At 31.8% G+C, this 898,092-nt stretch carries 818 protein-coding genes, 13 tRNA genes, 1 pseudogene and 1 CRISPR repeat array (1 of these 833 running past the window's edge); of the genes and pseudogenes, 396 read left to right on the top strand and 436 right to left on the bottom strand.

Annotated elements, in window-relative coordinates; all coding sequences use genetic code 11:
• The 3 genes from NH341_RS04595 to NH341_RS04585 form a co-directional block, all read left to right on the top strand.
• Nucleotides 1–1,780, top strand: a 1,780-nt coding sequence (locus NH341_RS04595; RefSeq protein ID WP_253055786.1) for an Ig-like domain-containing protein, incomplete at its 5' end; no start/stop codon positions are given.
• 10 nt (nt 1,781–1,790) lie between these two features.
• A complete protein-coding gene (locus NH341_RS04590) occupies nt 1,791–2,711 on the top strand; it encodes a type IX secretion system membrane protein PorP/SprF (RefSeq protein WP_159617101.1) in 921 nt (306 codons plus the stop codon).
• A 12-nt stretch (nt 2,712–2,723) separates the two neighbouring features.
• Nucleotides 2,724–4,637, top strand: a complete 1,914-nt coding sequence (locus NH341_RS04585) for an OmpA family protein (RefSeq protein ID WP_253055784.1) — start codon at nt 2,724–2,726, stop codon at nt 4,635–4,637.
• Nucleotides 4,638–4,693: 56 nt separating this feature from the next.
• Here NH341_RS04585 and NH341_RS04580 read toward each other — a convergent pair.
• From NH341_RS04580 to NH341_RS04565, 4 genes are all read right to left on the bottom strand, one after another.
• Nucleotides 4,694–4,766 (bottom strand) — tRNA-Met (locus tag NH341_RS04580).
• 297 nt (nt 4,767–5,063) lie between these two features.
• Nucleotides 5,064–5,948 carry a type IX secretion system membrane protein PorP/SprF gene (locus tag NH341_RS04575; RefSeq protein ID WP_159617069.1) on the bottom strand — a complete coding sequence of 295 codons (885 nt, stop codon included), beginning with the start codon at nt 5,946–5,948 and terminating at the stop codon, nt 5,064–5,066.
• Nucleotides 5,949–5,986: 38 nt separating this feature from the next.
• A complete protein-coding gene (locus NH341_RS04570) occupies nt 5,987–11,131 on the bottom strand; it encodes a gliding motility-associated C-terminal domain-containing protein (RefSeq protein ID WP_253055782.1) in 5,145 nt (1,714 codons plus the stop codon).
• 438 nt (nt 11,132–11,569) lie between these two features.
• Nucleotides 11,570–11,642: transfer RNA gene (locus NH341_RS04565), tRNA-Met, on the bottom strand.
• A gap of 141 nt (nt 11,643–11,783) precedes the next feature.
• Here NH341_RS04565 and era point away from each other — a divergent pair.
• On the top strand, nt 11,784–12,665 hold the full coding sequence (gene era / locus NH341_RS04560; RefSeq protein ID WP_167713068.1) for a GTPase Era: 882 nt from the start codon (nt 11,784–11,786) through the stop codon (nt 12,663–12,665).
• Here era and NH341_RS04555 read toward each other — a convergent pair.
• The gene (locus NH341_RS04555) at nt 12,662–13,174 is read right to left on the bottom strand and encodes an ABC transporter ATP-binding protein (RefSeq protein WP_159616506.1); all 513 of its coding nucleotides are present in this window, start codon (nt 13,172–13,174) and stop codon (nt 12,662–12,664) included. The genes era and NH341_RS04555 overlap by 4 nt on opposite strands.
• 104 nt (nt 13,175–13,278) lie before the next feature.
• Here NH341_RS04555 and der point away from each other — a divergent pair, with 104 nt between their 5' ends.
• From der to NH341_RS04540, 3 genes are all read left to right on the top strand, one after another.
• Nucleotides 13,279–14,586, top strand: coding sequence for a ribosome biogenesis GTPase Der (gene der / locus NH341_RS04550; RefSeq protein ID WP_159616508.1), 1,308 nt, complete (start codon nt 13,279–13,281; stop codon nt 14,584–14,586).
• A gap of 78 nt (nt 14,587–14,664) precedes the next feature.
• On the top strand, nt 14,665–17,439 hold the full coding sequence (locus NH341_RS04545) for an outer membrane beta-barrel protein (RefSeq protein ID WP_253055780.1): 2,775 nt from the start codon (nt 14,665–14,667) through the stop codon (nt 17,437–17,439).
• A gap of 184 nt (nt 17,440–17,623) precedes the next feature.
• Nucleotides 17,624–19,021, top strand: coding sequence for a hypothetical protein (locus NH341_RS04540; protein ID WP_253055778.1), 1,398 nt, complete (start codon nt 17,624–17,626; stop codon nt 19,019–19,021).
• Nucleotides 19,022–19,097: 76 nt separating this feature from the next.
• Here the strand turns inward: NH341_RS04540 and NH341_RS04535 are convergent, their stop codons facing one another.
• The 4 genes from NH341_RS04535 to NH341_RS04520 form a co-directional block, all read right to left on the bottom strand.
• On the bottom strand, nt 19,098–20,396 hold the full coding sequence (locus NH341_RS04535) for a PepSY domain-containing protein (RefSeq protein ID WP_253055776.1): 1,299 nt from the start codon (nt 20,394–20,396) through the stop codon (nt 19,098–19,100).
• Nucleotides 20,387–23,122 (bottom strand): TonB-dependent receptor, encoded by a 2,736-nt coding sequence (locus NH341_RS04530; protein WP_253055774.1) that lies wholly within the window; start codon nt 23,120–23,122, stop codon nt 20,387–20,389. Before NH341_RS04530 ends, NH341_RS04535 begins: the two co-directional genes overlap by 10 nt.
• Nucleotides 23,123–23,244: 122 nt before the next feature.
• Entirely contained in the window at nt 23,245–24,153 is a 909-nt protein-coding gene (locus tag NH341_RS04525; protein ID WP_253055772.1) for a FecR family protein, read from the bottom strand.
• Nucleotides 24,154–24,220: 67 nt separating this feature from the next.
• Nucleotides 24,221–24,748, bottom strand: a complete 528-nt coding sequence (locus tag NH341_RS04520) for an RNA polymerase sigma-70 factor (RefSeq protein WP_253055802.1) — start codon at nt 24,746–24,748, stop codon at nt 24,221–24,223.
• A 255-nt stretch (nt 24,749–25,003) separates the two neighbouring features.
• Here NH341_RS04520 and NH341_RS04515 point away from each other — a divergent pair, with 255 nt between their 5' ends.
• Entirely contained in the window at nt 25,004–27,388 is a 2,385-nt protein-coding gene (locus NH341_RS04515) for a GAF domain-containing protein (protein ID WP_253055770.1), read from the top strand.
• Here NH341_RS04515 and NH341_RS04510 read toward each other — a convergent pair.
• On the bottom strand, nt 27,381–28,616 hold the full coding sequence (locus tag NH341_RS04510; protein ID WP_047790725.1) for a Pycsar system effector family protein: 1,236 nt from the start codon (nt 28,614–28,616) through the stop codon (nt 27,381–27,383). The genes NH341_RS04515 and NH341_RS04510 overlap by 8 nt on opposite strands.
• Before the next feature lie 97 nt (nt 28,617–28,713).
• Between NH341_RS04510 and NH341_RS04505 the strand changes: the two genes are divergently transcribed.
• The 4 genes from NH341_RS04505 to NH341_RS04490 are packed head-to-tail and all read left to right on the top strand — an operon-like array spanning nt 28,714 to nt 34,423.
• On the top strand, nt 28,714–29,733 hold the full coding sequence (locus NH341_RS04505; RefSeq protein ID WP_253055768.1) for an XdhC family protein: 1,020 nt from the start codon (nt 28,714–28,716) through the stop codon (nt 29,731–29,733).
• A 4-nt stretch (nt 29,734–29,737) separates the two neighbouring features.
• Nucleotides 29,738–30,322: an NTP transferase domain-containing protein gene (locus NH341_RS04500; RefSeq protein ID WP_159493273.1), complete on the top strand. Its 585-nt coding sequence runs from the start codon at nt 29,738–29,740 to the stop codon at nt 30,320–30,322.
• A gap of 45 nt (nt 30,323–30,367) precedes the next feature.
• A complete protein-coding gene (locus tag NH341_RS04495) occupies nt 30,368–34,027 on the top strand; it encodes a ShlB/FhaC/HecB family hemolysin secretion/activation protein (protein ID WP_253055766.1) in 3,660 nt (1,219 codons plus the stop codon).
• A gap of 12 nt (nt 34,028–34,039) precedes the next feature.
• Nucleotides 34,040–34,423 carry a DUF423 domain-containing protein gene (locus tag NH341_RS04490; protein ID WP_253055764.1) on the top strand — a complete coding sequence of 128 codons (384 nt, stop codon included), beginning with the start codon at nt 34,040–34,042 and terminating at the stop codon, nt 34,421–34,423.
• Between the two features lie 42 nt (nt 34,424–34,465).
• Here NH341_RS04490 and NH341_RS04485 read toward each other — a convergent pair whose 3' ends face one another.
• The 6 genes from NH341_RS04485 to NH341_RS04460 all read right to left on the bottom strand — a co-directional run bounded on the left by NH341_RS04485 (nt 34,466) and on the right by NH341_RS04460 (nt 40,915).
• A complete protein-coding gene (locus tag NH341_RS04485) occupies nt 34,466–35,956 on the bottom strand; it encodes a M48 family metallopeptidase (RefSeq protein WP_125343325.1) in 1,491 nt (496 codons plus the stop codon).
• Between the two features lie 13 nt (nt 35,957–35,969).
• Nucleotides 35,970–37,130, bottom strand: coding sequence for a DUF6882 domain-containing protein (locus NH341_RS04480; protein ID WP_196781605.1), 1,161 nt, complete (start codon nt 37,128–37,130; stop codon nt 35,970–35,972).
• A gap of 20 nt (nt 37,131–37,150) precedes the next feature.
• Entirely contained in the window at nt 37,151–37,792 is a 642-nt protein-coding gene (locus NH341_RS04475; RefSeq protein WP_159493270.1) for a hypothetical protein, read from the bottom strand.
• Between the two features lie 33 nt (nt 37,793–37,825).
• Nucleotides 37,826–38,236, bottom strand: a complete 411-nt coding sequence (locus tag NH341_RS04470) for a hypothetical protein (protein ID WP_073181980.1) — start codon at nt 38,234–38,236, stop codon at nt 37,826–37,828.
• A 92-nt stretch (nt 38,237–38,328) separates the two neighbouring features.
• Entirely contained in the window at nt 38,329–39,078 is a 750-nt protein-coding gene (locus NH341_RS04465) for a LytTR family DNA-binding domain-containing protein (RefSeq protein WP_047790718.1), read from the bottom strand.
• A gap of 1 nt (nt 39,079) precedes the next feature.
• On the bottom strand, nt 39,080–40,915 hold the full coding sequence (locus tag NH341_RS04460; RefSeq protein WP_253055762.1) for a tetratricopeptide repeat protein: 1,836 nt from the start codon (nt 40,913–40,915) through the stop codon (nt 39,080–39,082).
• A gap of 163 nt (nt 40,916–41,078) precedes the next feature.
• On the opposite strand from NH341_RS04460, the gene NH341_RS04455 reads away from it, so the two are divergent.
• Nucleotides 41,079–41,531, top strand: coding sequence for a hypothetical protein (locus NH341_RS04455; protein ID WP_167713041.1), 453 nt, complete (start codon nt 41,079–41,081; stop codon nt 41,529–41,531).
• 70 nt (nt 41,532–41,601) lie between these two features.
• On the opposite strand, the gene NH341_RS04450 is transcribed toward NH341_RS04455, so the two are convergent.
• Complete coding sequence (locus NH341_RS04450) at nt 41,602–42,456, bottom strand: SdiA-regulated domain-containing protein (protein WP_159493267.1); 855 nt, start codon at nt 42,454–42,456, stop codon at nt 41,602–41,604.
• 326 nt (nt 42,457–42,782) lie between these two features.
• On the opposite strand from NH341_RS04450, the gene NH341_RS04445 reads away from it, so the two are divergent.
• The 5 genes from NH341_RS04445 to NH341_RS04425 all read left to right on the top strand — a co-directional run bounded on the left by NH341_RS04445 (nt 42,783) and on the right by NH341_RS04425 (nt 48,272).
• The gene (locus NH341_RS04445; RefSeq protein ID WP_253055760.1) at nt 42,783–44,273 is read left to right on the top strand and encodes a toxin VasX; all 1,491 of its coding nucleotides are present in this window, start codon (nt 42,783–42,785) and stop codon (nt 44,271–44,273) included.
• 138 nt (nt 44,274–44,411) lie between these two features.
• Nucleotides 44,412–46,121, top strand: coding sequence for a hypothetical protein (locus tag NH341_RS04440; RefSeq protein ID WP_253055759.1), 1,710 nt, complete (start codon nt 44,412–44,414; stop codon nt 46,119–46,121).
• On the top strand, nt 46,114–46,824 hold the full coding sequence (locus NH341_RS04435; protein WP_253055758.1) for a hypothetical protein: 711 nt from the start codon (nt 46,114–46,116) through the stop codon (nt 46,822–46,824). Before NH341_RS04440 ends, NH341_RS04435 begins: the two co-directional genes overlap by 8 nt.
• Before the next feature lie 13 nt (nt 46,825–46,837).
• Nucleotides 46,838–47,548 (top strand): hypothetical protein, encoded by a 711-nt coding sequence (locus tag NH341_RS04430; RefSeq protein WP_253055757.1) that lies wholly within the window; start codon nt 46,838–46,840, stop codon nt 47,546–47,548.
• Between the two features lie 58 nt (nt 47,549–47,606).
• The gene (locus NH341_RS04425) at nt 47,607–48,272 is read left to right on the top strand and encodes a hypothetical protein (RefSeq protein ID WP_253055756.1); all 666 of its coding nucleotides are present in this window, start codon (nt 47,607–47,609) and stop codon (nt 48,270–48,272) included.
• A 454-nt stretch (nt 48,273–48,726) separates the two neighbouring features.
• On the opposite strand, the gene NH341_RS04420 is transcribed toward NH341_RS04425, so the two are convergent.
• From NH341_RS04420 to NH341_RS04395, 6 genes are all read right to left on the bottom strand, one after another.
• Nucleotides 48,727–50,430 (bottom strand): alkaline phosphatase, encoded by a 1,704-nt coding sequence (locus NH341_RS04420; protein WP_253055755.1) that lies wholly within the window; start codon nt 50,428–50,430, stop codon nt 48,727–48,729.
• Between the two features lie 86 nt (nt 50,431–50,516).
• Complete coding sequence (locus NH341_RS04415; protein WP_253055754.1) at nt 50,517–51,368, bottom strand: YgcG family protein; 852 nt, start codon at nt 51,366–51,368, stop codon at nt 50,517–50,519.
• Nucleotides 51,369–51,390: 22 nt separating this feature from the next.
• On the bottom strand, nt 51,391–51,828 hold the full coding sequence (locus NH341_RS04410; protein WP_159614232.1) for a TPM domain-containing protein: 438 nt from the start codon (nt 51,826–51,828) through the stop codon (nt 51,391–51,393).
• Nucleotides 51,829–51,832: 4 nt separating this feature from the next.
• On the bottom strand, nt 51,833–52,429 hold the full coding sequence (locus NH341_RS04405; protein ID WP_159614234.1) for a LemA family protein: 597 nt from the start codon (nt 52,427–52,429) through the stop codon (nt 51,833–51,835).
• A gap of 19 nt (nt 52,430–52,448) precedes the next feature.
• Entirely contained in the window at nt 52,449–52,778 is a 330-nt protein-coding gene (locus NH341_RS04400) for a MerR family transcriptional regulator (protein ID WP_047790038.1), read from the bottom strand.
• Between the two features lie 21 nt (nt 52,779–52,799).
• Entirely contained in the window at nt 52,800–53,768 is a 969-nt protein-coding gene (locus tag NH341_RS04395) for a M23 family metallopeptidase (RefSeq protein WP_047790037.1), read from the bottom strand.
• Nucleotides 53,769–53,921: 153 nt separating this feature from the next.
• Between NH341_RS04395 and alaS the strand changes: the two genes are divergently transcribed.
• Nucleotides 53,922–56,537 carry an alanine--tRNA ligase gene (alaS, locus tag NH341_RS04390; protein ID WP_253055753.1) on the top strand — a complete coding sequence of 872 codons (2,616 nt, stop codon included), beginning with the start codon at nt 53,922–53,924 and terminating at the stop codon, nt 56,535–56,537.
• Nucleotides 56,538–56,575: 38 nt separating this feature from the next.
• On the opposite strand, the gene NH341_RS04385 is transcribed toward alaS, so the two are convergent.
• The 27 genes from NH341_RS04385 to NH341_RS04255 form a co-directional block, all read right to left on the bottom strand.
• Complete coding sequence (locus tag NH341_RS04385) at nt 56,576–57,862, bottom strand: deoxyribodipyrimidine photo-lyase (protein ID WP_253055752.1); 1,287 nt, start codon at nt 57,860–57,862, stop codon at nt 56,576–56,578.
• Complete coding sequence (locus tag NH341_RS04380; RefSeq protein WP_253055751.1) at nt 57,852–58,337, bottom strand: SRPBCC family protein; 486 nt, start codon at nt 58,335–58,337, stop codon at nt 57,852–57,854. The genes NH341_RS04385 and NH341_RS04380 overlap by 11 nt, the downstream gene beginning before the upstream one ends.
• Before the next feature lie 3 nt (nt 58,338–58,340).
• A complete protein-coding gene (locus NH341_RS04375) occupies nt 58,341–58,739 on the bottom strand; it encodes a DUF2452 domain-containing protein (protein ID WP_047790033.1) in 399 nt (132 codons plus the stop codon).
• Nucleotides 58,740–58,742: 3 nt separating this feature from the next.
• Entirely contained in the window at nt 58,743–59,285 is a 543-nt protein-coding gene (locus tag NH341_RS04370; protein ID WP_047790032.1) for a glutathione peroxidase, read from the bottom strand.
• Nucleotide 59,286: 1 nt separating this feature from the next.
• Nucleotides 59,287–59,811, bottom strand: a complete 525-nt coding sequence (locus NH341_RS04365) for a CIA30 family protein (RefSeq protein WP_253055750.1) — start codon at nt 59,809–59,811, stop codon at nt 59,287–59,289.
• 10 nt (nt 59,812–59,821) lie between these two features.
• Entirely contained in the window at nt 59,822–60,499 is a 678-nt protein-coding gene (locus NH341_RS04360) for an SDR family NAD(P)-dependent oxidoreductase (RefSeq protein ID WP_253055749.1), read from the bottom strand.
• Nucleotides 60,496–60,711 (bottom strand): hypothetical protein, encoded by a 216-nt coding sequence (locus NH341_RS04355; protein WP_047790054.1) that lies wholly within the window; start codon nt 60,709–60,711, stop codon nt 60,496–60,498. Before NH341_RS04355 ends, NH341_RS04360 begins: the two co-directional genes overlap by 4 nt.
• A gap of 5 nt (nt 60,712–60,716) precedes the next feature.
• Nucleotides 60,717–61,412, bottom strand: a complete 696-nt coding sequence (gene folE / locus NH341_RS04350) for a GTP cyclohydrolase I FolE (RefSeq protein WP_159508937.1) — start codon at nt 61,410–61,412, stop codon at nt 60,717–60,719.
• Nucleotides 61,375–61,791, bottom strand: a complete 417-nt coding sequence (locus NH341_RS04345; protein WP_047790029.1) for a 6-carboxytetrahydropterin synthase — start codon at nt 61,789–61,791, stop codon at nt 61,375–61,377. Before NH341_RS04345 ends, folE (NH341_RS04350) begins: the two co-directional genes overlap by 38 nt.
• Nucleotides 61,792–62,058 (bottom strand): TIGR03643 family protein, encoded by a 267-nt coding sequence (locus NH341_RS04340; RefSeq protein ID WP_159508939.1) that lies wholly within the window; start codon nt 62,056–62,058, stop codon nt 61,792–61,794. It lies immediately after the preceding gene.
• Nucleotides 62,055–62,474, bottom strand: a complete 420-nt coding sequence (locus tag NH341_RS04335; protein ID WP_073182028.1) for a hypothetical protein — start codon at nt 62,472–62,474, stop codon at nt 62,055–62,057. The genes NH341_RS04340 and NH341_RS04335 overlap by 4 nt, the downstream gene beginning before the upstream one ends.
• A 4-nt stretch (nt 62,475–62,478) precedes the next feature.
• Nucleotides 62,479–63,942 (bottom strand): cryptochrome/deoxyribodipyrimidine photo-lyase family protein, encoded by a 1,464-nt coding sequence (locus NH341_RS04330; protein ID WP_159508941.1) that lies wholly within the window; start codon nt 63,940–63,942, stop codon nt 62,479–62,481.
• Nucleotides 63,943–64,011: 69 nt separating this feature from the next.
• A complete protein-coding gene (locus NH341_RS04325) occupies nt 64,012–65,544 on the bottom strand; it encodes a cryptochrome/photolyase family protein (RefSeq protein WP_159508943.1) in 1,533 nt (510 codons plus the stop codon).
• On the bottom strand, nt 65,544–66,833 hold the full coding sequence (locus tag NH341_RS04320) for a DASH family cryptochrome (RefSeq protein ID WP_159508945.1): 1,290 nt from the start codon (nt 66,831–66,833) through the stop codon (nt 65,544–65,546). The genes NH341_RS04325 and NH341_RS04320 overlap by 1 nt, the downstream gene beginning before the upstream one ends.
• Nucleotides 66,800–66,943: a DUF2256 domain-containing protein gene (locus tag NH341_RS04315; RefSeq protein WP_073182036.1), complete on the bottom strand. Its 144-nt coding sequence runs from the start codon at nt 66,941–66,943 to the stop codon at nt 66,800–66,802. Before NH341_RS04315 ends, NH341_RS04320 begins: the two co-directional genes overlap by 34 nt.
• 11 nt (nt 66,944–66,954) lie before the next feature.
• Entirely contained in the window at nt 66,955–68,367 is a 1,413-nt protein-coding gene (locus tag NH341_RS04310; protein WP_159508947.1) for an SDR family oxidoreductase, read from the bottom strand.
• A gap of 2 nt (nt 68,368–68,369) precedes the next feature.
• On the bottom strand, nt 68,370–68,924 hold the full coding sequence (locus NH341_RS04305; RefSeq protein WP_253055748.1) for a flavin reductase family protein: 555 nt from the start codon (nt 68,922–68,924) through the stop codon (nt 68,370–68,372).
• 56 nt (nt 68,925–68,980) lie between these two features.
• The gene (locus NH341_RS04300) at nt 68,981–70,291 is read right to left on the bottom strand and encodes an AarF/ABC1/UbiB kinase family protein (protein WP_159508975.1); all 1,311 of its coding nucleotides are present in this window, start codon (nt 70,289–70,291) and stop codon (nt 68,981–68,983) included.
• Nucleotides 70,288–70,941: a TetR family transcriptional regulator C-terminal domain-containing protein gene (locus tag NH341_RS04295; protein WP_253055747.1), complete on the bottom strand. Its 654-nt coding sequence runs from the start codon at nt 70,939–70,941 to the stop codon at nt 70,288–70,290. The genes NH341_RS04300 and NH341_RS04295 overlap by 4 nt, the downstream gene beginning before the upstream one ends.
• Before the next feature lie 3 nt (nt 70,942–70,944).
• Complete coding sequence (locus tag NH341_RS04290) at nt 70,945–71,418, bottom strand: TspO/MBR family protein (RefSeq protein ID WP_159508951.1); 474 nt, start codon at nt 71,416–71,418, stop codon at nt 70,945–70,947.
• Nucleotides 71,405–72,106: a lycopene cyclase domain-containing protein gene (locus NH341_RS15390; protein WP_239178097.1), complete on the bottom strand. Its 702-nt coding sequence runs from the start codon at nt 72,104–72,106 to the stop codon at nt 71,405–71,407. The genes NH341_RS04290 and NH341_RS15390 overlap by 14 nt, the downstream gene beginning before the upstream one ends.
• Nucleotides 72,103–72,558, bottom strand: a complete 456-nt coding sequence (locus NH341_RS04280; protein ID WP_172644857.1) for a sterol desaturase family protein — start codon at nt 72,556–72,558, stop codon at nt 72,103–72,105. The genes NH341_RS15390 and NH341_RS04280 overlap by 4 nt, the downstream gene beginning before the upstream one ends.
• A complete protein-coding gene (locus NH341_RS04275) occupies nt 72,555–73,001 on the bottom strand; it encodes a hypothetical protein (protein ID WP_159508953.1) in 447 nt (148 codons plus the stop codon). Before NH341_RS04275 ends, NH341_RS04280 begins: the two co-directional genes overlap by 4 nt.
• Nucleotides 72,998–73,840 (bottom strand): phytoene/squalene synthase family protein, encoded by an 843-nt coding sequence (locus tag NH341_RS04270; protein WP_047790016.1) that lies wholly within the window; start codon nt 73,838–73,840, stop codon nt 72,998–73,000. Before NH341_RS04270 ends, NH341_RS04275 begins: the two co-directional genes overlap by 4 nt.
• Entirely contained in the window at nt 73,824–75,305 is a 1,482-nt protein-coding gene (locus NH341_RS04265) for an NAD(P)/FAD-dependent oxidoreductase (protein ID WP_253055746.1), read from the bottom strand. The genes NH341_RS04270 and NH341_RS04265 overlap by 17 nt, the downstream gene beginning before the upstream one ends.
• Nucleotides 75,306–75,379: 74 nt before the next feature.
• Nucleotides 75,380–76,336, bottom strand: coding sequence for a fasciclin domain-containing protein (locus tag NH341_RS04260; protein ID WP_253055745.1), 957 nt, complete (start codon nt 76,334–76,336; stop codon nt 75,380–75,382).
• A 197-nt stretch (nt 76,337–76,533) separates the two neighbouring features.
• Entirely contained in the window at nt 76,534–77,451 is a 918-nt protein-coding gene (locus tag NH341_RS04255; RefSeq protein ID WP_073182055.1) for a MerR family transcriptional regulator, read from the bottom strand.
• Nucleotides 77,452–77,538: 87 nt separating this feature from the next.
• Between NH341_RS04255 and NH341_RS04250 the strand changes: the two genes are divergently transcribed.
• Nucleotides 77,539–78,489 (top strand): GSCFA domain-containing protein, encoded by a 951-nt coding sequence (locus NH341_RS04250; protein ID WP_073182057.1) that lies wholly within the window; start codon nt 77,539–77,541, stop codon nt 78,487–78,489.
• Nucleotides 78,490–78,499: 10 nt separating this feature from the next.
• Here NH341_RS04250 and NH341_RS04245 read toward each other — a convergent pair whose 3' ends face one another.
• Both NH341_RS04245 and NH341_RS04240 read right to left on the bottom strand, forming a co-directional pair.
• Nucleotides 78,500–78,781, bottom strand: coding sequence for a rhodanese-like domain-containing protein (locus NH341_RS04245; protein WP_073182694.1), 282 nt, complete (start codon nt 78,779–78,781; stop codon nt 78,500–78,502).
• A gap of 34 nt (nt 78,782–78,815) precedes the next feature.
• Nucleotides 78,816–80,573 (bottom strand): aromatic amino acid hydroxylase, encoded by a 1,758-nt coding sequence (locus NH341_RS04240; RefSeq protein WP_253055744.1) that lies wholly within the window; start codon nt 80,571–80,573, stop codon nt 78,816–78,818.
• A 115-nt stretch (nt 80,574–80,688) separates the two neighbouring features.
• Between NH341_RS04240 and NH341_RS04235 the strand changes: the two genes are divergently transcribed.
• Nucleotides 80,689–81,456, top strand: coding sequence for a M48 family metalloprotease (locus NH341_RS04235; protein ID WP_047790010.1), 768 nt, complete (start codon nt 80,689–80,691; stop codon nt 81,454–81,456).
• 63 nt (nt 81,457–81,519) lie between these two features.
• Nucleotides 81,520–81,780 (top strand): hypothetical protein, encoded by a 261-nt coding sequence (locus tag NH341_RS04230; RefSeq protein ID WP_143157133.1) that lies wholly within the window; start codon nt 81,520–81,522, stop codon nt 81,778–81,780.
• 69 nt (nt 81,781–81,849) lie between these two features.
• On the opposite strand, the gene NH341_RS04225 is transcribed toward NH341_RS04230, so the two are convergent.
• On the bottom strand, nt 81,850–82,356 hold the full coding sequence (locus NH341_RS04225) for a hypothetical protein (RefSeq protein ID WP_047790008.1): 507 nt from the start codon (nt 82,354–82,356) through the stop codon (nt 81,850–81,852).
• A gap of 121 nt (nt 82,357–82,477) precedes the next feature.
• On the opposite strand from NH341_RS04225, the gene gpmI reads away from it, so the two are divergent.
• Genes gpmI through NH341_RS04205 form a run of 4 tightly spaced genes read left to right on the top strand, consistent with a single transcriptional unit; the run spans nt 82,478 to nt 86,159 of the window.
• On the top strand, nt 82,478–83,995 hold the full coding sequence (gene gpmI / locus NH341_RS04220) for a 2,3-bisphosphoglycerate-independent phosphoglycerate mutase (RefSeq protein ID WP_253055743.1): 1,518 nt from the start codon (nt 82,478–82,480) through the stop codon (nt 83,993–83,995).
• A gap of 11 nt (nt 83,996–84,006) precedes the next feature.
• Nucleotides 84,007–84,537 (top strand): thioredoxin family protein, encoded by a 531-nt coding sequence (locus NH341_RS04215; RefSeq protein WP_159614265.1) that lies wholly within the window; start codon nt 84,007–84,009, stop codon nt 84,535–84,537.
• A 29-nt stretch (nt 84,538–84,566) separates the two neighbouring features.
• Entirely contained in the window at nt 84,567–85,385 is an 819-nt protein-coding gene (gene map, locus NH341_RS04210; protein WP_047790005.1) for a type I methionyl aminopeptidase, read from the top strand.
• Between the two features lie 3 nt (nt 85,386–85,388).
• Nucleotides 85,389–86,159, top strand: coding sequence for a methyltransferase domain-containing protein (locus NH341_RS04205; RefSeq protein WP_253055742.1), 771 nt, complete (start codon nt 85,389–85,391; stop codon nt 86,157–86,159).
• On the opposite strand, the gene NH341_RS04200 is transcribed toward NH341_RS04205, so the two are convergent.
• Complete coding sequence (locus NH341_RS04200) at nt 86,156–87,127, bottom strand: FAD:protein FMN transferase (protein ID WP_159508969.1); 972 nt, start codon at nt 87,125–87,127, stop codon at nt 86,156–86,158. The genes NH341_RS04205 and NH341_RS04200 overlap by 4 nt on opposite strands.
• A gap of 124 nt (nt 87,128–87,251) precedes the next feature.
• Here NH341_RS04200 and NH341_RS04195 point away from each other — a divergent pair, with 124 nt between their 5' ends.
• The 11 genes from NH341_RS04195 to NH341_RS04145 all read left to right on the top strand — a co-directional run bounded on the left by NH341_RS04195 (nt 87,252) and on the right by NH341_RS04145 (nt 98,696).
• Nucleotides 87,252–88,100, top strand: a complete 849-nt coding sequence (locus NH341_RS04195; RefSeq protein WP_159614269.1) for an OmpA family protein — start codon at nt 87,252–87,254, stop codon at nt 88,098–88,100.
• Between the two features lie 191 nt (nt 88,101–88,291).
• Nucleotides 88,292–88,747 carry a 50S ribosomal protein L13 gene (rplM, locus tag NH341_RS04190; RefSeq protein ID WP_047790001.1) on the top strand — a complete coding sequence of 152 codons (456 nt, stop codon included), beginning with the start codon at nt 88,292–88,294 and terminating at the stop codon, nt 88,745–88,747.
• Between the two features lie 2 nt (nt 88,748–88,749).
• Nucleotides 88,750–89,136 carry a 30S ribosomal protein S9 gene (gene rpsI / locus NH341_RS04185; RefSeq protein ID WP_047790000.1) on the top strand — a complete coding sequence of 129 codons (387 nt, stop codon included), beginning with the start codon at nt 88,750–88,752 and terminating at the stop codon, nt 89,134–89,136.
• Nucleotides 89,137–89,278: 142 nt separating this feature from the next.
• Nucleotides 89,279–90,025 carry a 30S ribosomal protein S2 gene (gene rpsB, locus NH341_RS04180; protein WP_125065928.1) on the top strand — a complete coding sequence of 249 codons (747 nt, stop codon included), beginning with the start codon at nt 89,279–89,281 and terminating at the stop codon, nt 90,023–90,025.
• A 92-nt stretch (nt 90,026–90,117) separates the two neighbouring features.
• Nucleotides 90,118–91,086 carry a translation elongation factor Ts gene (gene tsf, locus NH341_RS04175; RefSeq protein WP_125065929.1) on the top strand — a complete coding sequence of 323 codons (969 nt, stop codon included), beginning with the start codon at nt 90,118–90,120 and terminating at the stop codon, nt 91,084–91,086.
• 110 nt (nt 91,087–91,196) lie between these two features.
• Nucleotides 91,197–91,907, top strand: a complete 711-nt coding sequence (gene pyrH, locus NH341_RS04170; protein WP_047789997.1) for a UMP kinase — start codon at nt 91,197–91,199, stop codon at nt 91,905–91,907.
• 47 nt (nt 91,908–91,954) lie between these two features.
• Nucleotides 91,955–92,509 carry a ribosome recycling factor gene (gene frr, locus NH341_RS04165; protein WP_047789996.1) on the top strand — a complete coding sequence of 185 codons (555 nt, stop codon included), beginning with the start codon at nt 91,955–91,957 and terminating at the stop codon, nt 92,507–92,509.
• A 96-nt stretch (nt 92,510–92,605) separates the two neighbouring features.
• Nucleotides 92,606–94,969, top strand: coding sequence for an RND family transporter (locus tag NH341_RS04160; RefSeq protein ID WP_253055741.1), 2,364 nt, complete (start codon nt 92,606–92,608; stop codon nt 94,967–94,969).
• Nucleotides 94,970–95,116: 147 nt separating this feature from the next.
• Nucleotides 95,117–96,550, top strand: coding sequence for an asparagine--tRNA ligase (gene asnS / locus NH341_RS04155; protein ID WP_159509355.1), 1,434 nt, complete (start codon nt 95,117–95,119; stop codon nt 96,548–96,550).
• 83 nt (nt 96,551–96,633) lie between these two features.
• On the top strand, nt 96,634–98,097 hold the full coding sequence (rpoN, locus tag NH341_RS04150; protein WP_253055740.1) for an RNA polymerase factor sigma-54: 1,464 nt from the start codon (nt 96,634–96,636) through the stop codon (nt 98,095–98,097).
• The gene (locus NH341_RS04145) at nt 98,097–98,696 is read left to right on the top strand and encodes a hypothetical protein (RefSeq protein ID WP_047789992.1); all 600 of its coding nucleotides are present in this window, start codon (nt 98,097–98,099) and stop codon (nt 98,694–98,696) included. The genes rpoN and NH341_RS04145 overlap by 1 nt, the downstream gene beginning before the upstream one ends.
• On the opposite strand, the gene NH341_RS04140 is transcribed toward NH341_RS04145, so the two are convergent.
• The 6 genes from NH341_RS04140 to NH341_RS04115 form a co-directional block, all read right to left on the bottom strand.
• Nucleotides 98,691–99,359, bottom strand: coding sequence for a porin family protein (locus NH341_RS04140; protein ID WP_253055739.1), 669 nt, complete (start codon nt 99,357–99,359; stop codon nt 98,691–98,693). The genes NH341_RS04145 and NH341_RS04140 overlap by 6 nt on opposite strands.
• Before the next feature lie 87 nt (nt 99,360–99,446).
• Complete coding sequence (locus NH341_RS04135) at nt 99,447–99,917, bottom strand: biopolymer transporter ExbD (RefSeq protein WP_047789990.1); 471 nt, start codon at nt 99,915–99,917, stop codon at nt 99,447–99,449.
• Nucleotides 99,918–99,934: 17 nt separating this feature from the next.
• Nucleotides 99,935–100,561, bottom strand: coding sequence for a biopolymer transporter ExbD (locus NH341_RS04130; RefSeq protein ID WP_047789989.1), 627 nt, complete (start codon nt 100,559–100,561; stop codon nt 99,935–99,937).
• A 6-nt stretch (nt 100,562–100,567) separates the two neighbouring features.
• On the bottom strand, nt 100,568–101,005 hold the full coding sequence (locus NH341_RS04125; protein ID WP_047789988.1) for a hypothetical protein: 438 nt from the start codon (nt 101,003–101,005) through the stop codon (nt 100,568–100,570).
• 9 nt (nt 101,006–101,014) lie between these two features.
• Nucleotides 101,015–101,728: a MotA/TolQ/ExbB proton channel family protein gene (locus NH341_RS04120; RefSeq protein WP_047789987.1), complete on the bottom strand. Its 714-nt coding sequence runs from the start codon at nt 101,726–101,728 to the stop codon at nt 101,015–101,017.
• A 253-nt stretch (nt 101,729–101,981) separates the two neighbouring features.
• A complete protein-coding gene (locus tag NH341_RS04115; RefSeq protein ID WP_047789986.1) occupies nt 101,982–103,013 on the bottom strand; it encodes an asparaginase in 1,032 nt (343 codons plus the stop codon).
• Between the two features lie 94 nt (nt 103,014–103,107).
• Here NH341_RS04115 and NH341_RS04110 point away from each other — a divergent pair, with 94 nt between their 5' ends.
• A complete protein-coding gene (locus NH341_RS04110) occupies nt 103,108–103,806 on the top strand; it encodes a zinc metallopeptidase (RefSeq protein ID WP_047789985.1) in 699 nt (232 codons plus the stop codon).
• A 112-nt stretch (nt 103,807–103,918) separates the two neighbouring features.
• Here the strand turns inward: NH341_RS04110 and lepA are convergent, their stop codons facing one another.
• The 4 genes from lepA to NH341_RS04090 form a co-directional block, all read right to left on the bottom strand.
• Nucleotides 103,919–105,715 carry a translation elongation factor 4 gene (gene lepA / locus NH341_RS04105; protein WP_159614280.1) on the bottom strand — a complete coding sequence of 599 codons (1,797 nt, stop codon included), beginning with the start codon at nt 105,713–105,715 and terminating at the stop codon, nt 103,919–103,921.
• A gap of 167 nt (nt 105,716–105,882) precedes the next feature.
• The gene (locus NH341_RS04100; RefSeq protein WP_073182094.1) at nt 105,883–106,080 is read right to left on the bottom strand and encodes a hypothetical protein; all 198 of its coding nucleotides are present in this window, start codon (nt 106,078–106,080) and stop codon (nt 105,883–105,885) included.
• Between the two features lie 10 nt (nt 106,081–106,090).
• Nucleotides 106,091–107,482: a radical SAM protein gene (locus NH341_RS04095; protein ID WP_239178110.1), complete on the bottom strand. Its 1,392-nt coding sequence runs from the start codon at nt 107,480–107,482 to the stop codon at nt 106,091–106,093.
• Entirely contained in the window at nt 107,463–108,215 is a 753-nt protein-coding gene (locus NH341_RS04090; protein ID WP_253055738.1) for a prolipoprotein diacylglyceryl transferase, read from the bottom strand. The genes NH341_RS04095 and NH341_RS04090 overlap by 20 nt, the downstream gene beginning before the upstream one ends.
• 65 nt (nt 108,216–108,280) lie before the next feature.
• Here NH341_RS04090 and dusB point away from each other — a divergent pair, with 65 nt between their 5' ends.
• Nucleotides 108,281–109,282: a tRNA dihydrouridine synthase DusB gene (gene dusB, locus NH341_RS04085; RefSeq protein WP_047789981.1), complete on the top strand. Its 1,002-nt coding sequence runs from the start codon at nt 108,281–108,283 to the stop codon at nt 109,280–109,282.
• 8 nt (nt 109,283–109,290) lie between these two features.
• On the opposite strand, the gene NH341_RS04080 is transcribed toward dusB, so the two are convergent.
• From NH341_RS04080 to NH341_RS04060, 5 genes are all read right to left on the bottom strand, one after another.
• On the bottom strand, nt 109,291–110,493 hold the full coding sequence (locus NH341_RS04080) for an ABC transporter permease (RefSeq protein ID WP_253055737.1): 1,203 nt from the start codon (nt 110,491–110,493) through the stop codon (nt 109,291–109,293).
• Between the two features lie 38 nt (nt 110,494–110,531).
• The gene (rbfA, locus tag NH341_RS04075; RefSeq protein WP_047789979.1) at nt 110,532–110,927 is read right to left on the bottom strand and encodes a 30S ribosome-binding factor RbfA; all 396 of its coding nucleotides are present in this window, start codon (nt 110,925–110,927) and stop codon (nt 110,532–110,534) included.
• Nucleotides 110,928–110,948: 21 nt separating this feature from the next.
• The gene (locus NH341_RS04070) at nt 110,949–111,596 is read right to left on the bottom strand and encodes a response regulator transcription factor (RefSeq protein ID WP_082118668.1); all 648 of its coding nucleotides are present in this window, start codon (nt 111,594–111,596) and stop codon (nt 110,949–110,951) included.
• A gap of 52 nt (nt 111,597–111,648) precedes the next feature.
• Nucleotides 111,649–112,398, bottom strand: coding sequence for a sensor histidine kinase (locus NH341_RS04065; protein ID WP_159614284.1), 750 nt, complete (start codon nt 112,396–112,398; stop codon nt 111,649–111,651).
• 595 nt (nt 112,399–112,993) lie between these two features.
• Nucleotides 112,994–113,572 (bottom strand): hypothetical protein, encoded by a 579-nt coding sequence (locus NH341_RS04060; RefSeq protein ID WP_253055736.1) that lies wholly within the window; start codon nt 113,570–113,572, stop codon nt 112,994–112,996.
• 397 nt (nt 113,573–113,969) lie between these two features.
• On the opposite strand from NH341_RS04060, the gene NH341_RS04055 reads away from it, so the two are divergent.
• Genes NH341_RS04055 through truB form a run of 8 tightly spaced genes read left to right on the top strand, consistent with a single transcriptional unit; the run spans nt 113,970 to nt 118,942 of the window.
• The gene (locus NH341_RS04055; protein ID WP_047789974.1) at nt 113,970–114,563 is read left to right on the top strand and encodes a DUF2589 domain-containing protein; all 594 of its coding nucleotides are present in this window, start codon (nt 113,970–113,972) and stop codon (nt 114,561–114,563) included.
• A 59-nt stretch (nt 114,564–114,622) separates the two neighbouring features.
• Nucleotides 114,623–115,294, top strand: coding sequence for a hypothetical protein (locus NH341_RS04050; protein ID WP_047789973.1), 672 nt, complete (start codon nt 114,623–114,625; stop codon nt 115,292–115,294).
• A 2-nt stretch (nt 115,295–115,296) separates the two neighbouring features.
• Complete coding sequence (locus tag NH341_RS04045; protein WP_047789972.1) at nt 115,297–115,839, top strand: hypothetical protein; 543 nt, start codon at nt 115,297–115,299, stop codon at nt 115,837–115,839.
• A gap of 30 nt (nt 115,840–115,869) precedes the next feature.
• Complete coding sequence (gene mce, locus NH341_RS04040; RefSeq protein WP_073182103.1) at nt 115,870–116,274, top strand: methylmalonyl-CoA epimerase; 405 nt, start codon at nt 115,870–115,872, stop codon at nt 116,272–116,274.
• A gap of 58 nt (nt 116,275–116,332) precedes the next feature.
• The gene (locus NH341_RS04035) at nt 116,333–117,211 is read left to right on the top strand and encodes an ABC transporter permease (protein ID WP_073182105.1); all 879 of its coding nucleotides are present in this window, start codon (nt 116,333–116,335) and stop codon (nt 117,209–117,211) included.
• Nucleotides 117,212–117,218: 7 nt separating this feature from the next.
• Nucleotides 117,219–117,461: a DUF3098 domain-containing protein gene (locus NH341_RS04030; RefSeq protein WP_047789969.1), complete on the top strand. Its 243-nt coding sequence runs from the start codon at nt 117,219–117,221 to the stop codon at nt 117,459–117,461.
• A 2-nt stretch (nt 117,462–117,463) separates the two neighbouring features.
• Nucleotides 117,464–118,258 (top strand): undecaprenyl-diphosphate phosphatase, encoded by a 795-nt coding sequence (locus NH341_RS04025; protein WP_073182106.1) that lies wholly within the window; start codon nt 117,464–117,466, stop codon nt 118,256–118,258.
• Complete coding sequence (gene truB / locus NH341_RS04020) at nt 118,259–118,942, top strand: tRNA pseudouridine(55) synthase TruB (protein WP_167712973.1); 684 nt, start codon at nt 118,259–118,261, stop codon at nt 118,940–118,942.
• On the opposite strand, the gene NH341_RS04015 is transcribed toward truB, so the two are convergent.
• The 3 genes from NH341_RS04015 to NH341_RS04005 all read right to left on the bottom strand — a co-directional run bounded on the left by NH341_RS04015 (nt 118,937) and on the right by NH341_RS04005 (nt 121,176).
• On the bottom strand, nt 118,937–119,416 hold the full coding sequence (locus tag NH341_RS04015; RefSeq protein WP_253055735.1) for an ABC transporter ATPase: 480 nt from the start codon (nt 119,414–119,416) through the stop codon (nt 118,937–118,939). The two genes, truB and NH341_RS04015, sit on opposite strands and share 6 nt — an antisense overlap.
• Before the next feature lie 92 nt (nt 119,417–119,508).
• A complete protein-coding gene (locus NH341_RS04010; RefSeq protein ID WP_253055734.1) occupies nt 119,509–120,099 on the bottom strand; it encodes a thioredoxin family protein in 591 nt (196 codons plus the stop codon).
• 111 nt (nt 120,100–120,210) lie between these two features.
• Nucleotides 120,211–121,176, bottom strand: a complete 966-nt coding sequence (locus NH341_RS04005; RefSeq protein WP_047789964.1) for an NAD-dependent epimerase/dehydratase family protein — start codon at nt 121,174–121,176, stop codon at nt 120,211–120,213.
• A 183-nt stretch (nt 121,177–121,359) separates the two neighbouring features.
• Between NH341_RS04005 and NH341_RS04000 the strand changes: the two genes are divergently transcribed.
• Nucleotides 121,360–121,884 carry a hypothetical protein gene (locus NH341_RS04000; protein WP_053056728.1) on the top strand — a complete coding sequence of 175 codons (525 nt, stop codon included), beginning with the start codon at nt 121,360–121,362 and terminating at the stop codon, nt 121,882–121,884.
• Here the strand turns inward: NH341_RS04000 and NH341_RS03995 are convergent.
• The 5 genes from NH341_RS03995 to NH341_RS03975 all read right to left on the bottom strand — a co-directional run bounded on the left by NH341_RS03995 (nt 121,871) and on the right by NH341_RS03975 (nt 129,124).
• Nucleotides 121,871–122,341, bottom strand: coding sequence for a regulatory protein RecX (locus NH341_RS03995; RefSeq protein WP_047789963.1), 471 nt, complete (start codon nt 122,339–122,341; stop codon nt 121,871–121,873). The two genes, NH341_RS04000 and NH341_RS03995, sit on opposite strands and share 14 nt — an antisense overlap.
• Before the next feature lie 70 nt (nt 122,342–122,411).
• On the bottom strand, nt 122,412–125,879 hold the full coding sequence (locus NH341_RS03990) for an efflux RND transporter permease subunit (protein ID WP_253055733.1): 3,468 nt from the start codon (nt 125,877–125,879) through the stop codon (nt 122,412–122,414).
• Between the two features lie 22 nt (nt 125,880–125,901).
• Entirely contained in the window at nt 125,902–127,086 is a 1,185-nt protein-coding gene (locus NH341_RS03985; RefSeq protein ID WP_173358877.1) for an efflux RND transporter periplasmic adaptor subunit, read from the bottom strand.
• An 11-nt stretch (nt 127,087–127,097) separates the two neighbouring features.
• Nucleotides 127,098–128,510 carry a TolC family protein gene (locus NH341_RS03980; protein ID WP_167712965.1) on the bottom strand — a complete coding sequence of 471 codons (1,413 nt, stop codon included), beginning with the start codon at nt 128,508–128,510 and terminating at the stop codon, nt 127,098–127,100.
• Nucleotides 128,511–128,515: 5 nt separating this feature from the next.
• Nucleotides 128,516–129,124, bottom strand: coding sequence for a TetR/AcrR family transcriptional regulator (locus NH341_RS03975; RefSeq protein ID WP_047789959.1), 609 nt, complete (start codon nt 129,122–129,124; stop codon nt 128,516–128,518).
• Nucleotides 129,125–129,250: 126 nt separating this feature from the next.
• Here NH341_RS03975 and NH341_RS03970 point away from each other — a divergent pair, with 126 nt between their 5' ends.
• The 7 genes from NH341_RS03970 to NH341_RS03940 all read left to right on the top strand — a co-directional run bounded on the left by NH341_RS03970 (nt 129,251) and on the right by NH341_RS03940 (nt 135,300).
• Nucleotides 129,251–130,222: a polyprenyl synthetase family protein gene (locus NH341_RS03970; protein WP_253055732.1), complete on the top strand. Its 972-nt coding sequence runs from the start codon at nt 129,251–129,253 to the stop codon at nt 130,220–130,222.
• A 53-nt stretch (nt 130,223–130,275) separates the two neighbouring features.
• Nucleotides 130,276–130,349, top strand: a tRNA-Ile gene (locus NH341_RS03965).
• 336 nt (nt 130,350–130,685) lie between these two features.
• Complete coding sequence (locus tag NH341_RS03960; protein ID WP_253055731.1) at nt 130,686–131,843, top strand: hypothetical protein; 1,158 nt, start codon at nt 130,686–130,688, stop codon at nt 131,841–131,843.
• Nucleotides 131,844–131,862: 19 nt separating this feature from the next.
• Nucleotides 131,863–133,479 (top strand): BCCT family transporter, encoded by a 1,617-nt coding sequence (locus tag NH341_RS03955; RefSeq protein ID WP_239178130.1) that lies wholly within the window; start codon nt 131,863–131,865, stop codon nt 133,477–133,479.
• Nucleotides 133,480–133,482: 3 nt separating this feature from the next.
• Nucleotides 133,483–134,352: a universal stress protein gene (locus NH341_RS03950; protein WP_053056727.1), complete on the top strand. Its 870-nt coding sequence runs from the start codon at nt 133,483–133,485 to the stop codon at nt 134,350–134,352.
• A 156-nt stretch (nt 134,353–134,508) separates the two neighbouring features.
• The gene (locus NH341_RS03945) at nt 134,509–134,970 is read left to right on the top strand and encodes a hypothetical protein (protein ID WP_159493494.1); all 462 of its coding nucleotides are present in this window, start codon (nt 134,509–134,511) and stop codon (nt 134,968–134,970) included.
• Nucleotides 134,971–134,976: 6 nt separating this feature from the next.
• Complete coding sequence (locus NH341_RS03940) at nt 134,977–135,300, top strand: hypothetical protein (RefSeq protein WP_253055730.1); 324 nt, start codon at nt 134,977–134,979, stop codon at nt 135,298–135,300.
• A gap of 20 nt (nt 135,301–135,320) precedes the next feature.
• Here NH341_RS03940 and NH341_RS03935 read toward each other — a convergent pair whose 3' ends face one another.
• Both NH341_RS03935 and NH341_RS03930 read right to left on the bottom strand, forming a co-directional pair.
• Nucleotides 135,321–136,865, bottom strand: coding sequence for a patatin-like phospholipase family protein (locus NH341_RS03935; RefSeq protein ID WP_253055729.1), 1,545 nt, complete (start codon nt 136,863–136,865; stop codon nt 135,321–135,323).
• 29 nt (nt 136,866–136,894) lie between these two features.
• Nucleotides 136,895–137,485, bottom strand: coding sequence for a riboflavin synthase (locus NH341_RS03930; RefSeq protein ID WP_253055728.1), 591 nt, complete (start codon nt 137,483–137,485; stop codon nt 136,895–136,897).
• A 63-nt stretch (nt 137,486–137,548) separates the two neighbouring features.
• Here NH341_RS03930 and pdxA point away from each other — a divergent pair, with 63 nt between their 5' ends.
• The 9 genes from pdxA (at nt 137,549) to NH341_RS03885 (ending at nt 144,761) form a co-directional block, all read left to right on the top strand.
• Entirely contained in the window at nt 137,549–138,583 is a 1,035-nt protein-coding gene (gene pdxA, locus NH341_RS03925) for a 4-hydroxythreonine-4-phosphate dehydrogenase PdxA (protein WP_253055727.1), read from the top strand.
• A gap of 74 nt (nt 138,584–138,657) precedes the next feature.
• A complete protein-coding gene (locus NH341_RS03920; RefSeq protein ID WP_159493489.1) occupies nt 138,658–139,194 on the top strand; it encodes a DUF177 domain-containing protein in 537 nt (178 codons plus the stop codon).
• An 8-nt stretch (nt 139,195–139,202) separates the two neighbouring features.
• Nucleotides 139,203–139,397, top strand: a complete 195-nt coding sequence (rpmF, locus tag NH341_RS03915; RefSeq protein ID WP_047789948.1) for a 50S ribosomal protein L32 — start codon at nt 139,203–139,205, stop codon at nt 139,395–139,397.
• A 150-nt stretch (nt 139,398–139,547) separates the two neighbouring features.
• The gene (locus NH341_RS03910; protein WP_047789947.1) at nt 139,548–140,543 is read left to right on the top strand and encodes a beta-ketoacyl-ACP synthase III; all 996 of its coding nucleotides are present in this window, start codon (nt 139,548–139,550) and stop codon (nt 140,541–140,543) included.
• A 24-nt stretch (nt 140,544–140,567) separates the two neighbouring features.
• The gene (gene accB, locus NH341_RS03905) at nt 140,568–141,050 is read left to right on the top strand and encodes an acetyl-CoA carboxylase biotin carboxyl carrier protein (protein ID WP_047789946.1); all 483 of its coding nucleotides are present in this window, start codon (nt 140,568–140,570) and stop codon (nt 141,048–141,050) included.
• Between the two features lie 87 nt (nt 141,051–141,137).
• Nucleotides 141,138–142,478, top strand: a complete 1,341-nt coding sequence (accC, locus tag NH341_RS03900; RefSeq protein ID WP_073182137.1) for an acetyl-CoA carboxylase biotin carboxylase subunit — start codon at nt 141,138–141,140, stop codon at nt 142,476–142,478.
• Nucleotides 142,479–142,547: 69 nt separating this feature from the next.
• Nucleotides 142,548–143,786, top strand: coding sequence for a 3-deoxy-D-manno-octulosonic acid transferase (locus tag NH341_RS03895; RefSeq protein ID WP_253055726.1), 1,239 nt, complete (start codon nt 142,548–142,550; stop codon nt 143,784–143,786).
• Nucleotides 143,786–144,346 (top strand): YeeE/YedE family protein, encoded by a 561-nt coding sequence (locus NH341_RS03890; RefSeq protein ID WP_253055725.1) that lies wholly within the window; start codon nt 143,786–143,788, stop codon nt 144,344–144,346. The genes NH341_RS03895 and NH341_RS03890 overlap by 1 nt, the downstream gene beginning before the upstream one ends.
• 1 nt (nt 144,347) lies before the next feature.
• Entirely contained in the window at nt 144,348–144,761 is a 414-nt protein-coding gene (locus tag NH341_RS03885) for a DUF6691 family protein (RefSeq protein WP_253055724.1), read from the top strand.
• A 38-nt stretch (nt 144,762–144,799) separates the two neighbouring features.
• Here the strand turns inward: NH341_RS03885 and NH341_RS03880 are convergent, their stop codons facing one another.
• From NH341_RS03880 to NH341_RS03840, 9 genes are all read right to left on the bottom strand, one after another.
• The gene (locus NH341_RS03880; RefSeq protein ID WP_253055723.1) at nt 144,800–146,104 is read right to left on the bottom strand and encodes a hypothetical protein; all 1,305 of its coding nucleotides are present in this window, start codon (nt 146,102–146,104) and stop codon (nt 144,800–144,802) included.
• Between the two features lie 40 nt (nt 146,105–146,144).
• On the bottom strand, nt 146,145–146,747 hold the full coding sequence (locus tag NH341_RS03875) for a DUF4230 domain-containing protein (RefSeq protein ID WP_073182145.1): 603 nt from the start codon (nt 146,745–146,747) through the stop codon (nt 146,145–146,147).
• Between the two features lie 44 nt (nt 146,748–146,791).
• Nucleotides 146,792–147,382 carry a lipoprotein signal peptidase gene (locus NH341_RS03870; RefSeq protein WP_047789939.1) on the bottom strand — a complete coding sequence of 197 codons (591 nt, stop codon included), beginning with the start codon at nt 147,380–147,382 and terminating at the stop codon, nt 146,792–146,794.
• A gap of 124 nt (nt 147,383–147,506) precedes the next feature.
• Nucleotides 147,507–149,402 (bottom strand): peptidase M61, encoded by a 1,896-nt coding sequence (locus NH341_RS03865; RefSeq protein WP_253055722.1) that lies wholly within the window; start codon nt 149,400–149,402, stop codon nt 147,507–147,509.
• Between the two features lie 75 nt (nt 149,403–149,477).
• Nucleotides 149,478–150,044, bottom strand: a complete 567-nt coding sequence (locus tag NH341_RS03860) for a hypothetical protein (RefSeq protein ID WP_253055721.1) — start codon at nt 150,042–150,044, stop codon at nt 149,478–149,480.
• A 128-nt stretch (nt 150,045–150,172) separates the two neighbouring features.
• Complete coding sequence (locus NH341_RS03855; RefSeq protein WP_047790047.1) at nt 150,173–150,550, bottom strand: TraR/DksA C4-type zinc finger protein; 378 nt, start codon at nt 150,548–150,550, stop codon at nt 150,173–150,175.
• A 4-nt stretch (nt 150,551–150,554) separates the two neighbouring features.
• Nucleotides 150,555–153,962 carry an isoleucine--tRNA ligase gene (gene ileS / locus NH341_RS03850; protein WP_253055720.1) on the bottom strand — a complete coding sequence of 1,136 codons (3,408 nt, stop codon included), beginning with the start codon at nt 153,960–153,962 and terminating at the stop codon, nt 150,555–150,557.
• 118 nt (nt 153,963–154,080) lie between these two features.
• The gene (locus tag NH341_RS03845) at nt 154,081–155,994 is read right to left on the bottom strand and encodes an OmpA family protein (protein ID WP_253055719.1); all 1,914 of its coding nucleotides are present in this window, start codon (nt 155,992–155,994) and stop codon (nt 154,081–154,083) included.
• Between the two features lie 52 nt (nt 155,995–156,046).
• Entirely contained in the window at nt 156,047–156,808 is a 762-nt protein-coding gene (locus tag NH341_RS03840) for a TerB family tellurite resistance protein (protein WP_073182153.1), read from the bottom strand.
• 117 nt (nt 156,809–156,925) lie between these two features.
• Here NH341_RS03840 and NH341_RS03835 point away from each other — a divergent pair, with 117 nt between their 5' ends.
• Nucleotides 156,926–157,336, top strand: a complete 411-nt coding sequence (locus NH341_RS03835) for a BrxA/BrxB family bacilliredoxin (RefSeq protein WP_073182156.1) — start codon at nt 156,926–156,928, stop codon at nt 157,334–157,336.
• Between the two features lie 66 nt (nt 157,337–157,402).
• On the opposite strand, the gene NH341_RS03830 is transcribed toward NH341_RS03835, so the two are convergent.
• The 5 genes from NH341_RS03830 to NH341_RS03810 are packed head-to-tail and all read right to left on the bottom strand — an operon-like array spanning nt 157,403 to nt 160,454.
• On the bottom strand, nt 157,403–157,861 hold the full coding sequence (locus NH341_RS03830; RefSeq protein WP_159493480.1) for a LexA family transcriptional regulator: 459 nt from the start codon (nt 157,859–157,861) through the stop codon (nt 157,403–157,405).
• Nucleotides 157,862–157,886: 25 nt separating this feature from the next.
• Nucleotides 157,887–159,143, bottom strand: coding sequence for a Y-family DNA polymerase (locus NH341_RS03825; RefSeq protein ID WP_159493479.1), 1,257 nt, complete (start codon nt 159,141–159,143; stop codon nt 157,887–157,889).
• Between the two features lie 28 nt (nt 159,144–159,171).
• Nucleotides 159,172–159,378: a helix-turn-helix transcriptional regulator gene (locus tag NH341_RS03820; protein WP_047789930.1), complete on the bottom strand. Its 207-nt coding sequence runs from the start codon at nt 159,376–159,378 to the stop codon at nt 159,172–159,174.
• A 2-nt stretch (nt 159,379–159,380) separates the two neighbouring features.
• Nucleotides 159,381–159,884, bottom strand: a complete 504-nt coding sequence (locus tag NH341_RS03815; protein ID WP_253055718.1) for a DUF2975 domain-containing protein — start codon at nt 159,882–159,884, stop codon at nt 159,381–159,383.
• Nucleotides 159,885–159,893: 9 nt separating this feature from the next.
• The gene (locus NH341_RS03810; protein ID WP_253055717.1) at nt 159,894–160,454 is read right to left on the bottom strand and encodes a DUF2975 domain-containing protein; all 561 of its coding nucleotides are present in this window, start codon (nt 160,452–160,454) and stop codon (nt 159,894–159,896) included.
• Between the two features lie 104 nt (nt 160,455–160,558).
• Here NH341_RS03810 and NH341_RS03805 point away from each other — a divergent pair, with 104 nt between their 5' ends.
• The 6 genes from NH341_RS03805 (at nt 160,559) to NH341_RS03780 (ending at nt 165,289) form a co-directional block, all read left to right on the top strand.
• Nucleotides 160,559–161,020, top strand: coding sequence for an Lrp/AsnC ligand binding domain-containing protein (locus NH341_RS03805; protein ID WP_047789927.1), 462 nt, complete (start codon nt 160,559–160,561; stop codon nt 161,018–161,020).
• Between the two features lie 8 nt (nt 161,021–161,028).
• A complete protein-coding gene (locus NH341_RS03800; protein ID WP_047789926.1) occupies nt 161,029–161,610 on the top strand; it encodes a HupE/UreJ family protein in 582 nt (193 codons plus the stop codon).
• A 65-nt stretch (nt 161,611–161,675) separates the two neighbouring features.
• Entirely contained in the window at nt 161,676–162,107 is a 432-nt protein-coding gene (locus NH341_RS03795) for a dCMP deaminase family protein (RefSeq protein ID WP_047789925.1), read from the top strand.
• Nucleotides 162,094–163,665 carry a S41 family peptidase gene (locus NH341_RS03790; RefSeq protein ID WP_159614330.1) on the top strand — a complete coding sequence of 524 codons (1,572 nt, stop codon included), beginning with the start codon at nt 162,094–162,096 and terminating at the stop codon, nt 163,663–163,665. The genes NH341_RS03795 and NH341_RS03790 overlap by 14 nt, the downstream gene beginning before the upstream one ends.
• A gap of 207 nt (nt 163,666–163,872) precedes the next feature.
• Nucleotides 163,873–164,463 carry a TetR/AcrR family transcriptional regulator gene (locus NH341_RS03785; protein WP_073182163.1) on the top strand — a complete coding sequence of 197 codons (591 nt, stop codon included), beginning with the start codon at nt 163,873–163,875 and terminating at the stop codon, nt 164,461–164,463.
• Between the two features lie 70 nt (nt 164,464–164,533).
• Complete coding sequence (locus NH341_RS03780) at nt 164,534–165,289, top strand: nitrile hydratase (RefSeq protein WP_159614332.1); 756 nt, start codon at nt 164,534–164,536, stop codon at nt 165,287–165,289.
• On the opposite strand, the gene NH341_RS03775 is transcribed toward NH341_RS03780, so the two are convergent.
• The 9 genes from NH341_RS03775 to thiL all read right to left on the bottom strand — a co-directional run bounded on the left by NH341_RS03775 (nt 165,279) and on the right by thiL (nt 173,118).
• Nucleotides 165,279–165,845: an MOSC domain-containing protein gene (locus tag NH341_RS03775; protein WP_159614334.1), complete on the bottom strand. Its 567-nt coding sequence runs from the start codon at nt 165,843–165,845 to the stop codon at nt 165,279–165,281. The genes NH341_RS03780 and NH341_RS03775 overlap by 11 nt on opposite strands.
• 9 nt (nt 165,846–165,854) lie before the next feature.
• The gene (locus NH341_RS03770) at nt 165,855–167,351 is read right to left on the bottom strand and encodes a GH3 auxin-responsive promoter family protein (RefSeq protein ID WP_159614336.1); all 1,497 of its coding nucleotides are present in this window, start codon (nt 167,349–167,351) and stop codon (nt 165,855–165,857) included.
• A gap of 13 nt (nt 167,352–167,364) precedes the next feature.
• Nucleotides 167,365–168,228, bottom strand: a complete 864-nt coding sequence (locus tag NH341_RS03765; RefSeq protein WP_253055716.1) for a M23 family metallopeptidase — start codon at nt 168,226–168,228, stop codon at nt 167,365–167,367.
• Between the two features lie 48 nt (nt 168,229–168,276).
• On the bottom strand, nt 168,277–168,861 hold the full coding sequence (gene nadD / locus NH341_RS03760; protein WP_159614340.1) for a nicotinate (nicotinamide) nucleotide adenylyltransferase: 585 nt from the start codon (nt 168,859–168,861) through the stop codon (nt 168,277–168,279).
• 24 nt (nt 168,862–168,885) lie between these two features.
• Nucleotides 168,886–169,488 carry a guanylate kinase gene (gene gmk / locus NH341_RS03755; protein WP_159614342.1) on the bottom strand — a complete coding sequence of 201 codons (603 nt, stop codon included), beginning with the start codon at nt 169,486–169,488 and terminating at the stop codon, nt 168,886–168,888.
• Between the two features lie 2 nt (nt 169,489–169,490).
• Complete coding sequence (locus NH341_RS03750) at nt 169,491–170,357, bottom strand: YicC/YloC family endoribonuclease (RefSeq protein WP_253055715.1); 867 nt, start codon at nt 170,355–170,357, stop codon at nt 169,491–169,493.
• A 31-nt stretch (nt 170,358–170,388) separates the two neighbouring features.
• On the bottom strand, nt 170,389–171,288 hold the full coding sequence (locus NH341_RS03745) for a DMT family transporter (protein ID WP_073182167.1): 900 nt from the start codon (nt 171,286–171,288) through the stop codon (nt 170,389–170,391).
• Between the two features lie 152 nt (nt 171,289–171,440).
• A complete protein-coding gene (gene lysM / locus NH341_RS03740; protein WP_159493471.1) occupies nt 171,441–171,911 on the bottom strand; it encodes a peptidoglycan-binding protein LysM in 471 nt (156 codons plus the stop codon).
• A 157-nt stretch (nt 171,912–172,068) separates the two neighbouring features.
• Nucleotides 172,069–173,118 (bottom strand): thiamine-phosphate kinase, encoded by a 1,050-nt coding sequence (thiL, locus tag NH341_RS03735; RefSeq protein WP_159493470.1) that lies wholly within the window; start codon nt 173,116–173,118, stop codon nt 172,069–172,071.
• Between the two features lie 139 nt (nt 173,119–173,257).
• Between thiL and NH341_RS03730 the strand changes: the two genes are divergently transcribed.
• From NH341_RS03730 to NH341_RS03690, 9 genes are all read left to right on the top strand, one after another.
• Nucleotides 173,258–174,466 (top strand): choice-of-anchor B family protein, encoded by a 1,209-nt coding sequence (locus NH341_RS03730; protein ID WP_082118666.1) that lies wholly within the window; start codon nt 173,258–173,260, stop codon nt 174,464–174,466.
• A complete protein-coding gene (locus tag NH341_RS03725; protein ID WP_159614346.1) occupies nt 174,467–175,792 on the top strand; it encodes a hypothetical protein in 1,326 nt (441 codons plus the stop codon).
• 3 nt (nt 175,793–175,795) lie between these two features.
• Nucleotides 175,796–176,554, top strand: coding sequence for an MbnP family protein (locus NH341_RS03720; protein WP_073182169.1), 759 nt, complete (start codon nt 175,796–175,798; stop codon nt 176,552–176,554).
• A 2-nt stretch (nt 176,555–176,556) separates the two neighbouring features.
• On the top strand, nt 176,557–177,624 hold the full coding sequence (locus NH341_RS03715; RefSeq protein WP_167712887.1) for a cytochrome-c peroxidase: 1,068 nt from the start codon (nt 176,557–176,559) through the stop codon (nt 177,622–177,624).
• A gap of 136 nt (nt 177,625–177,760) precedes the next feature.
• Nucleotides 177,761–178,090 carry an iron-sulfur cluster assembly accessory protein gene (locus NH341_RS03710; RefSeq protein WP_047789909.1) on the top strand — a complete coding sequence of 110 codons (330 nt, stop codon included), beginning with the start codon at nt 177,761–177,763 and terminating at the stop codon, nt 178,088–178,090.
• 33 nt (nt 178,091–178,123) lie between these two features.
• Nucleotides 178,124–179,572, top strand: coding sequence for a Fe-S cluster assembly protein SufB (gene sufB, locus NH341_RS03705; RefSeq protein WP_073182171.1), 1,449 nt, complete (start codon nt 178,124–178,126; stop codon nt 179,570–179,572).
• Between the two features lie 91 nt (nt 179,573–179,663).
• Nucleotides 179,664–180,416 (top strand): Fe-S cluster assembly ATPase SufC, encoded by a 753-nt coding sequence (gene sufC / locus NH341_RS03700; RefSeq protein WP_047789907.1) that lies wholly within the window; start codon nt 179,664–179,666, stop codon nt 180,414–180,416.
• A gap of 96 nt (nt 180,417–180,512) precedes the next feature.
• Complete coding sequence (gene sufD / locus NH341_RS03695) at nt 180,513–181,826, top strand: Fe-S cluster assembly protein SufD (protein WP_253055714.1); 1,314 nt, start codon at nt 180,513–180,515, stop codon at nt 181,824–181,826.
• 232 nt (nt 181,827–182,058) lie between these two features.
• The gene (locus NH341_RS03690) at nt 182,059–182,751 is read left to right on the top strand and encodes a LytTR family DNA-binding domain-containing protein (protein WP_170266054.1); all 693 of its coding nucleotides are present in this window, start codon (nt 182,059–182,061) and stop codon (nt 182,749–182,751) included.
• A 3-nt stretch (nt 182,752–182,754) separates the two neighbouring features.
• Here NH341_RS03690 and NH341_RS03685 read toward each other — a convergent pair whose 3' ends face one another.
• Nucleotides 182,755–183,357: a hypothetical protein gene (locus tag NH341_RS03685; protein WP_253055713.1), complete on the bottom strand. Its 603-nt coding sequence runs from the start codon at nt 183,355–183,357 to the stop codon at nt 182,755–182,757.
• Between the two features lie 7 nt (nt 183,358–183,364).
• Complete coding sequence (locus NH341_RS03680; protein WP_253055712.1) at nt 183,365–184,111, bottom strand: alpha/beta hydrolase; 747 nt, start codon at nt 184,109–184,111, stop codon at nt 183,365–183,367.
• 568 nt (nt 184,112–184,679) lie between these two features.
• Between NH341_RS03680 and NH341_RS03675 the strand changes: the two genes are divergently transcribed.
• Nucleotides 184,680–185,399 carry a DUF547 domain-containing protein gene (locus NH341_RS03675; protein ID WP_239178157.1) on the top strand — a complete coding sequence of 240 codons (720 nt, stop codon included), beginning with the start codon at nt 184,680–184,682 and terminating at the stop codon, nt 185,397–185,399.
• 42 nt (nt 185,400–185,441) lie between these two features.
• On the opposite strand, the gene NH341_RS03670 is transcribed toward NH341_RS03675, so the two are convergent.
• From NH341_RS03670 to NH341_RS03660, 3 genes are all read right to left on the bottom strand, one after another.
• Nucleotides 185,442–185,813 carry a VOC family protein gene (locus NH341_RS03670; RefSeq protein WP_047789902.1) on the bottom strand — a complete coding sequence of 124 codons (372 nt, stop codon included), beginning with the start codon at nt 185,811–185,813 and terminating at the stop codon, nt 185,442–185,444.
• A gap of 203 nt (nt 185,814–186,016) precedes the next feature.
• Nucleotides 186,017–187,225, bottom strand: coding sequence for a 2-oxoglutarate dehydrogenase complex dihydrolipoyllysine-residue succinyltransferase (odhB, locus tag NH341_RS03665; RefSeq protein ID WP_253055711.1), 1,209 nt, complete (start codon nt 187,223–187,225; stop codon nt 186,017–186,019).
• Between the two features lie 117 nt (nt 187,226–187,342).
• Nucleotides 187,343–190,069, bottom strand: coding sequence for a 2-oxoglutarate dehydrogenase E1 component (locus NH341_RS03660; RefSeq protein ID WP_253055710.1), 2,727 nt, complete (start codon nt 190,067–190,069; stop codon nt 187,343–187,345).
• Nucleotides 190,070–190,341: 272 nt separating this feature from the next.
• On the opposite strand from NH341_RS03660, the gene NH341_RS03655 reads away from it, so the two are divergent.
• Together NH341_RS03655 and NH341_RS03650 are read left to right on the top strand one after the other, a co-directional pair.
• A tRNA-Asn gene (locus tag NH341_RS03655) sits at nt 190,342–190,415 on the top strand.
• A 60-nt stretch (nt 190,416–190,475) separates the two neighbouring features.
• Nucleotides 190,476–190,549, top strand: a tRNA-Asn gene (locus NH341_RS03650).
• Nucleotides 190,550–190,813: 264 nt separating this feature from the next.
• On the opposite strand, the gene NH341_RS03645 is transcribed toward NH341_RS03650, so the two are convergent.
• The 18 genes and pseudogenes from NH341_RS03645 to tssD all read right to left on the bottom strand — a co-directional run bounded on the left by NH341_RS03645 (nt 190,814) and on the right by tssD (nt 206,678).
• Nucleotides 190,814–191,782 carry a hypothetical protein gene (locus NH341_RS03645; RefSeq protein ID WP_253055709.1) on the bottom strand — a complete coding sequence of 323 codons (969 nt, stop codon included), beginning with the start codon at nt 191,780–191,782 and terminating at the stop codon, nt 190,814–190,816.
• Nucleotides 191,779–192,444: an RHS repeat-associated core domain-containing protein gene (locus tag NH341_RS15340; RefSeq protein ID WP_256471465.1), complete on the bottom strand. Its 666-nt coding sequence runs from the start codon at nt 192,442–192,444 to the stop codon at nt 191,779–191,781. The genes NH341_RS03645 and NH341_RS15340 overlap by 4 nt, the downstream gene beginning before the upstream one ends.
• Before the next feature lie 80 nt (nt 192,445–192,524).
• Entirely contained in the window at nt 192,525–192,983 is a 459-nt protein-coding gene (locus NH341_RS03635; RefSeq protein WP_253055708.1) for a DUF4274 domain-containing protein, read from the bottom strand.
• A 13-nt stretch (nt 192,984–192,996) separates the two neighbouring features.
• Nucleotides 192,997–193,425: an AHH domain-containing protein gene (locus NH341_RS03630; RefSeq protein WP_371875255.1), complete on the bottom strand. Its 429-nt coding sequence runs from the start codon at nt 193,423–193,425 to the stop codon at nt 192,997–192,999.
• Nucleotides 193,417–193,518, bottom strand: a pseudogene (locus tag NH341_RS15335) (RHS repeat-associated core domain-containing protein); the annotation flags it as partial. The gene NH341_RS03630 and the pseudogene NH341_RS15335, both read right to left, overlap by 9 nt.
• Nucleotides 193,519–193,802: 284 nt before the next feature.
• A complete protein-coding gene (locus NH341_RS03625; RefSeq protein WP_172644866.1) occupies nt 193,803–194,294 on the bottom strand; it encodes an Imm26 family immunity protein in 492 nt (163 codons plus the stop codon).
• 10 nt (nt 194,295–194,304) lie between these two features.
• Nucleotides 194,305–194,895, bottom strand: a complete 591-nt coding sequence (locus NH341_RS15380) for an RHS repeat-associated core domain-containing protein (RefSeq protein WP_371875254.1) — start codon at nt 194,893–194,895, stop codon at nt 194,305–194,307.
• A gap of 235 nt (nt 194,896–195,130) precedes the next feature.
• On the bottom strand, nt 195,131–196,075 hold the full coding sequence (locus NH341_RS03615; RefSeq protein WP_253055706.1) for a hypothetical protein: 945 nt from the start codon (nt 196,073–196,075) through the stop codon (nt 195,131–195,133).
• 251 nt (nt 196,076–196,326) lie between these two features.
• A complete protein-coding gene (locus tag NH341_RS03610; protein ID WP_253055705.1) occupies nt 196,327–196,722 on the bottom strand; it encodes an immunity 22 family protein in 396 nt (131 codons plus the stop codon).
• 53 nt (nt 196,723–196,775) lie between these two features.
• Complete coding sequence (locus NH341_RS03605; protein ID WP_253055704.1) at nt 196,776–197,039, bottom strand: hypothetical protein; 264 nt, start codon at nt 197,037–197,039, stop codon at nt 196,776–196,778.
• 62 nt (nt 197,040–197,101) lie between these two features.
• A complete protein-coding gene (locus NH341_RS03600; RefSeq protein WP_253055703.1) occupies nt 197,102–198,016 on the bottom strand; it encodes a hypothetical protein in 915 nt (304 codons plus the stop codon).
• 1 nt (nt 198,017) lies between these two features.
• The gene (locus NH341_RS03595) at nt 198,018–201,389 is read right to left on the bottom strand and encodes an RHS repeat-associated core domain-containing protein (RefSeq protein WP_253055702.1); all 3,372 of its coding nucleotides are present in this window, start codon (nt 201,387–201,389) and stop codon (nt 198,018–198,020) included.
• Nucleotides 201,390–201,410: 21 nt separating this feature from the next.
• Nucleotides 201,411–201,998 carry a hypothetical protein gene (locus NH341_RS03590; protein ID WP_047790812.1) on the bottom strand — a complete coding sequence of 196 codons (588 nt, stop codon included), beginning with the start codon at nt 201,996–201,998 and terminating at the stop codon, nt 201,411–201,413.
• Nucleotides 201,999–202,004: 6 nt separating this feature from the next.
• Nucleotides 202,005–203,333, bottom strand: coding sequence for a hypothetical protein (locus NH341_RS03585; RefSeq protein WP_253055701.1), 1,329 nt, complete (start codon nt 203,331–203,333; stop codon nt 202,005–202,007).
• A gap of 11 nt (nt 203,334–203,344) precedes the next feature.
• On the bottom strand, nt 203,345–205,105 hold the full coding sequence (locus NH341_RS03580) for a type VI secretion system Vgr family protein (RefSeq protein WP_053056793.1): 1,761 nt from the start codon (nt 205,103–205,105) through the stop codon (nt 203,345–203,347).
• Between the two features lie 12 nt (nt 205,106–205,117).
• Nucleotides 205,118–205,720, bottom strand: a complete 603-nt coding sequence (locus NH341_RS03575) for a hypothetical protein (protein ID WP_167712867.1) — start codon at nt 205,718–205,720, stop codon at nt 205,118–205,120.
• A gap of 3 nt (nt 205,721–205,723) precedes the next feature.
• The gene (locus NH341_RS03570) at nt 205,724–206,221 is read right to left on the bottom strand and encodes a hypothetical protein (RefSeq protein WP_047790808.1); all 498 of its coding nucleotides are present in this window, start codon (nt 206,219–206,221) and stop codon (nt 205,724–205,726) included.
• A 58-nt stretch (nt 206,222–206,279) separates the two neighbouring features.
• Entirely contained in the window at nt 206,280–206,678 is a 399-nt protein-coding gene (tssD, locus tag NH341_RS03565; RefSeq protein WP_073182189.1) for a type VI secretion system tube protein TssD, read from the bottom strand.
• Nucleotides 206,679–206,958: 280 nt separating this feature from the next.
• On the opposite strand from tssD, the gene NH341_RS03560 reads away from it, so the two are divergent.
• The 5 genes from NH341_RS03560 to bioA are packed head-to-tail and all read left to right on the top strand — an operon-like array spanning nt 206,959 to nt 211,472.
• On the top strand, nt 206,959–208,086 hold the full coding sequence (locus tag NH341_RS03560; protein WP_253055700.1) for a pyridoxal phosphate-dependent aminotransferase family protein: 1,128 nt from the start codon (nt 206,959–206,961) through the stop codon (nt 208,084–208,086).
• Nucleotides 208,087–208,094: 8 nt separating this feature from the next.
• Complete coding sequence (locus tag NH341_RS03555; RefSeq protein WP_253055699.1) at nt 208,095–208,475, top strand: putative signal transducing protein; 381 nt, start codon at nt 208,095–208,097, stop codon at nt 208,473–208,475.
• Complete coding sequence (gene bioD / locus NH341_RS03550; protein WP_047790665.1) at nt 208,472–209,080, top strand: dethiobiotin synthase; 609 nt, start codon at nt 208,472–208,474, stop codon at nt 209,078–209,080. The genes NH341_RS03555 and bioD overlap by 4 nt, the downstream gene beginning before the upstream one ends.
• Entirely contained in the window at nt 209,081–210,229 is a 1,149-nt protein-coding gene (locus NH341_RS03545; RefSeq protein WP_253055698.1) for a hypothetical protein, read from the top strand. It abuts the gene before it with no gap.
• Complete coding sequence (gene bioA, locus NH341_RS03540) at nt 210,207–211,472, top strand: adenosylmethionine--8-amino-7-oxononanoate transaminase (protein ID WP_253055697.1); 1,266 nt, start codon at nt 210,207–210,209, stop codon at nt 211,470–211,472. Before NH341_RS03545 ends, bioA begins: the two co-directional genes overlap by 23 nt.
• On the opposite strand, the gene NH341_RS03535 is transcribed toward bioA, so the two are convergent.
• A complete protein-coding gene (locus NH341_RS03535; protein ID WP_047790668.1) occupies nt 211,458–211,895 on the bottom strand; it encodes a cytochrome c oxidase assembly factor Coa1 family protein in 438 nt (145 codons plus the stop codon). The genes bioA and NH341_RS03535 overlap by 15 nt on opposite strands.
• A gap of 88 nt (nt 211,896–211,983) precedes the next feature.
• On the opposite strand from NH341_RS03535, the gene NH341_RS03530 reads away from it, so the two are divergent.
• Together NH341_RS03530 and bioB are read left to right on the top strand one after the other, a co-directional pair.
• Nucleotides 211,984–213,147 carry a beta-ketoacyl synthase N-terminal-like domain-containing protein gene (locus NH341_RS03530; RefSeq protein ID WP_253055696.1) on the top strand — a complete coding sequence of 388 codons (1,164 nt, stop codon included), beginning with the start codon at nt 211,984–211,986 and terminating at the stop codon, nt 213,145–213,147.
• Nucleotides 213,148–213,253: 106 nt separating this feature from the next.
• Nucleotides 213,254–214,351, top strand: a complete 1,098-nt coding sequence (gene bioB / locus NH341_RS03525; protein ID WP_073182195.1) for a biotin synthase BioB — start codon at nt 213,254–213,256, stop codon at nt 214,349–214,351.
• Between the two features lie 38 nt (nt 214,352–214,389).
• Here the strand turns inward: bioB and NH341_RS03520 are convergent, their stop codons facing one another.
• The 4 genes from NH341_RS03520 to NH341_RS03505 form a co-directional block, all read right to left on the bottom strand.
• A complete protein-coding gene (locus NH341_RS03520) occupies nt 214,390–214,971 on the bottom strand; it encodes a TPMT family class I SAM-dependent methyltransferase (protein WP_253055695.1) in 582 nt (193 codons plus the stop codon).
• Between the two features lie 112 nt (nt 214,972–215,083).
• Entirely contained in the window at nt 215,084–215,671 is a 588-nt protein-coding gene (locus NH341_RS03515; protein WP_253055694.1) for a porin family protein, read from the bottom strand.
• Between the two features lie 24 nt (nt 215,672–215,695).
• Complete coding sequence (locus NH341_RS03510; RefSeq protein WP_253055693.1) at nt 215,696–216,469, bottom strand: membrane metalloprotease; 774 nt, start codon at nt 216,467–216,469, stop codon at nt 215,696–215,698.
• Nucleotides 216,470–216,584: 115 nt separating this feature from the next.
• On the bottom strand, nt 216,585–217,637 hold the full coding sequence (locus tag NH341_RS03505; protein WP_159488534.1) for a hypothetical protein: 1,053 nt from the start codon (nt 217,635–217,637) through the stop codon (nt 216,585–216,587).
• 128 nt (nt 217,638–217,765) lie between these two features.
• Between NH341_RS03505 and NH341_RS03500 the strand changes: the two genes are divergently transcribed.
• From NH341_RS03500 to NH341_RS03485, 4 genes are all read left to right on the top strand, one after another.
• Nucleotides 217,766–218,275, top strand: coding sequence for an RNA polymerase sigma factor (locus NH341_RS03500; protein WP_047790673.1), 510 nt, complete (start codon nt 217,766–217,768; stop codon nt 218,273–218,275).
• Between the two features lie 49 nt (nt 218,276–218,324).
• Nucleotides 218,325–219,236 carry a FecR family protein gene (locus NH341_RS03495; RefSeq protein WP_253055692.1) on the top strand — a complete coding sequence of 304 codons (912 nt, stop codon included), beginning with the start codon at nt 218,325–218,327 and terminating at the stop codon, nt 219,234–219,236.
• Complete coding sequence (locus NH341_RS03490; protein ID WP_253055691.1) at nt 219,226–221,754, top strand: carboxypeptidase-like regulatory domain-containing protein; 2,529 nt, start codon at nt 219,226–219,228, stop codon at nt 221,752–221,754. Before NH341_RS03495 ends, NH341_RS03490 begins: the two co-directional genes overlap by 11 nt.
• 96 nt (nt 221,755–221,850) lie before the next feature.
• Nucleotides 221,851–222,720, top strand: a complete 870-nt coding sequence (locus NH341_RS03485) for a cupin-like domain-containing protein (RefSeq protein WP_073182200.1) — start codon at nt 221,851–221,853, stop codon at nt 222,718–222,720.
• 501 nt (nt 222,721–223,221) lie between these two features.
• Here the strand turns inward: NH341_RS03485 and NH341_RS03480 are convergent.
• From NH341_RS03480 to NH341_RS03445, 8 genes are all read right to left on the bottom strand, one after another.
• Nucleotides 223,222–223,503, bottom strand: coding sequence for a twin-arginine translocase TatA/TatE family subunit (locus NH341_RS03480; protein ID WP_047790677.1), 282 nt, complete (start codon nt 223,501–223,503; stop codon nt 223,222–223,224).
• A 102-nt stretch (nt 223,504–223,605) separates the two neighbouring features.
• Nucleotides 223,606–223,899 (bottom strand): F0F1 ATP synthase subunit epsilon, encoded by a 294-nt coding sequence (locus tag NH341_RS03475; protein WP_047790678.1) that lies wholly within the window; start codon nt 223,897–223,899, stop codon nt 223,606–223,608.
• Between the two features lie 43 nt (nt 223,900–223,942).
• Nucleotides 223,943–225,454 carry a F0F1 ATP synthase subunit beta gene (gene atpD, locus NH341_RS03470; protein WP_047790679.1) on the bottom strand — a complete coding sequence of 504 codons (1,512 nt, stop codon included), beginning with the start codon at nt 225,452–225,454 and terminating at the stop codon, nt 223,943–223,945.
• Between the two features lie 170 nt (nt 225,455–225,624).
• A complete protein-coding gene (locus NH341_RS03465; protein ID WP_047790680.1) occupies nt 225,625–226,980 on the bottom strand; it encodes an OmpA family protein in 1,356 nt (451 codons plus the stop codon).
• Between the two features lie 119 nt (nt 226,981–227,099).
• Nucleotides 227,100–228,293, bottom strand: a complete 1,194-nt coding sequence (gene kbl / locus NH341_RS03460) for a glycine C-acetyltransferase (protein ID WP_047790681.1) — start codon at nt 228,291–228,293, stop codon at nt 227,100–227,102.
• A gap of 46 nt (nt 228,294–228,339) precedes the next feature.
• Entirely contained in the window at nt 228,340–231,468 is a 3,129-nt protein-coding gene (locus NH341_RS03455) for an exodeoxyribonuclease V subunit beta (RefSeq protein WP_253055690.1), read from the bottom strand.
• Nucleotides 231,469–231,557: 89 nt separating this feature from the next.
• Nucleotides 231,558–232,394 carry a ZIP family metal transporter gene (locus NH341_RS03450; RefSeq protein WP_073182202.1) on the bottom strand — a complete coding sequence of 279 codons (837 nt, stop codon included), beginning with the start codon at nt 232,392–232,394 and terminating at the stop codon, nt 231,558–231,560.
• Between the two features lie 26 nt (nt 232,395–232,420).
• Entirely contained in the window at nt 232,421–233,080 is a 660-nt protein-coding gene (locus NH341_RS03445; RefSeq protein ID WP_159610952.1) for a metal-dependent transcriptional regulator, read from the bottom strand.
• 131 nt (nt 233,081–233,211) lie between these two features.
• Between NH341_RS03445 and NH341_RS15330 the strand changes: the two genes are divergently transcribed.
• The 4 genes from NH341_RS15330 to NH341_RS03415 all read left to right on the top strand — a co-directional run bounded on the left by NH341_RS15330 (nt 233,212) and on the right by NH341_RS03415 (nt 241,263).
• Nucleotides 233,212–235,542 (top strand): TonB-dependent receptor, encoded by a 2,331-nt coding sequence (locus tag NH341_RS15330; protein WP_256471463.1) that lies wholly within the window; start codon nt 233,212–233,214, stop codon nt 235,540–235,542.
• Between the two features lie 134 nt (nt 235,543–235,676).
• Nucleotides 235,677–238,493: a TonB-dependent receptor gene (locus NH341_RS03425; protein ID WP_253055689.1), complete on the top strand. Its 2,817-nt coding sequence runs from the start codon at nt 235,677–235,679 to the stop codon at nt 238,491–238,493.
• 43 nt (nt 238,494–238,536) lie between these two features.
• Nucleotides 238,537–239,736, top strand: coding sequence for a multidrug transporter (locus NH341_RS03420; RefSeq protein ID WP_159610930.1), 1,200 nt, complete (start codon nt 238,537–238,539; stop codon nt 239,734–239,736).
• A gap of 150 nt (nt 239,737–239,886) precedes the next feature.
• Nucleotides 239,887–241,263 (top strand): thrombospondin type 3 repeat-containing protein, encoded by a 1,377-nt coding sequence (locus tag NH341_RS03415; protein ID WP_253055688.1) that lies wholly within the window; start codon nt 239,887–239,889, stop codon nt 241,261–241,263.
• 111 nt (nt 241,264–241,374) lie between these two features.
• On the opposite strand, the gene NH341_RS03410 is transcribed toward NH341_RS03415, so the two are convergent.
• The 5 genes from NH341_RS03410 to NH341_RS03390 form a co-directional block, all read right to left on the bottom strand.
• Nucleotides 241,375–242,016: an O-methyltransferase gene (locus NH341_RS03410; protein ID WP_159610934.1), complete on the bottom strand. Its 642-nt coding sequence runs from the start codon at nt 242,014–242,016 to the stop codon at nt 241,375–241,377.
• 111 nt (nt 242,017–242,127) lie between these two features.
• Nucleotides 242,128–242,388 (bottom strand): hypothetical protein, encoded by a 261-nt coding sequence (locus tag NH341_RS03405; RefSeq protein ID WP_047790690.1) that lies wholly within the window; start codon nt 242,386–242,388, stop codon nt 242,128–242,130.
• Between the two features lie 4 nt (nt 242,389–242,392).
• Nucleotides 242,393–242,965, bottom strand: a complete 573-nt coding sequence (locus tag NH341_RS03400; protein ID WP_047790691.1) for a sigma-70 family RNA polymerase sigma factor — start codon at nt 242,963–242,965, stop codon at nt 242,393–242,395.
• 15 nt (nt 242,966–242,980) lie between these two features.
• Complete coding sequence (locus NH341_RS03395; protein ID WP_047790692.1) at nt 242,981–243,901, bottom strand: PD40 domain-containing protein; 921 nt, start codon at nt 243,899–243,901, stop codon at nt 242,981–242,983.
• 4 nt (nt 243,902–243,905) lie between these two features.
• Nucleotides 243,906–244,379, bottom strand: a complete 474-nt coding sequence (locus NH341_RS03390) for a nuclear transport factor 2 family protein (RefSeq protein ID WP_167712830.1) — start codon at nt 244,377–244,379, stop codon at nt 243,906–243,908.
• 169 nt (nt 244,380–244,548) lie between these two features.
• On the opposite strand from NH341_RS03390, the gene panB reads away from it, so the two are divergent.
• Genes panB through NH341_RS03365 form a run of 5 tightly spaced genes read left to right on the top strand, consistent with a single transcriptional unit; the run spans nt 244,549 to nt 247,539 of the window.
• Complete coding sequence (gene panB / locus NH341_RS03385) at nt 244,549–245,367, top strand: 3-methyl-2-oxobutanoate hydroxymethyltransferase (RefSeq protein ID WP_159488605.1); 819 nt, start codon at nt 244,549–244,551, stop codon at nt 245,365–245,367.
• Between the two features lie 52 nt (nt 245,368–245,419).
• Nucleotides 245,420–246,358 (top strand): 2-hydroxyacid dehydrogenase, encoded by a 939-nt coding sequence (locus NH341_RS03380; protein WP_253055687.1) that lies wholly within the window; start codon nt 245,420–245,422, stop codon nt 246,356–246,358.
• Between the two features lie 24 nt (nt 246,359–246,382).
• Nucleotides 246,383–246,841 (top strand): DUF1801 domain-containing protein, encoded by a 459-nt coding sequence (locus NH341_RS03375; RefSeq protein WP_073182208.1) that lies wholly within the window; start codon nt 246,383–246,385, stop codon nt 246,839–246,841.
• Between the two features lies 1 nt (nt 246,842).
• Nucleotides 246,843–247,235, top strand: coding sequence for a VOC family protein (locus tag NH341_RS03370; RefSeq protein WP_253055686.1), 393 nt, complete (start codon nt 246,843–246,845; stop codon nt 247,233–247,235).
• Nucleotides 247,236–247,269: 34 nt separating this feature from the next.
• Complete coding sequence (locus NH341_RS03365) at nt 247,270–247,539, top strand: TM2 domain-containing protein (RefSeq protein WP_253055685.1); 270 nt, start codon at nt 247,270–247,272, stop codon at nt 247,537–247,539.
• 34 nt (nt 247,540–247,573) lie between these two features.
• Here the strand turns inward: NH341_RS03365 and NH341_RS03360 are convergent, their stop codons facing one another.
• From NH341_RS03360 to rimP, 4 genes are all read right to left on the bottom strand, one after another.
• Complete coding sequence (locus tag NH341_RS03360; RefSeq protein WP_253055684.1) at nt 247,574–247,996, bottom strand: hypothetical protein; 423 nt, start codon at nt 247,994–247,996, stop codon at nt 247,574–247,576.
• Nucleotides 247,997–248,361: 365 nt separating this feature from the next.
• A complete protein-coding gene (infB, locus tag NH341_RS03355; protein ID WP_047790700.1) occupies nt 248,362–251,217 on the bottom strand; it encodes a translation initiation factor IF-2 in 2,856 nt (951 codons plus the stop codon).
• 137 nt (nt 251,218–251,354) lie between these two features.
• Nucleotides 251,355–252,611, bottom strand: coding sequence for a transcription termination factor NusA (gene nusA / locus NH341_RS03350; protein ID WP_047790701.1), 1,257 nt, complete (start codon nt 252,609–252,611; stop codon nt 251,355–251,357).
• A 12-nt stretch (nt 252,612–252,623) separates the two neighbouring features.
• On the bottom strand, nt 252,624–253,085 hold the full coding sequence (gene rimP / locus NH341_RS03345) for a ribosome assembly cofactor RimP (protein WP_047790702.1): 462 nt from the start codon (nt 253,083–253,085) through the stop codon (nt 252,624–252,626).
• A gap of 164 nt (nt 253,086–253,249) precedes the next feature.
• On the opposite strand from rimP, the gene NH341_RS03340 reads away from it, so the two are divergent.
• The gene (locus tag NH341_RS03340) at nt 253,250–254,077 is read left to right on the top strand and encodes a universal stress protein (protein WP_159610954.1); all 828 of its coding nucleotides are present in this window, start codon (nt 253,250–253,252) and stop codon (nt 254,075–254,077) included.
• Between the two features lie 38 nt (nt 254,078–254,115).
• On the opposite strand, the gene NH341_RS03335 is transcribed toward NH341_RS03340, so the two are convergent.
• The gene (locus tag NH341_RS03335) at nt 254,116–255,108 is read right to left on the bottom strand and encodes a glycosyltransferase family 4 protein (protein ID WP_159610956.1); all 993 of its coding nucleotides are present in this window, start codon (nt 255,106–255,108) and stop codon (nt 254,116–254,118) included.
• Nucleotides 255,109–256,047 carry a hypothetical protein gene (locus NH341_RS03330; protein ID WP_167712822.1) on the bottom strand — a complete coding sequence of 313 codons (939 nt, stop codon included), beginning with the start codon at nt 256,045–256,047 and terminating at the stop codon, nt 255,109–255,111. It lies immediately after the preceding gene.
• Between the two features lie 101 nt (nt 256,048–256,148).
• Between NH341_RS03330 and NH341_RS03325 the strand changes: the two genes are divergently transcribed.
• The 3 genes from NH341_RS03325 to mscL are packed head-to-tail and all read left to right on the top strand — an operon-like array spanning nt 256,149 to nt 258,312.
• Nucleotides 256,149–256,763, top strand: coding sequence for a thymidine kinase (locus tag NH341_RS03325; protein WP_073182215.1), 615 nt, complete (start codon nt 256,149–256,151; stop codon nt 256,761–256,763).
• Nucleotides 256,756–257,859 carry an alanine racemase gene (gene alr, locus NH341_RS03320; RefSeq protein WP_253055683.1) on the top strand — a complete coding sequence of 368 codons (1,104 nt, stop codon included), beginning with the start codon at nt 256,756–256,758 and terminating at the stop codon, nt 257,857–257,859. Before NH341_RS03325 ends, alr begins: the two co-directional genes overlap by 8 nt.
• 51 nt (nt 257,860–257,910) lie before the next feature.
• Nucleotides 257,911–258,312, top strand: coding sequence for a large-conductance mechanosensitive channel protein MscL (mscL, locus tag NH341_RS03315; RefSeq protein WP_201284720.1), 402 nt, complete (start codon nt 257,911–257,913; stop codon nt 258,310–258,312).
• Between the two features lie 68 nt (nt 258,313–258,380).
• Here the strand turns inward: mscL and NH341_RS03310 are convergent, their stop codons facing one another.
• Complete coding sequence (locus NH341_RS03310; protein WP_159610960.1) at nt 258,381–258,971, bottom strand: carboxymuconolactone decarboxylase family protein; 591 nt, start codon at nt 258,969–258,971, stop codon at nt 258,381–258,383.
• A 120-nt stretch (nt 258,972–259,091) separates the two neighbouring features.
• Between NH341_RS03310 and NH341_RS03305 the strand changes: the two genes are divergently transcribed.
• From NH341_RS03305 to NH341_RS03295, 3 genes are all read left to right on the top strand, one after another.
• On the top strand, nt 259,092–259,517 hold the full coding sequence (locus NH341_RS03305; RefSeq protein ID WP_028891787.1) for an OsmC family protein: 426 nt from the start codon (nt 259,092–259,094) through the stop codon (nt 259,515–259,517).
• A gap of 21 nt (nt 259,518–259,538) precedes the next feature.
• Entirely contained in the window at nt 259,539–261,224 is a 1,686-nt protein-coding gene (gene recJ, locus NH341_RS03300) for a single-stranded-DNA-specific exonuclease RecJ (protein ID WP_253055682.1), read from the top strand.
• A gap of 66 nt (nt 261,225–261,290) precedes the next feature.
• Complete coding sequence (locus NH341_RS03295) at nt 261,291–261,635, top strand: hypothetical protein (protein WP_047790766.1); 345 nt, start codon at nt 261,291–261,293, stop codon at nt 261,633–261,635.
• A gap of 32 nt (nt 261,636–261,667) precedes the next feature.
• Here NH341_RS03295 and NH341_RS03290 read toward each other — a convergent pair whose 3' ends face one another.
• Complete coding sequence (locus tag NH341_RS03290) at nt 261,668–262,720, bottom strand: endonuclease (protein ID WP_073182220.1); 1,053 nt, start codon at nt 262,718–262,720, stop codon at nt 261,668–261,670.
• 188 nt (nt 262,721–262,908) lie between these two features.
• Between NH341_RS03290 and NH341_RS03285 the strand changes: the two genes are divergently transcribed.
• Both NH341_RS03285 and NH341_RS03280 read left to right on the top strand, forming a co-directional pair.
• Nucleotides 262,909–265,659 (top strand): TonB-dependent receptor, encoded by a 2,751-nt coding sequence (locus NH341_RS03285; protein WP_253055681.1) that lies wholly within the window; start codon nt 262,909–262,911, stop codon nt 265,657–265,659.
• Between the two features lie 13 nt (nt 265,660–265,672).
• Nucleotides 265,673–267,640: a DUF5689 domain-containing protein gene (locus tag NH341_RS03280; protein WP_159610968.1), complete on the top strand. Its 1,968-nt coding sequence runs from the start codon at nt 265,673–265,675 to the stop codon at nt 267,638–267,640.
• Nucleotides 267,641–267,702: 62 nt separating this feature from the next.
• On the opposite strand, the gene NH341_RS03275 is transcribed toward NH341_RS03280, so the two are convergent.
• Nucleotides 267,703–269,784, bottom strand: coding sequence for a M20/M25/M40 family metallo-hydrolase (locus NH341_RS03275; protein ID WP_159610970.1), 2,082 nt, complete (start codon nt 269,782–269,784; stop codon nt 267,703–267,705).
• A 194-nt stretch (nt 269,785–269,978) separates the two neighbouring features.
• Here NH341_RS03275 and NH341_RS03270 point away from each other — a divergent pair, with 194 nt between their 5' ends.
• The 3 genes from NH341_RS03270 (at nt 269,979) to NH341_RS03260 (ending at nt 274,670) form a co-directional block, all read left to right on the top strand.
• On the top strand, nt 269,979–270,863 hold the full coding sequence (locus NH341_RS03270; RefSeq protein WP_159610972.1) for a metallophosphoesterase: 885 nt from the start codon (nt 269,979–269,981) through the stop codon (nt 270,861–270,863).
• 270 nt (nt 270,864–271,133) lie between these two features.
• Nucleotides 271,134–272,336 carry a porin gene (locus NH341_RS03265; protein WP_159488587.1) on the top strand — a complete coding sequence of 401 codons (1,203 nt, stop codon included), beginning with the start codon at nt 271,134–271,136 and terminating at the stop codon, nt 272,334–272,336.
• 72 nt (nt 272,337–272,408) lie between these two features.
• Nucleotides 272,409–274,670: an inorganic phosphate transporter gene (locus NH341_RS03260; RefSeq protein WP_047787860.1), complete on the top strand. Its 2,262-nt coding sequence runs from the start codon at nt 272,409–272,411 to the stop codon at nt 274,668–274,670.
• A 59-nt stretch (nt 274,671–274,729) separates the two neighbouring features.
• Here the strand turns inward: NH341_RS03260 and NH341_RS03255 are convergent, their stop codons facing one another.
• The 7 genes from NH341_RS03255 to NH341_RS03225 form a co-directional block, all read right to left on the bottom strand.
• Complete coding sequence (locus NH341_RS03255) at nt 274,730–275,602, bottom strand: acyl-CoA thioesterase II (RefSeq protein ID WP_047787861.1); 873 nt, start codon at nt 275,600–275,602, stop codon at nt 274,730–274,732.
• Between the two features lie 29 nt (nt 275,603–275,631).
• Complete coding sequence (locus NH341_RS03250) at nt 275,632–276,600, bottom strand: peptidogalycan biosysnthesis protein (protein ID WP_253055680.1); 969 nt, start codon at nt 276,598–276,600, stop codon at nt 275,632–275,634.
• Between the two features lie 284 nt (nt 276,601–276,884).
• A complete protein-coding gene (locus NH341_RS03245) occupies nt 276,885–277,841 on the bottom strand; it encodes a hypothetical protein (RefSeq protein ID WP_253055679.1) in 957 nt (318 codons plus the stop codon).
• Between the two features lie 106 nt (nt 277,842–277,947).
• A complete protein-coding gene (locus tag NH341_RS03240) occupies nt 277,948–278,415 on the bottom strand; it encodes a hypothetical protein (protein WP_047787864.1) in 468 nt (155 codons plus the stop codon).
• An 82-nt stretch (nt 278,416–278,497) separates the two neighbouring features.
• Nucleotides 278,498–278,950: a hypothetical protein gene (locus NH341_RS03235; protein ID WP_125064420.1), complete on the bottom strand. Its 453-nt coding sequence runs from the start codon at nt 278,948–278,950 to the stop codon at nt 278,498–278,500.
• Between the two features lie 107 nt (nt 278,951–279,057).
• The gene (gene leuS / locus NH341_RS03230) at nt 279,058–281,877 is read right to left on the bottom strand and encodes a leucine--tRNA ligase (protein WP_253055678.1); all 2,820 of its coding nucleotides are present in this window, start codon (nt 281,875–281,877) and stop codon (nt 279,058–279,060) included.
• A 163-nt stretch (nt 281,878–282,040) separates the two neighbouring features.
• On the bottom strand, nt 282,041–282,691 hold the full coding sequence (locus NH341_RS03225) for a hypothetical protein (protein ID WP_159488597.1): 651 nt from the start codon (nt 282,689–282,691) through the stop codon (nt 282,041–282,043).
• A 205-nt stretch (nt 282,692–282,896) separates the two neighbouring features.
• Here NH341_RS03225 and NH341_RS03220 point away from each other — a divergent pair, with 205 nt between their 5' ends.
• Nucleotides 282,897–283,895, top strand: coding sequence for a phytanoyl-CoA dioxygenase (locus NH341_RS03220; RefSeq protein WP_239178201.1), 999 nt, complete (start codon nt 282,897–282,899; stop codon nt 283,893–283,895).
• A gap of 77 nt (nt 283,896–283,972) precedes the next feature.
• Here NH341_RS03220 and NH341_RS03215 read toward each other — a convergent pair whose 3' ends face one another.
• From NH341_RS03215 to tyrS, 6 genes are all read right to left on the bottom strand, one after another.
• Nucleotides 283,973–284,515 (bottom strand): DUF2911 domain-containing protein, encoded by a 543-nt coding sequence (locus NH341_RS03215; RefSeq protein ID WP_159488601.1) that lies wholly within the window; start codon nt 284,513–284,515, stop codon nt 283,973–283,975.
• Between the two features lie 122 nt (nt 284,516–284,637).
• The gene (locus tag NH341_RS03210) at nt 284,638–285,624 is read right to left on the bottom strand and encodes a transporter (RefSeq protein ID WP_253055677.1); all 987 of its coding nucleotides are present in this window, start codon (nt 285,622–285,624) and stop codon (nt 284,638–284,640) included.
• The gene (locus tag NH341_RS03205) at nt 285,587–286,618 is read right to left on the bottom strand and encodes a cytochrome-c peroxidase (RefSeq protein WP_047787870.1); all 1,032 of its coding nucleotides are present in this window, start codon (nt 286,616–286,618) and stop codon (nt 285,587–285,589) included. The genes NH341_RS03210 and NH341_RS03205 overlap by 38 nt, the downstream gene beginning before the upstream one ends.
• A 98-nt stretch (nt 286,619–286,716) precedes the next feature.
• Nucleotides 286,717–287,511 carry an MbnP family protein gene (locus tag NH341_RS03200; protein ID WP_073182234.1) on the bottom strand — a complete coding sequence of 265 codons (795 nt, stop codon included), beginning with the start codon at nt 287,509–287,511 and terminating at the stop codon, nt 286,717–286,719.
• Nucleotides 287,512–287,674: 163 nt separating this feature from the next.
• Nucleotides 287,675–288,043, bottom strand: coding sequence for a hypothetical protein (locus NH341_RS03195; RefSeq protein WP_239178205.1), 369 nt, complete (start codon nt 288,041–288,043; stop codon nt 287,675–287,677).
• A 431-nt stretch (nt 288,044–288,474) separates the two neighbouring features.
• Nucleotides 288,475–289,779, bottom strand: a complete 1,305-nt coding sequence (gene tyrS, locus NH341_RS03190; protein ID WP_047787874.1) for a tyrosine--tRNA ligase — start codon at nt 289,777–289,779, stop codon at nt 288,475–288,477.
• Between the two features lie 62 nt (nt 289,780–289,841).
• Between tyrS and NH341_RS03185 the strand changes: the two genes are divergently transcribed.
• A complete protein-coding gene (locus tag NH341_RS03185) occupies nt 289,842–290,843 on the top strand; it encodes an SDR family oxidoreductase (RefSeq protein WP_253055676.1) in 1,002 nt (333 codons plus the stop codon).
• A 1-nt stretch (nt 290,844) separates the two neighbouring features.
• Here the strand turns inward: NH341_RS03185 and NH341_RS03180 are convergent, their stop codons facing one another.
• Genes NH341_RS03180 through NH341_RS03165 form a run of 4 tightly spaced genes read right to left on the bottom strand, consistent with a single transcriptional unit; the run spans nt 290,845 to nt 293,872 of the window.
• Nucleotides 290,845–291,336 carry a DUF4296 domain-containing protein gene (locus NH341_RS03180; RefSeq protein WP_167712795.1) on the bottom strand — a complete coding sequence of 164 codons (492 nt, stop codon included), beginning with the start codon at nt 291,334–291,336 and terminating at the stop codon, nt 290,845–290,847.
• Nucleotides 291,337–292,677: a dihydroorotase gene (locus tag NH341_RS03175; RefSeq protein ID WP_253055675.1), complete on the bottom strand. Its 1,341-nt coding sequence runs from the start codon at nt 292,675–292,677 to the stop codon at nt 291,337–291,339.
• A 6-nt stretch (nt 292,678–292,683) separates the two neighbouring features.
• Entirely contained in the window at nt 292,684–293,145 is a 462-nt protein-coding gene (locus NH341_RS03170) for a GNAT family N-acetyltransferase (RefSeq protein ID WP_159610994.1), read from the bottom strand.
• 4 nt (nt 293,146–293,149) lie between these two features.
• Entirely contained in the window at nt 293,150–293,872 is a 723-nt protein-coding gene (locus NH341_RS03165; protein ID WP_073182240.1) for a polyprenol monophosphomannose synthase, read from the bottom strand.
• A gap of 78 nt (nt 293,873–293,950) precedes the next feature.
• Here NH341_RS03165 and NH341_RS03160 point away from each other — a divergent pair, with 78 nt between their 5' ends.
• From NH341_RS03160 to NH341_RS03120, 9 genes are all read left to right on the top strand, one after another.
• On the top strand, nt 293,951–294,589 hold the full coding sequence (locus NH341_RS03160; protein WP_073182241.1) for a DUF4271 domain-containing protein: 639 nt from the start codon (nt 293,951–293,953) through the stop codon (nt 294,587–294,589).
• Between the two features lie 14 nt (nt 294,590–294,603).
• On the top strand, nt 294,604–295,350 hold the full coding sequence (locus NH341_RS03155; RefSeq protein ID WP_047787881.1) for a uroporphyrinogen-III synthase: 747 nt from the start codon (nt 294,604–294,606) through the stop codon (nt 295,348–295,350).
• Between the two features lie 111 nt (nt 295,351–295,461).
• The gene (locus NH341_RS03150) at nt 295,462–296,163 is read left to right on the top strand and encodes a DUF2064 domain-containing protein (RefSeq protein ID WP_239178209.1); all 702 of its coding nucleotides are present in this window, start codon (nt 295,462–295,464) and stop codon (nt 296,161–296,163) included.
• Nucleotides 296,164–296,263: 100 nt separating this feature from the next.
• Nucleotides 296,264–299,479 carry a SusC/RagA family TonB-linked outer membrane protein gene (locus NH341_RS03145; RefSeq protein WP_253055674.1) on the top strand — a complete coding sequence of 1,072 codons (3,216 nt, stop codon included), beginning with the start codon at nt 296,264–296,266 and terminating at the stop codon, nt 299,477–299,479.
• 11 nt (nt 299,480–299,490) lie between these two features.
• Entirely contained in the window at nt 299,491–300,915 is a 1,425-nt protein-coding gene (locus NH341_RS03140; RefSeq protein ID WP_253055673.1) for a SusD/RagB family nutrient-binding outer membrane lipoprotein, read from the top strand.
• 38 nt (nt 300,916–300,953) lie between these two features.
• The gene (locus tag NH341_RS03135) at nt 300,954–302,303 is read left to right on the top strand and encodes a sodium:solute symporter (protein ID WP_253055672.1); all 1,350 of its coding nucleotides are present in this window, start codon (nt 300,954–300,956) and stop codon (nt 302,301–302,303) included.
• Nucleotides 302,279–303,115 (top strand): metallophosphoesterase, encoded by an 837-nt coding sequence (locus NH341_RS03130; RefSeq protein ID WP_253055671.1) that lies wholly within the window; start codon nt 302,279–302,281, stop codon nt 303,113–303,115. The genes NH341_RS03135 and NH341_RS03130 overlap by 25 nt, the downstream gene beginning before the upstream one ends.
• A 34-nt stretch (nt 303,116–303,149) precedes the next feature.
• Nucleotides 303,150–304,034 carry a sterol desaturase family protein gene (locus NH341_RS03125; RefSeq protein ID WP_253055670.1) on the top strand — a complete coding sequence of 295 codons (885 nt, stop codon included), beginning with the start codon at nt 303,150–303,152 and terminating at the stop codon, nt 304,032–304,034.
• Between the two features lie 90 nt (nt 304,035–304,124).
• On the top strand, nt 304,125–306,218 hold the full coding sequence (locus NH341_RS03120) for a S46 family peptidase (protein WP_253055669.1): 2,094 nt from the start codon (nt 304,125–304,127) through the stop codon (nt 306,216–306,218).
• Nucleotides 306,219–306,330: 112 nt separating this feature from the next.
• Here the strand turns inward: NH341_RS03120 and NH341_RS03115 are convergent, their stop codons facing one another.
• The 3 genes from NH341_RS03115 to NH341_RS03105 are packed head-to-tail and all read right to left on the bottom strand — an operon-like array spanning nt 306,331 to nt 309,511.
• Nucleotides 306,331–307,629 (bottom strand): POTRA domain-containing protein, encoded by a 1,299-nt coding sequence (locus tag NH341_RS03115; protein WP_253055668.1) that lies wholly within the window; start codon nt 307,627–307,629, stop codon nt 306,331–306,333.
• Nucleotides 307,613–308,620 carry a glycoside hydrolase gene (locus NH341_RS03110; protein ID WP_253055667.1) on the bottom strand — a complete coding sequence of 336 codons (1,008 nt, stop codon included), beginning with the start codon at nt 308,618–308,620 and terminating at the stop codon, nt 307,613–307,615. Before NH341_RS03110 ends, NH341_RS03115 begins: the two co-directional genes overlap by 17 nt.
• 21 nt (nt 308,621–308,641) lie before the next feature.
• Nucleotides 308,642–309,511, bottom strand: coding sequence for a transporter (locus tag NH341_RS03105; protein WP_253055666.1), 870 nt, complete (start codon nt 309,509–309,511; stop codon nt 308,642–308,644).
• Nucleotides 309,512–309,651: 140 nt separating this feature from the next.
• On the opposite strand from NH341_RS03105, the gene NH341_RS03100 reads away from it, so the two are divergent.
• Genes NH341_RS03100 through NH341_RS03075 form a run of 6 tightly spaced genes read left to right on the top strand, consistent with a single transcriptional unit; the run spans nt 309,652 to nt 316,624 of the window.
• A complete protein-coding gene (locus NH341_RS03100) occupies nt 309,652–310,995 on the top strand; it encodes an NAD(P)/FAD-dependent oxidoreductase (RefSeq protein ID WP_173358948.1) in 1,344 nt (447 codons plus the stop codon).
• A gap of 1 nt (nt 310,996) precedes the next feature.
• Nucleotides 310,997–312,619 carry a 4Fe-4S dicluster domain-containing protein gene (locus NH341_RS03095; protein ID WP_159611011.1) on the top strand — a complete coding sequence of 541 codons (1,623 nt, stop codon included), beginning with the start codon at nt 310,997–310,999 and terminating at the stop codon, nt 312,617–312,619.
• Nucleotides 312,609–313,085 (top strand): toxin-antitoxin system YwqK family antitoxin, encoded by a 477-nt coding sequence (locus NH341_RS03090; protein ID WP_047787893.1) that lies wholly within the window; start codon nt 312,609–312,611, stop codon nt 313,083–313,085. Before NH341_RS03095 ends, NH341_RS03090 begins: the two co-directional genes overlap by 11 nt.
• A gap of 3 nt (nt 313,086–313,088) precedes the next feature.
• Nucleotides 313,089–313,781, top strand: a complete 693-nt coding sequence (locus tag NH341_RS03085; protein ID WP_047787894.1) for a glycosyltransferase family 2 protein — start codon at nt 313,089–313,091, stop codon at nt 313,779–313,781.
• Nucleotides 313,781–315,271, top strand: coding sequence for a cellulose synthase family protein (locus NH341_RS03080; protein ID WP_253055665.1), 1,491 nt, complete (start codon nt 313,781–313,783; stop codon nt 315,269–315,271). Before NH341_RS03085 ends, NH341_RS03080 begins: the two co-directional genes overlap by 1 nt.
• The gene (locus tag NH341_RS03075; protein ID WP_253055664.1) at nt 315,272–316,624 is read left to right on the top strand and encodes a mannosyltransferase; all 1,353 of its coding nucleotides are present in this window, start codon (nt 315,272–315,274) and stop codon (nt 316,622–316,624) included.
• 122 nt (nt 316,625–316,746) lie between these two features.
• Here NH341_RS03075 and NH341_RS03070 read toward each other — a convergent pair whose 3' ends face one another.
• The 8 genes from NH341_RS03070 to NH341_RS03035 form a co-directional block, all read right to left on the bottom strand.
• A complete protein-coding gene (locus tag NH341_RS03070) occupies nt 316,747–317,328 on the bottom strand; it encodes an acyltransferase (protein ID WP_073182254.1) in 582 nt (193 codons plus the stop codon).
• Nucleotides 317,329–317,376: 48 nt separating this feature from the next.
• Nucleotides 317,377–318,120, bottom strand: coding sequence for an energy transducer TonB (locus tag NH341_RS03065; RefSeq protein WP_253055663.1), 744 nt, complete (start codon nt 318,118–318,120; stop codon nt 317,377–317,379).
• A 105-nt stretch (nt 318,121–318,225) separates the two neighbouring features.
• Nucleotides 318,226–318,948: an energy transducer TonB gene (locus NH341_RS03060; RefSeq protein WP_047787899.1), complete on the bottom strand. Its 723-nt coding sequence runs from the start codon at nt 318,946–318,948 to the stop codon at nt 318,226–318,228.
• Nucleotides 318,949–319,004: 56 nt separating this feature from the next.
• Nucleotides 319,005–319,388, bottom strand: coding sequence for a VanZ family protein (locus NH341_RS15325; RefSeq protein ID WP_371875252.1), 384 nt, complete (start codon nt 319,386–319,388; stop codon nt 319,005–319,007).
• Entirely contained in the window at nt 319,354–319,734 is a 381-nt protein-coding gene (gene gcvH, locus NH341_RS03050; protein WP_047787900.1) for a glycine cleavage system protein GcvH, read from the bottom strand. The genes NH341_RS15325 and gcvH overlap by 35 nt, the downstream gene beginning before the upstream one ends.
• Before the next feature lie 26 nt (nt 319,735–319,760).
• Nucleotides 319,761–326,861 carry a cell surface protein SprA gene (gene sprA / locus NH341_RS03045; RefSeq protein WP_253055662.1) on the bottom strand — a complete coding sequence of 2,367 codons (7,101 nt, stop codon included), beginning with the start codon at nt 326,859–326,861 and terminating at the stop codon, nt 319,761–319,763.
• A 6-nt stretch (nt 326,862–326,867) separates the two neighbouring features.
• The gene (ruvA, locus tag NH341_RS03040; RefSeq protein WP_047787902.1) at nt 326,868–327,449 is read right to left on the bottom strand and encodes a Holliday junction branch migration protein RuvA; all 582 of its coding nucleotides are present in this window, start codon (nt 327,447–327,449) and stop codon (nt 326,868–326,870) included.
• A gap of 64 nt (nt 327,450–327,513) precedes the next feature.
• The gene (locus tag NH341_RS03035) at nt 327,514–329,808 is read right to left on the bottom strand and encodes an NADP-dependent malic enzyme (protein ID WP_047787903.1); all 2,295 of its coding nucleotides are present in this window, start codon (nt 329,806–329,808) and stop codon (nt 327,514–327,516) included.
• Between the two features lie 237 nt (nt 329,809–330,045).
• Between NH341_RS03035 and NH341_RS03030 the strand changes: the two genes are divergently transcribed.
• Together NH341_RS03030 and NH341_RS03025 are read left to right on the top strand one after the other, a co-directional pair.
• Nucleotides 330,046–330,663, top strand: a complete 618-nt coding sequence (locus NH341_RS03030; protein ID WP_047787904.1) for a PAS domain-containing protein — start codon at nt 330,046–330,048, stop codon at nt 330,661–330,663.
• Nucleotides 330,664–330,962: 299 nt separating this feature from the next.
• Nucleotides 330,963–331,601 carry a PAS domain-containing protein gene (locus NH341_RS03025; RefSeq protein WP_047788346.1) on the top strand — a complete coding sequence of 213 codons (639 nt, stop codon included), beginning with the start codon at nt 330,963–330,965 and terminating at the stop codon, nt 331,599–331,601.
• A 41-nt stretch (nt 331,602–331,642) separates the two neighbouring features.
• Here NH341_RS03025 and queG read toward each other — a convergent pair whose 3' ends face one another.
• Entirely contained in the window at nt 331,643–332,566 is a 924-nt protein-coding gene (gene queG, locus NH341_RS03020) for a tRNA epoxyqueuosine(34) reductase QueG (RefSeq protein ID WP_047787905.1), read from the bottom strand.
• A 119-nt stretch (nt 332,567–332,685) separates the two neighbouring features.
• On the opposite strand from queG, the gene NH341_RS03015 reads away from it, so the two are divergent.
• From NH341_RS03015 to moaD, 3 genes are all read left to right on the top strand, one after another.
• A complete protein-coding gene (locus NH341_RS03015) occupies nt 332,686–335,283 on the top strand; it encodes an AsmA-like C-terminal region-containing protein (RefSeq protein ID WP_253055661.1) in 2,598 nt (865 codons plus the stop codon).
• A gap of 131 nt (nt 335,284–335,414) precedes the next feature.
• Complete coding sequence (locus NH341_RS03010; RefSeq protein WP_253055660.1) at nt 335,415–337,880, top strand: DUF5686 and carboxypeptidase regulatory-like domain-containing protein; 2,466 nt, start codon at nt 335,415–335,417, stop codon at nt 337,878–337,880.
• A gap of 9 nt (nt 337,881–337,889) precedes the next feature.
• Nucleotides 337,890–338,132, top strand: coding sequence for a molybdopterin converting factor subunit 1 (gene moaD / locus NH341_RS03005; RefSeq protein ID WP_047787908.1), 243 nt, complete (start codon nt 337,890–337,892; stop codon nt 338,130–338,132).
• 27 nt (nt 338,133–338,159) lie between these two features.
• Here the strand turns inward: moaD and NH341_RS03000 are convergent, their stop codons facing one another.
• Genes NH341_RS03000 through recO form a run of 3 tightly spaced genes read right to left on the bottom strand, consistent with a single transcriptional unit; the run spans nt 338,160 to nt 341,643 of the window.
• Nucleotides 338,160–338,441, bottom strand: a complete 282-nt coding sequence (locus NH341_RS03000) for a DUF3817 domain-containing protein (RefSeq protein WP_073182262.1) — start codon at nt 338,439–338,441, stop codon at nt 338,160–338,162.
• Nucleotides 338,442–338,453: 12 nt separating this feature from the next.
• A complete protein-coding gene (locus NH341_RS02995) occupies nt 338,454–340,919 on the bottom strand; it encodes a TonB-dependent receptor domain-containing protein (RefSeq protein ID WP_159509167.1) in 2,466 nt (821 codons plus the stop codon).
• Nucleotide 340,920: 1 nt separating this feature from the next.
• Nucleotides 340,921–341,643 carry a DNA repair protein RecO gene (gene recO, locus NH341_RS02990; RefSeq protein ID WP_239178219.1) on the bottom strand — a complete coding sequence of 241 codons (723 nt, stop codon included), beginning with the start codon at nt 341,641–341,643 and terminating at the stop codon, nt 340,921–340,923.
• A gap of 92 nt (nt 341,644–341,735) precedes the next feature.
• On the opposite strand from recO, the gene NH341_RS02985 reads away from it, so the two are divergent.
• Complete coding sequence (locus NH341_RS02985) at nt 341,736–342,206, top strand: CYTH domain-containing protein (protein WP_047787912.1); 471 nt, start codon at nt 341,736–341,738, stop codon at nt 342,204–342,206.
• A 49-nt stretch (nt 342,207–342,255) separates the two neighbouring features.
• On the opposite strand, the gene NH341_RS02980 is transcribed toward NH341_RS02985, so the two are convergent.
• The 3 genes from NH341_RS02980 to NH341_RS02970 all read right to left on the bottom strand — a co-directional run bounded on the left by NH341_RS02980 (nt 342,256) and on the right by NH341_RS02970 (nt 346,953).
• A complete protein-coding gene (locus NH341_RS02980; RefSeq protein WP_239178220.1) occupies nt 342,256–345,402 on the bottom strand; it encodes a M43 family zinc metalloprotease in 3,147 nt (1,048 codons plus the stop codon).
• A gap of 146 nt (nt 345,403–345,548) precedes the next feature.
• Entirely contained in the window at nt 345,549–346,190 is a 642-nt protein-coding gene (locus NH341_RS02975) for a hemolysin III family protein (RefSeq protein WP_159509159.1), read from the bottom strand.
• The gene (locus NH341_RS02970) at nt 346,171–346,953 is read right to left on the bottom strand and encodes a lysophospholipid acyltransferase family protein (RefSeq protein WP_370641868.1); all 783 of its coding nucleotides are present in this window, start codon (nt 346,951–346,953) and stop codon (nt 346,171–346,173) included. The genes NH341_RS02975 and NH341_RS02970 overlap by 20 nt, the downstream gene beginning before the upstream one ends.
• 177 nt (nt 346,954–347,130) lie before the next feature.
• On the opposite strand from NH341_RS02970, the gene trpS reads away from it, so the two are divergent.
• The gene (gene trpS / locus NH341_RS02965) at nt 347,131–348,099 is read left to right on the top strand and encodes a tryptophan--tRNA ligase (RefSeq protein WP_159611041.1); all 969 of its coding nucleotides are present in this window, start codon (nt 347,131–347,133) and stop codon (nt 348,097–348,099) included.
• Nucleotides 348,100–348,238: 139 nt separating this feature from the next.
• Nucleotides 348,239–348,493 carry a hypothetical protein gene (locus NH341_RS02960; protein WP_047787916.1) on the top strand — a complete coding sequence of 85 codons (255 nt, stop codon included), beginning with the start codon at nt 348,239–348,241 and terminating at the stop codon, nt 348,491–348,493.
• A 182-nt stretch (nt 348,494–348,675) separates the two neighbouring features.
• Here NH341_RS02960 and NH341_RS02955 read toward each other — a convergent pair whose 3' ends face one another.
• Together NH341_RS02955 and metG are read right to left on the bottom strand one after the other, a co-directional pair.
• Nucleotides 348,676–350,127 carry a hypothetical protein gene (locus NH341_RS02955; protein WP_239178221.1) on the bottom strand — a complete coding sequence of 484 codons (1,452 nt, stop codon included), beginning with the start codon at nt 350,125–350,127 and terminating at the stop codon, nt 348,676–348,678.
• A 74-nt stretch (nt 350,128–350,201) separates the two neighbouring features.
• Nucleotides 350,202–352,256: a methionine--tRNA ligase gene (metG, locus tag NH341_RS02950; protein ID WP_239178222.1), complete on the bottom strand. Its 2,055-nt coding sequence runs from the start codon at nt 352,254–352,256 to the stop codon at nt 350,202–350,204.
• Nucleotides 352,257–352,371: 115 nt separating this feature from the next.
• Here metG and NH341_RS02945 point away from each other — a divergent pair, with 115 nt between their 5' ends.
• Nucleotides 352,372–353,358: an LD-carboxypeptidase gene (locus tag NH341_RS02945; RefSeq protein WP_253055658.1), complete on the top strand. Its 987-nt coding sequence runs from the start codon at nt 352,372–352,374 to the stop codon at nt 353,356–353,358.
• On the opposite strand, the gene NH341_RS02940 is transcribed toward NH341_RS02945, so the two are convergent.
• Complete coding sequence (locus tag NH341_RS02940; RefSeq protein WP_253055657.1) at nt 353,355–353,564, bottom strand: DUF2892 domain-containing protein; 210 nt, start codon at nt 353,562–353,564, stop codon at nt 353,355–353,357. The genes NH341_RS02945 and NH341_RS02940 overlap by 4 nt on opposite strands.
• Before the next feature lie 39 nt (nt 353,565–353,603).
• On the opposite strand from NH341_RS02940, the gene NH341_RS02935 reads away from it, so the two are divergent.
• Nucleotides 353,604–353,963: a YraN family protein gene (locus NH341_RS02935; RefSeq protein ID WP_047788259.1), complete on the top strand. Its 360-nt coding sequence runs from the start codon at nt 353,604–353,606 to the stop codon at nt 353,961–353,963.
• 54 nt (nt 353,964–354,017) lie between these two features.
• On the opposite strand, the gene NH341_RS02930 is transcribed toward NH341_RS02935, so the two are convergent.
• Complete coding sequence (locus tag NH341_RS02930) at nt 354,018–355,400, bottom strand: TlpA disulfide reductase family protein (RefSeq protein ID WP_082118598.1); 1,383 nt, start codon at nt 355,398–355,400, stop codon at nt 354,018–354,020.
• Nucleotides 355,401–355,524: 124 nt separating this feature from the next.
• Between NH341_RS02930 and NH341_RS02925 the strand changes: the two genes are divergently transcribed.
• Entirely contained in the window at nt 355,525–356,319 is a 795-nt protein-coding gene (locus NH341_RS02925; RefSeq protein WP_159509225.1) for an SDR family oxidoreductase, read from the top strand.
• On the opposite strand, the gene NH341_RS02920 is transcribed toward NH341_RS02925, so the two are convergent.
• The gene (locus NH341_RS02920; RefSeq protein WP_159611055.1) at nt 356,316–356,672 is read right to left on the bottom strand and encodes a hypothetical protein; all 357 of its coding nucleotides are present in this window, start codon (nt 356,670–356,672) and stop codon (nt 356,316–356,318) included. The two genes, NH341_RS02925 and NH341_RS02920, sit on opposite strands and share 4 nt — an antisense overlap.
• Before the next feature lie 81 nt (nt 356,673–356,753).
• Between NH341_RS02920 and NH341_RS02915 the strand changes: the two genes are divergently transcribed.
• The gene (locus NH341_RS02915) at nt 356,754–357,284 is read left to right on the top strand and encodes a CvpA family protein (protein WP_159611057.1); all 531 of its coding nucleotides are present in this window, start codon (nt 356,754–356,756) and stop codon (nt 357,282–357,284) included.
• Between the two features lie 195 nt (nt 357,285–357,479).
• Here NH341_RS02915 and NH341_RS02910 read toward each other — a convergent pair whose 3' ends face one another.
• Complete coding sequence (locus NH341_RS02910; protein ID WP_159611059.1) at nt 357,480–358,520, bottom strand: NADP(H)-dependent aldo-keto reductase; 1,041 nt, start codon at nt 358,518–358,520, stop codon at nt 357,480–357,482.
• A gap of 126 nt (nt 358,521–358,646) precedes the next feature.
• Entirely contained in the window at nt 358,647–359,834 is a 1,188-nt protein-coding gene (pgk, locus tag NH341_RS02905) for a phosphoglycerate kinase (protein WP_047787919.1), read from the bottom strand.
• Between the two features lie 112 nt (nt 359,835–359,946).
• Here pgk and NH341_RS02900 point away from each other — a divergent pair, with 112 nt between their 5' ends.
• The 3 genes from NH341_RS02900 (at nt 359,947) to NH341_RS02890 (ending at nt 361,050) form a co-directional block, all read left to right on the top strand.
• Nucleotides 359,947–360,369, top strand: a complete 423-nt coding sequence (locus NH341_RS02900) for a molybdenum cofactor biosynthesis protein MoaE (protein WP_047787920.1) — start codon at nt 359,947–359,949, stop codon at nt 360,367–360,369.
• Between the two features lie 59 nt (nt 360,370–360,428).
• A tRNA-Ala gene (locus NH341_RS02895) sits at nt 360,429–360,502 on the top strand.
• A 14-nt stretch (nt 360,503–360,516) separates the two neighbouring features.
• Nucleotides 360,517–361,050 carry a GNAT family N-acetyltransferase gene (locus tag NH341_RS02890; protein ID WP_047787921.1) on the top strand — a complete coding sequence of 178 codons (534 nt, stop codon included), beginning with the start codon at nt 360,517–360,519 and terminating at the stop codon, nt 361,048–361,050.
• On the opposite strand, the gene NH341_RS02885 is transcribed toward NH341_RS02890, so the two are convergent.
• The gene (locus NH341_RS02885) at nt 361,047–363,803 is read right to left on the bottom strand and encodes a PD-(D/E)XK nuclease family protein (RefSeq protein ID WP_253055656.1); all 2,757 of its coding nucleotides are present in this window, start codon (nt 363,801–363,803) and stop codon (nt 361,047–361,049) included. The genes NH341_RS02890 and NH341_RS02885 overlap by 4 nt on opposite strands.
• Nucleotides 363,804–363,871: 68 nt before the next feature.
• Between NH341_RS02885 and NH341_RS02880 the strand changes: the two genes are divergently transcribed.
• Nucleotides 363,872–364,660 (top strand): amidohydrolase, encoded by a 789-nt coding sequence (locus NH341_RS02880; protein ID WP_159509153.1) that lies wholly within the window; start codon nt 363,872–363,874, stop codon nt 364,658–364,660.
• Nucleotides 364,661–364,760: 100 nt separating this feature from the next.
• Here NH341_RS02880 and NH341_RS02875 read toward each other — a convergent pair whose 3' ends face one another.
• The 10 genes from NH341_RS02875 to NH341_RS02830 form a co-directional block, all read right to left on the bottom strand.
• Nucleotides 364,761–365,741, bottom strand: coding sequence for an acyl-ACP desaturase (locus NH341_RS02875; RefSeq protein ID WP_047787924.1), 981 nt, complete (start codon nt 365,739–365,741; stop codon nt 364,761–364,763).
• A 37-nt stretch (nt 365,742–365,778) separates the two neighbouring features.
• Nucleotides 365,779–366,507, bottom strand: a complete 729-nt coding sequence (locus NH341_RS02870) for a 1-acyl-sn-glycerol-3-phosphate acyltransferase (protein ID WP_253055655.1) — start codon at nt 366,505–366,507, stop codon at nt 365,779–365,781.
• A 141-nt stretch (nt 366,508–366,648) separates the two neighbouring features.
• Entirely contained in the window at nt 366,649–367,071 is a 423-nt protein-coding gene (locus tag NH341_RS02865) for a hypothetical protein (protein WP_047787926.1), read from the bottom strand.
• Between the two features lie 102 nt (nt 367,072–367,173).
• Nucleotides 367,174–369,939 carry a carboxypeptidase-like regulatory domain-containing protein gene (locus NH341_RS02860; protein ID WP_159611069.1) on the bottom strand — a complete coding sequence of 922 codons (2,766 nt, stop codon included), beginning with the start codon at nt 369,937–369,939 and terminating at the stop codon, nt 367,174–367,176.
• Nucleotides 369,940–370,145: 206 nt separating this feature from the next.
• A complete protein-coding gene (gene pgi, locus NH341_RS02855) occupies nt 370,146–371,729 on the bottom strand; it encodes a glucose-6-phosphate isomerase (RefSeq protein WP_159611071.1) in 1,584 nt (527 codons plus the stop codon).
• A gap of 2 nt (nt 371,730–371,731) precedes the next feature.
• Entirely contained in the window at nt 371,732–373,012 is a 1,281-nt protein-coding gene (locus NH341_RS02850; RefSeq protein WP_159508859.1) for a peptidoglycan DD-metalloendopeptidase family protein, read from the bottom strand.
• Between the two features lie 94 nt (nt 373,013–373,106).
• Nucleotides 373,107–373,883, bottom strand: coding sequence for a DUF3108 domain-containing protein (locus tag NH341_RS02845; protein ID WP_047787930.1), 777 nt, complete (start codon nt 373,881–373,883; stop codon nt 373,107–373,109).
• Between the two features lie 102 nt (nt 373,884–373,985).
• Nucleotides 373,986–374,903, bottom strand: coding sequence for a tryptophan 2,3-dioxygenase family protein (locus NH341_RS02840; protein ID WP_047787931.1), 918 nt, complete (start codon nt 374,901–374,903; stop codon nt 373,986–373,988).
• A gap of 96 nt (nt 374,904–374,999) precedes the next feature.
• The gene (gene hppD, locus NH341_RS02835; RefSeq protein WP_047787932.1) at nt 375,000–376,160 is read right to left on the bottom strand and encodes a 4-hydroxyphenylpyruvate dioxygenase; all 1,161 of its coding nucleotides are present in this window, start codon (nt 376,158–376,160) and stop codon (nt 375,000–375,002) included.
• Nucleotides 376,161–376,244: 84 nt separating this feature from the next.
• Complete coding sequence (locus NH341_RS02830) at nt 376,245–377,402, bottom strand: homogentisate 1,2-dioxygenase (protein ID WP_159611073.1); 1,158 nt, start codon at nt 377,400–377,402, stop codon at nt 376,245–376,247.
• A gap of 359 nt (nt 377,403–377,761) precedes the next feature.
• Between NH341_RS02830 and NH341_RS02825 the strand changes: the two genes are divergently transcribed.
• The 7 genes from NH341_RS02825 to NH341_RS02795 all read left to right on the top strand — a co-directional run bounded on the left by NH341_RS02825 (nt 377,762) and on the right by NH341_RS02795 (nt 387,187).
• The gene (locus NH341_RS02825) at nt 377,762–380,110 is read left to right on the top strand and encodes a TonB-dependent receptor domain-containing protein (RefSeq protein WP_253055654.1); all 2,349 of its coding nucleotides are present in this window, start codon (nt 377,762–377,764) and stop codon (nt 380,108–380,110) included.
• A gap of 50 nt (nt 380,111–380,160) precedes the next feature.
• On the top strand, nt 380,161–380,889 hold the full coding sequence (locus tag NH341_RS02820; protein ID WP_047787935.1) for a DUF4198 domain-containing protein: 729 nt from the start codon (nt 380,161–380,163) through the stop codon (nt 380,887–380,889).
• 101 nt (nt 380,890–380,990) lie between these two features.
• Complete coding sequence (locus NH341_RS02815; protein ID WP_305879856.1) at nt 380,991–383,390, top strand: TonB-dependent receptor; 2,400 nt, start codon at nt 380,991–380,993, stop codon at nt 383,388–383,390.
• An 88-nt stretch (nt 383,391–383,478) separates the two neighbouring features.
• On the top strand, nt 383,479–383,808 hold the full coding sequence (locus NH341_RS02810; RefSeq protein WP_047787937.1) for a hypothetical protein: 330 nt from the start codon (nt 383,479–383,481) through the stop codon (nt 383,806–383,808).
• A gap of 1 nt (nt 383,809) precedes the next feature.
• Nucleotides 383,810–384,112 (top strand): hypothetical protein, encoded by a 303-nt coding sequence (locus NH341_RS02805; protein WP_047787938.1) that lies wholly within the window; start codon nt 383,810–383,812, stop codon nt 384,110–384,112.
• Nucleotides 384,112–386,175 carry a PepSY domain-containing protein gene (locus tag NH341_RS02800; protein WP_253055653.1) on the top strand — a complete coding sequence of 688 codons (2,064 nt, stop codon included), beginning with the start codon at nt 384,112–384,114 and terminating at the stop codon, nt 386,173–386,175. The genes NH341_RS02805 and NH341_RS02800 overlap by 1 nt, the downstream gene beginning before the upstream one ends.
• Before the next feature lie 49 nt (nt 386,176–386,224).
• Nucleotides 386,225–387,187, top strand: a complete 963-nt coding sequence (locus tag NH341_RS02795; protein ID WP_253055652.1) for an AraC family transcriptional regulator — start codon at nt 386,225–386,227, stop codon at nt 387,185–387,187.
• 1 nt (nt 387,188) lies between these two features.
• On the opposite strand, the gene NH341_RS02790 is transcribed toward NH341_RS02795, so the two are convergent.
• From NH341_RS02790 to NH341_RS02695, 20 genes are all read right to left on the bottom strand, one after another.
• Nucleotides 387,189–388,019: a crotonase/enoyl-CoA hydratase family protein gene (locus NH341_RS02790; RefSeq protein WP_253055651.1), complete on the bottom strand. Its 831-nt coding sequence runs from the start codon at nt 388,017–388,019 to the stop codon at nt 387,189–387,191.
• Nucleotides 388,020–388,031: 12 nt separating this feature from the next.
• A complete protein-coding gene (locus tag NH341_RS02785; protein ID WP_253055650.1) occupies nt 388,032–388,961 on the bottom strand; it encodes a sterol desaturase family protein in 930 nt (309 codons plus the stop codon).
• Between the two features lie 7 nt (nt 388,962–388,968).
• Entirely contained in the window at nt 388,969–389,994 is a 1,026-nt protein-coding gene (locus NH341_RS02780; RefSeq protein ID WP_253055649.1) for an alpha/beta hydrolase, read from the bottom strand.
• 2 nt (nt 389,995–389,996) lie between these two features.
• Nucleotides 389,997–391,106 (bottom strand): heparan-alpha-glucosaminide N-acetyltransferase domain-containing protein, encoded by a 1,110-nt coding sequence (locus NH341_RS02775; protein WP_047787941.1) that lies wholly within the window; start codon nt 391,104–391,106, stop codon nt 389,997–389,999.
• A gap of 3 nt (nt 391,107–391,109) precedes the next feature.
• Nucleotides 391,110–391,694, bottom strand: a complete 585-nt coding sequence (locus tag NH341_RS02770) for a nitroreductase (protein ID WP_159508839.1) — start codon at nt 391,692–391,694, stop codon at nt 391,110–391,112.
• A 1-nt stretch (nt 391,695) separates the two neighbouring features.
• Entirely contained in the window at nt 391,696–393,516 is a 1,821-nt protein-coding gene (locus NH341_RS02765; protein ID WP_253055648.1) for an IucA/IucC family siderophore biosynthesis protein, read from the bottom strand.
• Nucleotides 393,506–394,096: a GNAT family N-acetyltransferase gene (locus NH341_RS02760; protein WP_159611090.1), complete on the bottom strand. Its 591-nt coding sequence runs from the start codon at nt 394,094–394,096 to the stop codon at nt 393,506–393,508. Before NH341_RS02760 ends, NH341_RS02765 begins: the two co-directional genes overlap by 11 nt.
• Before the next feature lie 2 nt (nt 394,097–394,098).
• Entirely contained in the window at nt 394,099–396,516 is a 2,418-nt protein-coding gene (locus tag NH341_RS02755; RefSeq protein WP_253055647.1) for a GNAT family N-acetyltransferase, read from the bottom strand.
• A 3-nt stretch (nt 396,517–396,519) separates the two neighbouring features.
• The gene (locus NH341_RS02750; RefSeq protein WP_253055646.1) at nt 396,520–397,713 is read right to left on the bottom strand and encodes an MFS transporter; all 1,194 of its coding nucleotides are present in this window, start codon (nt 397,711–397,713) and stop codon (nt 396,520–396,522) included.
• Nucleotides 397,700–399,022 (bottom strand): lysine N(6)-hydroxylase/L-ornithine N(5)-oxygenase family protein, encoded by a 1,323-nt coding sequence (locus NH341_RS02745; protein ID WP_253055645.1) that lies wholly within the window; start codon nt 399,020–399,022, stop codon nt 397,700–397,702. Before NH341_RS02745 ends, NH341_RS02750 begins: the two co-directional genes overlap by 14 nt.
• 5 nt (nt 399,023–399,027) lie before the next feature.
• The gene (locus NH341_RS02740) at nt 399,028–400,536 is read right to left on the bottom strand and encodes an aspartate aminotransferase family protein (RefSeq protein ID WP_253055644.1); all 1,509 of its coding nucleotides are present in this window, start codon (nt 400,534–400,536) and stop codon (nt 399,028–399,030) included.
• 168 nt (nt 400,537–400,704) lie between these two features.
• Nucleotides 400,705–401,037 (bottom strand): 2Fe-2S iron-sulfur cluster-binding protein, encoded by a 333-nt coding sequence (locus tag NH341_RS02735; RefSeq protein ID WP_073182284.1) that lies wholly within the window; start codon nt 401,035–401,037, stop codon nt 400,705–400,707.
• Between the two features lie 6 nt (nt 401,038–401,043).
• The gene (locus NH341_RS02730) at nt 401,044–401,940 is read right to left on the bottom strand and encodes a sterol desaturase family protein (RefSeq protein ID WP_073182285.1); all 897 of its coding nucleotides are present in this window, start codon (nt 401,938–401,940) and stop codon (nt 401,044–401,046) included.
• A gap of 2 nt (nt 401,941–401,942) precedes the next feature.
• Complete coding sequence (locus NH341_RS02725) at nt 401,943–402,998, bottom strand: NAD(P)/FAD-dependent oxidoreductase (RefSeq protein ID WP_047787950.1); 1,056 nt, start codon at nt 402,996–402,998, stop codon at nt 401,943–401,945.
• Nucleotides 402,999–403,180: 182 nt separating this feature from the next.
• Nucleotides 403,181–403,417 carry a NifU family protein gene (locus NH341_RS02720; protein ID WP_047787951.1) on the bottom strand — a complete coding sequence of 79 codons (237 nt, stop codon included), beginning with the start codon at nt 403,415–403,417 and terminating at the stop codon, nt 403,181–403,183.
• A gap of 6 nt (nt 403,418–403,423) precedes the next feature.
• Nucleotides 403,424–404,554, bottom strand: a complete 1,131-nt coding sequence (locus NH341_RS02715; RefSeq protein WP_253055643.1) for an Mrp/NBP35 family ATP-binding protein — start codon at nt 404,552–404,554, stop codon at nt 403,424–403,426.
• A 176-nt stretch (nt 404,555–404,730) separates the two neighbouring features.
• The gene (locus tag NH341_RS02710; RefSeq protein WP_253055642.1) at nt 404,731–405,276 is read right to left on the bottom strand and encodes a DUF4269 domain-containing protein; all 546 of its coding nucleotides are present in this window, start codon (nt 405,274–405,276) and stop codon (nt 404,731–404,733) included.
• Nucleotides 405,273–405,596 (bottom strand): MGMT family protein, encoded by a 324-nt coding sequence (locus NH341_RS02705; RefSeq protein ID WP_253055641.1) that lies wholly within the window; start codon nt 405,594–405,596, stop codon nt 405,273–405,275. The genes NH341_RS02710 and NH341_RS02705 overlap by 4 nt, the downstream gene beginning before the upstream one ends.
• 201 nt (nt 405,597–405,797) lie before the next feature.
• On the bottom strand, nt 405,798–406,469 hold the full coding sequence (gene trmB, locus NH341_RS02700) for a tRNA (guanosine(46)-N7)-methyltransferase TrmB (protein WP_125343839.1): 672 nt from the start codon (nt 406,467–406,469) through the stop codon (nt 405,798–405,800).
• Nucleotides 406,470–406,481: 12 nt separating this feature from the next.
• Nucleotides 406,482–406,703 carry a hypothetical protein gene (locus NH341_RS02695; protein ID WP_047787956.1) on the bottom strand — a complete coding sequence of 74 codons (222 nt, stop codon included), beginning with the start codon at nt 406,701–406,703 and terminating at the stop codon, nt 406,482–406,484.
• Nucleotides 406,704–406,745: 42 nt separating this feature from the next.
• On the opposite strand from NH341_RS02695, the gene NH341_RS02690 reads away from it, so the two are divergent.
• On the top strand, nt 406,746–407,651 hold the full coding sequence (locus tag NH341_RS02690) for a DUF6427 family protein (protein ID WP_167712710.1): 906 nt from the start codon (nt 406,746–406,748) through the stop codon (nt 407,649–407,651).
• A 1-nt stretch (nt 407,652) separates the two neighbouring features.
• Here the strand turns inward: NH341_RS02690 and upp are convergent, their stop codons facing one another.
• Nucleotides 407,653–408,306: a uracil phosphoribosyltransferase gene (gene upp / locus NH341_RS02685; RefSeq protein WP_073182290.1), complete on the bottom strand. Its 654-nt coding sequence runs from the start codon at nt 408,304–408,306 to the stop codon at nt 407,653–407,655.
• Nucleotides 408,307–408,348: 42 nt separating this feature from the next.
• Complete coding sequence (locus NH341_RS02680; protein WP_167712706.1) at nt 408,349–409,122, bottom strand: alpha/beta fold hydrolase; 774 nt, start codon at nt 409,120–409,122, stop codon at nt 408,349–408,351.
• Between the two features lie 39 nt (nt 409,123–409,161).
• On the opposite strand from NH341_RS02680, the gene brnQ reads away from it, so the two are divergent.
• The gene (brnQ, locus tag NH341_RS02675) at nt 409,162–410,448 is read left to right on the top strand and encodes a branched-chain amino acid transport system II carrier protein (protein WP_167712704.1); all 1,287 of its coding nucleotides are present in this window, start codon (nt 409,162–409,164) and stop codon (nt 410,446–410,448) included.
• A gap of 80 nt (nt 410,449–410,528) precedes the next feature.
• Here brnQ and NH341_RS02670 read toward each other — a convergent pair whose 3' ends face one another.
• The 3 genes from NH341_RS02670 to NH341_RS02655 form a co-directional block, all read right to left on the bottom strand.
• Complete coding sequence (locus NH341_RS02670; protein WP_047787961.1) at nt 410,529–411,032, bottom strand: DUF3575 domain-containing protein; 504 nt, start codon at nt 411,030–411,032, stop codon at nt 410,529–410,531.
• Nucleotides 411,033–411,250: 218 nt separating this feature from the next.
• The gene (gene feoB, locus NH341_RS02660) at nt 411,251–413,356 is read right to left on the bottom strand and encodes a ferrous iron transport protein B (protein ID WP_253055640.1); all 2,106 of its coding nucleotides are present in this window, start codon (nt 413,354–413,356) and stop codon (nt 411,251–411,253) included.
• Nucleotides 413,357–413,359: 3 nt separating this feature from the next.
• Complete coding sequence (locus NH341_RS02655; protein WP_047787963.1) at nt 413,360–413,584, bottom strand: FeoA family protein; 225 nt, start codon at nt 413,582–413,584, stop codon at nt 413,360–413,362.
• 119 nt (nt 413,585–413,703) lie between these two features.
• On the opposite strand from NH341_RS02655, the gene NH341_RS02650 reads away from it, so the two are divergent.
• Genes NH341_RS02650 through NH341_RS02635 form a run of 4 tightly spaced genes read left to right on the top strand, consistent with a single transcriptional unit; the run spans nt 413,704 to nt 417,581 of the window.
• Nucleotides 413,704–414,855, top strand: coding sequence for a DNA polymerase III subunit delta' (locus tag NH341_RS02650; RefSeq protein WP_253055796.1), 1,152 nt, complete (start codon nt 413,704–413,706; stop codon nt 414,853–414,855).
• 2 nt (nt 414,856–414,857) lie between these two features.
• The gene (locus NH341_RS02645; RefSeq protein ID WP_159508819.1) at nt 414,858–415,328 is read left to right on the top strand and encodes a hypothetical protein; all 471 of its coding nucleotides are present in this window, start codon (nt 414,858–414,860) and stop codon (nt 415,326–415,328) included.
• A gap of 50 nt (nt 415,329–415,378) precedes the next feature.
• The gene (locus tag NH341_RS02640; protein ID WP_159611110.1) at nt 415,379–416,791 is read left to right on the top strand and encodes an ATP-binding protein; all 1,413 of its coding nucleotides are present in this window, start codon (nt 415,379–415,381) and stop codon (nt 416,789–416,791) included.
• Between the two features lie 7 nt (nt 416,792–416,798).
• Complete coding sequence (locus NH341_RS02635) at nt 416,799–417,581, top strand: enoyl-CoA hydratase/isomerase family protein (protein ID WP_167712698.1); 783 nt, start codon at nt 416,799–416,801, stop codon at nt 417,579–417,581.
• A 200-nt stretch (nt 417,582–417,781) separates the two neighbouring features.
• Here the strand turns inward: NH341_RS02635 and NH341_RS02630 are convergent, their stop codons facing one another.
• Entirely contained in the window at nt 417,782–418,435 is a 654-nt protein-coding gene (locus tag NH341_RS02630; RefSeq protein WP_253055639.1) for an HD domain-containing protein, read from the bottom strand.
• Between the two features lie 65 nt (nt 418,436–418,500).
• A complete protein-coding gene (locus NH341_RS02625; protein WP_159611112.1) occupies nt 418,501–419,508 on the bottom strand; it encodes an aspartate-semialdehyde dehydrogenase in 1,008 nt (335 codons plus the stop codon).
• A 226-nt stretch (nt 419,509–419,734) separates the two neighbouring features.
• Between NH341_RS02625 and NH341_RS02620 the strand changes: the two genes are divergently transcribed.
• The 4 genes from NH341_RS02620 (at nt 419,735) to dinB (ending at nt 423,399) form a co-directional block, all read left to right on the top strand.
• Entirely contained in the window at nt 419,735–420,766 is a 1,032-nt protein-coding gene (locus NH341_RS02620) for a rhodanese-related sulfurtransferase (RefSeq protein WP_159611113.1), read from the top strand.
• Entirely contained in the window at nt 420,766–422,013 is a 1,248-nt protein-coding gene (locus NH341_RS02615) for a peptidase U32 family protein (protein WP_173358990.1), read from the top strand. Before NH341_RS02620 ends, NH341_RS02615 begins: the two co-directional genes overlap by 1 nt.
• On the top strand, nt 422,013–422,243 hold the full coding sequence (locus NH341_RS02610) for a ferredoxin (protein WP_047787972.1): 231 nt from the start codon (nt 422,013–422,015) through the stop codon (nt 422,241–422,243). The genes NH341_RS02615 and NH341_RS02610 overlap by 1 nt, the downstream gene beginning before the upstream one ends.
• 73 nt (nt 422,244–422,316) lie before the next feature.
• A complete protein-coding gene (gene dinB, locus NH341_RS02605; RefSeq protein WP_159611115.1) occupies nt 422,317–423,399 on the top strand; it encodes a DNA polymerase IV in 1,083 nt (360 codons plus the stop codon).
• Here dinB and NH341_RS02600 read toward each other — a convergent pair.
• From NH341_RS02600 to rplU, 4 genes are all read right to left on the bottom strand, one after another.
• Entirely contained in the window at nt 423,396–425,318 is a 1,923-nt protein-coding gene (locus NH341_RS02600) for a tetratricopeptide repeat protein (RefSeq protein ID WP_253055638.1), read from the bottom strand. The genes dinB and NH341_RS02600 overlap by 4 nt on opposite strands.
• Nucleotides 425,319–426,056, bottom strand: a complete 738-nt coding sequence (locus NH341_RS02595) for a LytTR family DNA-binding domain-containing protein (protein WP_253055637.1) — start codon at nt 426,054–426,056, stop codon at nt 425,319–425,321.
• 377 nt (nt 426,057–426,433) lie between these two features.
• Nucleotides 426,434–426,694, bottom strand: coding sequence for a 50S ribosomal protein L27 (rpmA, locus tag NH341_RS02590; RefSeq protein ID WP_028891690.1), 261 nt, complete (start codon nt 426,692–426,694; stop codon nt 426,434–426,436).
• Between the two features lie 22 nt (nt 426,695–426,716).
• Nucleotides 426,717–427,202, bottom strand: coding sequence for a 50S ribosomal protein L21 (gene rplU / locus NH341_RS02585; protein WP_173358992.1), 486 nt, complete (start codon nt 427,200–427,202; stop codon nt 426,717–426,719).
• Between the two features lie 206 nt (nt 427,203–427,408).
• On the opposite strand from rplU, the gene NH341_RS02580 reads away from it, so the two are divergent.
• Nucleotides 427,409–428,725, top strand: a complete 1,317-nt coding sequence (locus tag NH341_RS02580) for a pitrilysin family protein (RefSeq protein WP_073182303.1) — start codon at nt 427,409–427,411, stop codon at nt 428,723–428,725.
• Nucleotides 428,726–428,746: 21 nt separating this feature from the next.
• A complete protein-coding gene (locus NH341_RS02575) occupies nt 428,747–430,801 on the top strand; it encodes an insulinase family protein (RefSeq protein ID WP_159611117.1) in 2,055 nt (684 codons plus the stop codon).
• Nucleotides 430,802–430,881: 80 nt separating this feature from the next.
• Here NH341_RS02575 and NH341_RS02570 read toward each other — a convergent pair whose 3' ends face one another.
• Nucleotides 430,882–431,754, bottom strand: coding sequence for a DMT family transporter (locus tag NH341_RS02570; RefSeq protein ID WP_047787979.1), 873 nt, complete (start codon nt 431,752–431,754; stop codon nt 430,882–430,884).
• An 89-nt stretch (nt 431,755–431,843) separates the two neighbouring features.
• Between NH341_RS02570 and NH341_RS02565 the strand changes: the two genes are divergently transcribed.
• Both NH341_RS02565 and NH341_RS02560 read left to right on the top strand, forming a co-directional pair.
• Nucleotides 431,844–432,212, top strand: a complete 369-nt coding sequence (locus NH341_RS02565; RefSeq protein WP_231128367.1) for a cation transporter — start codon at nt 431,844–431,846, stop codon at nt 432,210–432,212.
• A 115-nt stretch (nt 432,213–432,327) separates the two neighbouring features.
• Nucleotides 432,328–433,353 (top strand): heme A synthase, encoded by a 1,026-nt coding sequence (locus tag NH341_RS02560; protein WP_159611118.1) that lies wholly within the window; start codon nt 432,328–432,330, stop codon nt 433,351–433,353.
• A gap of 1 nt (nt 433,354) precedes the next feature.
• Here the strand turns inward: NH341_RS02560 and gldD are convergent, their stop codons facing one another.
• The 4 genes from gldD to mutY are packed head-to-tail and all read right to left on the bottom strand — an operon-like array spanning nt 433,355 to nt 436,738.
• Nucleotides 433,355–433,909 (bottom strand): gliding motility lipoprotein GldD, encoded by a 555-nt coding sequence (gene gldD / locus NH341_RS02555; RefSeq protein ID WP_073182305.1) that lies wholly within the window; start codon nt 433,907–433,909, stop codon nt 433,355–433,357.
• Complete coding sequence (gldE, locus tag NH341_RS02550) at nt 433,902–435,203, bottom strand: gliding motility-associated protein GldE (RefSeq protein ID WP_173358996.1); 1,302 nt, start codon at nt 435,201–435,203, stop codon at nt 433,902–433,904. The genes gldD and gldE overlap by 8 nt, the downstream gene beginning before the upstream one ends.
• 19 nt (nt 435,204–435,222) lie before the next feature.
• The gene (locus NH341_RS02545; RefSeq protein WP_047787984.1) at nt 435,223–435,660 is read right to left on the bottom strand and encodes a single-stranded DNA-binding protein; all 438 of its coding nucleotides are present in this window, start codon (nt 435,658–435,660) and stop codon (nt 435,223–435,225) included.
• 37 nt (nt 435,661–435,697) lie between these two features.
• Entirely contained in the window at nt 435,698–436,738 is a 1,041-nt protein-coding gene (gene mutY / locus NH341_RS02540; protein ID WP_159611119.1) for an A/G-specific adenine glycosylase, read from the bottom strand.
• Nucleotides 436,739–436,951: 213 nt separating this feature from the next.
• Here mutY and NH341_RS02535 point away from each other — a divergent pair, with 213 nt between their 5' ends.
• From NH341_RS02535 to NH341_RS02510, 6 genes are all read left to right on the top strand, one after another.
• The gene (locus NH341_RS02535) at nt 436,952–440,287 is read left to right on the top strand and encodes a SusC/RagA family TonB-linked outer membrane protein (protein WP_159611120.1); all 3,336 of its coding nucleotides are present in this window, start codon (nt 436,952–436,954) and stop codon (nt 440,285–440,287) included.
• 12 nt (nt 440,288–440,299) lie between these two features.
• Nucleotides 440,300–441,787 (top strand): RagB/SusD family nutrient uptake outer membrane protein, encoded by a 1,488-nt coding sequence (locus tag NH341_RS02530; RefSeq protein ID WP_159611121.1) that lies wholly within the window; start codon nt 440,300–440,302, stop codon nt 441,785–441,787.
• 10 nt (nt 441,788–441,797) lie between these two features.
• Nucleotides 441,798–442,658: a substrate import-associated zinc metallohydrolase lipoprotein gene (locus NH341_RS02525; RefSeq protein ID WP_073182310.1), complete on the top strand. Its 861-nt coding sequence runs from the start codon at nt 441,798–441,800 to the stop codon at nt 442,656–442,658.
• A 5-nt stretch (nt 442,659–442,663) separates the two neighbouring features.
• Nucleotides 442,664–443,902: a DUF4302 domain-containing protein gene (locus NH341_RS02520; protein WP_239178273.1), complete on the top strand. Its 1,239-nt coding sequence runs from the start codon at nt 442,664–442,666 to the stop codon at nt 443,900–443,902.
• Nucleotides 443,903–444,038: 136 nt separating this feature from the next.
• Entirely contained in the window at nt 444,039–444,329 is a 291-nt protein-coding gene (locus NH341_RS02515; RefSeq protein WP_047787990.1) for an HU family DNA-binding protein, read from the top strand.
• A 292-nt stretch (nt 444,330–444,621) separates the two neighbouring features.
• Nucleotides 444,622–446,166, top strand: a complete 1,545-nt coding sequence (locus NH341_RS02510) for a ribonuclease E/G (protein ID WP_047787991.1) — start codon at nt 444,622–444,624, stop codon at nt 446,164–446,166.
• A gap of 58 nt (nt 446,167–446,224) precedes the next feature.
• On the opposite strand, the gene NH341_RS02505 is transcribed toward NH341_RS02510, so the two are convergent.
• Together NH341_RS02505 and uvrC are read right to left on the bottom strand one after the other, a co-directional pair.
• Entirely contained in the window at nt 446,225–448,414 is a 2,190-nt protein-coding gene (locus NH341_RS02505) for a patatin-like phospholipase family protein (RefSeq protein ID WP_047787992.1), read from the bottom strand.
• Complete coding sequence (gene uvrC, locus NH341_RS02500) at nt 448,411–450,207, bottom strand: excinuclease ABC subunit UvrC (RefSeq protein ID WP_159611123.1); 1,797 nt, start codon at nt 450,205–450,207, stop codon at nt 448,411–448,413. Before uvrC ends, NH341_RS02505 begins: the two co-directional genes overlap by 4 nt.
• A 66-nt stretch (nt 450,208–450,273) precedes the next feature.
• On the opposite strand from uvrC, the gene moaA reads away from it, so the two are divergent.
• The 5 genes from moaA (at nt 450,274) to NH341_RS02475 (ending at nt 454,533) form a co-directional block, all read left to right on the top strand.
• Nucleotides 450,274–451,263: a GTP 3',8-cyclase MoaA gene (gene moaA, locus NH341_RS02495; RefSeq protein WP_159611124.1), complete on the top strand. Its 990-nt coding sequence runs from the start codon at nt 450,274–450,276 to the stop codon at nt 451,261–451,263.
• 68 nt (nt 451,264–451,331) lie between these two features.
• Nucleotides 451,332–452,528 carry a molybdopterin molybdotransferase MoeA gene (locus NH341_RS02490; RefSeq protein ID WP_253055636.1) on the top strand — a complete coding sequence of 399 codons (1,197 nt, stop codon included), beginning with the start codon at nt 451,332–451,334 and terminating at the stop codon, nt 452,526–452,528.
• 34 nt (nt 452,529–452,562) lie between these two features.
• Nucleotides 452,563–452,802 (top strand): four helix bundle protein, encoded by a 240-nt coding sequence (locus NH341_RS02485; RefSeq protein ID WP_370641873.1) that lies wholly within the window; start codon nt 452,563–452,565, stop codon nt 452,800–452,802.
• Between the two features lie 143 nt (nt 452,803–452,945).
• Nucleotides 452,946–453,422 (top strand): cyclic pyranopterin monophosphate synthase MoaC, encoded by a 477-nt coding sequence (gene moaC, locus NH341_RS02480; protein WP_159611128.1) that lies wholly within the window; start codon nt 452,946–452,948, stop codon nt 453,420–453,422.
• Complete coding sequence (locus NH341_RS02475; RefSeq protein ID WP_253055635.1) at nt 453,415–454,533, top strand: NTP transferase domain-containing protein; 1,119 nt, start codon at nt 453,415–453,417, stop codon at nt 454,531–454,533. Before moaC ends, NH341_RS02475 begins: the two co-directional genes overlap by 8 nt.
• A 99-nt stretch (nt 454,534–454,632) precedes the next feature.
• Here the strand turns inward: NH341_RS02475 and katG are convergent, their stop codons facing one another.
• Complete coding sequence (gene katG / locus NH341_RS02470) at nt 454,633–456,915, bottom strand: catalase/peroxidase HPI (protein WP_253055634.1); 2,283 nt, start codon at nt 456,913–456,915, stop codon at nt 454,633–454,635.
• A gap of 327 nt (nt 456,916–457,242) precedes the next feature.
• Between katG and NH341_RS02465 the strand changes: the two genes are divergently transcribed.
• A complete protein-coding gene (locus NH341_RS02465; RefSeq protein WP_253055633.1) occupies nt 457,243–458,511 on the top strand; it encodes a tyrosine-type recombinase/integrase in 1,269 nt (422 codons plus the stop codon).
• 572 nt (nt 458,512–459,083) lie between these two features.
• Here NH341_RS02465 and NH341_RS02460 read toward each other — a convergent pair.
• Nucleotides 459,084–459,332 (bottom strand): hypothetical protein, encoded by a 249-nt coding sequence (locus NH341_RS02460; protein ID WP_253055632.1) that lies wholly within the window; start codon nt 459,330–459,332, stop codon nt 459,084–459,086.
• A gap of 154 nt (nt 459,333–459,486) precedes the next feature.
• Between NH341_RS02460 and NH341_RS02455 the strand changes: the two genes are divergently transcribed.
• Both NH341_RS02455 and NH341_RS02450 read left to right on the top strand, forming a co-directional pair.
• Complete coding sequence (locus NH341_RS02455; protein ID WP_253055631.1) at nt 459,487–460,647, top strand: erythromycin esterase family protein; 1,161 nt, start codon at nt 459,487–459,489, stop codon at nt 460,645–460,647.
• Nucleotides 460,648–460,657: 10 nt separating this feature from the next.
• Complete coding sequence (locus NH341_RS02450) at nt 460,658–462,202, top strand: vitamin K epoxide reductase family protein (protein ID WP_253055630.1); 1,545 nt, start codon at nt 460,658–460,660, stop codon at nt 462,200–462,202.
• 12 nt (nt 462,203–462,214) lie between these two features.
• Here the strand turns inward: NH341_RS02450 and NH341_RS02445 are convergent, their stop codons facing one another.
• The 4 genes from NH341_RS02445 to NH341_RS02430 form a co-directional block, all read right to left on the bottom strand.
• Nucleotides 462,215–463,441, bottom strand: coding sequence for a lanthionine synthetase LanC family protein (locus NH341_RS02445; RefSeq protein ID WP_253055629.1), 1,227 nt, complete (start codon nt 463,439–463,441; stop codon nt 462,215–462,217).
• A gap of 120 nt (nt 463,442–463,561) precedes the next feature.
• Nucleotides 463,562–463,783 carry a class I lanthipeptide gene (locus tag NH341_RS02440; protein ID WP_253055628.1) on the bottom strand — a complete coding sequence of 74 codons (222 nt, stop codon included), beginning with the start codon at nt 463,781–463,783 and terminating at the stop codon, nt 463,562–463,564.
• Nucleotides 463,784–463,860: 77 nt separating this feature from the next.
• Entirely contained in the window at nt 463,861–464,733 is an 873-nt protein-coding gene (locus tag NH341_RS02435; RefSeq protein ID WP_253055627.1) for a thiopeptide-type bacteriocin biosynthesis protein, read from the bottom strand.
• The gene (locus NH341_RS02430) at nt 464,734–466,938 is read right to left on the bottom strand and encodes a lantibiotic dehydratase family protein (protein ID WP_253055626.1); all 2,205 of its coding nucleotides are present in this window, start codon (nt 466,936–466,938) and stop codon (nt 464,734–464,736) included. It abuts the gene before it with no gap.
• A gap of 70 nt (nt 466,939–467,008) precedes the next feature.
• Here NH341_RS02430 and NH341_RS02425 point away from each other — a divergent pair, with 70 nt between their 5' ends.
• Nucleotides 467,009–469,198, top strand: a complete 2,190-nt coding sequence (locus NH341_RS02425; protein WP_253055625.1) for a peptidase domain-containing ABC transporter — start codon at nt 467,009–467,011, stop codon at nt 469,196–469,198.
• A 1-nt stretch (nt 469,199) separates the two neighbouring features.
• Nucleotides 469,200–470,501 (top strand): HlyD family secretion protein, encoded by a 1,302-nt coding sequence (locus tag NH341_RS02420; RefSeq protein WP_253055624.1) that lies wholly within the window; start codon nt 469,200–469,202, stop codon nt 470,499–470,501.
• 11 nt (nt 470,502–470,512) lie between these two features.
• Here the strand turns inward: NH341_RS02420 and NH341_RS02415 are convergent, their stop codons facing one another.
• Entirely contained in the window at nt 470,513–471,136 is a 624-nt protein-coding gene (locus NH341_RS02415) for a JAB domain-containing protein (RefSeq protein WP_253055623.1), read from the bottom strand.
• A gap of 331 nt (nt 471,137–471,467) precedes the next feature.
• On the opposite strand from NH341_RS02415, the gene cas9 reads away from it, so the two are divergent.
• The 4 genes from cas9 (at nt 471,468) to NH341_RS02395 (ending at nt 480,292) form a co-directional block, all read left to right on the top strand.
• Nucleotides 471,468–475,652 (top strand): type II CRISPR RNA-guided endonuclease Cas9, encoded by a 4,185-nt coding sequence (cas9, locus tag NH341_RS02410; protein ID WP_253055622.1) that lies wholly within the window; start codon nt 471,468–471,470, stop codon nt 475,650–475,652.
• Between the two features lie 58 nt (nt 475,653–475,710).
• On the top strand, nt 475,711–476,601 hold the full coding sequence (cas1, locus tag NH341_RS02405; RefSeq protein WP_253055621.1) for a type II CRISPR-associated endonuclease Cas1: 891 nt from the start codon (nt 475,711–475,713) through the stop codon (nt 476,599–476,601).
• Nucleotides 476,598–476,936 (top strand): CRISPR-associated endonuclease Cas2, encoded by a 339-nt coding sequence (gene cas2, locus NH341_RS02400; protein WP_253055620.1) that lies wholly within the window; start codon nt 476,598–476,600, stop codon nt 476,934–476,936. The genes cas1 and cas2 overlap by 4 nt, the downstream gene beginning before the upstream one ends.
• A gap of 58 nt (nt 476,937–476,994) precedes the next feature.
• Nucleotides 476,995–478,635: direct repeats of the CRISPR family, unit length 46 nt; unit sequence CTTGTGATTGCTCACGTAAAAATACAATTTGAAATCAATTCACAAC.
• A gap of 1,501 nt (nt 478,636–480,136) precedes the next feature.
• Nucleotides 480,137–480,292: a hypothetical protein gene (locus tag NH341_RS02395; RefSeq protein WP_253055619.1), complete on the top strand. Its 156-nt coding sequence runs from the start codon at nt 480,137–480,139 to the stop codon at nt 480,290–480,292.
• Nucleotides 480,293–481,360: 1,068 nt separating this feature from the next.
• Here the strand turns inward: NH341_RS02395 and NH341_RS02390 are convergent.
• The 3 genes from NH341_RS02390 to NH341_RS02380 all read right to left on the bottom strand — a co-directional run bounded on the left by NH341_RS02390 (nt 481,361) and on the right by NH341_RS02380 (nt 484,211).
• The gene (locus tag NH341_RS02390) at nt 481,361–481,549 is read right to left on the bottom strand and encodes a hypothetical protein (RefSeq protein ID WP_253055618.1); all 189 of its coding nucleotides are present in this window, start codon (nt 481,547–481,549) and stop codon (nt 481,361–481,363) included.
• A gap of 426 nt (nt 481,550–481,975) precedes the next feature.
• Nucleotides 481,976–483,814 carry a hypothetical protein gene (locus NH341_RS02385; RefSeq protein WP_253055617.1) on the bottom strand — a complete coding sequence of 613 codons (1,839 nt, stop codon included), beginning with the start codon at nt 483,812–483,814 and terminating at the stop codon, nt 481,976–481,978.
• A gap of 136 nt (nt 483,815–483,950) precedes the next feature.
• On the bottom strand, nt 483,951–484,211 hold the full coding sequence (locus tag NH341_RS02380; RefSeq protein ID WP_253055616.1) for a hypothetical protein: 261 nt from the start codon (nt 484,209–484,211) through the stop codon (nt 483,951–483,953).
• Between the two features lie 111 nt (nt 484,212–484,322).
• Here NH341_RS02380 and NH341_RS02375 point away from each other — a divergent pair, with 111 nt between their 5' ends.
• Complete coding sequence (locus tag NH341_RS02375; protein WP_253055615.1) at nt 484,323–485,021, top strand: S24/S26 family peptidase; 699 nt, start codon at nt 484,323–484,325, stop codon at nt 485,019–485,021.
• 136 nt (nt 485,022–485,157) lie between these two features.
• Here the strand turns inward: NH341_RS02375 and NH341_RS02370 are convergent.
• Nucleotides 485,158–485,241 (bottom strand) — tRNA-Leu (locus tag NH341_RS02370).
• A gap of 111 nt (nt 485,242–485,352) precedes the next feature.
• Between NH341_RS02370 and NH341_RS02365 the strand changes: the two genes are divergently transcribed.
• The 3 genes from NH341_RS02365 (at nt 485,353) to pth (ending at nt 487,595) form a co-directional block, all read left to right on the top strand.
• Nucleotides 485,353–486,294 carry a ribose-phosphate pyrophosphokinase gene (locus NH341_RS02365; RefSeq protein ID WP_047787999.1) on the top strand — a complete coding sequence of 314 codons (942 nt, stop codon included), beginning with the start codon at nt 485,353–485,355 and terminating at the stop codon, nt 486,292–486,294.
• A gap of 21 nt (nt 486,295–486,315) precedes the next feature.
• Nucleotides 486,316–486,891, top strand: coding sequence for a 50S ribosomal protein L25/general stress protein Ctc (locus NH341_RS02360; protein WP_047788000.1), 576 nt, complete (start codon nt 486,316–486,318; stop codon nt 486,889–486,891).
• A gap of 137 nt (nt 486,892–487,028) precedes the next feature.
• Nucleotides 487,029–487,595: an aminoacyl-tRNA hydrolase gene (gene pth / locus NH341_RS02355; RefSeq protein ID WP_082118604.1), complete on the top strand. Its 567-nt coding sequence runs from the start codon at nt 487,029–487,031 to the stop codon at nt 487,593–487,595.
• Nucleotides 487,596–487,626: 31 nt separating this feature from the next.
• Here pth and NH341_RS02350 read toward each other — a convergent pair whose 3' ends face one another.
• From NH341_RS02350 to NH341_RS02340, 3 genes are all read right to left on the bottom strand, one after another.
• Complete coding sequence (locus NH341_RS02350; protein ID WP_047788002.1) at nt 487,627–488,076, bottom strand: 6-carboxytetrahydropterin synthase; 450 nt, start codon at nt 488,074–488,076, stop codon at nt 487,627–487,629.
• A gap of 267 nt (nt 488,077–488,343) precedes the next feature.
• A complete protein-coding gene (locus NH341_RS02345; RefSeq protein WP_253055614.1) occupies nt 488,344–488,889 on the bottom strand; it encodes a hypothetical protein in 546 nt (181 codons plus the stop codon).
• A gap of 3 nt (nt 488,890–488,892) precedes the next feature.
• The gene (locus NH341_RS02340) at nt 488,893–489,267 is read right to left on the bottom strand and encodes a lipocalin family protein (protein ID WP_253055613.1); all 375 of its coding nucleotides are present in this window, start codon (nt 489,265–489,267) and stop codon (nt 488,893–488,895) included.
• Between the two features lie 137 nt (nt 489,268–489,404).
• Here NH341_RS02340 and NH341_RS02335 point away from each other — a divergent pair, with 137 nt between their 5' ends.
• Both NH341_RS02335 and NH341_RS02330 read left to right on the top strand, forming a co-directional pair.
• Entirely contained in the window at nt 489,405–490,292 is an 888-nt protein-coding gene (locus NH341_RS02335) for a GyrI-like domain-containing protein (protein ID WP_253055612.1), read from the top strand.
• Nucleotides 490,293–490,557: 265 nt separating this feature from the next.
• Nucleotides 490,558–491,427, top strand: coding sequence for a sterol desaturase family protein (locus NH341_RS02330; protein WP_253055611.1), 870 nt, complete (start codon nt 490,558–490,560; stop codon nt 491,425–491,427).
• Nucleotides 491,428–491,504: 77 nt separating this feature from the next.
• Here the strand turns inward: NH341_RS02330 and NH341_RS02325 are convergent, their stop codons facing one another.
• The 3 genes from NH341_RS02325 to NH341_RS02315 all read right to left on the bottom strand — a co-directional run bounded on the left by NH341_RS02325 (nt 491,505) and on the right by NH341_RS02315 (nt 494,080).
• Nucleotides 491,505–492,272, bottom strand: coding sequence for an enoyl-CoA hydratase/isomerase family protein (locus tag NH341_RS02325; protein ID WP_167712630.1), 768 nt, complete (start codon nt 492,270–492,272; stop codon nt 491,505–491,507).
• A 24-nt stretch (nt 492,273–492,296) separates the two neighbouring features.
• Entirely contained in the window at nt 492,297–493,631 is a 1,335-nt protein-coding gene (locus tag NH341_RS02320; RefSeq protein WP_073182322.1) for an MATE family efflux transporter, read from the bottom strand.
• Between the two features lie 71 nt (nt 493,632–493,702).
• On the bottom strand, nt 493,703–494,080 hold the full coding sequence (locus NH341_RS02315) for a Fur family transcriptional regulator (RefSeq protein WP_159488636.1): 378 nt from the start codon (nt 494,078–494,080) through the stop codon (nt 493,703–493,705).
• 79 nt (nt 494,081–494,159) lie between these two features.
• Here NH341_RS02315 and NH341_RS02310 point away from each other — a divergent pair, with 79 nt between their 5' ends.
• Nucleotides 494,160–494,561 (top strand): MerC domain-containing protein, encoded by a 402-nt coding sequence (locus NH341_RS02310; RefSeq protein WP_253055610.1) that lies wholly within the window; start codon nt 494,160–494,162, stop codon nt 494,559–494,561.
• Between the two features lie 12 nt (nt 494,562–494,573).
• On the top strand, nt 494,574–495,233 hold the full coding sequence (folE, locus tag NH341_RS02305; RefSeq protein ID WP_253055609.1) for a GTP cyclohydrolase I FolE: 660 nt from the start codon (nt 494,574–494,576) through the stop codon (nt 495,231–495,233).
• 8 nt (nt 495,234–495,241) lie between these two features.
• Here the strand turns inward: folE (NH341_RS02305) and mutS are convergent, their stop codons facing one another.
• The gene (mutS, locus tag NH341_RS02300; RefSeq protein ID WP_173359013.1) at nt 495,242–497,851 is read right to left on the bottom strand and encodes a DNA mismatch repair protein MutS; all 2,610 of its coding nucleotides are present in this window, start codon (nt 497,849–497,851) and stop codon (nt 495,242–495,244) included.
• Nucleotides 497,852–497,955: 104 nt separating this feature from the next.
• Between mutS and NH341_RS02295 the strand changes: the two genes are divergently transcribed.
• The 7 genes from NH341_RS02295 (at nt 497,956) to NH341_RS15315 (ending at nt 504,473) form a co-directional block, all read left to right on the top strand.
• Nucleotides 497,956–498,486, top strand: a complete 531-nt coding sequence (locus tag NH341_RS02295) for an RNA methyltransferase (protein ID WP_253055608.1) — start codon at nt 497,956–497,958, stop codon at nt 498,484–498,486.
• Between the two features lie 232 nt (nt 498,487–498,718).
• Nucleotides 498,719–498,847 (top strand): hypothetical protein, encoded by a 129-nt coding sequence (locus NH341_RS15320; RefSeq protein ID WP_256471455.1) that lies wholly within the window; start codon nt 498,719–498,721, stop codon nt 498,845–498,847.
• A gap of 120 nt (nt 498,848–498,967) precedes the next feature.
• Entirely contained in the window at nt 498,968–500,830 is a 1,863-nt protein-coding gene (locus tag NH341_RS02290; RefSeq protein WP_253055607.1) for a tetratricopeptide repeat protein, read from the top strand.
• Nucleotides 500,799–501,476, top strand: a complete 678-nt coding sequence (locus NH341_RS02285; protein WP_073182329.1) for a response regulator — start codon at nt 500,799–500,801, stop codon at nt 501,474–501,476. Before NH341_RS02290 ends, NH341_RS02285 begins: the two co-directional genes overlap by 32 nt.
• A gap of 710 nt (nt 501,477–502,186) precedes the next feature.
• On the top strand, nt 502,187–503,671 hold the full coding sequence (glpK, locus tag NH341_RS02280; RefSeq protein ID WP_253055606.1) for a glycerol kinase GlpK: 1,485 nt from the start codon (nt 502,187–502,189) through the stop codon (nt 503,669–503,671).
• Nucleotides 503,672–503,683: 12 nt separating this feature from the next.
• Nucleotides 503,684–504,238, top strand: coding sequence for a pyridoxamine 5'-phosphate oxidase family protein (locus tag NH341_RS02275; protein ID WP_253055604.1), 555 nt, complete (start codon nt 503,684–503,686; stop codon nt 504,236–504,238).
• A 100-nt stretch (nt 504,239–504,338) separates the two neighbouring features.
• Nucleotides 504,339–504,473, top strand: coding sequence for a hypothetical protein (locus NH341_RS15315; protein WP_255724753.1), 135 nt, complete (start codon nt 504,339–504,341; stop codon nt 504,471–504,473).
• Nucleotides 504,474–504,557: 84 nt separating this feature from the next.
• Here the strand turns inward: NH341_RS15315 and NH341_RS02270 are convergent, their stop codons facing one another.
• The gene (locus NH341_RS02270; RefSeq protein ID WP_159488652.1) at nt 504,558–505,736 is read right to left on the bottom strand and encodes an acyl-CoA dehydrogenase family protein; all 1,179 of its coding nucleotides are present in this window, start codon (nt 505,734–505,736) and stop codon (nt 504,558–504,560) included.
• Nucleotides 505,737–505,847: 111 nt separating this feature from the next.
• On the opposite strand from NH341_RS02270, the gene rnpA reads away from it, so the two are divergent.
• From rnpA to purD, 4 genes are all read left to right on the top strand, one after another.
• The gene (gene rnpA / locus NH341_RS02265) at nt 505,848–506,267 is read left to right on the top strand and encodes a ribonuclease P protein component (RefSeq protein ID WP_239178283.1); all 420 of its coding nucleotides are present in this window, start codon (nt 505,848–505,850) and stop codon (nt 506,265–506,267) included.
• A complete protein-coding gene (locus tag NH341_RS02260; protein ID WP_253055602.1) occupies nt 506,257–507,885 on the top strand; it encodes a S41 family peptidase in 1,629 nt (542 codons plus the stop codon). The genes rnpA and NH341_RS02260 overlap by 11 nt, the downstream gene beginning before the upstream one ends.
• 40 nt (nt 507,886–507,925) lie before the next feature.
• Nucleotides 507,926–509,605 carry a hypothetical protein gene (locus NH341_RS02255; RefSeq protein ID WP_253055600.1) on the top strand — a complete coding sequence of 560 codons (1,680 nt, stop codon included), beginning with the start codon at nt 507,926–507,928 and terminating at the stop codon, nt 509,603–509,605.
• A gap of 159 nt (nt 509,606–509,764) precedes the next feature.
• Nucleotides 509,765–511,039: a phosphoribosylamine--glycine ligase gene (gene purD / locus NH341_RS02250; RefSeq protein ID WP_253055599.1), complete on the top strand. Its 1,275-nt coding sequence runs from the start codon at nt 509,765–509,767 to the stop codon at nt 511,037–511,039.
• A 39-nt stretch (nt 511,040–511,078) separates the two neighbouring features.
• On the opposite strand, the gene NH341_RS02245 is transcribed toward purD, so the two are convergent.
• Together NH341_RS02245 and NH341_RS02240 are read right to left on the bottom strand one after the other, a co-directional pair.
• Complete coding sequence (locus tag NH341_RS02245) at nt 511,079–512,125, bottom strand: cell wall metabolism sensor histidine kinase WalK (RefSeq protein ID WP_073182334.1); 1,047 nt, start codon at nt 512,123–512,125, stop codon at nt 511,079–511,081.
• Nucleotides 512,126–512,270: 145 nt separating this feature from the next.
• Entirely contained in the window at nt 512,271–512,969 is a 699-nt protein-coding gene (locus NH341_RS02240) for a response regulator transcription factor (RefSeq protein ID WP_047788022.1), read from the bottom strand.
• Nucleotides 512,970–513,141: 172 nt separating this feature from the next.
• Here NH341_RS02240 and NH341_RS02235 point away from each other — a divergent pair, with 172 nt between their 5' ends.
• Both NH341_RS02235 and NH341_RS02230 read left to right on the top strand, forming a co-directional pair.
• Complete coding sequence (locus NH341_RS02235; RefSeq protein WP_253055598.1) at nt 513,142–514,899, top strand: DUF4153 domain-containing protein; 1,758 nt, start codon at nt 513,142–513,144, stop codon at nt 514,897–514,899.
• On the top strand, nt 514,889–515,605 hold the full coding sequence (locus tag NH341_RS02230; protein ID WP_159488662.1) for a 3'-5' exonuclease: 717 nt from the start codon (nt 514,889–514,891) through the stop codon (nt 515,603–515,605). The genes NH341_RS02235 and NH341_RS02230 overlap by 11 nt, the downstream gene beginning before the upstream one ends.
• A gap of 7 nt (nt 515,606–515,612) precedes the next feature.
• On the opposite strand, the gene NH341_RS02225 is transcribed toward NH341_RS02230, so the two are convergent.
• The 4 genes from NH341_RS02225 to NH341_RS02205 form a co-directional block, all read right to left on the bottom strand.
• A complete protein-coding gene (locus tag NH341_RS02225) occupies nt 515,613–517,475 on the bottom strand; it encodes an ABC-F family ATP-binding cassette domain-containing protein (RefSeq protein WP_253055596.1) in 1,863 nt (620 codons plus the stop codon).
• A gap of 75 nt (nt 517,476–517,550) precedes the next feature.
• Nucleotides 517,551–521,798 carry a GEVED domain-containing protein gene (locus tag NH341_RS02220; RefSeq protein ID WP_253055594.1) on the bottom strand — a complete coding sequence of 1,416 codons (4,248 nt, stop codon included), beginning with the start codon at nt 521,796–521,798 and terminating at the stop codon, nt 517,551–517,553.
• 240 nt (nt 521,799–522,038) lie between these two features.
• Nucleotides 522,039–525,527 (bottom strand): M4 family metallopeptidase, encoded by a 3,489-nt coding sequence (locus tag NH341_RS02215; protein ID WP_253055592.1) that lies wholly within the window; start codon nt 525,525–525,527, stop codon nt 522,039–522,041.
• A 67-nt stretch (nt 525,528–525,594) separates the two neighbouring features.
• A complete protein-coding gene (locus NH341_RS02205; RefSeq protein WP_173359026.1) occupies nt 525,595–528,291 on the bottom strand; it encodes a GEVED domain-containing protein in 2,697 nt (898 codons plus the stop codon).
• A gap of 305 nt (nt 528,292–528,596) precedes the next feature.
• On the opposite strand from NH341_RS02205, the gene NH341_RS02200 reads away from it, so the two are divergent.
• The 6 genes from NH341_RS02200 to NH341_RS02175 are packed head-to-tail and all read left to right on the top strand — an operon-like array spanning nt 528,597 to nt 535,405.
• Nucleotides 528,597–530,258 carry an ABC transporter ATP-binding protein gene (locus tag NH341_RS02200; protein ID WP_253055591.1) on the top strand — a complete coding sequence of 554 codons (1,662 nt, stop codon included), beginning with the start codon at nt 528,597–528,599 and terminating at the stop codon, nt 530,256–530,258.
• Between the two features lie 57 nt (nt 530,259–530,315).
• Nucleotides 530,316–531,332, top strand: a complete 1,017-nt coding sequence (locus tag NH341_RS02195) for a sugar phosphate nucleotidyltransferase (protein WP_047788030.1) — start codon at nt 530,316–530,318, stop codon at nt 531,330–531,332.
• A complete protein-coding gene (locus NH341_RS02190; RefSeq protein ID WP_253055590.1) occupies nt 531,310–532,308 on the top strand; it encodes a tetratricopeptide repeat protein in 999 nt (332 codons plus the stop codon). Before NH341_RS02195 ends, NH341_RS02190 begins: the two co-directional genes overlap by 23 nt.
• 20 nt (nt 532,309–532,328) lie before the next feature.
• The gene (locus tag NH341_RS02185) at nt 532,329–533,096 is read left to right on the top strand and encodes a DUF4292 domain-containing protein (RefSeq protein ID WP_047788031.1); all 768 of its coding nucleotides are present in this window, start codon (nt 532,329–532,331) and stop codon (nt 533,094–533,096) included.
• Between the two features lie 2 nt (nt 533,097–533,098).
• On the top strand, nt 533,099–534,316 hold the full coding sequence (locus NH341_RS02180) for a murein hydrolase activator EnvC (protein ID WP_253055589.1): 1,218 nt from the start codon (nt 533,099–533,101) through the stop codon (nt 534,314–534,316).
• A 54-nt stretch (nt 534,317–534,370) separates the two neighbouring features.
• Nucleotides 534,371–535,405: an AI-2E family transporter gene (locus NH341_RS02175; protein WP_073182341.1), complete on the top strand. Its 1,035-nt coding sequence runs from the start codon at nt 534,371–534,373 to the stop codon at nt 535,403–535,405.
• A 6-nt stretch (nt 535,406–535,411) separates the two neighbouring features.
• Here NH341_RS02175 and NH341_RS02170 read toward each other — a convergent pair whose 3' ends face one another.
• A complete protein-coding gene (locus NH341_RS02170; RefSeq protein ID WP_047788033.1) occupies nt 535,412–535,924 on the bottom strand; it encodes an acyl-CoA thioesterase in 513 nt (170 codons plus the stop codon).
• Between the two features lie 59 nt (nt 535,925–535,983).
• Nucleotides 535,984–536,874 carry an SPOR domain-containing protein gene (locus tag NH341_RS02165; protein ID WP_173359030.1) on the bottom strand — a complete coding sequence of 297 codons (891 nt, stop codon included), beginning with the start codon at nt 536,872–536,874 and terminating at the stop codon, nt 535,984–535,986.
• A 95-nt stretch (nt 536,875–536,969) separates the two neighbouring features.
• Between NH341_RS02165 and dprA the strand changes: the two genes are divergently transcribed.
• Entirely contained in the window at nt 536,970–538,067 is a 1,098-nt protein-coding gene (dprA, locus tag NH341_RS02160; protein ID WP_253055588.1) for a DNA-processing protein DprA, read from the top strand.
• Here the strand turns inward: dprA and NH341_RS02155 are convergent.
• Complete coding sequence (locus NH341_RS02155) at nt 538,064–538,978, bottom strand: hypothetical protein (protein WP_253055586.1); 915 nt, start codon at nt 538,976–538,978, stop codon at nt 538,064–538,066. The two genes, dprA and NH341_RS02155, sit on opposite strands and share 4 nt — an antisense overlap.
• A gap of 81 nt (nt 538,979–539,059) precedes the next feature.
• On the opposite strand from NH341_RS02155, the gene NH341_RS02150 reads away from it, so the two are divergent.
• Nucleotides 539,060–540,145: a hypothetical protein gene (locus tag NH341_RS02150; protein WP_047788036.1), complete on the top strand. Its 1,086-nt coding sequence runs from the start codon at nt 539,060–539,062 to the stop codon at nt 540,143–540,145.
• Here NH341_RS02150 and NH341_RS02145 read toward each other — a convergent pair.
• The 9 genes from NH341_RS02145 to NH341_RS02105 form a co-directional block, all read right to left on the bottom strand.
• Nucleotides 540,142–541,002, bottom strand: a complete 861-nt coding sequence (locus tag NH341_RS02145) for a DMT family transporter (RefSeq protein ID WP_253055584.1) — start codon at nt 541,000–541,002, stop codon at nt 540,142–540,144. The genes NH341_RS02150 and NH341_RS02145 overlap by 4 nt on opposite strands.
• Nucleotides 541,003–541,300: 298 nt before the next feature.
• A complete protein-coding gene (locus NH341_RS02140) occupies nt 541,301–541,594 on the bottom strand; it encodes a GIY-YIG nuclease family protein (RefSeq protein WP_047788038.1) in 294 nt (97 codons plus the stop codon).
• A gap of 346 nt (nt 541,595–541,940) precedes the next feature.
• Entirely contained in the window at nt 541,941–545,315 is a 3,375-nt protein-coding gene (mfd, locus tag NH341_RS02135; RefSeq protein ID WP_253055582.1) for a transcription-repair coupling factor, read from the bottom strand.
• Nucleotides 545,316–545,507: 192 nt separating this feature from the next.
• Complete coding sequence (locus tag NH341_RS02130) at nt 545,508–546,323, bottom strand: hypothetical protein (protein ID WP_253055581.1); 816 nt, start codon at nt 546,321–546,323, stop codon at nt 545,508–545,510.
• 4 nt (nt 546,324–546,327) lie between these two features.
• Nucleotides 546,328–546,900 carry a hypothetical protein gene (locus NH341_RS02125; protein WP_253055580.1) on the bottom strand — a complete coding sequence of 191 codons (573 nt, stop codon included), beginning with the start codon at nt 546,898–546,900 and terminating at the stop codon, nt 546,328–546,330.
• A gap of 229 nt (nt 546,901–547,129) precedes the next feature.
• Nucleotides 547,130–547,663, bottom strand: coding sequence for a GIY-YIG nuclease family protein (locus tag NH341_RS15385; protein ID WP_371875251.1), 534 nt, complete (start codon nt 547,661–547,663; stop codon nt 547,130–547,132).
• A gap of 149 nt (nt 547,664–547,812) precedes the next feature.
• Nucleotides 547,813–549,042 carry an RNA methylase gene (locus NH341_RS02115; protein ID WP_253055579.1) on the bottom strand — a complete coding sequence of 410 codons (1,230 nt, stop codon included), beginning with the start codon at nt 549,040–549,042 and terminating at the stop codon, nt 547,813–547,815.
• 244 nt (nt 549,043–549,286) lie between these two features.
• On the bottom strand, nt 549,287–552,856 hold the full coding sequence (locus NH341_RS02110) for a hypothetical protein (RefSeq protein WP_253055578.1): 3,570 nt from the start codon (nt 552,854–552,856) through the stop codon (nt 549,287–549,289).
• 367 nt (nt 552,857–553,223) lie between these two features.
• Nucleotides 553,224–553,721: a nuclear transport factor 2 family protein gene (locus NH341_RS02105; RefSeq protein ID WP_173359039.1), complete on the bottom strand. Its 498-nt coding sequence runs from the start codon at nt 553,719–553,721 to the stop codon at nt 553,224–553,226.
• Nucleotides 553,722–554,126: 405 nt separating this feature from the next.
• Between NH341_RS02105 and NH341_RS02100 the strand changes: the two genes are divergently transcribed.
• Together NH341_RS02100 and NH341_RS02095 are read left to right on the top strand one after the other, a co-directional pair.
• Complete coding sequence (locus tag NH341_RS02100) at nt 554,127–554,561, top strand: TerB family tellurite resistance protein (RefSeq protein WP_253055577.1); 435 nt, start codon at nt 554,127–554,129, stop codon at nt 554,559–554,561.
• 56 nt (nt 554,562–554,617) lie between these two features.
• Nucleotides 554,618–555,211, top strand: coding sequence for an outer membrane beta-barrel protein (locus NH341_RS02095; protein ID WP_047788046.1), 594 nt, complete (start codon nt 554,618–554,620; stop codon nt 555,209–555,211).
• A gap of 52 nt (nt 555,212–555,263) precedes the next feature.
• On the opposite strand, the gene gltX is transcribed toward NH341_RS02095, so the two are convergent.
• The 3 genes from gltX to NH341_RS02080 all read right to left on the bottom strand — a co-directional run bounded on the left by gltX (nt 555,264) and on the right by NH341_RS02080 (nt 558,344).
• Nucleotides 555,264–556,781, bottom strand: coding sequence for a glutamate--tRNA ligase (gene gltX / locus NH341_RS02090; protein ID WP_073182349.1), 1,518 nt, complete (start codon nt 556,779–556,781; stop codon nt 555,264–555,266).
• Between the two features lie 354 nt (nt 556,782–557,135).
• Nucleotides 557,136–557,981 carry a hypothetical protein gene (locus tag NH341_RS02085; protein ID WP_173359041.1) on the bottom strand — a complete coding sequence of 282 codons (846 nt, stop codon included), beginning with the start codon at nt 557,979–557,981 and terminating at the stop codon, nt 557,136–557,138.
• A 129-nt stretch (nt 557,982–558,110) separates the two neighbouring features.
• A complete protein-coding gene (locus tag NH341_RS02080) occupies nt 558,111–558,344 on the bottom strand; it encodes a hypothetical protein (protein WP_047788049.1) in 234 nt (77 codons plus the stop codon).
• Between the two features lie 200 nt (nt 558,345–558,544).
• Between NH341_RS02080 and NH341_RS02075 the strand changes: the two genes are divergently transcribed.
• The 4 genes from NH341_RS02075 (at nt 558,545) to NH341_RS02060 (ending at nt 565,205) form a co-directional block, all read left to right on the top strand.
• Nucleotides 558,545–561,838, top strand: coding sequence for a DUF4175 family protein (locus NH341_RS02075; RefSeq protein ID WP_253055576.1), 3,294 nt, complete (start codon nt 558,545–558,547; stop codon nt 561,836–561,838).
• Nucleotides 561,839–561,925: 87 nt separating this feature from the next.
• The gene (ybeY, locus tag NH341_RS02070; protein ID WP_253055574.1) at nt 561,926–562,342 is read left to right on the top strand and encodes an rRNA maturation RNase YbeY; all 417 of its coding nucleotides are present in this window, start codon (nt 561,926–561,928) and stop codon (nt 562,340–562,342) included.
• Between the two features lie 30 nt (nt 562,343–562,372).
• Nucleotides 562,373–564,250: a tRNA uridine-5-carboxymethylaminomethyl(34) synthesis enzyme MnmG gene (mnmG, locus tag NH341_RS02065; RefSeq protein WP_253055572.1), complete on the top strand. Its 1,878-nt coding sequence runs from the start codon at nt 562,373–562,375 to the stop codon at nt 564,248–564,250.
• A gap of 61 nt (nt 564,251–564,311) precedes the next feature.
• Nucleotides 564,312–565,205 (top strand): bifunctional 2-polyprenyl-6-hydroxyphenol methylase/3-demethylubiquinol 3-O-methyltransferase UbiG, encoded by an 894-nt coding sequence (locus NH341_RS02060; protein ID WP_239178305.1) that lies wholly within the window; start codon nt 564,312–564,314, stop codon nt 565,203–565,205.
• A gap of 143 nt (nt 565,206–565,348) precedes the next feature.
• On the opposite strand, the gene NH341_RS02055 is transcribed toward NH341_RS02060, so the two are convergent.
• Nucleotides 565,349–565,747, bottom strand: coding sequence for a hypothetical protein (locus NH341_RS02055; protein ID WP_047788053.1), 399 nt, complete (start codon nt 565,745–565,747; stop codon nt 565,349–565,351).
• A gap of 131 nt (nt 565,748–565,878) precedes the next feature.
• Between NH341_RS02055 and NH341_RS02050 the strand changes: the two genes are divergently transcribed.
• Together NH341_RS02050 and NH341_RS02045 are read left to right on the top strand one after the other, a co-directional pair.
• Nucleotides 565,879–566,805, top strand: a complete 927-nt coding sequence (locus NH341_RS02050; RefSeq protein WP_047788054.1) for an SPFH domain-containing protein — start codon at nt 565,879–565,881, stop codon at nt 566,803–566,805.
• Between the two features lie 2 nt (nt 566,806–566,807).
• On the top strand, nt 566,808–567,125 hold the full coding sequence (locus tag NH341_RS02045) for a heavy metal-binding domain-containing protein (protein WP_047788055.1): 318 nt from the start codon (nt 566,808–566,810) through the stop codon (nt 567,123–567,125).
• A 64-nt stretch (nt 567,126–567,189) separates the two neighbouring features.
• Here NH341_RS02045 and NH341_RS02040 read toward each other — a convergent pair whose 3' ends face one another.
• From NH341_RS02040 to rnr, 4 genes are all read right to left on the bottom strand, one after another.
• Complete coding sequence (locus NH341_RS02040; RefSeq protein ID WP_047788056.1) at nt 567,190–567,381, bottom strand: twin-arginine translocase TatA/TatE family subunit; 192 nt, start codon at nt 567,379–567,381, stop codon at nt 567,190–567,192.
• Between the two features lie 33 nt (nt 567,382–567,414).
• Complete coding sequence (locus tag NH341_RS02035) at nt 567,415–568,092, bottom strand: head GIN domain-containing protein (RefSeq protein ID WP_047788360.1); 678 nt, start codon at nt 568,090–568,092, stop codon at nt 567,415–567,417.
• Nucleotides 568,093–568,170: 78 nt separating this feature from the next.
• Nucleotides 568,171–568,791, bottom strand: coding sequence for a hypothetical protein (locus NH341_RS02030; protein WP_047788057.1), 621 nt, complete (start codon nt 568,789–568,791; stop codon nt 568,171–568,173).
• A gap of 19 nt (nt 568,792–568,810) precedes the next feature.
• Nucleotides 568,811–571,006, bottom strand: a complete 2,196-nt coding sequence (gene rnr, locus NH341_RS02025) for a ribonuclease R (protein ID WP_173361220.1) — start codon at nt 571,004–571,006, stop codon at nt 568,811–568,813.
• Between the two features lie 116 nt (nt 571,007–571,122).
• Here rnr and NH341_RS02020 point away from each other — a divergent pair, with 116 nt between their 5' ends.
• The 4 genes from NH341_RS02020 (at nt 571,123) to NH341_RS02005 (ending at nt 573,830) form a co-directional block, all read left to right on the top strand.
• Nucleotides 571,123–572,034 carry a diacylglycerol kinase family protein gene (locus NH341_RS02020; RefSeq protein WP_253055570.1) on the top strand — a complete coding sequence of 304 codons (912 nt, stop codon included), beginning with the start codon at nt 571,123–571,125 and terminating at the stop codon, nt 572,032–572,034.
• Between the two features lie 75 nt (nt 572,035–572,109).
• Entirely contained in the window at nt 572,110–572,274 is a 165-nt protein-coding gene (locus tag NH341_RS02015) for a hypothetical protein (protein ID WP_201284714.1), read from the top strand.
• A 684-nt stretch (nt 572,275–572,958) separates the two neighbouring features.
• On the top strand, nt 572,959–573,390 hold the full coding sequence (gene rpiB / locus NH341_RS02010) for a ribose 5-phosphate isomerase B (protein WP_047788060.1): 432 nt from the start codon (nt 572,959–572,961) through the stop codon (nt 573,388–573,390).
• Complete coding sequence (locus tag NH341_RS02005; protein WP_073182359.1) at nt 573,390–573,830, top strand: GNAT family N-acetyltransferase; 441 nt, start codon at nt 573,390–573,392, stop codon at nt 573,828–573,830. The genes rpiB and NH341_RS02005 overlap by 1 nt, the downstream gene beginning before the upstream one ends.
• On the opposite strand, the gene NH341_RS02000 is transcribed toward NH341_RS02005, so the two are convergent.
• Both NH341_RS02000 and NH341_RS01995 read right to left on the bottom strand, forming a co-directional pair.
• Entirely contained in the window at nt 573,827–576,052 is a 2,226-nt protein-coding gene (locus NH341_RS02000) for a T9SS type B sorting domain-containing protein (RefSeq protein WP_253055569.1), read from the bottom strand. The genes NH341_RS02005 and NH341_RS02000 overlap by 4 nt on opposite strands.
• 30 nt (nt 576,053–576,082) lie before the next feature.
• A complete protein-coding gene (locus NH341_RS01995; protein ID WP_159610599.1) occupies nt 576,083–576,658 on the bottom strand; it encodes a pseudouridine synthase in 576 nt (191 codons plus the stop codon).
• A gap of 114 nt (nt 576,659–576,772) precedes the next feature.
• Here NH341_RS01995 and recA point away from each other — a divergent pair, with 114 nt between their 5' ends.
• The gene (gene recA / locus NH341_RS01990) at nt 576,773–577,780 is read left to right on the top strand and encodes a recombinase RecA (RefSeq protein WP_047788064.1); all 1,008 of its coding nucleotides are present in this window, start codon (nt 576,773–576,775) and stop codon (nt 577,778–577,780) included.
• Between the two features lie 86 nt (nt 577,781–577,866).
• On the opposite strand, the gene dut is transcribed toward recA, so the two are convergent.
• The gene (dut, locus tag NH341_RS01985) at nt 577,867–578,298 is read right to left on the bottom strand and encodes a dUTP diphosphatase (protein WP_253055567.1); all 432 of its coding nucleotides are present in this window, start codon (nt 578,296–578,298) and stop codon (nt 577,867–577,869) included.
• A gap of 98 nt (nt 578,299–578,396) precedes the next feature.
• Here dut and NH341_RS01980 point away from each other — a divergent pair, with 98 nt between their 5' ends.
• The 3 genes from NH341_RS01980 (at nt 578,397) to NH341_RS01970 (ending at nt 581,552) form a co-directional block, all read left to right on the top strand.
• Nucleotides 578,397–579,392, top strand: a complete 996-nt coding sequence (locus tag NH341_RS01980) for an NAD(P)H-dependent glycerol-3-phosphate dehydrogenase (protein ID WP_253055566.1) — start codon at nt 578,397–578,399, stop codon at nt 579,390–579,392.
• 228 nt (nt 579,393–579,620) lie between these two features.
• The gene (locus NH341_RS01975; protein WP_159610605.1) at nt 579,621–580,280 is read left to right on the top strand and encodes a hypothetical protein; all 660 of its coding nucleotides are present in this window, start codon (nt 579,621–579,623) and stop codon (nt 580,278–580,280) included.
• A gap of 3 nt (nt 580,281–580,283) precedes the next feature.
• On the top strand, nt 580,284–581,552 hold the full coding sequence (locus tag NH341_RS01970; RefSeq protein WP_253055564.1) for an MFS transporter: 1,269 nt from the start codon (nt 580,284–580,286) through the stop codon (nt 581,550–581,552).
• Between the two features lie 88 nt (nt 581,553–581,640).
• Here NH341_RS01970 and NH341_RS01965 read toward each other — a convergent pair whose 3' ends face one another.
• The 7 genes from NH341_RS01965 to NH341_RS01935 all read right to left on the bottom strand — a co-directional run bounded on the left by NH341_RS01965 (nt 581,641) and on the right by NH341_RS01935 (nt 588,436).
• Nucleotides 581,641–582,132 carry a hypothetical protein gene (locus NH341_RS01965; protein WP_159488729.1) on the bottom strand — a complete coding sequence of 164 codons (492 nt, stop codon included), beginning with the start codon at nt 582,130–582,132 and terminating at the stop codon, nt 581,641–581,643.
• 94 nt (nt 582,133–582,226) lie between these two features.
• Nucleotides 582,227–583,873 (bottom strand): glycerol-3-phosphate dehydrogenase/oxidase, encoded by a 1,647-nt coding sequence (locus NH341_RS01960; RefSeq protein ID WP_173361121.1) that lies wholly within the window; start codon nt 583,871–583,873, stop codon nt 582,227–582,229.
• Between the two features lie 112 nt (nt 583,874–583,985).
• Nucleotides 583,986–584,420, bottom strand: a complete 435-nt coding sequence (locus NH341_RS01955; protein WP_253055562.1) for a YHS domain-containing (seleno)protein — start codon at nt 584,418–584,420, stop codon at nt 583,986–583,988.
• A gap of 1 nt (nt 584,421) precedes the next feature.
• Nucleotides 584,422–584,877 (bottom strand): YHS domain-containing (seleno)protein, encoded by a 456-nt coding sequence (locus tag NH341_RS01950; RefSeq protein WP_073182368.1) that lies wholly within the window; start codon nt 584,875–584,877, stop codon nt 584,422–584,424.
• 56 nt (nt 584,878–584,933) lie between these two features.
• Nucleotides 584,934–586,112 carry an alanine racemase gene (locus NH341_RS01945; protein WP_253055561.1) on the bottom strand — a complete coding sequence of 393 codons (1,179 nt, stop codon included), beginning with the start codon at nt 586,110–586,112 and terminating at the stop codon, nt 584,934–584,936.
• 4 nt (nt 586,113–586,116) lie between these two features.
• Nucleotides 586,117–587,403: a D-arabinono-1,4-lactone oxidase gene (locus tag NH341_RS01940; protein WP_253055560.1), complete on the bottom strand. Its 1,287-nt coding sequence runs from the start codon at nt 587,401–587,403 to the stop codon at nt 586,117–586,119.
• 58 nt (nt 587,404–587,461) lie between these two features.
• Nucleotides 587,462–588,436 (bottom strand): acyl transferase, encoded by a 975-nt coding sequence (locus NH341_RS01935; RefSeq protein WP_073182365.1) that lies wholly within the window; start codon nt 588,434–588,436, stop codon nt 587,462–587,464.
• A 104-nt stretch (nt 588,437–588,540) separates the two neighbouring features.
• On the opposite strand from NH341_RS01935, the gene NH341_RS01930 reads away from it, so the two are divergent.
• The 3 genes from NH341_RS01930 to NH341_RS01920 are packed head-to-tail and all read left to right on the top strand — an operon-like array spanning nt 588,541 to nt 590,875.
• Complete coding sequence (locus NH341_RS01930) at nt 588,541–588,945, top strand: hypothetical protein (RefSeq protein WP_047788073.1); 405 nt, start codon at nt 588,541–588,543, stop codon at nt 588,943–588,945.
• On the top strand, nt 588,938–589,489 hold the full coding sequence (locus NH341_RS01925; protein ID WP_371875253.1) for an RNA polymerase sigma factor: 552 nt from the start codon (nt 588,938–588,940) through the stop codon (nt 589,487–589,489). Before NH341_RS01930 ends, NH341_RS01925 begins: the two co-directional genes overlap by 8 nt.
• Nucleotides 589,490–589,492: 3 nt before the next feature.
• Nucleotides 589,493–590,875 (top strand): outer membrane beta-barrel protein, encoded by a 1,383-nt coding sequence (locus NH341_RS01920; RefSeq protein ID WP_253055559.1) that lies wholly within the window; start codon nt 589,493–589,495, stop codon nt 590,873–590,875.
• Here the strand turns inward: NH341_RS01920 and NH341_RS01915 are convergent.
• Nucleotides 590,872–591,924 carry an isoaspartyl peptidase/L-asparaginase family protein gene (locus tag NH341_RS01915; RefSeq protein WP_167712590.1) on the bottom strand — a complete coding sequence of 351 codons (1,053 nt, stop codon included), beginning with the start codon at nt 591,922–591,924 and terminating at the stop codon, nt 590,872–590,874. The genes NH341_RS01920 and NH341_RS01915 overlap by 4 nt on opposite strands.
• Nucleotides 591,925–592,034: 110 nt before the next feature.
• Between NH341_RS01915 and NH341_RS01910 the strand changes: the two genes are divergently transcribed.
• Complete coding sequence (locus NH341_RS01910) at nt 592,035–593,576, top strand: aldehyde dehydrogenase family protein (RefSeq protein WP_167712591.1); 1,542 nt, start codon at nt 592,035–592,037, stop codon at nt 593,574–593,576.
• Nucleotides 593,577–593,651: 75 nt separating this feature from the next.
• Here the strand turns inward: NH341_RS01910 and NH341_RS01905 are convergent, their stop codons facing one another.
• The 5 genes from NH341_RS01905 to NH341_RS01885 all read right to left on the bottom strand — a co-directional run bounded on the left by NH341_RS01905 (nt 593,652) and on the right by NH341_RS01885 (nt 597,661).
• A complete protein-coding gene (locus NH341_RS01905) occupies nt 593,652–594,035 on the bottom strand; it encodes an ankyrin repeat domain-containing protein (protein WP_253055558.1) in 384 nt (127 codons plus the stop codon).
• Between the two features lie 110 nt (nt 594,036–594,145).
• On the bottom strand, nt 594,146–595,285 hold the full coding sequence (locus tag NH341_RS01900; protein WP_159610619.1) for an ATP-binding protein: 1,140 nt from the start codon (nt 595,283–595,285) through the stop codon (nt 594,146–594,148).
• A 3-nt stretch (nt 595,286–595,288) separates the two neighbouring features.
• Entirely contained in the window at nt 595,289–596,044 is a 756-nt protein-coding gene (locus NH341_RS01895; protein ID WP_073182385.1) for an SDR family NAD(P)-dependent oxidoreductase, read from the bottom strand.
• Between the two features lie 134 nt (nt 596,045–596,178).
• On the bottom strand, nt 596,179–597,096 hold the full coding sequence (locus NH341_RS01890) for a hypothetical protein (RefSeq protein ID WP_159488742.1): 918 nt from the start codon (nt 597,094–597,096) through the stop codon (nt 596,179–596,181).
• Between the two features lie 103 nt (nt 597,097–597,199).
• A complete protein-coding gene (locus NH341_RS01885) occupies nt 597,200–597,661 on the bottom strand; it encodes a hypothetical protein (RefSeq protein WP_239178323.1) in 462 nt (153 codons plus the stop codon).
• Between the two features lie 77 nt (nt 597,662–597,738).
• Here NH341_RS01885 and NH341_RS01880 point away from each other — a divergent pair, with 77 nt between their 5' ends.
• Together NH341_RS01880 and NH341_RS01875 are read left to right on the top strand one after the other, a co-directional pair.
• Nucleotides 597,739–598,848, top strand: a complete 1,110-nt coding sequence (locus NH341_RS01880) for an FAD-binding oxidoreductase (protein WP_239178796.1) — start codon at nt 597,739–597,741, stop codon at nt 598,846–598,848.
• Nucleotides 598,849–598,869: 21 nt separating this feature from the next.
• Nucleotides 598,870–599,322 carry a 3-oxoacyl-ACP synthase gene (locus tag NH341_RS01875; RefSeq protein ID WP_239178324.1) on the top strand — a complete coding sequence of 151 codons (453 nt, stop codon included), beginning with the start codon at nt 598,870–598,872 and terminating at the stop codon, nt 599,320–599,322.
• A gap of 187 nt (nt 599,323–599,509) precedes the next feature.
• On the opposite strand, the gene NH341_RS01870 is transcribed toward NH341_RS01875, so the two are convergent.
• Nucleotides 599,510–600,445 (bottom strand): ABC transporter ATP-binding protein, encoded by a 936-nt coding sequence (locus NH341_RS01870; RefSeq protein ID WP_239178325.1) that lies wholly within the window; start codon nt 600,443–600,445, stop codon nt 599,510–599,512.
• Between the two features lie 201 nt (nt 600,446–600,646).
• Between NH341_RS01870 and NH341_RS01865 the strand changes: the two genes are divergently transcribed.
• Genes NH341_RS01865 through NH341_RS01855 form a run of 3 tightly spaced genes read left to right on the top strand, consistent with a single transcriptional unit; the run spans nt 600,647 to nt 601,838 of the window.
• A complete protein-coding gene (locus tag NH341_RS01865; RefSeq protein ID WP_047788096.1) occupies nt 600,647–601,177 on the top strand; it encodes an RNA polymerase sigma factor in 531 nt (176 codons plus the stop codon).
• A 9-nt stretch (nt 601,178–601,186) separates the two neighbouring features.
• A complete protein-coding gene (locus tag NH341_RS01860) occupies nt 601,187–601,606 on the top strand; it encodes a hypothetical protein (protein ID WP_073182380.1) in 420 nt (139 codons plus the stop codon).
• A gap of 13 nt (nt 601,607–601,619) precedes the next feature.
• Nucleotides 601,620–601,838 (top strand): hypothetical protein, encoded by a 219-nt coding sequence (locus NH341_RS01855; RefSeq protein ID WP_047788095.1) that lies wholly within the window; start codon nt 601,620–601,622, stop codon nt 601,836–601,838.
• A 42-nt stretch (nt 601,839–601,880) separates the two neighbouring features.
• On the opposite strand, the gene rimK is transcribed toward NH341_RS01855, so the two are convergent.
• From rimK to NH341_RS01835, 4 genes are all read right to left on the bottom strand, one after another.
• Nucleotides 601,881–602,753, bottom strand: a complete 873-nt coding sequence (rimK, locus tag NH341_RS01850; protein ID WP_047788094.1) for a 30S ribosomal protein S6--L-glutamate ligase — start codon at nt 602,751–602,753, stop codon at nt 601,881–601,883.
• Nucleotides 602,754–602,756: 3 nt separating this feature from the next.
• Nucleotides 602,757–603,170, bottom strand: coding sequence for a RimK/LysX family protein (locus NH341_RS01845; RefSeq protein ID WP_047788093.1), 414 nt, complete (start codon nt 603,168–603,170; stop codon nt 602,757–602,759).
• Nucleotides 603,171–603,299: 129 nt separating this feature from the next.
• The gene (locus tag NH341_RS01840; RefSeq protein WP_253055557.1) at nt 603,300–605,402 is read right to left on the bottom strand and encodes a M13 family metallopeptidase; all 2,103 of its coding nucleotides are present in this window, start codon (nt 605,400–605,402) and stop codon (nt 603,300–603,302) included.
• A 110-nt stretch (nt 605,403–605,512) separates the two neighbouring features.
• Complete coding sequence (locus tag NH341_RS01835; RefSeq protein ID WP_253055556.1) at nt 605,513–607,672, bottom strand: prolyl oligopeptidase family protein; 2,160 nt, start codon at nt 607,670–607,672, stop codon at nt 605,513–605,515.
• 141 nt (nt 607,673–607,813) lie between these two features.
• Between NH341_RS01835 and trxA the strand changes: the two genes are divergently transcribed.
• The 5 genes from trxA to NH341_RS01810 all read left to right on the top strand — a co-directional run bounded on the left by trxA (nt 607,814) and on the right by NH341_RS01810 (nt 614,513).
• Nucleotides 607,814–608,173, top strand: coding sequence for a thioredoxin (trxA, locus tag NH341_RS01830; protein ID WP_047788090.1), 360 nt, complete (start codon nt 607,814–607,816; stop codon nt 608,171–608,173).
• Nucleotides 608,174–608,477: 304 nt separating this feature from the next.
• Nucleotides 608,478–609,449 (top strand): ribonucleotide-diphosphate reductase subunit beta, encoded by a 972-nt coding sequence (locus tag NH341_RS01825; protein ID WP_047788089.1) that lies wholly within the window; start codon nt 608,478–608,480, stop codon nt 609,447–609,449.
• A gap of 174 nt (nt 609,450–609,623) precedes the next feature.
• Complete coding sequence (locus NH341_RS01820) at nt 609,624–612,011, top strand: ribonucleoside-diphosphate reductase subunit alpha (RefSeq protein ID WP_047788088.1); 2,388 nt, start codon at nt 609,624–609,626, stop codon at nt 612,009–612,011.
• Nucleotides 612,012–612,414: 403 nt separating this feature from the next.
• The gene (locus NH341_RS01815) at nt 612,415–613,086 is read left to right on the top strand and encodes a hypothetical protein (protein WP_253055555.1); all 672 of its coding nucleotides are present in this window, start codon (nt 612,415–612,417) and stop codon (nt 613,084–613,086) included.
• An 89-nt stretch (nt 613,087–613,175) separates the two neighbouring features.
• Complete coding sequence (locus NH341_RS01810) at nt 613,176–614,513, top strand: deoxyguanosinetriphosphate triphosphohydrolase (protein WP_073182733.1); 1,338 nt, start codon at nt 613,176–613,178, stop codon at nt 614,511–614,513.
• 52 nt (nt 614,514–614,565) lie between these two features.
• Here NH341_RS01810 and NH341_RS01805 read toward each other — a convergent pair whose 3' ends face one another.
• Nucleotides 614,566–615,138 (bottom strand): DUF3109 family protein, encoded by a 573-nt coding sequence (locus NH341_RS01805; protein ID WP_047788085.1) that lies wholly within the window; start codon nt 615,136–615,138, stop codon nt 614,566–614,568.
• A gap of 110 nt (nt 615,139–615,248) precedes the next feature.
• Between NH341_RS01805 and NH341_RS01800 the strand changes: the two genes are divergently transcribed.
• The 3 genes from NH341_RS01800 to NH341_RS01790 are packed head-to-tail and all read left to right on the top strand — an operon-like array spanning nt 615,249 to nt 617,595.
• Nucleotides 615,249–615,830 carry a MarC family protein gene (locus tag NH341_RS01800; protein WP_047788084.1) on the top strand — a complete coding sequence of 194 codons (582 nt, stop codon included), beginning with the start codon at nt 615,249–615,251 and terminating at the stop codon, nt 615,828–615,830.
• A 2-nt stretch (nt 615,831–615,832) separates the two neighbouring features.
• On the top strand, nt 615,833–616,447 hold the full coding sequence (locus tag NH341_RS01795) for an FAD-dependent oxidoreductase (protein WP_253055553.1): 615 nt from the start codon (nt 615,833–615,835) through the stop codon (nt 616,445–616,447).
• A gap of 17 nt (nt 616,448–616,464) precedes the next feature.
• Nucleotides 616,465–617,595 (top strand): endonuclease, encoded by a 1,131-nt coding sequence (locus NH341_RS01790; protein ID WP_253055551.1) that lies wholly within the window; start codon nt 616,465–616,467, stop codon nt 617,593–617,595.
• 10 nt (nt 617,596–617,605) lie between these two features.
• Here the strand turns inward: NH341_RS01790 and NH341_RS01785 are convergent, their stop codons facing one another.
• Nucleotides 617,606–618,295, bottom strand: a complete 690-nt coding sequence (locus NH341_RS01785; protein WP_173360506.1) for a LytTR family DNA-binding domain-containing protein — start codon at nt 618,293–618,295, stop codon at nt 617,606–617,608.
• Entirely contained in the window at nt 618,292–619,263 is a 972-nt protein-coding gene (locus NH341_RS01780; protein ID WP_253055549.1) for a sensor histidine kinase, read from the bottom strand. The genes NH341_RS01785 and NH341_RS01780 overlap by 4 nt, the downstream gene beginning before the upstream one ends.
• A 198-nt stretch (nt 619,264–619,461) precedes the next feature.
• Between NH341_RS01780 and NH341_RS01775 the strand changes: the two genes are divergently transcribed.
• Nucleotides 619,462–619,845, top strand: a complete 384-nt coding sequence (locus NH341_RS01775) for a DUF1573 domain-containing protein (protein WP_167712585.1) — start codon at nt 619,462–619,464, stop codon at nt 619,843–619,845.
• 236 nt (nt 619,846–620,081) lie between these two features.
• On the opposite strand, the gene NH341_RS01770 is transcribed toward NH341_RS01775, so the two are convergent.
• From NH341_RS01770 to NH341_RS01740, 7 genes are all read right to left on the bottom strand, one after another.
• Nucleotides 620,082–620,837 carry a succinate dehydrogenase/fumarate reductase iron-sulfur subunit gene (locus tag NH341_RS01770; RefSeq protein ID WP_047788102.1) on the bottom strand — a complete coding sequence of 252 codons (756 nt, stop codon included), beginning with the start codon at nt 620,835–620,837 and terminating at the stop codon, nt 620,082–620,084.
• A gap of 10 nt (nt 620,838–620,847) precedes the next feature.
• Complete coding sequence (locus tag NH341_RS01765) at nt 620,848–622,863, bottom strand: fumarate reductase/succinate dehydrogenase flavoprotein subunit (protein WP_159610641.1); 2,016 nt, start codon at nt 622,861–622,863, stop codon at nt 620,848–620,850.
• A 12-nt stretch (nt 622,864–622,875) separates the two neighbouring features.
• Entirely contained in the window at nt 622,876–623,568 is a 693-nt protein-coding gene (locus tag NH341_RS01760) for a succinate dehydrogenase cytochrome b subunit (RefSeq protein ID WP_253055548.1), read from the bottom strand.
• 184 nt (nt 623,569–623,752) lie between these two features.
• On the bottom strand, nt 623,753–624,337 hold the full coding sequence (locus NH341_RS01755; RefSeq protein ID WP_253055546.1) for an alpha-ketoglutarate-dependent dioxygenase AlkB: 585 nt from the start codon (nt 624,335–624,337) through the stop codon (nt 623,753–623,755).
• 9 nt (nt 624,338–624,346) lie between these two features.
• Nucleotides 624,347–625,033: an alpha/beta fold hydrolase gene (locus tag NH341_RS01750; protein ID WP_253055544.1), complete on the bottom strand. Its 687-nt coding sequence runs from the start codon at nt 625,031–625,033 to the stop codon at nt 624,347–624,349.
• Entirely contained in the window at nt 625,034–625,654 is a 621-nt protein-coding gene (locus NH341_RS01745) for a hypothetical protein (protein WP_253055543.1), read from the bottom strand. It abuts the gene before it with no gap.
• A 5-nt stretch (nt 625,655–625,659) separates the two neighbouring features.
• Complete coding sequence (locus tag NH341_RS01740) at nt 625,660–626,460, bottom strand: LexA family transcriptional regulator (protein WP_073182393.1); 801 nt, start codon at nt 626,458–626,460, stop codon at nt 625,660–625,662.
• Nucleotides 626,461–626,772: 312 nt separating this feature from the next.
• Here NH341_RS01740 and NH341_RS01735 point away from each other — a divergent pair, with 312 nt between their 5' ends.
• From NH341_RS01735 to NH341_RS01685, 11 genes are all read left to right on the top strand, one after another.
• The gene (locus tag NH341_RS01735) at nt 626,773–630,333 is read left to right on the top strand and encodes a hypothetical protein (protein WP_253055541.1); all 3,561 of its coding nucleotides are present in this window, start codon (nt 626,773–626,775) and stop codon (nt 630,331–630,333) included.
• Nucleotides 630,334–630,562: 229 nt separating this feature from the next.
• Entirely contained in the window at nt 630,563–633,226 is a 2,664-nt protein-coding gene (locus NH341_RS01730; RefSeq protein ID WP_253055539.1) for an HNH endonuclease, read from the top strand.
• 5 nt (nt 633,227–633,231) lie between these two features.
• Nucleotides 633,232–633,657: an SMI1/KNR4 family protein gene (locus tag NH341_RS01725; protein WP_253055538.1), complete on the top strand. Its 426-nt coding sequence runs from the start codon at nt 633,232–633,234 to the stop codon at nt 633,655–633,657.
• 310 nt (nt 633,658–633,967) lie between these two features.
• Nucleotides 633,968–634,399 carry a TIGR02594 family protein gene (locus NH341_RS01720; RefSeq protein ID WP_073182396.1) on the top strand — a complete coding sequence of 144 codons (432 nt, stop codon included), beginning with the start codon at nt 633,968–633,970 and terminating at the stop codon, nt 634,397–634,399.
• Nucleotides 634,392–634,820 (top strand): phage holin family protein, encoded by a 429-nt coding sequence (locus tag NH341_RS01715; protein ID WP_047788116.1) that lies wholly within the window; start codon nt 634,392–634,394, stop codon nt 634,818–634,820. The genes NH341_RS01720 and NH341_RS01715 overlap by 8 nt, the downstream gene beginning before the upstream one ends.
• A gap of 68 nt (nt 634,821–634,888) precedes the next feature.
• The gene (locus tag NH341_RS01710; protein ID WP_073182397.1) at nt 634,889–635,506 is read left to right on the top strand and encodes a hypothetical protein; all 618 of its coding nucleotides are present in this window, start codon (nt 634,889–634,891) and stop codon (nt 635,504–635,506) included.
• A gap of 112 nt (nt 635,507–635,618) precedes the next feature.
• Nucleotides 635,619–637,598: a hypothetical protein gene (locus NH341_RS01705; protein ID WP_253055536.1), complete on the top strand. Its 1,980-nt coding sequence runs from the start codon at nt 635,619–635,621 to the stop codon at nt 637,596–637,598.
• Nucleotides 637,599–637,826: 228 nt separating this feature from the next.
• Nucleotides 637,827–638,426 (top strand): hypothetical protein, encoded by a 600-nt coding sequence (locus NH341_RS01700; protein ID WP_253055535.1) that lies wholly within the window; start codon nt 637,827–637,829, stop codon nt 638,424–638,426.
• 143 nt (nt 638,427–638,569) lie between these two features.
• On the top strand, nt 638,570–639,415 hold the full coding sequence (locus tag NH341_RS01695; RefSeq protein ID WP_073182401.1) for a helix-turn-helix domain-containing protein: 846 nt from the start codon (nt 638,570–638,572) through the stop codon (nt 639,413–639,415).
• Nucleotides 639,416–639,810: 395 nt separating this feature from the next.
• Nucleotides 639,811–640,368: a carboxymuconolactone decarboxylase family protein gene (locus tag NH341_RS01690; RefSeq protein WP_047788122.1), complete on the top strand. Its 558-nt coding sequence runs from the start codon at nt 639,811–639,813 to the stop codon at nt 640,366–640,368.
• A 103-nt stretch (nt 640,369–640,471) separates the two neighbouring features.
• Nucleotides 640,472–640,834, top strand: coding sequence for a cupredoxin domain-containing protein (locus NH341_RS01685; RefSeq protein WP_073182403.1), 363 nt, complete (start codon nt 640,472–640,474; stop codon nt 640,832–640,834).
• Nucleotides 640,835–640,881: 47 nt separating this feature from the next.
• Here the strand turns inward: NH341_RS01685 and NH341_RS01680 are convergent, their stop codons facing one another.
• From NH341_RS01680 to NH341_RS01650, 7 genes are all read right to left on the bottom strand, one after another.
• Nucleotides 640,882–641,304: a hypothetical protein gene (locus NH341_RS01680; protein WP_073182404.1), complete on the bottom strand. Its 423-nt coding sequence runs from the start codon at nt 641,302–641,304 to the stop codon at nt 640,882–640,884.
• A 16-nt stretch (nt 641,305–641,320) separates the two neighbouring features.
• Nucleotides 641,321–641,542: a PLD nuclease N-terminal domain-containing protein gene (locus NH341_RS01675; protein WP_253055534.1), complete on the bottom strand. Its 222-nt coding sequence runs from the start codon at nt 641,540–641,542 to the stop codon at nt 641,321–641,323.
• A 97-nt stretch (nt 641,543–641,639) separates the two neighbouring features.
• The gene (locus NH341_RS01670) at nt 641,640–642,932 is read right to left on the bottom strand and encodes an aminopeptidase P family protein (RefSeq protein ID WP_159488752.1); all 1,293 of its coding nucleotides are present in this window, start codon (nt 642,930–642,932) and stop codon (nt 641,640–641,642) included.
• Nucleotides 642,933–643,005: 73 nt separating this feature from the next.
• Nucleotides 643,006–643,590, bottom strand: a complete 585-nt coding sequence (locus NH341_RS01665) for a Crp/Fnr family transcriptional regulator (RefSeq protein ID WP_073182406.1) — start codon at nt 643,588–643,590, stop codon at nt 643,006–643,008.
• A 217-nt stretch (nt 643,591–643,807) separates the two neighbouring features.
• A complete protein-coding gene (locus tag NH341_RS01660; protein WP_073182407.1) occupies nt 643,808–645,121 on the bottom strand; it encodes a DEAD/DEAH box helicase in 1,314 nt (437 codons plus the stop codon).
• Between the two features lie 166 nt (nt 645,122–645,287).
• Nucleotides 645,288–646,253 carry a succinylglutamate desuccinylase/aspartoacylase family protein gene (locus NH341_RS01655; RefSeq protein ID WP_073182408.1) on the bottom strand — a complete coding sequence of 322 codons (966 nt, stop codon included), beginning with the start codon at nt 646,251–646,253 and terminating at the stop codon, nt 645,288–645,290.
• Nucleotides 646,234–647,121 carry a RimK family alpha-L-glutamate ligase gene (locus tag NH341_RS01650; RefSeq protein ID WP_073182409.1) on the bottom strand — a complete coding sequence of 296 codons (888 nt, stop codon included), beginning with the start codon at nt 647,119–647,121 and terminating at the stop codon, nt 646,234–646,236. The genes NH341_RS01655 and NH341_RS01650 overlap by 20 nt, the downstream gene beginning before the upstream one ends.
• 142 nt (nt 647,122–647,263) lie before the next feature.
• Here NH341_RS01650 and NH341_RS01645 point away from each other — a divergent pair, with 142 nt between their 5' ends.
• From NH341_RS01645 to atpG, 29 genes are all read left to right on the top strand, one after another.
• On the top strand, nt 647,264–650,089 hold the full coding sequence (locus NH341_RS01645) for a glycosyl hydrolase (RefSeq protein WP_239178342.1): 2,826 nt from the start codon (nt 647,264–647,266) through the stop codon (nt 650,087–650,089).
• Nucleotides 650,090–650,185: 96 nt separating this feature from the next.
• Nucleotides 650,186–650,548: a dihydroneopterin aldolase gene (gene folB / locus NH341_RS01640; protein ID WP_047788131.1), complete on the top strand. Its 363-nt coding sequence runs from the start codon at nt 650,186–650,188 to the stop codon at nt 650,546–650,548.
• Between the two features lie 55 nt (nt 650,549–650,603).
• Nucleotides 650,604–650,674 (top strand) — tRNA-Cys (locus NH341_RS01635).
• An 80-nt stretch (nt 650,675–650,754) separates the two neighbouring features.
• Nucleotides 650,755–651,600: an MBL fold metallo-hydrolase gene (locus NH341_RS01630; RefSeq protein ID WP_047788132.1), complete on the top strand. Its 846-nt coding sequence runs from the start codon at nt 650,755–650,757 to the stop codon at nt 651,598–651,600.
• A gap of 10 nt (nt 651,601–651,610) precedes the next feature.
• Nucleotides 651,611–653,251: a S8 family serine peptidase gene (locus NH341_RS01625; protein WP_253055533.1), complete on the top strand. Its 1,641-nt coding sequence runs from the start codon at nt 651,611–651,613 to the stop codon at nt 653,249–653,251.
• A 67-nt stretch (nt 653,252–653,318) separates the two neighbouring features.
• Nucleotides 653,319–653,723 carry a hypothetical protein gene (locus NH341_RS01620; protein ID WP_253055532.1) on the top strand — a complete coding sequence of 135 codons (405 nt, stop codon included), beginning with the start codon at nt 653,319–653,321 and terminating at the stop codon, nt 653,721–653,723.
• A 1-nt stretch (nt 653,724) separates the two neighbouring features.
• Nucleotides 653,725–655,575 carry a M1 family metallopeptidase gene (locus NH341_RS01615; protein WP_253055531.1) on the top strand — a complete coding sequence of 617 codons (1,851 nt, stop codon included), beginning with the start codon at nt 653,725–653,727 and terminating at the stop codon, nt 655,573–655,575.
• Between the two features lie 213 nt (nt 655,576–655,788).
• Nucleotides 655,789–657,480, top strand: a complete 1,692-nt coding sequence (locus NH341_RS01610) for a glutamine--tRNA ligase/YqeY domain fusion protein (RefSeq protein WP_159488805.1) — start codon at nt 655,789–655,791, stop codon at nt 657,478–657,480.
• A 228-nt stretch (nt 657,481–657,708) separates the two neighbouring features.
• Nucleotides 657,709–659,145, top strand: coding sequence for a regulatory iron-sulfur-containing complex subunit RicT (ricT, locus tag NH341_RS01605; RefSeq protein ID WP_159488807.1), 1,437 nt, complete (start codon nt 657,709–657,711; stop codon nt 659,143–659,145).
• Nucleotides 659,135–659,620 (top strand): gliding motility lipoprotein GldH, encoded by a 486-nt coding sequence (locus tag NH341_RS01600; protein ID WP_253055530.1) that lies wholly within the window; start codon nt 659,135–659,137, stop codon nt 659,618–659,620. Before ricT ends, NH341_RS01600 begins: the two co-directional genes overlap by 11 nt.
• Nucleotides 659,620–661,899 (top strand): penicillin-binding protein 1A, encoded by a 2,280-nt coding sequence (locus NH341_RS01595; protein WP_253055529.1) that lies wholly within the window; start codon nt 659,620–659,622, stop codon nt 661,897–661,899. The genes NH341_RS01600 and NH341_RS01595 overlap by 1 nt, the downstream gene beginning before the upstream one ends.
• A 59-nt stretch (nt 661,900–661,958) precedes the next feature.
• The gene (locus NH341_RS01590) at nt 661,959–662,660 is read left to right on the top strand and encodes a CoA transferase subunit A (RefSeq protein ID WP_253055528.1); all 702 of its coding nucleotides are present in this window, start codon (nt 661,959–661,961) and stop codon (nt 662,658–662,660) included.
• A 38-nt stretch (nt 662,661–662,698) separates the two neighbouring features.
• Nucleotides 662,699–663,013, top strand: coding sequence for a four helix bundle protein (locus NH341_RS01585; RefSeq protein WP_371875250.1), 315 nt, complete (start codon nt 662,699–662,701; stop codon nt 663,011–663,013).
• Nucleotides 663,014–663,091: 78 nt separating this feature from the next.
• Nucleotides 663,092–663,745 carry a 3-oxoacid CoA-transferase subunit B gene (locus NH341_RS01580; RefSeq protein WP_253055527.1) on the top strand — a complete coding sequence of 218 codons (654 nt, stop codon included), beginning with the start codon at nt 663,092–663,094 and terminating at the stop codon, nt 663,743–663,745.
• A 65-nt stretch (nt 663,746–663,810) separates the two neighbouring features.
• Nucleotides 663,811–664,572, top strand: a complete 762-nt coding sequence (locus NH341_RS01575; RefSeq protein WP_047788142.1) for an exodeoxyribonuclease III — start codon at nt 663,811–663,813, stop codon at nt 664,570–664,572.
• Between the two features lie 7 nt (nt 664,573–664,579).
• Nucleotides 664,580–666,088: a lytic transglycosylase domain-containing protein gene (locus tag NH341_RS01570; RefSeq protein WP_073182419.1), complete on the top strand. Its 1,509-nt coding sequence runs from the start codon at nt 664,580–664,582 to the stop codon at nt 666,086–666,088.
• A gap of 26 nt (nt 666,089–666,114) precedes the next feature.
• Nucleotides 666,115–667,107, top strand: a complete 993-nt coding sequence (locus NH341_RS01565; protein WP_073182420.1) for a DUF4837 family protein — start codon at nt 666,115–666,117, stop codon at nt 667,105–667,107.
• 114 nt (nt 667,108–667,221) lie between these two features.
• Nucleotides 667,222–668,694 carry a DUF5687 family protein gene (locus NH341_RS01560; protein ID WP_253055526.1) on the top strand — a complete coding sequence of 491 codons (1,473 nt, stop codon included), beginning with the start codon at nt 667,222–667,224 and terminating at the stop codon, nt 668,692–668,694.
• A gap of 20 nt (nt 668,695–668,714) precedes the next feature.
• Nucleotides 668,715–669,410 carry an ABC transporter ATP-binding protein gene (locus NH341_RS01555; protein WP_253055525.1) on the top strand — a complete coding sequence of 232 codons (696 nt, stop codon included), beginning with the start codon at nt 668,715–668,717 and terminating at the stop codon, nt 669,408–669,410.
• A gap of 94 nt (nt 669,411–669,504) precedes the next feature.
• Entirely contained in the window at nt 669,505–671,736 is a 2,232-nt protein-coding gene (locus NH341_RS01550) for a tetratricopeptide repeat protein (protein ID WP_239178358.1), read from the top strand.
• Nucleotides 671,737–671,755: 19 nt separating this feature from the next.
• Nucleotides 671,756–672,163, top strand: coding sequence for a polymer-forming cytoskeletal protein (locus tag NH341_RS01545; protein ID WP_047788147.1), 408 nt, complete (start codon nt 671,756–671,758; stop codon nt 672,161–672,163).
• Nucleotides 672,132–672,362 carry an AtpZ/AtpI family protein gene (locus NH341_RS01540; protein ID WP_159488822.1) on the top strand — a complete coding sequence of 77 codons (231 nt, stop codon included), beginning with the start codon at nt 672,132–672,134 and terminating at the stop codon, nt 672,360–672,362. Before NH341_RS01545 ends, NH341_RS01540 begins: the two co-directional genes overlap by 32 nt.
• On the top strand, nt 672,355–672,735 hold the full coding sequence (locus NH341_RS01535) for a DUF6168 family protein (protein WP_073182425.1): 381 nt from the start codon (nt 672,355–672,357) through the stop codon (nt 672,733–672,735). The genes NH341_RS01540 and NH341_RS01535 overlap by 8 nt, the downstream gene beginning before the upstream one ends.
• Before the next feature lie 124 nt (nt 672,736–672,859).
• Complete coding sequence (gene atpB / locus NH341_RS01530) at nt 672,860–673,981, top strand: F0F1 ATP synthase subunit A (RefSeq protein ID WP_047788369.1); 1,122 nt, start codon at nt 672,860–672,862, stop codon at nt 673,979–673,981.
• Nucleotides 673,982–674,026: 45 nt separating this feature from the next.
• A complete protein-coding gene (gene atpE / locus NH341_RS01525; RefSeq protein ID WP_028891526.1) occupies nt 674,027–674,215 on the top strand; it encodes an ATP synthase F0 subunit C in 189 nt (62 codons plus the stop codon).
• Nucleotides 674,216–674,303: 88 nt separating this feature from the next.
• Nucleotides 674,304–674,801 carry a F0F1 ATP synthase subunit B gene (locus tag NH341_RS01520; RefSeq protein ID WP_047788149.1) on the top strand — a complete coding sequence of 166 codons (498 nt, stop codon included), beginning with the start codon at nt 674,304–674,306 and terminating at the stop codon, nt 674,799–674,801.
• 7 nt (nt 674,802–674,808) lie between these two features.
• Nucleotides 674,809–675,366 (top strand): ATP synthase F1 subunit delta, encoded by a 558-nt coding sequence (gene atpH / locus NH341_RS01515; protein ID WP_253055524.1) that lies wholly within the window; start codon nt 674,809–674,811, stop codon nt 675,364–675,366.
• A gap of 21 nt (nt 675,367–675,387) precedes the next feature.
• Nucleotides 675,388–676,968 (top strand): F0F1 ATP synthase subunit alpha, encoded by a 1,581-nt coding sequence (atpA, locus tag NH341_RS01510; protein ID WP_047788151.1) that lies wholly within the window; start codon nt 675,388–675,390, stop codon nt 676,966–676,968.
• 62 nt (nt 676,969–677,030) lie between these two features.
• Entirely contained in the window at nt 677,031–677,891 is an 861-nt protein-coding gene (atpG, locus tag NH341_RS01505; protein WP_047788152.1) for an ATP synthase F1 subunit gamma, read from the top strand.
• A 26-nt stretch (nt 677,892–677,917) separates the two neighbouring features.
• Here atpG and NH341_RS01500 read toward each other — a convergent pair whose 3' ends face one another.
• Nucleotides 677,918–678,793 (bottom strand): hypothetical protein, encoded by an 876-nt coding sequence (locus tag NH341_RS01500; protein WP_167712542.1) that lies wholly within the window; start codon nt 678,791–678,793, stop codon nt 677,918–677,920.
• A 196-nt stretch (nt 678,794–678,989) separates the two neighbouring features.
• Between NH341_RS01500 and NH341_RS01495 the strand changes: the two genes are divergently transcribed.
• Nucleotides 678,990–681,683, top strand: coding sequence for an Ig-like domain-containing protein (locus NH341_RS01495; protein ID WP_253055523.1), 2,694 nt, complete (start codon nt 678,990–678,992; stop codon nt 681,681–681,683).
• Between the two features lie 49 nt (nt 681,684–681,732).
• Here NH341_RS01495 and dxs read toward each other — a convergent pair whose 3' ends face one another.
• Entirely contained in the window at nt 681,733–683,502 is a 1,770-nt protein-coding gene (dxs, locus tag NH341_RS01490) for a 1-deoxy-D-xylulose-5-phosphate synthase (protein WP_253055517.1), read from the bottom strand.
• Nucleotides 683,503–683,540: 38 nt separating this feature from the next.
• Here dxs and rsmI point away from each other — a divergent pair, with 38 nt between their 5' ends.
• Entirely contained in the window at nt 683,541–684,212 is a 672-nt protein-coding gene (gene rsmI, locus NH341_RS01485; protein WP_159610718.1) for a 16S rRNA (cytidine(1402)-2'-O)-methyltransferase, read from the top strand.
• A 34-nt stretch (nt 684,213–684,246) separates the two neighbouring features.
• Here rsmI and NH341_RS01480 read toward each other — a convergent pair whose 3' ends face one another.
• From NH341_RS01480 to NH341_RS01470, 3 genes are read right to left on the bottom strand one after another with little or no spacing between them, the layout of a single operon-like run.
• A complete protein-coding gene (locus NH341_RS01480) occupies nt 684,247–684,945 on the bottom strand; it encodes a hypothetical protein (RefSeq protein WP_253055512.1) in 699 nt (232 codons plus the stop codon).
• Between the two features lie 2 nt (nt 684,946–684,947).
• Nucleotides 684,948–685,613 (bottom strand): hypothetical protein, encoded by a 666-nt coding sequence (locus NH341_RS01475; protein ID WP_253055511.1) that lies wholly within the window; start codon nt 685,611–685,613, stop codon nt 684,948–684,950.
• 11 nt (nt 685,614–685,624) lie between these two features.
• Nucleotides 685,625–685,963, bottom strand: a complete 339-nt coding sequence (locus NH341_RS01470; RefSeq protein ID WP_047788159.1) for a PadR family transcriptional regulator — start codon at nt 685,961–685,963, stop codon at nt 685,625–685,627.
• Nucleotides 685,964–686,109: 146 nt separating this feature from the next.
• On the opposite strand from NH341_RS01470, the gene NH341_RS01465 reads away from it, so the two are divergent.
• Nucleotides 686,110–687,153, top strand: coding sequence for a ferredoxin--NADP reductase (locus tag NH341_RS01465; protein ID WP_253055510.1), 1,044 nt, complete (start codon nt 686,110–686,112; stop codon nt 687,151–687,153).
• A gap of 21 nt (nt 687,154–687,174) precedes the next feature.
• A complete protein-coding gene (locus NH341_RS01460) occupies nt 687,175–687,852 on the top strand; it encodes a LysE family translocator (protein WP_047788161.1) in 678 nt (225 codons plus the stop codon).
• Here the strand turns inward: NH341_RS01460 and mgtE are convergent.
• The 5 genes from mgtE to NH341_RS01435 all read right to left on the bottom strand — a co-directional run bounded on the left by mgtE (nt 687,849) and on the right by NH341_RS01435 (nt 692,455).
• Complete coding sequence (gene mgtE / locus NH341_RS01455) at nt 687,849–689,198, bottom strand: magnesium transporter (RefSeq protein WP_047788162.1); 1,350 nt, start codon at nt 689,196–689,198, stop codon at nt 687,849–687,851. The genes NH341_RS01460 and mgtE overlap by 4 nt on opposite strands.
• 87 nt (nt 689,199–689,285) lie before the next feature.
• Complete coding sequence (gene rsmA, locus NH341_RS01450; protein ID WP_047788163.1) at nt 689,286–690,089, bottom strand: 16S rRNA (adenine(1518)-N(6)/adenine(1519)-N(6))-dimethyltransferase RsmA; 804 nt, start codon at nt 690,087–690,089, stop codon at nt 689,286–689,288.
• Nucleotides 690,090–690,100: 11 nt separating this feature from the next.
• A complete protein-coding gene (locus tag NH341_RS01445; protein WP_173360459.1) occupies nt 690,101–690,289 on the bottom strand; it encodes a hypothetical protein in 189 nt (62 codons plus the stop codon).
• A 2-nt stretch (nt 690,290–690,291) separates the two neighbouring features.
• Nucleotides 690,292–690,621, bottom strand: a complete 330-nt coding sequence (locus tag NH341_RS01440; RefSeq protein WP_047788165.1) for a DUF4286 family protein — start codon at nt 690,619–690,621, stop codon at nt 690,292–690,294.
• A gap of 58 nt (nt 690,622–690,679) precedes the next feature.
• Nucleotides 690,680–692,455, bottom strand: a complete 1,776-nt coding sequence (locus tag NH341_RS01435) for a tetratricopeptide repeat protein (protein ID WP_253055509.1) — start codon at nt 692,453–692,455, stop codon at nt 690,680–690,682.
• A gap of 177 nt (nt 692,456–692,632) precedes the next feature.
• On the opposite strand from NH341_RS01435, the gene NH341_RS01430 reads away from it, so the two are divergent.
• On the top strand, nt 692,633–692,776 hold the full coding sequence (locus NH341_RS01430; protein ID WP_164505161.1) for a hypothetical protein: 144 nt from the start codon (nt 692,633–692,635) through the stop codon (nt 692,774–692,776).
• 91 nt (nt 692,777–692,867) lie between these two features.
• Here NH341_RS01430 and serS read toward each other — a convergent pair whose 3' ends face one another.
• The 3 genes from serS to NH341_RS01415 all read right to left on the bottom strand — a co-directional run bounded on the left by serS (nt 692,868) and on the right by NH341_RS01415 (nt 695,532).
• Nucleotides 692,868–694,142: a serine--tRNA ligase gene (serS, locus tag NH341_RS01425; RefSeq protein WP_073182435.1), complete on the bottom strand. Its 1,275-nt coding sequence runs from the start codon at nt 694,140–694,142 to the stop codon at nt 692,868–692,870.
• Between the two features lie 66 nt (nt 694,143–694,208).
• Nucleotides 694,209–694,436 carry a helix-turn-helix domain-containing protein gene (locus tag NH341_RS01420; protein ID WP_047788168.1) on the bottom strand — a complete coding sequence of 76 codons (228 nt, stop codon included), beginning with the start codon at nt 694,434–694,436 and terminating at the stop codon, nt 694,209–694,211.
• 157 nt (nt 694,437–694,593) lie between these two features.
• Entirely contained in the window at nt 694,594–695,532 is a 939-nt protein-coding gene (locus NH341_RS01415; protein ID WP_047788169.1) for a bifunctional riboflavin kinase/FAD synthetase, read from the bottom strand.
• Between the two features lie 193 nt (nt 695,533–695,725).
• Here NH341_RS01415 and NH341_RS01410 point away from each other — a divergent pair, with 193 nt between their 5' ends.
• Complete coding sequence (locus NH341_RS01410) at nt 695,726–698,464, top strand: TonB-dependent receptor domain-containing protein (RefSeq protein ID WP_125064412.1); 2,739 nt, start codon at nt 695,726–695,728, stop codon at nt 698,462–698,464.
• A gap of 10 nt (nt 698,465–698,474) precedes the next feature.
• Nucleotides 698,475–700,124 (top strand): G-D-S-L family lipolytic protein, encoded by a 1,650-nt coding sequence (locus tag NH341_RS01405; protein WP_253055508.1) that lies wholly within the window; start codon nt 698,475–698,477, stop codon nt 700,122–700,124.
• 29 nt (nt 700,125–700,153) lie between these two features.
• Here NH341_RS01405 and NH341_RS01400 read toward each other — a convergent pair whose 3' ends face one another.
• The 5 genes from NH341_RS01400 to NH341_RS01380 form a co-directional block, all read right to left on the bottom strand.
• A complete protein-coding gene (locus NH341_RS01400) occupies nt 700,154–700,381 on the bottom strand; it encodes a hypothetical protein (RefSeq protein ID WP_047788172.1) in 228 nt (75 codons plus the stop codon).
• 97 nt (nt 700,382–700,478) lie between these two features.
• Nucleotides 700,479–702,026, bottom strand: coding sequence for a glycine--tRNA ligase (locus NH341_RS01395; protein WP_253055506.1), 1,548 nt, complete (start codon nt 702,024–702,026; stop codon nt 700,479–700,481).
• 105 nt (nt 702,027–702,131) lie between these two features.
• Nucleotides 702,132–703,010, bottom strand: coding sequence for a hypothetical protein (locus NH341_RS01390; protein ID WP_073182437.1), 879 nt, complete (start codon nt 703,008–703,010; stop codon nt 702,132–702,134).
• Nucleotides 703,011–703,057: 47 nt separating this feature from the next.
• The gene (locus NH341_RS01385; protein WP_159488851.1) at nt 703,058–703,960 is read right to left on the bottom strand and encodes a hypothetical protein; all 903 of its coding nucleotides are present in this window, start codon (nt 703,958–703,960) and stop codon (nt 703,058–703,060) included.
• 44 nt (nt 703,961–704,004) lie between these two features.
• A complete protein-coding gene (locus tag NH341_RS01380) occupies nt 704,005–704,565 on the bottom strand; it encodes a class I SAM-dependent methyltransferase (RefSeq protein WP_047788176.1) in 561 nt (186 codons plus the stop codon).
• 208 nt (nt 704,566–704,773) lie between these two features.
• Here NH341_RS01380 and NH341_RS01375 point away from each other — a divergent pair, with 208 nt between their 5' ends.
• Nucleotides 704,774–705,313, top strand: coding sequence for a ComF family protein (locus NH341_RS01375; protein ID WP_253055505.1), 540 nt, complete (start codon nt 704,774–704,776; stop codon nt 705,311–705,313).
• A 54-nt stretch (nt 705,314–705,367) separates the two neighbouring features.
• Nucleotides 705,368–706,963 (top strand): Ig-like domain-containing protein, encoded by a 1,596-nt coding sequence (locus NH341_RS01370; protein ID WP_253055504.1) that lies wholly within the window; start codon nt 705,368–705,370, stop codon nt 706,961–706,963.
• A 109-nt stretch (nt 706,964–707,072) separates the two neighbouring features.
• On the opposite strand, the gene NH341_RS01365 is transcribed toward NH341_RS01370, so the two are convergent.
• Nucleotides 707,073–707,312: a hypothetical protein gene (locus tag NH341_RS01365; protein WP_253055503.1), complete on the bottom strand. Its 240-nt coding sequence runs from the start codon at nt 707,310–707,312 to the stop codon at nt 707,073–707,075.
• Nucleotides 707,302–707,793 carry a DinB family protein gene (locus tag NH341_RS01360; protein ID WP_253055502.1) on the bottom strand — a complete coding sequence of 164 codons (492 nt, stop codon included), beginning with the start codon at nt 707,791–707,793 and terminating at the stop codon, nt 707,302–707,304. The genes NH341_RS01365 and NH341_RS01360 overlap by 11 nt, the downstream gene beginning before the upstream one ends.
• A gap of 210 nt (nt 707,794–708,003) precedes the next feature.
• On the opposite strand from NH341_RS01360, the gene NH341_RS01355 reads away from it, so the two are divergent.
• A complete protein-coding gene (locus tag NH341_RS01355) occupies nt 708,004–708,960 on the top strand; it encodes a YafY family protein (RefSeq protein ID WP_253055501.1) in 957 nt (318 codons plus the stop codon).
• Here the strand turns inward: NH341_RS01355 and polA are convergent.
• Entirely contained in the window at nt 708,957–711,779 is a 2,823-nt protein-coding gene (gene polA / locus NH341_RS01350; protein ID WP_253055500.1) for a DNA polymerase I, read from the bottom strand. The genes NH341_RS01355 and polA overlap by 4 nt on opposite strands.
• Before the next feature lie 172 nt (nt 711,780–711,951).
• On the opposite strand from polA, the gene NH341_RS01345 reads away from it, so the two are divergent.
• Complete coding sequence (locus tag NH341_RS01345) at nt 711,952–713,175, top strand: metallophosphoesterase (protein WP_253055499.1); 1,224 nt, start codon at nt 711,952–711,954, stop codon at nt 713,173–713,175.
• Nucleotides 713,176–713,263: 88 nt separating this feature from the next.
• Nucleotides 713,264–713,557 carry a co-chaperone YbbN gene (locus NH341_RS01340; protein WP_047788184.1) on the top strand — a complete coding sequence of 98 codons (294 nt, stop codon included), beginning with the start codon at nt 713,264–713,266 and terminating at the stop codon, nt 713,555–713,557.
• Here the strand turns inward: NH341_RS01340 and NH341_RS01335 are convergent.
• Both NH341_RS01335 and NH341_RS01330 read right to left on the bottom strand, forming a co-directional pair.
• Nucleotides 713,554–714,183: a polysaccharide deacetylase family protein gene (locus NH341_RS01335; protein WP_239178388.1), complete on the bottom strand. Its 630-nt coding sequence runs from the start codon at nt 714,181–714,183 to the stop codon at nt 713,554–713,556. The two genes, NH341_RS01340 and NH341_RS01335, sit on opposite strands and share 4 nt — an antisense overlap.
• A gap of 4 nt (nt 714,184–714,187) precedes the next feature.
• Nucleotides 714,188–717,301, bottom strand: a complete 3,114-nt coding sequence (locus NH341_RS01330; protein WP_239178390.1) for a DUF2723 domain-containing protein — start codon at nt 717,299–717,301, stop codon at nt 714,188–714,190.
• Nucleotides 717,302–717,517: 216 nt separating this feature from the next.
• Here NH341_RS01330 and NH341_RS01325 point away from each other — a divergent pair.
• The 3 genes from NH341_RS01325 (at nt 717,518) to NH341_RS01315 (ending at nt 718,323) form a co-directional block, all read left to right on the top strand.
• A tRNA-Gln gene (locus tag NH341_RS01325) sits at nt 717,518–717,588 on the top strand.
• 95 nt (nt 717,589–717,683) lie between these two features.
• A tRNA-Gln gene (locus tag NH341_RS01320) sits at nt 717,684–717,754 on the top strand.
• 86 nt (nt 717,755–717,840) lie between these two features.
• Nucleotides 717,841–718,323: a DUF4252 domain-containing protein gene (locus tag NH341_RS01315; protein WP_253055498.1), complete on the top strand. Its 483-nt coding sequence runs from the start codon at nt 717,841–717,843 to the stop codon at nt 718,321–718,323.
• A 90-nt stretch (nt 718,324–718,413) separates the two neighbouring features.
• Here the strand turns inward: NH341_RS01315 and NH341_RS01310 are convergent, their stop codons facing one another.
• Complete coding sequence (locus NH341_RS01310; RefSeq protein WP_159488909.1) at nt 718,414–718,761, bottom strand: arsenate reductase family protein; 348 nt, start codon at nt 718,759–718,761, stop codon at nt 718,414–718,416.
• Between the two features lie 118 nt (nt 718,762–718,879).
• On the opposite strand from NH341_RS01310, the gene NH341_RS01305 reads away from it, so the two are divergent.
• The 4 genes from NH341_RS01305 to NH341_RS01290 all read left to right on the top strand — a co-directional run bounded on the left by NH341_RS01305 (nt 718,880) and on the right by NH341_RS01290 (nt 721,796).
• On the top strand, nt 718,880–719,335 hold the full coding sequence (locus NH341_RS01305; protein WP_253055497.1) for a DinB family protein: 456 nt from the start codon (nt 718,880–718,882) through the stop codon (nt 719,333–719,335).
• Nucleotides 719,336–719,388: 53 nt separating this feature from the next.
• Complete coding sequence (locus tag NH341_RS01300) at nt 719,389–720,537, top strand: cystathionine gamma-synthase (RefSeq protein WP_253055496.1); 1,149 nt, start codon at nt 719,389–719,391, stop codon at nt 720,535–720,537.
• A gap of 128 nt (nt 720,538–720,665) precedes the next feature.
• Complete coding sequence (locus NH341_RS01295; protein ID WP_253055495.1) at nt 720,666–721,259, top strand: TetR/AcrR family transcriptional regulator; 594 nt, start codon at nt 720,666–720,668, stop codon at nt 721,257–721,259.
• A gap of 51 nt (nt 721,260–721,310) precedes the next feature.
• Nucleotides 721,311–721,796 (top strand): thioesterase family protein, encoded by a 486-nt coding sequence (locus NH341_RS01290; RefSeq protein WP_253055494.1) that lies wholly within the window; start codon nt 721,311–721,313, stop codon nt 721,794–721,796.
• Nucleotides 721,797–721,848: 52 nt separating this feature from the next.
• Here the strand turns inward: NH341_RS01290 and NH341_RS01285 are convergent, their stop codons facing one another.
• Complete coding sequence (locus NH341_RS01285; RefSeq protein ID WP_125066473.1) at nt 721,849–722,457, bottom strand: superoxide dismutase; 609 nt, start codon at nt 722,455–722,457, stop codon at nt 721,849–721,851.
• A gap of 311 nt (nt 722,458–722,768) precedes the next feature.
• A complete protein-coding gene (gene fbp, locus NH341_RS01280; protein ID WP_253055493.1) occupies nt 722,769–723,803 on the bottom strand; it encodes a class 1 fructose-bisphosphatase in 1,035 nt (344 codons plus the stop codon).
• Between the two features lie 146 nt (nt 723,804–723,949).
• On the opposite strand from fbp, the gene NH341_RS01275 reads away from it, so the two are divergent.
• From NH341_RS01275 to NH341_RS01265, 3 genes are read left to right on the top strand one after another with little or no spacing between them, the layout of a single operon-like run.
• The gene (locus NH341_RS01275; protein WP_125344038.1) at nt 723,950–724,432 is read left to right on the top strand and encodes a GNAT family N-acetyltransferase; all 483 of its coding nucleotides are present in this window, start codon (nt 723,950–723,952) and stop codon (nt 724,430–724,432) included.
• A complete protein-coding gene (locus tag NH341_RS01270; RefSeq protein WP_253055492.1) occupies nt 724,419–725,672 on the top strand; it encodes an aspartate kinase in 1,254 nt (417 codons plus the stop codon). The genes NH341_RS01275 and NH341_RS01270 overlap by 14 nt, the downstream gene beginning before the upstream one ends.
• 51 nt (nt 725,673–725,723) lie before the next feature.
• Nucleotides 725,724–727,532: a lysophospholipid acyltransferase family protein gene (locus NH341_RS01265; protein ID WP_047788198.1), complete on the top strand. Its 1,809-nt coding sequence runs from the start codon at nt 725,724–725,726 to the stop codon at nt 727,530–727,532.
• Nucleotides 727,533–727,621: 89 nt separating this feature from the next.
• Here NH341_RS01265 and rseP read toward each other — a convergent pair whose 3' ends face one another.
• Complete coding sequence (gene rseP, locus NH341_RS01260) at nt 727,622–728,980, bottom strand: RIP metalloprotease RseP (protein WP_159488923.1); 1,359 nt, start codon at nt 728,978–728,980, stop codon at nt 727,622–727,624.
• Between the two features lie 159 nt (nt 728,981–729,139).
• Between rseP and NH341_RS01255 the strand changes: the two genes are divergently transcribed.
• Nucleotides 729,140–729,817: an SCO family protein gene (locus NH341_RS01255; protein ID WP_239178408.1), complete on the top strand. Its 678-nt coding sequence runs from the start codon at nt 729,140–729,142 to the stop codon at nt 729,815–729,817.
• Between the two features lie 104 nt (nt 729,818–729,921).
• Here NH341_RS01255 and NH341_RS01250 read toward each other — a convergent pair whose 3' ends face one another.
• The gene (locus NH341_RS01250) at nt 729,922–730,263 is read right to left on the bottom strand and encodes an SdpI family protein (protein WP_239178410.1); all 342 of its coding nucleotides are present in this window, start codon (nt 730,261–730,263) and stop codon (nt 729,922–729,924) included.
• Between the two features lie 3 nt (nt 730,264–730,266).
• Nucleotides 730,267–731,592, bottom strand: a complete 1,326-nt coding sequence (locus NH341_RS01245) for a serine hydrolase (protein ID WP_253055491.1) — start codon at nt 731,590–731,592, stop codon at nt 730,267–730,269.
• Nucleotides 731,593–731,684: 92 nt separating this feature from the next.
• Here NH341_RS01245 and NH341_RS01240 point away from each other — a divergent pair, with 92 nt between their 5' ends.
• Entirely contained in the window at nt 731,685–732,896 is a 1,212-nt protein-coding gene (locus NH341_RS01240; protein ID WP_253055490.1) for an aminotransferase class V-fold PLP-dependent enzyme, read from the top strand.
• A 69-nt stretch (nt 732,897–732,965) separates the two neighbouring features.
• Here NH341_RS01240 and NH341_RS01235 read toward each other — a convergent pair whose 3' ends face one another.
• The gene (locus NH341_RS01235; RefSeq protein ID WP_082118594.1) at nt 732,966–733,667 is read right to left on the bottom strand and encodes a Bax inhibitor-1 family protein; all 702 of its coding nucleotides are present in this window, start codon (nt 733,665–733,667) and stop codon (nt 732,966–732,968) included.
• 408 nt (nt 733,668–734,075) lie between these two features.
• Here NH341_RS01235 and NH341_RS01230 point away from each other — a divergent pair, with 408 nt between their 5' ends.
• The 3 genes from NH341_RS01230 (at nt 734,076) to glpQ (ending at nt 737,684) form a co-directional block, all read left to right on the top strand.
• Nucleotides 734,076–735,101 (top strand): zinc metalloprotease, encoded by a 1,026-nt coding sequence (locus tag NH341_RS01230; RefSeq protein WP_047788205.1) that lies wholly within the window; start codon nt 734,076–734,078, stop codon nt 735,099–735,101.
• Nucleotides 735,102–735,209: 108 nt separating this feature from the next.
• Nucleotides 735,210–736,703, top strand: coding sequence for a YfcC family protein (locus NH341_RS01225; protein ID WP_253055489.1), 1,494 nt, complete (start codon nt 735,210–735,212; stop codon nt 736,701–736,703).
• A 75-nt stretch (nt 736,704–736,778) separates the two neighbouring features.
• Nucleotides 736,779–737,684: a glycerophosphodiester phosphodiesterase gene (glpQ, locus tag NH341_RS01220; RefSeq protein ID WP_253055488.1), complete on the top strand. Its 906-nt coding sequence runs from the start codon at nt 736,779–736,781 to the stop codon at nt 737,682–737,684.
• On the opposite strand, the gene NH341_RS01215 is transcribed toward glpQ, so the two are convergent.
• Both NH341_RS01215 and aspS read right to left on the bottom strand, forming a co-directional pair.
• Complete coding sequence (locus NH341_RS01215; protein WP_073182464.1) at nt 737,674–739,446, bottom strand: chloride channel protein; 1,773 nt, start codon at nt 739,444–739,446, stop codon at nt 737,674–737,676. The genes glpQ and NH341_RS01215 overlap by 11 nt on opposite strands.
• A 192-nt stretch (nt 739,447–739,638) precedes the next feature.
• Nucleotides 739,639–741,393, bottom strand: coding sequence for an aspartate--tRNA ligase (gene aspS / locus NH341_RS01210; RefSeq protein WP_253055487.1), 1,755 nt, complete (start codon nt 741,391–741,393; stop codon nt 739,639–739,641).
• 182 nt (nt 741,394–741,575) lie between these two features.
• On the opposite strand from aspS, the gene NH341_RS01205 reads away from it, so the two are divergent.
• Nucleotides 741,576–741,920 (top strand): HopJ type III effector protein, encoded by a 345-nt coding sequence (locus NH341_RS01205; RefSeq protein ID WP_253055486.1) that lies wholly within the window; start codon nt 741,576–741,578, stop codon nt 741,918–741,920.
• On the opposite strand, the gene NH341_RS01200 is transcribed toward NH341_RS01205, so the two are convergent.
• The 3 genes from NH341_RS01200 to pheS all read right to left on the bottom strand — a co-directional run bounded on the left by NH341_RS01200 (nt 741,910) and on the right by pheS (nt 744,857).
• Complete coding sequence (locus NH341_RS01200) at nt 741,910–743,280, bottom strand: sodium:alanine symporter family protein (protein WP_253055485.1); 1,371 nt, start codon at nt 743,278–743,280, stop codon at nt 741,910–741,912. The genes NH341_RS01205 and NH341_RS01200 overlap by 11 nt on opposite strands.
• Nucleotides 743,281–743,369: 89 nt before the next feature.
• The gene (locus NH341_RS01195; protein WP_253055484.1) at nt 743,370–743,765 is read right to left on the bottom strand and encodes a hypothetical protein; all 396 of its coding nucleotides are present in this window, start codon (nt 743,763–743,765) and stop codon (nt 743,370–743,372) included.
• 72 nt (nt 743,766–743,837) lie between these two features.
• Nucleotides 743,838–744,857: a phenylalanine--tRNA ligase subunit alpha gene (pheS, locus tag NH341_RS01190; protein WP_073182468.1), complete on the bottom strand. Its 1,020-nt coding sequence runs from the start codon at nt 744,855–744,857 to the stop codon at nt 743,838–743,840.
• 191 nt (nt 744,858–745,048) lie between these two features.
• Between pheS and gdhA the strand changes: the two genes are divergently transcribed.
• Nucleotides 745,049–746,392 carry an NADP-specific glutamate dehydrogenase gene (gdhA, locus tag NH341_RS01185; protein WP_047788213.1) on the top strand — a complete coding sequence of 448 codons (1,344 nt, stop codon included), beginning with the start codon at nt 745,049–745,051 and terminating at the stop codon, nt 746,390–746,392.
• A 77-nt stretch (nt 746,393–746,469) separates the two neighbouring features.
• Here gdhA and NH341_RS01180 read toward each other — a convergent pair whose 3' ends face one another.
• Nucleotides 746,470–746,802 (bottom strand): hypothetical protein, encoded by a 333-nt coding sequence (locus NH341_RS01180; protein WP_125064411.1) that lies wholly within the window; start codon nt 746,800–746,802, stop codon nt 746,470–746,472.
• A 335-nt stretch (nt 746,803–747,137) separates the two neighbouring features.
• Here NH341_RS01180 and NH341_RS01175 point away from each other — a divergent pair, with 335 nt between their 5' ends.
• Nucleotides 747,138–748,097 carry an endonuclease/exonuclease/phosphatase family protein gene (locus NH341_RS01175; RefSeq protein WP_047788215.1) on the top strand — a complete coding sequence of 320 codons (960 nt, stop codon included), beginning with the start codon at nt 747,138–747,140 and terminating at the stop codon, nt 748,095–748,097.
• 50 nt (nt 748,098–748,147) lie between these two features.
• Here the strand turns inward: NH341_RS01175 and glmS are convergent, their stop codons facing one another.
• From glmS to NH341_RS01160, 3 genes are read right to left on the bottom strand one after another with little or no spacing between them, the layout of a single operon-like run.
• Nucleotides 748,148–750,004, bottom strand: coding sequence for a glutamine--fructose-6-phosphate transaminase (isomerizing) (gene glmS, locus NH341_RS01170; protein ID WP_159488953.1), 1,857 nt, complete (start codon nt 750,002–750,004; stop codon nt 748,148–748,150).
• A gap of 5 nt (nt 750,005–750,009) precedes the next feature.
• Nucleotides 750,010–751,566, bottom strand: coding sequence for a DUF4270 family protein (locus NH341_RS01165; protein WP_253055483.1), 1,557 nt, complete (start codon nt 751,564–751,566; stop codon nt 750,010–750,012).
• Nucleotides 751,566–752,381, bottom strand: coding sequence for a glycogen/starch synthase (locus tag NH341_RS01160; protein WP_159488958.1), 816 nt, complete (start codon nt 752,379–752,381; stop codon nt 751,566–751,568). The genes NH341_RS01165 and NH341_RS01160 overlap by 1 nt, the downstream gene beginning before the upstream one ends.
• A gap of 96 nt (nt 752,382–752,477) precedes the next feature.
• On the opposite strand from NH341_RS01160, the gene panC reads away from it, so the two are divergent.
• The 5 genes from panC (at nt 752,478) to NH341_RS01135 (ending at nt 756,470) form a co-directional block, all read left to right on the top strand.
• Complete coding sequence (panC, locus tag NH341_RS01155) at nt 752,478–753,326, top strand: pantoate--beta-alanine ligase (protein WP_253055482.1); 849 nt, start codon at nt 752,478–752,480, stop codon at nt 753,324–753,326.
• Between the two features lie 88 nt (nt 753,327–753,414).
• Nucleotides 753,415–753,765: an aspartate 1-decarboxylase gene (gene panD / locus NH341_RS01150; protein WP_028891458.1), complete on the top strand. Its 351-nt coding sequence runs from the start codon at nt 753,415–753,417 to the stop codon at nt 753,763–753,765.
• A gap of 1 nt (nt 753,766) precedes the next feature.
• Nucleotides 753,767–754,717 (top strand): lysylphosphatidylglycerol synthase transmembrane domain-containing protein, encoded by a 951-nt coding sequence (locus tag NH341_RS01145; protein ID WP_253055481.1) that lies wholly within the window; start codon nt 753,767–753,769, stop codon nt 754,715–754,717.
• Nucleotides 754,718–754,752: 35 nt separating this feature from the next.
• Nucleotides 754,753–756,114, top strand: coding sequence for a DNA repair protein RadA (gene radA / locus NH341_RS01140; RefSeq protein WP_159488962.1), 1,362 nt, complete (start codon nt 754,753–754,755; stop codon nt 756,112–756,114).
• A gap of 32 nt (nt 756,115–756,146) precedes the next feature.
• Nucleotides 756,147–756,470, top strand: a complete 324-nt coding sequence (locus NH341_RS01135) for a hypothetical protein (protein ID WP_253055478.1) — start codon at nt 756,147–756,149, stop codon at nt 756,468–756,470.
• Between the two features lie 277 nt (nt 756,471–756,747).
• Here NH341_RS01135 and NH341_RS01130 read toward each other — a convergent pair whose 3' ends face one another.
• The 13 genes from NH341_RS01130 to NH341_RS01070 form a co-directional block, all read right to left on the bottom strand.
• Nucleotides 756,748–758,931 carry a transglycosylase domain-containing protein gene (locus NH341_RS01130; protein WP_253055477.1) on the bottom strand — a complete coding sequence of 728 codons (2,184 nt, stop codon included), beginning with the start codon at nt 758,929–758,931 and terminating at the stop codon, nt 756,748–756,750.
• 87 nt (nt 758,932–759,018) lie between these two features.
• On the bottom strand, nt 759,019–760,053 hold the full coding sequence (locus NH341_RS01125; RefSeq protein WP_253055475.1) for a S66 peptidase family protein: 1,035 nt from the start codon (nt 760,051–760,053) through the stop codon (nt 759,019–759,021).
• Between the two features lie 127 nt (nt 760,054–760,180).
• A complete protein-coding gene (gene arsM / locus NH341_RS01120) occupies nt 760,181–761,149 on the bottom strand; it encodes an arsenosugar biosynthesis arsenite methyltransferase ArsM (RefSeq protein ID WP_159610788.1) in 969 nt (322 codons plus the stop codon).
• A gap of 211 nt (nt 761,150–761,360) precedes the next feature.
• Entirely contained in the window at nt 761,361–762,179 is an 819-nt protein-coding gene (locus tag NH341_RS01115; RefSeq protein ID WP_253055473.1) for a purine-nucleoside phosphorylase, read from the bottom strand.
• Between the two features lie 102 nt (nt 762,180–762,281).
• A complete protein-coding gene (locus NH341_RS01110) occupies nt 762,282–762,917 on the bottom strand; it encodes a TIGR04282 family arsenosugar biosynthesis glycosyltransferase (protein WP_253055472.1) in 636 nt (211 codons plus the stop codon).
• A complete protein-coding gene (locus NH341_RS01105; protein ID WP_253055471.1) occupies nt 762,910–763,425 on the bottom strand; it encodes a rhodanese-like domain-containing protein in 516 nt (171 codons plus the stop codon). Before NH341_RS01105 ends, NH341_RS01110 begins: the two co-directional genes overlap by 8 nt.
• A gap of 144 nt (nt 763,426–763,569) precedes the next feature.
• Nucleotides 763,570–764,625 (bottom strand): arsenosugar biosynthesis radical SAM (seleno)protein ArsS, encoded by a 1,056-nt coding sequence (gene arsS / locus NH341_RS01100; RefSeq protein ID WP_253055792.1) that lies wholly within the window; start codon nt 764,623–764,625, stop codon nt 763,570–763,572.
• 162 nt (nt 764,626–764,787) lie between these two features.
• Entirely contained in the window at nt 764,788–765,123 is a 336-nt protein-coding gene (locus NH341_RS01095; protein ID WP_047788229.1) for an arsenosugar biosynthesis-associated peroxidase-like protein, read from the bottom strand.
• A gap of 73 nt (nt 765,124–765,196) precedes the next feature.
• Nucleotides 765,197–765,904: a DUF547 domain-containing protein gene (locus tag NH341_RS01090; protein ID WP_253055470.1), complete on the bottom strand. Its 708-nt coding sequence runs from the start codon at nt 765,902–765,904 to the stop codon at nt 765,197–765,199.
• A 109-nt stretch (nt 765,905–766,013) separates the two neighbouring features.
• Nucleotides 766,014–767,204 (bottom strand): DUF5018 domain-containing protein, encoded by a 1,191-nt coding sequence (locus NH341_RS01085; protein WP_082118596.1) that lies wholly within the window; start codon nt 767,202–767,204, stop codon nt 766,014–766,016.
• 80 nt (nt 767,205–767,284) lie between these two features.
• Nucleotides 767,285–767,370: transfer RNA gene (locus tag NH341_RS01080), tRNA-Leu, on the bottom strand.
• A gap of 61 nt (nt 767,371–767,431) precedes the next feature.
• Nucleotides 767,432–767,520: transfer RNA gene (locus tag NH341_RS01075), tRNA-Leu, on the bottom strand.
• Between the two features lie 23 nt (nt 767,521–767,543).
• Nucleotides 767,544–767,615, bottom strand: a tRNA-Gly gene (locus NH341_RS01070).
• Nucleotides 767,616–767,752: 137 nt separating this feature from the next.
• Here NH341_RS01070 and cyoE point away from each other — a divergent pair.
• From cyoE to tsaB, 10 genes are all read left to right on the top strand, one after another.
• The gene (cyoE, locus tag NH341_RS01065) at nt 767,753–768,691 is read left to right on the top strand and encodes a heme o synthase (RefSeq protein WP_253055469.1); all 939 of its coding nucleotides are present in this window, start codon (nt 767,753–767,755) and stop codon (nt 768,689–768,691) included.
• Nucleotides 768,691–769,275 (top strand): cytochrome c oxidase subunit 3, encoded by a 585-nt coding sequence (locus NH341_RS01060; RefSeq protein ID WP_047788232.1) that lies wholly within the window; start codon nt 768,691–768,693, stop codon nt 769,273–769,275. The genes cyoE and NH341_RS01060 overlap by 1 nt, the downstream gene beginning before the upstream one ends.
• A gap of 56 nt (nt 769,276–769,331) precedes the next feature.
• On the top strand, nt 769,332–770,315 hold the full coding sequence (locus NH341_RS01055) for a cytochrome c oxidase subunit 3 (protein WP_047788233.1): 984 nt from the start codon (nt 769,332–769,334) through the stop codon (nt 770,313–770,315).
• Nucleotides 770,316–770,335: 20 nt separating this feature from the next.
• A complete protein-coding gene (locus tag NH341_RS01050; protein WP_047788234.1) occupies nt 770,336–770,674 on the top strand; it encodes a cytochrome C oxidase subunit IV family protein in 339 nt (112 codons plus the stop codon).
• Between the two features lie 60 nt (nt 770,675–770,734).
• Entirely contained in the window at nt 770,735–771,382 is a 648-nt protein-coding gene (locus NH341_RS01045; RefSeq protein WP_047788235.1) for a hypothetical protein, read from the top strand.
• 11 nt (nt 771,383–771,393) lie between these two features.
• Entirely contained in the window at nt 771,394–772,041 is a 648-nt protein-coding gene (locus NH341_RS01040; RefSeq protein WP_173359284.1) for an SCO family protein, read from the top strand.
• A gap of 1 nt (nt 772,042) precedes the next feature.
• A complete protein-coding gene (locus tag NH341_RS01035) occupies nt 772,043–772,567 on the top strand; it encodes a DUF420 domain-containing protein (protein ID WP_173359285.1) in 525 nt (174 codons plus the stop codon).
• Nucleotides 772,560–772,772 (top strand): hypothetical protein, encoded by a 213-nt coding sequence (locus NH341_RS01030; RefSeq protein WP_047788238.1) that lies wholly within the window; start codon nt 772,560–772,562, stop codon nt 772,770–772,772. The genes NH341_RS01035 and NH341_RS01030 overlap by 8 nt, the downstream gene beginning before the upstream one ends.
• 197 nt (nt 772,773–772,969) lie before the next feature.
• Nucleotides 772,970–774,298: a TolC family protein gene (locus tag NH341_RS01025; RefSeq protein WP_047788239.1), complete on the top strand. Its 1,329-nt coding sequence runs from the start codon at nt 772,970–772,972 to the stop codon at nt 774,296–774,298.
• Between the two features lie 98 nt (nt 774,299–774,396).
• The gene (gene tsaB, locus NH341_RS01020; RefSeq protein ID WP_167712504.1) at nt 774,397–775,071 is read left to right on the top strand and encodes a tRNA (adenosine(37)-N6)-threonylcarbamoyltransferase complex dimerization subunit type 1 TsaB; all 675 of its coding nucleotides are present in this window, start codon (nt 774,397–774,399) and stop codon (nt 775,069–775,071) included.
• Here tsaB and NH341_RS01015 read toward each other — a convergent pair.
• From NH341_RS01015 to NH341_RS01005, 3 genes are all read right to left on the bottom strand, one after another.
• A complete protein-coding gene (locus NH341_RS01015) occupies nt 775,068–775,874 on the bottom strand; it encodes a mechanosensitive ion channel family protein (protein WP_047788241.1) in 807 nt (268 codons plus the stop codon). The genes tsaB and NH341_RS01015 overlap by 4 nt on opposite strands.
• A 57-nt stretch (nt 775,875–775,931) precedes the next feature.
• A complete protein-coding gene (locus NH341_RS01010) occupies nt 775,932–776,285 on the bottom strand; it encodes a DUF1304 domain-containing protein (RefSeq protein ID WP_047788242.1) in 354 nt (117 codons plus the stop codon).
• Between the two features lie 78 nt (nt 776,286–776,363).
• Nucleotides 776,364–776,564 (bottom strand): dodecin family protein, encoded by a 201-nt coding sequence (locus NH341_RS01005; protein WP_047788376.1) that lies wholly within the window; start codon nt 776,562–776,564, stop codon nt 776,364–776,366.
• A 161-nt stretch (nt 776,565–776,725) separates the two neighbouring features.
• Here NH341_RS01005 and NH341_RS01000 point away from each other — a divergent pair, with 161 nt between their 5' ends.
• Nucleotides 776,726–777,073 carry a toxin-antitoxin system YwqK family antitoxin gene (locus NH341_RS01000; protein WP_047788243.1) on the top strand — a complete coding sequence of 116 codons (348 nt, stop codon included), beginning with the start codon at nt 776,726–776,728 and terminating at the stop codon, nt 777,071–777,073.
• Between the two features lie 56 nt (nt 777,074–777,129).
• On the opposite strand, the gene NH341_RS00995 is transcribed toward NH341_RS01000, so the two are convergent.
• Nucleotides 777,130–777,768, bottom strand: coding sequence for a viroplasmin family protein (locus NH341_RS00995; RefSeq protein WP_047788244.1), 639 nt, complete (start codon nt 777,766–777,768; stop codon nt 777,130–777,132).
• Entirely contained in the window at nt 777,761–778,330 is a 570-nt protein-coding gene (locus NH341_RS00990) for a phosphoribosylglycinamide formyltransferase (protein ID WP_159610807.1), read from the bottom strand. Before NH341_RS00990 ends, NH341_RS00995 begins: the two co-directional genes overlap by 8 nt.
• Nucleotides 778,331–778,510: 180 nt before the next feature.
• Here NH341_RS00990 and NH341_RS00985 point away from each other — a divergent pair, with 180 nt between their 5' ends.
• From NH341_RS00985 to NH341_RS00960, 6 genes are all read left to right on the top strand, one after another.
• Nucleotides 778,511–778,747 (top strand): acyl carrier protein, encoded by a 237-nt coding sequence (locus tag NH341_RS00985; RefSeq protein ID WP_028891431.1) that lies wholly within the window; start codon nt 778,511–778,513, stop codon nt 778,745–778,747.
• Between the two features lie 6 nt (nt 778,748–778,753).
• Nucleotides 778,754–780,004: a beta-ketoacyl-ACP synthase II gene (gene fabF / locus NH341_RS00980; RefSeq protein ID WP_159509347.1), complete on the top strand. Its 1,251-nt coding sequence runs from the start codon at nt 778,754–778,756 to the stop codon at nt 780,002–780,004.
• A gap of 6 nt (nt 780,005–780,010) precedes the next feature.
• Nucleotides 780,011–780,748, top strand: a complete 738-nt coding sequence (gene rnc / locus NH341_RS00975) for a ribonuclease III (protein WP_047788247.1) — start codon at nt 780,011–780,013, stop codon at nt 780,746–780,748.
• Between the two features lie 84 nt (nt 780,749–780,832).
• Complete coding sequence (locus NH341_RS00970) at nt 780,833–781,303, top strand: IPExxxVDY family protein (protein ID WP_047788248.1); 471 nt, start codon at nt 780,833–780,835, stop codon at nt 781,301–781,303.
• Nucleotides 781,304–781,306: 3 nt separating this feature from the next.
• Nucleotides 781,307–782,734 carry a pyruvate kinase gene (gene pyk, locus NH341_RS00965; protein ID WP_239178438.1) on the top strand — a complete coding sequence of 476 codons (1,428 nt, stop codon included), beginning with the start codon at nt 781,307–781,309 and terminating at the stop codon, nt 782,732–782,734.
• A gap of 263 nt (nt 782,735–782,997) precedes the next feature.
• Nucleotides 782,998–785,121 (top strand): Tex family protein, encoded by a 2,124-nt coding sequence (locus NH341_RS00960; protein ID WP_239178440.1) that lies wholly within the window; start codon nt 782,998–783,000, stop codon nt 785,119–785,121.
• A gap of 57 nt (nt 785,122–785,178) precedes the next feature.
• On the opposite strand, the gene NH341_RS00955 is transcribed toward NH341_RS00960, so the two are convergent.
• The 3 genes from NH341_RS00955 to NH341_RS00945 all read right to left on the bottom strand — a co-directional run bounded on the left by NH341_RS00955 (nt 785,179) and on the right by NH341_RS00945 (nt 789,381).
• The gene (locus tag NH341_RS00955) at nt 785,179–788,115 is read right to left on the bottom strand and encodes a TonB-dependent receptor plug domain-containing protein (RefSeq protein ID WP_239178442.1); all 2,937 of its coding nucleotides are present in this window, start codon (nt 788,113–788,115) and stop codon (nt 785,179–785,181) included.
• 18 nt (nt 788,116–788,133) lie between these two features.
• Entirely contained in the window at nt 788,134–788,865 is a 732-nt protein-coding gene (locus tag NH341_RS00950) for an energy transducer TonB (protein ID WP_073182492.1), read from the bottom strand.
• Between the two features lie 180 nt (nt 788,866–789,045).
• Complete coding sequence (locus NH341_RS00945; protein WP_073182491.1) at nt 789,046–789,381, bottom strand: single-stranded DNA-binding protein; 336 nt, start codon at nt 789,379–789,381, stop codon at nt 789,046–789,048.
• Nucleotides 789,382–789,548: 167 nt separating this feature from the next.
• Between NH341_RS00945 and NH341_RS00940 the strand changes: the two genes are divergently transcribed.
• Together NH341_RS00940 and NH341_RS00935 are read left to right on the top strand one after the other, a co-directional pair.
• On the top strand, nt 789,549–790,091 hold the full coding sequence (locus NH341_RS00940) for a GNAT family N-acetyltransferase (RefSeq protein WP_239178444.1): 543 nt from the start codon (nt 789,549–789,551) through the stop codon (nt 790,089–790,091).
• Nucleotides 790,081–790,431 carry a hypothetical protein gene (locus tag NH341_RS00935; RefSeq protein ID WP_047788252.1) on the top strand — a complete coding sequence of 117 codons (351 nt, stop codon included), beginning with the start codon at nt 790,081–790,083 and terminating at the stop codon, nt 790,429–790,431. The genes NH341_RS00940 and NH341_RS00935 overlap by 11 nt, the downstream gene beginning before the upstream one ends.
• Here the strand turns inward: NH341_RS00935 and NH341_RS00930 are convergent, their stop codons facing one another.
• Nucleotides 790,432–790,899: a CBS domain-containing protein gene (locus NH341_RS00930; RefSeq protein WP_159610817.1), complete on the bottom strand. Its 468-nt coding sequence runs from the start codon at nt 790,897–790,899 to the stop codon at nt 790,432–790,434.
• 100 nt (nt 790,900–790,999) lie between these two features.
• Here NH341_RS00930 and NH341_RS00925 point away from each other — a divergent pair, with 100 nt between their 5' ends.
• Entirely contained in the window at nt 791,000–793,300 is a 2,301-nt protein-coding gene (locus tag NH341_RS00925) for a M20/M25/M40 family metallo-hydrolase (RefSeq protein ID WP_253055468.1), read from the top strand.
• 280 nt (nt 793,301–793,580) lie between these two features.
• Here the strand turns inward: NH341_RS00925 and NH341_RS00920 are convergent, their stop codons facing one another.
• The 11 genes from NH341_RS00920 to NH341_RS00870 all read right to left on the bottom strand — a co-directional run bounded on the left by NH341_RS00920 (nt 793,581) and on the right by NH341_RS00870 (nt 804,679).
• Entirely contained in the window at nt 793,581–794,210 is a 630-nt protein-coding gene (locus tag NH341_RS00920) for a carbonic anhydrase family protein (RefSeq protein ID WP_159610825.1), read from the bottom strand.
• Between the two features lie 55 nt (nt 794,211–794,265).
• A complete protein-coding gene (locus tag NH341_RS00915) occupies nt 794,266–795,846 on the bottom strand; it encodes a SulP family inorganic anion transporter (RefSeq protein ID WP_047788266.1) in 1,581 nt (526 codons plus the stop codon).
• A gap of 183 nt (nt 795,847–796,029) precedes the next feature.
• Nucleotides 796,030–796,329: a hypothetical protein gene (locus NH341_RS00910; RefSeq protein ID WP_253055467.1), complete on the bottom strand. Its 300-nt coding sequence runs from the start codon at nt 796,327–796,329 to the stop codon at nt 796,030–796,032.
• Nucleotides 796,330–796,383: 54 nt separating this feature from the next.
• A complete protein-coding gene (locus NH341_RS00905) occupies nt 796,384–797,136 on the bottom strand; it encodes a CDC27 family protein (protein ID WP_253055466.1) in 753 nt (250 codons plus the stop codon).
• Nucleotides 797,136–798,899, bottom strand: a complete 1,764-nt coding sequence (locus NH341_RS00900; protein WP_073182500.1) for a BatD family protein — start codon at nt 798,897–798,899, stop codon at nt 797,136–797,138. The genes NH341_RS00905 and NH341_RS00900 overlap by 1 nt, the downstream gene beginning before the upstream one ends.
• 51 nt (nt 798,900–798,950) lie before the next feature.
• The gene (locus NH341_RS00895; protein ID WP_159610831.1) at nt 798,951–799,775 is read right to left on the bottom strand and encodes a tetratricopeptide repeat protein; all 825 of its coding nucleotides are present in this window, start codon (nt 799,773–799,775) and stop codon (nt 798,951–798,953) included.
• A gap of 8 nt (nt 799,776–799,783) precedes the next feature.
• Nucleotides 799,784–800,821, bottom strand: coding sequence for a VWA domain-containing protein (locus NH341_RS00890; RefSeq protein ID WP_201284717.1), 1,038 nt, complete (start codon nt 800,819–800,821; stop codon nt 799,784–799,786).
• A 5-nt stretch (nt 800,822–800,826) separates the two neighbouring features.
• The gene (locus NH341_RS00885; RefSeq protein WP_253055790.1) at nt 800,827–801,834 is read right to left on the bottom strand and encodes a VWA domain-containing protein; all 1,008 of its coding nucleotides are present in this window, start codon (nt 801,832–801,834) and stop codon (nt 800,827–800,829) included.
• Nucleotides 801,821–802,738 carry a hypothetical protein gene (locus tag NH341_RS00880; RefSeq protein ID WP_253055464.1) on the bottom strand — a complete coding sequence of 306 codons (918 nt, stop codon included), beginning with the start codon at nt 802,736–802,738 and terminating at the stop codon, nt 801,821–801,823. Before NH341_RS00880 ends, NH341_RS00885 begins: the two co-directional genes overlap by 14 nt.
• Before the next feature lie 9 nt (nt 802,739–802,747).
• Nucleotides 802,748–803,614, bottom strand: coding sequence for a DUF58 domain-containing protein (locus tag NH341_RS00875; RefSeq protein ID WP_159509327.1), 867 nt, complete (start codon nt 803,612–803,614; stop codon nt 802,748–802,750).
• A 75-nt stretch (nt 803,615–803,689) separates the two neighbouring features.
• Entirely contained in the window at nt 803,690–804,679 is a 990-nt protein-coding gene (locus NH341_RS00870) for a MoxR family ATPase (protein WP_047788275.1), read from the bottom strand.
• Nucleotides 804,680–804,906: 227 nt separating this feature from the next.
• Between NH341_RS00870 and NH341_RS00865 the strand changes: the two genes are divergently transcribed.
• Together NH341_RS00865 and NH341_RS00860 are read left to right on the top strand one after the other, a co-directional pair.
• The gene (locus tag NH341_RS00865; RefSeq protein WP_253055463.1) at nt 804,907–807,870 is read left to right on the top strand and encodes a SusC/RagA family TonB-linked outer membrane protein; all 2,964 of its coding nucleotides are present in this window, start codon (nt 804,907–804,909) and stop codon (nt 807,868–807,870) included.
• A gap of 19 nt (nt 807,871–807,889) precedes the next feature.
• Nucleotides 807,890–809,239, top strand: coding sequence for a RagB/SusD family nutrient uptake outer membrane protein (locus NH341_RS00860; protein WP_173359298.1), 1,350 nt, complete (start codon nt 807,890–807,892; stop codon nt 809,237–809,239).
• Nucleotides 809,240–809,302: 63 nt separating this feature from the next.
• On the opposite strand, the gene NH341_RS00855 is transcribed toward NH341_RS00860, so the two are convergent.
• Nucleotides 809,303–810,070, bottom strand: a complete 768-nt coding sequence (locus NH341_RS00855; RefSeq protein ID WP_173359299.1) for a UDP-2,3-diacylglucosamine diphosphatase — start codon at nt 810,068–810,070, stop codon at nt 809,303–809,305.
• A gap of 94 nt (nt 810,071–810,164) precedes the next feature.
• On the opposite strand from NH341_RS00855, the gene NH341_RS00850 reads away from it, so the two are divergent.
• A complete protein-coding gene (locus NH341_RS00850; RefSeq protein WP_047788279.1) occupies nt 810,165–810,611 on the top strand; it encodes a nucleoside deaminase in 447 nt (148 codons plus the stop codon).
• 68 nt (nt 810,612–810,679) lie between these two features.
• Here NH341_RS00850 and NH341_RS00845 read toward each other — a convergent pair whose 3' ends face one another.
• Together NH341_RS00845 and NH341_RS00840 are read right to left on the bottom strand one after the other, a co-directional pair.
• Nucleotides 810,680–811,174, bottom strand: coding sequence for a methylated-DNA--[protein]-cysteine S-methyltransferase (locus NH341_RS00845; RefSeq protein ID WP_253055461.1), 495 nt, complete (start codon nt 811,172–811,174; stop codon nt 810,680–810,682).
• Complete coding sequence (locus NH341_RS00840; protein ID WP_073182507.1) at nt 811,167–811,931, bottom strand: TatD family hydrolase; 765 nt, start codon at nt 811,929–811,931, stop codon at nt 811,167–811,169. The genes NH341_RS00845 and NH341_RS00840 overlap by 8 nt, the downstream gene beginning before the upstream one ends.
• 36 nt (nt 811,932–811,967) lie before the next feature.
• Here NH341_RS00840 and NH341_RS00835 point away from each other — a divergent pair, with 36 nt between their 5' ends.
• A complete protein-coding gene (locus NH341_RS00835) occupies nt 811,968–812,447 on the top strand; it encodes a retropepsin-like aspartic protease (protein WP_073182508.1) in 480 nt (159 codons plus the stop codon).
• A gap of 393 nt (nt 812,448–812,840) precedes the next feature.
• On the opposite strand, the gene NH341_RS00830 is transcribed toward NH341_RS00835, so the two are convergent.
• Together NH341_RS00830 and NH341_RS00825 are read right to left on the bottom strand one after the other, a co-directional pair.
• Complete coding sequence (locus tag NH341_RS00830) at nt 812,841–814,028, bottom strand: pyridoxal phosphate-dependent aminotransferase (RefSeq protein WP_253055459.1); 1,188 nt, start codon at nt 814,026–814,028, stop codon at nt 812,841–812,843.
• A gap of 24 nt (nt 814,029–814,052) precedes the next feature.
• The gene (locus NH341_RS00825) at nt 814,053–815,144 is read right to left on the bottom strand and encodes an acyl-CoA desaturase (protein ID WP_125066569.1); all 1,092 of its coding nucleotides are present in this window, start codon (nt 815,142–815,144) and stop codon (nt 814,053–814,055) included.
• Between the two features lie 298 nt (nt 815,145–815,442).
• Here NH341_RS00825 and rsmG point away from each other — a divergent pair, with 298 nt between their 5' ends.
• Nucleotides 815,443–816,072: a 16S rRNA (guanine(527)-N(7))-methyltransferase RsmG gene (gene rsmG / locus NH341_RS00820; protein WP_047788308.1), complete on the top strand. Its 630-nt coding sequence runs from the start codon at nt 815,443–815,445 to the stop codon at nt 816,070–816,072.
• On the opposite strand, the gene NH341_RS00815 is transcribed toward rsmG, so the two are convergent.
• The 7 genes from NH341_RS00815 to pruA all read right to left on the bottom strand — a co-directional run bounded on the left by NH341_RS00815 (nt 816,069) and on the right by pruA (nt 822,774).
• The gene (locus tag NH341_RS00815) at nt 816,069–816,695 is read right to left on the bottom strand and encodes a low molecular weight phosphatase family protein (protein ID WP_253055788.1); all 627 of its coding nucleotides are present in this window, start codon (nt 816,693–816,695) and stop codon (nt 816,069–816,071) included. The genes rsmG and NH341_RS00815 overlap by 4 nt on opposite strands.
• A 1-nt stretch (nt 816,696) precedes the next feature.
• Entirely contained in the window at nt 816,697–817,167 is a 471-nt protein-coding gene (locus tag NH341_RS00810) for a DUF6428 family protein (RefSeq protein WP_073182529.1), read from the bottom strand.
• A gap of 50 nt (nt 817,168–817,217) precedes the next feature.
• Nucleotides 817,218–817,547 (bottom strand): helix-turn-helix transcriptional regulator, encoded by a 330-nt coding sequence (locus NH341_RS00805; RefSeq protein WP_047788311.1) that lies wholly within the window; start codon nt 817,545–817,547, stop codon nt 817,218–817,220.
• Nucleotides 817,548–817,627: 80 nt separating this feature from the next.
• A complete protein-coding gene (locus tag NH341_RS00800; RefSeq protein WP_253055457.1) occupies nt 817,628–818,860 on the bottom strand; it encodes a DEAD/DEAH box helicase in 1,233 nt (410 codons plus the stop codon).
• A 240-nt stretch (nt 818,861–819,100) separates the two neighbouring features.
• Entirely contained in the window at nt 819,101–820,054 is a 954-nt protein-coding gene (locus tag NH341_RS00795) for a hypothetical protein (RefSeq protein WP_159509048.1), read from the bottom strand.
• A 62-nt stretch (nt 820,055–820,116) separates the two neighbouring features.
• Complete coding sequence (locus NH341_RS00790) at nt 820,117–821,028, bottom strand: glutaminase (protein WP_159509046.1); 912 nt, start codon at nt 821,026–821,028, stop codon at nt 820,117–820,119.
• Between the two features lie 120 nt (nt 821,029–821,148).
• The gene (gene pruA / locus NH341_RS00785; protein ID WP_159509044.1) at nt 821,149–822,774 is read right to left on the bottom strand and encodes an L-glutamate gamma-semialdehyde dehydrogenase; all 1,626 of its coding nucleotides are present in this window, start codon (nt 822,772–822,774) and stop codon (nt 821,149–821,151) included.
• Between the two features lie 139 nt (nt 822,775–822,913).
• Here pruA and NH341_RS00780 point away from each other — a divergent pair, with 139 nt between their 5' ends.
• Genes NH341_RS00780 through NH341_RS00765 form a run of 4 tightly spaced genes read left to right on the top strand, consistent with a single transcriptional unit; the run spans nt 822,914 to nt 827,461 of the window.
• Nucleotides 822,914–823,630, top strand: coding sequence for an NRDE family protein (locus NH341_RS00780; RefSeq protein ID WP_047788316.1), 717 nt, complete (start codon nt 822,914–822,916; stop codon nt 823,628–823,630).
• Between the two features lie 36 nt (nt 823,631–823,666).
• Entirely contained in the window at nt 823,667–824,338 is a 672-nt protein-coding gene (locus tag NH341_RS00775; protein WP_253055455.1) for a hypothetical protein, read from the top strand.
• A gap of 7 nt (nt 824,339–824,345) precedes the next feature.
• The gene (locus NH341_RS00770; protein WP_239178467.1) at nt 824,346–826,127 is read left to right on the top strand and encodes a hypothetical protein; all 1,782 of its coding nucleotides are present in this window, start codon (nt 824,346–824,348) and stop codon (nt 826,125–826,127) included.
• A gap of 5 nt (nt 826,128–826,132) precedes the next feature.
• Nucleotides 826,133–827,461, top strand: coding sequence for a hypothetical protein (locus tag NH341_RS00765; RefSeq protein WP_253055453.1), 1,329 nt, complete (start codon nt 826,133–826,135; stop codon nt 827,459–827,461).
• On the opposite strand, the gene NH341_RS00760 is transcribed toward NH341_RS00765, so the two are convergent.
• Genes NH341_RS00760 through NH341_RS00750 form a run of 3 tightly spaced genes read right to left on the bottom strand, consistent with a single transcriptional unit; the run spans nt 827,458 to nt 830,225 of the window.
• Nucleotides 827,458–828,552: a DUF3667 domain-containing protein gene (locus NH341_RS00760; RefSeq protein WP_073182539.1), complete on the bottom strand. Its 1,095-nt coding sequence runs from the start codon at nt 828,550–828,552 to the stop codon at nt 827,458–827,460. The two genes, NH341_RS00765 and NH341_RS00760, sit on opposite strands and share 4 nt — an antisense overlap.
• Nucleotides 828,552–828,938, bottom strand: a complete 387-nt coding sequence (apaG, locus tag NH341_RS00755) for a Co2+/Mg2+ efflux protein ApaG (RefSeq protein ID WP_253055451.1) — start codon at nt 828,936–828,938, stop codon at nt 828,552–828,554. Before apaG ends, NH341_RS00760 begins: the two co-directional genes overlap by 1 nt.
• Nucleotides 828,939–828,989: 51 nt before the next feature.
• A complete protein-coding gene (locus NH341_RS00750) occupies nt 828,990–830,225 on the bottom strand; it encodes a DUF5103 domain-containing protein (protein WP_167712474.1) in 1,236 nt (411 codons plus the stop codon).
• 216 nt (nt 830,226–830,441) lie between these two features.
• Here NH341_RS00750 and NH341_RS00745 point away from each other — a divergent pair, with 216 nt between their 5' ends.
• The 9 genes from NH341_RS00745 (at nt 830,442) to nqrF (ending at nt 839,470) form a co-directional block, all read left to right on the top strand.
• A complete protein-coding gene (locus NH341_RS00745; protein ID WP_152376941.1) occupies nt 830,442–830,801 on the top strand; it encodes a hypothetical protein in 360 nt (119 codons plus the stop codon).
• A gap of 70 nt (nt 830,802–830,871) precedes the next feature.
• Nucleotides 830,872–832,092: a DUF6850 family outer membrane beta-barrel protein gene (locus NH341_RS00740; RefSeq protein WP_253055449.1), complete on the top strand. Its 1,221-nt coding sequence runs from the start codon at nt 830,872–830,874 to the stop codon at nt 832,090–832,092.
• 31 nt (nt 832,093–832,123) lie between these two features.
• The gene (locus NH341_RS00735) at nt 832,124–833,254 is read left to right on the top strand and encodes a cytochrome-c peroxidase (protein WP_253055447.1); all 1,131 of its coding nucleotides are present in this window, start codon (nt 832,124–832,126) and stop codon (nt 833,252–833,254) included.
• A gap of 158 nt (nt 833,255–833,412) precedes the next feature.
• Entirely contained in the window at nt 833,413–834,765 is a 1,353-nt protein-coding gene (locus tag NH341_RS00730) for a Na(+)-translocating NADH-quinone reductase subunit A (RefSeq protein ID WP_073182544.1), read from the top strand.
• A 3-nt stretch (nt 834,766–834,768) separates the two neighbouring features.
• Entirely contained in the window at nt 834,769–835,974 is a 1,206-nt protein-coding gene (locus tag NH341_RS00725) for an NADH:ubiquinone reductase (Na(+)-transporting) subunit B (RefSeq protein ID WP_047788327.1), read from the top strand.
• A 2-nt stretch (nt 835,975–835,976) separates the two neighbouring features.
• The gene (locus tag NH341_RS00720; RefSeq protein WP_047788328.1) at nt 835,977–836,717 is read left to right on the top strand and encodes a Na(+)-translocating NADH-quinone reductase subunit C; all 741 of its coding nucleotides are present in this window, start codon (nt 835,977–835,979) and stop codon (nt 836,715–836,717) included.
• Nucleotides 836,718–836,719: 2 nt separating this feature from the next.
• Nucleotides 836,720–837,364 (top strand): NADH:ubiquinone reductase (Na(+)-transporting) subunit D, encoded by a 645-nt coding sequence (locus NH341_RS00715; protein ID WP_047788329.1) that lies wholly within the window; start codon nt 836,720–836,722, stop codon nt 837,362–837,364.
• 31 nt (nt 837,365–837,395) lie between these two features.
• Nucleotides 837,396–838,154 (top strand): NADH:ubiquinone reductase (Na(+)-transporting) subunit E, encoded by a 759-nt coding sequence (nqrE, locus tag NH341_RS00710; protein ID WP_253055445.1) that lies wholly within the window; start codon nt 837,396–837,398, stop codon nt 838,152–838,154.
• Nucleotides 838,154–839,470, top strand: coding sequence for an NADH:ubiquinone reductase (Na(+)-transporting) subunit F (nqrF, locus tag NH341_RS00705; RefSeq protein ID WP_047788331.1), 1,317 nt, complete (start codon nt 838,154–838,156; stop codon nt 839,468–839,470). The genes nqrE and nqrF overlap by 1 nt, the downstream gene beginning before the upstream one ends.
• A 139-nt stretch (nt 839,471–839,609) precedes the next feature.
• On the opposite strand, the gene NH341_RS00700 is transcribed toward nqrF, so the two are convergent.
• A complete protein-coding gene (locus NH341_RS00700; protein ID WP_173359317.1) occupies nt 839,610–840,071 on the bottom strand; it encodes a Na(+)-translocating NADH-quinone reductase subunit F in 462 nt (153 codons plus the stop codon).
• A 68-nt stretch (nt 840,072–840,139) separates the two neighbouring features.
• On the opposite strand from NH341_RS00700, the gene NH341_RS00695 reads away from it, so the two are divergent.
• From NH341_RS00695 to NH341_RS00665, 7 genes are all read left to right on the top strand, one after another.
• Nucleotides 840,140–841,498, top strand: coding sequence for a DEAD/DEAH box helicase (locus NH341_RS00695; protein ID WP_173359318.1), 1,359 nt, complete (start codon nt 840,140–840,142; stop codon nt 841,496–841,498).
• A complete protein-coding gene (locus NH341_RS00690; protein ID WP_159509082.1) occupies nt 841,498–841,860 on the top strand; it encodes a Na(+)-translocating NADH-quinone reductase subunit F in 363 nt (120 codons plus the stop codon). Before NH341_RS00695 ends, NH341_RS00690 begins: the two co-directional genes overlap by 1 nt.
• Before the next feature lie 337 nt (nt 841,861–842,197).
• On the top strand, nt 842,198–842,761 hold the full coding sequence (locus NH341_RS00685) for a uracil-DNA glycosylase family protein (protein WP_159509085.1): 564 nt from the start codon (nt 842,198–842,200) through the stop codon (nt 842,759–842,761).
• A gap of 61 nt (nt 842,762–842,822) precedes the next feature.
• A complete protein-coding gene (gene hflX / locus NH341_RS00680; protein ID WP_047788288.1) occupies nt 842,823–844,022 on the top strand; it encodes a GTPase HflX in 1,200 nt (399 codons plus the stop codon).
• A gap of 357 nt (nt 844,023–844,379) precedes the next feature.
• Nucleotides 844,380–845,087 carry an energy transducer TonB gene (locus NH341_RS00675; protein WP_253055443.1) on the top strand — a complete coding sequence of 236 codons (708 nt, stop codon included), beginning with the start codon at nt 844,380–844,382 and terminating at the stop codon, nt 845,085–845,087.
• A 109-nt stretch (nt 845,088–845,196) separates the two neighbouring features.
• On the top strand, nt 845,197–845,931 hold the full coding sequence (locus NH341_RS00670; RefSeq protein WP_053056633.1) for an energy transducer TonB: 735 nt from the start codon (nt 845,197–845,199) through the stop codon (nt 845,929–845,931).
• Between the two features lie 39 nt (nt 845,932–845,970).
• Nucleotides 845,971–848,715 carry a TonB-dependent receptor domain-containing protein gene (locus tag NH341_RS00665; protein WP_253055441.1) on the top strand — a complete coding sequence of 915 codons (2,745 nt, stop codon included), beginning with the start codon at nt 845,971–845,973 and terminating at the stop codon, nt 848,713–848,715.
• Between the two features lie 76 nt (nt 848,716–848,791).
• Here the strand turns inward: NH341_RS00665 and NH341_RS00660 are convergent, their stop codons facing one another.
• The 6 genes from NH341_RS00660 to NH341_RS00635 all read right to left on the bottom strand — a co-directional run bounded on the left by NH341_RS00660 (nt 848,792) and on the right by NH341_RS00635 (nt 853,150).
• Entirely contained in the window at nt 848,792–849,865 is a 1,074-nt protein-coding gene (locus NH341_RS00660) for a CNNM domain-containing protein (protein ID WP_159610875.1), read from the bottom strand.
• 83 nt (nt 849,866–849,948) lie between these two features.
• Complete coding sequence (locus NH341_RS00655) at nt 849,949–850,788, bottom strand: DUF3078 domain-containing protein (protein ID WP_159610877.1); 840 nt, start codon at nt 850,786–850,788, stop codon at nt 849,949–849,951.
• A 69-nt stretch (nt 850,789–850,857) separates the two neighbouring features.
• The gene (locus NH341_RS00650; RefSeq protein WP_082118601.1) at nt 850,858–851,808 is read right to left on the bottom strand and encodes a DUF3078 domain-containing protein; all 951 of its coding nucleotides are present in this window, start codon (nt 851,806–851,808) and stop codon (nt 850,858–850,860) included.
• 29 nt (nt 851,809–851,837) lie between these two features.
• Complete coding sequence (locus tag NH341_RS00645) at nt 851,838–852,350, bottom strand: DUF2480 family protein (RefSeq protein WP_253055439.1); 513 nt, start codon at nt 852,348–852,350, stop codon at nt 851,838–851,840.
• Nucleotides 852,351–852,388: 38 nt separating this feature from the next.
• The gene (locus tag NH341_RS00640; RefSeq protein ID WP_047788293.1) at nt 852,389–852,709 is read right to left on the bottom strand and encodes a DUF59 domain-containing protein; all 321 of its coding nucleotides are present in this window, start codon (nt 852,707–852,709) and stop codon (nt 852,389–852,391) included.
• A 15-nt stretch (nt 852,710–852,724) separates the two neighbouring features.
• The gene (locus NH341_RS00635; protein ID WP_047788294.1) at nt 852,725–853,150 is read right to left on the bottom strand and encodes a SufE family protein; all 426 of its coding nucleotides are present in this window, start codon (nt 853,148–853,150) and stop codon (nt 852,725–852,727) included.
• A 192-nt stretch (nt 853,151–853,342) separates the two neighbouring features.
• Between NH341_RS00635 and NH341_RS00630 the strand changes: the two genes are divergently transcribed.
• Nucleotides 853,343–854,269: a PfkB family carbohydrate kinase gene (locus tag NH341_RS00630; protein WP_253055437.1), complete on the top strand. Its 927-nt coding sequence runs from the start codon at nt 853,343–853,345 to the stop codon at nt 854,267–854,269.
• Nucleotides 854,270–854,348: 79 nt separating this feature from the next.
• Nucleotides 854,349–856,247, top strand: a complete 1,899-nt coding sequence (locus NH341_RS00625) for an amidophosphoribosyltransferase (protein ID WP_159610883.1) — start codon at nt 854,349–854,351, stop codon at nt 856,245–856,247.
• 77 nt (nt 856,248–856,324) lie between these two features.
• Here the strand turns inward: NH341_RS00625 and NH341_RS00620 are convergent, their stop codons facing one another.
• The gene (locus tag NH341_RS00620; protein ID WP_159610885.1) at nt 856,325–856,687 is read right to left on the bottom strand and encodes an SPOR domain-containing protein; all 363 of its coding nucleotides are present in this window, start codon (nt 856,685–856,687) and stop codon (nt 856,325–856,327) included.
• Nucleotides 856,688–856,904: 217 nt separating this feature from the next.
• On the opposite strand from NH341_RS00620, the gene NH341_RS00615 reads away from it, so the two are divergent.
• From NH341_RS00615 to NH341_RS00560, 12 genes are all read left to right on the top strand, one after another.
• The gene (locus NH341_RS00615) at nt 856,905–858,200 is read left to right on the top strand and encodes a c-type cytochrome (protein WP_047788298.1); all 1,296 of its coding nucleotides are present in this window, start codon (nt 856,905–856,907) and stop codon (nt 858,198–858,200) included.
• Nucleotides 858,201–858,232: 32 nt separating this feature from the next.
• Nucleotides 858,233–861,379 (top strand): TAT-variant-translocated molybdopterin oxidoreductase, encoded by a 3,147-nt coding sequence (locus tag NH341_RS00610; protein ID WP_159610887.1) that lies wholly within the window; start codon nt 858,233–858,235, stop codon nt 861,377–861,379.
• 27 nt (nt 861,380–861,406) lie between these two features.
• Nucleotides 861,407–862,807, top strand: coding sequence for an NrfD/PsrC family molybdoenzyme membrane anchor subunit (gene nrfD, locus NH341_RS00605; protein WP_028891351.1), 1,401 nt, complete (start codon nt 861,407–861,409; stop codon nt 862,805–862,807).
• Nucleotides 862,797–863,324 (top strand): DUF3341 domain-containing protein, encoded by a 528-nt coding sequence (locus tag NH341_RS00600; protein WP_253055434.1) that lies wholly within the window; start codon nt 862,797–862,799, stop codon nt 863,322–863,324. The genes nrfD and NH341_RS00600 overlap by 11 nt, the downstream gene beginning before the upstream one ends.
• A gap of 9 nt (nt 863,325–863,333) precedes the next feature.
• On the top strand, nt 863,334–863,882 hold the full coding sequence (locus tag NH341_RS00595; RefSeq protein ID WP_172644827.1) for a cytochrome c: 549 nt from the start codon (nt 863,334–863,336) through the stop codon (nt 863,880–863,882).
• Between the two features lie 22 nt (nt 863,883–863,904).
• Nucleotides 863,905–865,509 carry a quinol:cytochrome C oxidoreductase gene (locus NH341_RS00590; protein ID WP_253055432.1) on the top strand — a complete coding sequence of 535 codons (1,605 nt, stop codon included), beginning with the start codon at nt 863,905–863,907 and terminating at the stop codon, nt 865,507–865,509.
• Nucleotides 865,510–865,543: 34 nt separating this feature from the next.
• Complete coding sequence (locus NH341_RS00585; RefSeq protein ID WP_073182523.1) at nt 865,544–866,551, top strand: cytochrome c oxidase subunit II; 1,008 nt, start codon at nt 865,544–865,546, stop codon at nt 866,549–866,551.
• Nucleotides 866,552–866,578: 27 nt separating this feature from the next.
• The gene (locus NH341_RS00580; protein WP_073182524.1) at nt 866,579–868,348 is read left to right on the top strand and encodes a cbb3-type cytochrome c oxidase subunit I; all 1,770 of its coding nucleotides are present in this window, start codon (nt 866,579–866,581) and stop codon (nt 868,346–868,348) included.
• A 150-nt stretch (nt 868,349–868,498) separates the two neighbouring features.
• Nucleotides 868,499–869,521 (top strand): Holliday junction branch migration DNA helicase RuvB, encoded by a 1,023-nt coding sequence (ruvB, locus tag NH341_RS00575; protein ID WP_073182525.1) that lies wholly within the window; start codon nt 868,499–868,501, stop codon nt 869,519–869,521.
• A 4-nt stretch (nt 869,522–869,525) separates the two neighbouring features.
• Nucleotides 869,526–871,256 carry a SulP family inorganic anion transporter gene (locus NH341_RS00570; protein ID WP_253055430.1) on the top strand — a complete coding sequence of 577 codons (1,731 nt, stop codon included), beginning with the start codon at nt 869,526–869,528 and terminating at the stop codon, nt 871,254–871,256.
• 11 nt (nt 871,257–871,267) lie between these two features.
• Nucleotides 871,268–872,677 (top strand): rhodanese-like domain-containing protein, encoded by a 1,410-nt coding sequence (locus NH341_RS00565; protein ID WP_239178504.1) that lies wholly within the window; start codon nt 871,268–871,270, stop codon nt 872,675–872,677.
• 5 nt (nt 872,678–872,682) lie between these two features.
• Nucleotides 872,683–873,063, top strand: a complete 381-nt coding sequence (locus NH341_RS00560; protein WP_253055428.1) for a rhodanese-like domain-containing protein — start codon at nt 872,683–872,685, stop codon at nt 873,061–873,063.
• Nucleotides 873,064–873,124: 61 nt separating this feature from the next.
• Here the strand turns inward: NH341_RS00560 and NH341_RS00555 are convergent, their stop codons facing one another.
• Together NH341_RS00555 and NH341_RS00550 are read right to left on the bottom strand one after the other, a co-directional pair.
• Nucleotides 873,125–873,631: a hypothetical protein gene (locus tag NH341_RS00555; RefSeq protein ID WP_159610897.1), complete on the bottom strand. Its 507-nt coding sequence runs from the start codon at nt 873,629–873,631 to the stop codon at nt 873,125–873,127.
• A gap of 104 nt (nt 873,632–873,735) precedes the next feature.
• A complete protein-coding gene (locus tag NH341_RS00550) occupies nt 873,736–876,078 on the bottom strand; it encodes a TonB-dependent receptor (RefSeq protein WP_253055426.1) in 2,343 nt (780 codons plus the stop codon).
• A gap of 460 nt (nt 876,079–876,538) precedes the next feature.
• Here NH341_RS00550 and NH341_RS00545 point away from each other — a divergent pair, with 460 nt between their 5' ends.
• The 6 genes from NH341_RS00545 (at nt 876,539) to NH341_RS00520 (ending at nt 882,486) form a co-directional block, all read left to right on the top strand.
• Nucleotides 876,539–877,024 (top strand): acetyl-CoA carboxylase biotin carboxyl carrier protein subunit, encoded by a 486-nt coding sequence (locus NH341_RS00545; RefSeq protein ID WP_173359330.1) that lies wholly within the window; start codon nt 876,539–876,541, stop codon nt 877,022–877,024.
• A gap of 1 nt (nt 877,025) precedes the next feature.
• On the top strand, nt 877,026–878,462 hold the full coding sequence (gene accC, locus NH341_RS00540) for an acetyl-CoA carboxylase biotin carboxylase subunit (protein WP_253055424.1): 1,437 nt from the start codon (nt 877,026–877,028) through the stop codon (nt 878,460–878,462).
• Nucleotides 878,463–878,595: 133 nt separating this feature from the next.
• A complete protein-coding gene (locus NH341_RS00535) occupies nt 878,596–880,137 on the top strand; it encodes an acyl-CoA carboxylase subunit beta (RefSeq protein ID WP_047788334.1) in 1,542 nt (513 codons plus the stop codon).
• A 161-nt stretch (nt 880,138–880,298) separates the two neighbouring features.
• On the top strand, nt 880,299–880,706 hold the full coding sequence (locus NH341_RS00530; protein ID WP_125066621.1) for a hypothetical protein: 408 nt from the start codon (nt 880,299–880,301) through the stop codon (nt 880,704–880,706).
• Between the two features lie 77 nt (nt 880,707–880,783).
• On the top strand, nt 880,784–881,203 hold the full coding sequence (locus NH341_RS00525) for a hypothetical protein (protein WP_253055422.1): 420 nt from the start codon (nt 880,784–880,786) through the stop codon (nt 881,201–881,203).
• Between the two features lie 620 nt (nt 881,204–881,823).
• On the top strand, nt 881,824–882,486 hold the full coding sequence (locus NH341_RS00520; protein ID WP_253055420.1) for a hypothetical protein: 663 nt from the start codon (nt 881,824–881,826) through the stop codon (nt 882,484–882,486).
• A gap of 220 nt (nt 882,487–882,706) precedes the next feature.
• Here the strand turns inward: NH341_RS00520 and NH341_RS00515 are convergent, their stop codons facing one another.
• A complete protein-coding gene (locus NH341_RS00515; protein ID WP_253055418.1) occupies nt 882,707–883,678 on the bottom strand; it encodes a hypothetical protein in 972 nt (323 codons plus the stop codon).
• Nucleotides 883,679–884,912: 1,234 nt separating this feature from the next.
• Between NH341_RS00515 and NH341_RS00510 the strand changes: the two genes are divergently transcribed.
• Genes NH341_RS00510 through NH341_RS00500 form a run of 3 tightly spaced genes read left to right on the top strand, consistent with a single transcriptional unit; the run spans nt 884,913 to nt 886,803 of the window.
• Nucleotides 884,913–885,332, top strand: coding sequence for a hypothetical protein (locus NH341_RS00510; protein ID WP_253055416.1), 420 nt, complete (start codon nt 884,913–884,915; stop codon nt 885,330–885,332).
• Entirely contained in the window at nt 885,332–886,225 is an 894-nt protein-coding gene (locus NH341_RS00505) for a hypothetical protein (protein WP_253055414.1), read from the top strand. Before NH341_RS00510 ends, NH341_RS00505 begins: the two co-directional genes overlap by 1 nt.
• 47 nt (nt 886,226–886,272) lie before the next feature.
• Nucleotides 886,273–886,803 carry a hypothetical protein gene (locus tag NH341_RS00500; RefSeq protein WP_253055412.1) on the top strand — a complete coding sequence of 177 codons (531 nt, stop codon included), beginning with the start codon at nt 886,273–886,275 and terminating at the stop codon, nt 886,801–886,803.
• Nucleotides 886,804–887,024: 221 nt separating this feature from the next.
• On the opposite strand, the gene arfB is transcribed toward NH341_RS00500, so the two are convergent.
• From arfB to NH341_RS00475, 5 genes are all read right to left on the bottom strand, one after another.
• On the bottom strand, nt 887,025–887,426 hold the full coding sequence (gene arfB, locus NH341_RS00495) for an alternative ribosome rescue aminoacyl-tRNA hydrolase ArfB (protein ID WP_125066626.1): 402 nt from the start codon (nt 887,424–887,426) through the stop codon (nt 887,025–887,027).
• 952 nt (nt 887,427–888,378) lie between these two features.
• Complete coding sequence (locus NH341_RS00490; protein ID WP_253055410.1) at nt 888,379–889,032, bottom strand: AAA family ATPase; 654 nt, start codon at nt 889,030–889,032, stop codon at nt 888,379–888,381.
• A complete protein-coding gene (pnuC, locus tag NH341_RS00485) occupies nt 888,993–889,625 on the bottom strand; it encodes a nicotinamide riboside transporter PnuC (RefSeq protein WP_173359341.1) in 633 nt (210 codons plus the stop codon). The genes NH341_RS00490 and pnuC overlap by 40 nt, the downstream gene beginning before the upstream one ends.
• Entirely contained in the window at nt 889,609–889,869 is a 261-nt protein-coding gene (locus NH341_RS00480) for a hypothetical protein (protein ID WP_073182558.1), read from the bottom strand. Before NH341_RS00480 ends, pnuC begins: the two co-directional genes overlap by 17 nt.
• Before the next feature lie 251 nt (nt 889,870–890,120).
• Complete coding sequence (locus NH341_RS00475) at nt 890,121–890,747, bottom strand: 4'-phosphopantetheinyl transferase superfamily protein (protein ID WP_167712452.1); 627 nt, start codon at nt 890,745–890,747, stop codon at nt 890,121–890,123.
• Between the two features lie 62 nt (nt 890,748–890,809).
• Between NH341_RS00475 and ahcY the strand changes: the two genes are divergently transcribed.
• Nucleotides 890,810–892,126 carry an adenosylhomocysteinase gene (ahcY, locus tag NH341_RS00470; protein ID WP_159616960.1) on the top strand — a complete coding sequence of 439 codons (1,317 nt, stop codon included), beginning with the start codon at nt 890,810–890,812 and terminating at the stop codon, nt 892,124–892,126.
• Between the two features lie 112 nt (nt 892,127–892,238).
• Here ahcY and NH341_RS00465 read toward each other — a convergent pair whose 3' ends face one another.
• The 7 genes from NH341_RS00465 to NH341_RS00435 form a co-directional block, all read right to left on the bottom strand.
• Nucleotides 892,239–892,745, bottom strand: a complete 507-nt coding sequence (locus NH341_RS00465) for a ferritin (protein WP_073182560.1) — start codon at nt 892,743–892,745, stop codon at nt 892,239–892,241.
• Between the two features lie 82 nt (nt 892,746–892,827).
• On the bottom strand, nt 892,828–893,121 hold the full coding sequence (locus tag NH341_RS00460) for a hypothetical protein (RefSeq protein WP_073182561.1): 294 nt from the start codon (nt 893,119–893,121) through the stop codon (nt 892,828–892,830).
• A 102-nt stretch (nt 893,122–893,223) separates the two neighbouring features.
• Nucleotides 893,224–894,231: a TlpA disulfide reductase family protein gene (locus NH341_RS00455; RefSeq protein ID WP_047790334.1), complete on the bottom strand. Its 1,008-nt coding sequence runs from the start codon at nt 894,229–894,231 to the stop codon at nt 893,224–893,226.
• A 136-nt stretch (nt 894,232–894,367) separates the two neighbouring features.
• Nucleotides 894,368–895,903, bottom strand: a complete 1,536-nt coding sequence (locus NH341_RS00450; protein WP_047790333.1) for a YifB family Mg chelatase-like AAA ATPase — start codon at nt 895,901–895,903, stop codon at nt 894,368–894,370.
• Between the two features lie 39 nt (nt 895,904–895,942).
• Nucleotides 895,943–896,305 carry a hypothetical protein gene (locus NH341_RS00445; RefSeq protein WP_253055408.1) on the bottom strand — a complete coding sequence of 121 codons (363 nt, stop codon included), beginning with the start codon at nt 896,303–896,305 and terminating at the stop codon, nt 895,943–895,945.
• Between the two features lie 32 nt (nt 896,306–896,337).
• On the bottom strand, nt 896,338–896,910 hold the full coding sequence (locus tag NH341_RS00440; RefSeq protein WP_073182562.1) for a DUF4126 domain-containing protein: 573 nt from the start codon (nt 896,908–896,910) through the stop codon (nt 896,338–896,340).
• Nucleotides 896,911–896,988: 78 nt separating this feature from the next.
• Nucleotides 896,989–898,092 carry the 3' portion of a cytochrome c biogenesis protein CcdA gene (locus NH341_RS00435; protein WP_047790330.1) on the bottom strand. Its footprint extends 861 nt past the window's final position, so the window shows 1,104 of its 1,965 coding nt (coding positions 862–1,965); the start codon falls outside the window, past its right edge; the stop codon is at nt 896,989–896,991.

The raw sequence follows: 898,092 nt of genomic DNA, 5'->3' as shown, positions 1-898,092 counted from the left end.
CACGACAGTAGAAGCAAGTGTAGCGACAACAGACGGATCGGGGAATGCAGGAAGTGCAAACACGAATCATGTTTATAATGTAGACACGACCGCTCCAGTTCCTACCATAAGTGTAGACAACATCACGGCAGACAACATTGTCAATGCAACAGAAGCAGGGACAACCATTGCAGTCACTGGAACGGTAGGCGGAGATTTCAATACCGGCGACACGGTAACCTTAGTAATCAATGGAAACAACTACACCGGTACCGTAGATGCCAGTGGAAACTACAGCATCAATGTACCAGGGTCAGACTTAGCTGCTGACACAGACACGACAGTAGAAGCAAGTGTTACTACTACTGATACTGCTGGAAATACTACTTCAGCCACTGATACTCACCTGTATAATGTAGATACCACAGCTCCTACCCTTTCTATTGTTATTGATGACATCACTCCAGACAATATCATTGACGCAGTAGAAGCTGGAACTGACATCCCTGTGACTGGAACTGTAACTGGTGACTTTAATACGGGTGATACTGTAACCTTAATAATCAATGGGAATACCTATACAGGAACGGTAGACGCCAGTGGAAACTACAGTATAAATGTACCAGGATCAGACTTAGCAGCTGATACAGATACGACTGTAGAAGCAAGTGTTACTACTACTGATACTGCTGGAAATACTGCTTCTGCTACTGATACTCACCTGTATAATGTAGATACCACAGCTCCTACCCTTTCTATTGTTATTGATGACATCACTCCAGACAATATCATTGACGCAGTAGAAGCTGGAACTAACATCCCTGTGACTGGAACTGTAACTGGTGACTTTAATACGGGTGACACTGTAACCTTGATAATCAATGGAAATACCTATACAGGAACGGTAGACGCTAGTGGAAACTACAGCATAAATGTTTCAGGCTCAGACTTAGCAGCTGACTCAGACATGACTGTAGAAGCAAGCGTTACTACTACTGATACTGCTGGAAATACTGCTTCTGCTACTGATACTCATTCATACAGTTTACTAGACTCTGATAATGATGGAATTCCTGATATTACCGACATTGATGATGACAATGATGGAATTTTAGATACCGATGAAGGAGATGGCAACATAGATACTGATGAAGACGGTATACCTGATAGTCTTGATACTGATAGTGATAATGATGGAGTTCCAGATGTTATTGAAGGAAATGACGATAATAGTGATGGGATACCTGATAGCCTTCCTTCTGGAAATGACTCAGATGGAGATGGTTTGGATGATACTTATGACACAGATAACGGAGGTACCCCTGTAGACATTCCTGATAATGATGGAGATGGTATTCCAGATTTTCAAGATATTGATGATGACAACGATGGTATTAATACTTCAGATGAAAATCCTGGTGACTCTGACCCAACAACCAACGATGCTCTTGATACCGATGACAATGGTATTCCTGACTATCTGGACCCTAACACAAAACCATGTGGTACTCCCTATAACATCATGACTCCTGGTAGTGATGGTGATAATGATATTTTCTTCATCTCTTGTATAGACAGACCTGAATATAGTAATAATACTGTTGAGATTTTCAACAGATGGGGTAACACTGTATACAAAGCCTCTGGCTATAACAATAAAGACGTTGTTTTTAACGGAACTTCTAATGGAAGAACAACAATTAATGTTGATGAAAAATTACCTTCAGGCACCTATTTCTATGTTATCGATTTAGGTGATGGATCAAAACCAAAAGTAGGCTGGTTATACATTAATAGATAAAAAAAATAATATGAAATTAAAACACCTATACACATTAATATTCTTAATACAAATATTAATAAATGTAAATGCTCAACAAGACCCGCAATATACTCAATATATGTATAACACTATGAGTGTGAACCCTGCATATGCTGGATCAAGCGGACACACTATAGTAAATGCTCTTGCAAGAACTCAATGGGTTGGTATTGAAGGTGCTCCTGACACTCAAACGCTAAGTTTCGATACTCCTCTAGGCTTTAGCGGCGTTGGGTTAGGTATTAACCTTACTAATGATAGAATAGGCCCCGCCAATGAGATTTTTCTGGATATCAATGCTTCTTATACAGTTCGTACCAGTGATGAGGGAAATTTAGCTTTTGGGTTGAAACTTGGAGCAAGACATTTAAATGTTGATTGGAACAAAGGTATTGTTAAGGATCGAGACGATAAAAGTCTAACTGGAAACATTAATAGATTTTTACCAACTATTGGAGCTGGTATTTATTACTATACTTCTAACTGGTATTTGGGAGCAGCTATTCCTAATTTTATTAACACAGATCATTATGATGACTCTAATAATGGAGGTGATGTCGCAAAAGAACGAATACACTTGTTTTTAATTGGTGGATATGTATTTGATTTAAACGAAAGTATTAAGTTTAAGCCCGCATTTTTAACAAAAGTTGTAAATGGTGCACCTTTATCCCTAGATGTATCAGCTAATTTCCTTTTCAATGAAAAATTTACAGCAGGTATAGCTTGGAGGTGGGATGATTCTATTAGTGCTTTGATAGGACTTCAAGCTTCTAGAAATTTACACATAGGGTTAGCCTACGACCTCACTACCTCTAATTACAGCAACTACAATTCTGGAACCTATGAATTAATGATTAAATGGGAAATATTCAAAGAGCTAGCAATGAAGTCTCCTAGATTCTTTTAAATTATAAATAAAATGAAAAAAGCAATACATTTTTTACTTATAATAGTATTTATACCAATAACCATTAATAGCCAACGAAAGTATGCTGCTAATAGATATTTTGAAGAGTTTTCTTATAAAAAATCTGCTGAATTATATCAATTCATATACAACAAAGGAGATAATTCTTATACTGTATTAAGTAGATTAGGAGATTCTTACTACTTTAATTTTAAATATGTTATGGCAGAAAAAAACTATCAAGAGTTAATGAAACTATACGAAAATTCTGCTAAACCTAAACATATATTTAGATATGCCCAAGTTTTAAAAACTAATGGTAAAATAAAAGAATCTGACAAGTGGCTATTAAAATTAAACAAAAACGATAGTCGTGTGAAGGCTTTAGAAGAAAACACTAATTATTTTGTTGAATACTCTAATCGAGAAAAGACATATATAAACATCCACAACCTATCTAGCAACACTTCTTATTCAGACTTTGGTGGATACATTTATGATAATCATTTATATTTTTCTTCTACCCAACCCAAAACAGAAAAAGGTAAAAAACTCTATCGATGGAATAAGCAACCATATTTAAACATTTATAAAGCAAAACAAAATAACGATTCTATTAAAGTTTTGGATGTGGGTAAACCTATCATTCTTGAAGAATTAAGCTCTAAATATCACGAATCAAATATTGTTGTTTCTAAAGATGGAAAAACAGCTTACTTCACCAGAGATAACTTTGATGGCAAGCGATTAATAGGAGATAAAAATAATATTTCTCACCTTAAAATTTATAAAGCTACTAAAAAAGGAAACTTTTGGGGAGATATAAAAGAACTACCTTTTAATAGTAATAGTTTTTCTTGCGGACATCCTGCCCTTAGTCCTGACGAAAAAACACTTTATTTTGTTTCTGATATGCCAAATGGCTACGGAGATACCGACATTTATAAAATAGCAATTTTAGAAAACGATATCTATGGAAAACCTGAAAATCTGGGCAAAACTATTAATACAGAAAGCAAAGAAATGTTTCCTTTTATAGGTAATGATAATGTTTTATATTTTTCTTCTGATGGACATATTGGCTTAGGAGGTTTAGATGTTTTTGAGGCAAAAATCACTAGTAACTCTTATACAAAACCAGTAAATTTAGGAAGCCCTGTTAATGGTCCTTTTGATGATTTTGCTTTCATTATTAACGACAAGCATACTCAAGGCTACTTTTCTTCCAACAGAAAAGAAGGTAAAGGAGATGATGATATTTATAGTTTTAAAATATACGATTGTAAAGAAAACATTAAAGGAGTTATTTCAGACTCAAAAACAGGAAACCCTATTCCCAATGCTACCGTTCAGCTTATAAACAAACAAGGAGAACCCATTTTTACTAAAACAACTAATAAAGATGGTGGTTATTTATTTGAAAAAATAGATTGTGAAAAGAATTTTGTGGTCGTTGCTTCAAAAAAAGATTATAGAAACTCTCAAAAAAAAACAAAAACACTTAACATTAACAAAAGATTAATTACTGAGAACATCCAACTTGAATCTTTAATAAAAGATGATCAAATCATTATAAACCCTATTTACTTTGATTTTGATTTATATAATATTCGTGAAGACGCCGAATACGAGTTAGAACATATCGTTTCTGTCTTAAAAGACAACCCTGATATAAGTTTAAGAATTGAGTCTCATACCGATAGTAGAGGATCCCAAACATATAATAAATTATTATCAGACAAAAGAGCCAAATCTACAAGAGGCTATATATTATCAAGAGGCATTTCTCCAAAAAGGATTAAAAGTGCTGTTGGTTACGGAGAAGAACAGTTATTAAACAACTGCAATGATCTAAATCAAAAAAAGTGTACCGAACAAGAACATCAACAAAATAGAAGATCTTATTTTTATATAGAAAAAAAATAATCTATTATTCTAATAAAAAGCAAAGGCTTTCAATTAAATTGAAAGCCTTTGCTTAGTAGCGGGAACAGGACTCGAACCTGTGACCTTCGGGTTATGAGCCCGACGAGCTACCTACTGCTCTATCCCGCGATTTGGGATTGCAAATATACATTTTATTCTCTGTTTTATCCAAATAAAAGTTAATAATTCTTGATTTTAATCTTTTTAACGCCGTAAAGAGTCATTTATGACTAGATTACTTATAAACCAAAGATGAAAATATTAATATAATAATTACAAAAACGTTTTATAAACGAGTTTATAAAACGTTTTTTGTATGTATTCAAATAATCTAAAAAGTTAACTCTATCCTTATTAAATCAACCTTCATTTTTTTTAGCTTTATATCCTTAATTCATAATACTAACTATTGAATTTAGAATCTTATTAAAACTTGAACTTAAATACAAATTCATGTGAACCATTACTGTAGGTTGATATATCGTTAATAGCATGTTCATAAGCATATCCTAGTTTAAATTCTTTAATAAACTTAAATAATAATAGTCCGCTAAACGATTCTTTTAATCTATGTGACACACCAAACTCTACTTTATCAAAAAGGCCAATCATTGCAGTAGCATCAAACGACAAAGGTACACCTGATACGTAACGCATCATAAATGATGGAGTAATAGTTAGTTTAGAGTCATTTTCTAAACTGAATGTATAACCTCCTGCTAAGTATATGTGTGGCTTATCTGAAGCACTAGTTACAACATTCCCCTCTTTCTCATAACGCTTACTTTGTAATAATACAGGCACCGATAAACTTGCGTAATAGTTCTTACCCTTTAAATAAGCTCCTGCACCAAAATTCGGATTAAATCTACTTATATTTTCATTAAAAAGAGGATCATTAATATTCAACGATTGTAAATCTACATTAATAAATGTTCCACCTCCTTTTAAGCCCAAGAATAAATCCATCGATTCTGATATTTGTAACTTGTACGAAAAATCGATGTACACATCTGTCTCTTTGGCTACTGAAAACTTATCATTTACCAAAGACAATCCTGAACCTAAATTCTTACCTAAAGGTGAGGAAATAGATAAAGTTTGGGTTGAGGGTGCATCTTTAATACCAACCCATTGACCACGTATTAACATAGTTGCGTCTAACACATTTTGTGAACCCGCGAAAGCAGGGTTTATAATATTCATATTTAATTGATACATCGTAAAAGATGGATCTTGCTGTGCCTTAGCATTTAGTGATAGAACAAAAATAAGGCTAGTAATTATATATTTTATATGAGTGAATTTCATTTCTTTAATTTTCAAATTAATATTTTCTTTTTCAATTATTAATAATTAATATATAGCCATCCTTGTACTGGTGGGTAGTCCGAATCATTCAAATTAATGATATAATAGTAAGCACCTACAGGTAGTTTTGTACTACTCCCTCCTCTTTGATTTGAAGTAGCACTCCAGTTGTTTTGATAGCCCTTTGATTCATATACACGTTCTCCCCAACGGTTAAAAACTTGTATATTACTATTAGGAAACTTCTCAATGTTTTCAATTACCCAAGTATCGTTTTGTCCATCTCCGTTTGGTGAGAAGCCTTTTGGTGAGACCACCTGCCTTGTATCACAAGCGTCTGATATACCGTCATTATCTTCGTCTGGCGCTGTAAAAGTTACTCTAGCTGTTCCCGTAGCTGTGTTTCCGCTGTTGTCAATTACAGTTAAGGTAACTGTTGTTGGAGTTGATAAATCTGGGCATTGAAATGTTGTGGTGTCTAACGACATATTTGCAACTCCACTACATGCATCACTACTACCATTATCTACTTGTTGAGCTGTAATAGTCGCCTCCCCGTTGGCGTCTAATGCTACTGTAATATCTCGTGTTACTACTGTTGGCGCATCCGTTTCTACAACCGTTACCGTAGCCGTACCTGTTGATGTATTACCCTGGTCATCAGTTACTGTTAAGGTTACTGTGTTCGTTCCTAAATTTGAACAATCAAAAGTTGTCTTGTCTAAACCTATAGAGGCTATTGAACAGTTATCGGTACTGTTATCATTAACATCTGATATTGTAATTGAACCTTGACCGTTACTTAAAGTTACCGTTACATCTTTAGTATTTACTGTTGGCACCATGATATCTTCTACAGTTACTATTGCCATTGCTGTTTCACTAGCACCACCATCGGTTGCTGTTAAGGTCACCGTGTTGGTTCCGATGTTTGAACAATCAAAAGTTGTCTTATCTAAACTTAAGGTCGGATTAGAATTACACCCACTTCCTGAACCGTTATCTACATCACTTGGTTGAATCGTTACACTTCCACTAGCGTCTAATTGTACAGTAATGTTTTGTGTTACTACCGCTAATGGGGCACTTGGATTTGCTGTAACCGTTACTTGAGCTGTTGCAGTTGCACTATTACCTGATGCATCTGTTACCGTTAATGTAACAGTATTATTACCTACTTCTGAACAACTAAATGTTGTTACGTCTAAACTGTAAGTCAAATCAGTAGCACTAGTACAGTTATCTGAAGAACCATTGTTAATCTGTGTTGGGGCAATACTTACTTGATTATTTGCACCCAACTGAACTGATATGTCTTGTGTTACTACTGTGGGTACAATAGTATCCTCTACTGTTACTGTTGCAGCTGCTGTACTTGTATTGTTGTTTACATCTACCACTGTTAATAGAACTTGGTTTACTCCTATGTTTGAACAATCGAATGTTGTTTTGTCTAAACTCATTGATGCGATTGAACAATTATCAGTACTGCCGTTGTCAATTTGCTGTGGGGTAATCGTTCCATTACCTCTAGCGTCTAATTGTACTGTTAAATTTTGAGTTGTTACTGTTGGTAAAATATTATCTTCTACAGTTACTACAGCACTTACTGTTGCGGTGTTTATTCCATCTGTTGCTGTTAATACTACATTGTTTGTTCCTACGTTTGAACAATTAAAACTTGTAATATCTAAACTTAATGTGGGGTTTGAATTACATCCACTTCCTGAACCATTATCTACATCTTGTGGCGTAATTGTTGCACTTCCGTCTGTTGCTAAATATACAGTAATATTTTTTGCAACTGCTTGTAATGTAGCATTTGGATTTGCGTTTACTGTTACAACGGCTGATTCATTAGTTGTATTTCCAATAGCATCTCTTACTTGCACATTAATTGTATTTGTTCCTAAATTACTACAATCAAACGTTGTTTTACTTAAAACTGTTGTTAAGTTTGTTGATGATGTACAGTTATCAATTGCTGTATCTAAAACATCTGATGCTGTTATTGTTGCTTGATTATTCGCATCTAAATTAATGGTAACATTTTTAGTTGCTACTACTGGTGCGATGTTATCTTGAACTATTACAGTTGCTGTTGCAGTATTGGTATTCCCTGCAGTATCCTCTACTGTTAAGGTCACCGTATTTGGTGTTGCCGTATCATTACAATCAAACGTTGTTTTATCTAAACTCATTGATGCTATTGAACAGTTATCGGTACTTCCGTTATCAATTTGCTGTGGAGTAATACTTGCATTTCCGTTAGCATCTAACTGAACCGTTAAGTTTTGTGTTTTTACCGTTGGCTTTACGTTTTCTTTTACAGTAATTGTTTTTAATGCTGATGCCGTATTTCCTACACTAGAATTATTAACATCAAAAGCTACATTTTCAGGAACTTTTAATGTAATTGGTGTTCCTACGCATGTATTTGTTGGTGTTACTTTAAATGTGTATTCATTTGCATTTACTGTCGTAAAATTACTTAATGTTGCTCCTGTTGCCTGAATATCATTTAAAGTAAAGCCTGTAACTCCACTTTGTGAGTTAAATTCTACTGTTGCAGAAAAATCTCCAGCAGTTGTGTTTCCTTGTGGAAGTCCTGTAATATAAGGTGTTGGACGTGGAATTACACTAAAATTAGCCGTTACATTAGTGTCTGCATTTAACACCACTGTAGCCGTTGTTCCGTTTGGAGCTGTAGCAGGACTTGGTGATATTACCCAATTATCAAACTGATAACCCGAATTTGGTGTAGCTGTTAAAGTTACACTTGTTCCGTCTAAATACATGCCGTTTGCTGAAGGTTGAGGATTTGCTGTTACTGTACCATTAGTAGAAGTAATTGTTAAATCTCTATACACTGGTGCCGTTGCCCCGTATTCATAACATCCCATATCCACAATTGTATTATGAATTCTTGAATTTCCAAGTAAATCAATTGTAACTCCTGTTGGAATTTTAGAGTTATCTCCTGTGTTAAGAGCTGGTGAAAATTGAGATGATATTGTAAAATCATTTATCATACTTGTAAAATAAGGGTCACTATTTTGAACATTTGTTGTTGCTGTAATACTACTATCAGAAAAATCTCCAATAGAATTAAAAACATTAAGTGAGGTTACAGGGTTTTGGTAAAAGTCTGTAACCGCTCTTGTAGTATTTCCTCCTGATGTTTCGTTAGCCCAAAAAATACAATTTGACACCTTGGCTCTCATAATTCCTGTTGCTCCAGTGTTTTGTGAAATTCCTACAACACCGTGTGTAGTCGCATTAAGGTTTTGACCTGTTCCTAAATCTTCATTATTCGCAAAAGTATTGTTTACAATATCTAAATTACAATCTGTAGTATTTCCAACCATTCTAAACCAAGCAGCACTACCGCTTAATCCTTGAAGAGAAGAGGCTAAATCTCCTGTTATATTGTTGACAAATAAATTATTAACAAATACAATATCTACATTAGTATTATCTCTTATCATACTATATGCTCCTGCTCCCCAACGAGCCATATTGTTTTTAAATTGGCAATTTTCAACAGTTAATCTTCCTCGAGACGAAGCGTTTCTGTTGTTTAAATTCATCTCTGCAAAAAGACCCGCCGCTTCTTTTCTTGAAACATTATCTTCTATAATACAATTTTTTAAGGTAAATTTTGCTACGGTTTTTTCTTTTATAATTGCTCCACCGGGTTCTGTAGCATTTCTATTAGTATGTGCATCACTAATGGTTAATCCGTCTAAAACTACATCGTTAGCCGTTGCTTCAATTTTTACGATATGATAACTGTTGTCATTTTTTCTTGTTGAGTTATTGTAATTATCAATATAAGTTGCTTGGTTAGTATCATTCCCTTGTAAATCTCCTGATAAAACAGTTGTGTTTTGCCCTAAAACACGTTGCCCTATAAGGTTTTCTGTTCCTGCAAAACCTCCGTAAATTTTAGTTCCTGTTTTTGTAATTCTAAAAGTAGCATCTCTGTTAGAAGCGTGGGGTTTATATATTCCACCTGCTACCCAAATCTGCTCGTTGTCGTTGGTATATCTTATAGCATCTTGCAAATCGGTATAGGCATTTACCCAAGATGAACCGCTGTTATCTCCTGTTGCATTGGCTTTTACATAAATTCTCCCTCGTGTTCTAAATCGTTTTCTAAGTGACCAACCTGAAATACTTGAAGCACTACAATTTTTTCTGATATAAACATCATAATTTTGCGAAGGGTCTAAACCTGAAAGTGTATGTACTGTGGTAACTCCTTGTACAATTGTTGCTGATGAAAAAGAGTCAGACGATTTGTGATACGCAATATCGCAAAGACCATTACCGATTGTATTAGTAATTTCTGCGGAAGTATTGCTTATTGAACTTGTATTTATGGTAAAATCATTAAGGGTAGGTGAAAAACAAAAACCTTGTAATAAACCTTGTATTTCAGCTACGGTTAACCATCTGTTATAAATATAGATATCATCAATAATATCATTATATTTATAGATGTTTGCTACCGAATTATTTCTATTATTCCCAATAGCAAATTGTCCGCCTGTATTTAATCCTGTAACTGAACCTGTTGTAGAAAGATTTCTATCATCGTTATCAACCATAACACCATCAATCCATAATCTTGCTTCTGAAAATTTATTCGATTGCCCTTGCTTTCTTCCTGTTCTAAACATAGCCACAACGTGATGCCAATTACCATCTGCAATAAAGCCACTTACAGCTGTTCTATACTCGGTTGTTCCTCCTATAACTCTTGATTGTGCTACTATTTTACCTCTTTGCAACATAATGGTAACTCCTGTTTCATAAGCGTTAGCGTAGTTATGAGGTGTTGCTGTTGTGTTTTTACTATCATCTATAATAACTTTAAAATTAGTATCATTGGTAGTTGTTTTTACCCAAAACGCAAAAGTAGGATATCCAGTATTGATATCTGCCCCTACTAAATGACTTGTGTTTAATTGAATGGCATCATTTGCCCCTGAACTATTAAACCTATCGGCAATTACTACTGAAGTTGTTCCTACTGGGGTTAGGTTGTTTGTTCCACCTATATCGGTTGTATTACCGTCGGTAAAATTGTAGCCTACCAATAAACCATTAGTCGGTACCGTTTGTGAAAAAGCTACTGTTACTACTAGCAATAAGAGCCAAAGTAATTTTTGTTTCATAATTCATATATTTTAATTTATAAAACAAAAAAAATGTTTAATCTTCAGATGCTACAAATGATTTTATGAATATCAAATCGGTTTTGTAGATGGAGTTATCAGTTAAATTTTAACTAGTGATGTAACCTAATTAAATCTCGGTTAAACTAGTAAAATCTAAAATATCTGATACCATTTATATTTTATCTTGTAATTTTTATCGAAAATAGAAGGAGTATCTGTAATAGTTCTGAATTATCTTCGTAAGATTTAAATTTGTAATAGCCTACGTGGGGACTTCTTTTTCGTTATTTTAAAGAACCACTCGCAGTCTTTTATTTTAATAGATATATTTATTCTTGCTTTGATTAATAATTACTTTTTACTTAAATTTTTTGCATTATGGAATAAATAATATACAAAAAAAGGTTTTCAATTAAATTGAAAACCTTTGCTTAGTAGCGGGAACAGGACTCGAACCTGTGACCTTCGGGTTATGAGCCCGACGAGCTACCTACTGCTCTATCCCGCGATTTGCGGTTGCAAATATACATCCTTTTTCTTGTTATCACCAAATAAAAAAGCATTTATTTTCCATATAAATATATTTCTCTAAATAACAAGCATCTAAAAAAATAAATACTTCTTACACAAAACAACCTATCTTTGCATCATGACACATAAAGCAGGATTTGTAAATATTATTGGAAACCCAAATGTTGGGAAATCTACCTTGATGAACGCACTAGTTGGTGAAAAACTATCTATCATCACTTCAAAAGCGCAAACTACTAGACATCGTATTTTGGGGATTGTTAATGGAGACGATTATCAAATTGTTTTTTCGGATACTCCAGGAATCATAAAACCAGCTTATGAGTTGCAAGAATCTATGATGGATTTTGTAAAATCTGCCTTTGAAGATGCCGATGTTCTTATTTACATGGTAGAAGTCGGTGAAACAGCTCTTAAAAACGAAGCTTTTTTCAACAAAATAATTAATAGCAAAATTCCAGTAATTTTACTGTTAAACAAAGTTGATAAATCGACTCAAGAAGAGGTTGAAGCTAAGATTGAATACTGGAAAAAGAAGGTTCCAAATTCTTTTGTGTATGTAATTTCTGCTCTTGAAAACTTTAATGTAGATACCGTTTTTTATAAAATTATTGAGCTTTTACCAGACTCTCCTCCTTTTTACCCAAAAGATCAGTTAACCGATAAACCTGAACGCTTTTTTGTGAATGAAAAAATTCGTGAAAAAATTCTTCAACATTATAAAAAGGAAATCCCTTATTCTGTAGAAGTTGAAACTGAAAGCTTTATTGAAGAAGATAATATTATAAAAATCCGTTCTGTTATTATGGTAGAACGCGAAACACAAAAAGGAATTATCATCGGACACAAAGGAAGTGCAATCAAACGTGTTGGAACAGAAGCCCGCAAAGACCTTCAGCAATTTTTTGATAAAAAGGTTTTTTTAGATTTACATGTAAAAATCAATAAAAACTGGCGCTCTAACGAACGTCAATTAAAACGATTTGGATACAAAGACTAGCCTCTTTTTATTGTTCGTAATAACTGTTTCGTATACTCTTTCAATTCATCCATTTGTTTTTTTCCTGTTGATTTCCCTAGGCTTCCTAACAAGTATAAAGCAACCCATACAATAGGCAAAACAACCAGCATTACTATAGGCAGCATCGTTATTTTTTTTAATGACCAATTGCTGTAAGCTATAATGGCAAAAATCACAAAAGCTGTTCCCACCAAAAAGTGTAAAAACATGAAAAAAGTCCACACTTGAGGTTTGGGACCAAACAAACCTTTTATATTTGATGAAGTTTCTGAAACCTCTTCTATTTCAATATGCAATTGCGGTGACCATAAATGCGATTCCTTCTCAGGTACATCAATAACCACATGATTATCTACAACCTTCATTTTGTACTTAGAAACATCGTTTAAATGCTTCTTTATTTCTTCTAACAAAACCTGAGAATTTATTTCATACTCTAATTGAAAACGAGGTTTTAAAAAAATCTGGTTGTATAATTTATCATCCATTAAATAAAATATTAGGTGCCAACAATATAGCAAAAACTATATACTATCTAAAAAACATTACAAATCATATACTAAATTGTATCTTTGCATAAATTTTTTGCAAAATGAGTATTATTGCGATTGTAGGAAGACCAAATGTAGGTAAATCCACTTTATTTAACCGATTAGTAAAACGTCGTGAAGCTATTGTTGATTCTGTTAGTGGAGTTACAAGGGATCGTCACTACGGAAAATCTGAATGGAACGGAAAAGAATTTTCTGTAATCGATACTGGTGGTTATATTGTTGGATCTGATGATATTTTTGAAGGAGAAATACGTAAACAAGTTCAGTTAGCTATTGATGAAGCTGATATTATTGTTTTTGTAGTTGATGTTGAACAAGGTATTACCCCTATGGATGCTGAGGTTGCCAAAATTTTACGTCAGGTTGAAAAACCATTATTTATGGCTGTAAACAAAGTTGACAATGCAATGCGTGATGCTGATGCTGTTGAGTTTTACAACCTTGGATTAGGAGACTATTACACTATTTCTTCCATTAACGGAAGCGGAACAGGAGAGTTATTGGACGCTATTGCAGAAGAAATTCCTGAACCTGAAGAAGATGAAGAAAAACAAGACGAATTACCTCGTTTTGCTGTAGTTGGACGTCCAAACGCAGGAAAATCATCGTTTATTAATGCTTTAATTGGAGAAGACAGAAATATTGTAACCAATATTGCAGGAACCACACGAGATTCTATTGATACAAAATACAATCGTTTTGGATTTGAATTCAACTTAGTCGATACCGCTGGAATTAGAAAAAAATCGAAAGTAAAAGAAGACTTAGAGTTCTATTCAGTAATGCGTGCTGTACGTGCTGTTGAGCATTGTGATGTTGCGGTATTGGTTATTGATGCAACTCGTGGATTTGAAGGACAAGATGAAAAGATTTTTTGGTTAGCTGAGAAAAACAGAAAAGGTATTGTCATTTTAGTAAATAAATGGGATTTAGTTGAAAAAGAAACCAATACTATGCGTGATTTTGAAGCTAAAGTTCGTCAGGCAATTGCTCCTTTTACAGATGTTCCTATTATCTTTATTTCTGCATTAACCAAACAACGTATTTTTAAAGCTATTGAAACTGCTGTTGAAGTTTTTGAAAATAGAAAACGTCGCATTCAAACAAGTAAGTTAAACGAAACGATGTTAGAGATTATGGAGCATAATCCTCCTCCAGCAACTAAAGGTAAATTCATAAAAATAAAGTACTGTATGCAGTTGCCAACACACACTCCTCAGTTTGCTTTCTTTGCTAATCTACCTCAATATATTAGAGATCCTTACAAGCGTTATATTGAAAATCAGTTACGCGAACATTATAACTTTAATGGAGTACCTATTAGTATTTATTTCAGACAGAAATAAGTTTAACAATATTTAACTCTTAGAAAGTAGTTTTTTCTTTTTATTTGTAGCTCTTTGAAAATCATTTTGCTATAAACAATGAAAAAACTACTTTTTATTTTTACCTTATTACTTACCAGTTCAATTTTTGCTCAATCTTATCCGTTTAAAATTACTGGTACTATTAACTCTGAAAAAGATAAAACTGCTATTGAGGCAGCAACAATTCATCTTGAGAGAGCTAAAGACAGCTCAATTATTACTTACACCATTTCTAATGAAAAAGGAAAATTCTCTTTAGAAGGAAAATCTTTTAGTAAGGGTGTAAAACTCTTTATTTCTTACGTTGGTATGGATAGTTACTCTAAATTTATAGAGCTAGACAAAACCTCTAATCTCAATTTAGATACAATTTTTTTAAAAGAAGAAAGTAATGTTCTTAGTGAAGTAGTTATACAATCACGAGCTCCAATTACTGTGAAAAAAGACACTTTAGAATTTAATGTTAAATCTTTTAAAACTAAAAAAGATGCCAATGTTGAAGATCTTTTAAAGAAACTTCCTGGTGTTGAAGTAGATGAAAATGGAAAAATTACTGTAAACGGGAAAGAAGTCAATAAAATTTTGGTTAATGGTAAACCTTTCTTTGGAAATGATCCTAGTATTACCACTAAAAATTTAACAAAAGATATTATTGAAAAAGTTCAAATAACAGATACCAAATCTAAATCAGAAGCTTTTACTGGTGAAAAAGGAGATGCAAATAACAAAACTATAAACCTTACCATAAAAAAAGAAAATAATAAAGGTTGGTTTGGTAGAGTATCTGGTGGCGCTGGAACCGACAAACGCTTTGAAGGAGCTGCCATGGTAAACCGTTTTGATAACAATCAACGATTTAGCATATTAGCCAGCACAAACAATATCAATTCTCTAGGTTTTAGCTTTGGAGAAATTCAAAAAATGTTTGGAGGAGGTGGTAATATTTGGATAGGTGGAAATGGTAGTTTTAATGTTAATGGAAGAAGTTTTGGAGGCGGTAGCGGTATTATAAAATCAAAAACTGCTGGTGCAACCTATGCTGATGAATTTGGTAAAGGTTTAGATGTAAACGCAAACTATTTTTACTCAGGAAGTAATTCAAACAACGAATCGAAAAGTAATAGAGAGTACACACTTCCTGATAGGAAGTATTTTTCCAACTCTACTACTACTTCTGATGATGAAAATCACAATCATAGTTTTGATACAGAGTTTGACATTGAAATAGATTCTACTCTTTTAATTAATGTTAGACCTACGTTCATTTTTAACAAACGTGAAAGTAATAGCCGTAGACAAGAAGAATCTTTAAATGAAAATAATACACTTACGAATAGCTACGTGAGTTCAGCCTATTCTAAAGCAACAGCAAACAATTTTCAAAACAGATTAGATATTACCAAAAAAATTGGAGCTAAAGGTTCCTTTATTAAAGCCTCTATAACTAACAGTATTGATAAAACAGATACCGAAGAATTTAACAAGTCTATAATTGAAACTTTTGGAAATAATGCTAGCACAGAAAATAGAGACCAAAAAAGCATTATTGAAAATAACTTAACAGGACTTTCCTCACGTCTAACCTATCGTTTTCCTCTAATTGCTAAGAAATTATTTTTAGATACTAAGTATAGTTATCAACGTGATGAACGAAAAAACCAAGAAAACACTTTTGATTTTAACTCAACAACGCAACAGTACAGTGACTTTAATACTGAATTGAGTTCTGACTTTACATATAATGATATTACTAAAACCCCTTCAGTAGATTTAGTGTATAGATCTAAAAAGTGGCGTTTAAATTTTGGTACTGGTTTTGTTAACAGAACCTTAGAAAACAATGATAAATTACGCCCTGAATTAAGCTTAAAAAAAGAATACAATAATTTAGATTTAGATGCTAGTTTCAGGTATAGATTTGACTCCAAAGCCTCTATTTACTTTGATTATCGTTTAAACAATAATGCTCCCAGCATTAATCAAGTTCAACCTTTTTCTGATGTGACCAACCCTTCCAATATTGTTACCGGTAATCCAAATTTAAAACCAGCTCAAAATCACAGAGCATATATTAATTTTAACAAGTTTAACTGGCAAGCTCGTACTGGTTTTTGGTTTTATATAAGTGGTACTCTTTATGAAAATCAAGTAATAACAAACACCTCTATTGACGATAATTTAGTCAGAAAAACCTCTTATGAAAACAATGATGGGGGTTATGATTTATGGGGTGGTGGTAGCTATACAAAAAAAATAAAACTAGACTCCATTTCTAGTATTAAATTTAGAGCTGGTGGAAACATTGGCTCCAATAAAAACTTTAATATCTTAAATAACATAAAAGAAGGAGCTAAAACAACTTCGTTAACCCCTAATTTTGGAATCACATTAGAGTGGGACAAACTGGCTTCTATAGAAACACAGTATCGTATTTCTTTTTCAAATACTAAATACGACGTTAACACTGATCAAAATCAAGACTTCACTAGACATTCTGTTAATATAAGAACAAAAACAAACATCCCAAAAAAGTTAGAATGGTTAAATGACATTCGTTACACATACAACCCTAACGTAATTGGATTTAATAAAGCTGCTTGGTTTTGGAATGCTACATTAGCTTATTCTATTTTAAAAGATCAAGGTACTATTAGCTTAAAAGCATATGATTTATTAAATCAAAACACCAACGCTCAACGTAGAGCAACCTCAAACTACATAGAAGATTCCGAAAGCACCGTATTGCAACAATATTTTATGCTTGGGTTTAGTTGGAAATTTAATAGTTTAGGTAAAAAAGGTAAAATACAAAACTACGATTTCCGTTTTTAAATCTCCATTCAAAAGAACTATAAATCCCTTATCAAAAACTGGTCAGGGATTTTTTATTTTTTACTCCCATACCTAAGCATTATATTTAACATATAATTTAACTTTTCACGCCATTTATATCGTTTCCTTTTTTTGTTAATTTATCCCAATATTTACTTAAATAAAATTAAAAATTAGCTATACAATGCCCAAATACAATTTATATATATTAATAGTTATAATCCTACTCTTTACATCTTGCTCTAAATCAGAAGAAAACCAACTACCTGCTTCTACTCTACTAACTGTAAAAATTAGTTCAACTAATCCGTTAAACAGCAAAATAGAATGGACTAATACTGATAATTCACAAAACAAAACCACCTATTACGACCTTTACTTAGGCGATGAACTAATAGCTGAATATATTGACGGTAACACTTTCGAATTTGAAGAGCTTAAAGGCTTAACTGAATACCAAGGTAAAGTAATCGCCAAGGACATAAATAACAAAACTATTACTTCTACTGAATACAAATTTTTTACTGATAAAAAACAATTTGAAGGTAATATAGAGTTAAAAAGTCAAGAAGATATTGATAACTTTACCTCTAAAGGGTACAATGCTATCAAAGGAAATCTAATTATAAACGGTAAAACTTCCTCTGTAAAAAATCTTTCTAATTTTAATGACCTTAGTCAAATACATGGAGACTTGTTTATTATAAATACCTCTCTTAAAAACTTAAGTGGTTTTGAAGGTGTAACATTAACTTCTAATGAAGCTAGACTCGTTATTATTAACAACAATGAGCTTACCAATGTTGAAGCTTTATCAAAAATTACAGCTTTAGGTTCTCTTCGCATTTTAAACAATAAGTCGTTACAAAACTTAAGCGGATTTCATAAACTAAAAACTATTCGACAAGAGTTATCAATCAGTTTGAATCCTTCTATAAATAATCTAACTGCTTTACAGAATCTTAGTAAGCTTCATAAAGTTAATATTATTGGAAATGATTCTTTAGAAAACTTAAACGGTTTAGAACAAATAACAGAAGTCAACGCTGTTGTAATTAAAAATAATACTTCTTTAAAAACTATGGAAGGTTTACAGAACTTAACATCTTGTGAACTTTACTTTACTATTGAAAACAATACTAAACTTACTAAGTTAAATGGTCTTTCTAGTTTAAAGAGTGTTGGCGCTATTAAAATTATTAACAATGCTTCTTTAGCAAGTATTTCTAACTTATCATCTTTAACGTCTGTTAGTTATTTAATAGAAGTAAAAGATAATTCTAATTTAACTTCTCTTAATGGAGTACAAAATATAGTTTACGATAACAGCCCCACAAATAAGGAACTTTTTATTCAAAACAATCCTAAAATTACAACCTTAGATGCTCTTTCAAACTATACTTTTGAAAGAGGTGTTATAGACATTTCAAATAATAAAAAACTTGTTAATTTTTGTGGATTAAAAAAGCTACTAACCGAAATTAAGCATAAAGATTTTGATGAAAACAACTTTATTTATAACAATGCGTATAACCCCAGTATAAATGATATTTTAGGTAAAAAATGTAATTTATCATTATAATTTTACAAAATGCACCTCATAAAAAAACACGCTGTATAAGAAAATACAGCGTGTTTTTTATTGCTTTGTTTAAAAATTATTTTACTTTTTTCATCCAAAAAATAAGTATACCTATTGTTGTTACTCCCCATAAAACAATAAAACAAACTATGGGAGCGGGTGTTTTAGGTAAACTACCGTTAACTCCATAGCGAGTTATTTCTTCAACTCCTCCCCAAAAAGACAACCCTAAAATTATCACAGTAATACTGTATGCTATAATTATTGATATTCTATATTTTTTCACCCCTGACTTCAGCTTTTGCCGCTTTGCTTGTAAATACGCTCCTGTTAAACACAGCACAGACAATGAAAGTCCGAAAATAAAATACAACCATTTAGACCACAATCCTGCAAAATTGCCAAAATGTAAAACATCTACAGTTTCCCACCATCTATGATACATGGTTAACTCCTCAGGTTTTTGAATCTTAATTACATCTCCTGTTAAAGTATTCAGAGTAATATGTGCTGTTCTTTTTCTTACAAGTAATGCTCCATTATCACCTTCAAATGATAAAAGTCCTTTATTGTAATTGTAAAAAAACAAACGCTGAATTTCCAATTCAGGAAACTCTTTTTCTGCTTTTTCTACCAGTTCATTAATACTTAAATACTTTTCCTTATTTTTTTGTGTAATTTGTGAAGTATCAATATGTGGCGGCTCTGGAAGCCACCATTCCAACAAATACCAAGTTCCAGTAAGTCCTATTAATAAACCAAACCATAATGACCATAATCCGATTAACTTATGAGTATCTGACCAAAGCCTTCTAGCTCCTTTTTTAATATTTAACTTAAAAAAACCTGATCTCCATTTTTTATAAAATAAAAAACCTGTGAGAGTTGAAAGAACTAAAACAAACCCTAAACATCCCACTATGAAGTACCCAAAATTTACTCCAAAAATACGTGATACATCTGGATCAAAAAGAGACATATGGAAACTTCTAAAAAAGCGTTGTACATTAAAATATGTTGTTTCTTCTTGTATATTATAAGATGAAGGGTTCATATAAAAACGAAAAAGTTCACCACTTTGCTTCCTTCCCCACCCATGCAATGTATAACCACTTCTTTCAGCTTCAGCTAATTCTCCTAATTCAGATTTTGGATATTTTATATGAAAAGAATTATATGCTTTTTGCCAATTAACTTCTTTTTTATCGTTTTTTATGTAATCACTTTGAAGTTTAGAATTTAGTAACCAATCTATTTCATGAGAAAAAACGGCAATACTGCCAGACCAACATATAACAAATAGTAAAAGTCCGGAAGTAATACCTATCCAAGAATGAATAGTAAAAAAAGTTTTTTGCTTAATTTTTAAAGCCATTTTTTAGTTAATGTAATTTGAAAAAGACGCCTATCTCCTACTCCAATTTGATCGGATCCTCTTAAAATATTGTCTTGTGCCGAGGTATAATAAGTTGTATCAAAAACATTAAACACATTATAACGTATTTGTAAATTGTTTTTAAATGTGTAACCTAAAGCAAAATCCATACGAGTATACCCTGGTAGTTGATATTGATTTCCACTGTTAGCTTCACGTTTTCCTTGATGTACTACACCCAAACCAATATCTAACCCTGATAAACCTATACTTTTTCCATTATAATTAGAAAACCCACTAAATTGAAACTCTGGAATGTTTGCAAACTTGTTTCCTATAATATCTTGATCACTTTCTGTTATTTCAGAGTTTTGGAAACTCATACCTCCCATAAAAGATAAATCTCTAGTTAACTTTCCTGTTAATTCAAACTCTATTCCTTTTATTTCTGCGCTTCCTAACGGTAACATAAAACGTTCTTCAGGCGTATTGCTTGGGTCTGAAATAGCTATGTTTTTTCTTTCTAAAAAGTAAGCAGATGCTGTTGCTAAAGCTTTTCCGTTAAACAGTTGCCATTTTAAACCTCCTTCAAAAGAGTTTGCTCTAATAGGTTTAATTCCATTTCCTTTACGAGTTACTCCATTTTGTGGTTGTGCTGATGATGAATAACCTACAAAACCTGTTAATGTTGATGTTACGTCATATGATGATCCTAACCTAAATGAAAATAAATCATCATTATAATTACGGTTAATTAAGTTAATTGGATTAGGTGCAGATTGTGCTTCTAATTTTGCTAATACTTCTGGGCTAATACCATTTAAGTTTTGTTCTGTTATCTTTTTTACATCATCATATCTCATACCTACAACTGTTCTAAACTTAGGTGTCCATTTACCCAGCCATTGCCCAAAAACTGCATTAATTTTATCTCCAACTCTAAAATTTGGGCGTATACTTTCTCCTACAACATTAGGCTCTTGATTATTATCTGGATTAAAAACATCTAAAGTATTTTCAAAACTTCTATACACAAAGTCTCTATCAGCATCAGTATAAGTAGCATCACTAATTGCAGTGCTTCCTCCAAAATTAAAAGCATGTCCAACACCTTCTTCATTTGTAAAGTCTCCGTTAAAATTTACCTGTACCGTTTCTGTACCAATGTCAGCTCCAACTTCAGCAAAAAATATTGGTACTACTGAATTTCCTGAAAAAGTGACTCCATCTTCTTTAAAAAGAGGCCCCCAACCACCTTCTGCATCAGCATTTCTAAATGAATGTTCTTCTGATTTTTGAGAAAAATTATGATATTGTACCGTTGCTGAAATTTTATCGTTGAATTTATGATTTAACGTTATATCAAACCTATTAGAGCCTATTTTATAATCGTCCTTTTCTCCATGAAAAGTAAAATTTCTAGGTAAAAAATTATTTTTCAACCCAGCTCCTTCAATATAAATAGTTCCTCTATCTAAAGGATCATTAGCCCAATTATATTCATATTCTACAATAAGGTTTGTTTTATCTGTTATTTTCCAATCAAACGATGGGGCAATAGTTACATACGGCCTATCATCCTGTCCATTTCTCCAAAATTGCCTTTTTTGATAACCTGCAATTAAACGACCATTTAATTTTCCTTCAACTAAAGGACCTGTAACATCTCCAACTACACGCATAAAATTATGATCTCCTCCTCCTAAAATTACTTCAGCAGCAAAAGTGTCTTTTGGTTTTTTTGTGATAATATTCATAAAACCTCCTGAAGAAGTTAATGACGCCTCAACACCAGAGGGTCCTTTTAATATTTGAACTCTTTCTATCGTTTCTATAGCTCTAACTCCTTCTGGAGCTCTTTGTTGTCGAATACCATTTATATAAGATTCTGATTGTGGAAAACCTCTAATTATCACATTTTCTACTTGTCCTCCACCATTATCGGCATTACTAACACCTGGCACAAATGTTATAATTGTGCTTAAATTTCTAGCTCCAATATCCTCTAAAAAATTGTCACTTAAAACAGCTATTGAAGCTGGAGCTTTTAGTGTTTTTATTGGTGTTTTTAATGCATTAGTTAACGGAACAATATACCCTTGATTTCTTGTTCCTGTTATCACAATTTCATTTAAACTTTCAGCAGTTTCAGTTAAAGAAAAATCTAATATATTCTTTTGATTTGCTAAAATTGTTACTGTTTTTTGTTCATTACCAAATCCTACTGAAGACGCTATAGCAATGTAATTTCCTTCTGGTGCATAAAAACTATACCTCCCATCTTTATCAGAAGATGCCCCAAAACTAGTTCCTTTTAATACTATTGATGCATAAGGTAAAGGAAGTCCTTTATCATCTAAAACAGTTCCTGTTATTACACCTTTTTCTGCTTGATTTTGTATTAAAATAGTGTTTCCTCTTACCTTATAATAAATATGATATTTAACTAATACTTCATTAAGTATTTCTCGTAATGTTACTTTTTTATACTCTTTGGTAATAATGTTTTTCTTCTTTTCATCGATGGACTCAAAAGCGAATTTACAACTTGCTTTTTCTTCTATTTTTCTTAAAGCAGTTGGTATCGTATTATTTATGAAGTTTATTGAAATTTTTTTATCTAATATAGATTCTTGTGCAAATGAACTTTGAACTGTAATGCAAAAAACTATTATTAGTATACTTTTTACAGTTCTATGAATAGCTGTATAATTTATTTTATTCATATATTTATAGTTTGTGATTTAATCGTGTTTTTGGTTGAATTACTTTTAACCAGTATGAAGTTTTGCCGACAGAATACTGGTTTTTTTATTTTGTTTTCTATGTCATTTGTATTTATTTTTTTTTAAAAAATTATTATTCTATCCCCTGTCTTTTTGAAATTAAAATTCAACACAAAACCAATATCTTTCATTACTGTCTCTATTGATTCTTTTGTATGAATTCCGTTATATTTTCTCCTTTTTAACTCTTCTTTTTTTATTTCTATGCTACAATTATAAAATCGTTCTAACACTTTTATTACACTACTTAAGGTTTCATCTTTAAAAATTAATTTTTGTTGCATCCATGCCGTATGGTTATTTTCTTTAAAAACCTTCTTTACCAACCTTTCTTTAACAAGTATTGCTTTCTCTTTTGGGTTTAGCGTCACTCCTTTTTCTTTTCCTTCTTTTTTTGAGAAAAAAAACACTTTTCCTTCATCTAAAAATATAACGTTATTCTCTCCTGTATAAGCAGATAAATTAAATTTAGTTCCTAAAACTTTTGTTACTGTTTTTTCTGTTTTAATTACAAATGGAAGTTGAGCGTTCTTTTCTACTTTGAAGTAACCTTCTCCTTTCAATATTACATTTCTATGTGTTTTTCCATACTCTCTTGATACTTCAAGAGACGATAATGCATTTAAGGTAATTCTCGTACTGTCTTTAAGTACTATTGTTCTTACTTCACCTGCCTGTGTTGTATATATTATTGGTTTGTTAACAACAAAAAAGGCTGACACTAATAAAAAAACAGTAAATGTTGCTGCTACACTCCATCTAAAAAAGAAGTTTCTTTTTGTTGACTTTATTGTATCTTTTGCAATGGCATTCCAAAGTTTCTCTTCAATATGTGATGATGTCTCAATATTGGTTTCAGGAAATTTGATCTCGTTTTCGGTGGTATTCACCCATTCCTCTATTCTTTTTCTTTCAGTTTCTGTACACTTTCCTTCTGCATATCGTGTTAAAAGTTCAGGTGTTATTTCCATATAAACTACTTTGGTTTATATATAGGAACGGATATAGTTTGACAGAGTCCTAAACGATAATCAAATTTTAAATAATTTTTAAGTTTTCATGAATAAAAGCCAAAGCTTTAGTAAGGTGATTCTTTACCGTTTTTGGTGATATCTCCAACTGAATAGCTATTTCTGCTGTAGAAAGTTGTTGCTCTCTACTTAATCGATATACTTCTTGGCATCTATTTGGTAATCGATTAACAACTAATTGTAAATCATTCTCTAAAAAATTGGTAACTGCCAGATTATGCTCTATTGACTTTGTTTCTTTTAAAACACAATCTGATGTTATTTCCTCCAATTTTTTTTTATTCTTATAAGAATTTTTAGAGCGATAGTAGTCTACAATTTTATTGCGAGCAGATTTTAATAAGTAATTTTGAGTTTGACTAGTAAATTCTATTTTATCAACCCTTTTCCATAAAGAAATAAATACATCTTGAACAATCTCTTCTGCGGCCTCTTTACTATTGGTTTTAGAATAACATAGGAGATATAAGCTCTTCCAATGAGTTCTATAAAGTTTTTCAAAACTTTTCTCTTTTGTAAGCCTATATGTTTTTATTCTTTTAATGGGAAAAACTTCTGTTAAATTAACTCAGCAAATATAACAATCATTACTTATTTAGATTTATTAAAAATAAATTTTATTTGAATTTATAATCCTATTTGTAAAAACATTACTTCTACTCTAAAACATAATTGTATGAAAAATTATTTTAAAGCTTTTAAAGTTATTGTTTTTGAAAGGGAGTAGTAATAAAAACGACTGATTACTTACAATTTTGTAAATTTGTATTGATTATTTTTTTATTACTCTATGAACATAAGACGAACAAAAGACATTCAAAATCTAGAACTTCCTTTTAAACTAAAAATAAGTTTTGAAAAGGTAGTCGCTTTATTTCAAAAATATGCTTCTAAAGAGTATGAAAAACATCCTTATCATCAATCATCAATAAACATAGTTCGAGAGGCAAAAAAAGCTCCTGAATTGATTAATGGGTTTTCTGATGAATCAATATTAGAAAAACATAAAGAAGCTATTGATTTATTGCTTGAACCTTTGTTTCCTGAATTATTATTAGAAAATGAAATTAAAGCAGTAAGCATTCCATTTACATTTACTTCTTTCAAGTTTACAACTCGATTTGAAAAAATTTTACAAAATGCTGGAAATGATTATGAATTAAAAGTTCGAAACTTTGAAAGTGATTTAATGTACATTTATGCATGTAGTTTAATTTTAGCTAGTGTTTACGATTATCCTATCGATTTAAAACGACCTTTTTTCTTTGATATCCCTGATAAAACAATTAATACTATAAAAAAATATCGCGCAGCTTTTAATGCTGATTTTATGGAAATTTTTCCCGCAGAAGGCACTCCTAAAATCACTGAAGAGGATATAAAAATATTACTTGATAATTTTGAAGATATAAATATTTGGAAAGAAAAATTCCCTCCTAAATCTTATATTTTTAAAGGTTTTGGGATTATGAACTTGTTTGACGTTACAACAGATGAAATTATTTCAGAAATAAGAACTAGCCTTATAAAAAAAGACGATAATTTAGTTCATACCTTAGAAGGCATCTTTCAAAGGTTTTTTGGAATTCCAGACCTCTCTTTAGGGTTTTCTATTTTTGAAACAGATTCTAATAACTTTTCCTCTTCACACATAAATAAAGAAGAAAGTTTAGTATTAAATTACGATAAAGATGTTTCTTGTGATTGCATTTTTTGTAATTACACTTTAGAAAAACTTTTCATAAACAATGAAACTCTTGCTATTTCTGATGTAGAAAAGTATGGAAATCAAGCTGAAAATAAAAACCTTTATCAACGTTTAAAAGACAAAAATATTGGCAGTATAATTTTGGTTCCTATACAAGCATCAACAAAAAACAGTATAGCTATTATTGAGTTTGCTTCTCCTAGACCTTTTGAACTAAACTCTATTAATCAAAATAAATTACAAGACTTAATTCCACTGTTTAAAATTGCGGTTGATCGTTTCTCTGAAGAACATAAAAATATCTTAGAGGCTACAATTCAAGAAAATTATACATCTATTCATCCTACTGTAAAATGGCGTTTTTATGAAGCCGCTGAAAGGTTTCATAGAGAATCATATGAAGCAAAGGAAAAAGTTAAAATTGAGGATATTATTTTTCCTGACGTACACCCTTTATATGGACAGTCTGATATTAAAGGTTCATCGGTAGCTAGAAACGCTGCTATTAAAGAAGACTTAATAACCCAACTTTCTCTAGCTATTTCAGTATTATTAGAAGCCTGTAAAGTTGAGAGCCTCCCTATTTACAAAGAGTTACAATTTAGAGTTCAAGAATATTTATCAGATGTAAAAGAAGGTTTAAAAGCTGGTGATGAAATTGCTATTTTAGATTTTTTAAAACGTGAAATTTATCCTGTTTTTAACCACATAAAGGAAGTAAACAATGATTTAAGCATATTAGTAAAATCTTATATCAATCGTTTAGATCCTGATTTGCAGGTTGTATATGAGAAAAGAAAATCTTATGAAGATAGTGTTACTTTATTAAACGATAAACTAGCTTCTTTTATAGATATTAGGCAAGAAGAAGCGCAAAAGATGTTTCCTCATTATTTTGAACGCTATAAAACAGATGGTGTTGAGTATAATATGTACATAGGACAATCTTTAACAAAAGAAAAAAAATATGACGACTTATATTTATACAACCTTAGGTTATGGCAACTACAAGTGATGTGTGAAATGGAAAATATAGCTTTAAAAGCTGCTGAAAAAATGGAACATAAACTTAGAGTAGCTTCTTTAATTTTAATTCACAGCAATCCTTTAGCTATAAAATTTAGAATGGATGAAAAACAGTTTGACGTTGATGGTGCTTATAATATTCGTTACGAAATTATTAAGAAACGTATTGATAAGGCTCACATTAAAGGAACTGAAGAACGATTAACAGTCCCTGGTAAGATAGCAATTGTGTACTCTCAAGACAAAGATGCAGATGAGTATTACAAATATATCAAGTACTTACAATCTAAGAAACTATTAGGTAATATAGAAAAATTAGATATTGAAGATTTGCAAGGTGTTTCTGGATTAAAAGCCTTACGTGTAGAGGTTATTTACAACAAAGACTTTGATACTCAAAAAACAATGACTATTGACGAACTTATTCAGGAGTTTAAATAGCACACATTACAGAAACAGTTTCTCCTAACTTTGTTGCTTGTTCTTGTTGATAAAAAGCAAATACAAAAGCAACAACACTTACCAAAATACCAATCATAAAAACTGTGTATGTAATACGCAACAACTTATACTTTCTATTTAACACTAATCCTAAGAAGTATAAGTCTTTAGTAAGTGATCCATATAAATAATCACGATCCTTCATCATTTCGCTCATTGCCCAATCAAAATCAGGCAATTGCATTTGATGAAAATTCCCAAAAAACAAAAGATTTACTTTTTTATTAGCTACATCTTCTTTTGTGAATTTCCCTTCAGTAACATTGGGTCTTGTTGCTAAAACCGATAACACAATAGATATTACCGTAAAAATTGAAAAAATTAACGTAGGTATTATTAGGTAGTAATTAGATGGATTATCTAATTTAGGGATTAACGTTGACAATGTCATCGAAATAATGATTGCATTTACGGATAGTAAAATATTTGCCTTTGTATCTGCAATATCACTTAACGTAATATGATTACGGAGTGCTACACGAAACATAGTTTCAATACCCCTCTCTGGTAATTCAATCTTATTTTTTTTATATGCTAACTCTTCTTTTTTCTGTTTAAGTTTAGCGGCTTCTTGCAACTCTTTTTGTTTTCTCTTTAAAAGTTGAGCTATATTTTTACTTTTTTGTTTTTCCCAAAGCTTAGAAGCTTTGCTTGTATAAAAACGATGTTTTGTTAAAAACTCAAGATTAGCGTCATCCCATTCAACAGTTTTAATTTTTCTCTTACATACTAGTTCTCTTTCCTTTCGTAATAATTCATTAAAGTCTGTATAATTTTTACTTCCAACATGAGAACAATCCGCATCTCTTAAAACCTTCTCTAATTGTCTTTTAGGTTTTGCTCCCATTTTAGTTGAAGCTATTAATTTAGATACTTCATCTATAACACTTCCTAATACTTTTTTACTCTTTAAAAACTCTGTTGCTATTTTTATACCTTCCTCTTCATGATTTTCAGGATTAACTGTATATCCAACATCATGAAACCATGCTGCTAATGTTAAAATTTGTTGCTGCTCTTCTGAGAAATTTTCTCCTTCAATTAATTCGAGTGACTTCTCAACCACTCGTTGAGTATGGGCAATATTGTGATATACAAAGTTTTTATCTAAATTTTCATTTAATAAATCAATTACAAATTGCTCTGTTTCTTGTATCAAACTGTTCATGAAAAAGGTTTTTGCTAAAATAATAAATTATTAACCAGTATTAATTTTTAATAAAGTGATAAAAAAGCGTACTTTTAAAAGAGTATTTTTACACGAAATGACACACGAATTTAAAGAAATAATACAACAAGCCTCTATAAATCAACAACAAGGCATACAAAATATTTTAGCAACGGTTGTAGATTTAGATGGCTCTTCTTACAGAAAACCAGGAGTTAGAATGTTACTATCTTCTAATGGAAAAATAATCGGTGCTATTAGCGGTGGTTGTGTTGAAAAAGAAATACAACGTAGAGCACAATCTGTTTTTGAAAACAACAAACCAAAAATAGTGACCTATGATGGTCGTTACCGTTTAGGTTGTGAGGGAATATTGTATGTTCTTTTAGAACCCTTTTATCTTTCAACTGAATTTATTGATGCTTTTTCTAAAAATAGTAAAGAAAGAATACCATATGATATTATATCTTTTTTTCAAAAAGAAGATGAAGCACACGGAGATTTCGGTTCCATAATTCAGTTTAACAATCAACAAATATTTACTTTCAGCAAAGAGTTTAATACTGAAAAAACAGGTCAGTTAGCTAATTTTAAACAAACTTTACAACCACTATTTCGTTTGCTTATTATTGGCGGAGAGCACGATGCTGTAAAACTATGTACACTAACCACTCAGTTAGGCTGGGAAGTCGATGTAATTACCTCTATAAAAGATCCAAAAGAATTAATCGATTTTCCCGGAGCTAAATCGGTAGTTGCACAAACTCCAGAATTAATTCAACTTTCTCAAGTAAATAACAATACTGCTATTGTTATTATGAATCATAATTTCACTTACGATTTACGTTGGCTTATTAAATTACAAGAACAAAATCCTATTTATATAGGTATTTTAGGTGCTGCTAAACGACGAGAAAAACTATTTAACGAACTGTTTGAATTTTCACCCGATATTACTGATGAATTTTTAGATAAAATTCATACTCCCGCTGGATTAAATATTGGAGCAGAAACCCCAGAAGAAATTGCTTTATCAATCTTAGCAGAAATACTATCCGTAATTCGTAACAAAGAAGTTTTTTCTCTAAAAAAGATTACTGGACGAATCCATGAATAAATAGATGCAAAAAACAGCAATTCTCATATTAGCTGCTGGAAGTGCTTCTCGAATGGGAAAAATAAAGCAACTGCTTCCTTATAAAAACACTACGTTACTGGAATGGACTATTGAACAAGCTCAAAAATCAGTAATAAAAAATGTGTTTTGCGTATTGGGGGCTAATAAAGACGCCATTGAAAAGAAACTTACAACAAATGCTATTATAACAATATATAATCCAAAACACCAAGATGGTTTAAGTACTAGCATTATAAAGGGTATTGAGTTTTTACAAGAACATAACTTTGATAATGCTCTAATAATGCTAGCCGATCAGCCTCATGTTACTTCAGAGTATTTAAACTCCTTAATTAAAGTTTCAAAAAGAAATCCTTCTAAAATAATTACTTCCAATTATCAAGGAAGTGTTGGAGTTCCTGCCGTATTTCCAAAAGAATATTTTAATAAGTTACTAAACTTAAAAGGTGATAAAGGAGCTAAAAATTTTCTATTACAACATGACGATAATATTTTCAAAGTAAACTCCTCTTTAAACTTACTAGATATTGATACTCCTGAAGATTATCAGTATTTATTAAAACAGTAATTTTACTCTAAAAAGCCTTATTTTTACATAACTAAAAAATAAGACATGAACTTTACCAAGTTTTGCATGTATCTAACTATAATTGTTGTAGTTAGTGCTTGTGCATCCTATAAAGCTAAGTACGCAGATAAGACTTCACCAAAAACAATTCAAATAAATAAAGAATTGTTACACTCCTTTTATTTAATTGGAGACGCTGGTAATGCCGAAATGGGACAAACAACTCCTACCTTAACTTATTTTCAAAAAGAATTAACCAAAGCTCCTAAAAAATCAACTACGTTATTTTTAGGAGATAACATTTACCCTTACGGAATACCAAGTAAAGAACACAAAGATAGAGCCTTGGCAGAGCATCGTTTACAAACACAAATTGACGCTCTGAAAGACTTTAAAGGAAATACAATTTTTATTCCTGGAAATCACGACTGGTATAATGGTGTTGATGGCTTAAAAGAGCAGGAGCGATTGGTTGAAAAAGCTTTAGGTAAAAACTCTTTTTTACCTGAAGGTGGTTGTGGACTAGACAAAGTAAAAATTAACGATGACCTTACTTTAATTCTTATTGATAGTCGTTGGTTTATTATGAACTGGGACAAAGAGCCAAAAATGAACGATAACTGCGACATTAAAACTCGTGAACACTTTATTCAAGAGCTTTCTAGTTTATTTAAAAAGAATAGATATAAAAATGTTGTAGTAGCTGTACACCATCCTTTATATAGTAATGGTCCACATGGAGGAAGTTTTTCTGTAAAAGATCACATGAGTCCACTACCTGTTCTAGGTACTTTAAAAAATGCGTTACGTTCACACGTAGGTATACAAACCGATATTTTTAATAAAAGTTATAGTGACTTTGTTACTCAAATACAAACAGTATCTAATGATTTCACAGACAATGTTGTATTTGTTTCTGGTCACGATCACAACTTACAATACATAGAACAAAACGGGTTTAAACAAGTAATTAGTGGCTCGGGTTCAAAGCAATCAGCTGCTTTGGTTGGTTATGGAGCTCAATTTACCTATGGTAATCATGGATATGCTAAATTAAATTACTACAAAGATGGTTCAGCTGTTATTGAATACTATGCTGCCAATACCACAGATGGTCACAAACTTTTATTCAGTAAAGAAATTGTAAAACCAAAACAAACAAAAAAATATACTAGCTTTCCTGAATACGAAGAGCATAAGAAATTTGTAGAAACCTCAATTTATCCTCCAGAATCCACAGAGGTTAGTGGTTTTCATAAATTTATGTGGGGAGATTTAAACAGAGATAAGTACGGAAAAACAGTAAGAGTTCCTGTTTTGGAGTTAGAGAATGTCTATGGAGGCTTAACTCCTATCAGAAGAGGTGGTGGTAACCAAACCAATTCGTTACGATTAGAAAACCCTGATGGTAAACAATACGTGTTACGCTCAATGGTTAAAGATGGAAGTCGTATTATGGGTGGTATTCTAAAAGGAACATTTTTAGTTGATGTAGTTCAAGATATTTTTACCATGTCGCACCCATATGCTGCTTTTGTTCTTCCTGATATGGCAGAATCCGTAAATATTTACCATACCAACCCCAAATTATACTACATGCCTAAGCAACCCGCTTTAGGTAAGCATAACGACATCTTTGGCGGACAGTTATACTTGTTAGAAGAACGACCTGCTGATGACCGTAGTGAATTAGACAACTTTGGAAATTCAGACGATATTATTAGCACATTTGATGTGTTAGAAAAAATTAGAAAAAACGGTAAGCACTCTATCGACCAAGAATGGGTAATTCGCTCTCGCTTATTTGATATGGTTATTGGTGACTGGGATAGACATGAAGATCAATGGCGATGGGCTTCTTTTAAAACCAAAGATGGTAAAAAGTATTATCGCCCAATTCCAAGAGATAGAGACCAACCTTTTTCTAAGTTTGATGGAGTTATGATTCCGCTTTTTCAACAGTTTGCACCCTTAGTAAGAAATATGCAAACTTTTGACAACGATATCAAAAACATGAAATGGTACAACAATTATGCTCGCTTTTTTGATACTGCTTTTTTAAATGAATTAACACTCGATGAATGGAATAAACAAGCTGAGTACATTCAACAACATTTAACTGATGAAGTAATTGAAAAATCAATCCAACAATTACCAAAGGTTATTTATGATATTGATGGAAAAGAAACCATTGCTAAAATTAAAGCTCGAAGAGATAAATTAAAAAAAATTGCTAAACGTTATTATACCAAACTAAACAAAGTTGTACATGTAGTTGGTACAGATAAAGACGATAAATTCATTATTAAACGTTTAAATGATGAAGAAACTAGCGTTGTTGTTTTAAGAAAAGATAATGAAATTTATAACCGTGTTTTCAAAACAAAAGAAACCAAAGAAATACAACTTTATGGTTTAAATGGAGATGATGAGTTTTTAATTTCTGGTGATGTACATGATGGTATTTTACTACGAATTATAGGGGGACAGAATCACGATGTATACACTGATAAATCATCTGTTGCAGGTTGGGGAAAGAAGACTAAAATCTACGATTTTAAATCAAAGAAAAATACAATAAACCCTAGTTCTGAAACTGCGGATTTACGTTCAAATAGTTACTTCAAAAACACCTATGATGCGCATGACATTAACAACAACACTACTGTTTTTTATCCGAGCTTAGGTAGCAATCCAGATGACGGTTTCTTTTTTGGTGCTTCGGTTACACATACACAACAAGGCTTTAAAAAACAACCTTTCGCTAGCCAACACACATTAGCTGCAAACTACTATTCTTCAACTAGTGGATACGATTTAGAATACAATGGTGAATTTACGGAGTTAATTGGCAATTGGAGCTTACACTTACGTGCCAAAGCCACTAGCGATAACTATTCCTTTAATTTCTTTGGATGGGGAAATGAAAGTATTTACGACCAAAGTTTCAATTTGGATCATTATCGTGTTAAAAAAGAAGAAATTAGTTTTTCTCCTTCTTTATTAAAGCGCTTACGAGGTGGAAGTATCTTTAAAATTTCAGGTCTTTTTAAGGCTATTGAGATTGAAGATACACCTGGTAGATTTATTAATAATTTTGACAATCAACCTACAGCTATTTTTGATACTAATTATTTTTGGGGAGGTGAATTAAACTTTAATCACAACCGAGTAGACAATAGTAGTTTTCCTACCAAAGGTATGAACTTCGATTTAGCTGTTGGAGCTAAAGCCAACTTAGAAGATTTCGACAGACGCTTTGGTTACATTAAAAGTTCTTTGGCTATGTATCAAAACCTAGTATTCAACCGCTCATTAGTTTTTGCTTCTAAAGTTGGAACTCAAATTAATGTAGGGAATCGTTTTGAAATTTACCAAGCGGCTACTTTAGGCGGTGATCGTAATTTACGTGGTTTTAACAGAGAACGTTTTTCTGGAACCGAAAGTTTTTATCATAGTAACGATTTACGTTTACGTTTTGGACGTATTCATACAGGAGTTATTCCTATAAAAGTTGGTATTACTGGTGGTTTTGATTACGGTCGAGTATGGTCTCCGTATTCACCTAATTCAAAGAAATGGCATACTAGTTATGGTGGTTCTTTTTGGCTAAGCGGAATTGACTTATTCACAGCTAATATTTCATACTTTAGAGGAACTTCTCAAGAAGACAGGGTAGCTTTTAGTATTGGTTTTTCTTTTTAATTGTTAAAAAACATGACACAACAAATTGTATTAATTACAGGAGCTTTATTTGGTATGCTTGCTGTAATATTTGGAGCTTTTGGAGCACATGCTTTAAAGAAAATTTTAAATGAAGAGCAATTAAAATCATTTGAAACAGGTGTAAAATATCAAATGTATCATGCACTCGTTTTATTATTCGTTGGAAGTTATTTTGACGCACCTAGCTCAGCAGTATATTACGCTTTTCTAATTGGAATTATACTGTTTTCCTTTAGCATTTATGGTTTAGTATTATCTGGCGCTAAAGGTAAAAAAATGACCTTTTTAGGTCCTATTACTCCTTTAGGAGGTCTACTACTTATTGTTGGATGGGTTCTTTTAATATATAACATAAGCCAAACCATACACAGTTAAATATGTATAGTTTGGCTAGCATGGTAAACAAAAATTATGTTATTAATCAACGCCTTGTGCGTCACTGATAATTCTATCAATAAATTCAGTTTTTATATATAGTTGCTTTGCTAAGTTATATAGCACCTCAACTTCTGAAGCATCTATGCTTCCATCAGCATAAGAAATAATAGATAAATCTCTTAGAATATTTAATTTTTGCATCACAGAAATTACGATATCTAATTCTTTAGCCAAAGCTATAATTTCATCAATAATATCTTGCTCTGTTAATCCTTTAATAGTTAACATACACTGAGCAAAAACCGATGGAGACACCACACTACTCAACGCCTGTATTTCAGAATCATCCACAACGCCATCTGCCTTTGAAATCATATAACCACCTAAGAACATAAAACGTTGAATTTTTTCTGAATGTTCAGTTTCATTTCCTAAGTCTTCTGGCTCCATTAACGACATAATTCGTTGTATTTCTAGCTCCATCGCTTCCTCTGTTATTTCTCCATTAATTTCAGGATTAAATAACTCGTACGTTTTACTCTTATTAAACAGCTCTAAAGCTTTAATACGAAGTGGGCTAAACGGGTGACTGCTATACCAATCTGACGGATCGTGTGTGTCATCATTTAAAACTTCTTCTAAATCTGAAAACTGATTGATATACTCGTTTAGTTTAAAATCTAAAGAATCAGAAGTTACTCCAGACGATAGCTTAAAGAATGTTCTCGCTGCTGCCTCAAAACTCTTACAGCATAATAAGCCAGCTCTATCTGCACTAATTTCAGCGTTACGATTCCATGCATATAACTTCATCGCATGAATTGGCGCTAAATCGTTTGCACCTTCGTCTAAAATATGTTTTACTGGATAATTAAAGTGTTCAAACAATACATGCCCTATTTCATGACCAATGACAAAAGCTAACTCGTCTTTTGTAAAACGTTCTAAAATTCCTGAAGTTAAAATAATATACAGTTTATCTTCATCTGGCGGATAACATGACGCATTGAATTTATCGTTTTGATACACAAAAAACTCAATATCAGCTTTCAATTTTAAAACCTCTTTACAATGCTCTCCAATTTCGTGAAGCACTGGAGCTAACATTTTTGTTAATCGTAAACTTGATTTCAACAAATGTCTTCTCGATTTAAAGACTGGATTGTTTTCTTTTATTCTTTCTAAGGTTTTTTGAATTAACTCATCTTCTTGAAACTCTAAAACGTAATCACGATCACCGTCATATACCAATGCGTTTAAGTCAATATCTGCTCTAGAATTATCATACACCTCTTGAATGTTTTCTGTTACATTTTTAAGGTTTAACTCGTTAATTTCTTCAATACGTTTAGTGTATTGTTCTGCTAATTCTTTAGCTACGTTTTGAAAATGAACACTTGCTTGGTGAATTAAATCGTTATCACCGTTCTGTTGTGCAAGATTCAAATCTTCCATCATCTTATTTTGCGCCTGAGTTAATGCGTCTTGATGCTCTTTTTCTAATTCTGATAGTGTGGTAGATTGATACATACTTTTTCTTTTTTTAAGCTCCTACAGGAACTGTTGAGTTAGACAGTTTTAGTAATCTTCCTTTTAGGTCAAAAATTCCTAAAATTTGATCTTCTCCTTTTTTAGCAACGATATTATTTCCTGATACCTCAACTTCATATCCTTTTTGAACTAAATAGCAAAACAATGCATGCTTGTGTTCAAAATCCATACGAGTAGTTGTTTTTGAGAAGTGTGAACAAATTAAAGCAGGAATGTTTATCTCTTTTTCATCAACTATATCCGTATATAATAATACATACACAGTAAGCCCTTTAAAAGGTAATGGTGCATAACAACTTGCCTGATTTACTCCTGTTGCTACGAATGAGAAATAATGTCCTGGATCGTGTTCTGTTTCTATTTTTGATGATAGTAAATCTTCTATTCCATGGCGTTCTCCTAAAGCTTTCATTTGTAATGAAGCTTCTAAAAATTGTTCTGGAATACCGCTTTGTTTATTTGCCCAAGCCCATAACCATGATTTTTCATTGTGAGAGTAGGTTCCTAATACCTGCATTTTAAAAGTTAAATCACCGTAGGTTACCGTTCCCTGAAGCATATCACAAGTCCAAGGTAAATCCTCAACAATATCTGCTAAGTTATCTTGCTTTTCAAAAGCTAAAGCTACATATTGGTTGTGCAACTGAGGTAAGCTCAACTTTATAGTGTTATCTACCTTCCCTCCTACAATATTATTTGGATTTTCTGTACTTTCAACACTAGCTTCACTTCCTGCAAATTCTTCTAAATGAGTTTCTAAAAGGTGTACAATTCTTTCTGTTTTTTCTTCCACCTTATCTGCATTCATAATTGGGCTGTGATTAATAGTTAACACCCCATCTACAAAAGTGATTGCTCTTTCTAAATTGTGCTCGTTATTTTCATTAACAATTTTTACTTCTTTTAATCCATTTTTTAGCAATTCTCCCCCAATTTCATCAATGTTTACAGCTTTGATTGCTTCAATTAACGGTTGAAAATATATTTTTGGAAACGTATCATTGTAAAGGTGAGAAAACTTATCTTCTACTAACGTATCCCATGCTATGTTTAATGATACATTAAATCCTGCTTTATTGTTTATTTCCGCTTCTAATGCTGGAAATGATTCGTTTTTAAATGTTTGAACTGCTCTTTTTTCTTTAAGACCCATTTTTTAATAATTTTAGTATTCTACAATATTTCTTCTATCTTTTCAACAAAAAGATGCTCTAACTCTTTTGGTAGAGCTTTGGTAATTTCAATACCAATTTTTAATACATTTCCTTCTTTACTTACCTGCAATTTTTCTGTATTAGTAATAGCTACAGTTTTTATTTCTTTCCATGCAGCTAATCCCATTTCATCCTCTATTATTAATTGTTTTGCTTTTAACAAACTAGTAATAACATCTTTACTATTTAATCGAGCGTTTGCTTCTTGCAATACTGATTTTTCTAACGATAAGTTGATTGTTGCATCTAGCAACGATTCTTGCTCTACAATCCATCTTTTTAATTGTAAAGTACTTATGGGCTCCTCTCCTAACGGGCGACTGATACTTCCTTTAGATAAAGAAACAGCTATTTTTTTAGGGTGTTTAATTCGTAAAACGGATACTTCTTGGAGGTCGAAAAACAATACTTCTTGTTCTTCGGTTTTCATACACACAAATGTTTGGTATTCTTCCTTAGCAACATCAACCACAAAACCTTCTATATAAACTCCATTTTTTAATGACAAAGCAACTTTTAGTTGTTTCTTTTCATTAAACATATCTTGAATTATAGCCGCTGGCGATTGCGCTTTAAATTGATTGATATAATCTGTTTCCATAGCAATTTTTATTTTTTGTTATATCTTATTAGACTATAAGTTGTTTTCTAATAAATCAACAAGTGCATCTGTTCTGTCTTGAACTTTATCTGCGTTTAAAATTGGGCTATGGTTTACTTGTAAAACTCCTTCTTCAAAAGTATAAGCATGCGTTGGGTTGTGGTGATCGTCTTTGTTGGTAATAACCACTTTCTTTAACGATTCTGCTAATGCTTCTTTTCCCATATCATCAGTTGCTATGGCTGAAAAAGCATCAATAAGTGGTTGGAAGTAAATTTTAGGGTAACTATCATCATATAAGTGTAAAAACTTATCTTCAAACATAGTGTCCCACTCTACATCTATTGTTACATCAAAACCTGCTGCATTGTTTATTTGTTCTTTTAATGCAGGATATTTTTCTTCTTGAAAAGCTTTTGTAAATCTTTTTTCTTTAAGTCCCATATGATTGTTTTTTTAAGGTTACTTTCTATTATTTACCTCAAAATTACAGGGAACTTTAGTACTCTTTTAATGAGTTTTATATGTGTTACTTTCTATTTTGTATTCGTATTAAAGTTCTCTAAAAACTGCTTTAAATACGTCTTCTTTCTTGATGATAAAGGAACGTTTTCACCACTTGATAATTTAACTGTATTGGCACTTACTGAAGCTAAATATTTTATATTAATTAAGTGAGATTGGTGTACCCTAGCAAAGGCATGTGTGCTTAAAATATTTTCGTAATACTTTAAATTTCTAGCACTCATTATTTTTTTATCTGTAGTATAAAAAACGGTATAACTTCCATCAGATTGGCAACGTACAATATCATCTACATGCAAAAAATGTTGCTCTTCAGTAGTTTTAATAAGCAATGTTTTTTGAGCTTCTTTTTTATCTAATTCACTTATTTTATGTAGCGCTTGTGTATATTTTTTATCTTTTTCAAATTCAGTTCTAAAACGACCTATACAAGCATTTAACTCATCAGAATCTATGGGTTTTAATAAATAATCTACCGTATCAAACTTAATTGCTTTTATAGCAAACTCATCGTAAGCTGTGGTAAAAATCATTTTAAAGTTTATGGTTTCTAAAGCTTCTAATATTTGAAAAGCATTTCCACCAATCAACTCAATGTCTATAAATACCAAGTCTAAATTGTTGTTACTTAAAAAATCTATAGCTTCATCTACATTATCAATTTTAGCTACAATTTCTATATCTTTTTGCGTGTATTGCAACAGCTTTGTTAAAGTGTTTAGCGCATTAAACTCATCTTCTATTATAGCCGCTTTTATCATTTTATAACTTTAATTTAAATACAACTTTTGTTCCTGATGGGTTTCCATCATTATCGTGTAAATCTTCTATTGTAAAAGATTTTTCTTCCCCTTTATTTCTTATCTGTAGTCTTTCAATAAAAATATCGGTAGCGTGTAAATCTTTTGCTATTTTTTCTTGACTCTTTTTTTGTTCTCTTCCTACTCCGTTATCTTCTATTTCAAAAAACAGCTCTTGTGCTGTTTTTCGAATATTGAGACTCAATATTCCTCCTGATTTCTTTTCTTTCAAACCATATTCAATAGCATTTTCTACAAAAGGTTGTAATAGCATTGGAGGTACTTTTACTTGTTTTGTATCACAGTTTTCAGAAATATGTATGTGATAACTAAAACTATTGTTAAAGCGTAATTGCTGTGTATCTATATAGTTATAAATCATAGCTAGTTCTTCTTCTAAACTAATTTCTTCTTTTCGAACATAATCAAAATTTTGTCGAATGAGTTTTGAAAACTTAGCTATATAGTTTGAAGATTTTACTGGGTTTCCTTCTAACGTTATGTTTTGTATCGCCGCTAAGGTGTTGAATATAAAGTGTGGATTCATTTGGGCTCTAAGCAATCGCTGTTCTAATTTAGATGCTTTATTGGCTGCTCTTAATTTATTATTGTATCCAATAAACAATGCTATAATTAAAATAAGTACCAACGAAACAATTACACTAATTCCTAACCACCAATTTTGTTTATTTATTTCTTTTTGATGTGTTAACGCTATTTCTTTTTCTTTTATTTTATAGTTTACATTGGCAAAATGAAGTAGTTTTTTATTTTGTTTTTTATTTTTTACCACCTCTATACTATCTCGTATGATTTGATGGTTAAGTGCTACTTCATACTGTTTTTTAAGTATGGCTATTGATATTAATTTATCTCGTATTTCTACTTCTTCTGAAAGGTTGTTTTTACTTTTGTAGATTGACATTGCCTTATTATAATTTACTGCTGCCGAATCTAACCTATTCGTTACCAAAAAAAGGGTTCCTAATCCTTTATACGGAGCTCCGTTAATTGTTTTAATTTTTTGGTTAAGTTTTACTGCTCCTCGTAAGAACTTCTCTGATTCTTCAAAACGTTTTGCTTCCAAATACGTATATCCAATATTATTAAGAACACTTACAATTGTCTTAGGGTCTTTTGCAGACTCACCCAAAGCCAATGCCTCTGAAAATTGTTCTAGGGCTTTGTTATATTGCTTTAACATTAAATAGACACCTGCAATATTACTTTTAATTGCTATAATTGAATTAGGATCATTTGGATCGGTAAATAATTCTTCAGACCTTTTTATGTAAAACAATGCCTGTTCGTAGTCTTTTAATATAAAATGAAGATTGAATAGCTGATTATTTGCCTTGGCTTGTAACCTTGTATTTTTTATTTTTTTCCCTATTTCTAAAGCTTCTAATGCGTACTTCTGAGCCTCCTCTAGCTCATTTAATTTCATACAAGTAGCACTTAATGTTATTAAGCTCCTACCTTTATTATAATCGTCTTTTAGTTTTGTAAATAACCTATACGTTTCTAAATGAATATTTTTAGCCTCTACTAATTTATCGTTTAAGTAAAATAATTCTCCTTTACTAAATAATAATAGCGCTTCGTTTTTAGAATTTTGTTTCTTTTCTAATAAACTATCAATTTTTCTTAACCCTTCATTGGGTTTTTGCTGAGAAATGCTATCAATAGTATATAAATATTCTTGTAGTTTTTTATCTACTTTATTTTTCGTACAAGCTGCAAAAAAAATACAAATACTAATAGCGTATAAAAAGTTGGTTCTGGTTACCAAAAACATTTTCTGTAAAAAATTAAGCAACTAAAGTAGTTATATATTTTTATTCTGCCTTCATCTCATTCACTTTAACAAAGCACTTATAAAATTAACATCTACGCATACAAAACATTTATAAAACAAAAATCTATTTTCTAAGATATTTGACTAAAATAAAATGATAAAAATGAGTACAGTTGAAACTATAGAAGAAGTTATTAAAACAGGATCTTGTGATTTAACAAGTTTTGAAAAGATTGAAGAGATTTCTAAACCTAAAGTTAGTATTGATGGAGCCTACCTATTAATTTATAATTGGCCAGATGATCCTAGTGGTGCTAATACTACTATTCACGTTGACCTTACTTATTTGTTTATACATAACAACCAAGAATACAAAGCTATTACAAGAACTAAATTTTATGATTTTGATGTTGCTAAGTTTGAAAACTTACCTAAAAAATACTTTATAACCGAATATCATAAATTGGTAGAGCAGGCTTTAATGTTATCTAAACAAACAATAGAAGAGAAGCTTGAAGAACCTTTAAGCTCTGTTATTCCGTTTAGTTTTAGTCGAGAAGACTCCATTTTATTGGCTATAAATGCGGGTTATTCTAGGCAAATAGATTACGTGTAAGTATTTAACAATATACAATTCCCCTCCCCTTTCCAGTTATCATTGCACATAGCTTTGGTAACTGTTTTTTTTAATCTTTTATTACAAATTCATATAGCTTGCTGTTTCCTCCTTTAGCGGCTTCATCAGTTATGTAAAGCGTTGTATTATTTTTAAAAGTAACTCCTTCTTTTTGAGAAACATGGTTAAAAGAATACTCTTTTACATCTCCGCTAAAAAAATCATCTTCTTTAAAATTGGCATATACTAATACGGATTGATGTGTTAACAAAACTACTTTTTGTTTATCAGGAGATATTGCTGCTGCTGTAATTGCACAATGTAAAGCATCGCAGTTTGTGTACTCGGAAATATATTTAGCAGTATACTCTCCTTTTGTTGCCGGAACTTTATACAACATTGTTTTACCTTGCTTATTTTTAACCCTACTTTTGGTAAAAATATACAGAAACCCATCTTTATAAATTAACGATTCTGCATCAAAAAAACGGTCTTTCTTTTTGGGCGGAAACTTGGTTTGATTGGGGTATGAAAATTGTATTTTTTCTACCTCAACATTGTCTCCTTTTAGCAATTCTTCTTCCTTAATTTTTAGAATTACTAAGTTCTTTCTTTTGTTATTATTGTTACCAAAATCGGCGATGTATATGTTTCCATTGGTATCAGAAGTTATGTCTTCCCAATCATGATTTTTTAATGCTAATGCCCTTTTTTGTAAAATTTTTCCTTGCGTACTAACTTTAAATAATTCCGCTGCATTACCACTATCGTTATGCATCCATAGTACATTTAAGTCGTTACTTTTCTCTACTCCAGAAACTTCTTTTAAATCTTCCGATAAGTACGACACTAGCTTCAGTTGTCCATAATTGGTACAACTGGTAATTAATAAAATGGTTAACAATGGTAATAATAGCTTTTTCATATCATAAGTTTTGTAGCTGTAAAAATAAAAAGATTTATGTTAAAATTCTTTCTTCCGTCCTAAACACCTCATCTCTTTATAACACATGAATTCCTTTAACAAAAACAACATTATTTATAAAAAAACAAACTTTTTTTGATTAATAAACTTTCTATCTATACATTTGAAACATCAAAAGAGTACTTATTTAAAAAATTGCTAGCGTGCTTTTTTGAAAAATTGTAATCCAAAAAAAATATTCTCCCCCTGTGCTATGCTGTAGCTATTATTGCTATGGTCATGTTTTTGCTATGCAAAAAACATGAAAAAAAAGAAAATAATAAATTATGAAAGAAAACATTGCATTAGAAAAAACGCAACAAAAAGACTCCTGTCAAAAAATTACTACCTACAGTTTTACTGCTCATTACAATGAAATTAGCAGTAAAGAACAACCCTCAATTATAACGGAACCACAAGGTGTTAGATTACACTTTTTACGTTTTGGCTTGTTTGACTATAATGTAGACCATAAAACATCCACCTATCATTCACCTGACACACAAGAGTTTTATAATAGTATCTTTTTAGATCAAAATAAAAAACCGGCAATTGGTAAAGTAGTTAAAGAAAAAGAAACTAACAATACTACAAAAAACCACAATACTCAAAAAGTTACAATTCCTTTAGGTGAGGTAGTTCTTGAAAACACAATTAAACTCCCCAAACTTGAGAATTTTTATATAGCTAGAACCCCATTACGTGCAGGGTATGTATATATGATTAATGAGAAGAACCCAAAAGATGATTTTAAAGAATTTAAAGTTGATGAGTTTGGGATGTTTGAAGAAATTGAATGGGAAAGAAATAAAGAAGATGGAAAATATCTAGATATTCGTAAAGCTACAGGAAAAAAGTTAATGTATAAAATACTCCAATCTAACGAGCAAACATATTGTTTAGCTTATTCACCTGTACAATGGAGTGTTAAATACGTTAATGAAATTTTAACCAGTGCCGAAAAAAGAGCCGAACAATGTACCACTAAATTTGTGTGCAAAGGACTGCCCAAAAACAAAGAATCGAAAGATGCAGCTGTAACACATTATAAAGAAACCAGTATTGTTGTTCCTAATAATCATCCTATGGCTCACAAATACAAAGATATTTTATACAGTATTGCAGCAGATGAAAAGCAACAAGAAAAAAGTGGAGATAACGAGTTACTTGAAGACCTCTTTATTACCTTAACTGACCCCATTGGTTGTGTCAATGATATTTGTTTTGGGGTACAAAGAGAAGTAACTAGACTCAAATCTATTGTTGCTGCATTAGAAACAGGAAACACAACAGAAAACGTTTTTAATCACTTATATTATAAGAAGAGTTTAACCAAACATTCAGAAAAACACATAAAGCAACATGTGTATTTACATCGTTTAGCACAAGCAACATATGATTTTGTATATAATGATAAAAAAAATATAGAAACATACGATTCTACTGATATTCCACTTTATGGTATTCCTTCATTGGGTAGAATTTTGCAAAAAATATCAACCGATAAAGAAGGTGTTAAGCGAGAGAAAGTAGAAAAAATATTAGCCGTTAAAGAACGTAAAGAACAACGAGAGATAATAAATAATTATCGAAACGATTTAGGTAATGTAATGCTTGCTGATTCTTATCAAAAAGCTAAAAAAAACTATTCTAATAGTATTGTTGATGTAATTGAAGATGGTAAAGAATTAACATTAGACCATTTTATTGTTTTAGGTGAATACCCTAATATTTATGACAATCATTTAGATTTGAATACAGTATTTAAACCTAACTAAGACAAATGGTTAAACTATATTAATAAAACGCTAGAAGATAAACCCGAAGTTTTTAAAAGCTCTGTAGAGTTACTCGAAAAAACAATTGATATTCATAACATGGCAAGGTTAAGCCTCGTAGGTAAAACATCAAGTGTTATGCGTAAAATGTTTAAAGCTTATGCTAAACACGGAGATTTTGAGCCTGGTTATGTTTCAAAAAAAATAAGTGGTAGAATTTCTTATTTTAGAAACAAAGGTGTACCAACATTTGTATTTAAACCTATTGCACAGTTTGACGAATTTCTTGTAAAAGAAGGTAAAGAACTTGCAAACAAACTCAATGGAGTAGATGTTAATCTTAAAAGGCACAAAAATAGTTGGCATTTAGAGTATGAACAGCGAATGAACCTTAAAACTACCGAACAATTTATAAAAGACGGTAAAGTAACCATAAACCTTAAAAACTTACCTAAACGCTTTGAAGCAGAAGCAATACGATTTAATGAATCAGGGGCATTAGCAGGTATTATTTTAGTGGTAGAAAGTTTCTTTTTAATGGAAGCCATTAATAAATGGAGAAAGGACGATAGTAGAGCTAGTTTAACCAATATGGTACTTGCCAGTATTAAACTAACTGCCGCATTAGGTCGCCTTGCTAAAGACACTAAAACATATGACAAACTTTTTAGGAAAGAATATGCTTCAAATTTAAAAATTTTAACAAGTGGTTTAACCATAGTAAGTTCATTTATCAGTGTTTTTAAAGGTTCAGCAAAAACTTATAATTCGTTTGTAAATCGTGATTATGATGCAATGCTTGTTAACTCGGGTATTGTAGGGCTTTCAGGAGTGTTTTTAGCGGCAGATGTTTCTGTGGCTGTTGTAGAACTTGGCTTTTCAGGTTTTTTCGCTTTAGGTTTTGTGCCAGCACTTTTAATTGGTGGAGGAATTTTATTATTAGTGTATCTAAATCAAAAATATTTTACCGATACACAATTAGAAGCCTATTTTAAGAACTTTCCGTTAAGCGATTACACGCTGTTGCCAAAATACAATGAACTTTCTTATGATTACAAACAACGCCTATTGGGTAATATTGAAAATGCTATTACGGGTGACCCCAATAAATACCAACAATTTAAAGACCTTGAAGTTGCTTTTGTAGAGTTAAGCGATTTATTTTTTGGTATGGTTATTCAGCGAGAAGCATTAGTATCACATGAAGAAGTAGAACGTATTATAAACAGACATTATAACTCAAAAGCTGATATCTTTAGTATTTTTTGCAATACTTTTAAAGCCAATATTTTTACAACAAGCGTTGTACAAAGCCCTGATGATTTAGATGTTAAGGCTTGGTATTACCCTTATGGTATTAAGACTAATGGTAAGCGTGTTGAAATTGATACATTTCTCTTCGATTTTCCTAAACCTGACCCTTACAACTTTAGAAAAACCCAACCCATACCCAAATGTACTATCGAATTTCAAGTACCACAAGCCTATCGTTATTACCCAAATAATAATAGTTATTTTTATTTTGGTGGGCATGAATATGCCAATGCAGAAATTTTATTAGCAGTTCGTGTAATAAACGATGTAGCAACGAATGATTATAGTCCTGCACCGCTTAAAAACAAAGCACGTTATAAATTTATACATTTTACTATTGCGCAACAAGATATGGCTATTATGGTCAATACCTATAAATGGCTAAGTTATAAAACACACTTTGCACCCCATAAAAATAATAATACAAGCGTTAAACCGAATATACTAACTCACGAACAAGTTGCACATAAAAATACTATTTTTGAATTAGAATATTTACATCATATACATACTTACACCCCTAAAAATGAGTAAACACCACCAACCTTTTAAAATTTTAACTCAACCTACTTTGGTAAATGTAGAAGATGTTTACCCAAACAAAGGAGTGTTAGTTAAAGAAGCTACTGATAAGTTTTATAAAATAAATCAAATGGGACTACCAAAAGTATATGGTTTTTTTGGATTACTTATACTAGGTTTTGGGTTAGTACTTTTAAGATATGAACATACTGGATTTTGGGAATATTTTCAAACATATTCCTTAATTTTAATAGGTTCCTTTTTATTTATTTATCGTCTTACAGTTAAAAGCAAACATAAAGAGCTGGTATTAGACAGGTTAAATGGTACGGTTAGTTATCCTGATTTTTTTTATAGCAAACCTTTACAAGGTAAGTTTTCAGAACTAAAAGCGGTAATCTCTATTAGTGGAGATATTGATGGTGCTCCAGGTGATGAAAAACTAAAGTTTGTAAATACCTTTAGACCTCGAAAAATAGATATTTTACGTACTATTAGTTACGATGACCCTTACCAAGAATGGAGCTTGTATGTCTGGTATATGGATAAAAACCGCCCCTTGCCACCAGGTACTGCTTTTGACCCATATAGACAGCAAGACTTTGAACGCAGAAAAGCATTAGGCTTTCCAAGACCATTGTATAAAAGTACCATACCAACACCTGAATTTACGAAAGAACAACAAGCGGAGCGTAGGCGCATTGCAGGATGGTAAATAGTTGTAAAAAATGAGCAAACACCACCAACCTTTTAAAATTTTAACCTCACCTACTTTGGTAAATGTAGAAAGAGTATATCCTAGTAGAAAATATGTTATTAAAGAAGCTAACGATAAGTTTTATAGAACAGATGAAATGACGTTACCAAAAGTATATGGTTTTTTTGGATTACTTGGTATATTTTGTGGGGTTTGGTTATTTAATAGTAATGATATAGATATTTATTACGGTTCTTTGTCTGTTTTGATGATATTAGTCGGTTCCTTTTTATTTATTTATCGTCTTACGGTTAAAAGCAAACATAAAGAGTTGGTATTAGACAGGTTAAATGGTATCGTTAGTTACCCCGATTCATTTTATGGAAAACCTTTACAAGGTAAGTTTTCAGAACTAAAAGCGGTAATCTCTATTAGTGGAGATATTGATGGTGCTCCAGGTGATGAAAAACTAAAGTTTGTAAATACCTTTAGACCTCGAAAAATAGATATTTTACGTACTATTAGTTACGATGACCCTTACCAAGAATGGAGTTTATTTGTCTGGTATATGGATAAAAACCGCCCCTTGCCACCGGGTACTGCTTTTGACCCATACAGACAACAAGACTTTGAGCGCAGAAAAGCATTAGGCTTTCCAAGACCTTTGTATAAAAGCACCATACCAACACCTGAATTTACGAAAGAGCAACAAGCGGAGCGCAGGCGCATTGCAGGATGGTAAATAGTTGTAAAAAATTAGCAAACACCACCAACCTTTTAAAATTTTAACTCAACCTACTTTGGTAAATAAAGAAGATGTTTACCCAAACAAAGGAGTGTTAGTTAAAGAAGCAAACGATAAGTTTTATAGAATAGATGAAATGGCGTTACCAAAAGTATATGGTTTTTTTGGATTACTTGGTGTATTTATAGGTTCTTTTGGTTTAACTCTTAAAACTATTAGCTTTGGAAGCTATATTGCATATTATTCTCTAATTTTAATAGGTTCCTTTTTATTTATTTATCGTCTTACAGTTAAAAGCAAACATAAAGAATTGGTATTAGACAGATTAAATGGTACTGTTAGTTACCCCGATTCGTTTTATGGAAAACCTTTACAAGGTAAGTTTTCAGAACTAAAAGCAGTAATCTCTATTAGTGGAGATATTGATGGTGCTCCAGGTGATGAAAAACTAAAGTTTGTAAATACCTTTAGACCCCGAAAAATAGATATTTTACGTACTATTAGTTACGATGACCCTTACCAAGAATGGAGTTTATTTGTCTGGTATATGGATAAAAATCGCCCCTTGCCACCAGGTACTGCTTTTGACCCATACAGACAGCAAGATTTTGAACGTAGAAAAGCATTAGGCTTTCCAAAACCATTGTATAAAAGTACCATACCAACACCCGAATTTACGAAAGAGCAACAAGCGGAGCGCAGGCGCATGTCGGGATGGTAGTTTTTTTACAAGAATATACTCTCGAAAACTTGTATTACATATTGAAGCGCATGCAACACTTTCAGAAAATGAAGCCTACCCAACCTTACTTAATGAGATTGATGTGTTGGCTAAGCAATATAATTTGGTAGTAGATAACAGGTCTAAATCTAGTACTCCAACTATCGAAGAAGTATAACATTAGTTGATTTCGTATTTCTTTTATAGCATACAAAAAGGCTCCTGAATAACTCAGGAGCCTTTTAATATATTGGTAATGCTATGTAAACGTTGTACATTTTGAGTAAAATTTGTCAATTCGAGTGAATTTTGCGGGTAAAAACCCGTAAAATTAGTATCGAGAATAAAATTTTACAACTTAGATTGTTGTTCTCGATACGATTTTCTATCGAAAATCACTCGAACAGACATTCTTTTGGCTAAAAACTTCAAAAATGCACAACAGGTTATGTAATTATAAGGTTACTGTTTTTCCTATACTATTCGAATAGGTTTTGTTGGTAACAGTATCAACAAAGTTCCAGTCTGTTTGTATACCTGCTGCTGTTACTGTAAGTTTCATATAGCCTCTTTGAGAGAAATTACTGTATTGTAAATCATCTATTAACAAGCCTAAAGCGCCTTCTAATTCTGTTGCAGATGCTCCTAAGTAAGTTTCTAATCCTGGTGATGATACTGAACTTGTAGCTACCTCTACGGCTACTTTTTCTCCAGAATTATCTTTTAAATCGCTATACCACGCATTGTGAGTGTCTCCTGCCAGCACTACTACATTTTTACTTTTAAAGCTCGCTAAAATGCGTTCTCTCTCCATAAAATAACCATCCCAAGCATCTAAGTTATATGGTAATACGGTTTGTACTCTTGCTTTTTCTTCTGCTGTTAACGTAGGGTCGTTTTGTAAAACTCTTGTTTTAATCGTTACTAATTCTGTTATCGTTTTTTTAAATTGATTAAAAGTTGCTTCACTTGCCCCACCTGTTGCCGATGCTTCTGCCACCACTGTTGCTAACAGTGTTAATAATTCAGCAGGAACTAACATTTTTCCCATTAAAACTTGCTGTCCTATTAGTTGCCATGTACTATTGCTTGCTGCTAATTCACTTTCTAACCATCCTAATTGGGTAGTTCCTAAAAGGGTACGTTGTGGGTTTAACCATGCTTGCTGAAAAGCTGTTGCATCAAACGCTCCTTTTTCATCATAATACGCTGAATATTCTAGCTGCTTATCTCTACCAACAATACGCGTATCTAACATAATTAAATCTATCAAACTTCCAATTTTCAAGTTTCTGTAAATAATTGAATTATCTACCAAATTCGTCATGTTAGGTAAGTATTCGCTATACGCTTTTAAGGCACTTTGTTTTCTTGAAGTAAAGCTTCCTTCATTTTCTTGATGGTTTTCCGCTCCGTCTTTATACGCATCGTTAGTTACCTCATGGTCATCCCAAACACAAATAAAAGGTTTGGTTCTGTGCAATTCTTTTAATTGCTCGTCTGAACGGTATTGGCGGTAACGGGTGCGATAATCGTCTAACGAAATAATTTCTCCTTTTGGCTCTGGTGTTCTAAACGAACCGTAAGTGTTCTCTCCGTATTCGTATATATAATCTCCTAGGTGGATGACAACATCTGCATCAGATTTTTTTATTTCTTCATATACGTTAAAGTAACCGTAGGCAAAGTTTGCACAAGATGCTACTGCTAGTTTTACTTCACTAATTGATTCGCTAAATGTTAGGGTTTCTCCTATTGGTGATGTTGCTTTATCGTCAACACTTACAAAACGGTAGTATAGTTTTTGTCCTGCATCTAAGTCTTTAATTTCAACAGCTACGGTAAAATCTCTTGAAGCGTCGGTAGTTACTTCTGCTTGACGAACAATATTTTTAAAATTTTTGTCTTTTGCGAGTTGCCAAACTAAGGCTGCTGAAGCGTTTTGCGTGGTGTAACGAGTCCAGATAATAACTTGCGAGTTTGTGGGGTCAAAACTAGCAACTCCTTGCTCAAAGTTTTTTTCTGCTAAGTTACCTGGAATAGGTAGCTCATCAATATCATCATCTTTACAACTAATAAAGTTAGGGACTAAAAGTAGTCCTCCAGTTGCTAATAATGAGTTTCTTAAAAAGCTTCTTCTTTTAATGTTAGTCTTCATACATAGGGGTCTTTTAATTTCCCTGCATAAGTACTATTTCAACGTTGCTTTAACGTTAACTAACCTTTACCAAATAAATGAAGTTACTACCAGCCTCCTGTGGCTCCACCACCACCAAAGCCTCCGCCGCCGAAACCTCCGCCGAAGCCGCCTCCGCCTCCAAAGCCTCCTGACGATCCTCCACCGAAGCTTCCACCGCCAAAACCGCCTCTACCTGCATTGCTTAAAATAATGGTTTCTAAAAGACCTCTTGCTACATGCGATTTTCTGTAGCCTCTTCCTCCACCTCCACGGTTTCCTTTACTTCCGCTTGAGATAATGATAAAGAATACTACTAGAATGATGATAAAGATAATAAAGCTAAAATCTGTTTTTTTAGATTGCTTTCTAGCACCTTTGTATTCACCACTCATTACTTTAAAAACAGCATCTACTCCACTGTTTAACCCAGCATAATAGTCTCCTTGTTTAAAGTAAGGAATAATGTCGTACTCTATAATTTGTCTAGAAACATAATCGGTTAATAGGTGCTCGGTTCCATAACCTGTTCGTATCGTTACTTTACGATCATCTTTTGCTAATAATACAAACACTCCGTTATCTTGCTCTTTGCTTCCTCCTATTCCCCATTCATGTGCCCAATTGGTAGCTAAATACCCTATTTCTTCTCCTTCAGTAGATTTTATAATTGCTACTACTACTTGTGTTGAAGTAGTGTCGGCATATTTAATTAGCTTATTTTCTAAGCTTGCTTTTTGACTGGGTGATAAAAGATTGATATAATCGTAAACACTCGTTTGCTCTTTAGGTGTCTCAGGAATTTGAAACCCTTGTGAGAAAAGAGTGTGTCCGCATAAAAATGCAATAAAAAAAAGAACAACTTTTACGTTTTGTAACTTACTTGTTCTTTTATATAATGACGTTATATTTTTTATCATATTTCTTCCTTCTATGAAGGTTTTAGCCTTTTGATATTTCGTTGCTTAGCTCATCTTTATCATCGGTAGTCCACGGAAAGTGAGCTTGTAATTCTTTTCCTGCTTTTAGCACACCATCTATAATTCCTTGTTTAAAGTTTCCTTGTTTAAATTGGTTTTGGATGGCTTCTTTGGTTGTTTCCCAAAAGTTATCAGGAACTACGTTGTTAATACCTTCATCGCCAAAAATTACAAATTTATGATCGTCAACAGCAATGTACAATAACACACCATTTCGTTGTTGGGTATTAAACATTTTTAGCATTTGAAATACTTCTAGTGCTCGGTCGTAGTGAGAACCTTCCGTAGTTCTCTCTATATGTACACGAATTTCACCAGAAGTATTTCGCTCTGCTTGTCGAATAGCCTGAACGATTTCCTCTTCTTCTTTGGCAGTAAGAAAATCTTCTACGTTAGACATATTGTTAGAATTTAAAATCTACATCTACAGCTTTTTCTGAACCTGCATCAGCCTTGTAACGTGCCATTTCAGTTAAGTTAAACATCCCCGCTAGCAAGTTACCAGGAAACATTTTAATATGCTTGTTATATTTATTAACGCTTTCGTTATAACGATCACGTGCTACGTTAATTCTGTTTTCTGTTCCTTCTAACTGACTTTGTAATTCTAAAAAGTTTTTATTTGCTTTGATATCTGGATAACGCTCTACAGATACTAATAACTTAGATAAAGCTCCGCTTAACCCTGTTTGTGCTTGTTGAAATTGTGCCATTTTCTCTGGCGTTAAATCTCCTGCATTTATATTTACTGAGGTTGCTTTTGCTCTTGCGTTAATTACGTCTGTTAACGTGCTTTTTTCAAAATCGGCAGCTCCTTGTACCGTTTTTACTAAGTTGCCAATTAAGTCGTTTCTTCGTTGGTAAGAGCTCTCTACATTAGACCATGTAGTTTTAGCGTCTTCTTGGTATGTTACTGCTGTATTATAAAATCCTTTTGCCCATGAATAAATTCCAAATACTAGAACTCCTATAATAATTAAAGGCACTAACCATTTTTTCATAATTTTTGATTTTTTGTAATTATAATTGATTTTTAATTTTAATTAATTCTGCTTTTACAGTTTCTAATCTACTAATAATTTCCTGATTATTTAAGACTCCCTCTGGGTTTTTCTTTAGTTTTTGTTTTGCGCCATCTAAGGTAAAACCTCTTTCTTTTACAAGGTTGTAAATAATTTTAAAGTTTTTTACGTCTTCTTGTGTAAACAATCGATCGCCTTTGGCATTTTTTTTAGGATTGATGATTTCAAACTCTTTATCCCAAAATCGTATAAGTGAACTATTCACCCCAAAAGCTTTAGCAACTTCTCCTATTTTATAATATCGTTTATCGGGTAAGTCTACATACATTTTTCACAGCTTGTTACGTGTTTAGTCATACGACTGACCTTTTTGTTGCGAAGCTTTTTGCATGGCTACAAATTCTTCTGGAGTTAAATCTCCGTAGTAATAGTAAATAGGATTTACAGGTCTACCATTTTTATGTACTTCGTAGTGTAAATGTGGTGCTGCAGAACGTCCTGTATTTCCTACATACCCTATTAAATCACCACGTTTTACTTTTTGTCCTTTCTTGGCAAGTATTTTACTCATGTGAGCATAGACAGTTTCGTAACCATATCCATGGTTTATGTAAACTACTTTACCAAAAGTAGAGCTTCTATGTGCTTTTTTTACAATACCGTTTCCTGATGCAAAAATTGGTGTACCCGTAGGTGCTGTAAAATCCATTCCATTATGCATACGCCACGACTTTAATATAGGGTGCAAACGCATACCATAACCTGATGCCATTCTTTTTAAATCTTGATTTTTTACTGGCTGAATAGCAGGTATTGAAGCCAACATTTTTTCTTTTTCTTTAGCTAGCTCAACAATTTCATCTAACGATTTAGATTGTACTACCATTTGCTTTGATAAAATATCTAACTCTTTTGTTACCTTTTTTACCATTGAGCTATTATCAAAACCATCTAAGTGTTTATACCTGTTTACACCACCAAAACCTGCTTTTCGTTGCTCTTCTGGTATTGGACTTGCCTCAAAGTATGTTCTATAAATATTGTTATCTCTTTCTTGTAAATCGGTTAAGATTTGAGCACTTTCTTCCATTTTTTTAGAAAGCAACTCGTAATGTAATTTTAAGTTTTCTAATTCTCTCTTTTGAGCACGCTCTTTTGGAGACATTAAAAACTGGCTAAAACCTATAAAACCGAAAAAAGCAATTAATAAAAAACTAAGTAGTCCCAAGATAGTTTTCTTATATTTTTCACTTCTTTTAACCTCTATCTTTCTATATGATAAAGTGTCTGGGTCATAATAATATTTTACTTTTGCCATAATGCTAAATGTACTATTTTTGTGCTTTTTAAATGAAGCATCCTAAGGGGATGTACAATTTGAAAACTCACAAATTTACAAAATCTTTTAAAACTTCTTTTTACAAGAGGTTTTTTAAATATATTTTAACAAAACACAGATACCCAGAGTTGTATGAAATCTCAAGATATTAGAGCTAAATTTTTAGATTTTTTTAAATCAAAACAACACGAAATAGTTCCTTCAGCACCTATGGTGTTAAAGAACGATCCTACTTTAATGTTTACCAACGCTGGTATGGTGCCATTTAAAGAGTTTTTCTTAGGAAACTCAACTCCTAAAAATGGTAGAATTTCTGATAGCCAAAAATGTTTACGTGTTTCTGGTAAACACAACGATTTGGAAGAGGTTGGTTACGATACTTACCACCACACCATGTTTGAGATGCTAGGTAACTGGAGTTTTGGTGATTATTTTAAGAAAGAAGCTATTGCTTGGGCTTGGGAATTATTAACTGAAGTTTACAAAGTAGATAAAGACATTTTGTATGTAACTGTTTTTGAAGGTGACGAGAGTGACGGTACAAAAATGGATCAAGAGGCTTACGATATTTGGAAACAGTACATTGCTGAAGATCGCATCTTAATGGGTAACAAAAAAGATAACTTCTGGGAAATGGGTGAACAAGGTCCTTGTGGTCCGTGTTCTGAGATTCATGTTGATATTCGTTCTGCTGAAGAAAAAGCTAAGGTTGATGGAAAATCGCTAGTAAACGAAGATCATCCTCAGGTTGTTGAAATCTGGAACTTGGTATTCATGCAATACAATCGTAAAGCTGATGGTTCTCTAGTAGAACTTCCAGCGAAACATATCGATACTGGTATGGGATTTGAGCGTTTATGTATGGTATTACAAGGTGTTCAATCTAACTACGATACTGATGTATTTACTCCTTTAATTAGAGAGATAGAAACAATTACTGGTGCTAAGTACGGAAAAGATGAAAAAATTGATATTGCTATTCGTGTAGTTGCTGATCACGTTCGTGCTGTTGCTTTTGCGATTGCAGATGGTCAGCTACCTAGTAATAACGGTGCAGGTTATGTAATACGTAGAATTTTACGTCGTGCTATTCGTTACGGATTTACTTTCTTAAACCAAAAAGAGCCTTTTATTTATAAGTTAGTAGAAACCTTAGCACATCAAATGGGAAGTGCATTCCCTGAAATTAGAAAACAAAATACTTTGGTACACAATGTAATTAAAGAAGAAGAAACTTCTTTCTTACGTACATTGGATCAAGGACTATTATTATTAGATCAAGTTATTGCAACTACTAATGGTAAAACTGTATCTGGTAAACGTGCTTTTGAATTATATGATACTTACGGATTCCCTCTTGATTTAACGCAGTTAATCGCTCGTGAAAAGGGGTATGAAATTAATGAAGAGGAATTTAATGCTGGTATGAAAGCTCAAAAAGAGCGTTCTCGTGCAGCTTCTGCTAGTGAAACGGGTGATTGGGTTACTTTATTAGATGATGATGTTGAAGAGTTTATCGGGTACGACATATTAACTACTAATGTAAAACTAACTCGCTACAGAAAAGTTAGTACCAAAAAAGGCGGTGACCAATATCAACTGGTATTCAACATGACTCCTTTTTATCCAGAAGGTGGTGGACAGGTTGGTGACAAAGGATATATTGAATCTCCTAATGGTGATATTATTTATGTGCTTGATACCAAAAAAGAGAACAATGTTATCATTCATTTCACAAAGAATTTACCTAAAAACTTACACGAAACTTTTAAGGCTGTTGTAAATAAAGAACATAGAAGTTTAGCTGCTAGTAATCACTCAGCTACTCACTTATTACACCAAGCGTTACGTACTATTTTAGGAGACCATGTAGAACAAAAAGGTTCATTGGTGAGTCCTGATTATTTACGTTTTGACTTTTCTCACTTTTCTAAAGTAGACAATGATCAACTAGAAGCTGTTGAAGAGTTTGTAAACGCTCGTATTCGTGAAAATCTTCCATTACAAGAGCAAAGAAATATACCAATGCAACAAGCTATTGACGAAGGTGCTGTAGCTTTATTTGGAGAAAAGTATGGAGATAGTGTTCGTACCATCCGTTTTGGACAATCTATGGAATTATGTGGAGGTACGCACGTACAACAAACTGGTGATATTTGGTATTTCAAAATAAAATCGGAAGGTGCTGTTGCTGCTGGTATTCGTCGTATTGAAGCAATTACTAATGTAGCTGTTGGCGATTACTTTGAAGATGTTGAGCGCAACTACGATGCAGTAAAACAATTATTGAAAAACCCTAAAGACGTTGCTAAATCAGTAAGTAGTTTACAAGATGAAAATGCTGCTTTAAAAAAGCAAGTTGAGCAACTATTAAAGGATAAAGCTAAAAACATGAAAGGCGAACTTAAAAACCAATTACAAGAGGTAAATGGAGTTCAGTTTTTAGCAACTAAAGTAGATTTAGATCCTAACAGCATTAAAAACTTATTATTTGAGTTAGGAGGAGAAGTTAACAATTTATTTGTGGTATTTGCTACCGCTCCTTCTGCTGAAAAAGCAATGTTAACGTGTTATATTTCTAAAGATTTGGCTAATGAAAAAGGCTATGATGCTGGAAAGGTAGTTAGAGAATTAGGAAAGCTAATCCACGGTGGTGGTGGTGGACAAAATTTCTTCGCAACCGCTGGTGGTAAAAACCCTGGAGGAATTCCAAAGGCATTAGAGAGAGCAAAAGACTATATTGCTTAATATATACTAAAAAGGTTCAGAAAATTCTGAACCTTTTTTTATTGTAGTGCTTTTTTATAGGTATTGATCGCTCGTTCTCTCGCAAACTTGTGTTCTACCATAGGTTGTGGGTAAGTTAATTCATCAAAGTCTTTTACCCATTTTCTAACATACTGTAAATCTTTATCAAACTTTTTTAATTGAGATTCTGGGTTAAACACTCTAAAATACGGGGCTGCATCGCAACCCGTACCTGCTGCCCATTGCCAATTTCCGTTATTTGCTGACAGGTCATAATCCAACAGCTTTTCTGCAAAGTACGCTTCTCCCCAACGCCAATCTATTAATAAATGTTTGCATAAAAACCCAGCAGTAATCATACGAACTCTGTTATGCATGTATCCAGTTTCATTTAACTCTCGCATGCCCGCATCAACCATAGGGTACCCAGTTTTACCTTCACACCATTTTTTAAATTCTTCTTCGTTATTTCTCCAAGGAACAGCATCGTACTTTTGCTTGAAATTCTGAGTAACTACTTTCGGAAAATGATATAAAATTTGCATAAAAAACTCACGCCAAATTAACTCACTTAAAAAAGTTTGGTTGGTTTTCAAAGCAAAACGGATCATTTTTCGAGTACTTACCAATCCAAAACGTAAATAAGGTGATAAATACGACGTTTTATCTTGCGAGGGAAAGTCTCTCACCTCATCATACGAATCCAAACTAGATAGGTTGTATGGTTTTACTTTAATCGTACTTTCTTCAAAACCTATGAAAGCTAATGATGGAAATTCAGATAAAAACTGATAAAAATTAGCAAAGTCTATCGTAAAGTCTTGCGTATCTTTCTTTTCTGAGAAGTTTTGTAACCATTTATTCTTATACGGAGTAAAAACTGTATACGGAGTTCCATCATTCTTTAAAACTTCGTTTTCTTCAAAAATTACTTGATCTTTAAAAGCATTAAATATTATTCCTTTTGATACTAAAAAGTCTTTTACTTCCTTATCTCTTTTAGTCGCGTAAGGTTCGTAATCTTTATTTGTGTAAACTGCTTCAATTATAAATTCTTCAGTTAGTTTTTTCCAAATTGCTAATGGTTTTCCTTTTTTAACTACCAGAGAAGATTGATGCTTTTTCAGCTCTTCATCTAAGTTTTGCAAGGTTTCGTAAATAAAAGTTACTCGAGCATCATTTTTAGGAAGGCTTTCTAAAATATCTTCATCAAAAATAAATAACGGAACTACTTTATTACCTGATTGTAGCGCTTCATACAAACCTTTATTATCTTCTAAACGTAAGTCTCGACGAAACCAAAAAATAGATACTTTATCTTCCATTAAATAATTTTTCTAACGTACTATAGCGATGTTTAAAAATTTTTTTTAACTGCCTTTTTATAAAGATTGATTGGGCGATATGTCCTAAAAAACCAAAAGGTATCTTGTATGAAATTTTGTCTTTCATTAACGTTTTTCCATTTGGCAACTCTTCAAACCAGTGTTCGTGATGCCACATGCTATAAGGACCAAATCGCTGTTCATCTATAAAAAATTGTTGTTCTTTTACTTGTGTAATTTCGGTAACCCAACTAGACTTAATACCTGGTAAAATTCCTACTTTGTAGGTAATTATTTGTCCTGCATAGGCTTTTTTATCAACCTCTGAAGTAATTTGAAACCCCATATGTGAAGGGGTTATTTTTTGCAAATTTCCTGGAGCACTGAAAAATTCCCATGCTTTTTCTAACCGAACGTTTAATATTTGTTCAGTAGATAAGGTATAAATACCCGAATGCTTTTTAAATAGTACCATTGTTTATTTTACTTTTTTCCAGACTTTGTCTGAGTTAAGCTGAAAACTGCCAACAAAATTGAAACCACATTCATTGGGGCTTAATATTGATAAGAATAACGTGTTTTTTTCTTTTCTATACAAATGATAGACCTTACCTACAATTGGCTCAAAGTTAAATTTAGCACTATAAATAAGCTCATTATATTGATACTCTTTTACAAGATTGTTGTATTGTTGTTTTATTTCTTCAAAAGATGCTAAAAATTGAGCGTTTGCCTGGTAAATGTTTTGTTTTTTCCAGCTTATTGAATTACTTTCTTTAATAACTGGTGCTGTAAAATTAGTTGCATATGGTTTTAAATACGCATCATATTCATTTGTTTCCTCATTAAAAACTACATTATCTGGTTTTTTCTTCATTTTTTATATTAATTTGGTAATTTTCTTACTCATTGGTTTGGTTATTGAGTAAAAAACATCAATTAACTTTCCTTCTTCATCTACCAAGTATTTTTGAAAATTCCATTTTACTGAAGAACTCATTTTTCCATTTTTATCTTTTTGTGTTAACCATTGATATAACGGGTGTTGATTTTCTCCTTTAACTTCAATTTTTTCTGTCATAGGAAAATCTACTCCATAGGTTACACTACAAAACGATTGAATTTCTTTTATTGTTCCCGGTTCTTGGCCTCCAAATTGATTACAAGGTAATCCTATGATTACTAATTTATCTTTGTGTTTTGAATACAGTTCTTGCAAACCTTCATACTGATTGGTAAAACCACATTTTGATGCTACATTTACAAATAATATTTTTTTCCCTTTAAACTTGTTAAGGTCTAAGTTTTCTCCATTAATACCTTCAATATTTATGTCGTATAACGATTCTTTAGGAGTTACTGTTTGCGCTTTACCTGATAAACTAAATAGTGCCATGATTAAGAATATTTTTACTGTGTTCATTTTATTGAATTGCTATTTTTATGATTTCTAACGAAAAATCTTCGTCTTTTTTATTTCCTATTAAAATTGCTACCTCTTCTATTTGATTATCAGAGAAATTACCAAAATTTAACTTTCTACCCCTAAAGGTAGGATAAAATCCTGTTAATGGTAATGTAATTTCTTGTTCTTGTGTATTTGTTTTAAATGCTTGTACGTATGAGTAACGTTGAGACTCATTTGATTTTAATCGTAGTTGATATTGTTTACCATCTCCTTTTACTTTTAATACAATTTTTGAATGTTGTTTGTTTAAACCTATGGCTATTGGCATTCTCGTCATCGAAAATCCACCATTATTTTCAGTAGATACTTTCCCCGAAAAGATTAAGTTTCCCTTATCATTAATTTTTACAGCTGATGTAGAAATTCCTCCCATCACAGTATCATTAACAACATACCAATTTTGGGTGTTATTATCTTTATCAAAAATTATAATTTCATCATTTAAACACATAAGAAAACTTAAAATTAAAAGCCATTTCATTATTTACTTTTTAAATTTTTACACTTACAATTCCTGCATCTACAGGAATTACTTGTCCAGTAATTGCTGATGCTTCGTCAGACAATAAATAGGTAGCTAAACTAGCTACTTCTTCTGCTTTTAGGTATTTTTTTAATGGGTGTCTGTTCTGCATACTCTCTTGTTGTTTTTCATTTCGTAATAAGCGAGCTGCTAAAGGTGTATCAGTAACCGTAGGAGCAATTGCATTGAATCTAACTTTCGTAGCGTATTCTGCTGCCAACGATTTGGTTAACCCTTCTACTGCTGATTTACTAGTTGCTATGCTTGCATGATAAGGCATTCCTAAAAATGACGCTACCGTACTAAATAACAATACACTTCCATTGTTTTGAGTTAGCAAACTTTCATAAGATTTTAGCGTTTTAATTGCTCCAAGAACGTTAATATCTAAATCAGATTGAAAGTCTTCTAATTTTAATCTTGAAAAGGATTTTAGATTAATGCTTCCGGGACAATAAACTAATCCATGAACTTTTTCTAATTCTGGAAGTTCGTCTTTGGTTACATCGCATGCATAATGTTTTATATTTTCAATATTAGACGGTGCTGTTCTACTAATGTTAATTATTTTATGTGTGTGTTTTAATTTGGTTATTATCGCCTTACCAATACCACTACTACCACCAACTACAACAATTGTTTTCATAATCGTCCTTTTAATCGTTTTTCTACTTTTTGTTTAACAGTTGTTATGCGTTTCATAACATCCATCAACTTTTTATCTTTACTCTTTTTATACACTTCATTAATTGATAAAATAATTTCTTTCGCTTTCCTTGATGCTAAAATTTTTTCATTTCTTGTTTTAAAAGATTTGTAATTTTTCTCAAATTCTAAAGCTTCTTGAAGTAAGTTTATTGTACTCATTTTAAATAATTTTGAAGTTCAACAATTTTTTCTGAGGTATTAAAAATGCCTCCATAAAAACAGGTAACTGTTGATGACGAATCATCTTTAACTCCTCTAGAAGAAACACATAAATGCTTTGCATCTATAATTACAGCTACGTCTTCTGTTTGTAATATCTCTTGTAAATCTCTGGCTATTTGATTAGTTAAGCGTTCTTGTACTTGGGGTCTTTTAGCATAAAACTGAACAATTCTGTTTAATTTTGATAAGCCTATAACTTTTCCTGATGAAACATAAGCCACATGTGCTTTTCCTATTATTGGTACAAAATGATGTTCGCAATTAGAATAAAACTGTATGTCTTTTTCTACCAACATTTGGTTATATTGGTACCTATTTTCAAACAATGCTATTTTAGGCTTATTGGCTGGATTTAAACCTGAAAAAATTTCATCTATATACATTTTAGCTACTCTTTGTGGAGTACCTTTAAGAGAGTCATTATTTAAATCAAGCCCAATAGTTTGCATTATTTCTGAAAATAATTGTGCTATTTTTTCTTTTTTTTCCTCATCAGAAATTAAAAAAGCATCTTCTACCATAGGCGTTTCAATTCCTGTATAAATATGATCATCTCCAATTTCTTCAATCGATAAGTTCTTTATATTATCGCTAACAGGGGTATTCAACAAAGTTTCTAGGTGTTTCATAAAGTTTTATTTTAATTTCTAAATGATTATTTATCACTAACCTTAGTTTGTTATAAATTACAATTGCTATATTTTCTACTGTTGGATTGAGTGTTTTAAATTCTTCTACTTCTTTATTTAAGTTTTTATGATCTAAACAATCTATTATTTCTTTTTGTATATGGTTAGATAAAACTTTTGTATCAATTACATATCCTGTGTTTTCATCTACTTCTCCTACAATAGTTACTTCTAACTCATAATTATGTCCATGAAAATTTGGATTATTACATTTGCCAAAAACTTCTTTGTTTTTTGCTTCAGACCATTTCGTATTATGCAACCTGTGGGCTGCATTAAAATGTTCTTTTCTCGTAATAGCCACTTTTGCTTGCTTCATTTATCGTTTTGCTATTTTATTATTACTTATACTTCTTTGTCTGGTACATTTAAACCTTCCTTTATTAAATATTCTTTTTGCATGATGTTTTGTTCTTCTACCCTGTACTCTTTTCCTCCATAATTTAAAACTTGATGGTTTTAATTCTCTTCGCATTAAATTAATTACTTCTTGTTCTTTTAAGTCAAATTGAAGTTTTATAGCGTCAAAAGTTGTTCGATCTTCCCAAGCCATTTCAATAACTCTATCTATCTCTCTTAATGTCATAAAAAATAACTTTGTGTTGATGTCATTTTCAAATCCATCATTTTTTTTATAAATTTTTTATTCTGATTATATTTATTATCTTTTCTAAACCTAATAAAGTGGTTATCGGAATGAATACTAAAGAATTCATGATTAAAAACCACTATTTTATAAAAAGGTATTACCCAACAAAAGCGTTGTAATTTATTAGTTATGTAAACTATAATTCCTTTAGGACGTATTTCTATACTTCCATAATTTAAATCGCTAATTGTTGTTAAAATACTTTTAAAGCTTTCACTTACTCCTTCAACAATCATTCTACTTGAACCAACTCCTTTAATTTTTAAAGATTGTAAAAAAGACATAGGCTCACCTACTAATTCATTGATTTTTAATACACTTTCTTTATTATTGTATGTTATATCAAACAACATTTTTTTATTTAACTACATGTTTGTTTAAAATTCTATAGCTTTCTTTTATCACCTCTGGATCTTTACGCATTTTCCAAATAGTATCTGAGGCATTTTTTCTAGTTACACCTATATCTACTATTGGTTTTGGGTAATCATTACCAAGAGTAAACCCATACATTTTTTGTTCTAAAGCTGTCATTTTGTATGGTTCGTGCTTAAACGCTAATGGTAATCCTTTAAGTTCTGGTATCCATTTTGAAATAAAAACTGCTTCAGGATCGTGCTCTAAACCATTTTTTACTGGGTTATAAATTCTAATCGTATTAATTCCAGTTTCTCCTGCCTGCATTTGCAACTGAGGAAAGTGAATTCCTGGTTCAAAATCTAAAAACAATTTTGATAAATATTTTGATGCTTCTTGCCATGGTTGCCAAAGATTATGTGTAAAAAAAGACACTAACATAGCTCGCATTCTAAAATTCAAATATCCTGTATGAATTAAACAACGCATACACGCATCAATAAATGGAATACCTGTTTTTCCGTTTCTCCATGCATATATGTATTTTTTAGTAATATTTTTCTTTAACTTATGAAACCCTTTATTGATACTTTCTTGCTCCATTATACATTCCATTTCGAATTTCTGGATGAAATGTGCCTGCCATTTAAGTCTTGAAATGAAAGCATCTATTGCTCTTTTATTTCTTGAACTAGAACGAATACTTATTGCTAACTGATACACCTCTCTTACTGAGATATTCCCCCAAGCAATATAAGGTGACAGCCTGCTACAGCTCTCTCTTGCTTCTGTTGGCTTTGAAATATTTTTTGCATACCCCTCATACCTTTTGTTAAAAAAACTATGTAAATACTTAAGAGCCGTAGCTCGTCCTCCTTTTTGAAATAGCTTTTCTTCTTCTGTATCTAAATTTACAATTATCAAGTTTTTTGCTATTTCTTTTATTTCTGTTATTGTTACAAAAGAAACATTTGTTGAATCAAATATTATCTGACTTGATTTCATGTAGTTTTCCCAATCCTCTTTCCAACCTTCTCTGTTTTCTCGCCCCCTAAATACTCCATTATGAATATTTTCTTTCCATTCTATTACATTATTCTTACAAAACCTTTTAAAGGTTTTATCTCTATTATAAGTTGCAAGAATACCTGTTTCTATATGAGAGTAGACATCAGTAACATTTGACACCGACATTAAATACCTAAAAAAAGAAAGTACCTCTGAGTTTACTGTTAAAACCTGTGTATTATACAGCAACAACTCTTGGTTTATATCTCGTATAGATTCTTTAACAAAATCCCAATGTCTTTTAGAATAATGTTCGTCTTGTATAATGCTTTCTTCAAAAATATAAACAAATAATATTTTCTTACCTGAAGTTATTGCATTAAAAACAGCCTCGTTATCCTGCAACCGAAGATCTCTTTTAAACCAAACTACTGCTATTTCTCCTGTTATTTTCAATCCAATGTGCGCTTTGAATCAAAAATACAATTTTTGTTTAATTAATGAAAGAAACAATTAAACAAAAAATTAATAGTTATTAACTTTTTGTTTAATTGTTTTTGCTTTTTCTAGAATTTCTGAGAAGTCTTTTGATATTTCCATTTTTTGCAATAAAGTATACATCATACGCATTCGGTGGTTATTTTTCAACTTCTCTTTATTTTTGTAAAGAAACTCCCAATACAAAGTATTATACGGGCACGAATCTTCTTCTGTTTTTGTTTTGTAATTATAAAAGCATTCTTTACAATAATTACTCATTTTATTAATATAACTTGCGCTAGATACATAAGGTTTTGTGGCCACTATCCCACCATCCGCGTACTGACTCATCCCTCTTGTATTTGGTAATTGCACCCACTCTACAGCATCTATATATACTCCTAAATACCAAGCATCTACCTCATCTGGATGAACCTCTAACAATAACGCTAGGTTACCTAAAATCATAAGACGCTGTATATGATGCGCGTATGCATTATTTAACGAGTTTTTTAACGATTGCTTCACACAATTCATTTTTGTTTTTCCTGTCCAAAAAAAATCTGGTAATGAAACTTTATTATTAAAAAAATTCTTTTTTTTAAAATCTTCTCCTAATTGCCAATAAACACCTCTCATATACTCTCTCCATCCTAATACTTGACGAATAAAGCCCTCTGCCTGAGAAACGGCTATTGAAGGTTTCTTATAAAACACATCAACAACCTTCTCTACAACTTCTCTCGGGGTTACTAATTTTAAATTAAGAGCAAATGATAATCGAGAATGAAACAGAAAATCTTGTGATGAATGCATTGCATCTTGATAATCTCCAAAAAACTCTAACAAATTGTCACAAAAAAAATCTAGTTGCTTTATTGCTTGTTCTCTATTTATTGGATAAGTAAAAGTTAATGTTTCTTCTCCAAATGTAACCACTTCTGCTTCATTAAGCTCTTTTAATAATGCTTTACAGTCAATATTAGTCTCATAAGGCAAAGGAACTAATTCATCTTGATTCCATTTTTTTCTGTTAGATGCATCATAATTCCATTTACCGCCAACTGGTTCATTATTTTCTACAAGTATCTTATGCTTTTTCCTCATATAGCGATAAAAATCTTCCATAACTGTTTTCTTTCTACCTTCAGAAAACTCTTTTAACTCATTCCTTGTAGTGTAAAAATGTTCTGTATCATACGATTTAACTGGTATCTGCAAGCTCTTGAGTTCATTTTTAAATTGCACATCTAAACGAAATTCGTCAGGCAACTGATATTCAATTTTTGTAATTGAGTATTTTTTTTGTAATACTTTAATATTTTTTATAAGATTGTGCGTGTTATGCGAATCTGATATTTTAAAATACTCTACTGCGTGACCTTTCTCTTCTAGTTTTTTAGCAAAACTCCTCATTGCTAAGAAAAACCCTACAACTTTTTGTATATGATGTTTTACATACTCCGTTTCTTGCTTCATTTCAAACATAGCATACACTACTTTTTTGTTTTTTTGCTTAAACCAGCTATGAGATTCGTTTAACTGATCACCTAAAAGCACTCTAAGTATTACGTCCATTACTTATCAATCCATTTAGCTCTAAATTCCCCATACTTATCATATGTATTAGCTTGCCATTCTATATCAAACTTTTTACTCTCAGAACTATTTCCTACTCCTGCTATATACATCCAGTTACCATAATTACTGTGCGGATCATAATCTACTAACAAAGATTCAAAGTAGGCTGCCCCAATCCTCCAATCTTGCTGTAAGTTATGTACAAAATAAGATGCTACGTTTTGCCTTCCTCTATTACTCATCCAACCTGTTTTTCTTAACTCTATCATATTAGCGTTTACAAAATCGGATGTAGTATTACCTAAAACCCAATTTTTTATCACCTTATTATCATGAATACTTAGTATCGTTTTTTTCTGAATCCCCCCTAATTTGAAGAAGTTATTTTTGTGATAACGAACTGCATGTTTAAAGAACTCTCTCCATAACAACTCAAAATACACCCAATATGTTGATGAATTTGCCTCATATTCGTCTTCAAATCTCTTTAGTTCTTTATAAATTGTTTTTACACTAATAGATCCATTAGATAACCAAGGTGAAAATTTTGTACTACAATTTATTCCTAATAAATTATTTCTTGTTTTCTTGTAGTCAATCACTTTTTTTGTTTCAAAAAAATAACTTTTCAACCTTACTAACGCTTGCTTTTCTCCTCCTTTAAAAGGAAAAGAATTTCCTAAAGCTTTTTCTGCACGAGAACAGTTTGGTATTTCAAAAAATGCCTGAGAATATATATCCTGATAGGGTAAATGATAATTTAATTCTGTGTCTATATCTAATTTTTTTTCAACTTTATTTCTAAAAGATGAAAAAGACAACGGGTATTTTTTGTTAAATAACGTATCTATTTGATGTGGCTCATACAAATATTGATTTGTTACCCTTATCTTTTTTACCTTACTACCAACTACTTTTCTTACTCTCTTTTCTATATCTTTTTCATCACTAGTTTCATCTTCTTGATAAACTAGCGTAGTAATTAAGAAATCGTTTTGAATCTCTCTAACAACGGTTTCTGTTTTTTTTACCCCTACATAAAAAGGTATATTATATTTAGCTAAATTCTCTTTTAATTCTTTTAATGTTTCAATTAAAAAACAAAGACGGAATTTTCCTGTTCTCTCAAAAGAATATTGACATTTAAAAAACACAGGATCAAACGCATAAAAAGCTACCAAATAACGTTTAGTTGCTATTGCTTCTTTTAACAGTTTGTTATCACGAACTCTTAAATCGTTTCTAAACCAAATTAAGGTGCATTCTTGTTTTTGTTTTTCCTGCATTTTTTACTACAGTATTTTACTTCACTCCAACTAGCTTCCCATTTCTTCCTCCATGAAAAAGAAAGCCCACAAACTTTACAAATTTTGGTTGGTAAGTGCTGTTTTTTCAATTTTGTACAAATTATTTTGACAAAAAATTAATGAGTTGCTTAAATATAAGTCCATGAAACGGTAAAACAGCAAACCAATAAACTCTACCCCATATTCCTTTAGGTCTGAATACTGCTTTTTGATAAAGTAAGCCGTCTTTAATAACATACTCTAACCATGCCTCTCCTGGTAGTTTCATTTCTGCAAAGAGCAATAAACGTTTATTATCTTTATCCGCTAATAATACACGCCAAAAGTCAAGCGCATCTCCTGGCTCTAACTCAGTCGGATCTCTTCTACCTCTACGCAACCCAACACCTCCAAAAACTTGATCTATAAAACCTCTTACTTTCCATAAAAAAGTAAATTTATACCAACCTCGCTTACCTCCTATTTCCCATATTTTCTTAAGTGTTATGTTTTCATCTGAAACTTTTCTGATTCTTTCATCAATAAAGCACCCATACTTAGGAAGGTTTATGTATTGAAAATATTCTTTTCTAAAAACACCACTTACCTTAGCATCTTTCCAACTTGATATAACGGAATTTTGCGCTATTTTAACAAAAGCTTTTTTTACCGCCTGTTTATAAGTAATAGGTGTTACTTCAATTATTTCATTAATATTGCTTTTACTCCCTATAACCTCAACGGTCATACTATCTACGAGTGATTTTGCCAAATTAAACGAAGTTGAGGTAACAAAGTACAACCAATAAGATGATAGCTTTGGTGATAAAAATGGCACTGTGAATATAATTCTATTTAACTTTCTTACCTCAGCAAACTGTAATAACATTTCTTTATATGTGAGAATTTCTGGACCATAGATATCAAATGATTTATCGTACACTCTCTCTTCTAATAAAGATTTTGTTAAGTATGTTAAAACATCTCTTATTGCAATAGGCTGTGTTTTTGTATACAACCATTTTGGAGTTACCATTACAGGAAGTTTTTCTACAAGGTCTCTTATAATTTCAAATGACGCACTACCACTTCCTACTATTATTCCTGCTCTAAAAGTTGTTACTGCATACGTTTTTGATTGTAGTATTTTTTCTACCTCATATCTCGATTTTAAATGCTTTGACAATGAATTATCGTTTACAATACCACTCAAATACACAACCTGCTTACACATAGTTTTTTCTAATAGACTCTTAAAATTATTTGCACAATCCGATTCTAACTTAGAGAAGTCACTACTACTTGTAGACATAGAGTGCATCAAGTAATAAGCTGCATCAATATTTTTAGGCAGCTCTTTTTTAGGCTTTAAGAAATCTATTTCTAGAAAAGATATTTGTGTATTATCTTTAAATTCTAATGGAATTCTACGTACATCTCTAACACAGCATACAAGTTCATGCTGTTCTGATAACAGCATAGGTATTAATCTTTTACCTATATAACCCGTTGTTCCTGTGATTAGAATCCTCATTATTATTTTGGTCTTTGATAAGACAGTCTTTTATAATTCTCTGCTACCATATAGGTATCCAACCCATTAATTGCAGCTACTTTTTCTTTTGATAAGTTTAAAAAACCATCTTCTGAAAGCATAGAGTCCTTAAAATACAAATCAGTAACTTCTCCTAACACTAAAATAGTTCCATTAACTTTTATATAATGCTCTTCTAAAAACTTCATTCCTATTTGTAAGGGTGATTCCGCAACAAAAGGAGCATAAAAACCATTCTTAAACTCTTCTGACAATGTTGTTTTATCAAATTCTGAAATCTCTGACGGGTATTTAGCAGAAGTATGATGTGCTTCCTCAATCATTACTTCATTAATAGCATTAATAGTATAATACCCTGTTTCTTTTATATTGTTATACGTATTCCTAACAACGGTTGCGGGACGTAATACAAACCCTAAAATTGCTGGACTTGAACCATAATGCACCACCGAACTAAAAACCGCAACATTGGTTATATTATCAGTTGATTTTGTTGCAATAAGGTTTGCTGGTTTATAACCAGAAATACTGTTCATCAAATTTATTTTATACAGATGAGGAAACTCGTCTATTTGCTGACGTGTAATATGCATTATATTGTATTAAAATTATTAATTTTTACCTTGTTTGCTTTTAAATCGTGCATTAGGTTATATAAACCAAAAAATGTTCGATTAATGTAAATGAAGTGTTTTGATCCTCTATTTCCGTTCATCTTTTTAAGCTCGGTACTCTTGGCATATTTCTGACCTAAATCTGCTATTTTTCCGAAGAACTCCTCATCTGAAAAATCAAATTCTTCTTGCTGAAAAGGTTGTGTAAAGAGCGATAACATTTCATAAAACAATGCTTTAAAAAAGGTTATTTCTTCTGGTGTATCATCTTTTCTCAAGATTTCTAACTCATAGAGTTTACTTTCAAAAAAAGCTGGATTATCTATATTTTCTCTTTTTGCTAGTTCGAAATAAGGCATATAAAAACTTTCAGGAACTTCTTTCATACATCCAAAATCGATAACGATCAATTCATTTGATTTGGACACTAAAAAATTCCCTGGATGCGGATCTGCATGTACCTTTTTTAACTTGTGCATTTGATACATGTAAAAGTCCCACAAAGCTTGCCCTAGTTTATTTGCAACATCTTCAGGTTGCTCATTTTTAGTAAACTCTGACAGGTGAACTCCATCCATCCAATCCATCGTTAAAATTCTATCTGATGACAAATCTGGATAGTATTTTGGAAATTTTAAGTTTGGAATATGTTTACAGGCATGAGCAATTTCATTACTCTGCGCAAGTTCTAATTCGTAATTAGTTTCTTCCAAAAGCTTTTCTTCAACTTCTTTAAAATATTCATCTGAACCTTCTCCTTTAATGTTAAACATTTTCATCGCAATAGGTTTCACCAATGCTAAATCGGTTGAAATACTATCAGCAACCCCTGGATATTGAATTTTTACAGCTAGTTCTTTTCCATCTTTAGTGGCTTTATGAACTTGTCCTATACTTGCTGCATTTACTGATTCTGCTGTAAACGTATCAAAAACTTCGTTTGGTGTTTTACTGAAGTATTTTTTAAACGTTTTGATTACTAAAGGTCCTGATAATGGTGGAACTGAAAATTGTGATAATGAAAATTTTTCTACGTAAGCATTGGGCAAAATATTTTTTTCCATGCTTAGCATTTGTGCTACTTTTAATGCTGACCCTTTTAGTTCTTTTAATCCATCGTAAATATCAGCAGCATTATCTTCATTAAGTTGCTTTTTAGCTTCCTCTTCTGATTTAGTGATTTTATTGCCGTAGTACTTGGCATAATTTACACCAACTTTCACTCCTGTTGAAACCAACTTGGTAGCTCGTTCTATTTTTGACGTAGGTATTCTGTTTAAGGTTTTCATGTCATTGGTGATTTTTCCTTCCACAAAAATTTCGCTAAATCAATCACACTTTTTACAGGTGCTATTTGTTGAATATCAAAACTTGCCTTTACTGATTTTTCTATAAATAAATCTGTTTTCTCAAAGTTTGATGACTCATCTTCTATCCAAAACTTTAAAATAAGCAATAGCTGCATCCAATACCCCTCTGCAATAGTTTTATCTTGAATTTTGTTGATTTTATCATTTTTAAAATCAATTTTTTCAAGGCTTATTTCATTTACAAAATGAATAAACTCTGTACGCAGTTCTTGCAATACTTTTAATTTCGAAAAATCTGTTTTTATCCTTTTTAACTGCGCCAATACATACGACCTATTTATTGTTAATAATTCAAAAAAGGTAAAATAGAAACTCAATAGTTTATCTTTTGGCAAATAGTCTTTATAAGCTTCTGTTTTGTGTAGTAAATGAAAGGTTTCTTTAGCGAAAATTCCGAAAACAGCTTTTTCTAAGCTTTCAAAGCTTGAAAAGTGTTTATAAAATTCCGCTTCTTCAAAGTTATTTTCTTTCGCAAAAGAAAATATTGAATTCGGTTGACCTGATAATAGTACCGTATTCATATACCATTCTATTATTTTTTCTTGTGTTATGTTCTTTTTTTTGGCCATAGTTTAATTATTTAATACAATATATGCGTTGAGACTAGTTGCAATCGTCATCCATATTAAATATGGAAGTATAAATAGAGTATACCACCTTACTCTTTTTACATACTCAAAAGTGAAATACCCAATAAGTAGCCATAATAAAGCGATTACAACCAAGCCTAATTTTGTTAAATGTTGATTAAAGAAAATATAGTTCCAGCTTACGTTTAAAATCCACTGATCTACATATAAAATGAGTACCTTTTTGTTTAAAAATTCATGCTGAAAACTCACTTTTGTCATGTATAAAGAAAACAATACCATAATGATTGTCCAAGCTACTCCAAAAACCCAGCCTGCTGGTGTCCATGGAGCTTTATTTAAAGACAAGTACCAATCTGTTCTTGGTCCTTCATTCATTAACCAAACACCAATACCTAAGGCTGAAAGGTTAGCTATTAAGAATATTAAAAAACGTATGTATTTATTTTCTTTCAAGTTTTCTGTTTTTTAAGAAATTAAAAATTAACTGTACTGAAAATAACATTGTAAATGCATAAAAAGCATCTTCTATAGGTATCGTAAAAATTCTAAAATCTAAATTCTCTGCGTTATTGTACCAAACCACCGGTTCTTCTATAAAGCTTCCTGTTAAAATTCCATTGACTAGTAGAAAAGGAATTAATATTACCAAGAAGCTAGGGTAGTATTCTTGCAATGTATTTAAATGATTCTTTAGCGCATAACCTAACAAAAGTAAAAACAGCACAAAATTTACTGTGGTGTACCACTTTCCGAAGTTAAAAATCAACAATAAACTCACTAAAACAATGAGGAAAAAGCTTATGATTACTGTCGCAGATTTTGACATTTTAAACTTTGGAAATAAAAACTTCAACGCTTCATGTGTAAACAAACATGCATAGGGTATACAGAAAAAAAACATCCATTCTTCTATTGGCATATTCAGCAGTTTTAGCGATAAATGATAATCTGGATTAAATCCCCATACTCCCATTTGCGTAAACCAACTGTCCCAGATTAAAAAAAACAAGGCGACTAACAAAATACTAAGCGCTGCTTGTTTGAAATATTGTATAAAGTGTAGTTTTTTTTCAAAAACACTATACAATAGCGGAATACTTAAACTGCCTAGATTTAATATTAGATATAAATACTGACTCACTGTCTTTTATTAAAATATTTAAAGGGCACAAACAACATACCGAAACATTCTCCGTCGTGTTTCCCCAAATGTTTATGATGAATTTTATGTGCTTTTCGCAATCCTTTTAAGTATTGATTGTTTGTTTTGTCGAACCACTTGAACCTTCTGTGAATTAACACATCATGCACCAAGAAATAAGCAATACCATAAAATAATATTCCCAGACCTATGAAAAACAAAAAGTTTAACTCTGGTCGAATTCCGAAGTAAAACAATAACATACTAGGTATTGCAAAGACAACAAAAAAAGCATCGTTTTTTTCAAAAACATGTGGATATCCTGGTTGATGATGATCTTCATGTAAGTACCAACCAAACCCATGCATCACATATTTATGCGTGCACCAAGTAACCCCCTCCATAACAATAAACGTTAGTGTAGTTACTGCTATGTAAATTACTATATTCATAATGATGTATTGTTAATTATATATGTATGTAAATAACTTACACTGTCTTTTTTTTGAAGCACTTCTTTTAAAAACTGCTTGTCTTTTTTAATAGAAGATGTATATCCTAAAACACTTGGTGTATTTTCTTGTATTATTAACCTTAGATACCTTAGGTGAACATTATTAGGATTCTTTAAAATCAACTCTTCTAATTTGTTTTTATTTGTGTTAAAAACTTTTAGTTTACTCCAAGGCATTATTTTATATTTTGCCTGTTTCATTTCAAGAGAAATTATATAGCCTTGAATACTCACTTCTTTACTATTTTTATAATTGGCTATATAGGCTAACTCAGCTTCTTTTGTAACTAATTCATGGTATTTTTTAACATGATTAGGTGCATTATTGAAGCTTATTATCGACATAAATAACAGTACTCCTAAGATACCACTTTTTATCATAAAAAGTTTAATTTATACCTTACATAACTTCTTGCTAGAAGATTAATTTTCATCGGGTTTGAAATTCGAATCCTTGTGTCCATGATTTTTGTTGAAGGTGTGTTTTTTAGCTTTTTTAATAGTTTTTTGTAATACCTATATGCCATATATACTCCAAATTTTGCTTCAACAGGCAGCTTTAAAATTCCGTTTTTATAAGCAACATCAAAATCATCTTCTATTTCTTTAATAATTGCATTTTTTCCTTCTGTACTTAAATCTCCAAAATTGATATTTGGAAAGTAAGACCTATTCAATTCGTTAAAATCTTCTTTTAAGTCTCTTAAAAAATTTACTTTTTGAAACGCTGACCCTAAACGCATTGCAGGCTCTTTTAGCTCCTCATATTTTTGCTGATTCCCATTTACAAAAACCTTTAAACACATTAACCCTACAACATCAGCAGAACCATATATATATTCATTATACTCTTCTGTAGTTGTATATGCTGTTTTATACAAATCTGCTTTCATACTTTTTAAAAAAGCCTGAACCTGCTCATCAGAAATTTTGTACTTATTTACAGTATGTATAAACGAGTTTAAAATAGGGTTTAAACTAATTCCTCTATTTTTAGATTCGTAATAATCTCTTTCGAACTTTAATAATAATTGTTTCTTATCGTACTGATGAAAAGAATCTACTATTTCATCCGCAAAGCGTACAAAACCATAAATATTATAAATATCTGTACGTATTTTTGGTGATAACATCTTCGTAGCTAACGAAAATGAGGTGCTGTATTTTTGAGTTACTAACTTACTACATGCATAAGAAACCTCATCAAATAATTGTTTCATCTTTATACGTTTTTAAAATTAAATCTGAAGCTATTTTTCCTGAAATTAAAGACGGAGGAACTCCTGGTCCTGGTACCGTTAATTGTCCTGTAAAAAATAAATTCTCTACTTTTTTACTTTTTATTTTTGGTCTTAAAAATGCTGTTTGTGTTAAAATATTTGCCAAACCGTAGGCATTTCCTTTATACGAATTATATTCCTTAATAAAATCATTTACACAAAAGCTTTCTTTAAACAACACATGTTTTTTTACTGATTGATTTGTTAGTCTTTCTAACCTCTCTATTATAATATTAAAATAACGTTCTCTTAGCTCCGGAGTATCTTCTATACCAGGCGCCAATGGAATTAAAAAAGTAGCAGCCTCTTTTCCTTTAGGCGCAAAAGAACCATCTGTAATTGAGGGAAAGCTAGCATAAAACAATGGTTCTTTTGGCCAACAAGGAACATCATATATTGTTTTCGCATGCGCATCAAAATCTGTATCAAAAAACAAGGTATGATGACATACATTTTTTAACTTCTTGTCAAACCCTACATAAAAAAGCAAAGATGAAGGCGCAAATGTTTTTTTATCCCAATAACTTTCTGAATATTGCCTTAAATATTTAGGCAGTAAAGTTTCAGTATGATGATAATCTGCTCCACTTAACACTACATCAGATTTCATTAATTTTCCATCTACCGCAACCCCAACTGCTTCACCTTTATCGTTTACTACAATTTCTTCAACATTTACATTGGTTTGAAATTTCACACCTAAGCTCGATGCTAGTGTAGTCATAGCCTCAATTACTTTATACATTCCTCCTTTTGGGTGCCATGTACCCAAGCCAAAATCGGCATAATTCATAAAATTATAAAAAGCAGGTGTATTACTAGGCTTTGCACCTAAAAACAATACTGGGAACTCTAAAATTTGAATTAGTTTTTTATTTTTAATTTTCTTTCTTACCTCATGTCTGATAGTAGAAAAAAACTGAAATATCTTTCCCATAGTAACTGGAGTTACCAACTCTAAGGGAGAAACTCCTGGCTTATAAACTAAATCATTTATAGAAACATCATAATTATATTTTGCTGATTTTAAAAAAGACTTCAGGTGTTTTGAACTTCCTTTTTCTTCTTTTTCAAAAACCTCATAAATCTCCTCTAATGTTCCTGGAATTACTATTGAATCTTTTTCTCCAAAGTATACTTCATAAGCAGGGTTTAATCTTTCTAACTCATAGTAATCTGAAGGTTTCTTTTCAAAGTCTGCAAAAAACTTTTCAAAAACATCTGGCATCCAATACCATGTAGGCCCTATATCAAAAGTAAAACCTTCTCTTAATAACTGCCTTGCTCTACCACCAATTGTGCCATTTTTTTCCAAGATTACCACTTTATATCCAGCTTTTGCTAAATAGCAAGAAGCTGATAAAGAAGAAAAACCTGAGCCTACTATATATACCTTTTTTTTCAAATTATTTCTTATAAAGATAATTAAAATTAATTGCGAACAAAAAAATCGCTCGCAATCAATACATTAAATTAAGTTTATGGTAAAAGAACACTATCTACTACATGAACTACACCATTTGTTCCTTGTACATCTGTCAATGAAATTACAACAGATTGTCCTGAACTTGTTTCTAATTTTGCTCCATTTGATAAATCAACAGTCACTATACTTCCATCAAACATTGTGATTTCTTGATTATCACTTAATTCATCTGATTGCACATTTCCTCCAGCAAATACATGATATTTTAACACTGCCTCTAATGTTGCGATTGGAATATCTGCTAACGAGTTCCAAGAATCGTTACTATCTAATAATGCTTGAAATGCATCATTTGTTGGAGCGAATATTGTATAAGGTCCTTCTTGACTTAACAAAGAAACAAAATCAGTAGTATGACGGCTATCTGTTAAAGCTGCAACCAAAGAGGTAAAACTACTATTATTCAACGCTAAGGTTACTACATTAGCTGGCAACATTACCTTATCAATTGTGTGTATAACTCCATTTGAAGCCATAATATCTGTAGCAATTGGCTTTGAATCTCCATTAAACTCTACTGCCCCATCAACTTCCACTTGCAATGACAACATTTCATCGTTTGGACCTGTTGACAATGTATTTACGTAGGTATTGGATAAATCAGCTGCCTTTACTTCTCCACTTATTACATGAAACAACAATACTGACTTTAGTGTTTCTACCGGAATATCATCTAAAGTACTCCACGAATCATTGCTATCCAATAAGTTTTGAAATGCTGTATTTGTAGGTGCTAGAACCGTAAAAGCTCCATCAACTTCCAAAGCCGATACTAAATCTGCTTTTTGTAAAGCAGACACAAGAATACTTAAATTTGCATCTGTAACTGCTGTATCAACTATATTTTTCTGCTTTTCTACCACAGGATCATCATCACTACATGACGTCAAAAGATTAAAACTTAAAAAAAGTCCTAAAAAAAATACCAATGTTAATTTTTTTGATTTCATAATTACACTCTTTAGATTAATTGCATACTCTTTTATTTTTTTAAGTCTGTTTTTCAGCTACCGCAGACTTTGTTTATCTTAAAACAAAAAACATTAAACAAAAATAGTTTTTGCCAAAAAAATGTGCTTTAATTTTAAAACACACTTCAAAGTTACTTATTTTGTTTAATAAAAACAAAAAAAAGTTAAACACGATATTAAAACCGCTCTAATAACGCCACCAAAGAAGGATACATCGTTATTTTCGCTTTAAAATCAATATGACTAACCGTCATCGCTTTATTTCCTATTGCTATTAGCTCATGATTAGTATTTTCTAACATTTTGTCTATTTCAAAAAAATATTCTTCTACTTTATCTTCATATGGCTGAACAGTCATGGAAGTAATAAAACAAATTTTTGTTTCATTTTTAAAAAAGTAGTTTAAGTTATCCAAGGGTAAACTTTGCCCTAGATAAATAGTATTATACCCCCTTAATATAAGCTCATAATTTAAATACATAAGCCCTAATTCATGAATTTCATTTTCTGGAAGAAACAACACATAACTTGTATCTGAGTTATTACTAACGTACTCTAACTTCTCTATGTTAATCTGAATTTTTTGTATAATTAAATTAGATATGAAGTGTTCATGTGCTGGCAATAAGGTATCTGTTTGCCATAATAACCCTACATGATTTAAAAAAGGAATAAAAACATCTTTAAAAACCTCTCTAAAAGTCTTTGTTTTCAACAATCTATTGTAAGCATTGTTAAATAATATTTTATCGAATTGAAACATTGCTAACTTAAAAGAATTAACAGCTTCATCGTTTACTGCCATTTTAAAAGCTAACTCTCTTGCTTTTAAAACAATAGTATCATCAGACATTTCTGCTATTTTAGAAATCTTTATACTATTTTTATTCAACAAGACAACATTTAGTAATTTCTGTAAATTTTCTGAAGAGTAATAACGAATATTGGTATCGGTTCTCTCTGGCGATAACAGATTGTAGCGTTTTTCCCAAATTCTAATTGTATGAGCTTTTATTCCTGAAATATTTTCAAGATCTTTAATTGTAAAAACTGATTTTATATTGTTCAATGTATTCTTAATTCTTTTGAACAAAGATACAAATTTTAACTAATTACAAACCTACACCACTTCTTATGAAGATTTTATACTTATTTTTGATTGTTATTTTTCTTTAAATTTATGAATCTTCAAACGCGAATACCACTTACGAAGCAAAAACATAATCAAATTAATTATCAGTCAAAACTACTTTTACTTGGTTCTTGTTTTTCTGAAAATATTGGCGACAAACTTAACTACTACAAGTTTCAATCAAAACAAAACCCTTTTGGTATTTTATTCCACCCTAAGGCTATTGAAAACTTAATTACAAAAGCATTAAACAAAGAAGAATATACCGACAAAGATGTTTTTTTTCACAATGAACGATGGCACTCTTTTGAAGCACATTCAAGTTTAAGCGCTATAAACAAAAATGGATTATTAAACAGCTTAAATTTATCCATACAACAAACTTTTGAGCAACTACAAAACACCACACATCTTATCATTACACTAGGTACAGCATGGGTATATAGAGAAATTGCCTCGGATAATTTTGTAGCCAATTGCCACAAAGTTCCTCAGAAAAAATTTTTAAAGGAATTATTAAGCGTTCATGAAATTTCTGAAAGCTTAGAAGCTATTAACTCTCTTGTTAAGTCAGTAAATAAAAACATTTCAGTTATTTATACGTTATCTCCTGTACGACATTTAAAAGATGGTTTTACAGAAAACCAACGTAGTAAAGCACACTTACTTTCAGCTATTCATGAAGTAGTGGAACCGAGAAATGCTATTTACTATTTTCCTTCATATGAAATTATGATGGATGAATTACGTGATTATCGTTTTTATAATGAGGATATGATTCACCCAAATAAAACTGCTGTGAATTACATATGGGAAAAATTTAAACAGGTTTGGATTACAGAAGATTCATGCAAAACGATGCAGCAAGTCGAAACCATTCAAAGAGGAGTAAACCACAAACCTTTTAACTCAGAATCTGAAGCTCATCAGTTATTTTTGAAAAAACTACAACAAAAAAAGGAAACACTTTTACAAGCATTTCCTTTTATGAATTTTTAATCTTCTTATTTTATTTCACTAAATATTGATCAACATTTTGCCAAGGCCCTCCGTTAATTACATCAATCCCATGGTTTTGTAAAAACTCTGCTGCTTGCCCGCTTCTACCACCACTTCTACATACTGCAATTACTGGCTTATCCCACGATTTAATTTCCTCTACATTTGTAGGAATCGTAGCTAAAACAATATGCTTAGCTCCTTCACTATGCCCTTCATTCCATTCCGCTAAAGTCCTTACATCTAAAACAACTGCTCCTTTAGCTAAATATTCCTGTATTTCGTTACTCATATTCTTCTTTCTAAATAAATTAAATAATCCCATTTTATACTTCTTGGTAATTTTCCAACAAAAGTAAACCGTTTTCTATTAACGTAGTGTAACTCTTGTTACTTTTCATTTCTTCAAGATATTCACGTAACGCTCCTTTTATTGAAAAATTGTTTAGTGTTGCCAATTCTAACAGCTCTAACGACAACAACCAATCATTTTTATAATTTGATTTTACTTCTGTAAAAATTTCCTCAATGTCTTCCTCAGAAACCGTGCCACCTTCTCTTAGTTCTCTTACTCTGTCATATAAACTATATAACTTTCTATCTGAATCAGAATATTGAATTTTGTGCGTTTTGGTTTCCGATACTTTTCCTACATCTCCAAATGAAGCCACGTCAGCAGGACCAGCAAAAGCAGACACCACTTCTACACCCACAGCCATATCGTATACTCCCCAATCTGGGTGAAATAACAACGTGTCTCCATGAGTTACCATACAGTTTTTAAAAGAAATTAGTAAAATCCTACCTCTTAAATCCCTTGTTCCTGTAATTACTTCTCCTACTACTTTTACTCCACCTTCAAACTCTAACGTAACCTGCTCTCCTTCATAAATCCCATAAGCTTTCAAATCTCGCGGACTCATGTTTTCTATCGGAATATTAATTCCTTTTAACTTTCCTATTGGACTACCAAAACCTTCAGCGTGATAAGTAATTCCGTGACCTATTAACTCTTTATCTCTATTCGCTAAGGCAGTGGGACCTGTTGTTTGTACATAAATGGCTTTATTATTCTCATCAGTTATTACATTGGTAAAAATTCCTGATATCTGAATACCTGTACTCAACTCGATAGTTCCTAAATTTTTAGAATCTATTAGTTTTTCTATTCCTTTTAACCCTCCAGTTCGTATTGCCATTTTATTAGCAAACTGCTCCAACACTAAACTTAAATGAGCAAAATCTGGAGTAACAAACAACTGAGGTTGAGGTTTTGTAATATCAAAACTTACATTCGCAGCATCTAATGTATATGAAACTTTTTCGACCTCATCTTTCATACACCATTTACTCTCTCCAATAGAAGACAATAACCCTGCTCCATAAATTTTTGGATTTTCTAGGGCCCCTATCAATCCATACTCCACTGTCCACCAGTGTAAATTTCTAATTTGAGCCATTTCTGAAAGCTCTCCCATGTTATTTTGCAACCACTCAACTTGTTCTTGTGCTTCATCAATATCTTTTTGAGTAGAATTAGGATCTTCTTTTAAAATAGACAACAAACGAATAGCTTCATACATTTCGTAATCTTTTGCTGAAGAAATCGCTTTTGCGCCAATTTCACCAAAACGGCGTAAATATTCAGCATACTCTGGATTTGCTATAATTGGTGCATGTCCTGCAGCTTCATGAATAATATCAGGAGCTGGCGTGTATTCAATATGATCTATCGTACGCATGTCAGATGCAATCACTAACACGTTGTATGCTTGAAATTCCATAAAAGCATTTGGTGGTATAAATCCATCAACAGATACTGCCGCCCAACCTATTTCTTTTAAAATACGATTCATTCCTTGCATGTGAGGAATTTTCTCAACGGAAATGCCTGTCTTTTTCAATCCATCTAAGTACGAAGCATGCGCTACTTTCCCTAAATAATCTACATTCATACGCATTACATAACGCCATACAGCTTGGTTTTGAGCCGTATATTCATCATACGGTTGTTTTACCACGAACTTATGTAAATGCTTGGGTAACTTCTTAGTAACTTCGTTTAACTCAAAGTGAGGCTCCATAATGTTGTTTGTTTTGCTGTGTAAATTTAAGTTTTTTATAGTTCACAAAAAATTGATATCCGTTAAATTATATATTTTGTACTTTTACTTTCGGGACTAATAAAATAACTTATTGATGAAAATTAAAGGAGGTTTAAAAACTCGTTTGCTTGTAGGTATAGCTATTGTTGCTTTTGCCTATCTACGTAAATGCAGTCAACAAGAGGTAAACCCTTATACAGGGAAAACACAAGCAGTTAGTTTATCTCCAGAACAAGAAATTGCTATTGGACTACAACAAGCTCCTATGATGACTCAGCAACACGGAGGCTTGTATCCTAATGAAAATGCTCAAGTACTTGTAGATAAAGTAGGTGCAAAGCTCGTAAACAACACGGTAGCTAAAAAATCAGGTTACCAATTCGATTTTCATTTATTAAGAGATGAAAAAACAATCAATGCTTTTGCCTTACCTGGAGGGCAAATTTTTATAACTCATGCTTTATTCACTCAATTAAAAAACGAAGATCAACTAGCAGGTGTACTAGGTCATGAAATAGGACATGTCTTAGGAAAACATTCTAACGAACGAATTACCGATGCTAATTTTTGGAAACTTTTAACCATGGGAGCTTCTGTCGGCGCTGATTTAGGAGAACTGGCGAATAGTATTGGACAACAAACTTTATTAAAAAACGGTCGTGGTGATGAATTAGAAAGTGATGAGTTAGGTGTTAAATTAATGATTGATGCAGGTTATAACCCTGAAAACTTGATTGGCGTAATGGAAATTTTAAAAGCTGCAGCTGGTCCAAATAGAGTTCCTGAATTTCAAAGCACCCACCCTGACCCTGAAAATAGAATTGAAAAAATTAAAGAAGCTATACGTAAATATAAAAAGTAATGTTGTTACTGTAACATTTAATTAATCGAGTATACTAATAATTATATATTTAAATTAGTTGCTATGAGTTTCAGTGGGTCAGTATCGTCAATGATTACGAGTTTAAAAAACAATAAAAGAAAAAGAACTAGCGCTTTTGAAAAGTTAGAACGTTTTCAAAAAGAAAAAAACGACAAATTATTTTTTAAAAAAACTGCTAATGAAAAGCAGCTTAAAAACATTCGTTTAAAGATAAAAAGACAACAACAAGTTAATTTTATAAAAAACATTCTGGCTTTGATAGCCACCTTTTTAACATTACTTTATATTATCTCATTAGTTTAATCAATATAAAAAGGTTGAATTTTATAAAAAATCCAACCTTGTGTTAATAACAGATCCCCTATCTTCTTGTTACTTACCTTGAATAATATTGTAATTTATTCCAACACCTACAGAAGAAGGAGAAATACCATCAGACGAAACCCCTTGGTAATACCCGAAAATATTCCACTCGTCGTTGTGATACCCTATTTCTGGCCTGTAATAAAATCCACCAGTTTCACTTCCTTCAGTAAAAAAAGCATACCCTAAATCCGTTCCTAAAAAGAAGTTTTTTGTTGGGTAAAACCTAAACAATCCTGCTACAGGGATTAGTCCTGAATCAGAGAATTCAATAATACCTTCTTCTTTCCCAAAATAATGAGTATACCCTGTCGAAGCTCCTATAGCAAAACTTTCTGCATTTAAAAACTGATATTTCAAATCAACCCCCAAAACAAAAGAAGAAACATCAGAAGCATCACCAACAGGAGCACCTCCATGGATTCCTAATTTCAACCAATTTGTACCTTCTCCCACTTGAGCATTCGCAACTGAAAAACTCGTTATCGCTATTACTAATAAAATTATTTTATTCATATTATTGTTTTTTTTAGTTACGTAGCAAAACTACCTCAATAACTTTTTCAATTTTACCTCTTTTGACATAATTATTAATCCAAAAGATTTTACTTTTAATACAAAGAAGTAAATTTGTAACATGAACAAGAAAGTAATTTTAATGATTTTGGATGGATGGGGGATTACCCAAGACCCAAAAGTATCGGCTATATACAACGCAAAAACTCCATTTATAAATTCGTTATACAATAAATTTCCACATGCACAATTAAGAACCGATGGTGAACATGTTGGCTTACCTGTAGGACAAATGGGAAACTCTGAAGTTGGACATATGAACTTAGGGGCTGGTAGAATTGTATATCAGAATTTAGCCAAAATTAACAAAGCTGTAAAAGAAGGAACTTTAGCACAAGAAAAGGAACTTCTAAACGCTTTTGAATACGCTAAAACAAACAATAAAAATATCCATTTTTTAGGATTGGTTTCTAATGGAGGAATTCATTCTCATATTGATCACCTAAAAGGTTTGCTATCTGCAGCTAACAATTTTGGTTTAGATAATGTATACCTACACGCTTTTACTGACGGTCGTGATTGTGATCCTAAATCAGGAAAGTATTTCATCAACGATATTCAAGAACACATGCAAGAAACTACGGGTGAATTGGCAACAATTACTGGTCGTTACTATTCAATGGATCGTGATAATCGTTGGGAACGTGTGCAACTTGCTTACGAAGCTTTAGTAAACGGAAAAGGAACTTTTTCTTCGGATGCTTTAGCTAGTATTCAACAAAGCTATGATGCAGATGTTACTGATGAGTTTATCAAACCAATAGTAATGGTTGATGAAAATCAACAGCCAAAAACAACAATTAAAGAAGACGACGTTGTTATCTTCTTCAATTTTAGAACCGACAGAGGTCGTCAGTTAACAGAAGCTTTGAGCCAAAAAGATTTTCCTGAATTCAACATAAAAAAACTACCGTTATATTTTGTTACCATGACAAGCTATGATGATACTTTTAAAAACATCCATGTTATTTACGATGGAAAGAACATTGAAAACACTTTGGGTGAAGTATTAGAATCAGCTGGAAAAACACAAATTAGAATTGCTGAGACAGAGAAATACCCACACGTTACTTTCTTTTTCTCTGGTGGAAGAGAAGATGAATTTACAGGAGAAAAACGTTTGCTTTGTCCATCTCCAAAAGTAGCTACCTATGATTTAAAACCTGAAATGAGTGCTTATGAAATTCGCGACGCTATTGTTCCTGAGCTACAAAGCGGTAATGTTGATTTTGTATGTTTAAACTTTGCTAATGGTGATATGGTAGGACACACAGGTGTTTTCGAAGCTGCTGTTAAAGCTTGTGAAGCAGTTGACAATTGTGTTGAAGACGTAGTAACAACTGCGTTAAATAATGGCTATACCACTATTTTAATTGCAGATCATGGAAACTGTGAAACAATGATTAACCCAGATGGAACACCACATACAGCGCACACCACCAATCCTGTCCCTATGATTTTAATTGACAAGGAGTTAAAATCAATAAAAAGTGGTATTTTAGGCGACATTGCTCCAACTATTTTAAAATTAATGGGTATTGAACAACCTAAAGAAATGACACAACATTCGCTTATTTAAAAATATATTTCATGAAAAAAATCGTATACCTTTTTATAGCCTTACTTATTATTTCTTGTGCATCGACACCAAAGAACCTAGCAACAAAAAATGAAAATGGAAATTTAGTTGGTATTGCTACTAAAAAAGACTTTCAACAAGAACCATACGGAAGTGAGTGGTTCAACGATTTTTATTCATATTACGAAACAGATAAAGCTACCGTAGAAAAACTAAAACCATATTTAAAAGACATAAAAATAAAAAGCTTTATGGGAACTTGGTGTGGAGATAGTAAAAGAGAGATTCCTAATTTTTATAAAATCTTAGACGAAGCCGAATTCGATTATAAAAACCTTGAATTAGTTACAGTGAACCGTCAGAAAAAAGCTAATGGTTTAGAAGAAGGTTTCAATGTAATTCGAGTTCCAACCTTCATTTTTTATAAAGGCGGAAAAGAAGTTGGTCGTTTTGTAGAACACGCTATTGAAGGTAGCTCAGTTGAAGAAGATTTCTTAAAAATACTATCTGGTCAAGAATACAAACATCCATATCAAAAATAACTGTAAATTTGCGCCTCAATATTTTTACCATGATTAAACCAAAAACTAGAGAAGAAATTGAATTAATGCGCGAAAGTGCTTTAGTAGTATCAAAAACCTTAGGTATGCTTGCCAAAGAAGTAAAACCTGGTGTTACTACATTACAACTTGATAAACTTGCTGAAGATTTTATTCGTGAGCAAGGAGCTATTCCTGGTTTTTTAGGTCTATATGATTTCCCTAATACACTTTGTATGAGCCCAAACTCACAAGTGGTTCATGGAATTCCAAATAACACACCTTTACAAGAAGGTGACATCATCTCTATTGATTGTGGTGCTATAAAAAATGATTTTTACGGAGATCACGCTTACACGTTTGCTGTAGGTGAAATTGCCCCTGAAACTCAAAAACTACTTGATATCACTAAAGAAAGTTTATATGTAGGCATTCGTGAACTTAAAGTAGGGAATCGTGTTGGTGATGTAGGTTTTGCTATTCAAAACTTTACTGAAAAACATGGCTACGGTGTTGTTCGTGAACTGGTAGGGCACGGTTTAGGTCGTAAGATGCACGAAGATCCAGAAATGCCTAACTATGGACGTAGAGGTCGTGGTAAAAAATTTATTGAAGGTATGGTAGTTGCTATTGAGCCTATGACCAATATGGGAACTCATAAAATCCGTCAACATAGTGATGGATGGACAATTACCACTTTAGATGGTAAACCATCAGCACACTTTGAACATGATGTAGCCATAGTTGATGGTAAACCAGAGTTACTATCTACCTTTAAGTATATTTACGATGCTTTAGGTATCGAAAGTAATGAAGAAGACGAATTTAGACAACAACCATTAGTTATATAATTTGTGTCTTTATTTAAAACGATACTTAATACTATTCCTAGACCTATATTAATCAAAGCCAGTTATTGGGCTCGTCCCATTATTACTTGGTGGTTAAAAGGAGATAACTTTACAGATCCGATTGACGGAAAATCATTCAAAAAGTTTTTACCTTACGGATATGGAGTTCAACGTAAAAATGCACTTTCTCCTTCTACTTTGTCATTGGAAAGACATCGTTTAATGTGGCTTTTTTTACAACAGGAAAGTAACTTCTTTACTTCCGATAAAGAGTTAAAAGTATTACATATCGCTCCTGAGCAATGTTTTTTAGATCTTTTTAGAAAACAAGCGAACCTAGAGTACACTACTTCTGATTTAGAATCGCCTATTGCGGATGTAAAAGCCGATATTTGCGATCTTCCTTTTAAAGATAACTCTTTTGATGTCGTATTTTGTAACCATGTATTAGAACACATTCCTAACGACACAAAGGCGATGCAAGAATTGTATCGAGTAATGAAAGTTGGTGGATTTGGTATTTTTCAAATTCCGCAGGATTTATCAAGAGAAGTTACTTTTGAAGATAATTCTATTACCGACCCTAAAGAACGCGCAAAAATATTTGGTCAGTACGACCATGTACGTGTGTACGGTCGTGATTATTTTAATAAACTACGTTCTGTAGGATTTAAAGTTGATGAAATAGACTACACAAAAAAAATCGCTCCAGAAAAACTAGAACGATTTGCTTTAATGAAAGGCGAAATTTTGCCTGTATGTTACAAAAACTAGTTTACGAATTCTGCTAGTTCTCCTACTTCATTATGATATAACAACACCACTTTAAGCTCTGGATGTTCTTTTAGAAACTCTTTTGTTTTTTCTAAACCCATTGCTAAAAAAGCCGTTGCATAGGCATCTACATCGGCGCAGTCACCTTTTAATCGAACTGACACACTTAACAAATTACTCTCTTCTGCTAGTCCTGTTTTGGCATTTACCGTGTGTACTATCTTTTTTCCTTCAGTATTTAACTTGTACTTTCTATAATTCCCTGAAGTTGCCATAGATTCATTATCCAGCTCAATTATTTTTTGAACAGAACGTGTTCCATCAGCATTTGGCTTTTCAATCGCTACTTTCCAAAGCTTTCCGTCTTTTGTTCCTCTAGCTCTAATCTCTCCTCCTATTTCTACTATGTAATCATCAATGTTTTTCGACTCTAAAAACCTCCCAACAACATCTACTCCATAACCTTTAGCAAAAGCATTAACATTAAACTCTATATTTTCACTATCTCTATGAACTTTTCTGTTTTTTAACACAACTTTATCAAATCCTACATTCTCCATCAAAGCCGCTATTTCTTCAGAGGTCAAATCTTTCTTTTCTTTTCCTGAGCCAAAGCCGTAAGCATCTATCAGTCTACCAATCGTCGGATCAAAATAACCATCAGTTTCCTTGTAAATTCTTTTAGCCTTTTCAAAAACTTCTACAAACATATCATCAACTATTACAGTGGTATCTCCTTGGTTAATTTTTGAAATATCAGAAGTAGGCATGTATGTAGACAATGATTTGTTTACCAAATTAAACAAACTATCAATAGGTTTTTGATAATCAACCTTATTCAAATAGGTTATATGATATGTAGTCCCAAAAACAGCTCCTTGTAATTTAGTTATCTTTTCTTTTTTTTCTTCCTTACAAGCTATTACTAACAATAATGAAACTACTAAAAGCGTTATCCTTTTAATCATCTTTAAAAAATTTAGTCACAAAAATAATATATTCACACTTCATAAAAGATTGTTAATTCTCTTTTTTGTGTCTTCATTTTTATAAATTTGCTCAACGTTTAATATATCTAAAAAATAGAATAAAATGAGAAAAATATTTTTATTCCTTACTGCTTCAATCTTATTAGCATCTTGTGCTTCAACGAAAGAATTAGAAGCTATAAAAGCTAAACACGAACAAACTAAAGAAGAATTACTAGCTGTAAAAGCTAACTTGACCAAATGTTTAGTTGAAAAAGAAAACTGTGAAGAAAAGGCATTTTCTTTAGAGTCTAGAGTTACAGAACTAAAGAGAGATAAAGAAAACACTTTACAACAAGTTGAAAACTTAACAGTTTTAACTAAAGGCGCTAATGATAACATTAAAGAGACATTATCTCAATTAAGCAAGAAAGATAAGTACATCAACAAAATTAGAGAAGCTGCTTCTAAAAAAGATTCTTTAAACTTAGTAGTTGCTTTTCACTTAAAAAGAGAATTACAAGACGGTATTGATGACGAAGATATTGAAGTAAATGTTGAAAAAACAGTTGTATTCATTTCAATTTCCGACAAGTTATTATTTAAAAGTGGAAGTTACACTATTAACGACAAAGCTTCTAAAGTGTTAGAAAAAGTTGCTACTGTAGTTAACGGACAGCCTCAAATGGATGTAATGGTTGAAGGACATACTGATAACACTCCTGTAAGTGCTGGTTCGGCATTAAAAGACAACTGGGGATTAAGTGTTTTACGTTCTACTGCTATCGTTCGTGAGTTACAAGGAAAGTATAATGTTGCTCCTGAAAGATTAATCGCAGCTGGTAGAAGTAGTTATGTTCCTTTAGTAGAAAACAACAGTCCTGCTAACAAAGCCAAAAATAGACGTACAAAAATTATCATTTTACCAAGATTAAATCAGTTCTTTGATTTATTAGATCAAAAAGTGGAGTAATTTTTAAACACATAATTCAAAAAAAGCATGCCTTTAGCATGCTTTTTTTTATACTCTTTACTCAGTTAAAATAAGCAATAGAAAAATTAAACTAACACGCTATTTGTCAATCAAATAATTAATCGTACATTTGCAGACCTTTTTAAAGGATAAAATTTAATTATTAATAAACAAAAACTAATCGTGTAATTATGAACACATTAAGTTACAAAACAGTATCAGCTAATAAAGCTACCGTAAACAAAGAGTGGGTTTTAGTTGATGCGGACGGGCAAACATTGGGTCGTCTAGCTTCTAAAGTTGCAAAACTTATTAGAGGTAAGTACAAACCAAATTATACTCCTCACGTAGATTGTGGAGACAACGTTGTTATTATCAACGCTGAAAAAATTAACCTAACTGGTAAAAAGTGGACAGACAAGTCTTACATTCGTCACACAGGTTATCCAGGAGGCCAAAGATCATTAACTGCTTCAGAAATGTTCGAAAAAGATCCTACAAGATTAATCGAAAAAGCAGTTAAAGGTATGTTACCTAAAAACCGTTTAGGTAGCGCGTTATACAAAAACTTATATGTTTACGCAGGTACAGAGCATGGTCAAGAAGCTCAAAAGCCTAAAACTATTAACCTTAACGATCTTAAATAATTATGGAAACTGTACACAAAATAGGTAGAAGAAAAACAGCTGTTGCTCGTGTTTATGTTTCTCAAGGAAGTGGAAACATCACTATCAACAAAAGAGAGTTTAAAAACTATTTCACTACACCAACTTTACAATACAAAGTTCAACAACCTTTAATGTTAACTGAAAACTTAGAGGCTTACGATGTAAAAGTAAACGTATACGGTGGTGGTGTTACTGGTCAAGCTGAAGCTATTCGTTTAGCAATTACTAGAGCATTAGTAGCTATTAACGAAGAAAACAAAGCTGTATTAAAGCCAGAAGGATTATTAACTCGTGATCCAAGAATGGTTGAACGTAAGAAATTCGGTCAGAAGAAAGCACGTAAGAAATTCCAGTTCTCTAAACGTTAATATTTTACTGAACTTGTTTCAGTATTTAAATGTTTCGAGACTGTTATTTATAAATCAATTTTTAACAGTTTAGTATCTAAATATTTCAGACTTAATAACTACTGAAATATTGCGAAAACAGAACGTAAACACATTTATTAAAATGGCAAACATTCAAGAATTATTAGAAAGTGGTGTTCACTTTGGACACTTAACTAGAAAGTGGAACCCTAACATGGCTCCATACATTTATACAGAGCGTAATGGTGTTCACATCATCGATTTGTACAAAACTTCAGCTAAAATTGACGAGGCTTCTGCTGCGTTACAAAAAATAGCTAACTCAGGACGTAAAATCTTATTCGTTGCTACTAAAAAGCAAGCTAAAGATATCGTTGCAGAAAAAGCTAAAGCTGTAAACATGCCTTACATTACTGAGCGTTGGCCAGGTGGTATGTTAACAAACTTCGTTACTATCCGTAAAGCCGTTAAGAAAATGACTTCTATTGATAGAATGAAGACTGATGGTTCTTTTGATGCATTATCTAAAAGAGAAAAATTACAAATTACTCGTCAACGTGAAAAATTAGAAAAGAACTTAGGTTCAATTTCTGATATGACTCGTTTACCAGGAGCTTTATTTGTAATTGATGTAAAGAAAGAACACATTGCTGTTGCTGAAGCACAAAAATTAAACATTCCAATCTTTGCAATGGTTGATACAAACTCGGACCCAAGACCAATCGATTTTGTAATTCCTGCAAATGATGATGCTTCTAAATCTATCGATAAAGTATTATCGTATGTAACTGATGCAATTGCTGAAGGCTTAACAGAAAGAAAAGCTGATAAGGAAAAAGCTAAAGCTGAAAAAACAGCTGACGCTCCAGCAAAAGAAGAAGCAAAATAATTTTTTAATTTAAAGGTTTCATTACATTGGAACCTTTAAATTTTTACAACTTTGTACAACAATATATTTACAACTAAAAAATAACGATAGAAATGTCAGTAAAAATTAGCGCTGCAGACGTAAAGAAATTAAGAGAAACTACCGGAGCTGGTATGATGGATTGTAAAAAAGCATTAGTAGAAGCTGAAGGTGATTTTGATAAAGCTATTGAAATTTTACGTAAAAAAGGACAAAAGATTGCTGCTAAAAGAGCAGATCGTGAGTCTACTGAAGGTGTGGCAATCACTAAAATTAGCGATGACAACACATATGGTGTTGCTATCGTATTAGCATGTGAAACAGATTTCGTAGCTAAAAACGATTCATTCAAAGCATTAGCGCAAGAATTTGTTGACATCGCTTTTAACCACAAAACAAAAGAAGAGTTCTTAGCTGCTGATTTTGGTGGTGTAACTGTTGCTGAAAAATTAATCGAGCAAACAGGAGTTATCGGTGAAAAAATCGATATCACTGCTTTCGAAAGAATTGAAGCACCATACGTAGGAGCTTATACTCACGTTGGTAAAATTGCTGCAATGGTAGGTTTAACTGCTGCTGTAGATAATGCTGCTGAGTTAACTAAAGACTTAGCTATGCAAGCTGCTTCAATGGGAGCAACTTCTTTATCTTACAAAGATTTTGATCCTGCTTATGTAGCTTCTGAAACTGAAGCTAGAATTGCTGCGATTAAAAAAGACAACGAAGAATTAGTACGTTTAGGTAAAACTTTAAAGAACGTTCCTCAATTTGTTTCTCGTTTACAATTAACTGATGAAGCTTTAGCGAAAGCTGAAGAAGAAGCTAAAGAGCAATTAAAAGCTGAAGGTAAACCAGAACAAATCTGGGACAAAATCTTACCAGGTAAAATGGAAAGATTTATCTCTGACAATACTACTTTAGATCAAGAACAATGTTTATTAGATCAAAAGTTTATTAAAGACGAAAAGAAAACTGTTGCAGAATACGTTTCTTCTTACGGTGATGTTGAAGTTAAAAACTTCGTAAGGGTTACTTTAGGATAATTCTCAACGACAATTTTATATGAAACCATCCATTTTTGGATGGTTTTTTTTTATGTGTTAAAATTAGAATAAAAAAAATATGTAGCTTTGCACAACTTTCAACAAAACAAATGCAATACAAAAGAATTCTTTTAAAATTAAGTGGTGAGGCACTAATGGGTGAGCGTCAATATGGAATTGACCCAAACAGACTTAAAGAGTATGCCCAAGAGATAAAACAAGTTATAGATAAGGGTGTAGAAGTAGCCATTGTAATTGGTGGTGGAAATATTTTTAGAGGAGTTGCTGGTGCTAGCCAAGGTATGGACCGTGTACAAGGTGACCATATGGGAATGTTAGCTACTTGTATTAATGGCTTAGCTTTACAAAGTGCCTTAGAAGACCAAGGAATTCACACTCGTTTACAAACTGCTATTGAAATTAAAGAAATTGCAGAACCATATATTAAGCGTCGAGCTAATCGTCACTTAGAGAAAGGACGCGTAGTAATTTTTGGTGGAGGAACAGGAAATCCGTATTTTACAACCGACACTGCAGCTGTTTTAAGGGCTATTGAAATAAATGCAGACGCCATTTTAAAAGGTACACGTGTTGATGGTATTTATACAGCAGATCCTGAAAAAGATAAAGATGCTGTTAAGTATGAAAACATTACATTTAAAGATGTTATTGAAAAAGGCTTAAAAGTAATGGATATGACAGCCTTTACCTTGAGCGAAGAAAACAAATTACCAATTATTGTTTTTGACATGAACACACAAGGAAACCTTCTAAAACTTGTTTCTGGAGAAAATATTGGAACAATAGTTGACAACGAATAAACCGAAAAATTACCCTCAACCTATTTGAGGTTTTAAATACGAACAAAATGAACGAAGAGATTGATTTTATTTTAGATTCGACTAAAGAGGCAATGGATAAAGCTATTAGCCACTTAGAAAAAGAACTAGCAGGTATTAGAGCAGGTAGAGCTACTCCTGCTATGTTAAGTACGATTATGGTAGATTACTACGGTTCTCAAACACCATTATCACAAGTGGCAAACGTAAACACTCCTGATGCTAGAACCATATCAGTTCAACCATGGGAAAAAAACATGTTACAAGAAATCGAAAAAGCAATAATGCTTGCTAACATCGGTTTTAACCCAATGAATAATGGAGAAAATATTATAATTAATGTTCCACCATTAACAGAAGAGCGTCGTAAAGGATTAGCTAAACAAGCAAAAGCAGAGGCTGAACACGCTAAAGTAGGTGTTCGTAATGCTCGTAAAGACGCAAACAATGAAATTAAAAAAGTTGATATTTCTGACGATATGAAGAAAAATGCTGAAGCTGATGTTCAGAAATTAACTGACGATTACGTAAAAATAATCGACGAAAAGTATACTGTTAAAGAAAAAGAAATTATGACTGTATAATTTCTTTTAAGAAATAGTTAAAAAAGAGCATCATATGATGCTCTTTTTTTCGTTTTATTAATTCATTTAGCATAACTTTGCTGAAATTTTTTTTGGATGACTTTTTGGACTAAAATCGCAGGCTTCTTATTGCGAAATCGTTACTTAGTTTTAATTACTATTGCTATAATTACAGGGCTTTTAGTCACTCAAATGAAACATATGCGCTTCTCCTATACAGAAGCCAATTTACTTCCTACAGACCATGAGGTTAATATAGAATACAATAAGTTTTTAGAAATTTTTGGAGAAGAAGGCAACCTCATTATATTAGGAGTAAAAGATTCTACAATATTTACTCCTCAAAAATTCAATGCTTGGAATAAACTTGTTAAAGATTTAGATAGTTTAACACAAGTGGATTTTACTGTTTCTATTGCTGATGTTCAGCAGTTAAAAGCAGATAGAAAACAAAGAAAATTTGTTGTTGAACCACTTTTTGAACAAGCTCCTTCGACTGATGAAGAAATAAAAAATATAAAAAAACAACTTTTTGAGAAGCTACCTTTTTATAACAACCTATTATACAACGATAAAGGCACTTTACAAACAGCAATTTATTTAAACAAAGATATTGTAAACACCCCTATTCGTAGAGATTTTGTGTTCGACATTCTAATTCCAACTATAAACTCTTTTGAAAAAGATCATAATATTGATGTTCGTGTTTCTGGTATGCCCTACATTAGAACCTTAAACTCTCAGAATATAACTGACGAAATGGGAATTTTTGTAATTGGTGCATTATTAATAACAGCCATTATCTTTTTCTTCTTTTTTCGTTCATTTAGAGCCACTTTTATTACACTACTTGTAGTTAGCATTGGAGTAACATGGGCTTTTGGGTTTATGGGATTATTCCGCTATGAGATTACAGTATTATCTGCTCTAATTCCACCATTAATTATTGTAATTGGTGTACCCAATGCAGTTTTTCTAATTAATAAATATCAACAAGAAGTAAAAAAACACGGAAATCAGGCTAAATCTTTACAACGTGTAATTTCAAAAGTTGGAAATGCTACATTAATGACCAATATTACTACCGCTTCTGGTTTTGCCACTTTTATATTTGTTAAAAGTAGACTAATGCGAGAGTTTGGTGTTTTAGCCTCTGTAAACATCATCAGTATTTTTATTCTAGCATTATTAATCATTCCAATTATATATAGTTTTATGCCTCTTCCAGAGCAGAAACATTTGAACCATTTAGAAAAAAAATGGATGGGAAATGTTGTTTCTTGGATGGAACGTATGGTAAAAAAACAACGAATTGCCATTTATATCACTACTGTTTCCATAATAATTTTAAGTATGATTGGCCTTTACATGATTCGTGTATCAGGTAGTTTGATTGAAGATATGCCTAAAGGAAAACAGTTTTATAAAGACATTAAGTTTTTTGAATATGAGTTTGGGGGAATTATGCCTCTAGAAATTTTAATTGACACCAAGAGAGAAAAAGGTGTTATGAAGCTTTCTACTTTAAAAAAGATGGAAAAACTCAATGAAACTATTGAAACTTTCCCTGAATTATCCAAGCCTATATCTATAACCAATCTTGTAAAATACTCTAAGCAAGCCTACTATAACGGAAATCCTAAATACTATCAACTTCCAACAAGTCAAGAAAAAAGCTACATTTTTTCGTACACTAAAAACTCAGATAGTAACTCTGGAATGCTAAAAAATTTTGTGGATAGTACTGGTCGTTATGCACGTATTACCACTTTTATGAAAGATATTGGTACTGATAAAATGGATATTATCCAAGAACGACTACAAGCTGTAATCAATAAGCAATTTCCTGATGAAAAATTTGATGTTTCATTAACAGGGAAAGCATTAGTGTTTTTAAAAGGAACCAACTATTTAATTAAAAACTTAGTTATTTCACTATCATTAGCTATTATATTAATATCTATTTTTATGGCGTGGATGTTCCGTTCACCTCAAATGATATTAATATCATTAATTCCTAACATGCTTCCTTTATTAATTACTGGTGGATTGATGGGATTCTTTGATATACCTATTAAACCTTCAACAATTTTAGTTTTTAGTATTGCTTTCGGTATTTCAGTAGATGATACTATTCACTTCTTAGCTAAATATAGACAAGAGCTGCTGGCCAATAACTGGAAAATAAAACCTGCTGTTTATTCAGCATTAAGAGAAACTGGAGTAAGTATGTTCTATACTTCAATAGTCCTTTTCTTCGGTTTTTTAGTATTTACTATTTCAAGTTTTGGAGGTACTATTGCATTAGGAGGTCTAGTTTCAATTACATTATTATTAGCTATGGTTTCAAACTTACTATTATTACCTTCTCTTCTACTTTCTTTTGAGAAAAGAATAGCTAATAAGAAAGTTTTAAAAGAAACTAAATTTAAAATACTACCTCCAAAAGAAGACAAGTAAATATTCAAAAACAACCATTTTAAATAAATATGGTTGTTTTTTTATTAAAGCTAACTTATAAAAGTTAACTCTTTATTCTTGGGTCTCTTTGTTGCTAATTAACAGCAAAAAAGTATCTTTGCTTGATTTTATTGAAGATATAAAGACATGAAAAGAAGTAGCGTTAAAGATTTATTACAATCTGACAAATTTTTACAAGAAGTACACGTAAAAGGGTGGGTAAGAACTTTTAGAAGCAATCGTTTTATTGCTTTAAATGATGGTTCTACTATTAATAATATTCAGTGTGTTGTAGATTTTGAAAATACCGACGAAACTTTATTAAAAAGAATAAATACTGGAGCAGCTGTAAGCATTCAAGGTACTTTGGTTGAAAGTCAAGGTAAAGGACAAACAGTAGAAATTCAGGTAAACAATTTGGAAATCTTAGGAGATTCAAATCCTGATGAATATCCAATTCAGCCCAAAAAACACAGTTTAGAGTTTTTACGTGAAAATGCTCATTTACGAGTAAGAACTAACACTTTTAGTGCTGTAATGCGTTTACGTTCTGCATTATCATTTGCAGTACATCAGTACTTCCAACAAAACGGGTTTTACTATGTAAATACTCCAATTATTACAGGTTCTGATGCTGAAGGCGCTGGAGAAATGTTTAAAGTAACTCAGTTTGAAGCAAACAAAGCTCCTGTAAACGAAGAAGGTGAAATTGATTATTCTAAAGATTTCTTTGGAAAAGAAACTAACCTAACAGTTTCTGGTCAATTAGAAGGTGAAACCTATGCGATGGCATTAGGTAAAATATATACTTTCGGGCCTACTTTTAGAGCTGAGAACTCTAATACTACACGTCATTTAGCAGAATTTTGGATGATTGAACCAGAGGTAGCTTTTAACGATTTAGATGCTAACATGGACCTTTCTGAAGACTTTATTAAATATGTATTACAATATGTATTAGACAACTGTAAAGATGATTTGGCTTTCTTAGATAATCGCTTAGCACAAGAGGAAAAAACGAAACCTCAAGCACAGCGTAGTGAAATGGGCTTAATTGAAAAATTAAAATTTGTTGTAGATAATAACTTTAAGCGTGTAAGCTATACAGAAGCAATAGATATTTTAAGAAATTCTAAGCCTAACAAGAAGAAGAAATTTCAATTTCCTGTTAACGAATGGGGTGTTGATTTACAATCAGAACATGAGCGTTATTTAGTTGAAAAGCACTTTAAATGTCCTGTGATTTTATTCGATTATCCAGCAAATATAAAAGCATTTTACATGCGTTTAAATGAAGATGGTAAAACGGTACGTGCTATGGATGTTTTATTCCCTGGAATTGGAGAAATGGTAGGGGGTTCTGAAAGAGAAGAACGCTTAGACGTTTTAAAAGAAAAAATGGCAGAACTTAATATTCCTGAAGAAGAATTATGGTGGTACTTAGACACTCGTAAATTTGGTACAGCTGTACACTCTGGATTTGGTTTAGGTTTTGAACGTTTAGTTTTATTTGCAACTGGAATGAGCAATATTCGTGACGTTATTCCTTTTCCAAGAACACCTCAAAACGCTGAGTTTTAAAAAAATCATAAAACTTATAAATATCAATCGTCATTCCTTTACGAATGGCGATTTTTTTTGTCCTATTTCATATCTTTGTATATATGCTAAAACAAAGTTTACATCAAAAATTACTTCAAAAATTATCTCCACAACAAATACAGTTGATGAAGTTAATTCAATTGCCTACGCAAGCTTTTGAAGAACGTTTGAAACAAGAAATTGAAGAAAATCCCGCATTAGATACTGGTAAAGACGAGCCTGAAAATTTTGAGGATAGCTTAGCCAATGATGTTGATTATGACGATTCGGGTAATGAAAAAATAGATGCTGAAGATATAAACATTGATGAGTATTTAAGTGATGATGAATACCCTAGTTATAAAACGCAAACTAACAACTATTCTTCAGATGATGAAGACAAGCAAATTCCTTATGCAGCAGGTACTAGCTTTCATCAATCTTTAAAAAATCAATTAAATACTTTTAGAATTAACGAAGAAGAACGTGCTATTGCTGAGTTTTTGGTAGGTAGTATTGATGATAGTGGTTATATCCGTAGAGATATTATAGATCTAGTTGACGACTTAGCTTTTACCCAAAATGTTTTTACTACTGAGGAAAAAGTACATAATGTTTTGGTAAATGTTGTTCAAAAATTAGACCCTACTGGTGTAGGTGCTTTAAATTTAAAAGAGTGTTTAATCATTCAATTAAAAGCTAAATCTGAAAATGAAAGCAGAGCATTAGCGATAAGAATTTTAGAAGAAGCTTTTGATCATTTTGTTAAAAAGCACTACAAGAAGCTTCTAGAAAAATTCAATATTTCTGAAGAACAATTAAAGGAGATTATTAGCGAAATAAGCAAACTAAACCCAAAACCTGGAAGTTCTTACGCTGGAAATAATAAAATAGCAGAGCAAATAGTTCCCGATTTTTCAATTAAAATTATTGATGGGAACTTAGATTTAACTTTGAACTCTCGTAACGCTCCAGAATTACATGTTTCTAGAGAATATAACAATATGTTAAAAGGGTATCAGGACGCTAAAGAGAAAACTAAATCTCAAAAAGATGCTGTACTCTTTATAAAGCAAAAATTAGATGCTGCAAAGTGGTTTATTGATGCTATAAAACAACGTCAACAGACCCTTTTAGTAACAATGAATGCAATTATGCATCGTCAGTCAGCATATTTTTTAACAGGTGATGAGCGTAAGTTAAAACCTATGATTTTAAAAGATATTGCTGACGAAATTGGTATGGATGTCTCAACTGTTTCTCGTGTTGCTAGTAGTAAGTATGTTTCTACACCTTACGGTACAAAATTGATTAAGGAATTCTTTTCTGAATCGATGAAAAACGACCAAGGAGAAGATGTTTCAACTAGAGAAATTAAGAAAATTTTAGAAACTGTAATTACAGAGGAAGACAAACGAAAACCTCTTACCGATGAAAAATTATCTAAAATTTTAAAAGAAAAAGGATACCCCATCGCTAGAAGAACAGTTGCTAAATATCGTGAACAATTAGACATTCCTGTCGCGAGGTTACGCAAAGAAATTTAATGCGATGGCATAAATTCATATCAACCATTCTTCACCCTATTGTAATGCCTACTATAGGAGTTATATTGTATTTCCTGCTTTCTCCAATAAGCTTAAATAAACAACAACAATATACTATATTGGCAATAGTATTTGTAGCTACATACATTATACCTATGCTTCTGCTAGTTTTCTTAAAGTCTATTGGTCACATAAAATCTTTTCGCGTATATAGTATAAACGAACGAAAATTTCCAATTTTCTTTATGATGACTTTATTTTTAATTCTAGGAAAAATGTTTGCTAGTATGAGTATTTTAAAAGACGTTAGCTACCTCTTTTACGGAACTGTATTTGGTTTAGGCTTTATTTACTTGCTATTTCCTTTTAAAATTAAAGGAAGCCTCCATTTGTTGTCTATGGGAGTTGCAGTTGGATATTTCTTATTGTTTCAACAAATACAAGCTGTTTATGTACTCCCTATAATTATATCATTTATTTTTTTAGCTGGCCTTCTTGCAAGCTCAAGATTACATTTAAAAGCTCATAAGGTAAGAGAAGTATACTTAGGTTTTTTTATTGGCTTATTAAGTCCTTTTATTGCCTATTGTGTATTATAGTAAATAAAAGCTTAGGCCTAATTTAACTATTTTACTATCTATTGATTTTCCATTCAGAGTTACATTTTTAAACATAGGTGACAATCCGTAATATACATGGAAATTAAATGTACCATAACCTGCAGACAAAGTTAATCCTGCTTGCCATTTATTATATTTTTCAACATTTGAAAAACTAACTCTTCCTGTTGGTGAATCGTATCGAAAACTATTACTTATGTTATAAGAGACTTTAAAACCCGCATAAAAACGCCAAAATGAATACGTATTTGCATCTGAAGATCGCCATCTAAACTGAATAGGCATTTCTAAATTGTGAAGTTTTATTTTGTTGGATGAAATGTCAGGGTCAGTTTCATACTCTTTTACATTTCCTTCTAGCACTTTTAACTCATGACTGAATGAGTCATAATTATACCCTAAACCTATAGCCATTGCTGTTCTACCATTTATATTAAAGGGTATATCCTTCATGTAACCGACACCTAGACCATAAGAGAAACCAGTCTTCCCGATTCCATCTGGTTGATCTTTTAATAAGTTATATGTTATATCAATGTATAACTGATCTTCCCAATACTTATCCCCTAACTGTAAAGAATCTTTCTGGCAAAAAGTAGTTAATGACAGAAAAAACACGAAAAAACTTACTATATACTTCATAGATAATTAACTAACGATAAAGATACTTTTTTTTGTATAAAAAAAGAGCAATCAATAGATTGCTCTTTTTGTTTTATTTAAAAGTAATTACTTCTTAATAACATCTCCCTTGTGAGTAGATAAACTTAATTTAAGAGCGTTAACATCTCTTAATTTCTCACGAATGTCAGCTAATGTACCTACACTCGATTCTCTATCTGCTTTTATAGAAGTTGTCATAAAAGGTACTTCTGCTTCAGAAACATTATCTCTTTCAAGATAGATAAAAGAAGGAACTTCATCTGGAGTCGCTATTTTATCATTTAACTGTATTCTATTGTACCCTGTTCCATACTTTGGGTCTTTAGCTTTACCAACATAAATTGTACTCACCAAACTTTTACGCTCAAGCTTCTTTACCTCACTGGCACTTGGTAAACGAGGTGAATCTATTTGTAAATCTGTTTCTCTCATGGTAGTAGTTACCATGAAGAAGAATAATAACATGAAAACAATATCTGGTAAAGACGCCGTGGATAATGCTGGCAATCCTTTTTTCTTCTTTTTAAATTTAGACATATTCTATTGTTTTACTATTATTGAACATTTGTTGGGTCTGTATCAGAAATAATTTGAGGATAACTCGCCTTAATATCTTCAACTTTCTTTCTTAATGACTCATCTTTTCTTGCACTGTCTTTAAAAGCTTGTTCTAACTCTGTAAAGCTCATACCATATTTTTCTTGGCATAACCTGTTACGTAACTCTGTATAAGCTCTTAACAACTCATTTTGCACAGCCACATACGTACCATACTCAGTACCTCTATCACTCTCAACAGAGATTACTGCTTTTGTTGGATGATCTGACGACTCAGGGTCTTTATCACCTTTACAGTAATTACAAGTAGTTCCTGCTTCCATTCCTGGCATTGGGTTACCAATACCCCCACCATTATCAATAAATTTAATAGCAGCATCTTTTAAGTCTTTCAACTCCATTGCCTGATCTTCAACTAAAAGTTGATTGTTTCGGTTAATGCTTACTTGAAAAATATTTTTTTCTTTAATAATTGGTGGCTTTACATCAGTCTTTTCAGCTAACTTTTTAGGGATACCTGAATCAACATCCATAGTAGTAGTTACAAGGAAAAAGATAAGTAGCAAGAAGGCAATATCTGCCATCGAACCTGCATTAATTTCTGGGTTTTCTCTTCTTGCCATATTAACTTATGATTTAACTATTCCTTTTAATAAATCCCAAACAAAGAATGCACCAGCTATTGCCCCTAAGATAATACTGTATGTAATCCCTGTTCCTACCCATTTAGATGTACTTCCTTGTGCTGCTAATTCTGCTCCATCTGCTCCAATCACTTGTGCATCTGAAGATAAGAAATAAGACACTGCAAAAAGAACTGCTAATGCTAAAACACCTAATAATACCTTTTTTAATGCTGCAGGATTTTTAAACATCCCCCACATTGAAGCTGCAACTGCTGTTACTACTACTGCAATCAATAACCAATAAGAATAAGTTACTAAAGGAGAAACAGCACTTGATACTGCCTCTAAATCTTCTTTATCTATTCTTGCCACATTTAAAAATAATGCAGCACCGATAAGTGAAATTGCAGCTACTAGTAATGTTAATATTTTACTATTCATATTGATTGATTATTTTTTATACTTAGCTAATAAATCGATTAAAGAGATAGATGCATCTTCCATGTTGTTAACGATACTATCAATTTTCGAAATAATGTAGTTATAGAAAATTTGTAAAATAATCGCTACGATAAGACCAAATACTGTTGTTAATAATGCAATCTTAATACCACCTGCTACTACCGCTGGAGAGATATCGTTTGCTACAGCAATTCTATCAAATGCATCAATCATACCAATTACAGTCCCCATAAACCCTAACATCGGTGCTAATGCGATAAATAAAGATAACCAAGAAACATTTTTCTCTAATAATCCCATTTGTACTCCACCGTATCCTACTACAGCTTTTTCAGCAGCTTCTAACCCTTCATCAGCTCTTTCTAAACCTTGGTAAAAGATAGAGGCAACAGGACCCTTTGTATTTCTACATACTTCTTTAGCAGCTTCTACACCTCCTGAACTTAATGCTTCGTCAACGCTTGCTACTAATTTTTTAGTATTTGTTGTAGCCATATTTAAATAAATAATTCTTTCAATTGCAATAGCTAAACCTAAAATTAAGGCTACCAATACAATTCCCATAAACTTAGGGTCTCCTTCAATAAAACGTTGCTTTAACTCTTGGTGAAAAGTTTTCTCAGCTTCTTGAGCATAAGTTGATTGAATAGCTCCTAAAAACATAAATCCTGTAACAGTTAGGATATTTACTACTTTTTTCATTTTGTTATAATTAATTTTAAATAGTTAACGGGTTAAAAATACAAATTTTACTATGAATATCTTATTTTTTTACAAAATAAGTAATTCTTCACTTGTACTTATTACGCTTTTAATTTTACAGAGTGGCAAGTAACAAAAAAATGTTGGTACATTAAAAAAAAACTATAGTATTTCTATTAATCTACCCCTTTTTAACTCTTTTCTATAGTATTTCAAGCAGTTACATACACAAAATTAACGATTTATTTACAAACTAAACCATTTCTCCTCTAAGAGGTATTTGAAAATAATGCGTAAATTCTTCTTTTGAAAGCTTTTCTCCCAACAAATACATCATTTTAGCAATGGCTGTTTCGGTTGTAATATCCTTACCGTCAACGATGCCAATACGTTTTAATTCTGAACTTGTTTCGTAGTGCCCTAAAATTACACTTCCTCCTTTGCATTGCGTTACATTAACAATGTAAATCCCTTTACTTACTGATTCTTCTAATAAATCAACAAACCATTTTTCAGTTGGTGCATTTCCTGATCCATAGGTCTCTAAAATAATTCCTTTTAAATCTGGAATATTCATAAAACTTCTCACTACAGACTCTGTTATACCAGGGAATAACTTTAAAATAGCTACATGATTATCTAAATTCTTTCTTACTATTAATTCTTTTTGATCTCCCCGAGGTTTGAGTAATAATGGGTAATTAAAATTTAAATGCACACCACTTTCTGCTAAGGGAGGATAGTTCATAGAAGCAAATGCTTCGAATTGTTCAGCATTTATTTTTGTAGTTCTGTTTGCTCTATATAATTTATATTCAAAATATAATCCTACTTCTTGAATTACTGGTTTGCCATTTTCATAGGCTGATGCTACTTGTATAGATGTAATTAAATTTTCTTTAGCATCTGTACGTAAATCTCCAATAGGCAATTGTGATCCCGTAAAAATCACAGGCTTTTGTAAATTTTCAAACATAAAGCTTATTGTAGACGATGTATACGACATGGTGTCTGAGCCCGTTAGCACTACAAATCCGTCAAACTTGTCATAATTATCGGAGATTATATCTGCTATTTGTATATAATAATGTACACTCATGTTTGATGAATCAATTGGTTCATCAAACGATATTGTATTAATTTCGCAATTAAGCTGCTGTAATTCTGGAATTTTACTTGAGATTTGACTAAAATCAAATGCTTTTAACGCTCCCGTATTATAGTCTTTAACCATACCAATAGTTCCGCCTGTGTAAACTATTAAAATTTTAGGTTGATTTGCCATTTTGACATTTTTTTATACCGTTAATAATTTGGAATAATTTATGTTGTAAATTTAACCAACAAAAATGATACAAAATTTTAAAACTATATAGATTATGATAGGATTTTATATTCTAATTGGTATTATATCTCTTTTCAGTTGGTTAGTGAGTAATACGTTAAAAAGAAAGTTTAAAAAATACTCTCAAGTTCATTTACGAAACGGGATGAGTGGTGCTGAAATTGCACAAAAAATGCTAGCTGATCATGGTATTTACGATGTTCAGGTAATTTCTACACCAGGTATGTTAACCGATCATTACAACCCTCAAAACAAAACTGTAAACTTGAGTGAAGCTGTGTACAACCAACGAAATGCTGCCGCAGCTGCTGTAGCTGCTCACGAGGTAGGGCATGCTGTACAGCATGCTAGAGCTTATCAATATTTACAAATGCGATCTAAACTAGTACCTATGGTAAGTATTACTTCTCGTTTTTCTCAATGGATGGTAATTGGTGGTATTGCTTTTGGTGCTGCTTCTGGTAGTACAGGTATTGGTTTTTATATTGCTTTAGCTGGTTTAGCATTTATGGCTTTAGGTACTGTTTTTAGCTTTGTTACCTTACCTGTTGAGTATGATGCGAGTAATAGAGCCTTAGCTTGGTTAGAAAATAAAAACATGGTTACTCGTGAAGAACTAGCTGGATCTAAAGACGCTTTAAAATGGGCTGCAAGAACGTATTTAGTAGCTGCTCTAGGTTCTTTAGCAATGCTATTGTATTGGGCTTTGCAAGTTTTAGGAAATAGGGATTAAAATTCAATGTAACAATTTGGAAATTTGATAATCTAATATAAAAACCCCGTTTTGATTTCATCAAAACGGGGTTTTTATATGTTCTTGTTTATCTATTCTAATTTCAAAAAAACTAGTCATTCAACTTCAATACTGCCATAAACGCTTGCTGTGGAATTTCTACGTTCCCTACTTGACGCATACGTTTTTTACCTTTTTTCTGCTTTTCTAAAAGCTTACGTTTACGAGAAATATCTCCTCCATAACATTTTGCAGTTACATCTTTACGTAAAGCTTTAACTGTTTCACGAGCAATAATTTTTGCTCCAATTGCTGCTTGAATAGGAATATCAAATTGTTGTCTTGGAATCAGTTCTTTTAGCTTCTCACAGATACGTTTTCCTATTGAATACGCATTACTATCATGTAATAAAGCTGAAAGCGCATCAACAATTTGTCCATTAAGCAACATATCTACACGAACTAACTTCGATTTTTGCATTCCTATTGGATGGTAATCGAACGATGCATAACCTTTAGATACTGTTTTTAATCTATCGTAAAAATCAAAAACGATTTCTGCCAACGGCATATCAAAAATTAACTCCACTCGCTCTGGAGTTAAATAAGTTTGATTTACAATTTGTCCGCGTTTTTCAATACAAAGCGACATTACTTGTCCTACAAAATCGGCCTTTGTAATAATTGAAGCTTTGATAAATGGTTCTTCTACCCTATCTAACTTTGATGGATCTGGTAAATCTGATGGGTTATTCACTATAATAACCTCATCAGGATTTTTCTTCGTGAATGCATGGTAACTTACGTTAGGAACCGTAGTAATTACCGTCATATTAAATTCACGTTCTAGACGCTCTTGAATAATTTCCATGTGTAGCATTCCTAAGAATCCACATCGGAAACCAAAACCAAGTGCAGCTGAACTTTCTGGTTGAAAGACTAAGGAAGCATCATTTAATTGCAGCTTTTCCATTGAAGCACGTAGTTCCTCGTAATCTTCAGTATCTACAGGGTAAATTCCTGCAAATACCATTGGTTTTACATCTTCAAATCCTTCAATTCTATCAGTAGTTGGATTGGCAAAATCGGTAATAGTATCTCCTACTTTTACTTCCTTCGCTGCTTTAATTCCTGTAATTAAATAACCTACATCTCCAGTTTTAATTTCGTTTTTTACAACTTGGCTTAGTTTTAAAGTTCCTACCTCATCTGCTCCATACTGTCTACCTGTAGCCATAAACTTTATTTGTTGATTCTTTTTAATAGAACCATCAATTACTCTAAAGTAGGTTTCAATTCCACGATACGAATTGTATACTGAATCGAAAATCAATGCTTTTAAAGGTGCATCGGGACTTCCACTCGGTGCAGGAATTTTTTCAATAATTGCCCTTAAGATATTATCTACTCCAAAACCTGTTTTTCCACTTGCGTGAATTACATCTTCAGGCTCACATCCCAACAAATCAACAATATCATCTGTTACTTCCTCTGGGTTTGCTGAAGGTAAATCTACTTTATTTAATACTGGAATAATTTCCAAATCATTTTCTAACGCTAGGTATAAGTTAGAAATAGTTTGTGCTTGTATACTTTGTGCCGCATCTACAATTAGTAATGCTCCTTCACATGCTGCAATAGAACGAGAAACTTCATAAGAAAAATCTACGTGACCTGGAGTGTCAATTAGGTTTAATATATAATCTTCACCTTCATAAACATAGTCCATCTGAATAGCGTGTGATTTAATGGTAATTCCACGTTCACGTTCTAAATCCATGTTATCAAGTAACTGATTTTGTTTTTCACGCTCAGTAACCGACCCTGTATAATCTAATAATCTATCTGCAAGGGTACTTTTACCATGATCAATATGTGCAATTATGCAAAAATTTCTAATGTTCTTCATTCAATGTAAAGTTTCTCAAGCCATTTCTAAACATGTAACATAAACTTTTATTAGCTCAATATCTAGAATGGATTCATTCGTCGTAATTCTAACTACTTGTAATTTGCAAAGATACTTTATTTGCAGGCTACTACAAACAAAATAAATAGCGAAAATTATACTCTTATTTAGGTAAGCATACTACCACATATACCTAATCCAATTATCAGATACAAAACAGCTAGTATATAAAATATTTTTGAAGCTGTTTTACTTTTTTTTCTAATAGCTGCTCCAATAACAGCTAGTAACACGGGTGGACCAAACATAATTAAACCTATAATTACGAATAAACCTGAAAGATCGCCTACTTCTAAAAATACCATATCCTTTTTCTTATATTTCTTGTCTTAACTTTTCTAAATATTCTTTTTTATCATCTCTATAAAAGAGATTCATTGTCTCAAAAGGAATAATTTTATTGTCTTTGTCTACTATATGCACGCATGATTTTTTTACCGCTCGTACATCAAAATTATAAGCATCAATAAACTGCATAATTATAACTCTAAATAAATTATCGTACCCTAGCTCTGGTGCATCAATATTTGGTAAACAACACATGATTGATTTTAAATTTTCTTCTGCCACTTCAACAGAATTCCCCGTACTAAATAACTCTATCATTTTTCCGTGTAGCGCTTCATCTTGCTCATAAATAATGGTGTTTTTACTATTATCTAACAAATCATTGGGATTAATATACCTAGTTAACGGAAACACTTCTCCTCCCAATTTTAGAGCATATCCCATTACCAAAGCATCAGGATTACAAGGTACTGGAATTAAATCGTCAGCGTTGAAAACATCTGTTTGTTCCATTATTTTTCTTCTAACTTCAGTAAGCGTCATTCTATCCGTTTCTGGATTAAAGCCTTCTAACCTTCCAGCTATTTGTGTTGGTTGAAACGTAACCCCTCTCACACACTTTTGCTGCAAGGCATAATCAATTACTTTACCTATTTCGTGATCATTTAATCCTTTTTGAAGCGTAACTACTAAAGTTGTTGATAGATTTAACTTATTCAAGTTTTCGATTGCTTGTCTGCGAATTTCATTCAAGTCTGCTCCTCTCAACTCTCTCAACACACTATCTTCAAACGAATCAAACTGTAAGTAAATTTCAAAATCGGGTGTATAGGTTTTCAATCGTTCAGCAAAAGCAACGTCTTTCGCTATTTTAATCCCGTTAGTATTCAACATTAAATGTCGGATAGGAAGTGATTTTGCATAGTCTAAAATTTCCCAAAATTGAGGGTGTATCGTTGGCTCTCCTCCACTGATTTGTACTACATCAGGTTCTTTTTCATTTTTCACCACAGCATCTAACATCGCTTTTACTTCTTCTAGTGTTCGATGGCGTCCATACGTAGGTGATGAACCTGCATAACAAGTAGGGCAAGTTAAATTACATCTATCGGTAACCTCAACAACGGTTAAACATGAATGCTGTTCATGATCTGGACATAATCCGCAATCATAAGGACATCCATAATCTGTTTTTGTATTAAACGTATAGGGCATTTCACTAGGTTTGTTATAGTTTCTGATATTTTTATAATATTCAACATCATCTGCTATTAACACTTTTGAACTTCCATGTTCTCTACAACGCTTAAGCATATAAACCTTGTCGTCTTCAAATACTATTTTGGCATCTACTCTTTTTAAACATTCAGGACATAAACTCAATGTAAAATCGTAGTAGTTATATTTTCTTTCTGGCATTTTTTATTTTTAGAATTATAAATTTTGTGTAATATACATAACAAACTATACATAGTATTTGAATAGTGCTTAAACCAAAAATTAAAAAAGTATTGGGTTTTAAAAACTCTATACAAAAGCGAAAACCAAAATAAGCTAACATAAAAAACTTAAAAAGTTCTCCTGATTGTAAAATGTATTCTTTCTTTAGGTATTTTAAACTGATGAATAACCCTACTAAAAACACCAGTTCATATAATGCAACTGGGTGCCTTAATACTCCATCCCCTAAATCCATACCTAAGAAAGAAGCAGTTTCTCTTCCATAAGTAAATTCATTAATTCCAGAAAGAAAACATCCTATCCTCCCTATAAAAATTCCTACAATTATTGGGAGCACAAACAAATCACCCGACGATTTTGTTTCTCCTATTATTTTTTTTGCAATTTCAACACCTAACAAGCCACCAAACAAGCCTCCCATAATTGTTTTTGTATTCAAAATTTGAATTATGTTTTCTGTAGAAAAAGTGACTAAAGGATTTTCTAACACTCCCACCAATCGAGAACCAATTAAAGCTCCAGCTGCAGCTCCTAAAATAATTGACAACCTATTCTGAGAAGAAATATCGTCTTCTTTTTTCTTACGCAAGAAAACATAATAACGAAAAGCTAAAAAAAATGCTAAATATTCTAAAACAAGATGAATATTAATCGTGTAACCGAACAAAATAGGCTCAAAAGGAAGTTTCAATAAAAAAGTTTGTGAGTTAAAAAGCGAAATATACATAATTACTTAAAAAAAAGTAACTTTGCAGCATGATAAAAATAGGTAACATAGAACTTCCTGATTTCCCGCTGTTATTAGCGCCAATGGAAGATGTGAGTGATCCACCGTTTAGAGCTTTATGTAAAGAAAACGGTGCTGATGTGGTGTATACTGAATTTATTTCTTCGGAAGGATTGATTCGCGATGCAGCAAAGAGTGTAATGAAGCTAGATATTTACGAAAAGGAGCGCCCTGTGGGGATTCAAATTTTTGGCGCAAATTTAGATTCTATGTTACGTTCAGTTGAGATTGTTGAAAAAACGAATCCAGATATTATTGATATCAATTTCGGTTGCCCAGTAAAAAAAGTAGTTTCTAAAGGAGCTGGGGCTGGAATTTTAAAGGATATTGACTTGATGGTAAAACTTACCGAAGCAATGGTTAAACACACCAACTTACCTATTACTGTAAAAACTCGTTTGGGTTGGGACCATGATTCTATTCGAATTGTTGAAGTTGCCGAACGTTTGCAAGATGTTGGCTGTAAAGCAATCTCTATTCATGGGCGTACGCGTGCTCAAATGTACAAGGGTAATGCTGACTGGGCTCCAATTGCTGAAGTAAAGAACAACCCAAGAATGCATATTCCTGTGTTTGGAAATGGGGATGTTGATTCTCCTGAAAAAGCCATGGAAATGCGTGACAAATACGGATTAGATGGCTGTATGATTGGTCGTGCTTCTATTGGATACCCTTGGTTTTTTAATGAGGTAAAACATTATTTTAAAACTGGCGAACATTTATCTAAACCAACAATTTCTGAACGTGTTGACATGGCTCGTCGTCATTTAGAAATGTCTATTGACTGGAAAGGTGAACATTTAGGTGTTGTAGAAACAAGAAGACACTATACAAACTATTTTAAGGGAATTCCACATTTTAAAGAACACAGAATGAAAATGGTTACTTCTGACGATCCTAAAGATGTTTTTGCAGCTTTTGACGAAGTACAAGCTAAGTTTGGAAATGCAACGATTCCTGAAATAGGGTAAATAAAAACTTATCGTTCAATAAAACTTTTTGAAATCCTTGAACTTGCAATTTTTGCTGCTAAATATCCTAAAGCTGAAATTGTAACAACCACTACCAATAAGTTTATCCACTTAAACTCTACTGGGTATGCTAGATTTTGTGTAATCATTAGCAACTCAAAACGTTGTTGTATTATTACAATGATAACACCTAAAGCAATTCCTATTGTCATTCCTACAAGTGTTAGTAAGAAACCTTGCAGTACGAATATCTTTTTTATATCGTTTATACTACTTCCTAAATTAAACAGCGTTTTTAGGTTTTGACGTTTATCGATAATCATCATGATAATTGACCCTATCACATTAAACAAAGCTATAGCAACAATTAACGTAAAGATTAAATACGAAATGAAGTTTTCGGTATTAATCACTTTATAATATAACGTATTTAACTGTGCGCGGGTTTGCACTTTTAATTCATCTCCTAAAACATTTTGTAAGTTATTTTGGAATGTATCAAGATTTACCCCTTCTTTTAAGCGAAGTTCAACACCCGTAATTTGATTATCGTCGTATCCTAACAATTCTTGAGCAAGTGAAGTTTCAGTAAACACATATTTGTTCTGAAATTCTTCCGCACCTGTATATACTCCTACTATTTGTGTAGAAACAGATCGAAAAGCATTATTAGCATTGATAAATCCTTTTCCTGGTTTAGGCACTAAAATTTGAAGTGCTTCCCCAAAATTAAAAATACCCAGTGATAGTTTATACGATATTCCATACCCAACTACCGCCGTATTTTTATACTCTTCGTCAATCCAAGCACCTACTGTCAGCAAAGAATCAGTCGGAATAATTCTTGGATAATTAGAATCTACTCCTTTAATTTGAGCTATGTGCTCTTTGTTTTTATACTTTAAAAAAACACGTTCTTCCACTACTTTTGATGCAGCTTCTATCTCTTTGTTTTGCTGTAAAATACTATCTATTTTTTGAGAGTACAGGAAAGTCTTTCCTTTAGATGCGGTAATTTTTATATCGGGATCAGAAGCATTAAGTAATGAATCACTAAACGTTTTTAATCCTGAGAAACCAGATAATACAACAAACAAAGCCAAGGTACCAACGACAACACCAAAAACAGCTATTGCTGTGATTATATTTATTGCATTAGTACTTGTTTTAGAAAATAAGTATCTCTTAGCTATGTATAAAGGAAAGTTCAAGCATTCATAAATTTAGCTAGCCAAAGTAACAAAAATTATTAACGTTTTTGACGACGAGGCAGAACATCTGGATTTTTTATTGGGTCTACATCTTCTCCTTTTAAAGACTTATCAATATCCTCAATATAATCCAAACTATCATCTCCAAAGAACAACAATTCTGGCATTCTTCGTAATTGATTTTTTGTTCGTTGTGCTAATTCATGACGAATTAAGGGTGTATTAGATTTTACTCCTTCAATAATTTCATCTCTTTTTTCTGAAGGGAAAACACTTAAGTATACTTTTGCTACTCCCAAATCGGCAGTAACTGAAACTTTAGAAACCGATATAATCACTCCCTTCATTCCATCTTGAGCTGCACGTTGTAAAACGTCTACCAAATCCTGTTGCAACACTCCTGCTATTTTTCGCTGTCTATTTGTTTCTTCCATGCTGCAAATTTAAGCATAAAATTACGGAGTGTAAATTTTATTTTTTATAGCATACATAACTAAGCCCACTCTGTTTCTTACATTTAGTTTGGTAAATAGACTATCTCGATAACCATCAATTGTTTTTGGGCTTAAAAACATTTTTTCAGCAATCTCTTTGTATGTTAATTCCGAGCATGCTAGCTTCATAAAAGTTATTTCATTATCCTTAAACGCTAGGTTATTTCGTGAGTTCTTTCCTGAAACGGAATCTAACAATAACGTGGTAACATTTCTGGTATGATAAAATCCGTTGTCCATCATTTCTAACAACGCTTTCTCTAAAATTTCTTTCTTAGTATCTTTTAGCAAGTACCCTACAGCACCAGCTTTTAACATTTTTAAAATAGTGCCGTCAGCGTCCTCTACAGACAATGCCATAACATGTACTTGTGGGTAGTTATTCACTATCCACTCTGTAGTTTCAATACCGTTCATCACAGGCATATTAACATCTACTAAAACTAAATCTGGTATATTTTTAGGTGATGCCAAAAACTTTTCTTCAACTTCTTTACCATTTTTGCAAGTGTAAAGCACCTTGAATTTATCAAAAGTATTTACCATACCTTCAATAGCTTGTGATAATAACGTATGATCATCTACAACAACAACTGAGTATTTCATAATTTTTGTGGGTTATATTTCGTTATTAGTTGTTGGGGAAATACACTAAAGTTCTTTAAATATAGTAATTTATTATTAAACCTGTACCTTTTTGGGGCTCTGACATAAACTTTGTTTCCGCATTAATTAGTTTTGCTCTTGCTTTTATATTCTGCAATCCTAAGCCTTTAAATCTAGCTCTTTCCATATCAAAGCCTACTCCATTATCTTGAGCTTTTACTTCTATTGAATCTTCTTTATAACTCAAAAACACATCTAATTTAGATGCTTTAGAGTGCTTTATAGTATTAGAAAAAAACTCTTGAAGGATTCTAAAAATTACTATTCCATGCTTTTGATTTATTTCTATTTCTTTTCCTATTACTCTTAAACTTGCTTCGATATAATTCAATCTATTGAATCGTTCAATCTCTAATTCTAAAGCTTTTCTTAATTTGATATTATTAATAAAATCAGGATTAATTATTTTTGATAAGGCTCTTACTTCTGTTAAACTTTTTGCTATAATTTCTGAGATTTCTCCCATATTGTCAGGAGAGGCATGTTGTAATTGTATTTTTGCTAAAGTTAGGAGTTGACCAATATTATCATGCAACTCCCAACTAATATTTCTTAAAGTCTCTTCTCTTATTTCTATCTGAGTTTCAGCAATTTCACGTTCATAACGTTTTTTGTTTTTATCTCTTTCTTGCAACAGTTTATTTTTACGGCGTTGAAAAATTGTAAACAGTACAATTAAAAAAACAATAACAATTATTATAATTAATGTCGAAATAATTAATATCTCTCCTTCTTGTTGCTGCATAATAATCCATAAATTATAAGTAATCCCATTAAAATTGTTAAAACATCTAATACAAAAAATAATTTTCTATTTTGCATATACTCAAGAATTATAAAAAAAGGGATTGATGGAAGATAGAAAACCATAAAACCTATTGAAATCCAAAAAGACAGGGATTTTTTATAACTAAGAATTTTATCAGATAGCAGTAAATTTCTTAAAAAAAGTAAAACATAAACACCAATTACTATTGATTCTACTAACAAACAATATCTGAAAAAATCACGATTTATCCATACAATAAGCCATGATATTAAAAAAAACAGAAAAAATAACTTATGAATCTTAATTGTCTTGTTATCTGTTGCTAAATTTATGTACATCAAAGTAATTAAGCTACATTCGACTAATGTAAATACGTAATAATATATAAAATTTGATGTTCCATTTTTAACGTGATAATCTCCAATCACCTCTACAACCACTGTACTAAAACATAAGATAGTCAAAAGCATTAAAAAAATCGTGTTATACTTCTTTAACATAACTAAAGAGACAATCAGAGTAATTACTTGGATAACCAATGAGAAATAAGAAATCATAAATATTCTAAAAATTAATCGTGTGGTGGTGCTATTTTTGTCTTATTCCCTACTCCACTTTCTGAATCTTCAAGAGTTATTTCAGTACGCATCATCATAGTTTTAGTTTCATGTTTCTGTGTCTCTTTTTTCTTTCTTGAGTCATAACGCCACTCATAACCGTTATGTTCTAAGACTTCTTTTAAAGTAACTATTTTCCCTTTTTTTGACTTTAAAACATCTATAGCAACTTCAACACCATCAACAATTGCTGTTGGAGTATATAGTAAGTTTTCGTAACCTTCATATTTATCAATATATGTGTTTTCTTTATTATAAACACCTTTAATAAAGCTAATACCCTTTAATTGAATTCCTTTTTTATTAGCTATCTTTTCTACATAGTCTAAGTAGTTCTTTAACTCTTGAAACCCAAATGTATTAACCCTAGTATCTTCAAAACCTAACTCATTAGTTAAAATTTTTAAACGTGTTTCATCATACTCTGAAAGCATCAATACGATTTCTTTATACGTGAGTAATGTTTTTGGTTTGGATGGCTCTTGTGGTTTTGGGCATATAAGCCCTAAAATACTTTGTAAAATTTTTCTCATAATTCTTAAATTTCGCTAATTTTATTATATTTCAAAAATACTTACATTTTTTTAACTAGATTAAAATATTTACTTCTACAAACAACAAATCAGACAGTTAACAACATAAATACAGGAAAAACCCCTTATACCTATAAATGTTTTAACTATTACTTTTTCATGACATAGACTCTTGTTTTTTTTCTTTCTTTTTAAAATATATCTTATTTTTTACTCCTCAAAGCCTACAAGGAGAAAAACCTTCTTAAAAACCTAGGTTTATTACAATGTTTTTACCGTGATACTCCTCAAAACTAAACTCTAAATTTCATTCAATTTTGCCATCAGTTATTTCGAAATACTGGGCGACAACCGAAAAGCCTAATTATAAACAGAGTAGGTACACAAAATAAAAAATATGCCAAATTTAGTTCCAGAATTAAACAGTTTGGATTTCAATGTATATGTTGGAGGTCCTTTACAAGCTGCGATACAAGCACAAACAGCAGCTTCGATGGCTACTGTAAACTTTATTAAAGAAGTAGGTTTTGAAAAAAGCAATGACCCTGCCAATCCAGACTCTTTACGTTACGTTGATTTTCAGTATGAAAAATCAGTACCTAATCCTGATTATGATCCTGACAAGGCTGTTGATGCTAACAATCCAAAGTTTATAAAAAGTGAAATTGAAATCAAAGTACCATTTCTAACAATGCTTACCATTCCATCAATCCGTATTGATGAAGTAAACATTGATTTTAATGCTCGTTTAAGCTCTACTGAAACGAGCAACGTATCATCTGAGTTTGCAGCTAGTGCAGAATTAGGAATCAATTACAAAATTGTAAACTTTAAAGCTTCAGCATCTTACAAAAGAAACACATCTCAAGGTGTTAAGGTAGATAAGACATATAACCTAGGTGTAAAAGTTCGTGCTGTAAACGACGAGTTACCAGAAGGGTTAAGTAGAATCTTAAATATGTTAGAGGATAGTATTGCTGCTGTAGCTTAACATTTATAACGGGGTTGTACCGTACCAAACCGTACAACCTCTTTTTTAAAATTTTTATTATGGTAAATTTAAATGAATATTTAGGTGGAATTGCCACCAGCATTGCAGAAGCACGTTTAATGTCTGATTTGAAATCTTTAGAGATTGCTGAGAAGTTTTCACGTCATGAGCTCTTAAAACACTTTTCTATTCCTCGTTTTAAAGCACAAAATATTGAACTCACCATTCCTGTAGCCATTGGAGAATTAGAAGAGACTTATGAAGCCGATTACGAACCTATTGATAATGTTGCTTTCAATTCACAAGCCTATACAATTTTAAAAGATGCTTCAAAAATTACTTCTTTTGATAGAAAGACATCTACTATGCTTCGCTCAATAATAGCACAAAGAACAGATGAACTTGAAAAAAACATAAAAGCAACTGGTGAAGTTGACCCTGTGTTATCAAGGTTTTCACAACAATTATCTAAAGAGTTTATTTCTATTTATAGTGAAAAGGTGAGTTACGACGTATTAGTTAAAAAGCTTAATTCAGAATTAAGACCATCTATTAAAAGTAGACAAATAACACAAAAAAACACGAAAGTTATTGTAGAAGCTCATAAACTAAACGAAATCAAACCTGAAAATATAGTTCAGATTAAAATGACTTTAAATGAAGAAGGCATGGAGTGGTATACTTCAGAAAATGAAGATGGTGTAAGAGAAACCAAACTATTACCAGAATAGTTATGAGAAAATCAATTACAAAAATAATCAATCAACTCAAAACTCAATTGAACGAAATACATGAGTTAGCGAATCAAATTGAGAAAAAAAATACACAAAGCGCTAAAAATATTCGCAATTGGTTGTTAGCTACAGAAGAAGTATTGAAAGCACTTAATTTACCAGATTCATCAAAATTTGCAGTTAAAAGAGCCATGTTAAGTTCATTCATCCCAAATAGTAGAAATAAGAAAAAAGAGACTCTACAATTAGGAGCTTCAACATTAACAGAAGCTCAACAAGACTTATGGGAAGTATACACTCCCTATGCTACCATTTTAGATAATTCAACAACCTTGATAGAGCAACTTTTAGCAGTAATTTACCAAACCAAGCAGTTTAAATACGACACAAATGAAGATTTTACGCAATTCCTAGAACAAGTTTGGAGGTTTTGTTGTAATCATGAACAACTTAAAGGAATTAGCTCACAAATACTTTCAATGATAAATCAATCAGATGTACTTATTATTATGGCTGAAAAAATAGCAATAGAAAGTTTATAGATAGTTCTCTATATTTTTTACTTTTACGTTATGAACAAAATTGAACATATTGGTATCGCCGTTAAAGATTTAGAAAAATCTAACTCATTATTTGCTTCTCTTTTTGGAGAAGCACATTATAAAATTGAAGAAGTTGCTAGCGAAGGTGTAAAAACTTCATTTTTTAAATCTGGTCCTAATAAAATTGAATTATTAGAAGCTACAAAGCCTGATAGCCCTATAGCCAAGTTTATAGAAAAAAAAGGAGAAGGAATTCACCATATTGCTTTTGCAGTTGACAACATAAAAGAAGAAATTAAGCGTTTACAAGGTGAAGGTTTTACAGTTTTGAATGAGGTTCCTAAAAAAGGAGCCGATAATAAACTAGTAGCTTTTTTACATCCTAAAACTACCAATGGTGTACTTATAGAGTTATGCCAAGAGATAGAAGAATAGGAAGTATTTAAAAATTAAATATTTGTATCTTGCAACGCCTTAAAATCAGTATTTACTAATGACAACTTCTTTTGATTCTTTTCAAAAACGCCGATTACAATCTTCATACATATCAGTAGTAGTAAGTATTGCACTTGTACTTTTTATGATTGGTGTTTTAGGCTTAGTTCTTTTAAAATCAACAAAAGTTGCAAATCATTTTAAGGAAAAAGTAGTTATGACACTTTTCTTAAAAGATGAAGTTGCTGATAAAAATATTAAAAGTCTTAAAGAATCTATTAAAAAAGAAGAATTTGTTAATAAGGTGGTTTATATTTCTAAAGAAGATGCCGCCAAAGAGTATAAAAAAGATTTAGGTGAAGATTTTTTACAATTTTTGGGAGATAATCCCTTAAAAAATGGAATAGACATTTATCTAAAAGCAGATTTTGTGACTCCTGAAAAAATGAGTGAGCTTGAAAAATCTTTTGATAAAAACAAGTTTGTAGACGAAGTAAGTTACGACAAACCGTTAGTACAATTACTTACCAAAAATATTCAACGTATTAGTTTTTGGCTCTTAGTATTAAGTGGTTTTTTCGGGTTGGTTGCTATTATTTTAATAAACAGTTCTATCCGATTATCGATTTATTCAAAACGATTCAATATAAAAACCATGCAAATGGTAGGTGCTACAAAAAGCTTTATTCGTAAACCTTTTATTTGGCAAAGTATAAAACTAGGATTACTAGGAGCTTTTATAGCAATAAGTGGATTAGGTATTCTAATTTATTATGTAGATAAATACATACCTACATTAGAGCTACTAACAGATTACGTTGCATTAGGTTATGTAGCTGGTGGAGTTATATTGGTTGCATTTTTTATTACATGGATTAGTACCTTCTTTGCTACACAACGATTCTTAAATTTACAAACTAACGATTTGTATTACTAAAATATTTATGAAAAAAGACAATTCACCAAAACAAGAATTTCTATTCGGTAAACGAAATTATATCATTATGCTTATTGGTATCGCTGTAATTGCCTTAGGATTTATTTTAATGGCAGGTGGCGGTAGTGATGATCCTAATGTGTTCAATCCAGAAATATATAGTTGGCGTAGAATTCGTTTAGCTCCTACCTTAGTTATTATTGGATTAGGTATAGAAATTTATGCTATTTTTGCCAATCCTAAAAAATAAGCATGGATTTATTAGAAGCAATTATCCTTGGAATTATCCAGGGTCTTACTGAATTTTTACCTGTATCCTCTAGTGGTCATTTAGAATTGGCAAAAGCTTTATTTGGAGACACTTCTGTACCTCAAGAGAGCTTAACTTTTACCGTCGTATTACATGCTGCAACAGCATTAAGTACTATCGTAGTGTTTAGAAAAGAAATTGCTGAAATTTTTAGAGGTTTATTTCAGTTTCAATGGAATGAGGAAATGCAGTTTTCTGTAAAAATTGTGCTATCTATGATTCCTGCTGTGGTAATTGGTTTAGCCTTTGAAAAAGAATTGGAAAGTTTTTTTGGAGGAAAAGTTTTATTAGTAGGTTTTATGCTTTTGGTAACTGCTGTATTACTTTTATTGGCTGATAAAGCTAAAAACACAAACAAAAGTGTTTCTTTTAAAAGCTCAGTAATTATAGGAATCTCTCAAGCTATTGCCATGTTACCTGGAATTTCACGTTCAGGAGCTACTATTTCAACATCTGTATTATTAGGTGTAGACCGAACTAAAGCTGCTCGTTTTTCTTTTTTAATGGTGGTACCTTTAATTTTAGGAAAAGTTGCTAAAGATATTTTAAGTGGAGATATTAACTTTCAAAGCTCAGAGATCGTTCCATTATCTGCTGGATTTGTTGCTGCTTTTATCTCTGGATTATTAGCGTGTACTTGGATGATAGCCTTAGTTAAAAAGAGTAAACTATCATATTTTTCATTATACTGTGCTATTGTAGGTTTAATTGCCATTGGCTATTCTTTATTTTTCTAGATGACTGCAGAAGATTACAAAAACGGACAGGTTTTACTAATTGATAAACCTTTAGAATGGACTTCCTTTCAGGTAGTGAATAAACTTCGCTGGCATATTCGTAAGCATTTTAATATCAAAAAAATTAAAGTGGGACATGCTGGAACTCTTGATCCTTTAGCTACTGGCTTGTTAATTATTTGTACTGGAAAACAAACCAAAAACATTAACGAATATCAAGGGCAAGTAAAAGAATACACAGGTACATTTATTGTGGGTGCTACCACACCTAGTTATGATTTAGAAACTGAAATTAACGAAACATTCCCTACAGAGCATATAACAGAAGAGTTACTACACAAAACTACTGAGCAGTTTATTGGTAAAATTCAGCAAAAACCACCAATTTTTTCAGCTATTAAAAAAGATGGAAAGCGTTTATATGAATTAGCTCGAAAGGGTGAAACTACTGAAATTAAGGCTCGCGAAGTGGAAATCAACGAGTTTGAAATCACCAAAATTGATTTACCTAACGTAGAATTTAGAATTGTGTGCAGTAAAGGAACTTATATTCGCTCTATTGCCAACGATTATGGGGAAGCTTTAAATTCTGGAGCACATTTATCTGTATTACGAAGAACCAAAATTGGAGATTTTTCTGTTGATAACGCACAAAGTGTTGATGAGTTTATCAATAGCCTATAAAAATCTACTATACCAGCTTTCTGTAATAGGTACTTCCCAATAATTTTCTAATTCTATTTTAGTTTGCACTAAATTATCAAAAACTATTGTTTTAGCTGATACAGACTTCTTTTTAAGCAGCTTTTTAAACTCTTTGACGTCTTTGTACTGAATAAATTCTCCTTGCTTAAAACACACATTCATTTTATCTAACAACTCCACTTTATGTTCCTTTTGTAGTTGTAAAATAAATGCCACTTGTTTATCAATATCTTCATTCGTTAATACTAAACCTTCTTCAACAGAAAAAATAATGAAACGATTGTATTTTAACTCAAAAGAAGCTTTGAAATCAGTATCTTCAGGCTTCCACTCTTCTACAAAATGGTGTAATTTTTCTTTTAGCCCGTCAATTTCTTGTGGGTAAAATTTTCGACTTGATGGGTATACCCAAACTTTTGCCTCTTCTGATAAACTACTGAATTCTACAAACATATTTATTCATTATGAGCGCAAAGATACAGAAAACAATTCCCCTTTTTGATGAAAAACAAAAAGGGGAATTTCTAGCTTGATTATACACTTTATTACTGAAGCATTGATATAAGATCTTCTTGTGTATTTTCTCCTTTATTTTTATTGTACCAAACTTGTAAATCTGTTTTAAAATCAGCATCTAAACTACCATGTTTTTCTTTATAATCAACAACCATTTTTGTTGCTTCGGTAGGTCTTGGTCCCCAAGTATTGATTACTTCGTTCTCTTTATTTAAAGCAATCAATTTAGGAATTGATCTTCCTCCATTCGTTAAAAATTCATCCATCAACTCTAAGTTTTCGTCTCGTAAAACTAGTTTTAAATTAATGTTTGGATTTTCTTCTGCTATTTTATTTATTACCGGTAGGTTTTGCGCTGCATCACCACACCATCCTTCTGTTAACACTAACCAAGTTTGCGACTCTTTTACATCTTTAATTTTAGCAAGTGTTTCTTCAGTTAATTTTACCGTTTTGTCTAAACGCTTCATACGTTTATCATTTAACTTACTATAGTTTAATAAATCATCTGATTGATTAGGTCCTGTAGATTTTCCTTGTGCTATTAAGTCACTTACTAAATCTCTATATTCACTATAAGAGAATGCCTTTTCTAAGCTATTTTGAATAATTTTTTTCATCGTAAATGTATTGTTATTACAAAAGTATTTTATCTATAATAAATCTTAGGTAACCTAAGTTACAATTCATTATAAAACTTGAATAACATAGACTAAAACATAAATACAACCTTACACTTTTGCTGATTCTTCAGTCTTAGCTTGTAAATTGGTAATAATATCTTTAGTCATAGAAGCTAAGTCAAACTGATGTCTCCATCCCCAATCTTTTCTTGCTGCTGAATCATCAATTACTTGAGGCCAACTATCAGCAATGGCTTGTCTAAAGTCTGGATTATAGGTGATGGTAAACTCTGGAATGTATTTTTTAATTTCTGCAGCTATTTCAGCTGGTGTAAAACTAATTGCTGCTAAGTTGTATGAAGTTCTTGTTTTAATATTTTCTTCATCTGCTTGCATTAACTGGATAGTTGCATTGATAGCATCGTCCATGTACATCATTGGTAAACGTGTATTTTCTGACAAAAAGCACTCAAAAGTTCCTTTTTTCAATGCATCAAAGTAAATATCAACAGCATAATCAGTCGTTCCTCCACCTGGTAACGTTTTCCAGCTTATAATTCCTGGATAACGAATGCTTCGTACATCTACCCCATATTTATCATGGTAATAATTACACCAATGCTCTCCTGCTACTTTACTTATTCCATAAACCGTAGAAGGTTCCATAATGGTTTGCTGTGGCGTATTCATTTTTGGTGATGTTGGTCCAAAAGCAGCCATTGAACTAGGCCAGTATATTTTTTGAATATATTTTTCTCTTGCTAACTCTAACACCGCTAATAACGAAGTCATGTTTAAATCCCAACCTTTTAATGGGTACTTTTCAGCAGTTGCTGATAACATTGCAGCCATTAAGTATACTTGAGTTACTTTATGTTTTTGAACAACACTTAAAATTTGCTCTTGATTAGTAGCATCGATGATTTCAAAAGGCCCTGAGCTCATCATTTCTGCATTTCCTTCTCTAATATCGGAAGCTATTACATTATCTGCTCCATAAATAGCACGTAATTTTTGGGTTAATTCTGTTCCTATTTGCCCGCAAGCTCCTAAAATTAATATCGTTTCACTCATTTTAAATTATTCAAAAATAGATGTTTGCAAAGTTATTAAATTTAAGATTTCGCAAAAAGCATTTGCTCTTTTTTAACTATCTACAAAAGGGATAGCTAATTTACTGATTTCAAACTTCTAATTTAATTCTGTAAAGAATACCAAGTAAAATATGTACTTTTATCGCTTAATTATTTTATTAAAATGAGTCGTTTTTTATTTGTTATTGCTTCATTATTAATTTCAGTTACTTCTTGTAAAAAAAAGAATGAGCAAAAAGAAGAGTTACCTACCAAAACTGAAATGAACATTTCGGTTGAGCATACTGATTACTCTAAAATAAATGAAAAGTACGTTGACGAAATTAAGCCTTGGAAAGAATATTTTATTGTTGAGGATTTTTTACAAGAGTTGAAAAACACAACTCCTACTGAAGCTTTAAACAATGCTTTAGAGTTAAAAACACTTACAAAACAACTAAAGGACAGTTTAAATATAGAAACTCTAAAAACACCTGCCTTTAAAGCTCGTATTAATGTTTTTGAAAATGAAACTTTACGTTTAGCAGATATGACCTTTATTCCATCAATTTCTGCCAATCAGGTTAACAATCAGGTTGAAAAAATTATGATGCTTTTTAGCAGTGTTAACGATAAGATTAATACAGTTTACACTAAGAAAAAGTTTGATAGTGAAATAAATCTTGATAGTCTATTTAAGAATCAATAGTTTTTAAGGCTTCGTATATTAAACTACTTTCAAACCCTCTATATAAAAGATAGTCAACAATTTTCTTTTTTCTTTTGAAGTGATTTGTTTCAGAAACTGATACATTCTTTTTTTCGACCAAATTATACAAGGTTTTGATATATTCCTCTTCGTCGATTTCTTTCAGAGCTGATTTAATATTATAAGTAGAAATATCTCTAAACTTCAATTCTCTAACTATTCGATCTTTCCCCCATTTTTTTATTCTAAATTTCCCTCTTGCAAAGCTTTTTGCAAAGCGTTCTTCATTTAAAAAATTATGCTCTAGCAAGTGTAATAAAATATGTTCTCTTGCTTCTGGAATTAACTTGTACTCTTTTAATTTCTGTTCTACTTCTTTATGACATCGGTCTTGATACACACAATACTGCTCAATCTTTCTTTTTATTTCTTCAACTGTAAAAACGGATTTATTCATAGCACGAAAATATAAAAAAGGGTTAAAAGCAACTTACTTTTAACCCTTTTTACAGTTAACAAAAAATCAATTATAAAACGCTACGTAACCACATTTTAAACTTAGTGATTAAGTAGAATAATATCGGTACTACAATTAATGTTAAGAAGGTTGCTATGAATAATCCATAAATAACTGTCCACGCTAATGGCCCCCAGAAAATCACATTATCTCCTCCAACATATATGTGCGGATTTAACTCACTAGCTAAGGTAAAGAAGTTAATATTCAACCCTGTTGCTAATGGAATTAATCCTAAAATAGTTGTTATTGCTGTTAATAATACTGGGCGTAAACGTGCTTTACCTCCTCTAATAACAGCTTCACCTAAAGTATCTACATCTACAAATTCATCAGAAGATAAACCATGCTCTACTTTCTTTCTATCTATCAGTAACTGGGTATAATCAAGTAATACCACCCCATTGTTTACTACAATACCAGCCAGCGAAATAATTCCCATCATGGTCATCATAATTACAAACGGCTTAGCTGTTATAATTAATCCTCCAAATACACCTATTAAACTTAAGAAGATTGCTAGCATGATGATTGCTGGCTTAGAAACTGAGTTAAACTGGAAAATTAAAATCAAGAAAATTAATCCTAACCCTCCAAAAAATGCTTTCATTAAGAACGCCATTTGCTTGTTTTGTTCTTCAATTTGCCCAGTATAATCTACTTTTACTGAATCTGGTTGTTCAGTAAACGTCTTCATTTCATTTTGAATTTTTGATACAATTGCAGCTGCATCTGTATATCCTGGAGCTAAAGCTGAATATACCGTTACTACTCTTTTTACATCTTTATGTTTAATAGCGCTAAACCCAGAAGTATTTGTTTGTTCTGCTACTGCAGATACAGGAATTTCTTTAATCATCCCTGAAGACATGTCTCTAAAAGTAATTTTTTGGTTAAAAATTGCACTTTTATTATACCTGTTTTCTTTATTAAAACGAACGTAGATATCAAAATCATCACCATCTTCTTTATAAATTCCCGCTTTAGAACCAAAAATAGCATTACGCAATTGGTTTCCTACTTGCGATGAACTTACCCCTAATTCTCCTGCCTTTTTACGATCAACGTTTACTAACATTGATGGTTTAGATTTGTTTACATCAATCTTTAACTCATCAATACCTGCAATACTTTTTGAGTTGATAAAGTCTCGCATTTTTTCAGCAGTGTTGATTAATTCTGCGTAATCTTCTCCTTCCAATTCGATATTAATTGGATATCCTGCTGGTGGACCTACTGCTTCTTTTTCTACAGAAATTTCTAATCCAGGGTAAATTCCTCTTAGTGCTTCGGTTACTTTTCTTTGTAATTCTTTACTATCTGCTCCTCTACGGAATTTATATTCACGCATAGAAGCCGTAATTTTTCCTCTATGAGGCATTTCTGCGGTTGAACCTCCATCAGTTTGTGGATTTCCCGATCCCGCTCCTACCTGAGAAACAGCACTTTCTACTAAGAAATTATAACCATTATCAACATATTCTGGTGAGTTTAATACTTTATATACACGCTCTTCCAAATCTTTCATAATCAGATTTGTCTTTTCAATGTCAGTTCCTTGAGGGTACTCGATATACACGATAATCTGATTTGGTGTATTATCAGGGAAAAACTCAACTTTAGTACGTTGACTTCCTATTGAGGCTCCAAAACCTCCAAAAGCAATAAATAATAAAACTAACGTACCTAACGAAATAATGTAAGGTCTCCAACCTCTTAGAGCTCCTCTTAACATTTTTTCATAAAAACGTTCCCAACGCGGTAACACCGTATTTTGAAAACGATTTGCCCAAGGACGTAGAGCTAATCGATACACCCACAACATAATAGCTGTAAATATCATTACCGTTCCTAACGCCCTATACGTTCCTCCTAAAAGTACTATCAATAACCCTATCACCGCCACTACTGACGACAAGATTATAATACGTCTTAATGGCATATTTTTATCTTCAACACTCATAAATTGTGATACTAACACTGAGTTAAAAAATATTGCCACAAATAATGACGAACCTAATACTACAGATAATGTTACAGGGAAATAAATCATAAACTGCCCCATGGTTCCTGGCCACATTCCTAATGGAACAAAGGCTGCCACTGTAGTTAAGGTTGAGATAATAATTGGAAATGCGATTTCTCCAATTCCCTTTTTGGCAGCTTCAATTCTAGGCATCCCTTCATCCATTAAACGGTATACGTTTTCAACAACAACAATTCCGTTATCTACTAACATTCCAAGTCCCATAATTAATCCGAAAAGAATCATGGTATTCATGGTATATCCTAGCCAACTCAAAATCATTAATGACATAAACATTGACATTGGTATTGCAAATCCAACAAATAGGGCATTTTTGAACCCTAAAAAGAACATTAATACTAAAACTACTAGGATAACCCCAAAGATGATGTTATTTACCAAATCATCTACCTGACCAATAGTTTTTGAAGATTGATCGTTAGCGATGGTTACTTTTAAATTACTCGGAAATACATTGGCTTTGGTATCTTCTACTATTCTTTGAATTTTCTCAGCAGCCTCCACCATGTTTTTTCCTGAACGTTTTTTAACATCCAGCATCACTACTGCTTCTCCAAACTCACGTGCATAGGTAGTTTTATCTTTATCTTTAAAAGAAACCTTTGCTATGTCTTTAAGGTAAATTGAGTTTCCTTTTTCTGATTTTACGACAAAGTCTTGTAATTCTTGTGGATCTTCAATCTCTCCTAAAATTCTAACAGTACGTCGCTGTCCACTAGCAATTAAATTACCGGCCGACATTGTTAAGTTACCTCCATTTATCGAATTGATAACATCTTGGAAACTTACTTGTGCTGCCATCATTTTGTAAATATCAACAGCTACCTCAACTTCTTTTTCTTCTGCACCACGGATATCTACTTTTTTTATCTCTTGTAAATCTTCAATTTCATCTTCTAAATACTCACCAAATTCTTTTAATTTATCTACTGGATAATCTCCCGAGATATTAATGTTTAAAATTGGCATTTCTTCAGAGATACTTAGCTCAAAAACATTTGGCTCTACTTTAGCTCCATTAAATGTAGGCCAATCTTCACCTGAAGTTTCTTGATCTATTTCATCTTTTACCTTTTGTTTAGCTTGATCTACTGATATGTTTTCATCAAACTCAACAATTACCATTGAGTAATCTTCTTGCGATGTAGATGTAATTTCTACTACATTACTTACCGTTTTAAGTCTATCTTCTAACGGATCAGTTATCAACTTCTCAATGTCTTCTGCTGTATTTCCTGGATAGAGAGAACTTATATAAATTTTGGTTTCTCTAATTTCTGGGAAATTTTCTCTTGGCATACTTAAAAAGGCAGAAATACCTGTTATAAGTATCATAACCATCATTACATAGATAGTTGTTTTATTATTTATTGCCCAAGAAGATAAACCAAACTCTTTATCTACTTGCTTTTTTTGTTTTTTATCAGTCATTAGACGAATAATTTTTGGTGTCTTATTTTGCTTCTTCTGAAAGAGTTAATACCTTAACCTCTTGTCCGTTTTTTACACTACGAGCTCCCTCTTCAATAATTTTCGTTCCGCTTTCAATTCCGCTTAAAACTTCAATAATATCTCCTTGCGTTTTCCCTGTAGTTATAATTGTTTGCTTAGCTGTTCCTACCTCATCTTTGATATCTTCTACCACATACACATACTGTTCTCCATTAGCATTTTCTGAAATAATACTTTGAGGAATTAAAATTGCTTTCTCATTAGAGTAATCGTTGATTTTTAACTTTGCTGTTAAGTTAGGCTTAATCTTACCCTCATGGTTAGGCACACCTACTTCTACCTTGAATGTTCTATTTGCTGGATTGATAAAGTTACCTGCTTGACGAATTTTAGATGTTAACTTTTCTCCTAATACTGGGAACTCTACTTCTACATTTTTTCCTTTTTTAATAGAAGTAATATAACTTTCAGGTACATCTGTTTCGATATACATGTTTTTTAAGTTTACAATTCTAAAGACTTCTGACCCCATTCCTGGAGCAACTACAGTTCCTTGCTCTTTAATTACATCATCAATTACTCCTGAAAAAGGTGCAGTAATTACCGATTTTGCTAATTGTCTTCTTAATTGACTAACCGCATTGGTTTGTGCTTCATAATTAGTTTTTGCCTGTAAAAACTGAATTTCAGATCCTATTTTTTGATCCCACAAACGTTTTTGGCGTTTATATGTTGTTTCTGCTAATGCTGCTTGTGCTTCAATTTGCGCTAATTGATTAGCCAAACCTCCATCGTCAATTTTTGCTAAAGCTTGTCCTTTTTTAACATACTGTCCTTCTTTCACATAAATGCGTACTAGAAGTCCAGGCATTTCTGGATAAATTAACACATTTTGTTTTGTTTGTACAGCTCCTTGCAATTCTAAATAATGATCAAAAACCTCTTCTTTTGCTGAAAGAACTGTAATTAATGGAACTTTTTTATTCGTGTCTAACTCTGAAATTTTATCATTTAAAACCTTAATTTCATCAGATAGTGTTTGCATTTGTGTATCTAACGACGCTTTTTTCTCTCTAATTTTAGCTAAATCGTTAGATGCTATTACGTCTTGTACAGATTGCTCTTTTTTACCTCCACATGAGGCTAAAAGCAATGTAATTGCGAATAGTGAATATATTTTTCTCATTATAGTTGATTTTATTTTAGTGGTATGTTTAATGCGTTTTCTAATTGTGCTTTCTTAGCAATTACGTTCAACATTGATTGTACATAATTGTTCTGTTGTGTGTATAACTGATTTTGTGCTTGTAGTAAATCGAAGCTTGAAGAAATCCCTTCAAAAAACTTTACTTGTTGCTTTTTTTCTATTCGTTCAGCTAATGCTAAGTTTTTCTTCGCTGTTTCGTAATTTTCAATTCCTAATTGATACTCGCTTTTAGCTCTTTGTACTTGTAAGTTTAACTTTTGCTTTGCTTCTTCTAATCGAATGTCTGCATTTTCCAATGCTATTTTTGCTTGCGCTGTTCTTGAACTTCTTCCCAAACTACTAAAAATAGGTACATTTAAGGTTACTCCAAATAACGAATAGTCAAACCACTTTTGATTGCTATCTAAGAAATTAAAATCGTCTGAATTGGCATTAGCTCCATAGTTTATAAACGCTGATAAGCTTGGTAAAGCTTTACTCTGCTCCAACTTCATTAGCAAACGCTTACTTTCTCTATCATTTTGAGCAATTTTAAAATCTATATGATTATCAATATTAAATTGAGTAGCTAATAAACTTAAATCGGTATTATCAATAACCAGATTATCTAACGCAGAAGTTAGTGTTAATTTTGTTTCAATCGAGTTTCCTAAAGAAACATTCAGCATTTGGTATGCTATTTCTTTTAATCGTTCAGCGTTTCTTAAGTTACTCTCAACATTACCTAAAGTAATTTGTAATTGCTCTACGTTTTCTAATTCTGTTAACCCATTGTCATAGGTTTTCTGGGTTTCATTCAAGTTTTTCTCTAATATCTTTTTGTTATTTTCTAAGATTTCAATTGACTTTTCTGTAACTAATACATTTCCATAAGCATTAATAACAGCTTCGCGTGTTGCTAACTCTGTTTTTAACTTTGCTTGTTCTGAAATTTTCAAGTATGTTTTTGCTGATTGCAGCCCTACTAAATATGACCCGTCAAATAACAGCTGTGTTAACGTTACTGAAGCATTCATTGTTTGTTTTGTTCCAAACCTTAAAGGAACGAATCCTGTTGGAGTTACAACTTGTTTTCCGTTTCTAATTACTCCATCAAAATATTCCTCTACCACATCTATTGTGCTTTGAGTATTATCAAAAGCTGCTACTGGTAATAAAGACACCTGTTGTTTTAGCCAATTTTGATATTCTACTTTCCCGTTTATTTGTGGTAAACCAATAGTAGTAGTTTCCCATTTTTTCTTCTTAGCTGCTTCAATATCGTTTAAAGATACTTTATTATCGTAACTGTTCTTTATAGCATAATCAATTGCCTCTTGCATTGATAAACTCATTTCTTTTTCTTGAGCAATTATATACCCTGTAAAAAAGAACACAAATACACTATATATGTATTTCCTCATTATTTTTAGTTTTTGTTTATGTTTTTTAATTGTTTCTCTAATTCTTTTACCCCTTTTGGAGTCGCTATCGCTCTAATATGATATTCTAAAATTTCATATTCAATTTCCATAACCTCTTGCATATCGTTGCTGTACAATTCACTTTCAAACACACCAAAAACTAATGTAAAGTAAAAATTTACTAAAAGGTCTCCTTTTATGTTTGTTCGGTACAAACCTTGTTCAACTCCCTTTTTTAAATTATCTACGTTACAATCTCTAAACATACAAACTTCTCGTTCTATTAGTTTTGTATAGGTTTCTGGATAGTATTTTTTTAGTTGATACATAGGGGAAGTTTTTGCATTTTTAAACATTTCTTTAAAAATTGCCTTCACAGCAAACTCTTCTTCTACAGCATTGTAATTTTGGCTTTTGACCATCTCAATCGTTTCACTTATTGTATTATGAACCGATTCTGTACTAGCATCTACCAAAGCTGTTTTATTTGAAAAGTACTTGTATAATGTTTTTTTAGACATGCCAAGTTCTTTCGCTATATCATCCATCGTTGTGCTTTTAAACCCTAAGGTTAAAAACATTTCTCCTGCTTTATTAATTATTTTATTTCTCATAATCGGATGCAAATGTACAACAGGAAACTTCAGAAACAAAAAAAGTTTCCAAGGTTTTAAACTTTTTTAACATGTAGGTTATAGTTAAAATTTATCTTTACCTTATTTTTACAAAAATTTTCAGATTTGGACATATTATCATATCAATCAGACTTTATAACTTTTTTAGAATCTCAGAAGTTTACAAAAGAGCCTAAAAATCTTTATCAACCAATAGATTACATCTTAAGATTAGGAGGAAAAAGAATTCGCCCAGTCTTAACTTTAATTGCTGCTGATATTTTTTCTAATAACTATCAAAAAGCTCTACCTGCTGCATTTGCTGTTGAAGTTTTTCATAACTTCACTTTAGTACATGATGACATAATGGATGATGCTCCTTTAAGAAGAGGAAAGGAAACTGTACACGAAAAATGGAATATAAATACAGGTATTTTATCTGGTGATGCTATGCTTATTTTGGCATACCAATATTTTGAAAATTATGAGCCTGAAGTTTTTCAAAAGCTTGCACAATTATTTAGCAAAACTGCTTTGGAGGTTTGTGACGGTCAGCAATTAGACGTTGACTTTGAAACTAGAAATGATGTAACCATTAATGAGTACATTGAAATGATTACATTAAAAACATCTGTTTTAGTTGCTGCTGCTTTAAAAATGGGCGCTATTGTTGCTAAAGCTGACGAAGAACAAGCTCAACATTTATACAATTACGGTTTAAATTTAGGAATCGCTTTTCAACTACAAGACGATTATTTAGACACCTTTGGTGATCCAGATTCTTTTGGAAAACAAGTAGGAGGAGATATTATCGAAAATAAGAAAACATATCTTTATTTAAAAGCTTTAGAAGTTGCAAATAGTTCTGACAAAGAAAATTTACTAGATCTTTACAATAGAAAGCAAAAAAATAACACTGAAAAAGTAGCTATTGTTTCATCTATTTTTAGGAAAAACAACATCCCAGAAGAAACACACAAACTTATTGAGTACTACACAGATAAGTCTTTCAAAAGCTTAAATCACCTTAACATTTCTGATCAACATAAAGAAGGGTTACGTACTTTTGGAAAAAATTTAATGAGCAGAAAAGTGTAAAAAAATAGGTGTTTATTTAAAAAAAGTTTTATTTTTGCAATCCAAATTTAACAGGTCCTATAGCTCAGTTGGTTAGAGCACCTGACTCATAATCAGGGGGTCCATGGTTCGAGCCCATGTGGGACCACCTTTAAAGCTTCACTTTTTGTGAAGCTTTTTTTGTTTACACAAAACACATAAACAAGCACTTACATATCATTTGCAAGTGCTTTTTATAAAATTTTTCTTTTACCTCCCCTTTTTAATCAGTACCTTTGCGGCCTTATGATAAAAAAACTCAAAGACAAAAAGAACAAACGAGTATTCAGTTTTAACTTTTTAGTTTTTAGGAATCAATCAGATAAATTCATTCCCCCTTCAAGACAACCATCATTCTTTTAAACTAAAAAGAGAACTCTCTTCTCCTTTCACTTGAGCATGTACTTTTACAAGTACACTTCCTTTACATTTATCAATATTAATAATGAATTTCACAAAAAAAAGCCTAATCTTGGTTGCTTTTTCTTTTGTTACAGTTATGTTTTCACAAGAAAAGCCTGAGGTTAAAATTGGCGGAGCACTACGATTTAACTATAACCTATCTTCTTGGAAAGATGGTCAAAAAAAACGCGGAGGCGATTTCGGTTTCGACGTCTTCAGAATTAACGCTAAAGCAAAATACAAAGGAATAAAACTTAATGCCGAGTATCGTTTCTACTCTCAAAGTTTTGGAGGAGGTATGCTTAAACAAGGTTGGCTAGGGTATGATTTTAATGAAAAAGACAACATTCAATTAGGATTAACGCAAGTACCTTTTGGTATTACTCAATACAATTCTCATAGCTGGTTTTTTGGTATTAACTATTACCTTGGTCTAGAAGATGATCATGATATGGGTTTAAAATTCACACACAAAGGCAAAAAATGGGAATATGCTTTAGCTTTTTTCAAAAATGCTGAAGAACTTAATTTTGGAAGTAACTCTGATGTTTCCGATAGTCGATACTCATACGATGTTGCCTCTATAGACATTAATGGGGATGGCTCCTTAGACTTAAGGTATAAAGAAACAAACCAATTAAATGGAAAAGTAAATTATCACTTCGGAAATAAAAACACACAACACAAAATAGGTTTTTCTGCACAATATGGTGATCTCTATAATCTAGACACCGAAGACACCTCTAGCCATCATGCCTTTGCCTTACACTATCAATTAAACGTGAAAAACTTTGATGCTAAAGCGCAAGTATCTAAATACAAATACAACACAAAGAATACTACTTATAAAGATCTTATAGCCTTAACTGCTTATGGAGCTCCTTACCTTACTGCAACAGAAGCAACAACATATACTTTAGGCGCTGCATATACCTTCCCTTTAAAATGGAAACCTATTTCTAGCATACAAGTTTATAATGACTTTGGTTATATGGATAAAACAGCTGAGAATTTTGAAGACAGTATTATGAATGTTTTTGGGTTCTTGGTAACAGCTGGTAATGTTTATACTTATATAGACTTTGCAGCAGGAAAAGATCATCCTTGGTTAGGACCTGTATGGACAAATGCTTTAGCCAACGGAACTCCTAATGCTAATTGGGACATGAGATTTAACATAAATATTGGATATTATTTTTAATAGAACAAAACATTAACACATGAAGAAAGCAAAAAAAATAATTAGAAGTGACGAACGGAAATCAATTTTTGGACTCAATGTTAACGGACCTGTATTCTTCACATCTTCAATTGTAATTATACTTAGTGTAGCTTTAACTTTGCTTTTTAAAGAAAGAGCTCAATCATATTTTGATATAACACAAAATTTTATAGCTAACAAAACTGGTTGGCTATTTATCTTGGCGGTAAATATTTTTGTTGCGTTTATGCTTTACTTAGCTTTTAGTAAATACGGAAGCTTACGTATTGGTGGAGCAAAAGCTAAACCAGAGTTCTCAACCACTTCTTGGTTCTCAATGCTCTTTAGTGCTGGTATGGGTATTGGGTTACTCTTTTGGAGTATTGCTGAACCTGTTTATCATTTTTCTTCTCCTCCTTTAGCTGACCCTAATACAGCTGCTGCTGCCAAAGAAGCCATGAATGTTACTTTTTTACATTGGGGATTACATGCTTGGGGTATTTACGCTTTGGTGGGGTTATCTTTAGCTTATTTTACGTATTCCAGAGGACTTCCTTTAACAATCCGCTCTGTTTTCTACCCATTTTTAGGAGATAGAATTCATGGTAGAATTGGTGATATTATAGACATTTTTGCTGTTTTAGCTACTGTTTTTGGTTTGGCAACCTCTCTTGGCCTAGGTGTTAAACAAGTTGCCGCTGGTTTAGAGCATGTTTTTGGTTTAGATTCAGGAATTTCGCTACAAATATGGTTAATAGTTGGAATTACATTAATTGCTACCATTTCTGTAATCTCAGGAGTTGACAAAGGTGTTAAATTTTTAAGTGAAATGAATATGCGCATTGCAGTACTTTTATTACTTGCTGTAGTAATTCTAGGGCCTACCATTTTCATTTTAAAGTCATTTGTACAAAATACAGGTAGTTATGCAAATGATTTAATTAGCCTTTCCACATGGGCTGAAGCTTATACTGGAACAGAATGGCAAAACTCATGGACTATTTTTTATTGGGGATGGTGGATTGCTTGGTCTCCTTTCGTAGGTATGTTTATTGCCCGTGTTTCTAAAGGAAGGACTATTAGAGAGTTTATTCTTGGAGTATTGATTGTTCCTACATTGATTACCTTATTTTGGATTACGGCTTTTGGAGCAACCTCGTTACATGAGATTTTAGGTGGAGATACAACTATTGCAGACGGTGTAAATGACAATGTTGCTACCGCTCTTTTTGTCTTCTTAGAAGATTTCCCTTTTTCCATGGCACTAAATATTATCGCTATTGTACTTATTGCTAGTTTCTTTGTTACCTCATCAGATTCTGGTTCTTTAGTGGTAGATAGTTTAACTTCTGGAGGAAAAATTGACGCCCCAGTAGGTCAACGAATATTTTGGGCACTTGCAGAAGGTGCTGTGGCTGCCGTTTTATTATTAGGAGGTGGCTTAAAAGCTCTTCAAACAGCATCTATTGCAACCGGACTTCCTTTTACCTTACTTTTGTTATTAATGTGCTATTCTCTTTTTAAAGGATTAAAAGAAGATTATAAAGAACATCTCAAACGTCTAAACCAAAAAGAAAAGGAAGAATACCAGGAAACTGTGAAAAGATTAATAGATTCGAAAAAACAAAAATCTTAAATTATGAAAATTAAAAATATACTAGTTGCCTTAGATCTTTCCGAACTAGATGTTACACTTATTAAGTATTGTAGCATGCTTGCAAAAAACCATGAAACAGAGAATGTATATTTTATTCATAATGTAAAAAAGTATGAAATAAGCAACTTATTTTCTGAACAGTTAGAAAACATTAGTATTGAAGATATTATTGAAGAGGAGTTAGACAACAGCATCAACAAACATTTTGATGCCGATTGTAATTATGAGTTATTAGTTTCTGACGATGCTTATACAGAGAGCTTAATTAGCTATGTTGCTAATAAATATCATGCTGATTTAATTATTTTAGGTAATAAAAACACTTACAAAGGATCTGGGTCGGTTTCAGGAAAACTATTACGAATGGCAAAATGCAATATTCTTTCTATTCCTAAAGAAGCCAATCTAAATCCAGAAAACCTAATGATTGCAACCGATTTTTCTTCGGCCTCTCTTAAAGCTTTCAACACCGCTTCTTCCATTAACAAAAAGAAAGAACAACCTACATTAAAAGTATTAAATGTTTTTAAAATCCCTCAGTTATTTTTTCCTTACATTAAAATAGATAAAGCTCGCGAAAAAGTGGAAAAACACGTTAGCTTGCAATTTGAGAAACTACTTAATAAAACAAAAGCTTCAAACGTAGAAACAATAAAAGCTTCTGCTGGTGATGACAGTATTCCTGAAAAAATAAGAGCTATTGCAGAAAAAGACAAAACTGATATTTTATTTGTAGCAGATAAAGGGCATAATAACTTCACTTCTCTTTTAGTAGGAAGTGTAACAGAAGAGTTATTTACACAAGATTTACATATTCCTTTATGGGTTGTAAAACACTATATTGCCTCATAAAAAAGGGAGTTGAAAATTCAACTCCCTTTTTTATAATACTATTCAAGTTTATTTTTAAAAACATCTACCATTAAAACCCTATGAAATTTTCAGGGTTTTATCTCTAATTCTTTTTTTAGAAATTATTAAATTTATTCGGTAAAAATTAACTTAACTATGAAAACTAACAAACTCTTCTTTATTTTAATCCTCATTACTGCTTTTCTTTCTTCTTGTAGTATTCTTAAAACAGCTCCATACGATCAATACTCATTTCAAAAAACTATTGAAATAAAAATAGATGCTACTCAACTTATAGACAAAGCTGAAAATCCTTACGAAGAAAACAGTAAAGAAATTGAAAAACTACAAAATGAAATTGCTAAAATTGTTGAATACGAGAAATACAAGCCCAACAACGAGATAACCTATAAAATGTGGTTGTTATTAGCTGACCAAGACAAAAACTTACTTGCTGGTTTTTTAAAACGATGGAAAGAAAAGGATAAGCTTTCTCCTTTTTTTATTACAGAAGCTAAAGGGCAAATAACTGAGGCATTTAATCTGTTACTTGAATACGAAAGCAAAAAAGAACCTGCTACAAAAAACAAATTATTACAACTTCTTTCAAACAATTAATACGCTATGGATTTCGAAAAAATATTACAAGAATTAAAAAAATCACTAATCTCTTTATTTAGTGATAAGTTTAGTGAATTTTCACAAGAATCTAAAAAAGACATTGAACTATTCTTGAATGATTCAAAAGACAAACTAGAAAGATGGACGTCTTTATTAGCACAAGGAAAACTTACCGTAGAAGATTTTGAATGGCTTGTAAAAAGCCAGAAAGACTTATTTCAAATGAAAGCTTTACAAGCCGTAGGTATTTCAAAAATAAGCTTAGGTCATTTTAAAAATAAAGTTCTTAATACTATCGTAAGCACAATAAAAACTTTAATTTTTTAAAACTAGAAAACGATGAATATTTACCCTTTCATCGTTTTTAATTTTTCTTGACGCTCCTCTACTAAAAAATGGGGGTTTTCTTGAAATTTCTTCCAAAGAGATAATAATTTTTTAAAAATTAGCATTTCAGTAGCTCTGTCACCATATTGAATAATTAGATATGATAACAAATTATAACAAGCAGTATACTCTCCACATGCAATAACACTGTTTAACATACCATTTGCCTTATCTTTTTTCGTGAACCATAGAGTTGTGCCAAACGATGCGCTTTTATTTGAATTTTTAATAATTGCTTCGCTTATACCCCCTGTATATTTCTTTATTCCCTCCCAACCTCTCTCGTTCTCTGGTCGGGTTGTTTGATTTCCTGAAGCATCTTTACATCGTAACTCATACACTGTAGATGTAATTATTTTATTTGGAAAAGTACTATAAATCGCATTTGCATGTTGCCTCCTATCATTTTTAAGAAAAACTACACTTGCCATTCGAACCAACGATTTTGCTCTGTTAAGTATATAAAAACCAACTCTTCTTGGTGGTAAATATAACCTTTGATCTACACCTGTTTCATTTTGCATTAATTTAGATAATGAAAAAAACAGAAAGTGAATAAACACCAAAAAAGCTAATACTACAACACTTATTGTGTACCAAACCATCATCTTTTGTACTCCAAAAAACACGGTAACTATCAACATAAATAATAAGGTAAAAGCGCTAGACACATAGGACACATACTTACTAAACCAAGAATCAGAAGCAAATTTAAAACCCTCTCCTGGATATGGTGATGAAACATCACACAAAAAATATAAATCATGAAGTTCAGGTTTTCCTTCACATTGATTTTGCGCTTCAGACACAAAAACAGAAGCACCTTGATTATCTACAATACCTCCATCCATCAATCCTATTTCCTCTAAATCATTATGCTTCGGAGTAAAATCGTACGGAAAACCTATAGGCTCAAATCCTCCCGGAAATGCTGTAGAAGCAGCTATTACATCTCCTAATTTTATATCATTAATAACTCCTTTATATTTGCTATGTGCTTTTCCATTTCCAAACCTTTTTTGATTTCCTTTTATATTTTGAAACCTAAACTGATGTGTACTATCAAAATCTGTAGCATTAAAAATCACCCTTTCTAAATGCGTTTTTCCTTCGCTAATTGCATCTTGAACCTCTCCCAAAGTTGCATTATTTGTTAGCTTATTATACTCTATAGCAAACGCATTAATCGGATTTTTTCGCTTGTGCTTATTTTCGGGCTGATTCCAAATTAAAGGCCATCTCAAGTGACTAAGTGCATTACTTGTTAACTCATCCTTTGCTAACCACGCATAATACTCATCAAAAAAAGTTTGAAACTCTTTTCCTTCAATTTGAGATTGTGCATACTTAACCCCGGTAATTGTTCCTCCAGAAACGGTAGAAATTGCTTTTACATTTTCTAGTAAACCTACTTTTTCTAATAAAGACAATGTTCCTAATGAAAAACAAGCAGCTCTATATCCTCCTCCAGAAAAACATAAGGCAATAGACTTAAATAGTTCCATGGTTTTCATGCAATTTTTATAATTTTATCTTATCCTCTTAAAGCATGTAATCTAGCCACATATTTCCCAATCACATCAAATTCTAAATTCACTTTGGCACCTATTTTAAAGTTTTTAAAGGTTGTATGCTCGTAAGTGTATGGAATAATAGCCACGCTAAATTCATCTTTTTTTGAGTTAACCACCGTTAAACTTACACCGTTTATAGTAATTGAACCTTTTTCAATAGTGATATTTGTTCCATCAAAATCATATGAAAGAGTAAAAACTGTACTCCCTTCAGCATCTTCTATATTTTTACAAACCCCTGTTCCATCTACATGTCCTTGTACTATGTGCCCATCTAATCGAGCCCCTAACTTCATTGCTCTTTCAAGGTTTATCTCATCTCCTACCTGTAAATCACCTATATTCGTTTTATCTAGTGTTTCTTTTATAGCTGTAACTGTATACTCATCCTTATCAATTGCAACAACTGTTAAGCAAACACCATTATGTGCTACACTCTGATCTATTTTTAATTCATTGGTTATTGTACTTTTTATTGTAAGGTGTAAATTTTCTTTTTCACGCTCAATGCCTTTTACAATTCCAAGAGTTTCTATTATTCCGGTAAACATTCTATAAAAATTTAGTTACTTTTGTTAGCATCAAAAATACAACTTTACCTACGAAAGTAAACTATGGATAAAGCAAACAAAATTATTGTCGGAATTTCGGTTGGGGACATTAATGGAATTGGTATCGAAATTATTTTAAAAACATTTGAAGACAAACGAATGCTTGATTTTTGCACTCCAGTTTTATTTGCTTCAAACAAATTGATTTCATATCATAAAAAGACTTTAAGACTTAACACCAGTATTCATGGAATTACTTCTTTAGATAAACTTGTTCATGGTAAAGTTAATTTATTAAACAGTTGGAAAGAAGAGGTTAAGGTAGACTTAGGTAAAACTACTGAAGAAGGTGGTAAATTTGCCTTAAAATCATTACAAGCAGCTGTTGGGGCTTTAAAAAAGAATCAAATAGATCTTATTGTTACAGCTCCTATTAACAAAGAAAATATTCAATCTGAAGAATTTAAGTTCCCAGGGCATACAGAATATCTAGAAGAAAACTTTGATGGAAGAAGTTTAATGATTTTAATGACAAATGAATTACGTATTGGTTTAATAACTGGTCATATTCCTGTTTCTAAAGTTTCTGAAGCCATTACTCCTGAGCTTATAAAATCTAAAGTTGAAATTATGTACAACTCTTTAAAACAAGATTTTAATATTAGCAAACCTAAAATTGCAGTATTAGGGCTAAATCCACATTGTGGTGACAATGGGATAATTGGTACTGAAGATGACGAAATTATTCGCCCTACTATTACTGAAATTAAAGAAACTGGTAAATTAGTTTTTGGCCCGTATGCAGCCGACGGTTTCTTTGGTTCAAAAACCTATGAACAATTTGACGGAGTTTTAGCCATGTATCACGACCAAGGTTTGGCTCCATTCAAAGCTTTATCGTTTGGAAATGGTGTAAATTTCACTGCTGGTTTGAGCAAGGTAAGAACCTCTCCAGACCATGGAACTGGATTTGATATTGCTGGTAAAAATAATGCTAATCCCACATCTTTTAAAGAAGCCTTATTTACCTCATTACAAATATTTAAGAACCGAAAAGAGTATCAAGAACTTACAAAAAGCGCATTAAAAGCAAAATAGTTCATTTTTTTTACTCAAAACATAAAAGTAAAAACATTTTTTATATCTTTGCACGCTCAAATTGATAGTTGTAGATGAAAGACTTAAAACAATTCAACATACCTTTTGTAGGTTTAAAAGAAGGAAGTCATTTGTTTGAATATCAAATTGACAAAACGTTCTTTGAAGCATTTCAGTTTGACGAGTTTAACAACGCTAACATAAAAGCTGATGTTACATTTGTTAAAAAAAGCACTTTATTAGAGCTTGCTTTTAACATAAGCGGAACAGTTAATGTTCCTTGTGACATTACTAATGAATTATTTGATTTACCAATCAATGGTAATTTAGATTTAGTTGTTAAGTTTGGACCTGAGTTTAATGATGAACACGATGAAATCTTGATACTTCCACATGAAGCTTATCAAGTAAATGTTTCTCAATATATATATGAGTTAATTGTGTTATCAGTACCGAGCAAAAGAGTACACCCAAATGTTGTTGATGGTACTATGCAATCGGATGCTTTAAGAAAATTAGAGGAATTAAAAATAAACGAAGAAAAAACTGTTGAAGAAACATCAACAGACCCTAGATGGGATAAATTAAAGGATTTACTAACAGATAAATAAGACATAAAATGGCACATCCAAAGAGAAAAATATCTAAAACTAGAAGAGATAAAAGAAGAACTCACTATAAAGCTTCTGTACCTCAAATAGCTGTTGATCCTACAACTGGAGAAGCTCATTTATACCACAGAGCTCACTGGCATGAAGGAAAACTTTATTACAGAGGTCAAGTAGTATTAGAAAGTGCTGCTGCTGAGGCTTAAAAACTAGTTTAAAAAATAAAAAAACCCTCTACTTTGAGGGTTTTTTTATGTTTTTACATCAAAAAATACTCTTTTTGATGTTTTTTTCTATAAAAAAGTGAAATAATTTTCATTACTTTGAAAACTCGTTTTACTACAAAACAAACAACTATGACTAAAATAACTGCAGCTATAACAGCGGTAGGAAAATATATTCCAGAACATGCTCTAACTAATAAGGAGCTAGAAACAATGGTAGACACCAATGATGAGTGGATTACTACGAGAACAGGAATCAAAGAAAGAAGAATTTTAAAAGGCGAAGGTCTTGGAACTTCTTTCATGGCAATAAAAGCAGCAGAAGATTTACTTCAAAAATCAAATACAAACCCTGAAGACATTGACATGGTTATTGTAGCAACTGCTACTCCAGATATGCCTGTAGCTTCAACAGCAGCTTATACAGCTTCTAAAATAGGAGCCGTAAATGCTTTTTCTTATGATTTACAAGCGGCTTGCTCTAGTTTTTTATACGGTATGTCAACTGCCTCTAGTTATATTGAAAGCGGTAGATATAAAAAAGTATTGTTAATTGGTGCCGATAAAATGTCATCAATTATTGATTATAGCGATAGAGCTACTTGTATCATCTTTGGAGATGGGGCAGGTGCTGTTTTATTTGAACCTAATAACGACGGTTTAGGGTTACAAGATGAGTATTTAAGAAGCGACGGAATTGGTCGAGAATTCTTAAAAATCGATGCAGGTGGCTCAATTTTACCAGCATCAGAAGACACTGTTAAAAACAAGCAACATTTTGTTCATCAAGAAGGAAGAACTGTATTTAAGTTTGCTGTTTCTAACATGGCAGATGTTTCTGAAAAAATGTTAACCAGAAACAACTTAACAAAAGATGACATTCAGTGGTTAGTACCACACCAAGCTAATAAAAGAATCATCGAAGCTACTGCTAATAGAGTAGGCTTAGAAGATGATAAAGTAATGATGAACATTCATAAGTATGGAAATACAACGTCTGCTACTTTACCGTTGTTACTTGCTGACTATGAAAAAGAGTTGAAAAAAGGAGATAATTTAATTTTTGCCGCATTTGGTGGAGGCTTCACATGGGGAGCTATCTATTTAAAATGGGCCTATAACTCATAAACTAAACAACTAAAATTTAGGAAAATGGACATTAAAGAAATTCAAAGTCTTATAAAGTTTGTAGCTAAGTCAGGTGCAAGTGAAGTAAAGCTAGAGATGGAAGATATTAAAATCACCATTAAAACTGGAAGTGACACTCCTGAAACTACTATTATTCAAGCCCCTGCTCCTGCAGCAGCTACACAAATGATGGCTCCTGCACCAGTAGCACAACCAGCTACACCAGCTGCAGCCCCAGTAGCAGCTGAATCTACTGACGACTCAAAATATGTAACTATAAAATCACCTATCATTGGTACTTTCTACAGAAAACCTTCTCCAGATAAACCTAATTTTGCTGAAGTAGGAACAGAAGTAAAAGTTGGTGATACTGTTTGTATCATTGAAGCAATGAAATTATTTAACGAAATTGAATCAGAAGTATCTGGTAAAATCGTTAAAGTATTAGTGGATGATTCTTCTCCAGTAGAATTTGATCAACCATTATTTTTAGTAGACCCATCATAATTTTTGGTTTAGAAGTTTTAAGTTTAGAAGTTTAGCTATGCTAAACTCTTAAACAACTAAACCCAATAAACTCATAAACTAAAAGACATGTTTAAAAAGATATTAATTGCCAATAGAGGCGAAATCGCGCTACGTGTAATTAGAACCTGTAAAGAGATGGGGATTAAAACAGTAGCTGTTTACTCAAAAGCAGATGCTGAAAGTTTACACGTACGATTTGCTGATGAAGCTGTTTGTATTGGACCTGCTCCAAGTAGCGAGTCTTATTTGAAAATGGATCGCATCATAGCAGCTGCAGAGATTACAAATGCTGACGGAATTCACCCAGGATATGGTTTCTTAGCTGAAAACGCTAAATTCTCAAAACTATGTGAAGAGCACGAAATTAAATTTATCGGAGCTTCTCCTGAGATGATTGATAAAATGGGAGACAAAGCGAATGCTAAAGCTACCATGAAAGCTGCTGGAGTACCGTGTGTACCAGGTAGTGACGGTGTAATTACCACATTTGAAGAATGTGAAAAAGTCGCTGTAGAAACGGGATACCCTGTAATGTTAAAAGCATCTGCTGGTGGTGGTGGTAAAGGTATGCGTGCTGTTTGGAAAGCTGAAGATTTAAAAGATGCTTGGGATTCTGCAAGACAAGAATCTAAAGCTGCTTTTGGAAATGACGATATGTATATGGAGAAGTTAATTGAAGAACCTCGCCATATTGAAATCCAAGTAGTAGGTGATGCTTATGGTAAAGCTTGTCACTTATCTGAAAGAGATTGTTCAGTTCAACGTCGTCACCAAAAATTAACTGAGGAAACTCCTTCTCCATTCATGACAGAAGAATTACGTGATGCTATGGGAGCTGCTGCTGTAAAGGCTGCTGAATATATTAAGTATGAAGGTGCTGGTACAGTTGAGTTCTTAGTAGACAAACACCGTAACTTCTACTTTATGGAAATGAATACTCGTATTCAGGTAGAGCATCCAATTACTGAAGAAGTTGTAGACTATGATTTAATTCGTGAACAAATCTTGGTTGCGGCTGGTGTGCCAATTTCAGGTAAAAACTACAAGCCACAATTACACTCAATTGAATGTAGAATTAATGCAGAAGATCCTTATAACGGATTTAGACCTGCTCCAGGAAAAATAACTTCATACCATGCTCCAGGTGGTCATGGTGTTCGTATCGATACTCACGTGTATGCTGGGTATATGATTCCACCAAACTATGACTCAATGATTTCTAAGTTAATTGTTACTGCACAAACTCGTGAAGAAGCGATTAACAAGATGAAACGCGCATTAGATGAGTATGTTATTGAAGGTGTAAAAACAACAATTCCTTTCCACAGACAATTAATGGATCATCCAGATTACGTAGCAGGTAATTATACCACTAAGTTCATGGAAGATTTTGAAATGGAATCATAACATATTTCAACATAGAATGAAAAATCAGTGAGTAACTTCACTGATTTTTTTATTTCATAAATTCGCATAATGAATTTTTTATATAATTTACTTCTTTCTGTAATATCTATATTACTCCCATTAACAGCTTTATTCAACAAAAAAATAAAGTTATTTTATGAAGGGAGAAAAGAAACATTTTCAAGACTAAACAGTATTTCCAAAACTGATAAAGTAATTTGGTTTCATGCTGCTTCTTTAGGAGAGTTTGAACAAGGAAGACCTATTATTGAAGAGTTAAAACAGCTTTATACAGGTTATAAAATAGTTGTTACTTTTTTCTCCCCTTCTGGATATGAGATAAGAAAAAACTATCCTTTTGCTGATGTTATTTGCTATTTACCATTAGACACAAAATCGAACGTTAAAAAATTCATCAAAAAAGTACATCCAGATATGGCTATTATGATAAAGTATGAGTTTTGGCCTAACCTTCTTTCAGAATTAAAAAAGCATAATGTTCCTACGATTTTAATTTCAGGAATTTTTAGAAAAAAACAATCCTTTTTTAAATGGTATGGAGGTTTTATGCGTGAAAAACTAACTGTTTTTAATCACTTTTTTGTACAAAACAAAACTTCTAAAGACTTATTAAATTCTATTAATTTTAATAACGTAACCATTGCTGGTGATACTCGATTTGATCGCGTATACGATATTTTACAACAAAACAACTCTTTAGATTTTATTTCTGAATTTAAAAATAATCATTACACTGTTGTTGCGGGAAGTACTTGGAAAGAAGACGAAGAACTTATTGTAGATTATTTAAATAATCACGCAACTGATGATGAAAAGTTTATTATTGCTCCACATAACATCAATAAAAAACAGATTAAAGAGTTACAAAACTCAATCAATAAAAAAACTGTTCTTTACTCTGAAAACCTAAACAAAGAGTTATCAGGATATCAAGTTTTTATAATTGACACTATTGGCTTACTTACCAAAATATATTCATACGCTGATGCTGCCTATGTAGGTGGTGGACTCGCTACTGGTTTACATAATATTTTAGAACCAGCAACATATGGTGTTCCTGTTATTTTTGGTGGTAATAAATACAGTAAGTTTCAAGAAGCAATTGATTTACTAGAAATAGGAGGTGCAAAGACCGTTACAAATACTAATGAATTTTCCAGTAATTTTGCTTTATTACAATCAGACAAAAAACTAAGAGAGCAAATGGGGAAAGTTAACCACAATTATATTTTAAAAAATGTGGGAGCAACAAAAAACATTATCACTTATTTAAAAAACATATTATAATGGATTTTATATTACAACCATGGTCGTGGTATGTATCTGGGCCACTTATCGCCTTTATACTATTTTTATTCTTTTATTTCGGTAAAAATTTTGGAGTATCAACTAATTTAGAAACCATGTGTACCATGGTTGGAGCAGGTAAAGTATCTGATTATTTTAAGAAAGATTGGAAAGAACGTGATTGGGCTATTGTTTTTTTAATTGGTTTAGTAATTGGAGGATATATAGCCATTAACTACCTCTCTGCTACACCAAAAATTGATTTAAACCGAACAACTGTAAATGAATTAGCTAATTTAGGTTTTCAAAATGCAGGAGAAACCTATGTACCTAATGAAATTTTCAGCATTGAAAACATGTTAACCTTAAAAGGTTTTACAATTTTATTAGTTGCTGGAATTTTAATTGGATTTGGAACTCGTTATGCAGGAGGATGTACCTCAGGACATGCCATTACAGGACTAAGTAGTTTTCAATTACCTTCTTTAATTGCAGTAATTGGTTTTTTTATTGGTGGTTTAATAATGACTTGGGCTCTATTCCCTTTAATATTTGGTTAAGATGAAGAATATAAAATTTTTAGTTATTGGTATAGTTTTCGGAATTATTTTATCTAAATCAGAAGCTGTTTCTTGGTATCGAATTTATGAAATGTTTAAATTCCAATCTTTTCACATGTATGGTATTATTGGTTCTGCCGTAGCTATTTCTGCAATACTTATGTATTTCTTTAAAATCGGAAAAATTAAAGATTACTTAGGGAACCAAATTAACATCAAAGACAAAAAGAAAGGCTTTATTAGAACTTTAGTTGGCGGCACTATCTTTGGATTAGGCTGGGCGTTGGCAGGTGCATGCCCTGCTCCTATTTTTGTTTTGATTGGACAAGGAATAATCCCTATGATTATTGTACTCTTAGGAGCTCTTATAGGAGCTTTTATTTATGGTTTATTGAGTAAGAAGTTACCTAATTAATATAAAAAACCTTGGATAATTTAGTCCAAGGTTTTTTGTTACTTCGTCGTTATATCTATAAGGTATGGTTGTAATGGATATCCTTTATTAGATTGAAATACATCACTAACTAACAACTGTTGCCTTAAGTTTGACTTTAATGAGACTTCATAAACTAATTTAGTTTTATCTTTTGACCACCCCTTGAAACCAGTAAACTGTATTACATTTTCCTTTCCCAAAGGCCCAAATTTAAAATTACTAAAATGATTCATGGGTTCAGAAAACTCAATAGTTAGTGTTTTTATAGCTGGGTCTACATCAGTATCATTATTCTTAAATTCTTTTATAGAAACCACATAAGGTCTATGCATTTCATTTTCTTTTCTTATTTCAGAAATTGGTTTATCAAAAAATTTAACTGAATCTACAAATTCAATGATGGTTTCGTTATTACCATAATCTAACTCTATAAGATTTTTTATTGCTAAATTTTTATCTTTATCAAAATCATCATAGTATTTTTCAGCAATTTTATATCCAATAAAATACCCTAAATCTCTCTGATTAAATTTATTTGACATCGAACTCCACAACCAATAAGAATAAGCTTTGTTGAACATTTCTATTTCAAATTGATCTTTAATAACTTGAGTATTTTTCTTACCGTATTCTATACCTTCCATACTAGACTTTTCTCCTAAAGCTTTTTCAGCAACAAACTCTGCTACTCCTTCATATAGGCTTGCTACTAATAAACTCTCTCTTGAAAAAGGTTTTTGTTGTGTATGAACAAACTCATGAACTCCTGTAAACTTTACATTATTGATTGGATTTGTTTTTTGAAAATTTTTTACATTATCTAGGCTTTTTTTTAACTCAGAAGTATTAATGTTTTCATCCAACATTTGCATATCTACACCAAAAATCACTAAACTATCTACTGCTGTTCCTCCAGTTCTAAATGCTCCAACAGTAAAGTACACTTTAGCCGGTTTTAAGTCTGGGTAAATTTGCTTTAATTTTTGTAGTCCATTGTCTATCTCTGAACTTAAACCTTTACTTTTTATAGTATTTTCCTTAATAGAGTTCCAAAATTTGGGATAATCATTAATGTTTTCTATGTACTCTTGAGGAGTGCAGTTTCTAACTTTAAACATTGTTTTTTGCCCAATAGAAGCTTTATCTAAAAATTCCTCTTTTAAATATTTTGATTGTAAAACTGAATCTTTGGTAGAAGTTATCTTATCGTACGCTTTCCAATAATTGTCTACATCTTGGGTATAAATTAGCTTTTCTTTTTCTTCTTTTTTACATGCCATTAATACCAAAAATAGCATAGCAATTCCATATATTTTTCTCATAACTTATTTTTAAACTACATCAAATATACTTTTAAAAAAATTAATCTTTTAACAACAACGATTCAAACATCTTTGAGTTAGTATTATCCACCACTTTCCAATTATAAATTTTAGAAAGTTGGTAAATCTTAGATAGTTCTTCAAACAAACGTGTTTTAGCATCTTTTTGTAGTTGAGAAACCGTTATTGTTGATTTAATCTTTTCAATAGCTTTAGTGTTGAGCTTGTTTAGTTCTTGCTTAGAAAAAGTATTAAACTGACTTTGCTGCAAATCAAAATACTTAATATCAGGGGAAATTAGAATTTCTTCCTCAGGAATTTTTTTAATAATAATTTGTTTATCAACACTATCTATTTGAATTTCTAATTTCGATAAGTCGTAACCAACCTCAACCTTTGCATTCACAGAAAGCATTGCTTTTTTTTCAAATGTAAGATATCCATAAAAGTATTTTTTAGCATCCGTAAAACTGTACATTTCAGAGAAATTTCCTTCTGAAACTACTAATTTACTTAGGTTTTGGATTCCGTTTAAAACCACCTGAATTTCTTCTTGCTCGTACTTTTCTTCCTTCTTCTCATACCAGAATTTTGCAATTAAAAATCCTAGTACAAAAACAGCAAGATATTTTAATAAACGCATCGTTTTCTTTTTCTATAAATATAGGAAAAGTATCTAAAGTACTTTTATGAAGCTTGTTTTGTTTCTTCTTCTTTTGGAAATGCTTGCTTATTAAATAAAAATAGTAAAGCTACTCCAATCGTTATCCAAGAATCTGCACCATTAAAAATAGCATTAAAAAAGGTAAAGTTTTCTCCTTCGTAAATAGGAAAGTATAACATATCTACTACTTTTCCATGAAATAATTCTCCGTAAGGATTATCTGAAAAAAGTGTAGCAACATTATGATAAGAAGAGTCGAAAATTACACCATAAAAAACAGAATCGATGATATTGCCTACTGCTCCTGCTAAAATTAATGCAATAGCGACAATAACAGCGGTATGTGCCTTTCGTTTTATTGTTTGCCATAACCAATACACAATACCTGTAACTGCAACAACTCTAAATAAAGTTAAAAATAACTTCCCTGTTTTCCCTCCAAATTCAAAGCCCCATGCCATACCATTATTCTCGGTAAAATGAATTCTAAACCAATCATTAAAAACAACTACTTCTTCTCCTAGCTGAAAATGTGTTTTGATGTAAATTTTACTAATTTGATCAATTAAAATTGCCAGAATTACGGTAAGTATTGCGATGTGTTTTTTAGACATTTTTTTTATTTAATGGAAACAAAAATAAGAAAACTATTTTTATGTTTTTCTTCTGATTTATAGAAAGAAAAAGACCAATAGACTTTTAGTCATACTGGTCTTAATTTATATTAATAAAAAGAAACTATCCTTTTAACCAAGCTTTTCTTAGTTCTTTTTGCTTTTGTGTTGCATTAGGATCATCTTTTAAACTAGTTCCTTTTGTATATGATTGAGTTAAAGTTGTTTTAATAACCACCTCTTTCCCATCTCTTTCTAATTTTACTTCAACTTCGTTTCCTGGTTGCCACATAAACATTTTCGTAAAAATTTGATTTGCACTTTCCTTTGTCACAGCCACTCCATCAACTTCTTTGATTGCATCATTAGGTTGTGCTCCATTTTCAGCCCAAAAGCTGTTGTCTTTTACAGCTTCTGTAAATCGGATAGTTTGTGTCGCTTTATCTGGTCTAACAATCATAGCTCCATCATTTTGGATATAATTTGTTTTCACTTTTGATTCATCTAACACTAATCCTGCTTTAGCAAAAAACTCATTATAATTAATTGGTGTACCTCCTACTACGTGTGTGTTTAAAAATGCTCCTATTGATGGATAGGTCATTTCAGTAATTTCTCCAATTAACTTATCATCTTCAAATGGTTTGTTTTTCCCATATTTTAATGACAACTCTTTCATTAATGATAACACACCTCTATTTCCATTACTTTCTTCACGCATTAAAATATCAATACACATACCTATTAAAGCTCCTTTTTGATACACATTGTAATACTGAGAAGCATAAGGCTCGTCTAATACATTTTCACTCATTTTAGTAAAACTCATAGCATCATTCATAGAAGATGCAGTTTTAATTTTACCCATAATTTTACTGTAAAATTCATCTTCTGTTACCAAACCTTGGTTTACTTGAAATAATGTAGCAAAGTATTCTGTAATTCCTTCATACATCCATAAATGTTTAGAGAATGTTGGTTGGTTGTAATCGAAGTAATGTACATCTTCTGAATGTACACTTAACGGAGTTACAATATGAAAAAACTCATGAGATACTACATCTATCATGCTTTTTGCTAATGCTTCATCTGGCATTGCTTCTGGTAATACTACTACTGTTGATGTATGATGTTCTAAAGCTCCAAATCCTTTAGGTGCTTTTTCAGTTCCGTCAGATAAGTATAAATAAATATCATAACGTGCCGTACTATTAATGCTTCCTAAATATGCTTTTTGCGCTTGCATCATTTTTTCCATTACAGCTTTAATTTTTTCAGCTGAGTGTTTTTTGTTTGGAGAATATACACTTAATACAATTTTAATATCACCAACTTTGAACTCTTCTACATCTAATTCTCCATAAAACATAGGGTTATCTGTAATATCAAAATAACGTGGAGCAAAATAGCTCGACGTTAAAGTTGAGCCGTCTTCACTTGTTTTTGTTCCAACTTCTTGTAAAGCGGAAGTTCTTTTAAAATTGGTAGGCGAAACAACATCTAACTTATATTGATTGTTTTTTAAAGAATCAAAATACCCCACAAATCCGTGAAGGTTAAGCACATAATTTGTAGACTCTATATTTGTTCCTGCGGGTGAAAATGGGGTTTCTCCTCCAATTCCCCCTGAAACTTCCATATCAAAAGTATCGTTTACTAAATACGTTACTTTATCTAATTTTTCAGCATTGGTAATTTCCCAAGTATTCGTATCAACTTTTGTTACCTCTAGTTCATTTCCTTCATAATCTAAAGCCTTAAAGCTGTCTACATATTTACCAAAATCACTCACAGAATAGGTTCCTTGGACAACTCTTGGCAATCTATATGTTACTTTTTCAATTGTAAACCTGCCTGGGTTAACAGTTACTGGTACTTTATCATTGTCAACTTTTGTTAAATCTAAAGTCGTTACAATGGGGGTTTGAACAGCTAAATCATTTGTTGCTTTTTTAGTAGAATTACAGCTTGTTAATAATAATGCTGCAATGGTTGCTGTGGTTAGTATGCTTTTATTCATTTCTTAGTTTTTAATTAACCATTAGACAAAATGAAACTTCTTTTGTTACGTCTAATTTTTATAATTTTTTGTTAATTACTTTAATTCAATATTAATATTCGCATGAATAGAATTTATAGTAAGTATTTTAGAAACAGGTGTCACTTCTTTAGAAAATGGAGATATTTTTCTTTTTCCATTTATAAGGATTGTTCCGTTGTTAGTTTTTAAACCCAAACCTGTTTGTTTATCAATATTAGCAAAAACATTGCCTTGGAAAAGATCTATATTTGAGTTTCCTTTAACTGTATTTAACTTTATATTTCCTCTTTCTATATAAATATTTACATCTCCTTTATAACTTTTTGAAGTTATTCCGATAGTTTTTCCATGAATGCTTATATGTTTGTTTTTGGGAACTTTTATAACTGCTCTGGCTCTTTCTAGCCTCCTCGTTATATATTTTCGAAAGACTTCGTTTTTTAATGTTGGAATATTTAATTCAAATGCTATTGTAAAGACTTCTCCTTCTTTTTTGAATAGGATATTGTGTGTATGTGGATTTTCATCTAATAAAACTACTTCGAGTTGTCCATCTTTTGAATTTTCAATTACAATATCATCCAAACCGTAAGTAACCACTTCGAGTTCGTTTACTAACATTTTTCTTTTCTGTATTATTTTTTCTTGACAGTAAAGAAACTGGATACTTAGTATAAGTAATAACAATAGATATTTTTTCATACAAAAAAAGCCTCTAAAAGAGGCTCTATTTATTTTAACTTTAAAAGTTATTGTTTTCGTTTTGCTTCGATACTTAAAGTAGCATGTGGTACTAACTTTAAACGTTCTTTTTGAATTAGCTTACCAGTAACTCTACAAATACCATAGGTTTTATTTTCAATACGAACTAAGGCATTTTTTAAATCGCGAATAAACTTTTCTTGACGAATAGCTAACTGCATGTTTGCCTCTTTAGCCATTGTATCAGATCCTTCTTCAAAAGATTTAAATGTTGGCGACGTATCATCGGTTCCGTTATCTGAACCGTTTTTATATGATGCTTGTAGCAACCTTAAATCTTCTTCTGCTTTTTCAATTTTCTTTTGAATGATTTCCTTAAACTCTTGTAAATCACTGTCTGAATATCTTATTTTAACATCATCCATAATGCTATATTTTTTCAATTAACATTCTACTTTTAATGGTATCAAACTCAATTTCTGTACCATTACTTAAAACATCAACAAAAACTAATTCGTTTGTTAATGTTTCTGCTTTAATGTAGTTTTCATTTGCCAATACCGATTCTTTTAAATCATCAGCCTGCAAAATGGTTAATTTTATTTTATCGGTTACTTCTAAACCTGTGTCTTTTCGTGCGTTTTGAATTCTATTAACTAATTCTCTTGCCACACCTTCTTTGCGTAATTCGTCGTTTATTGTAACATCTAAAGCTACAGTTAACCCTTCTGCGTTGGCTACCAACCACCCTTCGATATCTTTCGATGAAATCTCCACATCAGCGGTTCCTAAAGTAATCATTTTATCGTTAATTTCCACAGAAATTTCACCTTCTTTTTCTATTTTAATGATATCTTCTTGTGTAAATCCTTGTATCTTATTAGCTATCAACTTCATTTCCTTACCAAATTTAGGTCCTAATGCTTTAAAATTTGGTTTGATTTGTTTTACTAAAATTCCTGAAGCATCGTCTAATAATTCGATCTCTTTAACGTTTACTTCTGACTTGATTAAGTCTGCAACAGCTAAAATTTCTTCCTTCTGAACTGCATCTAATACAGGAATCATTATTTTTTGTAACGGCTGGCGCACTTTAATTTTCTCTTTAGCCCTTAGAGATAGAACTAATGACGAAATTGTTTGTGCATTTTCCATTTTACGCTCTAACGACTTATCAACTAGATCAGCATTGTATTTTGGAAACTCTGCTATATGTACACTTTCAAAACTTTCTTTTCCTGTAGCATTCACTAAATCTTTATATAAACGATCCATAAAGAAAGGAGCTACTGGAGATCCTAATTTAGCTACCGTTAACATACAGGTGTATAACGTTTGGTATGCAGAGATTTTATCTTGTGCATACTCTCCTTTCCAGAAACGTCTTCTACATAAACGTACATACCAGTTACTTAGGTGATCTTGTACAAAATCAGAAATAGCTCTGGTTGCCTTGGTAGGCTCATATTCAGCATAGAATTTATCTACTTTTTGAACTAAGGTATTTAATTCAGATAAAATCCAACGATCAATCTCTGGTCGTTCATTAATAGCTATTTCAGCTTCGCTATACGTAAAGTTGTCAATATTTGCATATAGTGAGAAGAATGAATAGGTGTTATATAAAGTTCCGAAGAATTTACGTTTTACCTCTTCTATTCCTGCAATATCAAATTTTAAGTTGTCCCATGGGTTCGCATTCGAAATCATATACCAACGCGTAGCATCTGGACCGAACTCTGACAATGTTGTAAACGGATCTACCGCATTTCCTAAACGCTTTGACATTTTTTGTCCATTTTTATCTAACACCAATCCGTTAGATACTACATTTTTATAGGCTACAGAGTCAAACACCATTGTTCCTATTGCATGTAAGGTATAGAACCATCCACGAGTTTGATCTACCCCTTCTGCAATAAAATTCGCTGGGTAACTTTCTTTATCTTCTATTAATTCTTTATTTTCAAACGGATAATGCCACTGTGCATAAGGCATAGAACCAGAATCGAACCAAACATCAATTAAATCACTTTCGCGCTTCATTGGTTTTCCTGATGCCGAAACTAACGTGATTTTATCGACTACATTTTTATGTAAATCGATTTTATCGTAGTTATCTTCAGACATATTTCCTACTTCAAAATCAGCAAAAATATCTTCAGACATTACTCCTGCATCCACTGACTTTTGGATTTCTTCTTTTAATTCAGCTACAGAACCAATACAGATTTGTTCTGTTCCGTCTTCTGTTCGCCAAATAGGTAATGGAATTCCCCAAAAACGAGAACGTGATAAGTTCCAGTCATTCGCATTTTTTAACCAGTTACCAAAACGTCCTTCTCCTGTTGATTTTGGTTTCCAGTTTATCGTTTCATTTAAATCGAACATCTTATCCTTTACATCGGTTACCTTGATAAACCAAGAATCTAATGGATAGTATAAAATTGGTTTATCGGTACGCCAACAATTCGGATAACTGTGCACATATTTTTCAACCTTAAAGGCTTTATTTTCTTCTTTTAATTGAATCGCTAACTCAACATCTACTGATCTTTCAGGAGCTTCTCCATCAGCATAGTACTCGTTCTTCACATATTTACCTGCAAATTCTCCCATTTCTGGACGGAATTTCCCTTGTAAGTCTACTAATGGAACTGGGTTCTCATTTTCGTCTAGTACCAACATTGGCGGAACTTCTGGAGTTGCTTGTTTTGCAACTAACGCATCATCAGCTCCAAAGGTAGGTGCTGTGTGTACGATACCTGTACCGTCTTCTGTAGTCACAAAATCTCCTGAAATTACCCTAAAAGCATTTTCTGGATTTTGATATGGTAAAGTAAATGGTAATAACTGTTCATATTTGATACCTACTAGGTCCTTTCCTACAAATTCTTTTACAACTGTGTAAGGAATTTGCTTGTCTCCTTCAGCGTAGTTTGCCAATTCCGCTACATCTTCAACTTCATTAAACTTCTTCCCTGCAAATTGTTTTGATACTAAGTTTTTAGCCAACACCACTTGAATTGGCTCAAAGGTGTATTGGTTGAATGTTTTTACTAAAACATACTCAATCTTTGGACCAACCGTTAATGCTGTGTTTGAAGGAAGTGTCCACGGAGTTGTTGTCCAAGCTAAAAAATGTATATCTCCTTCGACTTGTAAAAATTCTGGTAACGTTTCTTTGATTGTTTTAAACTGAGCTACTACTGTAGTATCTGTAACATCTTGATAGGTTCCTGGTTGATTTAACTCATGCGAGCTTAATCCTGTTCCTGCTTTTGGTGAATACGGTTGAATAGTATATCCTTTATACAATAGATCTTTATCATAGATTTGCTTTAACAACCACCAAACCGATTCCATATATTTTGGTTTATAAGTAATATATGGATCTTCCATATCTACCCAATACCCCATTTTCTGAGTTAAGTCATTCCAAATATCAGTGTAACGCATTACCGCTTTTTTACAAGCTTCATTGTATTCTTCAACCGTAATTTTTGTTCCAATATCTTCTTTGGTGATTCCTAATTCTTTTTCAACCCCTAATTCTACAGGTAAACCGTGTGTATCCCAACCTGCTTTACGCTTAACTTGGTATCCTTTTTGGGTTTTATAACGACAAAAAATATCTTTAATGGCACGTGCCATTACGTGGTGAATTCCTGGCAAACCGTTTGCTGAAGGTGGCCCTTCAAAAAACACAAATGGTTCGTTTCCTTCACGTGTAGTAATACTTTTTTCAAAGATGTTGTTTTCTTCCCAATAGTTTAATATTTCTTCAGCTACTTTTGGTAAATCCAATCCTTTGTATTCAGTAAACTTCTTACTCATTTTGTCGGTTTATTAATTGAATGTGCGAAATTACGTATTTTCTTGTAATTGTTGAATTTGAGATATAAAAAAACACCTCAAAATTGAGGTGTTTTTGATACTTTATAGGTTATAATTGTTATTTTTTAACTATATAAAAATAAGATCTTCTATTTTTTTGATGCTCTTTTGTAGAGCAGCTTGTTGTATCGTCACAATTATTTAATAGTTTTTCTTCCCCATAACCTACTGCTTTTTCTATTCTTTCTGAAGAAATCCCTCTAGAAACAATGTAAGCTTTTGTTGATTTTGCTCTTTTATCAGATAGCTTTTTATTGTATTCTTTCGATCCTCTACTATCTGTGTGTGATTCTATTCTAATTATCATTTCTGGGTGATTTTTCATTACCGAAACAATATGTTCTAACTCATATTCTGCATCTTTTCTTATTGTATGTTTATCAAAATCAAAATAAATAGGACTAATCACAATTTGATCTTCTATAATCAATGGTTTTAACGATAAATTTACTGTAACAAGCTGTTTATTTACATCAAGAGTTTGTAATTGTTTTGGGTAAGCTTTATAATCTTCTTTTTCTGCTATAACTGTAAATTTTTTCTCACAATCAACTTCAACAAACCTATAGTCTCCATTTTTTCCCGTTACTTGTTGTGCTTGAACCTTACCATTAGAATCAATTAATTTAACTGTTGCTCCTAATATTGGTTTATTGCTTTTTTCTTCTGATACTACACCTGCTATATCTTCTTTACAGTTATATAAAATAAAGCTATAAATGTCATCGTCTCCTTTTCCTCCTTTTCTATTAGAAGAGAAGAAACCTTTGTTCTTTTCATCGTCTATCACAAAAGCAAAATCGTCATACGATCCATTTATTGGAGCACCTAAATTATTTGGTTTTTGATAGGTACCTGAATTATTTTTTGATTCAAAAATATCAAGGGCACCTAAACCTAGATGTCCGTCTGAAGCAAAATACAAGGTATTATCTTTAGCGACGAAAGGAAACATTTCTCTTCCTTCAGTATTTATTTCTTTTCCCAAATTTACTGGTTCTCCGTAAGTGCTATTTTCTAAAAGTGCAACCTTGTATATATCTGTTTTCCCAAAACCATTTGGCATATCTGAAATAAAATACAATGTTTTCTCATCTACGCTTAAAGTTGGATGTCCCGCAGAATAATTATCATTATTAAATGGAAGTTCCTTTATATTTCTCCACTCTCCATTTTCAAACTCTGCTTTATATATTTTAAGATATGCTATTTGATTATCTCCTCCTTCTAATTTCTTTCCATTGAAATTTGTTCTGGTAAAGTACATTGTTTTACCATCTGAAGTAATTACAGCATTGGATTCGTGATATTGTGAACTTAATGATGAAATTATTTCTTCTTTTTCTAAATCTATTAATTGTTTTTCTTCATTATAAACTTCATTTGCTTTGTAGATATTTAAATGCGGTTGATTGTTCCATTTATATAGTTTGTCATTTTCTCCAACAGGTTTTGTAGAGGCAAAATAAAGTTTATTATCATAGGTAAACCCACCAAAATCAGAATACTGAGTATTGACTGAGAGATTGGTTATATTTATAAATGTTTTCTTTTTTCCATTACTATATTTATTAAAATAACCTTCATTTTTCTCTAAAGCTTGCCCTCTTGAGTCATTCTCTTTAATTTCACTAAACTTTAAAAGCCATTTATCAGATTCTTTAATTTTTCCATTACTTTTTAAAGATTGTGCATATCTAAAAAAATATTCTGGCTCTGTAATACTCTCATAGTTTTCCATTAAAATTTTATACCATTTCTCTGCTTCTAAAAACTCTGAGTTATAATAATGAGAGTCTCCTAAACGACTAACAATTTCGTACGAATTATTTCCTTTATCATAAATTTTCTCATATAGTTCTGCTGCCTTTTTATAAGCAAAAACTTCAAAATATTTGTCGGCTGTGTATTTTCTTTGCCCTAAGCAAATGCCACTAAGAAAAATAAATATTACTACTAACTGTTTCCCCATGTCTCTTATCTTTTGTAGTTAAATAACACTAAAATAATTATCTTTTTTTATTCTAGCTTATTCCTCGCTCTTTTTTTATCTGTTCATAAGCTGCTTGTATTTTTTGGAATTTTTCTTTAGCTCCTTTTTTATGTTCTTCTCCTAAATTTTGAAGTTTATCTGGATGGTATTTTTTTGCCATTCTTCGATATGCTTTCTTTACCTCATCGTTAGTGGATTCTTTTGTTATTTCAAGCATTTTATAAGCACTATCAGATTCGTCATAAAACATTGCCTTTATTGAAGAATAATCATATTCGTTAATATACAAGTAACTTGCTATCTTTCTAATCTCTTCTTCCTCTACACTAGTTACTTGTCCATCTGCTTTTGCTATTCCGAATAAAAAATGTAGTAACTGTAATCGTGTAGCATGTGACATATACTGACGTATTTGTAAACAAACTTGTCGTGTAGATACCTGTTTCTTAATAATCCCGTTGAATAATTTAAACGCATGATTTGCTCGTTCTTTACCATACATTTTCACAAAATACATACGAACATAGTCCAGTTCACGCCTATCTATTTTTCCGTCAGATTTAATAACTACCGAAGCTAATATTAACAAGCTTATTTCAAAATCTCCTGATGTAGCTCTTCCTCTTCTTGGTTGTCCCCCTGTCTTTTTTTGATATTCTTGCTGTTCTTGTACAAAATCTTCTACAGAAATTCCATCAATAAGACTTCCTACAGCAAACCCTATAATAGCTCCTATTGGACCTCCTAATGTAAAACCGGCTCCTGCTCCAAGCCATTTTGCAAATTTTCCCATTGTTTGTTTTTTAGAAGCCACAAAGATAAAACATTACCAATCTATCTACCATACTTATTTCGGGTTGATTGTTGGCACTAAAAGAAGTATCTTTGCCTTAAATTTTAATTCAAAAATATGTATCCAGAAGAATTAGTAAAACCAATGCGTGATCAATTAATTGATGCTGGTTTTGAAGCTTTATATACTGCTGAAGATGTTGACAATGCTTTAGCCAAAGAAGGAACTACATTAGTAATGGTAAACTCTGTTTGTGGATGTGCTGCAGGTACTGCAAGACCTGGTGCTATTGCTTCTTTAGGAGCAGATAAAACTCCTACGAACTTAACTACAGTTTTTGCAGGTGTAGAGAAAGAATCTACAGCGAAGGCAAGAGAATATATGATTCCTTTCCCTCCATCATCTCCTGCAATTGCTTTATTTAAAGATGGTAATTTAGTGCACATGTTAGAACGTCATCATATCGAGGGGCGCTCTGCACAAGCTATTGCTCAAAATTTAGCAGCTGCTTATGACGAATTTTGTTAATCTTTTTAAACAAAAGGTTTCAAAACAAAAAACAACTAAAAAATCCAGTAATTTTACTGGATTTTTTTATACTTTCTTAATTACATTAGTTACAACTCCCCAAATAATAAAATTATTTTCTTCTGTAATTTTTATGGTTGGGTAGTCTGGATTTTCAGGCTGTAACCAAACTTTACTTCCTTCAACTCTTAATCGTTTTACCGTAAACTCTCCATCTAAAAAGCAAACCGCTATCTTATTATTTGTTGGCGGAATACTTCTATCAATTACCAGTAAATCATTATCATCTAAACCTGCACCAATCATTGACTGACCACTTACTCTTGCAAAAAAGGTAGCTTCTTTATTTCTAATAAGTTCTTCATCTAATGAAATACGCGTTTCCCTGAAATCATCAGCAGGAGAAGGAAAGCCCGCAGAAATACCTGTATCCATAAAGATAGTTCCCTCGCTTTCATTTAACTCTTTTGGTAAGAAAAAAGTCAATGCTTCTGATGCTTTTACTGGTTTTAATTTTCGTAACATCTTATTATTTGTTATTTAACTAAGCTTATTTTACTTTAATAATATCGTTAATATTTGTAGTATATTTTGGTGATAATCGCTCTTGACGCATCTTCCAAGTACGTTGTAAATCTTGGTTTGCTAATTTAATCTTATCTGCTTTATAAGTCTGATTAATTTTATCTATTACACTCATTAAAGAAGCATGCTTCGGGTCTTCCTTTGCAAACATATCTAATTGATAATTGTCTGAAGGCACCAACCCTGTTACAATTACTCCTGCTCTTTTATACTTTATTCCCTCCTTAAAAATAGTAGTTACAGCTTGTACTGCACTTTTACTTATTGTTAATGTAGAGTTTGTCGGATATGGAAGTACAATAGTTTTACTTGCTCGATGTTGTTTAGTCTCTTTTTTATGATAATCACTACGCAATAATACTATTACCATATGGCAACTTGAGTTTTGCTTACGTAATTTTTCTGCACAACTTACAGCAAACGTTGAGATTCTTTCTTTAATATTATCTAGATCCGAAAATGTATATTCAAAACTTCGGGTTGTTGCTATTGCTTTTTTGTTAGTAGGCTCATCTAGTTGTATTTTAGGATCTCCTTCTAAATCTTTTTTCAACTTCCAACCTGTAATCGATAAATTTTTCAGCACCCAATCGTCATTTAACTGTGTAAAATCATACGCTTTTATACATCCTTTAGCTTGTAGTCTTTTTTGTATACCTCTTCCAATTCCCCAAACACTTTCTATAGAAGTCCATTTTAATGCTTTTATTCTTTTTTCTTCGGAATCAATCACACACACTCCACCTGTTTCTTTCAAGAATTTTCGAGCAATTTTATTAGCTACTTTACTCAATGCTTTTGTTGGTGCAATTCCTACACAAGTTGGAATACCCGTCCATTGTAAAATTCTACTTCTTATTTCAGTTCCGTAAGAATTAAAATTATATTCATTAAAACCTTTGAATTGTAAAAATGCTTCATCAATAGAGTATACTTCCACATCTGGAGAAAATTGTTCTAAAATTTTCATCACTCTAGCGCTCATATCACCATACAACGGATAATTTGACGATAGCACTGAGATATTATTGTTTTTACAAAACTGATCCCACTTAAAAATTGGAGCTCCAAATGGAAGTTGCAAGTCTTTTGCTTCGTCACTCATTGAAATAACACACCCATCGTTATTACTTAAAATAGCCACAGGTTTTCCTTGCAAATTCGGATTAAAAACCCGTTCGCAAGAAGCATAAAAGTTATTACAATCTACCAACGCATACATAACTGTAAAGGTACAGAATCTTCTGTTTTTACTCCTCTACAAATTCTAAAATATCTGCGGGTTGACAATCTAATGCTTTACAAATAGCTTCTAATGTTGAAAAACGAATCGCTTTAGCTTTTCCTGATTTTAAGATGGACAGGTTTGCAGTAGTAATTCCTACAATTTCTGCCAATTCTTTACTTTTCATCTTTCGTTTGGCAAGCATTACATCTAGGTTTACAATAATTGGCATACTTATATGGTTAAATCGTTTTCTTGTTTTAATTCTTTTGAAACTCTAAATACCTCTGAAAGCACCAAAAAGAAAAGTCCAAAACAGATACTTAAATAATGAGCTCCAATTCCAAAATCAAAATTTATAGTTGATGTTGTTGTTAGCTTTAAACCAATTCTAGCAACAATCATCAAAATACCTGAGATAAGTAATAAATTTCCTGTTCCCTTTAAGTTTGTAATTACTTTATCTGAAAACATCTTAGTTCTAACAAATTCTGTTAACACTACTCTAAATTTATAAATTGTATTATAAACTAGTACATACACCAATAAAAAAATCGCTACAAATACTTTTGAAATTATACTTGTGCCTACATTAAAGTCTAACCCCATAATTTTAAAATTGCCTTGTTCTGTTACAAAAAATATAAGAGGAATACCTATAGCAAGAAAAGGAACCATAAGACTATATACAATAAAAATCAAGTCTATTAAGCTTTTTAAAATTTTTAATTTTCTCATAATTATTTTTTAGATGGTTAAATCGTTTTCTTCTTTCAGTACATTTCCTTTTCCCACAATGAAAGAAATAAATTGCACAAATAATGCTATAACAAATATTGGTAGTACTTTATTTATTGAAGCCCCTACCGTATACCCAAATATATATCCACTACTATAAGCTGGGTCTGAACCTGAGCTTAAAGTTGAACCACCTTCAATTATTAAACCTAGTACTGTTGTAAAACACAAGACTATAATTCCGTAAATAATTAACCCTTTTCCCACTTTTCGTAGTCGGTCACTATTCTCCTTTGTAAAAACACTATTTTTTGAAAAATTAAAAATTACTTTTCTAAATTCAACAAGCAAAAACATCACATATCCCATTAATACTAAAGCTATCAGAGACAAAAAATAATAATATTCATCGCTCCAGTTTTCTGGAATTGTCAATTTAAATATCTTCGTTTTACTTTCTCCATAAATGGTATAATGAACTATCTTATAAAATATTTCAAAAAGTTTTACACCTACACTAATTACCAATAGTGTACAAAATACTTTTAAAATGTTTAATGTTGATTTCATATTCAATTTTGTTATTTTGATGATGGTTCAAATATAATAAAATTATCGAAAAACAATAATTTATTATTTTTTATTGGCAATTAAACTTTCCTTATTTTTGTTTCATGGTTAGAAAATTAAAAATTGACGGAATTGATAAAATAATTATTAAACGTCTTGTAAAAGATGCTCGTACACCTATTTTAAGTATTGCCCGAGAAGTAGGTATATCTGGTGCTGCCATTCATCAACGATTAAGAAAGTTAGACGAATCGGATTTAATTGATGGTTACAAAATGATATTAAATCCAAAAGCATTAGGCTATACCACTACCGCTTTTGTTGGTGTATTTTTAGATTCTTCTAGCTTATACTCTTCTGCAATTAAACGTTTAAAAGAAATTCCTGAGATCGTAGAAAGTCATTACACTACAGGTAACTATGCTATTTTCATTAAAATACTGTGTAAAAACAACGAAGACTTAATGCATTTGTTAAATAAGGATATTCAAACTATAAAAGGAGTTTCAAGAACCGAAACTTTTATATCTTTAGACCAACAAATAGATCGACAAATTAAAATTTAAAACCCCGAATGAACGATTTTATCTTCTACTTTAAAATGGGCTTGTTTCATGTACTAGATTTTAAAGCCTATGACCATATTTTATTCTTAATTGTATTAGCTGTTGTATATCAATTTAAACAGTGGACAAAAGTTTTGTGGTTAATCACCTTGTTTACTATTGGGCATTCAATAACCCTAGCACTTTCAGCGTACGGAATTTTAAATGTACGAGCAGATTTAATTGAGTTTTTAATTCCGTTAACTATTTTTATTACGGGATTAATGAATGTATTAACCGCAAAAAAAGCATCGGTAGGAAAAGAAAACCAAAATTTATTTTTTGCTTTGTTTTTCGGGTTAATTCACGGACTTGGTTTTTCTAACTATTTTAAAATTATGATTGGAAAAACTTCTGATAAATTTTTACCTTTATTAGAATTTGCCTTAGGTGTAGAAGTAGCACAAATTATTATTGTATTAGGTATTTTACTAATTGGAGCACTAGTGCAATCAATCTTTAGTGTAAATCGTCGTGATTGGATTTTAATCATGTCATCAATCGTAATTGGTTTTGCTTTACAAATGATGTTTGACCGTGTTTTTTGGTAAAAAATTAACGCCTAACTAACACAAATCTAACTACCTTAGCTTATCTAAGAAAAATCGTACTGAAAATTTTGAAGAAAAAACAATTAAAATATGACATTGCCTATTTAAAAATGGCAAATGAATGGGGGCAACTTTCACACTGTATTCGTAAAAAAGTAGGCGCCTTAATTGTTAAAGATCGAATGATTATTTCTGATGGTTATAATGGTACTCCTTCTGGTTTTGAAAATTATTGTGAAGATGAAGAAGGGTACACCAAATGGTATGTGTTGCATGCCGAAGCCAATGCTATTTTAAAAGTAGCTTCTTCTACACAATCATGCAAAGGAGCTACTTTATATATTACACTTTCTCCTTGCCAACAATGCAGTAAATTAATACATCAAGCAGGAATAAAACGTGTAGTATATGCACAAGCATACAAAGACCGATCAGGATTAGATTTTTTAGAGAAAGCGGGTGTTGAACTGACTTATTTACCTTATGAACAAGAATAATTTACCTATATATTTATCTATTGCAGTTATTTTCGGTATTCTTATTGGGACCTTTTTTAGCAACGGAAAATCAAGAAATCTTATTGGGAAAAGCTCATCAAGTGAACGAAAAATAAAGCGTTTAATTGACTACATTCAAAGTGATTATGTTGATGCTGTTAACACAGATGATTTATTAGATGGAGCCATTGCAGAGATGTTAGGTAAATTAGATCCTCATTCAGTATACATTCCTAAAGAAAACTTACAATTGGTTACCGAAAACATGCAAGGTAATTTTGTAGGAATAGGTGTTCAATTTCGTATGATTGGTGATACTATTACCGTTATAGAACCTATTAAAGGAGGACCAAGTATTGAAGCAGGAATTAAAGCAGGTGATAGAATTTTACTTGCAGACAAGGATACACTCTATGGGAAAAAACTGCAAACTTCCCAAATAATGAAAGCTTTAAAAGGAAAGCCAAACACTAAAGTTGATTTGCAAATTTATAGAAAGACCAATGATAGTATTTTTAACATTACTATTAATCGTGGTAAAGTAAATATTAAAAGTGTTGATATTGCTTACATGTTAAACGATAGTATTGGCTATATAAAACTAGATCGTTTTGCACGTAACACCTATATTGAGTTTAAATCTTCTTTAAACAAATTACTTACAAAAGGAATGACTGATTTGGTCTTAGATCTTCGCGGAAATGGTGGTGGTTTTATTGATATTGCTAATGATATTGTTGACGAATTCTTAGAAGATGAAAAACTGATTGTATTTACAAAAAATAACAAAGGTGATATTGTAAAATCTTTCGCTACTGATAAAGGTGATTTTGAGCACGGTGGGTTATATGTACTAATTGATGAAAACTCCGCTTCTGCTTCTGAAATTGTAGCTGGTGCCTTGCAAGATAATGACAAAGGTATTATTATTGGACGTCGTTCTTTTGGAAAAGGGCTAGTACAACAAGAAATGGACTTAGGAGATGGTTCTGCGGTTCGATTAACTACGGCTAGGTATTATACTCCAACAGGGCGTTCTATTCAAAAGCCTTATAAAAAAGACGCAGATTCTGAAGAATATAGTCATGATTTTGAACATCGACTAGAAAATGGGGAGTTGTTTACCAAAGACAGTATTAAAACTATTGATAGTTTGAAGTATACGACTCCTAAAGGTAAAGTAGTATATGGTGGCGGTGGAATTATTCCTGATTATTTTGTAGCGGTAGATACCTCAGCTTATATTCCTACAATTTTCTTTCGTCCTTTAAATAATTTCGCTTTTTCATATGTAGATGATAATCGTAAAAAACTCGCTTCATTAACCGTTGAGGATTTTATTAATGATTTTGATAAAGACAATAAGATTTCTAATAAATTCTTAGCAGAACTCAAAGATTTTAGACTTCCTGAAAGAACAAAAAATCAACTTCGCAATAACTTAAAAGTATTGATAGCTCGTGAACTTTTTAGTGACGAAGGTTTATACAAAGTAGATCAGCGAGATGATAAAATGCTGCAAAAAGTATTTGAGTTAGAACAAAAGCAAAATGAATAAGAAAATATTTAAAGTAATCATAGCGCTTTTTGTAATAGTGTTGACTTTTAAATTCTTCAGTTTTATTACTGAGAACTTCATACACGGATGGAATGCTCCTAACTAAAACTTCTTTTTAACCTAAATTGTAGTCTTTACACTACTTTGTTATATACATAATAGTAAATTTGTGCTGTATGTAAATTAATAAAGAGTAAGCTACAACAAATGAAGAAATCCGCGAACACCAGAGCAACTATTTTACAACAAGCTTTTGAACTTATTTATAAGAAAGGATATCAATCTACAAGTATTGATGAAATTATAGCGACTACTAAAGTAACAAAAGGTGCTTTTTATTATCATTTTAAAAATAAAAAGCAAATGGGAATTGCTGTTATTAAAGAGGTAATACAATCCAAAACCATTGATTTTTCTGTAAGTTTTCTTTCTTCTTCTACCAGTTTACATGATTCTTTATATACAATGATTGAAGAATTACTTTTACAAAATTCTTTTTTAACCATAGAATATGGTTGTCCTCTAGCTAACTTAATTCAAGAAATGTCGCCTTTAGACAATGATTTTAAAGAAGCTCTTGATGAAGCAAAGTCATTATGGACAAATGCTATTGCTACTTCTATTACCAAAGAACAGCAAAATAATACTTTTAACTCAAGTATTAATGCTGAAGAAGTTGCTGATTTTATTATAGCTAGCTATTGGGGAGCTAGAGCTTTAGGAAAATTAAGTAACAAGACAGATACTTACACCCATCATTTAAATCAATTAAAACTTTACTTAACTACTTTAAAATAATCTTAAGCCTAAAAAACATACCAGTTAGTATGTTTTTGTTTTATCTTTGCTTTGTTCTAAAAAACAAGCAATGCAAATACATAATAATTATAGTCCATCTGTACTCAACAGAAAAGAAATCCAACAGTTTAAAAAGCTTTTAATTACCTCAAAATTAAAAGAGAGTTTCACTAAAACATTATATAAAATCGGTATTAAACCTAAAATAAAGTTTGATCTTGATACTATAAAAATTCCTGACTCTAAGCTATCTAAACTAGCTTTAGAAGAAGCAAATGATTTATGTAACCCTATATTACTTTACCATTCTTATAGAACCTTTTTTTGGTCTGCTGGTATTGCTCTTTCAGAAAAACTACACTATGATGAAGAGTCACTATTTGTTTCCTCAATACTACATGATATTGGTTTAACAGATACCCACAACCATGTGTGCAGTAAACAATGTTTTGCCAATTACGGAGGCTCTTTCGCAAATGAATTTGTGAAGAAAAACGATAGTGAAGATAAAGCTTCCACTATTAAAACTGCTATTGATATGCACTTATACCCTACTGTCGACAAGAAGAAGTTTGGTAACGAAGCTTACCTACTTTCAAGAGGTGCAGCTATGGATGTAATTGGTTCACACTATTTTCAAGTTCCAACTTCTTTTATTAAAGAAGTTCATAAAACATATCATAGAAATGGTTTTAAGGAAGATATTATTGAAACTATGGAAACATTAAACCATAAAGAAAATACTAGAGCCGATATTTTATATAAAATGGGATTTGCCTCTATGGCTTCAAAAAATATTTTAGATTCTAAAAAATTTATTTTTTAGAGGTAAACTTAGCTTCCCTCTTAGTCTTATATACCTCTTCGATGGTTGGATTTTGAGGGCAGCTTTTTATTTGCTCAAACTTATCACCTGACTTTACATAACCTGTTTGCAATATTTTAAAGTAAACTCCTGGTATGTTTTGTTGCCAAAATTGTTTTACGATTTTCATATCATTAAAACGCACTCCTAGCTTCATGCATGGTTGACGTGGTTTAGTTACTTCAATAATAACCTCTCCTACTTTAAAAGTATCTCCCACGTGCAATTGACTTTCCTCTAAATCTGAAACAGTCAGATTTTCACCAAACATTCCATGTTTCCAATCTAAACTTGGGTATAACTCTTTCCAATATGCATAATGCTTCTCTGAATAGGCATAAACTGCTTGATCTATTCCTCCATGATGTTCTCTATCACAAATAGCATCATCTTTTACTTTTTCAACATCTAAAAAGATAGGTTTCTCAACAGGAAACTTAAAAATACCTGTAGTAACAGTTTTTCCTTTCCAATCGATTTCTTTTCTTTCTCCAATGTTAGTGGCTACAATTTTCATTTTACTTTTTTATTCAATTAAAAAATTCTGCAATACATCCGCAATTTTTCGGTTATCTGATAATTGTGGAATCTTATTCTGACCTCCAAACTTTCCTATGGATTTCATATATTCATGGAAACCTCCTTTTTTCACTTTTCTAATGATAAGAGGACGTAAAATTTTGCCTTCAATTAAATCGAAGTAATATACATTTTGCTCTTGCATAGAAGCATCAATTTTAGATGCTAACTCATCCAAATTCTCAGGTTCATTTTCAAACTCAATAAACCACTCATGATATGGTAATCCACTTTCAGGATTTACTTGCGGAGCTACTGTAAACTCGCTTACATTCACATCAGTTCCTTTTATAGCATCATTCAACGCTTTTTCTACCTCTTTCCCTATTACATGCTCACCAAAAGCAGAGATAAAGTGTTTTATACGTCCTGTTACTTTTATTCTGTAGGGTTTTAAAGAAGTAAATTCTACAGTATCGCCAATATTATACCCCCATAAACCCGCCGAGGTGTTTAAAATAATAACATAATTCACCCCTAATTGAACGTCTTTTAATGATATTCTTGTTGGATTCTCATCAAAAAATTCATTTGCTGGAATAAATTCATAAAACATTCCTGAGTTTAACTGCAATAACATTCCTTTTTCGGTTTGAGAGTCTTGATATGCAATAAACCCTTCAGATGCTGGATACAATTCTACATAGTCTATTTTTTTCCCAATTAACGCTTCAAACTTGTTCTTGTATGGCTCAAAATTTACACCTCCATACACAAAGAAATTGAAGTTTGGAAAAATTTCAGAAACTGTCTTTCCAGTTTTCTCAATCAGTCGTTCAAAATACATTTGTATCCATGATGGAATTCCGCTAATTACCGTCATGTTTTCTGGCAAGGTTTCTTCAACTACTTTATCTACTTTGGTATCCCAATCTTCAATACAGTTGGTTTCCCAACTTGGTAAACGATTTTTTAAGAGATAATTTGGAACATAATGCGCTGCTATTCCACTTAACCGCCCTAATTTCACGCCGTTTTTATCTTCTAAAACTGGACTTCCCTGTAAAAAAATCATCTTCCCATCAACAAAGCTAGCATCGTTTGTTTCTGTGATATAAAACAACAAAGCATTTCGAGCTGCTTTAATATGTGTGGGCATAGATTCTTTACTTATAGGAATATATTTGGCTCCTGAAGTAGTTCCTGAAGTTTTGGCAAAATACAAGGGCTTTCCTTTCCACAAAACATTCTCTTCTCCTGCTACAACTCTATCTACATAACTACGTAAACCTTCATAGTCGTTAATAGGCACTCTTTTTTTAAAGTCTTCGTAATTGTTGATTGATACAAAATCATGATCTTTTCCAAATGCTGTTTTACATCCTTCTGTAACCAAATATTGAAAAACTTTTTCTTGTGTTTTATGTGGGTTGTTTGCCCATTTATATACTTGTTTACGGACAATTTTTGCAAATGGAATTGCTAATATTGATTTTATACTCATGTTCTTTTTCTATTTACTGAAAATCTATATAGTTTGTTGGGTTAACAGGAAATCCATTATTCCACAACTCAAAATGTAAATGAGGTCCGGTAGTTAATTCTCCTGTGGAACCTACACTTGCTATTGCTTCTCCAGACTTTACGACGTCTCCTTGTTGTTTTAACAAAGTTCCGTTATGTTTATATACTGATATAAATTCGTTAGAATGTTGTATCGTTATTACATACCCTGTTTCTGCTGTCCATTCTGCTAAAATAACTGTACCGTCGGCTACGGCTTTTACAGGCGTGCCAGTTTTAGCTACAATATCGATCGCATAATGTTTGTCATTAACGTCGAATGGTTGTGATATGTTTCCTGTTAAAGGTGAAAAGAATACATTTTTAACTCTATTTTCCCCTCCGTTATGCAAAGGAAATAAGTCTTTGCTCTCTACTTTTTCTCTAAATAAAGAATCCTCCTTTGATGCTTGTAATTTACTTTCATCAAAAGCTATTGTTTTCATTTCTTTTGTTATAGAGTCTATCTTTTCGGGCTCAATTTGACCTGTTAAAACTGGCTTTAAAGCTTTAGTGTAACTTTCAATAACTGATAATCTAGTTTTTAAAGAATCTGCTTCATATGTTAATCTGGTAGCTTTTCTTTTTAAGGCTGTTGATGAATACCCTGGTATATATTCACGTATACCCGTAAAAGCAATTAACAAAGTGGTGAGCACTATAAGAAGTATAGAAAACACTCCTCCAAATACAAAAACATTTAATCGTGATAGCTTTAAAGAAAATCGTTCTTGAAACGTATCTTCATTAATTATTACTAGACGATACTTATCGGTAAGTTTCTGTTTAAGTTTTCGTTTTTTTTTATTTTTTGCCACGTTTTATACTTGTTTGGATTTCAAATATACAACGAAAAAACGGCGAAACTATTTTTTATAAAAATTCATCTCATCAATATACTTCCAAACCTTTTGAGACAACAAAGGTTTACAGTTTTTTTCTTCTTTTATGGCTTTGCGAATCATGGTTGAAGAAATTTCTATTATTGGAGCTTCAACTCTATGAATTTTTTTGTGATTTTTAAACTGGCTTTCAACAATTCCTTCAGAAACCCTAGGATAAACATAAATATTATAATCTTCTAAAATTGCCTCATAGTTTTTCCATTTATGCAAACTTTTTAGGTTGTCTTCTCCCATAATTAGGCTAAAGTTATAACTAGGGTGTTTTTCAGAAATATGTGCTAAGGTATTTATAGTATAATTTGGTTGAGGAAGCCTAAACTCTATATCTGATGGTTGAATCTTCTCATATTCTTCTGTAGCCAAATATACCATATCTAAACGATGATGGTTATCTAACAGTGAGCTTTTCTTTTTAAAAGGGTTATGAGGCGTAACCACCATCCAAATTTCATCTAAATCAGAATACTCAACCATATGATTGGCTATAATTAAATGCCCTATATGAATTGGATTAAAAGTTCCAAAGTATAATCCGATGTTTTTCATATTTATAGATACTAGACTTATTCTTTATCCGTTTTTCACTTTCTTTTTTATTCCTAAAAAATCATCTACTAAATCTTCCGCTTCTTGTAATGCTACAGGTAAGTCGTAGTTTTTAATGATTTTATCAAACTGTGGTGCTGTTGCTAATTCTACCGAAGCTTTAGCAATACGCATGTTAATCTTGTCTTCGCTTTCGGTACTTCTTTTCTTTAAACGAATTTTTAGCTCATCAACACTTGGTGGCTTTACAAACACAGCTAAGGTTTCTTCTGGAAATTTCTTCTTAATACGTAAACCTCCAACAACATCAATATCAAAAATTACATGTTTTCCTTGCGCCCAAATTCGTTCAACTTCTGTTTTTAACGTTCCATAAAAGTTATCACGATACACTTCTTCCCACTCTAAAAACTCGTCATTTTTTATTTTTTGCTTGAATTCTTTTGCAGAGATAAAATAATAATCTTTTCCATCAACTTCTTCTCCTCTTGGAGCTCTTGAAGTAGCTGAGATTGAAAACTCCAAATTAAAACGTTCTTGTGCCAATAGGTGGCGTACAATGGTGGTTTTACCTGAACCTGATGGTGCTGAAAACACAAATAATTTCCCTTTAAACTCTTTCGACATTTTTATAAAACGTTTAAAATTTGTTCTTTTATTTTTTCTAACTCGTCTTTCATTTGGATGACTAATTTTTGCATTGGTGCAAAATTAGCTTTTGATCCTGTTGTGTTGATTTCTCTTCCGATTTCTTGTACGATAAATCCTAATTTTTTTCCATTGGAATCTTCTGTTGCTAATTGCTGTAAAAAATACTCTAAGTGATTAGCTAAACGTACTTTTTCTTCGTTAATATCTAACTTTTCTAAATAATAAATCAGCTCTTGTTCAAAACGATTTTCATCAACCTCAACTTTTAAATCTGTTAATGCTTTTTTTAAGCGTTCTTTAACATGCTCTATTCTATCACCATCTAACTTTTTAACTTCTTCTAAAGCAGATTGAATATTTAGTATTCTTGTTTTAAAATCTTCTTCTAACGATTTTGCTTCGTCAGTTCTATATTGAATAATTTCTTTTAAAGCTTCGTCAATATGAGTATCTATTTGCTTCCACTCTTCTTCATCTAACTCTTCACGCTCTGTTTTTAAAGCATCTGGCATTCTAACAGCCATTTTCATTAACTCAACATCATCTGAAGTTCCTACTTGAGTTACATTTCTTAATTGCTGCATGTACTCTCGTACCACACCTGTATTCACCGTAGTTGAAGTTTCATCTGCAGTCATTTCCACATAAATAGAAAAATCCACTTTACCTCTTACCAAGTTACTTGCTAGTTTTTTTCGAACATTGAGTTCTTTTTCTCTGTAATATGAAGGAATTCTAGTATTTAAATCTAAGTTTTTACTGTTTAAAGATTTAATTTCGATTGTTACTTTTTTAGAGGGTAAATGTAGTACGGATTTACCGTAACCCGTCATTGACTGTATCATAACTTCGGTTTAATAATCCGCAAAGATACGTTTATTTATTGGGAGTTTCTGTTGGACGTTTGGTTACCAAAAATACTCCTAAAAAGATTAATAATGCAGCTCCTATTTTAACCAAATCTAAATGATCACTACCTACAATCAATGCGTAAATAGCTGCTACCACAGGTTGTAAATACATAAAAACACTTACTGTGGTTGGTTTTAATTTTGATAATGCAAATAAGTTAAACAAGTAAGTAATACAAGTAGTGAATAATACTACAAAACCTACTTTTAAGAAAATTGAAACAGGCATTGTTTGCCACTGTACCTCTAACAGTTCAGAAAAACCAAAAGGTAGTACCATTATCAATCCAAAAAGATATAACCACTTAACAAAAACAATAGGGTTGTATTTTGCTATTAGTTTTTTTACAACCACCAAATACATACCATACGATGCTGCATTAATGAATACTAAAAAGTTTCCTAGCACCATATTAGTTGCATCTCCTTTAAGTGGATTCCCGTAAGCTATTAAAATTATGGCTCCTACCATACCAACTATAACTCCTGCTATTTTTCTTAAAACTAATTTCTCTTTTAAAAGAATACTAGCAAAAATTAATACTAAAATAGGAGTAGTTACCATCATAACTGATGCATTGATTGGTGTGGTATAACTTAACCCTTTAAAAAACGTAAGCATATTGAAAGCAATGCCAAAAAAAGCTGCCATCGCTACTTTTTTATAATCTGCTTTCTCAATAGATGGTGCTTTTACAAAAAGTCCTAACAGCCAAAAAATCATAGTAGCCCCACCAACACGAAGCAATATAAAACCAAATGGTTGAATATATCCCTCCATCACTTCTTTAGCTACTGTAAATGTAACCCCGTAAATAAGTGTTGCGATTGAAGCTGCTGTAAGTGCTAACGCTCTTTGATTCATTTTTATGGTTTTAAAAACAGGTGCAAATATGATGATAATTTTATTCTTTTTTACTACTATTTTACCTCATACCAATCTTTAAATATCATTTTTACTTAAACTAAAAAAGCACTGCAAATGCAGTGCTTTTCCTTTGGCTGATTAACTTTTGATTAGTCCACTAAAGGTGGTATTCTTAATACTTGTCCTGGATAAATTTTATCAGGGTGTGTTAACATTGGTTTATTTGCTTCGAAAATTACTGGATACTTCATAGCATCTCCATAAAATTCTTTTGCAATTTTACTTAATGAGTCTCCACTTACTACAGTGTGAAATTGTGCCATAGCAGCTTCTTCGATAACTTCAACTTCTTTAACGGTCATATTGTCTTCTACAGAAGCAATCCCCTCCGTATTACCCACTACTAAAACTACTTTTTCTTTAGTAGCTAAATCTGCTGCTTCTCCTGTTACTGTGGCCTTATCATCTTCCACATTAACAACTAAGTTTTCAACAGAAAGCTCTAATTTATTTACTGCATCTACTAATTTTGCAGCTTTCTCTGTAGCTTCTTCTTCAGTTGTTTTCCCGATACCGAATACTTTTGCCCCGGCATTTTTAATAAATGAAAAAATTCCCATTCTCTTTTTTGATTTTTTGTTAATATTCTTTTTACTGTCTGACTAAGATACAATTTTTATACCAAAACTCGTATTCCAAAATAATTAAAAAAAAGCCTCTTTAAAACTAAAAAAGCACCCAAACATGGATGCTTAACCTATTATATCTTGTTCTCCTCTACTCTTTATTAAAAGAATTCCAACCTTGTGCTTTTAATTCAATTTCTTGGTTTGCACGTGTTACTAAGTTTATCCCTTCATTTTCTTCAGTAATATGACCTATAACTGTTAAATTAGGATTTCCTTTTATTTTATCATAATCAGCAATAGAAACCGTAAATAACAACTCATAATCTTCTCCTCCACTTAAAGCTATCATCGTACTATCCATATTAAATTCTTCAGAAGTAGAAATAACCTGTGGGTCTAATGGTAATTTATCTTCATATATTTTACATCCTGTTTTACTTTGCGTACAGATATGCATAATTTCAGAAGATAATCCATCAGAAATATCAATCATCGAAGTTGGCTTTACCTCTAATTCTTCTAATAACTTAGGAATGTCTTTACGTGCTTCTGGTTTTAATTGACGTTCGATTATATAAGTATACTTATCCAAATCTGGCTGATTTTGAGGATTCACTTGAAACACTTGTTTTTCACGTTCTAATACTTGTAAGCCTAAATATGCTCCTCCTAAATCTCCCGAAACTACAATTAAGTCAGTAGGTTTAGCCCCATTTCTATAAACAATTTTCTCTTTATTAGCAGCACCAATAGCTGTAACAGAAATTAATATTCCTCTTGTTGAAGATGTAGTATCTCCTCCCACTAAGTCTACCTTATATGTATCGCATGCTAGTTGTATTCCTGCATATAATTCCTCAATAGCTTCTAACGGAAAACGATTAGATACAGCGATAGATACGGTTATTTGTTCCGCATTAGCATTCATTGCGTAAACATCTGATAAATTAACCATTACCGCTTTGTACCCTAAATGCTTTAAAGGCATGTAACTCAAGTCAAAATGCACTCCTTCAACCAATAAATCAGTTGTAATTACAGTTTCTTTATCCGATGTATTAATCACAGCTGCATCATCTCCAACCCCTTTCACAGTTGAAGAATGATACATTTTAAAATGTTTTGTTAAATGGTTTATTAACCCAAACTCTCCTAGCTCAGCTAACGAAGTTCTTTCTTGATTTTTATCTTCTAACATGCTGCAAAGATAACGACTAACAAACAAAAAGAAGTATTCTGCTTAAGCTAATCTATACAAAATAAAAATAGGGTTTTGCTGTTTTTATATGTTATATAAATAGTTAATTACTTAATTTAGTGATTTTAAACCCCAATTTATGGAAAACTTTAAAACCTTATTCGTTTTAGTTGGAATGCTGTTTTTAGCTTCTTGCACATCCTCTTCTAGCGAAACTCCAATAAAAACCAATAAAACTGCGTGCTCTAATGGAAAAGCAGGAATTTATTCTTGTGATGGCTATGATTTACTATTAAACATACCTCTAAGCACATTTGATGCTGTTAGCGGAAGTGACTGTTGGGGATGGACAGATCCAACAACCAACAAAGAATACGCTATTATGTGTGTAGATAATGGAACTACTTTTGTTGATATTACCGATACAGAAAACCCTATTTATTTAGGCAAACTTCCAACTGCAACCACGAGTAAAAGTTGGTGGGATGTGAAGGTGTATAACAACCATGCTTTTATTGTTAGTGAGGCTACAAATCATGGTATGCAAGTATTTGACTTAACAAAACTTAGAAATATTACAAACCCTCCAAAAACGTTTGTAGCTGACAAGCATTTTACTGGTTTTGGTAGCGCACACAACATTGTTATTAATGAAAATTCAGGATACGCATACCCTGTGGGTACAAATAGATCTGGAACATATAGAGGAGGTCCTTTATTTATCAATATACAAAATCCTCTAAATCCAATAAATGAAGGTGGATGGGGAATGGACAATTATAGTCATGATGCACAAGTGGTAACCTACAATGGACCAGACACAAATTACATAGGTAAAGAAATACTAATAGGAAGTAATGAAAATGAGGTCGTAATTGTTGACATTACTGATAAAGCAAACCCTGTAAACATTTCTAAAGTTTCATATGCAAACGTTGGTTATACACATCAAGGTTGGTTTACTGAAAATCAAAAATATTTTATTTTAGGAGACGAGTTAGATGAACAAAATTTCGGTCACAATACAAGGACTATTGTTTTTGATTTTTCTGATTTAGAGAACCCTAAACAACACTTTATATACACAGGACCTACTTCGGCAATTGATCATAATGGATATATTAAAGGAAGTACTTTTTATTTAGCAAACTATAATGCTGGTGTACGTTTTATTGACATTTCAAATATAGAGAGTAAAACTATTACCGAAACAAATTTCTTTGATACACACCCTGAAAATGATAATGCTGATTTTAATGGTGTTTGGAGCGTATACCCCTACTTTAAAAGCGGAAAAATTGTGGTAAGCGACATTAATAGAGGTTTATTTATCCTTAAAAAACAATAAATGCTTAAAAAACTCCCATTATTAATTTTCTTATTAATTATTTACAGCTGTAATAAAGATGATGGTATACAACTTAATTCTACAACCAAAATCCCTAAAGTTAGTTTGGTTCAAACTTTGGGCGGTTCTATAAATGAAAGCGGTAGAAGTGTAATTAGCACTACTGATGGAGGCTATATTATAGCTGGTTATACTCAAAGTATTGATGGAGATATAGAAACCACTAAAAATATAATTCAATACGACTTTTGGATTTTAAAGTTTGACTCCAATGATAACCTTATATGGCAAAAAACCTATGGCGGTTCAAAAGATGACAAAGCATCTAAAATTATTAAAACAAAAGATAATGGTTTTGCTATTGTAGGTTACGGAAAAAGTGATGATGGAGATGTAAATACAAACGAAGGGTTTGATGACGTTTGGGTATTAAAACTAGACAACAACGGCACAATAGTATGGAAAAAAACTACTGGTTTTTCTGGAGCTGACCAAGGTTTTTCAATTATTCAGACTTCTGACGGAGGTTATTTTGTTGGAAGTATTCTAGATGTTACAGCATCTGGAGGCTTAGGTAATTCAAAACAAGCAGCCAAACATGCCGGTGGAGACTATTGGGGAGTTAAACTCAATATTAACGGAGATATTGAATGGAGAAAATACTTTGGAGGCACAAATACTGATACTTGTTACGACGTAGCAGAAGCAGCTGACGGCTATTTATTAATTGGTTCTTCAGACAGTAATGATGTAGATATAAAAAACAACAAGGGCTCTTATGACTTTTGGGTTGTTAAGATTAATAAAAGTGGAAATTTACTTTGGGAAAAATCTTTTGGTGGTACAGAAATTGATGAAGCTAGAGCAATAACAAAAACCAATGATGGAAACTTCATTATAGTAGGAGATACACGTAGCTTTAATCAAGACATTTCTCAAAACAATGGTGGTGCCGATTTATGGGTTGTAAAAATAACAAGTCAAGGAGCATTGCTTTGGCAAAAGAACTATGGCGGTTCGAGTTTTGATGTTGGCAGATCGATTAAAAAAACATTGAACGGAGATTTTTTAATATCTGGAAGTTCAAGAAGCGCTGACAACAATTTCATCAATAAAGGTCAAAATGACGCATTGATCATGAAAATTGATACAGATGGAAATCTATTATGGCAAAAAACCGTTGGAGGAACAGAAATAGATTTTTGCTACGATGCTGTAGAATTAACAAATGGTAGTATTATAGCTGTAGGCGATAGTAGCAGCAATAACCAAGATATAACAACAAACAAGGGGTTTTCAGACCTACTAATTATCAAACTAAAATAATAAATGAAATACTTTTTAACTTTTTCCCTTAGTCTATTACTATTTTCTTGTAGCTCAGATAATGATGAACCTATCAAAGAAGTTTCAGTAAAACTAAAATTTAGTCAAAATTGGGATGGTACTTTAATTGAAAAATCTGACTTAGAAAGCACTGAATTCACTAATAAAAAAGGAAGTAAACTCTCTATAAGCAGATTACGCTATTTAATCTCACGTATTAGCCTTGTTAATGGTGCAGGAGATACAACTAAATTTGACAGTTACAAACTAATTGACCTAAGTAAACCAGACAGTTTAACCTACGCTCTTTCTAAAAAAATATCAGAAGGAAGCTATAAACTACTTTTTACCTTCGGTTTTAATAATAGTAACAATTTAAGTGGAACATATCCAGATTTAAACTCTGCTGATTGGAATGTACCAGATATGATGGGAGGAGGATACCACTTTATGCAATTAGACGGTAAATACAAAGACACCTTAGGGGTAGAAAACCCATATAATTTTCATGCTGTAAGAGCTTATGACAAAGAAAAAGATTCTATTTTAGATACTTCTTTTGGAATTGAAACTGGCTCTATCCTCTTAAAAAACAATGCTACAATAGAAATTAAAATGAATGTAGCTGGATGGTTTAAAAGTCCTAATGACTGGGATTTAACCAAAAAAAGTGTTGACTTAATGATGGATTTTGAAGCTCAGAAAGAAATTTCTGAAAATGGGAAAAGTGGTGTATTTAGTTTAGGAAATATTTCTCAATAATAATGATGCTAAAAAGTATATATCTTTCTTTTCTACTGTTTCTTTTACTTAGTTGTTCTTCTAAAGGAGAAGAAGAAAGTATATATACTCCTGTTCCTACTAGTTTAGAAATCCCTAAATTATTTCAACAAAAATTAATAGCTCCTGTTATTCCAGCTAACAATCCTCTAACAAAAGAAGGAATAGCTTTGGGTAAAAAATTGTTTTTTGACCCTATTTTATCAAAAGACAACACACAATCTTGCGCTAGTTGTCACGACCCAAAAAACGCTTTTACCGATGACACTCGTTTTAGTGAAGGAGTCGATGGTAAATTCGGAACGCGAAACTCAATGCCGCTATTTAATTTAGCTTGGAATTTTGATGAACGTTTTATGTGGGACGGAAAAGAACTCAGTATTGAACGTCAAGTATTCTCTCCTGTTCGTAATCCAATTGAAATGCACAGTGATTGGAAAAATGTAACTAAAAAACTACAAGAACACGCTGAATACCCGACCCTTTTTCAACGAGCTTTTGGAGCATCAAAAATAGACTCAACATTAGTTACCAAGGCAATCGCTCAGTTTGAAAGAACTCTAATTTCTGGAAATTCAAAATTTGACCAACACCTTTTAGGTAAAGTAGAGTTAACTCCTGAAGAACAAAATGGCTTTAATGTGTTTATGGACGAAACTAGAGGAGACTGTTTTCATTGTCATGGAAGCGACAACAACCCTTTATGGACAGATAACAAATTCCACAACAACGGTTTAGATGAAAATTTTACCGATTTAGGATTAGGCACCGTTACAGGTGACCCTAATGATAACGGAAAGTTTAGAAGCCCCTCTCTACGAAATTTAAAATTTACCGCTCCTTACATGCACGATGGACGGTTTACTACTTTAGAAGAAGTTATAAACCATTATTCTGAAGGTTTAAAATTATCTTCTACAATAGATCCCTTAATGAAGAAAGCCAATCAAGGAGGAGTACAACTCTCAGATAAAGATAAAGCAGACTTAAAAGCTTTTTTGCTAACCCTTTCTGATGATGATTTTGTAAACAATACTGATTTCAAACAATAATCTTCTAACAATCAACCTGTAGATTTAAAGTATAAACAATTTTTATTGCTTAATAACTATATTCATTTCAAAAAATGATATAAATCATATTTTGTCATTATCTTTGCAGTCACTTAGATTTAATCTATTTAAAACGATGATAAAAGTTTCAGACACAGCAAAAAAGAAAGTCATTGAACTAATGACTGATGACGGATTTGACACTACAACTGACTTTGTTCGTGTTGGGGTAAAAAGTGGCGGTTGTTCAGGATTATCATACGACTTAACTTTTGACAAAACCCAACAGGAAAACGACAAGGTTTTTGAAGACAACGATGTAAAAATTATTGTTGATAAAAAGAGTTTTTTATACCTAGTTGGAACAACTTTAGAATATTCTGGAGGTTTAAACGGTAAAGGATTCGTATTTAACAATCCTAATGCTAACAGAACTTGTGGTTGCGGAGAGAGTTTCTCTTTATAAACCTATACATCACAAAAAGAATACAAAAAACTGATGAGTAAATACACCGAGGACGATTTAAGAGAAGAATTAAAAACCAAAGAGTACGAATATGGTTTTTATACTGATATTGAAAGTGAAAAGTTTCCTAATGGAATAAACGAAGATATCGTTCGTGCCATTTCTAAAAAGAAAAATGAGCCAGAATGGATGACTGAATGGCGTTTAGAAGCTTTTAGAATTTGGGAACAAATGGAAGAACCAGAGTGGGCTAATGTTACCTACAAAAAACCAAGTTTTCAAGATATTTCTTACTACTCAGCTCCTAAACAAAAACCTAAATTAAATAGTTTAGATGAGGTAGACCCTGATTTATTAGCAACTTTTGAAAAATTAGGAATTTCTTTAGAAGAACAAAAAAGGTTAGCAAATGTAGCTGTTGATATTGTAATGGATTCTGTTTCTGTTGCTACTACTTTTAAAGAAACCTTAGCTGAAAAAGGAATTATTTTCATGCCAATATCTGAAGCTATTCAAGAGCATCCAGAATTAGTACGAAAATATATTGGTTCTGTTGTACCACCAACTGACAACTTTTACGCTGCGTTAAACTCGGCTGTATTTTCAGATGGATCTTTTTGTTATATTCCAAAAGGAGTTCGTTGTCCAATGGAATTATCTACTTACTTCCGTATTAACGAAGGAGGAACAGGACAGTTTGAGCGTACGTTAGTAGTTGCTGATGAAAGTAGTTACGTTTCTTACTTAGAAGGATGTACTGCTCCACAACGTGATGAAAATCAATTACACGCAGCAGTTGTTGAGCTTATTGCTTTAGACGATGCTGAAATAAAATATTCAACAGTTCAAAACTGGTTTCCTGGAGACTCAGAAGGTAAAGGAGGAGTATATAACTTTGTTACCAAAAGAGGTTTGTGCGAAACCAATGCTAAAATTTCTTGGACGCAAGTTGAAACAGGGTCAGCAATTACATGGAAGTACCCAAGTTGTATTTTAAAAGGAAATAATTCTGTAGGTGAATTTTATTCAATTGCTGTAACAAACAATCATCAACAAGCCGATACGGGTACTAAGATGATTCACTTAGGAAAGAATACCAAATCAACTATTATATCAAAAGGAATTTCAGCAGGTAAGTCGCAAAACAGTTATCGTGGTTTAGTTCAAATAAATTCAAGAGCAGAAAATGCACGTAACTTCTCTCAATGTGATTCTTTATTAATGGGTAATGAGTGTGGTGCTCATACTTTTCCTTATATCGAAGCTAAAAATAAATCGGCTCAAATAGAACACGAAGCTACTACTAGTAAAATTGGTGAAGATCAATTATTTTACTGTAATCAACGTGGTATTGATACTGAAAAAGCTATTGCATTAATTGTTAATGGGTTTAGTAAAGAAGTATTAAATAAGCTTCCAATGGAATTTGCTGTAGAAGCTCAAAAATTATTAGAAATTTCGTTAGAAGGTTCTGTAGGATAATTAACCTAATGTGTTAATTATAAACACAACAATTATTAAAAATTAAACGTACGCTTATAGTCAACAGCTTAAAGCCAATAGTATAAGAACAATGTTAAAAATAGAAAACTTACACGCACAGGTAGAAGACAAAGATATTCTTAAAGGAATTAACTTAGAAGTAAAAGCAGGAGAGGTTCATGCAATTATGGGACCAAACGGTGCAGGTAAAAGTACCTTATCATCTGTAATTGCCGGTAATGAAACTTACGAAGTAACTTCTGGTTCTATTGAATTAGAAGGAGAAGATATTAGCGAATTAGCTCCTGAAGAAAGAGCCCATGCTGGTGTATTCTTATCATTCCAATACCCTGTAGAGATACCTGGTGTTACTGTTACAAACTTTATTAAAACAGCCATTAACGAATCTCGAAAAGCCCAAGGTTTAGAAGAAATGCCTGCTAAAGATATGCTTAAAAAGATTCGTGAGAAATCAGAATTATTAGAAATCGATCGTAAATTCTTATCTCGTTCTTTAAACGAAGGATTTTCAGGAGGTGAGAAAAAACGTAATGAGATTTTCCAAATGGCTATGTTAGAACCTAAATTAGCTATTTTAGATGAAACTGATTCTGGTTTAGATATTGATGCTTTACGTATTGTGGCTAATGGAGTTAATAAGTTAAAATCTAAAGATAACGCTGTAGTAGTTATTACCCACTATCAACGTTTATTAGAATATATCGTTCCTGATTATGTACACGTTTTACATGATGGAAAAATTGTTAAAACTGGAGATGCTTCTCTTGCTTTAGAGCTTGAAGAAAAAGGATACGATTGGATTAAAGCAGAGGTAAATAGTTAAAAAGTTGAAAAGTAAAAAGTGAAAATTTGCTCATAAGATAAGCCACTTTTCAGTTTTACAAACTTTTATACTTTATAAACTTTACAACTAAAAACAATGGAGTTGAGAGAAAAAATATTATCATCATACGTAGCTTTTGAAGACAATGTAAATATTAATTCAGATTTACATGAAATAAGAACAAAAGCACTACAAAATTTTGAAAAATTAGGCTTTCCTACAAAAAAATTAGAAGCTTGGAAATACACTTCTTTAAATTCAGTTTTAAAAGAAGATTATAGTATTTTTCCTGATAGAGATGCTTCTGTAGAGTTTGCTGATGTAAAAAAATACTTCATTCATGAAATAGATAGCTATAAAATAGTTTTTGTGGATGGTAAATACAGTTCTTTTTTATCAACCACTACTCATGATGGAAAAGATATTTGTTTATTATCTGCTGCTTTTTCTAAAGAAAAGTATAAACCTATTATTGAAAAATATTTTAACAAAATTGCTAAACAAGATAATTTAACGTCTTTAAATACAGCTTTTGCTACAGAAGGTGCATTCATTCACATCCCAAAGAATGTTGAAGTTGAAAAACCTATTCAGATAATTAATTTTACTACAGGTAAAGAACATGCAACCATGTTACAGCCTCGTAATTTAATTATTGTAGAGCAAAATGCACATGTTCAAATAATAGAGCGTCACCAAAACCTTAATAATAATGCTGTGTTAACAAATGTTGTAACTGAGATTTATACAGACACACATGCTACAGTAGATTATTACAAGATTCAGAATGACAATAATGATGCTTCTTTAGTTGATAATACATATATCGAGCAACAGAAAGAAAGTACATGCTCTGTACATACTTTTTCTTTTGGTGGCAATATTACTAGAAACAACTTAAACTTCTACCAAAAAGGAGAATATATTAACTCTATTTTAAAAGGAATTACCATTATTGAGGGGAAACAACACGTTGACCATCATACTTTGGTAAACCATATAGAGCCTAACTGTGAAAGTCACCAAGACTATAAAGGTATTTATACCGATCGTTCTACTGGTGTGTTTAATGGTAAAGTTATTGTTGAAAAAGAAGCTCAAAAAACAAATGCTTACCAACAAAACAACAATGTTTTAATAAGTGATAAAGCAACTATAAATGCTAAACCTCAATTAGAAATTTTTGCTGATGATGTAAAATGCTCTCATGGTTGTACCATAGGTCAATTAGACGGTCAAGCTTTATTTTATATGCAGCAAAGAGGTATTCCAAAGAAAGAAGCAAAAGCTTTACTTATGTACGCCTTTGCAAATACTGTTTTAGAGAGTGTTAAAATACCAGAGGTTAAAAAAAGAATTACCAAATTAATTGCCAACAAATTAGGGGTTAATATTGGTTTTGAACTATAAAACAAACAAAAGGCATTATATTTAATAATGCCTTTTTAATTCTTTAAATGTTATGAAATATAAGTTTTTAAAAAGCTTATCAACCCCTTACCCATATTTATTTCATACCAAAAGAAACCTTATTATTGCTTGTATACTAAGTATTTTAATATTCTTAGTTAACTATTACTTTTCTCAAAATACTGTTACAAACAATTTTTTTCCATGTTTAACGGCTAGTATAGTTACTTTTTTGAGCATCTTATTTTTTACTGAATTGGTGCCCACCATTTTTTTTACTTCTGAAATTAAAGAAAATTGGAATACTTTAAGAGAATTTTTCTTTACTCTTGGTATTCTTATTTCAATAGCTCTTTTTCAAAATAGTTTTCTGTACCCTATCAAAAATAGTGTTAATAGTAATTTTTTTTTAAGTTTTATTAATACTTTCTCTTATGTTATTTTAATCGGTACTACACCTATACTCATTATTATTTGGATAAACTATGTGGTTATTTTAAAAGAAAATTTAAGAAGTGTTAAAGCGTACAATAAAGAGCTCGAGAAAGAATTAAAACAAAAAAACAAAGAGATTGTTTTATCTATAAAAACGAATAATATAAATGAGACATTAATTCTTGATTTGGCTACTTTTTTATTCGCTAAATCCGAAGGGAATTATGTAGACATATACACTAAGACTCTTAACTCTGTAGACATTAAACCATACAGAATATCTATTCAAAAATTACTTAATAATTTATCTGATTACCCCTTTATTTTAAGTACACATCGTTCTTATATAATTAATATTAAAAATATTAGAAGAACCTCTGGAAATGCGAGGAACTATAAAATATCATTTCCTAATGTTTCCCATGAGGTTCCTGTATCTAGAAATAAATTTAAATTATTTAAAGAGAAGTTTGACAAGTTTTATAAATAGAATTTATAATGTATATCCTATTCCCATTCCAAAAAACAATCTTGAATCAAAATCACCTGGTCTAAACCTTCCGCTATCAACAATTCCTTTTAATGAACTCCAAACATCAAAGGTTATAGTTATTCTATTAAAAGTATAACCTAGAGAATTTATCATTCCGTAATTAAAGTAAGAATGTGAGTTTTTATACTTTTCATATACACCTAAGTGATCTATATATAAACTTCCTTTTGATTTTAAGTTAGTATAGCCAAGAAAAGGTTGAATTGACATGTAAAATCTTCTTTTATTAAAAGGATAAAAACTAAAATCTACCAAACCAACAACAGATAAGTCTCTTGTGTAGCCATCAACAAAACCTGTAAACATATTTTCGTCTTCATTAATAAAACTGTTTTGATAGGCTGCTCCTACCATTAAGGTAATCTTCTTACTTTCCAACAATTTCCTTTTCGCTTTAAAAACAAAACCATAATGCTTTCCAAAACTTGTATTAATTATATCAGTCGTATAGCCCAATTCTAATTTCCACTTTCTTGTAGTATCATGTTCTTGAGCATTCATAAAAAAACTACTTAACAATACTATGTATAAAATTTTCTTCATTTTTTTCTTATTCAATAATTTGTAATCCATTTTTAAATCCTATGATCGGACTATTTCTGTGAGAAATATTTTCTAATCTTTCATAACTGAAATTAAAATCATTATAGTTATTCAATTTTAGTCGCTTAACCATTGCTTCAAATGATGCGTTCATACCAACTCCTTCAAGGTCTCCCATAGCCATGTAAAAAGATTTGCCATCTAACAAACTCAACTTCTTAGCTTTTTCTTCTAAATCGAAAATAAATGAGTTATACCACATTAAATTAGGGCTTACCACAATTGCATTATCAAAAGGGTTTTCTTGTTCTTCTTGCAGCATAACATATAAAGCTAAATAACCTCCAAGTGAATGCCCATAAATTGTTTTTGTTAAACTCTTTATTTCATAATCCTTTTCAATCACAGGGATTAACTCAGAATTTAAAAAGCTAATAAACTTCTTTGCTCCTCCTGAATCTCCATCAAAATCTCTGTCATACGGGTAAGAATAATCTGTACCTCTTTCATTATCGCCCGCATAACCTATGCTCACTATAATGGTATTTTCTTTTTCTTCTAAACTTAACATTTGCATACATTCATTATAATAGTCGTCACCATCTAATAAATAAATCACGTGATAATCTTTAGTTACATCAACTTCTTCAATGCTCCCTATTTTAATAGCATACTTAAAATTTGTTGAGTTCGATTTTAGAGTGAATTTTTGCTGCTTAATGTTAGAGGGTAAATCTTCTTCAGTGCAACTCATAAAGAAAAAGAGTATAAAACTTAAAAATACAAAAGGTTTTTTTGTGTAAGAATGCGTAATCATTTTTTATGTTTTTTATTAATCCGCATCAAAAATATCTCTCTCACTTGCCTTTAAACATTGTAAAAAGATATATGGTATGAAATGTTCTTTATTTGTGACAAATGGACTCTTTATAGTATAGTTTATATAGTGATTTTTCTTTTAAACCATACTTTTTTAAACCTGATTAAAAATTTTTCTTTATTTTGATGAAGCCTATTAAATAAGTATTACTAATCGCTGATGTTGTATAGAAAACTTACACTCTTGTACAATCGAAAATACAAGTTTTTATGAGTGACATAAACTTAACCAAAGCGCAAAACAACACTACTTTTTATATGATTATTAGTATTATTGTTATTTATTTAAGCTCACTTTATTGTAAAAAATAATAATGACAATTTCTCTTTTTTAAAACCTCTCCAAAAGGTGTTTTTTGCTTCAATAAAATATTTGTGTAATGAATTAAATTTATCTACGTCAAAAGTATCGTAAACTAATTTATTTACTTAAAATTTAAAAAATGCGAAAAACAATTACTCTCACCTTTACCTATTTACTAATTTTTGTGAGTGTTCAAACACAGGCACAAACTGATGTATATGATGCTTTATTAAAAACCTATGTTGATTCTCAAGGTAATGTGGATTATAAAGGGCTAAGAAAAAATCGGGCGGTTTTAGATATATATATAAAGCATTTGAATAACACCATACCTAGTAATAAATGGTCGCAAAATAAAGCAAAAGCTTTTTGGATTAACGCTTACAATGCTTATACAATCAAATTAATTTTAGATAGTTATCCTTTAAAAAAAATTACCGACATTAAACGTAAAGGAAGAAATGCTTGGAAGATTCCTTTTGCTTCTGTTGGTAAAAAACTATACTCGCTAGATTATATTGAGCATAAAATACTTCGTAGATGGCATGATGACCCTAGAATTCATGTTGCCTTAAATGCAGCATCTAAATCTGGACCTCGATTTGTAAATTTTGCTTTTACTAAAGAGAATATAGAAGAAGCGTTGGAAAACTTAATGAAAGCTTTTATAAACGACTCCACAAAAAATAAGATTACGTTAACTAAAGTTGAAGTTTCAAAAATATTTCAATGGTACCAAGAAGACTTTACCTCTCGTAATACTTTAGTAGATTATATAAATAAGTACTCTCACATTAAAGCTAATGATAATGCCGAAGTGCTATATTTGGACTACGATTGGAGCTTAAACAACAAATAGATTACGTTTAAAAGATGAAAGACACATCTTGTTTTTCATCTTTTAAACATGCTGGTCTATTAAAATCATGTTTCCATCAGGATCAAAGAAAACGATGCTAGAAGGGCCCGAAGTCTCTTCATCTGCCTCACTTTTCAATTTGATGTGATTTTCTTTTAAATGTTGTTGAATGGTTCTTACATCGTCAAAGTCATCTAACTCATTGGCATTTTCATCCCAACCTGGATTAAAAGTAAGAATATTATTTTCAAACATACCTTGAAACAACCCAATTAACGAATTACCATTTTTCATAATCAAATAATTGCTTTCTATTTGACCTGCAAAAACAGTGAATCCCAACGTTTCATAAAATTCTTTCGACTTATTAATATTTTTCACTGATAAACTAATTGAAAAGGCTCCTAGTTTCATAATTTTATAGCTTTAATTTTTTTCTTCAAAAAATATAATACTCCCTTTTTACAAATAAATTTTTAGTCTGTTTAATAACAATTTATGACAGTAAGAAGAGTGTATAAGATAATCATTTTATTCAATTCATCCTTTTAAAAATAAATAAAAAAATCCCACACAAGTTGTGTGGGATTTTTTTATTTATCTGTATAAACTTTATACTACATTTCTAAAGCTTTGGTAGGGTTATTATCCATTAATAGCTCTACAGGATTTTCTAACGCTTCTTTTACAGCGACTAAGAATCCAACAGACTCACGACCATCAATAATTCTGTGATCGTATGATAATGCTACATACATAATTGGTTGAATCACTACTTCGCCATTAACTGCCATTGGGCGATTTACAATATTATGCATTCCTAAAATCCCACTTTGTGGAGGGTTGATAATTGGTGTAGATAACATAGAACCAAATACACCACCATTCGTGATAGTAAACGTACCTCCTGTCATTTCATCAACTGTAATTTGTCCGTCACGTGCACGTAATGCTAAACGCTTTACTTCGCTCTCAACTCCTCTAAACGTTAAATTTTCAGCGTTTCTTATTACTGGCACCATTAATCCTTTAGGACCTGATACTGCAATAGAAATATCTTGGAAATCGTGACTTACTTTGTAATCTCCATCAATCATAGAATTTACATCTGGATACATTTTTAAAGCTCTTACTACTGCTAAAGTAAAGAATGACATAAATCCTAAACCTACACCGTGTTTTGCTTTAAACGCTTCTTTATACTCGTTACGTAAGTCGAAAATTGGTTGCATATTAACCTCATTAAAAGTAGTTAACATCGCTGTTTCGTTCTTTACAGAAACCAAACGTTGCGCTACTTTACGTCGTAACATTGATAACTTTTTACGTTCTGTACCACGAGATCCCATTCCTGGAGTTCCCATTGAAGGCACTGCTTTTACAGCATCTTCTTTTGTTACACGACCGTCTTTACCAGTTCCTTTAACATCAGATGGATTCATCCCTTTTTCAGCTAATACTTTCTTAGCTGCTGGAGATGCTGTACCAGTTGCATATCTTTCTTTTGCTGGTTCAGCCTTAGGTGCTTCTTTTTTCTCCTCAGTTTTTGGTGCAGCTGCTTTTGGTGCTCCAGCTCCATCTGGCTTTGCAGCATCCATATCAATATGACAAACTACTGCTCCTACTGCTACTGCATCACCCTCTTCAGCTTTTAAAGTGATTATTCCGCTTTCTTCCGCAGGTAATTCTAACGTTGCTTTGTCAGAATCTACTTCGGCAATTGGTTGATCTTTCTCAACGTAATCACCATCTTCAACTAACCAAGTTGCGATTTCTACTTCTGTAATTGATTCCCCCGGAGAAGGAACTTTCATTTCTAAAACCATCAGTTCTAAATTTTATATATCTGAATTATTTTATTTCTTTTATTTGGGCGTTTCCCTATCGGGTCGGGCTTTTCGCACTACACGGTAGTTTGCTTCTATCCCTAACGCATTTATTTTTTAATCAAAAACCTTATCTATAATAGCTTGATGACGTCTTTTAAAACGTGCACTTGAACCTGCTGCTGGCGCCGAACGGTACTCTTCCGAGGCACATTCTAACCTAGCTAATTCAAAACGTTCTAACATATAACTCCAAGCTCCCATATTTTTAGGTTCTTCTTGCGCCCAAACATAACGTTCTACATTTGGATACTTGTCCATTACTTCTTTAATTTTATCATTATGTAATGGGAACAATTGCTCTATACGAACTAAAGCTACATCTTCTCTTTCTAACTTTTCACGTTCTGCTAATAAGTCATAATAAAATTTACCTGTACAGAACACCATTTTCTTAACTTTTGATGTATCGATAGTATCATCAATCACTTCTTGGAAAGTTCCGTTTGCTAAATCTTCAATAGGATTTACTGCTTTAGGTAAACGTAATAAACTTTTTGGTGTGAAAACAATTAATGGTTTTCTAAAATCACGCTTCATCTGACGACGCAAAATATGATACATATTTGCTGGTGTAGAACAGTTTGCTATTGTCCAGTTATCAGTTGATGACGATTGTAAGAAACGTTCAATTCTACCTGATGAATGCTCTGGTCCTTGACCTTCATACCCGTGAGGTAGTAACATTACCAATCCGTTTTGTAACTTCCATTTATCTTCTGCTGAAGAAATATACTGGTCGAACATAATTTGTGCTCCGTTGGCAAAATCACCAAACTGAGCTTCCCAAATGGTTAGGGTATTTGGAGCTGCCATTGCATATCCATAATCAAAACCTAACACTCCATATTCTGATAAGTGAGAGTTGTAAATAGTCATCTCTCCTTTATTCTTAGGGTTTGTGTTTAATAAATTTACACGCTCTAAAGTTTCTTCATCACGCATAATTGCATGACGGTGAGAGAACGTTCCTCTTTCTACATCTTCTCCTGAAATACGAACATCGTATCCTTCTTCTAACAACGTACCGTATGCTAAGTTTTCAGCTGTACCCCAATCTAACAAATTATCTTCAAAAACCATTTTTTCACGGCCTTTTAAGATACGTTCTGCTTTACGAACAAACTTGTGTCCTTCTGGTGTTTTTGAAATAACTCTTGCTATGCCTTTTAAACCATCTACTGAATAGGTTGTATCTACAGGCTGTAACATATCTTGTAATTGCTTACGTACAAACCCATCCCATACATCAGGCATGAACTCTTGAATTTTAGACGTTTCTTTCTTTTTAGATTCTGTAAATTCAGCCTCTAAATGCGCCTTAAATTCATCTGTTATTTTCTGTAAGTAGTCCGTTGTTATACTTCCTTCTTCTATTAATTTATTAGCATAAATTTCTCTTGCATTTTTATGCTTAGAAATTGCCTTATATAATTTTGGCTGAGTAAAACGTGGTTCATCTCCTTCGTTATGACCGTATTTACGGTATCCTAATAAGTCAATAAAAATGTCTTTGTTGAATTTCATACGATATTCAACAGCCATTTCCATAGCGTGACAAACAGCCTCAGCATCATCAGCGTTTACGTGTAATACTGGAGATAACGTTACTTTAGCTACATCAGTACAATACGTACTTGAACGAGCATCTAAATAATTGGTTGTAAAACCAACTTGATTATTTACTACCACATGAATAGTACCTCCTGTTTTGTATCCGTTTAATTGTGCCATTTGCACAACCTCATACACAATACCTTGAGCTGCAACGGCCGCATCACCATGTACTAGAATTGGGAGTATCTTATTTTCGTTTCCTTCGTAGTCTTTATCAATTTTAGCTCTAACAATTCCTTCAGCAACTGCATCAACAGTTTCTAAGTGAGATGGATTTGGAACTAAATTCATCTTCATCTTTTGTCCACCTTGATACGCTTTGCTTAAGGTTAAACCTAAATGATACTTAACATCTCCATCTATATCTTGATCTTCAAAATCTTTTCCTTCAAACTCACTAAATAAATCGCGAATAGGTTTTTTAAAGATGTTTACCAAAGTGTTTAAGCGTCCACGATGTGCCATTCCTAACACGCATTCTTCCACTCCATACAATTCAGCCGCGTCTCTAAGCGCTACACTTACCCCTGGAATTAATGTTTCTCCTCCTTCAACAGAGAATCGTTTTTGACCTACATACTTTGTTTGCAAAAAGCTTTCGAAAGTTGATGCTTGATTTAGCTTCGTAAGAATATACTTCTTAGACTCTACATCATAGCTTGGATGGTTAGCATTCTTATTCAAACGCTCATTCCACCACTTTAACTCCTCAGGGTTGCGTACATACATATACTCAACTCCAATGCTTTCGCAGAAAACAGACTTTAAATAGTTTATAATTTCTGCTAAACTTTTAGGTCCTATTCCTAAAATCTCTCCTGCATTGAAAACAGTGGATAAATCTGATTGATTTAATCCAAAGTTTTCAATATCTAATGTTGGAGTATATGTTCTTCTATTTCGTACTGGGTTTGTTTTGGTAAACAAATGGCCACGGGTACGATAACCGTTAATTAAATCGATTACTAAAAATTCTTTACGTACTTCTTCAGGGACTTCTACCGAAACTTCTTCATCTGTTAATGAGTATTTCTCGTTAGCCAAATCATATCCTTGAAAAAAACTTCTCCAACTTGGTTCTATCGCATCAGGATTTTTTTGATATTGTTCATACAAATCACCTATAAAACCTGCATGTACTGCGTTTAAGAACGAAAACTTGTCCATATATTTTGTTATACTTTTCTATCAATAAGAATAATGGAGACAAAAGTACAACTTTTACGAAAAATACCATTCCTTTTTAGTCTAATTTTAAACTCTTTAACGAGTATTAGCTTTTTGTTAAATTTCAGTTAAAAACATAATTTCCTTAAAAAATAAACAACTGAAATCCAGAGATAAGTAATTTTAATCTTACTTTTTTTTAAAAATAATTTGCAGATATAAAAAATCCCCTTAAATTTGCACTCGCATTTTAAGACAAGTATGTTTTAAATTCCTCCTTAGCTCAGTTGGTTAGAGCATCTGACTGTTAATCAGAGGGTCCTTGGTTCGAGCCCAAGAGGGGGAGCAAAGGCAACGTAGAAGCCGATAATTTCTACAACACATATATATTGTTCTACATGAACATTCCTCCTTAGCTCAGTTGGTTAGAGCATCTGACTGTTAATCAGAGGGTCCTTGGTTCGAGCCCAAGAGGGGGAGCAAAACAAAAAAAATCAATCTAAAAAAGATTGATTTTTTTGTTTTAATGATTTTCACCAACTGCTCTATTCATTACATCTTTTTTTATATTTATCTTCTCTATAAATGTCTTTTTCACCTCAGAATACACAACACTATAATCCAATCTAAGAATACTATAGTATCAGATAAATAACACCTTAATTGTAATACAATCCTGTTTCTACATCTTTGTATTGACCCTGATACCTAAAAGAAATGAGTAACTTTACTGAAATATCTTAGTTAAGAATATAGTAAATCAACATTAAGTAAAGGCTCATTTTTCTCTAATATACCTTCTTCTCTATATACAAGAAACGAAGTAATTACAGTTTCTGAATCATCGTTTTTTAAACAAAAAGGTTTTAAGTATGTTTTTTTTCCTTTTCCTTGTAATTTAATTTTTGGCCACTCTTTTTCTAAAAATTTAGGCCAAGTACTTAATTCATATCCTGGAACAATACTTAACTCATTTATCTTTTCGTCGATATTAAAAATACCTTCTTGTTTGAACTCTTCTCCCAACAAGGGTTTTATTAACTTTGAATATTCTGAACTATATATAGGGTATGTATAAGGGTTAATCCCCCATACGATCATAATTATTTCTTCTTCAAAAAGTTTATCTATGAGTTCAGAGGTAGAGAACTCAACCACTAAGTCCAATTCTTTTTTACCGTACTCTAACTCAATTACTTTTTTCATTCTAGGCAAATCAACAAGGAAAAACCCCAAATGATTATACCCATCAAAAACATATTGAATATCGTCAGTCTTCTCGTTTACTTTTTTTGTTTCCGAAAAATAAACATATACATTTATAATGTCTGTAGGCACTGGTATTACTTCTAAGGCTCCATGACTATTGATTGGATTACTTTCATAAATTTTCACTCCAACAAAACACTCTTTATCAAAAGCTAAATTAAAGTTCAATTTATTATTAAATGAAGAATCCTCATTAGATAATATTATTTCTGAATCTGGTTTGATTAAAAATTCTCCAAGCGAACTATCCACCAACTTATCCCCTAATATTTCGTCTGTATATGATAATTTTTCTTCAACTATTTCTATTATAAATCTAATATTATATTGCTTATTTAATACTCTATCACAACTAATACTATTCTTTTTACCATCTATGGTAAGATAAAGTTTATTTAGTATATTTTCTCCACCTCTTGTGGCAATTACTTTTGTAGTATTCATAAATTACTTACATTTAACTTCAATTCCTTGTTCTTTAGCCCATTTTTTGTTAACTTCCATGCTTCTTGAGGAGATACATTCGTTTTTATTAACTTACCCTTTGTTCCGTCGCTATTAATTAGATGAAGGTCTCCTTTGTATTTCTGAATTGCTGGATTATTGTAATGTTTCTGTAATGAAGTTAACCATTCATCGTTTGACATTCCTGCTTTTTTGATCTGATCTGCTTTAACCAAAGGCTTGGTATCTGACCCTAAACCGTTATACCCATGCATAGCACTGTGATTATTACCAGAAGAGAATTGTGAATCGCTCCAATACATACTTGGCACACCTGTTTGTTTATTAAATGGTTCTATACCCAAATCAGTAGCTGCCTTATGTGGAACTATGTGATGTCCTTGGTTTACGGGATTACTCAAAGGCATTAACCCAAAAACATCAACCCAGTTATTAGAATCTGCTACATAAGAATACATGTTAGGCATTCCCCCAACTAATCCTATTGGATCTTGAGAAATATACCACCCCGTTTCAATCGAATAATAACGAAGCCTATTGTAATACAAGCCCGTTTCTTCATCTTCATACTGCCCTTGGTAACGAAAAGGAATGAACGTTTTTTCTCCCGTAAAACTACTAGCTTTTCCGTATATATCCAACTCACATTCCCATACTTTTTTACCACTACTATGATATGCTTGTATAGGTGTACCTAAATGATCGGTGAATACTATATATTCTACTCAATTTCTTCATATAAATCTTCAATTTCATTAAAAATATCTTCAGGAATTCCTTCAATGTATTTTTCTGAACTTGATATTTTTTTACCCTCTATTTTATCAAACATAACTAATGGTATTTTGGTGTTCTCTAAATCAGGATATTCCTGTGTCCAGTCTAAACCATCATCATCTTTTGGGTTAAAACCTAAACTTTGATTAGTATAAAACTCAGAAATATAATTTTTCTCTATCTCATTTTGATATTCAAAACCATGTTTGGGGCTTGACATCCAATAAATCATTAGAATAGTCGCCTTTTCTGTTTGTTGATTTTTAACTAACCACTGCAAAAAAGTTTTACTACTGTCATAATTCCAATCCATAGCCATTTTGTGCCACTCTATTGGATTTGTTTTTTTTGCATAATTAATTATTTTATCATCTGCTATTTTTATAATTTCTTGTTCAGTCATAATAAATAGTTTACTAATGGCATCTTACTGGAGTTTTTCCTTTTCTTGAACTTAATCTTTTTCTTTCAGCTTTTTGTATGGCACTAATTTTCTTTCTAGCTTGTGTAGCACTAATCTCTCCTGCATCAAACTGTTGTTTTACTGCATTTACTCTAGCACCCATATCGGTATTTATACCTGGATGACTTCCTCTATGATAATAATCAAAACCTCCCTGTTGAGCTACATCTGCATTTTTAGGTAAGAACACACCTTTTGAGGCCTTATCTTTTGCACCACCTAGACCTATATCATCAAAAAACTGTTGATTATCAACCCAAACTTCGTGAGGTATTACGTGATGTGCTTGAAAGTTTCCTCTAGTAAAAGGATCCATTCCAGCTTTGGATAAGTTTCTACCTAAAGTTCCACTTCCTTTACTTAAACCAAAAACATCAACCAAAGCATTACTATCTCTTACATACGCATAAAAATTCGGCTCTCCAGAGTGAAATCCTATGGGGTCTTGAGACATATAAGTTCCTGACTCCGGAGAATAATACCTAAATCAATTATAGGCTAACTCTGTTTCTCTATCATAGTACTGCCCTTGATATCGAAAAGGAATGAACGTTTTTTCTCCTGTAAAACTAAGGGGTTTTCCGTATACACCCAACCCACATTCCATCTCTTTTCTTTTGCCTTCATTGGACTCTATTAGGCTTAAAACCAAATAAACTTTCTTACGACAAAAAACACAGTTTAATAACTGTGTTTTTTATCGTATTCTTTTATTACTTACCTCACTTGTAGTGAACCTTATATAAAAAAAAGAGAGGACTAAAAAATTATTGAAAAGTCATTTTCTTTTATTCCTTCTTCTATCCTAGTAGGGTGATGAATTATCCATTCTTTATATTTTGACCTCTCATCAACACTTATATTCATCTTCTGCCCTCCTTTCCATAATATAGGAGAACCTATATCTCCTAATAAAAATGTTATTCCACTGTAATTAGAATCTTTTTCTTTATCATAATTTTCAGTTTCAAATATAAACCTCCATCTCTTTTTCTCAAAAGCCATGGCTATATGAATGGGTTCAAACATTAGTCCTGAATTTATAATAATATCTTTATTCTCTGGTATACTTCCTCTATAATTAAATACTTCAATTAAATCTCCTGTAGTTTTATTTATATTGATTAATCTACCAAAAGCATAATCTTCATCTTTATCAAATTTATAATTTGAATAACTTTTTCTATTATCTTTTATACCCAATGGCAAAAACAATGGGATGAAAAATATATTTCCTTCTTTTTCTTCCATGTATTTCATATTATTTACATCCTTTTTTTAATTTATCATACTCAGCTTTAAATGCCTTTCCTCTTTTATCTGTTCTTGTTTTGTCAAATGAGTTTATTTTATTACCTCTATTGGTCGTTGAAATATCTTCTCCTATTATGCCAGTTTTTGTACTATGCTTTTCAATTAAAAACTGCTCATGTCCCCTAGCTTGCTCAATAGTTAAATCTTCATGCAAAACTTTATGTATTGTATTGTTCCCATACCTACCAGTATCCATATGTTGATCCATCCTAACTTGAACATTCTGTTTTGTAATTCCAATATAGTACGGGGTTGCACTTCCTTTATCATATAAAGCATATACAGAAAATCCTCCAGTACCTAAAGGATCCAACCCATAAGGGTCAACCCATGTATTACTATCGTGAACATAGGCATAAATATTCGGATTATTCCCTGCCAACCCAATCGGATCCTGAGAAATGTAAGTTCCTGTATCAGGTGAATAATATCTAAACCTATTGTAATACAGTCCTGTTTCCTCATCTTCATACTGCCCTTGGTAACGAAATGGTATAAAAGAACGTTTACCAGTAATATTACGAATTTTACCGTAAATATTATATTCTGCTTCCCATGCTTTATCTTCTTTATTTTTATATAAAATTGTGTTTTCTAGTTCTACTACATTCTCACAAGCAAGGTATTTATGCCAGCTAGTGCCTTACTTAGAGACTCTAAAACTCAAATAAGTATAACAATAAAAACAACTACATCTAAATATGCCTATTTCTATTTTGCATTGTTTTCTAATTTAGAATATTAACATAATAAAAGTCAGTGAAGTCAGTTTTTCACTTCCAAAACCCTGCATGAGAATTTTGAAATTGATATTTCAAAGCCAAAGACTCAAACTCATTAGTTTCAGAATTATCCTTACTTCTAAAGTAAAAAGTATCTAATAACATATTCTTTGCAATCTTTTTAATCTCTCCAAATTCTATATTAGCATCTGTTATTGCTAATTTTTCCAATTTTTTATATGAGACTATATTATGGATATTCTGCAAATTTTTACAATTTAAAAATTCTAGTCTTTTAATTATTTTAGACTTCAAAGAAGGAACTTCTGTAATCGTATTTACTCTATTGAATGAGATATTTTCTAAATCTAACAATTTGTTTAAAAATGAAAAATCAGCAATTTTCTTACAAAAACTAAGTTTTATAGTTTTTAAACTGGGATATTTTTGTGTCAGCAGATGTTCATTTTGTACATTATCAAGAATGACGAGTTCTTTTAAATTAGTATTCTTCGAAACATATTCTAAATTAATATCTTTTAGTTTAATCTTCACTAAAGAATCTTTGATTATGCTATAATCTTTTTTGTTTATTGAATGTTCAAAACTTAATTCTTTAAGATTATTATGTTTTTTCAGAACATTTAAGTTTATTTTTTTGTTATAAAACCCACCTAGAGAAAACGACTGTAAATCTTTTATGTAATCAATCTTATCTATACTTTCAAGAGGGGTTGAAGAACCAACAATAATACTAATATGTTTCAAATTATTTAAAAATTGTAATACATCCAAATTTCTAAATAAATTATCTCGATTTGTTTTGTTAGGATCACAAAACAGAATTAATTTAATACTTGAAATATCATTAAGAATTTCATTCAGTTTATTCAAAACATCTGCGCTAACTCCTTTTTCTATAGTTATGGTATTATTCTCTTTCAAAAAAGAAATATTATTTCTCAAATAAGATAGGTCTTTCTTGTCTAAATTCATATTTTAATTATTTACACATTCCTTTAGGTTTATAATGATCTTTAACTCTTTTATCTATTATTTCATCATAATCATCACCAAAAATATCAACCAACCATTTACACTCAAAATATTTGGTATTATACTTTATAAACTAAATAAGTTTTCAAACATTAAAAAACAGCTACAAATTAATGTAACTGCTTTTATTTTCATCTCTACACTGATTACAAATCCTCATCAACAAATTTAAAAAATTACTCATCTATCAATTAATCTCCTTCAAATAGACCTATATACTTTAAGCCATTGTAACTCTCCTTTGGTTCTTTTATTTCTAAACTGGAATCTTGATACCACAATATTGCATTAGCTTTTTTTATCCCTAAGCTCTTACAAACTTCTTTTACGTTATCCCATTCATATTCATCTATTGCTGCCTCTTCTAAAATTTCATCTAATTCAATTTCTTTCCCAAATAATGGTATAATCCCTATAAAGTCGTGATCAAACCATTTTTTCCCTATATCAGTACAGAAACCACATACTTTATAGTTTGGATCATCAAAATCTCCTTCAGTAGAATAATCTAACTTAAAATATTTCAAATATTCTTCTTGTGAAATATTTACACTACCAATCCATAAGTGCACTTTATTTTCTTCCATTTTATATTATTTACAAGGTGATAATTTCATGTGCTTTTTATGGTGTTTTGCAATTATTTTTTAGCTTCTAACTTAGTTTTTAATCCTTTTAAATCTTCTATTAATTTATTATGAAAATGTCTACCTGCTCTATGATGTTTTCCGTCAGGTAATATATTCCCTCTTTTATCTTTAACATTTGTAAATGTTACACAATCAGTCTCAACAGTCATTTTCTTTATTTCTACAGCTGTAAAACCAATTTCTTTAGCCTTAGCTTCCTGAGAAACTGGAAAGATTTCATACACACCATCAGCCCCTCTTAAAGCATTTGACACTGACTATTTATTATCAAGAACATCTTGAAGTGAAACACCAAACGAAGCGGTTAGTAAATAAATCATTCAAATATATTTACTTTATCATATTCAGATTTAATAAGTTCCTTTATATCATTAAAAGAATACTTTCTCTTTGTCTTTACAGTTAAGTCGACAAGTCTAAATTTTAAATCAAAGTTTTCATTATATCCTGTTGGTAAAACCGGTATTTTAGCCATGTTGGTTTCAAATAAAGCATTATTAATAACTGGCATATCTAATCCTAATTTTCTGCGAACTTTAATTAGGTTTATTAATTCCATCGGAATTAGTCCACTAGTTAAAAATTCTTCATTCTCCCATTTTTCTCCACCTTGCAATCCTATTCCGTTTAAATGATATTCGCAAAGCGCATCCCAATAATTAGACTCTATACTAGAAAAATCATCCCAGTTATCAATTAGCTTTTGATAAATACCATAACCATCCCCATACTTTAATACCAAGTCTTTTACAGGATTATATCCCAACCATTTCCCAACTAAAAAATGTGCTAATTGTGTGCTTGGATAAACTTTTTGCTTTTTAAATTCTTTGTTAGTTAGATTCTCTCTATCTGTTAAATATGCCAATGATTTCTCAAAAAGTAGTTTTATTAAGTCTTCTCTTTCTACGTACAAAGCATACTCATAAGCCCCTTTTAAATGGTCTATCCATTTATCGTTTATATGCCCATACGTCCAAAAAACTGCAGTACGTTCAAAATACTTCCAGCAATCTTCATTACCTTGGAATAGCAAGTTTTTTGCTTTAATATGAGTGCAATTGGGGTTAGAATTTAGCTTACCATAAAAATTTTTGAAATCATATTTATTTCTCTTATAATTTTTATATGAAAATTCATAACTACGATAAAACTCCCGTTTTTCTATTTCATTATCTAATACAATACCATATTTGTAATGCTTTTCTGCTTTATTAATCAATTTTTGCATTTTATGATTTACATTTTAGCCTGATAGAACGTTTATCAATATTAATTTGAAGTAATTTATTTTCCAACTTACCATTTTGTTTTGCATCATCAATTATATCTATTAAATTCTTTTGATAATCAGGCATATTCCCCCAAAACCCGTTTGTATTACCTTGAATTTTTCCAATATTATTATTTGTCCATTTTGGCATATTTCTTTTACTTCTCCACTTGCTTTGACTCGTTTTTACTTCAATAATATTAATCTCTCCTTTAGCAGTTTTAGTAACAAGATCAAAACCATGTCCAGAAGCATTTTGCACTGAACCTAAAATGCTATGACCGTTTTTGGCTAGATATTTTGACGCTACTTTTTCTCCCCAGTCTCCCATCTTCATACCGTCAACCATTTGGACTGCTAAACCCAAAGGGTCTATCCACATGTTACTATCATGCGTATACGCATAAAGAGCAGTTCCTCCCGCTAATCTAATCGGATCTTGGCTTATATACGTACCACTTTCAGATGAATAATAACGAAAGCGGTTGTAATACAATCCCGTTTCTTCATCTTCATACTGCCCTTGGTAACGAAAAGGAATGAACGTTTTTTCTCCCGTAAAACTACGAGCTTTTCCGTATATATCCAACTCACATTCCCATACTTTTTTACCACTACTATGATATGCTTGTATAGGTGTACCTAAATGATCGGTAATAATGGAATAAGTCTCATTGTTTTGTATTTTTGCTTGTGGCACAAAGCTGTCTTCTTCAAAAATCCAAGTAACTAAATCTTCCTTATTTGACAAACTCCATTCGTGTAAAGGCACATTTTTATCGTACACCCAATAGGTTATTTTTTGGTCGTTGTATTGTTTACTTATACGCCTGCCTAAAGCATCATACGTAAATGAAATAACATCTTTATTAGGTTGTATTACCTGAGAGAGCATTCCGTTTTCTTCCCATGTATAACGCCAAACCTCAACACTTTTTTTAGCTCTTTTTTCTACTAAATTACCATTAGCATCATAGTTATACTCAAAATCTGGGCACGATAGTAACTGACCTGCTTTACCATAGGTTCGTTCATTTTGAGCCTCGGTTTGGTATAAATTACCTACTGCATCGGGTAATTTATAGTCAAAACTACCATCTGAATACCCTGCTTTGGCTAAGTTATTAAAAGCGTCATAACTAAAAGCAACTCCTTTGTTTGCTATATTGTCAAAAATTCGGGTAAGCTTGTCGTTTATATCCCAACTATAGCGCCTATGTGTGGTTTGTTTTTCATTTACTGAAACCGCATGTACTTCAGGTTTTCCGTCGGGTCTTCTTTGCCAAGTATTGGTTACTCCTCCTGGTAAGTTACGTTCTATTTCTAAACCTAAAGCATCATAGACATATTGTGCTTGCCAACTCGCTTCTTCTGTTTTGGCTACCGTATTGGCTATTGAGTTGTCTTTATTACGAGTAATAGCTATATTGGCTCCTAAACTACTTTCTAAATCGGTACGATAACCCATAGCATTATAGGTGCTTTTTACCTCAATACCGTTTTGGGTTTCGGTTATTATATTTCCTGTTTCATCTCGTTTAAAAACAACAGTAGCGTTTTTATTTATAGCTTGAACTAAAAGTCCGTTTTTATCGTATTGATAAGTTTCTTTATCTCCGCTTGGGTAAACTACTTCGCTTACTTTTCCTAAACGATCGTATGTTATTTTGGTACTTACTCCTAAAGGGTCTATTTTTTCAACTACATTTCCTACTGGATTTGTTAAATAACGTTGAGTTTTTCCATCAAACCCTATTTCTTTAACAATGTGTCCTGCTGCATTGCGCTTAAAGCTATACACATTTTTTTCTTCGTTAACTATGGCTTTTAAGTTATCGGCTCTGTCGTATTTAAAAAGTATTTCTGTATTGTTTTGTTTACGACTTAAGAGTTTGCCTGCAGAATTGTATTTAAAATTTATATTATGTTGAGCGTCTTTTAGTTGTATTAAATTACCTAGGGCATCATATTTTAAGTTAATACGGTTGGCTTCCATAGTAACAATGCTTGTTACGCGCCCTAAACTATCGTATCGATAATTTTCTGCTATATTTTCGCTGTTTTTTATCGTTAGTACTCTACCTAACTCATCATATTTCCACTCGGTTACTACTTTATTATGATCGGTTATGGTATTTAATTGATAGTTTTTAGTATATGAGATATAGGTTCGTAAACCATTGGGGTTAATAACCGTGGTTAGTAAATTGTTTTCGTATTCGTAACGTGTTATATCGTTAGTATATCCTATTTGTGTTACAAGTTGCCCAATTTCGTTATATTCTAACAACATAACAGCTCCCATGGCATTGGTTACGCTTGTTAGTTTATTGTTTTCATAAGTATATAAGAGTTCTGCTCCGTTTGGCAACCGAATATGAGTTTGGTTTCCGTATACATCGTAACCGTAATAGGTGTTTTGCCCAAGAGCATCTGTATAACAAATTAGGTTATCGTTTAAATCATATTCCCAATATTCGCTGTGCCCTAAGGGGTTTTGTACTTGTACTATTTTTTCGTCATTAATATAATACGTAGTCGTGTTTCCTTTTCCATCTGTTATTTTAGTAATGCCCTTTTCGTATGTAAACTTCTCTACACTTGTACCATCGGTGAATCCTCGTTTGATACATTTTGGTTCGTCTGTTTTATTTTCATATTGCCAATAAAATACGCTTCCATTACCATCTATTTTTTTCGTTAAAAAGTTGTTATTGTATTCGTATTGCTCTGTAATACCTTCACTATTTGTTACCGAAGTTAATCTATTTTCTTCATCGTATTCATAGCTCACCAACGTATGCATTTTTCCTTCTGCCAGCACTTGCACCTGTACTATAAGATTATTTTCGTTACGTAAAAAGGTAATTTCACGATTGGCGGTATCGGTAATAAGCGTTAACATTCCGTTTGTATAATTCAAATCAATACTAAATTGATATTTTTGAACATTCGTTAGCTTATAATGGTTGTTTCCTAAAAAATTATCTTTGGTAAACACATACCATAAGTCTTCTTCGTAATTTTCTAGAATAATTTGATTTCCTTTACGTTGATAACTAATTTTTTCGTCTTTAAATACGTTTTCTTCTCCGTCTTCTACATAAGGTATGGATACAATGCTTCCATTGTTTTTTTTCCAGTTAATATATTGTTCGTGAACAACTAACTCTAAATATTGGTCAAAATTATGTGTCCAAATAGTACCTAAATCACTTTTATTATAGGTTACCCAAGATTGGTTATTTCGTTTCCATTCAAACGGAATAATTCCTGGCAATTCAAAATCGGTATTTTGGATGTTTAACTGTCCGGTTGGGATGTGTAACATAGCTTTTTTCTTTTTTAGGTTTTATGATGGGCAATTACAACCTTTCTTTAATTTTTTAGCAAGTTTTTTAAAGGTTTTACCTCCAAATTTCATTAAAAACTTTAGGCCTCCTAGCATAGCGAGTTTCATAACAACTCCCATTAAATCGGGTACTTGAGGTCCACCTACAATAACAGGAGGTCCTGCTGGAATAGGTATTGTGGTAGTGGTAGGTGTGTACATATTTGGCGATCCTAAAGGAATTCCTATACAACTACAAGTCATCATATTATAACTTGCAACACTAAAATAAGAGCTATCTACTTCTACTGTTTTACTACCAAAAAAGTGCAATCCTTCATGGTCTATTAACGGCATAGTAGCAGGATAAAATCCGGCTCCTAAAGGAAAGTGTTTTATGGTTCCTAAAGTAGCCATGGTACCTGCATTTGCTCGTTTTTGATTGTTTACATACACATTGGTTCCTATAACAGGAATATAATCCATTGGGTCGAAAATCATTCCTATAAAAGGGTGTGGTATAGGAATTGGTGCTGGTGATGGTGGTATAGTTACAAAATGAATATCTATACCCATTGCTATATTTGTATGTTTTGATGCTGGCTGCATATTTTTTTAGGTATTTGTTATCATACTAACTGGTTGTATCATTTCTTCTGGCTTAGGTTTTTTCCAATGTTCTCCCCAAATACTCTTTGCCAAATTTTCAACTGTTATTGCTGCATCTTTCTCATTGTTTGCATGGTATTTATCATACAGTTTTTCGCACACTAAAAAAAAAGTTGTGTAACGTAACATTGTTTTATCCAACTCTTTTACCGTTTCAAAACAGTTGTTAAGTAACTTGTAGGCTTCTTTACTGTTAAATTGTTTTACTGATAATTCGGAAGCTAACCTGATTGATTCTATATAAGTTGGATATACTTGATAGCTTTTAGCTGTTTCTGCTGTTTTTAAATAGTATTCAATAGCTTCACTTTTATTTCTTTTTACATGGTAAGTGGCTGCTGTAAAATTGTATCCCTGAATTAATAAACTCTCACAAACTGTATCGTCTTGAGCAATTCCATCATAGCAAGCTGTTAAAGCGTTTTTAAATTTAACCAATGCTTTATCGTACTTTTTAAGCTGAAAGTATGCACTACCATAAGTAATAAGCACCGTTGCCTCTAAACTTTTACTGGCTGCTTCTTTAGCTACTTCAATACCTTTATTCCCCCACAATTCAACTCCACGTATGTTTTCTTTTTGAAGCTCTTCAAATATGTTTAAAAGACAGGTATTTATAGCTATTCCTGGTTCATGAGCATCTCCAGAAGAAGCTACTATTTCTTTCATAGCCTGAAACATCTTTAAATTGGCTTCTATACTTACTTCTTTTACCTCGTTTGGTATATACCTAAAAGCTTTGCTATCTTTATAATCTACAACCATTATTTGTAAATTATCTGGAAGCTTTTCAGTTAAAGACAACACCCAATTTCCCCATTGTTTTCCTAATTGTTTTAAATTTTGAGGTAATAAAACTAGCACCAACCTAGCATTATTAGAAATAGCTTGTGCAAAAGAACTCATACACTCCAAGAACTCTTGTTCTCTATTCTTTACAGTTGTATTCTCATAAGGCTGACTTTGCCATTGTGGTAAAAGCTTTTTAGGAACTTCATCTCTATACTGTTTATTATTCCATGTGTCAATCCAAGCATTTTTTAGGTTTAAAGCAAAAGATTCCTCTTTATTATCGAAAAAAGGTATTGTAAACGGAAAAAAGAATTCTGACAAAACTCCATGTTCTCCCGATTCTAACAACACAAAAGCTTCTAACATTCTATACTCATTTTCTTCAATAAGCCATCTTACCAGTTTTGTGTCTTCTTTTACTTTTCTATACCATTTTGTTTGTAGTTGTGTAATTCTATGTGTTATAGCATTATTCTCCTGCATAGCTAATTAATTTAGTTTAAGCTTAGCTTAACATTTCCTTTTACACTAGTATTCATTCCTTGAATATCTACACTTTTCCCTTCTACACTATATTTACTCGACTTAGTTTCTTGTGTTTTAGATTCTATTTTAAGGTTCGATTTTGTTTTTATTTCTACTAAATCACTTCCCTCTTGTACTATTTTCTTAGAGTTTACAGAAACTTCGTCTTTACCATCTATAGTTACAGATTTACTAGCTTCTATTTTAATTTCTTCTGAACTTAGCGTTATACTTTTAGGTGCACTAATGCTAATGGTTTCATCTCCATTCAATGTAACCGTGCTTCCACTTGGATCACTAACTGTTATTTTTCCTTTTCCTTCATCATCATCAAACGTTATGGTACTTCCACTACGAGTTGTAATGCTTTTTATTTTATTGTTATCACTTCCTCCTGCTCCTGTTTTTCCATTAAAAAAACTTCCCATTACAAATGGACGATTAGGAGTATTATACCTAAACCCTATCATTACTTGATCTCCTTCTTCTGGTACAAAAACAAACCCTCTATTAACATTCACTTGATCACTTTTACCACCATCGGGAGTTAGTACTGGTATCCAACTAGATTTCATATTATCTACTTGCCACTGGAATTTTACTTGAACTCTTCCTTTATTTTCTGGATCTTTGTTGGATACGACTGTAGCTAGCTGTGGTTCAGCAATTGGGAAATTAACTTCAAAATTGGTAGGTAAAACTTCTACACTAGAAGCTATTGCGGTAAAGCTATTTTCATATCCATCTTTAAAAGCTTCATGCTCTATTTCAGTTATAATATACTCTCCATAAGGCTTCTGCTCTTTTGCTCCCTCTCCATCTTTAAACCCTGTTGCTAAAACTTTAATTATAGATCCTACAGTTAAACTTTGTTTGTTTGATTTACCTTTAATTACATGACTATTTGCCATTTTTGACGATCGTAAAGCTTCTATCGCTTTTTCTATTTTAGATTTGTCGTTAAAAACACCATTTAAATGTTGATTAGACGCTAATTTAAACACGTCTTTAGACGCTTTAAATGAATGAGCTCCTAATTCGTTAAGACCTTTTACATTTCCTTTTACTTTTTCTGAATGTTTTTCATCTAATAAACTGTTATAGGAAAATGCACTAAAATTATTTGGTTTTGTTTCAATACCTATATGTAAAGAAGGTAAATCTTTTCCATAAATAAGCTCTATAGCTGCTTTTTGAGAAGAAGGCTTGCCAAATAATAGTTTTTGACCATCGTAATATAACCATTCATTATATTGTTTTGCTAAACGTTTAATTAGTGTATAATGACTTTCGTTATACTGACATTCATATTCTATCTCTTCTTTAAAAACTGGGGTTACCTCAGCTTTAACACTAGCTTGCTCTGTTACATCTTTTATTATGGTAGATAACTCTTTTTTTAACCAAGACTGCAAGTGTTTACCTGCCTCTAACAAAATGGTTTTTGAATAGCCTGATACATGCAACCTACTCTCAAACCCGTTGTTATGTACTAACTCTATATTAGTTATTACTCCTGAAAAGCTATAATCTTCAAAAACAATCATCATATCTTTTCCTAGCCATTTTTTAGAAGCATCTATTGTATGTGTTCCTAACTTTTCAATAACTTGATAATCTAATTCAACACAGAAAAAGTGATGATTATATATTTGTTGCGCCAAGCTTATTGATTCATAATAATCAATAAACTGCCCGTCTATACTAATTTTAGTATCAAATTTTTTCATAATTTATTTTTTTTATTCGTAAAAGGCAAAATCTTTAACATTACCTTTCTTTTTTAATAAAGACGTTAAACTTTTTTTTACTCTAACCATCTCCTCATTAGTAACACTATGATTATCTGAACTAATCCTATAAATACGATTATCATAAGTTACCCATATCCAATTTATTGTATTGAATTTTATTTCTTTTTCTCTGTACTTTTTTAGATTATTAAAAACTGTGTGTGCATCGCTAATTTTATCAAAATCCCATTCTTCAATACTTATACACAAATCATTGTATTCTTGTTTTTCTTTTAACGATAAAACAGAAAGCGTTTTTAAACTTTTAACTTTTAAAAAAGACGTGTTTTCAAAACTTCGTGCTAATTCTTCTAAAAAAACTTTAGGATATTTTTTATAAATTTTTTTTTGAGATTCAGTAACCTCACAAAGATTAAAATTATCTTTTAGCTCCTTAAACAATTCATTAAGATAGCTATTGTCTTCTTTCAATTCAGAAAACACTGTATAATACTTGTTGTCTTTCTTTTGACCTAACGATGATGTACTTTTACATGCAAACAAGAAAAACAATAAGATATATATGTAACTATATGATTTTTGAAAAATCATTTATTAAGGTATTAGTTTTAGTATCGGTCTAGTAGCTTTTTTATAAATAACTTTTGCCAATTTATTCAAACTAACTTCTTCTTCACTACTACACTTTGTAATTTGCTTAATTAAAGTATTGAATCTTTCCCATTCTCCAACTCCACATATTTCAACACAACCTATTGAACCAAAACCCGCTAAAGGGTTAGCAGGACCTCTATGTATAAAAAAGCCTGAATAAACTCTCCAAGCCATTTCTCGCATTGTAGTTATATAACTCCACTGCAGTGTATATTCTTGATTATCTTGAAGACCTACAACATGCGCTGCTTTAAGTTTTGTACGTTTTACACCAAACCTAATAGCTTTAAATTCATGTGTTTTTTGAGTTTCAAGATTTTTTACATACACTTTATATAAAGGAACCTCATATCTTTTTTTATCAGGACGATAAGGATAACTAGTGATTCTAGCTAATCCTTCTTTTTCATTTGTAACAACTATCTCTACCTTTTTCATATAGCTTAGGTATTAAAAAAGGCAATGCCTAAGTTTAAAACTTAGGCATTGTTTTATATTAAGCTACTGGCCAACGATTGTCTAAGTTAGCGTTACCAATTAATAATTCTTCAGCTGAGAAAGTAACTGTTAATTTCATTGGAATTTCGTTGTTTACATCTAAATCTTCTTTGAAATAAACGATATAAGCGTTTTTAAACTCCACTTCTTTCATTTTTGAATCTTCTTCTGTTTTCTTGAAAACAATTTTTCCATCTACAGACTTAAATTGGCTATTCACCATTGCCTCGATAACAGAAGTATCTGATGTAGATTCAATAGTTAAAGTAACTCTTCCTCCGTTTACACTTGAAGATGGTTTACCTTTTGTGTCTGTGTTTCTGTTTAAGCTGTACTCAGCTTGTAATACGTCGAATTCTTTTCCTGCGAATTCGAAACTTGCTCTAAATGATCCCATAGTTTCTTTTTTTTGGGTTGAATAATTAATTTAAAACACTTTTAGAGCTTTCTCAATAAAAAAAGAGAAAGCTTTAAACAATATAAAACCTTCTCTTTTTTTATTTTTTGGCGCCATTCTATAAGAAGAAAGAAGATAACAAATATTGCCTTGTGTCGTAACAAATATAAAACTAAATAACTAACTTCCAAACGTTTCATTTAAAAAAATAATTGTTTTTTAGTAATTTTAATATAAAAACTAGTTTTAAAGACATATTATTTTCCTCTATTTTTGCACTATGCAGCTCCCTAATAAACTTAACAAAAAACTCAATCAACGAAAAATAAATAACGCTTTAAGAAACCTCGGTAAAAAGAATTCTTTTGTCGATTTTTCTTCCAATGACTATTTAGGTTTTGCAAAATCTGAAGTTTTATTTAATAAAACACATCAGTTTTTAGTTGATAACAATCATAAGGTTAACGGAGCTACAGGATCTCGCTTACTTTCTGGAAATCACAAACTATATACAATAGTTGAAAAACAGCTAGCTAAACTTCATAATTCTGAAACTGCTTTAGTTTTCAACTCTGGTTACGATGCTAACATCGGTTTTTTTGCTTCGGTACCTCAACGTGGTGATATTATTTTGTTTGATGAACTTATTCATGCTTCTATAAGAGATGGAATTCAATTATCTAATGCAAAATCTTTTAAGTTCAAACATAATGACACAAAAGATTTAGAAGAAAAAATACTTCGGTTTACTCAGAATAACGATTCAGAAATTTATGTGATTACCGAATCTATTTTTTCTATGGATGGTGACTCTCCTGACTTGACAGCAATGTCACAAATTATCAAAAAATATACAAATGTACATTTTGTTGTAGATGAAGCACATGCTTTGGGGGTATTTGATTTTGGGCTCATTCAAAAATTACATTTAGAAGATGTTGTTTTTGCCCGAATTATTACCTTCGGAAAAGGGTTAGGCTGTCATGGAGCAGCCATTTTAGGAAGCAAGCAACTACAACAGTATCTTATTAATTTTTCTCGTAGTTTTATTTACACTACTGGTTTACCGCCACATGCCCTAGCTACAATAAAAATTGCTTACGACGAATTAATTATTAGCGATTCTAAAGCACAACTTCAACAAAATATTCAACATTTTATTTCAGAATCCAATAGGTTGCGATTAAACTTCATTCAAAGTACTTCTGCCATTCATTGCTGTATTATCTCTGGCAATGAACATGTAAAAAATATGGCTTTGCAATTACAACAACATGGTTTTGAAGTAAAGCCTATTCTATCCCCTACCGTCCCTACAAACCAAGAACGATTACGTTTTTGTTTACACGCTTATAATTCTAAAGAAGAAATTACAAATGTTTTAGAGAACCTTGCTACTTTTGTTTAAAAAATACAATGCAAGATAATTATACCATTTTAGCTGTGTTTGAATACTCTACTGAAGCACAAGTTGTAAAGGCTAAATTAGATTCAGAAGATATTAGAACCATGTTAATGGATGAAAAAACAATTGATTCTGATCCTTTAATTAGTCAAGCCATTGGTGGAGTTAAGCTATTGGTACACAATAATGATTTAGAAAAAGCTGCTACTGTTTATAACGAAATAAGAACTTACGTAAAGGATGAAGAAGGAAACGACATTCATTGTCCAAAATGTAATTCTACAAAAATATTAGTTGCCGATTTACAACGTAAAAACATCTTTTTTATGCTCTTTCCTTTTTTTGAAAGTACGAAATTCATCTGCAACGATTGTAAAACAATTTTTAAATGAAAAAATATTTTATCACAGGAATCTCTACAGAAGTAGGAAAAACCGTTGCTGCTGCTATTGTCACAGAAGCTTTGCAAGCAGATTATTGGAAACCTATTCAGTCAGGTGACCTAGAACATTCTGATACTCATAAGGTAGAAAAACTAATTTCTAACTCAACCACTGTTTTTCATCCAAACGCATATGCGCTACAAACACCAATGAGTCCACACGCATCCGCAGAAATTGATGGAGTGACTATTGAAATTGACAACATAAAAGAACCTTCGACTAAAAATAATTTAGTTATTGAAGGGGCTGGTGGATTGTTAGTCCCTCTTAATGATAAAAACACCTTGTTAGACATTATCAAACCTGATTATAAAGTTGTTGTTGTGTCTCGTCATTATTTGGGAAGTATCAATCACACCCTATTAACAGTTAACTTATTAAAAGAAAAAGGATTTGAAGTATCATTGATTTTTTCAGGAAACGAACATAAAACAACGGAAGACATTATCAAAAAAATGACAGATGTTCCTGTAATTGGACGGATTGAAGAAGAACCTTATTTTGATAAGAATGTGATTAAAGAATACGCTGAATTATTTAAAAGTAATTTATAAATGAAACCTGTTACCGCAAAACATCTTTGGTCTTTTCCTTTAATTTTTGGTTTTTTAGGAGGAGTTATAGGGCTGGTTTTGCGTTATGCTTTTACAGGAAGCATTGCTAACTTTCCGTTTAAGTTTGTATTGCACTCCCATTCTCACATTATGTTATTGGGTTTTGTTTTCAATGCTTTAATTCTACTCCTTTTTACAAGGTTTACGAATGGAATTGATAACACTTCTTATCGATTATATCTTGCTTTACAGGTTTGTGTTGCCATTTTGTTAGTAGGGTTTATTATCCAAGGGTATGCATTGGTTACTATTACATTCTCTACCTTACACTTGTGGATTAGTTACTGGTTGGTAATTAGACTATGGAAACGATTAATTGGTGAAAAATCAACTTTAACATTAATAAAAGTAGGAATTATCTTTCATTTTATTTCTTCCATTGGTCCGTATACACTTGGACCTTTAATGGCAATGAAAATGCAAAGTTCCCCTTGGTATCAACAAGCTATTTTTTTCTACTTACACTTTCAGTATTTCGGTTCCTTTTTTCTTTGGATGCTTGCCATTCTTTTTCAAAGAACAACTGTTGAGCTATCAAAAAAACAAACCATCTTAATTATTAGTGCTCTTGTACTATTATATACACACTCATTAAAGTATAGTTTTAATCATCTGGCTATTCAAATTACAGGAGGTATTGGCTCAATAATTTTGACACTATTTTTCCTAAAACTAAAGAAATCATTTTCAAAGCAAAAGCTTACATACCAATTGTTTTTTGGGATACTACTATTTATCGGAATTATGAATTGCTTTGGCAGTATTCCTTACTTTTCTAACTTAGTTATAACGAATAGGTTTATGCTCATAGCTTGGTTACATTTACTATTTTTAGGAATGTACCTGCCTTTTATTTGGATGGAATTGGAAACAAAACCCCATACAAGCACCTGGATTGTTTACACCTTTTTCTTACTCACTTCAGAAGCTTTTTTAGTTTTTCCTGCATTTTTTTCTGAATTGTTTTCAACCTCAATTATGTGGCTACTGTTTATTGCCTATTTCGGAGTGGTTTTATGTATTTCTATTGTACATTTGACAGCTCTTTTTCAAAAGAACGAAACCTATGAACTTACAAGAACGCGATAAAAAACATTTGTGGCATCCGCTAAAACAACATCAAACACATCCAAACAGTTTGGGAATTGTAAAAGCCAAAGGATGCATGCTAACCGACGAACACGGTAACGAATATATTGATGCTATTTCATCTTGGTATACCTGTATGTTTGGGCATTGTAATGATTACATTACAAGTCGCGTATATGAACAAATGCAAACATTAGATCAAATAATGTTTAGTGATTTCACCCATGAACCCGCCGTAAAATTATCAGAAGAATTGATTAAAATTCTTCCTGAAAATCAAAATAGAATCTTTTTTAATGATAATGGATCTACTGCTGTAGAAGCGGGAATTAAAATGGCATTACAATACTATTTTAACAAAGGTGAAAAGCGTACTACCTTTATTGCTTTTGAAGATGGTTTTCATGGAGATACCTTCGGAGCGATGTCTGTTTCTGGATTATCAGTATACAATGGCCCATTTGAAGATTTTTTAATGGATATTCAACGTATTCCTGTGCCAAACGGTGAAAATAATGAAACTGTCGAACAAAAATTGCAACAGATTATTTCAGAACATAATGTTGCCGGATTCATATACGAGCCTTTAGTTCAAGGAGCAGCTGGAATGAAAATTCATAAAGCAGAAAATTTAAATAACATCTTAGCAATTTGCAAAGAAAATAACATTTTAACTATTGCTGATGAAGTAATGACTGGTTTTGGAAAAACTGGTAATCATTTTGCTTCTGATGAAGTCGCTACCAAACCAGACATCATATGCTTAAGTAAAGCATTGACCGCTGGATTGGTTCCTATGTCAATTACTTCATGTACCGAAGAAATTTATAGGGCTTTTTTAGATAATGATATTGCCAAAGGTTTTTTCCACTGCCATACCTATTCTGCAAATCCAATAGCTTGTAGTGCTGCATTGGCTAGTATTGAGTTATTACAAACCAAAGAGATTCAGGACAACATCCAATTTATTGAAAACTCTAATATCTCTTTTTCCGAAAAGATAGAAAATCACCCAAAAGTGAACACAACAAGATGTAAAGGTGTCATTTTGGCGATTGATTTAAACACCAATTCTGGTCGTTATGGAACGCTTCGAGACCAACTTTTAAAGTCTTTTATGGATGAAGGCGTTTTCTTACGTCCGTTAGGAAACACTATTTACATTCAACCACCTTACGTAATTACGAAAGAGCAACTTGAAAAAATATATACAACTATTGAAAAAGTTCTAGATAGTCTCTAGAACTTTTTCCTTTTCTAATAAATTAATCTCTTCTTGAGTTTCTTTAATATGAACGTATAAATCTTCGTAAACCCATTCTCCATCTATCTTAATTCCTCTAACAATAAGAGTTCCTTCTCCTTTATCTCCTCTTATCGGAATAGAAAAATCTACATTTCCATCGTCATTGGTAAGAGAAATATTTCCTGATGGAATTCCATATTTTTCAATAGGTTGACCTAAGTTTTCAATAACCAACTCGTTTTTAGATGCCTGCTCAATAGCATATTCAACAGGAGTAGAACTTGTCATTATTTTCGACACTCCAAAAAATGCTGCACCTACACCTAAAACAATTAATAAAATAAACCCTAAACATCCTGTTAATGGTATAAACCACAACCAATTTCTTCCAAACCAACTTTTTTGACGTTGCTCACTCATAACTTCAATAATTTTATCCCAAGATAAATATTTTTATTTTCTTTAGAATACTTGATTTTACTTTTATTTTTGCTGAAATTTTATCGTATTGAAAGAACTTATCTCCATAACATCATTTGCATCTGTTTCAGCCTTGGGAAGCACTACTGAAAAAATTTGGAAAAACTACCTAAATAAGCAACATTTTTTAAGCTCTAAAAAGTTTGAAGATTCTAAAGCATGGGTAGCACAATTGACTGATGAGGATATACACGCTATTGAGGAGGTTCAAAATTCAGATAATAAATATAAAAATTTAGACCCATCTGTTTTATACACGTTGTTTGTTGCTAGAAAAGCAATGGAACAAACAGACTGGAAATCTTCGGATAACTTTGGAATTAACATTGGTTCTTCTCGCGGTGCTACTTCTTTGTTTGAAAAATATCACAAAGAGTTTTTAGCTACAGGAAAATCATCTACCTTAAGTTCTCCAACTACCACTTTAGGGAATATTTCTTCTTGGATTGCGCATGATTTACAGAGTAACGGACCAGAAATCTCACATTCTATTACTTGTTCTACTGGCTTGCATTCGTTACTTAATGGTGTAGCTTGGTTACAATCGGGAATGTCAGAGAAATTTATGATTGGCGCTAGCGAAGCTTCACTAACTGATTTTACCATCGCTCAAATGCAGGCATTAAAAGTATATTCTAAAGAAAATGATGAATATCCATGTAAGGCTTTTGACCTCAACAAAACCAAAAACACCATGGTATTGGGAGAAGGTGCTTCTGTATTTTGTTTAGAGAGTGGAAGTAAAGAAAATGCTATCGCTTTTATTGAAGGGGTTGGATATGCTACTGAAGTTTTGAAACACAATACTTCTGTAACAACAGATGCAGAATGTTTTCAAAAATCAATGAAAATGGCTTTAGGAACAATTTCTCCAGATGAAATTGACGCTATTGTAATGCATGCTCCTGGAACTATTAAAGGAGATCAATCGGAAATTAATGCGATTCAAAAAGTATTTTCTAACAAAGTACCTTTTTTAACTACCAATAAATGGAAAATCGGTCATACGTTTGGTGCTTCTGGCTTGTTAAGTTTAGAATTAGCCGTACTAATGCTACAACACCAACAAGTTATTGAAGTTCCCTTTGCTGAACCTCAACACACTCCAAAAAAACTCAATAAAATACTGGTAAACGCTGTTGGTTTTGGAGGAAATGCGGTTTCTGTTTTAATCACAACGAAGAACACTTAAAAACAATCGATAAGAAAGATTCTCTTGACAAAGAAAAATAAGAGTCATAAAATTCCGCTTTCGAAGCGGAATTTTTTATTTTTACCACCACAAACAACTCGAATTTATGACTGAAATTAGACACGATTGGACGAAAGAGGAAATTCTAGAAGTATACAATAAGCCTTTAATGGAGCTTTTGTACGAGGCTTCAACTATGCATAGAAAATATCACGACCCAAATACAGTACAGGTAAGTACCTTAATTTCTATAAAAACTGGTGGGTGTTCTGAGGACTGTGGGTATTGTCCGCAGGCAGCACGTTATCATACCAATGTTGAAGGAAATGATTTGATGACTGTAAACCAAGTTAAGGCACAAGCTTTACGTGCCAAAGAAGGTGGATCATCAAGAGTTTGTATGGGTGCAGCTTGGAGAAACGTAAAAGACGGACCAGAATTTGACCAAGTGTTAGAAATGGTACGTACTATTAACAAACTAGACATGGAGGTTTGCTGTACCTTAGGTATGGTTACCGAAAATCAAGCAAAACGTTTAGCGGAAGCTGGTTTGTATGCTTATAACCACAATATTGATACTTCAGAAGATTATTACGATGATGTAATTTCTACACGTGCTTTTAAAGATAGAGTAGACACTATTGAAAATGTACGTAAAACAAATGTAACTGTTTGCTCAGGAGGTATTATTGGTATGGGAGAATCTTTAGAAGACAGAGCTGGAATGCTTGAAACTTTAACTCGCTTCTCTCCACACCCAGAATCTGTACCTATCAATGCATTAGTTGCTGTTGAGGGAACTCCGTTAGAAGAGCAACCTCCTGTAAACATTTTTGAAATGGTTCGTATGGTAGCTACTGCTCGTATTGTATTACCAGATTCACAAGTACGTTTATCAGCAGGTAGAACGCAAATGAGTAGAGAAGGTCAAGCAATGTGTTTCTTTGCTGGTGCAAACTCAATTTTTGCAGGAGACAAATTATTAACTACTCCAAATCCTGATATTAATGAAGACATGAAAATGTTTGAAGATTTAGGTTTAAATACACAAAAGCCTTTCTTTAAGCATGAACAAAGAGAATCTGTTGAAGCAGAAAACTCACAATACCAATCGTTAGGTGAAAAACCAAAATGGACAAGACCAGACCATAAAATTGAGCGTAACGAACAAAAGAAGCAAGAGGCTAAAGAAATAAGAGCCTAACATCAAATAAGAAATAACCGTTGAATTAAATTTAACGGTTATTTTTTTATCATTTTCACAAACAGCTCCATACCTTTTCTTCCTCCTGATGAATTGTAACAAGGTTCCATACTTCCTGTAAAATAGGGTGCGAAGTATTTTTCATATTCATTTTTATTCCCTCCAAAAGGTGGATGGTCTTCATTTAGTACTGCATCAAACAGCAAACCAACTAGTTTACCTTTATTAGTTAGTAATTCATGTGCTTTTTGTGCATACTTTAGTCTTAACCCTGGATTGATAGCGCAGAAAAAAGTCTGTTCTATAATCAAATCAAAAGTGCCTTTTAATTCAAAAAAATCAGCATGAATTAAATTTTCCTTTGGGAAGTTAGGAACTCTTTTTTGAATTCTTTTTAACGGTGTTGAAGCAATATCTACTACAAAAACATTCTTAAATCCTTTATTAAATAAACACTCCGCCTCGTATGAGTTTCCTCCTCCAGGTATTAAAGCCTGAATACTTTTATCTTCTAATTGATCAACATATTCTTTTAACGGGTTGGATATCTTTCCTAAATCCCATCCTGTTTTATTATGTAAGTACTTATTATTCCAAAATGTTTCTGACAACTCTATCATTTCTTCTTACTTTTATTTTTACAAATTTAAAAATAAAGCTTCTTTAATTTAACTACTGTTAAGATGATAACTTAATATCAAAAAAAGCGATGCTTAAACATCGCTTTTTTTACTAGAAGTCAAACCCTATATAAAATTGCCAGACTCTATTTTTGGGTTTGTCTTCATCATAAATATCATTCAATCCTAAATGGTACCTTACTCCTAAACTTACTCCACTATTTGTTTTAAAACCTCCACCAAAATTTAATCCCCAATCAAAATTTCTAGGATCAAACTCTTTTGAGGTATCATACAGAATAAAGCCACTATCAAAGGTTTCTTTATGTGCTATTGAAAGTCCTATTTGAGGTCCTGCCTCTAAAAAAAAGTTTTCAGAAGGATACAGTTTTACCATTAAAGGAAGATTTATATAATCTAGCTCTTGCTTATAAGTACCTCCTCCATCTATAATTTTATACCCTTGTTGTGAGTATAATAGTTCCAATTGAAGTGAAACATTATTTCCTATAAATGACTCTCCATAAAAACCTATATGAAATCCATGTAGCTGTTCTGTTTCCGAATCTCCATCAAAACTTACAGCTGATAAGTTATACCCACCTTTAATACCAGCTTTGGACTTTTTACTACTATCTTGCGCAACTATAGATGCACTAATCATTGTTATAAACAATATTACTAACTGAATTTTTTTCATTTTTTATCGATTTAATTTTATAATCTACCTTCCTCCATTAGCTTGTAAGTCTGCTAAACATTGGCTATCTAGTGTTGGAATTTGATTTGATGAGAATACGTTTCCAATACCATGACTAGTTTCTGCTGCCCAATACATTAAACAACTTTCTTCGTTACAATGTTTTGGATGATCTGCATCCTCATGGTCTGTTTGTAAAGGGGTTCCTAAATTTGTAAGTCCTAAAATATGTCCGAATTCATGATGGATTACACTAGACTCTAATAAGCTTCTTTCTGGCTCAAATGTTCCATTGCTTAGTTCTCTAATAGTTTCTTCAAAAATTACAAACGATGTATTATAATATGCAGTGCCTAAAACAAAAGAAGAATCGGAATCTTTTGAAGATTTACCATTTACAAACAATGCCCAAACCGCTATGGTATTTTGTGTGTTATAATAAGTTCTATACTGGTTTTCAATCGTTACAACATCATTGATTGTATACACCTCTTTTCCTGTAGCAGGTATTGATTTCGTATATAACTCTACGCCGTTTGGTTTAAAAGTTCTTTCTTCAATAAAGTTTTTAAAGTTATTCTTTGCCTCATCAGTTAGTTCAAACCCTTCAACATAAGCTAATTCTACAATCATTTTTTTATAGACATTGTCTGATAACAAATCATTTGCTGACGCTCCCGTGGGCTTCCTGTTTTCTTTTACGCCCTCAGCACCATCATTAATTATTGATTCATTTTCTGTAGAACATCCCCAAAGCAAAACACTGAATAGTAAAACTATAAAAAACTTTTTTCTCATTATTCTTTCTTTATCTTACTTACGTAATTTGAATATCATTGGTTTTTTAAAACTTTAGGCTACTACTAGCGTAGCCATAAAGTTCCAAAATCAACTAGCTTAAAAGATTTTTTCTTTATATCTTTTTAAATGTTAATGTTATTGAAGTATCTGTTGTACTTTGTAATGTAAGTAAAGTGCTTGTATAAGTAGTTACAACCCATTCATTACCTAAAGCGCTTACAACAGTTCCCGCTTCAAACTCAACTTCTAAAAGGACTCTTGTATCTGATTCTACATCATATTCTCCTTCGATATTTTCTAAAGTTGTGTTTACTATATTTCTTGCTATTAATTTCCCTTCATTTGTAAATTCTATAGTATATGCAGCATATTCGTCAGCTTTTTCTACTCCTGCCTGAATAAAGCTTTCTACCTTAAATTTAGCTTTACTGATAATGGTTTCTAACTCGTCGGCTGCTACTTCTGCTGCTTCCTCTTCTTCTTCATAAGAGGTACACTCTTCAATAGCGTCTTCAAATTCAGAATCACTATTAACTTTCACAGAACTGCCGTTATTTAAAGTTATAGTTATTGGATACTTAACAGAGAATAATTCGCTTGAATCTAAGCTATCTACAAAGTTGTACAATTGTTTTTCCGATTCGATTACAACAGTACCTGTTTGTTCTAAATTAACATCATAAGTGAGCATTGATATTGGATATTCTATTTTTGCACAAGAGATAGCATCCTCCATTTCATCTGATGCTTCATCACATTTTCTATTTAATTCTTCCAATTCTGTTTGCGAAGTTATAGTTACTTCTGTATAGTTATTTAACTTTACTGTTATTGGAAAATTAAAAACTACGGTATCATCATCATCATTAAACTCATCCATTATTTCAAGAACTAAACTATAGTCTAATTCATTTATAATAGTCACTTCTTTACCGTTTATAGTTGCTGTTATTGGAAACAATAACTCAGCACATGAATTTCCATCCAAAAAATCATCTTCAGAACCATCGTTCATACCTGTTCTTTTATATTTCTTTGCAGTTTCAGAAGTAGGTGCATTTGCATTTGGATTTGTTCCTACCTGTTCGTTTTCTTCAGATTGACATGAAGTAAAAATTGTTAAAGTAACTAGTGCTAGTATGCTTATTAATTTTATTGTTTTCATCTTAATAAATTTTAATTTTTTAAACATTTGTTTTTTGAGCTCTTTCTGTCCTTTAGAAAACTATAAATCGTTTTACCCTACCTTTGTTTTCGATTTTTTTTCTATTTTAACTCTATAAAAGCATTCATATGACTAAAAAATCACTGTGTAATGAGGAAGACTTTAATGCGTTTTACAAATCTAATATTCAATTCGTTACTAACTTCTCATCTTATAAATCTAACGATAAAGATACTGCCCTAGATTTAATACAAGAAGCTTTTTTAAAAATGTGGGAAAAATGTTCAGAAATATCATATGAAAAGGCAAAATCGTACTTATTTACTAGTGTAAACAACCTTTTTTTAAACAAATTAAAGCATGAAAAAGTTGTTTTAAACTATGCTAAAAGCGCTCCGTATTTGGATATAAATAATCAAAGTCCGGAATATTTATTAGAAGAAGAAGAGTTTAAAAACAAACTAAAAAATGCTATTGAAAATTTAACAGAGGCTGAACGAGAGGTTTTTTTAATGAATAGAATAGACGGTAAAAAATATCGAGAAATTGCTGAGTTACTAAATATCTCGCAAAAAGCTGTTGAAAAAAGGATGTCTTCAGCATTAAAAAAATTGAGATCAAAAATAGAATTATTGTAAGGGTAGGGAAATTTACTTCTTTATTGTCTAAAAGTTAGTTAAGCACAAAATGAAAGATGAACAATACATATTAAAATGGTTAAACGGAGAAATCTCCGATGAAGAACTGTTTCTATTAAAACAAGATAAAAACTTTAAAAATCTTGAAAAAATAGCGCATTATTCTTCTCACATAGAAACTCCTAAAGTGGATATTGAAAAGGCTTTTAAAGAATTTGAATTGAAAAAAGCTACTACTAAAAAAAGTAAGGTTGTTCCATTAAACTTCAAGAACTTTTATAAATATGCTGCCGCAGTTATTGTTTTACTAGTTTCTTCTTATTTCTTACTTTTCAATAATTCAGTAAACTTTAGTACGCAATATACAGAAACAAAAACCTTTAACTTACCAGATGAATCTGAAGTGATTTTAAATGCAAATTCCACGGTATCTTTCAACAAAAAGGATTGGAAAAATAGTAGAGAAATACAACTTAAGGGAGAAGCTTTTTTTAAAGTCAAAAAAGGAAAATCTTTTACCGTAAATACTTCTATTGGAAAAGTTACTGTTTTAGGAACCCAATTTAACGTTAAAGAAAGAAAGAATTATTTTGAAGTAAAAACTTACGAAGGTTTAGTTAGTGTAGACTATAACAACTCATTAATTAAATTAGCTAAGGGAAAAATATTTAAAGTTGTAAATGGTAAAATTGACACTTTAAATACTTTTAATATTAATAATAAATCTTGGTTACAAGATGAGTCTAATTTTAAAAGTACTCCTTTACAATTTGTATTAGACGACTTACAAAACCAATATGGTTATGTTATAAAAACTAAGGATGTTAATTTAGAACAGCTTTATACTGGTGGTTTTACCCATAAAGACATAAATGTAGCTTTGCAAGCAGTTACAATTCCTTTACAATTATCATATAAAATAGAAGAAAAAAGCATTACTATTTACAAGAATGGTCAATAAAAAAACTACTTTTTTATTTCTCTTCCTATTTTCCTTTGCTATCAAAGCACAGGACATTATTACCAAAAATTTACTGAAAGATGTCTTGGTTGAAATTGAAAAAAAGCATCAGGTAACTTTTACGTATTCCGATAAGGATTTAGAAAGTGTATACATTGACAAACCTGATGATAGTTTATCATTATCTGAAACTATAAACTACTTAGAATCTGTTACTATCTTTAATTTTAAAATTTTAGATAATCGGTTTATTACTGTATCGTACTTAAAAAAGAAAATTCCTATTTGTGGAACAATAGTAAACAGTAATACACTTGAACCATTGGTTTTAGCTACCATCTTAGTTAATAATATTAGTAATGGAACTACATCTAATACTAACGGTGAATTCAACATCAACTCAGTTCCTGCAAAAGCAAACATTACTATTTCTTACATTGGATACAAACCTATTATACTACCAGCCAAAGATTTATTCTCTCAAAACTTGTGTAAAGAAATATATCTAGAAAGTTTGTCAGAAGAGTTATCAGAAGTAATTATTCCTAACTTTTTAACTACTGGCCTCCAAAAGAACATCGATGGAGGTACCGTTTTAAAAACTAAAAATTTCGGAATTCTTCCAGGGTTAATAGAACCAGACATTTTAAAAACGATTAAAGTACTTCCTGGTGTAGAAAGTGTGAATGAAAGTGTATCGAACATTAATGTGCGAGGCGGAACAAACGATCAAAACTTAATGCTTTGGGATGGAATTAAGATGTACCACACGAGTCATTTTTTTGGTTTAATTTCTGCATATAATCCATATTTAACAGAAAAAGCTACAGTGACCAAAAATGGTACTAGTACAAAGTTTAGCGATGGTGTTTCCAGTACCGTCAACATGCAAACCAACAACAAAATTACTAACACATTCTCTGGAGGTGCTGGTTTTAATTTGCTAAGTGCAGACGCTTTTTTACAGGCTCCTATAACTAAAAAACTCGAAATTCATGCTTCAGCAAGGAGGTCTTATACCGATTTTTTTGATACCCCAACCTACGACAAATATTTTAGTAGAAGCTTTCAAGAAAACTCTATAGCTTCCAATAAAGAAAGTGAAGCCTCTACTGATTTCTACTTCTATGATTACTCTTTTAAAGTGTTATATGACATCAATAAAAATCATTCATTAAGAGCTAATTTAATAAGTATAAAAAACAACTTAGAATACACAGAAGAATATACAAACAATGGTTCAACAGTAGAAGAAAACAGTAATTTAAAACAAGAGAATCTTGGAGCTAATATTAGTTGGAATGCCAATTGGTCGCCCAAATTTTCTACAGAACTCTCTACTTTTATTTCTGATTATACAATAAATTCATCAGACTTTAACAGAGAAACTGATCAATTTCAAACTCAATTTAACAAGGTTTTAGAGTCTGAAATTAGGCTTATTACTAATCATCATTTTTCAGATGTTTTTCAACTTACAAACGGTGCTGTTTTTAATGAAATAGGTGTTTCTAACAAAACAACAGTTAATGCTCCTACATTTTCTAAATCTGTAAAAGAAGTTTTACTTAAATCTGCTCTTTTTTCTGAGGTAGTTTATCGTAAGAATAACACTTATGCTAGAGTAGGTTTTCGTGCTAATTATTTTCATGATTTTAATAAACTTATCATAGAACCAAGGATTAACTTAAGACAACAACTTTATAATAGTCTATTTTTAAAATTAGAAGGAGAGTTTAAAAATCAAACAACTGCACAGAAGATAGATTTTCAAGACAACTTTTTAGGTATAGAAAAAAGAAGATGGATTTTGGCTGACAATGATAAAACGCCTATTATTAAAAGTAAACAAGTATCTTTTGGAGCAGAGTATTCAAAAAATAACTTACAAATAGATCTTACTGGTTTTTATAAATTTGTTGATGGTATAACTGTTGCCAATCAAGGTTTTTATAACAATGTTCAAACACTAAACTCTATAGGAAACTATAAGGTAAAAGGTATTGAATTTTTAATTAATAAAAGAACTAAAAAACTTAGTAGTTGGTTAAGCTACTCCTTTACGGAAAATAATTATACATTTGAAACTTTTACTCCTGATACTTTTCCTAGTAGTTTAGATATCATACACTCTTTTAGTAGTGCCATTAACTATAACATTACCAATAATTTTAAGCTCTCTTTAGGTGCTATTCTACGTTCGGGAACCCCATACACAAAACCTGTAAAAGACAATGAAACCATTCAAGACGGTAATAGAGTTATTGTAAATTATGATACTCCAAATAAAGAAAGGCATTCTAATTTCTTCAGAATTAATGCTTCTGGAAGCTATAACTTTAATTTCACAAAAAATCTAAAATCAACTATAAGAGTTGGTTTCACTAATATTAGCAACAGAAAAAATATAATAAACACCTATTATATTGTTGATGAAAATAATACAGATAATGTAAAAGAAATAAATACGTATTCTTTACCATTCATCCCCAACCTTAGCTTTAGAATTAACTTCTAAGATTATTAATTATAAACTTCATTTAATTTTTAACATTATTCACTTCAAAAAACATCGTAACATTTTCTTAACTTTGCTCCTCTAAAAATTGAATGTATGGGATTACAGTTGCAACAAATAGACAGAGTAGAAACCATTACTAAAGAAGACTTTATTAAAAATTACTTCAAGCCTCAAAAACCTGTGGTTATTGAGCGTTTTATTGAAGATTGGCCAGCTTATAATAAATGGTCTTTAGATTATATGAAGCAGATAGCAGGAGATAAGACTGTTCCGTTATATGATGACAGGCCTGTAGATTATAAAGATGGTTTTAATGAACCTCACGCAACAATGAAAATGAGTGAATATGTAGATTTACTAAAACGCGAACCTACTAAGTTTAGAATTTTCTTATGGAATATTTTAAAGGAAGTACCTCAGTTACAAAAAGATTTTACCTTTCCTGATTTTGGTTTACGTTTAATGAAAGGCTTACCAATGCTGTTTTTTGGTGGGCGTGATTCGTATACATTCATGCATTATGATATTGATTTAGCCAATATCTTTCACTTTCATTTTGAAGGAAAAAAGAAATGTATTTTGTTTGATCAAAAGCAAAATAAATTCCTGTATAAGATTCCTCACTCATTAATAACCCGTGAAGATATTGATTTTAACGAACCAGATTTTGAAAAATGGCCTGCGCTTAAAAATGCCAAAGGACATGTTGCTGAACTTGAGCACGGGAACGTTTTGTATATGCCTGAAGGATATTGGCATTATATGCGTTATGTAACACCTGGTTTTTCAATGAGTTTACGTGCTATTGCTCGTAATCCTAAAAACTTAGGAAAAGCTATTTATAATGTTTTTGTTATGCGTACTATAGATAATATTATGCGCCGTATTAAAGGACAAAAATGGATTGATTGGAAAAATGAGCAAGCTATAATTAGAACAAATAAAGCTAATAAGATTGTATAAATCTCTTATAAACTATGTAAACTTTTACAAGCGTTTATCTATATATATCAATTTAGTTTTACAAAAATTTATTGAAGAGTTATTTCTACAGCTTAAATACTCTAAAAATGATATTTTTAGTAAAAATCATAAAACTTACTTAAAAAAATAGAAACATAGACATCAAGAGGCCTTAATAGCTTCACTACATCTTTTTATACTTACTCGTATTTAAATAGTTCCAAATTGAATGTTATTGTGTTTTTTATTGTATTGGATGTTATTTGGTTAAACACACCTTGATATTTTGTCATCCCAAAACTTAATTAAAAAAACTTAAAGAGAGCCTTAAAGGAATAAGCTCTCATTTTTCACAAATGATGTAGTAATAAGAAAATCTAAGCTGTTAATAAAACACTAAAAACAATGTTTAACGTATTATACGCTGTGGAACTAAACTAAGTAAGTTAACTAACCATTATGCCTATTTAAATAACCCTTTAAAAGGGCTATAAAGCAATTTTAACGACTTCTTTTTATTGGCCCTGTAAAATCGTCAATATTATCTTTTACTTCGTTTACTTCTCTATTTATATCTTTAACAAAGTCTGTATCTATACCTTGTTTTTTGGCACTGTCATTAATCTCTCTTTTTATATCATTCGTAGCGTCTTTAATTTGACGCATACCCTTTCCTAACCCTCTGGCTATTTCAGGAATTTTATCTGCACCAAATAACATAACCACTATTAATAAGATTACAAAAATCTCAGGTCCACCAATAAATAAAAATATTCCATTCATTACTGCAAAGATAATTAATTTAAGCTTCTTATATTTTTTTGAATTAAAAAAAAGCAACCAAAACTTGGTTGCTTTTAATTGTATAATGATAAAAGTATTTTTTTAGTCTGCTAAAATAATTACTTTATTATCTTTCATTTCAATAGTACCAGATTTTATTTTCATAATTAAAATCTTATCATCTTCTGGTAGTCTTTCTATACTTCCATGTAAATCATCAAAAACTAGGTGCTCTTGAGTATGGACGTGCACTTTAATTTTACCTTGACTTAAAATAGATACTACTGGTGCGTGGTTATCTAATATTTGGAACTCTCCATTTATACCCGGAACTGCTACAGAATCAACTTCTGATGAAAATAAGATAGCTTCTGGTGTTACAATTTCTAAATACATATTTTAATGCTTTAGGCTTTAAGCTTTTGCTTAAAGTAATTAATTATGCTTCTGCTAACATTTTTTCTCCAGCATCAATTGCTTCTTGAATTGATCCTTTTAAGTTGAATGCTGCTTCAGGATATTTATCTAATTCACCATCCATAATCATGTTGAATCCCTTAATAGTGTCTTTAATATCTACTAATACACCTGGAATTCCTGTGAATTGCTCAGCTACGTGGAATGGTTGAGATAAGAAACGTTGTACACGACGTGCTCTATGAACTACCAACTTATCTTCTTCAGATAATTCTTCCATACCTAAGATTGCAATAATATCTTGTAATTCTTTATAACGTTGTAGTATTTCTTTTACTCTTTGTGCACAGTTATAGTGCTCATCTCCTAAAACATCAGCAGTTAAAATTCTTGATGTAGAATCTAATGGGTCTACCGCTGGATAAATACCTAACTCAGCAATTTTACGAGATAATACTGTAGTAGCATCTAAGTGAGCAAACGTTGTTGCTGGTGCTGGATCCGTTAAATCATCCGCAGGTACATAAACCGCTTGTACAGATGTAATAGATCCTTTCTTAGTAGAAGTAATACGCTCTTGCATTGCTCCCATCTCTGTTGCTAATGTTGGTTGATATCCTACCGCTGATGGCATACGTCCTAATAAAGCCGACACCTCTGAACCTGCTTGTGTAAAACGGAAAATATTATCTACGAAAAATAATACATCTTTCCCTTGTGCTTCACCAGCTCCGTCACGGAAATACTCAGCAATTGTTAATCCAGATAAAGCTACACGAGCACGTGCTCCTGGTGGCTCATTCATCTGACCGAATACGAAAGTTGCTTTAGAATCTCTCATTCCTGGTTTATCAACTTTAGATAAATCCCATCCTCCATCTTCCATAGAGTGCATAAAATCATCACCATATTTGATAATTCCAGACTCTAACATTTCACGTAATAAATCATTACCTTCACGAGTTCTTTCACCTACACCTGCAAATACAGATAAACCTCCGTGTCCTTTTGCAATATTGTTAATTAACTCCTGAATTAAAACTGTTTTTCCTACTCCTGCTCCTCCAAACAATCCAATTTTACCTCCTTTTGCATAAGGTTCAATTAAATCAATTACTTTAATCCCTGTAAATAGTACTTCGGTAGAAGTTGATAATTCTTCAAATTTTGGTGCTTGACGGTGAATCGGTAAACCAGCTTCACCTTCTTTAGGTAAATCTCCTAATCCATCAATTGCATCTCCTGTTACATTAAATAAACGACCGTAGATATCATTACCTATTGGCATTTGAATTGGGTTACCTGTAGCAATTACTTCTTGCCCCCTTTGTAAACCATCAGTTGCATCCATAGAAATGGTACGAACTGTATCTTCACCAATGTGTTGTTGAACTTCTAAAACTAAAGTTGAACCGTCTGCTTTTTTAATTTCTAACGAGTCATAGATCTTTGGTAATTCAGCATTTTCTGTATTAAACTCAACATCGATTACTGGACCAATAATTTGAGAAACTTTACCTGTTATTGTAGACATTACTATATGTAATTAAAGTTATTTTATTTACTATATGAGTTTTAACTCATTTTTTCAAGGTGCAAAGGTAATTTTTTTAGTGGAATTTAAAAAACCTTTCGTAAGTATTTTTACATAAAAAAAAGCCTCACAAATGTGAGGCTTTTATTGATATTGTGATTGTAATTAAATTACTTTACTAATTTAATCTCAACACGTCTGTTTTCAGCTCTACCAGCTCTTGTTTTGTTATCAGCGATTGGATAATCTTCACCAAAACCTGCAGAAGTTAATCTTTTTGAATCAATTCCACCTTTAGTGATTAAGTAATCTAAAACAGCCTTAGCTCTTTTTTCTGATAATCTTTGGTTTAACTTGTTTGACCCTGAACTATCAGTGTGACCTTGAATGCTAAAGTTAGCTTTTGGGTACTCCTTCATAATTCCTGCGATTAAATCTAATTTACCAGTAGTACCAGTTCTAAAAGAAGTTTTTCCTGAATTAAAATAGATAGCTCTTGCAAACTCGTTTAATTTCTTAACAGCTTCTTCCTTAATTACTACTTCAGGACATCCGTTGTTAGATGCTACACCTGCTTCATTTGGACATTTATCGTCTTTGTCTAATACTCCGTCTCCATCAGTATCTGGCCAAGGACAACCATTGTTTGCAGCTGGACCAGCAGTGTTTGGACACTTATCTTTTCCGTCTACAACACCGTCTCCATCAGCATCTGGACATCCGTTGTTAGCTTTAGTTCCTTTTTCAGTTGGACAAGCATCATCTTTATCAGCGATACCATCTCCATCAGCATCAGGACAACCATTTAAAGCAGCTAAACCAGCAACTTCTGGACATGCATCGTCAGAATCTTTAATTCCGTCTCCGTCAGTATCAGGACACCCGTTGAATTCTTTTAATCCAGCAACTTCTGGACATGCATCATCCTTGTCATATACACCATCTCCGTCAGTATCTTTTCCTCCGAATTTAAATACTAAACCAATAGAGTGTTGGAAGTGATCTTGCACCTTATCAGCAAATTCTTTTTTCCCTCCAGATTGGAAGTTTAACCCTAAGTTATCGTTAAACCAAGTATTAAATCCTAAACCAGCATTTAACATTCCTTCTCCTTCGTCAGCTAAAGAAGTATAACCTCCACCAACATATACATAAGGATCGAACCATCCTGTTTCACCGAATAAGTTGTTTAAGTCATACTTTACGTTAGCATCGATAGCCCAGTAAAGCTCATCCATATCATCCTCCTCACGGAAAGTTTCAATTTTATTTAATGATCCTGCTAATTGTAATGTAAACCCATCGTTTAAGTATCTATCAACAGTTACTCTTGAAATTGATGGTAAGATATTCCAGTCACTAGTACCGATGTAATCTTTAGCATAATCTCCAAATTTCGTAGGAATCCTAACGTCTACTGCGTTAACTCCGAAACCAACCGCCCAAGGGTTGTCTGAATCCTGTGCGCTAACGTTTACAGCAGCAAACGCAAATAAAGCCATCACAGCTAATTTTAATTGTTTCATTATTAAAAATTTAAATTAAAAGTTCGTTTATATATTACGCAAATGTAAGTTGTTCAAACTTATTTACAAAAACAAATCTACAAAAACTTACAATAAATACAAGTTTTTAAAGGACTAATTTATATCACTTTCAGCTCTTTCCCAACCTTTACAAATGCTTTTATAGCCTTGTCTAAATGGTCTTTATCATGAGCTGCAGACAACTGTACTCTAATTCTTGCTTGTTCTTTTGGAACTACTGGATAAAAGAAGCCAATGACATAAATGCCTTCTTCTAACAACCTATTTGCCATTACTTGTGATAATTTAGCATCGTACAACATAACTGGAACAATTGCAGCATCAGCTCCTACTAAATCAAACCCTGCTTTTTCCATTTCAGTACGGAAATAGTTAGTATTCCATTCTAGTTTATCACGCAATGTAGTATCATTAGCTAATAAATCAAATACTTTTAAAGATGCTCCTACAATAGCAGGTGCTAATGAGTTTGAAAATAAATATGGACGTGAACGTTGGCGTAAAATTTCTATAATTTCTTTCTTTCCTGTGGTATATCCTCCCATAGCTCCACCAAGTGCTTTCCCTAAGGTTCCTGTAACAATATCAACACGATCCATTACATTTTTTAACTCTACAGTTCCTCTACCTGTTTTTCCAATAAACCCAGCTGCATGACATTCATCTACCATTACCATAGCATCGTACTTATCTGCTAAATCACAAATTTCATCTAACTTCGCTACGATTCCGTCCATAGAAAAAACTCCATCAGTTACAATAATTTTAAAACGATGTCCTTGCTTATTTGCCTCAATTAATTGCTCTTCTAATGATGCCATATCGTTATTATCATAACGATAACGTGCTGCCTTACACAAACGCACTCCATCAATAATAGATGCATGGTTTAAACTATCAGAAATAATAGCATCTTCTTTGGTTAATAATGGCTCGAAAACACCTCCATTGGCATCAAAAGCTGCTGCATATAAAATAGTGTCCTCAGTAGTATAAAAATCAGCAATCTTTTTTTCTAGTCGCTTGTGAATATCTTGCGTTCCACAAATAAAACGTACGGATGACATTCCAAAACCATGCGTATCCATTGTGTCTTTTGCTGCTTGAATTACTTCTGGATGATTTGATAACCCTAAGTAGTTATTAGCACAAAAGTTAATCACTTCTTCTCCTGTAGATATTTTTATCACTGCGTCTTGTGATGAAGTAATAATTCGTTCTGACTTATATAATCCAGCATCTTTTATATCCTGAATTTCTTGTTGTAATTGTTCTTTTATTTTTCCGTACATAATTTATGTTTGAAAGTTGTTTGCTATAATGGGTCAAAGTTAGTTGTTAAACTTCTTCAACCAAAATTTCTTCGTCAATATATACAAGTAGTTTTTTCAACACCTTAAAATTCAATGCTTGTAATACTCTTCCATATCGCAATAATTGCTGATGATATGCTTTAGAGGGCTTCCCTGTTTTGTAATCTATAATCACGACTTCGTCTTTCGAATAAAAAACTAACCTATCTGGAATTACTATTTGCCCATCAATATCTACAATTTCTCTCTCGTTAAACACTACAACTTCTTCAGAAAAATATTCTTTTAACTCAGAGTGATTTGCTATTTGTTGTATATTTTTTATTACTTCAGATGATTTTTCTCGTGGCAATACTCCTTGCTGTTCATAACGATAAACCACTTTCTCAACATCTTCTTTCGTCTTTATTTCTGCCATCATTTCATGAACCAAATTACCAAACTCAATAGCTTTTCCTTGTTCTGTATCCCAGAATTTTGATGCACTTGCCAGCATATGTATATTATGTTCTTTCCAAGGTGTAGATATAAAGCACTCTTGTATTTGAACTCCTGATGCTTTCTCTTTTAAAATACTTACCCTTTCTTTATTTCCAAAGGAATACTCCAAAACTTCATCATTCCATTCACCTACCTTTTTTAGGTAGTTAATAAATACTCCCGAGTAAAAATTCGTATTTTCTTCTCCTTTGGATGAAATTTTATTTTCTGTTACAATATATAATTGCTCAACAGCCCTAGTGAGTGCTACATATAATAAATTGAAATTATCTAATTCCAGCTCTTCTCTTTGTTGTTCATAAATCTCAAAACCTCTATCATTCACATAATTCAACTCTTTATTAAAAGGAACGAGTAATTCTTTAAACTTGTCGTAATTCTCTGGTAATTCATTTAACCAAACCTTAGGATTTACTTGTCGGTAAATGTCCAAATCGTATGGAAAAATAACTACTGGAAATTCTAAACCTTTTGATTTATGAATTGTCATAACCTGTACCGCATTTCCACTCTCAGGAGCTACAATGCTCAGCTTATCTTTTTTTTCCGACCAATAATCTAAAAATTCTTGAATACTTGTTCCTTTTCGTTGTTGTTCTAAAACCACATCTAAAAAGAATTGCACATAGGCATCTGATGAAGCTATTAGCTGAAAACTTCTAATAATTTCCTCTATTTTCTCGTAAAAAGGTAACTGATGAAATGTAGATAAATCAAAAGATGTTCCATATTCTTTTAACTCTAAAAAGAGTTTTTCATTTGGTTGATGTATTAAACTATCGATAAACAAGTGCTTATCTTTAGCTACTTTTAAATGTTCTTGCAAAAAATAAAGCATTTCCAGACAGGTTTCCTTATCATTTGGATGCTGAATTACTTGCAAAACATTTACTATAAAATTGACTTTAGAACTATTTTCTAACAGTAATGTTTCCGAGGAAACTATATCAATTCCGTTTTCAGATAAGTAATTTGCTACTGCAATTCCATCTTTCTTTTTACGAACTAAAATACAAATCTCATTCAGCGTAAAGTCAGCTTCTAAATTTTTAACAAGCTCTAAAACTTTCTTTGGATACTTAATTCCTTCCTCTTCTTTATTTTCTTCTTTCCTTAAAAAAGAAAGCGAGACATATCCCCCTTTTTTAGCAGTTGTTAATTGTTTATTTCCTTCAATAAATAATTGTTTATATGATTCGTTTTGAAGAAAATTTGCTGTATGTTGAAAGAACTGATTATTAAAATTAATCACCTCAGCATAACTTCTAAAATTAGTTTCTAAAGTTTTTACTTCTTTAGAAATTTGAAACGGATTATCTTTTTCTGAACCCAATCCTATAAATTGTTCTGATTTACCTCCACGCCAACGATAAATTGCTTGTTTTCCATCACCTACCAACAACAAATTACTATTTTCTTGTGCTAGCGCATTATCTATTAGCGGTATTAAATTTTGCCATTGTAAGGTTGATGTATCTTGCATTTCATCAATAAAATAATGCATAAATCGTTGCCCGATTCGCTCGTAAATAAACGGAGCAGGTTGGTCTTTGATGTTTTCAGAAATTAAATGATTGAACTCTGCATTCAATCTTAAATTATTTTCATCTTTTAAGTGTGTTAATTCTTGATTGATATTGTTTAAAACTGCTAATGGAATAATACTTTTCAACGCTAGCTTATTCATTGAAAACTGTTGATATAACTTTTCCGATTCAGTGTATAAACTCAATAACTTTGGCAAAACTCCTTCAATAGCAGATTTTATATCCTCTGATTTTGATTTTGAATAAAAGTTACCCTCCTCAATTCGTTCCCTTAATTTACTTTGATCAAAAAACTTTGCTTTTTCAGGATTTTTAGACAGTGCTACAAAATGATTTGGCAACATTGATCGGTAAAAATCTTTATGATCTAGCTGTACTGATTGAATAGCTTGCAAAGCTTCTTCTCCAATTTCTTTCCAACGTTTTTTTATTTGCGTTTGATGTTTTGACAACTTTGTTTTTAGATTAGTAAAATCGGCAAGTTCGTTATCAGCTAGGTTTTTAAAATGCTTGGTATCATCTTCATTCAACAAAATTTTAGCAAACTCATTTAATTCACGAGAGATATCCCATGATTTATCATCATCTGCTTTATCTAGAGAAAAATCAATAAGTAATTTAGTCAACGTTTCATCACTTCCTATTTTTGAAATCAGTACATCTACTGCTTCATTTAGCAAAGAAACAGCATCCATTTCCACTTCAAAATTAAGTGGTAGCCCTAAATCATAAGCAAAACTCTTAATAATTTTATGTGTAAAACTATCAATCGTAGTAATTGAAAAAGCAGAATAATTTCGAAGAATTTCATTTAATATTTTTTTACTTCGGTCTTTTACAACACTTCTATCAAGTAATGTTTCTTCTAAAATAATCTCAAGTAAATCATTTGCTTCTCCTTCTGCAAAAGCTTGTAAGTTATCTAATACACGCTCTTTCATTTCACCAGCCGCCTTGTTGGTAAACGTAATTGCCAATATTTTTTGAAAGCGAAAAATATCTTCAGATTGCAACAAAACCTTTAGATACTCTTTAACTAATGTAAAAGTTTTACCACTACCAGCAGAGGCATTGTATACTTGAAAAGTTGACGGGTTTTCTAACAAAGTAAAATATAATTAGGTAAGCAATTTAACCAAAAAAAGATTCCCGCTTTTGCGGGAATTGTACTTTTATGTTTCATACGAGGTTTTTTCTATCCTAAACCAACATCTAACGACATCATTACTATAAACCCACCAATAAAACCTAAGGTAGCAATATCAGTATATTTATCTCGTTGGGTTTCAGGAATTACTTCTTCAACTACTACAAAAATCATCGCTCCTGCAGCAAATGCTAATGCATAAGGTAAAATTGGCGTAAAAAAAGATACCGCTACTGCACCTAGAACTGCTGCCATAGGCTCAACGATAGCTGATAATTGTCCGTACCAAAAACTTTTAAAACGACTTACGCCTTGTCTTCTTAATGGCATTGCAACTGCAAATCCTTCTGGGAAATTTTGAATTCCAATACCAATAGCTAGCGAAATAGCAGCAATTATCATTTCGGTTTGCTCTACCCCAACCATTGTTGAAGCTGCTCCAAACAACACTCCTACTGCCAAACCTTCTGGAATATTGTGTAAGGTAATTGCCAAAACCAACAAAGTTGTTTTATGCCAATTTGTTTTAACTCCTTCAACTTCGTCTTCTTTAAAATTAATATGCAAATGTGGCAACCATTTATCCATTCCAAAAAGCGCCAAAGCCCCCAGAGCAAACCCTATTGCCGAAGGAAGTACTTTTACAAATCCTTCACCCGGACTGTTATCAATTGCAGGTGATAGCAAACTCCAAAAACTTGCTGCCACCATTACTCCTCCTGTAAAACCAAGCATTCCATCTAAAACAGCTCTATTCATTTTTTTAAAAAAGAATACTAAACTTGCTCCTAAAGCAGTTAAGCCCCAAGTAAATAACGAGGCATACAATGCTGCTTGAATTGGGTGTTCTTTACCAAAACTTACTAGTTGATTAAATAAATCCATTTATAAAATTATTTCTTATTATTTGCTTAACGTGGTTTTTGAATATATAGATTGCTTGCTATTTTATTAGATACTGTAAGAGTTTTCCCGTCCATTTCTATGACTAAAGAACCATCAAAAGGCTCTTTTTCTACCACTTTTATTTGTTTCCCTAATGCTATTTCTTGCTTATCTAAAAATCGTAAAAACTCTGAAGAACTATCATCAACACCAACGCAAACACCTATTTCATTTTTCTTTAAAGTAGACAACAAACTTTTTTCTATTATTTGCAAGTTTCCTTCTTTGTCTGGAATAGGGTCTCCATGCGGGTCTCTTTTTGGATAATCTAAAAAAGCATCTAATTCGTTAATTAATTTTGGAGATTTAATATGCTCTAACTGTTCTGCTACTTCATGCACTTCATCCCAAGAAAAATTAAGCTTATCTACCAAGAAAACTTCCCATAACCTATGTTTACGAACAATATTTGCTGCTATTTTCTTTCCAAAATCAGTTAACGTTACCCCTTGATACTTTTTATAAGCAACTACATCTTTTTCAGATAATTTTTTAATCATATCAGTTACTGAAGATGCTTTTGTATCTAATTTTTTTGCAATCGCATTCGTGCTAATTCCTTTCTTGTAATCAGCAGCTAAATGATACATTGTTTTTATATAGTTTTCTTCAGATTGACTAAACATTATATTTTTTTAGGTATGCAAATATATAGTTTTTGATTTAATTAAACATATTTTTAGTCTAGACTAAAAATTAATTTATATTTGCAAAAATATTTTGATTTAAAACCATTCAACAGCAAATCATTTTTAACATGAAAAATCATATTACCTTAGTAATTATATTATTATCAACTATTGTAAGCGGACAAACAATTAAAGGGAAAGTCACTTCATCTTCAGGAGAAACTATACCTTTCGCTAATGTATTTATAAAGGGAACAGAAAACGGAACAACTACAGATGAATCTGGAAACTACACATTAAAAACAGCTAAAAACAAATTTGTTTTAATTGCTTCATCTATTGGTTTTTTACCAGAAAGAAAGACTATTACAATAAACACTAACGAAGAGAAAACAGTAAATTTCATACTAACTGAAACCGCAGAAATTCTAGATCAAGTTACTGTTACTGGAACACGTACTGATAATCGCAGAACTAACAGCCCAGTTATAGTTAATGTTATCAATAGCCAAACCTTATCAGATGTACAAGCTTGTAACTTATCTGAAGGATTAAAATTCCAAACTGGTTTACGTGTAGAAACAGATTGCCAAACTTGTAACTATACCCAACTTCGTATGAATGGTTTAGCTGGCGGGTATTCACAAATTTTAATTAATGGTCGTCCTATTTTTAGTCCGTTAACTGGGTTATATGGTCTAGAGCAAGTACCTACTAATATGATTGAACGTATAGAAGTAGTCCGCGGTGGTGGCTCTGCCTTATATGGTTCAAGTGCCATAGGAGGAACTGTAAATGTAATTACAAAAATTCCGAAGAAAAATAATTACAGCATTGGTTATACTTATCAAAATATTAAAGGAGTTTCAGATCACATAATTGCTGGAAATGCTACAATAGTAAATGAAGACAGAAATGCTGGTGCTTCGTTTTTTATCAATAATAGAAAAAGAGACCTGTATGATGCTAATGGTGATAATTTTTCTGAATTACCTGAATTGAAAAATAATTCCTTTGGAACTAATTTATTCTTCCTTCCAACAGATAATCAAAAAATAGAGGTTAACTTTAGTAAAATGAATGAATATCGTTATGGTGGTGAAATGGTAGATAAAGCTCCTCATTTTGCGCTACAATCAGAAGAACGTGTGCATGATGTTTATGTAGGAAATATTGATTATCAAATTAATTTTAATGATGACAAAAGCTCTATAATTTCCTATTTAGCTACACAATATACCGATAGAGAACACTACACAGGAATTCGCCCTGACACAAACACTCCTGAAGACACAGAACATTTAGCTAAACCACCATATGGTAACTCTACGACAACGACTTTTCAAGGAGGTTTACAATTCAATCATAAATTAGAGAAATTTTTAGGTGGAAATAATGTACTGACTTTAGGTGGTGAATTTGTACAAGATGATGTTTTTGATGTTATAGAAGCATACGAGTACAAAGTAGATCAATTAACACAAAACTTCGGATTCTTTTTTCAAAGCGTTTGGGAAATCAACAAGCAATTAAATTTACTAACAGGTATTCGTTACGACAACCATAAATTAAACGCTTTAAAGCAAGACGGAACAGAAAAAACTATTGTAAACAACGTAGCTAGTCCACGAGTATCTTTACTATACAAGCCTTTTGAAAACACACAAATTAGAGGAACTTGGGGAACTGGTTTTAGAGCTCCACAAGCTTTTGACACCGATTTACACATAGCTTTTGCTGGTGGTGGAATTTCTCGAGTATTATTAGCAGATGATTTAAAAAGAGAACGCTCTAACAGCTACACACTTTCATTCAACTACGACAAGCCTACTGAACATTATATTTACGGATTTACTTTTGAGAGTTTTTACACTAACTTAAAAGATGCTTTTTATTTAGAGTCTATTGGAGAAGATGAGTTTGGTGAAGTTTTTGAAAAAAGAAATGGTGATGGCGCCGTAGTAAAAGGAATTACTTTAGAAACACGATTAAACTACGATGGAATTCTACAGCTAGATGCTGGGTTCACCTACCAATCTAGTAAATACAACTCAGCTGTAAACAACTCAGACGAACTACCCTTAAAAAAAGAATTTTTACGTACACCAAACACTTACGGATATGCTACTGCGACTTATACTCCAAACCAAAAATTTAAAACAGCTCTAAATTTAGTATATACTGGAAGTATGGAAGTACTACATTTAGCTTCTCCTAAAAATTTAACAGAAGACGAATACTTTAGTTCTCCTTCTTTTTTTAATTTAGGGGTTAACGCTAGCTATACATTTAATTTAGAAAAACTAAACACGAACCTAGAATTTACTACTGGAATCAAAAATATTTTTGATGAATACCAGTCAAAGTTTGATATAGGTAAAGAGCGTGACAGCAATTTCATTTACGGTCCAGCTACACCGAGAACCTTTGTTTTTGGTATAAAAATCTCTAGTAATTAATATTAAGATAACATATTGCCTTTGAGTTAACATTTAAGAAACATTCTAATAATAGAATAGTAATTTCTAACTAACATTAGGTTTACAATACCACATCACTTTTGCAGGGTATTTAAGAACACAAGTTAGTTAGAATGAAAAAAATAATAATTATTACTCTTTTAAGCCTTTGCAACTTTGCTTTTTCGCAAAATAAAGGTACTGTAACAGGAACTGTAACAGATAAAGAGATGAGTGGTGAAGCATTACCTTTTGCTAATGTCTTTATTAAGGGAACTTCAATCGGGGGGACAACCGATATGGACGGTAAGTACACCCTTAGTGTACCTGCAGGAAACCAAACTATTGTTTTTAGTTTTGTTGGTTATCAAACAATTGAAAAACCAATATTAGTAAAAGCAAATGAAACAACAACAGTTAATCAAGAATTAGGCGCAAATGAAGGGGTTGCGTTAGATGAAGTTGAAATTAAAGCTTCTACGAGTAAGGATAAAGCAAGTGCTTTATTATTAGAACAAAAAAAGGCAACAGTTATTAAAGAAAGTATCGGAGCAGAAGAGCTTTCTTCTAAGGGTATCTCTGATGCTGCAGGTGCTGTCTCAAAAATATCTGGTGTTTCTAAACAGGAAGGATCAAGTAATGTATATGTACGTGGTTTAGGTGATAGATATTTAAACACGACTATGAACGGTCTTTCATTACCTTCTAATGATATTGCCAAGAAAAATATAGACCTAAATTTATTCCCTTCTGATATAATTCAAAACGTATCAATTAGCAAAGCGTATTCATCAAACTTTTACGGAGACTTTGCTGCTGGTAATATTGACATCTCTTCTAAAGAATATAGAGGAAATGGTTTTGTAGAAGTAAGTATTGGTTCTGGTGTTAATTCTAGAGCTATGGGAGAAGACTTCAGAAAAAGTGAAGGGACAGGAAATTTTGGTTACTACAATCGCTTTAAACACAACCCATATGCTATAGTTCTTTCTCATGGAGTTGACCCTGTAAACGCAGGAAGTCCAATTAATAACTCTATTGGTTTAAACACTGGTAAATCATTCGATTTTGAAAATGGTAGTAGGTTAAGTCTTTTCGGTACAGCATCATTTAGCAGAGCTTTTGAATACAGAGAAGGACCTGTTGTAGACTTTACAAACGTATTTAAGAAAGAATACCCTAACGCAAAAGAATATGAGTACTCTACTTCAACAACCGCAATGTTAAGTGCTCTATATAGAATTGATGATAGCAACAAAGTTAAGTTTACATCTTTATTTTTAAATAACTCTGGTGACGAGGTAGGTTACTATGGTTTTAAAGGATTAGGTAAAAACAGAGATGCTTTAAATAATACTGATGAAGGTTTTTATCAAATGAACGTTCAATACAACCAGGATTTAGTATTTGTTAACCAATTAACTGGAGAGCATAATTTTGAGGATAATAAATTAAAAGTAAGCTGGGGAATTGGTTATAACAATGTATTTGCTCATGAACCAGATAGAAAGAGAATAAGCTTAGAAAATTTTCAAAATACTTTAGATAACGATCCTAATACAAATGCCATATTTTATACAAATAACTCATTTGACAACCAACGTTATTTCCAAAAAATTATTGATGAAGAATTAAACAGTCGAGTTAATTTAGCTTACCAAGCTACTGACAACCTAACTTTAAATTTTGGTTATAATGGTAGAATTAAAGAAAGAGACTTTAATAATATTAGGTATGGTTATGATATTTTAGATTCAAAATATGAAGTTTCTGATGTAAATAATTTTAACAGTATTTTCAATATTAATAATGCTCAAATTTTTAAAAACCAAACAGGAAAAATATTTAAACTAGATGTTTTCAGAAAGTTACCTGGTTTTGAAAACAGCAACATCGCTAGTTTACCTGGTTTATATGAAAACACTTACAATGGTACATTAAAAATACATGCAGGATATGTTTCAGGAGAAATTAAGTCTGGTGAAAAATGGGTGTTTGTTCCTGGTATTAGAATAGAGTCATTCAACCAAGAAGTTACCTACGACGTAATCAACATTAACCCTAATGACCCTGGTTTTAGAAATGCATCAGAAACATTTTTCTTACCTAGCTTAAACATAAAATATGCTGTAAACGAAGATCAAAACTTACGTTTCAATTTCAGTCAAACTGTATCTGTACCAGAATTTAAAGAAGTTGCTCCTTTTATTTACGAAGGAATTGGACAAAGAATTGGAGGTAATCCAGATTTATTAGATAACCCTTCATTTTCAAAAATCTTCAACTTAGATTTAAAATACGAATGGTTTATTTCAAGAGATGAATTATTATCTATCGGAGCTTTCGGTAAACAAATCAACGACCCAGTAAACTTAGTAATTGCAAATAGTGCCGCTGGTAACCAACGTTACTTCAGAACTGGAGATAAGGCTACTGTAGCGGGTATTGAAATTGAAATGCGTAAAAACTTAGTTAAAGACGAAGATGATGATACTGTAATGTCTGCAGGTGTTAACTTTACTTATATGCATACTGATCAGGACTTAAAAAAAGAAATTAAAGGAGTATCAGGATACGCTACAACATTTAACAGAGATAGTGATGAACTACAAGGAGCCTCTCCTTTCTTAGTTAATGCTAACTTAAACTACACTCCAACTCAGTTTAAAAACTACAAGCCTATCACATCATTAGTGTTTTCTTATTTCTCAGATAGAATTCATGCTTTAGGAGCTGGTGAATTAGGGAATATCATTGAAAAAGAAGTGCCTACAGTGGATTTTGTTTGGAAAAACAAATTCGGTGAAAACTGGGAAGTTGACTTAAAGGCTAAAAACTTACTAGACCCATCTATAAAAAGAGTTAGAGAAAATACTTCAATTGGAGACGTAACTCTATCTGAATACAAAAGAGGAACTAATATAAGCTTAGGACTTAAATACAAATTTTAACAAAAATAAACTCAATAAAAGAATACAATTAAACTTTAAAACAATGAAAAATAATTTTTTATTAGGATTAGCTTTAGCAGCTACGTTATTTGCTTCATGTGGGGATGATGATACAGCAGATATTATTATTAATGATAATAGTGTTACAAATAACACAAATAACAGTGGAGGTGACTCAGACAATGATAATTTTGTTGAATTAAAAGGAAACTATACTACTGATTTAACATTAGATGCTTCTAAATCATACACAATAACAGGACCAACTATATTTGAAGATGGTACTACTTTAACAATTCCTGCCGGAACAGTTATAAAAGCTGCAGCTACTGGTGCAGATGTTTATTTAGCTATTTCTCAAGGAGCAAAGATTATAGCTGATGGAACTTCTAGCCAACCAATTATCTTTACTTCTAGTGCTACTACTCCTAATGCAGGTGACTGGGGAGGGTTAATCTTATTAGGTAAAGCTCCTATTAACTCTGTAGCTGGTGGTACTGCTACTTCAACTTCTGAAATCGCAAGTTTACCTTACGGTGGTGATGCAGCTGATGACAATTCTGGAACTTTACGTTATGTAAGAGTTGAATATTCAGGAGGAAAAGCTGATGGACAATCAGAAAACAATGGATTCTCTTTCTACGGAGTTGGTAATGGTACAACTGTAGAGTACATCCAAATGTTTGAAGGAAAAGATGATGGTGTAGAGTTCTTTGGAGGAACTGTAAATGTGAACAATGTATCTGTTGTTAATGCTGAAGATGATTCTATCGACTGGACTGAAGGATACTCTGGTACTATTACAGACGCCTATGTAAAGCATGGTACTGACCACGATAAAGGAATTGAAGCTGACGGTTACAATACTGATATAGGAAACTTATCTAACCCTAAGTTTTTCTCTAAGCCAACAGTAACTAACTTAACTATTGAAGGATTAGGTTCTGGAACTGCAAATGAAGCTATCCGTTTAAGAGCAGGTACTCAAGGTATTTTTAACAATATTTTATTAATCGGTTTTGCTGAAGGATTTGATTTAGATGGTGATGCTGCTGACAACCCAACTGGTAATGGTGTTACTTCTGGTGACTTAAAAGCTACTGATGTAAAATTTGAAGATGTTACTGTTAAAGTAAAAAATGATACAGGTGTTACTTTTACTGATGCTGATTTTGTTACTGAAAACGCTACTGCAACTGGCACAGACTATGCTACCTGGGGGGCTGGATGGACTAGACAATAAAACTTACATCCCCTAACAATAAAAAAAACCGAGCAAATTGCTCGGTTTTTTTGTTTTATAGTTTATTTACTTTTTAGTAATCTGTTGTTAACTCATAAACAAGAAAAAATCTTGATTTTTATAAGTGATTAATTATAAAATATATAAACTATGAAAAAAAAATTATTCCTTTTAGCATGCCTATTGTCACTACAAGCTTTTTCTCAATCTTATAATTCTCACGTTTTCTATTCAAGCTCTAAAGCTTTAGGTACTTTCAATAAAGAAATGGTTGAAAACATTCCTTGTGAAGAGACATTTGATTTTCAAGATTTAATTGGTAGGTTTTATGTGAACATTCAAGACTCAACACCTTTAGAACCAAACAAGTTCTACTTTTTAGATTTTGGTCAGGGCTTCAATTACTATTATTTAACATCTTCAAGAGTTGGTGAACATTCAGATGAAGATTACAGATTAAGCCTTCCTCATTCAATAACTCAAATATCATGTAGAAGCACTCCTTTACCAAAACAAATAAAAAGTTTTAAAGTAAATCAAGCATACTATAAAAATTTTTCAAGAAATACTACTTTTGAATACGAATACGAAATTCAAGGTGATTATAGAGGTAAAAATAATAGTGGTAATAATGATATTACTATCTCTATATACTACAACAGTATCAATCAAAGTAACCTGATAACAAAAACTGTATGGGAAATGGATGAAGAGTTCTTCCCCATTTTAACCAAAAGAGAACCATGGGGAACTAGCTTTATTGACTATGACACCGACCCTAAAAGAAAATTTTATTTGAAATTTGAATATGCTGGTAATTCAGAGATACTTACTTATACGGTTCCTAAAGATACTAGAGATTTTGATGGTGATGGGGTACAAAACTGGCAAGACAACTGCCCCAACCAAGCAGGTCCTTCTTCTAACAATGGATGTCCTGTTGGCAATCCTGATTTTGTAATTGTAAGCATATCTATTGATGCAGGTGGTTTAACCACAAATACGAACGATGATAATTCATTAACTCTTAGAGAAAATCAAGACCATAAATTCTGTGTGAATATTAAAAACACAGGTGCTGTAACTGGCACAATCAACAATACAGCTTTAATCTTAACAAATAATTCCGACTTAAGTAAAGCTAGTATTGTATCAAACCTTCCATATCCTAAGTCATCTTTAACTATCTCTCCTAACCAAACAGGAAAAATGTGTTCAGAAACACATATAAGAGATACTTATTTAGGAAATAATCTCACCAATTTTTATTATTTACATGCTATAGCTGACTATGATAATAACACCTCTGAATCTAATGAGAATAACAATCAGGCTTACACTAGTGTTAACTCCTCTTCTTCAAAAACACCTACTCAGTTGACTATTCATGATGTAAACGGGAATAAGGTTAAAGATACTACTATCAACAATGAAACAGAAGAAACTGACGTTATTAAAAGCCTGCCCAAAGGTTTCTATTTTATTAATAAAGACGGTAAAAAAAGTAAAATTTATAAAAAGAATTAATATCCTTTCTTTAAACAAAAAACCGAGCAAATTGCTCGGTTTTTTTATTTATTCTTTTGGTGGGTTCCCTGCATCAAATGTACTTGAGCTATATTCCTTATCAACTATTTTTTAAACAATTCTACTAATAGTTAATCCATCTCTTATAGGCAGTAATACAGTTTCTAAACGACTATCTTCATTTAAAAGTCTATTATACTCTAAAAGAACTTTAGTGTCTATATCTTTAGGATTTAACTTCTCAACTACCTTTCCGCTCCAAAGTACATTATCAGATAAAATAACACCTCCTTTATTCATTTTTTCAATAATCAAGCGAAAATAGTTTACATAGTTAGATTTATCTGCATCGATAAATACTAAATCAAATTTGGAATTTATAGTTGGAATTATATCTAAAGCATTACCAACATATTGAGTTATTTGGTTTTTATGGTCAGATTGCTGAAAGTATTTATGTTGGAGCTCCTCTAACTCTTCATTTTTATCAATCGTATGAATCATTCCATCTTTTGAAAGTCCTTCAGCCAAGCATAAAGCAGAATACCCTGTGTATGTACCAATCTCTAAAATTGATTTAGGTTGAATTAATTTTGAAATCATAGATAAAACTCTTCCTTGAAAAGCCCCACTTAACATGCGAGGATTTAAAACCTTTTGCCAAGTTTCTCTACTTAGTTCTTGTAGTATTTTTGGTTCTGCTTGAGAATGTTTAACAACATAATTATCTAATTCTTCAGGTAAAAAGTTCATGTAGGTTGTTTTTAATGGGCAAAATTAAAAAAACGGAATTTATCACTATAATAAATTCCGTTTCAATCTAACAAAAAATCAAAAAATGGTTCTTTAAAAAACCAAAATTGTCTAATTAAATTTACTTAACTGTTCTTTTAATTTTTCTTTGTCTTTACTTGATAAACAAGCGGTATGTTTTTTACAATCTTCTGATTTTAACTTGAAGATATCAGACATTTTTCTATTTTGTTTTGTATACAAGGCACAAATCTTACAAGTTAATAAATGCCAAGTAAGTTGCATTCTTTCATATATAGAAGCTTCTCCATATTGACTTTTGTCACAAATGGTAGTAGCTTCATCACATGTAATTTTTAAAAATTTAAACATTTTTTTACTTATTAAACCAGTTCTTTTCCATACAGCTTCTTAACTGTGTTCTTGCTCTATGTATTATAACCCATAAATTGGACGGAGAAATATCTAACTCCTTACAAATATCTTCAGTTTCAAATTGTTGAATTGTTTTCATTTTAAAAACCATGGCATATTTTTCAGGAAGGCCATCAATACATTTATCTAATTGATTTTTTAACTCTTCATTTTCAATATTCCTATCAGCATCATTATCCCATGTTTGTGGTACTCGCTCCTCAATCCAGTTTCCTTCATTTTCTCCACTATCATAAAAACTCATTCTAACTTCAGCTTGTCCTTTTTTAGAATTTATTTTTCGATAATAATCGATTATTTTTCTCTTTAAGATTGAAACTAGCCATGTTCGTTCTGTAGACTTTCCTTCAAAGTTTTTAGCAGATTTTAATCCTGCAAAAAAAGTTTCTTGCACTAAATCTTTAGCTATGTTTGAATTATTTACACGAACAACAGCATAATTGAATAAATAATCTGCATAGTTGTCTACCCATTTATCAGGAGATAAAGTATTTGAAGGATTTGTTAGATTCATTAAATCAAAGATAAGTTATTTTTTGTGGAAATAAGTAACATAAATTCTACTTAGTCCATTAGGAGTATTTTTAATAAAATTAATTATTTCATCTAAACTTTTCTTTTTACTTAACTTATTTGAAATTTTACTTTTATTTGTTGTATAATAAATTTTATTACTTGAAAGGTCTACAAAAGGGCAGTAATCTAATTTGTTAGAGTTAATATTTGTTAAATGCCTAGAAGCTAACCATTCGTTATTTCTTCCTTTTTTACTTATGTATAGGTCACCTCTACCTAAATCATCTTTTCTTCCATACGAAGTGAAAATGATAAAACTTTCATCTGGAGCAACAAAGGCATTAAACTCGTATTTTTCAGAATTTACTCCAGGACCAAGAGAAACAGGTTTGGAGTAAACACCATTAATAAGTCTACTTACATAAATATCTTCTTTACCTTTAGAGTTTTCATATTCTGCAGTAAAAAATAAGTCTCCTTTTTTTGTCACTGACGGATAAAATTCATCCGCAGGAGTATTAACTGGCGACCCAATATTTATAGGCTTAGACCAATCATGAGAAAAAGACTCACGTGTTACATACCAAATATCCATGTCTTTCTTTACCTCACCAGAGGTATTATTCATTCTGTTAGAAGCAAAGAAAAGCTTCAATCCGTCAGGAGACAAAAAGGGCTCTAAGTCTTTATGCCTACCTGAAAAGTTAACAACTCCAGGTTTCTGCCATTTTCCATTTACTTTTTTTGAAAAAGCTATAAACGAATATTCTTTCAAGTAGCTTTCAACAGTGAAATAAAATTCATCTTGATTTTTGCTTATTGAAAAATCTCTGACGTTTGGTAAATCACTAAATAACTCTGGATGAAATAATTCAGGTTCTTGAGCAAAACTAAAGCAAGAAACAAATAAAAAAAGAAATCCAATTTTTTTCATAAAACTATTGTTTAAGGGCTTTACAATTGTTTCTACGTCTCATATCAACTAAGTATATAATCTCCCATTTTCCATTATTATTAAAAAGTTGGAAAGAATTTGCTCCACAATGACTAAACTTATCATTTAGGTAAAATTCGTATAGAGTCCATACAGAAGCTAAATTACCATCCACTTTAATATCCCATGATACTAATCTTTCTAAATAAGTATGTTCTGGTTTTTTATTAGCAATATTAGCAAGCAGTTTAGATTTACTTTCTGTAACTAAAACTTTTTTACCTTCCTTATTAGTAAAAGTAGTTTGAATGTTAATTGTAGAATTAAGAGTTGAGCTTACTAATGTACTATCACCTTTATGAAGTCCTTCAAAAAAAGTTTCAATAGTTTTTTTAATGACTTTTTTTTCTGAGCTTTCTTGTGCACTTATCACAGTTGTAAGAGCAAAAACAATTAATAAAGTAAAAACCTTTTGCACGTTAGTTTGATTTAGTTAGGTAAAGCTATTAAAAAAATAAAAGGCTAAAATTTAATTAACAGAAGATTAACGGCATTAAAAAAAGTAAATTAAAGAGATTATGAAAATATAATAAATAAAACAAGTGAATAATAATTATGTATTTTTACAATCCATAAAAAAAAAAGAAATGTCAGTAGCAAAAAAACAATATAAAAGAATTACCACTAAATCTCTTGTTGAGATGAAAGCAAATGGAGAAAAAATCTCAATGCTTACGGCTTACGATTATACTATGGCAAAAATTGTTGATGGTGCAGGAATAGACGTAATCTTAGTGGGAGATTCAGCATCAAATGTAATGGCTGGTCATGAAACTACATTGCCTATTACATTAGATCAAATGATATATCATGCAAGCTCTGTAGTAAGAGGAATAGATCGTTGTTTAGTAGTGGTTGACTTGCCTTTTGGAAGTTACCAATCAGATCCTAAAGAAGCATTACGTTCGGCTATTCGAATTATGAAAGAAAGTGGAGCACACTCAATAAAACTAGAAGGAGGAAAAGAAATAAAAGACTCTATTAAACGAATTTTAAATGCAGGTATTCCTGTAATGGGTCACTTAGGGTTAACTCCTCAATCTATTTATAAGTTCGGAACTTATACAGTAAGAGCAAAAGAAGAAGCTGAGGCAGAAAAGTTAATGACAGATGCTTTAATGTTGGAAAGATTAGGTTGTTTTGCTATTGTGTTAGAAAAAGTTCCTGCTAAGTTAGCACAAAAAGTTGCTGAAGCTTTAACAATTCCAGTTATAGGAATTGGAGCAGGTGCAGGTGTAGATGGACAAGTATTAGTAACTCACGATATGTTAGGAATGACACATGAGTTTAATCCTCGTTTCTTACGTAGGTACTTAGATTTATATACAGGAATGACAAATGCATTTGAACAGTACATTACAGATGTTAAAAGTCAAGACTTTCCAAACGAAGAAGAACAGTATTAATGTAAAAGTCTTCCTTTTGGGAGACTTTTTTGTTTAAGATTATATTTTTAAAATGAAAATACTTCATTTAGACACTAATCACTCTCTGTTAATAAATAAATTAAAGAATTTAGGTTTTGAAAACTATGAAGATTATATCTCTTCAAAATCAGAAATTGAAGCTAAAATTCATTTGTATGATGGAGTTATTATTCGTAGTCGATTTACCATTGATAAACAATTTTTAGATAAAGCAACAAGCCTTAAATTTATAGGACGAGTAGGAGCTGGATTAGAAAACATTGATTGTGATTATGCTGAAAAGAAAGGAGTACACTTAATATCAGCACCAGAAGGAAATCGAAATGCAGTAGGAGAGCATACGTTAGGAATGTTACTTTCTTTGTTTAACAAGCTTAATAAAGCAGATAAAGAGGTACGAGAAGGTAAATGGTTACGAGAAGAAAATAGAGGTGTAGAATTGGATGGAAAAACTGTTGGAATCATCGGTTATGGTAATATGGGGAAAGCCTTTGCTAAAAAACTCCGTGGTTTCGATGTAGAAGTAATATGTTACGATATTAAGCCGAATGTTGGTGATAATAATTGTAAACAAGTTTCTTTAGAAGAACTTCAAAAAAGAACTGATGTTTTAAGTTTACATACTCCACAAACAGAATTAACGATGAATATGATTAATTCAGACTTTATTAATGGTTTTTCAAAACCATTTTGGTTGTTAAATACTGCCAGAGGAAAATCAGTAGTAACAAAAGATTTAGTAGTCGCTTTACAATCAGGAAAAGTTTTAGGAGCAGGATTGGATGTATTAGAGTATGAAAAAAAATCGTTTGAAAACCTATTTACAAACCAAGAAATGCCCGAGGCATTTCAGTATTTAATAAAAGCAGAAAATGTGTTGCTTTCTCCTCATGTTGCTGGTTGGACCATAGAAAGTAAAGAAAAGTTAGCGCAGACTATTGTAGATAAAATTAAAGAAAAATTTTGTTAACTTGATGCTTCAAAATCATGTAACATGAAATATGAAGCAGCTACAGTAGAAGAATATATTTCTCAAGTCCCAGAAGAACGACAAGAAGTTTTACAAAAGCTTCGTAACCTTATTAAGGAAAACCTACCTAAAGGATTTGAAGAAGGAATCAATTATAATATGATTGGGTATTATGTTCCACATTCAAAATATCCCGATGGTTATCATTGTAATCCAAAATTACCACTTCCTTTTATGAATTTAGCTTCACAAAAAAACTCAATAAATCTATATCATAGCGGAATTTATGCTAAAAAAGAGTTATATGATTGGTTTGTGACAGAATATCCTAAGTATTCAAAAAGGAAATTAGATATGGGAAAAAGTTGTATTCGTTTTAAAAAGCTGGATGATATTCCGTATAAATTAATTACTAAATTATGTACAAAAATGACTGTAGATGAATGGATTTCTATCTACGAATCAGTTGTAAAAAAGAAATAAAATGAAGAAAAAAGGTAAAGTAATAGGAGTTGGAGGCATTTTTTTTAAAACTGAAAATACTAAAGCGACGAAAGATTGGTATAAAAACAACTTAGGTTTTAACACAGATGACTGGGGTTGTACGTTTTGGTGGAAAGATAATGAGGGTAAAAAAGCCTCAACACAATGGAGTCCGTTTGCAAAAGATACAAACTATTTTGAACCGTCTAAAAAAGACTTTATGTTTAACTATCGAGTTGAAAATTTAGTAGAGTTATTAGAAGAGTTAAAAGAAAAAGGAGTTACCGTGATGGATAAAATAGAGGAGTATGATTATGGTAAAATTGGATGGGTTGTAGATTTAGATGGAAATAAAATTGAGTTATGGGAGCCAAAAGACGAAGCTTTTTTATAAATTTAGCACCGTCTAATAAATAAAAAATAAAAAAATGGATGTAATTGATGAAAATGGGAATACTGTCCCTAATCAAGAAAGTAAACGTGTGTTAGCTGGTATTTTAGCGATTTTAATAGGTTCAATAGGAATACATAAGTTTGTATTAGGATATACCAAAGAGGGTATTATACAAATTATAGCTACGATTATAACTTGCGGTTTTGCAGGAATCATTCCTTTTATAGAAGGGATTATTTATTTAACAAAATCTGATGATGAATTTGTTGAAACATATCAGGTAAACCAAAAAGGATGGTTCTAATCATCATATAGAAAAAGCGCCTTAAGGCGCTTTTTTATTTCAATTCAGAAAGGCTATACAAAAAATCCTCCAGCTTTTTTAATTCTTTTGGTGGATTACCCGCATCAAATACACTTGACCTATATTCCTTATTAGCTATTTTAATAGTAAACTTCGCATGCAAAGCTGCGTCTGCTATTCTTTTTTCACTTGGTACTTGTAAATCGCTTATTTGTTCTAAATTCAACTCATTTACTATAGTGTTTAATTCTTCTAATTGTTCTTTAGTTACTTTTTTAATCCCTTCTTTTTGATTTATTTTGTACGATAAGTTATTTCCTTCAATAGTTAACTGCACTATACTTCCTCTTGTTTGAGCTTCATAAGCTATTTTATCAAACTCTTTTATTTTATTTTGTGCTGCACAGTTCATCATTAATAAAAATACTACAGGAGTTATTATTTTTAGGTATTTCATCTATTCTTACTTTCTAGTTAATCATAATAAAAAGACGCTCTTTTAAATAAAGAACGTCTTAATATATGAATTTCGTATTAAAATAAATTAGTCTGCTATAGTAGACTCTAAATTCTACTGGAACAAATACTACACACCTATTCTAGTTTTTTGATCTTCTGTAAACATGTATATACAAGTATCATTAAAATAATAATCCACAAAGGGTTTATAACCTTTGCAAACATTTTAAAAACATTAATTATGAATAATAATTAACACTTTAAAAACAACTAATGATAAACAAGTAAAATATCTGCTTAAATACCAAATATAAAAAAGACACCTAATTTAGGTGTCTTTTTATACTATGTTATATTAAATAGCTATTTAAGCTTTTTCTTAACTGCTACTTCAGTATATGCTTCTAATGTATCTCCTTCTTTAATATCGTTATACCCTTTAATTTGAAGACCACAATCGTATCCTTTAGTTACTTCCTTAACATCGTCTTTAAAACGTTTTAATGAAGCTAACACACCATCATGAACTACAATTCCATCTCTAATTACACGAACTTTAGAGTCTCTTGTAATTTTCCCTGTCATCACCATACATCCTGCGATGTTACCAATCTTAGAAATTTTATAAACTTCTCTAATTTCAACATTACCAAGAACTTCTTCTTTCATTTCAGGAGACAACATTCCTTCCATTGCATCTTTCAGGTCGTTGATAGCGTCATAGATGATTGAATAAGTTCTGATATCAACTTCTTCTCTATCTGCTACCGAACGCGCATTTCCTTGCGGACGTACGTTAAATCCAACGATAATTGCATCTGAAGCTGTTGCTAATAATACGTCAGATTCTGTAATTGCTCCGACTCCTTTGTGAATAATATTCACTTGGATTTCTTCTGTAGATAGCTTTTGGAACGAATCTGTTAACGCTTCAACCGAACCATCAACATCTCCTTTTAAGATGATATTTAACTCTTTGAAGTCTCCTAATGCAATACGACGACCAATTTCTGCAAGTGTTAATGTTTTTTGTGTTCTAACAGATTGTTCACGTTGTAATTGAGAACGTTTTGCTGCTATTTGCTTAGCTTCACGCTCATCTTCAAATACATTGAACTTATCACCTGCTTGTGGTGCACCATCTAAACCTAAAATTGATACTGGCGTAGAAGGTCCTGCCTCTTTTACTTTCCTTCCTTTATCATCAAACATAGCTCTTACTTTACCACTATGCTTTCCGGCTAAGATATAATCTCCAATTTTTAATGTACCTGCTTGTACCAATATTGTAGATACATATCCTCTACCTTTATCTAATAAAGCTTCTACTACAGCTCCGTTTGCGTTTTTATTAGGGTTTGCTTTTAACTCTAATACTTCCGCTTCTAATAATACTTTTTCTAATAACTCATCAACCCCTTGTCCTGTTTTAGCAGAAATTTCTTGCGACTGAATGTTACCTCCCCAATCTTCTACTAATAAATTCATAGAAGAAAGTTGTGTTTTAATATTATCTGGATTCGCGTTAGGCTTATCTATCTTGTTTATTGCGAAGATAATTGGCACTCCTGCTGCTTGTGCGTGAGAAATCGCCTCTTTTGTTTGTGGCATTACATCATCATCTGCAGCTACTACAATAATAACTAAATCCGTTACTTGAGCACCACGAGCACGCATTGCTGTAAAGGCTTCGTGACCTGGAGTATCTAAGAAAGCTATTTTATGTTCTCCTACCTTCACTGCGTAAGCACCAATGTGTTGTGTGATACCTCCTGATTCACCTTCAATAACATTCGCGTTACGGATGTAATCTAACAACGATGTTTTACCGTGATCTACGTGTCCCATCACTGTGATAATAGGTGCACGAGTTATTAAATCTTCTGGCTTGTCTTCAACTTCTTCTATAGATTCCTCAACTTCAGCTCCAACAAACTCTACAGTATAGTTAAATTCTTCTGCTACAATTTGTAATGTTTCAGCATCTAATCGTTGATTCATCGTTACCATCATTCCTAACATCATACATGTAGAAATAATTTGGGTAACGGGAACATCCATCATAGTTGCTACTTCACTAACCGTAACAAATTCTGTTACTTTCAACACCTTACTCTCTGCTTGTGCTGCCTGTAATTCAGCTTCACTTTGCTGGCGGTGGGCATCTCTTTTATCTCTACGGTATTTTGCTCCTTTTCCTTTTTTAGATTTACCCTGAAGTTTTTCTAAAGTTTCTCTAACTTGTTTTTGGATTTGTGCTTCTGTTAGTTCTTCTTTTGGAGCAGCTGCTGGTCTTCTACCTCTTTGACCTCCTCGGTTACCACCTCTCTGGCCTCCTCGGTTTTGACCTCCTCGGTTATTTCCTTGAGGTTTAGCGCCTGTTCCAGGACTTCCTGGTTTGCTAATTCTTTTACGCTTCTTTTTATCTCCATCAGCCTTATTAGCTTCAGGTTTCTTCTTTTTTGGTCTTTCAAATTGTTTTAAGTCAATTTTTTGACCTGTAAAATTAGGACCTTCTAATTTTTTGTACTGAGTTTTAATTTTCTCAGCATTTTCTGGAGTTATTTCTACCTCCTTTACTGGTTGCTTCACCTCTTTAACCTTATTTTCAACAGTCTTTTTAACTTCTTTAGGCTGTTCTTTCTTCACTTCCTTTTTAGGAGTATTAACTGTTTGTTCCTTTGGTTTTTCAGTTTTAGGAGGCTCTGGCTTTTTCTCTTCGACCTTAACTGGTTCTTCAACTTTTTTAGTTTCTTGAACTGGTTTAATAGGCTCTTCTTTCTTTGGTTCCTCTATTTTCTCCTCTTTTTTAGTAGGCTCCGGTTTTACCTCTTCAGCTACTTCTTCAATAGCCTTACCAGTTTCAACATCTATTTTACCTACTGTTTTAAGTTCTAACTTTTCAGCTTTGGCTTTTAAAACTTCTTGTTTTTTAGCTTCCTCTTCTAATCTCTTTCTTTCTTGCTCTTGTTCTAATTGCTGACGAATTGCCTCTTTCTCTTTTTTCTTTTCTTCGCTCACTTCCTTAGAGGCCACCTTTTTAGATTTATCAGTTTGGAAACCATCAAATAAAATTTGATATTCTGCATCTGATATTTTGGTAGTAGGGCGAGCTTCAATCTCATAGCCATTTTTAGCTAGGTGTTCAACAGCTCTATCTAAAGAAATGTTTAGTTCTCTTAAAACCTTATTTAGTCTTAATTTTTTGCCTTCAGCCATATATTATTTTATACTTTTTATTGAAAAAACACACTTTACACGTCTCTAGTACGTATAGTTATGCTCTTTTTCTTCTTTTTGCTAGATTTTATACAGTTTCCTATATTAGGACACTAGCTTCCTTTTTTGTGTTATATTTAGTCTTCGAATTCTTCTCTTAAAATTCGTTGAACATCTAAAATTGTTTCTTCCTCTAAATCTGTTCTTTGTACTAACATTGATACATCTTTTTCCAAGACACTCTTTGCTGTATCTAAACCTATTTTCTTGAATTCTTCAATTACCCAAGCTTCAATTTCATCAGAGAATTCTGTTAATTCAACATCTTCTTCTTCAATACCTTCTCTTTGAACGTCAATTTCGTAACCTGTCAACTCACTTGCTAAACGAATATTTACACCAGCTCTACCAATTGCTTTTGATACTTCTTCTGGTTTCAGCAAAACATTAACACGTCCTTTCTTACCATTCTTTTCTTCATCAAACATTTCAATGTCTACTGAAGTTACTTTTGCAGGACTTAAGGCTCTTGCTACAAATAACTGTTCGTTCTTTGTATAGTTAATTACATCAATATTTTCGTTTCCTAATTCACGAACAATACCATGAATACGAGATCCTTTTACACCAACACAAGCTCCAACAGGGTCTATTCTATCATCGTAAGAATCTACTGCTATTTTTGCTTTATCTCCAGGAATCCTTGCTACGCCTTCAATAGTAATTAAACCATCGAAAACTTCAGGAATTTCTTGTTCAAATAATTTCACTAAGAACGCTGGTGAAGTTCTTGATAAAATAATAGCGGGTTTATTACCTCGTAACTCTACAGATTTTATCACTCCTCTAACTGCATCTCCTTTTCTAAAGAAGTCTGAACGAATTTGTTCACTCTTTGGTAAAACAATCTCATTTCCTTCATCATCCAACAAAATTACAGCATTATGACGAATATGGTGTACTTCTGCACTATAAATTTCTCCTTCTAAATCTTTAAATTGTTTAAAAACGTTTGTACTATCGTGCTCGTGAATTTTAGAAATTAAGTTTTGGCGTAATGCTAAAATAGCACGTCTACCTAAATCTACTAGCTTTACTTCTTCAGAAACATCTTCTCCAATTTCAAAATCTGGTTCAATTTTCCTTGCTTCTGCAAGTTCTATTTCCTCATTATCATCTTCAGACATTCCATCTGCCACCACCACTCGATTTCTCCAAATCTCTAAATCTCCTTTATCAGGGTTTATAATGATATCAAAATTCTCATCTGACCCAAATCTACGCTTTAAGGCTGCACGAAATACTTCTTCTAAGATAGACATTAATGTTACTCTGTCTATACTTTTATTATCTTTAAACTCCGAAAATGATTCTATTAACGCAATATTTTCCATTTCATTCTCTAATTAAAATATGATCTTCACTTTTGCTTCTTTAATATCCTGATACGCTAGTATTTTTGTTTTTTCTACCGTATGCTTTCCTTTACCTATTGGCTTAGGCTCTCTTGCTTTCCAAAATAGGGTAATGGTATCTTCTGTTACCTCAGTTAACGTTCCTTCAAATTCTTCTGTTGCTGTTTTAACTTTTAGAATTCGGTTGATATTCTTTTTATACTGACGTTTTACAGCTATTGGATGTGCAATATCTGGTGTTGTCACTTCTAACGAAAAATCTTCTTCTTCTCTATCTAAATTATGCTCTATATTCCTACTAATACGAATACATTCACTTAGTGGCACACCTGAATCTCCATCTACTATTACCTTTATTTTGTTATCCGACAAGAATTGTAAATCTATTAAATATAAAGATTTGTTTTCTTCTAAGGCTTCTTGTAATAATTCTCTAACTCGTTCTTGATTCATCTTAGGTATAAAAAGAGGGGACTAACGTCCCCTTCATCTATCTGATTAATAAATTTGGTGCAAATATAGTAAGTTATTCATTAACACACAAATATCAACCCTCTTTCTTTATAACATTGTTTTTTGTATCTTTAAGAAACTATCTCTCTTAAAACTTTCTTATTATGAAAAAAATATTAGTACCTACTGATTTTTCGAAGTCTTCTGAATATGCTTCGAAACTAGCTTCTAAAATAGCTAGCAAAGCCAACAGTGAAGTACACTTACTTCATATGGTTGAACTTCCTACAGGAATCGTTGACATGGGGGCTGGAACTAACTTTAGTATTCCAGAAAGCATGTTATATATTAGAAAGGTTCGTGACAGACTCCTGGATTACAAAAAGGATTTTTTTCCTAAAATTAAAAATGTTAAACATGCTATCAGATTTCAAAGTCCATTTGAAGGTATTAGAGATTATTCTAAAAAAAACAGTACAGATTTAATCATTATGGGATCTAAAGGGCATACAAACCTTGAAGAAATCTTAATTGGGTCTAACACTGAAAAAGTTGTACGAAACTCTGAAATACCTGTCATTGTTACAAAAAAGAATAACGACAGTTTTACACCAAAAGATATCGTCTTTGCATCTAGCTTTAAACCTAAAAAAAATAAGGCTTTTGAACGATTTCTTGATTTTAGTAATAATTTTGATTGTACAATACATTTACTAAAAATAAACACTCCCCAGAAATTTGAAAACTCTCAAGACACTAACGAAAGAATTAAAAAAATTATAGACACATATGGTTTAGAAAATTACACTATTAATATTTACAATGACTCTTCTGTTGAGAAAGGAATTCTTCATTTTGCTAATAAAATTAACGCAGATATAATTGCTTTAGCTACGCATGGAAGAAGTGGCTTATCTCATATTTTTAATGGCAGCATTACTAAAAGTCTCTCTAAAAGTGCTATGCGACCAATGCTAACATTTAAAATTTAACAAAAAGGTCAAGGTTTTCCCTTGACCTTTTTCTTTCATTAATTATTTTCATATACCTTTAGCAAATTTATAGCTTCCTTTTTTGCACTCCAATTTTCTATAATTTCTTTCCGAGCACTACTTCCTAAATAAGCATTTTTTTTACTCATTAGATTTACCATTATTTTTTGAAGTTCTGGTACACTTCCTGATGTAAATAAATATCCTGACTTCAAATGTGTTACTAGTTCAGAGTGAACTCCAACATCTTTTGTTGCTACTACTGTATTTCCACACGCCATTGCTTCTGCACAAACTAAAGAAAAGCCTTCTGTAAAAGATGGTACTACTGAAATTTTAGCTGCTTGGTAATAAGAAACAATATCTGAGGTTTCATCAATAAAATAAATCTGGTTTTCTACTTTATTTTTTTCCACTATTGCTTTTAATTCTTCTAAAAACAATGGTTTATCTACTTTACCAACAACAACCAGCGCCCAATCTTTATTTTCTTTTAATTTAGGAGCTACAGCTTCTAACAATATTTTTTGTCCTTTTGCTTTTCTTACTCTACCTGCACAAAGAATAATATTCTTTTGAGCAATATTACTTAACTTTTTTTCTGGATTAGGAATAAAAAGGCTTGTATTTACACCATGAGGTACTTTAACGTTTGAAATACCTAGTTTTTTATGCATTGAACTTGTTAACGTAATAACTTCATCTGATTTTCTTAGTAAAAATCGTGTAAAATTAGAAGGATCTGTTTCTGCATGTCGCGTAGTTATTAATTTAAATTTTGCTCCTAAAAAACGATACCATAACATTTTTAAAACTTCATTATTTCGATGACAATGAACAACAATACTCTTTTTTGAGAACAACAACTTTTTTAACTCAGAAGTTGTCATTTTTTCACCTTTGATACCATAACCATAAAGATATGTTGTACACAGTTTTTTTAACTGAGGTAATACATTTTCAATACTTCTTGTAACACCTGTTCTTCGTTTATGAAAGTGAGTATGTATAACTATAAGATCAGAACTCATCTAAGCAAATCTTCTTTCTATGATTTGAAATAATCTATTTTCATATTCTTCTTTATCAGACCAATCATAATCTGGTTTAATCATTTTATTAATAAATTTTTTTGCTTCTTTTTCTGTTTTAAAAGTATTTAATTGAGAAATAACCCTATTAAAATCATTTTGATTTCCTTCAAAAAGGTGTTTTACAAAAGCAATTCTATCGTTTAAATCAATTTGAATTGTATTTAGAAAGTGATCATTAATTGTTTTCTTAGGTGCCGCCTTAGTAAATAAATCTGTAATTACATCAACTGATATAGTATCTTGCAACTCATCTTCTAAAGTAGGAGTTTTCCTATCCCCAACATCTTTTACATCATTTTTTACGTCCTCTCCATCACTATGTAACAGTTCTTCTAATTCATCAAAAGGCTGTTCAATGATTTCATTAGTAATTATTTCTTCATTAATTCCTTCTATTACTTTTTCAACTATTTCATCTGCTTCTTGCTCAAAACCTTCTTTTAAGTCTTCTTCTAAGTGATGTACTTCCCTACTTTCTATAGACTCTTGTTCCTCCTTTTGTATCTTTTCTTCTGTAGACTTCTCTACTTTTACCTCTTCTTGAATTGGTTCTTTCTTTTTTTCAACCTCAGCATCCAAATCATCTACAACTTCTTTCTTTGTCTCTAAACTTACCTCTTCTATCTTAGGTAAAATTTCTTCAACAGCTTCAGCTTGCTTTTTTTCTTCGGCAAGTAAAACATCTTTTAACAGTTCCTCTTTAGTTTTTGTAGGATTAGGAGTATTATTTATGTATTCTTCTACATACGCTAAAACCGAAAGTTTTTCGTAAACCTCATATGCCTTTTGCTTTAACTCAAACACATCTTCTCTATTTTTCATCTGTAAAATACTGTGTGCTAAACTGGTTAAATCTGATGCTAGTTTTTTGTGCATAAGTTGTCGTTTGATATTAATTTTTGCTGTTAAATTTTAATAAATTTGTTCCTCATTCGAAAGTAATACAAAAATCAATAATTAGAGCTTAAAATTACAAAATGTTTCTTGAAAATACAGTAAATCATACAGAACAATTTGGTTGGATTGAGGTAATTTGTGGCTCAATGTTTTCGGGGAAAACCGAAGAATTAATTCGTAGACTTAAACGTGCTCAGTTTGCTAAACAACGTGTTGAAATTTTCAAACCTGCAGTTGACACAAGATACGATGAGGAGGAAGTAGTTTCCCACAATAAAAACAGTATTCGTTCAACACCTGTTCCTGCATCTTCTAATATTAGATTATTAGCCAATGATGTTGATGTTATTGGAATAGACGAAGCCCAATTTTTTGACGATGAAATTGTAGCTGTTTGTAACGACTTAGCAAATAGAGGAGTTCGTGTTATCGTTGCAGGTTTGGACATGGATTTTAAAGGTAAACCTTTTGGACCAATGCCTGCGTTAATGGCTACTGCAGAATATGTTACTAAAGTACATGCCGTATGTACTCGCACAGGAAACTTAGCCCATTATAGTTATAGAAAAGCACAAAGTGAAGATCTAGTTTTTTTGGGCGAAACTCAAGAGTATGAACCACTAAGCAGAGCTGCTTATTACAAAGCCATGAAGGAACACGAAACACAAAATAAAAAAGAAAGCACTAATGAATAACAATCATGTTACCGTATTAGAAATTAATACTAAAGCTGTACTACACAATTTAGCTTATTTTAAACAGAAGCTACAACCTACTACAAAAATTTTAGTTGTTGTCAAGGCTTTTGGTTACGGAAGTGAGTCTACTGAAATTGCTAAAATTGTACAAGACCATGTTGATTATTTTGCTGTTGCTTATTCTAATGAGGGAATGGCTTTACGTGAGGCTGGAATTACAACGCCTATCTTGGTTTTAAACCCTCAAATTCAAAACTTAAAAGATATTGTTAAATATCGCTTAGAGCCTAATCTATATAATTTTAAAATCTTCGATGCTTTTTTAAAACTTGCAGATGAAGAGCCTTTAATGAATTACCCTATTCATTTAAAATTTAACACAGGATTAAATAGAGTAGGCTTTTGGTATACTGACGTTCCAACTATTGTAGCAGAGCTAAAAAAATCAAACAATGTAAAAGTTGAATCTATATTTTCTCATTTAGCAGCTAGTGAAGATTTAAACGAACAAGAATTCACCATAGGTCAAATAAATAACTTTGCTTACATAGTAAAACAAGTTTATGAGCACTTAGGATACCAACCTATGATACATATCTTAAATACATCTGGTATTATCAATTATCCACAAGCTCAATTTGACATGGTTCGCCTAGGCATAGGCTTATATGGTTTTGGAAATGATGAACAAGAAACAGCTCAACTTAAAAACACACATACGCTTAAATCTATAATTTCTCAAATCAATATAGTTCAACCAGGTGAAACAGTTGGATACAATAGAGCTTTTGTTGCTAGTCAACCTACGCGAAGCGCAACCATTCCTATAGGACATGCAGATGGTATATCAAGAAAGTTAGGAAATAAAAATGGATTTGTGTTCATTAACAATAAACCAGCTCCTATTATTGGAAATGTTTGTATGGATATGATAATGGTTGATGTTACTAAAATTGATTGTAATGAAGGTGACGAGGTCATTATTTTCAACCATCAACAACACGTAGAATATATGGCTCATAAGTGTGAAACTATTTCGTATGAAATACTTACTGCCTTATCTCAACGTATAAAAAGATTGGTTAAGAGCTAATTTTTTTATATTTTTCAGTTCAATTAACTATTAAAAATCAAAAATATGGGAATGCTCAAAGAGTTTAAAGACTTTGCAATGAAAGGAAATTTAGTGGACATTGCAGTAGGTTTTGTAATGGGTGCTGCTTTCAAGCAAGTAGTAACTTCTTTCACTGGAGGAATTGTTTCTCCTTTAATTGGACTTATTTTCAAAGCTGACTTTAAAGACGTAAAATATATAATTAAAGAAGGAGTAACTGATGAAGCTGGTAAAGTAACAGGCGAAGTTGCTATAATGTATGGTGAGTTTTTAACCAATGTTATTGATTTTATTATTGTAGCTTTTGTTATGTTTATGGTGGTAAAAGCAGTAAATGCTATGAAGAAAAAAGAAGAACCTGCTCCAGAAGCTCCAAAGGGACCTAGTCAAGAAGAACTATTAGCAGAAATTAGAGATTTACTAAAAAAGTAGTCCGATTAAATATTAAATAGAAAAGCTCGCAATTGCGAGCTTTTCTATTTTCTAATAGTTCCATCTATCTACACATGCTTCCCTTTCTCCCAACCATGTTTTCCTAAATATTGTTCACCACTTTCAACCGCACCATCTTCAATACTTGTTCCCATAGAATCATTCCAACGATTTAAATACCCGAAGAGGGAAATTACTCCTAACATTTCAACTATTTCTCCTTCATTCCAATATTTATATAATTCCTCTTTAATCTTTTCATCCACCATATTTGGAACCATTGAAGCTGCTAATGAAAAATCTAACGCAGCACGTTCAGCATCAGAAAAGGCAGAGTGTGTTTTATATTCCCATATATTATCCAGTTGTTCTTGTTCTGCACCATAACGCTCTGCTGCACGAATTGCATGAGCTTGACAATAACGACAACCTGTAGCATTACTACTTACCCAAGCAATCATCCGTTTTAAAGCAGAAGTTACGCGACCGTGATTAGCCATTACTGCTTTGTTTAAATTGATAAATGCTTTGGAAATTTCTGGTCGTCGCTGCATGGTTAACACTGAATTCGGACAAAAACCTAAGGTTTCATTATAAAAATCAGATAATTGTTTCGTTTCCGCATCATGATTCGGATCTAAAGGAGTTACTAAAGGCATAGATTTATTTTTTAAGTTTTTAATACTAACTTTTTACTGTAAGTTTGTGTTACTATTTAAATGTACTAAGTCGAAATACACACAGACTTACTTACGCAATAAACAAAAAATTATCAAGATATGGCAACAAACACAGTTACAACCGTTTGGAAAGAAAACATGCAATTTGAAAGTGACAACCCTAGTGGACACCCAATAGTAATTGATACTTCTGAAGAGCATGGAGGCAATAATACTGGTTTACGACCTAAAGCTATGATGCTTTCATCGTTAGCAGGCTGTTCTGGTTTAGACATTGTTCCTATGTTAGAAAAAATGCGTGTAAAAATTGATGATTTTAAAATTGTTGTTACTGGTGAATTAACTGAAGAACACCCAAAATATTATCATAAAGTTTTAGTGGATTATCATTTTTACGGAAGTGATTTAGACGAGAAAAAAATTAACAAAGCAGTAGATTTATCGATAGAGAAATACTGTGGTGTTATGGAAATGTTTAGAAAATTTGCTGATGTAACTACCGCTATTCATTTACATAATAACTAATCTATTTTCGATAAAATTGCTATGCGCTGGACATTAAAACCGCAACCAGACACTATTAAAGTAAAACAATTAGCCAAAGAACTATCTATCGACACAACCTTGGCTAAAATTTTAGTACAACGTGGTATTGAAACCTTTGATGAAGCAAAACATTTTTTTCGTCCTTCATTGAGTGATTTACATGATCCTTTTTTAATGAAAGATATGGAAGTTGCTGTACAGCGTATAGAAACTGCTATTACTAATAACGAAAATATTTTAGTTTTTGGCGATTACGATGTTGACGGAACTACCGCTGTTTCTTTGCTATCTTCTTACCTAAAAACAATTCATCCTAATATTGCAACCTATATTCCTGATCGATATGAAGAAGGATATGGTGTTTCTTTTCAAGGAATTGATTTCGCTGAAGATAATGGTTTTTCACTTATCATTGCTTTAGACTGCGGAATTAAAGCTATTGATAAAGTTGCCTATGCTACTGAAAAAAATATTGATTTTATTATTTGTGACCACCACAAACCTGGAAATGAAATTCCTAAAGCAGTTGCTGTTTTAAATCCTAAGCAAATGGATTGTAACTATCCGTATGATGAACTGTGTGGCTGTGGTGTTGGTTTTAAATTGATTCAAGCATTAGCTTCAAAAAGAAATCAAACAATTGAAGATTTAATTCCGTATTTAGATTTAGTAGCTACTGCAATTGCAGCTGATATTGTTCCGATGACTGGGGAAAATAGAGTTCTAGCTTATCATGGATTACAAGTTATTAACTCACAACCTCGAAATGGTATTAAAGCTATCATTCATCAGTTACAAAAAAAAGAACTCACTATTACCGATGTAGTTTTTATCATCGCTCCGCGGATAAATGCTGCTGGACGAATGAAACATGGAAACTATGCTGTCGAATTATTAACCGAAATGGATTTTGATTCAGCAGTTGAGTTTGCTGCTGCAATTGAAAAGTTCAATTCTGACAGAAAGGAGCTGGACAAAGCAATTACACAAGAAGCCTTACTTCAAATTGAAAATAACAACGAGCAAGAGAAATACACCACAGTAGTTTTTGATGAAAATTGGCACAAAGGAGTCATTGGTATTGTAGCTTCTCGTTTAACTGAAACTTACTACAGACCTACCTTGGTTTTTACTAAAAGTGGTGAAAAATTAGCTGCCTCAGCTCGCTCTGTAAAAGGATTTGATGTATATAATGCTTTAGAAGAATGCTCAGAATTTATTGAACAGTTTGGTGGACATAAATATGCAGCGGGTTTAACTTTATTACCCGAGCAATATCAAAATTTTAAAAATAAGTTTGAAGAAGTAGTGAAAGCCACTATTGATAAAGACTTATTAACTCCAGAAATAACTATTGATGCTGAGCTTGACCTATCAGAAATCACACCTAAGTTTTTCCGTATAGTCCAGCAAATGGCACCTTTTGGTCCGCTAAACATGAAACCAATTTTTACTACTTCAGCAGTAAGAGATAATGGGTATGGTAAACAAGTTGGCGCAGACAAAAGTCATTTAAAACTAAACCTTATTTATGGTTCAGACCAAAAAACATATAATACCATAGGTTTTGGTCTAGGAAATAAAATAGCCATCGCTCAAAACGATTTTGACATTGTATATACTTTAGATGAAAACACATGGAACGGACACACAACTATACAATTGATTTTAAAAGACTTAAAATAGCTTCTACTTTTATTTAGAATAATTCCAAATAATCTTATATATTTGTTACGGTAATAAAATATAGTTATGGACGGAATTACTAAAATATACGACAACAACATAGGTATTTCATTTCACTGGAAAGATAACAACTCTAAGCTAGTTCAATTAATATTTAGAGATACAGGGTTTCATTTAACTGAAGAAGAAATTGAATTATTTTTAGAAAAAGTTACTGATTCAAAACTTCAAAAAAACTGCGCTACTTGTAGTAAAGGTAAAGACTGTAGATCCATTCTACTACAAACACCTTCTAATAAAGTTAGCATGGCAGTTTCTTCAGTCGAACTGTGGCAGATAGACGACCTTTTAAAAGGCACACTATTTCAACTAAGAATGAATAATTATCTAAACGAGCTATGTAGAAATTAAGAAGGCTTGCAAAATTAGCAAGCCTTCTATAATTATTTATCTTCTTTAATTAAGTACATATATACCGGATAGTGATCACTATATCCTCCTGTATACTTTCCATAAGAGAAACTTCTGAAAGGATACCCTTTATAACGACCACTTTTTTGTGTTAAAAAACGTTTATTAAAGATTCCTGATTTAAACATTTTATAGGTTAAAAAATCTTTTTCTCCCTTATCTAATAGTGGAGAAGTAAACATAATTTGATCAAATAAATTAATATTATCTCTATACCCTAATGTATTAAATCCACGACGGAACATATCTTCATAAGGGTTATAAATATCTCCTTCTTTTACATTTTTCTTTTTACTCTTTGTTTGTAAAACAGTTTTAAAGCTAGAATTGATAGGATCATCGTTAAAATCACCCATAATTAACACTTTTGGATTTGGGTCGTTCAGCTTAATTTTTTCTATAATTTGCTTCACTTTATAAGCGGCTTTTTCACGCAATGGTCTACTCTTCGCTTCCCCTCCTCTTCGAGATGGCCAGTGATTTACAATAACATGTATTAATTCGTCATCTAAATAACCCGATACTAATAAAATATCGCGTGTATACACCTTTCTGTTTTGACTGTAAATATTAGGATTAAAAACCTCAAAATGAATTGGCTTAAAATAACGTGGTTGATACAACAACCCAACATCAATCCCTCTTTTATCAGGAGAGTCAAAATGAATAATACTATAACGCTTCTTTTTTAACCTTTCCGATGCTACTAAATCTTCTAAAACTTTCTTGTTTTCAACCTCAGCAACGCCTAAAATTACTGGACTCGTTTTTGTCTTTTCAGCTCCTAACTGTGAGATAACTTCTCCAAGTTTATCTATTTTATCTATATATACCTCTTCTTTATCTCCTTTCATTTCCATGATGGGACTTGCTTCATCATTCTTTTCAGGATCATTTTCGGTATCAAAAAGGTTTTCTAAATTATAAAAACCAACAGTTCTTATTTTATATTTTTTTGCTCCTTGTTGCGCATATGAAGAAAAAACAACAAGAGTTAAGACTAAAAATAAAGCTATATTTCTCATTTAATAAATTTTACGCAACAAAAGTAAAAACAATTTTCAAGCCAAAATCTATAATTTACATAAAACCATTTTTAGTAACTTTAACTTAATATTAACACAATTAGAATTTTCGTAGTTTTGCCTCCCTTTCGCTTTATTTTTTAGCTATGGGAAACAAATGTATTTAAATATTTTACAAACAATCATTTATGAAAAATTTTACGATAACAATGTTATTGCTTTTTTCAGGTTTATTTGGCTTGAATGCACAGAACATTGTAAAGGGGATTGTAATGAACGGCGATTCTGAAAATCCTATGCAAGGTGTTTCTGTAAGTATAAAAGAAGTAAGCGTCTCGAGTACTACAGACGCCAGCGGGGCTTTTACACTAAATGGTTTACCAAACGGAAGACAAATTGTAACGGTATCATTAAACGGGTATGAAACCCAAAATTTTCCAGTTGAACTATCTGGAAAAACAGTAAATTTAGGCACAATCTTTATGTATGAAGATTTATCTGAAGATCAAGATTTAAGCACCATCACTATTACAGATGATGAGTTAAATGATGATACTAGTGCTGCTGATAACATTTCTGGTTTACTACAAGCCTCTAGAGATGTATATTTACGTACTGCCGCTTTTGAATGGAGTGGCTCTTTTTACAGAGTACGTGGTTTAGATTCTGAAAATGGTAAAGTTTTGATTAATGGAATTGAAATGAACAAACTATACAACGGAAGACCTCAATGGAGTAACTGGGGAGGTTTAAACGATGTATTGCGTAACCAAGAGTTTAGTAATGGACTAACTCCTTCAAACTATGCTTTTGGTGGTGTTTTAGGTTCTACAAATATTAACACAAGAGCTTCTGAATATAGTGAAGGTGGACGTATTTCTTATGCTTCTTCTAATAGAAGTTACAACCACCGTCTAATGGCAACATATTCTTCAGGTTTATTAGCTAATGGATGGGCAATAACTGTTTCTGGTAGTAGAAGAGCTGGTAACGAAGGGTATGTTGATGGTACTTTTTACGATGCCAACTCCATCTTTTTGTCACTTGAAAAGCAAATTAACGATGCTCATAGCTTAAACTTAACTGTGATTGCTGCAGAGAACGAAAGAGGAAAATCTTCACCAAATACTCAAGAGGTTTTTGATATTAAAGGAATTCGTTATAACTCATATTGGGGAAAACAAGGAGACAAAAACAGAAACTCAAGAGTTAAGAGATTATACGAACCAATTGTTATGTTGAACCACTATTGGAACCTTTCTGAAAACACTACATTAAACACTAATATTGGTTTTCAGTTTGGAGAAATAGGTAACAGTCGTTTAGATTATAACGGTGCTAACAATCCTGATCCTACGTATTATAGAAAGTTACCAAGCTGGTATTTATCAGATCCTAATGGACCAGATTATGAAAATGCATACAAATCATTAACTGGTTTCCAAAATGATGGACAAATTGATTGGGATGAATTGTATATTGGAAACGAAGGTAGTCCTGAAAATGCTCGTGTAATTTTATATGAAGATAGAAACGATGATCAGCAATTAACAGCTAATATGATTTTATCTTCAGAGTTAAATGAAAATATTACACTAACTGCAAGTGGTGAGTATAGAAAGTTAAAGTCTGAAAACTTTGCTTCTCCAATAGACATGCTTGGAGCTGTAGGTTATTTAGATGTAAATACTTTTGGTGATAATTTTAACCAACAACAAAGCAATCTTTTAACTCCTAATAGAACAATTGGACTAGGAGACCGCTTTAAATACAACTATATCTTCAATTCTGAAGTATATGGCGGTTTTGCTCAGTTACAGTTCAAATACAACAAAGTTGATTTTTATATAGCAGGACAAGCGAACAATACTACACACCAAAGAGAAGGTTTATTCCAAAACGGATACTTTCCAACTAACTCTTACGGAAAATCAGATAAGTTAGATTTCTTTAACTATGGAGCTAAAGGAGGATTAACCTATAAAATTTCTGGTCGTCACTTAATTGATGTAAACGGAGGTTATATTACAAAAGCACCTTCTCTGCGTAACTCTTTTGCCAACTCAAGAGCTAACAATGTTACAGTTGCTGATGTTGCTGAATTAAATAGTGAAAAAATATTATCTGGAGATGTTAGCTATGTTTTTAGAAGCCCTTTAATTACTTCAAGAATCACAGGTTATTATACAGACATTAAAGATGCTACAGAAATTTCATTCTACTTTGCTGACGGTATTGGAGGAGATATTCAAGATAATTCTTATTTTATCCAAGAAATCTTAACCGGTATTGATAAAAGACACTTTGGGGTTGAGTTGGGTATCGAAGCACAAGTTACTCCTACAATTAAATTAAAAGGGGCCGCAAACATTGGTCAATACACATATAATAATAATCCTGATATCGTCTTAAAATCTGACGATCCTTCGTTCAGTTTTGAAAGTAGGAAATCTAATTTAAAAAATTATAAACTAGCTGCAGGACCTCAAAAAGCATACTCTTTTGGTTTTGAATATAGAGACCCAGATTATTGGTGGTTTGGTGCCACTTTAAATTATTTAGATGAGGCTTATATTGATGTAGCTCCACTTACAAGATCATCTAACTTTATTGAAGATGTAGACGGTGCTGCTTTTGCAGATTATGACCCAATATTAGCTAGACAACTATTACAACAAGAACAATTTGACGACTACGTTGTAGTAAATATTATTGGAGGAAAATCATGGAAAGTAGGTGATGGTAAATATATCGGCTTATTTGCAAGTGTAAATAACCTATTCAACCAAGAATATAAAACAGGAGGTTTCGAACAAGGAAGAAATGCAAATTACCGCGAACTACGTAATGATAAATCTCGTGAAAAACCTATTTTCGGGAGTAAATATTGGTACGGTAGAGGCACTACTTATTTCTTAAACTTAAATTATAGATTCTAAAAAAACACTTAAAATGAAAAAAATAAATTTATACAAGATTTTTGCAATACTTTTTATTGCAATTTCTGCTTCATGTGTTGACAATAATGATTTTGAATTACCAACTATTGGACCAGATAAACAATACGAGAACTTAAAGTCTTTAGACGAAGTCATAGCACAATATAACGGTAATATAGTTGAATTTAATGACGACACCACTATCTTTGGTTATGTTGTTTCTGACGACAGAGAAGGAAATTTCTATAAAGAATTAGTTATTCAAGACAAGCCTGAAAATCCCACAGTAGGAGTTGTAATTAAAATTGATGATGCTAACTTAGGTGCTAGATATAATATAGGAAGAAAAATATATGTAAAACTAAAAGGTTTAGCCTTAAGCAAACCATATTCAGCTTTTGAAATAGGTATCAAAGGTACTGGTAATCGTACTGATAGAATAAGCGCTAACGATTATATAAGTAAAATAGATAGGTCTTCTGAAATCGTTGATATTATACCAACTACTTTAACAATTGGTGAGTTAACTGAAAATCACATCAATACCTTAGTTAAAATTGAAAACCTCCAATCTGAAACAAAAGGATTACAATATGCTTACCCTGAAGACAATAGTTATATTACAAGAACCATGACTTCTTGTGAAACTTTTGAAAAAATTGATATTTCAACAAGTAAATTTGTTAGCTTCAAAGAATACTATATCCCTGATAACAAAGGTAGCATTACTGCTATTTTAGATGAATTTGCTGGTAACTATCAATTAATTCTTAGAAACACTAATGATATTAACTTTACTGATGAATATGGTTGTAACGCACCTCCTATTGACGCTACTTTAAATGAAATTAAAGCCTTTTATAAAGGTAGTGGAGAAGCAACAATTACAAAAAACTTAAAAATAAAAGTAGTTATTACTTCTGATTTAGCTGCTGGTAACTTACACCCCTTAAGTGCATTTGCTCAAGATGCTACTGCTGGTATTGCTTTACGTTTTAGTGGAGATCATAACTTAAACTTAGGAGACGAAGTAGAAATCGCTGTTGGAGGAACTAAACTAAGTGAATATAACGATTTATTACAATTAAACATTTCTCCTTCTAGTATTATTAAATCTACAGCAGGTACTTTACCAACTCCTGAAACTATCACTTTTGCTCAGGCTTTAACCGGTGATTACGAAAGTAAATTAGTACAAATTAATGGAGTACAATTTAAAGACAATACCAAAATTTATAACGGCAATAATGAGTTAATTACTGAATGTGATGGTACTCCTTTAACCACTTATGTTAGAAAAGAGGCAACTTTTGCTAACAATAATGTAAATGATAAAAAAGGGGCTATAACAGGTATTATGACTGTTTTTGAAGGTACTCCTCAAATCTATTTAAGAAACGAAACTGATCTTAATTTTACAGAAGACTATGTTACATGTGGAGGTACTACTACTAATGCTATTTTCTTTTCAGAATTAGCAGACCCTAACAATAATGCTAATGCTAGATTTATAGAGTTATATAATTCTGGAACAGATCCAATAGACTTAACAGGTTGGACAATTAGAAGATATACAAATGATGCAACCTCTTCAACCTCTTCAATTGATTTATCTGGTAAAACCATAGCTGGAACTAGTACTTTTGTAATTGCCAAAAATGCTGCAGAACTCTCAAGTATATATGGTGTTACTGCTGATATGGAGTCTACTTCTGCAGCAGCAGATTCTAATGGAGACGACCAATTAGAATTAGTAGATCCAAGCGGAACTGTGATCGATATCTTTGGAGTTATTGGGGAAGATGGATCTGGTACAAATCACGAATTTGAAGATGGTAGAGCTTACCGCAAAGCTTCAGTAACACAAGGAAACCCAACATATACATTTGCAGAATGGGATATTTGGAATGACACAGGAGATGCAGGTACTACAAATGCACCTCAAGATGCCCCTGGTGCTTTTACACCTGGAGTGAGATAATCTCTTTTTTGATATAAAAAACCCAAGGTTTAAACCTTGGGTTTTTTCATTCCTTATAACACCTACTTTTTAACCAATTGTCTAGTATACCTTTTCCTTGTATCGTCTAAAGACACAAAATAAATTCCTGCTGATAGTTTTGAAACATCTATATTACTATTTCTAGAACTCATTTTTACTTTTGTAAGCAACCTTCCGTTAGCATTATAAATAGCAACTTCTCTATTTTTCCACAACTCATTATTTACTTGTAAAACTATAGAATTTCCTTCGATAGGGTTAGGTGAAAAGACAATTACATCTTTATCATTTACTAAAACTTGCCTTACATTTAAATTATCGGTTTTAGCACTACCACAATTTCCTATATTATTCCATCCATTTGAAGTTCTCTCATACAAAACATTAAAATAAACAACCTTATCACCAACCTGATAGTTTTGGGAAGAATCATATTGAGGCACACCATCACAAATATTTGTACTTGTTCCTCCATCTCCTTTTACAATATTTATAGTATAATCTTCAACCTCACCATAATCAAACGAACCACAAGAAGCAGGAGTATTATTGTATCGCATTGACACTCTCATTCTTGTGACACCTAATTTTGCAGTAGTAGGTACAGTAAAGCTTCCATTAACTGAATTATCAGTAGAAGCACTTTTAACCCACACTTGCTCTCCACTATCTTCAAAATCAGAATCCTGATTATAATCAATCCAAACAGTATATCCTTCTTTATAAACTGTACCTGTCCATTTTGGAGTAACGGTAATTGTGTTGGAACTCCCTTGTTCTAAATCAGTAGAAATACTAGTAAAATCTTGATATCCATTTGTAGCTCCTGAATTATTATTAATTGCCCCAAGTGTTACATTCTGAATATATTCATCATTTACATTATTCCCTTTTGAACCACAATACGTTGGTGTACTAACGCTTCCTTTACTTTTCGCTACCTCAATTAAATACTCTAAACCAAGTTTGGCAAACTTTGCCGCATGCGTAGCATTGGCAGTTGGAAACCTATCAGATGTATCATTTACTGTATGAATATAAGGACTTGAACCATTAAAAGAAGCCTCAAAAGGAAAAGCTGCATCATACCCTTGTTGTGCCCAACTATAATGATCGGAACAACCGTAATTACATCGTGTATAATCGTAAGTAAATTGATGACTTCCTGAAGCATTATAATGATCCATAAGACTAGCTAAAAAAGCATTAAGAGCACTACTATTATAACTATCATCAGAAATATAAACATCCTTTGGTGACCCTTTATAATTCGTCATATCAAACTGCACATACGATAATACATTAACATTTCTGTTTTTATAATCTTCAGCAATCTCTTTAGAACCTCTTAAACCAACTTCTTCGGCAGCAAATGCCATAAACTCTATAGTTCTTTTTGGTTCAAAATTCATTTCAAAAAGTACTCTTGCCATTTCAGTAATTGTAGCAATACCAGAAGCATTATCATCAGCACCAGGCGCATTCGTCTCTCTTTCTGGACTAACAGAATCAATATGCCCACCTATAATTACATATTCATTAGGAAGATCACTGCCTTGAATAGTCATAACAACCGAAGGCATTGTGGTACTATTGTGATTAACTATTCTCACACTAACATCAGACCTACCACTAGCCATGGTTTCCCATTTCTGTTTTAAATCCAGAACAGCATCTTTTGCCTTTTGTGTAGTATGATATCTAGTACCATAGTTTTCAAGCTCTACTATTTGATTCGCAATATTTGTATTATTCACCAAACCCAAACTTTGATTTACAAGTTGGTCTTCACTAATAGTGTAAGAAGCTCTTTTATAATGCGATTTTTTACTTTGTAGCTTCTGAATTGTTTGTAAAGCATCTTTTTCAGAAGACTCATAAATAAACCCAGGACCATGAGTTAAAATCATATGGTGTAACTTTTCTGCCGCATAATCACTTAACTTAACAGCACTGAAGCCATTAGCAGAGGAAATAATTTTAATATCAGAAGGAGCAACTTCTTGCAGTTTTAAGGCGTCTTTAGTTTCAATGGTACCATAAAACATCTTTTTTTGGCTGTAAATAGTAGAAAAACTAAGGCACAGCAATAGTAGCGAAAGTAGAAAATACTTTTTTTTCATTTTTGAAGGGTATTAATATTAATTTAAAATTTTACGTAAGTTATTAAAAATTAACATCATAGAACAACAATTGTTTTTTTAATTATCTTTTAGTTATAAACTTAATTCTAAAATTTATTCATTCTATCGCTCAACCAGTTTTGCAGTATATTCCTTTTTTTGCATCTTTATATACACACAAATTTTTGCTACAAATGTTTTCAAAACATAGGATAACCAAAGCTTTTAAAAAAGCAAAAGAACTACCTTTAAACAAGGATTCTAAATACATTTTATTTTCTGATTGCCATAGAGGTGATAACAGTTTTGCTGATGATTTTGCTCACAATCGAAAAATATATCACTATGCATTATCTCAATATTTACAAAAAGAGTTTATCTATATAGAATTAGGAGATGGAGATGAACTTTGGGAAAATAAATTTGTAAATATTTTCAATGCAAATAAAAACATCTACTTATTACTTCAAAAGTTTCATCAACAAAACAAACTACATTTTATTTGGGGGAATCATGATATGAATTACAGAAAACCTAAAAACGTTGCTAAAAACTTTAACTCTTATTACGATACCATTGACGGAAAAAAGAAAGAATTAATGCCCAATGCTTCCTTTTCAGAAGCAATTAAATTGATACAAGAAAATGGGAAATCTATTTTTTTACTTCACGGTCATCAAGCAGATTGGTTTAACTATACTTTTTGGAAATTAAGTAGGTTTTTAGTTCGTTTACTATGGCGACCACTACAAATACATGGAATTAAAGATCCTACAAGTCCCGCTCAAAACTTTAAAGAGCTCATAAAGGTAGAGAAACGTTTGGAAAAATGGATTAAAAACAATAATAACCAAATGATTGTTACAGGACACACACACCGTCCTCGATTTCCATCAGAAAACGAGCTTCCACATTTTAACGATGGTAGTTGTGTACACCCAAGATGCATTACTGGTTTAGAAATTGAAAACAATGAAATAACTCTTATTAAATGGCATGTAATTACTAATAAAGATGGTACCATGCAAATAACAAGAACAGTTCTTGAAGGGCCTAAAAAAATAACTAACTACATTTAAAGCCTTAACTCTTTCTTAACTTCAGGTATTACATCTTATAACAATTTATTAAATTACACTTAATATTTACATTAAAAAAGAGAAATACTTTTGAATTACCTCTAACTTGAGGTGTATGGTCAATATAAATTTATTAGTTTTTGTCGACTATTTATTTGACTTACCATATACTGCCTTGAAAACAAGGCAGTTTTTTTTAATATTTGCTTAACTTTAAGTTAACATTAGGGTTAGTAATTTGTCTCGACAAAAACTAATAAATTATCCTTAATGTATTACAAAAAAATACTTACAGCTGTAAGTATATTTATGTTGACGCATATATATGCACAACAAGGAAAAGACTCAAAATTTGGTAATGGCTTATTTAATATCATAGGGAAAGATAGTACTTGGTCTATGAAAATGAGTGCCAGAATGCAATTCTTAGCAACTGCCGAATGGGATTCTAACAAAGATGGTTTATACAACCCAACATCTTCAATGTTAGTAAGAAGAGCTCGTTTAAAATTTAAAGGATTTGCTTTTTCCCCTAAATTAAAATATAAAATGGAGCTTGGGTTATCTAATAGAGATATTAGTGGCGCTTCTGAACATACAGGAAACGCACCAAGATATATTTTAGATGCTGTTATAAAGTGGAATTTCTTTCAAAATTTTGAATTATGGTTTGGGCAAACCAAACTACCTGGCAACCGTGAGCGTATTATTTCTTCAGGTGATATGCAATTAGTAGATCGCTCTCTATTAAACAGCCGTTTTAATATTGATAGAGATATGGGAGTACAATTAAAACACCATTTTAATTTATCTGACAAGTTTATTGTAAAAGAAGCACTAGCCTTTTCTCAAGGTGAAGGAAGAAATGTTACTGTAGGCAACCTAGGAGGACATCAATATACCGCTCATCTAGAACTTTTACCTTTTGGAAAGTTTGAAGGTAAAGGAGATTATGTAGGTGGTGACTTAAAAAGAGAACAAACACCTAAACTTGCTATTGGTATGAGTTACGACTTTAATAACAATGCCGTAAAAACTAGAAGTAACCAAGGTACTTATATGGTTAATGATGAAGGATACTATCAAACAAACATATCAACCTTTTTTATGGATGCTATGTTCAAGTATAAAGGATTCTCTTTTATGGGAGAATATTCATACCGAGACGCCGAAGATCCTTTCGCAAAAAACTCAGACGGCACACTTACTGGAGAAATTGTACAAGTAGGAAGTGGTTTAAACCTTCAATCAGGATATTTGTTTTCTAAAAACTGGGAAATATCTGGTCGTTTTACTAATATTTCTTTAGATAAAAAAATCACAGGAAAAGGAACTGAAAATCAATATACAATAGGATTGTCAAAGTATATTGTTGGTCATAAATTAAAAGTACAAACCGACATTAGTTACTTAGATATAGCGACAGCTACTAATCAATTAATGTATAGATTACAGGTGGACATACACCTTTAAATGATAACATAAACATAACATGAGAGCATTCTTGTGTAACTAAATTTGCAAAACTTAATTAAAAACTAAAAAATGGGAGATCCATATATTTTGATGCTAGTCGCTTTGGCTGTTTTAGCTATTGTAGACTTGGTTGTTGGAGTTAGTAACGATGCTGTAAACTTTTTAAATTCAGCAATCGGTTCTAAAGCAATTAAAGTAAGAAATATTATGATAATTGCGAGTGTTGGAGTATTTTTTGGAGCAGTTACTTCAAGCGGAATGATGGAAGTTGCGCGTAAGGGGATATTTAATCCTAACATGTTTATGTTTCAAGACATCATGTTTATTTTTATGGCAGTTATGATTACTGATATTTTACTATTAGATATCTTTAATTCATTAGGTATGCCTACATCAACTACTGTTTCTATTGTATTTGAATTATTAGGAGCCGCAGTTTGCATTTCGTTAATTAAAATATCTGCTAATGATTCACACTCAATTTCTGATATATGGAATTATATAAATCATAAAAAAGCAGTTCAAATTATAAATGGTATACTACTCTCTGTTGTAGTAGCATTTTCTGTTGGTGCTATAGTACAGTTTTTTTCTCGTTTAATTTATTCATTTAACTTTGAGAAAAGACCTACCTATATCAACTCTTTATTTGGTGGTTTTGCTATTACTGCAATTACTTATTTCATAATTATAAAAGGGATGAAAGGAACACCTTTTTATAGTGATGTTAAACATTTAATTGAAGGAAATACATTGCTCATTATTACTGGAAGCTTTATTTTTTGGAGTGTAGTATCTCATATATTAATACAGTTTTTAAAAGTTAATATTTTAAAATTAATTATTGGTATTGGTACTTTCTCTTTAGCTATGGCTTTCTCTGGTAACGATTTAGTAAACTTTATTGGTGTACCAATTGCTGCTTGGAACTCATACCAAGCTTGGGAAGTATCTGGTGTTGCTCCTGATGCTTTTTCTATGGGGATTTTAGCTAAAAAAGTACCTTCTAACGTATGGTTATTATTGTTAGCTGGAGCTATTATGGTGGTTACTTTGTGGACTTCTAGTAAAGCGAGAAATGTTATTAAAACTGGTATCGATTTATCTCGTCAAGGAGATGGGCATGAAAAGTTTCAACCAAATCCATTATCAAGAATTGTAGTACGAAGTGCTATGGGGATTAATGCAGTTGTTAGTTTTATTGTACCTAAAAAAACTTTAAACTTTATAGACTCAAAATTTCAAAAACCTGTAATTGAATTACCTAAAGACAAAACCTATGAAATGCCTGCTTTCGATTTAGTAAGAGCATCTGTAAACTTAATTGTTGCTGGTATTTTAATTTCTATTGCAACCTCTATGAAGTTACCTTTATCAACTACTTATGTAACGTTTATGGTAGCAATGGGTACTTCTTTAGCTGATAGAGCTTGGGGGCGTGAAAGTGCCGTTTATAGAGTTGCTGGTGTAATTAATGTTATTGGAGGATGGTTCTTAACAGCCATTACAGCTTTCTTAACTGCAGCTTTAGTAGCTTATTTAATTAGCTGGGATATGGTAATGATTCCTGTATTGTTATTGGTGGTTGCTCTTTTAATTGCAAGAAACACATTACAACACAGAAAGAAATCTAAAGAAGAAAAGAAACAAGTACATATGGAAAGAGCAGAATTAATCACTATTAACGGAGTGATTGAAGAAAGCTCAGATCATATTGCTGGTGTTGCTCATCGTATTAACAAATTATACTCAAGCGTTGTAAAAGATCTTGCTACTCACGATTTAATAAAATTACGTAAAACTGATAAGCACGTTACTAAGTTAAACGATGAAATCGATAACTTAAAAGACGGAGTTTTCTATTTTATTAAGTCGTTAGACGATACTTCAGTACAAGCAAGTAGGTTTTATATTTTAATTTTAGGGTATTTGCAAGACGTTGCTCAGTCTATTAGTTATATATCTAGAGCTACTTATAAGCACGTTAACAACAATCACAAACACCTTAAAAAAGGGCAAATTAAAGATCTTAAGAGTATTGACAATACACTTTCTAAGTTATTAACTGATATTGGAGATACTTTTGAAAATAGAAGCTTTGATAATTTAGAGCATATTATTAATGAAAAGAAAGAATTATTAAAGGATGTATCTAAATCTATTGAAAAACAAGTAGATCGTATTAGAACAGACGAAACAAGTCCAAAAAATACTACATTATACTTTAGTATTTTAATAGAGACACAAGATTTAGTTTCTGGATTAATGAGTTTACTAGAAACCTACGAAGAGTTTCATATTAGTACAAAATCAGCAGAAATAGAAGCTTAATCAAACAAAAGCCGAGGGATTACCTCGGCTTTTTATTTCTCTATTTTTATAAACTATAATTATTCCTTCTTCTTCATGGGGCGCATTAAACCTTCTTGTGCTACCGAAGCAATCAGTTTACCTTCCCTTGTATAAATATTTCCACAAGCAAAACCTCTTGCACCATTAGTGTTTGGGCTTTCTACCGAGAACAACATCCAATCGTTAAAATCAAAATCGCGGTAAAACCACATCGAATGATCTAAACTTGCCATTTGTGTGTTTCCGAAATTAGCTACACTTGCATTTGGGTTTAAACAAGCCGTTAAAATATTATAGTCTGATATATACGTTAATATTTGTTGTTTAATTCCTAACGATAATTCAGAAGCTTCTCCTTTTAATTTAAACCAAACATCTACTACTGGAGGTAAATCTTTTCGGTCTAACGGATTTACGATCTGCACTGGTTTAAAATCAATAGGTCGCTCAATACTTAAAAAATCTTTCATTTTCTTTGGTAAAAAAGCTCCAAATTGATCTAACATATCTGTCCAACTCAACAACTCTTCAGGTTGTTTTAAGTCTTTTTTTATAGGCATTTGATGCTCATATCCTTCTTCTTCTTTATGAAAAGAACAAGACAGTATAAAAATCGTTTTATCTTTTTGATGTGCTGTAACTCTACGTGTAGAGAAACTACCTCCATCACGAATAGTTTGCACGTTGTAAGTTATAGGCAACTCTAAATTTCCTGCCTCTAAAAAATACGAGTGTAGCGAATGTAATATACGTTCTTTAGGTGTCGTTCTATACGCTGCATTTAGTGCTTGTGCTAATACTTGGCCTCCAAAAACATTTGGACTTCCTATATCTCTACTTACTCCATTAAAATTCCCTTCACCTAAATCGTCAAGGGTAAGTATATTTAATAATTCTTGTGTGTTTTTCATTTGTTAATACAGTAAAAAGGGTTAATTCTTTATACTTGTTTTGTTTTAAAAGGCTTTATTAACCTAAATTCTGTTGGTTGAATTCTGTTCAAAAATAAGCTTAAAATACGATTTGGAATGCTTTTTCTATGTCGTAAATAAATTGTTAAGTCCTGTGGTGTTGCTCCTACTGAACTTTTTATTTCGCTAGCTGTTCTTCCAAAATTTATCGTTTTTATATTATAGTCTATACCCAATAATATATAATCATATAGCATTCGTTGGTAAATAGCATAGGTTTTATTTACGGTATAATCAATTCCTACAAAATGGGCATCTAATGAGTTTTTATTTTTTATTCCTGACAAAAACCCAACTAACTTGGTTCCTAACCAATATACTTTAATAACATAGTTATCTTTTAAATTTTCTTTTAAAGATATATACGTTTCTATATTAAAATACCCTAAATTAAAGCTTGCCTTGTTTGATACATTTTTATACAATGACGTCACACTTGGCAATAATTGTTTCAAAACATCAATACTTACTTCTTCCGTTCGTAAGTCTTTACTCTTCTGTAACGCTTTTTTTGCTTTTACTCTATACTTTGTTTTTAATGCTGCTAAATAATCATCAAAAGTATTCCAATTATCATCTAACGTTAACATCATATTTGGATCTACATTAAACGAATTATATCCTACACTATGTAAAGCATCAGTAATAAAAAGCGATTCGTTTACAAAATCTTTCAACATAAAAGCATCAATTGTTTCTTTTAAAATGTCTTTTTCAAAGGCTACAATAGCTTTAGCTAGCTGTTTTACAATTCGCTTTTTATCTTTATTTGGTTTAATAAATATTCCGTGCTCTCCACTTACAAAAGTATTACCGCATGTAAGTATTTTAAATGGTTTTTGAGGAGACAACAAATGTAGTTTCCTCCCAATACATCGTATCCATTCTACAACCGATTGTAAATTATTTTGAACACTTTCTAAATAAAAATCTACCAATTGAATAGTAGCAAAGGCTATTGCTTCTTTGTTTTCATCAAATAATAAAATATAAGAAAACTGTATTTGTTGATTGTTCTTTTCTAAAGCTTCTAAATACGCTGGTTGAAAATATAAATTATCTACACAGTCAAGCTCTTTCCAAACATTTTCAGGTATCTCCCTTACTGAAGAAAAGTAGCGTATATTGGATGATTTTTTTTTACAGGATAAAATAATAGTGTTTTTTACGATTTGTATTCGTGTAAATTAGTAAAAGTTTGTTAATTACACTATAAATTATTTTAAATGACACCATTATTCCAAACAGGCACTTTTAAAAATCTACTTATTTTTACCATATCGCTCAACAAGTATTCTTTATCTCCATGATTTAACAAGTTATAACGTTCTCCACTTTGAGTTACTAAATTCACCTCGTAACAATGGTAACCTCCAGACTTGTTTCCTTGAATAAATTTTGATAAAACTTGTAAAGCATATACTTGCTGAAAAGGTATAATTTCACCATCTACTAATACCTTTCTTTTTTGTGAGTTTAAAAAAGCTTTAGCTCCAAATGAAAACAATAAAAAAACTCCTATTAATACAAAGGGACCTCCTGAGATGAAAAACATTTTTCCTCCTTGCATAAAGGTTAATGGCTCTTTTGAAAACTCAAAAAACTCTATATAAGACCAAGCCACATAATTTAATCCCATCAAAAAGAAACTCCAAGCCATAAATTTCATATAAGTGCTCGAAGTAATTTTATATCCAGAACTCGTTTTTCGTAAACGTTCGCTTAAAAAATTACTCCCTGACCCTTTAACTGGATCCCAAGAAATGTATTGCCCTATAGCATCTGTTGTAAAATCTTCAAAAGAAAATTCTATTTGTTTATTATTTGACGAGTTTTTCTTTCTTTTTGCCCAGTAACTAGAACCAAACATACCAATAAACATAAAAGCTAATACTGCCAGCATTCCGCCTGTTTTATAATAGGTGTACCGTTGTTTATCTATACTCAACTGATGAATTGGAACTGTAATTTCTAGACGTTTTATATTGTTTAAATCTTCTCTTGTAGGTTTAGTAAGTTGTTGTAATGAGTCCAGTTTTCGTGCACTTTGTTGTACTTCAATTTCTCTCTTATGAAATGATTCATACATGTTTTGTAACTGAGGAAATACTACAAAAAATAAAATTCCGATTGGAATTATTACAAAAACCCAAGAGCTGGTGAGAGATACTTTTTTCATGTTTTATTTTTTGGAAAGCAAATTTGAGAAAAGTTTTTGGTTTTGTCGTATAAAAAAAGACCTTTACATAAATGTAAAAGTCTTTCTAAATTATATTTTAAAAACTCTATTTGCAGTATTCTACTTCAAATGAACCAGATACTTTATTTTGTTTATCGATTGATTTAGCTTCTATTTTTAAATTAATTTTAGAATCTGAAATACTTACAACTTCAACATTTGATCCCAAAACATTAACTAAGTTTCCTTCTCCGTCTTTGAAAACAACATTTACATCATTATACGTTCCAACTTTACCTTCTACTAATAAAGAAACTTCTAACTTATAATCAAAAATATCTGAATCACAACCTACCTCTTCGTTTGTAATATTAATTGAAACTTCTCCATCTTTTCCTGATGCAAATGACTTCCCTCCTTTAGCAGTAAAATCTTTTCCATATACCTTTCCTTTTAAAATAGTACTGGGTATTGGAGTACCTATGTTGTCCGTATTATCATCATCTGAACAACCAGTCATTACCAATGTTAAACATACTAAAGTTACATAACTAATTTTGAAAAAATTTTTCATTTATTGAATATTTATTATTTTTTAATAAGCGCTAATATAACCTAAAATAAAAAAGCACTAAATAAATAGTTTATTGTTATTGTTACTCACAAAAAGGAACCGTAAAAAAGCCTTCTATTGAATTATCTGAACTTGAATTTGCTTTTATTTTTAAGGTAACTTCATTACTTGTTAACCTTACAACCTCAACAGCTCCTTGAAGGTAATTTAAAGGATTCGCTCCTTTCTTGTTAAAAACTACATTCACGTTATTATAAGTTCCTAACTCTGCTTTCACATAAGTTGTAATTTTTAATTCGTAGTTGAGAACATCAGAAGTGCAATCTGCTTGAATATTGGTTACATTTACTGAAAGTTCATTATTTCCAGACATAAATGCTTTACCTCCTTTGGCCGTAAAACTTGTTCCTAGTACTTTTCCTGATAATTTTGTGTTTGCGATTCCTTCTGGATCATTATCGCTATCAGAACAACTACTCATTACTAAAGTAAGACACATCAAAACCGCATAGCTAATTTTAAAAATCTTTTTCATTTGTTTAAATTTTAATTTGTTTTTATAGATTGCGAATTTAGCTTAAAAATAAAAACCCACAAACAAATTAATTGCTTGTGGGCTTTCTATATTTATTTAAGGTTAACTTACCCTACAATGTTTATAATTTTTCCTGGAACAATAATTACTTTTTTAGGCTCTCTTCCTTGTAATTGTTGTTGTGTTTTTTCATGTGCCATGACTGTTTTCTCAATTTCATCTTTGCTCATGTCTAACGGTAATTCTAAAGTAAAACGCATTTTTCCATTGAAAGAAACTGGATAGTTCTTTGAGCTTTCAACTAAATGTTTTTCTTCAAATTTCGGAAAAGCTACAGTTGCAATAGACTCATTGTGCCCTAACTGACTCCATAATTCTTCTGCAATATGCGGAGCATACGGAGAAATTAGCACTAATAAAGGTTCTAAAATTTGTCTCTTATTACACTTTTGAGCAGTCAACTCGTTTACCGCAATCATAAAGGTAGAAACTGACGTATTGAACGAGAAGTTCTCAATATCTTCTTCTACTTTTTTAATGGTTTTATGTAAGGTTTTTAACTCGTCTTTAGTTGGTTCTGCATCAGAAACGTTGATACCGTTTTCATCAGTAAATAATTTCCATAATTTCTTTAGGAAAGAATACACTCCTGAAATACCAGATGTTTTCCAGGGTTTGGTTTGCTCTAACGGCCCTAAGAACATTTCAAATAAACGTAAACTATCCGCACCGTATTCTTCACAAATCAAATCTGGATTTACCACATTGTATTTCGATTTCGACATTTTTTCTACCTCACGACCTACAATATATTTACCTTCTTCTAAAATGAATTCAGCATCTTTAAAATCAACATTTAATGGATGTTTCTTAAATGCTTCAACATCTAACTCATCAGAAGAATTTACCAATGAAACATCAGCATGAATAGGTTGTACTTTTTTATCTCCTATTAACCCTTTAGAAACAAATGTATTTGTTCCTTCTACTCTATATACAAAAGCAGAAGTTCCTAAAATCATACCTTGATTAATCAGTTTTTTAGCAAATTCATCCACAGGTAACAATCCTCTATCAAATAAGAATTTTTGCCAAAAACGTGCATATAATAAATGCCCTGTAGCATGTTCAGAACCTCCAATATATAAATCTATTTGTTTCCAATAGTCAACCGCTTCTTTACTAACAAATTCTCCTTCGTTATTCGAGTCCATATAACGGTTAAAATACCAAGAACTTCCTGCCCACCCTGGCATTGTGTTTAACTCCAAAGGAAATACAGTTTCATTATCTATTAACTCATTACTCACTACTCTATTCTCAATACTATTCCACGCCCAAACTTCAGCATTTCCTAACGGTGGCTTTCCGTCTTCAGTAGGTAAATATTTCTCTACTTCCGGTAATACGATTGGTAAATGCTTTGCATCAATCATTTGCGGCATTCCGTCTTTATAGTATACTGGGAATGGTTCTCCCCAATAACGTTGACGACTGAATACTGCATCGCGTAAACGATAGTTTATTTTTCCGTAACCAAATCCACGTTTTTCTAATTCGTAGATTACAGTTTTCATTCCTTTCTTATAATTTAAACCATCTAAAAAATCAGAATTGGTTAATTTGATTCCATCTTTAGCATCGTTTGCTTTTTCAGAAATATCAACATCTGCAAAAATATTTGGAATCTCTAATCCGAAGTGTTTTGCGAAATCGTAATCACGTTGATCACCGCATGGTACCGCCATAACTGCTCCTGTTCCGTAACTTGCTAATACATAATCACCAATCCAAATCGGTACTTGTTTTCCTGTAAATGGGTGTAATGCATACGCCCCAGTAAACACTCCTGAAATAGTTTTTACGTCTGCCATACGATCACGCTCTGAACGTTTTGCTGTAGCTTCTACGTAAGCTTCTACAGCCTCTTTTTGTTCTGCAGTGGTAATTTTCGCTACTAAATCGTGCTCTGGAGCTAAGGTCATAAAAGACACTCCAAAAATAGTATCAGGACGTGTTGTAAATACATCTATTTTAGCATCGTGACCATCCACATCAAAAGCAACCATCGCTCCTTGCGAACGACCAATCCAGTTGGTTTGAGAATCTTTTAATGGTTGTGGCCAATCAATATTTTGTAATCCGTCTAACAAACGTTGTGCATACGCAGAAATTCGCATAGACCATTGGGTCATTTTTTTACGCACTACTGGATGCCCGCCACGTTCTGAAACTCCGTTTACAATTTCATCGTTTGCTAATACCGTTCCTAGTGCCGGACACCAGTTTACTTCGGTATCAGATAAGAATGTTAAACGGTATTGTAATAGTATTTCTTGTTGTTCTTTGTCAGAGAAGCTTTTCCACTCTTCCGCAGAAAAAATAGTAATATCTTCATCAGAAACGGCATTTACATTCGCGTTTCCTTCTGCTTCAAACTTAGCTACTAAGGTTGCAATATCTTCTGCTTTATCAGTGTCATTATTATACCAAGAGTTAAATAGTTGAATAAAAATCCACTGTGTCCATTTGTAGTACTTAGGATTTGAAGTACGAACTTCGCGAGACCAATCAAATGAAAACCCAATGTTATCTAACTGACGACGGTAAGTTTTAATATTCGTTTCGGTAGTAATTGCTGGATGTTGTCCTGTTTGAATCGCATATTGTTCAGCAGGCAACCCGAAAGAGTCATATCCTTGTGGATGCAATACATTAAACCCTTTATGACGCTTGTAACGTGCATAAATATCAGATGCGATATATCCTAATGGATGCCCAACGTGTAATCCTGCTCCTGATGGATAAGGAAACATATCTAACACATAATATTTTGGTTTATCAGAATTATTTTCAGCTTTAAATGTACCTTGATTTGCCCAGTACTTTTGCCACTTTTTTTCTATCTCTTGGTGATTGTATTGCATTTGTAATCGCTTGTTTTAAAGGATGCAAATTTACAGTTATTGTTGATAAGTAAAAAGTTTAGTTCTTTTAATACAGCATGAAAACTTAAATAAATACAAAAAACCTCACAAGCCTTATAAGGTTTGCAAGGTTTAAAATTGAAATAAGAGAGAGTTTATTATATTATCCTAATGATGTATCTGTTAAAATTACTTTTAATGTTCCGCCACGTTCCGATCGCTGAATGTTACATATCCTTTCTTTTTGAGGTGGTCCATAAGGTAATGTAGGGCATGGTTTATCGCCTTTTAATTGAATACAATCGGTGCAGTTTACAGGAAACACTCCTGGATTACCTGAGTTTTTCCGTAACTTTTTATTATAAATTCTACTAATAGGTGTTTTATTTGGTCCGTAATTCCACCCCCCATCCTTGTCTACCTCCATGGCAATAAAGCTATTTATTCCATTAACACAGCTTATATCAAAAGCTTCAGCACATGAGGTATTTGGGTTTAATGTAAACTCTGCAATACTCGTTCCTTGTGCTCCGTGGTTAAAGTCTGCTCCTTTTACAGGACACTGTGGTTCTATATAAAAACAAATATTTCCACTAAAACATTCTCCTTTCGGATCAAACTCTTTAGTATCCTTAGCTCCTAATTCAAATTTTCCCATGAGTTTATTCACTTTGGTTAAAAAACTAAAATCTGACACTCCAACAGGAGATGGACAGCATTTATTAGCAGCATTTGATGCTGCAAAAGTTACGTAAACCTCTACTGGTTTTGAGGTTTGATTTGTAACGGATAGCGTTGTGTAATTTGTAGACATTTTTTAAAGTTTAAAGTTAATTGTAAACGTATTGGTAAAATACTTTCTGGAAGATATTAATTGTATGTTTATAAACGTTTTAAAATGTCTTTACTGATTGTTTTTGAGTAATGAGCGATTTAATTTAAGTTTCAAAAAAGCTTGGTGTAGCTAGCCTTACTTGGCTATATTTTTATAATTTAGGAAACTTAACAACTAACCTACTATGAACGAAAATATAACGGCTTTAGATATTAAAGAAAAAGTATCTACTTTACTTAAAGACTCTATTGAACAATCTGAAATTGAAAATTTAATAAACGAAATACATACTTACTTTAAAGAATTAACTCAGCTCACTGGATTTGACAATCATATAGAGCACTTAGCAGCTATAACAACTTCAAAAGGAAAGGCTTTAGGATTAAACCATGCTGCACAGTGTTTGTTAGATTATAAACGAACTGTGAAGTTTTTAAAAGCTATGGTGATGGCGATTAAAGAAAAACAACAAGACCATCCTAATGAAACAATTCATATTTTTTATGCTGGTTGTGGACCTTATGCTCCGTTTGTTACTCTAATTGCTCCGCTTTTTAGTCCTGAAGAAATACAGTTTTCTTTACTAGAAATTAATGATAAGTCTTTAAAATATGCGAAAATCCTTATTCAAAAATTAGAACTTACCAATTATGTAACGAACTATTATACTGCAGACGCTGTTACTTTTAAAATACCTGAACCTGAAAAGTTTCATATACTCTTTAGTGAAACATTGGATGCTTTGTTGTACAGAGAGTGTTATGTTCCTATTTTATTTAATCTACTACCTCAACTATCAGAAGATATTGCTGTAATTCCAGAAAATGTTTTGATAAAAATGAGCTTATCGGTTAATTCAATTACAGATTCTAAACATATAACTGAAGAAATTGACACCATTATAAATGTTAGAGAGGTTATTTCATTAAACAAATCTGATATTATTTCTACTCAACTACCCGATAAAAAAGTAGCTGTAAAATCATTAAATATAGAACAGTACAATTACTTACTATTAGACACATTGGTGCATATTTATGATAATATCTGGCTAACAAGAAACGAGTCTTCTTTAACAATTCCTCTTGAAATGGGAATTGAACATCCTTTCCTATTTAATTCAATTGTTTACACTTACCAAATGCATCCAGATATTGAGCTAAAATACAAACTAGAGCAATAATATTTCTTAGATTATTTTAAACAAAAAAAGCATAACTAATTTGGTTATGCTTTTCTTATTTCTGAAATTTCTTTTGCTTATCCTTTTATAGGAACAGTAACAATAACGTTGTCCCAACCAATGTACATGTTAAATGTATCATCTTCTCCTTCAAAAACAATTGAAAAAGCTTCAATTGTTTCGTCCGACTTAGAAGTAGGAGCAGTAACTCTAGCTACATCTTCACTTTCGTTATAAAAGTAAGACCCCCAAACATTTTTAGCTGTATTTAAAATAAGAGTCCATTCTTTTTCCCCTGGAATTGTAAATAAGGTATAGGTTCCTGCTTTTACTTTTTTACCTCCAAAAGTTATATCTTTATAAAATGTAATTTCAGCTGCTTCATTCGCTCCTGTTCTCCATACTTTTCCCATAGGAGCTAGTTTTGCTAACGATCTTCCTTTTAATTGTGGACGGCTATAAACAACTTTTACTTTTTTATCTGAAATTCTATAACTACTAGGAAAAGCAGCTGCATCCATTGGACTTTTATCTAAATTCGCAAATTTTTGAGCTGTTACTTCGTTTGAAAAAACTAAAGCTACAGCGAGCACGATAATTGATAAAATTGATTTTTTCATGTTCTTATTTTTAATTATTAATTGAGGGTTTTGTCATCAAATTTAAGAATCCTTACGTAAAATTCACTCTTTTTTTAAAACAATCCTATTTTTTGACTCTAAACAAGCAAAGAATAATTTTCTTAAAAATTGTAATTCAAGTAAATAGATGTTCTATATTCTACTTCTATAGTTCCTTGTGCTAAATTTTGCTGTATTGGATACATTGCTAAGGCTCCTACTGTTAATTTTTTTGCATTATACTCGGCACCTAAGCTAGAAAACAATGCATGACCTTCAGTATTTTTAACTTTTAATCCAATCATTTTATTACTTTCATAGAATTCTCCTGAAACTCCTATTGAAGGCACAAAACTATTTTGCTTACTATCTTTAAAAGCATAAAAGAAAGTACTATTGAAATTAAATTGATTTCCAAATCGATATTCTTCTTTATTTGTAGTTTTTATGTAATAATTAAGATAATTTGTAACTCCAAAATTATTTCTCTTAAATACGTACTGAAGGTTCGTTATTACATCAATACTTCCTGTTCCTAATTGAAAACTAGGGTTTATTGAATTATTAATTGCTTCGTTGTAAGTTCCTGTTGGTAACTTTAACCCTCCACCAACTTTTAATAAATGATTAGAAGATATAACCTTATCTTTTTCTTCTTTATAACTTCCTGTATTTTTATTTAAAACGGTATAATTAATTAAAAAAGATATATCTCCTAAACCTTCAATAGCTGTTGTTTTATCAACATAGTCTCTTGAATGAAAATGAAAAGGAACAAAAATTTGGGCTTCTAAATACTCTTTAATAATTGGAATTCGAGACCAAACTTGTACTGTATTAAAATACTCATTTATAATTGGAGAGTTGTTAAAAATCCCATCTTTTGATTGGTATTTTTGGTGTAAATAACGTACACCAACAAAATTATTATCTATTATTCCTCCCATTCCTAAACTACCTCCGCTGTTACTACAACCACAAGCATCACAGTCTAAAAATAGCTCATATCGCTTAGGGAATGTGTCCGCTTGTATTTGTCCTGAAATTAATAATACTAATATGAGTAGTACTTTATTCGGCAAATCTTTTATCTGTGATAAATTCTTCATCTGTTAATGTTTTTAAAAAGGCTATAATGTTTTCTTTTTCTTGCTCGTTTAATGCTATTCCGATTGTTCCATTCTCATTTTTAAGAATTGGATCTAGGTTTTGGGTTTCTTGAACTCCTGTTGCATAAAAATTCAATACCGATTTTAAAGACCCAAATCGACCGTCATGCATATACGGAGCAGTAAGTTCAATATTTCTTAGACTAGGCACTTTAAACTTGTATTTATCTTCTTCTAATAAGGTAACCGTCATTCTTCCTAAATCGTTAATTTCTGGGTTTATTGGTAAACCATTATTTCTAAAAGCATCATCTGTAAACAAGTCAGATGTATGACAAGAAGCACATTTTGATTTAAAAAGCTCTAATCCTTTTTTTTCTTGCTCAGAAAACTCTCCTCCTTTTTCCACTCGAACATATTTATCGTACTTTGAATTGGCTGAAACCATCATTAACATAAATTGAGACATCGCCTTAAACGTGTTGTCAGCATTGATTTCTCCATCTTCAAAAGCTTGACTAAACAATTTTCGGTAAGCTGCATCTTGTTGTAGTTTTTCCAAAATATTGGTTACTGTTTCGTCCATTTCAACGGGATTGGTAATTGGTATTATTGGAAATATATCTAAGTGAAAAGCAGCTCCATCCCATGAAAACTGTTTTTGGAAAGCCATATTTTGAATTGGAGGCGTATTTCTAGTCCCTACTCTATCTTCTACACCGTGACTTAATTGATGTCCATGGTGTGTAAACGCAAACTTTTGCTGATGACAAAAAGCACAAGAAACTACTCCGTCTGACGATAGTTTTCCTTCATAAAAAAGCTTTTTCCCTAACTCAAATCCCTTTTCTGTAATTGGGTTTGAGCTTAAATTATAATGAGGTTCAGGAAAGTTGCTCGGTTGTTCAAAAGCTAATTCAACATTAGTATACACATCTTCCTGCTTACAACTAAAAAAAGAACATACTAGCAAGACAATCATTATTTTTTTCATTACATACGGTATTAATAGCTAATTTTTTTCAATTAGCCTATTACACTTAAAAGAATAGAGTGAACTTTCACCCTATTCTTTTTGATTAGATGTGTTAATTAATGATGGTTTGTATGATGTACATGGTGAACCATGAACATCTCAGTATAGTTTTCTGCTATGGTAGCTGCTTTATCTCCCCCCATAATAGTTGCACCTTCTGAAAGTTTAATTTTAGATTTACCATCTAACATTGTATTGGCATCTACTTTAATATGCAACTGTGGCGATTGTTCTTTACTCACAATAGCAGCATCCATAGGTAATTCTACTTCCTTATATAAATCTACTGTTGTTCCTCTACTTGCAATATGAAGCATATATTGTTTTTCATCACTAGTAGTGTTTTCTTTGTAATTTCCTTCTAAAACCACAAACTTATAACCCGCTTGCCAACTCCAAGTTAAATTGTATTTTTCTGCTAAAGTCCAAAAGTCTTGCTGAACAGCTTGTCCTTCTTTAAATCGTTCTTGATCTACACCAATTCCGAATTTAACTTTTGTATACTTTCCTGCTGGTACGTCTTTAAGTGATATTTGAATTTTCTTAGGTTTGTCTCCTCCTCCTTCACTAATTATAAAGTAACTTTCTTCTTTAGGGTATACAAATTCTTCTCCTTCTTCTGTTACAAGCACAAAGTTACTTACGATATAATCGAAAGAATTTACAGTTAATACTTCTCCATTTCCATTCGTGTATGTTGAAGTCCCTAATAAAAGCTTGTCTTCAGCAAAACCGTTATCGAATTCTATTACTACTTCGTTTTTTCCTTCTAATTTATCATTAATTATTTCATCGTCACTACATGAAGTGAACACCATAGCAAAAGCTATGATAGCTAATATTTTTTTCATCTTTTAATTTTTATATACTACAGTACTTCTTTAACAATGCTGAGCATCATTAAAGTTTTTGCCTGTAAATTGTGTTTTAATCTTGTTTTTATTTTACAATAGTCTACTCTTTTGATTACGTTATTTGTAACCAATTAGTAGTAATTTTAGCCAATTATGAAGATTAAATAATAGGAGGATGAAATACTTCTTTATTAAATAAGTAGTGATAGTTTTTTTTATAAGAAAATGTTCCTTTCTCTTTTACAAACTGTTTTTCTTCTAAATTTATATTAAGAATAGAAACAAACCCAATAGGATATTCTTCCATCGAGATTCGTAGCGATTTAAAGTCGTCGTCTTGTTGTTTTTCAAGCTCCATCATTAACTGACACTTACCGTTACAGTTTAATTCTGGCTTATCTTTATTAATACATAAAACTTTTGATATGTAATCATAATTTATTGCATACTCAACAAAAGGAGCTATTGGGCGCAACATGGCTATCATGTAGAGTGCAACAAAAAAATATATGCTTAGTTTTTTTATCAAAAAAAGGACTTTTTTCTCACGCAAAGATACGATTATCCCTACTTATAATCAATAATAAAAATACATGTTTTTTGTTTTATTTTAATTTGTTCTAAATAAAAAACTTATCTTTGCAAAGATTTTATTGAAGAATAATGATTGTTTTTTATACTGAAACCAAGAAAGTTACCTCTAAAGCTTCTATTAAGAGACTAGAAAAAGTTACTTTTTGCAGCTCCGCATGTACAAGTAATTGTATTAAGCCTAAAAGTAAATGCTGTAACAAATATCAAAAGAAAGGTGTTAATTGTAAAAGGTGCCCTTTAACATTTGATTTAAAAGCAGTTTCGTAATTAACAACTATTTTCTCACGTTTGTTTATATATTATAAACAAAAGCCCTTAAAAGAAATTTCTTTTAAGGGCTTTTTTAGTTTTTGCCTACGATTTTCTTTATGCTACCTTTAATAAAAAGTAATTTTTCTTACCTCTTTGTAATAACACGTATTTATCAGCAATAAGGTCTTTTGAAGTGATAACAAAGTCTTCACTTACTTTTTCTTTATTTACTGATATTGAATTCTCTTTTAAAGCTCTTCTTGCATCACCGTTTGATTTTAAGAATCCAGTTTTAGCGGCTAAGGCTGCAATCATATCTAAGCCTTCAGCTATGTCCTCCGACGTTACCTCAGCTTGCGGTACACCATCAAACACATCTAAAAAGGTTTGTTCATCTAAATTCTTTAAGTCGTCAGCTGTTGACTTTCCAAATAAAATATTTGAAGCAGCAATCGCTTTATCTAACTCTTCTTTAGAATGTACGAAAATTGTTACTTCTTCAGCTAACTTCTTTTGTAATGCTCTTTGGTGTGGTGCTTCTTTATGTTCAGCAATTAAAGCATCAATAGTTTCTTTATCTAAAAACGTAAATATTTTAATATACTTTTCAGCATCTTCATCCGAAGTATTTAGCCAAAATTGGTAAAACTTGTAAACTGACGTTTTATCTGCATCTAACCAAACATTTCCTCCTTCAGACTTTCCAAATTTAGAACCGTCAGCTTTTGTTATTAATGGGCAAGTAGCTGCAAATGCTTTTGCATCCTCTCCTGGTGTCATTCTACGGACTAGTTCAGTACCTGTGGTAATATTACCCCATTGGTCAGAACCTCCCATTTGTAATTTACAGTTTAAGGTTTTATATAAGTGATAGAAATCATACCCTTGAATTAATTGATACGTAAACTCTGTAAAACTCATCCCGTTACCCGCTTCTCCTGTAATACGTTTTTTTACAGAATCTTTTGCCATCATGTAGTTTACAGTGATTCTCTTACCAACATCACGTACAAATTCGATAAATGAAAAGTCCTTCATCCAATCGTAATTGTTTACTAATAAAGGAGAATTTTTAGCTCCGTTATCAAAGTCTAAAAAGCGACCTAATGTTCTTTTTAAACCTGCTACGTTTTTAGCTAAAGCCTCTTCATTTAATAAATTACGCTCATCTGATTTTCCTGTTGGATCACCGATCATACCTGTTGCACCTCCTACTAAAGCTACTGGCTGATGCCCTGCTTTTTCAATGTGAACTAGTAAAATAATTGGAACTAAACTACCAATGTGTAACGAATCTGCAGTTGGATCAAAGCCAATATAAACCGACGTCATTTCTTTTTGAAGTTGTTCTTCGGTTCCTGGCATAATGTCGTGAATCATTCCACGCCATTGTAATTCTTCTACTAAATTCTTGGTCATTTTATTCTATTTTTAAAGAAGCAAAGATAAGTTTATCAACCAAAATAAACTAAATTCGCTTTATGATTTTAGTTACAGGAGGAACAGGTTTAGTAGGCTCACATTTATTATATCATTTAAGCCAAAAAAACGACAAGATTCGAGCTATTTTTAGAACTGAAGAAAAGCGTGAATATGTTAAGAAAATCTTTTCTTTTTATACAGATAATGTGCAACAGTATTTTTCTAAAATTGAGTGGATACAAGCTGACATTACTGATATTCCTTCCCTAGAACCTGTATTTGATAACATCACACAGGTTTATCATTGTGCTGCATTGGTTTCTTTTAACCCAAAAGATTATAGAAAAATGCGTCAGGTAAACATTGAAGGAACTGCCAACTTAATCAACTTTGCTATTGATGCTAACGTAGATAAATTCTGTTTTGTAAGTTCCATCGCTGCGGTTGGTAATGCTATTAATGGTAAGCCAATTAACGAAGAAAACGAATGGCTTGATAGTGATGAAAATCATGGATATGCAATTACCAAGTATGGTGCTGAAATGGAGGTTTGGAGAGGTAGCCAAGAAGACTTAAATGTTGTAATTGTGAATCCTGGTGTAATTTTAGGAGGAGGTTTTTGGAATGAAGGCTCTGGTAAAATGTTTACTCAAATAAGTAATGGATTTAACTTTTACACTGAAGGTGTTACTGGCTTTGTTGGAGTAAATGATGTGGTGAAGGCTATGATAGATCTAATGAATTCTAACATAAAAAATGAACGTTTTATTCTTGTTTCAGAAAACAAATCGTTTAAAGATGTTTTATTTAGTATTGCTGATAACCTAAATAAAAAAAGACCTTCAAAAAAAGTAGGACAGTTTGTTACCTCAATATTTTGGAAAATCGACTGGCTTTTAACAAAGCTTACTGGTAAGGAACCTTTACTAACTAAAAACTCTGCAAAATCTGCTCACAACAAATCGTTCTATACTTCTAAAAAAATTATAGAACAACTTGATTTTGATTTTGAACCAGTGAATGATGTAATTGCTAGAGTTTCTAAAGAGTTTAAAAAGTAAGTTACTTAATTTTCTTTAAGTCCTTTTTTTCAAACTCTCTATCTTCTCTTTTTATTAATTCTTTAGGAAGGTCATTCAATAATAGTTCTTTATCTAAAACTGTATCTCTTTTTAATTTTCCTTCCTTTTTAATTCCTTTTATTGAATCTTGAACCTCTTGCTTTTTTCTATATAAAACGTCTAATGAATCAATGTTCTTTTTTACTTTATTTAAAATTTCAGTATACTCATCAACCATAGAAGTGTAATATGTATTACTAGCATCAAAGCGAGTACTATCAATTCTATACTTTTCGTATACCAAAAACATATAGTTTTTTTCTCTCTTTAAAAACTTATTTTTTTGATTTTTGGCAGAAGAAGCAATATACATATCGGTTAATAACGAAATCATAGAATCTTTCGGAATTAAGTTGTCAGGCTTTTTGTATATCGTATTACTGGTACAAGACACCAAAAACAAACCAATACATATGTAAAAAAAAGACTTCATTTATCTGTTAAATAATAATCGTTTCCCTTTAATTTCTTCGTTAAAAATTCCCTCGTTATACATTAAGTTTCCGTTTACAAAAGTATGTGTTATTTGATTTGAAAACTCAACTCCTTCAAACGGAGACCATCCGCATTTATACAATACGTTTTCTTTATCAACCGTCCATTTCTTATCTACATCAACTAAAACCAAGTCAGCATAAAAACCTTCTTTTATAAATCCTCTTTTTTCAACTTTGAAGATTTTCGCTGGATTGTGGCTCATCTTTTCTACTGCTTTTTCTATTGGCAACACTCCTTCTTTCACCTTTTCTAAAATAGCTGGAACTGCATGCTGTACTAATGGACCTCCACTAGGTGCCTTTGTATAAACATTATCCTTTTCTTCTAAGGTATGCGGTGCATGGTCGGTTGCAATAATATCAATCTTATCATCTAACAAAGCTTTCCATAAACCATCTTTGTCTTTTTGAGTTTTTACTGCAGGATTCCACTTAATATGTGTTCCTTTTTTATCATAATCAGCATCGGTAAACCATAAGTGATGTACACAAACCTCTGCCGTAATTTGTTTTTCCTCTAGCGGAATATCATTTCGGAATAAGTGCGTTTCTTTTTCTGTAGATAAGTGGAAAATATGTAAACGTGCTCCTGTTTTCTTTGCTAATTCAATTGCTTTTGAAGATGATAAATAACAAGCTTCTTCACTACGAATTAACGGATGGTATTTTACAGGAATATCATCACCGTATTTTGCTTTGTATTCTTCTGTATTTTTTCTAATGGTAGCTTCATCTTCACAATGCACAGAGATTAACATTTTAGTTGACGAAAATATTTTCTCTAATACTTCTTCATTATCAACTAACATATTTCCTGTTGAAGAACCTAAGAATAGTTTGATTCCCGCAACGTCTTTTGGATTCGTTTTTAACAACTCTTCTAAATTGTCATTAGTTCCTCCAAACATAAAAGAATAGTTAGCATACGATGTTTTACTTGCAATATCAAACTTGTCTGCTAATAATTCTTGAGTTGTTGCTTGAGGTACTGTATTTGGCATTTCAATAAAAGAAGTAATTCCTCCTGCAATTGCAGCCTTACTTTCTGTAGCTATATTTGCTTTGTGTGTTAAACCTGGCTCACGAAAATGCACTTGGTCATCAATCATACCAGGAATTAAAAACTTTCCTTCTGCATCAACCATTAATACATCACCTGTAGGAATTATGTTTTCTCCTATTTCCTTAATAAATTCTCCTTCTATTAAAACATCGCCTTTAAAAACCTTGTTTTCGTTAACGATTTGTGCGTTTTTAATTAAATATGATTGTTTCATTTTCTACTAAATTTCCATTTTCATGTTAATCAAACTTTTGTTAAAACCAAAGCGTTCGTACGCCTTTATTGCTGATAAATTGTCGTTGTAAACATCAAGTCTTAACTCTCGTATTTCTTTGCTTTTTGCCCAATTTTTTAACGAATTCAAAATTAAAGCACTTATTTTTTTACCTCTAAAATTAGGTTTTACATATATAAAACCAATATATCCATTATGTTCATTTTTACGATAACTTCTAGATTTTTCTATTCTGAGATAACCTGACCCCACAATTTCATCTCCAGATACTGCCACAATTAAATGTACATTGTCAGCAAAAATCATTTCTTTCAGATTATAGTAACTAATTTTTCCTTCCTTCAGTGATGAATCAAAAGGTCTTTCAGCTTCTATTACACCCTGTTCAAACCCTAACAAGATTTCTAAATCTTCTTTTTTTGCTTCTCTTGTCGTAATTGTGGTCATTCTCCTATTTCGGTAATCCGTTAATTCTCATTTTTATCACTCCAAAAACAGCTTCTTTTATTATGCCTTTACTTAATTTAGACTTTCCTAAAACTCTATCAGTAAAAATAACTGAGACTTCTTTGATATTGAATTTGTGCTTCCATGCCTTGTATTTCATTTCAATTTGAAAAGCATATCCTACAAATTTAACTTTATCTAACTTAATTGTCTCTAAAACTTTTCTTTTATAGCATACAAAACCAGCTGTCGTATCATGAATAGGCATTCTGGTTATTAACCGTACGTATTTTGATGCAAAATAAGACAATAACACTCTGCTCATTGGCCAATTAACAACATTTACCCCTACTGAATATCTTGAACCAATAGCTACATCTGCTCCATTATTAACACATTCATTGTATAATTTGATAAGATCTTTTGGATTATGTGAAAAATCAGCATCCATTTCTATAATATAATTGTATTTTTTAGAAATTGCCCATTTAAAACCATGAATATACGCAGTTCCCAATCCACTTTTCCCTTTTCTTTTTTCAATAAAAAGCTGATTAGGAAATTCTTTTTGTAACTTTTCTACAATTATTGCAGTTCCATCAGGGGAACTATCATCTACAACCAACACATGAAACACCTTTTCTTGACTAAAGGCTGCTCGAATAATAGCTTCAATGTTTTCTTTTTCATTATACGTAGGAATTATGATTAAAGCGTCTGACTTCATGTAATTTTCATATAAATCTGGGCAAAGATACATTTATTTATTACTAATTTTGTGTTAATTAAAAAAGTATAAAAACAATTGAAAGCAATAGAAAGAGTTATATATAATGATAATTGGGTTACTTTAGTTATCATACTAGCTATTGTATTATTGGCTATGATGAAGCTACTAAAACCTACTAAGTTATATGGATATACTATTGCTTTTGTAACTCCTGGTTTTTTTCATAAAAGAATGGAAGAAGGTGTTTCTTTTTTCACACCTTTTAAATTGTTACTGTTTTCTTTTTCTATAATTGTTATTTCTTTATTTTTATTTTTCACTTTAGTATCAGAAATATATTCTCATAGTTTTCTAGCTTTTTTAGGACTCTTCTTGTTTGTTTCTGTGTATTTTTCTGTTCGTTTTTTTTTAGATTATGCATTGGCAAATATTCTTGGTTTATCTAAAACCGTAAACTATTTTTTATATACAAAATCGGGTTATTTATATGTTCTTAGCATTTGGTTATTTCCCATTATCATACTGTATCAATACACTTTTACAAATAAACTTTTCTTAATTTATTCTTTCTGTATCTTGCTTGTTTTTAGGGTCTTTTTAATTTTAACAAATAATAAAAAACTTGTAATTAGTAAGTTGTTTTATTTTATTTTGTACTTTTGCACCCTTGAAATAGCACCGCTATTAATTCTTTATAAAACAACAACTACGTAATAAAGAGAAAGTTTATGAAAGTTAAAACTATTTTAGTCTCTCAACCAAAACCAAAAACAGAAACATCGCCATATTTTGACTTGGCAGAAAAGCAAAAGGTTAAGGTTGACTTTCGATCGTTTATTCATGTCGAGGGAATACCTGTAAAGGAAGTAAGAGCTCAAAAAGTTGATTTAAACAATTACACAGCCATTATACTTACCAGTAGAAATGCTGTTGATCATTTTTTTAGAATCGCTGAAGAAATGCGTTTTACTGTCCCTGATGATATGAAGTACTTCTGTCAATCTGAAGCTGTAGCCTATTATTTACAGAAATACGTTGTGTACCGTAAACGTAAAATTTATGTTGGTAATAGAACATTTCCTGAATTAACTAAATTAATCAAGAAACATAAAGACGAGAAGTTTTTACTTCCTTCTTCTGATAAATTAAAATCTTTAATTCCTGAAGAATTAGATAAATTGGGAGTTAACTGGAAACGTGCGGACTTATATAGAACTGTAGTCAGTGACTTATCTGATTTAGAAAATGTTTTTTATGATATTTTGGTATTCTTTAGTCCATCAGGGATTGATAGTTTATTTGAAAACTTTCCTGATTTCAAACAAAACAATACTCGAATAGCTGTTTTTGGAAACACTACTATTAAAGCTGTTGAAGATAGAGGTTTACGTGTAGATATTGCTGCTCCGACACCAGAAACACCTTCAATGACTATGGCTTTAGAAAAATATATTAAAGAAGCTAATAAAAAATAAATAGCCTACTTGCTTTAAAAAGCCGCTAATTTAATTAGCGGCTTTTTTTTGTAATGCAAATATATTTCTTTCGACTTTTCCATTTTATTCTAATTAATGGAAAGTCCATAAATGTCAAAACAACCCAATATAGCTATTCTTATTTTTGCAAACTCTTCTAAAAGAGAGGCTGAAAATAAGTTTTTAGAAAAAGGGGAACAGTTATTTGACTATTTAAATAAAAAGATTGTTTTTGAAGCTTCAAAAACAAACGCTCAAATATGTATTTGTAATGAAACTCACCAAATAGGAGCTACTTTTGGTCAGCGTTTTACAAACGCTATAGAAAACACTTTTGCCAAAGGGTTTCATAACATAATTGTTGTAGGAAATGACAGTCCAAATTTAAACGCTTCCCACTTACAAAAGGCTATTGACCATCTTCAAAACGACCTTCCTGTTTTAGGTCCTTCAATAGATGGAGGCATTTATTTACTCGCCATTAATCAAAAACATTTTAACAAGAAAAGTTTTGCAACACTTCCTTGGAAAACTCCTGATTTATTTAGTACGCTAAAAAAAATACTTGAAAAAAACGAACATTCTGTATCACAACTCGCATACTTAAAAGATATTGATTCAGAAAACGATTTAATCTATTTTTTAAATCGTTATTCAACGAACAGTTTCCTAAAATACCTAATTAATAAGATACTTCTCTTATTGAGAAAAAGTTTTTACAACACCTCATACACATACAGATATCAATACACCTCAGTACTTTACAACAAAGGTTCTCCTACAACTTCACAAAGAACTTCCATTTTTTCTTAAGTACAACAATATCATAACAATCATTCATTTAGTAGTAAAATGCTTCGCTTTTTATTTACTCTTTGATGATTCTCAATATGAAACAAAATTTATAAAATACATGAAACAAATCTTACTGGGGTTGTTATTATGCCTAACCACCTTTGCGAATGCTCAATATACAATTAGAGGAAAAGTAACCTCAAAAAACAATGGAACTCCCATTCCTTTTGTTAACGTAACTATCAAAAACACCACGAAAGGAACGGTTACAGATAATAGCGGCAATTACTCTTTAAAAATAAAGAGCAAAAACGATATACTAATTTTTTCTTCTATAGGCTATAAAACAGCAGAAATTAAAGTTGGGAATCAAAAGAGTATATCTATTTATTTGCAAGAAGAAAATACAGGGTTAGACGAAATAATTATTACTGCTTTAAATAAAAAAAGAGAGTCTAAAGAGCTAGGATATGCTATTCAAAGCATCCAACAGAAAGATATTTCAGAAGTTAAATCGGTAAATTTTTTAGATAATTTATCAGGAAAATTAGCGGGTGTTAACATTACCAGTGGTGGGGCTACTGGCGTTGGCTCATCTTCAAAAATCGTCATACGAGGCGAACAATCTTTCACCAATAACAATCCACTTTTTATTGTAGACGGTACCCCCATAAACAATAATACTATTTTTAATAATACTAATGAGGCAGCTGCAGGTTTTCAAGAAGCTGATTTTGGTAACGGTGCTATGGAAGTTAACACCGATGATATTGCCTCTGTTTCCGTATTAAAAGGAGCTAGTGCTGCTGCTTTATATGGTACTAGAGCTTCTAATGGAGTTATTATCATCAACACAAAAAAAGGAAGCAATGCTTTTCAAATGAGTGTTAATTCTTCTTTATTTATTGACACAGCTTTCCAACTTCCTCAGTTTCAAAACGAATACGGACAAGGAAATTCTGGACGTTTTGAATTTGTTAATGGGTTAGGTGGAGGAACTAACGACAATATTTCCTACAGTTGGGGACCAAGATTAAACCAAGGTACTTTAATTCCTCAATTTGACAGTCCAGTATCTCTACCCGATGGCACTACCGTTAGAGGAGGTGATACTGCTTTGTACAATGGATTTCCTATCACCCCCACTCCATTTATAGCACACCCTAACAACTTAATAAATTTTTATAAAACAGGTATTACAGCGATTAATAACATTGCCATAGCATCGGGATTTAACAAAGGGAATTATCGTTTGTCATTGACCGATGTTAACAGTGAATCAATTATACCAGGTGTTAATTTACATCGTAAAACAATTGCTACTAATTTGCAATTCATCCCTTCAAAAAACACTACCATTACTTCGCATGTTAATTATGTAAATAGCAATAGTGATAACAGACCTTCTAATGGATACGGATCTGAAAACGTGAATTATTCATTAGTAGCTTGGGGGCCTCGATCGTTAAACATTAACAGTTTAAAAAATTATTGGCAACCAGGATTGGAGGGTAAACAACAATATTCGTTCAACTATACTTTTTTTGACAACCCATATTTCATATTACACGAAAATAGAAATGAATTTAACAGAGACCGTGTTTTTGGTAATATTTCAGCAAAACAACAAATTACCAACAACCTAAACCTAACACTAAGAACAGGAATGGATTACTCTAGTGAAAACAGGCGTTTTTTAAGAAACTTTAGTTCCAATCGGTTTAGGAATGGTGCATATGCTGAACACAAAGTAACCTATAGAGAAATTAACACCGATTTTTTAATTAATTATACCCCTAAAGTTAATAATATTACTCTTGACATTTCCTTAGGAGGAAATCGTCTTGATCAAAAAGCTAGTACACAACAAACACAAACTACACAATTAGCACAACCCGGTATTTTTAGCTTTAACAACGCTGCTTCTCCCATTGAAACTTTTAATTTTTTATCAGAAAAAAGAATCAACAGTTTATATGGCTTAATAAAATTAGGATATAAAAATATTTTCTTTTTAGACATTACAGGTAGGAATGATTGGTCTAGCGCGCTTGCTACTCCAATTACCACCACTAATACTTCTTTCTTTTATCCTTCGGTTTCTACCAGCGTCATTTTAAGCAAATTATTTCCCCTTCCTACAACGGTTTCATTTGCTAAAATTCGTGCGAGCATTGCTCAGGTTGGTAACGACACCAATCCATATCAAACCTCAAGAACTTTTATACCCACAACAAATGTACATTCACAACCAGCATTTACAAGTCAAAATTTTATTGCCAATCCTAACTTACGCCCAGAAAAAACAACTTCTTTTGAAATAGGGGCTGATCTTCGTTTTTTTAATGATCGCTTAACTTTTGATATTACTTATTACAACGCACTTACCAAAGATCAAATTTTATCACTTCCAATTCCTATTTCATCAGGTTTTAAACAACAAGTAGTTAATGGCGGAAAAGTACGTTCTGAAGGGGTAGAGCTTGTTATAAATGCCACTCCTTTTAAAACCAATAACTTCAAATGGAATACTACTGTGAACTTTAGTAAAAATGTTGCCACCATTGAATCGTTACCTCAAAACAGTGGACGAATTACATTGGCGTATTCAAGAGTATACAACAATCCAGATCAAACAGTTTGGTTTCAAGTAGAAGAAGGCGGACGCATCGGTGATTTTTACGGAACTGGTTACTTAAAAAATGAAAAAGGTGATTTTGTCTTAACATCAGAAGGAAATTTTATTGCAGACCCTACACTTAAAAAACTAGGAAATTACAATCCTGACTTTACAATGGGACTCAACAATAGTTTTTCGTACAAAAACTGGAATTTAAACTTCCTTTTTGATTGGCGACAAGGGGGAGAATTAGTTTCAAGAACCTTAGCTTTAGCAGGAGTTGCTGGTCAGTTAAAAGAAACAACTTACCGACCAACATCGGGTATTATTCCACAAGGGGTTGTAAATACTGGTACTCCAGAAAACCCAATATACACCCCAAATACAACTGCAATAACTCCCGAAAGTTATTACAGACAATTTTACGACAGAAATCATGAAGAAAACAATGTCTATGACGCCTCTTATTTAAAGTTACGACAATTTGCCTTCAGTTATACCTTCAATTTAAAAAACAATGCCTTTGGTTTCGTTAAAAATGGAGCTGATGTAACTCTTTCTTTTATAGGTAAAAATGTATTTGCAATTAGTAACATTCCTCATTTTGATCCAGAGCAACTAGCAGTGCAGGGAAATAGAATTGTTAGTGGTGTAGAAGATATGTCGTATGCTACCACCAAAAGCTTCGGATTTAAACTAGGTGTAAACTTCTAAAAAACAATATCATGAAAAATTACATATCTCTCTTCCTATTAGCACTTATAACAAGTTGTACTAGTGATTTTGAAAAAATAAATACAAATCCCAACTTTCCTGTTGATGTAGAACCCAGTTTATTATTTCGTAAAGTTATTTACAATTATGGAGAGGCAATGTCGTATGAAGGTTTTGTTGCAGGTAATTTATTAAGTCAGCAACTTACTGCTTTAGATTTTAATTTATTTGATCGTCATGCTTTAAAATCACCACAATTAGGTGGGAATCCATGGCCTGTATTTTACACTAATCTAAGAGACAATGAAATTATCCTAAACAAAGCCAAAAATAATCCAACATTTAAAGTGTATGAAGGCCCTGCTTTAATTTTTAAGGCATATATGGCTATGACTTTGACAGATCTTTTTGGAGATGTTCCCTATAGTGATGCTTTTAATGGAGATAACAAAACTGTTACTCCCAAATACGACACACAAGAAGCTATTTACTTAGCAGATGGAGGTATTTTAGATAGTTTAAAAAAGGGAATAATAGCAATTAAAAATTACACGGGTAATTTACCGCTAACGGGCGATGTTTTATACAACGGAAATCTAGATAGCTGGATTTTATTTGCCAACTCATTACGAATAAAAGCACTCATCCGTATTTCATCAAAACAAGATACAAGAAAAGAACTTCAAGAAATTGTAACCGATGGCAACTACATTGCCAACAATGCTCAAAATGCTGTTTTTAATTTTACAGACGGAGAGCCTAATAACTTTAGAATGGCGCGTTTACGAGTAGGAGATTTTAACAACTTTGTAATGTCTAAAACTATTGAAGAAATTTTAAAAGAGCTAAATGACCCTAGAATTCAAACTTTTTTTAGACCTTCCAGTACTCCTCCCAACAATTACAACGGGTTAATTAACGGAATAGACGCTTCAAAAACCACTATTTCATTGGGAGATTATTCATTAGCTGGTTTTATTTTTAGAGAACATTCCGGAAATTTGCAAGCCAATTATATGACCGCTTGGGAAACTAATTTTTTATTAGCAGAAGCAGCTCATAAAGGTCTTATTACCCACGATGCCAAATCACTATACGAATTAGCTACCAAACAAGCCTTTAGTTATTGGAACACCAACATACCTAATGATTACCTTACAACAACTGCTAGTTTTGACGACGCAAAAGCCCTTGAGCAAATTATTACACAAAAATGGATTGCTAATATTATTAACGGCTATGAAGGGTGGATAGAATATCGTAGAACTGGGTTTCCTAATCTGAACCCTATTTCAGCAAGTTTAAATAACAATTTAATTCCTGTAAGAATGCCCTATCCTGCAGAAGAAGCCTCTTTAAATAAGATAAATTACGAATTAGCTGCTCAAGCTACTAATGGTAATAGTATTAATTTTGGTGTTTGGTGGAATAACTAAAGTAAGAAATTAAAATTTTCTCAGAACATGTACAACCAATGAAAGAAATAATATACATTTGGCAATGGGGTTTGCTACTTAGTACCAGCTTAGTATTTTTAATATTAGCACCTTTTGCCCAAACCAATCAAACTTTCTTTAAAGCTACACACAATAAAAAAGCACCTAATACATTATTACTCACAGGTAGCTTAGTCATCTCTTGGATTTTTGCTAAAAGTATTACCAATGCCGCTAATTTAGGCTTACAGTTTGGACTTGTAGGAGGGGTTGCGTATGCACTGTATTACCTTTCGTTTGCCGTTGCTGGAATAATTATATATCAACTACGTATCAAAGGAGGTTTTAAAAGCATTCATGACTTTTTAGGTATTCGATTTGGTAATACCGCTATTCTTGTATTTTCAATTTTAATTCTCATTAGACTATTTAACGAAGTTTGGTCAAACACCATGGTTATTGGTTCTTATTTTGGAGCTGTAGGTAGCTCTTCATACTACACTTCTATTGTGGTTTTTACACTTTTAACCTTGACTTACGCTTTAAAAGGAGGTTTGAGTAGTAGTATTTTTACTGATGCAATTCAAATGTTATTTTTCTCTGTACTTTTGGCTATTATTCTTTGGAATATTTATTCTACTAAAGGTATAAATTACGAAACCGTTTCAAATTCTGGTGAGTGGACGATGGCTTTAGGAGGAAACTTAGCTATCGCTGCTTTTTTACAATCGTTTAGCTATCCTTTTCACGACCCAGTGTTAACCGATCGTGGTTTTATAAGTAATCCGAAAACAACCCTAAAAAGCTTTCTTTGGGCTACTGTTATTGGGTTTTTATGTATTGTTTTATTTAGTTTTGTAGGTATCTTTGGAAAAATCAATGGCCTTAATGGTCAAGCAGCTGTTGCTTTTAGTAAAACCTTAGGTGTTGGAATGTTATTAGTTGTTAATTTTATTATGATTACCTCAGCTGCATCTACCTTAGATTCTACATTTTCATCAACAGCTAAGCTTTTTGCTATTGATTTAAACATTAACCCCTCTGTTTCATTTGGTAGAATAATAATGCTAATCATTGCTATTATAGGAACTTTTCCTGTGTTCTTAAACGCTTCAATTTTATCAGCAACCACTATTAGCGGTACTATGGTTATTGGACTAGCTCCAGTTTTTATATTATGGAAGTTAAAACCTCCTAAAATTAGTTACTACTTATCTGTAGGCACTGGTATTATCATTGGATTTTTATTAGTTTTTGATGCCTTTCCTTCTTTGTTAATTTTTACTTCTGGCAAGTATGCCAATTTACTCTGGAGCAATGTTTGGGGAAGTATTCTTTGTTTTACTCTTTATTTAATTCCGTTATGGATACAAAAACAACATACATAAATACCGTTAAAGGAAAAGTACTTTTGTTTGGGGGTGTTTACAGTAATCTACAAGCTTTAGAAGCTTTAATTAAAGTCGCTGAAAAGGAAAATATAGCACCTGAAAACTGTTTTTGCACAGGTGATATTGTTGGCTATTGTGCACAACCAGAAGAAACAGTACAAACCTTTATAAACTGGGGAGCACATAGTATTATTGGAAATGTAGAACAACAGTTACGAAATAGAGAGGTTAATTGTGGTTGTGATTTTACAGAAGGTTCTCGTTGTGATGTTTTTTCAAAAGCGTGGTATCCTTTTGCTCAAAACCAACTTTCGGAAGCTTCAATTAATTGGATGCAAACCCTACCCAATTATATCTCTTTTACTTATGCAAATAAAAAGATTTTCATGGTACATGGTTCATACCATTATATTTCTGAATTTATTTTTAAATCTACTCCATGGAAAAATAAAATTTCATCATTCAATGAAACTAATTGCGATGTAATTGTTGCTGGACATTCCGGACTTCCTTTTACAGATGAAAAAGACTCGCTTCTTTGGTTAAACCCGGGAGTTATTGGCATGCCTGCTAACAATGCAAAACCACATGTTTGGTATGCCATTTTAAATGACACTAATGGTTTTTCATACTCTTTTCATACTCTTTCTTATAATTATAAAAAAGCAAATACATTAATGACTGAACAACAGCTACCTCCTGCTTATGCACAAACATTACTTACAGGTTTTTGGGACAATATGGAAATTTTGCCCCAAGAAGAACGACTATGGAAAGGACGAGATTTATTTAAAATTATAAATCATTAATTCATTATTTTTATTGCTGAAATTTATAGCTCCTATGGAAAGATACCTAGAAATCGTAAAAAACTCCTACACTGGTTATTGGAACTACTTAAAACAATCTGTTTTGTTTGAAATTCAATGGGAAAATTATTTTTATGGTTTAATTATAATTTCTCTTATTGTTTGGGGATTAGAAATTATCTTTCCTTGGCGCAAAAACCAACCTTTATTTCGTAAAGATTTTTGGCTGGATACTTTTTACATGTTTTTCAATTTCTTTTTACTAAACCTCATCGTTCTTATTGCCTTATCAAATACAGCAGAGCAGTTTTTTAATGATATTTTAGGTTTGGTTGGATTATCGGTTGCTAATTTTCAATTATTCGACATCAACATATTTCCTTATTGGGCGAGACTCTTAGTATTTTTTATTAGTATTGATTTTGTACAGTGGTTCACTCATACATTATTACATCGATATGAATTTTTATGGAACTTTCATAAAGTGCACCATTCCGTAAAACAAATGGGGTTTGCTGCCCACTTACGTTACCATTGGATGGAACCCGTAGTATATAACTCTATGAAGTATATTCCGCTTGCTATTATGGGCGGATTTACAGCACAAGACGTTGCTATTGTTCATTTTTTCAACATTACTATTGGTCACCTTAATCATGCCAATATTAACTGGGATTACGGTTGGTTAAAATATATTCTGAACAATCCAAGAATGCATATTTGGCATCATGCAAAAGAGCTTCCTGAAGACAGAAAAATGGGAGTAAACTTTGGAATTACACTAAGCATATGGGATTACATTTTTAAAACTAACTACATTCCTTACAATGGGCGTGATATTGAGTTAGGTTTTGACGGGGATGAAAAATTCCCTAAAGACTTTATTCACCAAGAAATATATCCAATAGGAAAAAAATAACATTTTAAGTCTTTTTTAACCTATTACTTAATACTTTCAATTAGCTGTTTTGCTGCCAATTTGTATCTTTAGCTTTTTAAAAATAAACAGATGAAGTATATAAAAATTCTATTCTTATTTATTGTCGTTCAAGTTACTGCACAGCAAGGAGGTATGTGGATTCCTTCTCTTTTAGAAGGAATGAATGAACAAGAAATGACCTCTTTAGGAAGTAAACTTACCGCTAAAGACATTTATGATGTAAATAACTCAAGTTTAAAAGATGCTATTGGGCATTTTAACGGAGGTTGTACTAGCGAAGTGATTTCTCCTGAAGGATTAATTTTAACCAATCACCACTGTGGTTTTGGGCAAATTCAATCACACTCTTCTTTAGAAAATGATTACCTAAAAGATGGTTTTTGGGCGATGAATAAAAAAGAAGAATTACCTAATAAAGGGCTATATGTTGAATTTATTGTTCGTATTGATGATGTAACTACCAAAGCATTGAATGGGGTTACTGATACTATGACTGAACGTGAAAAACAATCGACTATTGATAAAAACATCAACGAAATTCAAAAAACAGTACAAAAAGAAACATGGCAAGGTGTTAAAATAAAGCCATTTTACAAAGGCAATCAATATTTCTTATTTGTTACAGAAAAATTTGAAGACGTTCGTTTAGTAGGTGCACCACCAAGTAGTATTGGAAAATTTGGTAGTGATACCGATAACTGGGTTTTCCCTCGTCATACAGGAGATTTTTCATTATTCAGAATTTATGCTGATAAAAACAATCGTCCTGCTAAATACAGCAAAGACAACGTTCCTTACAAACCAAAGCACTTTTTACCAGTTTCTTTAGATGGAATTGAAGAAGGTGATTTTACTATGGTTTTTGGTTTCCCAGGTCGTACTAATGAATATTTACCAGCTGTTGCTATTAAACATATTACACAAGAGTTTAACCCGAGTAACATTGCTATTAGAGAAGCTGCATTAAAAGAAATTGATGCACAAATGAAAGCTAGTGATGCTGTTCGTATTAAATATGCTTCAAAACAAGCACGTATTGCAAATGCTTGGAAAAAATGGATTGGTGAAAATCTAGGAATTAAAAAGAGTAATGCTATCGCAGAGCGTCAAGCTTTTGAAGCTACTTTCAAAAAAGCATTAAAAGAAAAAGGATTAGAAAAAACCTACGGAAATATTCTTCCTGAGTTTGAAAAATTATATACAGACTTTGCTGATATTAATATTAAAAGAAGAAACTTTATTGAAGTTTTCTTAGTTACCAACGAGTTGATGCAAATGACTTTTAGAGCGTATCAGTTAGAACAAGTAGCTTTAAATAAACCTGAAAAGTTTGAAGAAGCTAGAACTTCTTTGGTAAATCGAATTAAAGGAATTCATAAAAACTTTGATGTAAATGTTGATAAAGGAGTGTTTAAAAATGTAATGCCTTTATACAATCCTACTAATGTAGATGCTTCTATTTATGACAAAACAAATTTTACTGATTTAAATAAAGCTTTACAATTATTAGAAGGAGACGCTAAAAAGGTGGTAAAAAACTTAAACAAAGATGCTGGTTACCAATATGCTAAGCCTATGATTGAAGAGTTTTACACAAAAATCAATCCTGAGTTTCAACAGAAAAATCAGCCAATTACAGCGTTACAAAAAACATACATGAAAGCATTAATGGAAGCATTACCAAATGCACGCTATTTTCCTGATGCTAATAGCACTTTACGTGTTACTTACGGTCAAGTTCGTGGATACTCTCCTAGAGATGCTGTGTACTACAATCCTGTAAGTTATTTAGATGGTGTTATTGAAAAATACGTTCCTGGTGATTATGAATTTGACGTTCCTCAAAAGTTACGCGATTTATACGACGCTAAAGATTTTGGACAATACACTGATAAAAACGGAAAAGTTCCTGTTTGTTTCTTAGGAACCAATCATACCACAGGTGGTAACTCTGGTAGTCCTGCTATTGATGCACATGGAAACTTAATTGGTTTAAACTTCGACCGTGTATGGGAAGGAACGATGAGTGATATGAATTACGATCCTGAAATTTGTAGAAATATTATGGTTGATGTTCGCTATGTATTATTTATTGTAGATAAATATGCAGGAGCAAAACACTTAATTGAAGAAATGAAGTTAGTACACCCAAAGAAAAAATAAAACGTTTTTCTACATAAGAATAGCTTAAAAAGCGAGGTTTGTATTTCACAACCTCGTTTTTTTTTATGCAAATAAACAACTCATTCGAGATTAAACTCTAGGCTATCTGTGATTAAAAATATTGACCTATGCCAAACACAAATCCTTTTGATGCATTCTTTGTAAGCCCATGCCCATAATCAATTCTAAAAGTTGCATTAAATATTTTTTTATTAATGAAACGTAAACCTATACCTGAATAAACTTTCATATTATCACTATTGATAAAATCATTAAAACTTCCTCCTGGATTACGCCATGTTCCAGCGTCTACAAACACATTACTTTGAATAACAAACCATTTTTTTTCATATAGCGTATGCCTATATTCGGTATTCCAAACAATACTTCCAGTACCTCGATCAACTAAAATACCAACTCCTCGTAAATTCAAATTATTATCTAAAGCAAATGGAGCAAATGGAGTATCATCATTAGATGACAAACCAAAACGCAATCTGTTTGCCCAATTTCCTTTTTCACCTATTCTTTTAAAGTAAAAAAAGTCATTCCAAAAAATTAAAAAATCATTCTGATATTCATTTTCAGAAGTTACATACTGTCCATGAAACTCATTTTTAACCCCATTTATGTACTGATAATTATAATCTAGATTATCAAAAACATAAATTAGCTTCAGTAGCTTTTTATCTACATTTAACTCAGTAGGAACATCCGATGAAGTACTTCCACTTAAATAATTATACTTTTCCTCAAAAAAATTAATTCCAAACTGAAACTGATTTTTAAAATTGTGTTGGTATAAAGCCAAAGCTTCATAAGAAATATTCTGATACTTATAATTGGCTGATTCACTACCAAAATACAGTGGTTCTTCACTTATCCAGTTTTGATGATTTAATGACACTCCCCATTTTGCTGAAAATAACGTAGGCGCCCTAAAATTAATTCCATAAGAATCAAAACCATTGTATTGGTAAAACCCGCCAAGGGTCATGTTCCTCCCCAAAAAGTTATACTCACCTACTCCTATTCTGTAGGCTAATTTTTGATTGATTGTTTTGTGAAAATTGACTTCTGGAATTATTGTAAAGTTCTCTTCTACAGTTACAACAACATTACATTTACCCTCAGAACATGATGCTTTAAAATACGCATTAGAAATTGCTGGTAAGCGCTTCAAACGAATCATATCTTCTTTTAATACCATTGAATCAAGCACTTTATTTTCTTTTGATTTCAGTATTTTCTTTAAAACATGTGCTTTCGTTTTTTTAGCTCCTGAAAAAGTAATTTTTTCTATACTTTTTTCTTGTGAATAACAGTTTACAGACAACCAAAATGTTGCAAGAATTATTGTCTTCAAGAAAAATAGATACTTATTTTTATATTTTTCATTTACTATTTTCATACATCTTTTTTATAGTCAATTCTGCTGGTTTGTTTTGAGGTGTAAACCTATTGTTATCTTCCCCTCCAACTTCTTTATGATTATGAAACCATTTCCAAACAAAACCACCAGCAAACCAATCTTCTTTCCAAAATTGATTATACAAAGCTTGTAATGCTTTTTGTTGGTTTTCTAAATTGATATCTCCTTCTATTCTATCTGATTTCCATGGCTCTTTACCCGTAAAATTTACACTTCTGTACCCATACTCGGTAAATAAAACAGGCTTATTAAACTTACTTTGAACCTGAATAATTTCATTTTTGTGAGGTTGCCAACCTTTTTCAAAATCTTTAAGAGTTGGGGATTTTTGATCACTTAACGGAAAATAAGCATCAATTCCTATAAAGTCTAAATCCTCCCAAAAGTCTACTCGCTTAAATTCGTCCCAATTTGCTGCATAGGTCAATTTTCCAGAGTATACCTTTCTAATTTTTTTAATGAGTTTTTTCCAGTATTCTGGTCTGTTTATTACAAACTGCTCCAATTCTGTTCCAATACAAAAAATTTCTGCATTAATTTCTTCTGCTACTTTGGCAAAAACGAGGATAAAATCTTCATACGATTGTTCTAACTCTCTCCATTCATCTTCGGAATTCATTTTTATAGATCCTGTATACACACCATTCCAAACCCAAATTTGTGGTTTCAACATAATCTTAATTTTGCTTTGTTGAAACTCTTTGGCATATTGTTTTACACCTTCTTTTGTCTCTCCAAACCATTGCTTTTTGGAGTCATAAATTACATTTGGGGAAGACAAGCTTTTAATAAAAGCAAAAGGCATCAACGTTACATAATTTGCTGATACCTTTTTTACATCATTAATATGTTTACTTGTTATCTTCTTTGAAAAAGCAACAAAACTAACACCGTTTATCTTTTTTGATTGGCTCGTACAAGAGCTTACCAAAAAAATACAACTTATAAAAAGGAGTTTTAGAGTTTTCATTACTCCTCTAATTTACTATTTTTAAAATAATGCCCTTAATCCTACATTAAAACTTTGTCCTTGCCCATTGTTGTTTCCTCTAACAAAGTTACTGTACAAAATCTCCAAGTTTAAAACACTGGTTAATTGATATTTTCCTCCCAAACCTAAAGCTGTATAATCTTGTGTAAAATCTCCAAATCTTTGTGAATGTTGAGAAAACACTAATACGGTAGACTTTTCGTTGGGAAAATAACTAAAGAAAACACCAGGAGTTAACAAAAAAGTATTGTTCGCAAAGCTATCCTCATCACCAAAATTGTACTCCGTATTTAACTCTGTAAATAACTGCCATTTTCCACTAGAAAAAGTATAATCGTAAAAAAATCGATTCTGAAAAGTCCATGCTGTTTGATCTAAAAAGACACCATTTTCTGTTTCATTACTCACCAAAGGAATATGTATTGCTGATTGAACGGAAAAGTTTCCTACATTTTTTAATGGTTGAAACTTAATAGCTGGTGCAATTGATGTAATTCCTTTTCTTTCAGAATTTGGGTTATCTTCTAAACTAAATACTGATAATGCTTGACGCCCTCCTATTGTGTTTGAACGAAACTCTACAATTGCTCCTACGTTAATACGGTTATTTTTAGAAATTCCAGTGAAAGCTTCCAACGTTGAAGTAAAGTAATTCTCTCTTGCTTTCGATTTGGTGTTACCATCTGCATCTGCAAATTTTGTTTCAGTATATAGGTTATTAAACCATTTAATATCCCACTGACCATTATTTAAAAGCTTAGATGGTGTATATGTTTGAATATTTGATTTTTCTGCTTTATCATCTTGAGCATTTGAAAGTTGCACTACAAAAAACAGTAAAACTGTAAGGCTTGCTAATTGTCGTTTCATAAGGTTAATTTTTTATATAGATCTTAAGTCGCTTAAAAAAAACTTCTCTTACAAAGCCTTTTTATTTAAAATCATTCTAAATTCAATTCCTTTATTAAGTTCTTAACTTTAGCAACGACCTAAACAGCAAATCAACATTTATGGAGCACGTTGTTATTATTGGTAATGGAATTTCTGGAGTTACAGCCGCAAGGCATATCAGAAAATTATCAGACAAAAAAATTACCCTTATTTCTTCTGAAACTGATGAGTTCTTTTCAAGAACAGCTTTAATGTATGTGTACATGGGACACATGAAATTTGAACATACACAACCTTACGAATCTTGGTTTTGGAAAAAAAACAGAATCAATCTCAAAAAAGGGTTTGTTTCAAAAGTACATTCATCAGAAAAAGAAATAGCCTTTAGCACTGGAGAAAAACTGTCTTACGATAAGTTAATTATAGCCACTGGCTCTAAACCTAACAAGTTTGGTTGGCCTGGACAAGACTTAAAAGGTGTTATGGGAATGTATCATAAACAAGATTTAGAGGCTCTTGAACAATATGCTCCAAACAACAAAGTATGTAAAAGAGCTGTTATTGTTGGTGGAGGTTTAATTGGAATTGAACTTGCCGAAATGCTTCATAGCAGAAATATCCCTGTTACCTTTTTAGTTCGTGAAAATAGTTTTTGGGACAAAGTGTTACCCAAGGGAGAATCTGCCATGATAAATCGTGAAATTATAGAAAATCATATCGATTTACGCTTAGGTGTAAACCTAAAAGAAATAAAATCAGATAAAAACGGGCAAGTTACATCTGTAATTGTTGAAGAGACTGGTGAAGAAATACCGTGTAATGTTGTTGGTTTGACTGCTGGTGTTTCTCCTAATATTGACTTTTTAAAAGGCTCTGAAATTGAACTTGGTAGAGGAATTAAAGTCAATCGTTTTTTAGAAACCAATATCAAAGATGTGTATGCAATTGGAGATTGTGCAGAACAACATGAAGCAATTGGTTTACGTCGTCCTATTGAAGCTGTTTGGTACACTGGTAGAATGATGGGGGAAACTGTTGCACAAACTATTTGTGGCAATCGAATTCAATACAAACCTGGGCACTGGTTTAACTCAGCAAAATTTATTGATATTGAATACCAAACTTATGGTTGGGTATGGCCGCAACCTAAAGAAAATGAAGCTCATTTTTACTGGGAACATGAGAGTGGTAAAAAATGTATTCGAATTAACTATGATAAAAAAACGCAAGAATTCCTTGGTATAAATACATTAGGGATACGAATGCGTCATGAGTTTTTTGACAAAATTTTGAATGAAAAGCAGTCTGTAACTTATACTTTAGAACATTTAGCAGATGCAAACTTCGACCCAGAATTCTATAAACTTCACGAATCAGAAATTGTAGCAAAATTCAACAAAGAAAACAACACCAATATTCAATTAAAAAAGAAAAGCTGGAAGCGAATTTTCAGCAGAGTTTAGGATGAAAATAATAAAACAAACAGGTCTACTTCTATTCTTAATAGGGTTAATCATTTTTTCAGGAGTAATTTTTACGGGTTCTTTTAATTTAAATCAATCAGAACTAGATTCATTTATTACTGAAAAAGGATATAAAAGTGAAATCATAAAAGAGAAACTCAGTAAAGCTATTGTTACCGATGAAAGCTTTAATATTTTTGAATTTTCTAGTCGGGTTAGAAATGCTTATGAAGCATCTAACAATCATTATAATACTCTAATTGCTAAATACGACGCTGAAAAAAATTGGGATAAAAAAGGTGAACAATACCAATATTTAATTTATGGGAAACCCCATACCTTAAGTTATGAGTTAGCTAAAAAAGCTGGAAATGGTTTTGTTAGAAACAACTCAAGTTTGCTATGGTTACTCACTTTTGGTTTAGGTATTTTGGGAGCACTGTTATTTATACTTCCTAATTTTATTTTACTTGGTCCAAAAGGAATAAAGAATAATGGTATTTATTTAGAAGCTAGTACAAATCGAGGATGGATAGCTTGGTTAGTTTTAATTTACTTAGTTGTTTTTTACTTGTTGCTTTATTTTTTTCCTGATTATGTGGTTAACTGGACTTTTATATTAGACCCTATCAGTAAATTTTTAAACGGCGGTGAGGCAAGCCAGTGGTTTGTATACGGTTTTTTATACTGTGTGATTATGCTTACAATGGGAGTGAGAATGTATATAAAGTATAGACACAACAAATACCAAGTTATAAGAACAACTTCTGTCTTATTCTTTCAAATTGTATTTGCCTTCCTTATCCCAGAAATCATGACCAGTTTAAATATGCCTGGGTATGATTTTAAAAATGCTTTTCCGTTAGACTATGATTTCTTTTTTGAATGGAATTTAGATAGCTTGAGAAATAGCGGAGCTATTGGTTTATTTATTTTAGTTTGGGGTATTGTACTTACGCTTATCATTGTCCCTGTAATGGTATATTTCTTCGGAAAAAGATGGTATTGCTCTTGGGTTTGTGGTTGTGGTGGTTTAGCTGAAACTTTAGGTGATCCATACCGTCAGCATTCTAACAAAAGTATGAATGCATGGAAACTAGAGCGCTGGTTAATACATAGTGTTTTGGTGTTCTCGTTAATAATGACAGTTGTAACGTTATACTGTTACTTTACTGGTGCACAATCTTTCCTTGGAATCAACTCTCAATGGATAAAAGATACTTACAGCTTTTTAATAGGAGCTTGGTTTGCAGGAGTTATTGGTACCGGGTTTTATCCAATTTTTGGAAACCGTGTTTGGTGTCGTTTCGGTTGTCCGTTAGCCGCTTATTTAGGAATTGTACAACGTTTTAAATCTCGATTTAGAATTACTACCAATGGCGGACAATGTATTTCTTGTGGAAATTGTTCTACGTATTGTGAACAAGGTATTGATGTACGTGCATATGCCCAAAAAGGAGAAAATATAGTGCGTGCAAGTTGTGTTGGTTGTGGTATTTGTTCGGCAGTATGCCCTAGAGGAGTATTAAAGTTGGAAAATGGTCCGGAAAAAGGACGTATCAACCCAACAGAGGTTTTATTAGGTAACGATGTTGATTTAATGAAATTGGTAAATGAAAAATAATGTTTTCATACTATGCTTTTTTATTACTTTCTCTTTAGTTGGGCAAAAAACATATCATAAATCATTTTATGAAGAAGGAACATTAAAAGAAGAAGGCTGGCTTGAAAATAATAAAAAAACCGATTATTGGATTTTTTATTACAAAAATGGAAACATTAAAAAAGAAGGAAGTTTTAAAAATAACCTTCCTGTTAAGTATTGGCATTTTTATTATGAAAACTCTTTTAAAAAAAAGGAAGGACATTTTATTAATGGATTACCAAACAAATGGTGGGTCTTTTACAATAATAAAGGAGGTATTTATCAAAAATGTCAAATCAAAAACAATAAAAAAAACGGTTACTGTTTATTATACAAAAAACATAAGGTAACAAAAGCTATAAAGTTTAAAGAAGGACTAAAGCTAAAAGAATGGAATAATTTGTCTTCTTTTGCAAAAGAAAACAATCTCAACGACTTAAAATAATTAATGAATCCACTTATAAAAGTTATCATCCCCGCATATAACGAACAAGATTCCATTGCCCATGTAATCAATGACATTCCTTCCATAGTAGACGAGGTAATTGTTATTAGTAACAATTCAACAGATAATACTGAAACCATTGCTAAAAACGCAGGAGCAACAGTACTTTCTGAAAATAGAAAAGGTTACGGATATGCTTGTTTAAAAGGGATGGAATATATTTCTATTAAAAACGAAAAGCCAGATATCGTTGTTTTTTTAGACGGAGATTATTCTGATTATCCTGAACAACTTACTGAGCTTGTTGCTCCAATAATGAATGATAACATTGATTTTGTAATTGGTGCTCGTGTACAACGACTACGTGAAAAGGGCTCTATGACTCCTCAACAAGTTTTTGGTAATTGGCTAGCAACTACTTTAATGAAGTTGTTTTTTGGTGCAAAATTCACTGATTTAGGTCCTTTCAGAGCAATAAAATATGATAAACTACTAGCTTTAAACATGGAAGACAAAACGTATGGTTGGACAGTAGAAATGCAATTAAAGGCTTTGAAACAAAAATTAACTTATACAGAAATTCCTATGAAATATAGAAATAGAATTGGCGTTTCAAAGGTTTCAGGAACTGTAAAAGGTAGTATATTAGCCGGCATAAAAATTTTAGGTTGGATCTTTAAATATAGCTTTAAATAATGGTTTTAGAATATATAATAATTACGCTATACACTATATCATTAGTACTTATATTGTTATACGCTATAGCTCAGTTAAACCTGCTTATCAACTATTTGAAAGCTCAGAAAAAAAAGGAAAGCGCACCCAAATTAGATTTATCTGACATTAACAAAGTTCCGTATGTAACAATACAGCTACCTGTATATAATGAGCTATATGTAATGGAGCGTTTATTACACAACATTGCTCAATTAGAATATCCACGCAAAAAGTTAGAAATTCAAGTATTAGATGATTCTACCGATGAATCAATTGAGAGCACAGCTAAACAAATTAAAGAGCTTCAAAAAACAGGTTTAGACATTCAACATATTAGACGTGAAAACCGTCAAGGATTTAAGGCTGGCGCCCTAAAGGAAGGACTTAAAACGGCCAAAGGTGAGTTTATTGCTATTTTTGACGCCGATTTCTTACCTAAAAAAAATTGGTTACTGGAAACCGTTCCGTATTTTAAAGATCCTGAAATAGGCGTAGTTCAAACTCGTTGGGGACATATTAATAGAAATTATTCAACCTTAACAAAAATTCAAGCGTTTGCTTTAGATGCTCATTTTACTTTAGAACAAGTAGGTAGAAATAGCCAAGGACATTTTATTAATTTTAATGGTACTGCAGGTATTTGGCGTAAAGAGTGTATTTACGATGCTGGAAACTGGGAGGGAGATACTTTAACAGAAGACTTAGATTTAAGCTACCGTGCACAATTAAAGAATTGGAAATTCAAATATTTAGAAAATGTTGTTACTCCTGCTGAATTACCTGTAGTTATTAGCGCTGCTCGTTCACAACAGTTTAGATGGAACAAAGGAGGAGCAGAGAATTTTCAAAAAATGTTGAAGAGAATTATTACAAGTTCTACTATTCCTTTTAAAACAAAACTTCATGGAACGCTACACTTACTAAATAGCTCTATGTTTACTTGTATCTTTTTAGTTGCTGTTTTAAGTATACCTATGTTGTATATTAAAAATGAATATGCGCATTTGAAAATTTACTTTTTAGTCATGAGCTTTTTTATTGTAAGTACCTTTATTTTCTTTATCTGCTACTGGTTTATGTATAAAAGGACTTACGGAGGAGGTTTCTGGAATTTTATCAAATATATTGGTGCCTTTTTCGCTTTTTTCTCTATTGCCATGGGCTTCTCTTTACACAATACAATTGCTGTTTTAGAAGGTCATTTAGGTAAAAAAAGTGAATTTGTAAGAACCCCTAAATTCAATATTAAGTCGTTAAAAGATAGTTGGAAAAACAATAAATACATTCGTAAAAGGCCATCTTTACATGTAATTATAGAAGGTTTGTTAGCTTTATACTTTGCTTTTGGTATGTATAGTGCATTTACTGTTGGTGATCAGGGTGGAGACTTTGGTTTGTTCCCTTTTCATTTAATGTTATTTGTTGGTTTTGGATATGTCTTTTTTAAATCGATTTTCTCAAAAGCTTAAATGTCTTTTTTTAAAAAATATAGCTTAATTATACTAACCTTTGTTAGTGTTGTTCTTTATTTTTTATTTGCTTATACAATTGAACGTACCGAATTTAACAAGTTACTTTTTCTCTGGATTAGCCTATTTACTTGTTATTTTGTTCTTTTACGTGATAAAAAGTTATCGTTTGCTCATTTAGCTGGAATTTCGGTCTTATTTCGATTGGTTTTCTTTTTTGCTATTCCTAATCTATCTCAAGATTTCTATCGTTTTATTTGGGATGGACGTATGATTTTAGAAGGAATAAATCCTTATTTATCATTACCTCAAACGTTTATTGAGCAGCATAACTACCCTATTAACCAAGCTAAGGATTTGTATGAAGGAATGGGAGCCTTAAATGGTAGTCATTACACCAACTATCCTCCAGTTAATCAACTTTGCTTTTTAATAGCCGCCTTGTTTGCTAAAAACAGCATTATTGGGAGCGTTATTGTAATGCGAACACTTATTATCTTGGCTGATGTTGGTATTTTATACTTTGGTAAAAAGCTTTTAGAAAGATTACAATTACCCGTTAAAAACATTTTTCTATATGTTTTAAACCCATTTATTATAATTGAACTTACTGGAAACTTACATTTTGAACCTGTTATGTTATTCTTTCTGGTTTGGAGTATTTATACACTACATAAACAGAAGTGGTTTTTAGCAGCTATACTAATGGCTTGTTCAGTTTCTGTAAAACTAATCCCTTTACTCTTTTTACCTTTATTTTTTCAATGGTTTGTAAAAAATGATTTTTCACTCCTTAAAGGATTACAAAAATTAGCATTTTTTTACGGAACTGTAGTTCTAACAATTGTGTTACTTTTTCTTCCTTTCTATTCTCCAGAGTTAATTTCAAACTATACTAACTCTGTTGGTTTATGGTTTAGAAGCTTTGAGTTTAATGCTAGTTTTTACTATATAGCTAGAGAAATTGGTTATCAATTTAGAGGCTATAATGAGATTGCCATTATTGGTAAAATAATACCTATTCTTACCGTTTGCTTTTTATTAATTCTTACTTTTTTCAAAAAGAACAAGTCAACAAAACAATTAATTCTAAGTATGCTATTTGCTTTGTCGTTCTACTATTTTTCAACAACAACAATGCATCCTTGGTATATAGCAACGCTTTTAATTTTATCTGTATTTACTCAATATCATTATGCTGTTTTGTGGAGTTTAGTTATTATTCTAAGTTATCAGGCATATGCTAATTCTCCATGGAAAGAAAATCTTTGGTTAATTACTTTAGAATACATTATTCTATACAGTTACTTTATTTGGGAAGTTTTTATAAAAAGAAAACCCACTCAAAATTGAGTGGGAAAAATTGCTATGAAAAAGAAAAAGAAAGTGGTTTAAAAACCACTGTTCAAATATAAATAAGATTTTTCTTTTCACAAATATTTTTTTAAGTTTTTTCACTTTTTTTAAACTTTAACTTAAAGTTTTCTTAACTCATTGTTTTTCAAGATATATTTATCTCCACTTTCTGAGCAAGTAGCCAAACCTTCATCATCAAAATTTAACCGATGTCCGTACTCACTAATCCACCCTATTTGTTTTGATGGGTTTCCTACAACTAACGCATAAGGTTTAACTTCTTTAGTTACCACTGCTCCTGCTCCTATAAAAGCGTATTCTCCAATATTGTTACCGCATACAATTGTTGCATTTGCTCCTATACTCGCTCCTTTTTTAACAATTGTTTCTAAATACTGATCTTGTCTTTTTATGGCGCTACGTGGATTAATTACATTGGTAAAAACCATAGAGGGTCCTAAAAAGACATCATCTTCGCATCTAACACCCGTATATATAGAAACATTATTTTGAACCTTTACATTATTCCCTAAAACAACCTGAGGCGACACTACTACGTTTTGTCCAATATTACAATTATTACCAATGTTACAATTAGGCATAATATGGCTAAAGTGCCATATTTTAGTTCCTTCTCCAATTATGCAACCATCATCAATAACTGCTGTCTCATGTGCAAAAAACATTTTATCTGTATCCATATATAACAAAAATAAAAAAACTCAACCAGTTGGCTGAGTTTTTACTTTTTATTCCACTCTAAAAGTAATTGGTAGCGTATATTTTACTTTTACTTCTTTATTATTCTGTTTTCCTGGAGTAAATTTTGGAATTTTATTTACTACTCTGTTTGTTTCCTTTTTTAATTTAGTATGTGGTGCCCTAATTTGAATATCCGTAACATTACCTAACTTATCAATAACAAACTGTGTCAATATTTTATATTTACCAGAATTTAATTCTACATCTTGCGCCAATTCAGAATTAAAATTACGTTGTATATGCTGTTGTATTTTTCTTTCAAAACATTTTATGTTTTCTTCTTCTGAGAGTCCTTCACAACCTTTAAAAACCGGAGTGTTTTGGACATTCTTAATTGAAATTGGATCATCACTATCTTCTATAGTTTCAGTTTCTTTTAACTCTGGAATTTGATTTAAATCAATAGGTGCTTCATCTACAGGTAAATCTATTACAGTGGTATTTTCTGTATTATTATCTACTACTTCGGGTTTAAATATTTCTTTAATTACACGCTTCTTCTTTGGTTTTACAATTTCTTTTACTCTGCTTCTTATAATAAAAGGGGTATCAAAAGTGTAAATTTTCTCATAATCTTGTACATTAGTAGGTTCAACTACCGCTGTATCTTTAACTGTTTCGTGCTCTAAAACAAGAAAAACGACAAACAAAGTTAGCACTAAGCCTAATTGTGTAAAAATAGTTGAAAATTTTTCTAATTGCTTTTTAGCATGCTTCTTAGGTGTTTTCATAGTATTTGTTTTTTATGTTAATACTATGTTAAAAACAAGAAACGTGCCAATAAAAAAAGACAATCCGTTTTAGATTGTCTTTTTTTATCTTTTAGTAAGTTTCTACTACTCTACATTAAATGTAATAGGTAACGTATAACCTACTCTTACTGGTCTACCTCTTTGTCTACCTGGTTTCATTTTAGGTATTTTCTTAGCAACTCTTTCTGCCTCTTTTTTTAATCTTGGATGAGGAGCTCTTGCCGCTACACTAGTAATAGTACCGTCCTTATCAATTTTAAACTGTACATAAATTCTTTTCTTACCTGGAGATAAACCTAATTCATTTGCTAATTCTGCATTAAAGTTACGTTGAATATGCTTCTGTAACTTTTTATTCAAACATGCTTTCTTTTGAGCTTTTGTTCCACTACAACCAGGAAATACAGGAACTTCCTCAATAATAGCGAATGGTACATCTTCTACCACTTCTTCAACCTCTTCAACCTCTTGAATATCTTCTACCTCTACAGCTTCAGATTCATCAGTTTCAGTTGATTCGATAACTGTTTCTTCAATCTCTTCTTCGTCTTCTACTACTTCAATTTTTTCAGGAGCTGGTGGTGGAGGTGTATTTGGTTTTGGCTTTGGTGGCTCAATTTGAAGCTCAATAGTTTCTTCTTCAATATCAGTAGCCATGTTAGCCATACCTAACTCTCCATACTCTTTATCATATGTCTTATTCTCAATAGCAACATACGTTACAAATAAAGCTAAAACCAAACCTATTTGCATAAATAGTTTACTATAGTTCTCTAAGTTTGATTTTGGATTTTTCTTGATTTCCATCCTAAATGTTTTTAATAGTTCGCTAATTTAATTAATTTATTTCAACTTTTACAAGCTTAATCTTTAAATAGCTTTATTTTTCTTAAAAAAAAGTTATAAACTATGAAAGCTATTAAAATACCCGTCGTGTTTGCCATTATATCTAAAACCTCTCCTGATCTATATGACGTTGTTGTAACTTGTAGAACCTCAATAATTATGCCGTAAAAAAAACAACAAAAAACAGTAATATATTTATTAATTTTTGTTGTTTTTAAAGCTAACAACCATACCAAACTTAACACGAAATAAGCAAAGGTATGTTCTAGCTTATCTATATGGTTAATTTGTATAGGTGCTTTTTCTATTTTTACTAAACTAATAATAGCAATACTTAAAGTTATTAGTATTGCTATTATGGTTAGTTTATCCCTTAATAAGTTCTTGATATGCTTCAGCACTTAATAAATCTGCTACTTGTGAATCGTCAGATAATTTTACTTTTATCATCCACCCGTTTCCATAAGGGTCAGAGTTTACTAATTCTGGTTCATCTTCTAAAGCTTCATTAAACTCTACTACTTCTCCTGATAAAGGCATAAAAAGGTCTGAAACTGTTTTTACTGCTTCTACAGAACCGAAAACTTCTTCAGCATCTAATTCCTCATCTAATGTATCTACGTCAACGTATACGATATCTCCTAACTCTCCTTGTGCAAAATCAGTAATACCAATAGTTGCTACACCATTTTCTACTTTAACCCACTCGTGGTCTTTGGTGTACTTTAATTCTGATGGAATGTTCATTGTAATGATTTTTTATTGTGTTTGTTTTAATTTCCTAAGTTGTATACTAAATTAATTCCTGCATTAATAGATTGTCTTGGAAAAGTGGTAGAAACTGCATATTCAAATGTTTGGTGATTGTAATAAAAAGATGCTGTTAAATTGCTGCTTAAATTATAGTCGGCAATAAATTTTAATCCAAATAATTTCTCCCCTCCTGTAATCTGACTATTTTCTTCATCTACACTTCTTATCAATGTTAAGTTATCTCTTAACGATATATCAGCTCTTAAATTTATATCTCCTTTTAAAGTTTCTTTTTTTCCTGTAAATCTAGTGACAAATTTAACATCTCTTATCTTGTATCCAAACCCTAAAACATATTCTGTCCCTTTAACATCTGTTAAAGTATTATTATTAAAGTTTAATGTTAAAGATCTGTCTCTTCTTATCTCTCCTTTGAATGAAACTGAATTCTTCATTCTAAAATCTACTTTTATTAATGGTGAAAACTCATCAATTAAAGTTGCGGACGAAATTAAGAGTTCTGGTTGATAATTACCAGAAGTATTTGTATTTGTTTCTCTATTATTTGAATCATACTGTAAATTATTAGAATAGTTACCTATTGTATACGATGATTTGTAACCATGTGATAGAGTAAACGAAGAAAAGTTTTTCTTAAACCATTTATATTTCATAAAACCATTATAGCGTAATGTCCAGTTAGGAATCGGAATATTTTTAAAGATTCCTGTACTTACCGAATTCGGACTATTACCAGAATATGCAGCAATAAATGCTGGAAGCATTGCTTGCTGTCCGTTTGTTTGATACGCTGCTGTACCCGTATTAGGCAAGCCTGTTTCTGCCGATAGTCTATTTGAAATAGTGCTTCTATAATCTAAGAAGTTTTGATATAATGTTTCATTATCAGTAAAAATAGTTCCTAACATAAAATGGCTAATACTATAATTGCCTGTTTCAAAAGGTTTTATATTCGGGTCTTGCTCAAAACCTCCACTACCATTTGAAACAACATCTAACTGCTGTGTTAAGTTACTTGTTTGAATTCTGTTCCCTCGTAAATCAATAGTTAAATCTCTAAAAGGTTTTACAGACACATTATAATCTAGTTTTTTATATCTTGTTTTAGAGTAATTCTTACTGTAATACTCATCTCCAGCGTTTCTAGTAATTAACCATCCATTTTCAATTGCTGTATTTAAAATATCTGTTTGACTACCAAATACAAATCCTAAAGTTGGAGCTAAGCCTCCGTCAAAACCATTTCTTCCTAAAAATCCAACTGAAGGCTTATATCCTTGTAGTAAAGTTCCATTATTTTGAGAGTAACTAATTTTTGCTCTTTTTACCGATGTTAACACATCATATACTCCCTTTCCTAATTTTTGACCAAAAGTAGCTTTCTTTTTAAGCTTTGGCTTTTGGGCTACTTGATTTCCTCCTAATGTAGCTGTTCCTTTTTGAGTTGGTTGCTTTTTTGTTCCTTTTAACAATAGTTTATCTACACCAACAATTTTATAAAAACGACCGAAATCTATATTTGTGTTTAAGTTATGTGTATTGGCATTCTGAATCATGTTTCCAACTTGCTCAATATAACTTTGTGAACCTGCTTTCCAATCAAAATCAGCTGTATAACCATAATCTGCATTGATAAAATTCAAGAATGGAAACTTATTTAATGGTAATTTATAAGTTGTATTTAACTTTTGATGGTAATTATCTGGTCTTCCTATACTGAAAAATTGATCGTAAACTTCTAATTGTTCATCTTCTCCAAAACTATCGTATATATAATTGTTTGTCGCATTAAAGTTTAATTGTAATGACTTAGTTAAGTCGAAACCGATTGTATAATCCCAATTAAACAAAAACCTTCTTTGTATGAGCTCAGGTTGAGCAGGTAAAGGATTCACTGGGTCAATAATCAAGTTTCTTGACTGTTGACTATTATAGTTTCTGTTAATTCTTGAGTTTAATGCTATTGTTTTAGGTACTGGGTTAAAGTTTAAATCTTTTATAAATTGTAAGTACCTACTTTTAAATCCTTCTGATTTTTTAAATGGCTCTATACTAAAAGGAACAAAAGTGAAATTATAACTAGCACCAGCCATTACATTTTTGTTTACATAACTTTCAATATTGTAATCTTTATGAAACTCCTCGCTATGTGAATATGAGGCTGAAAAATTCTCTACATCATAAAATTTAGGTTTCTTCTTACTTTCTGGGTTTCTATTCTTTTTTACATTAATGAAACTAATACTTTTCCTTCTTGTATAATCTTGAGCATTTTTACTATTTGGGTTTTTATCAATTGCGTCTTCTAATTCTACATCTTGAAATTGTGGATCGTATTTTGGGTCTCTAAACTCTTCTCCATAACTATAATTCATAGGTACTTGCATGTTCCATTTTTTTGGCATCATTTTACCTAACTGAATATTGGTAGCTACACTATATTGTTTTATTTCTTCAATACTTCTTTGTTGTACACGATCTTCTACATTACCAAAACCTATGGTTGACATTCTTCCAGCTAAAGAGACATCCATTACATCAGCCATATTAGCATCTGCATTTACAACTGCTGCCCATCCTCCTTTGTTATCAAAGCCTACTGCACGTAATTCATTAAACCAAACTTCAACAGTTTTATTATCGCTAACTGTATTTTTAACCCCTAACATCACCGTTCTTACTTGAGCTAAGGTTGGGTTTCCTCTCACAGAAATTTTTAATCCATTAGAGCTTATCGACGAATACACATCAGTAAGATTGCTTCCTGTTGGTCTTTCAATTTTTAGGTTAGCTAACTCTTCTAATGGAATATCTAAATTATTTTCCTGAGGCCAAACATCTAAAGATGAAGCGTTTGATGTAGATATTTTTAATGGCTTTTCTACTTGGTAATAGTTATCGTTTAAATCGGTACCTAAACGTATAACTGCTACCATTTCATCATCATTTGCGCCTGTAACGCTATTTTGATTTTCAGCATGTAAAAACATACGCAGCTTTTTATACCTACGCATATCAATACTAATATTTTTATAAATAGTTCTAACCTCGTCAGCTTCTAAGTCAGTTACCTTTAACGTTACAGATTGCTCGTTTTGACGTTGAATTCTATTGGTTCCTTGCAAACGTTCTCTTTGAATTCCTGGTGGCAGTTTATAACGGTCTTGATTTTGTTCAATGCTAACTACTCCTACTTCAAACTTGTTTAATTTATTTGAATCTAAATCCTCAGGAGGAGTGTTTGTATCTGGTAATGTTTTTGTATAACGTCTCCAATCTCCTCTTACCAATTCTAATTCTCCAAAACGTAATACTACTGGCATTTTGAATTGCGTTAAAAACATTCGTATGAAACGAATGCTATTAAAATCAGTAATTCCATTAATTTTTTGAGCATCAGTAACATTTCTAACAGGTATTCTAAATTGATACCATTTAGTGGTTCTTGTTGCTCCGTTTAAAAGTGTTACATTTTGTGTTTTTACATCAATAATATTATTTTGACCTAATACTAAATCTGTTTTATTTAGAGAAACCTCATACTCAAAATAGCTATTCACAGGATTCATTGTTTGATCCTTATTGATGTCTTCTGTATCTGGGTAGGTGGTTGATGATGTTGGATATGATTCGTTTGACTGACTCGCTGTTGGTGAGTTACCTTCTGTACCGTTAAAGTTTTTGTATCTGGATAAAACTGATGGATTAGTGTTTTCTATTTCTCCTCCTCTAAAAAACTGGAAATTATCTCCCGCTGGGTCATCTAGTCCAGCAAATGCAGGGAATTTTATTCTTTCTTCTTCATCACTTAAACCGTCTAAACCAATATCTTGATTCGTTCTTGCATCATTACTAGAGTCAAAAGCATATAAAATAGAAGGATTTATAGGGGTATCTCCCCAAATAGAAGTTTGGATATTACCTCCGTCAGCTTTTTGTCCATCGGCAGGGAGCCCATTTTCATATTGCTTTCTTCCATCTTTTAATATATCTTCAGAAACATTACCTAAGTTTATAAATAATTTCCCTACTTGATTTGTTGGGTCATTTGGGTTAATTCCTGCAGGCAAACCTTCTTCAGTTGTAATTGAATAGTTTTCATACGGATCCATTAACCAAAATTGAATATACTCAACATTTGCTTGCTCAAAATTATTCGTGGTTAATGCTCTCATAATACCTCCCCAGCGCTCTTCAGCTGTTACACTGCTTGCATTTTCATTATAGTTATATGGTCCTCTTTCTGCAGGGTAATAAGCTAAATCTAAGGTTCTAACTAAGTTTTGTTGTGTAATGTCTAAATCTGTGTTAGGAAATAATTCATTATATCGAATTTGACGTACCTCATCTCTAGACAATTCATTCTCATCAATATTACTTGGTCTGTTTCCACTTCCGTAGAATAGTTGATCAATATTGTACCAAGCTAATTTCCCTCTTTTGTAATTGTATTCTAAACCAAAAGTTCCTCCATCAAAACCTTGAGATTCTGGCGTACTCGCTAAAAACCATTGCTGTGGTGAGTTTAAGTTAATTGGTATTTGTGAAGCTTCAAAATCATCTAAATATGAAGTTGCAGTACCATCTACATTAATTCCACTAGGAGATCCTGGTAACAAATATGCCATGTCCGCTCTAACCGAAACATTTGACGGAGCTTCAGTTTCAACGAAAGGCAATTTGTTTGCTAGTTTTGTTAAATAGGGTACTTCTGAAGAATAGTCTAAGTTCAAACCTAACATAATATTATCTATAGGCTCTCCTCCTAAATTTACCTTAGGTGTAATTGGCTTTTCACTAACATTTAAAAAAGTTCCCCCTAAAATAAAATCTTCAGAAAAACGATGTTCAACATCAATTCCTATAAATGTTTTTCGTTGCTGATTAAAAAATGTATTATTTTCTACAGATGCGTTAATTGGAATTCCTGAAGCTTCTAAACCTGGGTCTAAAATTTGCACACGACCTAATTGATAATCTACCACATAATCTATCCCTTCAACCAATTGTCTTCCTCCAGCTGTAACGCGAACTGACCCTCTTGGAACATTGAAAGCCCCCAAAGAGATCCCTCTACTTGTTTCTGATTTAAAATATCCTTTTAAGAAGAATTTATCTAAGTTCTGATACTCATTTTTAGCTTGAATTTTAGTAGTTAAATATAATTCTTCGAAACCGTATTTTGTTTGATCTGTTGGATTGGTTAATTTCAGTAATAAATCTTCACCAAATGGTTCTGGTTCAGGAAACAAAATGTATCCTCTTTCAGAATTTACCGTAATTCCTTCTACATAATCAAAAAAACCATCTCCATTTGTAACTGCATATTCACTTTGGTCTAATTTATCTAAATTCAGTAACCTTAATAATGGTTCATTCTTTAACGCTGTATTTGCTGCATTTTGTAAAGTGTTTTGTAAGGTTCCTGTTTCATCATCACGATACAATAACTCAAAACGAAAACCTTCACGTTGTAATGGAAATGCTCCTAAAGCATATACGTTTTTCATCATTAAGCGCCACGTAGGAAAAGGCTCACCGGGACTATTTGCTGTAGCTGTTCCTGGTCGAACTGTATTTAAAATTTCACTACGTAATAATTTTACTGCTAGGTTTGCTGGTGCAACAACTCCATCGTTTGAAAACTCTCCTACTCTAAAAACTGTTTCACTATTAGAGGCTCCTACCACAGTATATTCAAAAGCTACTGCTAAAACTTCTCCGTCATTTAATCGTCTATTTAACGAGATAAACCCTAACTGTGGATGTAGTTTGAATTCATTAGGTTGTAACTTACGAGCATTTTGTAAGTATGTATAGTTAAAGCCTTGTCTCGCTGGAACACCAATACCATTAATTGCAGCATCAATAGTTGCAACATCTCTAATCCCACCTGAATTTGCTGTTAATAAAGAACTTAAATTATTCACTCCATTATAAGGTATAATTTCAGAATTAACTGATATAGCTCCAGGTGTTGTTGTTATTTCAGCTGGATTCACTTCATTTGCATCATCAGATTCTCCTAAATCGGCAAAAGCTACAATACTACGATAATCGGTTACGTTTTGATTTCTATTAGTTACCCAAACCTCAACTCTAGTAATATTTATAGGACTGTTAATTAAAGGGTAATTCTCTAAAGCTTCTTTGTAATTTTCTCTAAAATATTGTGATAAAAAGAAATGTCGATCATTATCATAGTCAGATGCTCGTAATTCAAATGGTTCTATGGTTGCTCCACCTTCAGCAACTACTGTTTTAGATTGTGAATTTTGCTGTGAGAATGCAGCTGTAACATATGTTTTACCAAACTGTAATTCTGTTTTTACCCCAAATAACGATTGTGCTCCATTAATAAGTGAGTTTTTAATTGGCATACTAATATTACCTGCCTCGATATTTCTAATAATATCATCTTCGGTTGGAGTATATTCTAACTTAATAATATTTTGAAAATCAAAAGTAGATTGGGTATCATAATTTGCCGTTACCGTTAATCTTTTACCTACTTTTGCTTGTAAACTCGCACTAATTTGTTGATCAAAATCAAATGTAAAGCTGCTTTGATTTTCAACAGAGATTTGAGGATTTTCATTGTTTTGATATACACCTCCAAGTTTAATATTTATTTGTCCTGTTGGGTTTACCTCAACAGTGTTACCTCCAAAAACAGATTCGAAAAACTTAGAATTTACATAGTATTTAGGTAATAAGTTTTTACGAGCAGCCTCACTGCCCTTCTTTTTAGGGTTAGTAGCGTCTACTTTTTCTTTAAAATAATCTTTTAAATCATTTTTTAAGCGGTATTCATTATACTCTTTAGGTGTCATAAAAATAGGGGTACCTACATAGTAATCTCCTATTTTTTCAACAATCATAAACTTATTCAACGCCTTATCATAAGTTACTACTTTTTGAGAAGGGTTGTTTAAATAAAGTGTTCCGTTTTGGTTATATTTAAAATTATACTTAAGGGGAATAACAGTATCCTGTTTAGCATTACTTGTCTTATTTTTTTGAGTATTTTGTGAAAACGAAACAACACTTACTAAAATAGCAAGTGCTGTAAGTAGTCTATTAATAACTGCTTTTTCCAACCTTTTTTATAAGTTTTTTAACGCCTGTTTTATAAGTTTTTCAACACTAGCATCAGGTGTTTCTTTTAATATATTCCCTATTACCTTGTCAGCTTGTTTTCGTGCAAACCCAAGAACTTCTAAAGCAGATAACGCTTCTTCTTTATTTGTATTGTTCTGTACCACAGAAACTTCATCTATATCAAAAGTTTTTAAGACTTTGTCTTTTAAATCAACAATAACTCGTTGTGCAGTTTTAGCTCCAATACCTTTAACCGTTTGAATTAATTTTACATCTCCAGAAGCTATTGCCTGTGAAACCTCTTGTGAAGTCATAGAAGACAACATGGTTCGTGCAGTACTTGGTCCTACTCCTGAAACCGAAGTTAGTAACCTAAAAACTTCTCGCTCTGTTTTTGTTGAAAATCCATACAACGTATGAGCATCTTCTCTAATGGATAAGTGTGTATATAACAACACATATTCATCGTTTGGTAATAATGAATATGTGTTTAAAGAAATATGCATTAAATATCCTACTCCATTGCAATCTACAACAGCGTATGTAGGATTTTTTTCCACAAGTTTTCCCCTTATTTGTGTTATCATCTAGCTATTTTTTTCTATTGGTCTAAAATAGAAAAAATTATCTTTTAAAAAAATTTCTCTTATCTTATTGAGAAACTTTGTTTTTTGCTTTCATTTCCTTGTTTTGAGCATCTACAACTGCTACTGCAGCCATATTTACCATTTCATCTACACTTGCCCCCAATTGCAAAATGTGTACTGGCTTACTCATTCCAAGTAAAATTGGTCCTATAGTTTCTACTTCATCAACAGCTTTCATTAACTTATAGGTAATATTAGCCGATTCTAAATTTGGAAAAATTAATACGTTTGCTCTTTTTCCATTTAGTTTAGAGAAAGGAAACTCTTTTGCTAATAGTTCTGGATTTAAAGCAAAATCTGCTTGCAACTCACCATCAACTACAACATTTGGATAATGACGGTGGATGTAAGAAACTGCTTCTCTAATCTTAGTTGAACTTTCAGATTTTGATGATCCAAAATTTGAAAATCCTAACATTGCAACGTTTGGTTTCATCCCAAACATTTTAGCCAACACAGATGTTAACTGTGTAATTTTAGCTAAATCTTTTGCTGTTGGATTGATATTAATTGTGGTATCTGCTAAGAACATAGGCCCTTGCTTCGTTAACATCATATTTGTTGCTGCAACTCTTGTTACTCCATGATCCTTTTCAATCAATTCTAACATTGGCTTCACCACAGACGGGTAAGGTCTTGAATACCCTGTAATCAACGCATCTGCTTCTCCTGAATTTACCATCATTGCTGCAAAATAGTTGCGTTCACGCATCCATTTTTGTGCCTCTAAAAACGTAACTCCTTTACGTTGTCTTGATTTCCAAAATATTTCAGCATATCGGTTTCTTCTTTCTTCTTCCTCATCTGTTTTAGGATCAATAATTGGCACATCAGCATCAAATCCTAACTCAGTTTTCAGTTCTAAAATAATTTCTCTTCTTCCTAATAAAATCGGTTTTCCAATTTTTTCTTCATAAACTCTCTGTGCTGCTTTTAAAACATCTAAATGATCTGCTTCAGCAAACACTAATCTCTTAGGATTCTTTTTAGCTCTGTTGTGTAATAAGCGTACTTCTTTACTTCCTGTTCCTGAACGATCCATCAGCTCCTCTCTATACCTATCCCAATCATCGATAGGTTCTTGAGCAACTCCTGAGTCCATCGCTGCTTTTGCTATTGCTGGTGGAATTTCATAAATTAACCTTGGGTCAAATGGTTTGGGTATAATATATTCTTTTCCAAAAGAAAGGCTTACTTCATCATATACAATATTTACCTGTTCTGGCACTGATTGTTTTGCTAAATCTGCTAATGCATGTACAGCAGCCATCTTCATTTCTTCGTTAATTTTTTTTGCGCGTACATCTAATGCTCCACGGAAAATAAAAGGAAAACCTAATACATTGTTCACCTGATTAGGGTGATCTGACCTTCCTGTTGCCATGATAATATCGTCTCTTGTCGCTATAGCTAAATCGTACTCAATTTCTGGTTCTGGATTTGCCATTGCAAAAACAATTGGGTTTTTCGCCATTGACAAAAGCATTTCAGGAGATACCACATTTCCTTTTGACAAACCAATAAACACGTCGGCATTTAACATTGCTTCCTCTAAAGTATTTACATCTTGATCTGTAGCAAATTCCGCTTTTTGTGATGTTAGATTATCTCTATCTTTTCTAATAACCCCTTTACTATCACACATAATTACGTTTTCACGACTCGCACCTAAAGCTAGATACAAACGCGTACATGATATTGCTGCGGCTCCGGCTCCGTTCACAACAATTTTTACATCCTTAATATCCTTTTCATTAATCTCTAATGCATTTTTTAAGGCTGCGGCTGAAATAATTGCTGTACCGTGCTGATCATCGTGCATTACAGGAATATCCAACTCCTCTTTTAATCTTCTTTCAATTTCAAAAGCTTCAGGAGCTTTAATATCTTCTAAATTAATTCCTCCAAAAGTAGGAGCTATAGCTTTTACTGTTTCAACAAATTTATCAACATCAGTAGCATCTACTTCAATATCAAAAACATCAATATCAGCAAAAATTTTAAAAAGTAATCCTTTTCCTTCCATTACTGGCTTGGATGCTTCAGGACCAATATTACCTAACCCTAAAACTGCTGTTCCGTTTGAAATAACAGCCACTAAATTGCTCTTTGAAGTATATTTATAAACGTTGTTTTTATCTTTCGCTATTTCTAAACAAGGTTCAGCAACACCTGGTGAATACGCTAATGATAAATCGTGTTGTGTTGCGTATTTTTTGGTAGGTACTACTGCTATTTTTCCTGGCTTCGGTTTGGCATGATATAGTAAAGCTTCATGCCTTTTTCTAGAATCTCTCATAGGTTCGTTCTTGTTTGTTTGAACTTACAAATATACATTTTGTTTGTTAAGTAAAAGTAACTTGCTTACCTATAAAAGTTATATTATCTCATTAAACTCCTTTGGCTATTAACCCTAACTTTTGAGAATTATAAACATCATGAATAAAATTATTAAAAAATAATTAACAACCTGATAAAAGTCATATTTAGTCTTTCTTTTTCTTCTCAAATTTGCCCTAACCTTAAACCAATAGAAATGGAAACTACACAAAGACACATTATTAACGAAGAAGTACAATGGGATAAAACAAAAACCATTGTAAGCAAAACTGATGTTTACGGAACTATTTTATATGCTAACGATGTTTTTTCTAACACTTGTGAATACAGTACCATTGAGTTAGTTGGCGAACCTCATAATATTATCCGTCACCCAGATATGCCCAAGGTAGCTTTTAAAGTTTTATGGGACGCTCTTAAGAAAGGTGAAAACTTTCATGCAATTGTTAAAAACCTAACAAGAACCGGCAGATATTACTGGGTTATTACCGACTTTACCATTGATAAAGATGAAGAGGGTAAAATTGTAGGGTATACCGCTAGAAGGAAAGCCGTTCCTGATGGAGTTGTAAAAAAAATTGAACCTATATATAAAACACTTTTAGACATTGAAAAACTTAAAGGTGAAAAAGCTAGTGAAATGTATTTTGATGCCTACTTAAAAGAAGAAGTTGGTAAAACATATAATGAATTCGTAGTTGATTTGTTTAACGAAGAGCTTTCTAAAGAAGAAGCTGAAAAAATTAAGAATGAAACAAACCCTTTAAAGAAAGGATTAAATTGGTTTTTCTTTGGAGAAACAAACCCAACATAAATTTACTACCCCTAAATAATCCCTCTTAAAATGTTTTTTAAAAGGATTGAAACAATTGTTTCAATCCTTTTTTTTTCACACTTACCCCTTACTGTTAGTTAATAATACAATTCTATTATCAAAAAATAAAAAACTAACATAATTCTATTATCATATAACTAATATTTTAGACCAAATAAAAATTACATTCTCTTATCGTAACTAAAAATCCTTTCAAAGCAAACTCCTACTTCAAAAACCTTATATTTGTTGATTATTTTTTGAGTAAACCACCCCGAATAACTATTAAAACAAAAAAAATGCACACAAACAATTCTCTTAGACCTTCTAAAGTTATAGATGAGGAAATAAAATGGGACAAATCAAAAACAATTATTAGTAAAACAGATCCTGCAGGGACTATTTTATATATGAACGACACCTTTGAAGAGGCTTCGGAGTATAATAAAGTAGAACTTATTGGAGAACCTCATAACGTTATTAGGCATCCTGACATGCCTAAGGTAGTCTTTAAAATATTATGGGATAACCTAAAGCAAGGAAATAATTTCCATGCTATTGTTAAAAACTTAACAAGAACAGGTAGGTACTACTGGGTTATTACTGATTTTGATGTAGAAAAAGATGATAACGGAAAAATCACTGGATATACTGGAAGGAGAAAATCTTTACCTGAAAACGTTATAAAAAAAATTGAACCTTTATACAAAACGCTATTAGAAATTGAAAAAGTTAAAGGTGAAAAAGCAAGTGAATTATATTTTAATTCTTTCTTACAAGAAGAGGTTAACGCATCTTATGAAGATTTTGTTGTAAAATTATTTGAAGGAGAAACTGTCAACGCAAAAGAAACAGAAAAACAAACTCCTGTAAAAGAAAGTGGAATGCTAAAAAAAGGACTTAATTGGTTTTTCTTTGGAGAGACGAATCCTAAATAATCTTTAAAACATAAATAAAACCGCTTTTCTAAGCGGTTTTATTATTTTATAAAGTCAATATTTCTTAATAACCCTGAAAACTTAGTACGCTTTACTGCCGATTTTTTAAACACTTTACTAAAGGTTTCTTGTGTTAACTCTTGCCAATCACGTTTTGTCATTTGCAGTAAGTTTTCTTGAGGCGTAAATAGACTTTCTTTGTGCGGTTGTGAAAAACGATTCCATGGGCATACATCTTGGCACACATCGCAACCAAACATCCAATCTTGCATTTCTCCTTTAAATCCTGACGGAATTGCATCCTTTAGCTCAATTGTTAAATATGAAATACATTTACTTCCATCAACTGTATTATTAGGCAAAATAGCTTGAGTTGGGCATGCATCAACACAACGAGTACAACTACCACAATGATCTGTTTTAAAAGGGTCGTCGTATTCGAGTTCTAAATCAATAATTAATTCCGCCAAAAAGAAAAATGATCCTTGTTGTTTTTGAATTAACAACGAGTGTTTCCCGTTCCAACCCAACCCTGATTTTTTTGCCCAAGCTCTTTCTAACACAGGAGCAGAATCAACAAAACAACGACCAGAAACTTCTCCTATTTCATCATTAATCAACTGTAATAATTCTCGTAATTTATCTTTGATGATATGATGATAATCTTGTCCGTAAGCATATTTAGAAATCTTATAACTTCCTTCTTGCTGAACTTCCGAAGGAAAATAGTTGTACGACAAGGAAATTACTGATTTAGCACCATCTACCAGCAGTCGTGGATCTAAACGTTTATCAAAGTGATTTTCCATATAATGCATTTCACCGTGATATCCATTTTGCAACCATTGCTCTAAACGAGGTGCTTCTTCTTCTAAAAAATCAGCTTTTGCAATACCACAACCTAAAAAACCCAAGCGTTTTGCTTGTGCTTTTATAAAATTTGAGTATTGCTGTTTCTTATTCAAAATACATGGTTTTATCGCCACAAAATTACCAAAAGAAAAATTATAATTTTATTCACTTTCTATTTACAAATAAATGTTGAAATTTGTTCGTTAGTATTACATGACAAACTTTATTCATAATGAAAAAGATATATAAAATATTATTAGGTATTATAGTTTTTTTCTTCATCCTTTTGGTTAGTATTCCCCTACTATTTCAAGATAAAGTGATGAACTTGGTAAAAACTACTATTAACAACAACGTAAACGCCAAAGTTGATTTTAGCGATTCTAGCTTAAGCCTACTTAGAAATTTCCCAAATGCATCAGTTCAATTATCTAACCTAACAGTTATTAACAACACTCCTTTTGAAGGTGATACTTTAGTATATGCTAAAGAAGTAAACTTAGCATTAAAACTTACAGAACTTTTTAAAGCTTCATCTGAGCAGCTAAACATTAAATCATTTACTATTGATGATGCTCTAGTAAACGTATTGGTTGATAAAAAAGGAAATGCTAACTACGATATTGCAAAACCTTCTGAGACAGAAGAGACAAAAGATGAAGAACCATCTACTTTTGGACTGTCTATTAATTCATATGCTATTAATAATGCTACGATAAAATACAATGACGAGCAAGGTAAACTAAACCTTGAACTAACCGAGTTAAATCATAGTGGAAGTGGTGACTTTTCTCAATCAAACACAGAACTAGATACCCAAACATCTACTTTAGTTTCTTTTGGAATGGACGGTAATTCATATGCCAAGAACCAAAAAATAGAATTAGATGCTATTTTAGGAATGGATTTAACTAATATGAAGTTTTCTTTCTTAAAAAATGAAGCTAAACTAAATAGTCTTCCATTGGTTTTTGACGGTTTTGTTCAAGTTAACGATAAAAACCAAGAGGTTGATATCAACTTCAAAACTCCGTCTTCTGACTTTAAAAACTTTTTAGGTTTAATTCCAGAAGCCTATACCAAAAGTATTGCTGGCGTAAGCACTACGGGTAACTTTAGTGTAAATGGAAAGGTAAACGGAATTATTGACGATAAACATATTCCGAAGTTAGATATATCTATGAAGTCAAATAATGCTTCATTTAAATATCCTGATTTGCCTAAAAGTGTTCAAAACATTAATATTGATGCGCAAATAAAAAACACTACTGGTAAAACCGAAAATACGTTTGTTACTATTAATGGTCTTTCTTTTAAGATTGATCAGGATACTTTTTCTGGAAAAGGAAATATTTATAATCTAACTACCAATCCAAAGATAAATGCTAGTTTAAAAGGTGTTTTAAACCTTGCTAATATTAATAAAGCATATCCTATTGATTTAGAAAATGATTTGAGCGGAATTTTAAAGGCTGATTTGCATACGAAGTTCGACATGAAAGCGATTGAAAACAACACTTTAAGTCGTATTAAAAATAATGGAAAAATGGAGGTGAGCGACTTTATTTTTTCTTCAAAAGATGTTGTAAATCCACTTCATATTAAAAATACAGTGGTTAATTTTACACCTGGTACCATTACCTTAAGTAAGTTTGATGCTACCTCAGGAAAAAGTGATTTAAATGCTACAGGAACAATTAAAAACCTGTTAGGCTTTTTACTTTCTGACAAAAAACTACAAGGAAACTTCAAGCTAAACTCAAACAATTTTTATGTTAGCGATTTTATGCAAGAAAGCCCTGAAGCTACTGAAAGCAAAGAGGAAACATCTAAAAAAGACACACCCAAAGAGTCTTTAAAAATTCCTGCATTTTTAGACTGTGCCGTTTCTGCAAACGCTCAAACTGTATATTACGATAATTTGACTTTGAAAAATGTAAGAGGAACATTGCTTTTAAAAGACGAAAAAGCCATTTTACAAAACATGAATGCCGGTATTTTTAATGGTCAAATTGCTTTAAACGGAGAAGTTAATACACAGCAAAAGAAACCTACATTCGATATGAAGTTAGGCATCAAATCTTTTGACATTGCTCAATCATTTACTAGCTTAGACTTATTACAATCATTAAGCCCTATTGCCGGAGCTATGAATGGTAAATTAAATTCTGACATTGATTTAATGGGAAGTTTGAATGACGATTTTACTCCAAACCTTACCTCAATTTCTGGTAATGCTTTAGCTGAACTATTGACAACTAGCATTAACCCTGAAAAAACAAAAGCACTTAGTTTATTAAACAATAAATTGTCTTTTATTGATTTAAAAAAACTAGATTTATCTGATATTAAGACATATTTATCTTTTAAAGAAGGTAATGTGATTGTAAAACCATTTGATTTAAAGTATAAAGATATTGGTATTACTGTAGGTGGTAACCATGGATTTGATAAAACAATGAACTACAACGTTACACTTAATGTTCCTGCTAAATATTTAGGTAATGAAGCACAAGGATTACTTGCAAAATTAAGCGCGAAAGAGCAACAAAACATAACAGTTCCTATTACTGCTAATATTACAGGTAACATGACAAGTCCTTCTGTAAAAACAGATTTATCTTCATCGGTTACTAAGTTAAGCCAGAAATTAGTTCAACAACAAAAAGACAAGTTAGTAAACAACGCTATAGGTAGCTTATTAGGAAACAAAAAGAAGGATAGTACTAACACAACCAATAAAAAAGACGAAACGGTTAAAAAGGTAACAGACGTTTTAGGTGGTTTATTCGGAAAGAAGAAGAAACAACAAAAAGATACTGTTAAGTAATCTTTTGTAACATTATTTCTTTTTCATAGTCTTACATTATATATTAAGAGAACTTTGTAAGTTATTTAACACTTCTTAAATACAATTTACAAAGTTCTTCTTTTATGTTTGTCACCAACAACTAACTGACTATGAAAACCATAACTACATTTTTATTTTTAGCATTCTCTTCAATTGTTTTTTCTCAAATTACAGGAAAGGTTACCGATATTAAAAACCAACCTATCTCTTTTGTAAGTGTATATTTAGAAAATACTATTACAGGTGCTACAACCAACACAAACGGCAACTATGAATTAGCTTTTAACTCAACAGGACAGCACACTCTAGTATTTCAAATGTTAGGTTATAAAACTGTTAAAAAAACAGTTGAAATTAACTCTTTTCCTTTTATCTTAAATATTGTTTTAGCTGAAGAAGAAGTTTCCTTAGATGAAGTCTTAGTATCTTCTAAAGAAAACCCTGCTAACAAAATTATTAGAAATGCTATTGCTAGTAAAGTAAAAAATACTGATAAATTTGCTGAGTATACTGCCGATTTTTATTCTCGTGGTTTATTTAAAGTAAAAGATTTACCGAAGAAGTTTTTAGGACAGGATATTGGTGACATGGGTGGTGGATTGGATTCTACTAGAACAGGCATCGTTTACCTGTCTGAAACCGTATCTAAAATCTCATTTCAAAAAAGACCTAAAAACTTTAAAGAGCATATTATAGCTTCAAAAGTTAGTGGACAAGACAACGGAATTAGTTTTAATCAAGCAGAAGAAGTAAATTTTAACTTCTATGAAAATTCTTTTGATTTAGCTGATGTTAAAGTTATTTCTCCTATTGCTAATAGTGCTTTTGGATACTACAACTATAAACTCACTGGTGTTTTTTATGATAAAAACGGAAAACTCATTAACAAAATTCAACTTTTACCAAAACGTAAAAACGATCGTGTTTTTAGTGGCTTCATCTATATAGTTGAAGATGATTGGGCTATTTATGGTGCCGATGTTATTGTCACTGGCGCACAAATAAGCCTACCAATTGTAGATTCACTACACATTAAACAAAACTATAATTTCTCTACTAAAAACAAAGCTTGGGTACCTGTTACACAAACTATAGATTTTAAAGCTGGTTTATTTGGATTTCATTTTAATGGACGTTTTTCTGCTGCTTATTCTAACTATAATTTCAACCCTAACTTTACCGAAGATACTTTTGGTAACGAAGTACTTTCGTTTGCTGAAAATGCTACAGAAAAAGATTCGGTATATTGGAATGAAATTCGTCCCGTGACTTTAACTTCTGAAGAAATATCAGATTACAAATTAAAAGACAGCATAAAAACTATTCGAAAATCGAAGAAATATTTAGACTCTATAGACACTAAAAATAATAAGTTTAAACCGTTAGATATTCTTTCTGGGTACACTTACCGAGATTCTTACAACAAGTGGTCGTTAAGCACTTCTTCCCCCATTGAAAGCCTTAACTTTAATACGGTGCAAGGGTGGAATTCTTCTTTAGGTGTTAACTATCGAAAATCACTTAACAAAAAAGGAAAACGTTTTAGTATTGGGGCTAATGTTAATTATGGTTTTTCAGAGAAAAAAGTGCGTCCTACAGCCAACTTCAACTATCGTTGGAACAATACTACGCGACCAGTTTTAACAATTTCTGGAGGAGTTGCCACACCACAATTCAACTCTAAACAACCCATTTCTAAATTTTGGAACACAATAAGTTCTATTGGTTTTGAACGAAACTATTTAAAAATTTATGAAAAGACATTTGCTAAAGCAATCTTTTCACAGGAAGTAACTAACGGAATACGCATGTTCTCTTCTTTAGAATTTGCAGACAGAAAGCCACTATTTAATACAACCGATTATGTAATGTTTCCGCAAGACGATGTAGACTACACTTCTAATAATCCGCAAGATCCTACAGATTTCTCTACAGGTTTTACGCCGCATCAAATGTGGACTTTTTCTTTAGGAGCAAACATTAGTTTTGGTCAAAAGTACTTATCATATCCTGATGGAAAATATAATATACCAAGTCGTAAGTATCCATCGCTATATATTGGTTATCAAAAAAACTTTGGGTCAGGAAACTCTGAATGGAATTCTGATGTGATTTTTTCTCAATTGTATCAACAAATCAATTTAGGTAATTGGGGTGAGTTTGCTTACAAAGCAAAAGGAGGTGTGTTTTTAGAGAAAAAAGACATTCCGTTTATAGATTATGCTCATTTTAATGGAAATCGCTTGTTAATAGCTCCAAAAGACAACTATTTGAACAACTTTTATATGCTTCCTTATTATAAACTAAGTTCTAATGATAAATATGCTGAACTTCATGGAGAATATAACTTTAAAGGAGCATTGTTAAGTAAGGTTCCTTTGTTAAATAAACTTAACTTTCATTTAGTTACTGGTGCAAAAGGATTATTTACAGCGGGCAACAAACCTTATTCTGAGTTTGCTATTGGTTTAGATAATGTTGGTATTGGAAAATGGCGCTTTTTACGTGTAGATTTTGCTCGCTCTTACTTTAATGGAAAATCTGAAAATAGAGTAGTTTTCGGGATAAAATTGTAGATTTGTTATATGAAAATAACTCTACTATTTTTCGGTATGTCAACAGATTTAGTTGATAATTCTTCATTAGAAATTGAACTACCTAACAAAAGTACGGTTGCTAGTTTTAAAAAATTTCTTATGGCAGAATTCCCTGAACTACAAAAAATGAGTTCGTATGCGGTAGCTATTAACGAAAGTTACGCTACTGACAACATACTAATAAAAGAGAATGATGTAATCGCTATTATTCCTCCAGTAAGTGGAGGATAATTATTTTCTTCCTAATAAAAGAAACTATTAAGCCTCAACCTTTTTTAAGTATTTTCCAACGAAAAATGTTCCGAAAGGTAGAATAGATAGTAAACAAACGATTCCGAAAGTTTTACCATTCCAATTTAGCTCGTACTTTAACATAATAGCTAATACAATATAGCCAACAAATAGTAATCCATGAGGCATACCAAGCATTTTAACATACTCTGGATTTCCTTGTAAATATTTAATTGGCACAGCAATAAAAAGTAATAAAATATAAGATATCCCTTCTAATAAACTTACTAATCTGAAAAAATTAATCATTTGGATTTTCACTTAAAAATTGGTTAGCAAAGATACTGAAATATTACGTCCTGCAGCTGAAACCCCTGAAGCAAATTCTTTATAATGTTCATCAAACAAATTAGACAATTGCGCTTGCAAAGCAATGTTTTTTGTGAACTGATATTTCCCATACAACCCAACAGTCATCCAACTAGGGCTTCCGTAGTATTTATCAATATCCTCAGTCGCATCTGCATTTACAATTGGTGTTTGTTCATGGTTATCAATACCCTCAGTTATATTATAATCTGAAATATCTTTTTTTGCATTAAAAACTAAGTTGGCTCCACCTTCTAACTTCTTGCTTACATAACTTACATCAAAACGACCAAATAATGGTGGAATAGACGACATTGGCTCGTTGGTATCATAAGTTTTTCCATACGTATAGGTAACAAATCCTGAAGTATTCCAATTTCTATGTAACTTTCCTTGATAACTAACTGTAGCACCCGTAACATAAGCTGTTCCTTTATTAACATTAGCTACAATAGCTCCGTCTTCTCCGTCATACTCAATAGTTGAACTTCCATTTAGTTCAAAATTTTCTCTGTAAATGTAATTATTCAACAAAGTGTAATACACATTTGCCCCAACCCTAAATTTTCTATTGTTAAAGTATTTTTGAGCTCCAATTTCAGCATTGTATGCATGTTCTGGTTTTAAACTTGTATTCGGTATAGTTACCTTACCGTTCTTCTCTCTTATTTTACCTACATCATCAATATTTGGTGATCTAAACCCAGAGGATAACACCGTGTTTAATTGCCAAGTTTTATTTGGCTTATATACATACCCTATCGTTGCTGTTAGCGATTGATTATCTAGCCTTATATCATTTTGAGGAATATCTATAAACGTTTCATCTAACCATTTTGCTTTCAATATTGTATTAGTGCCTCTAATTCCTGTATTTAATGTTGATTTACTATTAATGTCTTGACGATAATCTACATAAAAAGCTGAACTCAAGTAACTACTTCCTCCATCAGGGTATCGAGATTGTACAGTAAAGTCATTATCAAAACCAACAATTTTATTACCATTAACACGTAATGTTTTTCCGTAAGAGTTTGATGCTACATCATTGTAAGTAACTTCTACTCCATACCCTAAATTCCTTCTTTTAGCTAAGGGTATTGTAAAGTCTCCATTTAAACTAAAAACATCAACTTTTTCTTCTCTGTAAGACCTATCTAAGCTTCCAAACTTTCTTTGTATGCGACTTTCTTTTATATTTTGGTATGCTAAAGTAATAGTTCCATTATCCATCCATTTTTTCTTAGGATTTATAATTAACTGTGGAGATACTAACAAACGTTCTTGTGGACCATAATACCATTCAGCAAACTTTAAATTTCCATTTTTTAACTCTGTTAACTTATCAAAACGAGGAATGTTTGAAGAGGTTGAATACTGTAAGTTTAGTTTAAAGTCTGTGTTTTTTGAAAAAGGAACATAAAACTTTTGTAATACATCTGTTTGACTATAGCCTGTATTTCTTTGTAAGTTTTGATTAGAATTAACAACCGGTGTCTCGTTATAAAAAGTATTAGTATTGTTAGAGTAAAAAGGCAATTTACCCCAATTTTCAAAACCATGAGAACGGTTTTCTCCCATCTTTAAATCTCCAAAATTACTATGAGCTACACTTGTAAAAGACGCCCATTTTTTAAATCTTAATTCAGCAGAAGCTACATTAGTTATTTCATTGTTTGCTGAACTATATCTTAAAAATGTATTTCCTTTAATTTCACTTCCTTTTTCTGATAACTTCGGGGTTTTAGTATAGTAGTGAATTACACCACCTAATGCATCTGAACCATAAATTACTGATGACGGACCAAAAACAACCTCTGTTCTATCTAATAAGTTTGGAGCTACTGTAATTGAGTTTTGTAAGTGTCCTTTTCTATAAATTGCATTATTCATACGAACACCGTCAACCACCAAAAGAACTCGATTACTTTCCATTCCACGTAAAACAGGACTCCCTCCTCCAAATTGTGATTTTTGAACTTTAATTCCAGGTACACTCGCTAATAAATCTGCTGAAGTCTGTGGAGATAGTTTTTCTATTTCTTTTGAAGACACCACTGCTATTTGCTCTGCTATACGGTTGGTTTTTTCTCTGTTCTTAAAAACAGAAACAACTACCTCATCTAACTGTTCTGAGTTTTTTGATAAATATACGTGGTAATTATTCTTTTTTATTACAGATATTTTTTCTTGGTACCCTGCATAAGATACATGAGCAAACGTAAGCAATTCATTTTTTTTAAAATTAGAAACATCAATTTTACCTAATTCATTACTTATTGCAGATGTTGTTTTGTTTTTATTAAAAACTGCCACAGCTTCTACAGGTTTTCCTGTTTCAGCATCAATTACAGTAATAGTTTGAGAAAAGATTGTAACAGTTAAAAGTAAAAAAAATACAGTAATTATGTTTTTCATATTAATTAAACACGGTTTCTAAAACATCTAATGATTTAGGTTTTCTAAATCCTTCCAAATGTAATTCATAATATTGAACTATAATTCGGAGAATAATTTGTCTTTCTTTTTTTGAATAAGAAATTGAATTTATTGCATCAAAATTTATGCCTAATATACCTTTAAAAAGAAGTAATTTTTTTCCCGATAGAGTTAGATTTTCATATTCCGTATCGGTAAAACCTCCTTCTAACAAATTAAATGCTGTTTTATCAATATTGGTTGTATCTGGATAAAAACCTAAATACCTAGATAAATTTAATAAAAATAGTAAATGAAAGTTTGCAACCTCATTATGTGTATCTAACCAAATTATAGAAGTTTCAATATAACTGTATAAAGGATTATTTTCTTCCTCTTCTTGTAGAATATATGATAACACTTCAGATAAAAATAATACAATTGTTTGCTTAACAACAGAAGTATAAATAGTTTCATAAGGATGAATCACTTGCACTTCTTTAATAGAATGCAATGAGCTTTTATTACTATGGTTTGCCGTAAGGTTTAGCTGTGTTAATGGTTGAAAGTGCGCAGGTTTTAACTTTCCTTTTTTTGATTTTAGCACTCCTTTTATCATGTACGATTTTACTCCTTCTTGTAAAGTAAAACATTTTACTATCAAACTAGTATCTCCATATTTAAGAGAACTCAAAACAATGGCTTTTGTAGTAACTACTGCCATTTAACCAAGTTTAACTATTAAAATCATTAATCAAAGATATACCAATAATACCAACAAAAATAGTACATTCGTATAAAATTGATTCCTTTAGTATGGCAACAGAGATAGAGCGAAAATTCTTGGTAAAATCTACAGACTTTAAACAAGAAGCTTTTCAAAAAAACTACATAAAACAAGGTTTTTTAAATTCAGATAAAAAAAGAGTAGTACGAGTTCGCTTAAAAGATAATACTGGTTTTTTAACTATCAAAGGGGCATCAAGTGCTAATGGAACTACTCGATTTGAATGGGAAAAAGAAATTGATAAGAAAGAAGCTGAGAGTCTTTTTGATTTATGTGAAAAAGGTAGTATTGAGAAATATAGATATTTAGTAAAAATTAACAATCATATTTTTGAAGTAGATGAATTTTTAGGGGATAATGATGGATTGCTTATTGCTGAAGTTGAGTTAGAAAATGAAAATGAAAGTTTTACAAAACCTGAGTGGTTAGGTAAGGAAGTTACTGGAGATGCTAAATACTATAATTCTAACCTAAGTAAATTACCGTATAAAAAATGGTAAAACCATCTAAAAATAGATGGTTTTACCATTTTTTATTTTAATAATCTTTTTATTTTTTTAAAATACTAAGTGTTTTTATTTCTTCTCCTGATTGTATTTTCAACAAATACATCCCCTCTTTTTTTAAGATGCTTTCATCAATCACTACATATGTTGAGGAGGAATTAACCTTTTCAGTATAAATATGTCTCCCCAATAAATCGTATACATGTAATTGTATATCCTCTTTTTTAGAAAAACCTGAAAGGTTAATTTTTGTTTGTGATTCAAAAGGGTTTGGTGCAGCATAAAGCGTAACATTTTTACTTAACTCATTATAACGAGCTCCAACAGCTCCAATTCTATTTACGGTTGTAATTGGCAAGTTTGCCGCTTTATTATAGGCATAATCTGTTAGTGTGTAAGATTGCCCATTACTTGCTACTGAAACATGAAACCATCCATAATGTGTATTTCCATTTATTTTAAAAGAAAAACCTATAAATCCTGTTTTTCCATTCCATAGAGTATAATCAGAAGAACTAACTAAAAAACTATGTGAATCTGTTACGAAATTACTTGAACTTCCAATTACTACTCCTTCTTCTAAATACGACACTTCATTACTCACTCCATTACATACCAATTCTTTACCGTAAGTTACTAATCGTAAAGTATTACCTGTATACCAAGCACCATAATCTGTATCATCACCTGATTCGATTCTAAAAAATTTCCAAGTATCATTTGATCTGACTGTAAGGTCATCTATATCAACATATACAATATTATCTGTGGTATCACAAGGCAAACATGAACCTCCACAATCAACACCAGTTTCATCACCGTTTTGAACACCATCATTACATGTTGGCAAAGAATTCTCAGATATTATTATTTTATAATCCTCAACCTCTCCATAACTAAAAGACTCACAAGATGTTGCTATACCATTATACTTCATTGAGACCCTCATTCTAGTATCTCCTAATACTGCCGAGTTAGGCACAGTAAATTGTCCAGAAACTATATTATCTTTAGACGCTGATTTACTCCAAACCAGTTCACCTGGATCTGTAAAATCTCCATTTTTATTATAATCAATCCAAACACTATAACCTTCAGAATATTTTGTTGTTCTCCAACTCGGAGTTATTGTTACTGAATAACTATCTCCCCTTAATAAATTAGTAGATATAGAAGCTGTATAATCAGCATACCCATTGCTTGAACTAGAAGAACTATTATCTATTGTATGTAATTGTACTCTACTAATAAATTCATCGTTAGCATTTTTACCATTAGAATCACAGTAAGTAATAGCTACGTTACATGGCTCACAAGTACCACCACAATCAACACCAGTTTCATCTCCATTTTGAACACCATCATTACACGTTGGTTGACCTCCATAAACTTTACTTCCTGCTTTAATTTCTCCATAGGGTTCTGTACTATACGCATAATCTAGAAGTGAATAGGAAGAACCATTATTATTCACTTGTACTCTAAACCATCCATAATTTAACTTTCCTGGATATAGTTGAAATTGAAACCCTATATATGCCGTTTTACCATCCCAAGCTGTATAATTTACATCTCTAATCACATGCAAATCGGGGTAAGCCCCTCCTGACACCCATGAACTTTGCTGGTTAATTTCAGTATTGAGTGTTAATGGTATTGGGTTTCTTGTTCCTGGTTGACATACCAACGCTTTTTGATACGTTTCCAATTTTAGTGCGTTGTTTTCAAAAAAAGTTCCGAAAGCATTATCATTTTCTGCTCCTTCTATCCTAAAAAACGTCCAAGTACTACCTGAGTTCGCGGTATAATCCTGGTTATCTACATATACTATTTTGTAAGGGTCATAAAAACTAAACTCAAAAGCTACTTTATTTGAGTTTAAGGCTGTTGTACCTCCCGAAATTGCAGCATCTTTAAATGTTATAATTCCGGTTGAATTATTTGCTTTTACATGGTTCAGAGCTTTACCTGTAAAATTTACACTTAACTTTCTGTTATTAACTACCGAAATTTGTGCTGATATTCCTTGTGGAAGATTTAAGTCAAAATGAGTACCAAGAGACAGGTTTCCAGATCCAACAGCAAATGTTCCTCCCTCTAATGTAATGTGCTTTGCTTCATTAACAATTGTACCGTTATTTGTTAGTGCTTCTTCAACTTTATTATTATCTACCACAAGTGAACCTCCTGACAAATTAACTCCTGTAGCTACTAAGTTAGATGGTTGCCATAAGGGTTTACGAGCTGGATGATCTAATGCTACTAACATTCTATTTATTTGCCCTTGTGTAAACATTTTTGCACAACCTGATGCGGAATCATAGCCCATATAGTTTTCATAGTTAATTAAATTACCACAATCACTCGCACCAACATTACAACCATCATCTCCTGAGTTAGTGTCTTCTTTTGGAGTATCATCTACATAATCTCCATTGGGATCATTACAACCCCCTTCAAATGTATGAATAAGATTTAACCAGTGACCAAACTCATGGGTTAATACTGATGCAAACTCTTTATTGGTATTTCCATGAATATAACGTCCATTATAAACTACTCTTGCTGTATTATTATTAGACATTGCTGTGTTAGGATACCATGCAACTCCTGAGTTTGTCGAACTTCCATCTGCATATAAGTCTCCCATAATATATACATTCATGTACTTATAATTATCCCATGCATCTGCAGCTATTTGAGCATCATAACCACCTCCATTCCCATAACCAGCCTTTTCTGGGTGGAATACAACACCATTAGTACTCCCTCCATTAGGATCTATCTTAGCTAATGCAAACCGTATACTAAGTGTACCTCTTCTACCAGAAAAAACAGGGTCTACTGTATTAAAGTCATCATTTAGTCCATTAAAATCTTCATTTAACTTATCTAATGCTACTTTTATCTTATCGTAAGTTACAGTTAATCCATGCTGAGTAGCACCATAAACATGTACTACTACTGGAATGATGTACGTTTCTCCCGCTCTATTTGATTGCGAAATTTGCTTTTTACTAACTACTTTTTTTGTGTAGTGATTGAACCTCTCAAACTCTTTCTTTGATTCAGGGTATTTTGAAAATACCTTTTGATTTTCAATTGTAACTTTACAGTCTTGAGCCAACATAACCTCAACACAGAAAAACAACAAAAAGAAGAAGGGGAACAAAATATTTTTTTGTTTCATAATTGATTGATTTTAAATTACTTAACAAACCTACAACTACAAAACAAATTAAATTAATACAATAGTAACCAATATAAATAATAAATTACCAATTAATATAAATTTAACTTTAAAATGATTTTTTATTTATTTTTTTAACATTAAAACTAAACAAAAAACAAAACGCATATGAAATGAGATAAACTTCCAAGCAAAACAAAAACATGAAATGTTGCGTGATTATAGCTCAATTTTTTTATAGAATAGAAGATAGCTCCAACGGTATAAAAAACACCTCCAAGAAAAAGATACATTACCCCATCTTCATGCAACCTTTCCATTAATGGTTTTATCAAAAAAACTACTTGCCAACCCATTAATAAATACAATGCTGTAGAAAGCCTATCAAACTTCCCTGTAAAAAAGAATTTTAATATAACACCTATAAATGCAAACACCCAAACAAAGATAAACATATACCAACCTAATTCTCCTGACAAAGTAACCAGACAAAAGGGAGTATAAGTTCCTGCTATTAACACATAAATAGCTGCATGATCAAAAATATTTAGTTTTCGTCTTAGCTTAGGTTTTTTAGCTGCATGATAAAAGGTAGATGCTGCATATAGAATTATTAAACTAAATCCATAAATTAAAAAACTGACCATCTGCCATAAGCCATCGTAATTGAATGATTTATGTACCAGAAAAGGTAAGGCTATAATACTTAACAATAGCCCAAAACCATGAGTAAGTATATTTAATCTTTCCTCTTTTTGGCTGTAATGGTTATTTAAACTTTCTTTCATGAATGGAACGATTTGTGTCTTTCATATACAACTCATCATTAATTAATTCATTGTATATTATATTATAAGTCTGCTCCCTTAACTTGTTCTTATCTTGAGCAATTAAATTTTTTGTCTCTATGAATTTACATTGTTTTACTCTTAGTACACCTGGTGACCCTTTAAAGAAATCCCATGAAAATAAACGCTTCCCGTCATAATAAACTTGGGGCACAATAGGTATTTGATGCTCAATAGCCAAACTGAATGCTCCATTTTTAAAAGGCGCTAAAACTACATCTTCTGTTGGCACTAAACCTTCAGGAAAAATAGCAATACTTGTTCCATTTTTTAATCTCTTATGGGCTTCTTCATATACTTTTTTTCTACTTTCTAAATCACTCCTATCAACTACAATAACGACTTTTTTATAAAAAAAACCAAAAATTGGAAATTTTGCTAATTCTTTCTTCCCTACAAAAACTATTGGATTTTTACTCATTGCTATTAACACCCACGGATCAATAAATGATGCATGATTACTACAAAACATGTAACTCTCATTACAGTTTATTTCCTGTTCTCTTTCTATATTTAATCGAAATCCCATTCCATAAATTAAAAAGAAAGCCCAAACTCTAACCATTTTCCAAAAAGCAGGGTAATACTTCTCATCTGAAGTTAAGACTAGTAAGAAAGGTAACATTATTAGTATGGAAACTACTATTAACGTGTAAAACCAAACACGCCAAATAAAACGAATAGGAAAATATATGTATTTCAAATTTTTAAAATTTATAATTAACCAACTAACTTTATTTTTCTTTTTCTTTTTTTGAGGAATTTAAAAACCTAAACTCGTTTAAAATGCGAAAGTAGTAATTTCTTTTGTTTGATAAATTTTAAGCTTATTTTTGTTGACTTAAGCAAGCACTTATTAATAATATTTCAAAACAGACTTATGTCAAGAATTTTAACAGGAGTACAAAGTACAGGAACCCCACATTTAGGAAATTTATTAGGAGCAATTTTACCTGCAATTGAAATGGCTAATGATTCTAAAAACGAATCATTTATATTTATTGCAGATATGCACTCTTTAACCCAAATTAAAGATGGGAATGAATTACGCGAAAACACTTATAGTGTTGCAGCTACTTGGCTTGCTTGTGGTATTGATATTAATAAAACCGTATTTTATCGTCAAAGTGACATTCCTGAGGTTACTGAATTAACTTGGTATTTAAGCTGTTTTTTTCCATACCAACGTTTAACCTTAGCACATGGTTTTAAAGACAAAGCTGATCGTTTAGCAGACGTTAATGCTGGTTTATTTACCTACCCTATGTTAATGGCTGCAGATATTTTGCTGTACGATGCTGAAGTTGTTCCTGTAGGAAAGGATCAGTTACAGCATTTAGAAATGACACGTGATGTAGCTAATAGATTCAATAATATTGTTGGTGAAACTTTGGTTCCACCTCAAGCCAAGATAAATGAAAACACAAAACTAGTACCTGGTGCTGATGGTGAAAAAATGAGTAAATCTCGAAATAACTTTATCAATATTTTCTTACCAGACAAAAAGTTACGTAAGCAAATTATGTCTATTCAAACGGATAGTAAAGCGTTAGAAGATCCAAAAGATCCAGATAGTGACAATGTTTTTGCTATATATAGATTGTTAGCTTCAGAGAAGCAAATTAGCGAAATGCGTGCTAATTATGAAAATGGAGGTTATGGATACGGACATGCAAAACAAGCTCTTTATGAATTAATTGTAGAAAAATTTGCTGATGTACGTACTAAATATAGCCACTATATGGAAAACCGTCATGAAATTGATGAAGCTTTAGCTGTAGGAGCAGAAAAAGCTCGTTTAATTGCCAAAGATGTGCTACAAAGAGTTAGAGGAAAAATAGGATACTAATTATATCATCTAGTAAATAAGTCATTTTATCCCTAAAAAATTAGGAGTATATCCCCTATGAAAAACGGGGAATAGGTAACCTTTGTTAGTTGTGTTTTTTGATAGTTTTACACTACTATTAACCTCAAACTAACATATTATGCCACATTATGCACAAGGAACAACAGGATGGACAAAACTAAAAGAATATCAAGCTTTATGGGATCCTAAAATTGATTTGGGTAAGTTTTACTTTACGACATTTCAGGGAAAAAGACAGGAAACTCCATATATGACTGCAGATAATTTTGCTAGAGTAATTGACATTTTAAGAAATGAAACTCCTGTATATGGAAACGCAACTACTGGCTCTGTAACCACACAAGGAGAACTTGTAGGCGAAGAAGAAAGCTAGGAAATTCAAATATAATAACTAAACCCAGAATATATATTCTGGGTTTTTAATATAGGATATCAATAAAAAATATTCATATAAAATTTACAAAAGTACTGTAATCTTTTTTTTTACTTTTACTTCTCAAAAGGTATTAAAACCTCGCATGAATAGCAAGGTTACAAATATAGTAAAAGGTTAATTTATCTTGTGAATTTTCTTAAGTGATATGTTTTGTCGCTAGGGGTATAATCACTTCTAATATAAAAATCTTTATATTTGAAAATAGTGTAGGCAATATCGCTTTTTCTAGGGGTACTTTTTATTTTATCAAAAATATTCCTAGGTATTTTGGTGTCTTTAATGTGCTCAAAACCTGTATCAAATAAACATTCAATTTGAGTTGATTTTGTATTGGTGAAAGAATTATATGCAAACATGGTAGGGTTAAAGAAAAGGTTCACATTTACACTTCCTAGGCTAGCTATTGGTCCACCTATTCCTCCAAAACCTGCCATCATCATTGGAGCAGCAGACCTTTGTTCAACATACCCCCCTATAGTAAACAAGTAACTGTTTTTATTTTTAATGACTGAAACACCAATTTTACCAGTAGTTATTTTACGTAAAAATTTCTTAGTTTTTTCTAGCTCTCTATAACCGTTATAAAAGCCTCCTTTTTGAATGATTGGAGAGTTTTTAAAGAGTATTTCCTCATCTTTACTAGCAGCATATTCTTTTATAAAATTCCCAGTTGCTAAGTCTAAGATGTACATTGATAAAACATCCTTCGTAGCTGCTACTATTGCTACTTTATTATCAAAAATAAAAGAATTAGTTTTTTTTCTTCCTGATTTAATATTAGAAAGAGGTTTGTTGAAAGTTGCTGTTGAAACTTTATAGTTTGTTAAGTTTACAGTAAATAATTGAGTTATATTTTTATTATTATCAAAAGAAATAATAAAGTTATTACCTTTTAAATACATTTTGGCAGTCTCAGAAACTGATTCAATTGAGTTAGGTGTATTTTCTTCAAACTTTTTGATAGGTGAGTAGTTAAAAGGTAACAAAAGATCTACAATTCTTACTTTTTTATTCTTTTCGTTAAGAAGTCTTAGCTCAGAAATGTCTAGTGGAATATATTGTAAGTTACCATCTTCATTAAGGTAGTTTAAATATATACTACCATCTACTTTATTTCCAGAAATAATATAAAATTTGTTTTTTAAAGAGACTGTTTGGATAAAAGTTTGTCCAGAAGGAAGTAAAAACTCTTTTACTGTGTTTTTTTTATTATCAAAAGAAAAACTTACAGCAGCAAATTGTGTGTTACTTTTATTGGTTAAAAATATTTTATATTCATTATTGTAAATACTGCTTCCCAAAAGTATTTTATACTTCCTTTTCTTAGTTTCAGATGAAAGTTGACCGGTTAATTTAAAATCGTCATTAAATTTATATGCGTACACATTTTTAGCATCAGCAATTAAAATAGCCAAGTCATTATTTTCAGTATTTACAACAGGAATTACATCTTTAATGTCTGTTGAGTTTTCTTTTAAAAAGTTTTTAAAACTAGCAATTTCTGTTTGAGCAAATAAAGAATTACACATAAATCCTATTAAAAACAGGATGTTGATACAATTTTTTTTCATTTTTAGTTATTAAGAGGTATAAAAAACCTCGCATTTAAGCGAGGTTGCGAATATAATAAAAGCTTGTTTTTTGTTTAGGCTATAAACTCTCCGTTATTTACCTTTTTAGAAGGTTGAACAAAAGCTAATTTACCCTCAGGAGTATCTGTCATTAAAATCATTCCTTGGCTTTCTACACCACGTAATTTTCTTGGAGCTAAATTACACAATACAGATACTTGCTGACCAACGATATCTTCTGGTTTAAAGCTTTCTGCAATACCAGAAACAATCGTACGTGTATCAATACCAACATCGACGGTAAGCTTCAGTAGCTTTTTTGTTTTAGCTACTTTTTCAGCAGCAACAATAGTCCCTATTCGAATATCCATTTTTGTGAAATCATCAAATTGAATAGTTTCTTTTTGAGGCTCAACTACTTTGTTAGCAGCTTCATTTGCTTTCTTGGTAGCTTCTAACTTGTCTAACTGTGTTTGAATTGTAGTATCTTCAATTTTAGAAAATAATAATTCAGCTTTGTTTACTTGATGGCCTTCAGGTAATAAAACATCTTTTTCAGCTACATCATTCCAAGCAAGCATAGTATCAATATTTAAAATTGACTTTAATTTACTTGAAGTAAACGGTAAAAAAGGTTCTGATAACACTGCTAAACCTGTTGCGATTTGCAAGGCAACGTTCATAATAGTTTTGGTGCGCTCTTCGTCAACTTTAATTACTTTCCATGGCTCTTCGTCAGCTAAGTACTTATTACCTAAACGCGCTAAATTCATCATTTCTTGAGAAGCTTCTCTAAAACGATAACGTTCTATAGACTTTGCAATAATATCTGGAAATTGCTGTAATTGCTCTAAAGTGTCTTTGTCAATTTCTAATAATTCCCCCGCAGGTGGTACCTGTCCGTTGTAGTATTTGTTTGTTAACACTACAACACGGTTAATAAAGTTTCCGAAAATAGCAACTAACTCGTTATTGTTCTTTGCTTGAAAATCTTTCCAAGTAAAATCATTATCTTTATTTTCAGGAGCGTTAGCTGTTAAGGTATAACGTAACACATCTTGTTGGTCAGGAAATTCCTCTAAGTACTCATGTAACCAAACAGCCCAATTTTTAGAAGTTGATAGTTTATTTCCTTCTAAATTTAAAAATTCGTTAGCTGGTACATTTTCAGGTAAAATAAAATCACCATGAGCTTTTAACATAGCAGGGAAAATAATACAATGAAATACAATATTATCTTTACCAATAAAGTGTACTAATTTGGTATCGTCTTTTTTCCAATAATCTTCCCAGTTTTTACCTTCACGAGCAGCCCATTCTTTAGTAGAAGAGATATAACCAATAGGCGCATCAAACCAAACATATAAAACTTTTCCGTCAGCACCTTCAACAGGAACAGGAATTCCCCAATCTAAATCACGGGTTACTGCACGAGGACGTAGTCCGTCATCAATCCATGATTTACATTGCCCTAATACGTTAGGTTTCCAATCATTTTTATGTCCTTCTAAAATCCATTCGCGTAAGAAAGCTTCGTGTTTATCTAAAGGTAAAAACCAATGTTTAGTTTCTTTTAAGGTAGGAACATTTCCAGTAATAGCTGATTTAGGATTAATTAAATCTGTAGCATTATGACTTGTCCCACATTTTTCACATTGGTCTCCATAACTTTCTTCGTTTCCACATTTAGGGCATGTACCAATAACAAAACGATCTGCTAAAAATTGATTAGCTTCTTCATCATACAATTGTTGCGTAACTTCTTCAACAAATTCACCATCATTGTATAATTTGATAAAGAAATCTGAAGCTGTTTTATGATGAATTTCAGCCGAGGTACGCGAGTAATTATCAAAAGAAATACCGAAATCTTCAAACGATTTTTTAATGATTCCGTTGTACTTATCAATAATAGCTTGTGGAGTAACACCTTCTTTTTTAGCACGCATTGGTATCGCAACTCCGTGTTCATCAGAACCACAAATATAGGCTACGTCTTTTCCTTTTTGACGCAGATAACGGGCATAAATATCTCCAGGAACATACACTCCTGCCAAATGACCAATATGGATTGGTCCATTTGTATAAGGTAATGCTGCTGTAATTGTATATCTTTTTGGTGTACTCATGTTTTTCTACTAAAATTAAAGCGCAAAAGTACGAAAAAGCAATTTTTTATACTGTTATAAATTAGGTACATTTGATGGACTTTAGACTTTTAAAGTCAAGAAAAGAGACTTGTTTATGGAAAAAAGAATTTTTACCTTATTTTTTATACTGATAATTATATCAGGTTATGCACAAAATAAAACAATGAAGTTAACCACACCACCCTATTTGCAAAAAGGAGATACGATTGCAATTGTTGCTCCTGCTGGAATTTTAAAGAACCGTAAGCATACTATTGATAAGGCTAAAAGTTTAGTAGAAAGCTGGGGGTTAAAGGTAGTGTATGGTAAGCATGTGTTTAATCAGAATGATCATTTTGCTGGTACCGATGAAGAGCGTTGTCAAGATTTTCAAGACGCGTTAGACAATCCTAATATTAAGGCTATTTGGAGTGCACGCGGAGGATATGGTTCTGTGAGGATTTTAGATAGATTAGATTTTACTAAGTTTAAAAAACATCCAAAATGGATTATTGGATATTCTGATGTTACAGCATTTCATAATCATATTCATAATTTAGGTATTGAAACAATGCATGCGATGATGGGAACAAGTATGGAAGAAGATCCAAAAGATCTTGTGCAAACAATCGCTACTTTTAAGAAAGCATTATTTGGAGAAAAATTACGCTATGAAGTTCCTGCTTCACAAGAGAATAAAGTAGGTGAGGTTTCAGGAGAATTAGTGGGTGGTAATATTGCTATTTTGGCTTCGATGTTAGGGTCGGACAGTCAAATTTCTACAGATGGAAAAGTTTTGTTTATTGAAGAAATAGGAGAATATAAGTATTCGATAGATAGAATGTTACAAAGCTTAAAGCGAGCAGGGTATTTTACTAAAGTTAAAGCGATTATTGTGGGAGATATGACTAAGATTAAGAGAAATACCACTCCTTGGGGAAGTTCAATAGAACAATTAATTTTGGACGTTGTTCCTAAAGATATCCCTATATTATTTAATTTTCCTGCAGGTCATGAACCAGATAATAGAGCATTGATAATGGGTAGAGAAGTTAAATTATCGATAAGTAAGAATAAGCAGTGTTTGGTAGAATTTAATTAACTGTTTTTTGTTTTACATGTGTTTATTCCTAACAACTTGTATAGTGGGCAAAAATTTATTAAACTAGTAACCAAAAGTATAATTGCTAATACAAGTAAGATATTACCAAAAATTCCTGTAATAAATTCAAAGTAAGATAGCGCAGCTATTATTAGAGCAATTAAAGTTCTAACAGCTTTATCAGTGTTTCCCATGTTTTTTTTCATGATAAAAAGGTTTAAGGTTACTCAAATATAAGTTTTTAAATGGCACAACACAATGAACTTGGTAAGAAGGGAGAGCAACTAGCAATAGATTATCTTGTTAAAAATGGGTACACTATTGTTGAAAAAAATTACTGTTTCCAAAAAGCAGAGGTTGATATTATTGCTCAAAAAAAAGATGTATTGGTTGTTATTGAGGTTAAAACAAGATCTACATCTTATTTTGGAAATCCACAAGACTTTGTGAACTCAAAGAAAATAAAGCTATTAGTTACTGCTATTGATAATTATGTAAATGAACGAGGGTTAGATGTTGAAATACGGTTTGATATCATTGCTATCATTAAACAACGAAATGAGTTTGTAATAGAGCATATTGAAGATGCATTTTTATATTTTTAAAAAAGAAAAAGCTCAACAAATTTGTTGAGCTTTTTCTTTACGTTATATTGATATTTATTTCTTATCGCTATTGAAATATTTTTCTACGTCTTCAACGTGATCAGGCATAGCAATAATATTTTTGTCTTTGTCTAATACGAAATAAGACGGAGTACCAAGTAGGTTATATTTTTTTACGGTTTCGTTGTCAAACTTATACTCAGGATGTGTTCCAATAGCATTGTGCCATCCTGGTAAATTCTTAACAAACTCGTCCCATTCATTTTCTTCATTTTCAATACCAAAAGAAACTACCGATACTTCTTTATGAGTTTGCATAAACTTATAAAGTTCTGGAATTTCTTTTATACAGTGTGGGCAACCAGTACTCCAGAATACTAACAAATACTTGTTTCCATCATTTAATGTTGATAATTTATATTCTTTATCTCCTTCTTTCCAAGAAAAATCAGGTGCCACTCTACCTACTGTTGCAAGTAAGATGTCTAGTTTTTCCTTTTTAAAATCAACATCTTGATCTTCAGCAGGAAGTTTGTCATAATATTCAGCAAACATCCAGTCTACTGCAGGCCCGTTACGTTTTTCAGTAAGAGCACTAATTAAATAATCGATAACTGCTTTTTCTAACTTGTCAGAAGAAATTTTCTTCATAACATTGGTAATAGATTCCTTTATTAATTTTTGTTGAACATCCTTATCTTCAGAATAATTTAGGTAAAAAACATAATCGTTAATTCGGTCAATCAAAAAAGAAGAATTGTATAGTTTGTCACTTTTAAAATCTACATATTCAAAAAAGTTTTCACTAGTAGCAGATAAATAATCTTGAACGTTATCATGAGGGTTAGATGAATTATAACGGCGAGAGGCTTTTATAAAACTATTTACTAACATTCCTTCAGACTTATTTTCATACATTTCTTGAACATCTTCTAACTCTTTAAGCTCTTTTTTGTATGCTTTTTTTGTGTCTTTTGATTTAGTCTCAATATAAGAAGCTTGTAATGAATCTATCTTTTTTTGAACAGCATTATATGCTTGTAAGTATTCATTGTATAATTTGTTTTCTCTAGAGCTAGTAAATAAAACCGATTGGTCCGGATATTTTGGATTAAAAACAAATTCAACATTTTCTTTATTAAAGAAAAAATCAACAAAACCTGCACCAGAATTTCTATAAGTAGCTCTGTAAGCACCTGGAGTTGCTGTATTAGGTAGTTCAAAACTAAATTTACCTAAAACTTGTTTTTCACCGCTTATAGCTACAGTATCAAATTTAATGGTGGCATTGGCAAGAAACTTTTGTTTTGCTCCCTCAATTTTATATAAAATAACCCAATCTCCTTTGTCTGGAGGGGTCATGGTACCTTTAACAGTATACTGTGCATTTGCAAGTGATGTGGTGAATATTAATAGAGCCAGTAATTTTTTCATCATAATATTTAAAAAGGGTTATTAATAAGGTTTTAAAACTAGTCATTTACGAACTTCTATCCAAGAAGTGTACCACTTTTATTTTATCTTGTGTATTTTAGAAACGTTTTTTTAATCATTTGAAAACATGAACTTTAAAGAACAAATATTTTGGGTAACAGGTGCGTCTTCAGGAATCGGTAAATCTCTAGTCATTGAGTTATCTAATTATGAAGCAAAATTAATTATATCATCAAGAAATGAAAGCATTTTAAGAGAAGTGAAAAAGAGTTGTAAATTTCCTGAAAAAGTTATGATTTTGCCTTTAGATTTAGAAGATTATGAAAACCTTCATGAGAGGGTAATCAAAGCAATTTCATTTTTTGGAAGAGTAGATGTTTTAGTGAACAACGGAGGAATAAGTCAACGATCGCTAGTGAAAAATACTTCAATAAAAGTTGATAAACGTTTGATGGATGTTAATTATTTAGGAACTGTGGCGCTTACAAAAGCCTTGTTACCTCATTTTATTGAAAATAAATCAGGGCATTTTGTTGTAACTACGAGTATTGTTGGTAAAATAGGAACTCCATTACGTTCTACGTACGCTGCTACGAAACATGCTTTACATGGTTTTTTTGATAGTTTGAGAGCAGAACATTATAAAGACAACATTGCTGTTACTTTAATTTGTCCAGGATTTGTAACTACCAATGTGTCGAAAAATGCATTAACAGGAAATGGTACCCCGCAAAGTACAATGGACATAGCGACAGCAAATGGTATAGATCCAGATAGATTTGCTAGAATGATGTTAAAAGCTATAAAGAATAAAAAAGAAGAAGTTTATATAGCAGGTGTGAAGGAAAAGTTAGGTGTATATACGAAACGTTTTTTCCCTAAGTTATTATCAAAAATGATTCGGAAATTAAGTGTTACTTAATCAAAAAAATTAATTAGTTCAAAATAATTAATGATGGCTTCTTTCATTAAAACCGATTGTTCACCTGGTTTTAAGTTGGGTAATTCGGTTACAGTTTTATAGTGAGGCCATCCATCATCGTCAAAAAAATCGAATTCATAGTATCCGTAAGGTTCTAACAACTTACAAATAGCAATATGCATAAGGTTTACCTTTTCATCTTTTTTAAACTTACGATGCCCTTGTCCCAATTCTTGAACGCCAATTAGGTAGATAACTCCATCTATATTAAGCTCATCACCGTCAGCAAATTGTTGTGATAATTGAGTTATTACAAAATCCCACTTTTCTTTTAAATTGATTTCTTTTGCCATTTGTGCTTTTTGAAAAAGCAAAGATACAAATGAGTTATGTATATTTGAGCATAGATTTTATAGTAGAAGGCTTTTATATTTATGAATACTTTTGATATTATTATTGCAGCATTACTACTTTTTGGCTTTGTAAGAGGTTTAATGAAAGGGTTGTTTGTAGAGGTTGCTTCACTAGTTGCTTTGGTTGCAGGAGTTTATGGGGCTATCCATTTTTCATACTTTATTGGAGATTGGTTGAAAACTAGTGTTACTTGGGATGAAAAGTATATTTCTTTGGCGGCTTTTGCTGGAACTTTTGTGGTCATAATTGTAGCTATAGCACTATTAGGAAAAATTTTAACCAAAATAGCTGATTTTGCAGCTTTAGGAATTTTGAACAAAATTTTAGGTGGTGTTTTCGGTGCTTTAAAAATTGGATTAATTTTAAGTGTAGTTTTTATTTTCTTCGGAAAAATGAATGATACTATTCCGTTTGTAAAAGAGAAAAGCCTAGAAGAGTCTATTTTATTTAAACCAGTAAAGAAGATTGCTCCAACGATTTTTCCTTCGATTATAAAAGACCAAGAAACACAAGAAAATAAAGATAATAAAGAGCTAGAAATAACAATATAAGTGCTGAGCCTCTTTAATTTGTTAAAATCTATCGGGTGTCATCTCTTAATATACTAAGACCAACTTCTCTTTTTAAACCCTTCCTCTGTATACTTTTTGTACTGTAACAGTTTTATAATTAGGTTTACACATTAAATCTATCAAAAAGTCAATATAAAATTTATATTGACTTTCTATTTTATTTCTTTTGCCCAACTATGGAGCTGGATTAGGAATCATTGTATGCACCGCTTCAATCTCTGCTAAAATATCTTCAGACAGTTCAATATTGATAGAATTGATATTCTCTTTTAGCTGACTCATTTTTGTAGCTCCAATAATATTACTAGTTACAAATGGTAACTGATTAATATACGCCAACGATAATTCCGTTAACGTCAACCCATATTTATTGGCTATTTTTTGATACTCTAAAACCGCTTTTTCTGAACCTTCATTTTTATATCTAGCGATAAACCTTGGAAATAAGGTTCCTCTCGCTCCCTCTGGAGTTTTTCCATCAATATATTTTCCTGTTAATACTCCTTGTGCTAAAGGAGAGTAAGCCAGTAAGCCAATATTTTCTCTCATAGAAACCTCAGACATTCCTACCTCATATCCTCTATGAATTAATGAATATGAGTTTTGAATCGTAACCATTCTTGGTAAACCATGCTGTTCTGCTGTTTGCAGATATTTCATCGTTCCCCAAGGAGTTTCGTTAGACAAACCTACATGTTTTATCTTTCCTTGTTTTACGAAGTCATTCAAAGTTTCTAAAATCTCTAAATGCTTTTCAGCTTCTTCTGCAGAAGTTTTATACGGATAATCACGTACTCCAAAACAGTTTACTCCACGATCTGGCCAATGCAATTGATATAAATCGATGTAATCTGTTTGTAACCGTTTCAAGCTACCTTCTATAGCTTCTGATATATTTTTTCTATTAAAGCCACCTGTCCTAATATGAGCTGTATAATCGCCTCCTCCAGCAATTTTAGACGCTAACACTACTTTTTCTCTGTTTCCTGTTTTCTTAAACCAAGAACCAATAATTTTTTCTGTTGCTCCGTATGTTTCTGGTGTTGCTGGTACAGAATACAATTCTGCGGTATCAAAAAAGTTTACCCCTTTCTCTAAGGCGTAATCCATTTGTTCATGACCTTCTGCTTCAGTATTCTGTCGACCCCATGTCATTGTTCCTAAACAAATTTTAGAAACTTTTACATCGGTATTGGGTAGTGTTGTGTATTTCATTTATTCTGTAATTATTAAAGATTTACTGTAAACCAATGATCATTTCGAAAGAGGTACAATTGAGAAATCTTTAATTTAAAAAGTTACTCCTTTATGAGATTTCTCGCTACCACTCGAAATGACGAATTATTTTAAAATAGCTTCAATTCCTGGTAAGGTTTGTCCTTCTAGCATTTCTAACATTGCTCCTCCACCTGTAGATACATAACTCACTTTATCAGCAAATCCGAATTGTTTTACCGCAGCAACCGAATCTCCACCACCTACAAGTGAGAACGCTCCATTTTTAGTTGCTTCTTCAATAGCATGTCCTAAACCAATGGTTCCTTGCGCAAACTTTTCCATTTCAAAAACTCCTAAAGGACCATTCCATAAAATTGTTTTTGATTTTGCGATAACTTCAGCAAACTTTTCAACGGTTTTAGATCCACAATCTAATCCCATCCATCCATCAGGAATTTCGTTTGTATCTACTACTTGCGTATTCGCATCGTTTGAAAAAGCATCTGCAATAACAGCATCTACTGGTAAATGGATTTCTGTATTATTCTCTTTTGCTTTCGCTAAAATTTCTAATGCTAACTCTAATTTATCCTCTTCAACTAATGAGTTTCCTATCTTACCTCCTAAAGCTTTGATAAACGTAAACGTCATACCACCACCAACAATAATGTGATCTACTTTTTCAATAATATTTTCAATCACACCAATTTTAGACGACACTTTCGCCCCTCCTAAAATAGCGGTCACTGGTTTCTCTGAATTGTTTAATACCTTATCGATGCTTTCAATCTCAGTTGCTAATAAATTTCCGAAGCATTTATTTTCTGGAAAAAATTGTGCGATAATCGCAGTAGATGCATGTGCTCTGTGTGCTGTACCAAAAGCATCATTTACATACGCATCTCCCCATTTGGCTAATTGTTCAGCAAAAGCAACATCTCCCGCTTTTTCTTCTGTATAAAAACGTAAGTTTTCTAACAATAAAACTTCTCCGCTTTTTAAATTAGTTACTGCTTCTTCAACTACCGAACCAATACAATCATCAACAAACTTCACTTGTACACCTAACACTTCTGTTACCTTGCTAACAATATGACGTAACGAAAATTGATCTTCTTTTCCTTTCGGACGCCCTAAATGCGACATTAACACACAGCTACCACCATCTTCTAATATTTTAATAATCGTTGGTTTTGCTGCTTGGATTCTTGTATCGTCTGTTACTTCAAAACTATCGTTTAAAGGCACATTAAAATCTACGCGAATTAATGCTTTTTTATTTTCGAAATTGAAATCGTTCAATGTTTTCATTTTAAGTTGTGTTCTGTTTCAGCAAACAAAAATAATTATTTAAATCTGATTGGTTTCTATTCTTTTTGAGCTTTCAATCTTATATCTTTGTTAAACTTACATGCTTATTAATATGAACACAACATCTATAAAAATAACTTCTGAAAAACTTAATTTACAGGAATGTTACGATTTTGTAGCTGATCCTTCTTGTGGTGGAATCGCTGTTTTTGTAGGTACTGTAAGAAATGCTACACAAAACAAAAAAGTAACTCAACTAGATTTTTCTACCTACAAGCCCATGGCAATTAAGGAAATGCAAAAAATTGCGGATGCAGTTTTGGGAAAGTTTAGTGTAACAAAAATTGCTATTCACCATGCGGAAGGCTTGTTAACGATTGGTGATGTTCCTGTAATTATTACTGTTTCTTCTCCACATAGAAAAGCGGCTTTTGAAGCTTGCCAATATGCTATAGATACCTTAAAAGAAGCAGTTCCTATTTGGAAAAAAGAATTTTTTGAAGATGGTGGAGTTTGGGTGAATGCGCACCCTTAAAAACACTATATTTGGTAATAAATCATTTCTAATAATGTAAATGCATAACAATCTTTATTGGGGCATTAGCTCAGTTGGCTAGAGCGTTTGACTGGCAGTCAAAAGGTCATCGGTTCGACTCCGATATGCTCCACTATTTTTAAAATTATGATTGAGTTTACCACAGCTTCTAATCAAACAGAATTGCTTCAAATATTGAAGTTGCAACAACAGAATTTGCCTGGTAATTTATCAGAAATAGACAAAAAAGAACAAGGTTTTGTTACCGTTCATCATGATTTGGAATTACTGCAAAAAATGAATGATGTACATCCGCATATTATTGCAAAAAGTAACGGACTTGTTGTTGGTTATGCTTTATCCATGTCTAAAATTTTCAGAAATGACATCCCTATTCTCATTCCTATGTTTGATGAAATAGACACTACTTCAGAGGGTGCTAAACCTTATATTTTAATGGGGCAAGTTTGTATAGACAAGCATTACCGAGGAAAGGGAATTTTTAGAGGTTTATATACTAAAATGAAAGAAGAATTCTCTGAAATATACGATTCTATCATTACTGAAATTGATAAGAAAAACACTCGATCTATCAATGCACATAAAGCGATTGGTTTTAGAACTTTAAAAACCTACACAAGTAACGACCAAGATTGGGAAATTGTTTATTTAAAGATTTAATAAGGTAAATCGGTAGGCTCAATAAAATTGATTGTCGGGTCGTATAATTCCGTTAACAGATTCTTTATTTCTGCTATAAATTCTTCTAATCTTTCTTCTGTAATAGCGTTATCAGGTTTTCGATAATTAGATGAGAAATTCATCTGTAAAAAGCCACTTTTTAAGTTTTTGAAGGAGATAATTCCTGCTGCCAATCGTTTCTCAAAATTAAATTGTGTGTGTTGAGTATATAAAAACGCATATAACATTACCTGAATGGCTTTGTGGTATTTTAAATCGCGTATCACTTCAAAGTCGAGTACTTTTAAGTTCGTGCTATCAACCATTCCTGTTTTATAATCAATAATTCTAGTAACACCGTTGAGTTCATCAATTCGATCGACAATTCCTTTTATTTTTATTGGAAAATCAATTCCTTCAACCTTTATTTCTGAAGACAATTCCTGCTCAGTAGCAATTATTTTTAGTTGGTTATTCTCATCTTTCAGCAATTGTTTTTCCTTTAGTAAAAAATTCTCTACAAAACGATTTGCAACTTCAAAAATTAATCGATTCTTTCCTGTAGTTAAATCTCCGTTTTTAAAATGTTTTGAAAAATAAAAAGTTACGAGTTCTTTGGTTTTCTTCTGCATATTTTCAACATCTCCTAATTGCAAATATTTTCCTTCAAAGGGTTTATATAATTCTTCTAAGATATCATGCACAACAGTTCCCATCGTATTTGCAGCAACTGTTTCTTCAACGTCGTCTAGTTCATTAATTTTTAAAATTTTCTGTTTGTAAAAGGCAATCGGATTGTACAAATAATTGGTTAATGCTGATGGAGAAATCCCTTTTTGAGCTAATTCTTGTAAGCGTTCAAGAACTTTTTCATCCTTCTGAATTTCTTTCAATTGAACAGGCGATGTTACTACTTTAGGACTCACTATTTTTTCGGTAATATCGTCTCGCATCATTTCTAACTGCGTTACAAAACGACTTTTTTCTCCGCTTCCAAATACATCATGCTCTGTATTGTACAAAATGTAAATGTTTTTAGCACGTTGTAACAATCGGAAAAAATGGTAGGAGAATAGCGCATCTTTTTCTCTGTAGGTTGGCAACCCAAATTCAATCTTTACATCAAAAGGAATAAACGTGTTTTGTTGCTGATTGGCAGGCAAAACTCCTTCATTCACAGAAGTTATAATAACATTTTCAAAATCTAATACACGTGTTTCTAATACTCCCATTAACTGCAACCCTTGTAAAGGTTCTCCTTGAAATGATAAACTTTCCGATTGTATTAGTTGTCTAAAAAACTGATGTAAGGTTTTTAAATCTTGTACATAACCAAACTCATTATGCAAGTTTTGTAACTGAGTAAATGCAGTATAAAATCGGAATAAGTACTCTTTTTCTAACTCGTTAGTATTTTCCTTCAACAAGTTAATTAACTCTATAATTCTGTTTAAAAACTCACTAATTGATACTAACGGATTAAAAATTGTCGTTATAGTTTTCTTTATTTCTTCACTTACAACAGACAAAAATGTTACAACCTCTTCTTGACCAACAAACGTATTGTTTTCTTTAGCAATCGCTTCTGAAAGTGTATCGGCTGTATTAGTTTGCTCATCAATCTGTAATAATCGATAAATGGTGGTATCTTTTACTAATCGAATTACATCTTTATGATAAAAAAGATTTTCTTTCTTCTTTTCTAACTTTTCTTGATTTATAAATAGGTGGAAAATAGCAAATACTAAACTTGTAGTAGGCACATCTTTTAAAGGGTATCCCATTGTAATGTTAACTGCATTTACAGTTGCGGGTAATGAATTTAAGGTAATTGGCAACAAAGTTTCATCTGCCAAAACCAATGCTGTATTGTTGTAATTAGGAAGTTTAGCTAAAATCTCTCCTGCATATTTTATCTGCGTGATGTTTTTTGAAGCTCCGATAACATCAATATGTTTCTTTTCAGAAAAATATTCTTTAATCGTTTGAATTGGGTGCTGCTGATAATACTTCCATCGAGTTTTGTACTTCCTTAAAAAGCTTCCTGCTTGGTGTTGACTTTCGTAAAACGTTTTGTCAATATCCCAATAAGCTTCTGCATTTCCATTCAACAAAAATTGTTCAAACAAGAATTCTTCCGCTGCATTTAATGCATTGAATCCGATAAAAAAGTATTTTTTCTGTTGATTTCTATGGATGAAATTCGCTACTTTTTTAGTTGATTCTCTATATAAAACCCCTTGGTATCCGATATTATTTTCAAGTAAAAACTGATAAAAAGCATCGTAATATTTATTCAACTTTTCCATGAAAGCAAAATGATCTTTCATTAATTCAGTTTCTTGAAACTCTCCCTTTACTGACCATTTTCGTAAGCGATGAATGTCTCGCAAATACACAAATATTTCTCGTGTGTTAATCAAATGCTGATCGATCTCATTAAAATCTTGCAACACCGTAAATGCCCATGATGAAAACACATCAAAAGAATCTGGGGTTTCTTCTTGTTTTTTATAAATTGTATAAAAATGAAAAAGGAGCTGGACGGAGTCTACCTTTTTCATTTCTGAAATTTCTTCAACAAAATCACCAATATTGATAATCTCTGGTAAAAAACCTGCCGAAATTTTCTTTTTAAACGTTTCTTTTACAAAAACTCCTGCCCTTTGTGAAGGCAATATAAACACAACATTTTCAAACGATTTGGTGTTTTGTAAAATAACATCTAACGTTTCTGAGATAAAAGACTGCATACCTTGGTTTTCTTGTAAGCAAAGTACAATTTTTATCCTACTTTTGATAGTACAGACAATATATGATTATGAACACAACGAATACTTTAAAAGTAGCTTTGATTCAATCGGATTTGGTTTGGGAAAATCCAACAGAAAACAGAAAACGATTTGAAAAAAAAATCAATGGTTTATCAGACGAGATTGATTTAATCGTTTTACCTGAAATGTTTACTACAGGTTTTACCATGAATGCTTCAGCAGTTGCTGAAACTATGGAAGGAGAAACAGTACAATGGTTGCAAAATTTAGCACAAGAAAAGAGCATTGCTATTACTGGAAGTATAATTATTAGTGAAAATAATAATTTTTACAATCGTTTATTATTTGTGCATCCTTCAGGAAAAATAGATTCGTATAACAAAAAACATACGTTTACGCTAGCAGGCGAACATGAAGTATTTTCTGCAGGAACTGAGAGAATTATAGTTGGCTATAAAGGATGGAAAATTTGTCCGTTAATTTGTTATGATTTACGCTTTCCTGTATGGGCTAGAAATACTGAAAATTACGATTTATTACTCTATGTGGCAAGTTGGCCTAAACCGCGTATTGAAGCATGGGACAGCTTATTAAAAGCTCGTGCTATTGAAAATATGAGTTATACGATTGGAGTAAATAGAGTAGGTGTAGACGTTAACGGTTATGAATATATTGGAAATACGGTTTGTTACGATACTCTAGGCAATTGTTTAGCTAAAAATAACCAAGGAACTGAGGAAATATTAATTGTTGAGTTAGATAAAGATAAACAAATAGAAACACGCAAGCGTTTTTGTTTTTTAGATGACAGAGATGCCTTTGTTATTAAAAAATAACGTCATTACGAGGAGTTTATGACGAAGTAATCTGTTTGTAGAATAACCATAAACCAGAAGATTACTTCACTACCGTTCGTAATGACGCTACTTAATCAGTTTATGCAGGAATCATCCATTTAAAATTGAACTTAGTATCTGGTACTACAATACGTTCTGTGATTCGATACATTCTATCTGGTAACTTCATTAAGAAATCTCGTGCTTTTTCTGCTTCTGGAGTTAAATTAGTAATCTTATCTATTTCCCAAGCTTCATTTAGTTTTCTCACAATATCAACATAGTCAAAGCCGGTGTATACACCTATTCGTTGCGCAACGGTTGAAAAATCGTCAAACAGACTTCCTTTCTCCCCAAATGATTCTCTTAAATGCATTGCAGGCATAACTATTTTGTGTTTCATCATGTGTTGAAATGCCAACATCATTTCACTTGGGTCAATCTTGAAGATTTCCTTTACAAACTCTGTATACGCTAGGTGATGACGCATTTCATCTCCCGCAATAATTCGAGACATTTTTGCCAAAGCTTTGTGCCCTTTCTTTTTCGCTATTTTTGCTACATTTAAGTGCGAAATATACGTTGCTAGCTCTTGAAAACTAGTGTAGACAAAGTTTTTATACGGATCTGTTGCTGTACCGATATCAAATCCATCAGCAATTAAATGCTGTGTAGATACTTCTACCTCACGCATATTTACTCTTCCTGAAAGATATAAATACTTATTTAACACATCTCCATGACGATTTTCTTCAGCTGTCCAAGCACGAATCCATTTTGCCCAACCATTGTCTGGTTGTTGTGTTACTCCATCTAAATCTAACAACCATGATTCATAGGTTGGTAAAGCTTCTTCAGTGATTGTGTCACCTACTAAAACCACCCAAAAATCATCGTCAAGCTCCTTTGAAATTTCTTGAATTTCTTTTACTTCATCAATAAAAGAATCTTTTTGAGAATTAGGTAAAAAATCGGTTGGTTGCCAAATTTTTTCAATTGGCATTAAGAATTTGTCTACAAAACTGTCTATATTTTTTTCCAGCGTTTGCATTACTTCCTTTCGTATGTTTTGTAATGACATAATGAAATTTAAGGATTATATTTATTGTTGTTTGTTTTTAGTGTATTCCAGATTTAACTGTTGCTTCCACTTTGGTAATTAACTTATCAAACGGTAAGCTGTCTACTTTTATTGGTTCATGAGTCTGGATCTTTATAGGACTTCCTATTCCTAATGGAAATTTTCCGTATTTAAATACTTTCCACGAATTATTTATTGATAACGGAACGATATAAGCTTGTGGATTGTATTTAGCTATCATTTTAAGCCCGTTTACAGAGAATACCTTTGGTTTTCCTGTTCTACTTCTTGTTCCTTCCGGAAAAATCGCGGCAGACCATTTATTTTTATTAATTCGTTTGGCGAACTTGCCTAATTCAGATAAGGCTTGCTTAGGATCTTTCCTGTCAATTAAAGCAGCTCCTCCATATTTTAAATTGAAAGAGATACTGGGAATTCCTTTCCCTAGCTCTTTTTTTGATACAAATTTTGGGTAATGTTTTCTAAGGTACCAAATTATTGGCGGAATATCAAATGTACTTTGATGATTTGCTACAAAAATCAACGTTGTGTTTTTTGGCAACTTGTGTTTGTTTTCAAACTCAACTCGAATTCCTAAAATCAATAAAGATTTTATTAGGAACCAATTCATAATATTTACTACATTTTGGTGTCCTTCTTGACCAAAGAGTTTTAACCCTAACCATTGTAATGGGTGAAAAATTAATAATAAAGAAAAAAACACCAATGCAAAGATTGATGAGAGTATATAACTTAAAACCTTCATTTTATATAGTTATTTTTTTGTTTGCTTAGTTCTATTAATATAATAGATAAAATCGTTATCAAATCATACCGATTTCATTATTAAAACTTTACTGATGCGCAAAAATAGAAAATCCCGCGGAAGCGGGACTATAATTTTATCTTAAAACCAATTATTCCAAGGAATTCTTGAGAGAATTAATAACAACGCCAATCCGTAAAAGATAGCAAAGGTTTTAAACTTGGCTTCGCTTTTTACTTGTTTTTTATGTTTAGACCATCCTATCGTAATTAACACTATAGCAATAATCATAGTTAATGGATGTTCAATTGCCAATAATCTTGCTGCTGGCTCTTTCATCACCTCTCCTCCATTAGCTTTTAAAGCTTGATACCAAGGAGACATAAAATACCATCCTAAGCCTATTAATAATTGAATATGAGTAGTGATTAGAGTAAATAAACCTAAACGGAACTCTTTATGGGTAAATTCTTTTTTTTGTACTAAGCCTATAATAGCATTTACTACCGTAAATATTAAAACTGCTAATACAATATATGCCCAATAAGAGTGCAAATTTTTCATCATGATTTGTTAATTTTTTGTACTTGTAAAAGTACTGAATTTTCTGCATAAAAAAACCACCTCTTTTGAGGTGGTTTTCAATTTATTTCTAATTTGAAATAATTAGAAGTTATATCTTACTGAGAAGTTCCAAGTAGTTCCAAAACCGAAAAACACTTTGTTCCCCGTGTCTATACCTCTAAAATCAACTCCTGTAGCGTCTCTCTCGTCACCAAAGTAGTTAGTAGCAGATTCTGCAATGTACTCTTCATCGAATAAGTTATTTACGTTAAGTCTGAAGTTTAAAGATTGATTCTTCTCTTCGCTTAATATCCACTTATATGACATACCTAAGTCAGACAAAGAGTATCCTGGTAATTGTAAAGAACCATTATGATCAACCTCATCAAAATCATCAGCATTAATTCTTGAATATAATCTATCAACAAAACGTTGATTATAATCAATCTTGAAGTTCTTGAAAGGTTTAACCTCAATTCCTAATCTAGCTGTAGTTTGTGCAGCATCACCAACTTTAACACCATCTAAATATAATGTTTCAGTTTCTGGGTTACCATTAATATCTAAGATAGGGTTATTATCATTGTCTAAATAAGTAGCAGAAACAGTTGATCCATATTCCCAGTCTCCATAAGAAAACATACCTAATAATCTTACATCTTCAGTAATATCGTATGTAAAATCTAATTCTGCTCCCATATGAATTTGCTCTACTCCTTGAATATCAGCATTGGCATTTTCTCCATTAAATCTAGAAGATATAGAAATAAACCTATCTTTCCATTGAGTTCTATATAAATTTATATTAGTTCTAAAACGCTCAGTTCTGTATCCATATCCTAATTCAAAACCTAAAACTTTTTCATTCCTAGGGTTAGGATTTACATTATTCGTGTTATTTAAGAAAATAGCATCAAATTTAGGCTGTTGAGAATAATAACCAGCGTTAGCAAATACGTTATGTTGCTCATTAACATTCCAGTTAATTCCACCTTTAATATTTCCACCCCAAATAGTTTCCCAATCTGTTTTTTGATCTGGATCAGAATCTAAAAAGTTAAAATAATCAACTCTTTGAAACCCTTGATTAGAGACAGCACCTTGAATAAATGCAGATATATTATCATTTTTATACTCTAATTGAGTAAATGCTCCTAACCATCTGACGTTGCCATCATTGTAATAAGCAATTTTATCTTCTTTATCTGTACTTTTGAAAACGTTCCATAAAGCACCTAAATCAGAACTATATTCCGTATTATAAACTGCTCCTACATTATTATCATCTCCATTTTCTTGAAAACCGTTTGCTCCTAATAAATTATCAACTCTTCTATAATGAATCCCTGTATAAGATCTAATATCAATTCCAAAATCAAGAGTTAAGTTTTCATTTAATTCAGTATTAAAATTAGATAATAACCCAAACCAATTATGTGAATTAACAGAAGCCCTTCTTGTTAAACCATTACCTCCAGAGTCGTTAACACCTCCATTGTTTGCCCTTGTATATAATCCTCCATCTGCAAAAGTAACTGTATTACCTTGGTTATAACTAGATATTTTATCCCACATTACTAGACCATTAGATGGATCTCTAAATATTTTACTTGAAGCATATTCTCTAACATTTCTACCTCTACTATCCAGTACATCATTTCCAGAAGCATCTTTTTTATTCAAATAACCTATATCACCTGTTCCTCCTCCACGCCCAAAAGAGACATAAGCAGAAGTAGATAATGTAGATGAGTCATTAATATCCCAATTCCAGTTTAAGGAAGCTACTGGTTTATGATAGAAATTTCTTCTCCAATTAAACTCTTCACCATTTAAATAACCATGATTGTAATTATATTTTTTACCATATTGTAAATAATCTCCTAAAGTAGCCATGTTAAAGAAACTCCCTGTTCTTTGATTATGAGCTTGAGGAGCTCCCGTTAACATAAATTGTAAGTCATGAGCATTGTTAAGTTCCCATCCAAGTCCTATAAAATAATTATACCCTTCGAATTCTGTTCCGTCAACATAGCCGTCACCTGCTGTTCTGCTCATTAAGAAAGATGCAGCAAAACCATTTTCATTTTTACCTGTAGAGTAAGTAGCTAATGTTTTTAAGTAATTATCATTACCATAGGAAGCTAAAATAGAACCTCCTTCTTTTTTATCAGTTGTTTTTGTTACAATATTAATAGTCCCTCCAACAGAAGATATTGCTAACTTTGAAGAACCTAAACCTCTTTGTACTTGCATTGCCGTTGTTACATCTGACAAACCTGCCCAGTTAGACCAGTATACTGCTCCATTCTCCATATCATTAACAGGAACTCCATTAATTAAAACTGCTACGTTTTCTTGTGAGAAACCACGAATATTAATACGTGCATCTCCAAAACCACCACCAGATTTAGTTGCATATACAGATGGTGTACTGTTTAAAATTTCAGGAAACTCTTGAGACCCTAACTTCTCTTGAATTTCTGAAGCTTTAATTGTAGATACTGCTACAGGCGTTTCTCTATCCTTAGCTACATCTATTAAACCTGTTATAACAACCTCACCTAAAATATTAGATGGTTCTAAAGCGATAGTTCCTAAATCAGATGGTCCTGAAAAAGAAACAGTTTTGTTAGTATACCCAACAAATGATACTATAACTGCTCCAGACTCTGAACTAGCGTTTAGTATAAACTTTCCATCAAAATCAGTCGCAGATCCGTTAGTAGTCCCCTTTACTACAACGTTAGCCCCTGGTAATGGTTCCCCCATTTCGTCAACTACTGTACCAGTAATTTTTGTTTGACCTAAAACCGTAGCTGTTATAAAGAACAAAGCTACAAGTAATACATTTTTAAATGTTTTCATTTTTTAATCTAATTGTTATTAAATGCAGGTGCAAATATCCTGCTTTTCATTAGTGCTAATATTAACTTAATGTTAAGTTTTAACAAGAAATTAAGACCTTGCCATATCTAAAAAAAGATTTTAGACACTGAACAACAAAAACTTAACCCCTAGAGCTATCGTTAACAAAATCTATATATAAGTTAAAAAAAGTATCAGAGATACGATTAACTAGAGCTTAATCGTTTGTAAGTTTTTTTTTGAGCTAGTTCTTTTCCTAATTCTACACCAAATTGATCGTATGAAAATATATTCCATATAACTCCTTGAGTAAAAATTTTGTGTTCATATATAGCTAAAAGCATTCCTAGAGAATAAGGTGTTAGTTTTTTTAAAACTATTGAGTTACTAGGATGGTTACCTTTAAACACCTTATATGGTAAGAGCTTATTTATTTGACTTAATTGATTATTAATTTTTAAATCTAAATGAGCCTCTTCTTTTGTTCTTCCAAAAGCTAAAGCTTCTTGTTGCGCAAAATAATTTGCGAGCAATTTTTCATGATGATCCTCTAGATTATGTAACGGTTCTTTAAACCCTATAAAGTCAACAGGTATTAACTTTGTTCCATGATGTAATAATTGCATAAATGCATGTTGAGAATTTACACCTGTTCCTCCCCAAACAATTGTTCCTGTTTGATAATCAACTTTATTTCCGTTTCTATCAACATCTTTACCATTACTTTCCATCACCGCTTGTTGTAAATATGGTGGAAGTTTTTCTAAGTATTCACTATATGGCAATACCATTTCGGTTTCAGAATCGAAGAAATTATTATACCAAATACTTAAAAGAGCTAAAACAACTGGTATATTTTTATTAAAGTCAGCTGTTTTAAAATGGTCATCCATTTTTTCGGCTCCTTTTAATAATTCTTTAAAATTTTCAAACCCTATAGACAGAGAGATTGATAAACCTACGGTTGACCAGAGAGAAAAGCGTCCGCCAACCCAATCCCACATTGGAAATATATTTTTTTTATCAATTCCAAAACTATCAACAGCTTCAGTATTACAAGAGACTGCAACGAAATGTTTAGAAACATCAAAAACAGTTGCATGTTTTAAAAACCAATCTCTTATTGTATTAGCATTATTAATTGTTTCCTGTGTTGTAAAACTTTTGGAAACTATTATAAAAAGTGTTGTTTCTGGGTTTATTTTTTTAAGAATTTCTGAGACATGGTCTCCATCAATGTTTGACACAAAATGTATGTTCAGTTTATTCTTGTAAAACTGTAATGCTTCTGTAACCATTTTTGGACCTAAGTCAGATCCTCCAATACCTATATTAACAACATCTGTTATTGACTTCCCTGTATAGCCTTTCCATTTTCCTGAAATAACTTTATTACTAAAAGCTTTCATTTTTCGTAAAGCTGTTTTAATTTTAGGCTTTACATCTTTTCCTCCTACAAAAACGGGTAGGTCTGTACTACTTCTTAAAGCTGTATGCAATACTGCTCTGTTTTCCGTAGCATTAATTTTGTCTCCTGAAAAATATTTTTCAATAGCATCTTTTAATTCGACTTCTTCTGCTAAAGAAATTAATAAGTCGATTGTTTCTTGAGTTATTCTATTTTTAGAATAATCAACACTTAATTCATCTAACAAAATAGAAAAATTATCTTTTCTGTTTTTATTCTTACGAAACAGTTCTTTTAGCTCATAATTTTTCGCTTCATTAAAATGTTTTATTAACTTCTCCCAAGCATTTGTCTTTGTCGGGTTTATATTTTGTAAGGGCATAATTAATTAGTAGCTAAAATTTCTTTTTCTTTAAATGAAAGTGGTTCAGGTTGTGGTAATTTTATATTATCTAACTGTCTTTTAAGTGGTTTTATATACTCTAAATACGTTGGTTTTATTTTAGGGTCTAAAGGTTCTGCTGATGGTAATTTTTCACGAAATGGATCTACTTGTCGTCCATTTTTCCAAAAACGATAACAAACATGCGGACCACTTGTATTCCCTGTCATACCAACCCAACCTATAATATCTCCTTGCTTCACATAATCTCCTACTCTAACATTACGTCTTTTCATGTGTAAGTATTGTGTTGTATAGGTACTATTATGTTTGACTTTCACATAATTACCATTTCCTCCTCTTCTTGCTGATTCTACAACAGTACCACTTGCTGTTGTCATAATAGGAGTTCCGTACCTAGCAGCAAAATCAGTTCCTTTATGCGGTCTCACTCTATTACCATATAACTTAATTCGTCTTCTTAAATTATATCTTGAGGAAATTCGATATTGAAATTTAATTGGTGATTTTAAAAAAGCTCTTCTTAGCATATTTCCTTCCTGATCGTAATACTCTGGAATTTTTTTTATTGAATCGGCTACATACCTGTAAGCATACAAATCTTCTCCGTTATGTTTAAAAATAGCTGCTTTGACTTTACCATAGCCAACAAAGGTAGTGTCATTTATAAATTTTTCTTCATATATCAATTTAAATGTATCTCCTTTTTGCAAACGATAAAAATCCAAAGTCCAAGCATAAATATCTGCTACAGTATTTGTTAGCGTTGGCTTTAATTGTAGGCTATCCATTGTTACAGATAAATTAGAGTAAATTTCACCAGCTATTTCTTTTTCTACGGTTTTTATCTTTTTTCTATGTTTATATGCAGAGATTATTGAGTCTTTAAAATCTATAACTGTAGCTTCTACTTTATTATGTTTGTAAATAAAAACTTGAGCCTGATCTAAACTATCTTTTGAAGCTAAAATTGTGTACGCCTTTCCAGATCGTATTCTCCTTACATCAAAAGTATCTTTAATTTTAGTAGCTATCTCATTAATTTTAGGGTACATTACGTGATGTCTATCCATAATAACACCAAAGCTTTCTCCATTATTTATAGTATCGTTAATAACCTTATAGTTATCTAAATTAAACCCGTAAGCTATAACAGGTTTAGGTTTTTCTATTTTAACGGGCTCTTGCACGACTACTTTCTTTTCTTTTTTACACGAAAAGAACAGACATAAAAGAATAAATGTAAAAATGATTTTTTTCAAAAAAAGCTGCTTTAAATTTGGGTTTATGCGCAAAAGTACAAATAAATAGTATTTTTTCTCTCACTTTAACAATTCTTAAACAGCTTATATTTTTTTAATCAACAATTATTTCAAAAGGATTTGCTAATCCTTTATAAGCATCTAATTCTGCACGTAAAGAACCTACGGCTAAAGAGGCTTTCATTTTTATTGGAATTTTATTATCATCTGCTGAAATCCAAATAGTAACACTTTCTTTAGCTTTGAAAACTCTACCTGCTTGTACTAATGGTCTAAATTTTTGTGTTTTAACCTTACCAAATTTTGTTTTTAATGTTTCATAGCCTAAAAAACGTAATTTAAAAGGATAACTTTTATTATCAAAGAACATATCAAGCTTAATTTCATCTCCTTTTCTTAATTTTTTTGTATTCTGACTTCTTAAAAAATAGAACGTAGAAATCATATCTTGAGGAGACTTAATAGAAATTAACGTATCTTTTTGTTTACGGAAATCCTGTACGTACGCTGTTTTTTTCTTGTGATTAAAGGTTATATGTCGATTTTTTTTATGTCCGCCCTCATCTATTTTCCTTTTAAATAAATAAGGCTGTACTTTATCAATTCCAAAGTAACTTTCATATCTATCATCAACTTTAAAGAACCAACTAATAACACCAGTTGTTTTACCTGTTCCTATAGCATGTAGTACTTTTTGGTTATTTAGGTTCTTCTCTTTTAGTTGTAAAACAGCTGTTCCTGCTTTTAAAAAACCACTATAACTCATATCAAACCGAAGCCACTCTCCGCTTTTGTATGCTTTTGGTTGACTTTGTGCAAAAAAACTTTGTGCAACGATTAAAAATGTAAAAAACAATATTCTTTTTCTCATAATGTTCAAACTTATGAAAATTGATAGACAATTACCATTCCAAAAATTAAAAAAACTGTTTAACAGAACATTATGCTTCTTTTATCTTCTTGTCACTAGAGTTTAAAAAGTTCCCCAATTTTTTAATTCTTCTTCGCTCCATAAGTATGGAAAGAAAATTCTTCTTTGGTACTTTGGATGTAAATACTTTCTCCAATTACTTCCTCCTGTGGCTTCCAAATCCCCATCAGTTCCCCCTAAATACTTTCCTGCTGCATTGTAATGAGCCATTACCCATTTTACATTTACTGTATAATCGTAGTGACGCATTGCTTTTATTAGTTCTTCATTTGCTTGAACTTCTTCAGGTAGTTGTTTGAATTTTTTTGAAAGGTTACAGTCATTATAATCTTCCATAAAATCTATAAATTCACCCATATACTTTTTCTCAAACAAATTTAATAATGTTGTTTTTTGACCCGTTGTATAATTTTTACCTGCTGCTTGCCAATATAAATGATCATAGGCATTTTTAAATGATGAATTTCTATCAATTGTATCTCGATAACGAGCATCTATCAAATTAATAAGATCGGTAGACGCAAATTCAATCTTACGATATTGTGCACTTTGAAAACCACTTGCTGGCGTTAATGTGTTTCTGAATTTTAAGTATTGGTCTACATCCATTCCATCACCCATAACTGTAAAAGAACTACATAACATATCAAAATAACGACTTATACGCATTAAATGCTTTGAGAATTTATCTGGTGTAATTTCTTCTGCTTTTGCTACTTGGTCAATTTCCCACAAAATCATTTTAAACAACAGTTCATTTACTTGATGATACATGATAAAAACCATTTCATCTGGTAACGTAGTTCTAGGAATTTGCAATCCTAAAAGTGCATCTGTTTGTATGTAATCCCAATAAGTTATTGGCTCACTCCATAGCAGTCCTTCTAACATTGCTTCTACAGGAACTCCTAACTTATCGTATTTTTCTTCTATTGCCTTTAATATTTCTTCTTTACTCATTTTCTTGTTTTTTTGAGAAAAAAGAAAAGAGAAAAGAGAAAACAGACAGTCTAACTATCTATTTTCTTTTCTCTTTTTTCTATTATCTATCTTAGTCTATAAAGTTCCTCTTAATTGTTGTTCTCTTTCAATTGATTCGAACAATGCTTTAAAGTTTCCAGCTCCAAAACCACGGGCTCCCATTCTTTGAATAATTTCAAAAAATAAAGTTGGACGATCTTCTACTGGTTTTGTAAAAATTTGTAATAAATATCCTTCTTCATCAGCATCAATCATAATTCCTAAAGATTTTAGCTTTTCAATATCTTCTCTTAGCTCGTGACTAAATTCTTCTAATCTTCCTGGAACTGCTTTATAATATTCTTCTGGTGGTGTTGATAAGAACTCTACTCCTTGAGACCTTAATTGGCTTACTGTTTTTATAATATCATCAGTAGCAACCGCAATGTGTTGTACTCCTGCTCCTTCATAAAAATCTAAATACTCTTCAATTTGAGAACGTTTTTTTCCTTCAGCTGGTTCATTTATTGGAAATTTAATTCTTCCATTTCCGTTAGACATTACTTTACTCATTAACGCTGAATATTCTGTATGAATTTGCTTATCATCAAATGATAAAAAGTTTTCAAACCCCATTACATCTTCATACCATTTTACCCAAACATCCATTTGATTCCAACCAACATTACCTACCATGTGGTCGATATATTTTAATCCTGCTGCTGGTGGATTATAATCTGATTCCCATTTTTGGAAACCTGGTAAAAATGTTCCGTTATAGTTTTTACGCTCAACAAACATATGAACTGTTTCTCCATACGTATAAATCCCTGCTCTTACAACTTCTCCGTGCTCATCTTTTTCTACAGTAGGCTCCATGTACGATTTTGCACCACGTGAAGTTGTTTCTTCGTATGCTTTTCTTGCATCTTCTACCCAAAGCGCTACCACTTTAACTCCATCACCATGTTTTACAATATGATCATTAATTGGAGATTTACTATTTAATGGTGTTGTTAAAACCAGCTTAATTTTGTCTTGCTTAATAACATAACTTACTTCTTCTGTAGACCCTGTTTCTAACCCTTTATAAGCATATGATTGAAAACCGAAAGCCGTTTTATAAAAGTGTGCTGCTTGCTTTGCATTACCAACATAAAACTCTACATAATCTGTTCCTAAAAGTGGTAAGAAGTCTTGCGCTCCTTCAAATATTTTTTCTAAACCGTAGTTTACTGATTTTATTTCTTTTGACATTTTTCTCTATTTTGAAAATTTGATAATTAGTTAATTTGAAAATTGAATTGACACATTTTCAAATTGTCTCATTAATATACTGAATTACTCTAGCCAAGATTTATAATAATCTTCATCTGCTATTTTCATAGCTTCTTCAGTTACTTTTAAAGGTTTAAAGGTATCTACCATTACTGCTAGTTCTTCAGTTACTTTTTCTCCGATACTTCTTTCTGTAGCTCCTGGATGTGGCCCGTGAGGAATACCCGCTGGATGCAACGAAATATGACCAGCATCTATATCATTTCTACTCATAAAATCTCCATCTACATAGTATAATACTTCGTCAGAATCAATATTACTATGATTGTATGGTGCTGGAATAGCTTCTGGATGATAATCGTATAAACGAGGCACAAAACTACAGATTACAAATGCATCTGTTTCAAATGTTTGGTGTACTGGAGGCGGTTGGTGTATACGCCCTGTTATTGGTTCAAAATCATGAATTGAAAAAGCATAAGGATAGTTATATCCATCATACCCAACAACATCAAAAGGATGTGTTGCGTATACCATTTCAATAATTTCGTTTTGTTTTTTTACATTGATAACAAAGTCTCCTTTTTCGTTATGTGTTTCTAGTTCTTCTGGCCTGCGAATATCACGCTCACAAAATGGCGAGTGTTCTAATAATTGACCAAACCAGTTACGGTATCTTTTTGGAGTGTATACTGGACGATAAGATTCTACAATAAACAACCTGTTGTCTTCTGTATCAAAATCCAATTTATAAATAACTCCGCGAGGAATTACTAAATAGTCTCCATACTTGAAATCTAAGTTCCCAAGCATTGTACGTAATTTACCTGTTCCTTTGTGAATAAAAATTACCTCATCTGCATCCGTATTTTTATAAAAATAGTCTTTAGTAGATTCTTTTGGAGCCGATAAGATGATGTTACAGTCAGAATTGGTAAGTACTACTTTTCTACTTTGTAAGTAATCATTTTCTTGCGGAACTTGAAAACCTCTAAAACGATACGATTGGATATTATTTTCTTTTGCTACTTTCGGAGCAATAGAGTATTGCTTACGAATTTCTTTAACCATTGTTGGTCTATATTCATGATAACTATTGGTTGACATTCCGTCAAAACCAATTGTACCAAATAATTGTTCGTAATATAAACTTCCGTCTTCTTTACGAAACTGGATATGTCGCTTATGTGGAATTTTTCCTAATTTATGATAAAAAGGCATCTTTAATTAATTTGATTATTCAACAATTTGTTAATTATATAATTAACTCTCTTTCTTTATTTAGCCTATCATTTATATTAATAGTAGCTAAACTTCAAAACCAAACAACAATAGCTATTCCGGGTTCCTTTTTATCATGAACTTTAAATGCGCTAAAAGGTCTTTCCAATGCATTTTAAATAGGTTTTTAGTTGTGCTTTACAAATATACCAAAATTAAAAAGATGTTGATATCTCATTAAATTTCAAAATTTTAGATTTTTTTATTTAAAATTAATCTAAATAAGTTTTGACATTAAGTTTTGTTAAAATACTTTTGCCTTATAAAATAACTTTATTAAATCTAAATAATAATAAAAAATGAAAAAAATCATACCCATATTGTTGGTATTGTTTTTATTTATTACAACATCAATAGTCGCTCAAAACAGCTCTGTTAAGGGTGTTATTGTATCAGAAAACAATAACTTCCTCTCTTCTGTGAATATAACTTTAAGTTCTACAAATCATGGAATTATTAGTAATGAAAAAGGAGAGTTTGAGTTTAAAAACTTAAAAAAAGGTAAGTATGTAATTAATTTATCAATGGTTGGTTTTGAGAAAAAATCCATTACAGTAAGACTTAAAAATAATGAATCTAAAAATCTTGGTAGGATTCTTCTTAAAGAAGCTATTGATGAGTTAGACGAAATCACCATTAATGGAGTAAAAAACAGATACGCTAAGAAGAATGTCTCTAATTCTTTACGCTTACAAACACCTATTAAACAACTACCCCAAAACATTCAGGTAATTGGGTCAGAGGTTTTACAAGATCAACTTGTTACAAATATGCTCGAAGGAGCTTTTAGAAACGTAAGTGGGGTTAGTAACATAGAGCATTGGGGAAATTTCGCACGTATTAACATGCGTGGGTTTAGATTACCAGCTTTTAGGAATGGTGTAAATATTCAAGACTCTTGGGGGCCTTTGTCTGAAGATACTTTTATGATAGATCGTATAGAATTTATCAAGGGACCTTCAGGCTTTATGATGGCTGCGGGTGAACCTGGTGGTTTTTATAATGTGGTTACAAAAAAACCTACCGAAGAAAAAATAGGGTCTATAAACTTAATGGCAGGCAGTTTTGACACATATCGAGCTGCGGCAGATTTTGGTGGATCTTTAACAAGTGATAAGCGTTTACTAGCTCGTTTGAACGTTTTATATCAAAACACTGGAAGTCATAGAAGGTTTGAGGATAGTGAACGTATTGGTGTTGCTCCTTCATTATCATATAAAATAAGTGATAAAACAGACTTCTTAACTGAGTTTTCTTTTCAAAAACTAAACACTCTTTTAGGAGCTGCTTATATTTTTGCTCCTTTAGATAAAGGATTTGGGAGTCTTCCTAAGAACTTTTCTATGGTTGACAGTAATTTTCCTGATACTGATATTAAAGAAGTTAGTTTATTAAACCAACTAACACATCGCTTTAATAATAACTGGTCAGTAGAAGCAAAATATGTTACTATGTTGTATACTCAACAAGGAGCTTCTGCTTGGTTAAATAGTATGCAAAATAATGGTGATGCTATTAGAAGTGTAAGTATTTGGGATGCTATCTCTGAAAGTGAATATTTTCAATTATATGCTAACGGAAAGTTTAATACCGGAGCAGTAACCCATAAAGTTATGGGAGGGTTTGATTATACGGATAAAGAGTATTTTGCTGATTTTTATCAAGGTGGTGCAGTAGACACTCCTACAACCCCTTTTAATATATATAATCCAACTTACGGAGATCGTATTTTTCCTGTATTTGATAGAAGTACACCTTTAAAAGACCGTACACCTTCTTACTCTTATGGAACAAAAATAAACTCTATATATGCTCAAGACGAAATAGGATTTTTAGAGAATAAAATACGTTTAACATTAGCGGGTAGATACACTCAGTTAACTCCTACAGGAGATATTACAACTAAAAAGTTTACTCCTAGAATTGGTTTGAGTGCTGATATAACTCCACAAATTACTGCGTACGGTTTATATGATCAATCATTCTTAGCAAATGATGCCATAGATAATACAGGAAACAGATTTGACCCTATTGAAGGAACTATTTACGAAGCTGGTTTAAAAACCAATTGGTTAAATGGAAAAATAAACGCCTCTTTAAGTGCTTACATTATTAATAAGAATAACATTACTACTAGCGATCCTACTGACACAACTCGTCGTTTTAGTATTTTACTTGGTGAGGTAGAATCAAAAGGTTTTGAGTTTGATATGCAAGCGCACATTACAAGTGAATTAGACTTATTATTAAATTACGCTAACACAGATGTGAAAATCGCAAAATCAAACATATCAAACGCAGTAGGAACTCGAATTGCAGGACACGCTAAACATATTACCAATGGTTGGTTAAACTATAATTTTAATCAAAATTCTGCCTTAAAAGGCTTTGGTATTTCTTTAGGATATCAATATCTAGTAGATAGAACTTCTTGGACGATTGGAGCTAATAATAATGCAGAACTTCCTGACTATTTTAGAATGGATGGTGGAGTGCATTGGAAAAATAATAAACTTCGTATTGCTTTAAATATTAATAATATTTTAAATAAACATTTATATTCTGGCACCAAAAACGATAAATTTCTTTATTGGCAATCTGAACCAGGAATCAATGGTAGGATTTCTCTTACCTATAACTTATTCTAACAACCCAAAAACCACCTAAAATTTAGGTGGTTTTTATAAATTATTAAAAAATGAAAAAATCAATTCTTACTTTATTATTCTTAGCTGTATTTAGCAATTCTTTTGCTCATTATATTTGGATTGAAACTAGCTCTACAGGAACATTAAACAACGAACACGAAGTAAAAGTTCGTTTTGGAGAGTTTTCGGAAGGTGTAATTGAAAAAGTAGGCGGAGAAAACTATAACAATGTAAAAAATTTTACTATTTGGTTAATCGCTCCTGATGGAACTAAAACAACTTTACAAACAATAGCTAAAGACGATTATTATAGTACCTCTTTCGTTCCTAAACAAAAAGGAACATATACCATTGCACTTGACAATAAAAATATAAAAGTGTTTGATTTTACAAAATACGATTACACAACCTTTAAACCCGAATATCATGCTAAAGCTAGAGTTGTCGTAGGTACATCAATAACAGAATTAAAAAGTACAAACCCAGAAGGAATTGAAATTATCGACGTTACTCCAAAACACCATACAAATGCTGATGAAGTTACCTTAAAAGTATTATACAAAGGCACTGCCCTTAAAGAAGGAGAAATTACTTTATTCACTCAAGGAAAATGGTCGGTAAAAGAAAAAACCAATGAAAAAGGATTAGTAACATTTAAACTACCTAAAAAGACTACTTATACCGTAGAAGCTACACATGAAGAAAAGACACCTGGTACGTACAACAATGTTAACTATAACATTATTTGGCATTGTGCGACTTATTGTATAAAAAACTAGTGTTAAAGTTTATTTAAAATAATTCTAAATAAATTTTGGTGTTAATTTTTCTTAAAATACATTTGCTTAATTATATTTATTAAATCTAAATAAGAAAAAAAATGAAGGGCTTATTAACTACCATTCTATTATTTTTAGTAATGGTAAACACAGTAGCACAAGAGGGAAATATTAGTGGTACTGTACTAGACAACAACAATGAACCTTTGGTAGGGGTTAATATTATTGTTAAAGGGACAAAAAATGGAGTACAAACTGACATTGATGGTAACTTTACATTATCTAATACAAAGGGAGAAACAACATTAATAGTGTCTTATGTTGGCTTTAAAACGAAAAACATAAGTACTAATAGTGGTACAAAAAACTTAGTAATTACCTTATATGAGGGTAACGAGATACTTAATGAAGTTACTATTGACACTCATAGAAAAAATAAATTCTCAAGAAAGAAAACAGCTTATGTAGCTAAATTACCTTTGAAAAATATTGAAAATGCTCAGGTATATAGTACAGTTACCAATCAACTACTAGTATCACAGTCTGTTACTAGTTTTGAAGAAGCTTTAAAAAATACAACAGGTGTTGAAAAATTATGGTCATCTACTGGTAGAGGTGGTGATGGAGCAGGTTTTTACTCTATCCGCGGTTTTTCTGTTCAACCACAATTAGTAAACGGTGTTCCTGGAATTACAAATGGGTTTATAAACCCAGACAATGTTGAAAGAATTGAAGTTGTAAAGGGGCCTTCTGCTACCTTATACGGGAGTACTGTAACATCTTACGGTGGTTTAATTAATATTGTCACTAAAAAACCATACAAAGGAACAGGAGGAAATATTACCGTTGGTGGAGGTTCTTTCGGGTTTAAAAAACTAACAGTAGATCTTAACACAAACTTAGAAGATAATGAAAACATTTCATTACGATTAAACGCTGGATATCAAACACAAGATAGCTTTCAAGATGCTGGGTTTAGAAAAGCATTATTTTTAGCCCCATCTGTTTCTTACAAAGTAAATAATAGGTTAACTTTAAACTTTAATTATGAACTTTCTTCAACAGATCAAACAAATCAAGCTTTCTTATTTTTAAACAGGTCAGCCCCGCTTACCTATAAAAATTTAGAAGAATTAAACTACGATAGAAATAAATCATTTACAAATAATGATATCTCTATTAAAAATCCAACGCAAAACTACAGAGGGGAAATAGCTTATAAAATTACTGACAATTGGTCTTCTCAAACAATTATAGCTGGCGGTAATGCTAAATCTAAAGGATACTATACATATTTGTACAATGTTCAAAATGATTTGTTTGGAACGTATGCTATAAAATCAGATGCAGAAACAAATACACTTACATTACAACAAAACTTTACTGGTGATTTTAAATTAGGTTCTTTAAGAAACAGGTTAGTTATTGGTGTCGATTATTTAGACTCTCAAGTTTTAGACAATAGTACTAACCAAAGAGGAATTAATGTTGTAAACCCTCAAGGTCAATTAATACCTGTACCACCTGCTTTTGGTTTTCCTAATTTACCAACTACAAGAGCAAATATTGATGCTGTTTTAGCTAGCTCTGCAAGGGCTGATTCTGATATTAATCAAAATGTTCTTAGTGGTTATATTTCTGATGTTATAAACATTTTACCAGAACTATCGGTAATGGCAGGAGTTCGTTATGATAGATTTAATTATAAAGGTGATGCAAACGACCCAAGTGACGATGAAAAAGAATATACTAAGTCTACTTTTTCTCCTAAATTCGGAATTGTTTACCAACCAATTTTAGATCAACTATCTGTTTTTGCTAATTATCAAAATGGTTTTTCTTATGTTAATCCAAAAAGAATACTTGTAGATATTTCAAACCCTAAAGGGCCTACTAAATTACAATCTTATGATTTAGAACAAGCAAACCAACTAGAGTTTGGTGTAAAAACAAATTTATTTAATAATAAACTGGAAACTACTTTGAGTTATTACGATATTACTGTAAAAGATAAAGTAATGCTTGATACTAATCTACAAGATGGTACAGTAAGAAGTAAAGGTTTTGAGCTAGAAATGAATGCTAACCCTGTTGACGGATTAAACTTACGTGGTGGTATTAGCTATAATGATGCTAAAGTAACAAAATCAAAATCTAGACCTGATTTAGTTGATAAACGTTTAGCTGAAGCAGGCCCTGAAACTTCTTATAATTTTTGGGCTGATTATAAATTCCAAGAAGGAGCTATAAAAAATGTAGGATTAGGTTTTGGGTTAAACGGTGCAAGTAAATATAATACTATGGTAGGTTATCCTGCTGCAGGTGATTTTTACCTGCCTGCCTATACTATTTTTAATGCCTCAATTTATTATGAAGTTGATAAATTTAGAATTAGTGTAAAAGGAAATAATTTAGCAAACGAAGAATATTATACAGGATGGAGTACTATTACTCCTCAAAATCCAAGAGCCTTCCTTGGAACTATAAGTTATAAGTTTTAAATATGAATATCTATTTGAATTATTAAATGTTGCAAACACAAAACTCTGAACTTTTATGTTCAGGGTTTTGTTATTTCATTGAACTACTATGAAAACAGTTACTCTTTTCCTTATTTTCATCGGATGTTATGCCTTATACAGCACTTCTGAAAAAGCATTGTTAATTAAGAACACCCGCTTACAAAAATGGTTTCATAATAATAAACGTAATACCAAGATAATTGGAACAATTACATTATTGATAAGTTTGCTCTTATCAATAACCTTTTTTGGTCTTTCTGCTGGAATTATTACATGGATTGTAGCTGCCTCTTTGTTTTTAAGCCTTATCGTACTCATCACTCCATTAAGAGTGATAAACTACGCTTTTCTAACTGCTTTATTTATGTTAACTTTTTTAATAGAACTCATTTTTTAATATGCCTGCTAATTCCAAATATTTAAACCAATCCCCTTGGCAACAATTTGCAAAAATATCTGCAGGTCTCATTGGTGGATACGTAATAAGTGCCTTACTACATATGTGCTTAGTTTTATGGCTACCAAACCCAAAAGGAATACTAATCACATCTATCTACACCATTTTTATTGTTTGGGGTGCTTTACTAATTGTTCCTTACCTATTTAAAAATGGATGGAAAGCTTGGGTTATATATCTCATAATTTCAATAATCTTATATGTAATTTATTATTTAGGAAACCAACAAAATCCGTTTATATAATGAGTAATAGAAATTACAATGTGTTCTTTAACACACATACAGTTAGCGGTATTGTTATAAGTGTAGCTTTGTATATTATCTTTTTTACAGGCGCATTTGCCCTTTTTAAAGATGAAATTGCTTCTTGGGAAGAAGGTAAGCACTCAAAAAATATTGCTCGAGAACATATAGATTATGATTTTTTATTAAAAAAACTCTCTAAAAACTATCATTTAACTAGTAGAGATATTCGTTTTTATTTAGGAGATAAAAACGATGAAATATATGTATTAACTTATCCTGCAAAAGACACAGTAAATATCCCTAATGAGGCTAAGTATCAAAATTATCAAGCAATAAATATTCATACTGGAGAAACTGCTTCTTATGTAGAAAAATATAGCTTAGGAGAGTTTTTATATCGTCTACATTTCTTTACTCAAATACCTACTATTGGAATTTACCTTGCTGGTTTTGTTTCTTTATTCTTTTTGTTTGCTATTGTTACCGGAGTCATCGTGCACTGGAAAAAAATTATTTCAAACTTTTATCAGTTCAATCCCAAAATTGCTTTAAAAAGAGTATGGACAGATGCACACACTGCATTAGGTATTATTGGACTTCCTTTTCAGTTTATGTATGCTGTTACTGCAACTTATTTTTGTCTTAGTCTTTTTGTTTTACTTCCTGCTAATTTTTTATACGGTGGTGATCAAACAAAATTAATGAATGATTTACGTCCCGACCGCAAAACTTATGAATGGGCTGCTGAAACTAACAAAACGCTTCCTAGTGTAAATGAATTTGTAAAAGAAAACACCAACCGATGGTCTCATTTTAACCCTACCTATGTTTTAATTAAAAATTATGGAGGTACCAACATGAAATACTTTCTTATTGGAGAGTTGGATCATAAAGAACGTTTTTTAAGTTCGGGAATGGTAATTTATGATTTAGAAACCAATAAAACTTCAGTAATAAGAAACCCCAATGAAAGTAAATATACCGACGATGTGCAGCTTTCTTTAGGGCGTCTTCATTATGGAAATTTTGGAGGAATTGCTGTAAAAGTTATTTATTTTGTATTAGCTCTTATTACATGCTTTGTTATTATAACTGGTGTGTTGATTTGGATTGAAGCTCGTAATAAGAAAAGCATGACCTTAAAACAACGTTTATATACTGCGAAAATAGGGCACATTTATCTTGCTATTTGCTTGTCTTTGTATCCTGTAACAGCCTTATTTTTCTTGATTGTTAAGCTACTACCCGAAGCATATCAAACTCAAAAAATGAGCATTTTATACACTTGGTTTTTTGTTGTTTGGTTATTAGCAACCCTCTTTTTTAGATTTAAACGAGATAATTATTTCACAAATAAAACTACTTTGTTAGCAGGCGCTATCCTTGGATTTTTAATTCCTATTGTTAATGGTATTGTTTCTAACAACTGGGTTTGGAACACCTACAAAGCTAAGCAGTTTGACATTCTTACAGTCGATTTATTATGGATAGCCATCTCAATTACTGCATTATTTATATACCTTAAAATTAAACCTGAAGTAAAGACTAAAAGTGCTTTTACAAAACATCCTATAGATTATAAAAACCGTAAAAAACTGTTAATTGAGGAGGCTAAAAAAACGGCTCAAACTACAGAAAAAAATAAATTATTAAAAGATAAAAACCACATACCGATGAGAACAAAAATTAGTATCCTTTGGATATTTTTAGCAATTGGCTGGATAGTTCACCATATATATGGGCTATTCAATATATACTACAATGAAACTTTAGTAATGGAGGGTGCAACAGGTGAAGCTCCTATTGTACATCACTTATATCGTATTTTATTTGAAGGAATGTGCTTACTTTTTGGTTTGCTAACTATTGAGCTTTCTAAAAAATGGTTCAAGATAACTTCTCTGGTTTGGGCGAGTATTGCCGGTTTATATAATGTGTACCATTTCTTTGAAGCTATTCTTCATGAAGCTAATAATATATCTGAGATATTTATGCTTCTTTTGGTAGCAATAGCTAGTATATTTTTAATTATTAATATTTATAAGTGGATTAAAGATTAATTCCTTCTTAGTATAGGCTCATTCCCCATTTCCTATATCCCCCGTATTTATGGAAATAGTTACTGCCAACAATAAAAAGTCACAGTTAAAAAAATTTCTGTGCCTTAAAATAAAAAGTATGGACTGTGGTATAAAAACTTCAGTCTATACTATTAATTCTCTTTATGGTAAAGGGACGATAATAAGTTATTATTTTGATGGCTTATTAATCAATTTGATTAACGCTAAACTCAAAGAAGATTTTCTTTTTATCTCTAGCAACAATAGTAATAGTTTTAATACTTTAGAACTTTCTGTTTTAATAGATGGGGAAAAAATTATTCGTTTTTCCAATCTAGAAAATGATCTTATTATCGAAAAAAATGAAAGTTATTTATTACATGATAATGGTGATGATAAAATTGTTTTTTACAGAAATAAGCATATAAATGAAGTTAAAATTAAGATGCATGATTCATTTATTAAAAAACATAAAATGCAAGCACTTTTTTCTAGTAACAAAGTTTCTAACTTAAGTACTACACAGCAGCTAACTTCAAATATGGAAAGAATAGTTAATGATATGCTCACTAACTCGCAAAAAGGATTGTTAAAACGTCTTTTTTTAGAATCAAAAGTATTAGAATTAACACATTTACAACTAAACATTCATTCTAAAAAAGGAAATAGTTCTAATGAAAAAGTTCTTAAAAAAATATATAAAGTAGAAGCTATACTTCAAACCAATATTCATGAGCAAATATCAATTCAGCAACTTGCTCGTAAAGTACTATTGAATCAAAATGTTTTAAAAAATGAATTTAAGAAATTGTTTGGTGAAACTATTTTTAATTACACCAAAAATTTAAGAATGAATAAGGCAAAAGACTTATTAGCTTATACTCAAAAACCTATTTATGAAATAGCTGACATAGTTGGATATAAAAACCCTACACATTTTACAGCTGCTTTTAAAAAATTTGAAAAAACAACGCCAAAAGAATTTCGGAAAAATTATACTTACAAATCCTAAATTAGGGTTTTAACTCATACTTTAACTTTCTTAATTGTGCATTTATAACTAATTCCATTCTACGTAAACTCTTACTTTCTAAATTCAAACAAGCATCTACCCACATGGCAGTAATGTCTTTCAACTCTTTCTTTTGTAAAGGAAAAACTCTTTTTATACATTTATAGTGATTGTATTGAAAGCTAAAGTTTGATTTTTTTATATAATTTATAACAGATGATATTCCCGTTTCTTCATTAAAAACACAATCTACCAAACCCATTTCTTCTAATTCTTCGGCCTTGTATATGTTTCCTGTGTATAACACTTTAAGAGCTGCTTTTATATTTAGTTTTCTACATAAAAAACTATAAGCTCCCATACCTGGAAAAAGATGAAACTTGTTTTCTGGTAAACAAAATTTAGCTGACCTATGAGATAGTATAATATCATGCGCCATTACACATTCAAAACCTCCTCCGTAAGCATTTCCCTCTACCAAAACGATGCTTAGTGCTGGCAGTCCAAAAGTATTATATATGTTGTAAATAGCGTCTATACATAAATTAGCGTATTCTGATAATGCTTCTTTATTTTCAGATTTGATGTTTTTTAAAAAATAGGGTAAATCCCCTCCTAAATTATATACCTCTTTATGTGTAGAGGCAGATACAATATATTTTAATGGATAAACCTTGTCTGCAAACATCATTTTTAAATCTTTAGCAAAGTCTTTAAATTCCCATAATATTTCTGGTGAAAAATTAGGAACACCTTTTGACTTAATACTCCAAACAATCATCTCATGTTCTGGATAATAGTCTACTTTAAAATTTTCATATTGCTTTATCATCCTTTTTTATTTTTAGCGTGTACTTAATGAGTTCTTTTTAACCCTAAATTTCCATGCTTCGTCTCTATATTCTTTTGCTTTTTTTCCTCCATCAATGTGATTCCAGCCTGGGGGCATAAAAAGGTATTTTACTTTATCTAGTAAGGTAGGAGCTTTTTTTATATCCAACCATAATTCTTTCCATAGTAAAAACTGCACATGCCATAAGTTCTCACTATTAAGTTTCTCATGCATGATTCCGTAGACTATTTTTTCATTATCCAATTCTTTTTGAAACGTTTTAAATAAACGATCCCAAATACTAAAGGTTTCACCATAATTTCTATCTAAATAAATATGATTTTTTGCATGATGTACTCTATGGACTGAAGGTGTTATTAATAGTTTATCTAACCATTTTTGCTTTCCTATAACTTTTTCATTTACATGTGTTAGTGTTGCATAAAGGCGTGCAATGGGTTCAATTACAAAAATCATTAATGGGTGAAAACCTAATATTGGAAGCCATATAAAGTTGAACGGAGTGAAAAACACATCAAAAATTGATCCTCTAGCAACCACGGTTAAATTCATTTCTTCTGCCGTATGGTGTACTCCATGAATACACCATAAAACTCGAACTTTATGTCCTAAAAAATGAATAAAAAACACTGTAAAATCATACAACAAATATGCGACAATCCATATATACCATTGAAAACCTAGAGTAAAAATTCTGTTTTCATATAACCAAAACATAGTGCCAACAATAAATATTTTTGATAATAAGAAGTAAGGAATACTTTGTATTAGATACGAAACAATACTTACGACTCCTTCTTTATTTTTTTCAACATAACTTGTTACAATTAGTATTCCCCATTCAACAAGCATTAAAACGAGTACTATTAGACTCATATGTTCTAGTTTTCCTGCAAGTATTTCTATAGATGATAAATTCATATTTAAACTATTTCTTAGAAAAATTCTTTTTTAAAAACGTAGCTATTTGTGCTACTGCTGCCTTTGATGCTACTGTTTCTCGCAAGGAGTTCAGTACAATAAAATCATGTATTGTTCCCCCATATCTAGTTGAAACTACTGGTACACCTGCCATTCTTAATTTTCTTGCATAGGCTTCTCCTTCGTCTCTTAAAACATCATATTCTGCAGTTATTAAAAGTGTTTTAGGTAAGTTTTTAAGCTCTTCTAAAGTTGCTTTTAACGGAGCTACTGTTGCTAATGAGTATAATTTTTTTTCTGGTACGTAAACATTCCAAAACCATTTCATTGTTGCTCTCGTTAAATAATGCCCTTTTGAGAATTGTTCATACGATTTCGTATTTAAATTGGTATCCGTAACTGGGTACAATAATAGTTGTCCTAGCAACTTAGGAGTTCCTTTTTGTTTTGCCATCATAGCTACAACTGTTGCCATATTTCCTCCCACACTATCTCCACCAACAATAATTCTATTTGTATCTAACCCATATTGTTTTCCATATTTTGAAATGAACAAAGTTGCCGCATATCCTTCTTCATTTGCTATGGGGTATTTAACCTCTGGTGCTCTTGAATACTCTACAAAAACAATTGCTACATTTGCTTTTAAAGCTAAGTCTCGCATTAATCGTTTATGCGTTTTAAAACTATTAAACACCCATCCACCTCCATGAAAATAAAGTAATACAGGTAATAATTTTTTTGTTTTTTTTGGCTTTACAATTACTGTATTTACTTGTTTATCTTGTTCTTTAAAAGAAACCTTAGTAAAGGTTACTTTATCGTAGGTTAATGTGGAATCTTTTTGCATGTTTTCCATGGCATTCCTTCCTATCTCTAAAGGTAAGTCCTGCAACGGTGGACCTTGATAAGAATGAATAACTTCTAAAAATTCCTGAACATATAAATCTAAGCCATCGCTTCCTGCTAAGTTTACTTGTGTATATGTTTTTACTCCTATAAACAAGCTTAGTATCATAATTATTTTTTTCATAACTATGTAATTGCTTGTTTTACTCTTTTTGTAGATGAAGATTGTTTTTGCTTTGCTATTAGTTTAATTGCTCTTTTCTTTGTCCAAAGAACACCAAATGTTAGTAATGTAATTCCTATAATAATTGCTAATAGTTTTAACTGACTTGTTTGTGATGAATATCCAAAAAACAATACTCCCCAGTATATAAGTACCCACTGTACTAAATAAAATGTTGTTACATTTTTACTTGAGTAATAAATTACATCGTACAGTTTATTGTGTGGAATACAGGTTACTAATATATGCCCAAACCAAACTAAAAATAAATTCACTCCAATAAAAGCTATGGTTCCTCCTGGCCCTAAATGATAGTAATCACCAAAATGATATTCATAATTATAATAGCATAATACTACACCTATACACATAAATAAAACACCTGAAACTAGCATTCTTTTATATGTTAAAACAATATTATTATTACTTTCTTGATACCACATTCCAAAGAATAATCCTATTAAAATAAACGACATCCATGGAAATACAGGAAAGTAAACATTGTAGGTTTTTCCCCATAATAAATCACATATATAATCTACCCCAACAATGTTAGGTTTATAACCACTTAATTCTCCTGTGAAAAAAACAATAAGTAATGCTAAGGTTAAAGCTGCATACTTGTTTTTAATAAACTTGATTATAACTCCCATTATAATCAAGGAAATCCCAGCTAACTGCAAGATATCTCCCAATAAAATAAAAAACAGATAATTATATGAATCTCCTAGAGTTAGCCCATTACCTTCTATAAAAGCTCTAGGGAATCCTCCAAACAACAACATGGGTACTGCAAATCTTAAAATATTAAGTAAATACCCTTTTGCTAAAATGTTTATTCCTCTTTTAAAGATTTTAAACATGCTTAACTTACTTGAAAACACAAAAGAAAACCCCATCACGACTAAAAACATAGGAGTTCCTTTTTCTAATACTTGAGCTACCTTCCCTAAAAAAGAATTGTTCCAAGTATCCATTGTCGAATATATAATCATGGAATGAACAGGTATCATAGATAAAACACTAATTCCTCTTGCCATATCTATGGCTAATACTCTCTTTTTTTGTTCCATTTTTTATTCTTTAAAATGCCAGCTTAATTTTTTAGATAGTGGCTTTCGTTTTCTATTTACTTTAGGAAGATTTTCTTTTACATGTCCTATAAAAAAAACACCTAAAAATTGTTCATTTTCTTCTAAACTAATTTCTTTTTCACCATACTTTATAGTTGCTATACTGGTATCCCAATAGCTTCCTAAATTTAGACTTGTACAGCTTAACCACATGTTTTGTACTGCGCTTGAAATAGCTGCAATTTCTTCCCATTCCGGGAGTTGTGCTCTTTTACTAGGTTTAAAAATCACTCCTATCATGCTGGCTTTACTGGCATACCTTTTTGTTTCTTTATAACGTTCGTTAGAAAATTCTTCTTCTGAATATATTTTTCGATAATAATTAGCCATAAACTCACCTAATGCTTCTCTATGTTTTCCTTCTAACACTACAAACCTCCAGGGTTGGGTTAATTTATGAGTTGGTGCCCATAGCGCATTGGTTACAATTGCTTCAATCGTTTCCTTCTCTATTTTTCTATCCGAAAAATCATACGCGTAGGTGGTTTTTCGTTCTTGTATAATTTTAGTTATCTGTTTAAAACTCATATTAAATACTTTCTAAAGATTGTACCGTTTTTACTGTTTCTTTTTTAAACCTTGCAAGTGGGTTTTTTAATACTCCTTCTAACTTTAGACTTTCTATCGGATTAGCTAAACTGAGCATTTGCTTGGTATTACTTAACTGCAACCTGTTCAAACAACAGCGATCAAATTCTTTAACAAATAAATCGTATTGCTTATATTTTTCTGAAAACTCAGGATGTTGTTCTTGATATTCACACACACAATCTGCCACTAATTGCCAAAAATTATCCTCTGAAAAACTTGAATAACAATCTAACTGTTGAGCCATAAAACGGAAGAAGCAATCAAACACATCAGTAAAAATTGAAAGCACTTTCATTTTACCTGAAGCCTTAACAAACAATCTTTTAGCATGTTCAGGTAAGTGCATTGTTTCGTTAAAAACAATAACCTCTTCTGTAATATCTTTCATTAATACATGCACTGGTGTATTTTCTTCTAGCACTAGAATTAGGTTTTCTCCATGTGGCATAAACACAAATTCGTACTTATAAAAACAGTGTAATAAAGGAGCTAAATAGGCTTTTAAATAACGTTGAATCCAAGTAGTTGTGTTATAAGGTGAAGCTTCTATTAAAGCAGCTAACAATGATTTGTCTTGGTAATCTATATGCAATAAAGCAGCCATCGTAAACACGCGTTGATTAGAGCTTATTTTTGTAAATGGGCTCTCACGCCACAAAGCTGATAACATTTTGTTATGCGGATTCGTTTTTCCTAAAGTTTCATAATAATGATTGTGATACCCCGCTGTTGCCACTTCTCCTAACATGGTAAACCCATTGTTTTGTAGGTAAATATCATCTGCTAACAAATCTGTTATCCATTGAGTAATATTCGGCGTACTTTGCATGTAATATGGAGAAAGTCCACGCATAAAGCCCATGTTTAAAATAGACAGAGCTGTTTTTGTGTATAACTTTTCTGGATGTGACGCATTAAAAAGTGTTCTAATAGATTGCTGCGCAGAGAATTCATCATCACTTTCTCCTACTAAGATGATATTTTTTTGAGCAATATCTGCTCCAAAAACAGCTACAATTTTGTTTTTCCATTGCCATGGATGCACAGGCATAAAAATGTAATTTTCAGTAGCTACATTTTGCTTCTTTACAACTTCTTTAAATGATGCTAATTTTTCTTTTCCTAATTCGCTCTCTAAAAGTTTTTCATACTCATAATTTTTAACAGCCGTGTAGGTAGCATATTTTTTATGAGCTGCTATCCATAAAAGTTTAAACGATTGATTACTTTCTGGTGCATATTTTTGATAATCTTTAATATTGAACCCTATTCTCCCATTGTTCGCTACAAAACAGGGGTGACCTTCAGTCATCGCGTGTTCAATTTCTTGAAAGGTTTTTTCAGCTAATTCATTGGCTGAAAATTTCTCGTTAACATACTTATATGCTGCTCCTGAAAGTGTACTTGTTATTTCCTCTAAATAAGTTGCTAAAAACTCATCAGGAATACCAAGAGTATTTTGAAACTCTGTTATAAAATGTAGTGCATCTAAATAAACTTCATTCGATATATTATTTTTTTTAATAATGCTTTTTTCATCAACCAACCAATGATCGAGAGCATACTTTTTTGCTTTAAATTGATACGTGAACTCATTATTATCTGAGGTAATCAGGTATATACAGCCATCTGTTTCTTCTAAAATAAACTCAGGAGTTAAAATAAGCTCATGTGAAAATTCACTGATTGCTTTTTTTATTAATTGACGATTTACAAAACTCCATACCTTTGGTTGTAAATGAGCTATATTATTTGTCATGTTGTTCTAGTTTAATTAAAGCTGATTGATACGTCTCTCTTGTACAAAAAGCTAAGGCTGCTTTTTTATGAGGTAACTCAATTTCTTTTTGGTATTTAAAACCAGCTTTTTTATTTAGCGTATGAATTTTTTCGTTATTCACATCGGGTTCTACAACAATTCTTTCCACTTGTGGTAAACTGAAAAAATAATCGATAATAGTTGAAAACACATGCCATGTAAACTGTGGTATTCTTTTTTCTACAGGCGCTACTAAAACATGCATACCATAATCATTTTCTTGTACATCGTAATAGTCTGCTATGTTATCTTTTGAAGCTTTGTAACGCTCCATTAAAAACACTGGGGTACTCCCTATCATTCCTACATAACTATAATGATGCGGATTATTTTCTATTTCTTGGTATTCAGCATGTACTTCTTCTACAGACTTATTTAACATTCCCCAGTATTTTGCATAGGGTTGAGTTACCCAACGATGTAACATTGGTGTATCTGTTTCTAATTGAAATGGACGAATGTTGATTACCCCCAACCCAATAATTTCTTTACTAAATATTTTTTGATACGTTTGAACCATAATTATACTTCTTGGTTTTTAAATACCGCTATAGGGTTTTTTAACTTTCCTGCAAATTGGAGTAGGGCAACAGGGTCATCTAAATCAATCATTTGTTTATGATTATTTAATTGCAACCTATTTAAACACGAAAGTTTAAAATCTTCAGCAAACAAATCATACTGTTTAAACTTGCCTGACAGTTCAGGAAACTGCTCTTGATATTCATGAATATTTTCTGCTACGAGTTCCCAAAAACGATGCTCTCCATAATTCGCATGTTTTTCTAAAATTGGAGCTAAAAAGCGAAAGAACCCATCAAACATATCTGTAAAAATGGATAGTAATTTGACATCTTCTGGTACTAGCGCATACATTCTTTTTAACTCTTCTGGTAGCTCAACTTCAGGATTTAAAATACATGCTTCTTCCGTAATATCCTTTAGTAAAGCATATATAGGAATGTTATTTTCTAATACCAAAATAATGTTTTCCCCATGTGGCATAAACACTAAATCGTAATAGTAAAAACAGTGTAACATTGGGCTTAAGTACGCTTTTAAATAGCTACGTAACCAATTATCTATTGAAATACCTGAGTCTTTAATCATTTCCAGCAACAATGCTTTTCCGTAATAATCTACATGTAATAATGCTGCCATCGTTAGTGGTTTTTGGTTTTCTTTAACCACAGAATATGGACTTTCTCTCCATAATGAAGCTAGCATTTTATTGTAATCGTTATGTGGTCCAAACTCTTCAAAATATGGATTCACATAGCTAACCGAACCTATTTCACTTAACATTCTAAATCCGTTTGTCTTTATATAAGCATCGTTATATAATAGGTTTTCTAACCAAACTGCCATTTTTGGAGCTGTTCCTAAGTAGTATAAAGGCAATCCTCTCATAAAGCCCATGTTTAAAATAGATAATGCCGATTTGGTGTAAAATTTCTGCGGATTGCTTATATTGAATAACGTTCTAATTGATTGTTGTGCTAAGTATTGATCTGGTCCGTATCCTAAGCAAATTAAATCTCCTTTGGCTACTTCTGAAGCAAAAATTGTAGCTAGTTTGTTAAACCATTGCCATGGATGAACAGGTATAAACAAGTAGTCTTTTGGACTGAAGCCTTTTTCTTCAATTATTTTGTTGAATTGTGCTATGGTATCAACATCTAATTCCTGACGTATTAGGCTTTCATAAGGCAATGCTTCTATCGCTGAAAAAACTGCTTTTAACTTATGTCCTGCCAACCATAATAACGAAAAAGAATTTCCCGCTTCTGGTGCATAAGAACGATAATCGCTGCTGTCAAACCCTATTCTACCATTATTTGCTACAAACCCTGGATGCCCTTCGGTCATAGATTGTTCTATCGTTTGAAAATCGGCCGTTGCTAATTCTTCTACAGTAGGGTTTCCTTTGGTAATTTTAAATGCACTTCCGTATAGTGTACTTATAACTTCTTCTAAATACACAGGCATTTTTTCATCAGCAATTCCTAACGCTTTTCTAAATTCTTTTATAAATGTAATTGCATCAATTTCTTCTTCAACTTCTTTTATATATTTTCTTATGGAGTTTTCATCAATCATCAAATGATTCAAAGCCATTGGTTTTGCCTTAAACTCATATTGAATTTCTGTGTCATCTGCATAAACTTTATACAGTTTATATCCGTTATCTACTTCTTGAATTATTACTGGTTGTATTAATAGTTCATGCGAAAACTCACACAATGCTTTTTTCACTAGTAATAAGTTGGCTTTTTGCCACACTTTTGGTTGTATATGTTGTGTTGATTGTTGTGGAGAAACCACATTATCTAAGGTATTCATGGCACTTCTTTTAAATGGTGAAAAGGATTGGATTTTTTGTTGGTAATTGGTCTTGGTTAAAAATGCTAATTGTGCTGTTTTGTTAGGAAGTTCTATCATCTTTCCCAGTTGAAAACCTATGCGTTGACACAGCGCAAACATTTTTTTGTTTCGAATATCTGGCTCTACTACTATTCTGTTAATAGTTGGGTTTGTAAAAACAAAATCCATAATTGCTCGAAACATAAACCACGTAAAGTTTGGTGTTTTAGTGATTTTTGGCGGTGCTACAATAATATGTACACCACAATCGGATATTTTAGCTTTATAAAAACCATTAATAATATCTAATTGCGGGTTGTAACGTTCTACTATAAATGCCGGTTCACCATTAAACATTCCTACAAAAACATCGTAATGTTCTGGGGCTATAAGTTGAGTATATTCTTCTTCAACTTCTTTTACTGTTGCGTTTTGCATCCCCCAAAAAACAGCATATTCTTGAGTTACCCATTGCTGTAAAAAAACACTGTCTTTTTTTATTTGAAAAGGACGAATGGTTATTGTTCCTAAACCTTTATACTCTTTTGAAAAAACTATGGCATCAGTTGTTATCATAATTTAGGTTTTAGCTAGTTGTTTATGTACTTTTCTTACCGATTTAAATACAATAAAGTACAAGACCAATGTGAGTGTAAATCCGCCTAATGCAATGATAAAAGGCATTCGTAAATCGAAACTATCGACTATAACTCCTACATTTAAAGAAGCTAGTAATACACCTAAGTTTTGGAAGAAATGTATTTTACTATAATCAACCGAGTATGATTCTGGCGTGCTTAATTCAAATAATAAAATGTCGAATTTCACAACTCCTTGAAAAATTGCCCAGCCATAAATAATTCGCCCTAAAACAACTACTAATTCATTGGGTATTCCTTGTAGCATAAGTCCAATTAGCCCTATAAACAAGGCATTTATAATTCCTTCATGCCCTTTTGATTTTCGCTTATTATTAATCCACAAGGCTACTAAGGCTACAAAGCCCGGGATAGCGTATATAGTGCCTGAAACCAATTTGCTTTTGTACGTTGAAAAACTTTCCCAATATGATGAAAAGAAAGGCCTAATTAAAAAGTCGCTGAAGTATAATATCAACGTAATTAGTCCTAATTTCAAGATAAATCCTTTCGGAATTATCTTTTTATCAGTAGCGGTAGATTCTTCTGAAATGATTAAATCGGTAGCATACTTTTTACTTTTTAATAAATAACCACTCATAGCCATTTGAATAAAATCTCCTGCTGCCATTATTAAAAAAATGCTACTTGGGTTTATATAATCTACCGTTATACCTCCCAGCACAGCTCCTAAAATACCTCCTAAATGTACCACTACTGAAAGCAATCCGATTGTACTTGGATGTTCTTCTTTTGTAATGATTTTTAAAATGTACGGATATACCAGTAAATAACTTCCTTTAAATAGTACCATGATAAGAGATACTACCCAAAAATTAATGTACGATGTAGTGTAGTAACAATACAATGCTAATACGCCTGCAACTGCTTGGGTGTACACTAGAATATTTAATTCTGATATTTTTTTAGAAATATATGCCCAAAATGGAAATGCAATCATTACCATAAAACAGATGGCTGCAAAGTAATATCCTACATTTTTAGGGTTTGTCATTCCAAAACGAAGCTCAAAAAATTGTGGATAAAATGGATGCAGTAAATAATCACTTACTACTGCAACCAACGTCATTACTATTAAAAATGTTTTTAACTTCATACCTTTATGCAAAGACATTGAGTTCTATTTCTTCCTCTTGTGTAACCTCAAACTGCTGAAATGCTATCTTTTGCTCAATAGGATAATGCTCTACTCCTGTTATTTCTTTGATTATATAAGAATTTCTGTAAGCAGCCATTCCTAAATCGGGGGTTACAAAACCATGGGTGTGTAGCTCTACATTCTGAACAAAGATTTCGTTGTGATTTTTATCTATGCTGTAATTGCGCTGTACATCGAAACGATCTTGATAATCCCATAAAATCCTGTTTGAAATTCCCTCTATAAAATCAGGTAATTGATATTCATAACCTGTAGCAAGAACCAATGCGTCTGTTTCGTGTTCAAAATATTTGTCTTGTTCTACTTGGTGAAGTTCTAGTTTAATGCCTTCATCTGATACCTTGGTAGTTTTCAATTCAGAGTTAGTACGTAATGAAACTTTTAATGGTTCTTTTGATAGGACTCTTTTTGCGTATAATGTATCGTGAATAGCCCCTATTAAATCTTGATTTATCCCTTTGTATAAATGCTTTTGATTTTTAATGAGTGCATCTCTTTTGGATGCTGGTAAGTTGTAAAAGTAATCTACATACTCTGGAGAAGTCATTTCTAATGTTAGCTTAGCATACTCTAAAGGAAAGAAACGTGGTGAGCGGGTAATCCAATTCAATTCATATCCTTTAGTATCTATTTCTTGTAATAAATCAAAAAATATTTCAGCAGCACTTTGTCCGCTTCCCAATACTGTTATCTTTTTTTTATTTTGTAGTTGTTCTTTGTTAGGTAAGTATTGTGATGAATGAACAGCAATATCTTTTAACTTTTTACAACAAGCAGGAATGTAAGGTTGTGTTCCTGTTCCTAGAACCAGTTTTTTTGCTTTATAAATTTTAATTTCTTGTGTTTTTGTGCAAACACTAGTAACTACATAAATGCCGTCTTTTTGATCGTAGTCTATATTCGTTACTTCTGTATTAAAATATATATTAGAAAGTTTACTAATTACCCACTGACAATAATGATTGTATTCGTTTCTAAGTAACAAGAAATTTTCTCGTATGTAAAAAGAATATATTCTGCCCTGTTCTTTAATATAATTTAAAAAACTAAAAGGATTTGTAGGATCAGCAAGAGTTACTAGATCTGCCATGAAAGGAACTTGTAAAGTTGTATCTTCTAATAACATTCCTGGATGCCAATCAAATTTTTCTTTTTTATCAAGAAACACTCCATTTAAATCTTCAATTGGTTCTGATAAGCAAGCTAAACCTAAGTTAAAAGGTCCTACACCTATGGCTATAAAATCAACTGTATTATTCTTCATTTTTTCTAGTTTGTTATTTTGTATTGTTCTCCTGTAGTTTGAATCATTTCTATAATGTATAGGAGATTGTTAATTGTATTTTTAGGGTTTAGTAGCGTAAATTTTAGGTATATGTTACCATTTAATTTGGTACTTGCTATGGATGCTCTTCCTGCTTTGTATAAAGTGTTCTTTATATATAAATTTATAGCATCATGAATCCTGTTCTCTTTAATACCTTGTGCTTTATACCTAAATACTAGTGTGCTTAATTCTGGTTCATGTACAGTTTCAAAACAGTCTTTATCTTTAATTTCTAAGTATACATTTTTAGCTAGGTAATGTACTTCTTCTAAGTAGTTAGCAATTGTTTTTGTTCCTAGAGTTTTTAAAGTTAACCAAACTTTTAAGGCATCGAAACGACGTGTCGTTTGAATAGATTTTTCTATAAGATTTGGTCTTTGAGAATCTTTCTCTTCAATAGGGTTTAAATAATCTGCATAATATGATACGTACTTAAAATATTGTTTATTATTTACCAAAAAAGCACTACAACTTACTGGTTGAAACAGAGTTTTATGAAAATCAACCGTTATTGAATTAACCATTTCAATACCATTAAAATATTCTTTATGCGTGTTCGTAAGTGCATAGGCTCCTCCATATGCCCCATCTGCATGTAGCCACATTTGATTTTCTTTAGCAATTTTCCCTATGATTTTAATTGAATCAAAACTACCGTAATCGGTAGTTCCTAATGTAGCTACTATTGCAATTGGAATATTATCTTCTTGTTTTGTTTTTTCTATAGCCAAGACTAACTCGTTAGTATCCATTTGCATTCTTTCATCTACTCTTACTGGAATAACAGCATCATATCCCATACCTAAAAGAGCTGCACTTTTTTGAATACTAAAGTGGGCTTTTTCAGAACAAAAAATTCTAAACTTACTTATTTCATTACTCCACCCATGTTGCTTAATGTTTATGCCAAAATGTTTGAAAGCATAATCGTCTCTGGCCATTAACATTGCCATAAAGTTAGACTGTGTTCCTCCACTTGTGAATACTCCATCTGAATTATCAGACATATTAAATACTTTTGAAGTCCATTGAATTACTTCTTCTTCTATAAAAGTTGCCGAAGTACTCTGATCCCATGTTTCAACGGCTGTATTAATTGTAGTTGCAATCATTTCTGCTACAATAGAAGGGAGTGTAATTGGACAATTTAGGTGTGCTACATAAGTTGGATTGTGAAAAGCAATAGCATTTTTTATATATAAATTGTTTAGCTCTTCTAAAACACTATCTATCGCTTGTGTTTCCTCAATATTTATTAGCTTAGCTTGTTCTTTGTTTTTTAGAATTTCTGCAAGCTCATCTCCTTTATAAAAAGTTCTGTTAGATAAAAACCGCTCTATATAAGAAAATGTTTTTTGAATGTATTCTTCATATAACTTTACAGACTCATCACTAAACAAATAACTATTTAATGACAATTCTTTTAATGAAGGGGGAGTTTTTAGAATCATTTATTTTTATTTAGTCTTAATAATTTGAAGCAAAAATATATTTAGACCAAACAAATTAAATGACGCAAATGGAATTTAAAATGACGTAAGTGGTATATTTTATAAAAAGAAAGCGCAGTATTTAGTGTACACTAAATACTGCGCTTTAAAAACTTTATTCTTTTGTTCTTAACTCTCTGGAGCTAACTCAACTTCTAAACCATCTAAATCTGGGGTCATTTGTATTTGACACCCTAATCGGCTATTATCTTCTACATAAAAAGCCTCTGCTAACATTGCTTCTTCATCATCTCCCATTTCTGGCAATTCATGATCTGATTTTACATAGCATTGACAAGAAGCACACATTGCCATTCCACCACAAATTCCAATAGTTCCTTCAGGAGCTAATTCGTACGAACGAACCACTTCCATCAAATTCATTGCCATATCTGTGGGTGCTTGTATCTCATGCGTTACCCCGTCACGATCAGTAATTTTTATAGTAATATCTTGTTCCATTTTATTTTACAGGTTCATTTTTTTTCGAAGTGTTTTTGCTCTTTTATCTTCTCCATCATGTGTCCAACCGGGTGAGTTAAAGATATAATTTAGCTTATCACTCCATGTATCAGCTCTTTTAACATCCTTCCAAATTGCAGCATATTCATGAGTAGCCACTTTTACTGGATTAAACGTTTCAATATTTACGGTTAATCCATATACTGGTTTATCAATTTCTTTTAATTCTTCAGAGAAAGTACCAAAGATACGATCCCAAATAATTAAAATTCCTGCATGATTACAATCTAAATAACGAATATTAGATGCGTGATGTACTCTATGATGTGATGGTGTATTGAAAATTAATTCAATAGGCTTCGGAAGTTTATCTACCAATTCTGTATGCACAAAAAACTGATAAATTAAACTGATTCCCATCATAGTAAACATCATTAATGGATCAAATCCTAATAAAGGAATCCACATCCAAAAGAAAAACTTATGGATACGTTCACCGACTCCTTGACGCAATGCTGTTCCTAAATTCATATGCACTGATGAATGATGTGGTACATGACCTGCCCAAAACAAACGTACTTCGTGATTTAATCGGTGAAACCAGTAATAAGCAAAATCATCAGCCAATAACAATAAAATCCATGCCCACCATTGACGTTGAACTATACCTTTTAACGGACTCATCTCATACAAATAGAAAAACGCTATGAAGGCTAAAATTTTCGGAATAAACTCAACAATAGCAGAAAATACCATCATTAGCATTGATACTCCAGTGTCTTTACCATGGTATTTTTCTTTTGCTATTCGGTATTCTACCAACATGCAAATGAAAAATACAGGTAAGGCGAAGTACAATAATTTATCTTCTGATAACTGCTGTATATATTCAGTTAATGTCATGCTTAATTAATCGCTTTAACTACTGCTTTTGGGGCTTCTTTTCTAGTACCATCAAATCCATCAACACCACCTACCGTCGTATACTTCATCACATATTTTTTATCTGGATGAATACGTTTGTAAGCACTCTGGCACATTAAGGTTGCTTCATGGAATCCGCATAGAATTAATTTTAACTTTCCTGGATATGTATTTACATCTCCAATTGCATAAATTCCTTCTACATTTGTTTGATAGTCTAATGCATTATTTACTTTTATGGCATTCTTCTCAATTTCTAATCCCCAATTTGCAATAGGGCCTAATTTTGGAGACAATCCAAATAACGGAATAAAATGTTCACAAGGTAATGTAAATGGTTCTTGATCTTTTTGCTCTACTACTACGCCTTCTACCTTTTCTTCTCCTACAATACCTTTAACTTCTGCTGGTGTAATTAACATTAGTTTACCTTCATTTTTTAACTCTTGTACTTTATCAACAGAGTCTAAAGCTCCACGGAATTCATTTCTTCTGTGAATTAACGTTACAGATTTTGCCACATCTGTTAAGAAGATAGACCAATCTAAAGCAGAGTCTCCTCCTCCAGCAATTACCACGTTTTTGTCACGATAAATTTCTGGTTCTTTAATCATGTATTCTACTCCTTTGTCTTCAAAATCTGTAATATTAGGAATCGGTGGTTTACGTGGTTCAAAGCTTCCTAAGCCTCCTGCAATTGCTACTACGGGTGCTTGGTGCTTTGTTCCTTTATTAGTAGTTACAATAAACGTTCCGTCTTCTTGCTTTTCAATAGTATCAGCACGTTCACCTAGTGTAAAACCTGGTTCAAATTGTTTAATTTGTTCCATTAATTTATCGGTTAAATCACCTGCTAAAATTTCTGGATATGCTGGAATATCGTAAATTGGCTTTTTGGGATAAATTTCTGAACATTGCCCTCCTGGTTGCGGTAAGGCATCAATTAAATGGCAACGTAATTTTAACAACCCTGCTTCAAAAACAGTAAAAAGCCCAGTAGGCCCTGCTCCAATAATAAGTATATCTGTATTTATCATTTTGTAACAAAATTTTCTTTTTATATTGAGATTCCCACCTTAAAAATAAGGCAGGAATTGTATGTGTTAATAATTGAAAGGCCTGTTTAAGTGTTACTTATTGTATAAAAAAATAAGTAAAGGAAACGCTTAAAACTCAAAAATATGATACTTTTGTTAATCAAAACCTGATATAAATCAGGTTATTCAACATTAATTACCTCTTTAATTTCTGGTGCGTATTTTTTTATTGTTGCCTCTACTCCATTTTTCAGAGTCATTTGATTAACAGAACATCCACTACAAGCTCCTTCTAATTGTACTTTTACTGTACTGTTTTCTATAGATAATAATTTTATATTACCTCCATCACTTACTAAAAAAGGGCGGATTTCTTCCAACGCTTTTTCTACGTTATTTCTTATGTCTTCTGTTGCCATAACTGCTTATTTTGAGCTACAACCACTCATAGTAGTAATTCGTACTACTTCTGTTGGTGGTAAGTTTGCATTTCTTTTTAATAGTTGCGAAACCATTTCTTTAGTTACCTCTGTAAAAGCTTCTGCTAGTGGTGTATTTTCTTGTAACGCTACTGGGTGTCCAACATCACCTGCTTCTCGTATGCTTTGTACTAATGGTATTTCTCCTAAGAAACTAGTTTCAATATCTTCTGCTAAATTTTTAGCACCTCCTTCTCCAAAAATATAATATTTATTGTTAGGAAGTTCTGCTGGTGTAAAATACGCCATATTTTCAACGATACCTAATACTGGTACGTTAATACTTTCTTGTTTAAACATTGCCACTCCTTTTTTAGCATCTGCTAAGGCAATGTTTTGAGGTGTACTTACCACGACCGCACCGTTAATTGGTACTGCTTGCACTATTGATAAATGTACATCTCCTGTTCCTGGAGGTAAATCTATTAATAAGAAATCTAACTCTCCCCAATCTGCATCAAAAATTAATTGATTTAACGCTTTTGAAGCCATTGGTCCACGCCAAATCACTGCCTGACTTGGATCTGTAAAGAAACCTAATGATAATAGTTTTACTCCATAACTTTCAATCGGCTTCATTTTTGAACGCCCATTTACGTTTACCGCTAATGGTTTTTCTCTTTCTACATCAAACATTAAGTGCTGTGATGGTCCATAAACATCGGCATCTAACACTCCTACTTTAAAGCCCATTTTTGCTAATGAAACTGCCATGTTTGAGGTAATGGTAGATTTTCCTACTCCACCTTTACCTGAAGCTATAGCTATGATATTTTGAATATTGGAAATTTCTTTCCCTCTAATTTGATTTGGATTTTCTTTTTGTTGAACTTCCACCTTCACATTCACTTTTACATCGATTTTTTGATCAACGTGTTGGTGAATTGCTTTCATTATCTCAACTTCTACCTTCTTTTTTGCTTGTAATGATGGATTTGAAATAGTAACATCTACAATAACCTCATCTCCAAATGTAACTACATTTGTTATATTTTCGTTTTCTACTAAACTTTTACCTTCTCCTGGTGCCGTTATGGTTTCTAACGCTTTGTATATATCTTGTTTTTTAAAACTCATGTTTTATGCTATATGCTTTAAACAGCAAGCGACAAGCTTGTTGCTTATTTTTATTTAATCTTAACTGCAAAGATACGTTTTAGCCCTCAGAAAATAAAGTCTTTAGATTGGTAATATTTATAGGTTGATAAGTTGGTTTTATAGATGATTTTAAACTTGATTTTTTTAGAAAAAAATCAAGAAATATAACCTTTCTCAAACCCGTATGTTAATAACGCTTCATACGGATTACCCTCTAGACCTAAAAGTTGCGCAAACGCTGGTTCAGTTTTAAATCCTTGTTGTTTTAGAGCTATAATTTTAGACCTGAATTCTTTTCCTTCTTTTAACAATACTTGATATTCGATAAGCATATGTAGATATGAGTCTTGCTCTTCTAATAGTTTATTTTGTACAAAAATCTCTATTGGAAAAGCCTTATACTCAAATGTAATGATTGTTGTTTTTAAGTTTTTGTATGATTGAATCGTCTTTACTTCAAACCTTGAAAACTCTCTATAGTTTTCGCTCACAACTTTTACAAGCTCTTCATGATTATCACTTTGACAAATAATATCTAAATCACTTGATTCTACATCAATATTGATAGGTATTGTACCTACCAAAATAGGATTAAAGTTTTTTAATAGCTCAAAAATATTCAGCTCTAATAATACTTTATGAGCTTCTTTTTGTCGGACAGTTCCTTCTTTTAAGTATGTTATATCTTTGAAGTTTATCACAATTCTTCACTTGGATTCCAGAATACCTTTTCAAAATCTTGAATTTGATTCTCAACCACCTCTATTCCTTCACTTTCTAACAATTGTTGCATAAGATTTGTCCCATCAAAATGATGTTTTCCTGTTAATAATCCTTTTCTATTAACTACTCGATGCGCTGGTACTTCTTTTTCTGAAGAGTTATTCATTGCCCAACCAACCATTCTTGCTGAACGAACTGCTCCTAAATAGGTAGCTATGGCTCCATAACTTGTAACTCTTCCATGTGGTATTAAACGCGCTACTTCGTACACTTTTTCGAAGAAATTTTTATCTGCCATGTGGTAAAGATAGGGTTCTTTTAAAAAATATACGAATATGGTTCTCGATACAATTTTCACTCATTTCAATCTTGAAAATCACTCGAACGGACATTTTCACAAACCTAACACGTTAGCGATTGTAGCAAATTACCATGTAACGCGGAAAGCGCGACCCGAAGGGGAACGCCTAAAAACAAAAAATCCTGCAAAAAAGCAGGATTAGTAATTAAGTTTAAATTTTATATAAGTAATCGGTTTTCCGATTTCTAAATATTGTTTTTCGTAGAACGTTTGTGTGCCCGTTACCTCTTCTGGACTATACACATTTTTATACACATCGTGATTTGCATGTAAAATTTCATGACCTTCTCCATGCAATAAGCCTAAAGTGTAACCATGCATGAATTCACTATCGGTTTTTAGGTTGACTGTTCCTTCTGAATTTAAAATACCATGGTATTTCTTTAAAAACTCAGAATTCGTCATACGATGTTTAGTACGCTTATATTTTATTTGAGGATCTGGGAAAGTAATCCAAATTTCGGAAACTTCATTTTCAGCAAAAATATAATCTACTAACTCTATTTGTGTTCTAATAAAAGCTACATTTTCCATGTTATTTTCTAGTGCTGTTTTAGCTCCTCGCCAAAATCGTGCACCTTTAATATCAATTCCAATAAAGTTTTTATCAGGATTTTTTTCTGCTAAAGCAATCGTGTACTCTCCTTTACCACAACCTAGCTCTAAAACTATTGGATTGTCGTTTTTAAAAAAAGTATTCCATTTTCCTTTATAAGAAAAATCGTTAATTACTTCTTCGCGTGTTGGTTGAATAACGTTAGCAAACGTTTCATTTTCTTTGAAACGTTTTAATTTATTTTTGCTTCCCAAAGTGTGTAGAAATTAGGCTCTATCTTCTGTTCCTTCTCTTTTAAAACGAGCAGCTTCTTTCATCCAATATGCAAATAACACTAATAACACTAATAAAAAGAACCAGTTTACAGCGTTTGAAGTCCACCAACCTGCATCTGATTTAGCTAACGTTAAGCGTAACCAATTGAATGGTGCAAATAAAAAGTCGGTAAATAAACTACCAATCCATCTAAAAATATTGCCTGCTATCATATCTTAAGTATCTTTACAGCTGCAAAAATATAAAAAGAAACAATGTTAGCCAATTTTTTCGGTAAATCTAAGCCTATAAATTTTATTGTACTGTTTGTACTGTTTCTAGGGTATTTTGTTTTAAGTATTTTTTCTAAGCAATTATCTTTTAATTTAATTAAAGAACTTGGTTGGTTTTTAGTTGTTTTTTCTGTATACAACTTTATTCTTGCCAAGAATTTATTGACTTATGATAATTCTTTTGCTTTTTTGTTTTTTGTTATACTAATAGGTTTTTTTCCTGATACTATACAGATAAATAAAACTTTTTATGCTAACTTAACTATACTTCTTTTTTTACGAAAAGTATACAGTTTACAGTCTTCAAAAAACATGCTGCATAAATTGTTTGATGGTGGTTTGTGGCTTGGAGTATCGTTTTTAATAGAACCTTATGCTCCTTTATTATTAATATTACTTTACCTATCTATATTTTTGCATCAACGATTTACTTATCAAACATTATTAACTCCTATAATTGCTTTTTGCTCTCCTGTTTTTTTATACTTCACCTACTATTTTTGGTATGATAACCTTGAAAAATTTTGGTTACTTTTTGATTGGGATTTTTACCCTGATTTAAGCTTTTATTCTCATGAAAAGTATTTGTTCCCTATTCTTTTCATAAGCTTTTTTTTAATAGCTTCTATTTTTTTAAAAAGCCCAAAGGCACTTGCTATTAAAAATAAATTTAGAAAAAACTGGATATTAATTCTTACTCATCTTGTAATAACTACAGCTATTTTACTTTTAGTTCAAGACGGTTCTGGAAGTGAGTTTTTATATGTATTATTCCCTGTTTCTGTTATTTTAGCTAATGGAATTGAGTTTTTTCAAAAAAAATGGTATGCTGATGTTATTATTCTCTTATTCTTAATAGTGTCTTTTACAATGAGTGCTATTGCATAAACTACATTTTTGCTCCATAAGCTAAATCACCTGCATCTCCTAAACCTGGCACTATATAGCCTTTATCATTTAGTTTTTCATCAATATCACCAATCCATAAAGTAGTGCTCTCTGGTAAGTGTTTAGCTACATATTCTACACCTTGAACTGAACCAATAACCGAAGCTATTATTATTTCTTTTGGAGTTCCATACTTTTTTATGCCCTCATAAACCTCAACCATTGAACGGCCTGTTGCCAACATAGGATCTATAAGTAATAATGTTTTTCCATCTATTGAAGGCGAAGCAAAATACCCTACCACGATTTCAAACTCTTCGTCATTGTTTGGGTGATGGCGATATGCTGATATAAATGCATTCTCTGCATCATCAAAATAGTTTAAAACTCCATTGTGTAGTGGTAACCCTGCTCTAAGAATAGAACACAATACTATATCATTTTCTGGCAATTCTACCTTTTTTGTTCCTAAAGGCGTTGTTATTTCTTTAACCTTATAGTTTAACTCTTTACTTAACTCGTATCCTATCACTTCACCTATTCGTTCGATATTTCTACGAAAACGCATTGAATCTTTTTGAACTGATGTGTCTCTGAGTTCAGCTAGGAATTTATTAAGAATAGAATTTTGTTTGGCTAAATGATGAGTTTTCATGAGGTGTATTCTTTTTGTACGCTACAAAAGTAACAGATTTTATCAAGCTTTTATAAAGTTGGTTAGTGCTTTTAATAGTTCTTCTTTTGCTTCAACATGACTCATATGTCCGTTTGGTATTGCAATTAATGAGGTATTAGTTCTCTTTGCTTCTTCTTCAACAGTAGTATAATTTAATATTGGGTCATTTTTTCCTGCTATCATCAATCTCTTTTCTATTGTTTGTAAAACAACTTCCTTGTTTTCTCGCAAACGCATTCCCTCTGTTGCTGCAATATATCCTCTAACATGTGTTTTTAAGGCTTCTTCTCTTATTTTTTCTATTTCTTCGGATAACTGTAAACGCATATTCTCTGCAAACAAGTTGCTAATTGACATTTTTACCAATGTTTCGTAATTTTCCTTAGCCATTTCAACAGCTCTGAGTCGTAACTTTTTTCGTTCTTCACTATCTGCTTGAGAGGTAGAGTTCATCAAACAAATTCCTTTTACATTTTTTTGATATTTTTCTGTAAATGCCAAAGCAACATATCCCCCCATGGAATGTCCAATAAAGGTAGCTCGACGAATTTTTAATTCTCTTAAAACAGATTTTACTGCTTCTGCCATTTCTTCCATCGTATGAATATACCCAACACATCCTGTTTTTCCATGCCCTAATAAGTCAATACAAATCACGCGATTTTTTCTGGATAACTCATCAACCACCTCATTCCACATAGTCCTATTTTCTAAAAATCCGTGTAATAAAACAATACTACTTCCTTTACCAGTATCTGTATAAAAAACAGTGGTTTCCTTAAATTTTGCAATCATTTTTTAATGTATATTCGTCGCTTACTAATTTGTTAAGCAATGCACAAAACTAAGGAGATATTTATAAACGGATTTGCTTTATTTTCAATGTTTTTTGGAGCTGGTAATTTAATTTTACCTCCATTTTTAGGAAAAAATGCTGGAAGCTTATGGTTTTGGGTAACTATTGGCTTTTTTATTACTGCTGTTATTATTCCTATGATAGGTATTTTAGCCCATGCCAAACTACAGGGTACTATGTATGATTTTGGCAAAAAAGTCTCTCCAATTTTTAGTCTTATATATTGCTTTGTTGTATACACTATTTGTATTGCTTTACCTGCACCTAGAACTGCTTCGGTTACTCATGAAATGGCCATTGCTCCTTACTTTAGCAACAGTAGTTCTTTAGTTACTAGTACAATTTATTTCGGACTTGTTTTTCTTTTTACCATGAACCGGTCAAAAGTACTAAACCTACTAGGCAAGTTTTTAACACCTCTTATTATAATCATTTTATTAGCTATTATTTTCGTTGGTTTTTTTACAGCTCCTGATATGATTGCTCCAACTACCCTTAAAGCTCCATTTGTTGATGGTTTGTTAGAAGGATATCAAACTTTTGATGCCATTGCTTCCATAGTTGTTGGTGGTGTCTTAGTCATTTCAATGAATTTTAACACGAATACAACTTTTGAAGAGAAAAAAGAGCTTATTACCAAAGCAGGTTTTATTGCTGGTATAGGCTTATTAATTATTTATGCTGGCCTTATTTACAACGGTGTTTTATTTAGTTCTACCTTTTCTGAAAGTGCTAATAGAACAGAAATCTTAAACTCTCTGAGCAATCAAACTTTAGGGAATATTGGAAGTATTTTTCTTAGTGTTTTAGTTGCTTTGGCTTGTTTTACAACAGCGGTTGGAATTATTACTGGAACTGCCGATTATTTTAAAGGAATTAGCAATAACTCTCAAAAGGTCTTTACAATTACTGCTATTATTAGCTGTTTACTAGGAATTGCCGTTGGCCAATTTGATGTGAAATATATTATCAATATTGCACTACCTTCTTTGATGTTTATTTATCCAATTACTATTGTTTTAATTGTACTAAATGTACTACCTGAAAAATATACTTCAACTTTAGTTTTTAAAAGTGTAGTAGCAGTAACCTTTTTATTTAGCATTCCAGATTTTTTAGGCTTTATTATCAATCCTAATTACTTAGTTGAAATAAAAAACAACATTCCCTTTGCTAATCATAATTTAGGGTGGGTATTACCTGCTATATTGAGTTTTGTTTTTGCTAATTTGATTAAAAGCAAAAAGCAAATTCCAACTGAATAAGTTACTTAATGAATGATATATTATATATAAACAAAAAGCTCGTAATAACGAGCTTTTTATTTTTATTTAAGTTGAGCACCTTAAAAACGATACCCTAAATTTATTCCTACTCTTGGCACAATTGATCGAGCTTCTGAAGTAAATAGGTTCCTCCCTAAACCTCCATATACATCAAGTACAAATCCTCCAGACGATACGTATTTTGAACCAAAGGCTAAACCTAAAGCTCCGTCAGTATATTCCTTATATTTTTTTATTGTACTCCCTTGAACTTCAACTTTTCTTTCTCCTGTATTTATTCCCATAAAAACTTCTCCAAAATAGTTCCAATTGCTATTGTTTGTAAAGTAATGACGAAAAAAAGGAGTAAACATTCGTTCTTCATTGTATCTAAAATCTGCTGATTTTTTTTCAAAGTTAAACAAAGCTGAAATACCAACCGAAGAACGATCAGTTGTATAATACTCATAAGACACCTCTAACGTTTTAAAAGCCAATGCGTCTAGTAAATCTACTTTTACCTCTTGCTGTGCATACGTGAGAGAACTGACAAAAACTACAGCTGCTAATACTATTTTTTTCATTTTAGTTTTTTACTAATTATAATTTATCTACTTCCTACAAGGATGATACCACAAACATACATCTTTTGTAAAAAAACAGTTTGGTTATTTATCATTTCTTGCTTAAGAACAGTTACAGTTTGTATCACAGCTGCTATTTTTTTTAGGCTTAAAAAAGAACTTTTTCACTAAAAAAATAACGGCTCCACAAACGACTAGATATGTTAAAACTTCTTGCATTAACTTAAAAATTGATAGGCTATAAATGCTGATAAATAAGCCAAAACTCCCATACTTGCTAGTTGAACCATTGGCCACTTCCAACTTTTTGTTTCCCTTTTTACTATTGCTAGTGTTGCCATACATTGCATTGCAAACGCATAAAATAACAATAAAGAAATTCCCGTAGCAAGGTTGAATCTTTTTTCTCCTGTTTCCGGGTTTATTTCTGACCTCATTTTTTGTTTTATAGTCGTTGTATCTTCTCCATCGTCTTCTACGCTATAGATAGTAGCTAATGTTCCTATAAACACTTCTCTTGCTGCAAAAGAACTAATTAGTCCAATACCTATTTTCCAGTCATAACCTAATGGTTTAACAACTGGTTCTATTGTTTTTCCTGCAATTCCTATATATGAGTTTGCCAACTTAGCAGATGCTATTTTTTTAGCTAAATCTTCTTCTGAAAGATTTTTATTTGCAGTATTCTCTATAACACTTTTCTCAGCATTTTCATAAGATGATGGTCCATGAGACGCTAAAAACCAAAGTACTATTGAAATTGCTAAAATGATTTTTCCTGCTCCAAAAACAAATGCTTTTGTTTTATCTAAGACATCAAAAAACACATTTTTCACTGATGGTATCTTATAATTAGGCATTTCAACCACAAAAAGTGAGTTGTTTTTTATTTTCAATGTTTTATGCAAAATATATGCTGCGATAATTGCTGCAGCAAAACCTAAAATATATAATGCTAATAAAGTAAACCCTTGTAAACTTAAAAAACCAAACAACTTAGTATCAGGAATAATTAATGCTATTAAAATTGCATACACCGGTAATCGTGCTGAACAGGTTGTAAAGGGTGTTACCAAAATAGTGATTAATCGTTCTTTCCAACTAGCAATAGTTCTAGTTGCCATAATTGCTGGAATAGCACATGCAGTACCTGAAATTAATGGAATTACACTTTTACCACTCATTCCAAAGCGACGCATAATTTTATCCATTAAAAATACTACTCTACTCATATAACCTGTTTCTTCAAGAATAGATATAAACAAGAATAAAATAGCTATTTGAGGTATAAAGATTACTACACCACCTACTCCAGGAATAATTCCGTCAGTTAATATATCGGTGAACATTCCTGCAGGTAGTTGCGCTTTAGTAAACTCTGCGATATCAGCAAATAAACCATCAATAAGATCCATGGGAGTAGAAGCCCAATCGAAAATAGATTGAAATATCAATAATAACAATCCAAAGAAAATAACATACCCAAATATTTTATGAGTAAAAACTCTATCTAGTTTACTACGTACATCCGTAGCTTTAGAAGCATCTACCTTGTAGGTTTTATTTAAAACAGCATTTATTTGCTGATATCTATATATAGTTTCTTTATGTTGATACTTTTTTTGCTTTGTAATTTCTCCTTCAAATTCTTTTATTGCTTCTTTTTCTGAGGAAGAAAGTAATGGTTTATGATTTTTTGTAAGCATCATCCACAACTCATAAGCTGTAAATTCATTACTTACTTTAGCTAACTTTTCAAAGTAAGCACTATCTATCTTTTGAGATAATTCGTTGAAAGTTGAGTGTACTTTTAACGAATTATAATTAGCTACTTCTTTTTTTAAGTCATCAACTCCCTCGTTAGTCCTTGCCGACATTAACACTACTTTGGTATGTAGTTCTTTTTCTAAGGCTGGCACATCTATAGAAATCCCTTTTCGCTTTAATTGATCAGCCATGTTTAACGCTAAAATCGTCGGAACTTCTAAATCTTGAATTTGCGAAAAGAGTAATAAGTTTCTTTTTAAATTTTCAATATCAGCAACTACTACAATTACATCTGGCTTTTCTTCTTGATGCGTAGTCATCAAAGTTTTTAAAACAATGCTTTCATCTATAGAGGTGGGATTAATACTATAAGTACCAGGCAAATCAGTAATCGTTGCATTTTTACCATTAGGCAATTTACAAACCCCTTGTTTTTTGTCAACCGTAACACCAGGGTAATTTCCTACTTTTTGGTTTAACCCTGTTAACTGATTAAACAATGATGTTTTACCTGTATTAGGATTTCCAATTAAGGCTACATTAATACGATTACTCATCAGCTATAGTTTTATAATTGAAATTTGACAAGCTGTTTCTTTTCGAATCGCTAAATGACTTCCGTTTACACATATATACATTGGGTCTTTTAATGGAGCTATTTGAAGCAACTCTACTTCACTTCCGGGTAAACACCCCATTTCTAATAATTTCAACGGAATTTTATCCAAGCACTCTTCAGATATAATTCCTTTTTCCCCTAAATGTAACGATGCGATAGTACTCAAAAGATATATTTTTAGCTTGCAAATATACTAAAATAGAATCGTTCTAAACAGTATACAAACACAATATTATGATTTATTTAATAGGTTGCTCTCTCTATTTGATGTCTTATATTTGTAGTATGACTTTCGACGATATTCTTGGGCAAGAACATATAAAAAACCACCTACAGCAATCGGCTGAAAATAACAGAATTCCGCATGCACAACTCTTTGTTGGTAAAGAAGGTAGTGGTACTTTACCAATGGCAATTGCCTACGCTCAATTCTTATTATGTAACTTCTCCGACAATATAGAAGCTTGTAATATTAAATGTAGCAAACTACAACACCCTGATTTACATTTTGCGTTTCCTGTAACTACAAATGATTCTGTTAAAAAGCACCCAGTTAGTAATTTATTTTTAGATGATTGGAGGTCTTTTATAGAGGAGCAACCTTATGGAAGTTTGTTTAATTGGTTACAACATATTGGTGTTGAAAATAAACAAGGACAAATTGGTGTTGATGAAGCGGAAGACATTGTAAAAAAATTACAGTTAAAATCATACGAAGGTGGTTTTAAAGTAATGATTATTTGGATGGCAGAAAAGATGAACATTGCCGCCTCTAACAAATTATTAAAACTGATTGAAGAGCCACCTAGTAAAACTATTTTCATCCTTATTACTGAAGATGAAGAGCAAATTATTAATACCATAAAATCTCGATGTCAGGCATTGCACTTCCCAGCACTAAGTGAAAGTGACATAGCCAATGCTCTAACACAACAAAAAGAAATATCAGAGAACGAAGCAATAAAGATTGCTCATCAATCAGAAGGGAATTATAACAAGGCTCTACACATTTTAAACAACAATTCAAACGATTTAGTTTTTGAACAATGGTTTATTACTTGGATTAGGGCTGCATTTAGAGCCAAAGGAAATGCCGCTGTTATTCAAGATTTAATTGGTTGGTCTGAAGAAATTGCTAAATCTGGTAGAGAAACTCAAAAACAATTCTTACAGTATTGTTTGCAATTTTTTAGGCAAGCTTTACTTCTAAATTACGGAACGCCAGATTTAGTTTTTTTAGAAACTCAGTCTGCAAACTTCGAACTCGCAAAATTTGCTCCGTTTATTCATAGTGCTAATATCTTAATCATAGAAAAAGAAGTAAGTGACGCACAGTATCATATTGAAAGAAACGGAAATGCTAAAATTATTTTGTTAGATTTATCTATTAAACTAACGCGTCTTCTACACACTAAAGAAGAAAAAACCCAATCTTAACCATGAAAACAAAACACATAATTACCGCGCTTATTTTCGGAATACTTTTTGTTGCTTGTAAACAAGAAAAAAAAGGGCCGCTATTACAAGAATATTTGGTTGGAAATTGGGAAACAACATATTTGAAAATTGAATATTTAACTGCCAACGAAACCGATAGCACTTCTGTTTTTGAAGACGATTTTAGCAAACCTAATTCAGGAAAAGCACAATCTACCTATAACAGCGATGGTACTTTTTCTGCATGGTTTGTACAAGCCGATGGGAAAAAAGTTGGTGAAACTAACGGTAAGTGGAAAACTAGTAGAGATAGTTTATTTGTTGATTATCCGTATTTAGGAAAGCAAGTACAAGCTTGGTATAAAATTACACAAACTAACAATGGTTTTAGCGCTACCTCTACTTATGACTGGGATAATGATGGAGAAATAGATGATACTTTGCTTATGAGAACTAAAAAAATTGAATTATAAAATTGCGTATTTTCAATAACATATCACTTCGAATTAGAATTTTCCTGTCAATGATACTTTTAGTGCTATTGGCATCAATTTTAATTGTAATGGTTACCATATACCAATACGATGAGCAAACAAAAGATTATAATACTGCACGTTTTGAACGTAAAGAGTTTTCTACAAAACAAGACATTGAAATAGAACTCAAACGCAGAACCACATATCCAGTAACTACTGAGAATTTAGCTAAAATTTTTCAAGATAGAATTTACGATATAGCATACGTTCATAAACTTACAATTTCTATGTATGATATGGATGGAAAGTTGCTAAAATCTTCCATTCCTTATAATTTTGATAAAAAAGAAGGACAAGATCTTCCTAATGAAACTGTTAAAGATTTAGCCAACAACTCAAATCATAAAATTTTAAAAAGTAGAACTGAAAAAGGTATCACTTACCAATCTTCATACACTTACTTAAACGACCCTCGTTTTAAAAGGATTGGAATTTTAGAATTACAAATTGCACAAGATAATGAAGAGCAAAAACATGAACTACGAGAGTTCATTTCTCGTCTATCATTAGTTTATTTGCTAATGCTCATTATTGCCATTGTTTTAGCTTACTTTTTATCAACTTATATTACTAGATCCATTCAAACCATCTCGCAAAAAATAAACGAGACCCGTTTAAATAAGCGTAACGAAAAAATTACTTTAAACTCTGCTAGTTCAGAAATCAATTCGCTGGTTGCCGCTTATAACAATATGATTGACCAGTTAGAAGAAAGTGCTGTAAAACTAGCGCAAAGTGAGCGAGAACAAGCCTGGAGAGAAATGGCCAAACAGGTAGCTCACGAGATTAAAAATCCGTTAACACCTATGCGCTTGTCAGTACAAAGCTTTGAAAGAAAATTCAATCCAGAAGATCCTAATATCAAAGAAAAAATGTCTGAGTACAGCGAAACGCTTATTCAACAAATTGATGTAATGAGTTCTATTGCTTCTGCTTTTTCTGATTTTGCTAAAATGCCTACACAGCGTAAAGAAAAATTGAATGTAGTTGATATCGTTAAACACTCGTTAGATATTTTTACTGAAGATTACATACATTATTTCCCTCAAGAGAGAGAGCTGTATGCAAGTTTAGACAAAACACAGTTGATACGAATTGTCACCAACTTAGTTAAAAACTCAATTCAGGCAATAAAAGACACTGATAAAAATCCTAAAATAGAAGTTAAAGTTGCTTCTGAAGGAAATAGTGTTAAAATAACAGTTTCTGATAACGGAAAAGGTATTAGTGAAGAAAATAAGGAGTTAATTTTCGAGCCTAAATTTACTACTAAAACTAGTGGAATGGGCTTAGGACTATCTATCATAAAAAATATAATTGAAGCGTATGACGGTACAATATCCTTTACTTCAACTAAAGGAGTTGGAACTGTTTTTACTGTAATATTACCTAAAACATAAACATAGTATGAATTTTGAAAATATTTTAGTTGAACAAACTAACGCATTGGCAACTATTACCATTAACCGACCAAAAAAATTAAACGCTTTAAACAAAGCTACTATTGAAGAGCTTCATAATGCTTTTAAAGCCTTGGAAGAAGATGCTAGTATTAAAGTAATTATTATCACAGGTAGTGGAGAAAAAGCATTTGTTGCTGGAGCAGACATCTCTGAATTTGCACATTTCTCTGTTGAAGAAGGAGGAATGTTAGCAAGAAAAGGGCAGGAAATTTTATTTGATTTTGTTGAAAATTTATCAACTCCTGTTATTGCCGCTGTAAATGGTTTTGCTTTAGGTGGCGGACTAGAATTAGCAATGGCTTGTCATTTTAGAGTAGCTTCAGACAATGCTAAAATGGGACTTCCTGAAGTTTCTTTAGGAGTTATCCCTGGTTATGGCGGAACACAACGCTTGCCTCAATTAGTAGGTAAAGGAAAAGCCATGGAGTTAATTATGACAGCAGGTATGATTTCTGCTGATGAAGCTAAAGAAACTGGATTGATAAACCATGTAACTTCGCAAGAAGAATTATTACCTTTAGCTCAAAAAATAGCTTCAAAAATTATGCGTAACTCTTCTGTTGCCATTAGTGCGGCAATTAAAGCTGTAAATGATAATTTTAAAGACGGTGTGAATGGTTTTGAAAGCGAAATTACAGAGTTTGGAAACTGTTTTGGAACTGAAGATTTTAAAGAAGGGACTACTGCTTTTTTAGAAAAACGTAAACCTGAATTTCCAGGAAAGTAATTTTTTTTACTAAAGAAACAACTACAAAAAAATAGCATCTAAATTAAAACTTAGATGCTATTTTTACAATAAGGGGATTACATTAATAAAATGGGGGTTATTAACTGAAGCAAATATATACTAAATTCAACAACATCCAAATTTTAACATAAAATTTTTATTAAAATAACATATATTTTACATTCTAAACATAATAAATACTAAATAATTCCATTCCATTCTTTATAGAATTGTTCTAAAAAACCTTCCATATAAGCATGTCTTTGCTCCGCGATTGCTTTTCCTGTTGTAGTATTCATTTTATCTTTTAACAACAATAATTTCTCATAAAAATGATTAATAGTAGGTACTGTTGATTTTTTATATTCTTCTTTTGTCATTTTTAAATTAGGAGGAATTTCTGGATTGTACAATTCTCTATTTTTAAATCCACCATAATTAAAACAACGAGCTATTCCAACAGCTCCTATGGCATCTAATCGGTCTGCATCTTGGATAACATTTAACTCAGGAGAAGTGAAACTTTGTTTAAAGTTTCCTCCTTTAAAAGAGATATTGGTGATAATTTTTTCTATATGAGTAATTATTTCTTCTGATACTTGTTGACTTTCAAGAAAAGTTCTTGCTTTTTGCGGACCAACAGTTTCATCACCATCGTAAAACTTACTATCCGCTATATCATGCAACAATGCCCCTAAAGAAACTACAAACTTATCAACATTTTCATTTTTTGCAATTAATAAGGCGTTTTTATATACACGTTCAATATGAAAAAAATCATGCCCTCCTTCTGCTCCTTTCAAGGTCTCTTTTACAAACTCAATAGTATTCTGTATTATTTGTTCTCTGTTCATATTTCAAAAATAAAAATCCTGTACTTACAAGCACAGGATTTTAAACGTATTATTATAAATTTAAACTAAGCAATAACCGATGGCTTAACTAAGCCCTTAGCCACTAAATATTCTGCTATTTGAATTGTATTAGTTGCCGCTCCTTTACGTAAATTATCAGCAACAATCCACATATTTAAGGTATTTGGTTGAGATTCATCTCTTCTAATTCTACCTACAAAAACCTCATCTTTATTATTTGCTAGAATAGGCATTGGATATACATTATTTTGTACATCGTCTTGTACAATAACACCTTCGGTTTGCGTAAGTAACTTACGTACTTTATCTAATTCAAAATCGTTTTCAAACTGAACATTTACAGCCTCAGAATGTCCTCCTGCTGTTGGTATTCTAACCGCTGTAGCTGTTACTGCAAAAGAATCGTCTCGTAAAATCTTTTTAGGTTCTTTTACCAGCTTCATTTCTTCTTTAGTATATCCATTTTCTAAAAATACATCACAGTGTGGTAATGCATTTCTTCCAATAGGGTGCGGATATGCCATTTCGCCTTCAACTCCCGCTTCTTCATTATCTAATTGACGAACCGCTTTAACACCAGTTCCCGAAACTGATTGATACGTTGAAATTACCACACGTTTCATTTTATACTCTTTGTGTAACGGAGCTAATGCCATTACCAATTGAATCGTAGAACAATTTGGGTTTGCAATGATTTTATCTTCACTGGTTAATACATCTCCGTTAATTTCTGGAACAACTAATTTCTTCGTTGGATCCATTCTCCAAGCAGATGAGTTATCAATTACCGTTGTACCAACAGCTGCAAATTTAGGAGCCCATTCTAAAGAGGTATCTCCACCTGCTGAAAACAATGCAATGTCTGGTTGCATAGCTACTGCCGTTTGTAAACCTACTACTGTATAATTTGTTCCTTGAAACTCAATTTGATTTCCTACTGAACGCTCTGACGCAACAGGAATTAATTCTGTTACTGGAAAATTACGTTCTGCCAATACTTGTAACATTACATTACCTACCATTCCGGTAGCTCCTACCACTGCTACTCTCATTTTTTTGATTTTTGAGTATAAAATTTATTGTTTGTATGCTACAAAGGTTTAAAAAAAACAAATTGGTTGTATCTCTTTTGTTAGAAAAAATACGTTAAAATTTAAAAAATATACCATTTAGGCTTAAATAGTATTGTTTTAAACAGTAAAAATCAAAAAATCAGTACATTTGCACCGGTTTTCTAGAAAAACCACAACATTTTTGTTTAACTTAAAAAAGTATAGCATGCAACTGTACAACAAGTTAAGCGCAGAAGAACGCGCTAAATTAATTGATGATGCGGGTAAAGACCGTATTACTATCTCATTCTATCAATATCATAAGATAGAAAACCCAACTTTATTTAGAAATAAATTATTCCTTGAATGGAACGAACTAGATGTTTTAGGAAGAACATACGTTTCATACGAAGGAATCAATGCTCAAATATCTGTTCCCTCAGAAAACTTTCTAGCGTTAAAAAAACAACTAGATAGTATTTCTTTTTTAAATGGAATTCGTTTAAACGTAGCTATTGAGCACGATAATAAATCGTTTTTAAAACTAAAAGTAAAAGTTCGTAACAAAATTGTTGCTGACGGATTAAACGATGACACTTTTGACGTTACTAACAAAGGAGTTCATTTAAATGCAAAAGAGTTTAATGAAATGCTAGCAGATCCAAATACGGTTTGTGTAGATATGCGTAACCATTACGAAAGTGAAATTGGACATTTTGATGGTGCAGTAACCCCAGATGTTGATACGTTTAGAGACTCGTTAGATATTATTGAAGAAGATTTAAAAGACCATAAAGAAGATAAAAACTTATTAATGTATTGTACAGGTGGAATTCGATGCGAAAAAGCTTCTGCCTACTACAAACATAAAGGCTTTAAAAATGTTTTCCAACTTGAAGGTGGAATTATTGAATATACTCGTCAGGTAAAATCAGAAGGTTTAGAAAACAAATTTTTAGGTAAGAATTTTGTTTTTGACCACCGAAGAGCTGAAAAAGTTTCTGATGATGTAATTGCCAATTGTCATCAATGTGGAAAACCTTGCGACACACATACCAATTGTGCTAACGAAGGTTGTCACTTATTATTCATTCAATGTGATGAATGTGCTGAGAAAATGGAAAACACCTGTTCTCCTGAATGTCAAGACATCATTCATTTACCATACGAAGAGCAAAAAGAATTGCGTAAAGGGAAACACGCAAGCAATAAGATATTTAAAAAAGGACGTTCAGAAGCTTTAAAATTTAAAAAGTAATGCAAAAGATTGAGTTAATGGCTCCTGCTGGTAATTTTGAATCGTTACAGGCAGCTTTAGACAATGGATGTGATTCTATATATTTTGGTGTAGAGCAATTAAATATGCGTGCTCGAGCATCTATTAATTTTACCTTAGATGATTTAGAAGAAATATCACGTAGGTGTTCAGAAAAAAATATTCGTACCTATTTGACTTTAAATACGATTGTTTATGATCATGATTTATCGATTGTAAAAACTTTAATCAAAAGAGCCAAAGAAGCTAATATTACTGCGGTAATTGCAATGGATCAAGCTGTAATTGCAATGGCTAGAGCAGAAGGTATGGAAGTCCACATTTCTACTCAAATTAACATTACCAATATAGAAACGGTTAAGTTTTATGCCATGTTTGCTGACACTGTGGTATTGAGTAGAGAATTGAGTTTACGTCAAGTAAAAAAGATTACCGAACAAATTGAAAAAGAAGAAATCAAAGGACCTTCTGGTCGTTTGTTAGAAATTGAAATTTTTGGTCACGGAGCACTTTGTATGGCTGTTTCTGGGAAATGTTATATGAGTTTGCATTCACACAACTCATCTGCAAATAGAGGAGCCTGCAAACAAAATTGTCGTAAAAAATATACAGTGATTGATCAAGAATCTGGTTTTGAAATGGAATTAGATAATGAGTACATCATGTCTCCAAAAGATTTATGTACGATTGATTTCTTAGATCAGGTTGCTGATGCTGGAATTAAAGTATTAAAGATTGAAGGTCGTGGTCGTGCTCCTGAATATGTTGCCAAAGTAATTAAATGTTACCGTGATGCCATTGACAGTTTATATAATGGAACTTACGATAAAGAGAAGGTGATTAGCTGGATGCAAGAATTGGAAAAAGTGTACAATCGTGGTTTCTGGAACGGGTATTACTTGGGGCAAAAATTAGGAGAATGGAGTAAAGAACCTGGTTCACACGCTACTCAAAAGAAAGTATACTTAGGAAAGGGAATGCATTATTTTCCTAAAGCAGAAGTTGGAGAGTTTAAGATTGAAGCCTACGATTTAGCAATTGGCGATACTATTCTAATCACAGGACCTACTACAGGTGCTCAAGAAATGGAATTAAAAAGCATGTTTGTAAATGATAAGGAAGCACAAACTGCTACCAAGGGTGATGAAGTTACTATGAAACTAGACTTCAGAATTCGCCCATCAGACAAGTTATACAAAATTGTAAAAACCGAATTTGCTAAAAACTAATGGTTGTAATTACGTTACAAAGAAATAAATGTATTGGTTGTAATTATTGTGTAGAGTTAGCTCCCGCACAATTTCAAATGTCTAAAAAAGACGGAAAATCTGTTTTACTGCATTCAACTGAGAAAAAGGGTTTCTTTACCATAAAATCACACGACGATAGTATTTTTGAAGCTTCACACGAAGCCAAGAAAGCATGTCCAGTTAAAATTATTGAGGTAAAACAAGTATAACTTTATACCAAAAGAACAAAGACATCTTATAAAGCTCTCTTAATCTTAAGAGGGCTTTTATTATTTTTACAGAATGGAATTACAACCTCCTTTTCGTAAAATTATTCATGTAGATATGGATGCCTTCTATGCATCTGTTGAGCAATTGGATAATCCTGAATTACGAGGAAAACCTGTTGCTGTTGGTGGTAGCGAAGTTCGCGGTGTGGTTTCTGCTGCCAGTTACGAAGCTAGAAAATTTGGAGTTCGTTCTGCCATGAGTGGTGTGTTGGCTAAACAAAAATGTCCGCATATCATTTTTGTCCCTCCAAGATTTGATCGTTACAAAGAAATTTCTTCTAAAATTAGGAAGATATTTTACGATTATACCGATTTGGTAGAACCTCTATCGCTAGACGAAGCCTATTTAGATGTTACTGAAAACAAAAAAGGAAATCCGTCGGCTAGCATGATTGCCCAAGAAATTCGACAACGAATTTGGGAAGAATTAGAACTACGAGCGTCGGCAGGAGTTTCCATTAATAAATTTATAGCCAAAGTAGCTTCTGATATTAATAAACCTAACGGACAAAAAACTATCAACCCAGAAGAGGTTCTTGAATTTTTAGAGCAACTTCCTGTAAATAAGTTTTATGGAGTAGGTAAAGTTACCGCTGCAAAAATGCATAACCTTGGTATTTTTACAGGCCTAGATTTAAAGCAAAAATCATTGGAAGAGCTTTCTAAATTATTTGGAAAGTCTGGAGTACATTATTACAATATTGTTAGAGGCATTCATAATTCAGCAGTAAAACCTAATCGAATTCGAAAGTCAATCGCTGCTGAAACTACTTTTAGAGAAAATCTATCTTCAGAGGTTTTTATGTTAGAACGTCTTGATAAAATTGCTGACGAACTAGAACGTCGAATGAAAAAATCAAATACTAAGGGAAAAACCGTAACTCTTAAAATTAAATACAGTGATTTTACGCAACAAACACGTAGTAAAACTACCAACCATTACCTACAATTAAAAAAAGAGTTCTACCCAATTGTAAAAGAGTTATTGTACCAAGATACACTTAATAACTCTGTTAGGTTATTAGGGATCTCTTTTAGTAATTTAAATACTGAGAAAACTGAACCTGTTTGGGTACAGTTACGATTTGATTTTTAAAGTATTGGTATTTTCAACGAAACTTTGGTGCCTTTAGGGTTTCCTTCTTTGTCAATTATATCTGTATAAATTAATGAATAATTATTAGCATATTCGTTGGCAAAGTTTCGTAATCGTTCTTTGGTTAAATCTATACCTATAGATCTGCGATTTAGCGACTTGTTTTTTCTAATTTTCATAGCCGCGTCCCTACCAATTCCATTATCTACAATATCAATTTGTATAAATTCGTCTGATATTTTTGTAACTGACAACGAAACTTCTTTTTTTCCTTTCTTAGATGAAAGTCCATGCCAAATAGAATTTTCTAAGAAAGGTTGCAATATAAGTGGTGGAACTTTTATTCTTTCAATATTTACACCTTCATCTACTTTTTCTATATAGTTTACTTCGTTAGATAGTCGAATATTTTCAATACTCATATATAAATTCATTGTTTTTAGTTCTTCACTTAATGTTACCTCCTTTACAGATGAAGATTCTAAAATACTTCGAATTAGTTTTGAAAACTTATTTAAGTAATATACAGCATTTTTCTGCTCATTATTAATAACGTATAGTTTTATTGAATTTAATGCATTAAACACAAAGTGTGGATTCATTTGAATTCTTAGAGCTTCTTGCTCTAACATTAGTATTTTCTTATCATTATTCAATAAGCGTTGCCTATAAATTGAGTATAATAACACCCCTAATAAAGCTATTGAAACTAATGCTATAATTAAAACATTTCTATTTCTTAATAGTTTTAATTTAGCTATTTCATTCTCTTTTGCTAGACTCTTTATTTTATTATTACTTACTTCATTATCATACTTATTAATAAGGTTATTAACGTATAAAATGTTCTTATCGTTAAATGTTTTTCTCTCTCCTTCTATAGCTTTTTTATAAAAGCTATATGCTTTTTCATAATTCCTCTTTTTTTCATATAATTCAGATAAATATAGATTAGAATGGTTTACTCCTGATGGAATTTTATGTTTATTAGCAACTTCTAAACTTTCTTCTAAGTATACTTTTGCTTTATCTAAACTATCTAATTTTAATAATACGTTTCCAAATGTAACATAGACATCTGAAGTATAATAATGATTACCAATACCTTCAGAAACAGATACTACTTCGTTTATGTATTTGTATGCCTCCTTATATTTACCCTGTAATAATAAAACCTTGCTAATACTAGTATGACAAATTACCTTACCTATACTCGAATTATTTTCAATATTATATTGTAATGATTTATTATAATGTTCCAAAGCAGCATCTATATCACCAAGGTTTTGGAAAGCAAGCCCTATATTTTGATGATTAATAGCTAAACCTCTTTTATCATTTGTTTTTTCTTGAATTAAAATTGATTTTTTAAACTTTTCTAATGCTAATTGATATTGTTTAAGAGCTAAGTATATATTACCAATACTATTATTTGATATACTAATACTAATTTTAGTATCAACATCAGGAAACTCAATCTTATCAGCTAACTCCAGTGCCATTTGATGATAATTCAATGCACTCCTAATCTTATCTTGTCGTCGATATACTACGCCTATTTGATTTAAGGTAACAATTTCTGCGTTTACATCCTTAATTTCTTTTGATAAATCAAGTGCTCTAATATGGCTTTTTATAGAACTATCAAAAAAAGAATTATTTCGATAATATTTACCTAACAAGTTATAGGCATGTATTTCCCCTAATTTATAACCTACTTTTTTACTTTTATTTAAAAGAAAAGTTATTTCTTCTTCCTCAAAGTTTTTACGTTTAAAAAGGCGCTGTAAGTCATAATAATTATCTATTTTTTTTTCAGTAGCTAATTTAATTAAACTATCTATTGTGTTTTTGTCTCTTTGTGAAAAACCCAAAAAAACAATGAAAAATAAAAAGGTTGTAATTATTAATTTTTTCATTTAAAACTTCTCAAGAAAATCAGATTTTCTCTGTCTAGAAACAGGAATCTTATGGTTATTTTCTAACACAACATAGCCGTCAGACTTCAAAAATTCTTTTATTTTATTCAAGTTAATAATATATGAGTTGTGTATTCTAAAAAAATGATCTTCGGGGAGTAATTGATTTATTTCTTTTAGTTTTTTTGTTACTACTATTTTTTTATTAGTTCCTGTAGTATATATTGTTGAATAATTACCGTCAGATTCTACAAATAAAATCTCATCTTGAGCTAGAAAAACTAATTTTCCATCAGTATTAATGGTAATCTTTCTTCTATTAAATTTTTTATTAAAACTTGATAATATTTTTTCTACCTTTTCAGTATTATTATTATTCTTATAATGTTGTTTAATTCTTCCTATTGTTTCTTCCAAATCATCGGAATCAATAGGTTTCAGCAAATAATCTATAGCTTGGTTTTTTAAAGCCTTTATAGCATACTCATTATATGCTGTAGTAATGATTATAGCGAAATTTTTATTCTCTAATTTTTCTAGTAATTGAAACCCATCCATCGTAGGCATTTCAATATCTAAAAAAAGACAATCGATAGTATTCTCGTTAATAAATTTAATTGCTTTTTCTGCTATTGTAAATGTTTCTATGATTTCTATATCATTTTCAAAGGTTGACAATTCCCAAGAAAGTCCTTGTATTGCTTTAGGTTCATCATCAACTATAACTGCTCTCAACATTTTATATACATTTGTACCAAATGTAACAGATAATATTTTAAAAAAGAAATGTCAAGCATAGCTTTTGTTACAAAAAATTAAAGCTAAATGATTTCTGTATATATTTTTTACCATTTACACATAAAAGCACACCATTTATACATCCTTTACTCTAAAAAAGATTCTTTTATATGATATTTGTAGTGTAATACACAAGGGGAATCATATTGATAAATTGGGGGATTAATCAATAATGATATTAAGTTATAAAAACACCACTTTAAAGTGGTGTTTTTTTATATATAAATTTCAATGTTCGTTTAATTTATATGCACAAAAAAAGCTCAACTAAATTAAATTTAGTTGAGCTTTTTATCTTATCCTAATCAGTTAGTTTCCTAAGCCTCAAATGGAGTAACAGAAACGTATGATTTATTATCTCTTTTCTTTTGGAATTTTACAACACCATCAACTTTAGCATGTAAAGTATGATCTTTTCCCATGTAAACATTTTCACCTGGATTGTGTTGAGTTCCTCTTTGACGAACAATAATGTTACCTGCAATAGCAGCCTGTCCTCCAAAAATCTTTACTCCTAATCGTTTCGATTCTGATTCACGACCGTTCTTCGAACTACCGACACCTTTTTTATGAGCCATCTTTGTAAGTTTTTAAAGTTAATTATTTACTTAATGCTTCAATTAATTCTGCTTTCTTTAAAGAAGTGTATCCTGAAATACCTTTTTCTTTAGCTAAAGCTTTTAATTCTGCAACAGTCATTGAACTTAAATCTGTCGATTCTTCTTTAACCTCTGTTTTAGGAGTTTCTTTTTTAGCTGATGCCTTTTTAACTCCTGATGCAGAAATCCCTTCGATTTGGATTTCAGTTAAATACTGTCTGTGTCCATTTTTCTTTTTGTAACCTTTTCTTCTTTTCTTTTTGAAAACGATTACCTTATCACCTTTTAAGTGACCTAAAATCTTTGCAGTTACTCCTGCACCTTCTATAGCTGGGGCGCCAATAGTTACGTTTCCTTTATCTTCAATAAGCATTACATTATCAAAAGTTACTTTTGATCCTTCTGCTTCTGGTAAACGGTGTACGTATACTTTTTGGTCTTTTGCTACTTTAAATTGCTGCCCTGCTATCTCTACGATTGCGTACATACTATTTGTTTTGCGTTTATACTTTATTCACACTTTCTTAATAAAAATGCGGGTGCAAATATACATTTTTTACTTCAAAAAAAAATGTATTACTCAGAAAATTACTCTTTTAAGATAAAAAAGTTTAATTTTTATTGTTTTGAATGTAACAATTACTATAACTTCACGTCACATACACGAAAATATTAAAAATTAAACTTTAATCAATGAGAAAAAGAGTTATCACTCTAGCTTCAGCTTTTATAGCATTTCATTTTACGTATGCTCAAAAAGTTGATTTTGAAGAGTATGATTTAAGCAATGGAATGCATGTTATTTTACATCAAGATAATACAGCACCAGTAGTAACAACATCTGTTATGTACCATGTAGGCGCGAAAGATGAGCAACCAAATAGGACAGGAATGGCTCACTTTTTTGAGCATTTATTATTTGAGGGTACAAAAAACATAAAAAAAGGAGAGTGGTTTAAAATAGTTTCCTCTAATGGAGGTACTAATAATGCTAACACTACCGATGATAGAACTTATTATTACGAGGTTTTTCCTTCTAATAATTTAGAATTAGGCTTATGGATGGAGTCTGAACGCTTATTACACCCAATTATTGGTCAAGAAGGTGTAGATACACAAAATGAGGTTGTAAAAGAAGAGAAGCGCTTACGTGTAGACAACCAACCTTACTCTCGTTTTTTAGAAAATGTTAAGAAAAACATGTTTAAAAAACATCCATATAAGGGAACTACTATAGGTAAGATGGAACATTTAGATGCTGCTACCTTAGAGGAATTCTTAGCATTTAATAAAAAATATTATGTTCCAAACAATGCTACTTTGGTAGTTGCAGGAGATTTTGAGCTTAAAGAAGCTAAACGACTTATAAAAGATTATTTTGAGCCTATACCTAGAGGTAAAGATATAGTAAGAAATTTTCCGAAAGAAGACCCTATTACAAAAGAGTTTTTTGCCAAAGCTTACGACCCTAACATTCAAATACCTGCAATTATGGCTGCTTATAGAACTCCTTCTATGAAAACCAGAGATGCTAGAGTGTTAGATATGATTTCTACTTATTTAAGTGGTGGAAAAAGCTCTGTACTTTATAAAAAATTAGTTGATACTAAAAAAATGGCTTTACAGGCTGGTGCAATAAACCTAAGTCAAGAAGATTATGGGACCTATATTTTATTTGCACTTCCGCTAGGAAATAACTCTTTACAAAGTTTAGTAAAAGAAATTGATGAAGAGGTTGTAAAACTTCAAACAAATTTAATTTCAGAAAAAGATTATCAAAAGCTACAAAATAAATTTGAAAACAACTTTGTGAATGCAAACTCAAGTGTAGAAGGTATTGCTAATTCATTAGCTCGCTACAATGTATTGTATGGTGATACTAATTTAATAAATACTGAAATTGATATTTATAGATCAATTACACGTGAGGAAATTAGAGACGTAGCAAAAAAATACTTAAACACTAACCAACGTTTGGTAATGGAATATTTACCAGAATCAAAAAAATAATTCAGTAATAAGACATTCAGTATGAAAAAAATAATAATAGCAGCATTAGCAGTTGTAAGCATGTCTTTTGCTGTAAATGCTCAAATAGATAGAAGTGTACAACCAAAGCCAGGGCCAGCTCCTAAAATTAAGTTAGGGAAAGCCGAAAAGTTCAAATTAAACAATGGTTTACAAGTAATTATGGTTGAAAACCATAAATTACCAAGGGTTTCTGCTTCATTAACAATTGATAACCCTATTTATTTAGAAGGTGATAAAACAGGTGTTTCTCAGGTTATGGGAGACATGCTAGGTAACGGCACAACAAATATGCCTAAAGATGAGTTTAATGAAAGGGTTGATTACCTTGGAGCAAATGTTTCTTTTAGAAGCAATGGAGCCTCAGTAAGATCATTAACAAAGTATTTTGGAGAGGTTTTAGGCTTAATGGCTGACGGGGTTAAAAACCCTAAATTTACACAAGAAGAATTCGATAAAGTAATTGAACGTACTTTAGAAGGAATTAAATCTAACGAAAAAAGTGTAGAAGCTGTTGCTAGAAGGGTTGAAGATGCTTTAGTATATGGTAAAAATCATCCGTATGGCGAGTTCATAACTAAAGAAAGTATTAAAAATATTACACTACAAGATGCAAAAAACAATTATAACACCTACTACAAGCCAAATAACGCATACCTTGTAATAGTTGGAGATATTAACCCTACTGAGACTAAAAAATTAGTTAAGAATTTATTCAGCGATTGGAAAAAAGGAACCATACCTACCACTAGCTACAATGTACCTACCAATGTTGAAACTACTGAAATTAATTTTATAAACATGCCAAATGCAGTACAATCTCAAGTAGCTGTAATTAACACAGTTGATTTAACATTAGGTGATAAAGATTATTACGCAGCTCTATTAGCAAATAATATTTTAGGAGGCGGTGGTACTGCACGTTTATTCATGAACTTACGTGAAGATAAAGGCTATACATACGGGTCTTATTCGAATCTTTCACAAGATAAAAATAAAAATGCTGGTGTTTTTAAAGCAAGTGCAGCTGTAAGAAATATAGTTACAGATAGTGCTGTTGTAGAAATTCAAAAAGAAATTAATAAAATTCGTTATCAAAAAGTAACACCTGAAGAATTAAAAAATTCAAAAGCTGAATATATAGGTAGTTTTGTACGTAATGTTCAAAAACCATCTGTAGCAGCGAATTTTGCATTAAATATTGCTCGTTATAATTTGCCAAACAATTTTTATGAAAAATATTTAGAAAATATCAACTCTGTTACTTTAGACGATGTACAAAACGCAGCAATTAAACATTTCAGAGGAGATAAAGCTCGTATAATTATTACAGGTAAAGGAATTGATGTTTTAAAGAACTTAGAAAAAACATCAGAATATAAAATAAATTATTTTGATGCGTATGCTAACCCTACTAAAAAACCTGAAATGAGCTTACCTATTCCTGAAGGAACTACAGCAAGTTCAGTTATTAACAATTACTTTAAGGCTATTGGAGGATTAGATAAAGTAGGAAACGTGAATTCTTTAATGATTTCTTCTGAAGCAAAAGTTCAAGGAATGCAATTAAGTTTAGTCCAAAAAAGCGCTACTCCTAATAAATCTTCTGTAGTTGTTTCTATGATGGGCAACGTAATGCAAAAAGTAATTTTTGACGGAACTAAAGGATATCAAGAAGTTCAAGGTCAGAAAAAAGAAATGACAGGTGAAGATTTAGAAGAAGTTAAAAACACTGCTGCTCCTTTTGCTGACAAAGCTTATAAAACAGGCACTTTGGACAGAATTGAGCCTATAGACGGAAACAATGCTTATGTGATTAAACATGGTAAAAAAGAAATCTTTTATGATGTAAAATCTGGGTTAAAGGTTAAAGAGGTTAAAACCGCTAAAGGACCACAAGGAGAAATGAAAGTACCTGTTGTTTTTTCAGATTACAAAGAAGTAAATGGAATTAAATTCCCTCATAAAATGATTCAAAAGAATGGACCAATGACTTTTGAGTTCATCACGAAAGAAATTAAAATTAATGAAGGGGTTTCTGACGCTGATTTTAAATAATAGTTAGACTTAACTATAAAAACTAAAAAAAGAGCCAAAATATAATATTTTGGCTCTTTTTATTTAAGTCATTTTTAAAATTATCTTGCTTTATTTACCAACCAAACTCCAAGCAGAATAATTCCTCCCGCTAACAACTGAATTAAACTTAATTTTTCTCCATCAATAATTCCCCACATTACAGCAACTGCTGGAATTAAATATGTTACAGAAGCTGCAAAAACAGGAGATGATAAATGCACCATTTTATTAAATAACACTTTTGCTACTCCTGTACCTACAACAGCTAATATTGCTACATAACCCAATGCAGAAGTTGTTTCTGCTGTTATTGCAAAAGTTGAAAAAAAGCCAGAAAACGCTAAAACGATAAATGCTGGAACAGTAAGCACTACAAAATGTCCAACTGTTATTGCTAAAGCATCCAAATCAAATAAGTATTTTTTTATTGTATTAACGTTAAAAGCATAACCTATTGACGCAACTACTACTAATAATGCATACCAGTAATTTTGGTTAGGATTTAACTCTGCTCCTTTTAAAATTAAAATTAAAGTACCTATTAAGCCTATTAAAATTCCAACTAATTGTTTCTTTTTAAAAGAAAACCCAAAAACTAATGCTCCAAAAACAAAAGTGTTAAAAGGGGTAAGCGAATTTAAAATAGCAGCTATTGAGCTATCTATTCCCTGTATTGCAAATGCGAATAGAAATACAGGAAAAAAAGTTCCTAAACCAGCCGTAATTATCACATACTTCCAGTGTTTTTTTTGAATTCTTTTTAAACTCTTAAACCCAACTAACAATAAAAAAAATGCTGTAATTAACATTCGTAAAGCACCTACCTGAATTGGAGTTAATCCTATCAAGGCTTTTTTCATTAAAATAAAAGAACTTCCCCAAACTAGCGAAAGCACAATTAAAAACAACCATTTTTGTTGTTGATTATTCATTTTCAATAATTTTAAGCACAAAAGTCGTTTATTTCTATTTTTAATTTTGATTTTATTGATAAATTTGCTGAATAACTCAATAAATAAAAATGATGAAAATTCAGAAAATACTATTTGCTTTAGTTATCGTAAGTTTTTTAGCTGTTGGATGTAAAAATGAAGCTAAAAAAGAGGAGGTTACTCAAGAACAAAAAACTGAAATTGCTGCTAATGCTAAAGAACTTTCTTTAAGTATTTCAGGAATGACTTGTGAAATAGGATGTGCTAGAAAAATAGCTTCTGACTTAAGTAAGAAAGAAGGCGTTTTAGAAGCAAACGTTGTTTTTAATGATAGTATTGCAACTATTAAATATGATGCTAACAAAACAAACAAAACTAATTTAATTGCTTTTGTTGAAGGAATTGGTAGCGGTGACATGTACAAGGCTTCAGAGATTACAAAAAAAGAAGAAGAATAACCTTGCTACATCTTAATTTAGCGTAAATAAGATTCAATTTAAACAATATCGAAAGCTCCTTAATAAGGAGCTTTTTTTATGCCTTTTAAGTATCTTTGCTAAAACTTTTCGTCAGATGAAGAAACATTTTCCTCTCATTGTAAAAATCTCGTTGATTGCTGTATATGTTATTTTTCTAGCCGGTTCTGTTGTTCGTATGACAGGTTCAGGAATGGGGTGTCCTGATTGGCCAAAATGTTTCGGGTATTACATCCCACCAACTTCTGAAGAAGAAATTACTTGGCAACCTAATTACGAGTACAAAAAAGGAATGATCATCGTAAAAGATGAAGCGTTATTTGTCGCTGGTCATAACATAAAAACCACTGATGAATTTAACGCTAACAACTGGGAAAAGTACACCAAACACGATTACGCTAAGTTTAATAAATTTCATACTTGGACGGAATATATTAACCGATTGAGTTCTGCTCTGGCGGGTATTCCTTTTCTATTTTTAATTTTTGTTTCTGTTAAATTTTGGAAAGAAAGCAAACAAATAACTCTTTTATCTTTCGGAGCTTTCTTTTTAATGTTGTTTGAAGCTTGGTTAGGAAAAACTGTTGTAGACTCAAACCTAAAACCAACAATTATCACCATTCATATGGTTGGTGGTTTAGTTATTGTTGCTTTGTTATTATGGTTGCTTTACATCGTTTCTGATCGAAAAAAAACACCCTCCAAATACAATTCAGTATTTAGTAAGTTGGTAATTCTTTCAGCTATATTTTCATTAATTCAAATTGCTTTAGGAACTCAGGTTCGCCAATTTATTGACGAACAAGTAAAACTACATGGGTTTGAAAACAAACATTATAGCTTGATGGATCCGAACATTAAATTTTACATCCATCGTTCATTTACTATAGCTATTGTATTGGTAAATCTTGGATTATTCTACTTAAATCAAATAAAAAATTTAGGATATAAACTAGTAAATTGGATAGTTTTCTTAATCTTTTTAGAAACGATTACAGGTATTTTAATGTACTATGCAGAATTCCCTTTAGGAACACAAGCTGTGCACTTATTATCAGGTGCTATTTTATTCGGATTACAATTTTATTTATGGCTACAATCTAGGAAAGTAACGATTCAATAGCTTAATCTTTCCATTCCAACGTCTCCATCATATGAATCATATCTTTTTTAATATATTCAACTGCTGGTAAAATAGAATCGTAATTTGGTTTGGTATAAAAGAATAAAGACCCTTTTAAAAAGTGTTTAGAGCTATCTGTTGCGTGAAACTGCACTTGTGATGCAGCATTCCCTAAAATTTGGTATAAACTTCCGTAAACTTTTGTATTTGGATTTGCATATTCTACTGGAGCAGTAATTTGATCTGCTTTAATAGCATGTTCAAATACTAGTTTTTCAGATTCTATTAATAACTCTCTTAAATTTCCTTCAATAGGGCGATATGTGATATCTACCGATGCTTTTAAACTTGGATACTCAATTTTTATCCAGCCTTTCGGTAAATCTTTGGTTTGAGCTATTTGAGCTATTTCAAACGCATATGGTTTATTTAAATTTTCTTTTTTATAAACCTTATCAGGATACTCTAAACTTAGATAACCTTTTGGCTTAGGTAAGGTTTCCTCACCACAACTTATTAAAAATATTGCTGATATCAGCAAAGAGAGTTTACGCATTTCGGGTAACTTTTACTTGTTTTATACGTTTTTTAGCCAACGCTTCAATAGTAAACGTATAATTACTAAAGTTTATTTTTTCACCTTTTTTTGGAAATTTACCTGAGACTTCTAAAATAAAACCTGCTATAGTTTCACTTTCTCCTTTAGCCTCTTCAAATTTTTCCTCATCTTCATCTTCTAAGACACGGCAAAAATCTTTAATAGTTATTTTTCCTTCAAAAATATAATTATTTTCATCAAGTTTCGAGTAAGTGAGGTCTTCATCGTCAAATTCATCATTGATATCACCTACTATTTCTTCTATTACATCTTCTAATGTTACAATTCCGCTTGTACCACCGTACTCATCGACTACAATTGCCAAATGTTTTTTCTTTTCTTGAAACTCTACTAGCAAATCATCTAGTTTTTTATTTTCTGGCACAAAAAATGGTTCTCTCAACAACTTTTGCCACTTAAACGTTTTCTTACTCAAGTGCTCTAATAAATCTTTAGCATATAAAACTCCAGTAATATTATCAATACTTTCATGATATACTGGATTTCTTGAATATCCGTTTTTTAAAATAGTTTGTAACACCTCTTCGTAACTAGTATCATCTGCTATTGCACACACATCTGTTCGAGGCTTCATAATTTGTACCGTTTCAGTATTCCCAAAACTTACAATCCCTTCTAAAATCTTTTGTTCTTCTTTAGTCGTTGCGTCATCAGATGTTAACTCCAATGCTTGTGACAAACGCTCTACAGAAAGGTTATTATTCTTATTGCCAAGCTTGTTTTCAACAACACTTGTTAATCTAATAAGCGGTAAACTTAAAGGTGTAAGTAAAGTGTTTAATGCTAAAATAGGTTTTGACATAAACTCTGCAAACTGTAATGATTTTCTACTAGCATATACTTTAGGTAACACTTCACCAAATAATAAAATTAAGAAAGTAACAAGAATCACTTCTACCAAAAACCTCAAAACATCTGATAAACCAATAAAAAACACTCTACCAATACTTGCAAAGAGTAATACAATAAGAATATTAATAAAGTTATTTGTTATTAAAATGGTCCCTAATAACTTTTTAGGATCTTGAAGCAGTTTTACTACAGTGTTTTCTTCTTTGGAATTCGCTGATAACTCATCTAATTCTGTTTGCGAAATTGAAAAGAAAGCAACTTCAGTTCCTGAAACTAATGCAGAACAAATCAATAATAAAAGTAACAACAAACAGTTGATAGCAGTCAACCAATCAAAACTTGATAATACTAAAAGTAAAGGTTCGGGTTCTGGGTCCAATTTTTAAAATTTAATTAAACTAAAACGGTAAATCATCATCTTCTTCATTACCTACATTTGGTGGTGTATGATTAGGAGCTCCTTGAGTAGGCACCACATTTGGTTGTGCATTGTTTGGATCTTTTTTCGTTGATAAAAACGTCATGTCTTGTACATGAATTTCGGTTGTATACCTTTTTTGTCCATCAACTTCATACTGTCGTGTTTTTATACGCCCTTCACAATACACTCGATCTCCTTTAGTTAAGTATTTTTCACAAATTTCTGCTAGTTTATTACGTACAACTACATTATGCCATTCAACATTTGTTATTCTTTCTCCTGTTTGTCGGTTGGTGTAGGTTTCATTGGTTGCTAAAGGAAATCGCCCTATTGAGTTTCCTCCTTCAAAATAATGCATTTTTACCTCATCACCTAAATGCCCTATTAAAATGACTTTATTTATTGTTCCTGCCATAGCATTATAATTTTGCGTAAAATCAAATATACAAATTTTAAGATTCTTTGCTTAAATATTCCTCTAAAAACTTATCAATTAACACTGGTACTGGATATTTTTTTACTACAGCCCAATCCATCGTTTGTTCATTAACTTTCCTAGTTTTTATTATCCAAAACTTAGTAATTAAGTGTTGATGCGATAGTTTATGAATAATATCTTCAGTATTAAAAAGAGAAATTGTAGTTTCTTCTGGGAAAAGCATTGTAAACTGTTTATTTTTCACTAATTCTTCTTCGCTTGTTTTCTTTTGTGTCTCCACTAAAGGAAATTGATACAATCCTTGCCATATACCTTTACCCTTTCGTTCTTCTAAAACAGTTTCATTTTCTTCTGTTATTGGAACCAAATAATTAAAATATCTTTTTTTAATTTTTGTTTTTTTCTCTTTTACTGGAAGCTCTTTTATTTGATTTTTTGCTAAAGCCACACAGCCATTAGCTAATGGACATTTATTACACAGAGGATTTTGAGGTTTACAATGCATCGCTCCAAAATCCATTATAGCTTGATTATACACATCCGGTTGTGAGGTATCAATAAGTGTTTGCGCCAACTCCTTAAACTCTTTAATTCCCTTAGTTGAATTTATTGGGGTACTTATGCCGAAATAACGAGAAAGAACTCTGTACACATTACCATCAACAACAGCAACTGGTTCTTTAAAGCAAATGGAAGCAATAGCTGAAGCCGTATAATCTCCCACGCCTTTTAACTTAATCAACTCTTTGTACGAACTAGGAAACATACCTTTTAATTCATTTGCCACGAATTTAGCTGTAAAATGTAAATTTCTCGCCCTAGAGTAGTAACCTAAACCTTGCCATAATTTTAACACTTCACTTTCATCTGCTTTTGCTAAATCAAACACTGTTGGAAATGCCTTTGTAAACTTTAAGTAATAAGGCAAACCTTGTTCTACTCTGGTTTGTTGTAGCATTATTTCACTCAACCAAATAAAATAAGGATTCTTTGTCTCTCTCCAAGGAAGACTCCTTTTATTCTCACCATACCAACAAATCAATTTAAAAACCAAAAAAAAAAACACTATTTAAATTAAAAAAAACACAACAAACAAAAACACAATTACATTATAACCACTTAAAACAACAAAAAACAAACAAAAACATAATTTAGTTAGTTTTTTTTTACAAAAAAGTAGGGTAAAAATACTTTAAACTGTTATTACTTCTGATAATGAAGGGGAAAATTTATTTTTTTCCGGGTACTAATTTAAATAATTTAATTAATGAAATCTAAATTCATGCTAACACTATTTATAGTGTTACTTGGGCGAATAACATACGCTCAAGAAAAAAGTATTTCTGGTACAATTTCCGACACAACTGGACCTCTTCCTGGTGTTACTGTTTTAATTAAAAACACAACCAAAGGAACAGAAACAGATTTTGATGGAAATTATACCATTAGAGTAAATCAAGGAGATGTACTTGTTTTCAGTTTTATTGGAAAAAAGACTACTGAAGTAAAAGTACTAAACCAATCCGTAATTAATTTAGTATTAGAAGATGACGCTAACATTCTTAATGAAGTAGAAGTTATCGCTACTGGTTACGACAAAATAAACAAAAAAACCTTTACGGGTTCCGCCGTCTCTGTAGGGATAGATGATCTTAAATTAGATGGAGTTGTAGATGTAACTCGCATGTTAGAAGGTAGAGTTGCAGGGGTTAACATTCAAAACCTTTCAGGAACATTCGGTACTGCTCCAAACATTACCATTAGAGGGTCTTCTTCTATTTTTGGAAACAACACACCTTTGTATGTAATTGATGGTGTGGTACAAGAAGATGTTATTGAACAAAACCTAGATCAATTAACATCTGGTGACCCTTCAACCTTAATCAGCTCATCTATAGCAGGTATAAATGCCAATGATATTAAAAAAATAGATATTTTAAAAGATGCTTCAGCTACATCTATTTATGGTGCTAGAGCAAGAAATGGTGTAGTAGTAATAACTACTAAGTCTGGTAGAAAAGATTCTCCTTTAAAACTTAATTATAACCTAGAACAAACAATACGCGACATACCTTCGTATAATAATTTTGATTTATTAAACTCTAAAGAAAGTATGGCTATTTTTAGAGAAAATGAAAGTAGGGGGTTTTTCCAATTACCTAGCGTTTCTAGAGGCAGATATGGTGGTGTTTATTATATTAGAGCTACTGCTTTAGATAATTACAATGAATCTACTGGAATGTTTGAACTAGGAAATACTCCTGAAGCTAGAGAAGCTTTTTTACGTAAGTATGAGCTAGCTAATACTGACTGGTTTAAAACATTATTTAGAAATAGCTCTTTAATGCAGAACCACTCTTTAAGTCTTTCTGGTGGTAGTGAAAGTAATTCTTACTATGCTTCTGTGAGTCTTTTGCATGATCCGGGATGGACGATTGCTGACAAGGTAACTCGTTTTACAACTAACTTAAAAAATACGTTCTATTTTTCTGATAAGTTTAATGCTACTCTTGCTGTTAACGCATCCATAAGAAAACAAAAAGCACCAGGTACATTCAGCAGAGAATCAGATCCAGTAACAGGAGACATATCTCGTGAATTTGATATCAACCCTTTTAGTTACGCTCTTAATACCTCCAGAACATTAAGACCATATAACGATACTGGAGGTTATGAGTATTATAGAAACAACTGGGCTGACTTTAATATATTAGAAGAGTTAGCTAACAACTCTATTGACATCAACCAAAGAGATATTCGATTCCAATTAGATGCATCTTATAAAATAACAGACAACATCACTTACGATTTTAATGGTGCTGGTCGTTTTGTTAATACCGTAAGAGAACATAACGTTAGAGAAAATTCAAATGTTGTAAGAGCTTATAATGCTGATTCTTCAACTGTTTTAAGAGATGATAATATATTCTTATATCAAGACCCTACAGATCCTGATGCTTTACCTGTTGCGGTTTTACCAAACGGTGGTATCTATTTTAAAAACGACGACTACTTAACGACTTTTTATGCTAGAAATAGTTTTAAGTACGACAATACGTTTAATGAAAAACATAATTTTAATGCATTGTTAGGTCAAGAGATAAGATTTGTAAATAGAAATTCAGACAGGTTTACAGGATATGGATTACAATACGACAATGGTTTAACAGCATTCACAGACCCTAGAATTCTTGAAAAACTGATAAATGGAGGCGAAGCTTATTTTGGATTAACTAAAGAAAGAGAAAGAACAGTAGCTTTCTTTGGTAAGGCAACTTATTCTTATGACGATAAATATGTTTTCTCTTTAACAGGAAGATATGACGGGTCTAACAGACAAGGGCGCAGTAGTAGCTCAAGGTGGTTACCAACAGGAACTGTTAGTGCTAAATGGAACGCTAGTAAAGAGTCTTTCTTAGAAAACTCTAACACTTTTAGTAACTTACAGTTTAGAACTTCATATGGTTTAGTGGCAACTCCTGGTAACGCAACAAATGCATTAGCTATATTTACAAGTCAAATAGCAGACAGACTTTTACCAGCAGATAGAGAAAACTTCTTAAATATAACTGCATTACAAAATTCTGAGTTAACATGGGAAAAGCAATATGAATTAAACTTTGGTGTCGACTTAGGCTTATTCAACAATAGAGTTAATTTAATAACAGATGTTTACAAAAGAGATATATTTGATAATATTGATTTTGTAAGAACTTCTGGTATCGGTGGGCAATTTATAAAACAAGGAAATAACGCAGATGTTGAAACTTATGGTATAGAATTTACTTTAGACACTAAAAACATAGTAACAGATAACTTTACATGGTCTTCTAACATTAATTTCTCATATTTTGATCAAGAAATTACAAAATTAGACAATACACCTATTGCCTTTGATTTAGTAGATCAAACTGGAGGTAATGTTGTAGGGTACCCTATCAACTCAATGTTTTCTTTTCAATTTGCAGGTTTAAATAACGAAGGATTACCACAGTTTATAAATAAAGATGGTGAAGTAGCTTCTGTTTTAGACTTTCAAAACAACGAAAACTTAACTGACTACTTAAAACACGAAGGTTCCGTAAACCCTAATATATCAGTTGGTTTTTCTAACAATTTCACTTACAAAAACTGGGATTTAGGAGTATTGATAACTGGTAGCGGAGGAAATAAAGTAAGGTTAAACCCTGTATTTAGCTCTACTTATTCTGATACAAGCATTTTTTCTAAGAGCCATGTAAACAGATGGCTTAACCCTGGAGATGAGAATATAACCAACATCCCTGTATTACCAGACCCTTCTGCTTTTCAAAGAAACTCAAACTTAAGAACGGTTTATAATGCTTACAACTATTCTACTGAGCGAGTAGCAGATGGGGATTTTTTACGTATGAAAAACATTTCATTAGGATATAAGTTTAATAATGAACTAGTTGAAAAACTAGGCCTTTCACATTTAAAAGTTAAATTTCAAGGAACAAACTTGTTTTTATTATACTCTGACTCTAAACTTAACGGTCAAGATCCAGAATTCTATCAAACAGGTGGAGTTGCATTACCAATTACTAGGCAATATACTTTTTCATTAAATTTAGGATTTTAACAAAATAATAGTATGATTAAAAATAAAATAAACAAAGTTATACTATATGCTACATTAGCCTTTACTTTTGTAGGATGTAGTGAATACTTATCTGAATTACCAGATAACAGAACATTAATTGATTCTCCTGATAAAGTTTCTCAATTAATTACAGCAGCATATCCAGATCAAGATTATGCACTAATGGCAGAAATAATGTCTGACAATGCTGATGATAAAGGTAATGTTTCAAATGTTGAACAATTAGATCTACAACTATATCAATGGCAAGACTCTAATTTAGAAGAAAGAGGCTCTCCTGTTAACTATTGGAATTCTTGTTATGAAGCAATTTCACAAGCAAACCAAGCATTAGCTTCTATTGAAGAATTAAAAAATAAGTTTGACTTAAATGCTCAAAAAGGTGAAGCTTTAATTGCTAGAGCTTATGCTCATTTTATGTTAGTTAATTTTTGGGCAAAACACTATGATGCTAATACAGCTTCTACCGACCTAGGAATTCCTTACGTATTAGAACCTGAAACTGTTCTTTTTAAAACCTACAAAAGAAATACAGTTCAAGAAGTATACGATCTTATTGAGAAAGATTTAATTAAAGGACTTTCAATGGTTGGTGATAATTATAACTCTCCTAAGTTTCATTTCACTAAAGATGCTGCTAATGCCTTTGCTGCTAGATTTTATTTATACAAAGGTCAATGGGATAAAGTAATTGAGCATGCAGATAAAGTAGTTACCAATCCTGTTTCTGAAGCTAGAAATATGGTTGCTTATGGAAATATGAATTTAACAGGAATAAGAATGTTATATAATAGTGTTGACGAGCCTGCCAATTTATTAATCATTTCTACAAACTCAATATGGGCAAGAAGACATAGATCTTCACGATTTGGGTTATCGGTAGACAAAATAAGACCTCAATTATTTACAGGATCATCAAACCCATTTAAAAAGAATTGGGCTTATGACACATATAGATCTAACCAGTACACTTATTTTACTCCAAAATATAACGAATATTTCAAGTATACAAATGAAAGTGCTGGTATCGGCTTACCTTATTTAGCACAAACAATGTTTGATAAAGACGAAGTGATACTAAATAGAGCAGAAGCATCTGTTATGTTAGAAAATTATAATGAAGCCTTAAATTACTTAAACGCTTACATAGGAAACAAAACAGAAACCTATGATCCTAAAACCGATATACTAACAGAAAGCTTAATTCAATCAGAATATCCTGTTATTGCTAATGAGTACACACCAGCTTATGGCTTAAATGATAAGCAAACCTCTTTCATTAAAGCTATAGCTGAGTTTAAAAGAAGACAGTTTTACCACGAAGGCTTCCGTTGGTTCGATGTAAGACGTTTTAACCTAAGTATTACACACGAACTAGATAATGGTTCAAATGTTGTGCTTGAAAAACAGGATTTAAGAAAACAATTACAAATACCTTTAACAGCTCAAAACGGAGGTTTACAGCAAAATCCAAGATAAAACAAACAGTATGAAAAAAATAAACAAATTATTATTAGGTATTGGCGTGCTGGGATTAATTTGCTCATCATGCACAACAAAGGAGGAAGATTTAGGTTCAAGTAATATAAATATCTCTACACCTGTACTGAATGAAACCGACAAGTGGTTACGAGATAATTATACTACACCCTATAACATAGAGGTTTCTTACAAATGGGGACCAGGGAAAGTTGATTTAAACAGATATTTACACCCACCAAAGATAGAGAATGTTAGACCTGCAATGGAGGCTATTAAAGCAGTTTGGGTTGAACCTTACTCACAATTAGGAGGTGAAAACTTTATTAAAAATATAGCACCTAGAGAAATTCTTTTAGTGGGTGGACAAAACATAAACCCAGGTGGAGCAACTTCTGTTTTAGGTTTAGCCGAAAGTGGAATGCGAATCGTGTTTTTTGAAGTAGATAATCAAGACTATAAAAACAAAGATCAATTAATACAATTCATTGGAACAATTCAACATGAATATATACATATTTTAAACCAAAGAATTCCCTTTGATGAGATAGCTTATAGAAACATTACTCCGTCTGATTACACAGGGCAATGGTTCGAGATATCTGATGCTGAGGCTAGAGAATTAGGGTTTATTTCTGCTTATGCAAGAGCAAACGAACATGAAGATTTTGCTGAAATGATAAACGCTATGCTATCTTCAAACAAAGCAGATTATGATGCAAAAGTAAACGGTATTACAAGCACTAAAGCAAAAGAAGATATCAGAAAAAAGGAAGCTATTGTAGTTAAATACTACAAAGATAATTTTAATATAGACTTGTATGAACTACAAGAGTTAGTAGCAAAAAATGTTGATGAATTCACTAAATAATTAAAATGATAAAAAAACATATAACTAAAATACGTGTGCTTTTGGCTTTATTTACTCTATCTCTTTTTATTACATCTTGTAATGAAAATAAAGAAGAGGAGTTATTTAATCAATCGCCAACCGAACGTATGAATCAAAGAGAGAAAGAATTAAGAGATTTACTTCTTTCTTCAGAACACGGATGGAAAACAGTATACTTTACTGATAATAATAACCTAGGAGGATATACTTTCTTATTTGATTTTTTAGATGAATCTAGAGTTAGAACAATAGGTAACTTTAATAATAATATTTCACCAGTTGAAAGTGAATATACCATAGGTTTAAACACTACAACAACTTTAATTTTCACAACAAAAAGTGAACTTCATGAATTATCAGATTCTGGTAACTCAGCTCCATTGCCTAATTTTGGCGGTAGTGGATATAAAGGTGATTTTAACTTTATGTACTACGGTGTTGAAAACGATGAAATTGTTTTTAGAACTTCTAGAGATTTTGTTGAGGTGAGATTTAAAAAAGCTACAGCAGAAGATTGGACAGATTTTCAAAAGTACCAAGACATGAAAGATTTCCTTAATAGTTCTTCTGGTCATTTAGCTTATGAAAATAATGGAACTGTTCACAATTTTTCTTATATCGGAAACGATGAAATAAGGTTTGCTACAAACCTTGAAGGTAATTCTTCGTTGAACTTCGGAGTAGGCTTCACGTCTAGTGGCATCGAAATTTCACCGGCGATTGATGTTAACGGAACAAAATATTCTGAGTTTACATTAAATGAAACGGAAAATAAATACACTTCGGCTGATGGAAACCTTTCTATTTCTATAGTGTCTAGTCCTATCGACATGACTGTTACTTGGACTACAGCTGCTAGACCTGCATTTAGTAATCAAGAATTTATTGATACTTTTAACACAGTAAAACCTATCCACGACTCGTTATTTCCATCTTTCCCTTTAAATGACATATATCTTCTTGGTGAAGGTGAGATTACATTTTTAATAGGCTCTACTTCTGGTGTACATGGCATGTCTTTTTCTGGTGTCTTAGGCAATAAAGATTTATTAGCTATAGGTAAATTAGCCCCTGGTAGAAACTGGAGTTTACTACCACATTTAAATCCTCTAGTTGATTTATTAGTGAATAAATCTCCTTATAAAGTGCAGTTAATAAACCCTGATACTGCCATTTTAACAAGTGATGGCGACCCTAACTTTGTGTTTACAATAGTTAAATAAAAGCTTGTTCTCATTAAACTTACCCAAAAAACAATTGTTTTTTGGGTTTTTTATTCTTATTTTTTCCGGAATGAATTAATTATCATATATTTGCACCCTCAATTTTTTAAAAGAAAACAAACAAAATATATTTATAATGACAAAAGCAGATATCGTATCTAAGATTTCAGATAAGAGCGGAATTGAAAAAGCAGATGTTTTAGCCACTGTTGAAGCATTTATGGAAGAGGTAAAAGATGCATTAGAGAATGGTGACAATGTATATTTAAGAGGTTTTGGTAGCTTCATTATTAAAACTAGAGCAGAAAAAACTGGTAGAAACATTTCTAAAAATACAACTATCAAAATTCCTGCACACAACATACCTGCTTTTAAGCCTTCTAAAGTATTTACCGAAGGGGTAAAAACAAAAGTAGCTGTAAAATAATTAAAAAAGTATTAACCCAAAACCTTCAATAAAAGGTTTTACAAAACATTTTAACTATGCCAAGTGGTAAAAAAAGAAAGAGAGCTAAAATCTCTACACACAAAAGAAAGAAAAGAGCAAGAGCAAATCGCCATAAGAAAAAGTAAGCAGTAGCTTACTTTTTCGTTGCTTTTATAAATTACGTTCATTGACATTAAGGTTTTAACACCTTAAATGGTATAAACAACATACCTGTTTACAAATTTTAATCCGTCTTCGTAAAAATTTACGATGGCACAAAACCATATTCAGAATGAAAACAGAATTAATAATTCGTTCCAATTCTTCTGATATTGATTTCGCCTTACTTAGAGATGGTAAACTTATTGAGTTAAACAAAGAAACGAGCGATCATAATTTTTCAGTCGGTGATATTTTCCTTGCTAAAATAGGAAAGGTAATGACTGGTTTAAATGCCGCTTTTGTAAATGTTGGTTATCCTAAAGATGGTTTTTTACACTATCACGATTTAGGTCCACAAGTACAATCTTTAAATAAATTCATTAAAAAAGTAAGCACAGGTAATTACAAAGAATTCACTTTAAAAAACTTTCGTTTTGAAGAAGACATCAATAAAGACGGAAGTATTAACGATGTACTAAAATCAGGTCAAAATTTATTAGTACAAATTGTAAAAGAACCAATATCTACCAAAGGTCCGCGTATTAGTTCGGAACTTTCTATTGCAGGTAGGTTTTTAGTTTTAGTTCCTTTTTCTAACCGCATATCGGTATCACAGAAAATAGCAGATCCGAAAGAAAAGGAACGTTTAAAAAAATTAGCAAAAAGTATCAGACCAAAAGGGTTTGGACTTATTTTACGTACTGTTGCCGAAGGTAAAAAGGTAGCAGAACTTGACAAAGATTTACAAAACTCACTTGATAGATGGAAAACTATGTGCAAACGCATAGCTAATAATAATACTCCTACAAAAATATTAAGTGAATTAAACAGAGCATCTTCTATTTTAAGAGATGTTATGAACGATTCTTTTACAAGTATTGTAACCAACGATGAAACCTTAAAAGTTGAAATTAAAGAGTACTTACAGGAAATATATCCTGAAAAGGAAAATATTGTAAGACATCATCGTTCTGATGTTCCTATTTTTGAAAAATATGGCATTGAACGACAAATTAAAACATCGTTTGGAAAAACAGTTTCAATGAGTAAAGGAGCTTATTTAGTTATTGAGCATACAGAAGCTTTACATGTTATAGATGTGAATAGTGGTAATCGCTCTAACAAATCCTTAAACCAAGAAGAAACTGCTTTAGAAGTCAATTTAATTGCTGCCAGTGAAATAGCTCGTCAATTACAGTTACGAGACATGGGTGGAATTATTGTTGTTGACTTTATTGATATGAAGTCTGCAGAAAATAGACAAAAACTATATCAACATTTAAAAGATGCAATGTCTTTAGACCGTACTAAACATAAAATTTTACCTCCAAGTAAGTTTGGCTTAGTACAAATTACAAGACAACGTGTACGACCTGAATTAGAAATAAAAACACGTGAACCAAACCCTAATAAAAATGGAGAAGTTGAAGCTCCTATTGTTTTATTAGATAAAATAGAATCAGAATTAGAACGTATACTTAATAGCGGCAAAAAATATAAAGAAATCACATTAAATGTGCATCCGTTTATAGCTGCCTATTTAACAAAAGGCGTTAATTCAATTCGTTTTAAATGGTTTATTCAACACAAAAAGTGGATTAAAATATTACCTCGAGATGCTTACCAATACTTACAGTATAAGTTTTATTTGAAAAAAAACAAAAAAAGTAAGTAAGGCAATCTTATTATGAAATAAAAATCCCATATCGTTTTGATATGGGATTTTTTTATTTTTAGAACCAAAAACCTAAATTAAACAACCAATAATGATCTGAATGATCAGGAGACCATGTGTATTTTAATTCTATAGGACCTAAAAATGTTTCTACACTGTACCCTATAGCATATCCTGATTTGGTGTTTTTAAACAAATCTCCATCCTCAAATATATCTTCTTCAACACGAGCATAATTTGCTATAAACATTGCATAATGTTTTTTATAAACCTCATAGCGTAAGTTAAATTCAGATCTTAAATAAGACTGATTGTTTAGCCCACCTGTATCGTATCCATACATTGGAATAAAATTATTAATATAATTTTGATTATATCCGCCCAAACGATAGTCAAATATTTCAAACGATTTTTTTCCGAGCGTATATCCTGCTTGTGAAGTATATTGAAATGTCAATTTATCATAAAAAGTAGTTGCAAACCCCAACGTACCACCCAATTGTGAAAACTGATGGAAAGGTTCACTACCTTGTATTAATTCATCCAGTCTATTATCTCTATCAGACCATATAAACCACTTAAAACCTATATCTGCATAAAACCCTTTTGTTGGAAACATCTCTTTGTTATAGGTGTCTAATTTTAAAAAAGCGAAAGTGTTTATATAATTGCTTTTATCAAAAAAATCTTCTTTTCCTTCAGTAGAAATGTTTTTTGTTCTTGCATTAATGTTTTTATGTTCTGTTCCTACACCTATTGCAAACTTTTTATCAAATGTTGTTTGCAAATATAAAGAGGTTGAAAAATCTCTATACTTTCCATTTATAATCCCTTTATTATATAAAAAATCACTATTAAAAGTATTATACCTTGTTCTTATTCCATAACTTGGAGATAAGCCATTATCAATGAAATACTCTAAATTATACCTTATTTTATCACCAACTCCTACATCTAATGAAAGTTCATCATTCTGGAAAAGCAGCTTTTTATGATTATAATTAAGTAGTACTGCTGATTTGTATAGTAAATCATAATGTAAACCTAGTCTTAAAAAAGATTGTATTTTTTCTTCCTTTACAGTTATCTCTAATTTTTTTCCTTGAAAAGATTTTTCAAAATGATAATCTATTCTTTTAAAGTTTTTTGAAGCTGTTAATGTGTTTATTTTTTTAGAAATTTCTTTGTAAGACACACTATCTCCTTCACGTAGCTGTAGCTTTCCTAAAATATAATTATTAGTATAGTTTTTATTACCCTTTATAATAATTCTATCAACTAAAAACCTTTTTCTTTTTGGTGATATTTTTAGTCTTCTATTCTTTTTAGTTTGCATCTTAGCAATACTATCAAAAACCACTCTATACATTTTAGCTGTTTTTTCTCCTTCTTCTAAAATTTCTTTCTTAGCATCAAACGAAATAACACTGTAGTCAATTACATTTGGTTTTATGTAAACGTCTAACAATTCAACCTGTTGGTCTGATTTCTGATACATTTGAAAATTAATTATTTGCATTAACAGAGAGGCCACAGAAGTTAATTCTTCTCTTTTCAATAATTCTCCTTGTACACTAACTCCAATAATTATATCAACGCCTTTCTTTTTCATTACATCAACAGGAAAGTTATTAACTACACCGCCATCAACCAATAATTTATTGTCTATATCTACTGGATTTAACAACGAAGGAAAAGCAGCACTTGCTCTTAAAGCCAACGGTAATGAACCATTCTCTAACACTTCTTCTTCACCTGTTTCTATATTTGTTCCTATACAATAAAAAGGTATTGGTAGTTTAGAAAAATCTGTAATATCATCAACTGGCGCTAATAACTCTGTTAAAAAATTCAACACGTTTTGCCCTTTTGACAAACCCAAAGGCAAGCCTAAACTTCCTTTTTTTATAGGTAACGAAACAGCATATTTTTCTCCATGTTCTTTATTAAAAAAAGGCTTTTGTCTTCTAGAAACTTTATCTTGTAATAAATCTATAAAATTAGTTTCTAAGACAGCCTCTTCTATTTGTTTGGCTGTATAACCAGAAGCATATAAGCCTCCTACTATAGACCCCATACTTGTACCACCTATATAATCTATTTGTACACCTGCTTTTTCAAGCTCTTTTAAAATCCCTATGTGCGCAATCCCTTTTGCACCTCCACCACTTAATACCAGTCCTACTTTAGGTTGGTTTTGCGCCAACATAAATGTTGGCAGCAGTAATAAAATTAATAACTTTTTCATTCCCCTTTTTTATGATAGTGTTTGTATATTTTTTGAGCCCTAGCATTCCCAACCACTTCTTTTAATTCTTCAAAAGTAGCTGATTTTACTCTTTTAGCTGATTTAAACTTACGTAGTAAGTTTGTAATAGTTTGCTTTCCTACATCTGGAATTTGCTCTAATTCTGATTGTATAGCACTTTTACTTCTTTTGTTTCTATGGAAAGTAATTCCAAAACGGTGAGCTTCGTTACGTAGGTACTGAATTATTTTAAGTGTTTCTGATTTTTTATCTAGATATAGCGGAATAGGGTCTCCAGGGTAAAAAATTTCTTCTAATCTTTTTGCAATACCAATTATAGCTATTTTACCCCTTAAACCTAAAGCATCTAAACTCTTTAAGGCTGAAGATAACTGTCCTTTACCTCCATCAATCACTATTAACTGTGGTAGTGGTTGATTTTCATCTAATAATCGTTTATATCTTCGATATACGACTTCTTCCATAGAAGCAAAATCATCAGGGCCTTCAACTGTTTTGATATTAAAATGACGATAGTCTTTTTTACTCGGCTTTCCATCTTTAAAAACCACACACGCAGCAACAGGGTTTGTTCCTTGTATGTTTGAGTTATCAAAACATTCAATATGACGTGGTTCTTTTCTTAGTCTTAAATCTTTTTGCATTTGTGCCATGATTCTTTTTACATGACGATCAGGGTCTACAATCTTTATTTGCTTAAACTGTTCTTGACGATAAAACTTTGCATTACGTTCAGACAATTCAACAATACGCTTTTTGTCTCCTAATTTAGGTATGGTTACTTTAATATCTTTACCAACATTTACTTTAAAAGGAACAAAAATTTCTCTTGATAACGAGTTAAATCGTTGACGAGTTTCAATAATAAACAACTCTAAAAGTTCTTTATCTGTCTCTTCTAGTTTTTTCTTAATTTCTGTGGTATAGGATTGTACAATTGAACCGTTCATTATCTTGAAAAAGTTTGCATATCCATGCGACTCGTCAGAAATAATAGAAAACACATCTACATTATTAATTGATGGATTTACTATAGTTGATTTAGCTTGATAGTTTTGTAAAGAAGCTAACTTTTCTTTGATTTTTTGTGCTTCTTCAAATCGCATATCTGCAGCTAAATCAAACATTATTTTTTCAAACTGCTGTAAACTTTCTTTAAAATTTCCTTTTATGATATTTCGAATTGCTCTAATGTCCTCTAAATAATACTCTTCACTTTGGTATGCTTCACAAGGGCCTTTACAATTACCTAAATGATATTCTAAACAAACTTTATACTTATCAGCATCAATCTTTTCTTGACTTAAATCATAATTACAAGTGCGTAGCGGATATAGTTCTTTAATCAAGTCTAACAATGCATATACAGTTCGTACATTAGTATAAGGTCCAAAATACTCCGATCCATCTTTAACAACTCTTCTTGTAGAAAATATACGAGGAAATCGCTCTTTCTTTATACAAATCCACGGATATGTTTTATCATCTTTTAACAAAACATTGTATCTAGGTTTATACTTCTTTATAAGATTATTTTCAAGAAGTAGCGCATCTGTTTCAGTATCAACCACCACATGCTCTATTCTAACAATTTTTTTTACTAGAACTCGTGTTTTACCATTCTCATGATTTTTAGTAAAGTACGATGAAACTCGTTTCTTTAAATTCTTCGCTTTTCCAACATAAATAATTGTATCATCTTTATCAAAATATTGATAAACTCCTGGTGAGTTCGGTAGTGTTTGTACTTGAAGTTCGAGTGATGTTGGCATACTACGAAAATACGATTTTTTACCCTTTTAAAAGGGTATGATTTTTAGTTTTACTACCTTTACAATATGAGCAAACTCATAGATAATTTTGGAAGACAAATTAGCTACGTTCGTTTAGCAGTAACCGACCGCTGTAACTTACGTTGTCAATATTGTATGCCTGCTCAAGGAATTGATATTGTTCCAAGAAAAGAGCTACTTACCTACAAAGAAATGTACCGAATAATTCGAGTACTTACTGAGTTGGGTGTTAACAAAGTTCGTTTAACAGGTGGAGAACCTTTTGTTAGAAAAGATTTTGTTTCTTTTTTAGAAATGTTATCGTATAATGATTTGTTAGAGGATATTAATATCACGACCAACGGAGCGCTTATTTCCAAACACATCAAAACGATAGAAAACCTTAAAAAGGTAAAGAATATCAATTTAAGCATTGATAGTTTACACCCTGAAAAGTTTGCTAAAATTACCCGTAGAGATGTTTTCCCAGAAGTATATAAAACCTTTGAGTTATTAGAAAAAAGTTCGTTGAATTTAAAACTGAATGTAGTTGTTCAGTCTGGATTTAACACTGATGAAATTAACAATTTTGTGCAGCTTACTAAAGACAAGGATATTGCAGTTCGTTTTATTGAAGAAATGCCTTTTAATGGTAGAGGACAACGAAATGCAGAAGAGGTTTGGAACTACCACAAAATCTTAGATGAAATCCAGTCTCAGTTCACTGTAACTAAGCTCCCCTCAAAAAAATCATCTACTTCTAGAAACTTTTCTATAGAGAATCATAAGGGAACTATAGGGATAATCCCTGCATTCACTCGTACTATTTGTAATGATTGCAACCGAATTAGGATTACCTCAACAGGAACTTTTAAAAATTGCCTGTTTGATGATGGCGTTTTCAACCTACGTGACTTTATTAGAAATGGTGCAAGCAATGAAGATTTAAAAGTCTTGTTTTTATCATTGATAAAAGAAAAGCCTGAAAATGGTTTTGTGGCTGAAGCAAATAGAAAAGGAAACGTAACCGAAAGTATGAGTACCATTGGGGGGTAATTTCAATGTATCAATTAGATAATTTGAAAATGTAACAATTAAACTTTTTAACAGTTACACTTTAACATATGATAACAGTAGAAGAAGCCAAACATATAGTTTTAGAAAACACACAAGATTTCGGAATTGAAGAAATTCCTTTTTTAGAAGCTGTCGGAAGAGTTTTAAAGGAAGATATTGTTGCTGATAGAGATTTTCCTCCATTCAACCGAGTGGCAATGGATGGTATTGCTATCAATCATCGTTTTTTTGAGCACGGTGTTCGCGATTTTAAAATTGAAGGAGTCCAAGCTGCTGGAAGTCCACAACAAACACTGGATAATGCCGCCAACTGTTATGAGGTTATGACAGGAGCTGTATTACCTAACAATACTGACACGGTAATTCGCTATGAAGATGTTGATATTAATACGTTAGTCGCTACTATAACTATTGATGAAATTAAAGAAGGACAAAACATACATACACAGGGTTCTGATAAAAGTGAAGGTACAATTCTAATAAAAAAGAACACTATAATTTCTGCTGCTGAAATAGGGGTTTTAGCTACTGTAGGTAAAGCCACTGTTAAAGTTGCCAAACAACCTAAAGTAATGATTGTTTCTACAGGTGATGAATTGGTTGATGTAAATGAATATCCGTTAGACCACCAAATTCGTAGAAGCAATGTATACACATTAGTTTCCTTATTGAACGATTTAAAAATCCCAGCAGATACAGCTCATATTACTGATGAAAAACAAATTTTAAAAGAAAATATAGCGTCTTTTCTACAAGAATATGACGTGCTTTTATTTAGTGGTGCTGTTAGTAAAGGTAAGTTTGATTTTTTACCTGAAGTTTTAGATGGATTGGGTGTTAAAAAATTATTCCACAGAGTTTCGCAACGACCAGGGAAGCCATTTTGGTTCGGCACTACAGACAACTGCAACGTGTTTGCTTTTCCTGGAAATCCAGTTTCAACCTTTGTAAATTGTTTGGTCTATTTTTATCCTTGGTATAAAAAGTCTATTGGCGTTTCTTCCGAAGAAAAAACAGCAATTTTAGTAAAAGACATTACTTTTAAACCTAATCTAAGCTGTTTTTTACAAGTAAAATTAACTTCTGAAAACGGGCAAGTATATGCAACTCCAATACAAGGAAATGGTTCTGGTGATTTAGCTAGTTTGGTTGAAGCTGATAGTTTTATTGAACTTCCAAAAACTGAAGAGATAGAATTTAAAAAAGGAAGTGTTTTTCCGATACTAACGTATCGGGGTTTTTAATTATTAATGTTTAGTTTTGAGTTAAAAATTTAAAATGAAGGAAAGTATTGTTCAAGGCAAGAGTTTTCAATTCTCTTTAAAAATAATTTCTCTGTACAAAAAACTACAACAAGAAAAAGAGTTTATATTTTCAAAACAGCTTTTAAGAAGTGGAACTTCAATAGAAGCAAATATAGAAGAGGCTTTAGCTGGTCAAAGTAAGAGAGACTTTATTTCTAAAATGTCTATTTCTTCAAAAGAAGCTAGAGAAACTAATATTGGTTACGTTTATTAAAAGAAAGTGACTTAACAAATATTGATATTACAGATATACTTTCGGACATTCACGAGCTAATTAGGCTATTAACAGCAATTGTAAAAACATCACAACAGAGTTTAACTAAAAATTAAAAACTCAACATTTAAAATTTATACAGAGTGAGCAACTTTTCCCACATAAACGAACAAAATCAACCTAAGATGGTAAATGTTTCTGATAAAAAAATCACGAAACGTACAGCCATTGCTAAAGCTACTATGTTTTTAGGTTCAGAAATTGTGAGTCATTTTAAAAATGATGAACTCATCACTAAAAAAGGACCTGTTTTTCAAACCGCTATCATTGCTGGAATTCAAGCAGTGAAAAAAACCTCTGATATTATTCCAATGTGTCATCCTTTGTTAATCAATGGAGTGGATATTGACATCAATATTGTAGACGATGAATATGTAGTGGTTTTTTGTAAAGTAACCATTGAAGGAAAAACAGGAGTAGAAATGGAAGCGCTTACAGGAGCTTCTGCAACTTGTTTAACCATTTACGATATGTGTAAAGCTATTAGTCAAAAAATGGTGATTCAAGAAGTGAAATTGGTAGAGAAAACTGGTGGTAAATCGGATATTAAAAATGGATAAAAAACATACTAAACATACAAATCTAGTTAAGAAGTATAATGATAATTTTGCACCTAATGAAGTAGCTATCTTAGGAACCAAATGTAGAATTATTGCTGATTTAGTTCATGAAGTTTCTGCAAAATTATCACAATACAATTTAGGATATTTTGATGCTTCACACGCCAAAGATGTTGAGCAAAATACGTTAGCTGAATATACCTTTCATCATGAAGGAAATTTACAAATAAACACTTCATCACCTGTAAACAAATACGAACAACGTTTACAGTTTTACAATCACGATTTTGTCTTTATTAATGGAAATCATTACCAAGGGGCGAAACAAATTTTGATTTTAGATGATGAGAAAGAAGCTTCTGTAAAAAAAAGGTTAGATCAATTAACAAACATTCAGTTTATAGTTAAGTTGAATAAAAACTCAAGATATTTTGATTGTTTGTTAGAACGTTTTCCAAACATCAAAAATAGCACCTCTTATACGATTAATGAGATTGATAAAATATCTAATCATATACATAATCTCATTAAAGAAAATATTGCTCCTGTAAAAGGGTTGGTTTTAATAGGCGGGAAAAGTACTCGAATGGGGCGTGACAAATCGGAATTATTGTACTATAAAAAGCCTCAAAAAGAACATGTAAAAGAGTTACTAGAAAACAACAATTTAGAAACTTTTTACTCTGTAAGAGATTTATCTACCTCTCCAGAAACGACAAATGAAATTCACGATACCTTTTTAAATCTAGGACCTTTTGGAGGTATTTGTTCTGCTTTTCAAAAAGATCCAAACTCAGCATGGTTGGTAATGGCTACAGATATTCCATTTGTAAATAATGAGCTTATTCAATTATTATTACAAAAAAGAAATCCATCTAAAATTGCAACTACAGTTAAAGGAAAAAACAAAGAATTTCCTGAACCTTTAATCACAATATACGAACCAAAAGCTTACGGAAAATTATTAGCCTATTTAGCACAAGGTTATTCGTGTCCTCGTAAAATGTTAATTAATTCTGATGTTGAAATTATTGAGGTTGATGATAATTTAATTAGAAACATCAACACTCCAGAAGATTATAAAGAAGCTATAAAAGAGGTTAACTCTTAAAAGCTACAAACAAAATTAGATTTAATAAGAAAACCTATACCAGAAACATCTTGGTATAGGTTTATATATTTATAATATTTCCTTCTTGTACTGTATTATTTAAGACTTCAAATCAAACCTATCTAGGTTCATCACCTTAACCCAAGCTGCAATAAAATCTTTTGCAAACTTTTCTTTTGCATCATTACTCGCATATACCTCAGCTAAAGCTCTTAATTCAGAATTAGATCCAAAAATTAAATCTGCTCTAGTTGCTGTCCATTTTACCTCATTTGTAACTCTATCTTTTCCTTCAAAAATTAATTGTTCTTCAGAGATAGGCTCCCAATACGTATTCATATCCAACAGATTTATAAAGAAGTCGTTTGTCAACACTACTAGTTGGGTTGTAAAAACTCCTTTTTTTGAACTATCATAATTTGCATTTAAAGCTCGCATACCACCAACCAACACCGTCATTTCAGGAGCTGTTAGAGTTAATAATTGTGCTTTATCAACTAACAATTCTTCTGGTTTAAGTGTGTATTTCTTTTTTTGATAGTTTCTAAAACCATCAGCCATTGGTTCTAAAACAGCAAAAGATTTTACATCGGTTTGTTCTTGCGTAGCATCCATTCTACCAGGATTAAAAGGAACTTTTATTGAAAACCCTGCTCTTTCTGCTGCCTTTTCTACTGCTGCGGATCCTCCTAAAACAATTAGATCAGCCATGGAAACTTTTTTCTCCTTTAACGATTCATTGAATTTATTTTGAATTTTCTCATAAACTGCCAACACCTTTTTTAATTGCGCTGGATTATTACTTTCCCAATTAACTTGTGGTTCTAAACGAATACGAGCTCCATTTGCTCCTCCTCTTCTGTCAGAACCTCTATAAGAAGACGCTGAAGCCCAAGCTGTTTCTATTAACTGATTATAAGGAATTCCCGAATTTAAAATTTCTTTTTTAAGAGAATTGATATCTGCTTCGGTTATCAGTTTATGAGTACGTATAGGAATAGGATCTTGCCAAATAAATTCTTCTTGTGGAATATCTGATCCTAAGTATGTTGTTTTAGGCCCCATATCTCTGTGGGTTAATTTAAACCATGCACGAGCAAAGGCTTTATCAAAAGATAATGGGTCTTCTAAAAACTTCTCACAAACTTTCTTATATTCAGAGTCAAACTTTAAAGCTAAATCTGAAGTTAACATCGTAGGTCTATGTCTCTTATTTTTATCAAAAGCATCTGGAAAAACCTCTCCAACGTCTTTTGCTACCCATTGATGTGCTCCTGCAGGACTCTTGGTTAGTTCCCATTCATTATCAAATAACGTATTTAAAAAAGCATGACTCCAACGAGTAGGCGTAGGCGTCCAAATAACTTCTAACCCAGAAGTAATAGCGTCTTTCCCTTTTCCTGATTTGTAGCTACTTTTCCATCCTAATCCTTGTTCTTCAATGCCAGCAGCCTCTGGTGAAGGTCCTACGTTATCAGCTGATCCTGCTCCATGAGTTTTTCCGAAGGTATGTCCCCCTGCTATTAAAGCAACTGTTTCTTCATCATTCATTCCCATTCTACCAAATGAAATACGTATGTTTTTTGCTGATGCTACTGGGTCTGGGTTTCCATCTGGACCTTCAGGGTTTACATAAATCAATCCCATTTGTACAGCTGCTAGAGGGTTTTCTACTTCTAAATCTAGCTCTCCATCCTCATTTAACCTTCTGCTTTCTAACCAGCCTGATTCAGAACCCCAATACACATCCTCTTGTGGTACCCAAACATCTTCTCTTCCTCCTGCAAACCCTATAGTTTTTAATCCCATAGACTCTATAGCTACATTTCCTGTTAAAATCATCAAATCAGCCCAAGAAATTTTCTTGCCGTACTTTTGTTTAATAGGCCATAACAATCTTCTAGCTTTATCTAGGTTAGCATTATCTGGCCAACTATTTTGTGGAGCAAAACGCTGAATTCCCATACGGGTTCCTCCTCTACCATCTCCTGTACGGTATGTTCCGGCGCTATGCCACGCCATACGAATAAATAAAGGTCCGTAGTGTCCGTAATCAGCAGGCCACCAATCTTGAGAATCTGTCATTAGCTTAGTTAGGTCTGCCTTTAACGCTACATAATCTAGCTTATTAAATTCATCAGCATAATTAAATTCTTCACCCATCGGATTCGATAATTCCGAGTTTTGTGCAAGTACATCTAAATCTAACTTATTGGGCCACCAATCTTTGTTTGACTTAGTCTCTTTTAACTGTTCTTTTTTGTGTCCTTTGTCAAAACCAAAAGGACATCCTCCCTTTTCTTTTTCTTCTCCATGGTTTTGTTTACCACTGCAAGAAAAAAGCAAAGAAGCTGTTACTACGCTTAAGATTATTTTTTTCATTATAAATTATTAATTGATTTTCAGCAAATCTATATTTGAAATAATTATGTTTTTTAAATTTTAAATAGAAATAACTTATATTAATGTAGTTTAGATTTATTTTTGAGCAAGTGGTAATTCTCTACTTTTAAATTAGGCGCATAAAAAAAGCACACTATTTTTTAAAAAAATAGTGTGCTTTTGTACCAAAGGAGGGACTCGAACCCACACGCCCTTGCGAGCATCGGATTTTGAATATAACGTTTTTCGTTTTTAGAACAAAGTTCAAGAGTCTTAAAAAATCAATTATAAATATGTTTATCAGTCATTTATAAATTAAAAACATAAATGATGAAAAATTTTATTTTCTTTGACAAAGAAAAAGTACCTACAAAAGTACCTGTAATTTCAATTAAAAAAATGTTTTCTGAACCTAAGCTTTATATCCCAAAGATTAAAGGAACTAATAAACCTAATATAAATAAGCCATGGCATATATGGTATTATTATAGAAATCCATTCACTGGGGCTATGGATAAAATAATTGAAAAAAGAGGTCTGAATAGGGTTAAAACTATAACAGAAAGAAAAAGAATAGGTAATGCATTAAAGAAAGCTAGACTCCGTTTGCTTCAAGAAGGTTATAGCCCTTTTGAAGAAAAACAGGAAGAAATTTTGGACAAGAAAAGCTATACTATATCAGAAGCTTTAGAGTTAGCTTTAAACGAAAAAAATAAAGTTTGGGCTGAAAAAACAAGACATGGAAACTCTAGCATGTATAACATCTTTGTTAAATGGGTAACAGGAAAAAAACTTGCCAATAAAGATATAGACCAACTTACTAAAAGACATATTATAATCTTTTTAAACCACATCTCGGACACTTCATCTAACACAACTAGAAATAACTTTAAAAGGCTTATTTCTTCTTTATTGTCTCAATTAGTGGCTGATGATATTCTAAGCTATAATTTTGTTAAAGATATTCCATCACTAAAAGCTAAGCCTGAAAAAAATCAACCTTTCACAATACAACAATTAGAAGCAATAAAAAACTATCTTATAAAAAATGATAAATATCTTTATCAATACATGAAATTAGTCATTTATGCTCTAATGCGACCAGTTGAAATTTGTAGGTTGAAAGTAAAAGATATTGATTTACGGAACAACACTATATTATTTGCAGAGACAAAAACAGAAAGGGCAAATATTCTGATAATTGAACCTTTAAAAGAGGTTTTTCAAAAAATGAATTTAGAAAATTACAATGCTGATGATTTTTTATTTACCAAAAAAGAAATCCCAGGGAAATGGAATGTAAAAAAAGAGTCTTCTAAAAATGAGTTTTTTAGTAGACGCTTTAAGAAGTTAAAAGATGATATAGGAGAAGAAATTAACCTAAATGATAACCATAGTATTTATTCTGCAAGACATACCGCTGCAAAAATACTATTTACTTCTTTTAAGAAACAGGGATTAACTGACTTGCAGGCAAAACATAGGTTAATGACTATAACAAGGCATAAATCATTAAGTGGATTAGAAAATTATTTAAGAGATATTGGAGCTTCTTTACCTGACGATTATACAGAAAACTATAGTATTAAGTTTTAGATTATATAAGAAGTTACTCACCTTTCTCTATTAAATTTAGGTAAGACTTACTTTCTCTATGTAAAATTTTAATAATTTCAAGTATTTTTTTTCTTTTATACAACTCTTCTATATCATAATCGTTACAATAACCGTATAAAATGGTAGTATTTTTTAGGAGGGATTTTCAGTGTTTTAAAAAAGAAATCTCCACCTAGTTCAAGTTTTAACTGATTAAGATAGTCTTTTTTCAGCAACGGTTTCTCTTTATTGTTTTTTTTTAGAAGACTCTGTATCAATCTTTAACAACCGAACACCTTGAAATTTTATTATTGGAGAATTTAAAGAAAATCCTCTTAAATAATGTTTGTTTTTTTCATTTGATATAAACATTATTTCTGAATTTGGAATTTTTTTATTCCTAAAACAAGTTTATTCATCAACTCGTTTAATAGTATCGATAGGCTGGTTTACGATATCTAGCTCTAAGAAGCCACTCATTTTCTTTTTTAATACTATTTCGTCTAAATAAAAAGTATTTGGAAATAAATAAACTATTATAGTTTTGTTCTTAATATTTTCGTTTGTAACCTTTATTTTTTTTCTTTAAATACAATGTTACTAACCAATAACCAGTCTCCTTTTTTTACTTCAATACTAAATTTGCCTTCGGAGTTCGAAACAGTTCCTTTATTTCTACCTAAATTAACTATGTGACAATCCTTTATGCCTTTTGAAAGCGGGTTTAATATAACTCCTTTTAGTTCGATTGTCATCTCGTTTTGAGAAAAAGAAAAGTTAACTATTATTACAAAAAACAAAAACAGTTTTACTTTTTTCATTTGGGTTTTATTGTTTTAAAACTTTCTAAGACAAAATAATATTTTTTTGGCATAAAGCATGTTTAATATGTAAATGATTTAGATATTATATAACTAACTATTAATAAAGTTTTCAATATCTTTTCTTAATTTTATCCACCGTTAAAAAACATATATGAAAAAATATTTTTTACTTTTAATAACTTGTCTATTCAATCATATTTTATTCTCTCAAATAGAAGGAAGTATTTATAAATTAGACTCTTTAAACAACTTACTTACAGATAATATTAAAAAAAATATAGATAAAAATATTATAGATAAAAAAATTGTATTTCTCGGAGAAGCTACACATTACAATGGCTCAGATTTTCTTGCTAAAACAGAATTTGTCAAATATTTGGTTAATCAACACAACTACAAGAACATAGCTTTTGAAAGTGATTTTTTTGCTTTGCTTTTTGACCACGATAAGAGAAATTTATATTCTATGTGGAGTAAATCTAAACAGTGTAAAGAACTTTTTACCTTTTTAAAAGAGAAAAAAGTCACCATTTGGGGATTTGACAATAAAATATATTCACTTTTCTCATATAAAAATTTCACAAAAAAGCTTTCAGAATTATTGAAAGTCTATAATATCTACCTTGACGAAGAATTTATAAGTATTTCAAAAGCAATAATTAGATATGGTTATAAGAGTAATGATAAATTATCAAAAAAAGAGATTTCTTATTTAAAGAATCAAATTTATAAAATCCTCTCTAATAAAGAAGTACAAACAAATAAACTTTTAATACAAATATTAGAAAGCTTTAAAAGTTCTATTGAATTATATACAGTAGAAGATACTAATGATGATAAGTTAAGGGTTCCCATAAGGGATGAACAAATGGCAAAAAATTTAGATTTTTTAATCAAAAGCCATCCTAATAAAAAATTTATAATCTGGTTAGCAAATGCTCATATGTCTAAGTGCAACTACGAATTAATGAATGGTCAAACAATGGGATATCAATTTGAAAAATTAAATCCAAAAAAATCTTATCGTATAGCGTTTGGGTCAATTAGGATGCCTGAGAGAAAAGAAAAAAAAATTCTAAAAGCTCAAAGAAAAAATAATAATATTTTATCTCTTTTACCCTCTTCAAAAGGCAACTTTTTTATTGATGTAAAAAAGCTAATTACTAAAAACCCAAAATTAAAGGATAAAGAATATGATGACATGTATATTTTTAACTTATATGACAACAAAATTGACTTATTAAATCATTTTGATGCACTTGTTTTTATAGGAAAAGGCATAGAAGTATCTTACCCACAAAAAGTTTTATAATTCCTCTATTATGAAATTAGAAAAGACTGTTTCTGATGTACTTTTAAAGTATATAAAGAAATCTAGAATAACTATAAATGTTAAAGAGTTTTCTTATAGATTAAAAACACACCCTAAGTACCCATCATTTATATCTGTTGTTAATACACTACAATATTTCGATATAGATTTTAGCATCTATAAAACTAATATTGAAGATATTGACAATAACGTTACTCATTTTTTTACAATGTTAAAAAATGAACAAAATCAAATGTTGCCATCTTTAATCGAAATCAAAAACAAAAAACTTAAAGCAAACTCTGTAAATATATCTAAAGAAAAATTAAATTATTCTTGGACTGAGATTATTCTCATTTTAAACGAAAAAAAACAAAGAAAAGTAAACCAGTTATTAACTATTGGTATCTTATTTACTTTTTTAAGTTTTACTTTTATTTACTTTAAAGTAAACATATTTGATTTTGCTTATTTTATATTAATTATTCTTGGTTTAATACTTTCTATATTTGCAGTAAGATTTACATTAAAATTTAATGACGTATTAGCTAAAAAAATTTGTAATATATCTACAAATGGGGATTGCGATTCAGTAATTAACAATAAAAAGTGGAAGTTATTTGAGATTATCAACTTTGCTGATTTAAGTTTTGTCTTCTTTATTTCACAAATTTTCACTTTTCTCTTAGCCTTTATATTTAAACATAAAGATTTCTTTATATCTTTTAATTTTACTCTATTAATTTTAAGTATTCCTTTTATAATTACATCTATATATTATCAAAAGTTTATAGAAAATAAATGGTGTACATTATGTTTAGGTATAATTATAACATTAACATTAGAAGCTTTCACTATTATTATTATAAAAAAAAACAATTCTATATATAATTTTAGGCTTTTACTAACTTATATAAGTGTGTTTTTGATTATGTTCTTCTTATGGAAATCGTTTAAAAAACTATTAGTAGAGAACGCAACACTCTTAAACTCTAAAATAAAAACTAACCGCTTTTTAAACAATTATCAGGTTTTTAAAGCAATCTTAAAAACTGGAAAAAAAATTAATTATACGCTAGATTATCTATCTTTTCCAAAATCAAAGCCTAAATTAACATTTACATTAGTTACTGATCCATTCTGTGAATACTGTAGAGAATTACATTATCAATTACTCTCAATTTTAAAAGAAATAGATGACGTTAACTATCATATAAATGTAGTTTTTAATATTAATGTTAATGAAGAAACAAAAGAAGATAAGTTACTATATTTAACCATGACTAAACTTCAACAAACAAAAGGGAATCAATTTTTCTTTAATGAACTACACGAATGGTATAATCATGAAAATGTAGAGCTTTGGCTAAAAAATAATTGTGATGAAAGAATGATAGATAAAAGTACAGAAACCATTTTACTTAAACAGCAAAAATGGTGTTCTGACAATCAAATAAATTATACTCCTGCTTTATTTATTAATAGATATGAGTTCCCTTTCATCTATGAAATAGAACATCTTAATTATTTTATCGATGATTTTATCGATGATTAAAAGTAAAATAAATTAGTAAAAAAGGAAGATATCGCTCCAATCATATTTATCATAATATAAAGAAAGAAGCACTAATCCTACCCCTGTATACCCCATTAATAAAGCTTCTTTATCTATAATATAAGGATTACTATCATCTGGTTGTAGATATGATGGAAAAATTATATCCCCCTCTATATCAAGTTGTATCTCTAAATTATGAGACAATTCACTCTTCCAATACTCTATTCTGTTCTTTAGAATTTCAGAAGGCAATAGCTTATCTATTTTTATAAGAATATATATAATCCCAGCGATACCATGACAAAATGCAGTATCAAAAAAATGATAGTCTTCATAATATACCATACCGGAGTTACTAACTATTCTTCTACAGACATCATTCGTTATTTTTATAGCTCGAGATATTAGTTCTTTATTCTCTAAATGAACCCCAGCATAAGAGAGTGCATAAGCTATCCCTAAATCTCCATAACAAAACCCTAATCTTGATGAAATATGCTCAGTATTTTCACCTTGATAAAAAACATCAGGATAGTTAGTATCACTTCTAACTTTAAACCTAAAACTATTAAGGCTTTTTATAATTCCGTTAATAAGAATATCTAATTCCTTTTTTTTATACCCTAAGCCTTTTAATCTTACTAGAAAGACGAGCAAGGATGGTATTCCATGTGCATACCCTAAGTTGATGGCAGGTTTTTCATCTTTATCTACTTCATCATACCAAAAAATACCTGATTCATTTTCTTCTCTATTTGAATATAAAGAATCTATAAAATCGTCTAAACATTTAATTACCTTTTTATTAGTAATTCCTAAAGATTTTATAATATATTGTAGTTTATTAAGGCTTCCATGAAGAAGGTCAAAATTATTTGTTGCTATGTCTGCTTCTATAGACTTGTCAAGGTAAGGAAGCAAATCACTAATAATCTCTTCGTCTTCAACAACACCACATTCTTTTAAATAATTCATTACCCAAAATATCCCTTCAAACCCTTCTAAAAAACCAGAATATAATTCTTTCTCGTGAAAACTGTTTAAAAGATTATTTAAAAGAAGTAAGCTTTTCTTCTTACTAGCTACTTCATTTGAATATTTATAAGAAGTTGCTTCGAAAATTAAAACCCCAAGATCAGCATCTAACGTTGGTTTATGCATTTCAGTAGATTTCTCTAAAAGAATTGGCTCTATTTTTTTTAAAAATGTATTAATCTTTTTTTTATTTAAATTCAAAGTCTTTTTTATTTAAATTAATGATATAAAAAAACCCTGTAAATTAAAAAATTTAAGGGTTTGTACTACTTATCTTAATATATAAAAAATAAGTAGTACTTTTCTAATTAAACTATAAAGCTATATTAATTTAGTGGCTCCTGAGTCTTCTATATCTTGTAAAGTAGGCTCAGTAGGACAATTTCTTACTGTGGCTTTCGTACAACGATTTGTTCCACAACAATTTTTTGTTTTACGTGTACCATTGTTACAGCTAATAAAACATAATCCTCCTTTTACACTGCTCATTTCAAGTCTGTCCATTTGAGCGACAGTCTTCTTGTTTAATTGAAGTTTTTTCATCTTAAATTTTTTTAGATTATTTAGCTAAAATATAAAAAATATTTAAACTTCTATATTTTTTATCTAATCAACACCATTCAATTAACTTTTTTTCTGTTTCTTGCTATTTCACTTTTGTAGTGCAAATTTAAAAACCAATATAAAACCCATTCATTTAATCGCTGTCTTGAACTAAAAATCCTATTACAGTGCATATGTATATAACTTTCCAATAAATCAAATATTTTTTCTTTATCCTGATTTACTTTATTTAAAATAGACTCTATTATTAACTTTGTATTATGATTATGCTCTAATAAGATATTTTCAAGATAAATATCTTCATTATTATTAATTATATTTATAATACTACTTCTATTATTTCTAAATTTCTTTGCTAACTGCTTCTTAACAGAAGAACTTCCTCCCATTTCTCTAGTATAAGAAGCTTCTAAAAAAGAAAACAACTCGCCTTTATCTTCTAAACTTATCTCCCAATTATTTAAAAAAGAATCAATCCCTTTTAATGCATACAACCATCTTTTATTTGGATCACCATCTACATGTTCCAATATTTTTACAACTAAATCACTATTAAAGAAAAATAAAGTTTCAAACTCATCAATTGTATTAGTTCCATAACGTTCCAATTCTCGTTTATAAGTATCTGTTTGAACATTCTTTATAAGCTTACTTTCTACAAAAGGAGTAACTATGTTGTGAATATTTTGAATAACATTATTTAAATTTTTTGTTTCATTTATTAAATGAAAGCGAATACGTATATGCCTATCTGGGTCATTATAATTTATAAAAAACCATTTATCAATAACCTTATTTTTAATTAATTGATCACAAATAGGCTTAAGATAAGAAATAATAAATTGTTCAGACGTCTGTGAACCCGCATATAATTTATAATATAACCATTCACTTCCTAAAATATAATAGCGTTGTTTTTTTTCTAACATTTAATCATTATTTTTATAATATGATAAGATTATCTCATGAGAAAAAGCTAAATCCTTATAGTTTTTCACTAAAGCATTTTCCTTATTAAATAAATATTCTATTAAAATAACCTCTGTTTTATTTTTTATTATTGAAATGAACATTTCTATAGATAGTTCATGTCCAAAATCAATTAATAATTGGTTATCATCGTCTGCAAGCAATACTTTATTAGGTATCTTTTCTTTTTCTAACCACTTATCAATAGCTTGCTTAGTCTTCAAGTTTTTTAGCGTACTATTTTTCACAATCCATTGAGCTGGAGATAAAATCGTGTTTTTATAATTTACGCGAGGAAAGAAGTTGTAGTGCATATACACATTTCCCCAACTAAATGAAATAAATTCATTTAAATCTTGACACTGTAAATCACCTAAAAAATAATAAATAGGCAATGAATTCCCTGAGTAATTATGAGCAGTTGCTAGTCTAGGAATTACTCTTTTATTTAATTTTTTTGAGCGTAATATTACTTTATCAGATTTTACAGAAACCAAAAGATCTTCAATAGGGATTTGGTTTTCTTTAGGTAATACACTTTTTGCTAGGTAAGGTATCTCGTAATCTCTCAAGTGGGGTCTAAATAAAACATTTCCTGTTCTCTTCTCTGGCAAATGTACAATTTCAGCATAAATAACATTTGATAAAGATTCCTCTACTTCAACAATTTCATCCACTATCTCTTTTACTTTCTCATCAGAATGGCAAAACCTACCTAGAAGAGCTGTTGCTGTTACATTACCTACATTATCTATTAATATTTTAGGGTTATTAGCATCATTATCTAAAATGCTTATGAAAGCCGAAAATGTATCCGGTATATTAGTCCAATCTTCAGAAAATCCTTTTAGGTCATCATCAGTAATTTCAATCTCGCATTTATTGTTTCTAATAGCAGACAACATTTTCTTATTAAGGAAAGTATCTCTTTTATTCCATTTTACTTCAGTATAACTATTCCGATTAGAATTGCTCCCTAAAACTCTAATATCATCAATAAGAGGTGATATATCATAACTTCCCCCATCACTTGTAGCGTATCCAATACCCGCCTCAACATCTAAAGCAAGAGCAAGAGGAATTTCCTCATCTTCATAAACGCTGTAGAAATCTTTTTTAAACTTTTTCAATTCTTCATTTTCACTAAAAATTGACAACTTATTTAAAACAAGTAAAGCACTATCAACGTTTTTAATTAGCTCTTTATTTAAAATATTCTTCCTTAAATTGGTCGTCAAATCTGTTTGTAATAAAAACTTCTTGTTATAATCTACATTGAATTTATTTATCACTTCATAAAGCTCCTGATAATATTTAAAACCTTCTCCAATGACAGAATTGTTAATCTTATTTAAGATATTTTCTACTTCTAAAAAAATAGTTTGCTCGTTAGTAGTTATAACACTATCTTTTAAAGTTTTAAAATAATCCTCCCCTGTTACTGGGGGAGAAATTGAACTTATTAAGATTTGATTGTCAATAAGCTCATTAATAAATTGAATAGCTTCATCATCTGTAACATCAGGCTCATCAATCAAGTTAGCCAGCTCTTTGATAGTAGCTCCGTTTTTACTATGTTCTAATATGAGTGTTAAATACTCCGAATCATCAATTGCAATAGTAAAATGCCTTCTTAATGTTTGTTCATACTTAAACTCTATATATCTTAATTTATCACCAACTTTATACAAACTAGTGTTTGGATAAAACTTTAAAGAATTTCTAATCTCTATATCAGATTCTAATTTTTGTGATAAAGCACACAAATAATTCATATCAAGTCTTGTAGTTCTTTTATGATTACTTGTGTGCTTTAGCACAATATGATTATCTTCTTCTATCTCTCCAACAGAACAACCACTAAACAATCCAAAAGGGGTTGCACGATTACCCATTCTTAAAAAATATTTAAGTAACGTAATTACTAGCTTTTTTTCGTTTTTTATTGACTTATTATTAATCAGCTTTAACATTTCCCCATGTAATTCCGGAGATGCAATGTAAATTGCTTCAGAAATAAAAGGTATTTTACATAACGTTTTTATTTTCTCTTTAGTCAATTTTGAAACTTCTTCAAATGATAATGTAGGTGTTCTTAAGACATAGTTATTAAAAGCTAAATACTTAGGGTTTTTCTTCATTTTGTATATAGATATTTTTTTCAAATGTAACTTTTTTTAGTAAATAAAAGTTACATTTGAAAATTTCTGTTTACGCATAAAATTAATTAATTCTATGAAGAAATTTATAAATTATAAACAAGTTGATGTTAAAGACTGTGGTCCAACATGTCTTAGAATAATTTCAGCTTATTATAATAAAATAATTTCAATTGAGGTACTTAGAAAATTAAGTGAAAATACAAGAGAAGGTAGTAGTATATTAAGTTTAAGTGACGCAGCTGAAAAAATTGGCTTTCGATCAATGGGGGTTAAATTGTCTGTCGATAGTCTAAAATCTATGAATTTACCATGTATACTACATTGGAATAAAAATCATTTTGTTGTAATTTATCAAATAAAAAACGATTATTTTTATACCTCTGATCCTGCGCATGGATTAATAAAATATGATAAAGAAGAATTTATTAGTCTATGGATTGGAAAAAATGCTGATGAAAAAACAGAGGATGGCATCGCTTTATTATTAGAACCTACTCCAAAATTATTTGAAACTAACTTTGAGAACCCTAAACAATCATTTGGCTTTTCATTTATTTCAAAGTATTTATTTAGATATAAGTCATTTATTTGGCAATTAGTTATTGGGCTTTTTGCTTCTAGTTTACTCCAACTTATTTTTCCTTTTCTAACACAAAGTATTGTTGATGTTGGTATTCAAAATCAAGATATAAATTTCATATATCTTATTCTTATAGCTCAATTAGTTGTTTTTATAGGAAGAATGTCTATTGAAGTTATAAGAAGTTGGATTTTATTGCACTTAAGCTCCAGAATCAATATTTCTTTGATTTCAGACTTTTTTATTAAATTAATGAATCTTCCTATTTCATTTTTTGATACTCGTATGACAGGGGATATACTTCAGAGAATTAATGATCATGAGCGAATAGAAAAAATTTTAACAACATCTTCTCTAAGTGTTCTTTTTTCAATGTTTAACTTAATTATATTCAGTTTCATATTAGCATATTATAATTGGCAAATATTTGGAATATTTTCTTTAGGAAGTTTTTTATATTTTCTTTGGATTACAATTTTTTTAAAAAAGAGAAAAGAATTAGATTATAAAAGATTTTCTCAGGTAAGCCAAGAGCAGAGTAAAGTTATAGAGCTTATTAATGGAATGCAAGAAATAAAATTACATAATTCAGAAAAACGAAAACGTTGGTCTTGGGAATTTTTACAAGCCAGACTTTTTAATATATCAATCGATGGGTTGGCGTTAGAACAGTATCAAAATGTTGGTGCTAGTTTTATTAATGAATTTAAAAATATTTTAATAACAATATTTTCAGCAAAATTAGTTATTGATGGAAATATAACTTTAGGTATGATGCTTGCTATAAGTTATATTGTAGGACAATTAAACTCTCCCATTTCTCAATTAATTAATTTTGTAAGAGAAGTTCAAGATGCTAAAATTTCATTAGAAAGAATTTCTGAGATACATACTAAAGATGATGAAGAAGAACAAAATATAGAGAAAATTACTGAAATTTCTAAAAATTCAAATATCATTTTATCTAATATTTCTTTTAGGTATATTGGCTCAGAACAAAAAATTTTAAAAAATTTAAATGTAACAATCCCTGCAAATAAAGTTACTGCTATTGTTGGTGTTAGTGGAAGTGGTAAAACTACTTTAATGAAATTACTTTTAAATTTTTATAACACTTACAAGGGATCAATAAAAATAGGCAATAACGATCTTCAACAGGTTTCACAAAAAATATGGAGAAAAAAATGTGGTGTAGTTATGCAGGAAGGATATATTTTTAATGACACCATTGCTAATAATATTGCTCTTGGTGATGATTATATTGATAAAAAGAAATTAGCTCACGCTGTTGATATTGCTAATATTAAAGGATATATAGAAAGCTTACCTCTTTCTTACAATACAAAAATAGGAAGTGAAGGCGTTGGTTTAAGCACAGGGCAAAAGCAACGTCTACTTATTGCTAGAGCTGTTTATAAAAACCCTAGTTTTTTATTTTTCGATGAAGCAACTTCTGCTTTGGATGCCAACAATGAAAAAGTTATCATGGAAAAACTTAATACTTTTTTTGAAAATAAAACAGCAGTAGTTATTGCACATAGGTTAAGTACTGTAAAAAATGCACATCAAATAGTTGTCTTGGAGAAAGGTAAAATTGTTGAAGTAGGAAATCATGATAGTTTAATTCAAAAAAAAGGGAATTACTATCATTTGGTAAAAAATCAATTAGAATTAGGAAAGTAAAATGTCAGAAAATAATCATTTAGATAATATAGAATTACGAAGCGAAGAAGTACAAGAAATACTAACTAAAGTACCTCATTGGATGATCCGTTGGGGAAATTCTTTATTTTTAGTATTAATTTTAATGTTGTTACTTTTATCTTGGTTTATCAAGTATCCAGATATTATCACTTCAGAAGCAACTATAACTACAAAAATACCTCCTCAAAAAGCTTTTGCTAGAGTTACTGGAAAAATAGATACTATTTTAGTAAAAGATAACCAACAAATCACAGAGAACAGTCCTATAGCTCTTATCGAAAACACAGCTAATTATGAAGATGTTTTTTATCTAAAATCTGTTTTAGACACTATTACCTTGAAAAAGGATAGCTTTTCTTACCCTCTTGAAAAAATGCCTCTATTATTTCTTGGAGATATTGAAAATGCCTACGCTAATTTTGAGAACAGTTATATACAATATATTTTAAACAAACAACTACAACCTTACTCAAATGAAGCTATTGCTAACAGCATTACTACATCTGAACTAAGAAGAAGACTACAAAACCTTAAATCTCAAAAAAAAATAAACAAAGCTGAATTAGGCTTTAAAAAGAAAGACTTAGACAGAAGTAAATCTTTATTTGAAAAAGGCGTAATTTCTGCAAAAGATTACGAAACTAAACAATTAGAATATTTACAGTCAGAACGCAGTTATCAAAATATGAGTTCTTCAATATCTCAATTACGTGAAGCGATTGCCAATAGTAATAAAACCTCTAAGGGAACTGAAATCACTCGTATTCGTGAAGAAATGACCTTATTAAAAAATACTATTCAATCTTTTAATTTATTAAAGAAAGCTATTAAAGATTGGGAATTACAATATGCTTTTATATCTAAAATAAACGGAACTGTTTCTTTTTTGAATTATTGGAATGAAAATCAAACAGTAACACAGGGTGACTTGGTTTTTACTATTATTCCTTCTCAATATTCAGCCTATATAGCTAAGCTAAAAACTCCTTCTCAGAACTCTGGAAAAATAGCTATTGGACAACTAGTAAATGTAAAACTACAAAACTACCCTGATTATGAGTTTGGTGTTTTAAAAGGAATAGTCAATAATATTTCTATGATTCCTGATAAAGAGGGTTTTTATACAATAGATGTGCTACTTCCTAAAAAGTTAGTTACTTCTTATGATAAAACAATAGAGTTTAAACACGAAATGCGTGGAACAGCAGAAATCATTACTGAAGATTTACGTTTGATAGAGCGTTTCTTCTACCAATTCAGACAAGTTTTAAATAGAACTTAATGAATACATATTTACAATCGCTTCACTCGTAGTTTTTTCACTTCTTCAATAGTTAAACCAGTAGCAAAAACAATTGTTTCATTATCAACTCCTTTTCTTTTTAACTGTTTAGCTACCTCAATATTTCTATTCTTTTCAATTATTTTTGACATTTCCTTTTTTATCTGTTCTTCTAAAATATATTTAGGAACATATCTTTTGCTTTTTTCTAATTCCTCTAAAAGACCTATATTTTTAAAACTCATATAACTCTTATCAGAGATAATCAAATGGTCTATTACATGGGTATTGACTATAATACCTACTTGTATCAATCTATCGGTTAAATTCTTATCATTGTCGGATGGCGATAACTCTCCGCTTGGGTGATTATGACATAATACTATTTTTACAGCTCTTTTTTGTAGCGCAAGACTAAAGACCTCCATAGGTTCTACCAATGTTGCATTGACTGTCCCTAAACTTATCAGTTCTATAAAAAGAATACGGTTGTTGTTTTCCAATCCAATAATCCAAAAATGTTCTCTGTTTTGGTCTATCTTACTTTCACGGAGTAATACCTTTTGCATGATTCCGTAAATATCATCGGAATTTAGAATTTTTATTTTTTCCGCTTCTGTCAATTTTATATCCATAAAAACAAAAGTAAGGTTTTATCTCTTAATGTTTACCAATTCTAATTGTGGTAACAAAAAAGCGACAAAGTAATACCTTGCCGCTTTAAATGTTTTCACAACGGAATAATCCTTATTGTGAATTGATTTCAAAATTGTACTGCTAATATACGTTTTTTTAATTTAGTCGTTTACGGATTGTCGTATATCAAATAACTTTTTTTTACTTATTTTTAAATCATTAAGTAATTCGTTTCTTAATTAAACAATTGCTGTTTTTTCCTCTTAAAAACAAAGCACATATCATAAGTTCACTCTTGTGTTATCAACTAGTATAAAAAAGCGAAATAAAATGACTAAAAAAATTCTAGGTTTAGATTTAGGTACCAATTCAATTGGTTGGGCATTGGTAGAAGAAGCTCAAAATAACTCGGAAGAATCAAAAATTATAAAGTTAGGGGTTAGAGTAAACCCTTTAACTGTTGATGAAAAAACCGACTTTGAAAAAGGACGACCTTTAAGTACTAATGCAGAAAGAACCTTAAAACGTGGAGCAAGAAGAAATTTGCAACGATATAAGCTAAGAAGAGCCGCTTTAATTAATGAGCTAATCAATCATAACATTATATTAAAAGAAACTGCGTTAACAGAAATAGGAAAAAACACAACACATCAAACCCTATACCTAAGAGCAAAAGCAGCTAAAGAAAGGGTTGAGTTAGAAGACTTTGCCAGAATATTATTAAGTATCAATAAAAAAAGAGGTTATAAAAGTAGTAGAAAAGCAAGTAATGAAGATGAAGGGGCAGCTATTGACGGAATGTCAATAGCAAAAGAGCTTTACGAAAACAACTTAACACCTGGGCAATATGTGCTGAACTTATTACAGCAAGATAAAAAATACATTCCTGATTTTTATAAATCTGATTTACATAATGAGTTCAATAAAATATGGAAAAATCAACAGAAGTATTATTCAGAAATTCTTAGCGAGCCTTTATATAAAGAACTGCAAGGAAAAAACAAAAAACAAACATGGGCAATTTGTAAAACTCCTTTTAACTTAGTTGGAATCACACAAAAAGGAACAGCAAATGAAAAAAGGTTAGAACGTTATCAGTGGCGTACAAAGGGATTGATTGAAAAATTAGAACTTGAACATTTAGCTATTGTCCTTCAAGAAATTAATAATGACTTGAACAAATCGAGTGATTATTTAGGCGCAATTTCTGACAGAAGTAAAGAGTTGCATTTTAAAAATATAACCGTAGGAGAATATCTGCACCAACAAATTCAAGAAAACCCACATAACTCACTAAAAAATCAAGTTTTTTACAGGCAAGATTATATGGATGAATTTGAAAAAATATGGTCTATACAAACACAATTTCATAAAGAACTAACGCTGCCTTTAAAAGAAAAAATTCGAGATATTATTATTTTTTATCAACGAAAATTAAAATCACAAAAAGGACAATTAGACTTTTGTCAGTTTGAAAGTTGGGAGCAAGAGTATGTGAACAATACAACCAATAAAAAAATGAAGAGGTGCATTGGTCGTCGTGTTGTATCTAAATCATCCCCGTTATTCCAAGAGGTTAAAATTTGGCAGATACTGAACAATCTTATTTTTTCTAATAAAAACACAGGCGACCATATTACGATTAACGATTTAGATAGAAACATAATTGATGAAATTTTTCAAGAATTAAACCTTAGAGGTGAACATAAAGCAGCCAGTGTACTTAAGATTCTTAAAAAGCATATAGTGTTAGGAAAGCAAAGTGATTGGAAAGCTAACCACGAAAAAATTGAAGGAAATACTACTAATAAAGCACTATATGATGTTTATCAAAAAATTGCGGAGTTAGAAGGGTATGGTTTTGATTGGGAAAAGAAAACAGCAACAGCTATTAAAGAAGAGTTAAAAGCTGTTTTTTCTGAAATAGGAATAAATCAGGATATTTTAGAGTTTAACGGAATACTACAGGGTAAAAAATTTGAAAATCAGGCAAGTTATCAGTTATGGCATTTGTTGTATGCATCTGAAGAAGATTTTAACAAAGTTAGTAAAGAAGACCAAATGATTTATGGGAATAATGCTGTAAGTTTAAAGAAAAAATTAGTTTCAAAATTTGGTTTTAAACCTGAACATACAAAAATGTTAGCCAGTATTTCTTTTTCTCAAGACTATGGGAATTTATCAAGCAAAGCGTTAAAAAAGATTTTACCCGAACTTCAAAAAGGATATACTTATTCCGAAGCCTGCAAAAATGTGGGTTATAACCACTCTAATAGTTTCACAAAAGAAGAACATGAAAATAGAGAACTCAAAGACAAACTTGAACTCATAAAAAAAAATAGTTTAAGAAACCCTGTTGTAGAAAAAATTTTAAACCAAACTGTTAACGTAGTAAATCAAATTATAGAAACCTACGGCAAACCTGATGAAGTACGTATAGAATTAGCTAGAGAGCTTAAAAAATCAGCTGATGAACGTAGTAAAATGACTAGGAGTATTGCTGAAGCAACCAAAAAAAACCAAGATATAAAAAAGCTAATTATTAAAGATTTTGGTATTCCAAATCCAACCAAAAATGATGTAGTTCGTTATCGTCTTTATGAAGAACTATCAAGTAACGGGTATAAAACACTATTTACAAACAGAAAAATAAATAAAGAAGATATTTTTTCAAAAAAAATAGATATAGAGCACATTATTCCTAAAGCTTTAGTGTTTGACGATTCTTTTTCAAACAAAACACTCGCCTTTAGAGAAGTGAATTTAGAAAAGGGTAATACTACAGCTTTCGATTTTATTAACAATAGCAATCATTCAGGAATAGAGGACTATAAATTAAGAGTTGAGAGTTTGTATAAAGACGGAAAAATATCGCCTACAAAAAGGAAGAAATTGTTAACTCCTAAAGAAGATATTCCAGATGATTTTATTGAGAGAGACCTGCGAAACAGTCAGTACATCGCTAAAAAAGCAAAAGCAATGTTGTTTGAGGTATTTCCTAATGTAGTTGTCACCACAGGAAGTATTACTGATAAATTAAGAGAAGATTGGGATTTAATCAATGTAATGAAAGAACTTAATTTACCAAAATATCGTGCTTTAGGACTCACGGAATATGAAAAACGTTTAAATAAAGGAACTGAAGAAATAAACAAACGAGAAGTTATAAAAGATTGGACAAAAAGGAACGACCATCGTCATCATGCAATGGACGCTTTAACAGTTGCTTTTACCACACACAACCATATTCAATACATCAACAATTTAAGTGCTAGAAAGCTTACAAATCACAAGAAGCACAAAATTATACTAAATATTGAAAATTTAATTACCGAAAACAAAAATGGCAAACGCAAGTTTAAAGCACCCATATCTAACTTTAGAACTGAAGCAAAAAAACATATTGAAGCAATACTTATTTCATTTAAAAGCAAAAATAAAGTAGTAACTCGTAACATAAACATTACGAAAACTAAAAATAATACCTTACAAAAAAAACAATTAACTCCTAGAGGACAATTACATAAAGAAACTGTTTATGGAAAGATTAAACGCCCTTCTAAAAAAACGATAAAACTCAATAAAAACTTTAAGGCAAGCACTGCACAGCAAATTGTAAATCCTATACATAAAAAAATAGTTTTAGAACACTTAAAAACATTTGATAACAACCCAACAATTGCTTTTGATAGCAAAACACTTAAAACAAATCCGCTTATATATAAAAATAAACCTTTCAAAGAAGTTGTTTGTTTTGAAGATATTTACACTATTAGAAAAGAAGTAAATCCAGAGAATTTTAAAACACAAAAAAATATAGAAAAAGTAATTGACACAAAAACAAGACAGCTTTTAAGCCAACGTTTAAAAGACCACGATAACAATGCGATAAAAGCTTTCTCTAACCTTAAGGAAAACCCTATATGGTTACATAAAGAAAAAGGTATTTGTATAAGAAGAGTTCGTATTACAGGTGTTAGCAACGCTGAAGCATTGCATACAAAAAAAGACCATTTAGGAAGAGAAATTTTAAATGAACAAGGTAATAAGCAAGCGGTTGATTTTGTTAGCACAGGAAACAACCACCATATAGCTATTTATAAAGATAACAAAGGAAATTTACAAGAAATGGTAGTTTCTTTTTACGAAGCTGTTGCAAGGGTAAATAAAAACTTGCCTATAATTGATAAAACGTATAAAGAAAAAGAAGGCTGGCAGTTTTTATTTACCATGAAACAAAACGAAATGTTTGTTTTTCCTAATGAAGATTTTGATATGGATGAAATTGATTTAACGGACGCAAAAAAAGCATCGCGTATTAGTCCATACCTATTTAGAGTACAGAAAATTGCTACTAAAGACTATTTCTTCAGACATCATTTAGAAACAACAGTAGAAGATAATAAAAGCACAAAAGAAATCGCATGGAAAAGGCTAGGTCTAAATCATATCAAGGATATTAAAAAAGTAAGATTAAATCACCTTGGTCAAATTGTTCAAGTAGGAGAATATTAATTACTGTAAAAGCCCATATATATATATATATGGGCTTTTTTATTAAAATCAAACCGTTATGCTAAAAAGAACCATTTACATAGGCAATCCGGCATATTTAAAGCTAAAACACAATCAGTTAGTTGTCGCGTGCCCAGAAACCAAACAACCAATAGGTACAGTGTCTATTGAAGATATGGCGTTGCTAATGTTAGACCATCATCAGATTACTATATCTACTCAACTTATTAATCAGTTAATGGGGAACGGTGTTGCATTAATTCATTGCGATAATCATCATTTGCCAAACGGACTCATGCAACCCATGGTAGGACATTCTGAACTTACCGAACGTTGGCGATACCAATTAAAAAGTTCCATACCCTTAAAAAAACAACTTTGGAAACAAACTGTAATTTCTAAAATAGAAAATCAAAAGCAGCTTTTACAACAAAATAATAGTCCATTTGAGGCAATGGATAGCTATTTAGAAAAAATTACTTCAGGAGATGAAACAAATATGGAAGGAAAAGCGGCCAACCATTATTGGAAATACATACTAACCGATTTTCAACGAGAGCGCTTTGGAGATGTCCCAAATAATTTTTTAAATTTTGGATATGCTGTTTTACGTAGTATTGTAGCACGTGCTATTGTAAGTAGCGGTATGTTACCAGCACAAGGCATTTTTCATAAGAATAAATATAATCCGTATTGTTTAGCTGATGATATAATGGAACCTTACCGCCCTTTTGTAGATAAACTTGTATTAGAATATATTACAAAACATCCAACAGAAGATGCTTTAAGTAAACAAGCCAAAGCACACCTATTGCAAATAGCTACTGAAGATGTTTTGATTGATGCAAAAATACGCCCTCTTATGGTGGCTGTAACAACGACTACAGCTAGCTTGTATAAATGCTTTATAGGAGAAAGGCGCACTATTTTATACCCTAGTTTATCGTGAGTCAGAACCGTTATAATGCCTACAGAGTTATGTGGATACTAGTCTTGTTTGATTTGCCAACCGAAACCAAAGTAGAAAGAAAGGCTGCCAATGTATTTAGAAAAAAGTTGTTAAATGATGGGTTTACTATGTTTCAATTTTCTATTTATATGCGCCATTGCCCCAGTAGAGAAAACAGTAAAGTACATGTAAGAAGGGTAAAAAGTTCACTACCAAAGTATGGTAAAGTATGTGTCTTTGAAATAACCGATAAGCAATTTGGAATGATGGAGATTTTTCATGGTAGAAAAGAAATTCCAAAGCCAACTCCTGTACAGCAATTAGAATTGTTCTAAGTTTAAAATTCTGTTGAATGCAAAAACCTCCCTAAAATAGGAGGTTTTAAACATTTACCTTGTGATTGCTCACGTAAAAATACAATTTGAAATCAATTCACAACTAGTAGTCATTGTTTGACTGTTAACGCCAACTTGTGATTGCTCACGTAAAAATACAATTTGAAATCAATTCACAACTTAATTACAAAATAATGGCAACAGTTAACGCTTGTGATTGCTCACGTAAAAATACAATTTGAAATCAATTCACAACTGAACGTCATACGCCCATGTTATGTTGTAACTTGTGATTGCTCACGTAAAAATACAATTTGAAATCAATTCACAACTTTTCCTATTGTTGAGGCACCTGCTAAAAGCTTGTGATTGCTCACGTAAAAATACAATTTGAAATCAATTCACAACAAAAGAAATGTTAGACAACATTAACTTTAACTTGTGATTGCTCACGTAAAAATACAATTTGAAATCAATTCACAACATAATTATAATCGTAAACCTCCTGTAGTGTCTTGTGATTGCTCACGTAAAAATACAATTTGAAATCAATTCACAACAGGACGAGTAATTAACGAAATTAATCCTGACTTGTGATTGCTCACGTAAAAATACAATTTGAAATCAATTCACAACAAGATTCGTTTATAGTTGCATCCGCTCCTACTTGTGATTGCTCACGTAAAAATACAATTTGAAATCAATTCACAACTAAAACATTTTACTTAGCTTCAATAAATATCTTGTGATTGCTCACGTAAAAATACAATTTGAAATCAATTCACAACTACAAGGGACTGGGGAAGTATCTTTTATAACTTGTGATTGCTCACGTAAAAATACAATTTGAAATCAATTCACAACGGGTATTGTAATATTCTTGAACCCAATTTACTTGTGATTGCTCACGTAAAAATACAATTTGAAATCAATTCACAACGACACCCCTGTTAATAATTCCGAGTTAGCACTTGTGATTGCTCACGTAAAAATACAATTTGAAATCAATTCACAACGTAAACACAGTTTTTAAAGAGTTAGGTTATCTTGTGATTGCTCACGTAAAAATACAATTTGAAATCAATTCACAACTCTTTTTCTGGTGGTATTTTTGTTAATGCCTTGTGATTGCTCACGTAAAAATACAATTTGAAATCAATTCACAACTGCCGTTATGGCTAAGAAACGTATTACCTACTTGTGATTGCTCACGTAAAAATACAATTTGAAATCAATTCACAACGTGTCGGATGAATTTGATATTGCTTCGGCTCTTGTGATTGCTCACGTAAAAATACAATTTGAAATCAATTCACAACTGCATGGGAGGGCTTAATTACAACAATAGACTTGTGATTGCTCACGTAAAAATACAATTTGAAATCAATTCACAACATCACCTAAAGAACTAACTTATTCATTTTCCTTGTGATTGCTCACGTAAAAATACAATTTGAAATCAATTCACAACAAAGAAGCTATAGAAGTTATTGAAAAAGCACTTGTGATTGCTCACGTAAAAATACAATTTGAAATCAATTCACAACAAAAGAAGAATACACTAAGTTACAAGACGCCTTGTGATTGCTCACGTAAAAATACAATTTGAAATCAATTCACAACCTGCATTTATGTCAAAACCGCTTTGTGTTACTTGTGATTGCTCACGTAAAAATACAATTTGAAATCAATTCACAACACAACCTCATGCCACTGCGGTCTGTGTAACCTTGTGATTGCTCACGTAAAAATACAATTTGAAATCAATTCACAACTAAAAAGATATATCTGGAATTTGGTCAAAGCTTGTGATTGCTCACGTAAAAATACAATTTGAAATCAATTCACAACACACATAACATATAACAAGTTCTCCATTACCTTGTGATTGCTCACGTAAAAATACAATTTGAAATCAATTCACAACTATAATGCAATTCAATCATGGGGCTTATAACTTGTGATTGCTCACGTAAAAATACAATTTGAAATCAATTCACAACGATTCCGATGAGCGTTTAAACTTACAAATACTTGTGATTGCTCACGTAAAAATACAATTTGAAATCAATTCACAACGTAAAACTTGTTAAAATTAAATATATATACTTGTGATTGCTCACGTAAAAATACAATTTGAAATCAATTCACAACGACATGGAATATCGGCAGGAGTAACCGCCACTTGTGATTGCTCACGTAAAAATACAATTTGAAATCAATTCACAACTAAAAGGACAGAGATTTTAATAGGTAAATACTTGTGATTGCTCACGTAAAAATACAATTTGAAATCAATTCACAACAAGTTTCCGTTAATTCTTATAGCTACAGAGCTTGTGATTGCTCACGTAAAAATACAATTTGAAATCAATTCACAACTTAAAGCCATTTCTTGTTTTTTAATAAAAACTTGTGATTGCTCACGTAAAAATACAATTTGAAATCAATTCACAACAATTAATCTTAATAAACTAGTGTTTACTTTCTTGTGATTGCTCACGTAAAAATACAATTTGAAATCAATTCACAACCTAGGTACTGCACAACAAAAACTAGCGTCTCTTGTGATTGCTCACGTAAAAATACAATTTGAAATCAATTCACAACTAAACTTTATTTTATAATAAGTATTAGGTACTTGTGATTGCTCACGTAAAAATACAATTTGAAATCAATTCACAACACGGGCTTAATGCTCAAAATCCTGACGGTACTTGTGATTGCTCACGTAAAAATACAATTTGAAATCAATTCACAACAATTAATCTTAATAAACTAGTGTTTACTTTCTTGTGATTGCTCACGTAAAAATACAATTTGAAATCAATTCACAACCTAGGTACTGCACAACAAAAACTAGCGTCTCTTGTGATTGCTCACGTAAAAATACAATTTGAAATCAATTCACAACTAAACTTTATTTTATAATAAGTATTAGGTACTTGTGATTGCTCACGTAAAAATACAATTTGAAATCAATTCACAACACGGGCTTAATGCTCAAAATCCTGACGGTACTTGTGATTGCTCACGTAAAAATACAATTTGAAATCAATTCACAACTTTTTTAAAGACGGCACAATAACTTCCTCACTTGTGATTGCTCACGTAAAAATACAATTTGAAATCAATTCACAACTTGTTACTTCAACAGAAGTAACCAACAACTCTTGTGATTGCTCACGTAAAAATACAATTTGAAATCAATTCACAACTATGCTGATTTGGTGTACTGGAAGTTAACACTTGTGATTGCTCACGTAAAAATACAATTTGAAATCAATTCACAACTACCAGTACTTTTTGGTGCTGCAAAAGAAACTTGTGATTGCTCACGTAAAAATACAATTTGAAATCAATTCACAACAGAAATGGATATAAAGAAAAGATATTTAACCTTGTGATTGCTCACGTAAAAATACAATTTGAAATCAATTCACAACTTGTTTAAATCTTCTACTACTTTTCTTTGGCTTGTGATTGCTCACGTAAAAATACAATTTGAAATCAATTCACAACGTAACATCTAGAGCAGTTTTAAAATCCTCACTTGTGATTGCTCACGTAAAAATACAATTTGAAATCAATTCACAACTAATGTAAGTAATATATATACAATAACTAGCTTGTGATTGCTCACGTAAAAATACAATTTGAAATCAATTCACAACACCATCTGCAAATCCATCTAAAGGCGGTTTCTTGTGATTGCTCACGTAAAAATACAATTTGAAATCAATTCACAACGCATAAATCACTTAACAATTCTCCAACTCCCTTGTGATTGCTCACGTAAAAATACAATTTGAAATCAATTCACAACGCATAAATCACTTAACAATTCTCCAACTCCCTTGTGATTGCTCACGTAAAAATACAATTTGAAATCAATTCACAACACCCGCTGAATTCCATATCTTTTGTAACCTCTTGTGATTGCTCACGTAAAAATACAATTTGAAATCAATTCACAACAATGCGTCAATATCTAATTGAAAAACAGAGCTTGTGATTGCTCACGTAAAAATACAATTTGAAATCAATTCACAACTTCATTTCTAATAAGTAGGCATTACGTATCCTTGTGATTGCTCACATAAAAATACAAATAGACTTACAATACTATATATTCATGATTATTTTTTATTATTTTAATAGATAAAGTAGTTTGGAAACAAAAAAGAGCATCCAAAACATGGATACCCAATTCTCTTCACGCACAGCAACCTACGCCCCCGTAATCGTCTGTACATCTTGGTTAGTGGTTATTAACGTAAAGTTACTGAGATTTATTGTTTCTTGACTTATAACATCGTGAAAAACATCAATAATAGTATCTAGTAATCAGCTACTTAACAAATTTTTGTTAATTCTTATTTTGACTATATTAGGATGATAAAGGGTTAATTTTTTATCTCTTTTTACATTAAATCATACACCTCTAAAAACTGTTTAACCTCACTAGGGCGTAACTTCTTTTTATGTTTAGCAACCTCAATAGGTAAATCACGAGTATCTGCTATTATCTCATTAATAGTTACTCGCATTTCTCTTTCAGGTAAGTAATAATACTTCTCGAAAAGTTTCTTTTTACTGTAAATTGCGTTCATTAATTATGTTTTAAATACTGTGTATAATGGTGTTAGCACCATTGATAAATTGGTTATTGCGTTTCTTTTTTGCGTTTTTTGCGTGTGTATGTCATGTGATCTCGATAAAACTCATCAAAAACATCTTACCCTTACTCCTAAACAACTACTAACAAATTAGTTACAACTATTTAAGGAGGTATTATTTACAATTTTGCGTAAAATTGCGCTTTCTTGCGTTTATCTTATTTTAAAAACATCTATTTATTAAACAGATATTTATGTGTTGATTTTAAATGCTTATATAGATACCCAAAAATGTTTTTGCGTTTTTTTGCGTTTGTCATTGCGCTTTTTTTTAGTGTGTGTCGTCCTAAAATACGTTTACAGCAACTATGTAATTCTTCCTTTTTAGAGATTCTTTCATTGATTGTTACTAACTTGCATCTAAGTTCTGTTTTGATGATTATAGTGTATCATAGTTGGCAATACTGACAGATAGCTATGTGGTAGGTTGGTTTGTACATAGGTATATAGCTGTTTTGCCGTATAATTGCCTTTTTCATATTTCTTGATGGCTGTTGTAATTTTCTTTTGATAGGTCGCTTTGCGTTTTCTTGCGTTTTCTTGCGTTTGTTGTTGCGCTTTTTCTATTGCCTTTTGTTTCTGATACTTCACATGGGTTTTCCATACTTTGTGTAATCCGAAAAAGCCTATCTCATGGGTTTGGGTACGTGTTTTATCAAAGTACAATGAGGGATACAATGCGGTTACTTGTGATTTGATAAACCACTTGCGGGCAAACTCCAGTTTCCAACGGTATTCTTTGAGTTTTTGAATTAGGGTTGTCTTTTGAGTGATATTTGTAAATAGTTCGTTGTTTAGGTAATTGATGGCTTTTTTCCATTCGCCTACATAGACATTGTGCTGTTTCCAAAGTTTTGCAGATGTTTTGATACAATCTTGTAGTAAAATTGCCTTAAATTCTTCAGTCGTTACATTGGCATAGAGTTCTATTTTTTGCAAATAGTCATAACGCAATCCTTTGTAATTATCATACACACCGTCTGCTAGTTCTTGCGCTAGTTCTCTATCGTCTTGCAATCGTGCTAAAAAATTATGTGTAAGTGGACTGTTTGTGCCTTGGCTCGTTTTTTTTTGTTTTAAAAAATCAGGCAATAGGGCTTTGACTGCTTCGGAAGCTTGGCGCGGGCGAGTGGTTGTTTTCTTACTTATCACTGTGGTGTTCTTGTAGAAGCCGTCCGCAGGACATGTAAATTCTTCCTTTTGAAATCCTGTGTTACTTACACAGTCTTTTATTTCTTTTTCTTTTAATAAAAAGGTTCTAGTAGTATCATTATTATCTGGTAATTCTTTCCAGTTCTCCTGTTTAAAAAATTGGTTTTCAATTCTTTTGGGTTTTGGTGGATTTCCGTCTAAAATTGTTAGGATTTCAGGGTGGAAATTAACCGTTATGGGTTTGTATTGGTTGGTATATGTATAGTTGATTAAGATGTTGGCTTCTCTAAGGCGTTTAATGTGGTTTTGCGCTGTCTTTTTGCAAATAGCAAGTCTTGGTATCTCTGCGATGGTATGTGTTGCTAATTTACGGTGGTCTATAGTTAGCTTTGGTAAGGCATTTTTTAATACACTGGTTGGACGATTCATTTCTAAGAGATATGAATTGCGTTGTTTTAATTGGGCGATGTAAAAGCCTACCAAGACATTAAATAAAAGCTCCGTGGTGTACTTGATAGTTGGTTTGCGCTTTTTTGCGATATAGTTTGCGTTTTTTTGCGCATTGAATTTTGCTACCTCTTTGTTGTAGTTAGTAGCAAATTCGCTATGGTGTTTCTTTGTAAAGTCTGCAACTTGTTGGGCTAGTGTTGGAGTATTAGGAACTATAACCGTTTTGTTATACTCGGTTATCGTTTTGTTGTACTCTACAGCTTGCTGATTATAGCTATGTACATATTGACGGTAGTTATCCATCGTACTTTTCATAGCGGTTCTATCTAAAAAGGGATAGTTGATATAGTTGTAGTGTTTACTTATCGCTTTTTCATAGTCTTTTCCCTTTTTTAAAAGCAAATAACCATGTTGGGTATTAAATTCCTCTACGGCTTTGTTGTATTGCGCATTGTTTAGCTTATTGCGCTGCGCATTGTCTTTAAATAGCTTGATAGCCAGTTGGGTTATCGCATCCAACGTTGTGTTTTGTAAATACTCATGTACTTTTTGATTGTACAATCCTATCGCTGTGAGCGATGTATTATTTTTTTTCATATCTTCGAGGTTCTTAAAAGGTTCTGCGTCCTTGCAGAATTTTTTTCTTTTTCATAGCAATTTTTTAAACGGTTAGTGACAGCTAACCGTTTTTTGCTTTAAAAAAGTAACCCACAACCTGAATGTTGTGAGCTACTTACAATAAGTGCTTACTTATCGCTGTGGTGTTTTTGCGCTTTTTGCGTTTTTTTAATCGCTGTCTTACTTCTTCATTATGCTTTTTCTTCAATAATTGATAGAAATATTCTTCATCATATTTATGCTTTTCTTTGCTTTTTGTAGGTTTTTCTTTTGGTTTTACATCTTCATTTATAATAACAGACAAAAACAACTCTCTTTCGGAAGCCGTTAATTTTCCGAAGTGTTGCATCGTTAATGTCAAGTTATTTTGTAGCATATATTAATTAAATGACGAATTTCCACGCATTTATACCTTTTTTTTTGTAAATTCGTCGAAATTCAGAGCGTAAACATAACGATAATTTTCGCTTTTTTAAAATTTATAACGATGATTTTCGCTTCTTCAAAACAAAGATTAAAGCATTATCTTGATACTAAAGGTATTAGTAAAGCTAAATTTTACAGAGATACTGGTATTAAAAGAGGTTTTCTTGATTCTGATAAATTAAATAGCTCAATCTCTGACATCTTTTTAGCAACAATTACAAATGTTTATAAAGATTTAAACTTGTCATGGTTGATAGCTGAAACAGGGAAAATGGAGGTAAACAGTACTGATGCAAAATGGATAGAATATGGGCAATTTAAATTAGTTCCATTGATAAGTAAAAGGGCTAGAGCTGGTTTTTTATCTGATTGGGAAGACGACGAATATATAGAAGAGCTACCTAAAATTCCATGGGAAGTGGATAGAGAATATAAAGGAAACTATCTTACATTTGAAGTTGTTGGAGATAGTATGGAGTGTGATAACCCAAGAGAAAGTATATTAGAAGGTGATTTACTTTTGGGGAGAGAAGTAAGAAATGAGTATTGGACAAGTAAACTACACATTCATAAATGGGATTTTATCATTGTTCATAAAACTGAAGGAATTTTAGTAAAAAGAATTATTGAACATGATGTTTCAAATGGTAAATTGATACTAAAAAGTCTTAATCCTTACTATGAAGACCAAACAGTTTACATGAATGACTTAGCGGGAATATTTAATATTGTAGACATAAAACGTTCAAGAAGAAGATAATTTACTACAATTAAAGTATTTAAACTAAGTTTTAAAATAAAAAAGAGTACCTTTAAAAGTACCTGTTATTACAAAAAAGGCATAAAAAAAACCAATTACAAAAATGCTGACTAACATCTATATAATTGATTTTTAGTACCAAAGGTGGGACTCGAACCCACACGCCCTTGCGAGCATCGGATTTTGAATCCGACGTGTCTACCAATTCCACCACTTTGGCTTTTGGTGAGTGCAAATCTATAAAATATTTCATTTAAAATATCTTTTAAACTCTTAAAATAGTTTTATTTTTGCCCCAACAACAACACTAACTAAAAATATTTTTTTGTAAATGGCTACAAATCAATTAAGCCCAAAAATCTTTGCGTGTTCACAAAGTATTGAACTAGCAGAGGAAATTGCCAGTGCCTACGGAACCAAACTAGGAAATGTAATTACCACACATTTTAGTGATGGTGAATTCCAACCAGCTTTTGAAGAATCAATCAGAGGAAGAAGAGTTTTCATCGTTGGATCAACCTTTCCTTCTACTGATAACTTAATGGAAATGTTATTAATGTGTGATGCTGCAAAACGTGCATCGGCAAGACATATTACCGCTGTAATGCCTTATTTTGGTTGGGCTCGTCAAGACAGAAAAGACAAGCCTCGTGTAGCAATTGGCGCTAAATTAGTGGCTAAATTATTAGAAACTGCAGGTGCAACTAGAATTATGACCATGGATTTACATGCTGATCAAATTCAAGGTTTCTTTGAAAAGCCAGTAGATCATTTATATGCTTCTACAATTTTTTTACCATATGTTAAAAGTTTAAAGCTTGATAATTTAACGATTGCTTCTCCTGATATGGGAGGTTCAAAAAGAGCTTATGCTTATTCCAAATACTTGGAAAGTGATGTTGTTATTTGCTACAAGCAGCGTCAAAAAGCCAATGTAATTGCTCATATGGAACTCATTGGTGAAGTAGAAGGTAAAAATGTAATTCTTGTTGATGACATGATTGATACAGGAGGAACACTTACAAAGGCAGCCGATTTAATGATGGAACGTGGTGCAAAAAGTGTACGTGCTATTTGTACACACCCAATTCTTTCAGGAAATGCCTACGAAAGAATTCAAAATTCACAGTTGACAGAGCTAATCGTTTCAGATACAATTCCTTTAAAAAAGAGTATTTCTAAAATAAAAGTTGTATCTTGCGCCGCTTTATTTGCTGATGTGATGCATAAAGTTCAAGACAATACATCTATTAGCGATAAGTTTTTAATGTAAATAAATTTAATAAACAAAGTAATGAAATCAATTACAATCAAAGGATCTCAAAGAGAAAGCGTAGGTAAAAAAGCAACAAAAGCCTTACGTAATGCTGGAAAGGTTCCTTGCGTATTATACGGAGGAGACAAGCCTGTTCACTTTTCAGCTGAAGAAAAATCGTTCAAGCCATTAGTATATACTCCAGACGTATTTACTGCTACGATTGAATTAGATGGTGTAACATATAGCGCTGTATTACAAGACATACAGTTTCACCCAGTAAATGATAGCATTTTACACGTAGACTTTTACCAATTATTTGAAGACAAGGCTGTGACTATGGATATTCCTGTACGTTTAGTAGGATCTTCTAAAGGTGTTATGGTAGGTGGTGCTTTACGTCACAACTTACGTAAATTAAAAGTAAAAGCATTACCAGCTAACTTACCAGATTTTATTGAAGCTAATATTACTGAGTTAGAAATTGGTAATAAATTATATGTTACTGAGTTAAAGAATGACAACTATACATTATTACACCCAGATAACACAGTGGTTGCTCAAGTTCGTATGTCTCGTAACGCCGCTAAAGCAGCAGCTGAGGCTGAAGCATAGACTGCAAAACAATAATCATACAAAAGCGTTACCATGTGTAGCGCTTTTTTTATTTTTGATGTATGATTATTACACCTTTTTTTAAACAATTATTTGGTTTTTCTACAAAACAATTAACAGATAAAGAAGACGATTCTATGAAGAAATTTTTAATTGTAGGCTTAGGTAATATTGGCGAAAAATATGACAATACACGTCACAATATAGGTTTTAAAATCGCAGATGCTTTTGTTAAAGAGCATGAAGGCTCTTTTGAAACCGAAAAGTTAGGAGATATAGCTAAACTTAAAATTAAGGGTAAAACAGTACTTGTTTTAAAACCTAATACTTATATGAATTTAAGTGGTAAAGCGGTTAAATACTGGATGCAAAAAGAAAACATTCAAGTTGAAAACTTGTTAATTATTACTGATGACCTAAATATTGATTTTGGAAAAATTCGTATCAAAGGAAAAGGAAGTTCTGGCGGACATAACGGTCTAAAAGACATCCAAGATAAGTTTAATACAGGTGCTTATCCTCGTTTTCGCTTCGGTGTAGGAGCTGAATATAGTAAAGGTCGTCAAGTAGATTACGTTTTAGGCAAATGGAATCCTGATGAGGAAAGCGCAATGATTGAGCGTATTCCTTTTTCTGTAAAAGCGGTTACTTCTTTTATTACAGCTGGTTTAGCTAATACCATGAATGAGTTTAACGGAAAATAATTACGTTTTACACCGTTAACTTATTCAAAAATTAATTATCAGAAGCATACCACTCAGCAAAACTAGTATCTGTTTCTTGTAGCTTAATGCCATGTAATTTTATGTTTTCTGGAAGCCTTTTTTGAATTTTCTTAGCAAAATCAATCACCATCATTTCGCTTGTTGGTTGATAGTCTACTAAAATAACATGATGTCCACGGTCTTTTAACTCTTTAGCTAACTCTACATGGGGAGTATTCTTATTGAATACCGTAGCATGGTCAAATACATCTACAATCTCTTCTTTTACAATCTTCTTTAAATCTCCAAAATCAATTACCATTCCGTACTTCACATTGGATGTATCAGTAATTGGAGAGCCTATCACTGTAACCGAAAGCTTGTAACTATGCCCATGAACATTTTTACATTTTCCATCATAACCATACAACGCATGTCCAGTTTCAAAAGTAAACTGCTTGGTAATTCGAATCTTACTCATAAATATCTATCTCTAAAGTGAAATAAACTTAAAAAATTACTTCTCTTTTAACCTGCCTTAAATGACAACTAAAGATGTGTATTGACTCTTATTTTCTTTTAAACTTTTTGTTTGCTCTGTATTTATTAAAGAAATAAACTACAGCTACACCCGCCGCTAAAATGGCAAATAAATAATCTCCACCCATAATATTTTACTTTTATTCGCCGAAAGTACGAATTTGATTTTAAATGTTATTATTTTTTCACTCTCTAGAGAATAAAATCTTTAAAAATTAACACCTAACTCCAATTCAAGGTTAAATTCTTTATTTAATACATTAGAATTGATAAAATGCTGTTTGTAATTTATACCTAAAACTATACCTAGCTCTTCCCAAGGAATTAACCTTATTCCTTGTTTAGATTCAAGCCCAATTAAGAGTTTGGATTTTTTTTCGTTATTCAGACCCCTAGTTGTTTCATATCCAAAAGGAACATTTATACCAACACCTACATAAATACCTTTGTAAAATTTAATAAACCCATCTAAACCAGCTCCTAATAAAAACTGATTAAAACTTTTATACCCCTTATTCTTTAAAAGGTTGGGTTTTAATTGATAGTTATTGAATGAAAATACAGTTGGAATTATAAAATCCTCCTCTGTATCTGAAAACTCAGAGTATTTTATTTTAAATCCTTTATAGTGTTTACTAAAAACAGTATTGTAAGAAAGTATATGAATGGTTGTTGGGGCTTTTTTATTACTTATGCTAGGGTTTTGAGCATGAACGAAGCTAACAAAAAAAATCAACCAAAATAAGCAGCGCATATTTTATTGTTTTTTATAGTGAAAAATAATGTGGTTTAATTCTTTAGTGTTGTACTTTATAGTTAAAAAATCTGAGGTAATTTGTAATACAGTAGCATCTAAAATTTCATTATTGTCTACTATCAGAGATATTTTAGTCTCCCCGTTTAGTCTCCAAGTTCCTTTATCATGATATCCTTCAGAGAAGGCTTCAAAAAACATGTTAGTTTTAAATAAGATATAATCATTACTCTCTTTTAAAGAAGGTTGATGCACTTCACCAAATACCTCATAGTTTTGAATGCGCCATTTTCCAATTAATTTAGATTTTAGACTTTTTTGAGAAAAAAGAGATAGAGATATTAAAAACAAGATGACAAGTAAAACAATTCGATACATATTACAAGTGGTTATTAAATTCCAGGTAAAAGTATAAGGCAAGTAAAATGTGAGTTTGTTTATTTAAGACAATGATTATTTTATTACCTTTTGTCGTAAATAGACAAACTATAAAGTAAGAACCTATTGTAATTTTGATGGATAAAGCATCACAAATGAAAAACTCAACACAAATAGAGCGATATAATAAGTTGTTAGATTTTTTAGAAAAGCGTTTTAAAACATCAATTCACACACATGAAATAGAAGATATTTCCTTTTACTCTTATCGAAATATTAATAGAATATTTTTAGCGTTACAACATGAAACTATTGGTCAATTTCTTAAAAGAAGAAAACTAGAAAAAGCTGCACAGTATTTAAAATTTTCAGATATTGAAATTTCAGATATTGCCCTAGAAGTTGGGTATAGTGATGTGGCAGCTTTTAGTAAAGCTTTTAAAAAACATTTTCGCTGTACACCTTCTAGCTTTAAAAGCTCTTATACATTTCAACAAAAAATTACGAATCAAATTTTAGAAGAACCTAATAAAAAAAATGATTCTTTATTACAATTTGAAATTGAAATTATACCATCATTTCAAATGTTGTATTTACAATATCAAGGAACTTATGAAGATATAAAAGGGATTGAAAGAACATGGAAACAGCTTTTAAAGTATGCTGATAAGCATGATTTATTAACTGATAAAACTATTATTGTTGGTGAAATTTTGGATGATGATGAAATAACAGAATTTGTTAATTGTAGGTATAATGCAGGGATTATGCTTACAGAAGTACAAAAAATTGAAGTTAAAGGAATGTTTAAAGTTAAAGAAGTTACTTCTCAAAAATATGCCAAGTTTGTTCATAAAGGAAGTCATGAAAGCTGTTTTGAAACATACAATACAATTTATTCACATTGGATGTATGATATACAATTAGAGTTTTCGGACGCACCAATTTTAGAGTTTTATTTAAATGACGATAAAAATACTCCTCAAGAAGAATTAATAACAGAAATTTACATTCCTATTGTTTAACGCAAAACCAACAAATAAAAATTAATATTTTTTCTTTGAAATTTATACTTCCTCTTTGTCCTAAATAAACAAACACACCTACATTTTCCAGCCTACTTTTGTGTTATTAAACAAATAAAACACATGAAAAGTTACAAATTACACAAGTATTAGTACATAGATTTTTATCTTCTTCTGGGCTTGTATAATTGGCTTTTCTCAAGGAAACAATTCTATTTTGGTTTTCTTGTCCTATTCCTGAATACATAACTAAAAAAGTTAAGAAATGAGTTTTGCTAAATTAATATCACTTTTTGAAGAGTCTACAATCATGTTGTATATCGGTTACTTTTTTTTATTTAATACAAGTTTAATAGTATTAGAAATAATTATTGATGTGCTGTTTAGAAAAAAGAGAAAATGGAAAGATACCTTAGCCAATATATCTATTTTTTTTATGAATCAACTTATAGAAAAAACAATTATAGGATCGATTGGTGTAATTTGTTTAATGCCTTTTCATTGGATAACACCAATAACGATTCCTAGTAATGTATATACATGGATCCTGGCTTTTATTATAGCAGATGTAACGTATTATTGGATGCATCGTTTAGAGCATGAACATCGAATATTATGGGCTAGCCATAGTGTTCACCATTCTTCAGAAGATTATAACTTAACTATTTCTATGCGATTAAGTATTGTAGAAGGATTGTTTGAGTGGTCTTTTTTAATACCGATGGTACTGATAGGTTTTTCACCATTTCAGGCTATTGTAGGGTTAATATTAGTCGCACAATTTCAAACATGGATTCATACGGAGCGAATTGGTAAGTTAGGGTGGTTAGATGAAATATTCAACACACCATCCAATCATAGAGTACATCATGGATCTAACCGAAAATATTTAGATAAAAATTACGGAGGTGTTTTTATTATATGGGATAAACTTTTTGGAACATTTCAAAGAGAACAAGAAAAAGTAGTTTATGGGCTTACAAAGAATATAAAAACTAACAACCCTATTAAAATTAATTTTATAGAATATATTAATATTTACAAAGAAGTAAAAAGATGTAAAACACTAAAACATAAGCTAAAAATAATTTTTGGAAACCTAATTTGGAAGCCTGATTATTTTAAAAGTAAATAAGTTCAGCTTAAGCTTACTATATATTTGGAACGAACGGTATTAGTTAGTTTAAAGTTTATACCTAATACCGTACTTTTTTACTTCTTAAATTTTTCTAAGGCTTTTTTGGTAAACTCGGATAAAACAAGCTTTCCAGAAGTCTCTGCACGTTCTATTAACAGTTCTTCCCAGTGTTCCGTTCCAATCCACAACGCTCTTTTCATTTCAACCAATGCTTCTGGGTTATACGAAGCTAATTTTTCTGATAAGATTTCAACCTCTTTATCTAATTCACTTTGTGTTTCAAAAACACGCGCATACAACCCTTTTTCTTTCGCCCAATACGCATTTTTCCAGCTCGTTGCATCTAAGGTTAACTCTGCCAATCCGCTTACGCTTATTTTGCGTTCTACGGCAGGAGCAATTACAAACGGACCAATACCTATCGTAAACTCAGAAAGTTTAATAGAAGCGTGCTCTGTAGCTAATACATAATCACAAGCAGCTGCTAATCCAACTCCACCACCCACAGTTTTTCCTTGTACTCTACCAACAACTAGCTTCGAACAACGTCGCATCGCATTAATAACATTCGCAAATCCTGAGAAAAAAGCTTTCCCATCTTCTAAATTATCAATTGCTACCAATTCATCAAAAGAAGCTCCAGCACAAAAAGCTCGTTCTCCTTCTGATTTTAGTACAATTACTGAAACTTCATTATTAATTGAAAGCTTATCAAATTCATTTGCTAAACGTTCTAATAACACACTTGGAAAGGAGTTACTTGCTGGATGCCCAAATTCAACCGTAGCAATCTTATTTTCAATATGTGTATATAAACTTCCGTTTTCTCTAGTTGTAGTCATTTGTTTATTGTTGTTTGCTCAAAATTACGTTTTTTGAGCAAGTGGTAAAAACTTTCTTCTAAACTTTATAATTAATGGAGTTCCTCTAGCAATCATCCACAGGAAAAAAGCAATCCAAATAGCATACAGTTTATAATCTAGTGAATCAAAAAATAATAAGGTTGGGACAAATACGAATCCTGTTGCTAATAATAAAACGTTTCGTAAGTACTTCATTTCTCCCATACCTTTAAACATTCCGTCATAAATAAAAGCGATTGAACATACAGGCTGCATGAGTAAAATAATCCAAAAAGTATTGTAAAATTGTTTTAAAACCTCAGGTTCTTTCGTGAATATTTTTCCTATAAATTGATATAAAACAAAACCTACAACTGTGAGTAAGAGTCCGAAAAGGAATCCGTATGTAATTAATCGATTTCCTAACATGACTAAGGTTTTATATGCTTTTGCTCCTAATAATTTTCCTGATAATATATTTCCTGCAGAAGAGTAGCCGTCAATCATAAAAGCGCCCATAAGCCATAAATTGAAACCAATCGTATAAGCTGCGATATAAGCGTCGCCATAATCAGTAGCATAGGAAGTACCAAAATATAAAGCAACATTTAACGCTATAGTTCGCACAAATAAATTTAAAACCATGTTTATAAACTTTGGTATTTCAGCATTAAGAGGCAGGCTGAACCTTAATGGAATATCTGTCTTCTTTAACAATAATACCGCCGAAATTATTGCCATAGTAGCTTGTGCTACAACACTTGCATAGGCTGCACCTTGAATATGCATTGCAGGAATCAAGCCTTCTATTCCATATACCAATACAACATCCAACCCTATATTAATAAACGTACCTATGAGTGCTATTACCATCGGATAATACGTGTTTTGCAACCCTCTAAACGTACCAAAAACAGCAATCGTAAAAAGCGTAAACGGGAATCCGAAAACACGAATTTTGTAATACGAAACAGAATAGTCTAAAATGGTTCCTGAAGCATTATACAACTCAAAAATTTCTTTTGCAAAAGGGTAACTGATTCCTAAAATAAGCGCACTTACTCCTAACACAATAACAATAGCTTGTGCTGGTAGGTTTTTTATTTCGTCAAGTTTATCAGCTCCTAAATATTGAGAAACGATAGAAGAAATTCCGCTACGTGTTTGCCCAAATACCCAAATTAACATGGATAAAAAAGCCCCTACAATACCAATCGCAGCAATACTTTCGGTAGCATTGTGCTCAATGTTACCTACGATGGCTAAATCTGTGGTAGAAAGTAACGGTTCAGCAACACCTGCAATTAATGCAGGCATTGCTAATTTATTTATGTGTTTAAAACTAATGTTGTGTTGCATAATAGTTAACAAAAATAACTATTATTGAAGTTGGAAAATGAAATTGCAGTGTATTGTTTTATTAATGTTATTTAAGAGCAAATCTCACATTTACCTGTTAAAAAAACAGTAGCACTCTCTATGATATGATTTTCAACCTGAGGAATTGAAATATCAACTGATAAACATGTTACTTTTTTGCAGTCAGTACATTGAAAATGAGGATGTATATCATTATGATGATGCGAAGAACAACTAGTACATTTAGCATACCATTTTACACCTTCTTTCCCCATAAAAGAATGTATAACGCCATCGTTTTCCAGACGATCCAAAACTCTATAAACCGTAGTTTTATTCATTTCGTCATTTAATTTACTTACTAAATCAACAGCAGCAATTGCTGAGACTCCAGACTCAAATAAGCTTAATAATTTTTTTACTGCTTTTGTTTTCCTAATAACTCCCATAAAACTAATTAATGCAACATTGTTGCAATTAAAAAAATAACGTACTTTTGCTTTTCAAAATACTAAATTAAGAAAATCAATGGTACTCAAACAAAAATCAGATACATTAGGAGCTTTGTCGAGCGGTCTATGTTTGGTACATTGCGTATTTACACCTTTTCTGTTTGTTATACAATCTCATGCTGCTTGTTGTAGTCATGAAGCAGTTCCTTTTTGGTGGAAAAGTATAGACGTTTTATTTCTAGTCATTTCATTTTTTGCTATTCAAAAATCCGTTCAAACTACTTCAAAAAAATGGATGCAGTATGCTCTTTGGATTACGTTTTTGGTTTTATTTATAATCATTTTAAACGAATATACACAAGCCATGAAATTACCTGAAGAAAGTATTTATGTACCATCATTAGGTTTAGTGTTTCTACATATATATAATAGAAAGTATTGTCAATGTGCAAACAACACTTGTTGCGCTAATAATTAAATAGTTTAAGTAATGAACAAGCATGATTACATAGGTGATAATCACATTTTAACAAATATTAAAACACCTTTAACACCAAACGCTTTTGATAAATCAGACGAAGAAAAGATTGTAAATATTCAAGGTCATTTTGCAAAAATAATGGAGGAGCTCGGTTTGGATTTAACAGATGATAGTTTGTCTGGGACACCTTATCGTTTTGCTAAAATGTATGTTAAAGAGTTGTTTTATGGATTGAACCCAGCTAATAAACCCAAAGTTTCTACTTTTGATAATAAATACGGTTATAGTAAAATGTTAGTGGAACAAAACATTACTATCGATTCTTCATGTGAACACCATTTTCTTCCTATTAGTGGCTATGCACATATTGGTTATATTCCAAAAAATAGGGTTATCGGGCTTTCGAAAATTAATCGTTTAGTAGATTATTATTCACACAGACCACAGGTACAAGAGCGATTATGTTTACAAATCTTAACAGATTTACAAGAAACTTTGGAAACGGAAGATGTAATTGTACTGGTGAATGCAAAGCACCTATGTGTTTCTTCTCGCGGAATTAAAGACAAGAATAGTTACACAACAACTATTGAGTACGGAGGAAGTTTTAATGATTTAGCTGTTCGTAATGAGTTTTTTAAAATTTGTGAGTTTGAAAATAGAGAATAATTAACCAATTACTTCTTCGTTAACATTCGTTTTATTTCATTCAGCTTCATTAAAGCTTCAATAGGTGTTAGTGTATCGATGTTTGTAGTTAAAATTTCTTCTCGAATATCTTCTAACAACGGATCATCTAACTGAAAAAAGCTCATTTGCATATCTTCATGCTGTGCTTCTTTCAAGGTTTCTTTTACCTCCTTGTGTGAATGTGAGTTTTCTAACTCTTTTAGAATTTTGTTTGCTCTATGAATTACCATACTTGGCATTCCTGCTAATTTCGCCACGTGAATTCCAAAACTATGATTACTTCCTCCAGCTACTAACTTACGTAAGAAAATAATACTATTATCTAGCTCTTTTACCGATACATTAAAGTTCTTGATACGTTCAAACGTGGAAGTCATTTCGTTTAACTCGTGATAATGCGTTGCAAATAGTGTTTTTGCTTTCGATGGGTGTTCGTGTAAGTATTCTGAAATCGCCCAAGCAATAGAAATTCCATCATAAGTAGACGTTCCTCTTCCAATTTCATCTAACAACACCAAACTACGGTCTGAAATATTATTTAAGATCGATGCAGTTTCATTCATTTCAACCATGAATGTCGACTCTCCCATCGAAATATTATCACTCGCACCTACTCTGGTAAAAATCTTATCCACCATACCTATTCGAGCATTTTGAGCAGGAACATAACTTCCCATTTGTGCCAATAATACAATCAAAGCTGTTTGACGTAAAATTGCCGATTTACCCGACATGTTAGGACCTGTAATCATGATAATTTGTTGCTGATTACGGTTCAGCACCACATCGTTCGCTATGTATTCTTCGCCTATTGGTAATTGTTTTTCAATAACCGGGTGGCGACCATTTTTGATTTCAATATCGGTACTATCGTCCATCAAAGGGCGCACATAATTATTCTCGGTAGCTAAGGTTGCGAAAGATTGCAACACATCAATCTTAGCTACATTTTGAGCATTTTGTTGTACTGGTTGTACAAAGCCTATAATGTACTGTACTAACTTGGCAAAAATCTCCGTTTCTAATTGCTGAATTTTCTCTTCTGCTCCTAAAATTTTTGCTTCATATTCTTTTAATTCTTCGGTAATGTAACGCTCTGCATTCACTAAAGTTTGCTTACGAATCCACTCTTCAGGAACTTTATCTTTGTGCGTATTTCTAACTTCAATATAGTATCCAAAAACATTATTAAACGCAATTTTTAAACTCGGAATCCCTGTACGTTCCGTTTCACGAGCTAGCATCGTATCTAAATACTCTTTTCCAGAGTTTGAAATGTTACGCAATTCATCTAACTCTTCTGAAACTCCGTTTGCAATCGCATTTCCTTTATTGATGTTTACAGGGGCTTCTTCTAAAACAGTCTCGGTAATTTTATCAATTAATTCATCACAAGTATTAATTTTTTCTCCTAATAACCTAACGGCAGCGTTTTCGCTGCTTTCTGCGGATTCTTTTATCGGAAGAATCGCTTTTAACGAATTTTTTAACAAGATGACTTCTCTTGGAGATACTTTTCCTGTCGCAACTTTCGATATCAATCGTTCGATATCAGAAATTTGTTTTAATTGGTAGGTTACAGTTTCAGAAAAAGTATCGTTATCAATTAAAAACTTCACTAATTCGTGTCGCTGCTGAATTTGGTCTAAATCTTTTAACGGAAGCGCTAACCAACGTTTTAACAATCTCCCTCCCATTGGAGAAATCGTTTTATCGATTACATCTAATAACGAAACCGAATTCACAGAATTACCTCCGTATAACTCTAAGTTTTTTACGGTAAAGCGATCCATCCACACATAATTATCTTCCGCAATTCTGCTAATAGATTGTATGTGTTCTATTTTGTTGTGTTGTGTTTCCGATAAATAGTACATTGCTGCACCACCTGCCACAATTCCATATTCTAACTCTTCAACTCCAAATCCTTTTAACGTTTTTACCTTAAAATGATTTCGAAGTAATTCATCTCCATAATCTTTTTGAAACACCCAATCATCCAAATAAAATGCATGAAAACGATTTGTAAAAGCTTCTAAAAATCGTTGCTTGTGTTTTTTTTCTACCAAAACTTCACTTGGCGCAAAGTTTTGTAAAAGCTTATCGATGTACTCTTCATTTCCTTGTGCAATGAGGAATTCTCCAGTTGACACATCTAAAAACGAAACTCCTAATAGCTTTTTCCCAAAATGAACGGCTGCTAAAAAGTTGTTTGATTTTGATTGTAACACCTCATCATTCAACGCAACTCCAGGAGTTACCAATTCCGTCACTCCCCGTTTCACAATCTTCTTAGTCATTTTTGGATCTTCTAACTGATCACAAATAGCAACACGCAATCCAGATTTTACTAACTTAGGCAAATACGTATTTAAAGAATGGTGCGGAAACCCTGCCAATGCTGTTTCACTTTCGCTGCCACTTCCTCTTTTGGTTAAAATAATACCTAAAACTTCTGATGCCTTTACCGCATCTTCTCCAAAGGTTTCATAAAAATCGCCTACTCTAAATAATAACATCGCATCCGGATATTTTGCCTTGATTCCGTTATACTGCTGCATTAATGGAGTTACCTTTTTTGCCTTTGTTTTTGCCAAGTTTCTAGATTTTTTGGGTTAGTTTTGCGAAGATAGAAAAGTTTAGAGTTTCTTTTGTTTCAAGTTATCCACAACTTTAAACTTTTGAACCTGAAAACCACTTTATGAGAAAATTAAAAAACAGCGAACTAGGCAGGAAAACAGTTGAAGAGTTTAAGCAAACTAACAAAACTCCCATCATTGTAGTATTGGATAATATTCGTAGTTTGAATAACGTAGGTTCTGTTTTTAGAACTTCGGATGCTTTTTTAATTGAAAAAATTTACTTGTGTGGTATCACTGCTACACCGCCTAACAAAGAAATTCACAAAACTGCTTTGGGTGCTACTGAATCGGTAGAATGGGAATATGTTGAAAACACTATAGATTTAGTTGAAAAATTACAAGCTGAAAACGTAAAAGTGTTGAGTATCGAACAAGCAGAAAATAGTACAATGTTAGATACTTTTACTCCTGAAACTGACCAAAAATACGCAGTAGTGTTTGGAAATGAAGTAAAAGGTGTACAACAAAAGGTTGTTTCTGCTTCTGATGTTTGTATTGAAATTCCGCAATTAGGAACCAAACACTCATTAAATATTTCTGTGAGTTGTGGTGTGGTTTTATGGGATTTGTTTACTAAAATGAAAAAGTAACATCATTATTAGCAACAATAATAACTAAGTAATTTACTTAATTAGAGTTCATAATTCAAAGATTACTTCACTTTAGCCTGTCTTTAGCGACAGTCGAAAGATTCGTAATGACAATATCATTCTTTTAAAGTAGAGTGTTAAATTTTTGAATTTATCCTAAAAACCTACTATATTAGGCACTTGATTACCCCCATCCCCAAGAGTTATTTTGTAATTAAAAACCCTATTTAATATGGAAAACAAGTACTTAAAAGAAACCGTAATGAATTTAATCCCAGATGGGGATAAAGAAACAGTAACTACTGATACTGATGAAACTGATAAAACAGGTGGCGGCGGAGGTAATCAAGGCGGAGATTAATACTATAAGCTTGATTAACTTTACCATAATTAAATAACACTTAGTAGCTATCGTTTAAGTGTTATTTTAAATAAAAACCATTACTTTTGAAAGTAATGGTTTTTATTTAACTCCCTGATAATGAAAATATTTATTTTTTTTATTCTTTTGTCTATTTCCTCTTTTCTTTTTTCTCAAGAAAACAAAGATTATTTGCATAGAAGAGATACCTTAATAGAAATAGGAAGACAAGCCTTTTTTGATAAAAAACTCCCTCTACTAAAAACAATTACGACACAAGTTGATTCTTTGTACAAAGAGACCAAAGATTCCATATTACTTGCCAAGTATTATCATTTTAAAGCCCTAGAAAATAAACTTACTTATACGAACGATAGCGCTTTTTACTATTACCACCTTTCAAAAGATATATCTAAAAAGATACATGATTCTTTGGCAGTTGGAAGACGCTTATTAAGTTTAGCAAACCTACAAAGACAAGCAAAAGATTTTTTAGGTAGTGAAATAAGTTCTATAGAAGCCTTACAATACTTAGAACCAATCAACTCTAACCTTTATTTGGAAAGTGTTTATAACAACTTAGGACTCGTTTCTGAAGAGTTAGGCCAAAACACTGATGCTCTTAATTATTATTTTAAAGCCATCGAAAGCAACAAATTAAATAAAAATGACATAGGGTATTTATATATAACAAATAATATAGGTCTTTTATATCAGAAGCAAAATCAGCATAAAAAAGCCATTACTTACTTCAATAAAGGATTGTCTAAAGATAGCATCAAAGAAAAACATCCTACTCAATATGCTTTCTTATTAGAAAATTTAGCTGCAAGTAACGATTTGTTAGGTAAAAAAGAAAACGTATTACAGCAATACAATGAAGTTCTTAATACCCGTGAAAAATTAAAAAGCAACAATGAACTAAGTATTACCCACATAAATTTAGCTGATTATTACAAAAATCTTGACCAAAACCAAAAAGCTTTATATCATAACTATGAAGCTTTAAAATACGCTCAACAAACCCAAAACAATAAACGTTGGTTAGAGGCTTTAAAAAACCTTTCAGAACTTACAAAAGGAGAAGAATCAAAACAGTATTTAGAAGAATACATTACCTTAAATGACAGTTTGTTTCAAAACGAGCGCAGGTTAAAAAACCAGTTTGCTAAAATTAGATACGAAACCGATAAGAAAGAAAAAGAAAATGTAGTTTTAAAAACAGAAAACCAACAAAAGCAAGCAGAAATACTTTATCATAAACAACAAAAAACAATAGGGTGGCTAGCTGCTGCAGTTGGTCTTTTACTTTTTGGTTTTAGTGTTATGTTTTATTTTCAACGTAGAAGAAAGTTATTATATCAAGCACAACTACAACAAATACAAGTAAGAGAACATGAGCGCCAACAAATAGCTAAATCTTTACATGATGAAGTTGCTGGCGACTTGCGTTTGCTTCATCATAAATTAGAGAAATCTAACTTATTAGAGGAAGCTCAAAAATTAGATGCAGTAAAAGAAAATGTTCGAAATTTATCACATCAACTAAGTAGTGTTAGTTTTGATAAAGTACCTTTTAAAGATCAAATTATCAATTTAGTGAGTGATTATTTTGAACCTGATTTTAAAATAAAAGTGAATGGATTGCAAAACTACGATTGGACGACAATTAATAATTCTATTAAACGTTTACTTTACTTAAGTATTCGCGAAAGTATACAGAACTGTAAAAAACACGCAAAAGCGAGTAAAATAACTATCAATTTTTCTGTACGTAAAAAATACGTACATTTGGGTATTATTGATAATGGTATTGGCTTTAATACCACCGTTAATAAAAAAGGAATTGGTTTACAAAACCTACAAGAACGCATTGAAGAGTTAAATGGTAAATTAACTATTAATAGTGAAGTAGGTAAAGGAACCCAAACCAGTATTCAAATACCCTTAAATGGCTGGACAAACAAAAATACTTTTAGTTGATGATCATCAATTGATTTTGGAAGGAATTCTTTCATATCTAAAAGATATAGATAACTTAGAAATTGAAACAGCTAATTCATGCGATGAAGCTTTTTCTAAAATAAAATCAAGTTTAAGCGAAAATCCATTTCATATCGTTTTTACCGACCTGAGCTTTGACAACCAAAACAAAAATGTTATTTTAGATGGAGGAGAAGCTTTTATAAAATCTATACTTAAAGAAGCAATTCCTATTAAAGTAGGTGTAATTACAGGACACTCTGAAACAAACAGAATTTTTAATGTTATACATAATTTAAGCCCTTCTGCCTATATTTTAAAGGGAAAGTGTAGCACAGATGAACTAACCTTTGCTATTCAAAAAATGTTAAAAGGTGAAATATACTATACGCATGAAATTCACCAAAAACTCTTAAAAAGGGCTTTAGTTGAAATACAAATGGATGATATTGCCATCCAAATTTTAAAAGAGCTACCTAAACATTCTAAAATTTCTAACTTAGAAGGCTTAATTAAAAAGGACGATGGATCATTAATAAAAGTCAGATCCATAGAAAGCAAACTATCTAAACTAAGAACAGACTTACAAGCCAATAATAATACAGACCTGGTATTAAAAGCAAAAGAATTAGGAATTATAGATTAAGCTTAACCTCTTTTTGCGGAAATACACATTTATTTTTGCGGTTATCCCATTTTACAAATTACAACTAAACAGTAATTTCGCAATGGAATTCAAACCATTGTTGGGAAGAATCTTGAAAAGAGAGAGAATGTAAAAAAAGCCTTTAAATATTTAAAGGCTTTTTTATGCTATCTATCTCGCCCCAAAATATGCTATTGTAAAATTGACTTATTTTTTCTCTTGCGGAAAACCACACATTTTTTTGCGGAAATACCCTTTTTTAACCTTTAATCTCTCTTTACATTTGTGACATCTTCTTTTCAAGATTAATTGGAAAAAGACATTTAAGGGGAATAATGAACCTTCTAGAAATTCTAGAAGGTTTTTTTATGCTATTTCGGAAAATTGCACTTTTAACTTCGGAAATCCCTTTTTATACTCCTGATTATCAGTATATATTTGACATGTTCATTATTTAATGACAATTAATTAAAGGGGAATTAATTAAATCATTTTAAAAATGGGGAAACTACTATTACGTAAAATGAGCAGAGGTTTTAACACTTTACTTTCAGTTCTAGCCGAATTCGGTAAAGGTGCTGGATATGCTCTAAGACACTAAAAGTTAATTAACCAAACTTAAACGTGTAAACCTTCTAGAAATTCTAGAAGGTTTTTTTTATTACCATTACTAAAATTGTAAATTAGGCGTTCAATCATTTTATGCCTAAATGACTCAAAAATATATTATTGCTCTAGACCAAGGAACAACTAGTTGTCGTACCGTAATTCTTAATAAAGAGGAAAAGATTATAGCAAAAACTCAACAAGAGTTTCAACAAATATTTCCACAACCTGGTTGGGTAGAACATGATGCTAATGAAATTTTACAAACTCAGTTAAAAACCTTACAACAAGCTATTGAGCAGGCTCAAATATCACCTTCACAAATAGCAGGAATAGGTATTACTAATCAGCGTGAAACAACTGTAGTTTGGAATAAAAACACAGGTAAACCAATATACAATGCTATTGTTTGGCAAGATAAAAGAACAGCTGATACTTGTGAGTTACTCAAAGAAACTGGACTCGAAAACTATGTGCGTAAAACTACTGGACTGGTAATTGACAGTTATTTTTCTGCAACTAAAATTCATTGGATCTTAAATCATGTAAAGGGAGCTCAAAAAGAAGCTGAAAAAGGAAATTTGTTATTTGGAACTATTGATTCTTGGCTTTTATGGAACTTAACCAATAAAAAAGTTCATGCAACAGACTATAGTAATGCCTCACGTACCATGCTATACGACATAAAAAACTTGTGTTGGGATGAAACTTTAGTAAAAGAACTAAACATTCCAATTTCAATGTTACCTGAAGTAAAACCCTCATCTTTTCATTTTGGAAACTACGAATTAGAGGGAGTTCAAATTCCAATTGCTGGAATAGCAGGAGATCAGCAATCTGCTTTATTTGGACAAGCATGTTTTAAAAAAGGAGAAGCAAAAAACACCTACGGAACAGGGTGTTTTATGTTAATGAACACAGGTAAAAACTTAGAATACTCTGAAAATGGTTTAATTTCTACAATTGCTTGGGGAATTAACAACAAAGTGTATTACGCTCTTGAAGGAAGTGTTTTTGTTGCTGGTTCAGCAATTCAATGGTTACGAGATGGACTACAAATTATCAATAATGCAGAGGAAAGTGAACTTTTTGCTGAAGAAGTTATCGAAGAAAACCCTGTTTACGTAGTTCCTGCTTTTGCTGGCTTGGGCGCTCCGTATTGGGATATGTACGCTAGAGGTGCTGTTTTTGGTTTGACTCGTGATACAGGAAAAAATCACTTAATTAAAGCCACATTACAATCATTAGCTTATCAAACCAAAGATATTTTAGATGTTATGCAAAAAGATAGCATGCTTCAACTCTCTTCTTTAAAAGTAGATGGCGGAGCATGTGCTAATAATTTACTGATGCAATTTCAGGCAGACATCTTAAATGTAGCAGTAGAGCGTCCTGAAGAAATTGAGACCACCGTAATGGGAGCTGCTTATTTGGCTGGATTCTGTGTTGGTTTTTGGCAACAAAACGATATTGTTAACAAAAGAAAAATAGATAAAACATTTACTCCTTCTTTCTCTAAACAAAAAAGAGAAAAATTATACCGTACTTGGCAAAAAGCTGTTGAACGTACTAAAGATTGGATTGATTAAAAAATAAAAATCATGGCAAAGTTTTACGATAAAATAACAACTAGAATTCAACAGTTTATTGAAGCACAAAAGCTCTTTTTTGTTGCTACAGCAGCAAAAGAAGGACGAATTAATCTTTCTCCTAAAGGAATGGATACCTTTAGGATACTTAACGAAAATACAGTAGCTTGGTTAAGTGTTACAGGAAGCGGTAACGAAACCTCTGCACATTTGTTAGCTGATAACCGAATAACAATTATGTTTTGTGCTTTTGAAGGAGCTCCAAACATACTAAGACTATACGGAAGAGCAGAAGAAATTCTTCCAATTCATGATAAATGGGAAAATTATGTCAAGTTATTTCCTAATCTTCCGGGTACTCGTCAAATATTTATTGTGTCTGTTGAAAGTGTACAAACCTCTTGTGGAATGTCTATTCCTTTTTATGAATACCAAGGAGAACGAAATCAATTAAATGATTGGGCTATTGAAAAAGGTGAAGAAGGAATTAAACAATATTGGAATGACAGAAACCAAACTAGTATCGATGGCTTTGATTCTTTATTAAAAGAAGAAACATCTTCTTAAATTATTTAAAAAAATATCTTCTTTTTTCAAAATCCTGATAAAAATCATGTTTTTACTTAAACTATGCTTGTACTTTTGAGACAGTAAAGTATAAGAAGAAATGGTACAATTGATGAACATCCCAATGGTATCTTGGACAAACGGAACCATTATGATGGTTATTTTCGGTTTGGTTTGTATAGGTTTAATAACCGCTCTTTTAATTCTTGTTAATGGTGGCAAGAAGAAAGAGTAGGTAAATTTAGTTTTAATAGTTGATTGAAGAAGCACTCTTTAATAATGTGTTAGTGGTTTAACGTTTGAGTGCTTCTTCTTCTTTTTATTTGAATGCGTTTAATCCTGTGATATCCAATCCTGTGATTAATAAATGTACATCGTGCGTTCCTTCGTAGGTTATTACACTTTCTAAATTCATTGCATGTCTCATAATTGAGTATTCTCCAGAAATACCCATTGCACCTAACACTTGTCTTGCTTCACGTGCTATTTTTAATGCTATGTCCACATTGTTTCGTTTCGCCATAGATATTTGAGCAGATGTTGCACGACCCTCATTTTTTAATACTCCCAATCGCCATGTTAACAACTGTGCTTTGGTAATTTCGGTAATCATTTCCGCTAGCTTTTTTTGTTGTAACTGAAACTGTCCTATTGGTTTTCCAAATTGTGTACGTTCTTTCGCATAGCGTAACGCTGTATCATAACAATCCATCGCAGCACCAATAGCACCCCAAGCAATACCATAACGTGCAGAATCAAGACACAACAATGGTGCTCCTAACCCAGATTTATTAGGTAATAAGTTTTCTTTTGGAACTTTTACATTATCAAAAATTAACTCCCCAGTAATGGAGGCTCTTAACGACCACTTGTTGTGAGTTTCTGGTGTAGAAAAACCTTCCATACCACGTTCTACTATCAAACCATGAATACGTCCTTCTTCATTTTTTGCCCATACAACTGCTACATCACAAATTGGTGCATTTGAAATCCACATCTTTGCTCCATTTAACAAGTAATGGTCTCCCATGTCTTTAAACTTAGTTTCCATTCCTCCAGGGTTACTACCATGATTAGGTTCTGTTAACCCAAAACTCCCCATCCATTCACCAGAAGCTAATTTTGGTAAATATTTTTGTCGTTGAGCTTCCGTTCCGTAGTTATAAATAGGCCCCATAACAAGAGAAGACTGTACTGAAGCAGTAGATCGAATTCCACTATCACCTCTTTCTAGCTCTTGCATAATTAACCCGTAAGAAATTTGGTCTAACCCAGCACCTCCGTACTCTTCAGGAATATAAGATCCAAAAGCTCCCACTTCTGCCAATCCGTTAATTAATTCCTTTGGGAACTCAGCACGTTGTGCATATTCTTCTATAATTGGAGACAAGTTTTTCTTAACCCATTCACGAGCTGTATCGCGAACAAGTTTATGTTCATCATTTAATAAATCGTCTACTTGATAATAATCTGGCGCTTGAAATAAATCAGACTTCATAAATATGTTTTAAAATTAATTTTTACTAATTGTATAAGAGAAGTGTAAAATTAATCGCGGTTTGATTTTATGTGATTTCTTAAAAGAATTGTTTCAAAAATACTTAAAAAAATGGTTATTCGTGCAGGTTTGCGTATGTTTGTACTAATGAGATTTACTTTAGGAAAAGAGGAGCGCTTAAAAAGCAAAAAGCTCATAGGAAGACTATATGAAGAGGGAAAAGTGATAAAAGTTTTTCCACTAAGAATGGTATATGTACAAACCGAACATACCTCTAAGTTTCCTGCACAAGTTGGAGTTTCTGTACCTAAACGTAATTTTAAAAAAGCGGTGGATAGAAATCGTATTAAACGATTACTTCGTGAAACTTACCGTAAAGAAAAGCATACTATTTATGAGACTGTAGATAAACCGTATGTGTTTATGATTTCTTATCTTGCAAGAGATGAATGGAAATATGCCGATATTGAGCATAAAATGAAGAAATTATTAACACAATTTATTACAGAAGTTACTCAAGATGAAAAATAAAAAACTCCTTTTTTTTGGTTCACTTATAGTCATCTCCCTTTTCTTTTCTTTTCAATCTCGTTTTTTTGAGATTGCTAAACAAATAGAAATCTATAACAACCTTTTTAAAGAGTTGAACATTAATTATATTGATGAAATCAACCCTGGTGATTTAACTGACAAAGCGATAAAAAACACCCTTAAAAATTTAGATCCATATACTAATTTTTACAACGAACAAGATGTTGAAGATGCACGCATTCGTCGTGAAGGTGAATATGGAGGTATTGGTATTTCTACATTTTACACCAAAAAAGGAATTGTGGTTTCTGAAATTTACAAAGGTTTTTCGGCTGATAAAGCTGGCTTAAAAGCAGGTGATATTATTACCAATGTAAACGGACAAGAATTAGCTGCTTTGGAAAGAAGTCAATTTTCACAAATGCTAAAAGGAGTTCCAGGGAAACAACTTTCTTTACAAGTAGAAAGAAACCGTCAAACAAAAAGTGTGTCAGTTAAACTTGACAAAGTTGTTTTAGACCCTGTTCCTTTTTACGATATGATTGACACTGAAACAGGATATATAGTTTTAACACGATTTATCAGTCAAAAAGCTACCGAAAGCGTTGTCAACGCTTTTAGTGATCTTAAAAAAAGAGGGATGAAAAAATTGGTTTTTGACTTAAGGTACAATCCTGGTGGCTCTTTATTTGATGCAGTAAATATTACCAATTTATTTATTCCCAAAGGGTTGAAAGTTGTTGATACTCGTGGAAAAACTAAAAAAAACAGTAGAACTTATAAAACAAATAGAGAGCCTTTAGATGCTGAAATTCCTATTGTAGTTTTAATTAATGGTCGATCGGCTTCTGCGTCTGAAATTGTTTCGGGTGCTTTGCAGGACTACGACCGAGCAGTAATTATGGGAGAGCGCTCTTTTGGGAAAGGGTTGGTACAACGTTACTTTGATTTAAGCTATGGAACTCAAATGAAAATTACAATTTCTAAATATTACACTCCTAGTGGACGTTGTATTCAAGAGTTAGATTATGCCAACAGAGATTCTAAAACAGGTAAAGTTCCTAAGTTTTCTGATGCTACTACTCTTAATGAGTTCACAACTCAAAACGGACGAAAAGTATATGATGGTGGAGGGGTAACTCCAGATATAACAAGTGAGTTTTCTAAAAAAACAGAAGAAACAGATGATTTACTAAAATCAAGAGCAATATTCAATTTTGTAACAGATTTCACATATCAAAATCCTAATTTATCTACTGAAAACTATACTTTTTCTTCTTCTGATTTCAATAACTTTAAAGAATATTTACTTCGTAAAGACACTGCTTTTGTATCTAAAGAAGAAAAGCTTTTCCAAAAAGCATATGAATCAGTAGAAAACAACAAAAAAATCACTTCTGAATATAACGCGATTATCCAACAATTAAAAGCAGCTAAAGTTGCTAAAGTTTTGGTAAATGAAGATCTTTTATCAAAAGAAATTGAAAATGAAATTATTGAGCGTTATGCGTACAAAGAAGGAATGTATAAGCATTTATTTAAAAATGATATAACTATAAAAAATGCTGTTAACTTGCTAAATAATCCTAAAAAATATAGCAGTATTTTAAAAAAATAGCTTCTTTAACATAATTTGTATATTTGTACTTTAAAAACATATGTCAAAACCTATCCTAAAAGAACGTACAAGAGCCCAAGAATCTACAAATGCTATTGAGCGTTTATACATTTCAATGCGACACTTATTTAGTCGCGGTTTTTACAAACCAATGGGTGTTTCTGGTGAAACCTTACGAAAATCACTATTATCTTTACGTCCAGAAATTTATGGTTCTATTGCAGAAAATAAAACTGAACTAAACGGACTGGTATACGTTATTGAACGCTTACCTGAAGGAATTGAAGAATGTCAGTTTATATATTTAACCGCAGATGAGGGATATCGTAACTCAAAATTTAAGGCTATCGTTCCTCCTAAAAGAAGGAGAAATTGCTATCGCATTGATAAAGATCAAATGAATATTGAAATTACTAGAGGACGCTCAGAAATTTACGATATTCTTACACACTTAACTTTTTTATTTATTGAATCTCACAAAATTAAAGACCGTGTAGTTTTTAATAATGGAGAAAGCTTTATTCGTGAATGGCTATTATTAGAAGATATTGTAATACACAATAAAACACTTACGGATGAAGAAAAAGATGTAATTGTTGTACATCTTGGTAATATTTTAGGAAGAACTTACGATGAGGTATATGATGCTTATAACACATTTTCAACAAAAGAGAACCCAAACAGGTTTTTCCATCTAATTTACTGGTTAGGTAAATTAGCTATTAATGAAACACTGTATGACCAAAAACGTTCTATTAAATTCAGTTCTGTTCTAACTCAAGAAATAGGACACCATTATTATGGAGAAATGTGGGCTAACAATATTAAAAAAGTATTGTTAGACAACGAGTTAATAGAACGTCCTATTCATATCATTAGTGCAAACATGCACAGTGTAATGAATAGTATTTACGCTCAAAATGCTTTACCAAAAGAAGCTAAAAAACATAAAGATTTTCAACTTTTTGAAGTATTGAGTAATGCTAATAGCAGTACTTTACAGTCTACCGTTAAAAATTATGCTTCCGAAAACGGACTGATATATATCAAAGATACATCTGGGACTAACATTAATGTTCAGGTAATTGATACCCAAAAAATTAATTTTGAAACGAACTCTTTTAACAAAGTTAATTCTATTGGAAAAGACCCTGTAATTATTGTGATGGACTATGCCTTTGGTGAACAGGCTTTTGAAACTATGGATGAATTGTTAAAGCCTTATAAAACAAAAGGAGAAAAAATTCATTTAGATGTTCAATCTGTTTCTATCATGGGAAAAGCAGGTATTTTAGAAGGTGGCAAAGGAGATATTATGATTCCTTCTTCACATATTTTTGAGGGAACTGCTGATAACTATCCATTTAAAAACGAATTATCAAAAGAAGATTTAGAAGGTTTTGGTGTTCACGTTTTTGATGGTGCAATGATTACTGTGTTAGGAACTTCATTACAAAATAAAGATTTACTACGATTCTTCCACGATTCAACTTGGGATGTAATTGGATTAGAAATGGAAGGTGCACACTACCAAAAAGCCATTCAATCTGCCTCGAAAATTAGAGGAAATATTTCAGAAAATGTGAAAGTACGCTACGCATATTATGCATCTGATAACCCACTAGAAACTGGTGCTACACTTGCTTCTGGAGGTCTTGGAATGAGTGGAGTAACACCAACTTATGCCATTACACAAAAGATACTAGAACAAATATTTTAGTCGTAGGACGACTACCAAGAACCTAATTATACTGTAAAAAGACATCATTTCACTTGAAATGATGTCTTTTTAGCTTTTTTATGCAATTTTAAAGACTGGTTTTGTTCATAGCCTTTTTTCTTATTTTATATTTGCACTTACAATACAACAACACACACAATGAATATTCTAATTTTAGGATCGGGCGGTAGAGAACACGCCTTTGCTAAAAAACTTTCAGAAAGCACGAAAATAAACAACCTTTTTGTAGCTCCTGGTAATGCAGGAACTGATGCAATTGCTAAAAATGTAGCCATTAATCCAACTGATTTTTCACAGGTAAAAGAAACCGTTTTACAACACGACATCAATATGGTAGTTGTAGGTCCTGAAGCACCTTTAGTAGAAGGAGTTCACGACTTTTTCTTAGCAGATGAAGAGTTAAAAAACATTCCTGTAATCGGACCTAAAAAAGATGGTGCTTTATTAGAAGGAAGTAAAGATTTTTCGAAACAGTTTATGGAAAAACACAACATTCCTACAGCTCGCTACCAATCTTTTACTACTGATACTTTAGCTGAAGGAAAAAAATTCTTAGAAACATTAGATGCTCCGTATGTATTAAAAGCAGACGGATTAGCTGCTGGAAAAGGAGTTTTAATCTTAAATAATTTAGACGAAGCCAAAGCTGAATTAGAAGAAATGCTTTCCAATCAAAAATTTGGAAGCGCTTCATCAACTGTAGTAATTGAAGAGTTTTTAAAAGGAATAGAATTATCTGTTTTCGTTTTAACTGACGGAAAAAATTATAAAATTTTACCTTCTGCTAAAGATTACAAACGTATTGGAGAAGGCGATACAGGGCTAAATACAGGCGGTATGGGTGCTATTTCTCCTGTTCCTTTTGCTACGGATGATTTTCTAACGAAAGTGGAAGAATTAATCGTTAAACCAACGATAGACGGTTTGCAAAAAGACGGAATTGATTACAGAGGATTTATTTTTATCGGATTGATGAATGATAATGGAAATCCATCTGTTGTTGAATACAATGTTCGTATGGGAGATCCTGAAACAGAAGTAGTATTACCTCGTATACAATCAGATTTAGTCGATTTATTTGAAGGAGTTGCAACGCAAACTTTAGGAGAAAAATCATATGAGGTTACTCCACAAACAGCAACTACCGTTATGTTAGTTTCTGGTGGATATCCTGAAGCTTACGAAAAAGGAAAAGAAATTACAGGTTTTAATACTATGGAAGATTCTATTGTTTTTCATGCAGGAACTACTTTAAAAGATGGTAAAGTAGTTACTAGTGGTGGACGTGTTATGGCAATTACTTCTTTTGGAGATTCTATGGAAGAAGCCTTAGAAAAATCATACAAAAACATTGATAAAATAACTTTTGATAAAATGAATTATCGAAAAGATATTGGGTTCGATTTAAAATAAATAACAATAAAAAAAGGAGTTGATAGTCAACTCCTTTTTTTATTTCATTGCTTTTTCTAGCGTAAACGAGAATTCAGAACCTTGACCATGTACACTCTTTAAAAGAATTGTTTCATTATGTGCTTCAATAATATGCTTAACAATAGAAAGTCCTAATCCAGACCCTCCTTGTTCACGAGACCTGCTTTGATCTACACGATAAAAACGCTCAAATAAACGTGAAAGGTGTTCTTGCTTTATTCCTTCACCATTATCATTTATTTTAATGATAAGCTTATGCTGGTTATAGGGTTCAACACTTACAGTAGTAATTCCTCCCACTCTACCATATTTAATAGAATTTACAACAAGGTTAATTAACACTTGTTCTATTCGCTCAACATCACCTTTTACCAAATGCGGAAAGTCATACACACGATCAAAACGCAATGTAATATTTCTCTTTTTTGCTTTCATTTCAAACAAGTCAAATACGTTTTGAATTAGCTCAATAATGTTAAAAGTTTGCATATTCATTTTCATTCCCTCTGTTTCTAACTTAGCAATCATATCTAAATCTTTCACAATTGAGGTTAATCTTTCCACTCCTTTATTAGCTCTTTCTAAATATTTTTCAAGAATTTCTTTGTCTTCAGCAGCTCCTTCAATAAGGGTTAAAATATAGCCTTGTACGGTAAAAAGTGGCGTTTTTAACTCATGAGCAACATTACCTAAGAAGTCTCGACGAAATGAATCTCGTTGTGTTAAACTAGCAATTTCTTCACTCTTACCTTCTACATATTCTTGTACACTTTTGGTTAACGCTTCTATATCTGTAGTTACTTTATTTCTTTTTAAGTCATTCACATCTAAAATAGAGATATCTTCATACATCTTTTTTACTCGTTGATAAATAAAGTGTTCTGCTCTATATTGAATTACGAAAAAAGAGATGATAAACATTGCAATACCAAAAATTACAATAGTTATTACTCCTAAGCTATTTAATAAAAATAAATACGATAATACTGCTATAATTATAGATAATAATGTTGAGTATAAAGCCGACCAAAGTGCGTAGTTATATGTTTTTTTTATTTTTTTCATCTGTTTATTTTCTATTGTTTTTAAATATCAGATGTAATTCGCTAATAGTTATCTTGCATAATATCAAGAATTATTATAGCTCATTTCATGATAAAAAAATAGATTGCTAGCTAGCAATCTACTTATTAATTTTTGAGTTTAAAAATTATTTGTCTGTTTCGTCTAGCACAAACTTGTATCCAACTCCTTTTACTGTTTTAAAATAGTGATCTCCTATTTTCTCTCGGAGTTTACGTATGTGTACATCTATAGTTCTACCTCCTACAACTACTTCATTTCCCCAAACGCTGTCTAAAATAACTTCTCTTTTAAATACTTTTCCTGGTTTTGAAGTTAATAAAGAAAATAATTCAAATTCTTTTCTTGGTAAAGATATTTTTTCTTCTCCTTTAAAAACTACATATTCATCTCTATTGATGACTATATCTCCAATTTTTGTAGTAGTATCTGCTTTTTCTTCTGTCTTTAAACGACGTAATAACGATTTAACCTTACTTATAAGTACTTTTGGCTTTACTGGTTTAGTTATATAGTCGTCTGCTCCAGCGTCAAAACCTGCTACTTGCGAGTAGTCTTCTCCTCTAGCGGTTAAAAAAGAAATTATAACGTCTTCGAGAGATTTTACGTTTCTAATTTTTTCACACGCTTCGATACCATCCATCTCAGGCATCATAATATCTAATAAAATTAAATGTGGAGTTACTTTTTTTGCTGTTTTAACAGCTTCTGCACCATTATTTGCAGTAAAAACCTGATATCCTTCTGATTTTAAATTGTATCCTACAATTTCTAAGATATCTGGTTCATCATCAACTAGTAAAATTTTAATGTCGCTAGTGTTCATTATTCATTTTTATTGTGTTACTCAAAAGTAATCATAAAAAAATAAACCCTTTATATGCATGCTTAACTTAACGTTCATTTAATATTTACTAAACTTTTGCTTAAAAGAAATACAAGAAATCTTTTGTTTTTCATTTTTTGTCGTTTTTGTATCTTTATACAAATTGTTTACTATGAAAATCATTTCTTCTCTTGGGGAAATTACTTCCAGAGCTAAAAATACCTTTAAGCGATTCCCTATAACATTGTTCTGGGCAATTGTAGGTACCTTATTTACTTTATTTACAATTGAAACTAATACTTTTGATAGTGTTTTTTACGGCAAGGTTATTTTAATTTTTATCTTAGGAGTTAGTTGGTTGATTGCAACTCGTTTTTTTGAAGAACAATTTAAAAAAGATAAAACTTGGATATTCTTACTAACTTTAGGTTTTCTAAGCCTGTTCTATATTAGTATTGAGGTTGATGGTTTTGAAATTCATCAAAACTCAATCATTCGTTTTGCTCTTTACTTCATAACTGGGCATTTACTTGTAATGGTAGCTCCTTTTATCTTCAGTTGGAATAAATCTGCGTATTTTAATTATTTAAAATCCCTTTTTATAGCCTTAGTTAGAAGTCTTTTTTTCTCTCTGATTTTATATTTAGGAATTGTATTAGCACTTCTGGCTATTAAACATTTGTTTGCTATTGATTTTAAAGGAGAACGTTTTTTTCAGGTTTTTGTGTTTTGCATAGGAATTATAAATACCTGGATTTATCTTTCTGATTTTCCAAAAGATGTTCATAATCAACTTGCTATTAACTACACCAAAGCTTTAGAAGTATTGGTTAAGTACATCTTAATTCCGCTAGTAATTTTATACCTCATCATTTTATATGCCTATAGTTTAAAAATAGTAATCAACTGGAACTTGCCTAAAGGATGGGTTTCTTATTTAGTTATTGCTCTTTCTTTCTTAGGATTTATTGTTCAAATACTTATCAATCCTATTCAAAAAACTATAAATTCTCGCACAATTAAAAAGTTTTATCCATGGTTTTATTATTTATTATTACCGTTAATTGTTTTACTTTTTATTGCCATTTTTAGACGTATTAATGAATATGGTATCACCGAAAACCGTTATTTCGTATTTGTTTTAGCTTGTTGGATTTTAGCCATGTGCCTCTACATACTTTTTAGTAAACGTAAAAAAATTAAGATATTTCCTTTTAGTTTGGCTCTTATTACTTTTCTAGTTTCTTTTGGGTTTTGGGGCGTTTTTTCGGTATCAACTAAAAGTCAACTTCTTCGATTTGAAAAGGTATATACTGATATTAAAAAAGATAACTTTTCTACCACGTTTGAAAAGAAAAATCAACTTCGTTCTATTATTAGATACTTAAACAATAAACATGAATTGCATAAAGTAAAGAACATCTTAGGTTATAACCCAAAAACAACTTTTAAAACTGATAGTCGTTGGCAATTACAAAATAGATTAATGGATAGTTTAGATATAAAAGTAACTGATAATGTAACTCACCCCTATACAAATCATTACTATAGTATTGATGAAAATAACGCCATTAACATTAAAAACTACGATATTTTAAAGAAACTTTATATCAACAGGTATAAAAAACAAAATTCTATAAATGGATATCATTTTTCTTTAAGTAAAGAATCAAATATTATTGAAATAACTAAAAATGAGATCTTAATAGGAAAAGTTAATTGTTCTGAAATGATTAAAAAACTTAAAAATCTTGAAAGGAATTACAATGTAGTTCCTAATTTAATGACAATTAAACACGACTTTGAAACGCTGAATATAAAATTCATTTTTCAAAACATAAACCTATCAAAAAGTGATAATAACACTACCAAAGAATATTTATCTAATGCTAACGCTTATGTTTTAATCAAAGAAAAAAATGCTGAATAAAATCAACTTACAAAACATCTTGTTTTTAGATATTGAAACCGTTCCTGAAGTAGAATTGTTTGCTGATTTATCTCCTGAAATGCAAGAATTGTATGCTTTAAAAACACAATATCAACGCAAAGATGAATTTACTCCTGAAGAATTTTATCATCGAGCTGGTATTTGGGCCGAGTTTGGGAAAATAATCTGTATTTCAGTCGGGTATTTTGTAGAACGTAAAGGTGAAAACCAACTTCGAGTTACCTCTTTTTATGGTGATAATGAACACAAACTTTTGGTTGATTTTAAAAATTTGTTAGACACACACTTTAATCACCCAAACCATCTTTTATGTGCACACAACGGTAAAGAATTTGACTTTCCGTATATCGCACGACGTATGATTATCAATCAAATTGAATTGCCTAATAAACTCAATTTATTTGGTAAAAAACCTTGGGAAGTTCCGCATTTAGATACGATGGATTTATGGAAATTTGGCGATTATAAGCACTACACTTCTTTAAAATTACTGACTGCTATTTTAGGAATTCCATCACCCAAACAAGATATTGATGGAAGTGAAGTTGCTAATGTATATTACCAAGAAAAAAATCTATCACGTATTGTTGAGTATTGTGAACGAGATACTGTAGCGGTAGCTCAGCTTTTATTAAGGTTTTTAAATAAGCCTATGGTTGAAGAAATTGATATTATAAAGGTGTAATATCAACCTATTCTCCTTCTAATTTCATTGAAAGTTCAAACCAACGTTCTTCTTTTTCTTCTAAACTCTCTATAACCTCTTGTAGCTCTAGGGATTTTTCATTGATATCATCCATCGCTATTTCTCCGTTGGTAAATTGCGCTTCTAATTTTGCTTTCTTTTTTTGCAACTTTTCAATATCTACTTCTAATTGACCAAACTCTCGTTTTTCGTTATAACTTAACTTCCCTTTCTGTGGTGTTTTTTCTTGCTTTTCAGCTACTTTCTTTTCTTCTTTAGGTTCTGATGGTAAAGAGCTTTCATATGCTCTGTAATCTGAGTAATTTCCTGGAAAATTCTCTACTTCTCCATTTCCTTTAAAAACAAATAAACCGTCAACTATCTTATCCATAAAATAACGGTCGTGCGATACTACCATTAAGTTTCCGGGATAATCCAATAAGAAGCTTTCTAACACATTTAACGTTACTACATCCAAGTCGTTGGTAGGCTCATCTAGAATTAAAAAGTTAGGGTTTTGAATTAACACCGCACATAAATACAAACGCTTTTGCTCTCCTCCACTTAACTTTTCAACAAAATCGTGTTGTTTTTTTCGGTCGAATAAAAAACGTTCTAATAATTGAGCTGCAGAAATTCTTCTTCCTTTAGTTAACGGAATTTCTTCTCCAAATTCTTTGATGACTTCTATTACTTTTTGCCCTTCTTTTATTTGGATTCCTTTTTGAGTGTAGTACCCAAACTTTACCGTTTCACCTACAATTACTTTTCCACCATCAACAGGAATTTTACCTGTTAACATATTTAAGAAAGAAGATTTTCCTGTTCCATTTTTCCCAATAATTCCTATACGTTCTCCTCGTTTAAAAACATAGTCAAATCCATCTAAAATAATTTTATCTCCAAAGTTCTTTTTTAATTTATGAAGCTCTACAATTTTGCTTCCTAAACGCTCCATGTTAATTTCTAACTGAACTTCGTGTTCTTTTCTACGTTGATGTGCTTTCTTTTTTATTTCAAAAAAGTCGTCAATACGTGATTTAGATTTGGTTGTACGGGCTTTGGGTTGACGACGCATCCAATCTAATTCTTTTTTAAATAAGCTTTTAGCTTTACTTAAATTAGTAGCTTCTAAAGCCATTCGTTCTTCTTTATTTTGAAGATAGTACGAATAGTTTCCTTTGTATTTATATAGTTTTCCGTTGTCTAATTCAATAATCTCATTACACACACGCTCTAAAAAATAACGGTCGTGCGTAACCATAAACAACGTAATTTTTTCTTTTGCAAAAAAGGCTTCTAACCATTCAATCATTTCTAAATCTAAATGGTTTGTTGGCTCATCTAGTATTAATAAATCTGGTTTATTAATTAGAATAATAGCTAACGACAATCGCTTCTTTTGTCCTCCAGAAAGATTTCCTACTTTTTGTGATAAATCATCAAGTTTTAACTTGAATAAAATTTGTTTGTATTGTGTTTCGAAATCCCATGCATTGTGTTGCTCCATCAATTCAAATGCCTTTTGATATGCTTCTGCATCATCAGGATTTTGCAATGCTTTTTCGTATTGCTGAATAATTGGAAGAATAGTGTTTTCTGTAGAAAAAATCGTTTCTTCAATGGTTAAATCTGGATTCAAATCATCATCTTGCGCCAAATAAGCAATATTAATTCCTTTTCTGCTTATAACTTGTCCTTCATCTGGTGTATCCTTTCCAGCAATAATGTTTAAAATAGAGGTTTTTCCGCTACCATTTTTAGCAACAAAGGCTATTTTTTGATCTTTATTAATTCCAAAAGAAATATCTTCAAACAAGACCTTTTCACCGTACGATTTTGCTATGTTTTCTACTGATAGGTAATTCATTCTCTATAATTTTATGCAAAGAAACAAAAAACCCGAGCAATTGCTCGGGTTTTATTATAATTAAAAGAAATGCTTTTATTTCTTCATTAACTTAATGGTTTCTGATTTTTTACCATCATTTGCTTCTAATAAATATATTCCTGTTTTTAAGTTAGAAACATTTACAGTACCATTAACTGTTTTTCCTGTTAACACAACTCTACCAATGGTATTTGTTATTTTATAACTTACATTTTCATTGCTTCCAAATTTTACAGTAACATTACTTACAGCTGGGTTTGGATATGCTATTAAGCTTGATTTTGCTTCCTTGTCTAATGGCTCAGCAAACTCATCACTTGTACCTGAAACTGCTACTGAAGATGATGAATTAACAATATTCACTGTATAATCTTCTACCTCTCCATCTGCAAAAGTTTCACAAGCTGTTGATGCTCCGTTATATTTCATAGAAACACGCATTCTTGTTTGTCCTAATAACGCGTCTGCTGGAATAGAGATATTAGCTGATCTGTTTGCCGCTGTACCAGACGAACCTAAAGAAGTTTGTTCACTAGCCTCAAAAGTTCCATTACGGTTGTAGTCAATCCAAACGGTAAAATACTCAGTATATGAAGAACCACTAAATCCTGCACTTACAATAATTTGATTGGTTGTTCCTTGAGTAACTGTTGCTATTTTGTTTGTAAAATCACCATATCCTCCATTTGCAGCAGTTGTATTGGTCATTCCTCCAAAAGAAACATAATCTATCCATTCATAAGTAACTCTATTTCCTTTTGAAGCACAATAAGTAACAACATTATCTAATGTAGTAACATTTACTGTATTGCTTGCTGCAGAAATATTCCCTGCTGCATCTGTTGCTTTTACAGAGAATGTATAAGCTGTATTAGCGGTTAATCCTGTTACGTTGTAAGATGTTGTTGTAACAGTTGTTAACTTAGTTGCTCCTTGATATACATCATATCCTGTTACCCCTACATTATCTGTTGATGCTGTCCATGATAAGGTTAATGTAGTTTGTGCAACGTTTGATGAAGCTAAACTACTAGGTGCGGTTGGTGCTTGAGTATCTGCTACAGCAGCTGTAATATTTACTGTGTAATCTTCTACTTCACCATAAGAGAATGATGCCTCACAAGCTGTTGGTGTTGCATTATACTTCATAACGATTCTCATTCTTGTAGTTCCATCTACCGCTGAACTAGGCACTGTAAATGATGTACTTACAGGAGTATCTTTCGATTTAGCTTTTGTCCAAACCGTTTCTCCGGCATCAGAAAAATCTCCATCTTGGTTGTAATCAATCCAAACTCCATACCCTTCGTCGTAACTATTTCCTGTCCATTTTGGAGTAATTGTAATTGTGTTTGATTTTCCTTTTTCTAAATCGGTAGAAATTGAAGTATGGTCAGAGTATCCGTTTCCTCCTCCTGAAGAATTATCGATACTTCCTAACTGAACTCTTCCAATATACTCATCTGAAACGCTATTTCCTTTAGAGGTACAATACGTAATTGTTGCTGCTGTAGTAGTAGCATTTGCTGTATTACTCACTACTGAAATATTTCCTGCAGCATCTTTTGCTTTTACAGTAAATGTATATGCTGTACTTGCTGTTAAACCTGTTACGTTATATGAAGTTGTTGTTGAGCTTCCTACTTTAGTTGCTCCTTGGTATACATCATATCCTGTAACACCTACGTTATCTGTTGATGCTGTCCAATTTAACGTTAAACTTGTTGCTGTTATAGAACTCGCAGCTAAATTAGTTGGAGCAGAAGGTGCTTCATTATCAGCAGCTGCATTACTTGTAAATGAACCTGTAAACACTCCTCTACCGTAGGTAGATGCAATTACTTTGTTAGTAACATGATCTCCACTTACGTTCCAATAATCAAATGAAGTAACACTAACATCACTCATTCCATTATACGCTTGACTCCAATTAGGATTTGCATCATTAAAGTTAGATGTAGACCAAACTCCTAGTTGTGTTGCTAAAATAGCTTCTGTTCTATCTAATGGGTTCTGTAAAATATCTCTTACAGGAATATTTGGTAGGTTTCCTTCTTTACTCACCCAATTTACACCTCCATCTGAGGTAGCCCAAACACTTGTTACTCCGTAGTTATGTATCGTTACGAAAATATCATCTTCAGTAGCTCCAAATCTTACTGAAGATACCGAACCAACAAAAGGTGTATTTATGTTTGACCATGTAGCATTAGAATTAGTAACGTTTGTTAACTTTAATAGTTTACCATTCGCTAATCCTACAAACCATGCATTATTTGTAAAAGGAGATGCTTGAAAAGCAGTTGGGCTTGCATCTAATAATGCATTTGTAATATTTCCTTTTGAATTTGATGCTACATTAATACTCAAAATTGAGTTAGCCGAACTTGTTGATGCGTTCGATAATAGACGATTTGCATCATTATCATACCCCATTGGGTTTACAAAATCTCCTGTGTTTTGATCACTTGATAATGTTGTTGCTCCTCCTTGTCGTCTACCTAATCCATTCCAAGGTAAGTTAAACCTATATATTACGTTGTTTACATATGTAGCAATCATATAGTCTCCATCTTTATCAACGAAAGTATAGAATCCATCACCATCACTTAATTCAGTTGAACTATTAATTCCTGCAACTGCATTTCTAAATGCTTGTGTACCGTTATCTTGCGCACCTGCACTAAAAATTCCATTAACATCTCCTGCGCCATCAGGACCAATTCCTGCTTTTACAAACTGAGTTACATTATAACCTTTGTTCCTTACGCTAATTGTACTTCCAGAATTTCCTGAATAATAGATTCCTCCATCATTTCCGAATAATATTTTAGAAGAGTCATTATTTCCAAAAGCCATTGAGTGTTGATCTGCATGAACATTTTGATAACCAAATCCTCCATACCAGTGTGATAATTGTGACCATGAAGAGCCTCCGTTTGTCGTTTTAAATAAATCAATACCTCCAACATATACTATGTTGTCATTTGTTGGATCTGCTTCAATTACTAAATCATAAAATGCTTGTCCACGACAAAAATCGTTCGCTGCAATTCCAGTATCAGCATCATTTGGTAATGATGTTGCACTTGCTGTTGAAAAAGCATTGGTTGTTTTATAAATATGAACAGGCGCTGTACTTGTTGTACCTTGTGTTAATGCGTAAATTTTATTTGCATCGGTAGCAGAAGGTTCAATTTCTACTCTATTAGATTCAGTTAATGGAGATGCAGCTGCTTCTGTCCAAGTACCTCCATTTGTAGAGCTAAACACTCTACCTCCGCCTTGACCTAAAGCAGAACCGATAGTTCCCATCCATAGTGTATTATTTGCACTTACTTCTAAATCATTAGCTATGTAATAGTAATCTTTTCCACCGAAGGTATACTTCATGTTAGCAGATTCTATTCTGTTCCATGTAGCCCCATTATCTGTAGATCGGTACAATCCTGCAGACTGTAAACCTAACCAATTTCTAGGACTAGAAGAATCTCCATACACATGTGCTCCTACTGCAACAAATAATTCTGTTGAAGCTCCATTATCCCATGCTAATACATCGTTAACATAATGAATTCCTGATAAGAAAACATTACTTGCATTATGATTAATAATTGCTTCTCCAGCTGCTGGTATATTAACTGCATTCCATGTTGTACCTCCATCGGTAGTTACATAAACGCCATTTCCTACTACGTCTCCTGCTGTGTATTGTTCTCCTGTACCTACATACCATCTGTTAGAGTTTCTTGGATCTACTGTGATAGAGGTTACAGATAAATTTCCTGGTACATTTTGTACTCTTGTCCATTGTGAGTTCGCATTACTTATGTCTGTATTTTTCCATAAACCTCCACTTACTCCACCTGCATATACGGTATTGTTTGTAGCATCGTTTGGATCAAATAAAACAACTCTTGTACGTCCTCCTACATTGTTAGGACCTCTTTCTGTCCAAGAATTTCCATTGTCTCCAGGATTTTTTTGTTGTGCTCTCTTTTTTAACAGATCTTCTCTCAATCCTGCTAGACTTCCATCTTCCATTTTTCCTGTAGCTGGATTCATGGTAAGTAATTGCATTTGATCAAAATACCTATTAGGTGGTAACCCTCTAAGTTTTCTTTCTTTTTTCCCCCATTTTAACGATTCATTTAAAGGGCTTTCCTTTAAAAAAGTACAGTGTACTTTACGTTGTTCGGCCAGTTTATCAGCAACATCTTGCTTTTTAAGATAATCTGAACCAATAATTGAAACTGCTGCAACAGACAGCCCTCCAATCAGAAATTTAAACTTTTTGTTCATTTGAATTAATTTAATTAAATAATTAAGTTTTTATTTCCTAGCTCTTTTATAATACTACCTTTTCTTCGTCTCTTACCTTTTTGAATAGACTCATTTTTTAACCCTTTATAAACCAACTTTAATAGTTCAGCCACCCCTAGCTAAGTCAAAGATTTTATTCTCAATGGTATTTACAATTTAAAACAAGCAAAAGCCTGAGTAAAAACTCAGACTTTTGTTTTTCTTTAATGTTTTTAAAACTTACTTTTTAAACAGTTTTGTTGTGAGTAGTTTTTGTCCGTCATTTATTTCTAAAATGTACATTCCAGTATTTAATTTTGAAACGTCTAGATTAGAAGATTTTAAACGACCTTCTTTTATTACTTTACCCACAGTATTTATAAGTTTATAATGTATTTTTTCTGCTTTTGAAGCTAGTTTTACTTGTACAAAATCTGCTGCTGGATTAGGATATGTTAGTAAGTCTAAACTTTCTTCATTTCCTATTGCTTCTCCATTAATATTTGCTGCAAAACCAGCTATTGTAGTTACTGAAGAGCCAGAAGAAATGTTAACAGTATAATCTTCTACCTCACCGTAAGTAAATGTTTCACATGCCGTTTGAGCACTATTGTACTTCATAGAAACTCTGAGTCTTGTAGTTCCTGAAACATTCGATGGTATTGTAAAGTCTTCATAAATATCTCCTGCACTTGATGAAGAACCACTTAACACAACTTCTGTATCTTCAAAAATACCATCTTTATCGTAGTCAATCCATGCTTTCCAGTACTCGGTATAAGAAGAGCTATTAAATCCAGCACTCACATATAATCGATTAGCTCCTTGGGCTACATTCATAGTTAAGTTTGTATAATCTTTATAACCACCATCATTTCCTGTAGTGTTATCAACTCCTCCCATAGAAACTCTGTCGATCCATTCGTAAGAAGAATTGTTTCCTTGAGAAGTACAATATTCTACTACAGATACATCTTTGGTTGTAAAAGTGGCTGTATTACTTGCTGCTGAAACATTTCCTGCAGCATCTTTAGCTTTTACTGTAAAGTTATATGTAGTATTTGCAGTTAATCCAGTTAAGTTCATTGATGTACCACTACTAACAGTTCCTGCACTTGTAGCTCCATTAAATATCTCGTAACTAGTTACTCCAACATTATCTGTTGACGCTGTCCAACTTAATGTCGCTGTTGTTTCTTCAATATTAGATGCAGTTACTGAAGAAGGCGCTGTTGGTGCTTCTGTATCTGGTGTAGCATTTGTAATATTAACTGTATAATCTTCTACTTCACCATAAGAAAATGTTGCTTCACAAGCCGTTGGTGTAGCATTGTATTTTAATACAATTCTCATTCTAGTAGTTCCTTCGGTTGCTGAAGCTGGCACTGTAAATGATGTACTTACAGGAGTATCTTTCGATGCTGCTTTTGTCCAAACTGTTTCTCCAGCATCAGAAAAATCTCCATCTTGATTATAATCAATCCATACTCCATAACCTTCACTGTAAACAGTACCTGTCCATTTTGGAGTGATAGTTATTGTATTAGATTCACCAATAGATAAATCAGTTGAAATTGTAGTGAAATCAGAATATCCTCCACCTCCATCAGAAGTATTATCTATACTTCCTAATTGGACTCTTTCAATATATTCATCAGCAACACTATTTCCTTTTGAAGAACAATAATTAAGTGGTGGTGTACCTGTTGTCGTTACATTTAATGTTGCTGGTGTTCCTGTTCCACCTGCTGTACATTTAGCAGCTACAGATACAATATATTCTGTTCCGCTTAATAACCCTGTAGCATTAAATGTTGTTCCTGCTACATTTGTTGTATTTCCTCCAATGGTTACATCGTAAGAAGCTGCTCCTGAAACTGCCGTCCAAGTTACTGTAAATCCATTATCACCAATATTTGATGAATTTAAGTTTGTTGGTGCTGCTAAAGCACAAGTTTGTACAAATTCTTCTCCTACATTTACTGCATAAAAAGCATTTGTTGTTGAAATTACTTCTTGAGAGTTTGCTCCGTATAAATCGGTAGCTGCTTGAATTGCTGCTGTTCTTGCGTCAGCATATGTTGAATTAGCTGATAAGTAATTAGCTTCGGTACGATAAGCTATTTTTGCAGCTTTTGCCATACCAATTCCAGTAACATTGTATGTATCAGACGCATCATTTGTTCCAGAACCTCCAACAGTTAATAAATAAAACCATTTATTTAAAACTCCTGAGTTTGTATGAACTCCACAGTAGTCATTAAATCTTGTAGGTGTTCCACAGTTAGGGTTCTTCCAATAAGTTCCCCCGTAAGTATCTGGTTGCCCTTGTGATTTTGGGTCATTCATAGAACGTAAAGCAGCAGAACCACTACGTCTGTCTATTTCGTCTCCTATTAACCAAACTGAAAGGTCTGGGTTTAAATCATTTCCATTTCCTTTTGCAAAATGTTCAACAGCTGCTCCCCAAATATCTGAAAAAGCTTCGTTTAAAGCTCCTGACTCTCTTTGATATGCTAAGTTTGCTGTATAAGTACAAACGGCATGTCCTATTTCATGAGCAGCTACATCAATAGAAGTTAACGCATCAAAGTTTCCATTTCCTTCTTGTCCGTTAGAAGAACCGTCTCCATAAGACATTACCGAACCATTCCAAAAGGCATTATCATAGTTAGTATCAACATGTACATAACTTCTAATTTGAGCTCCACTGTTGTCATAGCTATTTCTATTGTGTTTTTGTAAAAAGTACTCATATGTCATTATAGCTCCCCAATGAGCATCTAAAGCTGCATCATCTTTATTTGCACTATGTTCAGCTGTAGTCCAATTATTATCATTATCAGTAAACTGGTCATAATTTGTAACATAGGGATAAGTAGAACCTGGAGCTTGGTTTTTTGCATCTCTTGTATGGATTTTCCTTCCGGAGTCACTCAAAATGTAATTCCCTCCACTTAGTGATGTTTCTATTGTTCTAGTTCCACTGTAACGAGTTTGTGCAGTACCTGATGCTAATGTGGTAGTAATAGCTTCTGCTACTTTTTTACTTTTTTTAGCATGCTTAGTAAACTCTCCAACATGACCAAATTTATCTGCATGTTTAATTATAGCGTTATAAAATAACGTTTCTCCTGTATGAGCATCTATGTATAAATACCCTCTGCTTAGCGGTTTTGTAGCAAAAATGTCGAATTTATAAGCTAGCCTTGCTTCTTTTTTCCCTATAACTTCTCTAGGAAGAATTAATAACTCTCCTTCAGGTTTTTTATAGTTATCCATTTCTTTAGCAGCATCAGGAAATTCCCATAAATACTTTTCTGCTCCTGTGTGTGATAAAGCTTTTCGAAATGCTTGATCTTTGGATAATTTTGGGCTTATATTAACCTTTCCAACATCGTAAAACTCACCATTCATGCTCATTAAAGCACCATTTTTTGCGTGGGCTGTATAAGTGGCAAATTCTACTTTTATTCCTTTAAATTTTTGTTGAAATTTCTCGTGTGTAAAACCTAAATCATCTCTATTTGATTGGATTTTTTGTAAGCCATCATTTTTAAATAGCTTTAATTTTTTTCTAATTAAATCTGGTGCCTTTTGTAAAGACAGTTTTGAAGATTTGTTGAACTTAAGGTGTTTTAACTCTCTATTTTCTTGGGCATTTATTGTATAAACTCCTGCGAATAGAAAAGCAGATAAAAACACAGTTCTTGCATAATTGTGTTTCATTTTTGAAGGGTTTAGTTAATTGATTTTAATTAAAAAGCCTGAGAAATAACTCAGGCTTTTGTAAGATTTATTTTTTAAATACCTTAGTAGTTAGTAGTTTTTGACCATCATTAACTTCTAAGATATACATACCTGTATTTAGTTTAGAAACGTCGATGTTTGATGAATTTAAACGACCTGATTTCATTACTCTACCAATTGTATTTACAATTTTATAAGTCATATTATCAGCCCTAGAAGCTAATTTTACTTGTATAAAGTCTACTGCTGGATTAGGGTATGCCATGAAGTCTAAACTGTTTTCATTACCCAATCTTTCTCCACTCACACTAGCTGAATGGTTTTGTCTTGTACTAGAAACAATATTTACAGTGTAGTCTTCAACTTCTCCATAAGTAAATGTTTCACACGCTGTTTGAGCAGAGTTATACTTCATAGAAACACGCATTCTTGTTGTTCCTAAAGCGGCTCCTGCAGGAACATCAACCGTAGATGTTAAGTTATTAGCACTTGATGAAGATCCTGTTACGACTTTTTCACTGTTCTCAAATGTTCCGTTTTGATTAAAATCAATCCAAACAGCCCAATGTTCTGTATATGAAGAGCTATTAAATCCTGCGCTAACAGTCATTTGGTTTGAACTTCCAACTGCCAATGTTGCTGTTTTAGAGGTAAAGTCTGCATACCCTCCATTATTTCCAGTTGCATTCGTCATTCCTCCTAACTCAACGTTATCAATCCACTCATACGAAGAATTATTTCCTTTTGAGTCACAGTATGAAACGGAGTTTGATAAAGTTGTTACGTTTATTGCACTACTAGAAGCAGAAGCATTTCCTGCTGCATCTTTTGCTCTTACTGAGAAAGTATAGGCAGTAGCAGCTGATAATCCTGTTACATTCATTGTAGTTGCTGTTACAGATCCTATGTTTGTTGTTCCTTGATAAACATCATAACCTGTTACCCCAACGTTATCTGTTGAAGCAGACCAATTTAGTGTTAATGATGTTTGTGTTACACTAGAAGCTGCTAAGTTTGTTGGTACAGTTGGTGCTGTTGTATCTGCTGTTCCTGCTCCTATTACTACTGTATAATCTTCTACTTCACCGTAAGAAAATGAAGCTTCACATGCCGTTGGAGTTGCATTATATTTTAAAACTATACGCATTCTTGTTGCTCCATCTGTAGCTGTAGCTGGCACTGTAAAAGATGTACTAACTGGTGTGTCTTTTGATGGTGCCTTTGTCCAAACTGTTTCTCCGGCATCAGCAAAATCACCATCTTGGTTATAATCTATCCAAATACCATATCCTTCATTGTACACTGTTCCTGTCCAAATTGGTGTAATAGTAATTGTATGAGAAGTTCCTTTTGCTAAATTTGTTGAAATGGCTGTATGATCTGAATATCCATTTCCTCCTCCTGTGCTATTATCAATAGTTCCTAATTGTACTCTTCCAATATACTCATCAGAAACACTGTTTCCTTTTGAGGAGCAATAAGAAAGTGTAACTTCAGGAGTAGTAAAAGTTGAAGATGCACTATACGCTGAGTTTGATCCATCAGAACACTTACTACGTACCTGTACTTCATATTGAGTTAAAGCTGATAATCCGCTTAATGATGTTGAAGTTCCTGAAACTGCATTAGTTGTCCAAGATGATGTTCCTGTTTGACGATATCTTACATCGTATGTAGCTCCTGAAACTACTGTCCAAGAAACTGATGCTTCAGATGAAGTTACACCAGATACTGTTACTCCTGTTGGTACAGTTGCTGTACATGAAGTAGAACCTCCTGTTTTATCAGATAATGCTAAGCTCCTACGTACGCCACCAGATTCTAAAACAGCACGCATCCTGTTTTTTTGTCCAAGTGTATATAAATTCATACAAGAGTCATCTGAGTAATCCATATAATTTTCAACCATATCCTCTGAACCACAAGATGTGTGTCCTGTTGAGCATCCATAATTTGCAGCGTCAGACTCTGGAGTATCAGAAACAAAATCATCAACACCACAGCCTCCATCACCCCAAATATGTCTTAGGTTTAAAAAGTGACCTACTTCATGCGTAGTTGTTCTTCCTTTGTCAAAAGGAGCTGATAAGTAAAAACCTGATCCTTTATCTGAACTACCAAAATATTGTGGACTCATTACAACTCCATCGGTAGATGCACTACCTCCTGGAAACTGTGCATATCCTAAAATTCCACCACCAATATTACATACCCACATATTAAGATACTCAGAAGTATCCCATGGATCTACTCCTCCTTGTGAAGATTTTTTCATTGCATCATTAGTTCCCCATGAAGTTCTAGTAGAAGACTTTCTTGTTATTCCATTTGTTGGATTACCACTTGGATCAACTTGAGCTAAATAAAACTCTATCTCTGTATCAGCTGCTTGTGACCATTTGTTTGTTTTATCTGAATTAGTTCTTCTAAAGTCTTCATTTAAAACATCCATTTGTGATTGAATTTGTGCCACACTAATATTCTCTTGAGAATTATTATAAATTACATGGACAACTACAGGAATTTGAATTATATTTCCTACTATTTTTCCTTGTTGATTCTTCTTTTCAGCTAGTCTCCTCTGGGTAAAGGATTCTATTTCTTGCATTTTACTTTTTAAAGAAGGATTGAGGGATTGTCTGTACTCAAGGTTTTCCATTGAGTGGCAGTTTCTTTTTTCTTGGGCATACAAAGCACCAACAAAAAATAAGCACATAAGTGCTAGAGTAATTTTGTTTTTCATTTTGAAGGGTTTTTAATTGAGTTAATAAAATTTAAGAGCTTTTTTATTTCGACTCTTAATTATTTGTTAAAACATTGACAAATATATAAAAAAAGATAAAAAAATATAAATTTAAAACAGTTAATTAACTGTTTATATTCACTTTACAAAACAAAAACATTGTTTTACACCAATTAAACACTAGGTTTTATAGGATGTAGAGAAAGTTTTTTATTATTACTCACTATCAAATAGTTATAGCAAAATCTTCTTTCAAGGAAAGAAAATGGAAATATTAATCGTATTTTTATTAAAATTTATAATTAATGCTTCAAGTTAAAGATTTAGAAATATCCTTTAAAAACTCTCTACCCATAGTTCAACAAGTTTCTTTTAGCCTTCAAAAAAACAAAATACTAGGAATTGTTGGTGAAAGCGGTAGTGGAAAATCAATAAGTTCTTTAGCTATTTTAGGATTACTTCCTAAAACTGCTTCCATAAGAGGGGAGATACTTTTTAACAAACAATCTTTGTTGGGTTTTAATGAGCAAGATTTTCAAAAAATACGTGGTAACCAAATAGCCATGATTTTTCAAGAACCTATGAGTTCTCTGAACCCTACATTAACTTGTGGTGTTCAAGTTGCTGAAATGCTACAACAGCATACACAATTATCTAATCAAGAAATTAAGGAGGAAGTTATTTCCTTATTCTCAAAGGTAAAACTTCCCAGACCTGAAACTATTTACGATTCGTATCCTCATCAAATAAGTGGCGGGCAAAAGCAACGTGTGATGATTGCTATGGCAATTGCCTGCAAGCCACAATTACTTATTGCTGATGAGCCTACAACAGCATTGGATGTAACCGTACAAAAAGAAATTATTTTACTTTTGAAAGAACTACAACAAGAGTTTGAAATGGGAATTATTTTTATTTCACACGATTTAGCATTGGTTTCTGAAATTACAGATTCTGTTGTGGTAATGCATAAAGGAAAAATAGTAGAAAAGGGAAGTGCTAATCATGTTTTTTTACACCCAAAAGAAAGTTATACAAAAGCTTTAATCAACTCAAAACCAAATACAGAAAAACGATTAAAAACTTTACCTACAGTTAACGATTTTATTAATGAAACTATAAACTCTACAGTGTATACAAATGAGGAGCGCACTGCTTTTCATCAAACAATATATAATAAACCTCCGTTGTTAGAAATTATTGATTTGCATAAAGATTTTATCAGCAATGCTTCATGGTTTTCAAAACCAACTGTTGTAAAAGCCGTGAATGACGTTTCTTTTAAGATTTATAAAGGTGAAACTTTAGGACTAGTAGGAGAAAGTGGTTGTGGAAAAACCACTTTAAGTAGGACTATTTTACAACTAGAAAAAGCCACTTCGGGAAGTATTCTATATAACGGAAAAGATATTACTAAACTCTCGAGAAAAGACTTTAAAAAACTTCGAAAAGAAATTCAGATTATATTTCAAGATCCGTTTTCTTCATTGAATCCAAGAATTACTGTTGGTGATGCTATTTTAGAACCGATGAAAGTTCATAACATTTTAAATTCTAATAAAGAGCGAAAAGAATATGTCTGCAACCTATTAGAAAAAGTAGGTTTAGAAGCAACTCACTTTAATCGTTACCCACATGAATTTTCTGGCGGACAGCGCCAACGTATAGGAATTGCTCGTGCTATAGCTCTACAACCAAAACTAATTATTTGTGACGAATCGGTTTCTGCACTCGATGTATCAGTGCAAGCACAAGTATTAAACTTATTGAATCAATTAAAAACAGAATTTAATTTTACTTATATATTTATTTCTCATGATTTATCTGTGGTAAAATACATGGCAGATCAATTAGTTGTAATGAACAAGGGTAGAATTGAAGAAATAGCTGATGCTGACGAAATTTACCAACATCCAAAGACAAAATACACCCAAACTTTAATAGAAGCCATCCCAAAAGGGCTGTAACTTTTTTCACTGCGTTATTAATGGTATATTGCACCGTTAAAAACGAAAAGAAAGAATATGAAGATTATAGTACCAATGGCAGGAATTGGGTCTCGTTTAAGACCTCATACATTAACAACTCCTAAGCCATTAACAGTTATTGCTGGTAAATCAATTGTACAACGATTAGTGGAAGATATCACTTCTGTTGTAGATCAACCTATAGAGGAAATTGCTTTTATAATTGGACCTGCTTCTAAAGGGTTTCCTGCAGATACAAAAGATAAATTAATAAAAATAGCCGAAAACTTAGGAGCAAAAGGTTCTGTATACGTACAAGAAGAAGCATTAGGAACTGCTCACGCTATTTATTGTGCTAAAGAATCATTAGGAGGTTCTTGTGTGGTGGCTTTTGCCGATACCTTATTTAAGGCTGATTTTACATTAGATGCTAACGCTGATGGGGCTATTTGGGTGAAGCAAGTAGAAGATCCTAGTGCTTTTGGTGTAGTAAAATTAAAAGACGGATTTATTACTGATTTTGTTGAAAAACCAAAAGAATTTGTCTCAGATTTAGCCATTATTGGTATTTATTATTTTAAAGATGCTGATAAATTATTAGAAGAGATAAAATATTTAATTGATAATGATATCAGACCTTCTGGTGAATATCAACTAACAGAAGCTCTAGAAGCTTTAAAAGTAAAAGGAGCCAAGTTTATTCCTGGAAAAGTAAATACTTGGATGGATTGCGGTAAGAAAGACCCTACAGTAGATACCAACAAACAAGTTTTAGGCTTTGAACAAGCAGACGGCAACAATTTAGTATCTGAAGACGTTGTATTAGAGAACGCTGAAATTATTCAACCTTGTTATGTTGGAAAAAATGTAGTGTTAAAAAACACCAAAATAGGTCCTTTTGTTTCAATTGGTGAAAACAGTGTTGTTGAAAACTCAACAATTACTAACTCTTTAATTCAAACAAACGTGCATATTTCAAATGCCAATTTAGATAATGCTATGGTTGGTAACCATGCAAAATACAATGCTAATTATACATCGGTAAGTATAGGTGATTATACAGAACTTACATAAAAACTCAATAGAAAAGAGAAGAGAGAAGAGAGAAAAAAAGTTTTTTTCTAAAGCAATACTGTCTTTTTTCTTTCTCTTCTTTTCATACTTTCTAAACGCTCAAGATAGCATTCCAGCATCAATCAACATTGCTGAAAAAAACAATATTGAATTTCAACAATATTTTTTTAAAGCGCTTTCAAACAAAGCTATTTTTAATTACCAAAAAGCTATACAAAATTTAGAAGAGTGTAACAGAATACTTCCAAATAATAAAGCTGTTTTATTTGAACTTTCTAAAAACTATGAAAAATTAGGTAGAAACCCTGAAGCCCTATCTTATATTGATTTAGCTTTAGAAATAGAACCTAATAATGTTTGGATGCTTGAACACAAAGTTTTTATTTTAAGAAAGTTAGCCAATTTTGATGATGCTATTATTGCGCAACAAAAAATAGCTACAACAAACCCAAAGAAAAAACAATTACTTGTTTTTTTACATCTCCAAAACAAAGATGTTACCTCTGCTAAAAAAGTGTTGGCAGAGTTAAAGGAAGCTAAATTATTAAATGCCAGACTTCGCTCTATTGAAAGAAAAATAAATGCTCGAAAAACAACCGAGGCACAACCCAAAAAAATCACTGAAAACCTTGATCCAAAATCACTTTTTGAAAAAGAAAAATCTTATACCAATTTAAAAACGTTACTAGATAAGTTGGCCGCAAACAATGATACTGACTTATTAAAATACAGTGAACAAGGTTTAGTTCTTTTTCCTGCGCAACCTTTTGTATATTTAATGAACGGAAAAGCGTTTAATAACAATAAAGATTATAAAAAAGCAATAGAAACCTTACAGAACGGCATTGATTTTGTTATTGACAATAATGAAATAGAAGCTAAATTTTACTTAGAAATATCTAAAGCTTACCAAGGATTGAATGATGTTAAAAAAGCCAATTCTTATAAAAACAAAGCTGAAAAAATTTTAAAATAGGTTTCGTTAGTATAAAATTTATGAAATACACCACTTTATTACTTATATTATTTTTAGGTTTAACTTCATGTAAATCTACCAAAAACGTTACTGGTGATGTCGTTATTAAAGAATTATCGGCACGCAAAGTAGCTAAAAAACACATTGCCTCAAATTTTGACAAAAAAACGGTAGATGCTCGTTTAAAAGTTAATTACAAAAACAATAAAGAAAGTTTAGGCTTTTCAGTAAGAATGAAGATTAAAAAAGACGAAGTTATTTGGTTGAAAGGAACCAAAATCATCTCTATTTTTAAAGCTAAAATCACTCCTACCAAAGTGCAATTTTACTCTCCATATGAAAAAAGCTACTTTGATGGAGATTTTATGATGCTAAAAAAATTATTAGGAACCGATATTAATTTTAAACAGTTACAAAGCATGTTATTAGGTGAGGCGTTGATGGATGTAAAATCTGAACGTCAAGAAGTTCAAATTCAAGAAAAATCATATCAATTGTCTCCTAAAAAACAACCTACTTTATTCGACTTATTTTTTTATGTAAACCCTAAACACTTTAAACTAAACAAGCAATTAATAGTAAACTCGTTAAAAGACCAACGTTTAGACATTAGTTATCCAAAATATCATAAGAAAAACACTACCTTTTTTCCTGAAAAAATTAACATAAGAGCTAAAGAAAAAAATAAGTTTACTATTATTGATATTACAACTCGTTCAGTAGAATATAACACTAAGTTAAATGTAAGTTTTAATATCCCTAACGGTTATAAAGAAATTCAATTATAATTATGAAGTACCCTATTTTTTACATCTCTTTTTTATGCCTATTTTTTGTAGGAATTTCTTCTTTTGCTCAAAGTAGGAAAGAGCTTGAAAATAGGCGAAAGAAACTTAAAAATGAAATAGAGCTAGTTAATAATCTTTTGTTCACAACAAAGAAAAAAAAGACTAGTGCTTTAGACGATTTAAAAGACTTAAACCAAAAAATAAGTGTTAGAGAGCGTTTAATTGAAACTATTGAGTTAGAGACAAAATTACTTTCTAAAGAGATCAATACAAACGAGCAGCAATTAAAAAAATATAATGACGAGCTAGAAAAATTAAAAAATGACTATCGAGATATGGTCGTTAAATCTTACAAAAGTAAATCGCAACAAAGTAAAACCATGTTTTTATTGTCTTCAGAAAGCTTTTATCAAGCTTATAAGAGATTAAAATACATGCAACAATATAAAGATTACAGAAAAAAACAAGGAGAAGAAATTATAGTTAAAGCGAAAGAAGTAGAACAACTAAACGACTCGTTAACTGCGCAAAAAAAATCAAAAGAAGCGTTACTTTCTGACGAGAAAAGTCAGAAAAAAGAAATTGAAGACGATAAGAAAAATCAAGAGCAATTAATTTCAAAAATTAAAAAGGAAGAGAAAAAATACAAAAGCGATTTACAAAAGAAACAACGAGAAGAAAAAAGAATTGCTGCCAGAATTGATAAGTTAATTAGAGATGCTATTGCTAAAGCAAACAAAGGCAAAAAAACTACAAAAGGTAAAACCAAAAGCTCTGGTTTTATTTTAAATGCCGAAGAAAAAGCTTTACTTGCTAACTTTGAGCAAAATAGAGGTAATTTACCTTGGCCGGTTAAAGGTGTTATTACACGAAAATATGGAGTTCAACCACACCCTACATTTCCTGGAATTACTATCAATAGCCACGGGTTATACATTGCAACCAAAGCAAATACCGATGTAAAGAGTATTTTTAACGGAAAAGTTTTAGTTATTCAATTACATCCTGATGGAAGAAAATCAGTTTTAGTACAACATGGTAACTATATTTCTGCATACAATAAGTTAAAAGAAGTTTATGTAAAAAAAGGTGATGCTGTTAAAACTGGCGACAAACTAGGAAAAGTATTCACTAACAAAGTAACAGGTAAAACACAACTTAGTTTTATGCTGTATAAAGACCGAAACCGATTGAACCCTGCACAATGGATTCGTTCTTAACACCATTAAAACAGTTATAAATTTTATTTTTAAATTGTAACCAAATTTAAACGTGTGAAAAACGCATCAAACTTTATTATTGTAACTGTAGCAATTATTGCAACATTAGTCATTGGCAAAGGGATTTTAATTCCTTTTATTTTTGCTATTATTTTTTGGTTTTTAACACGTGAAATCCGAAAAACAATATATAGAATACCTTTTGCAAAACGATTTATTCCATTTTGGTTAAGTAATGTTTTTGTATTTACATTAATTATACTTGGTTTTGGTTTTATTTCTGAAATTATAACAAATAGTATTTCAAACTTAACCACATCATATTCAAAATATGAACCAAATATTGATGCTATTATAAAGCGTTTTAATGCTTACTTTCATATAGATATTGTTACATCACTTAAATCTGTTATTGGAGATTTTGACTATGGCTCTGTTTTAGGTGATATCGCAAACGGAATCAGCAGCTTGCTCGGTGATACCTTTATGATAATAATTTATGCTTTATTTATCTTTTTAGAGGAAAGTAACTTTAAAAAAAAGTTACAAAAGGTTTTTTTAGATACCTCAGAGAATTCAAAAGGTTTTCAAGCAATTTTAAAAAAAGTAGAAACCTCTATTTCTAATTACTTACGATTAAAAACATATGTAAGCCTACTAACAGGTGTTTTAAGCTACTTTATTTTATTAATGGTTGGAGTAGATGGCGCTCCTTTTTGGGCTTTCTTAATCTTCCTTTTAAATTATATACCAACTATTGGTTCATTGGTAGCTACTGCTTTTCCTGCTATTTTTTGCCTAATACAATTTGGAGAGTTTGCTCCTTTTTTAATTGTTGCTATAGCAGTAGGAGCCGTTCAAGTTATTGTTGGTAATGTTGTAGAACCAAAAGTTTTTGGAAGGTCGCTAAACTTAAGCCCACTTGTAACAATACTTTCTTTAGCTGTTTGGGGAGAAATTTGGGGAATAACTGGTATGATATTATCGGTACCAATTACAGTAATTATGATTATTATTTTCTCTCAGTTTGAAAAAACAAAAAACATTGCCATCTTTCTATCAGAAAATGGCAATGTTGATGACATATAAACGATTTTAATCCATAAAAATAGATTTCAACTCCAAAGCCTCCTTAGGATCCATTTTACCTGCTAAAACTAAGCTTAATTGCTTTCTACGTAATGCAGCTTCATAACGTTGTTTCTCTAATTCGGTTTCTGGTTCAATTTGAGGAATTGGTACTGGTTTTCCTGTTTCATCAACAGCAACAAACGTATAAATTCCTTCATTTACCTTCGTTTTTTCACCCGATTGACGATCTTCAATCCAAACATCTACATAAATCTCCATTGACGATTTAAAAGCACGTGAAACCTTTGCTTCTAAGGTAACCACACTTCCTACAGGTACCGATTTGGTAAAGGCTACGTGATTTACAGAGGCTGTTACTACAATTCTTCTCGAATGACGGCGTGCAGCAATACTACAAGCTCTATCCATACGAGCTAATAACTCTCCTCCAAAAAGGTTATCTAAATAATTTGTTTCTCCTGGTAAAACTAAATCGGTAAGTACAGTTAACGATTCTCTTGGTGATTTTGCTCTCATCAATTAAATTTTGATGCAAAGATACAGCAACAAAAAAATCTACCTAAAATAAATGTAGTTTATTTAACCAACAACCAAGCGTCTTCGCTAACAGATTCTTTAATAATTTCTAGAGCTTTTCTAGCTTCTTCTTTAGTTGCATAGCTTGCAAAAGCTACTTGAGTTAAGCCTAATCTGTTCTTTCCAACAATAGAAGCATCATAGCCCTTATCTTCTAACTCTGTTAATTTGTTTTCAGCATTATGCTCTTCTTGAAAAGCTCCAGCTATGATATGAAAGTTTCTATCTTCTTTACTAACGTTTAAGTTAATTGTTGGTAACGGATTCTCTATTACAAAAGTTGCTGATTGAATTTTCTTCTCAACAGCTTCTTCTTGATTTGCTAATACTTGTTGTTGATTTTGAACACCATTCCAACCCACATAGGCAATTCCTACAAAAACAGCTGCAGCAGCAGTCCTTTTTAAATACAACGGAATTGTTTTTCTGTTTTCTTTAGTAGTAGGTAATGACTTAATTGTTACTTCTTTTATTCTTTCTACAGAAGGTGTTGAAACCTCAGCTAATCCAAAAGATTCTTTTAAAAAGTTACTTGATGGATTTGGTTCAAAAATAATTTGTTTTGCCTCGTTTAATGACAAGCTTCCTACAGAAGCAACAGTAACAGTTGCTGTTGCTAACTTTTCTTTCCATTGTGCAACTTCCTCTGCAATAAAAGCAGTAGCTTCTTCAAAAGAAATATTTTTACTCGAAGCTATATAATTTGCCAATAAACCGTCATTATGCTGTAAATATGCATTAAACGTGAGTTGTTTTTTTGGCGGATAAAAAGTGTGAGTAGTTGTATTTACTCTAGCACCAATTTTATTGGTTACAAATCCTCCAAAATTAGGAACAATTACGCAATCGTATCTATATAATAAATCGTTAATGTAGTTGGCTAATGTCATAATAACAAATATAGTTTTTTAGTGAATTACTTTCAAGTAATCTTGTAATTTTTATCAACAGTTTTTTGTATATTGATACTCAAATTATTGCTATCATGAATACAGAAAAATTACTTGCTATTTTACGTTTACAAGCAACTAAAAACATAGGTGATATTTTGGCAAAAAGGCTAATTACCTCTGTAGGAAGTGTTGAACAAGTATTTTTAGAGAAGAAAAATGTACTCCATAAAATTAACGGGATAGGAACTCATGTAACTCAATATCTTTTTGATGAAAGTAACCTGAAAAGAGCAGAGGAGGAGCTGTATTATATTCAACAAAACAACACTACTTTTTCTTATTTTTTAGATGACAATTATCCGCAACAGCTAAAACATTGTATTGATGCTCCAATCTTACTTTTTAAAGACGGCAACCTCAACTTAAACAATGATAAAATTATTTCGATTGTAGGAACTCGGAAAATGAGTTCGTACGGACGCGATTTCTGCAATCAACTTATTAAAGACTTAAAAGAATACAATCCTATAATTGTAAGTGGTTTTGCTTATGGAGTAGATATTTGCGCACACAAAGCTGCAATAAAAAACAACCTGCAAACTATTGCTGTCTTAGCACACGGATTGGATGAAGTATACCCAAAAACACATAAAAAATATATTCATCAAGTAAATGAGAATGGTGGTTTTATTACCGAGTTTTGGCACGATGAGCAACCTATGAGAGAAAACTTTTTAAAACGAAATCGTATTGTAGCTGGGCTATCTAAAGCAACCATTATTATTGAATCTGCTAAAAAAGGAGGGTCGTTAGTTACTGCTGATATTGCCAATTCGTACAATCGTGATGTGTTTGCGCTACCGGGTAGAGCAACCGATATATATAGCAAAGGTTGTAACAACCTCATTAAAAACAATCAAGCACATTTATTAACCTCTGCTGAAGATATTGTAAAAATGCTTAATTGGGATCTGCCGAGAGCCTCGGCACCTATTCAAAACAAGCTTTTTGTTGATTTGAATGAAACCGAACAAAAAATACACAATTACTTACAACAAAATGGTAAACAGTTGTTAGATGTTATTGCGTTAGATTGTAATCTTCCTACTTATCAACTATCCTCTATTTTGGTTCAAATGGAATTAAAAGGGGTTATAAAACCTTTACCCGGAAAAATGTTTGAAGTTTAATCTACTTCAAAAGTAATTGGTAATGTATATCGCACATTTACATTTTTTCTGTCTACCTGTCCAGGTATTAGCTCTGGTAAATCTTCAACAAATTTAATTATCCATTCTTCTACTTTTCGGTTTATAGCTCTTGTTTTTATGTTAGAAATATTACCTATTGTATCTATTGTGAATTGAGTATACGCTTTCTCCCCCTTTTTCTTTACTTCAAGTTTTTCAAGTAAACCTTTATTCATTTCTTCCTTAAGAAACTTATTGATGTCTTCTTCAAAGCTAACCTTTGAGTTTTTAAACTTTGGTTTAATATCAACTTGAAAAAATGAATACGGTTCATTGTATTCCATTACAACTTCTCCTTCAATAACATCTCCCATAATTATAACTTCTGGAATACTGTCTTTTTGAACCAAGGGTTTCATTTTCGTGTCTTCTACAACAAATATTCCCGTTGTTGAAGGTGGCGGTGGAATTTTGCGTTTGTTTTGTTGAACAACAGTGTCTTTATCAACGTTTAAAGAATCAATTGCTATTTCAATTTTAGGAATAGAATCAATTATTTCAATCTTTTCTATTTTTTGCGTTTTTCCAGTATCAGTTTTACAGCTAAACAAGGTGGTTCCCATTGCAAAAAGCAATGATATGATAAATGATTTTTGAAATGTTAACGGTTGGTGAAAAGTTGTTTCAGGTAACTGAATTACAATACTATCTAGTTGTTTTCTGTAAAAGTGACCACAAACTCGTTGTCCTTTATTAGCTGCTAAATAATCTTTGATTTCTTTTGTTGATTTTTTAGTGAAATCAACTACAGTTTTAGCACAAGAACTGCAAAACTTTCCTTTTTCATTAGGTATCATAGCATTCCAATCTTCAAAACATGGTTTTGGAATCGTAAGTTTATGGCTTTTCATAGTAAGTAGTTTTTGTTAAGAATCAACAAATATTATTCCAAAAAAATAAATTGAATTATCTTTGAAAAAATAAGCTTCTTAATGTCAGAATATAAACTCATATCACAAAAAAAACCAGCTTTTCCTGTTACCAAAAAACTAGGAAACTACTTAAAAAGACATAACAGAACTATAAAAATTCCTATTTTTTATGATGATTTGTTGCGTTTTCAAGGTTCGGTTGCTGTGTATGATAAACACGATAATGATACCTTATGGATACGCGTTTTTTATAATGAGTTTGAGCGGGCTGAAATTGATTTATACCTAAAAAAAGTATATAATATCTTACACTCTAACGGTTCTGACGCCAGTATTAAGCATTTAAATGTTGATGCTATCGATTTTTGTACGTTTGGTAACTCTAAACCTTTTCGTATAAAAATTCGAAATATTTTAAATGATAACTACACCTATTTTTACGTAAAGAAAACCGATGCTTCTCGTATTTACGGACTAGAGTTAGAGGATATTTTATCTCCTTACAACCTAAACTTTTTGGTATATGAAGACACGTTGATAGAAGAGCATATATCAGGAATTCCTGGTGATGTTTTCATCAATGATTATTTAGATGATTGTTTAGACATTGAAAAAGCACAACTAGCTAAAGAGTTTGTTAAATTTAACGAGCGTTGTATGATTCGTTTGTTGGGCGATATGCGTTCGTATAACTACGTAGTAGTACCTACACACGATTTTGAAAATGTTGTGTATAAAATTCGTCCGATAGATTTTGACCAGCAATGTTACGAAGGTAAATTTAAAGTGTATTATCCACAGTTTTTTAAAGAAAATTTAAAGCTCGTTCAACTGGTAGGAGATAAGCTTACTTCAGAATCTATTGAGCAATATCAAATAGAAGAGCGATCAATTGTTGCTAAAAGAATTTTAGGTTCTCGTTCTCGATTGAATCGTTTGCTTTCCGCTATGAAATCAGATAATATTTCTATACCAAAAAATATCGAACAATTAAAATCAGAAATTTTTGAATTTACAGGAGATATTAATTTTAGAGATAGTGATGGTATGGGTGAAGTTTTAGACAGTGCACTAACTTTTGTTCGTAGAAATTACGAAGATGTGAGTATGAAAACCATTATTCAACAACAGCAAAGATTACACTAGCCTTTTCTACTTCGAATACTTTCAATAATCACTGTTGCTAAAATTAAGCTTCCACCAATAAACGTGTTCCACGTGGGAATTTCGTTTAAGAAAATAAACGCTAACAAAATTCCGAAAACAGGTTGAATACTACTAATTATACTTGCGGTTGATGCCGAAAAAAACTGTAGTGAATGTACCATTAAACTATGTCCGATAGCCGTAGTTAACAAAGCCAATAATAGTAAATAGGGGAGTTGCTCTTGAAACCCGGAAACATCCATAAAAAATAAAACGGGAACTAAGGTTACGGTAATTATTACCACTTGATAAAACATCAACATTACTCCATTGTATTGCTGTACATACTGCTTTAAAATCAAAATTCTAACAGAATAGCACAATGCAGAAAGCAAGCCAAATAACACCCCTTGTACTTGTGTGTTTTTAATATCGAAATCAGGGGCTAGAATGTATAAACCTAGCAACACCATCAACCCTAAAACAATATGAATCGGATTGAATTTTATTTTTAAAAACAAGGGTTCTAAAAAGGCAATCATTACTGGAAACGTGTACAATGACAACATTCCAATAGCTACATTGGACAGTTTTAACGCATAGAAATAAGTAATCCAATGTGCACCCATAAAAATTCCCCCCATTAAAGAAGGAAACAAATGTTTTTTTGATTGTATGGTTAAATCAATCTTTTTGAATCGGCAAAAGACATACAAAATCACCATAGCAATCACCGAACGAAACCACACAATAACTTCTGAAGGCATTGCAATATACTTACCTAACACACCCGATGTACTGATGAATAAGGTAGCTAATAATAGCCCTGAAAGGTTTTTTATATGGTTAGTTTGCATGAGGGTAAATGTATGTCATTTCAACCAGAGGAAGAAATCTTAAGAAGATGAGTTACTCAATTGAATGAGATTTCTCGCTACCGCTCAAAATGACGTTTTGTTTGTTCTCGTCATTGCGAATGGACACTGAGCGGAATCGAAGTGGAAATGAAGCAATCTTCCAGTTGTGAATTTAATTGTCACATCGAGTGAATTTCTTTTTCGATAGAGGAAAGAAATTTGTATCGAGATGTATAGACTAGTTCTCGATACAATTTTCACTCATTCCAATCGTGAAAACCACTCGAACTGACAAAGCTTAATTATTAAACTTCTTCTTTGCTAAGTTCGGTAGTTTTTCAAACTCGTTATTTATAAGAGCTTCTTTTTTTGATCTTGACCATTTTTTAATTTGTTTTTCTTTTTCAATAGCCATTTCTACATTAGTAAACTCACAATAAAAAACCAATTCAACAGGTCTTCTTTTTGAAGTGTAACTATCTTTAAAAGTTCCGTTTTGGTGCTGAAATATTCGTTGAGAAAGGTTGGAAGTTACTCCTGTATAATAACTTTTATCTGAACATTGTAATATGTAAACAAAGTATATTTTCATTTTAAAATTTATCAACAAACTAATTACTTTTTACAAAAATGACAATTCTTTATTCCGTCATTGCTAAGTGAGCATACCCATATTTTGGTTGTGAGCTTAATTGTCACATCGAGTGAATTTCTTTTTCGATAGAGGAAAGAAATTTGTATCGAGATGTATACAAACTAGTTCTCGATACAATTTTCACTCATTCTAATCGTGAAAACCACTCGAACTGACAACTTCTTTGTACCGTCATTGCGAATCTTTCGACTGTCGCTCAAGACAGACTAAAGTGAAGCAATCTCTAAGTCGTGAGTTCTTAATAAACAGATTACTTCGCTCGTTCCTCGCTCGCAATGACGTTTTATACTTTCTGTAAGGTTTCTAACGCCTTGTTTACACTATCAATTTTAATAAACGTGATGAGTAAGCGCAATCCGTTTTTGGTTTTCTTTTCTTTCATTACACAACTCTTCGGATTTTGCTGTACATACCTCAACATTTTGGTAAATGATTCAGTTTGATAAAAAGCACTTTGCTGATCGGATACAAAATACCCTAACATGCGTTTTTGCTTTAAAATCACCTTTTCTAAACCTAATTCTTTTGCCAACCATTTAATACGAACACTGTCTAATAAATCGGCAACTTGGGTTGGATATTCTCCAAAACGGTCGATAATTTCAGTCTCAAAGGTTTGTAATTCCTCTTCCGTAGTTAAAGTTCCTAATTTGTTGTATAAACTCAAACGTTCGGTAACTGAATTCACATAATCATCTGGGAATAGAATTTCAAAATCGGTATCAATTTGTACCTCTTTTACATACTCTTTTGGCGCATTTTCATCCGTAGGATATAAGTCTTTGAATTCATTTTCCTTGAGTTCTTCAATGGCTTCATGTAAGATTTTCTGATAGGTATCAAAACCAATATCGTTGATAAATCCGCTTTGTTCTCCACCTAATAAATCTCCAGCACCACGAATTTCCAAGTCTTTCATGGCAATGTTCAATCCGCTTCCTAAATCAGAAAACAACTCTAATGCCTGAATTCGTTTACGTGCATCATCCGTCATGTGATGATACGGTGGTGTGATAAAATAACAGAAGGCTTTTTTGTTTGAACGCCCTACACGACCACGCATTTGGTGTAAATCCGACAGTCCGAAATTATTCGCATTGTTGATGAAAATCGTATTCGCATTCGGTACATCCAATCCACTTTCAATAATCGTGGTAGACACCAACACATCAAACTCATTGTTCATAAAACCAAGCATGAGTTCTTCTAACTTTTTTCCTTCCATTTGTCCGTGTCCAATACCAATTTTAGCACTTGGCACCAAACGTTGTAACAATCCTGCTACTTCTTTGATGTTTTCAATACGGTTATGGATAAAAAACACCTGTCCACCACGAGAAATCTCGTACGAAATCGCATCGCGAATGGTTTCTTCGCTAAAGCGAATTACATTGGTTTCTATCGGGTGACGGTTGGGTGGTGGTGTTTTAATCACCGATAAATCTCGCGCCGCCATCAAACTAAACTGTAAGGTACGCGGGATTGGTGTTGCCGTTAAAGTCAACGTATCTACGTTTTCTTTAATGGTTTTTAGTTTGTCTTTGGCTGCTACCCCAAACTTTTGTTCCTCATCAATAACTAACAATCCTAAATCTTTAAACTGGACTGCTTTATTGGTTAACTGGTGCGTTCCAATCACAATATCTACACTTCCATCAGCAACCCCTTCTAACACGCCTTTACGCTGTTTTGTGGTTCTAAAACGGTTTAGGTAGTCAATCGTAACCGGAAAGTCTTTTAATCGCTTAGAAAAGGTTTTAAAGTGCTGAAATGCTAAAACTGTAGTTGGTACAAGCACCGCAACCTGTTTTCCGTTATCTACCGCTTTAAAAGCCGCTCTAATGGCAATTTCTGTTTTTCCAAAACCAACATCACCACACACCAAACGATCCATCGGTTGTTCTTTTTCCATATCAGCTTTTACTTCTTGGGTAGAAGAGAACTGATCGGGTGTGTCTTCGTATAAGAAACTCGCTTCCAACTCGTGTTGCATATGCGTGTCGGGTCCGAAAGCAAATCCTTTTTGTAGTTTTCGTTTTGCGTATAACTGAATTAAGTTGAACGCAATATGTTTTACACGGGCTTTGGTTTTTTGCTTGACTTTTTTCCAAGCATTCGACCCTAGTTTATATACTTTAGGCGGTTTTCCGTCTTTTCCGTTGAATTTGGAAATTTTGTGTAGCGAGTGAATACTTACGTATAAAATATCACGATCGCCATAAATTAACTTAATGGCTTCCTGTTTTTTGCCTTCTACATCTATTTTTTGGAGTCCGCCAAACTTTCCAATTCCGTGGTCGATATGAGTTACATAATCACCTACATCTAATTTGGTAAGTTCTTGTAGGGTGATAGATTGCTTTTTCGCGTATCCGTTTTTGAGTCGGAATTTGTAATAACGTTCAAAGATTTGATGATCGGTATAACAAACAATTTTACTATCAATGTCTACAAATCCTTGATACAACGGAAACACAATGGTTTCATAAGAAACCTCTTCTTCATGGTCGTCAAAAATATCGTGGAAACGTTGTGCTTGCTGTTCGTTAGAACATAAAATATAATTGGTAAATCCTTTGGCCGAAAACTCATTGAAATTCTGAATTAACAGGTCGAATTTTTTGTTGAAAGACGGTTGTGGGTGGGTATCGAAGTTGATGCTTACGTTAGTGAGATTTAGCTCCGCTGAACCTTGCGGTTTCTCACTTCGTTCAGAATGACGGTTTTTACCAATGTCAACCGTTGTAAAATCTTGTAGTTGATTTCGAATGAGCTCACCGTTGCAAAACAATTCTTCTGGTTTTGCGTGTTTGATTTCGGTAGATAATTCGTTAAACGACAGTTCTGCTTTTCGGTAAAATTTATTCAATGAATCGCTTAATAAATCTATATTTTTAACAAAAACAGCGGTTTTTGCTGATATGTATTTTAAAAAGCTTTCTCGTGATTCCTGCAATGTTTTGTTTTCTACATTGGGCATAATGCTCACTTTCTTCAGTTTTTCTTTAGAAAGTTGCGTTTCTACATCAAACGTTCGGATGCTGTCTACCTCATCACCAAAAAACTCAATACGATAAGGTTCATCGTGCGAAAACGAAAACACGTCGATAATTCCACCACGTACCGAAAACTCTCCTGGTTCGGTTACAAAATCGACACGTTTAAAATGGTATTCGAATAATACTTCGTTGACAAAATCGAGCGATACTTGCTCGCCCACCACCACTTTTAGCGTGTTTTTTTCCAGTTCTTTTTTGGTGACTACTTTTTCGAACAGGGCAGTAGGGTAGGTAACAATAATCGCAGGTTTTTTACGAGAATTGATACGGTTTAACACTTCTGAACGCAAAAGTACATTGGCATTGTCAGTTTCTTCTATCTGATAGGGTCTGCGATACGAACCTGGATAAAACAGCACATTTTTATCGCCCAATAACTGCTCTAAATCGTTTAGATAATAAGCAGCTTCTTCCTTGTCATTAAAAATTAACAAGTAAGGTTTATCGGCTTGTTTAAAAGCTTCGGAAATGACAAAAGACAACGAAGAACCGACCAAATTCGTTAGTTGAAAATGGTGTGAATCTTGTTGAAGCTGATGAACAATCTGTTTTACATTCTCAGATTGTTGATAGTGATTTACAATTGCTTGCTTGCTCAACGTACAAAAATTTTACGCAAATGTACGAGGATTATTTTTTGTGTGGGAAAGTTTTGTTTTTTAACGGTCTAGTATAACTGCTAGTTAAGTTTATTACCCATTAATTTTCAGCTTAGCACAGACTTTATTCGGGCTTAATCTAATCTGTCTTAAATGCTGTTATACATTCTTGAGCACAACACTGTACTTTTATTAAATTATTTCTAAAATTCGTTCTTTCTCAGTCCACTTAATCGGTTCTCTCGTTACTTTCTCATTAAGTAAGTCCATCATACTCTTCAACTTTTCAGGATGATAACCCTCAGCTTTGTCGTTTATAATCGAAATTTTTTCCCTAATGAAATTTCGATATTTTGATTTTTCTGAAATCTCAAAATTCACAATTGTTTTTCTTAAATCATTAGTGAAATAGTATGAGCTACTTCCAGTAACATATGTAACTAAATAAATGTCAGAATTACTAGTAATTAAGGCATTAAAACGGATGTTTTTAAAATCGTCTAAAGGTTTTTGCAGTCTAACATTATCATTATAATGTACTTTTAAAAATGTATTTGCATCCTTTCTAAAAGTTTCCTTTTCTTTTTCTTCCTTTTCATCTTTGTATCTAATTCCCATTGAGTTTACAACCCCAACTACAAAATTTGCTAAATCATAAACATTTGTTGGAATATCTTTAGGGTTCTTGCAAGTTTTGTAATAGTGTAAAGTTCCTGCATTATCTGAAGTTGTAAGAATTCCAAAACTTTGTTGGTAATACGTGAAAATCCTCTCAATTATATCATCAGATTCCTCACTGATACTTACATTATAATAATTTAAATCAGTCCAGCCAGCATCGGAAATCACAAATCTTCCGTTTAATTCTTTTATAAATACTGAAACAAATTTATTATTTAAAGTAGAAAATGGCGTGATGATTTCTATGCTTTCTCCTCTTAATTTATAAGTAGTTAATACACAAAAATCATCCTTAATTGTTTGGTATATGTCGAACAATTTATCCATTTTGCTAATCTAAAAATTCAATTCCATTTAAAGGGTCAATTTCGGGTTCGATTTCAAATAATCTAGGTTCATTTAATTTAATCTCTGGGAATTCCTCACCCTTGTTAAGTTTTAAGTTTGTTTCTTGAAAAAAATGACTAATACCAAAGTCCAAATTTTCAACAATAGCTTTAGCGTCTTCCTCACTTTTAAGAACATCACTTTTGTATGCAAACTCTTGCCCTTCTTTATCAAATGAATTAAAATGTGGTGTTGTAATTAGTTGTTCACTTAACGGTTGATCTGTCTTATTTCTATGAGCTGGTCCATCCGAATCAAACCTAAAATATGGTTTTTCTGTGAAATTCGGGCAATGTAATTTTATTCCATATTTGTATAAAGAGACTTTTTTTTCAATTATCAACGTAATATTTTCCTCAACCGAAGAATGGTCAACTTTAATAGATTGTTTAAACCAATCTCTATTATTTCTTTTTGGTTCGAGAACTATCGGATTCTCTTTTATGTTTTTTTCTGAATAAGTCAACTCTTCAAAATATTCATAATTGTCTCGAACGTCCAAATTTATTTTACTCATTCTTTAGATTTTTCGTATTGTGTCCAACTTACTTATATCTGTATAAATATACCTATTATGTTTCTACCAAAATTAAATGCATACAACCACAAACCTTTACGGCAACCCATAAAGAAGTGTTTGTTGTTACTTTTTAAATAAAAAAATAGTTGAGATAAGGGGTAGTACTACTTTTTACTTTTTTAGCGTGTTAAACATAGTAAAAAAAGAGGAGGGAGGCAAGTGTTATTTATTTGTGTGTGAGTTTGTAAGGGTGTTTGTAGCTTTTAAGAGTATTTGTAACTCTCTTTAAAAAGATTTCTCCCTGCGGTCGAAATGACAGGACACCATGCAACTTCAACGTCATTTCGAACTGGAGTGCAACGGAAGTGAGAAATCTTATAATTGTGTATTGAGCACTTTCAAGTGTATTTGTAACTCCCGTGAGTGAGATTTCTCCCTGCGGTCGAAATGACAGTATTAAATAAAACACTTCATTATTCAAAAAACGCCACTCAGGATTGAAACAGTTAATCAAGTTTTCTTTTTTTTCTCTACTCCATTTTTTTAATTCTTTTTCTCTGTGAATTGCTTCGTTTATCGTTTCAAAAGCTTCATAATAAATCAAATAATAGCAATTATATTTTCCTGCAAATGATTTTTTAGCATGCTCGCTATCAAAATAATGTTGAGATAATCGTTTTTGAAGATTGTTGGTAACACCAATATACAATGTGGTTTTATTCTTGTTTGTAATGATGTATACAACGTATTTGTTTAGCATTTTTCTTTTAAAGATAGAATAATTTTTTTAGTGTCATTTCGAAGGAGGTGACGACTGAGAAATCTTAAAATTGCGTGTTAGGTACTTTCACAGGTATTTCTGACTCCCTTGAGAGAGATTTCTCGCTATCGCTCGAAATGACAGTAAGGTTATCCCTTATGAATAACAATCGCTTCAACTCGTGCTAACTGACTTACAAAATCAAATACGTCCATCAATTCCCAAGTAGGAGTGAGGTGATTTTGTAATTCTTCAAAGCTTATGGTTTCTCCTATGTTTAGCTTTTCTATAATTGTGTTTAGTTGTGAGTTATTACTAACAACAACTTCATTTCCTCTTGCCATTATACAGGTTTTCTCTGTGTTTTCTGTATGTATTAACAACGGAAAAATTGTCTTTCCCTTAATTTGAAATGGCGGGTTGGGTAAACTTTCTTTGTTCTCAACTATTGAAGGTTGTAAAACTCCTGCGTTACTTTTTAGCCTAGTAATATATTTTGAAAGTGTTTTTTTGTATTGCTGTTCCCACGTTTTACGGTTTAATAAGCTATTCCAATCCAATTCTTCGGTGGTTACATCTACTGGTGGTAAATACCCTACATTCGGATTTTTTTGTAGCTCTTTTGAGGCTATTTGTGTGGCAATTGTTTTTTCTAAATAATCTCTCGACGGATTTATATAATCCATTACCACACTTAGCGAAAATTCATCAGTTTTTGCAATATGATATACATGATGCGGAATAAACATGGCTGATTTTACTTTTAACGGATATTTTGTAGATGTTGGTAACATTGCATCTACTTCGTGGAACACCTGAGTATTGTGTTCTATTTGATTGTATTCTTCAATGTCCCAAGTATAAAAGTCTTTATGGTTGGGACCTAAATGAAACAAAAAACCTTCTTCTCCTTTGGCTTCTTTATGAATTCCGAAAGGGGTAAAACCATAGTTTCCCATAAAAAATAAAAAAGAGAGTCCGCCTAAAGGCATTCCTGCTTTTTGAAGTAATGGAGCAACAATGTGACACATTTTCTCGGTAAATTCATTGCTAAAGCTTTCTAAACTATTGAAAACAACTCCGAATTTTTGATCTCTGAAAAGCTTCATACACCATTGTTCAATAGTTTCCTCTTCTTTTGGTCTATTGGCTACCATTTCTTCTGCTATTCCGTTTTGCAGTTCGTGGTTTATGTATACTTTAATGCCTTTGTGCAATTCTCCTCTGTCTAAAAACCGATTGATAATGTTTTTTAATTCTTGTTTTAAGAAGGAAACATCGTCATCAGAAAGTATGTTATCTACGGAGGTTGGTTTGGTGAGTTCTTGTGAGTTTTGATAGAGTTTTTTCCAAGTTTCAGAATTTTTCTCATTGTTCATAGGTTGGTTTTAAAGCTTATGTCGATAAAATTAAGGTATTTTGAAAATTATTTTTACGCTTTTATTCCTTTATTTTAATCAGTTATACCTGCTCTATGTTATTATGATGGAGGTGAGGGGTGAAATAATTTGTTTGTTTGGAACAAACGACTGAAAGATTGCTTCGTTAGCACTCGCAATGACGGTTTAAATGACAATAAAGATATGAATAAAAAAGCTGTCTAAAATAGACAGCTTTTTGTTTTTACATCGTTTCTGAAGTGTTTAAGACACTTTCTGCAGCATCTCTTACCATTCTGGATACATCTTCTAAAAAAGGTTTTAAAACGTTTGTAGCTTCTTCAGATTCGGAAAGCATTTCTATTAGTTCTACACGTTTGTCAACTGAAAAGTTTTGTGATAAATCAAACAGTTTTTCTGCTCCTAAAGCAATAAACCAATGTTTTGAGGCTTCATTATATTCATCAAGTGCTATACCTGCAATGTATAATGGATTAACTTCTAAACTATCCAAAAGGTTTAGTAGGTATGTAAATGCTGCTTCTTTGTACTCTTCTTCTTCTGATTTTTCTCTTATTTCTTCTAAACTAACTTCTTTTTCACGTACTTTCATTCGTAAAAATGCTTTGGTAAAGTCTCTCGTCAACATTTTGGTTCCTTCGAGGCTGTGATTTGCAAAAAGTTTGATAAAACGATGTTGTTTTTCCTCAGATAGCATCCAAATAAATTGCTGAATTGTCATCGCTGAATAATTTCTATCATAGGCGTTGAAATCTTCTTTTTTGAGCATTTTATTACATAATGATGCCATATCTGCATAACTCACCTCATCATCTAAATATTCTTGTAATTTGGTAACTAACATTTCAACATCTTCCTTATCAGTATTTTTATTATGAATGGAGTTTAAAATTGCTTCTGTATCTATTTCTTCTGGAAATAACACAAACTGACCGTATGGTAATGATACTTTTTTTGATGTTATTTGTGAGTCTTCAAGCCTATGGTCATTATACGATTTATCTAACTGTAAAATAACAAGTTCTTCTCCTTTCTTTTGAAGTAATTGAACTTGGTTATAGTCGTTAATTTTTGTGGAAAGGTTGGTAACTGCGTTTGGATGAAATGATATTGGTAATTTTTCTAAAGCAGAAGTTTCTTTATTTTCATCGTTGTAGTAATTATAAAAACTTTTGCATACACTGGTATTGTATGTAGCCAATCTTTTATACCACGGTACTAAGTTTTCTTGAAATAATTTACTTACTGTTTCTTTAAATGCTTCTGGTTGATTGAAAGGAAAACGTTCATTTTGTAACGATAAATCGATAAAATATTCAATTCGTCTATATGCATCAATGTAATGCATTCCTTCATCTAAGGCTAGTGCACGCTTTTTATCTATTACATCAAACATACCTGTTGCAGTACTGTCTATTTCATTATATTTATCTAACCATACTAAATATGGGGCTTTATCTCCTTCCCAACTATTATGAAACATTTTTTGAGCTACTACCATTTGAAAAGCAATACTTTGTGATTTTGGTACTCCATTTTTTTCAATTCTGTCGTAAAAATCAATTTCTTTTAATGGGTTTTCAAATGAATAGTCGTATTCATCGTCTGCTGTTATTTTTGCTAATAATTGTATTACTTTTTGTGGAGCTAAAGCAACCCATAGTTTCCACAATCGCTTTGCTTGATGCTGACTTGGTAATGGCATTTGTGATAACCAATAACAAATAAGTACTGTACGTTGATTGTCTTCATAAGCATTATCGAATAAATCGTACTTTTTTTGTTTAATACTTGCTTCTTTTCCTTCTTCTACCAAAAGTATTCTACTAAAAGCTTCTAACGCTTCTTCTTCTGTTAACGTGGTATTTGCCTCAGTGATATATCGTAAAGCTTGCTCCTTAATAGGATCTAAGTCTTTATTTTTTTCATCAATAGGATTTACCAATGATTCTTCTACCATTTTAGCTATCAACGTCCAAACATTTTCATTAACGTAGTTAAAAAGTCTTTGTGTATAATCATCTCCAACACGTTGTTGAAAGTCTTGAAAGAGTAGGTGCGTTGCTAAAGCACAACATCCTAAATTGTCTTTTGGCCACCAAGAGCAATCGCGTCGTTCTCTTTTTTCTTCAAAAACAAAAGCTGCATCGTCAAAATTCTTTTTAGAAAGTTTTGTATCAAGATCTGCAAACTCTCGTAATACTTCTATTATGATATTTTTTTCATGCTTTTCTTTCTCTTCTGGTGTTGCTTCTTTTGAAAGCTGCGGATGATAACGTTGCTGATACTCTTCGACACTTAATAAAGGATCGTTTTTAGTTACAACATCTTTAATATCGTCATCAAACGGTTTTTTACCAAAGGCGTAATAAAACACATCTAGTATACGTAAATACATAGCGTTACGTTCTTGTTGTCTTTGTGCTACTTCTGTATCTTCTGGTGTACCTGTAGGTCGTGTTTTAATGGTAAGAATTAGACCGTTTTGATAGATTTTTTCAACATCATCTTCTTCTAATGACAGCAATTCTGCTGTAACATCGCTAATAATATTTTCTAGAGATTCACGAACTTCATTTTCATCACGATAACCACCTGTGAAATAGAGCATTCGTAAGTACATAACACGAGCATGCTCTTTAGCTAAGGGTAATAAATCTGTCTGTGGTAAATCGTTTAAAGCTTCTTTATGTTGACCTGTTTGTACATATTTCCAAAGATCTGCACCACGATGTAAATGTAAGATTAACTCTTTTACACTTTTTAAACCGTCTCCATATTCATAATTATCAAAATAGGCTTCTCTTTCTTCGTCTTCGTCCTTTTCTCTTTGCGCCTCTTCATTAATTTTACTTAAAGGTTTTTGAAGTGTATTTTTAATCTTTTTTTCTAAATCAAATGCCTCATTTTCTAAGGTGTCTTCAATAAAATGTTCTTGTAATACCTCTTCATTATCCTCTATCGACTCAGCCCATTCTTCAGCAACAACTACTAAACTGAAGTAAATATCTAATACAGGATGTGTTTCTTCTGGGTCATCATCACTGTAAGGTAATAGTACTGGTTCTTCTACAAATCGCTCTTGAAGCGCTCGTTTAAAATAGGTATATTCGTCTGGATTTGCTTTTAAATAATTTCCTAATGATTTTTCTTGTGATGTTACAATTGCTTGTCTAAAATAACTATTATCACACCAAATAAAAGCTTTAATCATAGGTCTATTCCATCCATTTTTTTGGAATAAATCGCGTAAATACTCTTCGTAACCTACAGCGTGTTCATCATCCCAATAAGGAATTAAAAATTGCGATAATAAGTAGGTATAATTAGCATCTGTTAGCGCTAGCATATACAACGCCTCGATACCAAAAACACGCATATCGTCTATCCATAAATTCCAAGTATCATTAAAACGCCTACTGTGTGCTACTATTGCTTTTGCGGTGGTAACTACCGCTTCTTTTAATGAAGGATACTCTAGTGCAATGGCAAAAAAGAGTACTTCTGAAATATAAATTTCATCAGTATCTCCAATATGGTTTGGGTAATAGCTTGGACCTCCATCTGGTCCCATGTTCAGTGCATTTTTTACCAACTTTTGATTGTTGGTATCTGCTACTTGAATACGACGTTGAGTATCGTTTTCAATAATTTTAAACTCTACATCAAACACCTGGTTTACGACTGCTTTATTGCTGTCTAATAGTTCTTTGTACTTTACTAAAGCTTCTTTAATAGAGGTTTCGTTTCCTAAATAAAAAGGAATGATTTGATGCTTATCAAATTGATTCATTTACAATAAAATTTTTAGTTTTCTTTTCAATTTTTTTGAGAAGAGTGACTGAATAGAAACTACAGCAATGTTTTTGCTATTCTTTTTTTAAGCTGAAGTAATTAACAATCGTGGGGAACTCTGCGCAAAACTCTACACAAATTTACGTTTTCGTTCAGGTTTTACACTTAATAAAATTCAAATTTTACAATACTTTAACAGATGAAAAAAAGGTGTTTTTCTTAGTTATTTAGTTTTGAATTAGATACATTTTTTTAAGCCAGCTTCAGTTTTCATAGGATGTTTGCTACTAAAAATTAAAACAGATTTCTCTTTAAAGTCGAAATAAAAAATGTAGAATAAGAGAACTTAAAAGTTATTATCTAATTCACAAACATTTACCTGACTCAAAATCTTCTTTGGTAATTGATTTTCCATTTATAGTGTCAGTATCCCAATCTTGTGCAATTAACCAAGTATTTTCCTTTTTTTTTAGTACCACGTGGAACCTACCATATACTGTGCGAGGTTCTTTATATTTTTCAGTATATATGACCCGATAATACCCTACTTCATAACCTGTGTTTTCTTTATAGATTCTTTGATTAAAACAAAAATCTATTTGTCTTTTTTTTGTTGTTGGTTTTTGATAGGATGTTTGTATTGAATTCTTGTATTCCTCTCCTATACGAATTCCATACTTATTTACTCTTAACACATCGTTAGTATGTAAATTATTAAATGATTCCCAATCTCTAGCTTCAAAAGATTTTTTAAATGGTTGCCATATTTGTTGATTAACTTCTTTTTCTATTATTCCATTGTTTTGTGAAAAACTCAACGCAACCGAAACTAATAAAATTAAAATAGTATATACCGTTTTCATTTTTGATAAGATTAGAATTTCATTTGTTAACAAGTTAGTGATTTTTAAAGAGTGAAAACTACTTTAAGTTTTATCAATTGTTATTTTTAGTTTTATAAGTATTATTTATTCTTTTATTTTTTCTCTATCTTTTTTTATTTAAACTAACGTAATCGGTGTTTTAAAGGGTTTAAAAAAGCTGCCCTAAGGATTTGTATTAGCTAAAAATAAAAAGCCTTTAAATCAGATAAAAAAACACTGTTTTAAATTAACATATCTTATGTATTTATAAATTACGATAAGAAAAAATAATACTTCGTTTTTGACTAGAATTGTTAACTTTCGGCGATATTTTTGTGACTTTATTTAAAACTTGTTTTTAAATAAATACACTTTACTTTCAATTAAAAAAATTTAAAAAAAATTATGTCAATATCAGATTTATATTCAAGTGGAAAACATAAACAAGAAATAGGACACTTTGCTAGTATAGTTAAAATTGCTAAAACTGATGGAGTAATTTCTGAAGGAGAACAATTGCTATTGGACAGAGCTGCAAAAAAATTAAATATTAACGAGGAAGAATATAAAGGTATTTTAAAAAATCCTGAGAAGTATCCAATAAATGCACCTATTAGTTACGAAGAGCGTATTGAACGTTTATTTCATTTAACAAAAATGATTTTTGCTGATGAAAATGTAGCCAAAGAAGAAGTTGGTATACTACGTAAAATAGCTATAGCTTTACATTTCTCTACTGATAATGCTGAGAAAGTTTGTGATGAAGCCGTTCATTTAGTTTTAAACAATAACAACTTAGATAATTTTACCGAAGCTATTAAAAAGGTAAATGCCAATTAAAATAATTATACTAAAAACTTATTAAACCAGTTATTACTCTAAACACTTATCTCCCGATGAAACATAAAATTTTATTCATAGCAATACTTACCTGTTTAACAACGTCTGTTTTTTCACAAAATTTAAACGACTCTTGGCAAATAGGTGTAGGTTTTGGAATAACAAAATTTAGTGAAAGTGACGCCGCTTTTATTGGTGATCAATATTTATTTCAAGTGCCTACTGTAAGTTTAACCATGCCTATTGGCGATCGTTTTTCTTTAGATGGTGCTGTATCTTTTAATACTATTGATGACGTTGGTTTTATCAAAAACTCTGCAAAGTATTTTTCTATGGATGCTTCATTTCGTTATAACTTAAATGCTATTTTTAACAAGTTTGCTCCGTATGTTTTTATAGGAGGTAGTGTAGTAGATTCTGAACGTAAAATGACACCTACACTTAATGTTGGTGCTGGTGGAATTTATTGGGTTAGTGATAATATTGGTATTAACCCACAACTATACTACAAACATTCTTTTGAAGGTTATGAAAGTATGCGTTCACATATTCAAGGAACTCTAGGTGTTGTATTTAAACTAAATTGGAACAATGGAGGTGATAACAATGCTCGTAATGCTGCAAAACATTTAGGAGGTTGTATGTTTTAATCTTCTAATTTAATATACAAAAAAGCCGCTTTAAAAGCGGCTTTTTTTTGCTTTATGATAACGCGTTAATCGCGTTTTGTATTCTGGTAATAGTAGTTTCTTTGCCTATCATTGTCATGATATCAAACAAATCTGGACCTGCTAGTTTTCCTACCAAACTTAAACGAAGTGGTTGCATTACTTTACCAAATCCTATTTCTTTAGAAGTAATCCATCCTTTGATTTCTGTTTGAGTATTTTCAATTGAAAAATCTTCTATTTTAGAAATTACTTCTACTAATTCTTGCATTAATTCACTCGTAGTATCTTTCCATTGTTTTTTAACCGCTTTTTCATCATATTCTGAAGGGTTTTCAAAGAAAAAGTTAGATAACTCCCAAAAATCAGCTACAAACGTCGCACGCTCTTTTATTAAAGAAACTACTTTTTCTGCCTGATCTTTATCTTTTGTTATGCCTTTTTCTTCAAGAATAGGTATGAATAAGGCTGTAAGCTCTTTGTTAGACTTTTGTTGTAAATACTGTTGGTTAAACCATTTTGTTTTATCTGGACTAAACTTAGCTCCTGATTTACTTACACGCGCTAAATCGAACGCTTCTGTTAATTCCTCTAAACTAAAAATTTCTTGTTCTGTTCCTGGGTTCCATCCTAAGAATGCTAACATATTTATAAATGCATCAGCAAAATAACCGTCTTCTTTGTATCCACGTGAAACATCACCTGTTTGCTCATTAGTATATTCTAATGGGAATACTGGAAAACCTAGTTTATCACCATCGCGCTTACTTAATTTTCCTTTTCCTACTGGTTTTAAAATTAATGGTAAGTGTGCAAATTTTGGTGCTTTCCAATCAAATGCACGATATAATAACTCATGAAGTGGGAGAGAAGGTAACCACTCTTCACCACGAATTACATGTGAAATTTCCATTAAATGGTCATCTACAATATTTGCTAAATGATATGTTGGCATACCATCAGATTTAAACAATACTTTATCATCTAAGGTATTTGTTTCCACTTTAATCGTACCACGGATTTCATCTTGTAAAATTAAGGTCTCGTCTTGTGGAGTTTTAAAACGGATCACATACTTTTCTCCTGCATTTATTTTTTCTGAAACTTCATTAGCAGAAAGAGCCAACGAATTGTTTAACTTTAAACGATTATGCCAATTATAAATAAAGGTTTTTCCTTTTTCTTCATGATCTTTACGGTGTGCATCTAATTCTTCAGCTGTATCAAAAGCATAATATGCCCAACCAGATTCAATTAACTGATCTGCGTATTTTTTATACAAATCTTTACGTTCTGACTGACGATAGGGTCCGAATTTTTCGTTTTTACCTGGACCTTCATCAAACGGAATGTTACACCATTCTAAAGAATCGATTATGTATTTTTCTGCATTAGCTACATAACGTGTTTGATCGGTATCTTCAATACGTAAAACAAAGGTTCCGTTATGTTTTTTAGCAAATAAATAATTGAATAAAGCTGTTCTTACACCACCTATGTGTAATGGTCCTGTCGGACTCGGAGCAAAGCGTACTCTTACGTTCTCAGTCATTTTTTTATTGATTTGAAAGCGCAAAGATAGTTTTATGTTAATAGAAAAGAAAAGGGAGGCAAGAGAAAAAAAGAAAAAAGCGAGTTAAACTCGCTTTTAAAATTTTATTTATACTGGCAGTAGCCATGAAAACAATACATATCTCTTCTTGGACAGTCTTGATCATATTTACACCTGGTAAGTCCGAAACCTCCATTAATATTTTTCTGCTCTGTCTTTTTTAAGGTAGTACCTAAATTTGAAATGTGTTTTAACATCTTTAAAGTTTTTAAAATTAGTAGTAGCAATTTAATTTAACTTTAAAAATTCTTCGTTTATTTTACCGTACAAAATGTAAGGAAAAGCCTTACTTTTTTAAAACTTATGATACAATCCGAAACTCAATGCTGGAGCTTTAGCTACATTTCTTCCCGCAAAAGCACCTCCGAAACCAACATTAGCTCCAAAAGATTTATTGAACTCACCTATAAACTTAAGTCCAAAGGCAGCATAGCTTTGATCGTTTACATACAAACCTGTAGCTAAATTTTCTTGAGGTAGTATTACATCACCATTTTTTAAAGAAGCAACACCGTCTAAAAATCCTGCTACCCATAACCAATTTAGTGCTTTGTAACCAACTTCTCCTCCTAATTTATAGTTAGAGCTATAGTCGTTTGTTCTAATATCAAATCCTGTAAATGCTTGTATATACCATGAATCAAAACCTCTTCCTGTTAAAAACAACGGTGTGAATGTCCACGCATCATAGCCTGTTCGTATTCCTGAATTTTCTTTATAACTGCTTGTATTCGCTTCAATAGAAAGTTGTCCTGATAACAACCATTTGTTATTAGAAAAGTTGTGTTTTATTCCTAATTGAATATTTCCTAATAAGGTTTCAGAAGTTTCTTCAATAGTAAAAGAAGGAAAAATTACAGACATATCTTCAGTAAAGTCACCTGTTTTAACCATTTTCAAAGGAATGTTAGCAAATAGTGTTGTTTTGTCTGTTACACCATATTCTCCGTACAGTTGTAATGTATTGTCGGTGATTTCTCGTTGGGGTTTGTAGTCTGGATTACCATAGATTTTATCATAACTTCCAATAGTAGTAAATGAAGCTTGAAGATATCCTTCATTTTTATTTTTTGTCCATGGACTTTGAGAAAAAGCATTAAATGTAATTAAAAATAATGCTGGTAAAATTAGTTGTTTCATGCTTAAAAGATTTTATAATTAGTTTACAAAAGCTTTCATTCCTTACAAAAGGATATTATTTTTTATAATACCTTTCTAAAAAATAAAGTAGTATTTTAATTAACACTACTTTCATACATTTTCTGGATCTTAGCTTATACAACATAAATCATTTTGTATAATCCCTGTACAACTTATTCCTGTCGGTGTATCAAACGCACATGGATTACCTTCTCCAAAACCTACATATCCATTTCCTCCCGGATACCTTTCATGACAACCTGTAATATCACATCCATTATTTCCTGAAAAGAAACCTCCTTTTATGTTTTTTTGTGCTACCTTATTAAGTAAAACACCTAAGCTTGAAATGTTTTTTAACATCTTTAAAGTTTTTAAAATTAGTACCAGCAATTTAATTCAACTTTAAAAACTCTTCGTCTTTTTTCCCTTATAAAAGGTATGGTAAATCCTTATTTTTTATTCAAATAACATATTTAAAGGGGATTATTAATGAAAAATAGGGGTTTAAATAAATCTTTAACTAAAATTCTCTCTTAAAACACGTATTTTTATACTTAGATATGGAAGATTTTAATAAAATACAGCAAAAGCTAAAGCAGTTTAGTAAGAAATTTTACACAAATGAATTGATAAAAGGAAGCATTTTATTTGTTTCTTTAGGATTAATTTATTTGCTCTTTACTCTGTTTATTGAATACTTTTTGTGGTTAAAACCAACCGCCAGAACTTTTTTATTTTGGTTATTTATTATAGTAGAAGTGTTCTTATTTTTCCGTTTTATTTGTTTTCCTATTTTTAAAATTGCAGGTTTACAAAAAGGAATTTCTTTTGAAGAAGCTTCTAAAATTATCGGAAATCACTTTCCTGAAGTAAAAGATAAATTATTAAATGTTTTACAGCTACAACAAAACAATCAGCAGTCTGATTTATTAGCTGCTAGTATTGAACAAAAATCGAAAGAATTACAACCTGTTTCTTTTAATAAGGCCATTGACTTTAGTAGAAATAGAAAGTATGTAAAATATGTTTTAATTCCTTTCTTAATTTGGGGAATTTCATTACTTACAGGAACCTCTAAAAAGCTCTCACAAAGTTTTAATCGTGTAGTAAATCATTCAGTAGCATATAATCCTCCAGCTCCTTTTTATTTTAATTTAACAGCAAAAGATTTACGTGTTATTAAAGGAAAAGATATAACCGTATACTTACAAACAGAAGGGGAGGTAATACCTCAGGAAACCAAAATTCATTTTAATAATCAACAATACTTTATGGAAAGTGAAGGAAATGGTTTGTTTTCATATACGTTTTCTGAAGTTCAAAATCCTATTTTATTTTATGCAAGTGCCAACGGAATTGAATCTAATGAGTATACTATAACGATTATTAAAACTCCATCGATTCAAAATATTTCATTAAATCTAACCTATCCATCATACATAGGAAAAGCTTCTGAAACAATTAACAACACCGGAAACTTAAATGTTCCACAAGGAACAATTGTAAAATGGGATATTAAAACTTCTGAAACCGATACAGTTACCTTTATAGAAAAAGAAAAAAGAACAATTTTTAAACAAAAAGAAAACAACGAATTTGAGTTTTCTAAACGTGTACTGAACAATACTAATTATCAAATTACAACATCTAACAAAAATCTAACAGATTACGAACAGCTACAGTTTTCTATTAATGTAACTAAAGATGAATATCCAACTATCAATGTAAATTCAAATATTGATAGCATTTCAAGAGGGAATGCACAGTTTGTAGGTCAAATTGCTGATGATTATGGTTTTAAGAGTTTAGAATTGGTTTATTACGATAAAAAAAATAAACAAAATACTAATAATCAATTAATTAAAATAAATAAAGAGACTATTCAGACCTTTTATTTTGAGTTTCCTGGAAATTTAGATTTAAAAGAGGGAATAGACTATGAAATGTACTTTCAAGTGTACGATAATGATGTTGTAAATGGTAGTAAAAAAACCATGAGTAGAAAATTTAGTTATCGACAAAAAACAGAAGATGAAATAGAAGAAGAGCTATTACAGGAGCAAAAAAACTACATAGAAAACATAACTAACTCACTAGATCAACAACAAAAAAGTAAGAAAGATTTAGAGAAAATTCAGTTTGATTTACAGAACAAAAAGAATATTAACTGGAATGATCAAAAGAAAATTCAAAATTTAATTAAACGTCAGGAGCAATACAAGCAAATGATGCAACGTCAAACACAAAAATTACAAGAGAATTTTTCTGAAAAGAAAGAGGAGAATGAAACTCTTGAGCAGAAAAAAGAAAACCTTAAAAAGCGTATTGAAGAACTTAAAAAGTTAGAAAAGCAACAAAAATTATTAGATGAATTAAACAAGCTAGCGGATAAGCTTAAGAAAGAAGATTTAATTAAAAAAACAAAAGAACTAGCTGAACAAAACAAACAACAAGAACGTAGTTTGGAACGTATTTTAGAAATGACTAAACGTTTTTATGTAGAACAAAAAATGAATCAGTTAGCAAACAAACTAGAAGGTTTATCAAAAAAACAAGAAGAGTTAAGTAACAAAGAATCTAGTAAAGAAGATCAGCAACAAATTAATCAAGAGTTTCAAAAGGCAAAGAAAGAGTTAGATGATTTAGAAAAAGATAATCAAGGTTTAAAACAACCCATGGAAATGCCTTCTATGGAAGATTTAGAAAAACAAACTCAAGAAGAGCTTAATAAAGCTGAAGAAAATTTAGATAAAAATAATACTTCAGAAACAAAGAAAAACCAGAAAAAAGCTGCTAAAAAAATGCAGCAAATGAGTCAGAAGATGCAACAATCAATGCAATCTATGAGTGCAGAAATGGAAGAAGAAAACATGGAAGGTTTACGTCAAATATTAGAAAACCTTATTACTTTTTCATTTGATCAGGAAGCTTTAATGAATGAGTTTTCTTCCTCAAATTCATCACATCCTAACTTTGGTAAAAACCTTCAGAAACAACACCAGCTTAAAACTTATTTTGAACATATTGATGATAGCTTATTTGTGCTTTCAATGCGAGTTCCTAGTATATCTTCAAAAATTCAAGATCACTTAGCACAAGCACATTATAACTTAGATCAATCTTTAGAAAATTTTGCAGATAATTATTTTCAAAACGGAATCTCTAATCAACAGTATGTAATGACTTCAGCAAATACATTAGCGGATATGTTGAGTAATACTTTAGACGCTATGCAAAATCCTAAACCTGGAAATGGAAAAGGGAAGGGGAAAGGTAAATCGTTTAGCTTGCCAGACATTATTCAAAAGCAAAGTGAATTAATGGAAAAGATGAAACAAGGCATGCAAAAGAAAAATCAAGGAAACCCAAAGGATGGAAAAGACAGTAAAAATAAAGGTGAAAAAGAAGGGCAAAACGGTGAACAAAGTGATGATTTAGATGGTGAATTATATCAAATTTACAAAGAACAATCACAACTTAGAGAACAATTAAAGAATGCTATTAACGAAGGAAATACTGGAAACAAGGAAGCTAAAAAAGCTTTAAAAAAAATGGAGGAGTTAGAGAATCAAATTTTAGAAAAAGGTTTTACACAAGAGAGTATTAATAGAATGCAGCAATTAAACTACGAGCTACTTAAATTAGACAAGGCTACATTCGAACAAAACAGAGATAAACAACGTAAATCAAACACCAATTTACAAGAGTTTAATAACAATACAACTAAGGAATTGAAGTTTAAAAAGTTGTTTTATAACCAAACTGAGATATTAAACAGACAATCACTACCTTTGCGCCAAAATTACAAAAAGAAGGTGCAAGAGTACTTTAGCCTTCCAAAGGATAGAAAATAACGTATTAAAAAGCCTTTAGATTATAAAAAATATTATTGCTTTTTAATTATGTTTTTAAATAATAACAATAGTATTTGATATAAAAAAATGATTGCATTTAATTACGAAACCGAGTTTCAATTAAACAATGAAGAAAATACTTCTAAATGGATACAAGAATGTATCGAAAAAGAAGGTTTTGAATTGGGAGAAATCAACTATATTTTTTGTGATGACGCTTATTTACATAAAATAAATATAGAGTTTTTACAACACGATACATTAACTGATATTATTAGTTTTGATTATACGTTAGGTAAGTTAGTTGGAGGTGATATTTTTATTTCAGTAGAAAGAGTAGAAGAGAATGCAAAGGAGTTTAATACTTCTTTTGAAAATGAATTACACCGCGTAATAATTCATGGTATTTTACATTACATGAAATACAAAGATAAGACGGATGAAGAGAAGCAAATTATGCGCTCTAAAGAAAATGAATGTTTAGAAATTTTAGATAAAAAATAAAAGAGTTCCACGTGGAACTGATTATAAAAAATGAGTTTATTTAATACAACATACGATGTAATTGTAGTAGGAGGTGGACATGCTGGTAGCGAAGCAGCTGCGGCAAGTGCAAACATGGGAGCACACACTTTGTTAATTACAATGAACTTACAAAACATTGCTCAAATGAGTTGCAATCCTGCTATGGGTGGAATTGCAAAAGGGCAAATAGTTCGTGAAATTGATGCACTTGGTGGTTACAGTGGTATTGTAACTGACAAGACCGCGATTCAATTTAAAATGCTAAATAAATCTAAAGGACCAGCTATGTGGAGCCCTAGAGCTCAATCAGACAGAATGCAATTCGCAGAGTGCTGGAGAACCATGTTAGAGCAAACTGATAATTTGGATTTTTATCAAGATTCTGTTAATGGATTATTATTTGATGGCGATACAATTATTGGTGTTAAAACTGCCTTAGGTTTAGAAATAAAAGCTAAAACAGTAATTGTTACAGCAGGTACTTTTTTAAACGGATTGATTCATATTGGTGAAAAAACGTTTGGTGGTGGTAGAGCAGGAGAAGGAGCTTCAACTGGTATTACTGAAGATTTAGTAGCTAAAGGTTTTGAAGCTGGTAGAATGAAAACAGGAACTCCTCCTCGAGTAGATGGTCGCTCATTAGATTACTCTAAAATGACCGAGCAACCTGGTGACGATGCTCCAGAAAAATTCTCTTATTTACCAATAACAAAAACATTAACAAAACAACGTTCTTGTTATCTTACTTACACCAATCCTGGAGTACACGATTTACTTCGTGAAGGTTTTGAACGCTCACCAATGTTTAATGGTAGAATTAAATCTACAGGACCACGTTATTGTCCATCTGTAGAAGACAAAATCAATCGTTTTGCAGAGAAAGAACGTCATCAAATTTTTGTTGAACCAGAAGGGTGGAACACTGTTGAGATTTATGTAAATGGATTCTCAACATCACTTCCTGAAGATATTCAAGACAAAGCCATTCGTTCTATTCCTGGATTTGAAAACGTAAAATTCTTTAGATACGGTTATGCAATTGAGTACGATTATTTTCCACCAACACAATTAAAACACAACTTAGAAACTAAGTTAATTGAGAACTTATTTTTTGCTGGTCAAATTAATGGTACAACAGGTTATGAAGAAGCAGCTGCTCAAGGTTTAATGGCAGGTGTAAATGCAGCATTAAAAACTCAAAATAAAGAGCCTTTTATTCTAAAAAGAAGCGAAGCCTATATAGGTGTTTTAATCGATGATTTAATAACAAAAGGAACCGAAGAGCCTTATCGTATGTTTACTTCTCGTGCTGAATATAGAACTCTTTTACGACAAGATAATGCAGATTTACGCTTAACAGAAAAATCTTATAAATTAGGATTGGCTTCTCAAGAAAGAATGGATAGAGTAGAAGAGAAGAAAAATAAGACTCAAAACTTAATCGATTACATTAAAGGATTGAGTGTGACAAAAGAGGATATCAACCCTATTCTAGAAGAGAAAAATTTAGCAACAATTAATCAATCTATGAAATTGTATAAAATTGCTGCTAGACCTCAATTAACGTTTTCTGATTTTAGATCTATTGATAAGCTTGAAAATTATATTCAGGAAAACGAAATTGATAATGAAATTATAGAGCAAGTTGAAATCCATTTAAAATACTCTGGTTATATTGAAAAAGAAAAGAATAATGCAGACAAATTAAATAGATTAGAAAACGTGCCTATTCCCGCTACTTTTGATTATAGTAAAGTGAAATCTTTATCATATGAAGCTAGAGAAAAATTATCTAAAATACAACCTACTTCAATATCACAAGCAAGTAGAATAAGTGGAGTATCACCAAGTGATATATCTGTATTACTTGTATATATGGGTAGATAAAAATAAAACGTTCCACATGGAACGTTTTATTTTTTTATGTATAATTGTTCGATTAAAACTAATGTTCCACAAGGAACACTCAACACAACATATTAATTTGATTACAGAAAAAAAGTTATATAAAGACTTAAAACCTTTTTTAAATTGTATCGATCATACAGTATCTAAAGAAAGTTATGAGGTAATGAAAAATGAAGAATACGATATATTAGTAACTTCACCTGTACCTAATAATTTAGATAAATATTATGCTAGTGAAGATTATATTTCACATACAGATAGTAAAACATCTCTTTTTGATAAAACATATCAGTTTGTAAAAAACTATACTTTAAAAAAGAAACTAAAATTAATTAACTCTTTTAACACAGAAGATAAATTAATTTTAGATGTTGGTGCTGGTACTGGTGATTTTTTAAAAGTATGTGAAAATGGTGGTTGGAAAATTGCTGGTGTTGAACCTTCTGAAAAAGCAAGAAGTTTTGCTAAAAATAAAAACATAAATCTTTTAAAAGATCTTTCAAAAATAGAAGGCAAACAATTTGATGTTATTACTCTTTGGCATGTCCTAGAACATATTCCTAATTTAACAGAATACATACAGCAATTAAAATCACTTTTAAAAACAAATGGTGTTTTAATTATTGCTGTTCCTAATCATAAAAGCTTTGATGCAAAATACTACAAAGAATTTTGGGCAGCTTATGATGTTCCAAGACACTTGTGGCATTTTTCAAGAATATCAATATCAAAAATATTTTCATTAGTTGAAATGAAAGTAGAAAAAACACTTCCAATGAAATTTGATTCTTTTTATGTTTCTTTATTATCTGAAAAATATAAAACAAAAAAATCAAGACCAATTCGTGCTTTTTTAACTGGATTGAAATCAAATTTTAAAGCAAATCGTTCTGGTGAGTATTCTTCTTTGATTTACATCTTAAAAAACAAGTAAAACTTAATTTAATATTGTTTTTAACTACTTTTAAAAATAAAACATACAAATACCTTACTAAAATTTAAAAACCTCTTAAAAAGCACTTTTTAAGAGGTTTTTAAATAATCAAAAATTATATTAAATATAAATATATATAATTTTTATCTATTTAATAAATAAACAGCTAAAATTGCAATTATAAAGTAAACTGCTAATGTCATAGCTCCTGCATAGTCTTTTGCTAATCGCTGACCAACTAATAAAAAGATTAAAGTTACTGCTGATAACTCAGCACCAATTAAAGCTATATTGTGGTTACCTGTTGTTGATAAATGAAAAATTCCAACAAACATTAATGCACCAGCTAATAATTCCATTACTAAAATTATAGCAAGTAAAAGAGGTACCGAATTTTTTAAGGGAGAGTCTTTAAAGTGCCCTCTGATAAAAGATAAATTTCCTTTCCAGTCTGTTACCTTATCTATTCCGGATTGTAAAAAAGTAACGATTAAAAAAAGTAAAAGTAAGATTTCTGTTATGCTTTGTTGTATAAGTTCCATATAATTGATTTTTTACAAATATAAATTTTAAATAAGAATTGTAACAATTCAAATAAAATTCGTCTAATAATTATCTACTATTAAATAGTATCTTTATCAAAAAAATTACTAACATTTAAAAATTAAAAACTATGTCAATTTATATGTATCCGGTTATTGTTATCGGGATTCTAGTATTTTTATCATTATTCTTTATTGTTAAGCAACAAACAGCAGCTATTATTGAGCGTTTTGGTCGCTTTCAAAGCATTCGTCATTCTGGTTTACAATTAAAAATTCCTATTGTGGATAGAATTGCTGGTAAGTTGAGTTTAAAAATTCAACAACTAGATGTAATTGTGGAAACAAAAACCTTAGACGATGTATTTGTTAAGTTAAAAGTTTCTGTACAATACAAAGTAATTCGTGATAAGGTGTACGATGCTTTTTATAAGCTAGATTATCCGCACGATCAAATTACATCTTATGTATTTGATGTAGTACGTGCAGAAGTACCTAAAATGAAATTAGATGATGTATTTGTTAAAAAAGATGATATTGCAATCGCCGTTAAAACTGAATTAAATGATGCCATGGCTGATTATGGTTATGACATTATAAAAACTTTAGTAACTGATATTGATCCGGATGCACAAGTAAAAGCAGCAATGAACCGTATTAATGCTTCTGAACGTGAAAAAATCGCAGCTCAATTTGAAGGAGACGCACAACGTATTTTAATTGTTGAAAAAGCTAAAGCAGAAGCTGAAAGCAAACGTTTGCAAGGACAAGGTATAGCTGATCAACGTAGAGAAATTGCTCGTGGTTTAGAAGAATCTGTTGAAGTTTTAAATAAAGTAGGAATTAACAGTCAAGAAGCATCAGCTTTAATTGTTGTTACACAACACTACGATACTTTACAATCAATTGGTGAAGAAACTAACAGTAACTTAATTTTACTACCAAATTCACCACAAGCAGGTAGTAATATGTTAAATGATATGGTAGCTAGCTTTACAGCAAGTAATCAAATAGGTGAGGCAATGAAGAAAGCACAAGAAAATAAAGACAAAGAATAATTATGATACTATCAACTACACCTTCAATAGAAAATAAACCAGCTAAAGAATATCTAGGTATTGTTACTGGTGAAACAATTATAGGTGCAAACATTTTTAAGGACTTCTTTGCCGGTATTAGAGATATAGTAGGAGGTAGGTCTGGTTCTTATGAAAAAGTTCTAAGAGAAGCTAAAGAAATAGCTTTAAAAGAGATGGAAGAGAGAGCTCTAAAATTAGGAGCTGATGCAGTTATAGGAATCGACTTAGATTATGAAACCGTTGGCGCCAATGGAGGTATGCTAATGGTTACTGCTTCTGGAACAGCGGTAAAACTTTAATTAAATAAAAAACCGAAACATTAAATGTTTCGGTTTTCTTTTTATTGTTAATAAGATAATGATCTTATTTCTTTTCTTCTACTTTATCAGTATTCTCTTCATCTTTAGTGGCATCTTTGAATTCTTTAATACCAGTACCTAAACCTCTCATTAATTCAGGAATTTTTTTTCCTCCGAATAATAATAGTACTAATGCAACGACTATAGCTATTTGCCATGGTCCAATAATTCCTAAAAATATAGTAAGTAAATTCATTTTTATTAAATTTTGCGCTACAAAGATACAAAATTAACTTCGGTGTTCTATTACTCCGCCAATTACTTTTTTGTCTCTAAATACTTCTGGTTTTCCTTTGTAAAAAATAGAGCCTCCAAACGATACTTTAGCATCTAAGGTTTCTCCAGCTTGTACTTCAACCTTAGAACCAGATCCTGCTTTTACAGCTGTCATTTCTTCTACCGATAATTTGTAACCGTGATACATTCCTCCTAGATCAGCATTTACATTTTGATTCTTTGTTGCTCCAGAAAGCCTAATAACCGCTCCTGAAGAACTTTTTACATTCAAATGCTTAACATTAACCACAAGGTTGATAAAAGCTCCTTCTTGAGCTCTAATTTCGACTTTTTGTTGGTTAATGTCTTTACCTGTAATCGTTGCTCCTTCATTTGCATCAATAATTGATAAAGTTTTATTGTAATATAACGTTGCTTTAACTTTACCATCGGCAGTAGTTTCTGGGAACCTTAATAATACTTTTAAGGTCGTTCCATCCAACTTAATTTTAACTTTGTCTGTTTTTTCGCCAGTAACTATTATTTTAGATTCATCAGATTTTACTAGTTTTAAATCTATACCATTGTACACTTTTACTATTGAAAAGTCTCCTAAATTCTTAGTTATGGTTGTTTGAGCTGATGCTAAAACGGTCATCAAGAACAAACTTAATATTGCTAACTTCTTCATAATAAATTCCATTAGTTAATTGAGTATAACCAATAATTATACCAATACTATAAAGGTAAATACTTAAAAATATTGTTTTTAACTGAATATTAATTCTGTATTATTCTTAAATTTTATAATTTCTCCTACTTTAGGTTTCTTAATTGTATTAACAAGGCCTACTATAAAAATAAGTATAAAAATTCCTCCAATTATTAATACTCCAGTTGGTCCCAAAAAGTCTGCTACTCCTACAAATATTTTTTTTATTAAACCTCTTCTGCCACTTGTGTTTAATGTTTCACCATTTTGTAAACTTAGAGCAGTGTTATGTAGGATCCAGGTAACAACTCCAAATAATAATAAACCAAATATATAAGATTTAATTTGTTTGAAAAGTGAATAATTTTTTACTGCTATACCTTTTAAATTATTTAATAAATATGTTTTAATTTCAGAATAAGTAGCTGAATTAATTATTATTTCAATTTCATTTTCCTTATCATCCTTTAAACTAATTGTTATAATCTGATCTGTATCATTTAATAAAATTTCTTTTATTTCTTCAAATCTTATAATAGTAGTATTTGTTAACTTCTGTTCTGAAATTAGATTACTAACATCAACTTCAACAGGTTGTTCTGTTATCCACAGGGATTTCTTATTAGCAATTAGATAAATATTATTTTTTTCTTCTTCAGTAGTAATCCAAATTTTCATAGTTTTTTATATATAATTTTTAATGTGATATTAAGTTAAAATCTAAATGTTTACGTTCTAAATCGGTATGTTTTACTTTTACAACAACTTCATCCCCTAATTGAATAATGTTTTTAGTTGACTGTCCAACCACAGCATATTGTTTTTCGTCAAAGATATAATAATCATCCTTAATGTCTTTAATACGTACCATACCTTCGCATTTATTGGATTTTATCTCAACATAAATTCCCCATTCTGTAACACCTGAAATTACTCCCTCAAATTCTTGATCTTTATGATCTTGCATGTATTTAACCTGCATATATTTAATGGAATCTCTTTCAGCTTTTGAAGCTAATTCTTCCATTTTAGAAGAATGTTTACACTTTTCTTCATAAATTTCGGCTTTTGGTGAGTTTCCGCCATCTAAATAGTGTTGTAATAAACGATGTGTCATCACATCAGGATAACGACGTATTGGTGAAGTAAAGTGGCTGTAATAATCAAAAGCTAAACCATAGTGACCTATATTTTGTGTAGTATATTCAGCTTTACTCATTGAACGAATAGCTAAGGTTTCTACCATGTTGGCTTCTCCCTTACCATGAACGTCTGATAATAATTTATTTAAACTATCCGATGTTTTTTGGCGTGTTTCTGTATTGATTTTATATCCAAATTTACTAACAATATTTTGTAACGATGCTAGTTTTTCTACATCTGGTTCATCGTGTACACGATAAACAAAAGTTTTCTTACTTGGTCTCCCTGCAGAAAGCCCTATAAATTCAGCTACTTTTTTGTTTGCTAATAACATAAATTCTTCAATTAGTTTATTAGCGTCTTTAGCTTCTTTAAAGAAAACTCCTGTAGGGTTAGCATTTTCATCTAAATGAAATTTAACTTCAACTCTATCAAAAGAAATAGCTCCTGATTTCATACGCTTTTTACGCATTTTTTTAGCTAGTTCATCAAGTTTTAATGTAGCTTCAACAATAGTTTCATCAACTTCATATGCTTCTCCAGTTAAAGAAACATCAGCAGGAATTATATTATTTTTATTCTCAATGATTGCTTGTGCTTCTTCATAAGCAAAGCGTTTATCAGAATAAGTAACAGTTCTTCCAAACCATTGGTTAATAACTTGTGCTTTCTCATTCATTTCAAAAACTGCTGAAAAAGTTAATTTTTCTTCATTTGGTCGTAAAGAACAAACTCCGTTACTTAACATTTCAGGTAGCATTGGTACCACTCTATCAACTAAATATACTGATGTAGCACGATCATAAGCTTCATCATCTAAAACAGTTTTTGGTTGTAAATAATGAGAAACATCAGCAATATGAATACCTATTTCATAATTACCATTTTCAAGTTTTGTAAATGATAAAGCATCATCAAAATCTTTAGCATCCTTTGGATCTATTGTAAATGTTAAATCTCCTCGCATATCTCTACGCTTAGCTATTTCCTCCTTAGTAATTTCAATAGGTAATTCAGATGCTTCTTTCTCTACTTCAGTAGGAAATTCATACGGTAAACCATATTCTAATAAAATAGAATGGATTTCTGTATCGTGATCTCCTGGTCTTCCTAAAACTTGAGTAATTTTTCCAAACGGATTTTTAGAATTCTCTGGCCAATCAGTCATTGTAGCAACAACCTTATCACCATCTTTTGCGCCATTAAGTTTACTTTGAGAAATAAAAATGTCTGCATACATTTTAGTGCTATCTGGTATAACAAATCCGAAATTTTTATTCATTTGTAATACACCAACAAATTCAGTTTTTGCTCTCTCAATAATTTCTACAACATCGGCTTCAAGTTTATTACTTCTACGCTTTTTATACACATAGGCTTTTACAGTATCATTATGTAAACCTTTACCTAAGTTTACTGAAGGCACAAAAATATCGTGTTCAAAATCATCACAAATAAAATAAGCATTGCCATTAGAGGTAGCATCTAAAGTACCAACATGGTATTTACGATCTTCATTTATTTGATATTTACCTCTATCAACTTCTTTAATTTTCTTATTAGCTGTTAATTCTGCTAATTTTTTTATAATCTGATTTTTACCATCAGTATCAGAAACTTTCAATTTAGAAGCAATCTGTTTGTAATTGTAATATTTATTACTGTCTTCGTTAAGTATTTTGAAAATGTTACGGGTAAGATCTTTGATAACTTTACCCTTTTTTTTGTAGATTTTTTTCTTTCTAGTCATTAATCTTTCGTCTTATTTAATTTTCAACCAAAGTACGAATAAAATTAATGCTAGTAATTTAAATAACTGTTATAAATTGATTTCGTACTTTTCCAATCTTTATTTAAAGTGATGGTATGAATAATTCTTGGTTTGTTATTGTTAATCCTGTAGCTGGTAATGGTAAGTTCAATAAATATTGGTCAGATATTCAACAGGAATTAAAATTTAATAATATAACCTATGAATATGCAAAAACTGAATATTCAAATCACGAAAAAATTATTGTTAAACAAGCTATTAACAAAGGTTATAAGAAAATAATTTCTGTTGGGGGTGATGGTACTTTACATCATGTTATTAACGGAATTATGACTCAAAATACTATAAAACCTGAAGAAATAACTATTGCTGTTATTCCATTAGGTACTGGTAATGACTGGATTAAAACTTATAATATACCTAAGAATATAAAAGCTGCCGTTAGTTTAATAAAACACGGAAAAACTATTTTTCAAGACATCGGTTACTTAGAATTACCTGATACTTCTTCCTATTTTAATAATGTAGCTGGTATTGGTTATGACGGATATGTTGTTAATAAGTTGAATAAATTAAAGAGATTTGGATCTATAGCCTACTTATTGAGTGGGATAGCGGGTTTATTACTCTACAAAAAAACTACTTTTAACATAACTATTAACAATAAATCTGTTGAAACAAAGTGTTTAATGACTTTGTTTGGTATTTGTAAATATTCGGCAGGAAGTATGCAATTAACTGATTATAAAGGTTCTAATAATGGTTTATTTGATATAACAATAGCTAAAAATCTGTCCTTTTGGGACTTACTTTTTTCAATTAAAAAATTATACAACGGAAAAATTCTTCAGCATAAAAAAGTAGAAACGCATTTGGCTAACTCATTGTTAATAACTCCCAAAAACAATGATGAACTTCCTTATATTCAAGCAGATGGTGAGTTAATAGGTAGAGGACAAGTTAAAGTTAGTATTCTAAAAAGTGCTATTCAAATAGTTATTCCTTAAAAAGTTAAAAAAAACTTAATAAAATTGTAACGTTTCTTAAATTCATACGTCTTTATAGTAAGAAAGTCGTTATAAATGAAAAACTTACGCAAAATAATAGCACTGTTTATTTTCATATTCATTACAGGAATTATCGTAACAGTAGTGAGTATAAATACAACTTTAAACAAAAAAACTCCTTCAAAAGTAGTAACTAAAGATACTATTTACCTTATTAAAGCATCTAAAAAAGCTGTTTAAGTCTTTTTCTCTCACTTATTATCACTTTTCAACAAACGTAGTATTTACGTCTTATTTTTTGCAATTTGCCATAAAAGAAGACAAAGAAGTTACTCTAATTTTTGTAACTCAGTAAATGATTAGTAGAGGAGTCTCTAAAACTTAAATTTCAAAAAAACTGTTATTAACATATTATATTATTAATAAAAGAGATTTTAAAAATTTAAAAAAAGAAATGATTGTTATTATAGTGTGTTAATATGTAGCATAAAAAGTGGATTTTATTTTTGGTTAAGTGACTTATTAAAATAAATAAACAAGTTATTAGTTAAATAAAACTTTAAAAATCAACTATAAAATAGAGTTATTAACAAAAGTTATAAACAGCAATTCACTGAAAATTTTGAATAGTTAATTTTCTTTTCAATGTAAAAAAAGGGTTAATTTAATGTTGATAAATGTTCATTAAAATCTCAAAAAAAAAGTTGCATAATTAATTCTTGTTCTTGCATTGTAAAAAATATCTAGAAAAGAAAATTTTCTTTTCAGAATATACTATTACTTCTTAACAATTTGATAATATAGCTTAACTTCTTAATTTTAAATAGGTTATTAAGAATGCTAAAAAAAGCATTGTTAATTACTGTTGATAACCGTGAATAACTGTATTTTTGTAATTCACAACTGAATTAAAATCAACAAATTATGACAATCGCTGTAGGAAACGATCACGCAGGCACCGAATACAAATTTGAAATAGTTAAGCTTTTAGAAGAATTAGGACATAAAGTAATCAACTTTGGTACGAATGAAACCGATAGTATGGATTACCCAGATACAATTCATCCAGCTGCTGAAGCTGTGGAGACAGGACAAGCAGAAATGGGAATTATTTTATGTGGAAGTGGTAATGGAGCGCAAATGACTGCTAATAAGCACCAAGGAATTCGTGCTGCTTTATGTTGGAATAACGAATTGGTTGAATTAACACGTCAGCACAATGATGCTAACATTTTAACAATTCCAGCTCGTTTTGTATCGTTACAACAAGCTTTAGGTTTTGTAAAGATTTTTTTATCTACCGAATTTGAAGGAGGTCGTCACGCGAATAGAGTAAATAAAATAGCTTGCTGTTAATGAATTTTATAGTAAAAAGATTTCAAGAATTAACAACTTCAGAACTGTATGAGCTTTTGCAATTACGTTCTGAAGTTTTTGTTGTTGAGCAAGATTGTGTGTATCAAGATATTGATGGTAAAGATCAAAAGGCTTTACACGTTATAGGAGTTAAAGAAGGTAAAATAGTAGCTTATACACGATTATTTAATAGTGGTGAATATTTTGATACACCAAGTATTGGTAGGGTAGTAGTTAAAGAAACGGAACGTAAATATGGTTACGGACACGATTTGATTAAAGCATCCATAAAAGCTATTGTTGATAACTACAATGAAACTACCATAACGATTTCTGCACAAACCTATTTGCAAAAATTCTACGAATCTCACGGATTTAAACAAATAGGTGAAGGTTATTTAGAAGATGGTATTCCGCATATAAGAATGGTTAGAAATTAGTTTCTAATTAAAGCAAAAGCACCATTTTTAGCCTCTCCGTTTGTAAAAATTATTTGATACCAGTATGTAGTACTTGGAAGTGGTTTTCCATTGTATAAACCATTCCAACCAATAGTGTTTGGTTTAATTTTACCTACTATCTTTCCAAATCTATCAGTAATATAAATTTCTTTAATAAGATTGTTATTAGCGTTTACAATCCAAGTATCATTGTTACCATCGTTATTTGGAGTAAAAAAGTTTGGAATGGTAACATCTCTTTCTTCCTCTATAAGAATGGTAAAACTACTTTCATTATTACAACTAGTATTTATAGGGTTTACATTATAAATAAAAATTGTTTGAGAATCAGTAATAATATCTCCAGAATTTAATTGATTTCCATTTCCTCCAGATTCAGTATAATAATTTCCATTTATTAGATTAGGTAAAGTAAATTCATTAATAGCAAAAACATCATTTAAAATATCAACATCAGGTGAATTGTTTATAGTAACCATAAATGAAGATTCAATTGAACAAGAAGGATTACTTGAATCTTCGTTATAAATAAAAATTGTTTGAGATTTATTTATAATATCTCCAGGGTTCAATCGATTTCCATTTCCATTAGATTCAGTATAGTATTTTCCATCAGATAAACTAGGTAAAGAGTAATTATCACAGGTGATAACATCATTTAAAGTATCAACAGTTATGTTACAAGTAGTCTGTTTACATTCTGATTCATCATTAATAAAAGTAGATGTAGCATCAATAGAAATCCAATTTACTTCACTAAAATTTTTATCATCAACAAGAATACAATCCAAATTATTATTTGTTGTATTAAAACTGTTTCCTGGTATATTTTGATTAGCACCATTTCTTAAATCTAAAAAAGTTAGTTTATTGTTAGATACAACGAAGTAATTTATTTTTGGATTATTAGATAAATCCAATGACTCTAAATTTCCATCAGGAGCATAAAATTCTTCTAAAATAATATTATTTGATACATCTATACTAGTAAATAAATTACCTCCACAACTTAATCTTTTTAAATCTTTATTTAATGATAAATTTAATTGATTTAGTAGATTATGTTCACACCATAAAAGATATAGCTCTAAGTTCCTAAATATGTCTAAATCCTTTATTTTATTTAGAGAACACACCAACCTTTCTAACTTGATATTATTACTAACATTTATTTCATCAAGAAAGTTATCACTACAAAATAAATCTACTAATTTTAAATTATTACTAACATTTAGTGTTGTAAGATTATTCTCTGATATATTTAAATGTGTTAAATTTTTAAGGTTATCGAGATTTATAGAGGTAATAGAATTAGTATAACATATAAGTTTTGTTAAATTCTTAAAATCTTGTATACCTGTTAAGTCAGCAATATTTTTTTCTTGAATTTCTAATTCTAGTATGTTTTCAATATTACTAGTTAACACATAGTCATCTAAAGGGCCAGAATCATATCCAAGGTTTATTAACTCTTGTTCAAAATTATCATCGGGTACATAGGTTAATAGAGGAGTAGCACAATTAGTACTAAACACAGAGTTGTCATCAATATCTATCCAGTTAGTTTTACTATAATTTTCATTATCTACCTGAAAACAGGTTAAATTAGGATTATCAATGCAATAAAATTGAGTAATAGATGAATTATTACCATTTTTAAAATTTACTTTTTCTAAAATTCCGTGACTTAAATTAAGTTGTTCAATTTTAATATTTTTTGATAAATCTAATTCTGTAATACTAGAATTACCTATAGTTAAATCTTTAATGTTAATATTATTTGATAAATCAATTGAACTTATACTAGTGTTAATACAGTGAAAATTTTCTAGTTTACTATTATTTGAAATATTCAAATTTTGAAGCATTGAATCACTATAAATATATAAATCTATCAAATTAGTATTACTAGAAAGATCAATAGTTACAACCTCATTTAATTCAATTGTTAATTTTTCTAAAGCAATAAAGTCTTCTATACCTTGTAAGGATTTGATTCCGTTTATATAATCAGCACTTCCTGATATTGATAGGTCGTTTACAGTGCTGATATTATTAGTAGGAACATAATCATCTAAAGGACCAGAATCATACCCTAAATCAATTAAATATTGTTCAAAACCATCATCGGGAACATAAGTATTTTGTGAGTAAGAAAATAAAGTAAAAAAGAAAAGTAAAAGAGTTATATATTTTTTCATAGCTTTTTATAAAGCTGTAAAAGTAACAAACTAAATCAATTCTTCAACTTCTTTAACTTCACCAACTTGCATGTTACCTAGTAAAATGTTACCTACACGAACGCGTACTAAACGGAGTGTAGGAAAACCAACAGCTGAGGTCATTTTACGTACTTGTCTAAATTTTCCTTCGGTTAATGTAACTGATATCCAAGGAGTAGGACCGTGACGAGCATCTCTAATTTTTTTAGAACGCTCTGGTAAATCTGGTGTATCAATTGACTTAACTTTGCAAGCTTTAGTTATATATTTCTTTCCGTCAAAACCAATTTCAATCCCATTTTTTAATTGATCAATAGCTTCTGAAGTAATTGCTCCGTCTAACTGGACATAATATTCTTTTTCAACTCCACCTCTGGTAGTGATAAAGTCGCTTACTTTTCCGTCGGTTGTTAACAACAATAAACCTTCCGATTTTGCATCCAATCTACCAACAGCCATTGTTTTTTCAGGAAAATTGTATAATTCACCTAATAATTTGTGTTTACCTCCTTTTTTTTGATTTGTAATAAATTGTGATAAAAAACCATAAGGTTTGTAAATCATGAAGTGACGATGGTTTGACATCTTTTCTTTTTTAAGAAGTACAATATTACAAAATGTAACATAAAAAGATAGGATACTAAAGCTAGTTTTTCATAACTTAGCCGTTCTTATTACTTAAAATAATTAGTACGATTTATGGCAGCAGATAAAGAAAAAGAAGCGAAATTAAAAGCGCTTCAACTTACACTAGATAAGTTAGACAAAACTTACGGTAAAGGAACCGTAATGAAGTTAGGAGATAGCCAAGTAGAAGATGTAGATGCAATATCGTCAGGTTCTTTAGGATTAGATTTAGCCTTAGGAGTAGGAGGGTATCCTCGTGGAAGAATTATAGAAATTTACGGACCAGAATCATCAGGTAAAACAACTTTAACAATACATGCAATTGCAGAAGCTCAAAAAGCAGGAGGTATTGCTGCTTTTATTGATGCGGAACATGCTTTTGATCGTTTTTATGCTGAAAGTTTAGGTGTAGATGTTGATAATTTAATTATTTCCCAACCAGATCATGGAGAACAAGCATTAGAAATTGCTGATAACTTAATTCGTTCGGGAGCTATTGACATTGTAGTGATTGACTCGGTTGCAGCATTAACACCAAAATCTGAAATTGAAGGTGAAATGGGTGATTCTAAAATGGGATTACATGCACGTTTAATGTCACAAGCTCTACGTAAATTAACAGGTACTATTAGTAAAACAAACTGTACAGTTATATTTATTAACCAATTACGTGAAAAGATTGGAGTTATGTTTGGTAACCCAGAAACTACAACAGGTGGTAACGCTTTAAAGTTTTATGCATCTGTTCGTTTAGATATTCGTCGTAGAACACAAATTAAAGATGGCGATAAAGTAATTGGTAACAGTACTAAAGTTAAGATTGTAAAGAATAAAGTAGCTCCACCATTCCAACAAGCAGAATTTGATATTATGTATGGTGCAGGAATATCAAAAGTTGGTGAAGTTTTGGATATTGGAGTAGAATACGGAATTATAAAGAAAAGTGGTTCATGGTTTAGTTATGGAGACACTAAATTAGGTCAGGGTAGAGATGCTGTAAAAGGTGTTATTAAAGACAACCCTGAATTAATGGAAGAGTTAGAAAATAAAATAAAAGATGCTATTGAAAATCAAGATTAAGTTTTAAATTTAAAAGTTCTAACTATTACTAAAAAGCTGTTGAAAACTTCAACAGCTTTTTTCTTTAGAAAGAATAAGATATGTGTTTAAATTCCAGTACTACCAAAACCACCAGCACCACGTTCAGTTTCGTTTAAAACTTCTACTTCTTGCCAGTTTACACGTTCGTGTTTTGTAATAACTAATTGCGCAATTCGCTCACCATCGTTAATTGTAAAATCTTCGTTAGATAAATTTACTAAAATCACCCCAATTTCTCCACGATAATCAGCATCAACTGTACCAGGAGAATTTAATACGGTAATCCCTTTTTTGGCTGCGAGTCCACTACGTGGACGAACTTGAGCTTCATACCCAACAGGAAGCGCAATAAATAAACCTGTTTTAATAATAGCTCTCTCTAAAGGTTTTAAAATAATAGCAGCATCTATATTTGCACGTAAATCCATTCCTGCAGATCCCTCGGTTTCATAAGTTGGTGTTTGATGTTTGGATTTGTTTATGATTTGTACGTTCATATGTTTCATATAGTTTTTAAAATTCAAATATAATAACCTTTAAGTTTAGAGAGTCGATTATAGATTTCTTAATTTTGTAATACAAACAAATACTACTTATGAGCAATCAAACTAGAATAGCCGTTTTAGGAGGTGGAAGTTGGGCAACAGCTATTGTTAAAATGTTATCTGAAAACTTAGAAACTATTGGTTGGTATATGCGCAGCATATATGCTATTGAACATATTAAACGTAACAAACATAATCCTAGTTATTTAAGTTCTGCAGAGTTACATCCTGAACAGTTAGATTTGTCTGAAAATATAAATTACATTGTAGAAAATTATGACGTGTTAATTTTTGCCGTTCCTTCTGCTTTTTTAAACGGAGAATTAGAAAAACTTACTGCTTCTTTAGAGAATAAAGTTATTTTTTCAGCCATTAAAGGAATTGTACCAGAATCAGGATTAATTGTTGGTGAACATTTTCATGAAAAATACAATATACCATATGAAAATATTGGGGTAATATCTGGACCATGTCATGCAGAAGAAGTAGCAATGGAACGCTTATCGTATTTAACACTTGCTTGTCAAGATGAAGAAAAAGCAAAAAAACTTAGTGAAGCTATTGCAGGACGCTATATTAAAACTAAAATTTCTGATGATATTATTGGTACTGAATATGCAGCGATGTTAAAAAATATTTATGCTATAGCTGCAGGAATTGCTCATGGTTTAGGCTATGGAGATAATTTTCAAGCGGTATTAATGAGTAATGGTATTAGAGAAATGAAACGCTTTATTAAAAAGATTCATAAAATGAAGCGCAATATTAACAATTCAGCATACCTAGGTGATTTATTAGTTACTGGATATTCTACATTTAGTAGAAATAGAATGTTTGGAAATATGATAGGAAAAGGTTACACTGTAAAATCTGCAATGTTAGAAATGAGTATGGTTGCTGAAGGATACTATGCAACAAAAAGCGCCTATAAAATTAATCAAAAAAACAAAGCTAAAACTCCAATAATCAACGCTGTTTATAACGTTTTATACGACAAGAAAGAAGCGAAAGATGAGTTTTTAAAGTTAACAAATAGATTAGATTAGTTGTTTGCATTTGTACAAATAATCCTTCTTAATAAAAATTAAGAAGCCCCATCAATCGCTCCTATATTTAGTTGTGTATAGGTCTTGTATACAAGATACAATAGTAACAAATTTAGATTAAAATTCTGATTAACAAAGTTTTTAATTAAAAATATTAGATATTTTAATTATGAAATAATTTTACTATAAGTTTTATTTTTGTTTCTTTGGTTTAAAATTAAACAAAAAATGAAAACAATTCAAGAAGCTGTTGAAATAACTATCAGAAAAACTCCTTTCATAGAGGAGGCTCTTAATGAAAAGTTAATTAATGTGTCATCGTTAGCAAGAGAAATTTTACCTGAAGTTTCTAAACTTTTAAAAAAAGAAGTAAAAGTAGGTGCTGTAATGATGGCTATTAACAGGTTATCTCCAGCTAATGAATTGAGAGTTAGAAAAAATATTAAAAGACTTGCTTTAAATTTAGGAGACGTAATTGTACGATCTGATTTATGTGATTTTACATTCAAAAATACAACGTCTTTATTAAAAGAAATTGCTAAAATTTTAAGTAAATCAGCAGATAGTAAAGATTATTTCTTAACGGTTTCACAAGGTATTTTTGAAACAAATATTGTAACAAGTAAAAACTTACACCCTTTTGTTGAAGAAATTTTTAAGAAAGAAGCATTAATTAATAATGTAAACGATTTAGCTTCTATAACTATAAAACTACCAAAAGGAAACTTAGATCAATCAGGTATATACTATTTTATTTTAAAACAATTTGCTTGGGCAAATATAGCGGTACAAGAAGTAATTTCTACAACACATGAAATGACTATAGTAGTAAAAGAAAGAGATGTAAATGAAACATTTGCAATTTTAATGGATTTGAAATTAAATTAATTTATGGAAAAAAAAGACCCCTATGCTTCCTTAAGAATTAAAGAATTTAATATTTTTCTTTTAGTACGTTTTGCCTTAGTATTTGCATGGTCTATGCAATTTATTATTATCGAATGGCAGGTTTACAGTATCACTAAAAATCCATTATCATTAGGAATTATTGGACTAATGGAAGTAATTCCTGCAGTATCCATGGCGTTGTTTGCTGGTCATATTGTAGATCAAAAAGAAAAAAGAAATCTACTAGCCTTGTGTATTGGCCTATTTTCACTCATAAGTTTAGGACTATTCTTTTTAACATTGCCTAGTTTTATTGAAGATTGGAATAAAAATACTGTGCTATATGCTATTTATGCTCTGGTCTTTTTTGGTGGATTATTACGTTCTTTTTTCGGACCTACGATTTTTTCATTAATTGCTTTAATTGTACCTAAAAAATTATATCCTAACGCTGCAACATGGAGTAGTTCAACTTGGCAAATAGCTTCAGTATTAGGACCAGCTTTTGCAGGGTTTACTATTTCTTGGATTGGAGTACATTGGTCTTTATGTGTTGTATTTGGTTTAGTTTCAATATCATTTTTTACGGTATTTTTTATAAAAAAGAAACCAATTCTAAATCCAAAAATTGGAGAACCCGTAATGAAAAGTTTAAAAGAAGGAGTACGTTTTGTATATAAAACAAAAGCTATTTTAGGAGCACTTACATTAGATATGATTTCGGTATTATTTGGTGGAGCAGTAGCATTATTACCAGTATATGCCCAAGATATTTTAAAAGTTGGACCAGAAGGGTTTGGTGCATTGCGTGCAGCACCAGCCATAGGAGCCTTTTTAACGATGTTAGTTACTGCATATATACCTATAAGTAGAAATGCAGGAATGAAGCTTTTAACAGCTATATTTGGTTTCGGAATTTGTATTATAGTATTTGGTTTATCAACCGTTTTTTGGATTTCTATTGTAGCCCTATTTTTTAGTGGTGTAACCGATGGTGTTTCTATGGTAATTCGCCAAACTATTTTACAATTAAAAACACCCGATCATATGCGTGGTAGAGTAGCTTCAGTAAATTCTATGTTTGTAGGTTCTTCTAACGAATTAGGAGCTTTTGAAAGTGGGGTAACAGCAAAGTTAATGGGAACAGTAACAGCAGTGGTTTTTGGTGGAACTATGACCTTGATTACTGTGATAACTACAGGAATTGTAAACCCAACACTTCGAAAATTAGATCTAACTAAAGATTTAGAAGAACACGAGAAGGAAGAATAACAAGTAAACTGATGCTCTATAGATATAAATAAAAATGCCTAGAAAATTACTTCTAGGCATTTTTAATATACTTTTTAAAGTAAATCAATTAAGACATATCAAAATAATTGATTTTTGTAATCTTTTTTGTTGCTTGATCAAAGTTTATGTTTATAAAAACATCACAACTATCACATTCAGCATATAAAATACTCTTAGAGCCATTTCTACCAGTTGTTAAAGCAACTTCTCCTAACTTACTTATTGGATCTCCAACAGTAATTGTTATTCCTTTAATAGTAAAAGTAGCTTCATTACTTAAAACATCTAAAGACTCGATATATGGTTTTCTTCCAGAAGTAGAAAAATCTAGTTTTAAACCATTAAACTTAAAATAGTAATAAAAACCATTATCTTCAAAAGAAACAGTTGCACCTAATAAAGACTCTACTTTAGCTTGTTTACCTAAAGTTTTTTTAATATCAGTTAAGGCAATATTATTTATTTTAATATTATCAAAATCAGAGTTCGAAATAATATTAGTTTGACTTTTTGCTATAAACGCGGTTAATAGAAAAAATACTAGTATTAGTTGTTTCATATTACTTAAAAATTAATTGTATAAACCCTTTCGAAGAACGAGGTTTTTGCAGTCGCCAAAGATATAATACTCGATTAATTTTCTATGTAAGAAACTAGTTAAATTTTAAGGTTAAAGCTATTTTTTTATCCAATTCTTGTTGATGTTTTAAAGTTGTATTTTCATCCCAATTAAAGCGGCTTGTAAATTCTTGAATAACAAAGTTTTTATAAAGATCAACACTAGGTTTATCAAAAAATAAACGACCAGTTCTTCTCATAAAGAAGTCGGTAGGAGTACAGGTCATTTCATGCTTTATTACAAACCATATTTCAGCTTTTAATAAGCGCTCTTGTATATTTTCTTCATTAAGCTCATCAAACTTATCTAAAATAAGTTCGGTTTGTTTACCATAGTTATATACTAAATAACTGGCATCTTTTTCAGTAAAACCATGTAATTTTAGTTGTTTATAAATTTGATTAATGTATAGTTTTACTGATTTATAATTTTGAAAAGGCCCTCCTGATAAAACAATTTCTTCAGTTTGAATTGGATCAAATTCAACTTCAAAACGACGTTTCATTTTTTTCGCAACAATATCCACAATCCGTTCTGCCATTTTTCTATAACCTGTTAATTTTCCTCCAGCAATTGAAATTAACTTGGTATCAGAAACAAAAATTTCATCTTTTCTAGATAATTCTGAAGCCGATTTTCCTTCTTCGTGAATTAACGGGCGTAATCCTGCCCATGATGATTGAATATCATCTATGGTTAATTGAATATCAGTAAACATGTTATTTACTGCTTCAATTAAATACAAAGCATCCACCATTGAGGTTTCAACGGTGTCTTTATCTTCTTGATAATTGGTATCGGTAGTTCCAAAATAGGTTACTTTTCCACGAGGAATAGCAAACATCATACGACCGTCTGGAATATCGAAATACACAGATTGTTTTACGGGTAATTTTTCATGCGGAACAACTAAGTGAACTCCTTTGGTTAAATGTAAACGTTTTCCAATTTTAGAATTGTTAATTTGGCGTAATTCATCTACCCATGGTCCAGCTGCGTTTACTACATATTTAGCTCTAATATCATAACTTTCTTCAGTAAAAGCATCCGTTACTTTAGCACCTACCACACGCTTATTTTCGTAAATAAATTCGTCTGCACGCGTGTAGTTTAATATTTGTGCGTCGTATTGACTTGCTGTTTTTAAAACTTCTATAGTTAAACGAGCATCATCAGTACGATATTCAGCATAAAAACCAGCACCATTTAAAATACTTTTAGGTAATAAAGGTTCTTTTTCTAACGCTTCTTTTTTATCAAGCATTTTACGTTTATCATCTCCTTCAACAGAAGCTAACACATCGTATACTTTTAATCCGATAGATGTTAGCCATGAACCGTAAGTTCCGCCATCAATTAATGGTAAAATCATTTTTTCAGGAATTACCAAATGTGGCGCTAGTTTATGAACAATAGCACGCTCAGTACCCACTTCTTTTACCAACCAAAAATCAAATTGTTTTAAGTAGCGTAAACCTCCATGAATTAGTTTGGTAGATTTACTAGAGGTTCCCGAAGCAAAGTCATTTTTTTCAATTAAAGCGACTTTCATTCCACGTGAGGCAGCATCTAAAGCAATACCTGCACCTGTAATACCACCACCAATCACTAGAATATCAAATTCGGTAGTTTGTAATTCTTGTTGAATGTTTTTTCTATTGAAAGAAGAGAAATTATTCATAGAGCTGTTTTTATTAACCAAAAATAAGAATAAAAAGAAACGATAAGCATAAAAAAAGAGCTGAAATTATCAGCCCTTTTAGAAGTCGCCCCCACAACTATTAAATCTAAAACTAACGATTCAATTTTTTCCAATTAGTATCTGCTTGTTTTTTGAGCTCTTCTGGATTTTCTTTTAACCACATTTTTAAAGTATTGGTTACCCAAGAGTTATAAAATAAATACAGTTTACCATCTCGTATTTCAAAAGTTTTCGGATCAATATCCACCTTTTCACCAGTTTTTCCAATGGCATAGGCGCAGTACCCTCCATATTGTGGATTGTATTTTTGAGGATTTTTAAGGAAAGTAGCTAAATTTTCTTTTGACGAAAAACGAAAGGAAACGTTATTATATTTAGTTGTAATTTTTTTATTTCCTTTTTCGGCTTTATTATGAAAATAACTTACTACATCGTAACCTTTAGCAATAACTCCGTTTTTGGTATTGTATTCTTGTGAGAAGACAATACTTGAAAAAAATAGAAAGAAGATAAATATATGTTTCATTTTATTTTTTTTTATGTTTTAGTTCTTCCCAGTTTATATCTCCCTGATTTTGTAACTTTTTAGTATCACCATTTTTCCAATCATCAAGTTTGCTAGAAAGCCAAGAACTATAAAAAAGATATAATTTACCATCTCTAATTTCATAAGCTTCTGCATCAATATACATTTTAGTTTTCTTAGCAGCTACAGCATATGCACAATATCCACCATATTGAGGAATGTATTTTATTGGATTTTCTTTGAAAAGGGATAAATTTTCTTTTGAAGAAAACTTGAATTTAGCTCCATCATAAGTTGTTTGAAACTTCTTTATTCCTTCAACAGGTTCACTATTTGTAAAGTAAGAAACAACATCGTAACCTTCGGCTACATAACCTTTTTTTGTATTGTAGTCAGTTTTTTGAGCGTATAATGCAGTAGAGACTACTACTAAAAGTAGTGTAATAAAGTTTTTCATTGTTTGTAGATTTTATGAGTAGTCGATGAAAAACAAAAAACATTACAATTGAATAATTAAGAATTATTTAATAATTGCCAAGGCTGTTGAATTTTACCGTTTCTAATAGGTAAAATTTCTCCAAATTGTAAAAAAACAAACTCACTTTGGTGTGGTCTTAAAAAGACAAAATCATCTACTTGTAAAGGTATGTTTTTAGAAACATTAATCATTGTTTGATTAGTAGAAGAACCAAACAAATTATTCTGTTTTACCCCTACAGGGTAGTAATAGTCAGCTTTCCAAAAACCGCCATAAATAAAAGCAGATTTCTTACTAAAAATTTGTTTTACTTTTTCTAAACCTGGAAGCGTTGTATTTGAAAAAGTTTTTAAAACTGGTGTTGCTATAAACGTTGCTGGTTTATAGTTTTTTAATGAAAGAATATCAAATGTTGTAGGTTTTACAAAGCATGAACCAATGGCAATATCGTTTATTGGAGAATTTTGTTCTTTGTGTAAGTTTAAAGTAGGGCTTCCGGCTCCGTTAAAGGTTAAATTTTCATTCCATAGCTCTGGAAAATCATTTTTAACTAAGGTTTTACAGTCTTCATAATATTGATTCGCTAATCGTAGTGCTTTCTTTTGAGAACGAATAATCTTTGGAAGTTTTACTACATGTGGATCATAACCCATAAACCCAGAAAATTCAACAAAATTTTGATTGTTTTCAATAAGTGATAGTACTTTTGTTAAACTTTTTAAAGAAGAAAACCCACCGCGGTGTAAACCCACATCAATTTCAATATTCAATCGTAATTTTTGATTGAGTTGTTTGGCTAAATTGATGTATTCTTCAATTCTTTTTTTGGTATCAACTAACCATTGAATTTGAGTAAATGGGTTAAATCCGTTGTACTCTTGAGGTAAGTTGTTGTAAAAATATTCCGCAGTTTTTATTGGCATGGGTTTACCCAATAAAATATCAGCTTTGTCCCCCAATCGAGCAACTAAATCAGTTAAAAAAGGTTGATGAAAAAACATCAACTTGCTTGAATGTGTTTTTTCTAATATATATTCAATTAATTGGACCGAAGGCAATGATTTTACTACAACTCTGAGTGATGCATCTTTTCTAAAATTAGAAAGTGCTTCTGCTATATTTTCATCTAGAATATCTAAATCTACTAACAAACAAGGAATGGCCCGTTGGTAGTTTTTAAGTTCTTTATTTAAGATTTTAAAATAAGCATCCATAATATTAAATACCTAATAGTTTTTGAAGATACGGGTTCACAAATATATTTTCTGGATCATGTTCTTTTCTGAAAGTCATAAAGTTGGTGAATTTAGGGTACATTCTAGCAATATCATCCGAAGTAAATGTATTCATTTTACCCCAATGAGGTCTTCCGTCATAGGCTTTAAAAACTTCTTCTAAAGCAGCAAAATAAGCACTACTATCTTTTTTATTGTATACGTGACAAGCAATATATGCCGAATCCCTTCTGTAGGCAGGGCTCATAAAAACATCATCTCCTTTTACCCAGCGATTTTCAATAGGAAAATGAATATTGAACTTTTTTGAGTTGACAATTTTTTGCACATCCTTAAATACATCTTGATAGGCTTCTGCAGGAATATTATACTCCATTTCATGAAACTTTACCATTCGCTGTGTTGCATATACTTTATGACTGTGATATACTTTTTTTACGTTACTTATACTAGCTGCTGTAATGTTAGCAACTGTTTTGTTTTGTGAAGGAAAAACTTTTGCAAACTCGCACATCAACTTAAAAACATAGTTTTCGAGTACATATTCTGTCCAATAATTAAAAAAGTTTACTTTATCAGGCTCAGAATCTTCAACAATATTTGAAGTTTTGGTCCATGCTGTATTTGTGTACGGAATCCAGTAAAACTCAAAATTACGGTTTTGAGAATTTCTTTTGTCCAAAGTAGCCAATACATCACTTAACTTTTCCTTTTTATTTTGAAGTTTTAGTTTATAAGCAGGAACACATTGTAAAGTAATTTCAGTAATAATACCTAAACAACCTAATGATACTTGAGCAGCTTTGAATAACTCAATATTTTTTTCGGTAGAACACTCAATGATTTCACCTTTTCCATTCACAAATTTTAATCCAACGACTTGGTTACTGATAGATTTAAGTTCGATACCTGTTCCATGTGTACCTGTACTTATAGCTCCTGCAATTGATTGAACGTTGATGTCTCCCATGTTTTCCATAGCTAATCCTTCTTTAAAAAGTAGTTCGCCTAATAAAGAAAGTTTCGTTCCTGCTTTTACAGTAGCTTGATTTTTTTCTTTGTTTATTGAAATGAGTCCTTGAAAGTTATCGAGAGTTACTAATATTTCGTCAGTACTACATAAAGAAGTAAAAGAGTGACCAGAACCAATGACTCTAATTTTTTGATTAAATTGTATAGCTTTTAAAACAAGTTGTTGAATTTCATTTTCCGAATGAGGAAATGCAACTGCAGATGGATTCCACCGTACATTTTCTGCCCAGTTTTTCATAAGACCTTGAAATAATAGAGGTTAATTGACTGGGAAGATAGTAAAAAATAAAAAAGGATTACAAAACCATCAAATTACAACCGCGTATATCTGAATTATCAAAACGTCCTATAATTTCAAAACTATTGTCTTGGTATACCTTTCCTAAATCTTGTGTAGCAATAAAAGAACAAGAATTGTAGTTTGCTAAATCAATTACATTAATTCCGCCAGATTTTCCTTTAGGTAAAATAGTCAAAGCATCTTCAGTATCACGAGTTAAGACTTGCATCCAAGGCGGACAGTTAAAAACACCATTTCCTTTTGAATATCCTTGACTTAATAATTCTGTCATTCCATATTCAGAATGAATTTCATTTACTCCAAAACCATTGCTTAAAATCGCATGTAATTCGTTACGAATAAGTTCTTTTCTTCTTCCTTTCATTCCACCAGTTTCCATAATAATGGTATTAGAAAGATTGAATTCATATTGTTCTACCAAATCTAATAAAGCAAAAGAAACGCCTATAAGTAATACTTTTTTTCCTTGTGAATCTAAATTTGTAAGCTTTTGAGCAAGTTCATCTAAATTGTTGAGGTAAAATCCACTTTCAGGATGTTGAGAACGTTTAATTAAGTCTTCAACCATATAAATCAAAGAAGATCCTTTACGTTCTAAATAATTGGGTAACAAAGCTAGTACAACATAGTCTTCAATATTACCGTAAAAATGTTCAAAACCTTTTAAATAGCTGGTTTCGTACCAAGATAAATCGGTAACTAAATGCTTACTGGTTGTACTTCCTGTAGTACCAGAACTTGTAAAGGTTTCTTGAATTTCATTTGTAGACGAAAGTACTTCTCGAGTTTTAAAAAACTGAATAGGTAAAAACGGAATTTGTTCAATAGTATGTACATCAGAAGGATGAACGTATATCAAATCACAAAAAGAACGATACACTTTATTATTTGTAAACTGATGTTTAAAAACTTGTAGTGCAGTTTTATTAAAATCTTCTGTAGACTGTATGTTAAAAATGGTGTTCTTCATAAACTTTTACAAAAGTAAGAGTATTCGACGCAACCTTTTTAATTTTTTTTCATCTACTATATAAACCATGGAAAGTTAAAATAATAACCCTAATTATATATGTCATGAAAAAAATTTTAATCCTTTTTTTAAGTGTATTTACGTTTTATTCTTGTTTAGATGATGACAGCCCTAATGTTAGATATGAGTTTTTAAAGGTTGATAGTGCCACAACTCCTGAAAGTTTTACATTCGGAGAAGTTGATACAATTAAGATAAAGTATACACTACCCAATAGTTGTTACTCTTTTAATGGATTGTATTATCAAAAAGTGGATACAACTAGAATTGTAGCTGGTACAGCAATAGTAGCTCTTGATGTTGCTTGTACTCAAGATGTAAGACAAGAAGAATATGCTTTTCCTGTTGAGGCAACACAAGAAGAAGATTATGTTTTTAAGTTTTGGAAAGGTAAAAATGATGAAGGAGAAGATGTATACGAAGAAGTGGTAATTCCAGTAAATTTGTAACATCAATTTAGAAAAACTCATACAAGGATGCTGTCATCAAAATATCACAGCGCAAGCGCAAGTTTACCAGTTGTTTTCTGGTAAACTTTTTGCGCTGTGTTTAAAGTATTCACGTAATTATCAAGATGCAGAAGATACTTTACAAGATAGTTTTTTAACTATTTTTAAAAAGATGCCTCAATATCAGCATAAAGGTTCTTTTGAAGGATGGATGAAGAGAATAACTATAAATACAGCATTACAAAAGTATAGAGAAAAATCACCTTTACAGTTAGTTTCAGAAGCTTCTGATGAGGAAATAGTAGAAGAAATAGAGCTTGAAACTGAAAATGTGAATATTGATGTTTTATTAGAGCTCATTCAAAGTTTACCAGATAGGTATCGTTTAGTTTTTAACTTGTATGTATTAGATAATTATTCACATAAAGAAATAGCAGAATTATTAAATATTTCTGTAGGAACATCAAAATCAAACTTATCACGAGCAAGACAGATATTGAAAAAAGAAATGGAATTGTATCAAGCAAAAGAGGCAAAAGCATAACTGATGGAAGAAAAAAACATCGATAGACTATTTCAAGAAAAACTTAAAGATTTGGAGGTAACTCCAAATGAAAATGTATGGAATGCTATTGAAGAAAAGCTCCAAAAAAAGAAAAAACAGCGTGTTTTTCCTATTTGGTGGTTTTCTGGAGGGGTTGCAGCTATGCTTGTTTTAGGTTTTTTGTTTTATCCCTTTACTTATGAAAAGGGAAATATAGATGATACAGATGTAATTATAGTTGAATCACCAAAACCAGCAACTAAAGAGCAAGAAAATAAAAATGAAGAATTAAAAGATAATTTATTAATAAAACCAACAAAAGAAAATATAAGGGAAATACTTGTTGTAAAAGAAATAACGAAAAAGAAAAATAATTTGAAAGAAAAACATCGTAAAAACGAAGTTTTAACCGCTAATCATGTTGTGAAGGTTAGTAAAAAAGAATTGCAAGAAAAAGATAGCAATAACGTGTCAAGTAGAGTAGTTGAAGGGGCTTTACTGGCTAAAAATGATGTTGTGAAAGAAGAAAATTCTGCTGGCAAGCTTGAAAATAGCTTGCCAGTTCTTAAAAAAGAAGAAAAAAGTTTTTTCAAAAAAAACAATGATACAATTCGTAAGATTATAAAACCAAAAAAAGATTTTTTAGCGGTTGTAAATGCTGAAAAGGATAAAAAAGAAGAGGATAAGATAAAGAAACTTTGGACCGTTTCTCCAACAGTAGCAGTATTAAACTCAAATTCTTTTTCTAAATCATCTCCAATAGATGCAAGTTTATCAAACTCTACAAAAGGAAGTACAAGTTATTCTTATGGTGTTCAAATTGCTTATCAATTAAGTAAAAAATGGTCTATTCAGTCAGGAGTACACCTCCAAGAAATGGAGTATTCTAATACCAACGTAGCTGTTAATCCTGCAAATTCAAGTAGTGCAAGTGTAGCTTTTAGTTCAGGAGAAAGTTATGAGTTAAATGATACTTCTCAAATAAATTTTAGTACAAATTCAGTATCCATTAGCTCAGGTAGTCTAGATGGTAAGTTGAATCAAAGTTATGGATATATTGAAGTTCCAGTAGAAGTTAAGTATAGTGTATTAGAAGGAAAAAAGCTAAAAACACAATTAGTTATGGGTTTTAGTTCTTTGTTTTTAAATAAGAATGATGTAAACTTAAAAACTACAGATTTTTCAACATCAGGAGAAGCAAACAACTTAAATAGCGTTAACTTTAGTGGAAATTTAGGGGTAGATTTTAGTTATAAGTTCAGTAAAAAATGGTCTCTAAATATTAATCCAATGCTAAAAACCCAGTTAAATACATTTAAAAACGATTCAAATGGGTTTCAGCCATACTTTATTGGTGTTTATACAGGTTTAAATTATCAGTTTTAATCGTTGTAAATTTTAATTACTAAATTACCTTTATCATCCATTGAAGCTCTGTACATTCCTGCAGTATTAAACTCAAAAGACATATTTCCATTTTTATCAAGTGCAACAACACCACCTGTTCCACCAAGTTTGGTTAATTTATTTTGAATCACATCTTTGGTAGCTTCTTTTAATGATTTTTGTTGATATTCCATTTGAGCAGAAATATCATACGCTACTTGAGATCTTATAAAGTATTCACCCCAACCAGTTGAAGAAACACCACAGGTTTTATTATTTGCATAAGTACCTGAACCAATAATAGGAGAATCTCCAATTCGTCCCCAACGTTTGTTAGTCATACCTCCAGTAGAAGTTCCTGCAGAAATGTTTCCTTTTTTATCCAGAGCAACGCAACCTACTGTACCGAATTTACTATTTTTAATGTCAATATCATAAAAAGCAGCTTCTTTATCATCATGATCTAACTCCGTTTTTTCTTTGTCTTTAATTCGTTGTAAAGATTTAAAGCGATTTTCAGTATAAAAATAACTCGGGTCTACAATTTTCAACCCTTGTTCTTTAGCAAATTTGGAAGCTCCACTTCCAGAAAGCAGCACATGATCGGAGTTTGTCATCACCGTTCTAGCAGCTTCAATAGGGCTTTTTATATCTTTTACCCCAGCTACAGCACCTGCATTCAATGTTTTTCCATCCATAAAAGAAGCATCTAATTCATTAGTTTCTTCATGTGTAAATACAGCTCCTTTTCCAGCATTGAAAAGAGGAGATTCTTCCATAACCTGAATAGTTTTTACAACAGCATCACCACTAGAACCACCGTTCTTTAAAATCTCATATCCTGTTTTTATAGCTTCCTCTAGCTTAGCTTTATAAGCAGTTTCTTTTTCGGGAGTCATATTCTCTTTTAAAATGGTACCAGCACCCCCATGAATAATAATAGCGAACTCATTAGTAGGAGTATTATTTAGCTCTTTGGAAGTTACTTTAGATTGATTGCAAGAAAATAGTAACAAAATTAAAGCAAGGTAGTTGTAAATATTTTTCATTATTTTGTTAATTTTTAAACAAACTAAGTTGTTTTTGTTTAATTTATTAATTGTAAAATTATTCGTAGTTTTGAGTTTTAAATATAAAAACTAAAATTACAATATAAAACATGGCAGATTTTGGTATTAAAGAAGCTTTAGCTCAATTAGGCTTAAAAGATATAAACAACGGAACTTCTACAGGTTCAGTAAACTTTGCAAATGGAGAAGTTATTGAAAGTTATTCACCTGTTGATGGTAAGTTAATTGGTAAAGTAGTAGCAAGTACTCGTGAAGATTATAATAAGGTGATGGATGTAGCTACAACTGCTTTTAAAGAGTGGAGAGCAATGCCTGCACCTCAACGTGGAGAAATTGTTCGTCAATTTGGAAACAAGTTAAGAGAATTAAAAGAACCATTAGGTAAGTTAGTTTCTTACGAAATGGGAAAATCTTACCAAGAAGGTTTAGGTGAGGTTCAAGAAATGATTGATATCTGTGATTTTGCTGTAGGTTTATCTCGTCAGTTAAACGGACAAGTAATTCCATCAGAAAGACCAGGACACGTAATGAGAGAGCAATGGCACCCATTAGGAGTGGTTGGTATTATATCAGCATTTAATTTCCCTGTGGCTGTTTGGTCTTGGAACACAGCATTAGCTTGGATTTGTGGTAACGTATGTGTATGGAAAGGTTCAGAAAAAGCTCCTTTATGTTCAGTAGCTTGCCAAAATATTATAGCTGAGGTTTTAAAAGCTAACGATTTACCAGAAGGAATTTCTTGTATTGTTAATGGAGATTACAAAGTTGGTGAATACATTACTGAAGATACTCGTATTCCTTTAGTATCAGCTACTGGTTCTACAAGAATGGGACGTATTGTTGGTGCTAAAGTTGCTGAGCGTTTCGGTAAATCATTATTAGAATTAGGAGGAAACAATGCAATTATTATTACTCCAACTGCTGATTTAAAAGTAGTAGTTCCTGGAGCTGTATTTGGTGCTGTAGGTACTTGTGGTCAGCGTTGTACATCAACACGTCGTTTAATCATCCACGAATCTGTATATGATAAAGTAAGAGATGCGATTGTTGGAGCTTACGGTCAAATTAAGATTGGAAACCCATTAGATGAAAACAATCACGTTGGTCCATTAATTGATAAAGATTCTGTAAATACATATTTAGCTGCTATTGAAAAAGCAAAAGCTGAAGGAGGTAAGGTATTAGTTGAAGGAGGCGTTTTAGAAGGAGAAGGTTATGAAAGTGGTTGTTACGTTAAACCAGCAATTATTGAAGCTGAAAACCATTATGAAATTGTTCAACATGAAACATTTGCTCCAATTTTATACTTGATGAAGTATTCAGGAGATGTTGAAAACGCTATTGAATTACAAAATGGAGTAGCGCAAGGATTATCTTCTTCAATTATGACAGCAGAAATGAAAGAAGCTGAAAAATTCTTATCATTTGCAGGATCTGATTGTGGAATTGCAAATGTAAATATAGGAACTTCTGGTGCTGAGATCGGAGGTGCTTTCGGAGGTGAAAAAGAAACAGGTGGTGGACGTGAGTCTGGATCTGATGCTTGGAAAGTATACATGCGTCGTCAAACTAACACGGTAAACTATTCTGATGAGTTACCTTTAGCACAAGGAATTAAGTTTGATTTATAAGAAAATATAATTTTCAAAACATAAAAAAGTCACATCGAAAGATGTGACTTTTTGTTTTTAATTAAGTAGGATACATTACTTTTCTAAAGCAGTAGCAATGATTTTATAAGCATCATGTGCTTTTGACATTTTAGCATATTCTAAGGCAGTATATCCTCTTTCAGACTTTGTTTTTAATTTTGCTCCGTTATCAATTAATAATTGAACAATATCTGCTTTGTTATATCTAGCAGCAAACATTAAAGGAGTTAGTCCTGTAGACTTTCTGTTAATATCTGTTCCGTTTTCAACCATAGCTTTTACAGCCTCAAAGTTTCCAGCTCTAATTAATTTACAAAAAGTACTTACATTAGGGTATTCTAGGTTAGTTTTAACAGGTGTTTCATATGGAGTTGAAGTAGCAGTAATAGTTCCGAAGGATAAAGTAATTACTAAAGCTGATAAAATTAATTTTTTCATGATGTTGTGTTTTTATGATTAGGTTACAGCTAAAAGACGCCTATTAAAACAAAACGTTTCACCAAAAACAGACACTTAACAATTATTTAAGATAAGGTCTTAAAAATCTCTTAATGATATTTTACTTTTCGTATTACTCGCATAGCTTCTTTGTATTTAATATAGGTAGTTTTATCTTCTAAGTTTTTGATATAATTTTTTGCTTTTTTAAGTTGTAGAGGAGCAATTTCAAATCCATTTAAATAACAGATTAGATAGGTAGTAGGTAGTCGATATACATCTTCATGTTCAATAACAGAAAGAGGTTTGTTGTTCACAATTTTAGTGATGATACCATTATTATTATCATAAATAAGTTGTAAAATATCGTTATGATATTGAGGAGCTTCAAATAAAAATTCCGTAACAATATCATGCTTTCCGTTATCTTTAAAGTTAATAATGGTTTTTTCTAACGGATAGCGTTTTTCACTCTTATCAATCCCTAAAACAATGTATTCGGTGATAATAAAAGACTGTTCGTTGTAACTAATTTGTACATCATCTAACGAAGAAAAAAACAAACGTACTTGTTCGTTTACCAACTCAATATCAACACGAGTAAAAAACGCTTCATTATTTATAATTTTCTTTTTTCCTGCCCAACAAAGCACAAACTGTTCGTTAAATACTTTGTATTGCGGATTATATTCTGGTTTGTGCCTATTAATAAAGTCGAAAACGCCATCAAGGGTAAGTTGAATATTGTTACTTGCGTTTTTTTCAATAGCCTCAACAATAGCTTTGTTGTTATTTTTTAAAACAAAATTTTCTTCAGCAGGCATAGAATTACTACCTCTACGATAAAAAATAGTTCCTTTACGATATTTCCAGACATTTTTGGCTAAAGAGGTAATTAATTTGGTAGGATAAATAGTTACTAATCCAATTACTTTGTGGCGTTGCAAACGTGGAAAAGGAACATTTTCATATTCTATTTTTGGTGGATTATTCAGATAAGCATTTACCAAATTTTGAATTTTGCTATCATCATAAAAATCAACTCCTATAATTTTATTTTCTTCATCCTCAATACCAATAACAATATATGAGTTGTTGTTAGGGTTTGAATTAGAAAGTGCACAAACGTGTTTTATAAACTTAGCTTTTCCTTCTTTAGAACCAAAGGATAATTTTTGTTTTTTATCATAAAAACTATTCTCGTCGTTATGAGACAGTAAGTTTTTAATTAAAAGACGTTTGTTAATCACAACTTAAGCGTTTTTGTTCACAATAGTTGCACTAGCTTGCGCTGTAGGGTATACAATTAAATCTTCAATATTTACATGATACGGACGAGTAACTACAAAGTGAATAATGTCTGCTATATCTTCAGGTTGTAGTGCTTTGTATCCTTGATATACAGTTTTAGCTCTTTCAGAATCTCCTTTAAAACGAACATCAGAAAACTCAGTTTCTACCAATCCTGGGTGAATGGCACATACGCGAATGTTGTGTTGATTCAAATCAATACGCATTCCTTTATTTAAAGCGTTTACAGCGAACTTTGACGCACAATACACATTTCCGTTAGGATACACATCTTTTCCTGCGATAGAGCCAATATTTACAATGAAACCATTGTTTCGTTCTACCATTTGAGGAATAATAGCTTTTGAAACGTATAATAAGCCTTTAACGTTTCCGTCAATCATAGCGTCCCAATCGTCAATATTTCCATTTTGAATGCTGTTTAATCCATGAGCATTTCCAGCATTGTTAATAAGAATATCAATATGTTTAAATTCGTCAGGTAAACTGTTGATCGCATTTTGTACTTCTTCGTTATAACGAACATCAAACTGAAGTATATGTACTTTGGTAAATTTTGATAATTCTTGTTGCAGTTTTTGTAGCTTTTCAACACGTCTACCACAAAGAATTAAGTTGATGTTATTTTTAGAAAAAAGTTGAGCGGTTGCCTTACCAATACCTGAGGTTGCTCCAGTAATTAAAGCAGTTTGTTGCATGGTTTTTTGTTTTGTATAAAGGTAATATTTTTTATGTTAAGCTACCATTATAAAATGAAAAACCGCCCCTAGCGGAGCGGTTTCTTTTAGTTGGCTACTACACCAACCAAAAATCAACTAACCAAACTTTATTTTTATTTCCTTTTAGGAACTGTTTCTCTTTTTATTTTAGTACGTTTTCTACCGCTACTCCTTACAGCTGGTTTTGTAGTACTTGTTTTTTCTGCTTTTAAATACTGGATAAATTCTATACCAGAAAAAATATATGTTGTTCTTGAACTTACGTGCTTTAATCGTATTGTTTCGTCATTTATAACGGTTAAATCAAACTCTTCAGTATCTCCGTTATCATAATTAAGTGTTAAATATTTTAGATTGTTTTCTCCTATAACATTTCTAACAATATAACTTCCTTCAAAATCCCAATTTATATAATCAACATTTGTGCCAAAAGGGTCATGTGATGAATAGAATGTCACATCATTTTTATGAGTAAATTTTAGATAATGCTCGTTATCAAAAGGATTTGGAGTACCTCCAGTTTCATCAGTTCTTTCCCAAGCTTTAAATTCTTGTAAGAAATACTCAATATTTTCATAAAACAACATGTTATAATCAAATGTATCTGTTTGATACCCTACTAGATAATAACTTACATTTTGTGATAAATCATCAATTCTAATTTCGTTATTAGAAAGTTGTACTACATCAAATTCAAAATATCCATCTATATCATGACGCGTTTCTAAAATTGTTCCGTATGTACTATAGTTACCAACAGCTATACCTAAACCATTTCCTGTTTTACCAATATCAACAATATTATTATTTGCATACATGGTTCCGTTTAAAAAAGAAATAGTAAAAGCTCTTGATAAAAAAGGAACTTCGCCACTACCAGTTGTTCTGTGATAATCTACATACCATAAATCATAACTTGAAATATATTCGTTTAAAGAAAAACCATCATCTACAATTTCATTTCTTACAACACATGACGTAAGTGTTACACCACCAATAAGTAGTATTAAAAGTAATTTTATACGTTTCATAAGCATTCATTTTATGGTTATGCTTATAGGTTTTCAAATTACGTGCCAAAAATAAAAAACACCTCTTTTTTGAGGTGTTTAAAGTTATTCTATACTAAGGTTTTTATTGCATAAAGACCTTATCTTTTTTTATAATGCTTTCTATTTTAACGTAGTGTGTTTTCTCTTCAATAATATAAGAAACCATTGCTTCATTTTCTTTTAATTCAAAAGGAAATTCTTCTGCAGGAGTGTTACCAAACTCTTTTTTTGGGTCAGCATGTAAAATAAGATCATTTAACTCATTAGATGAGGTTTTATAACGAGCAGTAATGTATTGTTTATCATTATGTTGCTCAACAATAGCCTTGGTAATCCTATTTTGAAAATATACTTTTTGAAAGTCAACTGGCTTCTCAGCAGTAAAATTAATAATCAAGTTAGTAGAGTTATAACTACCTTTTACACCTCCTGTTACATGAGAATAACTTGCAGATTCTATTTTGAAAGGATGATTGTTCTCCATTTTTACACTTGCGCATTTAGTAAAGCTTAGAGCTAAAATTAAGATTCCAATTAATTTCATAGAGTTGTTTTTTAATGTTTAAATTTAGACATTCAAGGAGTGTGCCAAGTCACAAATATAATCAGATTTATATGAAGTTGAATTTCAGTTACTGGGAACTAAAAGAGTGGTTTACAAATGTTGATTTTACTGTAGTAGGAAGTGGAATTGTGGGGTTAAATTGTGCATTACAATTAAGAGAAAAATACCCCAAGGCAAAAATTCTAGTTTTAGAAAAAGGAGTGTTACCACAAGGAGCCAGCACTAAAAATGCAGGTTTTGCTTGTTTTGGAAGTTTATCTGAACTGATAGATGATTTAAATACACATACCGAAGAAGAGGTTTTTAGCTTGGTAAAAAAACGTTGGCAAGGTTTACAGCTTTTACGCACCACACTGGGCGATAAAAACATAGATTTTCAACAAAATAAAGGATATGAATTGTTTTTAACAAAAGAGTTATATGAATCGTGTTTAGAGCAAAAAACATCGATAAATGAGCTTTTAAAGCCGTTGTTTTCTAAGGATGTTTTTTCAGTTGATGATAACAAGTTTGGGTTTCAAAATATTCATCAACAATATATAACCAACCAGTTTGAAGGGCAAATAGATACTGGTAAGATGGCGGCTAAGTTGTTAGAAAAAGTTTTGTCCTCAGGGGTGAAAATTATCAACAATATACAGGTTGAAGAATTTATAGAAAACAACGATGAAGTAGAAGTAAAAACGAATCAGATTGAGTTTACTACTAAAAAATTATTCATTGCTACCAACGGATTTGCAAATAAATTATTGAAAGAAAATGTACAACCTGCACGAGCACAGGTATTAATTACTAAACCGATTGAAAATTTACATATAAAAGGAACTTTTCACCTAGATAAAGGATATTATTATTTTAGAAATATTGATAATAGAATTTTGTTTGGAGGAGGAAGAAATTTGGATTTTAAAGGTGAAGAAACTGATGAGTTTGGACAAACATTGCTTATTCAAAACAAATTAGAAGAAATTTTAAAAACAACAATTTTACCGAATACTAAAGTTGAAATAGAACATCGCTGGAGTGGAATTATGGGGGTTGGAAATCAGAAAAAAGCGATTGTAAAACAGCTTTCAAATAATGTGTTTTGTGGTATACGATTAGGAGGAATGGGAGTTGCTATAGGAAGTTTGGTAGGAAAAGAGTTAGCACAACTTGTAAATTAGTATTACTTAGAAAAGTAAGAAATGAATATTAAAGAAGAACTATACAAACAATGTGAGTTGTATGTAAATAAACGTTTACAAACTGTAGAAGAAACAATTTCTTCTCATCAAAAAGCATTACAATCTGAAACAAAAAGTTCTGCAGGAGATAAACATGAAACCGGTAGGGCAATGCTACAGTTAGAAATGGAAAAAGCGAGTCAGCAACTTAGTGGAATTGCTCAAATGAAAGAAACACTTGCTAAAATTAATACAGATACAACTTCAAAAATTGCTCATTTAGGCAGTGTAGTTATAACCACCTCAACTATAAACTATTTCATTAGTGTGAGTGTAGGATTGTTAACTTTTGAAAATAAAAAATACTTCGCAATATCTCCATCTTCACCTATTGGAAAGTTAATTTTAGGTAAAAAGGAGGGTGAATCTTTTGAATTCAACGGAGCAAAAAGTGTCATTAAAGAAATTTTTTAAGAAAAAGTAGGGTAAAACAAAAATAACTTGTTTTACATGCAGGAAAGGTTGTTATAACCAGAACAGAAAAAGAAGCTATAATACACTTTTATCTTTTGGTGTTTAAGATGGTAAGGGTGTATTTTTTTTAGAAAATAATTTATTTTAAGATAGTTGAGTAATAATTATAGAGATAGTTATTATTGGTTTAAACAGTCTCTTTTAACTTAAATGAGACTGTTTTTTTATGCTCAATATTTTCAAAGTGGTTTATAAAAACGGATTGGTTGTTATAAGCAACTTCTATTAGCCAATACCCCCCCTTAAAATAAGACTTCAATACAGTTCCTTCTAGTTTTGATGGTTTTTTGGTAATCTCAAGTAAGTTAGGATATAGTAGTAATGTTTGTTTATTTATGGTGAGTTCGTTTACATCATCAAATAAAGAAGCAACATACTTTTCTTTTCGGTTTTTATATAAGTTTGTTGGACTGTCATGCGCAATGATTTGGTTGTTGCGGATTACCATCATGGTATCAGCAAAAGAAAGAGCATCATTTCCATCGTGCGTAGCAACAATACAGGCAATATTTTTCTTTTTTAAATAAGCAAACAATCGTCTTCTTAATGAGTTCTTTTTAAAGTTATCTATTTGACTGAAAGGTTCGTCTAACAATAATAATTCTGGTTCTTTAGCCAATGCTCTAGCAATGGCTACTCTTTGTTGCTGTCCACCACTTAAGTTTTTAACTTTTTCGTTCGCTAATTCGGTCATTTCAATAACTTCCAGAAGTTCTTGTGTTCTTTCTTCAGCTTCTTTAGGGTAAAATCGTGACAAGAACTTTTTAATATTTTCACTTACAGATGTGAAAGGCATTAAGTCAAAATCTTGCGCTACATATTTAAAAAACTCCATTCCAGGAACTAAATAGTGTTCAGGTCCTAAAATTTGAATATCATTCCAATATAAGTTCCCTTTATCAACATCTAGTAAACCATATACAATTTTTAAAAGTGTAGATTTTCCACAACCGCTTTCACCCATTACACACAAGTGCTCACCTTTTTGAAGTGTAAAATGGATGTTTTCTAAGGTTTTTTCTTTAGATGGATAAGTGAATGAAATATTATTTACTTGTAGCATGGTTGCAAAAATACATAAAGGTTTAAGATAAATTATAAACAAGATTTTTCATTCCAAGTTTCTCTTTAAATAGTCTTCTTTTTTAAAAAATTAGCTCTAAGTATATTTGTTATAAATGGTATGAAGAGTTTTTTTAAAAAAAATGCAATAGAAAATAAAAAGTACGTCTTTATAATTGAGGAGCTCAAAGAAAGCCTATAAATGAACCAAGAAACGGAAAATAAAAAGAAATTAAAAGCCTTTTTTGATAAAGAATATGGTGCCCTTAAGTCTTATGTTGGAACTAAAATTAAACAAAGTATTCATCAAGATGCAGAAGATATTATTCAAGAAGTTGCTTTAAAATTGTTTTCTGGAGTTAATGGAAATTCACCGATAAACAATGTAGCTAGCTTTGTTTACAGGTCTCTAAAAAATAAAATCATTGATAATTTAAGAAGAAAGAAATACGAAGCTTCAGCTTCAGATATTGATGAAATAAAACTGATTGAATTTACAGAGGTTTTATATGGTACTCCTGATAATACGTACTCTGAAGTAATGAAAAAGGAACTAGAATTAAGAATAATGAACCTTAAACCTGTATATAAAGAAATAATTATAGCTATTGATTTTGAAGGGTACACATACAATGAACTATCGGAGGAACTTAAAGTACCTGTTGGAACATTAATGTCAAGAAGACATCGAGCATTAGGAATATTACTTAGAAAAATTGAAAACAAAAAATAAAAATAAAAGATGGAAAATTTGTTTAAAGAAAGAAGAGATGGAGAATCTCCAGGAATATTTGTAGGAAGAATAATATTCGGAATAATTGCAGTTTTAATGCTTGCAATACTTTTTGGATATGCAATTATGTGGCTTTGGAATAACCTTATGCCAGATATTTTTGGATTACCAGTTATTAACTACTGGCAAGCAGTAGGGTTATTTATTTTAGCTAAAATTTTATTTTCTTCTAGTGAATGTGGAGGAAAACATAAATCAAAGAAATATTCTAACAAAAGAAGAAAACACAAGTTCAAATCACATTATGAAAAGAACTGTAAAGGAAAGTTTTCAGAATGGGAACATTATGATAGGTTTTGGAAAGAAGAAGGCAGTGAAGCTTATCAAAAATATGTAGACAAATTAAATAAAGAAACGGAACAAGAATAAAAACCATTGAGTTATGAAACTATTTATCTATGGAACCGATATTGACACAAAGAAAAAAGAAGATTCTATACGTCAGTTATTTAATAAAGATAATAATATAATTAATATATCTATTGATCTTGAAGATGTTGATAATGTTTTAAGAATAGAGGCAACTGATATTATAACAGAAGCTGACATTATAAATAAAGTAAAAGAAAAAGGATTTAACTGTATGGAATTAGCAGATTAAATATTAAAACAAAACCGACATTATTTAATGTCGGTTTTGATTTTAAGCACTTCTTTCTACGTAACGTATAATACTTTTTGCTATATCTTTTCCAGTAGCTTTTTCAATGCCCTCTAAACCAGGAGAAGAATTAACTTCTAAAATCAAAGGACCTCTATCAGACTGTAACATGTCTACACCGGCGATACCTAATTTCATTGCTTTTACAGCTTTTAAAGCAGCATTTTCTTCTTCATCAGTTAATTCTATAATTTCTGAAGTTCCTCCCCTATGTAGGTTGGATCTAAATTCACCTTCTTTTCCTTGACGCTTCATAGCTCCAACAACAACACCATCTACCACAAAAACACGAATATCAGCACCTTTAGCTTCTTTAATATATTCTTGAACAATTACACGAGCTTGCAAACCATTAAAAGCTTCTATAACAGACTCAGCTGCTTTTTTGGTTTCTGCTAACACAACACCTAAGCCTTGTGTTCCTTCTAAAAGTTTAACAATTAAAGGAGCTCCTCCTACTTTTTTTATAATTTCTGAAGTGTCTTTTGAATAATTAGTGAAAACCGTTTTTGGAAGTCCTAAATTTGCTCTTGAAAGTACTTGTAAACTACTTAGTTTATCTCTAGAGCGTACCAAAGCTTGAGACTCTACAGCAGAAAATACTTTCATCATTTCGAATTGACGTACAACTGCGGTACCATAAAAAGTAACTGAAGCACCAATACGAGGAATAATAGCGTCAACATCGGTTACAAGCTCATGATTGTATACTATCGCAGGCTTTCTTTTTTCGATAATAAGATCACATTTGGTATGGTCTAATACGACCATTTCATGTCCTCTTTTTTCGCCTGCTTCTACTAAGCGTTTGGTTGAATATAATTTAGGGTTTCTAGAAAGAACAACAATTTTCATTTTTTATATTTCTTTTGATGTGATGTTTTTTTGTGAAACGTCCACAATAAATTTTTTGTTTAAAAATTTTCTACCAATTAATACTGGATAATTCATTTTACCTCTATCTGATAGTGATAGTTTTATTTTATATTTTTTACCATAAAAAATAGCGGAGGTGGAAACAACATATCTTTTTTGTTTCTTTCCGTTTGAGCTTCTTATGCTTTTAACTTTATACTTTGTTGTTTGGAGCAATTTATTATTATATTTTTCTGTTTTTGGGCAGAGTAATATAAACTCTAACACTCCGTCTTTTTCTTCAATATGCTTACAATGTATTGCAGAAGTATAGGCTCCTGTATCAATTTTTACAGGTAAATCTTCTATTTCCCAGTTTAAAAAGGATATTTTTTCAATCCTTCCAATTAGTCTCATTCTATTAAAAATTAAGGAGGGCGAATTACTTACTATTTTTTGGAATATACAAAACTTGTTGTTAATTTTTGGAAAACAAAAAACCAGTGTATATACACTGGTTTAAAGGTACTTATTTTTTAATTGAATTTACCAAATTCTTACACGATCTTCTGGTTTTAAGTACATTTTGTCTCCTTCTTTAACATCAAATGCTTCATAAAAAGCATCTACGTTTTTAAGAGGCATATAAGCTCTGTACATTCCAGGAGCGTGTGTATCAGTCATGATACGGTTTTTTAATGCTTCATCACGCATTTTAGTTCTCCAAATAGTTCCCCAAGAAAGAAAGAAACGTTGTTCAGGAGTAAATCCGTCAATTTTTTCTGGACGACCATTCTTTTCTAAGAAAATTTGTAATCCTTCATAAGCAGCTTGTACACCACCTAAATCACCAATATTTTCACCTAAAGTAAACTCACCATTTAAGTTCATACTATCAATAGCAACAATATCACTAAATTGCTTTATTAATTTACTTCCTGCTTCTTTGAACTTTTCTGAATCTTCTTCTGTCCACCAATTTTTTAAGTTTCCGTCACCGTCAAAACGAGCTCCAGAATCATCAAAACTATGTGAAATTTCGTGGCCAATAACAGCTCCAATTCCTCCATAGTTTACAGCTTCATCAGCTTTGTAGTTATAAAAAGGAGGTTGTAAAATAGCTGCTGGGAATACGATTTCGTTGTTTACAGGGTTAAAATAAGCGTTAACAGTTTGAGGAGACATTCCCCACTCAGTTCTATCTACTTCTTTACCTAATTTATCCATATCTTTTTCAAAGTTCCACTTACGAACATTAACAGCGTTGTCAAAATAAGTACCTCCCTCATCTAATCCTTTAACAAGTAAAGTTGAGTAGTCTTTCCATTTATCAGGATATGCAATTTTAACAGTTAATTTGTGTAATTTTTCTAAAGCTTTTTCTTTAGTTTCAGCACTCATCCAAGGTAATTGCGCAATACGTTTTTCAAAACCTAACATTACGTTATCAATCATTTCCTTAGCTTTTTGCTTCGCTTCTGGTGGAAATTTCTCATCTACATATAACTTACCTAAAGCTTCGCCAATAGCTCCATTTAAATTAGCTAAAGCACGTTCGTCTCTTGGACGTTGTTGTTTAGCTCCACGCATTTCTTTACTGTAGAATTCCCAGTTAGCTTTTTCTAAATCAGTAGATAATAAACCTAATGAGTTGTTAATAGCATTCCAACGTAATGATAATTTAACTGTTTCAATAGGACTATTTTTAAGTACTTCATTCATTGCTTTGAAATATCCTGGATCTGTAACAATAATCTTTTCAAGACCTTTAGAACCATCTAATCCTTCAAGATCAACACCAATTCCTTTTAAATGAGCTTCCCAATCAATTACAGGAGCCAATTCAGCTAATTCAGCAAGAGTCATTGGGTTGTAAATTTTACGTGTATCTCTACGCTCTTCTTTTGTCATTCTAGGTTCAGCTAAACTCTTTTCGAAAGCAACAATAGTTGCTGCATTCTTTTTAGCTGTAGCTTCATCATCACCAAATTCTTGTAACATTTTAGCTACAAACACCTCATATTTTTCAAGCTTGTCTTTTACCTTTTCATCTACGTAGTAATCTCTTGATAAACCAAGTCCGCCAGCTCCCATGTAACCCGCATTCATACTACTGTTCTTAAGGTCGTTAAACACTCCAAAACCATAAAAACCAGCACCCCCATAAGGAGCCATATTGGTAATGAAAGTTTGTACGTCGTTTAAGTCTTTAATTTCTTCAATTTTTTGAAGAAAAGGTTGTACAGGTGCTTTACCTGCTTTATTTCTAGCTACGGTATCCATGATGGTTTCGTAGTAGTTTACCGCTTTTTCTTGATCAGAATCTATTTCGTTTCCTTCAGCATCTTTTATTTTTGGGAAGTTACCTTCTTCAATAGCCTTGTTTAAGATAGCTAATACATCTTTGGTAGTGGTTTTTCTTAATTGATTAAATCCTCCCCAAGAAGTTTCGTCAGCAGGAATTTCAGTGTTATCAATCCAAGAACCGTTAACATATCTAAAGAAATCATCGGTAGGTTTAACCGAAGTATCCATGTTTTCTAAAACAATTGCCTGTACTTTTTCTTCAGGCTTTTTATCTGTTTTACATGCAATAACTCCAAAAGAAGCAACGGCAGTAGTAAACAGCATTTTGTGAATGGTTTTCATTTTTAATGTTTTTTGAATGAATCTTAATTTTAACAAACTACCTCGAGATTTTGTCCCGAGGTAGTAAATTTACTCTAATAAGAGTCTGTTTTTATAAAAATGTTACAGTTTTAACTTTTTATTTTCGATTTTGGAGCATTTGGTAATGTTTCAAATCCCATGTTAAATAAAGTAAATCCAAAAATATCAGCATACTGCTCAATAGTTTTTGCTACAGGAGTTCCAGCTCCATGACCCGCATTGGTTTCAATTCTAATTAATACAGGGTTGTCTCCTTGTTGTTTCTCTTGTAATTCAGCAGCAAACTTAAAACTATGAGCTGGTACTACACGATCATCATGGTCTCCTGTGGTTACCATAGTTGCAGGATATTGAGTACCTTCTTTTACATTGTGTACTGGTGAATATCCTTTTAAATATTCAAACATTTCTTTGCTTTGTTCAGAAGTTCCGTAGTCATACGCCCAACCTGCTCCAGCTGTAAATGTGTGGTAACGTAACATATCTAACACGCCTACTGCAGGTAAAGCTACCTTCATTAAATCAGGACGTTGTGTCATCGTAGCTCCTACTAATAAACCTCCGTTTGATCCTCCTCTAATAGCTAAGTAATCAGAAGAAGTATAATTTTCTTTAATTAGGTATTCAGCAGCAGCAATAAAATCATCAAATACATTTTGCTTTTTTAACTGCGTACCTGCATTGTGCCATTTTTTACCATACTCTCCACCACCACGTAAGTTAGGTACAGCGTACACACCACCTTGCTCCATCCAAACAGCATTGGCAATACTAAAACTTGGAGTTAAAGAAACATTGAATCCACCATAACCATATAAAATGGTTGGGTTTTTACCGTTTAACTCTAATCCTTTTTTATAGGTAATAATCATAGGAACTTTTGTTCCATCTTTTGATGTATAGAATACTTGCTTGCTTTCGTAGTCATCTGCATTGAAAGAAATAGCAGGTTTCCAGTATAGTTCATAAGTTCCATCTTCTGGGTTGAACTTATATGAAGAACTAGGAGTGTTATAGTTTGTGAAAGAGAAGTATAATTCTTTTGCATCTGCTTTTCCTCCAAAACCACCTGCAGAACCTACACCTGGTAATTTTACTTCTCTGATTAATTTTCCATCAAAATCATATTGTAATACTTTAGAAACAGCATCTACCATATATTTTGCAAAGAAGTATCCAGCTCCTGTTGATGGAGATAATACATTTTCAGTTTCAGGAATAAAATCTACCCAGTTTTCTGGAGTTGGGTTTGCAGCATCTACAGTAACAATTTTCTTATTAGGAGCATTCAAGTTGGTTACTAAGTATAACTTACTTCCTCTACTGTCTATTACACCAGTATCACTATCAAAATTGTCAATGATAGGTGTTAATTTACTATTAGGGTTTGTTAAATCTTTAATAAATAACTTGTTTCCAGAAGTTGAGGTTGAAGCAGAAATTAATAAATATTTGTTGTCTTCTGTTAAATATCCACCAACATAACGGTGTTTTTCTTCTGGAGTAGCCCCAAAAATAACTTCATCGGAACTTTGAGGAGTTCCTAACTTATGGAAGTATAATTTATGTTGATCTGTTTTAGCAGATAATTCACTTCCTTTAGGTTTGTCATAACTAGAATAGTAAAAACCTTCGTTTCCTTTCCAAGCTATTCCAGAAAATTTTACATCAACTAAAGTATCTTCTTTAATTTCTTTGGTTTCAGCATCCATTATAATAACCTTTCTCCAATCACTTCCTCCTTCAGAGATTGCATAGGCTACAGTTTTTCCGTCTTTGGTAAAGCTTACTGAACCTAACGATGTAGTTCCATCTTCAGCAAACGTATTAGGATCTAAGAAAACTTCTTCTTTACCCTCTTTATCTTTTCTGTATAGAACATATTGGTTTTGCAATCCATTGTTTTTATAAAAATAGGTGTAATCACCTTCTTTAAATGGAGTTCCTACTTTTTCATAGTTCCATAATTCAGATAAACGGTCTTTTAACTGTTTACGATATGGAATTTTGTCTAAGTAATCGAAAGTAACTTCATTTTCAGCTTTTACCCAAGCTTCAGTTTCGGTACTTCTATCGTCTTCTAACCAACGATAGTTATCAGTTACTTTAGTACCAAAATATTCATCTACAACAGGCTTTTTAGTTGTTTCTGGATAGTTCACACTAATATTTTTTTTAGATTGCTTTTCTTCTTTACAAGAAACTAAAATTGTTCCTGCACAAATAATGGGAAGAAGGATTTTTCTCATGATTAAAAAATTGGTTAATTAGACCAAAGTTAGAAGAAAAACACTCATAGTCATTTATTTTAAGATGATTTTAACAAAAAGAGCTTTGTAAATCTATTGAAATAAAAACGACTACCTTTACGTAATTATAATACAATAAGCATGACTGAAAATTTAAACAAAGAAGCTTTTTTAAAAAAGGTTTTTAATTATGAAGAAAATAAAGAATGGAAGTTTGAAGGAGAATTACCTGCAATAATTGATTTTTATGCTGATTGGTGTGGACCATGTAAAGCATTAGCTCCTGTTTTGGAAGAATTAAGTGCAGAGTATGAAGGGAAAGTTCATATTTATAAAATAGATACAGAAGCAGAACAAGAATTAGCTGCTGCTTTTGGAATAAGAAGTATTCCTTCTATGTTATTTTGTCCTGCTAACGATGAACCTCAAATGGCTCATGGAGCATTACCAAAAAAACAAATTGAACAAATAATAGAGGATGTTTTAAAGGTTAAAAAATAACCTAAAAAAGAAGAATACAAAGGTTTAAAAAGTGGCGCAAAAAGTGTCACTTTTTTTATGTTTAAACACAAAATAAGAAACTCAGTGAGTATCACTTGTCAAGCATTTTTTTTAATTTTAAGTATTTGATTTGTAGGTTTTTGTAAAATGTAAAAAATATTGTAAATTGAAGGAAAAAAAGTGTTTTGTTAAAAACTTCAAGGGATTTGTGAATAAGTATAGCTTTCAAAATATAGCAATTTTTCCAATCTTTGTTTCTGTACTCAGGGAATAAAAATAACACACTAAAAAGAGCTTAAAAAGCATGGCATCGATTGAACCAATTTTACAAGAAAACAAAGACAGATTTGTAATTTTTCCAATTCAACATAATGACTTATGGGAATGGTATAAAAAGCAACAAGCTTGTTTTTGGACTGCTGAAGAAATTGATTTACATTCAGACTTAACAGACTGGAACACTAAACTAACAGACGATGAGCGTTACTTTATTAAGCATGTTTTAGCATTTTTTGCTGCATCTGATGGAATTGTAAATGAAAATTTAGCAGAAAACTTTGTAAACGAAGTTCAATACTCAGAAGCAAAATTCTTTTATGGTTTCCAAATCATGATGGAAAATATTCATTCAGAAACGTATTCATTATTAATTGATACATATATAAAGGATGAAGAAGAGAAAGATAGGTTATTCAAGGCAATTGAAGTTTTTCCAGCAATTAAAAAGAAAGCAGATTGGGCTTTAAAATGGATTGAATCTGATTCGTTTGCTGAGCGTTTAATCGCTTTTGCCGCAGTTGAAGGAATTTTCTTTTCAGGTTCTTTCTGTTCAATTTTCTGGTTAAAGAAACGTGGGTTATTACCTGGGTTAACATTCTCAAACGAGTTAATTTCTCGTGATGAGGGTATGCATTGTGATTTTGCTGTACACTTACACAACAATCACTTAGTAAACAAAGTTCCAAAAGAAAGAATAAGAGATATTATTATCTCAGCTTTAGATATTGAAAGAGAATTTATAACGGAATCTTTACCTGTGAGTTTAATAGGTATGAATGCAACGTTAATGACTCAGTATTTAGAATATGTTACCGATAGACTACTTTTAGAATTCGGATGCGAAAAAGAGTATGAGTCTACCAATCCATTTGATTTCATGGAAATGATTTCTTTGGAAGGAAAAACTAACTTCTTTGAAAAAAGAGTATCAGAGTACCAAAAAGCCGGAGTAAAATCTGGAGGTACAGGAAGCATCAGCTTTGATGCAGATTTTTAGGAACCAATAAGCTGCTATTTCCCCTACATGCAGTATTACTCAGCTAGAGCACTTTTTTCAGTGTTTTAGCGTTATAATCGTTTCAAAAGAAACAAACTAGTATTAACATTTTACATGTTGTCATAAACAACTATGTTTTGACGACGCTATTAACCAACAAAAACCAATATCAATATGTATGTAGTAAAAAGAGACGGCAGAAAAGAGCCTGTGATGTTCGATAAAATCACAGCAAGGGTTAGAAAAATGTGTTATGGATTAAACAATATAGTTGATCCAGTAAAAGTAGCAATGCGTGTTATTGAAGGACTGTATGATGGGGTAACTACTTCTGAATTAGATAATTTAGCAGCAGAAATTGCTGCGACAATGACAACTGCTCATCCTGATTATGCGAAATTAGCAGCGAGAATTGCCGTATCTAACTTACATAAGAATACCAAAAAATCGTTTTCGGAAACAATGACCGATTTGTACGAATATATCAATCCACGTACAGGAAATAAAGCTCCTTTACTAGCAGATGATGTGTACAAAATTATCATGAATAATGCCGATAAATTAGATTCAACAATTATCTACAGTCGTGATTTTAATTACGATTATTTTGGTTTTAAAACATTAGAACGTTCTTATTTATTAAAGTTAAACGGAAACATTGTTGAACGTCCACAACAAATGTTAATGCGTGTTGCGATAGGTATTCACAAAGAAGATATTGACGAGGCAATTGCTACATACGAATTGATGAGTAAAAAATATTTTACCCATGCAACACCAACATTATTTAACTCAGGTACGCCAAAACCACAAATGTCATCTTGTTTCTTGCTACAAATGCAAGACGATAGTATTGATGGAATTTATGATACTTTAAAACAGACAGCTAAAATTTCACAATCTGCAGGAGGTATAGGTTTATCTATTCACAATATCCGTGCTACGGGAAGTTATATTGCAGGTACTAACGGAACATCAAATGGTATTGTACCAATGTTACGTGTATTTAACGATACAGCACGTTATGTAGATCAAGGAGGAGGAAAACGTAAAGGTTCTTTTGCAATGTATTTAGAGCCTTGGCATGCAGATATTTTTGACTTTTTAGACCTGAAGAAAAACCACGGTAAAGAAGAAATGCGTGCGCGTGATTTATTCTATGCAATGTGGATTTCAGACTTATTCATGAAGCGTGTGCAAGAAGATGCTGACTGGACGTTAATGTGTCCACATGAGTGCCCTCATTTATACGACACGTATGGTGAAGAGTTTGAGCGTTTGTATACAAGTTATGAAGCTGCTGGGAAAGGAAGAAAAACTATTAAAGCACGTGATTTATGGGAGAAAATCTTAGAATCACAAATAGAAACAGGTACTCCGTACATGTTGTATAAAGATGCAGCAAACCGTAAGTCAAATCAAAAGAATTTAGGAACGATTCGTTCTTCAAATTTATGTACTGAGATTATGGAGTATACTGCTGAAGATGAAGTAGCAGTATGTAATTTAGCATCAATAGCAATACCAATGTTTGTTGCAGAAGATGAAAACGGAAATAAGTTCTTCGATCATCAAAAGTTATTTAAAGTAACGAAAAAAGTAATCCGTAATTTAGATACAGTAATTGATCGTAACTATTATCCTGTAAAAGAAGCAGAAAACTCTAATTTCCGTCACCGTCCAGTAGGATTAGGAATTCAAGGGTTAGCTGATGCTTTTATTATGTTACGTTTACCGTTTACTTCAGAAGAAGCGAAGAAGCTTAACCAAGAAATTTTTGAGACATTATATTTTGCAGCTGTAACCTCATCAATGGAAGTTGCTAAAACAAAAGGGGCCTATTCAACTTATGAAGGTTCCCCAATGTCACAAGGAGAATTCCAGCACAATATGTGGGGAATTAAAGATGAAGAATTGAGTGGCCGTTGGGATTGGGAAAAATTACGTAAAAATGTCAAAAAACACGGAGTCCGTAACTCACTATTAGTAGCACCAATGCCTACAGCATCTACTTCTCAAATTTTAGGAAACAATGAAGCTTTTGAACCATATACTTCTAATATCTACACACGTAGAGTATTATCAGGAGAGTTTATCGTAGTAAATAAACATTTATTAGAAGATTTAGTAGAGTTAGGTTTATGGGATAATGATATGAAGGAAGATATTATGCGTGCCAACGGATCAATTCAACATATTGATGCTATTCCACAAAACTTAAAAGATTTATACAAAACCGTTTGGGAAATGAGTATGAAAGATATTATCGATATGGCACGTCATAGAGGATACTTTATCGATCAATCTCAATCGTTAAACTTATTTATGCAAGATCCTGATTATGCGAAGTTAACCTCAATGCACTTCTACGCATGGAAATCTGGATTAAAAACAGGAATGTATTATTTACGTACCAAATCTGCTGTAAATGCGAAGCAGTTTACGTTAAATATAGAAAAGAAGGAAGAAGACAAGCCAATGAGTACAGATGAATTCAAAGCGATGGTTGAAGCTTCTAAAAATGCAGAAGGACCAGACGATTGTTTAATGTGTGGATCTTAAAAATTAGTTTTAATTATTTATTAAAAACTGCTTAGCGCAATCGAAGCAAAATTAAAAGTGATAAAGAGAAGTCGAAAGGCTTCTCTTTTTAAAGAGAATTTTTTGATAGAGTATAAATAAAAAATTAACATAAAAAAAGCGATACTGGAAATATCGCTCTTGGTAAATATTTAATTTTTTCCTTTGGACGGGAATAAAAAATTATAATAGTAAAAAGGATTTTGAGACTAACTCATCTCCCTCTTTGTTTTTTCAAACTTACAAAACAGGATTCTTTTCGCCAAGTTATTTTTCTAAAACTTATTATAGTTTAAGTCAAGCTTTATGACCTTGATTTTAGACTAAGTAACTGACTTATTAACAAAAAATAAACATAACAATAAGTCAAAAAAATAACATAAAGATGATATATAAAATATCTATAAACCCTTTAATTGATTTTTCTAAAGGAACAGAAGCAAAAAAGAGAAGAGTAATTCGTGATCAAAAGAACCCTTCTGTAATTAAAGTTGGCTGGTATCAAACACCAAGAGCCTGTATTAAAAAATCTATTTCTCAAAATGGTAATAATGAGGAAATTATTAAAGGTTTGGCTAGGTTAAAAGATAAAGTAGTTGAAAAACCTAGACAAATTCAAAATAAAGATGTTTCAATGGAAGCAATGAGAAGATATTTGAATATTGAATTACCTGAGATTTTAAAGAATCATAATTTAAATATAATAAAAAAAAGAAGTGTAAAATCTACTTGGATAAATGATGTCGAAATTATAGTTTCTCCAGACGTAGTTTTTACTTTAGATTATGATGGAGTTAAATATATAGGTGGTGTAAAAGTTCATTTATCAAAAGGAAATATTTTTGATTTAAATGAATCAAAAATGGTTGCTACAATTCTGAATAAACATATTTCGGAAATTGCACCTAAGTACAATGCTATTCCTTTACCAGAAATATGTTTATCTATAGATGTATTTGGACAAAGAATAGTCTCTTCTGCAAAGAAACCTGAGAAAATTTTAAAAGAGGTTGAAAAAATTTGTTTTGAGATCAAACAGGTTTGGAATGTAGCTTAGAAAAATTAAATATATATAGCAGTATAAGAAAAGAGAAGTCTTTCAACTTCTCTTTTTTTGTATTTTCGACAAAATTTTATTTACGAATGATGAACTGGGAACAACTCCTTTCTTTAAAACGTTTTGGTGATACCCAAAAACGTGAACGTGCAAAACAAGATGAAACTCGTTTAGGTTTTGAGGTAGATTTTGATAGAATTATATTTTCATCGGCTTTTCGTAGCTTACAAGATAAAACACAAGTAATTCCATTATCAAAAACCGATTTTGTCCATACACGTTTAACGCATAGTTTAGAAGTATCAGTTGTAGGGCGTACGTTGGGACGAAGAGTAGGTAAAGAATTACTAGAGCGCCACCCAAAATTAAAAGAACTAGGATACACTTTTAATGATTTTGGAGCGATTGTAGCCGCGGCATCAGTAATGCACGATATTGGGAATCCACCATTCGGACATTCAGGAGAGAAAGCCATTGGAGAATATTTTAAAACAGGAAAAGGACTTCAGTATAAAGACCAATTAACCGATTTAGAATATCAAGATTTAATAGATTTTGAAGGAAATGCCAACGGGTTTAAAATCCTAACAGAAAATAGAGAAGGAATTCAAGGAGGTTTACGTTTGTCATATGCAACACTAGGAGCTTTTTTAAAGTACCCTAAAGAGAGTTTGCCGAAGAAGCCTACTAAGCATATAGTAGATAAGAAATATGGCTTTTTTCAATCAGAAAAAGATGCTTTTTTAGATGTTGTGCAAGATTTAGGATTATTGAAAAAAGAATCTGAAGGTGTTTCTTATTATCGTCACCCATTAGCATACTTAGTTGAAGCAGCTGATGATATTTGTTATACAATTATCGATTTTGAAGATGGAATCAATCTAGGTTTAATTGAAGAAGATTATGCCTTAGAATATATGATTAAGTTGGTAAAAGATACGATTGATAGTAAAAAATACCATTCATTACAGCATACTAAAGATCGTGTAAGTTATTTACGTGCCTTAGCCATAGGAGTATTAATTAATGAAGCAGTAGCCATCTTTTTAGATAATGAAAAAGCTATTTTAAATGGAACCTTTGATAAAGGGTTATTAGATAAATGTAAATATGAAGCTCAGATTAATGATATTATTAAATTAAGTGTTGATAAAATTTACAGAAGTAAAGAGGTTGTTGAAAAAGAAGTTGCAGGATATAAAATCATAGCAGATCTTCTAGATGTTTTTGTAACTGCTTTAAATAATAAATTTGATGATAAACAATCTAATTATGATAAGCTAGTACTTAATCTAATTCCACAGGAATATCAACAAGATAAAGAAAGCTTATATGATAGAATTATGCAAATTTCAAGCTATGTTGCAGGTTTATCTGATGGATATGCTATTCGTTTACATAGAAAAATAATGGGAAATATTAGTTAAGTATATATACTAATAAGATAAAAAACGACGCTATTTAGCGTCGTTTTTTATCTTATTTTTTTAAATATTTTTCTGCTGTTTTTTCAAGTTCATCATACCAGTTTTGGCCGAACTTTCTAATTAAAGCTTGTTTTACAAATTTGTATACAGGAACTTGTAATTCTTTACCTAAAGAACAAGCATCGTCGCAAATTTCCCATTTGTGGTAGTTTACGGCAGCAAATTCACTATAATCCTTTACACGAACAGGATACAAATGGCAAGAAACGGGTTTTTTCCAATCTACAATACCTTGGTTATATGCTTCTTCAATGGCACATAAGGCAGTGCCTTTATCATCAAAAATAACATAAGCACAATCGGCATCATTAATTAAAGGAGTTTCCAGTTCACCAAAATCACTAGTAATCCAAGTACCTTGTTTTTCAATAGCTTCAATTCCTTCTTTTCGTAAAAAAGGTTTAATTTTTGGGTATATTTCTTCTAAAATTATTGTTTCCTCTTTTTCAAGGGGTGCTCCCGCATCGCCATCTATACAACAAGCCCCTTTACATGCAGATAAGTTACAAACAAACTCTTTTTCTATAAGGTCTTCTGAAACGATGGTTTTTCCTAATTGAAACATAAAATGTCTTTAATATTGGGAAGTTTATATTAACTTCTTGTAAATTTAAATGCAAAAATACTAGATTGTAACATTACTTATATAATTTTGCACGCGAAAATATAGCAACTATGGACTTTAACTTCAAAGAAATCTTCACAGCCTTTATGGTATTATTTGCGGTAATTGATATTGTTGGAAACATTCCTATCATTATTGATTTACGTAAAAAAGTAGGACACATTCAATCAGAAAAAGCTTCTGTAATAGCAGGATTTATTATGATTCTGTTTTTATTCTTAGGACAGAGACTATTAAATTTAATAGGTATAGATGTACACTCATTTGCAGTGGCAGGTGCTTTTATCTTGTTTTTCCTAGCATTAGAAATGATATTAGGAATTACTCTTTATAAAGAAGATGATGAGGAAGCATTAAGTGCAACTGTTTTTCCTTTAGCTTTCCCATTAATAGCAGGTCCTGGTAGCTTAACAACACTACTTTCATTACGTGCAGAGTTTAACCTTGAAAATATTATTGTAGCCGTTTTATTAAATGTAATTGTAATTTATATTGTGTTAAAAACGTCCAGAAAAATTGAAAAAGTAATTGGACCAAACGGAATAAAAATTATAAGAAAAATATTTGGTGTAATCTTGTTAGCTATTGCAGTTAAATTATTTGCGGCTAACTTTAAAATGTTAGTAGCTTAACTATGGTTTTTGATGTACTTATTGTTGGAGGAGGAGTATCAGGTATGCAATGCGCTTTAGTTTTAGGTTCTGCACTTACTAAAGAATATGCAAAAGGAAAAACAGTTGGAATTATAATGCATCAGCGTTCTTCTCACCTACAAGATGCTCTCTTTAATAATGTTCTAGGCTTAGCTCCAGAAACTTTAGGAAAAGATATTCTAGAAAGCGGTAGAAATCAGTTAAAAAATTTATACCCAGAAGTATTTCAAATTGAAAATGAAAAAGTGATAGCTGTTTTGGATGATGAAAATGGATATAAGATAATCACTAATAAAAATGAATATTACAGTAAAAAAGTTGTTATAGCCCTAAACTATTCAAAACCTTTTGAAATAGCTGGTTTAGAACAATATGTAGAGCGTCATATTAGAGCAAATGCTATGAAAGATAGAATTCAGTTACGTAATTTCAACCACTTAATAAAAGAAGGGTTATATGTTTGCGGAACCTTAGCTGGGTGGAGAAGTCAGTTTGCAATTGCAGCAGGAAGTGGAGCAAGTGTAGCGACAGATATTTTAACAGTATGGAATGATAATGTACCTACCAAAGTGCATGATAAACATAAAAAAGACTAATTATTTAAGATAGAATCATGAAGAAAATAATAGGAATAATAACAATTTTAATGTTGTTTATTAATTGTGGAGGAAGTGATAGTGATGTTGTACCAACAGAAGATAAAGTAGTAGCTGTTGATGATTCCTTTGAAGCTGAAGAAAATAAAGAGAATGTATTAGCTAGTTTTTTAGAGAATGATACTTATACTTCAGGAAATGTAAAAGTAACGTTAGAGACTAGTTCTGCAAGAAATGGAACTATAGTTAAGAGCAATAATGCTTTTATATACACGCCAGCACAAGATTTTGTAGGTACAGATTCTTTTAAGTATACTATTTGCAGTACAATTACGCCAAGTAATTGTTCTACTGCAACGGTAATCATTAATGTAAATTCTTCAGCCAATGGTAATCCAGGAAGTTTTAATATCCCTTCTGAATTATCAGAATATTATAAAGATGTAGACTTTACCTTAACAGGAAGTTCTTTAAAAGATGTTTTAGCTACTGAAATTATTAATAGTCATACTACCTTCTTAGATTATACGCCAGATGTTTGGAATGTATTAAAACAATCAGACTTAGACCCTAACGATAATAGCAAAGTAGTTTTAATTTATGGTCATGACGATACAGATGGTAATTATGTAACAGATAGAACTCGTAGTAAAGATGCCAATGGAGGGAATACAGGAGATTGGAATAGAGAGCATGTATACCCTAAGTCATTAGGAAATCCAAATTTAGGAACTTCAGGTCCAGGGGCAGATGCGCATCATTTAAGGCCTTCAGATGTAACTTTTAATTCTCAAAGAGGGAATAAATTATTTGCTGCAGGTACAGGGAATGCCGGAGACGTTTCAGGGAACTGGTACCCTGGTAATGAATGGAAAGGAGATGTTGCTCGTATGATGATGTACATGTACTTGCGATATGGAGATAGATGTTTACCAAAGAATGTAGCTGTGGGTTCTGTTACAGCTTCTGATAGTAATATGGTTACTTTATTGTTACAGTGGAATGCTGAAGATCCTGTATCTGATATAGAGATACAACGTAACAACGCAGTTGCTAATGCGCAAGGAAACAGAAATCCGTTTATTGATAATCCTTATTTAGCTACGGTTATTTGGAATGGTGATGCAGCTGAAAATACTTGGGAGTAGTCCCAATAACCTATTGATTCTTAATTTTTAAAAGAGTCAATAGGTTATTTTTATAAGTTCTACCAATAGGAATTTTGATGTTTTCTACATAAAGAAAAGTTCCTGTATATTTTTCAATCTTTTCTAAATTTACAATATATGATTTGTGTATTTGTACAAATTTGTTTGAATTTAGAGTTTCCTTCCAGTTTTTTAATGAATCTATAATCGTCAATTTTTTTGATGAGGTGATAAAATGCACATAGTTTCGATCAGATTCTAAGTATAAAATATCGGCTAGATATACTTTATGTATAATTTTATCTATATTCAAATAAGTAGCTTCTTTTTCTGAAGTTTTTGATTTTAATAATTGACTTTCTACTTTACTAATTGCTTTTAAAAAGCGATCAAAAGAAAAGGGTTTTACCAAATAATCAACAATTGTTTCTAACTCAAAACTATTTACTGCATAATCAGGGTATGCAGTTGTAATAACTATTTTAGGAGGGTTTTTAACTGTTTTTATAAAGTCTAATCCAGAAATATCAGGTAAATTAATATCTAGAAAAATAACATCAACAGTATTGTTTTTCAGAAACTCATTAGCTTGTATGGCTGTTTGAAAAGCATGTACAATTTCAGTATCTGGAATTTTACCGATATACTTTTTCAAAATAGCTTGCGCAGGCAACTCATCTTCAATAATTATACATTTCATAATTGATCTATTTTCAGTTCTATAGTAAAAACATCTCCTTTTTGATGAATGTAAAGAGAATGATTATCTGGATAAATTAATAGCAATCTCTTTTTTAAGTTTTCTAAGCCAATGGCTTTGGTATTTTTATTTGTGTTTATATTGAATTGATTACTACTTATTAAATGTAATTGATGGTTAGTAACGTTGATAAAAATACCAATCTTACTATGTGCAATGCTATGTTTAAAAGCATTTTCAATAATGGTAATTAAAAGGAGTGGAGCAATTTGGTATTGATTACTATCAGTTTTATAATGGTAATCAATTTCTTTCACTCCTTCAGTTCGAATTTTTTGAAAATCGATATAGTTTTGTATGAAAAGTAGTTCTTTTTCAAGAGAAACCTTTTCAGAAATTGTCTCATATAAGACATGTTTAAGGTTTTCTGAGAGTTTTAAGATTAAATTGGGGGTTTGATTAGGTTTGTCAATAGAATACGCGTAAATCGTGTTTAAATTATTTAAGAGTACATGCGGATTTATTTGTGATTTTAAAAATTTCAACTCCATTTCTGTTCGTTCTTGGGTTGTTTGTGCTAATTTTTCTTGTCCGTCTAAAAACTTAAACAACATCCATATAAAAGAGAAAAATAATAGAGGTACTAGAGTTTGCCATAAATAATCGCTTAAACATTTCATAATGGAACATCCACAACGTGCAAAAACATTACAGTATAGTTGAGTTGCTAAAACTGAAATAAGGACAAAAGCAATTCCGTATAACACATACCATTTCTTTTTAACGAATAGCGGTAACAATAGTTGATTGTTAGTATACACGATAATGATAAGAATAAAAAAGTACTGTAAAAAAGGGTTTTCTGCCCAGTAATATTGGGTAAATACAAAAAGTGAGATAAAGATAAATAAAGCCCAAAAAAGTAGGTGGATTAAAATTTCAGCGCTATGTTTTTTTAAAAGGCTCATTGTGTATTTCAAAGTAAACAAAATATAAGCTGTAATCAAAGTAGAAAGTACTAACGACGTTTTTCTTTGTATCAATAACATGTTATAAGTTGTTTGTACATGTTTTATAGTAGTGTATACGATTAGTTTTTTTATGGGGAGATATTAAGATACATTCGAAGAAATAAAATATTTATTACTAACTAAAAAATATTAAAAATGAGAAATACTGTATTATGTGTAATTGTAGGATTAATGGCAATTATGGCAAACGCTCAAGAGTTTCAATTTGAAACAGCATCAATCGATTACGGAAAAATTAAACAAGGCGCTGATGGGGTTCGTGTGTTTGAGTTTACAAATATTGGTACTGAACCGTTGATTATAAAAGATATTAAATCCACTTGTGGGTGTACAGTTCCTAAAAAACCAGAAAAACCAATTATGCCAGGTGAAAAAGGGCAAATAGAAGTATTATATGATACAAGAAGAGTAGGAGGGTTTTCAAAAGCCATTACGATTATATCGAATGCTAAAGCATCTAGAAAAATGTTAAAAATAAAAGGGCATGTTGAAAAAGAGAAAGAAAAAGATAGAGTTTAATAATTTAAAAGCCTGAGTTTATAAGCTCAGGCTTTTTATCTCTAATTGGAGATATGATTGATTTAGTAATAGATAGCCCCCCCGGATTACCATATTGTAATCATCGGAGACAAATGTATATGCTTTTCATTTCTTTAAATTTAAAAAAGGCATAAGTGTGTAAATATTAAGTATAAAAGAAGGTATAAAAAAACCGAAGCATTAGCCTCGGTTTTTTTATGTATAGGTGTCTTATTTTATCCTTTAAAGCTAGCTTTTAAGAACTCTGAGTTCATACGAGCAATGTTTTCTAAAGAAATTCCTTTCGGGCATTCAATTTCACAAGCTCCAGTATTAGTACAGTTACCAAAACCTTCTAAATCCATTTGAGCAACCATGTTTTTAACACGCTCAGTCGCTTCAACCTGTCCTTGAGGTAATAAAGCATATTGAGATACTTTTGCTCCAACAAATAACATGGCAGATGAGTTTTTACAAGTAGCAACACAAGCACCACAACCAATACATGTGGCAGCATCCATTGCTTTATCAGCATTTTCTTTAGGAACCAAGATAGCATTGGCATCTGTGGTGTTTCCTGATGTGTTTACTGAAATATAACCGCCTGCTTGTTGAATTCTTTCAAAAGAACCTCTATCAACCACTAAATCTTTAATTACTGGAAAAGCAGCAGCTCTAAATGGTTCAATTGTAATAGTATCTCCATCGTTAAACATACGCATGTGCAACTGACATGTAGTTACTCCACGATCTGGTCCGTGTGCTTCACCATTAATGTACATAGAACACATACCGCAAATTCCTTCACGACAGTCGTGGTCAAATGCTACAGGCTCTTCACCAGCATTAACTAATTGTTCGTTTAATACGTCCATCATTTCTAAGAAAGACATATGCTCGGAAATATCGGTCACCTTATATTCGACCATTTTCCCTTTATCGTTCGCTCCTTTTTGTCTCCAAATTTTTAGCGTAAGATTCATGTTACTCATATCTCTTTTCTTATTTGTATGAACGTTGTTTTAGTTCAATATCGTTAAACTCTAATTTTTCTTTGTGTAATACAGCATCAGCTGGTTCTCCTTTATACTCCCAAGCAGAAACGTAAGCAAAGTTTGCATCATCACGTTTTGCTTCTCCTTTTTGAGGTCCGTCTAATTCAACAGACTCTTCTCTAAAGTGTCCTCCACAAGACTCAGTTCTGTTTAAGGCATCTTTAGCAAATAACTCTCCTAACTCTAAGAAATCAGCAACTCTTCCTGCTTTTTCTAATTCTGGGTTCATTTCATTTGCACCTCCGGGAACTGTTACATTCTTCCAGAAATCTTCACGTAACGCTTTAATTTCAGCCATCGCTTCTTTTAAACCTTGTTCGTTACGTGCCATTCCACATTTTTCCCACATAATTTTTCCTAATTTCTTGTGGTAGTAATCTACAGAATGCTCTCCTTTATTGTTAATGAAGAAATCAATACGATCTTTAACCGCTTTTTCAGCTTCTTCAAATTCTTTAGTTTCAGTTGAAATTTTACCTGTACGGATATCGTTAGATAAATAATCACCAATTGTGTAAGGTAACACAAAGTATCCGTCAGCCAAACCTTGCATTAATGCAGAAGCTCCTAAACGGTTAGCACCGTGATCAGAGAAGTTTGCTTCACCAATAGCATAACAACCATCAATAGTAGTCATTAAGTTATAATCTACCCAAATTCCACCCATGGTGTAGTGAGTTGCAGGATAAATCATCATTGGTGTTTTGTATGGATTGTCATCTACAATCTTTTCATACATTTGGAATAAGTTCCCGTACTTAGCTTCTACTATTTTTTCACCTTCAGCAATAATTTTCTCTTGTGAAGGGTTTTTAATTCCATGTAATTTACATTGCTCTTTACCATAACGCTCAATAGCTGATTTAAAATCTAAGTAAACAGCTTCACCAGTAGCATTTACACCATAACCAGCATCACAACGCTCTTTTGCAGCACGAGAAGCCACATCTCGAGGTACTAAGTTACCAAAGGCAGGATATCTTCTTTCTAAGTAGTAATCTCTATCTTCTTCAGCAATTTGAGTTGGTTTTAATTTTCCTTCTCTAATAGCTAATACATCTTCCATTTTCTTAGGAACCCAAATACGTCCGTCGTTACGTAACGACTCTGACATTAGGGTTAGTTTAGACTGATAGTCTCCCGAACGAGGAATACAAGTTGGGTGAATTTGCGTGTAACAAGGATTCGCAAAGAATGCTCCTTTTTTGTGAACTTTCCAAGCAGCTGTAGCGTTAGATCCCATTGCGTTGGTTGATAAGAAATATACATTTCCATATCCACCAGAAGCAATTACTACTGCATGTGCAGAGTGACGCTCAATTTCACCAGTAACTAGGTTACGAGCAATAATACCACGAGCTTTTCCATCAACAATTACCAAATCTAACATTTCATGGCGATTGAACATTTCAATCTTACCACGAGCAATTTGACGGTTCATTGCCGAATACGCTCCTAATAATAACTGCTGACCAGTTTGACCTTTCGCGTAGAAGGTACGAGATACTAATACTCCACCAAACGAACGGTTATCTAATTGACCACCATAATCACGTGCAAAAGGAACTCCTTGTGCCACACATTGGTCAATAATATTAGCAGAAACCTCAGCTAAACGATAAACGTTTGCTTCACGAGAACGGTAATCTCCACCTTTTACTGTATCATAAAATAAACGGTAAAAAGAATCACCATCACCTTGATAGTTTTTTGCTGCGTTAATACCACCTTGTGCTGCAATAGAGTGTGCACGACGAGGTGAATCTTGGTAAGCAAAAGCTTTAACGTTGTATCCTAATTCTGCTAACGTTGCAGAAGCAGAACCACCCGCTAAACCAGTACCCACTACAATAACGTCAATTAAACGTTTGTTAGCAGGGTTTACCAAGTCAATTTTATCTTTATAAGTTGTCCATTTATCTTTTAATGGACCTTTTGGAATTTTTGAATCTAAAGTTGCCATACTTGTTGCGTATTAGTGATTGAAATGATGAAATAATGCAATAATTACGAATCCTAACGGAATTAAGATTGCGTAAAGCTTACCAAAAGTTTTCAATCCTTTAGTATATTTATTATTTGCTCCCACAGATTGGAAAGCAGAATTAAATCCGTGTAATAAATGTAATGCTAAGAAAACAAAAGCAATTACATAAGCACCTACTCTAAGTGGATTTACAAATTTGTGTTGTAATTCTTCAAAATATCTTAACCCACTTTCTGAGTTGTATGGGTCTATTAAACCAGACATATCACCTTGAATGAATTTGGTGTTGATTTCTGGAAACCAAAAATCGATAAAGTGTAAAACAATAAACGCTAAAATAGCGGCTCCACTATAAATCATGTTTCTACTCATCCAAGTAGAGTTCGCAGCTCCGTTATTTTTAGCATAACTTACTTTACGTGCACTGTTGTTTTTCATTTCTAAGATGAATCCCATTACAAAGTGAAAAACAACACCAAAAATTAAGATTGGTTGCATTACATACTGTACCAAACCGTTAGTTCCCATAAAGTGCGACAATTTGTTAAATGTTGCTCCATTATCTGGAAAAATTGAGGTGATGTTAATTGCAAAATGTTGTAATAAGAAAAACATCAGGAAGAATGCCGAAAGTGCCATGGCAAACTTTCTTCCGATAGAAGATTTTAGTAATCCGCTCATTATTTTGTTGATTGATTAAATAATAGCACAAATTTAAGAGGATGACAGTACTTGAACAAACTTTACGAATTGTTTTCTTAAATATTTAGAATGGGTTTAAATAGTGAATTAAGAAAACAGTTTTTTTGATATTTGTAGAGGAAAAAATGAGAGTGAATTTAAGCTTTTTTTGATGTATGGGGTTTCAAAAACCATATTTTCTGAATGTTAAATTGACTCTTGGTTTTAAATATTCAGGATTTTCGGGTAGGCTGTGTTCGTAGTATTCTTGACAATCTTTTTCCATAACTAATAAACTTCCATGCTCCAGAAGTATCTTGTTTTCAATCATCGTTTTATTTTCTCGAAGATAAAACATACGTTCTTCACCTAAACTAACTGAAGGAATAATATCAGTGTTTCCAAAAGCCATTTTATCTGAATGATAATCAATGCCAGAATTTCCATTGGGATAATAAATGCATACACAAGTTTTAAATTCTTGTCCAGTGTGTTCTTCAATTTGCTTTTTTAAAGGAAGCATATATTTTGGCCATATCATAGTGTTTCCCCAAGCTGATTTTTGAAAAACATTTTTCTCCATTAAATCAGAGTCAATAAACATTAATTTACCAAAGTTGTATTTAATTACCTCATCAGATGAAAGTCTCATTTCCATCATATTTGTAAGTTCAGACAGGCTTGTTAATTGCTGAAATAGATTTGTAGCATCTTTTTCAGGTAAAAATTTAGAGCTGTAACTGATAACATTGTTAAGACTAGTTGACATTTTATATTGTTAGTTGATGGTGAAGTTTAGTATTGATGCCAATTCCTCAGGTTTTTCAAGCGGAATCATATGACCGCAATTTTTAATCATTATGCATGTTCCTTTTTCAGATTTGTTGACAAACTCTTTAAGTTTTTTGAGATTTACAAGTGCATCATTTTCGGCAGCAATAAAAAATATAGGAGTGTTTAAGGATAAAACTTTTTGTGAAATATCTAACCGAGTTGAAGTTGCTCTTAATTGACGAAGTAGCACATCTTTTCCTAAATCGGCATCCATTTTTTTAATAACAGAAATAATTTCGGAATTACGGTGATTATCTGGGTGTAAAAACTGTTGAATTCTTGCTTGAGATATTCCTTTGTAGGTGTGCTTTTCTAAAAAGTCAATAGTGCTTTTTCGTAATTGAATTTCCGACTCATTCAACCCATCAGTATTGGCAGCAACTATAACTAATTTTTTTACTTTTTCAGGATGATGGGTTGCAAAGTTCATAGCAGAAAACCCACCTAAAGAAAAACCAATGATAGTGGCTGGTTCTTTAATATGATTTAGTATCATTTGATTAATTTCCTCAAAAGAATTAGCAGGAATAATATCAATATGTACTGGAAGTATGTTTTTTAGTTTAGGAAAAACATATTGCCATAAATCTACCGTACACATGGTGCCTGAAATTACATATACTTTTTGCATTTATCTATTATAATTAGAACTAACTAAACATTTGTTATTCTTCCACTTGCCGATTAATGTTTTTTTAGGAATCACCTCGTTATTACAAGTCAGAAAATTACCGTTTTTATCTTTTTTAATAATTTTTAATTTTCCTTGATGAATGGCGTTGATTACTCTGTAGATCAATCCATTTTTAGGAAGGGTACCACCTTTTTTGGAAAGTGTTAAACCAACTTCGTTGTTAAATAAATCCATTTCTGAAGAAATTTGATCAGGAATAACACCATCTTCTAACTTTCGCTCTTTGTATGTTTTGTAGTTGTCTTTTTCGTGAGCTTTACCAAGTGAACGAGCTGCATTTTTTCCAATTTGTTGTCGTAATAAAGCCATCCAAAAAGTATGACGAAAAGCATCTACTTGTCCGCCTGCATGATCGCCATCTAGTAAGGGAGAAACTCTTAGAGAGTCACTTACTCTTGATGCTTCACGTGAAACAATAAAAGCTTTTTTTGCTTTAAAAGGATGGAGTAGTACCCATGTTTTTTGAGCTCCTTGTAGTTTTTTAAATTGTTGCCAGTTGGATTGGGCAGTGGTGTAAAAAGGGAGTAAAAGAACTAAAAAAAGCAGTTTTTTAAGCATAAAAATTAATTTTTACTGCTAATTTGCTCTTCTAATTCAACAATTTTACTTTCTAAATCGTGTAATCTATCATAAACATCAACAGGTTCAGGCATTTGTTTAGAGGCGAACATAGTTACATACCAAACTTCCATAATTTCCTCAGCATTTATGGTATAAGTAGGGTAGTTACCATCTTTATTATCACTTTTTAAAATAAGTTTACCTCTTTCTTCTATTCTATTAATTACACGTTTTAAAACAATACCATCATTCTTACTTACAATTACATATACACGACCATCTTTAATATCATGTAAATTTTCAACATATTTTCCAAAAACTAAATCTCCATCAAAAAAAGTACGCACCATAGAGTTTCCTTGTACTTCAAAACAACGAAAGGTACCATTATTAAGATGAGGCATATTAAAAGAAGGAAGTTGTTCTATGTAATTTGAATCTCCATAACCATTTAAATAACCAGCTCTTGCTTGTATAGGAACATAAACTACATTTTCATTACCCGAAGAATTCACAGAAACAACCTGAGGGACTCCAGAATATGTTTGAATATTTGTAGGTTCTGTTTTTAGCATTATATCACTTTTTCCAAATAAATAATCAGGATTAATGTTAAATTCATTAATAATAGAAGTAAGAACATCGTAACCAGGTTTTGTTTTTTTTCTACTACCGTCAGATTGAGGTCTCCCATTAATAATACTATCTATAGTGGTTCCAGTAACACCTATTTTTTTTGAAAAAGAAAAGTTATTTAAGTTAAAAGCATCTCTAATTGCTGCTATTTTTTCGGAAATTCCCATAACATTTTATGTTTTTACATATTGCAAAAATAATTAAACTTTTGTTTGTTTAAATATGTAATATGTTTTATATTTGCCTCGTTAATGAATTGCTAATATACAAAAAAATTGTAATAATCAAACATTTGTGTGGTTTTAGCGATTGTGTTTTTAAGATTTCAACTTGATTTTCTTCACTTTTTTGAAATCTATACTCGTTTATTCAAACATTTTTTTGAATAAAACAAAAATCAAGAAAAAAGAACTGTTAGAAAAGCAACTAAACAGGGCTCTTTTTGAGCTTGATTAAAAAATTAATTAAATTTTATAAAAATGAGTAAAAAACCAATCAAATCAAACCTATTTAGGTTTGTAACATTACGTAGTCCACAATTAATTGAAGACAAAGAAACTGGATTTGTTTCCTTTCCAGAAGAAAAAAAAGCAGAAAGTTTAGCTTTTCAAGCAGTACAAGGAGCGACCACAGACGAAGAAAGGAAAACAGCATTAAAAGGGGCTTACAGTACAAGTTTTACTCCGATAAATAGTAGGCTTGAAATTAAAAACTTACATCCAGAGTTGTATCAGTTTTCTGGGTGGTTAATGCGCAACAAGAATGTGCTATCGTATGCTAGTATTGAAGCTAATTTGAATGCAGCACAAGAACTTACTATAAACGAAGAGTTTGTGTTATGGGAAAATTTATTTCATCAAACAATTGACAAAGAGTTAGTTGCTGTAAGAGAAGCTTTGATACAAGTATTAGTAGCAAATAAGTTCTTAAAAGTGTTTCGTGCTTTTACGAATAGTTTTACGGAAGGTACAGAAGGGGAAATTGTTTTTACTGAAGAAAATGAAAAAGAATTTCTGCGTTTAGCGAATGCAAGTGTTATTGTACCTAAAGAGGTGATTATTGCTGCGCAAAATGAGTTTTCTTATACAGAACCCGTTATTTCAAAAAGCTCACAAGACTATATGCAATCTCAATTAGAGGTAGCTTTAGCAAAAGACAGAATTCAATTACACGAAGCTGTATTAAAAGATTTAGACTACGCAGAAACGCTATATAGAAAGGCTGAGACAACACGTTACAAAACAGAACTCAAAGCTTACGACGCCACTATTGATCAATTACAAGAAGAGGCAATTCCTGAAATTCAAACAGTATTTTATGCAGACACAGGTTCTACAAGACAAATAAAAACGTATCCAGACTTACAATTGCCAAAGTTTGAGTTTGAAAGCGCTTTAGAGATTGATAGGGATGTAGCGACAACAAACTTATCTACAGAAACATTAAACATAATAAACTCTGATAGTTTAAGTGTATATGATACTTTTGATGAAGTAAAACCTATTTTAAGAGATCGAATTAAGAAGGATTATCAGTTAGTGTACGATGATACTCCTCAAGAGGCTCAAAAAGTGAGTGTAGGAGATACTACAGTAACGCTAAGCGCTATGAGAGGAACACAGTTGTATTCGTATTCAGGAAATATAAAACCAGCTGTTTTACTAGATAGGTTTGTGATGTCTATGAGTATAAATGTAGGGTATGCCAATGCATTTGTAAAAAGTGCAAGCTACCAATTACAAGATGCGCTTGGAAATATAATTACAGGAAGTGATGTAAGAAAACTATCAAGTACTGATAATTTATTAAACTTACAGTTTTTCTCTGGTGGAGAAGTTTTTACATTGGGAGAGAATACTTTTTCGGGAGAGGTAACATTAAGTAATGATGTTAAGATACAGTTTAGTTCATCAATATATATTACAGGGAATTCACCAAGTTTTGAGGATATATATGATCCTATTAAGTTAGGAGAGTTAGAGCGTTTTGGTGTGTATTCAGGAATTGGAACCAAAGTTATAGAAGGAAGTGAAACTGCTACAGATGAAAATACAGCGATAGATGCTGAAAATACTGTATTGTATGGAGTTTCTCAATTGGGAATTGCTGATTTTAGACGTGTGGAGCAAGAGGTGTGTTGTTATGTACCAGGTGAGGTGTCGCACATTGAAAACATCATGGCACGCGAATATAAAGAGCGTTCTACTAGAGATTTAAGAGTTTCAGAAACAACAACGGAAACAGCAACAGAAAAAGAAGTAGAAAACCTAACGGATACGACTTCTACTGAGCGCAATGAATTACAAAGTGAAGCGTCTTCTATTGTAAATAGCGATAGTGCTACTAGTTTTGGAGCGAATGCAAGTGTAAGTGGTGGTGGGAGTATTGGTCCAAAGTATAGTTTTGGTACAAACTTTAATTCCTCTTCTTCAAACTCAGTATCAAATTCTAATTTACAAGCACAAACGTATGCACAGGAAGTTACAGAAAGGGCTTTAGAGCGCGTGGTTCAAAAAATTAGTACCAAACGTACGTCTCGCATGTTACGTGAGTTTGAAGAGAATAATACTCATGGATTTGATAACCGTAAAGGAGATAAACATGTTACAGGAGTGTATCGTTGGGTAGATAAGATTTATAAGAATAAGTTGATAAATTATGGTAAGCGCTTAATGTATGAATTTGCCTTACCAGAACCTGCAAAGTTTTATATTGATTCATATTTAAAAAACAATAATGGAGACGAAAAGACAACAGAAGGGCTAATTATTCCTAAAAAACCAGTACACCCTAGTAAGTTGTCTAAAAAGATTGAAAAATCTTCTGATTTGAATGAAGGTAATTATGCTAATATTTTATCTCAATATGGAGTTGATTATATTGATTATCCTGAAAATGAGATTAATATAATGAAATCTTATAAGTTAGATTTTCAAGACTTAAAGGGCCAAGAAGGAAGTGTTATTGCTGATGAAATTGAAATTTCAGAAAATTATATTACAGAATCTTTTGAGGTGGTAGGTAATTTATACTCCCATGATTCAGGTAAAATTGGAGGGAGACTTCGTATAGCAGTAGGTAATACTATTCAGGAAAATGAAGTAAAAGGAGATACGAAATTCTCGTTTAAATCAGACGATAGTTTTTCAAGAGCAAAAAACTTATTAGCAGTTTCTGCCTCAAGCTTTGATTCATTAACGGGAAATTTTAACGTTGTTGTCAAGTGTATTAGAACAGAAGAAGCGTTAAAAAAATGGCAAAATGAAGCTTATAAAGCCATTGTGGAAGCATACAATGAACAAGTGTTAGCATATAATGACTTTATACAGTCTCAAAATCAAGAAAACAAACCTAATGAAAAGAAAAAAGAGTTGAGTTCTCAAATCAATCGTAGTATCGAAAAACGTGAGCTAAAACGTATTGCCGTAAGTTTAATGAAGCATAAAAATGTAGAGTTTGCTCGAGATAACTACGATGGTGAAAGTTCTAAAAACATTACAAGGACACCAGAATTCCAAACCCATGCTGAAACGGTTAAGTTTTTTGAACAAGCTTTTGATTGGGAGATTATGGCATATACTTTTTACCCATACTTTTATGCAGACAAAGGTGATTGGGATGCTAATTTTGAATATAACGAAGGTAGCGACCCTATTTTCCAAGCTTTTTTACAAAGTGGTATGGCAAGAGCTGTAGTACCAGTGCGTCCTGGTTTTGAAGAAATGGTAAACTGGTATATGAAAACTGGTGAAATTTGGAATGGTCAAGGTATGGTTACCGATATGGACGATGATTTATATGTTTCTGTTGCCGAAGAAATGCAAACTATTGAAGGTGAAGTAGAAGGTACTTGGGAAACTCGTGTACCAACAACCTTAACCGTGTTACAAGCAGATTCTGTAGTATTGAACGAAGGAGGTTTGCCGTGTAATCCAGACTGTGAAGGTCAAGGCTTATTTGATGTAAGTACTTATAAGATAGGACAGGGACCTGATGGTGTAGATTACGATATTGTAGGCGAGACCAACAATGTAGCATAAGTGCAGTAAAAATGTTTGTTAAACAAACATTTTTCTATACACACAGTCACAAACCTCACCCTATATTTTTTTACGTCATTGCGAAAAAAATGAAGCAATCTATGTATCAAGAGTTTTAAACTTAAAGGATTGCCAAGTATAGCTCGTAATAACACTTCTCTTCTCTTTGCTTTAAAAGAGAAGAGCAGGGTGAGGTTTGTTTTTTATTAATCATAAAAAACAAAAAAATATGCATGCTCATGAATATGGAAGCAAACATTTTAAACACAAAACCAATTTTAAAGATTTGGTGGTGTTTTCAGATGTTCAGCAACAAAAAATAAAAGAAACCGCAGTTCCAAGTCCCAATATATATGTAGAAATAGAAAAAGGAGTAAAAACTGCAAATAAATGGTTACTACATTTTAATAGTCGATTGTCTGGTGAATATGGAGATTTTTTTCTAGAAAATAATTCGCCTTATGGGCAAATTAATAAACTGCAATATGAAGAAAATGATGAAAACTTTGCATTTATTCAAAATACCATTGTTGATTTTCAAAACGGAACATTGCCTTATTATAAAATTAATGAAAAGTTTTATATCCAACTTGATAATAGTATCGATTTAGAGGAGGTAATTGTAAATGCAACCCCTTCACCAACTACCAGAGATGTTAAAAGTATCCAATATGAAGCTTTTACAACTGTATTTATTTCTGAAGATGGAGCGCAATTATTACAAGCTTATGAAGCGATACAAAATGTAAGTGCACACGAGGTAGTTATTTTTATTGAACGCAGTTCAGGAAGTAACCTTTTCGGAACAGTGTTTAGAATAAAAAAAGGGAAAAATGTAAATTCTCTTATAGAAACGAACAGAATTCGCATAGCGAAAATTGTTAGAGCTTATGGAGTAGATGTATTTACGAACGAGCTAAGTAAAATGCTTGAGCAAGAACTTAAAAAATCAACAGAGAGCGATTTTTATTTGGTATTGAAAAAAGGAGGGCAAATAGTACGTTGGGGAGCGGATGTTACCTTAAGTAATTTGTCTAAATTCTTAAAAAGCTCAGGCGAAGAAATAGGTAAGTTACAGTTAAGTGAAAACTATTGGAAAACAACGGTAGACGGAAAAGAGAACTCAAAATACAATCCGTTATTACCAAAACTTAATATTAATGAGAGTTTTTCTTCCGAAGAATTGGCAAATTCAATTTATAAAAATTATGTAGTTCCCATTGAAGCCCCTATTGTAACGTTTGCAGAGCGATTTAATAAACATTGGTTGTTTAAAGAGCTTATGCCTTTTAAAAGTGAACGTATTACTAAATTATTTAAGCACATACCAGGTATACTTAAAGAGTTTTTAGATGGCGTAAAAGAAAACGCACAAAACACCTACAATTTTATTAACGGATTGTTAGTAGGGATTATTAATAGTATTATTGATTTCTTTAAATCTATCTTTGATATTTTAGCTATTTTGGTAGATGTTTTAAATGGCGTTATCCAAACAGGAAAGTTCTTTGAAAAACCAGGTCATTACCTACGTTTATTAGCAGAAGGTTTTGAAAACCTTATCGATTTAGTACTCAATACCTTCACGTTAACAAACCTAAAAGCATGGATGCAGTTTTTAATAGAAATGCCTATAACTACTGCTAAACTATTAATAGGTTTATTTGCTAAGGCATCCAATACAAAAATCACGATAGATCCAGGTGCTTTAGGGTATTATATAGGGTTTTTAGTTGGTTTTATAGCTTCGGAAGTAGTACAGTTTATTGCTACTGGAGGAACAGCGAATATAGCCAAAGCAACCAAAGCAGTATTAAAATCGTATCAAGAGTTAGCGAATGTAGTAGCTAAAAAAGTGGTAAAAACAGCAGAAATAACAGTAGATGTAGTTTTAGCTGCGATTAGAAAGCTTAAAGAATTTGCTAAAAACTTTGCGAAACATTTAGATAATCTTAAAAAATGGATTGGAGAGTTTATAGAGAAGCTTGCGAGTAAAGTAAACCAATTATTTAAAGGCTTCGAAGCAGTTTTAGAATTGTTGTATGATTTAGGAGTTGTTATTTTTGAGAAGCTAGATCCTAACACAGGAAAAGTTTTAGTAAGCCCTGACGGAGTTATTTACACTGTTAAGCAAGGAGATAAAACCATTTTAGAAGGGACTGAAGATGCTATTCGGAAATTTGCTCAGAAGATTGATGAAATTCGTTCTAGTGGAGGGAATATTCGAAAAAAGACTCAGAGTTATTTAGATGAGTTGGCTGATAGTTTGAATGTAAAGCATAAAAACTTTCTTGAAACCAATGGTTTAAGGATTGAAAAACCGACAAGAGCTAGAAATAACCTTCAACTTTTGGATAAAAATGGTGATGTTTATTTTTATGGAAAGCCAGAGGAGGTAGATGAATATATTCGATTAACAACTAGAACTAATGCAGAAAAAATTGCAGATTATAAAAAAGTAATTGAATATTTTGATTCGAGTACTGCTAAATACAGGAGAGAAAAAATTTGGGATAATGGTGATGCTTTGAAGTTTAGTGAACACAATACCCCTCCTTTAAGTGTTGATTTTAAACACACACCTCAATTTCTTTATGGGAAAAAGAATGGAAAACCAGGAGTTGTTAAAATTAAATTAACGGGAAATGATTTAATTGATTTTAAAATGGCTTTTAAAAAAGCAGGCATATCAGATGACTTGGCTAAAAACCTTAAGGAAGATTATGTTTGGCATCATTTGGATGATTTTAACCCTGTTACTGGTGAATGTTCTATGCAATTGATTAACAGGAAAGTACATGAGTTTTCTTGTCCGCATATTGGAGGAGGTGGACTCTACAAAGCCTTTATGGGTATAGGGTACCCTAATAGAAAAATTAATTTTAGTTTATAAAAAAGATGAAAAAAATAACATTAAATAATAGTAAGAATTCTTTAACGAATTTAGAGATTGAGAATTTCGAGAAGAAAAATAATTTTACTTTTCCTGTATCTTATAAAAAGTTTTTATTAATAGGAAATGGAGGAGTACCAAAAGAAAACATTTTTTGGGATGGGGAAATAGAGAGTGATGTATCATTTTTTTACTCACTTATATATGGAAGTAATAATATTGAAAGTGTTTTAGAAAATCTTCACAGAGAAGATGCTTTACCTAAGACATTTTTCCCGTTTGCAAGTACTGGAGGAGGAAGTATATATGCTTTTTCAATGAGAGAAGATAGTTTTGAGGAGGTCTATTTGTTTCATTTTGATGGTTCAGAACCTTTAAAGTTGTGTAACACATTTAAAGAATTTATAAATAACCTTGAAGAAGATGAATAAAGAGTGAATTATCTCAAAACCGCCTAAAATTTTAGGCGGTTTTTTCTTTTTATAAAAGGCTATAGAAAATTTCAGAGAACATTTCTAAATTAAAACATAATGCAAAATATTTGTAATTTGTTTTGTTTTTAATTGTAATATGTTGTATATTTGTCTTGCTTTTCTAACAGTTCATTGTTATTTATTAATCTTTAATGTAAGCAGAAACGAAAAAAAGTTATGATTAACCCCTTTCAGGTCTAGAAAAAGAAAAAGAATCAACAACTTACAAGTTTTGTCTGCAAGCGCTTTAAAAAAATTAAACATTTGTATGAATAATTTAATATCAGTAGCGTTATCGCAATACGGAGTCAAAGAGGTGAAAGGCTCAAAAGATCATCCTCAAATTGTAAACTATTTTACTTCATTAGGTTTTGATGGAGGGAAGTTTAAAGATGAAACCGCTTGGTGCAGTGCCTTTGCAAATTGGGTAGCCAAAAAAGCAGGTTATGAACACACAAACCAGCTAACTGCACGCAGTTGGTTGTCGGTAGGAGACTCTACTACAAATCCAGAACCAGGAGATGTGGTGGTTTTATGGAGAGAAAATCCTAGTAGCTGGAAAGGACATGTTGGGTTCTTAATTAAAGAAACCAGACGATATGTGTATCTATTAGGAGGTAATCAAGGAAATAGTGTAAGTATTAAAGCATATCCTAAAAACAGGGTATTAGACTTTAGAAAACTAAAAAAGAATGGATAAATTTTCGCATTTCATTTTTTGGTTGCTTGCTTTATTGTCGCCTTTAAATGGAGTGTTAACTACCATGATGTTACTAATAGTAGTTGATTTTATTACAGGAGCCTATGCTTCTTTAAAATTACAAATACCTATAAAAAGCGAACGAATTGGACATACCATTTCTAAGTTTGTTATTTATAACTTGGTAATTATATCAGCTTATTTTTTAGAAAAACACATTGTAAATGAAGTTCCTTTTTTAAAAATAATAGCAGGATTTATAGCTATTACCGAAACAAAGTCAATTTTAGAAAACTACAACAAAATTTATGGAGTAAACCCCTTTAAAGCATTGCACAGTTTGTTAAAACAAGCGGGTATGCAAGGTACCTTAGAGCAAACAACCGAAAAACAAAAAAACAACGACAAAGAAAAAGTTTAGTCGCTAACACTTTTTTTAGCGACTCTTTTTTATCAAAAACAATTTAAAAACGATAAAAAAGAACAAAAATGAAACAAAACAAAGAAACATTAAAACAATTTTTTGAAACAGGCGACAAGCCAACCCAACAACAATATTCCGATTTAATTGATAGCTATATCGATGCCAAACAACCCGAAGGAGAACCCAACCGAAGGTTTGTAATTGACGAAACAGGAGAGGTAAGTGTAACTTCTGAACAGCAAGTTCCAACTTACCAAGCAGGAACTAATATTATGATTGATGAAACAGATCCTTTACAGCCAGTGATTAATGCAGCTCCTAGAGTTAATATTACTGAAGGTGTATTTACACCTAGTTTTTTTGCTACAGGATCTTCATTTTCAGTACAACAAGTAAAAGGTGAGTATTATACTATTGGAGACCGTGTTTTTGTTGATATAATATTATCAGGCGTAACGTCTGATGGTCAAGCTACTTATGGAGAAGTATATATTGCACCTAACATTGATGGTTTTCCTATTGGTGTATCTGTCTCAGGAACCGTTTATAATATACAAGCTCATGAGAATTATGGTTGTTATGTAAGACATGATTTAGGAAGAGTAAATATTAAAGATAGGGTTTGGGATAATGAAACGTTATACATAAACTTCTCATATACATCAAAGGAGATATTAAGCTAATTGTATTAAAAATTAATATTTGAAATAATTACAAAGTCTAGCCCCTAACAAAAACAGTTTTTAGTGGCTCTTTTTTATCAAAAAAACTTAAAAACGATAAAAAAGAACAAAAATGAAACAAAACAAAGAAACCTTAAAACAATTTTTTGAAACAGGCGATAAGCCTACACAACAACAATATGCCGATTTAATTGATAGTTATATAGATGCCAAACAACCCGAAGGAGAAGCCAACCGCAGATTTGTCATTGATGAAACAGGAGAGGTTAGTATTGCTTCTGAGCAACAAGCACCTGAATATACATTATCTCCCATTTCTGGAACTAACACCGTTGATTTATTAAAAGATGGCGTAAGCGTTTCACAAATTGACTTAACGCCTTATTTAGATAATATAAATTTAGCACGATTGGTAAGTGGAGAAGTACAAGGAAACAACCTTATTGTTAAAAGAGATGATGATAGTGCTTTTAGTATTGATATATCTTCATTAGTGGGGACTATTGGAACAGAGCTGTCAGTCATTGAAACGACTTATGATGACTTATTAAATTTAATATCAACAAATAGTTTAGTACCAGATCAAGAATACTCTTTTGATTTTAAAAATATCTATAAACAGATTGATACAGATGTTATTAAGCAAGATTCACCTGTTGAAAAACTAGTCGTAAAAGCAGAAACTAATAATACTTTATTTTCTACAGCAAGAAGTTTAACCTATGTAAATGATAAAGTTGAATATGATGTATCTACTGTAACATTTGATGGAGTAGATGAGGCAAACAGTCCTGTAACAAATATAGCTAACCAAGGAACTATTTTGAATAGGATTGACAAGGAGTTAGAAATTGAAACTCCTTACGATTTTAGAACAGAAAAATTTGTAAGATATAAAGGTTCAATACCTGTATATGATTCATCAATTAGTTATCCTAGATATAGTTTGGCAAAAGCTCCAGAAGATTTGAGTTATATGAGAGTAGCTTATAAAAATGATAATTCTTCTGCAGGTGACAATATAAATAACCTGTTTTATTGGAATAGGCAACCTTTTGGTACTACAACTACTTTTTTTGAAGACTATAATTACACAAAAACTAAAGCTTACATGAATATTGTTATTGATGTAAACGACTCACAAGAGTATTTAACTTTTTCTAATACAGCAATTCCTACAAAAGAACAAGCTTGTAAGGTAAAGCTTCATAATAGAAATATAGTGATTAAAGGTAAAGCTTTTGATTGTGAGATAAAGTATGTTAATTCAGAATATAATGAAGGAGTTACTATAACCAATTGTACAGAAGTTAGACTGATGGTAGGTAGAAATGAAACAAACTCTTCAGCAGCACCTGGTACTGTTTTTTTAGGAAGTATAACAGAGATGCAAAAAAAGTTGGTGAATATAAGTGGAAATACAGTAGTTTTTAACTTAAGTAATTTAGAGATTCTTAATGGAGAAAAAGAATTAAGTAAGGGGATTGATAGTGCACCTGACTTGTTTATATCTTATGGTTACATTAGTAGTATAAACAACTCAATATTTCTTAAAAGTGATAACGCGAGCAATAGAGTTAGAATAATAGGGACTATTGTTAGAAGAAGTTTAAGTGGAATATTTAAAGGAGACATTGAATTTTGTTACTTTATTAATAACGTAAGAAGAACAACATTTAATAATACGGTAAACGGATTCACTTGTTTTGCTGAATTATATAATGTAATTTTTAATGGAAAAATAAATTCTTTTAAACTCCAGTTTGATGAAAGTACATACGTTCCCATTAGTGAGTCTTACACTAATTTAGTTACATTTAAAGAATGTATATTTAATACATCTATAAATGACTTTGAAATAATTTACCCTAAGAATAAGGTAAGCTTTTGGGGTGCGAAGTTTAATATAAAAGAATTAACAGGTAGGTTAAATATACCTTCAGTAAGTGCGTACAGTGGAGATAAATATAATTATAACTTTAATTTTACTAATTATTATAAGCAACCAGATGATAGTATAGATTTATACTATCAAGATATTGATGCTTCAGGAGTTGCAAGAATGGTTAAATTTATTCCTCAATTGGTTTGATAGAGAGAATAACCAAAAACTAAAGTCTAACCCCTAACAATCGTTTTTAGTGGTTCTTTTTCCTGTTAATTTTTAGTGTTTGGTGTCATTTCGACGAGATATGAGGAGAAATCTCATCTTTAAGAGATTTTTCGTCACTCATTCTTCGCTCTTTGAACTGACAAACATTTTTCTAATACCAGTTATAATTTCAAGTTGTAAAAGGTATAAACCCTAAAACAAAATAGCATGAATTTTTTTAATCATAAAACCGACAGGTTATTATTGGGTGTCATTATAGTGCTGTTATTTATCAATCTTTTTACTAAGAGATATCAAAAAACAAACCCACAAACCCCAAAAATAACCGTAGTAAAAGACACCGTTTGGCAAACCAAAATAGATACGTTTAAGGTACAAACCATTAAATACCAAAAAGTGTATGTCCATAAAAATGATGTCACCAAGATTGTAAAAGACACCATTTTTATCAAAGACACTAACGATTATGTAGCCGCAAAAATATACCGAGATACTTTAAAGAATGCCGATATAGAAATTTATAACTACGATTTGGTAAAAGGAAAATTGTTAGATAGTCAGTTATCGTATAAACTCAAAGTACCCCGAGAAATAACTATTACCAAAACGATTGAGCATCCAAAAACCTACAGAAGTGGCTTGTATCTCTTTACCGAAATAGGAGGAAATCCACAAACTTTTGACAACCTAAGTTTCGGGTTGCAATACAACAGAAAAGGAAAATGGTTTGCTAGTTACCGATTAAATATCAATCAGCTCAATCAACCTACGCATAATATTGGAGTAGGCTACCGATTGTTGAATTAAAAGAATTAACTTTCAACTATAGAGGTTTAAAATTCGTCTTAAAACCCGAATCATCAATTATTCGGGTTTTAAAGCGAATTTTAAGTTTTAAAAACTTGTCAGCTCTCTCTATTTTTTTCGACAAACAATAAAACTATGTATAAATGGCGGTACAAGATATTCAAAACTACTCCTATCAAAATATTTTTTCGTTGCAAACAGTTCAGTTTGAAGAATCATGTGTAGTAAACTCACCACAGCAAATAAATCAATACAAAGTATTTTGGATAAAAGAAGGAACAGGTAAGTATAATATCGATTTTAAAAGTTACTCTTTTGAAGATGGAGTATTATTTTTTTTATCACCAGGACAAGTATTTTCAGTAGATTCCGAAAAAATTAAAGAAGCCTATCAACTTAGTTTTACAAGAGATTTTTATTGTATTCAAACACACGATGCAGAGGTATCATGTAATGGAGTATTGTTTAATAATATATATGAAACACCTTTTGTAGTACCTTCAGAAAAAGAAACGCAAAAATTAGATTTTATTCTTCAAAACCTAAAAGAAGAGTTTGAGTTAGAAGAAACAGCCCAATACGATATGCTACAATCGCTTTTAAAACAGTTTATTGTATATTCAGTACGAATAAAAAAAGAAAAAGATGTTGTAAAAGAGAGTGTAGAAACCAAGCTTTTTAAAGATTTTAGCCTATTGGTAGAGCAAAATTTTAAAAAGATACACCGAGTTACAGGATATGCTTATCGGTTAGGCTTATCACCAAAATCACTAACAAAACACCTTCAAAAAATAGGAACGGAAACTCCAAGCGACTTTATAAAAAACAGAATTATTACCGAAGCAAAAAGACTGTTGTTGTATACAGATGATTCTATTAAACAAGTTGCTTTTGATTTAGGATTTAATGATCCTGCGTACTTTTCTCGGTTTTTTACCAAAGCTACAGGGCAATCGCCAAAACAATTTAAAAGAAGCTATAGCTTATAAAAGAAAAAACCACGCAACGCGTGGTAAACTACACAACTAATAAAGTTTTTTGTTACACTAATACAAACAACCTTTTCGACGCCTTAAAAGTACTACTATAAACGTGTTGTTACGTTACCTGTATTTTACGAAACCATGAATTAAAAGCTAGTTTTTTGTAAGAAAAATGTTAGCAAAAATAGCTTGTCCAAGTTTTAAGAACCTTTGTCCATTTTTTAAGGCTTATTTCTGTCGCACCTTTGTATCAGAATTCAAAAACAACGAATTATGAGAACAGAAATTAACCAATGCCCTAATTGTTGGGGATATCAAGAATACGATGAGCAGTTTCCTGAAAGAGAATTATGTAACTGTGAAAAAACAAACTAAAAAGACAACTTTAAAATAGTAAAATTATGAGCACAAGAATTGAAACTTTAAACCCAGAAACCACAACAGGAAAATCAAAAGAATTGTTTGATGCAGTTCAAAATAAGTTAGGATTTATTCCAAACCTAATTAAAGTAATGGGAAATTCACCAGCACTTTTACAAAGCTATCTAAGCTTGGGAGAATTAAATGGAAGCGGGAATTTTTCAAACAAATTTAGAGAGCAATTAGCATTAGTTATAGCAGAAGAAAATGAATGTAACTATTGTTTATCAGCACACACGGCAATAGGAAAAAACAATGGCTTGTCAGAGGAAGAAATTGAACAAAACCGACAAGCAGAGGCTTCTGATGCTAAAACCAAAGCAGGCTTAAAATTTGCACAAAGTGTTACAAAAAACAAAGGAAATGTAAGTTCAGTAGAAATAGCTGAGGTAAAAGCAGCTGGGTATAACGACGGAGATATTTTAGAAATTGTATTAAATGTTGTAGCCAACACCTTAACAAACTATGTAAATCATATAGCAGAAACTGAAGTTGATTTTCCAAAAGTAGAAGCAGGAAAATTCACACAAAGTGCATAAAAAACGAATAGCTCTTGTGGCCTTATTTACAAAGTGTAGTTACGGGGTTTTAGGTTACAGAGCTATTCATCTATAAAAAGTAAAATCATAAAAATCAATAAAAATGAAAAAAGTAGTAGCTATTTTAGTATTATTAGTAGGGTTTGCATTTACAGCAAATGCACAAAAAGCAAAAACCATTTCTTTAGAGCAAACAAAAGGAAAATTCACTCAAAAATCGTTAACACTTTCAGAAGGAACTTATGTTTTTGAAATTTCAAACAAGAATGTAGGACACGATGTAGGGTTTGTATTAGCACCAAAAGGAAAAACAGAAGAAAAGCATCATATAAAAAACGCGTATGTAACTTCTTTAGTAAAAAACAACAGTAAGTCAAGCTCTAAAAAAGTAACTTTAACAAAAGGGGAGTACGTGTACTTTTGTCCGCTTAATCCAACACCTCAATATACTTTAACAGTAGAGTAGTGTTTTAATAATTGATTAATAATAAAAAACCCGTTTTTACGGGTTTTTTAATTCAATTTTACAAATCTACTTCCAAGTCCATCGTAGTTATTGTCAGAAATTTCTAAAGTATTTGGTTTTATGAACCTAATAATTCCTGAGAGGACAATTCCTGAAAATTGCTGATCGTTGGAAAGTTGTATAAAACGTTCTTGTTTATTTGAATAAATTGCCTTTTTCATTTCTAGGGTGTATGTACCTTTTGAAATGAGGGAGTCATTTTTTGATATAGAAAACTGATTGTTTTTCAACAAGGTTAATTGTACGTTTTTGTTGAGTGTTTCGGGAGTTTTATGAATATGGTTTCCAAAACCACCATCAGTATTGGTCCAATTCCATGTTCCGACCAAATCGGAATTATCAATCTTGTTTATTTGAGTTGAAGCACAAGAAATCAATGCAAAAGCGAATATATAAAGTAGGGTTTTCATAGTAAAGGATTTTTGTTCACTCTTTTATTTTTTGTTCTCTTCCAATTAGGAAATATAAAAAAGCACCAAAAAAGTTAGCTAATAAAACAACGAGAATCCAGACAATTTTATTGTTTCCTTTAAATTTACTTTTTAAAATATCAATAAGCGCAATTATTGTTGGAATAATTCCAAGTAAAACAATTAAGATTAAAATTAGTTGCCATACTCCAACCATTTCTATATAGGTAGTCATCATAATGATTTTTAAACGCTAAAAGTAGTAAAATAAAAACGCCATTAAAACTCCTTTTAATAGAAATTTTAATAACGCTTTTAAAATATGGAAAATGATACTATTTATTCATAATATCTTCTATTTCGTCTGCTTCAATAGGTATGTTGCGCATTAAGTTGAATGGCTCACCTGTTTCTTGAATAACTACATCATCTTCTAAACGAATACCAAAACCTTCATCAGGAATATAAATACCAGGTTCAACTGTAAATACTTGGTTTGCTTGCATTGGTTCATGTAACAATCCGTAGTCATGCGTATCTAAGCCCATGTGGTGAGAAGTACCGTGCATAAAGTATTTTTTGTATGCTGGCCAGTTAGGGTCTTCATTTTGCACATCAGCTTTGTCTAATAACCCTAAACCTAATAATTCCGAAGTCATTAATTTACCAACCTCAACATGGTACTCAGCCCAAAGAGTTCCTGGAACTAACATTTTTGTAGCGTCGTTTTTTACACGGTTAACAGCATTGTATACCGCTTTTTGCCTGTCGGTAAAACGACCAGAAACAGGTATGGTACGAGTCATATCCGAAGAATAGTTAGCATATTCAGCTCCAACATCCATCAGTAATAAATCACCTGCTTTACATTGTTGGTTGTTTTCAATATAGTGCAATACGTTTGCATTGTTACCAGAAGCAATAATTGGGGTATAAGCGAATTTCTTAGAACGATTTCTGATGAACTCGTGAATGAATTCTGCTTCTATTTCATATTCCCAAACACCAGGTTTTACGAAGTCTAACACACGTCTGAATCCTTTTTCAGTAATGTCACAAGCCGTTTGAATTAAATCAATTTCGATTTGATCTTTTACCGAACGTAAACGTTGTAAAATTGGGTTACTTTTTGCTACTGAATGTGCAGGATATTTGTTTAATAACCATTTAGTAAAACGAGCTTCACGAGTTTCAGTTTCAACACTAGCACGGTAATGTTCGTTCGTGTTGATATAAACCGTATCAGCTAAAGCCATCATTTCAGCCAGTACTTTTTCTAAGTCTTGTAACCAGTATACGTTTTTAATACCGCTAGTCTCTAATGCTCTTTCTTTGGTTAGTTTTTCACCTTCCCATACAGCAATATGCTCGTTAGTTTCACGTAAAAATAGTACTTCACGTAGATTTTCTTTCGGACAATCAGGAAATAAAATTAATATACTTTCTTCTTGGTCAACACCACTTAAAAAGAAAATATCACGGTGTTGTTCAAAAGGTAACGTGCTATCGGCACTTACAGGATAAATATCGTTTGAGTTAAAAATAGCTAAACTACTAGGCTTCATTTGAGCCATGAAGTTTTTACGGTTTTTTATAAATAATTGACTGTTTATTGCGTCGTACTTCATAATGTTTCAATTAAATTGATAAGATTCCCTCAAAAATACGGAAAGAAACTATGCAAATATTAGCCATTTGGCGCTAATTTATGTTTTTTCGAATTCTACTCATATGGCGAGTAGAAATTCCTAAAAAAGAAGCTAAATAATGTAGTGGAACTTCTTGAAGTAGTTTAGGTTCGTTTACGAGTAGTTTTTTATAACGCTCTTCAGGAGTTAAAGTCAGTAAATCAATGCGGTAATCGTCAATCAAAAAAATTTGATGTTCGACTAAGTTGTAATAAAACTGATAAAAGGCCTTATTATGTTTCATTAAATGTTTAAAATCACTTATGTTAATAATCCAAAGCTTGCAGGCACTCAAAGCTTTAATGTTTTTAGGAGAAGGAGTTTGTTGTAAAAAACTTTTTAATGATGAGGTAAAACTATTTTTTAAAGCTAAATAAGTGGTCTTTTCTTCTCCAGAAACCGAAACAGCATGTTGTAAAATGCCACTTTCTATAAAACAAAAATAGGAACAAACGTTTCCTTTTTTAACAAAAAAATCATTTCTAGATAAGGAAAACTCTTTAAAACAGTCAATAATTTCTGGAATTAACATATTTAAGACTTCATTATTTATAATGTTTTGTATGTGCTGTGTAATAGCTTTTTTAGAAGCATCCATTTATGGAAATAAATTTTTAGCTTAAAAGTATAAAAAAGGATGCTTTTTACAGCATCCTTTGAAATAAATTGTATTGATAATTGATTTTAACTCAACTAATCTGGTATAGGCTTTTTATCTAATATTTTAATAACTTCTTTAGTTTTTCAAAGAATTAACATAGAAGTTTTTTAGTAATGAAACTTCAAAAAACTTAATAATTAAAGAAGTAAAATTGTTAACGAGATGTTTTGTTATTATTTTTCCTATTACGATTATTTCGTTTTCTAGGAGTATGTTTTTTAGTGTTTTCTGTTGACACTTTTTTCTTTGAATTAGAAGATGTTTTAAGTGTTTTTTTAGTCGGTTTGTTTCTAGATTGCTGCTTTGGTCGCTCAGTAGTTATTTCATTTTTTATAGTAGATAAATCAAAACCTTCTAATTCAGAAATAGCTATTTTTTGCCCTAATAACTTCTCAATACTTTTTAAATAAGCTTCTTCCTCTTGTGCGACCAAAGAAATTGCTTCGCCACTAGCACCAGCTCTTCCTGTTCTACCAATTCTGTGTACATAGTCTTCAGGAACATTGGGAAGTTCAAAATTAATAACGTGTGGTAATAATGGAATGTCTAATCCACGAGCAGCAATATCGGTAGCTACCAGTACTCTGATAGAATTATCTTTAAAGCCTTTTAGAGCTTTGGTTCTTGCTCCTTGACTTTTGTTACCATGTATAGCTGCTGCTGAAATTCCTCGTTTAATTAGTTTTTCAGTCAACCTATTAGCACCGTGCTTGGTTCGAGTAAAAATTAATACCTGGCTCCAGTTTCCTTTTGAAATTAACTGACCAACCAATTCTGTTTTCTTGCTCTTCGGAACTTTGTATAGTTTCTGATTTACTTTTTCGGCAGTTGTATTTTCAGGAGCTGTTTCAACTAAAACCGGGTTGTGTAAAATACCTTGTGCTAATTTTTTTATTTCTTTTGAAAAAGTTGCCGAAAACAATAAATTTTGACGTTTTTGTGGTAAAAAAGAGATGATTTTTTTAATATCTCGTAAAAACCCCATGTCTAACATTCTGTCGGCTTCATCTAAAACCAAAACATCTACACGTTTTAAAGAAAGTTGATTTTGTTCATGTAAATCAATTAATCTACCAGGAGTAGCTACTAAAATATCTATTCCTTTTTTAAGAGTAGCTATTTGAGAACTTGGTTTTACACCACCAAAAATAGCGGTAGATTTAATGTTTAAATGCGTGCTATATTCGCGCACATTATCATATACTTGAGCTGCTAATTCTCTTGTAGGAGTTAGCACTAATGCTTTAATTGGACGGTATTTCGGATTCTTTTTTTCTGATATGTTTTGTAAAATAGGCAAAGTAAACCCTGCTGTTTTACCGGTTCCAGTTTGTGCAGAGGCTAATACGTCTTTACCTTCTAAAATAACGGGAATTGCTTTTTCTTGAATAGGAGAGGGAGTTTCGTACCCTTTTTCGGTTACAGCTTTCACTAAAGCTTTTGATAAACCTAACGATGTAAATGTCATATATAATTCTTCAGTAGTATTTAAAGAAAATACTACTATGAGCCAGCAAAGGTACTGCTATTTTATTGGGGTTCGGCTATAAATAAAAAAAGCCTTACCTAAGATGCTTCTATATTAATATAACTGATTTAATGAGAGAACTAAAAACAACAATTAAGAAAAGTTGTTATGGTTTCCCTATGTGGAATAAAGCATCTCCCATATTAATGATTGGAAAATTATTTTTAGCAATGATATATCCATCGTAAGGTGATTTTACGGAAAAATTTGTTTCTCCATAGGTATCCATAATATACCCTAATATTTGTCCTTTTATTATTTGATTACCATTGTTAACAACAGAAGTAAATAAGCCAGCTACTTTAGCACGAACCCATTTATGTTTATTAATGTGTATTGAAGTAGTGTTTTTAGGTATTTCTATATTTTCACTTATCATTTTAAAATGTTTTAAAACACGAAGTGTTCCGTTAATACCTTGTTTAATAGCATGCTCTTCAAGCCGTAACGATTCTCCTCCTTCATAAACAATTACAGGAATATTATTTTTATAACATTGATTTCTAAAAGACTTCGGAATAAGTTTAGAGCCAAACATAAATGGAGCATTGAAAATATTGGCTAGTTGAACTCCTTTTTTATCTTCAGGAGTGTATCGTATTTGTGGGAAGTTATTTCGTTGTTCACCTCCCGTATGAAAATCAATAGCAAAATCTACATTATTGGTAATTTCTTTCATTAAATAATACGCCATTCTACTAGCTAAAGAACCCGTTTTTGAACCAGGGAAACTACGATTTACATCTTTACCATGCATGTCTCTCGACATATTTAAAAAGCCAAACACATTAAGTAAAGGAACCACGATAACACAACCTCGGTGAATTTTGTACGATTTATCAATTAACATTCTTCTGACTAATTCAATACTATTTACTTCATCTCCGTGTAGACCACCCTGTAGTAGAATAGTAGGACCTAATTGATTACCATTAAAAATATACACAGGAATTTCTATTAGAGTACCTGTAGGTAACCTATCAATTGGAATCTTAATTAATTTAGATTCGCCTAAACCAATTTTTTGTCCACGAATTTCTATGATTTCGTTTTTAAAATTTTGTTCGAACATTTTCTTCTAAAAATTTAATAATAACTTTAGCAATATTGTCTTTGGTGTAGGATTCAATTCCTTGTAAGCCAGGAGTTGAGTTGACTTCAATTAATAGAGGTCCTCTTTTTGATCGAATCATATCAACGCCAGCAATAGGAAGTTCTAAGTGTTGAGCTGCTTTAATAGCTATTTCTTCTTCTTCGGGAGTTAATGTAACCTTGTGTCCGCTACCTCCTTTATGAATGTTAGAACGAAAGTCCCCCTCGAGCCCTTTACGTTTCATAGAAGATACCACTTTGCCATTTACAATAAAAGCACGAATATCTTCACTGTTACTTTCCTGAATAAATTCTTGTAGTAAAATACTGGTATTTGTTCCGTGCATAGTATCAATAATAGACATCGCAGATTTTTTGCTTTCAGCTAAAATTACTCCAGAGCCATGTGTTCCTTCTTGTAGCTTAATAATTACAGGAGAACCACCTAATAAATCTATTTGCTCACCAATATTTTCAGCGTCAACAGAAAAAACAGTCTGCGGAATAGGAAGTCCATTTCTACTCATTATTTGTAAAGTACGAGCTTTGTTCTGTGCATCAACAATACCTAAATAACTAGCAGTACTATATACTCCGTTCATTTCAAACTCTTTTACAACTGTTGTTCCATGTTTCATGGCTGAAACACCTATTCGAGGAATAATAACATCAGGAATATCAATAATATTTTTACCGTTGTATAGAATAGCAGGTTTACCATCGCCAAGTTTTATAAAACATTTTAAATGGTTTATAATTTCAACTTTATGTCCACGACGACTTGCCTCTTTATATATTCTTTGTGTTGAATAAATCTGGTCACTAACAGAAAGAATAAAAATAGTCATAACCTAAAAATTTTGAGGTTAAACAAAGCTACTAATTTTTTTGTTTGACAAGAACTTCAAAAAGAAGTCTCTCAATATTCTGTTAATTTTTTTGAAATAGTTTTTGCTTACAGTATTTTCACTTCTTCTAAACCAAATTATAATGAGAACCTTAGCCAAAGCTTTAATAGCTTTATTTCCGTTTACAGTAGCTGCACAGCAACCTACATCTGCAGAGAAAATACAACAAGCTTTACAACAAAAAGAAGCATTAACTTTAACTTCTACAGTAAAAAATATTCCCTTTAAAAATATAGGACCTACAGTGATGAGTGGGCGTGTAGTGGATATTGATGTAAACCCAGCAAATACTACAGAGTTTTATGTAGGTTATGCTTCAGGAGGAGTATGGCATACTGATAATAACGGAACAACTTTTACTCCAATTCTAGACAACTCTCCTACACAAAATGTAGGCGATATTGCTGTAGATTGGAAAAATAGAACAATTTGGGTTGGTACAGGAGAAAATAATTCTTCTCGATCATCGTATGCAGGAATCGGAATTTTAAAATCTACCGATAAAGGTAAAACTTGGACAAACGTTGGGTTACTCGATTCACATCATATTGGACGAATTTTAATCAATCCAAAAAATCCTGATGAAGTAATAGTAGGTTCTATAGGACATTTATATTCATCAAACAATGAAAGAGGAATTTTTAAAACTACAGATGGAGGAAAAACCTGGATAAAAACCTTGTTTATTGATGAAAATACTGGAATTATAGATATTCAACCTGTACCAAATAACTTCAATATTTTATATGCTGCTGCTTGGGAGCGTGAACGTAAAGCATGGAATTTTGATGGAGATGGAAAAAATTCTGCAATTTATAAATCGACAGATGCAGGAAATACTTGGACTAAAATTTCTGATAATAATGGTTTCCCTAATGGAGATGGAGTAGGAAGAATTGGTTTAGCAGTATATGATCAAAACACGGTATATGCTTTTCACGATAGTCAATTCCGAAGAAAAAAAGATGCTGCTAAGAAAGAGAAGGGAGCAGGAGCCTTAACAAAAGAGGAGCTTGCATCAATTTCGGCAGATGAACTTTTGAATATGAAAGACAAAAAATTGAATTCATATATCAAAATGAATGGTCTTCAAGAAAAATATCGTGCGGAAAATATTAAGCAAATCATTCGCTCAAGTCCGGGAGAAATGAAGCCAAGTGATTTAATTGATTATTTAAAAGATGCAAATGCAGCGTTATTTGATACTCCAGTAATAGGAGCGGAGGTTTTTAAGACTACTGATGGAGGAAAAACATGGAAAAAAACACATGAAGGGCATTTAGATGATTTATACTATTCGTATGGGTATTATTTTGGAGAAATTCGTGTTGATCCGCAAGACAAAAATGGAATCTATGTATTAGGAGTACCAATTTTAAAGTCGAAAGATGGTGGAAAAACATTTACATCTATTAGTAAAGAAAATGTACATGCAGACCATCAGGCGCTATGGGTAAACCCTAAAAAACAAGGACACTTAATTGATGGAAACGACGGAGGGCTAAATATTTCATACGATGATGGTGAGAGCTGGATTAAATTAAACCAACCAGCAGTTGGACAGTTTTATACCGTATATGCGGATAATCAAGAAGTGTACAAGGTATATGGAGGATTACAAGACAACGGAGTTTGGGTAGGAAACCACAATGCAAAAATTGACAAAAGCTGGCATCAAACAGGACAAAATCCTTACGAAAGTTTAATGGGAGGTGACGGAATGCAGGTTGCTGTTGATGACAGAAATCCGAATATAGTGTACACAGGCTATCAGTTTGGAAACTATTATCGAATTGATAGAGCAACAGGAAAGCAAACCTATATTCAGCCGAAACCAAAAAAAGATAAACCAGCATATCGATTCAATTGGCAAACTCCTATTCAGTTGTCAAAACACAATCAAGATATTTTATATTTAGGAGGAAATAAGTTACACCGTTCTTTAAATAAAGGTGATGATTGGGAAGAAATTTCTGGAGATTTAACCAAAGGAGAAAAGGAAGGAAATGTAGCTTACGGAACATTAACTACTATTTCTGAAAGTCCATTTCAATTTGGATTAATCTACGTAGGTTCTGATGATGGATTGGTACAAGTAACTAAAAACGGAGGAGGAAATTGGGAGAAAATCTCTAATTCTTTACCCCAAAATTTATGGGTAAGTCGTGTAATAGCTTCAAAGTATAAGAAAGAGCGTGTATATGTTACGTTAAACGGATATCGTTTTGATGATTTTACACCGTATGTATACATGTCTGATGACTATGGAAAAACATGGAAAAATATAAGTAGTAATATTCCAGCTTCTGCGGTAAATGTGATTAAGGAAGATCCTAAAAAAGAGAATGTCCTATACTTAGGAACTGACAACGGATTGTATGTTTCTTTCAATCAAGGTTCAACATGGGAAGCTTTTAGCAACGGATTGCCAAATGTTGCAGTACACGATTTAGTAATTCAACCTAAAGCAAAACATTTATTAGTAGGAACACATGGGCGTAGTTTGTACAAAGCGAATATTACTTCTTTACAAGAATTTGATAACAAAGAAGCTATTTTCAGTATTAAGGATATTAAGAAAAGAAAATCTTGGGGTAGTTCTTGGAGTAAATGGTTAGAACCAAATACACCAAAAATCACAATTCCTTTTTATGTAACTACAAATAAAGAAGTTGTGCTAGAAATATATTCGGGTAAAGTTTTGGTAAATACTATAAAGGCTAAAGCAACAAAAGGATTTAATGAAGTAGTGTATGATGTTTCTTTTTCTGAAAAAGGAAGAAAAAAGTACTTAAAGAAAAACAAAGAAGCTAAGGTAAAAAAAGCAAAGAATAACAAGTATTATTTACCTAAAGGGAAATATAAAGTAACAGTGGGTGAGTTAAGTCAAACATTTGAAGTTCTTTAACAAAGAGATTATAAAAGAGAAAAACAAAACTGTTTTTCTCTTTTTTTGAAATAAAATTTACACAACTTAATAAAGAAACATTACTATTTTTGCGGTATGGGAATAATACGTGTAAACGACATTCGTGTTTTTACAAATCACGGATGCTTAGATGAAGAAGCAAGAATCGGTTCGGAATATAGAGTTGATATTGAAGTAAAAGCTGATTTACAAACATCTGCAAAAACAGATAATTTGGTTGATACGGTAGATTATGTGCATTTGAATAAAATTGTAAAAGAAGAGATGGCAATTCGTTCTAAATTACTAGAGCATGTTGCTCAACGAATTTTAAGTAGAATTTTTAAAGAAATACAACTTGTTGATGAAGCGGAGGTTAGCGTAGCAAAAATTAACCCACCCATTGGAGGAAATGTTGCTGAGGTTGCAATTGTTTTATCAGAAGTGCGTAAAAAGTAAAAAAAGCTTGCAAAAAAAGATAAAAGCTGTAAATTTGCAGTCCTTATCAATATAAGGTGTCGTGGCCGAGTGGCTAGGCAGTGGTCTGCAACACCATCTACAGCGGTTCGAATCCGCTCGACACCTCAAAAAGCTCATCAATTATTGATGAGCTTTTTTGTTTTCCTTAACAAATTAATTCGCTAAAATTCTGCATCTTTGTAGTTATGCGAATTTATCCGATAGAAACAGGAAACTTTAAATTAGACGGAGGCGCTATGTTTGGCGTAGTTCCGAAAACAATTTGGCAAAAGACAAATCCTGCCGATGAAAACAACATGATTTCAATGGGCATGCGTTGTATGTTGATTGAAGATGGTGATCGTTTAACGCTAATTGATACAGGAATTGGTAATAAGCAGTCCGATAAGTTTTTTGGATATTATTATTTATATGGAGACTTTTCATTAGATACTTCTTTAGCAAAACATGGTTTCCATAGAGATGATATTACCGACGTGTTTTTAACACATTTACATTTCGATCATTGTGGAGGAGCAATTCAATGGAACAAAGATAGAACGGGGTATGAACCAGCTTTTAAAAACGCACGTTTTTGGAGTAATCAACGTCATTGGGATTGGGCAGTACACCCAAATGCGAGAGAAAAAGCATCTTTTTTAAAAGAAAACATCTTACCAATTGAAGAAAGCGGACAACTAAACTTTTTGCATCTAAACGCAAAAGATTATGTTGGGTTTGATGTGTTGTTCAAAGATGGACATACCGAAAAACAAATGCTACCGAAAATAGAATATCAAGGAAAAACATTGGTGTTTATGGCAGATTTACTACCAACAGCGGGTCATATTCCTTTGCCTTATGTTATGGGGTACGATACAAGGCCACTACTTACCTTAAAAGAGAAAGAAGCTTTTTTAAACGAAGCAGCAGATAAAGAATTTTACCTGTTTTTAGAACATGACGCTTACAACGAAGTAATAACCGTAAAGCATACAGAAAAAGGAGTTCGTTTAAAGGAAACATTTAAGTTTACAGATATTTTTAATTAAGATAGAGATTATGAGAGTTTTAAAGCCCGTATTTTACTCGGCAATTGCAGTGGCTACCTTGGCTAGTTGTAAAACAGTAAGCAAAATCCCTGTGCCAGCAGGAAGTAATACCGTAGTGAACATTCCAGCGAAAAAAGCTGAATTAACAGACTATGAGCAAGAAAACTGGCAGCATTTAGACTTGGCTACAGATACAATTCCAGGAATGAGTGTAAATAAAGCCTATGAGTTTTTAAAAGGGAAAAAGCATGTAGAAGTTGTAGTTGGTGTCGTTGATTCTGGAACTGATTTAAAACATGAAGATTTAGTTGATGTAGCATGGGTAAATACTAAGGAAATTCCTGGAGATGGAATTGATAATGATAAGAATGGATATGTTGATGATATTAATGGATGGAACTTTTTAGGAGACTCATACAAAGAACATTTAGAATACGAACGTATTTTAATGAAACCAGAAGTTGCAAGTGCAGAACTATTAGCTGAGGTGAAGAATTTTCATGCGAAAAAAGTTGAAGAAGCAAGAGTGAGAAAATTAAATATGGAAAACCGTTTAGCAAATGTTAAAAAAGCACAAGAACAAATAAAAAAGCACCTTAATAAGGATGCATACTCAGCTGAGGAGATAATGAGTATAAATACTAAAGATAAAAACGTAAAAGATGCAATTAGTATAGCTAAAATGTACTTTGGCTATGGTTTTTCTTCATTAAAAGAAACCAGTGATTATTTGTCTAGTGATATTAAAAAATCTATAGCTACGATAAATGAAGATAACTTAAAAACAGATTACCGTACTGTTGTTGGTGATAATGCGTATGATATTAACGATAAACCAGGATATGGAAATGGTAATATAGGTCATTCTGAAAAAGATGAAGCGCATGGTTCTCACGTTTCAGGTATCATTGGAGCAACAAGAAACAACGATAAAGGAATGAACGGGGTTGCCAATGTAAAAATCATGGCTGTACGTTCAGTTTCTGAAGGAGATGAGTACGATAAGGATGTAGCCTTGGGTATTCGTTATGCAGTTGATAATGGAGCGAAAGTAATTAATACAAGTTTTGGAAAGGCTTTTTCACCAAACAAAGAGTGGGTTTACGATGCAATTAAATATGCAGCATCTAAAGATGTATTAATCGTAAATGCAGCAGGAAATGACGGTAAAAATATTGATGTAGAGAAAACTTTCCCTAACGATGCACCAGATTTAATGAATGAAGTTGCAGATAATTTCTTAACAATCGGAGCAATGAGTGCAAACTATAATGAAGAATTACCAGCAGCTTTTTCAAACTATGGTAAAAAGAATGTAGACGTGTTTGCTCCTGGAGTACAAGTATATTCAACTACTCCAGAGAATGAATACAAGAAGTTTAACGGAACTTCAATGGCGTCTCCAGCAGCAGCAGGAGTTGCTGCATTAGTGCGTTCTTATTATCCTGAGTTAACAGCGAGTCAAGTAAAGCATATTTTAATGAATTCAGGAACGAAGATAGATTTAGAAGTTAATAAACCAGGAACAGGAGCTAGATATGGTACTGCGCCTGTAAAAGTTCCTTTCTCAGAATTATCAGTATCAGGGCGTGTTGTAAATGCATACAATGCAGTAAGAATGGCTGATAGAATGGTAAACGGAAGAAAATAAAACCAGTATAAACAAGCTAAAAAAGAGCATTATTTTTTGATGCTCTTTTTTTGTTATAAGAAAACACATGCAACTAGAATTCAACAAAAAAACACAGGAATTAACAATAAAAGATGAAGTGCCAATGCATTCATGGTTAATAATCTCTTTGATGTTAATTAATGGAATTAATATGGGAGTTCAGTTGTATTTAATGAGTTATAAAAACAATGAAACTCTTTTTGTTTTTATGTTTTTACTTGCAGTAGTTTCTGTAGTAGTAATATTTTATTACGTGGTAAAAAGATCATGGAAATCTAAATACTTACTTAATGAAATAGAAGGGATAGAAACAAGAAAAGCCTACGGAAGAGAACGAATTTTTCTAAAATTACATAATGGAAAAAGACGTAGTTTTCCAGTGTTAAAAAATGAAAAAGAACTAAGCGATTTTAAGAAAACACTAACCTCAATGGGGATTAAACCAGTTTAATATGAAGAAAATAATCTTAAGCCTTTTATTGTTACCGGTTATTTCTTGTGCTACCGTAAATAGTGCAAAAAACAAAACCGAAACAAAGACAAAAGTACACAAGCAATCTAGCCAAGGGTATTGGCAGCAACATGTTGATTATACTATGGATATTGATATGGATGTTAAAACATATCAATATAAAGGAACACAAAAATTGGTGTATACAAACAATTCGCCTGATGCATTAAATAAAGTATTCTATCATTTATATTTCAATGCATTTCAACCAAACTCACAAATGGATGTTCGTTCAAGAAATATTCAAGATCCAGATAGAAGAGTAGGAGATCGTATTAGTAAATTATCACCTTCAGAAATAGGATACATTAAAGTAAGTTCTTTAAAACAAAACGGTTCGGTAGTAAAACACGAAACTGTTGGAACCATTTTAGAAGTTACATTAAACAAACCAATTCAACCAGGGGAAAGTGTAACGTTCGATATGATTTTTGATGCGCAAGTACCAAAACAAATCCGTCGTTCAGGTCGTAATAGTGCTGAAGGAGTTGCTTTGTCAATGACACAATGGTATCCTAAAATGGCTGAATATGATTTTGAAGGTTGGCATACACCACCATACTTAGGAAGAGAATTCCATGGAGTTTGGGGTAATTTTGATGTAACACTTCATATTGATAAAAATTATGTAGTTGGAGGAACAGGATATGTCCAAAACCCACAAGAAGTCGGTCATGGTTACGAAGACAAAACAAAACCGTTAAACCTTCCGTCAGGAGATAAATTAACATGGAAATTCACTGCGCCAAACGTACATGATTTTACTTGGGGAGCGGATCCTGAGTTTATTCATGATACCTATAAAATGGATAATGGAATCGATTTACATTTTCTTTACAAAAAAACATTAGATGCTGAATATCTAGAGAACTGGAAAAAGTTACAACCTAAAACAGCTGAACTAATGACGTATTTTAGTGAGCACATAGGTCAGTATCCATATAAGCAATACTCAGTTATTCAAGGAGGAGATGGAGGTATGGAATATGCAATGTGTACATTAATTACAGGACAACGTAAGTGGGGAAGCTTATTTGGAGTAACAGCACACGAATTAGCACATACTTGGTTTCAATTCTTGTTAGCAACTAACGAAAGTAAACATCCTTGGATGGATGAAGGATTCACCACTTATATTTCAAACAAAGCAGAAAATGAAATTTTAGGAGAAGGAAAAAAAAATCCACATGCTGGATCTTACCGAGGGTATAATTATGTGGTAAAAAATAATATTGAAGAACCTTTAACAACACATGCTGATAGGTATCATACAAATACAGCGTATGGAGTAGCGAGTTATTCAAAAGGAAACATTTTCTTATCTCAATTAGAATATATTATTGGAAAAGAAAATGTAGCAAAAACGTTGAAGAAGTATTTTGAAGATTTTTCTTTTAAACACCCAACTCCAAACGATATTAAACGTACTGCTGAAAAAGTTTCAAGACTTCAGTTAGACTGGTATTTAAATGAATGGACGCAAACAACACATACTATTGATTACGGAATAAAATCAGTAAACGGAAAAGAAATTACCTTAGAACGTATTGGTCAAATGCCAATGCCTATTGATGTTGAGGTAACGTACACAGACGGCTCAAAAGAATCATTCAATATTCCGTTACGTATGATGCGTGGAGAGAAACCAACCAATGCTACAGTTATTACAGATTGGACTTTTGCACATCCAACATACACTTTTACAACAAAAAAAGAGGTGAAATCAGTTGAAATTGATCCATCAAAACTAATGGCAGATGTAAATCAAGAAAACAATTCGTTCGGAAAGTAAGTTCAAACCAAATAAAATTATTAAAACGGAAAATCTATACAGGTTTTCCGTTTTTTTATTAAAAAAAATAATCCATAATTTTCTTTGTGTAATTATCTCATAGATTCTATGTAATTTTGTTGCTTAAACCTTTTAGGAAGCTCTTAATTGATTCTATTTTAAGAGAGAACAATAGAAGGTAACAAAAATAGAACACGTACATAATTTATAAAGATGTCAGAAGAAAAGAAATCATTGAATTTTTTAGAGCAAATTGTTGAAGAAGATTTGGCAAATGGAATGCCAAAAGAAAATTTGCGTTTTCGTTTTCCGCCAGAACCAAACGGATACTTACATATAGGACATACAAAAGCTATTGGTATTAGTTTTGGTTTAGGAGAAAAATACAATGCTCCAGTAAACCTTCGTTTTGATGATACAAACCCAGCAAAAGAAGAGCAAGAATATGTAGACGCTATTAAGCGAGATGTAGCTTGGTTAGGGTATCAGTGGGAAAAAGAATGCTATTCTTCTGATTATTTCCAACAATTATATGATTGGGCAGTTCAATTAATTAAAGACGGAAAAGCATATGTAGACAACCAATCTTCTGAAGCAATGGCTGAACAGAAAGGAACGCCAACGCAACCAGGAGTAGCAGGACCTAATAGAGATAGAAGTATTGAAGAAAATTTAGATTTATTCACACGTATGAAAAACGGTGAATTTGAAGAAGGTTCTCATGTGTTACGTGCTAAAATAGATATGGCTTCACCAAATATGTTAATGCGTGATCCTATTATGTACCGCATTTTAAAGAAAGAGCATCACCGTACAGGAAGTGACTGGGTAATTTATCCAATGTACGACTGGACACACGGAGAAAGTGATTATATAGAGCAAATCTCTCATTCACTATGTTCACTAGAGTTTAAACCGCACCGTGAACTATACAATTGGTTTAGAGATAATGTGTATGAATATAGTCAATCAGAATACCCATTACCACCAAAACAAAGAGAATTCTCACGTTTAAACTTAAGTTATACCGTAATGAGTAAACGTAAGTTGATGAAGTTGGTTGAAGAAGGAATCGTTTCAGGATGGGATGATCCACGTATGCCAACTATTTCAGGATTACGTCGTCGTGGTTATACACCTGCTTCTATACGTAGCTTTATTGAAACGGTAGGAGTTTCTAAACGTGAAAACGTGATTGATGTAGCATTGCTAGAGTTTAAAATTAGAGAAGATTTAAACAAAACAGCAAATCGTGTAATGGCTGTTTTAGATCCGGTAAAAGTGGTAATAGATAATTATCCAGAAGATCAAGATGAGATTTTAATTGCTGAAAACAATCCAGAAGATGAAAATTCAGGAACAAGAGAAGTTCCATTTTCAAGAGAGATTTATATAGAGCGTGAAGATTTTAGAGAAGAAGCAAACAAAAAATTCTTCCGCTTAAAATTAGGAAAAGAAGTGCGTTTAAAGAATGCGTATTTCATCACGGCTAATAGTGTAGAAAAAGATGAAAATGGAAACATTACGGTAATTCACTGTACATATGATCCATTAACAAAATCAGGAAGTGGAACAGAAGAAAGTAAGCGTAAGGTCAAAGGAACTTTACACTGGGTTTCTATAAAACATGCAGTAAAAGCTGAGGTAAGAGCGTATGATAGGTTGTTTTCAGATGAAGCACCAGACAGCCATAAAGACAAAGATTTTATGGAATTTTTAAATCCGAATTCGTTAGAAAAAATTACGGCTTACGTTGAACCAAGCTTACAAACAGCAAAGATTGGAGATCGTTTTCAGTTCCAACGTTTAGGATATTTTAATGTAGATGATGATTCAACAGCAGAAAATTTAGTATTCAATAAAACGGTTGGACTAAGAGATAATTGGGCAAAGAAGAACAAATAGCCCCTAAAGACATAAAAAAAAATAAAAAATGCTGCTTTTTAACTTAAAAGCAGCATTTTTTTTAACAAAAAAATCAATTTTCACTTTTCATTAGAATATGTATCTTTACAGATTAAGGATAGTTGTCATAAAGTAAATTTTATACGACTGAAAATCAAATAATAAAAATATTTTTTGATACTGTAAATGCACAGGTTTAAAAAATATTTCAAAAAAATATACTATCGTATGAGTTGTAGCAGTTGCTCAACTAACAAAAGCGGTGTGCCAAATGGCTGTAAGAGTAACGGAAATTGTGCTACAGGTACATGTGGAAGTGGAAATAAGCTCGCTGTTTTTGATTGGTTATCAAATATGACTTTACCTTCAGGTGAAGCACCATTTAATATTTTTGAAGTCCGTTTTAAAAATGGACGAAAACACTTTTATAAAAACCCTGAAAACTTAACCCTTTCAATGGGAGATGTGGTTGCAGTTGAAGGATCTTCAGGGCATGATGTAGGTATTGTTTCTTTAGCAGGCGAACTTGTAAGAGTTCAAATGAAAAAAAGAAAAATTACTGCAGATAGTGATGATGTAAAGAAAATTTACAGAAAGGCATCTCAAAAAGATATTGATGTTTGGCAAGAAGCCAGAGGAAGAGAGTTAGAAACACAACGAAAAGGAAGAGAAATTATTAGCCGTTTAGGGTTAAAAATGAAACTTTCTGATGTTGAATATCAAGGAGACGGAACCAAAGCTACTTTTTATTACACAGCAGACGAACGTGTAGACTTTCGTCAGTTAATTCGTGACTTAGCTAGTGCTTTTTCTATACGAGTAGAAATGCGTCAGGTAGGAATGCGCCAAGAAGCAGCTCGTTTAGGAGGAATTGGTTCTTGCGGTAGAGAATTATGTTGCTCTACTTGGTTAACCGACTTTAGAAAAGTAAATACAGCAGCAGCCCGTTATCAGCAACTGTCATTAAACCCATTAAAGTTAGCAGGACAGTGTGGTAAACTAAAGTGTTGTTTAAACTACGAATTAGACACGTATTTAGATGCATTACAAAGCTTTCCGAAGCAAGATAAAGTGCTAAAAACAGAAAAAGGAGATGCTGTTTTCGTTAAAATGGACATATTCAAAAAATTACTTTGGTATACCTACAAAGAGGAAAGTTTTAAATGGTATAAACTATCGTTAGATCAAGTTCAAGAGATTATAGAATTAAACAAAAATAATGAACTTGCGTTACCGTTAGAAGAATATGAATTGGAGATAGCTGAAGAGGTTTCTGTCGATTTTGAGAATGTTGTTGGTCAAGATAGTTTAACGCGTTTTGATGCACCTAAAAAAAGTCGTAAAAACAGTAGGCGTAGAAAAAGAAAACCAGCAAATAAAGCGGAAGTAGATAAACAGCCACAAACAAATAAAAGGCAAAAGAAAAAACCACAAGGAAAAACGGAAAAAACTGAAGGAGGCCAAAAAACAGAAAAAAAGAGAGTTGATAATAGGAAACCAAGACCTAAAAACAATCCAAAAACTAGAAAACCAAAACCAGAAAGTAAAACAACTGATAAACCACAAGGACAACAAAAAAAACCGAGAAACCCTAGAAGAAAAAACAACAATCAACGAAAAAGAAATAATAGCGATAATAAAAACAATACCAATAATGAGAAGTAAAATTGGCATCATTTTTTTAGTAGCCATACTATTAGCTTCATGCGACTCAAATAGTGAGTTTGACAATTATATTGCGCTTCCTAAAAGCTCATGGAATAAAAAAAATGCAATACAGTTTACATTTCCAATTAATGACTCTATTGGTAAGAAAAACCTTTTTATAAACCTTAGAAATAATAAAGATTATGCATACAGTAATCTTTTTTTAATTACACAAATGAATTTTCCTGATGGGCAAATAATCATAGACACTTTGGAATATGATATGGCTGATGTTACAGGAAAATTTTTAGGACAAGGTTTTACAGACATTAAAGAGAATAAACTTTTTTATAAAGAAAACATAACGTTTCCCCGAAAAGGAGAATATACTTTTAAGGTTCGACAAGCCATGCGAAAAAATGGAGAATTAGAAGGAATTGCAGAATTAGAAGGAATTACTCATGTAGGGTTTAGAATAGAAAAAATAAAGTAATGACAGAGAAAAAAACAACAAATTTTAGTAAGTACATTAAATGGTTTTGGGGTATCATTTTAGGAGGGTTCTTATTTGTTTGCCTACTATTTTTACTAGCTTCTTGGGGAGTGTTTGGTGCGCTACCTACTTTTGAAGAATTAGAAAACCCAGAGAATAATTTAGCTACAGAAATTATTTCAGCTGATGGTAAAACTTTAGGTAAGTATGCTGTTGAAAACAGAACACCTATAAAATATAAAGACATTCCACAAAATATGGTAAAAGCGTTAGTTGCAACAGAAGATGAGCGCTTTTATGAACATTCAGGAATTGATTTTAGAGGAACAGCAAGAGCTATTTTAAAACCAGGAAGTGGAGGAGCGAGTACAATAACCCAACAGCTAGCAAAAATGCTGTTTACGAAAAAAGCCTCTCGAAACATTTTTAAAAGAGTACTTCAAAAGGTAAAAGAATGGGTAGTAGCTGTTAAGTTAGAGCGTCAATATACTAAAGAAGAAATCATAACCATGTATTTGAATAAATATGACTTCTTAAATCAAGCAGTAGGTGTTCGTTCAGCAGCTCGAATTTATTTTGGAAAAGAACCCAAAGAGTTAGATATAGAAGAATCTGCAATGCTAGTAGGAATGCTTAAAAACTCTTCCCTTTTTAATCCTTTAAGGAGAAAAGAGATGGTAAAACAACGAAGGAATGTTGTTTTAAAGCAAATGAATAGAAGTGAGTTTATTACTTTAAAACAAAAAGATTCATTACAAAAATTAGGTCTAGGACTTAATATAAACAGAGAAGGGCATAGTGACGGTTTAGCAACATATTTTAGAGAGCATTTAAGAAGTATCTTAAAAGAGTGGGTTAAAGAAAACCCAAAACCAAATGGAGAAGAGTATAATATTTATAGAGATGGATTAAAAATTTACACTACTATAGATTCTCGTATGCAAAAATATGCTGAAGAAGCGGTTTATGAACACATGGAAAACCTTCAATCATATTTTGATAAAGAACAAAAAAGAAATAAAAAAGCTCCTTTTTATGATATAGGGAAAAAGGACATAGAAAAAATAATAAGAAGAGCAAAGCAAAATTCAGACCGTTATAAGCGAATGAAAGCAGCAGGTAAGTCTGAAAAAGAAATAGATAAGGTGTTTAACACAGCTACTGATATGCGTATTTTTACGTGGAAAGGTGAACGTGATACAGTAATGACTCCTTATGACTCAATACGTCATTATAAACACTTCTTGCGTTCAGGTTTGGTGTCTATTGAACCTCAAACAGGCCACATTAAAGCATGGGTTGGAGGAATTAATCATAGATACTTTAAATATGATGCAGTTGAGCAACAAAAACGCCAAGTAGGTTCTACATTTAAACCTTTTGTATATGCTACTGCAATTAATCAATTAAAAATGTCACCTTGTGATAAATTACCAAACACACCATACACCATTCCGAAGGAAAAATATGGAATGCCAGAAGATTGGACACCAAAAAATGCAGGAGGTAAATATGGAGGTGAATTAACGTTAAAAGACGCCTTAGCAAAATCAGTAAATGTGATTACAGCACAATTAATTGATAAAGTCTCACCTATAAATGTAGTTCGACTAGCAGAGTCTTCAGGAATACAATCCAAATTAGAAGCAAATCCGTCTATTGCATTAGGAGCAATTGATTTATCTTTATTAGAAATGGTTAGTGCATATTCAACTTTTGCGAACAAAGGGTTACGTGTTAGTCCACTAATGGTTACTCGAATTGAAGATAAAAACGGAACAGTTTTAGAAGAGTTTGTTCCTGAGACAAAAGAAGTGTTAAGTGAAGAGTCAGCTTATGTGATTTTAGATTTAATGAAAGGAGTAACTCAAGTAGGTTCCGGAGCTCGTTTAAGATCAACATGGACATCAGGAGGAGATGCAGTAACAGGTTTCCCTTATAAATTTACGAATCCTATTGCAGGTAAAACAGGTACAACACAAAATCAATCAGATGGTTGGTTTATGGGAATGGTTCCAAATTTAGTAACTGGAGTATGGACAGGAGGAGAAGATAGAGCAACACACTTTGCAGGACTAAGATATGGTCAAGGGGCAACAATGTCACTACCAACATGGGCTATATTCATGAGAAAATGTTATGAAGATAAAACATTAGAAGTTAGCAAAGAAAATTTTGAGAAGCCTAAAGATATAAGTATAAACCTAGACTGTTCAAAAGTTGAGGAACCAAAAGAAGGAGAGGAAGAAGAAACAGTGCCAGACGATACGGATTTTTAGTAAATTGTAAAGTATTTAAAATCTCACCTAGTAGGATAAAGCTTAAAACAACAACTATAATGATAAATAAAAAAGTAAATAACGTACAAGAAGCATTGCAAGGTGTGCAAGATGGAATGACCTTTATGTTAGGAGGGTTCGGTTTATGCGGAATACCTGAAAATGCTATTGCTGAGTTAGTAAAAATAGGAGTAAAAGATGTTACTTGTATTTCTAATAACGCAGGAGTTGATGATTTTGGCTTAGGGTTGTTATTGCAAAATCGTCAGATAAAGAAAATGATTTCTTCTTATGTAGGAGAAAATGATGAATTTGAGCGTCAAATGTTATCTGGAGAATTAGAAGTAGAATTAACACCTCAAGGAACTTTAGCCGAAAAATGTAGAGCAGCACAAGCAGGTTTTCCAGCATTTTATACCCCAGCGGGTTATGGAACAGAGGTAGCAGAAGGAAAAGAAACTCGTGAGTTTGACGGGAAAATGTATGTATTAGAGCCAGCATTTAAAGCAGACTTTGCTTTTGTAAAAGCATGGAAAGGTGATGCTGCTGGAAACTTAATTTTTAAAGGGACTTCTAGAAACTTTAACCCTAATATGTGTGGGGCAGCTAGAATTACAGTTGCTGAGGTTGAAGAGTTAGTCCCAGTAGGAGAATTAGATCCAAATCAAATTCATATTCCAGGAATTTTTGTACAACGCATTTTCCAAGGAGAAAAATATGAGAAGAGAATTGAACAACGAACTGTTCGCAAACGAGATTAGTTTTTAATGAATCAATTTGAAAATTTGAAGATGTAACAATGAGAAGTGATAAAGAAAACTTAATTGTAAAATTAACTTTTGAGTTATCTCTTGAAATCATCAAGTTTTCAGAAGAAATAAGAGCTTTACATCGTTATGAGATGGCATCTCAGGTTTTTAGAAGTGGAACATCAATAGGAGCCAATATTAGAGAAGCACAAAATGCAGAAAGTAAAGCAGATTTTATTCATAAATTTAAAATTTCAGCGAAAGAAGCTGATGAATTGGAGTATTGGTTATTATTGTGTGAACAATCAGAATTTTACCCCAAGCCCAAAAAAGAAGTTACTAACAGATTTGAAAACAATTATTAAGATAATAAGTAAAATAATAGCTTCTTCAAAAAAGAAGTAATTATAAAATTTTCAAATCAACAAATTTTCAAATTAAAAATGTTAGATAAAAACGGAATAGCGAAAAGAATCGCAAAAGAAGTAAAAGACGGATATTATGTAAACCTTGGTATCGGAATTCCAACATTAGTAGCCAATTTTGTTCGTGATGATATTGAAGTAGAGTTTCAATCAGAAAATGGAGTGTTAGGTATGGGACCTTTTCCTTTTGAAGGAGAAGAAGATGCTGATATTATCAATGCAGGAAAACAAACTATAACAACTATGCCAGGAGCTAGTTTTTTTGATTCTGCTACTAGCTTTTCAATGATTCGTGGTAAACATGTTCACTTAACTATTTTAGGAGCTATGGAAGTAGCTGAAAATGGAGATATAGCAAACTGGAAAATACCAGGAAAAATGGTAAAAGGTATGGGGGGGGCAATGGATTTAGTAGCCTCTGCCGATAACATTATTGTAGCAATGATGCATACCAATAAAAGAGGAGAGTCGAAGCTACTTAAAAAATGTTCCTTACCATTAACAGGTGTAGGTTGTGTAACTAAAATTGTAACCAACCTAGCGGTATTAGAAATTAAAGACAGTAAATTTTACTTATTAGAAAGAGCACCGGGAGTATCTGTAGAAGAAATTAAAGCAGCTACAGAAGGAACTTTAGTGGTCGAAGGAGACATTCCAGAAATGAATATTTAACAAAATTATAGGATAAAAAAAAGACGTAAAGTGTTAAGCTTTACGTTTTTGTATTTTAAAAATAGATGAAAATAATCTCATACAACGTAAACGGAATTAGAGCAGCATTAAAAAAAGGGTTTATCGATTGGTTACAAGCAGCGAACCCTGATGTAATATGTATTCAAGAAACCAAAGCTCATAAAGAACAATTAGATGTAACTGAGTTTGAAAACGCTGGGTATCCATACCATTATTGGTTTTCAGCAGAGAAAAAAGGGTATTCATCAGTAGCAATTTTTTGTAAAGAAGAACCAAACCATGTAGAGTATGGTACAGGAATAGAATCTATGGATTTTGAAGGGAGAAATCTTCGTGTAGATTTTGATGAGGTCTCTGTAATGAGTATGTATTTACCTTCAGGAACTAATAGTGCTCGATTAGACTATAAGTTCAACTACATGGATGAAATTTTAACCTATGCTACAGAGTTAAGAAAAGAAATTCCTAACTTGGTTATTTGTGGAGATTACAACATCTGTCATGAAGAAATAGATATTCACAACCCGAAAATGAAAGGAGTATCTGGGTTTTTACCAGAAGAGCGTGAATGGCTAGGGAAGTTTATCAATAGTGGATTTATTGATAGTTTCCGTCACTTGCACCCAGAAAAACAAGAGTATTCTTGGTGGAGTTATCGAGCAAATGCAAGAGCGAATAATAAAGGTTGGCGTATTGATTACAACATGGTAACCGAACCATTAAAAGATAAAATTTCAAGAGCATATATTTTACCAGAAGCAAAACATTCAGATCATTGCCCAATTGCAGTTGAATTAGATTTATAAAACCAACATGAAGAAATTATTAACACTACTACTTTTTACAACTTCAATTTTTGCGCAACAACCTGTTGATAGTCTTTTTATAGCTAAAGACAGTATTGATGTTGTGGTAAATGACTCTATAAACTTATCGCAAAACCAAGAGCTATTTTCTACAGAAGATTTAAAGATGATTGATAGCTTATTGATTGAAGAAAAATTTAATTCATCGTTGTTTGACAGTATTCAATATGTAATTAACGATAAAGATATTTTAGGAAATACAACCACAATTCTAACAACAGATTTATTAAAGAAAAGATTACAAGACCTAAACGTAAAAACACCGTTTCATTTAGAGTATAATCCTGCGTTAGAAAAAGTAATAAACAGTTATTTAAAATACCGAAAAAAATACTATCCAGCATTAATGGCTCGTGCTCAATATTATTTTCCAATGTTTGAGCAATACTTAGATCAATATGATATTCCGTTAGAAATGAAATATTTGGCTATTGTTGAGTCAGCATTAAGACCAGACGCTCGTTCTTGGGTGGGAGCTACAGGTTTATGGCAGTTTATGTATGGAACAGGTGTTCAGTTTGATTTGAAAGTAAATTCGTATGTAGATGAACGTCAAGATCCAGTAAAATCAACAAAAGCAGCTTGTCAATACTTAAGTCAACTATATAAAATTTTTGGTGATTGGGATTTAGCTTTAGCAGCATATAATTCGGGTCCAGGAAATGTATCAAAGGCAATAAAGCGTTCTGGAGGATATAAAAACTATTGGAATATCCGCCCTTTTTTGCCTCGTGAAACAGCAGGGTATGTACCAGCATTTTATGCAACGATGTATATTTTTGAGTATGCAGAAAAGCACCATATTTACCCTGAAGCACCGAAAATATTCAATTTTGAGACAGATACAGTTCGTGTAAAAAGAACCATTAGTTTTGATCAGATTTCAGAAAAAACAGGGATAGATTCTGATTTATTAGCGTTTCTAAACCCGTCGTATAAGCTAGATATTATTCCATATGTAAAAGAAAAAAATTATGCAGTTCGATTACCTCGAAGAAACTTAATGGACTTCTTAGAAAAGGAAAAAGAAATATATGCTTTAGCAAATGAAGATGACGCTAAAAGAGAAAAGCCATTACCAAAGTATTTTGAAATGGATAAACGTATTCGTTACAGAGTTCGAAGTGGAGATTATCTAGGTAAAATAGCTAATAAATTTGGAGTACGAGTAAGTGATATTAAACGTTGGAATGGTTTACGCACACATCATTTAAAAATAGGTCAGAGATTAAGTGTTTATCCTAAAAGAATGGCTGTTCCAAAGAAGGTTTCAAAGAAAAAATATAAAGCACCAACAGGTAAGCATGAGGTGTATGTTGTTAAAGAAGGAGATTCATTATGGACTATTTCAAAAAAATATCCATCAGTTTCTGTTGATGAAATTAAAAAATGGAACAATATTTGGAGTGTTAAGAGTTTGAAACCAGGAATGAAACTTAAAATATTTAAAAGCTAAAAAACAACTACTAAACACCACAAACTATGAATAAACTAATAGCATTATTTGCCCTGATTTTTATAACAGTTTCGTGTAAAAATAAAGGAGAGAAAAGCGACTATGTTTTACCAACATCAAATGGAAATACTAATAAAATATTAGTAGTAATTAAAGGAAATGATTGGGAAGGTAAAATTGGTGACGAAATTCGCTCTGTTTTTGGGGAGCATCAGGTAGGATTACCACAGCCTGAAACATTACTTTCAGTAGGACAAATAGACCCTATAGGATTTAAAGGTTTTATAAGGAATGCAAGAGCTGTTTTGATTCTTAGAGAAGGAGAAAAAGAAAAAATAGCAGTAGAAAAAAACAAATATGCTGAACCTCAAATTTTAGTTTATGCAACAGCTAAAAGTAAAGGAGCTTTGGTTGACTTGATTCGCAACAGAGGAAAAGAGATTATTAAATTATTTAAAGATGAAGATGTAAAATTTACTCAAAACATTTTTAAAAAAGAGAAATTAGACGAAAGCCAATTCAAAACAATAAAAAAATTAGGTATTTCATTAACCATTCCTGAAAGGTTTAAACTTGTTGAAGATACGGGAGACTTTTTATGGTTACGTCAACACTTAAAAAGCGGAATAGCAAGAGGAGATGGAACCAACAATATTTTAGTGTATAGTTATCCATTAGAAGATGAAAGCAAAGTAGAAGATAATATAACAAGAATGCGCGATACGATTGGTAAAAAATATATTCCAGGAAGTAAAGAAGGAATGCACATGATTACCGAACAAGCATATACACCATTTACTTTCGATGCAGAAATTGATGGAAGAAAAGCTTATGAAACTAGAGGTAAATGGGAAGTAAAGAATGATTTTATGGCAGGACCGTTTATTAATTACTCGATAATTGATAAAGAAAACAACCGTGTTCTTGTTTTTGAAGGCTTTACTTATGCACCTTCAGTAAATAAAAGAGATTTTATATTTGAGTTAGAAGCAATAGCAAAATCTTTAAAAATAAAATAAAAGATAAATCATAACAACGGTAGAAAAGCATCAATTTAAAAATTGATGCTTTTTTTATGTAACAAAAAGTTGTAGAAAAAGACAAATAAGATAATCAACCAAATACAAAACCAAATGATTGCACATTTTTTAAAGTTAGAGTGGAAGCAGTTTTTTCGCTCTTCTTATTTCGGAAAAAGTATTGCATTAAAAATTATCATGGGCTTTTTTGCATTGTATATGCTAGTTTCATTTTTAATGATAGGAATAGGAGGGTATTTTTTCATTAAAAAAGAATACCCAAATACAGATCCACTTTTTTTTGTGAATGGATTTCTTGTTTTTTTACTACTTGGAGATTTAATTTTTCGCTACTTAATGCAAAAATTACCAGTACTAAACATTAAGCCGTTTCTAAACTTACCGATAAAAAAAGAAAAGTTAGTCCATTTTGTATTAGGAAAATCAGCAGTGTCATTCTTCAATATAATGCCGTTGTTTTTTTATGTGCCTTTTTCAATAGTATTAATAGGTCAAGGCTATGATATTATAGGGGTTTTAGGATGGTTGTTTTTAATGGTTATGCTAGTGTTAAGTGCTAACTACGTAAATTTTTTAATAAATAAAAACAATTATGCACTAGGAGTAATGATTGTTGTACTAGCAATATTGTTTTTTGGAAATAAATACCAGCTGTTTAACGTAAATGATGTGTTTGCTCCTATTTTTCAATCAGTATATAACCTTCCTGCTTTTGCATTAATAGGAGTGGTTCTATTGATAGGTTTATATTATATAAACTTTAAATTATTAAGAGAAAAAGCATATTTAGATGACGCTATAAAAAGTAAAGAAGAAGTAGCAAAAGAATCAGACTTATCTTTTGTTGATAGATTAGGAGATGTCGCGCCATTTATTAAAAATGATATTCGTCAAATTTGGAGGAATAAACGTACCAAAACAGTATTTTTTATGTCGTTTATATTTCTTTTTTACGGAACTATTTTCTTTGGAGAAGAAACATATCGAGAAAAAATGCCTGCTTTCTTAGTCTTTGCAGCAATTTTTGTGACAGGAGGTTTTACGATAAATTATGGACAATTTATTCCTGCGTGGGATAGTGAGTATTACAACATGCTTATGAGTCAAAATATTCGTTACCGAAAATTCTTAGAAAGTAAATGGTATTTAATGGTTGTAATGTCAGGAGCATTATACCTATTGAGTATTCCTTATGCTTATTTCTATGGAGTAAATATTTTTTTAATGATAACCGCAGGAGCAATATTTAATATTGGTTTTAACTCGCTCTTTTTGTTATTTGCAGGTTCTTTTAACCGAAAACGTATAGACCTAAATAAAAGTGGGTTTTCAAATTATCAAGGAACCAGTGCAACCCATTTTTTAATCATAATTCCCATAATCGGAATTCCTATGTTCTTATTCTGGGTTTTCAACAAGTTTGTGAGTTTCAATGCAGGAGTTTTAGCAATTGCTATTGCAGGAGTACTAGCATTAGCGTTCAAAAATTACTTTATGAACTTTATAGAAAAAAGATACATTAAAAGTAAGTACGCAGTAATACATGCATTCAGCCAAAAATCATAACTAACCAAAAACTAAACAAAATGATATCTATACATAATATTTCAAAAACATACGGAAGTACACAAGTTTTAAACATAGAAGAGTTGAATATTCCAAGCGGACAAGCTTTTGGGTTAGTAGGGAATAATGGAGCAGGAAAAACAACTTTGTTTAACCTGTTATTAGATTTAATTAGACCAACTACAGGAGGGATTGTAAATAATGAAGTAATTGTAAATAAAAGTGAGAACTGGAAAACATTTACAGGGTCGTTTATAGATGAAACTTTTTTAATAGGATATTTAACACCTGAAGAATACTTTGATTTTGTTGGAGATTTACGCGGGATGAATAAAGCTGATGTAAAAGCTTTTTTAGCTCAGTTTGATGAGTTTTTTAATGAAGAGGTTTTAGGAAAGAAAAAATACTTACGAAGCTTAAGTAAAGGAAATCAAAAGAAAGTAGGTATTGTAGCTGCAATGATGGGGAATCCACAAGTGATAATTTTAGATGAACCTTTTGCAAACTTAGACCCTACAACACAAATTAGATTAAAAAAAATAATTAAAAAACTTACAGAAAATAATGATGTAACTGTACTAGTTTCTAGTCACGATTTAAGTCACGTAACTGAGGTGTGTGGGCGTATCGTAGTCTTAGATAAAGGAAATGTTGTAAAAGATATAAATACATCACAAGAAACTTTAAAAGAGCTAGAAAGCTATTTTTCTGAATAAAACAAGGTAAAAATCACCTTATAATTATTATTTTTACCTCTTTACGTACAAAAAATGCAATTATTACGTTGTTGTACTGTAAAAGTAATAGTATATGAAAAAAGGGGTAAAGATAATAGTATTCAGTGTTTTAGGAACTATCGTGTATTCGTGTAGTGTTAAAAAGGATGCTTTTTTGAATAGAAGTTACCATGCCGTTACTACTAAATACAATGTGCTTTTTAATGGAGAGCAAGCGTATTTAAAAGGACTTGAAGAAATTCAAGAAAAGCACGAAGACAATTTCTGGAAACGCTTACAAATAGAACCTATAACTTTTGATGAAAGTAAGTTAGCTACGAAAGTACTTACACCAGGTACAGGATTTAATACTGAAGAGAGTGAAGAAGACAAAAACCTAACTCCTTTTGAAAAAGCAGAAGAAAAAGCAATAAAAGCCGTTCAAACACATTCAATGAATATTAATGGCTATGAAAAAAATAGCCAGATAGATGACGCTTATTTATTGTTAGGTAAATCAAGATATTATACCCAGCGTTTTATTCCAGCATTAGAAGCCTTTAACTACGTAATAGTTAATTATCCAAAAGCAAATTTAAATTATGAAACAAAAATATGGAGGGCGAAAACAAATATTCGTCTAGGTAATGAAAAAAGAGCTATAGAAACATTAATGTTGTTATTAGATGTTTTAGATGAGAAAGAAAAAATAAATAAAACGGTAAAAGAACAAGCTTATACAGCCATGGCAATGGCATATGAACAAACCGATACCATTCAAAAAATGGTAGATTATTTAAAATTAGCAACTAAAACACGTTACAATAAAGAGCAAACAGCAAGAAATATGTTTGTGTTAGGTCAGGTTTACAGCGAATTAGATAGAAAAGATTCAGCAAGAATGGTGTTTCGAAGATTATCAGAATTTAAAAGAGCACCAGACAAGTTCCGTATTCGAGCAAATATTGAACTTGCTAAAAATACTCCAAATGATTCAACATCAATATTAATGTTGGCAAGGTTAAGAAAACTGATTAAAAACTCTGATAACCGCAAGTTTTTAAACGAGTTATACTACCAAGCAGGGGTGATTCAAGAAGGGAGAAATAATCCTGAAGCGGCAGCAGAATATTATAAAAAATCTTTACAAGCGAAGCATAACAACAATTACCAAAAAACATATGCGTATGAACGCTTGGCAAATATAGCTTTTGAAAAAGAGAATTATTTGTTAGCAGGCTCATATTATGATAGCGTATTGCAGGTGGTTTCCAAAGAGTTTGATCAAGAAAAAAGAATTCGTAGAATTCGTAGAAAGAGTAAAGGGTTAACAACTTTAAGAAAATATGAGGAAACTGTTAAAAATAACGACAGTATTCTTAGTTTAGTTGGAATGACGCTAGATGAAAGAACTTCTTTTTTTGTGACATATATAGAAAAAATAAAGAAAGAAGACGAAGAAAAAAGACAACAAATGCTCAATGCTCAGAACTTTGGAAATGGTTTTGGAGGCGGTGTATCTATAAATAATAGTGCAAATAAAGGGAAGTGGTACTTTTACAATACTCAAGCATTAGGGTTTGGAAGAGCAGATTTTCAAAAAATATGGGGAACACGCCCTCTAGAAGATAACTGGCGATTATCAGACAAATCTATTAGCGTCACAGAAGATGTGTCTGATGATATTAATGGAAAAAAAATCAACAAAAGATATGAGCTTTCAACATATCTTGAAGCTATACCAACTGATGACAATGTAATTAATGACCTTGTAAAAGAGCGAAATGATGCATTATATCAATTAGGACTAATTTATAAAGAGCAGTTTACAAACACTACACTAGCAATTAAAAACCTAGAACGCTTAAGACAGGTGAGTATAAATAATAAGTTGGAATTGCCAATAAGTTACCACTTGTATCAAATATATAAAAAGCAAGGAAATGTAGCTAAGTCAAATGATTATAAGAACATTATCCTAGAAAAGTATCCAGAAACAAGTTTTGCTCAAATAATTTTAAACCCAGATAAAAAACTTGTTAAAAAGAAGAAAGAAGATCAGGTTTTAAATAAGTATAAAGAAATATATTATTTATATAAAGAAAATAAATTTGAAGAGGTCGTTAGTGAAATAGATAAATTTTCAAGTACACTAAAAAATTCAAATTTAATCCCTAAATTCGCACTTCTAAAAGCCTTGGCGATAGGTAAATATCAAGATAAAGAGACCTATAAAAAAGCGCTAGAGTTTGTTGCAGTTAGTTATGCTACTACTCAAGAAGGTAAAAAAGCAAAAGAAATTATAGAACTATTAAATAAAGCATAACCCCTTAAATTCCCCGAATATGTTTGGTAAAGAGAGTAAAAAAACAGGAGAAAACAAAGTTGCAGAGAGAAACATTATAGGAAAAAACACTAAAATAATAGGTGAGATTATTTCAGAAGGAGATTTTAGAATAGATGGAATATTAGAAGGAACCATAGAAACTAAAGGAAGAGTAATAATTGGAAATACTGGTTTAATTAAAGGAAAAGTTGAATGTACTAATGCAGATATAGAAGGAGAGTTTTCAGGAGAGCTTTTTGTTTCAAACACTCTTACAGTAAAATCTTCAGCAAATATTAATGGTGATGTAATTATAGGAAAATTATCTGTAGAACCAGGAGCAGAATTTAATGCCACTTGTGCCATGAAAGGAGCGGTAAAAGAACTAAATAAAAATGAGCAAGGACTCAAAGAAAAAACCGCTTAATAAATACATACGATTCACAGGAATCGCACTTCAAATGGGATTAACTATTTACCTAGGAAGTTTGCTAGGTAAATGGTTAGACCAAAAATATCCAAACGACAACCAACTTTACGTAAAAATTTGTACACTTGCAGCAGTTTTTGGTGCTATTTACTCTGTAATACGCCAAGTAATTAAGATAACCGACAATAATGAGTAAACGAATTTTAGTATTTTCTTCTATTATATTAGTTTTAGGTATAGGAGGCTTCTTTTTAAACAGTTTTTTGCTTTCTAATGCGGGTGTAACACTTTCTTTTTCTGTATTACAAGTATACTGTTTTAATGTAATAGCAACTATTTTAATTTATTCTTTAATAGAATGGGTACTTGGATATTTACCAAATGAAACAGGATATTTATATTTAGGAATGTTAATGGTAAAATTCGGAATTTTTATTCTACTATTCCAAAAGAGTATTTTTTCAGAAGCAGGGTTAACAAACCCAGAAAAAGCAACCTTATTAATTCCTATTATGGTGTTTTTAGCTATCGAAACTGTAGCGTTGTCAAAAATACTTAACACTAAATAGATGAGTTGTTTATGACGATGTGTGGTGTTCTTTAAAACTAAGCAAAAAAAGGGTTTGTAGTTTTAATTAAATGTGTACCTTTGCACCGAAATTTACAGACCCAAAATCTATATTTAGTAAAGGTATGATGGTAGCAAACAAAACTATCAAGTTTTTAACACTTTTAACACTTGTGTTTTCATCGTTAACTGCATTTGCAGGTGGAGACGATACAACTTCTAATGATAGTGGTAGAATTAACACTAAAGAGTCAATAGATGCTTATATTAAGCATCACTTGGCAGATTCTCATGATTTTAACTTGTTTTCATATACGAATGATGCAGGAGAGCGTAAGCATATAGGCTTTCCATTGCCCGTTATAGTGAAAACTACTAAAGGAATTAAGTTTTTCATGTCGTCAAAATTTCATCATAACGATGATGGTACATTGGTTGTGGATGCAGGTGATGTGAAATTGGTGAAAATACATAGTAAAATATATGAATTAAATGCGGGTGAAGAAGTGGTTGCTTTTGATGAGGAGCATCATGCTACTAACGCACAGAAAGTATTGGATTTGTCTATTACCAAAAGTGTGTTTGGTATGTTTTTAGCAGGTTTGTTAATGTTCTTTGGATTTAGAAGTTTGGCTTCTGGGTACAAAAAAGGGCCAATACCAACAGGTGTAGCACGTATACTAGAACCTTTAGTTTTATATGTAAGAGATGAAATTGCACGTCCTAATATTGGAGAGAAACATTACCGTAAATTTATGGGGTTCTTATTAACCGTGTTTTTCTTTATTTGGGTTTTAAACTTATTAGGATTAACCCCGTTAGGTTTTAACGTAACAGGTCAAATAGCAGTAACAGTTTGTTTAGCTTTATTTACATTTTTTATCGTACAATTTAGCGGAAATAAAGATTATTGGAAACATATCTTCTGGATGCCAGGTGTGCCAGTCTTAATGAAATTAGTATTAGCACCAATTGAGGTGTTGGGTATGTTAACTAAGCCATTTTCTTTATTTGTGCGTTTGTTTGCGAATATTACCGCAGGACACTCAGTAGTTATGGGTATCGCAGCGTTAATGATTTTATTAAAAGCAAAGTTTGGAACAGCGGGAGCAACAGGAATCTCTTTCTTTTTAACCTTGTTTTTAACTATTATAGAGTTGTTGGTAGCTTTTCTACAAGCTTATATTTTTACCATGTTATCATCGTTATTTATTGGTATGGCGGTAGAAGAACATGACCATCACTAAGAACTAGAATCAAAAATTTGTTTAATTATATATAAATCAATTATTATGACACTTAATTTAGTTGGAGCAGGATTAATCGTAATCGGAGCAGGATTAGGATTAGGGAAAATCGGTAGTAGTGCAATGGAAGCTATTGCTCGTCAACCAGAAGCTGCTGGTAAAATCCAAACTGCAATGATTATTATTGGAGCATTATTAGAAGGTTTAGCATTCGGTGCTTTACTTTTAGGATAAGCAACAAAAAACAAACAAATTCCTGTAACGGTTGGTTGCAGGAATTGTTTACACAATTAAACAAAAACACACAAAAATATATATAATAATGGGAATATTTAATGACTTTTCTGTAGGGTTGTTTTTTATGCAACTAGTAATTTTAGCTTTATTAATCTTTATAATGGCAAAGTTTGCATGGAAGCCTATTTTAAATGCGTTAAATGAGCGTGAGGAAGGGATTCAAGGTGCTTTAGATGCTGCAGAAAATGCACGTAAGGAAATGCAAAACTTGCAAGCGGATAACGAAAGATTAGCAAAAGAAGCCAGAGCAGAGAGAGATGCAATGATGAAAGAAGCTCGTGAGATAAAAGATAAAATTATAGCTGATGCTAAAAAAGAAGCAGAGGATCAGACTACTATAATGATAGATAATGCAAAAGCTACAATAAAACAAGAGCAACAAGCAGCTATCGCTGAGTTAAAGAAAACAGTAGGTAACTTATCTATCGAAATAGCTCAAAAGGTAGTAAGAAAAGAATTAGCTTCACAAGATGAACAATTAAAGCTTGTGGAAGGAATGTTAGAAGAGGTTACTTTAAACTAATCAGTAGATGAAAGAATCAAGAGCAGCATTACGTTACGCCAAAGCAATTTTAAATTTAGCTAAAGAATCAGGAAATAAAGCTTTAGTAAATGATAACATGAAGTTAATCGTAGATACAATTGCCGAAAGCGCTGATTTAGATGTTATGCTTAAAAGTCCTGTAATTAAAGCTGCAGATAAGCGTAAAGTTTTAAATGCACTTTTTGGAGATAAAGTAGACAACATAGTAAAAGGGTTGTTTAATTTATTAGAGGAAAATAAGCGTATGGTGATGTTAGACCCTATTGCTAAGCAATATGCAGTTATATATGATCACTATAAGAACACAAAAATTGCCAGAGTTACAACCGCAGTAGCTTTAACAAAAGAGTTAGAAGATAAAATACAAGCTAAAATTGTAGCCCTTACAGGAAACAATGCAAGTATTGAGAATATAGTAAATCCAGAGATATTAGGAGGATTTATCTTACGAGTTGGAGATGTGCAGTATGATGCAAGTATCTCTAGTCAATTTAATGAGTTAAGGAGAGAGTTTGACAACGGTCATTACATTCCAAAAATTTAATTATACATCAAAAGAAATAAGATGGCAGCAATTAAACCAGCTGAAGTATCAGCAATTTTAAAGGAACAATTAACAAATTTTGAGTCTAAAGCTTCATTAAATGAAGTAGGGACTGTATTACAAGTAGGTGATGGTATTGCACGTGTTTATGGATTATCTAACGTACAATACGGAGAATTAGTAGAATTCGATAACGGATTAGAAGGTATCGTATTAAACTTAGAAGAGGATAATGCAGGTGTTGTATTATTAGGAGCTTCTACTTCAGTAAGAGAAGGATCTACTGTAAAACGTACAGAAAGAATTGCTTCTTTAAAAGCTGGAGAAGGAATTGTAGGACGTGTTGTTAACACTTTAGGGCAACCAATCGATGGTAAAGGACCAATCGAAGGGGAAACTTTTGAAATGCCTTTAGAGCGTAAAGCACCAGGAGTTATCTTCCGTGAGCCTGTAACTGAGCCAATGCAAACAGGTATCAAATCTATCGATGCAATGATTCCAGTAGGACGTGGTCAACGTGAGTTAATCATTGGAGACCGTCAAACAGGTAAATCAACTGTTGCTATTGATACTATCTTAAATCAAAAAGAATTTTATGATGCAGGACAACCAGTGTACTGTATCTACGTAGCTATCGGTCAAAAAGCTTCAACAGTAGCAGCAATTGCTAACATGTTAGAAGAAAAAGGAGCGTTAGCATATACAACTATCGTTGCTGCAAATGCATCTGACCCTGCACCTATGCAGGTATATGCACCATTTGCAGGAGCTGCAATTGGAGAATATTTCCGTGATACTGGTAGACCAGCTTTAATTGTTTATGATGATTTATCTAAGCAAGCAGTAGCGTACCGTGAGGTATCTTTATTATTAAGAAGACCTCCAGGGCGTGAGGCTTACCCAGGGGATGTATTCTATTTACACTCAAGATTATTAGAACGTGCTGCTAAGGTAATTGCTGATGATTCTATTGCAAAAGATATGAATGATTTACCAGAATCATTAAAATCTAAAGTAAAAGGAGGAGGATCTTTGACTGCATTGCCAATTATTGAAACTCAAGCAGGAGACGTTTCAGCATATATTCCAACAAACGTAATTTCGATTACTGATGGTCAGATATTCTTAGAGTCTGATTTATTCAACTCAGGGGTTCGTCCAGCGATTAACGTAGGTATTTCTGTATCACGTGTAGGAGGTTCGGCTCAGATTAAATCAATGAAGAAAGTATCTGGTACACTAAAGTTAGATCAAGCTCAGTACCGTGAATTAGAAGCATTCGCTAAGTTTGGTTCTGACTTAGATGCTGCAACTTTAAATGTAATTGAAAAGGGTAAGCGTAACGTAGAGATCTTAAAGCAAGCTCAAAACGATCCTTATACTGTAGAAGATCAGGTAGCTATTATTTATGCAGGTTCTAAGAACTTGTTAAAAGATGTGCCTGTAAACAAGGTAAAAGAATTTGAAAAAGATTATTTAGAGTACTTAAATGCGAAGCATAGAGATACTTTAGATACTTTAAAAGCAGGGAAATTAACTGATGAAGTAATTGATACTTTAAGAGACGCTGCTAAAGAAATTTCAGCTAAATTTTCAGCTTAATAAAAACAAAAAAGGCATCCCCGTTTTACAACGGGGGTTTTATAAATTTTAAGTTCAATTAAATGGCAAACTTAAAAGAAATACGTAACAGAATTACTTCGATTAAATCAACAATGCAGATTACCTCTGCCATGAAAATGGTATCGGCTGCAAAGTTGAAAAAAGCTCAAGATGCAATTACAGCAATGCGTCCGTATTCATCTAAGCTTACCGAATTATTACAAAGCTTAAGTGCTACATTAGATAGCGATGCAGGTGGAGTATATTCAACAGAAAGAGAAGTAAATAAAGTATTGTTAGTTACTATAACTTCAAACAGAGGTTTATGTGGAGGTTTTAACTCATCTATCATTAAAGAAACAGTTAAAACAATTAACGAGAAATATAATAATACTGCTGTTGAATTATTAACAATTGGTAAAAAAGGAAACGATATTCTATCAAAAGATTACACCGTTGTAGAAAATAGAAACGATATTTTTGATAACTTAACTTTTGATAACGTTGCTGAAGTTGCTGAACAGTTAATGAATTTATTTGTAGATGGTTCTTACGATAAAATAGAAATCATTTACAACAGATTTAAAAATGCAGCGACTCAAATACCACAAGTAGAACAATTCTTGCCAATTCAACCTATAGAAGGAGAAACAAATGCTAATTTAGATTATATTTTTGAGCCTTCTAAAGAGGAGATTATTTTAGAATTAATTCCTAAGTCATTAAAAACGCAATTATACAAAGCAATTCGTGATTCATTTGCTGCCGAACACGGTGCTCGTATGACTGCAATGCATAAAGCAACAGATAATGCAACAGAATTACGTGATGAGTTATTATTAACTTATAACAAAGCACGTCAAGCTGCAATTACAAACGAGATTTTAGAAATAGTTGGTGGGGCAGAAGCTTTAAATAACTAGAATAATATTTTCAATCATTTAAAAGGTCAAAGCTTATTTAAGTTTTGACCTTTTTGTTTTTCTAAGCTATTCTTATATAGATATAAGTATACTAATAAAGGAATCAACCCGTGAGGAAGCCTATATATTGTTAAGTATAAGTATTGGTGCATAATACTCAAAGAAAAATCATAGTGAAAAGCGCTAAAAATTCTAGCCAAAGCAGTTACACCCCCCCAAAAACAAGCATATAGCAGGACTGGTTTTGAAAGTTTGGGAATAAATATAGCAATAGCAATGATAAAATCTAAAACACCAGCTACGAATAATAGGTTTTTAGCCATTTCTTCTTGTACAGGTAAGATGTTTAAGGTCATAGTAACAAAATTACCAGGTAATGGATAAAAAATACCAATAGCGTACATTCCATGACATATAAAAGCTAGGGCGATAAAAACTTTAAGATAAAAAAGTAAAAGAAGTGCGTTTTTGTGTTTTAAGAAATATAATAAAGCAATAGGAACTCCAAACTGAATAGTGTGCTCAAAAAACATTATAAGGTGAAAAAACTTATTCTTGGTAATCATTAAAGCTAAAAAAATTAAACTTACTACACCTAATTTTAAGATACAACGCATCCATTTTTTTGAATTTTCATTTATTATTATTGAAATGATTGCACATACTAAGTATAAAACACCAATACTTCTAGTTAAAATTTGGATAGCTAAATCTGTATTTAGGTTTGTAACATACGACTGCCAACTAACGTCAAAAACAAAATTAATCACTGGTTCTAATAAGTGTTGGTCCCAAAAGAAACTTCTGTATGGAGCATCCCAAAATAAATGCTGGTAAGCTCTACCGGAAAAAATAAAAAAAGAAGAAATTTTTAAAAAAGAAAGAAGGGTTTTAGTACTCATAAAGTAAAGTTTAAACAAAAGTAAAAATAGAGGATATGTAGTTTGTTAAAATAAGATTAGTAAACTATAAAAGAATAGTTAGGTTAATGTTAGTCAGGTTATTATATAATTAATTTTAATAAAAACAAACGATTAATTTGAAAGGTAAAAAATATATTTGTGATAACTAACTAGTAAACTTAAAAGTCCCCTCACGATGAAAAAAATTATTTTAACACTGTTATTTTTAGCAGTCCTTAGTACTTATGGTTCTAACGATAAGTACCGATTAATCATCACAGATAATCCTGCAACTACTATAATGATTGGTTGGAACCAAATTTCAGGATCCAACCCAGTTGTGTATTATGGAACGACAGATAATGGAACCAACTGGTCAAATTATCCAAACTCTAAATCTGTAGACCGTTCAGTTTCTTATAAAGGAATGAGTAATAGTTTTGCTAAACTAACAGGTTTAAGTCCTAATACTAATTATTATTTTGTAATTAGAGATAGCCAAGGAGTGAGTAGTCGATTCTGGTTTAAAACAGCTCCAAGTACCAATGATAAAATGTCATTTATCGCTGGTGGAGATTCAAGAAACAATAGAACACCAAGAAGAGATGCTAACTTATTAGTTTCTAAATTAAAACCTACTGCTGTGTTTTTTGGAGGAGATATGACTAATGGAGACTCTAGCTCTGAATGGCAAGATTGGTTTAACGATTGGCAATACACAACAGCAAGTGACGGAAGAATGTTTCCTATTGTACCAACAAGAGGAAACCACGAAGGTTCAAATAATAGTATTTATAACTTGTTTAACGTTCCTTCAACGAGTGTTTATTACGATATAACTTTTGGAAATAACTTGTATACAATTTATACGTTGAATTCAGAAATTTCAGCAGGAGGGAGTCAGTATTCATGGCTAAGTCAAAAGTTGAATGCTAATAACTCTATTTGGAAGTCGGCTCAATACCATAAACCGATGCGTCCACACGTATCATCAAAATCAGAAGGTAATGATGAGTATTCAAGTTGGGCTCAATTATTTTATGACAAAGGAGTGAATTTAGTATTTGAATCAGATTCTCATACAGTAAAAACTACATGGCCAGTAAAACCTTGTTCCAGCGGAAGTAATTGCGATGAAGGTTTTGTTAGAGATGATGTAAACGGAACCGTTTATGTAGGAGAAGGTTGCTGGGGTGCTCCTTTACGTTCATCCAATGATTCAAAAAACTGGACGAGAGATGCGAGTACCTTTAATCAATTTAAATGGATTTTTGTTGAAGAATCTAAAATAGAGGTTAGAACGATTAAGGTAGATAATGCGAGTAGTGTAGGTTCAGTTTCAAATCAAAACCCATTCACAATACCTTCTAATTTAGATATATGGAGCCCATCTATTGGTAGTGTGGTAACAATTATAAGTAGTAACGTTAGCTATCCAGAAGTTGCAATTACAAGTCCATCATCAGGCTCATCACATACCGTAAACACTCCAGTAACAATTTCTGCTACTGCAACCGATAGTTATGGAACTATTTCAAGTGTTAAGTTTTACGTAAATAATACTTTAGTAGAAACTGATATGAGTGCTCCTTATTCTTATAACTGGACACCAACAAATGATAACCAATCATATATTCTGAAAGTAATAGCAACAGATAATGATGGATATGAAACTACTTCTGAAGAAGTTTCAGTTTTTGTAGGAAATGTTTCTAAAACAGTTACTTCAACAATCAATAGTACCAATGATGATGCTGAACAATACGAGTCGTCAGGGCAAATGTATATGAACAGTTCTGATTTAGAATTGGTTTATGATGGAAGCTCAAAAGGAAACCAGCATGTAGGAATGCTGTTTAGAAACTTAAATATACCTGCAAATGCTACGATAACGAATGCGTATATACAATTTACAACAGATGAAACAAATTCAGGAAGCACATCATTAGTAATCAAAATTCAAGATTCGTCAAATGCACCAGATATTACTTCTCAAAGCTATAATATAACTTCAAGAAGTTATTACAGTCAATCGGTTGCTTGGAACCCTAGCTCTTGGAGTTCTATTGGGGCATCTGGAACAGCACAAAGAACGCCTGATTTAAAATCACTGGTACAATACGTTGTGAACAAGTCCAATTGGAATTCTGGTAACTCTATGATGTTTTATATTTCTGGAACAGGTGAACGAACGGCAGAATCATATGATGGAAGTAGTGCTAGTGCTCCAAAATTGATGGTTACTTATAGTACAGGATCTCCTGATAATGGAGGAGGAGAGACTCCAGAATGTGAGGATATAAACGTAACAATTACTTTTGATAAATATTCTTACGAAACTTCTTGGATCTTGAAGGATAACAATGGACAAACAGTGATAAGCGGAGGTGATTATACTCAAGGAAATGGAGAGTCTATTACTGTGTCAAAATGTATACCTGTAGGATGTTATGATTTTACAATTAATGACGAATATGGTGATGGTATATGTTGCAGTTATGGAAGTGGTTCATATGAAATAACAAATAGCAAAGGTGACGTATTAGCTTCAGGAGGAAGTTTTGGCTCATCTGAAACCAAACAAGTTTGTTTGAATACTTCTACTGCTGCAAAGGAGCAATTAAGAAGTAAAAAAACAGAAGAAACAAACAATTCAGAAATGAGTATTTATCCAAACCCAGCTGTTGATAGGATTTATATTAAAGGAGGAAAGAATACATTTTTATGGATTGCAAAAATAGTAGACGTATCAGGAAGAAAAGTAATAGAAATACCTGTAATTAATAACTCAATAGATGTTTCTACAATTTCAAATAACTCAATTTATATTGTTGAAATATATGATGAATTAGGACAAAAGAAACTTTCTGAAAAGATAATGAAGAAATAGATTTTGAAATAAAGAGTTAAAAAGCGAACCAACTTGGTTCGCTTTTCTTTTATAATAAATCTTGAATTGTTTTTTTAATTGAATTAACATTTATTCCACAAACTTCTTGTAATTGTTGAATCGTACCGTGATGTATAAACTCATCAGGAATTCCTAATAGTTTCACTTTTCCTTGATAGTTTACTTCGGAAGCATACTCTAATACTTCACTTCCAAATCCACCTTTGATAGTGCCATCCTCAATAGTGATAATGGTATCAAATTTGTAGAAAATAGTATCTAAAAGTTGGGTATCTAAAGGTTTTACAAAGCGTAAATCGTAATGTGCAACCAATTCTTTATTTTCAAGCTGATTAATCGCTTCAGAGATATTATCAGCAATAGTTCCTACAGACAACACAGCTACTTGATTTCCTTCTTTTAAACAAGCTCCTTTTCCAATTTCAATGTTTTCAAAAGGAAGCTGCCATTGTTCTAGTTTTCCCTTACCTCTTGGATAACGAATTGCAACTGGATGCTCTAACCCTTGTTGAGCGGTAAACATCATATTACGCAACTCAATTTCGTTACGAGGAGCAAATATAATTAGGTTAGGTATACAACGTAAATATGCCAAATCAAAAACACCGTGATGTGTTGCTCCGTCTTCACCTACTAATCCAGCTCTGTCTAAACAGAAAATTACAGGTAAGTTTTGTAGAGCTACATCGTGAATTACTTGGTCGTAAGCCCGTTGTAAAAAGGTAGAATAAATATTACAAAAAGGAACCAGTCCTTGAGTAGCCATACCTGCAGCTAAGGTTACAGCATGTTGTTCAGCAATACCTACATCAAATGTTCTATCAGGAAACTCTTGCATCATAAATTTTAACGAACTTCCAGTTAACATAGCAGGCGTAATGCCTACGATTTTTTCGTTTTGTTGTGCTAGTTCAACAATGGTTTTTCCAAAAACATCTTGAAATTTGGTGTATTTACTTTCTTTTTTAGGTAATACATCCCCAGAAACTTTATCAAATTTTCCTGGAGCGTGATATCTTACTTGATCTTGTTCTGCTTGTCGTAACCCTTTTCCTTTGGTAGTAATTACGTGTAAAAATTTCGGACCTTGAATCTTTTTTAATCGATCTAGTTCACGTAGTAACTCTTCAAAATTATGTCCGTCTATAGGCCCTGAATAATCGAAGTTTAATGCTTCAAAAATATTATGTTGTTCAATCTCTAATCGAGGGGCTTTGATTTTTGTTAGATAATCTTTTAACGCACCTACCGATGGATCAATTCCAATCGCATTATCATTGAGAATAACCAACAAATTAGCATTAGTGTCTCCCGCATGGTTTAACGCTTCAAAAGCCATTCCACTTGCGATAGAAGCATCGCCAATAACAGCAATATGATGCTTTTCAATGTCTTGTAATTTTGAGGCAATTGCCATTCCTAAAGCAGCTGAAATAGCAGTAGAAGAATGTCCTACACCAAAAGTGTCGTACTCACTTTCTGAGCGTTTAGGAAATCCTGAAACTCCGCCAAATTGACGATTAGTATGAAAAACGTCTTTTCTTCCTGTTAAAATTTTATGTCCGTATGCTTGATGTCCTACATCCCAAACTAGTAAATCGTTAGGAGTATCAAATAAATAATGAAGTGCTATGGTTAGTTCAACCACACCTAAGCTTGCACCTAAATGCCCTTCTTTTGTGGAAACCACATCAATAATAAACTCACGCAATTCCTTTGCTAGTTGCGGTAGGTTTTCAGGTGTTAATTTCCTTACATCCGAAGGAAAATCAATATTTTTTAACAGCTTTTTTGGCATAGGACAAATGTAAGAAAACTTTGTTGTAGCTTTGTTGTATGAGTAAACTGTATTTGGTACCTACACCGATTGGAAATTTAGAAGATATTACGCTAAGAGCACTCAATATTTTAAAAGAAGTAGACTATATTTTGGCGGAAGATACACGTACAAGTGGGAAGTTGTTAAAGCACTATGATATTGCTACACCTATGCAATCTCATCATATGCATAATGAGCACAAAACGGTTGAAACGATTGTAAAACGTTTGCAGAGTGGTGAAACTTTTGCTTTAATTTCAGATGCAGGAACTCCTGCAATTTCAGATCCTGGTTTTTTACTTACCAGAGCTTGTGTACAAAACGATATAGAGGTGGAATGCTTACCAGGAGCGACCGCTTTTATACCTGCACTGGTAAACTCAGGTTTACCGAATGATAAATTTGTTTTTGAAGGCTTTTTACCTGTAAAAAAAGGACGTCAAACACGTTTACAATTCTTAGCAGAAGAAACACGTACTATGATTTTTTATGAGAGTCCGCATAAATTATTAAAAACGTTAGCAAATTTTGCTGAATATTTTGGAGAGGACAGACAAATATCTGTTTCTAGAGAATTGACAAAATTGTTTGAAGAAACCAAACGAGGAAGTGTAAAAGAAGTGCTATCATATTATACTGAAAAACCTGCTAAAGGTGAAATTGTTATTGTTGTTGAAGGGAAAAAATAGGTTAGATTTTTTGTATTATTTAATTCTTAAATTTTTAATTGTTGGTAAATTTATATTCTGGATACTGTTCTTCGAGAAGTTTTTTAGCTTTATTGGGTATGATTATTAAACTTATGTAACCAATAATAATTGCTAGTGTAGTAACAAAAGCTATGATTACAGAAGTAAATCCACTTAGGTTTTCATATGAACTAGGAGTTATAAATTGAAAAATGTAAAATAATAGAAATACAACATTTCCATGATTTTGAGTTTGTATAATATCCTCCAACATCCATTTTTTTCCTGTTTTTTTGAATTTTACATTTAATTTTTTCCTTTTTTTGAACAACATAAAAAACTCTATTAGGATAACTATAAAGAAAAATCCATTAAATAAATTTTTAGAAAAAGAAAACTGTAATAAAAGATAAAAGCAATAAAACATTGAGAATGTTAATACTATTTTAGGAATAGAAAACCACTGTTTTACAAAACCTAAAATAATTAGAAAATATTTTTTATTCATTTGTTTTTGCTTTTCTTCTACTACATTCATAAATCCAAACACACCAAATTTTTTAAACGATTTATCGCGAGATTGCTCAAAAGTTAGTGTTGGATTTTCTTTCCAAATTTGTTCAATATCGTTGGCTAGATGATCTGCCAGTTCTGTTTGGACATCATAATGCTCAACAAAGTGTTGACGTGTAAACTTGTACAAATGTTTTATATGTTGGTCGGTTAGTTGCATAGCTATTGAATTAAATACTGATATTTTTTTTCAATAAAATCTCTTTTTTCTAGAAAACTTTGATAGAGTAAGTAATTAAAAACAAAAGCAGTTAGATAAACGTATATAGCACTTTTTTGATAATTACCATTATAAAAAATATCTAAAAAATTAGGAAAGTTTAAAGCAATAATAATAACAAATGAGCTTACAAAAGAGTAAGTTTTTACAATTTTAAGAAGCTTATATTTCTTTATAAAATTATAGGAAACATATGACGTATATACAAGATTTAGCATTAATGAACTAAAAATAAAAACAGAAGTTTCTTTAACATATTTAGGGCCAAAAAAGAAGCATATAAACGAAAAGAAAAGTATAACGAGTACATTTTTAGGGTATACGACTTTTTTTAAGATGTCTTTTAAAATAGTTTTAGTATAATACCAATATAATTTTTTAGTTTGTTTTTCATATCGGTTTTTTAGAGCTTTTTTTCTGCTCAACATATACTTTATAAAAGGTACTTGAAAACCTTTGCCTTCAAAAAAAGCATTCGTATCTTCAACTGTATTTTCAATATCAGTAGCAATATGATCTACCATTTCAAAACGGATCTCGATATATTCAATTCCTATTCCTTCTAAGAAGATATCTATTCTTTTAATTTGTTCTTTTGTTAATTCCATAGCTAAAAAAATTACTCCAAACTAAACTTAGGATTTACCAATTGTTGCATGGTGTTTAAAAACTCCTGCATTTCAGAAAGACGATTAACTGTTTCTTTTGTGCCGCTTTCCGTGAGTTTATAATATTTACGTAAGCGATTGCCAACTTTAGCAACTTCAACATCCAACAATCCTTCAGCTTCTAATTTATGTAAAGCTGGGTATAAAGCTCCTTCAGTAATTTTTAATTCACCTTTGGTAAGCTCTTTTACTTTTTGTGTTATTTCATACCCATACATTTTATCATTTTGAGCTAATAATTTTAAAATAATAGTTTGTAATGATCCTTTATATAGTTTTTGATTTCCCATGATTATGAGTTTTCTTATACCTAAGATTTTTAGGTGTACAAATATACATAATTTACTTATGCATGAAAATCTTAGGTGTACTTTTTGTAAAACCCTAACTTTTGTTCGTGTTGAGTTTGTTATTTTTGCTGTTCAAATTTGACTACATGAGTACTTTTTATAAATTAACAATAGAAGAAATAATAAAAGAAACAAAAGATGCTGTTTCAATACTTTTTAATGTTCCTGCAGATTTAAAAAGCAAGTTTCAATTTATAGCAGGACAATACATTACTTTAAAAACTATAATTAAAGGAGAAGAAGTTCGTAGAGCTTATTCTATATGTGCTGCACCGAAAAGTAATCAACTAAAAGTAGCAGTAAAAGCTGTTGAAAACGGGAAATTTTCAACATTTGCAACTACTCAATTAAAAAAAGGAAATGAATTAGAAGTAGCAGCTCCCGAAGGAAAATTTATATTAACTCCTGAAAACAACAAAAATTATATTGCTTTTGCGGCAGGTAGTGGTATTACCCCTGTATTATCAATGATTAAAAGCGTTTTAGAAGATTCATCATCAACCTTTACGCTAGTTTATGGTAACAAAAGTATTAATGATACTATTTTTTATAATGATTTAAATTTATTACAACAAGAGTATCCTGATCGATTTAATTTACATAACGTGTATAGTAGAGAGCGTAAAGAGAATACATTGTTTGGAAGAATTGACAAAGGACACATAAACTACTTTGTAAAGAATCTTTATAAAGAAGTAGTATTTGATGAAGCTTTTTTATGTGGACCAGAAGAAATGATTAAGATAGCTTCTGAAACACTTAAAGAAAATGGTTTATCAAAAAGCGCCATTCACTTTGAATTATTTACAGCTTCTACAGCTGAGGAAAATACAGATTTAATAAAAGAAGGAGAAACAGAAATTAAAGTAGTGTTAGATGATGAAGAAACTAGCTTTACAATGAAGCAAACAGATACTATTTTAGCTGCAAGTTTACGAAATAAATTAGATGCTCCTTATTCTTGCCAAGGAGGTGTTTGTAGTAGTTGTATTGCAAAAGTTACAGAAGGTAAAGCTGTTATGACCAAAAACTCTATTTTAACTGATGATGAGTTAGAAGAAGGTTTAATACTTACTTGTCAAGCGCATCCTACGACGCAGAAAGTTGTAGTAGACTTTGATGATGTATAAGTAAAACCGTAACTTTATAAAATGGATTTTTACGACTTTAAAAACGCCTTCTTTGTTGGTGTTTTCATGGCTTTTATGATAGGGCCAGTATTTTTTATGCTCATTAAAACAAGTATTTTAAAAGGTGCTCGTGCGGCAATAGCCTTTGATATAGGTGTGATCTTAGGTGATATTTCATTTATGTTAATAGCCTATTTTGGAAGTAGAAGTCTGTTGGAAAAAATAAAAGATGATCCACGCTTGTTTCTTATTGGAGGATTGGTGCTTATTATTTATGGGTTAATTACTTATTTAGATAAAAATAATAAGAAAGAAGCAGAAGCTCCTGATGTTGTTTTACCAGAAAGCAATAATTATTTAAAGCTTCTTTTTAAAGGTTTTTTTCTAAATTTTATAAATATAGGTGTATTAGCCTTTTGGCTTGGTTTAATCGTGGTTATAGGACCAACATACGATATGAATCCTAAGTACTTAGTTTGGTATTTTGGTACTGTGATAGCAGGCTACGCAATTACAGATTTAGGAAAAATATTACTTGCTAAACAATTAAAAAGTAGGCTAACTCCATTAGTTATTTATCGAATAAAACGAGGAATGGGAGTATTGTTAATTGTTTTTGGTGCTGTATTAATGCTAAAAGGATTTATTCCTGAAAGTAAGATTGATAACCTGATAGAAAAAGTAGAATCAATAGATTAAAAACCAATAATTATTTTGGCTATTGAAAAGTAGATTAAGATTCCAAAAATATCATTACTTGTTGTAATAAAAGGTCCTGTAGCAATAGCTGGATCTATGCCTCTTTTATCTAAAAATAAAGGAATAAAAGTACCCACTAAACCAGCTACAATAATTACTGCAAATAAAGAAGATGAAATAGCAGAGGCAATTGTTATATCTCCTTTCCAAACCCAAATAAAGAAAAACAAAATAATAGCTAAAACAAGTCCGTTTACAGCAGCTAAAGACATTTCTTTTAATAACCTATTAGTAACACTTCCTTTTACATCATCATTAGCTAAGCCTTGAACAATAATGGCAGAAGATTGTACCCCTACATTACCAGCCATAGCAGCAATAAGAGGTGTAAACATAAAGAGAACAGCATTATCTTCTAAAGCACCTTCAAAAAAACCCATAATTCTTGCTGCTCCAATACCTCCAATTAAACCTAAGAATAACCATGGTAATCGAGCTCGCGTTAATTGTAAAATGCTATCTTCGGAGTCAACATCTTGAGTAATACCTGCGGCTAATTGATAATCTTTTTCAGCTTCTTCTTTAATTACATCAACAATATCATCAATAGTAATTCTACCTACCAAAACACCTAATTCATCCACAACAGGAATAGCTTCTAGGTCATATTTACGCATGATGTTAGCTACATCTTCCGCATCGTCGTGTACATGAACAAAATCTACTTTTGGAATGTAGACATCTGAAATTTTAGAACGAGTAGATGCCATTAACAAGTCTTTCAAAGACAAACGTCCTTTTAGCTTACCTTCATCATCAACTACATAAATAGAATGAACTCTAGTAACCTCTTCTGCCTGCAGTCGCATTTTTTTAACACAAGTAAGCACATTCCAATTCTCATTAACTTTTACAAGCTCTTTTGCCATTAAACCTCCAGCAGAGTCTTCATCATAACGAAGTAGCTCTACAATTTCTTTAGCGTGCTCTCTGTCTTCAATTTTTTGAATAACAGCTTGTTTTCGCTCTTCAGGAAGTTCGGCAATAACATCGGCAGCATCATCGGTATCAAGTTCATTAACCTCTTCGGCAATTTCTTTGGCAGAAAGTTGTTCAAAAACTTTTTCACGAACCTCTTCATCAACTTCCATTAATACATCTGAAGTTGTTTCGCTATCTAATAAACGTATAATGTAAACTGCTTCTTCAAAAGTGAGTTCATCTAAAACTTCAGCAATATCAGCATAGTGAATATCTGAAAAAACTTCAGAAAGAGCTGTGTCTTTTTGTTGCTGAATCAGTTCTTTTACGTTTTCTAATAAGTCTTTTGTGATTTCTAGTGCCATTACTTGCAATTTTGCTCGATTATCGAGGTTTTGAATATGTTGAAATCTAATTCAAAAAGAAGACTTGTTCTTGTCTAAAAAGGACTCTTAACTATTATTTTGAGCTATTTTTTGTGTCAACTCAATGAATTTTTGCACCGATAATTGTTCGGGACGCATCGCAAATATAGGGTCTTCTTTTAAGGTATCCGAAAGATTAAAAGATTTTAAACTGGAACGTAACATTTTTCTTCGTTGATTGAAAGCTGTTTTTACCACTCTAAAAAATAATTTTTCATCAACAGGAAGTGTATAGTTCTCTTTTCTGATAAGTCTAATAACTCCAGAATCTACTTTTGGTGGTGGATTGAATACAGAAGGAGGTACGGTAAATAAGTATTCAGCATTGTAAAAAGCTTGTGTTAATACCGAGAGTATTCCGTAGGTTTTGCTTCCTTCTTTTTCTGCAATTCGTTGAGCAACTTCCTTTTGAAACATTCCTGAAAACTCAGGAACAAATTCGCGGTTTTCAATAGCTTTAAAAACGATTTGAGAAGAAATGTTATAAGGAAAGTTACCAATAATGGCTACTTGTTGCTTATCAAATATTTTGGTAAAGTCTTTTTTTAAAAAATCACCTTCAATAATGGTAAACTTCTCTTTTGAAGTGTCTAACTTAATATGTTCAACAGGAAATGTTTCTTGTAAATAGGTTACCGATTCTGAATCTAGTTCCATTACGGTAACCTTAGTTTTTTTTTCTAATAAATACTTTGTTAAAACCCCCATTCCAGGACCAATTTCTAATACATTATTGTATCCGTTTTCAGTTAAAGTATCAGCTATTTTTTTTGCAATGTTTTCATCGTTTAAAAAATGCTGTCCTAAATGTTTTTTAGCTCTTACGGTCATTTTTATTGTATCTATTTGGTTGGCGATTTTATTGTTAACGCTATAAATGTTAGTCCAAAACCTATCCCACTAATTACTCCACTAATGGTTTCCCAAGGACTATTTTCATAAGTGCAATACCCCATGACTCCACCTAAAGTTGCTATGAGTATGCCTATTATTATAAGTAGTTTTTTCTTTTGATAGATTTTTTCTTGCATCTCTAGTTACTATTCACTGTAGGATAAAATTCATTTACTATTTTCAATTCAGTTCGAAAAGCAAGCATTTTATCAGCAAACTTTTTTAATCCGTCATTACGTAGTTTGTCTGCGCTATATTTATAATAGTTATCTAAATCTTCACGTGTTTTCGCGGTATATTGAATAGAGTAGGTAATACCTCCCATTTCTTCCTCAACCAACACTTGTGTCATTTTAGCACTTAAAAAGTGTCCTGTAGCTAATACTTCAGGTATATGGCTTTCAATCCATGTTAACCATTCTGCATGTATACTTTCGTCTATATTTATTGTTACATTGTATATGTACATTTCTTTTAATTTGGAAGTTTGAAAATAAGGTAATTGATAAATTTTCAAACTTGGTTTATTAAATATCGTCTCCTCTTAATTTTCTAAATTTTTTTCGAGCTTCTACTAGGTAGATACTCGACGGGTGGTCAAAAATAATCTTTTGATAGTATTCTTTAGCCTTTTCTAAGTTATTTAATTCGTTATTATATAATTCAGCCATGTGATAATATACATCGTCAACGTAAATGCCTTTTTTATCTAGGACTATTATTTTAGTGTAATTTAAAATAGCCTTATCATATTGTTTCTTTTTAACAAATAATTGAGCTTGTTTAAATAAAGCTTCATCTTCAATAGGTTGCCCACTGTAATTAGTAATTATATTACTTAAAATAGCTATTGCTTCGTCATTTTTATTTTGATAAGCTAATAAATCAGCTTTCGCATATTCTTTTAAACCTGTACCAATGCTATCTTTAGGCTCGTTATCTGAAATTGTTAAGAACAAATCGGCAGCATCATTGGCAATAAGCTGTGTAGCAGATCCTTTTAGAACTTTTAGTTGAGCTTTTGCCCAAGTAAAATCATTTTTAAAGTAGGAAGCTTGCGCTACTTTAAAGCGGGCTTCTTGACCTATGTAATTATTTTTGAACAGTGTTTGAACTTGAGAAAAATAAATTAGTCCTTTGTTAAACTTTCCCATGTAAACAAAAACATCACCAAGTTTAAGTTTTATGGAAGCTTTTATAAATTTTGAATTGGTAAAGTTTAAAGCGTTTTTTAAAACAGTAGCTGCTTCTTCTGGATTGTTTTTTGTAAAGGTTAAGTAATTAGCATACTCTATTTGTGTGAAAAGTGTTTTTGAGTTAATTCCGTATTCTTTGAAGATGGAATTAAAACGCTCTTCTACATCAGGTTGTTTTGTCTCAATTGCTATTTTTAGGTTGTTGTTTATGGCATTGAACTTATCTCTTGGGTAATTCGTTTTCTCAATAATAAGATCAAAGCACTCTTTTGCAGTCTCATAGTCTTTATTCTTTAAAGCTATTTTACCTAAATCATTAATTTTACCCAAATTATCAGGGTTTCTTGCAAGTAATGCTTTGTTTTGAATAAGGGCTTTGCTGTATTGCTTTTGCCTAATAAATAACCAAGAAAGTAAATCGTTCCAAATATCTTTGGGGTTACTTATTGACTTTCGTAATAGCGCTTTTTTAAACAAAATGTTATTTTCCTCTTCGCTATCATCAGTTAAATATTTACCAGCATAACGTTTTACATTGTTGAGGTAGCCTTCGTTTTTATCAACCAGATCAATATACGACTTGAACATTTGTTCAAAATCTCCTTTTTCACCATAAATTTGTGCTAATTGAAATCCATAATTAGCTTTTGGGTTAATTTCCATTACTTTATTAAAAGCTTCAATAGCTAAATCTAACTTGCTGTAATTTTTAAATAAACCAGCTATTAAAGAACCATAATTAGCTTTTTTATTAATGGACTCAATTGCTTTTTGATAGTATTCATTAGCATCTTCTATTTTTTCTTGTCGTTCACTATTATAACCTAGAATTACATATAAGTAAGATAAATTGGGTCGTTCTTTTAGTTTTTGAGTGAGTAAATTTTCAGCAGCTATAAATTGTTCTGTTTCTTGATAACAAGTAATTAGTTTTTTTAAATAGGTTGTATTATAGGGGCTTTGATCATACAGCCTTTTGTATAATTGAATGGCTTTTTCATACTCATTATTTCTAAAATAATTTTCAGCAATAATAAACTCATTTTGTTGTGCGTGACAAAATAAGCTTAAAATGAGTAAATTAAATAGAATAATGATTTTCTTCATTTTGGAAAAGTTTAAGCGTTTTGCTTTATGTTTAATTCAGCTAAGAGCGGTTTTATCTACCAAAAATACAGAACATAATTGTTAAAATACTATTAAAAGAGATGCTTTTTTAAATAGAAGTGTAACATTTTGGCACGAACTTTGTCTTATTAATAAAACAACTAAACAGTGTAAACTATGAGAAATTTTACGACACAATATGAGTTAGCAAAGCAGAATGCAAATGAATTTATGAGAAAAGGGCAAATACCTCAGTATTTTGAAGCTTTGTTAGAAATGAATAAATACAAGAGATTAATGGTAGCAGTAGTTGCCAATTAAACATATTTTTTTCAATGGGGATTGATTAATTAAAAATCCCAAGCATCGTAATTGAGGCTTGGGGTTTTTTCATTTTTTATATTATAATTGATTAATCAATTATATCAAAACCACAATAAGGAACTAGTACTTCAGGAATTTTAATTCCATTTTCAGTTTGGTAGTTTTCTAAAATACCAGCCAATACACGAGGTAAAGCTAAAGAACTACCATTTAGTGTATGTACTAATTGACTTTTACCTTCTTTATTTTTGAAGCGTAACTTTAAACGGTTTGCTTGAAAAGTTTCAAAATTTGAAGCAGAACTAATTTCTAACCAACGCTCTTGTGCTGTTGAGTATAATTCAAAATCGAATGTTAAGGCAGAAGTAAACCCTGTATCTCCACCACATAAGCGTAAAATACGATATGGTAATTTTAACTCACGTAAAATATCTTTAATGTGTTCTACCATTCCGTTTAAAGCATTGTATGAATTGTCAGGGTGCTCAACACGAACAATCTCAACTTTATCAAATTGATGTAAACGATTTAATCCACGAACATGCGCTCCATAACTTCCTGCTTCTCGACGAAAACAAGGAGTGTAACCTGTAACTGTAATAGGTAAATCAGCCTCTTTAACTAAATCGCCTCTAAACATATTAGTTACTGGAACCTCAGCAGTAGGAATCAAATATAAGTTATCTCCAGTTACATGGTACATTTGTCCTTCTTTGTCAGGTAATTGTCCTGTTCCAAAACCAGAAGCTTCATTTACTAAATGAGGAACCTGTACTTCGTTATACCCAGCAGCGGTATTTTTATCTAAAAAATAGTTGATTAAAGCACGTTGTAAACGAGCTCCTTTTCCTTTATAAACAGGAAAACCTGCACCCGTAATTTTAGCACCTAAATCAAAATCAATAATATCATATTTCTTCGCTAATTCCCAGTGAGGTAATGCATTTTCTCCTAAATTAGGAACAATACCTTCTTTAAAAACTTCTTCATTATCTTCTTCATTCTTTCCTGCTTTTACTGATGGGTGAGGAATATTAGGGATTTGATATAATAATTCGTTTAATTTCTCTGCAGCTGAATTTAATTCTTCTGTTAACTGTTTAGATTGCTCTTTTAATTCACCTGTTTTTGCTTTTAGTTGATTTGCTTCTTCAACTTTACCAGACTTAAAAAGCCCGCCAATTTCTTTGGATATTTTGTTAGATTCAGCTAAAATAGTGTCTAAAGAAACTTGTGTAGTTCTACGCGTTTCATCAGCAGTTAATACTTCTTCAATAATTGTTTCGGCATTAGCAAAATTACGTTTTGCTAATCCGTCTAAAACAGTTTGTTTGTTTTCTCTAATAAACTGAACCTGTAACATCTTTTTAATTTTTTAAGAAAAGCAAAGATAAAAGAAGCTATAGACTTAAGCAATGTGTTTTGTGTACTAAATTTCTTCGAGCATTACAAAGAAGTCAGATAAAGTAATATTAAAATAGTCGCATATTTTTTGAAGAGTGGTGATAGTAACATTTGTTTTTCCTTGTTCTATTCTAGCTAGGTGTATTCCAGTATCAATATAAAATTCACTTGAAGTAATGTGGTATTCTTCTCTTAAAGCTTTTACACAAAGTGCTACCTTTTTTAAAGTAACCTCTTTTTTTGACAGCATCATTCTTTTTTTGATACAAATTCTTAAAAACATATGAAATACATAATGACATACTTGTCATTATATAGGGGTTAAAAAAATTAACTTTGCGTGTAGTTACGTCAATAATACTAATTCTAAAAATATTTGAAACCGGGGGGCTTTAAGTATAGTTTTAAGGTTAGGGTTTGACGTAACTTTTTAGAAAAAGTAACGAATTCTGTTTATCTTTTTTCAGTTGAGAAATTAAACAAGAAACAGAATCAAATTTTTGTTCATTTCTTAAATAGTAAAGTAATTCAATAGTTAATTCTTTACAATATAGATTTTGGTTAAAATTGAAATAGTGTACTTCAATTGTTTGGTGTTCACCGTCAACTGTTGGTCGATTACCAATATTCATCATTCCATAAATAGTAGTGTTTTCAATAATAGATTTTATTATATAAACACCTGTTTTAGGAATTAATTTATAATCTTCAGGGATATCAATATTTGCGGTAGGGAAACCTATTTTTCCTCCTAGCTGTTTGCCATTCACAACTTTTCCAGTAAGAGAAAAATTATATCCCAAGTAATTATTAGCTGTTTTTAAATGCCCGTTAGCAAGAGCTTTTCTAATTTTGGTAGAACTAACTGATACATCATCAATATCTTGAGCGGGAATTTCTTGAACAGTAAAATCATATAAATGAGAATACTCTGTTAATTGTTCAATATTACCTTCTCTATTTTTACCAAAATGGTGATCGTAACCAATAATCAGTTTAGAAATATTTAGTTGATTAACTAAAATATCACGAACAAAATCTAAAGCGGTAAGTCTTGAAAACTCTTTACTAAAAGGATGAATTATTAAATAATCTAACCCTAATTTTTCTAGGTGTTGAGCTTTTTCGGTAATAGTATTGATTAACTTAATAGAAACATCTTTTTGTAATACCATTCTTGGGTGAGGAAAAAATGTTAGTAACACCGACTTTTTATTACTAGCTTTTGCTTCACTAACTAACTTTTCAATAATCTTTTGATGCCCAATATGCACTCCATCAAAAGTACCGATGGTGATTATTGTTTTTTGAGAAGGGTTAAGGTCAAAAAGAGAATGTATAACTTCCAAGATAACTAATAAATTTAAGCAAAAATACAATTTGTATGAGATGATAAATAATAAAAATTTAAATAAAATGTAAAATTTGTTTTTGGTAAGTTTTTCGATGTATAATTAGTATAATTGTAAAAAAACAGGGTAAATATTCTGTAAATGAAAAAAAATTGTATTTTGCACTACAGTTAACAAATTACTTTACATTATGATGAAAAAACTATTACTTGTTGCATTTGTGCTATTTGGTACAGCAATAATGGTTGCTCAAACTACCATTACAGGTACGGTTAGTGATGCTTCGCTTGGCGGACCATTACCGGGAGCAAACATTAAAGTTTCGAGAAAGACAGTAGGAACGTCTACTGATTTTGATGGTAAATTTACAATGACGGTAACAGATACTCCTCCGTTTACTATTGAAATTTCTTCCTTAGGGTATCAAACAAAAACAGTTGAGATAACAAAAAACAACCAAGTTGTTGAAATTAGCTTAACAGAAAACGCAACCTCTTTAGATGAGGTAGTTGTATCAGCTTCAAGGACTCCAGAACGAGTTATGGAATCACCTGTAACAATTGAGCGTTTTGATTCAAGAGCAATAAAGAATACAGCTTCTGCTTCATATTATGATGGATTAGAAAATTTAAAAGGAGTTGATATTAACTCAGGAGGCTTAACATTTAAAACAGTAAATACACGTGGTTTTGCTACCTTTGGTAATGAGCGTTTTGTACAGTTAGTTGATGGTATGGATAATGCTTCACCAGCATTAAATTTTGCCATAGGAAACTTATTGGGAATCTCTGAAGTAGATGTAAAAAGCGTTGAAATTTTACCAGGAGCAGCTTCAGCTTTATATGGAGCTAATGCTTTTAACGGTATTATGTTAATGCGTAGTGAGAACCCGTTTAACGAGCAAGGTATTAGTGTTGGTCTGAAAACAGGCTTAACAAGTCAAGAAGCAGCAGGAGATAATGGATATTATGATGCTACAATTAAAATGGCACATGCTTTTGATGATTATTTTGCTGTTAAAGCTAGTTTTTCTTACTTAAAAGGAGAAGAATGGCATGCAACTGATTACAGAAACACAACAGGTATCGGTGGTACATATATTCCAGGTATGAATCATACTGATGATCCAAATTATGATGGAGCAAATATATATGGAGATGAAGTATCTGTTAATTTAGGAGGAGCAATAGGAAATGTTAGTAGAACAGGGTATAGGGAAGTAGACTTAATGTCTAACGAAGCTAAAAGTGTAAAGTTTAATGGAGCTATTCATTACCGTCCATTGGGAAATGACCGTGTTGAAATAATTTGGAATTCAAAATACGGTACAGGTAATACCATTTATCAAGGACAAAACCGTTATAATCTTGCTAACTTCTTTATGGAGCAACATAAATTAGAAGTAAGAGGTAAAAACTTTTTTGTAAGAGGGTATTATGCAGGTGAAGACGCTGGAGATTCTTATGATACTCGTTTTGCTGCAATAAATATAAACAGTAAATGGAAAGAGAACTCAGTTTGGTTTGGAGAATATGCAGCTGCGTATTTAGGATCCGTTCCTGGAGTACAGGCAAGCAATCATAATCAAGCAAGAGCTTTTGCTGATAGGAACAGACCAGAAGCAGGTTCTGCTGAGTTTACAAGACTATTTAATGAAGTAACTGCTGATCCAGATTTAATGACAGGGTCTAGATTTAGAGATAATACAAGTTACTATCATGCAGATGCAAACTTAAACTTACGTGATTACATTGATTGGGCTGAAGTTCAAGTAGGAGGTTCTTACAGGCAGTACAAGCTTAACTCTTTTGGTACTATTTATACTGATAGTGATGGGCCTATTAAATATGGAGAGTACGGTGTATATACACAAGTTCAGAAAAAAATGATGGATGACCGTTTGAAGTTTACAGGATCTATCCGTTATGATAAGTCTGATAATTTTGATGGAAATGTTACACCAAGAGTCTCTTTAGCCTATGCAGCAGGAGAAAACAAGAACCATAACTTTAGAGCGTCTTTCCAAACAGGTTTCCGTAACCCAACTACCCAAGACCAGTATATTGGTTTGGCAACAGGAGCAGGCTTTATTTTAGGAACAGCTCCTGACAATATTGATCGTTTTTCAACTGCTGTTCAAACAACTACAGGAACATTTACTTTAACGGGTCAAGATGCTCTTAATAGAGGGTATTCTGCTGCTTCAATTAGTAGAAAAGCGAATGAACCAAATAATCCAAATATTCCTGATCCTACATTAGTTAAGACAGCTTTAGTACAGCCAGAAAAAGTTAAATCTTTTGAAGTTGGATATCGTGCAGCACTTCCCTTAGGAGAAAACAAACTATCTATTGATTTTAGTACATATTATAATATGTATTCTGACTTTATTTCTAATAAAGATGTAGTTGTACTAGTAGACCCAAATACGCCAGCTACCATAAATAACTTAACTAATAGAGACTTAGTAAGAACATTTAGTGTAAAAACAAATTCAACGGCAGATGTTAATTCTTATGGAGTAGGGTTAGGATTAAACACAAAAGTATTTAACGGGTTTGATGTTGGATTAAACTATACATGGTCTAAGTTTGATTTTGATCAAGCTTCTGATCCTGATTTTGAAGCTGGATTTAACACACCAGAGCATAAAGTAAAAATGCAATTTGGACATACAAATTTATTTGAAAACTTTGGATTTAATGTAAGTGCTCGTTGGCAAAATGAATTTTATTGGCAGTCTACTTTCTTAGAAGGAACAATTGAAGAAAGAACAGTTCTTGATGCTCAAATTAATTATTCTGTTCCTTCAATTAAATCAGTATTTAAAGTAGGAGGATCTAATTTAACAGGTGAAGAATACTTAAGTGCGCCAGGAGTAGGAGCTGTAGGTTCTCAATATTACATTTCTTGGACTATCAATAACTAAAAAAGAAACAATGAAAAATACAATTAAATATACTTTTTTGTCTGCGTTATTTTTAGGGTTAGCCGCCTGTGACGTAGATAATACATTACCTGAGATTAAAGGAGAAGCGGAAAACAATGTAACACTAGAAGCTGGTAGTGTAGATTTTTCTAAATATGTAGCAGTAGGAGCCTCTTTTACAGCAGGATTTTCAGATGGGGCTTTATTTAAATCTTCTCAAGAGAACTCTTTTCCAAATATCTTAGCTAGTAAATTTGCTATGGTTGGCGGAGGCGATTTTACACAACCTTTAATGAATGATAACATAGGTGGTTTTTTAATAGGAGGAGAAGAAAAAGGAGAGCCAAGGTTTTATTTTAATGGTGATGGGCCAGCAAGGTTGTCAAAAACACCTACAACAGAGATAAGTAATATACAAACGGGACCATATAATAACATGGGAATCCCTGGATTAAAAAGCTTTCACCTAGGAGTAGAAGGTTATGGAGCATTAGCAGCTTTACCAAATGCAAACCCTTATTATGTAAGAATGGCATCTAACCCTATGGCAAGTGTTATACAAGATGTATTAGTACAGCAACCAACATTTTTTACATTATCTGAAATAGGAGGAAATGATGTTTTAGGATACTCTATAGCTGGTGGTGTAGGAGAAGATCATAATGAAACAGGAAACTTAGATCCAACAAGTTATGGAGCAAATGATATTACTAATTCAAATCTTTTTGCTTCTGTTTTTTCAAGTACCGTTGATGCTTTAGCAGCGGGAGATAGAAAAGGAGTCGTAGCTAATTTACCTTATATAACATCGTTACCTTACTTTACAACAGTTCCTTATGCGCCATTAGATCCTAGTAACCCTGATTTTGGAGCGCAAATACCAACATTAAATAATGTTTTTGGGGCTATTAACGGAGTTTTTGAAGCAATTGGTGTTCCAGAAAGATCAATTGTTTTTACCACAGATGCTGCAAATGCAGTTGTAATTAAAGATGAGTCTTTAGATAATAAGACAGCTCAAATTGTTGGAGCTTTATTAGCAAGTCCTACTTTCCCTCCTTTTGTGGCAAGTTTTGGATTACCTACTGATGCAACTACATTACAAAAAGTAGCAGGTTTATTAGGTACTTATTACGGTCAAGCAAGACAAGCAACAGAAGAAGACTTATTAGTATTACCAAGTAGTACGATTATAGGTGAAGTTAATACAGATTCAGTTGCGTTTTTAATGTCACAAGGTTTATCACAAGAACTAGCAGGAATGTTTTCTGTAGAAGGAGTTTCATTACCTCTTGAAGATAAATGGGTATTAACAAAAGATGAGGTAAGTAGAGTTAAGAATGCTACGGATTCTTATAATGCAACTATTAAATCGGTGGCTGAAGCAAAAGGGTTGGCTTTTGTAGATTTTAAAGCTATTTTACAAGAAGCTTCTACTACTGGATTAGAGTTTGGGAATTATAATATGAATACTAGTTTAGTAACAGGTGGTTTAGTTGGTTTAGATGGAATTCATTTAACAGCTAGAGGATATGCGTTAATGGCTAATAAAATGTTAGCTGCTATTGATGCTACATACGGATCTAACTTTACCTTAGGTAAAGACGGTTTAGCTAAACCAGATGATTACCCAACAAATTACTCACCTACCTTACAATAGAGAGCAAAATAAAGTAAAAAAGCTGAAGATTAATCTTTAGCTTTTTTTTTGTCTTTATCAGAGTTGATAATATATTTTTTATACTTACCATCTTTATATCTATAGTAGATAAATAAAGGCATTAATATAAAAGACATGTATAAAACACCTAGTCCTATTACTACTTGTGCTTTAGGGTGCTCTGTGTTTAAAAGGTAAGCACCAGTTATCATCCAAAGTAAAAAGATGATGAATAATATTTTAAGTATAGTTTTCATTCGTATTTATTTCAAGAGAAGTTATTTACTATTGCAAAAGTAAAAATCCTAAACAGTTACGTTTAGGATTCTTGCTTTATTTTGACGTTTTTTAGATTTATGCTTCCGTTTTTTGTAACCAAGAGCGTACATCTACCTCTTGTTTAATAATATTGCTTAAATCTTCTATTTTAACTCGTTTTTGCTCCATAGTATCTCTATGACGAATGGTAACAGTGTTGTCTTCTATAGTGTCATGATCTACCGTAATACAGAAAGGTGTACCAACAGCATCTTGACGACGATACCTTCTTCCAACAGCATCTTTTTCATCATAAACAACATTGAAGTCCCATTTTAAATCGTTAACAATTTTACGAGCGATTTCTGGTAAACCATCTTTTTTAACTAATGGTAAAATAGCTGCTTTGGTTGGTGCCAAAACTGCAGGTAACTTTAAAACAGTTCTTGTTGAACCATTTTCTAGCTCCTCTTCTTGTAAAGAGTTAGAGAAAACAGCTAAGAACATTCTGTCTAAACCAATAGAAGTTTCAATTACGTATGGCACATAACTAGTGTTGTCCTCGTGGTCAAAGTACTGTAGTTTTTTTCCAGAGAATTTCTCATGTTGACTTAAGTCAAAATCAGTACGAGAATGGATTCCTTCTAATTCTTTGAACCCAAAAGGAAATTTAAATTCAATATCAGCAGCGGCATCAGCATAATGTGCTAATTTGTCATGATCGTGAAAACGATAATTTTCTTCTCCCATTTCTAAAGACATATGCCACTTTAAACGAGTTTCTTTCCACTTTTCATACCATTCTTTTTGAGTTCCTGGCTTTACAAAAAATTGCATTTCCATTTGCTCAAACTCTCGTTGTCTAAAAATAAATTGGCGCGCAACGATTTCATTACGAAAAGCTTTACCAGTTTGTGCAATTCCGAAAGGAATTTTCATACGTCCAGTTTTTTGTACATTTAAGAAGTTTACAAAAATACCTTGTGCAGTTTCAGGACGTAAATATACTTGCGTTGAACTATCTGCTGACGCTCCTAATTGCGTTCCAAACATTAAGTTAAATTGCTTAACTTCTGTCCAGTTTTTAGAACCAGAAACAGGACATGTAATGCCTAAGTCTATAATTAAATTTCTAAACCCTTCTAAATCGTTTTCTTCTTGAACTCTAGTTAATTCAACTGTTATCTCGTCAATTTGTTTTTGACGTCTTAAAACATTAGGGTTTGTACTTCTAAATTCATCTTCATTAAAAGCTTCACCAAAACGTTTTTTTGCTTTGGTTATGTCTTTTTGAATTTTTTCGTTGATTTTTTCTCTAAAATCTTCAACTAAAACATCAGCTCTATAGCGTTTTTTAGAGTCTTTGTTGTCAATCAAAGGATCGTTAAAAGCATCAACGTGGCCTGAAGCTTTCCAAGTAGTTGGGTGCATTAGTATTGAAGCGTCAATACCTACAATGTTTTCATGCATTTGCACCATTGCTTTCCACCAATAATCACGAATATTCTTCTTTAATTCTACTCCGTTTTGAGCATAATCATACACTGCGCTTAAACCATCGTAAATTTCAGATGATTGAAATACATAACCGTATTCTTTTGCGTGTGATAATACTTTTTTAAATTGATCTTCTTGTTTTGCCATATTGCAAAAATAAAATAAGGATTTAAACTAAGGGTATGGAAAAAGAAAAAAGTGAAGAATAAATTAAGCTCTTCACTTTTTTATTAATAATTAATAGTTATGGTTTTATCTTAGCTTTATTGTTGTATTTCCAGAGTAAACACCATCAACAAAAGCACTAATTATATACTTTCCTTTTTTAATATCGTCTCTGTTTACTAATATTAAAGATACAAGACTTAAACGGTTATTGTTGTAGTTAACTTCTAAAGAGTCTGTGTATTGAACTTTTTGTCCGTTTTTTAAGTCAGTTTTACCTTTAGGAGCGATTACATTTTTGTTTTCATCAATAATTTGAATGTATACGCGTTTTTCACCAGCACTAGTAATTGGGTTTTCTAACAAATCGAAATTAATTCTAAAAGCATCAGTTCTACTAGATCTACTTGTAGATGTTAGCTTTCCACTACTTCGTTCTTTCATTGCAATAGCTTTTACTGGACTAGTTTTAATAATTCCACCAATAGCTACTTTTGCCTCTAATTCTTTGTTTTTTTCTGTTAGAGTTTCATTTACACTATCTTTTTGTTGTAAAATTTCATTAGCAATAACATTTTCTTGTGTTAAAGCATCATTCGCACTGTTTAAAGAATCTATCTGAATGAAAAGTTTCTTATTCTCACGTTCTAAGCTAGCAATTCTACTTCTGTACTTTCTTATAAGTCCAAAGTTATCAGATTTTAAGAGCTTTATTGAGTCTCTTAAGTTCTTCATTTTAATTAGCTCTACTTCTAACCTGTCAGCTAAACGTTTTTTACCAACAACAACATCTGTGTAATCTTTAATCATTTCGTCTAGATCTTGTTGTAACTCAGCTTTTTCTTCTAAAAAAATATTTTGAAGGTTTTCATTTTCATTTGATTTTTGATGAGAATAAAAAAATAGGAAAAGTAATAAGATAATTAATACTAAAATTAAAACATTTTTGGTTTTTTGTTGATTCATAAGTTAAGGGGAAATTGATTATATTAAGTTATTTATTAAGGGGTGTTTTACTTTAATGCTAGAGATTTATTACCAGTATAAATACCGTTCACAAATGTATTTATATGGTATATTCCTGCATTAATTTTATTTTTTATATTGATAAAAGAAATCATAGATAGTTGTTCGTTATTGTATTCAGCTATTAAAATATCACTACACCATATTTTTTTATTGTTTTGTAAATTTACTTCTTTATATGGGGCAATCACATTTTTATTCATATCTGTTATCTGAATGTAAACTTCTTTTAAACCAGGTGGTGTTACTTTATTTTGCATTAACTCAAACTCTATTTTAAAAGCACTTACTTTTGTCGATTTTGAAGTAGATGTAAACTTTCCGTTTCTTTTTTTTCTCATTGCCTCTGCTTTTATAGAAGAAACTTCAATAAGTTCAGCAGTGGCTATTTTTTTCTTTAAAGCTAACTTCTCATTACTTAAAAAACGATTTATGTTGGTAAGTTTAGTGTTTTGTTTTTCTTTTATTAATAATGCTTCTTTAACACTATCGTTCTTTATAATTAGTTTGTTATTTATAGTGTTTAAGTGACTTACTTCAGTAAAAAGCTTTTTGTTTTCTTCAATAAGTACTTTTGTTCTCTTCCTAAAATACCCAATAAATTTATAGTCTACTTGTTTTAGGTTTTTAATAGAATCTCTTAGTTGAATTACTTTGTTAAGCCCACCTTTTAGCTTTAATGAATATTCATTTTTTTTATAGCTAGCTTCTTCATAATCCTCAATAATGTTTGTTAATTCGCCCTCTAGTTCTTTTTTTTCAAGTTCAAAAACTGCCTTGAGTTCAGAATAGTCTCTAGCATTTTGATAAGACAAAAAACCAATAACAAGTATTAGTAAAATTAAGAAGGCAACAAAACTATTATTTTTTATTTTTGAGACTATCATCATTTTAAAGGGTATAAAAAAAGGGACGCTCTGTGCTAATATACTATTTATTTTTTAACACATTTATAAATAAAAGCAGGTGGAAAGTTTAATGGTTCAAAGCTCAAATTTATGTTGTCTCCAAAAACTTCTTTTAGTTTTTTGTAGTAAGTTAAGCTATACTGATATTGAATAAATAGTCCTGATGGAGCTAAAAAGTTATAGCTTTTTGTTAAGATAGCGTGCGATATTTCTTTTGGGATTATGGTAAGGGGCAAGCTAGAAACAATGTAGTTGGCTTTTGAAAAACCAAGCTTTTGTATTTCAAGTTTTATGTTTTCTGCAGAAGCCTTTAAAACAACTAATTGTGGATGTTGTATTTTTTTTAATTCTCTATAGAAAGCATCATTTATTTCAAAACATATTAATATGGTGTTGGGTTGAAGTTTTTTTAGTAAATATTGTGTTATGGCTCCGTTTCCAGGTCCTAACTCTACAATAACTTCAGCAGATTTAAAATCAATTTCTTTTAGCATCTTGTTAGCTAGGTATCTAGAGCTTGGAACAACTGTGCCTGATGTTTTGTAATTTTTTACAGCTTCTTTAAAAAAATTAAACTTTTTACTCAAAATATAATTTATTGTTGTTTTTTGTATCTTCCTATGTTAAAAAAGGCTTGTAAAGATGCAATTTTTAAAAGAGATATTCTACTTATTCTACCCCAAATTATGTGTAAATTGTGAAAAAACGTTATTACAAAATGAAACACTTCTCTGTGTTATTTGTAAAAACGACTTGCCAATTATAGACGATAATAAGCATATAAATGTTACATTAATGTCAAATTTTTATGGGAAAGTACCAATACAAGCAGTACATTCTTTTCTTTTTTACAGGAAGAAAGGAGTTACCCAAAAATTGATCCATCAATTAAAGTATAAAAATCAGCCAGAAATTGGAATATTTATTGCTGACTGGTTTGGAGAACGATTAAAAACATTAAATACTTTTATAGATATAGACTATATTATTCCAGTACCATTACATTTAAAAAAGCTTAAAAGTAGAGGATATAATCAAGTAACCATGTTTGGAAAACGATTAAGTGATATTTTGAATGTTGAGTATAAGCCAGATATTCTTATAAGAACTTCCAAAACTAAAACGCAAACATTAAAACAACGGTTTGAACGGTTTTCTAATAACAAAACAAAGTTTAAACTTGTTGATACAACACTTTTTGAAAATAAACATGTTTTACTTATTGATGATGTTATTACAACAGGAGCAACATTAGAAGCTTGTGCAAACGAACTTTTAAAAACGCAAAACATAAAGATAAGTGTTGCTACAATGGCGTATACACAAAAAGACTAATACCATTCCATCTTAATTTACTACTTTTGAAAATGGATTTTAAACCAATAATTTGTGAAAAATAAACACTTTATTTTAGTAATTCTTTTCGCTTTTTTAATAAGTAGTTGTGCACGTAAAGGACGACCAGAAGGAGGTCCAAAGGATGAAACCGCACCAATAATGGTTACTGCAAATCCTCCTTATGAAACTATTCATTTTAAAGATGATAACATTCGTATTTATTTTGATGAGTATATTGTTTTAAAAGACCTACAAAAACAGTTGGTAGTTTCTCCGCCAATGAAAAATCCACCGTTAATTACACCACAAGGAACACCAAGTAAGTATATTAATATTAAAATATTAGACACGTTACAGAAAAATACCACCTATACTTTTAACTTTGGAAATGCAGTTCAAGATAACAACGAAAACAACAAGTTAGAGAGCTTTAAGTATGTGTTTTCAACAGGAGACTATATTGATTCTTTAAAAATTAAAGGTGCAGTAGCTGATGCTTTTGATAAAAAAGAGGTGAAAGAAGTTAGTGTTTTGTTATATAAGATTGATAGTACCTACAACGATTCTATTGTTTTTAAGAAAAAGCCAAATTATGTAACAAGCACGCTAGATTCTACAAATTTTGAGTTTAGTAATTTACGTGAAGGAAAATATTTAATGCTAGCATTAAAAGAGCCTTCAAGTGATTATATTTTTAATAGTAGAACAGATAAAATTGGTTTTGTAGTAGATACAATTACGTTACCAAAAGATACTTTGCTAAACAAACCTATTCGTTTTTTTAAAGAAATTCAGCCATATGAGTTTAAAAGAGGAAAAGAAGTAACAAAAGGAAAAATTCAGTTTGGTTTTGAAGGGAAGCAGGAAGATATGAGTATTGAACTGTTATCGGAAGTTCCGCAAGATTACAAGTCGTTTACTCAGTTTGAGGAAGATAAAGATACACTCAATTATTGGTATACACCTGTAGAGAAAGATTCATTGAATTTTATAGTAAATAATCAGAATTTTAAAGATACTGTTACAGTGTTTTTAAGAAAAAAGAAAATTGACTCTTTATCTGTGTCATCTAGTGTAAGTGGAGTTCTTAACCTGAAAGATACTATGTTTATTAAAACAAATAACCCAATTGTTTCTTTTGATAAATCGAAGTTTTCATTGATAGATAAAGATACTGTTGATGTACCTTTTGAATTGCAAAAGCAGTCGATTAATAAACTAGCTGTATTGTTTGAAAAGAAACCTAAATATGGATACATTTTTAAAGGCTTACCTAAAGCAATAACTGATGTTTTTGAAACTACAAACGATACGTTAGATTATAAATTCACAACGCGTACTGTGGAAGATTATGGAAGTATTGTTTTGGATGTTAAAAACGAAACAGAATATCCTGTTATTATTGAATTATTAAGTCAAGATAAGGTTGTAGAAAAAAGGTATCTTACTTCTTCTAAAAAGATAGAATTTATCTTACTAGAACCCAAGGAATATAGTGTTAGAGCTATAGTTGATGAAAATAATAATCGTATGTGGGATACTGGAAATTTCTTATTAAGAAAAGAGCCAGAGCAAATTATCTATTTAGAAACTGTATTTAAACTAAGGGCTAATTGGATACAAAACGAAACATTTGTAATAAAATAGATAATATCATCTTGAAAGAGTAAAGAAACCGAATAGAGAAGCAATTAGTTTCTTTATTCGGTTTCTTATTTACATTATATTTTACTGTTTCTAGAAAATATTACTGTTTTTACAACAATTCTTCACAATAAAAACCATGATGTTGTATTGCTTTTAAAATGGCATCAGCTTTAATCATTTGAGTCTCTACCCGAAGAATATTATCGCAATCTTCTAAGTCAAAATTCCAGCGGTCATTTTTGGTAATCAAACGATTTAAAGTAGGTTGAACAATTTTAATTTCATTGTTTTTTGTAATGGATGTCTTAAATACCAAAACTGTTTTCATTTTAGTTAGATTAACGTTCATAAAAATATGGAGGTTCAATATCTAAAGCGCGCAAATACACATAGGCTTGTCCGCGATGATGGATTTCATTGTCAATAAAATAGAATATTGATGACCAAACCGTACCTTCATATTGACCAAATATTTTAATGTTTTGTTGAAACTGCTCTGGTTTTATCTGTGCCCAATAAGTATTTATTTCGTCAGTAGCCTTGTCCCAGAGTTCAATAATTTTTGCTTTTTTGTTACCGTGGTCAACCCTTTCAATTAATTCTTGAATTTCTCCAGTAGCAATTTCTTTAATACCAGGTCCAGCTATACCTAAAAGTTCCATAACCATATCAGCAAAAGTACGCATACCTCCTATAGAGTAATTAAAAAAGGCTTCCTCAGTAAAAGCTTCAATAGTTCTTCGGGTTAAACCTCGATGCCCTTGCCAATGTGCTAATAACTCAGAAGGTGTAATTACTTGTTCTAATAATGTGCTTGTTGTTGATTCCATAATTGTAATTTTTATTATTTGAAATCAAAATTAATATGGGGTGGTGACAGCTTTATGTCAGTAGAAAAAATAAATCTTAAAAAGACTATTGACAAGCGGTTGTCACTTACTGTATGTTACTTTGTATAAAGTATAGTTATTATGTTGAAGCTAAAATTTAAAAAATACTTCAGCCTGAAATCCTATCTTTGGGAAATATGTTATAGCATTATGAGTTTAGACACGGTAAAACGTTTTGATAGAATTGTGGCAATACTTATTCAGTTACAATCTAAACGCATAGTAAAAGCACAAGAATTGGCTGATAGATTTGAGGTGAGCCTACGTACTATTTATCGTGATATACGAACCCTTGAAGCATCAGGTGTGCCCATAATAAGTGAGGCTGGTGTTGGTTATTCTATTATGGAAGGGTACCGTTTGCCTCCTGTTATGTTTACTAGAGAAGAAGTAGGAAGTTTTGTGGCTGCCGAAAAACTAATGCAGAAGTTTGTAGATAAATCATTAGGGAATTATTATGAGTCTGCCATGATGAAGTTAAAATCAGTGTTGCGTGGTCGTGAAAAAGATTGGATTTCTGCCTTAGAATCACAAATATTGGTGGATCCTACAAATAAATTGTTCAACGATAGTTTACCAAATGCACTTGAAACCTTGTTTGAAAGTATTGCTGAAAAAAGACAGGTGTTTTTAAAATATCAAGCGGTAAATAGAGAAACACCTTCTGAGCGTTTTGTGGAACCTGTGGGTATTTATCACGAATCAGGGTTTTGGTATGTGTTGGCTTTTTGTCATTTAAGAAGCGACTACAGGCAATTTAGAACCGATAGAATGTTAGCGATAAAATCAACTGAACATAATTTTACTAGAGAACATATTACGTTAGATGAATACCGAAGCCAGTATGAAAACACACCCAAAACAAAAGTTGTTATTTCTGTTGATAAAAGTGTGGTGCGATATATTAACAATAGTAAAATGCAACATGGTTTTATCTCTGAAAAAGTAAAAGGAAACCAAGTGGAAATGACATTCATGACATCTTATGTTGAACACAGTTTTTCAAGATGGTATATTGTGTTTTCAGATTATGCCAAAATAATTGAACCTGAGAGTTTAAAACTTCAGGTAAAAGAGATTTTAGAAAAGGCAATTACAAAACTTTAATGTGCCTCTAACCAGTTTGCTCCTGTATCTATTTCAACATCTAACGGAACGCTCATTTTAAAAGCGTTTTCCATTTCCTGTTTAATAATCGGTTTAATAATATCTAATTCATCTTTATGAGCATCAAAAACCAATTCATCATGTACTTGTAGTAACATTTTCGACTTGAAGTTTTCTTGCTCAAATCGCTTATAAATGTTAATCATGGCAAGTTTAATGATGTCGGCAGCCGAACCTTGAATAGGAGCATTTACCGCATTCCTTTCTGCAGCACCACGAACAATAGCATTACGAGAATTGATGTCTTTTAAATAACGGCGACGATGTAAAACAGTTTCCACATATCCGTGTTCACGAGCAAAATCTACCTGCTTAGAAATATAATTTCGTAGTTTCGGATAGGTTGCATAATAGGTGTCAATCAACTCTTTTGCCTCTTTACGAGATAAATCGGTTTGATTGCTCAATCCGAAGGCAGAAACTCCATAAATAATTCCGAAGTTTACAGTTTTAGCATTGCTACGTTGCTCGCGGGTTACTTCCTCAATAGGAACATTAAATACTTTTGCAGCAGTAGAAGCGTGAATGTCTTCACCATGTTGAAAGGCTTTAATCATGGTTTCTTCCTCACTTAAAGCAGCGATAATTCGTAATTCAATTTGACTGTAATCAGCCGCTAGCAATACATAGTCTTCATTTCTCGGAATAAAAGCTTTACGTACTTCTTGTCCACGTTTTGTACGGATAGGAATGTTCTGTAAGTTTGGATTGTTAGAACTTAAGCGTCCTGTAGCTGCTACAGCCTGAGCGTATACAGTGTGTACTCTCCCAGTTTTAGGGTTAATTTCATTAGGAAGTGCATCAACATAAGTGCTTTGTAGTTTTTTATACTGACGATATTCTAAAATATCAGCAACTATTTGATGATCTTTCGCTAAATAAGAAAGTACATCTTCTGCTGTAGAATACTGCCCTGTTTTAGTTTTTTTAGGTTTATCAACTAGTTTTAACTTGTCAAATAAGATAGGACCTAATTGCTTTGGAGATGCAATGTTAAATTCTTCACCGGCTTGTTCGTATATGTTTTGCTCAAGTTGTGAGATGTCTTTAGATAAGGCTTTCGAAAGTGTTTTTAAGAAGTCAGTATCTAAATTAATACCTTCAATTTCCATAGCTGTTAATACAGAAACTAATGGTGTTTCTACTTCGTTGAATAACTTGGTAACATTGCCACTTTCCAACTCCTTAGAAAAGTGCTCTTTTAATTGATAGGTGATGTCTGCATCTTCAACTGCATATTCGGTTTGTTTTGGTAACTCAACTTGTCGCATTGAAAGTTGATTTTTACCTTTTTTACCAATCAATTCTGTAATAGAAACTGGTTGATAATTTAAGTAGGTTTCAGCAAGTACATCCATATTATGACGCATATCAGGATTGATAAGGTAATGCGCAATCATGGTGTCAAACAAATTCCCTTTTACAGGCATGTTGTAATTTGACAATACTTTGATATCGTATTTTAAATTGTGGCCTATCTTTTCAATGTTTACAGCTTCAAAAAATGGACGAAATTCTTCTAAGATAACTTTTGTTTCTTCTTGATCTTCCGGAAATGAAACATAATAGCCTTTACCAGCTTCCCATGAAAAAGCAATTCCAATTAGCTCAACTTCTAAGGCCTTTAATCCAGTTGTTTCAGTATCAAAACACACAGAATTTTGTTGCATTAATTTCTCTAACAATAATTTTCTTGAAAGAGGTGTTTCTATTAATTGATAGAAATGATTCGTATTTTCAATGGTTTTAAAACCGTTAATATTTGTGTCTTTAGTAGCGCTTCCACTACCAGGAGTTGCAAATAAATCAAATTGACCTGCAGCACTAGTCTTTGTTGTTTTAGGTATTTCTAATGCAGCAGTAGTTTCTTCAGAAGGAGCAAATGTTTTTAAGAAGTTTTCCGTTAAACGACGAAATTCTAATTCAGTAAAAATTTCTTTGGTAGCTTCAACATTGGGTTGCTCAAAAACCAATTTATCCAATTCTAACTCAACAGGAACATCTAGCATAATGGTTGCTAGTTTTTTAGAAAGCAAGCCTAATTCTTGATTAGCTTCTACCTTTTCTTTCATTTTTCCTTTTAACTCATGGATGTTTTCAAACAAACCTTCCATACTACCATAAGCAGCAAGAAATTTCTTGGCTGTTTTTTCACCAACACCAGGTAATCCAGGGATATTATCAACAGAATCCCCCATCATTCCTAAAAAGTCAATTACTTGTAACGGGTTTTCCACACCAAACTTAGTTTTCACTTCTTCAACACCCCACTTTTCATATCCATTTCCCATACGAGGTGGGCGGTACATAAAAATATTATCAGAAACCAGTTGAGCAAAATCTTTATCAGGCGTTACCATGTAAGTGTGTAGTCCTTCTTTCTCAGCTTTTTTAGCCAGCGTACCAATAATATCATCGGCTTCGTACCCTTCTTTTACAATGGCAGGTATGTTCATGGCTCCTAATATTTTTTCAATGTAAGGAACAGCTAAACGAATGGCTTCAGGTGTTTCTTGTCGGTTTGCTTTATAATCTTCAAAAGCTTCAACGCGGTCAGTACTTCCTCCTTTGTCGAAACAAACGGCTAAATAATCTGGCTTTTCACGCTTTATTACATCTAGTAAAGAGTTGGTAAACCCCATAATAGCTGAGGTGTCTAACCCTTTAGAGTTGATACGTGGGTTTTTAATAAAGGCATAATATCCTCTAAAAATTAAAGCATACGCGTCGAGTAAAAAAAGTCGTTTTTGATTTGCCATGTTAAGTCTTAAGCCTATTGAAATAAAATGTTGATATCGATTTGTTTACAGAAAAAGTAGAAAAACTATCGTTTCTATGAACTTTGGAGGTAAATCTACAAAACTTTAACAAGATGTTAAAAATCAATTTTAAGAATCGAAGTATCTTTGTTTCTCCTTAAAAATGAAATAGATGTCTCGTTGGTTAGTAACAGTTATTATAATATCCGCAATAATTATTGTATTTGAAGCATATGCTTTTCAAGCAATAAAAACACTTACAAGAAGTAAAATTATTCGTTATGGATGGTTGTTAATTGGGGTATTAGCTTATATACACTTTTTTTATGTAATTTTTGGTTACGATAGAAACTCTGGGCAAACAAGAGAGTTTCAATGGGCAATGGGAATGCTTTTACTTGTTTTAGTTCCTAAGGTGGTGATTTTTTTATTAATGTTTGGAGAAGATGTGGTTAGATGGTCTCAAAAAGGAATCTCATTTTTGTTTAAAGAAGAAACCAAAGACTTGGTTGGTAGAAGAGCTTTCATATCAAAACTAGCTTTAGGACTGGCAGCACTACCGTTTGCAAGTATGTTGTATGGTATTTTTAAAGGAAAATACAATTACAAAGTGCTTAAATACCAGTTAAGTTTTAAAGATTTACCAGAAGCTTTTGATGGTTTTACCATATCTCACATTACCGATATTCACTCAGGAAGTTTTGATAATAAAGAAAAAATTAAATATGGAGTAGATTTAATTAACGAGCAAAAATCTGACATGATTTTATTTACGGGAGATATTGTAAATAATTTTGCACACGAAATGGATGATTGGATTTCTGTTTTTTCAAAGTTAGAGGCACCTGTTGGAAAATACTCAGTATTAGGTAATCATGATTATGGAGATTATTCTGATTGGAAAACACCAGAAGATAAAAAAGCAAATTTCAAAGCAGTAAAAGATATTCATCCAAAAATAGGATTTGAATTATTATTAAATGAGCATAAATACATTGAAAAAGACGGACAAAAAATAGCATTGATTGGAGTAGAGAACTGGGGAAAGGGCTTTAATAAAGCAGGAGATCTTAAAAAAGCATCAGAAGGGGTAAGTAAAGATGATTTTAAAATTTTACTGTCCCACGACCCAAGTCATTGGGAATATAAAATAAAACAAGACGATTTTAATTATCATTTAACTTTAAGCGGACATACGCATGGTTTACAATTTGGGATTGAAATTCCTGGTTGGATAAAATGGAGCCCATCAAAATATGTTTATAAACAATGGGCAGGGTTATATAAAGAGTTTAATAGGTATATTAATGTGAATAGAGGGTTTGGTTACCATGCCTTTCCTGGTAGAGTAGGGATTTGGCCTGAAATTACCGTAATTGAGCTAAAAAAAGCTTGATTTTTCAGTATTTTTAAGATTATCATAATAATTACCTAACAAAAAATTAGTAATTTTAGGCACTTTACTGATAAAACTTATGCAAAAGATGACAAAGTTTGGTGAAATTATAAGCATTAACAAACCTGTGTTAATCGATTTTTATGCAGATTGGAGTGAACTAGAACCTAGTTTAGATACACTTCGTGATGTAGCTGCTGCATTAGGAGACAAAGCCAAGGTGATTAAAATAGATATTAACAAGAATGAAATTCTTGCAGATGCCTTACGTGTTAAAGGAAATCCAACTTTTATGATTTATAAAAATGGAGAGATGAAATGGCGCCAAACTGGAGAGCAAGACGCTAATACGTTAATAGGCTTAGTTCAGCAGTTTGTTTAAGAAATTGCCTTAAACTTATAACCTTGTAACGAAAATTCTTCTAGAACTTTTGGAAGCACATAATATAACTTGTCGCTAGCCTTTATACTATCGTGAAAAACGATAATACTCCCATTTTCTACATTTCTGAGTACATTTTGTAAACATTTTTCTTTAGTAATAGTCGGGTCAAAATCTGCTGACAATACATCCCACATAATAATTTTATAACCATTAGCAAGAAGTTGTTTGGCTTGTTTTCTTTTTATTTTTCCGTAAGGAGGGCGAAATAGTTTTGTTTTTTGATGCGATAATAAGTTTTCGCATTTGTTTATGTTGTTAATATAAGTTGTATTGCTGTTTTTCCAGCCGTTTAAATGATTAAAAGTGTGGTTTCCTACCGAATGTCCTTCATTAACAATTCTTGAAAAAACAGCGGGGTATTTTCGAATATTATCACCAATACAAAAAAAAGTAGCTTTTGCATTGAATAGGTGAAGTTGGTCAAGTACAAATTCTGTTACTTTTGGAATAGGTCCATCATCAAAGGTTAGAAATATTTCTTTTTGAGTAGAAAAAAAAGACCACGTATATTTAGCGAATAAACGTTTAAGTATACGTGGTGTCTTTATAAAATATAACCTCATTAAATTAAGGCTTAATAGTATCGAGTTCTTGTGGAAGCTCAGGCTCTTCTTCAGGCATTAAATGACTAAATAGACGAGCATGTGTTATATAATCTTCAAAAAACTTTTTACCATAATCTTCATCTTTGTCATATCGAGTAATTTGCTGAACTAAGTTTTGATACATGTACAGAGTTGTTTCTAAATTATCGATGATTAAATCAATGTCCTGAGTATTAAATGTGCTATAATACTTTAACTTCTGTTGGAAAATATCAGCTAAGGTTTCGGCAGTTTCTCTAGCTTTATTAATATCACCAATACGATAATACAATTCTGGATAGCCTAAAGAGAAATTGTAGTGATCAAAATCTTTAATAGGCATTTTGTGTAACGATAAATCTAACACGTCTTTTGCATTTACAGAATCTCCTTTTTGTAAGAATTCTTCAGATAAACGAATTAAGTTATTACGTAATGAAATTGCGTTACGCTTACTTTGCTCATCTAGGTAAATTTCTCCGTTATTGATTGTTTTCCAATCCCATTTTTTAACATTGTTATACATTTTTTCAGGATCTATGCGTCCCATGTCAAAAATTGTTCGCCCTTTATTAGATGTTTTTATAGGTACTAATTTGTACGCCATTCCATCTAATTGTAAGTAATCTTTTAGCCAAATGTATTCTTCATCAGCATTTGCACCACCAGTAAAGTAAATAGGTCGCTTCCAGTCGAAATTATTTAAAATGTCTAGCATTAAAAGTCTTGCTTTTGATAAACCTCTATCATCAACAGTAATGTCAATATAATCTACCATTTTATCAGCATCTTTTTGTGCTACTAATCCAGTTTTTAAAGCATTTTCTTTGTTAACAGGAATACGAATTCTGTTGGTTGGATAAAATTTTTCCTTAGCGCCATCTCCTGCGTCTAAATAAGTGGCATCATTATCACTAGCTATCCAACGCATAAAATCTTTTATATTAAGTAAAGAATCTTTTAACTGTGGAAGTGGGTAGTAGTATGCCATATCCAAGGTTCCATACTTGTACTGATCGTGTGTTAACTGTGATGGAATAGGGTCAGCATCGTAGGTTTTCTTTTTCATTTGATCGATGTACCAATCTGTTTGAAAAAGACTTGTATTTACTATTTTAATATCTCTACGTACACCTTCTACTTGCTGCATATACCAAAGAGGAAACGTATCGTTGTCTCCAATAGTAAAGATAATCGCATTCGGGTCACAACTTTCTAGATAGGTTTGTGCATTTAGTTGTGCTAAATAACGGTCAGCTCTATCGTGATCATCCCAATTTTGGAAGCCCATTAACGTAGGAACAGCTAGTAATGATACTACTGAAACAGCAATAGCAATTACCTTTTTAGGAGCATACTTTTTAAAGTAATCATAAAGGGCAAGTACTCCAAAACCAATCCAAATAGCAAAGACATAAAAGGAACCAACTACCGCATAATCACGTTCACGAGGTTCAAAAGGTTTAGGGTTGGTGTAAAATATAATAGCTAATCCTGTGAATAAAAAGAACAGTGTTAGCACATAAAAATTCTTCTTATCTCTATTGAGTTGATATAACAAACCAATAAGCCCTAAAATAAAAGGCAAAAAGAAGTAGGTGTTACGTCCCTTGTTGTTTTTAACATCATCTGGTAAATTTTGTTGAGAGCCTAAGCGAGCTTCATCAATAAAATTAATACCGCTTAACCAGTTTCCATTTTCAATGTCTAAATGTCCTTGAATATCGTTTTGGCGACCTACAAAATTCCACATAAAATAACGCCCGTACATATATCCAAATTGAAAATCAACCATGAATTTTATGTTTTCTAAAAACGTTGGACGTCTTTTACTTCGAGCAGGAATTCCAGCAATACTTTTGTATTGTTGTTCAGAAGCAGGGTTTACCATACGAGGAATAAACCCTTTGTGTTTGCTTGAGTAATTAGGAAGTACATTTTTGTACCTGTTTACAATAACATACTTGCCATCGATTTTTTCGTACTTAGGTTTATCGTCTTTATAAGGATTGTCGGCATCTTGTTCTCTATCATAAGCTACAGAATAGTAATTATCATAAAAAACATTTGCATCACCATATTGTTCACGATTGTAGTATGCTAGTAGTTCACGCGCACTTGATGGGTTGTTCTCGTTAATAATGGTATCAGCATTCGCACGTATTGGTAACATTAACCAAGACGAGAAACCAATCATTATGAATAATACTGAAAGTACTAAAGTGTTTGCAGTAACTAAGTTCTTTTTACGTGTATATTTTAATCCGTAAAAGAATAAAGCTATTAAAACAATTCCAGCTATAATAGTTCCTGAATTATAAGGTAGTCCTACTTGGTTGATAAAGAATAACTCAGCAACACTAAAGAATTTTAAAGTGAAAGGGAATAAAAACTTAAACACAAACGCTAAAACTAGTATTGCAACTAGCGTAGCAATTGCCGTTGTTTTTATGTTGATGTCTTTATATGTTTTGAAGAAATATACCAAAACGATTGATGGAATTACTAATAAAGAAAGTATATGAACTCCAAAAGATAGTCCAACTACAAAGCTAATTAATACCAACCATTTATTTCCCCTAGGAGTATTTAATTCACTTTCCCATCGTAACCCTAACCAAAATAGTAGCGCCATTAAGAAAGAAGACATAGCATACACTTCCCCTTCAACAGCACTAAACCAAAAACTATCTGAAAAAGTATATGCTAAAGCACCTACTAATCCGCTTCCTAATACAGCAATAGCTTCATTATTACCTAACTTTCCATTTTTTATAGCCATTCTTCTAGCTAAATTGGTAATTGTCCAAAACATGAAAAGGATAGTAAAAGCACTTGCCAATCCAGACATAAAGTTGACCATTTTTGCCAACTGACTAGGGTCACTAGTAAACATAGCGAAAAAAGCACCCAACATTTGAAATAAAGGAGCACCAGGAGGGTGTCCAACTTCTAAATTTACAGCAGTTGCGATATATTCTCCACAATCCCATGAACTCACTGTGGGTTCAAGAGTTAAGGTATAAGTGATTAACGCTACTGCAAACGAAACCCATCCTAAAATGATGTTCCACTTTTTATAGTTAAACTCAGTCATAGTTTTTTATCTAGATATAAAGTACGAATGTATTAATTACTAATGATTTTTTCGTTGAAAACAAAAATATAATTTTAACAGTTTCTCTAAAATAAGCTCTCATATAAAATTCTGTTAAATGAAATTTTTGAGGTTGAAAAAGAAGTAAACGAAAAAAAGTACAAAAAATTTGCTGAAATATAATTTTGTTTTATATTTGCACCCGCAATAAGTAATTGGCCTATGGTGTAATGGTAACACACCGGTTTTTGGTACCGATATTCAAGGTTCGAGTCCTTGTAGGCCAACAAAATCCTTACGAACTTCGTGAGGATTTTTTTATAAAAAGTGTTTAATGATTTCTAAATATAAAACTTTGTTTTTATATTTGCACTGTAAACATTGGCCCATGGTGTAATGGTAACACACCGGTTTTTGGTACCGATATTCAAGGTTCGAGTCCTTGTGGGCCAACTAAAAAGTCTTAACTGAATAAGTTAAGGCTTTTTTGTTTGTAACAAATTCATGCAGTAGTCGTCTTCAATTAAAACACTATTATTATGAAACGAATTGCAACCATCTTTTGCTGCCTTTTTGTGTTAAGTTCTTTTGCGCAAAAAGAAAACTTTAAAACATTTTATCAATCTAATAAAGATAGAGCCGAGGTATCTTTAAATATTCCTAGTTTTTTTGCCAATATGTTCATCTCTGATGAAGATACTGATGAGTTTGGAGTTTTCTTAAAGAAATCTAAAAACTATAAAATTATGGTGTTCAATAACAACATGGCTTCAGTACAAAAAGATTTTAAAAAATATGCTCGAAGAAATAATTTAAAAACTTTAGTAAGAGTAAAGGATGGTAAGGAAAGGGTAACGGTGTATTTTAGAGAAACAAAAGATCGTATTAAAGAAATTATCGTCAATGTTCATGATAAAAGTGATGAAATGGTATTATTAGGAATTAAAACCAACCTTACTATGGATGAACTATCGGCTATGGTAGAAGCATCTACAAAAAATAAAAGCATAGCTTCAAATTAAAAAGACTTCTATGTTCCCTATGCGTAGTCGAAGGGAAGTATATAACTTATAAGAAACTCCGACTGTAAAATGTCGGAGTTTTCTTGTTTTTTACCCCACAAGTTCTTTCAAACTTTCCACCACTTTTTTACTGTTTCCAATAAAAATTTGGTTGTCAACAATAAAAACTGGGCGTTTTAAAAATGTATATTCATCTAAAATATACTGTTTGTAATCAGCTTCCGTTAAATTTTGATTCTTTAAATCCATTTCTCGATACAGTTTAGCACGTTTATTAAATAAACTTTCGTAGCTGTCTGTTAACTCGCGCATTGATTCCAGCTGAGCAACTGTAATTGGGTTGGTTTTTATTTCTTGCTTTTCAAATCCGTCAATATTTACTTCTTTTAAAATTCTTCGACAAGTATCGCAAGTTTGTAAAAAATAAACTTTTTTCATCTGTTTACGTTTTTATTGTATTAGCTATAGTTTAGTTTTAACCATTAAATAACAAATACTAGTTATAGGTTTTCATGGCTAAATAGGTATCTTTGAAATAGCTAAAATAAGTAGAAAAATGAACAAACAGTTTGAAGTTTTAAAAAGATCAAGAGACTTAGTTTTAAAAAGAATAGAAGGTTTATCATTAGAACAATTGCATATAACTCCTGAAGGATTTAATAATAACATTGCTTGGAATGTAGCTCATTTAGTAGTTACACAACAACTATTACATTATAAATTGTCTGGATTGGATTGCTTAGCACCTGATGAGTTAATTGAAGGGTACAGAAAAGGAACCTTTCCAACTAAAGATTTTACTGAAGAAGAATTTGAAGAAGTAAAAGAATTATTAATAGGTTTACCAGATACTTTACAAGAAGATTTTGAAGAAGGAATTTTTAAAGAATATCAAGAGTACGAAACCAGTACAGGTTTTGTGATAGATTCTTTTGAAAGTGCTGTAGCTTTTAATAATTTACATGAGGGAATGCACCTAGGAATTATCATGAACTTGAGTAAGTTAGTTTAGTTCTCTAATAATATAATGTTGATTTAAAGTAAGGCAACTATAAATGTTAACAGATGAAATTCAATACGAAAACCATACATGGAGGTCAAAAACCTGAAGAAGCTACAGGTGCAGTAATGCCTCCTATCTTTCAAACATCCACTTATGCACAGTCGAGTCCAGGTGTGAACAAAGGGTATGCGTACTCACGTTCAGCGAATCCCACACGTACTGCTTTAGAGAATGCGCTTGCTGCTCTTGAAAACGGAACACACGGATTTGCTTTTTCTTCTGGTTTATCAGCAATTGATTGTGTGTTACGAACTTTGAATCCGGGTGATGAGGTAATTGCAGGAGATGATATTTACGGAGGAACATATCGAATGTTTACGAACATGTTTGAAAAATATGGATTGAAATTTCGATATGTGGATATGAATGAGGTTATGAATGTAACCAAGACAATTTCTAAAAAAACAAAACTCATTTGGATTGAAACACCGACCAATCCGCTAATGAAAATTGCGGATATTGAGGAAATTACCAAAGCAGTAAAAAATATAAAAACATCTATTGTAGTTGCGGTTGATAACACGTTTGCAACCCCTTATTTACAGCGTCCGTTAGATTTGGGAGTTGATATAGTGATGCATTCGGCAACAAAATATTTAGGAGGACATTCTGATTTGGTGATGGGAGCTTTAATGGTAAAGGATGCTAAACTTGCAGAACAATTACATTTTATTCAGTTTGCAGCAGGAGCTATTGCAGGACCTATGGATTCGTTTTTAGCACTGCGTGGAGTAAAAACCTTGCATTTACGTATGCAGCGTCACTGTGAAAATGGAAAAGCAGTGGCACAATATTTATCAGCACATCCAAAAGTAAGTGAAGTCTTTTATCCAGGATTAGAAAAACATCCAAATCACGAAATCGCCAAAAAACAAATGGATGATTTTGGAGGCATGGTTTCTTTCCGTTTAAAAGATGAAAGTAAACAAGCAGCTTTAACTTTTTTAGAAAATACTAAAATTTTCACCTTGGCTGAATCGTTAGGTGGTGTAGAAAGCTTGGTAAGTCACCCAGTAACGATGACGCATGCATCCATTCCTGAAGAAGAACGTTTGAAAATAGGAATTACCGACTCTTTAATTCGTTTGAGTGTTGGAGTAGAAGATATCGATGATTTACTAGCTGATTTAGAGCAAGCACTTTCTAAATAAAAAAGACAACCAAGAATAAAAATGAAAAAAACCGAAGCTTTGATGCTTCGGTTTTTTTATCCTTTCAAGGATAAAATATACCGTTCAGTATATTTTGTATATATTTGTATCTCAAACTTTTTTGAAAAATGTCTAAATCAGAAAGAACCAAGGCTTTTATAATAGAAACCGTAGCTCCTATTTTTAATAAGAATGGTTATGCAGCCATGAGCTTATCTAAAATTACAGAGGCTACAGGTTTGACTAAAGGAGCCATTTACGGACATTTTGAAAACAAAGAAGAGTTAGCTGTAGAATCGTTTAAGTTTTCAGTAAGAAAAGTACTAAAAGACCTTAATGAAACTGTTAATAAGGGTGAGACACCTTTAAAAATGTTGCTTAACGTAGCGCTTTTTTATGAAGGGTATTATGAATACAATAAGCAATTTGGAGGTTGCCCTATTTTAAACATCGGTGTAGATGCTAATAATCAAAATAAGGTAATTGCTCAACTGGTTCAATCGTACAATCACAGAATTTTAGAACAGTTTTCTATACTCATTGAAAAAGCAAAAGAAGCCAATGAGATTAAAAATTCAATAGATAGTATGTTATATGCTAAACGCTTTTTTTACATGATTGAAGGAGCGGTATATATGACACATATAATGAAAGATGACTGTTATTTAAAAGATGTATCTACAGTACTACAACAAATTATAAAACAAGAATTACAGAAATAACTATTTTTTTAATCAAAAATATACCGAACGGTATATTTTAAACTTAATACCATGGAAATACCAAAAATTTTAGAAAGCAAAACAAAAATCAGATTTCAAGATTGCGATCCTTTTAATCATTTAAATAATGCATCTTATTTTAATTACCTTATCAATGCAAGAGAAGATCAGTTGATCGCTAATTATAATTTAGATATTTACCAACACGGAAAAGAAAGAGGAAAGAGCTGGGTGGTAGGTTCACATCAAATAGCTTATTTAAAACCAGCAACCTTAATGGAAACAGTAACGATAGATTCTCAGTTACTTAATTATGGAGAAAGAAATTTGTTAGTTGAAATACGCATGTGGAATGAAGAGAAAACAGCCTTAAAAGCGATACTCTGGAGCTCTTTTGTGTATTTTGATCTGATAAAATTATCAACAGCAAAACACTCAGAAGATTTACTAGAGTTGTTTGAAAATGCTGTTCTACCAATAGAACAAACTAGTTTTGAAGAAAGAACGAAAAGTTTTCGATATCAAAAAGTGTCATAATAAAAAAGACCTGCATTTTGCAGGTCTTTTTTATTTATTGCAAAAGCTAAAATTATTTAGCAGCTGCATATCTTCTTTCTACTTCGTTCCAGTTGATTACTTTAAAGAAAGCTTCGATATAATCAGGACGACGGTTTTGGTAGTTTAAGTAATAAGCGTGTTCCCAAACGTCTAATCCTAAGATAGGAGTTCCACCACAAGTAACACCTGGCATTAATGGGTTGTCTTGGTTAGGAGTAGAGCAAACTTCTACTTTTCCTCCTTTGTGTACACATAACCAAGCCCATCCTGAACCAAATTGTGTAGCAGCTGCTTTAGAAAAAGCATCGATAAACGCTTCTTTTGAACCAAACTCAGCTTCGATAGCATCTTTTAATTCTCCAGATAAATATCCTCTATCTTCTGGGTTCATTACTGTCCAGAATAAAGAGTGGTTGTAAAAACCACCACCGTTATTACGTACAGCAGCGTTGTTCATATCTAAGTTAGTTAAAATATCTTCGATAGATTTTCCTTCTAAATCAGTACCCTCAATAGCAGCATTTAATTTAGTAGTATATCCGTTGTGGTGCTTGCTATGGTGAATTTCCATAGTTCTAGCATCTATATGTGGTTCTAAAGCGTCGTAAGCGTATCCTAATTCTGGTAAGTTAAAAGCCATAATTATTTGTTTTTTAATAGATTAATTTTTTCGTTTTTCCGAATGTAAATTTAACCCAAAAAAATAAGGCAAACAACTGTTTGCCTTATGGATAATTTATTTGAGTATAAATAATAACTATTGTTTAATTTTTGACTTGATGAATAGTAGCAAGGTAATAACTCCTATTATTTTTGAAATAATAATAGCTAAATGCCAATAACTCACGACAAAATATGTGTCATGTATGTTAATAGCTAGGTTTTTATCTTTAAAAAAAGAACCTATTGCTAATATTAAACAGATTAATATTACAAGCCATTTTATCACTATTAATAGTTTGGTTTATCATCAGATGAAAATTTAGTCATAAATTCTTCCGCTTTTTCAACCATTTGTATACTTCCACAATAAAAAGGTACACGTTGGTGTAGTTCGGTTGGTTTAATATCTAAAATACGAGTAAACCCATCAGAAGCTTTACCTCCTGCTTGTTCACAAATAAAAGCCATCGGATTACATTCGTATAACAAGCGTAATTTTCCTTTTGGAGTTATAGCAGTAGCAGGGTAAATATATACACCACCTTTAATCATGTTTCTATGGAAATCTGAAACTAACGACCCAATATAACGCGCTGTATACGGACGGTTATCTGCTTCGTTTAATTCTTTACAGTGAATTAAGAAACGTTTCATTCCTTCTTGGAAATGTGTGAAATACCCTTCGCTTACTGAGTAAATTCTACCAATTTCAGGATAACTCATGTTTGGGTGCGATAAGTAAAAAGTACCAATAGCAGGATTTAACGTAAATCCATTCACTCCATTACCAGTAGTAAAAACTAACATGGTTGAGGTACCGTAAGCTACATAACCAGCGGCTACTTGCTCACTACCTTTTTGTAAGAAATCTTCTTTGGTAACAGGAGTTCCCACAGGAGAAATTCTTCTGTAAATAGAAAAAATAGTTCCTACAGAAACATTTACATCAATGTTAGATGATCCGTCTAAAGGATCCATTAACAACACATATTTATTTTCGTTGGCTTTGTTTTGACCTTCAACCACAACAAAGTCGTCTTCTTCTTCACTAGCAATACCACAAACAATTTCACGATTAATCAATGTTTGTTTAAATAAATCGTTGGCTAAAACATCTAGTTTTTGTTGTGCTTCACCCTGTACATTAATATCACCCGCAGCTCCAGTAATATCAACCAATCCTGCTTTTCTAATTTCGTGGTTTACTACTTTAGCAGCTAAACGGATAGAATTTATTAAACGAGATAATTCACCAGAAGAATATTTAAAGTCTTTTTGTTTGCTGATGATAAACTCACCCAGCGTCATATGCTTGTTACTCATGTCAAATTTTTGTGTTGTGCGTACAAAGATGCCAACTTTTATTTAGTATTTTAAAATTTTCAACAAAAAAATATGATGTGTTTTAATTTTTCATTTGTTTTATCAGAAAGTTTTAAGAGAACTATCTTTACCAAAAAAAGTAAGAAATGAGTTTTATTATCAGACCTGGAGAGCAAAAAGATGCTCAAGCTATATTAGATTTAATCGTTGAATTAGCTGTTTTTGAGAAGGAACCCAACGCGGTTAAAATTACGGTAGAAGATATTATTAAAGATGGATTTTCTGAAAAACCGAAGTTTAAAACCTTTGTTGCAGAAGAAGATAATAAGATTATAGGTATGGCGTTGTTTTATGAACGCTATTCTACATGGAAAGGAAAAGCAATTCACTTAGAAGATCTAATGGTAACTCAATCTAAAAGAGGTATTGGTGCCGGAAAAGCATTGTATAGTGCTGTTATGAATTATGCGCATGAAAACAATTGCAAAAGAGTGGCGTGGGAAGTATTAGATTGGAATACAGGAGCTGTTGATTTTTACAAAAGTACAGGCGCAACGGTATATGATGAGTGGAGAGTGTGCCATATGAATGAACAAAGCTTAGAACAATTTTGTAATGAGAATATTTAAGTTTGGAGGAGCATCAGTAAAAGATGCTAGTGGAGTAAAAAATGTTGCAAAAGTATTGCAGCATGAAGGTACAGAAAATACGTTGGTTGTAATTTCTGCCATGGGAAAAATGACCAACGCTTTTGAGCAGGTGGTTAATGATTATTTCTATAAAAAAGAAAGTCTTAAAGATTCTTTGAGTTTTGTAGAAGGCTTTCATCAAAATATGTTGAACAATTTGTTCAGCACAAACCATGAAGTATATAATAAAGTAAATCATTTGTTTGGTGAATTGAGTGGTTTTATGGCTCGAAATACATCCAAAGATTATAACTACGTATACGATCAAATGGTTGGTTTTGGAGAGTTATTATCTACCACTATAGTAAGTGCTTATTTATCTGAAATAGGAGTAGAGAACCAATGGTTAGATGTAAGAGAGTACATAAAAACTGACGGTACTTATCGTGATGCTAAAATTAATTGGGAGCAGACACAACAACAAATTCAAGAAAAAGTAGATGTATCTAAATTAAATATTACACAAGGATTTTTAGGAGGGTTTGGTACAGAAACAACAACGTTAGGAAGAGAAGGATCTGATTATACCGCAGGTATTTTTGCTTATTGTTTGGATGCTGATAGTGTTACTATTTGGAAAGATGTTCAAGGAGTATTAAATGCTGATCCTAGAGTATTTTCAGAAACAGCTTTGTTACAAGAAATTTCGTATACCGAAGCTATTGAAATGGCATTTTACGGAGCCTCAGTAATTCACCCAAAAACAATTCAGCCATTAGAACAAAAAAACATTCCGTTATATGTGCGTTCGTTTGAAGATGTTACAAAATCTGGTACATGTGTTGGGAGAGGGAAAAAAATAACACCAGAAGTTCCTTGTTTTATCGTAAAGAAAAATCAAATTTTAGTAGCAATTTCAGCAAAAGATTTCTCTTTTATGGTAGAAGATAATATTAGTGATGTTTTTAAGAAGTTACACGACTATAATTTAAAAGTAAACCTAATTCAGAATTCAGCGATTAGTTTTTCTGTTTGTATAGAAGATAAGTACAATAATTTTGAGAATTTTTACAATGATTTAAAAGGCGCTTATAAAATTAGAGCTTATAAGGATACTACTTTATACACAATTCGTCATTTTAATGATGAAGCGATAAAAACAATAAGAAAGCGAGGAAAATCAATCATTCGTCAAATAAATACTGAAACTGCACAGTTAGTGATTCAAGAAAACATGTAAAGCTTGCAAAAAATCGATTATATTTGCAGTTATGTCAATTGATAACTATGTATGGGATTAGTAACACCTAAAGAAGTTGCAAAAGCAATAGGAGCCGACAAGTTCGGCGTTTTCGGAACGTTTTCAGGTTGGTTGCTGATGAAAGTTTTGCGAATTTCTACCGCCAATGAAATTTATAACAAGCACAAGCACAAAAAAGATTTACCTTTTTTAAATGGTTTGCTTGATGAGTTTCAAATAGAGTTTGAAATTCCTGAAGAAGACTTAAAACGTATTCCTAAAGAAGGACCTTTTATAACAATTTCTAACCATCCGCTTGGAGGGATAGATGGTATTTTATTATTAAAACTCTTATTAGAGCATAGAACTGATTACAAGATTATAGCAAATTTTTTACTGCATAGAATAGAGCCTTTAAAGCCTTATGTAATGCCAGTAAATCCTTTTGAGAATCATAAGGATGCTAAATCGAGTGTAGCAGGAATTAAAAATGCCTTATTACATTTAAGAGAAGGAAAGCCGTTAGGACTTTTTCCTGCAGGTGAAGTATCTACGTATCGTGATGGAAAGCTAATGGTTGATAAAGAATGGGAGCAAGGGGCTGTACGCTTGATAAAAAAAGCGAAAGTACCTGTTATTCCTATTTACTTTCACGCTAAAAATAGTCAGTTGTTTTACACATTGTCTAAGATTAGTGATACGCTAAGAACAGCAAAGCTTCCGTCAGAATTATTATCTCAGAAAAATAGAGTTATCAAAGTAAGAATTGGTAAACCAATTTCAGTAAAAGACCAAGATTCATTTACTGAAATACCTGATTTTTACCAGTTTTTACGTAGAAAAACGTATATGTTGGCGAATCCGTATGAGAAAGCATCTCCGAAAATATTGTCAACACACAATTTAAAAATTCCGAAGAAAGCCAAAAAAATCACTTCTCAAAAATCACCAGAGTTATTTGTAAAAGAAGTTGACGCTTTACGAGAAAAAGGAAGTAGATTATTACAGAGTAAGAACTACGAGGTGTTTTTTGCAAGTGCAAAAGAGATACCAAATATTTTACATGAAATAGGGCGCTTACGTGAAATTACCTTTAGAGAAGTAGGAGAAGGAACAAATAAACCTATTGATTTAGATAGGTTTGATAAATATTATCACCACTTATTTTTATGGGATGACCAACAAAACAGATTGGTTGGAGCCTATAGAATGGGCTTAGGAAAAGATATTTTTAAGAAACACGGAATAAATGGTTTTTATATTCAAACATTATTTAGAATAGAGCCAGAATTGTATCCAATGATGGAAAAAACCATTGAAATGGGACGTGCCTTTATTATTAAAGAATATCAACAAAAACCAATGCCATTATTTTTATTGTGGAAAGGGATTGTACATGTTACATTACGTTACCCAGAACATAAATATTTAATGGGAGGAGTAAGCATAAGTAATCAGTTTTCTGAATTCTCAAAATCGTTAATGATTGAGTTTATGAAATCTCATTATTACGATCCGTATGTGGCACAATACATTCGTCCGAAGAAAGAATTTAAAGTAAAATTAAAAGATGCTGATAAAGACTTTGTGTTTGATGCTACTGAGGCAGACATGCAAAAGTTTGATAAAATTATTGACGAGCTTGAGCCAGGAGAATTACGTATTCCGGTATTAATTAAAAAGTATGTGAAGCAAAATGCTCGTTTAGTTGCATTTAATGTAGATCCGAAGTTTAATAACGCTATTGATGGGTTAATGTATATAAAGGTAGCAGATATACCAGAAAGCACTGTAAAACCTGTTATGGAAGAATTTCAAGAAGAATTAGAACGTCGCGCAGCAGAGAATTTAAATAAGTAGAGGCCAAGTTAAAAATAGCATAAACTAAAAAAGCATCGTACTATTCAGTAGTACGATGCTTTTTTAGTTTATGTAAAAGATAATTACTGTTATTTCATAAATTTACTAACTTCTCTTACAATATCGTTTCCGTTAGCAAATAATAATAAGGCAATTAATAAGATAAATCCTGTAATTTGAGCATATTCTAAGAACTTATCACCTGGTTTTTTACCTGTAATCATTTCCCATAAAGTAAACACCACGTGACCACCGTCTAGAGCAGGAATTGGTAGTAAATTCATAAATCCTAACATGATAGATAAGAATGCTGTAATGTTCCAAAATGCTTGCCAGTTAAACTCTGAAGGAAATATACTTCCAATAGAAATAAACCCACCTAAACCTTTATAAGCACCTGTACTAGGGTTTAAAATCTTTTTCATTTGCTTAATATAGTTGGTTAAGGTTGTCCATGCTTTTTTGGTACCAGCTGGAATAGCTTCTCCAAAAGAATAAGTTTTTTCAGCTAAATTGTAATACCCTAGCTTTTCTAAATCTGTTAAAGGTAAGTTTGTAGCATAAATTCCTAGTTTTCCTTCGTCAGAAACTTTAGCAGGAATAGTAATGTTTTGGCTATTTCGTTTAACAGTAACATTTATTTCCTGTCCTTTTTTACTTTCTAAAATTACTTGAACTTGATCAAAATAAGGAGTAGAAACGCCATCAATAGCGGTTATAATATCTTTCTTTTGTAACTCACTTTTGCTATTTGGAGAGTCTTCAGGAACTTGTCCAATTACAAAAGGTTGCCTGTACATTATAAAAGCTCCAGCATCTTTGCCTCTATCAACTAATTTCGAGATAAAATCTGTAGGAATTTCTTTTTCAAGAACAGTTCCGTTTCTTTCTATTGTGTAATTAGTACCATTGATGAACTCTAAAGGAAGCTCTCCGAACTTCTCAATTTTTTGTCCGTCAATAGTTAAGATTTTATCTCCTGTTTCTAAACCTAAATCTTTTCCTAATTGATCTTGAACCCAAACGCCATCTTTTAAGCTTTCATTCGGTAAGTATTTCTCACCATAAGCCCACATTAAACAGATGTAAATTAAAATACCAAGTATGAAGTTTACAATAACACCACCTAACATAATAATTAAACGTTGCCATGCAGGTTTAGAACGAAATTCCCAAGGTTGCGCAGGTTTTTGCATTTGTTCAGTATCCATACTCTCATCAATCATTCCCGCAATCTTCACATAACCTCCTAACGGAATCCAACCAATACCATAAACAGTTTCTCCTACTTTCTTTTTAAATAAAGAGAATTTATAATCGAAAAACAGATAGAATTTTTCTACTCGGGTTTTGAATAATTTGGCAGGAATAAAGTGTCCTAATTCGTGCAAAACGATTAAGAGCGATAAGCTTAAAATAAACTGTGATGCTTTTATTAAAATCTCCATAAATGGTGTTCGTCTAAATTTAAAATCTGACAAATGTACGTTTTTAACAACAGTTGTAAAAGTTTGCACGTAAGTTAGCCTTTGGTTTTAACAAAGTTTTTAGGATAGTGGTTTATAAACGCTGTTTTTAGTCGTATTTTTGTAGAAAATTTTAGTACTGTGGATATTAAATTCTTTAAAAAATCAAAAAGCACCTTAATTTTTATTTTAGTTTTTTGTGCTATTGGAGTTCCTGTTTTTTATCATTTGGTAAAAGTTGATAACAAACTGCCTATTTATAACCCTGCTGATATTAACCCTAAATTGGTGGATGCTTCTGTAAGAAACAGAACAAAAAACCATAGAGTAGGTGAGTTTAGCTTAATTAACCAGAATGGAGATACGATTACGAATGCTGATTATAAAGGAAAGATTTATATAGCCGATTTCTTTTTTACCCGTTGTCAAACTATTTGTATTGCGATGGCGTATAATATGAGTGAGTTGCAAGAGCATTATAAAAATGATGACGACATCATGTTTTTATCACACTCCGTGACTCCAGTAATGGATAGCGTTCCACAATTACGAAAGTATGCAACTGAAAAAGGAGTGATTGATGGAAAATGGAATGTAACAACAGGAGAAAAGAAACATATTTACAACTTAGCACGTAAACACTATTTTGCTGTATTGGATGAAGGAGATGGCGGAGAAAGCGATTGGGTTCACACAGAGAATTTTGTGTTAATTGATAAAGAAGGACGCATAAGAGGTTCGTATGATGGAACTAAAAAAGAAAATATGCAGAAAATTATTGATGATATTACACTGCTTAAAGAAGAGTATAAAAAGTAATTTGTAGAGGAGGTTTCTACAAAAGACACATATGAGTTGAAAAAAAGACCTTGATGTTTTTACAAAAACATCAAGGTCTTTTGGTTAAAACGTCTTGATGAGTTTTACTTCCTATTTCCATCCCCATCAAAGTTCTTATTTATTTCTTGTTCGGTTTTAACAACAGATACGGCTAATGATAATAACATAATTGCCATAGGTTGCCATGTTAATTCTTTTGATATAAAGGCTAAAACCAACGAAGCAACCAAAGAAACTGCTGAATACTTCATAAACTCTTTAGTGAAAAAAGCATTAGCAAATTGCCAAATAGTATCATTTTTCATAGTTTTATTAGTACGATACCCATAAATAGCATTGATTTTTTTAGGAGGGAAAAAATGAAAAATAATACTGAATAAAAAAAGCAATCCGTTTATAGAAAGCACATAATAAAATGGATTCATGGTTTAATTTTTAATAGAATTTATAATTCCTTTTAACAAGGTATTTACGTCTGCGTTTTTGGTAAGTCCTGTACGAACTACAACCAAATCTTGACTAGGCAAAATAAATACATTTTGACCTTTATATCCGTTAAAAGAAAACATATTTTTTGGAGCATCAGGATAACGCCCACCAGCATTTAACCAAATTTGTGCCCCATACCAACCATCTGAAGTAGGAGTAGGGGTTGTAGCATAACTTACCCAGTCTTTATCAAACAAATGCTCTCCATTCCATTCGCCATTATGTAGATATAATAAGCCTAGTTTAGCCCAATCTCTTGCTGTTGCCCAAGCGTATGAAGATCCTACAAAGTGATTGCTCATATCAGTTTCAACAATCATTGAGTTCATTCCTATTTTATCAATTAAACCACTATACCAAAAATCAAGATACTCTTGGTGTGTGTCGAATTTTGTTCGTAAAATACCCGATAACAAATTAGAGGTTCCAGAAGAGTAGTTCCAAGTTTCGTTTGGTTTTCCTACAAATGGTTTGTTTACTTGAACTTTGGTCATGTCTTTTTCTAGAAAAAGCATCTTGGTAGCGTCTGAAATACTATTATAATCTTCGTTCCATTCCAAACCAGAATTCATTTGTAATAAATTATGAATCGTAATGTTTTTTCGATCGTCATTTTCCCATTCAGAAAATAAATTATCTTCTTGAACATTAATTTTTCCTTGACATTTTAAAATCCCGAACAATGTTCCTGTAATACTTTTGGTCATAGACCAACCTAACTGTTTTGATTCTTTGGTAAAACCAGTATCATATTTTTCAAAAATAATCTTGTCTTTATATACCACTACTAGTGAGCGTGTTTGATTTCTATCATTAAAAATAGTATCAATAGTTTCGTTTAGTTTTGTATAATCAATGTTAGCGAAAATAGTGTCCTTATGATCTGCATTTCCATAAGGAAAAGGAGTGATATTATCAGGTTCAGAACGTTTTGGAGTAAGTTGAGGTTTGGTAATATCAAAATCATTAGTAACCAAAACAGCTCCAAGGCCTTCTCTATAAATAGCTTTTCTTTTTAGCAATCCATATACAGAACCAGTAGCTGATTTTTCTTCTGTATTAATTTTATCAGAAGTAATATTTATGGGAGAAAAATTATTGTCATTAGCATCGGTAAAAGCTAAGCTTCTTCCTGCTAGAAATACTGATGAAGCGGTATTTTTAGCGGAGTATCCTGCCAAAATATTTAACTTCGGATAGTTGTAAAAAACAGCAATTGTTAAAGCAATTAAAACGAGTAAAAGAATTCTTTTTAAATTTTTCATGGAATGGGTTTCTAGCAAATGTAAGAATTTAATTGTTTGATGTTTGTATTTAAAACGCAAGCCCTACCTTTGTACTAAATTTGATATTTTATATGTTTAGTATAGATAAAATTCGCGCTGATTTTCCTATTTTACAAAGAGAAGTACATGGAAAAAAATTAGTGTATTTAGATAACGGAGCAACTTCACAAACACCACAGGTAGTAATTGACACTATTGTAGATTATTACTCTAATTACAATGCAAATATTCATAGAGGTGTACATACATTAAGTCAGGAAGCTACTGATAAGTATGAGGAAGCAAGGATTAAGATTCAAAAACATTTCAATGCGAAGCATTCGTATGAAATTATTTTAACTTCAGGAACAACACATGGGGTTAATATTGTAGCATCTGGTTTTGCTTCTATTTTACAAGAAGGAGATGAAATAATTGTTTCAGCTTTAGAGCATCATTCTAACATTGTGCCTTGGCAAATGTTATGTGAAAAAACAGGAGCTATTTTAAAAGTAATTCCGATGGATGAAGATGGTTCTTTACGCATGGATATATACCATGAATTGTTGAACCCAAAAACAAAATTAGTTTTTTGTAATCATGTATCTAATGCATTAGGAACAATTAATCCAATAAAAGAAATTATTCATGCAGGACATAAGTTTGGAGCTTATGTATTGATTGATGGTGCACAAGCAGTACCGCACATAAAACCAGATGTACAAGCATTAGATGCTGATTTTTATGTAGCTTCAGCTCATAAAATGTGCGGACCAACAGGTGTTGGAATGTTGTATGGTAAAGAAGAGCTATTGCAGTTATTACCACCATACCAAGGAGGAGGAGAAATGATTGAAACCGTAACTTTTGAAAAAACAACCTATGCAGGGTTACCTCATAAGTTTGAAGCAGGAACACCTAATATTTGCGGAGGTATTGCTTTTGGAATTGCTGTTGATTATATGAATTCAGTTGGTTTTTCTAACATAGAGAAACAAGAAAACGAACTGTTATCGTACGCAACCCAAGAATTAGAAAAAATAGATGGGTTAAAAATCTACGGAACAACTAACAAAACATCAGTAATATCTTTTAATTTAGAAGGAATTCACCCGTATGATGTTGGAGCTATTTTAGATAAGTTAGGTGTTGCTGTTCGTACAGGTCACCATTGTGCACAACCTATTATGGATTTTTATTGTATTCCAGGAACAGTGAGAGCTTCTTTTTCTTTTTATAATACGAAAGAAGAAGTTGATGTATTGGTAAACGCAGTTAAGAAAGCGCAAATGATGTTAAGTTAGAAGAATTTAGCATAAGAATATAAAAAAGCCTCCAAATGGAGGCTTTTTTAGTTTATAATAGTTTTTTTACTAATCTCTTGACATAAATATTTGTAATACATACCAGAATAATAGCATTAAAGAAGCAAATAAGCCTAATGCTGCAGGAATGTAATCATCCGTAGAAAACTTGTGAACTAAGTTAGATGTTTGGTATAAAATAGAACCAGCTGCTAACACACACATTCCAACAGAAAACCACAAACCTAAATTAAATCCGAATAAAGCACCAGCTATTATTAATCCGATAGCGATAAAGAATCCAACAGATAATCCAGCTCTAATAAAAGAAAAATCCTTTTTAGTAATAAAAACGATTGATGAAATTCCAACAAACAATGCTAACGTAACAATTCCTGCTTGTTTTATAACATCAAAATTATTGGTATAAGAAATAGCAATGTAAATTAAAGGGATAAAAATAAATGCTTCAGCAAAGATATACCCTGAATATGCTAAGTATTGTAAGTTTTTATCAGAAGTTTTTAAGGCAGTACTTTCTGCATAGTTTGTAATTAACATAAAACCACCCAGTAACAATAACCATTTATAACCTTGGGTCATTGATAAGGCAAATTCTACAATCGTAGCACTTTGTAAAAATAAATATTCAAACAAAACAAACAATAATACGCCACCAGCAACGTGCGCATAGGTTTTTTTGTAAAAAGCAATTCTGTCAGTTTCTGATACTTGTGCAACAAGCACTTTTGGTTCAAATGAGTTTTCCATAATTAATTTTTTAAATACGATGTAAAGATATGTTTTTTAGGTGATTTTAAATTTATCTTTCCATGTTGTAGAAAATACAATTTGAGTGTGTTAAAAATGTCGTATTTAAAATTTTTATTGTTTAAAATTGACGTTTTTTTATTGTTTTTGTTAAATTTTAACATTCTTAGATTGTTAGGATAAGGGTGTTCCCAAGTGATAAAACCTAATAAATTAACTTTTTTTTAACTTTTATTTAGCGTTTAAAAAAAATCATATATTGCATATCGTTAAAAAACCCTTCAAATAACTATCAAATTTACAGGTATTTAACAAATTAATTGATGATACCTTTTTTTTGAGTTTTTTAACAAGTTTATTGCCTTATGGGCAGTTTTATCAATAACTAATTTTTTAATTATTCACAACATGAAAAGAATTTTTTTAACACTAGCTGTAGCAGCCTCATTTTTAGTAGGATGTCAGGAAAACTCTAAAGACGAAGCTTTAGACCCTCAAGAATCAATTGATATGAGTGACTTTTATGTAGAAACAGAAGAAGTTTCTCATAGAGGAGGGTCAGAACAATGCCACTCAATGAGAGTTTTAAACAGGCAGGTAAAAGAAAACCCAGGGTTATACAAAAAAATGTATGATATTGAGTATGCTACAAGAAAAATAACAACAAAGAAAGGTAAACCAGGGGGAGGAAGTACTGGAGGGGATGTAGATGTAGCACCAATAGAAGATGGTTTAGGAACTATTAATATTCCTGTATATGTACATATTGTTTTACCAAACTCTAATAGTGTTACAAATTCTCAAATTCAAGCACAAATGAATGTATTGAATGACGACTTTAGTAATCCAAATACAAATCAACTTCCTTCAGGGGCTTCGGATTTTATCAACGATGCAACTGATACAGGAATCCAGTTTACATTAGCAGGCACTTTTAGGCATGATGACTCTAGGTCATCTTGGGGAACTAACGATGCTGTTAAGGCTGCTTATCCTCCAATTACACCAGAAACACACTTAAATGTTTGGGTATGTGAAATAGGAGGAGGTATCTTAGGATATGCTCAATTTCCAGGAGGTTCTTTATCTACAGATGGTGTAGTGTTATTAGCAGGAACTTTACCAGGAGGGTCTTCTGCTCCATATAATATGGGAAGAACTGCAACCCATGAGGTTGGTCATTACTTAAATTTACGTCACATTTGGGGAGACGGAAGATGTCGTCAAGACGATTTCGTAGCTGATACTCCATCTTCTGATGCATCAAACTACGGATGTCCAACGTATCCAGATGTTAGCTGTAAATCTGCTGATATGACAATGAACTATATGGATTATACAAACGATGCTTGTATGTATATGTTTACTGATGGTCAGCGTAACAGAATGAGAGCTTTATTTGCTTCAGGAGGAGCGAGGTCTTCTATGATATAAGTTTAATAAGTCTTTTTTTAAGACGTTCTCAATAATTATTTTAAAACCAAGAGATGTACATCTCTTGGTTTTTTTTACTTTTATGCGGATAAATAATAACTTTTTATTTTGAAAAACATTAAATTCCCAACTCCGCATACTATCTTATTATTAATTGCTGGGTTGGTAGCTATTTTAACATGGTTTGTACCAGCAGGTAAGTTTGACACGTTACAGTATCAGAAAAACAATAATTCATTTACGTATTTACACTTAGAGGAAGAGAAAACAATAGAGGCAAGTCAAGAAACATTAGAAGGCTTAGGAATTAAAATTCCATTAGAAAAGTTTATCAACGGTGATATCGCAAAACCAATCAGTGTACCAGGAACCTATACTCAGCTAGATCCAAAACCACAGGGTTTTTTAGACTTTTTTAAATCGCCAATAAAAGGAATCATTCAATCGTCAGATATTATTTTATTTGTCCTGATTTTAGGAGGAATTATAGGAATAATGAATTTCACAGGTGCTTTTGATGCTGGAATAGCTTGGTTAGCAAAAACATTGAAAGGAAAAGAGTATTGGCTTATATTTGTGGTAACAACCTTAATAGCTGTAGGAGGTACAACTTTTGGGTTGGCAGAAGAAACCATTGCCTTTTATCCAATACTAATTCCCATATTTTTAGCGGCAAAATACGATGCTATAGTAGCTTTAGCTTGTGTGTATATTGGGTCGTCGATTGGTACAATGTGTTCAACGGTAAACCCGTTTAGTGTTATTATTGCTTCAGATGCAGCAGGAATTAATTGGACTACTGGCTTTACAGGGAGGTTGTTAATGTTAATTGGAGGAATTATCATTTGTGTAATTTATATTTTACGTTATGCAAACAAAGTTCAAAAAGATCCAACAAAATCCATTATTTACGATCAAAAAGAAATGATTGAAAGTCTTTTTGGCAGTTCAACATCAAGTACACATAGCTTAACAGGTAGACTACGAATTATATTAACCATTTTTACCATGTGTTTTGTAATTATGATTTATGGAGTATCCCGTTTAGGATGGTGGTTTGAAGAAATGACCGTGGTGTTTTTAATAGGTGCTATTTTAATAGGTTTTTTAGCTAAGATGAAAGAAGAAAACTTTGTAAACACGTTTATTAAAGGAGCTGGAGATTTATTAGGAGTTGCTTTTATTATCGGTATTGCACGAGGAGTTTCCGTATTAATGGAACAAGGTTTAATAAGCGACACTATTTTACAACACGCAAGCGAGTTTACTACAGGAATGTCTAAAGGAATTTTTACCAATGTAATGTTATTCATTTATTCAGGACTATCATTTTTTATTCCAAGTTCATCAGGAATGGCAGTATTAACGATGCCCATCATGTCTCCGTTGGCAGATACAGTTGGTGTTGGTAGAGAAGTTATTGTAAATACCTATCAATATGGTATGGGGTTGTTTGCTTTTATCAACCCAACAGGCTTAATTTTGGCATCTTTAGCCATTGTGAAAGTAGGATATGATAAATGGTTAAAGTTTGTAATTCCGTTAGTAATTATCTTAACCATTTTTACAATGCTAGTTTTAACCGCCCAAGTATACTTGTAAATAATGAAACAAATTTATGCGCTGTTTTTCTTGATATTTTTCTTCGGATGCAAGCCAGAAACTAAACTGACCAATATGAAAGAGAAAGTTGTAATCGCTCATCGAGGAGCCTCAGGATACTTACCAGAACACACGATGGAAGCCAAAGCCATGGCATACGCAATGAATCCTGATTATATAGAACAAGATTTAGTATTGAGTAAAGATAACATTCCAATTGTTATTCATGATATTTATTTGGATGATGTTACTGATGTTGCTGAAAAATATCCAGAAAAAAAACGAGAAGATGAACGTTTTTATGTAATTGATTTTACGTTTGAAGAACTACAAAAACTAAATGTAACAGAGCGTTTTAATCCGAAAACAGGAGAACAAGTGTACCCGAATCGATTTCCGAAGGGGAGAGGTAACTTTAAATTACACTCTTTACAAGAGGAAATAGAGCTAATTCAAGGACTAAATGCTTCCACAGGAAAAAATATCGGAATTTATCCAGAAATTAAAAACCCAGCATTTCATCATAAGAATGGAAAAGATATTGCTAAAATTTCGTTGGATATCCTTTCAAGCTATGGCTACAAAACAACGAACGATAAATGTATGTTTCAATGTTTTGATGCGAAAGAATTGGAAAGAGTTCGAAAAGAATTGAAGTCCGAATTATTCTTAGTACAATTAATTGAGTTCCCTGAGGAAACCAAAGAATTAGCACATTTTGCATCGTATGCAGACGGGTTGGGACCTTGGTACAAGCAAATTTTAGATAAAAAAGTAGGAGAGAAGTGGCAGTTTACAACACTAGTTAAAGATGCTCACAAATTAGGACTACAAGTACATCCATATACTTTTAGAGCAGATCAACTGGGTGAATTTTCTTCTTTTGAAGAAATGATGCAAGTACTGTTTCTTGAAGCAAATGTTGATGGCGGTTTTACCGATTTTCCAGATAAAATGGTTCAGTTTTTAGCTACACAGTAACCTCTAACAATTTTTTTCTATATACTGAAAGTAGTTTTGATTTAGAAATAAAACCAATGTACACTCTGTTTTTTACCACGGGTAAATTCCATGCGCCACTTTCTTTAAATTTTTGCATGACTTTTTCAGTGGTGTCATTATAAAAAATAATTGCTGGAGCAATTTTCATAATATCTCTTACCTTCGTAGTTTCATATAATTCTTGATTAAACATCATAGGGCGGATATCATCTAATAAAACAATCCCCATAAACTTATCTTCATTATCAACCACAGGAAAAATATTACGTTTTGATTTGGCAACTGCTTTTTTTAGCATATCTCCAAGACTCATTTCAGGATGAATTTTTACAAAGTTTTTTTCAATAATTTGACTCGTTTTCATCATCATCATCACATTTTTATCTTTGTTATGCGTAATTAACTCGCCACGTTCTGCTAGTTCAATTGTGTAAATAGAATTTGATACAAAATACTTGGTAATAGCATAGGAAACAGCAGAAACAAGCATTAATGGAACAAATAAATCATAACCTCCAGTTATTTCAGCAATTAAGAAAATAGCCGTTAAAGGTGCGTGTAAAACACCAGCCATTAAGCCCGTCATACCAATCAATGTGAAGTTAGTTTCTGAGACATCAAACCCGAATTGATTGATAATTTTAGCAGTAACATTTCCCAAAGCACTTCCCATAACAAGTGTAGGAATAAAAATACCACCAACTCCGCCAGCAGCAAAAGTAGTAGTCATGGCAATTACTTTAAAAACACCAATAATTAACAGAAAAATAATAACCATCCAAACATTATTAAAATCAATGTTGTAATGAATATTTTTAAGAGCGGCACTGGCATTTTCAGACAATAAATTGTTGATAATTCCATAACCTTCACCAAATAAAGGAGGAATTAAAAACAGCATTATACCAATAGCAATTCCACCAAATACTAATCGTTTAAAAGGAGTGTATTTTTTGAAAAAATTAATAATTCTAAAATAGATTTTAGAAAAATATACAGAAGAAAACCCTGTAAAAATAGCCAAGGCTATGTAAAAGATAAGATCGTTAATTTCAAAAGCATCTTGTAGTTGTACACTAAATAATACATCTTTTCCTAAAAAGAAATAAGAAGTAATCACCGCTGAAACCGATGCTAATAATAAAGGAACTAACGATGCAAAAGCAAGATCCAAACTAAAAATTTCCACTGCAAAAATGATAGCAGCAATAGGAGCTTTGAACATTGAAGACATCGCACCAGCGGTAGCACAACCAATTAGCAGCATACGAGTTCTCATATTCATATGAAAAAGCCTAGCAACACCTGAGCCTAAGGCAGCACCAGTACTTACAGCAGGGCCTTGTAGCCCTACAGAACCTCCAAAACCTACAGTTATAGGAGCGGTAATTAATGAAGCATAAATTTTATAACGTTCAATAATTCCATTCTTTTTAGAAATAGATTGTAAAGTAGTAGAAATACCATGATCAATATCTTTTCTAATTAGATATTTTTTAATGTAATACACTAAAAATAACCCGATGATAGGAAAAATAAAGTATAACGAATGATGATAATCTTTAATAAGTCCATCTTCTAAAATACGATGGAAGTAAAAAGTAAGGTTCTTAAGAATTAAGGTACCAATACCCGCTAAAAACCCTACTAAAATGCTTAAAACATATACAAACTGTCGTTCAGAGATATGTTTGTATCTCCAAATTAATATTTTCTTATAAGCTTCTTTAGATGTAGGCATTGTGTTCTAGATGCTTAGTTAATTTTTGAAAAGCTAAATATGAATAATTAAAGATATAATTTATTAAGAAAAGTTGTAGGTTTTTATAAAAAAGAAAAATCCCATTCTAATTCTAGAACGGGATTTTTTATTGGTTATTACGAAGTAAATTGTATTCGATGTGGTAACCCTCTTGTTTTGTAACAAGGTAGACTACCCTTTAATATCTAGTTTAATGCTCAATTCTTGTAATTGCTCATCGTCTATAGTTGCAGGAGCATCAATCATTACATCGCGTCCTGAATTGTTTTTAGGGAAAGCAATAAAATCACGAATGGTTTCTTGACCTCCTAAAATAGCTACCAAACGATCTAAACCGAAAGCTAAACCTCCGTGAGGTGGTGCTCCGTATTCAAAAGCATCCATTAAGAATCCAAACTGAGCTTTTGCCTCTTCTTCGGTAAATCCTAAATGCTTAAACATGATAGCTTGTGTTTCTTTATCATGAATTCTAATAGAACCTCCACCAATTTCGTTTCCGTTTAACACTAAATCGTAAGCATTTGCTTTTACAGCTCCTGGATCAGTATCTAATAATGCTAACTGACCTGGTTTTGGAGAAGTAAATGGGTGGTGCATTGCGTGGTAGTGCCCTGTTTCTTCATCTAATTCTAGTAATGGGAAATCGATTACCCATAACGGAGCAAACTCGTTTGGTTTACGCAAACCTAAACGTTCTGCTAGTTCCATACGTAACGCACTTAATTGCGCGCGAACTTTGTTAGTATTTCCTGAAAGAATACAGATTAAATCTCCAGCCTTCGCTCCTGTAGCTTCAGCCCATTTAGCTAAATCTTCTTGGTCGTAGAACTTGTCTACCGATGATTTAAAGCTTCCATCTTCGTTACATTTCACATATACCATTCCTAAAGCTCCTACTTGCGGACGCTTTACCCAATCAATTAATTTATCAATCTCTTTACGAGTGTATGAAGCGCCTCCTGGTACAGCCATACCTACAACTAATTCAGCATCGTTAAATACTTTAAAGTCTTTGTGCTGTGCTACTTCGTTTAACTCGCCAAACTCCATTCCAAAACGGATGTCTGGTTTATCATTTCCGTACTTACGCATAGCTTCATCAAACGTAATTCTGGGAAATTTGTCTACTTCAACTCCGTTGATTTCTTTTAATAAATGACGTGTCATTCCTTCAAAAATTTCTAACACATCTTCTTGCTCAACAAATGCCATTTCACAGTCTATCTGTGTAAATTCTGGTTGACGGTCGGCACGTAAATCTTCATCTCTAAAACACTTTACAATTTGGAAGTATTTATCCATACCACCTACCATTAATAACTGTTTAAAGGTTTGTGGTGATTGTGGTAAGGCATAAAACTGACCAGCATTCATACGAGAAGGTACTAAGAAATCTCGTGCTCCTTCTGGAGTGGATTTGATTAAATATGGAGTTTCCACATCAATAAATCCTTTGTCAGATAAATATTTACGAACTTCCATCGATACTTTATGACGGAAAACTAAGCTGTTTTTAACTGGGTTACGACGAATATCTAAATAACGATATTTCATACGTAAATCTTCACCTCCATCCGTTTCATCTTCTATTGTAAAAGGTGGTAATTTAGCTTCGTTTAAAATTTCTAAACTAGATACTAAAACCTCTACATCACCTGTTGGAATATTTGCGTTTTTAGATTGACGCTCAATAACTTTTCCAGTAACTTGTACTACAAACTCACGCCCTAAAGTTTTTGCCTTCTCCATTAAGTCTTTAGAAGTGCGTTCCTCGTCGAAGATTAACTGTGTAATTCCGTAACGGTCACGTAAATCTACCCAAATCATAAAACCCTTATCACGTGATTTTTGTACCCATCCAGAAAGGGTAACTTCAGTATTAATGTGCGATGCTCTTAACTCACCACAAGTATGCGTTCTGTACATTTTTAAAAATTTTATTCTCGCATAGCGAGATTTCTTACAAATTTGTCATTCCGAACTTGTTTCGGAATCTAGAAATTTTTGCTGTGCAAATTTAACTATAAATGTTAGTTTGTAAAAAATTACCACGACTTAGTTTTTATGACTTTAAATCATTTGTTTTGCAGTATAAAAACCTTTTTCAAATGACATTAGACGTATTTAAACAAACCATACAAAATACACCAAAAAAAGTTGAGTTTTCTGACACTATTTCGGTAATTGAAAGCCTGTATAGTTTCACTCCTACTGCCTTTAAAAATGGAAGTTTATACAACGAAGCTGAAAAAAATCAAGGTTCGTGTAAAATATTTTCGTTTGCTATACAGCAGCGATTTAGTAAAGAAGAAACCTTAGCGTGTTTTGGAAAATATTATTTTGAAGATGTGTTATATAATCCAGAAGGAACAGATCATCAAAATATTAGAAACTTTATAAAAACAGGTTTTGAAGGCTTGCTTTTTGAAGGAGAGCCCTTGGCTAAACATTAAAAGCTCCTCTTTTTAACTTCTGAAAATACTTAGCAGCTTCTCTCTTTACTTTTGGCGCTAAAATTAGTGTTGAAAGCACAGTAGGAATTGCCATTAAAGCATAAGCACTGTCAATTAGGTTAATAACAAAGTCTAATTTTATAATAGAAGCAATTACAATAGTAATGATGTAAATATAATTGTATGATTTTCCAATCTTGGTGTTAGTTAAAAAGCTTAAACAACTCAATCCATAAAAAGAGTAGGTGAACAGTGTTGAGAAAGCAAATATTAATACACAAATGGTTAAAATAATACTTCCAATCTTGTAAGGAAGTACCGCATCAAATGCAGCCAGTGTCATAGAAATTCCATTACCTTCAAAATTTTCCCAAACTCCTGAGGCTAAAATGGCTAATGCAGTTAAAGAACAAACTAACAAGGTGTCAATAGCAGGCCCCAGCATAGCGACTAATCCTTCACGGATTGGTTCTTTGGTTTTTGCAGTCCCATGCATCATAGGTGCAGTACCTAAGCCAGCTTCGTTAGAAAAAGCAGCACGTTTTACTCCAGTGATTATCAAAACCCCTAAAGCACCACCTAAAACAGATTTTCCTGAAAAAGCATCCTCAAAAATTAAAGAAAAAATAGATGGAACTTGTTCTAATCGCAAAAATAAAATGGTTAAAACAGTAAGTAAATAAATCACAACCATTATAGGAACTAATTTTCCTGCAACACTACCAATTCGTTTAATTCCACCAAAAATAACTATGGCCACTATAATAGCAGTAGAAATACCTAATAGTAATTTAGCTGTAAAATGGCTAGATTCTTGTATTTGAAAAACATCTACTAAGGTTTGTGTTAGTTGGTTGGCCTGAAATGCAGGTAGTGTACCTATCAATCCAGCTGCTGAGAAGAATAGTGCTAAAGGTTTCCATTTTTTTCCTAAACCCTCAGTAATTACATACATAGGACCTCCTTTTACGTTTCCGTTTTCATCTTTTCCGCGATACATTACTGATAAGCTACAGGTGAAAAATTTGGTAGCCATACCTACAAAAGCACTAATCCACATCCAAAAAATAGCACCCGGACCACCTGTTGCAATAGCAATGGCAACACCACTAATATTTCCCATTCCTACCGTAGCTGCAATAGCAGATGATAAGGCTTCGTAATGTGATAAATCTCCAGGAGAGTCTACTTTGTCATATTTTCCTCTTAAAATAGCAATAGCATGACCAATGTACCTGAACGGAATTAACCCTGAATAGATAAAAAGGTATAATCCACCACCAATTAATAAAATTAGTAAGGGAATTCCCCATACCCAAGAAGAAAATTGAGCAATTGAGTCTTGAATGTTTAAAAACATGAAATAGGATTTTTACGAAAGTACTAAAAAGTGATAGTAAAAAAAGAACGATAGCTGTGATTTAACAACTATCGTTCTTTTGTGAATTTTTATTTACAAACAATTCCTTTTTTTTCTAAGAATTCAATGTCTCTTAAAAAGCCTTTTTGAATGGTTTCTGCTTGAAAAATAAAAGTTTTATCATGTAGTCTGTTGTCTTCAAAAAATGTTATCTGAAAACGGTTGTCTAAATCGAACAATTCAGGTTGCATTAATTCAAACTTTTGATAACTATTTGCAGGAAGAGTATCTATTTTTCTTCTGAAAATAGAAGTAGTTTTAGTATCTGAAAATCCTTGTGAAACAATTACGACCATTTCTAAATCAACATCTTTTCTGTTTAGAATGTATACATTCCAATCCTCTTTACCATCAATTTCATTAGTTTCTAAAACTACTGCGATTTCTACACCTGTTACTTTAGGGATTTCAATATCTTTTCTCATTGAAAACTTTTTAAAACGGAAAGACGAAAGTTTAACGCTTTCGTCTTTTATTTTTTGAATTTATCTTTAAAATTAAATTACAGATTTAAACTGTTCTAAGAAACGTTTGTCATTTTCATAGAACATACGAATATCTGGAATCTGGTATAACAACATTGCAATACGTTCAATACCCATTCCGAAAGCATAACCACTATATTTTGTAGGGTCGATATTACAGTTCTTTAAAACATTAGGATCTACCATACCGCATCCCATAATTTCTAACCAACCAGTTCCCTTGGTAATTCTGTAATCGGTTTCAGTTTCTAATCCCCAGTAAATGTCTACTTCTGCACTTGGCTCAGTAAATGGGAAGTACGACGGACGTAAACGTATTTTAGATTTACCAAACATTTCTTTGGTAAAGTATAATAAGGTTTGTTTTAAATCGGCAAAAGAAACGTCAGTATCTATATATAACCCTTCTACTTGGTGGAAAATACAGTGTGCACGTGCTGAAATATCTTCGTTTCTAAACACACGTCCTGGAGAAATTGTACGAATTGGAGGTTCGTTGTTTTCCATATAACGCACCTGAACTGATGAGGTATGTGTTCTTAGTAATGTGTCAGGATTCTTTTCAATAAAGAAAGTATCTTGCATATCACGTGCCGGGTGATATTCTGGTAAATTCAAAGCAGTAAAGTTGTGCCAATCATCTTCAATTTCTGGTCCTTCAGAAACAGTAAAACCAATACGGTTAAATACTTCTATAATTTGATTCTTTACTAAAGAAATCGGGTGTCGAGAACCTAAGTTGATTGGTTCAGATGGACGCGTTAAATCACCATAAACACCTTTTTCCTCAACAGCATTCTCAATAGCCTCTTTTAAAGAGTTTACTTTATCTTCAGCTGAAGTTTTAAGTAAATTTATGGTTTGCCCAAATTCTTTCTTTTGGTCGTTAGGTACATTTTTAAATTCAGTAAATAAATCTTTTAAAATTCCTTTACTTCCTAAATATTTAATTCTAAATGTTTCAATTTCTTCTTTTGAAGTGGTATTAAAAGCTTTTACCTCTTCAATCAATTCTTTTACCTTGTCTAACATAATCTTTCCAAAAGTTAAGGTGCAAATTTACGTTTTTTTGTCTAAAAAAAAGGACTTTTAATAGGGTTTGCATAAACACCAATAAAATAAGGGAAATAAACGGTAAAATAGAAATTAACGAATAGTAAAATAATTATATTTGCATAGTAAAATTGTTAATATTATAAAATAACAGAACAACAACTAAGTTTATGGAATCTAACATACAAGCATTTATGGATTACGTAAAAGAACGTAATGCATACGAACCAGAGTTTTTGCAAGCTGTACATGAAGTAGCAGAAACAGTAATTCCGTTTATAGAAAATAATCCAAAATATCAGGGTAAGAAATTACTAGAGCGTATGGTTGAACCTGAACGTACTATTATGTTTAGAGTGCCTTGGGTTGATGATAACGGAGAAACTCAAGTAAACAGAGGATATAGAGTTGAGTTTAACTCAGCAATTGGTCCTTATAAAGGAGGGTTACGTTTTCATCCTTCAGTAAACTTATCAATCTTAAAATTTTTAGGATTTGAGCAAGTTTTCAAAAACTCATTAACAACCTTACCAATGGGTGGTGGTAAAGGAGGATCTGACTTTAACCCTAAAGGAAAGTCTGACCGTGAAGTAATGGCTTTTTGTCAATCATTTATGACAGAGTTAGCACGTCATATTGGACCTGATACTGATGTTCCTGCTGGAGATATTGGTGTTGGAGGTCGTGAAATAGGTTACATGTTTGGTCAATACAAGCGTTTACGTAACGAATTCACTGGAGTATTAACTGGTAAAGGAGCTTCTTGGGGAGGTTCATTAATCCGTCCTGAAGCTACAGGTTATGGTGATGTTTACTTTGCAGAAAACATGTTAAAAACCAAAGGAGATTCTTTCGAGGGTAAAACTGTAGTTGTTTCTGGTTCTGGTAACGTAGCGCAATATGCTACTGAAAAAGCAACTCAATTAGGAGCTAAAGTGGTTACTTTATCTGATTCATCAGGTTATATCTATGATGAAGATGGTATTGATGCTGAAAAATTAGCTTTTGTACAAGAGTTAAAGAATGTAAAACGTGGAAGAATCCATGAATACGTAGAAAAATACCCATCAGCAAAATTCTTCAAAGGTGAAAGACCTTGGGGAACTAAGTGTGATGTGGCTTTGCCATGTGCAACTCAAAATGAGTTAAATGGAGATGAAGCAAAAGTATTAGTTGATAATGGATGTATTTGTGTTGCAGAAGGAGCAAACATGCCATCTACTCCAGAAGCTATTGAAGTATTCCAAAATGCAAAAATCTTATTTGCACCAGGTAAAGCTTCAAATGCAGGAGGTGTAGCAACATCTGGATTAGAAATGTCTCAAAACTCTTTACGTTTGTCTTGGACTCGTGAAGAAGTAGATAGCAAGTTACATTCTATTATGAATAATATTCACGAAGCTTGTGTAAAATATGGTACACAAGAAGGTGGGTATGTTGATTATGTAAAAGGAGCAAATATTGCTGGTTTTGTTAAGGTTGCTGATGCAATGTTGGATCAAGGAGCGGTATAATTTTATAGATAATAACATTAAAGCCTCATAGAAATATTTCTATGAGGCTTTTTTATTAGGGGATAATCGGTAAGTAATTACTTACTACTACTTTTCTGTATAGTTAAAGGCATTTTATAAATATGGTTTTTTAACTTAAATTCATTATTTATAAACTTATAATTTAATCTGCTTTTTACATAGTGACAAACTTGTTCAGTATCACAGTTAACATTCAAAATAACTATTTCTCCGTTTTTGTTTATTAAAAATTCTACGGTAGTTTTTACTTCTTTATCTAGAACAAAGTTAGGGTTACCTAATAGTTCAACGATTTTTGTTCTAATTTTCTCTTTTGCAGGATTTTCGTTTGTTGAAAAAACTGAAGTACTCATTAGAGTGACGAACATTAATACAAATAACTTTTTCATTTTTTAGAGTTTTAGGGTTTGTTTTAAGTTTGTTTGTTAAAATTTAACACTGTAAAAGTATTGTAAATGAGGTTTTTAATTGGATGTTGGTAATTAATAAAATATTGTTTTAAAGTAAAATAAATAAGCGCCTTATAACTGTTTTACAAATAATTAATATTGAATATATTTCTTTTTTTAAGTTTCTTTTTTGATGAATTTTAAACAGTTTAGTGATTTTTATTAAAATATATAAGATTGTTTTTTAAAATTTATCGAATACCTAAATACTTAAGGTTAGCTTTATGTTATAAAGCTTGCTTGATTTTTGTATTTTCGAATGATAATTTTTTTAAATGACAGCAAATAAGAGAAAAAATAGATATACGATTGCTTTTTATAATGTTGAAAATTTATTCGATACTGTAGATAATCCAAATACTTTTGATGATGATTTTACACCAAATGGTAAACTAAGATGGAATAGAAAAAAGTATGGTCATAAACTTAGAAAAATAACATCTGTTATTAGTCAGTTAGGAAATAACCAATCAGCATATCCACCTGTTATTATAGGATTGGTTGAGGTTGAAAATGCCATTGTTGTAAACGATTTAGTAAAGCACAAAAACCTGTCAAGATTTAATTATGATTATGTTCATTACGATTCACCAGACGAAAGAGGTATTGATGTTGCTTTGATGTATAACAAAGACTTTTTTAAGGTTATATTTTCAGAAACGCATTCACTTTTATTAAACGATGAAGAAGGTGGGGTAGATTATACGCGTGATTTATTAGTGGTTAAAGGGATGCTTAATGATGAAATAGTATACGTTTTAGTTAACCATTGGCCTTCACGTAGAGAAGGGGTGTCAGAAACTGAAAATAATAGGATAAAAGCAGCCCAATTGACTCGAAGTGTTATGGATAAGATTAAAGAAGAAGAAAGTACTGCAAAGTTTATTATTATGGGAGATTTTAATGATAACCCCGTAAATAAAAGTGTTGAAGAGTATTTGATGTCAGATGATTTGTATAACCCAATGAAGCCTTTATATAAAAGAGGTAAAGGAACAACCACTCATTTCAAAGAATGGCATTTATTTGATCAGATTATGTTTTCTAGAGATTTTTTTGATGAGAAAAAAAGTAAGTACACATTTTTAGATGCAAAAATTTATAATAGAGATTGGTTAAAAATATTCAATGGGAAATATGAAGGAAGTCCGTTTAGAACTTTTATAGGACCTTTTTATAAGGGCGGGTTTTCAGATCATTTTCCTGTTTATATTACTCTAGAAAAAGATAGATAAAAAAATCCTGAGAGTTTTCTCAGGATTTGTATTTTGAATAAAATCAATTGTTACTCTACAGTAACCGATTTTGCTAAGTTTCTTGGTTGGTCAACATTTTTATCCAACATTACTGCTATATGGTATGAAAGTAACTGGAGTGGTATTGTAGTTAATAAAGGAGAAAAAGCTTCTTCTGTATCTGGTATTTCAATTACATGGTCAGCTATTTCCTTAACTGTTTCATCACCTTCCGTAACAATTGCTACTATTTTACCGCTACGAGACTTAATTTCTTGAATATTACTTACTACTTTTTCGTAATGTCCTCTACTTGTTGCAATGACAAAAACAGGCATGTTTTCATCAATTAAGGCAATCGGTCCGTGTTTCATTTCAGCAGCAGGATACCCTTCAGCATGAATGTAAGAGATTTCTTTTAGTTTTAAAGCCCCTTCTAAAGCAACAGGAAAGTTAAACCCTCTACCTAAATATAAACAGTTTTTAGCGTCTTTATATACGGCTGCTATTTCTTTAACTTGGGAATCAATTTTCAATAAACTTTCTACCTGAGTAGGAATTTGTTGCATCGTTTGTAAATAAGTATTCACTGCAGATGTTGATAAAGTTCCTTTAGCTTGTGCTAGTTTTAAAGCAATTAGAGAAAGTACTGTTATCTGTGTTGTGAATGCTTTAGTTGAAGCTACTCCAATTTCTGGACCAGCATGCGTATAAGCACCAGCATGTGTTTCCCTAGCAATTGAAGAGCCTACTACGTTACAAATACCAAAAACAAAAGCTCCTTTAGATTTAGCAAGTTTAATAGCAGCTAAAGTATCAGCTGTTTCACCAGACTGAGAAATGGCAATTACTACATCTTTTGGGGTAATAATAGGATTACGATATCTAAACTCTGAGGCATATTCAACTTCAACAGGAATACGTGCCATATCTTCAAAAAGGTATTCTCCAACCAATCCTGCATGCCAGGAAGTACCACAAGCTACAACGATAATTCTGTCTGCATTTAAGAATTTAGACATATTATCATCAACACCAGCCATTCGTATAATTCCCTCATTGGCTAGCATTCTTCCTCTATAAGTATCTATAATAGCTTTAGGTTGTTCATATATTTCTTTCAACATAAAGTGATCATAACCACCTTTTTCTATCTGTTCAAGACTTAATTGTAGTTTTTGAATATTCGCATCAATTTCTTTATCACTCTCAATTTTACGAACTTTAATCCCTTTGTCTTTTTTTATAATAGCTAATTCACCATCCTCAAGGTAAATAGCATCTTTTGTATATTCAATAAAAGGAGAAGCATCAGAAGCTACGAAAAACTCTTCGTTGTTTTTTCCAACCCCAATAGCAATAGGGCTACCTAATCGAGCTACGACTAATTCATTAGGTTTTGTTTTGTCAAAAACAGCAATTGCATAAGCTCCAATTACATTGGTTAAAGCTAATTGAACAGCTTTTCCTAATTTACATTCCTCGCTTTTTTTTATTTCTTCAATAAGGTTTACTAAAACCTCAGTATCGGTATCACTTTTAAATTCATAGCCTCTAGAAAGCAATTCTTTTTTAATGGTATCATAATTTTCTATAATTCCATTATGAACAATTACAAGATTTCCAGATTGAGAAAAATGAGGATGAGAATTTACATTATTAGGAACGCCATGTGTTGCCCAACGAGTATGTCCAATGCCTATTTTGCCATTTTTTCTTTTTTCTTCTTTGTTTGTAATTATTTCTAAATCAGAAACTTTTCCTTTGGTTTTTGATAAGTGCATTGTTTCACCATCATACATCATGATTCCCGCACTATCATAACCTCTATATTCTAAACGCTTTAATCCATTAATTACAATTGGATAAGCTTCTCTATGTCCAATATATCCAGTAATTCCACACATACAACTTACTTTTCTTTTGAATATGATATTTTTAAAACAGCTCTTTTAGTTCCGTTAGTAGTCTCATTGCCATCTAACAATGTTACAGCTCTTGGGTTCCAGTTATAGGATTTAACAGAGGTTGTTAAAACATTATTAACTACAGGGGCATCTGTAGGATTGTATACTTTTAAAACTAAAGGATCAGTAGTTGTGTTTTCTTCAGATGATAGTAATTTAGAAATATAATCGGTAATTCTAAACGTATATTTTTCAGGAGTATTGTCGTCAGTTTTCTTTAAAACTCCGCTAAATGAAGCTGGATCAACATAAGCATCTGTTAACTGAGTTGGTGAAATGCCGCCTGCCTCGTTTTTCTTATTTTGATATAAGAATAATTGCTGAGGAATAACATTGGCATCATTGTTAATTGTTTGATTTATATAAAAAGTAAGTGAGGCATCGTTGATTAGCCAGTTATTACTTTTTAATTCTTGAACTTTTGTCTCGTCTAAAATTTCAACTTCTGCAATCCTACCAGCTGTTCCTTGAATAACAAAGTTGTTAGCGGGAGCTGGATTTGCAGCAGGAGTCATTTTATAAATACTGTTTCTTACTCCTGCAAGGGGGAAGGAATATTCTTTTTGTATAGTGTCTTTTACTGTAGTTCCATCTACTACTGATTTAGTGTAGTAAAAATCTACTGAAGGAGTCGGAGAAGCTGCGAGATTCAGAGGGACTAAAGAACCATCGTTTCCAGTAGCCATAATTTTTAAACCCCTGAAGTAATTATCAAAAGCCTCTTTTGAAGCAAATTCTCCATTTTCAAATTTATCCCAGAATAAAGTTTTCATTTTTGCTAAATCTAAAGGAATTGCTAAAAATGGAACTTTAAGCTTTTGTGAGTTTTCTGCTTTAACGGTGTATTTATAAGTGGTTGTGTTTGTTAATGAAGAAGACCTGTCAATTCTATCAAAAATGAATGTAGTGTCTGTAGCTTTAGGTTTCATTTCATAAACTCCATCTTCATTTAAAATAGTATTACCTAAGTATTCACTATCAGAAAAAAAAGTGTTTCTTTTAGAAGGGTCACTTGGGTTTAGTGTATTTAAATAGGTTTCATTTTGAAATACTTGTATAGAAGTAGCAATATTTGGGTTACCTAATACCGAATCTAATTTAAAAGTAGTAATACCATTTGTAGTACCCTTAGATGTTGCTTGGTACGGAATTTTTAAAATTACTTTATCTAAATTAAATATGGTATCACCATCGGTAACATTTTCTTTGTTTTTTAAACCAGATAAATAACCAAGTTGAGAAATGATTGATGCTTCAATTTTTTCAGCATTAGGATTGTTATACACTCCTAGCCAATAATCACTAATAGTAGCGTTAATATTATCAGCTTGTACATTTTTTGTGTCTATTGGAGTTATTTTAACATCCAATAGAATTTCTCCTGTTTCAAACTTGTCATTATTAATAACATTTGTCCCAACTTCACTAAAGTCTTTTTCACAAGATGTAATAGTTGCTAAACATAGCAAGCTAATACCAAGTACACCAATTCTTCTAATCATTATTCGCTTAATTCTAAAACGTTCTCTTTATAAAATTCTAAATATGCTTCAGTTAAGGTTTCTTCCGATTGAAAATCTAAAACTTTTACATTATTGTCATTAATATAGGTTTCAACTTCTTCCGGTAAAACTTCACTGCCTTTTATGATAGCATCTGAGTTTTCAATAGCACTTTTCAAAATGTTTAAATGACTCGGTGTTTCGATAGTTGCTACCTTTGATTCCTCAATCTTATCAAAACGAACTTTATTAGCCATTTCTTTATTTAAATCTTCAATGTCGCTATTGTAAAGCGAAGTTACAATCTTACTTTCTGCAAACAAAGGTTCTTCTTTATAATATTCTCTTAAATATAGAGGTAATAAAGATGCCATCCATCCATGAACATGAATAATGTCAGGAGCCCAGTTTAATTTTTTAACGGTTTCAACTACACCTTTAGCGAAGAAAATCATACGCTCATCGTTATCTTCAAAAAGCTTATCGTCTTCGTCAGAATAAACTGCTTTACGCTTAAAATATTCATCATTGTCAATAAAGTATACTTGCATCCTTTCTTTAGGAATGGATGCAACCTTAATTATTAAAGGCATATCCATGTCGTTAATAATTAGGTTCATACCCGATAGACGAATAACTTCGTGTAACTGATGCCTTCGCTCATTAATCACCCCAAATCGAGGCATGAAAATACGGGTTTGAATTCCTTTAGAATGTGCATTTTTAGCAACGTTAAATGCGGTAGACGATAATTCTGTTTCTGGTAAATATGGTGTTACCTCTGATGAAACATATAAAATTCTCTTATCCTTCATTAAATCGGTCTCTTTTATTGAAGGTGCAAAAATACGAAAATTAATGCAAAAATCGTGTTAAATTGCTAATTTTGCATGCATTTCAATTAAATAACAATGAAAATTTTCACAAGAAAATCTGAAATAAAAAAGTTTTTATCATCTCAAAAAAAGGATAAAAAATCAATCGGGTTTGTTCCAACTATGGGGGCTCTTCATCAAGGGCATTTATCGCTTATTAGAAGAGCAAAAAAGAAGAATGATATTGCAGTAGTTAGTGTTTTTGTAAATCCTACACAGTTTGATAATAAAGAAGATTTAGATAAATATCCCAAGACTTATGAAAGTGATGTGGAGTTGTTAACGTCTGCTAATTGTGATGTGTTGTTCTTTCCTTCAGTAGAAGAAATATATGCCGAAAATATTACATCAGAAAAGTTTGATTTTGATGGGCTAGAACATCAAATGGAAGGGAGGTTTAGAGATGGTCATTTTGATGGTGTTGGAACAATAGTAAAAACGTTATTTGAAATAGTAGAACCAGATACTGCTTATTTTGGTAAAAAAGATTTTCAGCAATTGCAAATTATTAAAAAGTTAGTAGAAAAATATAACTTACTAGTAAAAATTAAAGGAAGACCAATTTTTAGAGAAGATGATGGGTTGGCTATGAGTTCTCGAAATACGAGATTAACAAAAGAATACCGTGAAGCTGCACCATTTATTTATAAAACATTAAAAAAAGCAAAAAAGAAATTTGGAGTAAAAGACCCAAAAGAGTTAACAAAATGGGTGAAAAAACAATTTAAAAATCATCCGTTACTTGAATTAGAATATTTTACCATTGCAGATGAAAAAACATTGCAAACGGTAACAGAGATTAAAGAAAATATGAAGTATCGTGCATTTATAGCTGTTTTTGCTGGAGACATTCGCTTGATAGATAATATTCGTTTAAAGAGTTAATGTTTGAGCTTAAGAATGAGCTTTGTAATAATGTTAAAATCATCAAAAAACAATCTAGTATTCATTAAAAAACAATTATTTTTGCAGCATGTTAGTACAAGTAGTAAAATCTAAAATACACCGTGTTAAAGTAACCAACGCGGATTTAAATTATATAGGAAGTATCACCATTGATGAAGATTTAATGGATGCTGCTGGAATTATTGAAGGAGAACGTGTACAGATTGTGAATAACAATAATGGAGAGCGTTTAGAAACCTATGCAATTCCAGGTCCAAGAAAGAGTGGTGAAATTACTTTGAATGGAGCAGCAGCTCGCAGGGTTCAAAAAGGAGATGTACTTATCTTAATTGTATATGCTTTTATGGAGTTAGAAGAAGCCAAAAAGTTTAAACCACAATTAGTATTTCCTAACGAAGAAAATAACTTGCTAGAATAGTTTGAGTATATCAGTAAAGAAAATCACAAAAATACTATTACCTCTCATTTTGGGAGGTTTTTTAGTTTGGTATTCATTGTCAAAAATTTCAATTGAAACCTTAGTACAATACTTTAAAGATGCTAATTACGGATGGATAGCTTTAGGACTGTTTTTTGGGGTGTTAAGTCACTTATCTCGTGCTTATCGCTGGAAGTTTTTGTTGGAGCCTATGGGGTATAAACCAGATTTTGGCAATAGTACTATGGCAGTTTTAGTAGCGTATTTAGTAAACTATGCAGTACCAAGAGCAGGAGAAGTGTCTCGAGCGGCTGTGATGACTAACTACGAAAATATTCCGTTTGAAAAAGGTTTTGGTACTATTGTTGCCGAACGAATGGCAGATTTAATCATGATGCTTAGCATCATAGTAATCACACTTTTTGTACAGTTTGATTTTATTTTTGAATTACTAACCGAGAATTTTGATCCAATGAAAATTGGAATTCTTATTGGTGGCTTGGTTTTAGTGTTTGTGATTTTTACAAGGTTTGTAAAAAAAGCACAATCTGGAATTGGATTAAAAATCAAAAAATTTGTAGTTGGATTAATTGAAGGAATTACCAGTATCTTGAAAATGAAGCAGAAATGGGCGTTCATATTTCATACCGTATTTATTTGGTTAATGTATGTATTGATGTTTTGGGCGACTATTCCAGCAATAGATGGATTGCACGTTCCGTTAGGAGGTGTTTTAATCGGGTTTATCGCTGGTGGATTTGCGATTGCGGCGACTAATGGAGGGATAGGATTGTATCCTGTTGCCGTAGCTGGAGCTTTGGCTTTATTTGGAATTGCTGAAGAACCTGCAACAGCCTTTGGTTGGATTATGTGGACAGCTCAAACGGCTATGATTATTGTCTTTGGAGGGTTAGCATTTTTGTTCTTACCCATCTATAATAAAAACAAATAGTTTTCTTTTCTTTGTAAGTAAATCTTACAAATCGAATGGCAAAAACCAAAACAACTTTTTTCTGTCAAAACTGTGGCGCGCAACACGCGCAATGGGTAGGGCAATGTGGCTCATGTAAAGAATGGAACACTATTGTTGAAGAAGTGATTCAAAAAGAAGAAAAAAGAAGTTGGAAATCGCCATCAAACACACAAAAAAGAGTTGCAAAACCTTTACGAGTTGAAGATATTCAACTGAATCCAGAAGAGCGTTTTGGAACGAAGAATCAAGAGTTAGACACTGTTTTAGGTGGCGGATTGGTGAAAGGAGCGGTAGTGTTATTAGGTGGAGAACCAGGAATTGGAAAATCTACGTTGTTGTTACAAATTGCTTTACAAATTCCGCAAAAAGTATTGTATGTGTCTGGAGAAGAAAGTCAGTCGCAGATTAAAATGCGTGCTGAACGTATCGAAGGAAAAAATCCTAACTGTTTAATTCTTACGGAAACCAATACACAACAGATTTTTAAAAATATTGAAGAAGTTCAGCCAGATGTGTTGGTAATAGACTCTATCCAAACTTTACATACAGATACAATTGAAGCGTCACCAGGAAGTATTTCCCAAATACGAGAAACTTCCGCAGAATTGATAAAATTTGCAAAAGAAACGGCAACTCCAGTTTTGTTGATCGGACATATTAATAAAGAAGGACATATTGCGGGGCCTAAGATTTTAGAGCACATGGTGGATGTAGTGTTGCAATTTGAAGGAGATCGAAATCATACCTACCGAATTTTACGTTCACAAAAAAACCGTTTTGGTTCTACGGCTGAATTAGGGATTTATGAAATGTTATCGGATGGATTGCGAGAAGTATCGAACCCTTCAGAAATCTTAATTTCAAAAAAAGACGCTGATTTAAGTGGAACTGCAATTGCATCTACTTTAGAAGGAATTCGTCCGTTAATGATAGAAATTCAAGCGCTAGTTTCAACAGCAGTTTATGGAACTCCACAACGAACTACAACGGGTTACAACTTGAAGCGCTTGCATATGATTTTGGCGGTGCTAGAAAAGCGTGCGGGGTTCAAATTAGGAGCGAAAGATGTGTTTTTAAATGTTACCGGTGGAATTCATGTAGACGATCCAGCAATAGATTTAGCGGTAGTGGCAGCGATTTTATCATCAAATCAAGATCTAGCCATCAATCCAGATGTGTGTTTTGCAGCTGAAGTTGGTTTAGCAGGTGAAATTCGTCCTGTTTCTAAAATAGATCAGCGTATTACCGAAGCTGAAAAGTTAGGATATAAAACCTTTGTAACCTCAAAATACAACAAGATTACGAGCAAAAACCATTCTATAAAACTGATTTTAGTAAGTAAGATTGAAGAGGCTTTTGCTACCTTGTTTGCTTAGAAAATTAATTATAAACCTAAATATTAAAAAAAATGAAAAAGAATTTATTTATCCCTCTTGTAATGTTAGTGCTTTTTGGATTTGCTTCTTGTTCTTCTTCGGGAGAAGATGAAGATTTAAGTCTAGGAAATTATGCTATGAAAGTAACTATTAATGGAGAAGTGTATGAGATGAATAATGCTTTGGGTACAAAGAAGGCTTCTAATAGTATAAACACTAATTATCCAAATGATAAATTTATTTACTTGCAAGGAACTTTACTACCTAAAGAAGTAAATATGTGGATTAATAGAGAGCATTTAGTTGCTGGAAAAACAATAGAAATAAATAGAGAAAGTGTAGATAATGATACTTAAAGTATATAGATTTATTAGATGATGATTTACAAGTAACGGTATCAGGAAGTATAACAATAACATTGGTTGATAATGATAAGAAAGTAGTGAAAGGTACTTTTGAGTTGGATGTTGAGAACTATGATTCTCCTGGGGTAATAGCTCATAGACTAAGAGATGGTAGCTTTGCTTATACTTTCGAATAAAAAATAAAGAGAACCTTTTAGGTTCTCTTTTTTATTAGTTGATTTTTTGTTTAAAAATAGCCTGTTGATTCTCATTAACCAAATAGAATAACCTATTCTTTTTTCTTTCCAAAAAGTCTGTTGAAAAATCCTTTAATTCCTTTTTCTCTGTATGGGGGACAGTCTATTGAAGAAGAAATCTCTTCAGGAATACCAAAAGAGGTTAAGTATCTTTCCTTTAGTTCGGGTGTGTTTTCTATTTCTTTTAGAATGTTGGCTACAATAGGCAGCGCCAAAGAAGAACCAGAACCATTTCCGCTAGTAAAATGTACGTCATTTTTAGAGGTTCCAACCCAAGTTCCGAAAACAATATTCGGTGTATACGCCATAAACCAAGCGTTGGTATAGTTTTGAGCGGTACCTGTTTTACTGGCTAACGGACTTTTAATTTTATACCTATTTCTTATGCTAGCTCCTGTTCCTTGCTCTACAGCTTGTTGTAATATAGTAGTGAGTGTTTGTGTACTTTCTTCTGTAAATACTCTTTCTGCCTTTTGCTTTTCACTTTCGTAAATGATATTTCCTTCCTTATCGGTAATCTTGCTAATCATATACAAGTCATTCATTTCACCATTATTGGCAAAGGCACCGTAAGCTCTTGTGGTTTCAAAAAGTGATAAATCTAACGTTCCTAAAGCAATTGAAGGAGCGTCGTCAGTAACTTCTGGGAATAGTAACTTTTCACAAGTATCAATCAACCACTCTTTTTCTAGTTTAAAGTATAGGTTTACACTAGGAATGTTCATAGACTTTATCAATGCATACCACATGGCAACTTTTTTATCAGGAGTTGAGCTATGGTCGGCATTTTTCGGTTTCCAATTATCGTATTCTGGATAGGTTTTTTCCTCGTTTTCAAAATAATCACACGGAGAAATCCCATTTTCCAGTGCTGTAGCATACAAAAACGGTTTAAATGCCGAGGCTATTTGACGGTGTGATAGCACCATATCAAAAGGAAGTGTGTTAAAGTTATTACCACCCACCCAACTAATTACTGCTCCGTTTTTCGGATTCGTAACTAAAACAGAAGCATTTAACATTTTGTCATAATACCAAAGGCTATCAATTTTATTACCAGTAATGGTTTTTGTGCTATCCCAATCAAAGAGTTGAATAGTTCTATTTTGTTTGTCGTCTTCTGTAAACTGTTGCTTTTTTAACCATCTATTTTTTAGTCTGTTTGAAGCTAATTCTTTGTCTAATTGTTGTTGCTTGATGATGAGTTGTTCCTTAGCAGATTTTTCTGCAATTTTTTGAATATCGTAATTCAGTGTTGTATGAATTTTTAATCCGTCGGTTTCTAAATTATAAGAAGTATTGGTGCTGTCATTTATTTTTTTTACAATTTCTACTGCTTTTTTCTTTACTTGATAGGTAAAATAACCAGCAGTGGCATTTACATCAAGGTTTTTGTAGTTAAGTGTAATAGGTAGTTTTTGTAAACTATCAGCAACTTTATTACTTAAATAGGCTTCGTTATTCATTAACTGAAGAACTGTATTACGGCGCTTTTTAGCATTTTCTGGATTCAATCTTGGATTGTAATAGGTGTTGGCTTTTAACATTCCTACCAATACAGCTGATTCCTCAATGTGTAATTCACTAACTGATTTGTTAAAAAATCGATTAGCAGCCGATTCTATCCCAAAATTATTTTCTCCAAAAGGAACCGAGTTTAAATATAATAACAAGATTTCATCTTTGCTGTATAGTTTTTCCATACGACTAGCAATGATGAGCTCTTTTATTTTGTTAATAGGCATGCTCAAAAAACCATGGTATTGCCTTCCGTAAAGGTTTTTAATTAACTGTTGTGTAATGGTGCTTCCACCACCTCCAGAGGCATCTTGTAGTAAGATACTTCTAAAGAAAACACGTGCATAACTTTGACCATCGTAGCCATTATGGGAATAGAATCGTTTATCTTCAGTAGCTATTAAAGCTTCTTTTAAATGATTTGGGATTTGTTCTAGTCGAACATTGGTTCTATTCTCAGCAAATATTTTCCCGATAATTACTTCGTCTGATGAATAAATTAAAGAAGCTTCTTCATTGATGATAGATGTCAATTCTTCTTTATTAGGGAGCTTCCCAAAGACTTCAAAATATACTAACGAAAATAATACTACTACTAAAAGAACTCCAAACAGTATTAATCCTGTAGCGTATTTTAACAAAAGAGTTAATTTCTTACTTCCTTTAAGTTGAAGTTGTATTTCTTTCAATATTTTCATTGTACAAAATAACGAATTCTAGTTGGTAAAATTGTAAGAGTGTAATATAATGGTTTGGGTTAAGAGAGGTGTGATTAGAAATTGGTTTTAATTTGTTAGAGCGTTTTCAATTATAGAAAAAGTTTTATCTACGGGGTTTATTTCTGCTTTTATTCCGTAGGGAATTGTGAAAGTAGGGCAAGTATGTCCAAAATCCATTTCTGTAATTATTGGTAAATCTGTTAAACTAGCTTCGTCTCTAATTACTTGAATTAATGCTTTCTCATATTCTACTACATATTGATTATTGTAAGGTCTACCAACTATTAATCCTTTAATATTATGTATAATACCAGAAGCAACATAGTTTCTTAAAATCCAAAGAAAATAATGGGGAGGCATCATTGCTTCTGATGTTTCAAAAAACAATATTTTACCTTTCCAATCTGAAGGGGTTACCCATAATTTGGTGTCTTTTAAGGTTTCTAAAACATCGAAACATCCCCCTAATAGTTCTCCAGATACTGTTTTTGTACCCTGTAAAAACTTCCATCCATTGGGTTTTGTTAACTGTCTTGATATATTTTGGTTTTCTGGATTTTCCCATTCTAATCGTTCAGATGTCCAACCTTCAGTATTAGGGCTAATTTTCCCTATAATTTTATTAGAAAATAAAGTTTGGTTAATGTCATCTATTTGGTATTGATGCATTCCATTATTTTCAGCAAATCCAACAAGTGTTGAAGTTCCATAAAAAGATGTTACTCCCGCTTTATAAAAACAAAAATGTGTTACAGTAGAGTCTGAGAAACCAATAAAAATTTTTGGGTTTTTTCTAATAATATCTAAATCGATAAAAGGTAGCATTCTTATGCTGTCGTCTCCTCCAATGTTAGAAATGATTGCTTTTATAGACTTGTCCTCAAGAGCTTCCATTAAGTCTTCAGCTCTTGCTTTTGGATTTTCATAAATCCATTTAGCAGGTTTTAACGCATTTCTAGTTTCAACAACTTCTAAATCGAAATTATCTTGTATCTGTTTTTTTCCTGTTTGATATCTATTAGGTATTTCTCCAGCACCTCCCCATGATAAAGAAATTGTAGCTACTTTATCTCCTTTTTGTAATTTTTTTGGTTTTATCATGGTTGTTTTTAAAAGTGTTTTTATGGTTGTAAGTTTATAAAAAACTTTATTTTTTGGAGGCGAAGTTAACCTTTTTTGCAATAAAAAACCTCGCTTTAGCGAGGTTCAGAACTAAAGTAGTTTACGTCTAACAACATCCACCACCATCGTAATGATAGGTAGATTCTGAGAAAAATATATCGTCTCTTCCTAACGCTTTTAAAGCTGCGGCTGTTTTATCACAAATCGCTAAGGGTTGATTTTTTAATAAGGTGTGTCCTGCTCCGTCATCAAAATAATCTTCATCTCCAAAGTAAATGGCAGCTTTACCTGTAAATACACATGGGCCATCAGCAGGCATTGGATCTTTAATCGCAGCTACTTCAATCGATTCGATATAAATCAATTCATCGGTAGGGTAATTTTTGGGGTCTAAAATTCTGTATGGTTTACGTGCTCTAATTTCAATAGTTCCAAAACCAGCATCCGTCAGCATTTTTACGTATTCCGTAATCGGTAAACTTCCGCTTAAACATAAGGCACGTAAACGTTCGTCGTTTCGTAACGTTTCATTCATAGGTTGCTCACACGTAGGGTCGCTCATAACCAAACGTCCGTGAGGTTTTAACACGCGGTACATTTCAGCAATGGCTTTTTTTAGTTCTTCAGCTTTAAAAATGTTAAATAAACAGTTTTGAGCAGCCACATCAATCGAATTATCTTCTACAGGCAAGTGTAACGCATCTCCTTTTCGTAAATCGACAAACTCACTTTTGAACCAAGGATTTTGAGCTTCTGCTTCCACAAAATTTTTTCGAGAAGCCTCTAGCATTTCATCTACCACATCAATTCCAATCACTCCGTTTTTCTGACGTGAGAAATAAGAGAATTGTAACAATTCCATTCCGCCACCAACACCTACATATAATATTTTAGGATTGTTGGTTAAATCACGAGCATGTACGGTAGAACCACATCCGTAGTTCATTTCTTGCATGATTTTCGGAATTTTTAATCCTGGTAACTCCCAAATAGGGTTTGTTGTACAGCATAAACCAACATCAGGGGTTAACGCTGCTTCTTTGTATACATTTTTGGTGGTTTCTAAGTAACTCATATTTTTTAAGATTAAAGACCGCTACGCTGTTAGATAAAAGAATAAAGACTTGTGTTGTTTGTCTAGGTTCTTGATTCTAATAGTCTTGCTTTATAATTTGTTTTGTTATTTCGAGCCTTTCGACTGCCGCTTAAGACATGCTAAAGCGAGAAACCTCAAGGTTGGATGCTACTTCCATTAAAAAGATTCCTTCACTATGTTCGGAATGATGTTATAATTCATTAATTAATTCTTTAAAAAGCGTGATCATTTTAGGTTCTGCTTTTCCAGCAACTTCAATAATTTCGCTAATATTTACAGGTTGTAAATTTTTAGGATCGCATTCATCGGTTAATACCGAAACAGCTGCACACGGAATGTTGAGTTGTTTTGCTACGATTACTTCAGGTACGGTACTCATTCCTACTGCATCTACTTCTAAAATTTGTAACATTCTATACTCAGCTCTAGTTTCCAATTGCGGACCTACAACACTAGCATATACACCTTCTTTCAGGTCTATGTCGTTAGCTTTGGCAATAGCTTTCATTTTTGTATTCAATTTTTTTGAATACGGTTCAAGCATATCGGCAAAAATATTTCCAAACTCATTAGCTCCTTTAAAGGCTAGGGGAGAACCACCTTGTAAATTCAAATGATCTTCAAGTAACATCAAATCCCCTTTTTTATAAGAAAGGTTGATAGCGCCTGCAGCATTAGAAACTAACAAAGTTTTAATGCCTAGTGCGTGCATAGTTCTAATACCGTAGGTCACTTCCCATAGATTATACCCTTCGTACATATGAAAACGACCCGACATTACTACCACTTTTTTACCCGATAAGATTCCGTAGATTAATTTTCCTGAATGAAATTCTACAGTTGCTTGTGGAAAGTGTGGAATGTCAGCATACGGTACTTCTTGTTCAATGGTTATTTCATCGACTAATTTTCCTAATCCTGTTCCTAAAACAATTCCTATTTCTGGGTTGGTAATTCCTTTGTGTTGAAGAAATTCTTGTGTTTCTTGTAGTTGTTGTTTTTTTAGCATTTTATATTGTGTTTGTCATTGCGAGCGATAGCGAAGCAATCTTTAAGTTATGACTTCGAGATAGGCAGATTACTTCGTTCGTATACTCCCTTGTAATGACGGTTAGTTTAAAAATTGATTGAATACTGGGTTGTTTTTGATGTCATCAAAAATATCTACATCATTTAAGGTTTCTAACAAATGTACTGATTCGTTTTGTAAATCGTTTAAGGTATCTTTTCTAACAGTTGAGGTTCCCCAGTCTTTATTTTGAAAAATATTAGCATGGAGTTTTTTCATGCCTAATAGGTAATAACCACCATCTTCTGCAGGCCCCATAACTACATCATTAGAATTCAATTTTTCAAAAGCTTCATTGATGTGTTCGGAAGTTAAATCAGGTAGATCACTACCAATAATTACAGCTTTTTCATATCCAGTAGAAAATGCTTGTTGAAAAGCGTTGTGCATTCGTATACCTAAATCGTTTCCTTCTTGCAGGTGCTTTTGATATACTGGAGCATTCCAAATATCATTTTCGTGAACTTTTACCGAGTAGTATACAGCTTTATCGCAAGTTAAATTTTGGGTAACTTGTTTTGTGTGTTCTAATAAGAATTTATAAATATCTAACGCAGCTTCGTCTCCAATTGTTTTAGCTAAACGTGTTTTTACTTTACCTAATTCTGGGTTTCTAGTAAATATTAGAAGAAGATTTCTCGACTGCTCTTGAAATGACACTTCATTTTGATTATTCATATATTTTTTCTCCTTTGTGTAACCATTTACTCCATTCTTTATTGAAAGCATGGACTTTTTCTGTAGGTTTGTTTTGTAGGTTAACGATTGTATTTCCTTGGTTTTTCCATTCGAAAATACCACCATATAGGTTAAAAATGTTGATAAAACCTTCTTTTTGTAGTTTTTCGGCAATGTCTTCTGAACGAATTCCTAAAGAACAATATACTACAATTTTGGTATTCTTGTTCTTAGGAAGTTTTGCTAAGGTGTTTTCTAAATTAAAAAGATCATAACCGACACAAATAGCATTTTTAAGATGACTGACTTTGAATTCTTTAGGTTCACGAGCGTCGAGTATAATTATGCTGTCACCTTGAGCGGGGTCGAAAGGCTTTTCTTTTTGTAGTTCACTAACAGAAATATACGGAACACTTTCAGTATTGTATTTTTTCAATAACTGTTCTAGGTTCTTTTGAGAAAAAGAATTTACGGATATTAATAATATGAGAAAGAAGAGGTTTTTCATATTTAAAAACATTCAACGGTATTTGATAAAACCTATAGGGAATTAAAGTGATTACATCTCGATACAATTTTTCTTCCAAAATGTCAGAAAAACCACTCGATGTGAGATTATTTTACTTTTACATAACTTCATTAATTCATTAAGCTATGCTACTGTACCTTGACAACTACTTCCTGCACCAGCAGTACAACCATAACAGTGTTGATTGATAATGATATTTCTGTTTTGCAATAGTGCTTCGTTGTATTCAGAAATGTGCTGTGATTTGCTTGCTACTTTTAGATTTAGCATTTGATTGAAATCGCAATCATATAAATATCCGTCCCAACTTACCGATAGTGTGTTGGTACACATTACATTTTCTACTGCCATAGGATTGTAGGCTTCTACTAACGAATACATATAATCTTCATAATTTTCGGAAGCAATTAAGTAATCTAAAAATCGACTGATAGGTAAATTGGTAATAGCAAAAAGTGAATTGAAAATAATATCAAAATCTTCTTTCAAAGCTTTTTTAAAATCAGCTTCCAAAGCTGCTTGGTCTCCTGGTAAGAAAGCTCCTGATGGATTATAGACTAAATCTAGTTGTAAGCCAGTTCCTTCAATTCCATATCCCACAGCATTTAGCATTTTTAAAGCTTCAATAGATTTGTCGAAAACACCATCACCGCGTTGTTTGTCGGTTTTTCCACGAGTCCAGTGAGGCATAGAAGAAACTACATGTACATTGTGCTTTTTAAAAAACTCGGGTAAATCGTAATACTTTTTATTCGCTCTAATAATAGTTAAGTTAGAGCGCACAATAAAATCTTTAATTCCTGCTTTGGAAGCTTCTTCTACAAACCATCGAAAATTCGGATTCATTTCAGGAGCTCCACCCGTTAAATCCAGGGTGTGTGCTCCAGTTTTTCGAATCACATCTAAACATTGCTCCATGGTTTCTGTGGTCATAATTTCTTTTCGGTCAGGACCAGCATCAACATGGCAATGTGCACAAACTTGATTACACATGTACCCTAAATTAATTTGAAGAATTTCTAATTTTTTAGGACGTAATGGAAACTGATTGGTCTCTTTGAGTTTTTTGGCAAACGTAGGTAATTCACCATCAGCAAAAATTCCGTTTGAGATGATTTCAAGCTGGCGTTGCGTGTTAGCTAAATCGTTGTTTCTAGATTTTAAAGATTTTTTCATTATCCTTTCTATAAAGCTGAAATAAGGTCAGCCTCTCATCTTTTTTAGTGTTTAATATCCTTTGACTAGTTCCTAATGTAGTTTCAATCAAAATACACTTTGATTGAAACTAATGCTCGGGATAAGCGATTCACATAATTTTGATTTTCAAAATTAGTTTTCTGCTTACATTTCTAATTTATTGACTTTATTCATCATTTGAACCCCGTGTACTAAAGTTGCTCCACTTTTAATGGCAGCTCCTACATGAATGGCTTCCATCATTTCCTCTTTAGTAATACCTCGTTGTAATCCGTCTTTAGTGTATGCATCAATACAATAAGGGCATTGTTCAGTATGTGCAACAGCTAAAGCGATTAAGCTTTTTTCACGTGCGGTTAGAGCTCCTTCTTCAAAGACTTTTCCGTAATAATCAAAGAACTTGTTTCCTAATTCTTCACTCCATTCTGTTATTTTGCTAAACTTTCGTAAGTCGGCTGGATCGTAGTATGTTTTTGACATGTTATTTCATTTCTATTAAAAAAGTAAAAATACCAAATTGTTTTCACTGCTGTTTTACAAAAGGATAATGAGATTATTTTCCATTTAAAGACCAATCGTATTTTAAATAACTAACCTTTGCTTTTTGATTAATTTTTACATTTGAGTATTGATTCAGAAAATTGATTAAGTCTCCTTTTTTTGTGAAATCTCCTTGAAACCATTCGAATATTTTAGATAATTGGATGTTATTTTCTGAGATTTTATTTCTTGAAGAATCATTGATAAACTTTTTCATTAAAAGAGTAGTTTTTGATTCATAATTTTTTTCTGTGAAGGCATAATTTGGTAATTGAGGACAAGAGCCTGATGCGCAGTTTACAGCGACATGAATTTTTGGGTCGTTATATTTTTTACGTAAAATTTCATGTTCAATTTGATTTAAGGTATAGGTTTTACCGCCAACTTTAGCAAAAGGAATACTCCATGCGTCTTTACCTTTCTTTTTAATATTCATAATGCTTTTAAGAGGATAATTGTCCAAAATTAGTTGAATGGTGTACGCATTATATGCGTTTGCCCAAAAGGCTTTAGCTTTTGAAGCTGACCAAGATTTTTGAGGTTTTATGTTTGCTAACTCATTTAAATAAGCTTGAAGTTTAGCTTTGTCTTGTTTAAACCCTTTGTAGTTAACGCTTCCTTTTGTATTTACATGTTTTTTTAGTAACGCATCAAAAGTGTTGGTTTGAGCAGTAGAATTTAAGAAGAAAGCTAAACTTAACAGTAAAAGTATATTTCGCATGATTATCGATTTTAAAGTTTAGACGTAGGTTTTGAGGGAACATTACAGAGGATGTTTTTAAAAGTTTGATACAAAAAAACCTTAACATTTATTTGTTAAGGTTTTAAAATTATTGTTTTCCCTGAAGTTTTATATTGAAGTACCATTCATGTTTTATCCAAGTATTCCAGTTTTTCAGATTATTATTTAAGGATATATTGGACTGACCAGAGTAACCTTGTCCAAAACAAAGTCCGTTTCCACTATTAATGTATGCGGAAGAGCCTGTATTTACACCTAAGTTAGCTCCGTCAATCAAGTACCATGTGAATATATATTCAGTATTTGCTTCAAAAAATAGTTGTAAATCAGAAAGATTAAAGTCAACCCATCCACCAAGAAATGTTGAGTCTAACTCTGTTATGGCAGTGGAAACTATTTCACCTCTTATGTTTCTAATGTCTAGGTTTAGTTTAATTGTCTTATTATGTGGAGTTCCAGTTTCATGATGTTTAAAGTTGCTTTCTAGTTTAACACTAAAAGAGGATAACTCTGTGTCGTTTTGGAATAATACACTTTGACCAGTTCCTAGGTTTCTATCGTATGGTGATATATCTGGAGCGTTAGTTCTGCTGTCTCCGCCAAACCATTTATTAGCATTTGATTGATTACAGGTGTTTGAAAAAGAGTTGCTAACGTGTTCTAGAATTACGGTGTAAGTTTTTTCAACGCCATTTTCTGCCTTAACTGTAAAGTTAACAGGGGAAGAGTAATCTATTATATCGCTTGGTAGAGGAGAAATTGAAGCTTTTTCTGATATGTTTATTTCAGTTGTTAGGTTAGAGAGGTTTAAAAAAGTAGGAAGTTTTTTTGTTATTTTATTTTCTATATTATCAATACTTGTTGCTAATGTTTGATTTGTTGTTTTAATTTTAAAAGAAATGATATCGTTTTGGTCGCTTAATTCTCTTTTAATATCAATAGTATAGGTTTTAGTAGTGCCATTTTCTGCGGTTACAGTAAAAGTTAGTGGTTTGTTTATTTTTGTGATTGATTTTGGATCTGGGTTTATGGTGGATTTTTCAGAAATAAATACTTCTAATTCAACATCGTCCAGTTCTACGTAGTCGGGAATTAGACCTATAATAGAGTCTTCTGAAATTTCAAAATTTTTAATAAAATTTCCTTTTTTGATAGAAAAGCTTAGTATTTCATTTTCGTTACTTGAAATGTAATTATTTATTAGTATGTATTCTTTGTTACAAGACAAAGTAACTATTAGGACTGTTATAAGAAAAAATAGGGCTGTATTCCTTTTCATAATTTTTAATTTTAAAAGCTAAGATAGGTGTAAATTTTATAAAACAAAAAAGCCTTAACAAATAAATGTTAAGGCTTTTGTACTGAAGGCGGGACTTGAACCCGCACGGGCATTACGGCCCATTGGATTTTAAGTCCAACGTGTCTACCAATTCCACCACTTCAGCGTATGTGCTTTGTTAATGACTACTTTTAAAATGAAACCTCACTCATATAAGTGAGGTTTCTTGGTACTGAAGGCGGGACTTGAACCCGCACGAGCATTACGGCTCATTGGATTTTAAGTCCAACGTGTCTACCAATTCCACCACTTCAGCATACTCTTTTATAAAAAGGATTGAGCGAAAGACGGGATTTGAACCCGCGACCCTCACCTTGGCAAGGTGATGCTCTACCCCTGAGCTACTTTCGCGTAGTCATTTTTTATTTTAATGAACGTGCATTACTGCGAATGCGGGTGCAAATATAACACCATTTTTTTAATTACAAAGCAGTTTTCATTTTTTTTTAATTTTAATTCCAATAAAATTTTATGGTTGTTCAATAAGAATGGAATATCTTTGCAGAAATTTTTTAAAATTAGAAGTGGATTCTGTTTCATCTGTACATACTAAAACTTCCATAAAATCAATAGTTAAAGACTTTAAACAGTTAACGAAAGTTGGGTTGTCTATTAGTGTGGTTTTTACTTCTATCACTGGATATTTATTAGGGGCAGAATCGATTAATTACACTACAATAATTTTATTAGCTTTAGGAGGATATTTAATGGTTGGAGCGTCAAATGCTTTTAACCAAGTAATAGAAAAGGATATTGACGCCGTAATGCAACGTACTAAAAACCGTCCTTTACCTTCTGGAAGAATGTCAGCAACTGTAGCTTTAATTATTGCTACACTATTTACTGTTGCTGGTATTACTATATTATACGTAATCGATCCTAAATGTGCCTTATTTGGCGCAATTTCTATCTTTTTATATACAAGTGCTTACACACCGTTAAAAGCTGTAACACCTTTGGCTGTTTTTGTAGGGGCTATTCCTGGGGCTATTCCTTTTATGTTAGGTTGGGTAGCTGCAACAGGAAAATTTGGTATAGAAGCAGGGTTTTTATTTATGATTCAGTTTTTTTGGCAATTTCCACACTTTTGGGCTATTGGGTGGCTTCAGTTTGAAGAGTACAATAAAGCAGGGTTGCATATGCTTCCAATGGATAAGAAAGACAAAGGAGCTGTTGTTCAGATTATCTTTTATACATGTATTATGATTTTAATGTCGATTGCGCCTGTATTAAAGGTGACGGGAGATTTTTATATATATCCTATAACAGCAGTAATTATTTTATTATTAGGAGTGTTGATGTTGTATTACGCGATACAGTTATACAAAACAGAAAAAAATACAGATGCTCGTAAGTTAATGTTAGCGAGTGTTTTTTACATTACAATTGTACCCATTATTTATGTGGTAGATAAATTTTTACACTAATGAGTGAACAAACGTTACAAGAAGAGTTAAAAGTAGCAAAACGTAAATCGGCAAAACCTATGTTGTGGATTTCCATGATTAGTATGGTAATGTTTTTTGCAGGGTTAACAAGTGCTTATGTTGTTAGTATGAACCGTGAAGACTGGGTGACGTTTGATTTACCTCAAGCTTTTTACATAAGTACTGTATTAATAGTGTTGAGTAGTGTTACGCTGTTTTTTTCTCAAAAACTATTAAAAAAAGATAATATACAAGCTTCGTTTACTTTATTACTAATTACTTTAGTCTTAGGGTTAGGTTTTGTATGGTATCAATATGTAGGGTTTAACGAGCTAAAAGCTGTAGGGCTTTACTTTACAGGTCCTGAAAGCACAGTGTCTACATCATTTATTATAGGAATTACGTTTATGCATGTTTTACACCTATTAGCGGGTGTAATAGTGCTTTTTGTCGTTATTTATAATCATTTTAAAAAGAAGTATTCTTCAGCTGATATGCTTGGATTTGAACTAGGTGCAATCTTTTGGCATTTCGTTGATGTGCTATGGATTTATCTATTTTTCTTTTTCTATTTTATTAGATGATGAAAAATGCGTAATTTTGGCGCACTGATTTAACAAAAATTAACAATAAGAGATTTATGGGAGCAAATATTGCTGTAAATTCTGACAACAAAGAGACCTGGGGCGGAGGTGGTGTAAAACCATTTGGAGCTAGTTATGGTAAAATGATGATGTGGTTTTTCATCGTATCAGATGCATTAACTTTTTCGGGCTTTTTAGCAGCGTATGGTTTAACACGTTTTAAATTTATTGATTCTTGGCCTATTGCTGATGAGGTATTTACACACTTTCCTGGATTACACGGTGTACATGCACCGATGTACTATGTAGCATTAATGACATTTATTTTAATTGTATCGTCGGTAACAATGGTGTTAGCTGTAGATGCAGGTCATAAAATGCAAAAGAAAAAAGTAGCTTGGTATATGTTTGCTACTATCGTTTTTGGTATTATTTTCGTTGGGTCACAGGCTTGGGAATGGAAAAACTTTATTAATGGTTCTTATGGAGCTGTAAAGTCTGCAGATAATCATATTTTACAGTTTGTAAAAGATGGTCATCAAATTGCATTAGCAGATTTTGTTCATAACGATAGAAAAGATGAAAGAATACAACACACCAGAGAAAATGGTTTATGGTTTCAAAATGAAGCAACTATTTCTCAGTATTCAGTAGCTCAGGTACAAGAAGCTTTTAAAGCAGATCCATCTTTATTAATAAGAATTGAAAAAATTAATCCTGAAACGAAACAAAAAATTGTTTTGTCAAGAGAAGAAAGTATTGCAAAGTTAGCTACAGCTACAAAAGTTGTTGAAGGTGCTAACTTAATAGAAAATGAGTATGGAAATCCTATCTTTGCTGATTTCTTTTTCTTTATTACAGGATTTCACGGATTTCACGTATTTTCAGGTATTATTTTAAATATCATTATTTTCTTTAACGTTGTATTAGGTACCTACGAACGTAGAGGACACTACGAAATGGTTGAGAAGGTAGGTTTATATTGGCACTTTGTAGATTTAGTTTGGGTATTTGTATTTACTTTCTTCTACTTAGTATAATTAAAAAAACAATAGTAAAAATGGGTCACGCACACGAATCAAATACAAAAAGAATTTGGGTTGTTTTAGCAATCTTAACAATAGTTACAACAGTAGAGGTAGTATTAGGTATTATTAAACCAGCATCTTTACACCTACATGGTTGGGGTACTAGTTGGTTAAACTGGATATTTATAATATTAACAATCGTAAAAGCATACTATATAGCATGGGCTTTTATGCATTTAGAAGGAGAAAAGCCATGGCTTAGACGTTCTATAGTTTGGACGGGAGTTTTCTTAATTTGCTATTTAGTTACACTCGTTTTAATTGAAGGTGATTACTTATTTGAAACATTATCACCATTAGTAAAATGGTAATCGTATAAAAACAGTTAAAAGGTGGTGTAAACCACCTTTTTTTATATAAGAACATTAAAAATGAATAAAACGAAAAGAAACATAGTGTTATTTGCACTGTTTATTGTGCCGCTATTGTTTTATATATTTTTGTCATTAGGAATTAATAACTTTGCTAAGTTACCTGTACTAACAGAAAATGTAATTGATGTCTCGTCAATTAGCAATAAAGATCAGTTTGATAAGAGAATATCAATAGTTACCTTTATAGGAAGTAATGTACAAGACGCAAAAGGAGAATTATTTAATCTTAATGAAAAAATCTATAAACCATTTTATGGATTCAAAGACTTTCAGCTAGTTGTTATTGCTTCTAAAGAAGCAAAAGAAGAAGTAGAAAAACTTCAGAAGGAAATAGGAGTTTATACCAATATGATAAAATGGAACTTTATCTTTGCTAGTGATGCTGAAATTGAGGTACTGTATGATAGCTTTAAAACAAACCAATCATTAGATAGAAATTTACATTCTTCAAAAGCTTTTATAATTGATAAAAATGGGAGCTTAAGAGGCAGAACAGATGATGAAGATAGTTTAGGAGGAAAGTTGTTTGGTTATAATATGAAGTCTGTAGCTGAATTAAACAATAAAATGAAAGATGATGTTAAGGTAGTATTGGCTGAATATCGTTTGGCATTAAAAAAGAATAACGCAGATAGAGAAATTTAAGGAAGACTCACATGAAAAAACAAAATTATTCATACATAGGTATTTCACTAATAGTATTGCTTTTTGGTATTTATGCAATTCCTAAGATTATAGCACATTTTCAAACAGCAAATCTGCATAAATTTAATAAAGTACCCGACTTCGAATTTATCAATCAAGACGGTGAAACAATCACCAATAAGGACTACGAAGGAAAAGTATATGTAGTTGAGTTCTTTTTTGCCACTTGTCCTACTATCTGTCCTTTAATGAATGCACAAATGGTAGAAATTCAAAATGAATTTATGGGGAATCCTAATTTTGGTATAGCATCATTTTCAATTACTCCAGAAATTGACACACCACACCAATTGAAAGAATATGCTAAGAATAATGGTATAAACCATAGAAACTGGCATTTACTTACTGGAAAACCAGAGGATATTGTATACGATTTGTCAAATGAAGGTTTTAAGCTGTATGCAGGGAAAGGAGAAGCTAGCCATGGTGGATTTGAACATTCTGGTTTGTTTGCATTAGTAGATAAAGATGGATATATCCGTTCAAGATATGATGAACATGGAAATCCAATTATGTATTACAGAGCCTTAGATGAACATAATTTCGGAAACCAAATTAGTGAGTTAAAAGAAGATATTAAGTTATTACTGAAAGAGTAACATGAGTGCAACAGAAGAAAAAAAATATAAAAAATTTATTACTATAGTTTCTATCGTAATCCCTATAGCAGTAGCTGCTCTATTTGGAATTAAAATACCTAATGTAGAACCATTGTCTTTTTTACCGCCTATTTATGCTAGTATAAATGGTTTTACGGCTATGTTGCTCGTCGCTTCAGTAGTTGCAATTAAAAACGGAAAAATAAAATTACATGAACGGCTAAATACCACAGCTATTGTTTGCTCAGCACTATTCTTAGTGATGTATGTAGCATATCACATGACTTCGGATTCTACTAAATTTGGAGGAGAAGGAATAATTAAATATGTGTATTTTTTCATCTTAATTACTCATATATTATTGTCAATAATCATTATTCCATTTGTATTGATAACTTTTATGAGGGCTCGTTTGGGTAATTTTCCTGAACATAAAAAAATAGCAAAAATTACATTTCCCTTATGGTTATATGTAGCGGTTACTGGAGTAGTTGTTTATTTAATGATATCACCTTATTATGTTTAAAAAGATTATATTTTTAATATTACTTGGTTTTTCTTTCAATACTTCAGCACAATGTGCTATGTGTAAGGCAGTGATAGAAGGGGGAAATGAAACTATTGCTGAAGGAGTAAATAATGGAATAACTTATTTAATGGTGTTTCCATATATATTAGTAGGACTTTTATTTTACTTTATCTATCGTCACAAAAAGAAAGCAAAAAATTAGTTTTCCTAAAAATCAAGAATTTTTTGTAACATTTTTTTGTTTTAATCGTCACATAGTAGCAATAAATAAAATAACTTACCATATTTACATATTAAGTTATAAAATTGTTTGCTAGCTTTTGTAATTAATAGAAAAGCGATATATTTCTACTTTTAGAAATATCAACTAACTGAGTTTAAATAAAAAATATTGATCTTTTGAAAACTAAAATTGCATTATTTGCAGCTATTTTTACTTCTGTAGCTGTTTTTTCACAAAAACAATGGACACTTAAAGAGTGTGTAGATTACGCATTAAAAAATAATATAACAGTTAAGCAAAACCGCTTAAATATTGAGATTGCTGAAGCAGATGTTAAAAGTAATAAAGCTAATTTTTTACCAAGTATAAATGCTTCAACATCAGGAAACCTTTCTACTGGGTCTTCATTTGACCCTGTATCTCAAAACAGAACAGAAAATACAACCCTATTTGGAGGGGCGTTAGGTGTAAATGCTAGTTATACGGTTTTTAATGGTTTTAAAAACTTAAATCAAAAAAAGCAAGCAGTATTAGGAGTAGAAGGGAGTAAACTAGATTTAGCCAAAGTAGAAAATGATATTTCACTTAATGTAGTTAATGAGTATTTAAATGTATTATTTGCTAAAGAAAATTTATCAGTAGCTAAGGTGCAAGCAGAAATCAGTAAAAAGCAAATTGAAAGAGCAAGAGCTCAGTTTGAAGGAGGAGTAATACCCAAAGGAGATTTATTAAACGTCGAATCTACGGCTGCAAATGATGTTCAAAATGTAGTACTACAAGAAAATACTTTGAGTATAGCTTTACTAAGATTAAGTCAATTATTACAAATTCCTTCCAAAGATTTTAATGTAGCAGATATTGAAGTAGGGTCTCCTTCAGCAGCATTATTATATGATAACGCAAATGTGGTATATGAAAAAGCATTAACTGTTTGGCCAGATATAGAAAGAGCTAAATTAGATGTTGAAAGCACTAAATTAGGTGTTGAAATTGCTAAATCAGGATATTATCCTACTATCAATGCTTCTTTAGGAGCCAACACAAATTATAGGTATTTTTTAGATCCTTCAGCTCCAGCAGGTAGGCTTTTAGATCAGTTAGATGGTAATTTAGGTTTTAGCCTAGGATTTAGCGTTAATATTCCAATTTTTAATGGGTTTAGAAATGATGCTAATGTTGAACGATCTATTGTAAATAATTCAATTAGTGAATTTAGATTGGAAAGTCAAAAATTACAGTTGCAACAAGAAATTGAAAGAGCTTTTTTAGATGCTAAAGCAGCTGCTAAAACATATGAAGCAGCACAAGTATCATTAGAGGCTCAAAAAGAAGCCTTTAAAAATGCACAAGTTAGTTATGACTATGGATCAATGACTCAATTTGATTTTGATCAAGTACGTAATCGATTAGTAAATGCAGAAGGAGCAATGATTAGGGCTAAATATGATTATGTATTTAAAACGAAAGTATTGAAATTTTATTACGGGGAGTCAATTGTTGACTAACTAAGAAAAATTTATTTATTGTTGAAAAAGCCTTGTTAGAATTTTACTAATGAGGTTTTTCTTTATAATGTATCTTTGCCAAAAATAAATTTTCAGATTTGGCAACAATCTTACACATAGAAACAGCAACAAAAAACTGTTCGGTTAGCGTAGCAATAAAAGGAGAGCTTTTAGCTTTACAAGAGTTAAATGATGGAAATTATTCACATGCTGAAAAGCTGCATCCATTTATTCAACAAGTAATGAAAAAAGCAAAGCTTTCTTTTAATGATATTGATGCTGTTGCAGTAAGTAAAGGTCCTGGTTCTTATACAGGACTACGTATTGGAGTGTCAGCAGCAAAAGGATTATGTTTTGCTTTTGACAAGCCTTTAATATCTATTGAAACATTACAATCATTAGCTCATAAAGTTTCTGTAAAGGAAGGAGTTGTTGTCCCGATGTTAGACGCACGTCGTATGGAAGTATATGCAGCTGTATATAATTCTAAATACGAACAGATAAGAGATATAAAAGCAGAAATCATAAATGAAAGTTCTTTTGAAGAATATTTATCTAAAGGGAAGGTATACTTTATAGGTGATGGAGCAGAAAAGTGTAAAGGAGTAATTGTGAACGAAAATGCAGTTTTTATTGATGGAGAGTTTCCTTCTGCAAAAGAAATGGTTCAGTTAAGTTTAGATAAGTACAAAAAAAACGACATCGAAGATGTCGCTTATTTTGAACCTTTTTATTTAAAAGATTTTGTAGTTACGCCTGAAAAAAAACGTTAACCCTCTTTGTGGATTTCTACTGAGTGAGGGTAAGGAATTTCAATTCCAGCATTATCTAAGGCTATTTTTGTGTTTTCAGTTATATCAAAGTATACAGCCCAATAATCTTCTGTTTTAGACCAAGGTCTCACAGCAAAATTTACAGAACTATCTGCCAATTCAGATACATTTACTGTAGGAGCAGGGTCTTTTAATACTTTTGGGTGCGAGGTAATAACATTCATTAATATTTCTTTGGTTTGTTTAATATCAGCATCGTAAGAAACACCAAAGGTTAAATCTACTCTACGTGTACCTTCGGCAGAGTAATTAACAATGTTTCCATTAGATAAAGAACCATTAGGTATAATTATTTCTTTGTTAGATAAGCCCGTAAGCTTGGTAGTAAATATTTCTATTTCTTTTACAACACCAATTTCACCTTGAGCCTCTATTAAATCTCCAATCTTAAAAGGTTTAAAAAGCATAATTAAAACACCGCCAGCAAAATTACCTAAAGAACCTTGTAAAGCAAGACCAACAGCCAAACCAGCTGAGGCTAAAATAGCAGCAAAAGATGTGGTTTCAACACCCAATTTTGCTATTACTGTGATTATTAAAAGGATTTTTAAAGTCCAATGTAGCAAATTAACTAAGAACTTTTGTAGCGTAATGTCTACTTCTCTTTTAATCATTATTTTTCTTGTAGCTTTAAGTAGTAGTCCAATAATGTAAGAACCTACAATGTAAATAATAATAGCCATAATCGCTTTCGGAGCGTATGTCATTATTAAATCTTGAAATTTTTCAAAATACTTTTCCATTTTTATGGTAAATTTTAGTTGTTAATAAATGATTTTTAATAAGTAGCGGTTAGATTTTTATAGTATTAAACTGATTAAACCTAATAAAGCAGGAATAGACTGAATGACAAAAATACGAGGTTTTTTTGTAGAAAAAGAACCATAAAGACCAGCAATAAAAACACAAATCAAGAAAAATATTCCCACATCAATTTTTTGTGATAAAATAGACCAAGTTAAACCAGCTGCAAGAAAACCGTTGTATAACCCTTGATTAGCGGCTAATACTTTTGTTTCCTCAGCAAAATCTTTTGATTTTAAACCAAAGGTTTTTATTCCTTTAGGTTTGGTCCATAAAAGCATCTCTAGTACAAGAATATATAAATGAATAATAGCTACTAGAGTTAAAAGAGAATATTGTATAATGTTCATGATAATTAATAAAGATGAAATATGCTGCTCGAGCAACTACTAAAACCGCATATGGTAAGTGACTAGTTTATATTGATGTTAATTTACTTCAAAAGTTACTTTTAGGTTTACTCTAAACTCAGTTACTTCATCATCATTAACAACCACACTTTGTGATTGTACAAAAGCAGATTTAATTCCTTTTACCGATTTAGAAGCTTGTTTAATTGCTTTTCTAGTAGCATCTTCCCAGCTTTTTTCAGAGTTTGCTAAAATTTCAATAACTTTCATTACTGCCATAATAATTTTTTTAAAGATTAATACATGTAAATATAAGCTTTTAATAATGTTTTTATGTAGATGAAGCATCTAATGTTAATTTAATGTTATGTAAATGTTTTTAATATGTAAATTTTTTGTATATTTGTGTTAAGAGGTATTAACTTTAAAAGATTTACATTATGAAAAAATTAATAATAGCAGTTTGTATGTTGTCGGTTTCATTTATGCAAGCTCAAGACGTGGAACCAAAATATGAAGTTGAAGGAGACTTAGTAAAAGCTACTTATTTTTATAAAGATGGCACTATTAAAGAGCAAGGTTTTTTCAAAGATAAAAAGTTAACAGGTACTTGGACTTCTTTTGATAAAAAAGGAAATAAAGTAACTATCGGTCATTATGAAGCAGGAAAAAAAGTAGGTAAATGGTTTATGTGGAAAGAAGATGGGTTAAAAGAAATTGATTTTAAAGACAATGCCATAGCAAGCGTACAAACTTGGAAGGAAGAGACCAAAATGGCAGTGAAATAAGTTAATATTTTGCAGAATAAGAAAATTAGACCGAGTATTTTAGATACTCGGTTTTTTTATTTTCTACCAAAATCAGCAGGGATTTCACCCCAAGCCTTAGTTTCCCACTTTAATAACGGGTTTTTATAAGAATTCTCTTCCAACCATTTTTCAGCACGTCTAATTAAATCTAAAATTTCTTTATTAGAACTATCAAATGTAATATTGGTTCTGCATTGCTTCTTTTTAACCCAACTCATAGCGATTTTAGAGTCAGAATAAATAGGGAGAGAATCCATATTTTTACTTTTTAACAAAGCAATTCCATGTACAAGAGCTAAGAACTCACCAATATTATTAGTGCCGTTATTAAATGGTCCCATTTTAAATATTTCTTTCTTGTTATGAGTTAATACCCCTCTGTATTCCATTAAGCCAGGGTTTCCGGCACAAGCAGCGTCAACAGAAATGCTTTCTAAGATGGGAGAGCCGTATTTGGCTTTTTCTTTTGCGGAAAGGCTTATTTTTTTAGTATCTTTTCCTTTATAGTCATTATAGCTTTTTTTTAAGGCTAATTCAGCTTCGTTTTTATCAGCAAAAGCTTTGTATTGTGCACCAGTAAAACCATCAATTTGCTTTTTACAAGTATCCCAAGATGAAAAAACACCTGTTTTTTTTCCCTTCCAAACTACATAATATTTTTTCTTCTTACTCATTGTGTAAAATAACCTCTTCTATAACCTTTGGGAAATGTTTATATTCTAATTCATGAACTTTCTTTGCTATAGTCTCTGGAGTATCATCAAATGAAATAGCTGTTTTAGCTTGGAAGATAATAGCACCTTCGTCATAATTTTCATTCACGTAATGTATAGTAATACCTGTTTCAGCTTCATTATTTTCTTTTACAGCATTATGTACGTTCATTCCGTACATTCCTTTTCCTCCATATTTTGGTAACAATGCTGGGTGTATATTGATTATTTTATTAGGGAAAGCTTCCACAATTTTAGAAGGAATACGCCATAAAAAACCAGCTAATACAATAATATCAGCTTCAGCGAGTAAAAAGTTTAAAACAGTGTCATCTTTACTAAAGCTTTCTCTATCAAATAAAGATGCATCAATGTTTAGTCGTTCGCAACGGTCAAAAACTTTGGCGCGTTGGTTGTTAGAAAGCACATGAGTAACAATTGCAGTTTTAGTTGAATTGAAGTGTTTTATGATGTTTTCGGCATTAGAACCCGAACCAGAAGCAAAAATAACGATGCGTTTCATGTTAAAATTTAGTTGTTTTGTTACTACAAAAAAAAGAATAATTATTAACAATGGTGGTGTATGTAGCAAAATATTCAGGTATTTTTTTTATTTTAGACATCACATTTTTGAGCAAAAATTAGAATTAATAACTAAGATTTGTATTTTTGCCTCGATTTTAAATTTTAAAACAAACAAATTATGTCAGACATTGCATCAAGAGTAAAAGCAATTATCGTAGACAAATTAGGAGTAGACGATAACGAAGTAACTAACGAAGCAAGCTTCACAAACGATTTAGGAGCAGATTCTTTAGATACGGTTGAGTTAATCATGGAATTCGAAAAAGAATTTGATATTCAAATTCCAGATGATCAGGCAGAAAACATTGGTACTGTAGGTCAAGCGATTAGCTATATTGAAGACGCAAAAAAATAAGATTATATGCAATTAAAACGAGTTGTAGTAACTGGACTTGGCGCATTAACGCCAATAGGAAACAATAAAGAAGAGTATTGGAATAGCTTGGTTAACGGAGTTAGCGGAGCAGCACCTATAACGTATTTTGATGCTGCCAAGTTCAAAACTCGTTTCGCATGTGAGCTTAAAGATTTCAACGCGACCGATTTTATAAACAGAAAAGAGGCGCGTAAAATGGATAAGTTTACGCAATATGCGATGGTTGCTTCAGATGAAGCAATTGCTGATGCTAAGCTAAATCTAGATGATGTTAACAAATTAAGAGTTGGTGTTATTTGGGGAGCTGGTATTGGAGGATTGGAAACGTTTCAAAATGAGGTGTTAAATTATGCTGAAGGAGATGGATCTCCTCGTTTCAATCCTTTTTTTATTCCAAAAATGATTGCAGATATTGCCCCTGGGAATATTTCTATTAAAAATGGATTTATGGGGCCTAACTATACTACGGTATCTGCTTGTGCATCGTCTGCAAATGCTATGATTGATGCTTTGAACTATATTCGACTAGGTCATTGTGATGTAGTTGTAACAGGGGGAAGTGAAGCTGCTGTTACAATTGCAGGTATGGGTGGTTTTAACGCTATGCACGCCCTATCTACTAGAAATGAAAGTCCAGAAACAGCTTCAAGACCATTTGATGCTGAACGTGATGGATTCGTTTTAGGAGAAGGTGCAGGAGCTATAGTTTTAGAAGAGTATGAACATGCTAAGGCTAGAGGAGCAAAGATTTACGCTGAAGTTATTGGTGGAGGGTTATCGTCAGATGCTTACCATATGACAGCACCTCACCCAGATGGAATAGGTGTAATTGCAGTAATGAAAAACTGCTTAGAAAACGCAGGTATAAAACCTGAAGATGTAGATCATATTAATACACATGGGACTTCAACACCTTTAGGAGATGTTGCTGAATTAAAAGCAATATCTGAAGTTTTTGGAGATCATGCAAAGAACATTAATATTAACTCAACAAAGTCTATGACTGGACACTTGTTGGGGGCTGCAGGTGCTATTGAAGCAATAGCATCATTATTAGCAATGGAACATGGTGTTGTTCCTCCAACAATTAATCATGTTAATGTTGATGAAAACATCAATCCAGAATTAAACCTAACGTTGAATAATGCTCAAAAAAGAGATATTAAAGTTGCTATGAGCAACACATTTGGTTTCGGTGGGCATAATGCTTGTATAGCCTTTAGAAAACTAGATTAATCTTTTATGAATTTTCTTCGTAGAATTGTTAAACCCCAAAACAAAGAGGATGAAAACTTCTACTACGAATTAAAAGAGCTGCTTAATTTTAAACCAATTAAGTTATCGTATTATAAAAAAGCATTTACGCACAGATCTTTAAAATTAGTAGATAGTAAAGGGCATCCAATAAACTACGAACGGTTAGAGTTTTTAGGTGACGCTATTTTAGGAACTGTAATTGCTTCCTATTTATTTAAAAAAGTACCTGAAGGAGATGAAGGGTATTTAACACAAATGCGATCTAAAATAGTAAGTAGAGAGCATTTAAATAGCTTAGGTAAAGATCTAGAGTTGATTAGATTTATAAAGAGTAATATTTCTAAAGAGCACGTTAGCAATAATATTCACGGAAATATTTTTGAAGCTCTGGTAGGTGCAATTTACTTAGATAGAGGATACAATTATTGCCACCAGTTTATTTACGAGCAAGTAATAATGCCTTATGTAGATATTGAAAGATTAGAAGGTAAAATATCTAGTTATAAAGGTTTTGTTATAGAATGGTGTCAAAAGCAGAAGAAAAAGTATAAGTTTGAATCATACGAAGACTCAGGTAACCAGAGTAAAAAACATTTTAGTGTACGCGTAAGTATTGATGGTAGTATTGTAGCTAAGGGAAGAGCTACCTCTAAGAAAAAAGCAGAAGAAATTGCAGCTAAAAGGGTTTATTTTGCAATGCAAAAACAAATGCTAAAATCTTAACGTATAAATAATAAACGTTTTCATAAATTTTACATAGTATTTTCTATACATTTCTTAATTTAGCAAAAGCAAATAATTGTTTTTATGCCTATTTACGAGGTGAATATAAATGAGTTTTCTAATTATAATTATAGATTAATTGGAATTCATACAACTCTAAGTGAGTATAAATTAGCGTATTTACTAAATAAATTTTTACAAATTAAATTTAATAGAGCAACTTATGATTTAGATTTTGTTACAAAAGGAAATCAATCATCTTATGCAATATATGAGTATACTAATACGAAATTATATCAAGATTGGTTTTTAATAGCAAATGTATATAAGTCAACTCTTGAAGCAGAATCAATAAGCCTTTTTAATCAAAGTGATTCAATTACACGTTTGATACCAGAAAAGAAGAAGGTTGACTTTTTCTTAAAACTAGAAGGAGATTTTGATCATAACTCAATTGTAAAGATTATAGATATAATAAAAAAAATCCCTCAAATAATAACCTCTTATGAAATAGAGGTAGATTCATTAAAATCGAAAGATTTTTTAATTTTTTAATATATGCCACACAACAAGAAAACAAAAATTGTAGCAACATTAGGACCAGCAACAAATACAAAAGAAATTTTGGCCAATATGGCAGCAGCTGGTGTAAATGTTTTTAGAATTAATTTTTCACATGCCGATTATGAAGTAGTAAAAGAACGCATACGTCAAATACGTGAAATAAATGATGAAAGAGGTTATAACGTAGCAATATTAGCAGATTTACAAGGGCCAAAGCTTAGAGTTGGTGTAATGCAAGAGGGAGTAGAATTAAAAGCAGGTGATACGTTTACTTTTACCACCGAAAAATGTGAAGGAACACAAGAGAAAGCTTTTATGACCTATCAGCATTTTCCAAAAGATGTAAAAGTAGGAGAGAAGATTTTAGTTGATGATGGTAAACTGATGTTTGAAGTAACAGCAACAAATAAAGAAAATGAAGTTATTACCAAAGTAATAGTAGGAGGAGCATTAAAATCTAAAAAAGGAGTTAATCTTCCAAACACTAAAATTTCTTTACCAGCTTTAACAGAAAAGGATAAAAAAGATGTAGTTTTCGCATTAGAGCAAGAAGTAGATTGGATAGCTCTTTCATTTGTACGAACACCTGAAGACTTACGTATTTTACGTGATATCATTAAACAGAAATCACGTTATAGAGTTCCTGTAATAGCAAAAATAGAAAAACCTGAAGCTGTTGAAAATATAGATGCTTTAATCCCGTATTGCGACGGTTTAATGGTAGCGCGTGGTGATTTAGGAGTTGAAGTACCAATGCAAGATGTACCATTAATTCAAAAAATGTTAGTCCGTAGAGCTAAGCAAGCAAGAATTCCGGTAATTATTGCTACTCAAATGATGGAAACCATGATTGAAAACTCTGTACCAACAAGAGCAGAGGTAAATGATGTAGCAAACTCTATTATGGATGGTGCAGATGCTGTAATGCTTTCAGGGGAAACTTCAGTAGGAAAACACCCAATAAGAGTTATTCAAAAAATGACAGAAATTATTGGAAGTGTAGAATTTTCAGATTTAATAAAAGTTCCGCAAGAGCCACCTCACATCCGTACCAAAAGATTTATAACTAAATCTGTATGCCATCATGCAGCTCTTATGGCAGATGATATTAATGCGGCAGCAATATCGACTTTAACTAATAGTGGATATACTGCTTTTCAAATTTCTGCTTGGAGACCAAAATCACACGTACTAGCGTTTTCATCTGAGAAAAGAATCTTAGGAAAGTTAAACCTTCTGTGGGGTGTTAGAGCCTATTTTTACGATAGAGAACTAAGTACCGATGATACTATTGAAGATATTAACGAAATAGCTAAAGAAAAAGGCTATGTAAAAACAGGAGATTTTATGATAAACTTATCATCAATGCCTGTAAAAGCAAAAGGTATGGTAAACACATTACGTGTTTCTCATATTGACTAAATAAAGGTAATAAAATATAGAAAAAGCTCAACTTTAAAAGTTGGGCTTTTTGTTTTAAATTTTGAAAGATCTACAATTGATTTTTTTTATTCAGTTATTGATTTATATATTTTTCAGTTAGGAGTTATACTCTTACCAATGATAAGAAGAATGGGGTTAAATCTAATACATATGAACTAAGAAAATTCACAAGATAAATTAACCTTTTACTATATTTGAAACCTCGCTATTCATGCGAGGTTTTTTATTTAAAATAATTTTCAATGCAACTTATCTCCTATATAACCTCTCGTACGCAAATCTCACAAAAATCAATTCAAAATACGATTGAATTATTAAATGAAGATTGTACCATTCCTTTTATATCCCGTTACCGAAAAGAAAAAACAGGTAATTTAGATGAAGTTGAAATAGGCCAAATAGTACAACTTAAAGAACAATTTGAAGCAATAGAGAAACGGAAAGCAGCCATTTTAAAAGCTTTAGAAGAGCAAGAAGTTTTAACCAATGAGTTAAAAGCAAAAATTGAAAAGACAGAAGACTTAACTACACTAGAAGATTTATACCTTCCTTATAAAAAGAAACGAAAAACCAAAGCAGAAACAGCTCGTAAAAACGGGTTAGAACCGTTGGCGAAGATGATTATGAGTCAGCGAGTAAACGATTTGGAATTTACTGCTTCAAAATACCTTTCGAACGAAGTAGAACAAATAGACGATGCTTTAGAAGGTGCCCGTCATATTATTTCTGAATGGATTAACGAACGAACGGATGTCCGTAATAACATTCGTTACCAATTAGAGCGTTTTGCAACCATTGCTACCAAGGTTATCAAAACTAAAAAAGACGAGGATACTGCCCAAAAATTTAAAGATTATTTTGACTGGGAAGAAAATCTAAATCGCATTCCTTCACATAGATTGTTAGCTATTTTGCGCGCCGAAAAAGAAGGTTTTATTCGTGTAAAAATTAGTATTGATGATGAACGAGCTATTCAAAAAATAGAAGACAGAATTATTCGTTCGCATAACGAATGTGCTGAACAAATTGAATTAGCTATTGCTGATGCTTATAAGCGTTTGCTTTTTCCTGCATTATCAAATGAAGCTTTGTCTATAGCTAAAGAAAAGGCAGATGAAAGTGCCATTAAGGTATTTGCTAAAAACCTTCAACAATTACTATTAGGCTCTCCTCTTGGTGAAAAACGAATTTTAGCTATTGATCCAGGATTTAGAACAGGGTGTAAAGTGGTTTGTTTAAGTGCTCAAGGAGATTTATTACATAACGAAACTATTTTTCCACACGCACCTCAACATCAATCAAAAGAAGCAATAAATAAACTTAGCTCTTTAGCTAATGCTTATAAAATAGAAGCTATTGCTATAGGTAACGGAACCGCTTCAAGAGAAACTGAACGATTGGTAAAAAGTGTATATTTTAAAAATCCCGTAGAAGTATTTGTTGTAAGTGAAGCTGGTGCTTCTATTTATTCGGCTTCTAAAATTGCACGAGATGAGTTCCCTAATTATGATGTAACTGTTCGTGGAGCTGTTTCAATCGGTCGTAGATTAGCTGACCCTTTAGCTGAACTGGTAAAGATAGAAGCAAAATCGATTGGGGTTGGGCAATATCAACATGATGTAGACCAAACACAACTAAAAAAATCATTAGACACTGTAGTAGAACATTGTGTAAACAAAGTAGGTGTTAACATTAACACTGCTAGTGCTTCTCTGTTAAGTTATGTTTCTGGTATTGGCCCTAAATTGGCTGAAAATATAGTGAATTACAGAAATGAAAATGGAGCTTTTTCCAATAGAACAACAATAAAGAAAGTCCCTCGTTTGGGAGGAAAAGCATTTGAGCAATCTGCTGGGTTCCTACGAATTAAAAACAGCGATAATCCACTAGATGATTCTGCTGTACATCCAGAGCGCTATGCTTTAGTAAAACAAATAGCCAAAGACGTTGGTAAAAAAGTAGATGATTTGATTGGTAATTCTTCTGTTTTAAAACAAATTAAGCTCCAGCAATATGTAACCGATTCTTACGGGTTACCTACGCTACAAGATATTGTAAAAGAGTTAGAAAAACCAGGATTAGACCCTCGTGAAAAAGCCAAAGCTTTTAGTTTTAACGAACATATTAAAACAATAGATGATGTACAAACAGGCATGGTACTACCCGGAATTGTAAATAACATTACAAATTTTGGTTGCTTTGTTGATATAGGTATTAAAGAAAGTGGTTTGGTACATGTTTCTAACCTTTCTGATTCTTTTGTAAAAGATGTTAACGAACATGTAAGTTTACATCAACACGTTCAAGTTAAGGTATTGGAGGTAGATATTACAAGAAAACGTATTCAATTAAGTATGAGTTTTTAACTAAAAAAAACGAGCTAATTTAATTAGCTCGTTTTTTGTATGCAAAATACTATTATTTTAGTTATTAATAATCCAAGAAAGATAATACAAACTACCTATGTTTCCTAAACCAGGAGCATGTTGATATTCTTCTCCAAATAAATTTGTTCCACCTATTTTAAACTTCGATTTTAAACTAGGTACACGATAATTTAATTGTGCATCTAAAACAGTTCTTGCTTTTACATCTCCCTTTACAAAAGTAGACACCCATCTGTATTTATCTCTCCATCGTGCATTGATGTTAAATCCAAAATTTTTGAAAAGCTTTTCATTACCAAACTGGATTTTAACACTATGTTTTGGTGTGTTAAAGTTAGGTTCAAAAGATCCAAAATCTAAATCTTCTTTCATTTCAAAATCTGTGAAGTTATAATTTGCACCTATATTAAAGTTTCTAAATAGCTTTGTGTTAAGCCCTATACCCACACCATAAGAGTTTATCTTAGATTTAGCATTGGTTATTAAGTTAAACTCTGTTACACTTCCCGTTCTAACTGCTTCAGCAGCTAAAGGGTCTAATTGTCCTGTTGCTATAACATTTCCAATATTAGGCACTACTACATCTTGAAAGAATACAAAGTCATTATGGATACTATAAAAAGCGTTAAAATCTATATCTAAATTAGTATCATTAATGTTTAAAAGGCTTCTATAACCTAATTCAAATGTTTTTACCTCTTCTGGTTGTATCTCTTTATAATCAGATTTAATATTTTGTCCTTTATCGTTAATAAAATCTAAATCATATACAGACCTTGTTAATAAAGCATTATTAATTATATCATCTCCTGTCGTAATAGAATTTTCTGTTACAGTATTACCCGTAGTAGGATCTTCATATCTACTAACAGTAGGGATGCCTATTCTTCTTAGGTTATCTGCTGTAGAACCTATAGTAGTTTTTCTTGCAGAAGGCAAAAACATATATTGTTCTTGAATTGTTGGGTTTCTAAAACCTGTTTGATAAGATGCCCTAATTATATGTAGTTTTTCTTCTCCTAAAGCATAATTAAGCGCTAATCTTGGAGAATAGTTTGGAGAAAAATTCTCAGATTTATCGTAACGGATAGAACCTGTAAACTTTAATCTGTCATTTAAAAATTTCTTTTGAAGTTGAGTATAAAAACCATATTCTTCAATACTAATTTCTTCGTTAGCATCATTAAATATTGTTCCTTTTGATTCTGGATTATAGTTTCTATAAGAACCTCCTACTTGAACATCTGCCCAATCATTAAGTAAGCTTCTAAAGTTGTAGTTTGCATCTACATGCGCATAAGCACTTTTATCGTAAATTTTACTACCTCCTTCAGTTATTAAGGTTGATGTAATTGAATTAAACCCATTGGTAAATTCAGCAGTACCTGGGTTTAACCTATATTGATCTGCAAATTCTCTAGACATTGCTATAACTCTTGAATCAACATCACTTACATTAAAAGGATTACCTGAAGCTCCTATTAAAGATGAGTTATTATTAACTAAATCCATATACTGTATTGCATAATAATCTCCCCAGCTTGGTCTGTAAGTTGTACCAGATAAAACAGGAATCTTAGCATCAGCTAAAGAATTTAGTCTTTGAGCTGTTCTTGTTAAATCGTAAGTATTACCAGCGTCATTACGTGTATAATAACCTCTTACAAAGAAATTATCTCCTTTTATTTCTAATTTAGATTGTCCAATATAATAGTTACGTTGCGCAAACCTTGAAGCAGCTCCTTGAAACATATTATCTCCCATTGCTATTCTTGTAGCTAATTGAATTTCTAATGATTCATCTTTAAAAGGTCTATAATGTAAAGAGGTTGAAAATTTTATGTTTTTAGATTTGTAATCTTTAACTAATTCTCTTTCTGAATACCCTTTTCTACTAATATGTGTTCCTACAGGGAAGTTTAATGTAGAATCTTCATCTAGTGATGAAGCATCTAAATACCCTAAATATACAAGCACAGGAGTTGAGCTAGCTAAATCAGCAAAATCTTCATCTCCATACATATTTATACCATCATAATCTAAGCTTAAAGGAGCATCAAAACTTCCATTAATAATTTCGTTGGTGTCAATTCTTTTGTTTCTATTGTCGGTAGCATGCCATTCTTCTGCTTCAAAATAAGAGAAGTTTACTTTTGCAGCGAAAGCATCACTAAACTTATAGGCCATTCGAGTACTTACATCATAAAAAGGACTGTTTCCTGCTGCTTCTTGACTGGTCATTCCTCCTTTTGCTAAAACACTTATTCCTGTATGATTAAAAGGGTTTTTGGTATCCATTACCATAATACCATTATAAGCATTGGCACCATATAATGCAGAAGATGCTCCTGGTAGTATCTCTACACTTAAAATGTCTAGTTCTGATACACCAGATAAATTACCAGCACTAGTATTTAAAGCTGGTGCTGCTGTATCCATACCATCTACTAACTGAACAAACCTTGAATTATTAAAATCAGCAAATCCTCTAGTATTTATAGATTTGTATCCATAACTAACTTCTCTAGCATCAACACCTTTTAAGTTTACCAAGGCATCATAAAATGAATTAGAGCTACTCTTTTTAATATCGGTTAACCCTAATCTTTCTATGGTAACAGGAGATTCAATAATTTTTTCTGGTGTTCTAGAAGCTGATATAACGACTTGGTCTAATAACAAGTTTTCTTTTAAAACAACATTTACTTTTTTCTCGAAAGAAACAATTGAAACCTCTTCTGTATTAAACCCAAAAGCAGAAATTGTTATTGTTTGAGGTAACGTATTGCTCGGTAAAACGATTGAGAAATTTCCTTCTTCATCTGAAACAACAAATGTTTCTCCATTTGAAATTTTTGCATTGTAAAACGGTTCTAAATATTCATCATACACAGAACCTGATATTTTTACCTGAGCATAACTTGATAGCATAGCCAAGGTAAAAACAATCATTACTAATTGTTTTTTTAACATTTTAAATTTAATTGATTTTTATTCTTCTAATGAAAAGTTTATTGGAAAACCATATTTTACAGGTACACGTTTTCCATTATTTTTCCCTGGTTCGAAGCGAGGTAGCATAGATACCACTCGTTTTGCTTCTTCATTAAGAATTTCTCCTCCATCAGGGCCTAAAGTTTTAATATTTGTTACATAACCATCTCTATCTATAACGAAACGAATCCAAACTTCTCCTTGAATTTGGTTTCTTACAGCTTCTCCTGGATAGCGAAAATGTTTATTAATGTGATTAACCATCTCTAAATTAAAACAATCAAGTCTCTCTTTTTTCTTGGTATTTTTACATTTATCAAAAGAAGGTATTTTTTCTGTATAATAAAGTTTAGTTGCTTTTGATAACTCTTCTTTAGATAACATTTCTGTTATTCTTGTTAAATTATTTTCATACCCTGATGTTAGGTTTTTATTTTCAATATCTACAGGTTGTGTAGTTGAAACCTCATTAACATTTAAAGTACTAACTGAATTTATAGCTTGTGCCTTTTTTTTAAGGACTCTTTTTTTAAGATATCTTTTGCTTGCTGATATTTTAACTTTAATTTGTCTATCTGCCTTTTTCTTTGAGTTTTTTACAGGTTCTATAGTACACTTTGTTATACTATTTACATCCATAAAAGAATCATCTGGAGATTCACACACTTCTTTTTGAGCATAAAAACTTAAAGATGACAACAAAAAAATCACTAAAAAATACTTTCTCATATAAATAATTATATATTATTAAAATAATAAGGATTAAGAGTATTCTTACGAATTAGATATCATCGGGGGAACGGCCGGCAAAATTACATGTTTTAAAAATATTATTAAGCATTTTTTTAAAAAAAATAGCTACATTTATCTTTATTTTTTTTGATATTGATTATCAATGTTTTAGTCGTTTTACTTGCTCCCTAACATTAATAATTCATTACAAACTACTTCTGTTATATAACGTTTATTACCTTCTTTATCTTCAAAAGAGCGAGAAGTCAATCTACCTTCAATCATTACTTCTTTTCCTTTTTCTAGGTATTTTTCTATTATTTCTGCTGTTTTATTCCAAGCAACAATATTATGCCATTGGGTATCGGTTATCTTTTCTCCTTGTGCATTTTTATAAGTCTCATTAGTTGCAATAGCAAATTTTGCTAGTTTCTTTCCAGAATCTAAAGTGATGATTTCTGGAGTGTTTCCTAAATTACCTATTAACTGTACTCTGTTTTTTAGTGCGTTCATAATATTTTTTTAATGTTAAATAGTTAAGAATTTGCCATTCAAACGAATTGACTCTGCAAAGATGATACAGCATGCAAATTAAAAACGATTAGTAAACATTTGTTTTCGTTTGTAATTGAATGTAATCGTTTAATTATATTTTATACCTTTGAAAACAAACATTTAGCATGAAATTTTATTTAGAAACCGAACGCTTAATTTTAAGAGAGTTTAGAGAAAGTGAAACAGAAGGGGTTTTTGAGTTAGATTCTAATCCTGAAGTGCATAAATATTTAGGAAAGAATCCTATAACAACTTACAAACAAGCTGAAGACATTATAACCTTTTTTGAAGAACAATATAAAGAAAGGGGTATTGGTAGGTTTGCCGCTTTTGAAAAAGCATCAGGAGAATTCATAGGATGGTCTGGATTAAAACTCAACACGGGAGAAAAAGAAGCATTAAATGGTTTTACTAATTTTATTGATATTGGTTATCGTTTTATTCCGCGTTTTTGGGGTAAAGGTTATGCTTCCGAATCTGCTTTTGCTTGTTTAGACTTCGGCTTTAAAGAAATGAATTATGATATTATTTATGGTGCAGCTGATGTAGAAAATATTGGTTCTAACAAAATTCTACAAAAAATAGGATTACAGTTTATAAACCAGTTTGGTTATAAGGGTGTAGATGTTAACTGGTACGAACTTAAAAAATCAGATTATGGAAAATAAAAAATGTTTAGAGTGTGGTGAGAAAGTAATTGGAAGAATTGATAAAAAATTCTGTTCCGATTACTGCCGAAACGCCTTTAATAATAAAGTTAATAAAGAAAGTAAGAACCTAATACGAAACACCAACAACCGCTTACGAAAAAACTATAAAATTCTTTCCGAATTAAATACTTCTGGTAAAACAAAAGTAACCCGTCGTAAATTATTTGATAGAGGTTTTGACTTTAAGTTTATTACATCTCTTTATACAACAAAAACAGGTAACACCTATTTTTATGTATATGATCAAGGATATTTAGTATTAGAGAATGAATTATACTTATTAGTTAAGCAAGATTAATTATTTCCATGTGTTTCCTTTTAATTTCATGGCTGCAATAAGCACATCTTTTTGACTGATTTGTCCTGCTAGCTTACCATTTTGAACAATAGGGAAACGTCTTCTACGTGATTTTAAAAATTTATTGGCAGCATCTAAAATATTCATATTACCATCAATCGTTTCAACTTCTTTCACCATGGCTTTTCCAACTGTGTTGTTCTTACCTGTTGGTGAGTTATAATACCTGCTTTCTGATATTTGTTTTATACAATCACCTTCTGAAATAATTCCTACCAATTCATTTTTTTCATTAACAACAGGTCCTCCCGATATTTTATGCTTAATAAGTATATCTATCGCATCTTCAATAGGTTGTTCTTCTTTAAATGTAATTAACTTTGTGCTCATATAATCCGATACTAGCATTGGCACCTTCTCTTCTTGTGGTGTACTCGATCTCTTTCCTTGAAAACTTTTAATTGCCATAATCTTAAAATTTGCTATTAAATATACTGATTTTTAATTGATTATGTTTTTTCTTCTTAAAAAATAAATTACTTACTTTTATAAATACTAAAGTCCTACTATGAAATCATCAAGAAATTACCTGGCAGTTTTCATTATTATTTTAACCGTTTACTGGAGTTTTTACACTATACTTCCAAGTGCAACTTCTTCAAAAAAAGAAATTAGTGCTACTGAGTTTTCAATTGATAATGCACTGTATCATTTAAAAAACATCTCTCAAAAACCCCATCATACAGGTTCTGAAGAACACAAAAATGTACAAAACTATCTAGTTCAAGAGTTACAAAAACTGAATTTAGAACCTGAAATTCAATATCAAACTGCTATTAATAAAAAGTGGAGGGCAGCAACTACAACAGAAAATATTATTGCTAAAATTAAAGGAACTGAGAACGGAAAAGCTTTATTACTTTTAACTCATTACGACTCTAATCCACACTCCTCTTTAGGTGCAAGTGATGCTGGCTCTGGTGTCGTAACTATTTTAGAAGGTATAAGAGCTTACCTAGCCGCAAATAAGACGCCTAAAAACGATATTATTATACTTTTTTCGGATGCTGAAGAATTAGGACTTTTAGGAGCACAAGCTTTTGTTGAAAATCATCCTTGGGCAAAAGATGTTGGGTTAGTGCTAAATTTTGAAGCTCGTGGTAGCGGTGGTTCTAGTTATATGTTGATGGAAACTAATGGGAAAAACAAAACGTTATTAACTGAATTTTTAAATGCAAACCCAAATTATCCAGCTGCCAACTCTTTAATGTACGGTGTATATAAAAAGCTTCCTAACGATACCGATTTAACTGTTTTTAGAGAAAAAGGGAATATTAACGGGTTTAATTTTGCTTTTATTGATGATCATTTTGACTATCACACCGAACAAGATTCCTACGAAAGATTAAATAGAGAAACACTCTTACATCAAGCAGATTATTTTACCACTTCGTTAAACTATTTTGCAAATGCTGATTTAACGAACTTAAACAGTGACACTGATTACATTTATGTAAACTTTCCTTTTACTAAGTTACTAACATACCCGTTTTCTTGGGTGCTGCCAATGCTAATCATTGCCTTTTTGTTATTTATAGTGCTGGTTGCAGTAGGTATATATAAGAAGAAGATGACAGCAATGGGTATATTAAAAGGTTTTATTCCTTATATAGTATCTTTAGTATTGTGCATCGTTATTTCATACGGATTATGGCAATTATTGTTGATTATCCATCCACAATACACCGATATGTTGCATGGTTTTACCTATAATGGATATCAATATATTATTGCTTTTGTCCTTTTAAATCTTTGGATTCTTTTTAAAGTATATAATAAGCTAAAAGAAGCCAAAGCTACCAATTTACTAATTGCTCCCATAACTTTTGGATTGGTTATAAATGTTTTAATTTATATGAATTTATCAGGAGCGGGTTTCTTTATTATTCCTGTTTTTGCTTCTTTATTCATTTTAGCAATCTTGCTATTTATGAATATTAACAAAGCATCTAGAGCTGCATTATTTGCAATTATATCTATTCCTACAATTTATATGATTGCTCCTATGATTCAGTTATTTCCTGTAGCGCTAGGTTTAAAAACATTATTTATTTCAGCCATACTTTTAGTGTTTCTTTTCGGGTTGATGCTTCCTGTTTTTTACCAGGAAAAAACTAAAAACGGATGGCAAACATTAACTGGTTTTCTTGCGTTATTATTCTTTGGATATGCAACGTTTAATAGCGGTTTTTCAATTGAAAAGAAAAAACCTAATAGCTTAGTTTTTATTCAAAATTCTGATACTAACACCTCGTATTGGGCAAGTCATAATAAAACATTAGATGGATATACGAAACAATATTTTAATGATGATTCTAAACAAGGTGGTGCTAATTTAATGGCTGGGAAAAGTAAATACAATACTTCTTTTAATTATTATCAAAAAGCTGAAAATAAAGATATTCGTATTTCTAACATCAAAATTAATCAAGATACCATTGTTAATAACCTGCGAAATGTTTCATTCACAATTACGCCTACTCGTAATATTGATAAATACGAGCTGTATACAAACACTCAAATAGAGTTAACTAATTTTACTGTTAACGGAACTTTGTATGATAAAGGAGAGGCTTTTATTGCTGATAAAGGAACGTTATTAATTTATCAAATGGCAAATACTGATAAAGATTTGACCATTTCTTTTACAATTGATAAAAACACCCAACCTGATATTGTAATTAATGAAATATCTAATGATTTATTATCGCATCCTAAGTTTACCATACGACCTAGAAGTGAAATAATGATGCCAATGCCTTTTGTGGTTAACGATGCGATTATTTGTACTCGAAAACTTAAATTATAAAACAATAAAAGTTTTCTTACGCTATCTAAAAAAGCATTGTTTTTAGGGTAGTTATAAAAGACTTATACCTTTTTTGAAAAACACCTTGATGTTTTTGTAAAAACGTCAAGGTCTTTTTTGTAAGTCTTCTTAGTGTTTTGTTTTTTAATTAAAATTTTAAAGTGATATTTATTTGTAAACAATTTGTTTTAATTAATTCTAAATAAATTTATTAATGAAAAAAGAGAACCTAAAACTAAGTTTAGATTCTCTTTATAATATAATTTAAAATTGGTGTTCTTTATTCAAAAAAAGTAACAGCCCCATCTTTAATGTCGTACATAGCTCCAACAATCATGATTTCACCGTTGTTATGCATTTCAGCTAAAACTTCACTTTCGTTTAAAATTCGGTCGATAGTTAAATGTACATTCTTTTCGGCAACGTTATTTACAAACTCTATATTAGATGAGTTTCTTAAGCTTTCGTCTTTAGGTTCAGTGACAGCTTCAACAGCAGGTTTAATTTTACCCAACATGTTGGTTAAGTTACCTAACTGAGCATTGTCACAAGCTCCTTTAACAGCCCCACAACTAGTATGTCCTAACACAACGATTAATTTTGTGCCAGCTAATTTACAAGCAAACTCCATACTACCTAAAATATCTTCGTTTACAAAATTACCGGCAATTCTTGCGCTAAAAATATCACCTAAACCTTGATCAAAAACTAATTCGGCTGAAACTCTAGAATCAATACAACTTAAAATAGTAGCAAAAGGAAATTGCCCTTCTCTAGTATCGTTGACTTGCTCTAATAAATTACGATTAGCTTTTAAGTTATTTTGAAATCTTAAGTTTCCTTCTTTTAAATATTGTAATGACTTTTCAGGTGTCATAGTGGCTTGTGTTTCTTTAGTATGTGCTTTCATTATATTTTTTATAAGATTATTTATGTCGTTTTAAGAATTTACGAAGTTAAAAAGTTTATGCTGCTTTTGGCCTAAGTTTAAAAAACTTAATAAAACTTTCTGGGTTTTCTACAATACCACGTTCTGAAATAAGTTTAATATTAATATTTCTTTCTTTAGCTTTAAAAGCAAAGTCTTCTAAAATTTCGATAATGTCGTTATCTAAGTATCTAGTTTTTCTTACATCTAATTCTAAATGAGTGTTTTCAGGTAAGCTATCTAATTCTTTTAAAATAGCTCCTTTGTTAAAGAAAGTAACCTCTTCTGCAAGTGTCATTTTTATCTTGTGTATTCCGTTGCTTTTATCCTCAATATGTAAGAAGTGAGAGTTTTGGTAACTTTTTATCAAAATAACAAAAACACCGACAGCTAATCCTAAAGAAATTCCTGTAAGTAAATCAGTAAAAACAATACCTAAAACTGTTACAATAAAAGGAATGAACTGTTTCCATCCTAAAATAAACATTTGCTTAAATAAACTTGGTTTGGCTAATTTATAACCTACTACTAATAATATAGCTGCTAATACAGATAATGGAATTTTATTTAATAAAGTAGGTATTAGTATTACTGAAATTAATAAGAAGAAACCATGTATAATCGCAGACATTTTAGATTTACCTCCTGATTGAATATTTGCAGAACTTCTTACAATTACTTGAGTAATAGGTAGCCCTCCAATTATACCAGATAAAATATTTCCTGTTCCCTGTGCTAGTAATTCTCTGTTTGTTGGGGTTACATTTTTTTCAGGATCTAATTTGTCAGTAGCTTCAACACAAAGTAGCGTTTCTAAACTGGCTACTAGTGCAATTGTAAATGCGGTTACCCAAACTTCGTAGTTGGCAATAGCACTAAAATTAGGAAAGGTAAATTGCCCTAAGAAAGAATCAAAACTTTCAGGAATAGGTACGCTTACTAAATGAGATGCTTGTATTGCCAATGTTTCATTTCCTTGTGTTAGAGTAAAAAAGACAATTCCCATAACAACTGCTACTAATGGTCCTTGAATTAACTGAAATATTTTTCCTTTTTTACTTAAAACTCTATCCCAGAGAATTAATATTGCTAATCCAATAAAACCAATAATCATTGATCCTATAGTGATATTGTCAGTAATACTTAAAAGAGCTGAAAAAGTATTCTCTCCTGAAGGTTCAATAAAACTATCAGCACCTTCTGGTTCAGCGTCATATCCGAAAAAATGAGGAATTTGCTTTAAGATAATAATAATACCAATACCAGTAAGCATTCCTTTAATTACAGATGATGGAAAATAATAGCCAATTACACCAGCCTTAAGAATACCAAAAAGAATTTGGATAATTCCACCTAGTACAACTGCAACTAAGAAGTTTTCATAACCACCTAAATTACCAATAGCAGTTAATACAATGGCAGCTAAACCAGCTGCAGGACCGCTAACTCCTATTTTAGAGCCACTCAAGGCACCTACTACAATACCTCCTACAATTCCTGCAATTACACCAGAAAAAAGAGGAGCTCCACTAGCCAAAGCAATACCTAAACATAAAGGTAAGGCAACAAAGAATACGACAATACTTGCGGGCAAGTCGCTTTTAATAGTTTTAAACATGATATATGTGTTTGTTAAACTCTAAATAAAATTTTAGAGTGTGTTTTAATTTTAAAAATGATTGATTTATTAGCAATAGAAACTTAAAATATATCAAGGAAAGTAATAGTACTCTTACTGTACATTGAAATATTTTTCATTTTTTTAGCTAATCACCTTATATGAGGTGGTTTACCTGTGTTATTATGCAATAAGTAATTCTGGAGGAGGGGTAAGAATTTTTGGATATTGTGAAACGTAGTTTTTAGACAGAAAACGAACGTTTTTCTTTTTTTGAATTTTCTTATATAAAAAAGAAGTGTAGTCTTCGTTAGGATGAGCTTTTAATTCAGCTACTTTAACGTGTTTAGTATTTTCTTCTTCTTCGCTAAGATTTAAAAAAATAGTAATATCTTGATCTTTATCAACTAACGTAATAATCGAGGGCGTAATAATTATGCCTGTGAATAAGACGATGAAAAAGATAGCTATTTTGGATTTCAAGATACTTTTTTATTTGTTCACTGGTAAAAGTAATTAAATTTTTGAAGAAAAATGTTATAGTTCTTTTAAAGTTTTAGTTTTTACCCATCCAATTTTACCGTCAGTTAACTTTAATTTTTTCCAATTATCTACAGAGTCTAATATATTAACTTTAGTTCCTTCGTGTAGTGTAAAAATCTCATTAGAATTATTAGTAGGTTCATTTTTAACAGAAACTTCTTCGCTATAAATAATGGCCTCAATATTGTTTTGGGCTTGGTTATATTGAATGTATGTTATAGCTAAAGAGGATGTTAAAAGTAGAAATGAGATAATACTAGTTGTAAAGTAGGTTCTTTTTTTACTTGGAGTATAGGAAAAATAAAACAGTAAAAATAAAATAGAAGCCATAAAAGAAAATACAATAGTAATTACAGCCCACGTATTATAAGTAAACTTTTGTAAATAGTTTTCATTGAGCTTCTGAAATACTGATTTTGGCAATGCCTCAACTCTATCAAGAGTTAAACGTTTTGCTATAACTAAGTTGTTTTTTGCATCCTCGTTTAAAGGGTTTAACTGTAATGCTTTTTCGTAATTATAAATAGTAGGAGCTATTTTATTGAGTTTATAGTAACAGTTAGCTAAGTTGTAATAAACTTCAGATGAAGCTAGGTTTTCATTTTCTATTTGCTCATATAATTTAATAGCTTCTTCGTACTTTCCTTCTTTATATAAAGAATTAGCACTTAAAAATAAATCATTGGCATTTTGTGCCAACATACTAATTGACACAAATAAGAATAAATATATAACTAAATTTCTCATTATAACTGTCTGTCTAATTGCGTTATTACTTGTTTTGCTTTTTCATATTCTTCCTTCATTTGTGTATTGGTAATTGGAGTATATCTAGCAAAATCACAATTGTTAAATACTTCAATAAAGTTGCTAATAGTTTCTTTGCTAACATTTTTATTAGCTAGTAAATCAGTAATTTTTTCACGACTTATATCAGAAGTTTCTACGCCTAGTTTAGCCTTCAAGTAATTATGTAAAGCTCTTTCTAAGGCTTCATAAAAAGCTTCTTTATTTCCTAATTGTTTTTGTGCTTCCGATAAGTATTTCTTGGCGAGTTTGTCAGCCTTTCGTAGCTTGTTTCCTAGCACATCACTATTACGTTCTTCTCTCTTTTTCTGAATAATAATTCCAATAGGAATTGTTAAAATAGGAAGCAACAAAAGAATATAAAATAATGTAGATTTAAAGAAATCTTCAGTTTTTATAGGTTGTAAGTTAGTAGATGTTTGGATGTATCTGAAATCGCTACCCGTAACTTTTACGTCTTGTTTAGCAACTGCATTAGTATCTGAATCTGTCGGAATTTCTTTTCCTTCCAAAACATCAACATATAAATCATCTGTAGTGATGGTTTGATACACTTTTTCTTTTGGGTTAAAGTAAGAAAAGCTAGTTTTTGGAATTCTATATTTTCCTTTGAATTCCGGAACAACAGTGTAATTATCTGTAATGGATCCAGATAGTCCTGTTCCAGTAATACGAACGCTTTCTTTTCTTTCTGGTTGATAAACCTCTAGTTCTTTAGGGGTTTCAATTTTTGGGAGTTCAAAAAGTTTTAAATTTCCTTTTCCTTTCACAGAAACCTTAATTTGCGATGATTCGTTAGCCTTTAAGGTATTCTTGCTTAAAGAAACATCGAATGAAAACTGACCAACAGCACCAGTAAAGTCTTTTGGTTTGTTATTCATAGGTAAGGCCTGAGCATTAACTATTTTCTTAGCAGAAGAGAATTCTTTACGGACTTGACGTGTAATTACGTTTCCAAAAAAGTCAGCTCTTCCAGTAGGAACTGCTACAACAATATCCATCTTCATAGGGTCTATTGTTAGCTTACCAGATGTTGTTGGAATTAATAAAGCTTTGTGTAATACAGCATAACGATATTGCTCTCCATTGTATGTTCCAGTTTTAACAGGCATTCCGTTACGTTTAATTTCTTGGTTCCAGAAACCATTGTATTGTGGAGCTTCTGTTATGGCATTATCGTAAATTCCAACATTATCGCTAAAATATAATCGATATTCTACATAAATACCTTCACCAACATAAGGTTGAGATTTGGAAACTTCAGCAACTAAATGAATGTTCTGTTCTGCAATGTAATTAGGATCGTTCGGGTTTTTAGGGATGTCTACAGCATCTAGAACGATAACTTTTATAGGGTTAGAGGTGAGTGTCTTTCCATCAATTTCAATACTCGCAGAAGGAATGTTAAATTCTCCTTTTCTCTTAGGTTGTAAAATGTAAGTGTATGATTGATTAAAGGAAACCTTACCGTTAATCCAAGATTGACTTACTGATTGACTAGGACCACCAACTATTTTAAAGTTTGTGAAGCTTGGTGCTTTGAAATTATCGGCTCCTTGTTTGTTTATTGAAAACTCAATACGTAATCGTTGGTTTACACCTAACTTATTTTTACTAACGGTGGCCGTTAATGCAGCATCTTGTGCATGAATGGTAAATGTTATAAAACTAACTAATAACGATATGTATATTTTTAACTTCATGTTAATTTTCAAAATTGCCTAAAAATAAATAAGATTTTAAAAACTGTAAAATTACCAGTCTTTTTCTTGTTTTACTTTTCTTCCTTTTGATTTTTTCGCATTCATTTTTTTCTGCGTCTTGTTTTCCTCATTGTTTAAACTCTCTAACAATTGTTTCATTTGTTCAGGAGTCATCTTACCTTGTTGAGGTTTAGGTTTTTGATTTTGTTTGTCTTTTTGGTCTTGATTAGGTTTTTGTTGATCTTTTTGATCGTCATTTTTCTGATCTTTTTGATCATCTTTTTTATCCTTATCGTCTCCTTTTTGATCTTTATTTTTATCGTTTTGTTTGTCTTTGTCGTTTTTTTTCTGCTGATCTTTCTGATCTTTATTTTTTTCGTCTTTATTTTTATCCTTGTTATCTTTTTGATTTTGTTGTTGCTTTTTAGCTTCTTTTTGAGCAACAGCTAAATTATAACGTGTTTCATCGTCATTTGGGTTTCTACGTAAGGAATTTTTAAAAGCTTCAACTGCTTGTTCATACTGTTTTTGCTCCATCATTGCGTTACCAATGTTATGATATGCTTCAGCCTGAGCAATCTTGTCTTTTGAAGTTTCAGTGGTTACTTTAAACTGTTCTACAGCTTCTTTGTATTTCTTTTCTTGGTATAAAGTATTACCAAAATTATAACTTGCTTTTTCATACTTACTATTCTTACCTAAAGCTTTCCGGTAAGCAATAGCAGCATCACTAAACTTTTGTTTATTGTATAACTTGTTTCCTTCTCGTAACAAAGCACGTGCTTCACGTTGTAGTTTAAGTGTGTCTTGCTGTGCATTGACCGCCGTAGAAACAGTAAGGACTATAATGAATATTAAATTTTGTAAACTTTTCATACTACATATTAAGATTCTTCGTTAAATAAATCTACTTTCTTCAACCATTTGGTTTTCTTATCAAACAAAAACATATCTAAAATTAAAAACAGGAGTCCAATACCTACAAACCATTGAAATTGGTCTTTATAATCAGAAAACTGTTTTGTTTCAAATTCATTTTTTTGTGCGTTTCCAATAATCTTCTCAATGGCTTCTACTGGATTTTCAGTTTTATTACCATCAAAATATTGTCCGTCAGAAGCATCAGCAATTCCTTGTAAAACATCAGGTTTTCTTTGGGTAATTACTGTTTCTCCCATTCTGTCTTTTTTATAACCAATAAGCGCGCCATTTAATTTGATAGGTATTGGACCTCCTTTTTCGGTTCCTACACCTACGGTATATACTTTAACACCTTCGTTAGCGATGTTTTGGGCAACTTGTTTAGTTTCTTCTTGATGATCTTCACCATCTGAAATAATTATTAAAAAACGATTTGTTTGTTCGTCGTTATCATAATAAGTATTTGCCAAATTTAAAGCTTCATTAATGGCTGTACCTTGACTCGAAACCATGTCTGGGTTTGCGTTTTGCAAAAACATTTTTGCAGCAGCATGGTCGGTAGTAATAGGAAGTAGAGGGTAAGCATTACCGGCATAGATAATAATACCAACTCTATCACTGCCTAACTTATCAATAGTTTTAGATATAATTTGTTTTGCTTTTTCTAATCTATTAGGTGCAATATCTTCTGCTAACATACTCTTAGAAACGTCTAAAGCAAACACCACATCAACACCTTCTCTTTTCACAGTTTTTAGTTTTGTTCCCATTTTAGGATTAACTAATGATAGAATTAAAAATGATAATCCTACCAAAAAGAAAACAAGTTTTAGTACCGATTTAAAGGTTGATGTGTTTGGTGCTATTTTAGATAAAAGCAACGGGTTAGCAAACTTTTTTTGAGTTCGTTTTTTCCACCATAAAACTAATAGGAAAACCACAATTATTACAGGAATAAATGCAAAAAGATAAAAATATATTGGTTCTTCTAGTTTGTACATCTTGCTTAAATAAAACTTTTAAATAACGTGTTTTTTAGGGTGAATTCTAAGAGTAAAAATATCCCTGCTAAGAAAACTAAAAAACGATATTTTTCAGAGTAATTATAATACTTGAACTCTTCGATTTTAGTTTTTTCTAACTTGTCAATCTCGTCATAAATTTCTTTTAACTTGGTGTTATTAGTTGCTCTAAAATATTTACCACTAGTTTCGCTGGCAATGTGCTTTAGCAAATCTTCGTCAATTTCAACAGGTTGATTTTTAAATGAAATTTTTCCTGTTCTTGGGTCTTTAGCCCATGGAAAAGGAGCCATTCCGTTAGTTCCAATTCCGATAGTATAAACCTTAATTCCGTTTCCTTTTGCTAAATCAGTAGCTGTTTTAGGATCAACAAAACCAGCATTGTTTACACCATCTGTCAATAAAATAATAACCTTACTTTTGGCTTTACTTTCTTTTAGTCTGTTAACCGCAGAACCTAAGCCCATTCCAATAGCAGTTCCACCCTCTAACTGTCCCCATTTAATTTCTGAAATGGTTCTTTTTACAATAGATTTATCACTGGTAATTGGAGTTTGTGTAAAACTTTCTCCTGCATATACTACGATACCAATACGATCATTAGGGCGTCGGTTTATAAAATCGGTAGCTACTCTTTTTAAGGCCTCTAATCGGTTTGGTTTAAGGTCTTTTGCTAGCATACTAGCCGAAACATCAACAGCCATTACGATATCAATACCTCTATTTGTTTTTGTTTTCTTACTAACAGCTACATTTCTAGGGCGTGCTAAAGCAACTATTAAGCAGGTTAATGCCAGTAGTCTTAAGAGCGGCAGTATGGGTTTGAGTTTGGGTAAAATAGAGCCTTGTATTTTAAAACCTTTAGTACTTGGCATTCTAAGTTGAGCACCATTTTTTTTTCGAGTATAAAAACTCCAAAAAGCTAACAGAGGAATTAATACTAGCAACCATAAAAACTCGGGACTATGAAACTCGAAATTATTCCACTTCATCATCTTCTTCTTGTTTTTTAGGTTTTAAATTATCTATAATAAGCTTTGCGTCTTTTCGGTCTTCCTCTATTTCGTGAGATAAAGGTTTTGATTTCGCAAATTTTACTAAGTCAGATTCTTGTAAAAGACCTTTTAATTTATCAATAATTTCTTTCGAAGTTTCTATTGACTTTGTGTCATTGAAGTCTTTTAAAACGTCAATTAATTCATCAGTAGTGCTTTCTAGGGCAGGAACATGCAGTTCTCGTTCAATATAACCTCTTACAATGTCTGTTAATTCACTATAATATTTTTTAACCTGATTATTTTGCCATAATAGTTTTTTGTCCAGTTCCTCCAGTTTTTGCATAGCTTCTTCATAAGGAGGTAATAAAGGGATAATAACTTTTTCTTCTTGTTCTTTTTTCTTTTTGAAAACAAAGAAATAAAGTAATAACACTATGACAAGAATAGCTATTATGATCCACCAAATGTATTGTTTGAAATCATCAAGCTGATAAGGTTCTCCTTTAATTCCCTTAATTGGAAATTTTTTAACCTTCGTAGTGTCGATAGGAACAGTAGCTACATTAACCAATAAACTATCGGTTAAATAAGCTTGATTTCTAATAAATATTTGTTGTTGAGGAATGTAAAATGCACCACTATCAAACCCTGTTAAAATGTATTTTCGAATGAGCTTGTTTTCAATAGTGTCAATTTTTAATGTATCAATAACTTCCAATCCTTTTAAGTTTTCTAGTTTTGGAATGATAACATTCTCAGTTTCGTCAACAGATATTTTATATAGAAACTGCTCACCAATTCTAATATTTGTGGTGTCAATTTCTGCTTTTACCTGAGGTTGTTGTGCAAAGGCAAAAGAAGTTAAAAACAAGCATATGTAAAGTAGTTTGTGTTTCATTGTTTGTTCTTATCCTTTTCGTTTAAAATAACCTAATAGCTTTCGTACATAACTTTCGTCAACTCTAGTGTTGATAGTTCCTGCACCACTCTTGGTAAAAGTGGTTTCAAAATAATTAGACAAACGTAAAGCATTTGCCTTGTAATGAGTTCTAACAGATTTAGAACTAGTGTTAACTAGCTGTGTTTTTCCTGTTTCAGCATCTATCATAGGAACCATTCCTAAATTAGGAATTTCTTCATCATGTTTGTCATATACACGAATACCAGTAACATCATGTTTATTACCAACAATTTTTAGTGTACGCTCGTAATTATCATCCATAAAGTCAGAAAGCATAAAAACAATTGCTTTCTTTTTCATGATGTTGGATAAAAATTTGAGAGCTTCACTAATATTGGTTTGTCTACTTTTTGGTTGAAATTCAATAAGCTCACGAATAATTCGTAATACGTGACTTTTTCCTTTTTTAGGAGGAATGTATAGTTCAACTTGATCAGAGAACAGGATTAAACCAACTTTATCGTTGTTTTGAATTGCAGAAAAGGCTAGTGTTGCGGCAATTTCTGTTACGGTATCTTTTTTAAATTGTTCAGAAGTACCAAAAAATTCAGAGCCAGAAATATCGACTACCAACATCATGGTAAGCTCACGCTCTTCCTCAAAAACTTTTACATAGGGTTCGTTATAGCGAGCAGTTACATTCCAGTCAATTGCTCTAATATCATCTCCGTATTGATATTGACGTACTTCAGAAAAAGTCATACCTCTACCTTTAAAGGTTGAGTGGTATTCTCCTCCAAAAATATGATTAGACAACCTACGTGTCTTTATTTCTATTTTTCGAACTTTTTTTAGTAACTCTTTTGTATCCATGTTTTCAATTGTCAGTTAACAGTTATCAATAATCAGTAAAGTATTTTTGGCTGATAATTGCTCATTGATAATTGATTAAGGCACTTGTACTTCGTTAATAATAGAGTTAATAATATCTATTGAAGTAATATTTTCAGCTTCAGCTTCGTAAGTAATACCAATTCTATGACGTAACACATCGTTTACGACTGCTCGAACATCTTCAGGAATCACATATCCTCTTCGTTTAATAAATGCGTAGCATTTTGCAGCTTTAGCCAATGCAATACTACCACGTGGAGAAGATCCAAAGCTAATAAGAGGTTTTAATTTTTCTAAATTATATTTTTCAGGGTAACGAGTTGCGAAAATAATATCCAAGATGTATTTTTCTATTTTTTCATCCATATAAACTTCGTTAACTACATTACGAGCTTTAATGATTTGTTCTATTGAAATTACAGGATTTACTTTTTGAAAGCCACCGTTTAAGTTTTGACGCATAATAAGTTGTTCGTCTTGTAACTTTGGATAATCAATTACAGTTTTTAGCATAAAACGGTCTACTTGTGCCTCAGGAAGTGGGTATGTTCCTTCTTGTTCTACCGGGTTTTGAGTAGCCATTACCAAGAATGGTTCATCCAATTTAAAAGTTTCATCTCCAATGGTAATTTGACGTTCTTGCATAGCTTCTAGTAAGGCAGACTGTACTTTAGCAGGAGCACGGTTAATCTCATCGGCTAGTACAAAATTGGCAAAAATTGGTCCTTTTTTAATAGAAAAATCGTTTTCTTTTACATTGTATATCATAGTACCTACTACATCGGCAGGTAATAAATCTGGAGTAAATTGAACGCGACTAAAACTTCCGTCAACAGCTTTAGAAAGTGTGTTAATAGCTAAGGTTTTTGCTAAACCAGGTACACCTTCTAATAAAATATGTCCATTTCCTAAAAGACCGATGAGTAATCGTTCAATCATGTATTTCTGACCTACAATTACTTTGTTCATTTCTGTAGTTAACAAGTCTACAAAAGCACTTTCTCTTTCTATTTTTTCATTGATGGCTCTTACGTCTATATCCATAGTAATTGAAATAAATTAGAATTTTTATGAAACAAAGCTACAATAATAGTGTTTTTTTAGTTGTTAAAAGTTGGTTAAACCTTGTATTTACAAGCTAAAAGGTGTGGTTCTTTAAAGTTAAGTTTTTGACTATGTGCTTTATGTGTTTGAAAATAAGTTGTTTATAATTTGTTTTTATGAATAAAAAAAATGAAATTTAGCTTCTACTAACTTTAAACTTAAATTTTATGAAGAAAATGTCTTTTAGCAAAACGTTGCTAATTAACGCACTTATTTTTCTGTTTTCTGGTTTTGTTTACGGGCAAACAATAAAAGGAAAAATTGTGGATGTAAATGGAGAAAGTATTCCTTTTGCAAATATTATAGAGAAAGGAACAACAAATGGTACCACTTCTAATGAGAATGGTGAATTTAGTTTAAATATAAAAAAACTACCAGCAGTAGTAACAATATCTTCCTTAGGGTTTGTTACAGTAGAAAGAAATATTGCAGATACGAATACTTTTTTACAGGTAACACTACGAGAAGATTCTGATGTTTTAGAAGAAGTAGTGATTTCGGGGTTAGCAACTACAACGAAAAGATCTAATTTAGCGAACACAGTTTCGACAATTTCAGCTGCTGAATTAACACAAGTCACATCACAATCGGGTTTTGATAGTGCATTATCAGGAAAGTTCACTGGAGCAGAGATAAAAGCGAATTCAGGGGCTCCAGGGGGAGGAATTTCTATGAGATTAAGAGGTGTTACTTCTATTTTTGGAGATCAACAACCGTTATTTGTGGTAGATGGTGTGTATGTTGACAACTCATCAATTTCTTCTGGAAATAACATTGTAAGTGAAGCTGCTGGAGGTGGTAATCCTTCATCAAATCAGGATGACGCTTCTAATAGGATTGCAGATATTGACCCTGAAGATATAGAGACTGTAGAAATACTGAAAGGTGCCTCAGCGGCAGCTCTCTACGGATCAAGAGCGGCAGGAGGTGTTGTTATTATTACAACAAAAAGAGGTAAAGAAGGTAAACCTAGAGTATCCTTTTCACAAACTGTAGGTTTGAGAAGTCCAACAAGGTTATTAGGTTTAAGAGACTGGGATGATTCAGAAGTTGTTGCTTTAGGAGGACCAGCGAATGCAAAACTAAGAGACTATGAAGCAGAGCTATTTGATCATACTAGAATTTCTACAACAACAAGGTTTACAACATCAGGAGGTTCAGAAAGAAGCGATTACTTTTTTGGAGTAACTTATAAAGATGAACCTGGATTAGTTGAAAATACAGGCTATGAAAAAGCAGCGGCTCGTTTAAATATAGGTCAAAAATTTACAGATTGGTTAGATTTATATGTCACGTCAAATTATATAAGCTCTCAAGCAGATAGAGGTTTTTTTAATAACGGTAATGCCAATAGAACTATAGGGTACGCCCTAGCTTTTACTTATCCATGGGAAAACTTATCTCCTACAGATGGAGTCTATCCTTTTGGAGGTGCTGGTTCAAATGTATTAGAAACAATAGCACTAACTACTAATAGAGAAAACGTAAATAGGTTTATTGGTAGTGCTAAGTCTAATATCAAAATTCTTAACGGAGAAAAAAATAGACTTAAGTTGGTGCTTGAAGCGGGGTTTGATCAGTACACACTTCGTACAACAAGTATTTTTCCTAGAGAATTAACTTATTTTAGAGATAGATCTACTTTAAAAGGAGCTTCAATATCTGGAACGACGAGAAATACTAATTATAACTTATCTGCCTTTTTAGTTCATAATTTAAGTTTAAATAATGGGTTACAGTTCACAACTCAAACAGGAACCTTTTTTCAAGATTTTGACCGTAACACTGTTATTAGTGTAGGAACAGGTTTCAACACCTCATTAACAAGTTTATCGTTGGCGGAAAATTTATCGTCTCAGCAAGTTGTTAGGCTTCAGAGAGATACAGGGTTTTTTGTGCAGGAAGAAATAAATTATGACGATAAAATAATTGGTACTATTGGTATTAGAGGAGATAAGTCAACCAATAATGGTATTTCAGATAAGATGTATTATTACCCTAAAGCAAACTTAGCAATTAATTTACATAAGTTTAGTTTTTGGGATATAAAAGAAATTACTAGTTTAAAACCTAGGATTGCCTATGGAGAAGCCGGAAGATTCCCTAACTTTAATGATCAATTTACTTTGGCTACACCACAATTTATAGGAGGTGTCTCTGGTTTTGCACCTGGAACTTTTAAAGGAGACCCTGCCATAGGTCCAGAACGTCAAAAAGAATTAGAATATGGATTAGATTTAGGCCTATTTGATAATAGGTTTACATTAGAGGCTACGGTATACAACAAAAAAATAAGCGATCTACTTATTCAGGAAAATTTTCCAACATCATCTGGTTTTACTAGAAAAATTAAAAATGGAGGAGAGCTTGAGAATACAGGTATAGAATTAGGTTTAAATGCGAACTTTATTGAAAAAGAAGATTTTTCTTGGAACGCAAACTTTAAATGGTGGAAAAACAAATCTAAAATTAATAAGTTAGATGTTCCAGCCTTTACAGAAGGAGGTTTTGCAGCTTTCTTAGGAACTTTTTTAATACAAGAGGGTAAGAGTGCTACGCAAATTGTAGGGACTTATCCTAGCGGACTTACTCCAGAAGAAATAGCTGTAATTGATCCTGATGGAGATGGATTTGCTGTTTATGGTAATGCAGAACCAGATTTTCAAATGTCATGGCAAAACAACATACGTTATAAAAACTTCGATTTATCATTTTTATGGCACTGGAAAAAAGGAGGAGACGGTATTAATTTAACAACTTTTTTATATGATAATGCTGGAACTACATGGGATTTTGATGATACTGATTTAGATCCTACAGGTACGCTCACCAATGGACCTTACAGGTTGGCGCAAGCAAATGTTAGAAATACTAAGCCTCTAATAGAAGACGCAGGATATCTTCGATTAAGAGAAGTAGGTCTTTTTTATACATTTAATGATGAGGTTTTTAAAGGAGCAGAGAAAGTAAAAGTAGGGATATCAGGCAGAAACTTAATCAACATTTTTGATTATAATAGTTATGATCCTGAAGCATCAAACTTTGGAAATAATGTATTAGCTAATAATGTAGAAGTAACCCCTTACCCTGCATCTAAGTTTGTTAATTTTCATCTAAAAGTTAACTTTTAATCTCCTAAAATAAATTATCATGAAAAATATATTCTATAAATTAATATTAATCGTTTTTGTTTCTTTTATTCAAAGTTGTGAATTAGAGGAATTACCTAATCAAAATGCACCGACATTGGATTCGTATACAGATGGTGCCTCCGCAGCTGATGTCGAAGCTTTGGCAGTTGGTTTAGAGGCTGTAATGAGAAGTGATTTAGATTTTCATTATGAAACGGTAAGCTATTTAGCGAGAGAGTACTACGATTTATCAACAGCAGACCCAAGATATACAGGGGAGATTTTAAAAGGGCCTTTAGATAATAATGGGTTTTTAACAACTCGTTCTTTTGCGGCTTGGTATAGAATAGTTAAAGCAGCTAATGTTTTAATTACAGCTGTAGAAAACTCAAATGCTGGATTTTCTGAGGAAGAAAAAAGCTCTTATTATGGATATGCTAAGACAATAAAGGCATACGCTCTTTTAATGGTAGCAAATAGGCAATATACAAATGGAATTAGATTAGATGTAGAAGATCCAAATAACTTAGGTTCTTTTGTAGGTTATGATGAAGCTTTAGTTGCAATAAAAAATTTATTAAATGAAGCTAAAAGCGATTTAGAAGCGTCTTCTAGTAATTTTCTATTTCTATTTAGTCCAGGGTATAATGATTTAAAACCTATGGATCCATCAGATTCAAGTAAGAGATTACCCCTCTTACCAAGCGGTTTTTTAAAGTTTAATAGAGCAATTGCTGCACGGGTTGCACTATATCAAAACAACAAGGCAGAAGTGTTAACTTTTTTAAATGAATCTTTCTTTGACTTAAATAAATCTATGTCGTTTGGTGTATCACATGTTTTTGGATTAACAGGAAATGATATTAAAAACGATTTGTTTTATGTAAAGCAAAAAGGAAATGAATTTGTTGTACATAATTCATGGATAGCTGATGGAGAGACAGGTGACCTTCGTGTGTCTAGCAAATCTTCATTGTTAGATACCTCAGGTTCTCATGATGGTCTTACAGGTACCCATCAAATCTCTGTGTATAAAAGCAATACAGATCCTGTGTATCTTATTAGAAATGAAGAATTAATTTTAATGTATGCTGAAGCTAATATAGGTACAAACAATACAGAGGCTATTACTGCTATCAATATTGTTAGAAATGCTGCAGGTTTGCTAGATTACTCTGGAGGAACTTCAGATAGCGAGTTAGTAGAAGAAGTTTTAAAACAAAGAAGATACTCTTTACTAGGGGAAGGACATCGATGGATTGATTTAAGGCGTTTAAATAGACTGAATTCGACCTATATCCCACTAGATAGATCAGGGGATAATATTATTGATGCTTTTCCAACACCATTTAGTGAAAATGCAAATTAATAATACTGCTTGTTTTTAGTTGTAATATTTGAGAATAAAAAGCACCTTTTGGAGGTGCTTTTTTTATGAGTTATATTCTTTTAAGAATAATTTATCGTTTTCAAAAATCGCATAGGTATAATACTGAATCCAATCACCAGTGTTAAGGTAAACACTATTGTCTTTAAGTTTAATTTCTAGAGGAAGATGCCTGTGTCCAAAAACAAAATAATCGTGGTGTTTAGTTTCTAGTTTGCGCTTACAATACTGTACTAACCACTCATTATCTTCACCTAAAAATTTAGCATCTTCATCACCAGAAATCAGTTTGTTTTTTACGGACATATATTGTCCTAATCGCACACCTAAATCTGGATGCAACCAACGAAACATCCATTGAAATAGCGGAAATGTAAACACTTTTTTCATGCGTTTATATCCTTTATCCCCAGGACCTAATCCATCACCATGACCAATTAAAAACAATTTATCGTTGATTTTAAATTCTTGAGGAGAATGATACACAGGAATATTTAATTCTTTTTCAAAATAATCACGCATCCATAAGTCGTGGTTCCCAACAAAAAAGTAAATCGGGATACCACTATCTTTTAGTTCAGCAAGTTTACCTAAAACGCGAACAAAGCCTTTAGGAACGACAGTTTTATATTCAAACCAAAAATCGAATAAATCACCTAAAATAAAGATAGCCTCAGCATCTTTTTTAACTTCGTTTAACCATGCAACAAATTTTTGTTCACGAGGAAAACTAGCTTCAGATGTTGGAGCTCCTAAATGTTGATCGGAAGCAAAATAGACTTTTTTATTTTCAGAAGTGTTGATTGAAATCAAATCGTAAATTTTGGTAAAAATAAGTATTTTACTTAGAGTTAGCACAAACAAATTTTGGCTACATTTGTTTAAGAACTTACATGAATCCACGTATATGAATCCGTTTGACGACATCTACTTTATGAAAAAAGCCTTACAAGAAGCGGAGATAGCTTTTGATAAAGGAGAAGTTCCTGTGGGAGCGGTCATTGTTTTTAATAACCAGATTATAGCGAGAGCACATAACTTAACGGAGTTATTAAACGATGTTACAGCACATGCCGAAATGCAAGCTTTTACTGCAGCAGCAGACTTTTTAGGCGGAAAATATTTAAAGGACTGTACCTTGTATGTTACATTAGAACCTTGCCAAATGTGTGCAGGAGCGAGTTACTGGACGCAGATAGGGAAGATAGTGTATGGAGCAAGCGAGCCTAAATTAGGATTTTCTGTGTTGCAAACTAAATTGCATCCAAAAACTAAAGTAGTTTCAGGGGTTTTAGAGGAGGAATGTGGATTTTTACTGAAGAAATTTTTTATTGAAAAACGGAACTTAAATTGACGATAATCATTCCGAACTTGTTTCGGAATTTCATTATGAGAAGTTGAAATTAAGTTTAACTAAACAATTTAAAATAATGTTTGTTGTTTTGCTCCGCTTTCGTGCTCCAATAGCCATTTTTTACGCCAAACACCGCCTGCATACCCTGTTAATGAGCCATCAGAACCTACAACTCTGTGACACGGAATAACGATCCAAATAGGGTTTTTACCGTTAGCAGAAGCTACAGCACGAATTGCTTTTACATCACCTAATTGTTTGGTTTGTTCTAAGTAGGTTCTAGTTCTTCCAAAAGGGATGTTTAATAACTCATTCCAAACCGATTGTTGAAAAGCTGTTCCCTGTGGATTCAATTGTATATCAAAACCTGTTCTTTTTCCAGCAAAATATTCATCCAGCTGCGTAACACAATTTTGTAAACAAGATGGAATTTCCTTTGAGGAATTGAATGCAGCCGAAGTATCTTCGTCCAATACTGAAATCGATTGGATTCCATTTTCATCACCTTCAATTTTGGCAATCCCGATAGGAGTTTTATAATATGTGGTTTGTAAGTTAGACACCAAAAACGTCTTTAGAGTTCTGTGTGGTAATTTCCGAAATTTCATCGAAAGTCAATCCATAGATATCTACTAACTTATCCACAACATTAGTAATATAGCTGCTTTCATTACGTTTTCCTCGGTATGGAGTAGGTGCTAAGTATGGCGAATCGGTTTCTAAGACAATGTGTTTAATGTCTATTTGGTTTAAAAACTTGTCAATTTTTCCATTTTTAAATGTCGCTACACCACCAATTCCTAATTTCATATTGTAGGAAATTGCTTTTTCAGCTTGCTCTAAAGTTCCTGTAAAACAGTGAAAAATTCCATATAAATCATCTCCTTTTTCAGTTTCTAGTACTTCAAAAATCTCATCAAAAGCATCACGACAATGGATAACAATCGGTAGTTTTTTCTCTTTTGCCCACTGAATTTGAGTACGAAAAGCTTCTTGTTGTTGTGGTAAAAATGATTTATCCCAATACAAATCGATACCAATTTCACCAATCGCATAAAAATCACGTTGGTCTAACCATTCTTTTACATGAACTAATTCTTCTTGATAGTTTTCTTTTACTGAAGTTGGATGTAACCCCATCATTAAAAACACATCTTTCGGATAGTTTTTTTCCAAGTCAAACATACGTTCAGTATAAGAACTATCAATCGCAGGAATAAAGAAACGAGAAACTCCAGCTTCTTTAGCACGTTGTATCATTTCATTTCTGTCTTCGTCAAACTGACTTGAATATAAGTGGGTATGTGTATCTGTAATCATTTATTGCCGTATCTTTACGAGACAAAAGTACAAGAAATGGCAAGTTTGAAAAAAGTATTACGAAAAAAGAAATACATTAAAATAAAACTCAAAAAAATGATTACAAATCATTTAGAGTTAGATGCGGAGATAAATGGTGTTAAAGGAAGGTTTATTTTAGATACAGGCGCTTCTAATTCGTGTGTTGGATTAGATTTAATAGAGCGTTTCAAGCTTATTTCTGAAGAAAGTGAAGTAAAAGCTGCAGGAGCAGGAGCGACGGATATGGAAACACATAAGTCAGGAAATAATTCTCTTAAAATAGGAAAGTGGAAAGCGAATGAGTGTGATTTAGTATTGTTTGACTTAACACATGTAAATACAGCTTTAAAACAACACGATGCTGATGAGGTAGACGGAATTATAGGGGCAGATATTTTAGAGGAAGGAAAAGCCTTTATTGATTATAACAAGAAGGCATTGTATTTAAAGAAGCTTAAAAAGAAAAAAGTAAGGAAATTAAAAGTTCCTTTCTAATGTTGTGGCTCTATGTATAAATTTTTATAATGTAAATAGATTCAATACTAGAATGAAAACTATAAAGATATTTTGAATATTTTTATAATAAAATACTGTGATAGCTATGAAAAGAAATAAATTGTTTTTTAACTATTTTGTTTTAGTTTGGGTAATATTTGGTTTGCTTATTTATGTGTGGGAGCTTTCTTCCCTTATCTATAATAAGCAGTATGATGAGTTTTTTACTTATCAGAGATTAAAAACAACATTTTTGCCTTTGTCAATTATTGTTTTATATATTGTTACTTTCTTAAAAAAAAAATAAAAACGAAGAATCTAATTAAAAAATAACATAAAAAAATCCGTAAGAAACATCTTACGGATTTTTTTATGTTTAATTGTTTAAATTAATTAGCTTAAAACTTCTTTTATTCTTTTAATTGCTTCACGTAATTGTAATTCAGAAGCAGCATATGATAAACGAACACATTTTGGTGCACCAAAAGCTTCACCAGTTACTGTAGCTACATTTGCTTTTTCTAATAATAGCATAGAAAAATCATTTGCATCTTTAATTTCTTTTCCTTGGATTGTTTTTCCAAAGAAATCAGAAATGTCGGGGAACACATAAAAAGCACCTTCAGGTACGTTTAATTTAAATCCATCAATTTCTCCTAATAACTGTAACACTAAATCTCTACGATTTTTAAACTCATCTACCATGTACTGTACTTTTTCTGGCGATGCTTTTACAGCTGTAATTGCAGCACGTTGTGCAATACAGTTGGTTCCTGAGGTAATTTGACCTTGCATTTTTGTACATGCCTTAGCAATCCATTCAGGAGCACCAATATAACCGATTCTCCATCCTGTCATTGCAAAAGCTTTCGCTAAACCGTTCACGGTAATGGTACGATCGTACATACTTTCAATAGCAGCAAAACTAAATGGTTTTGTTCCGTAGTTAATGTGCTCATATATTTCGTCAGATAAAATATAAATATCCGGATGCTTTTCTAATACTTTAGCCAATGCTCTGTATTCTTCCTCGCTATAAATTGTTCCACTTGGGTTGTTTGGCGAGTTAAAGAAAATCATTTTTGTTTTTGGTGAAATAGCGGCTTCTAATTGTTCTGGAGTGATTTTGAAATCGTTTTCAATAGAAGAAGGAATTTCGGTAAACTTAGCCTCACACAAAGTTGCAATTGCAGAATAACTTACCCAATATGGAGCCGGTAATAATACTTCATCACCAGGGTTTAATAACACCTGAGCTACGTTAGCAATAGATTGTTTTGCTCCTGTAGAAACAACTACTTGGTTTGGAGCATAAGTTAAGTTATTATCACGTTTAAACTTCTCGCAAATAGCTTCTTTTAACTCTACATACCCGTCAACTGGAGTGTAAGAGTTATAATCTTGATTAATAGCTTCAATTGCAGCATTTTTAATAAAATCAGGAGTGTTAAAATCTGGTTCTCCTAAACTTAAACTAATGATGTCTTTGCCTTGAGCTTTTAATTCTCTCGCTTTAGCAGCCATTGCTAAAGTTTGCGATACTGGTAAACTTTGAATTCTGTTTGATAATGCGTTTGACATTGTGTTGTTATGTTGTATGTTGATTTATGCTAATTGCGGTTTTTTTCCTAATTCAGCTAAGTGTCTAAAATGCTCTATAACTGCTTTACGTGTAGTTTTATACTCATTATAAGGAAGGTTAAATTCCTTAGCAGTTTCTTTTACAATTTGAGCTAACTTATTATAGTGAATATGAGAAATATTTGGGAAAATGTGGTGCTCTACTTGATGATTTAATCCACCTGTGTAAAAGTTGATAAACCAATTTTTAGGAGCAAAATTTGCTGTAGTATATAATTGGTGAATAGCCCAAGTGTTTTTCATATTACCATCTTCATCTGGTAAAGGGGTTTCTGTTTTAGGAACAATGTGTGCTAATTGGAAAACCACGCTTAAAATGATTCCTGCAGTATAGTGCATTACAAAAAATCCGATTAATACTTTCCACCAAGCAACATTCATTACTGCAATTGGTAATACAATCCAAAGTGAATAATAAATAACTTTCGAAACTACTAGTTTTGTCCATTCTTTAGCTGGATTTGGAAATTCTCCATACGATAACTTTCGCTTTAAGTAACTGTGCATTTGTTTAAAATCAGTAGTAATTGCCCAGTTAATCGTTAACAATCCGTATAAAAAGATTGAATAATATTTTTGGAATTTATGAATCCATAACCATTGTGTGTGTTTTGAAAAACGGATAATTCTACCAGCATCCATATCTTCATCATGATCTTGAATGTTAGTATAAGTATGGTGTAATACATTGTGTTGTACTTTCCAGTTATACACGTTACCTGCTAAAATATAAATACTGCTTCCAAAAAGCTTATTTACCCATTTTTTACTAGAAAAAGATTCGTGATTGGCATCGTGCATCACATTCATTCCTACTCCAGCCATTCCAATACCCATTACAATAGCAAGAGCTAATTTTATCCATTGCGACATATCAACAGTTAAAATTAATATGAATGGAACGATAAAAGTAGCTAACATAATGATAGCTTTTGAATATAGTTTCCAGTTACCTGTACGCTTAATGTTGTTTTCTTTAAAGTAAGTGTTAACTCTTTTATTCAGAGTTCTAAAAAACTTGGCTTTGTCTATTCTTGAGAAGTTTACTGTCTTCATTTATTGTTTGTTTGTACCGCAAAAATAAACGTTTTTGGTTCACGGTTATTGCTAAAGCTTAACTTTTTAACTAGATTAATATCTTTTGCAGAAAAATTAACAATACCAATTAGTTTTTTATTTTTGCAACGGAAAAAATCACTTCATGGAATCCTCCTATAGAGGAATTATTGAATAGACAGAGTCTGTTGTAATACCAAAAGAGAAGAAATTTTATAGTAGGTAGTATTTTGTACTGATTAATATGTCTCAATAGGTTACCTAAAAAAGTAAGTGCTTAATTTAAATACAGATTGGTTTGAAACTTGTAAAAAAATACTTTGACAATTTATCGGAAACACAATTAGAGCAATTTTCTAAGTTGCAAGAATTGTATGAAGACTGGAACTTAAAAATTAATGTAGTTTCTCGTAAAGATATTGATGAGTTGTATTTACGTCACGTATTACATTCGTTAGGAATTGCAAAGGTGATGGAGTTTAAAGCTGGAGCCAAAGTGATGGATGTAGGTACAGGAGGAGGTTTTCCAGGAATTCCGTTAGCTATTTTATTTCCTGAAACCCAATTTCATTTGGTAGATTCTATCGGAAAGAAAATTAAAGTAGTAAATGAAGTTGCTGAAGGTTTAGGTTTACAGAATGTAAAAACAACTCATGGGCGTGTTGAAGAAGTTGATGATACGTACGATTTTATTGTAAGTAGAGCGGTAGCGCAAATGGAAACATTTCACCGTTGGGTGAAAAATAAAGTGCATAAAAAACAAAATCATGCACTTAAAAACGGAATCTTATATTTAAAAGGTGGTGACCTTACGGAAGAACTTGCGAACTTTCCTAAAGCCACCATTTATGATTTACCAGACTTTTTTGAAGAAGATTTCTTCGAAACTAAAAAAGTGGTGCATTTACCTATGAAATATAAAGGTTAAGCTTTTACAGAAGAAAAAACATAGTGCATTTCAGCAGCAATTTGTAGGCTACGCTCTAAGTATTTCTCTTTTTCTAAAGGTGTACCATCATATAGTTTAGGGTCTTCATAAGTAACAGGTACTCTTTTATCAGCACCAGCAATGAATGGACAACCTTCATCGGCTTGTGAACAAGTCATGATAGCGCAAAAAGCTGAGCTTGGATTAAAGTCATTATCATACTTTTTAGAAAAACCTATAATAGGTGATGCGTTATCAGCATATTTTACCGCGTATATGGGATTTGTTCCATCAGATAATTGTTGAATTTGAAATCCGTTATCAACCAAAGTGCTTGCTACTATTTCGTTCATCTCTGTAGCTTCTGTACCGCCAGAGTATGCGTTTACATTTGGTATTTGATAATAAAAAGTCATCGTTTGTGCCCATACTTGCGACAAATGACTTCTTCTTGAATTATGAGTACAAATAAAATTCAGGTTTATAAGTCCTTTATTATCCAGTTTTTCTTGAATGTAACTTATAAGCGGTTGTAAAACTTGTTTTCGCTCTTCCGAAACAGTTGGTAAACTTGAAAGAGTTTGTTGTATTTCAGTAAATAGTGTTGAGGTTTGTGTTTTCATATTAGCAGCATCCAGAGTTAGGTTCACAAGTAGTTTGTTTTTGTAAGTCAGATAGCTTTACTCTTGGTTTTTCTTGTGGAATTCCGCAGTTATCTTTCGCCAAACAATCTGTTTGTTTTGTTGTTAGTAAAAAGTAGGTTCCGTCAAAATCTAGTCCGTATTTACCAATCGTACTTCCTTGATATTCCACTTCAATTTCTAAGTTAGGTGAAATGTTTAATGTCTTTTCAGATAATTCTATAATAGATATTAGTTTCTCAGGGTGTAATCGATGATCATAATCATTAGCGTTCCAAAGCTGAAAGTTAACCACTTCTTCATTTCTTACCACTCCACCACAATCGATAAAGTTTTTAGTAACTCTACCAACTTCCGTCACATGAAAATGGTTAGGGACCAAACTACCATCAGGAAGTTGAAAAGCAATAGTTTTTAAGTTTTCTAGATGTTTTTTTATTTCAGATAAATTCATTTTAATATATTTTTATATTGCAATATTACGATTAATGAGTTTAAATTTTTTTAGCAGCACGACATGTCTTTTATGTCAAGATTTAAAAATGAAGATAATAAAGTTTTTGTTTCTTGCCATTTAGCTGGATTTATGCAATAACAAACACTTGTGCCTTCAATAGTTCCTTTAATAATTCCTATTTTTTTTAATTCTTTTAAATGTTGCGAAATAGTAGGTTGCGCTAAACCTATTTCATTTACTAAATCACCACAAACACAAGAATTTAGTTTGAATAAATGTTGTAAAATGGCAATACGAGCAGGGTGTCCTAATACTTTCGCAATAGAGGCCAATTGGTTTTGCTCTTCAGAAAAAATTTCAGATTTAGTTAATCCCATTTATTAAATATTTAATTGCAATATTACGATTAAGTAATGGTTTTTACAAAACTTTAAAAGTTAAAATTTTTATAAAAAGTTTAATACCAGCGTTTTTTCTTCTTTTTAGAAGCTTCTGATTTTCTTCCTTTTTTATGTTTGCTAATGGTATTGGGTTGTTTTTTCTTCTTTGGTTTAGCTAGAGGGAATGGATGGTCTTCTATAATTTTTATAGTTCTATCCATAAACTTTTGAATAGCTTTAATGTACGAAGTTTCATCGGCACTACATAGCGAAAAGGCGATTCCAGATTTACCTGCTCTACCAGTTCTACCAATTCGGTGTACGTAGGTTTCAGGAATGTTAGGTAAGTCAACATTAATAACCGCATCTACTTTACTAACGTCAATTCCACGAGCAGCAACATCGGTAGCAATTAAAATGTTGGCTTTGTTGTTTTTGAAATCCTCAATAGCTTGGTTTCGTAAGTTTTGTGACTTATCACCATGTACACTGGTAGCTTTGTATCCGTTTTTTTGAAGAGTTTTCTCCAATTTGTCAACCCCAAATTTGGTACGACGAAATATAATAATACGACCTTTTATGGTATTGCGTAATAAGTGCAAACACAAATCGACCTTATGCTTTTTAGGGGTGTAGTATAGTAACTGACCAATATTTTTTGAAGTGGTTTCTGCAGGTGAAATGTCTATCTTCTCTGGCTTGTATAACATTGATTGAGCCAAGTCATTTACTTTGTCAGGCATTGTTGCAGAAAATAGTAAGGTTTGTTTTTTACGTGGACATAATTCTTCAATCTTTCTTACATCGTCAATAAAGCCCATATCTAACATTAAATCAGCTTCGTCTAAAACAAAAGTCGTTAACTGACGTACATCAATACTACCTTGTTTGTGTAAGTCGATAAAACGACCTGGTGTAGCGATTAAAATATCTACCCCTTTTTCTAACACATCTTTTTGAGGTTGTGTAGACATACCACCGTATATAACAGTACTTCTTAAGTTGGTGTACTTACTATATGCTTTAAAATTTTCTTCAATTTGAATAGCTAGTTCTCGAGTAGGACCTACAATTAAAGCTTTGATTTTTTTTGCTCTTTTTTCAACATCATCTTCCTTAGAAAGCTCTTGAATAATAGGTAACGCAAAAGCAGCAGTTTTACCAGTACCTGTTTGTGCAGCTACAATCACATCTTTTTTATTGAGTACTAACGGAATTACTTTTTGTTGTACTAAAGTTGGTTTGTGATGCCTTTCTTCCGTAAGCGCTTTTAAGATAGATTTATTGAGTTGTAAGTCTGTAAACTGCATTCAAATATTTTTTTGCAAAGGTAGGCTAAAACAGAGAATGAAAAATTTATTTTATACTGTTGTGTGTTTTGGTAAGTTTTGTCAACGGATTAGTTAAACTTAGATTGATTATTATAAATTGGTAAACAGAAAATCATTTGATGTTTCTGTCAAATGGTTGTACTTAAATATGAAAATTGAGTTGAGTTAATATTAATGAAATAAGGGATAAGGTTGGATAATTTAAAGCGCTGAGTGTAGTTATTTTTGTTCAATCTTTTCCCCTAATCCACAGGAAAAACTAAATTTAGATTTTTCCTCATTTATTATTTTTTCAACTTTTTTAGTTATATATTTTTTTTGAATATGGTTTTCATGAAATTTATCAATATTTATTTCTTCATACAAAGTTAATTGAACTGAGTTGTTGAAAAGGTGATATCCAGTCATTCCATAAATTAATTCAAATTTATCTTTTTTGTTTTTCAGTTTTAAATTTAAAAAACCATTATATTCCAAGAACTCTTTTAAAAATGAATAATAATATTCTTCTGATAAATTTTCTCCAGATTTATGAAGTCTATTTATTATGTTTTGAAAAAAATAAATATGATATAGGTATAAGATTCTTTTAAGAGGAAAGTAATTTTTTTCATTTTTTATTTCCGTTATTAAAAAAACTTCCTCAAACGAACAGTTCAATAAACACTGTTTAAACTTATCCGTAAAAAGATATTCGCTTAATTTATTTTTATCTATTAATGATAAAGAATTTATATGGTCATTTATAATTAAATTATTATAGTTCAAGTTAGAGTTATACTCAAGACTTTTTCTTGATTTTTTTGATACACAATTTATTAAGTGGTCGATATAGGTGTTTAAACATGGTATTTCTCTTACAATAGCTTCAGTCTCTAAAATATAATTACCTTTTTTATCAAGAATTTTTATTGAGTCAAGAATAATTTCTTTTTTATCAGTTTTGTGGCGAAACTTTTTACTATCTAAAAGTTCTTCTGTATAAGTGTCTATTTTCTCTAACCTAGCTGAGGATTCATTTTCAAATAGTTCCGTAATTTCTACACCAAATTTATATTCTAAACTTGTATTTATCCAGAAATCAGGTTTGTCTTTGTGCTCATAATTAAAAAATAAATCTGTATCATAAACTTGCTTAAAAATTCTTTCTTCTGTTTTATGTTTTGAACCCATTATATATAGTTTTAGGAATTATAAGTCTGTTTTAATGAATCATGTTAGTTATGTTTATTTAGCTAAAAAATAGACTGTTCAGAGAGTGTGGTAAACTCTTCTAAAAAGCGCATTCCTCTGTAAGAATTTCCTTTTTTGTTCAATTTAGGGCTCCATACAGCAATGGCATACTGGTTAGGGTGTATGGCAATAATACCACCGCCAACTCCGCTTTTACCTGCGAGTCCAACTTTAAAAGCAAACTCACCAGATTCGTCATAAAACCCACAAGTTTGCATTAGTGCATTAATTCTTTTCGATTGACTTTTGGTCAATATTTGTTCTTCCTGTCTGGTTTGTCCGTTATTGGCTAAGAAGAAAAACAATTCAGAAAGTTGTTCGCAAGTCAATTCCAACGAACATAAATCGAAATAGAAATCAAGCACCACTTCAGGGTCGTTGTATATATTTCCGTAAGACTTAATAAAATTGCACAAAGCCACATTTCTGTAGCCTACCGATTTTTCTGAAGCCGCAATTTTTGCAGAGTAGTCAATGTCTTTATTTTTAGAAAGACTTTTAATGAAATTCAATAAATCTTCTTTCGGATTTACTAAGCTGCTAATTAAAATATCGGCAATTACAATAGCACCTGCGTTGATAAACGGATTTCTAGGAATACCATTGTCAGTTTCTAATTGAACAAGTGAATTGAAACTGTTACCAGAGGGTTCTACACCCAATCTGTCCCAAATAGATTCACCAAGATGTTTATAAGCCAAACAAAGTGATAATACTTTAGCAATACTTTGAATAGAGAATTTTTCTTGAAAGTTTCCTAAACCAAAATTGGTGTTAGTAACTGTTGAAATATATACGCCAAATTTATCAGCATCAATGGTAGCTAATTCAGGAATATAGGTAGCTAGCTCCCCAATATTTTCAATAGGAGCTATTTTTTGATATACAGCTTCAAGTATTTCTTTATAATTCATTGTTTATAAACGCTAATATGTGTTAAACGAAATTAGTTGAATTCTGTTTGAAAACAAATAAAAAAGCAACCTCATTGAGGTTGCTTTTAACTTATAGTAAATTTCCGTAATCGGAATATTTTATCCTAAGAAAGGGTAACGATAATCAGTTGGAGAAACAAATGTTTCTTTGATTAAACGAGGAGATACCCAACGTAATAAGTTTTGAGCAGATCCTGCTTTATCGTTCGTTCCTGAAGCTCTTGCTCCACCAAATGGTTGTTGCCCTACAACAGCTCCTGTTGGCTTATCGTTTACATAGAAGTTACCAGCACAGTTTTCTAATGCTTTCGTAGCTTCAGCAACAGCATAACGATCTGTTGAGAATACAGCACCTGTTAAAGCGTACTCAGAAGTTCCGTCAACTAATTTTAACGTATCAGCCCAATCTGCATCTTCATACACATAAATAGTTACTACAGGACCAAATAACTCAGTTTCCATAGTCGTATATTTAGGGTTGGTTGTTAAGATAACCGTTGGCTCAATAAAATATCCTTTTGATTTATCATAGTTACCACCAGCAATAATTTCAGCATCAGCATCGGCTTTAGCTTGGTCGATATATTTTGCTAACTTATCAAAAGAACCTTCGTGAATTACTGCAGTAATAAAGTTACTCATGTCTTCTGGAGAACCCATTTTAAAAGAAGCGATGTCTTCTTTTACATAGTTTAAGGTTTCTTCAGCTAACGATTTTGGTAAGTATACTCTTGAAGCCGCAGAACATTTTTGACCTTGGAATTCAAAAGCACCACGAGAAATACCTGTAGCTACTTGTTTTGGGTTAGCAGAAGGGTGTGCAATGATAAAATCTTTACCACCAGTTTCTCCTACAATTCTTGGGTAGGTTTTATATGTGTGAATGTTTTCACCAATCTTTTTCCATAATTCCTTAAATACATAAGTAGAACCTGTAAAGTGGATTCCAGCGAAATCAGGAGAAGATAAAACTACATCAGTAATTTCAACAGGATCACCATAAATTACGTTGATAACACCGTCTGGTACACCAGCTTCTTTAAATACATCTACAATTACTTTTGCAGAGAAAATTTGGCTATCAGATGGTTTCCATACTACAACATTCCCCATCATTGCAGCTGATGCAGGCAAGTTTGCAGCAATTGCAGTAAAGTTAAATGGAGTAATTGCATATACAAACCCTTCTAACGGACGGTATTCAACACGGTTCCAAATTCCGTCGTCAGAGTTTGGTTGTTCGTTGTAAATTTCAGACATATATTCTACGTTAAAACGTAAAAAGTCAATTAATTCACAAGCAGCATCAATCTCAGCTTGGTGAACAGTTTTAGATTGTGCAATCATAGTTGCAGCGTTAATCTTTGCACGATAAGGACCAGCAATTAACTCAGCAGCACGTAAAAAGATAGCAGCTCTTTGTTCCCATGGCATTTGCGCCCATTCCGTACGAGCTTCTAAAGCATTAGCAATTGCTTTTTCTGCATGTGTTTTGTCTCCAATATGATATTGTCCTACCACATGTTGGTGGTCGTGTGGAGGTGTCATATTACGAGTATTTCCTGTTCTAACCTCTTCGTTACCGATGTACATTGGTACATCTACAGATCCGTTAAAATATTCTTTGTATTGTTTTGAAACGGCTTCGCGCTCTGAAGATCCTGGAGCATATCCTTTTACCGGTTCGTTAATGGCAGTTGGTACGTGAAAAAATCCTTTTCCCATTTGTATGTTGTTTGTTGAATTAAATTTCTTTCTTTGTTATTGAAAAGTCTATCTCAGACTTTCCTAAATGACAAAGTTACGGTTATTTTAGGAATATTTAAATGGACATAAGGCTGGAATTATATAAAAGTAAAACAATATGTGTACGGTAACTTATTTACCTTTAGGGAATAATAATTTTATATTAACATCAAATAGAGATGAAGACCCGAAACGAAAAACGATTGCACCAAAAACGTATGTTGAAGAAGGAGTGAAGTTAACATACCCTAAAGATGAATTAGCTGGAGGTACATGGATAGGGTTAAGTGAAAAAAATAGATTGATTTGTTTGCTAAATGGAGGGTTTACAAAACACCAAAGAGCAGAATCGTACCGAATGAGTAGGGGAGTGATTGTAAAGCAGTTATTAAAAGTTGATGATCCTGTTGAAATTATCAATCACTTTGACTTTGAAGGAATTGAGCCTTTTACCATTGTGTTAGTTGATTGGAATAATGGGTTGCAAGCGTATGAATTGGTTTGGGATGGAGTTAAAAAACATTTTCAAGAGCTAGGTAAAACTCCTAAAATATGGTCATCATCTACACTATATACTGATGAAATGAAACAGCTAAGAAAAGAGTGGTTTGCAGATTGGTTATCCAACAACAAAGAGTTTCATCAATCAGGTATAATTAATTTTCATCAAGATGAAACTAGAGGTAATAAAGAAGTGTCATTAAAGATGAAGCGTCAAAGTGTAGAAACTGTTAGTGTAACTTCAGTAATAAAAAAAGAAAAGCAACTTACCATGAGCTACTACGACCTGCATTCAAATATTAACAAAATAGGAGTCGAAATCATTAGTTTGTAATAAAAGCGATTTAATATCTTTGCAAAAAAAGTTTTTATGAATAAAAAAATATTATTGCTATTTTCTACAATTTCTATCCTTTTATTTACTAGCTGTTTTGAGTTTGTTGAAGAAGTGAGTTTTAATAAAGATGGCTCAGGAAGTGCTGTACTTACCATTAACTTAAGTAAAAGTAAAACAAAGCTAGCTTCTATAATGCTACTTGACAGTATTAATGGCTATAAAGTACCTTCAAAAGTAACTATAAGAAAAAAAGTACAAGAAATAGTTTCTAAAATTAAAGGAACAAAAGGAGTTCATAACGTAAAAAACACGTTAGATTTTAATGAGTTTATTATTACAGTTTCGTGTGATTTTGATAATGTAGAAGCTTTAAATGAAGTAATAGCTAATTTTAGCTCAAAGAAACATATAGAAGCTATTAAAAAGAATAAACATTTTACCTTTAATGAAAAAAGTAAAACATTTACACGCAGTCATCATTTTGATCTAGGAAAAGAGTTTAGAAAAACAAAAAATCAAGACCGTAAAGTATTTGAAACTGCAACTTACACCAGTGTGTATAGGTTTGAAACACCTATAAAATATACAGAAAACAACAAAGCAAGAATATCAAAAAGTAAAAAAGCTATTATGTTGCATTTACAGGCACAAGACATCATAGCAAACAAACAAACAATCAAAAATAAAATACAATTAGAGAATTAAATTTAGGATGAAAAAAATTATTGCTACACTACTGTTTTTAAATATACTTACAGTTATACAGGCTCAACGACTAGAGTCTAAGATACCTAACAACATAGATGTGTTAGTTTCTGCAAACGCAGAAAATTTATTTAAATTGATAGAAGTATCAGATATTGACAAAAATGCTATTGGAAAAGAAATTTTAAAGGATTTAAATAGAGATAATAATATTTACAGAGTAGAATCTGTAGTTGAGTCAGAGTCAGATGAAAAGAAAGAAGACTCAAAAGATATAGAAGAGAGAAAAAAAGTTTCTTCAGTAGCTAATGCAGGGATAGATATTAAGTCAAATGCCTATTATTTCTTTAGTAAAACAGATAGTATTTCATACCATAACTTTTATGTGGAGTTGAAAGATAGAGAGCTCTTTGAGTCTATGTTAAGTAAACGAAATAAGAAGAAAATAAGGAGAATGGAGGGTTATAATATTATTGAAGGACGAAGTGATATTAGAATATGGAACGATGATTACCTTTTATTGGTAAACGGTGATGCGTCAAGAGGATATTTCTCAACTCATAAAGAACGTCTAGATAAGCTTAAAGAAGAAGGAGAGTTTGGTTACAACTTCAGAAAAAGAATAGGTAAAGATTGGACAAAAAAATATGTGCTAGACCTATTTAATAAGAATGTTATAATGTCTATTGCTACTAATAAAAAGTTTCAAAAGAGTAAAAAGAAAAATGCATCGGCAACACTTTGGATTCGTAACTATGGAATGTTAATGACAGACTTATTTAAGTCTTTTGGAGGTTATCTATATCCTATGTATGCTGAAGGAGGAAATCAAAATATTTATGGAGTTGAAGAAGTAACTGCTAATTTGTTTTTTGATAAAAGTGATGCAAGAATTTTATTAGATATGTCGGTTAGTTCTGATATGAAGAAATCTTTTAAGAAGATTTATAATAAAAAAATGAGTAGCAATTTAGTTAATAGCTTTGATCATGATAAAGCATTAGCTTTTTGGAGTATTTCTATAGATACTGAAGAAACATTAAAGGAATATCCAGAATTATTACATAAGATGTACGGAGGTATTTTACCTAAATTTCAAGAAGAAATGGAACTTGTAGGTGATTTATTTTCTTTAGTTATAGATGAAAAAGCAGTAGGTAGATTAGTTACTGGAGATGCTCTTTTAGTATTGAACGATTTTTCTAAACAAGAAGTAGAGTACACTACTTACGAATATGATAAAGATTATAAGCGTAAAGAAGTAACAAAAACAAAAGAAGAGTTCATTCCTGATTTTACGTTGATGATTGGTTCAGAAGAAGAAGATTTATTGAATAAGTTTTTCAAATTAGGGGAAAAGCATAAAGCAGTTGAGATTGAAAATAACGTAGTAAAGTTTAAAACTAAAAAGTCTGATATACCATTTGATTTATATTCAGTAGTTAAAAATGATGTATTGTACTTAACTACATCAAAAACGAATGCGTTAAGTATTGCTAGTGGTAATAATAATTTTAACACAAAAAAACATAGTAAGTTGGTTAGAGACAACTCAACAGTGCTTTTTGTAGATGTAAATGCGGTTTTAAATAAAATTCCTAATAAATGGATGAGTAAATCGGAAAAAGAGGCAATGCGCTTTTCAACAGATAACTTAAATGATGGAGTATTTAGAGTGTCTAGAATGAAAGGAAACACAATTTCTTCTGAATTAAAAATATCTACACAAGGAACAGAAGAGAACACGTTAAAATTATTGTTAGAATTTATCAATACAGTAGCGAAATAAGCTAAATGATAAAAAGAATAGCATATATACTTGTAACAGTATGCTGTATTATAGTTACGGTTGGATTTTTTAGATATAATCCAACCGTAATTTATGAAAAAAAAGTACCAACTTCAGCTGAAACTATAGTTTACCTCAATCTTAGAGAAATAGAGTATAGTATACTTAGTAGTTTTTTAAAACATCCACTTTCTCAGTTAGACTTCAAGAAATCTACAAGCAAAAAAGCAAAAAATAAAACAACATGGTTAGATGAGGTAGAAGTGCCTCCTAGTTTGTTTTTTTATACTAATGAACAAGAGTTTAAAAACTTTTTTATTAGTAGCCCAATAGTTGTAAAACAAAATTTTGAAGAAGCTTTAAAAGAAGAAGGATTTGCAGTCAAAAATATAAATAAGACAACTGTTTATAGTAAAGGGGTAATAAGTTGTGTAGTGAAAGGTAATTCTTTGCAAGTACTATTAAAAAAATATAAAGGAGCACAAATACTCCCTCAGTTATTATCTAAACTAAGTCATGAAAACTATTTTTCTGAAAACGACTTAATCTTAAGGCGGATAAAGGATAGTAAACAGCCAATAGTTATAAGTACTTTGCAAGGAGACTTTTTTGAATTTTCTGCAGATGGAGGTGGTTTAAAGATTCAAGGAGAGTTAAGTGAAGAGAATAACTTGTTTAAGCCATTTAAAGCGTCTTCAGTGGGTAGTTCGATAGTAACTGTGTCAGGGAAATTAAACACCGAAGTATTAACAAGTAGATTAGGTGTAGATTTTAAGAAAAAGTTTAAAAAGCTAACAACATTGTCATTAGATTCTGTTACTAATAAATGGGATGGAGTGATAGATTTTAATCTTAGTTCTTTCGTAGAAAAATTAGATACGATTGTAACTTATGAGTACGATGATGATTTTAATAAGGTTGAAAAGAAGGAAATTCAAAAAATAATAACACCCAAAGTGATTTTAGAAGTTGATGGAGATGATTTGTGCAGGTATTTAGAAGAAAAAAGAGCAATTCAAAAACTAGATAATGAAGACATTCTAACATTAATGCCTTTTTTTACTACCTATAGCTTTTGCGAAGAAGAAGGTTTAAGATTTGTGTCAATAAAAGGAGATAAGCCAATTAAAGAGGTTAATAAAAAGAATAAATTTTACTTCTTATTTAACGTGGCTGATTATCAGAATAGGGATAGAGGTATTTATTCTATTAAAAATAAATATTTAAGTAAAGTGAAAACAATGCAGTTATTAGTAGCTAATAACAACGAGTTAAAGGCGACTGTAGAGTTAAAAAACACTTCAAAAAACTTTTTTTTACAAGCCTTGAATTAATACAGGGCAAATGCAGCAAAAGATATAGCGGCTGATCCAAGCATGGCTAGAATAAAAAACATCGTATTTGCAAGCATATATTTAGTAAATGTTTTAAAATATCCTTGATTGTAAAACCTTTTCATGGCAATGTATAGGTAAACCATAAAAAGTAATAAGAAAATAGAAAGAAAGTTATTAGAGTGTTTAAAAAAGTCTATAATATAAAAAATTGAAAAAAGAAGAAATAGCACAGTTTGTACATGAAATACAAAAACTAGATGCTCTACGTAAGTATATTTTTTTCTAATATAAATAAATTTTAAAAATAAAGTAAATAAAGGCAGTAGAACAAAAAGTGCTATAGAAGCATATGATAGTACCTGACGGAAAAACTTCTTTGCTTCATCTCTATCTAAAAAAATTGAATTAAAAACTTTAGCGCGAGAATACCAAAAACGATTGCTAAAATTTTTGGTAACTTGTAAACTGTCCAAAGCAGCATCAATAGAGGTTTTTGGATGCGTCTTTTGAAATTTCATAAACTCTATAATATCAAAAGAATTACTAAGATTTGATTTAACTGTTTTTGGTTTTATATTATACGAAACTTTAGTAGAATCAGTTTCAGTTTGTTTAGTGTCAATAGAGTCTTGTTCTTCAAGTTGTTTAAAAACGATACTTTGGATAGAGTCCAAATCTACTTGAATATCCTCTGAGTCATCATTATTTATTTTGATATTAGATGAACGTCCAATCCTTAATTCTTCAAACTTTTTGTAACTGTCTGTTAAGCTTATGATTAAGAAAAAAATAATAGATGTAGCTAAATAGAACCGAAAAGGATTTGTGTATTTAATTCTTTTTCCTTCTATATAGTCTTTTGAAACTTTTCCAGGGCTTATTAGTAAAGGGATTAGTGTTCGCCAAAACTTAGTATCTAAAGAGAAAAAACCAGCAAAAAGTTCACGAAGAAAAACACTTAGTGTAATTTTCTTACCTCTATTCTTTTGTCCACATTCAGGACAAAACTTTTCGTTATTAGTAAAAGGACATCCGCAATTTAAACAGTTAGCATCTTTAATAACCGGAACTTTATTTTTCTTAATCATTAATTTAAAATAGAAGAGGTGGTTAATTGAAAAGTAGGAATAATTACAAGAAATTCCTCAAAAGTTTCTATGTTAATCATCTTATAATTGCCGCCCATAGCACCTGTAGTAGATAGTAAAAAGCAATTTGATCTGTAATTATAAATATCGTTAGGTCTTAAGATTGGAGTTTCACCAACGACACCTTCACCTTCTACATATTCAGTATTGTTAAGAGCATCAAAAATAACCCAAAAACGTTCCAATAGCTTTACAGTTTCTTTCGAACTATTTTCTATGGAAACATAATAACTAAAAGCGTAGTATTGCCGATGCTCTCTGTAAACTGAGCCTCTAAAAGACGTTTTTACAGAAACCTTAATACCTTTTGTAATTTGCTGAAACATATGATAAAGATAGTTCTTTTTCAGTTTTTAGTCAACGTTTACATAAATACCTTACCTATTTTGGTTAAAAAAACCGTAACCAACACCAATTACTCTATCGTAAATTTCACCAAAAGGTCTGTAATAAACAATTACGGTATATTCATTCTCAGTTTGATAAAAAGAACCGTTAACCTCGTGTAAGTCAATGTTTTTTTTCTTGTTTAAAGTAGCGTAGCTATAGTTGTAGAAGCCTTGTTTAAAAGGTAAAATTGCCTTGTAAATTTTCTGAGAAGGGTCATAGGTCATTTTATTTTCTTCAGACAATTCGTAGTTGTTAAAAGCTCCATAAACATAAACTTCCTTGTTTTCGTAAGGCTCAAAAGCATCTAAAGAAAAATGAACTAAAGAATAATCAGCCTCAGTGTTATCTCTGTTGTCAACAACATCACGTTCAGTGGTTCTTATAACAAACTGTCCGTTAATATCAGGGTTGTAGGTATATGTTTTATCAGCCCTAGGCTCGTCTGTGTAGAGGTAGCTGTGGTATACGTTTTTGCGTTCTACTTTAGCAACATTTAAACTAGAGTTTCGTATCAGTTTAGTGTCAAAATTTAAAAACTCATTCCCACCCCAGAAATTAGTTTTTACAGTGTGATTATATAAAAGTTGTTGAGGTTTTATAAAAATAGGTTGAAGATTAGTAATAGCTGTATTCCAATTATGGTTTTGAAACAATGTAACATTAATTTCTTGAGAAGGATTATTGATTTGTAAACCTGAGTGATTAACTGAAAATTGAACGGTTTGTTGTTGGTTGGTTGTTGTTGTATTTCTGCTTCTAAAAGCAGCAACACCAACGGTGGTAATATCTTCGTAAAAGACACAGCGTCTTGTAAAAACAACTTTATAATCCTCATCTAAAACAGAAATTAAATAATTACCACTTTTTGTGACAACTGTGTTCTCATTAGGGATTTCTACAGAATAATGAGTATAAGGTTGGAGTGTATTAAAGGAATTGGTAAAGTTGAAGATTTCGTTTTGTTCAAAACCCTGAATGTATTGATTACTTGTTATTGAACTGGGTCTCCAATCATGAGTCATATGTTCAATTTTGTATAAATACTGTTTGCTATCAGCATCTAAATCATCAAAAGATAATTTTAAAACATCACCCAAGCGAACAATAGGGGCATAAAAGTTTGGGTTATTTTTAGGTCGTAGTTGTACTGTTTTTACATTTTGAGCTTGAATATTCAAAAATAACAATGCAAAGAATAATAAAAAATAATTTGATAATCGCATTTATAAAGCCTTAATACGTTAAAAAACGTGAAGATTCAGTTTGTAAAACTACGAATATATAAAACATTAATTTACTTACTTTTTATTTAGATTGAATAAATATTATTTGTAGTTTTACACCCTAATTTAACCAAAAAAAATAACCATACTTATAACTTAATTTAGGAAATTATGAAAAACTTTAAAGTTTTACCATTTTTATTGCTATTGCTTGCTGTGCTTTCTTGTCAAGACAATATAGAAGACGATGTGTTGCTGAAACAAAAAGAAGAAGTAGTTAAAGTGGAAGGTAAATCATCAGAGGATTGTGGTTGTGATATTTCAATTAATCCTCTGATTTCACAAGAAGTACTGCCAGCAGAAATTCAATGTTGGAATCGATACATAGGTTATCCTTTTAATCTATATACTCTCCCTGGAGATGCGGATTTCTTTACTATGAATGGTTATACTATAGATATAATTCAAGATTATGTGAATGTTACTGAGCTTCCTTGTGGATTAGCTAAGTTGGTTCAGAAGTGTTCCCCTACTGGTTCTGCGTGGATTGTTACTAAGTCGGTATGTGCCAATTAAAACTTATTACTTATTTTTAAAAAGGCTGATTGTCTTGTTAAAGACAATCAGCCTTTTTATTTTGTAGATAGTGTTCATAAGTTATGGGGTAGCAGGGTATAAAAACATCAATCAAAAAAGTATTCGATGGAATGAAGCTATCGATTATGATTTAATTTATCCATACATTACAGCAGATTCGGTAGGAGGAAGCTTAAGTAACGAGCGTTATCACTTTTTAGGAGGGTATGCAAAAACGACTAAAAAAATAGATTTTGGAGCGCAGTTACAATACAAAGCAAACTTAGCTAGTAGAAGTAGAGATCCAAGAGTAAAAGACGTAAGTTCAAATTTTCAAATAAAATCAGGAGTATATTTTAAAGATCTTTTTGGGGTTAACTTAGGGCTTCATGCAGGTTTTCAGAAATATACACAATCCAATGATATTCGTTTTTTTAATCAAATTTCAGTACCCGAGATTTATCATTTAAATGGCTTAGGATATTTTAATGATATTGTAAGAGGAACTTATAAAAGTGTTTTTTATGATGGTAGTGGATTTAATTTAGGAATGCAGTTACAGCCAATAAAAAATAATGATTTATGGCTGTATGTAAACACAAAACAATTGAAAATAAGTAAATTTTTAAGTGAAGCAGTATCTACAGAGTTGTCTAGCTTAAAAAGTAACGATATAAACGCTTCTTTGGTAAAATTGTTTACGAAAAAAGGGCAAACTTTTGGGGTTAAACTAATGTATCAGGTTCAAGAAAAAAAAGGATTAGAGTCTATTCTTTCTTCAAGAACTGGATCAACACTCAAAATTATAGGTCAAAACGAAAATTACAAACTAAATAACACTACTTATCAATTAAGTACACTTTACTATAAAGACGCTGAAAAGTATTTTATGTACTTCTCTCCATATATTAACTATCAAAAATACAAAGAAGACTATTTTTTAATTAGAAGTTACCAGTATGTTGATAATCTTAATGTCGGATTTGTCTCTAGATATACAACAAGTGTTAATGAGAAAATATTGTTTTCTGCAGTAGTAAACTTTAATTATAAAGCTGTTTTAAAAGGGAAATCTTTGTTAAGAAACGATAATCAAGTTTCCATATCAAACATGCTTCATCAAAATAATGAATTGCTAAACTCTAATTATATTAATTCAGGAGTAAAACTTAAGCTAGATTATAGTGTAGTGGAAAAAATTAATATTTTCGTTGGAATTAATACAGAAACAGCTCTAGTTAACACTGCAATAAATAATTTATATACAATATCAACAGGAGTAAGTTTTTAAATGCTACTCTTATTTTCTTTCGCAACAAAAAATGACACGATTTTTACAATACCTTATTCTTATCCTTGTGTTGTATTCATGCAAGCAACATAATTCACAAGAAGAAAAATTAAACCAAGGTTATTCCATAGTTGACTTATATAAAAAACCAATTTCAAAATGGCCAAAACCAATCATTGACGAGGGGGTTGAGTGGCAAGAAATGAAACCCATAGAAATAAATTACAATTATTTCGAAGACATAAAAAAGCCAGAAGTTACGCTAGGTAAACTACTTTTTTTTGATCCCAAATTATCGTCCTCAAATCAAATATCATGTAGTTCTTGTCATCATCCAGAAATGGGATGGGCAACTCATACCGAAAAATCTACGGGTCATAATCATTTACAAAGCTCTAGAAATGCACCTACAATTTTAAATGTAGCATCAAAAAAAATCTTTTTTTGGGATGGTAGAGTAGCTTCTTTAGAAAATCAAGCACTGGGGCCTATAACAGCTCATAATGAAATGAATATGAATATTGATGAACTACCTGGTAAGCTTCAAAAAGTAAAAAGATATGAAGAGCTTTTTAAAAAGGTTTATAAAAAAGAAAATATAACAATAGAGCAGGTTTTAAGTGCAATTGCAGCTTTTGAGAGAACTATAAAAAGTCAACCTAGTAAGGTAGATAGATTTATGAAAGGAAGTTACAAAGCATTAACAGATTCTGAAATTAAAGGGTTACATCTTTTTAGAACAAAAGCAAGATGTATGAATTGTCATCATGGGCAATTTTTTACAGATCAAAAATTTCATAATATAGGATTAACATATTACAAGAGAGAACAAGAAGATCTAGGACGTTATAATGTTACGAAGAATAGTGAAGATGTTGGAAAATTTTTACCCCCTTCTTTAAGAGATCTACTTAATACAAGACCATGGATGCACAATGGTTTTTTTGATAACTTAACAGGAGTGGTAAACATGTATAACAGTGGTATGCAGATGTTAAACCCATCTTTTGAAGAAAAAAAGAAAGACTCATTGTTTCCAGTGGTAGACCCGTTAATGAAACCTTTAAACTTAACCGATGAAGAAATTAATGACTTAGTAGCTTTTCTAAAAGCTTTAAATGGAACAAAGTACAAAATGGAGATTCCAGAAGTACCACGATGACTGTTTGTTCTACAATAAGAAGCTTAAAAAAGTAAAAGCTAATTTAGAATAAGTATAAATAATGTTATTTTTTAAAGATAAGAAAGGTTTTGTTCTGCAAAGGGATGCAAAATTTTTAAATTTGCGTGTTTTTAAGAAAATCAAATTAATCAGTTCCTATGTCAAAAGACATCCGTATTAAGAAGGGCTTGGATATCAAGCTAGTTGGCGAGGCAGAACAGATAACTACTGAACTTCAATTAGGTAGTTTGTTTGCAGTAAAGCCAGATGATTTTCACGGCGTTATTCCTAAAATTTTAGCAAAAGAAGGTACAGAAGTAAAAGCAGGAGAAGCACTTTTTTATTCAAAAAGTGACGAGCGTGTTTTATTTTCTAGTCCTGTTAGCGGTAAAGTTACAGAAATCGTTCGTGGAGCACGAAGAAAAGTTTTAGCAATTAAAATCACTGCTGATGCACAGCAGGAATACAAAGATTTTGGTAAAAAAGATGTAGACACAATGTCTGGAGAAGAGGTGAAAAACCACTTGTTTGCTTCAGGTTGTTGGCCGTTTATAAAACAACGTCCGTATGACGTAGTTGCAAATCCTAATCAAGCACCAAAAGCAATTTTTGTATCTGCCTATGCAAGTGCGCCTTTAGCAGCTGATTATGATTATGCGTTAAAAGGCAAAGAAGCAGAATTACAAGCAGCTTTAACAGCGTTAACAAAGTTAACAGCAGGTAAAGTACATGTTTCTGTAGGTAAAAACTCAACACTATCACCATTTAAAGATGTGAAAGGAGTTGAACTACATAAAGTTTCAGGTCCACACCCGGTAGGAAATGTAAGTACACAAATAGCACAAATTGATCCTATTAATAAAGGAGAAGTTGTGTGGGTAGTTACGCCTCAAGACTTAGTAGTAATAGGTGAGCTATTATTAACAGGGAAGTTAAATATTACTCGTACTGTTGCCTTAGCAGGTTCTAAATTTAACAAACCACAGTATGTAACTGCAAAAGCAGGGGCACAAATAGCTGATGTTGTTAAAGGAAATTTAGAGGCTGATAATGCTCGTGTAATTAGTGGAAATGTTTTAAGTGGTTTAGAAGTTAAAGAAGATGGTTTCTTAGGATACTACGATAACTTAATTACAGCTATCCCAGAAGGGGATGATTATGAGTTTTTTGGATGGAATAAACCAGTTTTTAACAAAATATCTACTTCTAGAGCATTAACTTTTTCTTGGTTAAACCCAAAGAAAAAATATGACTTAAATACAAATACTAACGGAGAACACAGAGCATTTGTAGTAACAGGTTCTTATGAAGAAATTTTTCCGTTAGACATCTATCCGATGCAATTATTAAAAGCTTGTATGTATAAAGATCTGGACGAAATGGAAGGATTAGGGGCTTACGAAATTGCACCAGAAGATTTTGCATTAACAGAATTTATTTGTGTATCGAAACAACCTCACCAAAAAATAATTCGAGAAGGATTAGATTTAATGAGAGAAGAATTAGGATAAGATATGGGCTTAAAACAAAAATTAGATAATTTTAGAGAAGAACATAAAGAAAAAAAGTGGTTTCCCTTATTTAGTGGATTTCATACTTTTCTTTATATGCCAAAAGAGGTAACGCACGGCGGAACTCATATTAAGGCAGCAGATGACTTAAAACGTACCATGAATACGGTAATTATGGCATTAATACCATGTTTGCTTTTTGGTATGTTCAATGCAGGGTATCAGCATAATCTTCAAATAGAAGCCGTTTCAAATGCAACAGGTTTCTTTTCTGGAGAGTTTTGGAATATGAGTAACTTTCTAATAGGTTTGGTTAAAATATTACCATTAGTAATTGTTTCATATGCGGTTGGTTTAGCAATAGAGTTTGTTTTTTGTATAATCAAAGGGCATGAGATAGAAGAGGGGTACTTGGTAACAGGAATGTTAGTTCCATTAATTGTACCAGTAGATTTACCATTATGGATGCTAGCAGTAGCAGTAGCATTTGGAGTTATAATTGGTAAAGAAGTATTTGGAGGTACAGGAATGAACATCTTAAACCCTGCCTTAACTATTCGTGCATTCTTATTCTTCGCATACCCAACATGGATGTCTGGAGATAAAGTATGGGTTCAAGGAGCTGTTGAAGCTGCAGGAACAGCTGATGCTATTTCAGGAGAAACTATCTTAGGAAGTTTAGCACAGTCGCAACCATTAAACTATTCAGTTTCTGATATGTTCTTTGGGTTCATTCCAGGTTCTGTAGGAGAAACTTCAACATTATTAATTTTATTAGGAGCTTTATTCTTAATCTTTACAAAGATTGGAAGCTGGAGAATTATGTTATCTGCAGTTATTGGAGCTTTAGTAATGGGATTCATCTTCAATCAAGTAGTTGATATGGGATGGATTGGTGAAACAAGCAAGTTTTACGGATTAATGAGTTTAGATTTTTGGAAGCATTTATTAATTGGAGGTTTTGCGTTTGGTGCAGTATACATGGCAACTGACCCAGTAACAGCATCACAAACTAACAAAGGAAAATGGATTTATGGATTCTTAATTGGTTTTATTTCAATTATGATTCGTGTATTCAACCCTGCATATCCAGAAGGAGTAATGTTAGCAATCTTATTAATGAATGTATTTGCTCCAACAATTGATCATTACGTAGTTCAAGGTAATGTAAAAAGAAGATTAAAACGTTTAAAAGCTAAAACTGCCTAATTATGAGTAAGAAGACAGATAGTAATGTATATACGGTAGCGTTCGCAATAGGAATGGTACTAGTAGTGGGTGCGTTGTTAGCTTTTACAGCGTCATCACTTCGCCCAACAATCGATGCTAACAAACGTATCGAGAAGCAGCAAAACATTTTGTATGCAATGGGTGTAAACGAAAACGATGAAACAAGTGTAGAGTTTGTTTCAAAAGATAAAGTAGCAGACGAGTTTGCTAAATACATAAAAAAACAATTAGTAATTGAAGGAGATAATGCTTCTGAAGATTCTAAAGCGTATTTAATTGATGTAAAAAAGCAACAAACAGCAGCTAAAGAAGGAAAAACAAGAAAATTACCATTATTTGTAGGTGAAAAGGAAGGAAAAACTTTCTATATCGCTCCAATTAGAGGTAAAGGTCTTTGGGATGCTATTTGGGGATATGTTGCAATGGATAAAAACATGGTAGTTCAAGGAGTTTTTTTCGATCATAAAGGAGAAACACCAGGTTTAGGGGCTAACATTAAGCAACGTTACTTTATGGACGATTTTATTGGAGAAGATTTAATGAGCAATGGTTCTTTTAAAGGAATTGCAGTTTCTAAATCGAACAATGATCCAAAGAATGAAGATAAAAATGATAACGAGGTAGATGCAATTGCAGGAGCAACTATTACTGGAGACGGAGTAGCTGCAATGATTAAATCTGAATTAGGTTTATACGTACCTTACTTTAAAACATTAAAATAAATATGGGACTTTTATCAAAAAAAGACGCAGCGTTAATTACTGATCCATTAGCAGATAATAACCCAATTACAATTCAGGTATTAGGTATTTGTTCTGCATTAGCAATTACAGCAGAGTTAAAAGCTTCTATTGTAATGTCTATATCGGTATTATTTGTATTAGGAGTAGGGAATGTAGTAATCTCGTTAATGAGAAATATTATTCCATCAAAAATTAGAATTATTGTACAGTTAATCGTAGTAGCAACCTTAGTAATTATCGTAGACCAAGTGTTAAAAGCATTTGCATACGATTTAAGTAAAACCTTATCGGTTTTTATTGGGTTAATTATTACCAACTGTATTATTATGGGACGTTTTGAGGCTTTTGCTTTAGGAAACGGACCTTGGAGATCGTTTTTAGATGGAATAGGAAATGCCTTAGGATATGCAGTAATCTTAATTATTGTAGGTTTCTTTAGAGAGTTATTAGGTTCAGGTACTTTATTAGGATTTAAAGTATTAGGTGATCCTATCGAGAAAACAGGATTGTATGCTTTAGGATACGAAAACAACGGATTTATGTTATTATCACCAATGGCATTAATCGTTGTAGGTATTATTATTTGGGTACAACGTACAAGAAATAAAGCATTAGTAGAAGACTAACTTAAGTTAGTGTTCATTAAAAATATAGAAAATGGAACATATAGAATTATTTTTCAAATCGATATTTATAGATAACATGGTATTTGCTACATTCTTAGGAATGTGCTCATACCTTGCAGTATCTAAAAAAGTATCAACAGCCGTAGGTTTAGGTGCCGCTGTAATCTTTGTATTAGCAGTAACAGTACCAGTAAACTGGTTGTTAGATCAATACCTATTACAACCTGGAGCTTTAAAGTGGTTGGGAGAGGAATATGTAGATTATGACTTAAGTTTCTTGTCATTTATCATGTTTATTGCAACAATTGCAACCATGGTACAATTAGTAGAAATTATAGTTGAAAAATTTGCGCCAGCATTATATAACTCTTTAGGTATTTTCTTACCATTAATTGCAGTAAACTGTGCAATTTTAGGTGGGTCATTATTTATGCAATCTCGTGAAATTCCAACATTAGGTTTATCATTTACGTATGGTATTGGTTCAGGAATCGGGTGGTTTTTAGCAATTTTAGCAATTGCTGCTATTCGTGAAAAAATCAGATACTCTTCTGTGCCACCAGCATTAAGAGGATTAGGAATTACATTCATTATTACAGGTTTAATGGCTATCGGGTTTATGAGCTTCGGTGGAATGTTAACTGGAGGTGATGATGCAGGTAAAAAAGAAGAAACTGCTGAAGTTAAGGTTGAAAAGAAAGAAGTTGAAGAAAAGATAGTAGAGGAAACTGAAAAGACTGAAGAGAAGGCAGAAGAATTAGCTAATAACACTAAAGAAATTACAGAATAATGGTATTTTTAGAAGTAAGCACAGGAGGAACAGTTGCTATTACAGTATTAGCGTTTTTAGCGGTAATCTTAGTTTTGGTAGCTTTATTATTATTTGTTAAGCAAAAATTGGCACCATCTGGACCTGTAAAAATTACAATCAATGGTGAAAAAACAATAGAAGTAGCATCAGGAGGAACTTTATTATCTACCTTAGGTAATGAAAAAATATTTTTACCATCAGCTTGTGGTGGTGGTGGTTCTTGTGTACAATGTGAGTGTCATGTAAATTCAGGTGGAGGAGAAGCTTTACCTACAGAAACACCACACTTTACACGTAAAGAATTACAACATGGTATCCGTTTAGCATGTCAGGTAAAAGTAAAGCAAGATATGGATATATCTATTCCAGAAGAAATTTTTGGAATTAAGAAATGGGAAGCAACTGTTGTAAGAAATTATAACGTAGCAACCTTTATTAAGGAGTTTGTAGTTGAGATTCCTGAAGAAATGGATTATAAAGCAGGCGGGTATATTCAAATTGAAATACCACCATGTGAAGTAAAATATGCTGATATGGATATTTCTGCGCATCCACAAGATCATCCAGGTGAACCAGATAAATTTGAGGCTGATTGGGATAAATTTAACCTAAGACCATTAGTAATGAAGAATGAAGAAACTGTAGAGAGAGCATACTCTATGGCTTCTTATCCAGCAGAAGGAAGAGAAATCATGTTAAATGTTCGTGTAGCAACACCTCCTTTTGATCGTGCTAAAGGCGGATGGATGGATGTAAATCCAGGGGTGGCATCTTCGTATATTTTTAATCAAAAGCCAGGAGATAAAGTAACTATTTCTGGACCTTATGGTGAATTCTTTATCAATGACTCTGATGCAGAGATGTTATATGTAGGTGGTGGAGCTGGTATGGCACCAATGCGTTCACATATTTATCATTTATTTAGAACTTTAAAGACTGGTAGAAAAGTAACATACTGGTACGGAGGTCGTTCTAAAGCAGAATTATTCTACATTCACTACTTTAGAGCGTTAGAAAAAGATTTTCCAAACTTTAAATTCTACTTAGCATTATCTGAGCCATTAGAAGAAGATAACTGGAAGGTTAAAAAAGATATTAATGATGAAAGCGGAGATGGTTTTGTTGGGTTTATTCACCAAGTTGTAATAGACCAATATTTATCTAAGCATGAAAGTCCTGAGGATTTAGAATTATATTTCTGTGGGCCACCATTAATGAACAAAGCAGTACAAAAAATGGGTGAAGATTTTGGTCTTGATGACGAAAACATTCGTTTTGATGACTTTGGAGGATAGAAACATAGTGTTTAATACATTATATTATAAAACCGATACAAATTTGTATCGGTTTTTTTGTGCTTAAAAAGATAGTATTCTTTAATAAGAGAAGATTTAAATATCATGAAAGCAAAACAACATTTTTAGTAAAATAATGTTATTCATAAATTATATCAAACTTATATACAGGGTTGTCGCTCTCATATTCAAAAACTCTAGCATAATCCATAACGTTAGCTATTCCTTCGAGTTTACATAGTTGTGAAACTACAGCGCATAAACCATTAAATAACCTCTCTTTATCGGTCGGATTTTGAGGTTTTGGATTATAATGACATAAAGGAACAGTAAAACCGCATGCTTCTAAAAACACCTTTTCAATCAGTAGTAATTCAAGTGGAGTGTAACCATTAAATTTTCTACCTAAATTTTGATGAACCCTACCCACATAGCTTAGTTGCAATGAGCCATGATCATTCGTGAGATGTTTCCAACTATCTCGATTGTCTAATATATTTCCAACCGCACATGCTGAGCAACATTCAGGGTTCAATTCATCGTTGTGAAAAGCATTATAAAGCTTTATAAGTGCTTGTTCTAATCGTTTAGGTATTTCCATAATCAAAAAGGATTTACTCCCTTAAATATACAAAATATTGGTTGTACCTTTGCATCAAATTATTGTTAATGACGACTTTTCAAGATTTAGACTTATCAAATCCACTAAGAAATTCAATTGAAGAATTAGGTTTCGTAAATCCAACACCTATTCAAGAACAAGCATTTCCTGTAATTCGTTCAGGAAAAGATGTGGTAGGGATTGCACAAACAGGTACAGGTAAAACTTTTGGGTACTTACTCCCAATATTACGTGATTTAAAGTTTTCAAAACAACAACACCCAAGGGTGATGATATTAGTACCTACACGAGAATTAGTGGTTCAGGTGGTAGAAGAGATAGAAAAGCTAGCTAAATACATCACTTTACGAACTGTAGGTGTATATGGCGGAGTTAATTTAAATCGCCATAAAGAAGCAGTAATGCAAGGAGCTGACATTATTGTTGCCACACCAGGACGTTTGTACGATTTAGCGTTAAGTAACGTATTAAAATTAAAGTCTATTCAAAAATTAGTCATTGATGAAGTAGATGTAATGCTTGATTTAGGTTTTCGTTTTCAGTTGTTAAACATCTTTGATTTATTACCTCAAAGACGTCAAAACATCATGTTTTCAGCAACGATGACGGAGGATGTTGAAGCATTAATTGATGATTTTTTTATTGCTCCACATAAAATAGCAATTGCAGTAAGTGGAACACCGTTAGATAACATTCAGCAAATAAGCTATGATGTTCCTAATTTTTATACAAAAGTCAACTTATTAAACTATTTATTATTTGATAAATCAGAGTTTAGTAAAGTGTTGGTGTTTGCACCTAATAAAAGAAATGCAGACAGACTATTTGATTGTGTAGCCGAAGAATATCCATCACAAGCCTGTGTAATTCATTCAAATAAAACACAAAACTACCGTTTGCGCTCTATAGAACAATTCAACAAAGGAGAAAAACGAATCTTAATAGCTACCGATGTAATTGCACGTGGATTAGATTTAGAAGAAGTAACACATGTAATCAATTTTGATGTGCCACACTTCCCCGAAAACTATATGCACAGAATTGGTCGTACAGGTCGTGCAGAAAGAGAAGGAAAAGCAATTTTATTCGCTACGGAAAAAGAGCAGGAAGCAAAACAACGAATTGAGGAATTGATGGATTACACAATTCCAAAGGAAGAAATTCCAGAACAAGTTGAAATAACCAAGCAATTAACGGAAGAAGAACGTCCGAAAGAAGAAAGAGAAGTAAATAAAAACAGAACTTCTCAAGAATACATTCCAGGTCCCGCTTTTCACGAGAAAAAGGAAAAGAATAAAAAAACAAACCAAGGAGGTTCTTATAGAAGAGAGCTTGCCAAGAAGTACAAAAAGCCAAAAACAAGAGGAGATAAAAATTATAACAAACGCAATAAGAAACGTAAATAATGCAAGAACTTACTAAGCAAGAACTTCACAATTTAGGAATGAATATTGTGGGTAAAAAACTGCAAGAAATGGGGTATGAATTTGTTGCAATAAATAGCGAGTTGAAAAAGCATCCACAGTTTGTGTTGTTTAAAAAAGGAGAGCCTACCATTTTTGTATTAGTAAAAACTACGAACAATATACAGTCACCCCAAGAATATGATGTATTGTGGATGGAAACTTTTAAAAAACACGCAGAAAAACAAAATGCAAAGGTTTGGTATGCTGGCATAGGTATAGCAAATGCAGAAAGTGTAGATTTGCCTGTGTTTAAAGACAAACCCTATTATGTTGCTTTTGATGATTTTATAAAAATCTTATAAAACCTTTTACTAATTTTTGGTGCTAATCTCCTTTTTTAACTGAAGGAAAAAGAGTGGTTTTGTAGGTTGGAAAGGGTATAAACCCTGTTAAATATCAGGTAGTTGTATGTTAATTTTACCTCAGGGAAATTAATAAAATATCTAAAAAAATGAAAAGACAACTACTAACCAAAAAAGGAAAAAAATTAATAAAAACTATTATGGCATTTTTATCAGATTTAGGTAATGGTGCTAGTTATGCAATTAATAATTAAGGTTTAAATAGTTAGAATCTAAAAAACACTCGTTTTATGATGTAAACGAGTGTTTTTTTATACATAAATAGTAACTTTACAGTGTGGAGAATCTGTTAAACGAAATAAAAAACTGTAAGATTTGTGAGAAATATATAGAACCCAACCCTGTAGTTCTTGCTAGTAAAAAATCCAAAATCATTATTGTAGGTCAAGCACCTGGAACCAAAGTACATCAGTCTGGGATTCCTTGGGATGATGCTAGTGGAAAACAGCTTAGGAAATGGTTAGGTGTTACTGATAAGAAGTTTTATGATACCAATAACTTTGGAATAATACCTATGGGTTTCTGTTATCCAGGAAAAGGAAAATCAGGAGATTTACCACCAAGAAAAGAATGCGCTCCAAAGTGGCATCAACCTTTATTAAAAGAAATATCAGAGGTAAAATTGATTATTTTAATAGGAATGTACGCTCAAAACTATTACTTAAAAGGAAAAGCTAAAAGAACACTCACTGAAACAGTGAATACTTTTGAGGAATACTTGCCTAACTATTTTGTATTACCACATCCATCCCCAAGAAATCGATTTTGGTTAACCAAAAACTCATGGTTTGAAAAAGATGTTTTACCCATATTGAAAACCACAGTAAAAAAGCTGATATAGTGATTTTAATACTAAAAGAAAGTTAAATACATGCATTGATAAATTTGTATTTTTGCAATGTATGATAGAAACAAGAGAAGCCATATCAGAAAAAGCGGTTTTAATAGGTATTATAACCCAGCATCAAGATGAAAAACAATCAGAAGAATATTTAGATGAGCTAGAGTTTTTAACACTTACAGCAGGAGGAGTAGCTGTAAAAAGGTTTGTTCAAAAATTAGATAAACCCCATCCAAAAACTTTTATTGGAACAGGTAAACTAGAAGATGTAAAAGCGTATATAGATTCCAATGATATTGGAACAGCTATTTTTGATGATGAGTTATCGCCTGCGCAACTTAGAAATGTTGAACGTTTTTTAGATTGTAAAATTTTAGATAGAACCAACTTAATACTTGATATTTTTGCAAGTAGAGCACAAACAAGCTCAGCAAAAGCTCAAGTAGAATTAGCACAATACCAATATTTATTACCTCGATTAACCAGAATGTGGACACACCTTGATAAACAAAAAGGGGGTATTGGTATGCGTGGTCCTGGAGAAACAGAAATAGAAACTGACCGTCGTATTATTCGAGATAAAATTTCGTTGCTAAAAAAGAAATTAGTAACTATTGACAAGCAAATGTCCATACAACGAAAAAATCGTGGGAAAATGGTACGTGTTGCTTTGGTAGGATATACCAATGTTGGTAAATCTACCTTGATGAATGTTGTTAGTAAAAGTGAGGTTTTTGCAGAGAATAAACTGTTTGCAACATTAGACACTACAGTTAGAAAGGTGGTAATAAAAAATATTCCTTTTTTAATGACAGACACCGTTGGGTTCATTAGAAAATTACCAACACAATTAGTAGAGTCGTTCAAGTCTACTTTAGATGAAGTTCGTGAAGCAGATTTATTATTACATGTCGTAGATATTTCACATCCAAACTTTGAAGATCATATAGCTTCTGTAAATAAAATTTTAGATGAAATAGATAGTAAAGATAAGCCGACAGTTATGGTATTTAATAAAATAGACGCTTATACTCATGAAACTATTGATGAAGATGATTTGATAACAGAAAAAACAAAAGAACATTATACACTAGAGGACTGGAAAAAAACCTGGATGAATGACTTAGAAACGGAAAGTATTTTTATTTCAGCCTTAAATAAAGATAATTTAGAAAATTTTAAAGAGAAAGTATATGAGGAGGTAAAGAAAATACATATTCAACGTTTTCCATATAATGATTTTCTATATCAAGAATATTAGTTTACAGTAAAAAAACGCAAACATAACTTAAAAAGGACTTAAATAATTAAAACTTTAAGTTCTTTTTTGTTATATTTATAATCCCTAATGTTGCTTTTTATGTGTTTTATAAAGCATTGTAAATTATATTTTTAACCATTTTAGCCCCCTGAAAATGAAAAATAATAAAACTTCACAAACAAAATTTAGACGATTCTATTCATATTTATTAACTAACAATAAATTAAAAGCCTTAACGTAATTAATTTTATTAGTATAATGCCATACCTAGTAATTATAATCTTTACTTACAAAGTATGTATAGTTAAAAGAAGTGTTTACTCTTTTTGAGTTATCATGTATTAACCTGAATAGATCATGATGAAAAAAATAATCCCCCTCTTATTATTGTATTTCAGTATGCAAGCTGTTAGTGCGCAAGAGAAATGTACATCTGAAAGTATTCATTCAGTAGATGTAAATATAGTTCACAAGTGTTTAGCAGAAAAGAAAGTAGAAAGCAATAATACAGAAGCTTCAGTTATAGTAACTACTATTCCTAGTAGAAGGCACGTAAGAAAACGTATTTATTTTGAGAAAGTAATTAGTTTTGCAGAAGGTATTGAAGCAAAAAGTTTAAAGAAAATAAATACATTAAATGAGCTAGCTGAATGTAGTTTAGGAAATGTTTATCCTATTATAAAAGAAACAACAAAAAAATCAATTTCTTTTGATGTAGTTGAAGAAATTCCTGCATTCTTGTCATGCAAAGAATCATTAAAAGAAAAAGAAGATTGCTTTAATTATAAAATGCAAGACCATATAATGACCACCTTAGTTTATCCAGAAGAAGCTATAGAAAAAGGGTTAGAAGGAGAAGTTTTAGTGAGTTTTGTTATAAATGAAATGGGTAAGGTGACTGAGGTTAAGACAGAAGGAATTAATGTGCCTGAAATATTAAAAAAAGAAGCAAAAAGAATTGTACTACTATTGCCTGATTTTATTCCAGGAAAACAACAAAGCAAAAATGCTAGAGTGTTATATCGCTTTCCTATGATTTTTAGTTTAAACAGTTCTGATTATTAGAGTGTTAAAATAGTTTATTTTATGTAAAAAAAAGAATACCTTTGCATGCCAAATTTTCATGAGTAACAAGTGTAATTGTTTGATTGGAAAAATGTTAAACCTTTAAGGCATGAGAAAAATTATTTTATTAATTACGTTAGTTTGCTTTTATGTAACCAATGTAATGTCGCAACGAGAAGTATGTGAGACGCCAGAAGAGTCTTTAGTAGATTTAAATAGTATAACAAAATGTACTATTGCTCCAAAAGACAAAAAAAATAAAGGAACAAGACAAATCTCTGTAAAAGTATCTGCCAATAGAAGGTATTTAAAAAAGAGAGAAATTTCGAAAAAGAAAGTAGTTTCAAATGCTACAAATTTGTCAGGAGCAGGAACGGCAGCAATAAAAAGTACAACTTCGCAAACAGAGTTAAGTAAACCTTTAACTTTTAAAAGTAACCTTGAAAACTTAACAAGTAAATTATCAGCAGAAGAAGTACGAAAAGCAGAAAAGTTCTCTACTGTAGACAAAATACCTCTGTTTACTGCATGTAAAAAAGCAAAAAAGAACGAAAGGTTAGATTGCTTTAATATGGAAATGGTAAAACACATTCAAAAACATTTTAGATATCCTAGTCAAGCAGTAAAAGAATCTATACAAGGAGAAGTTTGGGTGCGTTTTATTATTGATAAAAATGGTCAGGTTAAGAATATTAAAACTTTAGGACCTAAAAATGGAGAATTATTAAATAATGAAGCTGTTCGAGTGGTATCTCAATTGCCACAATTTATTCCAGCAAAAAAATCAGGAGGAGAAACATCTGTAAAATATGGTTTCCCAATCATGTTCGCTCTTGATGAATAACATAAGTAACTCAATATAAAAATAATTAAAATAAACAATATGTTTAAAAAACTACTAACCATGTTTTTGGTAATTTGTGGTGTGTCAATATATGCGCAAACTACAATAAACGGAAAGGTTTACGATGAATATTTAGAGCCGTTTTCCAATGCAGTAGTGCTAATAGGAAGTGATAGAACTACTTCGAGTTCTGATGGAACTTTCATATTAGCTACAAAATCAAATTACCCTTTTATAATTCAAGTTTCAGCTTTCGGTTACAAAACAGAATTAATTGAAGTAACTTCTAAAGAGCAAGAAATAAATATAATTTTAAAAGAAAATACAGCATTAGATGAAGTTGTAATCTCTGCATCTCGATCTCCAGAACGAGTTATTGAATCGCCAGTAACTATTGAAAGAATAGGTATAAATGATATAAAAAAGAATACTTCTGTAACCTATTATGATGGAATGGCAAACTTAAAAGGAATAGACCTTAGAGAAAGTGGTTATGGTTTCAAGTCAATTAATACAAGAGGTTTTTCTTCATTTGAAAATACACGTTTTGTACAGTTGGTTGATGGAATGGATACTGCGGTTCCAGCATTAACTTTCTCTATGGGGAATTTAGCAGGTACGTCTGATTTAGATGTAGAAAGCGTTGAAGTCTTACCAGGTGCAGCATCTGCTTTATATGGAGCAAATGCATTTAATGGAATTATGCTTCTTAAAAGCAAGAACCCGTTTAAACATTCAGGAATTAGCACTTATTTTAAAACAGGATTCACATCACAAGATGCGGCAGGAAATAATCCTTTTTATGATTTTGGTATTCGTATGGCCTATAAATTTAATGAGAAGATAGCAGGTAAGGTTAATTTAACCTATTATAAGTCAGAAGAATGGCATGCGAATAATACAGGGAACTCTACAGGAATAGGTGGAGTTGCTATTGGTGGAGATAGAACTTTACCTGGATATGATGGTATAAACGTGTATGGAGACGAAGTAGGAGCTACTTTAAAACAAATTGCAACTGAGGCAAGTAAAACAAACCCTTTAATTACCCCGACAATCATAAACAGTTTACCTGATGAAAAAATAACAAGAACAGGTTATGATGAATCAAGTTTAGTAGATTATGACTCAAATGGTTTAAAGTTTGATGCTTCTTTGCATTACCGTCCTTGGGAGAATGAAAATTTAGAAATTATTTGGAATTCAAGATTTGCAAGAGGAAAAAATATTTATCAAGGAGCTAATAGATATGTTCAAGATGGATTTTCGTTTGAGCAACATAGATTAGAGTTCTTAGGAAAGAACTTTTTCTTAAGAGGATACTATTCAGCAAATGATTCAGGAGACTATTTTGATTCTCGTTTTAAAGCAATTAATATTAACAGGGCTTGGAAGAGTGATAAAGATTGGTTTGGAGATTACCTAAATGCTTATCTAACACAAGGAAGGAGCCATGGAAAAGCTAGAGACTTTGCTAATATAGGACGTTTTGAACCTGGTTCAGTAGAGTTTAATGCAGCGGCTAATGATGTAGCTTCTAAAACAGTTCCTGAAGGAGGAGCGAAATTAACAGACCAAACGTCATATTACCATGCAGATGGTAACTATAATTTCCGTGATATAATTAAGTTTGGTGAAATCCAAATTGGTGGTTCATATAGAAAAATTAATTTAAATTCTCAAGGTTCTGTTTTTACAGACGCAAATTCTAAAATTTCTTTTGATGAATTTGGTGTTTATACTCAGTTACAGAAGAAGTTTTTAGAAGAAAGACTGAAGTTTACAGGTTCGATTCGTTATGATAAATCGACAAACTTTAAAGGTAATTATTCTCCAAGGGTGTCTTTAAATTATGCCTTAGGTGAAAATAAAGATCATGTAATTAGAGCCTCTTATCAAACAGGATTTAGAAACCCAACATTACAAGAGCAGTACTTTGGACTTCCAATTGGTACAGGTCATTTAATAGGAGGAGTTGATGAAAACTTAGATCGTTACATTGTTAATATTGGAGGAGGTAATACCTTAACAGGTAGAGATGCTTTTGAAAATTCATTCTCAAGAGCTGAATTAGACAGAGGAAACCTTGTAAAATCTCAGTTAACCACAATCAAACCCGAGAAGGTAACTTCATATGAATTAGGGTATAGAAGTATTGTTAATTTAAGCTCCAATAAAATTTTAGAATTAGATGTAAATGGGTATTATAACAATTATGAATCTTTTACAGCAATTAAAGATGTTCTTGTTCCTCATTATGGAGGGTTTAATGCAGATGGAACTCCAAATGCTCAAGCTTTATTAGCGCTTCAAAATAATGATGTAACAGCTTTCTCAGTAAACACAAACTCTAAGGCAGATGTTACCTCGTATGGTGTAGGTGTAGGAATGTCAACTAAGGTTTTTAAAGGCTTTGATTTAGGTTTGAGCTATAACTATGCAAAATTTGATTTTGAAGAAACTTCTGATCCAGATTTTGAGCCGGCATTTAACACACCGGAACATAAGGTTAAAGTTCAATTTGGTCATCCAAATTTATTCAAAAACTTTGGGTTTAATATAAATGCCCGTTGGCAAGATGAATACTATTGGCAATCTTCTTTTTTACAGGGATTAGTAGATGCTAGAACAGTAATAGATGCTCAAATAAATTATACAGTACCAGCAATTAAATCAAGATTTAAAATAGGTGGTACAAACCTTACTGGTAAGGAGTATTTTATAGCTCCTGGGGCTGGAGCAATAGGTTCTTTATATTACATTTCTTGGACAATTAATGACTAGAAATAGTTTAAATTATAAAATAAAAAAGAGGCGTGAATTTGTTCACGTCTCTTTTTTATTTTATAGACTAAAGTTATTATTCATTTTCATAATCATTAATAATTCCTAGTCGTTTAGCGCGTTGTTCCCAGCTTTTTCTAGCTAAGCTTTGTAAATTAGCAACGTTATCACTCTCATCCATTATTTCATAACCTAAAAGAGTCTCTATAACATCTTCTTGGGTTACTAAACCGCTAACAGCTCCATATTCATCTACAACTAAAGCTAAATGTTCTCTTTGTTCAATTAGTTTTTCAAATAAATTAGGAATAGATAACTCTCTACTGGCTATTATAATTTCCCTTTTAATTGTTTTTAAAGGTTCATTTCCTTTATTATCAACCAAAGAAAGTAATAATTGGTCCTTTAGAACATATCCAGTTATGTTATCTGGATTTTCAGCATATACAGGTATTCTAGAAAAGCGTAAAGGCCTGTTTTCATTAAAAAAAGCTTCAATACTTTGGTTTTCATCAGCAGTAGTAAGTACTGTACGAGGTGTCATAATATGTTTAGCTTGAACTTCTTTAAAGTTAAGCATGTTTCTAATTACTTTACCTTCACTTTCATGAAAAACACCTTCTTGCTCAGCAATATCTGTCATTGCAGAAAAGTCTTCTCTACTTAAAACACTTTCTCCATGTGCTCCTTTACCAAATAGTTTAGTAAATAATTGAAGTATCCATATAATACCGGTGTATTTACAAAAGAAAATCAGCACATTTAAAGCTTTAGTTGTAAAGCCAGCTAATGACTTCCAGTAAGTAGCACCAATGGTTTTAGGAATAATTTCAGAGGCAACTAAAATCAAAATTGTCATTATAGCAGAAACGATAAAAACACCGTTTCCTTCATCACTAAATATTTTTTTTGCTTGAGCACCAACAAGTATAGCACCTACGGTATGAGCAATTGTGTTTACAGTTAAAATAGCAATAAGAGGTTTGTCTACATCTTTCTTTAATGTTTCAAGATCGTTTGCATAAGCTTTCTCTTCTTTCTTTTTAACATTTACAAAGGTAGGAGTTACACTTAATAGTACAGCTTCTAGTATGGAGCATAAAAAAGAGAAAAATATAGATAAGGTGGCGTAAACAATTAATAAAGTCATTTGTTAAAATTTTTAGGCTAAAATACGTAAAAAAGAAAACCTCAAGAACACGTTCTTGAGGTTTTACCTTGATGTTTTATTTTTTAGAAACCGTAATTTACTCCTAGACCAAACACTTCTCTAGTTTGGAACCCTTTGAAAGCATTGTCGTCATAAATAGCTTGCATAGAAAGGTTTGCAGAAAGATATTTATTAACTTTCATTACCACATTAACAGTGTAATCTATATCAACATTTTGAAAATCTTCTAAGTAGTTACTGTATAAGTTTAGTATATTTTCAACAGACACATTTTTCATAACGTCTAATTTATAGTAAGCATTAACCGCAGCACCTAGTTCATAACGAGTAGTCTCGTTTTGTTCTACTCCAAAAGCAGGTCCTAAGTCTGTTAGGTGTTTGTGTACATAAATTAGTTTAGAAGTTGCAGGAGCGATGTTTACTTTTAAATTGTCGTGTTTTTTCCATAACATACCTGGTCCAAATTGGAAGTAGGCAGGAGAAAAGAAATGAGATGTTTGCTCGCCAGAAACATATGTAGAAGACATTTGAGTCTTAAAGTTAAAAAAAGCAGAATAATACCAATACCCACTAGCTTTTTTACCTAATAAAGAGTTTAACTCTAAACGGTCATCTGTTTTTTGCATTGCTTCTCCTTTTAACTTTGTTAAACCATAAGAAGCAATTAGTTTATTATCCCAAGTCCAGTCACCTTTGGTGTAATTAAAATCATAATTTAACCCAATGGTACCAGAAATATTATTTGTTCCACCAGCTAACCAGTTATTAAAAGCGGACTGATTGAATAGAAAAGAGATGTTACCACTCCTTTTCCATCCTTCTTTAGGCTCTTCTTTTTTTTCTTCTTGAGCATTAGCTGTTAAAGCTCCAAATATAACAGCAATAGCTAATAATTTTTTCATTTTAATAGTTTTAAATTAAAGTGTATAAATGTTTAACATAGAAGTTAGACAATAATATTGTATTAAAAGTCACGTTTTATGAAAAATATAGTTTAAACCAAGTCCAAAAACTTCTTTAAACTGTACTCTGCTAGAGGCATCGTCATCAATAATAGCATGCAAACTGAGATTGGTAGATAGGTTTTTATTAATTTTAACAAAGAAGTTTAACTGATAATCAATATCTATATTTTGAGGTTTGTTTAAATAATCTGAATACACAGCAACTATGCTTTCCATAGTAACATCCTCCATTATTTCGCTTTTAAAATAGGCAGATAAGTTAAAACCTAAACTAAAGCTAGTATTTTTACCTTCATCTACACCATATTTTCCCGAAAATTCGTCAGAAACAAAAGTATAACGAGCAGTTGCGGGAGCTATGTTTATTCTAGCGTCATCATTCCGTTTCCATAACATACCAGGTCCAAAACTCCAATATGCTGGAGAAAAGAAGTCTGAAACCGCTACTTTAGGTTCTTGTTTATAATCATAACCTTTGGTATACTGTGTTTTAAAATTACTAAAAAAAGATAAAAACCATAATTTTGAAGTTTTAAATCCTAAAAGAGAATTGTATTCAAACTGATCTTCTGTTTTTCTTATACCTTGACCATCTATATAACTTAATCCATAGGCTGATATTATTTTATTATCCCAGTTCCATTTTTTCTTTTTGTAGTTAAAGTCATAACCAAGTGTCATATTTCCAGCAACGGTATTGTTACCACCTGCTGCCCAATTTGAAAAAGATGATTGATTAAAAAGAAAAGTGTATTTTCCAGTTACAGTCCATTTTTTTGGTGGGTTTTTCTTAACTAAAGGCTCTGCAAACACTCGCTTGTTAAATATGTAGAAAGCAAAACTAGTGTCTAAAGGGGAGTTTTGTAAACCTAAAGTTGAGATACTATCTTTTTTAGTTTCTTGTGAAACTAAAGAAAAGGAGTAACAAGAAATTAAGATTAAGAACAGCTTTTTCATTTGTGATTAAGTTGAGGAATTATACGAGTCTAATTATTTTTTCTCTTATAAAGTGGCACTGTTGAACAAGCCTCTCCAAACATAATGGTTTTAGCTACAGGTTTAATTTTTTCAATTAGTAAGGTGTATGCTGATGGTGGTATAGGTTTATTTGAGCATCCTTTAATTATTATAGGCTTGTCTTTATAATTAGAGATGTTAAGCTGTTGAATTATCTCTTGATATATTACAGTTTCTAGTAATATTAAGTCCCCAACAACAACCTTTTTAGCAAAAGGAGTAAGTTCAGTAGTTAGTAAAATATAAGCCCACGAAGGAATAATAGCGTCAGTAGAACAAGTTAAAGAAACATAACTATCTAGATATTGAGACCAGTCATGGTTTTTTACAGTCTCTCTAAAATCTTTTTCACGAAGAATTAATTCTTCAAATAACCAATCCTTAATATCAAATATTACACGTTTACCCTCAGGGTAAAAATCTTCAAGGTCTATTGTAGTAAGCTTACTATTAGCAACTCTATTTATAATTTCTTCTGCCATATTTTTTAGTTGAAAAGGTTAAAGTTGTATTAACTGCTCTATAACATTCCTAATTCTAATTTAGCTTCTTCACTCATCATATCTTGAGTCCAAGTAGGATCGAAGGTGATTTCTACCTCACAATTGTTAATCTCTTTTAAAGTTTTTACTTTTTCTTCTACTTCAACAGGTAAAGTTTCTGCAACAGGACAGTTAGGAGAAGTTAATGTCATTAATATTTTGGCATCATTTTCTTCTGATATAAAAACATCATAAATTAAACCTAACTCATATATGTCAACAGGTATTTCTGGGTCATATATGGTTTTTAATACACGTACAATTTTATCTCCTAATTCTTCTAATTTGTCTTCAGTCATAATTCTAAACTTCTTTTAATTCGCTAATTTGCTTTGCTGTGCAATTGCGTACATTTTAATTTGTTTTACCATGGATACTAAACCATTAGCACGTGTAGGGCTTAAATGTTCTTTCAGGCCAATCTCATCAATAAAATCAGTATCGGCGTCTAAAATAGCCTTAGGTGTTTGGTTAGAAAATACCCTCAATAATAAAGCCACAATTCCTTTTGTTAAAATAGCATCACTATCGGCAGTAAACTCAATAGTATCACCTTTTAATTCAGAATGTAACCATACTTTCGATTGGCATCCTTTAATTAGGTTTTCATCCAACTTGTAAGTTTCACTTATTAAAGGTAGCGATTTTCCTAGCTCTATAATGTACTCATAACGCTCCATCCAGTCTTCAAACATAGAAAACTCGTCAATAATTTCTTCTTGTATTTCTTTGATAGTCATTTTTTAAAACTATTTTTGCAAAGTCAAAAAGACCGTTTTTAATTAAAGACGCAAAATTACGACAAAAAAGGCAGTTGACATGAGAGTTTAAGCCTTAATGAGTATAATTAGTAAAAATTTAAGTCTTAGTAATTTATAAAGACTTAATGAAACAAATACATTTCTTCAGTTGAAGAAATATTAAGTAGAGTTATGAGTAAATTATTAGCAGTAGGAACAGTAGCATTTGACGCTATAGAAACACCATTTGGAAAAACTGATAAAATCTTAGGAGGATCAGGAACATTTGTAGGATTAGCAGCTTCACAATTTGGAGTGCAAACAGGAGTTGTTTCTGTAGTTGGAGGAGATTTTCCACAATCATACTTAGATATGATGAACGATAAAGGAATTAATACTGATGGAGTGGAAATCGTAAAAGAAGGAAAAACTTTCTTTTGGAGTGGAAAGTATCATAATGATATGAATTCTCGTGATACTTTAGTAACTGAACTAAATGTATTAGAACATTTTCAACCAGTGGTTCCAGAATCGTTTAAAGATGCACCAATTGTAATGTTAGGTAATTTACACCCATTAACACAAGCATCGGTATTAGATCAAATGAATGAAAGACCTAAGTTAGTAGTGTTAGATACTATGAACTTTTGGATGGATATAGCATTAAACGATTTGCATGAAGTATTAAAGCGTGTAGATGTTATTACAATTAACGACGAGGAAGCACGTCAGTTAAGTGGAGAATATTCTTTGGTAAATGCAGCAAAGAAAATTCATGAAATGGGGCCAAAATACGTGGTAATTAAAAAAGGGGAACATGGAGCTTTATTATTCAATGAAGGAAATATGTTCTTTGCACCAGCATTGCCATTAGCAGAGGTATTCGACCCAACCGGAGCTGGAGATACTTTTGCAGGAGGCTTCTGCGGATATTTAGCTAAAACCGAAGATATTTCATTCGAAAATATGAAGAATGCAATTATATATGGATCTAACTTAGCATCGTTCTGTGTTGAAAAATTCGGAACACAGCGTATGGAGGCATTAACTAGCGAAGAGGTACAAGCGCGTTTAAAAGCGTTTAAAGAATTAACACAATTTGATATAGCATTATCATAAACTATAAATCCGCGCTTTTTGCTGCGGATTTTTTTATACAACACACAAAACTACAACACAACTAAATACTTGAAATTAAATGAGTGACGCTATTAAACACGAATGCGGAATTGCAATGGTTCGTTTAAAGAAGCCATTACAATACTATAAAGACAAATACGGTACCGCGTTTTATGGTGTAAATAAAATGTACCTGTTAATGGAGAAACAGCACAACCGGGGGCAAGACGGTGCTGGATTAGCAAGTATAAAATTTAATGTAGAGCCTGGAACAAGATATATAAGCAGAATCCGTTCCAACCAATCACAACCAATCCAGGATATCTTTGGGAAAATTAATCATAGAATCAATGGAGTTTTTGAAGAGAATCCAGATAAGGTTGATGATGTGAAATGGCAAGAAGAAAATGTGCCTTACATTGGAAACTTATTTTTAGGGCACGTTCGCTACGGTACTTTTGGTAAAAACTCTATAGAGAGTGTACATCCTTTTTTACGCCAAAGCAACTGGAAACATCAAAGCTTAATTGTTGCTGGTAATTTTAATATGACTAATTCTAAACATTTGTTAAATGATTTAATTGAATTAGGTCAACACCCTAAAGAGTCTACTGATACTGTAACAATTTTAGAAAAAATAGGACACTTTCTGCAGTCGGAAGTTTCAGATTTATATTTGAAAGCTAAAGAAGAAGGATTTAATAAAAAGGATGCTTCTCCTTACATAGAAGATAACCTAGATATTCAACGAATTTTAAAACGTTCGGCTAAAAACTGGGATGGTGGATATGCTATGGCAGGTATGCTGGGGCATGGAGATGCGTTTGTGTTGAGAGACCCATCAGCTATTCGTCCAGCTTTTTTTTATGAAGACGATGAAGTAGTTGTGGTTGCTTCTGAACGTCCAGTTATTCAAACAGTTTTTAACGTTGATATAGAGTCAATAAAAGAGGTTGAAAGAGGACATGCGTTAATAATCAAAAAGAATGGAGAGACAACAATGTCGCCAATTTTAGAACAGCGTCCCAAAAAAGCATGTTCATTTGAGCGTATTTATTTTTCAAGAGGAAGTGATGCATCAATTTATGAAGAACGTAAAAACTTAGGGAAATATGTGTTTCCTGAAGTTTTAAAATCTATTGATAGTGATATAGAAAATTCAGTGTTTTCTTACATACCAAATACGGCAGAAACATCATTTTTTGGAATGATGGAAGCTGCTGAAGATGTATTAAATCAGCAAAAGACTGATGCAATTTTAGCGGGTGAAGGAAAGCTTTCAAAAGAAAGAGTAATTGAAATTCTTTCTAAAAGACCACGTTTTGAAAAAATAGCGATTAAAGATGCTAAACTACGTACTTTTATTACAGATGATAGTAGTCGTGATGATTTAGTTGCGCATGTTTATGATGTTACTTACGGAGTTGTAAAACCAACAGATAATTTAGTAATTATTGATGATAGTATCGTAAGAGGTACTACCTTGAAGAAAAGTATTATTAAGATCTTGGACCGATTGAATCCTAAGAAAATAGTAGTAGTTTCTTCTGCGCCTCAAATACGTTATCCAGATTGTTATGGTATTGATATGGCTAAGATTAACGATTTTATTGCTTTTAAAGCTGCGTTGGAATTGTTAAAAGAAACAAATCAGTATCATATTGTTGATGAAGTGTATCAAAAATGTAAGCAACAAGAAAACAGTGAAGATAAAGATGTGATAAACTACGTTAAGGAAATTTATGCACCTTTTACAGATGAAGAAGTTTCTGCAAAGATTGCACAAATGTTAAAAACTACAGAGATAAAAGCTGATGTTGAGGTGATTTTTCAGCCAGTAAGTGGTTTACATAAAGCTTGTCCAGACAATTTAGGAGATTGGTATTTTACTGGAGATTATCCTACTGATGGAGGTCATAGGGTGGTAAATCAGGCATTTATCAATTTTTATGAAGGAAATGATAAGAGGGCTTATTAATAATTAATTAGCCAGTAAATAAAAAAGAGTAATCGTTTGTTCGATTACTCTTTTTTTATGTGGTAAAATATGTTTAATTACATAGGTACTACAATGGCGCCAGAGAATTTTTCTCGGATTTCATTTAAAGCCCTATCAGCATGTAAGCGCGTTTTATAATTCCCTACTTGTATTTTCCAGTTAGGTTCTTCGTATGTTAGTTTGGTGTAAACATCAGGGTATTCAACTTTAAACCTATTGCGTATGCTTCTAGCGCGTCTTTCAAGTCCATAATATAGTTGGATTCTGTAACCGTTTCCATTGCTCTTGTTATAGGTTCTTTTCTTTTCTATCAGTGAAATAATGTGCTTGTTGTCAGTAAGTTTTTCTTGAGCATTAGCTTTGAGTGCAAAAGCAGTAACAAGAAATATAAAAGTAATAATTAAGCTATGTTTTTTCATTTTGATGAATCTTTTTACAAAAGTAATGACTTGTGAGTTAATACATTGTTAACGCTAGTTATTTAGAATTGTTATAAATTATAGATTAGGATTCTCTTAACATTTCACAATTTAGACAGAAGTAGTACTTTTGTGCAACTTTCTGTGTGCTAATTTTAAAATTAGTGTAACAGAAAAAATTGTACCAAAATAGATACAAAACTTATATTTTTATAGTATGAAAAGTGTGAATCATCACAGTAGATTAACTAAAACTCTAGCAAAGAGTTTAGCTTTCTTTTTAGTTTTCTTAGTAAGTTTTTCGGCGTTTTCACAAGATATTGATGAGGCGCGTCAAAAAGAAGGGAAAAAATTGTTTAAATCTCTTTGTGCATCTTGTCATAAGTTAGATAAGAAGCTGGTTGGTCCTGCTTTGGCTGGGATTGAAGAGAGAAGAACCAATGAATGGTTGAAAGCATGGATAAAAGATAATGCTGCTTTAAGAGCTTCAGGAGATAAAGAAGCAATTGCGATTTTTGAAGAGTATAATGGTTCTAATATGACTGCTTTTCCGCAGTTATCGGATCAAAACATTGATGATATCCTTTACTATACCACGGTTGGTGAGTTAAAGAAGACTCCAGCAGCAGGAGCTGATATTGAAGGAGTTGGATCTCAAGGTGATCAGGCACCAAAATGGTTGATATATATATTGGCTGCAGCTATTGTTGTGGCATTCTTAATTATTGGTAGTTTGTTAAAAACTATTAGTGAATTAAAAGGCGCTCCAAAAACTCCAGGTTTAATGGGGCAAACTGCTGAGTTGTGGCAAGGAATTAAACAGAATACTTTCTTAAAAGTGTTAACCGTTATTTTTGGAGCTTTAATTGCTGCTTATTTCTTGTTTGGAACTTTGTTTAAAGTTGGTGTTGATGAGGGGTATCAGCCAATTCAGCCAATAGCTTTTTCACATAAAATTCACGCAGGAGATAATAAGATAGATTGTCAATACTGTCACTCTGCAGCAAAACATAGTAAGCATTCGGGTATACCATCTGTAAATGTTTGTATGAATTGTCATAAGAATATTTCTGAAGTAGCAGACGATACAAAAGTTGTAATGGATGATCATACATTAGTAAAAGCTGATTTAGATAAAGAAATCGCTAAGATTTATGAAGCAGCTGGTTGGGATGCAGAAAAATTAGAATATACTGGAAATACTAAGCCGGTTAAATGGGTGAGAGTTCATAACTTGCCAGATTTCGCATATTTTAACCATTCACAACACGTAACTGTAGGAGGAATTGCATGTCAAAAATGTCATGGTCCAGTAGAGGAAATGGAAGAAGTATATCAATATTCGCCATTAACAATGGGTTGGTGTATTGACTGTCATAAGGAAACTAAGGTTGACTTAAAAGGTAATGAGTACTATGCTAAAATTCATGAAGAACTAGCTAAGAAGTACGGTGTTGAGCAAGTAACTATTGCTCAATTAGGAGGAAAAGAGTGTGGTAAATGCCACTATTAATCAATTTAGAAAGTAGAAAAACACATATATAAATGGCTTCAAACAAAAAATACTGGCAAAGTGTTGAAGAACTAAAGGGTAGTTCTATTGTTGAAACGCTACGTAATAATGAGTTTGTACAAGATATTCCTACAGATGAATTTTTAGGCGACAAAGATACCTTAGAAACATCATCAACTTCACGTAGAGACTTCTTGAAATATGTTGGATTTACCACTGCAGCAGCTTCTTTAGCAGCTTGTGAAGGTCCAGTAAGAAAATCAATTCCTTATGTAGTGCAACCTAATGATATCGTAGTAGGCGTTGCTGATTGGTACGCAACTACAATTGCAGACGGTTTTGATTTCGCAAACGTATTAGTAAAAACACGCGAAGGACGTCCAATTCAAATCATGCCAAATAAAGAGGCAGGAGGTGTAACTAGCGCACGTACTCAAGCGTCAGTTTTATCATTATACGATGAAAAATTACGTTTAAAAGAACCAAGAAAAGGAAAAACTCAAATATCTTGGGCAGATGCAGATAAAGAAATTATCGCAAAATTAAACGAATTAAAGAATGCTAATGAACCAGTAGTATTATTAACAGGAACTTTAGCGAGTCCTTCTACTGAAAAAGTAATAGCAGATTTTATTACAGCTTACCCAAATGTTAAGCATGTGGTATATGACGCAATTTCTGAAAGTGCAACTGCTGATGCTTTTGAAGCCATGTATGGTAAAAGAGCATTGCCAGATTACGATTTTAGTAAGGCGGAAGTTATCGCGTCCATAGGGGCAGATTTTATTGGTGATTGGCAAGGGGGATACGAAAAGTCTTATGCAGAAGGACGTAGAGTAGAAACTGGTAAAATGTCATACCATGTTCAAATAGAAGCTAACATGTCTTTAGCGGGAGCAAATGCCGATAAAAGAATTGTAGCCAAACCATCTGAGCAAGTTTTCGCTTTAATAAACTTATACAACCAAATAACAGGAAATAGCCTTCCTTCAAAAGCAACAACTTTTGATGTAGAGGTAAAGCAATTAGCTAAAGACCTTAAAAAAGCAGGTTCAAAAGGGGTTGTTGTTACAGGTTTAAATGATAAAAACGCACAATTAATTGCATTAGCAATCAATAAAGCGTTAAATAGTGAGGTAATAGATACTGAGGCGGTGAATTTAAAGCGTCAAGGTAACGATACCCAAGTAGCTCAATTGATAGCAGACGTTAAAGGAGGTAAAGTAAAAGGTTTAATTACTTATAATGTAAATCCTTTATACACTTTAGCAAATGCAGTTGATTTAGCAGAAGGAATTAAAAATTTAAAATTATCTATAGCTCTATCTACTCAAGATGATGCTACAGCTAATGCTACACAATATACATTGCCAGCACCTCATAACTTAGAAAGTTGGGGAGATGTTATGGCGAAGCAAGGTGTTTATAGTTTAATGCAACCAACTATACAGCCACTATTTAACACACGTCAAATACAAGACGTTTTGTTAAAATGGTCTGGAAGTACAGTGAACTATTACGATACTTTAAAAGAATTTTGGAGTACAAATGTATTAGGAGGGGCTTCATGGAATCAAGCATTACATGATGGGTTCTTTAAAGTTGAAAAAGTTACTGTAGAAGAAGAAATAGCTTTTGAATCTACAGCAGATGTAAATGCAGCAGCAGCGCAATTAGTGAAAAATGCTAATAATGCTTCAGGATTCGAATTAAACTTATATTCATCAACAGCGTTAGGAGACGGTAAACAAGCAAATAACCCTTGGTTACAAGAATTACCTGACCCTATTACAAGAGCTTCTTGGGATAACTACCTAACCATTTCTATCTCAGATGCAAAAGAATTAGGTTTTGAAAACCCAGTAAAAGATAATGGTGCTATTGATGGTAATTATGCTAACGTAACAGTAAATGGCATAACAATAAATAAAGTACCAGTACTTATACAACCAGGTCAAGCAAAAGGATCAGTAGGTTTAGCATTAGGATACGGTAGAACTCAAGGATTAAAATCAGAAATGCAAGTAGGTGTCAATGCCTATCCATTCTACCAAAATGGAAACAATGTTCAGTATAATGTTTCTATTGAAAGAACTTCAGGATGGCACAAGTTTGCTTGTATGCAAGTACAAAGTACTTTAGCAGGTCGTCACGATATATTAAAAGAAGCTTCATTAAAAGAAGTAAACGATAAAAAATTAGATCCTAAGCATACTTGGAATAAGCCATTCATGGTCTCTTATGATCATCAAGAAGTTGAAGGAAGTAAAATTGACTTATGGGAAGAGCATGACAGAAGTTTAGGACACCACTTTAACTTATCTATCGACTTAACATCTTGTACAGGTTGTGGAGCATGTGTTATTGCATGTCACGCAGAAAACAACGTACCAGTTGTTGGTAAAGATGAAATGAGAGTTGGTAGAGATATGGCTTGGTTACGTATTGATCGTTATTATTCTTCTACTGTGGAAGATAAGCAACATAAGGCTAAAATGACATTGGAGGAGTTCAAAGCTCAAAATCCAAACATAGCTAACCAAGAAATTGAAAGACGTTATACTGAAAAAGTATTAGAGCTAAGCAAAGGAGATTTATTTGATGCTTTAGAAAACCCAGCAGAAAATCCACAGGTTGCTTTCCAACCAATGATGTGTCAGCACTGTAACCACGCACCATGTGAAACAGTATGTCCGGTAGCAGCAACATCTCACGGTCGTCAAGGTCAAAACCAAATGGCATATAACCGTTGTGTAGGTACTCGTTACTGTGCAAATAACTGTCCATATAGAGTTCGTCGTTTCAACTGGTTTAATTATGCTGAAAACAACGAGTTTGATTTTAACATGAATAACGAGTACGGTAAAATGGTGTTAAACCCAGACGTAGTAGTTCGTTCTCGTGGTGTAATGGAAAAGTGTTCTATGTGTATTCAAATGACACAAGCTACTATCTTAAAGGCTAAGAAAGAAGGTAGAGCTGTTAAAAAAGACGAGTTTGAAACAGCATGTTCAGCAGCATGTTCTACTGGTTCTATGGTGTTTGGAGATATAAACAACACTGAAGATACAGTTACAGCATTAAAAGAAGATAAAAGAGCTTTTCACGTTTTAGATTATATTGGTACAAAACCAAACGTAGTGTATCAAGTGAAAGTAAGAAATACAAACGAAGCTTAATAGTAAAATTAATAAGTATATAGATTTATGTCGTCTCATTACGAATCATCTTATAGAGAACCTTTAATACTTGGTGACAAGAGTTACCATGATATTACTGAAGATATTGCTAGACCTATTGAAGGGAAAGCAAATAAAAATTGGTATATAGCATTCTATATCTCTTTAGCAGCAATGTTATGGGGATTTGGATGTATCTTTTACACCGTAGGAACAGGTATTGGTGTATGGGGATTAAGTAAAAACATCGGTTGGGCATGGGATATTACCAACTTCGTATGGTGGGTAGGTATTGGTCACGCAGGAACACTTATTTCTGCAGTACTTTTATTATTCCGTCAAAAATGGAGAATGGCAATTAACCGTTCTGCAGAAGCGATGACAATCTTTGCGGTATTCCAAGCAGGATTGTTCCCGATCATTCACATGGGACGTCCATGGAACGGATACTGGGTATTACCAATTCCTAACCAATTTGGATCATTATGGGTTAACTTTAACTCGCCATTATTATGGGATGTATTCGCAATTTCTACGTATTTATCGGTATCATTAGTTTTCTGGTGGACTGGTTTATTACCTGATTTTGCAACGATTCGTGATAGAGCTGTAAAACCTTTCCAAAAGAAAATTTATGCATTATTATCTTTCGGGTGGTCAGGTAGAGCAAAAGACTGGCAACGTTTTGAAGAAGTGTCGTTAGTATTAGCAGGTTTAGCAACTCCATTAGTACTTTCTGTACACACAATCGTATCGATGGACTTCGCAACTTCTATTAACCCAGGATGGCACTCAACAATTTTCCCTCCTTATTTCGTAGCAGGGGCGATCTTCTCTGGATTTGCAATGGTACAAACCTTATTAGGTATTATGCGTAAGGTTACAAATATGGAAGCATATATTACACGTTTACACGTAGAGTATATGAACATCGTAATCATTTTAACAGGAGGTATCGTAGCAGTAGCTTATGCAACAGAGTTCTTTATTGCATGGTATACAGGTTCTCCTTACGAAAACTACACATACTTATCATTTGGAGCAGAAGCAGGAGCTTACGGATGGGCATTTTGGTCGTTATTAATTTGTAACATTTTCACACCACAGTTATTATGGATCAAAAAAATTAGAAGAAGTTTTATTTGGTCTTTTATTATCTCGATAGTAATTAACATCGGTATGTGGTTTGAGCGTTTTGATATTATTGCAATTGTATTAAGTAAAGGACAGTTACCATCTACATGGTGGCGTTTTGAACCAACGTTCGTAGACGTAGGTATCTTTATAGGAACTATCGGATTCTTCTTTGTATTATTCTTATTATATGCAAGAACTTTCCCAGTAATCCCTACAGCAGAGATTAAGACTATTTTGAAATCATCAGGTGAGAATTTTAAAAAATCAAGAGAAGAGAACAATGAGCACTAATAAAGTAATTCACGCATTATATAATGATGATGATATCTTAATGGATGCCGTTAAGAAAGTAAAAGCAGAAAATCATCATATTGAAGAAGTATTTTGTCCTTTTCCAGTTCATGGATTAGACAAAGCAATGGGATTAGCACCAACACGTTTAGCAATTACCGCTTTTTTATATGGTATTACAGGCTTATCAGTAGCAGTTTGGTTAACATGGTATACTATGATTGCTGATTGGCCTCAAGATATTGGGGGAAAACCAAACTTTTCATGGGCTACCAATATGCCAGCTTTTGTTCCAATATTATTTGAATTAACAGTGTTTTTTGCAGCACACTTAATGGTAATTACTTTTTATATGAGAAGTAAGATATGGCCATTTAAAGAAGCTGAAAACCCTGATCCAAGAACTACAGATGATCACTTTTTAATGGAGATTCCTGTTAATGGGAGTGAAGAAGAGTTGGTGTCATTATTAGAGAAAACTGGAGCTGTAGAAATTAACGTAGTAGAAACGCACTAATAAAGAGATATGAAGAATTTAAAAATAATTATCGCTTTAGCTGTAGCAGCAACAAGCTTAAGTTCTTGTAACGATAAACGAAAACCACAAGTACAGTTCATGCCAGATATGTATGTATCTGTACCCTACGATGCAAATGGAGCCGAAGGTATTAATAATGAAGAGGTAAATAAATTACCAGTAGCAGGTACTGTAAGCAGAAACGGAGTTGTAGCTTATGATATTCCAGACACTAATGAAGGATATGAAAAAGCAAAAGCTGAATTAAAAAACCCATTACCAACTACTGAGGCTAACTTAGAAAAAGGTAAAGAGTTATATGACATATACTGTGCTTCTTGTCACGGAACAAAAGGGGATGGTAACGGAGTGTTATCGCAAAGAGATAAATTCAATGGTATCCCAAATTACGCAGACAGAGAGTTAACCCCAGGGAATATTTATCATGTAATTATGTATGGTAAGAACTTAATGGGATCTCATGCATCACAGTTAAGATACAATGAGCGTTGGCAAGTTGTACAATACGTAGAAAAATTAAGAAGCGAATTAAAATAAGTCTATAATAGATAGTTAAGATATGTACCAGTTTTCAGGAAAATTAAAAATGCTAGCTATTGTTTTAATGGCTGTAGGACTTTTAGGAACAGGTTATAGTTTCTTTTCAGCGCCTAAAACATTAGAAGAAGCAAAAGAAATTTTAGCAAAACAAGATGCACATCATGGAGGTCATGAAGCGAAAGCAGATCATGCTGATGTAGAGCATAAAGAAGAAGCTAAAGTTGAAAATCACGAAGAAGATACAACAACTGAAGAGCATGTTGCAGACAGTACTGCTACACACACTGAAGAAGTAGCACACAACGGTGAACAAAATCATTCGGAAGAAGCTACTGAAAATACACAAGCAAAAGATAGTTCGGCAGTACATGTAGCTGAAGATGATCATAAAGAAACAGCAACTGATGAAGCGAATGAAACAACTGAAGCACATACTGAAGTAGCTGCTCATGGTGAAGATCACGGAGATGCTCATGCAGAACACGCTTTACACCAAATGCAAAATAGACCTTGGTCTGCTTTGTATGTTGCTTTATTATTCTCTTTAGGTATTACATTGTTAGTGCTTGCTTTTTATGGTTCACAAATTGTTGCACAAGCAGGATGGTCTGTAGTATTGCACAGAGTAATGGAAGCTATTTCATCAAATTTACATTATGTGAGTTTAATAATGTTAGTATTCTTAATACTTACAGCAATGCATATGAATCACCTGTTTACTTGGATGGGAGAAGGAGTAACTGACCCAACAAGCCCAAATTATGATGCTATAGTAGATGGAAAAAAATGGTGGTTAAATACTCCAGGTTGGTTAATAAGAAGTATTGTTTACTTAGCAGGTTGGAATGTTTATCGTTTTCTAATAAGAAAGTGGTCGTTAGCTCAAGATAACGGAGATTTAAAGCAGCATAAGAAAAATTATAATGCAACAGTTATATTTCTTATATTCTTCATGATTACTGAAAGTATGGCTTCTTGGGACTGGATTATGGCAATAGATCCGCACTGGTTCTCAACATTGTTTGGATGGTACGTATTAGCTACTTTCTTAGTGTCTGCTTTAACAGTCATAGCAATGGTAACTATTTACTTACGTTCAAAAGGAGTATTACCATTGGTAAATGATAGTCATATTCACGACTTAGCTAAATTTATGTTTGGTTTCTCAGTATTCTGGACATATTTATGGTTCGCACAGTTTATGTTAATTTGGTATGCAGATATGCCAGAAGAAACAACTTATTTCTTATTACGTTTTAACGAATATAAAGTACCATTTTTAGCAATGGTTGTAATGAACTTTATTTTCCCAGTATTATTATTAATCAACAGTGATTTTAAGAGTAGACCTTGGTTTGTAATTTTAGGAGGAGTTGTAATCTTAGCAGGTCATTATATTGACTTATTTGTAATGGTTATGCCAGGAACAGTAGGTGGTCAATGGGCATTTGGAATTGGAGAGATAAGTGGGGTACTATTCTTCACAGGATTGTTTATTTTTGCTACGTTTAATGCGTTTGCAAAAGCTAACCCAGTGCCAAAAGGTAATCCTTATTTACACGAAAGTGAAACCTATCATTACTACAACATCGAACACACAGGAGAAGATAGTAATCATCATTAATAAAAAGAATTAATAAACAAATAGTTTAGATAATATGCTCGCTTTATTTTATATTTTCATAGCAGTTGCAATCGGAGTAAGTTTTTGGCAAATTACTCGTATAATGAATTTCCGTTCTGTAATTGCTACAGATGAAGACAACGAAAAACAAGCTAAATATTCATTAGCTTTCCTAGCATTCCTTTATGCAATGATGATTTACTGCTTAATTGCCATGAATGTAATTATGTTACCAGAAGCTGCTTCTTTTGAAGGAGAGCATGATGACAACCTTTTTAATATCACTTTTTGGTTAATTGGAATAGTTCAGTTTGGAATGCAGTTTTTAATTTTCTTCTTTACTTACAAGTACAGAGGAAATAAAAACAATAAGGCATTATTTTATGCAGATAGTCATAAGTTAGAATTAATTTGGACAACTATTCCTGCAGTAACAATTGTGTTATTAATTGGATATGGTTTATGGGCTTGGAATAACATTATGTATGTTGGAGACGATGAAAACCCTATTGTAATTGAAGTATACTCTCAACAATTCCGCTGGGATGCACGTTATGCAGGTGAAGATAACCAATTAGGTTTAGGTAATGTAAACTTTATCAAAGGAATTAACACTATGGGGGTCGATATGTCAGACCCAAGTGCACAAGATGATAAGCAAGTAACAGAATTATACTTACCTAAAGGGAAGAAAGTATTATTCAAGTTCCGTTCGCAAGATGTATTGCACTCTGCTTATATGCCACACTTTAGAGCACAAATGAACTGTGTTCCAGGTATGGTTACTCAATTCGCATTTACGCCAAAGTATACCACAGCAGAAATGCGTCAAAATTCTGAGGTAATTGCAAAAACAGAAGGAATTAACAAAATTAGAAGAGCTAAAGGAGAAGACCCATATGAGTTTGATTACTTATTATTGTGTAACAAAATTTGTGGAGCATCTCACTACAATATGCAAATGAAAATTACTGTTGTTGAAGAAGAAGAGTACAACAAGTGGTTATCAGAACAAAAAACATTAGCTCAAGTTATTAAATAAGATATTTTTTTAAAGTATATATAGATTATGTCAGATCATCATCACAAAGAAACATTTGTAACTAAATACATCTTTAGTCAAGATCATAAAATGATCTCGAAACAATTCCTTGTTACAGGTATATTTATGGGTATCATAGGAGGTTTCATGTCTATGTTATTTCGTTTACAAATTGCATGGCCAGATACATCGTTTTCAATTGTTGAAGCATTCTTAGGAAACCATCAAACAGATGGAATTATGAACCCAGATATGTACTTAGCGTTAGTTACAATTCACGGTACAATAATGGTGTTCTTTGTATTAACGGCAGGTTTAAGTGGTACATTCTCCAACCTATTAATTCCGTTACAAATTGGAGCTCGTGATATGGCTTCTGGATTCTTAAATATGGTATCTTACTGGTTATTCTTCTTATCATCAGTAATAATGATTATCTCATTATTTGTAGAAGCAGGACCAGCATCGGCAGGATGGACAATTTATCCTCCGTTATCCGCTTTACCACAAGCAATTCCAGGTTCAGGTACAGGAATGACGTTATGGTTAGTGTCTATGGCAATTTTCATTGCATCATCGCTAATCGGGTCATTAAACTATATCGTAACAGTTTTAAACTTACGTACAAAAGGATTGAAAATGACAAGATTGCCATTAACAATGTGGGCATTCTTTATTACAGCGATTATTGGTGTAATTTCATTCCCGGTATTATTATCAGCAGCCTTATTATTAATCTTTGATAGAAGCTTTGGTACTTCATTCTACTTATCAGACATCTTTATTTCTGGAGAAGTATTACATTACCAAGGAGGGTCACCAGTATTATTCGAACACTTATTCTGGTTCTTAGGTCACCCAGAGGTATATATTATCTTATTACCAGCATTAGGTATTAGTTCAGAAGTAATTTCAACAAACGCACGTAAACCAATTTTTGGTTACCGTGCAATGGTTGGTTCTATTATGGCAATTGCATTCTTATCTACGATTGTATGGGGTCACCACATGTTCGTTTCTGGAATGAATCCATTCTTAGGTTCTGTATTTACATTTACAACAGTATTAATTGCAATTCCATCAGCAGTAAAAGCATTTAACTATGTTACTACACTATGGAAAGGTAACCTACAGTTAAATCCTGCAATGATGTTCTCAATCGGATTAGTTTCTACGTTTGTAACAGGAGGTTTAACAGGACTAGTATTAGGAGATTCAGCTTTAGATATTAACGTTCACGATACATATTTTGTAGTGGCACACTTCCACTTGGTAATGGGTGTATCTGCTTTATTAGGGATGTTTGCTGGTGTTTATCACTGGTTCCCTAAGATGTATGGTAGAATGATGAACAAAACATTAGGATATTGGCACTTTTGGTTAACAATAATCAGTGCTTACGGAGTATTTTTCCCAATGCACTTTATAGGGTTAGCTGGTTTACCACGTCGTTATTATACAAACACAAACTTTCCAATGTTTGATGATTTGGCAGATATAAACGTGTTTATGACTATCATGGCTATTCTTGGAGGTTTAGCACAGTTAATCTTCATAGCAAACTTCTTTATTTCTATGTATAGAGGTCAAAAAGCAACACAAAACCCTTGGAATGCAAATACACTTGAGTGGACTACTCCAGTTGAACATATTCATGGAAACTGGCCAGGAGCAATTCCTGAAGTTCACAGATGGGCTTACGATTACAGTAAAACAGATGAAAATGGTGAGTATGTACACGGAAAAGACTTTGTACCACAAAACGTACCATTATTAGATGGCGAAGAGCCTTCTTAAAAAAGATAAATTATAAAGCCTCCCAAAACTGGGAGGCTTTTGTTTTCTATAAGTATTAGTAGATCTTGTAATAATTTTTTAGCATAAAATATTAGTTAAGTAACTTATATTACAATGTGAACATTTTATTTCAAGTATATTTGCAACAATATGAATGAAAACTTAAACCCTGAAAACACAAATTATTCAAATGAAGAATTAGATGTAGAAAAAAAACTGCGTCCGCTTTCATTTGATGATTTTACTGGCCAAGATCAGGCAATAGATAATTTAAAGGTTTTTGTAGAGGCAGCGAATCAACGAGATGAAGCGTTAGATCATGCCTTATTTCACGGCCCTCCAGGATTAGGAAAAACAACGTTGGCTCATATTTTAGCTAATGAATTAGGAGTTGGAATAAAAGTAACTTCAGGGCCTGTACTAGATAAACCTGGAGATTTGGCGGGTTTACTAACCAATTTAGATGAACGAGATGTTTTATTTATAGATGAAATACATCGATTAAGTCCAATAGTTGAAGAATACCTGTATTCAGCAATGGAAGATTATAAAATCGATATCATGATTGAATCTGGTCCAAATGCACGTACAGTTCAAATTAACTTAGAGCCATTTACTTTAGTAGGAGCAACTACTCGTTCAGGATTGCTCACAGCGCCTATGCGAGCTCGTTTTGGTATCAGTAGCCGATTACATTATTACTCAACAGAATTATTAACAACCATCATACAACGAAGTGCATTTATTTTAAAAGTGCCTATTTCTATGGAAGCCGCAATTGAAATTGCAGGAAGAAGTAGAGGGACTCCTCGTATTGCTAATGCATTACTACGTAGAGTGCGTGATTTTGCTCAAATTAAAGGAAATGGTACAATTACCATAGAAATAGCCAAATATGCCTTAAAAGCTTTAAATGTAGATGCACATGGTTTAGATGAAATGGATAATAAAATTTTATCTACTATTATTGATAAGTTTAAGGGTGGCCCAGTAGGAATTACTACGTTAGCTACTGCTGTAGCAGAAAATTCAGAAACAATAGAAGAAGTTTATGAACCTTTTTTAATTCAGCAAGGGTTTATTATGCGTACGCCAAGAGGAAGAGAAGTAACTGATTTGGCGTATAAACATTTAGGAAGAATTAAAGGAACTAGTCAAGGAGAGCTCTTTTAAATAAATGAAACTATTAAAAAAACTCATACCTATATTAGAATGGATGCCTAACTATAAAAAGTCACAGTTAAAAGGTGATGTAGTTGCAGGTATAACCGTTGCTATTGTGCTAATTCCTCAAGGTATAGCGTATGCACTTATTGCAGGTTTACCACCAATTTATGGGTTGTATGCTGCGTTAGTGCCTCAATTACTATATGCTATTTTTGGTACGTCACGTCAAGTAGCAATTGGTCCTGTAGCAATGGACTCATTAATTGTAGCAACAGGAGTATCTACCTTAGCATTAACAGGTTCTGAAAGTTATATAGCTATAGCAATATTACTCGCGCTAGTAGTAGGGACTATTCAGTTTTTAATGGGAATTTTCCGTTTAGGATTTATTGTTAACTTTTTATCAAGACCTGTAATAACTGGGTTTACCTCTGCAGTAGCTTTAATTATTGGATTGAATCAATTTAGGAATTTATTCGGAGTAGATTTTGTACAAAGTGATCAAATCCATGTATTATTAGAAGATATTCTCTTCAGACTTAAATATTTTAAAACAAATACAACTATAATAGGTTTAATAGCATGTGCTATTATTATAATTTTTAGAAGAATTAATAGAAAAATACCCAATGCGTTAATCGTTGTTATATTGGGTATAGTAAGTATCCGTTTTTTTGGAACAGAATTTTCAGATGTAGCCATTGTAAAAGATATTCCATCAGGTTTACCTAAATTTTCAATGCCAGTAATTGATGTAGCTTTAATACGTGAATTAATGCCGATAGCGGCAACTTTGGTTATGGTAGGATATTTAGAAACTATTTCTATCGGAAAAACCTTGGAAGCTAAGCAAGATGAGTATAGAGTAAGACCCAATCAAGAATTAGTAGCTTTGGGTTTAAGTAATATGGTTGGGTCATTATTTCAATCATATCCGTCAGCATCAAGTTTTTCTCGTTCGGCAATTAATGCAGAATCGGGAGGAACTACAGGAGTTTCCGCAATAGTTTCCGCAATTTTGGTAGTGTTTACCTTACTTTTTTTAACCCCAGTTTTTTATCACTTGCCAAAAACTATTTTATCAGCAATTATTATAGTTGCAGTTTTTAACTTAATAAATTTAAAAGAAGCAAGAAGGCTATGGAAAGCAAATAATTTAGATTTCTGGTTACTCTTAGCTACTTTCTTAGCTACTATTTTCTTCGGAATTGAATATGGAATTTTAATCGGGGTAGTTTTATCATTAATTGTTTTAATTTTTAGAACTTCAAGACCGTACGTAGCGGAGTTAGGAAAAGTACCAAATTCTGACTTCTATCGTAATAAAAGCAGGTTTAAGGAAGTTATTCTAGACGATGAAATTTTAGTATTTCGCTTTGATGCACAACTTTTTTATGCTAATTCAAATTATTTTAGAGATAAGCTAGATGAAATGGCATCAGAAAAAGGAAAAGCATTAAAGTTGATTGTTTTAGATGCTGAAAGCATAAACAGAGTTGATAGTACAGGAATTGATATGTTAAAAGAACGTATTATTTATTTTAACAAGCATAACATTCAATTTTACTTTGCAGGAGTAAAAGGACCTGTAAGAGATGCCTTTTTTAGAGGAGGCTTATTAGACGTTGTGAGTTTAGACCACTTTTTTATGCGTGCCAATGGTGCCGTAAATTTTTATAAAACAGGAGATAATCAAAATCAGAAAAAATACGCACAGTATATACATCAAGCGTATAAATAATATATAATATCATGAAAATAGAGCAAATTTATACAGGTTGTTTAGCACAAGGAGCCTATTATATTGAAAGTAATGGAGAAGTAGCAATTATAGATCCATTACGTGAAGTTGATCCTTATATAAACAGAGCTGAAAAAGATGGCGCTAAAATCAAATATATTTTCGAAACTCACTTCCATGCAGATTTTGTAAGTGGTCATGTTACACTAGCTGAAAAAACAGGAGCAACAATTGTATACGGACCAACAGCAAAAACAAATTATGAAGCTCATATAGCAACAGATGGAGAAGTATTTAGATTAGGAGAAATTACAATTACTGTATTACATACTCCAGGACATACAATGGAAAGTACTTCTTATTTGTTAAAAGATAAAGACGGAAAAAATCATGCAGTTTTCAGTGGAGATACTTTGTTTTTAGGTGATGTTGGACGTCCAGATTTAGCACAAAAAGCAGCAAACTTAACGCAAGATGAATTAGCAGGATTATTGTACGATAGTTTACGTACAAAAATTATGACATTGGAAGATGAAGTAATTGTATATCCGGCACACGGAGCAGGATCGGCTTGTGGTAAAAACTTAAGCAAAGAAACAGTAGGCACAATTGGCGATCAAAAGAAAACCAATTACGCATTGCGTGCAGACATGACCAAAGAGGAGTTTGTAAAAGAAGTAACAGACGGGTTACTACCTCCACCTGAATATTTTCCTTTAAATGTAAAAATGAATAAGGAAGGATACCAATCTATCGATGAAGTTATCAAAAATGGAGCAAGAGCTTTATCAGTAATAGATTTTGAAAAAATAGCAAACGAAACAGATGCGTTGATTTTAGATGTACGTCATCAATCAGAATTTATTAAAGGATTTATTCCTCAATCAATTTTTATTGGTTTAGGAGGAACATTTGCTCCATGGGTGGGAGCATTGATTAAAGATGTTACTCAACCAATTTTATTAGTTACCCCTAAAGGAGAAGAAGAAACTACGATTACACGTTTATCTCGTGTTGGTTTTGATAATGTGTTAGGGTATTTAGATGGAAGCTTTGCAGCTTGGAAAGAAGCAGGAAAAGAAGTAGATACGTTACGTTCTGTTTCTGCAAATGTTTTAGCAGAAGCAATTACGGAAAAAGCACCTGTTTTTGATGTTAGAAAACCAGGAGAATATGCAAATGAACATATTGTAGATGTACCAAGTACACCGTTAGATTTCTTAAACGAGCATGTTGAAGAGTTTCCAACAAAAGAAGACTTTTATGTACATTGTGCTGGAGGATACCGTTCAGTAATTGCAGCGTCTATTTTAAAAGCCAGAGGATTTCATAACATCATTGATGTTGCTGGAGGATATAAGGCTATTAAAGAAACTGATATTCCAAGGACAGCAACGGTATGTCCATCAACTTTAAAATAAGCAAGATGAACAAAGGTATTTTTTTAATAGGTTTATTTTTAACAGTGATATTGTCGTGTAAACAACAAAAGACAGAGGTAAATAACATTACTATAGATAACTTACAAGTAGTTTTACAGAATGAAAATAATGCACAGTTATTAGACGTTAGAACCCCAGAAGAGTGGTCAAGAGGAGTTATTGAAAATCCAATTAAAATAGATGTTACAGGTAATGATTTTGAAGGAAAAGCTCTGGAGAAATTAGAAAAAACAAAACCGGTATACCTTTATTGCCGTTCAGGCGGAAGAAGTTTAAAAGCAAGTGAGTTACTTGCTCAAAAAGGTTTTAAAGTATACAATGTTTTAGGAGGTTATCTAGAATGGACAGAGAAAAATAAAGAATAAAGAATAAAGAATAAAGAAAATCCCGAGTAGTATACTCGGGATTTTCTTTATTCATCTTAGCTTACTCTTCAAACATTGTTTTAGTTAATAATTCAGTTTCAGTGCTATTATTAATTATAATGATTTTTTCAAATTTACCATCAAAATTACTGTCAATAAACTTTAATTCTTTTTTTGAATCGTAAATTAAAACGAATTCTTCTGGAACTCCATCTTCATCATTATCGAGAGAATAACCAACCTTATTTCCAGCCGAATTATAACAGTCAGTTTTTTCATAAACGCCATTTTCATCCCTGTCAAAACAAGTTTGATATACTTTTCCATAAGTAGTATAAACTCTAGCAATCTCATAATTGGAGTCAAAGTTTACATCAAAAAATTGATTAGCTATTTTATTATTTTCTTTCCAATAACTAGTCAAGATTTCATGATTGTTTATCCATTTGAAAGTGAAGTTTTTAGCATCCATTAATAGAGAAATTTCTTTATTTAATTTAAAAGAATAAATCCCAAGTCCGATGCTTGTTATAGAAAGTAATATTATTAAGGTTTCTTTCAATTTCATAGTTAAATAATCTTTTGGCGAATTTAGTCTTTTAAGTCAAGCTTTAAAAAATAAAAAAACCGAGACAATTGTCTCAGTTTTTTGTTTTTCTAGCATTTTCCCAATTAAAACTTTAACGTTGCACCTACTAAAAAGTTTCTAGTAGCTTGCGGAAAGTATCCTTGGACCTCAAAAGAAGTTCCAGGAGTATCCCAAGTATTTAAATAGGTATATCCTCTATCAACATATTCTTTATCAAAAAGGTTGTTTACCAATCCTGTAAAAACAATAGATTTAAAAACTTTGTTCATTTTTAATTCATAACTAACATTAAAATCACTAACGTAATAGCTATCAAGTTTAGAGGCTTCTGTGTTTGTGTTACTTAAATATTGTTCACCAACAAATTTAGATAATAAAGAAAGCTGTAACCCTTGTGTAGGCTTATAAACCAAAGCATTTCCAGCAATAATATTTGGAGAAAAAGCAATATTAGTCGTACCAATATTGCGTTGAACACCATCACGATCTAAAATAAAATTCTTGATTTTATTACTACTTACCGTAAGGTTTTGATTAATACTAAACTTGTCTGAAATGTTAATATTAGCATCAATTTCTACTCCTAAACGATAGCTGTCTTTCACATTTTCTCGTAAATATTCTCCAACATCATTCAGTCCACCAGTTTGAATTAATTGATTGTCGTACGACATGTAATAGATGTTGGTGCTCAATTGAACCGTTTTATTATGCAAACGCCACCCTAATTCAAAATCATCTAAGGTTTCATGTTGTACATTCGGGCCATTTTGAAAATCATCACGGTTCGGTTCTCTGTTCGCACGAGCATACGATGCATAAATGCTATTTTCTTTATTAATACTGTAAGTAAAACCTAACTTAGGATTAAAGAAGCTAAATGAAGTGTCAATATTTAAAGGATTTAAATCAGAAGTAAAGCCTCCGGTTGTATAATCAATAAACCTACCTTGTACATCAACAAAAGCTTTTAAATTATCAAAAACATTAAAAGTAGCTTTAGAAAAAACGCTAATATCATTTTTCTTAGCATCACTAAAATAGTAACGATCTCTAATGCTAGCACCATCTGCAAATTGTGTAGCCCAAATAACTTCACCAAAATGATCTCCTTTATAATTACTATAAGAAGCACCAGAAATTAACTCGAATTTTTCAGTTTTATAAGTAACGTTAGCATTAGCTACATAAAAATCATTATCTAACCAACGACGAACAATAACATCGCTTCCGTCAACAATTACATTACCATAATCAACAGCATCTTTGTCCTCTTTAAACTGTTCAAAATATCCTTCTCCTTTGGTATAATTTAATCCAATATTGGTAGACCAGTTATCAGAGAGTTTCTCATTCCAATGTAATTGGTAATGATCTTGCCAATAATTATCGGTTTCATTATCGTAGGTATACGGGTTCTGGCGACGATTTTCTTGTAATTCCTCGGCACTTAAGCCATACCAAGCTTGATAGGTTTGTTGCTTTCCTCCAAAAGCTAAGGCTTTAATCAACGTATTGTCATCAGTATAACTACCTTGTAAGAAATACGATTTTAAATCGGTAAAAGCTCTATCAACATATCCATCAGAGTAAATGTTAGACAAACGTCCTGCAAACTCAAATCCATTATTTAATTTTCCAGTGGTAAACTTTACGGTGTGTTTTCTAGTTCCATAAGAACCAAAAGCATTTGAAATTTCTCCACTAGCTTCATCCGAAACAGCATCGGTTAAAATATTTAAACTAGCTCCAAAAGCTCCAGAACCGTTCGTAGACGTTCCCACACCACGTTGTAATTGTAAACTTTGTGTAGACGAAGCAAAATCTCCCATATTTACCCAAAAAGTACCCTGACTCTCGGCATCGTTGTATGGAATTCCGTTAATCGTAACATTCACACGAGAAGCATCCGAACCACGTACACGAATATAAGTGTATCCAATACCAGCACCCGCATCAGATGAGGATGTTACCGATGGTAAATAGTTTAATAACACAGGAATATCTTGCCCTAAATTACGTTTTTCAATTTCTTGTTTGCTAAGATTAGAGTGCGTTACAGGTGCATCTGCTTTTACACGAACGGCAGAAACCAGTACTTCATCTAAAATAGCTTCATCAGAAGTTAACTGAAATGTAAATTGTTGATTCTTGGTAATAACAACCTCTTGTAAAAGTGGTTCAAAACCAACGTGAGAAACTTTAAAAACATAAGTTCCTTTTGATAGCTTTAATGTGAAATCACCATTAAAATCGGTAGCAGTTCCTTTGTTAAGAGTTGCAACAGTCACAGTAGCACCTACCAAAGGTTTTTTGTTAGTATCAATTACTTTTCCAGATAAAGTAAATGTTTGCGCATTTGCTGTTAACGTTGTAAATAATACGAGTAAAAAAGCGACTATTTTCACTTTTTTTTGAAAAGACATCGGTCTCATTTTATAAAAACAAAATAGAATAAAAAGAGGTAATTATTCTTTAGTTAAACATTGAATAATTGTGAGCGTAAAGCATAGCTTTACTTTTGCACTCGCTAAAAAGGTCTACCAGACCTTTTATTTACGCTCGCTTCCCTAAACAGCATTACCTGTTCTAGGTTCGTTGGGTATGATCTCAGCCTGAATTTAAATATGAATTATAAATGATTAATTACAAATTATTTTAATAATCAAAATTCGTAATTCAAATAAGGCACCCCTTTATGAGAACGGTGCAAAGGTAAATATGAAATATGAATTAAGCGTGATAAATAGCGGGTTTTTCTAGGCTTATTTATAAAAGAATAAGGAGTTATTAAGTAAGTAAAAAAACAATAAGGTTAATTTATAGATTTAACTCATGTATTCCATCGTAATTTTAATATTTTAGTGGTGAAAATATCAGATATTTATGAGTAAATCTTTTAAAACTAGCGTTAATAAAACGCATGATTTTGATTTTACTGAAGCGCAAATAGAGGCGTTAGATATAGTAGAAAAATCAAAAAATAACTACCACGTACTTGAAGGGAACCAATCGTATCAAGCTACCATACTTCAAACAAATTTCAACAAAAAAACATACACCATTCAAATCAATGGAAATACCTATGAAGTGAATATTTCTAATGAATTGGATATGTTAATTGATGAGTTAGGATTAGAAGTAGCAACAGAGAAAAAAGAAAATGATATCAAGGCACCAATGCCTGGGTTAATTGTTTCTGTAGATGTTGAAATTGGTCAAGAGGTAAAAGAAGGTGATGGAATTTTAGTGTTAGAAGCCATGAAAATGGAGAATACCTTACAAGCACCAAGAGACGGAGTGGTAAAATCGGTAGCTATACAGGCAGGTGATAAAGTAGAAAAGAATACGGTTTTAATAGAAATGGAATAATATGAAAAAGATATTAGTAGCAAATAGAGGAGAGATTGCGTTGCGTGTAATGCGTACAGCAAAAAAGATGGGAATTAAAACGGTAGCTGTTTATTCGGAAGCAGACAGAAATTCACCACACGTAACTTTTGCAGACGAAGCAGTATGTATTGGTCCTGCACCTTCTAACCAATCGTATTTATTAGGAGATAAAATTATTGAAGTAGCGAAGGAGTTAGATGTAGATGGAATTCACCCAGGATACGGATTTTTAAGTGAAAATGCAGCCTTTGGAGAAGCGGTAGCAAAATCAGGAATTGTATTTATAGGGCCGAAAACTCATGCTATTGAAGTGATGGGTAGCAAATTGGCTGCAAAAGATGCAGTAAAAGCCTACGATATTCCGATGGTTCCAGGTATTGATGAAGCGGTAACCGATGTAGAATATGCTTCGAAAGTAGCGAATGAAATAGGATATCCGATTTTAATCAAAGCCTCAGCAGGAGGTGGAGGAAAAGGAATGCGTGTTGTTGAAAAAGAAGCCGATATTAAAGAACAAATGCAGCGTGCAATTTCAGAAGCAGAATCAGCTTTTGGAGATGGTTCTGTATTTATAGAAAAATATGTAGGATCACCACGTCATATCGAAATCCAAGTATTGGCAGATGCTCATGGAAACGTAGTACATTTATTTGAACGCGAATGCTCGGTACAACGTCGCCACCAAAAAGTAGTAGAAGAAGCACCATCGAGTGTGTTGACTCCAGAAATTAGAGAAGCTATGGGAGCAGCAGCCGTTAGAGTTGCGAAAGCCTGTGATTATTTAGGAGCAGGAACGGTTGAGTTCTTACTAGACGAAAACAAAAACTTCTACTTCCTAGAAATGAACACACGCTTGCAAGTAGAGCATCCAGTTACCGAAATGATTACGGGTATTGACTTGGTAGAGCAACAAATAAAAATAGCAAGAGGAGAGGAGCTATCATTCTCACAAGAAGAGTTGCAAATTAACGGACACGCGTTAGAATTACGAGTGTACGCTGAAGACCCGTTAGACAATTTTGCACCGAGTATTGGCGTGTTGGAAACCTACCAACATCCGAAAGGAGAAAATATTCGTGTAGATGATGGTTTTGAAGAAGGAATGGAAATTCCTATTTATTACGATCCGATGATTTCTAAATTGATTACCTACGGAAATACGCGTGAAGAAGCTATTGAGTTAATGAAGCAAGCGATTAGTAATTATAAGGTAAAAGGAATAGAAACTACGTTGCCGTTTGGAAAGTTCGTATGCGAACACGAAGCGTTTACTTCAGGAAATTTCGATACTCATTTTGTAAAAAAATATTATACACCTGAGTTGTTAGAAGCAGGATACGAAAAAGAAGCGAAGATTGCTGCACAGGTAGCCTTACAGCAGTATTTAAAAGAGCAACGTATTTTAAAAACTTGTTAATACATAATGTGCGTTAGGGATTGCAGCGGCATCCTTTTGTTGTCAGTTCGAGTTTGCGAAGCAAGTATCGAGAACCAACAAAAGATATAGCGGAAAGCCCGACCCTTGGGGAACGCCCAAAAAAAGAATATAGATGAAATCTAAAATAGAAGAATTACAACATAAACTTACCGAAGCAAAGTTAGGAGGCGGACAACAACGCATCGACCGTCATCATCAAAAAGGAAAATTAACCGCTCGTGAGCGTATCGATTATTTCTTAGATGAAGGTTCTTTTGAAGAAGTAGGTATTTTAGTAACCCATAGAACGACCGATTTTGGAATGGAAAATCAGAAGTTTTATGGTGACGGAGTGGTAACAGGATACGGAACTGTAAACGGACGCTTAGTATATGTGTTTGCACAAGACTTTACGGTATTTGGAGGTTCGTTATCGGAAACACATGCGGAAAAAATCTGTAAGATTATGGATTTGGCAGTAAAAGTAGGAGCACCATTAATCGGATTGAACGATTCTGGTGGAGCGCGTATTCAAGAAGGCGTACGTTCGTTAGGTGGTTATGCCGATATTTTTTACAGAAATGTACAAGCATCAGGAGTCATTCCACAAATCTCAGCGATTATGGGACCTTGTGCGGGTGGAGCAGTATATTCACCAGCGATGACCGATTTTACCGTTATGGTAGAAAACTCAAGTTATATGTTTGTTACAGGACCTAACGTAGTAAAAACAGTAACCAATGAAGAAGTAACTTCGGAAGAGTTAGGAGGAGCGAGTACGCACGCAACCAAATCGGGAGTAACGCATTTAACGGCAGCGAACGATGTACAATGTTTGGAAGATATCAAAACATTGTTGAGTTATATGCCACAGAACAATCAAGAAACCACGGCAAAATTACCATTTGAATTAGGCGATGAAATTAGAGAAGAACTAGCCAATATAGTTCCAGATAATGCGAACAAGCCGTACGATATGCGTGCCGTAATTGACGGTATTGCTGATGCTGATTCGTTTTTTGAAATCCATAAAGATTATGCTGATAATATCGTGGTCGGATTTGCGCGTTTAGGAGGAAGAAGTGTGGGGATTGTAGCCAATCAACCGATGAGTTTAGCAGGATGTTTGGATGTAAACAGTTCTAAAAAAGCAGCACGATTCACCCGTTTTTGTGATTGTTTTAATATTCCGTTATTGGTGTTGGTAGATGTACCAGGATTCTTACCAGGAACTGACCAAGAATGGAATGCGATTATTACCAACGGAGCAAAATTATTATATGCATTGAGTGAAGCTACCGTGCCAAGAGTAAGTGTAATTACTCGTAAAGCTTATGGTGGAGCGTATGACGTAATGAACTCAAAACATATTGGTGCTGATATGAACTTTGCATGGCCTAGTGCAGAAATTGCGGTAATGGGAGCAAAAGGAGCGAGTGAAATTATCTTTAAAAAGGAAATTGCAGAAGCAGACGACCATGAAGCAAAACTAGCTGAAAAGGAAGCGGAGTATGCTGATAAATTTGCGAATCCGTACCGTGCAGCAGAACGTGGATTTGTAGATGAGGTAATTTTACCACAAGACACCCGTAGAAAACTAATCAAAGCTTTTGCAATGTTAGAAGGTAAAAAGGTAGAACGTCCGAATAGGAAACATGGGAATATACCGTTGTAACAAAATACATATCAATATTTTTAAAGGCGCTTCTTTTTAGGAGCGTCTTTTTTGTTTTATAAGGCCTTGGATGTACTTGATTTAATGCTATATTGATGAGGTTTTTAGAAAAGAGTAAGGATGTATAAACATATTTTTTTAGATTTAAAAAAAATAAAAAAATGTGTAAAAACGGAAAAATTTTAATTTTCTGTACCTGTTTAGAGAAAGAAGAAAGTTCTATAAAAACTAATTTCTTAGAAGGTTATAACTGGAATTTAACTCGATATTTAGGTAGGAATAGTTCATCTTTAATTGGTAAAATGGTAATGCCAAAGAAAGATTTAGGTAACGGAGTTACTATTGAAAAAGTTATTAATCAATTAAATAGTACTATTAAAACATTTGATTTTGATTATACTCCTCAAGAAAGAGATTGCTTAGATATTAGTATACCACATGCAACCGAAAGGATTAGATTTTTTAGAGTAATTTTTATTGATGGAAAATGGATAGAAGGAGGAAATAATATTTTTAGGTCTATCACTAAAAAGATAGCAAAAGGGAAAATTAAATTAACTGATATATAAATCATTACTAGTACTATATTTATTAAAATGTGTGTTCAAACTATATAACTACATTTATATAAGGTGTTAGTATAACTATGAATTGGAAAATAATTACTGAAAATAAAAGAAGGTATGCTGATACATCCTACTATTTAAAAGCTGAAAGAGACTGTATAGAAGGAACTATTGTATTAGAGATATATTGGATTGAGAATTTTATGTATGACTTAACGGTCTATTTATATAGAAATGAACCAAAACGAAAATTCTTGTTTTTTAAAAGTACAAAGCCTGAAACACTTTATAGTTGTTTAGTTCTTTATAATGGGCGTATTGAAAAATATGGTCATCAAATAATGAGAATGACAGAAGATGCTCCATTAGAAAAATTAAAGAGATTAGATTCCTTTCAAAAAGATGGAGTTCTTAACTATAAGATAGGAGAAAAATATAGTTTAGATTTTACAACAACTTTACCAGAGAAAAATGTAGCTACTACATATTCTAAAAAGTAACTACAAAAAAACGTCATTACGAATGAAATGAAGTAATCTTTAAGTTTATAGTTCGAAATAAACAGATTACTTCAGTCGTACCTCCTTCGTAATGACGTTAGTTAATAAAAATTCAATTTTAAAAAGGAGTTTTCGAAGTCCTCTTACGCAGAATAGTCTGAAAAAACGATGAGATTCAGAGGCTTTGTCTCGCATCGTTTTTCAGACGTTTTTAAACAAGGTTTAAAAATTCCTCGTAAAAGTGTCCTTTCTTTTGGTTCGTTTTCTTTGGACAAGCAAAGAAAATGAAGGCAGTAGTTTATTGAGCAATACTATTAAGTATAAAGCTACCCTATACTCAGTTTAATACTACATTAATGATGAATAAAATAGCTTTTATAACTTAAATATCTGGTTTTAAGGGTTTCCGTAATTGTTTGTAAGGATGTTTTTTTAGATTTATAAGGAATTGTCAAAGTAATTAAGCCAAATGACTGGATATAATTGATGGTTGTTTGGATGTGACGAATTAGGCAAAATACTAAACTAATCAATAACCAAATATTATGAAAAATGTAATTATAAAATCACTTTACCTTTTAACAATTACAATTACACTGAGTAGTTGTTGTGCAACAAGAATGGCTTCCTGTCCAGATGGAAGGCCTGTTAGTTTTCCGAAATCAGAAAGGTGTGCCGCTAAAATTTATCAAGATGCTGTAAAGGATTTTAAAGTCAGTTTAAAAGCAACTGTAAACGTAATAGATCAAGTCAGTGTTGGAGTAGATAATTTAGAGATTAAAAATGAATCTAAATTATTAAAAGATAAACTAAACCAAGAAAGCATTCGACTTCAAGAAACTTATAAAGCAAGTTATCTGGCAATTACTCGTGATCCTTGTGCTAATTCTGAAAGGCATTATAAACTTGTTGAAAGTGTAAGTAAAAAGAATTATGAATTACAAGAATTGAAAACAAAACTTGAAAACGAGACAAAACAAAAAGAGATTAAGAGCACATTAAATAATTATTTATATCAAAGAGGTAAAAAAGAAGGAACTGCTATAGGTAAAATAGCAGGAACATTAGATAGGTATTTTGTAGAGAATAACAAATATCCTAAATCCCTAGAGAATATAGGTGTGAAAGATGAAGTTAATCTTTTGGGAATAAGTAGATTAGAGTATGTATTGATAAGTTCTTCAGAATATTCAATGAGGTTTGCAGGAGAAGATTATGTTCTTGGTTCAGCTGATGATAAGCTATATAAAGGGAAGGATGGAAAAACTGAACTACAGGAATAATATTATCTGTTAAAAATGTATAAAAAATTGAAGGGAGAAAGGTAAAACAAGGGGTTTAAGTTTGTGTTTGATTGATAAATTAACTCAAAATAGAGTACTTAAAAAAACGTCATTACGAGTGATAACGCAGTAATCTGTATGTTTATAGTTCAAAATAAACAGATTACTTCAGTCGTGCCTCCTTTGTAATGACGTTGTTATTTTTTATAAAAAATTATTCTTACACATCCGTACTAACCCAATAACTTCTCGTTGAGGTAGTAGACGGATTATACGCCAAAATATTCACTTTAGTACCATTGGTAACATCCGCTAGTAACCATTCCATTGGCTGATTGTTAATAGCACCACTTTCCAATTCAACCATATTACCGTTTAGGGTGACCTCGTCGGTACTAATGTCGAACTGTAGTGTGGTTTCCCCTCTATTTTCAAAACCAATAAAACTCTCTTTGTCATACGATACCTGAGTAATCACCTTGGTTTCATTAGGCGCTACCTGTCCCACAAAATCAGTAATAGAGCTGCTTCCTGTAGTTGGACGATAGCTATACTGTGCCCTTTTTGCAGGTTCATTGGCAAATACCAACTGAGCCGTATTTATAATTTGAACAAGCGTTGTATAACAATCGTTCAATGCCGAAATACGATTTTGTGTAATTACCAAACGCTGTTTTTTATACACCTCTTGCTGAGTGTTCGCACTTTTTAATTCGTCTTTAATTGTAGCCAACTCTTCCACAATAGATGCAGGCATTCCGCCTTTCGTTACATCGGTCAAATCATCTAAATAATTTGTAACCACCTTTTCTAACGTTTCTAAGAACACCAACATTTTAGGCTGATTCTTGCTCGCATCTCTATAACCAGTTGTAAACTCCTTTAATACCGCAGGATTATCAGGAAAAGCCCACATAGCATGACTTTTAATACGATTATACACACGACTTGCATTTTGCATTTCTATCAACACCTTTTGTGTTTCCACCCCTTGTTTAGCCAAGGTACTTACATCGGTAACTACCGTATCTGCCGCATCAATCTGATGTAAAAAAGCCGCCGCATACTCGCTCGTAAATCGGGTATTGAAAGCGGTAAAACGCTCCAAGTCTTGCGTAAATAGGTTGTAAATTGTACGTGCGCTTTCTGCTAAAAAAGCATCTGAACCTTTGAATTTTCTTCTTGTTTCCATATTAATATTTAATTTAAGTTACATGTGTGTTTTTAGGGATGCGTAAAACACGCTACCCTTAGGTAATTCTTAGAAACAACAAGATTATAATAGCAGGAGAGCCCCTTGCCACTAGTTAAAAACCCATAAAAAATTAGATGGTTTTAGCAATACAATCATAGCATTTTGTTAGTTTCTTTTTCTTAACCACTTCTAAATTATAGTGTTGGGGTATAAAAAACAAATGCGATGGTCAATTTTTGCTTTTTTTTAACAAGCAGACAATCAGAAGTATATCTTTTATACTAGTTGCGAATATTTTTTTTGTGTTATCTATCATTGACATCTTTTCTTAACGACTTAGATTTTACATAGAATAATCTTTTCTAAGCTATTTTTCTTTTTCCATTGATGAAAAAGAAACCGACTTTGGAGGTTCATGAATTCCTTTGAAAGCCAATAAAAATTAATGAGCTAAGCAAAAAATATAGTCTTAACCTGCCTACACTCAAAAATAATCATCCTCGACCCTAAATTAAAAGAACTCGCTATCGCTCAGACAGATTTTAATTTTAACGGCTCTTGCGGTGTTATTTTTGGTTTGCCTGCTTATATATGACGGGGTACTTTTTTAGTATTCTCATTAATCAAAGCAATTTGTCTTTCAAAAATAATTATATAGCTGTCGTTACATTTGTTTGACATTTTTTTGTGTGTTGTATCGAAGTGATAATCCGTTAATATGTAGACCGAGAGCGTTGGACTGAATCCATACAGATTTGAGAGTGGGAGGATAGCCGTAGTATCAGCGACCCATGCCGTGGTGTCAACGGAGCATGCCGTGATATCAGCGACCCATGCCGTGGTGTTAACGGAGCTTGCCGTAGTATCAGCGACCCGTGCCGTGGTGTCAACGGAGTGTGCCGTGATATCAGCGACCCATGCCGTGGTATTAACGGAGCATGCCGTAGTATCAGCGACCCGTGCCGTGGTGTTAACGGAGCATGCCGTAGTATCAGCGACCCAAACAGCGATATAAAGAACCGTTGCTACTCTAAAAAACAACTTTTATAACCTAAATAACTGAGGTTATGGGATTCCGTAAGAATGTATGGTGGAGTTTTTTTAGGTTTACGCGGAATTGTAAGAGATGATTATATTTTGTTATTACTCAAACAAACTGATAAAATGAAATGATTGTTTGAGGAAATGTAATAGATTTTAGAACTTATTTAAAAAAAACTATTTTAGCTCAATGGATTACTACTACCAAAAACAAATAAATGAATTAGAGAGATGTCCACCAGATGATTATAAGAATATAAAATGTGTATCATATAGGTGGGTGTTTAAAGATATAAATGATCGCAGAAATTTTATAGCTCAAGCTGAAAAAAATCCAAAAAGTTTAAATGATAAGACTGATTTAGAAAAATGTGCAATCTATGCTTTATCATTTCATAATAGTATTGAAAATAGCCAAAGACATTTTTCAATACTAAACAAGAAGTTTAAAAACATTAAAAAACGTTTAGGCACGCATATTGCAAAAGGTAGTTTAGTTCATAATGATGGAGTTGGAAGTAATATTGATAAAAATGGACATTTTAACTTTCATCATTTAGAAAATTGCAACTTAAATGAAAGATTTGAAATAATTCGTATATTAGAGTGATGGAGAAATTAGATGGATATAACATTAAGAAACTTAATTTAAACCTAATAAAAAGAGGTGATATAATCTCTTTTGATGGTCCATTGTTGTCTCATTTTTATGATGAAAATGGAATAAATTATTTAATGAATTGGGTTGACTGTGATGATAATTTAAATAGGTGGCTTTTGTTTACTGTTGAAAAATACTCACTTTATGAGTATTTTAGTAAAACTAAGTCTTTAAAGAATTTAATCAAGGATTCGAATGAAATTGTATACTTCTTGGATATAGACAATAATATAGAAACCAAGAATGTTATGATTATTTCTAAGGCAAAAATACCTAGGTCATACCTTCCAACAACAGATTCGTATTTTGATGATGAAATATCAACTAAATATTCTAAAAACCTTAAGGATGAAATTCTTAATGTTTACTCAAATTACAACCTTAAGAACGTTGTTCGAAAAATAAAGAATTATGACCTTCATAATAATGATATAGGTTTTAAGCAAATCTTAGATAAACGAAATATAAAAAATACCTTGATGGAAATAGTGATTCTAAAGGCAACTGAGACACCTCTTAGAATTCTAGTGGACCATTACAAGCACCTTAACAGTTTTGAACATATTCTTTCGAGAGCTCATTCTGCATATAAAAACCCATTCGAGTTAGATGCTTATTTTTATGAGTTAGATAATGTTTTAAATACTAAAGTAGGTATCGCTCATTATCCAGAAAGATCCCATCCAGAAATTGATATCAGGAATACGTTCGGAAATCTTGTTAAATGTACTATTGGAATAGTAGAAAGTAATCCAGAAAAGTATCATAAATATTTCGAATCTTGGAAAACAGATATACGAGATACTGATTTAGAATTATCTGATTTAATAGGACATGACTGAGGAGATTAATTATTTTATTTATTAGGTGTTTATTTGTTTTTTGAGAGGTGAACGATTTAGGGTTTTATAAGAGCATTTACGACAGAGAGCTGAATAGACGAAAAAGTCTTGATGACTCTATTTCAATCCCAACAGGAATAATTTCTTTATTAATTGGATTACTATCATTTTATTATACATCAGAAGAGTATAAAATTATAGTAGAAAGTAACAAGACAGCACTAATATTACTTGGAATAATATTTGTTTTGTTAACTTTAAGTATTGTTTTCCTCGTAAAATCATATAATAATTTTTTAAGAGGTTTTTGTTATCCCAATATTTCTTTACTCGAGAAAGTTCGTCATTTTCAAAAAGTAGCAATTCCTGATTATAATGAACAAGTTAGCAAAGAAAAACAAATTGACTTTGAGGAAGAATTAACAAATAAACTAATTGCAATTGCTGACAGAAATACTCAAATCAATGACGTGCGGGCTTTATACCTTTATAGAGCTAAAACATTTATAATATTATCTTTAGCTGTTATTTTTATAACAACAATATTTTTAATAATAAAAAAAACTGAATTATGTTAAGTGATGACGAACCAAATGAACAACCATCAACACCAAGTAGAGAACCAGTAAGACCAAATTTTCCTGCTGATAGAGAAGAAAAGACAGAGATAATACCACCAAAAACAGAGTAGGGGTGAGTTTGAACATAATCCTAAAAGAGTTACTTAGTTCTGTCTCTTAAAGAATCAATGTTGGCAAGGCAGATTATCTATTCCATGTTATGGAAAATAAAAGCTATATTAAAACCGAAATTTTTTTCGGTTTTCTTTTTTTTCAGCCTGTTGTTTTTTAGCATCCAAACGTTTGGCAATCGCTGCTTTTTTAGGTTTGGTAGCTTTACGTACTTTGGGTACTACCAAGGCTTGTGCTAAAAGGTTAAAAAAGCGTTCGGTAACCAATTCTTTGTTGCGGTGTTGTGAGCGGCTTTCTTGTGAGCTTAGTATGAGTGTATTTTCTTTAGAGAGTCTGTTCGCTAAGTTTTTAAGGAGTAGTGCTTTTTCTTTGTCCGAGAGTCCTAACGAGTCTTCAATAGTAAAACTTAATTCTACTTTAGAGGATACTTTGTTTACATGCTGTCCGCCCGCACCAGAGCTTCGTACGGCTTTAAAGTTGAGTTCTTTTAAAAGTTGTTCTTTGTTCATAGTGTTTGTGAATGCATTAAGGGAATTAACTTCCAATGTCAGTTCGAGTGGTTTTTATCAAGTGCTAACGAGATAAAAATTTTATCGAGAACTATTCCAGTGTCTAAGTCCTAAATTCTCGATACAAATTATGCTCTTTTCAATCGCAAAATTCACTCGAATTGACAGCTTTAAAATTTTAGCCAACCTACTTTAATAGGTGTTACTGTATTCCTGTAAAAACAGGAGTTTCAAATATAAATAATCTATTGTTGTTTGTAAAGGGGGCTTACTAATAGAAGTGACTCTTATTGGTGAGAGTTGGGAACTTTAAAGGGTATTCGTAACTAGAATTAAGTAGATTTCTCGCTATCGCTCGAAATGACAAAACGTGCGTTATTTCGAAGGAGTGTGTGACTGAGAAACCGCAAGGTTCAGCGGAGCTAAATCTTATGGTTGAGTGTTGGGAACTATAAAGGGTAGTAGTTACTCTTATTGATGAGATTCCTCCTCCTTTGTCGTTCGGAATGACGTTCAGGTTGTTTATATCATGTTATAAATTAATAGTTGTCATTTCGAACTGTAGTGGAACGGAAGTGAGAAATCTTTTAGTTGGGTGTTGGGAGTTTTAAAGGGTAGTAGTTACTCTTATTAGTGAGATTCCTCCTCCTTCGTCGTTCGGAATGACGTTTATCTATTATAGTAATGACGGTATGTTTTAGGTTCGTCATAACGAGGAGTGTAAACGACGTGGTTATCTTTTTGTCGACAAGGAGATTGCTTCGTTTCACTCGCAATGACGGAACTTGTCATTTCGAATTGTAGTGGAACGGAAGAGAGAAATCTCAAAGTTGGGTGTTGGGAATTTTCAAGAGTATTCGCTACTAGAATTAAACAGATTTCTCCCTCTGGTCGAAATGACGTTTATCTATTATAGTAATGACATGAAATACGGAATGACGTTTAGCGATACTTACATATCGTAATTAGGTGTGTCGGGTGATTGGTGCATGAAGTGCATGTCTAAATCGGTAAGAGTGTCGGAAAAAGAGTATAAGTTTTCTTTTTTTGTGAGTAATTCATCAATAATTGCGACTGCTTTTTTCAATCGGGTTTCTTTGTCTCCTTTTAACAACACATACGGACGGTTGTATTTTTTCAACGCATTTTCAAATGCTTTAAACATTTCCAATCGTTGCTCGGGTCTGTCGCGTAAATCATCCGCTTCCCAAGGCGTATCGATATAGGTTAAAAAATAAATATCGTAGGTGTTTGCAATAGCAGCTTTATCTAATTTCGGATCTACGAATCCGCCATAATACTCTTCAGAATATACTTTGGTTTCTAACAAATCGGTATCACAGATGAGTACTTTATCCGCCTTTTTAGCCAATTCATTTTCCAAGTCCATTTGTCCTTCAGCAATCGGAATTAAATCGTGTTGCTCACAAGTTTTACGTTCGTTGTTCCACTTATCTTGCAAGTATTCACGCGCAAATTCGGGAGCCCAAACGGTATTGTAATGACGCGCTAACTGACCAGAAAGGGTTGTTTTTCCTGTGCTTTCAGGTCCAAATAATACCACCTTTACAAGGTTGATGGGTTGTTGTGTAAGTGCTTTTTCCATGCTAAATATCCTGCAATTGCTATAAAGGTAAATAATAAATATTGAAAACTAGTAAAGGTAAATCCTTTGTAAAAGTACAGTGGAACGGAGATAATATCGCCAATAATCCAGTAAATCCAGTTTTCTATTTTTCGTTTTGCCATGAGCCACATTCCAACAAAGAAAATGGCAGTGGTAACTGTGTCTACATAAGCTGTCCAGCTCGTCCATTTATCAAAAACGGTATACACAGCATAGACAAAAACTAAGGTGGCTACAAATATAGCTATGCTTTGTTTTTTTTCTTTAGATGTTGTTCTAGAGATAGGAGTTACATGAGTAGCGTCTACTTTTCGCGTCCAGATATACCAACCGTATACACTCATAATAAAATAGTACCCGTTAATCATCATATCACCTAACAGCTCCCATTTTAACAAGAGGTATACAAAAATAGCGGTGCTTATCATCCCCGTAGGGAATACCCAAATTTTATTCTGTTTAGAATACCAAACGGATAAAAACCCAAAGATAACGGCAATAATTTCTAGCCAAACATCAATAGGATTGTAATCAGCATACTGCCCAAAAAGGAAATCAAAAAGTTGGCTCATAATCGCTACGATCGGTTTTTACAATCTTCATGAATAGCAATCCGTTGTCAATTAATTCAAAAGCATTTTTCAATTCAGAAGTCACTAAACGCATCACGGTATCATAATCTCCATACACTTGTGTGCTTAACGGATTTTCTAAGACGGTTAATCCCGAGGCTCTTAGTTTTTTGATGAAATTGATAATTGGTTCTTCAAATTCGTTCTGAAGCGGACTTAAGGTCAATTCTACGGATATTTTCATGGTTGTTCCTAATTAGAAAGATGCAAAGTTACTAAAGTTAAGTTGTTGTTGCGCGGGAAAGGTTTTTGGGAGATTTTTTGGGGTTGTAGAGTTGCAGAGTTTTTTTAGTTGCAGAGTTGCAGAGTTGCAGAGTTGTGGAGTGGTAGCGTTGCAGAGTTGGAAGGTTTTGGGTTTTTAAAGTCGCAAAGATGCAGAGCTTCAAAGTCTCATAGTAGCAAAGTTACGAGGTTTTGGAGTTTCAGACTAGGTGTTTAACAAGCGCATACGCAGGTGAATCCTTCCATTTCTAAAAAGTGGATGTCGTATTCAGAGGTTTGTCCTTCGTACAAGATTTTTCCAGTAGTTTGATTGGTGTCAAAAGAGAAATCTTCAATATAAATGTTTTCTAAGAAGAGCAATTTTTTCTTTCCGTAGATTTTATACAAGCTTTCTTTGGCGCCCCAAACAATGGTTAGTTTGCTTACCAAAGCATCGTGGTTGGCAATGGATTTGTATTCTTCTATAGGAGTAAATTTGTGTGCGATTTTTACAATTTTATCGCGCTGCATTTCAATATCTATTCCCACAGGTTGTGTATCGGAAATAATAATTGCCGAAAAGGTAAATGAATGGGTGATTGAAATGAATTTACCGTCTTTTAAGTGTGGTTTTCCGTAGCCATCGTATAGTAAATCATCATCGGTATAACCAACTTCTTTTAGTAAGTGACGTACACTCATAAAGCCTCTTTGGTGTAAATCCGACTTCATGCCGTTTACTCTTTGTTGATTTCCTTTTGTTAAAGAAACGCCGTTAGAAAGTTGTTCAAAAGATTCTTCAATCTTCCAAATCAATGCTTTAGCATGGTTGTTTACCGTTAATGTTTTGTAAAGAGGCATATTTTAGAAAGTTATTTCGTAATTTTGCGACTCAAATTTAAGATACATAAATATACAAAAATATGAGCACAAAAACCGCGACATATGTTCCTTACAAAGTTAAAGATATTTCTTTAGCTGATTGGGGAAGAAAAGAGATTGAATTGGCAGAAGCTGAAATGCCAGGGTTAATGAGTTTACGCGAAGAGTACAAAGATGAGCAACCTTTAAAGGGAGCAAGAATTGCAGGATGTTTACACATGACGATTCAAACTGCGGTTTTAATTGAAACGTTACAGGCTTTAGGTGCTGAGGTTACTTGGAGTTCTTGTAATATTTTCTCTACGCAAGATCAAGCTGCTGCTGCTATCGCTGCTGCTGGAACTCCTGTGTATGCTTGGAAAGGTATGAACGAGGAAGAGTTTGATTGGTGTATTGAACAAACATTATTCTTTGGTGAAGATAAGAAGCCATTGAACATGATTTTAGATGATGGTGGAGATTTAACCAATATGGTTTTAGATAAATATCCTGAGTTAGCTCCTGGAATTAAAGGTTTATCTGAAGAAACTACTACAGGGGTACACCGTTTATACGAGCGTATGAAAAACGGAACGTTACCAATGCCTGCTATTAACGTAAATGACTCGGTTACTAAATCGAAGTTTGACAATAAGTACGGATGTAAAGAATCTGCTGTAGATGCAATTCGTCGTGCTACTGATGTAATGTTAGCTGGTAAAAGAGTAGTGGTTTGTGGTTATGGTGATGTTGGTAAAGGTACTGCGGCTTCTTTCCGTGGAGCTGGTTCTATCGTTACTGTTACTGAAATTGATCCTATTTGTGCGTTACAAGCTGCTATGGACGGTTTTGAAGTAAAGAAATTAGAAACTGTTGTAGGTAAGGCTGATATCGTAATTACTACTACTGGTAACAAAGATATCGTACGTTCTGAGCACTTCGAAGCAATGAAAGATAAGACTATCGTTTGTAACATCGGTCACTTTGATAACGAAATCCAAATGGCTTGGTTAAATGAAACATACGGTGATACTAAGGTTGAAATTAAGCCTCAGGTTGATAAGTACACAGTAAAAGGAAACGATATTATCGTATTAGCAGAAGGACGTTTAGTAAACTTAGGTTGTGCTACTGGTCACCCAAGTTTTGTAATGTCTAACTCATTTACAAATCAAACTTTAGCGCAAATCGAGTTATGGAATAATTCTGATGCGTATAAAAATGAGGTGTACATGTTACCAAAACATTTAGATGAAAAAGTAGCAAAATTGCACTTAGCTAAGATTGGTGTAGAGTTAACTGAGTTACGTGAAGACCAAGCGAAATATATTGGTGTAACTGTTGAAGGTCCATACAAGCCAGAACACTATAGATATTAGATTTAGATTATTATAGATTTGAGATTTTTAGAATCAAGAATCAAGAATCAAGACACAAAAAATCCCGCAACATTGTTGCGGGATTTTTTATGCTTTTTATAAACGTTTTGTTTTATTCAGTAGGAATACGCTCATCAATCATTTTTAAAGGCATACCTTCCATTAAATCGATTAAGTCTAAAATGTCTCTTACTTTTTCTTCTTCTTCGGCTTGTTCTGTTACAAACCATTGTAAAAAGATTTCAGAAGTGAAATCGCCTACTTTTCTTGCAGTTTTAAATACGTGATGAATTGATTTGGTAACTTCTATTTCTGCATCTAAAGAAGCTTCAAAAATAGCTCGTAAGCTTTCAAATTCGTGAGAAACTTCAGTAGCTACAGGTGACATTGCACTACCGCCATTATCGTTAACGAATTTAAAAATTTTCATCATGTGCTCTCTTTCTTCTTCCGCTTGCTTATAAAAGTATGCTGCACTATTTCTAAGTTCTCTTTGGTCGCACCAAGAGGCCATCGCTAAATACTTAGAAGAGGCTTGTTGCTCCATTGTTATTTGGTGGTTTAGCAAATCAACTACTTCCACGTCTAAAATCATGTCTCTTCTTATTGCTGTTTCCATAATATTTTGTTTAGTTTTAATACTATAAAGATACAGATTATAAGGCTTTAAAAAGAATGGAGTGCCTAATTTAAAGCTAGTCTTAGTAAAGGGTTTTCTGCTTAAAAACAGCTAAAAGAAGTTCTCGTAACTCTATAAGTTGAGGTACATCTAAGAATAATAAGTGTTTGTTGTCTGCTGCAAAAAGGAGTACGAAGTTATCACCGTCGATAATCGTTTCTAATGATTCGTACGAAGCGCGTTCTAATACTTTTTTCCTGAAGGCTAATAGTTGGCAGAAAGTAAAATCTATTACTTTATAGCCTAAATCTAGCTGGTAGCAGTTTCTGCCACCACAAGATACTTTAAACGATACATCTTCTGTTAAAAAATTCATTCCGCAAATATAATTATTTTTAATCAATCTAAAGAAGAATAATGTAAGGAATAAAAAAGCCCGCAAATTTGCAGGCTTTTTATTATAAAATGTCTTTTAAGACTAGATATTTAATGATTCAAATAACTCAACTAATTTAGGATTAGAAGGTCTTGGAGCATTAGAGTCTATAATCTTTCCTTCTGGATCTAATAAAATAAATCTTGGAATTCCTGATACTCTATACGCATCCATGAAAGCTTTATCTTCTTTAGCATATAATTGTACTCCTGATAATTCTTTATCAACAATCATTTTTTTCCAAGTTTCATAGTCTTTTTGTCTGTCAACAGAAATACTTACGAACTCGATGTTTTTATTGTGATATTTTTCTTCAACTTTCTTTAAGAAAGGAATTTCATTTTTACATGGTTGACACCAAGTAGCCCATAAATCGATATACACATACTTACCTTTTAAATCATCTAAAGAAGTAGTACCACCAGCATTGTTTTCGTAATTAACAAACTTAGGAGATTCAGCACCCTTAGCTAATTTTTTAGTAATGTATTGCTTGTCGTTATACATTTTAGTTAAGTAATTTTCTAAACCAGCAATACTTTGTTTTTGACTTGCTACAAAAGTAGAGTCTAATGAGGCTCCTTCAAATCTTTTGTTAAAATCATCAACAAAATTAGAAACTTTAGATCTGAAGTCTAACTCTGGTAAATTCATTAATTCTTTATCTTCAAATAATTTCTTTTGCTCTAATGAAGCTTTAGCTAAAAAAGCACTTTCTTCAAAACCAACCCCTGTATAAGTTATAGTTTCGTCAAATTTTTTAGCATCAATCGTCATATTAATATCGGCTCCGTTTTTTAAGTATAAAGCAGTATATTCTTTACCATCAAAAAATCTGTAGAAACCATCTTTTACATTCATAGTATCTTTAAAAGTTCCATCCTCACCAACTTTAATTACTTTGTTGAATTTAAATTGAGGGTTAGAAATAGTAACTGTTTCAGAGTTTTTGTTGGTAATTTTTCCAGAAAAAGTCACATAATCTTTTTGTTTCTCTTTACATGAAACTAAGGCAATAGAAAATGCCAATAAGTAAACTAATTTTTTCATTAGGGTGTATGTTTAATTTTGCTGTTTAGCTTTTTAAATAAACGCCTAAATTAGTGATTTTATATGAAAGCACAATTTTTTAACATTTCACTAACTGTCTTAAAGTTGTATACTTTATTGAATTTTAACTTTATAATTATCCTAACCAACCTTCACGATCTAGACTTCTATACTGAATTGCTTCGGTAATATGTTCGGATAGTATATTTTCGGAAGAAGCTAAATCGGCAATGGTACGAGATACTTTTAAAATTCTGTCATAAGCCCTAGCTGATAGGTTTAACTTTTCCATGGCCACTTTTAATAAGCTTTTACTTTCTTCTGATAATTTACAAAATTCACGAATTTGCTTTACATTCATTTGTGCGTTGTAATGAATGTTTTCAAGGTTTTTAAATCTAGTTGTTTGTATTTCACGAGCAAGGGTAACTCTTTTTCTAATATCTACACTACTTTCTCCTTTTCGTTCATCAGAAAGCTTATCAAAAGGTACTGGTGTTACTTCAATGTGGATATCGATTCTGTCTAACAAGGGACCAGAAATTTTGCTTAAATAACGTTGCATTTCGGCAGGAGAGGAGGTAACCGGTGAGTCGGGATTGTTGAAATATCCAGAAGGACTCGGATTCATACTAGCAACTAACATAAAACTACTAGGGTAGTTTACGGTAAAACGCGCACGTGATATAGTAACTTCTCTATCTTCTAAAGGTTGACGCATTACCTCTAAAACGGTACGCTTAAATTCGGGAAGTTCATCTAAAAATAAAACACCATTATGTGCCAAAGATATTTCTCCAGGTTGTGGGTATTGTCCTCCACCTACGAGCGCAACATCTGAAATTGTATGATGTGGTGAGCGAAAGGGACGTTGATACATTAAGCCAGTATTTTTTACTTTTCCTACCACTGAATGTATTTTAGTGGTTTCTAAGGCTTCGTGTAAGGTCATAGGAGGAAGAATGGATGGTAAACGTTTTGCTAACATTGTTTTACCTGCTCCTGGAGGTCCAATAAGAATGATATTATGTCCACCAGCAGCGGCAATTTCCATGCAACGTTTTATAGATTCTTGTCCTTTTACATCAGCAAAATCAAACTCAGGAAAGTCAATATGCTTGTAAAATTCAGCGCGGGTGTCAACGGTTGTAGGTTCAATTAGTTTGTTACCATCAAAATGGTTTATAACTTCCATAATATTGTCTACCCCAAGAACATTTAAGTCATTAACTATAGCAGCCTCTTTGGCATTTTCTTTTGGAAGGATAAAGTGTTTAAATCCTTCTTCACGAGCCTTAATAGCAATAGGTAGAGCTCCTTTTATAGGTTGTAAACTTCCATCAAGAGAAAGTTCTCCCATAATAATATATTCATCAATCTGTTCTGATTTTATTTGATTGGAGGCAGCCAAAATACCAATAGCTAAAGTTAAATCGTAGGCAGCACCTTCTTTACGAATATCGGCTGGTGCCATGTTAATAATGATTTTCTTTCCAGGGAGTTTGTAACTGTTATTAGCTAAAGCGGCAGAGATTCGATACGAACTTTCACTTACAGCTTTATCGGGTAATCCAACTAAATGATATCCTATACCTTTATCAATATTAACTTCAACAGTAATTGTGGTTGCTTCAATACCAAAAACAGCACTTCCATAGACTTTTACTAGCATATTTTTCTCTTTTCGCTAAAGATAGAGAAAAAATAAAACTTATTGTAATTGTATTTGCTGTGGACTCCAATGAGTTGGATCATTCTTTTTTAAGAACCCTTTTAAAAGGTTGTTATTTTGATAATCTATATAGTCATCATAAATAAAAGAAGTAGGTTTTTTATTTAGTTTATCAAATGGAATAGAGAAAGAATTGTTATCAATGTCTTGTTGATTTACAATAAAAAAAGATAATCCATTTAAATCTAAATTTTTATTAACTGTTGATGAATCATAAAAAGTAGAATAGGTATTGGAGAAAGTATAAATACTTCCAGGGGCCTTCTCTTTTTTCTTAATTTCTTGCGCTGAAGTAGAAAGTATGACGGTAATTAAAAAGATGGTAGTAATATTATTTTTCAAAAAAGTTAGATTTATAAAAATAACACCAATAATTATACCTTTTTTGATTTAGAAAAAATGTATTTAAACATTTTACGTATACTAATAAAAATCAAAATAACTAGAATAATAGCCAGTATAGGGAAAAAAATAGAAAATGCAGACATAACTAACGAGGTGCCTGTTTCTACGGTTGAAATAATTGGATTGGCAACTCCTCCAGTTGTTGCTGTAGAAGTAAGTCGAGTAGAAGCAGCAGTGCCCTTTATAGCTGATGCTGTTCCGCCACCAGCAATAATTGCTAAAGCCCAAGTAATAACTGGTGATAAATCTGCCACAGTTGAAACCATTACTGCAGTACCTGCAATTGCGGCTAACGGAACAGCTATGGTATCGAGTAAGTTGTCAAACCAAGGAATATAATATGCAAATATTTCTAATATTGTAGCTACACCTAATGCTATAATAGCAGGGGTACTTGCTACCCACAGCCAGTTTTCATTTAATGGAATAACATTGTAATATCCTGCTAAGCTTAACGTAAATAGAGGTAAAAATACTCTAAACCCTACGGAAGCAGCTAAGCCAATTCCTAAAAATATGCTGATAATAGTTTCTGGTGTCATATATTTTTTATTGAAAGATATAAAAAAAGCCTCTTTTTTAAAAAAGAGGCTTTTAAATATATAATATTTATATTATAATTAGTTAGAGTTAAATCTATCTAAACCAGTTTTTAACCAATTATAGTATGTTCCGTGATCTGTATATTGTTGAGGTGAGTTTAATATTTCAAGTTCAGGACTCATTAGTACATAAAATGGTTGAGAAGCTGTTTTAAAGTTAGCAGACTGGAAAGTAGCCCATTTATCACCATAGGTTCTAATTCTTTTTACTTTCCCATTAGATTTAATAAAATCAAATTGCTCTTCTTCTGGTAACATTCTTTGATGATCATCAACATATAATGAAATTAATACATAATCATCATTTATTAATGAGTAGATATCTGGTTGACTCCATATGTTTTCTTCCATTTTACGACAGTTAACACATGCCCATCCTGTAAAATCTAATAAAACAGGCTTGTTAACAGATTTTGCGTAAGCTATACCTTCATCAAAATCTTTAAAACAGTTTAAGTTTAAAGGACATTGATTGTCTTTTTTGTATATACTATGGAATTTAGGTGGAGCAAACCCACTTAATAATTTATTTTGACTCCAAGAAGGGTTTTCCATTACACCAGGAGCTAAGTATACTGCTAAAGCTAAGGCTCCAATTCCTACTAAAACTCTAAATAAGGTCATTTTACCATACCTTTTTCCTATGAAACCAAATAAGTACAGTGCTAAAAGGAACGCAATTAAAGCCCATATTCCAATAAAAATTTCTCTTTTTAGTATTCCCCAGTGTCCTACTAAATCAGCATTTGATAAGAATTTAAATGCAAAAGCTAATTCAATAAATCCTAAAACAACTTTAACAGTATTTAACCATCCACCAGATTTTGGTAATGTGTTTAACCAGTTAGGGAACATCGCAAAAAGAGCAAAAGGTAAAGCTAATGCTAAACCAAAACCAACCATACCTACAGATAATTGCATTGCTCCTCCACTTAATGATCCTGCTAATAATGAACCTAAAATAGGTCCTGTACAAGAAAATGATACAATAGCTAAAGTTAATGCCATGAAGAAAACTCCAAGAACGCCTCCAACATTTGAAGCGCTATCTGCTTTATTACTCCAAGAACTAGGTAGTGTTAATTCATAAAAACCGAAGAATGAACCTGCAAAAAATATTAG

Origin of the sequence: Tenacibaculum sp. XPcli2-G (assembly GCF_024124505.1) — a bacterium.
In the GTDB taxonomy this organism is placed as follows: Bacteria; Bacteroidota; Bacteroidia; order Flavobacteriales; family Flavobacteriaceae; genus Polaribacter; species Polaribacter mesophilus.
The sequence above is the reverse complement of the archived record's forward strand: the minus strand, read 5'-3'. Positions and strand labels throughout refer to the sequence as shown.

Excerpts from the sequence above, each read along its gene's own strand:
- NH341_RS02910 (WP_159611059.1), bottom strand. The coding sequence starts at position 358,520 with ATGAAATACACAACACTACCCAATACCGATGTAAAAGTTTCTAAAATT.
- NH341_RS03310 (WP_159610960.1), bottom strand. The coding sequence starts at position 258,971 with ATGCCTTTAGTAACTCCTTTAGATCCGAATCATGATGCGGAAACGAAA.
- NH341_RS02380 (WP_253055616.1), bottom strand. The coding sequence starts at position 484,211 with ATGCTACAAAATAACTTGACATTAACGATGCAACACTTCGGAAAATTA.
- NH341_RS03840 (WP_073182153.1), bottom strand. The coding sequence starts at position 156,808 with ATGGGAAAATTTGCAAAATGGCTTGGAGCAGGAGCCGGTTTTACATTA.
- NH341_RS02765 (WP_253055648.1), bottom strand. The coding sequence starts at position 393,516 with ATGACAAATAATATAGCTCATTTACAACCAAAGGTATGGAGTTTTGTA.
- NH341_RS04385 (WP_253055752.1), bottom strand. The coding sequence starts at position 57,862 with ATGGAAGATAAAGTATCTATTTTTTGGTTTCGTCGAGACTTACGTTTA.
- NH341_RS02790 (WP_253055651.1), bottom strand. The coding sequence starts at position 388,019 with ATGATAAAGCAATATGAAAATTTTAAAGTAGACTATTATCCAGAACAT.
- NH341_RS04365 (WP_253055750.1), bottom strand. The coding sequence starts at position 59,811 with ATGAAATGGCTTTTAATTTTAAGTTTTCTTATGTGTTTAAATGATGAA.
- NH341_RS03215 (WP_159488601.1), bottom strand. The coding sequence starts at position 284,515 with ATGAAAAAATCAATTTTATCAATTATCGTGCTCGCTGTAGCTTTAGTT.
- NH341_RS02315 (WP_159488636.1), bottom strand. The coding sequence starts at position 494,080 with ATGGGAGTTATTAGGAAAACAAAAGCAGTAAAAAAATTATTAAGCTTA.
- atpA (WP_047788151.1), top strand. The coding sequence starts at position 675,388 with ATGGCAGCAATTAAACCAGCTGAAGTATCAGCAATTTTAAAGGAACAA.
- NH341_RS01735 (WP_253055541.1), top strand. The coding sequence starts at position 626,773 with ATGAGTAAAAAACCAATCAAATCAAACCTATTTAGGTTTGTAACATTA.
- NH341_RS01610 (WP_159488805.1), top strand. The coding sequence starts at position 655,789 with ATGTCAGAAGAAAAGAAATCATTGAATTTTTTAGAGCAAATTGTTGAA.
- NH341_RS01420 (WP_047788168.1), bottom strand. The coding sequence starts at position 694,436 with ATGATGCTGTCAAAAAAAGAGGTTACTTTAAAAAAGGTAGCACTTTGT.
- NH341_RS01385 (WP_159488851.1), bottom strand. The coding sequence starts at position 703,960 with ATGATGATAGTCTCAAAAATAAAAAATAATAGTTTTGTTGCCTTCTTA.
- NH341_RS04130 (WP_047789989.1), bottom strand. The coding sequence starts at position 100,561 with ATGGCAAGAAGAGAAAACCCAGAAATTAATGCAGGTTCGATGGCAGAT.
- moaA (WP_159611124.1), top strand. The coding sequence starts at position 450,274 with ATGAGCAAACTCATAGATAATTTTGGAAGACAAATTAGCTACGTTCGT.
- NH341_RS01685 (WP_073182403.1), top strand. The coding sequence starts at position 640,472 with ATGAAAAAAGTAGTAGCTATTTTAGTATTATTAGTAGGGTTTGCATTT.
- rseP (WP_159488923.1), bottom strand. The coding sequence starts at position 728,980 with ATGGAGATTTTAATAAAAGCATCACAGTTTATTTTAAGCTTATCGCTC.
- NH341_RS03750 (WP_253055715.1), bottom strand. The coding sequence starts at position 170,357 with ATGATACAGTCAATGACGGGTTACGGTAAATCCGTACTACATTTACCC.
- pnuC (WP_173359341.1), bottom strand. The coding sequence starts at position 889,625 with ATGAGCCAACTTTTTGATTTCCTTTTTGGGCAGTATGCTGATTACAAT.
- NH341_RS04530 (WP_253055774.1), bottom strand. The coding sequence starts at position 23,122 with ATGAATAAAATAAATTATACAGCTATTCATAGAACTGTAAAAAGTATA.
- NH341_RS01195 (WP_253055484.1), bottom strand. The coding sequence starts at position 743,765 with ATGAGAAAAGATATTGAAATCCCTAAAGTAACAGGTGTAGAAATCGCA.
- NH341_RS03870 (WP_047789939.1), bottom strand. The coding sequence starts at position 147,382 with ATGTCTAAAAAACACATCGCAATACTTACCGTAATTCTGGCAATTTTA.
- NH341_RS02035 (WP_047788360.1), bottom strand. The coding sequence starts at position 568,092 with ATGAAGAAGTTAGCAATATTAAGTTTGTTCTTGATGACCGTTTTAGCA.
- purD (WP_253055599.1), top strand. The coding sequence starts at position 509,765 with ATGAATATTCTAATTTTAGGATCGGGCGGTAGAGAACACGCCTTTGCT.
- bioD (WP_047790665.1), top strand. The coding sequence starts at position 208,472 with ATGAAAAAATATTTTATCACAGGAATCTCTACAGAAGTAGGAAAAACC.
- NH341_RS02360 (WP_047788000.1), top strand. The coding sequence starts at position 486,316 with ATGAAATCAATTACAATCAAAGGATCTCAAAGAGAAAGCGTAGGTAAA.
- cyoE (WP_253055469.1), top strand. The coding sequence starts at position 767,753 with ATGGAATATCTTTGCAGAAATTTTTTAAAATTAGAAGTGGATTCTGTT.
- NH341_RS04310 (WP_159508947.1), bottom strand. The coding sequence starts at position 68,367 with ATGAGGATTCTAATCACAGGAACAACGGGTTATATAGGTAAAAGATTA.
- NH341_RS03205 (WP_047787870.1), bottom strand. The coding sequence starts at position 286,618 with ATGAAAAAAATAATGATTGTCTTGCTAGTATGTTCTTTTTTTAGTTGT.
- pgk (WP_047787919.1), bottom strand. The coding sequence starts at position 359,834 with ATGAAAACATTGAACGATTTCAATTTCGAAAATAAAAAAGCATTAATT.
- NH341_RS04060 (WP_253055736.1), bottom strand. The coding sequence starts at position 113,572 with ATGAGAAAAATTTTACAAAGTATTTTAGGGCTTATATGCCCAAAACCA.
- NH341_RS01860 (WP_073182380.1), top strand. The coding sequence starts at position 601,187 with ATGGAAAATTTGTTTAAAGAAAGAAGAGATGGAGAATCTCCAGGAATA.
- NH341_RS02635 (WP_167712698.1), top strand. The coding sequence starts at position 416,799 with ATGAATTTTGAAAATATTTTAGTTGAACAAACTAACGCATTGGCAACT.
- NH341_RS04325 (WP_159508943.1), bottom strand. The coding sequence starts at position 65,544 with ATGGACGTAATACTTAGAGTGCTTTTAGGTGATCAGTTAAACGAATCT.
- NH341_RS01345 (WP_253055499.1), top strand. The coding sequence starts at position 711,952 with ATGTCTCGTTGGTTAGTAACAGTTATTATAATATCCGCAATAATTATT.
- NH341_RS01010 (WP_047788242.1), bottom strand. The coding sequence starts at position 776,285 with ATGAACATTATACAATATTCTCTTTTAACTCTAGTAGCTATTATTCAT.
- NH341_RS03570 (WP_047790808.1), bottom strand. The coding sequence starts at position 206,221 with ATGAAAAAGGTAGAGATAGTTGTTACAAATGAAAAAGAAGGATTAGCT.
- NH341_RS03270 (WP_159610972.1), top strand. The coding sequence starts at position 269,979 with ATGTTTTCAAAACATAGGATAACCAAAGCTTTTAAAAAAGCAAAAGAA.
- NH341_RS02385 (WP_253055617.1), bottom strand. The coding sequence starts at position 483,814 with ATGAAAAAAAATAATACATCGCTCACAGCGATAGGATTGTACAATCAA.
- NH341_RS04420 (WP_253055755.1), bottom strand. The coding sequence starts at position 50,430 with ATGAAGACTAACATTAAAAGAAGAAGCTTTTTAAGAAACTCATTATTA.
- NH341_RS03780 (WP_159614332.1), top strand. The coding sequence starts at position 164,534 with ATGCAAATACATAATAATTATAGTCCATCTGTACTCAACAGAAAAGAA.
- NH341_RS02340 (WP_253055613.1), bottom strand. The coding sequence starts at position 489,267 with ATGTATCGAATTGTTTTACTTGTCATCTTGTTTTTAATATCTCTATCT.
- NH341_RS04335 (WP_073182028.1), bottom strand. The coding sequence starts at position 62,474 with ATGTTGTTTGATATAACATACAATAATAAAGAAAGTGTATTAAAAATC.
- NH341_RS01770 (WP_047788102.1), bottom strand. The coding sequence starts at position 620,837 with ATGAGTAACATGAATCTTACGCTAAAAATTTGGAGACAAAAAGGAGCG.
- NH341_RS04035 (WP_073182105.1), top strand. The coding sequence starts at position 116,333 with ATGACAACTTCTTTTGATTCTTTTCAAAAACGCCGATTACAATCTTCA.
- NH341_RS00455 (WP_047790334.1), bottom strand. The coding sequence starts at position 894,231 with ATGAAAAAATTAGTTTACTTATTGGCATTTTCTATTGCCTTAGTTTCA.
- NH341_RS00660 (WP_159610875.1), bottom strand. The coding sequence starts at position 849,865 with ATGACTTTATTAATTGTTTACGCCACCTTATCTATATTTTTCTCTTTT.
- NH341_RS02450 (WP_253055630.1), top strand. The coding sequence starts at position 460,658 with ATGAAATTAGAAAAGACTGTTTCTGATGTACTTTTAAAGTATATAAAG.
- NH341_RS03590 (WP_047790812.1), bottom strand. The coding sequence starts at position 201,998 with ATGCAGCCAGCATCAAAACATACAAATATAGCAATGGGTATAGATATT.
- NH341_RS03415 (WP_253055688.1), top strand. The coding sequence starts at position 239,887 with ATGAAAAAAAAATTATTCCTTTTAGCATGCCTATTGTCACTACAAGCT.
- NH341_RS03000 (WP_073182262.1), bottom strand. The coding sequence starts at position 338,441 with ATGATTAATTTTTTCAGATTAGTAAGTTTATTAGAAGGGATATCTTAT.
- NH341_RS01760 (WP_253055548.1), bottom strand. The coding sequence starts at position 623,568 with ATGAGCGGATTACTAAAATCTTCTATCGGAAGAAAGTTTGCCATGGCA.
- NH341_RS00670 (WP_053056633.1), top strand. The coding sequence starts at position 845,197 with ATGAGAAAAATTATTTTATTAATTACGTTAGTTTGCTTTTATGTAACC.
- NH341_RS03200 (WP_073182234.1), bottom strand. The coding sequence starts at position 287,511 with ATGAAAAAAATATTAGCTATCATAGCTTTTGCTATGGTGTTCACTTCA.
- NH341_RS02475 (WP_253055635.1), top strand. The coding sequence starts at position 453,415 with ATGGATAAAAAACATACTAAACATACAAATCTAGTTAAGAAGTATAAT.
- NH341_RS01570 (WP_073182419.1), top strand. The coding sequence starts at position 664,580 with ATGAAGAAATTATTAACACTACTACTTTTTACAACTTCAATTTTTGCG.
- NH341_RS03710 (WP_047789909.1), top strand. The coding sequence starts at position 177,761 with ATGATAAAAGTTTCAGACACAGCAAAAAAGAAAGTCATTGAACTAATG.
- NH341_RS04250 (WP_073182057.1), top strand. The coding sequence starts at position 77,539 with ATGAATCTTCAAACGCGAATACCACTTACGAAGCAAAAACATAATCAA.
- NH341_RS03245 (WP_253055679.1), bottom strand. The coding sequence starts at position 277,841 with ATGAAAAAAGTATCTCTCACCAGCTCTTGGGTTTTTGTAATAATTCCA.
- dprA (WP_253055588.1), top strand. The coding sequence starts at position 536,970 with ATGAATACAGAAAAATTACTTGCTATTTTACGTTTACAAGCAACTAAA.
- NH341_RS03015 (WP_253055661.1), top strand. The coding sequence starts at position 332,686 with ATGAAAAAGATATATAAAATATTATTAGGTATTATAGTTTTTTTCTTC.
- NH341_RS02530 (WP_159611121.1), top strand. The coding sequence starts at position 440,300 with ATGATTAAAAATAAAATAAACAAAGTTATACTATATGCTACATTAGCC.
- NH341_RS04555 (WP_159616506.1), bottom strand. The coding sequence starts at position 13,174 with ATGGATGATAAATTATACAACCAGATTTTTTTAAAACCTCGTTTTCAA.
- NH341_RS01705 (WP_253055536.1), top strand. The coding sequence starts at position 635,619 with ATGAAACAAAACAAAGAAACCTTAAAACAATTTTTTGAAACAGGCGAT.
- NH341_RS00560 (WP_253055428.1), top strand. The coding sequence starts at position 872,683 with ATGAACAAAGGTATTTTTTTAATAGGTTTATTTTTAACAGTGATATTG.
- NH341_RS01965 (WP_159488729.1), bottom strand. The coding sequence starts at position 582,132 with ATGAAACAACTAATACTAGTATTTTTTCTATTAACCGCGTTTATAGCA.
- accB (WP_047789946.1), top strand. The coding sequence starts at position 140,568 with ATGGACATTAAAGAAATTCAAAGTCTTATAAAGTTTGTAGCTAAGTCA.
- NH341_RS04280 (WP_172644857.1), bottom strand. The coding sequence starts at position 72,558 with ATGAATATAGTAATTTACATAGCAGTAACTACACTAACGTTTATTGTT.
- NH341_RS02925 (WP_159509225.1), top strand. The coding sequence starts at position 355,525 with ATGAACTTTAAAGAACAAATATTTTGGGTAACAGGTGCGTCTTCAGGA.
- NH341_RS02960 (WP_047787916.1), top strand. The coding sequence starts at position 348,239 with ATGCCACATTATGCACAAGGAACAACAGGATGGACAAAACTAAAAGAA.
- NH341_RS02435 (WP_253055627.1), bottom strand. The coding sequence starts at position 464,733 with ATGTTAGAAAAAAAACAACGCTATTATATTTTAGGAAGTGAATGGTTA.
- NH341_RS04305 (WP_253055748.1), bottom strand. The coding sequence starts at position 68,924 with ATGAACAGTATTTCTGGTTATAAACCAGCAAACCTTATTGCAACAAAA.
- NH341_RS00555 (WP_159610897.1), bottom strand. The coding sequence starts at position 873,631 with ATGAAATTGAAAGAAACCTTAATAATATTACTTTCTATAACAAGCATC.
- NH341_RS01765 (WP_159610641.1), bottom strand. The coding sequence starts at position 622,863 with ATGGCAACTTTAGATTCAAAAATTCCAAAAGGTCCATTAAAAGATAAA.
- NH341_RS00545 (WP_173359330.1), top strand. The coding sequence starts at position 876,539 with ATGAGTAAATCTTTTAAAACTAGCGTTAATAAAACGCATGATTTTGAT.
- NH341_RS02870 (WP_253055655.1), bottom strand. The coding sequence starts at position 366,507 with ATGAAGGTTTTAAGTTATATACTCTCATCAATCTTTGCATTGGTGTTT.
- NH341_RS01840 (WP_253055557.1), bottom strand. The coding sequence starts at position 605,402 with ATGAAAACCATTCACAAAATGCTGTTTACTACTGCCGTTGCTTCTTTT.
- NH341_RS00550 (WP_253055426.1), bottom strand. The coding sequence starts at position 876,078 with ATGTCTTTTCAAAAAAAAGTGAAAATAGTCGCTTTTTTACTCGTATTA.
- NH341_RS03150 (WP_239178209.1), top strand. The coding sequence starts at position 295,462 with ATGTCAAAACAACCCAATATAGCTATTCTTATTTTTGCAAACTCTTCT.
- NH341_RS03370 (WP_253055686.1), top strand. The coding sequence starts at position 246,843 with ATGAAGAAAAAAGGTAAAGTAATAGGAGTTGGAGGCATTTTTTTTAAA.
- NH341_RS04375 (WP_047790033.1), bottom strand. The coding sequence starts at position 58,739 with ATGAAGAAAAAACCAGATAATGTAGTTTTTAATGAGGAAACAAATGAA.
- NH341_RS00730 (WP_073182544.1), top strand. The coding sequence starts at position 833,413 with ATGTCAAAAGACATCCGTATTAAGAAGGGCTTGGATATCAAGCTAGTT.
- NH341_RS01310 (WP_159488909.1), bottom strand. The coding sequence starts at position 718,761 with ATGAAAAAAGTTTATTTTTTACAAACTTGCGATACTTGTCGAAGAATT.
- gcvH (WP_047787900.1), bottom strand. The coding sequence starts at position 319,734 with ATGAACATTCCATCAGAATTAAAGTACACCAAAGACCACGAGTGGGTT.
- NH341_RS03895 (WP_253055726.1), top strand. The coding sequence starts at position 142,548 with ATGAATTTTTTATATAATTTACTTCTTTCTGTAATATCTATATTACTC.
- NH341_RS01040 (WP_173359284.1), top strand. The coding sequence starts at position 771,394 with ATGAAAAAACAAAATTATTCATACATAGGTATTTCACTAATAGTATTG.
- NH341_RS01400 (WP_047788172.1), bottom strand. The coding sequence starts at position 700,381 with ATGAAAACTATACTTAAAATATTATTCATCATCTTTTTACTTTGGATG.
- NH341_RS02230 (WP_159488662.1), top strand. The coding sequence starts at position 514,889 with ATGCTGAATAAAATCAACTTACAAAACATCTTGTTTTTAGATATTGAA.
- NH341_RS02375 (WP_253055615.1), top strand. The coding sequence starts at position 484,323 with ATGATTTTCGCTTCTTCAAAACAAAGATTAAAGCATTATCTTGATACT.
- NH341_RS00490 (WP_253055410.1), bottom strand. The coding sequence starts at position 889,032 with ATGGAAAAAGCACTTACACAACAACCCATCAACCTTGTAAAGGTGGTA.
- NH341_RS03275 (WP_159610970.1), bottom strand. The coding sequence starts at position 269,784 with ATGAAAAAAAAGTATTTTCTACTTTCGCTACTATTGCTGTGCCTTAGT.
- NH341_RS03820 (WP_047789930.1), bottom strand. The coding sequence starts at position 159,378 with ATGCCAATTATTGTAAACCTAGATGTAATGCTTGCCAAACGAAAGATG.
- hppD (WP_047787932.1), bottom strand. The coding sequence starts at position 376,160 with ATGTCAAAAGAAATAAAATCAGTAAACTACGGTTTAGAAAAAATATTT.
- NH341_RS01675 (WP_253055534.1), bottom strand. The coding sequence starts at position 641,542 with ATGATGACTACCTATATAGAAATGGTTGGAGTATGGCAACTAATTTTA.
- rpsB (WP_125065928.1), top strand. The coding sequence starts at position 89,279 with ATGGCAAACATTCAAGAATTATTAGAAAGTGGTGTTCACTTTGGACAC.
- trpS (WP_159611041.1), top strand. The coding sequence starts at position 347,131 with ATGTCAAGAATTTTAACAGGAGTACAAAGTACAGGAACCCCACATTTA.
- NH341_RS02845 (WP_047787930.1), bottom strand. The coding sequence starts at position 373,883 with ATGAGAAAAAGAATATTGTTTTTTACATTTTTAATCGTTGCACAAAGT.
- NH341_RS03090 (WP_047787893.1), top strand. The coding sequence starts at position 312,609 with ATGAAAAATAATGTTTTCATACTATGCTTTTTTATTACTTTCTCTTTA.
- arfB (WP_125066626.1), bottom strand. The coding sequence starts at position 887,426 with ATGAACAAAGAACAACTTTTAAAAGAACTCAACTTTAAAGCCGTACGA.
- NH341_RS01470 (WP_047788159.1), bottom strand. The coding sequence starts at position 685,963 with ATGGGAAATCAAAAACTATATAAAGGATCATTACAAACTATTATTTTA.
- NH341_RS02720 (WP_047787951.1), bottom strand. The coding sequence starts at position 403,417 with ATGGCAACAGAAGACATAAGAAATAACGTAGAAAAAGCGTTGGAAGAA.
- NH341_RS02650 (WP_253055796.1), top strand. The coding sequence starts at position 413,704 with ATGACTTTCGACGATATTCTTGGGCAAGAACATATAAAAAACCACCTA.
- NH341_RS02060 (WP_239178305.1), top strand. The coding sequence starts at position 564,312 with ATGTTCCACAAGGAACACTCAACACAACATATTAATTTGATTACAGAA.
- NH341_RS00900 (WP_073182500.1), bottom strand. The coding sequence starts at position 798,899 with ATGAAGTTAAAAATATACATATCGTTATTAGTTAGTTTTATAACATTT.
- NH341_RS15330 (WP_256471463.1), top strand. The coding sequence starts at position 233,212 with ATGAAAAATCATATTACCTTAGTAATTATATTATTATCAACTATTGTA.
- pheS (WP_073182468.1), bottom strand. The coding sequence starts at position 744,857 with ATGTTAGACAAGGTAAAAGAATTGATTGAAGAGGTAAAAGCTTTTAAT.
- nusA (WP_047790701.1), bottom strand. The coding sequence starts at position 252,611 with ATGGAAAATATTGCGTTAATAGAATCATTTTCGGAGTTTAAAGATAAT.
- NH341_RS04525 (WP_253055772.1), bottom strand. The coding sequence starts at position 24,153 with ATGGAAATAACACCTGAACTTTTAACACGATATGCAGAAGGAAAGTGT.
- NH341_RS01305 (WP_253055497.1), top strand. The coding sequence starts at position 718,880 with ATGAACAAACAGTTTGAAGTTTTAAAAAGATCAAGAGACTTAGTTTTA.
- NH341_RS04340 (WP_159508939.1), bottom strand. The coding sequence starts at position 62,058 with ATGACATTAAGAGAGATAGATAGAGTTATTGAAATGGCTTGGGAAGAT.
- NH341_RS04495 (WP_253055766.1), top strand. The coding sequence starts at position 30,368 with ATGAACTTTACCAAGTTTTGCATGTATCTAACTATAATTGTTGTAGTT.
- NH341_RS00760 (WP_073182539.1), bottom strand. The coding sequence starts at position 828,552 with ATGATTAAGAAAAATAAAGTTCCGGTTATTAAAGATGCTAACTGTTTA.
- NH341_RS03775 (WP_159614334.1), bottom strand. The coding sequence starts at position 165,845 with ATGAAAATTGTAGCCACTAACATTGGAGAAAGAAAAGAAATCGATTGG.
- NH341_RS03730 (WP_082118666.1), top strand. The coding sequence starts at position 173,258 with ATGGAAAACTTTAAAACCTTATTCGTTTTAGTTGGAATGCTGTTTTTA.
- NH341_RS00580 (WP_073182524.1), top strand. The coding sequence starts at position 866,579 with ATGTCAGATCATCATCACAAAGAAACATTTGTAACTAAATACATCTTT.
- NH341_RS01050 (WP_047788234.1), top strand. The coding sequence starts at position 770,336 with ATGGGTCACGCACACGAATCAAATACAAAAAGAATTTGGGTTGTTTTA.
- NH341_RS02240 (WP_047788022.1), bottom strand. The coding sequence starts at position 512,969 with ATGAACACTAGCGACATTAAAATTTTACTAGTTGATGATGAACCAGAT.
- nqrF (WP_047788331.1), top strand. The coding sequence starts at position 838,154 with ATGGTATTTTTAGAAGTAAGCACAGGAGGAACAGTTGCTATTACAGTA.
- uvrC (WP_159611123.1), bottom strand. The coding sequence starts at position 450,207 with ATGCCAACATCACTCGAACTTCAAGTACAAACACTACCGAACTCACCA.
- dinB (WP_159611115.1), top strand. The coding sequence starts at position 422,317 with ATGGAATTACAACCTCCTTTTCGTAAAATTATTCATGTAGATATGGAT.
- NH341_RS03790 (WP_159614330.1), top strand. The coding sequence starts at position 162,094 with ATGAACAAGAATAATTTACCTATATATTTATCTATTGCAGTTATTTTC.
- NH341_RS03140 (WP_253055673.1), top strand. The coding sequence starts at position 299,491 with ATGAAAAATTACATATCTCTCTTCCTATTAGCACTTATAACAAGTTGT.
- NH341_RS04540 (WP_253055778.1), top strand. The coding sequence starts at position 17,624 with ATGCCCAAATACAATTTATATATATTAATAGTTATAATCCTACTCTTT.
- NH341_RS04485 (WP_125343325.1), bottom strand. The coding sequence starts at position 35,956 with ATGTATCAATCTACCACACTATCAGAATTAGAAAAAGAGCATCAAGAC.
- NH341_RS01650 (WP_073182409.1), bottom strand. The coding sequence starts at position 647,121 with ATGACTATTTTTATTCTTTCTGTTAGTGACCAGATTTATTCAACACAA.
- NH341_RS04115 (WP_047789986.1), bottom strand. The coding sequence starts at position 103,013 with ATGGCAAATCAACCTAAAATTTTAATAGTTTACACAGGCGGAACTATT.
- NH341_RS03330 (WP_167712822.1), bottom strand. The coding sequence starts at position 256,047 with ATGCACAAAAAACTAGCATCAGATTTAACCAGTTTAGCACACAGTATT.
- NH341_RS01865 (WP_047788096.1), top strand. The coding sequence starts at position 600,647 with ATGAACCAAGAAACGGAAAATAAAAAGAAATTAAAAGCCTTTTTTGAT.
- NH341_RS00715 (WP_047788329.1), top strand. The coding sequence starts at position 836,720 with ATGGGACTTTTATCAAAAAAAGACGCAGCGTTAATTACTGATCCATTA.
- mnmG (WP_253055572.1), top strand. The coding sequence starts at position 562,373 with ATGAGTTTATTTAATACAACATACGATGTAATTGTAGTAGGAGGTGGA.
- trxA (WP_047788090.1), top strand. The coding sequence starts at position 607,814 with ATGACTGAAAATTTAAACAAAGAAGCTTTTTTAAAAAAGGTTTTTAAT.
- rplU (WP_173358992.1), bottom strand. The coding sequence starts at position 427,202 with ATGTACGCAATCGTAGAGATAGCAGGGCAGCAATTTAAAGTAGCAAAA.
- truB (WP_167712973.1), top strand. The coding sequence starts at position 118,259 with ATGACTGCAGAAGATTACAAAAACGGACAGGTTTTACTAATTGATAAA.
- metG (WP_239178222.1), bottom strand. The coding sequence starts at position 352,256 with ATGAGTACACCAAAAAGATATACAATTACAGCAGCATTACCTTATACA.
- kbl (WP_047790681.1), bottom strand. The coding sequence starts at position 228,293 with ATGTACGGAAAAATAAAAGAACAATTACAACAAGAAATTCAGGATATA.
- dut (WP_253055567.1), bottom strand. The coding sequence starts at position 578,298 with ATGAACGTACAAATCATAAACAAATCCAAACATCAAACACCAACTTAT.
- NH341_RS00950 (WP_073182492.1), bottom strand. The coding sequence starts at position 788,865 with ATGAGAAAGTATTTTTTAGTGATTTTTTTGTTGTCATCTTTAAGTTTT.
- NH341_RS01335 (WP_239178388.1), bottom strand. The coding sequence starts at position 714,183 with ATGAGGTTATATTTTATAAAGACACCACGTATACTTAAACGTTTATTC.
- NH341_RS03510 (WP_253055693.1), bottom strand. The coding sequence starts at position 216,469 with ATGAGAAAAAAGTTTTTTATAGTTTTACTATTCAGTGTTTTGCTTTGG.
- NH341_RS04160 (WP_253055741.1), top strand. The coding sequence starts at position 92,606 with ATGACTTTTTGGACTAAAATCGCAGGCTTCTTATTGCGAAATCGTTAC.
- NH341_RS02040 (WP_047788056.1), bottom strand. The coding sequence starts at position 567,381 with ATGAATTTACTTACTATATTTTTAGGAATTATTGGACCATGGCAAATA.
- NH341_RS01395 (WP_253055506.1), bottom strand. The coding sequence starts at position 702,026 with ATGGCAAAACAAGAAGATCAATTTAAAAAAGTATTATCACACGCAAAA.
- NH341_RS01125 (WP_253055475.1), bottom strand. The coding sequence starts at position 760,053 with ATGATAAAACCAAAAAAATTACAAAAAGGAGATAAAGTAGCTACAATT.
- NH341_RS04380 (WP_253055751.1), bottom strand. The coding sequence starts at position 58,337 with ATGGTACTATTTAAAAAGCATTCGGGTATTTATACCTTATCTACTGAA.
- NH341_RS01165 (WP_253055483.1), bottom strand. The coding sequence starts at position 751,566 with ATGATTAGAAGAATTGGTGTACTTGGTATTAGCTTGCTATGTTTAGCA.
- NH341_RS04230 (WP_143157133.1), top strand. The coding sequence starts at position 81,520 with ATGAGTTTCAGTGGGTCAGTATCGTCAATGATTACGAGTTTAAAAAAC.
- NH341_RS02560 (WP_159611118.1), top strand. The coding sequence starts at position 432,328 with ATGAAGAAACATTTTCCTCTCATTGTAAAAATCTCGTTGATTGCTGTA.
- NH341_RS00465 (WP_073182560.1), bottom strand. The coding sequence starts at position 892,745 with ATGGAAACAGCAATAAGAAGAGACATGATTTTAGACGTGGAAGTAGTT.
- NH341_RS03295 (WP_047790766.1), top strand. The coding sequence starts at position 261,291 with ATGGACGGAATTACTAAAATATACGACAACAACATAGGTATTTCATTT.
- NH341_RS01680 (WP_073182404.1), bottom strand. The coding sequence starts at position 641,304 with ATGAAAACCCTACTTTATATATTCGCTTTTGCATTGATTTCTTGTGCT.
- NH341_RS03585 (WP_253055701.1), bottom strand. The coding sequence starts at position 203,333 with ATGCAGGAGAATAATGCTATAACACATAGAATTACACAACTACAAACA.
- katG (WP_253055634.1), bottom strand. The coding sequence starts at position 456,915 with ATGAAAAAAATAATCTTAAGCGTAGTAACAGCTTCTTTGCTTTTTTCT.
- NH341_RS02515 (WP_047787990.1), top strand. The coding sequence starts at position 444,039 with ATGACAAAAGCAGATATCGTATCTAAGATTTCAGATAAGAGCGGAATT.
- NH341_RS00875 (WP_159509327.1), bottom strand. The coding sequence starts at position 803,614 with ATGGATACAAAAGAGTTACTAAAAAAAGTTCGAAAAATAGAAATAAAG.
- NH341_RS02180 (WP_253055589.1), top strand. The coding sequence starts at position 533,099 with ATGAAGTACCCTATTTTTTACATCTCTTTTTTATGCCTATTTTTTGTA.
- NH341_RS03815 (WP_253055718.1), bottom strand. The coding sequence starts at position 159,884 with ATGAGAAAATTAAAAATTTTAAAAAGCTTAATAGACTTGATTTTTATT.
- NH341_RS00725 (WP_047788327.1), top strand. The coding sequence starts at position 834,769 with ATGGGCTTAAAACAAAAATTAGATAATTTTAGAGAAGAACATAAAGAA.
- NH341_RS00645 (WP_253055439.1), bottom strand. The coding sequence starts at position 852,350 with ATGGCAGAAGAAATTATAAATAGAGTTGCTAATAGTAAGCTTACTACA.
- NH341_RS00475 (WP_167712452.1), bottom strand. The coding sequence starts at position 890,747 with ATGCCTCTTTACAAAACATTAACGGTAAACAACCATGCTAAAGCATTG.
- NH341_RS01435 (WP_253055509.1), bottom strand. The coding sequence starts at position 692,455 with ATGAAGAAAATCATTATTCTATTTAATTTACTCATTTTAAGCTTATTT.
- NH341_RS01730 (WP_253055539.1), top strand. The coding sequence starts at position 630,563 with ATGCATGCTCATGAATATGGAAGCAAACATTTTAAACACAAAACCAAT.
- mce (WP_073182103.1), top strand. The coding sequence starts at position 115,870 with ATGAACAAAATTGAACATATTGGTATCGCCGTTAAAGATTTAGAAAAA.
- folE (WP_253055609.1), top strand. The coding sequence starts at position 494,574 with ATGAACAAGCATGATTACATAGGTGATAATCACATTTTAACAAATATT.
- pyk (WP_239178438.1), top strand. The coding sequence starts at position 781,307 with ATGCCACACAACAAGAAAACAAAAATTGTAGCAACATTAGGACCAGCA.
- NH341_RS03305 (WP_028891787.1), top strand. The coding sequence starts at position 259,092 with ATGGCAACAAACACAGTTACAACCGTTTGGAAAGAAAACATGCAATTT.
- NH341_RS02730 (WP_073182285.1), bottom strand. The coding sequence starts at position 401,940 with ATGACATTAACTGAATATATACAGCAGTTATCAGAAGATAAATTATTG.
- NH341_RS03335 (WP_159610956.1), bottom strand. The coding sequence starts at position 255,108 with ATGAGTTCTGATCTTATAGTTATACATACTCACTTTCATAAACGAAGA.
- NH341_RS01270 (WP_253055492.1), top strand. The coding sequence starts at position 724,419 with ATGAGAATATTTAAGTTTGGAGGAGCATCAGTAAAAGATGCTAGTGGA.
- asnS (WP_159509355.1), top strand. The coding sequence starts at position 95,117 with ATGAAAAGAAGTAGCGTTAAAGATTTATTACAATCTGACAAATTTTTA.
- NH341_RS02290 (WP_253055607.1), top strand. The coding sequence starts at position 498,968 with ATGAAAATATTTATTTTTTTTATTCTTTTGTCTATTTCCTCTTTTCTT.
- atpB (WP_047788369.1), top strand. The coding sequence starts at position 672,860 with ATGATGGTAGCAAACAAAACTATCAAGTTTTTAACACTTTTAACACTT.
- NH341_RS02335 (WP_253055612.1), top strand. The coding sequence starts at position 489,405 with ATGGATAAAGCATCACAAATGAAAAACTCAACACAAATAGAGCGATAT.
- NH341_RS01055 (WP_047788233.1), top strand. The coding sequence starts at position 769,332 with ATGGGAGCAAATATTGCTGTAAATTCTGACAACAAAGAGACCTGGGGC.
- NH341_RS02275 (WP_253055604.1), top strand. The coding sequence starts at position 503,684 with ATGGCAAAGTTTTACGATAAAATAACAACTAGAATTCAACAGTTTATT.
- pdxA (WP_253055727.1), top strand. The coding sequence starts at position 137,549 with ATGGATAAAGCAAACAAAATTATTGTCGGAATTTCGGTTGGGGACATT.
- NH341_RS03950 (WP_053056727.1), top strand. The coding sequence starts at position 133,483 with ATGAAAATTAAAAATATACTAGTTGCCTTAGATCTTTCCGAACTAGAT.
- NH341_RS02285 (WP_073182329.1), top strand. The coding sequence starts at position 500,799 with ATGGCTGGACAAACAAAAATACTTTTAGTTGATGATCATCAATTGATT.
- NH341_RS03680 (WP_253055712.1), bottom strand. The coding sequence starts at position 184,111 with ATGAGTTGCACTGAAGAAGATTTACCCTCTAACATTAAGCAGCAAAAA.
- era (WP_167713068.1), top strand. The coding sequence starts at position 11,784 with ATGACACATAAAGCAGGATTTGTAAATATTATTGGAAACCCAAATGTT.
- NH341_RS02155 (WP_253055586.1), bottom strand. The coding sequence starts at position 538,978 with ATGAAAAGCCATAAACTTACGATTCCAAAACCATGTTTTGAAGATTGG.
- NH341_RS00600 (WP_253055434.1), top strand. The coding sequence starts at position 862,797 with ATGAGCACTAATAAAGTAATTCACGCATTATATAATGATGATGATATC.
- NH341_RS00770 (WP_239178467.1), top strand. The coding sequence starts at position 824,346 with ATGAAAAAAATTATTGCTACACTACTGTTTTTAAATATACTTACAGTT.
- NH341_RS02985 (WP_047787912.1), top strand. The coding sequence starts at position 341,736 with ATGGCAACAGAGATAGAGCGAAAATTCTTGGTAAAATCTACAGACTTT.
- ileS (WP_253055720.1), bottom strand. The coding sequence starts at position 153,962 with ATGAGTAAGAAGTTTACTGAATACAAAGGATTGGATTTACCAAAAGTA.
- gpmI (WP_253055743.1), top strand. The coding sequence starts at position 82,478 with ATGAACAAGAAAGTAATTTTAATGATTTTGGATGGATGGGGGATTACC.
- map (WP_047790005.1), top strand. The coding sequence starts at position 84,567 with ATGATTAAACCAAAAACTAGAGAAGAAATTGAATTAATGCGCGAAAGT.
- NH341_RS02820 (WP_047787935.1), top strand. The coding sequence starts at position 380,161 with ATGAAAAAATCAATTCTTACTTTATTATTCTTAGCTGTATTTAGCAAT.
- bioB (WP_073182195.1), top strand. The coding sequence starts at position 213,254 with ATGACTGAAATTAGACACGATTGGACGAAAGAGGAAATTCTAGAAGTA.
- NH341_RS01855 (WP_047788095.1), top strand. The coding sequence starts at position 601,620 with ATGAAACTATTTATCTATGGAACCGATATTGACACAAAGAAAAAAGAA.
- NH341_RS04275 (WP_159508953.1), bottom strand. The coding sequence starts at position 73,001 with ATGATAAAAAGTGGTATCTTAGGAGTACTGTTATTTATGTCGATAATA.
- NH341_RS01935 (WP_073182365.1), bottom strand. The coding sequence starts at position 588,436 with ATGAAGAACACCATTTTTAACATACAGTCTACAGAAGATTTTAATAAA.
- NH341_RS03975 (WP_047789959.1), bottom strand. The coding sequence starts at position 129,124 with ATGAGAAATAAAATAATTAATAAAGCAGGAGAAATGTTTTTAACCTTA.
- NH341_RS03720 (WP_073182169.1), top strand. The coding sequence starts at position 175,796 with ATGAAATACTTTTTAACTTTTTCCCTTAGTCTATTACTATTTTCTTGT.
- NH341_RS00720 (WP_047788328.1), top strand. The coding sequence starts at position 835,977 with ATGAGTAAGAAGACAGATAGTAATGTATATACGGTAGCGTTCGCAATA.
- NH341_RS02215 (WP_253055592.1), bottom strand. The coding sequence starts at position 525,527 with ATGAAACACAATTATGCAAGAACTGTGTTTTTATCTGCTTTTCTATTC.
- NH341_RS01535 (WP_073182425.1), top strand. The coding sequence starts at position 672,355 with ATGAGTAAACGAATTTTAGTATTTTCTTCTATTATATTAGTTTTAGGT.
- NH341_RS03645 (WP_253055709.1), bottom strand. The coding sequence starts at position 191,782 with ATGAATACTACAAAAGTAATTGCCACAAGAGGTGGAGAAAATATACTA.
- NH341_RS02680 (WP_167712706.1), bottom strand. The coding sequence starts at position 409,122 with ATGATTGCAAAATTTAAGGAAACCACTGTTTTTTATACAGATACTGGT.
- mscL (WP_201284720.1), top strand. The coding sequence starts at position 257,911 with ATGCTCAAAGAGTTTAAAGACTTTGCAATGAAAGGAAATTTAGTGGAC.
- NH341_RS01595 (WP_253055529.1), top strand. The coding sequence starts at position 659,620 with ATGACAGAGAAAAAAACAACAAATTTTAGTAAGTACATTAAATGGTTT.
- NH341_RS03495 (WP_253055692.1), top strand. The coding sequence starts at position 218,325 with ATGAAAGATGAACAATACATATTAAAATGGTTAAACGGAGAAATCTCC.
- NH341_RS02865 (WP_047787926.1), bottom strand. The coding sequence starts at position 367,071 with ATGAAAAATTTGCACTCTTATTGGGCATATATTGTATTAGCAGTTTTA.
- NH341_RS01095 (WP_047788229.1), bottom strand. The coding sequence starts at position 765,123 with ATGTCAAAAACATACTACGATCCAGCCGACTTACGAAAGTTTAGCAAA.
- NH341_RS00700 (WP_173359317.1), bottom strand. The coding sequence starts at position 840,071 with ATGGAAATACCTAAACGATTAGAACAAGCACTTATAAAGCTTTATAAT.
- NH341_RS02760 (WP_159611090.1), bottom strand. The coding sequence starts at position 394,096 with ATGGTTCAAACGTATCAAAAAATATTTAGTAAAGAAATTATTGGGTTG.
- NH341_RS04445 (WP_253055760.1), top strand. The coding sequence starts at position 42,783 with ATGAAAGAAAACATTGCATTAGAAAAAACGCAACAAAAAGACTCCTGT.
- NH341_RS04510 (WP_047790725.1), bottom strand. The coding sequence starts at position 28,616 with ATGAACAGTTTGATACAAGAAACAGAGCAATTTGTAATTGATTTATTA.
- NH341_RS02610 (WP_047787972.1), top strand. The coding sequence starts at position 422,013 with ATGGTTGTAATTACGTTACAAAGAAATAAATGTATTGGTTGTAATTAT.
- NH341_RS02735 (WP_073182284.1), bottom strand. The coding sequence starts at position 401,037 with ATGGAACAAGATATTACTATAAAAATTACTGATCGTGACGGGGTAACG.
- NH341_RS01015 (WP_047788241.1), bottom strand. The coding sequence starts at position 775,874 with ATGGAAAAGTATTTTGAAAAATTTCAAGATTTAATAATGACATACGCT.
- NH341_RS00440 (WP_073182562.1), bottom strand. The coding sequence starts at position 896,910 with ATGACACCAGAAACTATTATCAGCATATTTTTAGGAATTGGCTTAGCT.
- NH341_RS00695 (WP_173359318.1), top strand. The coding sequence starts at position 840,140 with ATGACGACTTTTCAAGATTTAGACTTATCAAATCCACTAAGAAATTCA.
- rsmA (WP_047788163.1), bottom strand. The coding sequence starts at position 690,089 with ATGACCGTAAGAGCTAAAAAACATTTAGGACAGCATTTTTTAAACGAT.
- NH341_RS03145 (WP_253055674.1), top strand. The coding sequence starts at position 296,264 with ATGAAACAAATCTTACTGGGGTTGTTATTATGCCTAACCACCTTTGCG.
- nrfD (WP_028891351.1), top strand. The coding sequence starts at position 861,407 with ATGTCGTCTCATTACGAATCATCTTATAGAGAACCTTTAATACTTGGT.
- NH341_RS01175 (WP_047788215.1), top strand. The coding sequence starts at position 747,138 with ATGACAGCAAATAAGAGAAAAAATAGATATACGATTGCTTTTTATAAT.
- NH341_RS00640 (WP_047788293.1), bottom strand. The coding sequence starts at position 852,709 with ATGACTGAAGACAAATTAGAAGAATTAGGAGATAAAATTGTACGTGTA.
- NH341_RS03060 (WP_047787899.1), bottom strand. The coding sequence starts at position 318,948 with ATGGAAATCAAGAAAAATCCAAAATCAAACTTAGAGAACTATAGTAAA.
- NH341_RS01945 (WP_253055561.1), bottom strand. The coding sequence starts at position 586,112 with ATGGATGCTTATTTTAAAATCTTAAATAAAGAACTTAAAAACTACCAA.
- NH341_RS02320 (WP_073182322.1), bottom strand. The coding sequence starts at position 493,631 with ATGCAACACAACATTAGTTTTAAACACATAAATAAATTAGCAATGCCT.
- NH341_RS01870 (WP_239178325.1), bottom strand. The coding sequence starts at position 600,445 with ATGCTACAAGTAAATAATATTTCATTCACTTATCCATCTAAAGAAAAA.
- NH341_RS02030 (WP_047788057.1), bottom strand. The coding sequence starts at position 568,791 with ATGAAAATTTGGATTACTACTGAAGAAGAAAAAAATAATATTTATCTA.
- leuS (WP_253055678.1), bottom strand. The coding sequence starts at position 281,877 with ATGCAATACAATCACCAAGAGATAGAAAAAAAGTGGCAAAAGTACTGG.
- NH341_RS00525 (WP_253055422.1), top strand. The coding sequence starts at position 880,784 with ATGAATTGGAAAATAATTACTGAAAATAAAAGAAGGTATGCTGATACA.
- NH341_RS03100 (WP_173358948.1), top strand. The coding sequence starts at position 309,652 with ATGGAGCACGTTGTTATTATTGGTAATGGAATTTCTGGAGTTACAGCC.
- NH341_RS01960 (WP_173361121.1), bottom strand. The coding sequence starts at position 583,873 with ATGAATAATTTCTCTTCTTTCAATAGAAAAAACATTCAACAAGAATTA.
- NH341_RS00590 (WP_253055432.1), top strand. The coding sequence starts at position 863,905 with ATGTACCAGTTTTCAGGAAAATTAAAAATGCTAGCTATTGTTTTAATG.
- NH341_RS00750 (WP_167712474.1), bottom strand. The coding sequence starts at position 830,225 with ATGCGATTATCAAATTATTTTTTATTATTCTTTGCATTGTTATTTTTG.
- NH341_RS01910 (WP_167712591.1), top strand. The coding sequence starts at position 592,035 with ATGGCAGATTTTGGTATTAAAGAAGCTTTAGCTCAATTAGGCTTAAAA.
- ybeY (WP_253055574.1), top strand. The coding sequence starts at position 561,926 with ATGATTGCATTTAATTACGAAACCGAGTTTCAATTAAACAATGAAGAA.
- NH341_RS02095 (WP_047788046.1), top strand. The coding sequence starts at position 554,618 with ATGAAACATAAAATTTTATTCATAGCAATACTTACCTGTTTAACAACG.
- NH341_RS01755 (WP_253055546.1), bottom strand. The coding sequence starts at position 624,337 with ATGTCAACTAGTCTTAACAATGTTATCAGTTACAGCTCTAAATTTTTA.
- ruvB (WP_073182525.1), top strand. The coding sequence starts at position 868,499 with ATGAATGAAAACTTAAACCCTGAAAACACAAATTATTCAAATGAAGAA.
- NH341_RS03675 (WP_239178157.1), top strand. The coding sequence starts at position 184,680 with ATGCGAAAAACAATTACTCTCACCTTTACCTATTTACTAATTTTTGTG.
- NH341_RS01560 (WP_253055526.1), top strand. The coding sequence starts at position 667,222 with ATGATTGCACATTTTTTAAAGTTAGAGTGGAAGCAGTTTTTTCGCTCT.
- pgi (WP_159611071.1), bottom strand. The coding sequence starts at position 371,729 with ATGCCCTTACAAAATATAAACCCGACAAAGACAAATGCTTGGGAGAAG.
- NH341_RS04010 (WP_253055734.1), bottom strand. The coding sequence starts at position 120,099 with ATGAAAAAAATTATTCAAAATAGCTTAGAAAAGGCATTCTCTTATAGT.
- NH341_RS00630 (WP_253055437.1), top strand. The coding sequence starts at position 853,343 with ATGAGTAAATTATTAGCAGTAGGAACAGTAGCATTTGACGCTATAGAA.
- NH341_RS04000 (WP_053056728.1), top strand. The coding sequence starts at position 121,360 with ATGAGTCGTTTTTTATTTGTTATTGCTTCATTATTAATTTCAGTTACT.
- NH341_RS03715 (WP_167712887.1), top strand. The coding sequence starts at position 176,557 with ATGATGCTAAAAAGTATATATCTTTCTTTTCTACTGTTTCTTTTACTT.
- NH341_RS01590 (WP_253055528.1), top strand. The coding sequence starts at position 661,959 with ATGATAAATAAAAAAGTAAATAACGTACAAGAAGCATTGCAAGGTGTG.
- NH341_RS01975 (WP_159610605.1), top strand. The coding sequence starts at position 579,621 with ATGAAAACAATTCAAGAAGCTGTTGAAATAACTATCAGAAAAACTCCT.
- NH341_RS01405 (WP_253055508.1), top strand. The coding sequence starts at position 698,475 with ATGAAAAATACAATTAAATATACTTTTTTGTCTGCGTTATTTTTAGGG.
- NH341_RS03785 (WP_073182163.1), top strand. The coding sequence starts at position 163,873 with ATGAAGAAATCCGCGAACACCAGAGCAACTATTTTACAACAAGCTTTT.
- rsmI (WP_159610718.1), top strand. The coding sequence starts at position 683,541 with ATGAGTAAACTGTATTTGGTACCTACACCGATTGGAAATTTAGAAGAT.
- ruvA (WP_047787902.1), bottom strand. The coding sequence starts at position 327,449 with ATGATAACACAAATAAGGGGAAAACTTGTGGAAAAAAATCCTACATAC.
- rpsI (WP_047790000.1), top strand. The coding sequence starts at position 88,750 with ATGGAAACTGTACACAAAATAGGTAGAAGAAAAACAGCTGTTGCTCGT.
- NH341_RS01805 (WP_047788085.1), bottom strand. The coding sequence starts at position 615,138 with ATGTTTCAATTAGGAAAAACCATCGTTTCAGAAGACCTTATAGAAAAA.
- NH341_RS01290 (WP_253055494.1), top strand. The coding sequence starts at position 721,311 with ATGGAAATACCAAAAATTTTAGAAAGCAAAACAAAAATCAGATTTCAA.
- NH341_RS00990 (WP_159610807.1), bottom strand. The coding sequence starts at position 778,330 with ATGAAACGCATCGTTATTTTTGCTTCTGGTTCGGGTTCTAATGCCGAA.
- NH341_RS00850 (WP_047788279.1), top strand. The coding sequence starts at position 810,165 with ATGAATCCGTTTGACGACATCTACTTTATGAAAAAAGCCTTACAAGAA.
- NH341_RS01800 (WP_047788084.1), top strand. The coding sequence starts at position 615,249 with ATGGACTTTAACTTCAAAGAAATCTTCACAGCCTTTATGGTATTATTT.
- NH341_RS01520 (WP_047788149.1), top strand. The coding sequence starts at position 674,304 with ATGGGAATATTTAATGACTTTTCTGTAGGGTTGTTTTTTATGCAACTA.
- NH341_RS00890 (WP_201284717.1), bottom strand. The coding sequence starts at position 800,821 with ATGTACAAACTAGAAGAACCAATATATTTTTATCTTTTTGCATTTATT.
- NH341_RS04095 (WP_239178110.1), bottom strand. The coding sequence starts at position 107,482 with ATGCCAGAAAGAAAATATAACTACTACGATTTTACATTGAGTTTATGT.
- NH341_RS02875 (WP_047787924.1), bottom strand. The coding sequence starts at position 365,741 with ATGTCATTACAAAACATACGAAAGGAAGTAATGCAAACGCTGGAAAAA.
- NH341_RS04295 (WP_253055747.1), bottom strand. The coding sequence starts at position 70,941 with ATGGCCAAAAAAAAGAACATAACACAAGAAAAAATAATAGAATGGTAT.
- NH341_RS00675 (WP_253055443.1), top strand. The coding sequence starts at position 844,380 with ATGATGAAAAAAATAATCCCCCTCTTATTATTGTATTTCAGTATGCAA.
- NH341_RS03830 (WP_159493480.1), bottom strand. The coding sequence starts at position 157,861 with ATGTTACGAAAATTAAAACCAGTAAAAGCATCAGAAGCATTGACTTTT.
- NH341_RS04570 (WP_253055782.1), bottom strand. The coding sequence starts at position 11,131 with ATGAAACAAAAATTACTTTGGCTCTTATTGCTAGTAGTAACAGTAGCT.
- NH341_RS03575 (WP_167712867.1), bottom strand. The coding sequence starts at position 205,720 with ATGATTTTTCAAAAATCATATAGTTACATATATATCTTATTGTTTTTC.
- NH341_RS03670 (WP_047789902.1), bottom strand. The coding sequence starts at position 185,813 with ATGAAACTAGGAGCCTTTTCAATTAGTTTATCAGTGAAAAATATTAAT.
- NH341_RS04120 (WP_047789987.1), bottom strand. The coding sequence starts at position 101,728 with ATGAAAAAAGTAGTAAATATCCTAACTGTTACAGGATTTATGTTTTTA.
- der (WP_159616508.1), top strand. The coding sequence starts at position 13,279 with ATGAGTATTATTGCGATTGTAGGAAGACCAAATGTAGGTAAATCCACT.
- NH341_RS01810 (WP_073182733.1), top strand. The coding sequence starts at position 613,176 with ATGAACTGGGAACAACTCCTTTCTTTAAAACGTTTTGGTGATACCCAA.
- NH341_RS01085 (WP_082118596.1), bottom strand. The coding sequence starts at position 767,204 with ATGAAAAGGAATACAGCCCTATTTTTTCTTATAACAGTCCTAATAGTT.
- NH341_RS02695 (WP_047787956.1), bottom strand. The coding sequence starts at position 406,703 with ATGATAGCAGGCAATATTTTTAGATGGATTGGTAGTTTATTTACCGAC.
- NH341_RS02505 (WP_047787992.1), bottom strand. The coding sequence starts at position 448,414 with ATGAAAAAGTTATTAATTTTATTACTGCTGCCAACATTTATGTTGGCG.
- NH341_RS04045 (WP_047789972.1), top strand. The coding sequence starts at position 115,297 with ATGAGAAAATCAATTACAAAAATAATCAATCAACTCAAAACTCAATTG.
- NH341_RS01135 (WP_253055478.1), top strand. The coding sequence starts at position 756,147 with ATGAAAAAGAATTTATTTATCCCTCTTGTAATGTTAGTGCTTTTTGGA.
- NH341_RS01785 (WP_173360506.1), bottom strand. The coding sequence starts at position 618,295 with ATGAAATGTATAATTATTGAAGATGAGTTGCCTGCGCAAGCTATTTTG.
- NH341_RS01600 (WP_253055530.1), top strand. The coding sequence starts at position 659,135 with ATGAGAAGTAAAATTGGCATCATTTTTTTAGTAGCCATACTATTAGCT.
- NH341_RS03380 (WP_253055687.1), top strand. The coding sequence starts at position 245,420 with ATGAAAATACTTCATTTAGACACTAATCACTCTCTGTTAATAAATAAA.
- NH341_RS02425 (WP_253055625.1), top strand. The coding sequence starts at position 467,009 with ATGAAGAAATTTATAAATTATAAACAAGTTGATGTTAAAGACTGTGGT.
- NH341_RS00880 (WP_253055464.1), bottom strand. The coding sequence starts at position 802,738 with ATGAAACACAAACTACTTTACATATGCTTGTTTTTAACTTCTTTTGCC.
- NH341_RS01670 (WP_159488752.1), bottom strand. The coding sequence starts at position 642,932 with ATGAAGTACGACGCAATAAACAGTCAATTATTTATAAAAAACCGTAAA.
- NH341_RS01235 (WP_082118594.1), bottom strand. The coding sequence starts at position 733,667 with ATGGAAAACTCATTTGAACCAAAAGTGCTTGTTGCACAAGTATCAGAA.
- NH341_RS03425 (WP_253055689.1), top strand. The coding sequence starts at position 235,677 with ATGAAAAAAATAATAATTATTACTCTTTTAAGCCTTTGCAACTTTGCT.
- NH341_RS01940 (WP_253055560.1), bottom strand. The coding sequence starts at position 587,403 with ATGAAAAACTGGGCAGAAAATGTACGGTGGAATCCATCTGCAGTTGCA.
- NH341_RS02915 (WP_159611057.1), top strand. The coding sequence starts at position 356,754 with ATGAATACTTTTGATATTATTATTGCAGCATTACTACTTTTTGGCTTT.
- NH341_RS04260 (WP_253055745.1), bottom strand. The coding sequence starts at position 76,336 with ATGAAATCAAAAAAATTAACATTGGTATTTTTTTTAGGACTTTTTTTA.
- NH341_RS04015 (WP_253055735.1), bottom strand. The coding sequence starts at position 119,416 with ATGTTTGTAGAATTCAGTAGTTTATCAGAAGAGGCAAAAGTTTGGGTA.
- NH341_RS03845 (WP_253055719.1), bottom strand. The coding sequence starts at position 155,994 with ATGGGGAAACAGTTAGTAGTAATATTTATTTTTCTTAGTGGCATTTGC.
- panB (WP_159488605.1), top strand. The coding sequence starts at position 244,549 with ATGTCAGTAGCAAAAAAACAATATAAAAGAATTACCACTAAATCTCTT.
- NH341_RS02690 (WP_167712710.1), top strand. The coding sequence starts at position 406,746 with ATGTTAGCCAATTTTTTCGGTAAATCTAAGCCTATAAATTTTATTGTA.
- NH341_RS02885 (WP_253055656.1), bottom strand. The coding sequence starts at position 363,803 with ATGCAGTCTTTTATCTCAGAAACGTTAGATGTTATTTTACAAAACACC.
- NH341_RS01625 (WP_253055533.1), top strand. The coding sequence starts at position 651,611 with ATGAGAGTTTTAAAGCCCGTATTTTACTCGGCAATTGCAGTGGCTACC.
- mgtE (WP_047788162.1), bottom strand. The coding sequence starts at position 689,198 with ATGGCACTAGAAATCACAAAAGACTTATTAGAAAACGTAAAAGAACTG.
- cas9 (WP_253055622.1), top strand. The coding sequence starts at position 471,468 with ATGACTAAAAAAATTCTAGGTTTAGATTTAGGTACCAATTCAATTGGT.
- NH341_RS01645 (WP_239178342.1), top strand. The coding sequence starts at position 647,264 with ATGAGAACCTTAGCCAAAGCTTTAATAGCTTTATTTCCGTTTACAGTA.
- thiL (WP_159493470.1), bottom strand. The coding sequence starts at position 173,118 with ATGTTAGAAGATAAAAATCAAGAAAGAACTTCGTTAGCTGAGCTAGGA.
- NH341_RS01465 (WP_253055510.1), top strand. The coding sequence starts at position 686,110 with ATGAGTACTTTTTATAAATTAACAATAGAAGAAATAATAAAAGAAACA.
- NH341_RS00795 (WP_159509048.1), bottom strand. The coding sequence starts at position 820,054 with ATGGGTTCAAAACATAAAACAGAAGAAAGAATTTTTAAGCAAGTTTAT.
- NH341_RS03255 (WP_047787861.1), bottom strand. The coding sequence starts at position 275,602 with ATGAAAAACACACAAGAATTATTAAATATACTTACCCTTGACGATTTA.
- glpQ (WP_253055488.1), top strand. The coding sequence starts at position 736,779 with ATGAAAGAGAAAGTTGTAATCGCTCATCGAGGAGCCTCAGGATACTTA.
- NH341_RS02200 (WP_253055591.1), top strand. The coding sequence starts at position 528,597 with ATGCTTCAAGTTAAAGATTTAGAAATATCCTTTAAAAACTCTCTACCC.
- NH341_RS04360 (WP_253055749.1), bottom strand. The coding sequence starts at position 60,499 with ATGAAAACAATTGTTGTAGTTGGTGGTAGTAGTGGTATTGGTAAGGCG.
- NH341_RS01835 (WP_253055556.1), bottom strand. The coding sequence starts at position 607,672 with ATGAGAAAAATCCTTCTTCCCATTATTTGTGCAGGAACAATTTTAGTT.
- lepA (WP_159614280.1), bottom strand. The coding sequence starts at position 105,715 with ATGAAGAACATTAGAAATTTTTGCATAATTGCACATATTGATCATGGT.
- NH341_RS02195 (WP_047788030.1), top strand. The coding sequence starts at position 530,316 with ATGAAGATTATAGTACCAATGGCAGGAATTGGGTCTCGTTTAAGACCT.
- NH341_RS01005 (WP_047788376.1), bottom strand. The coding sequence starts at position 776,564 with ATGGCAGTAATGAAAGTTATTGAAATTTTAGCAAACTCTGAAAAAAGC.
- NH341_RS03085 (WP_047787894.1), top strand. The coding sequence starts at position 313,089 with ATGAATCCACTTATAAAAGTTATCATCCCCGCATATAACGAACAAGAT.
- NH341_RS02485 (WP_370641873.1), top strand. The coding sequence starts at position 452,563 with ATGAAGGAAAGTATTGTTCAAGGCAAGAGTTTTCAATTCTCTTTAAAA.
- NH341_RS02745 (WP_253055645.1), bottom strand. The coding sequence starts at position 399,022 with ATGAAGAATAATACAGTTGATTTTATAGCCATAGGTGTAGGACCTTTT.
- NH341_RS02055 (WP_047788053.1), bottom strand. The coding sequence starts at position 565,747 with ATGGAACTTATACAACAAAGCATAACAGAAATCTTACTTTTACTTTTT.
- upp (WP_073182290.1), bottom strand. The coding sequence starts at position 408,306 with ATGAAAACTCATCATTTAGCCAAACAAAATTCTATTCTTAATAAATTC.
- NH341_RS03885 (WP_253055724.1), top strand. The coding sequence starts at position 144,348 with ATGAAGAATATAAAATTTTTAGTTATTGGTATAGTTTTCGGAATTATT.
- NH341_RS01825 (WP_047788089.1), top strand. The coding sequence starts at position 608,478 with ATGGCATCGATTGAACCAATTTTACAAGAAAACAAAGACAGATTTGTA.
- NH341_RS01775 (WP_167712585.1), top strand. The coding sequence starts at position 619,462 with ATGAGAAATACTGTATTATGTGTAATTGTAGGATTAATGGCAATTATG.
- NH341_RS02565 (WP_231128367.1), top strand. The coding sequence starts at position 431,844 with ATGATGAAAATTCAGAAAATACTATTTGCTTTAGTTATCGTAAGTTTT.
- NH341_RS03290 (WP_073182220.1), bottom strand. The coding sequence starts at position 262,720 with ATGAGAAATATAGCTTTATTTTTAGTCTTAACTCTTGTTGTTTTTTCT.
- NH341_RS01475 (WP_253055511.1), bottom strand. The coding sequence starts at position 685,613 with ATGGAATTAACAAAAGAACAAATTAAAAGAATAGATATCTTCTTAGAA.
- NH341_RS01950 (WP_073182368.1), bottom strand. The coding sequence starts at position 584,877 with ATGAAAAACTTTATTACACTACTTTTAGTAGTAGTCTCTACTGCATTA.
- NH341_RS03065 (WP_253055663.1), bottom strand. The coding sequence starts at position 318,120 with ATGAAAACACCTAAGAAGCATGCTAAAAAGCAATTAGAAAAATTTTCA.
- folB (WP_047788131.1), top strand. The coding sequence starts at position 650,186 with ATGGGAATAATACGTGTAAACGACATTCGTGTTTTTACAAATCACGGA.
- pyrH (WP_047789997.1), top strand. The coding sequence starts at position 91,197 with ATGCAATACAAAAGAATTCTTTTAAAATTAAGTGGTGAGGCACTAATG.
- NH341_RS02415 (WP_253055623.1), bottom strand. The coding sequence starts at position 471,136 with ATGGATATAAAATTGACAGAAGCGGAAAAAATAAAAATTCTAAATTCC.
- NH341_RS02595 (WP_253055637.1), bottom strand. The coding sequence starts at position 426,056 with ATGTTGAGAGCAGTTATAGTTGATGATGAACCTAAAGCAATACAAGGA.
- NH341_RS01585 (WP_371875250.1), top strand. The coding sequence starts at position 662,699 with ATGAGAAGTGATAAAGAAAACTTAATTGTAAAATTAACTTTTGAGTTA.
- NH341_RS03560 (WP_253055700.1), top strand. The coding sequence starts at position 206,959 with ATGCAGCTCCCTAATAAACTTAACAAAAAACTCAATCAACGAAAAATA.
- NH341_RS03890 (WP_253055725.1), top strand. The coding sequence starts at position 143,786 with ATGGATTTTATATTACAACCATGGTCGTGGTATGTATCTGGGCCACTT.
- NH341_RS01970 (WP_253055564.1), top strand. The coding sequence starts at position 580,284 with ATGGAAAAAAAAGACCCCTATGCTTCCTTAAGAATTAAAGAATTTAAT.
- NH341_RS00870 (WP_047788275.1), bottom strand. The coding sequence starts at position 804,679 with ATGGATATAGACGTAAGAGCCATCAATGAAAAAATAGAAAGAGAAAGT.
- NH341_RS01745 (WP_253055543.1), bottom strand. The coding sequence starts at position 625,654 with ATGCTTAAAAAACTGCTTTTTTTAGTTCTTTTACTCCCTTTTTACACC.
- rnpA (WP_239178283.1), top strand. The coding sequence starts at position 505,848 with ATGGTTATTCGTGCAGGTTTGCGTATGTTTGTACTAATGAGATTTACT.
- NH341_RS00985 (WP_028891431.1), top strand. The coding sequence starts at position 778,511 with ATGTCAGACATTGCATCAAGAGTAAAAGCAATTATCGTAGACAAATTA.
- NH341_RS04480 (WP_196781605.1), bottom strand. The coding sequence starts at position 37,130 with ATGGGTCTTAAAGAAAAAAGAGCAGTTCAAACATTTAAAAACGAATCA.
- NH341_RS02440 (WP_253055628.1), bottom strand. The coding sequence starts at position 463,783 with ATGAAAAAACTTCAATTAAACAAGAAGACTGTCGCTCAAATGGACAGA.
- NH341_RS01790 (WP_253055551.1), top strand. The coding sequence starts at position 616,465 with ATGAAGAAAATAATAGGAATAATAACAATTTTAATGTTGTTTATTAAT.
- NH341_RS03825 (WP_159493479.1), bottom strand. The coding sequence starts at position 159,143 with ATGTATGCGTTGGTAGATTGTAATAACTTTTATGCTTCTTGCGAACGG.
- NH341_RS04140 (WP_253055739.1), bottom strand. The coding sequence starts at position 99,359 with ATGAAGTATATAGTAAGTTTTTTCGTGTTTTTTCTGTCATTAACTACT.
- alr (WP_253055683.1), top strand. The coding sequence starts at position 256,756 with ATGAATAACAATCATGTTACCGTATTAGAAATTAATACTAAAGCTGTA.
- NH341_RS02140 (WP_047788038.1), bottom strand. The coding sequence starts at position 541,594 with ATGAAAATATACTTTGTTTACATATTACAATGTTCAGATAAAAGTTAT.
- NH341_RS04100 (WP_073182094.1), bottom strand. The coding sequence starts at position 106,080 with ATGGTATTTTTAGAAGTAGGCGATCTTTCAGGTTTATTCGTAATTATA.
- NH341_RS03535 (WP_047790668.1), bottom strand. The coding sequence starts at position 211,895 with ATGAGTGAGCAACGTCAAAAAAGTTGGTTTGGAAGAAATTGGTTGTGG.
- NH341_RS02100 (WP_253055577.1), top strand. The coding sequence starts at position 554,127 with ATGTCAATATCAGATTTATATTCAAGTGGAAAACATAAACAAGAAATA.
- arsM (WP_159610788.1), bottom strand. The coding sequence starts at position 761,149 with ATGAGTTACTTAGAAACCACCAAAAATGTATACAAAGAAGCAGCGTTA.
- NH341_RS01390 (WP_073182437.1), bottom strand. The coding sequence starts at position 703,010 with ATGAATCAACAAAAAACCAAAAATGTTTTAATTTTAGTATTAATTATC.
- NH341_RS01690 (WP_047788122.1), top strand. The coding sequence starts at position 639,811 with ATGAGCACAAGAATTGAAACTTTAAACCCAGAAACCACAACAGGAAAA.
- atpG (WP_047788152.1), top strand. The coding sequence starts at position 677,031 with ATGGCAAACTTAAAAGAAATACGTAACAGAATTACTTCGATTAAATCA.
- NH341_RS01630 (WP_047788132.1), top strand. The coding sequence starts at position 650,755 with ATGCGAATTTATCCGATAGAAACAGGAAACTTTAAATTAGACGGAGGC.
- sufD (WP_253055714.1), top strand. The coding sequence starts at position 180,513 with ATGGAGTTGAGAGAAAAAATATTATCATCATACGTAGCTTTTGAAGAC.
- NH341_RS01695 (WP_073182401.1), top strand. The coding sequence starts at position 638,570 with ATGGCGGTACAAGATATTCAAAACTACTCCTATCAAAATATTTTTTCG.
- NH341_RS03395 (WP_047790692.1), bottom strand. The coding sequence starts at position 243,901 with ATGAAAAAAATTGGATTTCTTTTTTTATTTGTTTCTTGCTTTAGTTTT.
- NH341_RS01445 (WP_173360459.1), bottom strand. The coding sequence starts at position 690,289 with ATGCAAGAAAAAATCTATCAAAAGAAAAAACTACTTATAATAATAGGC.
- NH341_RS02995 (WP_159509167.1), bottom strand. The coding sequence starts at position 340,919 with ATGAAAAACATAATTACTGTATTTTTTTTACTTTTAACTGTTACAATC.
- NH341_RS00960 (WP_239178440.1), top strand. The coding sequence starts at position 782,998 with ATGCAACTTATCTCCTATATAACCTCTCGTACGCAAATCTCACAAAAA.
- NH341_RS02800 (WP_253055653.1), top strand. The coding sequence starts at position 384,112 with ATGAGTAATAGAAATTACAATGTGTTCTTTAACACACATACAGTTAGC.
- NH341_RS01545 (WP_047788147.1), top strand. The coding sequence starts at position 671,756 with ATGTTTGGTAAAGAGAGTAAAAAAACAGGAGAAAACAAAGTTGCAGAG.
- NH341_RS01035 (WP_173359285.1), top strand. The coding sequence starts at position 772,043 with ATGAGTGCAACAGAAGAAAAAAAATATAAAAAATTTATTACTATAGTT.
- NH341_RS02705 (WP_253055641.1), bottom strand. The coding sequence starts at position 405,596 with ATGGCAGATAAAAATTTCTTCGAAAAAGTGTACGAAGTAGCGCGTTTA.
- NH341_RS01440 (WP_047788165.1), bottom strand. The coding sequence starts at position 690,621 with ATGTACATATACAATGTAACAATAAATATAGACGAAAGTATACATGCA.
- radA (WP_159488962.1), top strand. The coding sequence starts at position 754,753 with ATGGCAAAAACCAAAACAACTTTTTTCTGTCAAAACTGTGGCGCGCAA.
- NH341_RS00565 (WP_239178504.1), top strand. The coding sequence starts at position 871,268 with ATGAAAATAGAGCAAATTTATACAGGTTGTTTAGCACAAGGAGCCTAT.
- rpiB (WP_047788060.1), top strand. The coding sequence starts at position 572,959 with ATGACAATCGCTGTAGGAAACGATCACGCAGGCACCGAATACAAATTT.
- moaD (WP_047787908.1), top strand. The coding sequence starts at position 337,890 with ATGAAAATAACTCTACTATTTTTCGGTATGTCAACAGATTTAGTTGAT.
- NH341_RS03910 (WP_047789947.1), top strand. The coding sequence starts at position 139,548 with ATGACTAAAATAACTGCAGCTATAACAGCGGTAGGAAAATATATTCCA.
- NH341_RS01180 (WP_125064411.1), bottom strand. The coding sequence starts at position 746,802 with ATGAAAAAGTTATTTGTATTAATGTTCGTCACTCTAATGAGTACTTCA.
- NH341_RS03660 (WP_253055710.1), bottom strand. The coding sequence starts at position 190,069 with ATGGACAAGTTTTCGTTCTTAAACGCAGTACATGCAGGTTTTATAGGT.
- NH341_RS00935 (WP_047788252.1), top strand. The coding sequence starts at position 790,081 with ATGGAAAATAAAAAATGTTTAGAGTGTGGTGAGAAAGTAATTGGAAGA.
- NH341_RS03240 (WP_047787864.1), bottom strand. The coding sequence starts at position 278,415 with ATGAAAAATTTTTTCAAAATTAGTTATGTAACTTTAGTATGTTTAACA.
- NH341_RS00735 (WP_253055447.1), top strand. The coding sequence starts at position 832,124 with ATGACACGATTTTTACAATACCTTATTCTTATCCTTGTGTTGTATTCA.
- NH341_RS04475 (WP_159493270.1), bottom strand. The coding sequence starts at position 37,792 with ATGGAAACAGATTATATCAATCAATTTAAAGCGCAATCGCCAGCGGCT.
- NH341_RS01315 (WP_253055498.1), top strand. The coding sequence starts at position 717,841 with ATGAAACGAATTGCAACCATCTTTTGCTGCCTTTTTGTGTTAAGTTCT.
- NH341_RS03855 (WP_047790047.1), bottom strand. The coding sequence starts at position 150,550 with ATGGATGATGTTAAAATAAGATATTCAGACAGTGATTTACAAGAGTTT.
- NH341_RS02050 (WP_047788054.1), top strand. The coding sequence starts at position 565,879 with ATGTCAATTTATATGTATCCGGTTATTGTTATCGGGATTCTAGTATTT.
- NH341_RS02455 (WP_253055631.1), top strand. The coding sequence starts at position 459,487 with ATGAAAAAATATTTTTTACTTTTAATAACTTGTCTATTCAATCATATT.
- NH341_RS01895 (WP_073182385.1), bottom strand. The coding sequence starts at position 596,044 with ATGCAACAAACTGCTTTAATTACTGGAGCAACCTCAGGTATTGGTAAG.
- NH341_RS00650 (WP_082118601.1), bottom strand. The coding sequence starts at position 851,808 with ATGAAAAAGCTGTTCTTAATCTTAATTTCTTGTTACTCCTTTTCTTTA.
- NH341_RS02105 (WP_173359039.1), bottom strand. The coding sequence starts at position 553,721 with ATGAAAACGGTATATACTATTTTAATTTTATTAGTTTCGGTTGCGTTG.
- ahcY (WP_159616960.1), top strand. The coding sequence starts at position 890,810 with ATGAGCACAAAAACCGCGACATATGTTCCTTACAAAGTTAAAGATATT.
- NH341_RS00775 (WP_253055455.1), top strand. The coding sequence starts at position 823,667 with ATGAATAAAAAAATATTATTGCTATTTTCTACAATTTCTATCCTTTTA.
- NH341_RS04050 (WP_047789973.1), top strand. The coding sequence starts at position 114,623 with ATGGTAAATTTAAATGAATATTTAGGTGGAATTGCCACCAGCATTGCA.
- feoB (WP_253055640.1), bottom strand. The coding sequence starts at position 413,356 with ATGAGTAATCGTATTAATGTAGCCTTAATTGGAAATCCTAATACAGGT.
- NH341_RS00530 (WP_125066621.1), top strand. The coding sequence starts at position 880,299 with ATGTGTAAAAACGGAAAAATTTTAATTTTCTGTACCTGTTTAGAGAAA.
- NH341_RS03990 (WP_253055733.1), bottom strand. The coding sequence starts at position 125,879 with ATGACTGATAAAAAACAAAAAAAGCAAGTAGATAAAGAGTTTGGTTTA.
- NH341_RS00780 (WP_047788316.1), top strand. The coding sequence starts at position 822,914 with ATGTGTACGGTAACTTATTTACCTTTAGGGAATAATAATTTTATATTA.
- tyrS (WP_047787874.1), bottom strand. The coding sequence starts at position 289,779 with ATGACCAAGAATTTAGTAGAAGAATTACAATGGCGTGGAATGATTCAC.
- gdhA (WP_047788213.1), top strand. The coding sequence starts at position 745,049 with ATGGAATCTAACATACAAGCATTTATGGATTACGTAAAAGAACGTAAT.
- NH341_RS03165 (WP_073182240.1), bottom strand. The coding sequence starts at position 293,872 with ATGAAGTCAGACGCTTTAATCATAATTCCTACGTATAATGAAAAAGAA.
- NH341_RS02510 (WP_047787991.1), top strand. The coding sequence starts at position 444,622 with ATGAAAACAGAATTAATAATTCGTTCCAATTCTTCTGATATTGATTTC.
- NH341_RS02520 (WP_239178273.1), top strand. The coding sequence starts at position 442,664 with ATGATAAAAAAACATATAACTAAAATACGTGTGCTTTTGGCTTTATTT.
- NH341_RS04515 (WP_253055770.1), top strand. The coding sequence starts at position 25,004 with ATGAACATAAGACGAACAAAAGACATTCAAAATCTAGAACTTCCTTTT.
- NH341_RS02125 (WP_253055580.1), bottom strand. The coding sequence starts at position 546,900 with ATGAGTAAAATAAATTTGGACGTTCGAGACAATTATGAATATTTTGAA.
- NH341_RS01480 (WP_253055512.1), bottom strand. The coding sequence starts at position 684,945 with ATGCAACTAACCGACCAACATATAAAACATTTGTACAAGTTTACACGT.
- NH341_RS01715 (WP_047788116.1), top strand. The coding sequence starts at position 634,392 with ATGGATAAATTTTCGCATTTCATTTTTTGGTTGCTTGCTTTATTGTCG.
- NH341_RS03980 (WP_167712965.1), bottom strand. The coding sequence starts at position 128,510 with ATGAGGAAATACATATATAGTGTATTTGTGTTCTTTTTTACAGGGTAT.
- NH341_RS03615 (WP_253055706.1), bottom strand. The coding sequence starts at position 196,075 with ATGAATTTAGACAAGAAAGACCTATCTTATTTGAGAAATAATATTTCT.
- alaS (WP_253055753.1), top strand. The coding sequence starts at position 53,922 with ATGAAATCTCAAGATATTAGAGCTAAATTTTTAGATTTTTTTAAATCA.
- NH341_RS02000 (WP_253055569.1), bottom strand. The coding sequence starts at position 576,052 with ATGAAAAAATATATAACTCTTTTACTTTTCTTTTTTACTTTATTTTCT.
- NH341_RS01720 (WP_073182396.1), top strand. The coding sequence starts at position 633,968 with ATGAATAATTTAATATCAGTAGCGTTATCGCAATACGGAGTCAAAGAG.
- NH341_RS03450 (WP_073182202.1), bottom strand. The coding sequence starts at position 232,394 with ATGGATTTATTTAATCAACTAGTAAGTTTTGGTAAAGAACACCCAATT.
- NH341_RS04240 (WP_253055744.1), bottom strand. The coding sequence starts at position 80,573 with ATGGAGCCTCACTTTGAGTTAAACGAAGTTACTAAGAAGTTACCCAAG.
- NH341_RS02310 (WP_253055610.1), top strand. The coding sequence starts at position 494,160 with ATGGTACTCAAACAAAAATCAGATACATTAGGAGCTTTGTCGAGCGGT.
- NH341_RS00765 (WP_253055453.1), top strand. The coding sequence starts at position 826,133 with ATGATAAAAAGAATAGCATATATACTTGTAACAGTATGCTGTATTATA.
- NH341_RS04585 (WP_253055784.1), top strand. The coding sequence starts at position 2,724 with ATGAAAAAAGCAATACATTTTTTACTTATAATAGTATTTATACCAATA.
- NH341_RS03030 (WP_047787904.1), top strand. The coding sequence starts at position 330,046 with ATGGAAACTACACAAAGACACATTATTAACGAAGAAGTACAATGGGAT.
- NH341_RS02330 (WP_253055611.1), top strand. The coding sequence starts at position 490,558 with ATGAGTTTTGCTAAATTAATATCACTTTTTGAAGAGTCTACAATCATG.
- NH341_RS02255 (WP_253055600.1), top strand. The coding sequence starts at position 507,926 with ATGTCAAAACCTATCCTAAAAGAACGTACAAGAGCCCAAGAATCTACA.
- NH341_RS03770 (WP_159614336.1), bottom strand. The coding sequence starts at position 167,351 with ATGAGTATAAAATCAATATTAGCAATTCCATTTGCAAAAATTGTCCGT.
- NH341_RS01665 (WP_073182406.1), bottom strand. The coding sequence starts at position 643,590 with ATGGATGCTTCTAAAAAAGCTATTACACAGCACATACAAAACATTATA.
- NH341_RS00810 (WP_073182529.1), bottom strand. The coding sequence starts at position 817,167 with ATGAATTTATCTGAAATAAAAAAACATCTAGAAAACTTAAAAACTATT.
- NH341_RS03155 (WP_047787881.1), top strand. The coding sequence starts at position 294,604 with ATGAAAGTTAAAACTATTTTAGTCTCTCAACCAAAACCAAAAACAGAA.
- NH341_RS03945 (WP_159493494.1), top strand. The coding sequence starts at position 134,509 with ATGAAAACTAACAAACTCTTCTTTATTTTAATCCTCATTACTGCTTTT.
- NH341_RS02420 (WP_253055624.1), top strand. The coding sequence starts at position 469,200 with ATGTCAGAAAATAATCATTTAGATAATATAGAATTACGAAGCGAAGAA.
- NH341_RS01845 (WP_047788093.1), bottom strand. The coding sequence starts at position 603,170 with ATGAGACTAATTGGAAGGATTGAAAAAATATCCTTTTTAAACTGGGAA.
- NH341_RS01265 (WP_047788198.1), top strand. The coding sequence starts at position 725,724 with ATGGGATTAGTAACACCTAAAGAAGTTGCAAAAGCAATAGGAGCCGAC.
- NH341_RS03025 (WP_047788346.1), top strand. The coding sequence starts at position 330,963 with ATGCACACAAACAATTCTCTTAGACCTTCTAAAGTTATAGATGAGGAA.
- NH341_RS01105 (WP_253055471.1), bottom strand. The coding sequence starts at position 763,425 with ATGAAAAACCTCTTCTTTCTCATATTATTAATATCCGTAAATTCTTTT.
- rpmA (WP_028891690.1), bottom strand. The coding sequence starts at position 426,694 with ATGGCTCATAAAAAAGGTGTCGGTAGTTCGAAGAACGGTCGTGAATCA.
- NH341_RS01250 (WP_239178410.1), bottom strand. The coding sequence starts at position 730,263 with ATGAATCCATTTTATTATGTGCTTTCTATAAACGGATTGCTTTTTTTA.
- NH341_RS02940 (WP_253055657.1), bottom strand. The coding sequence starts at position 353,564 with ATGAAAAAAAACATGGGAAACACTGATAAAGCTGTTAGAACTTTAATT.
- NH341_RS02615 (WP_173358990.1), top strand. The coding sequence starts at position 420,766 with ATGCAAAAGATTGAGTTAATGGCTCCTGCTGGTAATTTTGAATCGTTA.
- NH341_RS00480 (WP_073182558.1), bottom strand. The coding sequence starts at position 889,869 with ATGAAAATATCCGTAGAATTGACCTTAAGTCCGCTTCAGAACGAATTT.
- NH341_RS02490 (WP_253055636.1), top strand. The coding sequence starts at position 451,332 with ATGATAACAGTAGAAGAAGCCAAACATATAGTTTTAGAAAACACACAA.
- NH341_RS04410 (WP_159614232.1), bottom strand. The coding sequence starts at position 51,828 with ATGTCTAACGTAGAAGATTTTCTTACTGCCAAAGAAGAAGAGGAAATC.
- NH341_RS04575 (WP_159617069.1), bottom strand. The coding sequence starts at position 5,948 with ATGAAATTCACTCATATAAAATATATAATTACTAGCCTTATTTTTGTT.
- NH341_RS01130 (WP_253055477.1), bottom strand. The coding sequence starts at position 758,931 with ATGAAAATATTGAAAGAAATACAACTTCAACTTAAAGGAAGTAAGAAA.
- NH341_RS03940 (WP_253055730.1), top strand. The coding sequence starts at position 134,977 with ATGGATTTCGAAAAAATATTACAAGAATTAAAAAAATCACTAATCTCT.
- NH341_RS03635 (WP_253055708.1), bottom strand. The coding sequence starts at position 192,983 with ATGACTGAACAAGAAATTATAAAAATAGCAGATGATAAAATAATTAAT.
- NH341_RS03500 (WP_047790673.1), top strand. The coding sequence starts at position 217,766 with ATGACTAAAAAATCACTGTGTAATGAGGAAGACTTTAATGCGTTTTAC.
- NH341_RS03110 (WP_253055667.1), bottom strand. The coding sequence starts at position 308,620 with ATGAAAACTCTAAAACTCCTTTTTATAAGTTGTATTTTTTTGGTAAGC.
- NH341_RS04055 (WP_047789974.1), top strand. The coding sequence starts at position 113,970 with ATGCCAAATTTAGTTCCAGAATTAAACAGTTTGGATTTCAATGTATAT.
- NH341_RS04455 (WP_167713041.1), top strand. The coding sequence starts at position 41,079 with ATGAGTACAGTTGAAACTATAGAAGAAGTTATTAAAACAGGATCTTGT.
- atpH (WP_253055524.1), top strand. The coding sequence starts at position 674,809 with ATGAAAGAATCAAGAGCAGCATTACGTTACGCCAAAGCAATTTTAAAT.
- NH341_RS01550 (WP_239178358.1), top strand. The coding sequence starts at position 669,505 with ATGAAAAAAGGGGTAAAGATAATAGTATTCAGTGTTTTAGGAACTATC.
- NH341_RS03865 (WP_253055722.1), bottom strand. The coding sequence starts at position 149,402 with ATGAATAAAAGCATACTAACCACAGCAACCATTGCAGCATTATTATTA.
- NH341_RS01090 (WP_253055470.1), bottom strand. The coding sequence starts at position 765,904 with ATGCGAAATATACTTTTACTGTTAAGTTTAGCTTTCTTCTTAAATTCT.
- NH341_RS03225 (WP_159488597.1), bottom strand. The coding sequence starts at position 282,691 with ATGTCTACAAATTACACAACGCTATCCGTTACAAATCAAACCTCAAAA.
- NH341_RS03185 (WP_253055676.1), top strand. The coding sequence starts at position 289,842 with ATGATTTTAGTTACAGGAGGAACAGGTTTAGTAGGCTCACATTTATTA.
- NH341_RS00615 (WP_047788298.1), top strand. The coding sequence starts at position 856,905 with ATGAAAAGTGTGAATCATCACAGTAGATTAACTAAAACTCTAGCAAAG.
- NH341_RS03995 (WP_047789963.1), bottom strand. The coding sequence starts at position 122,341 with ATGAATAAATCCGTTTTTACAGTTGAAGAAATAAAAAGAAAGATTGAG.
- NH341_RS02920 (WP_159611055.1), bottom strand. The coding sequence starts at position 356,672 with ATGGCAAAAGAAATCAATTTAAAAGAAAAGTGGGATTTTGTAATAACT.
- NH341_RS03420 (WP_159610930.1), top strand. The coding sequence starts at position 238,537 with ATGAAAAATAATTTTTTATTAGGATTAGCTTTAGCAGCTACGTTATTT.
- NH341_RS02325 (WP_167712630.1), bottom strand. The coding sequence starts at position 492,272 with ATGACTACAACTAGAGAAAACGGAAGTTTATATACACATATTGAAAAT.
- NH341_RS02935 (WP_047788259.1), top strand. The coding sequence starts at position 353,604 with ATGGCACAACACAATGAACTTGGTAAGAAGGGAGAGCAACTAGCAATA.
- fabF (WP_159509347.1), top strand. The coding sequence starts at position 778,754 with ATGCAATTAAAACGAGTTGTAGTAACTGGACTTGGCGCATTAACGCCA.
- NH341_RS04405 (WP_159614234.1), bottom strand. The coding sequence starts at position 52,429 with ATGAAAAAATGGTTAGTGCCTTTAATTATTATAGGAGTTCTAGTATTT.
- NH341_RS03070 (WP_073182254.1), bottom strand. The coding sequence starts at position 317,328 with ATGGATACAGATAAAATGTTTTTTGCACATGAGACAGCAGTTATTGAT.
- NH341_RS02205 (WP_173359026.1), bottom strand. The coding sequence starts at position 528,291 with ATGAAAAACAAAATTACTCTAGCACTTATGTGCTTATTTTTTGTTGGT.
- tsf (WP_125065929.1), top strand. The coding sequence starts at position 90,118 with ATGTCAGTAAAAATTAGCGCTGCAGACGTAAAGAAATTAAGAGAAACT.
- NH341_RS00690 (WP_159509082.1), top strand. The coding sequence starts at position 841,498 with ATGCAAGAACTTACTAAGCAAGAACTTCACAATTTAGGAATGAATATT.
- apaG (WP_253055451.1), bottom strand. The coding sequence starts at position 828,938 with ATGTTTCAGCAAATTACAAAAGGTATTAAGGTTTCTGTAAAAACGTCT.
- NH341_RS01930 (WP_047788073.1), top strand. The coding sequence starts at position 588,541 with ATGAAAAAAATTTTAATCCTTTTTTTAAGTGTATTTACGTTTTATTCT.
- NH341_RS01045 (WP_047788235.1), top strand. The coding sequence starts at position 770,735 with ATGAATAAAACGAAAAGAAACATAGTGTTATTTGCACTGTTTATTGTG.
- NH341_RS03120 (WP_253055669.1), top strand. The coding sequence starts at position 304,125 with ATGAAGTATATAAAAATTCTATTCTTATTTATTGTCGTTCAAGTTACT.
- NH341_RS02840 (WP_047787931.1), bottom strand. The coding sequence starts at position 374,903 with ATGAGTAAAGAAGAAATATTAAAGGCAATAGAAGAAAAATACGATAAG.
- sufC (WP_047789907.1), top strand. The coding sequence starts at position 179,664 with ATGTTAAAAATAGAAAACTTACACGCACAGGTAGAAGACAAAGATATT.
- NH341_RS00460 (WP_073182561.1), bottom strand. The coding sequence starts at position 893,121 with ATGAATTTTTTAACAGAAGATGTATCGTTTAAAGTATCTTGTGGTGGC.
- NH341_RS00570 (WP_253055430.1), top strand. The coding sequence starts at position 869,526 with ATGAAACTATTAAAAAAACTCATACCTATATTAGAATGGATGCCTAAC.
- NH341_RS04110 (WP_047789985.1), top strand. The coding sequence starts at position 103,108 with ATGATAGGATTTTATATTCTAATTGGTATTATATCTCTTTTCAGTTGG.
- rbfA (WP_047789979.1), bottom strand. The coding sequence starts at position 110,927 with ATGGAAGAAACAAATAGACAGCGAAAAATAGCAGGAGTGTTGCAACAG.
- NH341_RS02625 (WP_159611112.1), bottom strand. The coding sequence starts at position 419,508 with ATGAGAGTAGCAGTGGTAGGAGCTACCGGAATGGTAGGTAATGTAATG.
- NH341_RS03985 (WP_173358877.1), bottom strand. The coding sequence starts at position 127,086 with ATGAGAAAAATATATTCACTATTCGCAATTACATTGCTTTTAGCCTCA.
- NH341_RS00610 (WP_159610887.1), top strand. The coding sequence starts at position 858,233 with ATGGCTTCAAACAAAAAATACTGGCAAAGTGTTGAAGAACTAAAGGGT.
- NH341_RS02955 (WP_239178221.1), bottom strand. The coding sequence starts at position 350,127 with ATGAAAAAAAATTGTATCAACATCCTGTTTTTAATAGGATTTATGTGT.
- NH341_RS01200 (WP_253055485.1), bottom strand. The coding sequence starts at position 743,280 with ATGTTTTTAAACATTCAAGACTCAATTGCTCAATTTTCTTCTTGGGTA.
- lysM (WP_159493471.1), bottom strand. The coding sequence starts at position 171,911 with ATGGGAATTTTTTCATTTATTAAAAATGCCGGGGCAAAAGTATTCGGT.
- hflX (WP_047788288.1), top strand. The coding sequence starts at position 842,823 with ATGATAGAAACAAGAGAAGCCATATCAGAAAAAGCGGTTTTAATAGGT.
- NH341_RS04235 (WP_047790010.1), top strand. The coding sequence starts at position 80,689 with ATGAAAATTAAAGGAGGTTTAAAAACTCGTTTGCTTGTAGGTATAGCT.
- NH341_RS02015 (WP_201284714.1), top strand. The coding sequence starts at position 572,110 with ATGAAAAACTTACGCAAAATAATAGCACTGTTTATTTTCATATTCATT.
- NH341_RS02715 (WP_253055643.1), bottom strand. The coding sequence starts at position 404,554 with ATGAGTTTTAAAAAACAAGATATATACAAAGCGTTAGAAACCATAACG.
- NH341_RS02075 (WP_253055576.1), top strand. The coding sequence starts at position 558,545 with ATGGAAGATTTTAATAAAATACAGCAAAAGCTAAAGCAGTTTAGTAAG.
- ricT (WP_159488807.1), top strand. The coding sequence starts at position 657,709 with ATGAGTTGTAGCAGTTGCTCAACTAACAAAAGCGGTGTGCCAAATGGC.
- NH341_RS01995 (WP_159610599.1), bottom strand. The coding sequence starts at position 576,658 with ATGTCAAACCATCGTCACTTCATGATTTACAAACCTTATGGTTTTTTA.
- NH341_RS02900 (WP_047787920.1), top strand. The coding sequence starts at position 359,947 with ATGAACACAACATCTATAAAAATAACTTCTGAAAAACTTAATTTACAG.
- NH341_RS02825 (WP_253055654.1), top strand. The coding sequence starts at position 377,762 with ATGAAAAAAATCATACCCATATTGTTGGTATTGTTTTTATTTATTACA.
- NH341_RS01160 (WP_159488958.1), bottom strand. The coding sequence starts at position 752,381 with ATGAAGGATAAGAGAATTTTATATGTTTCATCAGAGGTAACACCATAT.
- NH341_RS02270 (WP_159488652.1), bottom strand. The coding sequence starts at position 505,736 with ATGAAGTCTGATTTATTTCAAGCGCCAGATTATTATCAAGTAGACGAT.
- NH341_RS03080 (WP_253055665.1), top strand. The coding sequence starts at position 313,781 with ATGGTTTTAGAATATATAATAATTACGCTATACACTATATCATTAGTA.
- NH341_RS03400 (WP_047790691.1), bottom strand. The coding sequence starts at position 242,965 with ATGAATCTAACAAATCCTTCAAATACTTTATCTCCTGATAAATGGGTA.
- NH341_RS03210 (WP_253055677.1), bottom strand. The coding sequence starts at position 285,624 with ATGAAGAATTTATCACAGATAAAAGATTTGCCGAATAAAGTACTACTC.
- NH341_RS00945 (WP_073182491.1), bottom strand. The coding sequence starts at position 789,381 with ATGAACGCACTAAAAAACAGAGTACAGTTAATAGGTAATTTAGGAAAC.
- NH341_RS03520 (WP_253055695.1), bottom strand. The coding sequence starts at position 214,971 with ATGATAGAGTTGTCAGAAACATTTTGGAATAATAAGTACTTACATAAT.
- NH341_RS02085 (WP_173359041.1), bottom strand. The coding sequence starts at position 557,981 with ATGAAACAACTAATTTTACCAGCATTATTTTTAATTACATTTAATGCT.
- NH341_RS02575 (WP_159611117.1), top strand. The coding sequence starts at position 428,747 with ATGAAAAAAATAATAATAGCAGCATTAGCAGTTGTAAGCATGTCTTTT.
- NH341_RS04215 (WP_159614265.1), top strand. The coding sequence starts at position 84,007 with ATGAAAAAAATCGTATACCTTTTTATAGCCTTACTTATTATTTCTTGT.
- NH341_RS01540 (WP_159488822.1), top strand. The coding sequence starts at position 672,132 with ATGAGCAAGGACTCAAAGAAAAAACCGCTTAATAAATACATACGATTC.
- NH341_RS01915 (WP_167712590.1), bottom strand. The coding sequence starts at position 591,924 with ATGAAAAATATTTACAACTACCTTGCTTTAATTTTGTTACTATTTTCT.
- NH341_RS01580 (WP_253055527.1), top strand. The coding sequence starts at position 663,092 with ATGTTAGATAAAAACGGAATAGCGAAAAGAATCGCAAAAGAAGTAAAA.
- infB (WP_047790700.1), bottom strand. The coding sequence starts at position 251,217 with ATGGCTGAAGGCAAAAAATTAAGACTAAATAAGGTTTTAAGAGAACTA.
- NH341_RS04245 (WP_073182694.1), bottom strand. The coding sequence starts at position 78,781 with ATGAGTAACGAAATACAGGAATATTTAGCTAAAGGAGCAGTTGTTTTA.
- NH341_RS03580 (WP_053056793.1), bottom strand. The coding sequence starts at position 205,105 with ATGAAAAAATTTGATACTAAAATTAGTATAGACGGGCAGTTTATTGAT.
- NH341_RS04505 (WP_253055768.1), top strand. The coding sequence starts at position 28,714 with ATGACACACGAATTTAAAGAAATAATACAACAAGCCTCTATAAATCAA.
- rimP (WP_047790702.1), bottom strand. The coding sequence starts at position 253,085 with ATGAATCAAGAACGAGTTAGAGAATTATTACAAGAAGCCTTAGAAGAA.
- NH341_RS02815 (WP_305879856.1), top strand. The coding sequence starts at position 380,991 with ATGAAGGGCTTATTAACTACCATTCTATTATTTTTAGTAATGGTAAAC.
- NH341_RS02080 (WP_047788049.1), bottom strand. The coding sequence starts at position 558,344 with ATGTTAAAAAACATTTCAAGCTTAGGTGTTTTACTTAATAAGGTAGCA.
- gltX (WP_073182349.1), bottom strand. The coding sequence starts at position 556,781 with ATGACTGAGAACGTAAGAGTACGCTTTGCTCCGAGTCCGACAGGACCA.
- NH341_RS01410 (WP_125064412.1), top strand. The coding sequence starts at position 695,726 with ATGATGAAAAAACTATTACTTGTTGCATTTGTGCTATTTGGTACAGCA.
- cas1 (WP_253055621.1), top strand. The coding sequence starts at position 475,711 with ATGCTAAAAAGAACCATTTACATAGGCAATCCGGCATATTTAAAGCTA.
- NH341_RS01205 (WP_253055486.1), top strand. The coding sequence starts at position 741,576 with ATGACATTAGACGTATTTAAACAAACCATACAAAATACACCAAAAAAA.
- NH341_RS01340 (WP_047788184.1), top strand. The coding sequence starts at position 713,264 with ATGACAAAGTTTGGTGAAATTATAAGCATTAACAAACCTGTGTTAATC.
- rnr (WP_173361220.1), bottom strand. The coding sequence starts at position 571,006 with ATGACTAGAAAGAAAAAAATCTACAAAAAAAAGGGTAAAGTTATCAAA.
- NH341_RS01460 (WP_047788161.1), top strand. The coding sequence starts at position 687,175 with ATGGATTTTTACGACTTTAAAAACGCCTTCTTTGTTGGTGTTTTCATG.
- NH341_RS00515 (WP_253055418.1), bottom strand. The coding sequence starts at position 883,678 with ATGGAAACAAGAAGAAAATTCAAAGGTTCAGATGCTTTTTTAGCAGAA.
- NH341_RS03260 (WP_047787860.1), top strand. The coding sequence starts at position 272,409 with ATGGGAGATCCATATATTTTGATGCTAGTCGCTTTGGCTGTTTTAGCT.
- NH341_RS02780 (WP_253055649.1), bottom strand. The coding sequence starts at position 389,994 with ATGAAAAAAATAATTATGATACTAAGCTTGTTTATAGGAGTAAAAACA.
- recA (WP_047788064.1), top strand. The coding sequence starts at position 576,773 with ATGGCAGCAGATAAAGAAAAAGAAGCGAAATTAAAAGCGCTTCAACTT.
- NH341_RS02235 (WP_253055598.1), top strand. The coding sequence starts at position 513,142 with ATGAAAATCATTTCTTCTCTTGGGGAAATTACTTCCAGAGCTAAAAAT.
- NH341_RS02220 (WP_253055594.1), bottom strand. The coding sequence starts at position 521,798 with ATGAACAAAAAGTTTAAATTTCTGATTGGAGGGCTGTCTGTTGCAGCA.
- NH341_RS03465 (WP_047790680.1), bottom strand. The coding sequence starts at position 226,980 with ATGAAACAATTAAAATTAGCTGTGATGGCTTTATTTGCGTTTGCTGCT.
- NH341_RS01275 (WP_125344038.1), top strand. The coding sequence starts at position 723,950 with ATGAGTTTTATTATCAGACCTGGAGAGCAAAAAGATGCTCAAGCTATA.
- NH341_RS02810 (WP_047787937.1), top strand. The coding sequence starts at position 383,479 with ATGAAAACAGTTACTCTTTTCCTTATTTTCATCGGATGTTATGCCTTA.
- odhB (WP_253055711.1), bottom strand. The coding sequence starts at position 187,225 with ATGGTTTTAGAAATGAAAGTTCCTTCTCCGGGGGAATCAATTACAGAA.
- NH341_RS02365 (WP_047787999.1), top strand. The coding sequence starts at position 485,353 with ATGGCTACAAATCAATTAAGCCCAAAAATCTTTGCGTGTTCACAAAGT.
- NH341_RS03280 (WP_159610968.1), top strand. The coding sequence starts at position 265,673 with ATGAAAAAAATAAATTTATACAAGATTTTTGCAATACTTTTTATTGCA.
- NH341_RS00790 (WP_159509046.1), bottom strand. The coding sequence starts at position 821,028 with ATGAATTATAAAGAAATACTTGAAGCTGTATATCAAAAAATAGCTCCT.
- NH341_RS03340 (WP_159610954.1), top strand. The coding sequence starts at position 253,250 with ATGAAAAAAATATTAGTACCTACTGATTTTTCGAAGTCTTCTGAATAT.
- nqrE (WP_253055445.1), top strand. The coding sequence starts at position 837,396 with ATGGAACATATAGAATTATTTTTCAAATCGATATTTATAGATAACATG.
- NH341_RS04270 (WP_047790016.1), bottom strand. The coding sequence starts at position 73,840 with ATGAAACAATTATTTGATGAGGTTTCTTATGCATGTAGTAAGTTAGTA.
- NH341_RS03475 (WP_047790678.1), bottom strand. The coding sequence starts at position 223,899 with ATGTATTTAGAAATTGTAACACCAGAAGCTATCTTATTTTCATCAGAA.
- NH341_RS02170 (WP_047788033.1), bottom strand. The coding sequence starts at position 535,924 with ATGAGAGCAAAATCACCAAGAGAATCGTTAACTGTACTTACCGATTTA.
- NH341_RS03490 (WP_253055691.1), top strand. The coding sequence starts at position 219,226 with ATGGTCAATAAAAAAACTACTTTTTTATTTCTCTTCCTATTTTCCTTT.
- NH341_RS00505 (WP_253055414.1), top strand. The coding sequence starts at position 885,332 with ATGGAGAAATTAGATGGATATAACATTAAGAAACTTAATTTAAACCTA.
- NH341_RS01905 (WP_253055558.1), bottom strand. The coding sequence starts at position 594,035 with ATGAAAAAATTAATTTTATCAGCTTTAGTAATTACTTTATCCTTCGGA.
- NH341_RS03800 (WP_047789926.1), top strand. The coding sequence starts at position 161,029 with ATGAACGATTTTATCTTCTACTTTAAAATGGGCTTGTTTCATGTACTA.
- folE (WP_159508937.1), bottom strand. The coding sequence starts at position 61,412 with ATGAAACACCTAGAAACTTTGTTGAATACCCCTGTTAGCGATAATATA.
- NH341_RS00825 (WP_125066569.1), bottom strand. The coding sequence starts at position 815,144 with ATGAAGACAGTAAACTTCTCAAGAATAGACAAAGCCAAGTTTTTTAGA.
- NH341_RS04465 (WP_047790718.1), bottom strand. The coding sequence starts at position 39,078 with ATGATAAAAGCGGCTATAATAGAAGATGAGTTTAATGCGCTAAACACT.
- NH341_RS02945 (WP_253055658.1), top strand. The coding sequence starts at position 352,372 with ATGGAAAAAAGAATTTTTACCTTATTTTTTATACTGATAATTATATCA.
- NH341_RS04490 (WP_253055764.1), top strand. The coding sequence starts at position 34,040 with ATGACACAACAAATTGTATTAATTACAGGAGCTTTATTTGGTATGCTT.
- NH341_RS04460 (WP_253055762.1), bottom strand. The coding sequence starts at position 40,915 with ATGTTTTTGGTAACCAGAACCAACTTTTTATACGCTATTAGTATTTGT.
- NH341_RS02115 (WP_253055579.1), bottom strand. The coding sequence starts at position 549,042 with ATGAACAATGAGAAAAATTCTGAAACTTGGAAAAAACTCTATCAAAAC.
- NH341_RS04145 (WP_047789992.1), top strand. The coding sequence starts at position 98,097 with ATGCGATGGCATAAATTCATATCAACCATTCTTCACCCTATTGTAATG.
- NH341_RS01555 (WP_253055525.1), top strand. The coding sequence starts at position 668,715 with ATGATATCTATACATAATATTTCAAAAACATACGGAAGTACACAAGTT.
- NH341_RS02145 (WP_253055584.1), bottom strand. The coding sequence starts at position 541,002 with ATGCAAACTAACCATATAAAAAACCTTTCAGGGCTATTATTAGCTACC.
- NH341_RS02645 (WP_159508819.1), top strand. The coding sequence starts at position 414,858 with ATGAAAACAAAACACATAATTACCGCGCTTATTTTCGGAATACTTTTT.
- NH341_RS04535 (WP_253055776.1), bottom strand. The coding sequence starts at position 20,396 with ATGGCTTTAAAAATTAAGCAAAAAACTTTTTTTACTATTCATTCTTGG.
- NH341_RS02600 (WP_253055638.1), bottom strand. The coding sequence starts at position 425,318 with ATGAAAAAATTAATAATTACAACCTTTTTATTTTTCATTGTTTTTTTG.
- NH341_RS04430 (WP_253055757.1), top strand. The coding sequence starts at position 46,838 with ATGAGCAAACACCACCAACCTTTTAAAATTTTAACCTCACCTACTTTG.
- NH341_RS03880 (WP_253055723.1), bottom strand. The coding sequence starts at position 146,104 with ATGAGAAAAATATATGGAATTGCTATGCTATTTTTGGTATTAATGGCA.
- accC (WP_073182137.1), top strand. The coding sequence starts at position 141,138 with ATGTTTAAAAAGATATTAATTGCCAATAGAGGCGAAATCGCGCTACGT.
- NH341_RS03600 (WP_253055703.1), bottom strand. The coding sequence starts at position 198,016 with ATGCAAAAATTGATTAATAAAGCAGAAAAGCATTACAAATATGGTATT.
- NH341_RS01365 (WP_253055503.1), bottom strand. The coding sequence starts at position 707,312 with ATGAACGTTAATCTAACTAAAATGAAAACAGTTTTGGTATTTAAGACA.
- NH341_RS03920 (WP_159493489.1), top strand. The coding sequence starts at position 138,658 with ATGAAAGACTTAAAACAATTCAACATACCTTTTGTAGGTTTAAAAGAA.
- NH341_RS04435 (WP_253055758.1), top strand. The coding sequence starts at position 46,114 with ATGAGTAAACACCACCAACCTTTTAAAATTTTAACTCAACCTACTTTG.
- NH341_RS03115 (WP_253055668.1), bottom strand. The coding sequence starts at position 307,629 with ATGAAAATAGTAAATGAAAAATATAAAAATAAGTATCTATTTTTCTTG.
- NH341_RS00510 (WP_253055416.1), top strand. The coding sequence starts at position 884,913 with ATGGATTACTACTACCAAAAACAAATAAATGAATTAGAGAGATGTCCA.
- NH341_RS01615 (WP_253055531.1), top strand. The coding sequence starts at position 653,725 with ATGAAGAAAATAATCTTAAGCCTTTTATTGTTACCGGTTATTTCTTGT.
- NH341_RS00595 (WP_172644827.1), top strand. The coding sequence starts at position 863,334 with ATGAAGAATTTAAAAATAATTATCGCTTTAGCTGTAGCAGCAACAAGC.
- NH341_RS01215 (WP_073182464.1), bottom strand. The coding sequence starts at position 739,446 with ATGCCTACATCTAAAGAAGCTTATAAGAAAATATTAATTTGGAGATAC.
- NH341_RS02795 (WP_253055652.1), top strand. The coding sequence starts at position 386,225 with ATGGAAATAGTTACTGCCAACAATAAAAAGTCACAGTTAAAAAAATTT.
- NH341_RS04395 (WP_047790037.1), bottom strand. The coding sequence starts at position 53,768 with ATGGCAAAAGTAAAATATTATTATGACCCAGACACTTTATCATATAGA.
- NH341_RS03805 (WP_047789927.1), top strand. The coding sequence starts at position 160,559 with ATGGTTAGAAAATTAAAAATTGACGGAATTGATAAAATAATTATTAAA.
- NH341_RS15315 (WP_255724753.1), top strand. The coding sequence starts at position 504,339 with ATGGTACAATTGATGAACATCCCAATGGTATCTTGGACAAACGGAACC.
- NH341_RS03955 (WP_239178130.1), top strand. The coding sequence starts at position 131,863 with ATGAAGAAAGCAAAAAAAATAATTAGAAGTGACGAACGGAAATCAATT.
- NH341_RS01110 (WP_253055472.1), bottom strand. The coding sequence starts at position 762,917 with ATGAATAATCAAAATGAAGTGTCATTTCAAGAGCAGTCGAGAAATCTT.
- NH341_RS04415 (WP_253055754.1), bottom strand. The coding sequence starts at position 51,368 with ATGATAAAAAATATAACGTCATTATATAAAAGAACAAGTAAGTTACAA.
- NH341_RS01710 (WP_073182397.1), top strand. The coding sequence starts at position 634,889 with ATGAAACAAAACAAAGAAACATTAAAACAATTTTTTGAAACAGGCGAC.
- NH341_RS00815 (WP_253055788.1), bottom strand. The coding sequence starts at position 816,695 with ATGAAAACACAAACCTCAACACTATTTACTGAAATACAACAAACTCTT.
- NH341_RS01240 (WP_253055490.1), top strand. The coding sequence starts at position 731,685 with ATGTTTAGTATAGATAAAATTCGCGCTGATTTTCCTATTTTACAAAGA.
- NH341_RS04025 (WP_073182106.1), top strand. The coding sequence starts at position 117,464 with ATGGATTTATTAGAAGCAATTATCCTTGGAATTATCCAGGGTCTTACT.
- NH341_RS00535 (WP_047788334.1), top strand. The coding sequence starts at position 878,596 with ATGAAATCTAAAATAGAAGAATTACAACATAAACTTACCGAAGCAAAG.
- NH341_RS03595 (WP_253055702.1), bottom strand. The coding sequence starts at position 201,389 with ATGTTACACATCCCAACCGGACAGTTAAACATCCAAAATACCGATTTT.
- NH341_RS00970 (WP_047788248.1), top strand. The coding sequence starts at position 780,833 with ATGCCTATTTACGAGGTGAATATAAATGAGTTTTCTAATTATAATTAT.
- fbp (WP_253055493.1), bottom strand. The coding sequence starts at position 723,803 with ATGAGTAACAAGCATATGACGCTGGGTGAGTTTATCATCAGCAAACAA.
- NH341_RS01000 (WP_047788243.1), top strand. The coding sequence starts at position 776,726 with ATGAAAAAATTAATAATAGCAGTTTGTATGTTGTCGGTTTCATTTATG.
- NH341_RS01500 (WP_167712542.1), bottom strand. The coding sequence starts at position 678,793 with ATGAGTACTAAAACCCTTCTTTCTTTTTTAAAAATTTCTTCTTTTTTT.
- NH341_RS03745 (WP_073182167.1), bottom strand. The coding sequence starts at position 171,288 with ATGAATCAAAGAGCGTTAGCACTTACAGCAGCTTCAATCGCAACACTT.
- NH341_RS01330 (WP_239178390.1), bottom strand. The coding sequence starts at position 717,301 with ATGACTGAGTTTAACTATAAAAAGTGGAACATCATTTTAGGATGGGTT.
- rpmF (WP_047789948.1), top strand. The coding sequence starts at position 139,203 with ATGGCACATCCAAAGAGAAAAATATCTAAAACTAGAAGAGATAAAAGA.
- NH341_RS01815 (WP_253055555.1), top strand. The coding sequence starts at position 612,415 with ATGATATATAAAATATCTATAAACCCTTTAATTGATTTTTCTAAAGGA.
- NH341_RS03220 (WP_239178201.1), top strand. The coding sequence starts at position 282,897 with ATGAACGAAAATATAACGGCTTTAGATATTAAAGAAAAAGTATCTACT.
- NH341_RS04030 (WP_047789969.1), top strand. The coding sequence starts at position 117,219 with ATGAAAAAAGACAATTCACCAAAACAAGAATTTCTATTCGGTAAACGA.
- NH341_RS03505 (WP_159488534.1), bottom strand. The coding sequence starts at position 217,637 with ATGAAAACAATAAAATTAATAAGCATACTAGCACTAGTTACTTTAACA.
- NH341_RS00905 (WP_253055466.1), bottom strand. The coding sequence starts at position 797,136 with ATGAGAAATTTAGTTATATATTTATTCTTATTTGTGTCAATTAGTATG.
- NH341_RS01430 (WP_164505161.1), top strand. The coding sequence starts at position 692,633 with ATGAGAAATTTTACGACACAATATGAGTTAGCAAAGCAGAATGCAAAT.
- nadD (WP_159614340.1), bottom strand. The coding sequence starts at position 168,861 with ATGAAAAACATCGGATTATACTTTGGAACTTTTAATCCAATTCATATA.
- rplM (WP_047790001.1), top strand. The coding sequence starts at position 88,292 with ATGAACACATTAAGTTACAAAACAGTATCAGCTAATAAAGCTACCGTA.
- panC (WP_253055482.1), top strand. The coding sequence starts at position 752,478 with ATGAAAATTTTCACAAGAAAATCTGAAATAAAAAAGTTTTTATCATCT.
- NH341_RS03930 (WP_253055728.1), bottom strand. The coding sequence starts at position 137,485 with ATGTTTACCGGAATAATAGAAACTCTTGGAATTGTAAAAGGCATTGAG.
- atpE (WP_028891526.1), top strand. The coding sequence starts at position 674,027 with ATGACACTTAATTTAGTTGGAGCAGGATTAATCGTAATCGGAGCAGGA.
- NH341_RS01115 (WP_253055473.1), bottom strand. The coding sequence starts at position 762,179 with ATGCTAAAAAAACAACAACTACAAGAAACACAAGAATTTCTTCAACAC.
- aspS (WP_253055487.1), bottom strand. The coding sequence starts at position 741,393 with ATGTACAGAACGCATACTTGTGGTGAGTTAAGAGCATCGCACATTAAT.
- NH341_RS04320 (WP_159508945.1), bottom strand. The coding sequence starts at position 66,833 with ATGCAGGAAAAACAAAAACAAGAATGCACCTTAATTTGGTTTAGAAAC.
- NH341_RS02785 (WP_253055650.1), bottom strand. The coding sequence starts at position 388,961 with ATGAATTTATCATCTATAGAAATACTTGCAGGAAAACTAGAACATATG.
- NH341_RS02260 (WP_253055602.1), top strand. The coding sequence starts at position 506,257 with ATGAAAAATAAAAAACTCCTTTTTTTTGGTTCACTTATAGTCATCTCC.
- NH341_RS15385 (WP_371875251.1), bottom strand. The coding sequence starts at position 547,663 with ATGCTAAACAAATACGTTGTATACATCATTACAAACAAGAATAAAACC.
- NH341_RS03725 (WP_159614346.1), top strand. The coding sequence starts at position 174,467 with ATGCTTAAAAAACTCCCATTATTAATTTTCTTATTAATTATTTACAGC.
- NH341_RS03835 (WP_073182156.1), top strand. The coding sequence starts at position 156,926 with ATGTATCCAGAAGAATTAGTAAAACCAATGCGTGATCAATTAATTGAT.
- NH341_RS02725 (WP_047787950.1), bottom strand. The coding sequence starts at position 402,998 with ATGATAAATACAGATATACTTATTATTGGAGCAGGGCCTACTGGGCTT.
- NH341_RS04400 (WP_047790038.1), bottom strand. The coding sequence starts at position 52,778 with ATGTATGTAGACTTACCCGATAAACGATATTATAAAATAGGAGAAGTT.
- NH341_RS02130 (WP_253055581.1), bottom strand. The coding sequence starts at position 546,323 with ATGGATAAATTGTTCGACATATACCAAACAATTAAGGATGATTTTTGT.
- NH341_RS03285 (WP_253055681.1), top strand. The coding sequence starts at position 262,909 with ATGAAAAATTTTACGATAACAATGTTATTGCTTTTTTCAGGTTTATTT.
- NH341_RS04470 (WP_073181980.1), bottom strand. The coding sequence starts at position 38,236 with ATGGGACTTAAAGAAAAAAGATTTACAAAAGCTTTTCAAGAAGAAAAA.
- NH341_RS00655 (WP_159610877.1), bottom strand. The coding sequence starts at position 850,788 with ATGAAAAAATTATTAGCTATTGCTGTTATATTTGGAGCTTTAACAGCT.
- accC (WP_253055424.1), top strand. The coding sequence starts at position 877,026 with ATGAAAAAGATATTAGTAGCAAATAGAGGAGAGATTGCGTTGCGTGTA.
- frr (WP_047789996.1), top strand. The coding sequence starts at position 91,955 with ATGAACGAAGAGATTGATTTTATTTTAGATTCGACTAAAGAGGCAATG.
- NH341_RS00865 (WP_253055463.1), top strand. The coding sequence starts at position 804,907 with ATGAAGAAAATGTCTTTTAGCAAAACGTTGCTAATTAACGCACTTATT.
- NH341_RS03105 (WP_253055666.1), bottom strand. The coding sequence starts at position 309,511 with ATGAAACGACAATTAGCAAGCCTTACAGTTTTACTGTTTTTTGTAGTG.
- NH341_RS02345 (WP_253055614.1), bottom strand. The coding sequence starts at position 488,889 with ATGCGCTGCTTATTTTGGTTGATTTTTTTTGTTAGCTTCGTTCATGCT.
- NH341_RS03325 (WP_073182215.1), top strand. The coding sequence starts at position 256,149 with ATGTTTCTTGAAAATACAGTAAATCATACAGAACAATTTGGTTGGATT.
- NH341_RS03175 (WP_253055675.1), bottom strand. The coding sequence starts at position 292,677 with ATGAAACAATCATATTTAATTAAAAACGCACAAATCGTTAACGAAAAC.
- NH341_RS03010 (WP_253055660.1), top strand. The coding sequence starts at position 335,415 with ATGAAAACCATAACTACATTTTTATTTTTAGCATTCTCTTCAATTGTT.
- NH341_RS03625 (WP_172644866.1), bottom strand. The coding sequence starts at position 194,294 with ATGGAAGAAAAAGAAGGAAATATATTTTTCATCCCATTGTTTTTGCCA.
- NH341_RS03135 (WP_253055672.1), top strand. The coding sequence starts at position 300,954 with ATGAAAGAAATAATATACATTTGGCAATGGGGTTTGCTACTTAGTACC.
- NH341_RS00915 (WP_047788266.1), bottom strand. The coding sequence starts at position 795,846 with ATGTTTAAAACTATTAAAAGCGACTTGCCCGCAAGTATTGTCGTATTC.
- NH341_RS02750 (WP_253055646.1), bottom strand. The coding sequence starts at position 397,713 with ATGTCTTTGCATAAAGGTATGAAGTTAAAAACATTTTTAATAGTAATG.
- NH341_RS03095 (WP_159611011.1), top strand. The coding sequence starts at position 310,997 with ATGAAAATAATAAAACAAACAGGTCTACTTCTATTCTTAATAGGGTTA.
- NH341_RS02465 (WP_253055633.1), top strand. The coding sequence starts at position 457,243 with ATGATGAAAAATTTTATTTTCTTTGACAAAGAAAAAGTACCTACAAAA.
- NH341_RS15320 (WP_256471455.1), top strand. The coding sequence starts at position 498,719 with ATGGAAAACAAGTACTTAAAAGAAACCGTAATGAATTTAATCCCAGAT.
- NH341_RS03485 (WP_073182200.1), top strand. The coding sequence starts at position 221,851 with ATGGGATTACAGTTGCAACAAATAGACAGAGTAGAAACCATTACTAAA.
- NH341_RS00635 (WP_047788294.1), bottom strand. The coding sequence starts at position 853,150 with ATGACTATCAAAGAAATACAAGAAGAAATTATTGACGAGTTTTCTATG.
- NH341_RS03515 (WP_253055694.1), bottom strand. The coding sequence starts at position 215,671 with ATGAAAAAAATTCAGTTAGTAATATTGTTTATAACAATGATTAGTGCA.
- NH341_RS04545 (WP_253055780.1), top strand. The coding sequence starts at position 14,665 with ATGAAAAAACTACTTTTTATTTTTACCTTATTACTTACCAGTTCAATT.
- rimK (WP_047788094.1), bottom strand. The coding sequence starts at position 602,753 with ATGAAAATTGTTGTTCTTTCTAGAAACCCTAAATTATATTCAACCAAA.
- bioA (WP_253055697.1), top strand. The coding sequence starts at position 210,207 with ATGAACTTACAAGAACGCGATAAAAAACATTTGTGGCATCCGCTAAAA.
- NH341_RS03685 (WP_253055713.1), bottom strand. The coding sequence starts at position 183,357 with ATGAAGAAAATTTTATACATAGTATTGTTAAGTAGTTTTTTTATGAAT.
- NH341_RS04005 (WP_047789964.1), bottom strand. The coding sequence starts at position 121,176 with ATGAGTGAAACGATATTAATTTTAGGAGCTTGCGGGCAAATAGGAACA.
- NH341_RS00940 (WP_239178444.1), top strand. The coding sequence starts at position 789,549 with ATGAAATTTTATTTAGAAACCGAACGCTTAATTTTAAGAGAGTTTAGA.
- NH341_RS04370 (WP_047790032.1), bottom strand. The coding sequence starts at position 59,285 with ATGAACACAGTAAAAATATTCTTAATCATGGCACTATTTAGTTTATCA.
- NH341_RS04225 (WP_047790008.1), bottom strand. The coding sequence starts at position 82,356 with ATGAATAAAATAATTTTATTAGTAATAGCGATAACGAGTTTTTCAGTT.
- NH341_RS02185 (WP_047788031.1), top strand. The coding sequence starts at position 532,329 with ATGAAATACACCACTTTATTACTTATATTATTTTTAGGTTTAACTTCA.
- panD (WP_028891458.1), top strand. The coding sequence starts at position 753,415 with ATGTTAGTACAAGTAGTAAAATCTAAAATACACCGTGTTAAAGTAACC.
- NH341_RS01565 (WP_073182420.1), top strand. The coding sequence starts at position 666,115 with ATGAATAAACTAATAGCATTATTTGCCCTGATTTTTATAACAGTTTCG.
- glpK (WP_253055606.1), top strand. The coding sequence starts at position 502,187 with ATGACTCAAAAATATATTATTGCTCTAGACCAAGGAACAACTAGTTGT.
- NH341_RS04300 (WP_159508975.1), bottom strand. The coding sequence starts at position 70,291 with ATGAAAACCTTAAACAGAATACCTACGTCAAAAATAGAACGAGCTACC.
- NH341_RS03235 (WP_125064420.1), bottom strand. The coding sequence starts at position 278,950 with ATGAAAAAGATTTTTAAAATTAGCTATGCGGTTTTGATGTGTCTTACT.
- NH341_RS01780 (WP_253055549.1), bottom strand. The coding sequence starts at position 619,263 with ATGAGCCTTTTAAAAAAACATAGCGCTGAAATTTTAATCCACCTACTT.
- NH341_RS03810 (WP_253055717.1), bottom strand. The coding sequence starts at position 160,454 with ATGAAATCAACATTAAACATTTTAAAAGTATTTTGTACACTATTGGTA.
- NH341_RS00885 (WP_253055790.1), bottom strand. The coding sequence starts at position 801,834 with ATGAAGTGGAATAATTTCGAGTTTCATAGTCCCGAGTTTTTATGGTTG.
- NH341_RS01980 (WP_253055566.1), top strand. The coding sequence starts at position 578,397 with ATGAGCAATCAAACTAGAATAGCCGTTTTAGGAGGTGGAAGTTGGGCA.
- NH341_RS03445 (WP_159610952.1), bottom strand. The coding sequence starts at position 233,080 with ATGTTTAGTCAATCTGAAGAAAACTATATAAAAACAATGTATCATTTA.
- NH341_RS03375 (WP_073182208.1), top strand. The coding sequence starts at position 246,383 with ATGAAATATGAAGCAGCTACAGTAGAAGAATATATTTCTCAAGTCCCA.
- NH341_RS02930 (WP_082118598.1), bottom strand. The coding sequence starts at position 355,400 with ATGATGAAAAAATTACTGGCTCTATTAATATTCACCACATCACTTGCA.
- NH341_RS00840 (WP_073182507.1), bottom strand. The coding sequence starts at position 811,931 with ATGATTACAGATACACATACCCACTTATATTCAAGTCAGTTTGACGAA.
- NH341_RS02580 (WP_073182303.1), top strand. The coding sequence starts at position 427,409 with ATGAGAAAAAGAGTTATCACTCTAGCTTCAGCTTTTATAGCATTTCAT.
- NH341_RS04450 (WP_159493267.1), bottom strand. The coding sequence starts at position 42,456 with ATGAAAAAGCTATTATTACCATTGTTAACCATTTTATTAATTACCAGT.
- NH341_RS02755 (WP_253055647.1), bottom strand. The coding sequence starts at position 396,516 with ATGATAACAACTGATGCCATAGTTTTTTCAAAAGAGTATAAAGGTTTA.
- sufB (WP_073182171.1), top strand. The coding sequence starts at position 178,124 with ATGAGTAAATACACCGAGGACGATTTAAGAGAAGAATTAAAAACCAAA.
- NH341_RS03405 (WP_047790690.1), bottom strand. The coding sequence starts at position 242,388 with ATGTTTAAATTTTTAAAAATTACATGTGATGAAGCTACTACCATTTGT.
- NH341_RS03035 (WP_047787903.1), bottom strand. The coding sequence starts at position 329,808 with ATGAGAGATTCTAGAAAAAGGCATGAAGCTTTACTATATCATGCCAAA.
- NH341_RS00620 (WP_159610885.1), bottom strand. The coding sequence starts at position 856,687 with ATGAAAAAACATAGCTTAATTATTACTTTTATATTTCTTGTTACTGCT.
- NH341_RS03265 (WP_159488587.1), top strand. The coding sequence starts at position 271,134 with ATGTATTACAAAAAAATACTTACAGCTGTAAGTATATTTATGTTGACG.
- atpD (WP_047790679.1), bottom strand. The coding sequence starts at position 225,454 with ATGTCTACAATAACAGGTAAAGTTTCTCAAATTATTGGTCCAGTAATC.
- NH341_RS03480 (WP_047790677.1), bottom strand. The coding sequence starts at position 223,503 with ATGAATGGAATATTTTTATTTATTGGTGGACCTGAGATTTTTGTAATC.
- NH341_RS00925 (WP_253055468.1), top strand. The coding sequence starts at position 791,000 with ATGAAATCATCAAGAAATTACCTGGCAGTTTTCATTATTATTTTAACC.
- NH341_RS01030 (WP_047788238.1), top strand. The coding sequence starts at position 772,560 with ATGTTTAAAAAGATTATATTTTTAATATTACTTGGTTTTTCTTTCAAT.
- NH341_RS01375 (WP_253055505.1), top strand. The coding sequence starts at position 704,774 with ATGTCAAATTTTTATGGGAAAGTACCAATACAAGCAGTACATTCTTTT.
- NH341_RS03610 (WP_253055705.1), bottom strand. The coding sequence starts at position 196,722 with ATGGAAGAAAATAAAGTGCACTTATGGATTGGTAGTGTAAATATTTCA.
- NH341_RS02110 (WP_253055578.1), bottom strand. The coding sequence starts at position 552,856 with ATGAATCAATTTGATAAGCATCAAATCATTCCTTTTTATTTAGGAAAC.
- NH341_RS00830 (WP_253055459.1), bottom strand. The coding sequence starts at position 814,028 with ATGTCAAACGCATTATCAAACAGAATTCAAAGTTTACCAGTATCGCAA.
- NH341_RS00955 (WP_239178442.1), bottom strand. The coding sequence starts at position 788,115 with ATGTTAAAAAAACAATTAGTAATGATTGTTTTTACCTTGGCTATGCTA.
- NH341_RS02460 (WP_253055632.1), bottom strand. The coding sequence starts at position 459,332 with ATGAAAAAAGTAAAACTGTTTTTGTTTTTTGTAATAATAGTTAACTTT.
- NH341_RS01875 (WP_239178324.1), top strand. The coding sequence starts at position 598,870 with ATGAATATTAAAGAAGAACTATACAAACAATGTGAGTTGTATGTAAAT.
- NH341_RS00995 (WP_047788244.1), bottom strand. The coding sequence starts at position 777,768 with ATGAGTAAGAAGAAAAAATATTATGTAGTTTGGAAGGGAAAAAAAACA.
- NH341_RS02880 (WP_159509153.1), top strand. The coding sequence starts at position 363,872 with ATGAACACAACGAATACTTTAAAAGTAGCTTTGATTCAATCGGATTTG.
- NH341_RS04200 (WP_159508969.1), bottom strand. The coding sequence starts at position 87,127 with ATGATTAAAAGGATAACGCTTTTAGTAGTTTCATTATTGTTAGTAATA.
- NH341_RS01890 (WP_159488742.1), bottom strand. The coding sequence starts at position 597,096 with ATGAAACGTATAAAATTACTTTTAATACTACTTATTGGTGGTGTAACA.
- NH341_RS01575 (WP_047788142.1), top strand. The coding sequence starts at position 663,811 with ATGAAAATAATCTCATACAACGTAAACGGAATTAGAGCAGCATTAAAA.
- NH341_RS01740 (WP_073182393.1), bottom strand. The coding sequence starts at position 626,460 with ATGGGAATTTCCGAAAAAATAGCAGCAATTAGAGATGCTTTTAACTTA.
- NH341_RS02545 (WP_047787984.1), bottom strand. The coding sequence starts at position 435,660 with ATGGCAGGAACAATAAATAAAGTCATTTTAATAGGGCATTTAGGTGAT.
- NH341_RS00895 (WP_159610831.1), bottom strand. The coding sequence starts at position 799,775 with ATGAAAAGTTTACAAAATTTAATATTCATTATAGTCCTTACTGTTTCT.
- recO (WP_239178219.1), bottom strand. The coding sequence starts at position 341,643 with ATGGCAGTAGTTACTACAAAAGCCATTGTTTTGAGTTCTCTTAAATAT.
- NH341_RS03125 (WP_253055670.1), top strand. The coding sequence starts at position 303,150 with ATGGAAAGATACCTAGAAATCGTAAAAAACTCCTACACTGGTTATTGG.
- rnc (WP_047788247.1), top strand. The coding sequence starts at position 780,011 with ATGAATTTTCTTCGTAGAATTGTTAAACCCCAAAACAAAGAGGATGAA.
- pruA (WP_159509044.1), bottom strand. The coding sequence starts at position 822,774 with ATGGGAAAAGGATTTTTTCACGTACCAACTGCCATTAACGAACCGGTA.
- NH341_RS01820 (WP_047788088.1), top strand. The coding sequence starts at position 609,624 with ATGTATGTAGTAAAAAGAGACGGCAGAAAAGAGCCTGTGATGTTCGAT.
- NH341_RS02620 (WP_159611113.1), top strand. The coding sequence starts at position 419,735 with ATGCAACTGTACAACAAGTTAAGCGCAGAAGAACGCGCTAAATTAATT.
- serS (WP_073182435.1), bottom strand. The coding sequence starts at position 694,142 with ATGTTACAGGTTCAGTTTATTAGAGAAAACAAACAAACTGTTTTAGAC.
- rpoN (WP_253055740.1), top strand. The coding sequence starts at position 96,634 with ATGCTAAAACAAAGTTTACATCAAAAATTACTTCAAAAATTATCTCCA.
- NH341_RS04440 (WP_253055759.1), top strand. The coding sequence starts at position 44,412 with ATGCGTAAAATGTTTAAAGCTTATGCTAAACACGGAGATTTTGAGCCT.
- NH341_RS00450 (WP_047790333.1), bottom strand. The coding sequence starts at position 895,903 with ATGCTAGTAAAAGTCTATGGAAGTGCTGTTTTTGGTATTGAAGCAACC.
- NH341_RS01885 (WP_239178323.1), bottom strand. The coding sequence starts at position 597,661 with ATGAAATTAATTGGAATCTTAATTTTAGCTCTAAGCTTTACTAAATGC.
- NH341_RS01360 (WP_253055502.1), bottom strand. The coding sequence starts at position 707,793 with ATGGAATCAACAACAAGCACATTATTAGAACAAGTAATTACACCTTCT.
- NH341_RS02670 (WP_047787961.1), bottom strand. The coding sequence starts at position 411,032 with ATGAAAAAAATAGTATTAGCAGCTGTAGTTTTTGTCAGTTCTCTCACG.
- NH341_RS00835 (WP_073182508.1), top strand. The coding sequence starts at position 811,968 with ATGGCAAGTTTGAAAAAAGTATTACGAAAAAAGAAATACATTAAAATA.
- NH341_RS02020 (WP_253055570.1), top strand. The coding sequence starts at position 571,123 with ATGAATAATTCTTGGTTTGTTATTGTTAATCCTGTAGCTGGTAATGGT.
- NH341_RS00665 (WP_253055441.1), top strand. The coding sequence starts at position 845,971 with ATGTTTAAAAAACTACTAACCATGTTTTTGGTAATTTGTGGTGTGTCA.
- NH341_RS01795 (WP_253055553.1), top strand. The coding sequence starts at position 615,833 with ATGGTTTTTGATGTACTTATTGTTGGAGGAGGAGTATCAGGTATGCAA.
- NH341_RS02245 (WP_073182334.1), bottom strand. The coding sequence starts at position 512,125 with ATGAAAAAAATAAAAAAAACATATAACTACGCACTTTGGTCGGCTTTA.
- NH341_RS03860 (WP_253055721.1), bottom strand. The coding sequence starts at position 150,044 with ATGTTAGTAAACGAACTCGAAGTGGTTACTTACGGTTTGGATGATATT.
- polA (WP_253055500.1), bottom strand. The coding sequence starts at position 711,779 with ATGGCAAATCAAAAACGACTTTTTTTACTCGACGCGTATGCTTTAATT.
- NH341_RS02005 (WP_073182359.1), top strand. The coding sequence starts at position 573,390 with ATGAATTTTATAGTAAAAAGATTTCAAGAATTAACAACTTCAGAACTG.
- NH341_RS01245 (WP_253055491.1), bottom strand. The coding sequence starts at position 731,592 with ATGAAAAATTTAAAAAGAATTCTTTTACTCGTTTTAATTGCTTTAACA.
- NH341_RS02390 (WP_253055618.1), bottom strand. The coding sequence starts at position 481,549 with ATGAACGCAATTTACAGTAAAAAGAAACTTTTCGAGAAGTATTATTAC.
- NH341_RS01060 (WP_047788232.1), top strand. The coding sequence starts at position 768,691 with ATGAGTGAACAAACGTTACAAGAAGAGTTAAAAGTAGCAAAACGTAAA.
- NH341_RS00930 (WP_159610817.1), bottom strand. The coding sequence starts at position 790,899 with ATGGCAATTAAAAGTTTTCAAGGAAAGAGATCGAGTACACCACAAGAA.
- NH341_RS02860 (WP_159611069.1), bottom strand. The coding sequence starts at position 369,939 with ATGAAAACATTTAAAAATGTATTACTTGTAGCTTTGTTCTTTATAACA.
- NH341_RS01295 (WP_253055495.1), top strand. The coding sequence starts at position 720,666 with ATGTCTAAATCAGAAAGAACCAAGGCTTTTATAATAGAAACCGTAGCT.
- NH341_RS03170 (WP_159610994.1), bottom strand. The coding sequence starts at position 293,145 with ATGACCACAATTACGACAAGAGAAGCAAAAAAAGAAGATTTAGAAATC.
- NH341_RS03875 (WP_073182145.1), bottom strand. The coding sequence starts at position 146,747 with ATGCGTTTATTAAAATATCTTGCTGTTTTTGTACTAGGATTTTTAATT.
- NH341_RS01355 (WP_253055501.1), top strand. The coding sequence starts at position 708,004 with ATGAGTTTAGACACGGTAAAACGTTTTGATAGAATTGTGGCAATACTT.
- NH341_RS03545 (WP_253055698.1), top strand. The coding sequence starts at position 209,081 with ATGAAACCTGTTACCGCAAAACATCTTTGGTCTTTTCCTTTAATTTTT.
- NH341_RS02805 (WP_047787938.1), top strand. The coding sequence starts at position 383,810 with ATGCCTGCTAATTCCAAATATTTAAACCAATCCCCTTGGCAACAATTT.
- NH341_RS01285 (WP_125066473.1), bottom strand. The coding sequence starts at position 722,457 with ATGGCTTTTAACTTACCAGAATTAGGATACGCTTACGACGCTTTAGAA.
- NH341_RS02045 (WP_047788055.1), top strand. The coding sequence starts at position 566,808 with ATGATACTATCAACTACACCTTCAATAGAAAATAAACCAGCTAAAGAA.
- NH341_RS00920 (WP_159610825.1), bottom strand. The coding sequence starts at position 794,210 with ATGAAAGCACATACTAAAGAAACACAAGCCACTATGACACCTGAAAAG.
- NH341_RS01920 (WP_253055559.1), top strand. The coding sequence starts at position 589,493 with ATGGAAGAAAAAAACATCGATAGACTATTTCAAGAAAAACTTAAAGAT.
- NH341_RS02295 (WP_253055608.1), top strand. The coding sequence starts at position 497,956 with ATGAGAAAATTAAAAAACAGCGAACTAGGCAGGAAAACAGTTGAAGAG.
- NH341_RS00625 (WP_159610883.1), top strand. The coding sequence starts at position 854,349 with ATGAGTGACGCTATTAAACACGAATGCGGAATTGCAATGGTTCGTTTA.
- dusB (WP_047789981.1), top strand. The coding sequence starts at position 108,281 with ATGATAAAAATAGGTAACATAGAACTTCCTGATTTCCCGCTGTTATTA.
- tssD (WP_073182189.1), bottom strand. The coding sequence starts at position 206,678 with ATGGGATCATTTAGAGCAAGTTTCGAATTCGCAGGAAAAGAATTCGAC.
- NH341_RS03075 (WP_253055664.1), top strand. The coding sequence starts at position 315,272 with ATGTCTTTTTTTAAAAAATATAGCTTAATTATACTAACCTTTGTTAGT.
- NH341_RS02770 (WP_159508839.1), bottom strand. The coding sequence starts at position 391,694 with ATGAGTTTTAAACAGATAACTAAAATTATACAAGAACGAAAAACCACC.
- NH341_RS02980 (WP_239178220.1), bottom strand. The coding sequence starts at position 345,402 with ATGAAACAAAAAAATATTTTGTTCCCCTTCTTCTTTTTGTTGTTTTTC.
- NH341_RS01660 (WP_073182407.1), bottom strand. The coding sequence starts at position 645,121 with ATGACATTTACATCGTTAGGTTTATCAAAAGCTTTAGTGAAAGCTGTA.
- NH341_RS03935 (WP_253055729.1), bottom strand. The coding sequence starts at position 136,865 with ATGGAACTATTTAAGTCTATTGCCTTATGTTTTTCTGGAGGAGGATAT.
- NH341_RS00800 (WP_253055457.1), bottom strand. The coding sequence starts at position 818,860 with ATGCAGTTTACAGACTTACAACTCAATAAATCTATCTTAAAAGCGCTT.
- NH341_RS04125 (WP_047789988.1), bottom strand. The coding sequence starts at position 101,005 with ATGAATAGTAAAATATTAACATTACTAGTAGCTGCAATTTCACTTATC.
- recJ (WP_253055682.1), top strand. The coding sequence starts at position 259,539 with ATGCGCTGGACATTAAAACCGCAACCAGACACTATTAAAGTAAAACAA.
- NH341_RS02350 (WP_047788002.1), bottom strand. The coding sequence starts at position 488,076 with ATGAGTAAGATTCGAATTACCAAGCAGTTTACTTTTGAAACTGGACAT.
- NH341_RS04345 (WP_047790029.1), bottom strand. The coding sequence starts at position 61,791 with ATGAAGCAAGCAAAAGTGGCTATTACGAGAAAAGAACATTTTAATGCA.
- NH341_RS01300 (WP_253055496.1), top strand. The coding sequence starts at position 719,389 with ATGAAATTCAATACGAAAACCATACATGGAGGTCAAAAACCTGAAGAA.
- pth (WP_082118604.1), top strand. The coding sequence starts at position 487,029 with ATGAAGAAATTTTTAATTGTAGGCTTAGGTAATATTGGCGAAAAATAT.
- NH341_RS01955 (WP_253055562.1), bottom strand. The coding sequence starts at position 584,420 with ATGAAACATATATTTATCTTCTTTCTATTTTTTTCAAGTATTGTCTTC.
- NH341_RS01725 (WP_253055538.1), top strand. The coding sequence starts at position 633,232 with ATGAAAAAAATAACATTAAATAATAGTAAGAATTCTTTAACGAATTTA.
- NH341_RS04195 (WP_159614269.1), top strand. The coding sequence starts at position 87,252 with ATGAGAAAAATATTTTTATTCCTTACTGCTTCAATCTTATTAGCATCT.
- gmk (WP_159614342.1), bottom strand. The coding sequence starts at position 169,488 with ATGTCGAAAGAGTTTAAAGGGAAATTATTTGTGTTTTCAGCACCATCA.
- NH341_RS02775 (WP_047787941.1), bottom strand. The coding sequence starts at position 391,106 with ATGGAACAAAAAAAGAGAGTATTAGCCATAGATATGGCAAGAGGAATT.
- NH341_RS01230 (WP_047788205.1), top strand. The coding sequence starts at position 734,076 with ATGAAAAGAATTTTTTTAACACTAGCTGTAGCAGCCTCATTTTTAGTA.
- NH341_RS03365 (WP_253055685.1), top strand. The coding sequence starts at position 247,270 with ATGGATGTAATTGATGAAAATGGGAATACTGTCCCTAATCAAGAAAGT.
- brnQ (WP_167712704.1), top strand. The coding sequence starts at position 409,162 with ATGCACAAAACTAAGGAGATATTTATAAACGGATTTGCTTTATTTTCA.
- NH341_RS00585 (WP_073182523.1), top strand. The coding sequence starts at position 865,544 with ATGCTCGCTTTATTTTATATTTTCATAGCAGTTGCAATCGGAGTAAGT.
- NH341_RS02225 (WP_253055596.1), bottom strand. The coding sequence starts at position 517,475 with ATGAATTACCTATCAGTAGAAAACATAGCAAAATCGTACGGTGAAAAG.
- NH341_RS02740 (WP_253055644.1), bottom strand. The coding sequence starts at position 400,536 with ATGATTCTAAAAACTCCCCCTTCATTAAAAGAATTGTCATTAAATAGT.
- NH341_RS02830 (WP_159611073.1), bottom strand. The coding sequence starts at position 377,402 with ATGCCTTTTTATCATAAATTAGGAAAAATTCCACATAAGCGACATATC.
- NH341_RS03960 (WP_253055731.1), top strand. The coding sequence starts at position 130,686 with ATGAATTTCACAAAAAAAAGCCTAATCTTGGTTGCTTTTTCTTTTGTT.
- NH341_RS02165 (WP_173359030.1), bottom strand. The coding sequence starts at position 536,874 with ATGACATTAGCCAACTACATTAACGATTTATTATATAGATACGATTGC.
- NH341_RS00805 (WP_047788311.1), bottom strand. The coding sequence starts at position 817,547 with ATGGGATTAACTAAATCTGAAATTTTTTCTGAAGAGCAAAACCAATTG.
- NH341_RS03410 (WP_159610934.1), bottom strand. The coding sequence starts at position 242,016 with ATGAACTTTTTACCTGAAGAATTAGATAATTATGTTGTTAAACATTCT.
- NH341_RS04500 (WP_159493273.1), top strand. The coding sequence starts at position 29,738 with ATGCAAAAAACAGCAATTCTCATATTAGCTGCTGGAAGTGCTTCTCGA.
- NH341_RS02975 (WP_159509159.1), bottom strand. The coding sequence starts at position 346,190 with ATGAAAGAAAGTTTAAATAACCATTACAGCCAAAAAGAGGAAAGATTA.
- NH341_RS04065 (WP_159614284.1), bottom strand. The coding sequence starts at position 112,398 with ATGCAGCAACAAGAAGGAGAGATATTAATTATTTCGACATTAATTATA.
- NH341_RS03555 (WP_253055699.1), top strand. The coding sequence starts at position 208,095 with ATGCAAGATAATTATACCATTTTAGCTGTGTTTGAATACTCTACTGAA.
- NH341_RS02150 (WP_047788036.1), top strand. The coding sequence starts at position 539,060 with ATGTCAGAATATAAACTCATATCACAAAAAAAACCAGCTTTTCCTGTT.
- NH341_RS04590 (WP_159617101.1), top strand. The coding sequence starts at position 1,791 with ATGAAATTAAAACACCTATACACATTAATATTCTTAATACAAATATTA.
- NH341_RS01750 (WP_253055544.1), bottom strand. The coding sequence starts at position 625,033 with ATGCAAAAAGTATATGTAATTTCAGGCACCATGTGTACGGTAGATTTA.
- NH341_RS00860 (WP_173359298.1), top strand. The coding sequence starts at position 807,890 with ATGAAAAATATATTCTATAAATTAATATTAATCGTTTTTGTTTCTTTT.
- NH341_RS01495 (WP_253055523.1), top strand. The coding sequence starts at position 678,990 with ATGAAAAAAATTATTTTAACACTGTTATTTTTAGCAGTCCTTAGTACT.
- NH341_RS04135 (WP_047789990.1), bottom strand. The coding sequence starts at position 99,917 with ATGTCTAAATTTAAAAAGAAGAAAAAAGGATTGCCAGCATTATCCACG.
- NH341_RS02535 (WP_159611120.1), top strand. The coding sequence starts at position 436,952 with ATGAAATCTAAATTCATGCTAACACTATTTATAGTGTTACTTGGGCGA.
- NH341_RS00520 (WP_253055420.1), top strand. The coding sequence starts at position 881,824 with ATGGCTTCCTGTCCAGATGGAAGGCCTGTTAGTTTTCCGAAATCAGAA.
- NH341_RS02890 (WP_047787921.1), top strand. The coding sequence starts at position 360,517 with ATGATTGAGTTTACCACAGCTTCTAATCAAACAGAATTGCTTCAAATA.
- NH341_RS02570 (WP_047787979.1), bottom strand. The coding sequence starts at position 431,754 with ATGAATAATCAACAACAAAAATGGTTGTTTTTAATTGTGCTTTCGCTA.
- gldD (WP_073182305.1), bottom strand. The coding sequence starts at position 433,909 with ATGCGTAAACTCTCTTTGCTGATATCAGCAATATTTTTAATAAGTTGT.
- NH341_RS03360 (WP_253055684.1), bottom strand. The coding sequence starts at position 247,996 with ATGAAATACCTAAAAATAATAACTCCTGTAGTATTTTTATTAATGATG.
- NH341_RS01700 (WP_253055535.1), top strand. The coding sequence starts at position 637,827 with ATGAATTTTTTTAATCATAAAACCGACAGGTTATTATTGGGTGTCATT.
- NH341_RS02525 (WP_073182310.1), top strand. The coding sequence starts at position 441,798 with ATGAAAAAAATAAACAAATTATTATTAGGTATTGGCGTGCTGGGATTA.
- NH341_RS01620 (WP_253055532.1), top strand. The coding sequence starts at position 653,319 with ATGCAACTAGAATTCAACAAAAAAACACAGGAATTAACAATAAAAGAT.
- NH341_RS02630 (WP_253055639.1), bottom strand. The coding sequence starts at position 418,435 with ATGAACAGAGAACAAATAATACAGAATACTATTGAGTTTGTAAAAGAG.
- NH341_RS01655 (WP_073182408.1), bottom strand. The coding sequence starts at position 646,253 with ATGTTCGAACAAAATTTTAAAAACGAAATCATAGAAATTCGTGGACAA.
- glmS (WP_159488953.1), bottom strand. The coding sequence starts at position 750,004 with ATGTGTGGAATTACTGGATATATTGGACATAGAGAAGCTTATCCAATT.
- NH341_RS03180 (WP_167712795.1), bottom strand. The coding sequence starts at position 291,336 with ATGAAGTCTTTTTTTTACATATGTATTGGTTTGTTTTTGGTGTCTTGT.
- NH341_RS02640 (WP_159611110.1), top strand. The coding sequence starts at position 415,379 with ATGATACTTTTAGTGCTATTGGCATCAATTTTAATTGTAATGGTTACC.
- dxs (WP_253055517.1), bottom strand. The coding sequence starts at position 683,502 with ATGCCAAAAAAGCTGTTAAAAAATATTGATTTTCCTTCGGATGTAAGG.
- NH341_RS03130 (WP_253055671.1), top strand. The coding sequence starts at position 302,279 with ATGGATACAAAAACAACATACATAAATACCGTTAAAGGAAAAGTACTT.